Below are 901,894 nucleotides of genomic sequence, written 5' to 3'. Positions count from 1 at the left end.
TAGGGTGCAGTTCGCCTCGTTCGCCTTGAGGTTCGGGTTCGTGTCGGTGCTCAGGGTCTGAGTGCCCGGTTCTGCGTCCCGATGCTCAGGGTCTGAGTGCCCGGTTCTGCGTGTTGGTGCTAAGTGTCTGAGAGCGCGGTTCTGCGTCTTCGTGCTCAGCGTCTGAGTGCACGTTCTGCTTTGGGCGGCTGAGGGCGTGGTTCTGCGTTGCGGCGTCTGAGGTTCGGTTCCCTGCGCGGCCTCTGAGGGCTGCGGGGCATAGGGGGTTGGTTGGTTCGGTCAGGAGCGGGCGTTCGGCTCCTCTGAGGGCGCTTTGGGGGCCTCTGGTAGGGCATTCTCGGGCTCTCTAGGGGCTTTCCGGTTGTAGTTGGGCTCTTGATTTCTCCTGGCGAAGCTCGCGAGGTTTCTCGTGGCGGCCGCTGGTGGCTGTCCGTGGCGGGGACCTGCGGTAGGGCGGTTCGGAGGTTGCGTGTGGGTGAGCGTCTGTGATGGAGGCGGCGGCTTACCAGGGGCTGCTGTGGTGGACGGTTGCGGTACGTCCGCGTTCGGGGTTGGTCGAGGCTGAGGGCTGATCGTGATGCGGCGGTCGGGATGACCAGTGGGTGCGTGGGTGCGGGCTTGGGACCGGCGACCGGCGCATGAGCGCGGGCGTGGCGATGGCGTGAGAGAAGGAGCGCCTGGTCATGGCGTGAGAGAGGGAGCGGGCCTGACCGTGGCGTGAGCGTGAGTGGCTGGGGCGTGGTGTGAGCGTGAGTGGGGCCGGATAATCGCGTGAGCGCGAGCGTCGGAGGGGGCCTGGCACGGAGGGCGGCTCGGGCGGTGGCCCGGTTCGTTCGTACGTGGTGGCGCCGTGACGCCCATCGTCCCGATTGACGGTCGAACGGGTGGGTGCCGTCGTGCGTAGTCACGAGTGAGGGGCTGCGCGGGCTTTTGGGCGGTGGCCGGGAGCGGGCCACCGCGCGGCGGGGGCGGGGCGCGGACGGCGAGCGGGAAGGGCCAGGGCGCGTACCGGGACGCCGCAGGGACGGGCGGAGGCGGCCGCAACGCGGTCGCCGACAGGCCCCGGAGCGGGGCGCGCGAAGCTCGGGAAGGCCGAAAAATACGGGGTTCCGGGCCGCCCCAAATCATGGCTTGCAGTGACCGTAAAACCTTGGAAATTTATCCTGTCAGATCCCAAACCCGGGCACTGTCAGGGGATTACCAGACACTCGCACAATTAGCGAGCCTCAGAGCCTTCATATCCGCCGACTGCCTGCGTAGACTCCCGGCACCGGCCAAGGTGATCCGGCGGAACGCGGATTCAACCGGAAGCGGCACCCACAACCCGGACGGTGCCGCGAACACCCGCCGAGGAAAACTGCAGCACCGCCCGGGCAGGACGACCGGTCTTGCCGAGGAGAACGATGAGCAGGCACATGCTGGCACTGGAGCCAGCGTCCAATCTGGTTCTGAGCGGAAACAATCTCACCATCGTGATCGTGGTCGCCGCGGTCGCACTCATCGCGCTAGCCGTCGCCGGTGGCCTGGTGCGCGAAGTGCTGTCCAGCGGCCAGGGCACCGAACGAATGCAGAACATCGCCCGCGCCGTCCAGGAGGGCGCCGCGGCCTACCTCGCCCGTCAGTTCCGCACGTTGGCGATCTTCGTCATCGTGATCCCCTTCCTGCTTCTCCTGCTACCGGGAGAGATGGACGTACGCATCGGCCGCTCCATCTTCTTCGTGGTCGGGGCGGTCTTCTCCGCGCTGACCGGGTTCATGGGCATGTGGCTGGCGGTACGCGGAAACGTACGCGTCGCCGCAGCCGCCAAGGAGGCGGGCGAGAAGCGGGCCATGCGCATCGCCTTCCGCACCGGCGGCGTGGCCGGCATGTTCACCGTGGGTCTCGGCCTGCTGGGCGCGGCGGTCGTGGTGTTCATCTACCAGGGCGACGCGCCCGGCGTGCTGGAGGGCTTCGGCTTCGGCGCGGCGCTGCTGGCGATGTTCATGCGAGTCGGCGGCGGCATCTTCACCAAGGCCGCAGACGTCGGCGCCGACCTGGTCGGCAAGGTCGAGCAGGGCATCCCTGAAGACGACCCGCGCAACGCCGCGACGATCGCCGACAACGTGGGCGACAACGTCGGCGACTGCGCCGGCATGGCGGCCGACCTGTTCGAGTCGTACGCGGTCATGCTGGTCGCGAGCCTGATCCTGGGCCGGGTGGCGTTCGGCGAGGAGGGTCTGGTCTTCCCCCTCATCGTCCCGATGATCGGTGTGATCACGGCGATCATCGGCATCTTCGTCACCGGCCTGCGCGACCGCGACCGCAACGGCATGGCGGCGATCAACCGCAGCTTCTTCATCTCCGCCGGCATCTCGGCGGTGCTCGTGACGGCTGCGGCGTTCTGGTACCTGCCGAGCAGCTTCTCCGGCCTGAGCGGCTCCGCCGTGCAGTCCGACGCCGACCCGCGGCTCATCGCGATCGGCGCGGTGCTGATCGGCCTGGTGCTGGCCAGCGCGATCCAGCTGCTCACCGGCTACTTCACCGAGACCAACCGGCGCCCGGTCAAGGAGATCGGCGAGAGCTCGGTCACCGGCCCCGCCACCGTCATCCTGGCGGGCATCAGCGTCGGCCTGGAGTCGGCGGTGTACTCCGCGCTGATCATCGGCGGCGCCGTCTACGGCGCGTTCCTGCTCGGCTTCGGGAACGTGACGATCGCGCTGTTCGCGGTGGCCCTCGCGGGCACCGGCCTGCTGACCACGGTCGGCGTCATCGTCTCGATGGACACCTTCGGCCCGGTCTCCGACAACGCGCAGGGCATCGCGGAGATGTCCGGCGACGTCGAGGGCGAGGGCGCGCGGGTGCTGACCAGCCTCGACGCGGTCGGCAACACCACGAAGGCGATCACCAAGGGCATCGCCATCGCCACGGCGGTGCTGGCGGCGACCGCGCTGTTCGGCGCGTTCCGTACGGCGGTGGAGACCGAGCTGACCGCGGCCACGGCGGCGGTCAAGAACGCGCTGGGCACGTTCTCGACCTTCAGCCTCAGCATCGACCAGCCGAACGTGCTCGTCGGCCTGGTCATCGGCGCCGCGGTGGTGTTCCTGTTCTCGGGCCTCGCCATCATGGCGGTCGGCCGGGCCGCGATGCGGGTGGTCTTCGAGGTGCGCGACCAGTTCCGTAACAAGCCCGGCATCATGGACGGCACCGAGAAGCCCGAGTACGGCCGCGTCGTGGACATCTGCACCCGCGACTCGCTGCGCGAGCTGGCCACCCCGGGTCTGCTGGCGGTCATGACGCCGATCGCGGTCGGGTTCGCGCTGGGGTACGCGCCGCTCGGCGCCTTCCTGGCCGGTGCGATCGCGGCCGGCACGCTGATGGCGGTCTTCCTCGCCAACTCCGGTGGCGCCTGGGACAACGCCAAGAAGCTCGTCGAGGACGGCCACCACGGCGGCAAGGGCTCCGAGGCGCACGCCGCCACCGTCATCGGCGACACGGTCGGCGACCCGTTCAAGGACACCGCCGGCCCTGCCATCAACCCGCTGATCAAGGTGATGAACCTGGTGGCGCTGCTGGTGGCGCCGGCCGTGGTGCTGTACGCGGGCAACCCGGCCCTCCGCATCGGCATCACCGTGATCGCGGTGGCGGTCGTGGTGGGCGCGATCATCGTGTCCAAGCGCCGGTCGGCGGCCGTCGCGCCGGCGAACGACAACAACCGGGAGCACGAGCCGGTCGCCTCGTGACGCATCCGGTGGCAGACGCCCGTCCCCGTGGCTCGGGGGCGGGCGTCCTTTTGTGGGGGTGGGGGTGGAGCACGGACTCGCCGGTGGGTGTGGTGACGCGTAGGTGTGGGGTGAGGGGCGGACGGTTCCGGGAGTGGCGGGCGGGTGTCCTTTTGCGGGTCCGTACGCCGGACAGGCGGGGAAGGGACCCAAGGGCGGCGGTGGGAAACTGGGCGCGTGAAGGATGACAAGCAGCAGCCCAACGGCGGCAGGGCCCTGGGCTTGATCCTGCTGGCCATGGTCGCCATCCTGGCCGTGATCGTGGGCCTGGCGGTCTGGGCGTCGAGGGGATGAGTTCGTGCGTACGTTGATCGTGCTGCGGCACGCCAAGGCCGCCCACGTGCCGGGCCTGGCCGATCGCGAGCGCCCGCTGACGGACCGGGGCGAGCGGGACGCCAAGCGCGCGGGCGAGGAGATCAGGGCGGCCGGGTTCGTCCCCGATGTGGTGCTCTGTTCGCCGGCGGTCAGGACGCGGCGCACCGCCGAGCTGGCCTTCCCCGGCGTCGAGGTCAGCTACGAGCGGGACATCTACCAGGCGTACCCGGACGAGCTGCTCGAGCTCGTACGCCGCTGCGACCCCGAGGCGGCCACGGTGGTGCTGTGCGGCCACAACCCCGGGGTGCACGAGCTGGCGCTGGGGCTGGCGGGCGGCGACTACGGCTTCCGGCCGGGGTCGTTCGCGGCGATCGCGGTGGAGTCGCCATGGGAGGAGCTGTCCCCGGGCGAAGGCCGCCTGATCTCCCGGTGGGCGCCGGAGAAGGACTGAGCCGTCAGGAGGCGGTCAGCACGCCGTCCTCGGCGTCGGCCGCCTCCACCTCGTCACGCGAGATCCCGAGCAGGTAGAGGATCGAGTCGAGGTACGGCGTGTTGACCGCGGTGTCGGCGGCCTGCCGGACGACGGGTTTGGCGTTGAACGCGATGCCGAGCCCGGCCGCGGCGATCATGTCGAGGTCGTTGGCGCCGTCGCCGATGGCCACGGTCTGGGAGATGGGCAGCCCGGCCTCGCGGGCGAACCGCTCCAGCGCCCGCGCCTTGCCGGGCCGGTCGACGATCTCGCCGACGACGCGCCCGGTGAGCTTGCCGTCGACGACTTCGAGGACGTTCGCTGCGGAGTAGTCGATGCCGAGCTCTTCGACGAGGGCGTCGGTGATCTGGGTGAAGCCGCCGCTGACGATGGCGAAGCGGTAGTCGAGCCGCTTGAGCGTGCGGACGAGCGTGCGGGCGCCGGGCGTGAGCACGACCTGCTTGCGCACCTGCTCGAACACGGACTCGGGCAGCCCTTCGAGCAGGGCGACGCGCCGCTTGAGCGACTCGGCGAAGTCGAGCTCGCCGCGCATGGCCTCTTCGGTGACGCGGGCGACCTCTTCCTGGCAGCCGGCGTGGGCGGCCAGCAGCTCGATGACCTCGCCCTGGATGAGGGTGGAGTCGACGTCCATGACGATGAGCCGCTTGGCCCTGCGGGACAGGCCGGTGCGCTGGACGGCGACGTCGACCTCCTGCTGAGCGGCCTCGGCGGCCAGCTCGACGCGCAGCGCGGCCGGGTCGGCGCCGGAGACCGACAGCTCGATGCAGGTGACGGGCCACTGGGCGAGGCGCTCGATGCGGTCGATGTTGGCGCCGGCGGCGGCGATGCGGCCCGCGATGCCCGCGATGGCGGCGGGGGAGAGCGTGGTGCCGAGCACGCTGACCGACAGCCGGCCGCGGCGGCGCTGCTCCTTGGCCTGGGAGCCGGTGGACAGCTCCACCTCCATGCCGAGGTCTTCTGCGACGCGCTCGACGGCGGTCCACATGGCTCCGAGCGTGGTGCCGGTGCCGGTGGAGGGCCCGCCCGCGTACGCGACGAGCACGCCGAGCGTCAGCCGGCCTCTGATGACGACCTGCTCGATGTCGGCCACCGTCACGGGGAACTGCGACAGCACGGAGAAGAGCCGGGAGGTGACCCCGGGGCGGTCGGGGCCGGTGAGCGTGATCAGGAGGGTGCGCTGGTCCACATCCAGTCACGGTACTGCGCCCGATCCGATGCTCGCGCAGCAGGGCGCGGATTCGGGGTCGGGCGCAGTGCGGCCGGAGCTAGCGGACGACCTTGGTCTTGACCGTCTTGGCGTAGCCGTGGACGGGGATGCCGAGCCGGTCCAGCTCCTCCTTGCTCATGTCCTCCATGCCCGTCTGGACGTCGTAGGAGACGATGCCGAGCCTGGCGGTCTGGGTGCCCCTGGCCTTCTTGGTGAGCCGCACGTCGAAGATCATGGCGATGGCCTCGCCCTTCTCCACGACCTTGGGGATGAAGCAGTAGAGCGCCCGGCCGTCGAGCTCGCACTCGGTTCCCTTGACGCTGGAGCGGTAGTAGACCTTCTTCAGGTCGATGCCCTTGGGGAACTGGCCGCCGAGGAAGTAATAGTCGGCGTAGTGGGGGCCCTTGTTCTGGGCGATGACGGTGTAGGAGATCTTTCCGCCGGCCTTGACCTTCTTCGGCGCCTTGACCGACACGTCGAAGACGGAGAAGGGCTCGGCCTGCGCGGCGGCGGCCGACGCGGTGGCTGACGTGGTGGCCGACGCGGGGACGGCGGTGAGCAGCAGGGCGCCGGCCGTTAACGCGACGGTGGCGACCTTCGGCAGTGTGTTTCGCATGCAAACGTCTCCGTTGCGGACGGGAAACGGGGACGTGTCACCTAAGGCCCCCGTAAATGTTGGCTTTTCCTATCACGCAGGCAAAAAACATGTAAAGCCTATTCCTGCAGGATCAGATGCGTGTCGCCGAACTCGTGCCACAGGTAGCCCGCGCGCAGCGCCTCGTCGTACGCCCGCGCCAGCGCCCGCTCGCCCGCGATCGCGGCCAGCATCATCAGGTGGCTCGACCGCGGCTCGTGCAGCCCCGTGATCAGGCCGGTGACCGCCCGTACGCCGCCCTGAGGCGTCACCACGTGCCTGGTCCACCCCCTGGCGGCGGTGACCTTCCCCGAGGCGTCCGCGGCCGTCTCAAGAGCCCGTACGACGGTCGTGCCCGCCGCCACCACGCGGCCCCCGCCGCGCCTGGTGACGTTGACCAGCCGGGCCGTGGCGGCGGGCACCTCGTACCGCTCGGCGTAGGGCGGCTCGTCCTTCTCCGGCGAGGCCACCCCCGTGTGCAGGGTGATCGGCGCGATCCCGATCCCGCGCGAGACCAGCGCGGTCACCAGCGCGTCGCTGAACGGCCGCGCCGCGCTGGGCATCTCCGCGCTGCCCGGCACGGTCGCGAAGACCGTCTGGTACGCCTCGATCGGCCAGTCGCGCTCCACGTACGCGTACCGGATCGGCACCCCGTGCACCCGCAGGTACGCCTCCACGTCCCGGTCGAGCGCGGCCCGCCACAGCCGGGGCGTGGCCCGCTCGATGAGCCGCAGCGTGGCGCGTCCCGGCAGCGGCAGCCACTCGCCGGGCTCGCCGCCCGCGTACGGCTCGGTGGCGATGCCGGCGCGGCGGCGCAGCTCCACCAGCCAGGTGCCGTCCTGCTCGGCGGTGGAGAAGTGCACGGCGAGCCGGTCGAGCCGGACGGCGGCGGGCAGCGTCGCGGAGTTGTTGACCACGATGAGATCGCCGGGGTCGAGCAGGTCGGGCAGGTCGTGGAAGCGGTGGTGGCTCGGGGCGAGGTCGCCGCGCGTCAGCAGCAGGCGTACGGCGTCCCTGGGCGTGCCGCGCGCCTCGGGCGGTTCGTGGGCCGACAACTCGGGCGGCAGCGAGAAGTCGAGCGCCGCGGTCATTGCAGGCTCACCTTGCCGCTCGCCGGGCGCGAGCTGATCAGGTCGTACAGGGCCGCGGCGACCTTGGCGGGGTCGGTGGCGTTCGCCGCCTCGCCGGCGCCGACGGCGTCGGCCAGCATGCGGGTGTTCATCTCGCCGGGATCAACCCACCACACGCGTACGCCGGGCTCCTCGGCGGCCAGCACGTTGGAGAGCTGCTCCAGCGCGGCCTTGCCGGCGCCGTAGCCGCCCCAGCCCTCGTACGCGCCGGTCGCGGCGTCGGAGGTGACGTTCACGATCGAGCCGCCCGCGGCCCGCAGCGCCGGCAGCGTGGCCTGGATGAGCGCGAGCGGCGCGGTCACGTTCGTCTCCAGCGCTCGTCTGAAGGCGTCCAGCGGATAGTCCGCGAGATGCGGCAGTGGCGTCGCGCCGAGGTCGCTGGCGTTGTTGACCAGCAGGTCCAGCTCGGGCGCGGCGGCGGCGAGGCGCGCCACGTGCTCGGGGTCGGTCACGTCGCCGGGGATCGCGGCCGCGCCCAGCTCGGCGGCGGCGCGGTCGAGGTCGGCGGCCCCGCGGGCGGTCAGGACGAGTTTCCAGCCCGCCGCGCCCAGCGCCCTGGCCAGGGCCAGGCCGAGTCCGCGTGAAGCTCCGGTGATGAGTGCGGTGTTCGTCATGTGACCGACGCTAGGAACGGGCGGCGCTGCGGACATCGGGCCGCGGGCCCGCCCCCGCCTGGGCACTTCGTCCTAGGACCATAGAGTGAGGCACGTGCCATCCGACAGAGACGCGATCCTTCAGGCGGTGAGCTCGGCCGTGCTCGCGGTCACCCGCCACCTGTCGGTGCGCGAGGTGCTGCAGGTGATCGTACGCTCGGCGCAGCGCCTGCTCGACGCCCGCTACGCCGCGCTCGGCGTGCCCGACGACGACGGCTCGTTCGCCGAGTTCGTCGCCGAGGGGCTGACCGACAAGCAGTGGGAGGCGATCGGGCCGCTGCCCCGCCAGCACGGCATGCTCGGCGCGATGCTCCGCGACGGCAGCCCGGTCAGGCTCCCCGACCTGCGCAAGGACGAGCGGTTCGAGTGGTGGCCGAAGGCCCACCCGGTGATCAAGGACTTCCTCGGCGTGCCGATCCGCGACGGCGACGAGGTGCTCGGCATCATCTTCCTCGCCAACAAGCGGGGCGGCGGCGGGTTCACGGAGGCCGACCAGGAGCTGCTCACGCTGTTCGCCGCGCACGCCGCGATCGCGCTCACCAACGCCCGCCTGTACGAGCACAGCCGCGAGCTGGCGATGCTGGAGGAGCGCAACCGCGTGGCCAGGGAGCTGCACGACGCGGTCAGCCAGAACTTGTTCTCGCTGCGGCTGTCGGCGCAGGCGGCGGGCGCGCTGCTGGACAAGGACCCGGGCAAGGCCGCCGCCGAGCTCGACCGGGTCCAGCGGCTGGCCGGCGAGGCGATCTCGGAGCTGCGGGCCGTCATCGTGGAGCTGCGGCCGGCCGAGCTCGACCGGCACGGGCTGAGCGAGACGCTGCGCAAGCAGGTACGCTTGCTCGACCGGTTGCACCCGCCCCTGGTGGTCTTCGAGTGCGGCGAGCTGCCGCCGCTGGCCGCCGAGGTCGAGGTGGCGGTGCTGCGGGTGGCCCAGGAAGCGCTGCACAACGCGCTGCGCCACTCCGGCGCCGAGACCGTACGCGTGCGGCTGGCCTGCGAGGACGGCACGCTGGTGCTGACCGTGCGCGACGACGGCAGTGGCTTCGACCCGTCGCAGCCGCAGCGCGGGCTCGGGCTGGCGTCGATGTGCGACAGGGCCGAGTCCGTCGGGGGCGTGCTGACGGTCGAGTCCGCCCCCGGCCAGGGGACGACCGTACGCATGGAGGTGAGCGCGTGATCCGGATCCTGATCGCCGACGACCATCCGGTGGTGCGGCAGGGGCTGCGCACGTTCCTCGACCTTCAGGACGACATCGCGGTCGTCGGCGAGGCCGGCGATGGCGCGCAGGCCGTCGAGCTGGTCGCCGAGCTCTCGCCCGACGTGCTGCTGCTCGATCTGAAGATGCCGGTGCTCGACGGGCTGGGCGCGCTCGAACGCCTCACCGGCACGCCGACCAGGGTGGTCGTGCTGACCTCGGTGAGCGACCCGGCCGACGTCGGCCCCGCGATGCGGGCGGGCGCCGCCGGCTTCCTGTACAAGGACGTCGATCCCGAGGCGCTCGTGCAGGCCGTACGCGCGGTGCACGGCGGCCAGGTGCTGCTCGCCCCCGAGGCGGCCGAGGCGATGCTGGCCTCACCGGGCAACGGCCCCGCCCCGGGCCCCGTGCCGCTGACCGAGCGCGAACGCGAGGTGCTGGCGCTCATCGCGGCGGGCCGCTCCAACAGGGAGATCGCGCGCAGCCTGGCGGTGGCGGAGAAGACCGTCAAGACGCACGTGTCCAACGTGCTGATGAAGCTCGGCGTGCAGGACCGCACTCAGGCGGCGCTCTACGCCGTACGCCACGGGCTCGGCTGAGTCACTGGTAGGAGACGGGCTCGAAGATGGCGTGGTGCGCGGCGATCAGCGCGCGGCGCACGGCACGGTCCAGCTCGCGCAGCGCGCGCTCGCGTACGGCGAGCTGCCCGGAGGTGAGCCCGCGCGAGTCGGCCAGGCGCAGCACGGCGGCCAGTCGCGTGGCGAGCGCGGAGACCCGGTGGGCGCGTGCGGGATAGCCGGGGGCCAGCTCGCCGCCCCCGCCCAGGCGGCCGGGGCGGTCGCCCGCGGGCCCCTCGACGGACGTCAGGGCCTCGGTGGCGGCGCGCATCGTGTCGGACAGCTCACGCTCGGCCTCGGCCAGCGAGGGCAGGTCATGGCGTACGGGGCCGGCGTCGTGCACCTCGAAGCGCACGCCGGCGTACGACGAGCCGCGCAGGTCCGGATGGGGCACCAGGCCGAGGTTGCGGTCAGCGAGCACCGCGATGACGGCCTGCCCGGCGTCGACCGCTGCGGAGTTGAACGCGGGCGGCCCCGACAGCCCCAGCGGGTCTCCGGGCACCGGCAGGGCGAGCCGCAGCTCGCGCAGGCCGTCGGCGCGCAGGTTCGCGAGATGTTCGCGCAGCCGCAGCTCGCCCACGACGGCGGGCCCGGCCGCGGCTTCCACCTGGTCGGCCGCCTCGTCGAGGCCCACGTGACCGGACAGCCACGCGTTGCCCCAGGCGACCAGTGATGGGCTGACATTCGATTCAGGGCGCACCGGTCCACGATAAGCGGTCGCCCTGCAATAGGTTTGTCCCCAGGGTCACTCCTAAGGAGGTATCGGGGATGGGTGGTCAGGTGCTGCGGCTCCAGGACGTCGCCGTCAGGCGAGACGGAGCGGCCCTGCTGCGCGGCATCGACTGGACGGTCAACGCCGACGAGCGGTGGGTCGTCATCGGGCCCAACGGCGCGGGCAAGACGACGCTGCTGCAGGTCGCGGCCACGCTGCTCTATCCGAGTGAGGGCGTGGTCGAGGTGCTGGGCGAGCGGCTCGGGCAGGCCGACGTGTTCGACCTGCGGCCGCGCATCGGGCTGGCCAGCGCCGCGCTGGCCGAGCGCATCCCGCCGGAGGAGAAGGTCATCGACCTCGTGCTGACGGCCTCGTACGCCATCATGGGCCGCTGGACCGAGGAGTACGACTCCAACGACGTCACCAGAGCCGTCGAGCTGATCGACATGATGGGCGCCGCCCACCTGATCAGGCGCAGGTTCGGCACGCTGTCGGAGGGCGAGCGCAAGCGCGTGCAGATCGCCCGCGCGCTCATGCCCGACCCCGAGATGCTGCTGCTCGACGAGCCGGCGGCGGGACTCGACCTGGGCGGCAGGGAGGATCTGGTGCGCCGGCTGTCGCTGCTGGCCGGCGACTACCGCTCGCCGACGCTGGTGCTGGTGACGCACCACGTGGAGGAGGTGCCGGCCGGCTTCACCCACGGGCTGCTGCTGCGGCACGGCTCGGTGGTGGCGCAGGGGCCGCTCGACCACGTGATGACGGCCGACAACCTGTCGCAGACGTTCGGGGTGCCGCTGTCGCTTGAGCGCAGCGCGCAGGGCCGCTGGTACGCCAGAGCCCACTGATCGCCGTTTCGTACGGTAAAGAACGCCCCAAGAGGAAACCCCCTAGGATCTACGGAGTCGGTTTCCTCGGCTTCGGAGCGTCGCCATGTCCGTCGAGCAGCTCGTCGTCGCCCTCGTCGTGGTCGCGGCGGTGGGCTTCGGGGTGGCCCGTACGATCCGCATCATCCCCCAGGCCACGGCCGCCATCGTCGAGCGGCTCGGCCGCTACCACCGCACGCTCTCACCCGGGCTCAACCTCGTGGTGCCGTTCATCGACCGCATCAAGGACGTGATCGACCTGCGCGAGCAGGTGGTCTCGTTCCCGCCGCAGCCGGTGATCACCTCCGACAACCTCGTGGTGTCCATCGACACCGTCGTCTACTTTCAGGTCACCAACCCCAAGGCGGCCACGTACGAGATCGCCAACTTCCTGACCGGCGTCGAGCAGCTCACCATCACCACGCTGCGCAACGTCGTCGGCGGCATGGACCTGGAGCGCACGCTGACCTCGCGCGAGGAGATCAACACCGCGCTGCGCGGCGTGCTCGACGAGGCCACCGGCAAGTGGGGCATCAGGGTCAACCGGGTCGAGCTGAAGGCCATCGACCCGCCCGCCTCCATCCAGGACTCGATGGAGAAGCAGATGCGCGCCGACCGCGACAAGCGGGCGGCGGTGCTGAGCGCCGAGGGGCAGCGCCAGGCGGCGATCCTGGCCGCCGAGGGCGAGAAGCAGGCGGCGGTGCTGCGGGCGCGCGGCGAGGCGGAGGCGGCCGTGCTGCGCGCACAGGCCGAGGCCGAGGCGCAGGCGATGCGGGCCAAGGGGCAGGCCGACGCGATCGGCATGGTGTTCAAGGCCATTCACGAGGGCAACCCGACCCAGCAGCTCCTCGCCTACCACTACCTGCAGACCCTGCCGGAGATCGCCAAAGGCGACGCCAATAAAATCTGGATCGTCCCATCCGAAATGGGAAAGGTCCTGGAAAACCTGGGCGGCCTCTTCACACCCCCCAAGGGTTCGGACACCCAGTGAGAGTCCGGCGGGCTGCGCGGTCCTGACCGGGATGATGTGACGGCAGTCCGATCGGGAGGGTCGTGTGACGGGGTGGGAGCTGGCCGTCGTCGTCGGCGTCGGTGTGATCGCCGGCGCCATCAACGCGGTGGTGGGGTCGGGCTCGCTGATCACGTTCCCCACGCTGGTGGCGCTCGGCGTCGATCCCGTCGTGGCGAACGTCTCCAACACCGTCGGCCTGGTCCCGGGCTCGTTCTCGGCCGCGTACGGCTACCGCGCCGAGCTGCGCGGGCAGCGTGACCGCCTGCTGCGCCTGGGCGCGGCCTCCACGATCGGCGCGCTGATCGGCGGCGTGCTGCTGCTGTTCCTCGATCCGAGCGTGTTCGAGGTCGTGGTCGTGGCCCTGATCGCGCTCGCCTGCGTGCTGGTCATGGTGCAGCCGAGGCTCAACACGTGGATGGCCGCCCGCCGCGATATGCCGCACCCGCACGGCGGTCCCGCGCTGTGGCTGGGCGTGCTGGGCGCGGGCGTCTACGGCGGCTACTTCGGCGCGGCGCAGGGCGTGCTGCTGATCGGGCTGCTCGGCATCTTCCTCGACGACGGCCTGCAGCGCATCAACGCGGCCAAGAACGTGCTGGCGCTGACCGTCAACGGGGTGGCCGCGCTGCTGTTCGTGATCGTGGCGGACGTGGACTGGCAGGCCGCCGCCGGGGTGGCGTTGGGCGCGATCGTCGGCGGCTGGCTGGGGGCGCGGCTGGGCCGCCGCATCCCGGCGCCGATCCTGCGCGGCATCATCGTGTGCGTGGGTATTGTGGCGATAATCGTACTGGTGTACGGATAACTCCACCTGGGTATGACTTTGTCATGAAAGGTGACCGGGTGGAGATCGTCATCGACGCGGGTGGCTCGTCACCCCGCACATACGAGATCACGGCCACCCGCGCCGGACGGCGGGTCGAGGTGGCCACCCGGCGCGGGCTCGTCGAGGTGAGCGAGGTCACCAGGAGCGGCACGCCGGTGCGCACCGCGCGGTTCATGTCCAGCCGCATTCTCGCCCTCGTGGAGCATCCCGCCGACGAGTCCTAGCGGAAGTCGGCCGCGTGGTCCTCGGCCCACTGGCGGAACGTCAGGGCCGGGCGGCCGAGCAGCCGCTGCACCGTGTCGGTGGCCCGCTCGGGGGCGTCCACGAAGGAGCCCCAGGCGGTCAGCGCCTGCTCCACGAACGCCGCGTCGCCCCACGCCTCCATGAGCTGCTCGCGGGCCTCCGCTGGCGGCTGCTCCTCCCAGCGCACCTCGCGCCCGATGACCTCGCCGATCACGCGCACCTGCTCGATCTGGGTCAGCTCGGCGGGGCCCGTCAGCGCGTACGCGGCGCCGCTGTGCCCGGCGGAGGTGAGCACGTGCACCGCGACCGAGGCGATGTCCCGCTCGTGGATGAGCGCCCGCGACGCCTGCCCGAACGGCCAGCGCACGACGCCGCGCCTGATCTGCTCCGCCCACACCAGCGTGTTGGCCGCGAAGCCGCCGGGCCGCAGGAACGTCCACTTGAGCGGCGTGCGCCGGATGAGCCGCTCGATCGCCGCGTAGTGGGTGTTCTCGCCGCCCGGCACGTGCGCCGACAGGTAGACCACCCGCCGCGCGTGCCTGGCGATGGCCTCCACCACCTCGCCGGCGTCGCCCACGTTGAACTCCGGCCAGAGCAGGAAGACGCTCTCCACGTCCTTCAGCGCGGGCTCCAGGCTCTCGGGGACCGTCAGGTCACCCTGTACGGTCTCCACGCCCGCCTGCACCTTCTCCGGCCGCCTCGCGAACGCCCGTACGTCCAGACCGGCTTTGGCGAGCCGGGACACCACATGTCTGCCCACATTGCCGGTCGCACCGGTCACCAGGATCTTTCCCATGCTGCGACCGTAGGACCTCAACCAAAGTTCAGGTCAACCCCGGCCGCACCTGAATCGTGCCGTCGCGCCTGATCCGGGTCTCGAACACCGGGGCGGGCGCCGTCGCCGGCCCGTGCTTGACCGAGCCGTCCTTCAGCCGGAACGTGCTGCTGTGCCACGGGCACACCACGCACGCCTCGCCGTCCTGCATGACCAGCCTGCCCTGGTGCAGCGGGCCCGCGAGGTGCGGGCAGCGGTCGCCCAGCACGGTCACGCCGTCGCCCTGGCGCAGCACGAAGAGCTGGATGTAGCCGAGCCGCCGCGCCACGGGCCGCCCCTCGGGCAGGTCCTTGATCGGGCACAGGTCGTGCCAGCCCAGCGGCACCAGGTGCGTCACCTGCGGCGCGTGGTTGGCGCCTGCCGCCTGCCGGTGCGCCAGGTGCCCGCCCAGGTACGCGCCGAGCCCGCCGACGGCCAGGCCCGCGTACGACAGCATCCGGCCGGGCCGCTCTTGCCCGCGCAGGCGGGCCAGCAGCGAGGCGGTGAACAGGCCGAGCGCGGCGGTGTTGGCCAGCATGTGGACGAAGCCCACCCGCTGCTGCTCGCGGTGGAGCATCGACCAGTCGGTCACCCCGGAGGCCGTCGTGGGCAGCGCGTTGACGATGCCGGTCGCCAGCAGCAGGCGCGCGGCCCTGGGGTCGGCGTTCGCGAGGTCCAGCACGGCGGTGGAGAGCCAGCAGCCCAGGCTCACCGTGGCCAGCGACGGGTGCACGGGCTCGCCGAGCGGCACGCCGTGCAGCATGTCGCGCAGGCGGCCCTGGCGCAGCCGCCGGCGTACGACCTTGGCGAGCGCGCGGATCGGCCGGTCCAGGCCCTTCGACTTCTCGAGCCGATCGGCGAGGGCCACCGGCCCGGCGAAGCCCCGAAATTGCCGATGCTTCGCACGTACTGTCTCTTTCACGACAAGTCCCCTACCCCGGGCATGAGGGGATCACTCGGACAGGTGTCCCCTGGCCACGGAGAGTTCGACCAGCTCGAGGGCGTACTTGCCCAGCGACGGCGAGCCTTCCTCGATGATCCGCACCTTCTCCCGAACCTGCGCCGCCGTCACCTTGAACAGCGGCCAGGTGCCCCCTTCGGTGTGGTGGTTGGCCAGGATCGGGGCGAACCTGTCGAGCGCCTTGGCGAACTTCGCCTCCGGCGTCTTGCGCTCCTCGAACTCCTCCCACAACTCCCGCAGCCGCGCTCCCTGCTCGGCGGGCAGCAGGCCGAAAATGCGGTCGGCGGCGGCCCGCTCGGCCTCCGCCTGCGCGGCCACTTCCACCGGGTCGTAGATGAACGTGTCACCCGCGTCGATCTCCACCAGATCGTGCACCAGCAACATGGCCACCACCCGCTGCAGGTCGGTTCCGGGTGGGGCGTGCTCGCCGAGGATCATCGCCAACGTGCCCACGTACCAGGAGTGCTCGGCGGTGTTCTCCCGTCGCGAGCCGTCGATGAGGTGGTTGCGGCGGATGATCCGCTTCAACTTGTCGATCTCGATGGCGAAGGCGATCTGGGCGTTCAGGCGGTCCTCTTCTGGCACGATAGTCACGCGCGACACCCTAATGTGCGGTGATCACCCCGGTTGGTGAAATCGTGACCGGAACTCCGTTGAACACTGCGTTACCACTTGGGGCGTCGATCGCCGTTTCGTCCGTGAGCGCGTTGGCGCTGACGCCCGCGTGATCGGCCGCCACGCGCTGCGCGCTGTCCGCGTGGCCCCAGCCGTGCGGCAGGCTGACCACGCCCGGCATGATCGTGTCGGTCGGCTCCAGCACGACCGTGACCTCGCCCTTCGCCGAGCGCACCACCGCCTCGCCGTTCAGCCCGAGCCTGGCCACGTCGTCGGGGTGGATCTGCAGCGTGCACGTGTTGCTACCGCCCACCAGCGGGGCGACGTTGTGCATCCAGCTGTTGTTGGAGCGCAGGTGCCGCCGGCCGATGAGCACCATCTCGGGCGGGGCCTGCTCGAGCTTGGCGCGCAGCCGCTCGACGTCCTCGATGATGTGCGGGGGAGCCAGCTCGATGAGCCCCGACGCGGTCCGCAGCACCTCGCCGAGCCGCGGCTGCAGCGGGCCGAGGTCCAGGCCGTGCGGGTGGTCGAGCAGTTTGCGCAGCGACAGCTCACCCTTGCCCGACCACTCGCCGTACGGGCCGAGCCGCAGCATCATGTCCAGCCGCCGCTCCGCGCCCGTCTCGCCGTCCAGCAGCGCGCGCAGCTCCGCGACGTCCCGGCCCTCCACGCCGGACCCGGGCGTCTGCGTGGCCTTGCGCAGCGTCTCGTCGATGACGTACGCGTCCAGGTCGCCTTCCAGCCCCGAGGCGATGCCCGCCAGCCTGGCCAGGATCTCCGCCTCCGACGGCCGCCCGTCCAGCGGCAGCACCGGCCGCGAGTACCTGGCGTAGTTGCGCACCGCGAGCCCGAGCAGCGAGAAGTCGTAGTGGCCCGACTGCAGGATGCGCGGCGGCGGCAGGATCACGTCGGCGTGCCTGGTCGTCTCGTTCAGGTACGGATCCACGCTCACCATGAAGCCGAGCCGACCCAGCGCCTTGTCCAGCCGGGCCCCGTTGGGCGCCGACAGCACCGGGTTCCCGGCGATCGTCAGCAGGAACCTGACCTGGCCCTCGCCCGGCGTCTCGATCTCGTCGGCCAGCGTGGCCACCGGCAGCTCGCCGTTCGCCTCCGGCAGCCCGCGCACCCGGCTGCGCCAGCGCCCCACCTGGTACGGCCGGCGCCGCCCCGGCGGCTCCGTCGCGGGCTTGGCGAACATCACGCCGCCCGGCCTGTCGAGGTTGCCGGTCAGCACGTTGAGCACGTCCACCAGCCACTGGGCCAGCGTGCCGAACTCGGCCGTGCAGGTGCCGATGCGGGCGTACACGGCGGCCCGGTCCGCCGCCGCCAGCTCCCTGGCCAGCCGCGTCACCACCTCGGCCGGAACCCCCGTACGGGCCGCGACCGCGTCCGGCGGGAAGTGCTTGGCCGCCTCGCGCACCTCGGCCAGCCCGTTCACCTCGTGCCGCAACCTGACCAGGTCCTCGGCGAACAGCGTGTGCACGATGCCGAACAGCAGGTACGCGTCCGTGCCCGGGCGGATGAACACGTGCTCGTCCGCCAGCGCCGCGGTCCGCGTACGGCGCGGGTCCACCACGACCAGCCGGCCGCCGCGCCGCCTCAGCGCCTTGAGCCTGCCTGGGAAGTCGGGGGCCGTGCACAGCGAGCCGTTGGACTCCAGCGGGTTCGCGCCCAGCATCAGCAGGTAGCCGGTCCTGTCCAGGTCGGGCACCGGAATGGCCATCGGGTGGCCGAACATCAGCCCGGCCGCCACGTGCTTCGGCATCTGGTCGGCGGTGCTGGCGGAGAAGACGTTGCGGGTGCCGAGCGCCTTGACGAGCGGGGCGACGTACAGGGCGCCCGCCATGGTGTGCGCGTTGGGGTTGCCCAGGTAGACGGCGGTCTCGCGCCGGTCTTTCACCTGGTCGAGGCCCGCTCGTACGGCGCTGAACGCCTCCTCCCAGCTCGCCTCGCGAAACCGGCCGTCGCGTTTGACGAGCGGGACGCTCAGGCGATCGGGGTCCTCGTCGAGCCGGCCCAGGCTCGCGCCCTTCGGGCAGATGAACCCCTTGCTGAACGGGTCGTCCTTGTCGCCGCGCACGCCCGTCACGCGCCCGGCGTCGTCGAGGGTGAGCGTCAGGCCGCAGACGGCTTCGCAGAGGGGGCAGGTCCGGTGCACGGTGGACGGCATCACGACTCCTGAGTTCGCCAGATGAACTCATCTTCGCGCGGACCGCGCGCATGGGGAAGCCCCGGAGATCGCCGGATCTCCGGGGCCGGGCCGTGTGGGCCGGACGCACGGGGTGGGAGCATGGGGAAGCCCCGGAGCCCCCGCGGTCTCCGGGGCTTCGCTTCCTAGGGACCCGGTTCCCTAGGTCTTCACGCCGCCCTCGGCAGCACCACCTCGGTGCGCAGATCAGGCGGCTCCTCGAAGTCGGTCCGCAGGGCGACCCAGGAGCGGCGGCCGTACAGGCGGTCGAGCCCCGGGGAGATCGCACCGGGCGATTCGTCCCTGCGGACGATCTCCACGAGCACGAACTGCGAGCGCGTGCGGTGCCGGTACACGTTCACGCTGCGGGCCCAGCAGGCCGCGGCGATCTCCTCGGCGTACGCCTCGAACTCCTCGGCGCTGATGCCGGCCCTGACCATGATCAGCGCTTTCTCGCCCGTCACCGTCGGCGTGATCCACAGCACCAGCGGGATCCGTCCCGCCCGGGTGTGCATGGTCGTCTCCATGCACACCCGGTGCAGGCGGTGGCGGGAGACCACGCACCAGAAGTGCGCGGCGACCCAGCTGCGGCCCGCCTTGGTGGCGGCCGGCGCCGACACGGCGCTGGTCAGCAGGACGACCGGCACCCATTGGCCGTTCCGGGTGGCGCCGAAGAGCGCCAGCACGAACAGCGCCGCGGCGCCGAGCAGCAGCAGCTCGGTCCTCGCCCGCCACAGCTTGACCAGCGGCCGGCTCCCGCGGACGGCGGGGAGGTCCTCGTTGGCGGGGTAGATCTGGTTGCGCGGGTTCCTCGCCATCAGGACACCTCCTCTGTCACCTTGCGTGGGAGGCGGAGCTGGTCGAAGCGCGGGTCGCGGTAGCGACGGGAGCCGAACCCCGTCCTGGTCACCGTCCAGCTCATGCGGAAGGCGAACTCGTCCGGCTCTACGCAGATCTCGTAGTCAGCCGAGGCGATGAGGTCCCGGATCCAGGACTTGATTCGGCTGAGTCCCTTGGTACCTTGTGAGTACATAGAAGACCCCTTTCGCGGCATTTAGAGGTGGCTTCTTGGCCGGTCCGACGGCTGATGACCGGTCTCGCCGCAGGGTGGCAGCCCGTGGTGCGACGAAGAATCGGTGGTCAGCCGCGGATCGGCTTTTTGCATGCTCGATCGAGCGAATTCGCGCTGTGCGCTCAGGCGATGACGAAGTCCTTCCGGCAAGTGGCCTCCCTGGGGCGGTGATTCGTTTCCGGGACGGCGACGTTGCCGGGGGCGCGCCCGCCGAACGAGCGCGTGATCATGGCTGGGAGTCCCCACGCGTGCGGCCGATGCGTCATGTCCGGCCTCCTCACCACTCGAGAACCCTCCTAGTTCAGATCGTCCCCCGAGGTCGGCGAAGCTGCAATACTTTGAGCAAGGGAAGATTTAAGTTTCTTCGCTTATTGCCCTGCAACTTGCACGCCAACTGTCATCGCCACGGTACGAGGAGGAAAACCTGGCCCGCCTCCGGCGCACCTGCGAAGGTTGTCCTTGCCCCTACGCTCTCTCCGTGAAAGCCTTCTGGCAAGGCTGTGCGGCACAACTCATGCAACTTGCAGTGTAAGATTGGGCGAACGGCCCAAAAAGCCGGACTGCAAACGATCCCTTCCGGCTACACCTTCATTCCCGAGAAGGAGAGTGGACGGTGCCATCGCAGCAGGGCAGTCCCACAGTACGGCGGCTCCGCTTGGGCCAGGAGCTTCGCCTCCTCCGCGAGCGGCGCAAGCTCACCGGCGCCAAGGCGGCCAGAGACCTCGGCTGGTCCGCCAGCAAGGTCAGCCGCATCGAAGCCGCCAAGACCATGCCCAGCACTGAGGACATCAAGGCCCTTGCCAAGCTGTACCGGCTGGACGGTGACAAACTTGATGAACTCTTCGGCTTGTTGCGTGATGCGGAGCAGCGAGGGTGGTGGGAAGATTACGAGGACGCCCTGCCCGAGGAGTACACGACATTCCTGGGGCTGGAAGCGGAGGCGACATTCCAGCGCGATTGGGAACCCCAAGTCGTGCCTGGCCTGCTACAGACCGAGGACTACGCCAGGGAAGTGATTCTGGCGACCCGGGGCATCGCTCGCATCACGCACAGCGGTGTCAGGAGTCGGGTCGAAGCCCGGCTCGACAGGCAGGAGCGCGTGCTGCACAGGGCTGATCCCTGCGCTCTGACCGTGGTGATCGACGAGTCGGCACTCATGCGCCGCTTCGGCGAGCCCTCGGTCATGCGCGAGCAGATGGAGCATCTGCTGGAGATGTCGGTCCTGCCGCACGTGAGTGTCCACGTCCTTCCACTGGATGCACTGCATCCGGTGAACACGGGTGCGTTCATCCACCTCAAGTTCTCCGGGTTTGACGATGTTGTGTATCTTGAGCAGTTGTATACGGCTCATTTCGTCGACGACCTCGAGCGAGTAGCTGGATACGAAATGGCCTTCGAGCACATCAAGTCAGAGGCTCTGGACGAGGACGAGTCTCGGGTCCTCATCCAGAGGAAGGCCATGTTCTGGCGGCGATAAAAGCCGATCAACCAAAACCTCAGAAAGGGGCAACGGTGCCCCTTTACCTTTTGGGAGAAAATGTACAACCACCTAGCGACGGCAGCCTGGCGGAAGAGTTCCTTCTGCAACGGCGCGGCGACGTGCGTCGAGGTTGCCCCTCTGGCCGATGGCAACGTCGCGCTGCGTGACAGCAAGGAGCAGGACGGTCCGGTCCTGGTCTTCACGCCAGAGGAGTGGGCCGCGTTCACGGCAGGCGTGCGTGCCGGCGAGTTCGACCTCGCCGCACCCGTAGGCAGGGGATAAGCGAACGGCCCTGGCAGGTTTTGGCATCACAGACACAGGGCCGTTCGGATGGAGGCATGGCAGTGCCTCCCCGCTATCCCCAGCTCGTCCAGCAGGTCGAGCAGAGAAGACGTGCTCATCATGGCACATCCGCGACCGAAATGATCAGTTACTCGCCTGCCGTTTCTTGATCCAGCTCAGCCAGGAGATCCCCGCCACGGCGACCGCCGCAGCAGCAGCCACGTGCAGCGCGGCAGGACGGCCGGGCGTGGCGGCGGGTGCCCCGGTGCGGGAGAGTGGCGCGACCGGTCCCTCTAGGCTTCGGCGATAGGCCAGATCCATCGCCGCCACGAACTGCTCGGCCCGCCGGTTGTTCGCCACCGCCAGCCGGTACTCGCGGCTGTCCGCCCAGAACCGCCGTCCCGCCTCGGTGCTGAAAAAATCCCTGCGCGCATATTCCATGAGTGCCGGCTCGGTCATGTCGCCCACCTTGAAAAGCATCTCCCAGTACGAAAGCATGAGATTCAGAAAAAGGTGGGTCGCCGGTTCGAGCCCATTGTCCGGCCTGCTGAGGACATTATGCAGGGCTGGATTCTGGATCTGCAGCTGCATCAGCTGGAAATGGTGCGCACGGGAGGCGTCCTCGCGTGCGAAACGCATTTCTCTGGCCTGTAGGAAAAGGGAGATCCCGATGGCCACGAGTGCGAAAGCGGACAACAGTGCCGACGCGGCGCCGTAGGTCTCGCCGATCGCACTCAGTTCCTGCCAGCGGGTGCTGGCGGGCACCAGGACGTTCAGCAGAAGAGGCGAGAGCAGCGTCGCGGTCGCGGACACTACGACGATCACCAAGAGCAGGGGCATCAGCAGGCGCGGCGTGCGCCGATAGCGGGGGAACATGTGCCCACCGTGCCATGCGAGCGGCTTGCGTCCACGTAGGGACGCAGGCCGATTCGTTATAGATCAGTTTCGCTCCGTCAGATCGAACCGAAGCCCTGGTCATGCGGAGGCGAGGGGCTTTGGGCGGCGGGTGAGGAAGAGGGAGCTGAGGCCCGCAAGTACGGCGAGACCGGCCATCGCCAGAGATGTGGTCATGGGGGCGGAGGACGTGGGGCCGGTGTCGAGGGTGATGAAGAGGGTGCCGATGGCGGCGACGCCGATGACCTGGCCGATCTGCATGACGGTGAGCAGGGCGCCGCTCGCGTCCGCCGCGTACGCGCCGTCCACCTGCTCGGTGGCCAGGTTCGTGACCGCGACCTGCACGCCGAGGCCGGCGCCGACGAGGGCGCTCATGATGGCGTACACCACGCCGCCGCTCGCGGCGAGGCCGAGGCCGACGTAGGCGGGGGCGGCGACCACGTAGCCGAACGGCAGCAACGGCCGCTGCAGGCGTACGGGCAGGCGCGGCCAGGCGAGCCCGACGAGGCCGAACGCCAGCGCGCACGGCACCAGCATCATGCCGGAGGCGAGCGGGGTCATGTGCAGGTCGCCCTGCAGGTGCAGGGCGGAGGTGAACAGGAAAGCGCCCCAGGTCGCCGGGCCGAAGAGCAGGACGGCGAGGCCGGGCCGCATGCCGGGCGCGCGCAGCACCCGGGCGTCCACGAGCGGCCGGCCGCCCCGGCCGGTGACCCAGCGCTCGACGCGTACGAACACCGCGAAGGTCACCACGCTCAGCGCCATCGAGATCCAGCCCCACAGCGGCCAGCCGAGGTCGCGGCCGAGCACGAGCGGCACCACGAACAGCAGCACGGCCGCCGACAGCGTCACCAGGCCCCACGGGTCGAGCCCGGTCCGGCCGCCGCCCGAGTCGTGGGGGAGCAGGCGATGCCCCGCGATCAGCAACAGCGCGGCGACGGGCACCAGCACCAGGAACACGATCCGCCAGCCGAGCCCGACGCCCAGCAGGATGCCGCCGAGCGCCTGCCCCGCCACGATGCCGCCGCTGATCATCAAAGACCAGAGGCCGATCGCCCGGCCGCGGGCCGCGCCGTGGTAGTTGCGCTGGATCAACGTCAGCACCTGCGGCATCATCATCGCCGCCCCGGCGCCTTGCAGTAGCCGGGCCGCCACCAGCCAGCCCGTCGTGGGGGCGAGGCCGGCGGCGAGCGTGGTCACGGTGAAGGCCGCCAATCCGCCGAGGAACGCTCTGCGGTAGCCGAACAGGTCGCCGACCCTGGCTCCGGTGATCAAAAGGACCGCATAGACAATGGTGTAACCAGCGATGATCATCTGTAGCCCGGCGCCCGACGAGTGCAGGTCGGCCTCGATGGTCGGGGTGGCCACGTTGACGATGTTGACGTTCAGGATGGCCAGGAACTGCCCGAGGAGGATGGTCGTCAGGAGCAGCCCACCGGCTTTGGGGGCCTCCTGCGGGGTGGTCACCCCATCAGAGGACACAACGGTGGTTTGCGACATGTTGTGAAGTCTGCCGTGACCCCAGTACCAGTAACGAGAGCCCCTTTATACTGGTATTGGGAGTAACTGGCTAAGTGCCGCAGATGTCACGCATAGTGGATTAATGCAGGTGGCTGAGGCAAGACGTACGGATCTGTCGGCGTTCCTGCGCTCCCGCCGTGCGCGGATCACGCCGGAGATGGTCGATCTGCCGCCGGGCACGCGCAGGCGCACCCCCGGGCTGCGCCGCGAGGAGGTCGCCCAGCTCGCCGGGGTCGGCGTCACCTGGTACACGTGGCTGGAGCAGGGCCGGCCGATCAACGCCAGCCCGCAGGTCCTCGACGCGATCGCGCGTACGCTGCGCCTGGACAGCGCCGAGCGGCAGCACCTCTACCGCCTGGCCGGCCACGTCGCGGATCCGGTGCCGGCGAGCTCCGGGCAGATCACGCCCGAGATGCAGGTCATTCTCGACCGCATGGGTGACATGCCCGCCGTCATCTCCAACGGCCGGTGCGACGCCCTGGCCTGGAACGACGCGTACGCGGCGCTCTTCCCCGAGGTCTGCTCCGCTCCCGAGGGTGAGCGCAACCAGCTCTGGCAGCTGTGCACGCGCCCCTCGACCACGCTCATGCTGGTCGATCACGACCAGGAGCTGGCCAGGCTGGTCGCCGTCTTCCGCGGCGCCTACAGCCGGCACTCCGACGACCCGTGCTGGCAGGACTTCGTACGCCGGCTGCAATCCGAAAGCGCGGTGTTCGCGCGGCTGTGGGCCCGGCAGGACGTGGCCGAGGCGGGGTCGCGGGAGAAGGCGTTCAAGCACGTCGAGCACGGGCTGCTGCGCTTCAGTGTGACGAGTTTCACCACGGTGCCGGAAACGCGGATGCTCGTCTATACGCCGATGGATGACCCGACTCGTACGGCGATGTCCAAGCTCATGGAGGCTCCCCGGTAAACCGCCCTGCATGGCATGCTCGATCCCGAAAAGTCAGGTTTCGAGCGGAAGTGGCGGCATATGAGACTCCCCCGTGCCCTCCCGGTTTTCGCTGCGCTCTTTTCCGTGGCCGCCTGCTCGGCCATCCCGGGAGCTGAGCCGGAACGGCAGCCGCAGCGCAAGGAGGTCCAGCGGCAGGCCGCCGAGGAGCCGACCAGCGAGCCGACCAGGAAGCCCAAGCCCAAGCGGCGGCCGTACACCATCGCCTTCGGCGGCGACGTGCACTTCGAGGGGATCCTCCGTCCCCGGCTCGCCAACCCGCGCACCGCGCTCGGGCCGATCGCGAGCGTGCTGCGCAAGGCCGACCTCGCGATGGTGAACCTGGAGACCGCCATCACCACAGGAGGGACGCCGGCGCCCGGCAAGCAGTACACGTTCAGAGCCCCGGCCAGCGCGCTCACCGCGCTCAAGGCGGCCGGGGTGGACGTCGCGTCCATGGCCAACAACCACGGCATGGACTACATGGAGAGCGGGCTCGCCGACTCGCTGAAGGCGATCAAGCGCGCCAAGTTCCCCGTGGTGGGCATCGGGGCGAACGCGACCGAGGCGTACCGGCCCTATCGCAAGACCGTGAACGGCAACCGGGTCGCGATCATCGGGGCCACCCAGGTGATGGACGCGGAGTTCATCCAGGCGTGGACGGCCACGTCGACCAAGGGCGGGCTCGCCTCGGCCAAGAACGAGGCCGCGCTGCTGAAGGCGGTCAAGCAGGCGCGCAAGAACTCCGACACCGTCATCGTCCACCTGCACTGGGGCACCGAGCTGCAGAAGTGCCCCAACGAGGCGCAGCGCTCGCTCGCCCCCAAGCTGGTCAAGGCGGGCGCCGACGTGGTGGTCGGCGGGCACGCGCACATCCTGCTCGGCTCCGGCTACCTGGACGACGCCTACATCAACTACGGCATGGGCAACTTCGTCTTCTACAACTCCGACCCCGCCACCACCGGCAGGACCGGCGTACTGACGCTGACCATCAACGGGCGGCGGATACTCAAGGACGTCTGGACGCCGGCCACCATCCAAGGGGGAGTGCCGGTGCCGATGACGGGCGCCGCCAGGACCCGCGCGGTGGCCGACTGGAAGGCGCTGCGCTCCTGCACGGGACTGTCCGCCCGCCCCGAATCGGAGTGATGGGGGCCGGGGCTCTTCTCCGCACGCCCGCCTGACGCGGGGACGGCGGGGCCGTGTGACGCGCACCTCCGGGCGCGGCCGGCGGGTGCGGCCGGTTCGCGGTGGCCTGCGTGGGGTGGTCGGGGTGGTCTTGTCGGCCTCGTCTATTGGATGGTTCGTCCAATAGGAGGCCAGGATGTGGCGGGTGCGGTCAGGGGACGTACGGCGGGCGGGTGGTCTGCGCGGATATCGACATCGGCGCGGCGAAGCAGACGGCCGACGCTATTGCGAAGAATATTCGCGGTACGGCTTACGCCATGCGAGTGGACGTGGCGAATAGCGATCAGATGGAAGACTTCGCGCGAAAAATCATCACCGAAAATGGGGTACCGGACATTGACCTGAACAATGCCGGTATCGCGGTCGCCGGCGCGTTCCTCGATCACACCGTGGCGGACTGGCGCAGGGGCCTCGACGTCAATCTGCGGGGCGTCATCCACGGCTGCCGGCTCTTCGGCGCCGCCACGGCCGACCGTGTACGCGGGCGGGCACATCGTGAACGCGGCGTCCCTGGCCGCTTTCGTGCCGACCCGGCTGCTGCCCGCCTACACGGTGTCCAAAGCCGCCCTGAAGGCGCTCAGCGACTGCCTCAGCGCCGAGCTGGCCGGGCGCGGCATCGGGGTCAGCGTCATCTGTCCGGGTTTCGTCTCGACGGGGATCGCGGGCAACGCCACGTACACGGACGAAGGGCTGCGCGGGGCGGCCGTGCGGGCGCTGGCGCGGCGCGAGACCCGCCGAAGCGGGTGGCGGCGTACATATTGCGCGCGGTGCACCGTAATCAGGCGGTCGTTCCGATGAACGTGGAGGGAAAAATCGGGTATGCCCTGTCGCGGATTTCGCCTCGAGCCCTCCGCGGGTTCGCCCGCTTGAGCTCTCCTACGAGGATTCCGGAATTCGGCAGGTAAAGATCGCCCCTACGGGAGAAGATGGTTTCGTGTTCTCGCCGCAGCAAATGGACGACGCATGCGTCCCGCCGAAAGCTCTCAGGCGGCAGCCATCACAGCGCCGCAGCGCCCGACGGGTCGAGCGGATGCTCGACGCGTGTGCCGAGCTCCTCGACGAGATCGGCTACGAAGCCCTGTCGACCACCCGCATCGCCGAACGCGCCGGAGTGGCGATCGGATCGGTCTACCAGTTCTTCCCCGACAAGCGCGCCATCACCCAAGAGCTCACCAGGCGCAACGTCGAGGAGTTCGTCCGCAGGGTCGATCGCCGGTTCCTCGAAGAGGACTATCGCGGCTGGTGGGAGGCCGTCGACGCGATCATCGACATCTACGTCGACATGCACAGGACCGTCGCCGGCTTCAAGAGCCTGCGCTTCGGCGACGCCGTCGATCTCAACCTGCTCGACTCCGACTCCGACAACAACGCCGTGATCGCCGGACGGCTGCGCGGGTTGTTCCTCAAGGAGTTCGGCTTGGCCGACAGCCCTTCACTCGACCTCGCCGTACTCGTCGCGGTCGAGGCCGGTGACGCGGTGCTGAAACTGGCCTTCCGCCGCGACCCGCAGGGCGCGCCCGAGATCATCGACGCCGCCAAACACCTCATCAGAGGGTTTCTGTCCCGGCAGCTCCGATCCTGGTCGCCCGCCGCTCCGCCCGCGAAGGAGCGCGTCGGGGAGCAGGTGAAAGAGCCCGTCAAGGAGCCCGTGGCGGGCCAGTAGCGGCACCGGGTCAGTAGCGGACCATGCCCGGCCGCTCAGGCAGTTCGGGCAGCCATCGCTCGGCCTCCTCCTGCTCCGCCAGCGCCGTCGCGGGCATGTCCTGGAGCTGGGGCGGGGCCGGCGTACTTCGGCATGCGCCCGAGAGCGAGGCCGGGCGTGCCTCTCTCGCCTCGCGGATCTGCAGCCGGGTCTCCAGTGCGCGCAGGTTGCGTTCGGCCGCCTCGATGGACTCCAGGCGGGCCGACAGGTAGCCGGCCACCCCTGGCCCAAGGGCCGCCAACACCACGGCACAGGCCAGCGTGAAGGTCGTCTGCTTGGACATGCCCATCACAGTCCCTCCGCTCGCTGTGGCGGCTGAGTGACGCCTATATGCCCGATGACCTGGGCGAATACGCATTCCGTGCGCTGGATTGGCCGAGACGTTACCGAATTTGCACGTGACCGGCGATGCGGATTGACCGGGCAAACGGCCGGGTGGCTCGGTAGTCTCGCGGTGTGGCGCATGTGACCCGTGAGCACCTTGATCGTCTGCTCGAGCAGGCCCTGCTGGCCGACGACCACAGTTCCCTGGCCCGTCGGCTGTACGACGTCGCTCAGGACTATTCGTCCGGCGACGTCTCCAGGGCTTCCATCCTGGTCCTCGCCGCTGAGGAGTGGCGAGCGGCCGGGCAGCCCGCCCGCGCGATGGAGTGCTTCCAGCTCGCGGTCGAGGACGGCGGCGATGCGGGTTTCGACGCGCGTGCCGGCATCGCCGACACGCTCTTCGAGCTCGATCGGCCGGACGAGGCTAGAGAGATCATCGAGACGATACGCGCGGAAGGCAACGTCTCCACGGCGACCGCTCACACGATCGCCGAGACGCTCGTGGCGTACGGCGACCTGCAAGGGGGGCTCGAATGGGCCACCCAGGCCGCCCTCGCCTGCGATGAGAACGATCCAGAGCAGGTGGCGGTGCTCCGCACCCGCTACCGCATCCGGGTCGATCTCGGGTTGCCTGAGGACGAGCTCGACGAGCTCGTCTCCTGACGACCGCGCGCCCTGGCGAGCCCCGCCGCTCGTGGCGGGGCTCCCTGAGCCGTGCCCGCAGCCGGGGATCGGGTCGGGTACGCGGCGGCTTCCGGCGGAACGTTCCGACGCCCCGCACCGTGCCGGGCCGCGGGGCGTACCTTCCCGGAGTGCCCGGCGTGGGGGCGAGCGGGCGAACCACGTGGTGCCTGGGGTGGGTGAGTGAGTAATCCCGTGGTGCTTGTGCAGGAGCTGAGCAGGCGAACCGCGCAGCTCCTGGGGTGGGCCGCGTGATGTCCGGCGCCGGTGCGGCCGGTGGGTCGGGATGACGGTCGCGTTGGGGTCATTGACGGCGAAGCCCGCGCCGGGTGCGGCCGGCGCGGTGGTGGCTGGGTGGCGCACGAGCCTGCGGGTTGAGCACAGCGTTGCGGGTTGCGCGGCCCTCTAGCGCCGTTTCGTGGGGCATGTGGAGGGGGTGGCCGGAGGGACGGGTTGCCCTGGTCCCTCCGGCCTGGAGGCCGGGCGCGGCAGGCACGACCCGCGCCCGGACAGTGGCTCACCTCCGGCGTCAGCGGCGAGGAGGCGTCGCCGCTCGGATCCGGCGGACGCCGGGGTGAGGAGCTCCGCCCGGCTCCGGTGAGTGCCGGTGAGGAGCGCTTATCGCTCGGCCCCGGTGAGGGGCCGGAACGGGACGTACGAGGGCCAGCGCAACTCGGCCTCGCGGCGTGGCGAGAACGTGGGGGTGCTCCAGCGTCGCGCGTGCCGCTCAGTCCTCCCCTGGCGCGGCTCCGAGCCGGTGAGACCGGGCTGAGCCCCGTGGGGAGCGCTCAGGGCCGCGTGCGGTCTCTGAGCGCGTTCAGCGCCGGGGTCAGCCCAGGGGGAGCGGGAGGGCCTGGGTGAGGCCGCCTAGGCTGCTGAAGCCGCTGATGATGGAGCCGCCGCTGGGGGCGAAGCGGGTGCCTTCCAGGGTCTCGAACGCCTTGGGCAGCAGCTCGCTGATGACCTGGGAGCCGACCTGGCGTACCGGCTCGTGCAGATTGGCGGGCGAGTCGAGCCGGGTGCCGGCGACGGTGGCGGGCGGGGGCGCCTTGCGTGCATGCTTGCCCGCGCCGTGCTTGCCCGCGGGCGGCCTGCCGGTCAGCGGCACCCGGGGGAGCTCGGGCAGCGCGGGGACGCTGCGCATGGTGGCGAGGTCCTTCATCGTGAGCGGCTCCGGCACCAGGGGAAGCAGCGTGGGCGAGCCCGCCAGGGACGGCATGCCCCACGTCGCCGCGATGCCGCCGAGGTCGCTCATGCCGAGGGCCCGCTTGCCGGTCGCGAGGCCGGTCAGGCCGAGCCGCCTGGCCGTCTCACCGGCCGCCATGGCCAGCCTGTTCGTCTCCGTGGTGACCACCCGCGAGGCGCCGATTCCAGGGTCGTCGAGCGCGATGTCCGTGTGGTGCCCGCAGTGGGTCAGGGGCAGTGCCGCCGGTTCCGCTCGGGTGCAGGTCCGGGCCGCCGCAGGACCGGCGCACAGCCAGCTGACGCCCGCGGCCACCGCGACCACGGCGATCGTGCTCCGGATCTTCTGGAATGACACCGCACGTCCCCCTCATCGATGTCGGTGCACTGACGAACGCACAACGTAGTCAGCGATCTCGACCGGGGGAGGCGGCTTGTCCGAAGAGTGGGGCGAACCTTACCGAACGCCGGGCCCGATGACCCGGTCATGACACGCCGAAGCCCGGAGATCTCGCAGATCTCCGGGCTTCTTCATGCGTCGAACGTCATGCGTGGAACGTCATGCGCAGAACATCCTGCGCCGAACGTCAGGCGCCGGACATGGCAGTCGGTCGCCGCAGCGGCCCCGTGGCGAGCCGACCGGCCGTGCTCGAAGAGCACGGCCGCGAGCGTCAGGCGGCGCGCTGGATCAGCAGCTCGTCGTCGCCGAGCTCCACCTTGACCGTGTCGCCGTCCACGATCTCGCCCGACAGCACGGCCTTGGCCAGCTTGTCGCCGATGGCGGACTGCACCAGGCGGCGCAGCGGGCGGGCGCCGTAGAGCGGGTCGTAGCCGGTGAGGGCCAGCCACTCGCGGGCGGCGGGCGTGACCTCCAGCCGCAGCCGGCGGTCGGAAAGACGCCGCGCCAGGCGGTCGACCTGCAGGTCGACGATCTGCGCCAGCTCCTCGGAGCCGAGCGCGTCGAACAGGATGACGTCGTCGAGCCGGTTGAGGAACTCCGGCTTGAACGAGCTGCGCACCGCCCCCATGACGGCCTCGCGCTTGGCGCCGTTCTCCAGGCTCGGATCGACGAGGTACTGCGAGCCGATGTTGGAGGTCAGGATGAGGATGGTGTTGCGGAAGTCGACCGTGCGGCCCTGGCCGTCGGTCAGCCGCCCGTCGTCGAGCACCTGCAGCAGGATGTCGAAGACCTCGGGGTGCGCCTTCTCCACCTCGTCGAGCAGCACCACGGTGTACGGGCGCCGCCTGACGGCCTCGGTGAGCTGGCCGCCCTCCTCGTAGCCGACGTAGCCGGGAGGCGCGCCGACGAGCCTGGCCACGCTGTGCTTTTCGGAGTATTCGCTCATGTCGATGCGGGTCATCGCCCGCTCGTCGTCGAACAGGAACTCCGCGAGCGCCTTGGCCAGCTCGGTCTTGCCGACACCGGTCGGGCCGAGGAACAGGAACGAGCCCGTGGGCCGGTCGGGGTCGGCGACGCCGGCGCGGCTGCGGCGTACGGCGTCGGACACGGCCTGTACGGCCTGCCGCTGCCCGATGATCCGCTTGCCCAGCTCCTCCTCCATGCGCAGCAGCTTGGCCGTCTCGGCCTCCAGCAGCCGCCCGGCGGGGATGCCGGTCCACGAGGAGATCACCTCGGCGATGTCGTCGGCGCCGACCTCCTCCTTGACCATCGCGTTCTCCGGCTGCGCGGCCTCGGAGGCGGTCTTGAGCGCCTGTTCGAGCCGCGGCACTTCGGCGTACATCAGCCGGGAGGCGGTCTCGAAGTCGCCGTCGCGCTGGGCCCGCTCGGCGGCGCTGCGCGCCTCGTCGAGCTGCTTCTTCAGCTCACCGACCTTGTTGAGCCCGGCCTTCTCCTGCTCCCAGCGGGCGACCAGGGCGTTGAGCTCTTCCTGGCGGTCGGCCAGCTCCCGGCGCAGGCGTTCGAGCCGCTGGACGGAGGCCTCGTCGGTCTCCTTCGACAGCGCGAGCTCCTCCATCTTCATGCGGTCGACGTTGCGCTGGAGCTGGTCGATCTCCACGGGACGGGAGTCGATCTCCATGCGCAGCCGCGAGGCGGCCTCGTCGACCAGGTCGATGGCCTTGTCGGGGAGGAAGCGGTTGGTGATGTAGCGGTCGGACAGCGCGGCGGCGGCGACCAGCGCGCTGTCGGCGATCTGCACCTGGTGGTGTGCCTCGTAGCGGCCCTTGAGCCCGCGCAGGATCGCGATGGTGTCCTCGACCGACGGCTCGCCGACGTAGACCTGCTGGAAGCGGCGCTCGAGCGCCGGGTCCTTCTCGATGCGCTCGCGGTATTCGTCGAGCGTGGTCGCGCCGATCATGCGCAGCTCACCGCGGGCGAGCATGGGCTTGAGCATGTTGCCGGCGTCCATCGAACCCTCGGCGGCCCCCGCGCCGACGACGGTGTGCAGCTCGTCGATGAACGTCACGATCTGCCCGTTGCTCTCCTTGATCTCGGAGAGCACGGCCTTGAGGCGCTCTTCGAACTCGCCGCGGTACTTCGCACCGGCCACCATCGCGCCCAGGTCGAGCGAGATGAGGCGCTTGCCGCGCAGCGACTCGGGCACGTCGCCGGCCACGATGCGCTGGGCCAGGCCCTCGACGACGGCGGTCTTACCGACGCCGGGCTCGCCGATGAGCACCGGGTTGTTCTTGGTGCGGCGGCTGAGCACCTGGACGACGCGGCGGATCTCCGTGTCGCGGCCGATGACCGGGTCGAGCTTGCCGGCGCGGGCGCGCTCGGTCAGATCGACGCCGTACTTCTCCAAAGCCTGGTAGGTGTCTTCAGGCGTCTCGCTGGTGACGCGGGCGTGGCCGCGTACCTTCTCGAACGCGTCGAGCAGCGCCTGCGGCGTCGCGCCCTGGGACTTCAGCAGCTCGGCCGTCTGACCCCCGTCGGCCGCCAGGCCGACCAGCAGGTGCTCGGTCGAGACGTAGAGGTCTTCGAGCCGGTTGGCGTGCTGGGCGGCGGTGTTCAACACGGTCAGCAGCTGGCGCGAGGTCGACGGCGCCCCCACCGTCGCGCCCTGCGCCTTCGGCAGCGTGGCGAGCTGCTCCTCGTTGCGGGCCTTCAGCGCCCGCCAGTCGGCGCCCACGGCCTCCAGCAGCGGAACGGCCGTGCCCCCCGTTTGCGTGAGCAGCGTGCTGAACAGATGAGCAGGAGCGACCTCGGGGTTGCCCTCGGCGGCGGCGCGCCGAACGGCACCCGAGAGCGCTTCCTGGCTCTTCTGGGTGAGCTTGTAGTCCATATTCTCAGGCCCCCGGTGGCAACTGGTAGCGGATCAACGCCTTGATCATCGCCATCTCGGCGCGCAGGCGGTGCACTTCCTCGCGCAGCCGGAGGTTCTCGTTCTCAAGCTCGAGGATCCGCTTGATCCCCGCGAGGTTGATGCCCTCCTCTTGAGAGAGCCGCTGCACCTCACGGAGCTGGATGATGTCTCTTGTGGAGTAGAGGCGGCCGCGCCCGGCCGTGCGGCCGGGGCTGACCAGGCCGAGCCGGTCGTACTGCCGCAGGGTCTGCGGGTGCAGCCCCGACAGCTGCGCGGCCACCGATATGACATAGACAGGGGTGTCGTCTGACAGATCGAAGTAGTTGGCGTCCATCCCCGCTCACTCGCTTCTGGCTCGCTGAATCAGCTCGGCGCGCGGGTCTTCGCCCGCGGTCGCGTTGGCGAACTCGCTGAGGAGTTCGCGCGACTTGTCATCGAGCGTCTTCGGCACGAGCACCTCGACGGTGGCGAGCAGGTCGCCCCGAGTGCCGTCCTTCCTCCTGACACCCCTGCCACGGATGCGGAACGTGCGTCCGTTGGGGGTGCCGGCGGGAATGCGCAGGGTGACCGGCATGCCGTTGAGGATCGGCACCTTGATCTCGGCCCCGAGGGCGGCTTCCGTGAACGTCACGGGAACGGTGACGGTCAGGTTGTCGCCCGTTCTGCCGAAGACGGCGTGCGGCTTGACGTGGGTTTGAATGTAGAGGTCTCCGGCCGGCCCGCCGTTCTCGCCCGGCGCTCCCTTGCCCTTGAGCTTGACCCGCTGGCCGTCGGCCACGCCGGCCGGGATGCGCGCCTGGATGGTGCGGGTGCTCTTGGCACGCCCGCTGCCGTCGCACACGGGGCAGGGGTCGTCCACGATCAGCCCGCGGCCCTTGCAGTCGCGGCACGGCTCGGAGAAGGCGAAGCTGCCCAGGTTGCGGCTGGCCGCGCCGGTGCCCTCACAGGTCGGGCAGACCCTGGGGGTCGTGCCCGCCTTGGCGCCGGTGCCGCTGCACGCGGTGCAGGCGGCGGAGCTGGTCAGCCTCAGCGACACGGTGGTGCCCTCGACGGCTTCGGTGAACGTCAGCGTCACCTCGGACTCGATGTCCTGGCCTCGCCGCGCCCGGGTGGCGCCGGTGGTGCGGGCGCCACCCCGGTTGAACAGCCCACCGAACAGGTCGCCGAGCCGTTCGCCCGCGCTCCCTGCACCCTGCGGGCCGGTGCCGCCGAACAGGTCACCGAAGTCGAACGGGAAACCGCCACCGCCGACCCGCTGGCCGCCCACCCCGGACCCGAACAGCGTGCGCGCCTCGTCGTACTCCTTGCGGCGCTTGGCGTCGGACAGGACGTCGTACGCCTCGGAGATCTCCTTGAACTTCTTCTCCTTGGCGGCGTCGCCCTGGTTGGTGTCGGGGTGATATTGGCGGGCCAGCTTCCGGTAGGCCCTCTTGATCTCCTCGGCGGTGGCGGTCTTGGGCACACCAAGGACGGCGTAGTAGTCCTTCTCCAGGTAGTCCTTGGTGCTCATCTACGGCCCTTCGTCCTTGTTGTCAGTTTTCTTGGTCGTCATCGGACGCCGCTGGAGCGTCCTCACCCGGCTCGGCGACGGCCACCCGCGCGGGGCGCAGCACCCGGTCACCCATCCGGTATCCAGGCTGCAGCACCTCGACCGCGGTCGGCTCGGTCACCTCCGACGAGTAGCTGTGCATCAGCGCCTCGTGGATGGTCGGGTCGAACGGGTCGCCCTTCTGCCCGAAGGAGCTGAGGCCCAGCTTGGTGAGCACGGACTCCAGCGATTCCGCGACCTTGGCGAAGCCTCCGGTCAGCTCGCCGTGCTCGCGGGCCCGCCCGATGTCGTCGAGTACGGGAAGGAGCTCGGTCAGCGTGGCGGCCACGGCCTGCTCGCGGACCGCGACCCGGTCGCGCTCGACCCTGCGGCGGTAGTTGACGTACTCCGCCTGGAGACGCTGCAGGTCGGCGGTCCGCTCGGCGAGCTGGGCCGCCAGCTCGTCCTCCTGCGGCTCCTGCGGCTGCTCGCCGGCCGGTCCTGTGGCCGGAGCGGCGGCCTCCTGCTGAGGCTGCCGCACCTGGCCGTCGGCGGGCGGCTGCTCCCTGACCTGGCCCGTCTCCGGGTCGATCTTGCGCTTGTCGCGGATCACCGGCTCCTCGTGCCCGTGGTCACTAGGCGGCATCACTGATCCTTCTTCGGCTGGTCGTCGTCCACGATCTCGGCCTCGACCACGTCGTCGTCGGCCTTCTGGCCCTGACCGGCCGAGGCGTCCTGAGCGCCGCCCTCAGCGCCCTGCTGGCCCTGGCTGGCGGCGTAGATGGCCGAGCCCATCTTCTGGCTCACCGTGGCGAGCTTCTCCGCCGAGGTGCGGATGGTGTCGACGTCGGTGCCCTCCAGAGCCTTCTTCAGCTCGGCCAGGGCGTCGTTGACCTCGGTCTTGATGTCGGCCGGGACCTTGTCGTCGTTCTCGCGGAGGAACTTCTCCGTCTGGTAGGCGAGGCCGTCGGCGTTGTTGCGGACCTCGGCCTCCTCGCGGCGCTTCCTGTCCTCCTCGGCGTACGACTCGGCCTCGCGCATCATGCGCTCGATGTCTTCCTTCGGCAGCGCGGAGCCACCGGTGATCGTCATCGTCTGCTCCTTGCCCGTGCCCAGGTCCTTGGCGGAGACGTTGACGATGCCGTTGGCGTCGATGTCGAAGGTGACCTCGATCTGCGGGATGCCGCGCGGCGCCGGCGCGATGCCGGTCAGCTCGAACGTGGCCAGCTTCTTGTTGTAGGCCGCGATCTCGCGCTCGCCCTGGTAGACCTGGATCTGCACCGACGGCTGGTTGTCCTCGGCCGTGGTGAAGACCTCGGAGCGCTTGGTCGGGATCGTCGTGTTGCGCTCGATGATCTTGGTGAAGATGCCGCCCTTGGTCTCGATGCCCAGCGACAGCGGGGTCACGTCGAGCAGCAGGACGTCCTTGACCTCACCCTTGAGCACACCGGCCTGCAGGGCCGCGCCGATGGCGACGACCTCGTCGGGGTTCACGCCCTTGTTGGGCTCCTTGCCGCCGGTCAGCTCCTTCACCAGGTCGGTGACGGCGGGCATACGGGTCGAGCCGCCGACGAGCACCACGTGGGCGATGTCGGAGACCTTGATGCCGGCGTCCTTGATGACCTGGTGGAACGGGCCCTTGCAGCGCTCGAGCAGGTCGGCCGTGAGCCGCTGGAACTCGGCGCGGGTCAGCTTCTCGTCGAGGTGCAGCGGGCCCTCGGACGAGGCGGTGATGTAGGGCAGGTTGATCGTGGTCTCGGACTGCGCGGACAGCTCGATCTTCGCCTTCTCGGCGGCCTCACGCAGACGCTGGAGCGCCATCTTGTCCTTGGACAGGTCGACGCCGTGCGCGTTCTGGAACCGCTTGATCAGCTCGTCGACGATGCGCTGGTCCCAGTCGTCGCCACCGAGGTGGTTGTCACCGGAGGTGGCCTTGACCTCGACGAAGCCGTGACCGTCCTCCTGGCCAACGTCGAGCAGCGACACGTCGAAGGTGCCGCCACCGAGGTCGAAGACCAGGATCGTCTGGTCCTGCTCCTTGTCGAGCCCGTAGGCGAGGGCCGCCGCGGTCGGCTCGTTGATGATGCGGAGCACGTTGAGGCCCGCGATCTGGCCGGCTTCCTTGGTGGCCTGCCGCTGGGCGTCATTGAAGTAGGCGGGGACGGTGATCACGGCGTCGGTGATCTTCTCACCGAGGTACGCCTCAGCGTCCTGCTTGAGCTTCTGCAGCACGAAGGCGCTGATCTGCTGCGGCGAGAACTTCTTGCCGTCGATCTCCTTGGACCAGTTGGTGCCCATCTCGCGCTTGACCGAGCGAATGGTCCGGTCGACGTTGGTGACGGCCTGCCGCTTGGCGACCTCACCGACGAGGACCTCGCCGTTCTTCGCGAAGGCGACCACGGACGGCGTGGTCCGCGAGCCCTGCGCGTTCGCGATGACGGTGGGCTCACCGCCCTCGAGGATCGAGACGACGGAGTTGGTCGTCCCCAGGTCGATACCTACCGCACGTGCCATGAGTACGTCCTTGTAGTCAAAGTTGAGTCCTTGCGACTCAAGCTATGGATGTGTGTCGCCTTTGTCAAACGACTTGAGCCTACTCGACTCAACCCCCCTGAGCCTCGATGCATTCCCCCCGAGAGGGAGAAAAAGCTGTAAAGACGCACATTCGGGGCAACGAGGGCGGTCATCCTCAGGGTTCCGGGCGTGGGCAGGTTCAGGGTCGGCTCAGGGTCGCCTCAGGGGCACGTGGGACGGTTCAGGCGCGCGGACGGCTTCCAGGGCGGTTCTTGCGCATGGGGACGGACGGCTGCCCGGGGGTTCTCGCGCATGGGGACGGACGGCTGCCGGGGTGGTTCTCGCGCTTGATGGGACGGCTGCCGGGGCGGCTTGCGCATGGGGACGTACGAAAACGGGGCCCGGCGCAGTGCCGGACCCCGTGAAGCGCCGCAGCGGCTCCCTGCCCGAACCCCGGGCCTATGGCCTACTTGGTCTTGGCGCCGTCGACGAGCTTCCGCTCGCCCAGCGGCTTCTTGAGCTTGACCGTGGTCGTCTTCTCGATCGCCATCATGATGCAGGCCATGTTCCTGGCCTTGGGCGCGGTGCCCTCGTACAGGGTGATCGTGACCTTCTTGGACGTCTCCGTCACCTTCACCCGGTCGAGCACCGTGCACGGCTCCACCCCCGACCACCACGTGAGCTGGACCTGACGGCCCTTGGCCACCGGCTTGGCCTTGGTCCAGCGGACCTTGCGCACGTTGATCGCGTTGCCCTGCGGCTTGACCGCCTCGGGCTTCTTCGTGGGCGCGGTGGTGACCGGCTCCGACGCCACCGGCGGCTTGGCCGGGGTCGTGGCGGCCACCCGCTGCGCCGGCTGCTCGGAGGCGCAGCCCGCCACGAGCGCCAGACATCCGGCCAGGAGAGTCGCTGTCATAGTCCGCATACCCTTACGACGGAATCCGCCACGCGGCGGTTCAACAGGGCCGGGACCAGTGCTCAGCCCGGGTTCAGTGATTAGTGTGGATCACGTGCTCCGTCAGGCCATGCTCGCCCTCGCCAAGAGCCGGCGAGCCGAGCGGTTCATCACCACCTCGCCGTTCACCGCGGACGTCGTCAGGCGGTACGTCGCCGACGACGTCTCCCGCGTGGTCGGCGAGCTGACCCGCCATGGGCTGCTGGTCAGCGTCGACCACCTCGGCGAGGAGATCACCGACGAGGCCGCGGCGCGGCAGTCCGTCGGCCACTACCTGGAGCTGCTCGACCTGCTGCCCGCGGGGGCCGACGTCTCGGTCAAGCTCACCGCGCTCGGGCTGCGGCTGTCGCAGCGGCTCGCGCTCGGCAACGCCGAGACCATCTGCGCCGCCGCCGGCGAACGCGGCATCACGGTCACGCTCGACGCCGAAGAGCACGACACGATCCCCGGCCTGCACGCCGTGCACGCCGATCTGCGCCGCCGCCACCCCGACGTGGGCGTGGTCGTGCAGTCCTATCTGCCCGACTCGATCGACCGGTGCGAGAAGCTCGGCGGCGCCCGCGTACGCCTGTGCAAGGGGGCCTACACCGCGCCAGGCGCCTACACCAAGCCCGCCGACATCGACCGCTCGTACGTACGGTGCCTGAAAGTGCTCATGGCGGGCACCGCTTACCCCATGGTCGCCACTCACGACCCCAGGCTGCTGCGCATCGCCGCCGCGCTCGCCGAGCTCGCCGGGCGCGACGCCACCGGCTTCGAGTACCAGATGCTGTACGGCATCCGCCCCGACGAGCAGCTCCGCCTGGCCGGGCAGGGGTCGCAGGTACGCGTTTACGTGCCGTACGGCTCCGACTGGTATCCCTATCTCATGCGCCGCATGGCGGAGCGACCTCGGAATCTCACCTTCTTCCTGCGCTCGCTGCTGTCGCGGCGCTAGCCGATAGGCTGCGAGATCCGCGTTCGTTCCGTACGAGGGGCTCCGAATATGATCGCGATTCTGGGCACGGGCAAGATGGGCGAGGCCCTGCTGTCCGGGTTGTTGCGTGCCGGGTTCAAGCCGGGCGACATCCTGGCGACCACGCGCCGGGCGGAGCGGGCCCAGGCGCTGCGCGAGACGTACGGCGTGCGCGTCGTCTCCAACTCCGAGGCCGCCAAGGCCGCCGACACCCTCATCCTGGCCGTCAAGCCGCAGGACATGGGCACGCTGCTGGCCGAGATCGCCTCCTACGTGCCGTCGTCGAGCCTGGTGATCAGCGCGGCCGCCGGCATCACCACATCGTTCGTGGAGCAGCGGCTCGGCGGCGAGGTGCCGGTCGTGCGGGTGATGTCCAACACGCCGATCAGGTTCGACGAGGCGATGAGCGTCATCTCGCCGGGTGCGCACGCCGGCGAGGAGCACCTCAAGCTCACCGAGGAGCTGCTGAGTCCCGTCGGCAAGGTGCTGCGCATCCCCGAGTCGCAGCAGGACGCCGCCACGGCGCTGTCCGGCAGCGGGCCCGCGTACTTCTTCTACCTCGTCGAGGCCATGGTCGACGCGGGCATCCTGCTCGGCATGCCGCGCGCCGCGGCGCTCGACATGGTGACGCAGTCGATCGTGGGCGCGGCGGTGATGCTGCGCGACTCCGGCGAGCACCCGGTCATCCTTCGGGAGGCCGTCACCTCGCCGGGCGGCACGACCATCGCGGCCATCGCCGAGCTGGAGCGCCACAAAGTACGCGCGGCCTTCCTCGCCGCCATCGAGGCCGCCCGCGACCGCAGCCGCGAACTCGCCTCCGGCTGAGCCGCCCGGCTCGCGCTGAGGCCCCGGCCGTGTCACCGCCGGCTCGGCTTCGGTGGTGGTCGGATGTTCTTCGGCGTGGCTCCGGCGTGCAGGGCGGGCCGCATGGACCCGGTCGCCGCCCTGCGCGCCGCGTGACGCGCCCCCGCCGGCCCTGCCGGTCTCCGCCGCTTAAAGCCGTCGCGTCGTCACCGGCGAGCCGTTCAGGCGTCCCGCCGTCGCATCAGGACGGCCCCCGCGAGCACCGACACGGCGATCCAGGCGAGGTACACCCCGAACCCGCTCCACGGCCCCAGCGAGTCGTTCGACCGGTTCGCGACGATCAGGGAGCCGGCGTTGGTGGTGAAGTAGTCGGAGACGGTCCTGCCCCACTCGCCCGGCAGCATGGTCGTGAGCTGCGGCAGCACCATGATCAGGGCGATGGCCGAGACGATCGCCCCCGGCGTGTGCCGGATGAGCGTGCCGAGCCCGAAGCCGAACAGCCCGCACGCGGTCAGGTAGAGCGTGTTCCCGACGCCGGCCCTGACCACCTCGGCGAGGTCGAACCCGGTGGGCTGGGTGATGGACAGGCCGATGGCGATCGCGGCGGCCGTGGAGACCGCGCCGGCCACGAGTGCCGTCGCGGTGAACACGATCAGCTTGCCGGCCAGCAGCTTGTACCGGTTCGGCACGGCCATCAGGGACGTCCTGATGCCGCCCGTACGGTATTCGCTGGAGATCACCAGCACGCCCAGCGCGGCCAGGGAGATCGTGGCGACCAGCCCTCCTGCGACCGAGATGTTCAGCGCCTGGTCGAGCGTGAGCGGTCCGTCGCCGTTGACGCGGGCCGATCCGTTGATCAGCGCGCTGAAGCCGATCATGAGCAGCACGGTGACGACGAGCGACCACATCGTGGAGCGCACAGAGCGGATCTTGGTCCATTCGGACCTGATGACGTTCATCATGACGAGTACTCCAGGCTGTCCTTGGTGAGCTCCATGTACGCGGCTTCGAGCGAGGGCTGCACGTACGTCAGCTCCTCCAGGGGCAGACCGGCGCGCGCGGTGAGCGTGCCGATCTCCAACGTGCTCATCGCGGTCACCCGCAGGTGGTCGTGGTGCAGCTCGCCCACCTTGACCAGCTCGGCGACCTCGGTGAGGCGGGGTGAGCGGACCCGTACGTAGCCCTGGGAGCTGCGCCCGATGAACTCCTGTACGCTCGTGTCGGCGATCAGCCGGCCCTTGCCGATCACGATGAGGTGGTCGGCGGTCTGGGCCATCTCGCTCATGAGGTGGCTGGAGACGAACACGGTCCGCCCCTCGGCCGCGAGGTCGCGCATGAGCGTGCGGATCCACAGGATGCCGTCGGGGTCGAGGCCGTTGACCGGCTCGTCGAACATGAGGATCTCGGGGTCGCCGAGCAGCGCCGCGGCGATGCCGAGCCGCTGCGCCATGCCGAGGGAGAACCCGCCGACCCGGCGCCCCGCGACCCCGCCGAGCCCGACGATCTCCAGCACCTCCTGGACGCGGCGGGCCGGGATGCCGTTGCTCTGGGCGATGGCCAGCAGGTGGTTGCGGGCGCTGCGGCCGCCGTGCACGGCCTTGGCGTCGAGCAGCGCGCCGATCTTGCGCAGCGGGTGCCGTAACTCCGCGTACGGCTTTCCGTCCACGAGCGCCGACCCGCCCGAAGGGTGGTCGAGCCCGAGGATCATCCGCATCGTGGTGGACTTGCCCGCTCCGTTGGGGCCGAGGAAGCCGGTCACCCGGCCGGGTTCGACGGTGAACGACAGGTCGTCCACCGCCACGGTGTCGCCGTAACGTTTGCTGAGATTCGTTGCCCTGATGGCGGTCATGATTTGAGCGTGCCGCCGGGCCTGCCCGATTACCTCCTGCCCGCGAACCGTTCGCACGGCGGCGGTCTGGGAGCGTGGTCCTACTCTCCGGGGCGGACGAGCCCCGCCTCGTACGCGGCGATCACCGCCTGCGCCCGGTCCCTCGCCCCGATCTTGGCGAACAGGCTCGTCACATGGTTCTTGACGGTGGAGGGGGAGACGGCCAGCTCGGCGGCGATCTCGGTGTTGGACCGGCCGCGCGCGATCAGCACCAGGATCTCGCGTTCGCGGGCGGTCAGCTCGGGCAGTCCCGGCCGCCTGGCGGGCTCAGTACCCGCCGACACTGTGCCGGCCGGAACTGTGCCGGTCGGAACAGTGCCGGTCGGAACAGTGCCGGTCGAGTCAGTGCGCGGCGGGTTATTGCGTACGAACGTGCTGATGAGCCTGGTCAGCAGCCGGGGCGCGACGGCCGACTCGCCGCGGTGCACCACGCGCACGCCCTCGATCAGCTCCTCGGGGGAGACGTCCTTGGGCAGGAAGCCGGCGGCGCCCGCGCGCAGCGCCGCGACCACGTTCTCGTCCAGGTCGAACGTGCTCAGCGCGAGCACCCGCACCTGCGGCAGCCCGGCGGTGATCAGCTCGGTGGCGCGCACGCCGTCCATGCCGGGCATGTGCAGGTCCATCAGCACCACGTCGGGCCGCAGCCGCCCGGCCAGCTCCACCGCCTGCTCGCCGTCCGCCGCCTCGCCGACCACGCCCAAATCGGGCTGGGCCTCCAGCATCAGCTTGAAGCCCCTGCGGACGAGCGCATGGTCGTCGGCGAGCAGCACCCTGATCTGCGTGCGCTCCCCGGCCGGCTGCTGTTTCCCGGCCGTCATGCGTTCTCCAAGGGGATGCGGGCGTGCACGCGGAACCCTCCCTCCGGTCTGGGACCCGTCGTCAGCCGGCCGCCGCACAAGGCCACCCGTTCGGCCATGCCGCCGAGCCCGAAGCCGGGCGCGCCGCCGTCCTTGGCCACGCCGTCGTCGAGCACCTCGACCTCCACGGCGTCGGGCTCGTACGTCAGCCGCACGCTCGCCCTGGCCCCCACGGCGTGCTTGCGGGTGTTGGTGAGCGCCTCCTGGACGATCCGGTACACGGCGTGGTCCACGGCGGCGGGCAGCTCGACGGGCTCGCCGGTCACGGTCAGGCCGGCCGGCAGCCCGGCCGCCCTGGCCTCCTTGATGAGCGCGGGTAACCGGGCGGCGCCCACCCCGGTCGCCGCGTCGGGCCCCTCGTTGCCGTCGGCCCTGAGCACGTCGAGCAGCCGTCGCATCTCCGTCATGGCCTGGCGGGCGGTCTGCTCGGCGCTCTCCAAGGCTTCCCTGGTGACCTCCTGCTCGGGCGGCAGCGTGGCCCTGGCGCCGCCGACCAGCGCGTTGATCACGGTGATGTGGTGCGCCACGACGTCGTGCAGCTCCCTGGCGATGCGCCGCCGCTCGGCGCGTACGGCGGCGTCGGCGGCTTCGCGGGTGGCGCGCTCCCTCAGCTCGGCCCTGAGCCTGATGAGCTGTCCCCAGCCCACCAGCAGGCCGAACACGAACAGCAAAGGCACCCAGAAGTACATGCCGGGCTTGGCCACCTCCGTGGCGGCGGCGGCCAGGGCGTAGGTCGCCGCGAAAGAGATGGCCGTCGCGCGGCCCGAGGTGTAGCGGCCCAGGCTGTAGAAGGCGATGAGAGTGGGCAGTTGAGCGGGCAAGGGGGAGGTGGTGGTCAGCGTGAAGACGGCGTCGATGGCCGTGAACACGCTGACCGGGTAGATCGGCCGGCTTCGGCGCACGAGCAGGATCGGTGTGCCCGCTGCTTGCAGAGCGCTGCCGAGCGCGAGTGCCGTCTCGCCTTGCATGGCCAAGGCCACGGTGCCGATCACCGGGATGACGGACAGCAAGATCACCAGCGTCCGGTCGAACACCGTGGGCCGGCGGAAGAACCGCACGATCCTCAGGAACGTCCCTGCCACCCGCACGCTGGTAACCCTAAGTCACGACATGTCGATATCGGCGGCCAAGCGACCGGCCGCTTGAGGCCGGTCTACAACCAGCGATCTGCGCTGCGGTAACGTCGGCCGCAAGGCGAGGGCATGCGGCAGAGGGGTTGGCATGAGCCGTTCGGCACGGGTGATCTGGGACGACGATCTGACCTCGTACGACTTCGGCCCCAGTCACCCGCTGGCCCCCGTGCGCGTCGAGCTGACGATGGCGCTGGCCCGCGAGATGGGCGTGCTCGACAAGGTCGAGATGGCCGGCTGCCTCCCGGCGACCGACGACGAGCTGGCCCGCATCCACGACCGCGGCTACATCGAGGCCGTCAAGCGCGTCTCCGCCACCGGCCTGCCCGACATGAGCGCCGGGCTGGGCACCACCGACAACCCGGCGTTCGCGGGCGTGCACGAGGCTTCCGCGCTCATCGCCGGGGCCTCGCTGGCCGCCGCCCGGGCGGTCTACGAGGGAGCGGCCGAGCACGCGGTCAACGTCGCGGGCGGGCTGCACCACGCGATGCCCGCCATGGCGAGCGGCTTCTGCGTCTACAACGACCCGGCGCTGGCCATCGCGTGGCTGCTCGACCAGGGCGTGGAGCGCATCGCGTACGTGGACGTCGACGTGCACCACGGCGACGGCGTGCAGACGATGTTCTACGACGACCCCAGGGTGCTGACCATCAGCCTGCACGAGAGCCCGCGCACGCTGTTCCCCGGCACCGGCTTCCCGCACGAGACGGGCGCCGACGGCACGGCGGTCAACGTCGCGCTCCCGGCCGGCACCGGCGACGCGGGCTGGCTGCGGGCGTTCGACGCGGTGGTGCCGCCGCTGCTGCACGAGTTCGGGCCGGAGATCCTGGTCACCCAGCACGGCTGCGACAGCCACGCGCTCGACCCGCTGGCCAACCTGATGCTGAGCCTCGACGGCCAGCGGATCGCGTACGAGGCGCTGCACCGCCTGGCGCACGAGACGGCCGGCGGGCGGTGGATCGCGACCGGCGGTGGCGGCTACGAGCTGGTGCAGGTGGTGCCGCGGGCGTGGACGCACCTGATGGCCGAGCAGGCGGGGCATCCGATCGATCCGGCCACGCCGACCCCCGAGGCGTGGCGGCGGTTCGTCCGCGAGCGTACGGGGGAGACACCACCGCTTACCATGACAGACGGCCGCAATCCGGAATTCAGACACCTATCCGGTGGTTATGATCCTGCGGACCCCATTGACCGTGCGGTCATGGCGACCCGGCAAGCGGTGTTCCCCCTGCACGGCCTCGATCCGATGCCCTGACGAGGAATGAAGCAGTGCTGAGCCGCGACGAACTCCGAGAGCACCTTGTCCAGAGCCGCATCGCCGGCGATGTCGCGACCTCCCGCGAGAACAACCTCGATCACTACAGCTCGCTGGCCAACGGAGATCCCTACTACGCGCTCGGCCTGACCTTCGATCACCCGTGGTCCTACCGCGACATCCTCGCCCTCATGGCCAAGTCCGCGGGCGTCGTCGCCGATCCCGACCATCGCTGGGGCCAGGACACCATCGATCCCGATCTGACGATCGACGCGCTCGACGCGATGGCCGAGCGCATCGCCGCCGTGCTGTCGCGGCCGGAGCCGCGCGTCCTGTTCGCCACCGGGCACCCCACGGGCCTGCTGGCGATCCACCTGCCGCTCGCGGCTTTCTGCGTGTCCAAGGGCGCGACACTGCTGACGCCCGCCGAGGGCTGGTCGTACTCGGGGTCAGGGTTCGGCAGGCCGCGGCGGATCCGCTACCTCCAGGACGTCGCCATGCTCGACGACCGCGGCGCCCTCGTGCACACCCACGATGCGGCCCCGATGCGCCACATGCTCGACGAGCTGGACGGCGAGCTGCCCGACCTGGTGATCGCCGACCACGGCTGGGCCGGCGCGGCGGGCGAGGCCGGCGTGCCGACGGTCGCGTTCGCCGACTGCAACGACCCCGGGCTCTTCGTCGGAGAGGCGGAAGGCAAGCTTGACGTGGTCGTGCCACTCGACGACAACGTGCTACCCCGCTATTACGCTCCGCTGACGGAGAGGTTGGTCACAGAAGTCTCACGAGCCCTTTGAGTCGATAACGGTCCTCCCCATACCGTCTTTTCGCGCCTGCATTCCAAGGGGCTCGCTGTCCCTTTGCCAACTTTAGACAGTGCCTCGGCGACTCTTATATGTGGCAGCTTGGACAGTTCCAGAGTCCGAGTGAGGTGCTTGGCCAGGCGGTTGGCCAGCGATTTCGCTGGTTCGGCTGACAGGTGACTCCGTTGACTGGAAAAATAGGGGGTTTGCGCACTCGGAGTCCCGACTTACGCTGACGGCAGTACACGTGCGTGAGCAATGGCACCAGTGGGGATAACCCGGAAACACGTGCGGAAGAGGCGTCCGATGGGTGCAGGCGAAAGACCTCTCAGCGAGGTGAAGTTCCTGACCGTCGCAGAAGTGGCGACGGTCATGAGGGTGTCCAAGATGACGGTGTACCGGCTCGTCCACTCCGGCGAGCTGCCGGCCATCCGAGTCGGCCGCTCGTTCAGGGTGCCTGAGCAGGCGGTACACGATTATCTCCGGGAGGCCTACATCGAGGCAGGTTGACGTAGCGACACGCCCGAGCGTGTCGTGAGTGCCATCGCGGGAGAGGCCCGGCCGCCCGCTGGTACGGCCGGGCACTCACCCCCGAGGGGCGATCTACCGTGGATCGCCGGTAGTCTGTGAGCCGGTGTGCGCTCGCACTCCGTTTCAGACTTGCTATCAGTACCTGGGGGTCCCGTGGGCTCTGTGATCAAGAAGCGCCGCAAGCGGATGGCTAAGAAGAAGCACCGTAAGCTGCTGAAGAAGACGCGCATCCAGCGGCGCAACAAGAAGTAACCGACGCAGCTGCGAGGCGCTGATGACCCACACCGTGCTCGTCACCGGGGTCTCGCGCCACATCGGCGCCCGGGTGGCGAGCGTTCTGGCGGCAGACCCGGACATCAGCCGTGTCATCGGAGTCGACACCGTGCCGCCCCCCTCGCTCACGCGAGACGGGGGCGTCTCACTCGGCCGGACGGAGTTCGTCCGGGTGGATCTCCGCAGCCCCGACATCGCGCAGGTGATCGCGGCCGCGGACATCGACACCGTTGTGCACATGAGCCTGGTCAGCGCCCCCTCACGCAACGGGGGCAGGGCCGCCATGAAGGAGCACAACGTCATCGGCACCATGCAGTTGCTCGGCGCGTGCCAGCGGTCGGCGACCGTGCGGCGCGTGGTGGTGCGCTCCACCACCGCCGTCTACGGCTCGTCGCCGCGGGATCCCGCGGTCTTCACCGAGGACCTGGAGCCGCACGAGGGCCCCGTCCACGGCTACGCCAAAGACGCGGTCGAGGTCGAGGGCTACGTACGCGGCTTCGCGCGGCGGCGTCCCGACGTCACGGTGTCGCTGCTGCGCTTCGCCAACTTCATGGGTCCAGGCGTCGACTCGCCGCTGACGCGTTACTTCACCCAGCCGGTGCTGCCGACCGTGCTCGGCTTCGATCCGCGGCTGCAGTTCGTCCACGAGGACGACGCGGTCGAGGTGCTGCGCCGGATGGCGACCGAGGACCACCCCGGCACGTACAACGTGGCCGGGGCCGGCGTGTTGTTGCTGTCGCAGTGCGCGCGCAGGGCGGGTCGTCCGTCGCTGCCGCTGCTCTCGCCTGCCTTCAAGGTGCTCGGCGGCGCGGCGCGCAGGCTCGGGCTGGTCGAATACTCGCCGGAGCAGCTCAGGCTGATGTGCCACGGCCGGGCGGTCGACACCGCGCGCCTGGAGGCCGAGCTGGGCTGGAAACCCAAGTTCAGCACCGGAGCGGCCTTCGACGACTTCCTGCGCTCGCGCGGGCTGCGCCCGCTGGGAGGCGTCCGCACATGAGCGTTTCCCGCCCAGCGCACGAAGAGGAAGGCCGGGTGATCCCCATCACCGCGGCGCCGTCGTACGACGAGCCCGAGACCGATCCCCTGGCCGAGTCCGTCGCCAGGGCGCTGGCCTTCATCCGCAGGCGCGTCACCGGCGACTACGAGGTCGACGAGTTCGGCTACGACCCCGAGCTGACCGACAAGGTCGTGCTCGAGCTGCTGCGGCCGCTCTACCGCCACTGGTTCAGGGTCGAGACGCTGGAGCACAAGAACGTCCCCGATGACAGCGGCGCGCTCATCGTGGCCAATCACTCGGGCACGCTGCCGGTCGACGCGCTGATGCTGCAGGTGGCGCTGCACGACGAGGTGGGCAGGCCGCTGCGGCTGCTCGGCGCCGACCTGGTCTACCAGCTTCCCGTCCTCAGTCACCTGGCACGCAAGACCGGCCACACGCTGGCCTGCCGCGAGGACGCCGACCGGCTGCTGCGCAAGGGCGAGCTGGTGGGCGTGTTCCCCGAGGGCTTCAAGGGCGTCGGCAAGCCGTTCTCCGAGCGCTACAAGCTGCAGCGCTTCGGGCGCGGCGGCTTCGTGGCCTCCGCCATCCGGGCGGGCGTGCCGATCGTGCCCACCGCGATCGTCGGGGCCGAGGAGATCTACCCCAAGATCGGCGACCTGAAGTCGCTCGCGCGGCTGCTGGGGCTGCCGTACCTGCCGATCACCCCGTTCTTCCCGCTGCTCGGGCCGCTCGGCCTGGTGCCGCTGCCGTCGAAGTGGATGATCGAGTTCGGCGAGCCGATCCGCACCGACGACTACGACCCGTCGGCGGCCGACGACCCCATGCTGGTCTTCAACATCACCGACCACGTGCGCGAGGTCATCCAGCAGATGCTCAACGAACTGCGGCTGCGGCGCGGCCACGCCTTCCCCCGCTCCTCTGACGCCGCCGGCGCGACGGTCTCTGAACCCTGACGGCGGGTTGTGGCAAGACATCCGTGACACATTCCCCGCAGAAGGGCGGAGATGATCACGCAACCTGCCGTCGGGGGTGCGGACGCCGAACTCGTGAACGCCTCATTGACCGAACCCGAGGTGTTCGCCGAGCTCTTCGACCGCTACTCCGCCATGCTCTTCAGGTACGCCTCCAGGCGCCTCGGCCCTGAACCCGCCGAGGACCTCGTCGGCGAGACGTTCCTGATCGCCTTCTCCCGCAGGAAGAGCTACGACTCGGCCTACCCGGACGCCAGGCCGTGGCTCTTCGGCATCCTCACCAAGCTCATCTCCCGGCACCACCGCACGGAGGCGGCCCGCTACCGCGCACTCCTGCGCGCCCCCGTCGACCACGAGGTGGAATCGCCCGCCGACCGGGTGGCGGTCGGGGTGTCCGCCCGTGCCGTCCGCGCGGAGCTGGCCGGCGCCCTGGCCGCGCTGCCCGCCAAGGACCGCGACGTGCTGCTGCTGATCGCCTGGGGCGACCTCACGTACGAGGAGGCCGCGCGAGCGCTCGGCATTCCCGTCGGAACCGTGCGCTCCCGCCTCAACAGAGGCAGGCGGAAGGTACGCGCGGCGCTCGGCGACACCAACCCCTTGGAGGAGGAGTGACGATGGACGACTTGAAGCTGCTCCGCGACTTCGGGGCCGAGCTGGAGCACCAGCCACCCGCCACCCTCGTCCGCCATCGCACGGGCTTCCTGCGCGGCCGTCCCCGGCGCAGGTGGCCGCTGGCCGCGCTCGTGGCCGCGGCCACGGCCGCCGTCGTGGCGGTGACGACGGCGTTCATCACCGGCATCCCCGTGGCCGCGCCGTCCGTCGGTGGCCAGGTGGACATGAGCGGCGCCATGAACGTGCTGCTGATCGGCTCCGACACCCGGGACGGTCCTGGCAACGTGAAGTACGGGCCGAAGTCGCAGGGCTCGGGCCAGCGGGCCGACACCATCATCATCGTCCACCTGCCGGCCGACAGGGGCCGGGCCACCGCGATCAGTGTCCCCCGGGACTCCATGGTGCGGGTCCCGTGCGGTTCGACGCCGGGCCGGATCGCCATGATCAATTGGACGTACGACGAAGGCGGCGCCGCATGCCTCAGGTCCACGCTGGAGAAGCTGACGGGGCTGCGCCTGGACCACACGGTCGAGGTGGACTTCGCCGGATTCAAGACCATGGTGGACGCGCTCGGGGGCGTGCGGATCAAGGTGCCTAGGCCCGTGGACGACCGCGCCTCGAAGCTCAGGCTGCCCGCGGGCGAGCAACTGCTCGACGGCGAGAAGGCACTCGGCTACGCCCGGCTGCGTTACTACGGCGACGGCTCGGACGCCGCGCGGATCAAGCGGCAGCAGCGGCTCGCGCAGGCGATGCTGGACAAGGCCCAGCGGCATCTCGTCTCCGATCCCGCCAAGCTCAGCGCCTTCGTGTCGGCGGTGCGCGGAGCGGTGAGAACGGACCTCAGCGTCGAGGAGATGTACGAGCTGGCCACCCAGCTCGCCAGGACCACGATGGCCACGGTGTCGGTGCCCAGTGAGCCCTATCCGCAGGACCCGAACCGGCTCCGGTGGAAGCAGCCGGAGGCGGACAAGCTGTTCGGCACGCTGAAGTGAGCCGGCTGAAGTGATCAGGGGCGGTCGCGGTAGTGGCGGCGCAGGGCGATGCCGGCGGCGACGCCGCCCGCCACCGCGCCCACCCCGGCCGCGATCGGCAGCGCGGCGAGCGTGGCCTTGCGGCCGGTGCGGAAGTCCTTGATCGGCCAGTCGTGCTTCCTCGCGTACTCGCGCAGCTCGCTGTCGGGGTTGATGGCCACGGCGTGGCCGACCAGCGAGAGCATCGGCAGGTCGTTGGCCGAGTCGCTGTAGGCGGTGCAGCGGGTGAGGTCGAGGCCCTCCCTGCGGGCCAGCGCGCGCACCGCCTCCGCCTTGGCAGGGCCGTGCAGCAGGTCGCCGACCAGCCGGCCGGTGTAGACGCCGTTGCTGGTCTCGGCGACCGTGCCGAGCGCGCCGGTCAGGCCGAGCCGCTGCGCGATGACCCTGGCCAGCTCGATGGGGGTGGCGGTGACCAGCCAGACGCGCTGCCCGGCGTCGAGGTGCGCCTGCGCGAGCGCGCGCGTGCCGCCCCAGATGCGGTCGGCCATGACCTCGTCGTAGATCTCCTCGCCGAGTCGTACGACGTCGTCCACCTTGGCGCCCGCGACGAACGCCAGCGCCGTCTCCCTGGCCACCGCGATGTGCTCGGGGTTCTCGTTGCCGCGCAGGCGGAAGACGGCCTGCCCGACGGCGAACTTGAGCAGGTCTTTCGTGGTGAACAGCCCACGCGTGGCGAGGCCGCGGGCGAAGTGGTAGATCGACGCGCCGCGCATCATGGTGTTGTCGACGTCGAAGAAGGCCGCGGACTCGAGATCGGGCTCGGCGGGCGCGACGGTGACCGCCGCCTGTGCCGCCGCCTCGCCCGCGACCTCCGGCTGCGCTTCCTGTCGTCGTCGCAAGAGCCGCCACATGGGCTTCAGCTTAGCTACCTACTCGGGTGCGACCAGACCTTCGATGTAGCTGAGGTACCCCTGCGCCTGAACCTGTTCCGCCTCGTTGAGCTGCTCGATCATCGGCTCGACGACCTTCTTCTGGTCCCGCGCGAATTTCTTGATCTTCGGCGACCGCGGCTCCGCGCGCTTCAGCCGGCTGATGCCCGCACGGGTGGACTCCTCCATGTCCTTGAGCGTCTTGCCCACCAGCGGCCCGTTGTTGGACGAGCCGAGCAGGGTGGCGACCTCCTTGGCGCGGGTCTTGGCGGAGTCCAGCTCGCGAGCGGCGCGCTCGGCGTCGTCGGAGGTGAGGCGGACGAGCGTGCTCTCGGCGGCGCGCTTGAGCGGGTAGAGCGAGTCGCCCGGCACGGCGCGGTACGTCGCGAACGAGGACACCATCAGCGCGGCCACCAGGCCGACGGTGGCGAGCTGGGACAGCAGGGGACGGCCACGGGACCGGCGGCGGCGACCGCGCGCTTCGACGGCCGTCTCGCGTCCCGGCCCGGCGGTTCTCAAGGCGTCCTCCGCCAAGCGGCCGGGCGTGTCGGGCTCGGCCGTGGCGAGGGCGCCCGACAGCAGCTCGGCGCGCAGCCGTTCCTTGAACGCGGGCTCGGGCAGGCCGCCGATCGGGAGCCTGCGCAGCTCGTCGAGGTGCATGAGCACGCGTTCCCGCCGCTCGCGCGCGCTACTCATCACCACGGCTCCCGAGCCTCACGGTCATGACACCTGTCCTAACGAGGGGCGGCTTGCGGAGGTTACGCCAGGTCGTGCTTGAGCGCTCTGGCCAGCGCGCGTACGGCACGGAACTGCAGCGCTTTGATCGCTCCACTCTTCTTTCCCATGATCAGCGCGGTTTCCGCGAGCGAGAGGCCGTGCAGGAAGCGCAGGACGACGCATTCCTGCTGTTCGGGATTGAGCTCGCGTACGGCACGCAGCACCCGGTCGTTGATGATGGCCGTGACCACGGCGTTCTCGGGAATGTGGGAGCCGTCGAGCGGAACGTCGATGATCTCGCCCGTGGGGATCTCCAGGCGGTAGCGGCCCGACTTGAAATGGTCGGTCACCAGGTTTCTCGCGATGGTCACGAGCCAGGCGCCGAAATCGCGGCCCTGCCAGGTGAAATCGCCGATCCTGCGCAGCGCGCGGAGGAAGGTCTCGCTGGTCAGGTCCTCTGCCAGCGGGTGCGAGCCGACCCGGAAGTAGATGTAGCGGTAGACGAGGTCCACGTAGCGGTCGTAGAGCGTGCCAAAGGATTGCGTGCATCCGTTCTTGGCGTGCATCACCAGCGTACGGAGGTCGTCGGTCGCGTCCTCGCGCACGCCGAGCTCGCCCGTCCGGGCATGGCCGGCGACGGCCGGCGCCAGCAGCCCGGCGAACGGCGACGAGTCAGGCATCCGGTATCCCTGGGGGTAAGGGGTGCGGCGTGCTCGAACACTCTAGAAATCAACTGGAAAATCCACAATCCACGGAAGTCATGCATGACTAGGCGTAATCGGCAGATACCGTGGTTGACCGACCCGTTCCCTCTTCGGCTACCGGCTGGGAGGCATTGTCCGGCAGCATTGGAGTCACCATGGAGATCCTCGTTGCTGTCATAGCTCTTGCCGGTGCGATCCTGGCCGGTATCGCCACGGCCGCCCTGATCCAACGCCTTCGCGAGGAGTCCGAGGGCTGGTTGATCGCCTGGATCGTCGCGCTCGTAGGGCTATGCCTGTCACTCGCGGTGATCGCACTGGGATCCTTCATGGGCTTCGGCGGCGTCACGTTCCGGATCTTCCAGGTGACCGGGTCGATGCTGGCGCCCCTCTGGCTGGCCATCGGGCTCGTGCAGCTGCTCGCCGAGAAGGTGCCGCCGAGATTCCTCGCCTGGCTGCTCGGCTCCGCCCTGACCTTCGTGGCCACCGTCATCATGGTCTGGGACCCGCTCAAGACCGAGGACATGGGCAAGACGCTGCCCAGGGCCGTGACCCACTGGAACATCGTCCCCAGCTACCTGCTCACCGGCGTCCACGCCGTCGCCGCGCTGGTCATGCTGGTGATGCTCGTCGTGGCGGGGGTCAGATGGCGCAACGGCGACGAGTACGACACCGACAACCTCCACGCCACCGCGGTCATCGTGCCGTCGGGGCTCGCGCTCATCGGCGCGATGAGGTTCGCCGTGCCCGGTCTGTTCGCCACCGTGCTGCTCGCCGTCGCGGCGGCGGCGGTCTGGTACTGCGTGCTGCGGCCGCTGGCGCCGTACGAGGACGACGAGGACGACTTCGACGACGAGATCCCTGAGCGCGCGCCGCGGCGTGAGGAGCGGGTCCCGCGCGAGCGCGCGATGCACCACGAGGGTGCGCCCGACGAGCGGCCCATGTTCCGCGACGAGGCGCCGGGACGCCGCCGCGCGCCCGAGCCCGCGCCCGCCGACCTGCCGCCCGCGCCGCCGCGCAGGTTGTCGGGGCTCGGCGACCTGGTGGCCGAATACCGCGCGGGCGACCGCGAGGTCGACTACGCCTCCCGCATGGCGCCGCCCGCGCCCGACGACGGCGGCCCCTCCACCGGCTACATCATGAACGGCGCCCCGCCCCAGCGCCCCGACTACAAGCTCTCGCCCGCCGCGCCCGCCACCGGCGCCGTCTACCCCGGAGCCGACCTGTTCTCGCCCGCACAGCAGCAGGCCGCATCCGGCAGGCTGTCGCCCAACATCTACGGCATGCTCACCGTCTTCACGCTCATGGACGGCGCGGGCGAGGCGTTCGACCGGCTGGCCGAGGCCACGGTCGAGGCCGTGCGCAGGGGCGAGCCCGACACGCTCGTGTACGCCTGCCACGCCGTCAAGTCGGCCCCGCTGCAGCGCATCGTCTACGAGCTCTACCGCGACGAGGTGGCCTACCGCGACCACATGCGCCAGCCCCACGTGGAGCGCTTCGTCAACGACCGCCAGTCGATGGTGCTGGCCACCAACGTGATCGAGCTCGACGTCAACGCCGCCAAGGTGGTGCCGCTGCCCACCGTCATGTACTGACGCGGGAGTCGCGGCTCAGGAGATGCTCAGGACGTGAGCGCCGCGCGCAGCCTCGCCTCGTCCACGCGCCAGAAGTCGTGCTGCACGCCGTCGATCAGTGTGACCGGGATCATCTCCCAGTACTTCTCCTTGAGCTCCTCGGAGGAGTCGATGCTGATCTCCTCCCACGGCACGCCGAGCTCGCCCGCGACCCTGGCGATGATCTCGCGCGCGTCGTCACACAGGTGACAGCCGGGTTTGCCGAGCAGGGTGATGCGATGCATGACGCAACCGTACCTCTGCTGACTTTGTGCATCGGTTCACAAAGGGATTAACCTGAAAGACGGTCCGATTCCGTTAACGCGGTCCCCAAGCCGCCCGTCCCCTGGAGCACCGGCACGTGAAGAGCCGCCCGTCCCAGCCCCGTGACCGCGGCATCCCCGAGGCGACGGTCGCCAGGCTTCCGCTTTACCTCAGGGCGCTGCACGGGATGGCCGAGCGGGGCATCGCGACCGTGAGCTCGGAAGACCTCGCCAACGCGGCGGGGGTCAACTCCGCCAAGCTCCGCAAGGACCTTTCGCACCTCGGCTCGTACGGCACCCGCGGCGTAGGCTATGAGGTCGAGTACCTCGTTTACCAGATCTCCCGCGAGCTCGGCCTGACGCAGGACTGGGCGGTCGCGATCGTCGGAGTCGGTAACCTCGGCCGCGCGCTGGCCAACTACGGAGGTTTCGTCTCCAGGGGCTTCCGGGTCGCGGCGCTCGTGGACGCCGACCCCGAAGTCGTGGGCGAGACCATCGCGGGGTTGAATGTTGAGCACATCGACGACTTGGAAGCCGTGATCAAACGGCGTGGAGTTTCGATCGTGGTTCTGGCGACACCGGCGGCAGCGGCGCAGGAAGTGTGCGATCGCGTTGTCGCCGTGGGCGTGACCAGCATTCTGAATTTCGCCCCCGTCGTGCTCTCCGTGCCGGAGACCGTCGATGTACGGAAAGTCGACCTGTCAATCGAACTGCAGATTCTCGCGTTCCACGAGCAACGCAAGGCTGGGGGGCCACTCATGGCGGTGGACGGTCAATGAGCGTTCTGGCTGTCGGGCTCAGCCACCGGACCGCACCGGTGGGACTCCTCGAGCGCGTCTCCGTCACCGGTGACGCCCTCGTCAAGCTCCTGCACGACGTGCAGCACGATCCCTGCGTGGCGGAGGCCATGGTGGTCTCCACCTGCAACAGGGTCGAGGTCTACGTCGCCGTCGACCGCTTCCACGCCGCCGTCACGTCGATCAGCGGGCTGCTCGGCGTGCACTCCGGCGTCCCGGTGGAGGAGCTCATCCCGCACCTGTACGTCCACTACGAGGAACGGGCGGTCGAGCACCTGTTCTCTGTGGTGTGCGGCCTCGACTCCATGGTCGTCGGCGAGGGGCAGATCCTCGGCCAGGTGCGCCAGGCGCTCAAGCTCGCCCAGCGCCAGGGCACCGTCGGCGCCACACTCAACGAGCTGGTGCAGCAGGCGCTGCGGGTGGGCAAGCGCGCACACCACGAGACCGGCATCGACAAGCACGGCGCGTCCCTCGTCTCCGCCGGGCTCGCGCTGGCGGGCGAGCTGGCCGGGCGGCGGGCGCTGGTCATCGGCGCCGGCTCCATGAGCTCGCTGGCCGCCGCGACGCTCGCGCGCTCCGGGGTCACCGACATTGTCGTGGCCAACCGCACGTACGAGCGGGGCGCCCGGCTCGCCGCGTCCGTCGGCGGGCGGGCCGTCGAGTTCTCCGCTGTGGCCGACGAGCTGGCGCACGCCGACATCGTGATCGCCTGCACCGGCGCGGGCAGGCACATCGTCACGGCGGATATGCTGGTCAAGCCGGTGTTTCTGCTGGACCTGGCGCTGTCGCACGACATCGATCCGGCCGTGCGCGAGGTGCCGGGGGTCACGCTGGTCGACCTGGAGACCATCCAGGAGTCCGGCATCGGCTCGCGCGAGGGCGACGCGGTGCCCGCCGTGCGCGCCCTGGTGGCCGAGGAGCTGCGCGCCTACCTCGACGCCGAGCGGGCCTCCAGAGTGACGCCGACCGTGGTGGCGCTGCGCAGCAAGGCGGCGGGCGTCGTCGAGTCGGAGCTGGGCCGCCTGCTGATGCGGGTGCCCGACCTCGACGAGCGCACCCGCGACGAGGTCGCCATGACCGTCCAGCGGGTGGTGGACAAGCTCCTCCACGAGCCCACCGTGCGTGTCAAGCAGCTCGCCACCTGCCCGGGGGGCGATCATTATGCGGAAGCCCTGCGCGAGTTGTTCAACCTGGATCCGAAGATGCCCGAGGCCGTGAGGGAGGTGGAGCTGTGACGAGGCCCGCTCTGCGACTCGGCACCCGGCGCAGCCTCCTCGCGACCACGCAGTCCCAGATGGTGGCCGACGCCTTCACCGAGCGCACCGGGACCCCTGTCGAGCTGGTGGGCATCACCACGTACGGCGACGTCACCAAGGCGCACCTCGCGCAGCTCGGCGGCACCGGCGTGTTCGTCAGCGCGCTGCGCGACAAGCTGCTCGAAGGCGAGATCGACTTCGCCGTCCACTCGCTGAAGGATCTGCCGACGACGCAGGACCCGCGCTTCACGCTGGCCGCGCTGCCGCCCCGCCACGACCACCGCGACGCGCTCGTCAGCCTGCACAAGTTCGCCGACCTCCAGCCGGGCGCCAAGGTCGGCACCGGCTCGCCGCGCCGCGTCGCCATGCTGCGCGCGCTGCGCCCCGACCTCGAATACGTCCCGATCCGCGGCAACGCCGACACGCGCATCGGCAAGGTCACCTCGGGCGAGCTCGACGCGGTCGTGCTCGCCTCCGCCGGGCTGACCAGGATCGGCAGGGCCGCCGACATCGCGCAAATCTTCGAGATCGAGGAGCTGCTGCCCGCTCCCGGCCAGGGCGCGCTGGCCGTGGAGTGCCGCGCCGACCGGCCCGGCCTCGTCGAGGCGCTGTCCGTGCTCGACGACCCGGCCACCCGCTCGGCCGTCACCGCCGAACGCGCCCTGCTGAGCGCACTCGAAGCCGGCTGCTCGGCTCCGGTGGGTGCTTTCGCGTTCGATGACGGGCACACTCTGAACCTGACCGCTGTGGTCGTCTCCATCGACGGCCGCGAAGCGGTCCGCAAGTCCGCCGCCGGCTCTCCTTCGGAGGCAGCGAACCTGGGCCGCCGCCTCGCGGCCGAGATGATCGCCGAAGGGGCCGACAGATTGATGGGGGAGCATTCCCATTGAGCTCCGATAGTCCAACCTCCGGATTCGTCGCGTTCGTCGGCGCGGGTCCCGGCGATCCCAATCTGCTCACGGTCCGCGCCGCCGAGCTGCTCGGCAAGGCCGACGCGGTGGTGCTCGACTCCGAGACGCAAAGACCGCTGCTGCGCCACTGCCGCGAGGGCGTCGAGGTCGCCGAAGGCGACTTCGTGCAGCGCGCCGCGCGCGGCCAGCTCGTGGTGCGCCTGTGCCCCGGCGACCCCATGCTGTTCTCCTCGATCTCCGAGGAGGCCGCGGCCTGCACCGCGGCGGAGGTGGACTTCGAGATCGTGCCCGGCGTGCCGCCCGCGACCGCCGTGCTCGCCTACGCCGGCATCCGCCGGCGAGCGACGTGCCCGAGTTCAGGATCGTCGACGCCGCCCAGGAGCAGGACTGGGCCGTGCACGCCGGCTGCAAGGGCACGCTGGTCATCTACAACGGCGTCTCCGACGCGGTGGCCATCGGCAAGGCGCTGATCGCCGGCGGCAAGCCCGACACCACGCCCGTGGCGGTCAGCAGCGGCGGCACCACCACCGAGCAGTACACCGTGGTCTCCTCGCTCGGCCGGCTGCAGGCCGACCTCAAGCACGCCGGGTTCACCGAGCCCGCGCTGATCGTGGTCGGCGACGCCGTCGCCCAGCGGGACAAGCTGTCGTGGTTCGAGACCAAGCCGCTGTTCGGCTGGCGGGTGCTGGTCCCGCGGACGAAGGAGCAGTCCCGCAGCCTGTCCGAGCAGCTCGTGGCCTACGGCGCGGTGCCCGAGGAGGTGCCGACCATCTCGGTCGAGCCGCCGCGCACCCCGCAGCAGATGGACCGCGCGATCAAGGGCCTGGTCACCGGGCGCTACGAGTGGGTGGCCTTCACCAGCGCCAACGCCGTCAAGGCGGTGCGCGAGAAGTTCGAGGAGTACGGGCTCGACGCGCGCGCCTTCGCCGGGCTGAAGGTCGCGGCCGTGGGCGAGGCCACCGCCAAGGCGCTGGTCGAGTTCGGGGTCAAGCCCGACCTGCTGCCCTCCGGCGAGCAGTCGTCGGAGGGGCTGGTGGCCGAGTGGCCGCCGTACGACTCCATGCTCGACCCGATCAACCGCGTGCTGCTGCCGAGGGCCGACATCTCCACCGACACGCTCGTGGCGGGGCTCACCGAGCTGGGCTGGGAGTGCGACGACGTCACCGCCTACCGCACGGTCCGCGCCGCGCCGCCGCCAGCGCCGATCCGCGAGGCCATCAAGGGCGGCGGTTTCGACGCCGTGCTCTTCACCTCGTCGTCCACGGTCCGCAACCTCGTGGGCATCGCCGGCAAGCCCCACAACGTCACCGTGATCGCCGTGATCGGGCCGCAGACGGCCAAGACGGCCGAGGAGTTCGGGCTCAGGGTCGACGTCATGGCCGACAAGCCATCCGCCACCGCCTTGGCCGCCGCGCTGGCCGAGTTCGGAGCCAAGCAGCGCCAGGCGGCGCTGGCGGCCGGCGACACGCCGCGCCGTCCCTCGCAGAACCGCCGTGGCGCGAGGAGGAGAGCCAGATGAGCGCGCAGTTCCCCATCGCCCGCCCGCGCAGGCTGCGCAGCAGCCCGGCGATGCGCCGCATGGTCTCGGGCACCAGGCTGCACCCCGCGGACCTGATCCTGCCGCTGTTCGCCAAGGAGGGCATCACCGAGCCGCAGCCGGTGGCCTCGATGCCGGGCGTCTACCAGCACACCCGCGACTCGCTGCGCAAGGCCGCCCATGAGGCCGCCGAGGCCGGGGTGGGCGGCGTCATCCTGTTCGGCGTGCCCGCGGTGAAGGACGCGCGCGGCTCGGCCGCCGACGACCCCGACGGCGTGCTGCAGGTGGCGCTGCGCGACGTGGTGTCGGAGGTCGGCGACGCGCTCGTGGTGATGGCCGACACGTGCCTCGACGAGTTCACCGACCACGGGCACTGCGGCATCCTGACCCCATCGGGCGACGTCGACAACGACGCCACGCTCGAGCGGTACGCCTCCATCGCGGTGGCGCAGGCCGAGGCCGGCTCCCAGATGGTGGCGCCGAGCGGCATGATGGACGGCCAGGTGGGCGCCATCAGGGCCGCGCTCGACAAGGCGGGCCACACGAACGTGCCGATCCTGGCGTACTCCGTCAAGTACGCCTCCGCCTTCTACGGCCCGTTCCGCGACGCCGCCGAGTGCGCGCCGCAGTTCGGCGACCGCAGCACCCACCAGCAGGACCCGGCGGGCCCGCTGGAGGAGGCACTGCGCGAGGTCAGGCTCGACCTGGCAGAAGGCGCCGACGCCGTCATGGTCAAGCCCGCCATGCCCTACCTCGACGTCATCACCCGCGTCCGCGACGAGGTGGACGTGCCGGTGGCCGCCTACCAGGTGAGCGGCGAGTACGCGATGATCGAGGCCGCCGCCGCCAACGGCTGGATCGACCGCGAGCGGACGATCAACGAGTCGCTGGTCGCGATCAAGCGGGCGGGGGCCGACCTGATCCTCACCTACTGGGCGACGGAAGTGGCGCGCACGCTCTAACCAAGGGGTTTCCCGTCAACGCCTGGGGCGTGTGGGTTAGAGTTGCATGACAAGTGCTGGTGTGTCCCGCGTGTGATGCAGGCGCAGGCTGTTGCTGCCCTGCGGCCGGCCGCCGTCAGCGGCCCGCCGGCCACCCGGATCCGGGACCTCCTCAGGCGCTGTGACTTTTCTGACGGGAGAGACCATGGTGGGGGTACCTCTGGCTCGGCGTACCAAAAAGCGGTCCCGGCCGACGCGCATCGAGACCGTGCTCGAATACGCCGCCATGGGCTGGCCGGTCGTGCCCGGCGCCCACCCGCTGCGCCAGGGCCCGCGCGCGTGTTCCTGTGACCGGCTCGGCTGTCCCGACCCGGGCGCGCATCCGCTGTCGCCCGCCTGGCACCTGCAGGCCACGACCGACGCGGCGGTGCTCACGCGCTGGTGGCAGAACGAGCCCGAGACCAACATCATCCTGCCCACGGGCCGCGTGTTCGACGTCTTCGACGTACCGCTCGCCGCCGGCCTGTCGGCGCTCACCCGAATCGACGCCGCCGGGGCACACCCGGGCCCGGTCGCCGCCAGAGGCGACCGGGTCTTGTTTTATGTCGCCACGCGCGGTAACCCCGAGGACGAAGACGAGTGGTGGTCCTGCCACCTCGACTGCGACCCGGCCACCATCGACGACACGCCTGGGCTGCGCTGGCACTGCCGCGACAGCTACGTCCTCGCCCCGCCGTCCACGATGCCCAACGGGCAGTCCGTGAGCTGGCTGCGCCCGCCGGACGGCCGGCCGCTGCCCGACCCGCTGCGCATCCTGGAGTGGCTCGCCGACTGAGCCCCGCGGCTCCGGGCCCTTCGGCGGCGTCCTGCGGCTCCGGCCCGCCTGCGGTCCGCCGCCCGGCTTTTGCGAGCGCCGTTCGGCTGCGGTGCCGCCCGTGCCCGCTCCTGGGAGCGGGCGTACCTGCGGCTACCCTGGGTGGGTGAGTCGTACGAAGAACTCCGAAGACCTGTTCGCCCGCGCCCGCGACGCCGTCCCGGGAGGCGTCAACTCCCCGGTGCGCGCGTTCGGAGCGGTGGGCGGCACCCCGCGGTTCATGGTCTCGGGGCAGGGCCCCTACATCACCGACGCCGACGGCAACCGCTACGTCGACCTGATCTGCTCCTGGGGTCCGATGATCCTGGGTCACCGCCACCCGGCCGTCGTCGAGGCCGTCTCCGAGGCCGTGGCGGCCGGTTTCTCCTACGGCACGGCCACGCCGGGCGAGGTCGAGCTGGCCGAGGAGATCGTGGCCAGGGTCGCCCCGGTCGAGAAGGTGCGCCTGGTCAGCTCCGGCACCGAGGCGACGATGAGCGCGGTACGCCTGGCCAGGGGCTTCACCGGCCGGTCCAAGGTGATCAAGTTCGCCGGCTGCTACCACGGCCACGTGGACGCGCTGCTGGCCTCGGCGGGCTCGGGGGTGGCGACGTTCGGGCTGCCCGACACGCCGGGCGTGACGGGGGCGTCGGCGGCCGACACGATCGTGCTGCCGTACAACGACATCGCGGCAGTGGAGGCGGCGTTCGAGGCGGCCGAGATCGCGTGCGTGATCACCGAGGCGTGCCCGGCCAACATGGGCGTCGTGCCGCCGCGCGACGGCTTCAACGCCCGCCTGCGCGAGCTGTGCACCCGGCACGGCGCGCTGCTCATCGTCGACGAGGTGCTGACCGGCTTCCGCGTCTCCAAGGCCGGCTGGTACGGCCTCGACCCGGTCGACGCCGACCTGATGACGTTCGGCAAGGTCATGGGCGGCGGGCTGCCGGCGGCGGCGTTCGGCGGCCGGGCCGACATCATGGCCCACCTCGCGCCCGAGGGCCCCGTCTACCAGGCGGGCACGCTGTCGGGCAACCCGCTGGCCTGCGCCGCGGGCCTGGCCACGCTGCGCAACCTGGACGACGAGGCGTACCGCAAGGTCGAGGCCGCGGCCACCGCGGTGGGGGACGCCGCGTCCGAGGCGCTGCGCGCGGCCGGGGTGCCGCACCGGCTGCAGCGGGCGGGCAGCCTGTTCTCGATCTTCTTCACCGACGCCGAGGTGACGAACTTCGACGAGGCGCGGACGCAGAACACCGAGGCGTTCACCGCGTTCTTCCACAGCATGCTCGACCAGGGGGTCTACCTGCCGCCGTCGGCGTACGAGGCGTGGTTCCTGTCGGCCGCGCACGACGACGAGGCGCTCGGCCGCATCGCCGACGCGCTCCCGGCTGCGGCGAAGGCGGCCGCGGCCGTTCTCTGACCCCGGTTCCCGTGGCGGCCGGGCCGGGTGTCAGCGCCCGTCCCGCCGCCACCAGAAGGGCGACAGGGCGCTGCGGCCGCGCGGCTGGGTGCCGGCGTACAGGACGCCGAAGACGATGAGCACGGCGGCCAGCACGCGCGGCCACGACAGCGGCTCGCCGGTCATCAGGACCGCCGACGACATGCCGAACACCGGCACGAGCAGCGTGTACGGCGCCACCGTCGAGGCGTCGTAGCGGCGCAGCAGCCAGCCCCAGACGCCGAAGCCGCCCAGGGTCGAGATGAAGGCCACGTACACGAGGGACAGCCAGCCCTCGGCGGGCGAGGAGAGCACGAGCGGGCCCTCAAGGAGCAGGGAGAGCAGCAGGAGCGGGGGCGCGGAGAACGCGCTCACCCAGATCATGAAGCGCAGCGAGTCGGGCGGGGCGGCGTGGCGCTGGATCACGTTGCCGAGCCCCCAGGCCGCTGCGGCTGCGACGCACAGAAGGAAGGCCCCGAGCGGGCCGGAGACGCCGAAGTCGACGGCGACGATGGCGAGGCCGGCGAACGCGACGGCCAGCCCCAGCACGCGGCGGGCGGTGAGCCGCTCACCGAGCAGGGTCACCGCGAACACCACGGTGAACAGCGCCTGCACCTGCAGGACGAGGGAGGTCAGGCCGGCCGGCATGCCGGCGCGCATGCCCACGAGCAGCAGCCCGAACTGGCCGACTCCGAGGGTGGCGGCCACGCCCAGGACCCAGCGCCAGGCGACGCCGGGCCGCCCCGCGAACAGCAGGGCGGGGAAGGCCGCCATGGCGAAGCGGAGGCCCGCGTACTCCAGCGGCGGGAAGTGGCGCAGGCCCACCTGCATGACCACGAAGTTGTAGCCCCAGACGGCGGCCAGTCCGACGGCCAGGGCGAGGTGGCGGGGGCTCACCTGGGCGCGGTCACCGGGTGGGCTTCTGGTACCGGATGCGCATGTCGCGCGCCTGCTCGGCGAGCACCTTCAGGTACGAGATGGAACCGGTCTGCTGCTTCTTCGTCTTCACGTTTCTCATGCCAACAATTTTCATCTGCTACACAATGAACCACAAGCGAGACTTTCTACGCTAAACGGTTTAGAGTGGCTTACATGTTGGACCTCAACCGCCTCAAAGCCCTTCACGCCGTCCATGTCTACGGCTCGGTCGGAGCGGCGGCCGAGGCCCTCATGGTCACCCCGTCGGCGGTCAGCCAGCAGATCGCCAAGCTGGAGCGCGAGACCGGCGCCCGGCTCATGGAGCGTTACGGGCGCGGCGTGCGGCTGACGGACGCGGCCGGGGTGCTCGCCGAGCACGCCGAGCGCATCCTCGCCCTGGTCGAGACCGCCGAGGCCGACTTCGAGGCGCTGCGCGGCCAGGTCGTCGGCCGGCTCAACGTCGGCGCGTTCCCCACCGCCGCGCGCGGCGTCATGCCCGGCGCGATCGCCTCGCTCAAGCAGCGCCATCCCGACCTGTGGGTGCAGCTCAACGAGCGCGAGCCGGAACGCGTCGTCCGCGAGGTCTCGCGGGGCGAGCTCGACCTCGGCGTCGTCCAGGACTGGCTGACGCGCCCGATGGCGCTGCCCGACGGCCTGTCGAAGGCCACGCTGCTCGACGACGTGGCCGACGTCGCCCTGCCCGCCGATCATCCGCTGGCCGGCGAGCGCGAGGTCGAGCTGGCCGCGCTGCACGGCGAGCAGTGGATCAGCTCGTCACCCGGCACGGTCTGCCACGACTGGCTGGTGTTCACGCTGCGCAGCGCCGCGCTGGAGCCGGTGATCGCGTGCATGGCCGACGAGTACCCCACGCAGCTCGCGCTGGTGGCCGCCGGCCTGGGCTGCGCGATCGTGCCGAGGCTCGGCCGCGACTGCGTGCCCGACGGCGTGCGGCTGGTGCCGCTGCTGCCGCGCCAGTCGCGGCGCATCTACGCGATCTGGCGCTCCGACGCCGCCCGCCGTCCCGCGATCAGGGCCATGGTGGACGCGCTGTCGGAGTCGAGCAGGAAGCAGGAGAACGCCTGGGCCGTCCAGTGACCGCCCGATGACCTCTTCCACGGCCCGCTTTCAGGGCCGGCTTTCAGGGCCGGCTTTCAGGGCCCGCTTTCAGGGTCGGCGCCGCGCCGGTGCGGGCCCTGACCGGGCCCTGCGGACGAGCGGATAGGCTGTGCCCACCATGGCTGAAACCACCGTCGTCCACCTGCTGCGCCACGGTGAGGTGCACAACCCCCAGGGCGTCCTCTACGGCAGGCTGCCCGGCTACCACCTGTCGGAGACGGGCCGGCTCATGGCCGAGACGGTCGCCAAGGCCGTCGGCGGCCGCGACATCGTCGCCGTCTACAGCTCGCCGCTGGAGCGCGCCATCGAGACGGCGACCCCACTCGTGGAGAAGCTGGGCCTGGAGATCGTCCAGGACGACCGGCTGATCGAGGCGGGCAACCTGCTGGAGGGCCGCGCCGTCGGGCAGGGCCTCGGTGTGCTGCGCAATCCGCGCAACTACCGCTACTTCTGGAACCCGCTGCGCCCGTCGTGGGGCGAGCCGTACCCGGCCATCGTCAAGCGCATGAAGTCGATGATCGACGACGCCAGGGCGGCCGCCAGGGGACACGAGACGGTGCTGGTCAGCCACCAGCTGCCGATCTGGGCCATCCGCTCGGCCGCCGAGGGCCGCAGGCTCTGGCACGACCCGCGCCGCCGCCAGTGCGCGCTGGCCAGCCTCACCACCTTCACCTTCGACGGCGATCGGCTGATCAGCATTGGCTACAGCGAGCCCGCGGGATCGCTGCAGACGGGGCCGTCGATCCCCGGGGCCTGATGTCCGGAGCGTGCGGGCGTCCCGGTAGGGTTGGAAGCTCTACCGGTTGTAGTACAAGGAGATCTTCCTCCGTGCGCGCCAAGTCCATCTCCCTCTTCATCCTGGCTGCGCTGGTCGCGGGCTGCGCCGGCAACCAGGGCGGCCAGCCGCAGGCCGGCGACACCCGCTTCGTCGCGGGCGACGGGAAGATGCAGGTGTTCGAGGCGAGCGAGCGCAAGCCCGCGCCGGCCATCGAGGGCCCGACGCTCGACGGCGGCGCGGCCTCACTCGCCGCGCACAAGGGCAAGGTCGTCGTGCTCAACTTCTGGGCCTCGTGGTGCGGCCCCTGCCGGGCCGAGGCGCCCGTGCTCAAGGAGGTCTGGTCCAAGACCAAGGACACCGGCGTGCAGTTCCTCGGCGTCGACTTCAAAGACCGCCAGGCCGACGCCAAGGCGTTCGAGCGCACCGAGCAGACCGGCTACCCGCACATCTACGACCAGCCGGGCAAGGTCGCGCTGGCCTTCCAGGGCACCGTCCCGCCCGCCGCGATCCCGTCCACGCTGATCATCGACAAGCAGGGCCGCATCGCCGCCAGGGCGCTCGGCGCGGTCAAGTACACCGACCTGATGAACGCGGTGACCAAGGTGCGCGATGAGTGACGTCGTCGCCTCCGGCTCGCTGCTGCTCGCCGTGCCGATCGCGGTGCTTGCGGGCGTGGTGTCCTTCCTGTCGCCGTGCGTGCTGCCGCTGGTGCCCGGCTACCTGTCCTACGTGACCGGCATGACCGCCGACCCCAAGCGGGGGCGGCTGGTGCTCGGCGCGACGCTGTTCGTGGCCGGGTTCGCCCTGGTGTTCGTGCTCAGCGGCGCGCTGTTCGGCGGCATCGGCTCGGTCGTGCTGGGCCACGCCGAGATCATCACGCGGGTGCTCGGCGTGCTCACCATCGTGCTCGGGCTGGCCTTCCTCGGCGTGCTGCCCGGCCTCATGCGCGACGTGCGCATCCACCGGCTGCCCGCCGCAGGGCTCGCCGGAGCGCCGCTGCTCGGCGTGGTGTTCGGCCTCGGCTGGACACCGTGCATCGGGCCCACGCTCGCCGTCGTGCTGACGCTCGGGCTCAACGAGGGCAGCGCGGGGCGCGGCGCGCTCCTGGCCGTCGCCTACGCCCTGGGCCTCGGCCTGCCCTTCGTCGGCGCGGCGCTGGCCTACAGCCGGGCGCTGCGCACGTTCCGTGCCATCCGCAAGCACTCGCGCCTGATCACCAGGGTCGGCGGCGGCATGATGGTCGCCGTCGGCGTGCTGCTCGTGACCGGCCTCTGGGGAGAGATGATCGCCGCCATGCAGGGACTGATCGGCGCGTTCGAGCCGGTGATCTGATGAGCGTCAAGGAGCTGGAGAAGGAGCAGACGGAGCGGCAGGCGTCGTTCGGTCTGATGGCCTGGCTGCGCTGGGCCTGGCGCACGCTCACCTCGATGCGCACGGCGCTGATCCTGCTGTTCCTGCTCGCGCTCGGCTCGGTGCCCGGCTCGCTGGTGCCGCAGCGCGGCGTCGAGCCCGACAAGGTCGCCAGGCTGTACGAGCAGAGCCCGACGCTCGCCGAGTGGTACGACAGGTTCCAGCTCTTCGAGGTCTTCACCTCCACCTGGTTCGCGGCCATCTACCTGCTGCTGTTCACCTCGCTGATCGGCTGCATCGTCCCGCGCACCGCGGTCTACCTGCGCGAGCTGCGCCGCAAGCCGCCCGCCGCGCCGAAGCACCTCTCGCGCCTGCCGCACCACGCCGCCTTCGACGGCGAGCTGACCGTCGAGCAGGCCGCCGCGCGGCTGCGCAAGAGGCGCTTCCGCGTGGTCACCGGCGACGGCTGGGTGTCGGCGGAGAAGGGCTATCTCCGCGAGACCGGCAACCTGTTCTTCCACATCGCGCTGGTCGGCATCCTGCTCGCCGTCGGCGCGGGCTCGCTCTACGGCTACCGGGGCAACGTGCTGGTCGTCGAGGGCGACGGGTTCGCCAACACCGTGGCCGCCTACGACCGCTTCATCCCGGGCAGCAGGGTCTCCGCCGAGTCCCTTGAGCCGTTCAGCTTCCAGCTCACCGACTTCGAGGTGGCCTACCAGGTCGCCGGTGACAAGCGCGGTCAGGCGCTCGACTACACCGCCCACCTCAAGGTCAACGACACGCCGACGTCCCCGGCCCGCGACTACGACCTCAAGGTCAACGAGCCGCTGGAGATCGACGGCACACAGACGTACCTCATCGGCAACGGCTACGCCCCCGTCTTCCGCGTCACCGACGGCAAGGGACAGGTCGCCTTCGAAGGGCCCGTGCCCTGCCTGATCGAGGACAAGGCCACCATGACCTCCGGCTGCGTGGTCAAGGCGCCCGACGCGCAGCCGTCGCAGCTCGGGTTCCTGCTGCGGTTCCTGCCGACGAGCGTGCCGCTCACCGACGGCACGTACGCCTCGGCGTTCCCCGGCAAGATCAACCCCGAGGTGCAGATACTCGGCGCGTTCTCCGGCGACCTCGGCATGCGCTCGGGCAAGCCGCAGTCGGTCTACGAGCTGGCCGAGCCCGAGGTGATGCGCAAGCTCAAGCCGGTGCTCATGGGCTCCGACGCGCCCAAGCCGCTGGCCGTGGGCCAGTCGGTCGATCTGCCGGGCGGGCTGGGCAAGCTGGAGTTCACCGGCGTCAAGGAGTGGATCACGCTCCAGACGGCGTACGACCCGGGCCGCATGCCCGCGCTGCTGGCCGCCGCCACGGCGGTCGTCGCCATCGCGCTCTCGCTCATGATCCGCCGCCGCCGGGTGTTCGTCCGCGTCGGCCAGGGCCGGGTCGAGGTGGGCGGGCTGACCCGCACCGACAACTCCGCGGCGGGATTCGCCGAGGAGTTCGCCGACATCGTGAAGGTTCTATCAGCAGGAGAGAAGGATGTCCGCTGAACAACTCGCCGAGCTGAGCGACCTTTTCGTCGTCGCAGCCGTCCTGCTCTACGTCGTCGCCATGCTCGGATTCGCCATGGAACTGGCCTTCGGGCGGGCGCGGGCGGGCAGGGCCGCGAGCGAGCGGCGGGTCGAGTCCAGGCAGCCGGTCGCCGTCGGGGCGACGGCCGCGGGCCCCGCCGTGAGCACCGCCGTGAGCACCGCCGAGGTCTCCGCGACGGCCGGCGACGCTCCGGCATCGGCGGGCACCGCTGCTGAGACCGCCGTCTCCGGCGCTGAGGCGCCCGTGGAGACGCTGTCGGAGGGGCCCGAGTCCTCCGCACCGAGCTCGCCGCTCGCGGCCCGCGCGGGCGTCGTGGCGCTCGTGCTCGCCTGGATCGGCTGGGCGGCCAACCTCGCCGCCATCATCACCCGGGGCCTGGCCGTCGACCGGTGGCCGTGGGGCAACATGTACGAGTTCGTGGTCGCCATCTGCTTCGCCGCCGTGACCGCGTTCCTCGTCACCCAGATCCGCGTCAACGTGCGCTTCCTCGGCGCGTTCGTCATGGTGACCGCGGCGCTCGGCCTGGGCCTTGCGGTCAAGGTGTTCTACACCGCGGCGGGGCCGGTCGTGCCGGCGCTCAACTCGTACTGGATCGCGATCCACGTGACCGCCGCGATCATCGCGAGCGGGCTGTTCACCCTGGCCGGTGTCGCGGGCGTGCTCTATCTGGTGCGCGGCGACGGCCTGTCGCGGCTGCCGTCGCGCGAGGTGCTGGACAAGGCGGTCCACCGGGCGGTCATCTTCGCCTTCCCGCTGTGGACGTTCGCCGTCATCGCCGGTGCCCTGTGGGCCGACCGGGCGTGGGGCCGCTATTGGGGATGGGACCCGAAGGAGGTCTGGTCCTTCATCACGTGGGTGGCCTACGCCGCCTATCTGCACGCCAAGGCGACGGCCGGGTGGAGGGGCAGGGCTGCGGTGATCGTGCAGCTCGTGGCGTTCGGCTGCCTGCTGTTCAACCTGATCGGCGTCAACATCTTCATCGACGGCCTGCACAGTTACGCGGACGTCGACTAGACGCTGAAGGCCCGGATCCGGGCCCGCCGATCAGGAGACGTCGTCGCCGCGCATCCGCCGCTCGAGCTCGCGCAGGAACTCGGGGTCGTCGTCCGGGCCCTTCGGCGCGCCCGGACCGGGGGTGACGGGCCGCGCGGCGCGGGGCACGCGCGGACGGCCGCGCGCCATCCACACCAGCCCGCCCAGCAGCGGGATGAGCACCACGACGAGGATCCAGAGGGGTTTTGGTACGTTCCTAACCTCGTCTTCCGGTGTCGTGACGACGTCGAAAAGCGAGAAGAGCCAGAAGGCCAGCAGAGCCAGGCCGATAACAACACCTGCCATGACCCGAACTGTAAGCCATGTTGAGACGTGATCGTGCTGCCTGATGTCCCATTTCGGGTGACTAGCGGAAGATCTGCGTCGTACCGTGGAAGCCGATGCGGCGGTGTCCACGGGGCTCCGAGGGGCGTTGATGAGAGGTGCGATGGCGTTTTCTCACGACAAGAGCTCCAATGACCGAGGACGGCATCGGCGCGGGCGATGGTGGCGGCGCGGATCGTATTTGTTCTCCCGGCGTAAGGAGGCGCCGCCCGACGCCGACAGGTCGCTCTGGCGCGACGTCCGCGAGCGGGCCCAGGACCGGCGCGAACGGCGTAAAGAGCTGAAGAAGGCCGAGCGCGGTCATCCGCCCGGTGGCGGCGAGCAGAGGCTGGACCGGCCGTTGTGGCCGGGCGCGGACGATCCGGCGGCGCAGAGCCCGTCAGGGGCCGCCTGGGACGCTTTCGCGGTACGCGAGCGCGCGGAGCGGCTGCCCGCCGCCGTCGTTGTCGAGCGGCCCCGCTACACCTGGGACGACTTCGAACTGCCCGACCGGCCGCTGAGAGCCCGGCCCAACCGCCCCGACCAGCCGTCGCTCGGCGACGGCCTGCGCCACTGCGGGGCCCTTGAGAAGATCCTGCACCGCCAGTGGGACGCCAGGTACGGCCCGCCGCCCGTGGAGGTGGTGCGCGCCGTCGAGAGCCTGGCCAGGCTCCCCGACCGGCTCAAAGAGCTGCTCGCCGACGGCCTTGAGGGCATCTACCTCGGCCCCGGCGGAGTGCCCGACCTCGACGACATGGGCTACTTACGCGGCGCCCCGCTCCCGTCGGGGCGCGCGACCTGGGACATCTGCGCGGGCGCGTACGGCGACAAGAAGATCGTCGTCGGAGACCGCCCCTCGCCCACTCCCGACGTGATGATGCACGAGGTGGGCCACGCGATCGACGACGTGGACTCGCCGCACGGCGAATGGGTGTCGGACTCGCCGGAGTTCATGAGACTGTACGAGGCGGCGCTGCCGCTGCTGACCTCCACTTTCCACCGGCAGGGAGGCGGGCTGGGCCGCAAGGAGTTCTTCGCCGACGCCTTCGCCGCCATCGCCTCCCGTCAGCGTCCGGCCCTCGTGGACATGCTCGGCGGTGACACGCGGATGGCGCTCGACATCATGCTGTTCTTCAACCGGCGCTACGGAATCTAGGTGATCGGCCATGTACGTCATCCGGCTCGCGGACGGGACGTTGCGCGTACCGCAGAGCCTGACCAGCCAGGACGGGCGCTTGATCGGTAACGCGTACGTGGAGGTCCAGCCCGGTGACCCCGAGTACGAGCAGTGGCTGGCCGAGTCGCTGACGGAGGAGGAGGCGGAGCTGCGCCGCCGGCGTTGGGCAGAGGAGAACGACGAGCTCGAGCGGGAGTTCCTCGCCTACAAGGCACGGCAGGAGGACACCTGAGCACCCGTGATCGCGTACTTGGCTTCAGGCGCCCGCGAGGGGTACGGACAGGCGCCAGCCACGGTCGGCGGTTGGCGCCGCCCCAGTGCCTTCCCGCACGAGAAGTGTCGGCGGGAGTGCACGCGAACAGTGGGTTCCGCCAGCGGTGATCCTGGCGGGACGGACCACCTATGTAGCGGTCCATCGTGCAGGATCACCGACTTGACGGAACGTCAGACGCGCGGGGACTCACCTGCTGGCCTGTCGGCCGTAAGAACGTCCTCGCCTCGGAGAAGGGCGTGGACTTCCGACTCGCGGAAGCGCCGGTGCCCTCCGGGGGTGCGGATACTGCTGATGCGGCCTGCCGCTGCCCAGCGTGTAACCGTCTTTGGGTCTACCCGGAAGAGGGCGGCAACCTCTCCTGGGGTCAGCAGACGCTCGCTGCTACTCTCCACCAATCTCTCCCCCTCGCATCCCGCTTCCTGCCAGCGGGCGGACAGGTAACCAGTGTGTCGAGCGAAGCCTGATTTATCCGTGGTTTTCTACAAAGATCACGGGTTGTTATCAGCTGACTGCCCGATTGTTATATGATAGAGCCTCTTTGGGGCTCTCGTGGGTGTTTCTTTACGAAACTCCCTAACTGGGAACAGTAGCAGTGCTCGCGTCCCATGCGAAGAGCGAGCGCTGCACAGGTCCGAGTAACCTCGAACCTGTGCGTCCCGTTCTCGTTTACACCGCGTCGCGGATCGGCCTGTTTCTCGTGACCTTGGGTGTGCTCTTCCTGCTCGGACTGTCAAACCCGCTGGCGCTGATCGTCGCCTCTTTCGTGATCAGCGGCATAGCGAGCTACGTGTTGCTGTCCAAGCAGCGAGACGCCATGAGCGAACGTCTCAGCGCAAGGCTCGAGCGGCCGAAGTCGCAGGACGACTAGGGCAGGGGGAACATGCCAATCCGGGCATGGTACTCCCGTCCGAGTCTGGTTGTGTCGCTACCCACAAGTAGTCCGGTGCTGTGGGCGTAAAACGCCTTCACACCGATCCCGCGCTCGCGCGTCGGATTCCAACTGAGGGCCTTTCCGGTACGCGGATGAATGGCTCCGATGCCGGGCCGCGACACCGCGCCGGGGCCGGCCGAGTCGCGGCCCTGCGGATTGTCCAGCCAGCGCTGGTGCCCGCCCACATAGACGGCCGCGCCGGTCACCGCCACGGAGTACAGAGAATCTCCGCCTGTGCTGTTGACCCAGGTGGGCTTGACGTTCGAGCCCTTGGCATAGGTCTCGAACCGCGCTGCTGTGTCACATATCCCGCCCTTTGGGCCTCCCGTGGTGACGACCACGAAATAGCGCCCGTCGGGGGAGAAGTCGAGACCTCTGACGTAGGAGGGAAACGCGGTGGCGCAGCGGCGCGCGTACGTGGAAGTGCGCCACGCGGCGACCTTCGCCGTCCGCCGGCCGATGTCGATAAGCCCGACCTGGGGCCGCGAATGGCCGTCGAGCGTGGTGAACGTGCCGTCCACCAGCAGCCGGTCCCGGCTGACGGCCAGCGCGTGCACCTTCACCCGCGCCGTCAGCGGGTCGCCCGGCGTGACCGTGAAGCCCGGGTCGGCCGCGCCGGTCGTGGCGTCGAGCCTGGCCAGCGCGGTGCGCGGGCTGACGAAGTCGCCGCCCACGTAGAGCTGGGAGCCGTGCCTGGCGAGCGTGCTCACCATGCCGCCGCCGATGCGCGGCTCGAAGCCGGGCACGAGCGCGCCGTCGGAGAGCCGCAGCCTGGCCAGGCCGCGGGCCCGCTGGTGGTCGATGCCGTGGAACTCGCCGCCGACGTAGACGGTGCCGCCGTCGCCGGCCGCGAGCCCGTACACCGGGCCCGCCACGCTGGGCGCGAAGTCCGGCAGGACGCGCCCGGTGTGCAGGTCGTAGGCGAACAGGTTGGACCGCGGGTACGTCGTACGCCGGCCTGCGTCGCTCACTTCGCTGAACGAGCCGCCGACGACGACGGTGCGGCCCACCACCGTGATCGCGTTGACGATGCCGTCGAGCACGTGAGGTGTGGTGTCGACCGGGTCGGCCGAGACCACGCGCGGGTGCGCGACGGGGGAGGCCGCCGCCGCGCCCGCGTGCGCGACGGCGGACGAGCTGAGGATCGCCGCAAGGGCGACACGGGCAAACATTCGCCAATATTTAGCAGACGCACGGTAATCAAGTAGCTACTTTCCGTCGAATATCCTGATGGCCATAGGGTGTGGGCATGACGCGCGCTCAGTTGGACAAGAGGCCGGACGAGGTCGCCGCGATGTTCGATCGCACCGCCCGGCGCTACGACCTGGTGAATGACGTGATCTCCCTCGGGCAGGTCAGGGCTTGGCGCAAGGCGGTGGCCCGCGCCGTGGACGCCGGCCCCGGTGAGCTGGTGCTCGACCTGGGCGCGGGCACGGGCACGTCGACCGACGCGTTCACCACGCTCGGCGCGCGGGCGATCGCCTCCGACTTCTCGCTCGGCATGCTGCGCACGGGGGTGCGGCGGCACGGCGGCAACGCGCTGTCGGGGCCCGGAGTGCCGTTCATCGCGGGTGACGCGCTGCGCCTGCCGTTCGCCGACAACGTCTTCGACGCGGTGACGATCTCCGTGGCGCTGCGCAACGTGCACGACACCGGGCAGGCGCTGCGCGAGATGCTGCGGGTGGCCAAGCCCGGCGGCCGGCTGGTGATCCTCGAGTTCTCCCACGTCACCGTGCCGGGCTTCGACCTGATCTACCGCGAATACCTGATGCGGCTGCTGCCCAAGGTGGCCAAGGTGTTCGGCTCCAATGACGACTCCTACGAATACCTGGCCGAGTCGATCCGCGACTGGCCCGACCAGCGCACGCTTGCGCGGACGATCCAGGAGGCCGGTTGGGAACGCGTGGCCTGGCGCAACCTCACCATGGGCATCGTCGCCATGCACCGCGGATTCAAGCCCGCCTGAGCATTGGGCCCCGGGGCCGCGGCGGCGCTCATTTTCGTCATCGGCTCGCGTCTGACGAAAACCTCAATTCCGCCCGGCCCGATTTGCCGCTCGGGGGTCGCGCCACGGGATGTTCACCGGGTGCGACCCTCGGTCATTTTCCGGGCCGATTATGGTCATCGTTCACCCCGCGCGTATGGCCGCCGTCGCGGCGGGGCGCGGAATGCGCGCGGCGGGATTTCGGACCCGCGCGAGCGCGCCCAGGAGGCGTATCGCGCGGTCGCGGCGCGCGGAAGTCTCAGGAGCGCATCGCTCACGGGACCGCCCGCGAGCCGTCGTGAGCTTGACTGCTAGCGTGACGATCATGACTGTGCTGCCCCAGGCGACACGCCGTCCCCTTGGATCACGGAACAGTACCCCGACTGCCACTATGTGTACGAAAAGCAGTAGACTGCGGGCCGGTAAGTTTGTGAAGGGGTTCACAAAGGAACGAAGGCGCGCCACCCCATGGCCTTCGAGCGTGTGTAGGGACAGGACAGTCCAGTGACCGTGCCAACAGCCACCCATCGAGCGCAGGAGCTCGTCGCGCGTGCGCACAGCCGACGAGTGGCGAAGCGGGCGCGATCATGAGCGACGCCGACGTCATCGTCGTGGGCGCCGGCCCCGCCGGCTCCGCCACCGCCTTCTATCTCGCGCAGGCCGGCCTCGACGTATTGCTCCTGGAGAAGACCAGGTTCCCCCGCGAGAAGGTCTGCGGCGACGGCCTGACCCCGCGCGCCGTCAAGCAGCTCCAGAACATGGGCATCGACATCGACGCCCCCGGCTGGATCAGGAACAAGGGCCTGCGCGTGGTCGGCGGCGGCCTGCGCTTCGAGCTCGACTGGCCCAAGCTGGAGCGCTTCCCCGACTTCGGCCTCGTGCGCACCCGGCAGGACTTCGACCAGATCGTCGCCGCCAACGCGGTCAAGCACGGCGTACGCCTGATGGAAGGCGTCACCGTCACCGGCCCCGTGCTCGACGACCGCAGCGGCCACATCGTCGGCGTCACCACCAAGGACGGCCGCGAGTTCCGCAGCCCTGTGGTCGTCGCCGCCGACGGCAACAGCACCCGCCTGGCCATCGGCATGGGCCTGCACAAGCGCGAAGACCGCCCCATGGGCGTGGCCGTGCGCACCTACTTCGAAAGCCCCCGCCACGACGACGACTACCTCGAGACCTGGCTCGAGCTCTGGGACGGCGACACGCTGCTGCCCGGCTACGGCTGGGTGTTCGGCGTGGGCGACGGCACCTCCAACGTCGGCCTGGGCCTGCTCAACACCAGCGCCCAGTTCAAGCACATCGACTACCGCGACCTGCTGCGCCGCTGGTGCCGCTCGATGCCCGAGGAATGGGGCTTCACCGAGGAGAACATGACGGGCCCGATCCGCGGCGCCGCGCTCCCGATGGCGTTCAACCGCCAGCCCCACTACACGCGCGGTCTGGTGCTCGTGGGAGACTCGGGCGGGTCGATCAACCCGTTCAACGGCGAGGGCATCGCCTACGCCATGGAGACCGGCGAGATCGCCGCGGAGATCATCGCGAAGGCCCTCAGGGAGGCCACCCCCGCACAGCGGGAGCGGACCCTGCGGACCTATCCTCGGGTGCTGAAGGACGCCTACGGGGGTTACTTCACGCTGGGCAGATGGTTCGTCGAGGCCATCGGCAAGCCCGGCGTGATGAGCTTCGGCACCAGGCACGGGCTGCCTCACCCGAGGCTGATGCGCTTCGCGCTCAAACTCCTTGGTAATCTCACCGACCGGCGAGGCGATGCGTCGGACATGATCATCAACGCACTCTCGAAGGTCGCGCCACCAGCATGAATCTCAGAATCACCAGATCCCGCTGCGCGCCCGCGCGCGCGGCGACTCCAGAGGAGGCGTAGCGATGGACCTTTACGTGCCCATCCTGGTGCTCGCCGTCATCGCGGGGGGCTTCGCGATCTTCTCGGTCGCCATCGCTCCCTTCACCGGTCCCAAGCGCTGGAACCGCGCCAAGCTCGACGCCTACGAATGCGGCATCGAGCCGACGCCCCAGCCGGTCGGCGGTGGGCGGTTCCCGCTCAAGTACATGGTCACGGCGATGCTCTTCATCGTCTTCGACATCGAGATCATCTTCCTTTACCCGTGGGCCGTCTCGTTCGCGCCGCAGACGAACGACATCGGCCGCGTGGCCACCTCGGGACTCGGCCTGTTCGCGCTCGTCGAGATGCTGCTGTTCATCGTCACCGTGCTCGTCGCCTACGCGTACGTGTGGCGCCGCAAGGGTCTGGACTGGGACTGAAAATGGGACTTGAAGAGAAACTCCCCAGCGGGTTCATCCTCAGCACGGTCGAAGCGGCCGCCGGATGGGCGCGTAAGAACTCCGTATGGCCGGCGACCTTCGGCCTCGCGTGTTGCGCCATCGAGCTGATGGCCACCGGTGGCCCCCACTACGACCTGGCGCGCTTCGGTATGGAGCGCGCTTCGGCATCTCCCCGCCAGGCCGACCTGATGATCGTGGCCGGCCGCGTGTCGCAGAAGATGGCGCCCGTGCTGCGCCAGATCTACGACCAGATGGCCGAGCCGAAGTGGGTCATCTCCATGGGCGTGTGCGCCTCCAGCGGCGGCATGTTCAACAACTACGCCATCGTGCAGGGCGTCGACCACATCGTGCCGGTCGACATCTACCTGCCCGGCTGCCCGCCGCGGCCGGAGATGCTCATCGACGCGATCGTCAAGCTGCACGACAAGATCCAGAACATGAAGTTCGGCGCGCACCGCGCCAAGCAGATCGACGAGCTCGAACTGCAGGCGCTGCGCACGCTGCCGCTGATCGACCAGGGAGCCTCGAAGTGACCTCGCCCGACAACCTCCCCGAGGTCCCGGACGCACAGGTCCCCGAGGCGCCGGCGCCCCAGGAGGCGCCGATCGCCCGCCGGGGCATGTTCGGCGCCAAGGACTCGGGTGACACCTCCGGCTACGGCGGCCTCGTCGTACGCCGCCCGCCGCAGATCTCCACGCCCCGCCCGTACGGCGGCTACTTCGACGAGATCGTCGACGCGCTGGCGCTCGACGACGCCATCGAGCGCGTGGTCGTCGACCGCGGCGAGCTGACCCTGCACATCAAGCGGGAGCGGCTGGTCGAGGTCTGCCAGAAGCTGCGCGACGACCCGGCCCTGCGCTTCGAGCTCTCGCTCGGCGTGTCCGGCGTGCACTACCCGCACCTGAAGGGCGAGGAGCTGCACGCGGTCTACCACCTGTGCTCGATCACCCACAACCGGCGTGTGCGCCTCGAGGTGAGCTGCCCGGACGACGACCCGCACATTCCATCGACGGTCAGCGTTTACCCTGGTCACGACTGGCATGAGCGGGAGACGTACGACTTCTTCGGGATCATCTTCGACGGTCACCCCGCGCTCACCCGGATCATGATGCCGGACGACTGGGACGGCCATCCCCAGCGGAAGGACTACCCGCTCGGCGGCATCCCGGTCGAATACCGCGGCGCCACCATCCCGTCGCCCGACCACAGGAGGAGCTACTCATGAGCACCGCTTATGACGAGGCGACCGAGGGCAAGGTCTATTCGGTCAACGGCGCCGACTGGGACCAGGTCGTCTCCGGCGTGCGCGAGTCCGAGGAAGAGCGCCTGGTCGTCAACATGGGCCCGCAGCACCCGTCCACCCACGGCGTGCTCCGGCTGGTGCTGACGCTCGACGGCGAGACGGTGACCGAGGCCCGCAGCGTCATCGGCTACCTGCACACCGGCATCGAGAAGAACATGGAGTTCAGGACGTGGACCCAGGGGACCACGTTCGTCACTCGCATGGACTATCTCTCGCCGATCTTCAACGAGACGGCCTACTGCCTGGGCGTGGAGAAGCTGCTCGGCATCGAGGATCGCATCCCTGAGCGGGCGCAGGCGATCCGCGTGATGATGATGGAGCTCAACCGCATCTCCTCGCACCTGGTCGCGATGGGCACGTTCGGCATGGAGCTGGGCGCGACCACGCCGTTCCTCTTCGGCTACCGCGACCGCGAGATGGTGATGGACCTGTTCGAGTACATCACCGGTCTGCGGATGAACCACGCCTACATCCGGCCGGGCGGCGTCAGCGTCGACCTGCCGGCGGGCGCGGTCGACAAGGTCGGCGAGTTCCTCAAGGAGATGCCCAAGCGGATCAAGGACATCCGCAAGCTCCTCGACGAGAACCCCGTCTACCTGCGCCGCACCCAGGACGTCGCCTACCTCGACCTGACCGGCTGCATGGCGCTCGGCGTCACCGGCCCCATCCTGCGCGCCGCCGGTCTCCCGTGGGACCTGCGCAAGGCGCAGCCCTACTGCGGTTACGAGACCTACGAGTTCGAGGTCGCCACCGAGCGCGGTTGCGACGTCTACTCGCGCTACCTCGTCCGCATGAAGGAGATGGAGGAGTCGCTCAAGATCATTGAGCAGGCTCTCGACCGCATCGCCGGCCCGCTCAAGGGCGACCCGGTGATGATCGAGGACAAGAAGATCGGCTGGCCCGCGCAGCTCGCGCTCGGCCCCGACGGGTTCGGCAACTCGCCCGACCACATCGCCCACATCATGGGCACCTCCATGGAGGCCCTCATCCACCACTTCAAGCTGGTGACCGAGGGCTTCAGGGTGCCGGCCGGGCAGGCGTACGCCAGCATCGAGTCGCCCAAGGGCGAGCTGGGCGCCCACGTGGTCAGCGACGGCGGCACCCGGCCCTACCGCGTGCACTTCCGCGAGCCGTCCTTCTGCAACCTGCAGAGCTTCCCCGCCATGGCGGAGGGCGGCCAGGTCGCGGACGTGATCGCCGCGGTCGCTTCTATCGACCCCGTCATGGGAGGTGTGGACCGGTGACTTATTCACCGGAAGTCCGTGAGCGTCTGGAGCGGGACGCCAAGGAGATCATCGGGCGCTACCCCAAGACCCGCTCCGCCCTGCTGCCGCTGCTCCACCTCGTGCAGTCCGAGGACGGCTACGTCTCCGACGACGGGCAGGAGTTCTGCGCCGAGATGCTCGGCATCAGCAAGGCCGAGGTCACCGGCGTGGCGACCTTCTACACCATGTACAAGCGCAAGCCCGCCGGCGAATACCACGTCGGCGTGTGCATCAACGCGCTGTGCGCGGTCATGGGCGGCGACCAGATCTGGGAGGAGCTGTCGGAGCACGTCGGCGTCGGTCACGACGAGGCGACCCCCGACGGCAAGATCTCGCTGGAGCGCCTTGAGTGCAACGCGGCCTGCGACTTCGCCCCGGTCATGATGGTCAACTGGGAGTTCTTCGACAACCAGACTCCCGAGTCGGCCAAGCAGCTCGTCGACGACCTGCGCGCCGGCAAGGAGGTGCGGCCCACCCGCGGTCCCAAGCGGCTGTGCACCTTCAAGGAGGCCTCGCGCGTGCTCGCCGGGCTGCCCGACGACCAGGCGGGCGAGGGCCCGTCGGCCGGGGAGCCCTCGCTTGAGGGCCTGAAGCTGGCCAAGGCCAAGGGATGGAAGGCCCCCGAAGCATGACGACGACTTTGACACCGGTCCTGACCGCGAACTGGGACCAGCCCAACTCCTTCACCATCGACGTCTACGGCGAGTACAAGGCGGCGAAGAAGGCGCTGGGCATGGACCCCGACGCCGTCATCCAGACCGTCAAGGACTCGGGCCTGCGCGGCCGCGGCGGCGCGGGCTTCCCCACCGGCATGAAGTGGGGCTTCATCCCGCAGGGCGACGGCAAGCCGCACTACCTCGTCGTCAACGCCGACGAGTCGGAGCCGGGCACCTGCAAGGACATCCCGCTGATGATGGCCAACCCGCACGCGCTGGTCGAGGGCATCATCATCACGTCGTACGCCATCCGCGCCAACCACGCCTTCATCTACGTGCGCGGCGAGGTGCTGCACGTCATCCGCCGGCTGCACGCGGCCGTGCGCGAGGCGTACGCCAAGGGCTACCTCGGCAAGGACATCTTCGGCTCCGGCTTCGACCTGGAGCTGGTGGTGCACAGCGGGGCGGGCGCCTACATCTGCGGCGAGGAGACGGCGCTGCTCGACTCGCTCGAGGGCTACAGAGGTCAACCCCGGCTCAAGCCTCCGTTCCCCGCCGTGGCGGGCCTGTACGCCTCGCCTACTGTGGTGAACAACGTCGAGTCGATCGCGAGTGTTCCCTCGATCATCGCGAACGGCGCCGACTGGTTCGCCGGCATGGGCACCGAGAAGTCCAAGGGCTTCGGCATCTTCTCGCTCAGCGGCCACGTCACCCGGCCCGGCCAGTACGAGGCTCCGCTCGGCATCACGCTGCGCGAGCTGCTCGACATGGCGGGCGGCATCCGCAAGGGTCACAAGATCAAGTTCTGGACCCCGGGCGGATCGTCCACGCCGATCTTCACAGAAGAGCACCTCGACGTGCCGCTCGACTTCGAAGGGGTCGGCGCCAAGGGCTCCATGCTCGGCACCCGGGCCCTGCAGATCTTCGACGAGACCACCTGCGTGGTCCGTACGGTGCTGCGCTGGACCGAGTTCTACGCCCACGAGTCCTGCGGCAAGTGCACGCCCTGCCGCGAGGGCACGTACTGGCTCAAGCAGGTGCTTGCGCGCCTGGAGAAGGGCCAGGGCACCGAGGACGACCTGGCCACGATCACCGACATCGCCGACAACATCCTGGGCCGCTCGTTCTGCGCGCTCGGCGATGGCGCGACCAGCCCGATTCACTCCTCGGTGAAGTACTTCCGCGATGAGTACCTCAAGCACTTCGAGATCGGCGGCTGCCCGTTCGACCCGAAGAAGTCCACTCTCTGGGGTGAGCAGTGACAGTCGTAGAGACCGAGACGAACCTGGTGACCCTGACCATCGACGGGTTCCAGGTCAGTGTTCCCAAGGGCACGTTGATCATCAGGGCCGCCGAGCTGCTGGGCATCCAGATCCCGAGGTTCTGTGACCACCCGCTGCTCGACCCGGCCGCCAACTGCCGGCAGTGCCTGGTCGAGATCCCCGACGCGGGCAACGGCCGTGGCTTCCCCAAGCCGCAGCCGTCGTGCGCGATCGAGGTCGCCGAGGGCATGGTGGTGTCGACCCAGCTCACCTCGCCGGTCGCCGAGAAGGCGCAGCGCGCGGCGATGGAGCTGCTGCTGATGAACCACCCGCTCGACTGCCCGGTCTGCGACAAGGGCGGCGAGTGCCCCCTGCAGAACCAGGCCATGTCCAACGGCCAGGGCGAGTCGAGGTTCCAGGAGCAGAAGCGCACCTTCCCCAAGCCGCTGGCGCTGTCCACGCAGGTGCTGCTCGACCGCGAGCGCTGCGTGCAGTGCGCGCGCTGCATCCGCTTCTCCGACCAGATCGCCGGTGACCCGCTCATCGAGTTCTTCGAGCGCGGGGCCAAGGAGCAGGTGCGAGTGGCCGACGGCCAGCCGTTCAACTCCTATTTCTCCGGCAACACCGTGCAGATCTGCCCGGTGGGCGCGCTGACCGGCGCCGCCTACCGGTTCCGCGCCCGCCCGTTCGACCTGGTCTCCACGCCGAGCGCGTGCGAGCACTGCGCCTCCGGGTGCAGCCTGCGCACCGACCACCGGCGCGGCCGGGTGACCCGCCGCCTGGCGGGCAACGACCCGCAGGTGAACGAGGAGTGGAACTGCGACAAGGGCCGCTGGGCGTTCACCTACGCGCAGCAGCCCGACCGCCTCAAGCAGCCGCTGGTCCGCAACGAGGAGGGCGTGCTGGTGCCCACCTCGTGGCCGGAGGCGCTGGAGATCGCCGCTCAGGGCCTGGCCAAGGCCCGCGGCAAGGCCGGTGTGCTGGTCGGCGGCCGTGTCACCGTCGAGGACGCCTACGCGTACGCGAAGTTCGCAAGGATCGCGCTCGGCACCAACGACGTCGACTTCCGCGCCAGGCCGCACTCGGCGGAGGAGGCGCAGTTCCTCGCCCACGCGGTGGCCGGCAAGGGCATCGAGATCAGCTACGCCGACCTGGAGAACGCGCCCCACGTGCTGCTCGTCGGGTTCGAGCCCGAGGAGGAGTCGCCGATCGTCTTCCTGCGCCTGCGCAAGGCGTGGCGGAAGAAGGGCCTGAAGATCTCCTCGATCGCGCCGTTCGCCTCCCCGGGCCTGGTGAAGATGGGCGGCACGCTCATCCGCACCGCTCCCGGCGCCGAGGCCGACGCGATCGGCGACCTGGTCGGCACCCTCGCCGAGGGCACGATCGTGCTGGCCGGCGAGCGCCTTGCCACCGTGCCCGGCGCGCTGTCCGCGCTCGTCCGCCTCGCCGCCGCCTCCGGCGCCAGGATCGCCTGGATCCCGCGCAGGGCCGGTGAGCGCGGCGCGGTCGAGGCCGGCGCGCTGCCCAACCTGCTGCCGATCGGCCGCCCGGTGGACGACGAGACCGCCAGGGCCGAGGTCGCCAGGGCGTGGAACGTCGCCTCGCTGCCCGCCACCCCGGGCCGCGACACCACCGCCATGCTGGCCGCCGCCCGCGACGGCGAGCTGGACGCGCTGGTCGTCGCCGGCGTCGACCCCTACGACCTGCCCGACCCCGCGGCGGCGCTCGACGCTCTCGAGCACACGCCGTTCATCGTCAGCCTGGAGATCCGCGCCAGCGCCGTCACCGACCGCGCGGACGTGGTCCTGCCCGTCGCCTCCGTCCAGGAGAAGGGCGGCACGTTCGTCAACTGGGAGGGCAGGGGCCGCTCGTTCGACGCGCCGCTGAAGGTGCCCGGCCTGCAGTCCGACATGGCCGTCATCGGCAACCTGGCCGACCGGATGGACGTGCACCTGGGCCTGCCCGACGCCAAGGCCGTCCGGCGCGAGCTCGCCGCGCTCGGCTCCTGGCGCGGCAGCCGGGTCAGCCCGCCCAACGCGCTGTCTCGCACGCCGGAGGTGCCGGAGGCGGGCCAGGCCCTGCTGGCCACCTGGCACCTGCTGCTCGACGAGGGCAGGCTGCAGGACGGCGAGCCGTACCTCGCGGGCACCGCCCGCCCCGCCGAAGCACTGATCTCGGGGACCACGGCCGCCGAGCTCGGCGTCGCGGACGGCGACAAGCTCGTCGTCGGCGACCCCGACAGCGGCACCGTGACCCTGCCGGTGCGCATCGCCGACCTGCCCGACCGCGTGGTCTGGGTGCCGGCGAACTCCGGCGGCTGCTCGGTCACGCGTGACCTGCGCGCGGTGGCCGGCGACATCGTCACCATCGGGAGCGCCTCATGACCCACGTTCTCGCGGCCGATCCCACCCTTGCCGACTTCGGCAAGGACCCGCTGTGGATCACGATCATCAAGGCCGTGATGCTGTTCGTCTTCCTGATGCTGAGCATCCTGTTCGGCGTCTGGTTCGAGCGCAAGCTGATCGCGCGGATGCAGCACCGCTACGGCCCCGACCGGGCCGGCAAGTTCGGTCTGCTGCAGTCCGTGGCCGACGGTCTGAAGATGGGCCTGAAGGAGGACATCTTCCCGCGGACCGTGGACAAGGTGCTCTACCTGCTGGCGCCGGTCATCATGGTGGTGCCGGCGTTCCTGGCCTTCTCGATCGTGCCGTTCGGGCCGATGGTCAACCTGTTCGGCGTGCAGACGCCGCTGCAGCTGGTGGACCTGCCGGTTGCGGTGCTGTTCATGCTGGCCATGGGCGCGGTCTCGGTCTACGGCGTGGTGCTGGCCGGGTGGTCGTCGCGCTCGCCGTACGCGCTGCTCGGCGGTCTGCGGTCGGCGGCCCAGGTGGTCTCCTACGAGATCGCGATGGGCCTGTCGTTCGTGGCGATCTTCCTGTTCGCCGGGACGCTGTCCACCTCCGAGATCGTCAGGGCGCAGGAGCAGACCTGGTTCGCGGTGCTGCTGATCCCGTCGTTCCTGGTCTACGTGGTCTGCATGTTCGGCGAGGCCGCGCGTATCCCGTTCGACCTTCCCGAGGGTGAGGGCGAGCTGGTCGGCGGTTTCCAGACCGAGTACTCCTCCTCGCTGAAGTTCGCCCTGATCATGATGGGCGAGTACCTGCACACCTTCACCGCCTCCGGCATCGCCGTGACGCTGTTCCTCGGCGGCTGGCGGGCCCCGGCGCCGATCACCACCTTCTGGGCGGGCGCCAATGAGGGCTGGTGGCCGGTGCTGTGGTTCTTCATCAAGTTCGTGCTGACGTTCTGCTTCATCGTCTGGGTGCGCGCCTCGCTGCCGCGCGTGCGTTACGACCAGCTGATGTCGCTGGGCTGGAAGGTGCTGATCCCGGTCAACCTGGCCTGGATCCTGCTGGTCGCGGCGGTGCGCAACGTCGTCGTCTACGAGGAGAGCCGCACGATCGGCATCGGGCTTGGCGCGGTCATCGTGATCGGCGCGCTGGCCATCTGGATGCGTTTCGACACCGTCAACCAGCGGCGCAAGGAGGAGAAGAAGGCGGAGGTGGAAGCCGAGTTCCAGCAACTGTCCGAGGAACCGGCGGCCGGTGGCTTCCCGGTGCCGCCGCTCGACCTGCCGCACTACCACGGGGTGCAGCACAAGGAGATTCCCAGTGGGACTAACTGACTGGCTGAACCCCGTCAAAGGCTTCGGGGTCACCTTCCACACGATGTTCAAGAAGCCCGTCACGACGAACTACCCGGAGGAGAAGAAGCCGACGGCTCCTCGCTTCCACGGGCGTCACCAGCTCAACCGCTGGCCTGACGGGCTGGAGAAATGCGTCGGGTGCGAGCTGTGCGCCTGGGCGTGTCCCGCCGACGCCATCTACGTCGAAGGCGCGGACAACACCGAGGAAGAGCGCTACTCGCCGGGCGAGCGCTACGGACGCACGTACCAGATCAACTATCTGCGGTGCATCCTGTGCGGCCTGTGCATCGAGGCCTGCCCGACCCGCGCGCTCACCATGACCAACGAGTACGAGCTCGCCGACACCAACCGCGAGAGCCTCATCTACACCAAGGAGATGCTGCTCGCGCCCCTCACGCAGGGCATGGAACAGCCGCCGCACCCCATGCGGCTCGGTGAGACCGAAGAGGACTACTACCGGCTGGGGCGGACCAATGGGTGAGACCATCACTTTCTGGGTGCTGGCCGTCGTCTCCGTCGGCGCCGCGCTCGGCATGGTCTTCAACCGCAAGGCCGTGTACTCCGCGCTGATGCTCGGCACCGTCATGCTGTGCCTGGCCGTCCTGTACGCCGTGCAGGACGCGCCGTTCCTGGCCGCGGTGCAGATCATCGTCTACACCGGCGCGATCATGATGCTGTTCCTGTTCGTGCTCATGCTCGTGGGCGTGGACTCGTCCGACTCGCTGGTCGAGACGATCAAGGGACAGCGCTTCTGGGCGATCATCGCCGGTGCGGGCTTCGCGACGCTGATCATCCTGGCCGCGGGCAACGCGATCTTCGCGCCTGAGGCGGGGCTGGCGGCGGCCACCGGTCAGGGCGGCTACATCCGCTCGATCGCGCTGCAGCTCTTCACCAAGTACGTGTTCCCGTTCGAGATCACCTCGGCGCTGCTGATCACGGCGGCGCTGGGCGCGATGGTGCTGGCGCACCGCGAGCGGGTCACGCAGAAGGCGACGCAGAAGGAGCTGTCCCGCGCCCGCTTCCGCGGCGACCACCCGTCGCCGCTGCCCGGCCCCGGCACCTACGCCAGGAGCAACGCCATCGACATGCCGGCGCTGCTGCCCGACGGGTCGGTGGCCGAGGCTTCGGTCAACCGCCACATCGCTCGCTACGACGTGGAGCACGGTCGCCTCCCGGACAACCCGAAGCTGGCTGAGGCGATCAAGCACGCGGCCGAGGAGAGCACGGCGCCGACCGAGGCCGAGCAGGACGCCGAGACCAATGAGGTGACCAAGTGACGACGCACTACCTCGTCCTGTCCGGCCTGCTGTTCGCGATCGGCGCCCTGGGCGTGCTGATCCGGCGTAACGCCATCGTGGTGTTCATGTGCGTCGAGCTCATGCTCAACGCCTGCAACCTCGCGTTCGTGACGTTCGCCCGGCAGGTGGGCAACCTTGAAGGCCAGATCATCGCGTTCTTCGTGATGGTGGTGGCCGCGGCCGAGGTCGTGGTCGGCCTGGCCATCATCGTGACGATCTTCCGAACCCGCAGGTCCGCGTCCGTCGACGACGCCAACCTGCTGAAGTACTAAGAGGTGACTGGTGGAATCTCAAATCGCTGAGATCGCCCAGCACACCGGTGGAGTGATCGGCAACGCCTGGCTGATGATCGCGTTTCCGCTCGTGGGCGCGTTCATCCTGCTGGTGTTCAACCGGTTCACCAACCGCTGGGGCCATCTGCTGGGCGTGGCCATGTCCCTCGCCTCGTTCGTCGTGGCGGTGCTGGCGTTCTTCGAGCTGATCGGGTTCGGGGAGGAGGAGCGCCGCCGGGCCGTGCACCTGTACGAGTTCATCCCCGGCATGGTCGACATGGGGCTCCTCATCGACCCCCTGTCCATCAGCTTCGCGCTGCTGATCACCGGTGTGGGCTCGCTGATCCACATCTACTCGATCGGCTACATGGCGCACGACGAGCACCGGCGCAGGTTCTTCTCCTACCTAAACCTGTTCGTCGCCGCGATGCTCCTGCTGGTGCTGGCCGACAACTACGTGGGACTGTTCATCGGCTGGGAGGGCGTCGGTCTGGCGTCGTACCTGCTGATCGGCTTCTGGCAGTTCAAGCCGTCCGCGGCGACCGCGGCGAAGAAGGCGTTCGTCGTCAACCGCGTCGGTGACTTCGGCCTGCTGGTCGGCATGTTCATCATCTGGACGACGTTCGGCACCCTGACCTTCAAGGGCCTGGGCGAGCAGATCCAGCCCGGCCAGAGCGACGGCACGATGCTCGCCATCGGCCTGCTGCTGCTCCTCGGTGCCTGCGGTAAGTCGGCGCAGCTTCCGCTGCAGTCCTGGCTCCTCGACGCCATGGAGGGCCCGACCCCGGTCTCGGCCCTCATCCACGCCGCGACCATGGTCACCGCCGGTGTCTACCTGGTCGTTCGCTCGGGCGCGTTCTTCTTCCCCGAGGGCTCCGGCGCGGCGCTCGCCGTCGCCATCGTCGGCGCGGTCACGCTGCTCGCCGGTGCGATCATCGGTTGCGCGAAGGACGACATCAAGAAGGGCCTGGCCGGTTCGACGATGTCGCAGATCGGCTACATGATGCTCGGCGCGGGCCTCGGCCCGGCGGGCTACGCCTTCGCGATCGGCCACCTGATCACGCACGGCTTCTTCAAGGCCGACATGTTCCTCGGCGCCGGCTCGGTCATGCACGGCATGAACGACGAGGTGGACATGAGGAAGTTCGGCGGCCTGCGCAAGGTCATGCCGATCACCTTCGTGACGTTCTTCATCGGCTATCTGGCGATCATCGGCTTCCCGCTGCTGTCCGGTTACTTCACCAAGGACGGCATCATCGAGGCCGCGGTGCACCACGAGCCGATCCTCGGCTGGCTGGCCGTGCTCGGCGCGGGCGTCACCGGCTTCTACATGTCGCGGATGGTCTTCATGACCTTCTTCGGCGAGAAGCGCTGGGACAAGGAGGCGCACCCGCACGAGTCGCCGCTCGTGATGACGGTGCCGCTGATGATCCTGTCGCTCGGCTCCCTGGGCCTCGGTGCCTACCTGGTGCTCGGCGGCACGCTCTACAAGTTCCTCATCCCGGCGGTCGGCGGCAGCGTCGACGCGGTGCCGCACTTCGACCCGTTCAGCACGCCTGGCCTCGCCACGCTGGCGCTGGTCGCGGTCGGCGTCGTGTTCGCCTGGATGCGGTACGGCCGGGTCGAGGTGCCGTCGGTGCAGCCGCGCGGCAACTTCCTCACCACGTTCGCCCGGCGCGACCTGTACGGTGACGCGCTCAACGAGTCGCTCTTCATGCGTCCCGGCCAGTGGCTGACCCGCGTCGCGGTGTTCTTCGACAACCGCGGCATCGACGGGATCGTCAACGGCCTGGCGGCGGGCATCGGCGGCAGCTCCGGGCGCCTTCGGCGGATCCAGACCGGTTTCGCCAGAACGTACGCGCTGTCCATCCTGATCGGTGCCGCCCTGCTGACCGGCGCCCTGCTCCTCGTTGGGAACATCTGATGTCACCCTGGCTTCCGATACTCATGGCGGTGCCCGTGGTGGGCGCCATCGTGGTGGCCCTGCTTCCCAAGGGCAGTGACAAGCTGGCCAAGCAGGTCACCCTGCTGTTCTCGCTGGTGACGCTGGTCCTGACCGGCGTCATGGCCGCCGGGTTCGACCCCGACGGCGACCGCTTCCAGTTCACCGCCGCCTACAACTGGATCCCGAGCTTCGGCGTGAAGTTCGGGGTCGGCGTGGACGGCGTCGCGCTCGTGCTCATCGCGCTGTCGGTGGTGCTGGTGCCCATCGTGGTGCTGGCCTCCTGGCACGACGCCGACGGCGTCAAGACCGCCGACGGCACGGTGATCGCGCCCAAGCGCTCGGTGAAGACGTACTTCTCCCTGCTGCTGGTGCTGGAGACGATGATGATCGGCGTCTTCGCGGCGACCGACATCTTCCTCTTCTACGTCTTCTTCGAGGCGATGCTGATCCCGATGTACTTCATGATCGGGTCGTACGGCGGCGCCCAGCGGTCCTACGCGGCCGTCAAGTTCCTGCTGTACTCGCTCTTCGGCGGCCTGCTCATGCTGGTCGCGGTGATCGGCCTGTACGTCGTGGGCGGCAAGCAGTCCTTCATGTTCCCCGAGCTGATCGGGGCCATCCAGGACCCGGCCATGCAGAAGTGGCTGTTCGGCGGCTTCTTCATCGCGTTCGCCATCAAGGCGCCGCTGTGGCCGGTGCACACCTGGCTGCCCGACGCGGCCGCGCAGGCTCCGGCCGGCGCCGCGGTGCTGCTCGTGGGCGTGCTGGACAAGGTCGGCACGTTCGGCATGCTCCGCTTCTGCCTGGAGCTGTTCCCCGACGCGGCCAAGGCGTTCACGATGCCGATCGTCGTGCTGGCGGTCATCAGCATCATCTACGGCGCGATCGTCGCCATCGGCCAGACCGACATGAAGCGGCTCATCGCGTACACGTCGATCTCGCACTTCGGGTTCATCGTGCTCGGGGTGTTCGCCATGTCGGACGTCGCCCAGTCCGGCGCGGCGCTCTACATGGTCAACCACGGCTTCGCCACCGGCGCGCTGTTCCTGGCCGCAGGGTTCCTGATCGCACGGCGCGGCTCGCCGTTCATCGGGGACTACGGAGGCGTGCAGAAGGTCGCCCCGCTGCTCGCGGGCTTCTTCCTCATCGCCGGTCTCGCCGGTCTCTCGCTGCCGGGCCTGTCGTCCTTCGTCAGCGAGTTCATGGTCATGATCGGCACGTACTCCAGCCAGGCTCACGGGTCCGGCGCGCTGACCGCGGCCGCGATCATCTCCGCTGTGGCGGTGATCCTGGCGGCCGTCTATATCCTGTGGATGGTCCAGCGGGCTCTGAACGGGCCCACGGCCGAGCCGGTCAAGGCGTTCAAGGACCTGAACGCCCGCGAGGTCTGGGTGCTGGCTCCGCTGGTCGCCCTGATCATCGGGTTCGGCTTCTTCCCCAAGCCGCTGCTTGACGTGATCAACCCGTCAGTGCAACACACGCTGACCAACGTGAAGGTACCCACCTCCACCGTCGCTGAGAAGGGGACAGGCCAGTGAACCCCGCCATCGAAGCGCCGACGATCGAGTACGGCCTGCTGGCGCCGTTGCTGGTCGTCTTCGGCGCGGCCTGCATCGGCGTGCTCGTCGAGGCGTTCGCGCCGCGCTACCTGCGCAAGCCCATCCACGTGCCGCTCACCCTGCTGAGCATCGCCGGCGCGTTCGCGCTGGTGCTCGTGCAGGCGCTGCGCGGCGGAGTGCCCACCACGGCCGCCGCCATGGGCGCGCTGGCCGTGGACGGCCCGTCGCTGTTCATCTGGGGCGTCATCCTCGTCCTGTCGTTCGTCTGCGTGCTGCTCATCAACGACGAGGGCCACTTCGTGGCCTCCGCCGCGTCCGTGCCGGGCAGCCCGGAGGAGGAGCAGGCCGAGTCCCACGACAGCGGCACCGGCCACACCGAGGTCTACCCGCTGGTCCTGTTCGCGGTGGGCGGCATGCTGCTGTTCCCCGCCGCGCACGACCTGCTGATGATGTTCGTGGCCCTCGAGGTCATGTCGCTGCCGCTCTACCTGCTGTGCGGCCTGGCCCGCAGGCGGCGTCTCCTGTCCCAGGAGGCGTCCATGAAGTACTTCCTGCTGGGCGCGTTCTCCTCGGCGTTCTTCCTGTACGGCACCGCGATGATCTACGGCTTCGCGGGCACCGTCTCGCTGCCGGGCATCAACCAGGCCATGGCGGAGGGCAACGCGCTCGACCCGCTGCTGCTCATCGGGTTCGCGCTGCTCGGCGTGGGCCTGCTGTTCAAGATCGGTGCGGCGCCGTTCCAGGCGTGGAAGCCGGACGTCTACCAGGGCGCCCCGACGCCCGTCACCGCGCTCATGGCCTCCGGCACGCTGGTCGCCGCCGTCGGCGCCGTGCTGCGGGTCTTCTGGGTCGGCCTGGGCAACCTCGACTGGGAGTGGCGGCCGGTCATCTGGGCCGTCGCGGCGCTGACGATGATCGTCGGCTCGATCCTGGCGATCACCCAGACCGAGCTCAAGCGCATGCTGGCGTACTCGTCCATCGCGCACGCGGGCTTCCTGCTGGTCGGCGTGATGGCGACGTTCAGCGACGCGCAGCAGAACGCCGGCTCGCTCAAGGCGATCCTGTTCTACCTCGCGGTCTACGGCATCACCACGGTCGGCGCGTTCGCCATCCTGACCCTCGTCCGCGACCCGGGCGGCGAGGCGGGGCACCTGTCCCGCTGGGCCGGTCTCGGCAAGCGGTCGCCGATCCTGGCCGGCGTGTTCGCCTTCTTCCTGCTGGCCTTCGCCGGCATCCCGCTGACGAGCGGCTTCATGGGCAAGTACGCCGTGTTCGCCGCCGCGCTGAACAGCGGCACGAGCCCCGGCGACTCCATGGGCGGCTGGATGGCCGGTCTGGTCGTCGTTGGTGTGGTCGCCTCCGCGATCGCCGCGTTCTTCTACGTTCGCGTGATCGTGCTGATGTTCTTCAGCGAGCCGGCCGCCGACGGCCCGGCGATCGCGGTGCCGAGTATGGGGACCGTGGCCGTCATCGCCGTTTCGCTGCTGGTTACGGTAGGAGTGGGGCTCTACCCGGAGTCCATCCTCGGTGTTGCCAACGACGCTGCTAGCAGCCTGTTCATCAGATAAGGGGATCTCGTATGTCCGCGCCTCCCGTGGTTGACCTTCCCATCGAGGACGAGCGGTTGGCGCAGGACGTGGCCAACGGACTGGCCGCGGTCGAGAAGCTCCTGCGCTCGTCCGTCGAGAGCGAGGACGCCTTCGTCACGGAGGCGTCCAAGCACCTCATCGAGGCGGGCGGCAAGCGGTTCCGCACGTTGATGGTGCTGCTGGCCGCCCAGTTCGGCGATCCGTCGGCGCCGGGCGTGGTGCCCGGCGCCGTGGTCATCGAGCTGACCCACCTCGGCTCGCTCTACCACGACGACGTCATGGACGAGGCCCCGGTGCGCCGGGGCTCCCCGTCCGCCAACGCCCGGTGGGACAACACCGTGGCGATCCTCACCGGCGACTACCTGTTCGCCCAGGCGTCCGACATCCTGGCCGACCTCGGCCCCGAGCTGATCCGCATTCAGGCCCAGACGTTCTCCCGGCTCGTCCAGGGTCAGATCAGGGAGACGATCGGCCCGCGCAACGGCGAGGACCCGATCGCCCACTACCTCAGCGTCCTGTCCGACAAGACCGGCTCGCTGATCGCGGCGTCGGGGCGGTTCGGCGCGCTGCTGTCGGGCGCTCCCGCCGACGTCGAAGAGCGGCTCAGCCGCGCCTGCGAGGCCATCGGCGTGGCCTGGCAGCTCGGCGACGACCTGCTCGACGTCGCCTCTTCCGGTGCGCAGTCGGGCAAGACGCCCGGCACGGACCTCAAGGAGGGCATCAAGACCCTCCCCGTCCTGTACGCGCTCGCCGCCGGCGACAATCCCCGGCTGACGGAGCTGCTGTCGGGCCCGGTCCCCGAGGAACACCTCGAGGAGGCCCTGACCCTGCTCCGCGCCCACCCCGCCATGGACAAGGCGCGGGCCGAGCTGGTGGCCTGGGTGGACCGGGCGCGGGCCGACATCGCGGGCCTGCCCGGCATCCCGGCCAAGGACGCGTTCCTGGCGCTCTGCGACTACGTGGTCGAGCGCTCCGGCTGAGCCTGTACGGCGATGCGGCTCCGGGCGGTCTGACGGGCCGCCCGGATGCTGTCGTACGTGAAGATCGCCAGCGCCAGCCAGACGATTGAGAAGCCGATCCAGCGGCTCGGCGGCATGACCTCCTTGGCGATGAGCACGCCGCAGGCGAACTGCAGGATCGGCGCGATGTACTGCAGCAGGCCGATCGTGCTCAGCGGCACCCTGATGGCCGCGGCCCCGAAGCAGATGAGCGGCACGGCGGTGATGAGTCCGGCCGTGACCAGCAGCAGCGCGTGGCCCAGGCCCTCGTGGCCGAACGTGGCCGTCCCCGTGACCTGGAGCCAGGTCAGGTAGCCGAGCGCGGGCAGCAGCAGCACCAGGGTCTCCACGGCCAGGCTCTCGGTGGCCTCGACGTTCGCGCGCTTCTTGACCAGGCCGTACACGCCGAAGCTGAACGCCAGCGTCAGCGCCACCCACGGGGGCCTTCCGTAGTCGACGGTCAGCACCAGCACCGCCAGCGCGCCGAACCCGACCGCCGCCCACTGCAGCGGCCGCAGCCGCTCGCGCAGCAGCGCCACCCCGAACAGCACGTTGACCAGCGGGTTGATGAAGTAGCCGAGCGCGCTCTCCACGACGTGGCCGCTGTTGACCGCGTAGATGTAGGTGCCCCAGTTGACGGTCACGAAGATCGCCGCCAGCGTCAGCAGGCCGAGCTTGGCGGGCTGCCTGACCAGCTGTTTCACCCAGGACCAGTGCCGGCGTACGGCCAGCGCCATGGCGACCACGACGAGGGACCACACCATGCGGTGGGCGAGGATCTCGACGGCGCCGGACGGCTTGAGCAGTGGCCAGTAGAGGGGGAACAGGCCCCACATGGTGTAGGCGGCGACCCCGTAGAGGATGCCGCGCCGCGAGTCAGGCATGTACCCCAGTTTCGGGCATTACTACCTTTAAACACAAATTCTGTCCACTTAGTGGAAATGTGTAGACACTCTTAAGTGTTGGGGGGTGTGTAGTCTGGATCGAGAGCTCTCGGAGGTCGCTATGGGCTGGCTGTTCGGCAACAAGACATCGATGGTCCGACCCGAGGACGCCCTCCCGGGCCGCGCGGAGCAGATGCCCGTGCCCGCCCGCCACGTCGTCCTCGACGCGCCGCTGGCCCCGCCGTACCCCGAGGGTCTCCAGGTCGCCGACTTCGGCCTCGGCTGCTTCTGGGGCGCGGAGCGCATCTTCTGGCAGACGTCCGGCGTCTACACCACCGCGGTCGGCTACCAGGGCGGCTACACGCCCAACCCGACGTACGAGGAAGTCTGCACCGGGCGCACCGGCCACGCCGAGGTCGTCCGCGTCGTCTTCGACCCGGCCAAGATCTCGTACAAGCAGCTGCTGAAGGTGTTCTGGGAGGCGCACGACCCCACCCAGGGCATGCGCCAGGGCAACGACATCGGCACCCAGTACCGCTCGGCCATCTACTTCCACTCGCCTGAGCAGCAGGCGGCGGCGGAGGAGTCGCGGGAGTCGTACCAGCGGGTGCTGAAGGACGCCGGCTACGGCGACATCACCACGGAGATCGCCCCCGCCTGCCCGTTCTACTTCGCCGAGGAGTACCACCAGCAGTACCTGTACAAGGTGCCGAACGGATACTGCGGCATCGGCGGCACGGGCGTCGCCTGCCCCGTCGGCCTGACCACCGGCGAGGCGTGAGCCCGCGAAGGCAGCCTGATCTCTGGCCCTTGATCGCCCGGACTTTTGTCCTGGCCGCTCATGGGCCAGAGCCGTTTCCGGGCAGAAAGAGGGCCTGCAGCGCATCGGCTTGCGGGGCCTAGGGTTCTGGTGTGCTGCTTCAAGAGGTCAACGAACTCATCGCGTACGACGAGGACTTACGGATGGTCCCTGGAGACCGTGAGCGGCTCATCGCGCTCATCGACCCCGTACGCGCTCAAAACCCCTCTGACTATGCCACCCTGCGCGCGCTCGGGGTCGGGCTGCTCGTTCTCGGCGAGTACGGCGACGCGATCGGCCACCTCGGCCGCGCGCTCGACCTGGCGGACACGAGTCGCAGGCGGATCGCGGCGTCGCTGAATCTCGCCGACGCCTACCGGTATGCGGGTGATGCGGCGGGCGCGGAGACGGTGTGCCGGGCGATGCTCGCGCTCGCGAGGGAGGAAGCGCCGGAGATGCTGTCGTTCGCGCTTCAGCACCTGGGCAAGGCGCTCATCGATCTGGGGCGTCGGGAGGAGGCGCGTGAGGTGCTGGAGGAGGCTCTGGACCTGCGCGTGGCCGAAGGAGACCCCGAGCTGATCGCGAGTAGCCGAGCGGTCTTACGGCTGCTCGGCACCTCCTGATCGCCGGTGAACCGGCCTGGGCACTGTTCGGCCGTTCCGGCCGTCCCCGGCAAGGTGCCTGTCGGGTGATGCAACATTCCGGGAGGTCTGGGGCGTCACAGACGGGATGAACAGAGGATCCTCGCGCGTGAACGGCCCACCGGAGTTAGCGGACTTCGTCACCCAACGTGGGCATGCGTTGTTCCGCTATGCGTACATGCTCACCGGCAATCCGCACGATGCCGCCGACCTGGTGCAGGAGGCGGTGGTGCGGTTGCGCGGCTCGTGGTCGCGCGTGCGGCGCAAGCACAACCCCGAGAGCTACGTCAAAACCACGATCACCCGGCTGCACATCTCCGTCTGGCGGCGGCGCAGGCGCGAACACCTGGTGTGGGAGGTGCCCGAACAGGCTCATGCGGAGGCGGAGTCGCTGGACCTGTGGGACGAGCTGACCAAGCTGCCCAAGCGTCAGCGTGCCGTACTCGTCCTGCGTTACTACGAGGACCGTTCGGATGCCGAGATCGCCGAGATGCTCGGCATCTCTCCGGGAACCGTGCGGAGCCAGGCGTCCCGCGCGCTGGACAAGCTTCGCGACGCCGTCGGCCAGCTGAGGAGCCTGCGATGAACGACGTTGAAGAGCTGTTGCGCCGTACGTTCGCCCGCGCGGAGGCTCGGATGCCGGAGATGCCGCCGGATCTGCTGCGCCAGGCGGTCGAGTCGCCGGGCCGGCGCAGACGGCCGATCCTGGTGCTGGCGAGTGTGGCGGCGGCCACCGGGCTCGTGATCTTGGTCATGTCGGTGCTGGTGTGGCGGGCGCCCGAGCCGCAGCCGGCCGTGTCGCCGCAGCCCGTGCCCGCAGAGACGGTGACGCAGACCCCGCGTGCGCAGAAGCAGAAGCCGCGGACCGTGGAGAAAATCGCGCCGCCGGTGGAGCAGGCGCTGGCCTCGGCGGTCGCGGTGGTGCCGATGAAGGTGCCGAACGGCAAGGACTTCACGCCGAAGGCGTTCCTCGACGAGCGCACCTTGCTCGGATACGTGGCGAAGAAGGGGTACGATCCCGCGCCCGAGTGGTGGTCTTACAGCCTGGATTCGCGGACCTTCAAGCGCCTTGCCGTACTCGACTTTGCGGTCGCGCCGGTGCAGACACCGGCGGTGGGCGAGGTAATGATCGCCTGGTTCAAGATCAAGGATGAGAACGTCCAGATCCTCACCATCCCGGTGACCGGGGGCACGCCCCGCCGGGTGGTCTCGTTCCCCGCCGAGCGTGACGTGGACAAGGTGAACGGCGACACCGTCCACGGTGTCCGGCTGGCTACCGGAGACGGCAAGATCTTCTGGTCGTCGCTCAAGTCGGGCGGTGTGCATCATGTTCCGTTGTCGGGTGGCGAGCCGTCGTTCGTTCCGGATACGGAGGGGCTGCATCTCGTCCGCTGGCCCTGGGTGGGGCCATCCGACGAACGCCTGCGAGGCGTACGGAATCTGCTCAACCTCAGCACAGGGGAGCGGCCGGACGATCCCGCGCGGGCGGTGTGCGACGTGACGTGGTGCTTCACGGAGGACCAGGCGGTCCGCCGCGACGGTGGCAAGGCCGCGGACCTGCCGGGCCGGCACCCCCGGAGGATCGTGGGCGATCGCTTCGTCCTCCTCAGCCAGGTCGACAAGCAGGGGCGGAAGGCCGACGCGGTCTACGACATCGCCACGTCGCGGGTCGGCAGGCTGTACGTCCAGAGCAGGAGCAAACCCAATCCCACGCTCTACGTCGGCACGGACATGTTCCACTTCAGGCGTGGTGACACGTGGGTGGTCGTCCACAACTGACCCCACCGCTTCGTGAAACGGCGTCGCGGGCCCGGCCCGCGACGCCGCGCGGCTCAGCCGGCGACCGGCTTCGCGGGCGGGATCACCTCGCGGGTGATGCTCGGGCCCAGCCGGTGGAGCCGGGCGATGGCGACGGTGATGTCGTCGTGCGGAGGTGGCGTTGAACCAGCAGATGCTTCCTGTACAGAAGAATGTACAGTGGGGGTATGACTGTTCTGCACGACGCCACTGAGTTGAGCGTCACAGAGGCGGCCAAGCGAGGCGTTGCCCGTCTGGTGGCTGATGCGGAGCATGGGACCGATCTGGTGGTCACTCGCCGGCATCAACCTGTGGCGGCCGTGGTGAGCATCCGCCGGCTCAACGAGTTGGAGGAGGCCGCTGCTGATCTTCGTGATCTGGCGCTGGTGCTTGCCCGGTCGGTCACGGATACAGGAGAGCGGATCGCGCTCGACGATGTGCTCGCCGCTTTCGGGCACACTCGCGAGTCTCTGGCTGCTCTCCCGGACGATGAGTGAGCCGTGTCCGACGTCGTCTTCACGGCGCAGGCGGTCGACGATCTTCGGCGCATCGGCCCGGACGCGGTGCCCACGATTCTCAAGAAGATCCTCCTATTGCTGGACAACCCTGAAGCCGGTTATCCGCTGGGCGGAGAGCTGACCGGTTTTCGGAAGCTGGTGGTCGGCCGCAACACTTGGCGCGTCGTTTATCGCATCACCGAGGACAAGTCGGTGGAGATTTGCGAAGTGTGGGCTGTCGGTGAGCGGGCCGACGCGGAAGTGTACGCGGAAGCGACGGCAAGGATCCGCCAGGCGGGAACGGACCGTCCTGAGGTCGTGCAGCTCGGCCAGGTCATTGAACGTCTTGGTGCGCTGGTAGCGGACATCCGCGTGCAGAAGGCTGCTCCTAGGGAACCGGTCCCTGATTGGCTCGCGAACCGGTTGATCTACACCGTTGGAATGACGCGTGAGGATGTTGCTGCTCTTGATCTCCAAGAGGCGGTCGACAAGTGGGCTGAATACCGCTCCAAGCCTCAATAGGTCGTTCGCAGCACGCGGAGTCGCTCGTTCGGAGCGGTGAATTCAGCGCTCGCGCCTCGGCCGCCGTCCGGGGCCCGCGTGTAACGGGAAGGGCCCGGGCGCCGGGTTCGCGTCAGAGGTCGATGACGATCTTGCCGCGTACGTGCCGGCCGGCCTGGGGTTCGGCGGCGCGGCGGATCTCCGCGATCGGGAACGTCGCCGCGATCGGCACCCGGAGCCTGCCCGATGCGACCAGGCGGGCGATCTCGATGAGGTCGCCCGGGGTGGCGTTGGCGCCGTTGGCCGCCGGTACGCCGTCCACCTGTGCGGCGATGGTGCAGATGCGGCCGTCCGGGACGCCGAGTTCGCGTGCGGCCTCCACGGTCTCCGTGCCGTGCAGGTCGAGGGCGGCGGTGATGCCGTCGGGGGCGAGGGCTCGTACGCGGTCGGCCAGGCCGTCGCCGTACGCGACCGGCTCGGCTCCGAGGTCGCGCAGGAAGCCGGCCGAGGCGGCGGAACCGGTGCCGATCACGCGCGCCCCCGCGATCCTGGCGAGCTGGACGGCGAACACCCCGACCCCGCCGCCCGCGCCGCCGATCAGCACGGTGTCGCCGGGGCCGGGGTCGATCACGGCGAGCGCGGCGGAGGCCGTACGTCCGGCGATCGTGAGCGTGGCGGCGGTGCGGTCGTCCACGCCGTCGGGAGTGTGGTGGGCCTCCTCGGCCGCCGTTCCCCCTGACAGGTCGATCACCACAAAGTCGGCGACCGCGCGGGACAGCGCGCCGCCGAACACCCGGTCACCGGGCTCGAAGCCGGTCACCCCGTTGCCGACCTGGTCGATCACGCCCGCATAGTCGGTGCCGAACCCGGCGGGGAGGCTCAGGCCGAACCGGGCCGCGGTGCCCGCGTCGGCGGTCATGATCCAGTCCATCGGGTTGAGGCCGGCGGCGGTGACCCGTACGCGGATCTGCCCCGGTCCTGCCTGCGGTGCGGGGACGTCACGGACGTCGAGGACCTCGGGACCGCCCCACGCATCGAGCCGTACCGCCCTGCTCACGCCCGCCTGCGGTCGAACGCTCTGTGCCACGCCTGTCTCCTCGGATCAAGGGAGCGCTCCGGAAAGTGGACTATGCTCCGTTTCCGTGCGTGACCCTAACACAACCGGAGCGCGATCCGTTTTGTCGGAACGCGCACCGCGAGCCGACGCTGCCCGCAACCGGGACCAGTTGCTCGCGGTGGCGACCCGGATGTTCATGTCGGCCGAGGCCGAGCCGTCGATGCGCGCCATCGCCCGCGAGGCCGGAGTCGGCATCGCCACGCTCTACCGGCACTTCCCGACCCGCGAGTCGCTGGTGGACGCGGTCTACCGGGACCAGGTCGTACGGCTCACCACCGGCGCCCGCGACCTGCTCGGCGAACTGCCGCCCGCCGCGGCGATGCGGCGCTGGATGGACCTGTTCGGGGACTGGATCGCGACCAAGAACGGCATGCTCGACACGCTGCACGCGATGGTCGAATCGGGGGAGATCGCCCACGCGCAGACCAGGGCCGAGCTGCTCGCCGCCATCACCGAGATCCTCCAGGCCGGTCGCGCCGCGGGTGACCTCCGTTCCGACGTCGAAGCCGACGACATCGCCGCCGCGCTCATCGGCATCTTCACCGTGGCGCCCCGGGGCGTACACGAGGCCAAGGCCGCTCGCCTGCTCGACCTGCTGATGGACGGCCTGCGCCCCACCGGCCGGCCTGAGCCCCGACCGGTGCGGCCCTGGGCTCAGGACGGCCGGGCGGTGTTCCTCGCGGTGGCCCGGTCCAGGAGGATCAGCGGCACACTGATCGCGGCGAGTGCGGCGCCGATCAGGCAGACCGAGGTGAGCGCGCCCCCACCGGCCAGCGGGACCGCCGCCAGCACGGGGGTGAGGCTGATGCCCAGCTGAAAGGCCGACACGGTGGTCGCCCCGGCGAGCGTCGGCGCGTCGCCGGCGATGGCGAAGACGCGTCCGTACACGGCGGGGTTCAGCACGAACCCGGCGACGCCGAGCAGGAAGACCGCGGGCACCGCCGCCCAGACGTGCCGGATCGCAGCGGTCATCACGACCGACAGGATCACGATCGCCGCCGCCCCGGTGAGAAGCGCGAAGTGGGGACGCCGGTCGGAGATCCGGCCGCCGATGGACAACCCGGCGAAGGCGCCCACCCCGAACAGGGCGAGTACGGCCGGGATCCAGACCCCGGGGACGCGGGTGATGCCGGCGAGCATGGCGGCCAGATAGTTGTATGTGATCATGTACGCCGCGGTGGTCAGGATCGTGATCGCGTACACGCCCCAGAGCATCGGCCTGCGCATCGTGGCGAGCTCCCGCGCGACGCTGGGCTCGGCGGCCCGCCCGGCGCCCGGGGCGGCGGCGGGGATCCCGATGAGGCATCCGATGATCCCGGCCGCCGTGAGGACCACGATCGCCCAGAAACCGGTGCGCCATTCGATGAGATGGCCGAGCAGCGTGCCCGCGGGACCGCCGGCCACCATCGCCACGCTCAGCCCGCTGACCACGACCCCGGAGGCGCGCGCGGTGCGGTCCGGCGTCACCAGGCTGATCGCGGTCACGGACGCGACGGCGAAGAAGCCCGCGTACGCGATGCCCGTGACCACCCGCGACAGCAGCAACACCTCATAGCCGCCCAGTAGCCCGATCGCCACCGAGGCCGCGAAGAGGCCCTGCGCCGCCACGAGCGCGGTGCGGCGCGGCCAGCGGAGGCTGAGCACGGCCAGCGGCGGCCCGCCGACCACGACGCCCAGCGCGAAAGCGGTGATCAGGTAGCCGGCCGATGAGAGCGGGACGTTCAGGTCGGCGGCGACTCCCGGCAGCACGCCGGCCAGGAGGAACTCCGCGCTCCCCATCGCGAACAGGCTGTAGCCCAGCAGGTAGACGCCGGCGGGCAGCCGGCGGGAGCGAGTGCTCGGCGGCGTCTCGGTGGCGGTCATCGGACCCCGCCTTCGACGGCGGCGGCCAGCTCCCGATCGAGCAGCCAGGCGGTCATGGCGATGGCGGCGGTGGAGCCCGCGCCCGCGGCGGTGACGACCTGGGCCTGGGGGTTGACCACGTTCCCCGCCGCCCACAGCCCGGGGACGCTCGTGGCGCCACGGGCATCGACGGCGATGAGGCCGGTCTCCGGGTCCCTGGCCGCGCCGAGCATGGCCGGCACCGCGTCATGGGGCCTCGGGCGGGGCGCCACGAAGACGGCGTCACACGTGATCGTCTCGCCGTTCCCGAGCACGACCGCGACCGGGCTCGCGGCTCCGGGCGGACCGGCGCTCGTCGTGATCGCCGTGACCCGTGCGTCGATCACGCGCACGCCGTACGCGGTGAGTCGGCGCCGCTCGACCTCGCCGATCTCGGTGGCGTTGACGCAGAACGTCACCGAGTCGCTGTAGCGGCGCAGCAGCGCGGCCAGGTGCGCCGACGTCGCCGCCATCGCGCTGCCGATCACGACGATGGTGCGCCCGCGCACTTCGTAGCCATGGCAGTGGGGGCAGTGATGCACCTGGGACGCCCAGCGTTCCGGCAGTCCCGGAATGTCGGGCAGCTCGTCGGTCAGCCCGGTCGCGACCAGCACCGAGCGGGCGCGCAGCGCTCGGCCGTCGTCGAGCCGCAGCTCGAACATGCCGTCGGCGGCGCGCCGCGCGGCGGTGACCGACGCAAGGGCGAGCGTGCCTCCGTACCTCGTGAACTCGTCCCTCCCGGTCGCGATGAACGCGCTCGGCGCCATGCCGTCCCTGGTCAGGTACCCGTGCATGTGATCGGCGGGGCCGTTCCTCGGCGCGCCGCCGTCCACGACCAGGGTCGCGAACCGCGCTCTGGCGAGCACGACGCCCGCCGACAGGCCGGCGGCTCCACCGCCGACGATGATCGCGTCCCACATCGTTGTGTCCACTGGGATCACCTCCACCTGAAGGATGGGGACGCGTACCCGGGACCGGCAAAGATCCTTGCTGTTTCCGGGACGGATTGGTTGACTGCGTTCCATGGAGCAGCAGCCGAGCGTCAACGCCGTGATCGAGCAGATAGCTCCCCGGCTGCGACGCGCCCGCGAGAAGAAGGGCGTCAGCCTGGCCGAGCTCGCGCGCGCCACCGGCATCTCGACCAGCACGCTCTCGCGGCTGGAGTCGGCCCAGCGCAAGCCGAGCCTCGAACTGCTGCTGCCGATCACCGCGGCGCTGGGCATCCCCCTCGACGAGATCGTCGCCGCGCCCCGGATCGTCGATCCGCGCGTGCCGCAGCAGCCCACCACGAGGGGCGGCCGGGTGCTGATCCCGTTGTCCCGGCAGCAGGGCGAGCCGCGCGCGTACAAGATGACCATCCCGGCTCACGACGAGGAACCCCACCTGCGGACCCACACGGGGTACGAGTGGCTCTACGTGCTTCGCGGACGCCTTCGCGTGCGGCTGGGCGACCACGACTTCGTCATGGGCCCCGGTGAGGCGGCCGAGTTCGACTGCCAGATCCCCCACTGGTTCGGCGCCGCGGGACACGGCAGCGTCGAGGTGCTCAGCCTGTTCGGCAAGCAGGGCGAGCGCATCCACCTGCGCACCTCACGGCGCTGACACGGCACTCGAGGGCGTGTCCGGCCGGTGGGCCGGATCGTCAGCACGCCTGCGGGTTGCGAAACTCGCGTCATCAGAATGTGTTCTGACATCGCCATGCCGGAGGTCTTCCCGTCCAGGTATCCGCGTGAGCCCGAAGCGTGGGGGATCCGGTGATTCACGGGTGCCGGCATCTACGCGGCTCCTCGGCACCCGAAGGACACCGAGTAGAGCGGCCGGTTACGGGCGCTGGGCGGTGAGGTCCTGGGTGCCGATGACGGCGAGGAGGGCGAGGCGTTCGGCGTCCTCGCTGCCCGGTTCGGCCGTGTAGACCATGATGCGCAGGTCCTCGCCGGCGACGACGAGCACGTCGCAGTCCAGCGTGATGGCGCCGACTTGCGGGTGGTCGATGGTCTTGCGGGCGGACTCGTGGCGGCCGACGGCGCCGGACTCCCAGAGGGCTTCGAACTCGGGGCTGTTGTCGCGCAGGCGGGCGATGAGCTGGTGCAGCCGCCGGTCGTCGGGGTAGCGGGCGGCGGTTCTGCGCAGGTCGGCGACCTGGGCGGCGCGCAGGGCGCCGAGCGATTCAGGGGTGTGGCGGACGCGGGTGCCGGCGCCGGCGAAGTTGCGCCACACGGCGTTGAGGTCGTCGCCCCGCCAGTCGCCCATCAGCGCGGTGTAGAGGGGGTTGGCGAGCAGCTGGGTCCAGGCGGCGTCGAAGACCGCGACCGGGGTGCCGGTGAGCCGGTCCAGCATGCGGTGGACGCTCGGCGGGATGTACGCGGGCACGATCTTCGCCCCGGGGACGGCGAGGCCGGCGAGCTGGAAGAGGTGGGCGCGGCTGTCGCTGCCGAGCCGCAGGGCGCGGGCGAGCGCCTCGACGACCTGCGCGGACGGCTTGGTGGCGCGGCCCTGCTCGAGGCGGGTGAGATAGTCGACGGAGATGCCCGCCAGCTGGGACAGCTCCTCGCGCCGCAGCCCGGCGGCGCGCCTGCGGCCGCCCGCGCGCAGCCCGGCCGCCTCGGGTGAGACCTGGTCGCGCCAGTGCCGCAGGGCCGCGCCGAGTTCTGTCGTTGCCATATCAGACAGTGTGCATCAACCGGCGTGGACCGGTCCTGGCCCTGATAGTCCTATGACAAGCAGGTCAGGCGGGTCATTCGCCGGGTGAGAAGGCGGCCGCGAGGGTGAGGTGGGACCAGCGGGTGGCCTCTTCGGCGCGTTCGCGGGAGGACTCCTCGGCGATTTCGAGGGCGTCCTTGCCGAGGAGGAGGCGCAGGGGCGGCTCGTCGAGGTCGACGATGTCGCAGAGGATGCGGGCGGCGCGGGCGGGGTCGCCGGGGGCGGAGCGGTCGAAGCCGGCGCGGCGGTATCCCATGGCGCCGACGGTCTGCTCGTAGTCGGGGCCGGGGGTGACGGTGCGCATGGAGGAGCCGGCCCAGTCCGTACGGAACGCTCCAGGCTCCACGATGGTCACCTTGACGCCGAACGGCTTGACCTCGTTGTTCAGCACCTCGGAGAAGCCTTCGACCGCGAACTTGGCCGACTGGTACGCCGCCAGGCCCGGCGAGCCGCCCACCCGGCCCCCGATCGAGGAGAACTGGATGAAGTGGCCGGACCGCTGGGCGCGCAGGACGGGGAGTGCGGCCTTGGTGACGTTGACGACGCCGTAGAAGTTGGTCTCGACCTGGGCGCGGAAGTCGTCGTCCGGGGTTTCCTCGATGGCCGAGGAGTTGGCGTAGCCGGCGTTGTTGGCGACGACGTCGAGCCGGCCGAACGCGGTCACGGCCTCACGGACGGCGGCGCGGGCGGCCTCGGCGTCGGTGACGTCGAGGGGGAACGTGCGGACGCGGTCGCCGTACCGCTGGACGAGGTCGTCGAGGCGACGCGGGTCGCGGGCGGTGGCGAGCACGTGGTCGCCGCGGTCGAGCGCGGCCTGGGCGAGCGCCCGCCCGAACCCGCGCGAGCTGCCGGTGATGAGCCAAATCGTCATGGTGGTTGTTCCTTGGTCGTCGTGAGTCGCGAGGCGGTAGGGCGTGATCGCGCGCCGGCCGATCTCGAGGCGCGTGTGCGTCCTGTCGTCTTACGTCTGCGTCTAGCTTCAGTAAGTGCCACATAACTGTGGCGCCTCTTGTTTGTATATGCCTCTGATGTGTGTCTGTCAAAGAGGCATCTGTCACATCGCGTCTAAACTGGGCGGGTGATGAGAGCCGACGCCGCGCGTAACCTGCGGGCCGTTCTGCTTACGGGCGCCCGCCTGCTGGCCGAGGACCCCGCGACGAGCATGAGCGCCATCGCCGCCGCGGCCGGGGTCGATCGCAGGACCGTCTACCGCCGCTTCCCGACCCGGGAGGCGCTGCTCGCCGCCGTCTTTCAGACCAAGCTCGACGGCTCCGAGCAGGTCCTGGACGAGGCCAGGCTGGTGGAGGCGCCGGTGGCGGTGGCGCTGCACCGCTACGTCGAGGGCATCATCCCGGTCAGCAGGGAGTGGCCGGTGGACGTACGGCGGATGATGCGCGCGAACGAGGCGGCGAGCGCGCGCATGAAGGAGCAGAGCGCCCGGCTCGACCGGTTCGTACGGCGGGCCGCCGACGAGGGGCTGATCCGCGGCGACGTGCCGCAGGAGTGGGCACGCGCGATGCTCGACGGCCTGATCGACATCGCCGCCCACCGCTTGCCCGACCTCGACCCGCCGCGCGCCGCCGACCTCGTCGTGGAGAGCTGGCTCAAAGGCGTCGGCCGCGACTGAGCGGCATCGAGGTGACCTCACATCGGAGGGAATTGACGGTTGCGGGTCTGTTAACGATCTCCATAGGGTGTTGCGACCCCCAGCAAGATCGGAGTTCAGATGCGCGAGCCAGATCCCACCCCCTCCGAGCAATGGTCTTCCTGGGACACCGAGCCGCGCCTGCCGCCCACCTGGCCGGGCCTGGAGGACGAGCGTCACGCGGAGGGCTTCCACATCGACCGCAAGGGCGTCAAATCGGTCGCCGGCCGCATCACGGACCTGGCTCTCCGCGGCCAGCCCTACTGGCATGACCAGCCGGGCTGGCCCGAGATGCATTGGGCTCTGCCCCGCGAGCTGTCGACCCTGTTCAATATGGCCGACTACTACGTCAACCAGTTCTGGAGCGATCTGCACACCGAGATCGGCATGGCGGGGATGCTGATCGAGCGCGCCGCCACCAGGTACGACCTCGCGGAGAACCCGAAGCTGGGCGACATCCCCTTGGACCGGCTGGACGATCGTCTCGTGTCCCGGTTGAAAGGCGACCCGCCTGCCGACATCCTGGCGGAGCCGAGCGACCTTTATCCCAACGTCAGCGTGTCTCTGGAACTGCCGAAGGGGATCTCGTACGGCGTCGACGACATGACGGCGGACAAGCTGAAGAAGGACCTCGGCGAACTCGACCTCTGGATCGACCCGGTCCGGTTCGAGGAAAGAGCCGAGTCCCTCGTCGAGATGGCGAACCTGTTCCGGCTGCGCGCGCAGGACCTGAACGACGCCCCGTGGTACGGCGAAGCCGCCGCGAAAGCGCAGGGCGCGCTACGGCAGATCTACGGGAACATCACCTCGCTGGCCGCCCTGTGCGGCAAGTTCGGCACGGCGGCGCGATGGTATGAGGAGATCGCCGCCTGGTGCAGGGAGAACTTCGTCAGGGTGGCGGACCCGGACCGCAGCGGCTGGGACGAGTTCTGGGACTTCGGCGGCACTCCCGACAGCCGCACCCGTGACTTCCTCGAAGAGCCGAACAACAGGTTCATGCAGGTCTACGAGATCATGCCCAAGCGGATCACCATGGACCTGCCGGGACTGCTGGTGAACGACGCCAGCCTGGCCGAGATGCGCAGGATGGTGCGGTGGGTGGAGAGCAGGCCCAAGGACACGGAGTGGGAGAAGGAGAACGACGAGGGCTGGCTGAAGTGGCACAAGCCGCGCCTGCCCGCCTATGAGGAGGCGGAGCGGCAGTACGGCTGAGCAGGGCGCGGGCGCGGGTCGCCTACCCGGGATGCGAAATCGGACCCCACCGCGGAATGAACCGCCGCTTTCGATCTGAAGGCCGTCCACCTCGGCAGGTGGACACGGCGAAAAGAAGAAAGGATATTGGAAAGAAAGCGGAGGTGTTTTCATGCGCGTACGCCTTGACCATCTCGTCTGCTGGGTCTCCGATCAGCTCGCCTCGCTCCATTTCTACGAGCAGGTGATCGGGCTGCCCGGGGTGCGAGCCGAGGAGTTCCGTGAGGGGAAGGCACCGTTCCCGAGCGTGCGGATCACGCCCGACTGCATCCTCGACCTGATGTCGTTCGAGGCGATGCGCGGCGTGGACGAGGGCACCGGGGTCCACGGCAGCGCCGGGCACCCGGTCAACCATTTCTGCCTGGCGTTCGGGAAAGAGGATTTCGACGCCCTCAAATTGCGTCTCAAGAAACACCAGGTGGAGATCACCGGCACCGGCACCAACTCGTTCGGCGCGCGCGGCATCGCGCCGGAGACTATCTATTTCCCTGATCCCGACGGGAACGTGATCGAGGCCCGATACTACGAGTGAGCCTCGCGCGTACGGCGCGGCGCGCCACGGGGCCCATGTCCTCCAGGGCCGTCACCAGGCCCGCAAGCTGGTCGAGGGCATTGAGCGCCTGCGCCGCGCCGTCGCCGTCGACGCCGTCGTACAGCTCCAGGCCCACGAACGCGGCCGCGGTCGCCTTGGCGAGCCCCGCCACGTCCACGAACTCGGCGAGCGGTGAGCCGGCCAGCACCCGCCTGAGCGTCTGCTCCACCTCGCCGATCCACAGGTTGAGCCCGGCGACCACGGCGGGTGCCAGCTTCTCGTCGGTCTGGCTGCCGGCGAGGAGCTGCGCGAGCGCGGCGACGTTGCCTTCGGCGGCCTCTTCGGCGTGCACCTCGCGGCCGAGGTCGAGCAGCTCGCGCAGGGTGGTGACGGCGGCGAAGCGTTCGCGGTAGCGCTCGACGCGGCGGGTCGAGCCGTGGGCGCAGGCGGCGGACAGGAGCTGGTCGACGCTGCCGAAATGGTAGAAGACCAGCGCCTGGTTGACGCCGGCCGCGGCGGCGATGGTGCGCGCCGACGCCCCGGACATGCCGGACGTGCTCAGGACCTCGAGCGCCGCTTCGAGCAGCTTCGTACGCGTGTCGGCCACCGCTCCACTCCGAGTGCAGGTCAGCGACGGGCCTCCTCCCGTCTGGGCCTCACCGTAGCGGGAACGCCGTGCTCCGCGACGTTCACGTACGAGACCGTGAAGCTGCCCCAGTAGCCGAAGATCCGGCCGAGCAGCGGGTTCGTCACGGTCACCGCGACCCTGAACCGCTCGGCCTGGTCGTCGTAGTGCTCGGTGACCACGGCGGTGCCGGTGGCGGCGGCGGGGACGGGCAGCACGAGCGGTCCGAGCAGGCGCTGGGGGCCGGAGCGGATGATCAGGCCCCCGCGGTCGTCCACCGAGAGCGCCAGCGGGACGGCGAGGTGCTGGTGGGTGCCCAGGTAGTCGACGATCTCGCCGCGCTCCTCGTCGTAGATCATGGTCGCGTCGAAGCGGCTGCGGGGAAACGTGCGGACGAAGGTGACGGTCTCGCGGCCGTAGGAGTCGGCGTACGGGTAGTTCTCGATGCGGAACGGCACGTCGCGGCCGGTGTCGGTGGCGAGGATCTTGCGGCGGCTGCCGAGGGCGAGGAACGGGCGGACGATGAGGCCCGCGTTCCAGACCCGGTTCATCACGCCGGTGCCGATGCACGCTTCTCCGGAGTCGAGTCCGACGCCGAAGCGGCGCTGGAGCTGGGGGTGGAGGCGGTCGAAGCGAGTGCCGAGTGCGCGCTGGAAGATCGAGGGCATGGTGCCTCCAGACGGGATCGGTGCTGTGCGACGGGGCGGTGCGCTGAGGTGCGGCGTTGCTCTGTGACGGGGCGGTGCTCTGTGATCGGGCGATGCTCTGTGATGGGGCGGTGGCGCAGGCAGCGGCGGGCGGCCGGGGTGCCGGGGAGCGGCGGCCACAGCAGCGCCAGGACCGCCACGGTCAGCGCCGCCCACAGGGGCAGGGCCAGGCCGGCCGCGACGACGGCGGCCACGCGTACGGCGACCTCGGCGAGCGCCCGCCGCAGCGCTCGCTCGGGGGTGAGGCCGGTCTCCAGCCACAGGCGCAGCCGGTCGAACGACCAGGCGGTGGCCCACCACATCAGGCGGCGGGGCAGCAGGCGGGGGCGGTAGTCGTACAAGGTGAGGAAGCGGATGCCGGCGGGCGTGGGCAGGTAGCGCCAGTAGCCGGAGCCGGAGCGGATCGGGGACAGCGGGTGGGTGGAGCCGAAGCGCAGCGCTGACGTACGGGTGCCGTCGGGGGCGTCGCGGTCTCCCGTGGCGACGGCCGTGCCGCTGATGCCCAGCGTCGAGTAGCGCATGTGGCCGGACGGCAGCGCGGTGATGTGGCCGAAGCGCAGGTCCCAGCGCTGGTGCAGGGGGAGGTCCTGGGTGGTCCGCCACACCTGGTCGATGTCGGCGCTGATCAGGGTCTCGACGTAGATGCGCATGGCGCACGTCCTCAAGGCAAGGGTTTGAGCGAGTGCTCAAATGAGCGTAGGACGATTTGAGCGACCGCTCAAGACCTCGGGGCGGCACGTTTTGAGCGACCGCTCAAGGCGGCTGGAACTGTCGGACCCGTCTGGTACACAGGCGGACATGGGAGTGACCGTGGACGAGTTCCTGGCGATGCTGGACGAGCTGCCCGAGGTGCGCTTGAGCCATGGGGGCGAGTGGGTCGGCATCAAGGTGCGCGACAAGGGCTTCGGCTACTTGTGGGAGGCCACCGAGACCGTCGGGCTCAAGGCCACCATCGAGGAGCAGATCGCGCTGGTCAACGAGCGGCCCGAGGTCTTCGAGGTGCAGTTCACCGCCGGGCGGTTCGGCTGGGTGGTGGTGCATCTCGACAAGATCGACGCCGACGAGCTGTTCGAGCTGGTGGTCGAGGCATGGTGCCTGACCGCGCCCAAGCAGCTCGTGGAGGACTTCGAGGCGACCCACCCGATCGGGCAACGGGTGCAATACGGGTAATGTCCGACATTGTGCCCCTCTTGAACGTCCGGCTGCGCGAGTGGCGCGAGGACGACGCGCCCGTCGTGCTGCGTGCCTTCCAAGCTCCCGACATGCGGACGCAGGCTCCGTGGCCGGTGGTCACGCTCAAGGACGCCGGCGGCTGGATCGCCTCATGGGAGGGTGTCGGCCACGCCTTCGCCATCATCGAGGAGGGTGACGGCGGAGAACGGGTCGTCGGCAACGTGGCGGTGACCAGGATCGACGATCACCGCAACGGCTGGGTGTCCTACTGGGTCGTGCCCGAGGCCAGAGGGCGCGGCATCGCGGTGGCCGGCACCAGGCTGCTCGCGAAGTGGGCGTTCGAGGAACGCGGGCTGTTCCGGCTGGAGCTGGGGCACCGTACGAACAATCCGGCCTCGTGCCGGGTCGCTGTCAAGGCCGGGTTCCTGGCCGAGGGCATCGAGCGGGGGCGGCTCTGTTACGAGGGTGTGCGGTACGACGTCGAACGCCACGCCCGCCTCGCCACCGACGCATATCCCTGATCACGTCGCCGGCCCTCGGGGCGCAGGCGCGCGCCCCGGCCGCCTGATCGAGCGGCGACGCGGATCGGCCGAGGCCGTCGTGAGCGTCACGTCGGCCGCGCGGGCCGGCGTCGGCCGCGCGGAAGTCGATGAGCGCGATCGCGGCCCGCTCGCGAACGCCGGCATATCAGGCGCTAATCGCTTTCTCTGTGCGGTCGGAAAACGTCAACCGCTCGCCCGCGCCAGTGGAACGCGCCGTCCTCGCCGCCACGACCGTATTCACTCTCGCCAGAGCGATTCACTGATCACGTACGGCTACTGTGAAAAGCTAAGTGCTGGCATTTTCCCTTGTCGTTTCCGCCGAATGATGCGATGGAGGCGTAAAAAGGGAAGCCGAAAACATAGTGACGGCCTGTTGCCCGGCGTCTCCGAAGGCGTTTCGGGGGCGCGCATCGAGGCCGAGTTACGCAGTTGTTATCCCCTTTTCTCTTGGCAGCCGATTACGGACTGATCAGCATCGGCTTCGGGTCTGTAACCGAGACCTGATTCGACAGCGGTGGGGGAGAGAAAGATGCGCGTACGAGAAGCCACGGCGTTATCCAGGCGGCTGCTGACCGTCCTCGGAGCACTGGCGGTGTTCGTACCGGCGGCGGGGACGGGACATGCCGCGACCACCACGCCGGAGGCACGATTCATGCAGGTCGTGGCACACCAGGACGACGACCTGCTGTTCATGAACCCCGACGTCCACGACTCCATCCAGGCCGGGATGCCGAGCGTGACCGTGTTCATCACCGCCGGCCAGATCACCGGGCTGGGCGACACCGACGCCGAACGGGCCCGTAACCGGCAGCGCGGCATTCAGGACGCGTACGCGAGGATGGCCGGCGTACCGGACGCCGACCCGCAGGACCAGGAGGAGTGGGAGGGCGACGTCTGGACCCTCTCTGGCCGCCAGGTCGAGCGGTTCACGCTCAAGGACGCCCCGCAGGTCCAGCTCGTCTTCATGAACCTGCGCGACGGCCAGCTCGGCTGGTTCGTCTGGGGTGACGACTTCGTGGACCACACGATCATTCCGCAGGGCAGCCAGATCACGCGGTCGTTCACGTACGACACCCAGGACGTGATCAACGTGCTGTCCGGGATGATGCGGCACTACCGGCCCACCGTGGTGCGCGCGCTCGACCCGATGCCCGAGCATCGCGGCCACGCCGACCACGTGGGCGCGACCATGTTCGCCAGGGAGTCGGCGGCCGCGTACGGCGTGCCGCTCATCCAGCTCCACTACCGCGACTACAACATCACCGACGCCCCGGTGAACCTGGCGCCGCCCGCCATCGCGCAGAAGCTGTCGATCCTCCAGCACTACAACACCTACGACCCGTTCGACCCGGACGGCCGGGAGTCGCGGCTGTACTACCGCTGGGCCCGTGGGACGGCCTGGGCGGGGCGGGACGGCAGCGGGCTGCCGCACGTGTTCGTGGTGCGCAGCGGGCGGGCGTACGCGTACGCGCGGGACGCGCTCGGGCAGTGGACGGGCAGGCCGCGCTCGCCGACGCCGGTGGGCCGCTCGCGCAGGGGATCAGCGTGGAGCTCGACGCCGGCGGCCGGATGCAGATCTTCGCCCGGCGGATGTCCGACGACACCGTGGTCTCCCTGCACCAGACCGCGCCGGGCGGCGGCTGGGCCGCGACCTGGGCGAACCACGGCAACCCGGGCACCGGTGACCCCATCCACATGGGCACCCCCGTGGTCGCCCGTGACGGTGACGGGCGGCTGCGGATCTTCGTCAGGAACGGCGCGGGCGGTGTGAGCACGCGTGCCCAGACGGCGGCCGGCTCGACCACGTGGGGCTCCTGGACGGACCTGCCCGGGAGCGGCGTCCAGGACGGGCTGGCGGTCGCCGCCGATCCGCAGGGCGGGATCGAGCTGTTCGCCAGTACGGCGACCCGCATCCTGCGCTGGCACCAGTCGGGCGGCGGGTTCGTGCTCGACGACACGCTGCCGTCCGAGGTTCCGGCCAGCCCGCCGACGGCGGCGCTCTCGCAGGACGGGCGGATCGCGGTGGCGTACCGCAAGGCGGGCACCGCCGAGCTGGTCGTCACCCGGCAGTCCGCACCCGGCGGCCCGTGGAAGCCGGCTCCGGTCGTGATCGGCGGCCACGCGGGCGTAGGCGAGCCTGAACTGATCACGACCCCGCCGGGCCCGGACGCTCGCGTGCTGATGTTCCACCGCAACGCCGACGCCGGGGTGAGCGTCGCGGTGCAGCAGAGCCCGAACGGCGCCTACGGCACCTGGACCGACCTCGGCGGCTTCATCACCGACTACCCGGCGGCGACCCTGGACGAGAACGGTGCGGTGCTGCTGTTCGCTGTCGGGGTGGACGGCAAGCTCCACGTCCGCGAGCAGACCGCCCTGGACCCGGACGGCCCCTTCGCCGACTGGGAAACCCTCGGCTAGGCGACTGCGTGCGACGCCGACCGGCCCTGCTGCGGTACGGCACCGGCCGGTCTGTGCGCGCCGCTCGCCCCGGTCCACTGCGGCGCTCGGCTCCGCTGGTCGCAGGTGTGGCGGCCAAGGCCCAGGGCCTGTGCGGCGCCCGTCGGTGTGAGCCGGGGGGCGCATGCCCGGCCTGGGAGCGCGCGGGGCTGCGGCCCGGGTCCGGCGTGCGGCGGGTCGGTCCACGAAGCGTGCGGCGGGCTGGTGCCGGGGGTCTGCGGGACGGCGGGTCGGTGTCGGGGCGGGCGGGGCTGCGGGCCGGGCCTTGGGGCGTGCGGCAGACCGGCCCCACGAAGTGTGGGCGAGCCGGTTTCAGGGCGCAGGGCGCGGCCGGAACAGGGGCCGGCGCGTGGTCGGTTCGCCGCAGGCCGTGGGGTGTGGTGTGCTGACCGGGCGTGGTCGGTTCCCCAGCAGGCCGTGGGGTGTGGTGTGCTGACCGGGGGTGGGTGGGAGGACGGGTGGTCGGGGCGTGCTGCCTGATTTAGGCTTTGGCTGTGGACGGCGAGAGTCTGGCCGCGGCCAACCTGCTGGTGGCCCTCAGCCGGGCCGCCGGGATTCTCGCGGAATCACGGCATCCCTTCGTACGCAGCGCCCCGTTCTCCTACCTCATGCCCCGGCCGGCGCGCGTGTCGGCACGCTGTTCCTTCTGCCCGACGGGCGCGAGGTCGCCTTCCATGTGTCCATCGCCGCCACGGACGGCGGCTTCCGGGTGGAGGGCGGTGTGACGGCCGAGGCGGACGACCTCATGACGCTGCCGCCCGAGACCTTCGCTGAGATCGAGGACGCGCTGACGGTGCTCGACGACTACGCGGGCGAGGTGGCACAGGCGGCCGGACGGCTCATCGACCGATTATTGGATGCGATTGTCTGACAATTAGACAGTACACTGGCCCGTATGAAGTACGGACCCCTCGCGGTCGTGGCCGCCGCCGTGCTCTGGGGCACGGCCGGTACGGCGGGCCTGCTCGTCTCCGCCGACTCCGTCGCATTGGCCGCGGCCCGCCTGGTCATCGGCGGCACGGCCCTTGCCTTGCTGGCCGGGGCGCGGCTCAAGCGGGCGGTGAGCCCGTCGCTGCTGCTCGCCGCCGTGGCCGTGGCCGCGTACCAGCTCTGCTTCTTCGCCGCCGTCAGCCGCACCGGGGTGGCGATCGGTACGGTGGTGGCGATCGGCAGCGGTCCCGTCTTCACCGGGCTGCTGTCGTGGCTGCTGCACCGGCAGCGGCCGAACGCGCGCTGGGCACTGGCGACGACCGCGGCGATCTGTGGCTGCGCGGCCCTGCTCGTCGGCGGTGACGACGGCGGCGCGCAAGGCGGCCAGGCGGCGGTGGGGGTGGCGTTCGCGCTGCTCGGCGGCCTGCTGTACGCGTTCTACGCGGTCAGCGCGTCCCGCGCCATCGGCAGGGGAGCCGAGTCGGACGCGGTGATGGGCGTGCTGTTCGGCGGCGCCGCGGTCATCATGCTTCCGGTCCTGCTGCTGAACGGCGTGACGTGGCTGGCCGATCCGAAGGGCCTGCTCGCCGTCGCCTACCTGGGCCTCGGCACGACCGCGCTGTCTTACGTCCTGTACGGCAGGGGCCTGCGCACCACGCCGGTGGCCACGGCCGCCACGCTCGCACTGTCGGAGCCGGCGGTGGCGGCGCTGCTGGGCGTCGTGGTGCTGGACGAACGCCTCGGTCCGGTGTCCATCGCCGGGCTCGTGGCGCTGGCGATCGCGCTGGTGGTGGTGGCTCTGCCGGAGAGGCAACGCGAAAGGGCACTAGAGTCGCTGCCGTGAACCAGCCTCTCAGACCAGTCTCGACCGTCGACGCGCTGGCCGACGCCCTGCGTGCAAGGGTGCTCTCCGGTGAGATCTCTCCGGGCACGCCGCTGCCGGAGCAGGAGATCGCCGCGGCGTACGGGGTGGCCAGGCCGACCGTGCGCGAGGCGCTGGCGGTGCTGGTCCACGAGGGGCTGCTGAAACGCGAGCGCAACCGCAGCGCGTATGTCCCCGAGGTGACGATCTCGGACCTGAACGACCTCATGTACGTCCGCAGGCCGCTCGAAGACCTGATGGCCCAGGCGCTGTCGGGGCGCCGGGTGACGGCGGCCCAGGAGGCGCTCGGCCGCATGGCCGAGCTGCCCGCGGACGCGCCCTGGGCGGCCGTCGTGGCCGAGCACATGGCGCTGCACCAGGCGCTCATCGAGGCCGTCGGCAGCCCGCGGCTCGTACGCCTCTACTCTGCCCTGGCCGCCGAGACCAGGCTGGGGCTGGTGCGTCTGCGCCGGGTGTACGAGGACAGGGACGTGCTGGTCAGCGAGCACCGCGCGCTGCTCGACGCGATCGCGGCGGGTCCGGAGGCGGCCGCCCGCAAGGTGGTCGCCGAACACCTCAGCCATTCCTGGGGCGCCGACGAGCAGGTTTCTCACCAGCACCATTGAGTACGGACCCTTGCGGGAAGCGGCCATAAGTCGCAAGAATCGCGGCCATGCACGGCAATTCGATGCCGGACTCCTACGTGTACGTCACGGAAGAGGGCGTCGCCCGTCACTACGCGGACGGGAGCGTCGAGGCGCTCGCGTGGGAGGACGTGGTCGAGGTCCGTGTCGTCGCAGGTCCGGGAAGAGGTGCGTTACGTCCTGCTCGACCGCGACGGCGAGGGCTGCGTGGTGCCGCGCGACGCGACCGACGCCACGTTTCTCGCCCGCCTGCGCTATCTGCCGGACTTCGACGTCGACCGGCTCCAGGTGGCGGCCGACTCGCCCCACGACGGCGTCGTGGTCGTCTGGCGCAGCCCCGACCCCCCGTCCGCCCTGCCCGACCTCGAATACGACTGAGCCCAGCCTGCCGTAACGCGCTGCCCGACCTCGACCAGCCAGGCCCGCCGTACGCGCTGCCCGGTCTCGGACCACGGCTCGTCCGGCCCGCCAACTCCCCGACACCACCGGCCCGGCCCACCGTCCGCCCCGCCCCCCGCATACGACGACGCGTCACCGGACAGGTATCCGCCGTGTATGGCGTGGCGTTCATGCTTTGCATCTTTTGGATCGTTCCGTCAACCCCGGCCCACCGATAACTCGCGTCCTAATGTGGACATTTACCGGTATTTCCCAGCTTGTATCTGATCTTTAGTCTTTAGTGGGGGCCGCCGCCCTTGATAAGGCATGGGCCTTTCTCAACCCATGTGTCGCAAGACGTCATGTTACTGCGGTGCCGGAGTTGTCAGGGTGGTACTGATGAGGGTGGGGACTAGGGGGTCCGTCGGCGTGCTCCTTGGGGCCGTGCCGGGCCGGAAATCCAGTATTTGGACAAGAGCCTACTTACGGACCCTGTTACTCGGCGACACCTTATGCGCGCTGTGCGCATGTGGTGTCGTGCTGGGAATCCGCTGGCTCAACGGCGCGTACATCCCCGTCGTGGAGTTCGCCTTCGGCCTCGGCCTCGTCCTGTCATGGCCGGCCGCGCTCGCCCTGGGCGGAGCGTATCGCCGGCGGGCCAACGGCGAGGGTACCGAGGAGTTCAAAGCCGTCTTCAACGGCGGCGTCGGCCTGATGGCCGCGGTCGCCATCGGCGCGTACGTGACGCAGACCAGCATCGCGCGCAGCTTCGTCATGGCGATGCTGCCGCTGGGCCTGCTCGCGACGCTGTTCTACCGCTACAAGATGCGCAAGCACCTGCACCGGCGCAGGGAAGTCGGCGAGTACATGCGCCAGGTCATCGCGGTCGGGCACCGCGACTCGATACTCGACCTGGTCATGCAGTTCCGCAGGCAGCCGTATCACGGCATGCAGGTGGTGGGCGCCTGCCTGCCGTCCGATGACCGGGACGTCGATCTCGACGGTATCCCGGTGCTGGGCTCGTTCGCCGACGTGGCGGACGTCGTGGCCCGTACGCGGGCCGACGCGGTGGCCGTGCTGGCCTGTCCCGAGCTGGACGGCGCGGCGCTGCGCAGGCTGGCGTGGAGCCTGGAGGCCGACAGGACGGACCTGTTCGTCGCGCCCGCGCTGCTCGACGTGGCGGGCCCGCGCATCAGCATCACGCCGGTGGCCGGCATGCCGCTGCTGCACGTGGAGCATCCGGAGTTCAACGGGGCCAGGCAGTTCGTGAAGTCGGTCTTCGACCGGGTGGTGGCCGGCACGGCCCTGGTGGTGCTGGCGCTGCCGCTGGTGGCGGTGGGTGTGCTGATCAGGCTCACCAGCCCGGGTCCCGCGTTGTTCCGCCAGACCAGGGTGGGCAAGGACGGCAAGGAGTTCAGGGTCTACAAGTTCCGTACGATGGTGGCCGACGCCGAGCAGCGCAAGGCCGAACTCCTCGACGCCAACGAGTTCGACGGCGTGCTGTTCAAGATAAGGAACGATCCACGCATCACCAAGGTAGGCGCCTACCTGCGCCGCTACTCCATCGACGAGCTGCCGCAGCTCCTCAACGTCATCCGCGGCGAGATGTCGCTGGTCGGCCCGCGCCCGCCGCTGCTCGAAGAGGTCGCCGCCTACGGCACCGACGTGCGCCGCCGCCTGGTGGTCAAGCCGGGCATGACCGGCCTGTGGCAGGTCAGCGGCCGCTCCGACCTGACCTGGGACGAGTCCGTACGGCTCGACCTGCGGTACGTGGAGAACTGGTCGCTCATCCTCGACCTGCAGATCTTGTGGAAGACCTGGGGTGTCGTCACCCGTGGAGAAGGGGCGTACTAGCGTGAAAGCACTCGTGCTCGCCGGAGGGTCGGGCACGCGCCTGCGGCCCATCACCCACACCTCGGCCAAGCAGCTCGTGCCGGTCGCCAACAAGCCGGTGCTGTTCTACGGCCTGGAGGCGATTGCGGAGACCGGCATCCGCGAGGTCGGGCTGGTGGTGGGCGACACGCACGCGGAGATCGAGGCCGCGGTGGGCGACGGCTCGGCGTTCGGCCTCGAGGTCACCTACCTGCGCCAGGAGGCCCCGCTCGGGCTCGCGCACGGCGTGCTGATCGCCCGCGACTTCCTCGGCGAGGAGGACTTCGTCATGTACCTGGGCGACAACTTCATCGTCGGCGGCATCAAGGACCAGGTGGCCCGCTTCGCGGCCCGGCGGCCGGCCGCGCAGATCATGCTGACCAAGGTCGGCGATCCCCGGCAGTTCGGCGTGGCCGAGCTGGACGCGCGGGGCCAGGTGATCGGCCTGGAGGAGAAGCCGGCGGTGCCCAAGAGCGACCTGGCCCTGGTCGGCGTCTACCTGTTCAGCCCGGCCGTGCACGAGGCGGTCGCGGAGCTCAAGCCGTCGTGGCGGGGCGAGCTGGAGATCACCGACGCGATCCAGTGGCTGATCGAGGCGGGCCTGGACGTCGAGGCGTCGATCATCACCGGCTACTGGAAGGACACCGGCAACGTCACCGACATGCTGGAGGTCAACCGGCTGGTGCTGGAGTCGCTCGACCGGCGCGTGGACGGCGCGGTGGACGCGGTCAGCGAGATCGTCGGCCGGGTGGTGGTGGAGCAGGGCGCGGTGGTCGAGCGATCCCGCGTGGTCGGCCCGGTGATCATCGGCGCGGGCACCCGCATCCGCGACAGCTACATCGGCCCGTTCACCTCGGTCGGCGCGGACTGCACGGTCACCGGCAGCGAGCTGGATTACTCGATCGTGCTGCGGGGCACCTCCATCGCGGGGGTGGGCAGGATCGAATCCTCCCTGATCGGCCACCACGTCGAGGTGACCGCCTCAGTCAGTACCCCCAAGGCCCACCGTCTCGTGCTGGGCGATCACAGCAAGGTGCAGATCGGTACATGAAACGCATTCTGGTTACGGGCGGGGCCGGCTTCATCGGGTCCCAGTTCGTCCGCGGGCTGCGCGACGCGGACGTGACGGTGCTCGACAAGCTCACCTACGCGGGCAACCGGGCCAACCTGGAGGGGGTGCCGCACCGCTTCGTGCACGGCGACGTGTGCGACGCCGAGCTGCTGAGCCGGATCGTCCCCGGCCACGACCTGGTGGTGAACTTCGCCGCCGAGTCCCACGTCGACCGCTCGATCGAGGGCGCGGCGGAGTTCGTGCGCACCAACGTGCTCGGCACCCAGACGCTGCTGCAGGCGTGCCTGGACGCGGGCGTGCCCAAGGTCGTGCAGGTCTCCACGGACGAGGTGTACGGCTCGATCGACATCGGCTCGTGGGACGAGTCCGCGCCGGTGCGGCCGCGTTCGCCGTACGCGGCGTCGAAGGCCGGCGGCGACATGATCGCCCAGGCGTACGCGATCACTCACGGCCTGAACGTCTCCATCACCCGCTGCGGCAACAACTACGGGCCCCGCCAGTACCCGGAGAAGATCATCCCGCTGTTCATCACCAACCTGCTGCGCGGCAGGAAGGTGCCGCTCTACGGCGACGGCGGCAACGTACGCGACTGGATCCACGTCGAGGACCACTGCGCCGGCATCCGCCTGGTCGCCGAGGCGGGCGAGCCCGGCGAGGTCTACCACATCGCGGGCACCGCCGAGCTGACCAACAAGGAGCTGACCGCCCGGCTGCTCGAAGCCTGCGGCCGTGGCTGGGACATGGTCGAGTACGTCGCCGACCGCAAGGGCCACGACCGCCGCTACTCACTCGACGACCGCAAGCTGCGCGCGCTCGGCTGGCGGCCCAGGATCTCGTTCGAGCAAGGGCTGAAGGAGACCGTGCGGTGGTATCAGGACAACCCCGGCTGGTGGGCGGGGGTATGAGGTGGCTGGTGACCGGCGCGGGCGGCATGCTCGGCCGGGACCTGACGCGCCTGCTGCGGGCCGTGCCGGGAGCGTCGGTGCACGCGTTCACCAGGGCGGAGCTGGACGTGTGCGACGCGGGCGCGGTCGCCGCCGCGCTGCGCGCGGTCCGTCCCGACGTGGTGGTCAACTGCGCGGCGTGGACGGACGTGGACGCCGCCGAGCGGGACGAGGCGCGGGCCATGGCGGTCAACGGCACGGCGGTGACCGGGCTGGCCCTGGCCTGCACCCGGGTGGGCGCGCGGCTGTTACAGCTGTCGACCGACTACGTCTTCGACGGCGCGGCGCGCACGCCGTACGCGGAGGACGCCCCGACGCGCCCGCTCAACGCCTACGGCAGGGCCAAGCTGGCAGGCGAGCAGGCGGCGCTCGGCCACGGCCACTACGTGGTGCGCACCGAGTGGCTGTACGGCGCGCACGGGCGCAGCTTCGCCAGGACGATGGCGATCAAGGCGGCCGAGTGCACGCCGGTGCGGGTGGTGGACGATCAGGTCGGCCAGCCCACCTGGACCGTGGACCTGGCCGAGCGGCTGATCCTGCTCGGCGGCAGCCGGTTGCCTCCGGGGATCTACCACGTGACGAACGCGGGCACGACGAGCTGGTACGACTACGCCAGGCGGATCTTCGAGCTGGTCGGCGCCGATCCCGGCATGGTGGAGCCGGTGAGCACGGCCGACTTCCCCCGGCCCGCCCGCCGCCCCGCCTACAGCGTGCTGGGAAGCGACGCCTGGCGGCCGCCGGTGCCGATGCGCGACTGGCGCGCGGCCCTATCCGCCGCGTGGCCCCACCTGGTGGCCGCCTGGGGAGGCGTAGTGAGCCAGGCAGTCGGCGTAGGAGGGCAGTAGCCCTTGGTCCGCAGCCTGCGCCAGTGTGGGCGCCGCCGCGTCCTTCTCCGACAGCACGGGCTCGACGCCGGACGGCCAGCCGATGCCGAGGGCCGGGTCGAGGGGGTGCACGCCGTGCTCGCGCAGCGGCGCGTACGGAGTGGAGCACAGGTAGACGACCGTGGCCGACTCGCTGAGCGCGAAGAACGCGTGTCCCAGGCCCTCGGCGATATAGACGGCACGCCGCCGCCGGTCGTCCAGCTCGACGGCGACGTGCTCGCCGAAGGTGGGCGAGCCGGTGCGGACGTCCACGATGACGTCCAGCACGCTGCCGGACACGCAGGTCACGTACTTGGCCTGGCCGGGCGGCACGTCGCTGAAGTGCACGCCGCGCAGCGTGCCTCTGACCGAGATCGAGCAGTTGGCCTGCGCCACGTCCATGGGCCGGTCGAGCGCGTCCTGTTTGAACCACTCCAGGAACGCGCCGCGGTGGTCGCCGTGGATCTTCGGAGTGTGCAGCCATGCGCCGTCGAGGCCGAGGGGATCCATGAAGCGGATCATGACATGACGGGAACGTTCCGACCAGGCTCTGTAACGAATACGACAAGCGCCGCGAAATGTCTGCCGGTGGGCGAACGGGGACGGCGGACGGCCGCGGCTTTGGACCGCGCCAGACACACACAACGGCCGAAGTGGGGAGATTTCATGATGCGTGATCGGGGTCGATGCCCGTGAAAGGCTGCCGGTTATGCGGCTCGACCGAGCTCGCGAGCGTGGTCGACCTCGGCGCCACGCCGCCGTGCGAGCTGTTCCTCACCCGCGAGCAGCTCGACGAGCCCGAGCCCACCTATCCGCTGCACCTGCGCGTCTGCACGAGCTGCTGGCTGGCGCAGATCCCGCCGCTGATCCGGCCTGAGGACACCTTCACCGAGTACGCCTACTTCTCGTCGTACTCGACCTCCTGGGTCGAGCACGCGCGGCGCTTCACCGACGACGCGCTCGACCGGCTGGCCCCCGATTTCGTCGTGGAGGTCGCGAGCAACGACGGCTACCTGCTCCAGCACGTCGTGGCCAGGGGCGTGCGCTGCCTGGGCGTCGAGCCGTCGGAGAACGTGGGCCGCGCCGCCAGGGAGAAGGGCGTGCCGACGCTCACGGCGTTCCTGGACCCGCAGACCGGCGCGGCGATCAGGGCCGAGCACGGGCCCGCCGGGCTCGTCGTCGCCAACAACGTCTACGCGCACATCCCCGACATCGTCGGCTTCACCAAGGGGCTGCGCGCGCTCGTCGCCGACGACGGCTGGGTCTCCATCGAGGTGCAGCACCTGCTCACGCTCATGGAGCTGAACCAGTACGACACGATCTACCACGAGCACTTCCAGTACTACACGGTCGCATCGGCCATGCGGGCGCTGGAGTCGGGCGGGCTCGCCCTGGCCGATGTCGAGCTGCTGCCGACGCACGGCGGCTCCATCCGCCTGTGGGCCAGGCCCGCCGAGGCGGTGAGCGGGCACAGCCGCAGGGTGGCCGACGTGCTCGACATGGAGAAGAGCGCGGGGCTGCGGGAGCTCGGCGGCTACGCGAGGTTCGGCGAGCGGGTGGCCAGGGTCCGCCGCGACCTGCTGCGCTTCCTCATCGACGCGGCCGACGAGGGCAAGACCGTGGTCGGCTACGGCGCGCCGGGCAAGGGCAACACGCTGCTCAACCACTGCGGGATCCGGCCCGACCTGCTGCCGTACACGGTGGACCGCAACCCGTACAAGCACGGCAGGTTCACGCCGGGCACCCGCATCCCCGTCCTGCCGCCCGAGCGGATCGCCGCCGACCGGCCCGACTACGTGCTGGTCCTGCCCTGGAACCTGCGCGCCGAGCTGACCGAGCAGCTCGCGTACGTGCGCGAGTGGGGCGGCCGGCTGGTCTTCCCCATCCCGTCCTTGGAGGTCGCACCATGAAGGTCGTGCTCTTCTGCGGCGGTTACGGCACCCGCATGCGCAGCGGGCAGCCGGGAGACGTGCCCAAGCCGATGCAGCTCGTCGGCCCCCGCCCGCTCATCTGGCACGTGATGCGCTACTACGCGCACTTCGGGCACACCGACTTCGTGCTCTGCCTCGGCTACGGCGCCCAGCACATCAAGGACTTCTTCCTCAACTACCAGGAGACCGACTCCAACGACTTCATCCTGCACAAGGGCGAAGTCAGGATGCTCTCGCAGGACACCTCCGACTGGTCCATCGCCTTCGTGCAGACCGGGCTGCGCTCGCCGATCGGGGAGCGGCTGCGCCGGGTGCGGCCGTATCTGGAGGGCGAGGAGATGTTCCTGGCCAACTACGCCGACGTGCTCACCGACGCGCCGCTGCCGGAGATCATCGACCAGTTCAAGCAGGCGGACGCGGGCGCGTCGATGATGGTGGTGCCGCCGCCCGGCACCTTCCACTGCGTGGACGTCGCCGACGACGGGGCCGTGCGGGCCATCAGCCCGGTCAGCGAGATGCCGCTCTGGGTCAACGGCGGCTACTTCGTGCTGCGCCAGGAGGTCTTCGACCACATCCCCGAGAACGGCGACCTGGTCGGCGACGCCTGCGTGGAACTGGCCAAACGCGGGCGGCTGACCGCGTACCGGCATCGCGGCTACTGGCGGCCGACCGACACCGTCAACCAGCGCATCGAGCTGGACGACGCCTACTCGCGGGGTGAGCGTCCGTGGGCGCTGTGGGAGCGATGATCGGACTCGTACCGGTCAGGCTGGGCTCGCTGGTCGCGGTGGGCGCGCACTGCGACGATCTCGCCATCGGCGCCGGCGGCACGCTGCTCACGCTCTGCGCCGCCCGTCCGGGGCTGCGCGTCGACGCGCTGGTGCTCTCCGGTGGCGGCACCGAGCGCGAGGAGGAGGAGCACGCGGCGCTCGCGGCCTTCTGCCCCGGCGCGGATCTGCGGCTGAACGTGCTCAAGCTGCCCGACGGGCGGCTGCCCGCGCACTGGCACGAGGCCAAGGAGGCGGTGGAGGAGCTGCGCGCCGCCACCGAGCCCGACCTGATACTCGCGCCCCGCCGCGACGACGCCCACCAGGATCATCGCGGGCTGGCCGAGCTGGTGCCCACCGCGTTCCGCGACCATCTGACGCTCGGCTACGAGATCGTCAAGTGGGACGGCGACCTCGGACGTCCCAACGTCTACCAGCCGCTGCGGCCCGAAGTGGCCGAGGAGAAGGTCTCCCTGCTCCAGCGCCACTACCCCTCGCAGCGGCACCGCCTTTGGTACGACCGGGAGGCGTTCCTCGGCCTGGCCCGCATCCGCGGCATCGAGTGCGGCGCGCGCTACGCCGAGGCGTTCCACGGCTCCAAACTCGTCCTCGACCTCGGAGGCTAGGCCGACATGCGTGTACTGCTGACCGGGCACCAGGGCTATCTGGGCACCGTCATGGCTCCCGTGCTGAGCGCGGCCGGGCACGAGGTCACCGGCCTCGACTCGGGCCTGTTCGCCGACTGCGTGCTCGGCCCGCCGCCGACCGACCCGCCGGGCCTGGCGGCCGATCTGCGCGACGTGCCGGCCGAGGCGCTGCGCGGCTTCGACGCGGTGATCCACCTGGCCGCGCTCTCCAACGACCCGCTGGGCTCGCTCGCGCCGGAGCTGACGTACGACATCAACCACCACGCGTCGGTGCGGCTGGCCCGGCTGGCGCGCGACGCCGGGGTGCGGCGCTTCCTGTACGCCTCCACCTGCTCGGTCTACGGCGCCTCAGGCGGCGACGAGCTGGTGACCGAGGACGCGCCGCTGCGGCCGCTGACCCCGTACGCCGAGTCGAAGGTGCGCGTGGAGGACGAGCTGGTGAAGCTGGCCGACGCCGACTTCACCCCGGTCTTCCTGCGCAACGCCACCGCCTTCGGCTTCTCGCCCCGGCTGCGCGCGGACATCGTGCTCAACAACCTGGTCGGGCACGCCCACCTGGCGGGCGAGATCAAGGTGCTCTCCGACGGCACGCCGTGGCGGCCGCTGGTGCACGTGCTGGACATCGCGGAGGCGTTCGCCGCGGCGCTCACCGCGCCCAGGGAGGTCGTGCACGCGCGGGCGTTCAACGTGGGCGGCGAGCAGAACAACGTCACCGTGGCCGAGATCGCCGCCACCGTCGCCGAGGCGGTGCCCGGCGCTTCGGTGACGATCACGGGGGAGACGGGCGCGGATCCGCGCTCGTACCGGGTGGACTTCTCCCGGTTGCGCGCGGCGCTGCCGGCCGCCGAGGCGCGGCGGACGGTGAAGGACGGCGCGATCGAGCTGATCGACGCCTACCGCCGTCACGGGCTGACCAGGGAGGCGTTCGAGCGGCGCTTCACCCGGCTCGCCCGGCTGGCCGACCGGCAGGCGGAGGGCACCGTGAACGCGGAGCTGCGCCCGTCATGAGCGGCCAGATGACGGGCGCGGAGATGCACGCGCTGGTGGCGCGGCTCTACCCGCTGTGCAGGAGCATCACCGGCGACGGCCTCCGCGCGACCCTCGGCGTCATCGGCGAGCACCTGCCGCTGACCGTGCACGAGGTGCCGACCGGGACCCAGGTGCTCGACTGGACGATCCCGCAGGAGTGGAACATCCGCGACGCCTACATCAAGGACGCCTCAGGGCGGCGCGTGGTGGACTTCCGGCGCTCGAACCTGCACGTCGTGGGCTACAGCGAGCCGGTCTCGGCCACCATGACGCTGGACGAGCTCCGCCCCCATCTGCACACGCTGCCCGAGCAGCCGGACCTGGTGCCCTACCGGACCTCGTACTACGCGCGGACGTGGGGCTTCTGCCTCAGTCAGCGCACGCTCGACGCCATGGGCGACGGGCCGTACGAGGTGGTGATCGACTCGACGCTGGCCGACGGGTCCCTGACCTACGCCGAGCACGTCGTGCCGGGGCAGACCGGCGACGAGGTGATGATCTCCTGCCACGTCTGCCATCCGTCACTGGCCAACGACAACCTCGCCGGAATCGCGGTGGCCGTGGCGCTGGCCAGGAGCCTGGAGCGGCCGCGCCACACCTACCGGTTCCTGTTCGCACCCGGCACGATCGGCGCCATCACGTGGCTGGCCCGCAACCGGGAGCGCGTGGGGCGCATCAAGCACGGGCTCACGCTGGCCTGCGCGGGCGACTCCGGGCGGCTCACCTACAAGCGGAGCAGGAGGGGTGACGCGGCGATCGACCGGGCGGCGACGCTCGTGCTCAAGAGCCGGCCGCATCGGGTGCTGCCGTTCACCCCGTACGGCTACGACGAGCGGCAGTTCTGCTCGCCCGGCTTCGACCTGCCGTTCGGCAGCCTCACCAGGACCCCGTACGCCCAATACCCCGAGTACCACACCTCGGGGGACGACCTGGACTTCGTCACCCCGGCCGCCCTGGAGGACACCCTGGACGCGCTCCAGGCCATCACCGGGGTGCTGGAGGGCGACCGTACCTACCTCAACCTCAGCCCGTACGGCGAGCCGCAGCTCGGCCGGCGCGGGCTCTACGACTCGCTCGGCGGGCGCAGCGACACGAAACAGGCGCAGCTCGCGATGTTATGGGTGCTCAACCTGTCCGACGGGAGCAAGAGCCTGCTGGACATCGCCGAGCGCTCGGACCTGCCGTTCGCCGCGCTGCGTGCGGCGGCGGACGCCCTGCTGGCGGCCGGACTGCTCAAGGAGACCGCGTGATGCGCTACAAGGTCGGAGACCTCGTGGAAGTGCGAAGCGAGGCCGAGATCCTGGCCACGCTGGACGAACGGGGCGAGCTCGACGGGCTGCCGTTCATGCCCGAGATGCTGGCCTACTGCGGCAAACGCCTCACCGTGCACAAGGTGGCGCACAAGCTGTGCGACACCCAGACCCGTACGGGGCTCCGCAAGATGGACAGCGCCGTGCACCTGACCGGCGCCCGCTGCGACGGCTCGGCGCACGGCGGCTGCCAGACCGCCTGCTCCCTCTACTGGAAGGAGGCATGGCTCAAGCCGGTGACGGACGAGCCCACGACCGCGCCGCAGGACGCCAGGCTGCTGCCGCTGCTGGAGGCGAACACCCGCAAGCCGCCCGCCGATGACGGCACCGTGCGCTACTCCTGCCAGGCGACCGAGCTGCTGCGCGCCGCGCCGGCCTGCCTGCCGTTCACGAACGCCCGCCAGTACGTCACCGACGTGCGCTCCGGCAACGTGGGCCTGGGCAGGACCGTGCAGGCCATCGCCATCGGGCTGTTCAACCGCCTCCAGCGCCTGTCCAGGCGGGTGCTGCCGCGATGGCTGCTGATCAAGGAGGGGCTGCCGTGGGGCTTCCTCAAAGGCCGCCTGAAGGGGCGGACGCCCACGCAGACCCTCGGCCTGCGACCCGGGGAGCTGGTGCGGGTCAAGTCCAAGGAGGAGATCCTCGCCACGCTGAACGAGGACCTGCTCAACCGCGGCATGGGCTTCGAGCAGGAGATGGCCCGCTACTGCGGGAAGACGGCGCGGGTGCAGGCCAGGGTCGAGCGCTGCATCGACGAGAAGACGGGCGAGATGCTGACCATGAAGAACCCGTGCATCGTGCTGGAGGGGGTCGTCTGCGCGGGCGTGCACAGCCTCAACTGCCCGCGCGAGTTCGTACCGTTCTGGCGGGAGATCTGGCTGGAACGGGTCTGACCCGCCGTGACCGACGACCCCGTGACTGACGACCCTGTGACCGGCGACCCTGTGACCGGCGACAGGGTCGAGTCCATCGGCCGCAAGGCGAGCAGCGGGCTGCGCTGGAGCCTGCTCGGCAACACGGTCACCAAGGCGGCCTCGTTCGTCATGAGCCTGGTGCTGGCCAGGCTGCTGGCGACCGAGGACTTCGGCGTCTACGCGGTCGCGCTGGCCGCCACGCAGTTCGTCATGGTCGTCAAGGACGCGGGCGTCATGGCCGCCGTCATCCAGTGGCGCGGCCGGGTCTCCGAGATCGCGCCCACGGCCACGGTGCTCGCGTTCTGCTTCGCCACCGGCCTGTACGGGCTGTTCTGGGCCGGTGCGCCGTACTTCGCCGCGCTGGCCGGCAGCGAGCCGGCGACCGGCGTGGTGCGGCTGCTCACGGCCGTCATCCTCGTCGAGGCCGTGACCGCCGTGCGCAGCGCGGTGCTGATGCGCGAGTTCGCCCAGGACCGCCTCGCCGCCGCGAACCTCGCCGGGTTCGCGGTCAACGCCACGGTCGCGATCTCGCTGGCGGCGGCCGGCGCGGGCGCCTACAGCTTCGCCTGGGGCCAGCTCGGCGGCGCGATCGTGACCGGTGCCGTCATCGTCCGGCTGGCCAGGATGCCGTGGCGGTTCGGCTTCGACCGGGCCATCGCCGCCCGCCTGCTGCGCTTCGGCCTGCCGTCGGCGCTCGGCTTCGGCCTTGAGGCCGTGCTGATGAACTCCAGCTTCGTCGTCGTGGGCGCGGTGCTCGGCGAGCAGCAGCTCGGCTACTACCTGCTGGCCTTCAACGTGTCGAGCTGGGTGCCAGGGGTGATCGGCACGGCGCTGCGCTACGTCGCGCTGCCCGGCTTCTCGCGGCTGGCCGAGGACCCGGACTCGCTGTCGGAGGGCGTGCGCAGGTCGGTGCCGCTGCTGGTGTCGTTCGTGATGCCGGTGGCGCTGGTCATGGCCACGCTCGCGCATCCCCTCATCACGTTCCTGTACGAGCCCCGCTGGGCTCCCGCGGCCCCCGTGCTGAGCTTCCTGTCCGTGCTCATGGTCGTCAGGATGATCACGTCGTACCTGGTCACCGACATCCTCATCTCGACCGGCGCGACCAGGAGCACGGTCTGGCTCAACCTCGGCTGGGCGCTCGCGCTGCTGCCCGCCCTCATCATCGGGGCGCACCTCGGCGGCATCACGGGCGCGGCCATCGGGCACGCCGCCGTGGCCGTCCTCGTCGCGCTGCCGCTGGGCGCGCTGCTGCTGCGCCGGCAGGGCGTACGGCTGCGCGGCGTGCTGCCCGGCCTGCTGCGGCCCGCGCTGGCCTCGGCGGTGACGTGCGCGTACCTGACCGCGCTCGCCGCCGCCTTCGCGTGGCCCCCGCTGCCGGAGCTGCTCGTCGTGGGCGGCTCAGGACTGGTCGTATTCGCCCTGCTGGCCATGCCGCGCGCGATGCTCGGCCGGCTGACGCGTCGAGGGAGGACCTATGTCCGGCTCTGAGATGTCCGGTGCTGAACTGGTGTCGATCGCCCTGCCCGTCCGCAACGGCGCGGAACGGCTGGAACAGGTCGTGAAATCCGTGCTCGCGCAGGACTACGGGAACGTCGAGCTGGTCATCTCCGACAACGCCTCCACCGACGCCACCGAGGAGGTGTGCAGGGACCTCGCGGCGGGCGACCCCAGGATCGTCTACCACCGGCACCCGCACAACGTCGGCCTGCTCGGCAACTTCATCCACGCCGCCAGGATCTCCCGCGGCGCGTTCGTCCGCTGGATCGGCGACGACGACCGGCTCGACCCGTCCTGCATCTCGCGCGCCATGGCGGCCTTCGCGGCGGACGAGCGGCTGGTGCTGGTCACCACGCAGGTCGCCTACACCGGCCCCGACGGCGTGACCAGGATGGCCGCCTACGACGGCACCGGCCTCGGCTCCGACGACCCGGTGGAGCGGCTGCGCGAGTGGCTGCGGCTGCTCAACGAGAGCCCGCTGCTCATGGACCCGCTCTACGGGCTGCTGCGGCGCGGGCCCGCGACCGGCATCCCGCGCAGGAACATGCTGCACGAGGACGAGATCTTCGCGGCCAAGCTGGCGCTGGCCGGTCCCTGGGGGCATGTGCCCGAGGTGCTGGCGCACCGCAACACCCGCGTCGAGCGCATCACCAAGGTGGCGCGCAGGCTCGGCGTGCCGTCCTGGCAGGCGCACGTGTCCAACACCCTCCAGCTCCGCGAGCTGCTGCGGTGGGTGGGCTCCGCCGAGCACGTGCCGGGGCTGACGGCCGCGCAGCGCCGCGCGGCGCGGGCGGCCGTGCTGCGCATGTACGCGCGCAGACAGCGCCGCACGGTCGCCCGGCGCGGCCGTAAGGTGCTGTCCCTGCTGCGCCCCACGTAACGAGTGCTGCGTAACGAATGCCATGAACGCACGATTTCCCGATGTATCCGATATACCGGAACAACGCGGACGGGCGGGCCAAGTGCGCTTCTGGACGACTCTTCTCGGTCTGGCCGGGAACAAGCTCGTCGGTCCTCCCGTCGTCGTGGCGGCGCTCGCGTTCGCCGCCGCCGGGTTCCTCCTCATGCCGGCCCGTTACGCGTCCACGGCGGCCATGGTGGTCACCATCTCCACCGCGGGCGGCACCCAAGAGGTCAGGCCCGCCGCCGAGCAGAGCCTGACCAACCCGCTGCTGCAGTTCGGCGACCCGCTGCGGACCACGGCGGGGATCGTCATCCTGTCGATGCGCAACGAGCGGGTGGCCAAGGCGCTGGGCGTCACCGACGGCGGGCCGGTCGAGGTGACCGTGGACGACGGGCGCACCGACCCCGACCTGCTGAAGGTGGGCTCCAGCGGGCCGTTCCTGCACATCGAGGTGGAGGGCCCGTCCGCCGCCACCGTGCGGGAGGTCATGGCCAAGGCACAGGGCCAGGTGCGGACGGAGCTGAAGAACTGGCAGACGTCGCTGGGCGCGCCGCCCATCACCCACATGGGCCTGCTCGACGTGCGGCCCGCCACCCCGCCCGAGCCCGTCTACCGGGACAGGATCCTGGCGGCGGCGGGCGGCGGGGCGCTCGGCGCGCTGATCGGAGCCGGGGTGGCGTACGCGCTCATGCGGCGGGCGAGGAAGGCTGGGGGGCGAAGGTGACCATGGCTTTCTGGAACGATGTGCTGGGGCTGCTCCGGCGGCGCGCCATCGCCCTGCCGATCCTCGCACTCGGTCTCGTCCTCGCGGTGGCGGCGTACCTGATCACCCCTGCCCGCTACGCCACCGAGTCGTCGCTGATCCTCACCCCGCCGCCGAGCGGCGGCACCCTCTCGCTCGACCCGGCCGGCCCGGTCGGCCAGACCAACCCCCTGCTGCAGCAGAACAACGGGCTGCGCACCGTGGCCGGCATCCTCATCGTCGCGCTCAACGGCAAGGACGAGCTGCGCCGCCTCGGCGTCACCGAGAACGGCCCGACCACCATCGTCATCGACGACGGGCGGTCGAACGCCGACCTGCTCGGCGTCGTGACGCTCGGGCCGTTCCTGCACGTCGCGGTCGAAAGCGACGATCCGGCGACCGCCACGCAGGTACTGGAACGGGCGCACCGGCGGCTGCGCGAGCGGCTCACCGCGTACCAGGTCGCGCTCGGCGCGCCGCGCAGCACGTACATCACGCTCAGCACCGTCGTGGTGCTGCCGCCGAAATACGACCCCACCGCGAAGATCCAGTACGCCGTGGGCGCGCTGCTCGCCACGATCCTCGCCGGCCTCGGCTGCGCGTACGCGGTGCAGGTGCGCGGCCTCTTCCGCCGCCGCACCGCCCCGGCCGTGGACGGCGGGACGTTCACCTCGGACGCCTCGCCCAACGGCCAGGCCCCCGCGAGCACCTCGGGAACCGGAGCGGATCTGGTCGGCGCGTCGAACGAGACGGCGGCCGACAAGTCCGGCGAAGGCGATTGACGCCGGGTCAGGACGTCCGGGCGGCGACCTCCATGCCGTGCCGGATGGCCGCCTGCCGCACCTCGGGCGGTGTGCCCGACTTGGAGGAGATCATCATGCCGATCGCCTCGGGCCCCACCCGCCCGGCGAAGTCCAGCGCGGTGCGCAGGTCCATCGGCGACTCGTCGGGTGTCTTGTGGCAGATCGAGGTGTCGGAGGGCGGCCGTCCGTCGGTGGCGCTCAGCACCTCGTCGACGAAGACGCCGTACAGCATGAACTCGGAGACGTGCAGCCGCGAGCCGAACGCCTCGATCCAGTGCCGCCCGGTGGTCTCCCTGAGCCGGTCCTGCAGCTTGCGCACGGTGGCGGGCTGCCAGAAGGTCAGCGGGCTCATGTAGTCGGGCAGCGGCGGCCCCGGCGGCGGCGGAAGCCGCAGCAGGTCGCGGGCGACGCGATGCCAGAGCAGGTGGCGGGGCATCGCCGCGTGCACGCCGCCCTCCAGCCTGTGCAGCGCCACCCTGCCGTCGACCAGCGCCCGCGCGGCGGTGACCGGCCGGAGCAGCACCACGTCGGAGTCGGCGACCAGCACGACGTCGGTGTCCATGGCGGCGCTGGCCGCGATCTTGACGATCTGCTGCATCACCCAGCCGCGCACCGGCGGCCAGGGCCGGCGCACATTGACCCACATGCCCATGCGGGGCACCTGGACGTACCGCCTGGGCAGCAGCTCGTCCACCGTCCAGACCCGGCAGCGCGGCCCCGCGTACGGCGCGAACAGCCGCAGGTCGGGGCGCGGCACGATCACGTGGTGCACGGTGCCGGGCGGGGTGAAGCGGAGCACCGAGTCGTGCAGGTCGCCGAAGTGGCCGGCGTCGGGGCCGTAGCTGGGGGTCACGACGGCCAGCGTCCTCATGGGCGGCCCCACGGCGCGCAGCACTCTTCCACGGCTCACCTCTCGCGGATGCCTCTGTCGGCCCCCGGTGTATCGAGGCAGGACTTTGGCACGTTACAGACATCGGGTAACACGCCCCGCTTTCCCGTCGATTGCCTCAAAGAGGGGTGAGGGGGACGACGTGGATTTATGGCAGGCGATCTCCGTCCTCGTCCGCCGCTGGTACGTGGCCTTGTCGGCGCTGCTGCTGACGATCACCGCCGCGTACGGCATGTACACCACGGTCCCCACCCGGTACGTCTCGACCACCCTCATGGTGCTCACGGTGCCGACCAGCGGCTCCTACCGCATGCCGCAGCCCAACCACCCCAACCCGCTGGTCAACCCGCTGCTGAACTTCGACGGTGGCCTGAACATGACGGCCTCGATCATGGTGCAGGTGCTGGGCAGCCCCGAGGTGGCCGCCCAGCTCGGCGTGCACCCCGACTCGCCGACGACGTACGAGGTGCACAACGGCCATCCCAACCCGGAGTTGCTGATCAACGCGCCGTTCGTGGTGATCGAGGGCACGAGCCCGTCGCCGCAGGACGCCAAGCGGATCGTCGAACGGGTCGCCGAGCGGGCCAAGGCCGAGCTGGACCGCCGCCAGCACCTGCTGGGTGCGCCGCCGGAGACGTTCATCAACCTGACCCCGATGATCGGGCCGACCGAGCCCCAGCCCGAGCGGGGCGGCAAGACGCGCGCCGCGGCGGTCGTGCTGGCGCTGGGCGTCATGGCCGCCCTGGGCGCCTCCTACGCCACCGAGAGCATCGCGCAGGGGCTGCGGCGGCGGCGTCAGGAGCAACGGCCGCAGGAGGCCGGCGCGGCCGCCGCGGCGGCCGAGGAGGCGGTGCTGCCGCGATGAGCGTGGCCACGCTGCCATCGTCGAGCACGGGGCGCCGCGGCGCGGACGCCGCCACGCTGTGCGCCGTCTTCGTCGTGGTGCTCATGCTGGTGCCCGCCCGGCAGGTGATCGGCGGGCTGCCGTTCGACCTGACCTACGCCGAGGCCATCGGCCTGATGGCCGCCGTCTGGTGGTGCTGTGCCCACCTCACCACCACGCTCGGCGCCGCCAAGGGCCCCAGCATGGTCAGGTACGCGATCTACTTCTACGTGATCACGTTCCTGGTGACGTACGCGTACACGACGGCCGGTTACCTGCCCGCGCACGAGCTGGCGCTGTCGGACCACATCCTCGTCATCACGGTCGGCGTCGCCGGCATCGCGCTGCTCGCCGTGGACGGCGTGTCCGGGCGCGACCGGCTCGACCTGGTGCTGAAGACGCTCGTCGTCGCGGGCGCGATCATGGGCGTGATCGGCGGGCTGCAGTTCCTGTTCACCTTCGACCTCACCGAATACCTGCACATGCCCGGCTCCCGCCTGCGCTCGGTCGAGGAGACGATCCTGCAGCGCAACGGCGTCAACAGGGTCGCCTCGACGGCCACGCACCCCATCGAGTTCGGCGTGGTGTCGGCGATGGTGCTGCCGCTCGGGCTGCACTACGCGTTCGACGCCTGGGAGCGCCGCGCGCCCTCGCTGCGCTGGTGGGTGATGTGCGCGCTGATCGCGGGCGGTATGGCGTTCTCGGCCTCCCGCTCGACCGTGCTCGGCCTGGCGGGCTCGGGGGTCATCCTGCTCGCCGGGTGGAACAGGTCGCGGCGGCTGCGGGCGGGCGCGGGGTTGATCGGCTTCCTGGTGCTGCTGCGGCTGTTCGTCCCCGGGCTGCTCGGGGCGATCATCGGGCTGTTCGGCAACCTGGACAACGACGAGAGCCTGCGCTGGCGTACCAACGACTACAGCACCGCGCTCGCCGAGTTCCTCCGGCATCCCTGGCTCGGGCGGGGCCACGGCACCTGGTTCCCGCCGCACCACCCGGTCTTCGACAACCAGTACCTGCTCACCGCCGTGCAGGGCGGCATCTGGGGGCTGCTCGGGTTCGCCGGGCTCTTCGTCGTCGGCATGGTGGCGGCGCTGCGGGTACGGCGGATCGGCGCGGACGCGCGTACCAAGGATCTCGGGCTGACGCTGGCGGCGGCGCTGGCGGTGCCGCTGCTCGGCTGTGCCACGTTCGACCTCAACTCCTTCAGCACCGCCAACTCGCTGTCCTTCCTGCTGATCGGGCTGGTGGGCGCGCTGCTGCGGATGGTGCGCCGCGACGCCGGCGCGCAAGCCGCCGGGGTTCGAGCCGGGGCGGCGCTTTAGAGGCCCAGCCGCCGCAGCGCGTCCTTCCACGAGCCCGCGTTCAGGTCCCGCGCGCTGATCGCGGTGACCGGCAGCGGCCAGGCGATGGCGAGGTCGGGGTCGTCGTAGCGGACCGAGATGTCCTCGGACGGGTCGTGCTCCCTGTCGATGCGGTAGCAGACGTCGGCCTCGGTGAGCGCCTGGTAGCCGTGGAGCAGGCCCGGGGGCACGTACAGGTGGACGAAGTCCTTGTCGTCGAGCGTGACCGCCATCTGCCGCCCGAACGTCGGCGAGCCGGGGCGGGCGTCCACGAGCACGTCGTACACCGCGCCGCGGGCGCACCTGACGAGCTTGGCCTCGCCACGCCCGCTCCTGCCGTGCAGGGCGCGGATGCCGCCCGCGACCGTACGCGACTGGCTGTCCTGGACGAACGCGGCCGGGTCGAGACCATGCTCCTCGGCGATGGCGGCGTCGAAGGTCCTGGTGAAGAATCCGCGCTCGTCGCGGTGCGGGGTGGGGGTGAACAGCAGTGTCCCGGCCAGCGGGCCGCGCTCCACTCTCATAGTGGCAATCCTGACCCTTGGCACGTAACGGATAAAGCCCTGCCCCGATGACAAAAAGGAAGGACTGACGGCCAGGCACGTCAAGCCCGAGGAGGGGTGAGGACAATCCCGTGGACCGCTCCTCTGACAGGAACGATCCAGCATCCCGAGTCCGGGTGGGGGCCATCGAGGTCATGGCGATGACCGAGGCCGAGGTCGCCGAGCACGTCACGCGCGCCTGGCGCGCCGGCCTGGGCGGCGCGATCGTGACCGCCAACGTGGACATCGTCAGAGCCGCCACCCGCGCACCCGACCTGGCCGCGCTGGTCGCCGCTGCGGAGCTGGTGGTGGCCGACGGCATGCCGGTCGTGTGGGCCGCCAGGATCGCCGGCGCCCGCCTGCCCGACCGCGTCACCGGCGCGTCCCTGGTCTTCACGCTCGCCGCGTGCGCCGCCCGCGAAGGCCGCTCGGTCTTCCTGGTCGGCGGCGAGCCCGGCGTGCCGGAGCGGGCAGGAGAGGTGCTGGCCGCCCGATACCCCGGCCTGGTGGTGGCGGGCGCGTACGCGCCGCCGTTCGGCTTCGAGCGCGACCCCGCCGAGGTGGACAGGACCGTCAAGCTGGTCTGCGCGGCGGCCCCCGACCTGGTGCTGGTCGGGCTCGGCTTCCCCAAGCAGGAACGGCTCATCGCCGTGCTCCGCCCCGAGCTGCCGCGCGCCTGGTACCTGGGCTGCGGCGCGGGCATCCCCATGGCGGCGGGACGCTTCAAACGGGCGCCGCGCGCCCTGCAGCGAGCGGGCGCCGAGTGGCTGTTCCGGCTCGCGCTGGAGCCGCGCCGCCTGGCACGCCGGTATCTCCGCGACGACCTGCCCTTCGCCTTCGGCCTGCTGGCCGGCGCCGCATGGCGGCGCCTGACCGCCGGCCGCCGCCCCTAGACACCCGACAGATTGGCCACCGCCGATGAGCGTGCCCGCGATCGACCACCCCGCGCTTGCCGTCGTCATCGTCACCTACAACAGCGGCGAGGTCATCGAGGACTGCCTGGCCGGCCTGCCTGACGCGCTGCGCGACGCCGGCCCCAGCAGGACGATCGTGGTGGACAACGACTCGCGCGACGACACCGTGGCCAGGGTGCTCGCCGCCGGGCCGGGCGTCGAGCTGGTCCGTACGGGCCGCAACGGCGGGTTCGCGGCCGGCGTGAACGCGGGCATCCAGGCGGCACCCGGCTGCGACGTCCTCGTGCTCAACGCCGACATCAGGCTCGCGCCCGGCTCGGTGCGGCTGCTGCGCGAGAAGCTGCGCGAGCCCGGCGCCGGCATCGCGGTGCCCCGGCTGACCCACCCCGACGGCAGGCTCCAGCTCTCGCTGCGCCGCCGCCCCACCGTGCTGCGGGCGCTCGGCGAGGCGCTGCTCGGCGGGTTGCGTGCGGGCAGGTACGCGCCGCTCGGCGAGCTGGTGGTCGATCCCCGCGCGTACGACCGGCCCGCCTACCCCGACTGGGCCACCGGGGCGGCCTGGCTGATCTCCCGCCGCTGCCTGGACACCGTCGGCCTGCTGGACGAGCGCTACTTCCTGTACTCCGAGGAGACCGAGTACATGCTGCGGGCCCGCGATCACGGGCTGCGGGTGGCGTACGAGCCGCGCGCGCGGGCCGTGCACATCGGCGGCGAGCAGGACCGGTCGAGCCCGCTGTGGACGATGTCCGCGCTCAACCGGGTCAGGCTGCACCGCGAGCGTCATGGACCCGCCAGGGCTTCGCTCATGCGGCTGGCCGTGGCGCTGAACGAGGCGCTGCGCGCCGTGGCCCGCGGCCGGACCGGTGGCGCCCGGCACCGCCAGGCGCTGCGCGAGCTCGCCCGCATGCCCGCCTGGCCCACCCCGCCGGGGGCTTCCGGCGGCTCCCCGGGAACTTCCGGGGAGCCGCGGGCGGCGGGGGAGCCGCCGCCGTACGTCTGCTTCTCCGGCCAGGACTGGTGGTACCACAACAGGGCGCACTCCGACTTCCAGCTCATGCGCCACCTGGCCCGCTCGCGCCGGGTCCTGATCGTCAACAGCATCGGCATGCGCATGCCGACACCCGGCAAGACCACGTACGTGGCCAGGCGCATCATCAGGAAGCTGCGCAGCGTCGCCAAGCTCGTCCGCAGGGTCGAGCCGCGCCTATGGGTCATGTCGCCCCTGCCGCTGCCCTTCTACCGCAGCCCCAGGGGCAGGGCGCTGAACGCCTGGCTGGTCAGGACCCAGGTGCGCGCGGTCTGCGCCCTTCTCGGCCTGCGCCGCCCGGTGATCATGGTGACGATCCCGACCGCCTGGGACGCCGTGCGCCTCATGCCCCGCCGCGCCCTGATCTTCAACCGCTCCGACCGCCACTCCGACTTCCCCGAGTCCGACCGCCCCACCATCGAGGCGCTCGAACGCGCCCTGCTGGAACGTGCCGACCACATCGTCTACGTCAGCCGCGCCCTCATGCGCGAGGAGGCCCCGCTGACCGGCGAGCGCGCGTACTTCCTCGACCACGGCGTGGACCTTGCGCACTTCACCCCCGTGCCCGAGGAGAGGCAGCCCGCCGACCTGCGCGCCATCCCAGGACCGCGCATCGGCTTCTTCGGCGCGCTCGACGACTTCGTGGTGGACTTCGAGCTGCTCGAACGGGTCGCCGTCGAGCTGCCGGAGACCTCGATCGTGCTCATCGGCGACGCCAACGGCGACATCGGGCGGCTCACCAAGCACCCCAACGTGCACTGGCTCGGCTTCCGGCCGTACCAGGAGATCCCCGCGTACGGCTCCGGCTTCGACGTCGCGATCATGCCCTGGCCGGCCAACGACTGGATCAGGCACGCCAACCCGATCAAGCTCAAGGAGTTCCTGGCGCTCGGCCTGCCGGTGGTCAGCACCCCGTTCGACGAGCTGGCCCACTACGCGGGCCGGGTCAGGGTGGCCGCCACCCCGGAGGAGTTCGTCGCGGCCATCAAGACGAGCCTGGCCGACGGCCCGCCGCTGCCCGCGGAGGAACTGCGCGCCTCGCTGGCGGGCGCGACCTGGGCCGGCCGCGCCGCCGCACTGGCGGCCCTGACCGAACGGGAGCCGGGATGAGCCGGGACGAGCCCGCGAAGACGGCCGGGCAGGGCACACCGGCGGTGGGGCGAGGCACGTGGGCCAAGGTGGCTTCGGTGGTGACGGCCGCCGCGATCTCGGCGGGCGGCTGGGTCTGGCTGCGCGACCACCCGGCACAGCCCCCGCCGCCGTCGCTGACCGCGCCGTCCATGACGCTGCGCGCCCTGCCCGGGGAGGGCCCGGACGCGTACGCGGCATGGCCGCGCCTGGCCGAGGCGGGCTGGACGCGGGAGTCGTTCTTCCCCGTCGGACTGTGGTTCTCCTCGGCCCGCACGGCCCGGCAGGTCGCCGCCGACCGGGCCATGGGCGTGAACACGTACCTGGAGCTGACCGCCGACAGCCGCCCCCGCCTGCTGCGCAAGGCCGGGATGACCGCGCTGACCACCGAGCGCCCGCCCGGCACGGGCGCGGAGACCGTGGGCGCCACGCTGCCCGCCAAGGCCGACGAGTGGGCGGGCATCGGGCAGTCTCGCTGGAGCGGCAGGACCGGCCGCGCGCCGTGCCGCCCCGAGCTGTCGTACTGCGGCTACAGCGTGCTGAGCGCGAGCGCCGCGAAGCTGCCCCGCCGCGACGGCCCCGTCTACGCGACCTTCGGCAAGGGCGTCGTCCACCAGGCCACCGACCCGCAGGCCGGCAGGTTCGTCAACGACTACGCCGACCTCATCGGCGTGGACGTCAACTGGTACGCCGACAAGAACGTCTGCGCCGAGGCCGCCCGCTGGCGGCAGCTACCGGCCGGACAGTGCCGCCTGGCCGCTAACTACGGCGCGACCGTGGACCGCGTACGCGAGCTGGACGCCCGCGACGGCCTGCGCAGGCCCGTCTTCGCCGTCATCTCGCTCGCCGGCCTCACGCCCGGCCAGGTCGGCGGCGCGGTGATGAGCTCGCTCATCCACGGCGCGCGCGGCATCGTCTACGACCCGCACGGTCCAGGCCCGCGCTGCAAGAGCGACGACCTGCTGCGCAGCGCCTGCGGCGCGAAGGTCAGGAAGGCGGTGACCGAGCTGAACGCGCTGATCGAGCGGCTCGCGCCCGTGCTCAACAGCCCCTCGTACGCCTACGACTTCGCCCCCGAGCTGGACACCGTGCTCAAGGAGCACGACGGCGCGTACTACCTGTTCGCCATGCCGGGGCGCGGCGCGGCCACCGGCGACCACACGCTCACCGTCCCGGCGAACCTGTCGCCGCGCGGCCGGATCGTGGACCATCTCACTGGACGCCCGATCGAGGTCGACAGGGAAGGCCGCTTCACCGCGACCTTCGCCACCGAGCACGCCTACCACGTCTATCGGATCACCCCGTAGCTGGAGGGACATGGCTTCGCGCAGGCTATCGAAGTGGTTACTGCTCATCCCGCTGGTGCTGGTGGTCGGCGTGGCCTGGGTCATCGCGCAAGGGGGAGCCGCCACCACGGCCGAGCGCTTCGATCTGCCGCGCGTGCCCTGGGAGGGCGGCCCCGCCTACTACGCGGACTTCCCCGTGGCCAAGGAGGCGGGATGGACGGACCCCGCGTTCTTCCCCATCGGGGTCTGGTTCGAGTCCGTCCTGGAGGAACGTGACGTCCGGCTCGACAAGGAGGCCGGGCTCAACACGTACGTCGAGCTGACCGCCAACAGCGACATGAAGCTGATCCGCGAGCACGGCATGTACGCCATGACCAGCAAGCCCCTTCCCGGCGCGGGCCCCGAGACGGTCGGCTGGCTGCTCACCGACGAGCCCGACATGTTCGCGGGCCCCGGCGACGGCAAGTGGAGCGGGAAGTTCGCCGGAGAGGGACAGATCTGCCTGCCGGAGAAGCCGCCCTGCGGCTACACGGTGATGCGCACGCTCAAGGACAAGCTGCCCAAGGGCGACGGCCGCCTGCACTACGCCAACTTCGGCAAGGGCGTCGCCATGTGGGAGTCGGACGAGGAGGCGAGCACGTTCGTCAACAGCTACACCGACGTGCTGTCCACCGACATCTACTGGTACACCGACGCCCACATCTGCTCAGAGGCCGAGACCTGGCTCAAGCTGCCCCGCGACCGCTGCCCCAGGGCCGCCAACTACGGCCGGGTCGTCGACAGGACCCGCCGGCTCGACGCGCTCGACGGCCGCCGCCAGCCCGTGTACGCCTTCGTCGAGGTCGGCTGGCCCGGCGCCAACGGACGTACCGCCATCACCGCCGACCAGATCGCCGGGGCCGTCATGAACGCCCTCGTCCACGAGGCGCGCGGCATCGTCTACTTCAACCACAGCTTCGGCGGGGCATGCGTCAGCCAGCACGTGCTGCGCGAGCCGTGCACCAAGGACATCAGGGCCGCCGTGACCGAGCTGAACCGGCGCATCACCTCCCTGGCGCCGGTGCTCAACACCCAGTCGTACGCCCACACGTTCGAGCCCAGGCTCGACACCATGCTCAAGCGGCACGACGGCTCCTACTACGTCTTCGCCACCGTGGGAGAGCAGGGCTCGCCCGGCACCTACCGGCTGCGGCTGCCCGCCGCGCTCGCCTCCGCCGGCAGCGCCGAGGTGCTGTTCGAGAACCGGAGCGTGCCCATCCGCGACGGCGTCGTCACCGACGCCTTCGCCACCGAGCACGCCTACCACGTCTACCGAATCACGCCCTGATCGGGGCTCCTGGCCACGCCCTGGTCGGGGTTTCTGCTCGTGCCCTGGTCGGGCTTCCTGGTCACGCCCTGGTTGAGCTTCCTGGTCACGCCCTGGTCGGCGAGGCGCTGGGCGTACCAGGCGAGCGTGCGGCGCAGCCCGGCGGTCAGGCCGACGGTGGCCCGCCAGCCGATCAGCTCTTGCGCAGGGCCGGTGTCGGCCACCTGCGTGATGTCCAGCGGCCGGTCCGCCACCGCCCCGAAGCGCGGCTTGACCGGGCTGCCCGCCAGTTCGTAGAGCTGCTCGACCACCTCGCGCACGGACGTCGTGACCCCGGTCCCGACGTCGAAGGACCGCCCGATCGCCCGGTCGCTGTCCGCGGCGGCGACGAACGCCTCCACCACGTCGTCCACGTACACCCAGTCGGCGAGCTTCGCGCCGCTGGTCAGGCGGGGCTCCTCGCCGCGCAGCAGCGCCAGTGTCACGTACGGCACCAGCTTGGTCTGGTCGCGCTGCGCGGGCCCGTACACCATGGAGGGGCGCAGCACCGTGCACGGCAGCCCCCACAGCCGCCGGTACAGGTCGGCGTAGCCGGAGGCGGCGTGCTTGGCCATCGCGTACGGCGACGGCGGCGCGGCCTGCTCGTTGCCCGGCCTGGGCTCCTCGATCGAGCCCGCCAGCACCACCCGGCACTCCGCGCGCACGGCGGCGGTCAGCAGGTTCACCGTGGTCTGCAGGTTGCCCGCCAGCGTGCGCGGCACCAGCTCAGGCTCCCGCGCGCCGTTCACCTCGCTCGCCAGGTGGAACACGACGTCCGGGCGTACCGTGCGCACCAGCTCGGCCGTGGCCTCCTGGTCGCGCAGGTCCACCTGGTGGCGGCGCACCTCCGCGCCGCCGGGCCGCTGGGTCCTGCTCACCCCGTGCACCTCGGCACCCAGCGCGGCCAGGCGCGCGGCGAGGTGCCCGCCGATGAAGCCCGACGCCCCCGTCACCAGGGCCCGTCTGCCCGTCCACGTCATTGGCGTCCCTTCCCCTGCCTGCCGGTCACAGATGTATCCAGACCCGCTCCTGCGCCGTTACGACGGACGCGCCGTAATGAGGGACGCCCTGTCACCGCGGGTGGGCCGGCATCACGGACGCTCTACAACGGCGAACGCCGCCGCCCCGCACGGGGCGGCGGCGTCCGTGACGCTCGCGGGGGAAGGCGTCAGGCGATGCGCCAGGTGTCCCCGCCCATGAGCAGGTCGCCGAGGTCGCCGGGGCCCTGCTGCGCCACGGCCTCCTCAAGCTGGTCGGCCATCAGCGAGTCGTACGACGGCCGGTCGACGTTGCGGAAGATGCCGATCGGCACGTGCTCGAACGCCGGCTCGTCCAGCCTGCTGAGCGCGAACGCCACCGACGGGTCGGGGTTGTGCGCGTCGTGCACGAGGATCTGGTCCTCGCTGACGCTGTCGCGCGGCACGACCTCGATGCCGCCGGACGCGCCGCGCACCACGGCCTTGCTGGCGCTCACGATCGGCTGACCGTGCTCCAGTCGCAGCGTGATGTCGTCGCGGACCTCGGGGTCCTTGAGCGGCTCGAAGGCGTTGTCGTTGAAGATGTTGCAGTTCTGGTAGATCTCCACCAGCGACGTGCCGCGGTGCGCGGTCGCCTCGCGCAGCACCGACTGCAGGTGCTTGCGGTCGGAGTCGATGGTGCGGGCCACGAACGACGCCTCCGCGCCGATGGCCAGCGAGATCGGGTTGAACGGCTTGTCCAGCGAGCCCATCGGCGTCGACTTGGTGATCTTGCCGAGCTCGGAGGTGGGGGAGTACTGGCCCTTCGTCAGACCGTAGATCCGGTTGTTGAACAGCAGGATGTTCAGGTTGACGTTGCGGCGCAGCGCGTGGATCAGGTGGTTGCCGCCGATCGACAGCGCGTCGCCGTCACCCGTGATCACCCACACGCTCAGGTCGGGCCTGCTGGCCGCGAGCCCGGTCGCGATCGCCGGCGCCCGCCCGTGGATGGAGTGGAAGCCGTAGGTGTTGAGGTAGTACGGGAACCGCGACGAGCAGCCGATGCCGGAGACGAACACGATGTTCTCGCGCTTCAGCCCCAGCTCGGGCAGGAAGCTCTGCACCGCCGCAAGGATCGCGTAGTCACCGCAACCCGGGCACCAGCGCACCTCCTGGTCGGACTTGAAGTCCTTCAGGCTCTGCTTCACGTCGGTCTTGGGGACGAGCGACAGGCCCTTCCCGTTCACCAGCTCAGTCACTGTCGATCACGTCCTGGATGACTCCGGCCAGCTCCTCGGCCTTGAAGGGGAGCCCGCGCACACGGTTGTAGCTGATCACGTCGACGAGGAACTTCGCCCGCAGCAGCAGCGCGAGCTGGCCCAGGTTGATCTCCGGCAGCAGCACCTTGTCGTAGCGCTTGAGCACCTCGCCGGTGTTGGCGGGCAGCGGGTTGAGGTGGCGCAGGTGGGCCTGGGCGACCTTGCCGCCGCTCCTCCTGATGCGGCGCACGGCCGCGGCGATCGGCCCGTACGTCGAGCCCCACCCGACGACCAGCACCTTCGCCTCGCCGTCGGGGTCGTCGACGACCAGGTCGGGCACGTCGATCCCGGCCACCTTGGCGGCGCGGGTGCGCACCATCAGGTCGTGGTTGTCGGGGTCGTAGGAGATGTTGCCGGTGCCGTCGGCCTTCTCGATGCCGCCGATGCGGTGCTCGAGCCCGGCCGTGCCGGGGATCGCCCACGGGCGGGCCAGCGTCTCGGGGTCGCGCTTGAACGGCAGGAACTTGCCGTCCTCGCCGTTGGGCTCGGTGGTGAACGGCTGCGAGATGTCCGGCAGCTCCGACACCTCGGGCAGCCGCCACGGCTCAGAGCCGTTGGCGAGGTAGCCGTCGGAGAGCAGCATGACCGGCGTACGGTACTTGATCGCGATCCTGGCCGCCTCCAGCGCCGCGTCGAAGCAGTCGCTCGGCGACATCGGCGCCACGACCGGCACCGGCGACTCGCCGTTGCGGCCGAACATCGCCATCAGCAGGTCGGTCTGCTCGGTCTTGGTCGGCATGCCGGTGCTCGGCCCGGCCCGCTGCACGTCCACGATGATCAGCGGCAGCTCGGTGGTGACCGCGAGGCCGATCGTCTCGGCCTTCAGCGCCACACCGGGACCGCTCGTGGTCGTCACGCCGAGCGCGCCGCCGAACGCGGCCCCGAGCGCCGCGCCGACACCCGCGATCTCGTCCTCCGCCTGGAACGTGCGGACGCCGAACCGCTTGTGCTTGGACAGCTCGTGCAGGATGTCGCTGGCCGGGGTGATCGGGTAGGAGCCGAGGAACAGCGGCAGCTTCGACTGCACGCTCGCGGCGATCAGGCCGTAGGCGAGCGCCTGGTTGCCGGAGATGTTGCGGTAGACGCCCGGCGCCAGCCGGGCAGGACGCACCTCGTACGAGACCGAGAACGACTCGGTCGTCTCGCCGTAGTTCCAGCCCGCCTGGAAGGCCGCGATGTTGGCCTTGGCGATCTCGGGCTTCTTCGCGAACTTCTGCTCGAGGAACTTGATGGTGTGCTCGGTCGGCCGGTGGTAGAGCCACGACAGCAGGCCGAGCGCGAACATGTTCTTCGACCGCTCGGCGTCCTTCTTCGACAGGTCGAAGTCTTCGAGGGCCTTGACCGTGAGCGAGGTCAGCGGCACCGCGTGCACCCGCCACTCGCTGAGCGAGTCGTCCTCAAGCGGGTTGGAGTCGTAGCCGACCTTCTGGAGGTTGCGCTTGGTGAACTCGTCGGTGTTGGCGATGATGTCCGCGCCCTTGGGCAGGTCGCCCAGGTTGGCCTTGAGCGCGGCCGGGTTCATGGCCACCAGCACGTTCGGCGCGTCGCCCGGCGTGAGGATGTCGTGGTCGGCGAAGTGCAGCTGGAAGCTCGACACGCCCGGCAAGGTGCCTGCGGGGGCGCGGATCTCGGCGGGGAAATTGGGCAGAGTCGACAAGTCGTTGCCGAACTCAGCCGTGCCCGCGGTGAAGCGGTCGCCGGTGAGCTGCATTCCGTCGCCGGAGTCGCCGGCGAATCTGATGATCACGCGGTCGAGTTGCTGGACCTGCTTCGTCACAGCTCAGTCCTCCTCGACGCGCCACTGCGCGGTTGCCTTAGGCGCGTTCTCTGTTTCCATGCTAGATCCTCGGAAGGTGACGCGTTTGCATGCCACCTGAAGCGGGTAAACGCGGTCGGAGTCAGTCAGGGCGAGGTGAGAGAGCGACGACACAGCCCGGCGGCCAGCCTGCAGAGGTCTACATGCAGGCGGGCGAACAGGACGGTTCGGGTCACGAGCGCCAACTATACGTCCCCCCAACAGATGCGCTACGTCAGGGGCTGCTTACCCGGCAGCTCGTTCCCTGACCTGTACATGCGGCCGGCCTGCATCCCCACAGGGCCGTACAGCTCTGGAACGGTGACGAAGGTGTAACCGTTCCCGCGCAACCTTTTGAGGATGTCCGGAACCGCATCCACGGTTTCCCGATGAATGTCGTGCATGAGAATGATCGCACCTGGATGGGCCGCGTGCACGACCCGGTCCGCTATTTCGGAGGCATCCCTTGTGGACTCGTCCTTGGAGTCCACGTCCCAGGTGACCACCGCGCACCCCATCTGACGTGCGACATCGCGCACCTGAGGGCTCACCGCCCCGTACGGCGGCCGCACCAGCGCCGGCCGCTGCCCGATCACCTCCGACACCGCGTCCGAGGTCTTCCCCAGCGAGTCGGCGACCTTGCTGCTCGGCTGTTTCGACAGGTCCTTGTGCGACCAGCTGTGGTTGCCGACCAGATGGCCCTCCATGCTCATCCGCCGGATCAGCGCGGGCTCTGTGGACACGCTTCCGCCGAGCGTGAAGAACGTGGCCCGCGCCCGGTGCTCGGCCAGCGTGTTCAGCAGCAGGCCCGTGTACGGTCCCGGGCCGTCGTCGAAGGTCAGCGCCACGCATTTGCGCACGCGGCAGTCCACGCCGCTCGCCCGGGTGCTCACCGCGTCGGGGCTGCTCGTAGGCGTGAACGACGGAACCTCAGGGGCCGCCGACCGCCTGGCCGCATCACGTACCGCCTGCTGCGCGTGCCGACCCAGCTCCGACAGCAGCGGCGCCACCTGCTGTGCCGGGATCGCCACCGCCACCCGGCCGAGCGAGCACCTGCCGACCTCGCAGTCGTCGAATTCGACCACCAGGTCGCCGTTCCTGTTGAACGCCATCGAGTCGAACAGATCGGGGTCGGCCGTCACCCGGTTGCGCTCCACCTGCGCGCCGCGGTCCGCGAGCGCCTCCTTGACCAGCGCCGCCAGCCGTTCCAGCGCGGGCCGTCCCGACAGCAGCCCGGTCGAGCCGGCGGCCTTGCCGGTGTGCGGGTCGAACCAGTACGTACGGGTGGAGTTGCCCCAGCTCGTACCCAAGAATTCGCCGGTCCGCAGCCGGACGCCCACCGCGTCGGGGGAGGCGGCGGCGAGCTGCCAGTCCACGTTCAGCTCCGGCTTCGGCAGGATGGGGGCGTCGCCGCCGGTCGCGCGCCTGAACTCCTTGAGCTGCCGCTCGGCGCGAGCCTTCAGCGTCCGGTTCAGCGCGGAGGCGCCGGCCAGCACCGGGTACTTGATGTGCACATACCTGCCGGCCGCCGAGTCGCCGTCGGTGACGGTAGCGGTGGACAGGCCGACGACGGTGGCGGGATCGACGAAGTCGATCATCGTCGGCTCTGCCGGGACCACGATGTCCTTGCCGTTGGAGGCGGCGGCGAGACCGCAACCCGAGGCGGAGAGTGCCAGCAGAGCGATTCCGGCGCAGAATCGCGATTTATGCATGGATGTCAGGGTATGGGCGCGATCTTACGATTTACCCTGATTTTGTGTGATCAGTCCGGACACTTTGACCGCGCTGGGTAACCGCCTCGAACGGCTTGAGGGGCCTATGTCCAGGTCAGGACCCGTTTCCGCCACGCGTACAGAATGCCGAGGGCGATGAACCCCAGGAAGACGAACATCTCCACGAGCGTCGTCAGCCCGTAACCGGGGGCGTCGAACACCGTGGCCCACGGGAAGAGGAAGACGGCGTCCACGGCGAAGACCACGTACAGGTACGTGAAAACGTAGTAGCGGATCTGCGACTGCGCCCACCCCTCGCCCACGGGGTCCACGCCGCACTCGTAGGTGGTCAGCTTGTCCGGCGTCGGCCGGGACGGACGGAGCAGACGGTTGGCGAGCAGCGCGCCGGCGACGATCGCGACACCGATGACGAGCAACGCGGCCACGAGCACGTAGGAGCCGAAGTAGCCGTCCATGCCCGGATCGTAACCCGCCCCGCGATTCCCACAAGAGGGTTGGCCCCCACCCTCACCCGCACTTTGCCGCCCGCCTCCCCACCCGCGCTTCGCTCACCCCCTCTCACCGCTCCCACACCCCCACCCCACCCCACCCGCGCTGTGCGGTCTGCCCGCGTTACGCGCCCCGCCCGCGTGGTGCGCCTCGCCCACGCTGTGTGTGCTGCCCGCGTTGCGCGCCCGCCCTGCCCGCGTTGCGTTCTGCCCCGCATTGCGCCTCGCCCGCGTTGCGCGCCTCGCCCGCGTGGTGCGCCTCGCCCGCGTGGTGCGCCTCGCCCGCGTTGCGCGCCTCGCCCGCGTTGCGGTCTGCCCGCGTTGCGGTCTGCCCGCGTTGCGCGCCCCGCCCGCGTTATGCGCCTCGCCCGCGCTGTGTGTCCTGCCCGCGTTGCGCGCGCCCCGTCTGCGTTTCGCGCCCTGCTTGCGCTGCGCCACCCCCGCTTGCGCTGCGCACCGGCGTCCGACCCCCGGTGCCTTATCAGGACCTCGCCCCAGGCATCCAGCGCACTCCCACAGCCCTGAGACCCTGCAAGAGGTCGCCCGCGCGCCACCCCAGCGCGCCCAAGCGCACCACGCCTGCGATCCGGGACGCCCGAGATGCCGCCAGAGTCCAAGTCGCATCACGCCTGCGACCCGAGACCCCTGCGACGCTGAAACGCAAGACGTTAAGCGCCTGCGACGTTGCGACGCTGAGACTTCGGCGATGTCTGAGACGCTTGGGCCGCCGCCGGAACCCCGCGCACTTCGTGGAGAGAACTTGACCCCCACGAGACTCGGCCGCACCACCCCCCGCACACCTTTCTTTGCCTGCATCCTGATCCGCGCAAGAATGGCCATATGGCAGCAACGGACCTCCCGATGCCCACAGTGGGCCCGGTCTCGCGATTGGCGCCCAAGCCGATGCGCTTCATCCTCAACTGGGGCCGCCGCTATTCGCTGTGGGTGTTCAACTTCGGGCTGGCCTGCTGCGCCATCGAGTTCATCGCGGCGTCCACCAGCCGCCACGACTTCATCCGGTTCGGCGTGATCCCGTTCGCGAACGGCCCGCGCCAGGCCGACCTGATGATCGTCTCGGGCACGGTCACCGACAAGATGGCCCCGGCGGTCAAGCGCCTCTACGAGCAGATGCCCGACCCCAAGTACGTCATCTCGTTCGGCGCCTGCTCCAACAGCGGCGGCCCGTACTGGGACTCCTACTGCGTCACGAACGGCGTCGACCAGATCATCCCCGTCGACGTCTACGTCCCCGGCTGCCCGCCGCGCCCCGAGGCCCTGCTGTACGGCATCACCAAGCTCCAGGAGAAGATCGCCGGCGAGAAGCTCACCGACCGCTACGTCTGGTCGCGCCCCCACGCGGACGAGCCGCCCGCGGGCCGGGAGCAGGCGTGAACGCCGACCACGCCGCCCGGCTGGCGGACCATTTCGGCGACCGCGCCCAGGTCACGGAGTCCTACGGCGACACCACGGTGGACGTGGAGCCGTCCGACTGGACGAATCTCCTCCGATTCGTCCGCGACACCCTCGACTACGCCTTCTTCGACTGGCTGACCGGCGTCGACGAGCCACCGGAGGCGTTCGCGGTCGTGGCCCACGTCTACAGCGCGAGCGCCGGCAGCAGGCTGCTCCTGCGCACCCGCGTACCGCGCGACAACCCGCACCTCCCCACCGCCGTGCCCATCTACCGGGGCGCGAACTGGCACGAGCGCGAGACGTACGAGATGTTCGGCGTGATCTTCGACGGGCATCCCAACCTCGTCCCGCTGCTGCTGCCCGACGGCTTCGAAGGTCACCCGCTGCGCAAGGATTTCATTCTCGCCGCCCGCGTGGCCAAGCCCTGGCCCGGCGCCAAGGAGCCCGGCGAATCAGGACACGGCGCCCCGAGCCGCCGCAAGACCCTTCCGCCCGGAGTTCCAGCCGACTGGGGGCCTCCTGATGCTTGACGTGGTGCTGAGCTTCGTCGTCATCCTCGTCGTGTTCCTGGTGCTGCCGCTGATCGTCGGTCAGACGGAGCACAAGGTCATGGCCCACATGCAGTCGAGGCTCGGCCCCATGTACGCGGGACGCTTCCACGGCTGGGCGCAGCTCATCGCCGACGGCGTGAAGTTCGCCCAGAAGGAGGATGTCATCCCGGCCGCGGCCGACCGCCGCATCTTCATGATCGCCCCAGGCGTGGCGCTCGTCCCGTACCTCGTCGTCCTGATCGCGATCCCGCTCGACCGCGGCCTCGTGGCCGTCGACCTCGACCTCGGCCTGTTCTTCGTCCTCGCCGTCATGGGCGTCGGCGTGCTCGGCTCGATCATCGCAGGCTGGGCGTCGGCCAACAAATACTCGGTGCTCGGCGGCATGCGTTCCGCCGCCCAGCTCATGTCGTACGAGCTGCCCCTCGTTCTTGCCGCCTCCTCGGTCGCCATGGCGGCGGGCACCCTGTCACTCCCCGGGATCGTCGAGGCCTGGCAGTGGTGGTGGCTGCCCTGGCAGGCGATCGGCGGCGTCGTCTTCTTCCTCGCGGGCCTGGCCGAGCTGCGCCGACCGCCGTTCGACATGCCGATCGCCGAGTCCGAGATCATCATGGGCCCGATGACCGAGTACACCGGCATGCGCTTCGCGCTCTTCATGCTCACCGAGTACGTCGGCATCGTCGTACTGTCGTTCCTGACCACCGTGCTGTTCCTCGGCGGCTGGCACGGCCCGTTCCTGCCCGGCTGGATCTGGACGCTGGCCAAGGTCTTCTTCCTGTCCTTCGTCGTCATCTGGCTCCGCGTCACCTTCCCCCGGTTCCGCGAAGACCAGCTCCAGAAGCTCGCCTGGGCCGTCCTCGTCCCCCTGGCCCTCGTCCAGCTCGCCCTCACCGGCCTCGTCAAGGTCCTCACCTGACGCCATCCGCGTGCTACCTGCGTCCCCCGGCCATCGTGACCCGCGGCCATCGTGACCCGCGGCCATCGTGACCCCCGGCCACCGAGACCCCGGCCACCGTGACCCCCGGCCACCGTGACCCCCGGCCACCGTGACCCCCGGCCACCGTGACCCCCGGCCACCGTGACCCCCGGCCACCGAGACCCCGACGAACAACGACCGCCTGAGCTCCGGCGAGGGCCGCTGACCCCCGAAGCTCAGCGCACAATCGACAACATCACATCCGAAGCAGACGGACGATCCGCAGGCTGCTTACTGAGGCAGGCGCCAACGATGCCGCGTAAGGAGGGCGGCACCGCCGACAAATCGGGCTCGTGATTGAGCACCCGGTTGAACACGGCAGGCACCGTGTCCTCCCCGAACGCCGGCCGCCCGGTCGCCGCGAACACCATCGTCACCGCCCAGCTGAACACGTCGGACGGCGGCCCCACAGGCTCGCCCTTGAGCTGCTCGGGCGACATGTACGGCGGAGTGCCCACCATCTTCCCCGACGTCATCGTCACCTGGTCGAGCGCCCGCGAGATGCCGAAGTCGATCACCCGCGGCCCGTCGTTCCCGATCAGCACGTTGCTCGGCTTGAAGTCCCGGTGAACGACCCCGGCCTTGTGGATGGCCGCCAGCGCCCCGGCTGTGGATAAAGCCAGCCGCGTCAGGCTGTCCTCGTCCCGGGGACCGTGCGTCCTGACGAGCTGCTCCAGCGACGGTCCGTCCACGTACTCGCTGACGATGTACGCGTGCTGCCCCCCGATGTTCACGTCGAGTACCCGGGCTGTGGAAAACGTGGCCACCCGCCGCGCCGACTCGACCTCCCGCGCGAACCGCGCCCGCGCCACCTCGTCCACCAGATCGTGCAGCACCTTCACCGCGACCTGCGTCCCGTTGGGCGCCATGGCGAGGTAGACGGCCCCTTGACCGCCGCGCCCGAGCTGCCGCAGCACGCGGTAATGCCCGATCCACTCCGGCTGCTCAGGCGGCCGCCGCTGGGAGGGCGCGGTTATGCGTTGCCGCACGTCGGGAGGGGTGTGCCGCATGTCGGCGGGAGGGGTGTGCCGCAACTCGGCTGGAGGAGTGTGACGCAACTCGGCAGGGCGATGCCGTACGTCGGCGGGCGGCAGCGGCGCATGGACCATCGGGGCGGGGCCCAGCCGCGCCTTGACCATGGACGGCACCAGGATCCCCGAGTGGATGGTCCCGCCGATCCAGCTGACCACCAGTCCGAGGGTGACGAGCATCGACAGCTCCGTAGGAGCGAGCTCGTACTCGTACGTGAGCGCGGTCAGAACGAACGACCCGATGCCGACCGCATAGACGCAGGCAGCGACCCCATGCCAGACGTTGCGCAGCCAGATGGCCGCGATCCCCATCGTGACCGGGGTCGCGACGCCGCAGGTGACCAACGGCAGGCAGGCCCACACAACGGCGGCCGCCCACCGCAGGCCACTCGGCCGGATCGGATCGCTGTGCTGCATGGCCGAGAGACTATCGCCCTGCGATCGGTTCATTCCGGGCATGCACACAGTCTGTGGATAACTAGCCCTCAGTCTGTGGATAGCTGTGGAAAACCTGGGGACAACCGACTCCCTCATTCACGTCCGCCCCCAAGTGCGCCATGATGTTGAACATGGGGCGGATGCCGGGAGTGGGACTGGTGAAGGGGTTGTCGATCACCCTTCGCCACATGCTGCGTAAGTCGGTTACGCAGCAATATCCCGAGGTCAAGCCCGCCCTGCCGCCCCGGAGCCGCGGGGTCATCGCACTGGTCGAGGAGAATTGCACCTCCTGCATGCTCTGTGCCCGAGAGTGCCCCGACTGGTGCATCTATATCGATTCGCACAAGGAGACGATCCCGGCCCCCGAGGGCGGCCGCCCCAGGCAGCGCAACGTCCTCGACCGCTTCGCGATCGACTTCTCGCTGTGCATGTACTGCGGCATCTGCATCGAGGTCTGCCCGTTCGACGCGCTCTTCTGGTCGCCGGAGTTCGAGTACGCGGAAGGCGACATCCGTGACCTCCTTCACGAGAAGGAGCAACTGGGCGCCTGGGTGCAGACCGTCCCTCCGCCGCCCGCCCACGATCCGGGCGCGGAACCGCCCAAGGAGCTGACGGCCGCCCGCCGCCCCGCTCGTACCCCTCGCCCCCGCCCCGCCGCCGACCAGCCCGCGGCCCGGTCACAGGGTGCTTCCGGTACGGGCCAGGCGGCCGCCTCGGCTCCTGCCACGGACCAGGGAACCAAGCCGCCGTCCGGCACGGTCCAGGCAGCCGAGGCAACTCCCGGCACAGGCCAGGGAGCCGAGGCGACGCCTGGAACCCAGCAGAGGGCTGTGTCGACGCCTGGCACCGAGAGTGGAGCGGTGCCACCGCCCGGCGCTAGCAGGGGAACCACGCCGTCGTCATCCGCAGGCGGGGGATGACGCCGCCGTCCGCTGCTGATCAAGGCGGGACACGGTCGTCCGGCGCCGCTGCGGACACCAGAGCACCGTCCGGCGCGGGCGGGGAAGCCACGTCGGCGTCCGGCGCGGGCGGAGAAGCCACGTCGGCGTCCGGCGTGAGTGGGGAAGCCACGTCGGCGTCCGGAACCGCCCAGGGCACTCCGTCGGCCGAGCCGGGCCCCACGACCAGGCCGTCCCGCCCGGGTGGCCGTGCTCGCCGCGTGATGACGAACGTACGGGGAATCCGCCCTCCGGGTTCCCTGCCGACCCCGGACACTCCTACCGTCACCCCGGCCACTCAGTCCCAGGCGCCCGCCGAAGAGGCGAAGGGAGGTCCCACCTACCCAGGGCAGGCCCCTCAGCCCGGCGACGCCCGCCCCGGTGACATGGGCTCTGGCGAGGTGCGTTCCGGCGACGCAGGTTCTGGCGACGCCCGCTCCGGTGATGCCGGGTCTGGCGAGGTGCGTTCCGGCGACACCCGCCCTGGCAACGCGCGCTCCGGTGACGCGGGCTCCGGCAACGTGCGCTCAGATGGCGCTGAGGCCGGCGACGGTCGTTCGGACGAGGCACGAGAAGCACGAGACGAGGCACAACCCCGAGACAACGACGCAGTTCCAGGCAACGACACAGCTCAAGGCGACAACCTCACAACCCAAGACAAGCCCGTAACGCAAGACCGAGACGGGGCTTCATCCACAGGCGACCCACCTCCAGGCAAGTTGTCCACAGCCGAGGGCGAGCCGCCGCCGAAGCCCGATCAGCCAGGGCAGACTTCTGCCGCGAGCCGCCGCCGGCGCAGGATGGCCGATCCACGGTCCATCAGGCCCCCAGGGCGGCTCGGTCCTGACGAGCCGAGGGAGTCCGAGGAGGAGTCGTGACCGAGGCGGTGCCCTCCTACCTGTCACCCACCGGGCAAGAGATCGTCTTCTTGCTGCTGGGAGCGGTAGCGGTTGGATCGGCGCTGCTCGTCGTCATGACCAAGCAAATCGTCCACGCGGCCCTCTGGCTCGTGGTCTGCTTCGGTGCGCTCGCCGGAGGCTACCTCGTGCTCACGGCCGAGTTCGTGGCCTGGGTCCAGGTGCTCATCTACGTGGGCGCGATCATCGTGCTGCTGCTGTTCGGCCTCATGCTCACCCGGGCGCCCATCGGCCGCTCAGCCGACCTCGACAGCGGCAACAAAGTGGTCGCCGCCGTGGTGGCGGTGGCGACCGCGGCGATCCTCGTCACGGTCGTGATCGATGGTTTCCGTACGGCCTACACACCCCTCACCCCGGGCCCCGGCGCCGCAGGAGAGCTCGGCGCCAGCATCTTCGCCACGTGGGTCCTGCCCTTCGAGGCACTGTCAGTGTTGTTGCTGGCCGCCCTGATCGGCGCCATCGTCCTATCCCGCACCGACATCCGCGGCCCCGCACCCGCCTCGGGCGGCACACCGGGTGAGCAACCGGACGGCGGCGACTCCGGCACGGCGCGCCTCAACCCGCAGAGCACGCCGCCTCCAGGTGAGCCCGTAGCCGCCGCACCGCCTGATCAGACGGCGGAGCCGTCGTCGGACGACCGTACTGTCGGCGGCACCTCTCCCGACCAGACCGGGGGGCAGTAGTGCACATCGTCTATCCGGCCGTCGTCTCCGCGCTCCTGTTCTCCATCGGCGTCTACGGCGTGCTCGCGCGGCGCAACACGATCCTCGTGCTGATGTCGGTCGAGCTGATGCTGAACGCGGTCAACCTCAACCTGGTGGCGTTCGACGTGTGGCTGGGCGACCGTCTGCACAGCGGGCAGGTGCTCACCCTCTTCGTCATCGTCATCGCCGCCGCCGAGGTGGGGCTGGGCCTGGCGATCGTCCTGGCGCTCTACCGCAACCGCCAGACCATCGACATCGACCACCTCCGCGCCCTCACCGAACCCGCCCCCGACCCCACCGGCACGCCTACCGAGCCGGCGGCCCTCGACCTCGCAGGAACGCCCACCGAGCCGGCGGTCCTCGCCCCCGCAGAAACGCCCACTCAGTCGGTCGGCGGCCCTTCTGTGCGACCAGAGCTCGCGTCGGCTTCGGCGTCGGACGTCGCTTCTAGGCGACCCGATGCTGCGACGGGTTCGGAGCCGGACTTTTCTTCGGCCCCCGAGGCGGCGCCCGCTCCGGAGGCCGACGTTGCCCCTGGGCAGCCGGAGACCGAACCTGCTTCTGAGCCGGGCGTTGCCGCTGCACGGCTTGGACCCGCCTCGGGCCCGCAACCGGATCATCCTGCGGAGCGCGCCCCGCAGCCGGATGGTCCTGCGGAGCGCGGCCTGCAGCCGGATGGTCCTGCTGAGTACGGCCTGCAGCCGGATCCGCCTGCGGAGCGTGGCATGCAGGCGGATCAGCCTGCCGAGCACCTCCCGGAGGAGTCCGAGCACCGCGTCAACCGAGGCGGTGGTGATTGATGACGAACTTCCCGTTGCTGGCCGTGCTTCTGCCGTTCGTCGCCGCGGCGGCCGGTCTGCTGCTCTCCCGCTGGCGTCCCGGCAGGCCACCGGCGGGCACCACAGGCGCCGCTCGCGCGGCTGACGCAGCCGACACTGCCGGTACCGACGGCACAACCGCTGCCGGCACTGCCGGTACGGCTGGCTCCCGCGCCGGCATTGCTGGTGCCCCTGGCTCCCGCGCCGGCACTGCCGGTACGGCTGGCTCCCGCAGGGCGGCGTGGATCGCCGTCGTCTCCACCGCAGCCTCAGCCGTGCTGGCCGTCTGGCTGGCGTGGACGCCGGGCTTCTCCTACTTCACGGGGGCCCAGCACCCCCCGCCCACAGGCCAGACCTACGGCACGATCATCACCGGCGGCGTCCCGATCTCCCTGACCCTCCAGGCCGACGCGCTCTCCGCCGTCCTAGGCGTCCTGGTGACGCTCGTGGCGCTGGCCGTACAGGTCTACTCGGTCGGCTACCTCAAAGACGACTCGCGCTACCCCTCCTACAGCGCCTTCGTCAGCCTGTTCACCAGCGCGATGCTCCTCGTCGTGTACGCGGGCGACCTCCTCGTCCTCTACGTGGGCTGGGAGATCATGGGCCTCTGCTCATACCTTCTCATCGGCCACTGGTGGGAGGATCGCGGCAATTCGCGCGCCGCGGTGAAGGCCTTCCTCGTGACCCGCCTGGGCGACGTCGGCTTCCTGTTCGGCATCTTCGTGCTGGGCATGGGGGCGGGCAGCTTCCGCATCGCGGACGTCCTGGCGAAGGTGCCCGAGATGTCCGCGGCGACGCTCGTGACGGCCACGATGCTGCTGCTGGCGGGCGTCGGGGGAAAGAGCGCCCAGGTGCCGCTGCACACATGGCTGCCGGACGCCATGGCGGGCCCGACTCCGATCAGCGCGCTGATCCACGCCGCCACGATGGTCGCGGCCGGCATCTTCATCGTGGCCAGGCTGTTCCCGGCGTTCGTGGCCGCGCGGCCCACGCTCGACGTGCTCGCCGTCATCGCGGCGCTCGGCATGCTGGGGGCCGCGCTGGCCGCGCTCGCCCAGGACGACCTCAAGCGCGTCCTCGCCTACTCCACGGTCAGCCAGCTCGCCTACATGGCCGGCGGGCTCGCGGCAGGCTCCGACATCGCGGCCGTCTTCCACCTGCTGACGCACGGCGCGTTCAAGGCGCTGCTGTTCCTGTGCGCGGGCGTGGTGATCCACCACGTCGGCTCCAACCTGATGACGCGGATGGGCGGCCTGCGCAGGGAGCTGCCGGTGACGTTCGTGGCGATGACAATCGGGTTCGCCGCCCTGATGGGCCTCCCGCCGGCCAGCGGCTTCTTCAGCAAGGACGGCCTGCTGTCCGCGATGGACGACGCTCTGTCCGGCCAGAGCCTCACCGACGCTGCGGCGCTTCTCCTGTACGGGTGCGCGCTCGCGACCGTGGCCGTCACCGGCGCGTACGCCACCAGAGCCTGGCTGCGCATGTTCTTCGGCGAACCGAGAGCCGTGGCGCTCAAGGAGCCGGAGCCCGGCACCGCCCATGTCGTGGACGCCCGAGAAGCCCCGCGCACGATGCTCGTCCCCGTCGCGGTCCTGGCCGTGCCCGCCCTGATGCTGGGGTTCGCGGGCGACCTGCACGTCGAGCTCGGCGTGGCCGCCGTCAGCGTGGTGCTCGCGGTGCTGGGCGCGGGCGTCGTCTACGCGTTCTGGCGCAGCGACCCCCTCGCTGACCCGGCCCGCCTCCTCGGGCCGCTGCGGGCGCCGTGCGAGCGCGCGTTCTACGTCGGCACCGCGTACGCGGCCCTGTTCGTCCGCCCGATCCTGGCCCTGTCCACAGGGGTGGTCAGGACGGACGACACGGTCGTGGACGGCGCGGTACGCGGCTCAGGCAGGGCCGCCCGCGGCCTGTCAGGGGTGCTGCGCCTGGCCCAGAACGGCAACGTCCAGCTCTACGTGAGCGGCCTCCTGGCCGGGGTCCTGTTGATCGCAGTGGGGGCGGTGGTGTTCACATGATGGCGTGGATCCCGGTCGTCCTCCTTGCCGTGCCCCTGCTGGGGGCCCTGATGCTCCTGATCGCGCCGCGCGCCCTGCACCCCGTGCTCCGCCCGTACGGACTGATCCTGTCGGCCGTCACGCTGGCCGCGAGCCTCGTGCTCGTGGCGGCCTTCGACTACGGACGCCCGGCCGCGATCCAGTACGAGCTGGACCTGCCGTGGGTGCCAGGGCTGGGGATGCGGTTCCACCTCGGCGTCGACGGCATCTCGCTGCCGCTGATCACGCTGACGGCGTTGCTGACGTTCCTGTGCTTCGTCTACCTGTGCTGGGGGCGCGGCACCGCACGCGAGTTCATGAACGCCAGGCCGCGGGCGCTGGTGTTCACGCTGCTCGTGCTCGAAGTCGGCATGATCGGCACGTTCCTGGCGCTCGACCTGCTGCTGTTCTTCGTCTTCTTCGAGATCGTCCTCATCCCGATGTACTTCCTGATCGGCATCTGGGGCGGGGACGGACGCAGGGCGGCGTCGGTCAAGTTCATCCTCTACACGCTGCTCGGCTCGGTCGTCATGCTGCTCGGCCTGCTGCTGGTGTGGGCGCAGGCGGGCACGCTGGACATCGTGGCGCTCAACGCCTCCCACGGGGCCGGGATGTCGAGGTCCGTACAGATCCTGGCGTTCGTGGCGATCGGGGCGGGCTTGGCGGTCAAGACGCCGATGTGGCCGCTGCACACGTGGCTGCCCGACGCACACACCGAGGCGCCCACCGTCGGGTCGGTGCTGCTCGCGGGCGTGCTGCTGAAGATGGGCACGTACGGTTTCGCCCGGATCGCCATCCCCGTCCTGCCCGAGGGCGCGGAGGCGGCGGCCCCGTGGCTGGGGGCATTCGCGGTGGTCGGCATCGTGTACGGCGCCCTCGCCTGCCTGGCCCAGCGCGACCTGAAACGCATGATCGCGTACTCGTCGATCGGCCACATGGGCTTCGTCCTGCTCGGCTTCGCCACGCTCACCCCGGTCGGCACCAACGGCGCGCTCTTCGCGAACGTCGCTCACGGCCTCATCACCGGCCTGCTGTTCTTCCTGGCAGGCGCGATCAAGGAACGCCACCACACCGCCGACATGCCTGCCCTGGGCGGCGGCCTGCTGGCGCGGCTGCCCAGGCTGGGCTCGCTGCTGACGTTCGCGGCGATCGCCTCGCTGGGACTGCCGGGGCTGGCCGGGTTCTGGGGCGAGATGCTGGCCCTGCTCGGGGCGTTCCAGCCCGTTGACGCGCTGCCGCGCGGGCTGTTCCTCACGTACATGGTGATCGGGGGACTGGGCGCGGTCCTGACGGCCGCGTACTTCCTGGTCATGCTGTCGCGCGTCACCCACGGACGGCCGCGTGCGGCGGACGAGGCGGAGACCGGCCCGGCGGCTGACACGGCGACTGACGCGGCGACTGACGCGGCGACTGACACGGGGCCGGCGCGGTGACCGGCTCGGGCGGCGGCGCGGCGATCGCGGTCGCGGAGCGTACGGATGCCGGGCTTTCGCCGGGTGCGACGACCGACGTGGCGGAGCGTGCGGATGCCGCGCTTTCGCCTGGTTCGACGACCGGCGTCGCGGAGCGTACGGACGCGCTTCCGCCTGATGCGACGACCGGCGTGGCAGGACGTACGGACGCCGCGCTTCCGCCCGGCGCGACGATCGACGTCAAGCCCAACGAGTGGCTGGCCTGGACCCCGCTGGTGGTCCTGACCCTGCTGTTCGGCCTCTGGCCGGGCCTGCTGCTCTCCCTGACCACACCCCCCGTGCAGGCGCTGCTGGGAGCACTGTCATGATCCAGCAGATCGACTACTTCGTGATCGCGCCCCCGCTGGTGCTCGCCCTGTCGGCGGCCCTGGTGCTGCTGCTCGACGCGTTCCTGCCGGCCCGCCCGGTGCTCAGCGGGGTGCTCGCGCTGGCGGGGATCGCGGTCGCGGCCGGGTTCGTGGTCGCTCAGGCGGCGGGAACGGGCTCGAGGTCGACGTTCTGCGTGCCGCAGCGGCTCGGTGGCACGGCGGCGACGTGCTCGTTCGTGGCCGACGGGTTCACGCTGGTCTTCGCCGGGCTGGTGCTGGTGGCCGCCGCGGTGGTCGTCCTGATGTCGATGACCGAGCTGACCGGCGGCGGCATCCCCGTCGGCGAGTGGTACTTCCTCCTGCTGTGCACCATCGTCGGCGCCGTCACCCTGCCCGCCTCCCGCGACCTGATCATGCTCGTGGTCGCGCTCGAACTGGTCTCCCTCCCGGTCTTCGCCCTCACCGCGCTCAAACGCTACGACGGCCGCGCGTCGGAGGCGGCGGTGAAGCTGTTCGTGGTCTCGGTGGTCTCAACCGCGATCATGCTGTTCGGCGTGTCGCTCCTGTACGGCATCTCGGGCACGGTCTACCTGTCCCGCCTGTCCGGAGTGTTCAGTGGCCAGGTGGCGGCTCCTGGGGCCCCTGAGGGCCTGCCCGCGGTCGCCACGGTCGGCGTGGTGCTGGTGGTCGCCGGGTTCGCGTTCAAAATCGCCGCGGTGCCGTTCCACTCATGGGCGGCCGACGTCTACCAGGGCGCGCCCATCCCGGTCGCCGCGCTGCTCTCGGTCATCTCGAAGGCGTCCGGTTTCGCCGGTTTGATCCTGGTCCTGGTCGCCGCGCTCGGCGGGCAGGCGGCCACGTGGGCGCCGATCGTCGGCATCGTGGCCGCGCTCACCATGACCGCGGGCAACCTGCTCGCGATGCGCCAGCACTCCGTCGTACGACTGCTCGCGTGGTCCTCGGTCGCGCAGTCCGGCTACATCCTGGCGCCGCTCGCGGTCACGGGCACGGCCGCGGTGCGCTCGTCCATCGCGTACCTCGTCATCTACGCCGCCATGAACCTCGGCGCGTTCACCGTCGTCATGCTCGTCTCCAAGACCGAGCTCGACGACTACCGCGGCCTGGTGTTCCGGCGCCCCGCGGCCGGGCTGGCGCTGGCGTTCTGCCTGATCTGCCTGGCCGGCCTGCCGCCGGGGCTGGCCGGGCTGTTCGCGAAGGTGTTCGTCTTCCGCGAGATCGTCGCGGGCGGCGCCGGCTGGCTGGCGCTCGTCATGGCCGTCAACACCGTGATCGGCCTCTACTACTACGCCGTCTGGACCGCCCGCCTGTTCGCACCCGGCAGCCGGGCGCCGCTCTCGCCGCCCGCCACCGCCTGGTACGCCATGGGCGTGGCCGTGGTGGCGGCCGTGCTGTTCTCACTCGCGCCGCAGCTCGTCCTCGACATGGCCTCCCTGACCTGAGCCTTCGGTCCTGGCTCGTGAAACCCGCCCCCGGCCTGAAACATCGGCCCTGGCCTGAGACCTCGGCCCTGGCCTGAGACCTCGGCCCTGGCCTGAGACCTCAGCCCCGGCGTGAGACCTCGGCCCCGGCCTGAGGCCCCGGCGCGTCGCGCTGCGCCTCCACGTGAGCACATTGGGGAACGAAGAGCCGGGCCATCGACGTTGGACGTGGTGGAACCCGGACCACGAAGGGGGGACCTTGCACCACAACGGTCTGCGCACCGCCGTGTTGCTCGGCGGTCTGTCGGCGCTGATTCTCGCGGTGGGCGCGTGGTTGGGCGGCGGCACCGGTGTGCGGATCGCGCTCGTGCTCGCCCTGGCGAGCAACGGCGTGGCGTACTTCTTCTCCGACCGCATCGCCCTGTCGGCGATGCGCGCCAGGCCGGTCAGCGAGGTCGAGCAGCCCACCCTCTACCGGATCGTCCGCGAGCTGTCCACGCAGGCCCGCCAGCCCATGCCGCGGCTGTACATCTCGCCGACGGTGCAGCCCAACGCGTTCGCGACCGGCAGAAATCCGCGCAAGGCGGCCGTGTGCGTCACGTACGGGCTGACCCAGCTGCTGAACGAAGACGAGCTGCGCGGCGTGATCGGACACGAGCTGTCCCACGTCTACAACCGCGACATCCTGATCTCCTCGGTGGCCGGCGCGCTCGCCACGATGATCACCTGGCTCAGCTACGTGTCGGTGTTCTTCGGCGGCTCGGACGACGACGAGGGGCCGGGCTTCGTCGGCGCGCTGCTGATGATGGTGCTGGGGCCGGTGGCGGCCACCATGGTGCAGATGGCGATCTCCCGTACGCGGGAGTACCAAGCGGACGAATCGGGCGCCCGGCTCACCGGCGACCCGCTCGCGCTGGCCTCGGCCCTCCGCAAGATCGAGATGGGCGCGCGCCGGCTTCCGCTTCCCGAGAACAGCCGCCTGACCTCGGCCTCGCACATGATGATCGCGAACCCGTTCAGCGGCTCCGGCTTCGGCCGCCTGTTCTCCACCCACCCGCCCACCTCCGAGCGGGTGGCCCGCCTCGAGCGGATGGCGGGCTACCGCCGCTGACGCCTCTACGGACCCGTGGTGATCTTCCGCAGGATCACCGCGAGGTCCTCGGGGTAGACGGTTGCGTCGGTGGCGTCCAGCTCCTCGGCGCTCCACCAGCGGTGCCCGAGCGTCGTGTCCTTCTCGATCTGCTCCATGTGATCGAACGACACCGCCGCCTGCCCGCCCAGCCGGATCGCGAAGAACGCCTGATCCTGGGTGAAGGCGTAATCGCCCCACTCGAACTCGACCAGCGCCTCGGCGTGCGGCCCCGTGAACTCCTCGGGCCGCGCCCTGACGCCGATCTCCTCGTACAGCTCGCGCGCCGCCGCCTCCTGGAGCGTCTCACCGTCCTCGCGCGCCCCGCCGATGGTGAACCAGAACCGCCTGTCCGGCTGGGCCGGATCGAGACCGTGCAGGAGGAGAACGCGGTCATTCTCGTCGATGGGCAGCACGCGGGCCGTGAACCGGCGCAGGGGAATTTTCGCCACGCCTATGGAGCATACGCACCGCTTACCGGATCGTTATGAGGCGGCTCGGGGCACACGGCGCGATGGGTCGCCGCATGCCCCGAATACGCTCTCCGCGATCGTACGAGCCGGCGCAGCATGCCCGCGGACCGGCTAGCGGTAGTTCACGAACTGCAGGGCGATGTCCAGGTCCTTGCCCTTGAGCATGGCGATGACCTGCTGCAGGTCGTCCTTCTTCTTGGAGCTGACCCGCAGCTCGTCGCCCTGGATCTGCGCCTTGACCCCCTTCGGACCCTCGTCACGGATCATCTTGGAGATCTTCTTGGCGTGCTCCTGGTCGATGCCCTCCTTGAGGCTCACCAGCAGGCGGTACTCCTTGCCGGACAGCTTCGGCTCACCCGCGTCCAGGATCTTCAGCGACAGCCCGCGCTTGATCACCTTCTCCTTGAACACGTCGTACGCCGCGTTGACGCGCTCTTCACTGTTGGCCTTGAGCTCGATGTTGTTCTGCCCGGACCAGCTGATGCTCGCCCCGGTCCCCTTGAAGTCGAAGCGGTGCCCCAGCTCCTTGACCGTCTGGTTGAGCGCGTTGTCGACCTCCTGCCGGTCGATCTTGCTAACGATGTCGAAAGATGAATCGGCCAAAGCACCCATCCTCTCAGCTGCGGTGAAACCGGCCCGGCCGTTCGAACGTACGGACCCAGCGCACGAGCCTAGCCAGCATCGGCCCGCCGTGCAGGTTCGCGCCCCCTTGGTCACGTCGTACGGCGACCCTTCCCGTACGCCCGAGACCTCCCCTTCGCGCCTCGTTGGCTCGGGGCCGCTGTCTGGGCTTCCCACATCGGGCCGGCCACCGTGCCGGCGCCAGGCTTTCCGCACCGGGCCGGCCGGGCTTCCTGGGCGTGGCCGCCCGGGGCTCCGCACGGGGCGCGTCCGGGCCTCCGGCTTGGGCGGCACCCGTGGCACCCCGCGCGGGGGCGTCCAGGAGTACCGCCTGGGCCGTTCGGGGCGCCGCGCGGGGCGTCCGGGGAGCGCTCGGTCGCAGTCCGGGGCGGCGTCAGGGCCGCCTAGATCAGATTAGATCCGGCTCCGGGACAAACCGGTGTCACGTACACCTCCGAAGTCCGCTATCCTTCTTTCTGTCGCCGCGAGAGCGGATGGCAAGGCAGGTTGCCCGAGTGGCCAAAGGGAGCGGTCTGTAAAACCGTCGGCTCAGCCTACGCAAGTTCGAACCTTGCACCTGCCACACCAGCGGGAAGAGGCCCGTCACCAGCGGAAACGCGGTGACGGGCTTCTCTCGTTCTGTCCGGCCGTCTACGACGATCAACGGCGTGCTACGGCCGCTCGCGGCCAATACGCGGCCAAGTCTTAGACCACGAGCAGGTACGGGGCCGTCATCCTGTACCGGCCCTGTGCCCGTCGCGGGGCAACTGGCAAGTAGCTGCGGGTCCTCGGGGTCGTCGGTAGTCAGGCCAGTTGACCCGTGATTGGAGCGTGAGGGACGTTAGTCAGTCCAAGTGCACCGAACGGGAGGCGACGATGAGGACTCGCCTCAGGTTTAGAGTTGTTCAGGCCAAGCGGGCGGTTCATGCCTTCTGCCCTATGTGCGGCGGTCCATCGCCGGCCTGCGGGGCCGTGACGTATTCCCTTGGGACTGCTGCCCCTCTCGGGACACGTGTCGTCGCGCAGATGTCCTGTGTTGTCACCTAGCGATCTGGATTCTGCACAGGCTGGCCTCGATTCGGAGGTTGCGGAGCCTCTTAACGAAGTCGCGAAGGTTGACCTTGCTGAATGTGGGAAGTTCTTCGGGAAGTCTCTTCGCGCCCTTGAAAGCGATCGCGTACGTCACCTTCTCGGGGGCATTCTCAGCCACCTTCATGAAGGCAGCGTTCTTCTCGCTTACTACCCTGATGAAGGAATCCCTGTAGACGTCATCGCTGGCGATCGCCTGCGCTGAGACAGTGCCCTGGGCGAACAAGTGACTGAGCGTATGGCTGGCGGAGTATTTCTTGACGTGGATTAGATAGCCTTCTTCGTGTAGAAGATCACACGCCTCGATCTCTCCCTTGTCGCCAGCACGGATATCGACCTGGTCGAGGAGTACAAGATCGGGTCGGCCGTCGGCCACGGCCTTGTTGTAGTCGCCCTCCTTCGGATGAGCTACCGTGTCCCAGGCCGGGAGGGCAAGGCGTGTTGTGACTACCGGGATCTTGAGCAGGTCTTCGTTGAGCTGCCGGGTGTAGTCCTCAGACAGGGCGAACCACTTACCCAAGGTGAGAATTAGTCGCCGATCTTCACTTCCTGCCTCGAAGACCAGCCAGTTCTTCAGAGGCAGCATCATGCTGACTGGCTCGCCCTCGTGGCCGTAAGCCATGAGCTTGATACTAGTGAGCGATTTTTTGCCTAGCCTGCCGCCTAGGGCGGAGATTCCCTTCTTGAGTTCTGCGAGGGTGGCCTCACGCATTGTGAAGGAGGCCCTGCCTCTTTGAATCATTATGCTTTCGATGTCCTCACCTCGGACATCGTCCGGCGGTGAAAACTCCAGGAGGTGGTGTTTCAAGTTGTGCGGCGCGGCTTCTGCGGTATCAGTGTCGCTTTGCTCCTGCAGGAGTTTCATCAGCAGGACTTCCAGCCGATCAACCAGGTTGTCGCTGGAACGTAGTGGCTCAAGCGCGTCGATGAAGGTTAGTTCCTCAAGCGCAGTGCGTTGCTCGACTTCCCGCATCATGTCGGCGAGCACCGCCTGAACGTAGGTGAGATCAGTTGTGGTGTTGAAGGCGATCGAGTCCGTTGCAATGACTGCGCCGAGATCCGGAAGCTCGATGCCCGCATTGGCCAGACGGCCAGCTAGCTTTCTGACGAACTCTCCTTCAAGGGGGACGTCCATGTCCCGCAGATCAGATCCCTTTGGCACCTGGATCGACTGCGTTCGGCTGGAGGCATCGATGCGTCGGCTTCGCACCTCGTGGACCGATTCAGGGTCTAGGCAGCGTGCGGCGAACCGCAGCCCGAAGTTCGACTCGATCGCCGTGTGCTCGAGGGTTGACTGCCCGTACCCCCAGCAAAGTGCGAAGCATCGGCCTGCTACCGGTAGGAACACCACCAGGCGGTTCGAGGTGTTGATTGCTCGGCTGAGGTCAGGGAAGGTAGGCAGCAGAGCCTGTGCCCATTTCGGGACCTTCTCCGAGCGCGCGCTGAAGTATGCGAGAACTCCCTCCGGGGCTGAAGCCGAGGGCGTCAGGCGGCTCATCTCCTTGGAACCGCCTGGGCGGTACGGCGCGCGTAGGGCATGTACGGGGTTGGTCACCTCCTCCTTGAGGAGATAGCAGTTGAAGCGAAGCTTCGCTTGGGAACCAGCCATCATCGACTCCTTGCACTAGGAGACCCGCGCATGGCAAGACAAATCACGCGGAGAAGAAGATGCGTCAAGAGATGACGTGTTTCGTGGAACCCGCAGGTTTCACAGCCGCAACAGGGAACTTGTCCGAGTTTGCAGATGCATCAGCACCCGGTGCCGAGCATTGCGGTACGAAGGATGAGTGGCACTGTCTCAACTGAGATGGCGCAGTACGCGCGAATGCCGGTCGTTCATACGACCTGCGAATGCCACCCTTACACTGCACCGGCACATTCGTGCTCCTAATGGCGACTAGCTGCAGGAACCTTTCCTGCGGCCTGGCACGCATGCCTGAGCGCACCCGGAGACAGGGAGTTGATGACCGAATGCTAGAGTCGCTACTGACCAGGTAAGCGAACCCGGCTACGGACATGGCTCAGGCATCAGCCCGACATTCTGTAGCCGGGCTTTCGTGATTCACGAGTGTAACGCCATGGGTCAGACCAAGGTGTGCGCCGCAAGATCGAAGTAGCCTGGTGTAGGCGTATGAACACATCCTTCTGACCTGCGGAAACGCTATTTCCATGATCGTCGCCTTGAGTCAATTAGGCGTTCTATGGCCAATAGTCGGGTTTTTCTTGTGATGTAGGTCACAGTGCGGTTTTGCCCGACAGGTTGACAAAGGATGAGCTGGCATCTTTTGTCTGGTCTGTTACGAGAGGGGCTAGCGGTCAGATTGTGGCGGTAAATCTGACTATCGGGACTTGGTGGCGTTCCAGATGCGCTGCATGGCCTCGTTCTGCTGGCCGTGGATGCACTTGGCGTAGACGCGTAGCAGGACGTTGACGCTGTGGCCGGCCCATTCGGCGACCTGAGGGGCGGGGACGCCGGCGTTGAGCCAGGTGGAGACGCAGGCGTGGCGTAGGTCGTAGGGCACCAGCATGAGGGGTGACTTGGCTTCCGCTGGGGTGAAGGCGTCTGCGCGGGCTTCGTGGAAGACCTTGAGGTAGGCGCGGTCGGTCATGAGGCCGCCGCGTGGGCCGATGAAGATGCGGTCGTCGGGTCCGGTGCCGAACTCCTTGATGTGTGCGCGGAGCATGGCGCAGAGTTCGGGGTGGATGGGTACGGATCGGGTTTCGCCGTCTGCTCGGTGCTTGAGTGCGCGGCGTTCGCGTACTTTGCCGCTGTCGGTCCAGCGGCTGCCGGCGCGGGGCTCGGCGTGGGTGAGGCGCATCTCTCCCCAGCCGGTATCGGGGAGACTGATGAGGTGCTCTTGGCGTAGGTCGACTACCTCCTCGGGGCGTAGGGCGGCGAAGTACATGCAGCCGAAGAAGGCTTTCATGCGCCGGCCTTGTTCGCCTCGGCGTTCGACGGCGGCGAGGAAGCGGCGGGCTTGTTCGACGTTGATGACGACGCGTGGGTCAACGCTGGTGAGTGTGCGGGGCTTGGTCCACTTCACCGCCTTGAGGGGGTTGGCGGACAGGGCGCCGATCTCCACGGCGTACTCCATGACGTTGTTCAAGCAGCTGCGCTTGCGGTTGGCGGTGTTCGCCGCGGCGGTTCTGCCGTCTCTCGTCTGGCTGATGCGGTCGAGCATGCCGCGGGTGAGGAGAGCGCCCTTGCCCGGTTCCTCGAAGGCCGACATGGGCACGGTGTTGGCTTCGAGCCAGCGCACCGCGGCTGCCAGCTCGGCGGGTGGCTCTGCTGCGCCGCGGAGGCGGTCGCTGTAGGCCCAGCGGAGGGCGGCCCGTTGGGTGTCGATGTTCGGCGCGCCGTTCTGCTTGGTCAGAAGGGCTTCAGTGGCGTCGATGAGGGTTTCGGCAATGCCTCGGCGGTGGTTGGGCGCGGCGTAGCGCCACTTGGCTTCGACGTAGGAGAGCGTGAAGGCGAACCAGGTGAGGGCCGTCTCCTCGCGCCGCCAGGAGATGGGCCGGCCGGTGGCGACGCTGAACGCCTCACCTTGCCGGGCCGCCGTCATGAGCTGGGCGCGGAAGCTTTCGGCGTGGGCCAGGGTGCGGAAGGGTTCCTTCCATTCCCGGCCGTTCACGACCCAGCGGACGGTGTGGGTGGTGACCCTGCGGCCCTTGTACGTCTTGATCGCCCAGAAGCGGACGCTGTAGGTGATGTTGGTCATCAGGCGGCGTCCTCTCGTTCGTTGAGCCAGCGGTCGAGTTCGGAGCGGCGGATGCGGAGTTCGCGGTTGGCGAGGGTGATGCAGCGGGGGCCCTGCTTCTTGGCGCGCCAGTCGTAGAAGGTGGAGCGGGCGATCTTGAGTTCGGCGCAGACTTCGGCGACGGTGAGCTTTTCGTCGGTACGGGTGCTCGGCTTCATAGGCGGTTCCTCAGTGGTCAGGCGGAGTGCAGGCTCGGGTGGACGGCGTAGGTGGGTGAGGGGCGGCGGCCGGGGCCGGTGCGGGGCGGTTCGGGTTCGCGGCGGATCCAGCCGAGTTGCTCCAGAAGGTCCAAAGCGGGCTCTAGTTCGGTGACCTTGCGGAAGCGGGTGCGGGGGAGGGCGGTGAAGGCTTGGCGGACGGTGAAGCGGGCTGTCTGAGTGCGCTGCAGCCAGGCATGGACGATGCGGGCGGCTTCCAGGTCGGGGTCGGCGCCCATGGCGTCGAAGGTGGCCAGGGCGTGGGCGGCGAAGTAGCCGCCGAGGGTGATGGCGGCGTGGACGGTGTCGGTGGTGATCGGGCGGCGGAAGGCGGAGGTGACGTCGGTGGCCAGGTGGATGAGGCCGGCGATGCGCATGACGGCGCCGTCGAACTTGCCGGCCCAGTCGGTGATGTGGCCGAGGTCGCCGGTGTCGGGGCGCAGGCGGCGTTCGGTGGTGCGGCGGTGTTCGGTGAAGAGTTCGGCGGCGTCGGTGGTGAGGGTGAGGCGGGCCGGGTCGTGCCAGTCGTGCATGGCGATGGTGAGGCGTTGCAGGTTGGTGTCGTAGCGGGCGGCGACGGGCTCGGGAACGGACGGTGGATCGACGCGGCGGTAGCCGACGTTGGATTTCGGGAGGCTGTAGAGGATGCGGCCGAGCAGGCCCTTGCCGCGGAAGCCGGGCATGGTGGCGATGTCGGAGACGATCTCGGGCTGGACGGCGAGGCCCATGGTGAGGGCGGCGGCTTCGACGCGTTCGCTGCGGCCTCGGCGGTCGATGATGAGCGGGTCGCCGGCGTGGCCTTTGAGGAACAGGTCGAGGTTGGGCGTGCCGGAGTAGCGGCCGGCGAGGGTGGCGAAGATGCCGCCTTCTGCGGACAGGACGGCCAGGCGTCCGCCCTGTTCGACCAGGAGGCTCGCGGCTGTTTCCGGGGTGATGTCGTCGGCCATGAGGCGCGGCTTGACCGGGATCTTGATGTCTTCCACGGCCAGGGCGGCGCTTTGTGCTTCGGCGATGGCTTGCGGTGCGGCCTCGCCGCGAGCGGCTCCTGCGTTGCGGGCGGCCTTCTCCGCGGCTTCGACGGCCAGGCGGCGGGCTACCTCCGCCTCGGTGATCTGCGGGGTGATGCGGTCGATGAGGATGTTCTCGGCTCGGGTGAGCGGTGCGGTCATGGCGCGGAAGACGGCGGACTTGCGGGAGCCGGGTGGCATGGCGACCAGGACGAACAGGTTCACCGGCTCGATCCAGGAGCCGCGTACGTTCACCACGGCGCGCCCGCCGGCGGCCGTGGACAGCGCGGCCAGAGCGACGCAGCCGGCCAGGTCGGTCGGGGTCTGCGTCTCCTCGGCGACGGCGCTGACGTGGTCGGCGACCCAGTCCGGGAGGGCGTGCACCGGGAACGGCGGCAGGTCGCCGCGCCGGCCGAGCGGGGCCGGTGTGTCCCAGGGCGCGGGTGGATGGTGCAGGTCGGTGAGTTGCTGGGCGGCGTTGCAGGTGGTCAGGATGGCCTCGGCGGTGGTGGTCAAGCTGTCCTCCGGGGTCGGCGTTGTCCGCTGTCGAGTCCGGAGCGGATGGTGGTGAAGGCTTCGCGCAGGCCGAGGCCGATGGCCTCGGCGGCGTTCAGCAGGCAGGCTTCGGCCAGGGCGCGCGGGAGCAGGCCGGCGGCGGTGAGCTGGCCCAGGGCGAAGGCGGCCAGGTTGAGCGTGGTGTTGCGGGTGCCGGGGAGGGCGTCCAGGACGCGCTGGATCTCGCCGCGTAGTGCGGCCAGGGCGTAGCCGGCGGCTCGGTCTCCGCCGCAGGCGGTCAGGACCGCGCCCGCCGATGCGACCGGTGCGGCCAGTTGGTCGGCGAGCCACGGAGGGAGCGGGGCCGGCGGTGGGTCGTGCAGGACGTCGTAGGAGCCGGTGCCGTCCGGCAGCGTGACGGTGCTGCCGGGAGCGACGACGTAGCCGCCACGTGCGCGGGTGTCGATCTTCCAGCCGAGTCGGCCCGCCGTGTTGCGCAGGTCGAGGCCGGCGGGAGCGGCGAAGTACAGGTGGATGCCGCCGCGCCGGGTGCGGACCATGAACGTCTCCAGCGGCAGCGGCTGGCCGGCCTCCTCGCACAGCACGGCCAGGACGTCGGAGCCGTCGTTGACGCCGGGCCGGTCCCAGGCGGCGGGCGGGTGCTCGCCGGGCTTGGGCACGTCCAGATCGAGGACGACCAGGCGGGACGGGCCGCAGGCGATGCCGATGTTGAACGGGCCGCGCGCCCACATGTGGTGGATCACCGCGGGATCGGTGGTGGCGTGGGCCTCCCACGAGGTGAAGCCGGGCAGCGGGCGCTTGTCGTGCGGGGCGAGCGGGAAGACGTGCCAGCCGCGGGCCGCAGCGGCCAGGGCGTAGCGGGTGAGGTCGCGCAAGCGGGTCTCCTGAAGAAGGAATCAGCGGTACAGGCGGCGGACGTAGATGTAGAGCCGCCAGCCGAGGCGGGGCCGCTTGCCGGTGCCGTCGCAGGCGCGGCAGGTGCGGCTCCTGCGTCCGTCGCGGCAGCGGGCGCAGCGGCCCCAGGGCGACGCGAGGCAGACGATGATGTAACTGAGAGTGACGAACGGTAGGCAGGTGGCGAGAAGGGCGATGGCATGGGCCATGAGGGCCTCCACAGGCCGTTCACAGGGTTCGAGCAGGACGGGCTCTAGGCACTAGAGCCCAGGTGGAACAGGGATTCGGGCTCTAGGGGAGCCTCTAGACCTAGAGGGGTGCGCCTCTAGGTCTAGAGGCGATCGGCGCGGGCTACGACGCCTTGCCCTTGTCGCGCTGCGTGATGGCGGTGGTGATGTCGTCGCGGGCGATGCCGATGCGGTTGGCGCCCTTGCCGCCGCTCTCCGGCGTGCCCCAGACCTGCATCGTGCGCACCCCGTACGGCTTGAGCGCGGTGGTGAGCTGGGCCGTCTTCGCGCCGCCCTCCAGCGCCGCCCACGCGCCGTACGCGTCGGGCCGCAGCTCGGCCAGGCGATCCACGACGACTTCGTTCCACACCTTGGCCTCGGACGGCGGGACCACGGCGAGGATGTCGGCCAGCAGGTCGAAGCTCGGCGCGGCCTGCTCGGGCGTCTCGCCGAGCGCGTGACCGCCCAGCGTTCCCCGTGCCTTGCGCAGCGCGTACGCCCGGTCGGCGATGAGCTGCGTCTCCGGCGTGTTCAGGTAGGCGGCCTTGACCACCTTGGGCATCGGCGTCGCCCCGACCAGGTAGCCGGTGCCCGCGTCCTTCTCCGGGACGAACACCGTGGCGCGGATGCCGTTCTTGTACGCCGACGTGCCGAGGATCATGTCGTTCTCCAGCTGGCCGGCCACCCGAAGGCAGAACCGGATGGAGACGTTCGCGGAGATGCCCGTGGGCAGGCTGTCGCGGTCCGGGCGCTGGGTGGCCAGGATCAGCACGACGCCCAGGGCGCGGCCCAGCTTGATGATGAACTCGGCGTCATCGCCGGCCTTGTCGCCGTACTCGGCGTGGGCGAACAGGTTCTGGCACTCGTCGATGATGCAGACCAGCGGATGCAGTCCCAGCGAGCGCTTGTCGGCGATGGCGCGGGTGACCCGCTTGTCCGGGCACAGGTCCGCGGGCAGCGCCTTGAGCGCGGCCGAGCGGCGCATCACCTCCTTGCGCAGCAGAGTCAGCGAGTCGGCGGCATAGGCGATGGCCTCGTCCTCGATGCCGGAGACGTACCGGTGGCAGACCTTCTCGTACGGGTCCAGGTCCCCGGTCCCCTTCAGCTCGTGGAACCACGCCTCCACCGTGGGATCGAGCACGACCCCGGCGGCCAGCTCGCGGATGGACGACGTCTTGCCCTGGCCTGGCTGGGAGCCGATCAGCACGTTGTGCTGGATCAGCGGCACCGTGACCAGGCGCCCGCGCGGGTCGTTGCCGAACGGCACCCCCTTGAACACGTCGTGCGAGCCCGCCTGCCGCAGCGGCGACCGTACGACGGTCTTGGACAGGTCCTTGTCGCCGACCCACAGGATCAGCCGGCCCTCGTGGACGGAGCTGTCGCCCTCCGGCCAGATGCAGCCCAGCGGGCGGCGCAGCGCGCTGGCCAGGCGGTCGCGCTTGTCCATCACGTCGGCGACGGTGACGCCGTACGGCAGGTCGATGTCGGCCCGCCAGCCGGGGCCGTCGCGGGTGATCGGGGCGACGAACCGGATCGCGTCCTTCGGGTTCTTGGACAGCGCCTGCGTGATGCCGGCGATGCCGAGCACGCTCAGCGCGCGTACCACGATGTCGCTGGTGAGCTTCTCCACCTCGGACGCCATCACCGCGCGGTTGATCAGCGGCCGGTCGGCGGGCTTGCCGATGATGCCCAGCAGGGCCACGATCACGGCGAGCAGCCCCCACTGGGCGGCGGTGGGCTGGTTGACCGTGACGACGGCCAGGACCAGCAGTGCGGCCAGGATGAGCCCGGTCATCCAGCCGCGCGCCCTGACGCGGATGTCCCGTTGCCTGCTCAGCTTCAGGTACCCGTCGTAGTCGGACTTGCGGACGGCGGCCATGCGCGCGGGCTCTCCCTCCAGGTCGAACGTCCACCGCACGAGCCCGCCCACCAGGCGGACCAGGCCGCGCGGGGCGCGGGCGACGAGCCGCCCGGCGTACAGCGGCGTGCGGACGAGCTGATAGCCGGCCACGTGGGCGTAATGGCGACCGGCCCACGTGAGCGTCTCGACGGCCTCGGCGCGGGAGCGCAGCCACAGCGGGATGATCGGCTGCCGGGTGGTCACCTTGCGCTCCAGGCTCGCCCGCCAGTCCGTACGGGACGGGCCGGGCTGGTCCACCCTGACCACCTCGCCCTCCAGGACGGGCGGCTCCGGCTCGGACCGACGGCCGGACCGCGCCGCGTTGAGGTCGACGATGTCCGCGCCCTTGTCGTCTTCGTCTTTGGGGTTGTCCGGTGGCTGCGTCATGATGATGGAACCTCTGCTGTCTGAAGGGCGGTGGAGCGCTGGGGCGCGGTCGTTGTCTTGGCGGATGAGGCCGCGTCCCAGTCAGTGGTGCGAGCGGTCGAGGTGCGGTCGGACCGCTTCTCTTCGGTGGTCTTTCGAGCGGTCGGTACGTGCGGTCCGTCCGCCTGCGCGGTCAGGGCCAGCAGCTCGGCGAGGAGCATGGCGGTGATGGCCTGGTGGCGGTCGAACAGCCGTCCCGGGTAGCCGGTGACCGTCCATCCGCCCGCGCGGAGTTCGGCCACGTTCGGGCAGCCGTCCGAGGTCATGCGCGTGTCGGTGATGGTGAGGCCCATCAGGCGGCTTCTCCTTCCGGTACCTCCGCTTTGAGCAGGGCGAGGAGCGCGCCCGCGCGGTCGGTCGAGATGCTCCGGCCGGTCTCGCGTATGGCGTCGCGGAGGCGGTCGCGGGTCAGCGGCTGGCCTTGCGCGGCCAGGGTGGCGGCGATGTGCCGTCCCAGAGGCATGAGGTCTCCTACGTTCTTCGGCGCGGGTGCCGATCTGGTCCGCCGCCTGCGGCGCTTCTGCGGTACAGGCGGCAGGGCGGCCCTTGCCGGTTCGGGCGGCGGGAACTGCAGGTGCTTGGGCGTGAGCTCGCCGAGGCGGTACAGCGCTCGCTCGCGCCTGGTCGCCTTCCAGCGCCACAGCCGGCCGTACCGGTCCTGCAGCTCGGTCTTGGCGAGGATGCGTTCGCGCTCCTGTCCGAGCGCCTCCGGATAGCTGCGGATCTCCCAGAGCACCATCCGGCGCCACAGGCAGACCGTGGCCAGCGGGGCGAGCAGCCAGCGGGAGCGGCGGATGCCGTCCATGCGATCCGGCCGGGCCAGGTCGGCGTGCTTGCGTACGACGTGCGCGCCCACCTCGACGGCGAACACCCACAGCAGCGGCAGCAGCGCATGGGCGACGACGGCGAACCAGTCGGGGACGCTGACGTACGCGGCCACGTTGAGGTAGACGGTCGCCGCCGTCAGCGCCCACGGGATGAACCGCAGCCAGCCCAGCCGCATACCGAGCCGGGCCAGGACGATGTCCAGCGCGGAGAACACGGCGATGCCGAGATCGATACCGAGTGGAACGGTCCAGGCGAACCATCCGAACGACGGCTCCGCCGCGGTGGCCACCCGCTCGAAGCTGTTGACGAACCCGAGCAGGCCGAGCGCTCCCGTGGCGGCTGCGGTGATCTCGATGGCGGTGCGCTCGCCGGCGGTCAGCGGGTGCGCGGCAGTCTTCGTCGAGACGGGGCTGGTCATGCCGCCACCTCCTCGGCGCAGTCGGGGCACACGCCGAAGCGGTGGTCGATGGGCTCGGTCAGGCACTCGGGACACGTACGGCCCTTGGGTGCCGTGGTGCGAGTGCGCTTTCCCGGGGTGCGCTTCGGCAGGGCGAGGCGCACGTCGTACAGGTAGGCGGCACGGACGCGAGGCCGGCCGGGAACGCGCGAGCACCACAGGACCTGCGCCTGCGGTCCTTGAGGCCCCGGGCGGAGCCCCTCGGCGGCGAGCTGGCGCAGCGTGCGCAGGTGAGGCGGGACCTTCTTCCTCGGGTAGGTGGGGATGCCGTACCGGCGGCCGGACGGATCCCAGAAGCGGGTACGGGTGCGGCGGGCCATGTCAGGCCACCTCCAGCTCTTCCGATGCGGTGCTGTGGATGGTCAGCTCGGCGGGCGTACGGCCGGCCCAGATGCCCGAGGTCGGGCGGACTCGCTGTGCGTACAGCTCGCAGAGCCGCAGGGCAGGGCAGGTGAGGCAGACGTCGCGCGCCACGGCCTCGCGGGCGGCGCGCTCCTCGGCGCTTTCGATGGTGAGCCGCGGGCCGGTGTGCAGCTCCGGGTCGTACGTGCACTCGGGGAGCGGCGTCTCGTCACCGCTCTGCCAGAGCGTTTCGAGGTCGGCGAGCGACATGCGCGCCGGATGGAGCGGACGGTTCAGGTTGTAGGCCACTGTTCGGGTCTCTTTCTGGGTTCAGTTGCTGACGGTCTGGATGAACCGGGTGATCGACTCGGACGCGCTCATGAGCACGTGCGCCGCCGCCTTGACGACGGTCGCCGCGCCCTCCGGGTCCTTCATGGCGTAGAGGGCGAGGCAGATCGTGATGACGGTCGGGAGCACCTTGCGCGGACGGACGAGCATGTTGAGCCTCTCGGTTCAGACCTGCAGAGCAGGTACTAACAGACATAGAACATGTACAGCTACGGAGAGTCAAGCCCTAGGGACGGTTCGTGTCGGAGTCCTGTGGTGCTCGGCTCAGCCGCTGTCGCTGATCTAAGAGTTCCGCACCGGGAGCTGCGGCAACACTGTGCACATGATCGGGACTGAATGCACAGGGGGTGATTTTTGGGGGTGATTCAAGTCCTGACCAGGGGAAACGTGGGCTCGATTTTGTCGGCATAACGCGGGCTTCGAGGCCGTGTTCGCGCCATGATTGGCGGAGCGATCACGTGCGGAGGTGAGAATGTCTCGAATGCCCAATGTGGCGCTTGCCGATGCAATGCGGCGGGCGGATTGTTCTAATTCGGGACTTGCTTCACGAGTGCGACAGATTGCGCAGGAAGAAGGCGTGACGCTGCGCTGTACGCACGTGGACGTGAAACGCTGGCTCGATGGCGTACGGCCCCGGCCGGCGACCGCGCGGTTCATCGCCGAGGCGCTCAGCAGGAAGGCGGGCGTCACGTTCACGCTCGACGACATCGGCTTCGCCGCCGTCGTGACTCCCGAGACGCTGGAACGCACGCTCGCTCACGGCGGCGGCGTCTCTGACGTGGGCAGCCGGCTGCTGGGCCTGACCCGCCGCGACCTCGCCGACGACCCGGTTGCGCTGCAGTCGGTGGTCGTCCCCGACGCCTGGAACGAGTCCCTTATCGCGTGGTTGCTGTCCCGTCCGGAGCCACTTCCGGTGCGCGAGCACGCGCGGCCTTCGGTCGGCCCGTGGGACGTGCAGACCATTCGCGCCACCACGCAGCTTTTCGCGAACATGGGCTTTCAGTTCGGCGGCGGTCATGCGCGCTCGGCGCTCGTGCAGTATTACAACCGGGAAGTCGTTCCCCTGCTCGACGGAAAATACGAGGAGTCGGTGGGGCGGGCGTTGTTCGCGGCGGCGGCCGAAATCACGGAACTGGTGGCGTGGACGGCGTACGACCTCGGTCGGCACGGGCTCGCCCAGCGCTATTTCCTGCAAGGGCTGCGCCTTGCGCAGATGTCCGGCGACCGCATGCTGGGCGGCCTCATCCTGGCCGACATGAGCCACCAGGCCAACTACCTCGGCCGCTACGACCAGGCCATCCAGCTCGCGCGCGCGGCGCAGGAGGGCTGCCGTAACCACTCCACCGCCACGCCCATGGCGCTGTTCTATGCGATGGAGGCCCGTGCGCACGCCGGTAACGGCGACGAGGCCGCATGCGCCCGAGCCCTGCTTGAGGCGGAGAAGTGGTTCGCCAAGCGCAACGTGGATGAGGACCCGTCGTGGGTCGGGTATTTCGACGCCGCCGAGCTGGCCAGCGAGGGCGCCCATTGTTACCGGGACCTGCGCAAGCCGGGCCAGGCGATGGAGTTCGTCGGCCAGGCGGTGGGGCTCTGCGACCCGATGTACGTGCGGACCCTGGCCTTCGATCGGCTGGTGCAGGCGGCGAGCTACGTCCACATGGGAGAGCCGTCGCAGGCCGCTGCCGTGGCGCTGGAGGCGATCGACCTCGCCGGGCCGCTCAAGTCGGAACGGTATCTCCGGTACATCAGGGATCTGCAGGCGGAGCTGGACGCGTATGCGGGCGATAGGCAGGTTGCGGAGTTCAACGCTGTCGTCGCCCGGAAGTATTCGCAGGAGAGCGATTGAGGCCACGGCTCATTTGGTGAGTCAGCGATAGCAGGTGGTTGTCTGCTTCACCACGGTGCGGATGACGCCGAAGCTGCGGTCCAGGGCGAGGGCGGGTGAACGGGGCCGTGCTGATCTCGACCTCCGTAGCCAAGAAAGTTCCCTGATCCTCGTGTCGGAGACCCCCGACTCTGGGGTGAAGCTGTCGGTTCGAGGGTAAGTGCTCCCGTGCACCGCAGCGGAGGCAGCACGCCTGCAACCACAGACGGATGATCGCTGTTCAGTAAGCGCTTGCGCGTGCTCCGTTGGGGCTGCCCGTGAGGTGTTGCTCTTCTTCGCGCTTCACTCTTGCGGTGATCTGCTGTGTCTGGGTTCTGACGTCGTTGAGGGCTGCGCGGATGGCCGCGCGTCGCTGGGCCCATTCTTCGCGGAAGCGGTCGCCGGCGGGGCCGGCCCAGATGCTGCTGTCGCAGGTGGCGTCCACTGCTTGCAGGGTTCGTTCGATGCCGTCGGCGGCTTCGGCGATGAGGCGCATGTCCGCCTGCCATTCGCTCAAGCGGTCAGGCATGGTCGGCTTTCCGGTCTTTGAGCATGTCGGCGAGGGAGGCCGAGAGGCCGGTGTGGCTGACCGGTCTGGCGGTGATGCCGGTTGGTGCGTGCGGTCTGTCCACGGTTACGGCCCAGACCGCGCGGTTGGTGGCGTACGTGGTCATCATGGGGCCGGGTGGGTCGCTGAGGAGCACGAGTTCGCAGACGATTTGAGCGTTGTCGATCACTGTGGCGAGCGGGCCGACGTGCTCGCGGTCCAGGGCGGTGGGATCCAGGGTGATGATGGGGCCGTTGCGGTCGGCCACGCCGAAGGGGTCGAGCAGGGGCTGTATGAGGTTCACTGCGTCCTGCACGTTGTCGGCCAGGGTGAACAGGTGCATGCCGCCGGCCGTGATGCGCTCGATGAGGAGCAGGTTCGGGGCGTGGATGTGGATGTGGGCGTAGGCGGTGCCGGCGGCGCTGTGCTGTTTGACGGCGAGGGCTCGGTCTGCGGTGCGGCGCAGGGTGAGCGCGAGGTCGACGTCCACTCTGATGCGCATGTCCACGGCGGTTTCCGGGGCGCCGTGCAGGGTGGCGGCGAGTTCCTCGATGTTGTGGATTTCGATGGTCTCGCGGGCGACGAGGGATCGTAGAGCGGTGGCCATGGCCCATTCGCGCTGCTGGGCGTCCATGGCGGCCAGGTGAGGTTTGGGGATGAGGGTTTCTTCGGGGTCGAGGACGGCGAGTTCTTCGTCGGTTAATCGGATTAGTGATTGTGTGCCGCCGTTGGCCAGGGCCTCGCTGATCTGTGTGCGGAACTGGTCCAGTTCCATGTCGAGGCGTACGTCCACCGTCGATCAGCCTTTCAAGCGGCGGACGTCGACTCTCCGAACGATCCGCAGGCCGGCGATGTCCAGGTGGTCCATGTCGGTGCCGGTGAGCATCATGATGGGGACGCACAAGATGTAGAAGAAGCCCCACAGCCATCGGCGGGTCGCCGGGCCGATGGTCGGCTTCTCAAGGTCGCTTATACGGATGGTTCGCAGGCCGGTCAGCAGCTTGCCGATGCTTCCGCCGAACGCGATCGTCAGGAGCACGTGATTGCAGAAGGACATCACGAGCAGTGCCGCGATAAAGATCGGCCAGTAGACGAGCGTTTCCCTATACGGACCGGCTGCGATGATCCCGGTCAGCAGCGCGAGCAGACCGTCCACGGCAGGCGGAATGATGCGGCGGTTGCTGCTCGCGCGGGGCGGCACTTCAGTTGACGTCACGATGCCTCCGCACATCAAAGGAATGAGAACTCACCAGAACTTGAATTTCTCAATGAAGTCTTTGGCGCCTTGTACGGCCTTTCCTACGCCCGCTTTGATGGTGTCTCCCCAGTTGTCCCAGGCCCAACTGCCAAGGAAATAGGCGCCGGCCACGCCGAGCGCAACCCAGCCGGCAACGGGGACAGCCGCTGCTACCGCCGCCGAAGCGCCGAGCGCAGTGGCCATGCTTGCTCCACCCATGACCGCGATCGCGCCGCCTGCTTGGAGAGCACCCATGCCCCTGTCCACCCAGCCCTGCGTACCGTCATGCGTGGGTGCCACGGCTTCTTTGAGGCCGGCGACGGCCGTCACAGGGAGGAGGTAGCGGGCTAAGGTGCCGGCCCCTGGAGGGTTCTTGGTCAGGACACCCCCGCCAGGGATCTTCCACCGCTTCATGGTGGCCGCCAGCGTTTGCTGCCACTGCCATGGCTGCTTGTAGAGGTCTTGGATTTTCCGCGCCTTGAGCATTTCCGAGATGAGCTCGGAGAGCTTGCGGTTGCCGGGGAGGGCTCCCATGTAGCGGCGGACCTCATAGACGGCACGAGCGCTGGCCACATTCCTGGCTTGAACCCAGCGTTGCTGTAGTTGAACAGCGGCATCCACACCGCTCAGGATCGACATCACCTTGAGCGGTTTGGTCACTGATTGCACCTTGGCCTTATGGTCCTCCCAGAACTGCAGTACGAAGGTCATGGTTGCCATGACCCAGTTGCCCTCCGGGTCCTGCTCAAGCTGGCCTGCGCGGCGCCGGATATCTTTTGCCTGGTCTTGCGCCCATGAAGCGTGCGTCGGAAATGAGGCCACCCGGCTGACGTCGCCGTTCCAGCGCTCAAGCAGCCGCCGGATCACCGCGCCCTGGACCATGAGCGCTCCGCCCGCGACCTCGGCAGCGGCTGCCAGGTTCCGGGCTTGATCCGTTTTCATCCCGACGAGACTCATCGGGATGAGGGTATAACTGAGGTCGCGAATATGCGGGTAAGGCATATATCGGCGATATGGCAGGACGTGGATGCGGCGAAGCGGCGCGCATCCGTGCCAGTGTCAGGAGTGCCCCTACCTGGGAAATCGGCACACGGGCAGGCCGGGGCAGGAAAATCCAGTACTGAAGTGGTATGACATTCAACTTTCGCGTCGATCGCTGCGTACACGGTATTCCGGACGCGTCAATCGAGCGCTTATAGGACGTTCAGAAAGCGCGCCAGCGCCGGGGTGCGTCGGGGTTCCGCAGTGAGTGCATGCGGTTGCGGAACTCCTGCGCGATGGCTTCGTTCTCGCTGACGTTCTGCATGAGCCAGGTCGTCATCTTCAGCTCGTTGATGTCCCTGAGCACCGGGTAACCCTCCCAGGCCAGGACGTCGAAGCCGTACCGTTCGGCGAACCGGTCGTAGTCGGCGCGCGTCCCCCAGCCGACGGAGTGTTCGACAGCGGTGACGGCGAGGTCCGTTTCCGGTGGGCCGAAGGCGAAGCGTTCGAAGTCGATGAGCAGGACCGTGCCGTCGGTGGTCTTGATGAGGTTCTCGTTGTGGGCGTCGCCGTGGACGGCGCAGGGGGTGAGGGGGAAGGTCAGGGCGTCGTATGCGCTTTGCAGTTCGTGCCGCCGTGTCAGGAGGAAGTCCCGGTCCTCGTCGGTGAGGTCGGGGGCGGCGTGGATGCGTTCGGAGACGCGGCTGAGGATGCCAAGGGGCGGCAGTCCCAGGTCGGCGGGGACGGTCAGGCTGTGGAGTTCGCGCAGGACGCCGGCCAGGTCGTCGAGGGTGGCGGGCGAGCCGCTGTCAGGGATGAGGTGCCAAAATGTCACCGGGTGGCCTCTGACGATGAGGGGCTGGTCGTGGGACGTGGTCCTGGCCGCTGGTATGCCGGAGTCGTTCAGCCAGGCAGAGACGGCCACTTCCTTGCGTACGTCGTCCAGTACCTCGACGCTGCGGGCGATCCTCACGACCACGTGCTCGGCGGGGAGGACGTACAGGGCGTTCTCGCCGAGGCGGATCAGGCGGGCGTCCCGGCCGGACAGTCCTGCGGTCTCGCAGGTCTCGCGCAGGGTCGCCAGGGCTTCGGTGGTGGTGAAGGGGATCGGGGGCGTCTGGGATACGGTCACGTGTCACCTTTGGCTCGTGCTTTGACGACGCGGCCCATGCCGGGCCTCTTCTCGATGACTCCTTCCGCTTCCAGGAGCGCGAACGCGCGCCGGACGGTGACGCGGGCGACGCCGCGTTCCTGGGCCAGTGCGTTCTCGCCGGGCAGGACGGACCCTGCGGCGAGCTTGCCGGTGGCGATCTCCTGCCGGAGGTCGGCGGCGATCGCATCGGCTCGGGTGCGTGCGTGCTCGGGGCCGCCCACGAACCAGCCCTTGCCATGCACGGCCGCGATGAGCCCTTCGCCGGCCAGGAGCTGCAGCGCCTGGCGGGTCGTACCCTTCGACACCCCGAACTCCTCGGCGATGGCCGCTTCACCGGGGAGTTGCCTGGCCTGTGAGGTCGCCGCTGTCGATGCGCTTGCGGAGCGTCTCGGCGATCGTCTCGTACTGGGTGGCCGCGGCGCGGACGACCGTCGCCGGGTCGCTGCCCAGGACGCGCCGGCCCCGGCCGGCCTCGCTCGCCACCAGCCCCGAACGTTCCAGCTCGGCCACCGCCTGGCGGACCGTTCCCCGCGCGACGCCGTACGTGCGGGCGAGCGTCGCTTCGGAGGGGAGCATGGCGCCGGCGGGCGGGTCGCCCTGGAGGATGCGGCTGCGGATGTCCTGGGCTATCCGAAGGTAGGTAGGGGCATCCGTCGCCTTGCTCATCGCGCTCCCTCGCCGAGGCACAGTGTCTCTAGGGTAGGGCGGGCACGCGCGGCCGGCTGGGGTTATCGGCCTTGCGTCCCTCTGTTCCCTTCCCGTCATGAGGGTGCCGGACGCGGGGCGGCAGGAGGTTGTCGCCGCGCGGCGATGAGCTGCGATCTTGCGTCGGTACGGCCGCGTAATCCGCAGAACCGGGTGGGGTGTGTACGGGCTCGGGGCGGTGGGTGCCCGCGTACGCGCCGGTGAAGATCCGCGCTATGCCGCAGAAACTCGCACTTTGCCGCGCCGTTTCAGGCGGCTCGTTCACCGTCGGGACGGGGTTCGCTTCTGGCGGCCTGCTCGTAGCTGGTGTCGCTGCTCGTGGTAGGCCAGGAGCGCTTCCCAGATCTCCCGGGCCTGGCGGTAGAGCCCTCTGCCGGTCTCCTCGTAGCGGCCAGGCCGGGCGGTGGGGCGCAGGATGAGGAAGAGCCCGCCCTGCGCGGCCCACTCGTAGGCGCCGCAGCAGGAGGTCTCGGTGATGCGGATGCGGTCGCGGGGACGGCGCCGGTACGGCTCCCACCGCACTTGCGGGGGTTCAGGAGGCTGACTCAAGGGCCGGGCTCCTCACCTCGTACTGCTGCAGGTAGCGGTAGACCTTGCGGCGGCTGCGCTGCCACGTACACCGGTAGGCGAGCTGGATGGGGGACTCGGCGACCAGCTCGGGGAGGATCCGGTAGGCGATCTCTTCCGGGGTGAGCTTGGGGAGTGGCTTGGCGTGCCACAGGCCGTCGCGGTCGCGCCAGACGTAGAAGCGCCGGAACGCGCCACGCAGGTCAGGGTCGGACAGCGCTTCGCGGGCGGTTGTCATGGAAATTGCGTCCTCCGTCCTAATTTCGCATAATTGGTTCCTTGAAAACTCGCGTGGAGAGGTGTTTGCCCACGTTAACGCTAGGGGCTCATGGCCACAAGGCTCATGGCAATATGGCCCTGTGACACTCGTGTGTCGTGATCGACTACAGCTCTGGGGTGCCGGTCTACCGCCAGGTCGCGGCTGCGATCCGCGACGACATCACGGCCGGCCGCTACCGGCCCGGAGCGTGGTTGCCCTCGGAGGCTCAGCTTTCACAGATGTACGAGGTGGGCCGCGACACCGTACGCGAGGCCCTGGCCTACCTCCGCGCCGAGGGGCGCATCCTCACGGTGCGCAAGCGGGGGTCGATGGTGGCCGCTGAGCCGAAGCGCGAGCCGTACGCGGTGCCGGCCGGGGCGCGGGTGATCACGCGGATGCCTACGCCGGACGAGCGGCGGGAACTGGCCACGTCCGCTGAGCTGCGGGAGTTCGGTGGGATGCCGGAGGGCGTGCCGGTGTTCGAGGTGGTGCCGGGGCCGCGAAAGCATCGCAGGGTGCTACGTGGGGATCAGGTGGAGCTGGTCGTGGAGGACGAGCCGACCGGCGAGTGAGGCTCGGTGGGCGGCGGTTCTGCGGATACTGCGGCAATGTGCTGACCTGCCAGGGGCATTGTGCGGGTCCTACGGCTGTACTGCTTGACCTGCAGCAATGCCTCGGCGCGACCATTCTGCGGATTACGCGGACGGGGCTGCGCTCAGCGCTTGAAAAGCGTTCTGCAGAGCCGAGCCCTGAACCCCTTCAGCTTGCTGCACGGGTTGCGGCGACCGGTGTGAGCGCGCACCTTCGTGTGTGGCTTGCCCTGGTCGGCCTTGCGGGCCTTACCGCTCCCTTGGGAGAGAGACAGGGCTTGCTTGGCCGGCGCAGGTGGCGCGGAGGGCGTGGGAGACGCTGGTGCTGTCATCGCCGGATGGCTCGGCTCAGTAGGTGACGGGGACGCCATGGCGAAGTGGATGGCCACCGGAGCAGGCGCGATAGGACGTGAGGACTCCTGGGTGGCGCGTCCGAGAGAGAAGCCGCATGTGGCGCTGACGACGAGCGCGAGGCCCGCCCACAGCGCGCTGTAGTTGTGCCTTGGGTCGGATGGTGACCTACGCAAAAACGCGGACGGCGGAAGGTCGTGCATGGTCGCCCCCAAGCTTGTCGACGTAACGGTCGGACGCATGGGTCTGACACTCGCGTCGGAAACCTCGTTCGCGCATTGACGAAGTCATTGCTCGAACAATCCCTTGTTCTGCCAATGCCTGATCCGTCTAACGCATGGATTAGCCGCCTACGGTCAGCGGCCGGTCTTCCACCGCCGCGCGGAGCGATGCGCACCGACGCCACCAAGGCCCTCACCGCCCCGCACCAACCCGGCCGGTGGGTTGCGATTCTCGGTCGCCCCTGAGGGCGACCGCCACCCGCGACACCCTGCGCGCGCGGGCGGTCATCGTCGGCAAGTTGCGGTCCTGGGTCGCCCCTGAGGGCGACCGCCACACGACCGTCACCGTTCACCGTGACCGCGCACAAGGGGTTGCGATCCTCGGTCGCCCCTGAGGGCGACCGCCACTCCGCGCCTTGGCCTTTGTCGTCGTTGTCTGCGAGGTGTTGCGATCCTCGGTCGCCCCTGAGGGCGACCGCCACACTGGAGATCATCCAGCGCGACCACGCCGGCGCGGAGTTGCGATCCTCGGTCGCCCCTGAGGGCGACCGCCACCGGAGGGTCAGGATGCTCTCCTCCAGGCGGGCCAGTTGCGATCCTCGGTCGCCCCTGAGGGCGACCGCCACGGCATCTGAGCAGGCATTTTGCCTTTGCGCTGCAGACGCGCTGGAGCTGCGATTTTCTTACTGGGGGACAATCGGTGACGTATCTCCTTGGGAACCGGTCGTGTGTCGCATGAGCACTTGAGGTTCCGAACTACAGAATGAGTGGATCATGATGAGGAGCGGGTTCGGCGACCCCAAGGCGATGGACCGTCTCGAAGCCGTTGCTCGGCAGTCGGTAGACGCGTACCGAGTCGTCGGAAGCATCGATGATCCGGCTCGCCGAGTCGAGCAGGGTCAGCAGCTCCGCGTCTGTGCAGGTGATCTCGAATACCGACTTCTGGACGCGATGCCCGTATCCCTCGCACAGCTTGGCCATCTGGCGTCAGCCGGCGGCGCCCCTCTGGTGTTGTGGTCACCACGTCGTAGGTGAGGAGTAGTTGCATCAGGTGACCATCCAGGGCACGTACGCGGGGAGCTCGCCGCGCAGGTGGCGGGCGAGCAGGCGCGCTTGGACGACGGGGAGTAACGAAGCGGAGACCTTGCGCCCGAGTAGCTTGTGTGGCCAGTCCTTGTTCTTCCATGCCTGCCACTCAGTAAGAACCAGGCGGCGTCCGTCCTCTGTCATCTGCACGGCTCCACCTGGCAGCGTTTCGAAGTGCTCCTTGCGCAGCTGTTTGCGGTTGAGCAGGTTGAGCGCTAGGCGGTCGGCATGAAGCGGACGAAACTCCTCCATAAGGTCCAGAGCGAGAGCCGGCTTGCCAGGCCGCATGCCATGGAGGAAGCCGAGGTACGGGTCCAAGCCCACTTGCTCGGCCGCGCCGTGGACGAGAGCGCGCGTCAGACCGTACAGATACGACAGCAGGGCATTGACGGGGTCGGTGGGTGGACGCCGGGTGCGGCTGGTGAAGGGGGCGATGTCCGGCGGGAGCCGGAGCATGTGGGTCAGGCCCTCGAAGTAGAGACGAGCGGCCTGCCCTTCCAGCCCCATGAGTTCATCGAGGTTCTGGGCCTCAGGTGCACGGGCTAGTAGATCGCCGATGTCCTGCGCGAGCTTCCGCAGAGTGACTTGAGCGTCTCCGGTCGCGTCGCGTGCTCCACGGAGGATGAGTTGCCGGGAGTTCTGTAGCTTGCCGGCGACGCAGTTCTTCGCGATGCCCAGGCGTACGGCTTGGTCGGCATAGGCGAGATGCTGCGCATGACGGAGCATCACGTTGCCGCGGGTAGGGCCGTCGACGCGACCGAGGAAACGCCCGGACAGGCTCATCCACACGACGGCTCTGCCGTCTTCCGCGCACCGAGCGAGCAGTTCGGCGGAAAGAGAGACGTGACCGTACACGACGATGCCATCTAGGCGGCGAAGGGGCAGCGTCTTCTTTGGTGATTCCGGCACGACGACTTTCAGGCTGTCGTGGTCGAGATGGAGGCTGGCTCCTTGCGTTTGGACGTAGAGGGTGTTGAGGAGTTCAGTCATCCCATGCCGCCTCGGGTTGAGGGGAAAACAGGTTGGTCGCCGCGCGCTGGACTGTCTCCTTGCGGGCCAGGACCCGAGGCATGCACATGTCATGCATCGAGCAGCGTCGGCACCGCTTGTCGGCCACGGCCTCAGGGAGCGAGGCCGATGCAAGGGTGTGCCGTACTTCGTCGGCGAGGGTGAGAACGCGCTGCCGAGCGGTAGCGTCGATCGTGACCGTGTGCCTCCGGCGGTCGGCGGCGGAATACACCATCGCCTGCCGAATGACACGGCCGAACATGGCCTCCAGACACATCGCTTGGCCTGTCACCTGCACGTCGGCAGGGCCGCCTGCCTGATACGAGCCGGACTTGTGCTCGATGGGGATGATCCGACCGTCCCGATGGATCTCGACCACGTCGCAGACGCCGGCGAGACCCAGCCCGTCATGCCAGACGGGAAGGGCACGCAGGGTTCGTACTGCGCCCCGTGTCTCGTGACCTGGTTCGTGCACGCGCTGGTGCATGAGGGTGCCGCGCACGGTGGACGCATCGTCGGCGTAGCCGTCCTCCAGGAGGATGAGCCCGGCTTGGCGCGGGCAGTAGGCATGATGTTCCAGGGCTGACAGCGTCACTTGCATCGACGGGACGCCGTCGGCCTGGCCTGGAACCTCGGTCACCCGACGACCTTGGTGAGCGTGACCCCCTCGGGGAGGTCGTTCTCGACATCGATGGTGTAGTCACTGATCGAGCGCGGGATCGGCCCCACCGAGGAGACTTTGACGCGGCTGAACAGCTCATGAGCCGGAGCCTTGCCGAAAGGGTCGTCGTGGCTGAAGACGTACAGGCCGCGGAGCGCCATCTCGCCGCGCGTGGAGGCGCGGTCGTGCTCGAACATCAGCGTCATGGCGCGCCAGAAGGTCTCCAAGTCCTGGCTGGTGACGCCGGTACGGCGGGCCAGGGGAGCGCTGAAGTGGCCGTATCCGAGGTAAAGGGCGTAGGGGATCATGTGCTTGTTGCCCATCTCGGTCGACTCGCCCTTGTCGATGTCGTCCTGGCGGGTCTGCGTGATGCGCGTGATGCCGTGTTCCTGGGGGAGCACGGGATCGATGGACCGGGAGAAGGTGAGCTGCAGCGGGCCTTGCACGCGTCCGCACGGCTTGGTGCCGGTCGTCATGACGGCGCCGAACATGCGCACGTCGTAGAACGTCTGGCACATCCACTGCTGCGCTTCGAGCTCGGACTTGCGGCGCTGCTTGGTGTCCAGGTTGAGCGCGGCATAGGCCCGCTCGTGCTGGGCGTTGAGCGCGACGCCGGCCTCCACGTAGATGTCGTAACCCGCGACACCCTCATTGAGCAGGGACACCATGTTTCGGATCTTGCGCTTGATCGCCACGTCGGTGACCAGGCCGTGCCCCGTCTCGGGGTCCGTGCGGGGCATGCCGCCGGCGTCGGGGTCACCGTTCGGGTTGCCGTCGCGTACGTCGAACAGGAAGGCGAAGTCGTGCTTGCGGGCGGGGTCCAGGTGAACGGACATACCGGAGCGATCCTTTCTGGATGACGGGGACGGCGGATCAAGCGGATTCGGTGGAGTTCGTACGGGCGGCAGCGGCCGCGCGGGCCGCCTCTCGGTCGGCCGCTCGCTGCTGGTGATAGCCGAGGACGAACCGCCCTTGGCCGGCAAGGTCCAACGTGGCCGGCAGCTCGGCGGAGAACTTCTGAAAGATCTCGTCCAGGCGCTTGTCCAAGGCGTACCCGGCGGCCTTCTTGCTGCCACGCAGCCGCTTCAGATGTCCGGTGGCGTTCTTCCGCAACATGGTGAGGACCGCCAGCGGCCTGGCCATGGCTGCGCCGAAGAACTTGTCGCCGATAGTGGTGTTGACGTTGTCCAGCGCGGTGCGCTGGATGTCCTCGAGTACGGCGAAGACGCGCCCGCACAGGTAGGCGGGGTCGCCGGTATCGATGTTGAGGCGCTCCAACAGAATCTCCTTCATGGCGGGGGTGGCTCTGATGAGCAGCAGCCGCAGCAGCGCGGCACGTGGCAGGTCCACGCGGTTGTCGGCACGGATGCGCTGGATGAGACGGGCCAGCAGGTGGGCGGGCAAGCGAGTGCCGTGTAGGGCCGCAGCCAGCAGGTCACGTTCGGCCCCGTGAGGTGCGGTGTCCTTGACGTAGCCCTGCTTGCCGTACCGGCCGAGGGCGGATGCCATCCGCCACAGTGCGACCCGCTGCGGCCCGTCCTCCCACAAGTCGGTCATCTCGTGGTCGGCGAACCACGCATTCAGGCGCTCGTACAGATCGATCAGCGGGACGTTGATCCAGTCGCGGATCACGACGCGGCTCTGGTTCGCAGACAGGGTCACTGCGTAGAAGTCGTTGCCGTCCAGCCAGTCGGCGCGACGCGCAGGCGGGAGGTGGACCTGCTCGATGATGCTGTTGACGTCCTGTGGCTGGGCGTCGCGGACGGCACCCAGCAGGGAGAACGGGGCTGGCCGACGTAGCCACCAGACGAGGACGCTGTCGGAGCTGCGGTGATGGTGCTGCCGGTCTGACAGGAGGGTGTTCAGTACAGACATCGACTGCCCGCCGCAGGAGACGCAGATCGGGGTGTTTACCAGCTGGAGGGTGCCACCACGTCCGTGGGCGGCCTTGTTGATGGAGACAAGTTGCGCGTTTACCCCGCGACCACCGGTGACGGGAATACCGCCCGGTCTAGTAGGCACGGGGATAGTGTCCAGTAGGCGGCCCGGCTCGCCGCAGGACAGGCAGATGCCATGACCGTCCTGGGCGCTCTTACGCTCCAGGACGATCTGCCCCCACATCTCCACTGCGGATGGCAGGTCGTGGACCCATCCCTGATCTGTGCGGATCGCTACCACGTCAGACGATTTGGCCTGCTCGGGAATTGTCACTTGCGAGATGCCGCGTTCCAGGAAACGGACTACCGGCTCGGCACGGGGTTCGTCTTTGGCCCAGCGGTGGACCAGCTCGGCGAAATCCTTGGCGCGTTGGCGGGCGTCGGCCAGCTGCTTGTCGCTGTCGTCCTTCGGCATCGCCAGGACGTACTGCAGCGTGTCGGTGAGCAGGAATGGCTGTGAACCAGTGCCGGAGCGCTGGACGTACGGGGTGTCGAGCAGTATCCCTGCCTTGGCTTCAGGAGTGCTCAAATCCACCAGGGTGCCTCCCCGAGGCCTTCCGTCCTGGTCCAAGTCGATAGCCCACCGTACGGGCCGGTTGAGGTAATAGGGCGGCGGGAGGTCACGTCTGTCGCGGGCGTGCACCGCCAGCTGTTTGATCAGCATCGGATCACCGCCTGCCACCGGTACGTGTTCCGGCCGTGGGCAGCTCGATCCCCTCACGCGGGATTCTCATCACGCCCTGCCGCATTTCGGCTTGGAACCAGCGGTAGCTTTCGCCGTCCCGGCCGTACGCGATGCTGTGCAGCATGACGCCGAACGACTCGTCTTGGGGGATCGGGTCGCAGTCCGTCTTCGGGTGGAACGACGCGGAGAACTCGCGGACCCCCAGGAAGGGCTGGGAGAAGCAGGCTCCGCGCTCGACGCGCCGGCGGAACTGGTCCCGGTACTTGGCCGGGGGATCAGTGGCATGCTCGCGCAGCCGGATCTGGGCCTGTATCCGGTAGGCCACATCGCGCAGGCATACCATGTTGCGCTGGTCGCGATCGGCCTCCGCGTCGAAACGCACGCTGGTGTCGGTCATGGCATCGCGTACCCACGCCATGGTCAGCATGGAGGCGACCTCGTTGCGGCGGATCGAGATCCACCGGATGGGTTTCAGCACGTCGATCTGCTGAATCTGGTAGTCGAACTCCGGCTTCCAGAAGATCGCTTCGAGCACGCCCTTGGCGGCCGACGGCGTCATGACCGGGTAGCTCATGCGTTCGGTCTTGAACTCGGGACGGGTGAAGCAGGCGTAGGGCGCCTCGACCTCCACCACGAGCGGCGGAGGCGGGTGGTGAACGCGACGGTTGGTCAAAACACCAGCTCCTGTGGGTCGGGAGAGGCCAGTTCGATGCCTCGCTGCGGGTGATAGTCACCAAGCCATTCGATGAGGTCGCCCACGACAGGGGCGGCCAGTCCTTCTTGCAGTGCCTTGCTCGCCGCCCCCATCGGCAGAGTGGCCAGGTAGGGGCGTAATGCGCGAAGCTGCGCCCCCGCACCCGGATGGCCGGCGCGAAGGTGGGCGAGGATCCGGTCAAGCTCGTCGGTGTCGCCGTAGCGCACCGCGACAGGAACGGTCCATTCGTCGATCATGCGAAACAGCTCGGCGACACGGGGGAAGTCGTGAGCCTGCCGTGCCTGCTGGATCTCCTGGCCTGCCGCTTCGACGTTGTGGAAGTCAAATCTGGCCTGGTAATAGGCCAGCAACGCGTCCAGGTCGTCGGGCGGGCAGTGCGGGCCGAACCTGCTGCGGGTCGCCTGCAGCGCGGCGCCGTAGAGCATGTCGGCCGCCTCGTTGCCATCCTCGGGGTCGAAGATGGTGACCTGTCCGTACGGCAGCCGCCCGCTGCGATTCACACGGCCGGCTGCCTGCAGCAGGGAGTCAGCGGGAGCGATGGCGCGGAAGCCGGCAGGGAAGTCGAGGTCGACGCCCGCCTCCACCAGCTGCGTACTCGCCACGGCAACAGGCTGTTGGTCGGCGAGGAGGTTCTTGATCTTATTCAGGGTGTCGCGCCGGTGCGCCGCCGCCATCCGCGTCGACAGATGAAGGGCCGGACGATGCTCCTCCATGAGTTCGTGCATCCGGGCGGCGTCTCGGGTGGTGTTGACCACTACCAAGACCTGAGGCTCTGCTGCTGCCTGCGCGGCGATCTGCGCCATTGTGGGCTTGGGATCTATTAGCCACCGGTAACGGACTCGGTTCAGTGCTTTGTAGAGCGGTTTCGGCTGGGGGATGACGTCCTCGATGCGAACGTCGCGCAGCGGACTGAGTAGTTCGAAAGGCGGCTGAGTCGCTGAGGCCAGCACCACCGTTGCCCCGAACCACTGCGTGAGGCTACGCAGCGCGGACATGATGGGGATCAAGAGGCGGTCGGGCAGCGCCTGCACCTCGTCCAGCACGATCACCGAACCGGCCAAGCGGTGCACCCGGCGCATCGCCGCAGGCTTGTGCGAGAACAGCGACTCGAACAGGCGGATGGTCGTGGTCACGACGAAGGGGGCGTCCCAGTTCTCCGCAGCCAGTCGCTGCCATCTCTTGCGTGCGTCATCGTCATCGAGGTCGATGCCACTGTGGTGCTCCAGCACCACCGGGTCTTCGCCCTCGACGTCCAGGAGGCCGCGGTAGACCGAGGCGTTCTGCTCCGTGATCGACATGAACGGAACGGCGACGATGACGCGCCTTAAGCTGTGCCTCCGGGCGTGGTGCAGAGCGAAGCCGCCGGTCGCAAGGGTCTTGCCTGAGCCTGTGGGTGCAGGGATGCGGTAAATGCCCTGGGGACCCCCGGCTGCCTCCAGGCAGTGCTGATAGACCTCCTCACGCAGCCCATCGATCGGCGAACTCGGTGATTCGGCGAGCAGAACCTGGCGCGCCTTCTCGAAACGCTCCACCAGATCCGAGGCGGACACCGGGTGAGAAGGGCGCGGCGCTGCGGCGAAGTGCTCCTCCGTGTCCAGGAAGTCGGCGTCTACCACGGCGCTATAGACCATGCGCACCAGAAGATCCAGCGCGTACGGGTCAGCGTCTGCGGCCTCGGGCAGCCAAGGAGGCAAGGCGATCGGTGCGGATGGGTGGATCTCCGGGACTATCTCCGCCACCTTCTGGATAGCCTCCGCGACAAGCGGGTCCTCGTCGGCGCAGAACAGCTCCTGCCTGAGGCGCTTCCGGTCAGGCAATCCTCCGTGATGCCCGAACACCACTGCCGACATGATCCCCAACCCATGCCGGTCCAGCAGCCAGGTCCCCGCGTGCTTGTGCGGGATGCCCACACGGCCGCCGGAGAGCTCGGCCTCGATCAGGCCTCGCTGCCATTGGCACGTTCCTTTTCCGACGTCGTGCAGCAAGCCACAATGAGCTGCGAGCGGCCCCGCCCCGAAGATCTCACCGAAGGCTCCTGCACGCCAGGAGGTTCCCCGGAGATGATCGGCGAGGCCATGGCGAAGCCCGTCCACCTCCCGGGCACTATGCGCCCACAAGAGTTCAGCCACACGACACCCCTTGCTTCGAGGAATCTTGCGTGAGCTGAACTGTAAGAGATGGCACCGACAGTTTTGCTGTGTTCTGGCATACCCGACTCAACTATGTCGATCGCCTCATGTCCTGGCTGCGGTTATTGCGCCATGCATGTTGGCTGCTGACCGTCACAAATATGGCATTTGTAGGTGCATAGGTTGTATATGTGGTTTTCGACCTTGGGTGCTTAATGTCCTGTGATGGTCGCTAGTCGCCGCGCTTGGGTTCCCAAGCGTGGCTGGAGAGGAACTGGGTGGCCCCAACGGATCTATAGTTTGTCGGTGGTCTTATCTTGAGCGGTCACCTAGGCTGCTTCGGAACCTCAAGTGCTCATGCGACACGCGATAGGTTCCTAAGGAGTTTTCGACCAGTTTGTTCCTTGGTAAGTGAATAACTGTGCTGTCGTTTCGGTGTTGAACGGGGTGTTATACCTGCTCAGACGCCGTGGCGGTCGCCCTCCGGGGCGGCCGAGGATCGCAACGCGAGAGGCTCGGCCACGACGGGCGAGACGAGAGCGTGGCGGTCGCCCTCCGGGGCGGCCGAGGATCGCAACTCGTCGCTGGCGGCGTCCGCAGTCTGCCGGCCGTAGTGGCGGTCGCCCTCCGGGGCGGCCGAGGATCGCAACGTGCTCGGGGTGCTCGCGCTCCATCGACCAGTCGGGGCAGTGGCGGTCGCCCTCCGGGGCGGCCGAGGATCGCAACTGCGTGGATCCACGCCCTCGGTCGTCCCTCTCCCCCATGGTGGCGGTCGCCCTCCGGGGCGGCCGAGGATCGCAACACGTCCACCGCGTCCGTGACGATCACCGGCGGCGAGTGGCGGTCGCCCTCCGGGGCGGCCGAGGATCGCAACGACACCTTCGAGCCCGTCCAGATCCACGCCGACCCGGTGGCGGTCGCCCTCCGGGGCGGCCGAGGATCGCAACTGATAGAGACGCTGACGGTGCCGATAGTGCCCACACGGTGGCGGTCGCCCTCCGGGGCGGCCGAGGATCGCAACCAATCCTCATACGCCCGGTCCCATCTGTGGCCGAGGTGGCGGTCGCCCTCCGGGGCGGCCGAGGATCGCAACCCTGCGGCCCGGTAGATCACCGCCGGCCTGGATGTAGGTGGCGGTCGCCCTCCGGGGCGGCCGAGGATCGCAACCCTCACGCACGAATACCCGACTCTAACGATCAAGTGGCGGTCGCCCTCCGGGGCGGCCGAGGATCGCAACGCCGCCGTCTCCCTGCGCCCGGTGGGCTGCTGTGCCGGTGGCGGTCGCCCTCCGGGGCGGCCGAGGATCCGGATTAGAGCCAGCTCTTGCTCCGCCAGCGCAGCAGGTGGGAGTCGTCCTCCGGGGTGGCTGAGCGACCGCGATTGCGGGACCTTTTCAACACAGGACGGATAGCCTGACATGTGTTCACGGCCAATACGCGGCCAAGTAAAAGCTCCAGCGTCTATTTGCGCAGGTCAGGGCTCGTTTTCGGCGGGACTGTAAAACCGTCGGCTCAGCCTACGCAAGTTCGAACCTTGCACCTGCCACCAGCAGTAAGTGCAGCTCAGAGGCCCTACGGGGCCTCTTCTGCATTTCCGGGGTATGTAGCCAGAGGCAGCCCTGAGCGGCCCGTTGTCGGTGGTCGCGGGATATACGCGGGATGGAGCTGAGGGGCGTTCCCCCAGGTCGAGGCCCGTGTTGCGGGGGCTTCGCGGGATGGCGAGGCCCCGTGAACGGCGAAAGGCCCCGGGGGAGCCGGGGCCTTCGAGTTCGGATCGTGATCTCATGCGGTGAGGACGTCCGCGATCCGTTGGTTCACGATCTCCTCCTGGCCGTCGATGCACTTGGCATAGACCCGCAGCAGCACGTCCACCCCGTGGCCGGCGCGGGCGGCGACTTCCGGGGCCGGGACACCGCCGTTGAGCCAGAGCGACACGGCGGCGTGGCGAAGGTCATACGGACGGCGGGCGAGCGGCGAGGCGACTTGGGCGGGTGTGAGGGCGAGGGTGCGGGCCTCCTGCCAGACCTCGGTGTAGGCCGTCGAGGCGACCACGCCGCCGCGTTCGCTGCGGAACAGCCGCCCGTCCGGGGCCACGCCGAATTCCTCGATGTGTTGCCGGAGGATCTTCACCAGCTCGGGAGGGATGGGGATGCGGCGGACGTCGTCTTGGCCCCGGTGTTTGAGGCCGCGCAGCTCGTGGGTGTCGCCGGTGTCGGTCCAGCGGCGGTTGACCTCGGGGCGGGAGCTGTCCAGCGTGATGTGCCCCCAGCCCTCGGCTGGGAGGTGGCAGTCCTGCTCGCGGAGACCGACCGCTTCGGCGGGGCGGAGCGCGGCGAAGTACATGCAGGCGAACATGGCCATCAGCCGCCGGCCCGGCCCTTGCCGTTGCGCTGGCGCTTGCCCACGTAGGTGAGCGCGATCAGGAGTTCCCGGGCTTGGCGGGGGTTGACCACGACCCGCGGATCCACGGTCTCGGTCGTCTTGGGGACCTTCCACTTGATGCGGTGCAGCGGGTTGGACGGCAGCTCTTCCAGCTCGACGGCGTACTCGAAGAGGTGGTGCAGGACGGCGCGCTTGCGCCGGATCGTGTTGGCGCCGGCCTGCTTGCCGTCGAGGCGGAGCGCGAGGGCGTCCAGGGCCGGGCGGACCGCCTTGGTGTCGTTGAGATCCTGCATGGTGAGCGATGCGGTCTCCAGCCAGCGGACGGCCCGTGCGATGTCGGCGGGCATATCCGGGCGTTTGGCCTCGGGGAGCAGGACGTAGTGGCGTAGGGCCTTGCGGAGGAGTGCTGGATCCGGGCGTCCGGGCTTGTCTCTTGTCAGGGCCGGGAGGGCTGTTGCGAGGGCGTCGGACATACTGTCGCGGCTCTTTGCCGCCGCGTACGGCCTCTCGTCCAGGGTGAAGGCGCCGGGGGCGGCCCAATCGAGGAACTTCTCGTAGATCCAGGCGGCCTGACCCGCCGGGGAGTCGGTCAGGGCGTAGCCGATGGTCTGCGGCCGGGTGCGCTGCAGCAGGTGGTAGCCGGAGTGGACATGGGCGCACGTCTCGCCCTGGGCCAGGGCCGCGGCCTCTTTCCCGGGTCGGCTCGTCGCCGGCCGGCGGCAGGGCGAGAACCTCGGGGAAGTTGAGGTGGACGGCGCGCAGGCCGTCGGGGCGCTGCTTCCCCATGCGGGTGGCCACCACGCCGCCCCAGTCGCCGCCCTGCGCCAGGTAGGAGTCGTAGCCGAGGCGCCGCATCAGCACCGGTTGCGGGCCGAGCGCTTGACGCCGGGGACTACGCGTGGGCCCCACGAGAGGGCTCGTGAGATCCCCACGTGCGTGGGGAGCACTCGGCGGACGGGGCCTGATTGCCCTGCGGCGACGCTGTGCCCGTCGGTGCGCGGTGACGTGATGTCCGCCGGCCTTGATCCGTGGGTTCTGAGTTCGAGGCGCTTGGGGGTCCTACCGGCGGCCTTACTCTCCATGGCGCCGGCCGTCGATGTCGAGGGCGAAACCTTCGGCGGCCAGCTCGGTCAGGAAGGTGATCGGGTCCACCAGGTGCTCGATGTGGTGCACGCCGGCCTTCGCCTGCGGCAGGTGGCGGACGAGCAGGGCGGCGGCGCGGCCGGTCGCGCGGCTCTGTGAGCGCCCGCTGAAGGACGCCCGCGCGGTGCCGGCGGTGACCGTCACGGCGAAACCGTCGCTGCCGAGGTGGACCTTCTCCAGGGTCTTGAGCAGCAGGTGTCGTACGCGGGGGCGGCGCAGTAGCCCGGCGATCGCGGGGCGGCGGGCGGCGGCGAGCATCGTGGTGAAGAGGCGGGAGTCAAGGCACAGGCCCGTGCGGGCGGACGGCACGGCGATCGTCCGGGGCAGCGTGTACTGGTCGGAGAAGGGGAAGCGGTGGACGGTGCGCGCGCCGTACGGCTCGGGGAAGGTCATCGTCCAGGAGCCGTTGAGCGTGCCGAGCCCGTCCAGGGTCCAGGCGATCGCCGCCGAGCCGTGCCGCTCTCCCGAGCCGAGCAGCACGCCGATGTCGAGGCCGTTGCCGGGCGAGCGCTCGGCGACCACGCGGGCCAGCAGGTTGGAGACGCCGGGTACGAGGCCGACGCTCAGGGCGGCGGTCGCGCCGCGCGCCGTGGCGAGATCGTCCAGTTCCTCGATCGCGGCCAGCACGTCAGGCGAGGCCGACACGTCGACATAGCCGATGCCGCGTTCCAGGCAGGTGCGGGCGACCGACGCGTTGCCGGTCTCGGCGCACATGAGCACCGTCGTGACGCCATTCAGCGATGCGGCCAGATCGGCGGGGTCGGCGGCGTCCACGCGTACCGATGTCACACCGGGGATGGGCCGGGCCTGAGCCGGATTGCGTCCGGCGACGATCACCTTCGTGCCAGGGCGTTCCGCGAGGGCCAGGGCGGCCTCGCGGCCGACCGCGCCGTACCCGCCGAGGATGAGGACCGATCTTTTCGTAGTCACGCTACAAGAATGTTTTTGTAGTGACGCTATAGTCAAGTCGTGAGCACGGCACCACGACACGACAGCGGCATCCGTACGGCGAGGAAAGGCGACGGCAGGGCCGCACGGGCCAGGGCGACGCGCGCCCGCATCCTGGCAGCGGCCACCGAACTGTTCACCACGACCGGCTACGCCGGCACGAGCATCAACGCCATCGCGGCCAAGGCAGGCGTGGGCGAGCAGACCGTCTACTACGCTTTCAGCACCAAGCGGGCCATTCTCACCGCGGCCCTGGATGTGGCCGTCGCGGGCGACGACGAGCCCGTGCCCACCCTCGAACGCTCTTGGGCGCGGGAGGCGATCGCCGATCCGGACCCGCTCGGGCAGCTCCGCCGCCAGGTGGCCGGCGCCGGGGACATCTACCTCCGTGCGGCCGCCCTCCTGGACGTCGTACGCAGTGCCGCCACCGCCGATCCCGACCTCGCCGCGGTCTGGTCCACGAACCTCCGGCAACGCCTCACCGTACTCCGGGTCTTCGCCGAAGCGCTCGCCCGCAAGACGCCCCTGCGCGACGGGCTCACCAGCGAGCTCGCGGCCGACGTCGCGCTGACCGTCCTGTCCCCCGAGACGTACAACCTGCTGGTCCGCGACCGCGGCTGGAGCCATGCGCGGTGGCGGGACTGGGCACTCGACGCCCTCGTCGGCATGCTCACCACGCTGCCCCGCCCCGTTCGGTCGCTCGACGACCGGGAGCGATGATCAGAGCCTGTGGATCGGCTCGGGGACGTACCCTCCCTGAGTGGTCGAATCGAAGGCCGCTGAGCGGGCCGACGCTGGCGCGCCGGCCGGGAAGGCTGGCGGCGCTGCCCTGCGATCTCGTCTGGGCCACCACCTGGGAAGAGGAGGCGAACGCCGAGATAGCACCCCGAATCGGACAGCCACGCCTGCCGGTCGTGACCTGGCCGGAGACATCCGGCGAGCACGAGCGCGAAGACCGATGGTTCGGGCTCGGCTGGAAGACCCGCACCCTGGTGACATGGGCGGCCGGACGCTCGTTCGCCTGGGTCGACGACGAGATCACCGACGCCGATCGCACCTGGGTCTCCACGCACCACAGCGGCCGGGCACTCCTTCACCACGTGGAGCCGTTTCGAGGACTCACCAACGAAGACATCGCAGTCCTCGATCGATGGCATCGAGCCCCGTGATTCGATCACCCGCGATCTGCAGGATTTGACGGCGGTCGCGAAGGCGTCGGTCGGGGTCAGTGCGTTCCGCTCAACTCACGCTGCCGTTCCTGAGCGGTGAGCGGGTCGTGCTGAGCCTTGCCTCGTACGCCGGCTTGCCGTGTGCCAGGGCCGGACCACCCCCAGGGCAGGCCTTCGAGCGCTCAGGCCGCCGAGCGGAGCCCGGCGGGGCGGCGGCGGAGGGTGGGGTCGAGCAGCGCCGGCGGCTTGTACTCCTGGTCGAGCGCGGTGACGTCGGTGCCCGGTGGGACGATCTTGTCGATCCGGTCGAGGATGTCGTCGGACAGCTCGACGTCGGCCCCGGCCAGCAGGTCGTCGAGGTGTTCCATGGTGCGCGGGCCGAGGAGCGCGGCGGTGACGCCCGGGTGGGCGATGGTGAACGCCATGGCCAGGTGGGTCATGGGCAGGCCGGCCTCCTCGGCGAGCGGGATGAGCTGTTCGACGACGTCGATGCGGCGTTCGTCGGACAGGTGGCGGGAGAACCGGACGCGTTTGAGGTCGTTCCCGCCGCCCTTGCGCACCCGGCCGGTGAGCAGGCCCTGGCCGAACGGACCCCACACCATGACGCCCATGCCGTACTCCTGCGCCAGCGGCAGGACCTCCCGCTCGATGCCGCGGTTCAGGAGCGAGTACGGCGGCTGCTCGGTGCGGAACCGCTGCAGCCCGGCGCGTTCGGCGGCCCACTGGGCCTGCACGATCATCGAGGCGGGCGTCGTCGAGGAGCCGATCACGCGTACCTTGCCTGCCCTGACGAGGTCGGTCAGAACGGAGAGCGTCTCCTCCAGGTCGGTGTCCGGGTCGGGCCGCTGGAGCTGGTAGACGTCGATGTGGTCGGTGCCGAGGCGGCGCAGGGAGTTCTCGACGGCGGCGGTGATCCAGCGGCGGGAGGCGCCCTGCTGGTTGACGCCCTCGCCCATGGGCAGGCCGACCTTGGTGGCCAGGACGACCTCGTCACGGCGGCCCTTGAGTGCCTTTCCGACGATGTCCTCGGAGTCGGCGTAGCGGTCGGCGGTGTCGATGAGGTTGATCCCGGCGTCGATCGCCTTGTGGATGATCCGGACCGACTCGTCCGGGTCGTTGCCCATCTGGCTGGCGAACATCAGCGTGCCCAGTCCGTACGGGCTGACCTTGATCCCGGTACGCCCGAGGTTGCGATACTTCATGAACGTGCTCCTTCGGTCCCGACCGGCGAGTTGGTCCCCGCCGGCCACCGCCCGTCGGCCGGTGCGTCCACCTTCCGCGGACCCGCGGGCATCAGCCAGTGCCCGCCACAGCCAGTGGACCCGCAGTACCACGACGGGACAGGGCCGAATGCCCATACTGGGGAGATGACCGGATCCACGGATCTCGGCAGGGCGTTGCACGCCTGGCGGGATCGTACGAAACCGGCCGAGGTCGGCCTGCCGGACGACGGAGGACGCCGCGCGCCCGGCCTGCGGCGTGAGGAGCTCGCCCAGCTCGCCGGCCTGTCCGTCGACTACATCGTGCGGCTCGAACAGGGCAGGTCGACGAACCCGTCCCCGCAGGTGCTGTCCGCGCTGGCTCGGGCGTTGCGGCTGACGATGGCGGAACGTGAGCACCTCTTCGTGCTCGCCGGTCAGGCGGTGCCGGGCCCCGGGCAGATCTCCGACCATGTGCCGGCAGGCGTCCAGCGCCTGCTGGATCGGCTGACCGGCACCCCGCTGAGCGTGTACGACGCCGCATGGAACCTCATCACGTGGAACCGGCTGTGGGCCGCGCTGTTCGGCAACCCGCCCGCGCAGCGCGGCTTCGGGAGGAACGCGGTGTGGTGGTCCTTCGTGGAGCCGCCCGCCGGATACCCCCAGGCGGTGAGCAGGGAGACGGGTCACCGCGCCGCGTTCGTATCCGACTTGAAGGCGGCGTCGGCTCGCTATCCGAAGGACGCCGGACTGGCCGCACTGATCGATGAGCTCCGTGCCCGGAGCGGGGACTTCGCGGCGCTGTGGGACTCCGGCGTGGTGGGTGTGCACGAGCCCTTGACCAAGACGGTCCGGCACGCGAGCGTCGGCGAACTCACCCTCGACTGCGACATCCTCGCGGCGCTCGGCACCGATCTGCGGATCATGGCCTTCACGGCGGCGGAGGGCAGTGAGACGGCCGAGCGGCTGCGCCTGCTGGAGGTCGTGGGCGTCCAGGTCTGACGGGCACCGGAACGGGCACACGATCGGGCAGCATCGCCACCGGAGGTTCGCCGGGGCCGATGCCTCTACACGGCCGGCAGCAAGCGAGCTGACGAGAGGTGATCGGTGGGGTGATCTCTCCGGGAGAGGAGCGCCGTCGCCAGAGCGTGAAGTGGGGCGACGGAGACGCATCATGCCGCTGCATGATCGAATCCACGTCGCGCGGATTGAGACGTGCCGAGTACGGTGAGCGCTGATCGGGTCGGAAGCGGTGCGGGGGCCGCCATGGCGTCGAGGTGGGTTGTGGCTCGTCGGAGACGGCGCGCTGCGGGTGCGGTGATCGGGACGCTGGTGGTGCTCACCGGTCAATGTGGTCAGTGATCATCTGCCCGACGGGGTTACGGCGTATCGGTGGGCGTTGATCGCCGGCCTTGTCGCGGTGACGTTACTGATCGTCTGGTCGGCGTGGCCGGCTGGGCGGCGGGTTCGTGGCGAGCTGTTCCAGGTGCCGGTCATGCCGTCGGGGTGGGTGGCCCGGGAAGAGCTGAACGTTGTGGTGCGGGCTTTGACGAGAGCTGCCACGGGGACGGTAGGGGTGACGACCGACGTGCTGGGCCGGGCCGGGCAGGCGGTCGAGTACGACTCCGGCGAGTTCGCGCCGCCGGACTACCGGGGGGCCACCAGGACCCGGCTGGTGATCGACCCGGCTTCCGGCAGGCCCCTTTCCCTCGAAGTCCGATCCGCCGCGGACAGCGGGCTCCTGACGTACACCGCGATCAGGGACAGCCGCTGGGCGGACACCAACCCGTTGAAGGAGCACCGATGAGATTCCCCCTCGCCGTCGCCGCCGGCCTGCTGGTCGCCGGTGCAGCCGCCGTCCCGGCGTCCGCCGAGGCTCCGGAGGGCGCGTGCGCCGCCGGGACCGCCGCCCGGACCGTGCCGCGACGTGCACCGTAGCGTCTTCGAGCTGCTGGAACGCCTGCCGCAGGCCGCCATGCTCGTGCTGTCGGCGACCTACGAGGTGATCGCCTGGAACGACCTTGCGGCGGCTCTGCTCATCGATTTCTCCGCGTTGTCGCGGCGTGATCGCAACCTCGTCCGGTACGCCTTTCTCGGTCCGCGCGAAGGTGAGACCCGGCTGCCTGTCCTGATGGAGGAGGATCGGGTGGCGTTCGGGCGGGAGGTGACCCGGCGGTTGCGGGCCGCCGCCGCGCGCTATCCAGGGGTCGCCGAGGTGGAGGAGCTGGTGGCGGAGCTGCTGGAGGGGAGTGCGGAGTTCGCCGAGCTGTGGGCCTCGCACGACGTCTCGCCTGATCGGGCGCGTCAGCGGCACATCGCGTCGATGACGTCCGGGAAGTGCGGGAACTCCGCGCGGGCGGCCTCCACGATCTCCGCCGGTGAGCGGCGGCCACCCGGCGCGTGGTGTTCGGCGATCGCGCGGAAGCCCTCGTTCGGCTCGGCGGCGCAGCCGGGGTCGCCGAAGGCTTCGGCGGGGCCCAGGCCGGCGGCGAAGAGCCAGAGCAGGTCCCCGAGGTCGCGGGCGATCACGCCGCGCTCGCCCTCGGAGCCGAGGTACACGACGGGCTGCTCGGAGACGGCCGCGTCCGGCCGGACGAGCCAGAAACCGGCGTAGCCGCCACCCCCGGTCGTGCCGAAGAAGCGGAACTCCCGGCCGTCCACCTCCGGGTTCCCGGTCCACAGGCGCAGCCACCACGCCGTACGCTCGGGCGCCTCGAACCGGTCGTACGGCTCGAAGTCGATGCCGCGGGCCTCGTCGGCCTCCTCGTCCCACTCCCACTCGAAGCCGATCCCGGCCACTTCGGCCAGGGCATCGGGCAGCGCCAGATCCGCCATCCTCGGAAGGGTAGACGATCATCAGGGCTCAGGCGTCCCTGGGGGGTCGCGGCTCGGGCAGGGCCCAGCGCTTGTTGGTGCGATCGACGGCGAGCTCGGCGGCGGTGAGGTCGATGTGGACCGGGATGCCGGGCCGGCCGCCCACCTTGACCAGGAACTTCCCGCGGCCGGGCGGCTCGCCGTCGCGGTCGCGGGCGCTGTCCCAGCTCGGCGGGGTGGACCAGTCGACGATCATGCGCTGCTCGGCGGCGGACATGCGGACGACCTGGGTGAGCGCGGCCATCTCCGCCTCGGGCAGCCCACCACAGATGATCATGCCGGCGCGTTCGGCGAAGCCCCGGGCCTTGAGGCGGTCGGCCTCCTCCGACAGGGCCAGCAGGTCGCTCATCGTGTGGGTGATCATCGCCTGGCCGACGCCGCGCTGCCGGTTCAGGCGGGTGAGCGCGTCGACGCGGTCGACGAGGCCGCGCCCGGCCCGCAGCACCCGCCACAGCTCGTCGAGCACCACCCAGAAGCGCCGCTGCGGGGCGAGGCCGGCGTCGGCCAGGGCGTGCGCGGCCTCGATCGCGCCGAACCCCTCCGACCAGCAGGCCAGCAGCACGGCCGCCTGCAGCTCCTGATCGGCCTCGTCGATGCCGGAGATGTCGATGCAGGCACCGGCGGGGGTGTCCAGCCGGATCGGGGTGGTGGTGTCACGGGCGAACGCGTCGCCGAGCGGCCCGTCAAGCAGCCCGAGCAGGGACGCGTGCAGGGGATCGACGACCTGCCGGTAGCGTTCCTCGCTGCCGCGCGCCAGGGTGACCGCGCGCACCGGGTCGGGGCCGACGTCGATGACGTGGATCAGGTCGGGCAGGATGGGCACACCCGGGTGGCGCTCGTCCAGCACCCGCAGCGCCGCCGACAGGATGGTGCGTTCGGTGTCGGCGACGGGACGGCCGCGCACGATCGTGATGAGGGCCGAGACGGTGTTGAGCCGGCGGCCGTGCGCGTCGGCGAGCAGCCGTTCGCGGTCGAGGCCGGACAGCCGCGCGGCGGCGGCGCCGATCTCGCCGGGGTCCAGGACGTTGAGCGCGCCGAGCCCGCGCCCGAGCTTGATGATCTGCCCGCCCATCGCGGCGATGAGGTCGGTGTAGTCGGGCTTCAGGTCGCCGAGCACCAGGGGGATCACGCCGTAGCCGGCCAGGCCGACGATCTGGCGGCGTACCAAGGTGGACTTGCCCAGCCCCGGCTTGCCGAGCACCAGCTCCGACGGGTTGTGGATGAGCCCGGCGCGGGCGAACCAGGAGATCGGGTCGCAGCACAGCGTCGCGCCGCCGGTCAGCTCGCGCCCGAGCGGCACGCCGATCGCGGGCGTGCTGGACCCGACCCCGAACGGCCACAGCCCGCACACCTGCACGGTGGTGCCGCGCCACTCGGGCGGAGCCTCGACGTACGGCACGCGGCCGCCGCCGCGCCCTGCGTACCCGCGCGCGCCAGGACGCCGGACGGGCGGCGGTGACGCGGAAGTCCTCCGAGGCATGGTCAGCTCCCTCCCGGGACGGGGGCGGTCACATGGTCTCCCTGACGAACGCGGGAATCCGCAGGTGGTCGGGCAGTACCAGGCCGAGCGGCAGCGCGGCGGCGAACGCGGCGGCCTGGGCGCCGTACATGCGGCGCAGCCGGATCCGCGCGGATGGGGCGAGCGTGTCGATCGCGGCGACGGCCGCCGGCAGGTCCTCGAAACGCGGGACGGTGGCGGTGACGAGCATCGCGAAGCGCACCAGGCCCGCGCCCTTGGCCTCCTCGCGGGCGCTCTGGTCGGCGGCGGCCACGGCCACGGTGTCGCGGGCGGCCGCGTTGACGCCGCCGATACGGAAGCGGGCGTCCTTGCGGTCGCGCTCGACGAGGCGGGCGGCGCTGCCCGGATCGTACGGCCGGTACAGCAGCGAGACCCGCTTGCGCGCGACGTCGCGGTGCGGGGCGAGCAGGTCGGTGAGCACCGGGGCGAGCACCTCGCCCCTGGGGGCCTCGCTCATCGCCCAGGTGACCGAGATGCCGGAGTCGTGCCGGTAGTGGTCCCAGGACTCCTGGGCGGCGGCCGGGCCGATCTGGTCCCAGGGCTGGGCGACCGGCTCGCCTCCCGACCTGGCCGCCTCCAGCAGCCGGTGGCTCGCGGGGTCGTACGCGATCCTGATCGCCTCCGCGATCTCGGCGCTGGTCATGGGACGGCAGGCGCCCGCGCCCGCCATGCTGAGCCCGGCGGTCAGTCCGGGCAGGCGGGTGGCGATCTCGCGGGTCATGGCCTCGGTGGTACGGGGCCGGCCGCCGCCGCGCGGGTTGGCCGCGTACGTGACGGCGATCCGGGTGGAGACCTGCGCGGAACCGGCGGGATAGGTCCGTACGACGTCGTTCAGCACGGCCGCCGCCAGGTCGGGGGCGTCGGGCGAGAGGTTGTCGGCCACCTCGCGCCGCAGGCGGGTGCCGAGGTCGGGCGCGGTCTCGACGGTGACGGTGGCGGCCACGAGCGACGGCTCGTACGCCAGGCCCGCCAGCCACTGCCCCCAGTGCGCCACCCAGGTGTCCACCTGGTCGCCGTCGACCAGCGCGGCCCCCTCGACGGACGCCTCGAACACCGCCGTGTAATGCCCCGTCGCCGGCACCACGATCAGGCCGAAGTCCCGGCCGCGAGAGTCCTTGGCGTCCAGGACGTGCGAGGCCGCGGCCAGGCCGGGAAGCTGGAAGGCGCCACGGTGGGTGAGGCCGAGCGGCCCCGACCGGTACAGGTGCCGCCCGCTGCTGCGGCCGCGCAGCCACGACAGGCGGGCGACGGCGATCTGCAGCCCGGTACGCCCGTGCCGGTCGCGCAGCAGCAGCATCGGCGCCAGCACGAACGCGAGCACGGCCGCGAGGACCAGCGCGGCCCGCAACGAGACCATCATGGTGATGACGCAGGCCACCAGGCCGCCGAGCAGCAGCAGGGTGCCCAGCAGGCCGAGCTCGCCGATCCCCGGGCTGGCCGGGCGGCGCCAGTTGCCGTAGGTGCGCTCGGAGTCAGCGGTCGCCATCCGGTTCTCCTTCTCGTAGGGGTGTGCCGCCCGCGGTGGCGGCGGCCGCCTTCCTGATCGTCGGGGCGCTCGGGGCCTTGCCTCGAGAGTCGCGGGGGTCGGTCGTGGGCCGCGCGCCCGTCGGCCCCGCCGGGCGCACCGTCCTGCCCGCGTCCATCCCGGGGACGGCGGCGTGGTTCCTCCCGAGCGCGGGCAGGATGCGGGCGCCCGTGGCGACGCCCGCGTACGCCATGGCGGGAACGGTATCGCCGCCGCCTCGGCTGACCGCGCCGACCACCGGGGCGAGCAGCCGCATCAGCGCCGGCAGCGCCGCGACCGCCAGAATGATCACCACCAGGCCGGACATCTGCGCGAGCTCCGACGACGGGGTGCCCATCGCGAGGAAGGCGTAGCTGTAGACGGTCGCCGCGGCGGGCTTGTACAGCGCGAACGCGAGCGCCCAGACGGCGATGCGGGTCAGCCAGGCGCGCCCCGCCTCGGTGCCGCTCAGCGCCGCCGCCATCGGCAGCATCCCGACCAGCAGGCCGAGCAGCGCGACGCGCGCCAGCATGAGCATGATCTGCAGGATGCAGGAGACGATCGAGGCCAACGCCAGCACGATCATCAGCCCGGGAGGCAGTGTCACGCTCTGCAGACCGGCCAGCCGGGTGATCGCGGTGCCGAAGTCGTAGCCGAGGCCGGCGCTGTCCAGGGCCTGGCCGATGATCCAGCCGGAGTAGGCGTCACCGGCCTCGACCAGCAGCGACATCGCCGCCGTGCCGCAGCCGGTGACCACCGCGAGCGTGAGCAGGCCCGCCGTGGCCCGCATCGCCGGCTCGGCCCGCCGCCGCAGTGCCAGCCGCCCGGCGGCGATGACCAGGCCGAGCACCGCGAGCAGGCCGACGTACCAGTGCGTACGCTCCTGCAGCCAGGCCACGGGGCCGACGCTGTCGGACAGCACGGGCGCGGCGGCGCTGCTCCCCGAGAACTCGGCCATCATGCTCAGGACCTTGACCTGGGCCTCCTGCAGCGCATCGGCCAGCTCGTGGATCACCCCGCCGCCCGCCGCGCCGTCGGCGGCGCCGCCGGTGCCCGCGCAGACCACGTCGGATCCGGGCAGGTCGCACAGGCTCGTCCCGGGTTCTGGTGACAGCATTCGTACGGTCCTCATCACACCCCGCTCCACGGCACGAACCCCGCCAGCGAGGTCACCGCCTGCACGCTCGGGCTGACCGACCCGTCGGGCTGCAGCCGCAGCCGCCAGTCGCCGTCGCTCCACACCACGGTGACGGTGCTCACCTGGAGCCGCCCGGTGGCGGCGAAGCGGGAGACGAGCTGGACGGTGGCCACCTCGGGCGTGTACGAGGCGATCGCGTACGCGGCGAGCTGGCCCTTGCCGCCGGTGTCGAGCCCGGTGCGCACCTGCCGGCGCTGGGCCACGTAGGCGTCCCTGCCGGGACCCGGCAGCACCTGCGACTCGACGACGCCGCGCCAGTCGTCGGCGAGGACGAACCGGGTGGCGATCTGCCAGGCGGCGATCAGCGCGCCGGTCGGCGTGTGGGCGTAGCAGCGGTGCACGTCGGCCTCCTCGCGGTGCGGGCCGTGCTCGCGTGAGACGGGCTCGGCGACGCCGTGGAAGACCGTCCACGTGACGTCGGCGGGCGGCTGCTCGGGCAGCTCCTGGGAGGCCGTCCCGGGCGTGGCGGGGCACCGGCCAGACCCTGCGGCGGACTGCGGCGAGGACGGGGTGGAGGACATCTGGGGTGTTGAGGGCGTTGAAGGCAGGGAGGGTGTCGGTGGTGCGGCCGCCGGAGCCGGCGGCGGTGACGGAACGGGCGCGCGGGGCGGCGGCCGGTCGGCGGCGGGATGCCGTTCAGTGCGTACGAGCACCGCCACGGCCAGCGCCGCCGTCAGCGCGACGAAGACGGCGGCCGCCCAGAACGCCGTGCCGCGCGAGGTCCGTGGCGCGGCCGGCTCGCTCGGAGGCGGCGGGGCGGACAGATCGGGCGGCTCGGCGGATCGCCGGCTGGTCGACGTCATGACAGCAGGGCGCTCACCAGGCCGGAGGCCGAACCGAGCAGCACGCAGGCGGCCATCACCCAGGCCAGCCCGATCGCGTGCCTGCCGCCCTCGCCACGGTGATGGATCAGCGCCATGCGGGCGGCCACGCCCATCACCCCGGCCACGCACAATCCCGTGACGATCCACGTCGCCCAGCCCAGCGCGGTCAGCAGCTTCTCCGAACCGGGCGGCGGCGTCCCCATGCCAGGGTCGGGGACGCCGGCGAGCACGAGCACATCAGCCAGCAAACGCGTCATGTGGGTCCTCCGGTGTGATCAGTCGCTGAGTAGATCGCCGGCCCCGTGACAATGCGCCGGGGCATCTTCCGGTAAAGGAAATGACAAGGACCGCCTTATTTCTCGGGAACAGATATTTGTGCGGCTGACGCCATCCGAATATCTCGCAGCATCGGCCGTTGACCAGGTAAAACCTTACTGTGCGGAATCGCGCGCGGCCACTAACGACACCTTTCTCGGTGCGGTTCCCGCAATGGCCGCGGGCGGCGAACGAGTATCGATGATCCCGGCTTCGACAAAGGTAAATGGCGGCGACAAGAGAGGCGTTGGGGCGCGTTCGTCATGAATAAGGGTGGAAAGCTGGTCATGGTGGCGACGGCCACATTTCTGGCTCTTGTGATCGGACTGGTGCTGCTGGTGAGCGGCCGGCCGCCTGGGGCGGGGCCGGTGATCTCCCTCCGTCCCGGCAGCGCCCCGGCCGCCTACCAGGCGTGGCTCAGCCGGGCGGGGCAGATGTGCCCGCACGTCAGCCCGCCGCTCATCGCCGCGCAGGTGGAGGCCGAGAGCGGCTGGCGGCCCAAGGCGCGCTCCAGCGTGGGGGCGCAGGGCATGGCCCAGTTCATGCCCGCCACCTGGGCGAGCTACGGCCGGGACGCCGACGGCGATGGCGTCACCAGCCCCGACGACCCCGAAGACGCGATCATGGCCATGGCGCGCTACGACTGTTCCCTGGCCCGCAGGCTCGCCCGGTTGCCCGGGGACACGACGTCCAACATGCTCGCCGCGTACAACGCCGGGCCCGGCGCGGTGGAGCGGCACAAGGGCGTCCCGCCGTACCCGGAGACTCAGGAGTACGTACGCCGCGTCCTCGCCCGCGTCGCCCACTACACCGACACGTCGGTCACGGCGTTCGGCGCCACCAGCTTCGGCGGCGCCGTGGTGGCCACCGCGCTGCGCTGGCTCGGCACCCCGTACGCCTGGGGCGGCGGCGGCCCCAGCGGCCCCACCCCCGGCATCGGCAGGGCGGCGGACGTCGTCGGCTTCGACTGCAGCGGCCTCGTGCTGCACGCCGTCTGGGCCGCCTCGGGCGGACGCGTCCAGCTCCCGCACCTCGCCGCCACCCAGGTGACGGAGTACGGCACCCCGGTGCCCCGCGACCGGCTGCTGCCCGGCGACGTCATCGGCATCGACCACCGCGACGGGCGCGGCATCAGCCACATCGTCATCTACATCGGACGCGGCCAGGTCGTTCACGCGCCACAGACCGGCGACGTCGTCCGCATCTCCCCGCTGACCCGCTTCTCCTCGGCCGCCTGGACCATCCGGAGGTACGCATGAGCCCACGACCCCCGGCGACCCTCGCCACCGCCCTCACGCTCGCGGGCTGCGCCGTCACCGTCGTCGCGCTCGCGGGGTGCTCCGCCATGGGCCCGTCGCCCGCCGAATCCGTGACATCCGGGACCCCGGCGCCAGATGGGGGTGCGGCGCCGACGGCGGGTGCGGGCGCGGCGCCGATGACGGATGGAGGTGCGGCGGCGACGGTTGGTGGGGGCGCGGTGCCGACCGCGGGTGGAGGCACGGCGGCGACGGCGGGTCAGGGCGCGGCATCTGGGGAGACCGGGACCGCCACGCCGGGACCGGCGGGTTCCGGCCGCCCACCGGCAGGGGCCGAACCGGTGGCGCCGGGGCAGCCGTCCGGCGGGGCCGTGATGTTCGGGCCCGCACCCTCCGCTCCTTCGACCGATGGGCCGGCACCGGACGGGACGCCCGCGCGGCCCTCGGCCACGCCTGCGACCACCGCCTCGCCCCTGCCCACCCCCAAGCCGGGATCCATCGACCAGCGCGACGCGGACGCCGTCGGCACCGCCGTACTGACGACCATGTGGACCGTCGACACCACCGTCGACCGGGACCAGCGGGACGCCGCGCTGCGCGCCGCCGGATGGCTGAGCCCGGAATACCTCGCCGAGCTCAGGGACGGCCCGCAGCCCGGTACGGACGCCGCCTGGACCACGTGGGCCGCCCACCGCGCGCGCACCCGCCCGACGCTGACCGAGGGCAGCGACACGCGCCCGCCCGACACCGCGACCCACGCCGACCGGCAGTGGCAGCTCACCGTCACCCCCATCGGCGCGGACGGCTGGCGCGGGCGGCCGCTCGTCATGACCGCGTTCGTCAGCCTGCAGCGGCGGGGGAGCGGCGCGCCCTGGCGCGTCACCTCCGTCACCCTGCGCTGACCCGGGCCACGGGGCTCCGCACTCGGAAAGAAGACGCCCCGGCCAAGAAGGGCGTCCAGACCGAGACGACGCCAGGGCCGCGAAGGCGCGCTCGGCAAAGGCGTCCAGGCCGAGACGACGTGAGGGCCGCAGAGCCGCCCTTGGCCGCGAAGGCGCGCTCGGTCGCGAAGGCGCGCAGGCCGTGGAAACGTACAGGCACAAAGCCGTGGAAACGTACCGGCATAAAAGTGCCGTGGCCGGCTCCTCGCGGAACCGGCCACGGCGTCGTCTGGCGTGCGGGCCCTAGCCCTTGCTCACCTCCTTGACCTCCAGCCGCTTGTCGGCCTTGGACGCCATCGGCCGGCGCGTCTCGACGGTGATGTTGTACTCACCGACCATCGCCACCTGCGCGACCGCCTGGTACGTCCCGCGCTGCCCCGGCACCTCGGTCATCACGATGGGACCCTGCCGATGCGACATCGGCATGGACACCATGTCGGTATAGGCGACGACCTCCGCTCTGGTGATCGGGTCGTAGCTGCCGGGCGCGCTCACCCGGGCCATGATCCGTACCTGGAGGTTGCCGACGTGCTCGGCGGTGATGTCGATCGCCGCCTGCGGATGCCCGCCGCTCGCCGGGCCGGGCGTCTGGTGAGACGGGTGAGCGCCGGCCGCATGACCGCCTGCTGCTGGAGCCGGGATGGTCGGCCGCGTGATGAGGAAGCCGATCACCCCGATGCTCAGGGCGAGCGTCATCCCGACGCATCCACCGATCACCAGGCCCTGCCGGAACGGCGTCAGCCCCTCGGGCTTACGCGCCTTCCCGGGCCGGCCCGGAGCCCGGCGCGGGCCGGGAACCTGCGGCACCCCGGCGGGCTGCCGGTCGGTCTGGGCCGGCCTGAGCTTGCTGAGCAGGCTCATCGCGACCGCCTTCCGTGGCTGGACCGCCCGCTCTGGCCGGCCGCGCCGAACCACGCGTACGGCACCGGCGACTCGATGGGACGCTCGTCCCCATCCCGGACGGGCTCGCGCTCGTCCAGTAGGGGCGTGCGCTCGTCCCGGACGGGCACACGCTCGTCCAGTACGGGCGCCCGCTCATCCTGTCCCGGCGCGCGGAACCTGTCGCCCATCGGCCCGTCGGGCAGCGGCATCAGGTCCGGCCGGAGCTTGCCGTGCACCCGGAAGATGCCCCACTGACCTTGGTTGAGATGGCGGACCAGCACGCCGGAGCGGTACAGGTAGTCGCCGGGACGGTGGCGGAACCCGCCGGCACCGCCGGTGCTGCTCGGGTCGACGTAGAAGTCGCCCACCACGCCGGGTACGACGTTGTAGACGCTGCCCGGGTTGAACTTCCCTTGCGAGGCCGTGATCTCCGACTCCGGATCGTTGGGCGACCGGCGCCAGACGTGGCCGTGCAGGGCGAAGCTCGTGGAGCGCGGGTCGCCCACGGCCTGTCCGACTCGGAAGACCGTCCGGTCACCGGCGTACGCCTCGAAGATCGGCGTCGCCGGGTCGCCGTGCACCCGCGAGCTGAAGATCTTCGTGATGTCCTGGTTCCTGAGGTAGCGCCAGACCCAGGGCTCGTTGGTGTAGTTGATCGAGAACTCTCCTTGATCCTCCGGGTCGTCGGCCTGCCTGCTCGGCTGGAGCACGAGGTCGAGGTTGTCCGGCACGGGCTGGCCGTTCCTGCGGAACAGCGAAAGGTCGCTGTTCATCAGCACGATGTTCTCCCGGAAGTCCGGCTTCTCGGGATGCGTGATCACGGCGCTGGTGCCGCTGGCGAGCGGCCGGCCGGTCTTCGGGTCGAGGTACTCGGATCCGGGCTCCTCGATGATCAGCGCACCGTAGAGGCCGTGGTGCAGGTGGTTCTGCACGTCGGCGAAGTCGCGCAGGATCGCCATGCCGGTCAGGTCCCTGGGCAGGTTCCAGTGGTACTGGATGGTCTTTCCTGGCCCCACCGATTTGGGCGGCTTCCCTGGGATGAGCTGCGCGCTGATCGATACCTTGGAGCTCACCGGGAACGGCCTGAAGCCGGGAACGTTCTGCTCGTTCCTGGGCGGGATCTGCAGGCACTGCGGGAAGCGCAGCACGTTCTCCCTGAAGCCGAGCTGTCCCGGCTCGATCGCCTCATGGCAATGCGGCCGCATCTTGCGTGGGTCGAGCTTGTTGGTGAGGTTCACCGTCACGCAGTCACCGGCGTTCGCCCTGATCACGAGGGGTTCTGGCTGTTTCCTCCCTTCGCGTATCGCCCGCTCGTCCTCCGCGAGCGCGTACATGAGGCCGTTCGGATCGTGATCGCCGTTCTTGTTGTAGACGATGTCCCTGTTCATGGCGATGACGTTGAACGTGCGGTTCTGGCCGGTCCGGCACGGCGTCACCGGGCGGCTCTGCAGCCTGCCGGCCCCACGCCTGCACCGGCGCCCACGCCTGCACCGGCGCCCACGCCTGCACCGGCGCCCACGCCTGCACCGGCTCCCGCACTGGTGCCGGCTCCGCACTGGCGCCGGACCCGAACATTCCGGCGCGGGCCTCGTCCTCGTCGATCGCCAGCTCGGTGTGGCGATGGTGCTTGTCATGCGTACAGGTGTCGCGCGGGAAGTCCGGAAGTTCTGGAATCGGCGCCTTGCCGTTGCGCGGGTTGGAGCACGAGAACAGGCGGAACAGTCCCCAGTCGCCGAGGAACCAGTCGTCCGCGCCCGCGTAGGCGTAGACGTAGTCGTCCACCTCCAGATCGGGTGTCGGCGGTGGTGGCGGATCTTGCGACAGATCGAGATCGAAGTATTCGAGCATGCTGATGTGCTGGGCGCTGATGACGTTCGATCCGGGATCTTGTGGTTCGCGCCGCCATCGGAAATGGTCGAGGTTGAATCCGTGTGACTCCTCTTGCGAGAGCTGGAAGAGCCGGATCTTCACCGGATCGCCGCGGTACGCCTTGATCAGCGGTGTGAACGGATCACCGTGCACCTTGGAGTTGAACAGCAGTGACGGATCCCGGTTTCTGCGGGCCTCGAACGGTTCGAGCCGGTAGTTGATCCCCATGCCGCCTTGGTCGTCGTGGCTCGACGGGAACTTGGCAGGGAAGATCGGCACCCCGTCCGGGGTCTCGAACTTGTCGTCGTCCCGCCTGCGCGGGTCGTTCGGCTGGAACAGCGGGACGTGGTCCTCGATGAACAGCGCGACGTTGCGGTAGTCGACGCCGTCCGTCGGCATGCCGTTGTAGTCGACGGTCGGCTCGCAGTGCACGTCGAAGATCGTGCCCACGACCGCGCGGGTCCTGGCGCCCGGCACATCGGGCACGCAGCCCGCCGGGTGGATGGTCGAGCCGCCGAAGAGCCCGTTCTTCTGATGCACGTTCGGGAAGAAGTGATCGTGGAACGAGTTCGTCTTCGTGTTCTCCTGCACGAAGGTCCGGTAGATGATCGTGTCACCGGGGTCGGCGCCCTGGTCGTAGTTCCACCCGTTGGCGGTGCCGTCGGAGGTCAGCACGTCGAAGTGCACCATGTGCTGGTGAATGCCGACCTCGTTGGTCTCCTGCTTCCTGTCGAAGACGTTGCCGCCGAATATTCTGGGCAACTCGTTGGTCAGCCGGTATTCCACGCAGTCGCCCACGTTGAGGATGGGCGCGAACGGCTCGGGTTTCTTACCGTTCAGCACCGCCCGTTTGTCGCGATTCAGGACGTAGATCCGTGATTGTGGGATCGTCCATTTCAGCTTGGGGTTGTACACCTGCCTGAGCTGGATGGCCGAGAGCTTGTAGACCTTGTTCACCCCTATGCCCACAGGGCACGGGTCCTGGAAGAACGCGCCCGGCTTGAGCCCGCCCGGGTCGGCCGCCGCCCGCTCAAGCGGGGTCGGCGGGAAGACGCCGTCCTCCGTCCGCGAGGCGACTCCGAGCGGCGGCTTGGGCGCCTTGAAGCCGAAAACGCCGGGAATGAAGAACGGGAAGCCCGGCCGTTCCGGCGTCGGCTCCGGTGGCGGGTTCACGCCAGGGACATTGGGCTGGTAGTCGTGGTCGGGCAATGGGAACAGCCGCAGCGTGGGCGTGCCGTCCGGCTGCCTGCGCGTACCGTCCGACAGCGTCTCCAGCGTGCGGTTGAGCCCCCACATGCCGTCCGCGAAGTGCGGATACAGGTGGCAGTGGAAGATGATGTCGCCGAACGACGCCGGCTTGCCGGAGCTCGCCGACCCCGCGCCGCCCTGGATGATGAGCGGGTAGTGGGCGCCCGGCGAGACCGCCTGCACATCGAGGAGGTTGGTCTTCCTCGTCACGTTGGCGGGATCGCTGATGTTGTCGATGCCGCCCTCGTCGTTCGGGTCGAACATCCAGCGGTTGACGTGCCAGTGGAAGGTGTGGGTCTCCTCCTCGCCGGGTGCCAGCAGCCGGACCTGCGTCGGCTCGCCGCGGTAGTTGCCGATCACCAGGTCGCCGCCGCCGGGGTCGCCGAACGTCCACGAGGAGAGCGAGGTCTCCTCACCGATGCAGCGCTCGGCGTCGAACCCCTGCTCCTCGCGCCTGGCGGCCGGGCAGCCGACCTCCTCGCGGTTGAAGCCGGGCTCGGAGCGGTAGTTGAAGGCGAACCACTCGACCGTGACCGGGATCTTGCCCTGCACCAGCGCGTCGGCGTCGCCACCGCCGAGACCGGGCAGCGTGCCCGCGGTCAGCAGCCTGAGCTGCTGCCTGTTGGGCTCGATGCACGACCTGCCCTCGGACGGCTGCGTGTCACCCTCCTCCTCGTCGTCGCGGCAGAACCGCGTGAGGATGCCGGGCTCCGCCTGCACCTCGTCGTGCATGAACAGCACGTGCTCGCGGAAGTCCTTGCCCTGCCGCCGGATGATGACGGCCTGCGTGCCGGACTCCAGCGGCTCGCCGGTGCGCGAGTCCACCCAGGTCGCCCCAGGCTCCTCGATGATGAACGCGCCGAACGCGCCGAACGCGTGCGAGCCGATGAAGCGTACGTCGCCGTTGCGGTCGATCGGGCGGGTCGACACCGAGGTCCAGTCGGCGCCGTCCTTGAACTGGAACTCACCCTGGATGGCGGCGTGCAGCCGGTACGTGATCGTCTCGCCGGGACGCGCCGTGGAGTCCGGGTTGTTGCTCACCACGGTGCCGTCCGCGCGCTTGACGTCGTAGTCGAGGCCGTCGAAGTGCATCGAGGCGTTCGGGGCCTTGGCCGGGTCGAAGTCGATCTCCGGCACGCTCAGCGCCGGGGCGAACTCACGCGGCTTCGGCGTCACCGTGCCGGGAGGCAGCAGCCGCTCGCCCGGCAGCGTGAAGATCGCGTTGTTGCGGATCTCCTTGTTCAGCGGCGGCGCCGGCTCGTTGAGCCGGTTGGTGAAGTTCACCTTGATGCAGTCGCCCTGGTTCGCCCGCAGGACCAGCGGCTCGATGAGATCGCGCAGCCCGCCCTGCATCGGGTTCGCCGCCTGCGTGTACGTCCGGCGCACCTCGTCGATGTTCTTGTCGAGGACGTACATGCGTCCCTCGGGCACCACGTCGCCGAACCGGTTGAGGAACAGCGGCAGGTTGATCAGCGAGACGTCGAACGTCCTCCACTTCTTCCCCGCGCACGGATGCCGGGTCGGTTGCTGGACTTCGGGCAATCGCTGGGCGATGGCCTCGCTCATCATCCACATCGACCCGCCGGCCACGGCCATCCACAGCGCGGCCGCGGTGACCAGGAGCACCCTGATCGGCCAGGTCTTCTGGCGGGATTTGCGGGTGAGGAAGGCCGCCACGACGACGGCCAATACTAGGAGCGGTATGAAATCGGTGTACGGCGCGTTCAAGCATCCTCCAACCGAATGACCACTGAGTGGTCTGTCCCCCGGGGGATCGTGAAGAGGTCCGGCCAGGGGGGAAATGACCGCGTGCACCGCCCGCTACGCGGCCGCCCCCGAGACCTTCCGGCCACACCCGGCGATGCTGCCTGGTCAGGGTATGGGGAGGGATCTTCGCACCCCACCCGACCCGCGAAGATCGCAGTGCGTGACCCAGAAGTTCGCGTCGTGATACGCAGCTCTTACCTTGGCTGAGATACGCACCCGGGCTTGGTGCGCTCGTGACGTGCGCATGGACTAGCATCGGGCTCCGATCGCGCAGGCGGCAGGAGAGGTCGATCGACATGTCCGGCTCTGGTGAGCGGAGGCGTCTGAGGTGACGGAGGCCGACCTGTCCGAGGCGGGCCGGGTCTTCGGTGAGCATCGCGGCCGGCTGTTCGCGATCGCCTACCGCATGCTGGGCCGGGTCGGCGACGCCGAGGACGTCGTACAGGACGCCTGGCTGCGCTGGTCGGCCGTGGACCCAGGCGAGGTGGCCGACCCCGAGGCGTACCTCGTGCGGGTGGTGACCCGCGTGGCGATCGACCGGCTGCGCAGCGCCCAGGCCAGGCGTGAGGAGTACGTCGGGCCCTGGCTGCCCGAGCCCGTGCTCACCACGCCCGACGTCTCCGAGAAGGTCGCCTTCGACGACACCGTCTCGACGGCCGTGCTGGTGCTGCTGGAATCGCTGTCGCCGCTGGAGCGGGCGGTGTTCGTGCTGCACGAGGCGTTCGGGTACCCGTACACGGAGATCGCCGAGATGGTCGGGCGCAGCGAGGCGTCCGTACGCCAGACCGCCCGCCGCGCCCGCGAGCACGTCGAGCAGCGGCGCGTCAAATACGACACCGACCGGGCCAGGATGGTCGAGGTGACCCAGCGGTTCATCGCCGCGGCGGCGGGCGGCGACCTGGCCGGGCTCATGGCCGTGCTCGCGCCCGAGGTGACGCTGGTCAGCGACGGCGGCGGCAAGGCGCCCGCGCCGCGCAAGGCCATCGTGGGCCTGGAGCTGGTGGCGCGTGCGCTGGTGACGTTCGCGGGCCGCATGCCGCCCGACCCGCGTTCGGAGATCGTGGACGTCAACGGCGGGCCCGGCATCGTCATCTACTCGGGCACGACCCCGGTCGCCGCGGTCACCCTCCACCTGGTCGGCGGGGCCGTGCACACGATCCACCTCATCAGCAACCCGGACAAGCTCGGCGGGCTGGTCCCTGGAAGCTGACAGGCGGCCAGACCGAGACCGTCATCCCTGCGATCTCCGCCCAACGACTTCTACGCCGGCGGCTGGTTCTGGCCGACGAGGCAGGTCAACTGGACGACCTTTCTGTTCTACGGGGCCGACGTCAGGGAGGGCCTGCTCTTTAAGGTCCGGGAGAAGGTCGAACAGCTCGCGGAACTGTCCTCGGCAGGGGAGCACCGGCCAATGGGCCTCTTCATGATCTCGAAGGAGCGGGGGCAGACGCTGAGCTGGGAGGTGCGCGACGGCGTGGTCGACGAAAAGCGGACACCTCAATACGACTGGATGGCGCTGTAGGCGCGAAGGGGCGGCAAGGCGCCCGCGCATGGTCGCCGGTGGGGCTGTGCGCGCCCTTCACGTTCGTCAGCGGCCCCGGTACCCGACCGGCCGGTTGGCCCGCCCGCCCGTACGCGACATCGTCCGCGCCGGGATGGTGAGCCGGCGCGACAGGCGGTAGATCTTGGCGGGGCTGCTCGTCACCGCCTCCTTGTACGCCACCGCCAGCCGTCCCGTCAGGTACCACCGGCCCGGCGAGTCGTCCGGGCGGGTGAACTGGATGACCGCGTCGCGGCGGCCCAGGCTGGTGGGCTGATGAACGTACCCGAACCGGAACACCCCCGGCTTCCTGCCGCGCAGCCTGCGGGCGATGGCGTCGGCGGCGTGCACGGCCGTGGGGATGCCGCTCTGGCAGGTGCCGTGCAGCTCGCCCCACGACTGGCGGACCGCGGCGGCGTCGCCGACGGCGTACACCGACGGGTGCGAGACCGAGGCGAGGGTCGCGTCCACCACCACCCGGCCCCTGTCGTCCACCTCCAGGCCGGACTCGCGCGCCAGCGGCGCGCCCACCACACCGGCGGTCCACAGCAGCGCGTCCACCGGCAGCAGCTCGCCGCCGTCCAGCTCCACCGCCTCCGGCAGCGCCTTCGCCACCTTGACCCCGGTACGCACCTGCACGCCGAGCCGGTCCAGCGCCTGCCGCAGGTAGCCCCGCGCCTTCGGCCCCATCATGGAGCCCGGCTCGTCGCGTCCGAGCAGCACCACCTGGAGCTTCGGGTGGCTCTCCGCGATCTCGGCCGCCGACTCGACGCCGGTCAGCCCGGAGCCGGCGACCGCGACCGTGCCGCCGCCCCGTCGGTCCAGCTCGGCCAGCCGCTCGGCGAACCTGCTCGCCGTTTCGGCGGTGTCCAGCGTGTACGCGTGCCCGTCCACCCCCGGCACGCTGGTGTCGGTGACGCCGCCGATCGCGTACACCAGGTAGTCGTAGCCCAGCGTCCGCTCGCCTTCTCCGTCCGCTATGCGCACCTCGCGCTCGTCGGGAGCGATGTGGACCGCCCGGCCGCGTACGAACTCGACCTCGGTGCCGCGCAGCAGCGCCGGGATGCGATGGTCGGCCTGCTCCTGCCCGGTGGCGAGCTGATGCAACCGCAGCCGCTCGGTGAACCGATCCGTCGGATTGACCAGCACCACCCGGGCGCCGGTACGGCGAGTGCGCCTGGCCAGCCGTATCGCACACATGACGCCGGTGTATCCGCCACCGAGCACGACGATCGTCTGATTCGTGGATGCCATCTCGTCCTCCCTTGTGCGGGCGCTAACACCGTCACGGACGGGAGGCCCGGCGCCGAGCGTGAGCCCGGACGCGTGTGAGGTCGATCACACGGAGGAGCGCGGTGACAACGGCGGCTCAGGCGCTGCGGCGGTCAGGGAGTGGCAGGGCCTGGGGCGGGGAGGCCGGAGCCGCCCAGGAGGTCCAGCTCGATCATCTCGGCCGAGCGGACGAGCCGCATCGCCGCGGCGGCCTCCGGGCTGCCGGACACCTGCCGCAGCGAGGCCTTGAGGTCGGCCTCGCTGCGCCAGATCTCCGTCACCCAGATGACGTCGGGCGCGTCGGCCTGCCGGTTGATCAGGTACAGCTCGCATCCGGGGTCGGCGTCGAGCTTGGCGGCGGCGTCGAGCAGAATCTCGGCCAGTTCCTGGGCCCGCCCGTCGTGGGCGACGAACTTTCCGTATCGCGCGATTCTCGTCATGACCGCCGAGCCTACGTTTCGCGCGGCGATCACGCGCGGGCCAGGGCCTCCCGTACGCCGTGGGCGGCGGCTTGGCCCGCTCGTAGGCTCCACGTCCGCGACGAACCGCGCCCCCGCCCGCAACACGGCCCGCGCAGCCGGGCGCCGTTGGACAGCAGGTTGTCGCAGCTCACCACCGCGACCGGGCCGGCGCCGGCGGCCGCCCGGCGCGACAGTCCGGCGGCCAGCAGGCCGATCGGGCTCTCCGGCGCGGTGGACTCGTACGCCTTCTCGGTGATCGTCAGTGTGATCACCCGGACCTCGGGGTCGGCGACCTGCCGGAGGACCTCCTCGGGCTCGGTGAGCGCGTGCAGGGTGCGGCGGATGGACGACACCTCGGTGGCGGAGACGTCATCGCCGTCGCGTACGCCTTCGGGCAGCGGCACCCGTCCGCCGGTGAGGATCACCGTGGCAGGTCGATCCGCGGCAGGTCGATCGCGCCGGCGGAGTCCGTGTCGAGCAAGAGCGTGGCGTGCGGGGTGCGGCGCAGGATCGTGGCGGGGCAGGCGGGTGAGACCGGGTCGTTGAGCGTGGCGGCGATCGCCGCGGCCTTGCGCCGCTCGGGTACGCACACCTGCACCGCGCCGGCGGCCAGCAGCGCCGGGACGGTGAGCGAGATCGCGGTGGCGGGCACCTCATCGACGGTGGCGAAGTGGCCCTCGCCGACCTGCTGCTCGCGAGAACGCAGGTCCAGCGTGATCACCCGGGCCCAGCGGTCGTCGTCGAAGCGCGCCTGATGGGGCTCGTTGAAGGCGAGGTGGCCGTTCTCGCCGACGCCCATGCAGACCAGGTCGAGCGGGAGCGCGCGCAGCTCGGCCTCGTAGCGGGCGCACTCGGCCTCGGGCCGGCGGCGTCGCCGTCGATGTAGTGGACGGCGGCGGGCGCGAACGGGGCCGCGATGCGCTCCTTGATCCAGCGCCGGAACGAGGCCGGGTGATCGGCGGCGATGCCGACGTACTCGTCCATGTGGAAGACCGTCACCCGGTCCCAGGGGATCTTCTGTTCGCGCAGCGCGTCGGTGAACGCGTACTGGGAGTTGCCCGTGGCGAAGACGACGCGGGCGGCGCCGCGCCGGTCCACCGCGTCCCGGATCGTCGCGGCGGCGCGCTCCGCTGCGGCGGCTCCGAGGTCCGCTTCGCCGGCGTACACCTCGACGGGCAGGCTCTCCGCCGTGAACCGGGCGACTGGCGTGGGCACGTGATCCTCCTCGAGAGGAGGGTACGCCCGGCTACATGCGGCGATCCAGTGGCGGCTGCTGCGCCACCTCGCGCTGCATCGCGCGCCGCTCGTGCCTGATCGCCATCCTGACCGTCCAGTAGACGAGGATGAGGCCGATCACCCCCGGAATGACCCACCACACCAGCATCATGATCAGCTCGGGGAGTCCGATGTTCATGATGTCCTCCTCTTAGGCGAATCGGCCGATCTTCGGCACTTGCACCCTACTCCGGGCGCGCCTAGCGGGTCTTGGGATCGCGGAGTGAGCTCATGGTGTCGATCAGCGTCTGGTGGATGTACTCCAGCTCCGGCGTGCTGAAGCTCGACCAGTCCTCCGCGCCGCCGCCGTCGCCGGGCTCCTCGGACCACGAGCCCTCCCCGCCGGACTCATCGGACCAGCCGGAGGAGGTGGCGGCGGCCGACGGGTCGTGGCGGTACACCCACCACAGGTTCCCCGAGGGGTCCTGGAAGCGGGAGAGCGTCTCGCCGAAGAAGCCGGTCGGGCGGGTCACGATGCGCGCTCCCCGCGCCTGCGCCCTGGCCAGGGTGGCCTCGACGTCGTCTGCGTACACGCGGGTGAACGCCGGCGTGAACGGCCAGCCGGGCTTGCGGTCGGCCACCATCAGCAGCGAGTCGCCCAGGCGGAGCTCGGAGTGCAGGATGAGCCCGTCCGTGTCGAGCGTGCGGGCCTCGGGTACGTCCTTCGCCCCGAACACGTCGACGATGAAGTCGATCACGGTGGCGGCGTCGTCGGTGATGATGAACGGGTTCACGGTGTTCGCGCCGGCAGGCACGTCGGGCATCGCGGTCATGGTGCGTCCTTTCCACGCGACGGGCCGGCCCTTCGACGGAAGGGCCGGCCCTGATGAAGGGATGCACGCATGCTCTCCAGGGGTGCGGCCACTTGATGGCCTCAATCGACCGCAAACTCGGATCGCTCGTGAACGCGCCCCGGTCTCAGATCGGGAAGCCGCCGGTGCGCCACTGCCAGTGGCGGCCGGCCTTGAGGTGGTCGATGACGGCGCGCTGCAGCGCCGTGCGGCGCGGCAACTGGTCGAGCGGCGTGCTCAGCGTGCGGAACACGAACCGCAGCACCTCCACGTCGGCGTCCAGCCCCTCGGGCTCCTTGTACGGCTCCAGCTCGAACATGCTCTGGAACCGCACGATGTTGGAGTCCTCGGGAAGGTACTCGCGTAGCTGCGGGTCGAGCAGCCACGAGCCGCAGGTGAAGGACGTGTAGTGCTCGTCCGGGAAGTGGCGCGGGAAGAACGCCCGGGCCTCGTCGAGCGAGGCGGCGACCGCCTCGGGCGTCAGCGGCCCCGACTCGGGGATGTGCAGGTTGATGGCGCCGTCGCCGCGGTGGAACTGCAACCGGCCGAGCTCGTAGATGCCGCCGCGTACGTGGAGGGTCAGCCATGCCTGCATGACCGGCCAGCCCTCGCGGTTCATGCGCCGGTCGATGGCGAGGTTGCGGCCCAGGTCGGCGAGTGTCGTCCAGGACACCTGCTCGGGGACGCCGTGGTCGCGGTGGTAGTCGAGGACGACGCCGACCAGGGCGAGGTAGGCGTAGACGTACAGGTGCCGCCAGGCGGGCCCGCGATCTCGGGCAGCTCGGGGCCGGGCACGAGCCAGCCGTAGCCGCCGAGGTCGGCGCGCACCAGGGCGATCGAGCGGTCGAGCAGCCAGCGCAGCTCCGGGGTCCACAGCGGGGAGCCGGGGTCGGGCCAGCCCTCCATGATCTCGGCGGCGTCGTCGGGACGTACGGCGAGGCGTTCGAGGATCGCGGGCGCGTCTGCCTTGTCGGGCAGCGGCGCCGATGGGAGGTCGGCGGCGAGACGGTGCACGCGCTCGACGTCCGCGAGTGGGACCCCGAGCCGGGAGGCGGTGTCGTCAAGATCCACGTGGCCGACTCTACTCGGCCGCGCGGAGGCGGCCGCAGGGGGTTTGGATGCAACTGTATTCAAACCAAGGGGGTCGCGTGCCCGACCAGCCGTCCGCCTTCACCAGCGGCTCCGCCCGCGACAGGTACTACGCCATCGCGCCGCCGGCCCGCACCCGCCCGGTCCTCGCCGTGGACCCGATCGGCGAGCCGGGCCGCACGATCCAGCGCCGCCCGCTCACCAGCGGGGCCGACGTCGGCGCCTGGATCACCGCCGTGCCGGCCACGATCGTGCCGTCCGACGAGCAGAGCCGCCTCGACTCGCTGGCGTGGACCGCGTACTACACCGCCGCGCTCACCGACCCCGCGCTCGCCGCGGCCGGTCTCACCCTGCCCGGCGCGCTGGAGGACTTCCTCACCAAACGGCTGACCGCCGCCCTGCAAGGCCGGGGAGATCGACCCCGACCAGCTCGACCGCCTGTCCGGCCCGGCGCGGAGGTAAGCATCGTGACGGAAGGCCACCGGGACCGGCTGGCGCGGCAGCCCGCCCCGGACGGGCGGCTCCTGCTCGTCGATCACCGCAAGGCGCGGCTGTGGCTGCCGACGCCACCGACCGGCGGGAGCCCGGTGTCCGTGGTCGAGCAGGCCCTGTCGGCACGGGACCGTCAAGTTGACGGTCGGCTGAGCGAGCAGGTGTTGACCACGTCGCCGGTGGTCTGGCGGGGGATGGTGGCGCTGCGCGGCGGCTGCCGGTGCCCGTCCACCCAGCGCTCCAGGGCCTCGAACGCGCTCCGCATGCACGGCAGCAGCGGCCGCATGCGGTCGGGGAACATGTCGTACTCCAGGTCGAGGTGGGAGGCGCCCTCGATGCGGTAGTAGCGGTGCAGAGCGCCACGGCCCTGCCCCCGCACCGCGTCGGCGTACGCGTCGCCGTGCACCTCGATCGGCAGCAGCGTGTCGAGCGTGCCCTGCACGGTGAGCAGCGGCTTGCCGATGCGTCCTGAGTGCGAGGCCCGCGTCACCGCGTCGTGCACGCTCTTCGGCCTGGCGAAGTAGTCGTAGTCGGCGTCGCAGCCGGGGGTGCCGCTCGCGCAGTACGGGATGCCCGCGTCGAGGTCGCCGTCGAAGCCCGGGTCCACCTCCTCGCGGTAGCGGCGCTGGGTGCCGTCCCACAGGACGGTGTAGTTGAACTCCCACAGGAACTCCGAGCCGGGGGCGAAGCCCGCCTTCAGCATCGCCGCGTGGGCCCGCTCGTCGCCGCCAGCCGGTACTTGGGGTACTCGCGCAGCGCCACCGGCAGGTACGTCAGCGCGTTGCGCCGCTTGCCCGGCGGCCAGTAGGTGCCCTCGGAGTCCACGCCGCCGTCGTACAGCTCGGGGTGGTTCTCCAGCGCCCAGCGGACGAGCTGGCCGCCGTTGGAGATGCCCATCGCGTACGTCCTGCGCGGCTGCCTGCCGTAGCGGCGGGCCACGGTGGCCTTGGCGGCGACGGTCACCTCGGTCATCCTGCGGTACCACTCCAGGATGGCGTCTCCCGGCCGCTTGCCGTCGTGGTAGAAGCCGGCGTCCACGTTGCCCTTGTCGGTGGAGGCGTAGGCGTAGCCCTTGGCCAGCACGTAGTCCGAGATCGTGAAGTCGTTGGCGTACTGGCGGCGGTTGCCCGGCGCGCCCGCGACGACCAGCCCGCCGTTCCACTTCTCGGGCAGCCGGATGACGAACTGGGCGTCGTGGTTCCAGCCGTGGGTGGGGTTGAAGGTGGAGGTGTCGTGGAAGTAGCCGTCGATCTGGATGCCGGGCACGCCGCTCGGGTTGCGGGTGGCCGCCGCGTGCAGGCCCTGCCAGTCGGCGGGGTCGGTGTGGCCTGAGGCGACCGTGCCCGCCGTCGTCAGGTCGTCCAGGCAGGCGGCGACCTGGTGCTGTGCGCCGGGCACGCGGAGCCGGTGCATCCCGGCGCAACGGGCGTCCGCGGCGGAGGCAGAGGCGGCGGAGGCGGAGGAGGCGGCGGAGGCCGCCGGCGTCAGGGGGATCGCCGCCACCGCCGCGAGGAGCGCCGAGAGCGCGGCGGATCTGCGGGAGATCAGGCGAAATGACGGACGCGGGGACGAAGGCATGTGCGGCTCCCATCGGTCGGACGGACGCCATGCTGATCCAGCGTTCCCGGCGCGGCGACGTACGTCGTCACCACTGTTCGGCGGCGACCTGTGGAGGTGATGTCCACCGGTGACCCCGATGAGAGCCGGATCGGACGCCCCGAAAGCCGCTTAAGGCCGTGGAAGCCGCGAAACGGTGTGGGTCGCCGCAAGGCGGGCGGTCCGAATGTGTGGGTGTCTCACCTGGTCCGCCGTCGCAGGCGCGACCTAGCGTTCACGGTGTCCGCAGTCGCGTTGTGACGCGTGAGGAGGGCGCATGGAAGCAGGCCCCACGGGTTCCGCGGCGCAGGCGGAGAGCCCGCCCGCCGTCCCCGTCCTGCGGGCGCGCGGCCTGGTCAGGGAGTTCCGCGGCTTCCGCGCGGTGGACGGCGTGGACCTCGACGTGGCAGAGGGCAGCGTGCACGCCCTGGTGGGGCCCAACGGCGCCGGCAAGACCACCCTGTTCAACCTGCTCACCGGCTTCCTCAAGCCGACCGCGGGCAGCGTCGTCATCGACGGGCACAGGGAGCTGGTCGGCCGCAGCCCCGAGGCGATCAGCCGGCTCGGTGTGGCCCGCTCGTTCCAGATCACCAGCCTGTTCCCCGACCTCACCCCGCAGCAGCACGTGGAGCTGGCGCTGGCCGGCCCGACCGGGCTCGGCTGGCGGTTCTGGCGCTCGGACCGCGCGCTGGCCCGCTTCGCCGCTCCCGCCGCCGAGCTGCTGGACCGGGTCGGGCTCGCCGGTCACGCCGGCGTCCCGGCCGGCTCGCTGTCGTACGGCCGCAAAAGAGCCCTGGAGCTCGCGCTCGCGCTCGCCATGGACCCCAAGGTGCTGCTGCTCGACGAGCCCACCGCCGGCATGGGCGTCGAGGACGTGGACCGCACCATCGAGCTCATCCGCACGATCCGCGCCGGCCGCACCGTCGTCATGGTGGAGCACAACATGAACGTGGTCGCCAGCCTCGCCGACCGGGTGACCGTGCTGCAGCACGGCAAGGTGCTGGTCGAAGGGGCGTACGCCGAGATCCGCCACGACCCCCGCGTCATCACCGCCTACCTCGGAGACTCCGATGCTGCGCGTTGACGGGCTGTCCGCCTGGTACGGCGAGGCGCAGGCGCTGCGCGAGGCGTCGCTGCGCGTGGACGAGGGCGAGATCGTCACCCTGGTCGGCCGCAACGGCGCGGGCAAGACCACGCTGCTGCGCTGCCTGATGGGCCTGCACGGCACGTACGGCAGGACGTCCGGCACGATCACGCTGGACGGCGAGGACATCACCGCGCTGCCCGCGCACCTCAGGGCCCGGCGCGGCCTCGGCTACGTCCCCGACGACCGCGGCATCTACGCGACCCTGTCGGTGGAGGAGAACCTGCTGCTCGCCCCCTTGGTCAAGGGCAGTGCCAAGGTGAAAGGGGCGGCCCCAGGCCCTGGCCGCTCGATCGGATCTACGAGACGTTCCCGCACCTGAAGGAGCGCCGCCGCGCGCCCGGCACCACGCTGTCGGGCGGCGAGCAGCAGATGCTCGTGCTCGCCAGGGTGCTGCGCACCGGCGCCAGGCTGCTGCTCTGCGACGAGCCGACCGAGGGCCTGTCGCCACTGTTCGTGCAGCGCATCGGCGAGATCCTGCGCGAGGTGCGGGCGGCGGGCACCACGGTGCTGCTGGTCGAGCAGAACGTGCACTTCGCCGCGTCCGTCGCCGACCGCCACTACCTGCTCGCGGAAGGGCGGATCGTCGAAGCGCTCGACCGCGACCAGGTACGCGAACGCGAGCACCAGCTCCTCGAATACCTCGGAATCTGACGACCCGCCACCCCTGAGCGAGACAGAACGGGAGATGCCGCACATGAAAATCACGGGCTGGAGCGGCGGGCTGGCCGCCGCGACGCTGGTGCTGGCCGGCTGCGGGGGCGGGCCCGGCGGTGGCGGCGGCGCGATCAGCGACGGCGGGGTGGTGCTCGCCGTGCTGAACGACCAGTCGGGCATCTACGCCGACACCTCGGGCCGCAGCACGGTCGAGGCCGTCAAGATGGCGGTGGACGACTACCGCGCCAAGTACGGCGACCAGGCCGTGGCCAAGAAGGTCGAGGTGGTGGCCGCCGACCACCAGAACAAGCCCGAGATCGCCAACTCCAAGGCACAGGAGCTCTACGACCGCGAGCACGCCGACGTCATCCTCGACGTGCCCACCTCGTCGGCCGCGCTCGCCGTCGCCACCGTCGCCAAGAACAAGCGGAAGGTCTTCATCGACGTCGGCGCCGCCAGCACCGAGCTGGAGGGCAAGGCGTGCAACAAGTACACCTTCCACTACGGCTACAACAGCTACATGCTGGCCCACGGCACCGGCAGCGAGGTGACCAAGGACGGCGGCGAGAACTGGTACATCGTCTACCCCGACTACGCCTTCGGGCAGGACATGAACAAGACGTTCGGCTCCGCCATCCAGGCCGCCGGCGGCACCGTCGTGCAGGCCGACCCGACGCCGTTCCCCAACGACAACTTCTCCACGTTCCTGCTCAAAGCCCCAGAACTCGACCCGAAGCCGCAGGTCCTCGGCACCATGCACGCCGGCGGCGATCTGATCAACCTCGTCAAGCAGTACAACGAGTACAAGCTGCGCGACAAGGGCGTGCAGCTCGCGCTCGGCCTGCTGTCCATGAGCGACATCCACTCGCTCGGCCCCGACGCCCTGGCCGGCACCCGCTACACCACCATGTGGACCTGGACCTACGACGACAAGACCCGCGCCTGGGCCGACAAGTTCCAGGCCAAGACCGGCAAGCGGCCCACCTCCAACATGGCCGCCAACTACTCGGCCGCCCTGCAGTACCTGGAGGCCGTGCAGCGCGCCGGCACCGACAACTCCGACAAGGTGGTCGCGCAGCTCGAAGGCCACTCCATGGAGGACGTGTTCGTCCGCAACGGCACCATCCGCGCCCAGGACCACCTGCTGCTGCACGACGCGTACCTGACCGAGGTCAAAGCGGCGAGCGAGGTCAAGGAGCCGTACGACTACGAGAAGGTGCTCAAGACCATCCCGGCCGCGGAGGCGTTCCAGCCGCAGCCCGACCCGGCCTGCAAGCTGTAAGGCGGCCGGCGTGCTCCAGCAGGCGTTCAACGGGCTGGTGGGCGGGTCGTTCTACGCCCTGCTCGCCCTCGGCCTCGCCGTCATCTTCGGCATGCTCGGCGTGGTCAACCTCGCGCACGGCGCGTTCTACATGCTCGGCGCGTTCGGCGCGTTCATCGCGCTCGACTCGTTCGGGCTGACCTTCTGGGTGGCGCTCGCGCTGGTGCCGCTGCTGCTCGGCGTGGCCGGCGCGGTGCTGGAACGGCTGTTCATCCGGCGGCTCGCGCCGCTCGACCCGCTCTACAACTTCCTGTTCACGTTCGGGCTCGCGCTCATCCTCCAGGACCTCGTACGCCGCGAGTACGGCGTCAACTCCCAGCCCTACCCCCGGCCGCCCGCCCTGGAGGGCACCGTCGACCTGGGGCTGTTCACCTACCCGGCCTACCAGGTGTTCGTGCTCGGCGTCTCGGTCCTGATGTGCCTCGTCGTGTGGGTGGTGCTCACCAGGACCCGCGTCGGGATGATCGTCAGGGCCGCTACCGAGCGGCCCGAGCTGACCAGGGCGCTCGGCATCGACGTCGGCCGCTGGGTGACGCCGGTCTTCGGCTTCGGCATCGCGCTGGCCGCGTTCGCCGGGGTGCTGGCCGCACCCATGCGCGCGGTCAACCCGCTCATGGGCGCCGACCTCATCATCACGGTCTTCGCCGTCGTCGTGATCGGCGGGCTCGGCTCGGTGTTCGGCTCGGTCGCCGCCGGGTTCGCCGTAGGGCTGGTGTCGGCGCTGGGCAACCTGTACGTGCCCGCGCTCTCCCAGATCCTCGTCTTCATCCTCATGGCCGCCGTGCTGCTGTGGCGGCCCGCCGGGCTGTTCGGACGCGAGGAGGCGTACCGGTGATCATGTCCAGGCTGGCCCGCTCGGACCGGGGCGGGATCGTGCTCCTGGCGCTCGGGCTCGTCGCCGCGCTCGTCCTGCCGTGGCTGATCTACCCGCCGGTCGCGCTGGACATCGCCTGCTGGGCGCTGTTCGCCGCGGCCGTGGATCTGCTGCTCGGCTTCACCGGGCTGCTGTCGTTCGGGCACGCCGCGTTCTGGGGCGGGTCAGCGTACTGCACGGGGCTGCTCGTGCTGCACGGCGGGCTGCCCTTTCCGGTGGCGATCCTCGGCGGCGCGGCCTTCGCGGCGCTGCTCGCGCTCCCGATCGGCTATCTGTCGGTACGCCTGACCGGCATCTACTTCGCCATGGTCACCCTGGCCTTCGCCCAGATGCTGTACTTCCTGGCCAACCAGTGGCGCGACGTCACCGGCGGCGAGAACGGCCTGCAGGGCATCCCGCGCGAGCTGTTCGGCCTCGACCTGTACGACCCGTTCTCCTTCTACTACGCGGGCCTGCCGTTCGTGCTGGCCGGCCTCGCGGCCGCCTGGCGGATCGTACGCTCGCCGTTCGGCCGGGTGCTGGTCTCCATCAGGGACAACCCCTCGCGCGCCCGCGCGCTCGGCTACCCCGTCGAGCGCTACCGGCTGCTCGCGTTCGTGCTGTCGGCGGCGCTGTCCGGCGTGGCGGGCGGCGTCTTCGCCATCGGGCACGGCTTCGCCTCGCTCGACGGCCTCTACTGGACCACCTCAGGGCAGGTCGTGATGATGGTCATCCTCGGCGGCATCGGCACGCTGTGGGGCGGGGCCATCGGCGCGGCCATCGTCGTCCAGCTCCAGGACTTCCTCGCCACCTCCGGCTTCGAGGGCATCGGCATCGTCACCGGCACCATCTTCATCGTGATCGTGCTGCTGTTCCGGCGCGGCATCTGGGGGACCGCCCGCCACCTCATCGCCGCGCGGGTCAGCTCCGCAGCCGGTGCAGGCGGAGCGCGAGCTGGATCTCCAGAGCCCGCTCCGGCTCCTGCCAGTCCTCGCCCAGCAGGCGGCTCACCCGATGCAGCCGCTGGTGAACGGTGTTGATGTGGACGTGCAGCCGCTCGGCCGTCCGCGACAGCGCGCATCTGCAGCCGAAGTACGTCTCCAGCGTCCTGACCAGCGACGTGCCGCGCCGCGCGTCGTAGTCCAGCACCGGACCGAGCGTCGCCTCCAGGAAGCCGCGGGCGTCGCGGTGCGCGCCGATCAGCAGGCCGACGAAGCCCAGCTCACCGGCGTCGGCCCCGTCGTCCATACGGTCGAGCGCGAGCAGCGTGTCCGCGCAGCGCCTGGCCTCCCGGTGCGCGGCGGGCACTCCGGACAGCTCGCGCACCGGGCCCGCGCCGCCGACCGTCACCGGAGCCGCCAGCGCCGCGCCCAGCTCCTTGGCGACCCGGCGCGCGATCTCGCCAGGCGCGTCGCCGGGCAGCAGCAGCACGACCTCCTCGCCGCGCGCCGCCGCCAGCCCGCGGGCCGCCGCCGCGTACGAGGCCGCCCAGAACGCGGCGCGCCCGCGAGACCGAGACGAGGCGCAGCGGGCCGACAGCACCACGTACGGCACGTTCCGCTCCAGGCCCGCGCGGCGCATCCGCGCCTCAAGCGCCGCCCTGTCACCGGCGGCGCCTGCCGCCTTGCCGTCCAGCAGGTCGTCGAGCAGCTCGCCCTGTGCCCGCGCCTGCGCCTCCGCCGGGCTCCTGCGCAGCAGCATCAGCAGCGCGGTCACCAGCGCGGCGCGCTCCAGGATGCGCCGGTCGGCGTCGTCCAGCTCCGCCCCGCTGCGCAGCACCAGCGTGCCCAGCGCCTCGCCGGGCGTCGAGATCGGGGTGACCCACAGGTCGCCGTGCCGCGTCGTACCGCCCCTCGGCTGCGCCGCGCCGGTGACGGCGGCCAGCTCGTCCTCCGGCAGCGGCGCGCCGTCCGGATCGCCCGACGTCGCCAGGCAGCGGCCGGCCGGGTCCAGCACGTACAGGGTGCCGCCCAGCACCTCCGTGACCACCGCCGCCACGTCCGCCGCGTCACCGCCCTTGACGACCAGCGCCGTCATCCGGTCGTGCGCCTGCGCCGCCCGCTCGATCGCCGCGCCGCGCGCCTTGAGCCAGGCGTTGACCGCGTTCAGCTCCTCCACCGTGGCCCTGGTCTCCGCCAGCAGCCGCGCGTTGTCGATGGCCAGCGCCGCGTGCGCCGCCAGCGAGCCCAGCAGCACCGCCTGCTCGGGCGCGAACGGCCGCTCGGTGCGGTTGGCCGCGTACAGCACGCCGATCACCCGGCTGCCCACCCGCATCGGCACGCCCAGGATCGCCACCAGCGCCTCCTCGGCCACCGCCGCGTCGATGTGCGCGTGGTGCCGGAACTGCGGGTCGCGCAGATAGTGATCGGTGCTGTACGGCATCGCCGTCTGCGCCACCAGCCCGCCGAGCCCGTCGCCCAGCGGGATCCGCAGCCGGCGGAACGCCGCCGAGATCGAGCCGTCCGTCATGCGGATGCGGGTCTCGCCGCGCTCGTCGTCGTTCAGCGACACGTACGCGATGTCGGCGCTCAGCAGCCGCCTGGCGCGGCGCACGATCGCCTCCAGGATCGCGTCCAGGTCGCGCAGCCCGGCCAGATCGCCGGCCAGGTCGAACAGCGCGGTCAGCTCGGCCTCGCGGCGCGCCTGCCTGCGCATGCCGGCGCTCACCCGCAGCGCCGTCAGCTTGGCCGCCTCCAGTTGCGCCAGCGTCTCGGGGTCCGCGCCCGCGGCGCGGGCCGAGGCCACCGGCTCCTCGAACTCGACCGGCGCGGCCTCCCTGGCCAGCAGGTCGAGGAAGACGTTGCACGATGCGAGGGGGGTGTGCACGGTCATCGGTGCGTCCGTCCAGGTGCGGTGGGTCGGCCCTGACGTGATCCGCGCCGCTGGTCGGGGTGCGGCTGAGACGCGGACCGGGGCGGGGGCACGGCATGGTCACGCATGCCGGTCGGCGGTTCGTCTGCTCGAAGGGATGGTCAGGTCCTGCGACAGGGCATGCAATGGGGCCTCCAGAGCACGACGGGCAGGGGGTTGATCGGAGTCCGCCAGGTTACTAAGCGCATAGTCAGTCCGTGAACGGCCGCTTGTCAACCGGTGTCCGGACTATTCGCGTGCCGGGAGGTGGACCGGCCGCGGTGTCAGGCGGCGTGTGCGCGCGGGGTGAGGCGGCGTTCCGCGTCGAGCGGTGTGTGCGCGAGGTGAGGCGGCGTTCGGCGTGGGACGGCGTTCGGCGTGGGGCGGCTTCAGCCTTCGGGGGCGAGCAGCTTGAGCGCGAGGTCGGCATAGAACTCGCCGAGCTGCTCAGGCGAGTCGGGCCCGTCGAGCCGGTACCAGCGCACGAGGTCGATGGTCAGCGACAGCATCGCCCGCGTGACCCGCTTGACGTCCACCTTCGCGAACGATCCGTCCGCCACGCCGCGCGCCACCGCGCCCCTGAAGTAGCCGTTGGTCTGGTGGCGCAGCTCCACGATCTCGCCGTAGTGCTCGGGCGTCAGGTGGTTCAGCTCCATCTGGCACACCCGCGCCGTCACGTGGTGGCGGGCATGCCACACCGTGTACGCCGACACGATCGCCCGCAGCCGCTCGGCCGAACCCTCGATCTCCATGATCGCCGGGTCCCTGATGTGCTCGAGCACCCGCTCGTGCCCCGCCCTGATCACCTCGAAGAGCACCAGCTCCTTCGATGGGAAGTGCACGTAGAGCGCGGCCGGGCTGAGGCCCACGCACTCGGCGATGTCGCGGGTGGTCGTGGCGTGGAAGCCGTTGGCGGCGAAGCAGCGCACCGCCGACGACAGCAGGCCGCGCTGCACCTCCCCGAGGTCCGGCCGCCACAGCTCGGGAGAGTGGTCGCGCAGCCGGGGATCGTCGGCCAAGTCCTGCGCGGTGAATCGGGCCTGCCGTCGGGCCATCCGCGACCCTCGCCCCCCTCCGAGTGCGTGGTATCGATGCCGCCCGCGGTGCCCGCCGGCCACCTGGTCGGGTGGCCCTGCCGCGAGTGTTCTCGTACGAGCAGTCTACGAGGTGACTATGCGCTTAGTCACCACCCGCGCCCCCGGCACATGCACGACCACCGCGCACGAGCGCGGTGGTCGTGGTGACGGCGGTTCCGCCCCGGCCGGAGGTCAGCCCGCCGGCTCCGTCACGGTCACCGCGTGCGAGCCGATCGCGGCGGAGAAGGTCGCGTCTCCGCCCCATTTGAGCCGGTACGAGTACTGCCCGGCGATCTCGGGCGTGTCCGTGATGGCGAACGTCCCGTCGTCCGCCACCGTCACGGTCCCGAGCGAGGTCACCGGCAGGTCGTCGATGGCGCGGTACACCCACACCGTGGGGTTCGACGTGGGCACGTGGCCCGAGCCGTCCAGCCGTACGGAGATCTCGAACGGCTGCCCGGCGACGGCCTGGGCGGGGCCGGAGAAGACGAATCCCGATCGGCGGTGGTAGACCGGCACCTCGATCGTCCGCGCGCTACCGAAGAAGAGGTCGTCCCCGGCCCAGCGCGCGCTGTAGAAGAGGAAGCCGCCGACCGGCGGCGCGTCGGTGACGCTGAACGTGCCGTCGTCGGCGGTGGTGACTTCGGCGATCGGCGTCTGCTCGCCGCCGGGCAGCCCCCGCGAGATAACGATCTGGCGCGGGCCGGTCGTCTCCAGGCCCGGCAGGTTGAGGCGGCCGGTCAGCGTGAAGGCGTCGAGCGCGGTGGGGCTCGCGGGGAGCGTCCATCTGATCGTGGACTTGGCCTTCGCGGCCGCCGTGGCGGCCGGCGCGAGCAGCCCGAGCACGACGGCCGCGACCAGGCAGGGCAGGGCGGCGAGCCGGATTAATCGCGACGATGAGGAACGCATGGAATCCCTTCGCATGAATCGAACTTGTGTTCGAGTTGATCAAGCCATAAGAGGTGGACTCCTGTCAAGTGCCGTCCGCACGCGTGAGAACCTGGGGCTCTCGATGCTGTCGTTTCTGTACAAGACCGGGCAGGTCGGGAGCGCCTAGCCTCCTCGTACGTCGTGACCGACGGATTCCCATTGACCAGAAGTGAGGCGTAACCATGGGCAAGATCGTGTCGAGCTTCTTCATCTCGGTGGACGGCGTGGTCGAGTCGCCGGACCAGTGGCACTTCCCGTACTGGAGCGATGAGATGGGCGCGTTCGTGCAGGCCGGGATGGAGAGTGCGGCCGGGTTCCTGATGGGCCGCAAGCTGTACGACGAGTGGTCGAGCTACTGGACGACCACCGACACCGACAAGGAGATCGCCGAGATCTTCAACTCGGCGCGCAAGTACGTCGTCTCCAACTCCCTGGAGAAGGCCGACTGGGCAGGCACGACGATCATCTCCGGCGACGTCGCCGCCCGGCTGCGCGAGCTCAAGGAGCAGACCGAGGGCGACCTGCAGATGTCGGGGTCGGCGACGACCGTGCGGTGGCTGCTCGCCAACGGCCTGCTGGACGAGCTGCATCTGCTCGTCCACCCGATCGTGGTCGGGCGGGGGCAGCAGCTGTTCGAGGACACGCCGACGCACCCGCTCAAGCTGATCAGGTCTGAGGTCTGGCCGTCGGGCGTCGTCCTCACCAGCTACGCCCCCGACACGGACACCGCCGCCTGAGAGCGCCGGACGGAAACCGGCCCGGCGAGCGGGGGCGGGTCCGGTGGAAGCGAGGGGGGACGTGCCGGCGGAAGCGGGCAGGGCCCGGCGGGAGCGGCGGGGCGGGGCGTCCGGGCGGGCCGAGGGTCAGCGAGAATCGTGGCCGTCGTTCAGGCCGAGGAGCTTCACCGCCTGCTCCCGCATCTCCACCTTGCGGATCTTCCCGGTGACGGTCATCGGGAAGGAGTCCACGAGGTGCACGTACCGGGGGATCTTGAAGTGCGCGAGCCGCCCGGCGCAGTACTCCCTGACCGCCTCGGCGGTGAGCGGCGGCGCGCCGGGGCGCAGCACGATCCAGGCCATCAGCTCCTCGCCGTACTTGTCGTCCGGCACCCCGATCACCTGGACGTCCTCGATGTCCGGATGCGTGTAGAGGTACTCCTCGACCTCGCGCGGGTAGATGTTCTCGCCGCCGCGGATCACCATGTCCTTGATGCGGCCGACGATGTTGACGTAGCCCTCCTCGTCCATGGTGGCGAGGTCGCCGGTGTGCATCCAGCGGGCGGAGTCGATGGCCTCGGTGGTCTTGTCCGGCTCGTCCCAGTAGCCGAGCATGACCGAGTAGCCGCGGGTGCACAGCTCGCCGGGCTCGCCCCGGGGCACCGCGAGGCCCGTCTCCGGATGCACGATCTTGACCTCCAGGTGTGGCATGACCTGCCCGACCGTCTCGGTACGCCGGGCCAGCCCGTCGTCCCGCCGGGTCATCGTGGACACCGGGGAGGTCTCGGTCATGCCGTAGCAGATCGCCACCTCGCTCATGTGCATCTCGCCGATCACCCGCTTCATCACCTCGACCGGGCACGGCGAGCCCGCCATGATGCCGGTGCGCAGCGACGACAGGTCGTACTCGGCGAAGCGCGGGTGGCCCAGCTCGGCGATGAACATGGTCGGCACGCCGTACAGGGAGGGTGCACCGCTCGTCCTGCACCGCCCGCAGCGTCGCCTCCGGGTCGAAGCCGGCGGAGGGCAGCACCACGCAGGCGCCGTGCGAGGTGGCGCCCAGGTTGCCCATGACCATGCCGAAGCAGTGGTAGAGCGGCACCGGCAGGCACACCCGGTCGGCCTCGGTGTAGCCGACGCCCTCGCCGACGAAGTAGCCGTTGTTGAGGATGTTGTGGTGCGACAGCGTCGCGCCCTTGGGGAAGCCGGTCGTGCCCGAGGTGTACTGGATGTTGATCGGGTCGTCGAACGACAGCGTGGCGGCGCGCTCGCGCAGGGCGGCCGGATCGGCGCGGCGGCCCGTCTCCACCAGCTCGTCCCAGCCGGGTTCGCCGATGAACACCACCGCCTCGAACCCGATCTCGGCCAGCATCGCCCGGTAGTCGCTGCTCTTGTGGGAAACGGCGCTGATCATCAGCCGCAGGCCGGACTGGCGGACCACGTAGTCCAGCTCGTGGCCGCGGTACGCCGGGTTGACGTTGACCAGGATGGCGCCGATCTTGGCGGTGGCGTACTGCGTGAGCACCCACTCGGCGCAGTTCGGCGCCCAGATGCCGACCCGGTCGCCCTTGGCGATGCCGCGCGCCAGCAGGCCGAGCGCCACCTCGTTCACGGCGGCGTCGAACTCCGCGTACGTCCACCGCCGCCCGGTGGCCATCTCCACCAGCGCCTCCCTATCGGGATGCCGGGCCACCGTGCGTTCCAGGTTCGCCCCGATCGTCTCGCCCAGCAGGGGCACGTCGGAGACGCCGGACGCGTACGAGAGCAGTGAGTCACCCATGCCCGAAGCATCCGTCAGCGGGGGCGGCCGCGCCAGCCCCTGACGGCGGCACGTCCTGCGGTTTTCCGCAGGGGAAGTGGACGGCGCACCGCATTCTGCCGCAAGCCGGCCGTCCCTAGCGTTGGGGCCCATGATGCAGACGCTGATGAACGTGCTGGTGGCGGCGACCGTGGCGACGGCGAGCCCGGGGGTGGGCGCCGACCTGGAGAAGATCGTCGAGGGCAAGGGCGCGACGGCCGCGCTGGCCCGCGTCACGGCCGGCGGCAAGACCTGGACGGGCGCCGCAGGCGTGCGCGACCTGCGGCGCGGCGGCAAGGTGTCGCCGAACGGCCATTTCCGGATCGGCAGCGTGACCAAGACCTTCGTGGCCACCGTGGTGCTCCAGCTCGTGGACGAGGGCAAAGTACGCCTGGACGACCCCATCGACGACCACCTGCCCGGCCTGGTGCCCGGCGGGAAGAAGATCACCGTCCGCGCGCTGCTCGACCACACGAGCCACCTGTACGACTACATGAGCGAGCCCGGCTACTCCACCAACCGGTGGCGCGGCGCGGCCAGGTTCCGCTCGTACAAGCCGAAGGAGCTGCTGAAGGTGGCCTTCGCAAAGAAGCTGCCGGACGACGGCACGTGGCACTACTCCAACACCAACTACGTAGTGCTCGGCCTGCTGGTGGAGAAGCTGACCGGACGCCCGTACGGCAAGGAGATCGAGCGCCGCATCCTGCGCCCGCTGGGCCTGCGGCACACGCTGGTGCCGGGTGACCGCGCGGGCCTGCCGTCGCCGCACGCCAAGGGGTACGAGCCGGTGAACGGCACGCTGGTGGACGCGACCCGCATGAACCCCTCGCTCGACTGGGCGGCCGGCGAGATGATCTCGACCGCGGCCGACCTGGAGCGGTTCCTGGCGGCGCTGCTCGGCGGCAAGCTGACCAGCGCCGAGTCGCTGCGCGCCATGCGCACGACCGTCGAGACGGGGGCCGGGTTCGGCTACGGGCTCGGGCTGCAGGCGTACCGGCTGCCGTGCGGCACCGTGTGGGGGCACAGCGGCGAGCTGATCGGCTACCTGACGTTCGCGTTCCGCTCGGACTCCGGCAAGTCGCTCACCATGGCGCTCAACCCCTCGACCCGCAACCCGACGACGGAGGAGGTCATGGGCATCGCCGTCAAGACGTTCTGCGGCTGACCCTCTGCGGCGGCTCCTGACGCGAGGTCCGATCGCCGCCAGCGCGTGGCGCGAGCACGTGCTCGGCCTGGGCAGGCGCGCCAAGACGGCGGAGAACCTGCTGCGGACCCGCGAGTGCCTGCTGAACCTGCCGTCGGACGCGCTCGCGGGCGCGGTGGACCGGCTGGCGCTCACCACCGGCTCCGACCCCGTGCCGGAGGGCAAGCGGCGGCGGGGCTACCGGACCGTCCGCGACAAGTTCGGCCGGGCCGGGCTCACGCCGGTCGAGTCGGAGACGGTGGCGCCGCCCCGCGCGGCCGAATGCCCGGTCGCCATGGAGGCCGTGCTGGAGCGCCACCACCCCGTCGATGACGGCGGCGTGCTCGCGTTCGAGGTGCGGGTGCAGCGCGTCTGGGTGCACGAGGACATCCGCATGACCGGCACCGCCGACCGCATCGACCCGGACGCCTGGCGGCCGCTCATCATGAGCTTCCAGCACCTGTACGGCCTCGGACCTCAGGTCCACCGCTCCACGCTGGCCACCATCCCCGAGCGTCTCTACCGGCCGGACGCCGACCTGGAGCGCGCGCGGACCGCCTGAAGCAACACCGCCTAGAGCAGCATCGACCAGGTCTGGGGCCCGCAGAGGCGGTCGATCTCGTCCTTGGTGAGCCACGCCGCCCGCGTGCTCTCCGACCCGGCGGGCGGGCTGGTGGACACGCCGGGCCCCGGCAGCGCGGCCCGGCACATCACCATGTACGCCAGCGCCGGATAGCGGTAGCCGGCGGGCGGCGGCTCCAGCAGCTCGATGCGCTGCCAGGCGAAGACCGACAGGGCGGACGGCGGCAGGCGCAGCCCGGTCTCCTCGTACAGCTCCCTGGCCGCCGCCTCGACGGGATCCTCGCCCGGCTCCAGGTGACCGCCGGGGATGTCCCAGCCGCGCCCCTCGCGGTCGACGCACGTCATGAGCGTGCGGCCGTCCGCGTCGGAGACGAACGCGAACGCCGACGTCACCCGCCCGTCGGGCGGCAGGCTCGCGGTCTCGATCACCTCGAGCCGATGCGCGACCGGGATCCATGGAACGGTCAAAGTGGCCAGCACGGAAGTCACCGGCTCACTGTGGTCCCGGCCGCGCGACGCTGTCAAAACGGCTCACAGCCCCTGGCGCATGGCACGGTTGCCCAGGTAGAGGCCGATCGCGGCGACGGCGCAGGCGGCGGCGGTGCCGTACAGCACGCTGGGCGCGGCCAGGTCGCCGGCGAAGAGCGCGCGCTGGGCGTCCACGATGTACGTGACCGGGTTGATCTGCCCCAGCGTCCGCAGCCAGCCCGGCGCGGTCTCCAGCGGCAGCAGCACCCCCGAGAGCAGCAGCAGCGGGAACAGCACCGACTGGGTGACGACGTAGAACAGCGTGCCGCTCGGCACCGACGTGATCGCCAGCACGAAGGACAGCGCACCCAGCCCCACCCCGAAGATCGCGAGCTGCGCCAGCCCGGCCGGCACCCCGGCCGCGTGCGGCTCGAACCCGAGCGGCAGCGCCAGCGCGACGATCAACACGGCCTGCACGGCCAGCGTGAGCACAGCCTTCGCGCTCTTGCCGACCAGCGGCGCGGTGCGGTTCAGCGGCGTCACCGTCATGCGTTCCATGGCGCCGCCGATCAGCTCGACCAGCAGCGTGTAACCGGCGCTCATCGGCCCGGTCAGGCACATCATCACCAGGATGCCCGGCACGAACCACTGCCACGACGACCCGACGGCCCCGCTCAGCAACGACCCGAAAAGGAACAAGAACAGCAGCGGCTGGCGCATGTCGAACAGCAGCCCGGCCGGTCTTCGGCAAGGACCCGATCAAGGAGGCGCTCGCCGACACGATCCCGCGCCCCGCCGGCGTGGAGCCGCGCGCGTGGAGCAGGCACCTGGGCATGGCCGCCGGCGAGAGCATGTGGACGCTGCTCGCCACCGCCGGGCCCGGCGCGGTGCTGGAGAGCCCCTGGCTCGCGCCGCTGCGGCCGGTCGTGCTCGCGGGGCTGCGGCGGGCGGGCGTCGAGCCGGGCCCGCGCGTGCGCGAGGTCTGGTGCGACGTGCCGCTCACGGTGGCCAGGCAGCGGTACGAGAGCCGCGTACGGCATCCCGTGCACCATGACGGCGAGGTCGGCGACGAGCGGTGGGCGGAGTGGGCGGCCGGTGCGCGGCCGCTGGGACTGGGGCCGGTCCGCCGCGTCGATACCACCCGAGAAGTTGATATTTCCGAGCTTGCGAAATGGTGCACGGCTCCGGAATGATCACCGGCGTGAAACGTCTCTTGTTATTCGCGGCGATCGCGTCGGTCGGCATGACCGGGGTCGCCCACGCGGCCGACGGCGTGCCCGGTGTGGACGTCAGTAACTGGACGGGCGAAATCGACTGGCCGGCCGTGGCCGCCGGTGGCGGAAAATTCGCGTTCGTGCAGGCCACCGAGGGTACGAACTATCGAAATCCGCTTTTCGACTCCCAGTACGGCGGCGCCGCCGCTGCGGGTCTCATCCGCGGCGCATATCACTTCGCGCAACCGCACGAATCCGATGGGAGAGCGCAGGCCGACTATTTCCTGCAGAACGGCGGTAACTGGGTAAGCGATGGGCTGACGCTTCCGGGTGTTCTCGATTTGGAGGACAACCCGTACAAGGAGAGAAACGGCAAGAACACCTGTTACGGTCTGTCCGTGCAGGACATGGTCGCCTGGATCAAGGACTTCACCGCGAAGTACTACGAGGCCACCGGGCGGCGGGCGATCATCTACACGACCACGAGCTGGTGGCGTACGTGCACGGGCGACTCCAAGAAGTTCGCCGCCAACCCGCTCTGGCTGGCGCGCTGGGGGAGCGAGCCCGGCGAGCTGCCGAAGAGCTGGAAGAATTACACGTTCTGGCAGTCGGCGGAGAAGGGGCCGCTGGTGGGCGGCCAGAACGCGTTCAACGGCTCGGAGTCCGCGCTGAAGGAGCTGGCCAACCCGCCGGCCGAGGTGCGGGTGTCGGGCCGGGCCAAGGGGCGGACGTCGTACTCGGTCACGATCTCCAACACCGGGCCGCACCCGGTCACGAACGTGAAGCTGTCGGGGCGCGCCTTCGGCGGGCAGCGCGTGGTGAAGGCGCCGGGCTGCAAGTTCAGCGGGACCGCCGTGCGGTGCGTGGTCGGTGAGCTGCCGCGGGGGCGTAAGGCGACGTTCACGTTCACGACCAAGCCGCGGAAGGCGAAGGGCACGGTCGGGATGTACGTGACCGTGGGATCGGTGAAACTTACCCTTAAAGCCCGATAAATCGGCTTTTAGGGGGGCGGAATGAGGCGGCGGCGGGTGGCCGTGGCGGCTTCCCTGCTCCTGCTCACCGCCACGGCGTCGATGCCCCAGGGCCTGTCGCTGCCGCCGCTGACCGTGCGGATCGCGTACGAGATCGAGCAGCGCGGCATCCCCTACTCCTGGGGCGGCGGCCACGGACCCACCCCAGGGCCGTCCAAGGGGACCTGCCTGGGCTACCGGGGCGCGATCAAGCCCTGCCCGGCCGCCAGGACGCGCGGCCTCGACTGCTCGGGCTTCACCCGCTGGGTCTACGCGCTCGCGTACGGCCGCGACGTGCTGGGCCCCGGCAACACCGACGCGCACGTACGCAAGATGCGCCGCGTCAAGCAGCCCCGCCCCGGTGACCTGGTCTTCTTCGGCAAGATCGGTAAGAAGCGGATCAAGACCCACCACGTCGGCATCTATCTCGGTGGCGACCGGATGATGAACGCCCCGGAGACCGGGGCCGTCGTGCGCGTCGACTCCATCGCCGCCAAGAAGGACTTCGCCGGCTTCTACCGCTACTGAGCGCTTCCGTGCCGATCCGGTATGCCGGTAACGCGTGGTGCGCGACGAAAATTGAGAGACCCCACGGCTAATCTGAGCCGCTATGGACAGGCCTATGGCAAGGCGCTGGGTCGGGCTCGACGGCTGGGAGGTCGTCGGGGCCGTACGCGGGGGGCGCCAGGTGCTTCGCGTGCGCAGAAACGGGTGGGTTGTCGCCGACTGCACGTCCGTGGCCGAGGTCGCCGCGCTGGTCGATCTGGCCGATCTGTGCGAGGTCATCGAGTTCCCCGCCCGCCGTTCCGCGGCCGTCACCGGGGCTTCGGCGGCGGACTCCGGCGAGAGGACGCGAACGAGTTCGCATCATCGGTGAGTGCCGTGTATGGTTACACCTGTCCGCAGCGCCGGACAGGCCCCTATAGCTCAGTCGGCAGAGCGTCTCCATGGTAAGGAGAAGGTCAACGGTTCGATTCCGTTTGGGGGCTCCACTCGAAACCGAGTCAACGCCCGCTCGGGGTCCCGGAGCCGGGCGTTTTTCGTTTGCCCCGGGCCGTCCTTCGTCCGAGAAACGCGGCCTCAAGAAGCGAAGCTGAGGCCCGCACCGCCCGGCCGGGGTAGAGCCGGGGTGCAGGACGACCGACCGGGCCAGGGCGAACCCAAGCTTGATGCGATGCGCGGCGACGGCCGTGGCCGGGAACGGCCGTGGCCGGGGACCGGCCCGCAGCGGGGGACGGCCCGCAGCCGTGGCAGGGGTTCGCCGCAGCCTGGCGAGGCCGGGAGCGGGATCTCGGCCGCCGAGCCGGTCCGGCGCGACCCGGCGACGGCACGGACGGAGAGCCGGTACGGCACAGCCCGGCGACAGGCACGGACGACAGGCGGGCCGGGTTGGCCGGGTCGGTGACGCCCGGCGCGAAAGCCCGGCGGCTCACCGAAGCCGAGCACACGCACTCACGGCGGCCGAACGTGGTCCGGGCACGAGCTCGGGACGGTGCGGAGACGGCACGAGCCCAGGACGGCACGAGCTCGGGACGGTGCGGAGGCGGCACGAGCTCGGGACGGTGCGGAGGCGGCACGAGCTCGGGACGATGCAGAGGCGGCACGAGCCCGGGGTGGCACGAGCCCGCGACGGTGCGGGGCCGAGCACGAGCCAGGGACAGTGAGGGCGGGCGCGAGCCGATGTGCTGGGCGCGAGCCACGGACCGGCCTGCGCGGTGGGGCGCGGCCGGAGGCGGTGTGGGGTTAGGCGCGGGCGCGGGGGTGGCGTTTGCGTGGTTGACGTGAGTGAGGGACCGGCGTGTGCGGTTGGGCGGGGGCTGGAGGCGGTGTGGGGTTAGGCGCGGGCGTGAGAGTGGCGTTGCGTGGTTGGCGTGAGTGTGGGACCGGCGTGCGCGGTTGGGCGTGAGCCTGGGACCGGCGTGCGGGGGCGGGCGTGTGTGGGGCTCGGGCGGACTGGCGACGCCCAACGGGTGTCCGTCAGCGATGCACAGGGGGCGGCGGGCTCAGGCGCGCAGCCGAGGGGACGATCCGGGCCGAGCGGCCCGCGAGGGGTTGCCCCGGAGGACGCCTCACGACGGCGTGTGATCGACCGAGAGGGCGCGCTAGGAGCGGTCCTACGGCCCGGTGTACGGGCCGCGCGTAGAGCTACGGCGGTAGGCGAGACTGGGCGCGCTCACGGGACCTGCGTGCGACGTCGGGCGCGATCTACGGCGATGGGCGAGTGCGGGCGTGGGCTACGGCGGCCAAGCGGATCAGTTAAGTCCGGCGACAGGCACAGGCGAGCGGCGGGGCGGGTTCGCCGGCAGGCGCCGGAGCGGGTTCGCGGCGGCGCTGAGGTGGGCTGAGGAGCCGCGCTGCGGCGGGCTTACGGACGGGCGCTTGGGGCGGGCTTACGGGCAGCCGCCGGGTGGGTTCTACGGGTGGGGTGGCTGGTGGGGTTCGCTGTGAACGGGGGGCACTGCTACGCTGATCACCCTCGCGTGGAGCGGCCGGGGGATGCCGCTTAACGATTTTCGTTGACGGGGGTTCCTGAGGCATACTGGAAGCACCCCACCCGATCGGGTGAGTTACTCACGTGCTCGCCGCTTCGGGTATCCTCTACGGGCCGGGTTGTTCCGGCTCAAAGGCGGAGTAGCTCAGTCAGGCAGAGCAAACGGCTCATAATCGTTGTGTCGCCGGTTCAAGTCCGGCCTCCGCTACTGCTCAAGCCCAGGTCCACCGACCTGGGTATGGGCGTGTCCATGTCCCGAACGTAGAAAGGCACTCCCAAGTGGCTGCCACCGACGTTAGGCCGAAGATCACGCTGGCCTGCCAGGAGTGCAAGCACCGCAACTACATCACGCGGAAGAACCGGCGCAACGACCCGGATCGGCTTGAGCTGAAGAAGTACTGCCCCAACTGCCGCACCCACCGCGCGCACCGCGAGACCCGATAGGTTCTCCGGGCAGGGCTTCTGTCTCAATATCTCCAATAACGCACAGCCGGCGTCCCGCTGTAGGGCGCCGGTTTGTCGTGTCTTAGGCCATTTGTCATCCCGTGCTTCGGGTCGTCTCGTGTCTTGGGCTGTCCGTGGTCCCGTGCTTCGGGTCGTCTCGTGTCTTGGGCTGTCCGTGGTCCCGTGCTTCGGGTCGTCTCGTGTCTTGGGTCGTCCGTGGTCCCGTGCTTCGGGTCGTCTCGTGTCTTGGGCTGTCCGTGGTCCCGTGCTTCGGGTCGTCTCGTGTCTTGGGCTGTCCGTGGTCCCGTGCTTCGGGTCGTCTCGTGTCTTGGGTCGTCCGTGGTCCCGTGCTTCGGGTCGTCTCGTGTCTTGGGTCGTCCGTGGTCCCGTGCTTCGGGCCGTCTCGTGTTCTAGGCCGTCCGCCACCCCGTGTTCCGGGCTGTCCCGTGTTCTAGGTCATCTCGTGACTCAGGCCGTCCCGTGTGAACCATCGCGTTGCGGGTGGCGGTGCGTTGTGTTCTAACCGGTGTCCCATAGCGGCGCCGGCTTGTTGCGTTTGGGCGGTTGTCCTGCCGCCGCTGTTCGCGGGTGTCCCGTCGCGGTCGGCGGGCGTCGTTCTCGGTCGGTGTTCTGTTGGCAGGGCGTTGGGCTGTTGTGCGTTGCCGGCGGTCCGTCGCCCCGCGCGCCGGTTCGGCCGGAGCGCCGGTGCGGGGCCCCAGGGCGTGGCGGGTGGGTTGTTGCGGGTTTGGTGCGGTGTGTCCGGGCGGTGGACCCTTCCCTGGACGATGGGTTCTTGTTGCTGCGGCCCTTGTGAACGAGGTCTCTGGCGTACGCTCAATCGGCCTGTGTCCCTGCGTTTCCGGGCCCTGCGCCGCGCGTCTCGGCCGCTCGGCAAAAAGGGTTTCATCGCAGGGACAGCAGAACGTTGTTCTGTTAGCGTCTCGCTCATCGACGCCGGTACGGAGACATCCGAGGGAGCAACGATGGCCTTGAATCGTGACTTCGTGGGCAGAACGTACCCGCCCAGTGCCCCGTACGAGGTCAGCCGGGTGAAGATCAAGGAGTTCGCGGCCGCCATCGGTGACCACAACCCGCTCTACCGCGACCGCGAGGCCGCCAGGGCCGCCGGCTATCCCGACGTCATCGCGCCGCCCACGTTCCCCATCGTCTTCAGCCTCCAGAGCGGCGGCGAGGCGCTGGTCGATCCCGACCTCGGGCTGAACCTCGCCATGGTCGTCCACGGCGAGCAGCGCTTCGAGTACGTACGCCCCATCCACGCCGGCGACGAGCTCGTCATGACCTCCACCATCACCGACATCCGCACCGCCGGGCGCAACGAGTTGCTGACCGTCAGGAGCGACGTGCGCACGGTGGACGGCGAGCCGGTCTGCGTCACCTACAACACGATCATCGAGCGCGGAGGGGCGGGCTGAGATGGGCGCGACGGTGAAGTACGACGAGGTCGAGGTCGGGCAGGAGATCCCGGCCGTGGACTACCGGGTGCGACGGCTGGACCTGGTGATGTACGCGGGCGCGTCCGGGGACTTCAACCAGATCCACTGGAACGAGCGCTTCGCCAAGAAGGTCGGGCTGCCCGACGTGATCGCGCACGGCATGTACACGATGGCGCAGGCCGGGCGGTTCGTCACCGACTGGGTGGGCGATCCCGGTGCGGTCGTGGACTTCGGGGTGCGGTTCTCGTCGATGGTGGTCGTGCCCGACGACGACAGGGGTGCGACGATCACGGTCAGTGGGGTCATCGAGGACAAGCTGGACGACAAGCGGGTGGTCATCGGGCTCACCGCCATGGCGGGCGGCACCAAGGTGCTGTCCAAGGCAAGGGCCGTAGTCCAGCTCTCCTGACCTCGTCCCCCACCCCTGACGTCCCCTCGCCAGGTGCGCTCCTGGCTGGAGAGCGTTTCCGGTCGGCCGGGTGTTCCGGTGGGCGTGACGGGGTGGGTGGGTGTCCGGTGGGCGTCATAGGGCGGCCGGGGGTTCGGTGGGCGTGATAGGGCGGGTGGGTCTTGGGTAGCGGGTTGGGTTATGACCACAGCAGCGCGACACGTCTGGCCCACCGTCCGATCGATCCCCGTCTCCGCCGTCACCGACGCAAAACCGCCGGGCCATCTCAGGGCCGCACGGATCGAGCAGGTCGCGGGCGTCAGCGGCACCGGGCGCGACACGGCGGGCGGTGAGCACACCGGCACCAGGGGGGCGTCCGGCATCGGTACGGCGGGAGCCCGCCCGCGCGGCGCCCACGCCCGCATGAACCCCGCCGCCGAGCTGGGCTTCTCCGGCGACCCCGGCCAGCACGGCGACCCGGGCGACGACATGCTGCACGCCCAGCGCACCTGGGACGCCACGCTGGCCACCAACAGGCTGGACGACCTCGGCGTGAACACCGAGCGGCAGCGCGTGGAGACGCGGGACGTGACGGCGTGCGTCGGGCTGCTGGTGGACGGCTGGCCGGAGGACGTCAGGCGGTGCGTGGAGTCGGTGATCGAGCACACCGGTGCCCGGGTGCTGGCCATCGACCTGGGCAACGTGAGCGGGGCCGGCGACGTGCTGGCGGAGCTGGCGGAGCGGCATCCGGAGCGGATCGCGGTCTGGCATGTAGGGGAGGCGCCGCACTGGCGGGGCGGCACGGCCACCTGGGGCGAGAGCCGCGCCAAGCTGCTGCACCTGGACGAGTCAGAGGTGCACGTCCTCATGGAGACCTGGTTGGAGCTGCGCGGCGACGCGCTGACCCCGCTCGTGGCGGCGGTCAACGAAGGTGCGGTCGCGGCCGGGTGGCGGGGCGCGGAGCCGTCCGCCGACGGGCGAACGTGGGTGGAGGCGGGCCCCGGCAAGGTGCGGGCGCTCACAGGCGGGATCATCGCCGTACGCAGGGCGCAGGCGCTGGCCGCGCTGCCCGCGGACGCCGCCTACGGCCGCCACGCCGACCTGCGGCTCTCCCTGGCACTGCCGGGCGACCTGGTCGTCCCCCATGGGCACGCGCCGGTGCTGCCGCTGCACCCGCATGACGTGCCCGGCGACTACGCGGATCGGGAGTCGCGCCGCAACTACGAGGAGGTGCTGCGCGGGCTGCACGCCTCATAAGCTTGTCGGTCATGGAGATGCTCGCGCCGTACACCACCCTGCGCCTGGGCGGTCCCGCCCGCGACTTCGCCGAGGCCACCACGGCGGAGCAGCTCGTGTCGTTGGTCGCGGAGGCGGACCGGACCTCGACCCCCACGCTGGTGCTCGGCGGAGGCAGCAACCTCGTGGTGGCCGACGAGGGCTTCGACGGCCTGGTCATCAAGGTGGCCACCGAGGGCGTGACGGTCTCGCGCGACGGCGAGCAGGTGGTCGTGACCGCCGAGGCGGGCGAGGACTGGGACGCGCTGGTGTCGCGCGCCGTGAGCGAGGGCTGGGCGGGCATCGAGTGCATGTCGGGCGTGCCGGGCCAGGTCGGCTCGACGCCGATCCAGAACGTGGGGGCGTACGGCCAGGAGGTCGCCCACACGATCCGGTGCGTGCGCGCCTACGACCGCCGCACCCGGCAGGTGGTGGACCTCGAGGCCCGGCAGTGCGGGTTCTCCTACCGCGACAGCGTCTTCAAGCGGGAGCCGGGGCGTTATGTGGTGCTCGCGGTGACGTACGCGCTCGACGTGTCCGCGCTGTCGGCGCCGCTCGCGTACGAGGAGCTGGCACGCAGGCTCGGCACCGAGGCGGGCGGCCGGGTGCCGCTGGGGCAGGCCCGTGAGGCCGTTCTGGCGCTGCGCAGGGGCAAGGGCATGGTGCTCGACCCCGACGACCCCGACACGCGCAGCGCGGGCTCGTTCTTCACCAACCCGATACTCACCGCCGAGCAGGCGCAGGAGCTGGAGGTCAGGGCTCCCGGGTATCCGCGCTGGGAGGTACCGGGCGGGCTGATCAAGGTGCCGGCGGCGTGGCTGATCGAGCAGGCGGGCTTCCCCAAGGGGTACGAGCGCGGCCCCGTACGCATCTCCACCAAGCACACACTCGCGCTCACCAACCCCGCCGCGGCCGCCACCACGCGCGACCTGCTGGAGCTGGCCAGGGAGGTGCGTGACGGCGTGCGCGAGAAGTTCGGGGTCACGCTGGTCAACGAGCCGGTGATGGTGGGCTGCGCCCTCGGGGAATAGCCACGCCTGGCCTGTTAAGGTGTCGGTGAGTTACCGAAGGGGAGTAGTCCCAATCGCGTGATCGACACACTGGCGTCCTGTGACGCCCGGTCACGCGGGCCACAAGCGGGCGGACGAGACCTTCGGCCTGGCAGCCATGTTCGACGAGGCGCTGCCGGGCCGAAGTCGTGCCCGAAATCCCCTGGGTGCCGCGCTTCCGGTCCGGTCGCGCGGAAGGGGACCCCCTTTGGAAGCGTTCTGGATCAGTCTCGGTGCGATCTTCATCGCCGAGCTGGGCGACAAGAGCCAGCTGATGGCCATGACGTTCGCCACCCGGTTCAAGATCTGGCCCGTGCTGGCCGGCATCACCATCGCCACCACCGCCGTCCACCTCGCCAGTGTCGCCCTGGGCGGGCTGATCGGCACCGCGCTGCCCACCACGGCCATCTCGATCGTGGCGGGGATCGCGTTCCTCGGCTTCGCGCTGTGGACGCTGCGCGGCGACGAGCTGACCGAGGAGGAGGCGAGCAAGGCCCGCCGCACCACCAGAAACGCCCTGATCGCGGTGACCGTGGCGTTCTTCCTCAGCGAGCTGGGTGACAAGACGATGCTGGCCACGATCACGCTCGCCACCAAGCACGACTGGCTGGGCACGTGGATCGGCTCGACGGTCGGCATGGTCGCCGCCGACGCCCTGGCCATCGTGGTCGGCCGGATGCTGGGCAAGCACCTGCCCGAGCGGATCATCAAGTACGGCGCCGCCGCCGCGTTCGCGATCTTCGGCCTGGTGATGATCGGCGAGGCACTCCTCTAGAACGGCTACGACAGCAGGGACAGGCGGTGCGCAGCGGCGGCCGCCTCGCCCCTGGTGGTGACGCCGAGCTTGGCGAGGATGTTCGACACGTGCACGCTCACCGTCTTCGCCGAGATGAACAGCTCGGCGGCGATGTCCCGGTTCGTACGGCCCTGCGTGACCAGGCGCAGCACCTCCAGCTCGCGCGGCGTCAGCAGGTCCGACGGCTCCTGTGCCAGGTCGAGGCCGCCCACGCGGCGGCACAGCGTCTCGATCTCCTCCACCAGCGGGGTGGCGCGCAGCGCCTCGGCCAGCGGCAGCGCAGCCTTGAGCCGGGTCGCCGCACCCTCCCTGTCGCCGCCGCGCGCGGCCACCGCGGCGGCCCTGAGCAGGGCCTTGGCCTGGTTGTGCGGGCGGTGCAGCCGCTCCCACGCGTCCGCCGCGGCGTCGAAGTCCCCCAGGTACGACAGCCGGTACGCCTCCACGACCGGCCCGTCCACGGTCAGCTCCGCGGCCACCTCGGCGGCCTGCCGGCGCACGGCGGCCGTCCGCTCGGGCTCGGTCTCCTGGGCCGCGTCGCACACCGTGCGCAGCAGCGACAGCAGCCGCCAGCTCAGCATGGCCTTGCTCGACCGCTTGGGCTGGGTGAGGATCCGCTCGGCGGCGGCCAGCGCGGCGGCGGGTTCGCCCCGGGTGAGGTGCCAGCCGATGAGCAGGCGGGCGTTGCTGATGACGTCCTGGACGAACTCCTCCGTACGCGCCGAGAACAGCCCGATCTCCGACAGCAGGCTCTCGACGAGCTGCATCTCGCCCCTGGCCAGCGCGATGTCGGCGCGGACGCGCAGCAGGGCGTAGCGGGTGCGCAGCACCGGGCCGAGGCTGAGCGCCGTCTCGACGGTCTCGATGGCCTCGTCCCAGCGGCCCAGCGACTCCAGCGCCTCGGCGCGGTTGTTGAGGATGAACAGGCCGTTGCCGCGCGTCCGCCCGTACTTCTTGGTGAGGCGCCAGCCCTCTTCGCCCAGGCGCAGCGCCTCGTCGGCGCGGCCCATGTCGATGAGCGTGTCCATGTTGTTGCCGAGGGCGCGGGCGATGACGCGGACGTTGCCCGCCTCGTGCCCGATCGCCAGCGCCCGCTCGTTGAGTGCGAGCGTGGCCGCCAGGTGGCCGCGCAGCGAGTGGCCGAGCGCCTGGTTCATCAGCAGCTCGGCTTCGAGGCAGCGGTCGTCGTGCTCCCTGACCCAGCGCAGGCCCTCGGCGAGGAGCCGGTCGGCCTCCTCGATCTCGCCGCGCAGCATGAGCTGGCGGCTGAGCGGGGTGACGACCTCGGCCCATTCGGGGGTGTTCTCCGGGACGAGCCGCAGCGCGTGCCTGAGGTCGTCGATGACGCCGAGCTGGCCCTTGGAGTTCTTGAACGCCGCCCTGCGCACGATGAGCTGCGACACCCTGGCGGGCTCGCGGGTCTCGTCCAGCTCGGCGAGCGCGGCCTTGACGAACTTGACGCCCCTGTCCACGTCGCCGCCGGCGTTGGCGGCCTCAGAGGCGCGCTCCAGCACGGCGGTGTGGTCGGCGCCGATCAGCTCGGCCGCCTCCGGCACCCGGTCCCAGAGCATGAGCACGCGTTCGAGCAGCGGCACGGCCTCGGTGTAGGCGAAGGTCTTGAACGACTCCTGCGCCGCCTCCCAGGCCGACAGCAGTGCCCAGCGGTCGTCGCGGGCGCCGTACCAGTGGTGTGCCAGCTCGACCGCGGCCCTGCCGGGCGGCACCAGCGTGCGGTCCTTGGAGATCTCCTCGGCGTACCTGGCGTGCAGCCGCTGGTGCTCGCCGGGCAGCAGCTCGTCGTGCACGGCCTCGCGGATGAGCGAGTGGCGGAAGGCGTAGGCGCGGCCGTCGGCGATCTGCAGCACGTTGCGCGCGATGGCGGGGCGCAGCGCGGCCTCGAGCTCGACGTCCGACAGCCCGCTGACGGCGGCGAGCAGCGCGTGGCCGACCCGGTTGCCGCCGGCGGCGGCGACGCGCAGCACCCGCTGGGTCTCCTCGGGCAGGCGTTCGACGGAGGCGAGGATGAGGTCCTGCATGGAGTCGGGGAACGAGCACTCGCCGTTCTCCAGCAGGGCCTCGACGAACAGCGGGATGCCCTCGCTGCGCTCGTAGACGTTCTCGATCCTGGCGTAGTCGGGGGTGGCGCCGAGGATGGCGGTCATCTGCTGGGCGACCTCGTCCCTCGACAGGCGGGGCAGTTCCAGGCGGAGCACGCCCTGGACGCGGCCCAGCTCGGCCAGCACGGGCCTGAGCGGATGCTGGCGGTGCAGGTCGTCGGAGCGGTAGGTCATCACCATCAGCACCTGCGTGGTGTGCAGGTTGCGGCTGAGGAACGCGATGAGGTCGCGGCTGGACCGGTCGGCCCAGTGGATGTCCTCGATGACGAGGACCGTGGGGCGGTTCTCCGCGAGGCGTTCGAGGAGGGTGAGGAACTGCTCGAACAGCCGGGCCCGGCCGGTCTCGGTCTCGCCGTCGCCGCTGGGCTCGCCGAACTCGGGCAGCAGGCGGGCGAGGTCGCGTTCGGCGCCGTCGGGCAGCAGCCCGGTCACGGCGGCGGGCCCGTGCTCCCTGACGAGCTGGCGCAGCGCGGCGGTGAACGGCGCGTACGCAAGGCCCTCGGTCGACAGCTCGACGCAGCCGCCGAAGAGCACGTGGGCACCGTCGGCGGCGCACTGCTCGGCGAAGCGGTGCACGAGCCGGGTCTTGCCGACCCCGGCCTCGCCGCCGAGCAGGACGGCGGTCACCGTGCCTTTCCTTGCGTCGTCGAGGCTTTCAGAAAGAGTTGCCAGCTCCTCTTCCCGCCCGACGAAGACGGGACTGACCGATCGTCCCCGCATGTCGTCCAGCATGTCACGCCACATCCGGTGTTTTCGACGTCTTTAGTCGGGTATCGGGCATGTCCTCGGGAAGAGGACGGATGTCCTCAAATGGGGACGAAGGCCCGGCCGCGTGGGAGGGGGCGGCCGGGCTCTCGTGCGGCGGTCATGACGAGCGGCGGCGGCCGAAGACCGAGCGGCGCTCGGCCTTGTTGTGGCGCTCGGCCTCGCGTACCCACCGGTGGTCGTCGGCGGCCCTGCGCAGCTCGTTCGCGTGGCTCTTCATGAGCTCGAACTCGATCTCGGGATGCATGGAGAATCTCCTGAAAGTCGGGCTTTTCGCTGACATGTTCAAGACTCCTCCTAAGGCCCGGCCCCCCACATCGGGTGGATGCCTTATCTCCGGCGCTTAGCAGCGCCCGGGATACCTATGTCGCCCGCCCCGCCGCCTCAGGCATACCTAGGACCAGGCCCCGCGCGGCCTGAGGCGGCCCGGTTTGGAGGTGGCGGCCCTGGTCGGCGATGCTGTCTAGGTGTCAACTGTGACTACCTCGCTTGCCGACGTCGCCTCGTCCGACGCGGCGCTGCGAGCATTCCTGCACGGCCTGCCCGGCGTCGACCGGGTCGGCGCCGACCAGCGCGCGGCGATGCTCGGCACCCGATCGATCAAGACCACGGCCAAGGCGCAGGCCATCGACCTGGCCATCTCCATGGTCGACCTGACCACCCTCGAGGGGGCCGACACGGCCGGGAAGGTGCGCGCGCTGTGCACCAAGGCCGTCCGCCCCGGAGGCGACGCGCCCTCCGTCGCGGCCGTCTGCGTCTACCCCGACCTCGTCGGCGTCGCGGCCGAGGCGCTCAAGGGCACCGGCGTCAAGGTCGCCTCCGTCGCCACCGCGTTCCCCAGCGGGCGCTCCTCGCTGGAGGTGAAGGTGAGCGACACCAAGCTCGCCGTCGCCGCGGGGGCCGACGAGATCGACATGGTGATCGACCGCGGCGCGTTCCTGTCCGGGCAGTACATGAAGGTCTACGAGCAGATCGCCGCGGTGAAGGAGGCCTGCGGCACCGCCCACCTCAAGGTGATCCTGGAGACCGGCGAGCTGTCCACCTACGACAACGTGCGCCGGGCGTCCTGGCTGGCGATGCTGGCCGGCGCCGACTTCATCAAGACCTCCACGGGCAAGGTGTCGCCGGCCGCCACGCCGCCGGTGACGCTCATCATGCTGGAGGCCGTACGCGACTTCCGCGACGCGACCGGCCGCCAGGTGGGCGTGAAGCCGGCGGGCGGCATCCGTACGGCGAAGGACGCGATCAAAAACCTGGTGCTGGTCAACGAGACCGCCGGAGACGACTGGCTGACCCCCGACTGGTTCAGGATCGGCGCCTCCTCGCTGCTCAACGACCTGCTCATGCAGCGCGAGAAGCTGGCCACCGGCCGTTACGCGGGCCCCGACTACTTCACCCTGGACTAGACGATGTTCGAATACGCACCGGCACCCGAGTCGCGCGACATCGTTGACCTGAAGTCCTCCTACGGGCTGTTCATCAACGGTGAGTTCGTCGACGGCTCGGGCCCCTCGTTCAAGACCGTCAATCCCGCCACCGAGGAGACGCTCGCGGAGGTCGCCACCGCCGCCTCCGACGACGTCGACCGCGCCGTGCAGGCGGCGCGCAAGGCGTTCGGCGTCTGGAGCGCACTGCCCGGCACCGAGCGGGCCAAATACCTCTTCCGCATCGCGCGGATCATCCAGGAGCGGGCCAGGGAGCTGGCCGTGCTGGAGACGCTCGACAACGGCAAGCCCATCCGCGAGTCGCGCGACGTGGACCTGCCGCTGGTCGCGGCGCACTTCTTCTACTACGCGGGCTGGGCCGACAAGCTGGAGTACGCCGGGTTCGGCCCCGCGCCCAAGCCGCTCGGCGTGGCCGGCCAGGTCATCCCCTGGAACTTCCCGCTGCTCATGCTGGCCTGGAAGATCGCCCCGGCGCTGGCCTGCGGCAACACGGTCGTGCTCAAGCCGGCCGAGACCACGCCGCTGACGGCGCTGGCGTTCGCCGACATCTGCCGCCAGGCCGACCTGCCGCCCGGTGTGGTGAACATCGTCACCGGCGCGGGCGAGACCGGCGCCGCCGTGGTCGCCCACCCCGACGTCGACAAGGTCGCCTTCACCGGCTCCACCGAGGTCGGCCGGATCATCGCGCGCACCGTCGCGGGCACCGGCAAGAAGCTCACGCTGGAGCTGGGCGGCAAGGCCGCCAACATCGTCTTCGACGACGCCGCCATCGACCAGGCCGTCGAGGGCATCGTCAACGGCATCTTCTTCAACCAGGGCCACGTCTGCTGCGCCGGGTCCCGGCTGCTGGTGCAGGAGTCGATCCAGGACGAGCTGCTGGCCGCGCTCAAGCGCCGGCTCGGCACGCTGCGGCTCGGCGACCCGCTCGACAAGAACACCGACATCGGCGCGATCAACTCCGCCGACCAGCTCGCCAAGATCCGCAGGCTCAGCGACCTGGGCGAGGCCGAGGGCGCCGAGCGCTGGTCGCCCGCCTGCGAGCTGCCCGACCGCGGCTACTGGTTCCCGCCCACGGTCTTCACCGGCGTCGCGCAGTCCCACAGCATCGCCAGGGAGGAGATCTTCGGCCCGGTGCTGTCCGTGCTGACCTTCCGCACCCCGGCCGAGGCGGTCGAGAAGGCCAACAACACCCCGTACGGGTTGTCGGCCGGCGTGTGGACCGAGAAGGGCTCGCGCATCCTCTGGCTGGCCGACCGGCTGCGCGCCGGCGTGGTGTGGGCCAACACGTTCAACAGGTTCGACCCCACCTCGCCCTTCGGCGGCTACAAGGAGTCGGGCTACGGCCGCGAGGGCGGGCGCCACGGGCTGGAGGCCTACCTTGACGTGTGAGCACCGCAGGTCCCGCCGCAGGAAGCTGCGCGCGCAGGCCACCAGGGGGCACGCCTACGCCAGGGCCGGGCGTCCCGTGCGCACCGGCTGGTACGCCCACCGCTGCGGCGTCAGCAGGTGCGGCCAGGTCTTCGTGCCCGTCCAGATGTCGCAGGAGTCCACGTGGAGGGGGCGCGGCGATGAGTAGGTTGTCCGTCAGAAAGACCTACAAGCTGTACATCGGCGGGGCCTTCCCGCGCTCCGAGAGTGGGAGGTCCTACCCGGTGACCTCGGCCAAGGGAGAGTTCCTCGCCAACGCGTCGCTGGCCTCGCGCAAGGACGCCCGCGACGCCGTCGTGGCCGCGCGCAAGGCGTTCCCCGGCTGGTCGGGGGCGACCGCGTACAACAGGGGGCAGATCCTCTACCGCGTCGCCGAGATGCTGGAGGGGCGGCGCGCGCAGTTCGCCGACGAGCTGGGCGGCGCGCGCAGGGGAGCGCTCGACCAGGTCGACGCCGCCATCGACCGGCTGGTCTGGTACGCGGGCTGGTCCGACAAGATCGCCTCCGTGCACGGCGGTGCCAACCCGGTCGCCGGGCCGTACTTCAACCTGTCCACGCCCGAGCCGACCGGTGTGGTCGCCGTGGTCGCGCCCGACGATCCGCTGCTCGGGCTGGTGTCGGTGATCGCGCCGGTGATCGTCACCGGCAACACCTGCGTCGTCGTGGCCTCCGAGCCCGCGCCGCTGCCCGCGATCACCCTGGCCGAGGTGCTGGCCACCTCCGACCTGCCCGGCGGCGTGGTCAACATCCTCACCGGGCGGCGCGCCGAGCTGGTCCCGCCGCTGGCGGCCCACATGGACGTCAACGGCATCGACCTCACCGGGGTCACCGACGCCGATCTGGCGCTGAGCGCCGAGCAGGCGGCGGCCGAAAACCTCAAGCGGGTCGCGCGGCCGGTGCAGGAGGACTGGACGGCCGACCCGGGGATCGGGCGGATGACCAGGTTCCTGGAGACCAAGACCGTCTGGCACCCCATCGGCATCTGAGGTGTCCTAAGCACCCGGTCAAAAGGCCCGGTCAAAAGGCCCGGTCAAAACGCCCGGTCGAAATGCGCGGTCAGAACGCGTAGCCCGGCGGGCGCAGCGGCGGGTGCGCGGCCTGGAGCTGGGCGGCCAGCCCCAGCAGGTGTGGCTCGCCGCCCGGCGGGGCGACGATCTGCACGGCGACCGGCAGCCCGCTGGAGTGGGTGGCGAGCGGCACGGCGACGGCGGGCCAGCCGCACATGTTCCACGGCCCCGCCGCGGGCGCGTAGGTGACGTTGGTGACGGCGTTGCGCAGGAAGCCGCGCTCGCCCCAGCGGTCGGCCTTGGGCGGGATCGAGGCCAGCGCGGGCGTGATGAGCGCGTCCGCGCGGCCGAACCACTGGTCGGCGCCGTAGCCGCTCCAGCGCTCCCGCCCCTTGACGCCGTCCAGCTTGAGCGCGGCCAGCACCCGGCCCGCCCTGGCCAGCGCCCTCGTACGCGGTTCGAGCCGGTGCCGGTCCAGGCCCTCGGCCGACTCGGCGGCCCTGACCAGCCAGGTCGCGATCGTCGAAGGGCCCAGCCAGAACGGCAGCGACCGCTCGTGCTCGACCACCGTGTGCCCGGCCACCCGCAACGTCTCGGCGGCGGCGCGTACCGCGGCCTTGAACTCGCCGTCCACCCGCATCCCCGGCGGCAGCGGCTGCGGCGCGTACGCCACCCGCAGATCGAACGGCTCCGGGCTGTCCGGCGGCGGCTGCGGCTCCCACACCGCGTCGTCGTCCGCCCAGACCGAGCGCAGCATGCGCGGCGGCGGCTCGACGCGGCGGCCGGAGCGCCACGACTCGGCGAGCGCCGGGTCGCCGGCCAGCACGGACAGCGCGAGCGCCAGGTCGGCTGCGGTCCTTGCCAGCGGGCCGTTCTCGGTCAGGCCGTCCCAGTCGTTCGCGGGCGGCGGCACCAGGCCGTGGCCCGGCTTGATCGCCAGCACGCCGCAGCAGGCCGCGGGGATGCGTAAGGAGCCCATGCCGTCGTTGCCGAGCGCGATCGGCACCATGCCGGCCGACACCGCCGCCGCGCTGCCGGACGACGAGCCGCCCGCCGTGCGCGCGGGGTTCCAGGGGTTGCGGACGACGCCGTACGCGCTGTCGCCCAGCGCCACCAGCCCCAGCTCCGGCAGGTTCGTCAGCCCGACGATCAGCGCGCCCGCCGCGCGCAGCCGCGCCACCGTCTCGTGATCGTGCGGGGCGGGGGCGTCGGGCGTCGCCGTCGAGCCGTTTCGCGTGGCCTCGCCCGCCACCTCCAGGTTGTCCTTGACCGCCACCGGCACGCCCGCCAGCGGCAGCCCGGCCAGGTCCCGGCGCTTCTGCAGGGCGCGCGCCTCGTCCACGGCCTGCTCCCTGACCAGCCGGAACGCCCCGATGCCGGGGTCGCGCGCCGAAATGACGTGGAGGTGCTCCTCCACCACGGTCGTGGCCTTGACGTCACCGTTTCTGACGGCCGCCGCGATCTCGGTGGCGGACCTTCCTGCCCACACCATGACTAGAGTGTGCAGCTTTTCACTGATCGTTGCGAGGCTCGGTAGGGTCCTTGCCCGTGAACGGACCTTCGCTTGCCCTCCGCCAGCGCTCCCTGGGCGACCCCTCCGCCGAATTCCCGCTCTTCCCGCCGCTGACCCGCGGGTGCCCCAAGACCAGCACCGCCGAGCTGGCCTACCCGGTGGAGGTCGACTACGACTACGCGAAGGTGGACAGGACCCTCTTCGAACAGCAGCCGGGCCCGGACATCGCACGCTGGTCGCCGCTGCTGCCGCCGCTCGACGCGCCCACCCTGGGCGAGGGCGGCACGCCGCTGATCGAGTTCGGTGACGTCTACATCAAGGACGAATCACGCAACCCCACCTGGTCGCACAAAGACCGGCTCAACCGGGTCACCGTCAGCGCCGCCGTCGCCTGCGGCGCGCCCGGCGTGGTCGTCGCCTCCTCCGGCAACCACGGCGCGTCCGCCGCCGCCTACGCCGCCAGAGCCGGGCTGCCCGCCATCGTGCTGACCGGCGACGCGCCGCCCGCCGTGCAGGAGTTCGTGCGGTCGTACGGCGCCAAAGTCGTCTCCGTGCCCGTCGACAAGCGCTGGCCGCTGCTGCGGCAGGTGGTGGACGAGCTCGGCTACCACCCCGTCAGCAACCAGACCGTGACGCACACCGGGCACCCGTTCGGGCCCGAGGGCTACAAGACCATCGCGTACGAGCTGTTCCTGCAGCTCGGCACCGTGCCCGCGGCCGTCTTCTCGCCCACCGGCTACGCCGAGCTGCTGTACGGCGTGTGGAAGGGCTTCGCCGAGCTGCGGCTGCTCGGGGTGACGGACCGGACGCCGCGCATGTTCTCCTGCGAGACCGCCGCGGGCGGGCCGCACGCCAAGGCGCTGGCTGCCGGGCTGCCCGCCGCCATCGTCGAGATCGGGCCCACCGACGCGTACGGGGTGGCGTGTCCGGTCGGCGGGCACCGGGGCGTGGTGGCCGTACGCGACAGCGGCGGCGAGGCCGTGCTCGTCACCGACGAGGACCTGCGCAAGGCCCAGCGCGACCTGGCGCGGGCCGGGCTGTGGCAGGAGCTGTCCGGCGCCGCCGGGCTGGCCGGACGGCGGCGGCTGCGGCGCGACTTCGACGGGCCCGTGGTGTGCATCGCCACGTCCAGCGGGTTCAAGGACGTGGGGGTGGGCGGCGAACGGTACGACGTCCTCACCGACCCGACCCTCGACGACCTTCTGCCCTGAGCCGCCGCGCTACGCCGGCCCGCTGCCACGGGCGTGAGGCGGCCGGGTCGGCCGGTCGGCCTCAGGGCTTGAGGAGGATGCGGAGAGGGCCCGTCGTGGTGAAGCCGTGGGCGAGGGCGTCTGAGGGGTCGCTCTCGTAGCCGACCAGCGGGCGGCCGGGGAAGAGGCGGGCGGCCATGGCCGTCACGCCCGCCCAGGCCGAGGCGGGGCCGAACACGTTGGAGACGCCGACGACGTCGCCGGTCGAGGTGAGCACCGCGCCCTCGGTGATGGCGCCGCCGGTGCGGCCGTACACGATGGTGGTCGTCGTCCCGGAGCCGGTCGCAGCACCGGTCCCGGAGCCGGTCCCGGAGCCGGTCCCGGAGCTGGTCTCAGCGCCGGTCGCAGCGTCGGTCGCAGCGTCGGTCGCAGCGGGCGTCAGGAGGGCCGGAGGGAACAGGTCGGGCAGGCCGCAGGCGGCCGCCCAGGCGGCGAGCGTGGCGGCGTCCTCGACCACCTGCCAGGACGTTTCAGCCGGCTCGGGCGCGGCCCGATGGATCCACTGGGCCTCGAACAGCACCTCGAAGCCCGGCAGGTCGAGCGTGGCGAAGCTGTCCTTGACCGACGCGCCGGACCCGGCGTCGATGTGCGGCAGCACGTCGGCGGCCGTGGCGAGCGGGGAGAGCGTGACCGCGTCGGGGTAGTAGAGCGGCGTGCGCGCGGGGTTGGTCCACGCCCTTTCCGCGAACGTGCCGGGCCTGCCGTGCGCCCGGCACATCAGATCGCACCAGGCGGCGTTGTCGCGGACCGCCGCGATCACTTCGTACGGCGCGTCGGCTGGGCTGTGAGGGGGTCTTCCGGCCACGGGTGCTTAGGGTATCGGCCGCGCATTTCCGCACGTACGTGCCGATACCCCTCGCGCCAGAACGACGCCAGGTCCGCCGTCACCGCCAGCGGGCGACCCGCGGGGAGAGCAGGTGCACGAGCACCGGCACGCCCGCGATCCGCGGCGTCTCCTGCCAGCCGAACAGCTCCTGCAGTTTCACCGCCAGCACCGGCTGCTCGCCCGAGTAGTCCACGCGGATCTTCGAACCGCTGGGCACCTCGATGCGTTCGGGGGCGACCTGGTCCAGGCGCTCGCTCCACGGGATCAGGCGTTCGAGCGCGCCGGCCACGTCGATGCGCTCCAGGTCGGCGCGGCGGCGGGCGCGGGACAGCTCCGGCTCCAGCCACTGGTCGGCCAGGTCGATGAGGTCCTGCATGGAGCCGGTCGGTGGCCAGGGGGCGCCGATCGCCCGGTGGCAGAAGGTCAGGCGGTCTCTGAGGTCTTTGGCGGCTTTTGTCCAGGTGAGAACGTCTTCGGTGCGCAGGCCGTACAGGATGGCCTCGCGTACGTCGGCGTCCTGGAGTGGAGCGGCGGACAGCTCGATCGCGCCCATCCGCTCCACCCGGCGGGCCGACACGTCGCCGCGCCGCTCGCCCGGCGGGACGCGCCAGGTGACCTCGTCCTCGACCGTCGTGCCCACGGCCAGGCGGGCGATGGTCTCGTCGATCGCCACGGCCTGCCTGATGCGCGCCGACGCCGAGCCGGTCGGGCGGTCGGCCACCGCGATCGCCAGCCACTCCGCGCTCTGCAGCCTTGAGCCTTCGGGGAGCTGCGCCTGCGTCCCCGACACCATGAGGTACCCGCCGCCCCTCCGCCGCGCCACCCGCTCAGGGAACGCCAGCGCCACCGCCAGCCCGGCCACCTCGTCCTCGGACCGGCCCTTGGCCTCGTGACCGGTCCGGTCGCCGGAGCCCCCGCCGGTCTGGGGGACAGCGTGCTGGGCCTCGGCGGCGGTGCGGTGGAGGCGGCGGGCCTCCTGACGCCAGCGGGCGGCGAAGCCGGTGCCGCCGCGCCGGGCCGCCCGCCAGACGTCCACCAGGTCGTCAGAGGCGTCGCGGGGAAGCTGCTCCGAGAGCAGGGCCACCACTTCGGCGGCGTCGGGGCCGAGATCGAGCAGAACGCGGGCCAGCCGAGGATGCACCCCGGCCAACGCCATCCGCCGCCCCCGCTCGGTCACCCGCAAAGCGGCCTTCCCAGGCACTGCCCCGCCCGACCGCGGGGCTGGGGCTGTCCCCCTCGTCTGCGCGTCAGAGCCGGACGCGTCGGACTGCGCGTCAGAGCCGGACGCGTCGGACTGCGCGTCGGCGGCGGACCCGCCGGCCGGGGGCTCGCCGTTGCAGGAGCCGGTGGTGGGGGTTGCGGGTTCGAGGGCGCCGAGGGAGTGGAGGACCTGGGCGGCGGCGGACATCGCGGCGGGCGGTGGCGGGTCGAGGAGGGCGAGGCCCGAAGCGTCGGGGTCGCCCCAGCAGGCGGCCTGGAGCGCGAAGCCGGTGAGGTCGGCGAGGGCGATCTCGGGGCGCGGGTGGTCGGCGAGACGGGCGTGGTCGGCCTCGCTCCAGCAGCGGTAGACGGTGCCGGGGGCCTCGCGGCCGGCGCGTCCAGCTCGCTGGGTGGCCGCCGCCTTCGAGACCCTGACCGTGGTCAGCGAGCCGAGGCCGCGAGCATGGTCCGTACGGGGTTCGCGGGCCAGCCCGGAGTCCACTACCACGCGCACCCCGGGGACGGTCAGGCTCGACTCGGCCACCGACGTGGCCAGCACCACCCGGCGGCCGGTGCCCGGGGACAGGACGGCGTCCTGGACGTGGGCGGGCGCCTGGCCGTGCACCTGAAGCACCTGCTCCGCGTCGCCCGCCAGCATCCCGGCCACCTTGGCGATCTCGGCCACGCCGGGCAGGAAGCACAGCACGTCGCCGTCGCGTTCCGCAAGCGCCCTGCGGACCACGGAGGCCACGTGGGCGAGCAGCGCGGGATCGACGCGCAGGCCGTGCGGCGGGGCGACCGGGCGCGGCGGCGGGGCCCAGATCGTCTCCACGGGGTGGGCGGCGCCGGTGGCCGCGACGACGGGGCCGCCGATCAGCCGCGCCCACGGCTCGGCGTCGGCGGTCGCGGACGTCGCCAGCAGCCGCAGGTCGGGCCGGAGCGTGTCGCGTACGTCGAGGAGGAACGCGAGCGCGGTGTCGGCGTCGAGGTGGCGTTCGTGACACTCGTCGAGGACGACCGCGTCCACGCCGGCCAGCTCCTGGTCCCGCTGGAGGCGCTGGAGCAGGACACCGGTGGTGACGACCTCGACCATGGGGTTGGCGCCTTTGTGGCGTTCGCCCCTGATCGTGTAGCTCACGCCCATGCGGCGGGCGGCGGCGCGTACGGCGAGCCTGCGCGGCTCGGCCACCACGACCCGCAGGCCCGCTTCCGCCAGCGCCAGCGGCACCACCGTGGTCTTACCGGTGCCGGGCGGTGCGGTCAGCACCGCGCTGCCGTGCCGGTCGAGCACGCTCAGCAGCTCGGGCAGCACGCTGTTGATCGGCAGGTCCCTCATGGTCTCGCTGGAAGTGGGCGTGTGCGGGTTGTGCTCGGGCATGTGCGGTGGCTCGTCAGCGGGAGGCGGCGGGTTCGCGCAATCCGGACTGGGCGGAGGCGGCGGGTTCGCGCGGTCCCGAGTCGGCGGAGTTGGCGGGTTCGCGAGGTCCGGAGTCGGCGGAGGCGGCGGCGCGGGTTTCCAGTGAGGCGGCGGTGAGGATGGCGGGGAGGAGGCCGGGGAAGCGGGCCTCCAGGTCGTCCCAGCGCAGGCTCATGACCTTCTGCCGACCGTCGCGCTCCGTGCTGATCACCCCGGCCTCGCGCAGCGTGCGGAAGTGGTGCGAGGCGGTCGACTTGTGCACCCCGAGGGACTCTCCGGCGACGGTGCAGCTCATGCGTCCGGCGACGGCCAGGCGGGCGGCGATCTCCAGACGTACGGGGTCGCTGAGCGCCCGCAGCACCTCGGTGAGCTGGATGTTCTCCGTGGCGGGCTGAGGAAGCAGGCGCATGGGAAAACCCTACCTCCGTCGCATGGTTTGACAACAATCCAACTATAGGTCAGTTTGATGGGCATCCAACTTTCGTACGGGGAGGCCCTATGCGTTCGCGGCTCTATGCACTGGCCGCCGGAAACTTCGCCATCGGGACCGGCATGTTCGTCACCGCCGGTCTGCTCGCGTCCATTTCCGCCGACCTCGGGGTGTCCCGATCGGCGGCAGGGCAGCTCATGACGGTCTTCGCCCTCGCGTACGCCGTGCTGTCCCCCGTGCTGGCCGCCCTCACCGCGAACATGTCGCGCCGGACGCTCCTGCTGCTGGCCATGGCGGTCTTCACGGCGGGCAGCGCGCTGGCCGCGCTGGCCCCGACGTACCCGCTGGTCCTGCTGACCAGGGTGGTGGCCGCGGCGGGCGCGGCGATGTTCACGCCGACCTCGTCGGCCGTCGCCAGCGCGCTCAGCTCCCCTGAGCGGCGCGGCCGCGCGCTTGCGCTGGTGATGGGCGGGCTGACCGTGTCGTCCGCCCTGGGCGTGCCGCTCGGCACGTGGCTGGGCGACGCGGTGAGCTGGCGGGCCACGCTGTGGGCGGTCGCCGGGCTCGGCGTGCTCGGCCTCATCGGCGTGGCGGCGCTGGTGCCCGACGTGCGGATCGCGGCGTCGAGACGGCTGAGCGAGCGGTTGCAGCCGCTGCGCGACCGGCGGGTCGTGGCGGTGCTGGTGACGCAGCTCCTGGTGTTCGCCACCGGGTTCACCGCCTACACCTACATCGGCTCGCTGCTCGACCTGCCGCTGCCCGCGGTGCTGTGGGCGTGGGGGCTGGGCGGCGTCGCGGGCAACATGCTCGGCGGGCGGCTCACCGACGCCTACGGCCCGCGCCGGATGGTCTTCACGGGCATGACCGCCGTCCTGGTGTTCATGGCCCTGATCCCCGTCGCGAACCTCGCACTGCCCGTCGCCCTCGTGTGGGGCTTCCTGTGGGGCGCGAGCGGCTGGATGGTGGCGCCCGCCCAGCAGTTCAGGACGGTCGCGGCGGTGCCGGGCAACGTCTCGATCGGCCTCGGCCTGCTGGCGTCGGCGCAGTACCTCGGGCTGGTGGTGGCGGGACTGGCCGGCGGCGTGGCGCTGGAGGCGTACGGGCGGATCGGCGTGGTCGTGCTGGCGGTCGCCATCGGCGTGGTCGCGCTGGTGTTCACGCTGGCCACCTACCGTCCGGCGCTCAGCCCTGAGCGGGAATCCATCCCAGCGTGACGGCCAGGATGACGAAGAAGCCGAGCACGATGCGGTAGATCACGAAGCCGGTGAAGCGGTGGGTGCTGATGTAGCGCAGGAACCAGGCGACCGCCGCGTAGCCGACGCCGAACGAGATGAGCGTGGCCAGGATGGTCGGCCCCCAGTCGGGGGCCGGGCCCTCGCCGATCTCGGTCAGCTCAAGCGCCCCCGAGGCCAGCACGGCGGGGATGGCCAGCAGGAACGAGTATTTCGCCGCGTCCTCGCGGCGGTAGTCGAGCAGCAGACCGGCGGTCACGGTGCCGCCGGAGCGCGAGACGCCGGGGACCAGGGCGAGCGACTGGGCGAAGCCGTAGATGACCGCGTGGGTGACGTTGAGGTGCTTCTCCAGCGTCAGCTTGTTGCGCGCGGTGTGGTCGGCGAACCACAGGATGATCGCGAAGACGATGAGCGTGGTGCCGACCAGCCGCAGGTCCCGGAACGTGGTCTCGATCTGGTCCTTGAGCGTCAGGCCGAGCACGGCGATGGGGATGGTGCCGGCGATGACGTACCAGCCCATGCGGGCCGCCCAGTGCCCGCGCAGGTCTTTGACGAACAGCGAACGCGTCCAGGTGGAGATGATCTCCCAGATCTCCTGGCGGAAGTAGATGAGCACGGCCGCCTCCGTGCCGAGCTGGATGACCGCCGTGAACGCCGCCCCCGGGTCAGGCCACTGGGCGAAAGCGGAGACCACGCGGACGTGGGCGCTGGAGGAGATCGGCAGGAACTCCGTGAGCCCCTGGACCAGCCCCAGAACCACCGCTTCTAGCCAGCCGATCACGACGACACCTTCCGTGGACGCTGCGAGTGTGAGGGTGAGGCTAGCGGAATCGGGGGCCGCGCGATCGCTCTCGCGAGGCCCTGACCTGCTGGGATCGCACGTCGCAGCGGGGGTGATACGCGCTGTTCACGAAGAATTGGCCATATGTTCGCCTCGGCCGGGCCCGGTCGTCGCCCCGCGTCTCGGGCCGGCCCGGCCCCTCACCGTCTCGCGCTTCACCGGCGGCCCGGCTTCTCGCGGTCCCGCGCGTCATCAGCGGTCCGGCCCTCACAGCCCCGCCGAAAGCCGCGGGCAGGGCCGCCATGCCGACCGTCGTCCCCTTGGTTGAGCAGGCACAAACGCTTGTGCCATCGTCTGACTCATGGATCAGCTCGCGGCGCTGCTCGACGGCCCCAGAGCTCGCGGCGCCTTCCTCCTGCGCTCGATCCTCGACCCGCCGTGGTCGCTGCGCATCCAGGACGAGGCTCCGCTGTCGGTGGTCACGCAGGTGCGGGGCGAGTCGTGGATCACGTTCGACGACGCCGAGCCCGTACGCGTCCAGGCCGGGCAGGTGGCGGTCGTACGGGGGCCTGAGCCGTACACGGTGGCCGACGACCCGGCGACGGCGCCGCAGATCGTCATCCACCCCGGCCAGCGCTGCACCACCGTCGACGGCGAGTCCCTCTACCAGTCCATGGACCTCGGCGTGCGCACGTGGGGCAACGACCGCGACGGCGAGACCGTGCTGCTCACCGGCACCTACACGATGGAGGGCGAGGTCAGCAGGCGGCTGCTCGACGCGCTGCCCCGGCTGATCGTGCAGCCTGGCGGCCCGCTCACCACGCTGATGAGCGCCGAGATCGTCAAGGACGAGCCGGGCCAGGAGGCCGTCCTCGACCGGCTGCTCGACCTGCTGCTCATCGCGGTGCTGCGAGCCCACTTCGCCGCGAACGAGGCGCCGGGGTGGTACCGCGCGATGAGCGACCCCGTCGTCGGCAAGGCCATGCGCCTGCTGCACAACGACCCGGCCCGCCCGTGGACGGTCGCCTCGCTGGCCGCCGAGGTGGGCGTGTCGCGGGCCTCGCTGGCGCGGCGCTTCACCGAGCTGGTGGGCGAGCCGCCGATGGCGTTCCTCACCGACTGGCGGCTGGCGCTGGCCGCCGACCTGCTGCGCGAGCCCGGCGCGACGATCGGCTCGGTGGCCAGGAAGGTCGGGTACGGCAGCCCGTTCGCGCTCAGCGCGGCTTTCAAGCGCGTACGCGGGGTCAGCCCCCAGCAGCACAGGGCCGGAGCGGCGCCGTGAAGCCGCTGCTGCTGCTCGACGTGGACGGCGTGCTGAACCCCATGGGCCCGCCCGCCGCCGGTTACCGGCGCTACCGGTGCACGATCGGCGCCGAGGTCTACACCGTGCACCTCAACCCGGCCCACGGCCGCCGCCTGCTGGAGCTGGCCCTGAACACCGGGTCCGAGCTGGTCTGGGCCACCACGTGGGAGCACCACGCCAACGACTGGATCGCGCCGCGCATCGGGCTGCCCACGCTCCCGGTGATCCCGATGAGCCCCGGCGCGCCGAGCGAGCACGGGGAGATGTTCAAGACGCCGCATGTGGCGGGGTACGTCGGCCGGCGGCCGTTCGTCTGGTTCGACGATCAGGTGTGGGCGGAGGACGAGGAGTACCTCAGGGTCCATCAGGGTCTGGAGAATTTCCTCCTTGTTCATGTGGACCCGGCGGAGGGTCTGACCAGCCGTCATCTGGGCATGGCACAGAAGTGGCTGACCCTATCAGGGTTTTCTCAGGGTCCTGAGAGGATCTGATCCGCGTTGCCGTCCGTTTCTCACGTAGGACGACACACCACAACGAAGGAACACAGCATGTACCGCTCACGAGAGCACAGGATCCTGGCCGGCGTCTGCGGCGGCATCGCCGACAAGCTGGGCCTGCCGCCGACGCTCGTCCGCATTCTCTGGCTGTTGCTGTCGCTCATCCCCGGCCCGCTCTGGGTCGTCTACGTCGCCATGTGGATCCTCATCCCTGAGGAGCCGAAGGGTTACCGGGCGGCATAGCGCCGGCGCGCCCACGGTCCGCCGCGCGGAAGAGCGCGAGCGCGACCAGTTCCACGCAGACCGCGGCGGCCGGCAACCAGCCGCTGCCGTATGTCTCCAGCACGAGCCCGCCGAGCGCGGCACCGCACGACACGCCCACGTAGACGGCGCTGCTGTTGAGCGCGAGCGCCTGCGGCGCCGCCGGGCCGGCGAGGGTGATCATGCGGGCCTGCGCGGGCGGCGGGATCCACCACGACGCGCCCGCCCAGAGCAGCAGCAGCGGCAGCAGGGCGAGCAGCGGGACCGGCCGCAGGATCTGGCAGAAGGTGAGGGCGGCCATCACCGCCGCGAACGCGGCCACGCCCGCGGTCATCGCCCGGCTCGCGCCCCACCGGTCGGCCGCCCTGCCGCCGAGCTGGCCGCCGGCGAGCCCGGCGAGACCGGCGAGCACGAACACCCAGCCCAGCTCCACCGGCCCGGCGCCGGCCAGGTCGCGCAGGAACGGGGCGAGATAGCTCAGCACCATCATGCTGCCCAGCACGATCGCGACGATCCCGAGCAGACCGAGCAGCACCTGGGGCCGGGCCAGCGGGGCGAGACGCTCCCTGATCGGCATGGCGGGCTGCGGCGGCAGGCCGGGCAGCGTGACCATGACCGCCGCCAGCGCGACGAGCCCCAGCGCCGCGCCCAGCCCGAACGTGGCCTGCCAGCCGAAGGCGCCGCCCACCCACGTGCCGAGCGGCACGCCGAACGTCAGCGAACCGGTCAGCCCGCCCATCACCAGCGCCAGGTAGCTCCCCTGCCGCCCCTCGGGGGCCGCGGAGGTGGCGATGGCGTACGCGGCGGGGACGACGGCGGCGGCGGCCACGGCGGCCAGCACGCGCAGGCCGAGCAGCACCGCGTACGAACCGGTGAAGGCGGCGGCCGCGTTGGCCGCGACGAACAACCCCAGCGCGCACGCCAGCAGCGCCCGCCTCGACCAGGTGGCGGTCACCACCGAGGCCACGGGTGCGGCCAGCGCGAACGCCAGCGAGAAGGCCGTGACGAGCTGCCCGCCCATGGCCTCGCTGACTCCGAGGTCGGCGGAGAGCGCGGGCAGCACCCCGGCGATCACGTAGTCGTCGGTGGCGAACGTGAAGGTGGTGAAGGTCAGCGCGAGCAGCCAGGCGGGCAGGCGGGCACGCCGGCGTACGTCGATGGACATGGGTATCCCCTGAAATAAAGGTAACAGTCGTTTCCCCGGTAGGGTAACAGTCGTCACCTCAATGGCGTCAAAGGGAAAACAGCCATGGCCAGGACCGCCGATCCGCACCGCCGCGGCGAGCTGCTCGACCAGATCATCGACTACCTGGCCGACCACGGCCTCTCGACGCTGTCCATGCGCCCGCTGGCCCAGCACCTGGGCAAGTCCACCCGCGTGCTCACCCACCACTTCGCCGACAAGGAAGAGCTGCTGTCGGCCACCATGGAGCGCCTCGACGAGCGCCACCGCGCCTGGCTGCGCGGTCTGCCGGGCTGGTCGGGCTCCGAGAGCGTGGGCACGATCATCCGCCGTACGTGGGACTGGCAGTCCCGCGAGGAGAACGTGCCGATCGCCCGGCTCATCCACGAGATCGAAGGGCTCGCGGCGGCAGGCAAGCTGCGCGGGCACGTGCCGAGGCTGCTGGCCGACCGGTCGGAGTTCGTGGCCGGGCTGCTGCGCGATCGCGGCGTGCCGGAGCCGGAGGCGACGCGGATCTCGACGCTGGCGAACTCGGCGTACACCGGGCTGCAGATCGACTTCCTCACCACGGGCGAGCGCGAGCGGGTGGAAGAGGCGCTGGACCGGCTCTGCGAGCTGGTGGACGAGTGGGTGGCGGCCCACAGCGGGTAAAAGCGGGCCTACCTGCGGCGTCGCCAGTCAAGGGCCGGGCATATCCTCAGAAACATGAGGGCAAGGCCGCTGACGCTCATCCAGGATGAGCTCGTCGAATACGACCAGGCTATGGAGCGCATGACCGACCTCGTCGGGCAGCGCCAACGGGAGGAGCGGCCGGACACGCTCTGGCTGCTGAGCCATCCCTCCGTCTACACGATCGGGCGACGCACCCCGGCCGAGCACCTGCCCGACCCTTCCCACGGCATCCCCGTGGTCGAGACCGGTCGCGGCGGCCAGCTCACCTATCACGGGCCCGGCCAGCTCGTCGGCTACCTCATCGTCAAGCTGGACGAGGGCGAGGGCATCGTCGACTACGTTCGCGAGGTGGAGCTCCGGCTGGTGGAGGCGCTGGGCAAGCTGGGGCTGCCGGCCGAGCGCCGCGACACGCCGCCGGGCTCCGAGCTGCTGACCGGCGTGTGGACGGTGGAGACCGGACGCAAGATCATCTCGATCGGCATGCGCCAGAGCCGGGGCGTCACCAGCCACGGGTTCGCGCTCAACGTCGACGGCGACCTGACGCCGTGGAGCTGGGCGGTCGCGTGCGGGATGCCCGACGTCGACATGACCTCGCTCAAGCGCGAGATGGGCAGCGCGGACATGGACGAGGTCCGCAAGGTGGTGGCGGAGGCATTCGAAGCCTCTTGACGCGATAAGTCATTACGAAGTAGGGAACTTCGGTAATTTCGTCGCGCACATAACGCCAAATACGCGATGATCCATCTTCGTCGCACGCCCCAACGGGGGATCGATCGAAGATTGGAGCATCGTGCGAAGAAGGTTCACCCTGCTCGCCGCCGCCTTAGTGGCGGTGGCGACGCTGTCGCCCGTCCCGGCCGCCAGTGCCGAGGTGACGCAGCCGGCGCGCACCATCACCTGGGCTCCGTGCGAGGAGGAGCCGTCTGCCGAGTGCGGCACGCTGACCGTGCCCATCGACTGGTCGCAGCCGGACGGCCCGACCGTCGACATCGCGGTCGCCCGCCGCAAGGCCACCGACCCCGACGCCAGGATCGGCTCGCTGGTCATCAACCCCGGCGGCCCCGGCGGCTCGGGCGTCGAGGCCGTGTACGGCGCCCCCGGCTCCTACACCGAGGAGCTCCAGCGCCACTTCGACATCGTCGGCTTCGACCCCCGGGGCGTGGGCCGCAGCCACCCGGTGATCTGCTCGGCGTCGGTCTACAACCAGATGCCGCACACGGTCATCAAGAGCCAGGCCGAATTCGAGGCGTGGGACGCCTTCACCAAGCGCCTGCACCAGGACTGCCGTGAGCGCACCGGCCCGCTGTACGACCACGTCGACTCCACGGACGTCGCCCGCGACATGGACGCCCTGCGCGAGGCGCTCGGCGAGGAGAAGCTCACCTACTACGGCATCTCCTACGGCACGCTGATCGGCCAGATGTACGCCGAGCTGTTCCCTGACCGCGTCCGCGCGCTGGGGCTGGACAGCAACATGGACCACAGCCTCGACGTGGCGGGCTTCCTGGCGACGGAGGCCGTCGCCGTCGAGGACGCCTTCGACCAGTTCGTCGGCTGGTGCGAGCAGGAGCCGAGCTGCGTCCTGCACGGCCAGGACATCCGGGCGATCTGGAAGAACCTGCGGGAGAAGGCTCAGCGGGGCGAGCTGATCTACCCGAGCACCGGCACGAAGATGACGGAGCTGCAGGTCATCTACAACGCCGCGCTGGGCAACGAGGGGCCCGACTGGGTGACGCTCAGCCAGACCATCAACTGGCTGAACGGCGGGCCCGAGCCCGACTGGGTGCCGCCGCTGCCCGGCCGGGGGCCGGTGGAGGGCGACGTGGCCGAGCTGCCGACCACGATCCTGTGCCAGGACTACGACCTCCGGGTGCGCAACTACGCCGAGTACGCCGCGCTGATGAAGGTCTCCAACGCGCTGGCGCCCGACACGCGGTACCACCCGTACCCGATCGACGACCTGCCGATCTGCATGAACTACAAGACGACCAACCCGCCGCACGAGCTGCGGTACACGGGTGACGCGCCGCTGCTGCTCGGCAACTCGCTGCACGACCCCGCCACGCCGTGGATCTGGTCGGCCAACGCGGCCCGCCAGCTCGGCCCGAAGGCGGTGCTGCTCACGTACGAGGGGTGGGGCCACCGCATCTACGGCAAGGACAAGTGCCAGACGGACATCTTCGACGAGTACCTGATCTCGCTGAAGGTGCCGCCGCACGGCACCCGCTGCGCGGTGGGCACGCCTGAGGAGAACGTGCTCAAGCGCCAGGCGGACACGCGCCTGTGGCCGACGGATCGGCTGAGCTGGGCAGGCTGAGCTGGGCCGGCTGAGCCGCATCCGACAGCAACGCCCGGGGGACCCGCGAGGCCCCCGGGCGTTTCCGTGTCAGGACACGAGGTTCTCGTCCACCGTGCGGCGCGGCCCGGTGAACCAGTGCCGGGCCGACAGCGCCCACCACAGCGCGATCCCGATGAGCACGATGCCCACCGCGACGGGCGCGTAGTTGACCGAGGTCCAGGTGAACTCGGGGTTGCCAGGCACCCCTTCGGGCGAGAACGGCATGATGAAGTAGACCGACACGATCACGATCTCGACGCAGGCGATCCAGCACAGCGGCTTGTACGCGCGGCCCAGCGTCCACGGCCCCGGCTGGAACGCCTCACCCATGCGCAGCCGCAGCCAGATCGGGATGAGGAAGGCCAGGTAGAGGCCGATGACCGCGATCGAGACGACGGCGTAGAACGCGACGGGCGTGGTCAGCCCGGGAGGTGCGTAGAGCGCGGGCAGCGTGATGAGGGCGGCGACGGTGCAGCCGGCCACGATGGCGTTGACCGGGGTGCGGTTGCGGTCCACCTTCGACCACAGCCGCCAGCCGGGCACGGCGCCGTCGCGGGCGAACGCGTACGTCATGCGCGACATCGAGGTCACGCAGCTCATCCCGCAGAAGAACTGCCCGATGGTGGAGATCGCGAAGATCGCGGTGGCCAGCGGGGACGACAGCGCGGTCTCGAAGATGGCGCCGACGAACCCGGACTGGGCGTTCAGTTCGTCCACGTCGGTGGCGGCGAACAGGAACGCGAGCAGCAGGATCCAGCCGCCGATCGCCGAGTAGAAGATCGACTGCCACAGGCCGCGCGCGGCGGTCCTGGCCGCGCCCTGCGTCTCCTCCGACACGTGGGCGCAGGCGTCGAACCCGGTGATCGTGTACTGGGTGAGCAGGAAGCCGAGCGGCAGCACGTACAGCCAGAAGGTCAGGCCGTCGGAGCCGGAGCCGAAGCCCGAGGTGTTGTTGGTGCCGAAGAAGACGAAGCCCGCCGACTGGTGCTCGCCGGGCGCGAAGACGAGGATGGCGACGACGATCGCGGCGCCGGCCACGTGCCACCAGACGGAGATGTTCTGCAGCAGCGAGATCAGCTTGTGGCTGAAGATGTTGATCAGCGCGTGCAGCGCCAGGACGATCACGAACAGCAGGAACGCCTGGGGGAGCGTGCCCTCCCACGCGCCGCCGGTCAGCCGGTTGAGCGTGATGTTGAGGAACGTGGCGCAGCCGTAGTCCACCGACGCGGTGACCGCGATGAGGCCGATGAGGTTGAGCCAGCCGGTGAACCAGCCGTGGACCGGCCCGCCCAGCTTGGCGGCCCACCAGTAGATGCCGCCCGCCGTGGGGTACGCCGAGACCAGCTCCGACATGCACAAGCCGATGATGAGGATGAACAGGGAGATCAGCGGCCAGCCCCAGGAGATGGCGATGGGGCCGCCGTTGTTCCAGGCTTGTCCGAAGGTCGTGAAGCAGCCGGCCAGGATCGAGATGATTGAGAAGGAGATCGCGAAGTTCGAGAAACCGCTCCAGGTGCGTGCCAGCTCCTGCTTGTAGCCGAGCTCGGCCAGCCGCCTGGAATCCTCTTCTGTTGTCATTGAGGTCTCCCTGGGGGGCGGAGGACGCTCCTTATGGTCTACGTCTAGACCATTTCTCCCCAGGGGACAAGGCGTTACGAGCTCGTTTCGACCTCGCCCGGGGGTGGCCCTCTCGTACGGGAAAGGCCACCCCGGAAGGCGTCAGCCCTCGCCGAGCACGTCGGTGACGGTCTGGCAGAACGCTTTGAGGTCGTCCGGCTTGCGGCTGGTCACCAGCGGACCGGGGCCCTCGGTGTCGACCACGACCTCCTTGTCCACCCAGGTCGCCCCGGCGTTGCGCAGGTCGGTTCGCAGGCTCGGCCACGAGGTGAGCGTGCGCCCGCGTACGACGTCGGCCTCGATCAGCGTCCACGGCGCGTGACAGATGGCCGCCACCGGCTTGCCCGCCTCGAAGAAGGCCCGGACGAAGCCCACGGCGTCGGACGACATGCGCAGGAAGTCCGGGTTGGCGACGCCGCCGGGCAGCACCAGGCCGTCGTACGCGGCCGGGTCGGCGTCCGTGACGGTGTCGTCGACGGCGAAGTGGTCGGCCTTGTCCAGGTGGTTGAACGCCTGGATCCGGCCGGGGGAGGTGGAGACCAGCCTGGGCGTGCCGCCGGCCTGTTTGACCGCCTTCCACGGCTCGGTGAGCTCCACCTGCTCGACTCCCTCGGGTGCCACCAGAAAGGCGATGGTCTTGCCGTCCAGCATGAGAACCCCCTTGTGCGGCGTGTTTCCACCCCTCTTTCCGTGGGGGACCCATGTATGCGTCTTTACCCCTAGGGGGTATAGAGTGCCGTCATTGGAGCCGATGAGGAAGGAGTGTTCGCATGACCGTGGCCACGTACCAGGTCAAGGGCATGACCTGCGGTCATTGTGCCAGTGCCGTGACCGAGGAGGTGAGCGCCATCGCCGGGGTGAGCGCGGTCGAGGTCGACGTCGCCTCGGGCGCGGTGACCGTCACCAGCCAGGCCCCCGTCGACGACGCGCTGATCGGCGCCGCCGTGACGGAGGCCGGCGACGAGCTGGTGGGCAGGGCCGCGCCCGTCGAGCTGCTGCCGATGGCCGGCGGGTGCTGCGGTGGTGGCGCCTGCGCCTGCGGCTGACCCGAGGGTCACCAGGGCAGAGGGCCCTTGGCGCTGAAGTAGCCGCCGGTCGGGCCGTCGGGGCCCACCTGCGCCATCCGCACGATGATCTCGGCGCCCTCCTCGACGGTCTGGATGCCGGTGTTGTGGTTGAGGTCGGTCTTGGTGTAGCCGGGCTCGACCGCGTTGATCCGCATCTCGGGGAACGCCTTGGCGAACTGAACCGTGATCATGTTGACCGCGGCCTTCGACGCCGGGTACGCCACGCCGGGGTAGTCGTACACCGGCGTCCCCGGGGTGGTGACGGTGGTCAGCGAGGCCAGGCCGCTGCTGACGTTCACCACGACGGGGGCCTGCGAGCGGCGCAGCAGCGGCACGAAGTGGTGCAGCACGCGCACGACGCCGAAGACGTTGGTGTTGAACGTCTGGTACATCAGGTCGCCGGTCACCTCGGCCGCCGTGTAGATGCCGGCGTCCGGCTTGCGCTCCTCGACGCCCGCGTTGTTGACGAGCACGTCGAGCCCGCCGTCGGCCTCGATGGCGGCGGCGGCCTTGGCGACGGAGTCGTCGTCGGTCACGTCGATCTGCACGAACCGGGCGCCGAGCCGCTCGGCGGCCTGGCGGCCCCGCTCGGCGTTCCTGGCGCCGACGTAGACGGTGTGGCCGGCCTCGATGAGGCGGCGGGCGGTCTCGTAACCGAGACCCTTGTTGGCTCCTGTGATCAGTGTCGTTGTCATGTTCACAGTCTGCGTCCGCGGCTCCTGAGCAGCCAGAGCCCTCATTTTCCTGGGACTCGCGGTACCAGGAAGGGGCAGACTGGACACCATGGCGAAGGAGTTCGGGCAGGCGGTGCGCCGCTGGCGGGAGCGGATACGACCGGAGGCGGTGGGGCTGCCCGCGACAGGTCACCGCCGCACCGCGGGGTTGCGCCGCGAGGAGCTCGCGACGCTCGCGGGCATCTCCGTCGATTATGTCGTCCGCCTGGAGCAGGGCCACGCCACCAACCCCTCGCCGCAGATCGTCGAGGCGCTGGCGCGGGCGCTGCACCTGTCGGACGAGGAGCGCGCCTACCTGTACGAGTCCGCGGGCCTCGCCCCGCCCGGGCCCGACATGGTGCCCGTCAGGATCCCGCCCAGCGTGCTGCGGATGATCGACCGGCTCGACGGCGCCGCTGTCGCCGTCCACGACGCGGCCTGGACGCTGCTGCTGGCCAACCCCCTGTACACCGCACTCGTCCCCGATGCGGCGCAGTGGCGCGGGCGCGAGCGCAACGCCGTGTGGCGCGTCTTCATGGGCACGGGCTCCACCCTGGTCAGGCGCTCGCCCGAAGAGCAGGCCGACTTCGAAGAGGCGCTGGCCGGCGACCTGCGCACCACGGCGGGCCGCTACCCCGCCGACCGCGCGCTGAAGGAGCTGATCGCCGAGCTGCGGGCGGGCAGCCCGCGCTTCGCCGAGTTGTGGGACTCGGGCACGGTCGACCGTCAGGTGGGCGGGCGCAAGACGTTCGACCATCCCGAGGTGGGGTCGATGACGCTCGACTGCGACATTCTCAGCGTGGCCGGCAGCGATCTCCGGATCATCGTCTACACCGCCGAGCCCGGCACTCCCGACGCCGAGCGGTTCGCCCGGCTCGCCCGGCGGTCGATGGCGCCCGCGGAGACGTGACGCCAGCTCACGGCGCTGCCAGGACCACTGAAAATTTACACCGCTGTTGGAAACGAAGATGAAACAATTTTCCGTCACTCGTTGACATGCGGTCTCCATATGGTGTGCCTTCTTCTACACAGAGAACCCCCCGCCTGAAGGTGAGGCACGTATGAGGAAATGGTTCGCACGCCTGGCAGCGCTGGGCGTCGCGCTATTAGTGGCCGGTCAGGGCACGACGGCTGCCCTCGCACAGGAGCCCGCGGCGGGGAAGAAGATCATACGCGTCGGCGCGACGCAGTCGATGGACTCGATGAACCCATTCCTCGCGGTCCGTCTGATCTCGACGTCGATCCACCGCTGGATGTACGGGTTCCTCACGGTCCCCGACTCCAAGACGCTCGCGCCGAGCCCTGACCTGGCCGAGTCGTGGAGCACGTCCGAGGACGGGCTCACCTGGACGTTCAAGATCCGCCAGGCGAAGTGGTCCGACGGCCAGCCGATCACGGCCGAGGACGCCGCCTGGACGTTCAACAAGATGATGACCGACGACGCCGCCAAGACCGCCAACGGTCCGGCGGTGGAGAACTTCGAGAGCGTCACCGCCAACGGCCAGGACCTGATCATCAAGCTCAAGGCGCCGCAGGCCAGCATGCTGGACAACCCGGTCCCGATCATGCCCAAGCATGTCTGGGAGAAGGTCACCGACATGGCCAACTACGACGCCGAGGTGTACCCGACGGTCAGCAGCGGCCCGTACTTCGCGGTCGAGCACAAGAAGGACCAGTACGTCAAGCTGCAGGCCAACCCGAACTACTGGCGCGGCAAGCCCAAGATCGACGAGCTGCAGGTCATCTTCTACGACAACCCGCAGGCCGCCATCGCGGGCCTGAAGAACGGCGACATCGACCTGCTCGGCCGGATGTCCCCGCCGGAGTTCGAGGCCATCCAGAACGACCCGAACATCGTCGCCTGGAACCAGCAGGGCCGCCGCTCGGCGTACCTGCAGATCAACCACGGCGCCACCACCAGCGACGGCAAGCCCGTCGGTGACGGCCACCCGGCGCTGAAGGACCAGAAGGTCCGCCAGGCGCTCCACTACGCCATCGACAAGCAGAAGCTGGTCGACGAGGTGCAGAACGGCCTGGCCAAGCCCGCCGACGGCTCGATCGTCCCGCCGATGTACCAGGACTTCTTCTGGGAGGCCACCGGCGACACCAAGGTCACCTACGACCCGGCCAAGGCCAACCAGATCCTCGACGACGCGGGCTACAAGAAGGGCCCCGACGGCATCCGTACGATGCCCGACGGCAAGCGCAAGCTGGAGTTCCGCTTCAGCATCCACACCGACACCCCGATCGAGGACAAGCTCGCCGAGTACCTGACGGGCTTCTTCAAGGAGATCGGCATCTCGCTGACCACCAAGAAGCTCGACTCCAGCAAGTTCACCGAGGAGACCGGCGTCACCGGCCTGTTCGACATCGCGATCAGCGGCTGGTCGGTCAACCCCGACCCCGAGGAGGTCCTCGCCACCCACCTGTGCAGCCGGCGGCCCAGCCCGACCGGTGAGGGCGGCGGCACCGAGTCCTTCTACTGCGACGAGACCTTCGAGAAGCTCTACAAGGAGCAGCAGAAGGAGCTCGACCGGGCCAAGCGCGCCGAGATCATCAAGAAGATGCAGGAGCGTCTCTACACCGACGCCCCGATCATCGCGATCTACTACACCAACGACCTTGAGGGTTACCGCAAGGACCGGATCGCCAGCATCACCCCGATCCCCGAGGACAACGGCATCCTCTACGGCGGCAGCAGCTACTGGCCGTTCTACACCGTGGAGGCCAAGGAGGCCGCGGCGTCCGGTTCGAGCGCCGAAGGCGGCTCCAACACCGGCGTCATCGTGGGAGTCGTGGGCGGTGTGGTGGTCATCGCCCTGGCGGGCTTCCTCCTGAGCAGGCGGCGCAAGAGCACCGCTGACGAACGCGAATGACGACACCGCTCGAAGCAGCAGAGCCCGCCGCCCAGGCGGCGGGCCCTGGTGACGAGCGCCCCACCCGCCGCGGCACGCTGCAGTACGCGCTGGCCAAGGCCGGTGGGGCGCTGTTCAGTATCGCCATGGTGATCGTCGGAACCTTCTTCGTGTTCCGGCTGCTCCCCGGCGACCCCGTACGCAACCTGGCCCAGGGCCGGAACATGACCCCGGCCCAGCTCGACCTCGAACGCCGCAGGCTCGGCCTCGACAAGCCGCTCATCGACCAGTTCTTCCAGTTCGTGGGCGACACGCTCAGGCTCGACCTCGGCACCTCCTACGAGTACAAGCGGCCGGTCATCGACCTCATCGGCGAGCGCATCGGCCCGACGCTGCTGCTCGCGGGGACCGGCCTGGTCATCGCGGTCAGCCTGGGCGTCTGGCAGGGCACCAGAGCGGGCTGGCGGCACGGCAGCGGCTTCGACCGCTTCTCCACCGGCCTGTCGCTGCTGCTGTGGTCGGTGCCGACGTTCTGGCTCGGGCTGCTGCTGATGATGGTCTTCGGCGTCGGCATCGGGCCGATCCCCGGGCTGTTCCCGTTCCGCGGCATCGAGAGCGTGGACGCGCCCGACGGGTTCGCGTACGTGCTGGACGTCGCCTCCCACATGGTGCTGCCCTGCCTGACGCTGGTCGCCGTGGTGTACGCCCAGTACCTGCTGATCATGCGCTCCTCGCTCCTTGAGGAGGTCGGCCAGGACTACGTCACCGTGGCCAGGGCCAAGGGCCTGCGCGACGACGACGTGCGCCGCAAGCACGCCGTGCCCAACGCGCTGCTGCCCACGGTCACGCTGGTGTTCATGCGCATCGGCTTCGTCGTCGGCGGCGCCGTCACCGTGGAGACCATCTACACCTGGCCGGGGCTCGGACAGCTGTTCTACGAGGCGGTCAGGGTGCCCGACTTCACGCTCATGCAGGGAACGTTCATGCTGATCACCGTCGCGGTCATCGTCATGAACACGCTGGCCGACGTGGTCTACCACGTGCTCGACCCGAGGGTGAGGTCCGCATGACGGCTGTCGCCACGGCCCGCAGGAAGCAGGCGCTGATCCGCTTCTGGGCCGGGTTCCGCACGCACCGCGGCGGCGTCGCCGGGCTGGCCGTCCTCGCGATCGCGGTCGTGCTCGCGCTCATCGCGCCCTGGTTCATCGACGAGTCGGTCACCAGCGTCATCCAGAACACCGGGCAGCGGTGGGCCGCGCCGAGCCTGTCCGAGCCGTTCGGCACCGACGAGTCAGGCCGGTCCATCCTGCTCATGGTCTGGTGGGGCTCGCGCACCTCGCTGTTCATCGGGTTCCTCGCCGCGCTGCTCAGCATCGTGATCGGCCTGGTCGTCGGCATCACCGCGGGCCACTTCCGCGGCTGGGTCGGCGCCGCGCTCATGCGCGTCACCGACTGGTTCCTGGTGCTGCCCTCGCTGGTGACCGCGCTCGTCCTCGCCGCCATCCTCGGCGGCAGCACGTTCACGATCATCGCCGCGATCGGCATCACCACCTGGCCGTCCACCGCCCGGCTCATCCGGGCGCAGACGCTCGCCGTCGAGGCCAGGCCGTACATCGAGCGCTCCAAGGCGCTCGGCGCCGGACACTGGCACATCACCACCCGGCACGTGCTGCCGAACGTGGCGCCGCTGCTGCTGGCCAGCACCACCCTGGAGGTGGCCAGCGCCATCGTCACCGAGTCCACGCTGGCCTTCCTCGGCGTCAGCTCCAACCGCACCTCCTGGGGCACCATGCTCCGTGCCTCCTACGACTGGGGCGCCGCCACCCAGGGCGCCTGGTGGTACATCCTCATCCCCGGCCTCGCCATCCTCATCGTGGTCATGGCGTTCACGCTGGTCGGAAGGGCCCTGGAGGCCGTGCTCAACCCGAGGCTGAGGAGGGCCGCATGAGCCTGCTCGAACTCGACGACGTCTCCGTGACCTACCGCATCGCCTCGGGCGAGGTGCCCGCCGTACGCGGGGTGTCGCTGAAGCTCGAGGCCGGTGCGGCGCTCGGCGTCGCCGGCGAGTCGGGGTCCGGCAAGTCGACGCTGGCCATGGCGCTGCTGCGGCTGCTGCCCAAGGACGCGAAGATCGGCGGCCGCATCCTGCTCGACGGCGAGGACGTCCTCACCATGAAGTGGGGGCGCATGCGCGCCGTGCGCTGGGCGGAGGCGTCCATCGTCTTCCAGGGCGCGCAGCACGGGCTCAACCCCGTACGCAGGATCGGCGACCAGATCGCCGAGCCGCTGCTCGTGCACAACCTGGCCAAACCCGACGCCGCCCGCGAACGCGTCGCCGAGCTGCTCGACGCGGTGGGCCTGCCCGCCTGGCGGGCCCGCAGCTACCCGCACGAGCTGTCGGGCGGCCAGCGGCAGCGCGTCATGATCGCGATGGCGCTGGCCTGCTCGCCGCGCCTGATCATCGCCGACGAGCCGACCACCGCGCTCGACGTGATGGTGCAGGCCCAGGTACTCAGCCTGATCAAGGACCTGGTGGCCGAGCGCGGCATCTCGCTGATCATGATCTCGCACGACCTGTCGGTGCTCGCCGACGTGTGCGACCAGCTCGCGGTCATGTACGCGGGCCGCGTCGTCGAACACGGCCCGTCCCATGAGGTGTTCCACGACGCCAAGCACCCCTACAGCCGGGCGCTGGCGGCGGCTTTCCCGACCGTCGGCGACCCGGTCTCGCGCATGGCGCCCAAGGGCCTGGGCGGCGACCCGCCCGACCCGATGGACCTGCCGAGCGGCTGCGCCTTCCACCCGCGCTGCCCGGTCGCGCGCGACACGTGCGCCGAGCTCGACGTGCGGTTGTGGCCGGCCGGTCCAGGACGTACGGCGGCGTGCGTGCACGCCCGGGCCGAGGAGGAGGTCGGCTCATGACCGAGACGAGCACCGCCACCGAACAGACCGGCACCACGGGCGCCACCCTGCTGGAGGCCCGTGACCTGCACGTGGAGTTCGCCTCCAGGGGCCGCAAGGCCCGCGCCGTGGACGGCGTGAACCTGGCCATCGGGCAGGGCGAGATCGTCGCGCTCGTCGGCGAGTCCGGCTGCGGCAAGACCACGCTCGCCCGCACCCTGCTCGGCCTCGAACGCCCCACCTCGGGCGAGGTCCGCTACGACGGCGCGAGCCTCGCCTACACCACCAAGGCGCTGCGCGCCTACCGCAGGCAGGTGCAGCTCGTCCTGCAGGACCCGACCGGCTCGCTCAACCCCCGCCACACCGTGTACGAGGCGGTCGCGGAGGGCCCGCGCATCCACGGCCTGCCCGACGAGCGCGACATCGTGGCCACCGCCCTGTCCAGGGCCGGGCTGCGGCCGCCCGAGCGCTTCTTCCAGCGCTACCCGCACGAGCTCTCCGGCGGCCAGCGGCAGCGCGTCGTCATCGCGGGCGCGCTGGCGCTGAACCCGAAGGTGCTCGTCGCCGACGAGCCGGTGGCCTCCCTGGACGCCTCCGTACGCGGCGAGATCCTCGCGCTGCTGCTCAGGCTGCGCGAGGAGCTGGGCCTGTCGGCCCTGGTCGTCACCCACGACCTCGGCCTGGCCTGGAACATCGCCGACCGGGTGGCCGTGATGTACCTCGGCAGGATCGTCGAGTCGGGGCCCGTCGAGCAGGTGCTGACCGCGCCGCGCCACCCGTACACGCAGGCGCTGCTGTCGGTGCTGCCCGAGTCGCCCGAGCGGATCGTGCTGACCGGCGAGCCGCCCGACCCGACCCGCATCCCCGCGGGCTGCCGCTTCCACGCCCGCTGCCATGTGCTGGCGTCGGGCAAGGCGGCCGAGGCCGGGGTGGCCGAGCGCTGCCGTACCCAGCTCCTGGACATCCTGCCCGCCGTGCCGGACGCCCAGGCGGCCTGCCACTACGCCGAGACGGTCACCTGATCCGCCCGGCCGGCCCGCCATCGGGCCGAAGACGGTCTTCCGACGCCGGCGCCGGACCTCACCTGAGGGCTCGGCGCCGGTCTTCATGTGAGGTCGGCGTCGTGCACCAGGATGGCGGCCTGCACGCGGTCGGCCAGGCCCAGCTTGGCCAGCACGCTGCTGACGTGCGCCTTCACCGTGGCCTCGCTCAGGCGCAGCTCGCGGCCGATCTCCGCGTCGGACAGGCCGCGGGCCAGCGCCCTGATCACGTCCTCCTCCCGGCCGGTCAGCGCGGCGAGCCGCCTGCGGGCGATCTCGGCCCGGGAGGGGTCCGGCGTGCGTAGGAGGCGATGAGGTGCTTGGTGACCGAAGGCGCGAGCATCGCCTGACCGGCCGCCACCGTGCGCACGGCGGCGGCCAGCTCGCGCGGCGGGATGTCCTTCAAGAGGAACCCGACGGCGCCGAGGCGCAGCGCCTCGTGCACGTACTCGTCCAGATCGAACGTGGTCAGCATGATCAGCTTGGGCGGGTTCGGGGGCGGCCCTTGCCGCCGTTCGCGCCTGACGTTCGGGGAGCCTCGTTGCGGACCTCCACGCGCAGCTCGTCCTCGCCGTAGCGGATCAGCACGTCGGCGCCGGCCCCGGCCGCGTGCTTGTGCACGTTGGTGAGCGCCTCCTGGATCACCCGGTACGCGGCGCGCTCGACCGTCTCGTGCACCGGCCTCGGCTCGCCCTCCTCGCGCCTGGTGACCGCGATGCCGAGGGCCCTGGACTGGTCGAGCAGCCGGTCGAGGTCGCCGAGCGTGGGCTGGGGCCGCAGGGCGTCGGCGTTCGTGGACTACGCGGTGCTCAGGAAGCCCCTGGGTCTTCCCGCACAACCGCTCGACGGCGCCCGGGCATTGGAGATCACCCGGGCGCACCTGACGGCGTTCGTGGACCGGCACCTGCTGGGCAGGCGTACCCCGGTCGAGGACTATCCGGAGGTCACCGACCACTCCCGTACGAAGCCGCGGAAGGGCCGGTGACGCCGTACCCGGGTCAGAAGGCGCTGATGGTGGCTGGAGCGCGCTCGGCGCGGCTCAGCGCGCGGATGACGGCCGTGGGGCCGTGGCGGTGGACGGCCAGCCTGGCCAGCAGCTCGACCACCGGGTCGATCACCGACGACGGCAGCGCGGGCGTGTCCACGCCGACGCTCGCGGCCAGGTCGTCGCAGTGGACGACCAGCTCCACGAGCCGGGTCAGCAGAAAATCGTCGAGCTTCAGCGACCAGCCGGCCGGGGTGATCACGACCCGGTCGGCCGGCTCGGAGGCCAGCGCGGCGCGCTGCATGTCGAGCAGCGCCTGGCTCCGTTCGAGCAGCAGGGCGGGCCCGGCGGCGGCCGCGGCCTCGCCGCCCCTGCGGATGCTCAGGTTGCTCTCGTGATCGAGCCCCGCCTGGACCCACGGCGAACGCATGTAGTGCTCGAGGAGCGAGATCGGCTCTTGGACGGGGCCGTTCGGTGACAGCGCCTCGCCGACCCTGACGAGCTGGTGCGCGAGGTGTCCTGCGAGCCCCGCGACGCTGAACTCCACCAGCGCGCTCGGCTTGTCCCATGACGCCGCCACGGCCGGGTGGCCGAGGAGCCTCACCGCCGACTCCGCCGCCAGCAGGTAGGACTGCCTGGTCTCGCCCATAGGTCGCTCTCTCCCGGATTCAGGTGGTTGCAGCGTTGACACACACCACTAACAACCGCCCGTCACGTTGCCATCCCGCCCGATGACATCCCCGGGTCAGGCCAGTGCGCGGCCGATGGCCGTCCTGACGAACGCGCGGGCCAGCCGGCCTCTCCTGTACCGGCTGAGCACCGGCCGCTCGGTGCCGTAGCGGCGGGCGCGGATGTCGGCGATCAGCACGCCGGGCGCACCCATCTCGTGCAGCACCTCAAGGGCCTCTCGCTTGGTGATGAGCCGGCCATCCCGCAGGGTGACCGTGGCCCGGGCGACCGTCACCATGCCGAGGTCCACCCATACGTCCTGCAGCCAGCGCCGCCGCCCCTGCGCCCTGACGAGCCAGAAGTCGCGCAGGTCGGAGCGGATGAAACGGGCCAGCTCCTCGTCCGACACCGGCGGCAGCACCTCGGCCGGCGGCGGGCCGTACAGGACCTTGCCGCCCTCGTGCAGCTCGCGCCGCGTCACCGCCGTCACCGGGCGGCGGAAGATGCGCTGGTGCGCCCACGTGATGTGCTCGGCGCTGAGGTCGTCGAGCTCCTGCCTGGCCATGTACGAGCAGTGCAGCCGCTCCGCAAGCGGCAGGCGTAACCGCCGATGCACCGCCTTGATCCGCCGCCAGTGATCCATGGTCGGGGTGGCGTCGAGGACCGCGACCAGGTCGAGGTCGCTGTGTCCCGGCTGGTAGTCGCCGGCCGCGAGCGAGCCGTGGGCCCAGAGCGCGACCAGGGGAACGGCCGGCTCGACACCCTCGAGAAAAACCTTTAGCAGGCGTTCCGTCGCTGCGTCCATGATGGCAACTATGATCGATACCCGGCTGTCTGGAAAGGTCGCGCTGATCACCGGCGCCAATCACGGCATCGGGGCGGCGATCGCCCGCGCGCTGGCGGCGGAGGGCGTCGCGGTCTTCCTGACGTACAAACGGCTGCCGCCGCTCAACGATCCGGTCTACCCCGCGGCCTACGACCAGGCACGCGCCGGCGACGCCTCCGGCGTGGTGGCCCGCATCCGTGAGGCGGGCGGCACGGCCGAGGCGCTGGAGGCCGACCTCGCCGACCCCGAGACGCCCAAGAGGCTGTTCGACGCGGCCGAGAAGGCGTTCGGCCCGGTGGAGATCTTGGTCAACAACGCCAGCGGCTGGCTCAGCGACACCTTCGCCGCCGCCGAGCGCGACTCCTTCGGCCGCTCGCTGCGCCGCGTGGACGCCGAGACCTACGAGCGGCTGTTCGCCATCGACGTACGCGCGCCCGCGCTGCTGATCTCGGAGTTCTCCCGCCGCCACCTGGAGCGCGGCGCGACCTGGGGCCGCATCATCGGCCTCACCTCGGGCGGCCCCGACGGCTTCCCCACCGAGGTCAGCTACGGCGCGGCGAAGGCCGCCCAGGAGAACTACACCATGTCGGCCGCGCGCGAGCTGGGCCGCCACGGCATCACGGCCAACATGGTCCACCCGCCCGTCACCGACACCGGCTGGATCAATGAGAAGGTCGCGATCGCCCAGGCCGCCAACGGCGTGCTGCCCGAGGTGGCGCAGCCGGACGACGTGGCCGAGGTGATCACGTTCCTGGCCTCGCACCAGGGGCGCAGAGTGACGGGGCAGGTCATCAAGATGTACTGAACGGCGCGCCGGTCCGCTCACCGCTCGTAGAGGTGGACTTCTGCGGCGTGCGGCGGCTTCCTGCGGCGTGCGGTGGCGTGCGGTGCTTGCGCATGGCGCCCTTCGCGACGTCGCCCCCGTGCATCGCCGCGGCCCGCGCTGCGACGCATGGGGCGGGCGCGCGGCCGAGAGAAGCTCTACCGGGCCGCCGAGCTCGCGCTGCGACGCATGGGCGGGCATTCATGCTTCGACGGCCATCGAGATGTCTGAAGCCTAGATTCCGGTCCGGGGCCGTTCCCGGCCTCCACCGGGCCGGGGTCGGTGCGTGCGCCCTGCCCGGTGCAACGCACTGAGCCGGAGGCTGTGGATGTCCGATGAGATTCCGATGACCGATGATCGCGAACCGGCGCTGGTCGTCACGTCGATGATCGACCACGTACTCGACCTGGCGGCGACCTGGACACTGTGGGACGGTCGCCCGGTGCGCGTCGATGAGCGGGTCTACACCCCGCACAAGGCGATCCGCCGGGTCACCGACCACCTCATCGATCACCTCGCTGAGGTGGAGGCACGGCTGGCCGGCAACCCCACGATCCTTGATCACTGGCATGCGTCGGCCAGCACGACTCCTGCTGATCTGGCGCCTTTCACCGACGAAGACCTGAACGAGGCCAGGTGCCGGCTCACCCGGCTCGGCCGGATCTGGGCCGACCGGCTGACCGCGCTCACTCCGGACCAGCTCGACCGCTCGCCCGGTGAGGGCTGGACGTTCCGGCAGATCGCGTTCCACGTGGCCGGCTCGGCCTACTACGCCGACTCCGTCGGAGACCTGTCGAAGGCCGGAGCCGACCGCTGACCTGTCATCGCCTCGCACCAGGGGCGCAGGGTGGCGGGGCAGGTCATCAGGATGTACTTAGCCCAGGGTTCCTGGTCAGCGGTGCCGGAGAGCGCGCTGAGCCGCACGATGACCATGCTGTTCGCAGCGCTTTCCTGCCGGACCGGCGTGGTAGCCATTACTGTGATCGGCATAGTGGTCTGCTCCCTGCTCGTGGAGGTCGCACGTGCGAGTCGGCACCGAACTGGCCGGCCGCTACCGGCTGGAGCGGTTGCTCGGCCGGGGCGGGATGGGCGAGGTGTGGCGCGCCGTCGACCAGACGCTGGATCGTCCCGTAGCGGTCAAACTTCTGCAGGCCAACCGGCTGGGCGACGAGGGGCACGATAAGGCTCTGGCACGGTTCCGGCGGGAGGGGAAGGCGGCCGCTCGCCTGAACCACCCCAACATCACCACCGTTTACGACTGGGGCGAGCACCGGGAGATCCGCGACGGTGCCGAGATGGCCTTCTCATTCCTGGTACTGGAGTTCATCCGGGGTCGTGATCTGAAATCCGTTCTCGCCGACCACCCCGGTGGACTGCCGGTCGATCAGGTTCTGGACTACGGCGCCCAGGTTGCAGACGCGCTGGCCGCTGCGCACGCGTCCGGGGTCGTGCATCGTGACATCAAGCCGGCCAATCTCATGCTGCTGGACGATGGCACCATCAAGATCTGCGACTTCGGCGTCGCTCGTGTGCAGGGCGCGACCGCGGGTCTGTCCGTGACAGGGATGGTGATCGGCACTCTGCTGTACATGCCGCCGGAGCAGATCCAAGGCCGGCGGGTAGACCATCGCGCGGACCTGTACGCCCTCGGCGCAACCCTCTACCACCTGCTCACCGGTCGGCCCGTTTTCTCCATCAACGACCTGCGGATCCTTGCCTACCTGCATGCGGCCAGAACCCCCGACCCGCCCAGTGCGTTGCGGCCCGGCATCAGCCCTGACGTCGATCGCCTCATCGGCGCGCTGCTCGCCAAAGTCCCCGACCAGCGGCCCGCCTCTGCCGCAGCCGTCGCCCATAATTTGCGCGCGGCGAGGTCCCGGCGGCCTGCCGGCAACCTGGCGATAGGGATCGACCTCGGGACGTCCAGGTCCGTCGTCTCGCTTCTCAAGGGCGGTCGGCCCGTCGTCGTCGGCGACGGGCACGGTTGGCGGGCCACGCCGTCCGTGGTCGCCTTCGCGAAGAACGGCGAAGTCCTCGTCGGTGAGGTCGCCAAGCGGCAGGCCGTCACCAACGTCGACCGAACCATTCGCTCCGTCGTACGCGAGATGGGCACCGGCTGGACCGCCGACATCGACGGTAAGACGTACACACCGCAGCAGATCACCGCCTTCGTGCTGCACAAGCTGAAGCGAGATGCCGAGGCGCACCTCGGCGAGACGGTCACCGATGCCGTGATCGTCGTGCCCGCCTGCTTCGACTACTGGCAGCAGCAGGCCGTCAGGGAGGCCGCCAAGATCGCGGGCTTCGACGTGCTGCGCATCGTCGCCGCACCCGACGCCGCCGCAATGGCGCTCGTCCGGGATGTGGGGGAGGACGAGACCGTCCTCGTTTTCGACCTGGGCGGCGGCACCTTCGACGTGTCGCTGCTCGACGTCGGTTTCGGCATCGTCGAGGTCAAGGCCACCTCTGGTGACAACCACCTCGGTGGTGACGACTGGGACCAGCGCATCGTCGACGAGCTGATCAAGCGGTTCCAGAACGCGCACGGCGTCGACCTGTCCAAGGACAAGATGGCGCTTCAGCGTCTGCGTGAGGCCGCCGAGAAGGCGAAGATCGAGCTGTCCGCGCAGTCCGAGACCACGATCAACCTGCCCTACATCACCGCCTCGTCCGAGGGCCCGCTGCACCTCGACGAGAAGCTGACCCGCGCCGAGTTCCAGCGGCTCACGGCCGACCTGCTCGAGCGCTGCAAGGGCCCGTTCCACCAGGTCATCATGGACGCCGGCATCAAGGTCTCCGACATCGCCCACGTGGTGCTCGTCGGCGGCTCGACCCGTATGCCCGCCGTCACCGACCTGGTGAAGGAGTTGACCGGCGGCAAGGAGCCCAGAAAGCGCGTCAGTCCTGACGAGTTTGTCTCCATCGGCGCGGCCCTGGAGGCCGGTGTGCTCAAGGGTGAGGTCAAGGACGTCCTGCCGCTCCACGCGATCCCGCTGTCGCTGGGCATCGAGACCAAGGGCGGCATCTTCACCAAGATCATCGAGCGCAACACGACGATCCCGACCAGGCGCTCCGAGGTCTTCACCACGGCCGAGGACAACCAGCCGTCGGTGCAGATCCAGGTCTACCAGGGCGAGCGCGAGATCGCGGCCTACAACAAGAAGCTGGCCACGTTCGAGCTGACCGGCATCGCGCCGGCGCCGCGCGGCATCCCGCAGATCGAGGTCACCTTCGACATCGACGCCAACGGCATCGTCAACGTCTCCGCCAAGGACCTGGGCACGGGCAAGGAGCAGACGATGACCTTGTCCTTTAGCTCACCCTCGAGCCCTACGGTTGCAGCCTTGCTTCCCGCCGACGTGAGGCGATAGTAGATCCCGATCGCCCTCACGCGGGATTCTCGGCACTTGCGACCTAGATGTCCTGAGTCACGGTGTGCCGAAGAGTGCGCTGACCGACTCGCCGTCGTGGATGCGGCGCATGGCTTCGGCCAGTGCGGGTGCGATCGACAGGACGGTCAGCTTGTCGCCGGCCTTGGCGGGCGGGGGCACGGTGTTGGTGCAGACGATCTCCTCGACCTCGGGCAGCGCGCTGAGCCGCTCGATCGCGCCGTCGGCGAACAGGCCGTGGGTGCAGGCCACGCGTACGGATCTGACCTTCTGCTCGCGCAGCCGGTCGAGCAGCTCGATGACCGTGCTGCCCTTGGCGATCTCGTCGTCGAGAATGATCACGTCTTTGCCGGCCACGTCGCCGATCACCGAGCTGATCACCACGCGGTCGTCGGGGAAGCGCTGCTTGGCGCCCATGGCGACGGCGGTGCCGAGCAGACGCGCGAACTGCGCGGCCTCCTTGGCGTTGCCCAGGTCGGGGGAGACGACGACGGTGTCGGACAGGTCGTAGCGGCGGAAGTGCGCGGCCAGCTCGCGCAGCGCGTGAAGGTGGTCGACGGGCACGCTGAAGAAACCGTGAACCTGCGGCGAGTGCAGGGTCATCGCGAGCACCCTGCTCGCGCCCGCGGCCACCATCAGGTCCGCGACCAGGCGGGCGCCGATCGAGATGCGCGGCGCATCCTTCTTGTCACTGCGTGCGTACGCATAGTGAGGGAGCACCACGGTCGTCCGCGCGGCGGAGGCGCCACGGGCGGCGTCGAGCATGAGCAGCAGCTCCACGAGGTGCTCCTGCACCGGTGGGACGAGCGGCTGGATGAGGAACACGTCGCGCTCGCGGCAGTTGGCCTGGAGCTGGACTTCGAGGACGTCGTTGGCGAAGCGGTTGATCCGGACCGGGTGGAGCGGAGTGCCCAGGTGGGCGCATATCTCCTCGGCCAACTCGGGGTGAGCACTACCACTGAAGACCGTGATGTCTCGCACGTTTCACAGATCGTAGCCACCGGCTGTGACATTCCCCGGCACCGCCCCCGCGCGGGGCGAGCCGTCGGCCCCGGTCAGGCGCTCCACACCTCGGCGTCGGCCAGGAACGCGGTGGCCGAGTCGGCGGCGACCGGCGTGCCGCCGATGGTCACGGTGCCGGTCTCGCACGGCATGAAGACGTTGGTGAGCAGATGGGGACGGCCGCCGAGGTCGAACTCCGGCACCCGTACGGCCCGCCGCTCGCGGGGCGGCCCGGGGATCTCGACCGTCACGTCGGCGGCCGTGGCCCGCAGCCCCTTGTCCAGGTCGAGCTCCATGTCGACGGGCGCCTCGGTGAGCTCGGGCGCTGGCCAGGCCAGGCCGCGCACCTCGGGGAAGTGCCGGGTGAAGTCGCCCGCCAGCCACGCACCCAGCTCAAGGTCCTCCGCGACGACCCTGGTCGTGCCGCGGTGCCACAGCACCAGGGCGTTCCCCTTGCCGCGCTCTGACCAGTCGACCCGCCACACGGATGCGAAGGCGACCCGCTCGCCGCCGAGGGACAGGGTGAGGCCGGGGTTGGCCCCGATCAGCCGGACGACCATGCCGATCACCCTATCCGCCCCGCGTCGAGCGCGCGCACGGGTCAGCGCCGCAGCAGTTGGGGGTGGGGGCGTTGGGCGCAGGCATGGGTCGGCGTAGCAGTTGGGGGGGTGGGGTGTCGGGTGCAGGCGTGGGTCGGCGCAGGAGTGGGGGTGAGGGTGCCGAGCCACGCACGGGTCAGCGCAGCAGTTCGGGAGTGAGGGCGTCGAGGGAGGGGAGGACGCGCCAGGCGAGGGCGAGCGCGTCTGGGGCGGGCGGGTAGCGGGGGTGCGGGACGGCGATCACGTGCATGCCGGCCGCGTACGCCGAGCGCAGCCCGTTGCTGGAGTCCTCGACCGCCACGCAGCCACGCGGGTCGGCGCCCAGCCGCCGCGCCGCCTCCAGGTACCCGTCGGGGGCGGGCTTGCCCCGCTCGACCTCCTCCGTGGAGACGGTGGCCGCGAAGCACTCCTTCAGCCCGGCAGTGTCGAGCACGACGTCGATCAGCCGCCGCGGCGACGAGCTGGCCAGGCCCAGCGTGACCGTCTCCGACAGGCGGCGGACGGTCTCGACGGCCTTCGGCATGAGCGGCACGCCGTCGCGGTAGCGGGCGGCCATCTCGTCGATCACGCCGCGCGCGATCTCGTCGGGGGTCTGCTGGACGCCCAGCTCGTGCAGGTAGGCCGCCCACTCGCCGGTGCTCATGCCCATGAGCCTGGTCTGCGTGTCGGACTGCCAGGTGCCGCCGTGGCCTGCGACGTACGCCCGCCGCACCTCCTCCCACACCGGCTCGGAGTCCACCAGCACACCGTCGAGATCGAAAACACAGGCTTCCACGCGAACCAGCCAATCACATCCCGGCTTGCCGGAGGTTCATCCTCTTTAGTCCATCTATTGAGCTATATGTCTGATTCATTGGGCATTCGGCTTTCCATGGCAGACCTTCCATTTCACGACCGTGGTGACTTCGAGGATGCCGACCGGGGCTTCATCGCCGCACTCACCCCCGGCGTCATCAAATCCGTGGACGGCGACGTCGTGTGGGACAACGACTCCTACGGTTTCCTCCAGGGAGACTGCCCGAGCACCGCCCATCCCGGCCTGTGGCGGCAGGGCGAACTCTGCTCCCGCCAGGGCCTGTACGAGGTCACAGAAGGCATCTACCAGGTACGCGGTCTCGACCTGTCGAACATGACGCTGGCCGAGGGCGAGCGCGGCGTCGTCGTCATCGACCCGTTGCTGTCCACCGAGTGCGCCGCCGCCGCGCTCAAGCTGTACCGCGCCCACCGGGGCGATCGCCCGGTCACCGGCGTCGTCTACACCCACGCCCACGTGGACCACTTCGGCGGCGTGCGCGGGGTCACGAGCGGCGGCGTGCCGATCCTCGCCCCGGCGGGGTTCATGGAGCACGCGGTCACCGAGAACGTCTACGCGGGCCCCGCCATGGCCCGCCGCGCCGTCTACATGTACGGCCCCGCCCTGCCCCGCTCCCCGGAGGGTCAGATCGGCTCCGGCCTCGGCATGACGGTCTCGACCGGCACGATGTCGCTCATCCCGCCGACGCTGGAGATCACGCGTACCGGCCAGGAGGAGGTCGTGGACGGCGTACGAATGGTCTTCCAGCTCACGCCGGGCGCCGAGGCCCCCGCCGAGATGAACGTGCACTTCCCCGGCCACCGCGCGCTGTGCCTGGCCGAGAACGCCACCCACAACCAGCACAACATCCTGCCGCTGCGCGGCGCGATCGTCCGCGACGCGCGCGCCTGGGCCCGCTACCTCACCGAGGCCATCGCGCTCTTCCTCGACGACACCGACGTGGCCTTCGCCTCGCACCACTGGCCGACCTGGGGCCGCGAGCGCATCGAGCGCTTCCTCGCCCAGCAGCGCGACATGTACGCCTACCTGCACGACCAGACCCTGCGCCTGATGAACAAGGGCCTGACGGCGGCCGAGATCGCCGAGGTCATGCAGCTGCCGCCCGAGCTGGAGCAGTCCTGGCACACGCACGGCTTCTACGGCAGCGTCAGCCACAACGTCAAAGCCGTCTACCAGCGCTATCTCGGCTGGTTCGACGGTAACCCGGCCCACCTGTGGGAGCACCCGCCGAAGGAGAGCGCGATCCGGTACGTCGAGTGCCTGGGCGGCGGCGCGGCCGTGGTCGCCTTCGCCCGCCGCTACATCGACGAGAACGACCTGCGCTTCGCCGCCCAGCTCCTCAACCACGCGGTCTTCGCCGACGAGGGCAACAAGGAGGCCCGCGACCTGCTCGCCGAGGTCTACACGCGGCTCGGCCACGGCGCGGAGAACGCCACCTGGCGCAACTGCTACCTCATGGGCGCGCTGGAGCTGGCCGACGGCATCGTCCCCGCCGGGCCGGACCGGCCGTCGCCCGACTTCTTCGCCGCGCTCACCTTGGAGCAGATCTTCGACTCGATCGCCATCAGGGTGGACGGTCCGCGCGCGTGGAACGAGCGGCTGACCATCGACTGGCACCTGACCGACCTGGGGCTGCGGCACCGTACGACGCTGTCGAACGGCGTGCTCGTCCAGCAGCCCGACCCGCGCGACGACGACGCGGCCGACCTGACCCTGCGGCTGACCCGCGCCCAGCTCATCGGCCTGCTGTCGGGCAAGGGCGTGGAGGGCGTCGAGCGTGAGGGCGACATCAACGCGCTGCGCCGGCTGGTCGCCGTGCTCGACCATCCGGTGCCGGACTTCGCCATCGTGACGGCCTGACGTTGCGGCCGGTCCCGCCATCGGCCTAACGCCCGTTCGGCCCAGCCATCGGCCTAACGCTCGCCGAGCCCGGCCTCGCGCTCGCTCAGCTCGGCGCGGAGCGCCTTGCAGGCGAGCGCGAGCAGCGTCACAAAGGCCGCCGCCACCCACGGCCCGACCAGCAGTGGCAGCGTCAGCTCGCCGGCGTGCCAGGCGGCGGCCAGGATCGCCGCGGAGGTCAGCACCGACACGCCGAACATGGCCGCCCACAGCGGCAGCGCGTGCAGGTACGCGAACAGCAGCGGAAACGCCAGCCACACGAACGCGGGCGCCGCCCAGGCGAGCACCGCCCACCCCGCGGTCACCAGCCCCAGCCACGCCGCCCTGCCGGCGCCGGGGGCCGCGGGCGCGACGGCGTACAGCAGGCCGAGCAGCACCCCTCCGGACGCGACCGCCGGCCGGTCCTCCTGCCAGGTGCCGGCCACGGCGACCGCCAGCACGCCGAGCCCCGTCGCGTGCACCGCCCAGCTCAGCAGACGGTACGGAATGTCAACATTCACGCACTCAGCGTAACTCCTGGCTCAGTTCCGTACGTGAGTGCGCAGACGAGGCACCGAGGAGAGCGCGAAGTACAGGATCCCGGCCAGCACCAGCGCGATCACGACCCCGATGTTCGCCGAGCCGAACGTGCCGCCCTCCAGCTCGTCGCTCATGAGGAACCCGACGACGTTCGCGATGTACGGGTCTGCCGAGGTGATCAGCCCGATCCCCACGAAGGACGCGACGATCAGCGACAGCAGCCCCGCCCAGTTGAGCGCGGGCGCGCCGGCCCGCAGCAGCCGCTCGTCGTACGAACGGCCGCCGCCGCGCAGCCGCCACATGTCGACCAGGAAGATCGCCGCCCACGAGGCCATCACGACGCCCACGATGGCGAGGAACGCCTGGAAGGTGGCCAGGAAGCTGGTGGAGACGAACAGCAGGTAGTAGCCGCCGAGCACCATGAGCAGCCCGTCGATGAGCACCGCCCAGTGCCGCCTGATGGGCACGCCGAGCGCCAGCATCGACAGCCCGGACGAGTAGATGTCCATGATCGCGCCGGCGAGGAAGCCGCCGATCGCGGTCAGCAGGTACGGCAGCAGGAACCAGGTCGGCAGCGCCGCCGCGAGCGCCGCCACCGGGTTGGCCCCCGCCTCCTCGGCCAGCTTCGGGTCTCCGCCGGCCAGTAGCACGCCGAACACCAGCAGCACCATCGGCGGCAGCGCGCCGCCGAGCGTCGTCCACAGGGTCACCGCGCGCGCGGACGAGGTGGCGGGCAGGTAGCGGGAGTAGTCGGCGCCGCAGTTGACCCAGCCGAGGCCGAGCAGCGTCATGGCGAAGATGACGCCGCCGGCCCAGCCGCCTGGGCCCGCCGTGGTCTCCAGCGAGACGCCGAGGTTGGGGGCCATGAGCACCATGTAGACGACGGTGAGCACGACGAACACGTACGTGAGGTGGCGTTGCACCACCATGATCATCGCGTGCCCGTACACGCCGACCGCGATCACCACGAGGGCGGCGACGGCGAAGCAGGCGGCGGTGGTGGTCGTGGTGGAGACGCCGGGCGCGAGGCGGCCGATGATCTCCGCGCCGCTCTGCGCGGAGAGCGTGACCAGCACGATCTCCCAGCCGACGTTCGAGATGTAGGAGAACAGGGTGGGCAGCTTGTTGCCGTGGTAGCCGAACGGCGCCCGCCCGAGCGTCATCGTCGGCACGCCGGAGCGCGCCCCGCCCACCGCGACCAGCCCGACCAGCAGGAACGACAGCACGTACCCCACCGCGCCGGTAATGATCGCGGGCACCACGCCGAGCTGCAGCCCCACGATGTAGACGCCGAACGCCACTCCGAACAGCGACAGGTTCGAGCCCGCCCAGGGCCAGAACAGGTCGCGCGGCCGGCCGCGCCGCTCGTTCTCGGGAACGGCGTTGATGCCGTTCTGCTCGACCGCCATCGTGCTCATGATCGGACGGTACTCGTCGGGAGGTGGTATGGGCAAAGATAAATCCTGTTGAGCGATATCTCCCATTCTTCGGGGAATCATTCAGCTCGGTCCGGCGGAGGGGGTGATCGGCGCGTTCGGCTCCGACGTGCGACGGCGCGCCCTTGCCGTATGCCTGACCTCCGCGTTCATGACGGGGCTCGACGTGAGCATCGTCAACGTGGCGCTGCCGTCGATTCGCCAGGCCCTGCACGCCGGTGACGACGCGCTGCAGTGGACGGTCTCCGGCTACGCGCTCACCTTCGGCCTGCTCCTCATCCCGGCGGGACGGCTCGGCGACGCGAAGAGCCGCCGCACGGTCTTCCTGTGGGGCGTCGCGCTGTTCACGATCTCCAGCGCGTGCTGCGGGCTCGCCTGGCAGATGCCCGTGCTCATCGTGGCGAGGCTCGTCCAGGGCCTCGCGGCCGGTCTGCTGAACCCGCAGGTGTCCGGGCTGATCCAGCAGATGTTCCAGGGCGCGGGACGGGGCCGGGCCTTCGGCGCGCTCGGGGCCACCATCGGCGTCTCCACGGCCGCGGGACCGCTCATCGGCGGCGCGCTGGTGACGGCCTTCGGGCCCGAGCTGGGCTGGCGGTGGGTGTTCCTGGTCAACGTGCCGATCGGGATCGCGCTACTGCCGCTGGCCTGGCGGGTGCTGCCGCGCCCCGAGGTCGTCCGTCGCCGGCGCGAGAGCATGGACCCGGTCGGCGTGCTGCTGCTCGGGCTCGGCGTCGCGGGGCTGCTGGTGCCCGCCATCCAGCGGCACCGGTGGGAGGGGCCCACCACGTGGCTGCTCGTCGTTACCGCGCTGGCCCTGCTCGCCGCGTTCGTGGCCTGGGAACGCCGCTACCCCCGCGAGCCGCTGGTGGACCTGTCGCTCTTCCGCAAGCGGTCGTACCGGCTGGGCACGGCCATCGCGCTGTTCTACTTCGCCGGGTTCACCGGCATCTTCTTCATCTTCACCCTCTACCTCCAGGCGGGACACGGTTACAGCCCGCTGCTGGCCGGCCTTGCGATCACGCCGTTCGCGCTGGGCTCGGCATCGGCCGCCGTGCTCGGCGGTTACCTCGTCTCCCACAAGGGACGGCGGGTGGTGGCCGTCGGGCTGTGCATGGTGCTCGCCGGGCTGCTCGCCACGATGGTCGCCGTCACGCTCGTCCCCGGGCGGCACACCGGCCTCGCGACCGCGCTGCCGCTGCTGCTCGCCGGCCTGGGCAGCGGCCTGACCATCTCGCCCAACCAGGCCATCACGCTCTCGGAGGTGCCGGTGGCGGGCGGCGGCAGCGCCGCGGGAGTGCTGCAGACCGGGCAGCGGCTCGGCTCGGCCATCGGCATCGCGGCGGCGGGCTCCACCTTCTTCGGCTCGCTCGGCGACGGCTGGGCCATCGCGTTCCGCCACGGCCTGATCGTCGTGGCGTCGTCGGTCGGCATCGCGCTGCTCGCCGCGCTGCTCGACCTGATCGGCACCCACCGCGCTCACTGACGGTATTCGTCGGCGCTGCCCGGATCTCCTCATCCACGCAGATGAGACGCCAGGTTAGGGCTAACGTCAACGGAGGGTAAAGTCACTGACAGTGAACGTGGAGGGGTGGGATGGGATGGCGGTTCGGCTGGTTCCGCTGGTTCCGCGCTCGATCCGGATGGGCGCGTTCTCGGTGCGGCTGCTGCCGCGCTCGATCAGGGCGCGGCTGACCACGGTGGCGACGCTGGTCGCGGCCGCCGTCTTCGCCGCAGGGGCCATGCTGACGCTCGCCGCCGTTCCCGGCTCACCTGCCGACGAGCGCCGGGCGCTGCTGTGGGCGGCCCTGGCCCTGCCGCTCGTGCTGCCCGCCGCCGGGTGGGTCACCTGGAGCGCCGCCAGGTCCGCGCTGCGCCCGATCGAACGCATCCGCGCCGAGCTGGCCGAGATCACCGGTCAGGACCTGAGCCGGCGGGTGACCGTACCGGACGGTCTTGATGAGATCGCCGGGCTGGCGATCACCACCAACCGCACGCTCGACCGGCTCGAACGCTCGGCCGAGACCCAGCGCCGCTTCGTCGCCGACGCCTCCCACGAGCTGCGCAGCCCCATCTCCGCGCTGCGCGCGCACCTGGAGGTGGCCTGCAGCTACCCCGCCGAGACCGACTGGGCGGTCACCTCCGCCCGTGCCCTGGCCGCCGCCGACCGGCTGACCTGCATCATCGACGAGCTGCTCATGCTGGCCAAGCTCGACGCGGGCGCGGTCACGCGGCGGCGCGTGGTGGACATGTGCGGGCTCGCCGAGGAGCAGGTACGCCGCCGCGAGGGCGCCAGGGTGCCCGTGCACCTGCGGCTCGACGGCCCCGCCCCGGTGTTCGGCTCGCCGGTGCAGCTCGACCGCCTGCTGACCAACCTGCTCGACAACGCCACCAGGCACGCCGCCACCCGCATCGACCTGACCGTGGCCGTACGCGGGAACGAGGTGGTGGTGACCGTGACCGACGACGGCGACGGCATCCCGCCGCAGGACAGGGAGCGGGTCTTCGAGCGGTTCACCCGGCTGGAGAGCGCGCGGGCCAAGGACAGCGGCGGCAGCGGGCTCGGCCTGCCGCTGTCCAGGGAGATCGCCGTGGCGCACGGCGGCTCGCTGACCGCCGCCGACCACCGTCCAGGGGCGCGGCTCGTCGCCGTCCTGCCCCTGCACGCGGGCCCGCCCCGCGAGGCGGGCCCGCGCTGAGGTGAGGCGGGCCCGCGCCGATTTGCGGACGGGCCCGTGCTGAGCGCCGCTAGGGCACCACCGTGATGCGGTCGGTGGCCGGAGGCGCGATCGGGTTGTTCTGGCCGAGGTAGTCGACGAAGGCGTCGATGTCCAGCGGCCCGCTCCACAGGTCCGTGCCCTCGGTGAAGCCGAGGAACGCGTCGCCGCCGCCCACGAGGAAGTTGTTCGCGGCGACCCGGATCGTCTGCGTGTCCGTCACCGGCTGGCCGTCGATCTTCATGTCCGACACCTTCGAGCCCCACGGGGCGCTCTGGCTGTAGGTGTAGGTGAAGTTCGACGACGGCTGCAGGATCTTGGTGAACGCCTGGTTGTTGGGCCCGCCGGTGAACTGCTGCTCAAGGATCGTCTTGAGCTGGGCGCCATTCAGCGTGACGACCTGCATGAGGTTGTTGAACGGCTGCACGGTGAACGCCTCGCCGTACGTCACCACACCGTCGCCCTCGCCGGCCTCCGAGCTCGCGTACGACAGCGGCGCCCGCACACCGCCCGGATTCATCAGCGCGATCTGCGCGTTGCCGCCCTCCTTGGTGGCGGCGAGCTGGGCGTCGGCGATGAGGTTGCCGAGCGGCGTCTCACCGGACGGCGCGGCGGTGTTCGGGATGTCGGCGCTGATCGTGCCGACCGCGCGGTTCGCGACCGGGGCCACGCGGTCCTTCCACGTCTGCACGAACGCCGAGATCTCCGGGTCCGGCGTCACCGTACGCGTCACCACGTGGTTGTCGGCCACGACGGAGGCGCGGTCGATGTCGCGCGTCCGCACGTCCACCTTCATGTCCACCTGCGTGATGACCCGCCCGAACGAGCCGCCCTGCGAGAAGAGCCGGTCCCTGCCCGCCGGGTCCTTCACCTTGCACACGTACGCCTGGTGGGAGTGGCCGCTCAGCACGATGTCGATCTCGGGGTCCACCTGGGTGGCGATGCGGTTGCCCGCGCCGGGGACCGCGCTGCACGCGTCCGGCGACTGGTCCGCCTCCACCTGGTCGCCCTCGTGCACCAGCACGACCTGGGCCTTCACGCCGACCAGTTTGAGCAGCTTGGAGGCGACGTTCGCGGCCTTGACCTCGTCCACGAACTTGAGGTCCTTGATGCCCTCGGTGGTGACGATGTTCGGGGTGGTCTGCGTGACGAGGCCGATGAAGCCGATCGGCACGCCGTTCATGATCTTGATGCTGACCGGCGGCAGCGCGGGCACGCCCCAGTCGGACAGCAGCTTCTTGATCTTGGGGCTGTTCCCGCCGCCGAGCGCGGCCAGCGCGTCGGTCTTCTCGTTCCGGTTCTTGAACAGCACGTTCGCGCCGACGTAGTCGTACGAGGCGCCCTTCCACTTGCCCGCGGGCGAGCAGCCGTCCACCGGGTGGCAGCCGCCCTTCATGATGCGGCGCAGCTCCTGGTAGCCCTCGTCGAACTCGTGGTTGCCGACCGCGGCCACCTTGAGCCCGAGCTTGCCCATGAACTCGACCGACGGCTCGTCGTGGTAGGCCGCCGAGATCAGCGGCGTCGCCCCGATGAGGTCGCCCTGGGCGACGGCGATCGTGTTCTTGTCGCGCAGGGCCTTCATGTGGGTGGCGATGTAGGCCGCGCCGCCGGCCTCGACCGTGTTGCCCTGCTCGTCCACCATGCGCCCTGAGGAGCCGGACGGGGGTTCGAGGTTGCCGTGGAAGTCGTTCAGCGCCAGGAGGCGGACGGGGACCGTCCTGGGCGCCTTGCCGGCGTTCGCCGGGATCGCGGCGGTGAGCACCGCGCCCGAGGCGAGCGCTCCGGCGAGTGCCAGCCGGAGGAGAGAACCAGACGTCATGGCCCAAGACGTTACGGCGGTTGGCTATGCAACCAATGTCGCAAAGGTAACGATTTGCCGGGGTGGCAGATGGCGTTATTTGCCAGTCGGACGCCTAGAGTTCGTTCTGTGAACGTGCGCGTGGAAAACCGGCAACGGCTCTCTGACCAGGAAATCACCGACGTGCTCGGCGTAGTGGAGGCGGCGGCGGAGGCCGACGGCGTCCGCCCGCTCAACGAGCAGGCCATGCTCCAGCTCCGCTACGGCGGCGAACCCGGGGCCAGTCTCCTCCTGCTCTACGCCGGCGACGAGCTCGCCGGATACGCCCACGTCGATCCCGGCGACGAGGGCCCGAGCGCCGAGCTGGTCGTCCACCCCGCACACCGCCGCGAGGGCCACGGCGCCCGGCTGCTGCGCGCCGTCATCGACGCGGCCAGCAGCCGGCCCCGCCTGTGGGCGCACGGCGACCATGCCGGGGTGGCCGCGCTCGCCGCCCGCTTCGGGCTCGAACGCGTCCGCTCGCTCTGGCAGATGCGCCGCCCCCTGGCCGAGCCGCTGCCCGCCGTCCGGCTGCCCGAAGGGGTGAGCCTGCGTACGTTCGTCCCCGGGCAGGACGAGGAGGCGTGGCTCAAGGTCAACGCCGCCGCCTTCGCCCACCACCCCGAGCAGGGCGCGTGGACGATGGACGACCTGCTGCGGCGCGAGCAGGAGCCCTGGTTCGACCCTTCCGGCTTCTTCCTCGCCGTACGGGGTGACCGCGTCGTCGGCTTCCACTGGACGAAGGTGCACGGCGCCTCCGACGAGGCGCTGGGGGAGGTCTACGTCGTCGGCGTCGACCCCTCACAGCAGGGCACCGGTCTCGGCAAGGCGCTCACCCTCGCCGGGCTCGACCACCTGCGCTCGCGCGGCATCGGCCAGGCGATGCTGTACGTGGACGAGGCCAACACGGCGGCTGTCCGGCTGTATCAGGGGCTGGGATTCACCCGGTACGACGTGGACGTGATGTACGCGCCCCCGCAGTGACGTACGGGGGCGCTGCGGGGGATCAGCCTTCCACGACGGCGTGGAGGACGAGGTAGGACAGGGACGCCACGATGGCCGCGGCCGGGATGGTGAGGACCCACGCGGTCACGATGTTGCCCGCGACGCCCCACCGCACGGCGCTGAGCCGCTTGGTGGCGCCCACGCCCATGATCGCCGTAGTGATGGTGTGGGTGGTGGAGATGGGCGCGCCGAACCCGATGGCGGCCCCGTACAGGACGGTCGCCGCCGCCGACTCCGCCGCGAACCCCTGCGGCGGGTCCAGCGCGATGATGCGCCGTCCCAGCGTCCGCATGATGCGCCAGCCGCCCGCGTACGTGCCCAGCGAGATCGCCCCCGCGGCGGCGAGGATGACCCACTGCGGGATCGGATCCGTCGGCTGGGCGAACCCGCCGACCGTGAGCGCCAGGAAGATGACGCCCATGGTCTTCTGCGCGTCCTGCAGGCCGTGGCCCAGCGCCATCGCCGCGGCCGAGACGGTCTGCGCGTACCGGAAGCCCCGGTTGGTCTTCCCGGGCTGGCTGTTGCGGAAGATCCAGTAGATTGCGATCATGATCGCGGCGGCCAGGGTGAACCCGATCACCGGCGACAGCACCATCGGGATGACGACCTTCTCGACGACGCCGTCCCAGTGCACGACGCTGCTGGAGGCCAGCGCCGAGCCCACCAAACCGCCGATGAGGGCGTGACTGGAGGAGGACGGCAGGCCGAAATACCAGGTGATGAGGTTCCAGACGATCGCGCCTATCAGCGCGGCCGTCACGATGACCAGGCCGTGTGAGCCGTCGGGCGCGTCGATGATGCCCTTGCCGACGGTCTGGGCCACCTGAGTGCCGAGGTGGGCGCCGATGAAGTTCATCGCCGCCGCCATGAACAGCGCGGCCCTAGGGGTCAGGGCCCGGGTCGAGACGGAGGTCGCGATCGCGTTAGCCGCGTCGTGGAAGCCGTTGGTGTAGTCGAAGGCCAACGCGATGACGACCACGCCGATGACGAGGCCAAGCGTAAGGTCCACTGCCGGGCCTAGCTTTCCTTGACCGCGATCGACTCGACGGTGTTGGCCACGTGCTCGAAGGCGTCGGCGGCCTCCTCCAAGGCGTCGACGACCTCCTTCATCTTCATCACGGTCAGGGCGTCGTACTCGCCGCTGAACAGCTTGGCCAGCAACCTCCGGTAGACCTGGTCACCCTGGTTCTCCAGGCGGTTGACCTCGATCCAGTACTCGTTGAGGTTCTTCATCGAGCGCAGGCGCGGCATGGCCTCCGCCGTCAGCTCGGCCGCCCGCTCCAGCACCTCGACCTGGCGTACGACGTCCTTGGGGAGGTGGTCGAGCTGGTACAGCACGATGAGGTCGGAGGCCGCTTCCATGGCGTCCATCACGTCGTCGAGGTTCGAGGCCAGCCGGTAGATGTCCTCGCGGTCGAACGGAGTGATGAAGCTCTCGTTGAGCCGGTTCATGATCGCGTGGGTGCGTTCGTCACCGGCGTGCTCGCAGGCGCGCATCTTCTCGGCCAGGGCCTCCCTGTCCGAGCCATCGCTGATGATCTCCACCAGCAGACGGGATGCCGTGACCAGGTTGTTCGCCGAGTCGGCGAACAGGTCGTAGTAGCTGTCCTCACGTGGCGTGAGACGCAGGCGCACGTCGTTCTCCAGATGTGCGGGGATGGTCCGTGGAAGAGTATGGCTTACCAGGCGAAATGCGAACTTCATGTCCCCTTCGCCTAATGGCTACCCGCTGTTCGTATGCCGACACCGGCGAAGCCGCTGGTTGTGGGGGCATTCGTGCAGCTCGGACCGGCGTGGCAACCGCTCAGAACGCCTTCATGATGGCCGCTCGACCCGTCCCGTTCACCTACCTGTTCCTTAGATGTTCATCTGTTGTTCACCTAAGTTCAGATCTTGGTGCGGTGAAAGTTCTGGAATGACCGTGATGGGGTCGGGCCCCGCTGGCCCTGGTAGCGGGATCCGTACTTGCTCGATCCGTACGGATACTCCGCCGGCGAGCTCAGCCGGAACACGCACAACTGCCCGATCTTCATGCCCGGCCACAACTTGATCGGCAACGTCGCCACGTTCGACAGCTCCAGCGTCACATGCCCGCTGAACCCCGGATCGATGAACCCCGCCGTCGAATGCGTCAGCAACCCCAGCCGGCCCAGCCAACTCTTCCCCTCCAGCCGCGACGCCAGGTCGTCCGGCAGCGTGACAACCTCGTACGTGGAGGCGAGCACGAACTCCCCGGGATGGAGGATGAACGGCTCGTCCCCCTTGGGTTCCACCATCCGCGTCAGATCCGGCTGCTCGACCGAAGGATCGATGTGCGGATAGCGATGGTTCTCGAACACCCGGAAGAAACGGTCAAGCCGGACATCGATGCTCGACGGCTGTAGCATCTCCGGATCGAACGGATCCAGCGACAACCGCCCGGCCTCGATCTCCGCCAGGATGTCACGGTCAGATAGCAGCACGGTGAGCAACTTACCGGTCCAGGATGGAAGTCCGGGCTCGGGGATTGCTGTTGTGGCCCAAGTTTCCGCTAGAGTAGGGGCGCGACCTTCGGTCGTACGCGGGTGTAGTTCAATGGCAGAACATCAGCTTCCCAAGCTGACAGCGCGGGTTCGATTCCCGTCACCCGCTCTCAGAATGAAAGCCCAGGTGGGCCGGTGACTCCGGCACCTGGGCTTTCATCTTGTCCGGGCTTGTTGATCTCCGCGTGCCATTAGCGTGCCATTAGGGCTGGCGATCATCCGGTGGGGACGAGGACGCCAGGCGGGTCGTTCTCGCCGCCGTCCCGTGCCCGTTCGTGGCCCTTTAGGCGCTTGTCGATCGCCTCGGTGATCAGCTTGTCGGCTCCCCGTACGGCGTGCTGATAGATCATCGCGGCCCGGACGTTGTCGTGCCCCATCCGTGCCATGAGGTCCTTGAGGCCCGCGCCCGAGTCCGCCGCGATCATGTTCCCTGTGTGGCGAAGATCATGAGATGGAGACCGGGCAAGCCCATCTCCTTGACCACGTCCACCCAGCGCGTACGGGTGTTGTAGCCGCTGCGCCGCAGCGGGCCGCCCTTGGCGCCAGGAACAGGAGTGCCCCCGGATCGTCCTGCACGTGAGTAGCAAGGTGCTCGCGCAGCGTGGGGACGATCGTTTGCGGGAGGCCCACGGTCCGCCGCCGGTCCTGGACTGGGGCGGCCCGAGAAACAACCCCCCGGTGGAGCGTTCGACGTAAGCCGCCCGAACACGCACGGTCCCGGCGTCCAGGTCGAGGTCACTACGGCGAAGGGCGGTCACCTCACCCAACCGCAGATTGGCGACGGTCGCCGGCAGCATCAGCGATCGGAACCGCCGGTCATGCGAGATACGGCGTGATGTGCTTCTCGGGCAGCCGGCGGCAGAGATCGATCGGCCCGCGTCTCTTCGGGTGGGACGATGGCGGACTGATCGTCCTGTTATCAGAGGCTGGTGATCACTGGCGGGGACGAGCACGCCAGGCGGGTCGTTCTCGTAGCCGTACCGTGCCTGTTCGCGCGCGACGAGGCGCTCGTCGATCGCCTCGGTGATCAACTTGTCGGCTTTCCGTACGGCATGGCTGACGGGAACTCGCGGTGGCGGCGGGGAACGCGAATGAGTGGAAGCTCTCTGAGCGGGAGCAGGTAACGGCAGGCAGCGCATCGAGGCGGAGTCGGATACGGCCTGCTGGAACGCTGAGGTTGCCATCGCAGGTCACCCGTCAAGGGCCTGCGGAAAAGCCGGGAGGTTCTCCCCTCGGGAGCGGTGCGTAGGCCGCCAGCGGTGCCGGGTCGTGGTCCTGCCGTGCCCGGTGGTTGTTCCGTGCCACTTTCCGGCGCCTCGCCGCAGCGTTCACCAGCAGCGGGTGTCCCAGAAAGCGCCGCCGTGGCCGTTGTCCTGGATTTCGACGATGTGTGTCATGCGGTCGCCGTCGTCGTCCCAGGAGGATGATGACTGCGGCTGTGTCCACACTCGTATTTCGGTAGGTTCAAGGGTGTGCGGGGGCCGGGCCGGGTACGCCTTGCTTCCCGTACGGTCCGGTGCAGGGAGAGAGCGTGGACGACGAATCACCGCGGATGGCATTGTCGGCGACGGTGCTGGGTGCGCCGGACGCCCGCGCGCTGGCGGCCTTCTACCAGCGGCTGCTCGGCTGGACGGTGACGCACGACGAGCCCGACTGGGTGATGCTGCGCCCGCCCGGTGGAGGGGCCGGGCTGTCGTTCCAGACCGAACCGCATCATGTCAGGCCGGCCTGGCCCGCCGGGCCCGGGGATCAGCAGATGATGATGCACCTGGACATCGAGGTGGACGATCTGGATGCCGCCGGAGCGCATGCGGTCGCGGCAGGGGCGACGCTCGCGGGCCACCAGCCCCAGGAACATGTGCGGGTTTACTTCGATCCCGCCGGACACCCGTTCTGCCTTTTCATGCGCTGAGCCGGGGTTTTTCTCGCCGGTTCATGCGGGCGTGTCATCGGAGCCTTTCTGCCGGCGGCGATTCGACGAGCTCCATTCGCCCGTTTACGACGACAAGTGGGGCGCCGCCATCGACCCTGCCCACCGCGCCTGCGTGGAAGAGCGTTTGAGCACCAGCACGGGTGAGGTTCTCGACGCGGCCTGCGGAACGGGGAAATACTGGCCGCTCATCATTCGAGCTTGACGCGGGCATGCAGGTGCATGTCGTGCCAGGCCGTCGTCGTGGACGGCGGCGCTCCGCTTCGTTCCCTCCAGAAGGTAGCCGCACTTCGTGGCGACCCTGCAGGATGCCGTGTTGCGCGTCGAGTGCTCCAGCTCCAGCCGGTGGAAGCCGATCTCGCCGAGAGCCCACACGGTCAGCGCCGTGAGAGCGCGGGTGGCAACGCCGGCGTCCCGGGCTGAAGGAAGCACCCAGTACGAGACCTCCGCCACGCCGTCGTCGAAGTCGATGTCGCGCAGCGCGATCCGGCCGAGCACCTCACAGCCGTCGCCGGTGATCGCCCAGGAGCCGCCCTGCTCTCGCAGCCACTCCTGGCGGTAGGTGTCGAACCACTCCAGGACCTGGTCGAGGGTCGATGGACGGCGTGTGTGCCAGCGCCTGATCTCCTCGTCCTGGTACGCGGCCAGGAACGCCGCCGCGTCCGTCCGTTCCCAGGGGCGCAGCAGCAGGCCCCCGGATGCGGCCAGCACGGGCTGCGGGGAGCGGGACAGAGTGCCGGGAGGAATGACGGGCGGTGTCGAGAGGACGCGAGGCACGTGCCATGATCGCCCAACGGCGCCCGCGCGCGTCAAGCGGCTGGGTTTTATTCGATGGGCGGACGGTACCCGTCCGTGGTCCAATGCGATCTCGTGACGCAGCAGCTGTTGCGCTACGCGCTCCGCCACAGCGGGTCCACGCCGTTCCTGCTGCTCGCGGTGGCCGCGCAGGTCGCGGCCGGTCTGGCGCTCACGCTGCTGATCGGTGAGCTGGTCGGCGCGGTCGCTCCGATGGTGGAGCAGGGGCCGTCCGGCGGGTTCCTCGTCCTGTGCGGGGCGCTCATCGCCGTCTTCGCCCTCGACCGGGCCATGCCGCTGGTCACGGAGCTGACGACGCGGCGGATCGTCTACGACCTCGAACCGCTGACGCATGGGCGTATCGCCGATGCTCTCCTCCGCCCGGTGCGGATCACCCACCTGGAGTCGGCCGCGTTCGCATCGCTTCTCCACCGTACGGATGGCGGATCTGATCGTGGTGATGTCCTCCGGCGGCATCGTCGAGGCCGGCACCCACGAAGAGCTGCTGGCCACGGGCGGTCTCTACCACGAGCTGTTCACCCTGCAGGCCAGGGCGTATCTCGCGTGACGGTTCGTACGCCGGTGAGACAGAGCAGGCCGGTGAGTACGAAGGCCGCCGCCGCACCGGTGAACAGCGCGGTCGCGTTCGCGATGAAGCCGGGCGCGGCCGCGGGCCCGGCGACGGCGGCGAACACCGCGATGCCGAGCGCCCCGCCGGTCTGCCGGGCGGTGTTGCTCGCGCCGGAGGCGAGGCCGGGCGCATCGGGGGTGGCCCGCAGCGCCGCCGCGACGACCGCCGGGGTGAGAACGCCGATGCCGGTGCCCCAGAGCAGGAGGGCCACGACGATGGGGCCGGCGGTGGTGAGGGTGGCGGCGATCCCGGCCATTCCCGCGGCGGCGATGAGCAGGCCGACGGCGGCCGTACGCCACACGCCGATGCGCGTCGCGAGCCGCCCCGCCGGCGCTCCGAGAAGCGGAAGCGGCAGCATCGCGGGCAGCGTCAGCATGCCCGCGGCCAGCGGATCCAGCCGGTGCACGGTCTGGAAGACCTGCGTCAGCACGAACAATCCGCCGAGCGCGCACAGGTTCATGAGCCCGGCCACCAGGCACGCCAGCCCCAGCGGGCGCCGGGCCTCGCGCGGCACCGGCAGCAGCGGCCGCGGCACCCGGCGTTCGACCACGAGGAAGCCGAGCAGCGCACAGACCGCGATCGCCCCGAACAGCACCGCCTCCCACGGCACGGCGGGAGCCTCGATGATCGCGGTGACGAAGCAGCCCAGCGCGGCCACGAGCAGCGCCGCGCCTACCCAGTTCACGTCGCGCGCGGATCGCTGCCGTGCCAGGGCTTGAGGCAGCCGTACGACCGGGACGAGCGCGAGCGCGACGACCGGAACGCTCAGCCAGAACACCGCCCGCCACCCGGCGACCTGAACCAGCAGCCCGCCGATGACGGGACCCGCCGGGAGCGCCGCCCCGCCGATCGCCGCCCACGCCCCGACGAGCCTGTTGCGGGCGGCATCGTCCGGGGTGCTGTCCACGAGAAGCGCGAGCGTGCCCGGCAGCACGAGAGCCGCCGCAACGCCCTGCACCGCACGGCCCGCCACGAGCACCCCGATGCCCGGCGCCGAAGCACACAGCACGGACGCCCCACCGAACCCGGCGAGACCGAACAGAACGACCCTGCGATGCCCGACGAGGTCACCGATCGCCCCGGAGGCCAGCAGCAGCGCCGCCATGGGCACCGCGTACGCGTCCACCGTCCACGCCAGCCCGCCGCTTCCCGCATGCAGCTCCACGCCGATCTGGGGGAGTGGGACGTTGACGACGGTCACGTCGAGCAGGACGAGGAAGTAGCCGCTGCACAGCGCCAGAGTCAGCGGCAGCCTGGAGGGACTCTGAGCCATGTCCCCGATCTTCGAGCCGGGACGTTTCAGCCCAGGTCGAAGCGTGACCTGGGAACCGCCACCCCGGACCGGGCGCGCGATGCCGCTTCGCCTACCGTGGCCGTCGAAGGAGAACACCGCACGTTCTCCACCATTGACCACAAAGCGGAGTGAGCCTGTATGACGATCGATGCCCAGACCCTTCTCCCCATCGCTGAGCGCGCCGTGTCGATCGCCGGTGAGATCGTCCGTACGAAGGCGCCCGGCGCCGTCACGGCCAAGGGCGACCGGGACATGGCGACGGAGGTCGACTACGCCGTCGAGCATGCCGTACGGGAGTTCCTGACCCGCGAGACGCCCGAGATCGGCTTTCTCGGTGAGGAGGAGGGCGGCACGCGCCTGGGCGACGGCCCGATGTGGGTGCTGGACCCTGTGGACGGGACGGCCAACTTCCTGCACGGCATCCCGCTCTGCGGCGTCTCCCTGGGCCTGGTCGAGCGGAACGTGCCCACGCTCGGCGTGATCGACTTCCCGTTCCTCGACCTCCGGTACGCGGCGGCGGAAGGGGGCGGCGCGGTCGCCAACGGGTCCGCGATCCGGGTGAGCGAGGCCGGCGGGCTGCAGGATGCGATCGTGGCGTTCGGCGACTACGCCGTGGGGGAGGACGCCGAGGAGCGCAACCGGCCGCGGCTCGCCCTGACCCGAGAGCTCGCCGCTCGTGTCCAGCGGGTACGGATGTTCGGCTCGGCCGCGATCGACCTCACCTGGGTGGCGCACGGCAGGGTCGATGCCATGATCATGCTGAGCAACAACCCGTGGGACACCGCGGCGGGCGTCATCATCGCCCGGGAGGCAGGGGCGACGGTGATCGACCTCGACGGCAGCCCGCACACCATGACCGCCCAGGCCACCATCGCCGCGGGCCCCAAGCTCATCCCCGACCTCATGGAGCTGATCGCCGCGGCCCACGCCCCGGAGGCGTAGGACCGTTCCCCGTGACCGAGCAGGCTGGAGGCCCTTATGAGCGACGCGATCACGCGGCTGGTCGAAGACCTTGACTCCGACCGCGAACGGGCTCGCGATCTCACGGCCGTACACGTCACCGACCTGCTCGACTCCATCTGCGATCTTCCCGGACGCAGCTGCTCGAGCGTCGGGACGGCGCCTGGGTCACCGTTTCAGGCCGGCCTTGTGCAGGGCGGCGCCGGCGCGGAAGCGCAGGCGGAGGCAGCGGTCCCGGGTTTCTTCCGTGGCGTCGGCGGGGCAGCAGCAGTGTCCGGCGAGCCAGCGGAGGTCGTCGGGATCCAGCCAGAGCGCGACCCGGCCCAGGGCCTGCTCCCTGTCCGGTTCGGTGGGTTCGGCGTTGTTCGGCACAGAAGGCAGGCTAGGCCTTTCACGTCTGCGTCTGTCGTCATATGACCGAACGCTCTCGGCGACCGGCCATCGCGGCGCGGGCGCCGGATACGGCGACAGGCGTGCGCCCGCGCTGTCCCACCGCGGGAAGTGGCCGAAGGCAGTACCTCAGGCCGGCTGCGTACGGCGGCGCCAGGTGATCAGCAGAGTCGCCGCCGTCGCGAGTGTCAGCAGCAGGTGTACGACGTGCCACCAGGTGTTCGGCACCTGCTCCAAGGACAGGACCGCGAGCAGGGCGTTGTCCGCCACGAGCCCGGCGAACGCGTTCAGCACCCCGAGCCCGATCAGCGCGAGCACGGGCGGAAGGTCGCGCGCCCGCCGGACGAGGCCAGTCGGACGAGGGCCACGCCGTCGTGAGGGCGTCAAGATCTGGGCCGGTGCCTGTCGGCGGCGTCGGGCAGGTGTCCGGCACCCCGGATGAAGGGGGTGCGCGACCGGGCACCAGGGCGCTCGCCACGACAGTCCTGCACACCGAGGAGGCCGCGCCTGGCGAAAGCGTCGCCGGACTCCTGGGCGCGTGCCGCTGATCAGGCGGTCACCTTCGCCAGGAACGCCTCCAGGTTGGCCCGCACGCGGGCGATCTTCTCGTCCACGGTCAGCGACTCGTCCATGAGCGCGCCGTCGCCCGGCGCCTGCTTCCTGCCCCGGGTGTAGAGGGAGCAGGCGAGGTCCGTGCAGACGTACTGGCCGACGGTGTTGCCCTGGCGGCCGGCCTCGCCGGTGCGGCGGGCGGTCATCAGCGCGACGCCGCCGCTCGTGTGCGTGGTGAGGCAGAACGAGCACATGCTCCGGGAGGTGAACGTACGCGACGCCGACGCCCCCGACGTCACGCGCAGGGCGACGCCGGTGGGCGCGCCGTCGCGATCGACGACGAGGTACGCGCGGTCGGGCGCGCCCGGGTCGCGCCAGCCGAGGAAGTCGAGGTCGTCCCACGGAAGGTCGGCGAGATCCTTGGGGATGCCGAGCCGCTTGGCCTCACCCTTGGAGCAGTTGATGAAAGATGTACGGATGTCGTGTTCGGTGAGCGGTCGCATGGGCGGGGACGCTAGTCCTTCTTAAAGGTTGTAAGCAACTGATTAAATAGCGTAGCAAGAGGATGAAAGGCAGCGCATGGCACGTGCGGGAGTGACCGCGGAACGCCTCACCCAGGCGGCGGCGGAGCTGGCCGACGAGATCGGCTTTCAGAACGTCACCATCTCGGCGCTCGCGCGCGCGTTCGGCGTGAAGCCGGCGGCCCTGTACTCACACGTCAAGGACATCCAGGATCTTCGGATCAGGGTGGCCAAGCTGGCCCTGGCCGAGCTCGCAGAACGGGCCGCCACCGCCCTCGCCGGGCGGTCGGGCAAGGACGCGCTGGTGGCGTTCGCCAACGCGTACCGTGCCTACGCCAAGAAGCATCCGGGCCGGTACGCCGCCGCGCAGCTCGAACTCGACTACGAGACGGCCGTGGACAGCGCGGCCGCGCGGCACTCGGAGATGACGCGGGCGATCCTGCGCGGCTACGACCTGCCCGACCCGGCCCAGACCGACGCCGTACGGATGCTGCACAGCACCTTCCACGGGTACGTCAGCCTGGAGATGTCGGGCGGGTTCCGGCACACGCCGCGCTCGGTCGAGGAGTCATGGGAGCGGACGCTCGACGCGCTCGACGCCGTACTCCGCAACTGGCCCCACCAGTCCGGTGGCGCGTCCGACGGGTAGCTCTGCCGCAGAGGTTCGGCGGTTACGGCCCCGAGGCTGGGCGAGAGGTATCGGGCTCGCAGGCGTTCAGGTGGCCGCGGGGAGTTCGCCGATCGCGGCGACCCGGTGCGTGCCGGCGGCCGAGCAGAGCCAGACCGGTGTCTCGCCCAGGATCGCGGCTCGCAGCCCGCGGTCGTGCTCGGTGCAGACCGGCCAGGCCCGCCAGATCATCTCCACGATGACCTCCTGGGCGGCATCGGCGACGGCGGCGAGCGCACGGCCGGGGTCGCGGCCGGTCGAGGGAGGCATGCCGTTGCCCTGGAAGGCGCCGCGGAACTCCACCCACGCCTGCCCGCTCTCGTCCCACTCGGGGACGGCGAGCCGCAGCGGGCCGGTGACGCCGGTGGCGCGGGCGTCGCGTTCCACGATGGCGAGCGCGTCTTCCAGAGCCCGCCACCAGCCGGGTTCGAGCTCGAACGTCGGCTCGAACGACGTCTCGCGCAGGACCGCCTCCGCCACCCGGGTCAGGTCGGCGGGGTCGGACGTCAGGAGCTCCCGGACCGCGGGGGTGCTCACGCCGTGGTCGTCCAGGACGATCGCGAGGTCGAGCAGCGTCTCGTAGTCGAGGTCACCGCTGCGCAGACCCGCATAGACGCGGCTGCTCGCCTCGACGATCGCCCTGCTGAACAACACGGGCCCCTCCGTCATGGGCCAGGGCGGGGTCAGCCGCCGTTGCGGATCGCGTCGATCCTGCTCACAATGTACTGTTCGGCCGCCGCCCTCGTGACGCCGAGGCCGGAGAGCACGCCCACCGTGACGACGTCGTCCAGGGACAGGACGCCGAGCAGGAGGTGCTCGGCGCCGATCCAGTCGTGGCCGAGGCGCTGCGCCGTCTGGGCGGCCAGGTCGAGGGCCTTCGCGGTCTGAGGCGCGTACGCAAGGAATTGCTCGCTGCTGCCCGGACCCGTGCCGAGCGCCGCCGTGATGACGCGCCTGACCGTCTCGGCCGGCGCGCCGAGCGCGGCCATGGTGGTGGCGCCGAGCAGGTCGGGCTGGTGCAGCAGGCCCAGCACCAGGTGGCCGGGCTCGATCTGGCCGTGCCCCGTGGCACGAGCCTCCTCCTGCGACTTGACGACGACGATGCGGGCGCCTTTGGTGTAACGGGCGAACGTCCCCAGGTCCTGGGCCATCGGTCTGGTCTCGCTGCCTTCCTCGGATATGCGAACCGTTGTTCGGTGCCGCCCATGCTACGCCCGATCTTGACCCGCGACGTCCAAGGGAGATCGTGAGAGGGTGGGGCGGGCAGCGTCATAAAGGGGGCGGTCGTGAGGGGGCGTCGTGGGAGTTGCCGAGCTGGCGCACGTCCGGTGGATCGCGGGCGGGACCGGGGCCGGGAAGAGCACGGTCGCCCGGATCCTGGCCGAGCGCCACGGGCTGACCGTCTACGACGGCGACCGCGCCGAGGCCGGGTACGCGGCACGCTGCACGCCCGAGCGGCACCCGTACATGTGCGCCCTGCTGCGGACACCCGTCGAGGAGCGGTACGCCGGCCGCGCGCCGGAAGAGGTGTTCCGCGCGATGCCGAGCCTGCACGGCGAGACGTTCGGGTTCGTGGTCGAGGACCTGCTGGCGCTGCCGGCCGACCGGCCGGTGCTGGTGGACGACTTCCGCCCGCTGCCCCGCGAGCTGGCGCCGCTGCTGGTGCGGCCGGAGCAGGCGGTGTTCCTGCTGCCGGCGCCCGGGTTCCGGCGCAGGGTGCTCGAGGCCCGCTACGCCGACCCTGGCCGGGCCCGCGCCACCTGGGGGGACGTGGACCCGGCTGCGGCGCTGGCCGTGCGGGTGGCGCGGGACGAGCTGTGGGACGCCGAGGTTCGCCGCCAGGCCCGCGAGACCGGCCTGCCCGTCGTGGACGTGGACGGCTCGCGGGACGCCGAGGCGCTGGCCGCCGGCCTCGCGGCGGCCTTCGGCCTCATGCAGCGCAGCGGCCACCCGGTACGCGACGCCAGAGGCGGCTGCTCGCCCTGCTGATCGAATCGGTCAGGACTGGCTGCGGATCGCGTCGATCGTCCGCAGGATGTGCTGCTCGGCCGGGTCCTTGGTGACGCCGAGGCCGGAGAGCACGCCCACCACCGGAGCGTCGTCCAGGGACAGGATGCCGAGCAGGAGGTGCTCGGTGCCGATCCAGTCGTGGCCGAGGCGCAGCGACTCGCGGGCGGCCAGGTCGAGGGCCTTCGTGCTCTGCGCCGCGAACGGCAGGACCGGCTCGCCGCTGCCGGGGCCGGTGCCGAGTGCCGCCGTCATCGCGTTCCTGACCGTCTCCACGGGCGCGCCGAGCGCGGCCATCGTGGTCGGGGCCAGGGTGTCGGGCTGGTGCAGGAGGCCCAGCACCAGGTGGCCGGGTTCGATCTGCGCGTGCCCCGTGGCACGGGCCTCTTCCTGCGACTTGACCACGACGACGCGGGCGCGGTCGGTGTAGCGGGCGAACGTCCGCAGGTCCTGGGCCATCGACCTGGGGCTGCTGCCTTCCTTGGGGACGAACCGCTTCTGCGCGGCCTGTTTGGTGACGCCCATGCTGCGCCCGATCTCCGTCCACGACGCCCCGGAGCGTCGGGCCTGGTCGACGAAGTGGCCTATGAGGTGGTCTGCGACCTCGCCGATGTGCTCGGCGAGCGCGACGGCGTCGGAGAGCTGGCCCAGAGGGTCGCCGTCGGGGTGACGATTCTTGATCGTGGTGATGAGGTCGTCCAGGCGGACGGGGCTCGTGCTCATGCGTCAACCATAGGTTGACGCCTCTTCCTGGTCAACCGCCGGTTGACGAAAAGGCCGCCCCGAGTGCCGGGGCGGCCAAGGCGGGGGCGGATCCTCACTGCTCCTTCGTCAGGTGCTCGTTGAGCAGGTGGAAGAACACGTCACCCCGGACGATCTCGAACGGCTCGTCCAGCAGCTCGCCCAGCTCGGCGATGTCGGACGGCGTCCAGTTCCACGCGTTCACGGCGCCGGCGATGAACAGCGGCGTCGAGCCGTCCCACCCCTCGATGTGCCTGAGCAGCCCGTCGCGGTACTCCTGCGCCTTGCCCTGCGGGTAGAGGTTGCCGATGAGCGGCAGCCCGCCCACATGGGCCTGGAGGTCGCCGGTCTCCCACGACTGGATGATGCCGCGCACCGGGGTGTGTCTCCGGTACGAGGAGGCGATCCGCTCGTCGTAGGCGACCCAGCCATTGTCCTCGGCGTTGCGGTGGTTGTAGGCGTAGACCAGGTCCATGCCGGTGCGGCGCATGTAGCGGCCGGTGAGCTTGGTGTACGCGTCCAGGGCGTCCTCCGGCCAGGAGCCCGGGTAGGTGTATCCGGCGCCGGACGGGCCGGCGATGAGCAGGTCGTTGTCGGTGGCGGTGCGCTGGTAGTAGGACAGCAGCGCGGGCCCGATGTCGGCGAGCAGCGGGCTGACCGTCCAGTTGGTGGGGACGCGGCCGCGCGCCGGGTCGTCCCAGATCTGCCGCATGCGGCGCTGGCAGTACTGGATGTTGTCGCCCTCGCCGACGGTGAGCGTGAGGTAGACGCGGTTGCGGAGGGTGGCGCGGGGGCGCGGGCGTACGCGGTCGGAGACCTTGGCGGGCACGCCGGCGTGCACGGTGCCGTTCATGTAGTAGTCGGCGGGCACGACCTCCACCGCGTGCTGCGAGGCGCGGTCGACGCCGCCCCACTCGCCGGCCACGTCGTTGGAGAACCATCCCGCGTACGGCGTCGTCGGCTTGACCTTGCTGAAGATCTCGTCGAGCAGCTTGCCGGTCTCGCCTGCGGCGGCAGCCAGAAGACCATGGCGCGGCTGGCCACGGTGTAGTCGCGGAAGTAGGGGAACGGCTCGACGCGGGTGGGGGCGGTGGTGGTGGCGGTGACCAGGTACTGGTTCCACAGGTCCACGTCGACGAGCAGCTCGCGGGTGCCGGCGGGTGGGGTGAAGCGGTAGATGAAGTAGCCGCCGCCGTCGGCGAAGCGGTTGGACTCGCCGCCGATGGCCGAGTTGACGCCGTCGAAGAGGAAGGGCGCCTCGGCGTCGGTGCCGGGGGTGAAGGAGGCGATCTGGACGCCGTCCGCCTTCACGACCACGGAGCCGACGGACGCGCCCCAGCCGTCGTCGCCGAGCGAGTCCTGGAAGCGCAGGAAGACGCCCTCCTCGCCGGACAGCTCCTGGCTGAGGTCGAACGTGCGCACCGCCCGGTTGGAGGTGTCCCTGATGCGCTCGGTCTCCCTGGCGATCTCCCGCCACTGGACGCCCTCGACGGAGACGGTCCTGGTCGGGGGCAGGCCGCTGAGCAGGGCCTTGGTGCAGCGGGGAAGAGCTCGTCGAGCTGCCAGCGGTAGGTGGCGAGCACGTCGTCGGGGTCGAAGCGGCCGCGCAGGTCGGTGATGACCTTCAGCCGGTACTCCTCGGCCTGTTCGGCGGTGGCGGCGACGGCGTTCTCCAGGCCGGCCAGGGTGGTGGCGACGTTCACCGAGTCGGGGACGTCGGGGTCGATCAGGATGGCGCCGCGCACCTCGCCGCGGTAGCGGGCGACGAGGTCGAGGGGCCGTTCGTGGCGGGTGACGGCGGCGCCGGTGCTGGACAGCCAGCGCTCGTCGAAGCCCTCCTTGTTGTAGTTGAAGTACAGGCGCGGGCGGCGGCGGTTGACGACGCCCTGGAGCGTGGTCAGAAGCAGCTGGTCGTTGCCGTGCAGGGTGGCGATGTCGGCGTAGTCGAGACGGGTCGGGCGGCCGAAGCCGGGCAGGAGTGGGGCCGTAGCGGGCGCGGATGCGGAGGCGGGGGCGGCGGGAAAGCTGAGTCCCAGCGCGCCGGCCGCGAGCACCGTGCCGTTCGCCAGGAGGAATTCACGTCGGGACACCATCGGCGTTCACTGCTCCTCGTCGGGGGAGACCAGGAATGACAGCGTTGTCATCGCGTCGGTAGGCAACGTAACAATGTGAAGGTTTGTTGTCTATGGTGTAAATGGGGCGAGATTTCCGGAACAGCGGCCGGCGGGCCGACCCGCCCTCGTTTTGTGCATGCACGAACGGGTTTCGCCGCTGAAGCATCCGGGTAAGCCCGACGTTAATTTTGAGCTGCCTCCTTCCAGGAGCCACGGATGTCCCGTGTCACGCTCACCCCCGCCGCCCGAGACGCCCTGCGCGGCAACGAAGTGGTCTTCTTCGACTGGCACGTCACCGGCCTGTGCTGCGCCGACGCGGGCGAGTTCTCGGTCAGGCCGCTGCGCCGTTCGCGGCTGCCGCGCCGCGCCCGCCGGCTCGGCCCCACCGACCTGGTGTACGCCCACCCCACCGCCTGGGTGCATCTCGCCGAGCTGCCCGTCACCATCGACGTCCGCCCGCTGTGGCGGTGGCGGCGCTTCACCACCGATCTGCTTCCTGACGCCGGCCTGCGCTGCTGTCTGGGGCGCCCGGTTCACGACCAGTCCCCTCGCCAGAGACACATGGGAGGTAACCGGTGAAGCTGCGTTCCATCATCATCTGGACGGCGGTGGCCATCGTCGGTGCCGTAGGATGGGCGGTGCTCGCCCTGTCGAGGGGTGAGAACGTCAACGCGGTCTGGCTCCTGTGCGCCGCGCTCGGCTCGTACGCGATCGCCTACCGCTTCTACGCCCGCTTCATCGTCCGCAAGGTGCTGCGTGCCGACGACCGCAGGGCCACACCGGCGGAGCGGCTGGACAACGGCATCGACTACCACCCGACCGACCGGCGCATCCTGTTCGGCCACCACTTCGCCGCGATCGCCGGGGCCGGGCCGCTGGTCGGGCCGGTGCTGGCCGCGCAGATGGGCTACCTGCCCGGCACGATCTGGATCATCGCCGGCGTGATCTTCGCCGGGGCCGTGCAGGACATGGTGGTGCTCTTCTTCTCCATGCGGCGCAACGGCAGGAGCCTCGGGCAGATGGCCCGCGAGGAGATCGGCCCGATCGGCGGGGCGGCGGCGCTCATCGCGGTCTTCGCCATCATGATCATCTTGCTCGCGGTGCTGGCGCTGGTCGTGGTGAACGCGCTCGCGCAGTCGCCGTGGGGCGTCTTCTCCATCGCGATGACCATCCCGATCGCCCTGTTCATGGGCTTCTACCTGCGGGTGGTCCGGCCGGGCCGGGTCGTCGAGACCACCGCCATCGGGGTCGCGCTGCTGATCCTCGCCATCGTGGCCGGCGGCTGGGTGCAGGAGTCGAGCTGGGCGCCGTACTTCACGCTGAGCCCGTCGGCGCTGGCGCTGTGGCTCATCGCGTACGGGTTCATCGCGGCCGTGCTGCCCGTCTGGATGCTGCTCGCGCCGCGCGACTACCTGTCGACGTTCATGAAGATCGGCACCATCGTGCTGATCGCGGTGGGCATCGCGGTCACCATGCCGCCGCTGCGGACGACCGCGTTCACCGACTTCGCCTTCAACGGCGAGGGCCCGGTCTTCGCCGGGTCGCTGTTCCCGTTCGTGTTCATCATCATCGCCTGCGGCGCGCTGTCCGGCTTCCACGCGCTGATCTCGTCCGGCACCACGCCCAAGATGATCCAGAAGGAGACGCAGGTCAGGATGATCGGCTACGGCTCCATGCTCATGGAGTCGTTCGTGGCGGTCATGGCGATCACGGCGGCCTGCGTGCTCAGCCCCGGGCTCTACTTCGCGATGAACTCACCGGCCGGCGTCGTCGGCGCCACCGTGCAGAGCGCCGCAGAGGCCGTCTCGACCATGGGCTTCGTCATCACGCCCGAGCAGCTGCAGGCGGCGGCGGAGGCCGTGCAGGAGGAGACGCTGATCGCCAGGACGGGCGGCGCGCCCACCCTGGCCGTGGGCATCTCGCAGATCTTCTCCGGCTTCCTCGGCGGCGAGGGGTTCCAGGCGTTCTGGTACCACTTCGCGATCATGTTCGAGGCGCTGTTCATCCTCACCACCGTGGACGCCGGCACGCGTGTCGGGCGGTTCATGCTCCAGGACACGCTCGGCAACCTGTGGCAGCCGATCTCCCGGGTGAGCTGGTGGCCCGGCCTGGTCGCGACCAGCGCCGTCGTCGTCGCGGCCTGGGGCTACTTCCTTTACCAGGGCGTCAACGACCCGCTCGGCGGCATCAACCAGCTCTTCCCGCTGTTCGGCATCGCCAACCAGCTCCTCGCCGCCGTCGCGCTCACCGTCGCCACCACGCTGCTGATCAAGAGCGGGCGGCTCAAGTGGGCCTGGGTGACGGCCGTCCCGCTGGCCTGGGACGCGGCCGTCACGCTCACCGCGAGCTGGCAGAAGGTGTTCTCGTCCGACCCCACGCTCGGTTTCTTCGCCCAGCGCGACCGCTACCAGCAGGCCCTCGACCAGGGCCAGCTCCTCGCGCCCGCCAAGTCGATGGACGCGATGCGGCAGATCGTCGTCAACTCGACCGTGGACGGCGTGCTGGCCGCGCTCTTCGCCGTGCTGATCATCGTGGTCATCCTGGACGCCGCGCGCATCTGGATCACCGCGATCCGCTCGCCCGAGCCGCTGCCCACCACGGAGGCGCCGTTCGAGGAGTCGAAGATCGTCGCGCCGTCGGGGCTCATCGCCACCCGCGAGGAGAAGGAGCTGATGGCGAAATCAGGCTAGGTGTCAGGGTGCCAGCCACTCGGCGGTGGGCCAGCCCTCGCGCCGCCACGCGCTGTCCCAGAACATCCACTCGTAGGCCGCCGCCCGCCCGTACGCCTGCGCCATCGCCTCGCGGGTGTCCGGGGACGCGGCGGCGGCCAGCCGGTCGGTGATCGCCTTGGCCCGCTCGACGGAGGCGGCGAACTCCGGGTCGGAGTAGGTGGAGATCCACTTCGCGTACGGGTGCGCGGGGTCGTCGCCGGCCTTGGCGAGCAGCGCCGTACCGACGTCCTGGTAGATCCAGAAGCACGGCAGCACCGCCGCCGCGATCACCGGATACGGCTCCGACAGCGCCGTGGCCTGCAGGAACGACGAGTACGCCAGGCACGTCGGCGACGTCGCGATGCCCTTGGCGGCATCGCCCAGCTCGTCGATGTAGCCGGAGTGCAGCTCGCGCTCGGCGACCAGCGCGGTGTGCGCGCTCTGCGCCCAGAAGGCCGCATCGGCGGAGTCGCCGGCGCGCACGGAGGCGGCGGCCAGCGCCTTCGCGAACGCCTCCAGGTAGCGGGCGTCCTGCACCATGTAGAAGACGAAGGTGTCGCGGTCGAGTGAGCCGTCGCCGAGTGCCGTGACGAAGGGGTGCTCGTGGATGGCGCGCATCAGGTCGGACGTGCGCTGCCAGATGTCATCGCAGAACATCGCGTCTCTTTCGGAGGGGTCTGCCCGGCGGGGGCCGTTACCAGATGTTGTGGAAGTGGTGCACGGGGCCGTGGCCGTGGCCGACGCCCAGCGAGTCGGCGGCGCGCAGCGCCTCCGTGAGGTAGTCCTTCGCCGCTCGCACCGCGCTCGGCCAGTCGTCGTGCCGGGGCCGCAGCGCGGCGATCGCCGAGGAGAGCGTGCAGCCCGTGCCGTGGGTGTTCTTGGTGTGCACGCGCGGGGCGGACAGCTCGATCGTGCCCTCGGGGGTGGCCAGCACGTCGACGCAGGTGTCGCCGTCGAGGTGGCCGCCCTTGAGCAGCACCTGGCGGGCGCCGAGCGCGCGCAGCCTGGCCGCCTGCTCGTGCATCTCGGCCAGGCCGCTCGCCTGCGGCTCCTCCAGCAGGTCGGCCGCCTCGGGCAGGTTGGGGGTGATGAGGTCGGCGCGCGGCAGCAGCGTGCGGCGCAGCTCGCTCACCGCGTCGGCGGGCAGCAGCCGGTCGCCGCTCTTGGCGACCATGACGGGGTCGAGCACGACGTACTTGGGGCGGTAGGTGTCGAGCGCCGCCGCCACCGCCTTGATCAGGTCGGCGTCGCCCAGCATGCCGATCTTCACGGCGTCGGCGGGCACGTCGGTGAGCAGCGTGTCGAGCTGCTGGGTCACGAACTCGGCGGGCACCTCGTGGATGCCGGTCACGCCCGTGGTCGTCTGCGCCACCAGCGCGGTGATGACCGTCATGCCGTACGCGCCGAGCGCGGAGAAGGCCTTGAGGTCGGCTTGGATACCGGCGCCGCCGCTCGGATCGGTGCCCGCGATGGTCAGAACTTTGGGTACGGCGTCAGCGGCCATGACGTCCCTTCGCTAGTGCGAACTAGATCAGGTTCGACGGGTGTGATCTCAGCCCGGCATTTCGGGCACCCCGCGTCAAACGTTCACTCTAACAGGCCGGGTCGTTGACCACACGTTCGAGTATCGGCATCGTGGGACGGGTGGCCGCTGACGAGACGCGCGACGGCGTCTCCCTGACGAACCTCGACCAGCCGCTCTTCGACGGCGCGGGCGCAACCAAGCGCGACCTGGTCGACTACCTCGACGCCGTCTCCGGCCGCATCATCCCGGTGCTGCGCGGCCGCCCGCTCTCCGTCATGCGGGTACGCCCGGGGCAGCAGCCGTTCATGCAGAAGAACCTGCCCAAGTACGCCCCGGACTGGGTGCGCTCGGTGCGGGTGTGGGCGGACTCCTCGCAGCGGCAGGTCACGTACGCGCTGTGCGACGACCGCAGGACGCTGCTGTGGTTCGCCAACCAGCGGGCCGTCGAATACCACCCGGCTCTGTACGCCGGCGATCATCCCACGCACATGGTGCTCGACCTCGACCCGCCCGAGGACTCCTTCGCCCTGGCGGTGCGGGGCGCGCACCTGGTCAGGCAGGCGCTGGCCGACTCCGGGCTGGCCGGGGCGGTGAAGACGAGCGGGGCCAAGGGCGTGCACGTCTTCGTGCCCGTCGCGCCGGGCACCGCGATGGACGACCTGGCCGCCGCCACCCGCGCGCTGGCCGCCCGCGCCGAGCGGCTGGACCCGGCGCTCGCCACCACCGCGTTCATCAGGGAGGACCGCGCGGGCAAGGTGTTCATCGACTCCACGCGGGCGGGCGGCGCCACGGTGGCCGCCGCCTACAGCCCGCGCATCCGCCCCGGCGTGCCCGTCTCGTACCCGGTGGCGTGGGACGACCTCGACGGCGTACGTCCCGGTGACTTCACCGTCCACAGCGCGATCGAACGGCTGGGCGGGGCCGACCCATGGGCCGAGCACATGCCGCCGCCGCAGCCGCTGCCCGCCGACCTCGTCGAGGAGGGACACACGATCCCGGTGGCGCGGGTCCAGGCGATGCACGAGGGCAAGCGGCGCGCTCGCGCTCGCCGCGGGGAGTGACGCGCGAGGGCAAGCGGTGCGCTCACGCCCTCCGCGGGGAGTAGCGCTCAGCCGGTGGGGAGTAGCGCAGCCGGTGGGGAGTAGTGCTCAGCCGGTGGTGACGCCCTCCCTGAGCGCGGCCGCCGCGGCTTCGGGATGCTGGGCGAAGAACCTGACCGAGGTGACCTCGGCGCGGCGGCCAAGCGGGCGTACCACGGTGACCGGCTCGGCCAGCTCGACCGTCACGTTCGTCTGCGAGGAGACCGCCACGGTCAACCGGCCCTCATCGACGGTGATCATGCCGCCCTGGTGGTATGTCCGCCCGGTCCGCACCGCCGTCACCAGCTCGCGGGGCACCCGCAGGTCGAGGTAGACGCCGTACCGGATACGCAGCTCGTCCGCGGTGACGACGTGCGGCCTGGTCGCGCAGGCGGCGACCACCATGAGGACGTACAGCAGGCCGTACAGGTCGGCGATCAGCACCCCGTAACGCAGCCAGCCGGGCACGTCGAGGGCGGCGAGCAGCAGGTCCACGACCACGGTCTCGACCGCCATGGCGAACGCCATCAGGCCCATCATGAACGACTGCTCCTTGCCGTACGCGAGCGTCGTCGCTCCGTCCGGCACCCCGTGCCGCCGCCGCACGATCCACGCCGCGATGGCGGCGAGGCCCTTGAGCTCGAATCCGACGATGCGCAGCGCGGCTCTGACCATGCGCGTTCCTTCCTCCCGGCGGCTTCACCGCTCATGGGACACGTTGACGTCGCGTCAAGGTCAAGACCCGATCGGTATGGGTTGAACGCGGCCCGCGACCCCGGCGTACCCCCTGTCGGACCTGCGGCACCGGGGCCGGACCACCGGCGGTGCCGCCCGCGCTGATCGGCCACTACGGGGACGGCGATGGACTTTCAGGCATGGAGCGGCGGCCTGGCTCTGCGGCCGCGCGATTACCTGGGGACGGGCGAGCCGCTGGCCGCCGTCGTCAGGACGACCGGCCCGCTCACCGGCGAACGGCTGCACCTGTTCGCCCTCGGCACCGCCGCCACGCTGGCCAGGCTGCACCTCGGCGGCATCGCGGGGCTGCGGCTCAGCCCGGCGAACGTGCTCATCTCGCCGCAAGGTCAGGCGCTCTTCGCGCCGGGACCTCGGGACTGTCTGTTCCCCGCGCATGACGTGGGCGACTGGGCGGACGTGGTGGTGTTCGCGGCGACGGGGATGATGCCGGACGCGGGCGCCGACCTCGACCGGCTGCTGCCCCAGCTGCGCGCGGTGATCGACGCGTGCCGCCGCCCCGACCTCGGCGCCCGTCCGACGGCGGTGGACCTGGTGCGCATCCTGCTCGGGCGCACCGGCCCTGGTCGCGGTGGGTCGGTGCACGAGCTGCTGATGGAGGCCGAGCGGCGGACGGCGCCGTACGAGCAGGACGGGCATGAGCCGCCATCGCCGCCCCCGCCACCGCTGTGGCGCAGGCACCCGTACGGGCCGGGCTGACGATCGGCGTGCTGGACGGCTCGCTGGCGGGGCGCGCTCTCGGAGCGGGCCCATGGCTGACCTGCCGTACGGGTTCACCGTCCGCGTGCCCGAACTCCTGGCACGCGTTCGACGCCGGGCGCGCCGGGCGTACCGGCGACCTGGCCCGGGCTGGTGGACGCCAGGATCGCGGCCGCACCCGGTCGGAACCCGAAGGAGAGTGAACTCGCCATGGCGGCAGGCACCCGTCACCTCAGCTTCCCGCAGGTGGAGAGCGGCGCGAACCGCCTCAACAAGGAGAAGGAGGACATCCAGACCCGGCTGACCCACCTCAAGGCCATGATCGACCAGCTCGTGAGCAGCGACTTCGTCACCGATCGCGCCTCAGGGGAATTCCAGCAGGATTACGACCGAACAATGGCGCCCGTCAGGTCATGCGGGGCTTGGAGGGCATGATCGAGTTCTTCAAGACGGCCATCGCCACGCACCCCGAACTCGACGCTTCATTGAGCGGCGGAGCGAGCGTTGGAACCGCGCCGAATTTCGGTTTCGGACAAGGGGAGGGCGGCGAAAGAAAAGCGTCAGTTGCCCGATCACCAATGGTCACCCCGAAAAAGTTCCAGGCCGCAAATTCTGCGGCCTGGGTGATCAGTTGGAGTTGCCGTGGCTGGGGTACATGACCTGCCGGGTCTCGGCACTGGTCAGGCGGCGGACGGTGATCGTGCCGGCGGATTTCCGGTCCTGCTGAATCTGTGGGGCAGGGGCGTTGTTCATGGCACTCCTTACCGGGCGGATCGGGGAAACAGCGGGGGCGACGGTATGATTCCCTTCGCTTCCCCCTTGATAACAGAAAATCCCCCGACGTGACAGAATGTCGCGCAAAAATCTGCGTTTCCTGATTGTGTCGGGAAATAGCGCGTGACGGGTGCGGGAACGCGGCGAGCCGGACGGGGCTCACTCGGCGCAACGCCCGCGCGCCGTCGAGGATCACCACGACCTCCTCGGCGAAGCGGCGCCCCCTCGCCTTGAGCCGCTCGGTGACCAGGTCCCTCAGCTCTTCGACACGTTCCGTCCTGGTCTGCGGGGTGATGCCCGCCAGGCAGGACACGGGACCGTCCACGTTCAGGTACGGCAGCCGGCGCAGCAGCGCGTCCACCGGCTCGGGCGGGCCGATCACGCCGAGCACGCCGATCTCCCGCAGGTCCGCCGTCACCGGCACGCCGCGCAGCACCGGCGGGACGAAGTCCGGCCTCGAACGCGATCGTGGCGGGCTCCTCGGCCACCCCCACGCGCAGCGTCAGCCCGTCGGGGAGCCGGCGTTGCGCGGCCACAGCCCAGGGCCCTCGTGGGTGGCGGCGAACGTCAGCTCCACCTCGTCGGAGGCGACCTCATGGCGCAGCCACTGCTTGCGTACGACGTGCCGCCTGATCAGTTCCATCGTGTGGCGTTTACGCTGGTCGAACTCGCGCTCTTTCTTTCTGCGCTGCTGCCCTCCACCCGCTGGGTGGCGAAGAACGTGATCGGCGGCAGAATTCCGAAGAGCCGAAAATACGGGCTCTGCAACAGGATGGCCATCGCGCCGGAAAACGGCAGTGGCAGTGGCAGCGGCAGCGGCAGCAGTGGCAGCAGCGAGGAATGCAGCGGCACCGCGATATTGCCCTCCGGCACCTTGTTGCTCGGCATCGTGATGCGCGCGGCCGGCACGGCGGGGCCGGGGAGACGGCCCGGTCGAAGTCGATGCGGCCGTCCCTGGCCCGGGTGGTGCGCAGCCGGGCGGGCGGCAGCGGCACCCAGCGCAGCCGGTCGTCACCCACCTGGACCACCCCGTCGGGTCGCGACGCGATGGGGCCGGGTACGCCTCCCTGTTGGGGTGCGACGTGGCCGGGCTGCGTACGTCACCTCGTCGGGGCGCAGCGCGATGGGGCCGGGTACGCCTCCCCGTTGGGGCGCGGCACGACCGGGCCGGGTGCGCCTGCGTCGCCTGCCCGCGTGCCGTTGCGCGAGCCGAGATCGACGACGGTGGCCTCGCCGGTCCACGACACGTCGATGCGGGCGTGCCGCTTGGACACCTTGGCGTCGCACGGCAGGTTGATGTCGCTGTGCTCGCGGCCGACCAGGTGGCTGCCCGGGGTCGGCAAGACCTTCCGTTCCGCGTCGGGGCCGGCGAAGACGTGGATCGCGCCCGTCGCCGGCAGGGGCCGCCACGGCTGCGTACGCTCGGGCTCGCCCACGCTGATCGCGGCCTCCGGCACGAGCGGGCTGTCGGCGACGGCGGCGTCGGGGTCGAGCTCGCCGCTGCCCACGTAGCAGGGCCGGCGGTTGATCGGAAAGGGTCCCGCCCGCAGCAGTGATCAGATGGGGGTCTCGGGCTCCGCCGTCACCTCGACCTCGACCTCGACTCGCCGTCACCTAGACCTCGACTCGACCTCGACTCGACGTCGACTCGACCATGACATCGACCTCGACGTCGGCGGCGGTGACGGCCGCCGGCTCGCGGCTCGCGGCTCGCAGCTCGCGGCTCGCGGCTCGCGGCTCGCGGATCCGGCTCGCGGATCCGGCTCGCGGCTCGTCAACCGAATGATCGTAATCCCCTCCGCAGGGGACTGAAGCGCGATTTAGCGGATTAATCTAGTTAAGCAGCGAGGTTTGCAATTTACCTGACCCGGGCGCCACTCCGTCGCTAGAGTGATATTTCCCAATATCAGCGTACCGAGTGCGGTATTTCGTGATATCCGCAGCGCTAGGAGCCCGCCCGTGGTGAATCACCGCGTAACGGACGAGGCCATGGTCCGAGCCCTCTACCGCGAATACGGCGCCTCCCTCATGGCGTTCGCCATCAGGCTGACGGGCGGCGATCGCCGCTGGGCCGAGGACGTCGTCCAGGAGACGCTCGTACGGGCCTGGCGCAACCTCCACGATCTGCGTACGGAATCCGGTTCGCTGATGCCCTGGCTCGCGACCGTCGCACGGCGCGTCGTCATCGACGACCGGCGCCGCAACAACGCCCGCCCCCTCGACACCGTCGAGGACATCTCCGATCGCGCCCAGCCCGTGGCCGCCGAGGACGAGCAGCTGCTGAGAGAGATCGTGATCACCGACGCGATGATGTCGCTCTCCCCGGCGCACCGGCAGGTCCTCACCGAGACGTTCCTCCTGGACCGCTCGCTCCAGGAGGCGGCGGAGACGATCGGCGTGCCCGTCGGCACGGTGAAGTCCCGCGTGTACTACGCCATGCGCGCCTTACGGGTCGCGCTGGAGGAAAGGGGGGTGACGCTGCCGTGACCAAGGTGCGTCACGATGTCAGGGGGGTGGCGCCATGACTGAGGTACATCACGAGGATGTGGCCGCGTACGCGCTGGGCCTGCTCGAAGGGGAAGAGCGGGACGCCTTCGAACGCCATCTGCTCGGCTGCCGGATCTGTTCTGCCGAGGTGGACTCGTTCGCCGCCATGGGGGAGCTCATCAAGGGGGTACATCCGGACGACCTGCTGCCGCAACCGCCGGACCCGCAGGTCGAATCGCTCCTCGTCCGCCGCGCCGCCGCCGAGCGACGCCGCCGGAGCCTGCACCGCACGTTCATGACCGCCGCCGCCTGCGTGCTCGTCGCGGCCGGCGTCTATCTCGGCTTCAACGCCACGGTGGGCAGCGGCCCCGATCCCGACAGCATCCACAGCCCGGCCCGCGCGCTGCTCATGACCGGCAAGACGTACTCCGTCACCGACCCGGCCACCGGCGTCTCCGGGGTCGTCGGCCTGGAGGACAAGGGCTGGGGCACCCACGTCGCGCTGGAGCTGAAGGGCGTCAAAGGACCGCTGCAGTGCCGGCTCATGGCGGTGGGCGACGACGGCCGCTCAGAGGTGGTGGCGAGCTGGGGCGTTCCGGATAAGGGGTACGGCGTGCCCGGCGCGCCCGACCCGCTGCTCCTGCACGGCGCCACCAGCCTGCCGCAGGACGACATCAACCACTTCACCATCCAGACCTTCGACGGCAGGACGCTGGCTACGGTGCCGGTCTGACGCTCATGCCCCGCGTCAGGCACACGATGGCGGGCATGGGGAAGAGCATGAGGTAGAGGTTCGGTATCCACCAGGCGAGCGAGAAGTCGCCCCGCAACGTCCAGAACGCGATGGCCATGAGCCCCGAGGCCATGGTCAGCGCCAGCGAGACCAGCATCAGCGGCGGACCGCTCGCCCGGCCGAGGCGCATGAGACGCAGGCCGGCCAGCCCGGTGGCGCTGGCCGGCAGGTCGATCCAGAGGAAGGACCAGTTCCAGTCCACCATCAGCGGGTTCGTGTAGTCGGCGAACGCCCACTCCAGCGGGATCAGCCCGAGACCGGCGACGGCGAAATAGACGACGAACCGACATCCGTGACGAGCATTAATCCCTTAGTCGCGCGCAGCACGGTCGATGGCCTCCAACAGGTGGCGACGGGTCTTCTCGTGCAGGTCGGGTCCGGGTGAGCCGAGCCCGAGCAGTCTGGCCGCCCGCCAGCCGTCCGCAGCCAGCCGTACGGCCGTCGCCACCGCCGGGTCGATACCGTCATCGGCGAGCCTGGCCTGCCAGGCGGCGAACCGCTCGCGCAACGGCTGAAGCTGCGCCGGGTCGACCAGCACGACGGCGAGCAGCGCGGCGGTGACGCGGTCGGCAGGGGCCGTGGCGGTGGTGTGCCGCTCGGGGATGGTCGCCTCGACGTAGGCGCGCAGAAAGTCGCCGGGCCGGTCGCCCGCCCGTGCGAGTGTGTCGTCGAAAGACTTGGTGAGCCGCTCGACCATGGCGGCGACCAGGGCCTGCTTCGTGGGGAAGTGGTAGAACAGCCCGCCCTTGGAGACCCCGGCCCGCTTGGCGACGGCTTCGAGGGTGAGCGACTCTGCCCCCTGCGACAGCAGCACGTCGGCGGCGGCGTCGAGGAGACGGTCCTTCGCGCTCGGTCGTGGCATGCCCGAAACTATACCGGTCAGCCGGTACAGTTTCAGTGGCAGGTGCGGGTACGGGGGAGGACGGCACGGTCTGATGACCGGCTCGGGGCGGATAGGCAGAGGCTTGGTCAATCGGAGCGTGAGGTGATCACCAGGGAACCGGCTTGATCGGCAAGCGGAGGCGATCAGCCGGGGTTCGGTGCGATCGGAGGCCCGGGGCGAGCCGGCAGGCGGCCGGTCACGGGCTTGCCGCGGCCTCCCTGGCTTCGAGCAGCTCGCGCAGCACCTTGACCTGCTGGGGCTCCGCGGTCCCCTGCCAGGGCGCCAGGGCCTGCGCCCCCTTCTCGCGGTGTTCGCCGGCCTGCTCCGGCTGCAACCTGCTCAGGTGCAGGTGCGCCAGCGCCCTGCTCACCCCGGTCGGCGGCAGGTCCTTCAGCGCCTCGACGAGCAGCGCCGCCACCTCGGCCGGTTGGTGCTTCGGGTCCTCAAGCAGGAACCCGGCCCGGTGCACCTTGCAGCGCCCGAGCCCGGTCCTGTCCACCTTATGGTCCTGCTCCTCGGGGGTGGGTGCGGTCTTGTCGGGCTTCCTAGCCTCGGGCTTCCCGTAGAGCGTCTCGGCCTGCACCAGGTGCTGGTCGGCGTCGTGACGCTGGCCGAGGAAGTGGTGGGCCAGCCCGAGCAGTTCGTGGGCGTGCGCCTGCGTCGCCTTGTCGCGCGCCTGCTCCGCCAGGTCGAGCGCTTGGTACAGCACGATCCTGGCGTTGGTGTACAGGCGCCGCGCCTCGGCGGCGGCCTCCTCGCGGCTGGCCTGTCCGGTCTCGCGATCGACCGGCTCCGGGACGTCACCGTCGGCATGCGCGGCTTCGTCTCCTGCCTTCTCATCGCCCGGCATGAACAGCGCCTGGCCCTTCCGCATGAGCAGCGCCGCCACGTTGGTCAGCTGGACGGCCTGCCCCAGGACGTCGTTGCGGCCCAGAGCCTGGCCGTATTGGACGAGCTTTTGCTCGACGGTCTTGTAGTCGTCGCCTGCCGCCAGCAGCAGTGTCGCGTATGCCAGGTGCTGTTCGGCGGGCCCCTGTTCGACCCCGCCGTATAGTTGCGCCGCCTTGTTGAAGTGCTGATGCGCCTCGCGGACTTCGCTGACGGCGAGTAAGAGAGAGCACTGGCGGAGCTCTGCCGTCGCCTGCAACTGCTCGTCCTTGAGTGCCTCAGCGGCCTTGGCCAGGAGGGCCGCCGTGTTCAACCGGTCCTCGTCGCGTCCTTCGAACCGGTACCAGGTGTCCAGCGCGTCCCCGATCGCAGCCAGTGCGCGACCGGTTCTGGGGTCCGGTGCTGATTCCAGCACCTGCTGCAGCACCTGGTCCTCCATCGCGAACCAGTCTTCGGCCGCCTTCCCTTCTTCTTCGGCACCGGACAACCGCCGGGCGTGTTCGGCGGCCTGTGCTGCGAAGTGCTCCACCAGTCGACGCCATGCCGCCACTTGCCTCCGCGAGCGCCCCGCAGCCTCCGTCACGCCGCTGTCGCGAAACGTCTTCGGCACGCGTATGCGCTGGTTCCGCACCCGCTCGACAAGGCCCATGTCGATCAGTTCGTATATCGCGTCGTCGGCGGACGGCATGCCGAGCAGTGCGGCGGCGGCCTTTGAGTCCAGCTCGGCGATCGGGAGCTCGGCCAGCAAGGTGAACAACTTTCTGGCGGTCGGCTTGAGCTGGGCGAAGCTGCGTTCGAGCACGAATTGCAGAGTCTTCGCTGTGTCCGTCCCCTGCAAGTCATTCACCATGGTCTGTAGGGATATACGGGGGTTGCGGGCCAGCCAGGCGCCGACCCTGACCAGCTCGCGCGGGTTGCCCATGCAAGCGTCGGCGAGCTGTTTCAGCGCCTCCGGCTCGCTGCTGGCCCGTTCATCACCGATGTGCTGGGCCAGCAGGTCCTGCCGGGCCTGCTCGTCCAGCGATGCGAGCTCGATGTGCGCGACGCTGCCGTCGGACGGAATGCCCGTGAGCGTGCCCGCGATGATGACGTGCGCCTCCTGCACCCCGTCCGGCAGCCAGTCGACCTGGCTCCATGAGCTGACGTTGTCCAGCAGCAGCACGTAATGCTGCTCTTTGAGTGCTGCGCCCACTTTGTCGCCGGCGTCCTCGGCCCGTCGGATCTCGCTGATCTGGAGGCCCAGCGTGCGCAGCACCCGCTTGGCCACGCTCAACGCACTCTCGGGGTGGTCCTTGCTGGCACCGCGCACGTCGACGTAGAGCAACTGATCGGTGTTCTCTCCCACCAGGTCCGAGGCGACCTTGCGGGCGATGACGGACGTGCCCCTCCCAACGGGGCCACGTATGGCGAGGACACTTCTCCTCTTCAGTCTCCTTTTGATCCGCGCGATCTCCGCGTCCCTGCCCACCAGCTTCTCTGCTGGGTCCAGGTGCCGCGCCGAAATCTGGTGCTGTGCCGCCTTGGCGCGGGTACGGCGCATCACATGCTTGATCGCCCCGATGGCGACCGGCGGCACGACCACGGACACGACGATCAGCGCTATCAGCACCCAGATCGGCAGCCCGCCGAGGAGCTGTCTGAGCAACTCCTCCTGGAGGATCAGAATCGTGCCGCTCACCGTCAGCGCCCCGCCGACGCCCAGCTCGGCCCTGTGCGCGGTGGTCTGCACGCGGACCTCATCGATCCAGTTGCGAATGCGGCCCCTGCGCGAGAGCTCCGTCATCGCCGCACCCCTCCCGTCAGGCCCTGGTACAGCAGGCGCGCGGTCAACGCCACGACCAGCACCGGCACCACCATGGCCAGCACCGCCTGGGCCGCCAGCGGGCTTGCCGCGCTCATGAAGTGGCGGGCCTGCTCCAGCAGGATCAGCGGCAGGTGGTCCCCCGACGGCCAGTTGAGCAACAGTCCGACGACCGCGTCGTTCCAGACCAGGACGAACACCACGGCCCCGGCCAGCACCACGGCGGGGCGGGCCTCCCGGACGTAGTGGAACAGCTCGCGACGACCGCGCACCAGCATGGGCGCGGACACCCGGACGAACGCGTTGTGCAGCACCAGCACCGCCAGCGGCAGCACCAGCGCGGCGTGCACGATGATCAGCGCCGGGGCCGTGCCGATCGGGCTCAGCACCTGCTGAAGCGGCACGGCGAACGCCTGCGGCGGCAGCGCCGCCAGCGCCACCGCGACCAGCAGCACCATCTGCCAGGTGCGGCGGGGCAGCAGGTGCTCGTGCGCCAGCACGTACGCCGCCGGCACCGCCGCGAGCAGCACCACGGCGACCACTGTGACGGCCCGCAGGAACGTGGTGGCGAGCGCGCTGATGAAAGCACTGTCGGTCAGCGCCTCCGTGTACGAGCCGAAGGTCCACGGCTCGCCGTTCCACCACCCGGTCTGCGCGGCCGCGACCGGGTCGCGCAACGAGGTGATGAGCAGCGCCGCGAACGGCAGCAGCCACAGCACCGACACCGCCCCGCCGAGCGGCCACAGCCACCGGGCGCGGTCGGTGCGCGGCCGGGTGGACGGGGCGGAGCCGGCCCAGGTCACCCGCCCGTGCAGGCCGAGCAGGGCGGGCGCGGCGAGCGCGGCGACCAGCAGGGACATCAACACCGCCAACGCGGCGGCCCCGGCATAGCCCAGGTCGTCGTTGTGCCGCCACCAGTAGAGCCCGCCGCCTTCGACGAGCGCCTGCATCGACCCTGGTACGCCCATGAGCACCAGATCGAACACGCGAGCCGCGAAGACCAGCGCGAACAGGTACGCGAGCGCCGCCGGGCGCGCCAGCGCGGGCAGTATCACGCTCCACAGCCGTCCCCGCCGGTCCACGCCGAACGCCCTGGTCGTGCGCAGCAGGTCAGCGGGCAGCCTGGCCAGGGCCTCGTGGAAGACGAGGAAGGCGATCCCGGCGTACTGCCAGACGAAGGCCGAGCCGAGCACCAGCCAGATCCAGCCGGGCCCGAGGAAGGGGGTGTCGCGGCCGAGCAGAGCGGAGGCCATGCCGCGCTCGTGGCTGGTGTCGAACAGCAGGCGGAAAACGGCTCCCGTGGTGAGGGGCGAGACGACGGCGGGCAGCACCAGGATGATCCGCATGACCAGGCCGAGCGCGGGGCCCGCGTTCCTGACCAGCCAGGCCAGGCCGAGCCCCACCGCGCACACCACCACGACGAGCAGCCACCAGATCAGCATGTTGCCGATCGCCTGCCAGGCGCCCGCGTCGGTCAGCACCTCCTGCCACGCGCCGGGCTCTGAGAAGCTGATGATCACGGTCGCGAGGAGCGGGACCAGGGTCACGCCCGCCGACAGCAGCACCGCAAGCAGCAGGTAGAACGCCGCACGCCAGCGGCTGATGCCTTGTGGCTTCACCGGTACCCCGGCGTCGGGGTGCGGGGCCACCTCGAACAGGAAGGTGTTCGGTCCGTAGTTGCCTCGGTCGCTACCACTCATCGCGCGCTCACCCCGGACGGAAAGGTGTTGCGTTCACTCATCACATGGGCACGTGGGAAACGCGGGCTCATCGGGCGGCGCCCTTCGCGAGGCTCGTCACGATCTTCTCGCGGGCGGCCAGAGCCGCGCTTCGCGGTGTGACGGTGCTCGCGGCGACGTCGCTGAACAGCTCGGTGAGCACCCGCCACAACCCGCGCCCGTCGCCGCCCTCCAGGCGGCCGATCAGCCGGTCGGACAGGTCGTAGCGCAGACCTTCGCTGCGCCGCAGCGCCAGCGCGGGCTCGCGCAGCAGCGGTTGTGTCGGGTCGCGGTACGGGGTCAGGAAGCCGCCCTCGTCCACCCATTCGGTCAGCGCGTCGTTCGTGTTACCGCGCGGCCTGGTCAGCCACTCCACGAAGTCGAGCGCGTCGCTACCGCCGCGCTTCATCGCCACCGCGACGTCGCCGCCGACCACCAGGGGCGGCGGCCCGCCCGCGTCGCCGGGGAAGCGGAAATGGCCGGCCACGTCGGCGCCGGCGTAGCGCTGGATGACGGGCAGCGCGAAGTCGGGCGCGGCCACGACGTCGGCCGTGCGGTAGCGGAAGACATCGAGTATCGAGTCGTGGAACTGCAGGGTCAGCGCGCGCCTGCCCTGCTCCGGGGTGAACGCGTCGCGCCAGAGCGAGGCCAGCCTTTCGAGCGCCTCGGACACCTCGCCCCTCGCCCACCACTCGGGGTCGCCGCGTGTCGCCGAGGCGAAGAGGCCGTCGTACGCCTCGGGGGCCATGGAGAGCAGGACGTTCTCGAACCAGTCGCTGAGCACCCACCCGTCGGCCGCGCCGATGGCCACCGATCCGGGCCGAGGCTGCCAGGCGGTCAGGCTCGCGGGGGCGTGCCGCTCGCCTTTGCGGTGCCACACGAGCGACTTGTAGGCGAGCTTGAACCAGGCGCCCAGCTCGGGCCCGCCCTCCTCGGGGGTCACCAGCCGCCGCCAGAATTCCGGCTGGACGTGCCCGCTCTCCCTGGGCTGGATGCGCTTACGTACGACGGGGTCGAAGAGCAGGCCGAGCCGGGGGATGACGGCCACGTCGGGGATGACGTTCTCGGCGGGGCCGCGCAGCAGCGCGCTGATGTTGTCGCCCGCCGAGTAGACGCTCACGGGCCGGCGGGAGTGCGCGACGTAGGCGTCCACCACGCGCAGGAAGCGCTGTAACTCCTCACCGCTCCACACCACCGCGACCCGCAGCGGCGGCTGACCGGCGCAGCCCGCGGCGGCCACGGCCGGCACGGCCAGCAGGAACGCCCTACGACTTATCGACATCGGTGATCTCCAACAAGTCCGAGGACGAGGCGTAGTTGGCCACTGTGGTGTTGTCGTCGGTGACGATGAGCACGGTCAGTTTGTGGTCTTCGTCCATCGCCCGCTTCACCGCGCCGTCGCAGGACTCCCATCCCTTACGGTCCTCGACCACCACCGCTTTCGTCGTCACCGGCCGGCACAGAACCCGCGCGAGCGCGACCGTCAGCCGCTCTTCGTGACCGAGCTCGTGCGGCTTGTCGCCCATACGGCCCTCGATGTGCAGCCGCTTGGTGACGTGGCCGATGTAGCCGGGCGACACCGGCGCAAAGCCGTTGCTTGCGTGCGCGGCCAGCTCCAGGTTGCGCCTGACCGTCAGATGCGGTAAGAGACCGCCGCCTGCGGGCACCAGCCCGATCTCGCGCTCGGCCGTAGGCATGCCGGTGATGTCCTTGCCGTCGAGCAAGATCTGGCCGGCGACCGGCTGGGCCAGCCCGAGCAGGACGTCGGTGAACGCCTCGCCTACCGCGAAGTCGCGGGCCACCACGACCGCCACTTTGTTCTCGCCGAGCGTCAGCGGATCGGGTGACAGGCGTCGCCGGACTCCGTGGGCCTCCCAGATGAGACCGTTGATCTCCAGCAGCGGCACGTCTGTAACCGTTCGTCACGTCGGAAAGTGATCCGCACCTGACGTTCGCATAAACAACGATCTACTTCAACGAACGAACGCGGCTTCTGCGCGTGTTTGCTATTGAAGGCCGGAAATCTTTCATTTGTTGGCGGGCCGGAAAGCGCGAAAGTGCGTGCCGAACCACTCGCGAGCATGCTCGGCCACCGCATCCAGCGCGCCCGGCTCCTCGAACAGGTGGGTGGCCCCCGGCACCACCACGATCTTGCTGTCCGCGCGCAGCCGCCGCTGCGCCTCCTCGTTCAGCCCCACTACCACCGGGTCACGGCCGCCCACGATGAGCAGGGTCGGGGCGCGTACCGCGGCGAGGCGGTCGCCGGCCAGGTCAGGCCGCCCGCCGCGCGAGACGATCGCGGCGATCTCATTGTCCGGCTCGGCCGCCGCCCACAGCGCCGCCGCCGCTCCCGTGCTCGCGCCGAAGTAGCCGATCGGCAGTCCCGCCGTCTCCGGCTGCTCGCGCACCCACGCCGTACGCTCCAGCAGCCGCCCCGCCAGCAGCTCGATGTCGAACACGTTCGCCCGGTCGAACTCCTCCTCCGGAGTCAGCAGGTCGAACAGCAGCGTGCCGAGGCCGCCCTCGTTGAGCGCCCCGGCCACGTACCGGTTGCGCGGGCTGTGCCGGCTGCTACCGCTGCCGTGCACGAAGACCACCAGGCCAAGGGCGGCGCCAGGAACGACCAGATCCCCCGTCATCGCTCACACTCCCCTCACCGCGACCTGCCGCTACCCGGTGACGCCCTCCTCTATCCCACCCGGGCCGATCACCCTTCAGGCGCGCATGTGCACTGGCATACTGCTCGGATGTCCGATTTCGCGGAGTTCCGGGAGCGGGGGAGGACCGCTCTGCTGGCCGGTGAGGCCACTCATGACGTGCCCATGACGGAAGGCCACCCGCGCTGGGGCGCGGCGGCCGTGCTGCGGCCCGCCGGCGAGGTCGTCCAGCGGCTGACGGAGCTGGCGGCCACCGTGCACGCCCCCGGTCACTGGGTGCACGGCGGCCCGGCCCTGCACGTCACGCTCAGGACGCTGGAGCCGTACCGCAGCGTGATCCCGCAGGACGACCCGCTGCGCCGCGCGTACGGCGAGGCGCTGGCCGAGGCCGCAGACGGGCTGCCGTCCGCCTGGGTCTACCTCGCGGGCGTCGCGCCGCACCGGGGCGGCGTCCTGGTGGGCGCGCACCCGGTGGACGAGACGCTGGAGACGCTGCGCAAGCGCTTCGCCGGGAACCCGCAGTCGAGGGGCGTACGCGACCTGGAGTACGGCCGGGTCCGCGACCGCTGGTACGTCAGCCTGGTCCACTTCGCCGCGCCCCTGACGAACGCCGAGGAGATCGTCGCCTGGTGCGACGCCCACGCGGACGCCGACTTCGGCCTCGTCGAGCTGCCGGCGGCGGAGATCGTCCAGTACGTCCACACCGGCTCGGCGATCAGGGGCGATCGCCTGGAGCTCGCTCCTCTGTCCGCCTGACTCACCCCATCACCAGCTCGGTGACGAAGTGGAGCAGGTGCCAGGCCACGTACGCGCTGAGCGAGGCGAACGCCCACTCCTTGCCCAGCCTGATGCGCGCGACCCAGCGCAGCTCCCCGGCCGGCTCCCGGCGCGCCCGCAGGCTCCTCGTGACGAAGTACGCCGAGACGAGCCACGCACCCCCCGACCCCACGACGAGCGCGGCCGACAGCGCGAGCAGCAGCGGCGACGGCGACGCTCCCGGCCCGCCGGAGAGCTGGTGCGTCCAGGCCGCGAGCAGGCCGCCGAGTATCGCGACGGTGATCCGCCGGTCCTTACGTGCCTGTCGCTTGAGCCACTGAAGGTCTCGCCGCAGATGGTTCTTGAGCATCCGGATCACCTCCGTGTGTGAATCGGCCGGTGAGTCCAGGTAACGAAAAGCTCAGATACGGCAGCCGTAGATCGTGATCTTCACGGTGTTGCCGCTGGTCGTGTGGCGTGACGCGAAGAGCCGCCGCGATCATGTCGAGTTGTGACACAAGACCAGGCCGCGGCGGCTCGTGCCGTCACCGTAGCGCATACCGAGCACGCCGCTCTACACCAGGAACTCATGGCCCGGATAGCGCCCTGCTTCCCCCGCCGTGAAAGCCGCGCCACCTGCGCACAGATGCTGGCGGGGCTGCTGATGGAACTGGAGGACAAGAACTGCTGGACCCTGGCCGAGGCGGCCGGACACCCCACCCCAGACCGACTCCAGCACTTCCTGGCCCGCGCCTCCTGGGACGAGCAGCAGGTCACCGCCCAAGCCGCCCGATGGGCGATCGAGCACCTGGACGACGGCGACCCCGACCACGCCGTACTGATCATCGACGAGACCGCCGACGCCAAGTCCTCCACCGACGCCGCCGCAGCCGCCCGCCAATACAGCGGCACCCTCGGCGGTGTCGCGTTATGCCAGGTCGCAGTCCACCTGGCGTACGCCACCCCACGCGGGCACACCATCCTCGACCGCGCCCTCTACCTGCCCGCAAGCCGCGCAGCCGACGACGAACACCGCGAGCTGGCCCACATCCCCGAACAGACCATGTTCGCCACCAAACCCCAGCTCGCCGGCGACCTGCTCCAACGCGCGCACGCGACCGGCATACGCGCCGCCTTCGTCACCGGGGACGAGGTATACGGCGGCCGTGAGCTACGCACCCTGATCCGCACCCTGCTCCTGGGCTACGTGCTGGCGGTCCGCTCCAGCACCACGATCATCACCCACGCTGGACGCACCCTCGCCGCCAAAGACGCCGCCACGCTCATCCCCGCCGGCGCATGGATGCGGCTGCGCACCGGCAGCGGCACCAAAGGCACCCGCCACTACGACTGGGCGATGCTGGCCATCCGACCCGACGACACCCCCGACGAGCACGACCCCGGACACGCCGCCCTGCTGATCCGCCGCCACCGCTACACCGGCCAGATGTCGTTCTACCGCTGCTGGAGCCCGCACCCGGTGCCGCTGGCCCGCCTGATTCACGTCGCCACGTCCAGATGGCGCATCGAAGAAGATCATCAACTTGCCAAGCAGACCTGCGGCCTGGACGCCGGACAGGTCATCCGCTGGCGCTCTTGGCACCGCTGGAGCACCATGGCCTTGCTCGCCTACGCCTTCATCGCCGTGGCCACCGCCTACCAGCGTCAACTTGACGGTCCCCTCGCCGAGCATCTCGGCCTGGTCGCCATCGCCATCCCCGAACTGCTCCGCCAACTGCGCGGCGTCGTCATCCCCGACCCACGACGGGACCCCGAGCACCGTCTGACCTGGTCCATCTGGCGGCGACGGCACCAATATCGAGCGCGCCTCTGCCACCAGCGATGGCATACCTACGCCGAGACAACACCATGATCACAACAATCTACGGCTGCCGTATCAGAGAAAGATCTGCGACCTCGATCCTGAGATTTCCCGACTTTTGTCGGCGTTTCGGGTTAAAGCCTGAGCAATTCCCGGCCGAAGCCGGACATTCCCGCGGCCGAAGCCCACCGACTTCTGCCCGCATCCCGAGCGGCCTCGGGTGAAGCCGGAGCCGTCACAGGGGCTGGGCCCTGAGGCTGCGGGGGCGCCGGGTCTGAGGTGGCGGAGGTGCTGGCCCTGAGGTGGCGGAGGTGCTGGCCCTGAGGTGGCGAAGGTGCTGGGCCTGAGGTGGTGGAGGCGCAGAACCCGAGTCGCCGAACCCGAGTCGCCGGAGGCGCAGGGCACGAGGCGTGTCACGCGTACAGCCGGAGCTCCTCAGCGGCTTGCCGCGCCTCCACCAGGTCGCCCACCTCTTCGAGCGTGTGCACGGCCTCCTTCAGATGCCTGACCGTCTCCTCCTGCCGCCCCATCCGGGCGGCGATGAGGCCGAGCGCCCGCGCCGCGCAGCCCAGGTCGCGCCGCGTGCCGCACTCCTGGTGCACGTCCCTGGCCTGGCGGGCGTACGGCAGCGCCTCCTCCACCCGGTCGAGGTCGAGCAGGATCATGGCGAGCGTGGTCAGTGCCGCCGCCCAGCGGTCGCGCGTACCGCTCTCGTGCTGCAACTCGACGGCCTCCCGCGCCGGGCTGAGCGCAGCGGCGGGCCGCCCGGCCGCGTGCAGCGCCTGCGCCACCGACAGCAGCGCGCTCGCCCGGTTGTCGCGCAGCTCCTCCCTGATCGCCAGCGCCGACTTGGCCGCGCGCAGCGCGTACCGGTGCAGCCCCAGCGACAGATAGGTGTACGCGAGTGTCTCCTGCACGTCGGCCTCGGCCCGCCGGATGCCCTTGCCCTGCACGATGTCGAGGGCCTCCAGCGCGTACGTGAACGCCACCTGCGGCCTGCCCTGCCGCCGCCGCACCCGCGCGAGACGGTTGAGCATGCGCGCCTCGACCGGCTCGTCCCTGATCATCCTGCTGATGGCCAGCGCCTGGTTGAGGTAGTCGTCGGCGCGCCGGTAGTCGGCGAGCCGCCAGTGGACGAGCCCGATGTCGCCGAGCGTCTCGGCCCTGCCCTGCTCGTGGTGCAGCTCGATCTGCACGGCCAGGGCCTGCTCGTAGTAGGACAGCGCCTCGTCGTAGCGTGAGCCGTTGCGTGCGATGCGGCCGAGCGCGCACAGGGCGCGGCCGCAGCCGTACTGGTCGCCGGTCGCCGTGTAACCGGCCAGGGCGCGTTCGGCGTCGCGCCTGGCGTCGTGCGGCAGCCGCAGCAGGTCGTAGATCTCGGCCAGGCACAGCAGCGTCTCGGCTTCGGCGTGTTCGTCGCCCAAGTCGTGGCAGATCGACAGCGCCTCCAGGCCCTCAGACAGGGCGGCGTTCGGCTCGCCCAGGTTGCGCTGCACGGTCGCCAGGATGATCAGGCTCTGCGCGGTGCCGCGCCGGTCGCCCAGCTCCTCGCGTACGTCGAGGGCCTCCCCCGCGTACTGGAGCGCCGGCTCGTAGCGCTCCTGCGACAGGTGCAGCCGGGAGAGCGTGTGCAGGCACTTCGCCACCCCCGACCGGTCGCCGATCTCCTCGTACAGGGCGAGCGCTTCGGCGGCGTGGCGCAGCGCCTGCTCGCTGTTGCCGGCGATGCCGTGCACCTCGGCCAGCTCGTTGAGCGCCCGCGCCTGGCCCTCGCGGTCGCCGAGCGCGACGTGGTCGGCCAGCGCCTCCCCGATGAACCTGGCGGCCAGCGTGGACGGCCCGATGTCGCGGTGGATGGAGCCGAGGTTGCCGCGCATGAGCGCGATCGCCCGGCGGTTGCTCACCTGCATGGCCGAGGCCAGCCCGCCCTGCTGCACCTCCAGGTTGTTCTCGTAGTAGCGCAGCCGCCTGAACGGCTCGAACACCGCCGCCGCCAGCCGCCACGCCATGCCGTGCGCGCCGCTCTCCCCGGCCATCCGCACGGCCGAGACCAGCGAGCGCCGCTCGGCCTCGAACCACTCGCCGGGCGTCTCCGGGTCGGAGGCCACCGCCAGGTAGTGGTCGAGCAGCCGCGCCCTGGCCTCGCGTACGCCCGCCTCGGCGTGCCTGCCCAGCTCCCTCGCAAGCCGCTTGACCAGGTCGTGCACCCGGTAGCGCGACCCGGGCAGCGGCTCGACCAGGTACGCCCGGTGCAGCCCCGCCAGCGCGGCGACCGCCTCCTCCACCGGTACGCCGAGCGCCGCTGCCAGCACCTCGGGCGTGAAGTCGCGTCCTGGCAGCAGCCCCACGTGGTGGAAGGCGCGCCGCTGCGCCGGGCTCAGCGACTCGTACGCGAGGTCGAGCGCCGACCTGAACGCCTCCTCCGGGTCGCCCACCAGCAGCCGGTCGGGCCTGCGCAGCTCCTCGACCCGCCCGCGCACGCTCAGCCCGGGGTTCTCGGCGAGCTTGGCGGCCGAGATCCGCAGCGCGAACGGATGGTAGAAGCACACCCGCGCCAGCTCGGCCAGCGCGTCCCTGTCGGCCGCCTGGGGCGAGTCCTCGCCCAGCACCGCGACCAGCAGCGCCACCGCGTTGCCGGGGTCGAGCACCTGCAGGTCCAGCAGGTCGGCGTGGCCGGTGGCGCGCAGCGGCCCCATCCGCGTCCTGCTGGTCACCAGCACCACGCAGTCCTTGCTGCCCGGCAGCAGCGCGCGCACCTGGGCGGCGTCGGCGGCGTTGTCGAGGACGAGCAGCAGCCGCCGCCCGGCGATCCTGCTGCGATACAGCAGCATCAGCTCTGCCTCGTCCGACGCCGGCATGTGCTCGCCGACGCCGAGCGAGCGCAGGATCTGCCCGAGCGCCTCGGCGACGGGCATCGGCGGCTGGCTCGGCGACTGACCGCGCAGGTCGATGAAGATCTGCCCGTCGGGGAACCGGTCGGCGTGCAGGTGCGCCCAGCGGGTCACCAGCGCGGTCTTGCCGACGCCCGGCAGGCCCTGCACGACCATCGTGTTGGGGCGCCGGGGCCGGTCGAGCCATTCGGTCAGCAGGTCGAGGCTCTGCTGGCGGCCGGTGAAGTCGGGCACGTCGGCGGGGAGCTGGCGCGGCTTGGGCATCTCGCGTACGGGGATCTGACTGCCCGGCTCCGGACCGCCCGGCCGGGTGAGGAACGGCGTCACCCGCCTCTGCCAGGGCGCCGACAGGTGCTCCCAGCTGCCCGCGGCGGCCCGCAGCGCGACCGGGTCGGCGATGTGCAGACGCCGGTAGCCGGGCCTGACCAGCCAGCCCCGCTGCACCCACTGGGTGAGCTGGCGCTGCACCACGTCGGGCGAGCTGCCCACCAGGTCGGCGAGCGTCTCCATGGACAGCGGCGGCGCGGACTCCGATGCGAGCCCGTAGCGCTCGTCCAGGTGCAGCAGCCAGACGGCGAGCCGGGCGGCGACCGGCGCGCGGGCCAGCGCCTCGTGCCTGCGGGCGGCGAGATTCCGCGCGAACAGCTCCTGCACCAGCGCGGTCGCCACGGCAGGGGCCGCCGCGGCCTGATCGCGCAGCCGGCGCAGGTCGATGGGCCAGGCGCGGACCTCGGTGAGCGCGTCCACCTTGACCCGGTCGGCGGGGCTCCAGAAGGCCAGCTCGCCGACGAGATCGCCGTCGCCGCGCAGGTCGTGGACGACCTCGCGCTCGCCGGCCGGGATGTACTCGCGGGCGTAGCCGTAATCGATCAGGTAAACGCAGTGGGCGGGCCGCAACGGCGAGCACATCGTCTCGTTACGGTGGAAGACATGCGGGCGGGCACCCTCGTCGACCAGCGCCTTGAACAGAACCACCGTGACACCACCCCGGGTGGGACGGCGGTGTCCCCGACATGACAGGCATCAACAGCCTGCGCGACGACCTGTCACATCAGTTGACGACAGCACGCTGCCGCTGTCAATCGGGTCGTCGGGGATCAGACGCTGGCGGATTCGGCCTTGTCGTTCTCGGCGCGGTCGGGCACGAAGCGGTAGCCGACGTTGCGGACCGTTCCGATGAGCGACTCGTACTCGGTGCCCAGCTTGGCACGCAGCCGCCGGACGTGGACGTCGACCGTCCTGGTGCCGCCGAAGTAGTCGTAGCCCCACACCTCCTGCAGCAGCTGGGCGCGGGTGAAGACCCTGCCGGGGTGCTGGGCGAGGTATTTCAGCAGCTCGAACTCCTTGAACGTGAGGTCGAGCACGCGCCCGCGCAGCCGCGCGGTGTAGGTGGCCTCGTCGATCGACAGGTCGCCGCTGCGGATCTCGTCGGGCACCTCCTCGGCCGCCTGCTGCGAGATGCGGCCGGTGGCCATGCGCAGCCGCGCCTCCACCTCGGCCGGGCCCGCGCTGTCGAGCAGCACGTCGTCAACGCCCCATTCGGCGGTCATCGCGGCCAGCCCGCCTTCGGTGACGACGACCAGGAGCGGGCAGTCGATGCCGGTGGTGCGGATCAGCCGGCACAGGCTCTTGGCCTGCACGAGCTCCTTGCGGGCGTCCACGAGAACGGCGTCCGCCGGCGGCGTGTCGATGAGCGCGGAGGCCTCGGCGGGCGCGACGCGAACCGAGTGGAGCAGCAACCCCAGCGCCGGAAGCACCTCGGAGGACGGCTCGAGGGCGTTGGTCAGCAGGAGCAGGTTGCTCATTACGGCCTCCTCAAACACACAAGGACCCGGGGGCTACGTCGCCCGAGTCCTGTAGGTGAGGATATCCCACGACTAAGTCGCGTCCATTGCGCGTCCAGCAGGTGAACAGCGCGTCTCCTGAAACAAGCTTGTTAAGGGCGACGCACAATAAGGCTGAAACGATTGTGAGGCAGGCATGGCCACAGGAAAAATACGTTATTGGGCGGCGGCCAAGGATGCCGCGGGCGTCGCGGAAGAGCCGTTCGACGCGGTCACTCTTGGTGAACTGATGACGAAAATCACACAGAATCGTGCCGAACTGGCGCGCGTGGTCCGCCGCTGCTCTTTCCTGGTGGACGGCTCTCCCGTGGGCAAGCGCGCCCACGATCAGGTGATACTCGCCGAGGGTGCGACCGTCGAGGTGCTGCCGCCCTTCGCCGGCGGCTGATCCGCAGGTGAACGCGTGCTCGTCCCGGGAATGAGTCAAACCGGATCGGTAGGCTCTTGACCCCCGCTCACGACAAGGAGCCCCATGCGCAAGCTGATCGTTTCACTGATCGTGCTCATCATTCTCCTTGTCGCAGCCGACAGGGTCGCGGTTGCCGGAGTCGAGCGCGACCTCGCCAACAGGATCGCCGCCTCCGCCGATCTGTCCGGCACCCCTACGGTGACCATTAAGGGCATCCCCTTTCTCACCCAGGCGTTCTCGGGCCACTATCCCGAAGTCGAGTTCGATCTCGGCACGTTCACCTACGGTGGGGTGCCGATCAGAAATCTGCACGGGGCGGCGTACGACGTGACGGCCCCGCTGGCCGAGATCCTGCAGAACCGCCCCGACATCAGGGCCGGGCGCGTCGCCGTCACCGGCACGATCAGCAGGGCGACCATCGACAAGTTCGCGCCCCAGGGCGTCAAGATCGGCGGCAACGGCGGCAGGCTCACCGCGTCGGGCGAGGTGACGGTGGGGGTCAACAAGGTGAAGTTCAACGCCGAGATGCGGGTCGAGCTGGCGGACGGAGGCATCAGGGTCCAGGCGGAGAAGATCGAGGGCGTGCCCGACGAGGTCGCCCGCATGGTCTCCTACACGATCCCGTTCAAGGGAAAGCTGCCCTTCGACGTGAAGGTGACCGAGGTCGAGAGCGTGCCGGGCGGGCTCAGGCTCTCGGCGGAAGCGACGAACGTGCCGATCCGTGGATGAGCGTGAACCGTCGCGTCCTCGCGTACGTGATGAGGACGTGACAGCAGCGGACACCGCCGACGAGGAACTCGTGAGGACCCTCTTCGACGAGCACGCTGGGCCGCTCTACGGCTACGTCCTGCGTTTGACCGGCGACTCCGGCAGGGCCGAGGACGTCGTCCAGGAGACCCTGCTACGGGCCTGGCGACATCCCGAGGCCATGTCCGGCCGGCCGATCAGGGCGTGGCTGTTCACGGTGGCCCGTAACCTCGTCGTGGACCAGCACCGCGCCAGGAAGGCCAGGCCGCCGGAGACCGGCGACGAGGCGCTTTCTGTCCTGCCGGCCGACGACGAGCTCGAGCGCGCGGTCGAGTCGTGGGCGGTGGCCGAGGCGCTCGCCGCGCTGCGGCCCGAGCACCGCGACGTGCTGCTGGAGGTCTACTACCGGGGGCGATCGGTGAAGGAGGCGTCGGCGACGCTGGGCATTCCGCCGGGCACGGTCAAGTCCCGTACGTACTACGCGTTGCGCGCCCTGAAGCTGGCGCTCGAAGAACGGGGGCTCGCACCGTGATGACCTGCGAGGAGGTCCGGATCGCGCTCGGCGCGCACGCCCTGGGCGCGCTCGATCCGGAGGAAGCGCTGGAGATCGACCACCACCTGGCCACCTGCGAGGCGTGCGGCGCCGAGCTGGAGGAGCTCGCGGGGGTGACGACGTTCCTCGGTAAGGTGTCCGAGCGCGACGTGGAGGTGGTGAGCAGCCCCCCGCGTCAAGTGCTCGACCGGCTGCTGAACGACCGCGCCAAGCGGTCGCGCCGCGGCCGGATCCTGACCGCGGTCGCGGCGTGCGCGGCGGTGCTGGTGGTGGGCGGCACGGTCTGGACGGCGATCCAGACCCGCCAGGCGGCCGAGACGACCGCCGCCCACCCGGTGGCGCAGTCCGAGCGGTCCGCCGGGCCCGATGACGCCGCGCCGCGGGTACTCGCCGACCAGGGCGCGCCCGAGTCAGGGGCCGCCGAACGCGACTCCCGCATGCCGAGTTCGGCCGAGCAGGCTCCCGTACGGCCCAGCCCTTCGCGCTCCCCCGAGCCCGCGCAGCCGTACGGGCAGGCCGCCACGCCGGCACCCGAGCGGGCCGAGGAGAGCGCGTCGTCACCGGCTGAGCAGCGCAAGGCCATGGAGGGCCGCGAGTTCAGCGGCTCCAACAGGGCCGGCGGCTACGGCGCCACGGTCCAGGCCCTGCCCGGCGACGGCGGCACCGAGCTGGGCGTGCGCGTCACCGGCATCCCGGTCGGCACCACCTGCTCCCTGGTCGCGGTCGGCGACGACGGGCGGCGCGAGGCCACAGAGAGCTGGACGATCGGCCCCGACACCTACCGCGACAAGACCGTCTTCCCGCGGCGGACGTCGATGACGATGGAGGAGATCGCCCGGTTCGAGATCGTGGACGAGGCGGGCACGGTGCTGGTCGAAGTCCCGGTGAGGAAGTGATCGCGCACGCCCGCGTCTTCGGGTGGGGAAGGAAACGCGGGCGTGCGCGGTTGCACCGGGGTGGACGACCGGATGGGCGGCGCCGGCGGGGCACCGGCGCCGGGCACGCTGAAACGAGGTGATCCACCTGCGCCGCGACGACCGCAGCCGCCACGCCGGCGCGGAGCACAGGTCTGAGCGGGAGCGGCTGTCGGCGGGGGAGCTGGGGGCGGAGAGCCTGGGCGAGCGGGCGACGCTGGTGCACTTCTCGACGGCGTTCTGCCAGCCGTGCCGGGCCACCAGGCGGGTCCTCGCCGACGTCAGCGCGCTGGTGCCGGGCGTGCGTCACATCGAGGTGGACGCCGAGTCGCGGCTCGATCTCGTACGCCGTCTTGAGATCACCGGCACCCCCACGGTGCTGGTGCTCGACCCGGAGGGAGCAGTGGTCAAAAGGGCGTCCGGCCTGCCGCGAAAGCACGAGGTGCTGGCCGCGCTCGCGCTGGCCGTACCCGACCCGGGAACGTGAGGCGTCTCACACGCTGTCTCACTAACCGGACGAGATGTGACAGATGACGAGACGCCGAGTAGTGTCTTGCTCATGAACCCATCGACAGAGCTGCTCACGAAGCGGCGCGCGGTCGACTTCTGCCGCGTCGCCACCGCGCTCTGTCGCGCTGCCTGAGGACGATCTCGCGCGGATCCACCATCCGCCCCAAATCGACCCTTCAGGGAGCATCCCGCGATGCGTGCCTATCCCAGAGCGCTGCGCCCCGGCGCGGCAACCACCCTGGTCGTCCCCCACCCGGTCACCGAGAGCCGTCGGCTGCTCGCCGTCCGGGTGCTCGACCGCATGCTGGGCGCGTTCTCGCGCAGGCCGTACGCGATGCTCGGCTCGGCGCTCGCCGCTAGTGCGCTGAAGGAGCGGAAAGACCGCAAGACGCAAGGCTCGCCCCGGCTCTCGCCGGAGATCGGGCCTGTCGTCGCGGTCGCGGGCGTGGCCGGATCCGCCTCCGGAATCATGCCGATGGCCCACACGGCCACGGCTGCGGCTCTCCTCGCCGCTTTCCTCATCGCAGCCTTCGGTATCTGCCTTGGCTGCGCGATGTACCTGCTCATTCGCCGACTACTGCCCGCCGCCAACATGGAGGTATCTCAATGAGCCGCTCCGCCGCCCTGGTGGACGCCGACTGGGTCGAAGCCAACCTCGACACGCCCGGGGTCGTCATCGTCGAGGTCGACGAAGACGTCAGCGCCTACGACAAGGGCCACATCCGTGGCGCGGTCAAGGTCGACTGGCGCAACGATCTGCAGGACCCGGTGCGCCGCGACTTCGTCGACAAGACGGGGTTCGAGGCGCTGCTGTCCGACCGGGGCATCTCCAACGACGACACCGTCGTCCTCTACGGCGGCAACAACAACTGGTTCGCCGCCTACGCCTACTGGTACTTCAAGCTCTACGGCCACGAGAACGTCAAGCTGCTCGACGGCGGCCGCAAGAAGTGGGAGCTCGACTCCCGCGAGCTGGTGACCGAGGTGCCGCAGCGGCCCAAGACGCAGTACGTCGCCAAGGAGCAGGACACCAACATCCGCGCCTTCCGCGACGACGTCGTGGCGGCGATCGGCAAGCTCAACCTCGTCGACGTGCGCTCGCCCGACGAGTTCACCGGCAAGCTGCTCGCCCCGGCCCACCTGCCGCAGGAGCAGGCGCAGCGCGCCGGCCACGTGCCGACCGCCCGCAACATCCCGTGGTCCAAGGCGGCCAACGACGACGGCACCTTCAAGTCCGACGAGGAGCTGCGCGCCCTCTACCAGGAGGCCGGGGTCGACTTCGGCAAGGACACCATCGCCTACTGCCGCATCGGCGAGCGGTCGGCGCACACCTGGTTCGTGCTGCACGAGCTGCTCGAGCAGCCCAACGTCAAGAACTACGACGGTTCGTGGACCGAGTACGGCTCGCTCGTGGGCGTGCCGATCGAGTTGGGGGAGGCCCGCTGATGACCGCACAGGGTTGCGGGGCGCCGGAGCAGACCGTGACGCTGCCCGCTGGTATCGATCTGTCCAACCAGGCCGTCATCCAGGGCGTCGTGACCGGCGCCGGCACCGCGTACGCGCGGCTGCTCGACCACACCGGTGAGTTCACCGGCGAGGTCGTGGTCTCCGACGACGGCATCTTCCGCTTCTTCGCCGCGCCGGGCGACTGGACCGTCCGCATCATCGCGGGCGGTGGCGTCACCCGCGACGTCAAGGTCCAGGCCAAGCTGGGCGAGGTCGCCCAGCTCGCCGTGGCCGTCTGACAGGCGACACGTCAGGGCCCGCGTCCGGCTCTCCGGACGCGGGCCCTTTCGCATGCCCTGGGTCCCTTCGCGGCAAAGTGGCCGTTCACCTGGTGCTTGATTGCGGAGCGCTTTCGAGGGTTGCGGCTGCGTCACAAGGGACAGAACGCTACGATTCCACAGATGTCCGGTTCGACAGGTGTGACGGCGCCCCCGCAACCAGGGCCCACGCCGGCTCAGGAGATGCCGTCGCCGTACTCACTGCCCCTGCACGCCCTTCGCCTGGCGGGCAAGTGCGCGCTGCCGCTGATCCTCTGGTTCGCCGCGGGCGAGCTCCTCCGGTTCGTGCTGCTCTACGCGGCCAGCGAGGTCCCGTACGGAGACTTCAAGCAGCTGCGCTACGTCGGCGTCATGACCCTGCTCACGCTCATCGTGCTCGCCGCGATGACCGTCACGACCGGCATGCTGCACGCGCTGCGCGGCGCCCTGTGGGAGATGCGCGCCAGGGCCGACGAAGGCGTACGCGACGAACCGCTCTTCCGCACCCTCGACCGCGTCGCCCCCACCTTCGCGGTGCTCTACCTGGCCTGGGGCTTCCAGACCGAGGACGCCAGAGACGTCTACCAGATGGACATCTTCCATCACTACTTCGAGCAGACCGAGGCGTCCTGGTTCGGCGAGGAGAGCGACGTCGGGCGCGGGCTCGTCGACCTCGACTGGCGGGTCTCGCTCGGCGCCATGGCCGTCATGTTCGGGCTCAAGTGGCTCTTCGCCAAGTTCGTCGAACAGGGCCGAGGCAGGTTCTACGGCTTCCTCGCCGCCTTCTCCGAGTTCGCCTTCGTCTTCTACGGCCTGAACGCCACCGTCGCCTTCGGCGACGCCCGCTCGGAGTGGATCCAGCACCGCAGAGCCGTCGCCGGCACCGAGGAACTGCTCACCCAGGCCAAGGAGGGCGTGCCGCTGTGGGCGGACATCACCGATTGGTTCGGCGAGGTGTGGCCGCTCGTCCTCGAGGGCGTGGCCGTGCCGCTCGCCTGGCTCACCGTCGCCATGCTGGTCTTCGGCGTCTACTCCGACGAGACCCGCACCCTCCTGCGGGGCACCCGCCTGGAGCGCGGCCTCGACAAGCTGGAGAGCAGCCACGACCTCACACAGAAGTCGTTCGACCGGCTCACCGGCGGCTTCCGCGACCGCTGGGTGCCGCTCGCCAACTCCCTCCGGATGATCTTCAATGGTGGGCTGCCGCTCTTCGGCATGATGTGCCTGTGCTACTCGGTGCTCGCCGTCGGCGGCCAGTACGCCCAGCGCGGGATCATGATGCTCATCGGCACCCGTGACGAGTGGGTCGGCATCTACCAGGTCCAGCCGGTCGCGTTCGTGCGCGAGATGGTGGTGACCGTGCTCACCATGGCGCTGCTCGCGGCCACGTACGACATCGCCGCCACCCGGGCCCGCCGCGCCGGCCGCCCCCTCGACGAGATCTGACCGGCCGCCAGGCCGGCCTCGGGCTCGGCTCCCGCGCGGCCGGCGTGACTCCCGTATGAGCGGGCATGGGCTGCCGGCCGTATGGGCGGCGGCGTTCAGCGGCGCTTGAAGCGGAGCACGTCCACGTCCGGCACCAGCTTCGCGGCGCCCTCGCGGGTGAACAGGTCGTCGATCGGGGTGTCCGAGCGGTAGTTGCTCGGCCGGAACGACAGCTCCACCTCGTCCGCGACCGCCGTCGGCACGATCGCCAGGCCCTGGATCTTGTACTCCCTGCCGACCACCAGCTTGTCGGTCGGCCGGTCGCCCACCGGCTCGATCGGCACCGTCCAGATCCGGCCCGAGCGGTCCTGCACCTGGACGTCATGCGGCTCGGCCACCATCGTGGCGCTCTTCTCGTCCACGGCCTTCCTGGTGATGTCCACCTTCAGCCAGGTCACCTCGGGGCCGTGCGTGTTGCCGGCGGGCGGCTTCGTGCGCTCCATGGCGGCCCGCCACTCGATGCCGTTCACCTTGCCCGCCTGGCCCGCGGGGACGACCGTCTCCTTGGTCTCCTCCTCGGCGACCTTCTCATAGAAGAGGTGGCCGTCGTAGGTGTGCGCGGCCGTTGTCAGCAGGCACGCCAGCGCGGCCGCGGCGGCCACCAGCGCCGTACGACGCTTCGACCTGCCCCCGCCGCTGCCCGCCTCACCGGAGGGCGGCCCATCCTGGCCCCCGGACCTGCCCAGGGACTCACCCGGCCCGTCCGCGCGGAATTGCCCGTACTGTCCGGGCCCGGGCTCCTGCCCAGGGAGGCCGTACGGGCCGGGGCCGCCGTACGGCGCCGAGGGATCATGCGCGTGCGAGGCCGCGAAGCCGTGCGGGTTCGGGCCACCGGGCTGCGCCGAGAGATCGTACGCGCCTGGGCCGCCGGGCTGCGCCGAGGGGCCGTGCGTGCCTGGGCTACCGGGCTGCGCCGAGGGGCCGTGCGTGCCTGGGTCACCGGGCTGTGCCGGGTCACCGGGCCGCATCGGGTCGCCGCCCTGCCCCGCGCCACTTGGCCGGTAGGGAGGCGGCGGGCCACCCGCCCTGACGGCGGGCATGGGCTGCGTGGCACCACCGACCGGCTCCTTGGGTGCGGGCGGCCACACCTGCTGATCGGTAACGACCGGCCGCGCCCGCCCCTCGGCCCCATGCCGAGCACCACGGCCCTCACCGGCACCCTGCCCAGGGCCACGGCCTCCGCCGACCTGCCCGACAGCACCGCCTTCGCCAGGCTGCCCGAGAGCACCGCCTTTGCCAGGCTGCCCGAGAGCACCGCCTTCGCCAGGCTGTCCGGAAGCCCTGCCCTCGCCAGGCTGTCCGAAACCGAGGCCTGCAGCGGGCTGTGGCCCAGCGCCGTAGCCGTCGGTACCTCGTCCGGGGCCGGCGTTTTCGTCGGCTTGTCCGGGGGTGGCGTCGACTCCCGGCCCAGGCTCGAAGCCTCCGCCGGGCTGCCCGTAACCGTGGGCGACGCCGGGCTGCGCGGGGCTGTAGCCGTCGCCGGCCCGTCCGAGGCCGGCGCGTTGGCCGCGCTGTCCGGAGGCATCGCCGGCTCCCGGCCCAGGGACGGACCCGAAGGCCGCCGTCGGAGCTTGCTCGTCGTAAGCGGGACCGCTCGAGTGCCTGCCGCCACGCGCGGCACCGAAGGCGGCCTCACCGCCCGCCAGGCTCCCACTGCCCGGCGTGGCACCGCCCGCTGACGTTGCACCACCTGAGAAGGCACCGCCGCCGGAGATGGCCTCGCCACCGAGAACATCGCCGCCGTCCGGCGCGGGACGCCCGCTGGGGACACCGCCTGTTTCTGGCACGGTGTGCCCGCCTGGGATACGGCCTGCGTCCGGCACGGTGTGCCCGTCTGGGATACGGCCTGCGTCCGGCATGGCACGCCCGTCTGGGATACGGCCTGCGTCCGGCACGGTGTGCCCGCCTGGGATACGGCCTGCGTCCGGCATGGCACGCCCGTCTGGGATACCGCCTGCATCCGGCACGGTGTGCCCGCCCGGGACACCGCCTATGTCCGGCATAGCACGCCCGCCCGGAGCACTGCCGGGCTCCGGCATGGCACCGCCACGGGACACGCCGTCGGCGCCCAGCACCCGGCTGTGCCCCTGCTCACCGCTGTGAGCGGGCTCGTCCGAGTGCCTGCCCGCCGGCTCCGGCCCCGAGCGGGGACCCCTCAGCCTGCGCCTGCCCGCGCCTGTCAGCCTGCGCCTGCCCGTGCCCGGCTCCGGACCACCCCTCCGGAGCCTGCCTGCGTGCCGTCCCATCCCCGAACCGTGGGTCGCCGGCTTGCCCCGGACCGTGCTCAGGTCCGAAGGCATGATCGCCGGTGGTGGCGTGAGGGCCGCTGTGGCCGCCCTCAGAGCCGTAGCGGCTCATGACGCTGTGCGGGCCGCTGTGCCCTTGCTCGGGGGCGTAGCCAGGGCCACCGGCAACCTGCGGGCCGCTGCGGTCGCGCTCGGGCGCGTAGCTGTGGCCACCGGCGGTGCGTGGGCCGCTGTGGCTTTGCTCGGGGGTGTAGCTGTGGCCGCCCGTAGCTTGCGGGCCGTTGTGCTCGCGCTCGGGGGCGTAGCTGTGGCCACCGGTAGTTTGCGGGCCGCTGCGGTCGCGCTCAGGGGTGTAGCTGTGGCCACCGGCGGCGTGTGGGCCGCTGTTGCCTTGCTCAGGGCTGCGCGGGTAGTCGTAGGTGTCGCCGGCAGGCTCGTGGGCCCTGCCCCAGGCCGGAGGCGGACCGGGTTCGCGACCGGCACCCCAGCCCTGCTGCGGGTCGGCGTCTCGGCCCGGCTGGGAGCCTGCGTCCCAACCACGCTGCTGGGTGGGGTCGGTGGTGCGGCCGAGGCTTGGGCGGTAGGTGTCGGACGAGCCGTAAGGTGCGGCGTCCGGGGCCGGGGCCGGGGCCGCGTGGCGGCGCCGAGGCAGAGGCGAGGAGCCCTGCTCAGAGTGCCCGCCTGAGACGGCCGGCCAGGCGTGCGGCGTCTCCTCGCCCGGCTGCTCGCCAGCCCAGCCCGCCTCCATGCGGTGGCCCGCTTCTGTGTGGCGGCTCGCTTCTGTGCGGTGGTCTGTGTCCGTGCGGTGGCTCGCGTCCGTGCGGTGGCTCGCGTCCGTGCGGTGGCTCGCGTCCGTGTGGTGGCTTGCCTCCGCGGGGGCGCCCAACCCTGTCGGGACGCCGGGGTGTGCCGCGCCGCTCTGCGGGGCGGGGCCGCCGAAGCGGTGGCCGAAGTCGTCGGAAGGACGGCCGTGGTCAGAGCCCCGGCCGTGGTCTGAAGCCCGGCCATAGTCCGAGGCCCGGCCGTGGTCCGAGGTCCGCCCGCCCGGGGCCGAGGCCGCGTTCGGTCCTGAGGTCCGCCCCGGGGCCGAGGCCGCGTTCGGTCCCGAGGGTCGGCCAGGGGTCGAGGGTGTGCCTGGTCCCGAGGTGCGGCCGGTGGGCGACGTCATGCCCGATCCCGGGACGCGGCCGAGGCCCGGCGTGGGAGGCGGAGCGTCCGTGGGGGTCCAGTCGTGTTCGGACGGGGACCAGTCGTACTCGGAGGTGGCGCTGTGAGCGGGCGGGCGGCCGGGCAGGCCGCCGCGCATCCCGGGCCCCGGCGGGAGACCCTTGCCGGGCACTTGCTCGTGGGCGGACTGCGGCGGCGCCTCGATCTCGGCATCGGCATCGGCATCGACGCCGAACTCGGTCCTGGCCCTGGCATTCAGGCTGGCGCCGAACTCGGTACCGGCCCTGGCATTCACGCCGGGGCCGAACTCGGTACCGGCCCCGGCGCCGCCCCGGGCACCGGAGCCGGGCTCAGGCTCGGTCTCAGGACCAGGTGTCGGGTTGACGCGTGGCGAGAACCAGTCACGCTCGTTCGTGCTCATCCTGAGATCACTTCTTAACGATCGAGTAGACGTCCTGCGGCGAGTCGGCGAGCTTGCGCGCCCCCGCCTCGTCCAGGCCGAGATCGATCTCGACCTCAGGCCGGTACGGCTCCTGCGGCCCCGCCTGCGGCGGCAGCTTGAACACCACCCGCGCCCCGGGCAGCGCGCTGGGCGGGATCTCGAAAAAGGACAGGCCGCCGACCCAGATGTCGGGCTGTACCCATTTGTTGGCCAGGGTCTGCTGGCTGTCCACCCGGTCGGTGGCGGCGAAGCGCTTGCCGTCGTCGGTCAGCAGGACGGGCTGCCCCAGGTGGTACGGCTTCATGCTGGACTTGGCCGACGCCCTGACGATGAGGAAGAGGTTGCCGGTCTCGATGGTCTCGGTGTCGGAGGTCTGGATCTTCTTGGCCGTGGTGAAGGAGTCGAGACGTACGGTGAACCGGCGGGCGTCGACGGCCTCGCCTTTGGTCCCGGTGTAACTGAGCGGGTCGCTCATCGCCCCTTCGCCGAGCGCCTTGGTCTGCAGCAGAACGGCGGCGGCGAGCATGGCGAGCCCGGCGATGACGCCGGTGACGCCGGTCCCGGCGCTTCTGCGGCGGTTGCCCCGGCGCGGCCGGCGGGCGGGGGCGATCTCGGAGCGTTGTTCGGTGACGGTCATGACGTGCCGCCCTTCTTCACCGGCAGGGTGACACGAGCCTTGATGACGGGCAGGTACGATCGCTCGCCCGCCTCTTCGGCGACCATGCCCCATTCGAGTTCGGCGTTGTTGAAGCCTTCGGTCAGTTCGAAGGAGGCCACGTCGAGGGTGACCTTGTCAGGCGGCTGCTGGCCGTCCTTGAGCCGGTAGCGGAGGATGACCTGGCTGGGCACGCCGGGGTGGAGCTGCCGGGTCTCGTCGCCCTTGCTGAGGGCGAACGCGAACGGCCCCGAGTCCCTGTCGAACGCGGGCGTGATCTTGACCAGGGACCCGGCGAAGGTGGTCGAGGTGAAGGCGTGTTCGAGCTTTTCAGGCGGCAGGCCGACGGGCAGCGTCTCGTCGCCCTTGTTGGTGACGTCGAAGACGACTTCGAGGAAGCGCTTGTCCTCGTCGAAGTCGTTCTGGGCGCGCTCGACCCGTACGCGCGACTCGACGAACTTGGTGTCGTACAGCCCCTGGTCGAGCACGGCGCCCTGGCCGAGCGGCTCGACCTCGTCGGGAGCCTCGTTGAGGCCGCCGAGCAGGGCGGTGATGCCGATGACGGTGAGGGCCGTCAGGGCGATTGCGGGCACCACTACCGGGCGTCTCGGCTTGTTACTGCGGTCGCCGGAGGGTTCCGTCATGGGTAAGGATGGTAATAGCTATCGCTTGTCCCATCTGCCGCAATGCTCCCATCGGACTGGTCAAATTGCCGAGAACCCTGCCGCTACGGTGGTTCTAGCTCATACGCTGTCACGGAGCGGGAATGGGCTGAGCCCTACACCTAATGACATATCGGCGGCCGGAGGGTCACGTGGCGGACGTGCATCCCGAGCATGCCCAGCTCCAGGCGGACCGCATCTACCTGGGCTGGCAGTACATCCTGCTCCATCCCGACCCGGGACCGCCGCCCAAGCGTCCCTCGCCGGTCGAGGAGCCGTCCGCGCAGGAGCAGCCCGATCCCGCCACGTCCGATCTGCTGCGCCGGGAGCGCCAGCTCGAGGACATGCTCAACCGGCCGGTACGCCACGTCCGCATGGCCATGCTGGTGCTGTCGGTGCTGATCGTGGGCGCCGCGCTGACCGGCTACCTCGCCTGGTCGTTCGCGGTGCTGGGGCTGATCGCGGCCGGCGGCGTGGCGGGCATCTGCAGCTACGCGCTGTTCCAGGGCGACCGCGCGGTCAGGTACCGGGTGATGGAGCAGCAGGCCCGCGACGAGCGGCGACGGCAGGAACGTGACAAGGAGCTGTTCCGCGCGCAGGAGGAGCACGCGCAGCGCTACCGCGAGTGGCAGGAGTCGAAGGAGCGCCACGACAAGCAGCTCACCTGGTACGCGGTGTCGGTGCCCGACGAGATCGACCGCATCGACGTGGCGGGCGGCACCTTACCCGGCTGGTCGGCGCTGATCACGCTGATCGGGGCGACCCGGCTCTACAGTGGCGGCCATCTGACCGTGCTCGACCTGTCGGAGGGCGCGATCGCCAAGGACCTGATCGAGCTGGCGCGCAAGGGCGGCGACGACCCGCTGGTGTGGGTGCTGCCGGTCGATCTGCCCAGGCTGGACCTGGGCGCCACGCTCAAGCCCGAGGCGTTCGCCGACGTGCTGGCGCACGTGGTGAGCGTCAGCGAGGAGCACCGCACCACCCGGGACCTCAGCTTCGACAACGCGATCCTGGAGCGGGTGCTGGAGGTGCTCGGCGAGAACGCCACGATCAGGCAGGTGACCGCGGCGCTGCGGGCCCTGGCGCAGGTGGGCGACCCGCGCGACGACCTGCGGTTCGGCCTGATCACCGCCACCCAGCTCGAACGCATCGGCACGCTGTTCGGCCGCGGGGTCAGCGACCGGGTGGTGATCGAGCGGGCCTGGGCGCTGGAGTCGCAGCTGCGCAAGCTGGAGTCGCTGGGCACGGAGGCCGTGCGGCTGCCGCCCGCCAGGCTGCGGGTGGTGAGCATGGACCGGCAGGCGGGCGTGTTCGGCAACCGGGTGCTCGGCACGTACGTGGCCACCGCCCTGACCCACATCCTGCGGCAGTCGCCCGCATCCGACCGGCCCTGGTACCACACGATCATCGTGGCAGGCGCGGAGAAGCTGAGGGGCGACGTGCTCGACCGGCTGATGGACGCCTGCGAGACCTCGCGTACGGGACTCGTCCTCACCTACCGGTCGCTCACCCCCACGGTCAGGGAGCGGCTCGGCCGAGGGCACGCGGCGGTGGCGTTCATGCGGCTCGGCAACGCCGAGGACGCCAGGGTGGCGAGCGAGCACGTCGGCACCGAGCACCGCCTTGAGCTGGCCCAGCTCACCGAGACGATCAGCGAGTCGCTGCCGGGCCTGGACGGCGGCTACACCTCGACGATCGCGCAGGTCGAGGACGGCGCGCAAGCCCACGACGAGCACTCGCCCGACCTGAAGGGCGACATCACCGAGTCCACGGAATGGGGGCGCACCGCCGACAAGATCTCCGAAAAGGAACGGGTGCTGCAGCGCTCGCGCGAGTTCCTCGTCGAGCCGCACCAGCTCCAGCAGCTTCCCACCACGTCCGTGATCGTCACGGACGCCACCGCGCAGGGGCGTCGGGTCCGCCTGGCGGACGCGAACCCGGCCATCCTCACCTTCCCCAAGACGACGCTCGGCGAGTTCGAGGAGGTCAAGGACGCGGTGCTGGCGCTCGACCCCAGAGCGGGCGGCGCAGACGGCGAGCCGCCGCCGAACCTCGGGCCGCCACCGCCGCGCCTGGACTGGCGCAAGGGCAGGCAATGACATGGTCAATGTCAAGGTGACGAGCTGACGGTTGGCGGAATTTAACAAAGAACCGTCTGTGGGGGATTGAAATGCAGCCGAGCGTCTCGTTGAGCGGGCCCTGGTATCGAATTCAGTCGATCGCAGCACCCTCGCGAAGCTCGTCGGCGGAATGGGATTTCGTCACCGTGCTTCCCGCGGTGTTGTCGGCGGCGCAGCGCGATCGGCCGTTCGTGATCGGCTGGTTGTCGCGCGGATCGGGAGCGCCTCTTGAACTGATCACCAATGCCGGGCCGTTGTCGCCGCCGCGCCAGCCGCGCAGGTCCACCGACCTGCCCGACCATCCGAGCGGCCCTCAGCCGCTGCTGTTCCCGGGGGAGCGCGTGGTGTGCGGCTGGATGAGGAGTATCTGGCCGACCTGGCCGACCTGGTGTGGACGCCGTGCCCGGGACGTCAGGCGCCGCCGCTGGGCAGCAAGGGGCGCGAGTTCGACCCCGACGAGCTCAAGCGGCCGACGCTCTTCGAGTCGACGCTGGTGACGCTCATGTCGCGGCCGTTCGGCTGGCTGGTGGTGGCTGAGCCGACCGACCTGCTCGACGCCGAGGTGGCGCACCTGCGTACTCAGCTCAATGTGCTGCGGCAGTACGGCGACGCCTCCGAGCGTTCCCGCTTCGACGCCGAGCGGGCCGAGCGCCGCATGCAGGAGCTGGACGCCTTCCGCGAGGCCGGTCTGTGGAACGTGCGCGTGCTGGCCGGCGGCGCCACCGCCGAGGAGCTGCGGCAGATCGCCCCCGTGCTCGTCGGGTCGGTCGAGATGAGCCATCACCCGTACCGGCTGCGCAGCTCGCACGGGGCCGCGTACGCGCTGACCGAGGCGCTGGCCATCACCATGCAGGACCCCGCCGACGGCGCCGCCGCGCCCTTCGCCGCCACGGCGGGGGCGCTCGCCGCGCTGGCCGGGCTGCCCCGCCGCGAGGTGCCCGGCGTACGGGTGCTCGACTCGGGCTTCTTCGACGTGACGTCCGAGTCCGACGGCGCGGGGAACGCCGCGGGCGAGGGCGGCGAGCTGCTGCTCGGCGAGATACTCGACGGCCAGGACCGCGGCGTCGGCTCGTTCCGCGTGCCGCTGGCCACGCTCAACAGGCACGCGTTCGTCACCGGCGCGACCGGCTCGGGCAAGTCGCAGACCGTGCGGCACATGCTGGAGCAGCTCAGCAGGGCCCGCATCCCGTGGCTCGCGATCGAGCCGGCCAAGTCCGAGTACGCCGCCATGGCCGGCCGCGTCACCGAGCCGGTCACCGTGATCAACCCGTCGGCCCCCGACGGCGTGCCGTTCAGCGTCAACCCGCTCGAACCCGAGCCCGGCTACCCCGTCCAGGCCCATATCGACATGGTCAGGGCGCTGTTCATGGCGGCGTTCGACGCCGAGGAGCCGTTCCCGCAGATCATGTCGCTGGCCCTGCAGCGCGTCTACGAGGCCACCGGCTGGGACGTCGTCACCGGCGGCGCCGTGCCCGGCTCCGACGTCCCGCCCAGCGTGCCCACGCTCGAACAGCTCCAGCAGCACGCCATGGACGTCATCAAGGAGATCGGCTACGGCCGCGAGGTGCAGGCCGACGTCGAGGGCTTCATCTCGCTGCGGCTGCGCTCGCTGCGCGTCGGCTCGGCCGGGCGCTTCTTCGAGGGCGGGCACCCCGCCGACATCGGCGGCCTGCTCGAACGCAACGTCGTGCTGGCCATCGAGGACGTCGCCAACGACGAGGACAAGGCGTTCCTCATGGGCACGCTGATCATCCGCATCGTCGAGCACCTGCGCATGCGCGCCCGTCGCGAGCGCTCGACCGGGCTGCGGCACGTCATCGTCATCGAGGAGGCGCACCGGCTGCTGCGCGACCGCGGACACGGCCGGGCCTCCACCCACGCCGTCGAGCTGCTGGCCGGGCTGCTCGCCGAGATCAGGGCGTACGGCGAGGGCATCGTGGTGGCCGAGCAGATCCCCACCAAGCTCGTCACCGACGTGGTCAAGAACACCGCGCTGAAGGTCGTGCACCGGCTGCCCGCTGAGGACGACAGGAGGCTCGTCGGCGCCGCCATGAACCTCAGCGACGAGCAGTCCCGCCACGTGGTCTCGCTCCAGCCGGGCGCGGCGGCGGTGTTCGCCGACGGCATGGACCGGCCGCTGCGGGTCCGCGTGCCGCTGGGGGAGTCGCGGGAGAAGGTGCTGCCCGGGCCGCCGCCGCCCATCAGGGGGCGCAGGTCGGCCGCGTGCGGGGCGCAGTGCCGTACCGGGCAGGCGTGCACGCTGGTCGAGCTGCGCGAGGCCGACGTGCTCGCAGGGGCGCAGGAGTGGGCCTGGCTGCGCATCTGGTGCGACACGGTCGTGCTCGCCTTCGTCACCAACCGTCCGCTGCCCGGCGTCCCGCGCGCGCTGTCGGCCGCGTGGAACGAGCTGCCGGCCCGGCGCAGGGAGTGCCTGCTCGCCACCCTCATCGAGCGCTGCGTGCAGCGGCGCGCCTGGTCGCTGCGCACGTGGTTCGACCCGTCGCTGCTGACCGAGAAGGCCGCGGAGACCGCCACCCGCCTGCTCGCCGGCCTCGACAGCGGTGGCGAGCGTCCGGGGGCGTCGTGGGTGATCCCGCAGGTGCGCTGGCTGCACGAGGTGGAAAGACTCTTCCCGTACGGTCACCCCGCCCCGAACCCGCGCAGCCCCGCCCCGCCCATGGAGTACGCCCTGTTCCGCCAGTCCCCGGGCACCACCGGCGACCTGGGGCACACCGAGCTGCTCGGCCACCGCGCCAAGGCGCTGCGCCACCACCCGCTGTCCATGGAGGTGGAGCACAACAGGGAGCTGGCCTGGCGGGTCATACTCGGCGACGACGAGAGCGAGAGCGTGCAGCGCGACATCCTCACCGTGGCCATCGGGGTCGAGGCGGCGGCCAGGATCCGGCACGTGGGGCAGACGATGGGGGCGGGCTGGCTGGAGGGCGTGCTGTCGTGGCCGCGCCGGTTCGTGCTGCCGTTCGAGCAGGGTGGAGCGCCGGAGATCGCGTTCGCCGAGCCGGCGGCGGCGCCCGTGAACGCCGCGCCCGTCTACAGCACCCCGGCCACGTAAGGGCGGCCTGGGCGATGCGGGCGGCCCGGCCGGAGCGCCGGGACGTGGCGGCTGGGCGTTCGCTCGTGGCACATCAGGGATCGGCCCACGTGAAGGTTCGCACCGGGTAGCAAACCGGACGGCGTTTCCGCGTGCTCCTCCGAAGCAGGCGGCAACCCCGACTAGGATCCATGCTCATGACCCAGCTTCCTTTGCGGGCCCAGCTCGCCAGCGCCCTGGGACGCAGCGCCGCCACGCTGTCCAGGATGACCGGGCGCGGTGACGGATCGGTGATCGGCGGGCGAATCGGTCTGCTGCTCGAACCGGACCTGCTGCGCCAGCTGGCCCGTGACCGCAAGCTGGCTCTGGTCAGTGCGACGAACGGCAAGACCACCACGACCCGGCTGATCACCTCGGCCCTCCTCGAGCTCGGCGAGGTCGCCACCAACGCCTTCGGCGCCAACATGCAGGCCGGCCACGTCTCGGCGCTCGCCCAGCACAAGCGCGCACCCTACGGCGTGCTGGAGGTGGACGAGAAATACCTGCCGCAGGTGCTCGACACGACGGGCGCGGGCGTCGTCTGCCTGATGAACCTCAGCCGCGACCAGATGGACCGCGCGGCCGAGATCTGGCTGCTCGCCCAGAAGTGGCGCAAGGCGCTGTCCGGCAGGCCCACCCACGTCATCGCCAACTGCGACGACCCGCTCGTCACCTGGGCCGCCTCCACCGCCGCCAAGGTCACCTGGGTGGCCGGCGGCCAGCGGTGGAAAGAGGACTCCTGGTGCTGCCCCGAGTGCGGCGGCCCGCTCGACCGCAAAGACGCCGACTGGGCCTGCCGCGAGTGCACCTTCCACCGCCCCGAGCCGCAGTGGGCGGTCGACGGCGACTCCGCGATCGACCCGCGGGGGCAGCGGTGGCTGCTCGACATCCAGCTTCCCGGCCAGGCCAACCGCTCCAACGCGGTGATGGCGCTGGCCGTGGCCGAGGCGTTCGGGGTGACGGTCGACCGGGCGCTGCCCCGCCTGCGCGAGGTCACCTCGGTGGCCGGCCGCTACACCACCGTCGAGCGCGACGGCCGCCACGCCCGCCTGCTGCTGGCGAAGAACCCGCCGGCTGGCTCGAGGCGTTCGACGTCGCCGACCCGCAGCTTCCGGTCATCCTGTCGGTCAATGCCCAGGGCCCCGACGGCCGCGACACCTCGTGGCTGTGGGACGTCGACTACCGCATCCTGCGCGGGCGTCCGGTGTTCGTCACCGGCGAGCGCCGTCTCGACCTGGCGCTGCGGCTCGACGTCGCCGAGGTGGCGTTCACGCTGTGCGACACGTTCAACGAGGCCCTGGCGATGCAGCCGCCCGGCCGGGTCGATGTGATCGCCAACTACACCGCCTTCCAGCACATCCGATCGGAGTTCGGCCGTGCCGTCTGACAGCGCCCTTCGCATCGTCTGGATCTATCCCGACCTGCTGAGCACGTACGGCGATCAGGGCAACGTCCTGGTCCTCGAAGCGCGGGCGCGGCGGCGCGGCATCGAGACCGAGACGATCCACGTACGCTCGGCCGACCCGGTGCCCGAGACCGGCGACATTTACCTCATCGGCGGCGGCGAGGACCGCCCGCAGATCCTGGCCGCCGGGCGCCTGCGCAAGGACGGCGGCCTGCACCGCGCGGTCGCGCGCGGAGCGTCGGTGCTCGCGGTCTGCGCCGGCTACCAGATCATGGGCAGCACGTTCGGCGGCGAGGAAGGGCAGCCGGTCGAGGGCATCGGCCTGCTCGACATCACCAGCTCGCGCGGCCCCGCCCGCGCCGTGGGCGAGCTGGTCGCCGAGGTCGACGCCGCGCTCAACATCCCCACGCTGACCGGCTTCGAGAACCACATGGGCGTCACCCACCTGGGCCCCGGCGTCAAGCCGCTGTCGAAGACGGTCGTGGGCGTGGGCAACGGCGACGGCTTCGAAGGCTGCTACGCCGGCCACGTCGTCGGCACGTACCTGCACGGCCCCGCCCTGGCCCGCAACCCCGCGCTGGCCGACCTGCTGCTGTCGTGGCGGGTAGGGGACCTGCCCCCGCTCGACGACTCCCGCTACGAAGCCCTCCGCCAGGAGCGCCTCACCACGGTCCTCGAACAGCAGCGCTGACGTACGGCTCGCGCCCTGGCCGCCGCTCCCGGCCGGGCGGCTCGCGACGGCACCGCGCGCTCCAGTACGTCCGCCGAGGCGGCGCCGGGCGCTGCCAAGCAGGTGCCGCCCAGGAGGCGCCGGCCGGTCGCCTGAGGCGGCATCGGGCGCTTCCGTGCGGGCCGCGAGGTGCGTCCGCCCGGGCCCTTGCCCCGCCTTACAGGGCAGCTCCCCTTCCAGGCCGTGCCCTCGGGTGCCCATCGTTGACATGCAGCCGCACGGCTGCATATCGTGCGAAAGGCAGCCGGACGGCTGCATGTCAGGATGGCGAAAAATGGACGACGTCTTCAGAGCGCTGGCCGACCCCAGCCGCCGCAGGTTGCTCGACAGCCTCAACGCCCGTGACGGGCAGACGCTGCGCGAGCTGTGCGCGGGGCTCGACATGGCCAGGCAGTCGGTCAGCAAGCATCTCGCCGTGCTGGAGGAGGCCAACCTGGTCACCACGGTGCGGCGGGGGCGGGAGAAGCTGCACTTCCTCAACGCCGTACCGATCAACGCCATCGCCGACCGCTGGATCAACCGCTACGACCGCCACCGGGCAGCCGCCCTGGCGGACCTCAAGACGGCCTTGGAGGTACGTCCCATGGAGCAGGACGTCGTCTACACCACCTACATCCGCACCACCCCGGAACGCCTCTGGCAGGCGCTCACCGACCCCGCATGGACCCGGCGCTACTGGGGGGTGGAGCTGGAGTCGGACTGGCAGGTGGGCTCGGCGGTCACCTGGACGTACGAGGGCGTCAGGATGGCCGACCCCGAGCAGGTCGTGGTGGCGTCGGAGCCGTACCGGCGGCTGGCGTACACCTGGCACACGATCACGCCGGAGTTCGCCGAGATCGTCGGGCTGACCCCCGAGGGGCGGGAGGAGATGGCCAAGGAGCCGCGCTCGACGGTGACGTTCGAGATCGAGGAGGCCGGCGAGATGGTCAAGCTGACCGTCGTGCACGGCGGGTTCGAGCCGGGCAGCACGATCAGGGAAGGCGTCGGCCAGGGCTGGCCGGAGATCGTCTCCAGTCTCAAGACCCTGCTGGAGACCGGCCAGCCGCTGCCGTCGGGCGCCCAGTGAGACGGCCCAGTGAGACGGCCCAGTGAGACGGCCCGGTGAGACGGCCCAGTGAGACGGCCCAGTGAGACGGCCCCGTGAGACGGCTCAGTAGACGAGCGCCTGCACGCCCTCCGCGGTCACTTCCTCGACGAACGCCGGCGCGCCCGCGATGCGGATGCCGTCGATGACGTCGTCGGCCGTGATGTTCCTGCGGGCGGCGCACTGCGTGCAGAGCGTCACCCGCCCGCCCGCGAGGAGGGCGTCGAGCAGGTCGGTGAGCGGCGCGGCGTGCGGCAGGCTGAACTCCTTGGCCCGGCCGGGCAGCGCGAACCACGCCGACTCGCCGGTCAGCCAGAGCGAGACGTCCACGCCGCTCGCGAGCGCCGCCGTCGCGACCGTGAACGCCTGGTTGCAGCGCTCGGGGGCGTCGGCCCCGGCGGTCACCTTGATCACCAGTGATCGTGCCATGCTCGCCACCCTAACGCCCCGGTCCTCCACCGCCACTAGTCTTGGAAACCATGGAAGAACCTGAGGTGCACCCCGACCTGGAGCCGATCGCGTTCCTGCTGGGGCGGTGGGAAGGCGCGGGCGTCGGCGGCTACCCCACGATCGAGAGCTTCAACTTCGGCCAGGAGATCGAGTTCGGCCACAACGGCAAGCCGTTCCTGACCTACGTGAGCCGCACCTGGCTGCTCGACGACGCCGGCAACCGCGTCAAGCCGCTGGCCACGGAGTCGGGCTACTGGCGGCCCCAGCCCGACCGGCAGATCGAGGTGGTGCTCTCCCATCCGACGGGCATCGTCGAGATCTACATCGGCGAGGTCGTCTTCCACAAGATCGAGCTGCGCACCGACGTGGTCGCCCGTACGGTGTCCGCCAAGGAGTACACGGCGGGCCACCGTCTCTACGGCCTGGTCAACGGCAACCTCATGTGGGCGTACGAGATGGCGGCCATGGGCCAGCCGCTCAGCGACCACATGTCGGCCGAGCTGAAGAAGGTCGCCTGAGATGAGCTCGCCGTTCACCCCCGACGCGGTCGAGGCGATCAAACGCCACATGAACGACGACCACGCCGAGGACGGCCTGCTCATCGTACGCGCGCTGGGCGGCAGGCCCGAGGCCGCCAGCGCCGTCACGACCGACGTGGACGCCGAGGCGATCACGTTCACGATCGACGGCGGGGAGCGGGTGCGGGTGCCGTGGGGGGAGACGCTGACCGAGCGCGCCCAGGTGCGCAAGGCCGTCGTACGTCTCTACCGCGAGGCGTGCGCCAAGCTCGGCCTCCCCGCCCGCGGCGAGCACTGAGCCGTCTTTCAGCCAAGCTCGGCGTTCGCGCCCGCGGCGAGCACTGAGCCGTCTCTCAGCCGGTGCGGGCATGAAAAAGGGCCCCGGGCAACTATCCGCCTGCCGTGCAGGCGGGCCGGCTGGGCTACGGACGGGAACGACGTCCCGCCCTCCGGCTGCCAGGGGCCCCGGTGATTGCCTCGTATTCGCTGACGTCACGAGACAACAGTCCGCGATGTCAGCGGACAACCACCTCGCTAGCCCGATTATGACTACTCATTATTCGGACCACCTCCTTTCCGCGTACCCCAGAAGCTATGCGGTCCTGCGCGAAAGGGGCAAGCGAATATCGTCGCGGCATAGACTCGGGTCATGACGGAGACGCAGTGGCACGAAGAACTCCGTGCCAAGGGCTACCGGGTCACCCCGCAGCGTCAGCTCGTCCTCGAGGCCATCAAGGCGCTGGAGCACGCCACACCGGAGGAGATCTGCGTCAAGGTGCGCGAGACCGCGCGCGGCGTGAACATCTCGACCGTCTACCGCACGCTGGAGCTGCTCGAAGAGCTCGGCCTGGTGACCCACACCCATCTCGGCCATGGCGCGCCCACCTACCACCTCGCGGCCGAGGCGGACCACGTCCACCTGGTGTGCCGGGGGTGTGAGCAGGTGTTCGAGGTACGTCCTGAGCTGGCCGACGGGCTGGTGGAGGGGCTCGACAAGGAGATGGGATTCGTGGCCGACGTCCGCCACCTGACGGTGTTCGGCCGCTGCCGCGACTGCCGCTGACCAAGCCGGCGCGTCGGCCCTCGCCGACGGGGCCGGCGCAGCGGCTTCCACTGATCCGGGCCGCCGCATGGACGACCCGGCCGGGGCGGCGACGGCACGATCTCAGGTGCGGATAGCCTGGAAGGCATGCGTAGCCCTCTGCTCGATCTCCCCGGCGCGGTCCCGGCGGACGCGCCGGACTCCGACGTAGCCGCCCACTACGGCGACCTGTTCGCCGAGCAGCGCGCGCTGGCCAAGAGGGAGGCGATCGTCGACCGCAGCAACCGCGAGGTGGTCCGCATCTCCGGCGCCGACCGGCTGAAATGGCTCAACGACCTGACCTCGCAAAAGCTCGACACGCTGCAGCCCGGCGAGTGGACGCAGACGCTCGACCTCGACCTGCAGGGCCGCGTGCAGCACCACTTGACGCTGGTGGACGACGGCGAGAGCGTGCTCGCCCACGTCGAGCCCGGCACCGCGCAGAGCCTGATCGACTACCTCGACCGCATGCGGTTCATGCTGCGGGTGGAGGTGTCGCGGGCCGACGACCTCGCGGTGCTCTCCACGGCGAATGAGGACTTCCTGGTGCCCAGGTCCGAGCTGGGTGAGCACATGGGGCGGCCGCTGGCCGGTCTGTGGGCGTACGAGGCGCTGCGGATCGAGGCGCACCGGCCGCGGCTCGGCTTCGAGACCGACCACAAGACGATCCCCCACGAGGTGGGCTGGATCGGCACGGCCGTCCACCTCAGCAAGGGCTGCTACCGCGGCCAGGAGACGGTGGCGCGGGTGCACAACCTCGGGCATCCGCCGCGCCGCCTGGTCTTCCTCCACCTCGACGGCAGCGTCGACACGCTGCCGCCGCACGGCGCTCCGGTGATCTTCGAGAGCCAGGAGGTCGGTGTGGTGGGCTCGTCGGCCCGCCACCACGAGCTGGGGCCGATCGCGCTGGCGGTGATCAAGCGTACGGTGCCGGTCGACGCGCAGCTCCTGGCCGGCGGGGTGGCCGCCGCCCAGGAGGTCGTGGTGCCGCCGGACGCAGGGCGCAACGTCAGCATCGACCCGGCGCTGCGCCGCCGCATCCGCTAGACCTCAACGCCCCATGAAGGGGTCACATCTCCAGGATGACCGTGATGGGGCCGTCATTGACCAGGGACACCTGCATGTCGGCCCCGAACTTGCCCGTCTCCACGTGGGCGCCCAGCGCCCGCAGCTCCTCCACCACGGCGTCGACCAGCGGCTCGGCGACCGGGCCGGGGGCCGCGGCCTGCCAGGTGGGCCTGCGGCCCTTGCGGGCGTCGCCGTACAGCGTGAACTGGCTGATCACCAGCAGCGGCGCCGACACGTCGGAGCAGGACTTCTCGCCGTGCAGGATGCGCAGCCCCCACAGCTTGGCGGCGAGCTTGGCGGCCTCGGCCCGCGTGTCGGTGTGCGTGACCCCGACCAGCACCAGCAGGCCGGGCTCCGTGATGGCTCCGACCGTGCGCCCCTCGACCTCGACCGAGGCCGACCTGACTCTCTGTACGACTGCTCGCATGGGCACCCATTCTGGACCAGGACAAACCCCTCCATACACTCGTGTCGAAAGGGGTTGTGAACATGTCGATGATTGTGGAAGTCGTCCGGTCCGGGTTCGTGGAGTCCACGCATCTGGCCCGCGTGCTGACCGTGGACGCCCAGGCGCGCCCGGTCGAGACCAGAGGTGCGGTGCACGTGCCGGCCTCGCCACGGTCGTCGATGAAGCCGCTTCAGGCGCTCGGCATGCTGCGTGCCGGGCTGCGCCTGGAGGACGAACTGCTGGCGCTGGCCTGCGCCTCCCACTCGGGCGAGCCCTTCCACGTGGAGGGCGTCAGGAAGATCCTGTCGGACGCGGGGCTCGACGAGTCGGCGCTGCAGTGCCCTGAGGACTACCCGTTCGACCGGGCGGTGACCGAGCGCGGGCGGGTCTACATGAACTGCTCGGGCAAGCACGCGGCCATGCTGGCCACCTGCGCCGTCAACGACTGGCCGCTGGAGACGTACCGGGAGCCCGCGCACCCGCTGCAGCGCGCGATCAGGGAGACCGTGGAGGAGCTGACCGGCGAGCGGGTCGCCGCGTCGGGTGTGGACGGGTGCGGGGCGCCGCTGTTCTTCGTCTCGATGCTCGGGGTGGTCAAGGCGTTCCGCGCGTTCCCGCTGTCGTCGCCCGACTCGTACGAGCGCAAGATCTTCGACGCCATGCGCACCTACCCGGAGTGGACCTCGGGCACCGACCGGCCCGAGGCCAAGCTCATGCGTGCCCTGCCCGGCCTGATGGTGAAGGCCGGGGCGGAGGCGTTCGAGGCGTTCGCGTTCGAGGACGGCCGGGCCGGCGCGATCAAGGTGGAGGACGGGTACGGGCGCGCCCGCACCCCGGTCACCGTGGCCGCGCTGCGCTCGGTGGGCCTGGACGCGCCCGAGCTGGCCGAGCTGGGCGCGCCCGCCGTGCTGGGCGGCGGCCGTCCCGTCGGCGAGCTGAGGGTGCGCTAGAGGCTGCGGAACTGGCGGGTGGCGGAGATGGCGCCCGACGTCGTCGTGGTGAACGTACGCATCGACCCGGCGAACTTCGACAGGTCCCACTCCGCCGGCCCGTGATACCAGTACAGGTTGTCCGCCTGCTGCCCGTTCCCGGTGACGGAGGCCACCACCCGCGACCAGTGCTCGACCCCGTCGAAGATCACGGCGTACGGCAGGTAGCGGGAGAACAGCTCCACCCGGTGCTGCTCGGGCACATTGCCCAGCTCACCGGAGAACAGGTACTCGCGGAAGCGCATGGTCTGCGCGAGCGCGGCCGAGCCCTTGGCGGTCTTGGCCGGCATGTACTGCCCGCCGACCGCCAGCGCGCCGCCCGCGATGATGACGGCCAGGCCGAGCAGCCCGTACGTGGTGAACCAGGCCAGCGCGGCGGTGGCCAGCAGCCCGACGACGATGAGCACCACGCCGATCGTGGTCCAGCGGGTGCGCTCGGTGTCGGGCCTGCGGGCGAACCAGCCCTGCTTGACCACGTCGGCGTAGAGCGCGTCGCGCACCTTGCCCAGATGGCTCGCGAACGTGCCGGAAAGCTGCGACAGCAGCACCGCGTCGCGGCCCTCGAAGATGGCGTCATAGAGCGCCCGCTCGTACGGCAGGAGCGCGTCGACCGGCGCGTGGTGCAGCTTGACGAGCATCCAGTCCGGCGCGTCGTACGTCTGCCGCGGCTGCTCGTCGATGCGCAAATAGCCGCGGACGGCGAGGTCCACGATGGTGGCGGTGACGTCGATGACGTCGGCCTGCTCGTCCACCAGCGTGCCGATCTGGCCGGGCCGCACCCCTTCGGGCGGGGTGAACTGGCCGTTCTGCACGGGGTTGACCGCGCCCTCGTGGCCCGCGGCCCTGGCATCGCGCCCGCGCGTCCAGTAGAGCAGCGCCACGCCGCCGAGCAGCAGCACCAGCAGGGCGGCCAGGGCGCCGCCGGTGACGGCGTTGAGCGTGAAGGCGGCCGACAGCGAGAACCGCCGGTCCAGGATGGGCTGGGCGCCGGTGGCGCCCTTGGGGTAGCCGACGACGACGGTCAGCGCCTCGCCGGGGGCGAGGTTCTCCTGCTCGAAGTCGGCCTGGATGGCCTCGTGGTCCATCGAGGCGGAGGTGCAGCCGATGGCCGAGGTCAGCGCACCGGCGAAGCACGACAGGTTCTGCACCTGGCCTGGGCCCTTGACGTGCACGGTGGCCTTGGTGACCGGCTGATTCCAGCCGCCGACCGCGAACCAGCGCAGCTCCTCGATGCCGCCCGTCGGCGTCACCGCGCCCTTGACGTCGTACTCGACGGTCTCGCCCGTCACGGTGAGCACGTCGCCCGACAGGGTGCCGCCCTTGACGTTCGAGATCTGGTAGAGGCGGTCGCTGGTGTCGTCGTAGCGCGTCCTGGTGATGAACGTGCGCTTGAGCTCTCCCGACGCCCCGCCGATCTTCTCGACCACGTGCAGGGTGCCGTTCTTGCCTAGGGTCAGCGTCACCTCATCCGTGATCCCTGCCTGAGCCGCCGCGGCGGCCGGGGCGGTGGTCAACGTCAGAGCGGTGGCCGTAAGGGCGGCCATCGTGAGTCTGAAACCCGTCATGGCGGGACATCGTATCGGTTCGTCTTAGTTTGTCACCGTCAGTTGTCCTCCGGCCACGTCGGCGGGTGCGCGCGGGGCTCCACGATGCTGAAAAGCTGCAGGATCGGCGCGAAGACGGTGGTGAGGAGCAGCGAGGACAGGCCGTCGCCGACCAGGTCGAGCCGGTGCCGGTAGCCGCCTTTGAGCGCCGTGGTGAGCGCCTGGTAGGCGAGCGGTATCGCGCGGAACATCGCCATGCGGCCCTGCAGCGCTGTCGAGGCCGCCAGCCGGCACTGGGTGACCAGGGTGTCGATGTGGTCGTCGCCGAGGATGCGGCGACGGCCTTCGAGCACGTCGGAGAAGACCGTGGCGGCCCTTTTGAACTGGTTGTCGGCGAGCAGGCCCTGGGCGTACCAGTGGCGGGCTTCGAGCAGGACGGGATGCTCGGCGCCCAGCCGCCGCTCCAGCCGGGCCGCCGTCTCCTTCAGGATCGCAAGGCCCGCGCTTTCGCGCTTGGCCCTGATCAGGGTGCGGCCGTACATCGCCGCCGCCGCGAGCGTGTGCGGGTTGTCGCGGCCGAGCTCGGCCTCGCGGACCCGGTGGACGTGCTCCATGAGCTCGATGGCCTTGGCCTCGTTCTGCGGCACCTCGCGTGACGGGTAGTCGAGGATGATCAGCGCCGTGGCCTGCACCATCATGGCGTCGAGGCACCCCGGGTGCAGCTCGTGGCCGAGTGCCCGGTAGTCCTCGACGATCTTCGCGGCCTCTTTCCTCGTCTCCAGGAAGTGGCCGAGCTTGTTGCGCGCCGACAGGCGTACGGTGCGGGCGGCCAGCACGTCGAGCGGGTCGGCCGCCGCCGTCCAGCGTTCCAGCGCCTCGTCCATGAGGGACTGCGCGGCCCGCAGCTCGCCCGCGTCGTGCAGGACGCGGGCCCGGTCGGTGGCGACGCGCAGCAGCACGCGCTCGTCGCCGTGCTCGCGGAAGTACTCCATGGTGCGCCGCGTCAGTTCCAGGGCCTGCGGGTAGTCGCCGAGGCGGGCCAGGACCATCGCGAAGCGGTGCAGGAGCAGCAGGTACTCGGCGCCGTACGCGGTCTCCGAGCCCTTGTAGCGGCGCAGCACCTCCTCGCACCGCTCCCTGGCCTCGTCGAACTTGCCCAGGGCCTCCAGACGCTCGGCCAGCTCGCTCTGGGCACGCAGGATGTCGGCCGTGTCGAGGTGTTCGCGGATCCACCGGCGAAGGTCGTTCCTGGCGGGCTCCGGGGTGAGCGTCTTGACCAGCTCGTACAGGAACCGGCGCAGCCGGTCCTCCCCGGGCAGCTCTTCGGCGACGTGCCGGATCGCGTCCCACACCGAGCGGAAGTCGGGGTGGGCGCCGCTGCCGGGGAAGACCCGTTGCACCAGCTCGCGCAGGTCCGTGCCGGCCCCGGCCGCCGCCACGATCCGGCGCAGCTCGCGCCGCTCGTCCTGCGACAGCCAGGGCAGGTCGAGGACGTCGTCCAGCTCCTCCCAGTGGCGGCGGATGGACGAGACGGGCAGCATCCGGCCGGTGAGCCTCGTCGCGGACGTGGCCTTGTCGGTGAACATGCCGATCACGTCGCCGGTCTCGTGGTCGTAGACGGCCGCGCCGCTGAAGCCCTTGTCGGGGATCTCGGCGTGGGCGGTGGCGGCGCGGACGTGCTGCCACTCGCCGAACAGGTCGGTGGTGGTGAGCACGAGTTCCAGCGGGGCGCCGGTGTGATCGCCCGGCCGCAGGAAGCCGTGAGCCACGTAACCGCCCTGCGGACTCGCATGCGTCACCAGCTTGGCCGGGCCGATGTCCACGGCGCGTTCGAGCCTCAGCACGGCGACGTCGCCGAGGTCGTCCTGAGCCCGCCAGGGGCCCATCATGTGGACGGTCGCCCGCAGCCCGAGCAGGTCGCCCCTGCCCGCCTGGGGGAAGGACACCAACGGTGCGGTCTCTTCGAGCACCACGTGGGCGCAGGTGAGCACCAGGTCGGGTGCGACCAGGAATCCGGCGCCCAGGGTGCGGTCCGGCCCGTGGACGCGGGCGCGCCACGCCCCTTTCACGCTCAGCCGCTCTGGTCGGTACGGCCGGGGGCCTGCCGGTCGCTCCGGTCGGAGGCCGCCCCGTCGTTCCTGCCGGGGGCCTGCCAGCGGAGCCTGACGACGAGCTGGCCCTCCGCCTTGCCCTTGGCGACCACCGCCCCGACCTCGCCCTGGAGCTTCACCCCGAACTCCAGCTCGACCTCGTCGGGCCCGATCGGCAGCTCGCGGAACGTCCTCAGCGCCGCCGCCGCGGCGTCCCGCACGTCGGAGAGCGATTCCTCCAGCCGCAGCTTGGCCTGGCGGATGGTGCCTGCGCCGATGCCGGCGGACTCCCACCCTCCTCCCGGCTCTTCGTCGGAGCCGGTCTCGATCAGTACGGAGCCGCCGTCTTCGAGTTCCCACCGCACGAGCTCGGTCACGCCATGAATCTACCTCCGCATGACCGGATCGCGACGGGAACGGCTCAGCCGAGCGAGATCGCGTTCGCCGCCCGCTGCACGCTCTCCATCGGGGCGGGTCCGCCCGGGTTCTCCGTGGCGAGCGCCTGGTTCGCCGCCACGAACGGCCGCATGCGCCGCTCGTAACGCTCGCCCGCGCCCTCGGGTCCCGCCAGCAGCTCCTCGGCCAGCACGTACGCCCCCACCATGGCCAGGCTGGTGCCCTGCCCGGACAGCGGCGAGGCGCAGTAGCCGGCGTCGCCGACCAGCGCCACCCGGCCCGTGCTCCAGCGGTCCATCCTGACCTGGGCGATGGGGCCGAAGGAGAAGTCGTCGGCCTTCCACATCGCCTCGATCAGCCTGGGGGCCTCCCACAGCCGTCCGCAGCGCTCTTCGATCAGCCGCTTCTGCTGCTCGACGTCGCGGTGGTCGTAGGCGATGGGCGCGCTCTCGAAGCCCAGGTTGACGATCATCTTGGCGCGGTCGCGGTCGCTGAAGGCGACGCCGCCCGCGTCGCCCTCGTTGAACCAGGTCTGCCAGTGGTCGAGGCCGAGGAAGTTATCGGTGGTGAAGACGGAGATGTACTGGCCGAGGTGGTGGATGTAGCGCGGCTCGGGGCCGAAGGCCAGCGCGCGCACCCGCGAGTGCAGGCCGTCGGCGCCGATGACGTAGTCGTAGCGGTCGCGCCCGCCGCCTTCGAAGGTCACTTCGCCGTCCTCTGTCAGGGTGGCGATCGAGTCGCCGTAGACCCGGCGGGCCGGGCTCGCGGTGGCGAGCACGGAGACCAGGTCGCCGCGCATGATCTCGATGTCGGGGCCGTCGATCCGGCCGCCGCTGATCGTCGCCTCGGTGTCGCGCATCAGCTCGTTGCCGTCGCGGTCCACCATGGACATGCCGCGCGGCGTCGTACGCAGCGCTCTGACCTCCTCCAGCACGCCCATGCTCTCCGCCACGGTGAGCGCCGCGCCCCTGATGTCGATGGGCTGCCCGCCCGTGCGCAGGCCCGGGGCCCGCTCGACGACCGTCACGTCGGCGCCCGCGCGCCCCAGGAAGTGCGCGAGCACCGCACCCGCCACGCCCGAGCCGGAAACCAGAATCTTCACCGTCACGCTCCTTGCTGTTGACGTTGTACGCAGAACTGAATGTACGAAGTACATACAGCAGGTAGCAAGCTATAGTGGGGAAGATCTGTACTAGTACAGGAGGTTAGATGGCGACAGGCTCAGGCGAGAGCGTCCCGCCGCACGCCCGCATCGCCGCCGACATCAAGCGGCGCATCGCCGACGGCAGGCTCCGACCCGGTGAGCGGGTGCCCTCGACCAGGCAGCTCGCCAGAGACTGGAACGTCGCGCTGGCCACCGCCGCGAAGGCGCTCACGCTGCTGGCCAGGGAGGGCGTCGTGGTCGCCGAGCCCCGGGTGGGCACGGTCGTGGCGGAGAGCCGCACCCGCAAGGTGCCGCGCGCGTTGTCGGATGACGACCTGACCCGCGAGCGCATCGTGCGCGCGGCCGTCGAGATCGCCGACGAGGAGGGTCTTGATGAGCTGACCATGCGGGGCCTGGCCACCCGGCTCGGCGTGGCCACCATGTCCCTCTACCGTCACGTGGGCGGCAAGGACGAGCTGGTCATGCTCATGGTCGGGGCGGTGATCGAGGACTTCCCGCTGCCCGGCGGGCGGCCGGAGAGCTGGCGCGCCGGGCTGGAGATCTCCGCGAGGACGCAGTGGGCCGCCTACCGCGCGCACCCCTGGCTGGCCCACACGACCTCGCTGACCCGGCCGATGCCCTCGCCGTCCCTGCTGGAGCACACCGAATGGGCCATGCGCGCCCTGGAAGGCACCGGCCTCGACCCGGTGACCAAGATGTACGTGCACACCCTGCTCTTCAGCTACGTGCAGGGCATCGCGGTCAACCTGGAGCGCGAACGCCGGGCCCGCGCCAGCACCGGCATGAGCGCAGACGAGTGGATGGACGCCCAGCAGCCGATCCTGCGCGGGTTCGCCGAGTCGGGCGACCATCCGGCCTTCGGCACGCTCATCCGTGAGCTCGGCGACGACTTCGACCTCGACCTCGACCGGCTCTTCGAGTTCGGCCTCCAGCCGTTGCTGGACGGCCTGGCCACAGTGATCGGCTCGCGGTGATCGGCTAGTCGGCGATGCGGATGCGCAGGCGGCGGAAGCCCTTCCCCTTGCTCTCGACCTTGGTCACCTCGATGCGGCCGATCTGCTTGGTGGAGGCCACGTGGGTGCCGCCGTCGGCCTGCGTGTCGAGGCCCACGATGTCGACGATGCGCACGTCCTGCACGCTCTCCGGCACGAGGTTGGTGGCGGTGCGGACGATGTCGGGGATGGCGAACGCCTCCGCCCGGGGCAGCACCCGCACGTCGATGCGCCGGTCGGCGGCGATCTCGGCGTTGCAGGCCGCCTCGACGGTCTCCTTGAAGCCGGGCGGCACCTCCGGCAGGTTGAAGTCCATGCGCGCGGTGAGCGGCTCCATGTTGCCGCCGGTGACCAGGCAGCCGTAGTCCCTGAACACCACGCCGCACAACACGTGGAGCCCGGAGTGCGTACGCATGAGGGCCGAGCGCCGCTCGTCGGCCACCGCGCCCTTGACGACCGTGCCGACCGGCGGGATCGGATCGCCCTCTGCCGGAATCAGGTAGAGATCGTCGCCTTTGCGAGCTCCCACGATGCGCGTCTCGACACCCTGCCAGATCAGAACGCCGTGATCCGCCGGCTGGCCGCCCCCACCTGGATAGAATGCCGACCTGCTCAGCACGATGCCCTCGGGTGTGGCGTCCAGGACGACGGCCTCGAAGTCACGCAGATTCTGGTCGGACAACTCCAGTCGTTGCGTACGTCCGTGGAGATCGGTGCTCATATCGGCAGCCTAGTCCCCTGGGGTGGTCATGCGGAGGCTTACGCGATACGCCGCGGTGCTCGCGCTGCTCGCCCTGCCGGCCTGCGGTGCCGGTCCGGCGCGCGGGGCCGGGCAGTCCGCGCCCGTGCTGATGTTCGTGGGCGACAGCTTCACCGTGGGCTCCGGGCCGGTGCCGCGCTGGGAGACCTACGCCGCGCACACCGGCAGGCTGATGGGCTGGCAGCCGATCATCGCGAGGGCCGGCGGCACCGGGTTCTGCAACGCCGGGCGGGCGGGGCGGACGTTCGAGCGCTCGTACGAGCTGGAGCTGTCCTGGCGGCCCGCCCCCGACCTGCTCGTCATCTCCGGCGGACACAACGACCGCCGCTGGAGCCCCGACGAGGTGCGCGGCGCCGCCGCCGCGCTGCTCACCAAAGTCCGCGCCCACTGGCCCGGCACCGAGACGGTCATGGTGGGGCCCATCTGGATGGAGGACCCGCCGCGCAAGGCGTACGGCGTGCGCGACGCGCTCGCCCAGGCCGCCGCCGCCCAGAAGGTGCCCTTCCTCGACCCCCTGCACATGACATGGCCGCCCGAAGCGGTGCTGCCCGACGGCATCCACCCGACGCGCGCCGGGCACGAGCGGCTCGCCGCCTGGCTGGCCGGCGAGCTCAAGGCCCGCCGCCAGGATCAGGGCCTTTACCAGGGGCCGTAGGGGCCGCTGTTGCCCCGGCCGCCCATGCCCTTGACGGCAGGCTTCACATCGACGATGTAGACGGTCGCCGCGATGACCGCGGCGATCGAGAAGATGCCGAGCCCGATGCCGATGAACGCGGCGCTGCCGACGGCCATGAAGGCCTGGAAGTAGCTCAGCGCGCTGCCGGCGGAGAACAGCGCGGCCAGGGCGAGGATCAGCAGCCACAGGTTCTTCTGCAGCTTGCCCGCCGCGATGAAGGCGTTGGCGGGCACCCTCATGGCGTGCACGAGCGCGTAGGCCGACATGCAGAAGATGGCAATGGCCAGCACCAGGAAGAGGAGGTTGAAGACCCCGTAGATCATGTTCATGTAGTCGTCTCCGCCCAACGCCTCGATGCAAACGGCTTCAGCCTAATAGGCGCCCTGCGCACGCGGGCACCCCCGTAAGCGGAAAGTGGCCCGTCTCCGAAGGGAGACGGGCCGGGAACAGCGGGTCAGGCCTTCGCCTTGCCCGTCGTGCCCGCCGTGCTCGAAGAACGCGGCTTCCTGGCCGGCTTGACCGGCTCGGCGACCGGCGGCTCGGCGGCCACGGACACCTCTTCCAGCTCCAGCGCGGCCTCACCGGTGGTCTTGCTGACCACGCGGCGGCCACGGGTGGCGAACTCCTCGTAGACCTCGCTCGCCTTGTGGGTGAGCTGGTCGGCGTACGTGCGGGCCTTTCCGGGCAGCTCCCTGGCGATGCCCTCGGCCTTGTCGGCGTACTCGCGGGCCTTGACCGGCAGCTCCTTGGCCAGCTCGAAGCGGCGGGACTGGAGCTTCTGCAGGTGCTCGGGCAGCTCGCGCAGCTTCTCCACGGCGTAGTCGCCGACGCCGGCGACGGCGTAGAACGGCTTGGACTCGGTGAGCTTCTTGACTTCGGTGGCGAGCGTCATGGGTTAACCTTCCTTGGTTTCCTGGGTGACGTTGTCGTCGCGCGAGGGCGCCGCATAGGGCTCAAGAGCGGCGCGATACTCCTCGGGCAGCGGCTCGTCGTCCGACCGGGAGTCGCGCTGGGGACGGGCATTCTGGGAGGTCTGCTCGTCCCCGGCCGGCTGCTCCTTGCGGAACGACTCGTAGATGTCGATCAGCACCTGACGCTGGCGTTCGGTGAGATGCGGGTCGGCCCTGATCGCGGTGAGCACGTCGCTGGGCGGCTCACGGTCCTCGATGAGGCCCGCCTGCACGTAGAGCGCCTGCGAGGAGATCCGCAGACCTTTGGCGATCTGGTTGAGGATCTCCGCGCTCGGCTTGCGCAGGCCGCGCTCGATCTGGCTCAGGTAGGGGTTGGAGACCCCGGCCGCCGCGGCGAGCTGGCGCAGCGAGATCTTCGCCTGCTGCCGCTGCTCGCGGATGTATTCACCGATCGAGCCGACTTTGGGTAGTGCCATACCCACAGTCTGCCTCGCCGTGCTTGCAATTGCAAACACGGCGGTTAACACCTGCAAGCGTCAGAGCTGCAGGAACCAGAGAAGCGGGGCGCTGGTGACCAACGTCACAGACAGCGCGATGTACCCGTACCGTACGTGTGCCGCCAGCTCAGGAAGCGGCTTGACCAGGCGATCCACCCTGGCCATGACATGGCTCGCGTGGACGCCGAGCATGCCCTGCGGCGTCGGCATCGCGCCCGCCGTGCCGAAGCGCAGCAACGCCGTCGCCAGCCGGCGCGGCGAGCAGTAGCGGCGCGCCCGGTCGTCGGCGGCCATCTCGACCAGCAGCTCGACCTGGGCCTGCGCGTCGGCGACGACCTTCGACCAGGGCAGCGCCCTGCGCAGCGCGGCGAACGGCAGCAGCACGAGGTCGTGGCGCTCGCGTACGTGGGCCGCCTCGTGAGCGAGCACGGCGGCCAGCTCGTCCTCCGACAGCAGCTTGAGCGCGCCCTCGCTCACCACGACCTGCGAGCGCAGGCCCGGCACGCAGTAGGCGGCGGCGCTGGGATGGGCGAGCACCCGCACGCCCGGCACGCCCGGGTCGTCGTGCGAGGTCAGCGCGAGCAGCATGCGGTGCCTGCGGCGGGCCCGCAGCGCCTGCACGCCCGCGGTGATCAGCACCGCGACCAGCACCGCGAGCGCGGTGAGCCCGGCGATCAGCGCGAGCACGTGGAGCGGGTCCCACGCCTGCGGAGGGGTCTCGCCCCGCGCGAACGCGGCGAGCCCCGGGATGACGCCGGTGCCATAGGGCTGGACCGCGAAGGCGAGCATGGCGCCCGTGGTGGCGAGCCCCCAGGCGAGGCCGAGTGACTGCCAGACGATGATGGCCAGCCTGGGGGCCCGGGAGGTCCATCGAGCCGTGGTGAAACGCCAGGAGCCGACCGCGCACGCCGTGGCGAGCGCCGCCAGCACCACTGCCGTGATCACTCTTCCTCCAGCTCCTCAAGGGCTTTGCGCAGGATCTCCGCCTCCGGGCCCGACACGGCCTGGGCGAAGCGGGTCAGGGCGGCCGATCGGTCGCCCGTCATGTCCAACGCCTCCAGCATAAGCTCGGCGATGTATGCGTCACGGCTTTCGGCCGGCTGATATCTCCACGCCCGCCCGTCGCGGGTGCGCTGGAGGAAGCCCTTGCGGGTGAGGCGGTCGAGAACGGTCATGACCGTCGTGGGTGCGAGGTCGCGATCGGCAATCAGCTTGCCGACCTCGCGGGCGGTCAGCGCCTTGCTCTCCGCCCAGAGGATGTCCATGATGCTGCGTTCAAGCTCGCCAAGACCCTTCACGTCTTTCAGATTAGCTCTACAACGTGTCGAGCTGGCATCCGGGGCTTGAGACTCCCTAACGTTGCTTCGGTGTCACCATCCGTAATCGACAAGAGAGTGCGCCGAGCGTGGACCTGGTAGACGAGCGGCGGCTCGACCAGCTCATGTGGCGGCTGCAGACGTGGGCGGTCTTCGCCCGCGAGCCGGGCGTCACCCCCTCCATGCAGGCCGCGCTCGAGCGGCACTGCCGGATCGACCACGCCGCGATCCTGCTGTTCCCCAGCACGATCGACGATTTGCGCGCGTCACTGCGGGCGCGCGGCTTCGAGATCCTGCGCACCTGCCCCAGCACCGTCGTGCGGCGGCGGCTGGCCGAGCGCTACGACCTCGACCTGCCCATCGCCATCGTCTACGCCGTCCGCGCCGCGGGCGGCCCCGCGCTGGAGGTGTTCGTCCCCGAACCCGGCCCGGGGCTCGCGCGCGTCGCGGCCCGCGAACGCGAGCGCAACGAGGAGACGCACCTCGCGCTCGAAGTGCTCGCACCCGACGAGATCGTGGTGCGCGGCCTCGGCAGGCTGCTCACCTCGGTGCTCGGGTTCGCACCAGACGGCGGCGGGTTCAACCCGTACGAGGACGAGGCCAGGGGCGGCCGCACCGTGCTGTACTTCAGCCGGCCGACCGCCTGGCCCGGCCGGGTCGAGCTGGCCTGCGCCGGCCACTATCCCCACGTCCTGCGCTCACACCTGGCGCGCACGCCTGAGCTGGTGGCCGATGGCTGACGACGGGGCGCAGCGCGCGGTGCTGAGCAGGCTCACCGGCGCCTGGCTCACCCAGGCGGTGGCCGCGATGGCCGAGCTGGGCGTGGCCGACCGCCTGTACGAGCGGCGGCTGACCTGCGGCGAGCTGGCCCGCGAGTGCGGCGTGCACGCGGGCGCGCTCTACCGGCTGCTGCGCCTGCTGGAGAGCCACGACCTGGTCGAGCAGGGCATGGGCGGCGCGTACGCGCTGACGCCCACCGGCGCGCTGCTGTCGCGCCGCCACCCCGAATCGCTGGCCGACCTCGCGCTGTTCTACGCGGGCCCGTTCTACGCCTCGTGGGGCGCGCTCGCGTACGCGGTGCGAACCGGCAGGCCGGGCTTCGAGCACGTCCACGGCAAGCCGTTCTTCGACCACACCGCCGAGCACCCCGACATGGGTGCGGCCTTCGACCGGGCCATGGCCTGCGGCACGTCGTTCTTCACGCAGGTGCCGCAGGTCTACGACTTCACCCGGCACCGCCACGTGGTGGACGTCGGCGGCGGCCGCGGCGCGCTGCTGGCCGCCGTCCTGTCCCAGGTCGAGGGGCTGCGCGGCACGCTGTTCGACAGCCAGGGGGCGGTCGAGCGCGGCCGCGCCGCCCTCACCGAGGCCGGCCTGGCCGAACGCTGCGACTTCGTGGCGGGCGACTTCTTCGAGAACGTGCCGCCCGGCGGCGACATCTACCTGCTCTCGCGGATCCTGCACGACTGGGACGACGAGCCCGCCGCGCGCGTGCTGGCCGGCTGCCGCAGGGCCGTGCCCGACGGCGGGCGGCTGCTGGTGATCGAGCGGCTCGTCCCCGACCGGCCGCACGACGCGCCCGGCGCGCTCGCCATCGCGTGGGACGTGCACATGCTGGTCAACAACGGCGCGGGCCGCGAGCGTACCCGCGCCGAGTACGAGCACCTGCTCGCCGGCGCCGGGTTCACGCTGGAGGACGTGCGGGCGCTGCCGCTCGACGTCAACGTGCTCGTGGCGCGCGGCTGATTCGGCAGGCGCGGGTTCGGCGGGCGCGGGTTCGGCAGGTCCGGATTCGGCAGGCGCGGATTTGGCAGGCTCGGTGCCATGGAACTCACGCTGATCCGAGGCGACATCACCGAGCAGCAGGTGGACGCGATCGTCAACGCCGCCAACTCCTCGCTCATGGGCGGCGGCGGCGTGGACGGCGCGATCCACCGCAGGGGCGGCCCCGAGATCCTCCAGGAGTGCAGGAGGCTCAGGGCCGGACAGTACGGCGGGGGCCTGCCGACCGGCCGGGCCGTGGCCACCACGGCCGGCCGGCTGCCCGCGCGCTGGGTCATCCACACCGTCGGGCCCGTCTACTCGCGCTCTGAGGACCGTTCCGAGCTGCTGGCCTCCTGCCACGTCGAGTCGCTGCGGGTGGCCGACGAGCTGGGGGCGGCGTCGGTGGCCTTCCCCGCGATCTCGACCGGCCTGTACGGCTGGCCGGTCGACGACGCCGCCCGCATCGCGCTCGACGCGGTGCGGGCGGCGGACACGTCGGTGCGCGAGGTGCGGTTCGTGCTGTTCGACGCCGCCGCGTACGCCGCCTTCGAGGCGTGCCTCTAGCGGGTCACGGCGCCCTGCGGGATCTTCCGTCGCCGCTCAGCGGGGGGCGACCGCTGACCACGGCAGGGTCAGCTCGCCGAGTCGCCAGCGGGCGACGCCGCCCAGCGGCGGGTGCGCGGGCACCGGCCAGGTGCGCGACAGCTCGCCGATGGCCGCGAGCCAGCGCTGCCGCCGCCCGTGCGCACCGTAGGGCGCGCTGACCGCCCACGCCCGGTCGAAGTCGCTGAGGAACGCGTGGATCCGCTCGCCGGGGACGTTGCGGTGGATGAGCGTCTTGGGCAGCCGGTCGGCCAGGTCGGACGGCCGTTCGAAGTCCGCGAAACGGGCGGAGAACGTGACGGTCTGCGGGCCCTGCGCGGTCAGTCCCACCCAGACCGCCCGCCGCCCGTTCTCCGACGAGGTGCCCTCCACGAGCACGCCGTCCGGCGCGAGACGACCGCGCAGCACGTCCCAGTAGTGCCACGCCTCGTCCTCGGCGTATTGCCGTAGCACGTTGAAGGCGCGTACGAGCGTGGGCGGGCGCGGCACCGGCAGCTCGAACCCGCCGAGCCGGAAGCTCAGGCCCTCCCGCTCGTACGGCCGGGCCAGCGCCACTCGCTCCGGGTCGATCTCGATGCCCATCACCTCGACGCCCGGCGCCACCCGGCGCAGCCGGGTGAACAGCTCGAGCGTCGTGGTGTGGGAGGCGCCGTAGCCGAGGTCCACCACCAGGGGCCGCTCGGCCGCCCGCAGCAGCCGGCCGTGCACGGCGGCGATCCAGCGGTCCCCGCGCCGCAGCCGGTTGTGGCCCGTCGTGCCCCGGGTGATCGTGCCGACCGGCTTGGCCGGTCTAGCCACTGACGCGGTGGACCTTGTGCTGCGCGGCCTGGGCGCGCGGGCGGATGACCAGGCGGTCGATGTTGACGTGGGCGGGGCGGGTGACGCACCAGGCGATGGCGTCGGCCACGTCGTCGGAGGTCAGCGGGTCGGGCACGCCTTCGTAGACGCGGGCGGCGGCCGCCTCGTCGCCGCGGAACCTGGTGACCGCGAAGCCCTCGGTCTTGACCATGCCGGGTGCGATCTCGACGATCCGCACCGGCTGACCGACCAGCTCAAGGCGCAGGGTCTCGGCCATGGTGCGCTGGGCGTGCTTGGCCGCGACGTAACCGCCGCCGCCCTCGTACGCGACGTGCCCGGCCGTCGAGGTGAGCAGCACCAGCACGCCGTCGCCGGATTCGATGAGTTTGGGGATCAGCGCCTGGGTCATGCGCAGGGTGCCGAGCACGTTCACGTCGTACATCCGCTGCCAGTCGTCGAGCCTGGCCTCGGCGACCGGCTCGAGTCCGAGCGCCCCGCCCGCGTTGTTGACGAGCACGTCGCAGCGCTCAAGCCCGGCGACCAGCTCGTCCACCGACTCCTGCGAGGTCACGTCCAGCGTCACCGGCCTGATCGCGGGCACGTCCGCGGCCAGCTTCTCCAGCCGGTCGCGGCGCCGTGCGCCCGCCACCACGTCGTAACCCTCGGCGGCGAGCCGGCGCGCGGTCGCCTCACCGATGCCGCTGCTCGCACCGGTCACCACAGCTGTTCTGCGCATGCCCTCCATCCTGCCAGGAGCCGGGAGGCACGACTTTGTACCCCCGCATATGACCATCTGTCGGGAATGTCAGAAATGTTGGGACAGTTGTATTTCGTCTGGAGGTGGTGTCGAGTGAGGCGACGACGGGTCAGGCGGGTCGCGACCATCAGCATGCACACGTCGCCGCTGGACCAGCCCGGCACGGGCGACGCCGGCGGGATGAACGTCTACATCGTCGAATCCGCCAAGCGCCTGGCCCGCCTCGGCGTCGAGGTCGAGATCTTCACCCGCGCCACCGCCCGCGACCTGCCTCCCGTCGCCGAGATCGCGCCCGGCGTCCTCGTCCGCCACCTCACCGCGGGCCCGTACGAGGAGATGGACCGCGCCGACCTGCCCGGCCAGCTCTGCGCCTTCCTGTCCGAGGTGCTGCGCACCGAGGCCATGTACGACGCCGGCCGCTACGACGTCATCCACTCCCACTACTGGCTGTCCGGCCAGGTCGGCTGGCTGGCCAAGGAGCGCTGGGGCGTGCCGCTCGTGCACACCATGCACACCATGGCCAAGGTCAAGAACCTCTTGCTCGCCCGCGGCGACAAGCCGGAGCCCGCCGCGCGCGTCATCGGCGAGCAGCAGGTCGTGGACGTCGCCGACCGCCTGGTGGCCAACACCGGCGACGAGGCCGACGAGCTGATCGGCCTGTACGGCGCCGACCCCGGCCGGGTCGCCGTCGTGAGCCCAGGCGTCAACCTCAGCGTCTTCAGGCCCGCCTCCCAGGGCGCCGCCCGCCGCCGGCTCGGCCTGCCGCAGGACGCCCACGTGCTGCTGTTCGTCGGCCGCATCCAGCCGCTCAAGGCCCCCGACGTGCTGCTGCGCGCCGCCTCCAGGATGCTCATCGACGAGCCCGCGCTGCGCGAGCGGCTGGTGGTCGCGTGCGTCGGCGGCCCGTCGGGCAACGGCCTGGCCCGTCCGTCGTTCCTCACCGACCTGGCCGCCGAGCTGGGCATCGCCGACGTCGTACGCCTCGTGCCGCCCGCTCCCCAGGAGGAGCTCGCCGACTGGTACCGGGCGGCCACGGTCACCGTCGTGCCGTCGTACAGCGAGTCGTTCGGGCTGGTCGCGCTGGAGTCGCAGGCGTGCGGCACCCCGGTGGCCGCCGCGGCCGTCGGCGGGCTGCGCACGGCCGTCCGCGACGGCGTCTCCGGCCTGCTCGTGAACGGCCACGACCCCGCCGACTGGGCCCTGGCGCTGCGCCGCCTGCTCGCCGCGCCGCGCCGCCGCGCCCGGCTCGCGGCGGGAGCCCGCGAGCACGCCGCCGCCTTCGGCTGGCAGGCCACCGCCGCCCGCCTCATGGAGGTCTACGCCGGCGCCGTCGCCCATCTGCACAAGGTGCCGGTCGCGCTGCCGAACGCCTGACCGTACGTTGTTCTAGTACCGTCCATGGTCCCTTCTAGGGTGGTAGGCATGCGCGAAGTCGTCGAAGCGGCGCTGAAGGCCGCGGAGGTCACCTACGAGGAGCCGCGGCCGGGGGCGTTCCTCGCCAAGCTGCCCGGACAGCACAAGCTCGCCACCATGACCTGGCTCATCGTCGGCGAGCAGGTGCTGCACGTCGAGGCGTTCTTCTGCCGCCGGCCGGACGAGAACCACGCCGAGTTCTACCGCTGGCTGCTCGGCAAGAACGGCTCCATGTACGGCGTGCACTTCTCCCTCGACCCCGTGGGCGACGTCTACCTGGTCGGCAGGATCCCGCTGGCCGCCGTCACGGAGGAGGAGGTGGACCGGTTGCTCGGCTGCGTGCTGACGTACTCGGACGAGTGGTTCGACCGGGCGCTGGAGCTCGGCTTCGCCTCCTCGATCAGGCGCGAGTGGGAGTGGCGGGCCAAGCGCGGCGAGTCACTGGCCAACCTGCGGGCGTTCGCGCGCTTCGCGGACCCCGAACGCCGCCCGGCGGGCGAACCATAGGATTGGCCGCATGGCGACTTTGGTGCTGCTGAGGCATGGCGAGAGTGACTGGAACGCGAAGGGCCTGTTCACCGGCTGGGTGGACGTCAGCCTGTCCGCCAACGGCGAGGAGGAGGCCCGTCGCGGCGGCAAGCTGCTCCAGGAGGCCGGGCTGCGCCCGGACGTCGTCCACACGAGCCTTCTGACCAGGGCCATCCAGACGGCCCACCTCGCGCTGTCGAAGGCCGGCCTGCTGTGGCTGCCGGTCAAGCGGAGCTGGCGGCTCAACGAGCGCCACTACGGCGCGCTCCAGGGCAAGAACAAGGCGCAGACTCGTGAGGAGTTCGGCGACGAGCAGTTCATGCTGTGGCGGCGCTCCTACGACGTGCCCCCGCCGCCCATCGCGGACGACGACGAGTACTCCCAGGCCGGCGACCCCCGCTACGCCCTGCTGCCGCCGGAGCTCATGCCCCGCACGGAGTGCCTGAAGGATGTCGTCGGCCGCATGCTGCCGTACTGGTACGACGAGATCGTCCCCGACCTCGCGGCCGGCCGCACCGTGCTGGTCGCCGCCCACGGCAACTCGCTGCGCGCGCTGGTCAAGCACCTCGACGGCATCGGCGACGACGAGATCGCCGGGCTCAACATCCCGACCGGCATCCCCCTGGTCTACGAGCTCGACGCCGACTTCCGCCCGACCGTCAAGGGCGGCCGCTACCTCGACCCCGAGGCCGCCAAGGCCGCCATCGAGGCCGTCGCCAACCAGGGCCGCTGACCTCACACGTGCGCAAGGGGTGCGGGAGTCCCGCACCCCTTGCGCGTCGTGCCGCCACTACCGTCAGTTCGGTCGCGAACCCGTGACCAGGTAGACGACGGCCTGCGCCACACGCACCGCGTGATCGGCGTACCGCTCGTAGTAGCGGCCCACCAGCGTGATGTCGATCGCCGGCTCCACCCCGTGCGCCCAGTCCTTGGCCAGGATGTCCCTGAACAGCTTGCGGTGCAGCCGGTCCATCGCGTCGTCGTCGGCGTCCAGCTCCATGGCCGATTCGGCATCGCGCGACGCCACGCAGCTGCCCGCCTTGGTGACCAGGTTCTCGGCGACCTGCCCCATCTCCAGGATCGTCGAGCGCAGCTCCGGCGGGATGGCCGACTCGGGGTGCCGCAGCCGCGCCACCTTGGCCACGTGCACGGCGAGGTCGCCCATGCGTTCGAGGTCGGTGCCCATGCGCAGCGCCGTGATGACCATGCGCAGGTCCACCGCGACCGGCTGCTGCCTGGCCATCAGCTCGAAGATCGACGCCTCCAGGTCCGCGAAGGTCGCGTTCACCTCCTCGTCACGGGAGATCACGCTCTCGGCGAGCTGCAGGTCGGCGTCGAGGAGGGCCGTCGTGGCGCGGGAGATGGCCGAGCGAGTCAGCCGGGTCATCTCCACCAGCTTGTCGGTCAGCGAGTCGAGTTCTTCGTGGTACGCGTCGCGCATGCCGTCACCGTACGTGCGGGTCGATGAACGAACTCCGACCGCAGAGTGAACTTTCCGGGAAAGGGGTGTTCATCCACGGATGAGGGGGTCTGTCCCTGGGGAAGCGCCACCTACCATCGGAGACATGAGTGAGATGGCCATGAGCTTCGCGGCCCTGGCCGGGTTCGTGGTGGGCGCGCTGGCGGTGCTGTTCTACCGCCATCAGATCGAGGCCCCCAGCCGCACGACCCCCGACGGCGTGGCGACCGGCACGGCGCTGCCGCAGGGCGTGGCGTCCGTGCTGGCCGTGCTGCCCTCGTCGGCCGTGGTGCTCGACGCCCACGACCGGGTGCTGCGGGCCAGCTCGGCGGCGCGCGCGTTCGGGCTGGTCAAGGGCGACCGGCTGATGGCCGCCGAGCTGCTCGCCCTGGCCCGCCAGGTACGCCGCGACGGCGAGATCCGCGAGAGCGAGATCGACGTCGCCGGGCACAAGTTCGGCCAGGAGACCACCAGCTTCGCCGTACGCGTGGCGCCGCTCGGCACCTACGGCCAGGTGCTGGTGCTGGCCGAGGACCAGACCGAGCGGCGCAGGGTCGAGGCCGTGCGCCGCGACTTCGTCGCCAACGTCAGCCACGAGCTGAAGACCCCGGTCGGGGCGCTGAGCCTGCTGGCCGAGACCATCCAGGACGCCGCCGACGACCCCGAGGCGGTCAGCCGCTTCGCCGGGCGCATGCAGCACGAGACCGCCCGGCTCAACTACCTCATCCAGGACCTGATCACGCTCAGCAGGATCCAGGGCGCCGAGCCCATCCCCACGCCCGGCCAGGTCTCCATCGACGAGGCCGTCAGCGACGCCATCGACCACTGCAACACCAAGGCCGTCGCCAAGGACATCACGCTGGTCTCCGGCGGCACCGAGGGCCTGCGCGTCTGGGGCGACGCCGAGCTGCTCGTCACCGCCCTGCGCAACCTGATCGACAACGCCATCGTCTACAGCCCCGAGCACACGCGGGTCGTGGTCAGCGTGCGGCCCGCGGGCGACTCCGTCGAGATCAGCGTCAGCGACCAGGGCATCGGCATCCCCGAAGACGCCTTGGAACGCATCTTCGAGCGCTTCTTCCGCGTCGACGCCGCCCGCTCGCGCGCCACCGGCGGCACCGGGCTCGGCCTGGCCATCGTCAAGCACGTCGCCGCCGCACACGCCGGCGAGGTGTCCGTCTGGAGCAAGGAAGGCTCCGGCTCCACCTTCACCCTCCGCCTGCCCGCCTTCGGCGGCCAGGCGGTGGCAGTACCACCTTCGATCCCCATGGAGGCAGCCTCGTGACCGAGCGAAGCGAAACCACCGTCGGACGCGCCTGCCGCGTCATGAGGCGTACAGGAGCATGCGCATGACCCGCGTACTCGTCGTGGAGGATGAGGAGTCGTTCTCCGACGCCCTGTCCTACATGCTGCGCAAGGAGGGCTTCGAGGTGTCGGTCGCCGCGACCGGCCCCGAGGCGCTCGACACCTTCGACCGCAACGGCGCCGATCTGGTGCTGCTCGACCTGATGCTGCCGGGGCTGCCCGGCACCGAGGTGTGCAGGTCGCTGCGGCAGCGTTCCAAGGTCCCCGTCATCATGCTGACCGCCAAGGACAGCGAGATCGACAAGGTCGTGGGCCTGGAGCTCGGCGCCGACGACTACGTCACCAAGCCGTTCTCGTCCCGCGAGCTGGTCGCCCGCATCCGCGCCGTGCTGCGCCGCCGGGGCGACACCTCCGACGAGATGGAGAGCGCCGTGCTGGCCGTCGGGCCCGTGCGCATGGACGTGGACCGCCACGTCGTCGCCGTCCGGGGCGAGCCCGTGCAGCTGCCGCTGAAGGAGTTCGAGCTGCTCGAGGTGCTGCTGCGCAACGCCGGGCGGGTGCTCACCAGAGGCCAGCTCATCGATCGCGTCTGGGGCGCCGACTACGTGGGCGACACCAAGACGCTCGACGTCCACGTCAAGCGCCTGCGGGCCAAGATCGAGTCCGATCCGTCCAACCCGCGCTGCATCCTCACCGTGCGCGGGCTCGGCTACAAGTTCGACGCCGTGGAGGAATGACAGACCCCGGTACCCGTCCTCCGGTACCGGGGTCTTCTCATGCCCTCTGGGCGATCTCCGACGGTCTTCAGAGCCTTCGGGAGCCCTTCCAGCGGGCCTCCCTCCTTAGTGCTCCTCCTCGGCCTCACCGGTGGGGCTCGGCGTCGGCGTGGGCGTCGCCGCCGGGGTCGCGCCCGGCGCCGGCGGGTACGTCGCGAACTCGCGGCTACGCGTCACCACGGGGACGTTCAGGGAGATGGTGCCGGCGTTGGCGAACTGGAGGTCCAGCTTGACCGTCTCGCCGCCCCTGAGGCTCTTGGGGATCGCCTCGAGCATCAGCTGAGGGTTCGGCTTGCCGGTGTTGACGAGCTGGTTGCTCGGCAGCTGGATGGGGGTGGCGACCTTCACCTGACCCATGTCCCCGGCGTTGACCGCCTGGAGCGTGTCGGGGGTGCCCGACGTGTTCAGGATGTTCAGGTAGATCGGAGCGGAGCCGCGCCACGGGAGCTGGGCTCCCGAGTCGGGGCCGAGGATGAACGCCTGCGGGATGTGAATGCCGCTCTTCGAGCCGTAACGACCGTTCTCGATCAACACCTGTGCCTCGTTGGGCGCGTACGGCTTGTTGGTGGTGGCGTCGAATCCTGCCCCGCAGCCCGCCAGCACGGGGGCTGCCAAGAACGCGGCGGCTACGACAATCCAGCGACGGCTGGTCACGGGCGGGTTCTCCTTGGTTCAGCGCAGGTGTCGCGCGTGCGTGTTGTGCAGCGCCCACCATATCCACCCCAATGCAAGGTCATATCCACACCCCTGCAGGTCATTCGCTATGTCCGGAAATGCGATTCATAGAGTTGAGCGCTTGTCAAGCCCCAATATGCGGCCTTGACCTGCAGTTATGAGGATTTCACTGTTCCGGGAGGCTGTGGATGCGTGGTACCCTGGAGTACAGCGGAAGGGGTACTTGTCACATGACTTTCCAGGTCGGCGACACTGTCGTCTACCCCCACCATGGGGCTGCTCGGATCGAAGCAATCACGACGCGATCCATCAAGGGTGAGGAAAAGACCTACCTGGTGCTCAAGGTCGACAAGGGCGACCTTACCGTCCAGGTGCCAGCTGAAAACGCAGAACTCGTCGGTGTGCGCGATGTTGTCGGTCAGGAAGGCCTTGAACGGGTTTTCGATGTCCTTCGCATGCCGCACACTGAAGAGCCGACCAACTGGTCCCGTCGCTACAAGGCCAACCTTGAGAAGCTCGCTTCCGGCGATGTGAACAAGGTCGCCGAGGTGGTTCGGGACCTGTGGCGGAGAGACCGCGAGCGTGGTCTGTCCGCCGGCGAGAAGCGCATGCTCGCCAAGGCGCGCCAGATCCTGGTCAGTGAGCTGGCCCTGGCCGAGAAGACCAATGAGGACAAGGCAGAGGCCCTTCTCGACGAGGTACTCAACTCCTGAACACGAATCTTCCACGGGTGGGCGTCGGAGTCGACGTCCACCCGTTCGCATCACCTGACTCCGGGCGCGAGCTCAACCTCGCGGGCCTGCACTGGCCGGGCGAGCTCGGCCTCGATGGCCACTCCGACGGCGACGCCGCCGCCCACGCGGCCTGCGACGCCCTGCTGTCGGCGGCCGGGCTCGGCGACCTCGGCGGGCTGTTCGGCACCGCCGACCCGCGTTGGTCGGGCGCCTCGGGCGCGGCTCTGCTGGAGGAGACCGCGCGCCAGGTGCGCGCCGCGGGCTTCGAGATCGGCAACGTGGCCGTCCAGGTGATCGGCAACCGGCCGAAGCTCGCGCCGCGCAGGGCCGAGGCCGAGAAGGCGCTCAGCGCCGCTCTGGGGGCGCCTGTGAGCGTCTCCGCCACCACCACCGACGGCCTCGGGCTGACGGGGCGTGGCGAGGGCGTGGCGGCCGTCGCGACCGCGCTGGTGGTCGCCGTTTCCGCGTGAGCCCGGCGCCGGCCTGCTTCCGAGCGCTGTCCTGGCAGGTGTGCGCACGATCGGGTGTGGTCCTGGCCGGCGCGTGCGGGGACGGCCTGTGGCGTCAACGGCGCGGTCGCCCCCAGCGGCCGACGCAGCCTGGCCGGTGTGCAGGGGGAGGGGCTATGGCCGCAGACGGCGTCGCGGCCTTCGTGTGGCTCGCCGGTGTGCCAGGGGGTGATGGCAGCCGCCGGAGTCGTCGCTGATGGGCGATTCCGAGACGTTTCGTGGTGGCTCGCCGTCAACCCATGCCGTGTCCCGTGCGTCCTTATTGCGGGATACGTGAGGGTGTCCTGGCGGGTCGTCGCCAGCCCGCCGAAAAAGCGGAGGCGGCGGTTCGTCACTGGCGCGGTACGGACCGCCGCCTTCCCCTCAGGGGGTAGTTCGCCTGTTCAGGGGGTATGTGTCCCGCCAAGACATGTGAACGTCTTCGGGGGAGCTCCACATGATCGGCGCGATAATCAGCGCAGTAGTCATCGGCGCCATCGTCGGTGCGCTGGCCAGACTGCTGGTGCCCGGCAGGCAGAACATGTCCATCGGCCTGACCCTCATCGTCGGCATCGTGGCCGCCCTGATCGGCACTCTGATCGCCCAGGCGTTCGGCTGGGCCGACACCAGAGGCATCGACTGGATCGAACACATCCTGCAGCTCGTCCTGGCCGTGGTCGGAGTTCTCCTCGTGACCAAGTTCGGCATGGGGCGTAGCGGTCGAAGTGGTCGAACAACCACCTGACCTGCACTTTCGTAAAGACGGCGCATAATCGCCGTAGATCGGGTAGCGACCAACCCGTGAGAGTGAACCGCTCACCCTCACGGGGAGGTTTCATACCATGACCATCGAATCCATCCTCGGCGCCATCGTCATCGGCGCTGTGATCGGCGCCATCGGTCGCCTCCTGCTTCCCGGCAGGCAGGCCATCGGGTGGATCCTCACCATCGTCGTCGGCATCGTCGCCGCCCTCGTGGGCACGCTGCTCGCGCAGGTGCTGGGCGTGGAGACCACACCGGGCATCGACTGGATCGAACTGGTGATGCAGGTCGTGCTCGCGATGGTCGGTGTGGGCCTGGTCGCCGGCCTGCGACGCGGCAGCGGCCGAAGCATCTGACCCTGCGCCGTGCGTACCGGCTCGCTCAGCGGCTGAGCCTTGCGTACCGGCGGGAGAAGGCGTGAGAAGGGCCCGCCAGGGATCGCTCCCGGGCGGGCCCTCTTCGCGCTCTCATCGATTCGGCCGGCTGGTCCCGCCGCGCTGTCAGTCCTCGGGCGGGCGTGGGGTGCTGCGGAGGCGTTCGGCTGGGGCGGGGGAGCCGTCGAGGACCACGCGGTGCGGGGCGGTGTCCTCCAGCTCCGCGCGGCGACGCTCCTCCTCGTCGGCCAGCTCGGGGCCGTGGTCGGGGTCCGGGCTCCGGCCGGGAGCGTCGTCCGCGACCACCGGGTGAGGCTGGGTGTCGGCGTCCCGGCCGGTCGACTCGCGCGAAGGGCGCGGGTGGACGAGGACGTCGGTCGGCCTGACACGGTCGCCCCAGCGGACCGGCCGGGTCCGCGGCTCCTCCGCGGGCTCGCTCCGCGCTTCTTCACGCGTCTGGCTTGGCACCGCACTCCGTGCTTCTTCTCGCGCCTCGCTCTGCACCGCCTCGCGTGCTTCGCTCCGGGCCTCCTCGCGCGCCTGGGCCGGCGTCGCCTCCCACGCTTCCTCGTGAGCCTCGGTCCGGGGCTCCTCGCGGGCTTCGCCGTGGGCGTCGTCGGGCGTGTCGCCGACGTCCTCGCGGGCCTGGCTCCACGTCTCCCGGCGGGGCTCGTCCCGTACGTCCTCACGTGTCGCGTCGGCGTCCTCGTGCGCCTGGCCGTGCGCGGCCTCGCGGGCCGCCGCGCGTACGTTGCGGGTCGGCTCGTCGTCCGCCTCGTGACCCGCGTTCTCGGCCACCTCGTGGCGCGTCTCTTCGCGCGCCGCCGCAGACGGCTGCGGTGCGGGCTCCGGGTCCGGGCTGGGCGCCCGTACGGGACGGGTCTCGGGCTCGGGCCGGGGCGCCGGGGCGCCGCCGTCCTGGGCCGGCCACTCGGTCACGCGTTCCGACACCGGCGGGGTCTTGGAGGGAGCGGTCGGGTCGGTCGCCGGCTCGGGGCGCGGCTCGGGCGCGGGTGCTTCGGCGGCGGGCTCAGGCGCGGACGGCTCGGTGTCCGGCGGAGACGTACGGGAGCCCTGGAAGGGCACCAGGTCCTGCTGCTCCTCGTCCCCCTTGTACGCCGTCGCCCGGTGCGCCTGCACGTGCTTGATCAGCAGCAGCCACAGCCACAGCGCCACCGCCAGCATCACCCACGGGGCCAGCGCCACGCCGATGGCGGTCTGCCGGATGTCGAAGGTGACGCGCACCGCCGTGGCCACGTCGGCCGCGGCGGCCGCCGCGATCAGCAGGATCAGCACGAACGCCGCCTGCACGCGTACCAGCATCCTGGCCGAGCGCAGCAGCAGGACGCCCACCAGCGCGACCACCAGCAGCGCGTCGAAGGCGGCCGGATAGAGGAAGGCGAGGTCCTGCCTGGCCTCACCGGTGACGGCGAGCGCGCGCAGATCGTCGAAGGAGAGCGCGCACGCGGCCCCGGTCAGTGCGGCGACGGCGAGCCCGGCCAGGGCGAGGCCCAGGCGGCGGAGCAGAGAGGGGGGAGTCACGTCCATGGCGTCTTCGAGACTACAGAAGAATGGCGATCACGACCGATCACGGGAGAACACATGGCAAAGATGTCGGAAGAAGCGCGCAAACTCCTGGACGCGCCGAATTATGCGACGGTGACCAGTCTGAACCCTGACGGGGGGCCGCACTCGTCCGTGGTCTGGGTGCGTACGGACGGCGACGACGTGCTCTTCTCGACCGTGAAGGGCCGCGTCAAGGCGCGCAACTTCGAGCGGGACCCGCGCGTCAGCCTCCTGGTCATCGACCCGGACAACCCCTACCGGTACGTCGAGGTGCGCGGCCGGGCGACGCTGACGCCGGACCCCGAGGGCGCGCTGATCCAGGAGCTGTCGCAGAAGTACCAAGGACGCCCATGGGAGGACAAGCCGGGCACCGAACGGCTCATCGTCCGAATTTCTCCTGACCGGGTGTACGTACGGGGCTGATTTCTCGGCGTGACGACGCCGCCGAGGCGTTAGCCTTGCCTTCGTGAGCCTGCACATCTACGACACCAGCACGCGCACCATCCGTGAATTCGTTCCGGTCGAAGCCGGCCGGGCGTCCATTTACCTGTGTGGGGCCACCGTGCAGGCTCCTCCGCATATCGGGCACATCCGCTCGGGCGTCAATTTCGACGTGCTGCGGCGGTGGCTGATGCGTTCGGGGTACGAGGTGACGTTCTGCCGCAACGTCACCGACATCGACGACAAGATCATCAGGGTGGCCGCCGAGGAGGGCGTGCCCTGGTTCGTCGTGGCCGAGCGCAACCATCGGGCCTTCACCTGGGCGTACGAGACGCTCGGGTGCCTGCCGCCGACCGTCGAGCCGCGCGCCACCGGCCACGTGCCGGAGATGATCCAGCTCATGGAGCGGCTCATCGAGCGCGGTCACGCCTACGCCTCCGGCGGCGACGTCTACTTCGACGTACGCTCCTACGCCGACCGCTACGGCTCGCTGTCCAACCAGAAGCTGGAGAACATGCGGGAGGCGGGCGACACCGACGACGACTCGTGCAAGCGCGACCCGCGCGACTTCGCGCTGTGGAAGGGCGCCAAGCCCGGCGAGCCCACCTGGCCCACCCCGTGGGGTCCCGGCCGGCCGGGCTGGCACCTGGAGTGCTCGGCGATGGCGACGAAGTACCTGGGGCCGACGTTCGACATCCACGGCGGCGGCATCGACCTGGTCTTCCCGCACCACGAGAACGAGATCGCGCAGTCCCAGGCGGCCGGCGACGGGTTCGCCCGCTACTGGATGCACAACGGCCTGCTCAAGATCGGCACCGAGAAGATGAGCAAGTCGCTCGGCAACTCGCTGCTGATCCCCGAGATGGTGCAGAAGGTGCGTCCGGTCGAGCTGCGCTACTACCTCGCGGCGCCGCACTACCGTTCCTCGATCGAATACTCCGAGGAGGCGCTGCTCGAGGCGGCGGCGGCGTACCAGCGGATCGAGGGGTTCGTGACACGGGCCGCCGAGGTGATCCACGACGTGGACGCCGACGCGCCGCTGCCGCAGGCGTTCGTCGACGCGCTCAACGACGACCTCGGCACGCCGCAGGCGCTCGCGGTCGTGCACGAGGTGGTGCGCGAGGGCAACGTGGCGCTGTCGCGCGGCGACAAGGAGGCCGTGGCGCGGCTGCTCGCCGAGACCCAGAACATGCTCGACGTGCTCGGCCTCGACCCGCGTTCGCCGCAGTGGCGGGGCACCGGCTCCGACCTGACGCCGGTCGTGGACGCGCTGGTCGCGGTGGCGCTGGAGCAGCGCCAGGCGGCGCGCAAGCGCAAGGACTACGAGGCGGCCGACGCGATAAGGGACAGTCTCGCGGCGGCGGGCATCACCGTCGAGGACACCCCGCACGGGCCGCGCTGGGAGCTGCGCCGGTAGTCATCGATGGTCAGGCCGCCTCGGTCGTGGCGTCCAGGGCGGCCGCCGGCCATGTGAACAGCGCGGGGCCCCTCTCGTGCGGGCCTCGTGTGGGCCTCGTGTGGGCCTCGTGCGGGCCTCGTGCGGGCCTCGTGTGGGCTGAGGAGGGCGGCGGCCCGAGTACCCTTGAACGCATGGCAGCAGGCGGTAGGGCATCGGGCAAGCCCGCGAAGAAGAAGGGCCCGGCCAAGGGCACCGGTGGGCAGGGCCGCCGTGCGCTTCGAGGCAAGGGCGCGACGCCGCCTGCCGAGATGCGGCACTGGTACAAGGAGAAGGCGCGCGCCGAGCGCATCGCGCGGGAGGAGCGCACGGGCGTCCGTCGCGCCACCCCGGCGCGGCCGCAGCGGCGTTCCGAGGACGCGCCCGAGTACATCGGCGGGCGCAACCCGGTCCTGGAGGCGCTGCAGGCCGGGGTGCCGTGCAGCGCGCTCTACGTGGCCCAGCGCATCGACAACGACGACCGCGTACGCGACTCCATCAAGATCGCGGCCGAGCGCGGCATCGCGCTGCTCGAGACCACCCGCGACAAGCTCGACCGCCTGACCGAAGGCGGCGTGCACCAGGGCATCGCCCTGCAGATCCCCGCCTACGACTACGCGCACCCGTCCGAGCTCATCGAGATCGCTCAAGACGCCGCCGAGGTGCCGCTGATCGTCGCCCTCGACTCCGTCACCGACCCGCGCAACCTGGGCGCCATCGCCCGTTCGGCCACCGCGTTCGGCTCCCACGGCCTGCTCATCCCGTCCCGCCGCTCCGCCGGCGTGACGAGCGGCGCGTGGAAGACGTCCGCGGGCACGCTCGCCAACCTGCGCGTCGCCCGCGCCTCCAACCTCACCGCCGCCCTGCGCGAATACCGCGAGGCCGGCCTCTTCATCGTTGGCCTCGACGGCAGCGGTTCGACGGACATCGAAGACGTCGAGCTGCTGACCGAGCCGCTGGTCATCGTCGTAGGCTCGGAGGGCAAGGGGCTGTCGCGGCTCGTCCGCGAGCAGTGCGACGTGCTCGCGCGCATCCCGATGCGCGCCGCCGCCGAATCCCTCAACGCGGGAGTGGCGGCGGGAGTGGCGCTGTACGAGGCCGCTCGTCACAGGCGGCGGTAGCGTCTACACTGGTAGGCCGTGCCGACGTAGCTCAATCGGCAGAGCATCTGTCTTGTAAACAGAAGGTTTGGGGTTCGATTCCCCACGTCGGCTCGCAGCTAGAAGGCCCCTTCCGGGACTCGGGAAGGGGCCTTTGTCATGTCGTACAGCAGCGTTGTACAGCAACGGCCTCGGCGCATCCCTGACAGCCTCTAGACCCGCTGCGGCTGGAGAAAGCGAACAGTCCTTAGGGGCGGATGTGGATCCCGAATTGTGATCTGAGGAACGTTCTCCCTTCGCTCGTGGGAGCCGGAAGCTCATGATCAGGGGCAGTCGCTGGGCGGGTCGAAGACGACTCGTCGGGACTCTTCCCACCAGCGTGGGACGGTGGAGGGCCTCCAGTAATTGCGCCCCCTCCACTTGAGGTCTGCTTTCGGAAAGGCCTTGCGGGAGACCATGCTCGTCAGGCTGTTGGGCTTGATGTGCAAGTCGGCTGCCACCTGCTCGGTAGTAAGCCAGCCGCCTTCCTCGGACAGAGGGGGACGTTCAACGAGCACGCTCGGGTCGATGGCACGGCGCCTGACGGTGCGGCGCTGGTAGATCGTGTGGCCACAGTTCGGGCACTGGATTGGCATCTCACAGATCTTCTGCTTGCTTCTGCACGGCGCTTTGCCCTGTCGTGGATGTTCCATCTCCCGCGTTGTCAAGAGAGGAAGGGCATCCCAACTGTGCAGGCCAGGACCTGTTTCCTAGCAAAAGGCCAATAGGTGCATGATAGACAGTTGGGATGGCATGTCGAGCGTTGCTGTCGCTCAACAGACACGAAGCGTGGCCTCTCGTAGTCATGAGAGGCCACACTGTCCCGGAGCGGCTCAGCCGTCGAGGCTTTGATTGAGCTTGTAGAGGGCCTTTCGGGTTTCCGGGCTTGCGATCTGGGTGTAAACGTTCATGGTCACGCTGATCTGTGAGTGCCTGAGGATGCGCATCGCCACGCGCGGATGGACGTCGAGTGCTGCCAGGAGCGAGGCGCAGGTGTGGCGGGTGTCGTGGACGCGGATGCGCGGGACACCGGCGTTCTTGCAGTGCGCTTCGAAGGCGCGGTTGAAGTTCCGTGGTTCGATGGGCGTGCCGTATCTCGTGGTGAAGACCAGGCCCGAGTCCTTCCACCTGTCGCCGGCCTTCTCTCGTGCCTGATCCTGTACTTCCCTGCGCTGTTTCAGAGCTGAGATGCACAGGCCCAGGAGAGGGAGGGAAGTTGGCGAGTCATCGATCTTGACTTTGTCACGGTGGAGGAGTTGCCCGCCGACCCTGGTGAGTTGGCGGGCGATGTGGATCTCCTCACCCTCCAGGTCCACGCAGTCCCAGGCCAGGCCGAGGACCTCACCACGGCGCAGGCCTAGGACGAGGATGAGCACGTATGCGGCGTACAGCGGGTCGTCCCGGACGTGCTCAAGGAATCGACGGGCCTCGTCCACGCTCCAGACGATCTGGAGCCGCTTCTTCTTGGTCTTGGTAGTGCTGGGCAGGGTGGTTAGGGCAGCGACGTTCTTCGAAATCAGTTCCTCGCGGATGGCGTGGCTGAGAGCGGCTCGGAGGGTACGGCGAATGCCGATGATGGTGTACCGGGCCGGGTAGCTCTGGCAGCACTTCCCAATGGCGCAGCACCGGCGCTTGCCCTCCGGACGCTTGTGATCCTTCTTCTGGTCGCAGCAGGTGCAAAGGGTGGGCAGGGTGTTGAGCCAGGCTTGCACGTCGCGGACGGTCAGTTTGTCGAGTCGCTTCTTCCCCAAACCGGGGATCAGGTAGAGCCGGACCAGCGGCTCATACGCGACGTACGTGGTCGGCTCACGGTTGGGCTCGACGACCTCGGTGAGCCAGCGTCGGAGGAACGCACCCACGGTCTCGTGCTTGGTGGCCACGGGTCCCTTGCGTGCCTGTTCGTGGAGCTTGAGCCATTTCTCGTGGGTCTCTTCGCGGGTCTTGCCGTACGTCCACTTGCGGGTCCGCTTCCCCTCCGGGGTGGTGACCCAGACGTAGCCTGCCCAGCCGTTCTTGTACGGGAAGATCGAGCCTTCGTTGTTGGCGCGGGTCCGGCGGCTTCTGCGTGGACGGCGGGGCTCGTCTGCGGAGGCTGAGATGGTCTTGGTGGGCATCAGACGGCCTCCTCGCAGAGTCGGGTCACGTAGTCGTTCAGGGCAGTGGCGGGGATGCGGCGGCAGCGGGTGCCGACGACGATGGAGCGGAGCTCGCCGGAGCGGATGAGGTTGTAGAGCGTCCAGCGGCTGACCTTCAGGGCGGCCATGGCTTGCGGGACGGTGAGCAGCTCAGAGGTCATGGGCGCCTCCGAGGCGAGTGCCGGTGAGGGCGGCGGTCAGGAGTTGGTCGCCGGGTGGGTGGCCCTTGCCGGCGTAGTGCCATTCGGCGATGACGAGGACGGTGTCGTCGTCGAACAGCGGGAGGCGGCCGGTGGTGATGTCTTCGGTGCGGGCGTGGTGTTCGCGGTCGGCGCGGATGTCGCCGAGGGTGGTGGAGTAGTGGCGGGAGCGGGTGGAGAAGTGGCCGCGGAAGCCGAGCATGTGGGCCCAGTCGGCGAGGCGGAGGTCTGCCAGGGCCGGCTCTTTGCTTAGCTGCAGGCAGGTGGTGATGAGGCGGCGGGCGTGGGCGCGGAGGTTGTACGTCTCCAGGTTGTCGAGCGGGTTGATGCGGTGGTCCAGGGTGCCGACGCATTCGGCGGCCTTGGTGGCGTACTTGGCGATGTAGCCGGCCACGGTCTGGTCGGTGAGGTCGCCGTTCATGGTGATGGGGCGGATGTCGAGTTGGTCGCCCCAGCGCAGGGTGCGTTCGGGGTGGTCGGCATAGGCCGGAACCTTCGCGGTGACGGCCTTCGCGGCGTGGTTGATCGCTTCCGTTAGGGCTTCTTGCGTGGCCCAGGGTGGTGGGGGTGCTGTGGGGCCGCCGGGACCGTCCAGGCGGATGACGGCGTGGAAGTGGACGACGCCGCGTCGCTGGTATTCGGCGACCTTGGCGAAGGAGAGGGTCAGGTGGTGGCGCAGGTCCTTCAGGGGTAGGCCGCCTTGTTTGGCCAGGTGGCGGCGTACGGAGTCGGCGAAGCGCTTCCACAGCAGCGGGGCCAGGGCGTTGAACAGGACGGTGCCGGTGTAGTCGTAGCAGTCGGGGCACAGTGGTTCGCCGAGGCGGGGATCGTTCTTGCTGTGGCGGGCGGTGCAGGACATCACCATGCCGTGCGGGCAGGTCCGTGCGTTGCGGCGTGGGTGGCAGGGCTGGGGCTTGCCGTTCCTCTCGTGGTGGGTGTGGACTGCGCCGAAGCTGGGTGCGGTCAGGGTGATGAACAGGGTTGGGTGGGTGGCGACCGTTTCCGGGACGCCTTTGCCGCCGACCAGGCCGGCGCGGATCAGGTGGTAGGTGTCGGCTCTGTACGTCTCGGCGCAGGTGGGGCAGCGGGAGGCGCGGCGGGTTTTGCAGGGGATGCGGAGGACGCCGTCTGGCTCGTGCTTGGTGGTGTAGCGGTGCAGAGCCGGCCTGTGGCGCGGTCGTAGTGGTCGATCTTGCCGCGTAGGTGGATGGGCTGGCGGCAGCCGCCGGTGGCGCGGATCTGGCCGGCCCAGCGGTCGTAGTCGGGGCTGTTCAGGCGGGCGATCATGCCCGCTTTGGCGTGCGCGGTGGCGTGGGTTGTGGGCAAGATGGAGTCCTCCTTTCGCTCGTACGGGTGAAGGGACGGCCCTCGACCTGGCAGGCGTCTTGGCGGATGTGCGGCCAGGCCGAGGGCGCTGCGCTTTTCAGGCGCCGTGGTTGTCGATGCCGGTGCCGTCGCAGTCACGGCAGCGGGCGTCGTCGGCGTCGATGCCGGTGCCGTTGCAGGTGCAGCAGCGGTAGTGGATCACCTGCTCGGTCATGTCGGCGGCTTCCTGGCGGTGGTGGTGAGGTAGACGCGCCAGTGGTGCGGGCGGGCGCGGTCGGGGTAGGCGCGGGAGACGCCGATGACGGTGAAGTGCAGGCGCAGGCGGAACAGGGCGTCCACGATCTCGGCTCGGGTGCCGTCTATGCGGATGCGCATGGCGGGCTCTCCTTTCAGGTGGTGCGCAGGGTGCGCATCAGGTCGGTGGCGAGTTGGTGCGAGACGCCCAGGTGGGTGCGGAGGGCGTCGCTGGTGATGGGTTTGCCGTGCTTAGCCTGGTGGTCGTCGGCGATGCGACGGGCGTAGGCGACGAGGGCGGGTGCCAGGGCCGGCTCGCTCTCCGGTTCTTGCGCCACTGGATCCGGGGGCGGTGGGTTCGCCGCGCGGCGTTCCAGCATCGAGATGGCGGTGATGAAGGCGGCGGGTGGGGTGGCGGCGGTGATCCAGCCCCACACCGTCGGGTCGGCTTGGGCGAGGTTGGCGGCCAGGGACAGGGCGATGCCGCCGGTCAGGACGAGGACGGGCCAGGAGACCCGGCCGCGCCGGGGCCGGCCGAGCTTGCGGTCGCGCTGGCGTTCGCGGGCGGCCATGACGCAGGTGAGGTCGATGCAGACGGCGACGGCCCAGGACATCCAGCCGGTCTGGCCGTGCTGGCTGGCGGTGTCGCGGATGTGGGTGAACGATCCGGCACCCGCGATGACGGCCAGGACGATGACCGGGCCGGTGTCGAGCAGCCGGCTGGCGCAGCGTCGCATCGTTCCTCCCTTCCTTGGGTTCAGGCGGTGACGGGCTGAGGCAGGTGGGTGGTGATCTCGTCCCAGGACGGGGTGAGGTGGGCGTGGGTGCGGGCGGCGCGTTCCGCTGCTTGCTCGGTGACGTAGAAGGAGCGGGCGCGGTACCACTGGCCGTCCTGGCCGGCGACGATGGCGACCCCCGGCGTCTCGGCCGGGATGGAGCGGGCGGAGACGAGGGCGGCGGGGTCGAGGTCGCCGAGGGTCATGGTGGCGGTCTCGGGGTCGTTGACGCGGTGGCAGATGCGGCCCGAGCACTGGGCGCGCAGGGCGGTGACGCCGGGGCCGAGGTCGGAGCCGATGCGCTGGCCGCAGCAGAACAGGTAGATGCCGAACGCGCGGCCGAGGTGGGCGACGCGGAGCAGGGCCGTGGAGACCTTGGCTATCTCGTCTTTCTCGGACTTGTCGGCCATCAGGTACAGCTCGGCCAGCTCGTCCACCAGGACGACGACCGGGACGGGGCGGAGGGCGGGCGGGAGCTGCCAGATGTTGCGGCGCCGGCCTGGCGGCACAGGCCCATGCGGTCGATCATGAGGCCGACGAGGTCGGTCAGCAGGCCGACCGATTCGGCGCGTGAGGTGGCCAGGGCCGACAGGCGGGGTGCGTACGGTGTGAACTCCACTCCGCCCTTGAGGTCGAAGCCGACCAGCGCGACGGGCTGGGGCGCGAGGCCGACGATCAGGGCGTTGGCGAGGTTGCTCTTGCCGGACTGGGTCGCCCCCGCGTTGATCCAGTGCGGCACCGTACGGAAGTCGATGATCCACGGCTTGCCGGTCTCCAGCCGTCCCACGACCACCTTGAGCAGGTCGGGCGAGGGCGGCAGGTCGTCCACCTTGACCAGCGGGTCGCGCATGGTGGCCATGAGGACGACGCGGCCGGGCCGGGGCGACGAGACGCGGACGGCGTGCACACCCCAGGAGTGGGCGAGGCGTTCGGCGGCGTCGGCGTAGTCGCCGGGCGTCTGGCCTTCCAGGGTGTGCAGGGTGACGCGCCAGCCGTGCCGGGTCGGCAGCGGCAGCCACATGAACGGCTTGGTGTCCACGGCGACGCGTTGCCACCTGCGCCGTACGCGGACGATCCCGGTGGAGGCGATCGCGCCCGGCACGGTCGTGAACCACCACCGCTGCCGCTTCTTCGTCAGCCCGCAGCCCAGCGCCACCCGTCGCCACGAGGCCCGTACCGACAGCGCGACCAGCGGAAAGCCACAGACCAGCCAGAAGGACTGGCGGTGGTAGCGGCGCCACGCCCACAGCCCGGCCGCCACGGCGGCCAGGACTGCGAGCGTTTCCAGGGCATCACGCATCGACGGTCTCCCGGATCGGGAGCAGGGCGTTGGCGCGGTACGCGATGCCCCACCGGCCGGCGACCTCCCAGACGTAGCCGAGCAGGCCGATGGCGTTGACCCGGTCGCCGACGCTGATGGGCGGTTCGCCGGTGATGCCGATCTTGACGAGTTCGATGCGGCCGAACTCGTCCTCCACCGAGACGGTGACCTCGTAGACGGTGTTGCCGTGCTTGTCGGTCTTGATCTCGCCGGTGTCCTTGTTGAGCACGCGCGGGCGCGGGGCCTTGACGCAGGTGATGGCGAGCTTGCTGACATCGACAGGAATCGGGACGGAACGCATGTGACCTCCTCGTTCATCGTGAGCAACATAGTTAACCTAGTTGGCTCAGTTGTCAATGTTCCCTCGGTTGGCCAGGTCGAACATTCGTGGTGAGATAGATGGGCGATGGTCAGACACACCGGGCAGCCCGCCTACCTCCAGATCGCCGACGACCTGCGCGCGCAGATCCGCGGCGGGTCTCTGCCGCCCGGCGCTCCGCTGCCGTCCACGGCGAAGCTCGCCGAGCAGTACGGGGCGTCCCTGTCGGTGGTGAAGCTCGCGGTGGGCGTGCTGCGCACCGAGGGCCTGGTGATCGGGCAGCAGGGCAAGGGCGTGTTCGTCCGCGACGCCGAGTCGGCTCCCCGGGACGAGCTGGCCGAGCTGCGCGCCACCGTCGAGGACCTGTCGCGGCGACTGGCGAAAGTCGAGGAGCAGTTGGCTACGTCCACGACACGCCGTTCCGGACGTAGCAGCCGGTGACCTTGCGCGCCAGCGACGCCGAGGCCCCGGCCGGCGCCTGACGCAGGCTGAGCCGCTTGTCCTCGCGGCGGATGCCGACCAGGACCGTGACGTACCCGGCCAGCAGCGCGACCCCCAGCAATCCGGCGATGATCAGCGGAAGCGCGGTCATGCCCACACCACCCCCGCCTGCGCCGGGCCGCGCGGCGGACGGCGGGTCTCCGAACGGCGGTTGCGGCGGCGGTTCCTGGCCCGCTCCTTACGCGCCCAGCGGGCCCGAGCCAGGCACTTGCGGCAGCGGTTCTGTCCTCGGGTGAGGGCGTTGCCGCACTCGCAGGCGGGCGTCTCGCCGGGAACGGTGATCTCGATGTGCATTGATGCATCCCCTCCTTCGGTCGGTGCCGTTGTGGCGTTGCGCAACCGAGGATGCGACGCAGAGTCAGGACGAGATCACTACACGACGGGACATGTTCAAGACGTCCGGCCTACGATGGCCAGGTCCCCGGACGTCCTGTGGAGCAGGTGAGATGGCGAACGAACGGCTACGCGCGGCGCTGTTGCAGAAGGGCGTGAGCGTCGCGGAGCTGGCCGAGGCGATCCAGGTCGACCCCAAGACCGTGGAGCGGTGGATCACCAAGGGGCGCGAGCCGTACCGTAAGCACCGGTTTGCCACGGCTTCGTACCTGGGGGTGGACGAGACGTACCTGTGGCCGCAGGCCCTCTCCCGTGAGCAGGTCGTGGCCGCGTCCGAGAGCGAGGTCGTGGCGATCTATCCGCACCGGTGGGCGGTGCCGAGGGACGCCTGGGGACATCTGTTCTCCGGCGCGTCCGAGGAGATCGGCGTGCTCGTCTACAGCGGGCTCTTCCTTGCTGACGACGCCGCCATGGTGCGGCTGCTCGGTGAGAAGGCACGGGCCGGCGTACGGGTGCGCATCCTGCTCGGTGACCCCGACTGCGCTGAGGTTGCCCGGCGGGGAGCCGACGAAGGTGTCGGGGATGGGCTGGCGGCGCAGATCCGTACCGCGCTCGTGCTGTACCGGCCGCTCTTCGGGGTGGAGAACTTCGAGCTGCGGCTGCACCGGACGATCCTCTACAACTCGATCTACCGCGCCGACGACGATCTCCTGATCAACATGCATGTCTACGGCAACCGGGCCGCCAACGCTCCCGTCCTCCATCTCCGCAGGGTGGCCGGTGGGGAGATGGTCACGACGTACGCTGAGAGCTTCGAGCGAGTCTGGGACGGGGCCGTCCCCGTGGAGGCGTGATCTGTGGGCAAGCGCATCGACTACTACGACGATCCCGCCGCGCCTGAGCCCAACAGTCTGGTGCCGTCCGTGAACGTCATCGTGACGAACGCGGTCGGCGATCTGCTGATGATCCACCGTACGGACAACGACAACTGGGCAGTGCCGGGCGGGGCGATCGATCTGGGCGAGTCGATCCCGGCGGCGGCCGTTCGCGAGACGCTGGAGGAGACCGGGATCACGTGCGAGATCACCGGTCTGGTCGGTACCTACAGCGACCCGCGCCACGTGATCCTCTACACCTCCAACGGCGAGGCCCGTCAGGAGTTCTCCCTCGTCCTGACCGGCCGTCCCGTGGAAGGTGAGCCGACGCCGAGCGACGAGTCTCGCGAAGTCCGCTGGGTACCCAGGGACAAGGTCCTGTCCCTGCCCATGGATCGGTCGATGCGGATGCGGATCGAGCACTACCTATCCGGCGTCGGCCTTCCCTACATCGGCTAGCGCCGCCTCCACCGACCGCACCGACGACACGATGCACGGGGTCGCGTCGGTGATCGACCGGCTGACCACGTGCTCGGGACCGTACCGGGAATGGATCTCGGCCAGCCGGTCCAGGACGTCCAGGTGCCGGCCATCCGGCCCGGTGGTCATGTCGCAGTACGTCAGCGCCCGCGCCAGGTCCGCCCGTTCCTGATCGAACTCCTTGACCAGCACGTCGAGCAGGTCCCGCTGCCGCGCCTCGTTGTCCGCGCACGAGTGGTACGCCACCAGGCGGCACAGCCGCTCGTCCGCCTTGGCCACGTCCCGCAGGTAGCGGGCGCCGTCGAGCTGGTGCATGCCGGTGTTGACGAGGTCGGGGGCGTACCCGATGTCATGCAGCAGGCAGGCGGCGATCAGGAGGTCGCTGTCCGCGCCGAGGATCGAGGCCAGGCGCTCGCCCTGCTCGGCGACACCCTGCGTGTGCGCCCACCGCCGGGGCAGCGTCGTCTCCAGCAGGTCCTTGGCCAGGCCGTATGCCCATTCGGTATGTCCCACGCGGTTCACGATAGGCGCGAACTACGCCCCGAATCGCCGGGGAAGGCTAGACGTCCTGGGACGTCTTCCGCTCCCATATCCGGACGAACCGCCCGCGCCCATGCTCCGCCACGATCAGCCCTTCCCGCTCCAGCACGGTGAGGGCCTGCCGAACGGTGTTCCGCGACGCTTCGAACCGCCGCCTCAGCTCAGCCTCACTCGGCAGCAGATCACCCGGAGAGAGGTGCCCTTGCTCGATCTGCCGCCTCAACCACGCCGCGATCGTTTGATACCGGTACGAGGCCGCCGTACCGTGGCCGGCCACCATGCGCCCCTTGGACGGCACGGTGACCAGCAATCCTTCCTCCTCCAAAATGGCCAGCCCACGCCGCACGGTGTTGCGCGCGACTCCGAAGCGCCGGCACAGCTCGCCCTCCGAGGGCAGCGCCTGACCAGGGGCGAACTCACCCGACCGGATCCACTCCCGTACCCGATCCGCGATCTGGACGTAGACCCGCCCCCCGGTCAGCCACTCCCGTTCGGCCATCTGCTCAGCCGCGGTAAGCATCGAGCAGCTTGTCCAGGTTGATCCGCAGGTCGCCCTGCTCACCGTCCGCCCACCCGGCGCGGGCGGCCTCCTCGATCCGATCCACCGCGCGGGCCATGTCCAGGAACGAGACTCGCTCATCCTGCTGCTCACCCCAGTAGAACCAGCAGAACGGCAGATGGACGAACACCCGCCGCATCCGGCCCCGGCTGTCGGTCACGTCCAGCGCCGGCCGCCCATCCTGAGCGACCACGAACACGTGCGTAACGCCGCGCTCCCCGAGCTGCTCGCCCAGCGCGAGAAGCAACCGCTCGGCGTATGCCCGCTGCTGCGCCTTGATGCTCTGGCTCTGCTGCACCTTCGCCCTCCCTCGATGTCCGGTGTGGGTTGGTGCGTCGAGCTTGGCTCCGCAACCTGGGGCGAGAACACCGCAACTAGGGGACGTCTAGGGACGTCTGGTGTTACCTTCGCAGGACAGGGTCGTTCTGCGAGAGGAGCAGGCCGGTCATGAACAACAATCTCCGCTACGCACTGGCCGCAGCCCGCCTCAACGCCGCCGACGTAGCCGCCGCCCTGTCCGTAGACCCGAAAACCGTCAGCAGATGGCTCAACGGCCGCACCCCCTACCCCCGTCACCGCTGGGCCGTAGCCGACCTCCTCAAGGTGGACGAGGCAGACCTATGGCCGGAAGCCGCCCCCAAACGCCAGCCGGTGGCCACCGGCATCTTGACGATCTACCCCCACCGATGGGCCATCCCCCAGACGACCTGGCGCACCCACTTCACCAGCGCCATCGAAGAGATCGACATCCTCGCCTACAGCGCCTTGTTCCTCGCCGAGGACGCCGCCATCCACCGCATCCTCACCGACCGGGCAAAGGCCGGCGTCCGAGTCCGCCTCCTCCTAGGCGACCCCGACAGCCCGCAAGTCGCCGCAAGAGGAGAAGACGAAGGCATCGGCGCCGACGTCATGGCCGCCCGCATCAAGAACGCCCTGACCCTCTACCGCCCCCTGCAAGACGTAGACGGAATCGAACTCCGCCTCCACCGCACAGTCCTCTACAACTCCCTGTACCGCGCAGACAAACAACTCCTGATCAACACCCACGCCTACGGCACCCCAGCCGCCAACGCCCCCGTCATGCACATGACCGACGAAGACAACGAGGGCCCGGCCACCACCTACCTGACCAGCTTCACCCGCATCTGGACCACCGCCCAGCCGTACAAGCAGTAATTCAGACACAACTACGGTCGGGCCAGAAAGCAACTTATCTCCACGTCATCAAGGGCAGCCCGCCTGCGGCGGCCTGCCGCGCGCTGGGCGGTCGCTGGCCGCGCTGCGGCTCTCCGGCCGGTCGCGGCCGGCGTCGCCCACGCGCCATCAGCACTGCAGCCGACGTCTAGAACAGCGCATCTACAAGTACCGATCCGACATCCGTCGAGGTCAGCACCGGCTGCTGCAAGAGCCGCAGTCGCTCGCTAACGCTGGTGAGGTGAGCACATTGGCGATCCAGCGGTAGCACTGCGCTAGAACGCACGCGACGCCTACAGTTACGAGCTTGCCTAGCACCCATACGAGTGGAACGCTCCGGGAGCATCGGCATGACCTGTAACGAAGTGTCCCGCAAGGGAGAACTATCCGTGAGGGCAGGGTCAACTACGCCGTGAGTTGGGACGATACGGGAGTCAGCGCTCGACATATCGCCTGGAAGCTCCTGTGGGAGTTACCGCAGCAAAACCCATGGGTCGAGAGATTGAGGTGATGGTGGAGTCTCCCCAGCCAGATTTGCTCAGCATGTTGGCGCAGATGGAAAGCGAAAAGGCGGGGCTGGATACCTTTAAACGCTACGTATGGCAGGCTAAGCAAGCGCTTCGCCAATGGTTGACGTGCCTATCGGACGCGAATGGATTGAAATATCTAATATGTGAGCATATAGAAGATATCACCATGGTTTACTCTAGCCATGTCCGGTATCTGCAGCTAAAAACCCGAGATCGCGGTTCGTGGAGCGCATCATCAATGTGCGACAAGGGGATTGATGCACTCATACGCTCCTATAAGGAGGCGCGTTCGGCAGGGCTGCATGAAAGCGCAACGTTTGAGCTGTGGATGGAAGGGCCAATCTCGGACGCCTCCGAAACGGTAGCATTCGTTGCGGATCCATCATCGGCCACTCGCTCTATTCGAGGGAAAATTGTCAGCCTTGGCCTAGACCGTTACTGTGTCGATGACTTTCTTTCCCGCTTACTCATTTACCCAGACCAGCCGACTAGGGCTCATATTGATGCCAAAGTATTGTGGGAGTTAGGCGCGCTTTGGCCTGCGATGTCGCAACAGGAGCTTCGCCATCTCTATCAGCAGCTGCTAGACACAGTAAGCGCGGCACAAGAGGGTGCGGAAGCCCCAGCATCAGCTCAAGCAAATCTTGCTATCGCCGCCTTCTTCGCTAGTAGTGGAGGAGCGACAACGGACAGCTTGGATGGCGATGAGTTTGAGCCGATCCGTGATCAAATACTCAGTCATAGCAAGCTAATTGCTCTCACTCCTCCGATGCCGGGAGAGTCCGCTGAACAACTACTAAACCGAATAGCCAACGGTTCGAGCGCCACATTGCTTGAGCTGAAAATGACGGCTGCAGGCGCTAGAGAAAAGACTATTCTGAACGCGAAAGAAATGCGGGCAGATATGGAACTAGAACGGCAACTCCTGCTGGCAAGCAGAGATAATGCTGAGGCAGATCTCACGGACCTGGGTAGACGAGTTCTGACACTAGCTGAAGCCACCGCTCTAAGGCTCTCCCTACTGTCTGCCACCAATCCTGGTGCGGCAGCCCACCCTGCGGAGGCCATTGCCGCAGATCTTCTAAGCAGGCCTACAGATCTGGGACAATGCGATCGCAAGCAAGTTTTCGGCGGAGACCCATATTTGATTTATGGCTACCTCGGTCATCTATCTGATCTCTGTAAATTTCCGTGGCGAGCAGCATGAACCGCACAACTAACGACAAACGAGGAGCCGCCGGCCCGCCTACCGCCGACCCCACAACAGTTTCACGTAATAGATTCCGCCCTTCTCGAGAAGCTGAAGCACGATTACTGTTGCTTATTGATGCCTTCAGTCACAAGCGTGGGGCAGGAAAGCGATATCTAGAGGGTCGAGTTAAGCTAGCAAAACTTGACTTCCTTGTTCGTTACCCTCGCTATCTACGCCGGGTCCTTCTCTCACACGGCGCTAAAGCCGCCGATGTTGCTACTATTAACCCGGACGAAGCGCCACTCGATGCAAGAATGATGAGATATCGATATGGGCCATGGGACCCTTCGTATTATGCTTTGCTAGGTTCTCTCATAGGCAGAGGGCTTGTGGAAGTAGCTCCCCTTGCAGGCACCTCAGGAATGGGCTACCGAACCTCTGACATCGGCGCTGGGCTTGCTGCAGACCTAGGAAAAGATGAAAGCTACGCACAACTGGTCGAGAGGATGCGGCTATTACGCCGTTATTTAGATAAGCCTGGCGCGACTTTGAAAAAGTACTTGTATGAACTTCCCGAAATCGCGGATGCCGCCTGGAACGAGGAGCTTTCATGAGTTCAGTAGAGCCGACACCGCCTCATGACAACAGCACTATTGATCAATCTGCTGAATCTCACAGACTGCGACTCATTGAGGTGGAATTAGTCGGCGGGGCTCGGAGAGTACCATTCCTTCCTGGGCTCAATTTGATTGTGGGAGATATCACTACCGGGAAGACAACCTTTGTAAGGCTCATTCGAGCGCTGCTTGGTACTATGCCGCGCGATTTAGCGCCCGAGGTGGACTATCTGAGCGCTATTCGTGGGAACGTTATGCTTGGCGACCAGGTCTGGCATATCTATCGCCCTAGGACTACAACGCGTGACGCACTAGTAGAAGTCAGTGAGGATTCACCTGAGCCAGGGCGCGAGCCTACCTCGTTGCGTGTGCCTGTTGCGGCACCAAGCCGATCGTATAGCGAATTCCTCCTAAAAAGCCTTACCATCCCAGCAGTTAGTGTCCCACAGGCACGCAACCAACCGACGGGCAACCTTACGCCTGTAACGATGACTGATTGGCTTGGGTATTGCATCATAACAGGCGATGAACTGGATACAGAGGTATTTGGTCACCGTCGTGATTGGCGCAACCTTAAGCGGCGATGGATATTTGAGCTGGCTTACGGCTACTATGATCCTGATCTGGCTCTACTCAACGCGAAGCTGCGAAGCATTGAGCTGCAGCTGAACTCGCTAGAACAAAGTGCTGCCATCAGGGAAAAGTTTCTCGCGGATACTCCATTCTCCGACTTGGATGCTCTTCGCAGTCAACTTACTGCTCGCGAGGAAGCATTGCAGCAGGTAGTGTCACAACGCCATGCTCTTAGTGTAGAGTCGAATGAAATACCAGGGGTACAAGAGCTACGCCAGACTCTACTTGCTTCCCGATCTCGTCGCGCAGACCTTGCAAGCCGTGCCATGCGACTGGAGGGGCAGATTGCCGATCTGAGCGACCTGTACAAGCAGCTAAAAGCTCAATCCGCTCGATTGACGCGCGCTATCGTAGCAGATGAGTGGCTTGTGGATTTTGATTTCATCGTATGTCCACGGTGCGGTAATGATATTGATGCGGGTCGAACTGATCCTCATCTCTGTTATCTATGCATGCAGCCGCCTCGGCCGTCGTCATCACGCGAGCACTTACTGGTAGAGCAGGAGCGTATTGCAAGTCAACTATCAGAAACGACGGATGTAATAGAATCGCGGCGTACAGCGCATGAGAAGTTACTAGCCGAGATATTCAGGCTTGACGAGCTCATTGCTGAGCTTTCGACCGATCTGGATCGGCGCATGCAGGCCTTCGTATCCGACCAAGCGAATAGGATTGAGCACTTTGCAGCAGAGCAAGCTCGCATAGAGGCAGAAAAAGTAAGGCTGCAGGATTATATCCAGCTGTTGATGCGCCATGAAGCGCACGTGCAGGATCGCGACGAACTGGAGAGACAGCGCGATGAGCTAATCTCCGAAATTAGCGGTCGTGAGCTAAGCCAGTCTGATGCCGAGGATAATGTCAACGCCCTCGAGGAAAGAATGACTCGCTACCTCCGCGAGCTCCACATTCCAGATCTCGGCCAGGAACTGTCTGTTACTATCAACCGAAAGACCTATCTCCCTGAAGTGTCAGGACGCACTTTTGAGGAGCTTTCAAGTCAGGGCTTGAAAACTCTTGTCAATATAGCGCATGCTCTTGCGCATCATACAGTGTGTATTGATCGGAGACTCCCAATGCCAGGATTGCTGATCCTGGACGGCATTTCGGCCAATGCTGGCCATGAGGGATTTGACCGGGATCGTGTGCGCGACGTCTACAGGCTCCTTGATCGTGTCGCCCGTGAATACGAAGACACGCTACAAGTTGTCGCCGTGGACAATGAGATTTCTAGGAGCATTTTGGTAACCTACTCAAAACGGATTATCCTTACGCTTAATCAAAACGATCGCTTGATTCGAAATCCCTCTGTAACAACTTAAGCTGTTGTCCGTCAATTTTCATGAGCCTCTGCCGTGGCCTGTTGTCTAAAGTGGGAGTACGTTGAGCTCCTGAAAAACGAGGTGGCTGAGGCCGTGACGATCGCCTACTTCGGTACCCGCCTCACGGGCTGGGGCGATCGCCGGCAAGGCCCTCCTCCGTCGGGCCTTGCCACCGGGTGACCATGGCTGAGGTGACAGCAGCGCTGACAGCAACGTCCCCACACCCGGACGCATACGCGCCACCGTCTACATGCGCCTGACCACGGCCTCCATCAGTTGAGCAGGGTGCTTGCTCCGCCTGAAAAGCGGACGGTCGGGCTGCCGCGCCGCTTCCGGTGCTCGGGCCTGCCGACCCTGCGCTCCGGCTCGGCTTGCCACCGGATATGCGGGTTGCCGTGGTCTGCTGTACAGCAGGGAGTACAGCAACGCCGCGTCACGCACGTGATCGTCCCGTACGGCGTCACACGGTTGAGCAGCGACGCCGGCTCTCGACCACGGCCCTCCGCTTAACTCGTATCTGAGTTCGGGTTCTGGATCATAGGCGGTTCGGTCAGGAGATTTGTTGGTCGATATATTCAGCTTTTCGGTCAGACCGATGCCGGGCGGCGGTGCTGGTAGTTGTGGTTTCGTTTCGTTCGGATACTGGACAGTGGCTGAAGTGTCTAATACTCCAGCCGCACTTCGAGATCTCGATCTGGTCGAGGCTGAGACGTGAGACGGCCACCGCAGTGATCATGTGGGTGTGTGGAATCCAGATGATCGGCGGTGGCCGTGGCAGCCACGGTAGCCGAAATCGACCCGCGTGTATGGGCCGATGCGTTCGATGACCTGTTCGCGCAGGTAGTGGCACCGTTCTTCGGCCGGCGTGAGCCGCGGATCAGAGCGCGTGGTTACCTGCTGGGCCTGCTGAGTTCGCTGGAACGCAAGAACGGCTGGTCCCTGGCCGAGTTCGCCGGAGACGCGACACCCGACGGGATGCAACGACTGCTCAACCACGCCCGCTGGGACGTCGATGCGGTCCGGGATGCACTGCGGGCCCAGGTCGCCGAGCGGCTCGGGTGCCTGGACGGGGTGCTGGTGGTCGACGACACCGGGTTCGAGAAGAAGGGCCGCCGCTCGGCCGGGGTGCAGCGCCAGTACACCGGCACGGCCGGAAAGATCACCAACTGTCAGGTCGGAGTGTTCGCCTCCTACCTGCACCCCGGCCGGCAACGGGTGCTGATCGACCGGGAACTGTATCTGCCCGCTTCCTGGTTCACCGCACCCGAGCGGCGCACCGACGCCGGCATCCCGGAGCAGGTGGAGTTCGCGACCAAACCGGAGCTGGCCTGGAGGATGATCGAGCGGGCCGCCGACGATCCGCTGCTCACCTTCGCCTGGCTCACCGCGGATGAGGGCTACGGCGACAACCCCGTGTTGCGTGAGCGGTGCCGCAGCCGGGGTTTGAGCTACGTGTTCGCTGTCTCCTGTGACCACCCGATCGTGCTGGCCGGCCGGAAGATGCGTGCCGATGAGGTCTTCGCCGCGCTGGAGGAGCAGGCGTGGCAGCGTTACTCCTGCGGCCAGGGTGCCAAGGGCCACCGCTACTACGACTGGGCGTGGATCCCGCTCGGCCCGGCCGAGTGGCTGCTGGCCCGCCGCTCCATCACTGATTCCGGCGAGCTGGCGTTCTACACCTGCTGGGCCACCGGCCCGGTCGCGCTGCCGGAGCTGGTGCGAGTGGCGGGATCGCGGTGGAGCGTGGAGGAATGCTTCCAGGCCACCAAGAACGAGGTCGGCCTGGACCATTACCAGGTCCGCAAGCACCTGGCCTGGTATCGGCACGTCACGTTGGCCATGGTCGCTCACGCTCACCTGGCTTTCCTCGCCGCCGGCCCACCCGGCGCAACGGGCGCTCAGCAGGGCGAGGCTTTCTCGGGCCTGGCCACACAGGGGGCCCTGCCGACAGGGACGATCACAGCTTGAGGGTGCGAACGGTGACGATTCCGGCGAGCTGATCCCGCTTACCGTCAACGAGATCCGGCGTCTGCATGCTCATCTTGCCCAGCCCCGGCACCCTGCCAGTCATCGAATCCGCTGGTCACAGTGGCGACGTCGGCATCAAGCCCGCGCCCGCCGCTGCCATTACCAGCGACAGCGACGAATCATCGATCACTAAATGCGGCTGGAGTACTAGGACAGTTCTAAGCGAATACCGAAGCGAACGCGCCGCGGACTGGGCACTGGGGTCAGTTCGACCAGGTGAATCCGTTGGTGCGCACCGCCCCGCCGCGGGGAACCTCGTCGTCGGCCTGGGCCGGGCTGGCGAACGCGAAACCGGCGACGGTGATAAGCGCGGCGACAAGTAAGGTCTTGACGCTGGTCCTGGAATCCACGGGACACCTCCGGTCAGGAATTCCAGGCCATCGTACATAAACATATTTATCCCGATAAAGACGACGATTTGATTGGTTGGATATCGGACGGCCCACTTCAGCCCCCCGCAGCGAGGGGAACCACTCACCACCCGGGGCCGCGCGCGTTCACCCCGGCCCCGGTCGATCACCTTCAAGCGAGGTGCGAACTCCTCTTCCGTACGAGGTCACGCACGTTGCTCACGCACAGCGCGGCCCCGGCCACCACCAAGAGCAGGAGCCCCGCGAGTTCGAGCCCCGAGGGCCGGATGACGACCAACCCGGCCAGGCCGAGCACCACACAGATCGGCGGGGACGCGAAGACGGCCACCCTCCGCATCATCGAAAGCTCGTCCCACCAGGGCTTCCGCGTCGCAGGAGTCATGGCCTCACTGTTGCAGATCAAGGCTGGCCCGCACATCCCGCGGGACGTGAAGATGACTCGCCCCTCTTGGCCTCAGTTGCCTCCTTCGCCGGGCAGGAGACGGTCGACGAGGGCCTTGAGCGTCTTGGCGTCGTCCGGGCCGAGCCGGTCCAGCATGTGACGCCGGGTGGCCGTTTCCAGGGTCGGCAACGTCGCGTCGATCACGTGTCTGCCTTCCGGGCACAGCGTGACCTCCACCCCGTTCTGGAGTTTGGCGCGGGCCACGTAGCCGCGGTTGACCATCCGTGTCAGCAGGTGCGACAGCCGTGTCCGGTCCCATCCGAGGGCGGCGGCGAGGGCGTTCTGCCGCAGGCTTCCACCGGACTCGTGCAGGGCGACCAGGACACTCAGCTCCGCCTCTGAGACGCCGGAGGCCGCAGTCGTTTCGGCGACGACGTTGGCGCGGACCGTCTCGTAGGCGCGCTTCCACCGCAACCACAGCTCGGTGGCTTCACCGCCGCCAACTGTTGACATATCAACACCTTTTTCTTAGTGTTCGACCTGACCACACAGCTCGACGTACAAGGACTCCCCCATGCTCGATTCTCGGCGGCACTACGCCAGCCTGCGCCTGGTGGCGCTGCTACCCCTCGTTCTGTTCCTCCCTGCCGTGATCGCCTTCTTCACGGACCCGGACGTGGCGTGGGGAGAATACCTGGGCGTCTTCTTCCACCTCTCGATCCTCTTCCTGGTATCGCGCCTGGAAGCGGCACCCTGGGCCAAAGCCGCAGGCTACGGCTGGGTGGCACTCGACGTACTCGCGGGCATCCTGATGATCAACGCGATCGAGTACGACACGGCCTGGGCGGTCCGGTTGGGCGGGCATGTCCTCGCCGGTGTCTGGATCGTGGCCAGTTCCCTGGTCAGCCGTTTCTGGCCGGTGCGTGTAGTCGGCGTCATCACCGGCGTCTGGCTCGGCGGCTACTCCTTCGTCGGCACCCATCTCGCCGAGGAATACCTGCGCCCGGCCGGAATCATGATCCTGATCTGGTTCGCCCTCCTGGCCATCTTCCACCGCGACGACCCGGGGCACCCGGCGGCACCGGCCAGCCCTGCGCCGGCCTGACGCGTCCTCTCCGCGCGATACCGTTTGCTGTCGGCAATGAGGATCATGGGGTCCGCCCACACCGGGAGACTGCGATGAGGCATGCGGAGCGGCTGTGGCACTTGGCCCACGACTACGGCATGGGCCAATCGTTCACGGCGATGTGGGTGCGAGGTCTTGGCATCGAGGAAACCGCTGACCTGCTGGGCGCCGACAGCACTACCGGTAAGAACTGTGCCTGGGCTGACTTACTCAAAGGGGTGGACGTCGGCGGCGGGACAGGCGTCGTCTGGATCGGCCGGCTCAACGACGACTGGCTCCAAGTCCTCCATCTGGGCACCGACGTCCCCGACGCCTTGCCGCAGTTGTCCACCGGTCGCGGCCAGGCCCTGCTCCTGATACGGCAGCCGTAGATTGTTGTGATCATGGTGTTGTCTCGGCGTAGGTATGCCATCGCTGGTGGCAGAGGCGCGCTCGATATTGGTGCCGTCGCCGCCAGATGGACCAGGTCAGACGGTGCTCGGGGTCCCGTCGTGGGTCGGGGATGACGACGCCGCGCAGTTGGCGGAGCAGTTCGGGGATGGCGATGGCGACCAGGCCGAGATGCTCGGCGAGGGGACCGTCAAGTTGACGCTGGTAGGCGGTGGCCACGGCGATGAAGGCGTAGGCGAGCAAGGCCATGGTGCTCCAGCGGTGCCAAGAGCGCCAGCGGATGACCTGTCCGGCGTCCAGGCCGCAGGTCTGCTTGGCAAGTTGATGATCTTCTTCGATGCGCCATCTGGACGTGGCGACGTGAATCAGGCGGGCCAGCGGCACCGGGTGCGGGCTCCAGCAGCGGTAGAACGACATCTGGCCGGTGTAGCGGTGGCGGCGGATCAGCAGGGCGGCGTGTCCGGGGTCGTGCTCGTCGGGGGTGTCGTCGGGTCGGATGGCCAGCATCGCCCAGTCGTAGTGGCGGGTGCCTTTGGTGCCGCTGCCGGTGCGCAGCCGCATCCATGCGCCGGCGGGGATGAGCGTGGCGGCGTCTTTGGCGGCGAGGGTGCGTCCAGCGTGGGTGATGATCGTGGTGCTGGAGCGGACCGCCAGCACGTAGCCCAGGAGCAGGGTGCGGATCAGGGTGCGTAGCTCACGGCCGCCGTATACCTCGTCCCCGGTGACGAAGGCGGCGCGTATGCCGGTCGCGTGCGCGCGTTGGAGCAGGTCGCCGGCGAGCTGGGGTTTGGTGGCGAACATGGTCTGTTCGGGGATGTGGGCCAGCTCGCGGTGTTCGTCGTCGGCTGCGCGGCTTGCGGGCAGGTAGAGGGCGCGGTCGAGGATGGTGTGCCCGCGTGGGGTGGCGTACGCCAGGTGGACTGCGACCTGGCATAACGCGACACCGCCGAGGGTGCCGCTGTATTGGCGGGCGGCTGCGGCGGCGTCGGTGGAGGACTTGGCGTCGGCGGTCTCGTCGATGATCAGTACGGCGTGGTCGGGGTCGCCGTCGTCCAGGTGCTCGATCGCCCATCGGGCGGCTTGGGCGGTGACCTGCTGCTCGTCCCAGGAGGCGCGGGCCAGGAAGTGCTGGAGTCGGTCTGGGGTGGGGTGTCCGGCCGCCTCGGCCAGGGTCCAGCAGTTCTTGTCCTCCAGTTCCATCAGCAGCCCCGCCAGCATCTGTGCGCAGGTGGCGCGGCTTTCACGGCGGGGGAAGCAGGGCGCTATCCGGGCCATGAGTTCCTGGTGTAGAGCGGCGTGCTCGGTATGCGCTACGGTGACGGCACGAGCCGCCGCGGCCTGGTCTTGTGTCACAACTCGACATGATCGCGGCGGCTCTTCGCGTCACGCCACACGACCAGCGGCAACACCGTGAAGATCACGATCTACGGCTGCCGTACTAAGCTGAGAACTTCGAGGACGGGGCTCGTATGACAGTTGCATCTATGTCGTGATGTGGAGTGGGTGGGGGGGCCAGTGCTTGATCGGTTGCTGGTGGACATCGGCGCTGATGGGCGGGTGTCGGTGGCGGTGTGGCTGGCAGGCGAGCAGTTCCCGAAGCCAGTAGGGGATCCGGTGGAGGTATCCTGGCCGCTTGATGAGCAGGAGTTGGAGGACCTGCGCTGGTATTTGGAGGACTACCTTCGCTACCCCTTCGCGGTCTATTCCGACCGCGGCTCGGATATCGCTGCGAAACTGCCTGTCTGGGGCGAGAGCATTTTTGAGGCAGTGTTCGGATCGGCGCCGTTGCGAGCCGCATACGCGACTGTGCGAGCGCGGGGAAATCCGGTCGAGGTGGTCATCCAGTCAGCCACGGCACAGCGACTGGGCCTGCCTTGGGAGTTGATGCGGGATCCCGCACGGGGGACGCCGCTGGTGCTGGATCAGGTCGCGCTGACCCGCAGCCTGCCGACCGCCGACCTGACCGAGGCGTTTCCTGCGAGCGGCACGCGGCTGCGGGTGCTGATGGTGATCTCCCGCCCGGCTGGCGAGAGGGATGTGGGCTATCAGATGATCGCCCGGCCGCTGGTCGAGCGGCTTGAGGCAGTTCGCGGCAACGTCGACCTGGTCGTGCTGCGCCCGCCCACGTTAGAGCGATTGCAGGAAGTCCTGGCGGACGCGGTCGAGGCGGGCGAACCGTTCCAGATCGTGCATTTCGACGGGCATGGCGTGTTCGGCGACGGGCACGTCCCCTCAGCCGGATGGGACCCGCTGAGCTACCAGGGATCAGGTCCGAAGGGGATGCTCGCGTTCGAAACCAGCAGCGGCGGGCCCGATCTGGTGCCGGCGGAGAAGGTAGCGCAGGTGCTGTCGCGTGGACGGGTGCCGGTGGTGGTGTTGAACGCCTGCCAGTCCGGCCAGGTGGGCACACAGGTGGAGGCAGCAGTCGCGACCCGGCTGGTGCAGGGCGGGGCGGCGTCGGTGGTCGCGATGGCCTACAGCGTGTACGCGGTCGCCGCGGCGGAGTTCATGACCGCCTTCTATGAGCGGCTGTTCGCCGGAGACCGGGTTGCCGACGCGGTCACCGCCGGCCGCGCCCGCCTGGCGTTGCGCAATGAACGACCCAGCCCCAAAGGCAAGCTGCCGCTGGCGGATTGGGCGGTGCCGGTGCACTACCTGCGCCGCGACGTCAGCTTCCCCAATCTGCGAACCGAGCGCCGAGGAGCGTCCCTGGATGACATGCTCGACCGGCTCCGCACCGGCTCGGACGGCAGTGACCCGACAGGGGATGATCTGGCTGCGGTGGGGACATTCGTGGGCCGTGACGGTCTGTTCTACACGCTGGAGGCCGCGGCCCGGCTGCAACGAGTGGTGATCCTGCACGGGCCGGGTGGGACGGGCAAGACCGAGCTGGCCAAGGCGTTCGGCCGATGGTGGCGCGACACCAGCGGCGTCGACCGGCCGGACTGGGTGATCTGGCATTCCTTCGAACCCGGGGTTGCCTCCTTCGGCCTGGACGGTGTGATCAATACGATCGGGCTACGCGTGTTCGGCGCCGACTTCGCCCTCTGCGACACCGGTGAGCGCCGCCGCATCGTGCAGCAACTCCTGGCCGAGCATCGGCTGTTGCTGATCTGGGACAACTTCGAATCCGTGCGCTCCATGCCTGACCCCACGGCTGCTACCCCGCCGCTGACCGGCACCCAACTGGAGGAGCTTCGGCAATTCCTCAACCAACTCGCCCAATCAGGCAGGAGCTCAATCCTGATCACTAGCCGTAGCCCGGAGACGTGGCTCGGCCAGGAACTGCGGCGGATCGAGGTCGGTGGGCTGAGCAAGGATGAGGCGATCGACTACGCCGATTACCTCCTGCGGCCCTTCCCGAACTCCCGGCGGCGCCGGCAGACACCGGCGTTCGCCGAACTGATGGGGTGGCTGGACGGCCACCCGCTGGCGATGCGGCTGATCCTGCCGCACCTGGCCAACAACGACCCCGACGCACTACTGGCCGCCCTGCAGGGCACCGCACCCTTTCCGGGCCGCGACGACGGCGACCGCACCACCTCCCTGTCGGCCAGCGTCGCCTACTCCTTCACCCATCTTCCGCCGGGCGACCAGCAGGCCCTGGCCGCGGTCGCACTGTTTCACGGCGTCGCCGATGCTCACGTACTCGCAACAATGTCGCTCGTACCGGAGGCCCCAGCGCAGTTTCGCGACCGAAGCCTGGATGATTGGGGACGCATCCTAGACGCGGCCACCGCCGTCGGGCTCCTCACGTCCCTGGGCGGCGGCATGTACCGGATTCACCCAGCCCTGCCCGCTTACCTGATCAGCCGCTGGCGTCTCGACCACCCTGACGGGTTCGACGAGCAGCATGCCGCTGCCACCCGGGCTCTCTTGGTCGCCTACGCCGACCTCAGCCTATGGCTCGACCAGCAGATCTCCAGCGGAAACGCGCAGCTGGCAATTGCAGTAATCGATCTGCAACGCAGCAACTTGGGCAGCATGCTCGCGTACGCCCTTGACCACCAGATGTGGAACCAAGCCCAAGCGATCATCCAACCCGTAAATGCGTATTGGGACTTTCGAGGGCTGAGCGAGGAAGCTCAAGGATGGGCCGACCGCACGCGCGACGTCCTGGAAGGCCCCGATGGAACCCCACCTAGCCTCGATACGGACGCCGGCGACTTGTGGTTGTTCATCGTCGGCAGCGAGGCCTCCCGGCAACTACGCGCTCACCGTCTCGACCACGCCCATAACACCTACCTCGCCATCCTTCAGGCTCTGCAACAACAAACCCCCCGCCACTCGGCCACATCGCCGTCACCTACCACCAGCTCGGCACAGTCGCACAAGACCGGGGCCAGTTGGATGAGGCCGACGACTGGTACCACAAGTCCCTGGCCATCTTGAAGGACCTCAGCGACCGGCCCGGGATGGCCCGCAGCTACCACCAGCTCGGCACAGTCGCACAAGACCGGGGCCAGCTGGATGAGGCCGACGACTGGTACCACAAGTCCCTGGCCATCTTGAAGGACCTCAGCGACCGGCCCGGGATGGCCCGCAGCTACCACCAGCTCGGCACAGTCGCACAAGACCGGGGCCAGCTGGATGAGGCCGACGACTGGTACCACAAGTCCCTGGCCATCTTGAAGGACCTCAGCGACCGGCCCGGGATGGCCCGCAGCTACCACCAGCTCGGCACAGTCGCACAAGACCGGGGCCGGCTGGATGAGGCCGACGACTGGTACCACAAGTCCCTGGCCATCTTGAAGGACCTCGGCGACCGGCTCGGGATGGCCCGCAGCTACCACCAGCTCGGCACAGTCGCACAAGATCGGGGCCGGCTGGATGAGGCCGACGACTGGTACCACAAGTCCCTGGCCATCTTGGAGGACCTCGGCGACCGGCTCGGGATGGCCCGCAGCTACCACCAGCTCGGCATGGTCGCACAAGATCGGGGCCGGCTGGATGAGGCCGACGACTGGTACCACAAGTCCCTGGCCATCTTGGAGGACCTCGGCGACCGGCTCGGGATGGCCCGCAGCTACCACCAGCTCGGCATAGTCGCGCAGCATCGGGGCCGGCTGGATGAGGCCGACGACTGGTACCACAAGTCCCTGGCCATCTTGGAGGACCTCGGCGACCGGCTCGGGATGGCCCGCAGCTACCACCAGCTCGGCATAGTCGCGCAGCATCGGGGCCGGCTGGATGAGGCCGACGACTGGTACCACAAGTCCCTGGCCATCTTGAAGGACCTCGGCGACCGGCCCGGGATGGCCAGCACCTACCACCAGCTCGGCATAGTCGCGCAGCATCGGGGCCGACTGGATGAGGCTTTGGATTGGGTGATTAGGTGCGTAACAGTGTTTGAGGAGTTTCCTCATCCTGCTATGGACCCAAGTTCCCGCTTTCTGGCACGCCTTGCCACAGTGCTAGGCATGCCAGCCCTCGAATCCAGCTGGCAGAAGATCACGGGCCGCCCCCTTCCCCCCACCGTCCGGCGCCATGTTCAGCAGCCTGACAACTGATCTCTTCGAGGAGCCGATATGACCGATCCTGTCGCCGACGGCGCACGGGCCGCTGCTCACCGCCTCGCCGCTCAGCATGGGCCTTCCCTCATCATGGATGTCGAGGCCGCACTCCACGATCGCGGCACCAGTCGCAGACCGGATCAGTACATCGATCCCATCTCCCTGGGCTCGCTCATCGTCAGCGTGGCCGCGCTCGCCTGGACCGTCTACACCGATCTGAAGAAGAAGACCGACGCTCCGTCCAATGACGTCGTGATTAGGCGCGTGAGGAGCGAACTCCGGAGCAAGCGCACCGTCACCTCTCGGGATAGCGAGATTGTCACCGTCACCGTGCAAGAAACGCTCACGGTCATTGAGGCCCTGCCCGAGCCCTCACAACGCCGCACCACTCAGGAGTCGAGCGGAGAGTCGTAACGAGTCGCCGCCTTCGCCCGCTGCCGTCGGACCACTGCCGTCAGGTAAAGCCAGGCGCGACAATGCTGACAGCCACGTCTCCGCACACAGACTCCGGCGATCACCAACGATCCTCTGACGCTGGGGTCCTGGGGAGGAGATGGCCGCCATGTGTAACGGCTCGGGAGAGGCCCTTCCGGCCCTTCCCCACCGGGGGAATTGAGTGGCGACAGCGCTGAAGCATGTTGAGCAAAGTGCTGTACAGCAGCGCCATACAGCAACACCGCCATACGCGACCACGTGCTACCGATCAGCATGCACCGCTTAACCAGGGCGGGACGCCGCTGACAGGGCGTCCGCCTTTCCCTTGTAAACAGAAGGTTTGGGGTTCGATTCCCCACGTCGGCTCGCAACAGAAAAGGCCCCTGAGCAGGCGATACGCCGTCAGGGGCCTTTCGCTTGCCGGGCTTCAACCGGTGTCTTCAGCGCCCTCGGGAGCCACCTTGGGAGCCACCGGGAGCTGTTCCCCCAGAAGAGCGCTGGAGATGGCTTCGGTCGCCGCTCGCCGGTCGCCCTCCAGCAGATGGCCGTAGATGTCCTTCGTGATCGCGATGCTGGCGTGGCCGAGGACTTCGGACACGACGTGAAGGGGAGTGCCCTGGGCGAGCATGAGCGACGCCCCCGAGTGCCGAAGCTCGTGCGGATGCCAGTGGCCGAGCCCAGCCTTCTTGGCGAGGCGAGAGAAGCAGAAATGTCTGGGACAGACGCTTCCCTCCTGCTGTACAGCAACGCTGTCTCACCGGACCGCATCTCGACCGTTGACGATCACCACTTGGGCAGGCCAGCAGCGCATCAACAGGGCTTCTGCCCTGCCCTTGGTTTGGGGTTCGATTCCCCACGTCGGCTCAGCTACAGAAGGCCCCTGAACTGGCGGTTCCGGTTCAGGGGCCTCGTCTTTGTCGTGACAAAGTCGCGATCTTGCTAACACCCTTGCTAACGGGACGCCACTGCCTGGGCGAAGACCTCGGCGGTGGTCGCGGCCTGTTCGCGGATCACGTGGGCGTACACGCGAAGGGTGATCGCCGGGTCGGCGTGGCCGGGGCGGGCCGCCATCACGTGCACGGGAGTGCCGGCCATGACGAGCGTTGTCGCGTGGATGTGGTGCGGGTCGTGGAGGCGGGTGTGGGGGAGCGGCGATCGTGAGTTGGGATCGCGTTCGGCGGTACGGGCGCGCTGGCGGCGCTCGTGCGAGGGCCGTCAGACCTGCGTGGTGATCGGCATCGGTCAGGGGATGAGCACCACGCGCGGTGTGCGGTGCATTGCGTACATGTGTACGGTCCGCTGCCCGGGCGGGTGCGTACGCGAGATCAAAAACGAGCTCGAGGAAGCGGCGCGAGCTCGGTTCCGTGGTCGGGAGTGTCGCGGAGCTGTACGGGCTGCTGGAGGCTGGCCTTTTACTGGACGAGCGGCGCTGGGACGGGGGACGCGCGTGGTCGGGGGCCCTGATGTTGTGCGTGTAGTCGTTCCTTGCACGTCGGTTCGCGGTGCCGCACCCTCGGCTGGGCGTGCCCCCGTCGTACGTGCCCCGGCCCCGGCGGCCGTGTCGCCGGGCGTGACGCGGCCGCCGGATCGTCAGGACGTCATCCCGTGAAGCGGATGGTGGCGCCCTGGCTGGTGATGGCCAGCACGCGGAACGACAGCGCGTTCTTGCGGTTGATGCGGATTTCGCCCTCGGCGCCTTCGCCCAGGGACACCGTCGAGCCCGGCGCCCGCACCACGACCATGTCCTGGTCGAAGATGCCGCCGACGTACTCCTTGGAGACGTACACCCTGGAGAAGCCGTAGCGCTTCTTGGAGATGCGGAAGCTCACGGACTTCGTGAACGTGAACTTGCACTTGCCGTCGTAGCAGCTGCGGTAGCTGGGCTTGGCCGAGGCGGCGGCGGGGGTGGCGGCCACGGCGGGCGTCACGACCATGGCGCACGCGAGCGTTAAGGCGGAGAGGGTTTTCCTGTGCATGGGCCTACCTTTGATCCGTTCCACGGGCGAGATCCTTTTTAGCGCGTGCCGGTCGGGAGGGGTCCCGGGACGGCGGGGGGATAGTGGCGCTGGGCGGCCTACGAGCGAGCATGGGAGTGAAGATGTCGGCAATTCACAGCGGAAGGGCGGCTCTGCTGGTCACGGCGGCCGTGCTGCTCGCCGGATGCGGCTCCGCGCCGCAGGAGGCGGCCGCGCCGGAAAGCGCGCCGTCGTCCTCGGTCGCCTCCTCGCCGCCGCCCTCGGCTTCCCCCTCCTCACCGTCGCCCTCGTCTTCTCCCTCGGCGTCGCCGTCCCCTTCGCCGACGGCGACGCCGCTCCCCAAGGCCAGGAACGGCACCGACCTCCGGGCGTGCCGGGACGCGAAGTGCGAAGTGCTCGTCAAGGACGGGCAGAGGATCAGGTTGGCCGACAAGTGGGGGCTGCTGCCGATCGACGTGACCGTCGAGGACGGCTCGGTCACCTTCCACGCGTACACCCCGTCCGGCATGCGGCTCACCATGGCGAAGCAGACGCCGGATCAAGGAGGGCCCAGCACTGTCAACGAGGTCAGCTTCGAGGTGGTGGCCGTCAAGGGGAAGAAGGCCGTCATCAAGATCTCGCACTAGCCGTCAGGGCTCGGCAGGTCGTCCCGGTGGCCGAGCGTGGTCGCCATGGCGGCCGGTCCGGTCGCTTCTCGCGGACGTCGATCAGGCTTCCTGACCAACTCGATGTGTACGTGTACGGCAGCCGGGTCGCCGGCCTTCCCGTTCTGCATCTGCGCAGGGTGGCCGGTGGAAAGATGGTCGCACGTACGCTGAGGGTTTCGAAGGGGCCGTCCCCGTGGAGGCGTGATTCGTGGGCAGGCGCATCGATTACTACGACGATCCCGCTGCGCCTGAGCCCAACAGCCTCGTGCCGTCCGTGAACGTCATCGTCACCAACGCGGCCGGCCATCTACTGATGATCAGGCGCAGCGATAACGACAACTGGGCTGTGCCGGGCGGGGCCATCGACTTGGGGGAGTCCATCCCGGCCGCCGCTGTCCGGGAGACGCTGGAGGAGACCGGGGTCAGGTGCGAGATCACCGGGCTGGTCGGTACGTACAGCGATCCGCGCCACATAATTCTCTACACCTCTGACGGCGAGGCCCGGCAGGAATTCTCCATCGTCTTGACCGGCCGGGTTGTGGCGGGTGAGCCGACGCCGAGTGACGAGTCGCGTGAAGTTCGGTGGGTGCCCCGGGATGAGGTTCTGTCACTGCCGATGGACCGGTCGATGCGGATGCGGATCGAGCACTATTTGGCCGGTGCCGGTCTTCCGTACGTCGGCTAGCGCCGCCGGCCCCTACGGCCCTGCTCATTCTCAACCTCGGTGCGCCGTTTCGATGGGCGAGTACGCCGACGGGTGCGTGGTCACCATGCCCACCCGAGCCTGTGAGTTCGGGTATCCGCCGCAGACCCGGTCCGTCAAGGTTCACTTCAAGCCTTGGGGGCTGGGCCCGCGGTTGAGCTGTGTGACCGGCCGGTGGCGGTCGAGCAGGTCTGGGGCAGGTCGGTCGTTGACGGGTTGCGGGAGCGGCCGGCGGCGGGTGGGCCGTACCTATCGTTTCTCCTCCACCGTGTTCGCCATCGACCCCGCCGAGCCGATCGACGGGGTGCGGTCGCCGCTGACGCCGGCGGCTCACGACACGCCAACTTGGGGCGCCGCAAGGCAAAGTGGTCATGTACGGCGCGGTGTCGGTGGACGGCTTCATCGCGGACGAGAACGACGCGCCCGGGGGCGCCGTTCCACTTCGTCGGCGGCATCGAGGCGGCCGCGGCGAAGGCGCGGGAGCTCGCGGGTGGCCGCCTGGTGGAGGTGGCCGCCGGTGACATCGGTGGGCAGGTGCTCGCCGCGGGCCTGGCCGACGAGGTGCGTATGGACGTCGTGCCCGTCGTGTTCGGGTCGGGCAAGCGCTTCTTCGGGTCGGTCGACGCGCAGCACCTGCTCGAGGATCCCGACGTGGTTGTTCAGGGCGATCGGGTGCTTCACCTGCGCTGTCCCGTACGCCGGTGACTCCCCGTGCGCGGGATCGTCTCGTCTCGCGGCAGGATCGGCGGCAGCGCGGGCGGTGCCTCAGCTCGGGCAACCCCATCCGCGTGACGAGCACCCCCGCTTGAGCCCTCGCCAAGCGACGGAGGAACCACCCGATGCCGCTCTCCGTCGACGTCATCACGCTCTTCAGGCTCTGACCGCACTGCCGTTTCCGCGACGTAGGATCGTTGGCCGACGTACCGAGGGAGGTGTCGTTGGCCGGTCACCAGATCCTCGCCGTCGACGACGACCCGGCCATCCTGCGGGCGCTGCAGCGCGGGCTGCGGCTGGAAGGGTTCGGCGTCGACACCGCCGAGTCGGGGGAGCGCGCGCTTGAGCTCGTCACGGTCCGCAGGCCGGACGCGGTCGTGCTCGACGTTTCCATGCCCGGCATGTCCGGCATCGAGGTGTGCTCGCGGCTGCGCGCTGAGGGGACCGACGTGCCGCTGCTCATGCTGTCGGCCATGGACGAGGTGGCCGACCGGGTCGCCGGGCTCGCCGCCGGCGCCGACGATTACGTGGTCAAGCCGTTCGACCTGGGCGAGCTGGTGCTGCGGCTGCGTGCGCTGCTGCGCCGGGCCGGGCGCGTGCCCGGTGCCGCCGTACGGGTCGGGCCGCTGGTGGTGGAGCCGGAGGCGCGCCGGGCGACGATGCACGGGCGCGAGGTCGAGCTGACCCGGCGCGAATTCGACCTGCTTGAGGTGCTGGCGCTCAACGCCGGTCTGGTCCTGTCCCGTGAGGTGCTGCTCGAGCGGGTCTGGGGGTACGACTTCGACGTCACCGAGAACGCCGTCGACACGTTCGTCAGCTACCTGCGGCGCAAGCTCGGCGAGCCGCGCATGGTGCACACCGTACGCGGGGTCGGCTACGTGCTGCGCGAACCCCCGCCATGAAGCGGCGAACCCCGGCCGTGAAGCGGCCAACCTCCGCCGGGAACCCGATGGCCGGTGCCGCGAAGCTGAAGGCCGCCGCCGCGAAGGTGAGAGCCGCCGCCACCGAGCCGAGGGCCGGCGGCGTCAAGCTCTCGACCCGCTTCGCGCTCTGCATGGCCGCGCTGGTCGCGCTCATGGTGGCGCTGGCCGGGCTGCTCGTGCTCGCCCTGGTCTCCGCCGACCTGCGCGCCGAACGCGACGAGCGGCTGCTGGCGCGGTTGCGCGCGCTGCGACCGGCCGCCGCCTCGTACGCCTGGCGGGCGAGCTTCGTGCCCGCCGTTCCGGCGGACTTCATGGAACGGCGGCTGGCCGCGGCGGCGGGACCCGGCGTGTACGTGCACGTCGTGGGCGGCGAGCCGCTGTTGATCGGCGACGTGCCGGATCGCCCGCCCGCCGGTGACGGGCCGGCCGACCACGGCCGCTGGCGGTACGTGGCCACCGACCTGGGGCGCCGTGGCCACCGGCTGCTGCTGTTCGAGCCGAAGGAGCGGCTCGACGGGCAGCTCGCGCTGCTGCGCCGCCGGGTGCTCACGGTCACGCTGATCGGCGCGGTCGCGGGCGCTGTGGCGGGACCCGTTGTGGGCCGGTACGCGGTACGGCCGCTCACCCGGCTCAGCCGCCAGGCCACGGCCCCGGACGCCCGGCTCGACACCGACTCCCGCGTCACCGAGATCGACCACCTGGCCGGGGTGCTCAACGACCTGCTCGACCGGCGCGACGCCGCGCTGGAGACCGCCCGCGCGTTCGCCGCCACCGCCGCGCACGAGCTGCGCACCCCGCTCACCAGCATGGCCGCCAACCTCTCCCTGCTCGGCCACCCCGGCCTCACCCCGGACGACCGCGCCGAGATCGTCGCCGACCTGACCGCCGAGCAGGCCCGCGTCCAGCGGCTCGTCACCGTGCTCCGCCAGCTGTCCGCCGGTGAGCTGCTCGACCCCGCGACCGCCGCGTCCGCCGACCTGAGCGGCATCGTGCGCGAGGCCGTCGCCGCAGCCCGCCGCCGCCACCCCGGCCTGACGATCACCGAGGCGGTGGCAGACGGCGTGACCGTGCGCGGCTGGGCGGAAGGGCTCCGGCTCATCGCCGACAACCTGATCGACAACGCCGCCACACACGGCAAGCCGCCCATCACCGTGGCACTCGCCTTCGACGGGGAGCCCGCTTTCGATGGGGAGCCCTCCTTCGACGGGGTGGCCGTGTCGGGTGGGCGGGGTGCCTTCGGCGGGGCTGCCGTGTCGGGTGGGCGGGGCGCCTTCGGCGGGGAGACCGCTTCCGCCGAGGAGACCGCGTCCGGCGGGAGGAGCGCCCGCACCGGGCGAACCGCCGTCCTCACCGTCACCGACAGCGGCCCAGGCGTCCCGGACGGCGACCGGGAGACGGTGTTCACCCGGTTCCACCGCAGGCGGGACAGCCCCGGTTCGGGCCTCGGCCTGACCCTCGTACGCCAGCAGGCCGAGCTGCACGGCGGCACCGCCACCGTGACCGGCGCCCGCTTCGAGATCCGGCTGCCCACCGCCGGCGGTACCGGCAGGCCACGCTCGTGGCTGGAGTGAGCGGAGTGAACTGCCAGAGATTTGCCAGAAAAACGGTCCACGATCGCCCCCTGTCCGATTCAGTCGACTACAGGAGGCGACGTGCGCAGCATCCTCATCGCGCTCACCCTAGCCACCGCCCATACGGCACCGCCCGCCGACGTCATCAGGCCGTCGGCCGACCCGGTCCCGCTGGTCAACGCCAGCCGCCCGCTCTCGGTCACGTACACCTACAAGGGCGAGCAGCACACGCTCGACGACTTCCTCACCCGTACGAAGACCAACGGCTTCCTCGTCCTGCGCGGACAGAAGATCGTGCACGAGCGGTACACCGGCGCGAACCGGACGACCCGGTTCCAGTCGTGGTCCATGGCCAAGTCGTTCACCTCGGCGGCGATCGGCGTCGCGCTGAAGGAGGGGCACATCCGCTCGCTCGACGACCCGGTCACCCGGTACGTGCCCGAGCTGCGCGGCTCCGGCTACGACGGCGTGTCGATCAAGAACCTGCTGCGGATGTCGTCGGGCGTCGAATGGGACGAGGCCAAGGACGTCCCCAAGATGCAGGCCGCCGCCGCCAAGGGCCTGCCGCTCACGCCCATGGTCACCAAGCGGGGCTCCGACTGGGAGCCGGGGACGCAGTTCGAGTACAACAGCATGAACTCGTACGTCCTGGCCAGGGTCCTCACCGAGGCGACCGGCACCCCGTACCACCGCTACGTCGAGAAGAAGATCTGGCGTCCCGCGGGCATGGCGGGTACCGCCCGGATCGACGCCGACGGCGACGGTAACAGCCTCGGCTACTGCTGCTTCCACGCCACCGACCGCGACTACGCCCGCTTCGGCCTGCTCTTCCTGCGCCAGGGCAAGGCGAACGGCAAGCAGGTGGTGCCGGCGTCGTGGGTCAAGGCGTCCACCAGCCCGTCCGGGGTCAACCCGCGTTACGGGCTGCACTGGTGGCTCGGCGGCGGCAAGGACTTCATGGCGGCGGGCTTCGGCGGGCAGTACATCTACGTCTCTCCCGAGCACAACGTGGTGATCGTCAAGTCGACCACCTCGACCGGCGCGCACGACCAGGAGGAGGTGCTGGCCGCCTTCAAGGCTGTCGCCGCCGCCGTCTCCGGCTAGTGTGATCCTGATCACATCCCGTACCGCGAACTTTCGACGGCCGTACGGGCGAAAGCCGTCGAAAGCAACCGCGCAGGACGGGAGCAATGAGTGTGATCGCCGTAGAACCCGTCAGGGCCGATGACGCGGCCCTGATACGGCGCTCGGAACGCGAGCCGGAGGTCTTCGCCGACCTCTTCGACCGGCACGCGCCCGCGCTCCGCCGCTACGTCGCTCGGCGGCTGGGCCCGTCCCTGGCCGACGACGTGGTCTCCGACACCTTCCTGGCGGCCTTCCGGCGCCGCCACCGCTACGACTCGAGCCAGCCGGACGCCCGCCCGTGGCTGTACGGCATCGCCGCCCGGCTCATCAAACGGCACCGCCGGGTGGAGCTCCGGTTCTACCGCGCGCTGGTCCGCACCGGCGTCGACGAGGTCATCGAGCCGTACGCCGACCACGTCGACGCCAGGGTCGCGGCGCAGCAGGCCGGGCTGGCGCGGGCCCTGGCCGAGCTGTCGCCGGGCGACCGGGAGGTGCTGCTGCTCGTGGCCTGGGCCGACATGACGTACGAGGACGTGGCCCGCGCGCTGGACATCCCGATAGGCACGGTCAGATCCCGCCTGCACCGGGCTCGGGCCAGGACCCGGCAGGCGCTGGTGGCGACGCGAGAGGAGGCTTTCGATGGATGACCTGCGTACGCTGCGCGAGTGGCGCGCCGAGGTCCCGGAACCGGACGGGCAGTGGCTCGTCCCGCAGCGCCGCCGCCTGCTCGACCGGATGCGGCGCCGCCGGCGGAGCCTCGCACTCCGCCTGGTCGCCGTCGCGGCGGCGGGGGCGGCGGCCACCGCGATCGCCGTGGTCGTCCTGCCCGGCGGCCCCTCCGGGACCGAGCCCGTGGCCGTCCCTTCGACGACCGTGCCCCTGGACTCCGGGATGGTGCTCGCCAAGGCCGCCGAGGTGGCCGGCGGGCGCGGCGCCACCTCCGTGCCGGAGCCGACCCAGTGGCAGTACACCCGCGTTCTGGACAAGCAGCCCAACTCGGACGAGGCCGAGACCCGTGAGAGCTGGACCCGCTACGACGGCAAGCAGACCGCCGGCTACGACGAGAACGGCAGGCTGCGGGTCCAGGACGTGCCTCCGGATCCGGGCGACGACGACCTGTCGCCGCAGCAGTACGACGCCAAGCTCCGCGCGCTGCCGACCGACCCGAAGAAGCTGCTGGCCAAGGTCACCAAGGACCGCCACTGGATCGACTACCCGCGCGAGGAGGGCGTCCCGAAGAGCGCGGAACCGGACGCCGACCGGGCGTTTCGGGTGATCATGCTCTATCTGAGCAGGTACGGCACGATGCCGCCGCGGCTGGAGTCGGCCATGTTCGAGGCCCTGGCGCTGATCCCCGGCGTACGGGTCGAATCGGGCGTGACCGATGCCGCGGGCCGCACCGGGCTGGGCGTCTACCGGGAGGGACGCGACGAGATCCACAGGAGGTACCACATCCTCGACCCGGACACCTATCACTACCTGGGCGAACGGACCGTCTGGCTCCAGGACGAGCGCGTGGGCGGCAACCCGGAGCCCGCCTTCCGCAAGGGCTCGGTATGGGCCATCGCCCTGCTGGATTCGGTCATCGTCGACCGTCCGGGGGAGCGCGGCTAGGACGCGCTCACAGGCTCGGCGGGGGTGGCTACGATCGCGCGAGGCGTTCGCCTTCACGATCGTGGCCACGGGTTTCCTGGAGCGCAGCGGCTGCGTGGAGCCAGGACGGCGCGCCGGACATCGACGCGACGGGCTTCTACAAGCGCTTCTCCGGCCCCTGGTGCATCTGGACGGAGCCCCGCTGGGTTCAGGCCGGGCGGGCGGCCTTGAGGAAGAGGTCCACCAGGGCGTCGGCGTACTCGGGGGTCAGCGGGCCCGAGCGGTGCAGCCAGCGCTGGAAGAGCGGCGCGTACAGCAGCTCAAGGGCCAGGTCGAGGTCCAGGTCGGCGGCGATCTGCCCGGCCTGCTGCGCGCTGCGCAGCCGCGCCTTCTTGGCCTCGTCCACCGGCGCGGCCAGCCGCTCGCGGTACTGCGCCGCGAGGTCGGGGTCGTTGATGATCTCCGTGTTGAGCGCCCTGATCGGCTCCTCGAACGCCGGGTCGGCGAACTCCGCCACCGTCGCCCGCATCACGGTCTTCAGGTCGGCCTCGATGTCGCCGGTGTCGGGCAGCGCCATGCCGCCCTCCTCCGCCTCGCTCAGCGCGAGGAACGCGTCGAAGATCACCGCTCCCTTGGAACGCCACCACCGGTAGATCGTCTGCTTGCCCACGCCGGCCCGGGCGGCGATGGCCTCGATGGAGACCTTGCCGTACCCGATCTCGGAGACCAGCTCGCGGGCGGCGGCGAGGATGGCCTGGCGGGAGCGCTCGCTGCGGCGTGAGGGGTCTGGGTGCTTGGACATGCGCCGCAGCATAGCACCTTCGCGAGACGAGACGGTCCGTCTTGACAGTGGCGCCATGGATGCGTCACAGTGAAGGGGCCTTGAGGCGAGACGGACCGTCTCGTCTCACTCAATCGCTGAGGAGAGCAAATTGACCCGAGTATGGTTCATCACCGGTGCGTCCCGCGGCCTCGGACGGGCCTTCACCGAGGCGGCGCTGGCCGCCGGTGACCGCGTCGTCGCCGCCTCGCGGAACGTGGAGCCGCTGGCCGAGCTGGAGGGTCGCTACCCCGGCGCCCTCGTACGGCTGCCGCTCGACGTGTCCGACCGCAAGGCCGTCTTCGACGGCGTGGAGAAGGCCGTGGCCGCGTTCGGACGGCTCGACATCGTGCTCAACAACGCCTGGCCTGCTGCTCGGCATGGTGGAGGAGGCCACGGAAGAGCAGCTCAGAGAGCAGTTCGACGTCAACTTCTTCGGCGCCGTCTGGGTCACCCAGGCCGTCGTGCCGCACCTGCGAGCCCAGGGCTCCGGCCACATCCTCCAGGTGACCTCGATGGGCGCGAGCGGCGGCTTCGCCTCGACCGGCATGTACGCGGCGAGCAAGTCGGCGTTGAACTCGGTGAGCGAGGCGCTGGCCATGGAGGTGGCGCCGTTCGGCATCAAGGTCACCATCCTGCAGATGGGCGGCTACGACACCGGCCTGTTCACGGTGGGCACCACCATGACCGAGCCCGACCCCTTGTACGGGGAGCTGCGCGCCCAGCTCGCCGAGATGTGGGGCGACGACGCCGGCCCCGACCCGAGCACCGCCGTGCCCGCCGTCATGGAGCTGATCGACCTGCCGGAGCCGCCGGTGCGGCTGATCGTCGGCGGCGCCTCGTACGACATGGTGCTCCAGATGGAGCAGGGGCGCATCGAGCAGTACAAGGCATGGGAGCGGCTCAGCCGGCTGGCTCCCGGGTGAGCGCCGGATCAGGTTGTGAAGAGCCGGAAGAAGACCGGGCGCGCTCAGGGCCGCTCTTCGCGCGCCGCGTCTTCCGGCCAGATCACGGTCACCTTCATGCCCCGTTTGCGGGCTTCGGCCACCACCTCGGCCGTGCCGCCTCTGCCCGTGCCGGGCTTGCCGTCCCACACGGCCGCCATCTCGTCCACAGACGAAAGCCTCGCCTCGTTAGCGGCCTCGTACGCTGCTTCGCCTGCATGGTCGAAGCCCGTGATCCGGACGGTGGCCGCGGCTGCGAGGAGCCGGTCGAACTGCTCGGCGTGATCCGGCTTCACGCCGGGTGAGGTTCGTGTGGCCGGTCACGCCGATACGCATCATCGAGCCCTTCCTCTCCGGGCGGGGTTCCAGCGTGTCGGTGTTTCGTGGATGTGCTGCCGTAATGGCACTGCGACCGGACGCTCCAGGTCTCAAACCCCTTCTGCGGTTGTGGGCGTCAGGCGGGGAGTGGTTGTGGGTGGCCGGTGGCGCGGAGGCCGTCGAGGGAGATGCACAGCAGGCGGTTCCACTGCCCCGGGCGGCATTCGTCGGTGATCTGGACGGCGTGGCCCAGCGAGACCAGCAGGAGCAGCAGGTCGTCGGTGGTCACGCCGGGGCGCAGCAGGCCCGCGGCGCAGGCGCGGTCGCACAGGTGCTCGATGACCAGGCGTAGCTGCCGGACGCCCTCCAGGTCGGGGCCGGCCCAGGTCAGTGCGAGGTTCTCCATGATGGCGCGGTGGCGGGCGTAACCGGTCAGGGCCTGCTGGAAGAAGGCGGTCAGCGCCGTCCACGGGTCCTCGGCGTCGCACGCCGTCGCGCGCGCCGCCCGCGCCCAGGTCGAGAAGTCCCTGAGCAGGACCGTGTGCACGAGGTCTTCCTTCTTCGGGAAGTGCCGGTAGAGGGTGCCCATGCCCACGCCGCTGCGGCGGGCGATCTCGCGTACGTCCACCGCCGTGCCCTGCTCGGCCAGCACCTCGGCGGCGGCCTGGATGATCGCTTCCCGGTTGCGGAGCGCGTCCGCGCGCGGTGCGCGGCGCCGCGTGGTGCCCTTGGGTTGGGGACGTGTGGCGCTCGCCGGGTCGGGATGTGTGGCGCTCGCCGGTTGCGGGTGTGTGGCGCTCGCCGGGTCGGGCACTGCCATGCGATCGAGCGTACCTCCCTTATCCGGAGCGCTTGCTCCGCTTTGTGCTACTTTGCGAATCACATGATCGGATGGTGTGAAGGGGGATGCCATGTCCGACGAGCCCATGACCGCCGTGACCGAGGCCGGGGGCGCCGACATCAACGGCTGGAACGACCGCGTCATCGCCGAGTTCCGGGCCAACGGCGGATGGGTGCATTGGAGCAGTGATGAGGAGCTGGCGGCCGGGCGGCCCGTACCGCCGCCGCTGCCCGGGTTCGACGAGCGTGGCCTGCGGCTCATCCTGGTGCACCACATCGGCGCCAAGAGCGGGCGGGAGCGCATCAACCCGCTGTTCTTCCAGGAGGTCGACGGTGGCTGGGCGGTCTTCGCGACGTACGGCGGCAGCCCGCGCCACCCCGTCTGGTACCACAACCTGATGGCGAACCCGCGGACCGTCGTCGAGGTCGGGACGGAGCGGGTGCCGGTCGTGGCCCGGCTCGCGGAGGGGGAGGAACGCGAGCGGATCTGGTCGAGGCAGGTGGCCCTCGTCCCGAAGTTCGCCGAGTTCGAGGCGGCCGCGGGCCGGCAGATTCCCGTCGTGGTGCTGGAGCGGGCCGAAGGATCGCGTACGGCCTGACGCCGCGGCTCGTACGCCCGCCTGGCAGCGCTGGACAGGCCCTTCCGGCGTGCATGCTGCCACAATGGCGCCCTCACCGAGCTCATGACGGCCTGCCTGTGATGTGGGAGCAGCAGGACGGCCAGTGCTCCTGGTGGGCCAATCAGCCCCGGCATTCCCGCTTCTGCCCGTCGCGGGCCGATCTCGCCCGAGGCGGCGAAGCGGGTGAGGATGGCGGGGGCTGTCACCCCGCTGAAGCGTGGCCTCAGGACCCGTTCCAACCCGTGGGCAGCGTGTACGTCCAGCCGGGCCGCCAGTGGAACGGCGCAACCACCAGGTCTTCGAGAGGTACGCCGCCCAGGAGGTGCTGCAGGGCCCAGCGGTTGGCGGAGCGGGCGATGAGCAGCACCTTCGTGCCGTTCCACTTCTCGGCCGGCTCGCGCAGGAAGTCTATGGTCAGCTCCACCACGTCCCGGTAGCTCTGGCCGCCGGGCCACGGCCGGTCGATGTGCTCGGCGCGCCGGCCCGCCAGGCGGCTCAGCGGCGCGCCGTCCAGCTCGCCGTAATGGCACTCGCGCAGGCGGCGGTCCTGGATCAGCGGGATGCCGGCGTCGCCGAACGCGATCTCCGCGGTCTGTACGGCACGCCGCAGGTCGGAGCTGAACACCGCGTCCAGCCCGTCGTCGCGGCGGCGTTCGCCCAGCTCGGCGGCCAGAGCACGGCCCCGCTCCGACAGCTCGCCGGGCAGCCAGCCGCTGGCGATGCCCTCCTCGTTGTGGGTGCTGATCGAGTGGGTCTCGTAGATGAGCTCGACCGCCATCCGCCCTCCTGGATCGTCAGGCCCTCTCCCAGGCCGAGGCTATTCGCCGGGGCGCGGCCGCGAAAGGCGCGATGTCGAGCGGGGAGGCGCTGCGGCCGGAGGGCTTACGCTCGTCCGCATGACAGCACCTCCTGAGCTTCCCCGGACGTCGCGCGCGTTCACGACGTACACGACTTCGCCGCCTACCTGGAGACCATGGCGGACGACTTCGATGCGGACCGCGCCGACGTCGAACGGCAGATCCGCGAGGGGAAACGGTTCGCCGAGGGACGCTGAAGCAGCGTGTACGCCGGCGACTTCCTCAGGAGGTGGGCGGCCTGGCTCAAGGGGGTTGCGTCGGCGAAGGAGCCCCGTTCAAGGACGCCGTCGATCCGCCCACCTGGCAGTCACTCGCCTTGCAGGTGCACGCCGCCCACCTTTACGAGTAGCGCACCTCTTCCGGATGCCGCACCTCCTGCTCCGGCAGCGGGACGACGTCCCATAGGTGGGCGTGCCTGGCCAGTGCCTCGCCGAGTTCGGCCCAGGGGGATCGTCGATCGCATGGCGTCCTACCGCAGCTCGGTGCGGAGCCGGGTGAGCCATTCCGCGCCCAGGCGGCGGCCGTCGGGGAGCTGGTCGTCGCGGTCCCAGCGCCAGGTGGTGATCATGGCGAGGACGAGGAGGCGGCACTGGCGGAGCACCTTTTCGTCCGCTCCCGGATAGTGGCGGGCCACGTCTTCCGGGGCGTGGGCGAGGTCGAACTCCACCGGGCCCCTGCAGCATGTCTCGAAGTCGATGAACAGCGGGCCCTTCGACGTGGCCAGGACGTTGCCAGGGTGCGGCTCGCCGTGAAGCGGCTGGTCGGGGCGGGCGGCGGCGAGGATCGTACGGGTCGCGTCCTCCAGCGTGCGGGCCAGGAGGTCGCGGTCGGCGGCGGTCAGCTCGGGAGTGCGGTCAAGGTCCGCTACGAGGCGCTGCGCCTGCTGGACGCGGTGGGTGAAGTGCGGCACCGGTACGTCGAGGCCGCGCATGCCGATGTGCAGCCGATGCAGCGCGCCGGCGTAGGCGGCCGGCGTGACCTCCGCGGCCGCCGGCTCGTAGTGCGTCCACAGGGTGAGGACGAAGCCGTCGTACTCGTACGCGCGTGGCTCCACCCGGGGGTCCAGGGCGGCGACAGGAGCGCTGCGTTCGGTGAGCCGGCGGGCGAGGTCCACTTCGAGGCCGGCGACCTGCGCGGCGGCGGGAGCCACGCGGGCGAGGACGTCGCAGGGCAGCAGGCGCAGGATGAGCTTGTTCGAGTTCTGCAGGACGATCGCGTCGTCGGCCGCCAGGCCGAGCGAGGAGGCGGTCGCCGCCGCGGCGGCCGTCGCGCGCCGTACCTCTGGTTCCAGCATCCCGCCCCTTCCCCCGTCCCTCCGCAGGCGGCCCCTCCGTAGGGACCGACCATACGGACTGAGCACCGTACCAGGGCGGCGAAAACAACTGGCGGGATTTTTCGGTCATGGGGACAATCGCCCGCATGTTCAGCCGAAACCATGCCATGGCCGCCGCGATGCTCGCGCTCGCCGTGGCAGGTTGCGGGATGCCGCCCCAGCGCGAGACCCCGCCGCCCCCGACCTCCGCAAGCTCCTCCCCGCCGCCGTCATCGGCGACTCCCACCGGCAGCGGGTCCCCGGCGCAGGATGTCGGGCCCGCGCTCGCCGAGGCCCGCAGCACGCTCACGGAAGACTTCAAACTGGAGGTCGTCGGGCTCAACCGCGTCAAGGGCAAGCACCTGGTCGTGCAGCTCCGCCTCTCCAACACCGGGAAGAAGGACCTTCCGTGGACCGGCGAGCTGGGCGACCACACCCGTCCGCTCGGCCAGATCAGGTGGGCGTCCGGCATCGGGGTGCTCGACGCGGCGGCCCACACCTGGCTGCTGCCGTATCGGCCGGACGGCTCACCGTGCCTGTGCAGCGACCAGGAGCGCGACGACCTCCCGTACGCCATCCCGCCCGGAGAGTCGATCACCGTGTACGCGGTGGTCCCCGCACCCTCGGGCAACCCGGCCACGGCCACCGTCGTCACCCCGGTCGCCCCGCCCATGCCGGACGTGCCGATCAGCGACGAGCCCCGGCCGGCGACTTCCCCGACCCCGACGCCCAGCACGTCATGCCCATCGTCCGGCGGATCGTGACGCCGTCGGAGTCGCTCGACAAGGCGGACGAGATCGCGGACAACGGCACCGACCTGCAGGTCAACCTCTCGTCGGACGTGCTGTTCGCCATCGACAAGGCCACGCTGACCGGCAAGGCCAGGGCGGTGCTCGCGCGTACGGCGAAGCTCATCGACGCGTCCCCGGCCGCCGTGGTGCGGGTGGAGGGCCACGCGGACGCCACCGGCAACCACGCCATCAACGACCCGCTCTCCGAGCGCCGCGCCCAGGCCGTGCAGCGGGAGCTGGAGAGCCTGGTGACCCGCGACGGCGTACGCTTCCAGGCCCGCGGCTACGGCTTGCGCCGCCCCCTCTACGACAACGGCACCGAGGAGGGCAGGCGCCGCAACCGGCGCGTGACGGTCACCTTCGCCAAGCCGCAGGAGCGGCAGGAACCGGCCGCCGACACCGCGCAGACGTCCGAGCCCGCCGCGGTCAAGGCGGGCGATGGGCAGCCGTTCTCGATGAAGGTCACCGGGCTGCGGCGGCTGCCGGGCGGGCTCGGGCTGCTGACGTACACGATCACGAACGAGGGCTCGGCCGAGACCTGGTACAACGACCTGCACCAGGCGCAGGACTGGGAGAGCTACATCTACCAGGCCGCGAGCAACGTCCGCCTGACGGACCCGGCCGGTCGGCGCCGCTACCTGCCGGGACGGCTCCAGGTGGGCAAGGACCTTTACTGCGCCTGCACCGACCTCTCCGGCGTGCGCAGCAGCACCGAGAAGTACGCTCCAGGCCAGACCCGTACGTTCTGGGACCTCTTCGCGCTGCCCGATGAGGCCGCCACCCTCCAGGTGGAGATCGCCACGTTCCCCCGTCTCGACCTCTCCGTCGGGTGATAGAGCGGCAGACTAGGCGTGTACTGACATATCCCGAAAAAGAGGATCAGTCATGCCCCTGTCCACGGCCCGCCTCACCACCGACCACCCCGACCGCCGCCTCGCAAGGCTGGTCGAGGAGCTGAAGCCGGACGCCCGGCTGACCGGCCCCGGCAGGGGCGCGGTGACCCTGCCGGGCGGCACCTGCACGGTGCTGTCGGCGGGGAAGGAACTGCTGCTGATCGCCGCCGCGGCCGACGCGGACGGCCTGGCCGGCGTTCAGGATGAGATCACGCGCCATCTCCAGGAGCCGGTGGTGTGGGACGAGCCCGTGAGCGGACATCAGGTCGAGCCGCTCTCCCCGATCATCGAGGACTACCTGCTCGCCCACTGCACCCCCGCCGACGACCTGCTGCGCGAACTCGCCGCCACGACGCGGGAGCTGACCGGGCGCTCGGCCGGGATGCAGATCTCGGCCGACGAGGGCGCGCTGCTCGGCATGCTGGTACGCCTGGCGGGCGCGCGGCAGGCGATCGAGGTCGGGGTGTTCACGGGGTACTCGTCGCTGTGCATCGCCCGCGCGCTGCCCGATGACGGTCGGCTCATCGCCTGCGACGTGAGCACCGAGTGGACCTCCATCGCCCGGCCGTTCTGGGAACGGGCGGGCGTGGCCGATCGCATCGACCTCAGGATCGGCCCCGCGATCGGCACGCTGCGTGCGCTGCCCGCCGAGCCCGCCTTCGACTTCGCCTTCGTGGACGCCGACAAGCCCGGCTACCCGGCCTACTACGAGGAGATCGTCCCCAGGCTGCGGCCGGGCGGGCTGCTGGTGCTCGACAACGTCTTCCTCGGCGGCCAGGTGTTCGACCCCGGCTGCCAGGGGGAGGGCGCCGTGGCGATGCGCCGGGTGAACGACGCGATAGCCCGCGACGACCGGCTCGACTGCGTGATGCTGCCCGTACGGGACGGCGTCACGATCGCACGTAAACGTTGATCGGTCACGATCGCACGTGAACGCTGATCACAGGTCGCCGAGCTCGCCGAGCGGGATGCTCCAAAAGCGCGTCACCGGCCGGCACCCTGGCGCCGTCAGCCCCGTACGGCGCACAGCAGCCGGTTGTTCCCACGCTGCCAGAGCGTGCCGATCTCCGTGAACCCGGCCTCGCGCAGCGCCTCCACGTGCTGCGACAGCAGGCGGGACTCCGAGCCGTGGTGGCCGGCCCCCGCGGTGGTGCGCTCGCGGTCGAGCTCGGCGAGGTCGGGGTCGGCGGCGACGGCGTCCCACCAGGAGCGCCAGTCCTCCGGGCGGTCGGCTCCGAAGACGCGCTCGGTGTGCAGCTCGTGGATCGCCAGTTCGAGGCGGGAGAGCGCGGGCGTGGCGTCGTCGGTGTCCATGTGGTCGCCGTTGAGCAGCAGCCCGCCGGGCCGCAGCACGCTCGCCAGTTCGGCGTACATGCCCTTGAGCTCGGGCTCGGAGATCCAGTGCAGCGCGGTGGTGCTGACCGCCGCGTCGGCTGGGCCGTCCAGGCCGAGCCGGTCGGTCCACCCGCTCGTACGCAGGTCCGCCGTCACGAACGTGAGCTGCGGGTACGCGGCCCGCCCCAGCCCGATGAGCAGCGGGTCGGCGTCCACGGAGATCACCTTGGCGTCGGGCAGCCGGTCGAGGAGCCGGGCGGACAGGGAGCCGGGGCCGCAGCCGAGGTCGATGACCACGGGGTCGGGCCGGCCGAGCGCCTGCACCGCGTCGATCAGCGCGGTGAAACGCTCCTCCCGATCGGGCAGATAACCCTCCTGCTGGCGGTCCCAGCGCGCGATCCACTGAAGTGCGGCATCGTGAGTCAGCACAGAAAGCCCCCTGTAACTGTCATCTAGACTTTAGGCAGTTACAACGTACGGCACGAAGGTGTAACGGGTCAATTGGATTTCAACAGTCACACAGACGCTGTGGTGAGGGTGGCGGTGGCCCTCGTCAACGCGCTGACCCCGGGAGAGCAGCGCGGCCGGGCCTTCCCCGAGCCCGCCGACCTGGGCGCGGCCGCCACGGCGGCCCTGCGCACGGTCTATCCGTCCTTCCGGGAGGTCAGCGCGGCGGAGGGCGCGGAGCTGGCCGAGGTCGCGCGCCGGCTGCGCGCGGTCTTCACCGCCGTCGCGGGCGACGACATCGACCGCGCGGCCGAACTGGTGAACGCGCTGCTGGCCGAGACCGGTGCGCGGCCCCACCTCGAACGCCACGACGGAGAGCCGTGGCACCTGCACTTCCACGGCCCCGGCGGCACCACGGCGGGCGAGTGGGCGGCCGGTTGCTCGACGGGCCTCGCGGTCGTGCTGGGCGGCGAGTTCCACGACCGGCTCGGCGTCTGCACGGCCCCGCACTGCGACCGCGTGTACGTGGACGTCTCCCGCAACGGCACCCGCCGCTTCTGCTCGACCGCCTGCCAGAATCGCGTGAAAACGGCCGCTTTCAGAGCACGGGCGAAGGGATGACATGCGAGTTCGCCGAGCGGTTGCCGCCGACGTCGAGCGCATCGCCGAGGTCCACGTTCTGACCTGGAAAGGGGCCTACCAGGGGCTGTTGCCGCAACCGCTGCTCGACCGGTTTCAACCGGCGCAACGCGTGCCGCAGTGGGAGCGGATCATCGAGCGGACCGCATGGCCACGCCAAGGCACACTGGTCGCCGAGGACGAGGGGGACCTGATCGGCTTCGCCGACCTCTGCCCCACCCGGGACGACGACCGCGACCCCGCGAAGGTGGGGGAACTCGCCGCGATCTACGTGCTGCCGGCCGCCTGGAAGCGCGGTGCCGGACGCGGGTTGATGACGGAGGCGATGCGGACGCTCAGAGAGGCGGGCTACTCGTCCGCCACCCTATGGGTGCTGGAGGGCAACGACCGGGCGATCCGCTTCTACGAGCGGATGGGCTGGCGGCCGGACGGCACCGTCAAGGACGCCGTGATAGGCGGGCGCGAGGTCCGCGAGCTGCGATATCGCTGCGAGCTCAGCTGAGCTGGCGGATGGGGTCGCCGTCGATGAAGGCGTCGATGTCCTCGACCGCCTCCCTGAAGAAGGTGCCGTAGTTGAGCTCGGTCACGTACCCCAGGTGCGGCGTGGCCAGCACGTTGGGCAGCGTACGGAACCGGTGCCCCTCCGGCAGCGGCTCCACGTCGTAGACGTCGAGGCCCGCGCCCGCGATGCGTCCCTCGCGGAGGGCGTCGGCCAGCGCGTCCTGGTCGACGATCGCCGCCCGCGAGGTGTTGACGAGGTAGGCGGTCGGCTTCATCAGGTCCAGCTCGCGCTCGCCGAGCAGGCCGCGGGTGCGGTCGGAGAGCACGAGGTGGATGGTGACGATGTCGGAGCTGGTGAGCAGCGCGTCGAGGTCGGGCGCCAGGCGGGCGCCGCACTCGGCGGCGCGCTCCTTGGTGAGGTTCTGGCTCCAGGCCACGACGTCCATGCCGAACGCCTTGCCGACGGCGGCCACCCGCGACCCGATGCGGCCGAGGCCGAGCACGCCGAGCGTGCGGCCGTGCAGGTCGGTGCCGAGGGTGTGCTGCCAGGGGCCGCCGGTGCGCAGGGCGGTGGCCTCGGGGAGCAGGTGGCGGGCGAGGCCGAGGATCAGCGCCCAGGTCAGCTCGACGGTGGGGGTGGAGCTGCTGCCGGTGCCGCAGACGGTGACGCCGTGCTCGCGGGCGGCGGCGAGGTCGATGGAGGCGTTGCGCCTGCCGGTGGTGACGAGCAGGCGCAGGTTGGGCAGCCGGGCGAACACCTCGGCGGTGAACGGCGTGCGCTCGCGCATCGCGACGATGATCTCGCAGTCGTGGACGGCGGTGACGAGGTCGTCGACCGTGGCGAAGTGGTCGCGATAGCTCCTGGCCTGCACCCGGGACCAGTCGGCCAGGCCGAGTGCGACGTCCTGGTAGTCATCGAGTACAGCGCAGCGCAACATGATCAGCCATGTTACGCCCCCTGCCCCAGCTCCCCGGGGACGGCCCCCCGGGGAGCTGGAGCCCGCTTCAGTTGCGCGCGGCGCCACGATCAGGAGCGGCTCCGGCCGCTGCCACTGCAGGCTGCTGCGCGACCGTGCAAGGCGTGCAATTCGGGCTTCCCTTGACTCTGAGACGCCTCAAACGCCACAACGGTTCACCCCAATTTATCGCATTCTCGGCGGTTTCCCGGCTCGCTGCTGAAACACGCGCCCGGCGGGTCGCGCTCCGGTGGCGGCGGCGAGCGGTGGCCTTCGCCGAATGCCGAATATCGTTCAGGCGACGCCCGACAAACCCGAGAGCCGGTCACGTTCGAGGTGCACGCGCAGGATCTCCTGGCGTTCCTCGTTGATTCTGCGGCACAACACCAGGTACGCCTTCAGCACCTGGCGATATCGCGCGTGCGCCTGTTCGAGCTGGTCCTCCAGCAAGAGGGCGCGCTCGGTGTCGCCGTGCTGCCGCGCCTCGGCCACCAGGGCCCGTGCCTCGTCCACGATCTCCTCGGCGCGCAACCGTGTACGGCGTAGCAGGACGGCGCATTCGTACAGCTCCGTCAGCCGTGCCGAGGACACGATGAACTCCGCCGTGTGCACGGCCGATTCGTTCGCGGTGTCACCGCGCAGGTCCGATCCCATTCCCGCCACCTCCGAGTCAGGTCGCCTAACTGTAGACGCGTCAGGCTCTCGACGGGATCACCGTAGGCCCGCCGTGGTGGGGGAAAGCACCAGGCGGAGATGGATTCCTTCTCCCGGGTGGGAAATCACCATCCCTGAAACCCATTCGGCGCTGCGTGAATGAACTATTTGGCGGCCTTGCGGGGTCGTTTCGGCTTAATGCCGCGATTCTCCGGTCTTAGCAAAAGCATGGGGATGAAGACGAGCGATCGGCCTTCGCGCATGCCCGTACGCGTCACATACTGAATCGGGATGACGACGCGACGTGACTCTGGAGTGGTGGCGATGCCGGGGACAGGCAGCGATGACGACGCGGTCGACGTCAGCGTCGTCATCCCCGTGCACAACTGCCGGCCCTACATCGACCGGTGCCTCACCTCGGCGCTCGTGCAGCGGGTGAAGAAGGAGATCGTGGTGGTGGACGACGGCTCCACCGACGGCAGCGCCGAGCTGCTCGATTTGTACGCCTCCTACCACCCCGGCTGCGTCAAGGTCGTGCACATCGAAAGCAGCGGCGGCGCCGGCCGCCCGCGCAACGTCGGCATCGAGCACGCCACCGGCCGCTACGTCTTCTTCTGCGACGCCGACGACTACCTCGGCCCCGAGGCGCTGGAGCGCATGGTCTCCGTGGCCGACGCCAACTCCTCCGACATCGTGCTCGGCCGCATCGTCGGCCACGGCAGGCGCGCGCCGGTCTCGATGTTCCAGCGGAGCGCCGACCGGGTGAGCCTCGGCGACAGCCCCGTCTACAACAGCCTGAGCTGCTTCAAGCTCTTCAGGAGAGAGCTGCTCGAACGTCACCGCATCAGGTTCGGCGAGGGCATGCTCGTGGGGGAGGACATCCTCTTCAGCGTGCACGCCTACTGCCACGCCGGGCCGATCTCCATCGTGGCCGACTACGACTGCTACCACCTGGTGTCCAGGCCCGACGGCAGCAGCATCATGCAGCAGGCGGGCAGCAGGGACCCGCTGGCCTGGCTGGCGATGATCAAGGAGCCGATCCGGCTGATGGCCCGGCACGTCGAGCCGGGGCCGCTGCGCGACCACCTGCTGCGCCGGCACTTCAGGCTCGACGTCTTCACCCAGCTCGGCACCCCGTTCCTGGAGAGCGACGACGTGCGCAGGAAGGAGATCGCGCGCGAGGTCGCCACGCTCGTCGACGAGTGGTACACGCCGGGCGTGCACGAGCGGCTCAACACCATCGACAGGCAGCGGGCCGACGCGCTCGGCGACATCGACCGCCTGGTACGCCTGGCCCGCATCGAGAGCGCCACCGTGCGCCGCAGGCTGACCGGGCTGCGCTGGGAGGGCGACCGGCTGGTGGTGACGGGCGCGGCCCGCCTCGACGGCATCACCAGGGACGACGGCCTGACGGTGGTGCTGCGCGCCCGCCACGACCCCGGTACCGAGCTGGTGCTGCCGGTCGAGCGCAAGGGCGGCGAGTTCACCGTGCGGCTGGACGTCGGCGCGCTCGCGTCCGGTGTCTGGGACCTGCGGGTGGCGGTCGAGATCGAGGGCGTGATCCGGCTGGGGCGGCTCGGGGCCGACCGCGAGAGCGACCTCGGCAGGCCGCGCCCCCGGCTCATCGGCGGCGTCGTGGTGCTGCCCTACTTCACCAGGGACAACGGCAACCTCAGCATCGATGTGGGCGGCCACGTGGTGGCCGTGCCGGGCACGGCCAGGCTGACCAGGACGCGGTGGTCGCTCGGCCGGCGGCTGCTGATCGACGGCGAAGTCTCGGTGGCGGGCACCGCGCCGCAGGCGGCGGCCGTCAAGCGGCTGGTGTGGCGGGAGCGGCGCAGCGGCTGCGAGCGGGCCGAGCGGGTGGTGCCGCTGCCGGGCGGCGGGTTCACGGCGCGTCCCGCCGTGGGGCGGCTGGACCCGGGGACGTGGGATGCGTACCTGGAGCTCGATCTGGGCGGGCCGCCCGCGCGGTTCAGGATCGAGACGGGCGGCGGCACGGTGGCGGCTCCGAGCAGGTGGTGGACGGTGGCGCTGATGCGCAGCGTGCGGCCGTACGCGACGGCCGGCAAGGGGCGGTTGAGCGCGGTGGTCAAGCGGCTGACGGCCGAAAGTCTGGTGAAGAAACTGCTGCGCTAATTGCCACCTATGTGCAGGTGCAAGATGATGTCCTAAAGTTAGGACGGTTTGTCCTACCTGCTCACTGGAGGCAGCGGTGCACGTACCCGATGGCTTCTTCAACGCTGTGACCTCCGTCTCCGCCGGTGTCGTGGCCGCCGCCGGTGTCGCGGTGTGCCTGCGCGGCGCGCGGCGCGAGCTCGACGACCGGACCGCGCCCATGGCCGGGCTGGTCGCGGCGTTCATCTTCGCCGTGCAGATGCTGAACTTCCCGGTCGCGGCGGGCACCAGCGGACACCTGATGGGCGGGGCGCTGGCGGCGATACTCGTGGGGCCGTACACGGGCGTGTTGTGCATGGCCGTGGTGCTGCTCGTGCAAGGCGTGTTCTTCGCCGACGGCGGGCTGACGGCGCTCGGCGTCAACGTCACGATCATGGGCCTGGTCACCGTGCTCGTCGGCTGGGGCGTCTTCAAGCTGGTCACGGGCCTGGCCAAGGGCAAGGTCGTGATCGCCGCGTTCCTGGGCGCGCTGGTCTCGGTGCCGGCCGCCGCGCTGGTGTTCACGCTGCTGTTCTGGATCGGCGGCACCGCCCCGATCGAGGTGGGCGCCGTCGCCGCCGCGATGGGCGGCGTGCACGTGCTGATCGGCATCGGCGAGGCGGTCATCACGGCCCTGACCGTCGGTGCCGTGCTGGCCGTGCGGCCCGACCTCGTGTACGGCGCCCGCGGCCTGGCCAAGCCGCTGGTCCTGCGCGGCGCGGACGGCGAGACCACGGTGGCCGGGCAGCAGCCCGTGGCCCCGGCGCGCGGCGGGCTCAAGCCGTTCCTGCTCGGCGGTATCGGCGTGACGCTGGTGCTGGCCGGTGTCGTGTCGTTCTTCGCCTCGCCCGACCCCGACGGCCTGGAGGCGGTGGCCGAGAACAAGGGCTTCAGCGACCAGGCCGCCGACCACCTGTTCGGGTCGTGGGCGCTGGCCGACTACGGTGATGTGGGCGGCATCCCCGTGGGTGTGGCCGGGATCATCGGCGTGGGGCTCGTGCTGCTGATCGCCGGGGTCGTCGCCTACGCGGCGCGCGGCCGCGGTGAGTCCGCTGACCAGAGCCGGGACGAGATCAAGGCGTGAGACGTTGAGCGCGGGGCACCACCACCAGCTGTACCTGCCGGGCGATTCCGTCGTGCATCGGCTGCCGCCGCAGTGCAAGCTGCTGGCGGTCTTCGCCTTCGCCCTCGTGGTGGTGGCCACCCCGCGCGAAAGCTTCTGGGCCTTCGCCGCGTACGCCGTGCTGCTGGCCGGCGTCGCGGCGGCGGCCAGGGTCCCGGCGCTCTATGTGCTGCGGCGGATGGCGATCGAGGTGCCCTTCGTGCTGTTCGCCTTCCTCATCCCGGTCATCGGGATGGGGGAGCGCACCACGGTGCTCGGGCTCTCGCTGAGCGTGCCCGGCCTGTGGGCGGCCTGGAACATCCTCGCCAAGGCCACGCTGGGCGTGGTGGCGTCCATCCTGCTCGCGGCCACGACCGAGCCGCGCGCGATCCTCATGGGGGCGCAGCGGCTGCGGCTGCCGAGCCTGCTGGTGCAGATCGCGATGTTCATGCTCAGGTACCTCGACGTGATCGTGGACGAGATGCGGCGCATGCGGGTGGCCAGGGAGTCGCGGGGGTTCGAGGCGCGGAACTTCCGCCAGATCCCGGTGCTCGCGCGGTCGGCGGGCGCGCTGTTCATCCGCTCGTACGAGCGGGGCGAGCGGGTGCATCTGGCGATGCTGAGCAGGGGATACGCGGGCAGTATGCCGATAATTCATGACATGACGGCATCCGTACGCCAATGGGGCCTCGCGCTGGCCCTGCCCGCCATCGCACTCGCAGTGTTGGGACTCACCTGGTGAACTCACTCGAAGTCCGGCAGCTCGCCTACGCCTACCCGGACGGCACGCAGGCGCTGTTCGGCGTGGACCTGACGATCGCCCGCGGCGAGCGTGTCGCCCTGCTCGGCCCCAACGGCGCCGGCAAGACCACGCTCGTCATGCACCTCAACGGCATCCTCACCCCGGGGCACGGCACGGTCACCGTGGCCGGCACCCCCGTCCGCAAGGACACGCTGAAAGAGATCAGGCAGCGCGTCGGCCTGGTCTTCCAGGATCCCGACGACCAGCTCTTCATGCCGACCGTACGCGACGACGTGGCCTTCGGCCCGGCCAACGCGGGCCTGCGGGGCGAGGAGCTGGACCGGGTGGTCAAAGACGCGCTGGAGCGCGTCGGCATGCTGGAGTTCGCCGACCGGCCGCCGCACCACCTGTCGTTCGGGCAGCGCCGCAGGGTGGCGGTGGCCACGGTGCTGGCGATGGCGCCGGAGATCCTGGTGCTCGACGAGCCCTCATCCAACCTCGACCCGGCCGCGCGCAGGGAGCTGGCGGAGATCCTGCGCTCGCTCGACGTGACGGTGCTCATGGTCACCCACGACCTGCCGTACGCGCTGGAGCTGTGCGAGCGCTCGGTCATCCTGTCCGGGGGCGTGATCGCCGCCGACGGGCCCACGCGGGAGCTGCTGGCCGACGCCGAGCTGCTGGCGCGGCACCGGCTGGAGCTGCCGTACGGGTTCGCCATCCCGGCGGCCTGAGCCTTGAGCCGTGCCTGCGGCCTGAGGCGCGGCCTGAGCCTTGAGCCGTCCCGGCGGGCTGCGACGCCGCCTGAAGCCGTCCCTGCGGCCCGGAGACGTACCTGGAGCCCCCGCTGGCGCTCGGGTTGGAGCAACCGGCCCGAGATGGGTAAAAACCCTGAGCGTGGTTCTTGACGGGGCGTTTGGTGCGCGTTTAGGCCCGCCTTGTCCCTCAACATCCGACTTTTCGTAGTTTGTGCATGCCCGCTATCCGGGGATGTCGAAGTACAGTGGCTCATCGAGGAGGGGCCCAATGAAGCTGCGGCTTGCGCGACACGCCCTGGGTGACGCCGTGGTGGTGGCCGTCGAGGGAGAGCTTGACCTGTTCACCGCGCCGTTCCTGCGCGACGAGGTACGCGACGCCATCAAACAGGACGGCGCGCGGCTCGTGCTCGACCTGCAGCAGCTGTCGTTCATGGACTCGAGCGGCCTGTCCGTGCTCATCGAGGCATGGCGGCTGGCCACGGGCGAGGGCGGCGGCGTCTCCCTGGCCGCGCCCCAGGCCCCCGTCGCCCGCATCCTGCGCACGACCGGCCTCGACCGCCGGATCAAGGTCTACTCCGACGTCGACACCGCCGTGGGCGAGATTTAGCCGCCCCTGAGTAGAACTTCATTCGGTCTGCGGTTAAGGTCCCGGTTATGGACGTGAACGGATCTGCAGCAATCATCTCCGGCGGCGCCAGCGGCCTCGGCGAGGCGACCGCCCGCGAGCTCGCCCGTGCCGGCGCCACCGTGGTCATCGCCGACCTCAACGAGGAGCGCGGCAAGGCCGTCGCCGACGAGATCGGCGGCGTCTTCGTCAAGACCGACGTCTCCGACACCGAGCAGGTGCAGGCGGCCGTGGACGCCGCCGTGGCCACCGGCAAGCCGCTGCGCGTGGTCGTCAACAGCGCCGGCATCGGCTGGGCGGAGCGCACGGTCAACCGCGAGGGCAACCCGCACAACCCGGCCTCCTACCGCAAGGTCATCGAGGTCAACCTGATCGGCACGTTCAACCTCATGAGCATCGCCGCGGCGGCCATCGCCAAGACCGAGCCGGCCGACGCCGACGGCCAGCGCGGCGTGGTCATCAACACCGCCTCGGTGGCGGCGCTCGAAGGGCAGACCGGGCAGCTCGCGTACTCGGCGTCCAAGGGCGGCATCGTGGGCATGACCGTGCCCGCGGCGCGCGACCTGTCGGCCATCGGCGTACGCGTGAACACGATCTGCCCCGGCATCATCGACACCCCGATCTACGGCTTCTCGCCGAACGCCGAGGAGTTCAAGGCCAAGCTGGTCGCGCCGGTGGTCTTCCCCAAGCGCATGGGCCGCGCCGACGAGTTCGCCCACCTGGTCAGGTCGCTCATCGAGAACGACTACATGAACGCCGAGGTCATCCGCTTCGACGGCGGCATCCGCTTCCAGCCCAAGTGAGGTCCCGTGTCTGACGAAGTGCTCGTCGAAGAGTCTGGCAATGTGGCCATCATCACCATCAACCGCCCCAAGTCGCGTAACGCGATCAACGGGGCGGTGGCCAGGGGCATGGCCGAGGCGCTGGACGCCCTGGACGCACGTCCTGACATCTCCGCGTACGTCCTGACCGGGGCGGGCGGCACCTTCTCCGCCGGTATGGACCTCAAGGGCTTCCTCAGCGGTGACATGCCCGTGGTCGAGGGCCGCGGCTTCGGCGGCATCACCGAGGCGCCGCCGAAGAAGCCGCTGGTGGCCGCCGTCGAGGGCTACGCCCTGGCGGGCGGGTTCGAGCTGGCGCTGTCGTGCGACCTCATCGTGGCGTCGTCGGAGGCCAAGTTCGGGCTGCCCGAGCCGAAGCGGGGGCTCGTGGCGGGCGCGGGCGGCATCATGCGGCTGCCCCGGCGCATCCCGTACCACGTGGCCATGGAGATCGCGCTGACCGGCGACCACTACCCGGCATCCCGCCTGTACGAGCTGGGCCTGGTCAACCGCGTCACCGAGCCGGGCGCGGCGCTGGACGGCGCGCTTGAGCTGGCGAAGAAGATCGCCGCGAACGCGCCGCTCTCGCTCATGGCGACCAAGCGGGTCGTCATCGAGTCGCAGGACTGGTCGCTTGACGAGATGTTCAAGAAGCAGGCCGCGATCGTGAATCCGGTCTTCGCCTCCAAGGACGCCATGGAGGGCGCGGCGGCCTTCGCCGAGAAGCGCGCGCCCCAGTGGAAGGGCGAGTGACCGCGTCCGACCGCGTCTGATCACGTCGTCCCCTCCCGGTCGGCCACGAAACGGGAGGGGAACGCCTTAGCGCGCACATGGCTCTACCTGGATACCGTAAAGAGAGAGGAGACGACCCACCGGGAGAGCGCATGAGCGACTATTCGGGTTCCAGGTTCGAGTCCGCCAAGCGCGGCGCCGGAGCCCTGCTGTCGGGTGCCCTGAGCGCGCTCATCGTCATGGTGTCCATGCTGGCCGTGATGTGGCTCGTGGAGGGTGTCGACTTCTTCCTCGGCGGCACCCTCGACTACGAGTACGGCATCAGGGGCTGGGACGCCGACGGCCTGCTCGGCATCCTCTTCGCGCCGTTCCTGCACGTCGGATTCGGCCATCTGATGGCCAACTCGCTGCCGCTGCTCGTGCTGGGCTTCCTGGCGGGCCTGCGCGACATCCGTAAGTTCCTCTGGGCCAGCGTGCTGATCATCTTCATCGGCGGCATCGGCACGTGGCTGCTGAGCGACCCGATGACCTACACCGTCGGGGCCAGCGGCCTGGTCTTCGGATACTTCGGGTTCATCGTGGCGCGCGGCGTCTTCGACCACCGGCTGCTCGACATCATGATCGCCATCGGCGTCGGTGTGGCCTACTGGGGCATCCTCGCGGGCGTGCTGCCCAACCAGCCGGGCATCTCCTGGCAGGGACACCTGTTCGGCCTCATCGGCGGCGTGGTGGCGGCCTGGGTGTTGCGCCGCAAGCGCGAGCTGCCGCCCGCCACGTCGTATCCGTACCTGGGCTAGATATGCGAGCGGGTGTGCTCGGCCGGCGATGACGACAGCAGACGGTCGATCCAGGCCAGGCCGAGCGCCGAGACCACGAACGCCAGGTGGATGAACGTCTGCCACATGATCTTGTCGTTGGGCATCTCGCCCGCCCTGATGAACGTCTGCAGCAGGTGCACCGACGAGATGCCGACGATGGCGGTGGCCAGCTTGACCTTCAGCACGTTCGCGTTGACGTGGGAGAGCCACTCGGGCTCGTCGGGGTGGCCGTCGAGGTTGATGCGGGAGACGAACGTCTCGTAGCCGCCGATGATCACCATGATGAGCAGATTGGAGATCATCACGACGTCGATCAGCGCCAGCACGGTGAGCATGACGACGGCCTCCGGCGAAGTGCCGTCGGACGGCTGCGTGCCGTGCAGGAAGACGCCTTCGATGAGGTGCCACAGCTCGATCGCGAACTGCCAGACATAGACCGCCTGGGCCACGATGAGGCCGACGTAAAGGGGGACCTGGAGCCAGCGGCTGGCGAACATGAGGTAACCGAGGCTCTTCTGCCGTGCGGTCCCCTGGCCGAACGAGGGCTTGTCGGGCAAGGACGTTCCTAGTCGTGAAATGTCGAGGAGTGATGGACAGGGGTAGCAAGAGGCCAGCACCGAGGATTCGGTGCTGGCCTTGGATCGGGCGCTGAGACGCCGCTAGAGGCGCTCGACGACGTAGTCGATGCAGGTGGTCAGAGCCTCGATGTCGGCCGGGTCGATGGCCGGGAACATCGCGATGCGCAGCTGGTTGCGGCCCAGCTTGCGGTAGGGCTCGGTGTCGACGATGCCGTTGGCGCGCAGCACCTTGGCCACCGCCGCGGCGTCGACGTCGTCGTTGAAGTCGATCGTGCCGACCACCTGCGAGCGGAACTCGGGCGCCGCGAACGGGGTGGCGAAGGACGACTTCTCGGCCCACGTGTACAGGCGCGAGGCGGAGTCGGCCGTACGGGCGGTGGTCCAGGCCAGGCCGCCGTTGCCGTTCATCCAGTCGAGCTGGTCGGCCAGCAGGAACAGCGTGGCCACGGCCGGGGTGTTGTAGGTCTGGTCCTTCGCGCTGTTGTCGATGGCGACGGGCAGGCTGAAGAACTCGGGCACGTAACGGCCGGTCGCGGCGATCTCCTCGACCCTGGCCAGGGCGCGCGGCGACATGATCGCGATCCACAGACCGCCGTCGGAGGCGAAGCTCTTCTGCGGGGCGAAGTAGTAGACGTCGGCCTCGTTGAGGTCGACGGGCAGGCCGCCCGCGCCGGAGGTGGCGTCGACCAGCACCAGCGAGTCGTCGGAGCCGACCCGCTTGATCGGCATGGCCACGCCGGTCGAGGTCTCGTTGTGGGTCAGCGCGTAGGCGTCGACGCCGTCCTCGGCGACCGCCTCGGGGTGGGTGCCGACCTCGGACTTGATCACGCTCGGCTCGGCCAGCCAGGGCGCCTTCTTGGTGACCGCCGCGAACTTGGAGGAGAACTCGCCGAACGACAGGTGCTGCGACTTCTCGCGGATGAGCCCGAAGGCCGCGATCTCCCAGAACGCGGTGGTGCCGCCGTTGCCCAGCACGACCTGGTAGCCCTCGGGCAGCGAGAACAGGTCGGCGAGGCCCGACCGGACGCGGCCGACCAGGTTCTTGACCGGCTTCTGGCGGTGCGAGGTGCCCATGACGCTCGCGCCGGACTCGGCGAGCGCGGCCAGCTGCTCCGGGCGAACCTTCGAAGGCCCGCAGCCGAAGCGGCCGTCGGCGGGCTTGATGTCAGCGGGAATCACGATGTCAGCCACGTAACGGAGCCTACCGACCTGCGTGGACTGGCTCGTACGCGGTCCGGATTCTGAGACCCCCGGGCGCGTCACCGCCGCCCGGAGGCCGTTCGGAAGAGCCCTCAGAGCCGTCCAGGGCTTCAGGAAACGAGGAACGGCTACCGCAGGGCCGGAGAGCCGCGCGGTAGCCGTCAGCGGGGGATGTGCGAGTCAGAACTTGCCGACGACCTCGTCGGCCCCTGGGACGTCGGTCAGCGGGCGCGAGGCCGGGCCGACGTACTTGGCGCTGGGGCGGACCAGCCTGCCCGTGCGCTTCTGCTCCAGGATGTGCGCGGCCCAGCCGGCCGTGCGGGCGCAGGTGAACATGGAGGTGAACATGTGGGCGGGCACCTCGGCGAAGTCGAGGACCACGGCGGCCCAGTACTCCACGTTGGTGGCCAGCACCCGGTCGGGCTTGCGGGCGTGCAGCTCCTCCAGCGCGGCCTGCTCAAGGGCGGCGGCGACCTCGTAGCGGGGCGCGCCCAGCTCCTTGGCGGTGCGCCGCAGCACGCGGGCCCGCGGGTCCTCCGCGCGGTAGACGCGGTGGCCGAAGCCCATGAGGCGGTTGCCCTTGTCGAGCTCGCTCTGGACGTACTTCTTGGCGTCGCCGAGCTGCTCGACGCCTTCGATCATGTGCAGGACGCGCGCGGGGGCGCCGCCGTGCAGCGGGCCCGACATCGCGCCGACCGCGCCGGACAGCGCGGCCGCCACGTCGGCGCCGGTGGAGGCGATGACGCGGGCGGTGAACGTGGAGGCGTTCATGCCGTGCTCGGCGGCGGAGGTCCAGTAGGCGTCGATGGCCTTGACATGCTTGGGGTCGGGCTCACCGCGCCAGCGGATCATGAAACGCTCGACGATGGTCTTGGCCTCGTCCACGCGGCTCTGCGGCACCATCGGCAGGCCGAGGCCGCGCGCGGACTGCGCGACGAAGGACAGGGCCATCACCGACGCGCGCGCGAGCTGGTCGCGCGCCTCCTCGTCGCTGATGTCGAGCAGCGGCTTGAAGCCGTAGGCCGGAGCCAGCATCGCCAGCGCGCTCTGCACGTCGACGCGGATGTCTCCGGAGTGGACAGGGATGGGGTACGGCTCCGCCGGGGGCAGGCCCGGCTGGAACGCGTTGTCGACCAGAAGGCCCCAAACGTGCCCGAATGGGACACGGCCGACCAGCTCTTCGATGTCGACGCCCCGGTATCGAAGGGCGCCCCCTTCTTTGTCCGGTTCCGCGATCTCGGTCTCGAAAGCTACGACGCCTTCGAGGCCGGGTTTGAAGTCGGACATTCTCGGCCGCCTCCCTTTCTTGCCATGTTTCGGCAACGCGATGCTCTGCCATGTCGCGGCCGCCGCAGGGGTCTCACAGTCGTTCTCCCCTCGTGCTGGCCCGCTATGTTGATGTCGAGATACCGGCGGGTCAATTTAACCCCCTCCCAGGTCGTGGTCGGTCTCCGGACCCGCCGTTCGGGCAAAGCCCCTGGTCGAAGGCTGGGTCGGACTTTGGGGGACGACCCGCTGGCAAGCGGACCCATCATGTGATCCGCCGCATGAGCGCGCAAGAATACCGTCTCGTGGATGCCACCCCGCGCCCGCCCATGCTGGCGGGGCTTCGCCGTACGTACGAGGGCGAGCCGCTGCTCGAATCGGACCTCGCCGCCGACCCGATCACGCAGTTCACCGCCTGGTTCCAGGAGGCGCTCGACGCCGGGCTGCCCGAGCCCAACGCGATGGTGCTCGCCACCGCCTCCGCGGGCGGCCGGCCGAGCGCCAGGACGGTCCTGCTCAAGGGCTACGACGAACGCGGATTCGTCTTCTACACCAACTACGAGTCCCGCAAGGGCCGCGACCTGGCGGAGAACCCGCGCGCGTCCCTGCTCTTCCCCTGGCATCCGCTGCGCCGCCAGGTCCGCGTGGAGGGCACGGTGACGCGCATGTCGCAGGAGGAGTCCGCCGAATACTTCAACTCCCGCCCGTACGGCTCGCGCATCGGCGCGTGGGCCTCGCGGCAGTCGGCGGTGGTGCGGTCGAGGGAGGAGCTGGACGCCCGCTACGAGGAGCTGGCGGCTCGCTGGCCGGAGAACCCTCCGGTGCCCGACTTCTGGGGAGGCTTCCGCGTCTACCCCCTTGAGGTGGAGTTCTGGCAGGGGCAGCTCGACAGGATGCACGACCGGCTCCGGTACCGGCGGACACGACCCGGTTGGGTTCTGGAGAGACTTGCCCCTTAGTGTCTCTTAAGTGCAAATCGGGGATCTGGTCAAGCGTCATTTCGTCGATACGCGCCCGCTGGGCGTCCCGGCCTACCGGCGGATCTGGGCCGGCCAGACCGTCTCCAACATCGGAGTGCACGTCACCGTCATCGCGGTCGGCCAGCAGGTCTTCGAGCTGACTCAGTCCTCGTTCTACGTGGGGCTGATCGGCATGGCCAACCTGATCCCGCTGGTCGTCTTCGGTCTGTGGGGCGGAGCCATCGCCGACGCCGTCGACCGGCGCAAGCTGCTCATCACCGGCTCGCTCATCGCCTGGACGGCCACCCTGTTCATCTTCGTCCAGGCCCTGCTGGGCCTGGGCAACGTCTGGCTGATCCTCCTCGCGGTCGCGGTCAACTCCACCGGCTTCGCGATCACCGGGCCGACCAGGGGCGCGATCATCCCGCGCATCCTGGGCGCCGAGCTGGTGCCGGCCGCGAACGCGCTCAACTCGCTCGTCTACAGCATGGGCGCGGTCGTCGGCCCGATGATCGGGGCGATCGCGATGACCGGCGGCGGGTTCGCGGCGGCGTACGCACTCGACGCCGTGCTCTTCACCGCCAGCCTTTACGCGTCGCTCAAGCTGCCCCCGCTGCCCCCGCTGGGGAAGGTGACCAGGCCGGGGCTCAAGTCCGTGATCGACGGCTTCAGCTTCATCGCCAAGAGCCCCGTGCTGCTGATGTCGTTCGTCGTGGACATCATCGCGATGGTCCTCGCCATGCCCAGGGCGCTGTTCCCCGAGCTGACCGCCGAGCGCTTCGGCGGCTCGGAGCTGGCGCTCGGCTGGATGACCTCGGCCATGGGCATCGGCTCCGTGGCCGGCGCGCTGTTCTCCGGCTGGGTCGGCCGCGTCAAACGGCAGGGGGTGGCGCTGTCGATCATCATCGCCGTCTGGGGGCTCGCGGTCGCGGGCGCGGGGCTCGCGCACGACCTGTGGCTGGTGGTGCTGCTCATGGCCGTCGGCGGCGTCGCCGACGTCATCTCCTCGGTGTGGCGGCAGTCGATCCTGCAGCTCTACGCGCCCGACGAGATGCGGGGGCGGCTCCAGGGCGTCTTCCTCGTCGTGGTGGCCGGCGGGCCGCGCCTCGGCGAGCTGCGGGCCGGCGCGACGGCGACCGCGTTCGGGCTCACCGGGGCCTGGGTGGGCGGCGGGCTCGCCTGCGCCGTCACCGTGCTCATCGTCGGGTTGTCCGTACGCGGCTTCCGCGAATACCGCGCCCGCTAGCGCATTGCCGCCGTTTCCGTAATGAGCGGCGGCCGGGCGGCCGGGAACGAACCCGGCCGCTCAATTGTTTGCTTCCTTAACCGTCCCCGGCCGTTCTCCCCATAGGGTTCGTGTGACTTCTGCGCCCGAGTTCGACGGGCTCAGTCCCCACCTCGAACGGCGTACCATGCAGTTGGGAGGAGCCTTGACCGCACACGGCCTGATCGATACCACGGAGATGTATCTCCGCACGATTTACGAGCTCGAAGAAGAGGGCATCGTCCCCCTCCGGGCCCGCATCGCAGAGCGCCTTCAGCAAAGTGGCCCCACTGTCAGCCAGACCGTCGCCCGCATGGAGCGCGACGGGTTGGTCCGCGTCGAAGGTGACCGTCACCTCGCGATGACCGAGCTGGGGCGCACGCTCGCCACCCGCGTGATGCGCAAGCACCGCCTCGCGGAATGCCTGCTCACCCAGGTCATCGGCCTGCCCTGGGAAGAGGTGCACATCGAGGCGTGCCGCTGGGAGCACGTCATGTCCGAGTCCGTCGAGACGCGGCTCGTGACGCTGCTCGACAACCCGACCGTCTGCCCGCACGGCAACCCGATCCCCGGCCTGGCGGAGCTGGGTGCCCGCGAGCCCGCCGAGACCGGCGACGACGCGCTCGCCACGATGAGCGAGCTCGCCGCCAACGGCGATACGGCCGTCGTCGTGCGCCGAATCAGCGAACAAGTGCAAAGCGATCCCGCTGCGATGCTTAAACTCAAGCAAGTTGGGATACAACCCGGACGCGAGGTGACGCTCGCGGCGAGCGACGACGGTGTACGGGTGACAGGTGACGGTGACGCGAACGAAACTCCTGCGGAACTCCCCCGCGATATCGCCGCGCACGTTTTTGTCTCCAAGCGCTGACGCGCGCGCGGCTACTTGGTTGAATCCCTCTAGGGAGGCCCTCCACTCTCCCCTGGCCAAGACTGTTGCAGGAGTGCCCGTGGTCCGTCGTGCAGACACGCCACCCCGAGGAGTGGTCTCCGGATGAAGCGTTGGGGGGATCTGTCACAAGAAGCGGCCGATCACCTGGCTGCCGGGGCCGTGCTCGACCAGGCCGAGATGGCGGTCATCGTCACCGACCGTTTCAGCAATCTCCTCTACTGGAACCCGTTCGCCGAAAAGCTCTTCGGCACGCAGGACAGGTCGCCGTCGCGTGACTCGTCGCTGTCCCTCGGGATCCTGGAGAAGGACCACCCGGTCGCCGTCGAGCTGGCCAAACACGTGCTCAACGGCGGCGTCTGGGAGGGCACGTTCGACGTGCGGCGCGCCGACGGCACGATCGTCTACGTCCGGGCGCAGGCGGTGCCGCTGCGCCACCCCTCGGGGCAGGTGACGGGCATCGTCCTGACGGCCAGGGAGGCGCTGCGCAGCAACGAGCGGGAGAAGGACCGCTTCGGTCTGCTGGAGCGCATCGGCGAGCGGCTGGCCGGCTCGCTGTACGTCGAGGAGACGCTCAAGCGGGTCGCCGAGATGCTGGTCCCCCAGTTCGCCGACCACTGCTTCATCGAGCTGATGGAGGGCGACCGGCTGGTCCGCCGGGTCTCCCAGCACGTACAGGGGTGGACGCCGCCGTCGGGCACATGGAAGCCGGTGGGGGCGGAGATCCGCTACCCCTCCGGCCACTACGCCGACACCGCGCTCCGCCGCCAGGAGACGATCCTGGTCGAAGACTTTTCCCGCAGCCGCTACCCCGCGCCCCACGAGGGCAGCGCGCGGCTGTGCGGCGAGATCGGCATGACCTCGGCCATCGTGGCGCCGCTGCTGGTGCGGGGCGAGACGCTGGGGCTGATGTACCTCGGGCTGTCCAACCTCACCGACCGCCGCAGCCCCCACTACGACGCCTTCGACCGCGACTTCGTGGGCGCCATCGCCACCCGGGTCGCGCTCGCGATCGACAACGCGCTGCTCTTCGAAGAGGAGCGCCACACCGCCGAGTCTTTCCAGAAATACCTGCTGCCGCGCGCGCTGCCGCAGCTCGACGGCCTGCAGATCGCGGTGCGCTACTACCCGGCCGCCCCGCTCGCCTCCCACGGCCAGGGCATCCAGACCCAGGTCGGCGGCGACTGGTACGACGTCATCCCGCTGTCGGCCGGCCGCGTCGGCATCGTGATCGGCGACGTCGAGGGCAGAGGCGCCAAGGCGGCGGCCATCATGGGCCAGCTCAGGGCCGCGCTGCGGGCGTTCGCCCAGGACGACAAGTCGCCGGCCGACATCCTGGCCAGGCTCGACGAGTGGACCCGCATCATCGCCACCCCCGAGCAGGACGACAAGGGCGGCGAGGTCAGCATCCCGCCGATCGTCACCTGCCAATACCTGGTCTACGACGCCTGGTCGCGGCAGCTGTCGTTCGCCAACGCCGGGCACGCGCCGCCGCTGCTGCTGGTCGACGGCGAGTGCCGCGAGCTGGAGATCGAGGAGGTCGGCCAGCCGCTCGGCGTGCGCGCCAAGGGCCTGCACGCCGACCTCGTCTACAAGGAGGAGACCCGCACGCTCCCGCCGGGCGCTGCGCTGCTGCTCTACACCGACGGCCTGGTCGATCGCCGGCCCAGCCGCGACGGCACCTCGCCGAGCGAGGAGGAGACGCTCGGCATCCTGTGCGAGAAGCTCTCCAAGCTGTCCGGCGCCGAGGTCGAGCGCATCGCCGACGCCGCCACGGTCGCGGTGCCCGGCGAGATCGACGACGACATGGCGATCCTCGTGGTCCGCTCCAGCGACGTCGATCTCGACGTCGAGTCCCGCACCTTCCCCGCCCAGCCGATCATGGTCGGCGAGGCGCGGCGCATGGCCGCGGAGGCCTTCGCGAGCTGGAACGTCCCTGAAGAGCGGGCCGAGCTGGCCTGCCTGCTGGTCTCCGAGGTCGTGACCAACGTGGTGCTGCACGCCGCCGCCGCGGGCGTGCCGCGCAGGGAGCTGGTCGTCGAGGGGCCGCCGCTGCCGTTCGAGGAGTCGTGGGACGTCCCCGGCCTCGAAGAGGAGGAGGTCGGCGACAAGGAGTTCACGCTGCGGCTGCGCAGGGGCGCGGAGTCGGTCTGGGTCGAGGTGTTCGACCAGGACCTGCGGCTGCCCCGCATCCGCAGCGCGGGGGAGAACGACGAGGGCGGGCGCGGCCTTTACCTGGTGGATCAGCTCGCCAGGCGTTGGGGCTCGCGTCCTACCAGGGAAGGCAAAGCCGTCTGGTTCGAGATTCCCACGCGCGGCAGGTGAGTGTTCTACTGGCGCAATGGACCTGGCCTTCGAACGACGGGGCTCCGGCGCGCCGCTGATCCTCATCCACGGCATCGGCCACCACTGGCAGGGCTGGCTGCCGGTGCTCGACCGGCTGGCCGCCGCCCGTACGGTGATCGCGCTCGACCTGCCCGGGTTCGGCGCGTCGCCCCGCCTGCCCGACGGCGTCCCCTACACCGCCGAGTCGCTGGCGGACGCGGTCGAGTCGTTCTGCGCGCGGCTCGGCGTACGCGAGCCGCACGTCGCGGGCAACTCGCTGGGCGGCTACATCGCGCTCGAGCTGGCCTCGCGCGGCGTCGTGAGCTCGGCCACCGCGCTGTCTCCCGCCGGGTTCTGGTCCCGCTCCGAGCTGCTCTACTGCCAGGCGGTGCTGCGCGCGCTGCGCGCCACGGCCCGCTCGCTGCCGGCGGAGCGGCTCGCCAGGACGGCGGAGAGCCGCTACCTGCGTACGGTGTCGGCCGGCGTCATGGTCGCCCGCCCCGGACGCCTCGACCCCGCCGCTCTGACCGCGGCCACCGAGGCGCTGGCGCGCTCGACCGGGTTCGACGAGACGCTGGAGTCGTTCGCCGGACTGATGCCGCCCGCCCCGCCCAAGTCGCCCGTCACGATCGCGTGGGGCGAGCACGACCGGCTGCTGCTGCGCCGCCAGGCCGTACGCGCGGCGCGCTGGTCGGGTCAGCGGGTGAAGCTGCTCAAGGGCTGCGGCCATGTGCCGATGAGCGACGACCCTGAACTGGTGGCCGGGGTCATCCTGGGGTCATCCTGCGGGGCTGGTGCGCGCTAGATCTTCGTCTGGCCCCAGAGCAGCAGCATGACCAGGATGAACACGATCATCACACCGGCGTAGCCGACGGGGCCGAGGCGGATCGCCCGGCGCACGCGATTGAGGCCCCAGGCGAACAGCAGTGCCAGGAAGATCAGGAGGATCAGGCCGCTGTCCATGCTGTCCAGTATGCGGCGGAATCGGGGTTGCCGCGCTGAAGGCGTCAGAATTGGAAGGATCGGCCGATGATCTCCTTCATGATCTCGGTGGTGCCGCCGTAGATCGTCTGCACGCGGCTGTCCAGCCACGCCTTGGCGACCGGGTACTCCAGCATGTAGCCGTACCCGCCGTGCAACTGCACGCAGCGGTCGACGACCTTGTTCTGTAGCTCGGTCGTCCACCACTTGGCCTTGGCGGCGTCCACGGCCGTCAGCTTGCCGTCGTTCAGCGCGAGGACGCACTTGTCCACGTAGTGGCGGGCGATCTCGGTCTCGGTGGCCAGCTCCGCCAGGACGAAGCGGGTGTTCTGGAACGAGCCGATGCTGCGGCCGAACGCCTGGCGGGTCCCGCAGTACTCGATCGTCTGCTCAAGCACCGCCTCCGCCGCGGCCACCGCCGCCACCGCGATCGACAGGCGCTCCTGCGGCAGGTTGTTCATGAGCTGGAAGAAGCCCTCGCCCTCCTTGGGGCCGAGGCGGTTGGCCACGGGGACGCGGACGTTCTCGAAGAACAGCTCGGCCGTGTCCTGGGCTTTCATGCCGACCTTGTCCAGGTTCCTGCCGCGTTCGAAGCCCTCCATGCCCCGCTCCACCACGAGCAGCGTGATGCCCCGCGCGCCCGCCTCCGGGTCCGTCTTGGCCACCACGACGACGAGGTCGGCGTTGATGCCGTTCGTGATGAACGTCTTCTGCCCGTTGAGCACGTAGTGGTCGCCGTCGCGGACCGCCGTGGTCCTGATGCCCTGAAGGTCGCTGCCCGCGCCCGGCTCGGTCATGGCGATCGCGGTGATCAGCTCGCCGCTCGCGAAGCCGGGCAGCCAGCGCTGTTTCTGCTCGTCATTCGTCAGATCGACGACGTACGGGGCCATGACGTCGTTGTGCAGCGAGAAGCCGAGGCCGGTCGCGCCGTGGCGCATGATCTCCTCGACGATGATCGCGTTGTACCGGAAGTCCTTGACGCCCGCGCCGCCGTACTCCACCGGCACCGAGAAGCCGAACATGCCCAGCTCCCCAGCCTTCTTCCAGACCTCGCGCGGCACGATGCCGTCCTTCTCCCATCGGGGGTGGTGCGGCACGACCTCGCGGGCCATGAACTCGCGGACGGTCTCGCGGAAGAGCAGGTGCTCCTCGTCGAAGAGGTCACGCTCCATCAACGCCTCCCGGGCCAGAACTCCATTCTGTTACCGCCACGTATACCCGCTTTCGCAGACTCGTGGGGGACCCGGACACGGGTTCATCACAAGTGCTGGAAGGAGGGGGAATCAGCATGTGTTGCGGTGTTTCCCGCCATAAGATCTACCCTCGGTCTATTTGTGGGTGATCGGAGTCTCCGTGAGTCGGTGGCGCAGGGTTTTGATCGCCGGATCGGTGAGCTTAGCGGCAACGGCGGCATTCGTCGCGACGTCCACGATTCCCGGCCAGGCCGAGTCCTCGCTGGTCATGAAGTACCACTGCACGGGCGGCATCGCCGGTGCGGGCGTCGATCTCGAAGCACGCATGACGCCGCAGATCGAGTCGGGCACCATGAACGTGCGCTGGGACATGAAGTACACGAGCGTGCAGCGGTTCGGCTCGCCCGGCTTCTTCCCCGAAGGGTCCTCGCTCGACCTGGAGGGCACCGTCGACGTCAGCGGCGCCTGGGTCGGCCAGCTCCGGCCGAGGGGCGGCCAGCCGCAGGGCGAGCTGGTGCCCGGTGACTTCCTTGACCTGCCGGAAGGTCTCTCCGACAACGCCTCGATCACCCGTGCGGGGAATATCCGCTTCAAGCCCGGCAAACTGACCGTCCGCTTCACGCCCGCCGAGGGCGAGGCCATGGTCAACAACTCGGAGTCCGAGGTCACCTACACCGGCACGTGGCGCTCGCGGTACACGGGCAACGAGTACGACGACTACAAGCACGACATCAACGTGACCAGGGAGAAGGACGCCACGGCGCGTCTGGACTTCGTCGGCACCCAGGTCGCCTACATCGGCCGGCGTGAGAAGGACCTGGGCCCGGTCAGGGTGCTCATCGACGGTCAGCACGTCACCGACGGATTGGTCGAGCCGGGCAAGGACCGCAGCGGCAACCCGATGACCGGCACCGAGACCCAGCAAGTGCTCTGGACCTCGCCGCCGCTCAAATACGGCCCCCACTGGATCGAGGTCATCAACACCGAGGACAAGCGCGCCTACGTGGACGCCTTCCAGGTGACCACCAGCGGCATCAGCGAGCCGCCCGAGTACGGGGAGGCCACCTGCGAGCTTCAGGGCGACCCCGGTGCCATCGACGTCAACGTCCCCGGCCCCACCACGGACCCCACGGACGACCCGACCGAGGACCCGACTGAGGACCCCACCGACGAGCCCACCGACCCCGGTGAGGACCCCAATGACCCGAACGACCCTGGCCAGGACGGTGACAACAACGACGTCGGGACCATCGGCGAGCACGTGAGGGTGGTGCCGCAGGCGTCGAGCAGCACCTCGTCCAGCCCGACGAGCACCGGCCCGACCGCGACCAAGTACTACCGCGCCCAGGTCGCCAAGACCCCCAGCGGTGGCGTGGAGACCGGCGTGGCCCCCGACGAGGACGACCGGCCGCCGTACGGACTGATGGCTACCGGAATGGTCGTCGTGGCGGGCAGCGCCGGCGGCGGGCTGCTGTTGCGGCGGCGGCGGGCCGCGCACGCGGGAGGTGCGTAAGCGATGACCGAGCAGAAGACCCCGATGCAGCGGGCGATGCCCGGCCTGCTCGTCGCCGGTTCGCTCGGCGGTGTCGGCCTGGTCATGGTGACCCTGCTGTCGCTCGCGCCGCCGGTGGACGACGGCTCCGAGCCGCGCGTGGTGGCGCAGGCGGAGCCGACGACGGTGGAGATGCAGAACGCGGGCGCGTTCGTGCTCCCGCCGACCGTCGGGCCCGGTGGCAAGAACGTGCCCCTGACCCCGGCCCGCCTGGACGCGCCGCCTCCGCCGGCGGCCGCGCCGATCGTCCCGGCCATCCCCAAGCCCAAGACCAAGACCACGCGGGTGCGGCCGACCCGCATCAAGATCCCCAAGATCAAGGTGAACGCCCCGATCGGCGCGGTCACGGTGGACAAGAAGGGCGCTCTCGGCACGCCGCCGCTCAATCGGCCCAACAGGACCGGCTGGTACAAGTACTCACCGGTCCCCGGCGAGGCCGGTCCTGCGATCATCAACGGCCACGTCACCACCCGCAGGGGCCCCGCCGTCTTCGACCGCCTGCGCGAACTGGCCAAGGGCGACCACATCTACGTGTACCGATCGGACGGGAAGGTCACCCGCTTCACGGTCAGCGGAATCGAGCAGGCCAGCAAGAACGCGTTCCCGACCAAGCGTGTCTACGGCAACACCAAGGACGCCCAGCTCAGGCTCATCACCTGCGGTGGGGTCTACAACAAGAAGACCCACCACTACACGGACAACATCGTGGTGTACGCGACGCTGTCCAAGAAGAAGGGGTGAGTGTGGGAAAGTTGGGGTGGATTCGCCGGTTTACGGGAAGTTGACCGAGACAGTTCGTAGGATCTCTACCTGACCGTGACCAACGGCTGGAATTCTGGCACGACTGTTGACACCGCTGTGAAACGGAGAAGGACCCGTGCTTATGTCCCAGGTGGGGCGCCGCCTCGCCCAGAAGACGTCCGCATTGGGGCTTGCAGGCACGCTCGCGGTCTTTGTCGGCTCGGTTTTTGCGCTGTCGTCGCCGGCTGAGGCCGCAGCAGCAGAGCCACTGAAGATGACCTACACGTGCTCGGGTGGCTACCTGAGCAGTAACTCGATGGTCTTAACCGCGACTCCTCCCACGTCGGTGGAGCCGTCCAAGCCCGCGACGATCGAGTGGACCTTCTCCCCACTGACCGCCACCAAGGCGATCGCTGCCAATGCCGCAGTCACCACCAGCGGCGGTGACCTCTCCGTGACCGGCGGTACCCCCACGACGCTGGAGGGCTCAGGAAGCGGGACAGCGACGACGGTCAGCCAGGGCGGCACATATACGCCGCCGAAGATGACTGCCACGGTCAATGTGACTGCGACGACGGGCGGCAATCTCGTCTTGAAGGTGGGCAACGCGCCGGTGACCATCACCGTGGCCGGCGAGCGAACGACTTGCACCTTCAGCTCCGCCACGCCCACTGAGACCTCGATCCCCGTCCAGACGGGTAGTAACAACGGCGGCACCGGCACCGACGTCGTCGAGTACAGGTGTGTCGGCCCGGAGACGACCGACACGCAGGATGTCGAGATCAAGGTGGAGCTGACCATGCCCACCTCCGCCAGGGTCAACCAGCAGTTCGCGATCAAGTGGAAGGGCACCTACACGACCGGCAAGGAGCTGACGGCTCCCAGCGGGCAGACGCTCAGCCCGAAGATCTTCGCTTATGCGTCCTTGACCGGCATCACCGGCCTGAGCTCCGCGACGGGTGAAGGTTCGACGGGCACGATCACGGCCAACAGTCCGATTCCGCTTCCCACCACGGCCATCGACGTCAAGGCCACGGCCAGCGCGGCGGGCACGGTCACGGTGAAGCCATCGAAGGTCAACTTCGGCGCGAACAGCCGCACCGGTAACACGCCGATGATCGAGTGCACCGTTCAGAACGAGGCTGACCTGAAGACTTACACGTTCACGGTCAGCAACAGCACCACCAGTCCGACGCCGAGCCCGAGCCCGACCACGACCACCCCGCGTCCGACGCAGACGCACACCGCGACGGTGACGATCACGCCGAGCGCCACCCGTTCGACCAGCACCCCCACCAGGAACTCCAAGACCCCCAAGGCGGGCGCGGACACCGGTGCGGGCGGCATGGCGGGCCCTGACGGGCGGCTGTTCATCCTGACGGGCACCGCGCTGGTGGCGGCGGCCGCGATCGGCGGGCTGGTCCTGCGCCGGCGCTCGATCAGGAGCTGATCCGCGGTGTCCGGCTACTACCCGTACGGCGGCGCCCAGGCTCCGGTCCCTCCTCCTCCGGAGCACAAGGGCAGCGTGGCGCTGAGGGCGGTGCTGATCGTGGCGGCCATCGCCGGGGTCGCCACGGTCGTGGCCGGTTTGCTGATCGTGCTGCGCTCGCCGGCCGAGTACGGCCTGCAGAGCAGCCGCGACAGCCTCGACCTGCAGGCGCAGCCGAAGAGCACCGCCCAGCAGGAGCAGGCGTACTTCCAGGCGCCGGCGAACGTGCCGCCTCCGCTGCCGCAGATCAACCCGGCCCCGCCGATGCTGCCCTCGACTCCGGTGCGGATCGTGATCAAGCGGCTCGGCGTCAACGCGCCGATCAAATCCGTGGGCCTGCGGAAGAACGGCACGATCGAGGTGCCGCCGCCGGACAATCCCAACCTTGTGGGCTGGTATCGCAACATGTCCACGCCGGGTGAGGCGGGTCCCGCGGTGCTCCTCGGGCATGTGGACACGCGTACGCGCCCCGCGGTCTTCGCCAGGCTGAAGGAGATCAGGAACGGCGATACCATCGAGGTCAAGCGCCAGGACAAGACGACCGCGGTGTTCACCGTCGGTGGCGTGGAGCAGGCGAACAAGAAGACGTTCCCGACCCAGCGCGTCTATGGCGGCCAGCAGAACGCGCAGCTCCACCTGATCACCTGCAGTGGCACCTACGATCGCACCACTGGCCACTACACCGACAACCTGATCGTCTACGCGACGATGACGAGCTCCTATCGAAGCTGAGCGCGGAGGCTGGCATGGGCTGGATGGCGAAGCGGAGACTGCGAACTGGCCCGACGGCGGCCGTTCCCGCGAAACCGGCTCAGGCGGAGCTGCTGCGGCTGGTCCGGCTCGCCGACCCGAAGGCCCGGCTCGACGGCGACGACATCGTGGCCACCGACGTGCGCGTGCACGCGCCGGTCGAGGCCGAGCCCGAGCTGACGGGCGGGGTGCTGGAGAAGGTGTGGGCGGTGCGGGTGTCCGCCGAGGGGCCGCTGCCGCTCAACTACTTCGACCGCTATCTCGCCGAGGGCCTGGCGTTCCGGCTGGGCGGGCTGGCGATCTGCCGGGGCGAGGTGAGCGATCCCGCCGATGACGACCAGGGCGGTCCCGCGGTGATCCTCCCCGTACGCCCGGCGCCCCAGGAGCTGTCGCCGCACCTGGCGCAGGAGGAGGACGGCCCCGCGTTCACGGCGGGCGACATCAAGGCGGTGCTGGTGCCGCAGGCGGGGCAGCCGCCGGCCGCGGAGGAGCTGCTGCCGTTCGCCACCGAGCTGACGGCGATCGAGCTGCGCGGCGCCGAGCCGGTCAAGCTGGGCGCGCTGGCGCTGGAGCTGGCGGAGTCGCTCAACGGCATCGCGGTGGATCGGTGGCGGTTCAGGATCGACGCGGCGGAGGATCTCGTGGCCCCGGAGCGACCTGCGGCCGAATGAAATCCTGTTGTACGCTGCCTCTAGTAACCGAATAATGCTCGGTTCTCAGGAGGCACTGTGGCAGAGGCGTACATCGTCGGGGCGGTCCGCACCCCGGTCGGCAAGAAGAAGGGTGGCCTGTCCACCGTCCACCCCACTGACCTGGCCGCGCACACCCTCAAGGCGCTGATCGACCGCACCGGCGTCGACCCCGAGGCGGTCGAGGACGTCATCATGGGGTGCGTCATGCAGTTCGGCCCGCAGAGCATGGACATCGCGCGCAACGCGTGGCTCTCGGCCGGGCTCCCCGAGACGACTCCGGGCGTCACCATCGACCGGCAGTGCGGCTCCTCGCAGCAGGCCATCCACTTCGCCGCGCAGGGCGTGCTCTCCGGCACGCAGGACCTCGTCGTGGCGGGCGGCGTCGAGTCGATGAGCATCGTGCCCATGGGCTCCTCGATCAAGGCGGCGCTCGACATGGGCATGCCGTTCCCGTTCGGCGACAAGTGGGTCGAGCGTTACGGCAAGCAGGAGATCTCGCAGTTCCGCGGTGCCGAGCTGATGTGCGAGAAGTGGGGCTTCACCCGCGACGTCCTCGAACAGTACGCCCTCGAGTCCCACCAGCGGGCCGCCAAGGCCATCGCCAACGGCTACTTCAAGGACCAGATCGAGCCGATCAACGGCGTCGAGGACGACGAGGGCCCGCGGCCCGACACGACGCTGGAGAAGATGGCCGCGCTGAAGACCCTCAAGGAGGGCGGCCAGATCACCGCCGCCACCTCCTCGCAGATCTCCGACGGCTCCGGTGCCGTGCTCATCGCCTCCGAGCAGGCCGTACGCGACCATGGCCTGACCCCGAGGGCCCGCATCCACCAGCTCGCGCTCATGGGCGACGACCCGGTCTACATGCTGACCGCGCCGATCCCCGCGACGCGGCGGGCGCTGAAGAAGGCCGGCATGTCGATCGACGACATCGACGTGGTGGAGATCAACGAGGCGTTCGCCCCGGTGCCGCTGGCCTGGATGCGCGAGCTGGACGCCGACCCGGCCAAGGTCAACCCGAACGGCGGCGCCATCGCGCTCGGCCACCCGCTCGGCGGCACGGGCGCGATTCTCATGACCAAGCTGCTGCACGAGCTGGAGCGCACCGGCGGCCGCTACGGCCTGCAGACGATGTGCGAGGGCGGCGGCCAGGCCAACGTCACGATCATCGAACGGCTCTGACCGGTTTCCCGAAGCGGTGCGGGCGCCGCCTCCAGGCGTAACAAGGGGAGGCGGCGCCCGCTTCTAACTACCCATCCCGGTAGTTGGCTTCTATCGCCCCTTGGGCGGGATGCGGCGTGGCGGCATGATGGGCCGCTTCGGCATCTTGGGCATGGGTCGCACCACGGGCAGGTGCGGACGGTTGTGCTTGGTGGCGCGAGCGCGCATAAAAGGCTCCTTTACGTAATTCGGCGACGCGGCTCGACGATGTCGATCGAGAGCCGGCGGGCGACGTCAGCTACCGCGTCACTGAGTGGACGGGGGACGGACGGGTCGCGTCGGGCGCGAATCACAGGTAAAGGACCATGCGCATGAGGCTACGGGCGCGCTCGGAACCCGTGCAACCTATTTATCCGGCATGCCGGAAAGGCCGGCGCCCGATGTGCGGGCCGGGCACGACGGCGTCCGGTGCGCAGGAGGCGGGTGCCGCGTCAGCCGGCCCTTTCGCGCATCCCTGCGGAGATCACGCGGTCGAGGGCGTCGCGCGACTCGCGCAGGGCCTCCATCGCGCGGTCGATCCTGTCCCGCTCCGCGCGGAGCTGCCCCAGCACGTCCGGGCAGGTGGGCGCGAGGCGCTCGCCCTCGCTCTCCAGGCAGGGCAGCACGGTGGCTATCGCGGACGTGCCCAGCCCGGCGGCGAGCAGGCAGCGGATGCGGCGCACGGTCTCGACGTGGGCCTCGGTGTACTCCCGATAGCCGCTCGGCGAGCGCTCGGGCCGCAGCAGCCCCTGCTCCTCGTAGTAGCGCAGCAGCCGCTCGTGCACGCCGGTGCGCCGGACGAGCTCCCCGATCCGCATGTGATCTCCCTCACCGCGCCTTGACTCTCACATCCATGTGAGACTCTAGCGTTCCCGCATGAGAAGCAGTGTGCTGGTGCCGGCCGTGCTCATGGCGAGCGTGTTCGTGGTCGGCACGTCCGAGTATCTGATCGCGGGATTGCTCCCACAGATGGCCGCCGACCTGGAAGTCTCGGTGTCCACGGCGGGTCAGGCGGTGACGGCGTACGCGCTCGGTGTCGTGATCGGCGGGCCGCTGGTGACGATCGCGACCGTGCGCTTGCCGCGCAAGGGGCTGGCGCTGGGGTTGCTGGTGCTGTTCGCCGCGGGGAACGCGGTCTGCGCGGTGGCGGGGTCGTACGAGGTGCTGATCGCCGGGCGGGTGGTCGCCTCGCTCAGCCACGCCGCCTTCTTGACCGTGGCGCTGATGATGGTCACGCGGGTGGTCGCGCCGGACCGTGCGGGCAGCGCGATCGCCGCCGTCGCCGCCGGTTTCTCCGCCGCCACGCTGCTGGGCGTGCCGCTCGGCGTGCTGCTGGGGGAGGGCGCGGGGTGGCGCACGCCGTTCGCGGTGCTGGCCGCGCTGGCGCTCGCCGTCGCCGGGGCGCTGGCCGCCGCGCTGCCGCGCCAGGACGCGCCGGCCACGAGCGTGCGCGAGGAGATCGCCACGGTGCTCGGCCGCCGCGTGCTGGTCGTGATCGCCACCACGGCGGTCGGCCTGGCCGCGACCTCCACCGTCTTCACCTACCTTGCGCCGGCGCTGACCGGCATCACCGGCCTCGGGCCCGGCGCGGTCTCGACGCTGCTGCTCGTCTACGGGGCGGGCAGCCTGGCCGGCGGTCTGGTGGCCGGGCGGCTCGCGGACCGTTCACTCGCGGGCACGGTGCGCGGCACGTTCATCGGCCTGGCGGTGGTGCTGGCCGCGTTCCCGTTCGCCGTGCCGTGGGCGGGCACCGCCGTCGTGGTGGTGCTGGCGCTGGGCGTGCTGACCTCGGCCACCACGCCCGCGCTGCAGAGCCTGCTGCTCCGGCACGCCGGTCAGGCTCCGATGCTCGCGACGTCGGTGAACGTGTGCGCATTCAACATCGGCATCGCGGCCGGGTCGGCGCTGGGCGGCGGCCTGGTGGCGGCAGACGGGCTGCGCTGGCTCGGCCTGGCCGCCGCCGGGCTCAGCCTCGTCGCCCTCGCCATCAGCTACGCCGCCATCCCCCGCCGCCCCGCGCCCGCGAGCGTGTGAGCCGTCCGTGTCGGTATGCGGCGTCTGTGAGTGTGTGAGCCGTCCGTGCCGGTGCCCGGTGTCTGTGAGTGTGTGAGCCGTCCGTGCCGGTGCTCCGTATCCGTGCGCGAGCCGCCACGACAGTGGCGGCTCGCGCGGACGCTACTCCTCCAGCTGGCCGAGCCGCCACTCCGCCAACGTCTTGATCTGCTCGTCGCGTGACCGGGCGGCATGGCGCAGCAGCGCCGGGTCGTCCTCGGCCATGCGGGCCGCGATCGCCGCCGCGAACAGCCGGGCCACCGGGTCGTCGCTCGCCAGCCCGGCGACCACCTCGCCGGGGTCGGGCTCGCCGGTGTCGGCGGCGATCAGCGCCTCGGTGTGCCGCCGGAGCTCGGGATCGGTGAGCTGCGACAGCCCGGCCATGAGCTGCTCGGTCGAGGCCATCGCCAGGAAGTGCAGAACCTTCCACCGGACGGCGGTGTCGGGATCGCGGCTCAGGGTGATGGCCTGGGCGAGGACCGGAGCGTCCTCCGGCTCCTCGGCGGCGAACAGCACGAACGTGATGGCGAAGAACCGCACCTGGTTACGCGGGTGTGCGAGCAGCGCGGGGACCTCGTCCAGCAGCGACGCCGCGCGGCCTGCTCGGTGGCGCGGTCGATGTCCTCAGGACGGTTGTTCCTCTTGTCGATCTCGTAGCCGAATCTCACAGATCTCCCCCGTTCAGGTCACGCATCGCCGCGTCCACGCGCCGCCGGACGAAGGTCTCGTCCAGCGGCTCCGGCAGGGCCGCGACGTGCGGGGCGACGCCGTCCACGATCTCCTGCGAGCGCCGCGCCGCGTCGTCCTGTGCCTGCTGGATCGCCTTCGTCAGCTCGCGGCCGATGACCGCGGGGGACAGGCGGAGCAGACGCGGGTTCAGATCGATGCCGGTCAGGACGCCGCCCGCTCCGGCCGTGACCCGGATGAACCCGTCGGCGGCCTCGCCGGTGCCCCGCACCTGGCCGATGAGCTGCTTCGCGCCGGACATCTTTCTCGCGCCCAGGTGGCGTCGCAAAGCTCGCCGTTCCCGTGAAATCGGGCTATAACGGCGACAGGGTGCCATCACGGCGGGCAGTACCCATGAGCACAGAACGGCGCAACGTCCGGAGGTGCCATGACCGAGCACGCCAAGTACGCGGAGTCCCGGGAAGTCGGCGAGCAGGCACGCGAGAAGGAGTGGACCCGTCCCAGCTTCGCCAAGCAGCTCTTCCTCGGCGACTATCGGCTGGACCTGGTGCATCCGGCCCCCACGCCGCCCGGCGACGCGGCCAAGCGCGGCGAGGAGTTCGTCAGGTCGCTGCGCCGCTTCCTCGACGCCCACGTCGATCCCCAGCTCATCGAGCGCACCGCGCAGGTGCCCGACGACGTGGTCAAAGGGCTGGCGCGGCTCGGCGCGTTCGGGATCACGATCAAGGAGGAGTACGGCGGGCTCGGCCTGCCGTACCTGTACTACTGCCGCGCTCTCATGCTGGTCGGCTCCTACTGCCCGGCGCTGGCCACGCTGCTGTCGGCGCACCAGTCGATCGGCGTGCCGCAGCCGCTCAAGCTGTTCGGCACCGAGGAGCAGAAGCGCGAGTTCCTGCCCAGGTGCGCGGCGGGGGAGATCTCCGCGTTCCTGCTGACCGAGCCCGACGTCGGCTCCGACCCGGCGCGCCTGGCCACCACTGCCGTACGCGACGGCGACGAGTACGTGATCGACGGCGTCAAGCTGTGGACGACCAACGGCGTCATCGCCGATCTGCTGGTGGTCATGGCCAGGACCGGTAAGAAGATCAGCGCGTTCGTCGTCGAGGCCGACACGCCGGGCATCATGGTCAAGCGGCGCAACGAGTTCATGGGCCTGCGCGGCATCGAGAACGGCGTCACCGTGTTCGACCAGGTCAGGGTGCCCGCCAGGAATCTCATCGGCAAGGAGGGCGAAGGGCTCAAAATCGCGCTCACCACGCTCAACACCGGAAGGCTCTCCCTGCCCGCCACGTGCGCGGGCAACGCCAAGTGGGCGGTCAAGATCGCCCGCGAGTGGGGGAGCGCGCGCGTGCAGTGGGGCCGCCGGGTCGGGCGGCACGAGGCCGTCGCCACCAAGATCGCCTTCATCGCGGCCAGTGCGTATGCCCTGGAGGCCGTCTGCGAGCTGACCAGCAGGCTCGCCGACGACCGGCGCAACGACATCAGGATCGAGGCGGCGCTGGCCAAGCTGTACGCGTCGGAGCTGTCGTACCGGGTGCTCGATGAGCTGGTCCAGATTCGCGGCGGGCGCGGCTACGAGACGGCCGCGTCGCTGGCCGCACGGGGCGAGCGCGGCGTGCCCGCCGAGCAGATGCTGCGCGACTCCCGCATCAACCGCATCTTCGAGGGCTCGTCCGAGATCATGCGCCTGGCCATCACCAGGGAGGCGGTGGACGCGCACCTGACGGCCGCGGGCGAGCTGATCAACCCGGACGCCGGCCGCCACGAGCGCGCCCAGGCGCTGCGCCGGGCCGGCCGCTTCTACGCCACCTGGCTGCCCACCCTGGTCGCCGGTACGGGCAACCTGCCCACCTCGTACGCCGCGTTCGGCCCGCTCGCCGCCCACCTGCGCTTCGTGGAGCGGACCAGCAGGAAGCTGGCCAGGTCCACCTTCTACGGCATGTCCCGCTGGCAGGGCGGCCTGGAGCACAGGCAGTCCTTCCTGGGGCGCATCGTGGACATCGGGGCCGAGCTGTACGCCATGACCGCCGCCTGCCTCAAGGCCGAGGAGGACGCGCGGGACCTGGGGCGGCGGCCGTACGAGCTGGCCGACACCTTCTGCCACCAGGCCAGGCGCCGGGTGGACGCGCTGTTCGCCAGGCTCTGGGACAACACCGACAACCAGGACGTACGCCTTGCCGGGTACGTGCTGGACGGCCGCTACACGTTCCTGGAGGAGGGCATCCTCGACCCGTCGATCGAGGGCCCGTGGATCGGCACGCCGGAGGGCGGCGAGAGCGTCCGGAGGAAGATCTCCTGACATCCGGTCTAGACCGGTTGTGATCCCGCCTTTCGTCAGGTGTTGCAAAAACGAGACGGACCGGTATAGACCGGCCACTTATCTCAGGCTTACGCTGACGCAAAACGCGGGCAAGCCGTGACTCGCGTGCCACATCCCTCTGGGCTGGGTCGGCCTAACTGGTACGGACCAGCTCGACCCGTCCGGCGAGTAGGACGAGAAGGCGGTATCTGCAGTGAACATCAAGCTTGTGGGCGGCGCCGCTCTCGGCATCGCGACCATGCTGGTCCTGTCCAGTTGCGGTGGCGGCGCCGGCGGCGGCGCAGACGACTCCCAGGCGAGCGACGGCCAGGTCACGCTGAAGATGGTCGCCGCCGACTACGGCGACGGTCCCGGCAAGCCGAACTCGGGCGAGAACTTCTGGAAGGGCGTCGTGGACGAGTTCCAGGCGGCCAACCCGAACATCAAGGTCGACGTCCAGGTCATCAACTGGAACGACATCGACAAGCAGGTCGCCACCATGATCCAGAACGGTCAGGTGCCCGACATCCTGCAGACCGGCGACTACTCGGGCTTCGTCAAGGACGGCCTGCTCTACAAGGTGGACGAGGTCCTGTCGCCCGAGGTCTCCGGCGACCTGCTGGAGAAGTTCGCCGAGTTCGGCAAGGTGGACGGCACCGCGTACGGCATCCCGTTCGTCTCCTCCGCCCGCGCGCTGTTCTACAACAAGGACCTGTTCGACAAAGCCAAGATCGCCGAGCCGCCGAAAACCTGGGACGAGCTGAAGGCCGCCGCCGAGAAGCTCAAGGCCGTCGGCGTCACCCAGCCGTTCGGCCTGCCGCTCGGCCAGGAGGAGGCCCAGGCCGAGTCGTTCCTGTGGATGCTGGGCAACGGCGGCGGCTACAAGGACGCCTCCGGCAACTGGGCGATCGACTCCCCGCAGAACGTCGAGACGTTCACCTACATCAAGGGCCTGGTGGACGCCGGCCTGACCACCCCCAACCCGGGCACCAAGGACCGCAAGACGGTCTGGGAGGACTTCGGCGCGGGCAAAGTCGGCATGGTCAACGGCGGCCCCATGTCCATCCCGATCTTCGACGCGGCCGGGCTGAAGAACTACGGCGTCGCGCCCATCCCGGGCAAGAACGGCCCGCTCGACACCACGCTCGGCGTCATGGACTGGATCATGGCGTTCAACAAGAACGGCCACGCCGCCGAGATCAAGAAGTTCTTCGACTTCTTCTACACCGGCAACGCCGCCCAGAAGATCTCCGACACCTACAAGCTGCTGCCCGTCACCAAGAGCGGCATCGAGAAGCTGTCCGGCGACGAGAAGCTCAAGCCGTTCCTCGACGCCCTGCCCAACGCCAGCTTCTACCCCTTCCAGGACCCCAAGTGGGCCGAGGTGAACCCGGCCATCAAGCAGACCATCGGCGGCGCGGTCAAGGACGACCCCGCCAAGGTCCTCGGTGAGCTGCAGAAGACCGCCGAGTCGGCCGCCGGCTGATCCAGCAGGACCAAGGTACGGCCGGCGCGTCGCCGGCCGTACCGTCCTGGAAAGGTGACTGATGAGAAGGTTGCGCGCCCTCGAACCCCTCGTATGGGTCGGGCCCGCCATCGCGCTGATCGCCCTGGTCGTCCTCTGGCCCGTGATCGAGATGATCAGGTCGTCGTTCCTCGAGATCAGCCGTCTGGGCGTGGTACGCGGCTCCGCCGGGCTCGCGAACTACGACAAGCTCTTCGCCGAGAAGGACTTCGCGGACATCATGGTCCGCAGCGTCATCTGGGTGATCGCGGTCGTCGCGCTCACCGTGCTGGTCTCGCTCGCCCTGGCCCAGCTGTTCAACCAGCACTTCCCGCTGCGCAAGGTCGCCCGCTGGGCGCTCATCGCGCCGTGGGCCGCCTCGGTGCTGATGACCGCGATCATCTTCAAGTGGATGCTCGACCCCGAGGTCGGCGTGATCAACCAGATCCGGCTGAAACTCGGGCTGATCGACGCGATGGGCGGGGCCTCGGCCGACCAGCTCGGTGACGCCTCGACCGCCATGCCGTGGCTGATCTTCGTCGCGGTGTTCGTGTCGGTGCCGTTCACGACGTACGCGCTGCTCGCCGGCCTGGCCACCATCCCGGCCGACGTCTACGAGGCCGCCAAGATGGACGGAGCCGGGCGGCTGCGGACGTACTGGTCGATCACGCTGCCGCTGCTGCGTCCCGCGCTCACCGTGGCCACGCTGATCAACGTCATGAACGTCTTCAACAGCTTCCCGATCATCTGGGCCATGACGCACGGGCAGCCCGGCTACTCCACGGCCACCTCGACGATCTTCATGTACATCCTCAAGGGCTCCGACATCGGCGAATCCGCCGCCATGTCCGTGGTCAACTTCGGCATGGTCATCGTGCTCACCGTGATCTTCCTGCGGGTGTCGCGGTGGAACAGGGAGGTGGCGTGATGGCCGTCGAGACCGCGCCGGCCCCGGTCGAGCGGCGCTCCCAGCCCCGCACGGTACGCGGCCCGAACAGCACGCCGCGGCTCAAGACCGTCCTCATCGCGGCCACCGCGTACGTCATCGCGTTCATCTTCCTGTTCCCGTACGTGGTCATGCTGCTGACCTCGCTGCGTTCGCAGGAGTCGCTGCGCGACGTGACGTTCTGGCCAGAGGAATGGGTGTGGAGCAACCTCACCGAGTTCTGGGGCAGCGGCCTGGCCGGGAACCTGTGGGTGACGATCAAAGTGGCGGCCGGGGCGACGCTGCTCGTACTGCTGGTCGCGCTGCCCGCCGCGTACTACACGGCCCGCCACCGCTTCCGCGGCCGCACCGCGTTCCTGATCCTCGTGCTGATCACGCAGATGTTCCAGCCCACCGCCATGGTGGTCGGCATCTACCGCGAGTTCTTCCAGTTCGGGCTCGTGGACTCGATCTGGGCGCTGATCCTCGTCAACGGCGGGTTCAACCTCGCGTTCGCGGTGTGGATCCTGAACGCGTACTTCTCCTCGATCCCGCGTGAGCTGGAGGAGGCCGCGTTCATCGATGGCAACGGCCGTTTCGGCGCGCTGTTCAGGATCACGCTGCCGCTGGCCATGCCGGGCGTCATCACCGCGCTGATCTTCACGTTCATCGCCGCGTGGAACGAGTTCGTGGTCGCGCTCACGCTCACCACGACCCCCGAGAACCAGCCGCTGCCCGTGGCGCTCAACTCGTTCATCGGGCAGTACCAGGTGGACTGGCAGAACCTGTTCGCCGGTTCGGTGATCGCCACCATCCCGGTGATCATCCTGTTCGCTCTGATCGAGCGGAAGGTGGTCGGCGGCCTGACCGCCGGCTCCATCAAGTAGGCCCGATCACGTAGACCCGTCAGGCCGCCCCAGGGCACCCGAAGGGGGCGGCCTGACGCGTTTCCGCTCAGTTCTCGCTCAGCTCTTGGGCACGGGCACGCGCGCGACGCAGAACACCGTCTGGCCGAACGGCGGGCGCACGAACCGCTCGATCAGCCGCGTCATCGGCACCACCGTGCGGTCGTAGATCTTCACCAGCCGGGGGTCGGGGTAGCCGACGCCGCCCCGGCGGACCGCGACCCACCAGGCGATGCCGCCCAGGAAGTTGATCGGCTTGAGCACCTCGACGTCGAGCCCGGCCTTGGCGACCGTGGTGGCCAGCGTCTTCGGCGTGTAGCGCTGCACGTGTCCCACCTTGCGGTCGAAGTCGCCGTACAGCTGCATGTAGCCGGGCACCCAGATGACGATGCGCCCGCCCGGCAACGTGACGCGCGCCAGCGAGCGCAGCGCCTCGGCGTCGTCCTCGATGTGCTCCAAGACGTTCATCATGACGACCGTGTCGACCTTGTCCCGCAGCGGGATGTCGGTCGGCAGGCCGAACTGCAAAACCTCGACGTCGTCGCGGGCGGCGAAGCGCTTTTCGAGCTGCTCGACGCAGTAGGGGTCGAAGTCGCTGACCACGAGCCGGTCGAGCCGCGGCAGGAACTGCTCGGCGAAGTGCCCCAGGCCCGAGCCGATCTCCAGCATCGAACGCCCGACGTGCGGGGCGACCATGTCGAACTCGTACTGCCGGTAGTTCTTGGCCTCGTCCCCACCGAGGTGGTTCTCCAGGGCCTCGTCACCGGCCGCCGGTTGCACTACACGGTCATACCCAGAAGACATAATCCCGTTCCTTCAAGGGGCACATGGATTGCCAGAGTCTAATGCCCACGCCGGTCACCAGGATGACACGATCAGCGAAACTCCCTTCCCACCCCGCCCGTGATGCGGTGGAATCCGAGACGGCATGGACGACGACGAGGCGATCGCCCGTTCGCTCAAGGGAGACCTGGCCGCCTACGAGGTGCTGGTCGCCCGCTACAGCACGCTCGCCCACCGCACGGCCGCCATGCTCGGCGCGGGCGACGAGGCAGAGGACGTCGTGCAGGAGGCGTTCGTCAAGGCGTTTCGCCATCTGGCCGGCTTTCGCCCCGGCGCGCCGTTCAAACCCTGGCTGCTGCGCATCGTAGCCAATGAGACCCACAACCTCACCCGCGCCCGTGGACGCAGGAGCGACCTCGCGCTGCGGCTGACCGCCGGCGAAGATGTGCGCGCGCCCGACGACCCCGAAGGCGCCGCCGTCGCCACCGACCGCCGCACCCGGCTGCTCGCCGCCGTCCGCGCCCTGCCTGATCGGGAACGTCAGGCCGTGGTCTGCCGGTACTTCTTACAGCTGAGCGAGGCGGAGACCGCGCAGGTGCTCGACTGGCCCATCGGCACCGTCAAGTCCAGCACCCACCGGGGGCTGGCCCGGCTGAGGGAGGAGGTGGGCGATGAGCTCGCGTGACCCGCACGAGGGCGACGAGCCGTACGCACGGCCTGAGCGGCGCGAGGAGCAGGCGGAGTACGAGGCGATCGAGGCCGAGCTGCGCGCCCTCGGCGACCTCCTTGATCCCCCGGCCCCGGCGCCTGCCGACGTCGCCGCCGCCGTCCGCGCCCGCCTCACCACCCCGGCACCGGACACCTCACAAGCAGGCGGCACGGAAGACGTGCCGGAGAGGCGGCGGCGGATGAGACCGGCGCGGTGGAAAGTCGCGGCCGCCGTGGTCGTGGCGGTCGCCGCGCTGGTCGCGGCCACCCCGCAGGGGAGGGCGGCGGTGGAGCGCGTTCTGCGGTTCGCGGGGATCGAGCTGCGGGTGGGCGACGCCACGCCGCCGCCGGTCACCACGACGGCGCCGCTGCCGGGCGAGCACACGGTCGCACCCGCCGACGTGCCCCGCCTGGCGAGGACCCCGGCCGCGCTGGGCCCGCCGCGGCGGACCACGGTGAGCGACGGCGGCCGGGTCGTGTCGATGTTCTGGCCGGGCGGGATCAGGCTCGACCAGTTCGTCGGCACGATGGACCCGATCATGTTCAAGAAGCTCGGCCCGCCGTACCCGGACTTCGCCGAGGTCGGCGGGCGCACCGCGTGGTGGATCGAGGGCGAGCACCCGCTCGGCTACATCAAGCGGGATGACGGCACCGAGGTGCCGCTGCGCCAGGCCGGGCCCACCCTGATCTGGCAGCACGGCATGCTCACCCTCCGGCTCGAAGGGCTGGAGAGCAAGGAGGAGGCCGTCAGGATCGCGGAGTCACTCGGGTGAGCCGGCCAGCCAGTCGTCCACGCCCTTGAGCAGCTCCTTGCGCACCGACTCGGGTGCGGTCGAGGACCGTATGGACTGGCGGGCCAGCTCGGCCACCTCCGCGTCGGAGAACTCGTAGACCTCCCTGGCCAGCTCGTACTGGCGCAGCAGCCGCGTGCCGAACAGCAGCGGGTCGTCGGCGCCCAGCGCGATCGGCACCCCCGCGTCGAACAGCTTGCGCAGCGGCACGTCCTTGGGCTCCTCGGCGACGCCGAGCCCGACGTTCGACGTGGGGCAGATCTCGCAGCAGATCTGCCGGTCGGCGAGCCGCTGCATGAGCCGCTCGTCCTCGGCGGCGCGCACGCCGTGGCCGACCCGGTCGGCGCCCAGGTCGTCCACGCACTGCGCGACGCTGCGCGGCCCCATCAGCTCGCCGCCGTGGGGCACCGACAGCAGCCCGGCACGCTTGGCGATGCGGAAGGCCCGTTCGAACTCGCGCGCCTGGCCGCGCCGCTCGTCGTTGGACAGGCCGAAGCCGACGACGTTCTTGCCGGCGTACTGGGAGGCCAGGCGGGCCAGGGTGTTCGCGTCGAGCGGGTGCCGGGTGCGGTTGGCGGCCACGATCACCGCGATGCCGATGCCGGTGTGCGCGGCCGCCTGATCCACCGCGTCCAGCATCAGCTCGAGCGTGGCCGTCAGCCCGCCGAAGCGCTGCGCGTAGCCCGACGGGTCCACCTGGATCTCCAGCCACTGGCAGCCCGCCGCCACCTCGTCCTCGGCGGTCTCGCGCAGCAGCCGGTAGACGTGTTCCGGTTTGGTCAGCACGGATCTGGCGATGTCGTAGAGCCGCTGGAACCTGAACCAGCCCCGCTCGTCGGTGGCCCGCAGCTTGGGCGGCCAGTCCTGCTCCAGCGCGTCGGGGAGATGCATCCCTTGCTCCCTGGCCAGCTCGATGAGCGTGGCGTGCCGCATCGAACCGGTGAAGTGCAGGTGCAAGTGGGCCTTGGGAAGCGCGTGCAGAGGCCGTGGCATTGGCATATCTTGCCACCGGTGCGAGTGTGGGGGAGCAAAGAATCCAGGTCGAGCGGCCGGCCGGACGCGGTCTGTGACGCAGGTCGTTCCGTACGCCCGCCGTCGCGGCGCGAACTGCGACAAGCCGGGCGCGGAGCGCTGGCGCCCGTACGCTCGCCGTCGCGGCGCGAACTGCGACAAGCCGGGCGCGGAGCGCTGGCGGCGCTCTCCTTCGCGGCGGCCGCGCTGGCCATTTACGCGATCTTCTCGTCGGGGTTCGGACGCGTTCCGCGCGCCGCGATACGTGCCCCCGAGCCCCTGCCCGTCCCCGCGCCCCTCCCGGCCACGACTCCGCCCGCAGCGGGCTCCGTGGCGGTTCCAGGGCCCGCTGAGACGGTCGCGGTCGTCTCCGAGCGGCTGTGGCTCACGTACCTGCCCGGCGGCCTGGTACGGACCGGCGGCGACGGCGGCACCGCGCGGTTCGCCTCGGCGGCCGGCGGGTTCGTCGAGGCCCGCGTGACGCGGGGCGCGGCGGCTCTGGACTGGGCGCGGTTCCGCGGCGGGATCGCGGTACGTGACGCCCGCCCCACCGCCGTGCGCGGCAGGCCCGCGGTGGCCGGCAGGCACCCGCAGGGCGGCCGGATGATCGCCTGGCTGGAACGTCCGGGTACGGGCGTGTCGATCCGGGTCAGCGAGTCGCTGGGCGGCGAGCTGCTCGCTCTTGCCGCCTCCATCAGGGCTGCTGTAGGAGACTAAAGACCTTTACCCCGGTTTACTCCGGTCATCGGTCATGTCAAGGGGGGTGTGGATGCGGCGGCCGGCTGCGGTGCTCGTCATGCTCGCGCTGGTGTCATGCGGCGTCGGCGGCGCTCCTCCCGTGGCGTCGCCGACCACCACTTCGCCCGCGCCCAAACCGGCGCTCACCGGCAGGTACGGCACCGTGCTCTCCTGCGAGGGCCCCGGCATACGGCTGCCGGAGTCGCCGGCGGGGCTCAGCCCTGCGGGCACGTTCAGCCGCCTCGACTCGCTGCGCCGCCCGCTCAAGGTGCGCGGCCGCATCTGGAGCGACAACGACGAGCGGCTGTACGTCGGCGTGGTCTGCGGCCCGCGCACGGCCGAGCAGTTCGTCACGCTCGTCGCGAAGGCCACGCTCACCCTGTACGGCGGCAAGCCCGCCCTGCGCTGGACCACGCGGACGGGCGTGCGCTGCTTCATGTGGCTGGAGAGGCCGGGCACCGCCGTCTACATCGGCGCCACACCCGGCCTCAGCGGCGAGATCAAGCCCGTCGCCGCCGACATCACGGCGGGCTGACCCCTCGGCACGCGCTTTTCTGAGCGCGCCGCCCCCTGGAGGCTCTTCGGGGTGCGTCGCCTCCTGGAGGCTCTTCCGGGTGCGTGGCCCCCTGGGGCTCGTCGGCCTCAGCGGGCCTCGGCGAGCAGCTTGCCGAGGCGGCTGACGCCCTCGACGAGGTCGGAGTCGCCCAGCGCGTACGACAGCCGGAAGTAGCCCGGCGTGCCGAACGCCTCACCCGGCACCACCGCCACCTCGGCCTCCTCCAGGATCACCTCGGCCAGCTCGCTCGACGACTGCGGCCGCCGCCCGCGCAGCTCCTTGCCGATCAGCTCCTTGACCGAGGGATATGCGTAGAACGCCCCCTTAGGTTCCGGGCACAACACGCCCGGGATCTCGTTGAGCATCTTGACCATCGTCTGCCGCCGCCGGTCGAAGGCCGCCCGCATCTCCGCCACCGCCGAAAGGTCGCCGGAGACCGCCGCGAGCGCCGCCATCTGGGCCACGTTGGAGACGTTCGAGGTGGCGTGCGACTGCAGGTTGGTGGCCGCCTTGACGACGTCGGACGGCCCGATCAGCCAGCCGACCCGCCAGCCCGTCATCGCGTACGTCTTGGCCACGCCGTTGAGGATCACGACCTGGTCGCCCAGCTCGGGCACGGCCGTGGCGATGCTGGTGAACTCGGCGTCGCCGTACACGAGGTGCTCGTAGATCTCGTCGGTGACCACCCACAGCCCGTGCTCGGCCGCCCAGCGCCCGATCTCCACCGTCTGCTCGCGCAAGTAGACCGCGCCCGTCGGGTTGGACGGCGAGACGAACAGCAGCACCTTCGTACGCTCGGTGCGCGCCGCCTCCAGCTGCTCGACGGTCGCGAGGTAGCCGGTGGACTCGTCGGTCACGACGTCGACCTGGACGCCGCCCGCCAGCTTGATCGCCTCGGGGTAGGTCGTCCAGTAGGGGGCGACGACCAGCACCTCGTCACCCGGGTCGAGCAGCGTCGCGAACGCCTCGTAGACCGCCTGCTTGCCGCCGTTGGTGACCAGCACCTGCGAGGGCTCGACGGAGTAGCCGGAGTCGCGGCGCGTCTTCTCGGCGATCGCCTTCTTCAGCTCCGGCAGGCCGCCGGCCGGCGTGTACTTGTGAAAGCGCGGATCGCGGGCCGCCTCCACCGCGGCCTCGACGATGTAGCCGGGCGTCGGGAAGTCGGGCTCGCCCGCGCCGAAGCCGATGACGGGCCGCCCGGCCGCCTTCATCGCCTTCGCCTTGGCGTCCACGGCGAGCGTGGCGGACTCGGAAATCGCGGAAATTCTCGCGGAGATGCGGGGTCGGGTGGACATGCGTCCATGGTCCCACGGGGCCGCCACACGCGCGTGACCTGGGGGATCAGGTTTTGGTTCGACGTGACGGGCAATGACCCGTATGCTTTCGCCTGGTCCTTCCGCCGCATGTCGGCGAGCGGTTCGGTCCAGGCAGTGAGTCGATCAGGGTAGTCTGGTCTACGACATAGGGCACTGGCGCAATTGGTAGCGCACCGGTCTCCAAAACCGGCGGTTGGGGGTTCGAGTCCCTCGTGCCCTGCGAGTGCGGTCCGCGCAATAATGGCGTGTAAGAGCGCGCCGCAAAACTGCGTTGGATACGACTGATCAGGTGAGGACTGTGGCGATCGACACGCGCGGCGAGACCGCAGACAAGCCGAGCGGCGAGAAGAAGACCCGCACCACCCCTGCCCTCTTCTACCGGCAGGTCGTCAACGAGCTTCGTAAGGTCATCTGGCCGACTCGTAAGGATCTCGTCACCTACACCACGGTCGTTCTGGTTTTCGTTCTGATCATGGTCGCGATCGTGTACGGGCTCGACAGCGCCCTAGGATGGGCGGTCCTCCGCGTTTTCGGCGGATCCTGACCGAAGACTTCGCCGGTGATCGCCTGACGGAGTCGCCATTCGAAACCACGAAAGAGGAAGAGTCACCGTGTCCGAGTCTTCAGTTCCGGCCGGCGAGTCCCGCGAAGAGTGGGACGGCGAGCTGGAAGAGGCCACCGAGGAGTCCGCTGCGGCGGCGTCCGAGGAGGCCGAGGTCGAGGAGAGCGACGAGGCGGCTGACGAAGAGGCCGCCGCCGTCGAGGACGGTTCGGTTCTTCCCGACGTCGACCCCGTTGAGGAGTTCAAGGAGTCGCTGCGCGGGCTGCCCGGCGAGTGGTACGTCATCCACTCCTACGCCGGCTACGAGAACCGCGTGAAGTCCAACATCGAGAGCCGCAACGTGTCGCTCAACATGGAGGACTACATCTACCAGGTCGAGGTGCCCACGCACACCGTCCAGGAGTTCAAGAGCGGCAAGAAGGTCCCGGTCAAGGAGCGCGTGCTGCCCGGCTACGTCCTGGTGCGCATGGAGCTCACCGACGAGTCCTGGGCCGCCGTCCGCAACACGCCCGGCGTGACCGGCTTCGTGGGCCTGTCCAACAAGCCGAGCCCGCTGAGCCTCGACGAGGTCGCCAAGTTGCTGGCGCCCGAGCCGACCGAGGAGACGAAGAAGGCCACCACCAAGGCCGCCGCCGGCCCGGCCGTCGAGTTCGAGATCGGCGAGTCCGTCACCGTCATGGACGGCCCGTTCGCCACGCTGCCCGCCTCGGTGAGCGAGATCAGCCCCGAGCAGCAGAAGCTCAAGGTGCTCGTGTCGATCTTCGGCCGCGAGACTCCTGTGGAGCTCTCGTTCAACCAGGTCTCGAAGATCTGAGACCATCACATACACTTAGACGTTCGGCCGGCCGCCTCTCGCGAAGGGCGGCCGCCGACATGTCAGGGGCGCAACCGCGACTCTGACGGCATCGCAATCAGGACCCGGAGAAGGACACATGCCTCCGAAGAAGAAAATCGCCGCACTGGTGAAGGTCCAGCTCCCCGCTGGCCAGGCCACCCCGGCGCCGCCGGTGGGTACCGCCCTCGGTCCTCACGGCGTCAACATCATGGACTTCGTCAAGCAGTACAACGCCGCGACGGAGTCCCAGCGGGGCAACATCATCCCCGTTGAGATCACGATCTTCGAGGACCGCAGCTTCACCTTCATCACGAAGACGCCGCCGGCCCCGAGCTGATCAAGAAGGCCCTGGGCATCGACAAGGGCAGCTCCGTGCCGCACCGCGACAAGGTGGGCAAGCTCACCCGCGAGCAGCTGCGCAGCATCGCCGAGACCAAGATGCCCGACCTCAACGCCAACGACATCGAGGCGGCCGAGAAGATCATCGCCGGCACCGCCCGGTCGATGGGCATCACGATCGCCGAGTAAGACCTTCCCCAGACATCGTGGGAGGGCCGTTGAGACACGGCCCGCGCACCACTAGGAGTAAGAAATGAAGCGCAGCAAGGCGCACAAGGACGCGGCCGCCAAAATCGACCGCGACAAGCTCTACACGCCCGCCGAGGCCGCGAAGCTCGCCAAGGAGACGTCGACCACGAAGTTCGACGCCACCGTCGAGGTCGCGCTCCGGCTGGGTGTCGACCCTCGTAAGGCCGACCAGATCGTGCGCGGCACGGTCAACCTCCCGCACGGCACCGGTAAGACCGCCCGGGTCCTGGTCTTCGCGACCGGTGACCGTGCCGAGGCGGCCCGCGAGGCCGGCGCCGACATCGTCGGCGCCGACGAGCTGATCGACGAGATCTCCAAGGGCAACCGCCTCAACGAGTTCGACGCCGTCGTGGCCACGCCTGACCTCATGGGCAAGGTCGGCCGCCTCGGTCGCGTGCTCGGCCCGCGTGGTCTCATGCCCAACCCCAAGACCGGCACCGTGACGCCCGACGTCGCCAAGGCCGTGTCCGACATCAAGGGCGGCAAGATCGAGTTCCGCACCGACCGGCAGGCCAACCTGCACTTCATCATCGGCAAGACGTCGTTCGGCGAGCGCCAGCTCGTGGAGAACTACGCCGCCGCCCTCGATGAGGTGCTGCGTCTCAAGCCGTCGGCGGCCAAGGGCCGTTACCTGAAGAAGGTCACCTTCTCCACCACGATGGGGCCGGGCGTTCCCGTCGACCCCAACATCACGCGCGGCATCACGGCCGAGCTGGAGAGCTGAGCCTCCGCTTTTCCCTGCGCCCCCGTCCGAGCCTCTCGGGCGGGGGCGCTTGCGTTTCCGTACAGGTTCTCGCAGGCGGTCGCGGGGCATATGCCGTAGGTGAAGAGAGGCCCTGAGTCCGGCGTACCCGAGGACAAGGGCGCTGAGCTGCCTCTTCGGAGGATTGTGCGGAAAGTGTGCAGAGGATGTGAGGGATAACCCTGGGTTTTCCCCTATTTGCCGGGGGAAGCCGCCATATCGGGAAAGTTAAACGTAGGGTCAAGAACATGCTGAAGCGCACGATGAGTATGACCGCGGCCGGGGCCGCACTGGTGATGGCCGCGGTCGCCGGTTGTGGATCGAACGCCCAGCCCATCCAGGTCAACCTGGCCGCGTCCGAGGTGCTCACCCTGGCCGCGCAGAAGACCGCGGAGGTCACGAGCTACACGGTCGACGCCGTGGTGAACCTGACGCACCCCCAGGAGGGCAGCGGCACGGTCCAGGGCCGCATGCTCTACCAGAGCAAGCCGCAGCTCGCCGCCGACGTCACCCTCGACACCGTGAACTTCGGGCAGCGCAGCGTGCCCGGCGGTGTCCGCGCCGTGCTGCAGGGCGACACCGTCTATGTGAAGGTCGAGGCGCTCAAGGAGCTCGTGGGCGCCACCAAGCCGTGGATCAAGGTCCCGCTCAAGGAGGCGGACGGCGGCTCCGGCGAGGTCAACGAGCTGCTCTCCCGTATCCAGCAGTTCGACCTCGGCAACATGACCCAGCTCGTCACGGCCTCGCAGGACGTCAAGGCCGCCGGCAACGAGACCGTCAACGGCGAGGACACCACCCACTACACCGGCACGTTCCCGGTGGACGCCGCCGTCCAGCAGCTTCCCGCCGACGAGCAGGAGCAGGCCCGCGACCACCTGGCCGAGCTGAAGGACGTCAAGTTCGACATCTGGGTGGCGGCCGACGGCCTGCCCCGCAAGCTCGCCATGAACGGCGCCAAGGACGGCGCGAGCCTCGATGCGACCCTGTTCTTCAAGGGCTTCAACGAGCCCGTGAGCATCCAGGCGCCGCCCGCCGACCAGATCGGCGAGCTGCCGAAGGACACCACCAACTGAGAGCGATTTGGAAACTCGGCGGCCAGCACGTACTCTGGTCGGTGCCGAAGACCGCCGGTCGTCGTCAGGTGCCTAAATCTGGCGACCGAAGGATCCACGTCATGTGGACGGCCCGCGCAGGTGTGTGATGCGAGTTTCCCACATGGTCGATCCGTGTGCGTGAGCCCCGTGCGCCCTGCGCCGGGGCTGTTCTCATGTCGGGGGCCTTCGCCGGTGGCACATCTGGAAGGAGGCCCATGGCGAGGGCGGATAAGGCGACAGCGGTTGCCGAGCTCAAGCGCGAGTTCGAGGGCAGCGCCGCCGCCGTTCTGACCGAGTACCGCGGTCTCACCGTCGCGCAGCTCAAGGAACTGCGCACCACTCTCGGTGAGAATGCGAAGTTCGCCGTGGCGAAGAACACCCTGACCAAGATTGCGGCCAACGAGGCCGGCGTGTCGGGCCTCGACAGCCTGCTCACCGGTCCGACCGCGATCGCTTTCGTCAACGGCGACGTTGTCGAGGCGGCCAAGGGTCTGCGTGACTTCGCCAAGGCCAATCCCCTCCTGGTGATCAAGGGTGGCGTTCTCGAGGGCAAGACGCTCGACGCCAACGAGATCACCAAGCTTGCCGATCTCGAATCCCGCGAGGTTCTCCTCGCGAAGCTTGCCGGTGCCTTGAAGGCCAAGCAGAGCGCCGCTGCCGCGATGTTCGCCGCTCTGCCCACGCAGATGGCTCAGCTGGCCGAGGCCCTGCGCGCCAAGCGCGAAGAGGCGGGCGAGTAGCACGGGGGTTGCCGCAGTACACCGCGGTCCCGTTACCAGTTTTCAAGCAGTTCCTAGCGTAAGGAAACCATCATGGCGAAGCTCAGCACCGACGAGCTGCTCGACGCTTTCAAGGAGATGACCCTCCTCGAGCTGTCCGAGTTCGTGAAGGTCTTCGAGGAGACCTTCGACGTCAAGGCCGCCGCCCCGGTCGCGGTCGCCGCTGCCGCTCCGGCTGCCGGCGCCGCCGGCGGTGAGGCCGCCGCCGCCGAGGAGCAGGACGAGTTCGAGGTCATCCTCGAGGCCGCCGGCGACAAGAAGATCCAGGTCATCAAGGAGATCCGCGCCCTGACGTCCCTGGGCCTCAAGGAGGCCAAGGACCTGGTCGACGGCGCTCCGAAGCCGGTCTTCGACGGCAAGGTCAACAAGGAGCAGGCGGAGAAGGCCAAGGCTGCCCTCGAGGGCGCCGGCGCCACCGTGACCGTGAAGTAACTTCCCCTTCGCTTCACGCACAGCTCAACGAGAAGAGGCGGACACACCCTGGTGCCGGGTGTGCCGCCTCTTTTCGCGTTTCCGGGGTGTTTCAGGTGTGGTCGGCCAGGCCGGGGCGGTTTTCCGCGTACCGGTGTGCGCCGGGCCAGGCCCCTGTCGTTTTCGGTGCGGTGGCGCGGGCGGATCAGGCCGCGGCTGCGCGTACCTGGGCGATGGCGGTGGCGTCCATGTAGTCCCTGGTGTGGACGATGCGGCCGTTCGTCCCACCTGCACGGCGTCGCCTGACCGGCCCGGCCGTGGCCTCGACGGCGCGGCTTCGCGTGATCGGCCCGGCCGTGGCCCTCACGGCGCGGCATCGCCTGGCCGGGGCTCACGGGATCGCCTGGCCTCCGGCCGCGCCTCCTGGCGCTCCTGGCGCCCCAGGCCAGCGAGGAGCCCTCAGGCCATCGCAAAGCCCGCAGGTCACCCCACAAGCCGCCCGAGGGCTCTGAGAGCCTCCTGGAGCCCTCTCAGGGCCTCCTGGTGGCATTTGCGGGGAATAGGCATGCCCTGACCGTTTCATCCCCGAGAGCGGGCTCTCCTTCATCTCCGAGAGCGGGGTCTCCGCGGTCACCAACCGCCTCTGTCGTTTGGAGGGATTCGGCGGCGGGTGTCGCGTTATGATCCGGCAGCGGCCGGCCGGGAGGGGAGTGAGCAGGTGGCAGGACTCGGTGCTCGGCCCGCCCGGATCCTCATCGCGGCGCTCAGCGGGGTGCTGGCGGTCCTGGTCGGCACGGGCGTGTGGATCGCGGCCCAGGCGCGCGACGAGCAGGGCAGGGCGGGCGACAGGCGGGCGGTGCTCATCGCGGCGGGCGAGCACGCCAAGAACCTCATGTCGCTCGATCACAAGAGCGTGGACGCCGACCTGCGCCGCATACTCGACACCTCCACGGGCGAGGCGCACGAGGAGTACGAGACCAACGCCGCCAAGCTCAAGACCACCACGGTCGAGAACAAGGTGGTCCAGCAGGGCGTGCTGCGCGCGACCGGCCTGGTCTCGATGACCGCGACGACGGCGCGGGTGCTGGTGGTCGCCGACGTGGAGATCCGCTGGGAAGGCTCGCGCAGCAAGCCTCAGGAGCGCTATTACCGCTGGCAGATGGACCTGACGAAGACCGGCGGGCGGTGGCTGGTGTCGAAGGTGGTGCAGGTGCCGTGAGGATCTTCGCGATCGTGCTGCTCAGCCTGCTCGTGGCCGTGGGCGCGGTGCTCGTGCCGACGATGTGGTTCAACCTGCGCGACGTGCGCGACGCCGAGGCCTCCGCCGTCGCGGCCGTGGCCGCGGCCAAGAAGCTCGCGCCCGACCTGCTCTCGTACGACTACCGCACGGTCGAGGAGGACCTGGCGCGCGCCGGCACGTTCACCACGGGCGAGCTGACCGAGCACTACAAGGAACTGGCCAAGACCCTCGTCTCCCGGGCGAAAGAGCAGAAGATCGTCCAGAACGTCTCCGTGGCGGCGGCCGGTGTCGAGCGCGCCGAACCCGGCAGGGTAGAGGTTCTGCTGTTCGTGAACACTGGTACGGTCAAGGAGATCCCCGGCAAAGAAGGGCTCCAGCAAGAGTTCACCCAGAACCGGGCGAGGTTCGTCATGGTCCGGCAAGATTCGCGCTGGCTGGTGGCGGGCCTGTCCACGCTGCTGGGCACCGCCTGAGGTCGTGGAGATCACCGGCGCGCCGCTATCTTCAATTGTTACCAAAATTCAGGTTTAGCGCAGCCTTTGGCGGGGGTACCTCAGTCACAGCAACACCGGTTGTCGGCATGGGTTCGCCCCCCGGTGTGACGGAGCGTTAGCCGCCCCCGTTCGCGGGTATCGTCTTGGGCCTGGCGGTAGGCGATCAGTCACGCAGGGGAGAAAACCCAGCGTCCGGGCCCTGAGTCGGCTGAAAGTCGGGTTCGCGGGCTTGACGTTTCCGCCTGAACGGGCGATGCTGCGACCAACGTGGAGCATGCAGCGAGGGCGAAGTGGACAGGCGTGTGCCGTTCGGCTACACTGCCCCTTTGCGCTGCCCTTTGACGACCCGCGATGCTTGCTCACGTTGCGAGGTTGTCTGGCGTGCGTGTAGTCAGTCCGCCGCGAGCCCTCGGAAGGACATCTGTTGGCAGCCTCGCGCAACGCCTCCGCCGTACCCGCCGGTCCCCGTCGCGTCTCTTTCGCGCGCATCCAGGAGCCCCTCGAGGTTCCTGACCTCCTTGCTCTGCAGACCGAGTCCTTCGACTGGCTGCTCGGCAACGAGAAGTGGAAAGCCCGGGTAGAGGCGGCTCGTCAGGCCGGGCGCAAGGACGTCCCGACCCAGTCGGGTCTCGAAGAGATCTTCGAAGAGATCAGTCCTATCGAGGACTTCTCGGGGACCATGTCCTTGTCGTTCCGTGACCACCGGTTCGAGCCGCCGAAGTACTCCGTAGATGAGTGCAAAGAGAAGGACATGACCTTCTCCGCCCCGATGTTCGTCACGGCGGAGTTCATCAATAACACCACCGGTGAGATCAAGAGCCAGACGGTGTTCATGGGCGACTTCCCGCTCATGACGCCCAAGGGCACCTTCATCATCAACGGCACCGAGCGTGTCGTGGTGTCCCAGCTCGTCCGTTCGCCCGGTGTCTACTTCGAGCGGACCGTCGACAAGACGTCCGACAAGGACCTCTACGGCTGCAAGGTCATCCCGTCGCGGGGTGCGTGGCTGGAGTTCGAGATCGACAAGCGCGACAGCGTCGGTGTGCGCATCGACCGCAAGCGCAAGCAGGCCGTCACCGTGCTTCTCAAGGCTCTGGGATGGACCAACGAGCAGATCCTCGAGCGCTTCGGCCAGTACGAGTCGATGCGGGCCACCCTGGAGAAGGACCACACGGCCGGTCAGGACGACGCGCTGCTCGACATCTACCGCAAGCTGCGGCCGGGTGAGCCGCCGACCAAGGAGTCGGCGCAGACCCTGCTCGAAAACCTGTACTTCAACCCGAAGCGCTACGACCTGGCCAAGGTCGGCCGCTACAAGATCAACAAGAAGCTGGGCGTCGACGCCGACATCACCCAGGGCACGCTGACCGAGGACGACATCGTCGCCACGATCGAGTACATCGTGCGCCTGCACGCCGGCGAGGAGTCGATGCCGGGCGCCAACGGCGACGTTCTGGTCGAGATCGACGACATCGACCACTTCGGCAACCGCCGCCTGCGCAGCGTCGGCGAGCTGATCCAGAACCAGGTCCGCCTGGGTCTCGCCCGCATGGAGCGGGTCGTGCGCGAGCGCATGACCACCCAGGACGTCGAGGCGATCACGCCGCAGACCCTGATCAACATCCGCCCCGTGGTGGCCTCGATCAAGGAGTTCTTCGGCACCTCGCAGCTGTCGCAGTTCATGGACCAGACCAACCCGCTGGCCGGTCTGACGCACAAGCGGCGTCTGTCCGCGCTGGGCCCCGGTGGTCTGTCGCGTGAGCGGGCGGGCTTCGAGGTCCGTGACGTGCACCCGTCCCACTACGGCCGGATGTGCCCGATCGAGACCCCTGAAGGCCCCAACATCGGTCTCATCGGCTCGCTGGCCTCCTACGGCCGGATCAACGCCTTCGGTTTCGTCGAGACGCCGTACCGCAAGGTCGTCGACGGCAAGGTGACCGACCAGATCGACTACCTCACCGCCGACGAGGAGGACCGTTACGTCAAGGCGCAGGCCAACACGGCGCTCAACCCCGACGGCTCGTTCGCCGAGGCCCGCGTCCTGGTCCGCACCAAGGGCGGTGAGACCGAGCTGGCCCGCGCCGAGGAGGTCGACTACATCGACGTCTCGCCGCGCCAGATGGTGTCGGTGGCCACCGCGATGATCCCGTTCCTCGAGCACGACGACGCCAACCGCGCGCTCATGGGCTCCAACATGCAGCGCCAGTCGGTGCCGCTGCTCAAGAGCGAGGCGCCGCTGGTCGGCACCGGCATGGAATACCGTGCCGCGACCGACGCGGGCGACGTCATCAGCGCGGAGAAGGCCGGCGTGGTCGAGGAGGTCTCGGCCGACTACATCACGGTCATGAACGACGACGGCACGCGGACGACGTACCGCGTGGCGAAGTTCAAGCGCTCCAACCAGGGCACGAGCTTCAACCAGAAGCCGATCGTCTCCGAGGGCGACCGGGTCGAGGTCAACCAGGTCATCGCCGACGGTCCCTGCACCGACCAGGGCGAGATGGCGCTGGGCAAGAACCTCCTGGTGGCGTTCATGCCGTGGGAGGGCCACAACTACGAGGACGCGATCATCCTGTCCCAGCGGCTGGTGCAGGACGACGTGCTCTCCTCGATCCACATCGAGGAGCACGAGGTCGACGCCCGCGACACCAAGCTGGGCCCTGAGGAGATCACCCGCGACATCCCCAACGTCTCCGAGGAGGTGCTGGCCGACCTCGACGAGCGCGGCATCATCCGCATCGGCGCCGAGGTCGTGCCCGGTGACATCCTGGTCGGCAAGGTCACCCCGAAGGGTGAGACCGAGCTGACCCCGGAGGAGCGGCTGCTGCGCGCGATCTTCGGTGAGAAGGCCCGCGAGGTGCGCGACACCTCCCTGAAGGTGCCGCACGGCGAGCAGGGCAAGGTCATCGCAGTCCGCGTGTTCTCCCGCGAGGAGGGCGACGAGCTGCCGCCCGGTGTCAACGAGCTGGTGCGCGTCTACGTCGCGCAGAAGCGCAAGATCACCGACGGTGACAAGCTGGCCGGCCGTCACGGCAACAAGGGCGTCATCTCCAAGATCCTTCCGGTCGAGGACATGCCGTTCCTGGAGGACGGCACCCCGGTCGACATCATCCTCAACCCGCTGGGCGTTCCCGGCCGAATGAACGTCGGTCAGGTCCTGGAGACACATCTGGGCTGGATCGCCGCCAGAGGCTGGGACATCTCCGGAGTCCAGGAGGCGTGGGCCGAGCGCCTGCGCGAGAAGGGCTTCGAGAAGGTCGAGCCGCGCACCAACGTGGCCACGCCGGTGTTCGACGGCGCCCACGAGGAGGAGATCGTCGGCCTGCTCAAGAACACCATCCCCAACCGCGACGGCCAGCGCATGGTCGAGCCGACGGGTAAGGCGCAGCTGTTCGACGGGCGTTCCGGCGAGCCGTTCCCCTACCCGATCGCGGTGGGCTACATCTACATCCTGAAGCTGCTGCACCTGGTGGACGACAAGATCCACGCGCGGTCCACCGGCCCCTACTCGATGATCACGCAGCAGCCGCTGGGCGGTAAGGCCCAGTTCGGCGGCCAGCGGTTCGGAGAGATGGAGGTGTGGGCCCTTGAGGCCTACGGCGCCGCGTACGCTCTGCAGGAGCTGCTGACCATCAAGTCCGACGACGTTCTCGGCCGAGTCAAGGTCTACGAGGCCATCGTCAAGGGCGAGAACATCCCCGAGCCGGGCATCCCCGAGTCCTTCAAGGTCCTCATCAAGGAGATGCAGTCGCTGTGCCTGAATGTCGAGGTGCTCTCCAGCGACGGCATGTCCATCGAGATGCGCGACACCGACGAGGACGTCTTCCGCGCGGCGGAAGAGCTCGGTATCGATCTGTCCCGGCGTGAGCCGAGCAGCGTGGAAGAAGTCTGAGGGGGAGATCGCACAAATGCTGGACGTCAACTTCTTCGACGAGCTTCGGATCGGGCTGGCGACGGCCGACGATATCCGTCAGTGGTCGCACGGCGAGGTCAAGAAGCCGGAGACCATCAACTACCGCACCCTCAAGCCGGAGAAGGACGGGCTCTTCTGCGAGAAGATCTTCGGTCCGACCCGCGACTGGGAATGCTACTGCGGTAAGTACAAGCGGGTCCGGTTCAAGGGCATCATCTGTGAGCGCTGCGGTGTCGAGGTGACCCGAGCCAAGGTGCGTCGTGAGCGGATGGGCCACATCGAGCTGGCCGCCCCGGTCACGCACATCTGGTACTTCAAGGGTGTGCCGTCGCGCCTCGGTTACCTGCTCGACCTGGCTCCGAAGGACCTGGAGAAGGTCATCTACTTCGCGGCGTACATGATCACGCATGTCGACACCGAGATGCGTGAGCGTGACCTGCCCTCGCTGGAGGCGAAGATCTCCGTCGAGCGGCAGCACATCGAGCAGCGCCGCGACGCCGACATCGAGGCCAGGCAGAAGAAGCTCGAGGCCGACCTGGCCGAGCTCGAGGCCGCCGGCGCCAAGGGCGACCAGCGGCGCAAGGTCCGCGAGGGCGCCGAGCGCGAGATGCGCCAGATCCGCGACCGTGCCCAGCGCGAGCTGGACCGGCTCGAGGAGGTCTGGAACCGCTTCAAGAACCTCAAGGTCCAGGACCTCGAGGGCGACGAGCTGCTCTACCGCGAGATGCGCGACCGCTTCGGCCGCTACTTCAAGGGCGGCATGGGCGCGCAGGCGATCCAGGACCGCCTGATCAACTTCGACCTCGAGGCCGAGGCCGAGAGCCTGCGCGAGACCATCCGCAGCGGCAAGGGCCAGAAGAAGGCCCGCGCGCTCAAGCGGCTCAAGGTCGTGTCGGCGTTCCTCAACACGACCAACTCGCCGCGCGGCATGGTGCTCGACTGCATCCCGGTCATCCCGCCGGACCTGCGCCCGATGGTGCAGCTCGACGGTGGCCGGTTCGCGACCTCCGACCTCAACGACCTGTACCGCCGGGTCATCAACCGGAACAACCGCCTCAAGCGTCTGCTCGACCTCGGCGCGCCCGAGATCATCGTGAACAACGAGAAGCGGATGCTGCAGGAGGCCGTCGACGCGCTGTTCGACAACGGCCGCCGCGGTCGCCCGGTCACCGGTCCCGGCAACCGGCCGCTGAAGTCCCTCAGCGACATGCTGAAGGGTAAGCAGGGTCGCTTCCGCCAGAACCTCCTGGGCAAGCGAGTCGACTACTCCGGCCGTTCGGTCATCGTCGTCGGTCCGCAGCTCAAGCTGCACCAGTGCGGTCTGCCCAAGCAGATGGCGCTGGAGCTGTTCAAGCCGTTCGTGATGAAGAGGCTGGTCGACCTCAACCACGCCCAGAACATCAAGTCGGCCAAGCGGATGGTCGAGCGTGCCCGCCCCGTGGTGTGGGACGTGCTCGAAGAGGTCATCACCGAGCACCCGGTCCTGCTCAACCGCGCGCCCACGCTCCACCGTCTGGGCATCCAGGCGTTCGAGCCGCAGCTCGTCGAGGGTAAGGCCATCCAGATCCACCCGCTCGTCTGCACCGCGTTCAACGCGGACTTCGACGGCGACCAGATGGCGGTGCACCTGCCGCTGTCGGCTGAGGCCCAGGCCGAGGCGCGCATCCTGATGCTCTCGACCAACAACATCCTCAAGCCGGCCGACGGCAAGCCCGTCACCATGCCCACCCAGGACATGGTGATCGGCCTCTACTGGCTGACCACCATGAAGGAGGGCGCGAAGGGCGAGGGCCGCGTGTTCGGCTCGATCGCCGAGGCGCAGATGGCCTTCGACCGTCGTGAGCTGGACATCCAGGCGAAGATCCAGATTCGCCTCAAGGACGTCCTGCCGCCGCGCGACTGGGTGGCCCCCGAGGGCTGGGAGCCGGGCGACCCGATCCGGCTGGAGACCACGTTCGGGCGGTGCCTGTTCAACCAGACGCTGCCGGACAGCTACCCCTTCGTCGACTTCCAGGTCGGCAAGAAGCAGCTGTCGCAGATCGTGAACGAGCTGGCGGAGACCTACCCCAAGATCGAGGTGGCCGCTTCGCTCGACGCGCTCAAGGACGCCGGCTTCCGCTGGGCGACCCGCTCCGGTGTCACGATCTCGATCGAGGACGTCGTCGCGCCCCCGAACAAGACCGAGATCATGGAGAACTACGAGCGCCGGGCCGACAAGGTCCAGCGCGAGTACGAGCGTGGTCTGATCACCGACGAGGAGCGCCGCCAGGAGCTCATCGAGATCTGGACCCACGCCACGGCCGACGTCGAGACCGACATGGTCAACGCCTTCCCGGCGACCAACCCGGTCTGGATGATGGTCAACTCCGGCGCCCGTGGTAACAAGATGCAGGTCCGGCAGATCGCCGGTATCCGCGGCCTGGTGTCCAACACCAAGGGTGAGACGATCCCGCGGCCGATCAAGGCCTCGTTCCGCGAGGGCCTGTCGGTGCTGGAGTACTTCATCTCCACCCACGGTCAGCGGAAGGGTCTCGCCGACACCGCTCTGCGTACCGCCGACTCGGGTTACCTGACCCGTCGTCTGGTCGACGTCGCCCAGGACGTCATCGTGCGCGAGGTCGACTGCGGCACCGACCGCGCGGTCCCGCTCAACGTGGCCGAGCGCGACGCCGCGGGCAACCTGGTCAAGGCGGAGAACGCCGAGTCCAACGTGCACGGCCGCATCCTGGCCGAGGACGTCGTGGTCGACGGCAAGGTCATCGTCCCGGCGGGTGTCGACATCAACGACAGCCACGTGACGAAGCTGGTGGAGGCGGGCGTCGAGACCGTCCGCACCCGCAGCGCGCTCGTCTGCGAGGCCAAGATCGGTGTCTGCGCCAAGTGCTACGGCCGCTCGCTGGCCACCGGCAAGCTGGTGGACGTCGGTGAGGCCGTCGGCATCATCGCCGCCCAGTCCATCGGTGAGCCCGGTACGCAGCTGACGATGCGTACCTTCCACACCGGTGGTGTGGCCGGTGCCGACATCACCCACGGTCTGCCGCGTGTCACGGAGCTCTTCGAGGCCCGCATCCCCAAGGGTGTCGCCCCGATCTCCGAGGCCGAGGGCCGCGTCAGGATCGACGAGACCGACAAGACCAGGAAGGTCGTGATCATCCCCGACGACGGGTCGGAGGAGGTCGCCTACCCGGTGTCGATGCGCTCGCGCCTGCTCGTTCAGGAGGGCCAGCACGTCAAGGTCGGCCAGCAGCTGGTCGCCGGTGCGGTCAACCCGAACGAGGTGCTGCGCATCCTCGGTCCGCGCGCCGTGCAGCTGCACCTGGTGGCGGAGGTCCAGCAGGTCTACCGCTCGCAGGGTGTGTCGATCCACGACAAGCACATCGAGATCATCGTGCGGCAGATGCTCAAGCGCGTGAACGTGCTGGAGTCCGGTGACACCGACCTGCTGCCCGGCGAGCTCGTCGAGCGGCCGCGGTTCGAGCAGATCAACCGCGAGACCGTGGCCGAGGGCGGCCAGCCGGCCGCCGGTCGCCCGGTGCTCATGGGCATCACGAAGGCGTCGCTGGCCACCGAGTCCTGGCTGTCGGCGGCCTCCTTCCAGGAGACGACCAGGGTGCTGACGGACGCGGCGATCCACGCCAAGTCCGACTCGCTGCTGGGCCTGAAGGAGAACGTCATCATCGGTAAGCTCATCCCGGCCGGTACCGGCATGCCGCAGTACCGCAACATCCGGGTCGAGCCGACCGAGGAGGCCAAGGCCGCGATGTACACCGTCGGTGGCTACGACGGCTCGGCCGCCGACTACACCTTCGGCACCGGCAGCGGCGAGGCCGTGCCGCTGGAGGAGTACGACTTCGGTCAGTACAACCGGTAAGCGGCTGACATAGCCAAGAGCGACGCGCCCGGGTCCCCCGAAAGAGGGGCCCGGGCGCGCTGCTGTTTCAGCTTCGTGATGTCCGGCGTGTGTCGGGTCCGTGTGGTGATGCCCGGCCTGGGCTGAGTGCGTCGCGACGTGTGGCCGGGCCGGGCCCGGCGCCGCGCTGTGGCGGCGGCCGGGCGGTGCGGACGGCGGGCTCAGGCCCGGGTCGGCTCCAGGTGGATGACCTCGCCGGCCGTGGTGTCCGGGGTGTCGATCCAGTTGAGCGCGATGAAGACCCGGGCGAGGTCGTCGGGGTGGATGCGGATGCCGGTGCGGTCCACGATGACCCGGCCGTGGCTGTTCATGCGTTCCAGGTACGCCATGACCTCCGGCTGTTCGCAGGCGGTGCGCAGGGGGACGCCGGTGCGCTCCTGGTAGAGGCGGGCGTCCATGCCCTCCACCGTGGTCAGCGCCTGGGACAGGAAGTGCAGCGTGAGCTGCGGCGCGTCCGCGGGCGCGTTGACGTCGAAGGCCAGCGGGTTGGCGTTGTAATGGGCCAGCTTGCCCTTCTGGTAGCTGAGGTAGCGGCGGCCGATCAGAGAGTTGGCACCCGAGCCGAAGCCGATCCAGTCCATGCGGAGCTGGTAGTACGCCTCGTCCGACTGGCAGCGGGGCGCGCCGAAGTAGGACATGGCGTACTCGGGGAAGCCCGCGCCCTCCAGCAGCTCCTTGGTGATGGCGTACGCCTGGAGCTGCTGGTTGAGGTCGAGCTTGGCGCCCCTGTGGACCTGCTTGCGCAGCACCGTGCCAGGGCTCGCCCGGTACGGGTAGATCGAGAAGTGGTTGATGGGCAGGGCCAGGGCCCTGCGTACGGACTCGGCGACCTCGTCTCCGGTCTGGCCGGGGAAGCCGACGATCAGGTCGATGTTGATGTTGGTGAAGCCGGCGTCGCGGGCGTTCTCGACGGCGGCCACGGCCTGGGCGGCGGCGTGGGCGCGGCCCAGGCGGCGCAGGCGCGTGTCGTCGAACGACTGGACGCCGATGCTGATCCGGTTGAAGCCCAGCTCGCGGAGCAGGCGCAGCTTGCCGGGGTCGAGGGACTCCGGGCTGCCCTCGATCGTCGCCTCCTTGACCGTACTGAGGTCGAACTCCGCCGACAGCGTGCCGTACAGGGACTCGATCTCCTGAGGGCCGAGGATGCTCGCCGTACCGCCGCCCCAGTAGACGATCTCGGGGTGATAGTGCTCTCTCAGCGCGGGCGCCTGCACGCGGATCTGGGTCCTGATGGCCTCCAGGTACGCCACCCGCCCCGGGCTCTGCTCGTTCAGCCGCAGGTCGCGTACGGGGACCTGGACCACCCAGTCGCAGAAGTGGCACTTGGAGTTGCAGAACGGGACGTTGGCGTAGATGAGCAGGGGCTTGGTCATGAGGAACCTCTCACGTGCATCTCCCTGACGCCGAAGATCTGGCTTTCGTAGAAGGCGAGCTTGGCCGGTCGCAGCTCGGTGAAGCGCCCGAGCAGCCGCTCCAGCGCGATGCGGCCCTCCAGGCGGCCGAGCTGGGCGCCCAGGCAGAAGTGCACGCCGTGGCCGAAGGCGAGCTGGCCGGTGAGCCGCCGGTCCAGGTCGAACAGCTCGGGGTCGGTGAACTGGCGCTCGTCGTGGTTGGCCGACAGCAGCCAGGCCATGACGAACCTGTTGGCCGGGATCGTCTCGCCGGCCAGCTCCACGTCCTGCGTGGTCACCCGGCCCGCCTGCATGAACGGCGAGCGCAGGCGCATGCTCTCCTCCAGCGCCTTGGGTACGAGCGACGTGTCGGCCCTGACCCGGCGCTCGGCCTCGGGGGCCTCGGCCAGGCAGAGCACGGTGTTGCCGATCAGCACGGTGCTCGTGACGTGCCCGGCCAGGAGGAGCAGGCTCGCGGTGTTGACCACCTGCTCCTCCTCCAGCCGCTCGCCGTCCACCTCGGCGTGGACTAGGCGGCTCAGCAGGTCGTCCCGGGGGCGGGTGCGGCGCTCGGCGCAGTGCTCGCGCAGGTAGGCGTTCATCTCCGCCATGGCCTCGGCCACCCGCCGGGCGAGCGAGGGGTCGGTGAAGTCGGGCACCTGCAGCGACATGAGCCGGTCCGACCAGGTGCGGAACAGGTCGCGGTCACCCGGCGGGATGCCGAGCAGCTCGGCGATGACGATGACCGGCAGGGGGTAGGCCAGGTGCTCGACCAGGTCGAAGTCCGGGCCCGGGAGGGCGTCGAGCAGCTCGTCGGCGATCGCGGCGATGCGCGGCTCCAGCGCCGCGATGGAGGCGGGCGTGAAGGCGGCGGTGATCAGCCGGCGCTGGTGGCGGTGCTCAGGCGGGTCGATCATCGTGATGCCGCCCTGCCCGAACGGCTGCTGCCCCATGAGCCTGGTGCGGTCGGAGGAGAACCGCTCGTGGTCCGCCAGGACGGCACGGACGTCGTCGTAGCGGAACACGTGATACATCCCGTACGAGTCCCGCCAGACGGGATGTTCGTCCCGCATCGTGCGTAACCAAGCGAAGAGCGTGGTACCGCCGTCGGCGGACGAAGGCGGCCCGGCGGGGAGCCCTGCCTGGGGCCCCGCCAGGGCAGGCGCGGGCGGTCCGGCGGGTGGTCCGGCGGCCGGTCCTGCGGGCGGTCCGGCGGGTGGTCCGGCGGGTGGTCCGGCAGGGGGCCTCGCTGGAGCGGGCGAGGGCGGCATGGCGGGAAGATCCGCTGGAGCGGGCGAGGGCTGCCTGGCCGGGGGCTCTGCGGGGGAGTGGGCGGCGGCCGTCATCGCGCCGCCCGCTTGACGCGTACCGGAAGGCTCTTCACGCCGAACATCGGGTCCTCGTAGTACTCCAGCGTCGCGTCCGGCCGGATCTCGATGTGCTCGAACCGGTCGAACACCAGGTCGAGCGCGACCTTGCCCTCTACCCTGGCCAGCGGGGCGCCCAGGCAGAAGTGGATGCCGTGGCCGAAGGCGAACTGGCGGTTGGGCTGGCGGCTCGGGTCGAGCCGGTAGGGGTCGGGGAACTGGCGCTCGTCGTAGTTCGCCGACAGCAGCCAGTTGATGACCATGGACCCGGCCGGGATCGGCGTTCCCGCCACCTCGACGTCGGTCGTGCACAGCCGGGCCGCCTGAGTGAGCGGCGGACGCAGCCTGAGCACCTCTTCGAACGCCGCCCCGATCAGCTCCCTGTCGGCTCTGATGGCGCTCTCGACGCCGGGCGCGTCGCGGAAGCACAGGAACGCGTTGCCCAGCGCCATGGTGCTGGTGATCTGGCCGGCGAGCAGCAGCAGGCACGAGGAGTTGACGATTTCGGCGTCGGTGAGCCGGTCGCCGTCCACCTCGGCCGCGATGAGCCGGCTGACCAGGTCGTCCTGCGGCCGGGCGCGGCGCTCGTGCACGTGGGTGAGGACGTACTCGCCCATCTCGCGCATGGCCTGGCCGACCATGCGCCCGATCTCGATGTCCCTGGGGTCCTCGACGTGCAGGGCGACCAGCCGGTCGGCCCAGGTGCGGAACATCTCCCTGTCGTGGATCGGGATGCCGAGCAGCTCGGCGATCACCATCACGGGCAGCGGGTGCGCGATCTTCTCGACCAGGTCGAACTCGTCCTCGTCGATGTCGTCCAGCAGCGCTGTCGTCAGCTCCGCGATCCGGGGGACCATGTCGGCGGACATTTTCGGGGTGAACGCCTGGCTGATGAGTTTGCGGAGCTTGCGATGCTCCGGAGGGTCGGTGAGCATCAGGCTGCCCGCGCTGAACGGGTCGCCTCCGGGACGCAGCCGGTTGATGTCCGAAGAGAACGTCGCGTAGTCCGACATCACCCGCTGTACATCGGCATGCCGGAAAACGTGGAAGATGCCGAATGCGTCGCGCCAGACGGGTTGCTCGTCCCGCATAGTGCCGAGCCACTTGAGCAGCGCACCGCCGCCGTCCTTGATTCGTGGCCGGGCGTCGGCGGGCATCGGCATGGTCGCGTCGGGTCGCACGTGGGTCTCGTTCACTTTCGGCTCCTTAGACGGAGGCGGCCATGGGCAGGCGGATCAGTTGCGCCCGGTAATTCGCCGCGGCCTCGTCGAAGATCTCGACGGTACGCCGGGCGGCCTCGCTCAGCTCCTCGGCGGGGAGCCGGACGGCGGGTTCGAACGAGCTCCTGACCACGCCGGCCAGGCAGTCGGCGCGGGCACCCGCGTCTAACGTCGCCCCCGCGATCTCGGCGTGCAGATGGAGCTTGATGAATCCGGAGAGAACGGCATCGAGCGCGAAGCCGTCACAGGGGTTCCACAATTCTTTGCCGTGCAGCATCCCGAGGTACTCACGGAATGGCGCGAACGTGGTGAAGCGGTAGCACTGGAAATCGAACCGCGGGTCGTCGCACGCCTTTCCGAGGATCTCTTTGTCGTGAGTGTAGAGCGCTCGGAAAAGTGGATATCTGAAGACCAGCGTGAAAAGTTCTCGGGTCAGTTCCGAGAGCCGCGCGACGGCGGGCCGCAGGAGCGCAATCCGGGAAATGTCCTGGCACACTCCGGCGATTTCCTGGATGACGAGTGTTCTTATCAGATCGTCCTTGGTGTCCCAGCTGAGATAAATTGTGCCCTTTCCGATGTCCGCTCGGCGGGCGATCTCGTCCATCGTGGTCCGCTTGTAGCCGGACCGCAGGAGCAGGCTCCTGGTGACGTCCATCGTCCTGCGTACGCGGTCGTCACTGGTCCTCCCGCCCGTGCTGCCGGTCGAGACGGTGCTCATGGCTGGGTGACTCCTCCCCGTAAGAGCTGGTGCGCCTGCCGGATTCCCGACAGTTCCGATCGCTAATTGGCCCCCTTTGTGCAATCGAGATAGCGGCATGTCAGAAGCCGACGCCGGCTCTGGCTCCTTATAGAGGGTAGCTTTCAAATAAGTTGAAATGTCCGGCTCCCAGCAGCCGGATGTCCCCCTTGTGTCCTCCCCCTGACCGTCTGACCAATCTTCGATTTCAGTCAGACAGTTCGCATTATTGACTCTTATCCATATGTACACCTAGCGTCGGCGATGTCGCAAGGGTGTTACATACCCGGCGATCACCCCCCAGCGATGCACATCTGTGCGTTTGCGTGGAAAGTCGATGGGGGTATCCACCCCCGGGAAGGAGAGTCCTAATGGACCTCAATGACCTGCCCATGGACGTCTTCGAACTCGCCGGAGACGACCTCGCCGTGGAGTCCCTTACCGCTGGTCACGGCATGACCGAGGTCGGCGCCTCGTGCAACTGCTTCTGCTACATCTGCTGCTCCTGCTCGAGCGCCTGACCCACGGGCGCGGACGCCGTGCCGCTGCGGCGTCCGCGCCCGTTTTCCTGCCGGTGAAGGAGCGAATGGGGCACAGGTGATGACGCTTACCGAACGGGAAGGTCCGCCGGTCGCGGTGCGCACGTGCGGGGTCGCGACGGAGAGGCTGGAATCGCTGCGCTGGGAGGAGTCCTACACACTGGCGACCCGGCTGCTCGCCGAGACCGCCGGTGTCGAGGCCGACGGGCGGCGGCTGGCCGTGGAGATCGGTGACGTCATCGGTGGCCTCGGCGCCTCCGGGCCTCGGCCCCTGCTCGTCGGGCTGCGCAGGGCGCTGCACGCGGGGCGGCTGCCCGCGGGGCGCGAGTGGGGGCCGGAGGCCGAGGCGGCGCTGCCGTACGAGCTGAAGGAAGAGGTGGCCGCGTGGGTGCGGCGGGCGCGCGAGTGCGCGGAGCTGCGGTCGCGGCTGCCCGAGGTGGTCGCCGAGGAGAGCCTGGAGCGGGAGGAACGCCTGCGCGCGGTGGCCGGTGACCCCGCCTTCCGCCGCGGGCTGTCGCTCGCCGGGCCGGAGCTCGCGGCCGAACTGGAGCGCTGGCTCGCCGATCCACGCCGCCGCCCCAAGCCGCAGAAGCTCCTCAGGCTGGCGAAATACCTGGCGCGGGCGGCGGTGAAGACCAGCCCGTACAGCACGTTCACCAGCACCGGGCCCGCGCTCTGGGGGAGCGCGGAGCGGCCGCTCGACGCCGGCGAGCCGGTGCCGGTGCTGGAGCTCGACGGCGTCAGGACGCATGCGGGCGAGTGGGTGCGGCTCAACCCGTCGGCCACGGTCGCGGGCGGCAAGGTGGAGTTCATCGGGCCGCCGCCGGGGGAGGCGCTGGTGTCGATCGGGACGACCGAGGCCGTCGCCGCGTGCCTGCGCGTCGTGGCGGGCGGGGACTGGGTGCACCGTGATCGGTTCGCCGAGGAGCTGCGTGCCGAGCCTGCCGCGGTCGCCGCGTTCGTCGGCAAGCTGATCGCGGCCGGGCTGCTCGAAGCCCGCCCGGCCGGCCTGCCCGCCGAGCTGCGGGAGGGGATCGCCCGTGCCGAGCGCGCCGCCGATCCGGCCGCCTACCGCCGTGAGCTCCGCCGGCTCACCGCCGCCGCGCGAGCGCACGCGGGCGGTGCGGAGGCTCACGCGCGCGGCGCGAGCAGCGCCGAGAAAGGCGCGGTCGGCGGGAGCGCGGGCGGCGCAGAGAAGAGCGCGGGCGGCGCGGAGAAGGGCGTCGAGGAGACGGCGGCGGTCCATGAGGTGACCGTCACCACGCGGCCCGTCGCGGAGCTCGACCTCGAGCGGTGGCGCGACGGATTGGCGGACCTCGACGTCGTACGCCGCTGGCTGGCCGTCTTCGATCCCAAGCACGCCATGCGCCTGGCCGTGGCCGACTACCTCACCACCCGTTACGGCCCTGACCCCGCGGTGCCGTTCCTCACCCTGCACCGCCACGTACAGCAAGAGCTCGCCGGCACCGGCGAGGCGGGCAAGGAACTGCGGGCCTTCCTCGGCCCGACGGCGGCTTGGACGCAGCCGCTCGCCGCGTCGGCCGTGCCCAGGATCCGCGAGCTGGAACGCCTGCGCGCCGGGGCGCGGGAGCTGGCGCTGCGCGTGGAGGACCCCGACGGCACCTGCCGTGTCGCGCCCGGGATGCTGGCCGAGCAGCTGGAGTCGTGGCCCTCCTGGCTTGCGATCCCCGAGTCCTCCGCCTGCTACGTGCAGGCAGCCGGCGGCTCGCTGGTGCTCAACGTGATCCACTGCGGCCACGGCCGGGCCCTGCGCAGGCTCGACCACCTCATCGAGCGCGCCGCCGGCAGCGTCGTGCGGGCCAGTACCGGCCACCCGGCCGAGCGCGCCACGCCGCACCGTGTCGAGGATCCGCCTGACGCGGTGTACGCCGAGATCTCCGGCGACCTGGGCTCCAGCCTCAACGCCCGCCCGCCGAGCACCCGCTACGAGATCGACTACCCGCACTCGCCCGGCACCCGCCCGCCCGAGCTGCGGCTGCCGCTCACGGACCTGCACGTGACGCTCGGCTCCGGGACCGGCCTGCCCGAGCTGCGCTCCAAGCGGCTCGGCCGCCGGGTGATCCCGCTGCACCTCGGCATGGCCGCCGAGTTCCAGCTCCCGCCGGCCGCGCGGTTCCTCGAACGCGTCTTCGGGCCCGGCTTCCTGCTCCATCCCAGCTCGCCGCCGCTGGTCCGGATGGGCAGGGTGCCGCCGGAGGTCACCCGCTATCCGCGGGTCGAGGCCGGGCGGGTGGTCGTGCAGCGCCGCCGCTGGCTGGCGCCCGCCGCGACGCTGCCGGTCCGGCCGAAGGGCGAGGACGACGCGGCGTACCTGGTGCGGCTGATCGCGTGGGCGGATCAGTACGGCGTGCCGCACCGCTCGTTCGTACGGGCCTGGCCGGAGCAGACAGGACAGGCCGGCCAGGACAAGGCGCGCAAGCCACTCTTCCTGGACCTGGCCGATCTGTTCCTGGTCAAGAACTTCGAGCGCCAGATACGCGGCTGCGCGTTCGCGCTCTTCGAGGAGGCGCTGCCCGATCCGGGGCCGGACCGGGTGACCGAATACCTGATCGAGATGGGGGGCCGATGAGCTGGGTGAGCGTGCACGTCTTCTCGCAGGGACCGCTCGACCAGATGATCATGGAGCTGGCCGGGCCGCTGCTCGGGGACGACGGCTTCTTCCTGCGCTACTGGGAGGGCGGCCCGCACCTGCGGATCAGGGTCAAGTCGCACCCGGCCGAGCACGTCGTGGCGCGGGCGGAGGCGTACCTGCGCGACCATCCGTCCGAGGCGGTGATCGACCCGGAGGAGTACGCCAGGCTCGCCGCCACCCTCGCCGCCCGCGAAGGGCTGTCCGGCCACACCGGCCGCCTCTATCCGAACGACTCCGTGCACCTCATCCCATACCGGCCGGAACACCACCGCTACGGCACCGGCCGTTCGCTCGACGCGGCGGAGCGGCACTTCCACGAGTCCAGCAGGATCGCCCTTGAGCTGATCAGATCCGGGCTTCCTCCCGCGCGCCGGGGCGCGGCCTGGCTGACCATGCTGCTGGTGGCCTGGCAGGTGGCGGGGGAAGGCCGGATGTTCGCGCCGCCGCCCGGCGCGCCGGTCGAAGCGCCGCACGACCGGGCGACCCGCGAGCGGCTGGCGGCGCTGGCGGCGCACGCTCGTACGGTGACGGCGCAGCCACCGCAGAGCGAGCCCGCCGGCGTGGTCGCGAGCTGGTACGCCTCGATCGCCCGGCTGGCCGATGAACTGGCGGCGGCCGGGTTCGACGCGCGGCGGACCGGCGAGACCGTCGATCTCGCCGCCCATCTGCTGGCCAACAGGCTCGGCATCCGCGTGCAGGAGGAGGCGCGCCTGCGCCACCTGGCGACGGGAGCCGTGCGGGAGCCGGAGGTGAGCGTCGGATGACGTGGACACGGCTGCGGGTCGACTATCACGACGGCCCGATGGACGACCTCATCCTGGACGCGCTGCGCCCGGCCTGGCGCGAGGGTACCCGCGGATACTTCGTCCGCCACTGGATACGCGGCCCCCACCTGCGGGTCTTCGTGGACGGCGACGCGAGGCGGACCGTCCGCGCGATCGAGCGGTACCTGGCGGCCCATCCGTCCGCGGGCACCACCGCGCCGGAGTCGCTGCTCCCTCTGCACGAGCGCCTGGCCGAGCTGGAAGGCGAGCAGGGGCCGCTGATGCCGTGGGAACCTGACAACACGGTCACCGCCGAGCCGCTCGGCATTGACACCGAGCTCGACCGGTTCCTGGCCGGCTTCTACGCCGACACCACCGAGGCCGCCTTCGAGGCGCTCGACCGGGTGCGCGGCGGCACGCCCCTGCCGGGGATCGCCTTCGACCTGGTGGTCTCCACCGTGCACCACCTGTCCGGTGGCGGCCTGCCCGCCGCCAGGACGTCGCTGCGCTCGCACGCCGAGGCGTACCTGGCGCGCACGCCCGGCCTGCGCGAGCGCTGGCAGGCGCACTACGAACGCAACAGGGCGGCGCTGACCGCCAGGATCGAGGCCCTGACCGCCACCGCCGAGCCCGCCGGCTGGCTGGACACGCTGCGCCGCACCCGTGACCGCGGCAGGGCGCTCATCGACGAGGGCCGCCTGCGCCTCGGCTACGACACCGGCGGCACCGCCACGCAGCCGCCGCTCGCCGAGGTCTCGGCGTTCCACCGCCGTCTGGAGACCGACGAGACCTGGCTGGCGGTCAAGGACACCCCTGCCTTCGCCGCGTACCGGCTGGTGCTGAACTGCACGTACCTCCACCTCACCCGGCTCGGGCTCTCGCCCGACCGGCGCTTCCTCGTCTGCTACCTCGCCGCGAACGCCGCCGACGACGTCTACCGGGCGGTGGCCTCATGAGTCTCCTTATAAGAGGGGAACGGTACGAGCTGCGGCCCGGCGTGCACCTCGCCAGGCTGGGCTCAGGAGCCCGCCTGTTCGCCTGGCCGCACGCCGAGACGCTCGGCGACCTGACCGAGGCCGAGCTGGACCTGCTCCGCGACCTGGCCAAGGGACCCCGCCCGGCCTCGGGGCCGCTCGTCGAACGGCTCCGCGCGGGCGGCTGGCTCAAGATCACGGTGACCGATGGGGACCGGCCGCTCTACACCCTGGACCCGCTCCGCCCGCCGCCGCCCCGGCCCCCGGTGCCGGAGGAGCCGGTCCTGTCCAGGTTCGCCGCGCTGCGGCGGGACGGGGAGACGCTGGTGGCGAGCTCCCCGCTCGCCTGGTGCGACCTGCGGATCCACGATCCGGCCCTGGTGGCGGAGGTGGTCAGCCCCGCAGGCGCACTGCTGGCCGACCTGGCGTGGGCGGGACTGGCCGTGGCCCGCGGCTCCGAGGAGGCCGAGCTGCGCGTCAGGCAGTGGGCGCCGCACGAGCTGGAGTTCCACGAACGCAGCCGCGTCGGCTACCGGGGCTACCTGGGCGACGGTTTCGGCGGGACGTTCTGGGCGCGCGGCCGGTTCGAGCCGCTGCGCGCCAGGCCGGAGCCGTACCCGGGTGAGGTGATCGGGCTGCGCGTCCCCGACCTGGAGGAGCTGCGGCAGAAGGACCCCACGCTCACCGACGTCCTGGAAGGCCGCAGATCGAGGCGGGAGCACGACGACACCCGCCCGATCACCCTGGACCTGCTCGGCGAGCTGCTCTACCGCACGTCCAGGGTGCGCGAGACCTGGGTCGCGGACGGCGTCGAGTACACCAGCAAGCCGTACCCCTCCGGCGGATCCGTCTACGAGCTGGAGATCTACCCCGTCGTGCGGAACGTGGCCGGCCTCGAACCCGGCATGTACCACTACGACGCGCACGAACACGTCCTGCGGCAGGTGCGCGAGGCCGCGCATCCCGCCGTGCGCAGGCTGCTGACCGTCGCCGGCCACGGCGCCGCCACCGGACAGCGCCCCCAGGTCCTGCTCGCGATCTCCAGCAGGGCGGGCCGGCTGCTCTGGAAGTACGAAGGCATGGGGTACGCGCTGACGCTCAAGCACGTGGGCGTGCTCTACCAGACGCTCTACTGCGTGGCCACGGCGATGGGCCTGGCCGCCTGCGGGCTCGGCAGCGGCGACTCGGTCGCGTTCGCCGAGGCGACCGGACGGGACCCGCTGGAGGAGTGCGCGGTGGGCGAATTCATGATCGGAACCGTGGAGGCACCGCGTTGATCGACTTCAAGCCCCGACTGCCGGCCGACGTCCGCTTCGCGCCCACCTCCGGCGGTGTCGCCTTCCTCACCAGGGAGGGCATCGTGCGGATGAACGGCGCCTCCGCCCACCTGTGGATGGAGCGGCTGGCCACGTACCTTGACGGGAGCAGGACCGTGGCCGAGCTGACCGCCGGGCTGCCCGATGAGCGGCGCGCGTTCGTGACGGGCCTGCTGACCAAGCTGCACGAGCGCGGCCTCGTCGAGGACGCGGCGCGGCCCGGCGGGCGCGCCCGGACCGGGGCGCTGGACCTGCCCGCGGGCCTGCGCTGCTCGTTACTGGGCGGCGGCGGCCGCTTCGGCGCGCTGCCCGCGGCTCTGGCCGACGCCCTGACCCGGCTCGGGCTGGAGGTCGTCAGAGCGGCCGGCAGCGCGGGGGACACAGCGGCCGGCAGCGCGTGGGGCACAGCGGCCGGCGGGGCGGCGGACGCGGCGGCCGGCAGGGCGGCGGGCCTGCCAGGGGCGTGCGACGCGGTGGTGCACCTGGCGGCGGCCGACGCGGACGGGCTGGCCGCCGCCGCGGAACTCGACCGGTTGAGCGCCGAGCACGGGGTGCCCGTCACGCACGTTCTGCTGCGCGCGGGCGAGGCGTGGTGGAGCGAGGCGGGGATCGCGGGCCGCGAGGTACCACCGCTGGCCGCGGGCTGGCGGCGGCTGGCCGCCATGGACGCCGGCCCGCCCGAGGCCGGGCCCGCCCGCGTGTCGTCCGTCGCCGCCGCCGTCGTCGCCGGGCAGGTCGCGGCGGACCTGGGCCGCCGCCTGTCGGGGACGCCGCGGGCGGACGGCGATCCCCGGCTGCACGTGGTGGACCTCGCCGGGCTGCACACCCGTACGCACACCTTCCTGCCGCATCCCGCGGTGGTGCGGCCGGCCGGGAGCGCGCAGGCGGGGCCCTTCATGGAGGAGCTGACGGAGGAGGAGTTCTCCCGGCGGGCCGCCAGGCTGATGGACTCGCGGACCGGCGTGTTCGCCGAGATCGACGAGGGGGAGTACGGCCAGCTCCCGCTGCACGTGTCGGTCACCACGGTGGCCGACCCCATGGGCGTGCTGGGCAAGGCCAGGCCACGGGTGATCGGCGTGGGGCACGACTTCGCCGTGGCGCGGTACCGGGCGGCGCTGAAGGCGCTCGCCGTTCACGGGCTGCTCGCCTGCGACCCGCGCCGCCTCGTCACGGCGGACGGCAAGCCGCTGCTCCCCGAGGCCGCCGCGCCGGACGGGCGCCTGCCGGGCGACATCACGCCGCCGCTCTCAGAAGCCGCCGTGACGGGCGCGAGCCTGCTCGAAGCCGCCGTGATGGACGCGAGCCTGCTCGAAGACGTCGCGGCGGGGCGGGCCGAGGCGTTCGTCCGCGGCCGGGACCTCGTCAACGGCGACGAGGTCCTGCTGCCCGCGCGCGAGGTGTTCCTCGACCCGCACGCCACCGGGGCCGCCGCCGGCTATTCGGCCGAGGAGGCGCTGGTGGCGGCGCTGCTCCAGCACTGCGCAGCCGCCAGCGCCGGACGCGACGGGCCGCTGCCGCCCGTGGACGCGGCCGGCGCGCGGGCGGCGGACACCGAGACCGACCGCTCGCTCGCGCTCCTGGACGCGACCGGCCTCGACCACCAGGTGCTGGACGCCACCGGCCCCTCCGGCGTGCCCGTGTACGCGGGAACGCTGGACGGCAGGCTCGTGGCGCGGGCGGCGGGCGTCACACCCCTGGCCGCCCTGCGGGCCACGCTCGAAGGGATGCTCGCCGCGTACCAGGGCATTCCACCCGCCGCTCCGCTCCCCGACCTGCACCTGACCGCCGCCGACCGGCCACCGATCACGGTGGACGCGCACGCGGAGCCGCTCAGCGCCGCGCGGCTCGCCGCCGCGCTGGCCGGTGAGGGGCTGCGGGTCAGCGCCGTTCCGCTGGACCACGACATGGCGGTGCACGCGCTCGTGCCGCATGTCGTCCGCGTCGTCACGCACCCCCTCCAGGAGCCGCTTCATGGCTGAGGTCATCGGCACGGGCCTGCTGGCCGAGGAGATCGAGATCGCGCTGAAGCACCGCGACGACCGGGGAGAGTCCCAGGTGGTGATCAGCGCAGAAGACGGCTGGGCGTGCGACAGGACGCCGGAGACCGGCGCGGCGGCGTGGCTGCCGGTGCGGGTGGAGTACAACGTCGCCGTCGTCGGCCCGCTGCGCAGGCCCGGCGAGCCCGGCTGCCTCACCTGCTTCGAGACGCGGCGCGAGCGGATCAGGACCGACAGCGCAGACCGGGCCGCCATCCTCGCCGCGCACGGCGAGGAGCTGGCCGAGCGGCCGTCGCCGTACCTCGGACGGCTGGCGGCGGGCACCGTCGCGGCGCTGGCCGCGCACGCCGTGGACGGCCCCACGTGCACCGTCTGGTACGTCGACCTGCGCACGCTCACGGTCGAACGCCACCCGTTCCTGCCGGAGCCGCACTGCCCCGACTGCGGCGACCTGCCGGACGACGACCGCGCGTCCGCCGTGTTCGAGCCGGGAGACCTCCCGCAGCCGCCCGCCTACCGGGTCAGGGACGTGCTCGCCGAGCACGGCGAGCTGCTCGATACGTACGTGGACGGCGAATGCGGCCTGATCAGGCCGCTCGTCAGGGACACGCTCGGTGGCCTGGTGATCGCCGGGGCGATGCTGCCACTGCGCTTCGACGGCGGCTCCGAGCCCGGCGTCGGCAGGACGCGGGGATACCGCTCCAGCGAGGTCACCGCCATGCTGGAGGCGCTCGAACGGTGGGGCGGCGTCGAGCCGGGCGGCAAACGCACCCGCGTGCGGGCCTCGTACGCGGAGGTGGCCGAGGATGCGCTCGACCCGCGGACGCTGGGCGTGCACGACCCCTCGTCGTACGCCAGGGAGGGCTTCGGCTTCCGGCCGTTCACCGAGGACGCCGTCTGCGACTGGGTGTGGGGGTACTCCTTCGCCCGCCGCGCCCCCGTCCTGGTGCCGGAGAGCGTGGCGTATTACTACGTGCGCGGGAGGGACCGGCCGTTCCTGTTCGAGATCTCCAACGGGTGCGCGCTCGGCGGCAGCATGGCCGAGGCCCTGCTGTACGGGCTGCTGGAGACGGTCGAGCGGGACGCGTTCCTCATGACGTGGTACGCCCGCCTCGCCGTGCCGCGCATCGACCTCGCCACGGCCCGCGACCGCACCATCCCCCTCCAGGCGGCCGCCATCACGGCGGAGACCGGCTACCGGGTCGAGCTGTACGACACGACGATGGAGCACGGCATCCCCAGCGTGTGGGCGATGGGGGTACGGCAGGACGGCGATCAGCGCAGGCCGCGCATGGTGTGCGCGGCGGGCGCGCACCTCGATCCCGAGAAGGCCGTGCTGAGCGCGCTGAGCGAGCTCGGCCCGCTGCTGGCCGACCTCATCCGGCGCTACCCGGACGAGATGGACAGAGCGCGGGAGATGGTGGCGGACTCCGACCTCGTGACCACCATGCACGACCACTCCACCCTGTACGGCGCGGACGCCGCCTTCGAGCGGCTGTCCTTCCTGACAGGGGGCCTGACAGGGGGCCTGACAGGGGGCACGGACGTGAGGCGGCTGCCGGACATGGCGCGCGTACCGGGCCCGTTCGACACCGGGCGGCTGGTGGACCGCTTCCTCGCCGAGGGCATGGACGTGGTCGTCGTGGACCAGACGACGCCGGAGCACCGCGCGGGCGGCTTCCGCTGTGTCAAGGTGCTGGTGCCGGGGACGCTGCCGATGACCTTCGGCCATCGCAACCGCAGGGTCCATGGGCTGAGCCTGCCTCTTGAGGTGCCCTATCGGCTGGGCCACCGCGACGCGCCGCTGACGCCCGCCGACCTGAACCCCGATCCGCACCCCTTCCCATGACGGGCCTCCCATGACGGACGAGCTGCGCGACCTGGCGATCTTCCGCGCCGACCTGCACGCGCACCCCGAGCTGTCCCATCAGGAGTCGCGCACGGCCGGCCGCCTGGCGGAGCGGCTGGCCGGCGCCGGCTGCGAGGTCACGACCGGGGTGGGCGGCCACGGCGTGGTCGGGCGGCTGTCGCGGGGCGACGGGCCCGTGGTCATGCTCAGGGCCGAGCTGGACGCGCTGCCCGTCAAGGAGGAGAGCGGCCTGTCGTACGCCAGCGCCGCCACCGCGACCTCGCCCGGCGGCAGGACGGTGCCCGTGTCGCATGCCTGCGGCCATGACCTGCACCTGGCCTGCCTCGCCGGCGTCGCGGGGCGGCTGGCGGCGTCGGACGGCTGGCGGGGGACCGTCCTGCTGGTCGGCCAGCCCGCCGAGGAGACGCTGGACGGCGCGGCGGCGATGCTCGCCGACGGCCTGTACGAGCGGTTCGGCACGCCGGACGTGGCGCTGGCCCAGCACGTCTCGCCCTTCCCCGCCGGCCTGATCGCCTACGCGGACCCGCCCACCGCGGCGGGGGCCGAGCTGCGCCTGGTCGTCAGGGGCGACGGCGGCCACGTCACCCGCCACGCCGCACGGGCCGCGCGTAACCCGGTGCCGGCGCTCGCCGCGCTCGTCCACCGGATCGACGGGACGGCCTTCGACGAGGCGACCGTCACCGTGGGGACGCTGCACGCGGGCGAGCGGCCGAACGTGGTGCCGTCCGTCGCCGAGGCGGGGGTGACGGTCAGGGCCGCCACGCTGGACGCGGTGGACCGCGCCGTCGCGCGGATCACGCGGCTGGCGGGGGAGTACGCGGGAGCCGAGGTCACCGTGGTCTCCCGGGTGCCGCAGGGCGCGAACGACCCGGTGGCCACCGCTACCGTACGCAAGGCGCACGAGGCGGCCCTGGGCACGGTCGTCACCGCCCCGGGCGGTGCCGCCTGCGAGGACTTCCCCCTGTACGGTGTTCCGTCCGTCTATTGGTACGTGGGCGCGGCCCCCCGTACCGGCCGGGTCGGACACCCCCATACCGGGACCTTCTGTCCCGACCCGGTGCCGACGTTGCGAGCGGGGGTCACCGCTTTGCACGCGGCGGCTCTGGCAGTACTCGCGAACCCGTCACAGATCACCTCGCCGTCCCGATATCATGGGCGCGGGGCTGTAGCCGAGCCCGGCTGAACAGGCTCGGCGTCCCGGAGTGGCAAGGCTTATCCGCTTTGCCGCGCCGCTTTGACGTGTCGCAGAGGCGTAGGTAGTCTTGTGCTTCGTGCCCGTCGTAAGCGGGCCCTCGACCGTGCGCTCATTGCGGCGCGGGACGGCTTCCTGGCTCGTAATCCTCGCGGACGTGTCTGTGCGAATAGCGCGACACGCCCGAGCGCGGGGGCACCGAGGCAAGAAAAATCAGCAGGTCATGACACCGGCAGTACCTGCGACAAGACACATGACGTAACACCGGCCAAGGCACGAAACGGAGTGGCAGTGCCCACTATTCAGCAGTTGGTCCGCAAGGGCCGGCAGGACAAGGTCGCGAAGACCAAGACTCCTGCCCTCAAGGGGAGTCCGCAGCGGCGCGGCGTGTGCCAGCGCGTTTACACCACCACCCCGAAGAAGCCCAATTCGGCACTGCGTAAGGTGGCCCGCGTTCGGCTCACGAACGGCATCGAGGTCACGGCCTACATCCCCGGTGTGGGCCACAACCTCCAGGAGCACTCCATCGTGCTCGTGCGCGGCGGTCGTGTGAAGGACCTGCCGGGTGTTCGCTACAAGATCATCCGTGGTTCGCTCGACACCCAGGGTGTGCGCAACCGCAAGCAGGCCCGTAGCCGCTACGGCGCGAAGAAGGAGAAGAGCTAACAATGCCGCGTAAGGGTTCTCCTGGCCGTCGTCAGCTCATGGCTGACCCGGTTTACAGCTCGCCGCTGGTGACCGCCCTGATCAACAAGGTGCTCCTGGACGGCAAGCGCTCCATCGCGCAGTCGATCGTCTACGGCGCGCTCGAGGGCTGCAGGGAGAAGACGGGCAACGACCCGGTCGTCACCCTGAAGCGCGCGCTTGACAACGTCAAGCCGACCCTTGAGGTTCGCAGCCGTCGCGTCGGTGGCGCGACCTACCAGGTGCCTGTCGAGGTGCGCGCGGCGCGCAGCACCACCCTGGCCCTGCGCTGGCTGGTGCAGTACGCCCGCGCCCGCCGCGAGAAGACCATGACCGAGCGCCTCATGAACGAGCTCCTCGACGCCAGCAACGGCCTCGGGGCGAGCGTGAAGAAGCGCGAGGACACCCACAAGATGGCCGAGTCCAACAAGGCCTTCGCCCACTACCGCTGGTAGTGGATCCGACGAGACGACGAGGACGCGAGAGAAGTGGCCACCACGACCGCTCTTGACCTGGCCAAGGTCCGCAACATCGGGATCATGGCCCACATCGACGCGGGCAAGACCACCACGACCGAGCGCATCCTGTTCTACACCGGTATCAACTACAAGATCGGTGAGGTCCACGAGGGCGCTGCCACGATGGACTGGATGGAGCAGGAGCAGGAGCGCGGCATCACCATCACGTCTGCCGCGACGACGTGCGAGTGGCTCGGTCACACCATCAACATCATCGACACTCCTGGCCACGTCGACTTCACGATCGAGGTGGAGCGCTCGCTCCGCGTCCTCGACGGGGCCGTCGCCGTCTTCGACGGCGTCGCGGGTGTCGAGCCCCAGTCGGAAATGGTGTGGCGGCAGGCAGACCGCTACAACGTTCCGCGCATCTGCTTCGTTAACAAGATGGACCGCGTCGGCGCCGAGTTCCACCGCTGCGTCGACATGATGGTCAGCCGTCTTGGCGCCACGCCGGCCGTCATCCAGCTGCCGCTGGGTGTCGAGGCCGACTTCAAGGGCGTCATCGACCTGGTCAAGATGAAGGGTCTCGTCTGGAGCGCCGAGGCGGCGAAGGGCGAGATGTACGACGTCGTCGACGTCCCCGCCGACCACGCCGAGGCCGCCCGCGAGTGGCGCGACCGGCTCATCGAGACCGTCGCCGAGAACGACGACGAGCTGATGGAGCTCTACCTCGAGGGCACCGAGCCCACCGAGGACCAGCTCGTCGCCGCGCTGCGCCGCGCGACGCTGGCCGGCAAGGTCAACCCGGTGCTGTGCGGCACCGCGTTCAAGAACAAGGGCGTGCAGCCCCTGCTCGACGCGATCGTCGCCTACCTCCCGGCCCCGACCGACATCCCGTCCTTCAAGGGCCACGCGGTCGGCAACGAGGACAAGGTCGTCGAGCGTCACGCGGACGTGAACGAGCCGTTCTCCGCGCTGGCGTTCAAGATCGCAAGCGACCCGCACCTGGGCAAGATCACCTACATCCGCATCTACTCGGGCAAGCTCGAGGCCGGTTCACAGGTCATGAACTCTGTGAAGGGCAAGAAGGAGCGGATCGGCAAGATCTACCAGATGCACGCCAACAAGCGCGAGGAGCGCCCGTCGGCGATCGCCGGTCAGATCGTCGCGGTCATGGGTCTGAAGGACACCACGACCGGCGACACGCTGTGCGACCCGGCGAACCAGGTCGTGCTCGAGTCGATGACGTTCCCGGCTCCGGTCATCAACGTCGCCATCGAGCCCAAGACCAAGGGCGACCAGGAGAAGCTGTCCACCGCCATCCAGCGGCTGGCCGAGGAGGACCCGTCCTTCCAGGTCCGCCGTGACGAGGAGACCGGCCAGACGGTCATCTGGGGCATGGGCGAGCTTCACCTGGAGATCCTCGTCGACCGCATGCGCCGCGAGTTCAAGGTCGAGGCCAACGTCGGCCGCCCGCAGGTCGCCTACCGCGAGACCATCCGCCGCAAGGTGGAGAAGGTCGACTACACCCACAAGAAGCAGACCGGTGGTTCCGGTCAGTTCGCCCGGGTGATCATCGACCTGGAGCCGCTGGGCGAGGGCAACGACGGCTACGAGTTCGAGAACAAGGTCACCGGTGGCCGCGTCCCGAGGGAGTACATCCCGTCGGTCGACGCCGGCGCCCAGGAGGCCGCCGAGTTCGGCGTGCTGGCCGGTTACCCGATGGTCGGCGTCAAGGTGACGCTGGTCGACGGTCAGGCCCACGACGTCGACTCCTCGGAGATGGCGTTCAAGATCGCCGGTTCGATGGCCTTCAAGGAGGCCGCCCGTAAGGCCGAGCCGGTGCTCCTCGAGCCGATGATGGCCGTCGAGGTCACCACCCCCGAGGACTACATGGGTGATGTCATCGGTGACCTCAACGGTCGCCGGGGGCAGATCCAGGCGATGGACGAGCGGGCCGGCGCCGTGTCGTCCAGGCGCTCGTGCCGCTGTCTGAGATGTTCGGCTACGTGGGCGACCTGCGTAGCAAGACGCAGGGGCGGGCGAGCTACAGCATGATATTCGACTCCTACGCTGAGGTGCCTCCGGGCATCGCCAAGGAGATCGTCGCGAAGGCCCGGGGCGAGTAAGTTCCGATCCGGCCGCGCGAGCGGGCGGACCGGGCGTACGTCCTGGTCCCTAGGTGCGGTGGTCACAACGGCCGCCGCACCGCCAAGGGGTTCGGATCACCCGGGCCCGAGTGTGTAGACGAAAGTCAGTCAGATTCTCTAAGGAGAGAACCAGTGGGCAAGGCCAAGTTCGAGCGGACTAAGCCGCACATGAACATCGGCACCATTGGGCACATCGACCACGGCAAGACCACGCTGACCGCGGCGATCACCAAGGTGCTCCACGACCGTTACCCTGACCTCAACGCCGCCACGCCGTTCGACAAGATCGACAAGGCGCCGGAGGAGAAGGCTCGCGGCATCACCATCTCCATCGCGCACGTCGAGTACCAGACCGAGAAGCGCCACTACGCGCACGTCGACTGCCCTGGTCACGCCGACTACGTGAAGAACATGATCACCGGTGCCGCCCAGATGGACGGCGCCATCCTCGTGGTCGCCGCCACCGACGGCCCGATGCCGCAGACGAAGGAGCACGTCCTCCTGGCCCGCCAGGTCGGCGTCCCCTACATCGTCGTGGCCCTCAACAAGGCCGACATGGTCGACGACGAGGAGATCCTGGAGCTCGTCGAGCTCGAGGTCCGTGAGCTCCTCACCGCGCAGGAGTTCCCCGGCGACGACGTGCCGGTCGTCCGCGTCTCCGCCCTCAAGGCCCTTGAGGGTGACGAGAAGTGGGCCGACAGCATCATCGAGCTCATGAACGCCGTGGACGAGAACGTCCCCGAGCCGCCGCGTGAGACGGACAAGCCGTTCCTCATGCCGGTTGAGGACGTCTTCTCCATCACCGGTCGCGGTACGGTCGTCACCGGCCGTATCGAGCGCGGTGTCGTCAAGGTCAACGAGCAGGTCGACATCATCGGCATCAAGCCGGAGAAGATCTCGACCACCGTCACCAGCATCGAGATGTTCAACAAGATGCTGGACGAGGGTCACGCCGGTGACAACGCCGCCCTGCTGCTGCGCGGTATCAAGCGCGACGAGGTCGAGCGCGGCCAGTGTGTCATCAAGCCGGGCACGACCACCCCGCACACCGAGTTCGAGGGCCAGGTCTACATCCTGTCCAAGGACGAGGGCGGCCGCCACACGCCGTTCTTCAACAACTACCGCCCGCAGTTCTACTTCCGTACGACGGACGTGACCGGCGTGGTGCACCTGCCCGAGGGCACCGAGATGGTCATGCCGGGCGACAACACCGAGATGCGCGTTGAGCTGATCCAGCCCATCGCCATGGAGGAAGGCCTGAAGTTCGCGATCCGCGAGGGTGGCCGCACCGTCGGCGCCGGTCGGGTCACGAAGATCATCAAGTAGCCAGACCGTCGGGGCGGCGGCCGGCCCGGGCTCCGGGACCGGCCGCCGCACCACGTCCCAGCCGGAACCCGTACGCGAGAGCGGGCGGAGCCGGCGCGGGAAGCCCCACGCGGGACACCGTGATCCAGCAGTCGCTTCGGCCGGTACCACGTGACCGAAGTCACTGCCGGATCACGGAAGAAAAAGGCAGATCGACTACGTCTGCCACGTGGGGTTACGCGGGCTTTTACCTGCAAGAACAGCGGCAACAGGCCGCACGATACTTTTTCAGACGACAGCGAAGGACACCGAGGCCACTATGGCGGGACAGAAGATCCGCATCCGGCTTAAGGCCTATGACCACGAGGTCATCGACAGCTCGGCCAAGAAGATCGTCGAGACGGTGACGCGGACTGGCGCGAAGGTCGCGGGCCCGGTGCCGCTGCCGACCGAGAAGAACGTGTACTGCGTCATCCGCTCGCCGCACAAGTACAAGGACAGCCGCGAGCACTTTGAGATGCGCACGCACAAGCGGCTGATTGACATCATCGACCCGACCCCCAAGACGGTCGACTCGCTCATGCGACTCGACCTCCCCGCGGGTGTCGACATCTCGATCAAGCTCTGAGGGAACGCACTGACATGGCTAAGACGATCAAGGGCGTCCTGGGCAAGAAGCTCGGCATGACCCAGGTCTTCGACGCGGACAACCGGATCGTCCCGGTGACCGTGGTCGAGGCCGGTCCGTGCGTGGTGACCCGCGTCCGTACCCCCGAGAAGGACGGCTACTCCGCCATCCAGCTCGGCTTCGGGCAGGTCGACCCCCGGAAGGTCAACAAGCCGCTCGGCGACTACCTGCGTAAGCACGACATCACCCCGCGCCGTTACTTCGCGGAGATCCGCACCGACGACGCGAGCGACTACACCCTGGGCCAGGAGCTGCTGGCCGACACTTTCGAGGCCGGCCAGTACGTCGACGTGACTGGCAAGAGCAAGGGCAAGGGCTTCGCCGGTGTCATGAAGCGGCACGGCTTCGGTGGTCTGGGCGCGTCGCACGGTACGCAGCGCAAGCACCGCTCGCCGGGTTCCATCGGTGGCTGCGCCACCCCGGGCCGCGTTTTCAAGGGTCTGCGCATGGCTGGTCGGATGGGTAACGTCCGCACCACCGTGCAGAGCCTGAAGGTTCACGCCGTCGACGTCGAGAAGAATCTGCTCCTGATCAAGGGTGCGATTCCCGGCGCCAACGGCAGCCTGGTCCTCGTTCGCACCGCTGCCAAGAAGGGGGCTTCCAAGTGAGCACCACTATTGACGTCCTCGACGCCAGCGGCTCGAAGACCGGCACCGTAGACCTGCCCGAAGACGTCTTCGGCGCCAAGGTCAACGTACCGCTGATCCACCAGGTGGTCACGGCCCAGCTCGCCGCTCGCCGGCAGGGCACCCACAAGGCCAAGACCCGTGGTGAGGTCTCCGGCGGCGGCAAGAAGCCGTACCGCCAGAAGGGCACCGGTCGCGCCCGGCAGGGCTCGACCCGCGCGCCGCAGTTCACCGGCGGTGGCACCGTCCACGGCCCCGTGCCGCGCGACTACTCGCAGCGCACGCCCAAGAAGATGAAGGCCGCCGCGCTGCGCGGCGCCCTGTCCGACCGGGCCAGCGGCGGTCGCGTCCACGTGGTGAAGTCCCTGGTCACGGGTGACACGCCCAAGACCAAGGCCGCGCTGGAGGCCCTGCGCAAGGTCACCAAGGCTCCGCGCGTCCTCGTCGTCGTCGACGCCGACGACGAGCTGACCTGGCTGAGCCTGCGCAACGCCCCGGAGGTCCACCTGCTGGACGCCGGGCAGCTCAACACCTACGACGTGCTCGTCCACGACGACGTGGTCTTCACCCAGGAGGCGTACGACCAGGTCGTGGCGCGGCTGAGTGGCGGGAAGGAAGACGCCTGATGGAGAAGATCGCCGACCCGCGCGACGTCATCATCAAGCCGGTCGTCTCTGAGAAGAGCTACGGCTTGATCGATGAGCACAACAAGTACACGTTCCTGGTGAAGAAGACCGCGAACAAGACCCAGGTCAAGATCGCCGTTGAGCAGATCTTCGGGGTCAAGGTCACCAGCGTGAACACCATCAACCGGCAGGGCAAGCGCAAGCGGACCCGTACCGGCTACGGCAAGCGTCCCGACACCAAGCGCGCGATCGTGAGCCTGGTGGAGGGCGATCGGATCGACATTTTCGGTCAGGTCGGCTAGCAGCCTGAGAAATGAGCGCGGACCGCAGGTCACGCGCGGGGTGAGACCGTCGCACTCCGGTGCGGCGGGCTCACCCATGTAACCGACGAAGGATGAACGAAAAAGATGGGCATCCGTAAGTACAAGCCGACGACCCCAGGTCGCCGCGGGGCCAGCGTCTCGGACTTCTCCGAGATCACCCGCAGCACGCCTGAGAAGTCGCTGCTTGCGCCCCTTCACAGCAAGGGCGGCCGCAACGTACACGGCCGAGTCACCGCGCGCCACCAGGGCGGCGGTCACAAGCGCGCCTACCGGATCATCGACTTCCGTAGGCACGACAAGGACGGCATCCCGGCCAAGGTCGCTCACATCGAGTACGACCCCAACCGCACCGCCAACATCGCTCTGCTGCACTACGCCGACGGCGAGAAGCGCTACATCATCGCGCCGACCGGCCTCAAGCAGGGCGACCGCATCGAGAACGGCCCCAGCGCCGACATCAAGACGGGCAACTGCCTGCCGCTGCGCAACATCCCGACCGGTACCTTCATCCACGCGGTGGAGCTCCGTCCGGGCGGCGGCGCGAAGCTCGGCCGCTCCGCGGGCGCTCAGATCCAGCTGCTCGCCAAGGAAGGCCAGTACGCCACCCTGCGTATGCCGTCCGGTGAGATGCGCATGGTCGACGTGCGCTGCCGGGCGACCGTGGGCCAGGTCGGCAACGCCGAGCAGGCCAACATCAACTGGGGCAAGGCCGGCCGTATGCGCTGGAAGGGCAAGCGCCCGACCGTTCGCGGTGTCGCGATGAACCCCGTCGACCACCCGCACGGTGGTGGTGAGGGCAAGACCTCCGGTGGTCGCCACCCGGTGAACCCGAAGGGCAAGCCCGAGGGCCGCACCCGCCAGGCCAACAAGGCCAGCGACCGGCTGATCATCCGTCGTCGGAGCAAGAGGAAGAAGCGGTAGGAGCAGCCGAGATGCCACGTAGCCTTAAGAAGGGTCCCTTCGTGGACGAACACCTTCAGAAGAAGGTGGACGCTCAGAACGAGAAGGGCACCAAGAACGTCATCAAGACGTGGTCGCGGCGCTCCATGATCGTTCCCGACATGATCGGGCACACGATCGCCGTGCACGACGGCCGCAAGCACGTCCCGGTGTTCATCACCGAGGCCATGATCGGCCACAAACTCGGAGAGTTCGCCCCGACGCGGACGTTCCGCAGCCACGTCAAGGAAGACCGCCGCAGCCGGCGGTAAGCGTCCCGGAAGTAGGAGAAAGCGATGGAAGCCAGGGCTCAGGCGCGGTTCGTCCGTGTCACGCCCCTCAAGGCCCGCCGTGTGGTGGACCTTATTCGCGGGCTGCCCGCTTCGGAGGCGCAGGCCGTGCTGCAGTTCGCTCCTCAGTCGGCGAGCGAGCCTGTCTACAAGGTGCTCAGCAGCGCCATGGCGAATGCGGAGCACAACTTCAATCTCGACCCCAGCACGCTCTACGTGAGCCGCGCGTGGGTCGACGAGGGCCCGACGCTGAAGCGGTTCCGCCCGCGTGCACAGGGTCGTGCCTATCGGATCAACAAGCGGACCAGCCACATCACTGTGATCGTGGAGTCCCGCGAGCCGAAGGGAAGGACCCGATAGTGGGCCAGAAGGTTAACCCGCACGGGTTCCGCCTCGGCATCACGACCGACTTCAAGAGCCGGTGGTACGCCGACAAGCTGTACAAGTCGTACGTCGCTGAGGATGTCGCCATCCGCCGCATGCTGCAGAAGGGCATGGAGCGGGCCGGCATCTCCAAGGTAGAGATCGAGCGCACCACGGACCGCGTGCAGGTGGACATCCACACCGCACGTCCCGGCATCGTGATCGGCCGGCGCGGCGCCGAGGCGGACCGCATCCGCGGAGACCTGGAGAAGCTGACCAAGAAGCAGGTCCAGCTCAACATCCTCGAGGTCAAGAACCCGGAGATCGACGCGCAGCTCGTCGCGCAGGGCGTCGCCGAGCAGCTGTCCAGCCGTGTCTCGTTCCGCCGCGCCATGCGCAAGGCGATGCAGTCGGCCATGAAGTCCGGCGCCAAGGGCATCCGTGTCCAGTGCTCCGGTCGTCTGGGCGGCGCCGAGATGTCGAGGTCGGAGTTCTACCGCGAGGGCCGCGTGCCGCTGCACACGCTCCGCGCGGACATCGACTACGGCTTCTACGAGGCCCGTACGACCTTCGGCCGCATCGGCGTGAAGGTCTGGATCTACAAGGGCGAGGCTCCGACCAGCCGCGCCGAGCGCGAGGCGGCCGCCGCCGGCGCTCGTGCCGGTCAGCGTCGCGAGCGTGACGACCGCCGTGGCGGTGGCGACCGTCCGCGCCGTGGCGGCGACCGCTCCCGTCGTAGCCGCGCCCCCCGTACCGAGGCGGCCGCCCAGGCCGCCCCCGAGACCGGCCCGGCTGCTCAGCCGGGTGCTGAAGGGAGCTGACCATGCTGATCCCGCGCAGGGTCAAGCACCGCAAGCAGCACCGGCCTAACCGCAGCGGAGTCGCCAAGGGCGGCACCAGGGTCGTGTTCGGCGAGTTCGGCATTCAGGCGGTGGAGCACTCCTACGTGACCAACCGCCAGATCGAGTCGGCCCGTATCGCCATGACCCGTCACATCCGCCGTGGCGGCAAGGTGTGGATCAACATCTTCCCCGACCGCCCGCTGACGAAGAAGCCGGCCGAGACCCGTATGGGTTCCGGTAAGGGTTCTCCGGAATGGTGGGTCGCCAACGTCAAGCCCGGCCGCGTGCTCTTCGAGCTGTCGGGCGTGGCGGAGCCGGTCGCGCGCGAGGCGCTTCAGCGTGCGATCCACAAGCTGCCAATGAAGTGCAAGATCGTTAAGCGTGAAGTGGGTGAGGCGTGATGGCTAAGGGCCTGACCGCCGGCGAGCTGCGGCTCGAGGACGAGGAGACCCTCGTCCAGAAGCTGAAGGAGGCGAAGGAGGAGCTGTTCAACCTCCGCTTCCAGGCGGCGACCGGTCAGTTGGAAAGCCATGGGCGGCTGCGCGCCGTCCGCCGCGAGATCGCCCGTATCTACACCGTGATGCGCGAGCGCGAGCTCGGCATCGTCACGGTCGAGAAGGAGTCGAGCGATGGCTGAGACCGAGACCACCACTGAGACCACCGAGGGCGCGCGCCAGCGGAACTTCCGCAAGGTCCGCGAGGGCCTCGTCGTCAGCGACAAGATGGACAAGACCGTCGTCGTCGCCGTCGAGGACCGCGTCAAGCACCGCCTCTACGGCAAGGTCATCCGCCGTACGACCAAGTACAAGGCGCACGACGAGCAGAACGCCTGCGGCGTCGGCGACCGCGTGCTGCTGATGGAGACCCGCCCCCTCTCCGCCACCAAGCGGTGGAGGGTCGTGGAGATCCTCGAGAAGGCCAAGTAAGGCTCTCTCCGATAGACCGCGCCTCGTGGGGGCTCTCAGAGCCCCCATGACGGCGTCCAAGGACGCGGGGTCACTCGACCCCGCGTCGCCTGCGGTGCGGTGCCCTGAGGGGCGCTGTGGCCGTGGGAACAAGACAACGACGGGTTCCGCCAGGCTCAGCGATGAGAACCGGCGCGACTAACAGGAGTAGACGTGATCCAGCAGGAGTCGCGGCTCAAGGTCGCCGACAACACGGGTGCCAAGGAGATCCTCTGCATCCGCGTTCTCGGCGGCTCGGGCCGACGCTACGCGGGTATCGGCGACGTCATCGTCGCCACAGTCAAGGACGCGCTGCCCGGCAGCACAGGCGTCAAGAAGGGCGACGTGGTCAAGGCCGTCGTCGTCCGCACGACCAAGGAGCGCCGCCTGCCCGACGGCTCCTACATCCGCTTCGACGAGAACGCCGCCGTCATCATCCGTGACAGCGGTGACCCTCGCGGCACTCGTATCTTCGGCCCGGTCGGCCGCGAGCTGCGTGACAAGAAGTTCATGCGCATCATCTCGCTCGCCCCGGAGGTGCTGTAATGCCGAAGCTCAAGGTGAAGAAGGGTGACCTGGTCCAGGTCATCGCCGGCAAGGACAAGGGTGCCAAGGGTCGGGTGATCGCCGCTCTTCCGCGCGAGGAGCGCGTGGTGGTCGAGGGCGTCAACCTGATCAAGAAGCACACCAAGGAGACCCACCAGGGCCCGCGCGGCGCCAAGCAGGGCGGCGTGCAGACCATGGAGGCTCCGATCCACGTGTCCAACGTGAAGAAGCTGAAGGACGACAAGCCCGCCGAGAAGAAGGCCGACGACAAGAAGGCCGATGAGACGGGTGAGGACAGCTGATGACTGCCACCACCACCGAGACCGAGCGCCCCACGCCGCGGCTCAAGACGAAGTACCGCGAAGAGATCGTTGACCAGCTCCGTGAGCAGTTCGGCATCAAGAACGTCATGGAGATCCCGGCGCTCACGAAGATCAAGGTCAACATGGGTGTCGGCGAGGCGGCTCGCGACTCCAAGCTGATCGAAGGCGCCGTCCGCGACCTCACCGCGATCACCGGCCAGAAGCCGGCCGTCGTGCGGGCCCGCAAGTCCATCGCGCAGTTCAAGCTGCGTGAGGGCATGCCGATCGGCGCGCACGTCACGCTGCGCGGCGACCGCATGTGGGAGTTCCTCGACCGGCTGCTGTCGCTGGCGCTCCCGCGCATCAGGGACTTCCGCGGCCTGTCGCCGAAGCAGTTCGACGGCAACGGCAACTACACCTTCGGTCTGACCGAGCAGGTCATGTTCCACGAGGTCGACCAGGACAAGGTGGACCGGCCGCGGGGCATGGACATCACGATCGTGACCACCGCGAAGAACGACGAACAGGGCCGGGCGCTGCTGAAGCTCCTCGGCTTCCCCTTCAAGGAGGCCTGATCATGGCGAAGAAGGCGTTGATCGCCAAGGCGGGGCGCAAGCAGAAGTTCCAGGTCCGTGCCTACACGCGTTGCTCGCGCTGCGGCCGGCCGCGCGCCGTCTACCGCAAGTTCGGGCTCTGCCGCGTGTGCTTCCGTGAGATGGCGCACCGGGGCGAGCTGCCCGGCATCACCAAGTCGAGCTGGTAGGTAACCTGAAGGGCGGCCTCGTGCCGCCCGTTCAGGCATTCATATTCCGGAAGAAGAGACAGGGCGTCCCGAAAGGGGCGTCCGCGACCACGCCGTAGGTCCACCGGCAGAGCAGGGAAGCCAAGCTCGTCCCTGACTTGGCCGACTGGAAACCCCGGCGAGGAAGGCCACTGGCCATGACGATGACCGACCCGATCGCAGACATGCTCACGCGTCTGCGCAACGCGAACGCGGCGTACCACGACAGCGTGTCGATGCCGTACTCGAAGATCAAGGCGCACATCGCCGAGATCCTCCAGCAGGAGGGCTACATCCAGTCTTGGAGCGTCGAGGACGCCAAGGTTGGCAAGAACCTCGTGGTGGAGCTCAAGTTCGGGCCCACCCGTGAGCGGTCGCTCTCGGGCCTGCGCCGGGTGTCGAAGCCCGGTCTGCGGGTTTATGCAAAGAAGGACAACCTGCCTCGAGTCCTGGGCGGGCTGGGCGTCGCGATCATCTCGACGTCCCACGGCCTCATGACGGACAAGCAGGCCAGCAAGCGTGGTGTGGGCGGGGAAGTCCTCGCCTACGTCTGGTAGAGGGGAGGAACACAGCATGTCGCGAATCGGACGGCTGCCCATCCCTGTGCCGAGTGGCGTAGACATCACGATCAACGGCCAGGAGGTCCAGGTCAAGGGGCCGAAGGGCACGCTCACCCACACGGTCGCCGAGCCCATCAAGGTCTCGCGCGACGAGGACGGCTCGATCGCCGTCACCCGTCCCAACGACGAGAACAAGGTCCGTGCGCTGCACGGTCTGTCCAGGACGCTGATCGCCAACATGGTGCAGGGCGTCACTCAGGGCTACTCCAAGAGCCTTGAGATCGTCGGCGTCGGTTACCGCGTCCAGGCCAAGGGCCCGACGCAGCTGGAGTTCTCGCTGGGCTTCAGCCACCCGGTCATCGTGGACGCCCCCGAGGGCGTCACCTTCCGCGTCGAGAAGCCGACCCTGTTCCACGTGGACGGCATCGACAAGCAGAAGGTCGGCGAGGTCGCCGCCAACATCCGCAAGTTGCGCAAGCCCGACCCGTACAAGGGCAAGGGCGTGCGTTACCAGGGCGAACAGATCCGCCGCAAGGTCGGAAAGGCTGGTAAGTAGGCATGGCTCCGAAGACTGCGTTCAGCAAGCACACGGCTGCCCGCACCGTCTCGCGGGCCCGCCGTCACCGCCGCGTCCGCAAGAAGGTCGTCGGCACGCCCGAGCGTCCGCGCCTGGTCGTCAACCGTTCGACCCGTCACATGTTCGTCCAGATCGTCGACGACACCGTCGGCCACACGCTGGTGAGCGCCTCCACCATGGACGCCTCGCTGCGCGCCCTTGAGGCGGACAAGACCGAGAAGGCCAAGAAGGTCGGCGAGCTCCTCGCTCAGCGGGCCAAGGAAGCCGGCATCACCAAGGTCGTGTTCGACCGCGGTGGCAACCGGTACGCGGGCCGGATCGCGGCGCTGGCTGACAGCGCGCGCGAGGGCGGGCTCGAATTCTAATGAGGGCCCGAGGATCGCAAATGATGGCAACTGAGAAGAGGAACCACTGATGGCTGCAGCTCCGCGTCGCGGTGGCGGCACCGGTGGCGAGCGGCGGGACCGTCGTGACGATCGCCGCGGTGGCGCCGCTGACAAGGGCGTCTCGTACATCGAGCGCGTAGTGAAGATCAACCGAGTGGCCAAGGTCGTGAAGGGTGGTCGGCGCTTCAGCTTCACCGCCCTCGTCGTCGTCGGCGACGGCAACGGCCTGGTCGGTGTCGGTTACGGCAAGGCCAAGGAAGTGCCCGCGGCCATCGCCAAGGGTGTCGAAGAGGCCAAGAAGCACTTCTTCAAGGTGCCTCGCATCCAGGGCACGATCCCGCACACCGTGCAGGGCGAGGAGGCGGCGGGCGTCGTGTTCCTGCGGCCCGCCTCGGCCGGTACCGGCGTCATCGCCGGTGGCCCGGTGCGCGCGGTGCTGGAGTGCGCCGGCATCCACGACGTTCTGTCCAAGTCGCTCGGCTCGGACAACCCGATCAACATCGTGCACGCCACCGTGGCGGCCCTCAAGGCGCTCTCGCGCCCCGAGGAGATCGCCGCCCGCCGTGGCCTGCCGATCGAGGACGTCGCCCCGGCGGCCATGCTCAAGGCTCGTGCCGAGGGCCTGGCCGAGGCCGCGGCGGCTAAGGCGGTGAGCTAGTCATGGCACGCCTGAAGATCACTCAGGTTCGCTCCAAGATCGGTGGCAAGCAGAACCAGCGTGACTCGCTGCGTTCGCTTGGCCTGAAGCGAATCGGCGACGTCGTCGTCAAGGAGGACCGGCCCGAGATTCGCGGGATGGTCTCCGTGGTGACGCACCTCGTCGAGGTGGAAGAGGTCGACTAGTCATGACTGAGAGCTCCAACAACGCGGCTCCGCTGAAGATCCACGACCTGCGTCCCGCCCCCGGCGCCAACAAGCCGAAGATCCGCAAGGGTCGCGGCGAGGCGTCGAAGGGCAAGACGGCCGGTCGCGGCACCAAGGGCAGCCGCGCCCGTACGACGGTCCCCCTCGGCTTCGAGGGTGGCCAGGTGCCGCTGCAGAGGCGTCTGCCGAAGCTCAAGGGCTTCTCCAACGCCCTGTTCAAGACGACCTACCAGGTCGTCAACCTCGACAGGATCGGCGAGCTGTTCCCCGAGGGTGGCGATGTCACCGTCGAGGCGCTGGTCGCCAAGGGTGCTGTCCGGAAGAACCAGCTCGTTAAGGTGCTCGGCTCCGGCGAGATCTCCGTCGCGGTGAACGTGCAGGCTCACGCCTTCTCGTCCAGCGCGAAGGAGAAGATCACCGCTGCCGGTGGTTCCGTTACCGAGCTGTAAAGACGCTATGACGAGGCGTGGGGCTCTTACAATGGGCCCCCACGCCCGTAGTGCGTTAGAGTTCGCGAGACGGCAGGCTTCTGTCCGGCTCGTTTGACAATGAGACTTCAGATGGCAGATCCCCGCACCATCGCTTACTCACATCGCCGTATAGGCGCGCAGGAGGGACCGTGCTGACCGCGTTTACCCGGGCGTTCCGGACACCGGACCTGCGCAAGAAGTTGCTCTTCACCCTGGGCATCATCGCGCTATTCCGTCTCGGCTCGGTTCTTCCGACTCCGGGAGTCCACGTCCAGAACCTCGCCGCCTGTTTCGACCAGGCTCGCAGCGGCGAAACCGGCAATATCTACGGGATGGTCCAGCTCTTCAGCGGCGGCGCGCTGCTGAAACTTTCAGTGTTCGCGCTGGGCATCATGCCGTACATCACCGCGAGCATCATCCTGCAGCTGCTCGTGGTGGTCATCCCGCGCCTTGAGGCGCTGAAGAAGGAAGGCCAGGCCGGCCAGGCCAAGATCACGCAGTATACGCGTTATCTGACGATCGGCCTCGCCGTGCTGCAGTCGACGGCGTTCATCGCTCTTGCGCGTACGGGCCAGCTCTTCCCGAACTGCCAGCAGGACGTGCTGCTCGACCCGGACAACATCTTCGGCATCGTGACGATGGTGATCATCATGACCGCCGGTACTTCGGTGATCATGTGGCTCGGTGAGCTCATCACCGACCGGGGCGTCGGCAACGGCATGTCCATCCTGATCTTCACTCAGGTCATCGCGGTCTTCCCGTCCGAGCTGGCCAACATCTTCCAGGCGAACAAGTTCACTTTCGCGGTCGTCATGGTCGTCGGTGTGTTCATGATCGCCGCGGTCGTCTTCGTCGAGCAGGCGCAGCGCCGCATCCCGGTCCAGTACGCCAAGCGCATGGTGGGCCGCAGGATGTACGGCGGCACCTCGACCTACATCCCGCTGAAGGTCAACCAGGCCGGCATCATCCCGGTCATCTTCGCCTCGTCGCTGCTCTACCTGCCGCAGCTGCTCACGTCGCTCTTCTCGACCAGCGACAACGTGGTCATCACCTGGATCTCGCAGAACCTCGCCACGGGTGACACGCCGATCTACATGGCCACGTTCTTCGTGCTGATCATCTTCTTCACGTACTTCTACGTGTCGATTACCTTCAACCCCCCTGAAGTCGCCGACAACATGAAGAAGTACGGTGGATTCATTCCGGGCATCCGCCCCGGCCGTCCGACGGCTGAATACCTGAACTTCGTGCTCACCCGTCTGACCGCGCCAGGCGCGCTCTATCTGGGTCTGATCTCCATGGTCCCGATCGTCGCGCTGGCCGTGGCCGGTGCGAGCCAGAACTTCCCGTTCGGAGGGACGAGCATTCTGATCATGGTTGGTGTCGGCCTGGACACGGTGAAGCAGATCGAGAGCCAGCTCCAGCAGCGCAACTACGAAGGTTTCCTGCGGTAGTGCGTCTCGTTCTGGTCGGGCCCCCCGGAGCGGGCAAGGGGACGCAGGCCCAGTACATCGCATCGAACCTGTCCATCCCGAAGATCTCGACAGGTGACATCTTCCGTGCCAACGTGTCCGGCGGCACGGAGCTCGGCAAGCTGGCCAAGACGTACATGGACCGCGGTGACCTGGTGCCGGACGAGGTCACCATCGCCATGGTCCGTGACCGTCTGTCGCAGGACGACGCGCAGGACGGCTTCCTGCTCGACGGCTTCCCGCGGAATGTCGCACAGGCGGAGATCCTGCGCGACATGCTCAAGGAGTGGGGCCAGGAGCTGGACATCGTCCTGTCGCTGATCGTGGACGACGACGAGGTGGTGCGGCGGCTCGCGCAGGCGCACCTGCAGCCAGTGCGGCCGCATCTGGCACGTCGAGTTCGACGACAAGAAGGACGACAAGTGCGACGCGTGCGGGGGCGCGTTGTTCCAGCGTGACGACGACAAGGAGGAGACCGTCAGGCACCGCCTGGAGGTCTACCAGGAGCAGACGGCGCCGATCATCTCCTACTACGCCGACGAGGGCATCCTGGTCGGTGTGGACGCCACAGGGCCGGTCGAGGAGGTCACCCAGCGGGCCATGGACGCGATCCGGCCTTTCATGGGCTGAGCGCCGAGTACGACTGATTCGCGGAGGTGGCACGGGTTTCCGTGCCACCTCGCGGTTATTGTGGGGGAATTGGGCCCCCAGCGTGGCCCGTTGAGACCCCAGGGGGCAGAACATGTTCAAACGCAACAGGCACGGCATCCAGATCAAGACGCCGGAGCAGCTCGAGAAGATGCGGGCGGCCGGCCTCGTGGTCGGGCGTACGCTCGACCTGCTCAAGCGCACGGTGGAGCCCGGCATGACGCCGCTCGACCTCGACGTCATCGCCGAGAAGGCGATCAGGGAAGAGGGCGCGATCCCGTCCTTCAAGGGCTACCAGGGCTTCCCCGCGACGATCTGCGCGTCCGTGAACAACGAGGTCGTCCACGGCATCCCGACCAACGCCCGTAAGCTGCGCGAGGGCGACATCATCTCGATCGACTGCGGCGCGATCCTGGACGGCTGGCACGGCGACTCGGCCGTCACGGTGCCGATCGGCGAGGTGGACCCGAAGCTGACCGAGCTGATCCGGGTGACGGAGGAGGCCATGTGGCGCGGTATCGCCGCGCTGCGGCCGGGGCGCCACCTGTCGGACATCGGCTACGAGGTCGAGCGGTACGTCAAGTCTCAGGGCCGCTACGGCATCCCTCCGGAGTACGGCGGCCACGGCATCGGCACCGAGATGCACATGGACCCGTGGATCGCCAACCACGGCAAGCCGGGCCGCGGCCCGCTGCTGGAGGCCGGCATGTGCCTGGCCATCGAGCCCATGGTCAACCTCGGCACCGAGCGCACCCGCGTACTGGCCGACGACTGGACCGTGGTCACTGTGGACGGCAAGCATTCGGCGCACTTCGAGCACAGCGTGGCCGTGACACATAATGGACCTTGGGTGCTCACCGCCCTCGATGGGGGCAAAGAGCGCCTCGCTCATCTGCAGCCCTAGCCCCCTGGAGTTGGTGGGATGGCGAACAGCCCCGAGATGCGAGCCTCCGACGCCGATCGCGACCGCGTCGCCGCCATCCTCCGCGAGCACACCGCGCAGGGCCGCCTCACGATGGACGAGTTCAACGAGCGGCTGGAGCAGGTCTACAAGAGCAAGACGTACGGCGAACTGGCCAAGCTGACCTCCGACCTGCCGGATGTGGACCTGCGCAACCTGCCCGCCAAGGTGGCGAGCTCGGCGCCGGAGAAGAAGGGCATGCACTCCGGCATGGCGGCGGCCTGGAGCGCCTGGGCCGCGGCCAGCGGCATCAACTGGGTGATCTGGCTGATCGTGAGCATCACGTCGGGCGAGATGATCTATCCATGGCCGCTGTGGGTGATGGGGCCGTGGGGCGTCATCCTTCTGGTCAGCACGATCTTCGGCGGCAATCAGCCGAAGGAGTCATGAGGGCGGTCATCAAGGCCCCGCGGCCGCCCTTGCGTCGTACGGTCTGATGAGGACGCGCCCGGTCTGATGAGGATGCGCCCGGTCTGATGAGGATGCGCCCGGCACCGTCGCGGCGGCCGCTGCGTCGTACGGTCTGATGAGTTGCGGCGTAGGGTACACTTCTACATGGTTGTGTCAGGACACCTGGCACGCGTTTCGCGTTTTGGGCCCAGGTGTCGTACACTCCTTAGTCGGCTCACTATGACTTCTCACGCGTCGGCGGTCTTTGCCGGCCGTCGCTCTCTTCGAAGCGTGAAGGTCGCGGCTGCGTAGTGAACCGGAGCCTCAGACGACCGATCAGTGAAACGCGAGGAATTTTGGCCAAGAAAGACGGCGCCATCGAGATCGAGGGCACTGTGGTCGAATCGCTCCCGAACGCGATGTTCCGGGTGCAGCTCGACAACGGCCACAAAGTCCTTGCCCATATCAGCGGACGGATGCGGATGCACTACATCCGGATCCTTCCTGACGACCGGGTAGTCGTTGAGCTGAGCCCCTACGACCTGAGTCGCGGGCGGATCGTCTACCGATACAAGTAAGACGTCTGAGGAACACAAAGGACAATGAAGGTAAAGCCGAGCGTCAAGAAGATCTGCGACAAGTGCAAGGTGATCCGCCGGCACGGTCGCGTCATGGTGATCTGCGACAACCTGCGCCACAAGCAGCGCCAGGGCTAGTCGCCGCAAGGCTTCTCCGAGTCCGCCCCGCAAGGGAGCGGGCTCGACGCATGAGGAGCCTGAGTCAGTTAGCGCGTCTCACACCTGAGAAGGCGGCGTCAGCCGAACCACTCAGGAGACCCCCGGTCGGAGGCCGGGGCCCTCACCCCGGGCATTGGGGAGGGGTAGTGCGGCGCAAGACCTCCGCCACATAGAAGGAGAATGCCCGACCATGGCTCGCCTGGTTGGCGTCGACCTCCCCCGCGACAAGCGGCTGGAGATCGCTCTCACCTACATCTACGGAATCGGCCGCACCCGGGCTCAGGAGATCCTGAAGGCCACCGGCGTCAACGGCGACCTCCGCGTGCACCAGCTCACCGACAACGAGCTCGTCCCGATGCGTGACTACATCGAGGCGAACTTCAAGATCGAGGGTGACCTGCGCCGCGAGGTTCAGGCCGACATCCGTCGCAAGATCGAGATCGGTTGCTACCAGGGCATCCGGCACCGCAAGGGCCTGCCCGTGCACGGTCAGCGCACGCAGACCAACGCGCGTACCCGTAAGGGCAAGAAGAAGACCGTCGCCGGCAAGAAGAAGCCCGGTAAGAAGTAGTCCCGCATGGGGGTCGCCGACGCCCGGACCCGGTCGTTCACACGACCGGCGAGTGCCGGGCCGGCGCGATCGTCACACACAGCCGCGGACCGAAGACCTCAGGAGTAATGGCAAACAATGCCTCCTAAGAGCCGCCAGGGCGCGCCGAAGAAGGTGCGCCGCAAGGAGAAGAAGAACGTCGCTCACGGGCACGCCCACATCAAGAGCACGTTCAACAACACGATCGTCTCGATCACCGACCCGAACGGGAATGTGATCTCCTGGGCCAGCGCCGGCCACGTGGGTTTCAAGGGCTCCCGTAAGTCCACCCCGTTCGCCGCCCAGATGGCCGCCGAGAACGCCGCCCGCCGCGCCATGGAGCACGGCATGCGCAAGGTCGACGTCTTCGTCAAGGGTCCCGGCTCCGGCCGCGAGACCGCGATCCGCTCGCTGCAGGCCACCGGCCTGGAGGTGGGCTCGATCCAGGACGTCACCCCGGTTCCGCACAACGGTTGCCGGCCGCCGAAGCGCCGCCGCGTCTGACTTAGCCCAGGAGATACAGAGAAATGGCTCGTTACACGGGCGCCGACTGCAAGCTCTGCCGCCGGGAGAAGACCAAGCTCTTCCTCAAGGGCAGCAAGTGCGAGTCCGCCAAGTGCCCCATCGAGATCCGTCCTTACCCGCCGGGTGAGCACGGTCGCGGACGTCCCAAGGAGTCCGAGTACCAGCTTCAGCTTCGTGAGAAGCAGAAGACCCGCCGCATCTACGGCGTCCTCGAGAAGCAGTTCCACAACTACTACGAGGAGGCCGCGAGCCGGTCGGGCAAGTCGGGTGAGGTTCTGCTCCAGATCCTGGAGAGCCGCCTCGACAACGTCGTCTACCGCGCCGGGTTCGCGCAGTCGCGCGACGCCGCCCGCCAGCAGGTCCGTCACGGGCACTTCCTGGTGAACGGCAAGAAGGTCGACATCCCGTCCTACCGCGTTCGCGAGCACGACATCATCGAGGTCCGCGAGAGCAAGCGGAACCTGATGCCGTACGAGGTGGCCCGCGCCACCGCCGGCGAGCGCACCGTTCCCGCCTGGCTCGGCGTCGTGCCGGACAAGCTGCGCATCCTGGTCCACCAGCTTCCGGTGCGCCAGCAGATCGATACGCAGGTGCAAGAGCAGCTCATCGTCGAGTACTACTCGAAGTGAGCCTCGGCCGGGGTGCGCACTGTCGCATCCCGGCTACGCTGTTCATCGGAGTGGCGTCATATAGCGGGCGTCACACGAAAAAGGGGAGAACCCGCTCATGCTGATCGCTCAGCGTCCGACTCTTCTGGAAGAGTCGATCGACGAGACCCGGTCCCGGTTCGTCATCGAGCCGCTGGAGCCCGGCTTCGGCTACACCATCGGAAACTCGCTGCGCCGCACGCTGCTGTCGTCCATCCCGGGCGCCGCCGTGACGAGCATCCGCATCGAGGGCGTGCTGCACGAGTTCTCGACCGTCCCCGGGGTCAAGGAAGACGTCACCGACATCATCCTCAACCTCAAGGAACTGGTCGTGTCCTCCGAGCACGACGAGCCGGTCGTGATGTACCTGCGCAAGCAGGGCCCGGGTGAGGTGACCGCGGCCGACATCGCGCCGCCCGCCGGCGTCGAGGTGCACAACCCCGAGCTGCGCATCGCCACGCTCAACAGCAAGGCCAAGCTGGAGATGGAGCTGACCGTCGAGCGCGGTCGCGGCTACGTCTCCGCCGCCCAGAACAAGCAGCCGGGCCAGGAGATCGGCCGCATCCCGATCGACTCGATCTACTCCCCGGTCCTCAAGGTCACCTACAAGGTCGAGGCCACCCGAGTCGAGCAGCGTACCGACTTCGACCGTCTCATCCTCGACGTCGAGACCAAGCCCGCGATGAAGCCCCGCGACGCGGTGGCCTCCGCCGGCAAGACCCTCGTCGAGCTCTTCGGCCTGGCCCGCGAGCTCAACGTCGAGGCCGAGGGCATCGACATCGGCCCGTCGCCGACCGACGCGGCCCTGGCCGCCGACCTGGCGCTGCCGATCGAAGAGCTCAACCTCACCGTCCGCTCCTACAACTGCCTCAAGCGCGAGGGCATCCACACCGTGGGTGAGCTCGTCGCCCGCAGCGAGCAGGACCTGCTCGACATCCGTAACTTCGGCGCCAAGTCGATCGAAGAGGTCAAGCAGAAGCTGCACGAGATGTCGCTGGCGCTGAAGGACTCCCCGCCCGGGTTCGACCCGAGCGCGGTGGCCGGTGGCGGCTACGAGGACGACGACAGCGCGTACGTCGAGACCGAGCAGTACTGATTCCCAGTTAGCGCGGGCCCCCGATGGCGGGGGCCTGGCGGCCCGACTCCGGTACCTGGTACGGCCGGGGCGGGTGAACCTCAAGGAGAAATGACATGCCCAAGCCCACCAAGGGTGCACGTCTTGGCGGCAGCCCGGCGCACGAGCGGCTGATCCTGGCCAACCTGGCCACGGACCTGTTCCGCCACGGCAAGATCCGCACGACGGTCGCCAAGGCCAAGCGCCTGCGTCCGCTGGCCGAGCGCCTGATCACCAAGGCGAAGAAGGGCGACATCCACAACCGGCGTCAGGTCCTGACCGTCGTTCGGGACAAGGGCGTCGTGCACCACCTCTTCACCGAAATCGCGCCGACGTTCGCTGAGCGTCCCGGCGGCTACACCCGCATCACCAAGATCGGTGCGCGTAAGGGCGACAACGCCCCGATGGCGGTCATCGAGCTGGTGACCGAGCCGATGAACGCCGTCACCACCCGCCGCACCACCCCGGCCGCCGCTGCCGAGGCTCCCAAGGCCGAGGAGGCGAAGGCGGAGGAGACCAAGGCTGAGGCTCCGGCTGAGGAGAGCGCCGCCGAGGCCCCCAAGGCTGAGGAGGCCAAGGCTGAGGCTCCGGCTGAGGAGTCCGCTCCGGCCGAGGGCGAGGCGAAGAAGGACGAGGCCTGATCTATCAGGATTTCAGGCTTCTCAGGCTGAAGGAAGCGGGCCCGACCCCCTCTGCGGGGTTCGGGCCCGTTTTCGATTAAGGGAGGATCATCGTGGTACGGCTCCGCCTCGACCTCGCGTACGACGGGACCGACTTCTCGGGATGGGCCAGGCAGCCGGGACTGCGTACCGTCCAGGGGGAGATCGAGCAGGCGCTCGGGCGGATCCTGCGCCTCGATGCGCCGGCCATGCTGACCGTGGCCGGGCGTACCGACGCGGGGGTGCACGCGCGCGGCCAGGTCGCGCACGTGGACGTGCCCGAGGCGGCGCTGAAGGAGCTCGACGGGAACCGGGGGCCGCTGAGCGTCGATGAGCGGCTCTCTGTGCTCGTGCGGCGGCTCGGTGGTGTCCTGGACCCAGATGTACGGATTTATCGGGTCTCCGTGGCTCCTGAGGGCTTTGACGCCCGATTCTCGGCGCTCTTCCGGCGGTACGCGTACCGCGTGGGCGACGCGCCCGGCGGCGTGGACCCGCTGCGGCGGCGCGAGGTCGTCTGGCACAACCGGCCTCTCGACATCGACGCGCTCAACGCCGCCGCCCAGCGGCTGCTCGGCGAGCACGACTTCGCCGCCTTCTGCAAGAAGCGCGAAGGCGCCACCACGATCAGGGAGCTGCAGCGGCTCGACTGGACGCGCGAGCCGGACGGCGTGCTGGTCGCCACCGTCGTCGCCGATGCGTTCTGCCACTCGATGGTGCGGGCGCTCGTGGGGTCGCTGCTCGCCGTGGGGGACGGGCGGCGGCCCGTCGAGTGGCCGGGCGAGGTGCTGCGGCGGGGGGTGCGGGACTCCGGAGTGCATGTGGCCCCCGCACACGGGCTGTGCCTGGAGGAGGTCCGGTACCCGGACGATGCCGAGCTCGCCGCTCGGGCCGCTGCTACGCGGCGGGTTCGCACAGTGGCGGCGGACGCCGGCTGAGGCCGGGGCCGGGCGCGCGCGCCTGAGGTTGCCGGGTCGCGCATCGTCGCCTCTGTGGTCGCACGGGCGAGATGGGAACCGGGCGCGTCACGCGTCGTCGCCCTCGGGCTGAGCCGGTGAGACAGGGCGCTTGCCGCTCGTCGTGCCGGGCTCGTGCCGGGCTCGTGCCGGGCTCGTGGCGGGCGGGTGCGCGCACCGGGCGTCGGGCTGTTGCGGGGTGGCGCGGCGGTGCGTGGTCGCCCGGCTCGGTCGGCCTGCACGTGGTACGCGCCGGCGGCGTGGGGGAAGGCGGGGCAGGGGGAAGGCGCTGCGAGGTGCACGGCCTCACAGCCCGGTCGGGGTTGGAGGTGCACGGCCTCACACCCCGGTCGGGGTTGGGTGCCTTAGCGCCCTAGTGGGGGTGAGGTGCGCGGCCGAGGGGCGGCCGCGCTTGCCTCAGTTCCTGCCGGCGCGGCGTTCGAGGACGTCCGAGGTCAGGTCGCGGAACGCGGCGCTGACCTTCGGCAGCGTCTTCTCATCGGCCTTCGGCGTGTGGCCGTCGGCGTGGGTCGCGTAGCTGAAGACGATGTAGCGGCCCCACACCAGGCCGGCCGCGTAGCCGCCCGCGATGTGGACGCGTTCGCCGCCCGAGCCGTCCGGGCCGGGCAGCGGCCGGAACCAGACGTTGTGCGACAGGTCCTTCGCCTGGTCCACGGCGGCCGCGGCGTCCTTGTCGGGCAGCACGGCGATGCCCGTGGTGACCGCGTAGCGGCGCTTGCCGTCGACGTACGTCGCCCGCAGCACCCGGCTGCACTTCTGCTCCTTCAGCGCGTCGGCGAACGCGCCCGTCGCGGCCTTGTCGCAGGTCGTCTCCATGCCGGCCTTGACGCGCGTGAACGTCGTGCCCGCCGCGCTGACCTTCTTCTTCGGGAACGCCTCCGTCAGGGACAGCTTCTGCGGGTCGGTCTCCTCCGAGTCGAGTACGGACGTGGCCGTCGGGCTCTCGGGCGGCGGCGCGGTGGTCGCCTGGACCGTGGGCGGCGGCGCGGACGCCCGGGTGGCCGCCGTCGTCGGGGCCGGCGAGGTCACCGTCTGGTACGCGAAGAAACCACCCGTCGCCACGCCCGCCAGGGCCAGCGCGCCCAGCGTCACCAGCAGGGCCCGCTTGCTCTTGGCCGGTGGCGGAGGCGGCGGTGGCGTCTGGAACGGCGGCTGCTTGAACGCGCCCGGCGGGAAGGCCGGGCTGCCCTGCCTCTGGGCGGGGACGTTGAAGGCCGACGTCGGCTTCTGGCCCCACGTTTCCCTGGGGAACGGAAGTTCGGGCAGCTTGTCACCGGCCGCCGCAGCCGGAGCCTGGGTCGGCGGCCAGACGGGGACGTCGCCGGGCTCGGCGGGACGGGCGCCTTCCTGGCCGTGGGGCGGCGGCGTGGCCGTCCCGCCCGCTCCAGGCGCACCTTGCCGGCCAGGCGCAGTGCCGGGCGCGCCGGGTGCGGTGCCGGGTCCGCCTTGTCCAGCGCCAGGCTTGCCGGGCCCAGCACTCGGCGTGCCGGCGGTGCTGCCGTGCTCGCCTGAGCCGGTGCCAGGCCCACTGGGCACAGCGCCGGCCTCGGCGGACTCGGTCCCCGGCTCGCCGGAGCCCACAACGGGTGCGCCTGGCCCGCCGGAGCCCGCAACGGGTGCGCCTGGCCCGCCGGAGCCCGCAACGGGTGCGCCTGGCTCGCCGGGGGCTGCTTCGGGGGCGCCGGGTCCGGTGCTCGGGGTGCCGGGGCCGGTGGCGGGCTTGTCGGCTCCTGTTCCAGCGGCTCCCGTTGCAGCGGCTCCTGCGCCAGCCTCGCCGCCCGCTGCCGCAGCAGCAGCCGTCGGCTTGGCGGGCGCGGTTCCGGGCTCGCCTTGGCCGGCGGAGCCGGGCCGGGCGTTCGGTGCGGCGGAAGCGGACCCTGCGGCCGGGGCCTGCTCCGCGTTGTGCGGGGTGGTGGTGTGGCCCTGGCCCTGGCCCTGGCTCTGGTTCTGGCTCTGGTTCTGCAGGTTGGCGACGCGCTGGGTGCTGTTCGGGTCCGCGGCCGGGTCCGCCTGCGCCGCAGAAATCGCCTGGGCGTCCCCCTGGGTGCTGGAGGGCGCGTGGGAGTCGCCTTGCGTTCCGGGCGTTGCGGGGGCGTCCCCAGGGGCTGCTTGCGTGTCCCCGTGCGTGGCGGCGTTCGGGCGGGGGTGGGCGGCCCTGGGCTGGTCCGTGGTGTCCCCGGACGGGACCTGCTCCCCGCTGTCATGAGGCCGCGAGGCGTTGTCGGCAGGGCGCGTGGCGGCCTTGCGCGGGTGGACGGCCGTCGTCGAGGACTCGTCGTTCTCGTGAGCGGTCGTCGCGTCCGCGTTTGCGGCGTTCTGCGCCGTTGCGTCCGGGTGGCCAGTACTCGCGGCGGTGGCCGTCTTGCGCGGCGGTTCGTTGGACGACAGGGACGGCGGCGAGACGGGCGCCGGTGCGTCGCCCGCGCGCGCCTGGTCGGCACCCTCGCGTTGCGCCATGTAGTCGGCCGCCGGGATGCCTTCAGGGTCGGTCGCGTACACGTCGGGGTCGGTCGCGTCGGCGGCGGCGTCCGGTGCGTTCGGGCTGGTGCCCGGGCCTGCCGCGTTCGGGTCCGTGGTGTCGGCGCGCACGCTTGCGCCGATGACGTTCGGGTCGGTGGCGGTCGCGTCCGCGCCCGTTCCGCCGTGGGGGTCCGTCGTGATGGCGTCAGGCTGGTAGTCGGTGTCGCCTGCGGCCACCTGGTTCAGGACGAACGGGGTGGGGTTCGGGTTGAAGGGCGGCGGCATGAACGGCTCGTCCGCGTCGGGCACGGCCTCCAGCTCGCCTGTGGCGGCCGGCCACGGGGGCATGGCGTGTGAGTCGGACTGCGGTGCGGGCCATGCGGGCATGCCGGCCGCTGCCGCCGTGAACGCCGGTGGCGGCTCCCACGGCGGCGTGCCCGAACCCGCCCCCTGCGCAGGCCAGGCGCCCTGGCCGCTCTGGGGCTGGGCGTTCGGGTGCCCGCCCGGCTGCGGGCCTGCGTGATGCTGCTGGCCCTGCTGAGGTCCGGCGTTGGAGTGGTCGTCCTGCTGGGGAGCGGGCTGCGGGTGGGCTGCTCCCGGCGCGTTCCATGGGTGTACGTCCTGGGGCCGGCCCGGTTGCCCCGGCTGGCCTGCCTGGCCCGGGTGGCTTGGGTGGCCCGCCTGGTCTGCCTGGCCCGGGTGGCCTGGTTGCCCTGCCTGGCCCGGCTGGGCCTGGTCGGTGTGCGGTGCCGCGAGCGGTCGGCCCGGGTGGGCGGGGCCAGCCGGGGGGTGCGGCTGTGACACGCCGAACGGCGCTGCGGGCGGCTGCTGGCCGAACGCGTGCGGGCCGCCAGGAGGCGCGCCGAAAGCCGGCGGGTTGTGGGCAGGGGCGGGGTGCCCGCCGTCCGGATGCTGTGCACCGGACGGCGGCGTGCCAGGCCCGCCCTGCCCGAAGGCATGCGGCCCGCTCTGACCTGGCCCGGCCTGACCCGGCCCGTCCGCCTGACCTGGCCCGCTCTGACCTGGCCCGGCCTGACCCGGCCCGTCCGCCTGACCCGGCCCGCCCTGAGCCGGGCCGTCCTGCCCGAATGCGTGCGGGCCGTTCGGTGCCTGGCCGAGGGGCGTGGCGGGGCCGCCCTGCTCGAACGCGTGCGGGGCGCCCTGAGCTGGGCTGCCCGGTGCCTGGCCGAACGGCGGCTGGCCGGGCTGGCCCTGCGCGTGGTCGAAGGGTGGCTGGCCGGGCTGGCCCTGCGCGTGGTCGAAGGGTGGCTGGCCCTGAGGGTGGTTGAAGGGTGGCTGGGCCTGCGGGGGGCCGAAGGCGTGTGGGCCGCCCTGCGCAGGCGGGAACGGGGGCGGGGCGCTTTGGGGGCCGGTGAAGGCCGGCTGGCCGAAGCGGGGCGGGAGGGAAGCCTGGTTGTGCCCGGGCGCGGGTGCGGCCCCGAAGGGCGGCTGCGGCGCGGGCTGGGCCTGCGTGGGGTCGGCGAGCCAGTCGTAGGGCGCGGCTTCGTCGCCGGGGATCTCCCACGGCTGGGCGTCCGCGGGCCGCCCCGGAGGCGGGACGTGGGCGTTCTGGACGCCAGCGGCGGCGCCAGAGATGGCGGAGTCATGGGCGGTGCCAGGCGCCGACGAGTCCGGCCCGGACGCCGATGCGCCAGGCCCGGACGAGCCCGCGTGAGGTGCCGTTGTGCCCGGCCCGGACGTCGGAGAGCCCGGCTGGGATGCCGGTGCGCCCGGCTGGGATGCCGGTGTGCTGGGGTGGCCGCCGGCAGCCTGGGCGGCCGGCCCTGGCTGGGTGCGGGGGTAGGGCTCGCTGAGCTGGGGCGGGGACGGGTGCCCGGGGGCACCCGCCGCCGTGTCGCTCAGGGATGGGTGTGGGTGGGACGGCGCCCGCTCGCCGGAGGGAGCGAACGCCGGTGGAACGTCTCGCCCGTCGGTCTGGCCGAAGCTCGGCGGTGGCGTCGCTGGGGCGGCCGAACCGTCGGCCTCCCTCTGATCGTGCTCAGACCCGGGTTCCTGGCCACGCATAGCTGGGAGCCTAGCGAGCCGAACGAGATCGTTAAGCCGGTATGGGCGTTCCCAGGGGCATCACCAGCCCCTTTGCAGGGGGTTCGCCCCAAAAGAACACTCAGCTCAGTGCGCTGCCGGTCAAGGCGCGGTTGTCCAGGGCCTCGTACACGGTGGCCTTGGTGATGTCGACGATGGCCTGCGAGATCCGCTTCGACCCCTTCGAGTCGGGCTTGGTGCCGTCCTTGCGCTGGAACCAGACGAGGATCGCGTAGTGGCCGTACGTCGAGATCTTCGCGCCGCCCGCGCCGGAGCCGAGCTGCTTGGTGACCTCGTCCTTGCCGGGCAGCGGCTTGACGTAGTTGCTCGAGCTGCCGGCCTTGGCGACCTTGGCCGCCTGCTTTTCGGAGCTGAGGTTGGCCACGCCGATCGTGCCGATCACCACGCCTTCCTTGTCACGGAAGCTCGCGCGGACGAACTGGGTGCACTTGGCGGACTTGAGCGCCTTCTGCAGGGCGTCGCCCAGTGCGCCGTCCGTGCACTTCTTGTCCTTGCTGGTGATCGTCATCTGGTAGCCGCGCTTCGAGACGGTGAACTTCCGCCTCTTGCCGAACATCTCCTTGATCGTGATCGGGTCGGGGTCGGTCTTGCGGCTGGCGGCGAAGCCGTACTTGCCGGGCGGGACCGAGGGCAGCGGCGCCGAGGTCTGGCGGGACGCGGTGGTCTCGGCGGTGACGGGCTCGTCGGCGTTGTACATCATGACCAGGCCGCCGGTGAGCAGGCCGAGCACGACCAGGCCGCCGATGCCGGCGAGCAGCGGGCCGCGCGAGCGGCTGTTCTCGTCGTACGGGCTCCAGCCGATGCGGCTTTGCGCGGTGGTCTTGGCCGGGCGGCCGTCGCCGGCGCCGTCCTTGCCGTTGTCGGCGCCGGCCGGGGCACCGCGGTCCTTACGGCCACGGCGACCTGAGGACTTGTCGCCCTTGCCCTTCTTCTTGCCGTCCGCGCCCTTGCCGCCGTCGGGCTCAGGAGGGGTGCCGAAAGCGGAGGTGGGCTCGTTGGGGCCGGGAATGTTCGGCGCTCCTGCCGGGGCCGGCGTTCGGGGCCGCCCTGACCGGTGCCAGGGCCGCCGAAGGCGTCAGAACCGAAGCCGCCCTGCGGAGGAGGACCGGCAGGATCGCCGCCGAAACCGCCGCCGGGACCACCCGGGCCGCCGCCGTGGCGGCCACCGTCGCCCGGCCCGCCCGGACCGCCGGGCCCGCCGCCGTGCCGGCCCGAGCCGCTCATGAACAGGCTGCCGGGAGGCTCGGCACCGCCGGGGCCGTTCGCGAGGGGATCGTCGCCAGGCCCGCCTCTGCGGGCGCGGCCGCCGCCGGCCGGGCCGTCGGCGGCGGCGAACATGCCGCCCTGGGCGTCGGCGGCCCCGCCACCTGCGGGGACGTTGCTCGTGAAGAGGCTGCCCGCCGTCGCGTCCGACGGTGCGCCGCCGCCCCTGGGCCTGCCGCCCATGCCGTAGGGGGCGCTGCCGGTGCCGTGCTCACGTTCCCCACTGCCGTTGGAAACCATGCGGCGACATTACCGTGATGTTCGTCATTGGGTTCCGAAGTCTTGGGTCCACCATGGGCCTCCCGGCCCGGATGCGACCCCCACGCCGATGGCCTTCAGGCGGCAGTCGAGGATGTTCCTGCGGTGGTCACGGCTGGCCAGCCAGCCGTTCACGGCCTCGGCGGGGGTGCTGTAGCCGGCGCCGATGTTCTCGGCGGCGCCCCAGCGGTATCCGGCGCGCTCCATCCGGTCCCAGGGGGACGAGCCGTCGGGGGAGTTGTGCGCGAGCTCGCCGGATCGGGCCATCTCCAGCGAGTGCGTACGCGCCGACCTGGTGAGCCCCGCGTCGACCCTGAGCGGCCCGCATCCGCGCTTGACCCGCGCGGAGTTGGTCAGCGTGACGACCTCGGAGGCCATGTCGCTCAGCACCCGTACGTCCTCGCGCCCGTTGTCGAACGCCGCCGACGGGTCGTCGTGCGAGTTGAAGCCCTCGATGCGCCCGTCGGGGGTACGGCGCGGTGCGGACGTCGCGGTGGGCTCGCCGACCTCCTTCTTGATGGTGATGCCCCGCGGGATGCTCTCCACCTGCGGCTGCGCCTTCTTCTGCGCGGTCGGCTCCGGGGCGGCGGTGGCGGCTGCGGGCGGCGCGGTCTCGCTGAGGTAGATGTGGGGGGCAGGTTCCTCTTCGCTGCTCAGCCGGCCGATCAGCACACCCGTGAACAGGACCGCCAGGAGGCAGGTCAGCAGGCCCAGGTGGTTCCGGCGCCGGAGGCCGCGCTGGGTGTGCCGGGTGCGAGAGAACTGCCACATACCGCCGCCAACGATAGGGATGTCTGGTCCTGGGAAAGAAGAGGTCCCAGGGAAACGAAACCTAACCGTTCTGCGGTCAGGTAGACTCACACAGGGTTACCGGTCTTTTTGACCTGCACGCCTATTGGCGGGTAGCTTAGGTTCGTTGTGTGCATAGGTCCTGCGTGACCGATGCGCGGCGCGTCCGGCGTCATCTCCCATGTGATGGAGACGGAAGGTCCGGGCCGTCGTGTGCCCGCACCGACCGACCAATGTGTAGCTGTCGCATCCGACAGCGCCGAAGACGCGAGCATAAAGAAGGCTACGACCGTGCGCACGTACTCACCGAAGCCCGCCGACGTCCAGCGTCAGTGGTACGTCATCGACGCGACCGATGTCGTGCTGGGCAGGCTGGCCAGCCACGTCGCGACCCTGCTCCGCGGCAAGCACAAGCCGATCTATGCCCCCCACGTCGACACGGGTGACTTCGTCATCGTGATCAACGCGGACAAGGTCGCGCTGAGCGGCAACAAGCTTGAGCAGAAGAAGGCGTACCGCCACTCGGGCTACCCGGGCGGTCTGCGTTCCGTCACGTACGGCGAGCTCATGGAGAAGCGGCCGGAGAGGGCCGTCGAGAAGGCCGTCAAGGGCATGCTGCCGAAGAACTCCCTCGGCCGGAAGATGGCCAAGAAGCTGAAGGTCTACGCGGGCCCCGAGCACCCGCACAAGGCCCAGCAGCCCGTGCCGTTCCAGATCACCCAGATCGCCCAGTAGTAGTTCGAAAGAGTTAGAGGAGAACCGTGGCTGAGCCCACCGGTGTCGAGACGGCCGTAGAGGCCGAGCTGGAGGACTACTCCGGCGAGGACTTCCCGTCCGAGTACACCACCGAGTCCGCCGCCAGCGCTGACGCTCCCGTGCGCAAGCCCGTCACCACGGGCAACTCGTACGGCACCGGCCGCCGGAAGCAGGCGATCGCCCGCGTGCGCATCGTCCCCGGCACCGGCAAGTGGACGATCAACGGTCGTTCGCTGGACAACTACTTCCCGAACAAGGTCCACCAGCAGATCGTCAACGAGCCCTTCGTGGTGCTCGGCGCCGAGGAGGCGTTCGACGTCATCGCCCGCATCGACGGCGGTGGCGTGACCGGCCAGGCCGGTGCGCTGCGCATGGGCCTTTCCCGCGCGCTGGCGAGCCTCGACGTCGAGGTCAACCGCCCGCCGCTGAAGAAGGCCGGCTTCCTCACCCGTGACGCCCGCGCCACGGAGCGGAAGAAGTACGGCCTCAAGAAGGCCCGTAAGGCTCCGCAGTACAGCAAGCGCTGACGTTGGCGCGCCTCTTCGGCACCGACGGGGTACGCGGGGTCGCGGGCCGCGACCTCACGGCCGAGCTCGCCATGGACCTGTCCGTGGCGGCGGCCCATGTCCTCGGCGATGCAGGCGCGTTCGCCGCCACCGGACGCCGTCCGGTGGCGGTCGTAGGCCGGGACCCGCGTGCCTCGGGAGAGTTCCTCGAGGCCGCCGTGGTCGCCGGCCTCGCGGCGTCCGGTGTGGATGTGCTGCGCCTTGGCGTGCTGCCCACTCCGGCCGTCGCCCACCTCACCGCCGCGCTCGGCGCCGACCTCGGCGTCATGCTGTCGGCCTCGCACAATCCGGCGCCGGACAACGGCATCAAGTTCCTGGCCCGCGGCGGCTTCAAACTGTCCGACGCGGTCGAGGACGAGATCGAGCGCCGGCTGGGCGAGGAGTGGAGCTTTCCCGTCGGCTCGGGCGTGGGGCGCGTGCGTGACGCGTACGGTGAGGCCGACCGCTACATCTCCCACGTGCTGACCACGATGAACGCCCGGCTCGACGGGCTGCACGTCGTGGTCGACTGCGCTCACGGAGCGGCCCACATGGTGGCCCCCGAGGCGCTGGTGCGCGCGGGAGCCCGGGTCGAGGCCATCGGCGCCAGGCCCGACGGCCTCAACATCAACGACGGTCACGGCTCGACCCACCTCGACAAGCTGCGTCAGGTGGTCGTCTCGCGCGGGGCCGACGTCGGCGTGGCCTACGACGGCGACGCCGACCGCTGCCTCGCGGTCGATCACACGGGCGCGGTCGTCGACGGCGACCACATCATGGCCGTCCTGGCCACCGCCCTGCACAGCGAGGGCCTGCTGGCCAAGGACACCGTGGTGGCGACCGTCATGTCCAACCTGGGCTTCAAGCTCGCGATGCGCGAGGCCGGCATCTCCGTGGTCGAGACCGCGGTGGGCGACCGCTACGTGCTGGAGCGGATGAAGGCAGACGGCTACAACCTGGGCGGCGAGCAGTCGGGCCACGTCATCATGCTCGACCACGCCACCACGGGTGACGGCCTGCTCACCTCGCTGCAGCTGCTGAGCGTGATGGCCAAGTCGGGCGTGCCGCTCAAGGAGCTGGCCTCGGTGATGACGCCGCTGCCGCAGGTCCTGATCAACGTCAAGGACGTCGATAAGGACAGGGCCTCGGCCCCCGAGCTGGCCGCCGCCGTCGCGGAGGCGGAGGCGGAGCTGGGCGAGACCGGGCGCGTGCTGATCAGGCCGAGCGGCACCGAGCCGATGATCCGGGTGATGGTCGAGGCGGCCTCGGAAGAGCACGCCACGATGGTGGCGGCCCGCCTGGCCGACGTGGTCCGCAAGGTCTGCGGCGTCTGACGTTTCCGGGATCGGCCTGGAAGCCGGCCCAGGAGCAGAGAGTCAGGCGAAGGCCCGCGGGGAGATCCCCGCGGGCCTTCGCGATTCTCGGAAGGACTCGACTCGGTGAGTCCCAGAGGAGGGCTACTCCTCGCCGGTGAGTGAGAACGCGCGCAGCCGCTGCCCGGCCAGCGCCACGGCGACGACGGTGACGACGAGCATGGCCGGGATGGCGAAGCCGAGTGCGACGTCCGCCTTGAGGAACGGCGAGTCGCTGATCTGGTCGGCGATCGACTGGCCCCAGCGCTGGATGGAGAACCTCCGCGCTCCGGGCACGAAGTTGCCGATCAGGCTCTCCCAGACCAGGGCGTAGACGATGCCGATCGTCACCGCGTGCCGGGTGACGACGCCGAGCAGCAGGAACAGCGCGGCGTAGGCGATGCCGGCGGCCAGCGTGCCGAGGGCGAAGCCGGCCGCGACGCCGTCCTCGTTCCGCAGCAGCAGCCAGCCCGACACGTACGTCGGCACGGCCGCGAACAGCGCCAGCAGCGACGCGGCGACCACGAACTTGGTCGTGACGATGGTCGGGCGGGAGATCGGCTTCGACATCAGGTGGATGATCGTGCCGTCGTCGATCTCGGGGGCGATGACGCCCGTGCCGGCGATGAGGCCGAGCAGCGGCAGCATGGTGCCGATGGCGAAGTTCTGCAGCAGCAGCACGGCCGAGCGCTGGTCGGCGGCGCCGAAGACGCGGAAGAGCACGGCGAGGCCGATCAGGGCCAGCGGCAGCAGCAGGAGCAGGATGATCCGCCGGCGCCCCAGCAGGGCCCGGTACGTGATGCCCGCGACGACAGTGTTCATGGCTCAGGAGCTCCTGTTGATGAGGTAGGAGAAGACGCTCTCCAGGTCCTCGTCCGCGGGGGAGACCTGGTGCAGGCTGACGCCCTCGGCGCGGGCGACCTGGGGCAGGAGGCGGGCGAAGCGGCGGAACTCGGTGGCCTGCACCTCCAGGCCGTCGGGGCGCAGCGTGAGACCGCCGGTGGAGTCGTCGCGTACGAGTGCGGCGGCGAGCTTCCTGTCGTCGCTGGAGCGGATGTGGAACAGGTGGGGCCGGTCCGTCATCAGCCGCCTGATCTCGCGGAAGTTGCCGGACGCGGCGTGCCTGCCGGCGACCAGCACCTCGATGTGCTGGGCGACCCGCTCGACCTCCTCCAGGATGTGCGAGCTGAACAGGATGGTCTTGCCCGCCGCTCCCATGCTGCGGATCAGGTCCATCAGGTGCAGCCGCTGGCGCGGGTCCATGCCGTTGAACGGCTCGTCGAGCAGCAGCACGGGCGGGTCGTGGACGAGCGCGGCGGCGACCTTGACGCGCTGGCGCATGCCCTTGGAGTACGTCTCGACCCGCCGGTCCTTGGGCTCCTCCATCTCGACGGTGGCAAGGGCCTTGCGCGCGGCCTCGTCGGGGTCGGGCAGGCCGTGCAGGCGGGCGGCCGAGAGCACGAACTGCCAGCCGGTCAGGAAGCCGTACACGCCCTCCCGCTCGGGGACCAGGCCGATGTTCCGGTAGATGTGGTGATTTTTCCAGACGCGGGTGCCGTCCAGCGTGACCGTGCCGCTCGACGGCGCGAGGAAGCCCGCCATCATGTGCAGGAGCGTCGACTTGCCCGCCCCGTTGGGGCCGAGCAGGCCCGTGACGCCCGGCCCGATCGTCATCGTGACGTCGTTGACCGCCACCACGTTGCCGTACCAGCGGGAGACCTGCGAAAGCTCGATCTTCATTGCGCGGCCGCCTTCCTGTAGCGCAGTGCGAGAGCGGCCAGGCCGACGGCGAGCAGCACCAGCAGCGCGATGATCGACGTGGCGCCGCCCGGGTAGGCGGCGTCCTCGATCGCGTGGGACGGCGTGCCGAACAGCGCGTGCTGGACCGAGTCGACCAGCCAGAACGGGTTGACCAGCCAGGCGTAGGTGGCCGCGGCCTCGTTGCCGGTGGAGTAGAGGGTGCCGTAGATGATCGGGACCGCGGCCGACGACAGCAGGTAGACCGTGATCACGGAGGCCACGCCGAGCCCGCGCCTGGGCGTGAACGAGGCCAGCGCGAGCCCGTAGACCGACAGCAGCAGCGCGAGCACCAGAGCCATGAGCATGGAGCTGAGGTATTCGCCGGTGGCGGGCGGCCCCGGCATGTCGATGAGCAGCTCGCCCACGAAGACCGCCGTGATCGGCGCCGCGACGAGCCCGAACACCGCGATGGTCATCGCCGCGACCTTCGCGCCGACGTAATCGGCGATCGAGCCGGGGCGCGACAGGTAGAGCGGCAGGACGCGATGGCGCAGGTCGGGCGCGACCACGGTGGGCGCCTGCGAGGCCAGGAAGATCGCGACGACGGCCTGCATGACGACCGCGAAGCCGCTGTAGTCGATGCCGCGCTGCTGGGCCAGGGCCATCAGGGCGATGTTCACGATGGCCGGCATGAACATGATGGCGACCAGCGAGTACGGCACGATCTTGCTGCGCGCGGGACGGCCGAGACCGAAGACGCCGCGCAGGCTGTGCACGGCCAGCGCCCTGGTCGCGTAGCCGCGGCCGAGCCTCGGGCCCTCGTAGTGGCGGTAGCCGATGTCGTAGATCTCAGACATGCGCGACCTCATCCCTGAAGACGTCCTCGATGCGGTGACGTCCCTGTTCGAGGCGGATCAGGCACAGCCCCAGCTCGGCGGTGGCGTCGCGGATGGCGTCGTACGTGCCGGGCCCCGCGACCTTGACGACGAGCTGCCGGCCCTGGCGCGAGACCGTCTGCCCGTCGCCGGACAGCCTGGCGGCCAGCTCGTCGAGCCCCTCGTCCACTTCGACGGTCAGGGTCTGCGTGGCCTGGGTGAACTCGCCGATGTCCGAGGAGCGCAGCAGCAGGCCCGCGTCGATGACGATGACGTGGTCGCAGATGCGCTCCAGCTCGCCCAGCAGGTGGGAGGTCACCAGCACGCTGATGCCGAACTCGGTGCCGATGCGCCGGATCAGCGTCAGCATCTCGTCGCGCCCGCGCGGGTCGAGGCCGTTGGTCGGCTCGTCGAGGAAGATCAGCTTGGGGTCGTGGACGAGCGCCTGCGCCAGCTTCACCCGCTGCTTCATGCCGGTGGAGTAGGTGCCGATGGCGCGGTAGCGCTCTTCTGCGAGCCCCACGTGGCGCAGCACGTCGGCGGCGCGCTCGCGGGCCGCGGTGCGCGGCAGCCCGGACATGCGGGCGAGGTGGACGACTAATTCGGTCGCGGAGACGTCGGGGGGCAGGCATTCGTGCTCGGGCATGTAGCCGACGAGCCGGCGGATCTCGGCGCCCTGCGTGACGATGTCGAAGCCGAGCACGCGGGCGGTGCCCTCCGACGGCGCCAGCAGGCCGAGCATCATCTTGATCATCGTCGACTTGCCGGCGCCGTTCGCCCCGACCAGACCGGTGACCCCGGGCCCCACGGTGACCGTGAGGTGGTCGACCGCGGTGACGGTGGGGAAGCGCTTGGTCAGCCCCTCGGTGGCGAGGATGTGCATGTGCCGGACACTACCCGTACGCCCGATGCCGCCGCCTCGGTCATACGGATGAACGCCGTCCTCCTTGAGACCGGAATCCGGCCTGGACCGCGGGTGCGATCGCGGCCCGGACCGGTCATCCTCGCGACGGGCCGGCAATCGGATGTCAACGAGCTGATGACACCGGTACGCGAGATTTCCTCACATGATCCGGTTCTGGTGTCACGAGCACGGCGAGGAGTGCTGGTTCGCCGATATCGACGACCAGGGGTGTGCGGGCAGGTTCGGGCGTTACGTGTACGAGGAGGCGTTCAGGTCTGGCGAAGACGCACCCGTCGTACGGAGTGGTCTGGGCCCTTCTTGAGCACCAGGTCGGCGCGACCCCGGGTGGGGGCGATGTTCTCGATGAGGTTGCGCTCGTTGATGTCGCGCCAGACGTTGACCGCGAACTCCGTGGCCTCCTCGTACGACAGGTCCGCGATGTGCCGGAAGTACGACTTGGGGTCTTCGAACGCGGTGCGGCGCAGCTTGTGGAAGCGCTCGACGTACCAGGTGCGGATGTCCTCGACCTTGGCGTCGACGTAGATGGAGAAGTCGAAGTAGTCGTTGACGGCCAAAGACGTGGGCGGGGCGGGCTGGAGGACGTTGAGTCCTTCGATGATGAGGATGTCGGGGCTGCGCACGGTCTGAGTGGCGCCGGGGACGATGTCGTATTCGAGGTGGCTGTAGACCGGCGCCTTCACCTCGGCCGCGCCCGCCTTGACCTCGGCCACGAACCTGACCAGCGCCCGCCGGTCATAGCTTTCGGGAAAGCCCTTGCGGTGCATGATGCCCTTGGCCTCCAGCACCGCGTTGGGGTACAGGAAGCTGTCGGTGGTCACCAGCTCCACGTGCGGGTGCTCGGGCCAGCGCGCCAGGAGGGTGTGCAGCAGCCGGGCCGTGGTCGACTTGCCGACCGCGACGCTGCCCGCGATGCCCAGGATGTACGGGACCCGCTGCTCCTCGTGTCCCAGAAAAGCGCTCAACACGCTGCTGCGCGCCTTGGACCCGGTGAAGTGCAGGTTGAGCAGCCGGGTCAGGGGGAGATAGATGTCGGTGACTTCGGTCAGGTCGATGGGGTCGTCGACCCCGCGCAGCTCTTCCAGCTCGTCTGCGGTGAGAGTCAAGGGCGTGTTCTTGCGGAGCTCGCTCCACTGCTCCCTGCTCAGTTCCACGTAGCCGTTGTTCACCTAGGCAGAGTAACGATGTGCGACAAAGCGGATCATGGCCGGGGTTGTCCCAGGCAATCCACAGCCTGTGGATGAAAACGTGGGATTACCGAGAACGACTTCTGGGAAAGGATCAAGGTTTCGACGCGCGGACGCGAGAGGTACGGTGCGGATACCGTCCTGACGGAGGTCGCCATGGACCGTCGCCGCTTCATCTCCGCCGTGGCCGCCGGGGTCGCCGGGCCGTTCGCCGGTGTCGCGTGCGTGAGCAGGCGGGGGCGGGCCAGGCCGGTGCCGGGGTACGGGCCGCTGCGTCCCGCACGCGACCTGCGCGACGGCGAGGTGCGGCTGCACCTGCCCGAAGGCTTCCGCTACCGGTCGTTCAGCGCGGCGGGCGACAGGTTCGGCGACGGCTCGACGGTGCCGGGCAGGCACGACGGCATGGCCGCGTTCAACGGACCTGAGGGCAGCACGATCCTCATCCGCAACCACGAGGTCAACGGCCCGGTCGGCGCGTTCGGCGACAGGAAGCGGGCCTACGACCCGATGGCCGGCGGCGGCACCTCCACGCTGCGCGTCACCCGCCACGGCGAGGTGATCGAGAGCGCGCCCTCGCTCAGCGGCACCATGATGAACTGCTCGGGCGGCCCCATGGCCTGGCGCGCCTGGGTGACCTGCGAGGAGACGGTCAACGGCCCCGACGTGGGCGACGACTTCTCCGGCGGCGACAACTCCAAGCTCACCCGGAGGCACGGCTACATCTTCGAGGTGCCGGTCGGCCGGCCCGCGAGCGCCAGGCCCATCCGCGCGGCCGGCCGCTTCGCCCACGAGTCCGTCGCCTTCGACCCGGCCACCGGCGCCCTCTACCTCACCGAGGACAACTTCGGCTTCCCCTCCGGCTTCTACCGCTACCTGCCGCCCAAGCATCCGGTGCTGGCCGGGCGGCTGCTCGACGGCGGCCGGCTGCAGATGCTCGCCGTCAAGGGCGCGAAGAACAAGGACCTGTCGGCGGGGCAGGAGCCCGGCGCCACGTACGAGACCGCGTGGGTGGACATCGACGACCCCGACCCCGAGTTCCGCGGCAGGCCGTCCAACGACGAGGCCGTGCAGGCCGTGGGCAGGCAGGGCAGGGAGCAGGGCGCGGCCGTCTTCTCCCGCCTGGAGGGCGCCGTCTTCCACAACGGCACCGTCTACTTCGTCTCCACCCAGGGCGGGGCCACCGCGCCGGGCGACGAGCCGCCCGACGGCTTCGGCGACGGGCGCGGCCAGGTGTGGGGCTATGAGACGTGGAGCGGCAGGCTCAGGCTCGTCTACGAGTCGCCCCGCTCGGCGGTGCTCGACCTGCCCGACAACGTCACCGTCAGCCGCCGGGGCACGCTCGTGCTGTGCGAGGACGGCGACGGCGCCAACTACCTGCGCGGGCTCACCAGGTCGGGGGAGATCTTCGACTTCTGCCGCCTCGAACCCATCGAGGGCGACCCCGGCGCCGAGTTCGCCGGCTCCACGTTCGGTCCCGGCGGCCACACGCTCTTCGTCAACATCCAGGCCAGGCAGGGCAGATCGCTGGCCATCTGGGGGCCGTGGGAGCGCGGCCCGTTCTGAGGAGCCTCTACGCTGGGACGATGATCCTGGGTATCGGCGTCGACGTCGTCGACATCGCCCGCTTCGAAGCCGCGCTGCAGCGCACGCCCGGGCTCAAGGAGCGGCTGTTCACCGAGGTCGAACGCCCGCTGCCGGTGCGCTCGCTGGCCGCCAGGTTCGCCGCCAAGGAGGCCGTGGCCAAGGCGCTCGGCGCGCCGAAGGGCCTCGGCCACCTGGAGGCCGAGGTGCGCTGCGACGAGCTGGGCAAACCCGAGCTGCACGTCTACGGCAAGGTCGCCGAGGCCGCGTACGGGCTCGGCGTCAAGCGCTGGCACCTGTCGCTCAGCCATGACGCGGGGGTGGCCATCGCCTACGTGATCGCGGAGGGATAGCGTCGAATCATGAAGACCGCCTACACCGCCGACCAGATCAGGCAGGCCGAGCAGGCGCTCATGGCCCGGCTGCCCGAGGGCACGCTGATGCAGCGGGCCGCCTCCGGGCTCGCCTCCGTCTGCGCCGATCTTCTCGGCCGCGTCTACGCAAGCCGGGTGGTGCTGCTGGTGGGCAGCGGCGACAACGGCGGCGACGCGCTGTACGCCGGGCAGCGCCTGGCCAGGCGCGGTGCCAGGGTGGAGGCCGTCACGGCCGGTTCCAAGACGCACGAGGCCGGGCTGCGGGCGCTGCTCGACGCGGGCGGCAGGGTGCTCGACCCGTCCGCGGCCGGCGCGGCGATCGAGACGGCCGACCTGATCATCGACGGTCTCGTCGGCATCGGGGCATCCGGCGCGTTGCGCGAGCCGTACGCGGAGCTGGCCAAGGCGGTGGCCGCCGCGCGCGGGCACGTCGTGGCCGTGGACGTGCCGAGCGGGGTCGACGCCTCAACCGGGCGGGTCGAGGGCGCGGCGGTGCGGGCGCGGGTGACCGTGACCATGGGGGCGTACAAGACGGGGCTGCTCGTCGATCCCGGGGCCGCGTACGCGGGGCGGGTCGAGCTGGTGGACATCGGGCTGGGGGCGTACCTGCCGGACCCCGACGTGGCCGCGCTCACCGGCGCCGATCTCGACGTGCTGCTGCCGCGCCCCCGCAACGAGTCCGACAAATACCGCAGAGGCGTGGTGGGCGTCGCGGCGGGGAGCGACCTGTTCACCGGAGCGGCCGTGCTGGCCGTCGGCGGCGCATTGCGCGGCGGCGCCGGCATGGTGAGGTACGCGGGCCGCGCCGCTCCCGTCGCCCAGGTGCGCTCCCACTGGCCGGAGGCCGTGGTGACGCAGCTCGACGCGCCCTCGATCGACCGCGTCGGCCGGGTGCAGGCATGGGTGCTCGGGCCAGGGCTCGGCACCGACGACTGGGCCCACGAGCTGGCCGCCGCCGTGCTGGCGTCCGACGTGCCGGTGCTCATCGACGCCGACGGGCTCACGCTGGTCGCCAAGGACCGCACGCTGCTGCGGCGCGCCGCGCCCGTCCTCATCACGCCGCACGCCGGCGAGCTGTCCAGGCTCATCGGCGCCGGCCGCGACGCCATCGAGGCCGCCCGCCTCGACCACGCCCGCAGGGCGGCCGCGGAGCTGGGCGTCACGGTGCTGCTCAAGGGCTCGACCACGGTGGTGGCCGAGGACTCCCGCCCGGTGCGGGTCAACACCACCGGCACGTCCTGGCTGGCCACCGGCGGCACCGGAGACGTGCTCGCGGGTCTCGCGGGCGCGCTGCTCGCCCAGGGCCTGAGCTGCTACGACGCCGCGTCCTGCGCCGCCTACCTGCACGGCGTCGCCGGGCGGCTGGCCGCCGACGGCGCGCCGCTGGCCGCCGGTGACGTGGCCAGCGCGCTCCCCGCGGCGATCCGGGCCGTGACCAGCACCAATTCGTGACGTCCAGGCCGGGCGAAGCGTGCCCGGCCACGGGCGCGAGCTGCCAGACTGGAGAGATGGACCACCCGATGATCACCCCCGCCGAGGCACGGGTCGACCTGAGCGCCATCCGGCACAACGTCGCCCTGCTCAAGGAGCGGGCCGGGGGCGCCGAGCTGATGGGAGCGGTCAAGGCCGACGCCTACGGCCACGGCCTGGTGCCCACGTCCGAGGCCGTGCTGCAGGGCGGGGCGGGCCGGCTCGGCACCGCGTTCATCCAGGAGGCGCTGGCGCTGCGCGCGGGCGGGGTGACCGCGCCCATCCTGTCGTGGCTGATCACCCCGGGCGAGCCGATCGCCGAGGCGCTGGCCGCCGACGTGGAGCTGTCGGCCTCCCATCCCGGGCTGCTCGACGAGATCGCCGCCGCCGCGCGCCGCACCGGCCGCGCCGCGAAGCTCCACCTTGAGGCCGACACCGGCATGAGCAGGGGCGGGGCGCCGCTCGCCGCCTGGCCCGACCTGCTGGCCAAGGCGCTCGAGCTCAAGGCGGAGGGCGCCATCGAGATCGTCGGCATCTGGTCCCACTTCGCCTGCGCCGACATCCCCGGGCATCCGTCGATCGCGCGGCAGCTCGAGGCGTACGAGGCCGCGCTCAAGCTGGCCGAGCAGGCCGGCGCGGCGGGCTCCGAGGTCATCAGGCACATGTCCAACTCCGCCGCCATCGTCACGCTGCCCGAGGCCCGCTTCGACATGGTCAGGCCCGGCATCGCGATGTACGGCCTGAGCCCCATCCCCGAGCTCGGCGACTTCGGCCTGCGCCCGGCCATGACGCTGGTGGCCAGGATCGGGCTGGTCAAGCGGGTCGCCGAGGGCTGCGGCGTGTCGTACGGACACCTTTACACGACCTCGTGCGAGACCACGCTCGCCCTGGTGCCGCTCGGCTACGCCGACGGCGTGCTGCGCCACGCGACCGGGCGGGCCGAGGTGCTGGCGGGCGGGCGCCGCCGGACCATCGCCGGCCGGGTGTGCATGGACCAGTTCATGATCGATGTGGGCGACGATCCGGTGGCGGCGGGCGACGAGGTCGTGCTCTTCGGCCCCGGCGACGGGGGCGAGCCGACCGCTCAGGAGTGGGCCGATACCCTCGGCACGATCACGCATGAAATCGTGACGAGGATCGGTGCGCGAGTGCCCAGGGTCTACCACAAGTGACGAAGGGCGGATCGCGGCGGCCATGAGTGAAGAAGGATCGGGCACATGACGACGACGACCAAGCGGCGCAGGGTAGGGATCGCCGGCGCGCTCGTCGGCGCGGCCTCCGCAGGCGTCGCGGCGGCGGCGCTGGCCAAGCGTTACGCGGTCGGCCGCATCCGGCTGCGCCCCGACACCGAGGCCAGCGAGCCGTTCGGTGAGCTGCGCGGCCGCGAGCACACGCTCATCACCTCCGACGGCAAGGCGCTGCACGTCGAGATCGACGGCCCCGAGCGCAAGCACCCGGCGGAGGACGAGGACCCGCCGCTGACCGTCGTCTTCTGCCACGGCTACTGCCTCAGCATGGAGTCCTGGCACTACCAGCGCAAAGACCTGCGCGAGAGCCACCGCCTCGTCCTGTGGGACCAGCGCTCGCACGGGCGCTCCCAGCGCGCTTCGGCCGAGGAGTGCACGATCGACCGGCTCGGCGACGACCTCGCCGAGGTCATCGCCGCTTTCGTACCCGGCCCGTGCGTGCTCGTCGGCCACTCCATGGGCGGCATGACGATCATGGCGCTGGCCGACCGCCACCCCCACCTGTTCGGCGACAAGATCCGCGCGGTGGCGCTCCTCGCGACCTCGGCGGGCAAGCTGGCCGAGCTGACGCTGGGCCTGCCCGCCGTGCTGTCGAAGGTCGTCCACAAGGTCGCCCCGGCGACGGTGTCGATGCTGGGCAAGCGCGGCTCGCTCATCGACAGGACCCGCAACGCCGGCAGCGACATCGCGTTCCTCATCACCCGCTACGTCGGCTTCGGCGACTCCAAGAACGTCAGCCCGACCGTGGTCGACTTCGCCGAGTCGATGATCAGGGCCACCCCCACCCAGGTGGTCGCCGACTTCTACCCGGCGCTGATGAACCACGACAAGCTTTCCGCGCTCCACGTGCTCGACGCCGTGCCCACCGCGATCCTGGTGGGCGACCGCGACTGGCTGACCCCGCCCGACCACAGCAAGGCCATCGCCGCCGCGCTGCCCAAGGCCCAGCTCACCGAGGTGCCCGACACCTCCCACCTGATCCAGCTCGAGCGGCCCGGCATCGTCAACGACGCGCTGCGCGACCTGCTGAAGAGAGTGGAGCTGTAGGTGCGCATCGCGACTCCCGAGGACATGCGGGCCTACGGCGCCCGCCTCGCCGCCCTGCTGCGCGCCGGCGACCTGGTCGTGCTGTCGGGCCCGCTCGGCGCCGGCAAGACCACGCTCGTGCAGGGCCTCGCCGAAGGGCTCAAGGTACGCGGGCCGATCACCTCGCCCACGTTCGTCATCGCCCGCGTGCACCCGTCGCTGCACCAGGGGCCGCCGCTGGTGCACGTGGACGCGTACCGGCTGGGCGGCGACCTGGAAGTGGACGACCTCGACCTGGACGCCTCGCTGGAGGAGTCTGTCACCGTCGTCGAGTGGGGCGAGGGGCTGGTCGAAGGGCTGGCCGACGATCGGCTGGAGATCCGCATCGACCGCGAGGCCGGTGACGAGGCCCGCGTCGTGACGCTGCGCGGCGTGGGCGCCCGATGGGCCGACACGCCGTCTGATCCGCCGGAAGGCTGAAACGCAGGTCAAAATCCGGTAAGGCTGGCACCCTTGACGTACGGGGCAGGCGGTCTGAAACATGATCGTTGGTCAGTGATTGGCCCAGATTTTCTGGGTATCAGGAGGGGCGACATCCATCGTTTCGGTGGATGCTGGGTAGCAGGACGGCAAAGTGGGGTGCGGCCGGTGCTCAGGGTCAGACGAGTCGCGTACGCGGGAGCCATCGCCATGATCGGCCTGACCGGATGCACGGCCTCGGCCGACAGCGATCCGACCCCCACACCGAGCGGCAGCCCATCGGACACGGTGACGACGACGGCCAGTCCGACCACCGCGAGGCGCGACATCAACGTCCAGGTCAACCCCGACCGGGTCACCGCGGGGGAGACGTCCAAGGTGTGGGTCCTGGCCAACTGCCCGGTGCCGACCGGCGGGCCCGCCCACACCGGCACGGCCACGTCCAAGGCGTTCGTCAACGGCGTCACGCTCAACCCCGTGCCGCCGCCGTCGGCCTCGCCGACCGCCACCGCGACGCCCGCCTCTCCCTCGCCGTGGGTGCGCGGCGAGGCGCAGGTGTCGGGAACGGTCCGGCGCGGCTCGTACCGGGTGGACGTCAAGTGCGACGGCACCAACGACATGGGCCGCGCCACGCTGCGCGTCGTCGCCCCTGAGCCGGACGAGCCGGACTCCACCTCCACCACCGTCGTGCCCACCAAGGCCCCGCGGGCGGGCGGCGGCGGCACGTACGCGCAGGACGTCTCCGAGGATTCGTCGATCGGGCCCGCGGGCGTGCTCATCGCGCTCGCGGCGGCCGGCGGCATCGCCTTCGCGGTCAAGCGGCGCACCAGGGCATAACGTCATGGCCCGTCCAGGACGGGTGGTGCTCGCCGGCGCCGTGACCGGCCTGCTGCTGTACGCGTTCGGACACAACGCCGACATCGGCACCACCGCGAAACCCGCGCAGGCGTCCGTCGTGCCCAAGACCATCGACATCCCGTCGATCGACGTCGAGGCGCCGCTGATGAAGCTCAGGCTGCTGGAGAACGGCGAGGTCGAGCTGCCGCCGTACGAGAAGCCGAAGGTGGCCGGCTGGTACACCGGCAGCGCCGTGCCCGGCGAGAAGGGCGCCTCGGTGATCATCGGGCACGTCGACACCAAGACCGCCCCCGCCGTGTTCTACAAACTCAGGGAGTTACGCAAGGGCGAGACCGTGAAGGTCGAGCGCAGCGACGGCAAGGTCGTGCGCTACAAGGTGGACCGCATCGAGCAGGTGCACAAGGACGAGTTCCCGGCGAAAAAGGTGTACCTGGAAGACGGGCTCAAACTGGTAACGTGCGGTGGCAAGTTCGACTACGCCAAGGGCGAGTACGTCGACAACATCATCGTCTACGCATCCCAGGTTTGAGGCCCATGACGGACACCGATTCGGCGACCGACACCAATCCGCCAGCGACGGGCGCGCGCGTGCCCTGGGCCGACGTGCCCGCCTCCGTACGGGCCGCCATCGAGGACTTCCTCGGCGACGCCGTGGCCGAGGCCGTCACCCAGCCCGGCGGCTTCTCCCCGGCCGCCGCCTGCCGCCTGCGCACCCGCGGCGGCAAGCGCGCCTTCGTCAAGGCCGTCGGCCCCGAGCCCAACGCCGACGCCGTCCGCATCTACCGGTCGGAGCTGCGGGTCGCCAGGGCGCTGCCCGCATCGGTTCCCGCGCCCCGGCTGCTCACCGGCTTCGAGCTGGACGGCTGGGTCGTGCTCCTCTTCGAGGACGTCGAGGGCCGCCACCCCGCCATGCCCTGGCGGCGCGACGAGCTGGACCGGGTGCTGGCCGCCATCGAGGAGATGTCCGCCGCGCTCACCCCCGCGCCCATCGACGTGCCCCCGATCGGTGAGGTGTTCGGCAGCCAGTTCCAGGGCTGGCACCACCTTCTGGAGGAGGACACCACCGGGCTCGACCCCTGGGCGCTGCGCCACCTCGGCGAGCTGGCCGAGCTGGAGACCGGCTGGGACGCCGCGGCCGCCGGCGACACCCTCGTCCACGCCGACCTGCGGGCCGACAACGTCCTGCTCACCGACGACCGGGTCTACGTCGTGGACTGGCCGTGGGCCGCACGTGCCGCGCCCTGGTTCGACCTGGCCGCGATGCTGCCGTCGGTCGGCATGCAGGGCGGGCCGGCGCCGTGGGAGCTGGCCGAGCTGCCCGGCGACGACGTCACCAAGGCCGTGGCCGCCATGACCGGTTTCTTCGTCCGCATGTCCAGGCAGCCCCCGCCTCCCGGGCTGCCCACGCTCAGGGCGTTCCAGCGGGCGCAGGGCGTGGTGGCCCTCGATTGGCTGAAGCGGCGTACCGGCTGGGCGTGACCCGCCCGGCGGGTAGGCTAGACAGTCGTGCTGGTCCTGGCCTTTGACACCGCGACGCCCGCCGTCACCGCGGCGCTCCACGACGGCGAGCGCGTGCTCGCCGAACACACCACGATCGACGCCCGCCGCCATGGCGAGCTGCTCGTGCCCACCATCGAGCTGGTGCTGGGCGAGGCGCGGGTGACGCTGCGCGAGGTGACGGCCGTCGTGGCGGGCAGCGGTCCCGGCCCCTACACCGGTCTGCGCGTGGGGCTGATGACCGCACAGGGCCTTGCGACCACGCTGGGCGTGCCCGCGTACGGCATCTGCACGCTCGACGCCGTCGCCTACGCGAGCGGGCGCACAGAGCCGTTCATCGCCGCCACCGACGCGCGGCGCAAAGAGGTGTTCTGGGCGCGTTACGCAGATATGCGCACCCGGACCGACGGCCCCTTCGTCGACCGCCCCGCCGACGTCCCCGTCGAGGGGCTGCCGGTCGTCGGCGCGGGTGCCCAGCTCTATCCCGACCTGCTCGGCGACGGCGCTGGGGCGCCGCCCTACCCCTACGCGGGTGCGCTGGCCGCCCTGGCGGCCGAGCGGCTCGCCAAGGGCGTCCCGCTCGACCCGCCGCGCCCCATCTACCTGCGCAGGCCCGACGCCGTCGTGCCGGGCGCCCCCAAGAAGGTGACCGCGTGAAACTCAGGCCGATGACCGAGGCCGATCTGCCTGCGGTCATGGAGATCGAGCGGATCACGTTCCCGCTCGACGCATGGAGCGAGGGCATGATGCGCGGCGAGCTCGCCGACATGCCCCGCACCCGCCACTACGTCGTGGCCCTGGTCGATGACGAGATCGTCGGCTACGCCGGGCTCGCCGCCGCGGCCGACCAGGCCGACGTGCAGACCATCGCGGTGCTGGAGAAGCACCGGCGCTCCGGTATCGGCAGCGCCATGCTGAGCGAGCTGCTCGACGAGGCGCGCCGCAGGGGCGCGCGGGAGATCTTCCTGGAGGTACGCGCCGACAACCCGGCCGCCCAGAGCGTCTACCGGCGTTTCGGGTTCGAGGAGATCGGCACCCGCCGCCGCTACTACGACGACGGCACCGACGCGATCATGATGAGGAGGCGGCTGGGTGACTGACGCACCCGTGGTCCTGGGCATCGAGACGTCCTGCGACGAGACCGGCATCGGCATCGTCAGGGGCCACACGCTGCTCGCCAACACCGTCGCGTCCAGCATGGACGAGCACGCCAGGTTCGGCGGTGTCGTGCCCGAGGTCGCATCGCGCGCCCACCTGGAGGCCATGACGCCCACCGTGGAGGCCGCGCTGGCCGAGGCCGGGCTCGCCTTCTCCGACATCGACGCCATCGCGGTCACGGCCGGCCCGGGGCTCGCCGGGGCGCTGCTGGTGGGCGTCGCCGCGGCCAAGTCCTACGCGCTCGGCCTCGGCGTGCCGCTCTACGGCGTCAACCACCTGGCCGCCCACGTCGCCGTCGACCAGCTCGAACACGGGCCGCTGCCCAAGCCGTGCATCGCGCTGCTGGTCTCCGGCGGCCACTCGTCGCTGCTGCTCGTGCCCGACGTCGCCGAGGAGGTCATCTCGCTCGGCGCCACCGTCGACGACGCGGCCGGTGAGGCGTTCGACAAGGTGGCGAGGGTGCTGGGGCTGCCGTTCCCCGGCGGGCCGCACATCGACAAGGCCGCCCTCGAGGGGTCCGGCAGCGCCATCGCGTTCCCGCGCGGCAAGATCGACGACGGCACGCTCGACTTCTCCTTCTCCGGGCTCAAGACGGCCGTGGCCCGCTGGATCGAGGCCCGTGAGGCCGCAGGAGAGCCCATCCACGTGCCCGACGTGGCCGCCTCCTTCCAGGAGGCGGTGGTCGACGTGCTGACCCGCAAGGCGCTGCAGGCGTGCCGCAAGTACGACGTGCACGATCTGCTCATCGGCGGTGGCGTGGCGGCCAACTCGCGGCTGCGGGCGCTGGCCCAGGAGCGGTGCGACGCGGCCGGCGTACGGCTGCGCGTGCCCCGGCCGGGGCTGTGCACTGACAACGGCGCCATGGTCGCCGCCCTGGGGTCCGACATGGTGGCGGCCGGTGTGGCGCCGTCGTCGCTGCAGATCCCGGCCGACTCGTCGCTGCCGATCACGACCGTCCACGTCTGAGCCGCCGGGCTCCCTTTCCAGCGGCGCCCGTTTCCGGGCTTTCCAGTGGCGCCCGTTTCTGCGGGACCCCTGCCCCCGCCCATGCCGCGCGGCGCGGGCACGGGCGGGCGGAGGCGGGGCCGGTCCGTGGGGCTGCGGGGGTCAGTCCTTAGGGCGGGTCGGGCGGAGCAGGGCCTCGGCGAGCGCCAGCATGGTCTCCTCCAGCGCACTCAGCCGCTTGGCCAGCTCCTCGGCCGCGGGCTGCACGGCCCCGGACACCGCGCCCGACATCGTGCCCGCCAGCTCGTCGCCGTCGGGCCGCGAGCGCACCAGCTCGCTGAGCGCCTCCGTGGCGGCGGCCAGGCGCTCGGCCTGCTCGCCGGCCTGCGCCTTGATCAGCTCGGCCTGCTCGCTCACGTGGGTCTTGATCAGCTCGCCGATCTGCCCGGTCACCTGCTCGGTGACCTGCTTCGTGACCCGGTCGGTGTGGTCGAGCGCGGCGGGCAGCTCGTCCACGCGGCGGCCGACCGCCTCGATGCGGTCGTCGACCGACTCCAGATGCTCACCGACCGACTCAAGGTGCTCGCCGGTCTGCTCGGCGCGCGCGGCCAGGCCGTTGAGCTGGGTGTCGATGCCACGGAACCGGCCGTCGATGCCGCCGAGCTGCCCGTCGAGCGCGTCGAAGCGGCTGCTGATGTGCTCTTCGGCCTCGACCAGGCGCTCGTCGATGGCGTCGACCTGGCTGTCCAGCCGGTTGAAGCGGCCTTCGTTGCGGGTCGCGATCTCGGCGGCGCGCTGCTCGCCTGCCTGCAGGCGCTCGTCGAGCGAGGCGAAGCGGGTGTCCATGCGGACGTCGATCGCGTCGAAGCGGTCGTCGTGGCGGCCGAGGTGGGCGTCGAGCGAGCCCAGCCGCTTGTCGACGGCGCCGAGCTGGCCGTCCATGGACGACAGCCGCTTGTCCACGCCGCCGATGCGGTCGTCGAGCCCGTCGAGCCTGGTGTCGATCTCGGCCAGGCACTCGTCGGCGGATTCGAGCCGGCTGTCGAAGCCGGTGAGCCGGGAGTCGAGGCCGGAAAGGCGGCCCTCGACGCGTTCGAGCCTGGCGTCCACGCCGCTGAGCCGGGCGGTGAGGCGCTGCTCGCTCTCGCCGAGCTGCACGGCGAGGTGCTGGTCGGTCTCGTCGAGGCGGGTGGCCAGGCGCTGCTCGACGCCCGCCAGGCGGGCTCCGGCCAGCTCGTCGGCCTCCTTGAGCCGGGCGACGAGCCGTTCGTCGGCCTCCAGCAGGGCCGTGGCGAGCCGCTGGTCGGTCTCGTCGAGGCGGGTGCTCAGCCGCTGGTCGGTCTCGCCGAGCCGGGCGGTGAGCCGCTGGTCGGTCTCGTCGAGCCGGGACGTCAGCCGCTTGTCGGTCTCGTCCAGCCGGGCCGCGAGGCGCTGGGCGGTGTCGTCGATCCTGCTGGTGAGGTGTTCCGACAGGTCGGATACGGCGACCTCGACCCGGTCCGTACGGGAGGTCAGCTCCGCCATCGACCGGTCGAGCCGGGTGAAACGCCCGGCCGCGGCCTCCATGCTGGCGTTGAGCCCCTTCAGGGTGGCGGCGAAGTCGGCCATGCCCTTGGTGATGCCGTCGGTGGTGTCGAGCACCGACTGGAGGCGGTTGAGCGCCTCGTCCACGCTCTCACCGACGGTGCCGAGGTCGGCCCACAGGCTGGGCAGGTCGGTGATGGGGGACATCCTGGCGTCCACCGAGCCGACCCTGTCGCCCACGGCGTCCACGTGGTCGCGTACGGCCTCGACGTGCTGGGCCAGGCCCTCCGCCCACATCGGCGGCTTGACGGCGATCTCGTCGAGCCGCCCGTTCACCGCCTCAAGGGAGCCGCTCAGCCCGCCGAGCTCGCGTTCGCGCACCTCGCGCAGCAGCCATTCCATGCCCTCAAGACGCTGGCGGATCTCGTCGAGCACCGCGCCCTGGGTGCGCTGCTCGTAGACGTGGTCCTGTGCGGCACGCGCGAGCAGGTCTCGCATCCTCTTGGGGACGACGTCGGCGTTGTACGCGCCCGATTGGAGAAGGGTGGTGTGGTTGGAATGGTCCACCGAAAGCTCCTTCGCTCGCCGACGGACTGCCGCGCAGTGGTCGGGTAGGTCCGGTTCATATCTGAAAGAGCGAGAACGCGGTTAACCGCAATAGGGGGAGAACTCCCGCCCGGCTACCTTAGCCGCTGGAGCAAGGTCCGTCAGACGCGAGGAGAAAGATCGAGGAAAACGGTTCGATGGCCGAATTTGGAGATTCAGGCAGGTGAGGAGGGCTTGCAGAGGATTACCGAGGGTTTGTCGAGAATCCTGGTCAGGACGATGACCATGGCGTTGTCGCCGCTGAGTCGCAAATCGGCGCGAAGGCGTTCGATGTCGACGGCGGAGCCGCGCTTCTTGATGGTGACATTGCCGATTTGTCGCTCTCGGAGGGCGGCGCGTAGCTTTTTCAGATTGAAAGGGATGACGTCCTCTATTTCGTATCTGGCGGCCCATGGGGTGTCCGTCGCGGCGTCGCTCGTCACGTACGCGATCATCGGGTCGAGCAGCCGCCCGCCGACCAGCTCGGCCACCTCACCGACGAGGTGCGCGCGCACGGCGGCGCCGTCGGGCTCGTACAGGTAGCGGCCGGGCGGGCCCACCGGAGCCGTGACGCCGGTGGCGGCCAGCTCGTGGCCGCCGGGCAGCAGCGTCGCGCGCCTGCCGCCGGTCACGCCGGCTCCGCCCACAGCGTGGCCTCTTTGACCTCCCCCTTGTACGAGATCCACTCGGCCAGCGCGCCATCGGGGATGAACTCGTACGGGATGCCGGGAGCGACCTTGAGGCAGGCGAGACCGGCGCGCGAGACCAGGTCGAGCACCACCGGCCAGGGCGGCGAGTACGCCATGGGGTCGAACGTCCTGCCCTTGCCCGTGCGCCTGGCCGGGTCGGCGAACAGCACGTCGTACTCCTCGGGCCGCACCTCGGCCGCGTCGCCCACCCGCACCGTCACCCGGTCGCCCAGCCCGAACGCCTCCGCGTTCGCCCGCGCCACGGCCGCCGTCAGCGGGTCGGCGTCCACGGCCGTCACCGTGCACCCCGCCTTGGCCAGCGCGAGCAGGTCGCCGCCGATGCCGCAGCAGGCGTCGGCCACCCGCCCGCGCCCAGGAGTGATAAGGGTGAGCAGGCGGCGCGCGCGGTGCTCGGCGACCTCGGGGCGGGTGGCCTGTTCGAGGCCGTGCGGTGTGAAGAACATGCGGCCCGCGTCCGCGCCGAACTTGGCCCTGGCCCGCTGCCGCAGCCCCGCCTGGGTGAGCGCGGCGGAGGTCAGCGCCGCGTCGTACGTCTTGCGCAACGTCGTGGCCGCGGCCACCGGATCGGCCCCCACCAGCTCGCCCGCCTCGGCGAGCGCCCGCAGGCCGCGCGGGGTCAGCAGCTCGGTAAAGGCGTCGAGGTCCACGCCACCCGACGTTAGCGCCACGCGCGCCCTCCTCGGCACGAGGGCGCTTGCTCTTATGGGTAGAAAACGTGCGGGCGGGGTAGGGCAGGACACGCCGGGCGCTGTGCACGTACGGGCGGACGCGGTGCGGCGGTGGGGCGGGACACGCCGGGCGCCGCACACGTAGAAGACGGACGGATGCAGTGCGACGGTGGAGCAGGACACGCCGGGCGCCGCACACGTACAGATGGACGGACGCGGTGCGGCGGTGGGGCGGGACATCTCGGGCACGTGGGACACTGAACGAGGTCACAGGGCCTTTCCACGAGCCCCGATCGCTGTCGGCAGACGCGTTCGTGTTGACTGTCAAGCCCCTCTTGCATATGTTTCCTGTTGGCACTCTCCCCTTGAGAGTGCCAACGTGCGACGAGGCAGGTCTGACACCCGCGACGGCAGGCCCAGCTGGTCGCCTCTTCTAGATCATCGAAATCTGAAGGGGAGGTCCGATCGTGACGACCGCCACCAAGGTTCCCGTTAAGCCGCTCGGCGACCGCATCGTGGTTCAGCCGCTTGAGGCCGAGCAGACCACCGCGTCCGGCCTGGTCATTCCGGACACTGCCAAGGAGAAGCCGCAGGAGGGCAAGGTCCTGGCGGTGGGCCCCGGCAACTGGGACGAGGACGGCGAGAAGCGGATCCCGCTCGACGTCTCTGAGGGCGACATCGTCCTCTACAGCAAGTACGGCGGCACCGAGGTCAAGTACGGCGGCGAGGAGTACCTCGTGCTCTCCGCCCGCGACGTTCTCGCGATCATCGAGAAGTAAGCCGGATGTGTCGAGCCCCGGGCGCTCTTGAGGGCGGCCGGGGCTTTCGACGCTAGGAGAGGACTTTCAGCAATGGCGAAGATCCTGGAGTTCGACGAGGACGCCCGTCGCGCGCTCGAGCGCGGCGTCAACGCCCTCGCCGACGCCGTCAAGGTAACGCTCGGCCCGCGTGGCCGTAACGTCGTCATCGACAAGAAGTTCGGTGCGCCGACGATCACGAACGACGGTGTGACCATCGCTCGTGAGATCGAGCTGGAGGAGCGCTACGAGAACCTCGGCGCCCAGCTCGCCAAGGAAGTGGCCACCAAGACCAACGACATCGCGGGTGACGGCACCACCACCGCGACCGTCCTGGCCCAGGCCATGGTCCGTGAGGGCCTGCGCAACGTCGCCGCCGGCGCCTCGCCGCTGGCGCTCAAGCGCGGCATCGACAAGGCCGCCAAGGAGATCAGCGACCGCCTGCTGTCGAGCGCCCGCGAGGTCGCCGACAAGAACGAGATCGCCAACGTCGCGACGATCTCCGCGCAGGACGCGCAGATCGGCAACCTGATCGCCGAGGCCTTCGACAAGGTGGGCAAGGACGGTGTCCTCACCGTCGAAGAGTCCAATGCCATGGGCATGGAGCTCGAGTTCACCGAGGGCATGCAGTTCGACAAGGGCTACCTGTCGGCCTACATGGTGACCGACCCCGAGCGGATGGAGACCGTCCTCGAGGACGCCTACATCCTGCTCCACCAGGGCAAGATCTCCTCCATCGCGGACTTCCTGCCGCTGCTGGAGAAGGTCGCCCAGACCAAGAAGCCGCTGCTCGTGGTCGCCGAGGACGTCGAGGGCGAGGCCCTGGCCGTCCTGGTCACCAACAAGATCCGCGGCACCTTCACCTCCGTCGCCGTCAAGGCCCCGGGCTTCGGCGACCGCCGCAAGGCGATGCTGCAGGACATGGCCATCCTCACCGGCGGCCAGGTCGTCAGCGAGGAGGTCGGCCTCAAGCTGGAGCACGTCGGCATCGAGGTGCTCGGGACGGCCCGCCGCGTCGTCGTCACCAAGGACACCACGACCATCGTCGACGGCGCCGGTGACGCGCAGGCCATCGAGGACCGCATCAAGGAGATCAAGATTGCCATCGAGCAGTCCGACTCCGACTGGGACCGCGAGAAGCTGCAGGAGCGTCTGGCCAAGCTGGCCGGCGGTGTGTGCGTGCTGCGCGTCGGCGCCGCCACCGAGGTCGAGCTGAAGGAGAAGAAGCACCGCCTCGAGGACGCGATCTCCGCGACCCGCGCCGCCATCGAGGAGGGCATCGTCTCCGGCGGTGGCTCCGCGCTGATCCACGCCTCCAAGGACCTCGACGACCTCGGCCTGACCGGCGACGAGGCCACCGGCGTCAGCATCGTGCGCCGCTCGCTCGTCGAGCCCGCCCGCTGGATCGCCGAGAACGCCGGCCTCGAGGGCTACGTCGTGACCCACAAGGTCGCCGAGCTGGAGCCCGGCCACGGCCTCAACGCCGCGACCGGCGAATACGGCGACCTGATCGCCCAGGGCGTCATCGACCCCGTCAAGGTCACCCGCTCGGCCGTCCAGAACGCCGCTTCGATCGCGGGCATGCTGCTCACGACCGAGGCGCTCGTGGTGGACAAGCCCGAGGAGGAGGCTCCGGCCAACGGCCAGGGCCACGGTCACGGCCACGGCCACTGACCCTTCTCACTCCTTTCGCTGACCGTACGGCCCGCACCCTGCGTTGGGTGCGGGCCGTACGGCGTTTCCGGGACTTTCGGGTGTGCGGGTCTCGGGGTGTGCGGGTCTCGGGGTGTGCGGGTCTCGGGGTGTGCGGGTCTCGGGGTGTGCGGGTCTTGGGGTGTGCGGGAGATGGTCGGCGGGTGCCCCTCTGCGGAATCGCCCCTATAGCGGGATGCCGCAGGTCCTGCTGTGCGCGGAGGGCGAGGCGGCGGCTCCGCGCGGCGCTCGGCCGGGCTCCGCTCGGCTCGGCGACGAGCTGAGGCCGCGGCCTGCGGCGCGCTGGCATTGCGGCTTGCGGTCTGCGGCGTGTCGGCATTGCGGTCTGCGGCGTGCTGTTTCCGCGGTCTGTGGGGCGGGCCGACCCTGCGGTCTGCGGCGGCGTCCTGCGGTCCGGCGGCAGTGCCTCGGGGTGTGGCTTTCGGGGGGCGTGTTCTCAGGAGCGGGCCGCCGGGCTGGGGTGAGGGGGGCGGAGGCGAGCACGTACGCTGGGCGGCGGTTCCGGCGGTGTGCGGTCGGTTCGTGTGCGGGTCGTCGACGCGAGGAGGTGGCGGGGCGTGTTGTACGAGCGGGCGGTGGAGCGGTTGCGCAGGCTGGCGCGGGCGTGCGAGCAGACCCGGAAGGTGCGGGCGGACGAGCCGTTCCTGCGCGCTGCGTACGTGTTCGGCGACCTGCTGGACGGGGCCGATCCCGTCGAGTGCCTTGAGGTGGCGTTCGTGCTGAACCTGCCCGGCGAGGAGGTGGCGTGGGGCACGCAGCCGCCGGGGACCGCCTGGCTGGTGGACTTCCTGGAGCTGGACAAGGGCGGGGTGGCCTACGTCTGGCGGTCCCGCGAGGATCCGGTGGCCAACCATCACATCCGGGAACCGGTGCGCTTCTGGTCGCTGGACGGAGTCGAGGAGGGTGTGCTCGCGGCGCTGGCGGAGCGGAGGTTCGGCGAGGTACGTGCGGCGGCCTCGGCGAGCGGTGCCGCGGGCGGCGGGGTGGCCGACATCGAGGCGGAGTTGCGTACGGCGCTGGAGCACCTGAGGGCGGTGCACGAGGCGTACTGGGACCGCCGTTGGCGACGTGCGCACAGGGGAGTGGGCCGCTATCCCGAGCATCACCTGTGGGAGGCCGTCCAGGGCTATCTGGAGCTGCTGGACGCACGCCACGGCCCACGCCGCGACTGAGCCGTGGGGGAGCGGGGCGCTCATGCGGGCCCCGGCAGGGCCCACGCGCTGCTTGCGCTCGGCGGGCGGTGGGGTCGGGTGCGGGGCTGTGGTGATAGGCCAGGGCTGGCGGGGGTCGGAGCTGTGGGGGCTTATCGGGTGATGGGGGAAAATGGGCGGAAAGGTGGATTATTGGTCGTAAACCAAGAGCAGGTGATAAGCGTCGGGGGCTATGACAAATGTCTTGCATTCCGGGTAATCAGGTGAAATATTATGCCAGCATAAAGGCTTAGTGTGGCCATCCGATTACTGCTCGTTATCGTCGCTTCAATGTGACCAATCCGTAGCCATTCGCCATGACGACAGGCCGGATCAGTACGGGCATCATGCCTATCGTGAGCGAGGGAAGCGTCGCCGACGCCAAAATTGGGGTAAGGCTCGCGTCGAGACTTCCGGCACGGACGGATGACTCCGACCTTAGGGAACTGACGAGCCTCGCCGTACAGGGGGATCGCAGCGCGATCGAATCCCTGCTCGGCGAGTTGCGTCCGATGGTGGTGCGGTATTGCCGCGCCAGGCTGGGCAGGGTTTCAGGGCAATATCACATTGCCGATGACGTCGCCCAAGAGGTGTGCATCGCCGTGTTGTCCGCGCTGCCGCGATACCGCGACATGGGGCGGCCGTTCGCGTCGTTCGTGTTCGGGATCGCCTCGCACAAGGTGGCAGATGCGCTCCGCAGCTCGGTACGGTCGGCCGTGCCGACACAGGATCTGCCCGACGGCCCTGATGACGGTCCGGGGCCCGAGGAGACGGTGGTCCGCTACATCGAAGTGGAGCACGCCAGGCGCCTGCTCGCCCGGCTGCCCGAGAACCAGCGGGAGTTGCTGCTGCTGCGAGTGGTGTCGGGACTCTCGGCCGAGGAGACCGGTAATGTACTCGGCATGTCACCGGGTGCGGTACGCGTCGCCCAGCATCGAGCGCTGGCCAGGCTGCGGCAGATGGCCGAGCTGGAGTCGGCTTGACCCCAGAGGACGAGACCGACGCGCTGCTCGACGCGCTCGGTCGCGGAGAGATGCCCGATCCGTGTGATCCCGCGGTGCGGCTGCTGGCCGCGCTACGGGATGACGTGGCTCAGCGGCGCTCCTCCGTGTCGATGACACCGTCGACGTAGCCTCGGGCGTAGTCCCAGCTGACGTAGTCGGCGGGGTCGGGATGGAAGGCCGGCTCGTGCACCTGCGGCTGGCCTTTTTCGATCATTTGCTTCAGGTTGCCGCGCAGCAGCTCCCAGTCGAAGAAGTGCTGCTCGCCGCACTCCGGGCAGTCGAGTACGAGCCCCAGCACCCCCTGCGGTTCGAGCAGGGAACGGAAGACCTCGACGTCGGCGAGGTCGGTGATGGCCTCGTCGCGTTCGGCGGCCGTGAGCGGCTCGGCATCGTCGAGTGCGCCCATCGCTGCCGATGGGTCGTTCGGATCGTCCGCGAACGGATCGCGGGGAACGTCTTCCAGCACCTTCCCACCATATGACCGATGCGGCCCGCGCGGTGAGTATTAGCTCAGCCATCCGCGCCTGGCGGCCTCCACACCTGCGTGGAAGCGGGATTGGGCGCCCAGCTCGGTCATGGCGTCGGACCATCGGGCGCGTACGGTCCTGACGGAGACGCCGAGCCGGCGGGCGATGGAGTCGTCGCACAGGCCCTGGGCCGCCAGGCGCAGGACCTGCATGACGCCGTCGGTCCTGGGTGCCCACGGCAGCGGCTGAGCGCGGGCCCACAGCTCCTCGAACAGCGTGCTCAGCACGCCCACGACGACGGAGGTACGTACGAGATAGAAGGTGTAGGCGTGGTCGGGGAGGTTGCCACCCCAGTACGCGGGCAGCCCGGCCATCTCGGAGCCCACGGTCATGAACCAGCTCGGCACCCGGTCGAGCGTGCGCGCCTGGCCGCCCGCCTCGATGACGTTGGAGATCTGGTCGCGCACCTCGGGGATGGCGAGCGTGGACACCGGAATGATGGCACGTACGGTAAGAAGGTTTCGTTTCTGCGCGTCAATCCAAGGATCCGCGAATTTACGCGCAAAATCGGTCATGGTGCGCTCGTCGGGAATCGCGGTCAGTAATGGCATCGGCGGGGCGGGTGACTGCACCGCGATGCCGCTGACGCTTTCGTACAGGATGTCCGAACCGCTCGCCATCTCGACCGTGAAAGGGCCGTTGCGCAGGTCGCGCCCGGCGTCGTAATCCCGGATCAGGCTGCGGATCGAGCCGAGCGCGGAGTCGATCCTGCGGCTCTCCTCGGCGAGCCGGTCGAGGCGCTCGGCGATGACCCTGCCGAGCGCGGCCGCGGGATGTCTGGCCAGGTACTGGCCGGAACGCTCGTCGATGACGCCCATCTTCACCAGGTCGTCGAGCTGGCGGCCGACCTTCTCGATCGGGCCGTCCATCGCCTGGGCGAGGTCCGATCGGGTCGCCCTGTGCAGGCGCAGCACCGCGGTGTAAAGGGCGGTCTGGGCCGAGTCGAGACCCAGCGTCTCGAAGGGATCGGACACAGTGGGAGACTCGTCGGGCATTATGGGCGGCTCCGTAGGGGGGACACGGGCGTGCCGCGAGGATAACTCCGCCATCCACGCCTGTCCCGCCGTTTCGCGTACTCGATCCGGCTCGATGCGGCGGAGTTGCAGCTTCGTGCAGTTGCACGTTTGCACATTGCTAAACGCCGCTCTGTAACGCACGCTTTACCTAGCGTCGGCATTCAGCGATGGGCGCGGCGGCGCCGGCCATCAGGACGCGGAGGGGGGTTCGGTGGTGCGGAGCGCCGCCTGCCCGGATGCCGATGGCCCGGAGGCGGGACGGATCACCGACCGTCCCGTCCCCGGGCGCTTTCCGATGCCGGGAGTACGAAGGCCGTGGGGGCTTTCGTCCTCCCGGCATCCGTGCGTTCAGGTCCCGCAAGCCCCAGTACCAGGTCCCCGGAAGCCTCGGCACCTGTCCGTGCGCGCTCCACGTCCTCCTGCCCGTCCCTCCTGTGCCGGGGCGTCCTCGTACGAAGCGGGCAGGCCGCCTCCCTGCATCAATGCGTTTGGAGGCAGGCCCTAGACTTAGCTCAATCACGCGTGCGAGGCAGGGAGGGGCCGCGGCATGTCCAAGTTCACCGAGATGGGTCTGACCTTCGATGACGTGCTGTTGGTGCCCGCATATTCAGATCTCCAGCCGGGCGAGGCCGACACCACGGCCCGCCTGTCGCGCAACATCACGCTGCGGATCCCGCTGATCTCGGCGGCCATGGACACCGTGACCGAGGCCCGCATGGCGGTCGCGATGGCCCGGCAGGGCGGCATCGGCATCCTGCACCGCAACCTGTCGGTCGACGAGCAGGCCCAGCAGGTCGACCTGGTGAAGCGGTCAGAGGCCGGCATGGTCACCAACCCGGTGACGTGCAGCCCCGACGACACGCTCGCCGACGTCGAGCGGCTGTGCGCGACGTACCGGATCTCCGGCGTGCCCGTCACCGACGAGTCGGGCACGCTCGTCGGCATCGTGACCAACCGCGACATGCGCTTCGAGACCGACCAGACGCGGCCCGTCCGCGAGGTCATGACGAAGATGCCGCTGGTCACCGCGCCGGTCGGGGTCTCGCGCGACGAGGCGTTCGCGCTGCTGCGACGCAACAAGGTCGAGAAGCTGCCGCTGGTCGATCCCGACGGCCGGCTGCGCGGCCTGATCACGGTCAAAGACTTCACCAAGAGCGAGCAGTACCCGCTGTCCACCAAAGACGCCGACGGCCGGCTGCTGGTCGGCGCCGCGGTGGGCGTCGGCGGTGACGCCGAGGTGCGGGCCAAGGCGCTGATCGAGGCCGGCGTCGACGTGATCGTCGTCGACGTGGCGCACGGCCACTCCAAGGGCCTGGCCGACATGATCGCCAAGATCAAGGCCAACAGCAGCGTCGACGTCATCGGCGGAAACGTCGCCACCAGGGCCGGCGCGCAGATGCTGGTCGACGCGGGCGCCGACGCCGTCAAGGTCGGCGTGGGCCCCGGCTCCATCTGCACCACCCGCGTCGTCGCCGGAGTCGGCGCGCCGCAGATCACGGCCATCTACGAAGCGTCCAAGGCGTGCGCGCCCGCCGGGGTGCCGGTCATCGGTGACGGCGGCCTGCAGTACTCCGGCGACATCGCCAAGGCCATCGCCGCCGGCGCCGACACCGTCATGCTGGGCTCGCTCCTCGCCGGCTGCGAGGAATCGCCCGGTGAGCTGATCTTCATCAACGGCAAGCAGTTCAAGTCGTACCGTGGCATGGGGTCGCTCGGCGCCGTACGCAACCGCGAGCGCGGCGGCACCTCCTTCAGCAAGGACCGCTACGCGCAGGCGGACGTCGGCGGCGAGGACAAGTACATCCCCGAGGGCATCGAGGGTCAGGTCCCCTACCGCGGGCCGGTCGCCGCCGTCGCCCACCAGCTCGTCGGCGGTCTGCGCCAGGGCATGTGGTACGCGGGCTGCCGCACCATCGAGCAGATGCACACCGACTGCGAGCTCATGCCGATCACCGCGGCGGGCCTCAAGGAGAGCCACCCCCACGACATCCAGATGACCGTGGAAGCTCCGAACTATCACAGAAGGTAAGTTCATGACTCAGCAGGTGGAGATCGGCCGGGGGAAGACCGGGCGGAGGGCGTACTCGCTCGACGAGATCGGTTTGGTGCCCTCGCGGCGCACCCGCGACCCGGAGGAGGTGTCGATCGCCTGGCAGATCGACGCCTACCGGTTCGAGCTGCCCGTGGTCGTCGCTCCCATGGACAGCGTGGTCTCGCCGGCCACCGCCATCGAGATCGGCCGGCTCGGCGGGCTCGCCCCGCTCGACCTCGAAGGGCTCTGGACGCGCTACGAGGACCCGCTGCCGCTGCTTGAGGAGTGCGCCGCCCTCGACCAGCAGGCGGCCACCAAGCGGCTCCAGGAGATCTACGCCGCGCCCATCCAGGAGGAGCTGATCGGCCGCAGGATCGAGGAGATCCGCGCGTCCGGGGTGACCACGGCCGTACGCCTGTCGCCGCAGCGCACCGTGCAGTACCACAAGGCCGTCATCGACGCGGGCGTCGACATCTTCGTCATCCGCGGCACCACGGTCTCGGCCGAGCACGTCTCGGGGCGGGCCGAGCCGCTCAACCTCAAGCAGTTCATCTACGAGCTCGACGTGCCGGTCATCGTGGGCGGCTGCGCGACCTACACCGCCGCGCTGCACCTGATGCGCACCGGTGCGGCCGGCGTGCTCGTCGGCTTCGGCGGCGGCGCCTCCCACACCACCCGCAACGTCCTGGGCGTGGCCGTGCCGATGGCGACCGCGATCTCCGACGTGGCGGCGGCTCGGCGCGACTACCTGGACGAGTCCGGCGGCCGCTACGTCCACGTGATCGCCGACGGCGGCATGGGCACCTCCGGCGACATCGCCAAGGCCATCGCCTGCGGGGCCGACGCCGTCATGGTGGGCTCGCCGCTGGCGCGCGCCGTCGAGGCCCCCGGCCACGGCTTCCACTGGGGCTCCGAGGCGCACCACCCCGACCTGCCGCGCGGCCGCCGCGTCCACTTCGGCACGGTCGGCACGCTGGAGCAGATCCTGCACGGGCCGTCCAGCGTGGCCGACGGGTCGATGAACCTCATGGGCGCGCTGAAGCGCACCATGGCCTCCACCGGCTACTCCGACATCAAGGAGTTCCAGCGGGTCGAGGTCGTCGTGGCGCCCATCCAGCGCTGAGTACGTCGAGCGCGAGGCGCCGGGGGTTCGGCGCTTCGCGCTGGTTCCGGCACCTTCCGCTTCTCTGGCACCGCAGGCCCACCGCCTGCGGTGCTTCTCTTTCGGCCGGCGTCTTTGCTGTGCGCCGTGGTTCGCGGTCTGGCCGTTGTCACTCCTGGTCGTGTGGGGGTGGTGGGGAGGGGCGCTGTCTGCGGTGCGTGCGTTCGAGCTGCCGCTTTCGCTGGGTGCCGTGGTTTGCGGCGCGTCGCCTTCCCGGAGTGGTGTTGGGCTTGGTGCGATGCTGGGGCCAAGGGTGGATATGCCGGGGTTTGGGGGCTGATGCCCGTGTGCGTGGAAGGGGGGCGCCGATAGAGTGCCTGTCCATGGATTCGGAATCACTCGAAGACAGGGTCAAGCGGCTCGAACAGCAGGTGGCCTCGCTCCAGCAGTACCTCGGCATCCGGCTCGACGACAGCGGTGAGCTGCGGCTGTCGCCGGAGTTTCATGCGGCGGTGCGCGACGGCAAGCTGGTCAAGGCCATCGCGATCTACCGTAAGGAGACCGGGGCCTCGCTGGTGAACGCCAAGAAGGCGGTGGAGGCGATGCAGCGCCGCCAGGACGCGATCGAACGCTGAGCGCGGATGGCCGACCTCACCCACACCCACGCACTGACGTACGAGGGCGGCCGGGTCGTCAAGCGCTACGTCGAGCCCAAGCCCGGCGCGGCCGAGCGGGAGTGGCGGGCGCTGACCGTCCTCGCCGAGCACACCCCCGGCCTCGCCCCCGAGCCGATCGCGTACGAGGACGGCGTGGTGACGATGTCGCGGCTGGACGGGGTGCCGCTGCGCGGCATGGGTGGGGCGCAGGTGCGCCGAGTGGCGGCCCAGGGGCGCTCAGGCGGACCTGGCCGTCAAGGAGGGCCTGCGCTGGCTGGAGAGCCGGACGCCCGGCGAGCAGGGCGTCACGCCCGCGTTCAGCACGGGTGACGGCGACCTCGCCAACTTCCTCTGGACGGCACGAGCGTCCGCATCGTCGACTTCGAGGACTCAGGCCGCAGCGACCTGGCGTACGAGGTGGCCGAGATGGCCGAGCACGTGTCGATGTGGGTGGACGGCGAGATCGACATCTTGGCGGACATCGTGGCGGGCATCGTGGCGGGCATCGCGGCGGGCATCGCGGCGCGCGACCCGCAATGACCCCCGTCTACGACGGGTTGAGGACGCCGAGCAGGTGGGTGACCTCGCGGGCGACCGCGTCGCGGCCCGCCTTGAGGTACTTGCGCGAGTCCACCACCCGCTCATCGTGGGCCAGGTAGTCGCGGACGGCCCCGGTGAACGCCTTGTTCAGGTGTGTGGCGATGTTGATCTTCTTCATGCCCCGCCGTACGGCCTCGCGCAGCACGTCATCAGGCACCCCCGAGGAGCCGTGCAGCACCAGCGGCACCGGCACGGCGGCCCGTAGCTCGGCGATGAGGTCGAGGTCGAGCACCGCGTCCTTGGTGGTCATGGCGTGGGAGGTGCCGACGGCCACGGCCAGCGCGTCGACGCCGGTCCGCGCCACGTAGTCGGCGGCCTCGTGCGGCTTGGTGCGCGCGCCGGGCGCGTGCACGCCGTCCTTGCCCCCGACCTCGCCCAGCTCGGCCTCCACCCACACGCCGCGCTCGTGGCACCAGGCGGCGACCTCGGCGGTGCTCGCGACGTTCTCCTCGTCGGGCAGGGCGGAGGCGTCGTACATGACCGAGCCGAGGCCGAGGCCGACGGCCTCTTCGACGAGCGCCCGGTCGGTGGCGTGGTCGAGATGCACGGCGACCGGCACCTCGGCGCGGCGGGCGACGGCGAGCGCGGCCAGCGCGATGGGTTCGAGCGCGCCGTGGTAGCGCACGCAGTTCTCGCTGATCTGCAGCACGACGGGCAGGCCGAGCGCCTCGGCACCGGCGACGATGGCGGTGGCGTGTTCGAGCTGGATGACGTTGAACGCGCCCACCCCTGCGGGTGACCGGGTCACGATGTCGCCGATGGGGGCGAGGGGCATGGCGGGCTCCTTCAGCTGATGGTGATCTGCGGGTGGATGTCGGCGTACACGTCGGGGTCGAACTCGCCGGCGACGGGCGTGGCGACGGCGGCGGCGCCGAGCGCGGCGGCGCGGCGCAGGCGTTCCGGCCAGGGCTCGCGTTCGACGAGGCCGAGGGCGAGACCGGCGACGAGCGAGTCGCCCGCTCCTGTGGGGTTGCCGTGCACGGCGTACGGCATGCGCGCGCGGAAGGTGCCCTCGCCGGTGACGGCCAGCAGCCCGCCCGCGCCCATGGACACGACCACCGCCTCGGCCCCCTGCCCGCGCAGGGCCTCCGCGCCCTCTGCTGGGCTGCCGGGCACGGCCCTGGCCAGCTCCTCGGCGTTGGGTTTCAGGATGGACGGCCGCCCCTTGGGCGCGTGGCGCAGTGGCTCGCCGTCGGCGTCCACGATGGCGGGCACGCCCAGGGAGGCGGCGACGGCGGCGAGCGTGGCGTAGGCGTCGGACGGCACGCCGCGCGGCAGGCTGCCGGAGAGCACGACCGCGTCGGCCCCGGCCAGCAGGGACTCGTAGTAGCGGGTGAACCCGGCCAGCTCGGCGGCGCTCACCTCGGGCCCCGGCTCGTTGAACAGCGCCGTGCGGCCCGCGTCGGGGTCGGTGACGGCGAGCGTGGTGCGGGAGTCGGCGGCGACCGCGTACAGGTCGTGGGGGATGCCGGCGGCCCGCAGGTCGGCTTCGATCGCCTGGCCGGTCGGACCACCGGCCAGGCCGGTGACCAGCACGTCGCGGCCGAGCGCGCGCAGCACCCTGGCGACGTTCACGCCCTTGCCCCCGGCCCGCCGGTGCACGCCGGCCACGCGGTTGACGCCGTCCCAGTCGGCGCCGGGCACCCGGTAGGTGGTGTCGAGGGCGAGGTTGAGGGTCACCGTGACGATCATCAGGGCTCCATGATCCAGACGCCGTCTTTCAGCACGCCGTCGACCTGCAGGGAGTCGGAGAGCACGACCAGGTCGGCGGCCTTGCCGACGGCGATCGAGCCGATGCGGTCGGCCAGGCCGAGCACGCGGGCGGGGGTCAGCGAGGTCACCTGTACGGCGTCCGGCAGCGACATGCCGAGCTCCTGGACCGCGCGGCGGAAGGCGACGTCCATGGTGAGCGTGGAGCCCGCGATGGAGCCGCCCTCGGCCAGCCTGGCCACGCCGTCGCGCACGTGGACCTGCATCGGGCCGAGCACGTAGTCGCCGTCGCCGAGCCCGGTGGCGGACATGGCGTCGGTGACGAGCATCGTGCGGCCCGGCCCGGCCACCTCGTACGCCAGCCGCAGCATGGCCGCGTGGACGTGGACCCCGTCGTTGATCAGCTCGACCGTCACCCGCTCGTCGTCGAGCAGCGCCGCCACCGGGCCGGGTGCGCGGTGGCCGAGCGGTGGCATCGCGTTGTAGAGGTGGGTGGCCACGGTGGCGCCCGCGTCGATGCCGGCGATGGTCTGCTCGTAGTCGGCGTCGCTGTGTCCGATGGCGGCGATGACGCCTTCGTCCGCGGCCATCCTGATCGTGTCGAGCGCGCCGGGCAGCTCGGGCGCGATCGTCACCATGCGGGCGTGCCCGCGCGCGGCCTTGACCAGCCCGGCGAACTCCTGCGGTGAGGGCTCGCGCAGCAGCGTGGGGTCGTGGGCGCCGCAGCGGGCCTTGGCGATGTACGGGCCCTCGAAGTGCACACCGGCCAGCAGGCCCTCATCGCACAGCTCGGCCAGCGCGGCGGCCGCTCTGGTCAGGCCCTCGACGGTGTCGGTGACGAGGCTGGCCACAGTCGTGGTGGTGCCGTGGCGGCGGTGCAGCGCCACGGCGTCGCGCGCCTTGTCCTGCTCACCGGTGGGGAACGAGCCCCCGCGCCCCCGTGGTTGTGCACGTCCACGAACCCTGGGACCACGTGGCGCCCGCCCAACCGCAGGCCGGGTCCGGGGGCGGCGCCGTGGCCGACATGCGTGATGCGGCCGTCTTCGATGGTCAGCCACCCCTCGTGAACTCCCTCGGGCGTCACGATCCTGGCGTCGGCAAGAGTAAGGCTCATGAAGAAAGGATCACAGATCGCGTGAGGTGCATGGGCTCGTCGGGGTCGAGCCCGCGCGCGAAGGCACGGGCCACGGCGACCCGCTGGACGCGGATCAGCTCGGCCATCGGGTCGAGCGCGCCCTCGATGAACGTGCCGCCGGTCGCCTCGACCTGGGCGCGCAGGCCCTCGGGCGCGGTGCCGAGCATCCACGTCACCCGTCCGGGGCCCGCGATGCTGATCGGGCCGTGACGGTACTCCATCGCCGGGTACGCCTCCGTCCACGACCTGGACGCCTCGCGCATCTTCAGCGCCGCCTCCTGGGCGAGGCCGACCGACCAGCCGGTGCCGAGGAAGCTGAACTGCTCGGCGTTCACCAACTGGTCGGGCAGCGGCTCGGCGACGGCCCGCTCGGCGTCGGCGATGGCCTGGGTGAGGTCCTCGCCGAGGCTCGCGCGGAGCATGGCGAGCTGGGTGGTGGCGAACCTGGTCTGCACGACGGACTTCTCGTCGGCGTAGTCGAGCACGATCAGGTCCTGCGCGGCGTCCTTGATCGGCGTGTTGGGGTCGGCGGTGACGGCCGTGGTCCTGGTGTCGATCCTGCCGAGCAGGTCGAGCACCTCGGTCGTGGTGCCGGAACGGGTCAGCGCGAGCACCCGGTCGTAGCGGCGGCCCGCGGGGAACTCGGAGGCGGCGAACGCGTCGGTCTCGCCGTGCCCGGCCCGCTCGCGCAGCGCCGCGTACGCCATCGCGATGAACCACGACGTACCGCAGCCGACCACGGCGACCCGCTCACCCCGGGCGGGGAGCGCGTCGGCGGGGACGTTCGCCACGGCGCGCCGCCAGCACGACGGCTGGGACGCGATCTCGGCTTCGGTGTGGGTGGTCACCACTTACCTCCAAGCTTGATTGTTTCTGCGTTTTTTATAGCAGAAAACGGCAAAAATGAACATCGGTGGCTCTGGGGTCCCAGGTTGTGCCACGCTTGCTCCTGACCTCATCCCCTTAGGAGGCCGACGTGTCCCGCTACGACCGCTGGAACGCCATCCTCGAACTGCTGGCGCAGGAGGGCAGGCTGTCGGTGGAGGAGGCCGCGCAGGCGCTGGACGTCTCCACCGCCACGATCAGGCGGGACTTCGACCAGCTCGCCCAGCAGCAGATGCTCATGCGCACGCGCGGCGGCGCGGTGTCGCAGAGCGTCAGCTACGACCTGCCGCTGCGCTACAAGACCGCGCGGCACGCCGACGAGAAGCACCGCATCGCCGCGGCGGCGGCCGAGCTGGTCTCGCCCGGGGCGGTCGTCGGGCTGAACGGCGGCACCACCACCTCCGAGCTGGCCCGCACGCTCGCCACGCTGCCCGCGCTGGAGAGCGGCTTCACGATCGTCACGAACGCGCTCAACATCGCCTCCGAGCTCACCGTCCGCAAGCACGTCAAGATCGTGGTGACCGGCGGGGTGGCGCGGCCGCAGTCGTACGAGCTGATCGGCCCGCTCTCCACCGGCGTGCTGGAGCAGGTGACGCTCGACGTCGCCTTCCTCGGCGTGGACGCGCTCGACGTCGGGCTCGGCGCGTCCGCGCACCACGAGGGCGAGGCCAGCGCCAACAACCTGCTGATCAGCCGGGCCGCCCAGGTCGTGGTGGTGGCCGACTCCTCCAAGATCGGCAGGCGGGCGTTCTCCCGGATCTGCCCCATCGAGCGGATCGACACCCTCGTCACCGACGCCCGGCTCAGTGACGATCTCGCCGCCCGGCTCACCGAGGCGGGCGTGAAGGTCGTACGCGCCTGAAAGCGGCCTCCCCTCGGGCCTGAGCGCGGCTCCCGGCATAAAGCGTTACAGGTCGGACGCTGTGCGGGTAGGTACCAGGAACAGCGACAAAGCCGTTTCAGGGGGAAATATGGCGTCGGGAAAGTGCGCGGCCCGTCTCGGGCCCGCCGAACGGGCCGAGGCGCTGGAGCGCATGAGGGCCCAGGAACTCGACGTCGTCGTGGTAGGCGGCGGCGTCGTGGGTGCCGGCATCGCGCTCGACGCGGTGACCAGGGGCCTTGACGTGGGGCTCGTGGAGGCGCGGGACTTCGCCTCCGGCACGTCGTCACGTTCGTCCAAGCTCATCCACGGTGGCCTGCGCTACCTGGAGCAGCTCAACTTCGACCTGGTACGCGAGGCGCTGCAGGAACGCGCCCTGCTGCTCCAGCGCATCGCGCCCCACCTGGTCAGGCCCGTGCCGTTCCTGTTCCCGCTGACCCACTTCGGGTGGGAGCGCCCGTACGTGGGCGCCGGCGTCATGCTGTACGACACGCTCGGCTTCGCGACCGGCCTGACCCGCGGCGTGCCGGGGCACCGGCACCTGTCGAGGAAGCGGGCGCTGCGCCTTGCCCCCTCGCTGAAGAAGAGCGCATTCACCGGCGCCATCCAGTACTGGGACGCCCAGGTGGACGACGCCCGCTACGTCGTGACCACGCTGCGCACCGCCGCCACCTACGGCGCGCACATCGCGCAGCGGACCCAGGTCGTCGGATTCCTGCGCGAGGGCGAGCGGGTCACCGGCGTGCGGGTGCGCGACCTGGAGAGCGGCGACGAGTTCGACGTACGCGCCAGGCAGGTGGTCAACGCGACCGGCGTGTGGACCGACGACATCCAGGAGCTGGTGGGCGGCAGGGGGCAGATCCACGTACGCGCCTCCAAGGGCATCCACCTGGTCGTGCCGCGCGACCGCATCCAGTCGCTGACCGGCATCATCCTGCGTACGGAGAAGTCGGTGCTGTTCGTCATCCCGTGGGGCCGCCACTGGATCATCGGCACCACCGACACGGAATGGACGCTCGACAGGAGCCATCCGGCCGCCTCCCGCGCCGACATCGACTACCTGCTCGACCACGTCAACGCGATCCTGTCGGTGCCGCTGACCCGCGACGACGTCGAGGGCGTCTACGCGGGGCTGCGGCCGCTGCTGTCGGGCGAGTCCGACGAGACGTCCAAGCTGTCCAGGGAGCACGTGGTCGCCCACCCCGTGCCCGGCCTGGTGATGGTGGCCGGGGGCAAGTACACGACGTACCGGGTGATGGCGCGCGACGCGGTGGACGCGGTGGCGCACGGCCTCGACTACCGGGTGCCGCAATCGTGCACCGACCGCATCCCGCTGGTCGGCGCCGAGGGCTTCCAGGCGCTGTGGAACTCCCGGCACCGCCTCGCCCAGGAGTCGGGGCTGCACGTGGCCAGGATCGAGCACCTGCTGCACCGCTACGGCTCGCTCATCGACGACATCCTGGAGCTGGTCGAGCAGGACCCGTCGCTGGGCCGCCCGCTGGACGGGGCCGACGACTACCTGCGCGCCGAGATCGTCTACGCCGCCACCCACGAGGGGGCCAGGCACCTCAACGACGTGCTGACCCGGCGTACCCGCATCTCCATCGAGACCTTCCACCGCGGGGTCGGGGTGGCGCGCGAGGCGGCGGAGCTGCTGGCCGGGCCGCTCGGCTGGGACGGCGAGCAGGTCAAGCGCGAGGTCGAGTACTACACCAAGCGGGTGGAGGCGGAACGGCGCTCGCAGGAGCAGGACTCCGACCAGGAGGCCGACGCGATCAGGCTGGGCGCGCCGGAGATCGTCCCGGTGGTGGCGCCGGAGAACGCCTAGGGCAGGGCGGTCCGCGGCGCTGCGGTTGTCCGCGGACCGCCCTCATCCGAGGTGGTTCTGCGTCAGGCGCGCCCCGGCTCAGGCCGGGTTGTAGACGCCGGCGTCGTGCACGTCGAGCAGGGGCTCCTTGACGCCGTCACCGGAGTCGTCGGTCCAGTCGGAGTTGCCGGTCGAGATCAGCGTGCTGCGCACGGCCAGCGAGCCTGCCCGCGTGGTCGGCTTGGCCGACCCCGAGGTGAGCAGGGCCGCCGCGCCCGCGACGTGCGGGCTGGCCATCGAGGTGCCGCTGATCGTGTTGTAGCCGCCGCCGGGCCACGTCGAGTAGATGCAGGTGCCGGGCGCGGTGATCTCCACGGTGGAGCCGTAGTTGGAGTAGAAGGCGAGGGTGTCGTCCTGGTCGGACTCGCTGCGGCAGGACAGCGTGCTGCCGCCCTGGCCGCCGGCCTGCCCGTCGTTGTCGGTCAGCGCGGAGACGGTGACCACGTCGGGGTGGTTGGCCGGGAAGAACGAGGCGGTGTTGGCGCTGCTGTTGCCCGCGGCCACCACGACCACGATGCCGGCGTTGACCGCGTTCGTGATGGCGCTGCTGATCGCGCTGCTGGAGCAGCCGCTGCAACCGAGGCTGAGGTTGATGACCTCGATGGTGGAGCTGCGCGCCACCACCCAGTCGATGCCGGCCGCGATGCCCGCGAGCGAGCCTGAGCCGGAGGCGTTGAGCACCTTGACCGCGTGGATGCGCGCGCCGGGTGCGACGCCGACCGGGCCGATCGCGTTGTCGATCGCGCCGATGGTGCCGGCGACGTGGGTGCCGTGGCCGTTGTCGTCGGTGCCGGAGTTGTTGATGCAGAGGCCGATCACGCAGTTGGTCCTGGCGACCACGTTCAGGTCGGGGTGGCTCTGGTCGACGCCGCTGTCCACCACGGCGACGTCCACGTCCACGCGGCGGTCGTCGGTGCCGTCGATGTCGAGGTTGGGGTTGTCCGGGCCGAAGATCCGGCTCACGCCGGTCGGGATGGTCTGGGCGAAGTGGGTGACCACGGCGTCGGGCTCCACGCTGAGCACGCTCGGGTCCTTCTTGAGCTTCTCGGCGGCGGCGGCGCTCAGCTTCGCGGTGTAGCCCTTGAACGCGTGCTGGTAGACGCCGACCAGCTCGCCGCCGAGCTGCGACACCTGGGTCTCGGCCGCGCCGCGCGGCGCGCGCAGCGACGGGTTGAGCTGGACGATGTACGTGCCTTCCTGAGCGGCCTCAGGCGGCTCTGCCGCGGAGGCGGGCAGCGGCGCCGCGGCTAACGCGAGCGCGCTGAGCAGCGATGCGAGCAGGGGGGTGCGTGATCGCATGGCAGCGTGGGGCCCTTTCTCGTGAAGGCGGACCGGCGGTGGCTCGTGACGGGCGCGCCGTGTCCGACAAGACGGTGTAAGCGAATTTTTCACCGGTTGTCGGGATAAGTCCATAAAAAAGGTGCCGGTTCATTTGCGAACCGGCACCTTTTGGTTGCTCAACGAAGCGGGATCCACACTTGTGAATCGAGCGTCTCCATGTCGTTGACCTGGACGCCTTCATACGACACTGTCCAGATCGAGTCGCCGATGACCAGCGAGCGTTCGATACCCGGCCGGTATGGGTACTCGCCGCGCCGCTCCGGATGCTCGATCATGCCCAGCCGCCGTACCTCCTTGTCGTCGATCCTGAGCACCAGCGCGCCCGACTTGTCCGGCTGCACCAGCGGCACCACCGCGAGACCGGTCTTCGGCCAGTACAGGAACGCGTGCGGGTCCCACTCCGCGCCCGAGCCCGAGTCGCGCTGGAAGAACTGCGACAGCCGGCGCGGCGCCGCCGGGTCGCTCACGTCGAACAGCGACACCTGCGTGCCCAGCGTCCTGCCCTTCTCGCTGGCCTCCTGGCCGATGCCGATCAGCCGGCCGTCGGCGGCGGGATGCAGGTACGCCGAGTACCCGGTGATCTTCAGCTCGCCCGTCACCCGGGGATGTGCGGGGTCGCGCAGGTCGAGCGTGTAGAGCGGGTCCACCTGGCGGAACGTCACGCAGTAGCCGACCGGGCCGATGAAGCGCACCGAGTAGATGCGCTCGCCCTTGCCGAGGCCGCCGACCTCGCCCACCTTCTCCATGGTGTCGGCCTTGAGCACGTAGACCGCGCTGGAGCTGTCGCGGCCGTCGGACCGGTTGAGCGTGGTGGCCACGCGGAGGTGGCCGTCGTGCTCGGAGAGCGCGTACTGGTTGAGCAGCCGGCCGGGCACCTTGTCCGAGGCCACGTACGCGGGCGCGCCTGGCTTCGTGATGTCGAAGCGGTGCACCTCCGTCTCCTCGGGCGGCTGCGCGGGGGTGGGCTCCGGCGTGGGCGTTTCCGCGGGCACCGTCTCGGCTGGCACCGTCTCGGCCGGCACCGTCGCGGCCGGCGTGCTCCCTGTGGTGGTCGGCGCGATCGGCGGGTCGGTCACCGTCGGCTCCTCCGCCGGGGCCACGGCCGTCGGGCGAGGCGAGGGCGGCGGCGGAAGCCGTCGCACCACGGGGAACCACCAGCGCGGGTTGCTGGCCACGTACAGGCTCTGGCCGGTGCCGTAGACGATGTCGCCGTCGGCGGCCAGCGTGATCGGGTCGGTGCCCGCCGCCGTGATGCCCTGGGCCAGGTCGATCGTGTGCACGGTCAGCATCGAGGTGCCGGTGTAGTCGGCGGGGTGGCTGACCCGCTCGCACGGCACCCGGCTCTGCGTGGTCCTGCCGGACGCGTCGGTGATCTCGATCCTGGGCAGCCACGCCTCGGCTGGGGCGTTCGCGATGACGGCCCGGTTCGCCGCGATCAAGTCCGATTCGCTGCTGCCAGGGCGCCGCTCGTGGAAGACGACGTCGGGCCGGCTGCGGGTGACGAGGCGGACGGTGGAGCCGACCAGCCGCGCGTCCACGTACGATCCCTGCGGCTTGATCGTGCCCAGCACCTTCGGCTCGCCCGCGAGGTCCACCAGCACGTACCGGGTGTCGCCCACCGGACCCCCGGCGATCCGCTTGTACATGATGTCCCCGCCGGCCATCAGCACCAGCGCCCGGTCGCCCGACACCAGCAGGTCCGCGGGGAAGCCGGAGCCGCCCTCGCCCTCGGTCAGCCGGAGCGAGGCGGTGATCTTCCTGGTGGCCGTGTCGATGACGCGCAGGGTGCCGTCGGTGACGGTGATGAGCCGCTCGCCGTCGGTCTTGACCAGGTCGGGCTCGTCCACGCCCGCCTCGTGCACGTTCGTCGTCGAGTGCTCGGGCGACTGCGTGACCGCACGCGCTTTGGCCTCGCTGCGCACGCTGTCCTGCCCGACCATCATCGGCATCGCGTCGCCGAAGCCGTAGGGCCCGACGTTGGCCGCGCTGCGCTCGCGCAGCTCCTCCAGCAGGTCGTCGCACCCGTCGTACGCCACCAGGCGCACCGCGCCGAGGCTCGTCCTCACCGGCGGCGGGCCCTGGTCTCCACCCGGCGACGTGGTGCAGGCGGCCGTGACCGCGGCCAGCGCGGCGGCCGCCACGGTCGTGCGGATCAGCGTGTTCATGCCCCCCATCACGGCCGGATCCGCCGGATGGTTCACGAGCCGCGCGCCGGATTCCTGGTGAAGACGGGGTCGACGTCCAGCTCTTCCGGGGCCTCCAGGAGCTTGCGCACCAGCTTGCCCTTGAAGTCGACCACCTGCACCTCGGCGTTGGCGCCGTTGTCGTTCTCCCAGCAGTACAGGTGCTTGTCGTCGTAGAAGCCGAGCACCTCGTCGCAGTCGGAGTAGAACGTGTGCAGCCGCTTGCCGGTGGCGGCGTCCCAGATGCAGTGGTCGTTGTACGTGCCGTCAGGGCAGTTGGTGACGTACGCCTTGCCCGAAGGCGAGAAGATGTCCTCCGTCGTGCCGGCGGGGAGCGTGCCGATCTTCTCCTGCGAGCGCACCACCCGGCCTTGGGGGTCGAAGAAGCGCAGGTTCAGGTTGTCCTCGGGGCCGTAGACGTTGACCGTGCCGACGTTGTCGCCGTCGAAGGCGAACATGTTCCTCCTGACGGCGGTGTCGCTGACGTCCACCCGCCTGACGCGCTTGGTGGCCACGTCGACCAGCATGAACCCCGGGTAGGTCAGCTCGTCGCCGACCTCCCGCGCGATGCTGAGCAGGATCGTCCCGCCGTCCTTCGACCACCGCATGATGATGCCGTCCAGCGGGCTCTTGACGGTCTTGATCGTGTGGCGCTGCCCGGTCCGGCGGTCGGTGATGACGATGAAGTCGTGATCGTCGGGGGTGTACTGCCTGCCCCTCGACGCGAGGTAGCGTCCGTCGGGGGAGACCAGCGACTCCATGTTGCCCGCGTACTTGGTGAACTTGCCGCGCAGCGAGTCCCTGGCGTAGTCGATCCAGTCGTCCTTCTTCGCGTCCTTGACCTCGTACGAGGTGAGCACGATGGCGTCGGACGGGCTCTCGTACAGGGAGATGTCGCCGCCGGGCAGCTTCCGCTTGGTGCCCTCGCCGGGCACGTCCTCCGCCTGGTGCTCCGCCTGGTCCTCGGTCTGGTCCTCGGAGTCGTCTCCGGTGGCGTCCCCGGTGGGCTCCTCGCCGGAGCCGCTGGGCTGCCGCTCCGTGTCCGCCGACGGGGTCGTGGACTGGAGCGCGGCCGTGCTCGCCGTCCGGTACATCTGGACGCCCGCGAAGATGACGGCGGCCAGCAGCAGCGCGACCGCCGCGGTGACGCTCGCCACCACCTGCCCCCGCCTGCGGTCCGGCGGCTTGGCGGCGGGGTGCGTGGGCTGGAGGTGCTGCCACGCGTGGGGGTGGCCCGGCGGGATGTGCTGCTGGGAAGGCGGTCCTGCGGCGGGCGCGCCGGTGTGCGGGGGCGTGCTTGCGGCGGGTGCGCCTGTGACGGGCAGGCCCGCGGGCCGCGGGCCCGCCTGGGGGAGCGGCCCTGAGACGGGCGAACCTAAGGCGGGCGGGCCGGGGAAGGGCGCGGACGATGCCGCCGCCGCGCCCTCCGCCAGCATGCCCGAGCCGGACGCCGGGTGCCGCAGCAGCCGCACCATCACCTGCTCGGCCGTGGGCCGCTGCGCCGGATCTTTGGCCAGGCAGGCGGCCACGACCTCGCGCAGCGTGCCGTCGAGCGGGCCGAGGTCGGGCTGCCGGTTGAGCACGCGGTTGATCACCGCGGGCATCGTGTCGCTGCCGAACGGCGCCTGCCCCGTCGCCGCGAAAATGATCGTCCCGGCCCACGAGAACAGGTCGGCCGCCGGTCCCACCGCGTGGCCCATGAACTGCTCGGGCGCCATGTACGACGGGGTCCCCACCACCGACTGGCTGATCGTCGTGGCGTTCAGCGCCCGCGCGATGCCGAAGTCGATGACCCGGGGCCCGTCGGCGCCGATGATCACGTTGGCCGGCTTGAAGTCGCGGTGCACGATGCCCGCCTGATGGATCGCGGCGAGCGCGGTCGCGGTGCCGACGGCCAGCCGGTGCAGCGCCGTCCCCGTGCGCGGCCCCTGCTCCTGCACCACCCGATGCAGGGAGGGGCCCTCGATGTACTCGCTGACGATGTACGGCCGATCCTGCTCGATCCCTGTGCCCAGCACGGCGGCCGTGCAGAACGGCGCCACGTGCCTGGCCACCTCGACCTCGCGCAGGAAGCGCTGCACGCTCGACTCGTCGCCCGCCAGGTCGGCCCGCAGCCACTTGACCGCCGCCTTGCCGCCCTCGGCGTCCTCGCCCAGGTAGACGACGCCCTGGCCACCCTCGCCGAGCCTGCCGAGCAGACGCAGGCCCCCCAGCGAGCGCGGATCTGCCGGGCGGAGCGGAGCGAAGGAAGCCATGCCAGAATTCTGGCCCCATGCCGCCCGTCTCGTGGGACTCCGCCGAGAATAGGGGAAGTTACCGCTGTCCGGCATATTGCCGCGATTCACTACGTTCCTGGCGAAAGCACGGACCTCGCGGGGGCATGACTGAAAAAGTGGAGACGTGAGCTGGAACGCACGAGCCCTCGACGTGCTGGCCGCGGGGGAGCCGACCCCGCTGATCGAATTCCCGGTTCGGGTCCCCGGGATCACGTTGTTGCTGAAGGACGAGTCCCGGCATCCCACAGGCAGCCTCAGGCACCGCCACGCGCGCGCGTTATTCCGCCAGGCCGTGCTCGACGGCCTGGTCACCGAGGGCGCGACCGTGGTCGAGGCCACGGGCGGCAACGCGGCGGTGGCCCAGGCGTGGTTCGCCCGGCGGCTCGGCCTGCGGTACATCGTGGTGATGCCGGGCAAGGCGGGGCCCGAGCGGGCGCGGCCGGTGGAGGAGCTGGGCGGCGAGTGCAGGTTCGTCTCGCCGCCGCTGGCCATCTACGACGCGGCGCGGCGGATCGAAGGGCACTTCCTCGACCAGTTCGGCAGGGCGGCCGAGCACGACCTCGCCGAGGAGCTGTTCGCCCAGGTGAGCCCCGACTGGGTGGTGACGGGCGCGAGCACCGGCGCGACCTCGGCGACGCTCGGCAACTGGATCAAGAAGCATGACCTCGACTGCCGGGTCGCGGTGGCCGACCCGGAGAACTCCGCGTACTTTCCTGGCTGGACGCTCGACGTGCGCGACTACGCCACCGGCATGCCCTCGCGCATCGAGGGCATCGGCCGCCCGCGCATGGAGCCGGGCTTCCGTCCCGACCTGATCGACCTGGTGATCCCGGTGCCCGACGCGGCCACGGTGGCTGCGGCGCGGCACATCAGGGGGGTCACCGGGCTGCCCGTGGGCCCGTCGTCCGGCACCGTGCTCTGGGCGGCGCTCGAGCTGATCGAGCGCATGGTCATGCGAGGCGAGAGCGGCACGATCGTCTCGCTGATCGGCGACGCCTCCGAGCGCCACCTCACCACCTGCCACGACGACGCCTGGGCCGCCGAGCGCGGCCTCGACGTCGCCCGCCACGCCGACCGCCTCCGTCTGGTCAGCCCGGCAGGCTGAGCGTCCTTGGGCTCGCTCCTGGCCGGTGCGGCGGGCCGGGCGCCTCGAAGGCCCGCTCCTGATCGGCCTGGAGGGCCGGGCGCCTCAAAGGCCCGCGCCCGGTCGGTCCGGCGCGGCCGGGCGCTCGCAAGGCCCGCTCAGGTCAGGGAGTGGGCCACCCAGACGTTCGGCTCCACGTAGACGGCGTGGTCGTGCTCCACATCGCAGTGCACCGGCGTCAGCGCCCCCGGCACCTCCACCGGCCCCGACCGGTCGAACGGCAGGCCGGTCCAGGCCCGCCACTCCGCCAGCGTGCCCGGCACCACCATCGACCGGGGCGCCACCTTGACGATCTCGGCGCCCGCCCGTACGTGCACCCGCAGCCACGGGTCCTGGGGCAGGCCGTCGGGGCGGGTCCTGAAGGCGTACTCGCTCATGGGGGTGTGCGGTTCGAGGTGCTTGTGGTTGGGACGTACGGGGGCGACGAGCGTGCGGAAGCCGAGCCTGGCGGCATGCTCGCGCAGGGCGGCCACCATCAGCGCCGACAGGCCCCTGCCCTGCAGGTCGCGGCGGACGGTGATCTCCAGCGCGGAGACGGCGTCGGGCTCCTGGCCGCGCTCGCGGGCCAGCCAGCCCGCCCGGATCACGCCGTCCCAGCCGTCGTCGGGCAGGCCGTCGCCGCCGGACACGTACGGGATCAGGCACGCCCGCGCCACCGGCCGCCCGGGTTCCGCGTCGTCGTCGGCCACGAGCACGTGGTGCTGGTGGCGGGTGGTGACGAAGGGGTAGTAGAGATCCGCGATGGGGTCGTTCAGGACGAACTGCGCCCAGGTGTGCTCCATGTCCCACAGGGTCGCGGCGAACTCGGGACGCTCAGCGAGCGTGGTGATGCGGAGAGCCATGCTGATCATCTTGCACCGCGCAGCAGCCGAAAGTGCCCGAAATTTCAGCACTAAAGACCCCATACCAGGGGTGCGCTAGCGTCGGCGGCATGACAGAACTTGACGCCAGGCTACGAGCCATCACCGACCTGATCGTGGCCGAGGCGCGCGAGGGCGGCGGCAGGCACGAGTACGACGGCCGGATCCAGGACCTGTCGCCCGAGGGCGTACGGGCCGGGCTGGCGCGGCTCGGCGAGGGACCCGCGCCCGCTGACGCGCACGACGCCAGGCACCTACAGGTGTTCGAGGAGAGTCTGCGCACCCAGTTCGGCGAGCTGGAGCTGCACCGCAAGAACCCCCTGATCCACCTGTCCAACCTCGACCTCGCGTGCTACGACCGCGACTACGCGCCGGAGGAGGAGCGCGCGGCGGCCAAGGCGGCCCACCTCGCGCTCTGGCCCGAGGCCGTGGACCAGGCGCTCGCCTCGCTCGACCAGGTGCCGGCCCCGGTCGCGAAGTCACTGATCGGCGCGGTCAAGGGCCTCGCCGCCGGCATCACCGACGAGGCCGCGCTGGCCGCGCACGCCAGGCTCGTCGCGCACGTCGAGCGGGCCGCGCAGGAGGGCGACCCCGACGCGGCGCTCGGCGGCGACGCGCTCGCCCGGCTCATGGGCACCGCCGAGGGCCTGCCGGTGGACCTGGGCAGGCTGGCCGAGCGGGCCGACGCCGAACGCGACCGGCTGCTCGGCCTGCTCGCCGAGTCGTGCGCGAAGCTCGGGGAGACCGGCAGGCCCCCGCTCGACGTCGTACGCGAGCTGGTCAAGGACCACCCCGACGCCGACGGCGTCATCGAGGCCGCGCGGATCGGCACGGAGAAGGCCATCGCGTTCACCCGCGAGAAGGACCTCGTGCCCTACCACGACGGCGAGTGCCTGGTCGGCCTGGCGCCCGAGTCGCGCCGCTGGGCGATGGCCATGATGGCGTGGAACTCGCCCGGCGAGCCCGAGGGGCCGTCCTGGTACTACATCACGCCGCCCGAGCCCGACTGGCCCGAGCAGGAGCAGGAGGAGTGGCTGCAGGTCTTCAGCCGCACCACGCTGCCCGCCATCAACGTCCACGAGGTGGCGCCCGGGCACTTCTCGCACGCCAGGGCGCTGCGCCGGGCCCCGTCGGAGGTGCGCAGGCTGCTGCAGTCGATGGCGTTCGTCGAGGGCTGGGCGCACTACGCCGAGGAGCTGTGCGTCGAGGAGGGCTTCGGCGACGGCGACCCGCGCTTCGAGATCGGCGTCTGGGTGGAGGCGCTCATCCGCGTCACCCGGCTGGCCTGCGCGATCGGCGTGCACACCGGCCAGATGACGGTCGAGGAGGGCGCGCGCCGCTTCGAGTCGGACACCCACCTGGCCGGTCCCGCCGCGCTGTCGGAGGCGCGCCGGGCCACGTTCGACCCGACCTACGGCCGCTACACCTGGGGCAAGCTGCTCATCCTCGACCTGCGCGAGCGGGCGCGCAAGGAGTGGGGAGCGGGCTTCACCCTCCAGCGCTTCCACAAGGCCCTGTTCGATCTCGGCTCGCCGCCTCTGGGCCTGATGGACGCGGTGCTGTAGCGTCGCTCGGACTGATCGGGGAACGACCTATGGCGTGTCCCTAGGGAGGTCTGTACGTGCGCGAGCTCTCCGGCAAGGTCGCGGTGGTGACGGGTGCGGCCAGTGGCATCGGGAGGGCGCTCGCCCTCCGGTTCGCGGCAGAGGGAATGACGTTGATGCTCGCCGACGTGGACCACGGCGGGCTGGCGGAGACGGCGGCCATGTGCGGCGGCACGAAGGTGCTGACACAGATCACCGACGTGTCCGATGCCTCGTCCGTACGTCACCTCGCCGACCGCTGCTTCGGTGAGCTGCGCGCCGTGCACGTGCTCTGCAACAACGCGGGCGTCTTCCAGGGCGGCCACATGTGGACGCGGGACGAGGAGGACTTCTCCTGGCTGCTCGGCGTGAACCTGTGGGGCGTGCTGCACGGCATCCACTGGTTCGTGCCGCGCATGATCGAGCAGGACACCGAGGGACACGTCGTCAACACCGTCTCCGTGGCGGGACTGCTGGTGTCGCCGGGGACCGGCGGGTACGCGATGGCCAAGCACGCCGCGCTCGCCGCGTCCCTGGCGCTCGCCCAGGACCTGGCCGCGACGGGGTCGAAGCTGCGCGTCAGCGCGCTGTGCCCCGGCGCGGTCAGGACTCGCATCGCCGACTCCGACCGGTCGCGCCCGCCCACTCTGGCCACCACGCCCGCCGCGGACGAGGTGGCCGTCAAGGAGCGGATCGGCAAGGCGGCCGAGCGCGGCATGGAGCCGTCCGAGGTGGCCGACCTGGTGATCCAGGGCATCCGCGAGGAGCGGTTCCTGCTGCTGACCGACTCCTCGTACGCGGCGAGCCTGCGCCTGTACGTCGAGTCGCTGCTGACCGGTGAGGTGCCCGGCTACCAGTGACGGTCGTGCGCCAGCACGCGCACCACCCAGCGGCGCGGCTTGACCAGCAGGCGTACGGAGTCGCCGGGCAGCACGTCGCGGTAGAGGCTCTCGCCGACCCGGAAGCTGATCGCCTTCTCCGAGTGGCCGTCGTGCAGCGCGATGTAGTACTCCACCGACCGGCCCTGGTCGTCGGTGGTCTCATGGACCCAGCGCTTGACGACGTGCCCGGCGATCTCCTGGCGGCCCGAGCGGAGCGGCAGGTTGGCCGGCTCGATCTCGACGCCCTTCCAGCCGCTGCCGGTGAAGATCCACTCCTGGTTGCGGTTCGCCGGCGGCGATCCGGATCCGGCCACCTCCCGCCCGCGCCGGGTCAGCAGGAAGCCCTTGCCGTCCGACAGCAGCGAGACGCCCGCGACCATCGCCCCCACCGTCGCGATCCCCGCGGGCCAGGAGAAGAGCGCCACCACCACGGTCATGAACCAGGGGATGAACAGGGCCATGGTCAGCAGCACGGGGACGCCCATGCTGCCCCAGCGGTGGCGGGCCAGGCCGATCTCGATGGCGTGCTCCCGGACGAGCGGGACGAAACCCCGCTCCAGGTCCTCGGACTCGGGCACGAGGGCGATCACGGGCGCCCTCGGCGCTCCCGCCATGCGGACGCGCACCCGTTCGAGCACCCAGACCTCGTACGGGCGCAACGGCTCCGGCGGACGAATCGGGTTCAGCGACAGGCGGTCGCCGTCGATCGTCACCCAGCCGCGTCCTGCCAGCTCGAAGAGCACGGTGTAGAACACGTCCTGGGGACGCATGCCACGTAAGAGCTCGGCCACCGCCGCGGGCACCGGGTACGGGGGCGCCTCCTCGCCCCTGTCACGGCCCGACACCTTGAAGGCGGTGACCGTCGCGATGACCCACAGGGCCCACGCGATGGCCGGCCAGACAAGATCCATCGTTCTGTGTTAGCACGCCGGACCCGGCCAGGCCAGGTGCTCGAGCCGGGGCCGATAGACTGGGGTCACCGCTCTTCGCCTTGTCAGGGGGTTCTCACGGTGTCTGAATTCGACACGGTCTTGGTGGTCGACTTCGGCGCTCAATACGCGCAGCTGATCGCCAGGCGGGTGCGTGAGTGCCACGTCTACTCCGAGATCGTTCCCTCGACCATGCCGGTCGAGGAGATGATGGCGAAGAACCCCAAGGCGATCATCCTGTCGGGCGGTCCTTCGTCGGTCTACGCCGAGGGCGCGCCGCCGGTGCCCCACGGGCTGTTCGACACCGGCGTGCCCACGTTCGGCATCTGCTACGGCTTCCAGGCCATGGCGCAGGCGCTGGGCGGTGAGGTCAAGCGCACCGGCGCCGCCGAATACGGCGGCACCCCGCTCACGGTGCTCGACGAGGGCGCCATCTTCGCCGGGCTGCCGTCTTCGCAGACCGTGTGGATGTCCCACGGCGACAGCGTGGTCAAGGCCCCCGAGGGCTTCAAGGTGACCGCGTCCACCGAGCAGACTCCGGTGGCCGCGTTCGAGAGCGCCGAGCGCGGGCTCTACGGCGTGCAGTTCCACCCCGAGGTGCTCCACTCCGAGCACGGCCAGACGGTGCTCAAGCACTTCCTGGAGGCCGCGGGCTGCCGTCCCACGTGGACGATGCTCAACATCGTCGAAGACTCCATCGAGGCCGTGCGCCGCCAGGTCGGCGACGGCCGCGCCATCTGCGCGCTGTCCGGCGGCGTCGACTCCGCGGTGGCCGCCGCGATCGTCCAGCGCGCCATCGGTGACCGGCTGACCTGCGTCTTCGTCGACCACGGCCTGCTGCGCAAGGGCGAGGCCGAGCAGGTCGAGCGCGACTTCGTGGCCGCCACCGGCGTCAAGCTGCGGGTGGTCGACGCCTCCGACCGGTTCCTCAAGGCGCTCGAAGGGGTCACCGACCCGGAGGAGAAGCGGAAGATCATCGGGCGTGAGTTCATCCGCGTCTTTGAGGACGAGCAGCGCGCCATCATGGCCGACGGTCCCGTCGACTTCCTCGTCCAGGGCACGCTCTACCCCGACGTCGTCGAGTCCGGCGGCGGCACCGGCACCGCCAACATCAAGTCACACCACAATGTCGGCGGCCTGCCGGAAGACCTGCGGTTCACGCTGGTCGAGCCGCTGCGCTCGCTGTTCAAGGACGAAGTCCGCAGGGCCGGCGAAGAGCTGGGCCTGCCGGCCGCGATGGTGTGGCGGCAGCCGTTCCCCGGGCCTGGGCTCGCGATCCGCATCGTCGGCGAGGTCACCGGCGAGCGGCTGGCCATCCTGCGCGAGGCCGACGCCATCGCCCGCGAGGAGCTGTCGCGGGCGGGTCTCGACCGGCAGATCTGGCAGTGCCCCGTCGTGCTGCTGGCCGACGTGCGGTCGGTGGGCGTGCAGGGCGACGGACGTACGTACGGCCACCCGATCGTGCTGCGCCCCGTCACCTCCGAGGACGCGATGACCGCCGACTGGGCGCGGGTGCCCTACGACGTGCTGTCGCGCATCTCCACCCGCATCACCAACGAGGTACGCGAGGTCAACCGCGTGGTGCTCGACGTGACGAGCAAGCCGCCGGGCACCATCGAGTGGGAGTGACCCGGCGCTGAGCCGGGCCCCGCGACCTCGCGTCCGGCGCCCGGCTCCGTTCCTGTGACCTCATGCCCGGTGCCTGGCGCGGTCCGTCTGGTTCGCCTGGTTCACGTGGCCCTGCCCTCGCGGGGTCAGGCGACGGGGGCCTTGCCCGCGCCCGGCTCGGGGGCCGGTGCCGGCTGGGCGGCGGCGGGCTTGATGTGCTTGGGCAGCAGGGTCAGTGCCGCCACCAGGGCGAGCAGGGCGAGGCCCGCCGATCCGGCGAACGCCGCGTGATAGCCCGACACCAGCGCCTGCGGCGTGGGCTCGTCGCCCGAGACGGCCGCGGCGACCGTGGCCAGAGCGGCGATGCCGACCGAGATGCCCACCTGCGTGGTCGTGTTGAACAGCCCGGAGGCCATGCCCGCCTCGTCGGGCGCCGCCTGCGATGTGGCGGCCACGGTGACCGCGCCGATGAGCAGGCCGAAGCCGAAGCCGCCGAGCAGCTCGGGCGCGAGCAGCGTGGTCAGGAAGTCGCCACGTACGTCGATGCGCTGGTAGAGCAGGCCGCCCGCGGTGATGGAGACGAGGCCGGCGACGGTCGTGGCGCGCACGCCGTACCGGGTGAGCACGCGGCCGCCGAGGAACGACGAGGTCAGCGCGATCGTCACCGAGATGGCGACCACCGACATGGCCGACCGGGTGGCGCTGTAGCCGAGCACGTCCTGCGTGTAGAGGGTGAGCAGGAAGAAGATCGGCTGCATGGAGGCGGCTACCAGCATAATGATCACGTTGCCGGCCGCCAGCGTACGGCGGCGGAAGACGTCCAGGGGCACCAGCGGGTTGGCCGAACGCCGCTCGACGAGCAGGAACGCGGCGATGAGCACGAGCGAAAGCGCACCGAGCCCGAGAGTCCTGGCCGACGCCCAGCCGGCCTCCGTGGCGTCCGTCAGCGTGTAGATGAGCAGGCCGAGCCCGGCGGTCGAGGTGAGCGCCCCGGCCACGTCGAAGCCGCGCCCGGCGCCCGCTCCGCGCACGGCCGGCAGCATCACCAGCGCGAGCCCGCCGACGGCGAGCCCGATCGGCGTGTTGACCAGGAACACCGCACGCCAGCCGAACCAGTCGGTGAGCAGCCCGCCGAGCACCACGCCCGCGGACGCGCCCATGCCGCCGACCGCTCCCCACAGCCCCATGGCCTTGTTCAGCGCCGGGTCACCCCGGAAGATCCCCATCACCAGCGACATGCCCGCCGGCGCCACGATCGCGCCCGTGAGACCCTGCACCGCGCGTACGGCGACCAGCACCCCGCCCGACGACGCCACGCCGCCGATCAGCGACACCAGCCCGAACGTGAGCATCCCGGCGACGAACATCCGCCGCCGCCCCAAGTAGTCGGCGAGCCGCCCGCCGAGCAGCAGCAGCCCGCCGAACACCAGCGAGTACGCCGTCGTCGTCCACGACAGGTCCTGCGCCGTCATCCCGAGCTCGCGGCCCATCGGCGGCAGCGCGATGCCCACGATCGTGGTGTCGAGGATGAGCACGAACTGGGTGGCGGCGAGCAACGAGAACGCCGCCCACTTGTTCTTCATGGCCGAACTCCCTAAGGGAACGATTTGTAACGGTGGCCATGATGTGTGACCATCGAGGTCACCCGGAAGAAGGCACTTTCATGTATCAGGGGAACATCGCTGTACCAGAGCAGCTCAGGACGATCGAGGACGCCGAATTCCTCATCGAGAGCGGAGAGTGTCCCGTCCCGCCCCGCGAGATCCTCGACAGGATCGCGGGCAAGTGGGCGATCTTCATCATCGTGGCGACCGCCCGCGCGCCCCGGCGCTTCACCGAGCTGGAGCGGCTCATCGAGGGCATCAGCCGCCGCATGCTCACCCTGACCCTGCGCAACCTGGAGCGCGACGGCCTGCTCGAACGCACGGTCTATCCGACGGTGCCGCCCAAGGTGGAGTACCGCGCCACCGACATGGCGCTGGAGCTGTACGAGGCGATGCTCACGCTGACCAACTGGTCGCGCAAGTACAGCTCCGCCGTGGCGGAGGCCAGGCGGCGCTACGACGAGCGCCAGGCCGCCGAATGCGACCGGCTCTGACCTCCGCGCGCGCCTGAAGCAGGCGCGGCGGCTCCTCGGCGGAGACCTGCCGCCTGAAACGGGGACGGCGGCTCCTCGGCGGAGACCCCCGCCTGAAGCAGGGGCGGCGGCTCCTCGGCGGAGACCTGCCGCCCGGTGCCGCGCCGCCGCGCCCGGCGGCGCGGCACCAGGCCGCCCAGCAGCAGCGGCACCAGCAGCGCCCCGGTGAGAATGGGCGCGGCCATGTAGCGGAAGTCCTGCGCCGAAATGTTGGCGAGGACCGCGAGCTGCTGGCCGGCGACCACGGCGGCGACGCCGAGCGCGTAGCGGTTGCGCCGCGTCAGCGCGGCCAGCGCCGCCGCCGCGTACGACAGGTACGCCCACGACGCCCCGCGCCACAGCACCCAGTCCCACTGCGGGGTGAGCGCGCCGGCCAGCCACGGCGACGCCACCTGGTACAGCTCCATGGACAGCGGGCGCAGCGAGAACACCCCGCGCCCGGGGAAGTCGGTGACCTTGCCGGGGCCGACGTAGGTGTCGGCGTTCGGCCGCAGCGACAGCCGGTAGGTGGCGCCGCCGGTCGCCGCCGCGTCGGCCACCGGCCGCCAGGCGATCGCGCCCCGGCACAGCCTGGCCCGCACCACCAGCTCGGGGTCGGTGACCAGCAGCCGCCGCCACAGGTCGAGCAGCTCGCCCGCGCGCATGTCGGCCTGCCGCCAGTCGAAGTCGCGCCGCCAGATCAGCGGGTTGATCGTGTAGCAGGTGCCGCCCTCCCACCAGCGGCGCAGCGGAGCGACCGAGCTCATCAGGCCGATGTCCCCCGGCGTGAACAACTCGGGGCGCTCCCGGTAGGCGACCGCGATGTCGCCGAAGGCGGTGTGGTAGACGTACGTCGGCGACGGGGCCACGATTCCGGCCCGCGGGTAGACGTAACCGGTGAGCACCAGGGGGAGCGAGGCGGCGAGCAGCCCGGTCAGCAGCAGGAGCACGCGCCTGGTCGTGACGATCACCACCAGCGCCAGCACGGTGACGCCCGCGATGAGGAAGCCGTTCGCGCGAAAGAGCCCGAGCAGCGCGAACAGCGCGCCGAGCCCGGCCAGCGCGGGCAGGGTGACGGCGCGCCTGGCCGCGATCCGCGCGCACGTGGCGGCGATCGCCACCGCGCAGATCGTGAACGGCACGTCCTTCCACAACGTCACCGTGAACGCGCCCACCGGCGGCGCGAGCGGCATCAGCATCGCCACCGCGGTCGTGAGCAGGCGCGGCGCGCCCAGCCGTTTCACCGACTGCGCCAGGTACGTCAGTGCCCCGGCCATGGCCGTCGTCTGGGCGAACGTCACGGCCCCGAGGTCGCCGGTCCCGGTGAAGCTCAGCCACAGCAGCGCGTCGTAGAGCACCGAGTGGTCGGCCACCCAGGGCCCGGCCACCGTGTGGCTGAGATAGAGCACCGAGTCGCGGCTGAACAGGCCGGGATAGAACGCCGCCCACCAGCAGCCGAGCACCGCCTGGACGATCAGGAAGGTCGCGAGCGCGACCCAGGGCCGGCCGGGCCGGGTGTCACTCCCCATGGTTCCCGTCTCGTGCTGCGGGAGCGCCTACTTCCTGAAGTAGCTCTCTCCGGCCACCGGACCCTTACCGCGCAGCAGCGTCGGCACGGTGACGAGGTGGTAGCCGCGCTTCTTGAGCTCCTTGAGGATCTCCGGCATCACCTGCACGGTCTGCGGCACCACGTCGTGCATGAGGATCACGCCGTCGCGCTTGGCCAGCTTCAGCACGGCAGCCTTGATCTTCTTCTTGTCGCGCAGGCTCCAGTCGAGCGTGCTGCCCGTCCAGAGGATCTGCGAGAGATCGTTCTGGTACGCGAAGTTCAGCACCCGGTCGTCGGTCTGGCCGTACGGCGGGCGGAACATCGTGGGCCGCTGACCGGTGACCTTCTGGATGGCCTGCTGGGCGAGCTTCAGCTCCTCGTTGATCTCGTCGTCGGAGCGGTGGGGCAGCGCGGCGTGCGAGTAGGAGTGGTTGCCGATCGCGTGTCCCTTGGCGAGGATCTGCCTGGCGATCTTGGGGTGTTTCTCGGCCCGCCTGCCCACGAGGAAGAACGTGGCCTTCGCGCCTGCCTTCTGCAGCGTCTTGAGCAGGGCGGGGGTGTAGGTGCCGGGCCCGTCATCGAACGTCAGGGCCAGACACTTGACCCGGGAGCAGTCGGTGGCGGCAGGCGCCTGCGCGGGCACGGAGGTCAAGGCCAGAGAGGCCGCGATAAGGGCATGAATCACCACATGCGCAAGCCTAGAGCCAACCAAGGGCCCCTCATGTGGCGGCAATGTCTCGTTCTGAACACCGATGAGCGCTGAGGCGGCGCGCGTGGCTTCCGGCGCGAGGCGCTGGGGCGTGCGGGTTCGTCGGCGCGAGGCGCGGGGCGGCGGAGTTCGTCCGTGCGAGGCGCTGGGGTGTGGGGGTTGGTCGGCGCGAGGCGTGGGGGCGCGGGGCGGGGACTCTTCGGCGCGGTGACGTGCCGCTGCCGGGGCGGCGGTGAGGTCCGTCAGCGGCGGAGGCGGGCGCGCAGGAACAGCGTGACGCCCTTCAGCGACCGCACCGGCAGCCACCGCTCGGCCTTGACGACCGCCGACAGCCCGGCGTTGACGGGGAACGGCAGCCTGCGCAGGTCGCTGCCCTCCGAGCGGCGCCGGTGCATGGCGACGAGGGGCCGCAGCAGCACGTTCCAGCTCCACACCCGCTCGACGGTCAGCCCGGCCTTCTCGACGACGACGGTGAGCGTGTCGCGGTCGTAGCGGCGTACGTGGCCGACGGCCTCGTCATGCGCCGACCACAGCGCCATGTCGCACGGCACCGCGATCAGCGCGTGCCCGCCGGGCGCGAGCACCCGCGCGATCTCGGCGGCGACCAGGTCGTCCTCGCGGATATGCTCGAGCACGTCGAACGCGGTCACCAGGTCCATGCTGCCCGCCAGGAACGGCAGCGCCCGCGCGTCGGCGCATACCGCGTCGAGCCCGCGCTCTCTGGCCGACTCCACCGCTTCGGGGGAGGTGTCGGCCGCCGTCGCGGCCCAGCCCGCCTCGGCCAGCACCCGCGTGTTGCCGCCGCCCGCCGCGCCGATGTCGAGCGCCCGGCCCGGCCGGCCCAGCCGGCGGAGCTGGGCGCGCAGGATGGCCCGCCGTTCGCGGTACCACCAGTGCGTGTCCTCCACCGCGACCAGCCGGCGGATCTCTGAGCGTTCCATCGGGTCAGTTCCTCGTGTCAATTCCTCGTGCGTGACAGGACGCAGCGGTCGAGTGCGGCGAAGCGGAGCAGGGTGAGCAGGCAGTACGTGGTGACGATCGCGCTCACCTCGGCCGCGAGCCCGGCCCACGGCGGCACGCTCAGCAGCGCGAGCGTGGTCAGCACGTACGTGGCGGCGACGAGCACGGGGCCGCGCAGCCGCATCGCGGCCCGCAGCCCGCAGGTCCAGCGCCGGTTGACCGCCAGCGTGCACAGCCCGGTGAGCACGAGCGCGCCCAGGTTGGCGGGCACCGGCGGCCAGAGGCCGCGCAGCGGCAGGTAGAGCAGCGCGTACAGGACGGCGGAGACGGTGCCGATGGCGGCGAAGGAGGTGATGGCGGCGCTGGTCACCACGCGCGGGGCGACCGGGGCCGGGCTCGGGTGCACGGGCGCCGGGTCGGGCCTGCGCACCTCGACGTCCGCGCGGCCGCGCGCCATCGACCAGGCGAGCCTGGCCAGCCCCTTGAGGTCGTCGAGCGCCGTCCTGAACACCTGGACGCGGGAGTCGGCGTCCTCGATCCAGTCCACCGGCACCTCGTGCACCCGCAGCCCGTTGTGCTCGGCGAGCAGCAGCAGCTCGGTGTCGAAGAACCAGGAGTCGTCCTTGACCCGGCTGAGCAGCGGCCTGACCACGTCGGCCCTGACCGCCTTGAACCCGCACTGGGCGTCGCTGAAGCGGGCGCCGAAGCCGTATCTGAGCAGGGCGTTGTAGCCGCGCGAGACGATCTCCCTGCGCAGCGAGCGCCGGGTCCGCGCGCCGTGTGCGAGCCGGGTGCCGATCGCGATGTCGGAGTGCCCGCTCGCCACCGCGGCGAGCAGCGGAAACAGCGCGTCGAGGTCGGTGGACAGATCCACGTCCATGTACGCGACGATGTCGGCGGGGCTGGACCGCCAGGCCGCCCGCAGCGCCGCGCCCCGCCCCCTGACCTCCAGCCGCCTGGCGTGCACCTCCGCGAACTCGCCGGCCAGCGCCGCCGCGATCCGCCACGTGCCGTCGGTGCTGCCATTGTCCACGATCGTGATGCGCCACGGCAGCGGGAAGCCGTCGAGGTAGTTGATCAGTGTGCGCACGCAGCCGGGCAGGGCGCGCTCCTCGTTGAGCACGGGGATGACGATGTCCACGCTCGCCGGGCGGCCGGCCTGCTGGTACGCCGGGCGGCGCACGGGGCGGACCGCCTTGCGGGGCACCGGGGCGTGGAGGCGGGGGCTCGGCTCCAGGGCGGCACGGGTCTCCATAGATCCCCCTGATGTTGCTCGTTGCCGTGAATCCACGACGATGGTGCTGGCGAAGTCAGGCGCGCCGGACGCGTTTCTCCGCGGCATTCCGCGGCGCGGTGCAAGCCTTTACCTTCGCCGCTCGCCTGAGCCGTCTACCTGAGCCGCCTGCTTGAGCCGTCTACCTGGGCCGTCCGCCTGAGCCGGCGCTAGCGGAGCTGGTAGATCGAGGTGGTCGCGTTGCGGAAGCGCAGCCTGGCGTGCCCGTCCAGCTCGGGTCTGATCCCGGTGAACAGCCAGCGCACGCCGTAGGTCTCGGCCAGCCGCCGCACGTTCTCCGCCGTGGGGGTCAGGAACGCGGCGTCGTTGGCGGCCAGCCGCTGCCGGTCGGCGTACGGCACCGCGAGGTAGGACCGGTGGCCGGCCGCCCTGGACAGCGTGCTCTCCGCGTACGCCCAGCCTTCGACCAGCACCCGCCGCTCGCTGAACGCCGAGACGTGGAAATGCCTGCTGTCGCACACCCGCCAGCGGGGGTGGAGGCAGTGCAGGTCGGTGGCCACGACGTCGCCGGGCGATGAGTGGCCGCGCAGCCAGCGCCCGGCCTCCAGCGCGCCCTTGGGGATCAGCCGGGGCCGCCGCTCCTCCGGGGTGACGTGCGCGGCCATCACGCGTACGGAGGTGGGCAGCGCGTACCCGATGAGCAGCGCCACCACCGCGAGCAGGGGCCCGCGCCGCCGCAGCAGCCACCAGGCGACGACCGCCGCCACCACGAGCACCGCGTACGGCAGCACCACCCGCGCAAGCCGCCCGCCGCCGAACCCCGCGGCCGAGACCAGCAGCGCGCCCGCCGCCCCCAGACCGGCCAGGCAGGCAGCCCGCGCCCATGGCACCGGCCGTGCGGCGAGCATCCCGCACACCGCCGCGATCGACAGGTACGGCCGCGCGCCCTCCAGGAAGTAGAGCTGCGACTGCGCCGGATGCCCGAGCAGCACCACCGCGCCGATCCCGGCCGCCCCGACCCCCAGCATGAGCAGCAGCGGCGGCTCCAGCGCCCGCCGCCCCAGCCCGGCGGCCCCGCCCCACACGCAGACCAGGCAGAACAGGTGCACCACGGTCAGCACCGCCAGGACCGCGATCGGCGCCCGCGGTCCCCAGAGCGCGCGCATGGTGGCGAACGGGTCGAGCGCCGTGCCCTGGGCGGCGCCGCCGTACAGGACGACATGTGCGAACACCAGGAAACCCAGAGCCAGTCCCGCCGCGCTCAGCCATCGCCACGGCACCCGCCGCTGCACCGCCCACCGTACGGCCACGACCAGCGCCAGCCCGGCCAGCAGCAGCGGCAGGTACGTGGCCTTCGCCCCGCCCAGCACCGCGAGCAGCACCACCAGCGCCGCCCACCGCACCCGAGGCGCGAGGAGCACCGTCATCACGGCCGCGAACAGCAGCGCGCCGAACGTCTGCGTCGGGCTCGCCCAGACCGTGAACATCGACCGCGAGCTGAACACCACCCCAAGCACCAGCTCCGGGCTGAACAGGAAGTACGTCACCCCGGCCGCCGCCGCCCCCGCGCCCCAGCTCCCGCCTGCCCTGCGCCCCAGCACCGCCACCAGCACGACGGTCGCCGCCGCCATGGGCAGCGTGCCCAGCCCGTAGACCAGCGTCAGCGGCTCGATGCCGGTGACCCAGCTCGTGGCCGCCAGCTCGGCGTAGACGAACCAGTGGTAGGGCAGTGGCTCGCCCAGCACCACCGGCAGCGCGGGCGGCATGTGATGCCGCAGCTCGCCGACCAGCGCCAGGTGGTAGGGCATGTCCACGTACGCGGCCCGCACCGGCACCCCGTACAGGTGCACCGCGCTCCACACGATGAGGAACGCCACGATCCCGGCAAGCAGCCACGCGCACCACGGCGGCACCCGCTCGCTCAGCGCGGGCCCGCGCCAGTGCCGCCGCAGCCGGGGCACGCACGAAAACGCCGCCACCACGGCGACCGGCGCGACCAGCACCAGCAGCGGCCGTCCTGCGGCGCGGGCGGGGATGTAGGCGAGCACCTCGACCGCGTAGCCCATGGCCAGGCCCGCCGCGAGGTCCTCGGCCATCGACCGGCCGCCGCCCGCCAGCGCCCGCCACAGCAGCGTGCCCGGCAGCACCAGACCGAGTCCGGCGTACGCGGCGAAGATCGCCAGGTCGCGCCAGGACACCCCACACCACAGGAACGCCGCTGCGGCGAGCGCGCACACCAGCGCCGCCGGAGCCCACCCGGAGCCGAGCCCGCGCCCCCTGGACATCGACAGGCGGACCAGCGCGCTCGCGGGCGGGGCCAGCGTCATCCGATGACGGTCACCAGACGCGTGAACTCGGCCGGCAGATCGACGCCGTCCCACACCCGGTGGAAGCTCAGCGCGCTGCCCACCGGCACCATGCGATCGACGCCCCGCCCGGCCAGGTCGCGCGCCAGCTCCTCCAGCTCGCCCCTGCCGAACCCGAAGTGGGTCATCGTCTGGTCCCGCCGCTCGACCAGCGCCACCAGCTCCGCCAGCGACTCCAGCCTGGCGTGCGCGAACGTGCCCGCGCCCAGCCAGCGCCGGGGCGCCGCCGCCGCGGCCGACAGGCGCACGCAGGCCAGCGCGTTGCCGTGGAACTCCACGCTCTCCGCCAGCCCGTCGGCCGCCAGCCCGTACGTGGACACCCGCTTCTCCACCGCCATCGCCGCATCGACACCCCACCCGCGTACGGTCACCACCCGCGACACGTGCCCGGTGAAATCGGCCCGCGCCGCCTCGCAGTCGTCCTCGTCCCCGACCCAGAACACCGTGCGCGGCGACGAGCAGGCCGCCTGGTCGAACCAGTAGGTGTCGTTGACGAACCCCTCCGCGATCGACACCCGCGCCGCCCTCGGCGCGCACAGCCAGGCCGCCGCCCGCATCACCGCGAACGACGAGCGGTCGGGGAAGGTCAGGTCGCGGGCGTGCGGGGCCAGGGGGTGGCGGCGGATCTCGCGTACGGCTTCGTCGCCGCCCCACACCACCCGCAGGTCGCAGGCCGCCGACAGCGCGGCCGTGACCTCGTCGGAGCGGTGGTAGGAGATGATGCGCTGGGTCGCCGCCACCACCGGGTCGGCGGCGGCCAGCGTCTCGTGCAGCGTCTCCAGGATGGCCTGCGCCACCGTGCCCGAGCGGGGCGACAGGCGCACGACGTTGCGGTTGCCCATCAGCGCCGACAGCGCCCACGAGTAGACGAAGACCGTGTCGACGTTCGCGGGCGGCAGGTGGAAGATCAGGCCGCGCGGGACGCGTACGTGCTCGCCGCCCAGCTCCGCCACCGTACGGGCCAGCTCGCTCGGACGCAGGAAGAAGCCCAGCGAGCCCAGCTCGGGGTGGCGGCGGGCGAGCGCCGGCCGCAGCAGCCGCCTGCCGAACGCCGCCAGGAAGTCCCTGATCCGCTCGTCGCCCATTTGGAGCGAGTCGTCGGCGAGCTGCTTCAGCAACTCCTCGACCGGCACGGCCGCCCCCTTGGGGAACAGCACGTCAACGGTCTGGGGGCTTTGGTCGCGCCCGGGGCGGGCGTCGCGGGGGAGAGGTCGTCGGACATCAGCCCCGCCCCATGGTGTCGCTACAGCCGCGCGCCTCGGCCCGCGGCAGCCGGCCCAGCACCTCGAAGCGCTTGCCCGGCCAGGGTCCGTCATCGACGCCGCGTACCACGCCGAGATCCTCGGTCAGCAGCACATGCCCCGGATACGACGTGGGCAACGTGCTGACCACCTCGACCAGCCCGGGGACGCCGGTGGGCGCCTCTTGCCAGGTCTCGGGGTCGCGGATCACGACGTCGGCGAAGTCAGGGCAGTAGAGCCCGTCACCCTCGGGTCCTTCCAAGAACACCGTCCCGATCTGCTCGACCATGCCGTAGAAGTTGTGCACCCTGCGCAGCCCGCACTCGGCCGCCAGCCGCCGCCGGAACTCGGCGTTGCCGACCGACTGCTCGGCCAGCCGCTTCCAGCCGCCCGAGTGGACGAGCACCCCCTGCGACAGGTCCTCGCCCAGGCCCAGCAGATGCAGCCAGACCATGAACGTGAACCCGAAGATCAGGAACGGCTCGCCGCCATGCCGGGCGAGGAAATCCTTGACCGCCCGCGCGTCCACCTCGCCCCGCTCGTCGAGCACGAAGGTGTGGTCGCGGCCGAAGTTCATCATCCCGAGCACGCCCGCGCCCCTGGCGCTCAGCATCGGGTCGCGCACCACCGAGCGCTGGTCCACCACCAGCATCGGCAGCCGCCGTTCGCCCAGCACCTGCCGCATCGTGGCGGCCAGCATGCGGGTCTGCGCCGCCGCGGCCGCCCGGTCGAGGAAGACGCGGCTCGGCGTCTGCCCGGTCGTGCCGCTCGACGTCAGCACCCTGAACACCTCGTGGGCGGGCACGCTGCGCAGCTCATGCGTCTTGAACAGGCGTACCGGCAGCCACGGCAGATCGGCGAGCCGCTCGTACGGCGGGTGCGCGCCGATCGCGTCGAGGATCCGGCGGTACGGCGGGCACGCGCGGCGGTGCCGCTCGGTCAGCGCGGCCAGCTCCGGCAGCAGCACGGCCTCCCGCTGAGCCGCTCCCAGCGTGAACACCGACCGCTCCGGCGGCGCCAGGACCGTGCCCGGCTGCGGGTGTGTCATGTCATCGACTCCAGCGCTCGATAGTCGACCTTGCCCGTCGCGAGCAGCGGCAGGCGGTCGATGTGGCGGACGTCGAAGCCGCTCCAGTGCAGCCTCAGCTGCGCCGCCAGCCGCCTGGCCAGCAGCGCCCGCGCGGGCTTGTCGAGGCTCTCCGTCCAGATCGTCACCCGGTCGTCGCCGCTGGTGGCGGCCACCGGGCCGGAGCCGCGCAGCAGGCGTTCGACGTCGTCGAGGTTGACGCGGGTGCCGAAGACCTTGGCGATGCGCTTGATCCGGCCCGTGACGTACAGGAAGCCCTCGTCGTCGAGCCTGCCGAGGTCGCCCGTGCGCAGCACGCCGCCCATGTCGTCGCCCCTCGCCAGGTCGGCGGCCGTCTCGGCGTAGCCCATCATCACGTTGGGCCCGAGGTAGACGACCTCGCCGTCGTCGATCTCCAGCCGCCCGCCGGGCACCGCCACGCCCACCGAGCCCGGCTTGTCGTCCAGCCGGTCGGGCGGCAGCACCGCGATGCGGGCGGTGGCCTCGGTCTGGCCGTACATCACGTAGAAGCGCTCCGCCTGCGCGGCGAACTCCTTCACCAGCTCCGGCGCCAGCCGCCCGCCCGCCTGGGTGAGCGTGGTGAGCGCGGGGTAGTCGGTGTGGTCGAAGCGCATCCGGCGCAGCATCGTGTACTGGTAGGGCACCGCGGCCAGCGAGGTGCAGGCGTGGGTGCGCAGATCGTTCCAGAACGAGCGCTCCAGCAGGCCCGCCTCGGTCAGCACCACCGTGCCGCCGGCCACCAGGTGGCTGTTGAGCACCGACAGGCCGTAGCTGTAGTGCAGCGGCAGGCTGGTGGGCGCGACCTCGCCAGGGCCGAGCGACAGGGCTGTGGCGATCGCGCGGGCGTTGGCGAGCACCGCGTGACGCGAGATGCGCACCAGTTTCGGGTTGCCCGTCGAACCCGAGGTGGCCAGCAGCAGGCCCAGGTCGGGATGCGGGTCCGGCGCGGTGCGGCGGCGCGGCGGCTCGGCCCCCGCCTGCGTGAACCCGATCAGCGCGCACGGCTCGAACCGCTCCGCCAGCTCCGCCAGCGTTGCGGCGGGCAGGTCGGGGTCGAGCAGCGCGATCGGCCGCCCGGCGTGCCACGCTCCGAGGTAGCAGAAGACGGACGCCAGCGTGTTGCGCATGCCGCAGAACACCGGCCCCGGCGGCAGCTTGTCGAGGTGCGCCGCCGCCCGCCTGATCGACCGCGCCAGATCCTCCCCGGACACGCCGTCCCGGTCACCTGCGGCGACCAGCCGGGCTTCCGGATGCGGGAACACCACGCTTTCGGGCGCCGCAACGGACCCGTCGGATTTTCCGGAACGCTGAGAACGCCAGACTGCGGTGGGACCGGCCTTGGCCCGCACCGAGACACCATCGGGTTCGCCGGCGTCCTGCGGACGCGAGAAGCCGGCGGGACCGGCGCCGGGCCCGCTGGACTCGTGGGCGGCCTGCAGAGGCGCGGCGGGCGCGGGATCGGCTTCGGACTTGCCGGATCCGGTGGCGGCTTGTAGAGGCGTGGTGGGCGCGGGATCGGCTTCGGGCTGCACCGGTGACCTCCCAGGCTCGTTGGCGACCTGCGGATGCGGAACGGCGTCGTGCCGTGCCTTCGTCCCGTCGGGGTCGCCGGCGGTTTGCTGCGGATGCGAGACATCGGAGGGAGGTGCGCCGGCGGGTCGCGCCGTCGGTTCGCCGAGTGCGCCGGCCGCCTGCGCGTGCGGCTGCGGGACGGCGGCGGGCACGGGTGGCGTGTCCTGGTCGCCGGTGTCATGGGAACGCGGGGTCGTCATGGGACCAGCCCGCCGTCCACGCCGAGCACCTGGCCGGTGATGAACCCGGCCTCGGGCGACAGCAGGAACGCCACCGCGTGCGCGACGTCGTCGGGCTCGCCGAGCCGGCCGAGCGGGGTCGCCGCGATCGTGGCGGCGCGCTCGTCGTCGCCGAGCGTGGCGAGCATGTCGGTACGGATGTAGCCGGGCGCGACGGCGTTGACCCTGATGCCGTGCGGGCCCAGCTCTTTGGCCGCCGCCATGGTGAGGCCGAGCACCGCCGCCTTCGTGGCGGAGTAGACGGTCTGCCCGGCGCCGCCCGCCCTGCCCATGATCGACGACACCAGCACCACGGCCGGATCGCCGCCCCTGCGCAGCAGCCTGAGCGCGGCCTGCAGGGTGTGGGCGGCACCGACGGCGTTGACGTCGAAGAGGCGGCCGATCGTCTCGCGGCTCGTCAGCCCGAGCAGACCCGCCGCGTGCACACCCGCGTTCACGACGAGCGCGTCCAGGCGGCCGTGCCGCTGATAGATGCGCCGCATCATCGTGTTGATCTGCGCGGGGTCGGCGACGTCGCCGTGCACGGAGTCGGTGACGCCGCCGCTCTGCGCGGCCACCTCGGCCGCCGCCTTCGCGGCCCGCTCCTCGTCCCGGCCGTGCACCACGACCACGTATCCGGACGCCGCCAGCCGCACCGCCACCGCCCGCCCGATCCCCATCGTCGACCCGGTGACCAACGCCACCCGCGGCTCCACCGCCACCGCCTCCCCCTCCAGCTCGGCTTCCGGCTCCCGCGCAGGCCCGGCCTCCGCCGCGATCCGCCCGCCGGACGGGTGGGGCACACGGCGCTGCGCGGCCTCCCGGCCTTCCGCAAAACGCCGCACCGCCGTGGATCCCTCGCGCGCCGTGACCTCCCGCCTCGCCGCAGCCTCCCGGCTCCCCGTGGAACACCGGCTCGTCGCGGACTCGCGGTTCGCGGAGGGCACCCGGCGCTCGGCGGGCTCTCGACTCACCCCCGGCTCCCGGCACGCGTCGGACGCTCGATTCGGTGCGGATTCCAGGTGCACGGCAGGCTCCCGGCTCGCCGAAGGTGGCTGAGGTGCGGCGGCTTCTCGGCTCACCGCCGTGTCGCGGCTCACGGCCGGATCCCGCTGTGCGGCGGCTCTTCGCCCGTCTGCCGACGCGCGGTGCGCTGCGGGCTGTCGGTGCGCTGCCTGCTCTTGGCGCGCTGTGGGTGGTCGGCCCACCGCCGTCGTGCGGCGCGTCGTGGGCTCCTCGCTTGCTTCGGGTGGCTGCGGTGCTGTGGGCTCTTGGACTGCCGCGGGCTCTTGGCCGGTCGGCGGCGGCTCTCGGTGAGTCAGCGAGATTTCGCTTGGCGCGCACGTTCGGCGTGTCGCGGGCTTGCGGACCGCCTTCGGCTCGGCGCGTGGCCTTCTCCCTCCGCGGAGGGACTGCTGGGCGGGCTCCCCGTGCGGAGGGCGTGGGTGGAGGAGCGTGCGCGGGTCGGGGCCCCGGACGGCACCGGGGGTGAGGAGGGCGGCTGGAGCGACCTCGCGCTCAGACGGCGGCGGCGCCGATGCCATGCTTCTCCAGCAGCTCGGCCGCCTTGGCGAACGAGCTCATGTCGATCATCTCATCGGTGTCGATCATGATGGAGAACTCGTCCTCCATCGCCGCGATGAGCGCCATGTGCGCGAGGGAGTCCCACTCCGGGATGGCGCGGTATTCGAGGTCGTCGACGCCGGCGTCGGGCGGAAGATTGAGCGCCATGCGGAACACGGCCCGCAGGCGGTCGAGATGACTCATGATCACTCACTCTCTGTCTTCGAGCCATGACGAAGTGTAGCCGTATCGGGAACGCCTTGAAAAACCAAGCCCCCGACCTGAGTAATGGAAGCGTATAACGATGCGTGACCCGTGATGGGTGCTGGGAATGTCGGGAAGGACACGCCAGCCGTACGGGGGGAATGATGGACGAATCTAATCACTGGTACGGGCACTCCCGCATTCTCGGCAGATACTGTGGCATGCCGGATGAGGCGCCAAAGCGCATTCAAGGTTTCCTCCAGCATGGATGGAACTATCTGCATGGATTTCCGCCGAACGACCACTGGTGCAGCCCGGGATATCCGCGTTTCATCTGGTCGGACGTGCTGCGCCGCAGGGGATGGTCGATGGGCCGGCGGGGGCACTATCTCATCGGCGCGCCGTGGATCTACCTTCTTTACCTGGAGCCCGACCTCGGCGTACGGCAGGATCGCGAGGGTACGATCTGGTATCCCTTTCATGGCTGGGAGAAGTATTCCGTCAGCGGAGACCATGCCAGGCTCGCCGATGAAATCCGAGATGTCGAGATTGGCCCGGTAACGGTCTGCCTTTATTGGTTGGAATTCGCAAATCCGGACATTCGGCGGGCGTACGAATCGAGGGGGTTCCGGGTCATCTGTCACGGTGAGCGCGGCTCCCGCTGGGACGCGAGAGGCCGCGACTTCCTGCGCAAGCAGCTCGTCGAGCTGCGGCGCCACCGCAGGGTGGCCTCCAACCGGCTCGGCAGCGCGCTGTTCTACGGCGCGTCCGTCGGCTGCGAGGTCGCCGTCTACGGAGACCCGATGCAGTACGAGGACGAGCGGCCCGAGTACGGCGGCACCGCCCGCCGCATGCGGCTCTGGCCCGAGTTGCACGGCACGCAGGTCGATACCGAGCTGGCGGCCGAGGTGGCGCGGCGCGAGCTGGGATTCGAGTATCAGGCGACACCGGAGGAGCTACGGCGAATGTTCGGATGGAAGCGGGCCCGCAACGCACCGTCGGCGGCGGTGACGAGACGCCGCCCCCGGCCCACCGCCGCGGCCACCCATCCCGGAGCGGGCGCGGCGGTCCGTGCCGACCTCCCGAAGGCGGCCGCACGTTCCGGGGCCGCCGCACGTTCCGAGGAGGGCGCACGTTCCGGGGCGGGCGCGGCGGTCCGTGCCGACCTGCCGAAGGCGGCGGCCGGACTCAAGGGGGCTGAAGCGGGCGAGCGGGGTGGAGTGCGGAGATGAGCGTGAACGAGGCGCCCGCGAACGTACGGCTGATCGGCGGCGAGATGCTGCTCTGGTCGGACATGTCAGGCATCGGGGGCGTCACCGAGTGGCGCGGCGCGGCACTGGAGCTGATCAGGCGGCTGGTGCCCCCGGACGGCAGGGTGCTGCTGGTGGGCCCGCACCCGGAGCAGGTGGTGGACGACGTGGTGGCCAGGGCGGGCTCGGCGGCGGCGCTGGTGCGCTCGTTCCCCGACGCCCGCGCCCTGGGGGAGCGGCACCCGGAGCTGGAGGTGTTCTGCGGGCGGCTTGAGGCGCTGGACGTCGCCGAGCCGTACGACCTGGTGCTGGCGCTCGACGGCCTGCTGCGTACGCACTCGGCGGAGGCGCCCGCGTCGGCGTGGAGCGAGTCGCTGGCCGCGCTGGCCGGGCTGACCAGACCGGGCGGCCGGCTGGTCCTCGTGGTGCGCAACGATCTCGGCATCGACCGGTTCATCGAGGCCAGGCCCGCCGACCGCGAGTGCGGTGACGACCAGTGGGCGCCGCACGGCTTCGACCCCAGCTACCCGGGCGGCCCGGCGGCGCTGGACCACGGGCTGGAGTCGGCGGGGCTGAGCCCGCAGCGCTGCTACGCCGCCTACCCCGACCGGGAGGCGCCGCGCTCGCTGCTGTCGCGCGAGGCGCTGGCGGGCGAGCTGCCCGAGGCGCTGACGTTCCCGCTGAGCGCCCGGGAGAGCGACCGCATGCTGGTGGCCGACCCGCTCAGCCTGACCAGGCTCGTCTTCAGGCACGGGCTCGGCGAGGAGCTGGCACCGCTGTGGCTGGCCGTCGCCACGCGCCCGCCGCTCACCGCCGACCAGGCGCATCCGGCGCCGTCGGGGCCGGTGTCCGCGGACAGCGGTGACCGGGTGCAGCCGGCGCCGGCGGAAAGCGGGCACCCGGCGCATCCGGTGGAGCTGCCGCTCGGCCTCATCGAGGAGGGGCGGTCCCTGTACGAGCTGACCGGACACGGCACCAGGCGCCTGCCCGACGGCGAGGAGCGCCCGGTCCCCGCAGGCCGCGTGGTCGAGGAGATCCTGGTCGAGGCGTGCGCCCGCGAGGACGTCAAGACCGTGCGCGAGCTGCTGTCGTCGCTGGCCGAGTGGCTGGAGCGAAGCGGTGAGGTGTCGGCGGCGACCGACAGCCTGGTCTACGACGGCGAGCGCTTCGCCGCGGTCAACCCGCCCGCCGCCCCGGTCACGCCGCAGGAGCCGCGCGTGGTGCTGTGCCGGATCCTGTGGCGGTTCGCGGTCCGGCTGCTCGCGGCCGGGCACCACCATCCGTGGCCGTGGCCGCTGCAGGCCGACCAGCTCGCGCTGACGCTGTGCGGCATGGCCGAGCGGCCCTGCGACCACGGTGACCTCGACCTGGCACGCAAGCTGGACGCCGAGCTGGGCCAGCCGGCCGAGCTGGGCGAGCACGCGCCGACGTACCGGGATCTGCTGGGCGCCCGCGACCGGCTCGCCGACCAGCTCACCGCCGCCCTCGCCAGGATCTCCCGCCTGGAGACCAAGCTGTCCTACCGCGAGCGCGAGCTGGTGCGGGCCAAGGCCAAGCTGCGCAGGACGCAGCGCAAGGCCACCGCCTACCGCAGAACGCTCGGATACCGCCTCTCCCGCCGACTGGCCCGCCCCCGCAAGGTCGCCCGCCGCGTCATGCGGCTGCTGTCCGGCTGACCACACGATGAGGAGCTCCTGTGCCGGTTCTTTCGGTGATCGTCCCGTTCCACAACGTCGAGAAGTACATCGGACCCTGCCTTGACTCCATCACCGCGCAGACGCTGGACGACCTGGAGGTGATCTGCGTGGACGACGGCAGCGGCGACGAGGGGGCCGCCGCCGTCGAGGCCAGAATGGCGCAGGACCCGCGCATCAAGCTGCTCAGCCAGGACAATCACGGGGTGGGCCACGCCCGCAACGTGGGCGTACGCCATGCGACGGGCACCTACCTGGCGTTCGTGGACGGCGACGACACCGTGCCGCGCGACGCGTTCAAGCGCATGGTGTCCTCGCTGGAGACGACGGGCTCCGATCTTGCCTGCGGCAACGTGATGCGGCTCTACCGCAACCTGCTCATCCCGTCGTGGGCGCACCGGCAGGCGTTCGCCAAACCGGCCAAGCGCACCCACATCACCCGGCATCCGCTGCTGGTCCGCGACCGCATGCTGTGGAACAAGGTCTACCGCCGCTCCTTCTGGGACCGCCTCGGCCTGAGCTTCCCCGAGCGCATGTACGAAGACCAGCCGGTCGCCATGGCCGCCCACGTCGGTGCCGAGTCGGTGGACGTGCTGGCCAGGGTCGTCTACCACTGGCGGCAGCGCGACGAGCAGAACGCCTCGATCACCCAGCGCCGCCTTGCGCCGGCCAACCTGCGCGACCGCCTGCTGTCGGTGACGCAGACGGCCGAGCTGCTGGCGCGCTGCGCCCCCGGGCTCAAGACCGACTTCGACCGCGACACGCTGGACATCGACATGACGGTCGCGGTGGAGGCGATGGCCGCCATGGGCGAGGACGCCGAACCCGACCTGGTGGACCTGGCCGCCCGCTATCTCGACGGCGTGTCGCGTGAGGCGTGGCTGAGCATCCCGTTCGAGCACCGCCTGATGGTGCACCTGCTGCACCGGCGCAGGCTCGGCGAGCTGTCGCGGGTCTACGCCGAGGCCAGGCAGGGCCGGCTGCTGCCGAAGGTCGGCTCGTCGGGGTGGCTGCGCAAGCGCTGGTACGGCCGCCACCCCGCCATGCCGGGACACCTGTCGGAGGTCTCGGAGGAGCTGGGCCTGCAGGCCAGGCTGGTCAGCCTCGACTGGCACGACGGCGTGCTGCACGGCGCGGGCCGGGTCGCGGTCGGCAGGTTCGACGTGGGCGACCTGCGGCGGGCGCGGGTGCGTACGTGGCTGCGCGAGCGCGGCACCGGCGACACCGTCGTGCTGTCGGAGAACGACAGCTTCCCCACCTGGGAGGATGTCGAGCAGGAGGACGGCGTCCGCGCGCCCGAGCACGCCTTCCCGTTCAGGTTCGCCTTCGACCCGGAGGTGATGTCGCGGGGGCAGCTCGCCCGGCACGGCCAGTGGGATCTGCACGTGCGGGTGAAAGGCGGCGGGCTGCGCCTTGAGTGCCGGGTGGCCGGGCCGCGCTGGCTGCCGCCGCTGATACCCGCGCCGCGCCGCACGTCGGGGGTGTGGCTGGTGCCGGTACGCAGCGCCAAGGGAGCCTGGGGCATCCGGGTGCGCACCGCACAGGCGGTCATCGGCGACTGCCGGGTGGACGGCGGCGACCTGCTGCTGTCGGGACGGCTCACCGACCTGGGCGACGGCGAGCCCGTGCTGCGCCTGCGGCGCAAGAGCGATGGCGAGGAGATGTACTTCCCGGTGGAGCTGGACGGCCAGAAGTTCAGCGCATGCGTCCCGCTGGCCGGCATCGACGAGTGCGTGGGCCACGAGTCGTGGTGGGAAGTGATGATCGACCAGGGCCGCCCGCTGCGCCCGATCGTACGCTCGCGGCAGCGCACCATCACGACCGTGGACGAGCGCCGCTTCCTCATCGACCGCAGTGAGGACGGCTGCCTGCTGCTGGCCGAGCGCTGACGACCGGGCTCAGCGCAGGATGCCCGCCAGCGTCTCGACGACGCGGTCCTGCTGGGCGTCGGTCATGCCGGGCCACAGCGGCAGCGACAGCTCCTCGGCGTAGTAGGACTCGGCGCCGGGGCACAGGCCGCGGCGGTAGCCGAGGTCTTCGAACACCGGATGCCAGTAGGCCGGTACGTAGTTGACCTGCACGCCGATGCCGGCCGCGCGCATGCGGTCGTAGACCTCGCGCCGCCGCCCGCCGCCGATCCTGACCGGATAGAGGTGCCGGCAGGGGCTGACGTAGGCGCGCTGCGCGGGCAGCGTCAGCCCCGGCACGTCGCGCAGCAGCGTGTCGTAACGGGCGACCAGCCGAGCCCGCCGCTCGCGGAAGCGCGCGAGCCTGCGGAGCTGGCTGATGCCGAGCGCGCACAGCACGTCGGGCAGCCGGTAGTTGAGCCCGAACGCGTGCACCTCCTGGTGCCAGCCGCCCTCGTCGGGGTGACGCTGCTCGGCCGGCTCCCTGACCAGGCCGTGGTTCCTGAAGCGGGCCGCGCGCCGCAGCATGGCGGGGTCGGCCGCCGCCACCGCGCCGCCCTCGGCCGTGGTGACGTTCTTGGTGGGAAAGAACGAGAACGTGGTCAGGTCGGCGAGCGACCCCACCGGCCGGTCCTTGTACGCCGACCCGAGCGAGTGCGCGGCGTCGGCCACCAGCGCCGCCCCGCAACGCCCGGCCACCTCGCGCAGCTCGTCGTAGTCGGCGGGATGGCCGGCGTAGTCGACGGCGGTGATCGCCCGAGTCCTGGAGGTGACGAGCGCGGCGGCGGCGTCGGGGTCGAGGTTGCCGGTGTCGGGCTGCACGTCGGCGAAGACCACCCGCGCGCCGAGCAGCGCCGCCGTCGAGGCCGTCGCGACGAACGTCAGCGGCGAGGTGATGACCTCGTCGCCCGCGCCCACCCCGGCCGCGACGTAGGCGACGTGGAGCGCGGCGGTGCCCGAGGTGACCGACACGCACGGCACGCCGCCCGTCCACCACGCCAGCTCCGCCTCGAACCTGCCGACCGCGGGCCCGGTGGTCAGCCAGTCGCCGCGCAGCACCTCGGCGACGGCCTCGACGTCGGACTCGTCGATCGACTGGCGGCCGTAGGGCAGCATCAGCCGTTCACCATGGCGCGCAGGTCGTCGACCGACAGCCACTGGTCGTTGGTGTCGGAGCGGTAGGAGAAGCCCTCCGGCAGGGTCTCGCCGCCCTCCGGCGGCTTGTAGCCCCAGGTGGCGATGGTCGGCTGGACGACGTAGCGGTCGGCCAGGCGCAGCGCCCTGCGGCTGTCGTCGGGGCCGATCATCTCCTCGTGGAGCTTCTCGCCCGGCCGCACGCCGATCTCGTAGATCGGGCTGCCCGGCGCCAGCGCCTCGGCGAGGTCGGTGATGCGCATGCTGGGGATGCGCGGAACGTACAGCTCGCCGCCCTGCATCAGGTCGAACGAGTCGACCACGAACCTGACGGCCTGCTCCAGCGTGATCCAGAACCTCGTCATGCGCTTGTCGGTGATCGGCAGGCTGCCGCCCTGCTCGGCCAGGCGCTGGAAGAGCGGCACCACCGAGCCCCTGCTGCCGACGACGTTGCCGTAGCGCACGACGGAGAAGCGGGTCTCGTGGGCGGCGGCGTAGTGGTTGGCCGAGACGAACAGCTTGTCGGCGACCAGCTTGGTGGCCCCATAGAGGTTGATGGGGCTGCTCGCCTTGTCGGTGGAGAGCGCCACGACCTTGCGCACGCCGCAGTCGATGGCGGCCTCCACGACGTTCTGCGACCCGGCGATGTTGGTGCGGACGTACTCGAACGGGTTGTACTCGGCGGTGTCGACCTGCTTGAGCGCGGCGGCGTGGACGACGTGGTCGACGCCGTGCATGGCGCGGGTGAGGCGGTCGCGATCGCGTACGTCGCCGATGAACCAGCGAAGGCGCTCGTCGTCGCCGAAGAGCTGCTTGCTCTCGTACTGCTTGAGCTCGTCGCGGGAGAAGACCACCAGGCGGCGGACCCCGAGCGAGTCGAGCGCGTGGCGGATGAAGGCCTTGCCGAAGGACCCCGTGCCTCCGGTGATCAGAATCGACGATCCACTGAGAATGCTCACGTGGCCCCCTGAGTGCGCCGGACGGCGCTGTAGTCGTCGTGGCAAGCCGGTAGCATAGCGCGACCACACGATGACGAAGAGTCACACGGGGGATTGGGGCTTCGGTGCGGATTGTGGGGATCATCCAGGCTCGGATGGGATCGACGCGGCTGCCCGGCAAGGTGCTGCGCGAGCTGGGCGGGCGCTCGGTGCTCGCCTGGGTCGTACGCGCGGCGCGCGAGGCGGGCGCGCTCGACGACCTGCTCGTCGCCACCACCACCGAGCAGGCCGACGACGCGGTGGCCCGCGAGTGCGACCGGCTCGGCGTGGCCTGCCACCGGGGGCCGGTCGACGACGTGCTGACCCGGTTCGTGCAGGCGCTGGACGGGCGCCGGTGCGACGCGGTCATGCGGTTCACCGCCGACTGCCCGCTGCTCGACCCGGCCGTGATCAGGGAGGCCGCGCTGGTCTTCCGCGCCGTTCCCGGGCTCGACTACCTGAGCACGAGCCTGGAGCGCACGCTGCCGCGCGGGCTCGACGTCGAGATCGCCGGGCGCTCCGCGCTGGCCAGGGCCGACCGTGAGGCCACCGGCTTCCACCGCACCCACGTCACCTCCTACCTGTACGAGCATCCCGGCGAGTCCCGGCTGCTCGGCCTCACCTACCGCCCGGCGGCCGGCGACCTGCGGGTGACGCTCGACACCGAGGACGACTGGCGGCTGATCTCCGCCGTCGTCGCCGCGCTCGGCGACCGGTGCGTCCCGGCGAGAACGCTGATCGGGTGGCTGCGCGAGCATCCCGAGGTGTGCGGTCTCAACGCCCACGTCCGGCAGAAGGCACTCCAGGACGCGTGAGCGCCGGGTCTCTGGGCGCGGCCGTGCCGGGCGGTTCGCCCGGCGGGTCTTCGGGCGAGGTGCCGGGCGGGTCTTCGGGCGAGGTGCCGGGCGGGGCGGTGCGCGTCGGGGTGCGCTGTGACGCGGGCGCGCGCAGCGGGGTCGGCCATCTCGTACGTTGCGTGGCGCTCGCGGAGGAGCTGGTCACCCGCGGCGTCGAGGTCGTCTTCCTGGGCGAGGTACGCGACTCGCCGTGGGCGCGGGCCCAGCTCGACGGGCGCGGGCTGCCGCTGGTCCCGGCCCCTGGCGAGCCCGCCGGCCTGGCGGCACTGGCCCGCGAGCTGGCCTTGGACGCGGTGGTACTCGACTCGTACGCGCTGCCGCAGGACACCGGGGCGACGCTGAGGGCGGCGGGCCTGCCGGTGCTGGCCATCATCGACGGCGACCCGCTCGGCCAGGAGGCCGACCTCTACCTCGACCAGAACCTCGGGGCCGAGCGACGGCCCTTCACGCTGCCGGGCCGGCGGCTTGCCGGCGCCCGTTACGTGCTGCTGCGCGACAGCGTGCGGGCGCGTACGCGGCCACCGCGCGAGCCGGGACCGCCGCGCGTGCTCTGCTTCTTCGGCGGCACTGACAGCGCGGGCGTCGCCCCTCGCTGGGCGGACGCGCTCAACGCCACCGGCCTGCCCTTCTCCGGTACGGTCGTCAGCCCGGCGCCGTTCGACGCCGGCTCGATCGCCGTCATCCCGCCCACCGACCGGCTGCCCGAGCTGATGGCGGCGGCCGACCTGGTGGTGACGGCGGCGGGCTCGGCCGTCTGGGAGCTGCTGCACCTCGGCGTCCCGACGGCGCTGACCTGGGTGGCCGACAACCAGCTCATCGGCTACGAGGAACTGGTCGGCCTGGGCGCGGCCGCCCCGCTCGGCCCGTCCCCCTGTGGCGAGGCCACCGGCGTGCTGGCGCGGCTGCTCGCCGACCCCGCCGCCCGCGACGAGCTCGGCGGCCGAGGCCGGGGGCTGGTGGACGGCAAAGGCAGGGAGCGCGTCGCCGACGCCCTCCTCGCCCTCCTGCCGAAACGCCGGCTCCTGCTGAAGCCTCGGATCCAGCCGTGAGTGGCGCTAGATCAGATCCCAGCTCAGCGGCGTACCGAGCGGAACATCACGGACGAACCGCCGTCCCACGACCTGGTCGAAAGCGTCGGGATGCAGCCCACCGGCGGGCCGGATCGAGCGCACGTTCTCAGGGGTGACCGGCTCGCCCGCCCGCACATCGCGTACGACATGCAGAGAACGACGGAACCGCAGCCCCTCACGCTCCGACGGCCGCGGCCCGATCACCGGCTCGCCCAGCGCCTGCCAGGCCCGCTCGCTCTCGGCCACCAGCGCGGCCAGCTCGGCCGGCTCCAGCGAGAACGCGGCGTCCACGCCGCCGTCGGCCCGCGACAGCGTCACGTGCTTCTCGATCACGCACGCGCCCAGAGCGACCGCCGCCAGCGCGGCCCCGATGCCCGGCGTGTGATCCGACAGACCCACCACCGCGCCGGTGAGCGCGGACAGCAGCGGCAGCGAGCGCAGGTTGCTCTCGCCGGGCGGCGCGGGATAGGTGGCCGTGCAGGACAGCACGGCGAGCTGCGTGCACCCGGCGCCCCTGGCCGCCGCGACGGCGGCGTCGATCTCGGCGGCGGTGGCCATGCCGGTCGAGATGATGAGCGGCTTGCCGGTGCTGGCCGCGAGCCGGATCAGCGGCAGGTCCACGATCTCCGACGAGGCGATCTTGTACGCCGGCGTCTCCAGCTTCTCCAGCAGCTCGACCGCCGTGGGGTCGAAGGGCGCGGAGAACGCGACGAGCCCGCGCTCGCGGGCCCGCTCGAAGATCGGCCGGTGCCACTCCCACGGCGTGCTGGCGCGTTCGAAGAGCCGGTAGAGCGTCTCGCCGCCCCACAGCTCGTGCTCGTCGCCCACCCGGAACGCGGGCGCGTCGCAGTCGACGGTCAGCGTGTCGGGCGTGTACGTCTGCAGCTTCAGCGCGTGGGCCCCGGCGTCGGCCACCGCGTCCACGATGGCCAGCGCCCGCTCCAGGCTGCCGTTGTGGTTGCCGGACATCTCGGCGACGACGAACGGCGGATGCCCGGGCCCGATCGGCCGCCCCCCGATGGAGATCATGCGTGCTCCTTCCTGAGTTCGATGGTGACGACGTCGCGCGGCACGCCGTCGATCTCGCGCCGGTAGGAGCCCACCTCGGCGAAGCCGAACCGCCGGTGCAGCCGCAGCACCGGCTCGTTGCCGGCCAGCACCTCGCCGCGCAGCGTGGTCAGCCCGAGCGGGCCGAAGGCGTGCTGGATGGCCGCGCGCTCCAGGCCGATCCAGGCGGGCAGCAGCAGCCCCTGCCGCTCCAGGCCGTCGAGGTCGAGGTAGTAGCCCCAGTGGGCGGCGCCGCCCGCGATGCCGGTGTAGGTGACGACCCCGGCGGCGGCCCCCTCGTGGTGGTAGATCAGCACGCGTCTGCTCGTGTCGGCGCGGGTGGCCGCCCACCAGCGGGCGTGCTCGTCCGGCGTGATCTCGTGCGTGGTGAAGCTGGTGGCGCGGACCCGAGGGTGGTTGCGCCAGTGGCGCATGGCCGGCAGGTCGTCCTCGCGGGCTGCTCTCAACACGGCTCCCCCTACCGTTCGTGCTCGATCCTTTGCACAACGTAGCGGATTACGTGCTCGGTAAAGAGCTCATCAGGGACGGCCATCGCAGGCGTAGGCGGGGCGGGCGCCACGGCATGCTGCCCTCGAACGCACACCGAGTGCAAGGAGCAATAAGGCATGATCCCCCTGCTCAGCGTGGTCGTCCCCATTCACGACGTGGAGCCGTACCTGACCGAGTGCCTGAAGTCGCTGGCGGCGCAGACCCTTGAGGACATCGAGGTGATCGTCGTGGACGACGGCTCCACCGACGGCGGCGGGCGCGTCGCCGAGGACTTCGCCGCGCGCGACAGCCGCTTCGTCCTGGTCGTCCAGCACAACATGGGGCCGGGTCCTGCGCGCAACCGGGGCATCGCCAGGGCGCGCGGCACGTACCTGGCCTTCGCCGACGGCGACGACGTGGTGCCGCCCGAGGCGTACGAGCGGCTGGTCGGCACGCTCTCCGAGACCGGCTCCGACCTCGCCACCGGCGCCGTGCGGCGGCTCGTGGACGGCGAGCTCGAAGAGTCGGTCCTGCACGAGAAGGTGTTCAGGAGGCCGCACCTGTGCACGCACATCACCGACAAGCCGGTCCTGATCAGGGACCGCACGGTCTGGAACAAGGTGTACCGGCGCGCCTTCTGGGACCGCTGCGGCCTGCGCTTCCCCGCCGGCATCTACGAGGACGTGCCGGTCGCCATGCAGGCCCACGTGCTCGCGACCGGCGTGGACATGGTCGGCGACGTCGTCTACCACTGGCGCAAACGCGAGGAGGGCGGCACCTCGATCACCCAGCGCCGTTCCGAGCTGCCCAACCTCCAGGAGCGGCTGTCGGCCATCCGCTCGGTGCGCACGTTCCTCGACGACCGCGCGCCCGAGCTGCTCGACGGGTTCGACGCGCTCGTGCTGGAGAAGGACACGGTCTTCCTGTTCCAGGCCCTGGAGCGGTGCGCGGAGGGATCGCAGGACCCGGGGCCGCTGCTGGAGCTGGGCCGGGCCTGGCTGGCCGAGCTGGGGCCGCACGTGCTGGCGAGCGCGCCCTCGCTGCGCCGCCTTGAGCTGCACCTGCTGCGGCGCGGGCTGCTGCGGGAGCTGCGCACCGTGCGGGAGTTCCGTCGCGGACGCGAGGACAGCGCCCGCGTGGTGCCGCGCGGCTGGCGCACGACCGGCTGGTACGGCGACTACCCGTTCTTCCGCGACCGCCGCCTGCGCATCCCCGACGAGGTGTTCGACGCCCGCGACGAGCTCAAGCTGATCGCCAAGGTCGAGGAGTGGACGTGGACGGGCGGTGAGTACCGGCTGCGCGTCCACGTCGGCATCCACCGGGTGGACCGCAAGGTGCCCAAGGTGAACCTCTGGCTCAGCGACGGCCGCCGCAGGGTGCCGCTGGAGGTGCGGCGCAAGGGCCGCTACGGCGTCATCGCGACCGTGGACCCCGCCCGCCTGGCCGGCGCCGCCCGCCCCTGGAAGCTCGGCGTGCGGGCCGAGATGCGCGGCCTGGTCTTCAAGGGCTGGTGCCGCGACGGGGAGTCGGGGGAACGTGGCGGTGGTCGTCGCTGGGGTCAGTGCCGGGATGGTCAAGAACAGGCATGGACATCCCCCAGTAGTTCCAGAGCGTAATCGCTTCGGCGCGTCGCGTGGTCATGCTGGGATCCATGAGGACCTATTCGCTGGATGACGTCTACGAGACACGCAAGCGGAGAGACTCCTGGTGGACCGTCTATTTCGTGGATCCGGTCGCCTGCCGGGTCGCCCTTCCCGTCGCCAACCACACCCGGCTCACGCCCAACGCCCTCACCGTGCTCTCGCTGGTCCTCGGCACGGTGTCGGCCGCATGTTTCGCGGCGAACCACCTCATAGCGGGCGCGGGCTTCTTCTATCTGAGCTTCATGATCGACTGCGTGGACGGCAAAATCGCCCGGCTGAAGGGCACGGGCACGCCGTTCGGCCTCTGGCTGGACTACGTGGGGGATCGCATCAGGGTCGTCCTGTGCGCCGGGGGGCTGGCGTACGGGCAGTACGCGCTGACAGGCGACGTGCGCTACGTCGTGCTCGGCGCGGCGGTGGCGGTCCTGGACCTGTTCAGATACGTCAACGCACCGCAGATGAAGCGCGTGCGCGAGGCCATCAGAGAGGAACGGCAGGAGGCCGAACCGCACCTCCTGGGCGGCCCGCAGCAGATCAGCGCCGATCCACTAGGGGCCGATCCACTCGGGGTGGACCCGGTCGGCCCGGATCCCTTCCTCACCGAGCACCCGGAGGGCGAGCCGCGGGGGCGTACGCCCCGGTCGCGGACCTTCCACCGGTTCTTCCGCAGGCTCAACAGGTTCCTGGCCCGTCATCGCGTGCGCTCGCACCTCGTGAGCGGCATCGAGTTTCACGCGGCGGTGTTCGTGATCGCGCCCATCGCGGGGGCGTGGGCGCTCATCCCGCTCGCCGCGACGTCGGGGGCGCTGCTGCTCGCCAACGAGGTCTTCCTTGTGTACCGGATGTGGCTCTTCACGCGCAGGCACGGCGTGGGCTCGCCTCAGCAGAGCCGAGAGCACGTTCTCGTCTAAGTTTTCGGGGGTTAGTACGACATGAACGACCGGCCAGTCTTCGTCATCGGATGCCCGCGGTCCGGCACCACGATGCTCCAGCTCATGCTCCACTCGCACCCGCGCATCGCGGTGCCGCCGGAGACGCGCTTCCTCGTTCCCGCTTATTACCGCCGCCGCAAGTGGGGCGACCTGCGGGTCCCCCAGCGGCGCCGCGCGCTGGCGCAGTGGATCGCGACCGACCGCAGCACGAAGTTCCGCGAGCTGAAGATCGACAAGGACGAGTTCGTCCAGCAGGTCGTCGAAGGCCCCGGCTCGCTCGGCTCGGTGTTCGGCACCGCCTTCCGCATGTACGCCGACCGCTTCGACAAGGTCCGCTGGGGTGACAAGCGGCCCAGCTACGTCAAGCAGGTCGACATGCTGCTCAGGCTCTTCCCCGACGCCCAGTTCATCCACCTCATCAGGGACGGCCGCGACTGCGTGGCCTCGCTGAAGGAGATGCCCTGGTACACCCTCGACTCCTTCCACGCCATCTCGACCTGGGCCGAGGCCATCGACGCCGGCGGCAAGCTGCGCCGTACGCTGCCCGACGACACCTACTACGAGCTGCGCTACGAAGACCTCACCGACGACCCGATGACCGAGCTGAAGAAGCTCTGCCACTTCCTCGACGAGGAATTCTCGCCCGCGATGATCTCGCCGCGCGAGGCGGCCAGCGTGGCCGTGCCGCAGCACAAGGTCTGGCACAGCAACACCCACCGCGAGGTCACCCGCAGCCGGGTCGGCAGCTGGGCCAACCGGCTGGAGCCCTGGGAGATCTCGCTGTGCGAGCACATGCTCGGCGACCGCCTGGAGTCGATGGGCTACGAGCTGAGCGGCGCGCCCAAGCCGTCCAAGGAGCACATCACCACGGCCCAGAAGACGATGCAGAAGCGCAAGGCGAGCAGGATGCGCAAGCACATGCGCGACCGGATCAACCGGCTGCGCGAGCCCAGCCCGGTCGCCGCCCTGCTCACCTCGCGGCAGCGGTCGCTGGCCGGCGTGCCGCAGCAGCGCAAGGAGCTCACCGAGCCGGTGTGACCGGCTCGGCCCGGGTCAGCGCTCGATGTGGGCGAAGACCCGTTCCCAGCCGTCCAGCACGTGGTCGAGGCGGAACGCCTCGGCCCGTGCGCGGGCGTCGGCGCCCAGCCTGCGCCGCTCCTCCTCGTCCGACACCAGCCGGGCCAGCTCCGCCGCGAACGCCGCCACGTCGCCGGGCGGCACCAGCACCGGCGCGGCGGAGCGCACACCGCCCGACACGTCGAACGCCACCGCGGGCACCCCGTGCGCGGCCGAATCGAGCAGCACGATCGGCAGGCCCTCGTGCTCGCTGGTCAGCCCCAGGATCGAGGCGTTGAGATACTCGCCCGGCATGCGCTCGGCGGGCACCACCCCGCGGAACACCACGCGATCGGCCACGCCCTCGCGCTCGGCGTGCGCGCGCAGCCGCTCCAGCTCGCCGCCGTCGCCGATGAGGTGCAGCTCCCACGGCGGCGGCGCCTGCGACCTGGCGAACGCGCTGATCAGCCGGTCGAAGCGCTTGACCCCCTCAAGCCGGCCCACTCCCAGCACCCGTGGCGCGTCCAGCCTGGACATCTCCTGCGGCCAGCGGGCCAGCGGGTTCGGCAGCGCGCCCGCGTTCGGCAGCAGCGCGTGCTCAGAAAAGCGCACGGCGTCGTCATCACTGAGGAAGATCGCCTGGTCGAGCGGCGGGTAGTGGCGGCGGATCGAGGCCAGGTGCCAGCAGCCGCGGGCGTGGTCGTACGAGCCGTGATACTGGCCGATCGGCCGGAAGCCGCGCGGCAGCAGCCCCGACACGCGGGCCACCACGGACGGCGAGGTCAGCACCGCGTAGCCGGGCGGGATCTCCCGTAGCAGCTCCCTCAGCCGCCGGTCGGCCAGCCTGCGGGCGATCGGGCCGTCGGCGGGCCGCCGGCTGATCAGGTGCCGGTGGTAGCGGGGCGCGTCCACGTACCGGAACGGTCGGCCCGTGCGGTGCAGGCCGATGACGTGCACCTCGTGGCCGCGCTCGGCCAGCCCCTGCGCCAGGGTGTGGGTGACCTGCTGGATGCCGCCGAGCGTGTCGGCGTCCAGGCAGGTGAACACGACGCTGCTCACCGGGCCTCCTCGAAGAAGTCGGAGACGATCCGCGCCGCCGCGTCGCCCCGCTCCTCCGCGCACCACATGCGGCGGAAGGCGGCGTAGCGCTCGGCGTAGGATTCGTGCACGGCGGGCAGGCGGCGCAGCACCTCGGCCAGCTCTTCCGTGGTCGTCACGCATGGCCCTGGGGCGATGGACGGCAGGTCGTGGTAGACGCCGCGCTCCGACAGGCGGTACTCGTCCCAGTCGTCGATGAAGAACACCATCGGCTTGCCGGTCAGCGCGTAGTCGCACATGACGGAGGAGTAGTCCGTCAGCAGCGCGTCCGAGGCGAGCATGAGGTCGTTGATCTCCGGATAGGAGCCCGCGGGGCGGACGAAGTGCCGCAGGCGCTCGGGTGGCCGGTAGCGCTCGACCGGGTGCGTGCGCAGCAGCACCACCCACTCGTCGGCCAGCTCCTCGGCCAGCAGCTCCAGGTCCACCCGCACCGACCGGCCGCTGCCCTTGGCCCGGTCGCGGTACGTCGGCGCGTACAGCAGGACCCGCTTGCCCGGCGGCACTTCGAGCCGCCGCAGCACCTCAAGGGCGCCGTCGCTGCGGCCGCCCGCCTTGACCAGCGCGTCGCAGCGGGGCGTGCCGCACCGGTACACCTTGCCCGCGTAGCCGTTGGACGGCAGGAACAGCCGGGAGAACTCCGCGCTCGGCGCGACCAGCGCGTCCCACCTGGCCACTGCGGCCCGCCAGCGCGCCCGCGGCCCGTCGAAGTCGCCGCGCAGGTCGGGCGCGTCGAACCCGATCGACTTGATGCCCTGGCCGTGCCAGGTCTGCAGGTAGCGAGTGCCGCGCGGCTTGGGGTAGTCGAGCGGGAAGCCGTGACTGTCCACCCAGATCCCGGCCCTGGCCATGGTGTAGACGTAGCGCCAGCTTCCCCTGCGGACGAGCTTGGCGTCGGCGGGGAAGTTGCCGCGCCCCCTGGCCACCGACCAGACCGCCTCGATGGGCAGCCGCCTCCGGCGCATCTCCTCGTAGATGGCGCGCGGGCTGCCGCTGTAGTTCTTGCCGACGTCCGACTCGAACAGCGCCAGGTTCTTGCGCGGCGGCAGCACCCTGACCAGCAGCTTGTACGCCAGCAGCTTCGTCCGCGGCGTGCTGATCCGCTTGATGACCTTCTGCTTGACCCGCCGCAGCACCGCCCTGGTGATCGAGTCGGGGCGCACGCACAGGTAGGCCGCGTACCCCTCGACCCCGACCGTGCAGCCGCGCAGCTCGATCGGCTCGGTACGCGGGTCCACGATGAGCCGGTCGGTCGTGGTGAGCCCGTCGGAGAGCCGGGTGAAGCCGATGCGCGGCTCGCACCTGGCGGCGGGCGGCGTGAACTCGACACGCGTGACGTACGCGCCCTCCGCCGACGGCTGCGGCTCGATCGGCACACGCAGCCGGCCGAGCTGGAGGAAGGCCATCCACTCCGGCGGCAGCGCGCCGAACGGATCGTACGTGCGCACGGTCATCCGCACCCGCCGCCCGTCGGAGGACAGGTCGATCACCTCGTGCCGCAGCCGGGAGGCGCTGAACGGCAGCTCGGCCAGCCGCAGCCGGGTGATGTCCATGCCGGGGGAGGGCGTGCTGCCCCAGTACGTGCGCCCGCCGCGCTGCACCGCCGTCCTGGGGGCGGCGCGCGGCCCGGTGAGCGAGCCCGCCGCCACCCGCAGGTCCTCGATCCGATCGTCGAGGATGAGCTGGGAGCAGACCCGGTCCAGCGGGTCCAGCCGGTCGAGCACCTCGCCGGGGATCTCCTCCAGGTACGGCCGCACGATCGAGGCGAATCCCTTGACCCACACCAGGTCGCGGGCGGGCAGCGGGTTGAGATAGACCCGTAGGTCCTGGCGCAGGAACCGGTACTGCCGGTGCGGCACCAGGTCGGCGGCCCCGTGCTCGCGCAGGATGTCGTCGCTCAGCCGGGCCGCGATCACCCGCTGGCGCACGTTCTCCAGGTCGGCGATGCTGAGCGAGATGGAGTCGTTCGCGGTCGAGCGGTGCCAGTGGTAGACCGTCCACGGCACGATCGCGAACCTGCGGGTCACCGCGTACAGCTCGGCGGCGAAGACGTGGTCCTCGTAGTGGACGTCCTCGGGGAAGCGCAGCACGCGGTCGCGCAGCAGCCGCACGTCGTAGAGCTTGTTGGTGCTGAAGCTGTCGAGGAACAGCTCCGGCTCCTGCCTGATGCCCTCGACCACGCGCCGCCGGGCGAACAGCGACGGGTAGTAGGGGTACAGCCGGCCGTTCGACTCGTGCAGCCGGGAGATCTGGCCGGCGACGAACTCGGCCCCGGTCCGCTCGATCTCGGCGAGCAGGCTCTTGCACGCGTGCCTCGGCAGCTCGTCGTCGCTGTCGAGGAACATCACGTACGGGGAGCGCGCGGCGTCGATGCCGTCGTTGCGCGGCGCGCCGCAGCCGCCGCTGTTGACCTGCCTGCGCAGGTAGCGGACGCGGGGGTCGCTCGCGACCAGGCGCCGGGCCACCTCGGGCGTGCCGTCGGTGCTGGCGTCGTCGGCGATGATCACTTCCAGGTCGCGCAGCGACTGGCCGAGCACGGAACGTACGGCTCTGGGCAGGCGGGCCGCGTCGTTGTAGGTGATCACGACCACGGTGCAATCCGGCATCGCACATCCCCCCGTTTGACGAACCCGGCGGGAATGGCACTTCCCCCGGCCCGGGAGAAGTGACCGGACTTGATGGACTATTTGCCCAAAATCACCGCATTATCCGGCGAATCACCCAGATGATGACAAGGAGCGCGGCCGCCGCGCCCGCGATCGGCAGGACGCGCTTGAGCAGCGGCTGCCCGGCGATCTCCAGCAGGTCGAGCGCCTCCTCGTCGGGCGTGCGGGACGAGCGCAGCGAGTCGACCCGCCGTTCCCGTGCCGACTCCTCGGCCGCCCGCTGTGCAGCCTCCTGTGCCGCCTGCTGTGCCGCCTCCTGCGAGGTTTCGGGGACCGCGCTCAGGTGCCGCTCCTCCTCGTGCGGCCCGCCATCGGACGGCTGCAGCCGGCTCCACCTGCTCCACGGTGGGCTCCGACAGCAGCTCGGCCAGATTGGCCGCGAACCGCTCGATGAGCTTGCCGCCCACCTCCGCCATCACGCCGCGCCCGAACTGCGCAGGCCTGCCCGTGACGTTGAACGAGGTCTCCACCGTCACCAGCGTGGACTCCCCGCGCGCCCGCATGCGGGCCTTGACCGTGGCCGAGGCGGTGCCCGTGCCCCTGGCCTCCTTGCCCGACGCCTGGATCGTGAGCGAGTAGGAGTCTTTGTCGACGTCCTCGAACCTGGCCGTGCCCCGGTAGGTCACCGTGATCGGGCCGACCTTGACCTTCATCCTGCCGGTGAACTCGTCACCCTCGAAGGTGTCCAGCGTCGCCCCCGGCAGGCACGGCGCGACCCGCTCGACATCGAGCAGCACGGCCCACGCCTGCTCGATCGGGACCGGAACAGTGAACTCGTGCTCGAACCGCATCGCCATCGATCCGCTCCTTCTGCCGATGCTGTGACACTACGTCGCGATGGAAACACCCTGGAAGACCGGGTCGCCCGGCACGGCGGGGCGCCCCGGAGGATGGGGACGCCCCCGGAAGAGGGCGCCCCCGTCACGTCGTCAGGGCGCTCCGGCCGCGGCGCGGACCGCGCGGTAGGTCAGCACCCTGGCCAGATGTCGCCGGTAGTCCGGCTGGGCGTGCAGGTCGGCCGGGGGCGAGGTGCCCTCCGCCGCCGCCTCGCACGCCTGGCGTACCCGGTCGCCCAGCTCCACGCCGCTCAGGGCGCTCTCCGCGGCGGTGGCCCGCAGCGGGGTGGTGCCCATGTTCGTCAGCCCGATCCTGGCCTCGGCGATCGAGCCGTTCGAGCGCTTGACCGCGGCCGCCACGCCGACGATCGCCCACGACTGCGCGGTGCGGTGGAACTTCTCGTAGTGGAAGCCCCACCCCTCGCCCAGCTTGGGGATCTTCACGCCGGCCAGGATCTCGCCCTGGGCCAGCGCCGGCTCCCAGTAGTCCACGAAGAACTCCGACGCCGCAATCTCCCGCTCGCCCTGCGCCGAGACCGCCACCATGACAGCGTCCAGCGCCAGCACCACGGCGGGCAGGTCACCGGCCGGGTCCGCGTGCGCCAGCGAGCCGCCGAACGTGCCCCGGTGCCGGATCGCCGGGTCCGCCACGTGCGCCGTCGCCTGCGCCACCAGCGGGCAGCCCGCCCGCACCACCGGAGAGCGCATGACCTCGTCGTGCGTGGTCAGCGCGCCGATGTAGACGTGGTCGCCCCGGTCGTGCACGCCCTTGAGCTCGTCCAGCCGGCCCACGTCCACCAGCGTCGACGGGTACGCGAGCCGCAGCCGCAGCAGCGGCAGCAGCGACTGGCCGCCCGCCAGGACCTTGGCGTCCTCGTCACCGGCCAGCACCTCGCACGCCTCGGCGACCGAACCGGGACGCACGTAGTCGAACTGCGCGGGGATCATGGCCGCACTCCTTCCTGCGCGCGCTCCTGCAGGGCCCTCCAGATCCGCTCCGGCGTGCACGGCATCTGCACGTCGTTGATCCCGTACGGCCGCAGCGCGTCCACGACCGCGTTCACCACGGCCGGGGTCGAGGCGATCGTGCCCGCCTCGCCGACGCCCTTGACGCCCAGCGGGTTCGTGGTCGAGGGCGTCTCCGTCCTGTCCAGCGTGAAGCCGGGCAGGTCGGCGGCCGACGGCAGCAGGTAGTCGGCCATGGTCGTGGTCAGCAGGTTGCCCTCGGCGTCGTACACGGCCTCCTCGAACAGCGCCTGCGCGATGCCCTGCGCGATGCCGCCGTGCAACTGGCCGTTGACGATCAGCGGGTTGATCACCTTGCCGATGTCGTCCACCGCCACGTACGAGCGGATCCTCGTCTGGCCCGTCTCGGTGTCCACCTCCACGGCGCACAGGTGGGTGCCGTGCGGGAACGAGTACGTCTCCGGGTCGAAGGTGACCTCGGAGTCCAGCCGCGGCTCCACCCCGTCGGGCAGGTCGTGCGCGGTGAACGCGGCGTAGGCCAGCTCCTGGATCGTCTTGGCCGAGTCGGTGCCGCGCACCTTGAACGTCCCGGCCTCGAACTCCAGGTCGTCCGGCGAGCACTCCAGCAGGTGCGCCGCCAGCGTACGCGCCTTGTCCTTGACCTTCTCGCACGCCTTGAGCACCGCGATGCCGCCGACCACCAGCGAGCGCGAGCCGTAGGTGTCCATGCCCTTCGGCGCGATCGCCGTGTCGCCGTGCAGCACCGTGACGTCCTCGAACGGCACGCCCAGCGCGTCGGCCACGATCTGGCTCCACGACGTCACGTGGCCCTGACCGTGCGGCGAGCTGCCGGTGACGACCTCGACCTTGCCGGTGGGCAGCATGCGCACGGCGCCGTGCTCCCAGCCGCCCGCGCCGAACCTGGCCTCGGCCAGCAGCCGCGACGGCGCCAGCCCGCACATCTCCGTGTACGTGCTGACCCCGATGCCGAGCTGCACCGGGTCGCCCCTGTCACGCCGGTCGGCCTGCTCGGCGCGCAGCTTGTCGTAGCCGAAGAGCGAAAGCGCACGCTCGGTCGCCGCCTCGTAGTTGCCCGAGTCGTACGTCAGGCCCGAGATCGTGGTGTACGGGAACTCCTCGTGCTTGATCCAGTTGCGCCTGCGTACCTCCAGCGGGTCCAGGTTCAGCTCGGCGGCCAGCTCGTCCATCATCCGCTCGATGCCGAACGTGGCCTCGGCAGGCCCGCGCCCCGGTAGGCGTCCGTGGGCATCTTCGTGGTGAACACGCCCGTGCAGGCGAACTCGTACGCGTCCATCTTGTAGATCGCGTTGAACATCGACGCGCCGAGCAGCGGCACGCCCGGCGTCAGCAGCAGCAGGTACGCGCCCATGTCCGCGAGCAGCTCCACCTTCAGCCCGCGGATACGCCCGTCGACGTCGGCCGCGAGGCGGAGGCGCTGGATCTGGTCGCGGCCGTGATGCACGGTCAGGTTGCCCTCGGAGCGCGACTCCGTCCACTTCACCGGCCTGCCGAGCTTGCGCGCCAGCACCAGGCAGAGCACTTCCTCCGCGGTGACCTGCAGCTTCGAGCCGAACCCGCCGCCCACGTCGGGCGCGATCACCCGCAGCTTGTGCTCGGGGATGCCGGTCACCACGGCCAGCATGACCCGCAGCACGTGCGGGATCTGCGTGGACGAGTAGACGGTGAACGACTCGCCGTCGGTGTCGGCCAGCACCGCGCGCGGCTCCATCGCGGTCGGGATGAGCCGCTGCTGCCGGAACGTCCGCTCGATGACGACCGGCGCGTCCCTGAACGCCGTCTCGATGTCGCCCGAGACGGTCTTCATGCTGTACGCCTTGTTGCCCGCCTCGTGCACCTTCGGGCTGTCCGGCGCGAGCGCCTCCTCCATGTCGAGCACCGCCGGCAGCGGCTCGTAGTCGACCTCGATCGCGTCCAGCGCGTCGGCCGCGCGGTACCGGTCGGTCGCGATCACGCAGGCCACGGCCTCGCCGACGTACCGGACCTCCGACACCGCCATCGGCGGATGGTCCGGGATCACGATGTCCTCGGTCACCGGCCACGCGCACGGCAGGCTGCCCTGCTCATCCGCGAGGTCCTGGCCGCTGAACGCGGCCACCACTCCTGGCAGGTCGCGCGCCCCGGAAACGTCGACCCGCGTGATCCTCGCGTGCGCCATCGGGCTGCGCAGGAACATCACGTGCAGCATGCCGGGCCGGGAAAGGTTGTCCGTCCACTGCGTGCGCCCCGTCAGCAGCTTGGTGTCCTCTTTCCGCCTGCGCGGACGGCCGATCTCCTGGACGGTCATGACGTGCTCACCGCCTGCCCCATCTCCTGGGCGCCCTTGCGGACGGCCCGCACGATGTTGCAGTAGCCGGTGCAGCGGCAGAGGTTGCCCTCCAGGCCCTGCCTGATCGTCTCCTCCGACGGCTCGGGATCCTCCCTGAGCAGGTCGATCGCCGCCATGACCATGCCCGGCGTGCAGTAGCCGCACTGCAGCGCGTGCTCCTCGTGGAAGGCCCGCTGCATCGGATGCATCTGGCCGTTCGCGCCCAGGCCCTCGATGGTGACGACGTCGCAGCCGTCGGCCTGCACGGCCAGCACCGAACAGCTCTTGACGCTCTTGCCGTCGAGCATGACCGTGCAGGCCCCGCAGTTGCTCGTGTCGCAACCGACGGGCGTGCCGGTCTTGCCCAGCCGCTCTCGTAGCAGGTGAACGAGGAGAAGCCGCGGCTCGACGTCCTCCTCGTACTTGACCCCGTCGACGGTGACGGTGATTCGGGGCATACGTCCTCCCTCACTTAGCAGGGGGAAAAGCGGACACTCCGAACCTACGCCGGTGTCTTGCCCGGTCAAGGGTCACTTACCGCGGACGGCCTTCGAGATGATCGCCACCAGCCCCGCGAAGGCCAGTCCCAGCACCAGCACGCCCACCAGGACCAGCGGATCCGTGAGCGCGCGGGTCACCGTCAAAATTCCCAAAACTATGAACAGGACACCGCTCAGCAGCGCCATCCAGTCCGTTCTGTGCACGCGGCGCGGCCGCTCCTCGAGATCACGCCGCATGGCGCACCGTCATGTCGCCGAGGCCGCCCTTGAGGTTCAGCACGATCGTCGAGACCTTGCCCTCCGGATCGACCTCAGGCTCCAGCACCTTGTTCACCTTCAGGTCCACGCCGCCGCGCAGCGACTGGCCGATCACGATGTCGCCGACCTTGTTCGTCGCGTGCACCTCGACCCTGACCGTCGGCGGCACGATCACCTCCAGCTCGCCCGCCTGCACCGCCGCGTTGAACGTGACCTTCGACCCCGGTGGCAGCTCCAGCTCCGACAGGTCCAGCTTGCCGTCGCCCACTCCCACGTCGTACAGCCTGCCGGCCTCCGCCACGCTCGTCGGCACCCACTCCGCCGGGCCGATGTTCTTCGGCATGCCTCCGAGCACGAACCCCATGCCCACGACCAGCGCCACCGCCGTGCCGCCCGCCACCAGACCGGCGCCCCTGCCCCACCAGGCGGCCACGAGCAGGCCCGCGCCGATGGTGATGAGCATGGCGCCGCCGACGATGGTCGGGCTCACCCCGGCGGCCGACCGGGCTTGTGCGACCACGACGATCCCTCCAACGATGATGGCGAGCAGAATGGTTATCGCGCCGATGTAGGACTTCGGCTGCGGCGCGCGCTGCGGCCGATGCGGCGGCCGCGGGTGCGGTCCCGGCGCGGGCATCGGACGCCGGTAGAGCGCCGGATCGTACGGCGAGTAGGCGGCCGCCCGCCTGGCCGGATCCAGCGGGCGGTACGGGCCGTGCGGGGCGAACGGCTCGCCCTGCCCGTGATCCACCGCCGTCGGCGGGTCGGGGCGGTAGCCCTGCTGCGCGTACGAGCCCTCCTGCGCGTACGGCGGCACCGGGTGCTCGGCCGTCACCGCCTCCGGTGACGCCGGGCCCTCGAACTGCTCCCGCCAGTACTGCCGCTCCTCCCAGTCCCGGGAGGTGGGGCGTGGTGTTTCCGGCGCTGCGGCGGGGTCCGTGTCCTCCGCCTGCCCGCTCGCGTCCTGCGTCTGCGCGCCCGTGTCCTGGGCCTGCGCGCTCGCGTCCGGGGCGTGTGCTGCGTCCGTGTCCTGGGCGTGCGCGCTCGCGTCCTGGGCGTGTGCTGCGTCCGTGTCCTGGGCGTGCGCGCTCGCGTCCTGGGCGTGTGCTGCGTCCGTGTCCTGGGCCTGTGCGCTCGCGTGGGAAGCCTGCGCGGCCGCGTCCTCAGACGTCGCGCCTGCGTGCGGTGGCTGCGCGCCTGCGTGCGGTGGCTGCGCTCCTGCGTCGTCCTGTGCCGCCTGCCCGGCGGCGTAAGGAGTCTGCGCGTCCGGCGCGTTCACAGCCGGGGTCGCCGTGTCGCGGTCGCCCTGGCGGTGGCGGCTGGCTCGGTAGGCGGCGTCGCGTACGCCCGCCGCGGCCTGGCGCAGGCCCTCGATGGCCGTGGCCGGGCTGGTCTTGCCGGGCGGGTCGCTGACGGCCTCCTCGACGGGCACCGCTTCCTGGCGCATGGCCGCCGCACGTTCCTGAGGCGCGTCCGCCGCGCCGGGAGCCGTCGTCTCCGGCGTACTCGTACCGGATGTTTCCGGGACGCCCGCAGTGGGAGGCGGGCCGACGGGGGAGTCCGCCCGGTCGCGGCCCGGCTCGGTAACCGGGGACGGGCGGCGTACCGCAGTGGTGGGGGAGCCGCACCGGCGGGAGCGCCGAAGCCCGGCGCGGAGACCGGGAAGGCGGGGTTGTGGCCGGAGTCGAACGCGGCGGACCCGGCCGGGCGCCGGCGGCTCAGACGTTCCGGCATCGACCGGACCAGCGCCACCAGATCGACGCCGTGCGTGTGCGCCGCCAGCAGCGACACGGCCAGGAACACCCCGACCACCAGCGAGCCCATGTCCAGCCACACGGTGGCCAGATTGATCGCCAGCCCGAACGCCAGAACCGCCGTCAGCAGCGCCATCACGGTCTCGGCGTCGAAGTCGCGCCGCGTCCACTGCTCGATGATCCCCGGCCGCCCGTTCGGCTCCTTCATTAGCAAGTACGCCGCCAGATACAGAAACAGCCCGATACCGGACCCGAGCAGCAGCACCGCGAAGGCGACGCGGAAGACCACGGGATCGATGCGGGTGTACCGCCCGAGCCCGGCGCAGACTCCCATGAGGAAGCGTCCCTCGCTGCTGCGTCGCAGCTGGGAGGGGGGCGAGGCCGGTTGCCTTGGCGGTGCTTGCGTCATGTACCCCATCGTGGCGCGCGCGAGCCTTGCCCGCATCCGGGAGACCCCTGACCGGACCCTGGGGCCGTTCCCTGATGCCTCTTCACCCCAAGGCATGTGACCATGGCCATGTTATGGCTGACCAGAAGACACTCGCCGAGCAGAGCGGCGACACGCCTTATCGCCGGATGCTGCGCCCCATGGAGGGCCGCCTGCTCGGTGGTGTCGCCCAGGGGCTCGCGGCACAGCTCAAGCTCGATCCGGTCGTGATCAGGCTGATGTTCGTGCTGCTCTCCGTCGTGGGCGGGGTGGGCGCGGTGGCGTACGCGGTGCTGTGGATGGTGACGCCGCGCGAGCCGCATGAGGGACAGATCCCGCCGCGCGACTGGAGCCAGCTCGCCGCGTTCTGCGCGATCGGGGTGGCGCTGCTGGCGTTCGGCTGGCTGACGGGGGCCTCGCAGGGCGGCATCGGCATGCTGCCGTTCGCGGTGGGCGGGATCGGCGCGCTGATCCTGTGGCAGCAGGCCGACCCGGAGCGGCGCCGGAGCTGGATGAGCGGCGCGACCAAGAGCATCAGGAAGAACCGCGTGCGCACGCTCCTCGGCGTCGCGCTGGTGGTGATCGGTGCGGCGGGCTTCCTGTACTCCCAGGGCGAGCTGGTGCAGGCCAGCCAGGGGCTGCTGTTCACGGTCGTGGTGGTGGGCGGCCTCGCGGTGATCGCCGCCCCCTGGCTGGCCGGCCTGTGGAAGGAGCTCCAGCTCGAACGGCGCGAGCGCATCCGCCAGGAGGAACGCGCCGAGGTCGCGGCCATGGTGCACGACTCCGTGCTGCACACCCTCACCCTGATCCAGCGGGTGGCGCACGACCCGCGCGAGGTCACGCGGCTGGCCCGCTCCCAGGAGCGCGAGCTGCGCAACTGGCTCTACCAGCCGGCGCAGGACGCCGACGCGACGGTGGCGGCGGCCGTACGCAGGATCGCCGCCGAGGAGGAGGACGCGCACGGCGTGCCCATCGAGGTGGTCTGCGTGGGCGACATCGACCTCGACCCGGGCGGCAAGCTCGCCGCCATGCTGAAGGCGTCCCGCCAGGCGATGGTCAACGCGGCGAAATACTCTGAAAGTCCGTCCATCTCGGTGTACGCGGAGGTCGAGGGTGAAGAAGTCACGATTTTCGTGAAGGATCGTGGCAAGGGGTTCGACCTCGACGCGATCCCGGTCGACCGGATGGGCATCAGGGAGTCCATCATCGGCAGAATGGAGCGGCACGGCGGCACCGCCCGCATCCGCACCGCGCCGGGTGAGGGCACGGAAGTGATGTTGACGATGAAGGTGGAGAAGGCATGACGCGCGTACTGATCGTCGATGACCACCGGTTGTTCCGATCGGGCGTGCGCGCCGAGCTGGGCGACTCGATCGAGGTGGTAGGCGAGGCCGAGGACGTCGAGTCGGCGGTCCAGGCGATCGCCGAGCACCAGCCCGACGTGGTCCTGCTTGACGTGCACATGCCGGGCGGCGGCGGCCAGGAGGTGCTGCGGCGGGTGCTCGGGTCCGGGTCGCAGGTGCGGTTCCTGGCATTGTCGGTGTCCGACGCGGCCGAGGACGTCATCGGCGTCATCCGGGGCGGGGCTCGCGGCTACGTCACCAAGAACATCAGCGGCAAGGAGCTGACCGACGCCATCAAGCGGGTCGCCGAGGGCGACGCGGTCTTCTCACCGCGGCTCGCCGGGTTCGTGCTCGACGCGTTCGCCTCCTCCGAGGCGCCGTCCATCGACCCCGAGCTCGACTCGCTCACCCAGCGGGAGCGCGAGGTGCTGCGGCTGATCGCGCGCGGGTACGCGTACAAGGAGATCGCGAAGGAGTTGTTCATCTCGGTCAAGACCGTCGAGACGCACGTGTCGTCGGTGCTGCGCAAGCTCCAGCTCTCGAACCGCCACGAACTCTCCCGCTGGGCCACCGCCCGCCGCCTCGTCTGACCCTCGCCTTCGAACGGCGGCTCGCCGTCCCGCTCTGATCGTCCGTTCAGAACGGCCGCCGGTGGGCTCGTCCGGCCGCTCCGCTGCACGGCGGCTCGCCGCGCCGCCCAGCCGTCTCGTGTGATCGGCGACCTGCCGTCTGTTGAACGGCGGCTCGCCGCGCCGCCCAGCCGTCTCGTGTGATCGGCGACCTGCCGTCTGTTGAACGGCGGCTCGCCGCGCCGCCCAGCCGTCTCGTGTGATCGGCGACCTGCCGTCTGTTGAACGGCGGCTCGCCGCGCCGCCCGGGCCGCGCGCCGCCCGGGCCCCGCGCGCCGGCCAGATTCCGCCGCGCCGGCACGATTCCGCCGCGCCCCCGGCAGTCCCGCTGAGCGGCCGCCCATCGGATCGCTCGGCAGCGCGGCTGGACGGCCGTCCGTGGGCTCGTCCGCTGCCTCGCTGGGCGTCAGCCCTGCGCCCCCCGCACGGTCCTCTTGTGCAAGCTGCCGCTCGCAGGCCCGCCTGCTCGTCACCCTGGCGACGGCGGCAGCCTGCCGCCACCTACGTGGCCCCGTGAGCGGCTCCGCCAGTGGGTGCCTGCTCACCTGCCTGAGCGCCCCGGTCGCTTCGGCCCTCCCTCACAGCCCCCAGCCGCCTGCTCCGGCAGCCCTCCGGGCGCGAGAACGGGCTTGCTCCCAGACCGCCTGGCCCGGCCCCGCCGGTCGCACGTCGGCCACCCGGCCCTTCCCGAGGGGTCGTGCGCACCGGCCACCGGGTCCTTCCCTGGAGGTCGCGCGCTGGCCATCGGGTCCTTCCCTGGAGGTCGCGCACCGGCCACCGGGTCCTTCCCCAGGAGGCCGCACACTGACCACCGGCCCCTGGCCGCTTTCCCCGGAGGTCGCGCACTGGCCGCGTGCTCGTCGTTCCGTGTGGCCACCTGCTGCCTACCTGCTGCCCACCTGGGCCGTTCCCCCGTGCGGTGGGGCACTGGCGCGTCTGACCTCCCTCTGAAGGCCACCCATCTTGCAGGTTTTTGTTCAGTTTTGGACGTTACGAGAAAGTTACCCGCATTAGGCAGTCGAATCGGTTGCCCAGTTTGTCAGATAAGGAGGTAGTCGAAAGCACTTAGTCCAGGAGTACCCCCTTGAAGCGCGTCACCCGGATGCTTCCGGCCCTGGTCGCGCTCGCCGCCGCGTCGGCCTGCGCGGCGCAGAGCGCCCCCGCCTTCCAAGCCCAGAGCGCGGTCGTCGTCCCGGCGGCCGTCACGACCAGCCCCACCGCCGCTCCGAAGGCCACTCCGACCTCCGGGTCCGGCGTGGCCCGTACGGCGAAGAAGGTCAAGCTGGGCATCGCCGACATCACCCCGATGGGGGAGAAGACGGAGAAAGTCGGGGTCGGGTTTCCGATCATCGTCACCTTCGACCGCGACGTGAAAAACAAGGCACAGGTCGAGGCGCTGCTCGACGTGCAGCCTGAAAAGCCGGTCGAGGGGGCCTGGCGCTGGGTGTCGAAGCGCAAGGTGATCTACCGGACGAAGACGTACTGGAAGCCGTATCAGAAGGTGCGCTTCACCGCGCGACTGTCCGAGCTGCCCGGCAACACCGGCGCCAAGGACGTCTCGCGCACGTTCGCGGTGGGCGCGAAGAACATCTCCGTCGTGAACACCCGGACGCACCAGATGAAGGTGTACCGCAACGGCAAGCTCGCGAAGAAGATCCCGATCAGCGCGGGCAAGGGCGGCCTCATCCGCAACGGCGTGGACGTCTACCTCACCACCAGCGGCGTTCACCTCACCATGGGCAAGAAGGCCGTGGAGACCATGACGTCCTCCTGGATGGGCGTCACCGACCCGAAGGATCCCCGCTACTACAAGGAGGAGATCCCGTGGGCGGTGCGGATCTCCGACAGCGGTGAGTACGTCCACCAGAGCGCCGGCTACTACCAGTACCTCGGCCGCTCCAACCAGAGCCACGGCTGCGTCCGCGCCACCCCGGCCGGCGCCAAGTGGTTCTACAAGATCACCCAGCGCGGCGACGTCGTGAAGATCACCGGCACCAAGCGCAAGCTCCAGTGGAACAACGGCTGGAGCTACTGGCAGCTCAACTGGACCCAGTGGAAGAAGGGCAGCGCGCTCAAGAGCAGCTGACCTGCCTCTGGAGTTCCGCCGCAGGGCCGCTCACCCCGCACCGGGGAGCGGCCCTGCGCCGTTGGTACGTGAACGCCCGAACCAGCGGAATCCCGGCGGTCGGCGCGGCTCTACCGTCGTACGGCCGGCCCTTCAGGAAAGGCGGGGCGACAGCCCTTCAGGAGCGGCGGCGCGGCGCAGCGCCGTACCGCCGGCCCGTACCGCCGGCTCAGCAGAAGATCCGGCTCAGAGCTTCAGAAGAAGTGCGGCTCAGAGCTTCTCCAGCGGCGCGTACGCCAGCAACAGCGTCTTCTCCCCGCCACTACCGAAGTCGATCTTCACCTTGGTCTTCTCCGCGACCCCGTCCACGGACACCACCGTGCCCAGCCCGAACGCGTCGTGCGAGACCCGGTCGCCGGGCGCCAGCGACGGCACCGATCGGCCGCCCCCGCCCTTCTTGGCAGGGGCCGGGCGCGCGGCCGGCTCGCGCCGCGTGGCCGCGCTCCAGGCGGACTTCTCCGGGTCGGTACGCCACTCGATGAGCTTGGCCGGCACCTCGTTGACGAACCGGGACGCGGGGTTGAACGACGGTGCGCCCCACGAGCTGCGCACGGCCGCCCGGGTCAGGTAGAGCCGCTGCTGGGCCCTGGTGATGCCGACGTAGGCCAGCCGCCGCTCCTCCTCCAGCTCCTTGGGCTCGCCGAGCGACCGCACGTGGGGGAACACCCCGTCCTCCATGGCCGTCAGGAACACGACCGGGAACTCCAGGCCCTTGGCGGTGTGGAGGGTCATCAGCGTCACCACGCCCTGCCCGCCGTCGTTGTCGGGGATCTGGTCGGCGTCGGCCACCAGCGACACCTGCTCCAGGAACTCGACCAGCGTGCCCTCCGGGTTGGCCTCCTCGAACTCCTGGGCCACCGAGATCAGCTCGTTGAGGTTTTCCAGGCGGGACTCGTCCTGCGGGTCCTCCGAGGCCTCCAGCTCGGCGCGGTAGCCGGTGGCGACCAGCACCTCCTCGGCCAGCGCCGACGGCGGCATGCCCTCGGCCTTGCCGGTCAGCTCCTCGATGAGCGCCACGAACTCGCGTACGGCGTTGAGCGAGCGCGTGGCCATCCCGTGGGCCTCGTCGGCGCGGCGCAGCGCGTCCCAGAACGAGATGCGCTCGCGCGACGACAGCGCCTCGATCATCGCCTCGGCCCGCTCGCCGATGCCGCGCTTGGGCACGTTGAGTATCCGCCGCAGCGAGACCACGTCGTTGGGGTTGGCCAGCACCCGCAGGTAGGCCAGCAGGTCCTTGACCTCTTTGCGCTCGTAGAAGCGCACGCCGCCGACCACCTTGTAGGGCAGGCCGGTGCGGATGAAGATCTCTTCGAACACGCGGGAGGCCGCGTTGGTGCGGTAGAAGACCGCCACGTCGCCGGGCTTGACGCCCTCCTCGTCGCTGAGCCGGTCGACCTCCTGGGCGACGAACATGGCCTCGTCGTGCTCGTTGTCGGCGACGTACCCGACGATCTTGGGGCCGTCGCCCTGGTCGGACCAGAGGTTCTTCGGCTTGCGCGACTCGTTGCGGGAGATGACGGCGTTGGCGGCGGCCAGGATGTTCTGGGTCGAGCGGTAGTTCTGCTCCAGCAGGATCGTGCGGGCGTCGGGGTAGTCGCGCTCGAACTCCAGGATGTTGCGGATCGTCGCGCCGCGGAAGGCGTAGATCGACTGGTCGGCGTCGCCCACCACGCACAGCTCGGACATGTCACTGCCCGAACGCACCAGCTCGCCGTCGTCGGTGCGCAGCTCAGGATGCCCCACCAGCTCCCTGATCAGGACGTATTGGGCGTGGTTGGTGTCCTGGTACTCGTCGACCAGCACGTGCCTGAACCGCATCCGGTAGTGCTCGGCGACGTCGGGGAAGAGCTGGAACAACGTCACCGTGTTCATGATGATGTCGTCGAAGTCCATCGCGCCGGCCTCGGTCAGCTTGAGCTGATAGGCCTTGTACGCCTGCGCGAGCGTCTTCTCCAGATGCGAGCCCGCCCGGTCGAGCGCGGTCTCGTAGTCGACCAGCTCGTTCTTGAAGTTGCTCACCTGCGCGGAGAACGAGCGCGGCGGATAGCGCTTGGGGTCGAGATCCATCTCCCGGCACACCATGGCCATCAGCCGCTGCGAGTCGGCCTGGTCGTAGATGGAGAAGCTGGACGGGAACCCCAGCCGCTTCGCCTCACGCCGCAGGATCCGCATGCAGGCACTGTGGAACGTCATGATCCACATCGCCCGGGAACGCGGACCGACGAGCTTGTCGATGCGCTCCTTCATCTCCTTGGCGGCCTTGTTGGTGAAGGTGATGGCGAGGATCTCGCCGGGATGCACCTCGCGCTCGGCCAGCAGGTAGGCGATGCGGTGCGTGAGCACCCGCGTCTTCCCCGAGCCCGCCCCGGCCACGATGAGCAGGGGACTGCCATGATGGATCACGGCCTCGCGCTGCTGTGCGTTGAGGCCATCGAGCAAGGGGTGGTCAACAGAGACTTGGGTCGGCACCCACCCAGGGTAAGACGCTTCACCGACAAAAGACGCCCGGATGCCGGCGACGGGCGCTCCGGTCGGCCCCCGAGTGCGTCAGGAAAGAGGGATCATGCTGGCTGAAAGCGAGATCAACCGCGTGCTCGTGGTGACCGCACACCCCGACGACGTCGACTTCGGCGCGGCGGGGACGGTGGCGCTGTTCGTCGATCGGGGCGTACAGGTCACGTACCTGCTCGTCACCGACGGCGACGCGGGTGGCAACGAGCGCGCACTCGACAACTCCGGCATGGCCCAGCTCCGCCGCTCCGAACAGCTCGCCGCCGCCAAGGCCGTAGGCGTGACCGACGTACGCTTCCTCGGCTACTCCGACGGCCGGGTGACCCCCACGCTGGAGCTCCGCCGCGACATCGCCCGCGTCATCCGCCAGGTCAAACCCGACCTGGTCATCACCCACCACCCCGACCGCAACTACAAGTTCATCGCCCCCAGCCACCCCGACCACCGCGCCGTCGGCGGTGCCGCCCTCGACGCCGTCTATCCGGACGCGCGCAACCCGTACGCGTTCCCCGAGCTGCTCAAGGAGGAAGGCTTGGAGGCGTGGACCGTACGCGAGGTCTGGCTCACCGGCGGGCCCACCCCCGACCACTGGGTGGACATCACCGCCACCATGGAGCGCAAGCTCGCGGCCCTGCAGTCCCACGTGAGCCAGGTCTCCCACGTCGAAGGCTTCACCGACTTCGTCAGGAGCCGCTTCGCGGCGTGGGCCGAACAGGCCGGCTTCGGCCCAGACCACTACGCCGAAGGCTTCCAGGTAGTCCCCACTGCCTGACCCCCTCGCCCCGCTCCCCAGGTCCTTGATCCTCCGCTCACCGCCCCGCCCCTCCCGTAACCCCGGCGCACGTGTTCCTCTGCCGCTTACGTCTTACGTCGCCGACGAGAACTTCAGCCCGCCATCCGGCCTGACGCTGGAGAACGTTCTGGCACGGACCGACGGTCGAGGGTGGCAAGCGAGGCGGAGACGCGGGCGAAGAGGTAGCCGAGGGAGTTCGTGGCCAGGTGGAGCATGGCGGGGGTGAGGAGCCCACGGTGCCGGCGTAGCTCGCAGAAGAGCACCCCGGCGGCCGCCGTGGACACGACGCTGCCCACGACCACCCGGGCCGCGTCGAGCCGACCCGGCGACTCCCCGGCCGTCAGCGCGCCCAGCGCCGGGTTGGCCCTGGCCATGTCGATGGACGGCAGGATGTGCCACAGCCCGAACAGCCCGGAGGAAACGGCCGTGGCGGCGACCGTGCCGTGACGCTTGCGCAGCATGCCGTACAGCGCCCCTCGGAAACCCACCTCCTCCAGCAGCACCGTCCCGAGAGGAACCTGAAGCAGCGCCTCCTCGACGACCCGGGCGCGCGACAACGACAGCGCCCGCTCGTCGTGGAAGAGCGGCCTCGTACGCGGCGACGCGACGCCCACGGTGTACACCGCGGCCACCGCCGCCGCCAGCACACCCCCGGCGACCGCCCCCCGCCGCCCCTGCTCGAACCCGATCTCCTCCCACGTCAGCCCGGACCTGCGCGCCATGGCCACGAGCGCGCCGGTGGCGACCGTGGACGTCAGGGGCCCGAGGCGCGGAGCGACCTTGTTGTTGAGCACGTTGGCGGCGGCCAGCACGGCCATCGAGCGAAGCAGCACCCTTGCAGGCTACGTCCCTGCTTCCCGCCCCTTGCCCTGTACGGCCATCCGAGTCCCGCACGGCCATCCGAAGTCCCGCACGGCCATCCGAAGTCCCGCACGGCCATCCGAAGTCCCGCACGGCCATCCGAAGTCCCGCACGGCCATCCGAAGTCCCGCACGGCCATCCGAAGTCCCGCACGGCCATCCGAGTCCTGCACGGTCATCCGAGTCCTGCACGGCCATCCGAAGTCCCGCGCCGCACGGCTACGCGAGCCCAATGAGCCACGCGAGTGCCGCACGGCCACGCGAGCCTCGCGCAGCCCACCGATCCCTGGACGGCCACCCCGGCGCCTTGCGCTCCCGAGCCCTGGGTGGCTGCCCTGCGCCCCCGGCAGTGTCCCGTGTCATGGTCGACCGTCTCGTGCCTTCCGCGGTGCCCATGCGGTTCGCGCAGCCGTCCCATCGTCTTTGCACGGCCGTGGTTGCCCGTGCGGTTTGTGCAGCCGTCTGGTCGTCTCCACACGGCCGCGCGCGTCGTTTGCGCAGTCGCTCCGCGTCTCTCGGACAGCGTGCGCGTCCTCTGCTCACGTTGCGCGGCTCGCGGCTGCGCTCGGTCGTCCCGCGTCTCGCCTTGCTGCCCGCGCGACTCGCGTAGCCGTTCTGCGCGTCCGCACGGCTGGGCGGGCCTGCGCCGCCAGCCGCGCTTCGCGCGGCTTACTGAGCCCCGCGCGGCCGCCCTGCGTCTTACACGGCGAGCCGAGCCCCGCACGGCAACCCGCGTACCGCACGGGCATCCCGCGGATCGCACGGGCATCCTGTCCCGCACAGAGCCTGTCCCGCACGCGCCCCCAGGCCCACGACCTGACCTACTCCCACTGCCGCTTGGGCCGCGGGGTCGCTCGCCCCGGCGAAGTCCACGTGCTGGGGTGCCGGTCGTGGAGTTGTCGCCGTTGTGAGCTGCGGGCGTGGGCACGGCTTCACGTGCGCTGTTTGGTCGCCTGGGTCAGGAGGCGGTGGGGCGGGCTAGGCGGGTGCGGCGGCGTTCTGCGGGGGTGAGGCCGCCCCAGATGCCCTCCGCCTCTCCGGCGTCTAATGCGTATGCTCGGCACTCCTCCAGCACCTGGCAGCCGGCGCAGATCGCCTTGGCCTGGGCCTCCTGTATGGGGGTGGGGGCGAGGGGGAAGAAGAGGTCAGGGTCGCTGGTGCGGCACGCCCCCCTGCGCAACCAGCCGATCTCCTCCAGTGGCATGCAGCAACGGTAGGCCCAAAGGAAGATCGGCGGCATCATCCTGTGGGTTGAACTGTGGTGTACGACCAGGTGGTGATGCGTCCCAGATCCCGGGTGTCGCAGACCCGACGTTCCAGATCCTGGGTGTCCCAGATCCCGGGCGTTTCAGATCCCGGGTGTCCCATATCCCGGGCGTCCGAGACCGCGGGCATCCCAGACCGCGGGTGGTGCGACGTCCGCGCCCCAACGGTCCTCCGCAATGTCGTCGATGGTCATCAGGCCGATCGTCGATTCCTGCAGCCTGGGTCTGCTGCCGCGTCGCTTGTCCATGCGGGTCCGCTGCGCGTCGCTTGTGCGCTCGGGTCCGCTGCGCGTCGCTTGTACACCAGGGGCCGCTGGAGCGTCGCGTGTTACCAGGGCCTGGTGGCGTGTCCCTGTCGTCACGTTCGTCTCGCATGTCGCCTGGTCCTGACACACCGACGTGACGTTCGTCGCCGTGATGTCGGCCGACGCGACGCTCGCCATCTGAGCTCACTGCGCAAGGCCCAGCCCGACCGCGGGTCCGGCGACGCGACCCGCCCGATCAGCAGGCGCCCACGCCCTCCTGGTACCCGGTGGCGAACGACGCCTGCCGCTGCTCCGCCGTCCCATGGGCGGACGGGTCGAGCCAGTCGTCCGTGGGGTCGCCGGCCGCCGCGAGGCTGAGGAGCAGCTCCTCCTCGTCGCCCTCCTCGGCGGCCAGGGCGCCCGAGTTGACCAGGCCGGCCAGGGTGGCGCCCGCGTAGCAGTCGGCCTGCAGCTCCATCTGGACGTTCAGCTCGAAGCCGGTCCGGAGCTGCGCCTGAACGGCATGCCCGAACTCATGCGGAATGATGACATAGACGGATCCGTCCCCCATTTCGCTCCACAAGGACTCCAGCCAGTCCTGGTCGAACGCGATGAAGTGCCCGATCGGGCAGTAGAAGGCGTTGTTGGGCACGGCAGGCTCATCACCGCAACTCGGCCCGAACCGCCCCGAGTAGGGGATGAAGTCAGCGATAGGCCGATAGATCCGCCCGGACTCCTCGAACTGTGCCCGCCAGAACTGCTCGGTCAGCGTGCGCGCCGTCCGTACGTCCCCCTCGAACGTGTCGTCCCCCGCCCGATCCGTGGACGACCGGCGGACCGCCCCGCAACCGGAGACCGCGACCAGCACCAGCGTCAGGACGGCGGCGACCAGCGCGCGCGCCACGGGCGTCACGCGTCCCACGTGTGCACGGGTTCGTTGGTGTGCATGCGTTCGATGTAGTCCAAGGTCATGGCCCGCAGCGCCGAGTGCCTGTCGCCGCCCCGCGCGCGCACCTGCTCCACCTGCCAGCTCGCCCCCGTACGCCCCGTCAGGCACCGCCCCTCGATGATCCCCAGCAACCGGTCCGCCACGACCCCGTCCACGCCCCACTCGGCAAGCCCTTCACGCGCCAGCGGCAGCAGCCGCCGCAAGATCAGCTCGGCGGCCGGCACCTCGCCCACTCCCGGCCAGTACAGCCGCGCGTCAAGACCGTATCGTGCGGCAGCGGCCAGATTGTCCGCCGCCGCCTGGAACGACATCCGGCTCCACACCGGACGCTCGTCGTACGGCAGCACCTGCATCAACCCGTAGTAGAACGCCGCGTTGGCCGCGATGTCGGCCACGGAGGGCCCCGCTGGCAACACGCGGTTCTCCACGCGCAGATGCGGTACTCCGTCAACGACCGCGTACACCGGCCGGTTCCAGCGGTAGATGGTGCCGTTGTGCAGGGTCAGCTCGTGCAGCTCTGGGGTGCGGCCCCGTTCCAGCTCGGCGCGCGGGTCCTCGTCCGCGCACAGGGGCAGCAGCGCGGGGTAGTAGCTGACGTTCTCCTCGAACAGGTCGAAGACGCTGGTGATCCATCGTTCGCCGAACCACACCCGCGGCCGTACGCCCTGCGCCTTCAGCTCCGCCGGCCGCGTGTCCGTCGCCTGCTCGAACAGCGCGATCCTGGTCTCCCTGTGCAGTTCCTTGCCGAACAGGTACGGCGAGTTCGCCGCGACCGCCACCTGTGCGCCCGCGATGGCCTGGGCGGCGTTCCAGTGCGCGGCGAACATGTCGGGGCTGACCTGGAGGTGCAGCTGGACGCTCGTGCACGCCGCCTCGGGGGCGACGCTGTCGGCGTGGGTGTCGAGCCGTTCGACGCCGTTGATGAGCAGGTGCAGGTCCTCGCCCCTGGCGGCGAAGATCTGCTCGTTGAGCAGGCGGAAGCGGGGGTTCGCCGAGAGCGTGCCCTCGCCGATGTCCTGTTGGCGCAGCGTGGGCAGGATTCCGACCAGTACGAGGTGCGCGCCCACGGAACGCGCCCGGGACTCGGCGTGGTTGAGCCGGGCCCGTACGTCGTTCTCCAGACTCGGGACGCCGTCACCCGCCAGGTCCTGGGGCTCGATGTTGATCTCGACGTTGAACTGCCCCAGCTCGGTGGCCCAGTCCGGCTGCGCGATGGCGGCGAGCACCTCGGCGTTGCGCATGGCTGCCTCGCCCCGCGCGTCCACGATGTTCAGCTCGATCTCCAGGCCGGCGAGCGGGCGGTCGAACGCGAAACGGGACTCGCGCAGCATCGTGGCGAACACGTCGAGGCAGCGGTGCACCTTTTCCCGGTATTGCCGGCGGTCGTCCCTGCTGAACACGACGACCGGCACATCCCTGCCCATATCTCGAAATGTCGCACGTCGAAGCCCACTAGGCCATACCGCGAAGGCAAAGGAACGCCGGTTTTCCACAGGCTCGGCGGTGTTGTCCACAGGACGGCTCGCGGGGGTCGCGGGGCTGGCTAGGGTTCAGGCATGCGCGTACTGATCACCGGCGGCGCCGGTTACATCGGGAGCACGATCGCCTCGGCGTGCCTCGATGCGGGGATCGACCCCGTGATCCTCGACAGCCTCGTCAGGGGGCGGCGGGAGTTCACCGAGGGGCGGGTGTTCTACGAGGGGGATATCAGCGACGGGCCGCTCATCGACAAGATTTTCGCCGAACATCCCGACATATCAGCCGTCGTCCACTGCGCCGCGCTCATCGTCGTCCCCGACTCCGTGTCCGACCCCATCGGCTACTACCGCGCCAACGTCGCCAAGAGCCTCGACCTCGTCGAACACCTCATCCGCAACGGATGCACGCGCATGATCTTCAGCTCTTCGGCGTCGATCTACCAGGCGGGCGACGACCACACGGTGACCGAGGAGTCGCCGCTCGCCCCGCAGAGCCCGTACGCGCGGACGAAGGCGGTCTGCGAGGGCATGTTCGCCGACATCGCCGCGAGCCGGCCCATCAAGATCCTGTCGTTGCGCTACTTCAACCCCGTCGGGGCCGACCCGCGCATGCGCACCGGCCTGCAGCTCCGCCGGCCCAGTCACGCGCTGGGCAAGATGATCGAGGCGTACGAGGAGGGCGTGCCGTTCCAGATCACCGGCACCCGCTACCCCACCCGCGACGGCACCGGCATCCGCGACTACATCCACGTCTGGGACCTCGCCGAGGCCCACGTGGCGGCGCTGCGGCGGTTCGACTCGCTGGAGACCGGCGCGATCAACCTCGGCACCGGCGCCGGCACCACCGTCCGCGAGCTGGTGGAAGCCTTCAACCGGGTGGCGGACCGGCCGATCGAGACCGTCGATGCGCCCGCGCGCCCCGGCGACGTGGCCGGCGCCTACACCCGCAGCGACCGGGCTCGTGAGCTGCTGGGGTGGCAGGCCCGCTACTCGCTGGAGGACGGCATCCGCCACTCCCTCCAATGGGCCGCCCTCCGCCCCACCCGCCTCCCCGACCCTGCGGAGGCCGTGGCGGGGTGAGGGAACCTCCGGCCGGGGGCGGGGTCGCCGGTACGGGCCGGCTTGGTGAGGCTGCTTGGAAAGCACGGGGGTGCGGTCGCCCCGACGAGGCGGCTGGTGAGCTTTCCGGGGGGCAGGGCGCGGTCGCCTGTGCGGGTCGGGGTGAGGCCGTACGGACGGAGCGAAGCTGTACGGACGAGGGCGAAGCCATACGCACTGGGTGAGGCCGTGTGGGTGGGGGTCTGCCCCGGCAAGGGCGCCGGAGCAGGGCAGAACGGCCTCTCGGAGGCGGTCGGTTGGCCTGACGCCGGGCCCTCAAGGCGTAACGCGGGCCCCACAAGACGTAACGCCGGGCTCCGCGAAGAGCGGGACCCGGCGCAAGGGGGTCGTTACTCGACCGGGTTGAGCGCGTCCAGCGAACTGTCAGGGATCTCCTGCGGCACGCCGCTGTCCTCGCCGAGCTCGCTGTAGTCGATGACCTGGTCCGCCGGCGGGGCCTTGACCGTGACCTTGCTGCCCCAGCCGGTGTAGCGGGTGTTCACGGTGGACGTGGTCTTGCCGAGCAGGCCGAAGTCGAACGCGTACTGGCTGCGCAGCCGGCTGACCAGGCCCTTGGAGTTGACGTCGAGCACGTAGCTGATGGCGACCTTGCCGAGCCGCTTGTCGACCTTCTCGCCGTAGAGCTTGGCGAGCCGTCCGAAGGTGATGGCTCCCCGGTACGAGCCGCCCTTGACGCTCTTGGCCTCGCTCACGAGCTCCTTGAGCACCTTGGGCCGGAAGATGTCCAGCGGCTGGTTGCCGGTGCGCGGGATGCCGGTGTTCGGGTAGCGCACCCACTTCTTGCCGTCGGGAAGTTGCTGGCTGAACAACCCGCCTTGCGCGTACGTGTATTTACCGACCGTGATCGACCGCGGCGGCGCCGCACTGAGCAAGCTCGCGCCTTTCCCGCCGCTACGCAGGTCCGACGCCACGATTCCGGACTTGCCGAAAGCGAGGGTGCCGTTCGTGGTGACGGTTCCGTCGGTCTTCGTGCCCGAGACCTTGGTGACGGCGGACTCGGAGATCCGCACGCCCTTACCGGCGGCGTACTGCTTCTTCAGCGCCTTCACCGGGTCCGCGGGCGCGGCCTGCGCGGGCGTTGCGGTCACGAGCGTGGCCGCCGACGCCAGCGCCAGGCCCGCGAGCATTCGCTTCATAGAGTTTCCTTCAGCATTTAAGGCAAGAGCGGGGAGCAAGCCTGACATTGGAAGATCACGAAGATATATCGCGCGGCGGGTCTTATGTCGGCTAAATGTTGCAATTGAGATCTGACGCCCGCCCTGAAGAAGTGAGATCACCGTCACATAGCGGAAGAACCGCGACCCGATGACCTGGGCAGGTCAAGCTTCGGGCTAGGCTTCACTGGCGGAAACGCCCGGCACGACCCCTGAGCGTAGGAGCTCGCCGTGACAGAGCAGAGCGAGGAACGAAGCCGCGCACGGCGAAGCGCACGCGACCATCAGCACAGATGCCCGGGCCGTCGAACATCAGTCGGATAAGCAAGGACGGACCCTCGTGGACCTGTTCGAACATCAGGCGAAGGAGCTCTTCGCTGACTACGGCATCCCGGTGCCACGCGGCATCGTCGCCCACAACGTGGAGGAGGTGCGGTCGGCGGCCGAGCAGCTGACCGGCCGCGTTGTCGTCAAGGCCCAGGTCAAGACCGGCGGCCGGGGCAAGGCCGGCGGTGTGAAGGTGGCCGACGACGCCGCCGACGCCGTGGCCAAGGCTCAGGCGATCCTGGGCATGGACATCAAGGGCCACACGGTCCACAAGGTACTGGTCGAAGAGGCCAGCGACATCGCCGAGGAATACTACTTCTCCTTCCTGCTCGACCGGGCCAACCGCACCTTCCTCGCCATCTGCTCGGCCTCGGGCGGCATGGACATCGAAGAGGTCGCGCACGCCACGCCGGAGAAGGTCGCCAAGGTCCCCGTCTCGGCGCTGACCGGCGTCGACCGCGCCAAGGCCCGCGAGATCGCGGTGGCCGGCGGTCTGCCGGAGAAGGCCCTCGACGGCGCCGCCGAGCTCATCGAGAAGCTCTGGTGCTGCTTCGTCGACGAGGACGCCACGCTGGTCGAGGTCAACCCGATGATCCTGTCGGCCGACGGCCAGGTGAAGGCGCTCGACGGCAAGGTCACGCTCGATGACAACGCCGCGTTCCGCCAGCCCGACCACGAGGCGCTCGCCGACAAGGCCGCCGAGGACCCGCTCGAGGCCAGGGCCAAGGAGAAGGACCTCAACTACGTCAAGCTCGACGGCAGCGTCGGCATCATCGGCAACGGCGCCGGCCTGGTCATGTCCACGCTCGACGTGGTGGCCTACGCCGGTGAGGAATTCCCCGGCAAGCCGAGGCCCGCGAACTTCCTCGACATCGGCGGTGGCGCGTCCGCCGAGGTCATGGCGGCCGGCCTGGAGATCATCCTCTCCGACCCCGACGTGAAGTCGATTTTCGTGAACGTCTTCGGCGGCATCACCGCCTGCGACGCGGTCGCCAACGGCATCGTCGCGGCGTTCAAGCTGCTGGAGAGCCGCGGCGAGGCCGTGACCCGCCCGCTGGTGGTCCGGCTCGACGGCAACAACGCCCAGCTCGGGCGGCAGATCCTGGCCGACGCCGCGCTTCCCGGCGTCGAGCTGGTTGACACGATGGACGAGGCGGCCAAGCGCGCCGCCCAGCTCGCTGCGGTAGGTGCGTGACCCATGGCCATCTGGTTGACGGAGAACAGCAAGATCATCGTTCAGGGCATGACCGGTGGTGAGGGCACCAAGCACACCCGCCGCATGCTGGCCGCCGGCGCCAAGGTCGTGGGCGGCGTGAACGCCCGCAAGGCGGGCACCGTCCACGAGGGCCTGCCCGTGTTCGGCACGGTCAAGGAGGCCATCGAGAAGACCGGCGCGGACGTGTCGGTCGTGTTCGTGCCGCCGAAGTTCACCAAGGACGCGGTGAAGGAGGCCATCGACGCCGAGATCCCGCTCTGCGTGGTGATCACCGAGGGCGTGCCGGTGCACGACTCGACGGAGTTCTGGGCGTACGCGGTGGCCAAGGGCAACAAGACCCGCATCATCGGCCCCAACTGCCCGGGCATCGCCTCGCCCGGCGCCTCCAACGCCGGCATCATCCCCGCCGACATCACCACGGCCGGCCGCATCGGCCTGGTCTCGAAGTCCGGCACGCTGACCTACCAGCTCATGTACGAGCTGCGCGACTTCGGCTTCTCCACGGCCGTCGGCATCGGCGGTGACCCGGTCATCGGCACCACCCACATCGATGCGCTGCAGGCGTTCCAGGAGGATCCGGGCACCGACGCGATCGTGATGATCGGTGAGATCGGCGGCGACGCCGAGGAGCGGGCCGCCGCCTACATCGAGCAGCACGTCACCAAGCCGGTCGTCGCCTACGTCGCGGGCTTCACCGCCCCCGAGGGCAAGACGATGGGCCACGCGGGCGCCATCGTGTCCGGCTCGGCCGGCACCGCCCAGGCCAAGAAGGAGGCGCTGGAGAAGGTCGGCGTCCGCGTCGGCAAGACCCCCTCCGAGACGGCCCGCCTCATGCGCGAGATCATGCAGGCTCGCTGATCGTTTCCCACAGGGCTTCGCGTGGTATGCCGCCATGCGAAGCCCTGCGCGTGTCCGGGTGCCGGACGGGTGCCGGACGGGTGCCGCCTGTGCCGGAAGCGACGGCGAAACAGAACAAGGCGATGCCCGGCGCGTCAACCAAGCTTCGGTCGGGAAAGATTGAGAAAATCGCCTACTGTGACGGCGATCCTCGACCAGTTGCGTACTGCCCCCCGGTCAGTACTCGGCAAGCTCCCCGGAGCCCCGAGCGACGACGACGAGACGCGGCGGCCGCTGCCGGTGTCGGGAATGCTGGCCGCCGCCTGCACCCTCGGTGTCGGCCTCGCCGTGCTCACCACGCTCACGCTCGTCGGCTGGATAGCCGCGCCGCGCGGCACCCTGGGCGCCGGGCTGCCCGGAGTCTTCCGTACGGCGGCGCAGCTCTGGCTGGCCGCGCACCACGCGGGCTTCGCGATTCCCGGCGGCCGGGTCGGTCTGCTGCCGCTCGGCCTGGTGATCCTGCCCGCCATCCTGCTCTACCGCGCGGCGCGGTGGATGGCCCGCGACGCCGACCTGCGGCTGCGCCTGCCCGCCCGGCTGCCCAAGAACAGCCCCAAGGAGCAGGCCGCGCGCGGCGGCGGGCCCAGCTCGTGCTCGTCGTGCAGGCGGGGGTGTCGCTGGCGGCCCCGTACGCGATGCTGGCCGGCCTGATCGCGCTCGTGGCCAGGAACGAGATCACCCAGCCGTTCATCGGCGAGGCGCTGCTCAGCCACTTCCTGCTGGCGTTCCTGGCCGGTTCGCTGGCCACGGCCAGGATGATCGGGCCGTGGCGGGTCATGCTGCGGCTGCTGCCCGAGCGCGTCCGCGCCCTCACCGTCGGCACGGCGGTGGCCACGGCGGTGCTGCTGGTGGCCGGGCTGGCGCTGGTGCTGCTCGCTGTCGTGCTCAACTTCGGCCAGGTCAGGCAGCTGTCGGAGGTGCTCTCGCCGGGGTTCGTCGGCGGGCTGCTGCTCATCCTGCTCCAGCTGCTCTACCTGCTGAACGCCGTCATCTGGGCGTTCTCCTACATCGCCGGGCCCGGGTTCGCGATCGGCGCGGACACCCTGGTCGCGCCCACGGGCGTGCAGCTCGGCACCGTGCCCAGCCTGCCGATGCTGGGCGCCCTGCCCGAGAGCGGTCCGGTGCCCGCGTGGATGATGGCCGTGATCGCGGTGCCGTTCGCGGCGGGCGCGGTGGCGGGCGTGACGGTGGCCCGCATCTCGCCGTCTCCGTCGTACGAGGCGGCGCCGCTGTGGGGGTTCCTGACCGGCATCACCAGCGGGCTGGTGGCCGGGGTGCTCGCGGCGCTGTCGGGCGGGCCGATCGGCGGCGCGCGGCTGGCCACGGTCGGGCCGTCGCCCTGGGAGGTGGCGCTGTCGGTGGCGCTGGAGGTCGGCGTGGCGGCCGGCATCTCCGCGGGTGTGACGAACCTGCTGCTGCTCAACAAGCGGGCCAGGAAGCCGCTGGACAAGGCCGCGGCTCCCGTACGGAAGGCCGGCGCCGCGCTGGCCAGGGCGGCGAGCAAGGTCGGGCTCGCCGAGAGCGACCCGCGCCCGCTGCCCGGTCACTGGCTCGACGCCACCGAGGCCGACACCCAGGAGATCCCCGTCATCAGGGACGACTGGCAGGACGAGCACGCGTCCGCGGAGGCCGAGACGCTGGCCCAGGCCAGGCCGCGGCCCGCGGGGCCGGACCCGTCGGTGCCCCGGCCGCCGCGCAAGGACATCGTGGACGAGTCGGACGACAAGGGAGGCCACGTGATCTACGTCGACCCGTACGCCTGGGACCGCGACTAACGCCCGTACGCATGGGACCGCGACTCGCGCACGTACGGCTGGGACCGCGAACAGCGGCCGTCACGGCCAGCGGCCATCACGGCCGCATCGCCCGGAGCGCACGTTACGGCTGCATCGCCCCGAGCATCTGCAGGACGTCGGCGGGAAGCTTGCGCTGGGCCGCCTCCTTGAACTCGGCGAAGCACTCGCCCTGCGAGGCCACCGTGCCTGCGCCCTTCATGCACTCCTGGTAGGCGGCGTATTCGTCCGCGAGATAAAGCTGCATGGCCGTGGCCATGGCCGACAGCACCAGCGCGAGCGAGGAGACGGTGATGCCGCCGACCGCCACGCCCGTGGGCTTGCCCTCGCTCTTGAGCAACGGCAGCGCCCGGATCCCCGCCATCAGCGCGAACAACGCCATGACCAGGCCCGCAAGGGGCAGCATGAACGTCATGGCCAGCGCTGCGATGGCCAACCAGATCGCTCGGCGGCCCGCTGACTCCGCGGGCTGCTGGCCTGCCGGTGCCTTCACCGGTGTCGACACCTGACCTCCTCTGCGTCGCCGGACGATGAACAGATACCCTGTGACCCCCACCCTGTTTCCTCACTTGGAGTGTGCGTGTCTAAGGCTGGGCGGCTCGTCGTCCTCGTCTCCGGCTCTGGAACCAACCTACAGGCCCTGCTGGACGCCTCCGCCGATCCGTCGTACGGCGCCCGCGTGGTCGCGGTAGGTGCGGACAGGGATGGCATAGAAGGGCTGGTCAGGGCCGAACGGGCGCAGGTCCCGACTTTTGTCGAGAAATTGGGTGATTACGCGACCCGAGATGAATGGGATCGCGCGATCGCGGCGCGTATCGCCGCGTACGAGCCCGACCTCGTCGTGTCCGCGGGCTTCATGAAGATCTTGGGCGCGCCCACCCTCGACGCGTTCCCCGTGCTCAATACCCACCCGGCGCTGCTGCCGTCGTTCCCCGGGGCCCACGGCGTGCGCGACGCGCTCGCCTACGGCGTCAAGATCACCGGCTGCACGGTGATGCTCGCCGACGAGGGCGTCGACACCGGGCCCATCGTGGCGCAGGCGGCCGTGCCCGTGCTTCCCGGCGACGACGAGGCGGTCCTGCACGAGCGCATCAAGCAGGTCGAGCGGCGCCTGCTCGTCGAAACCGTCGGCCGGATGGCCCGCGAGGGCTGGACGGTCAGCGGACGTATGGTCCGCATCGGCAACAACACAGGAGGGGAAACCACGTGACTCGCATCGCCATCCGGCGCGCGTTGATCGCCGTATACGACAAGTCCGGGCTCGAAGAGCTGGCCAGAGCCCTCGACGCTGCCGGGGTGGAGATCGTCTCGACCGGCGGCACCGCCGCCGCGATCTCCTCCTACGGCATCCCGGTGACGAAGGTGGAGCAGCTCACCGGGTTCCCCGAGTGCCTCGACGGGCGGGTCAAGACGCTGCACCCGCGCGTACACGCCGGGCTGCTCGCCGACGTCACCAAGCCGAACCACGTCGCCCAGCTCGAAGAGCTGGAGATCGACCCGTTCCAGCTCGTCGTCGTCAACCTCTACCCGTTCCAGCAGACGGTGGCCTCCGGCGCGTCCGACGCCGAGTGCGTCGAACAGATCGACATCGGCGGGCCCGCGATGATCCGCGGCGCGGCCAAGAACCACAACACCTGCGCCGTCGTCGTCGATCCCTCCTTCTACGGCGATGTCCGCAACGCGCTCGACGCGGGCGGCTTCACGCTCACCGAGCGCCGCCGTCTCGCCGGCATCGCCTACGCCCACACCGCCTCCTACGACGTGGCCGTGGCCAACTGGTTCGCGGGCACGTACGCGGGCGAGGAGGAGTTCCCGAGCTTCACCGGGTCCGCGTACGAGCGCAAGGCCACCCTGCGCTACGGCGAGAACCCGCACCAGCGCGCCGCACTCTACACCGCGGGCGAGGGCGGGCTCGCAGGCGCCGAGCAGCTGCACGGCAAGGAGATGTCCTACAACAACTACCTCGACGCCGACGCCGCCTGGCGGGCCGCGTGGGACTTCTCCGACCCCTGCGTCGCCATCATCAAGCACCAGAACCCGTGCGGCATCGCCATCGGCGCCGACGTGGCCGACGCCCACCGCAAGGCGCACGCGTGCGACCCCGTCTCCGCGTACGGCGGCGTCATCGCCGTCAACCGGCCCGTCACCGAAGAGCTGGCCAGGCAGATCTTCGACGTCTTCACCGAAGTGGTCATCGCGCCAGACTTCGACGCCGAGGCCCTTGAGGTGCTGCGCGGCAAGAAGAACCTCCGCCTGCTGCGCTGCCCCGAAGGCCCCGCCAACGCCACCGAGTTCCGCAGGATCGACGGCGGCCTGCTCGTCCAGACCACCGACCGCGTCGACGCCTCCGGCGACTCCGCCGCCCAGTGGGAGCTCAAGACCGGCGCACCCGCCTCGCCCGAGGTGCTCGCCGACCTCGAGTTCGCCTGGCGGGCCTGCCGCTCGGTGAAGTCCAACGCCATCCTCCTCGCCAGCGGCGGCGCCACCGTGGGCGTCGGCATGGGCCAGGTCAACCGCGTCGACTCCTGCCGCCTCGCCGTCACCAGGGCCGGCGAGCGCGTCGCGGGCTCCGTCGCCGCCTCCGACGCGTTCTTCCCGTTCCCGGACGGGCTGGAGGTGCTGGCTGAGTCCGGCGTACGGGCGATCGTGGAGCCCGGTGGGTCGGTACGTGACGCGGAGGTCATCGAGGCGGCCGAGAAGGCCGGCGTCACCCTGTACTTCACCGGCACCCGCCACTTCTTCCACTGACGGCCGAACGCCGCTGGAGTATTGACCACGAGCGTTGTTGACAGTGGGGCTTGATCATCGAAGAAGCCTCCGATGTGGTGAAGGTGTCGAATCTGCACCGCTCGGAGGCTTCATGCCCCACCGTGACGCGCGTCTGACCGTCACGCCCGCCGCGTGCCGGTCGAGCGGGTCCTGGCCGGGCGTCCGGGCATACGCATGGCGCCCCGGGCCTGCGCGGGTCGCTTGGGCCTATGTGGGCGTTCGGGCTTGCGTGGGTGGCTTGGGCGTGGCCGTGACGTCCGGGGGCTTGCGCCGTGGCGTGCAGGGACCCGCCCGGTGCGTGAGCGCCTCCACAGCAGCCTGGGCTACCGCAGCCCCGCCGACTACGAGACCATTGCCGCTACCTGACCACCACAACGACGGTGTCCGCCAAAACGGAGCAAGCTCAGGAGTGTCTAGCTTCTCTGCGGCGCGCAGGGCCGCGTGGCGTGAGGGCAGGTGGTTCGGGTGCCTTCCGGCGCGGTCAGATGCGTGGAGCGCCGTGGCGTGCGTGGGCGCCTGGTGCGTGAGCGCCTCCGGTGCGTGAGGCGCGTCCGGTGTGTGAGTGCCTCCGGTGCGTGCAGGCGCGGCTGGCCTTGTGCGGCGCGTGTATGGCTCGGGCGCTAAGGCGCGTTCTGGCGTATCGGAACGTCTCAGCGCTGAGGTGCGCGCGGCGCGTCGGGCGCATTCACCGAAGGGACGCCGAACGCTGGGTGCGTTCAGCGTCGAAACGCCGAACATCGGGCGTGCACGGAACCGACGCCGAGCGTTGGGTGCGTTCAGCGTCGGAACGCCGAACGTCATGCGCGCACCGCGGGACGCCGAGCGTTGGGTGCGTCAGCGTTCGGGACGCCGAACGTCGGGCGCGCACCGTGGGGACGCCGAACGTCGGGACGTAACCCGAACGCGCGTCGGGCGCGTTCAGCGTTCGGGACGCCGAACGTGGGGTGCGTTGAGTGCCGGAGGAGTAGAGCAGGGCCGGGGGCGACGCGCGAACCCGGGAGAACCGCTCCACGAGCGCCAAGGAACTTTGCTCAATCTTGTCGCTTTTATCCGTTTAATTGGCGATCAGTCGCTAACGGCGGTTAGCCTGAACTCCTCCTCCCCACCCGTCCTTCGGAGTTCCTCTATGGCCCTCGACACGTTCCTGCAGGCATTCATCACCCTGAACGGCCTCGCCACGAACCCCGTGGTCCTCGTGGTGCTCGCCCTCATCGGTGCATATCTGGGCGGACGCGTCGTGGAACTCATCCCGTACACCCGCCGCATCATCGAGCGCCGCGAAGCCCAGCTCGCCGAACGCGAGTAGACGGCCCCGCGCAGACGCCCCATCGACCCGCCCGAGCCCATCGACTCGCCCGAGCCCATCGACCCGCCCGAGTAGGCATCGAGCGGCACTCGAACCCCACCTCGGTGCGATCTCCGTAGACGGAGCACCCCTCTTCGTGCCCGCGGCCGTGATGCGCTGCGCTAGACGCACAACGACACCACCGAGGGGTGCGAACGCCCGTCCACCGGTCAGGTCGTTGACGCGAGTGCCTGCCAGGCCAGGTTCGCGGCCCCGGCCAGCCCGGCGCGGACCCCCAGCGTGCTCTGCTTCACCTGGACAGCCCGTACGAACGCGAGCCCGGCCACGTCATCGAGCGCCCGCTCCAGCGGATCGAACAGCACAGGGCCCGCCGCCGACACCCCGCCGCCGATCACCACCATCGTGACCTCGGCGGCGGCGGCCGTGGACGCGATCATGCCGGCCAGCGCCCTCGCACCCCGCTCGAACGCCTTGACCGCGATCTCGTCCCCGGCGGCGGCGTCCCGAGCCAGCGCCCGCGCGTCCGGCCGCTGCCCGTCGCCCTGAGCCTGGCCCTCTTCACCCTGGGCTTGCCTCCGTCCGCCCTGACCCCGGCTCTTCTCACCCTGGGCCTGCCCCTCTCCGCCTCGGGCCTGCCCCTCTCCGCCCTGGGCCTGCCCCTCTCCGCCCTGGGCCTGCCCCTCTCCGCCCTGGGCCTGCCGCTCTCCGCCATGATCGCGTGCCTCGGGGAGCCCTTCCCTTTGCACGCCTTCGTCGACGGGGGAGTCTGCGGAGCCGTTCAGGGAGGGGGACCAGCCGTTCTCCAGGGCCCAGCGCGTCATGTTCGGCCCGCTGGCATAACGCTCCACGCAGCCACGACCGCCGCACTCGCAGCGTTCGCCGTACGGGTCGATGCTCATATGCCCGACATGCCCGGCATTGCCTGTGGGGCCGAGGAGCGGGGCGCCGTCGATGACCAGACCGCCGCCGATGCCGGTCGACACCACGATGCCCAAGAGCGACGAACACCCGCGTCCGGCGCCCAGCCAGTGCTCCCCGAGCGCGAAGCACTGCGCGTCGCCCGCCAGCAGCGTCGGCAGCCCGGTGAGCTTGTGCACTTCGTCTCGCAGCGGGAACCCGCGCCAGCTCGGCATGTTGACAGGGCTCACGGTGCCGGTCGCCAGGTCCAGCGGGCCGGCACAGCCGATGCCGACCGCCTGCGGCTCGGGACCGCCGGCCGTCACCTCCGCGATGAGGGCGGCGAGGGCCGACATGACCTCCGTACGCGGGGTCGGCCGGGTCGCGGAGCGCAGGATGGCCCCCTGCTCGTCCACCAGCGCGGCGGCGAGCTTGGTCCCTCCGATGTCAATGGCAAGTACGCAGTTCATCAGTGTTTGTGGTGGTTGTCGGGCTGGCGAGGGTCGCCGGGATGCTCCAGGCCGGGTACGAGGGTGACCTTCCTGGCCCGCATGTCGTCGAGCCAGCGCGCGAACGCTTTCCGCCGAGCTGCGGCGAGCAGGTCGGCGTCGGGGCCGGTCGGCCGGGAGGTGTGTCGAGTCAGTGTCTGCACGGTTCCTTCCGGTACGTAGGGCTGCGCTGTGGCCTCGGCCGCCGGGGAGGGTGATGAGGCGACGGCTGCCGGAGGCTGTGCAGCGGTGTGGGCCGCCTGGATTGGTGGCGTGGCGGGGACCGTTCGGGTCGGTGACGAGGTGAGGACTGTCTGAGTCGGTGGTGCGGAGGGGGACATTGGGGTCGGCGGCGTAGTGGTGGCCGCTTGGGTGAAGGCCGTGGGTCCAGTCGTCCGCGCGGCGGGGCTGGTCGTCTCGGAGGCGGGGCTGTTCGTCTGAGGGGCGGGACCGGTCGTCTCGGAGGCGGGGCTGTTCGTCTGAGGGGCGGGGCTGGTCGCCTGGGGTGGCGTGGGTGTGGCGGTTGCCACGTGCCAGCCGAGGGTGTCGCGGACGGGGCCGACCAGGGTGTCGTACGGGTGGCTCTGCAGGGCTTCGGCGATCGCGGTGGGCAGGGAGTCGAGCGTGATCGGGCCGAGGGGTTCGAGGTCGGACGGCGTCGCCGCCTGCGCCTCCGCGAGGGTGTCGAAGAGGCGGTGGCGTACGTAGTGACGGGCCGGTTGCTCGGGAGCCGGTGGACGACGCCATTCCTCAGGAACGGTCACCGTGGCCGTGACGTGCTCGAACACGGCCCGCACCCAGGGGCTGCCGTTGTAGGCAGCCGCGTTGATCGAACCAAGTTCTACTGCGGCCACCCGATCGAGGGTAAGGGCTTCCGTCCCGCCCCTTACGCCCGGGTCTCCCAAGGCAGCGCCCGGCGCCGACGGCGAGGCTGGCGGCGAGGCCGGGGCTGGAGCGGGTGCTGGCGGCGAGGCCGGGGCTGGAGCGGGTGCTGGCGGCGAGGCCAGGGCAGGGGCGGGTGCTGACGGGGAGGCCGAGGTCGGCAGTGGCGAGGAGGCGGAGGTCGGTTGCGGTCCTGGGGTCAGGCCGAGGTCGGCTGCCGTGGACTCGCACAGGATCTCGGTGAGGATGACCTGGGTGAGCCAGCGGGCGAGCTGACGGTCCTCCGAGGTGCCGGGCGTGGGAAGGGCAGCCTTGAGGGGGCCGTTCCGCAGAGCGGCGAGGCGAGCGTCGAGGCGCTCGCGGGGGACCGGGCGACCATCCACCCAGCCGATCACCGACGTCGTGCCGTCTTTGGTCGGCCCGTCGGCCGGTGTGGTGGTGTCGTCAGCGGCCCACCCGCTGTTCGGTGTGGTGGTGTCGTCTTCGGTCCGCCCGCTGTTCGGTGTGGTGGTGTCGTCTCCGGCCAGCCCGCCGGCCGGTGTCGTCGTGTCGTCTCCTGACGGCACGACGGCCGGCGGCGTTCGGGTGTCCGTGTCCAGGCGGTGTGGCGGGGTCATCGGGTCACCTCCAGCCGTACTGCCGGTGCGTACTGGCAGCGGCCGAACCACATGACCTTGGCCAGGGCCCACGCGTGGCCGGCCGCGTGGTCGCGGGGGACCTCCACCGGGAACGACAGCTCGGTGGTGGCCCCGGCCGCCACGGTGAAGCCCTGGATGACCTCAGGAAGCATGGCCCAGGTGCCCCACGGAGAGGCCAGCTGGGCCTCGCCGCGGATCTCGTCGGATGTGGTGTTGGCGAGCCGCAAGGTGAGCCGGGCGCGGTCGCCCGGCCGCAGCGTGAGGGCGCCGGTGACCGGGGTGACGGACAGGCCCGTGGGACGTGCCGTGTCAGAGGTGGTGCCCTTGGTGGCGACGGACTGCTCGGGCCACGCGCCGGAGACCGGCAGCTCGGGGGCCGGGCCGATGGCCACGGTGGTGATGTCTTCGATGAGCTGCCCGTTCGTACGGGTGCGCGCGGCGATGAAGTGCAGGCCGGGCGCGGGCTCGGCAGGCAGCGCCACCGTGACGGGGAAGCGGACGTGCCCGCCGGGGGCGAGACGGAACGGGCGGGCCGACGGGGTGGCCGTCCAGCCCTCCGGGACGCGGATGTCCACGATGCCCTCGTGGGGGGCGTCCGTGAGATGGGAGGCCAGGACGACCTCCACCTCGAACGGCCCTTCCGGCGACTCCACGAGGCCCGGCGAGACGGCGATGGAGACCGGCAGGTAGCCGAGCGGTGCCGGGCCCTTGTTGTGCAGCCAGTAGCGGCTGTAGACGGGCTGGGCCTGCTCCGTCGTACGGGCGAGCTCGGGTGCCGTGGGCGGGAGCGGGGCGGAGGCGAGGTACGTGGCCACCTCGAACCCGCCCAGCTCGATGCTCGCCCCCGAGGTGGTGGCCGGAGCCCCGGGTGCCCCCAAGGTGGTGGCCGGAGCCACGGGCGCCTCCAAGGTGGTGGCCGGAGCCCCGGGCAGCCCTGTCGGCGTGGACGCGGGGGAGATGGGGTCTTCGAGGAGGGTGGCGGGGGTGAGGGTGTCGAGGGGGAGCACGGGGGAGGTCAGCTCGGCGCGGGAGCCCAGGCCGGTGGACTCGATCAGGCGGATGGTCACCGAGGAACGGGCCGAGGAACGAGCGGAGTCGCGCTCGCCCGCCTGGCCGGTCTCGCGCCCGGCCCCGCCACCGGTCACCTGCCCGGCCCCGTCACCGGTCCGCTCGTCGAGCCCGCCCCGCTCCGCGATGGCGAGCCCGTCCTGCTCCGCGATGGCGAGCCCGTCCTGCTCCGCGGTGGACAGGCCGTGGGCGTGCGGGTTGCCGGTGGCCTTGAGGGTGCTCAGCAGGACGTCGCGCTCCGGAGAGACGGTGAGCAGGGAGTGGACGGGCGGCAGGGAGCCTGATTGGGGCGCGTCGAGGACGCGGGTGTGGAGCGGGGTGATGTGTTCCTGGGCGGCGGCGGGCAGGCGCAGGGCGCGCCAGTCGCCGGGCCCGGAGACCAGGGAGTAGGAGAACTCGTGCGTCCAGTGCTGGAGCTGGAAGGCGGAGCCGTCGGGGGTGGTGCGGCGGGGCGGGTCGAGCCAGATGCCGGACGGCCAGCCGGTGCAGGATCGCATGAGCGACAGGTGGAGGGCGCCGGACGGATCGACGGCGAACCCGGGCAGCCCGTACGCGATCAGCGCCACCGTACGGTCTTCGAGCCGCTCGGCCCCCAGCGGGCACACGGCCTCGATGGTCGCGTCGGCCAGGTCGGCCACGAGGTCGGCGATGGGGTCGGTGACGATGAGGGCCGGGAGGGCGCGCAGGTCGCGCAGGTCGGCGCTGGGCTGCCAGGTCTCGGCCAGCGGGCGCTCGGCGGGGATCCAGACGCGGGCGGCCCCTTCGCTCAGCGCTTTGGCGTACGCCTCGTCGGACCTGGCGAGCAGCTCGGCGGCCACCGGGTTGGTGTCGGGGCCGCCCAGCACGAGGCGTACGTCGGGCAGGTTGGAGTCGACGTCGAGCCAGCCGTAGCGGGTGCCGGCGGCCGATGACGTGGTCGCGGTGACGCCGGCCCTGGCCAGCGCCACCACCAGGTCGCGGGCCTGCGGGGCGTCCTCGAGGGCGGGCACCACGACCTCGGCCACGCCGAGCGCGCGTGCGCCCGCCGCGCCCAGATCGACCTTCGCGGTGGCGGAGAGGCCGAACCAGGTGTTGGCCGGGTTGTCGAGCGTCCACGGATGCTCGGCGGTGTCGACGTCGGGCAGCGCGAAGCCGCGCCCCACCACCGCGCCCGAGACGTCGGACACCGGCAGCGCCCCCTCCACGCGGGCCGGGAAGCGCACTCGCAGCAGCCGGTCGGCGCCGGTGTGGTCGATGACGCGGGTGGTGAAGTCGATGCGGTCGGAGCCGGCCGGCAGGGTGATGACCTGCTCGTACGTGATCTCGCCGACCTGCCCCGTGACGATCAGCCGCTGACCGACCGGGCTGGCCTCGGCGCGGACACCGGTGGACGCCGCCTCCGACGAGCCCACGACGTGGCCGGTCGGGATGAGGTGCCAGGGACCCTCGCCCATGTCGGGATGCTGGGGGTATTCGTCGTAGAGGCGCAGCTCGTTGCCGGGGCCGGTGAGGAGCTCCTGGCCGGTGGCGCGGTCGCGGATCGAGGCGAGCGTGCCGCCCTTGGCGGGATCGGCGGTGACCTGCCAGCGGTCGTTCTCGATGGTGACGCCGGGGACGGGTTGCCACGTCTCGGGGGTGCCGGGCACCACGTCGTACGTGCGCCAGCCCACCGAGGGCACGTCGCGGGCCAGGAACGTGAGCGTGCCGTTCTCCGCCACGGCCGGGAGCGGGGCGCCCGACGCGTCGGCGGGCACGTGACCCTCGGGCAGGACGGCCGAGGCCAGGCCGTCGCGGGTGAACGGCAGCGTGTTGGCGACCACCACTCCAGGCGCCTCGGTCGCGATCTGGCCGGACAGGGCCGACAGCGCGTTGTCGCGGGCCTCGGCGGCCAGGTCGTACGCCTCGCGCCAGCCGGTCAGCAGGTCGATGTAGACCTGGTCGGACTCGGAGCCGGTGATGGCGTCGTGGTGCGCGCCGTAGGCGAGCTGCCGCCACACCTTGTCGAGCGCCGTGTGCGGGTAGCCGCCCAGCCCCAGCAGGTGGGCGAACGTGGCCAGCCGCTCGGCGTCCAGCGCCGCCACCTCGGCCGCGCGCTGTGCCTGCTTGGTGTCGATGTAGGAGACGTCTTTGCCGGTGTAGATGGGGTTCATGTCCCGCGTCTGCGGGCTGAACGACGACAGCCCGGCGCGTACGGCGTCGAGGAAGTCGCGCGGCGTGGCGCAGACGAATCGGGGCCAGACGTAGCGGGCGGCCCACGTGCGGTGGATGTCGGTCACCCACTTGTTGGGCGGGGTGTAGTCGGTGCCGACGGGAAGCAGGATGTTCTTCGTCGCGGCGACCGGCTTGAGCGAGCGGTAGAGGTCGTAGACCGCCTTGCAGGCCTCGTCGAGCGAGGCCGAGGAGTCCATCCACCAGCCTGCGGAGTAGTGGGCCGGCATGTAGTGGGTCAGCACGCCCTGCCCGGACGGCGCGATCCACTCGAACTCGCTGGGGAACTGCATCAGCGCCGCGTCGTTCTTGGCCTCTTTGAAGTTCTTACTGATCGGGCCCCACTGGTGGAACGGCCCGCGCGCCCACGCGCTCGCGGTCAGCCCGGCCGCCGCGAGGTAGCCGGGGAACTGCGGGTCGTGGCCGAACACGTCGAGCTGCCACGCCGTGCGCGGATCGCCGCCGAGGATGTCGCGCTGGTAGCCGATGCCGTAGACGAGGTTGCGGATCGTGGTCTCGGCGCCGGTGAGGTTGGTGTTGGGCTCGTTGTACGTGCCGCCGACCAGCTCGACCCGGCCTTCGGCCAGGAGCGCGCGCAGGTCGGCCCTGCGCTCGGGATGGGTGTCGAAGAACGGCTTGAGATAGTCGACCTCGGCCAGCACGAAGCGGTAGTCGGGGTCGCGCAGCGCCAGGTCGATGTGGGCCTCGACCAGGGCGAACGCGTTGCCCTCCCAGAGCGGCCTGGTGGTGGCGTCGGCCGACAGCAGCTCCCACGGGCTGGTGTAGGCGGCCTGGGTGTTCCACCACACCGGGTCGTAGTGGAAGTGGGACACCATGAACATCGTCCAGCCCGGCTCCTCGGCCGTGACCTCCACTTCCAGCGACTCGCCGTCGAGGGTGAGCAGGCACGGCACGGTCGTGCCCGGCGGGACCGACACCGCCAGCGGGACCTCGTGGACTCCCTCGGAGGCCGGGATCGTCACAGGACCGGCGAGGCGCACGCCGGCGCCGCGCAGCTCCAGCGAGGACTCGCGCTCGCCCGCCGCCACGGTGACGCGCAGGACTTGGTGCGGCTCCTCGGGCGAGCCGACGAACAGGTCGGTGGACTCGGCGGACAAGAGGCGGAACGACAAGGGGGACCTCCGGGCGCGCGTGATGCTGGCGCCGAAAACACTAAGCCTTCGCCGAATCTATGACAACGATGTCAGCCGTTGGCTGTGGATAACCGGGATCGGCTGCCTGCTGCCTGTGGATAACCGGCCGCCGATGATCGCAACCGATGCACCGCGTACGGACGACTCAACAGGGGTGCGGGGCGGTGCGGGAGAGGTCGGAGGGCATGACAGGATTGCCGCATGAGCGCTGTGAAACTCGATGGCAAGGCCACCGCCGCAAAGATCAAGGCAGATCTCACCAAGCGGGTGGCCGCGCTCAAGGAACGCGGGATCACGCCCGGTCTGGGCACCATTCTGGTGGGGGACGACCCCGGCAGCCAGATCTACGTCGCGGGCAAGCATCGCGACTGCGCGGAGGTGGGCATCGCCTCCATCCGCGTCGACCTGCCTGCCACCGCGACCCAGGCCGACGTCGAAGCGGCCATCGACGAGCTCAACGCCTCCCCGGAGTGCACCGGCTACATCGTCCAGCTTCCGCTGCCCAAGCACCTCGACACGATGGCGCTGCTTGAGCGCATCGACCCGGCCAAGGACGCCGACGGGCTGCACCCGGTCAACCTGGGGCGGCTCGTCCACATGGTCGACGCGCCGCTGCCCTGCACCCCGCACGGCATCGTCCTGCTTCTTCGCGAGTACGGCGTACCGATCAAGGGCGCCGAGGTCACCGTGGTCGGGCGCGGCATCACGGTGGGCCGCTCGCTCGGGCTGCTGCTCACCCGGCGCAGCGAGAACGCCACCGTGACCCTCTGCCACACCGGCACCCGCGACCTCGCCGCGCACGTGCGCCGCGCCGACATCGTGGTGGCGGCGGCCGGCGTGCCCGAGCTGATCACCCGCGACATGGTCAAGCCCGGCGCCGCCGTGCTCGACGTCGGGGTCTCCCGGGTGGACGGCAAGATCGCCGGGGACGTCGCCGCTGACGTCGAGGAGGTCGCCGGCTACCTCACGCCCAACCCGGGCGGCGTCGGCCCGATGACCCGCGCCCTGCTGCTGGCCAACGTCGTCGAAGCCGCCGAACGCCTCAACCCCTGACCTCCGCGCCGCCTCTGGCGGCTCCCGCCGAGCTCACGCCGGCGTCCCAACGCCTGTGGGCGCCGGCCGCGTCGGGAGCGGTGAGCGGGCGGTTCCAGCCGGCGCCCCGCCACACGTGAGGCGCCGGCTTCGTCGTGCCCGCGGACGGCTCTCCGGCCCCGGCGCACGCGCCGGACGCCGGGGAAGCGGCGGGGGCACGCCGCCATGGCGGGACTGCTGGCAGGGCGCGAGGCGATGGCAGCGTCGTGTGCTGTGGAGAGATCACGGCGAGCCCGCGGGTGAGCGACTGCACGTGGTCGGCCATGGGATGCCCCCTTGACAGCGGCCTGCAGGAGCGTAGCTTCCGCGATACGGGGGTGTTCGGCACGAGAACACCTGTGCGCAGAGCGAACGAAAGGGGAGCGGCCCGTGCGTCGCGCTCTCGCGATCCTCACCACCCGGTCGCTGCCGCGTTTCGGCGCGCTGCGCGGGCACGTCTACCGGCGGATCCAGCGGGCGAGGGGGAACCGATGACCACCGTCAAGGACGCCGTGTTCGACGTGCTGCGCCGCCACGGGCTGACCACGCTGTTCTGCAATCCGGGCTCGACCGAGGTGCCGCTGCTCACCGGGCTCCCCGACGACCTGCGCTTCGTGCTCGGTCTGCACGAGGGCTCGGTGGTCGGCATGGCGACGGGCTGGGCGATCGGCCGCGACGCGCCCGCGACGGCCGTCCTGCACACCACGGCGGGGCTGGGCAACGCCGTCGGCGCGCTCGCGACCGCGCGCGAGAACCGGGTGCCGCTGGTCGTCCTCGTCGGCCAGCAGGACCGGCGGCACCTCGCGCTTGAGCCGTTCCTGGCCGGGCGGCTCGCGGGGCTGGCCGGTGACTACCCGGTCCGGGTGGATCAGCCCGTACGTCCCCAGGACGTGCCGGGAGCGGTCGCCAGGGCCGTCCACGAGGCGCGCACCCACCGGGGGCCCGCGCTGGTCGTGGTGCCGATGGACGACTGGGCCGCGCCGTTCGACGGCGAGATCGTCGCGGCCCCGGCCCGGCTGGTGCGGCCCACCGCGGTCTCGGACGCCGAGCTGGCCCCGCTGCTGGAGCTGCTGTCCGGGGCGCGCAGGCCGGCGATCGTGGCGGGCGCGGGCGTCCGCGAGGGGTGGGACGCGCTCGTGGAGCTGGCCGAGCGGCTGGGCTGCCCGGTGCACCAGGAGCCGTTCGGCGGGCGGGCCGGGTTCCCCCAGGACCATCCCCAGTACGCCGGGGTGCTGCCCGCCGACAGGGCCAGGCTGCGCGAGGTGCTCGCGGCCTACGACGTGGTGCTCGCCGTGGGGGCGCCGGTGTTCCGCCAGTACCCGTACGTGCCGGGGCCGCTGGTGCCGCAGGGCACCGCCGTCGCGCTGGTCACCGACGACCCCGCAGAAGCCCACCGCAGCCCGGCCGGCCTCGCGGTCCTGGCCGCGCCGTCCGCCGTCTGCGCCCGCCTGGCCGCCCTGCTCCCGCAGCGCCCGCGCCTGGAGCGCAGGCCGTCAGAAGAGCCGCAGGTCGGTACGGCGGAAGGGCCCCTTCGGCCCGCCGACGTGCTGCGCGAGCTGGCGGCGCGGCTGCCCGCCGACGCCGCGCTGATCGAGGAGACCCCGTCCGCCCGCCCCGACCTGCACCGCCTCGTCCCCGCCAGGAGCTCGCTCGGCTTCCTGTCGGCGGCGATGGGCGGGCTCGGGTTCGCGCTGCCCGCCGCCGTGGGACTGAAGATGGCGCTGCCCGACCGGCCCGTGGTGGCCGTCACCGGCGACGGCTCCGCGCTCTACGGCCTGCACGCCCTGTGGAGCGCCGCGCACTACCGCGTCGGCGCGCTGTTCGTGGTGCTCGCCAACGGCAGGTACGCGATCATGGACCGGCTGGCCGAGCGGCACGGTGGCGGCAAGGCGCCGTGGCCCGCGTTCACCGAGATCGACATGGCCGCGCTGGCGGGGTCGCTCGGCTGCCCGGCCGTCAAGGTCGGCTCGCACGCCGAGCTGACCGCCGTACTCGACGACATCATGCCCGTGCTGCCGGACCGCGACAGCCCCTTGCTGCTCGACGTGGCCGTGGCGGTGGACGAGCGTTTCCAGCCCTGAAGCCCCTGAGGAGGCGCGACAATGACGTTCCTTGACCCGAAGACATGGACCGGGATGATCTTCGACGGGAGCTGGACCGCGTCACGGGCCGGCGAGGCGCCCGTCATCGAGCCCGCGACCGGCAACGAGCTCGGCCGGGCGGGCACGGCCGGCGCCGGCGACGTGGCGGCCGCCGCCGAGACGGCCGGGCGGGAGCAGCAAGCCTGGGCGGCGACCCCGTACGAGGAGCGTGCCGCGCTGCTGCGCCGCGCCGGGCGGCTGTTCGAAGAGCACGCCCAGGAGATCCAGGACTGGATCGTCAGGGAGTCGGGCGGGGTGCCGGGCAAGGCCGCGTTCGAGACGCACGTGGCCGCCCAGGAGTGCTACGAGGCGGCGGCGCTGGCCGGCCACGGCCGGCGAGGTGCTGCCCACGGCGCGCAAGCGGCTCAGCTTCGCCCGCAGGGTGCCGGTCGGCGTGGTCGGGGTGATCGCGCCGTTCAACTTCCCGCTCATCCTCGGCATCAGGTCGGTCGCCCCTGCGCTGGCGCTGGGCAACGCGGTGGTGTTCAAGCCGGACCAGCGCACCGCCGTCTGCGGCGGATACGCCATCGCCCGCGTCTTCGAGGAGGCCGGCCTGCCGCCTGGGCTGCTGCATGTGCTGCCCGGAGGCCCCGAGGCCGGGCAGGCGCTGGTCGCCGACCCGAACGTCCCCGTCATCTCCTTCACCGGCTCGACGGCGGCCGGCCGCAAGGTCGGCGAGGCGGCCGCCCGCGCGCTCAAGCGGGTGCACCTGGAGCTGGGCGGCAACTCGGCGTTAGTGATCTTCGACGACGCCGACCTGGACGCGGCGGTCTCGGCGGGCGCGTGGGCCTCGTTCTTCCACCAGGGCCAGATCTGCATGACCTCAGGGCGGCACATCGTGCACGAGTCGGTGGCGCGCGAGTACGTCGAGCGCCTGGCCGCCAAGGCCGACGGCCTGCCGGTCGGCGACCCGGCCACCGGGCAGGTCGCGCTGGGCCCGCTCATCGACGCCGGGCAGCGCGACCGGGTGCACCGCCTGGTCACCGAGAGCGTGGAGGCCGGGGCCAGGCTCGCGGCGGGCGGCTCGTACGAGGGGCTGTTCTACCGTCCGACGGTGCTGGCCGAGGTGCCGAGACAGGCGCCCGCGTACGCCGAGGAGGTGTTCGGCCCGGTCGCGCCGGTCACCACGTTCTCCACCCTGGAGGAGGCGGCGGCGCTGGCGGCCGACTCCGAGTACGGCCTGTCGCTCGGCATCCTCACCAAGGACGTCATGAAGGGCCTCGCGCTGGCCGAGCAGGTGCCGACCGGCATCGTGCACATCAACGACCAGACCGTGGACGACGAGGCCGTGGCGCCGTTCGGCGGCGTGGGCGCCTCGGGCACCGGCAGCCGCTTCGGCGGTACGCGCGCGAACCTCGACGCCTTCACCGAGACCCAGTGGGTCACGATGCAGGGCGATATCGCGAAATATCCGTTCTAAGCGGTCAGCGGGACTGCCGGCTGCGATAGCGGTCGGTCGCCTCACGGGTGACGCGGATGGCGGCCTCCGCCGTCTCGTACCGCCGCTGCGCCAGCCCGACGAAGATGCAGTCCACGATGAGGAGCTGGCTGATCCGGCTGGCCAGCGCGGCCGGGCGGAAGGCCGTCTCGCGGCCCGCCGAGACCAGCGTGTGGTCGGCCAGCCCCGCCAGCGACGAGCGCGGGTTGTCGGTGATGGCCACCACCAGCGCGCCCGCCTCCGAGGCGGTGCGGGCCGGCACCAGCACGTCGGGCGTCTCGCCGCTGCAGCTCACCGCCACCACGACGTCGCCTTCGCGCAGCAGGGCCGCGCTGGTCAGCGCCAGGTGGGCGTCGCTGAACGGGTGGCTGGACAGCCCGATCCGCAGCAGCTTCTGCGACATGTCGGCGGCCACCAGGCCCGATGCGGCGACGCCGTACACGTCGATGCGCCGCGCCTCCGAGATGGCCTTGACGACCTCGCCGAGCCGGTCGGGGTCGAGCTGGGCGGCGGTGTCGGCGAGCGCCTCGGACTCGGCCCGCGCCACCTTGGCGATCACGTCGGTGAGCGGGTCGTCGGGCGCGAGGTCGCCGGGCACCAGGCGCTCCGGCTCCTTGGCGACGGCGGCGGCCAGCGCGAAGCGCATCTGCGAGTAGCCCGCGAAGCCGAGCGCCCGCGCGGTGCGCACGATCGTCGCCTCGCTCGTCCCCGACACGGCGCTGAACTCGGTGATGGTGCTGCGCACGACGAGGCCGGGGTCGTCCACGATGAGGCGGGCGATCGACTGCGCGGCAGGGGTGAGCGAGGGCAGGACGGCGCGTACGGCCGCCACGGGGTTCGCCGGTTCGACGCTCATCGGACCAGCCACTCGGCCGCGGCCTGCGCCGACACCCGGGAGACGCCGTGCGTGTGAACGTGCGTCCCGGATCCGGCAGGTGCGGGCACGCCCGTGTCCACCACGATCGCATCCGGCCGCGCGGCCTGGGCTCTGGCGACCGTCTCGCGCACCCAGGGGTGCCTGGCCGCGTCGTGCACCACCAGCACCACCGGCCGGTCGTCGAACGGCGGCAGCTCGCCGTCCTGCTCGAGCCGCATCCTCGCGGTGCCCGGCAGCAGGGCGGTCAGCGCTGCCGAGACGCCGGTCGGCGTGTCGGCGTCGATGGCCCTGTTGAGCCGGGTGTTGACCTCGACGACCAGCGGGGGGCGCTCCAGCCTGCCGGTGCCGGTCGTGGTGAGCGCGCGGCGGGCGGCGTCCAGGCCCACCTCATCGTCCACGTCGCCGTGGACCTTGGCGCGCAGCTCGGCCTGGCCCGCGTACCAGGAGGACAGCTCCCGCACTCGCGCGGCGGCCTGCGCCAGCCGGTCCTCGGCCAGCCGGCCCTCGCGCACGGCCGCGACGATCGCCTCGACGATCGCGCGCAGGCCGTCCTCGTCGATCAGCCCGGCGCAGATCGCGTCCACGCCGGCGTCGAGCGCGCGCACGGCGATCTCGCCCGGCGGGAACATGGCGGCCACCGCCCGCATCTCGATCGCGTCGGTGACCAGCATCCCGTCGAAACCGAGCTCGCCCCTCAGGAGCTCGGTCATCACGGTACGGCTGAGCGTCGCGGGCAGCGACGGATCGAGCGCGGGGACGAGCAGGTGGCCGGACATGATCGAGCGCACCCCGGCCTCGATCGCGGCGCGGAACGGCGGCAGGTCGCGCTCCTGGATCAGCTCCCGCGAGGCGTGCACGGTGGGCAGCGCCAGGTGGGAGTCGGTGACCGTGTCGCCGTGCCCGGGGAAGTGCTTGGCGCAGGCGGCCACCCCCGCGCCCTGCACGCCCCGCACGTACGCGGCGGTGTGGCGGGAGACCAGCTCGGCCGTGGGCCCGAACGAGCGAACGCCGATCACCGGGTTGGCCGGGTCGGCGTTCACATCCGCGGAGGGCGCGTAGTCGAGCGTGATGTCCAGGTCGGCGAGCATCCTGCCGATCTGGCGGCCCACCCGCTCGGTGAGCCGCACGTCGTCCACCACGCCGAGCGCCCGGTTGCCGGGGAAGGAGCTGCCGTCCTCCGCCTCCAGCCGGGTAACGGTGCCGCCCTCCTCGTCGATGGCGATGACGACGTCAGGGTTCTCGGCCCGGAGCTCGCGTATCAGGCCGGCGCCGATGGCGTTGCGGGCGAACAGCACCACGCCGCCCAGACCCTCGCCCAGCGCGCGGCGCAGCCAGTCGGGAGCAGAGGTCCCCTCGAACCCCGGATGCAGCACCGTCCTCGCCAGTCTGTACAGGTCACCGCTCATCGGCATTTTCCTTCACGGTTGTTGATCTGAAGGTAATTTTCTGTCATCGTCGCCTTCGATACAACCACTTCCGAGAGGCACCCCCCATGCCCAGCAGAAGGACTCTCCTGAAGGGTCTCGCCCTCGCCGCCGCCGCATCGGCCGTTCCCCTCCCGGCCTTCGCACAGCCCGGGTACGTGCCCCCGCTGCGCCAGATGCGCGGCATGTGGATCGCGTCGGTGGTCAACATCAACTGGCCGTCGAAGCCGGGGCTCAGCGCCGAGCAGCAGAAGGCGGAATACCTCGCCTGGCTGGACGTGGCCGTGCAGCGCAAGCTCAACTCGGTCTTCGTGCAGATCAGGCCCACCGCCGACGCGTTCTGGCCGTCACCGTACGAGCCGTGGTCGCAGTACCTCACCGGCGAGCAGGGCAAGGACCCCGGTTACGACCCGCTGAAGTTCGCCGTCGAGGAGACGCACAAGCGCGGCCTGGCCTTCCACGCGTGGTTCAACCCGTACCGCGTCTCGATGCAGGCCGACCCCGCGCAGCTGCACCCCGACCACCCCGGGCGCAAGCACCCGGACTGGATCGTGGCCTACGGCGGCAAGCTCTACTACAACCCCGGCATGCCCGAGGTCAGGAAGTTCTGCCAGGACGCGATGATGGACGCGGTGCTCCGCTACGACATCGACGGCCTGCACTTCGACGACTACTTCTACCCGACCAACACCACTGACTTCGACGACGCCGAGGAGTTCGCCAAGTACGGGGCCGGCTTCCCCGACCTCGCCGCCTGGCGGCGCAACAACGTGGACCTCATGGTCCAGGAGATGCAGCAGCGCGTGCTCGAGGCCAAGCCGGAGATCGCCTGGGGCATCAGCCCGTCGGGCATCTGGCGCAATAAGGCCAGCGACCCGCTCGGCTCCGACACCAACGGCGGCCAGTCGTACGACAACCTGCACGCCGACACCCGCGGCTGGGTCAAGAAGGGCTGGCTCGACTACATCGCGCCGCAGCTCTACTGGTACATCGGGCAGCCGCCGGCCGACTACTCCAAGCTCGTGCCGTGGTGGGCCGACGTCGCCGCGGGCACCGAGACGCTGCTGTGGATCGGGCAGGCGGCGTACAAGGCGGGCGATCCCGCGCAGGCGCCCGAGTGGCAGCAGCCGGACGAGCTGTCCAGGCACCTGACGCTCAACCGCGACCACCCCGAGATCAGCGGCGACATCTGGTACAACGCCAACGACGTCAAGGTGGACAGGATCGGCTCCATCTCCACCGCGGTCGCCGACCACTACCAGCGGCCCGCGCTCGCGCCCGTGCTGCCCAGGCTCGCGCGCGGCAAGGCGCCGTCGCGGCCGGTGGTGGCGTACGCGCTGCACCGCCACGGCGGGGTCGAGGTGCGGATGGTGGCGACCGGCAGGGAAGAGCCCTTCCTGTACGCCGTCTTCCGCTTCGACCGGCCCGCGGGCCCCGGCGCCTTCGACGACGCCCGCAACCTGGTCGCGATCGTGCCGGGCGACCGGCAGGTCCGCTGGGTAGACCCCGACGGCAGGCGCGGACACCACTACTACGCGCTCGCGGTGGACCGGGCCAACCGGACCAGCAAGCCGAGCAACGGCTTCCGGGCGATCTGACGCGGCGTCCGCCCTGTTTCAGGGCGCGCTGAGCCCGGCCACGTCGCCGGCCATGCCGGCGGCGGGCCGCGGCGCGCGCCCCCTGCCCGCAGGCGTACGCCGATGCCCGCGCCCGTGCCCCTTGGGAAAAGGGGCACGGTGTCGGATGTTCAGGTTCCGACGCTGCCGGAACCCCTCGCCGTGGCCCCGGTCGCGAAGGAAGGTCGCGATCCTGAGACTCCGAGACTACGAAGCCCTGCGCCCGGCGGCCGAAGCCTGCTCGGGGGCGGCTCCCGACGACCTCTGCGGTGGCACCACGGGGGTCGGGCGGACCAGACCGAGCGCCACGACCTCGTTGGCGAGGCGCGTGCGCCGGTTGGTGCCCTCGGGAATCCTGAACTTCTGGTAGAGCCGCAGCAGATGCTGCTTGACCGCGGCCTCGGTCACGACCAGGTCGTCGGCGATCTCGCGTGCCGTCGCCGGAGCGACGAACGCCTCGTCGGACAGCGCCGGCCTGCAGAGCGAGGTCAGCACATCGACCTCGCGCCTGGTCAGCTCGGGTGCCGCCGCCCTGCGCAGCTCGACCTCCGGGGTGAAGTCCTCACGGGGGACTCCACCGATCCGGCCGCGCGCCGCGCCGAAGGACACGACGTCGCCGTCGTCGAGGACCCTCCGGGCGATCGGCCTGCCGTTCACCCGCGTGCCGTTCCTGGACAGCCCCAGGTCGACGACATACAGGTACGGTCCTCGTCTGACGAACTCGGCATGGAGTCGAGACACGCTGGGGTCGGTGAGCCGGATGTCGACACCCCGGCCCCTTCCGACCGTCGTGATCTCGGGGCGCAACGGGACCACCTCGCCAGTGTCCTCGATGCGTATGAACGGCCCCTCCACGGCAGTTCCTCCCCAGGTAGCCCGCCGTAACTATTACTACAGCTCCGGCTTACCCAACCGAGGGGATGCGGAATCGCCTTTGCCGTAAGGAGAATCCGTCGTGAAATTGGTCTGGACCTTTACAGCCGGTTTTGCCTGCTCACGGGTAGACTTCGGGCGGAGATAAGCGGAGGAAACACTCATGGCGGACAAGCCCACGAAAGGTCTGGCCGATGTCGTCGCCGCGTCCACCGCGCTGAGCGACATCGACGGAAAGGCCGGTCGCCTCTTCTACCGTGGATACGACATCCACGATCTGGCCGGCCGCGCGACGTTCGAGGAGACCGCACACCTGCTCCAACGTGGCAAGCTGCCCACCCGCTCAGAGCTCGACGCCTACCGCGAGGAGCTGGCGCGGGGCCGCGAGCTGGGCGCCCTGGTGTCCGCGAACATCGCCGAAATCGCCGAGAAACAGAAACCGATGGAGGCGCTGCGCTCCCTCGTCTCCCTCGCCGGCGCCGACGACCCCGACAAGGACTCCGTCGAACACGAGGCCAATCTGCGCAAGGCCGCCCGCCTGGTGGCGCAGCAGCCGCTGCTCGTGGCCCGCTACCACGCCGCACGCACCGGCGCCGAGCTCCCCGACCCCGACCCGTCACTGAGCATCGCCGCGAACTTCCTGCTCCAGGTCACCGGCCGCACCCCCGACCCGCGCGAGGTCGAGATCTTCGACGAGTGCCTGGTGCTGCACGCCGACCACACCATGAACGCCTCCACGTTCGCCGCCCGGGTGTGCGCCGCGACGCTGTCGGACATGCACTCCGCCATCGTCGCCGCCATCGGCACCCTCAAGGGCCCGCTGCACGGCGGGGCGAACGAGCAGGTCATGAAGACGCTGGAGTCGATCTCGCCCAGCGGCGTCGCCCAGGCCGTACGCGACAAGCTCGCCCGCGGCGAGAAGATCATGGGCTTCGGCCACCGCGTCTACAAGACCGAGGACCCCCGCGCCACGCACCTGCGCCGCATGTCCGCCGAGCTCGCCGAGGCCAGCGGAGACGACACCTACTACCGGATGTCGAAGGAGATGGAGGAGGTCGTCTTCGAGGCCAAGGGTCTTTATCCGAACGTCGATTTCTACGCCGCCTCCGTCTACCACTACCTTGGCATTCCGACAGACCTGTTCACGCCGGTCTTCTCCGTCAGCCGCATGTCCGGCTGGACGGCTCACGTGATCGAGCAGCACGCCGACAACCGGCTGATCCGCCCCGACAGTGAGTACATCGGTGAGACCGACCAGAAGTGGAAGCCGATAGAAGAGCGTTGAGCAACGGGACCGAACGCGAGACCTGGGGGCCGTACCCGCTGATCCTGGTGGGTGCGGCCGCCGGTGTGCTCACCATGTTCATGGCCGACCCGCGCTGGGGCGGGTTCGTGCTGGGGGCCGTCATCATGATCGCCGGCGCTCTGCGCTTCGCCGGATACGGCGGTCAGCTCGCGATCAGGAGCAAGAAGGTCGACGTCATAACCATGTCCGTATCCGGATTCGTACTCGTGCTGACCTCGCTCCTGCTCGGTAACAACGAGCTGAAAGCGATCATCCTGTCCCTTTTCGCCCCGTGACCTGACGGTCCGATAGCCTCAACGCATCCATTCATTGAAGGGGAACCATTCGCATGCCCAAGATCAAGGTGGAGGGCCCCGTCGTCGAGCTCGACGGCGACGAGATGACCCGGATCATCTGGCAGTTCATCAAGGACCAGCTGATCCTTCCCTACCTCGACATCGACCTGAAGTACTACGACCTCGGCATCGAGAACCGAGACGCGACTGACGACCAGGTCACCATCGACGCCGCGAACGCCATCAAGAAGTACGGCGTCGGTGTGAAGTGCGCCACCATCACCCCGGACGAGGCGCGGGTCGAGGAGTTCGGGCTCAAGAAGATGTGGAAGTCCCCCAACGGGACCATCCGCAACATCCTCGGCGGCGTGATCTTCCGTGAGCCGATCATCATGAGCAACGTGCCCCGGCTCGTGCCCGGCTGGAAGAAGCCCATCGTGGTCGGCCGTCACGCCTTCGGTGACCAGTACCGCGCCACCGACCTGAAGATCCCCGGCGAGGGCACGCTGACCCTGACGTACACGCCGAAGGACGGCTCCGAGCCGATCGAGCTCGACGTCTACGACTTCCCCGGCCCCGGCGTCGCGATGGCGATGTACAACCTGGACGAGTCGATCCGCGACTTCGCCCGCGCCTCCATGCGGTACGGCCTGGCCCGCAACTACCCGGTCTACCTCTCCACGAAGAACACGATCCTCAAGGCGTACGACGGCCGCTTCAAGGACATCTTCGCCGAGGTCTACGAGACCGAGTTCAAGGAGGAGTTCGAGAAGGCCGGCCTGACCTACGAGCACCGCCTCATCGACGACATGGTCGCCGCGGCGCTCAAGTGGGAGGGCGGCTACGTCTGGGCCGCGAAGAACTACGACGGCGACGTCCAGTCCGACACCGTCGCCCAGGGCTTCGGCTCCCTCGGCCTGATGACCTCGGTCCTGATGACCCCCGACGGCAAGACCGTCGAGGCCGAGGCCGCCCACGGCACCGTGACCCGCCACTACCGCCAGCACCAGCAGGGCAAGCCCACCTCCACCAACCCGATCGCCTCGATCTTCGCGTGGACCCGCGGCCTCGCCCACCGCGGCAAGCTCGACAACACCCCCGCGGTCACCGAGTTCGCCGAGAAGCTCGAGCAGGTCTGCATCGAGACCGTCGAGGGCGGCCAGATGACCAAGGACCTCGCGCTCCTCGTCGGCGGCGACGCCAAGTGGCTCACCACGCAGGAATTCCTCGCCGCTCTGGACGAGAACCTCAAGAAGAAGATGTCCGCCTGAACAGGACCTTCGTTCTCCGCGACGGCCTCTGCCCTCCGGCAGGGGCCGTTCTCTTGTCACCGGCCCTTCGCCATCGATGTCCCCGGGCGTGTCTTGGCGGCCTTGATCGCGGCGTTTTCCCAGGTCTTGACCGCCGCGACGGCGTGGCGTAGTTGATCACGTGGGTAAGAGCCAGCTCAGAACAGTCGTACGCGTTTCGGGGGGTTAGGATGCGACTGCGAATTCTGAGTGGGCTGGGGGCGCTCATCGCCGCCGCCATCCTGACGGGCTGCGGCTCACAGCCCGAGACCGCCAAGATGGCCGGCAACAAGGTGGACGCCGTCGCCAAGGCCAAGGCGGAGAGGGCGGCCAAGATCAAGCGCGCCGCCGCGGTCAAGGCCAACGAGCTCGGGCAGATCCCGGTGCTGATGTTCCACCGTATCGTGCCCAAGCCGCAGACCACCGACGACCGGACGCCCGCGCAGTTCAGGGCCGACCTGGAACGGCTGGTGAAAGAGGACTACGTGCCCATCTCGGCGGCCGAGCTGGTCACCGGCAAGATCGACATTCCCGCGGGCAAGCACCCCGTGGTGCTCACGTTCGACGACTCATCCCCCTCCCAGCTCACGCTGAACGCGCTCGGCGTGCCCCAGAAGGACACCGCGGTCGCGATACTCAAAGAGGTCGCCGCCAAGCACCCGGGCTGGAAGCCGAAGGCCACCTTCTACGTGACGCGCGACATGTTCGGCAGGACCGTCCGCGAGGAGCAGGCGCAGGCGCTGCTCTGGCTCAAGGACAACGGCTTCGACATCGGCAACCACACCCGCGACCACCTCAACCTGCGCGGCCGCTCGCAGAAGGAGGTCGAGGAGCAGATCGGCACCATCGGCAAGCAGATCCAGGAGCTGTCGTACATCAAGCCGGCCACCATCGCCCTGCCGTACGGCAACCAGCCGAACAAGAAGCAGTGGGCGCTGCGCGGCAAGTCGTACAAGCACGCCGGCGCGTTCCTGGCCGGCTACACCCCGGCGCAGTCGCCGTTCAGCAAGGCGTTCGACCCGGCAGGCATCCCGAGGATCAAGGTCATGGAGAAGAAGGGCGACTGCGCGCAGTTCTGCTCCGAGGCGTGGCTCGACTGGCTGAAGAAGAACCCGGACATGCGCTACACCTCCGACGGTGACGTGAGCACGGTGGCGTATCCGAAGTTCAAGGCGCCCTCGCTGCGCAAGGCGTTCGCCGCCTGGAGCCTGCCCTACTGAACGGTCCCGTACGGCCCTTCCGCCGTCCGCCGCGGCCCGTGCCCGGGCCGCGGCGGACGGCTTTTCGCGGCTTCACCCGTCCCGGCTCCCGGCAGTGCGCGCCGGGGCCGGAAAGAGGCGAACCCGTGACGTGCCTAAGCCTCAACCGATCCCTGAGAAGTTGCCGAGCGTCGTAAAGTTTGCGTCGATGGGTTCAGTACACGTGGGGATGACGAATGCCGCAGATCTCGCCGCTGGTCGCCGGCGATCCCACCGAGCTGGGGTCCTTCCGGCTGTCAGGACGGATCGGTGAGGGCGGGCAGGGCATCGTCTACCTGGGGGTCAACGGCCAGGGCGAGCGGGCCGCGATCAAGCTGCTGCACGTCAAGTTCAGCGGTGACCAGATCGCGCGCTCGCGCTTTGCGAGGGAGCTGAAGGCGGCGCAGCGGGTCGCGTCGTTCTGCACGGCCCGGGTGATCGAGGCCGACCTCGACGGCGACACGCCGTACATCGCGAGCGAGTACATCGACGGCCGGCCGCTGCGCGAGATCGTCGAGACCGACGGGCCGCTCACCGGCACCGTGCTCGACCGGCTGGCCATCGGCACGGCCACCGCGCTGACCGCCATCCACCACGCCTCGATCATCCACCGCGACTTCAAGCCCGACAACGTGCTGATCGCCGCCGACGGGCCGCGCGTGGTCGACTTCGGCATCGCCCGGATCATCGACTCCACCGGCACGATCACCAGCCGCGCCATCGGCACGCCCGCCTACATGGCGCCCGAGCAGATCGCCGGCGACGACATCGGGCCGTACACCGACGTGTTCTCGTGGGGCGCGACCATCGCGTTCGCCGCCACCGGGAAGGTGGCCTTCGAGGGCAAGTCGATCGCGGTCGTGCTCAACCGCATACTCAACCACGAAGTCGACGTCACCATGATGGACGAGCCGCTGCGCAGCGTGGTGCGCTCGGCGCTGGCGAAGAACCCCGCCGACCGGCCGTCCGCCGACCAGATCCTGCTGCGGCTGCTCGGCCAGTCCTCCTCGGCCAAGGGTGCCTCGACGGCGGTGCTGACCAAGGGCGCCGAGGTGGCGAGCGACGACACCACGCCGTTCCTGCGGGTGTCGGCGAAGTCGATCACCGACCGTCCGGGCGCGACGGGCGCGACGGGCGCGACGGGCGCGACCGGGGCGACCGGGGCGACGGGGGCGCAGTCTTCGTCCGGCTCTTCCGTCGTGCCGGGCGCGCGCACCGGCTCCCAGGTCGCGCAGAGCGGCCGTACCGGTGGGCAGGCGGTGTCCGGCACCCATTCCGGCACGTCAGCGCCTCAGACCGGTGCCCAGGCCCCGCAGAGCGGCACGTCAGCGCCTCCGGCGGGTGCCCGGACACCTCAGACCGGGGTCCCCCATGGCGGCACGCCGGTGCCGCACAGCGGCCCGCACGCCGTCGCGCCCACGGGGCTTCCCACGGCTCCCACCGCGGCCTCCGGGATTCAGCATCCGCCGACCGGCCCCGGGCACACCGGTGGCGTGGCGCCGCCGGACGGAGGTGCGGTGCCGTACGGGCCGGTCGAGCCCGCCGCGCCCGCCCGGCGTCGGCGGGCCCGGCTGTGGATCGCGGTGGTCACGGTGCTCGTGCTGCTCGCCGCCGCGGCGCTCGCCCTGTTAGCGAACGGCTGGAACCCGCTGGCCTTCGGTGAGCAGACCGACCCGACGCCGCCGCGCAAGGGGTCAGGGGGAAGACCAGATACACCTCGGTCGTGGACAAGGTGGCCGAGACCGGGAAGATCGTGATCGGTGTCAAGGGCGACCTTCCCGGTATCGGGCTGCAGAACGGCGACTCCTTCCAGGGCTTCGACGTCGATGTCGCCAAGCGCATCGCGGCGGAGCTGGGCGCGAGGCAGACGACGTTCGTCAGGGTCGGCCGCTTCGACCGCGCGTCCGCGCTGGCCGAGGGGCGGGTCGATCTCGTCGTGGCCACGTACTCGATCGACGACAGCGACACGCAGTTCGCCGGGCCGTACTACCTTGCGCACCAGGACGTCCTGGTGCGCAAGGGCGACATCGACGACATCGGCGACCTGAAGGGCAAGGCCATCTGCGCGCCCAACACCCCGTCGGTCGGCGTCGTCCAGGACCGCGTGCCGGTCAAGCCGGTCGCGGCCAGCGACTACGCCGCCTGCATGGACATGCTGCGCACCGGCCAGGTGGACGCGGTGCCCGGCGAGGACCTCATCCTGGCCGGGTTCGCGGCCCGCGAGAACATCCGCTACAAGGTCCTCGGACTCAAGCTCAGCAACGAGCGCTACGCGGTCGGCATCAAGAAGGGCGACGTCAAGACCTGCAAGGCCGTGTCCGGCATCATCGCCGACATGTACGCCAAGGGCGTCATCAAGCAGCTCCTGACCAGCTATTTCAGCAAGGTCGACTTCAACGAGGAGCTGAAGGTGCCCGCGATGGAAACCTGCTGATGACGAGCGGGTAACATCCCGAACGTCAATGAACCACGCAGCGAGTTAGGGGAAGGCCATGGCGTCGTCAGCCACTGAGCCCGTCAAGGTGACCGTTACCGGAGCCGCCGGCCAGATCGGCTACGCATTGCTGTTTCGCATCGCGTCCGGGCAGCTGCTCGGTGCCGACACGCCGGTGAAGCTGAGCCTGCTGGAGATCCCGGCGGCGGTGAAGGCTGCCGAGGGCACCGCGATGGAGCTGGACGACTGCGCGTTCCCGCTGCTGTCCGGCATCGAGATCACCGATGACCCCAATGTCGCCTTCGACGGTGCCAACATCGCACTGCTTGTCGGTGCCATGCCGCGTAAGGCCGGCATGGAGCGCGGCGACCTGCTCGGCGCCAACGGCGGCATCTTCGGCCCGCAGGGCAAGGCGATCAACGACCACGCCGCCGACGACATCAAGGTCCTGGTCGTGGGCAACCCGGCCAACACCAACGCGCTCATCGCCCAGCAGCACGCCCCCGACGTGCCAGGCCGAGCGCTTCACCGCGATGACCCGCCTCGACCACAACCGCGCGATCTCGCAGCTCGCGGCCAAGCTCCAGGTGCCGGTCACCGAGATCAAGCACATGACGATCTGGGGCAACCACTCCGCGACGCAGTACCCCGACCTGTTCCACGCCGAGGTCGGCGGCAAGACCGCGGCCGAGCTGGTCGAGGAGGAGTGGCTGCGCGACACGTTCATCCCGACCGTGGCCAAGCGCGGCGCGGCCATCATCGAGGCGCGCGGCGCGTCCTCTGCCGCCTCCGCCGCCAACGCCGCGATCGACCACGTCTACGACTGGGTCCACGGCACCGAGTGGACCTCGGCCGCCGTGGTGTCCGACGGCTCCTACGGCGTGCCGGAGGGCCTCATCTCGTCCTTCCCGGTGCGCGCGGTGGACGGCCGTTACGAGATCATCCAGGGCCTGGAGATCGACGCCTTCTCCCGCGAGCGCATCGACGCCAGCGTGCGCGAGCTGGAGGAGGAGCGCCGGGCGGTCAAGGAGCTCGGCCTCATCTGAGCAGCGTCCGGTTTCATCTGCGGCACGCGCGCCTTCCGCCTCGGCGGGGGCGCGCGTTCGCGTTCGAGCCGGTCGCGTGCGTGCCGGTCATGAAGGGCCGGTCATGAAGGGCCGGTCATGAAGGGCCGGTCATGTAGGGCTCGCCTCGACGCACGGCACCGTGCCGGCGGCCGGTACGGGCTCCGGCGTGGCGATGACCACGCCGGCGGCGGTCAGGAGGCTGCCCACCACGACGAGGGCGACGAAGAGCACCCTCGTGACCCTTGGTGAAAAGCTCCTCACATTTCGGTATCACAGCACAGATCGCCCCCGCGAGGGGTCATTTCCGAGAAAGCGCTCCCCAGGCGTCGGCGACGATGTCGCGCAGCGCCGCCCGCTCGGCCTTCCACCCCAGCTCACGCTGGATTTTCGCGGACGATGCCACCAGCACGGCCGGGTCGCCGGGCCGCCGCTCGCCCACCACCGCGGGGATCTCGTGGCCGGTGACCTCGCGGCAGACGTCGATGACCTCCTGCACGGAGAAGCCGGTGCCGTTGCCCAGGTTGTAGATCTCGTGCCGGCCGGGCGTGACCGCGTCAAGCGCCAGCAGGTGGGCCCTGGCCAGGTCGGCGACGTGGATGTAGTCGCGGATGCAGGTGCCGTCGGGCGTGGGGTAGTCGGTGCCGAACACGCTCACCGACTCCCGCTCGCCGGTCGCGACCTTGAGCACGTTGGGTATGAGGTGGGTCTCGACCGCGTGCCGCTCGCGGTAGCGGCCGTAGGCGCCGGCCACGTTGAAGTAGCGCAGGCTCACCGCGCCCAGGCCGCGCTGCTCGGCGTACGCGGTGAGCGCGCTGTCCACGGCCAGCTTCGTCGCGCCGTACGGGTTGGTGGGCCGCGTGGGATCGGTCTCCTCGATGGGCGTGCGCTCGGGCTCGCCGTACGTGGCCGCCGTCGAGGAGAACACGATCCGGTGCACGTCGTGCTCCCGCATGGCGTCGAGCAGCGCCAGCGTGCCGCCCAGGTTGTTGGCCCAGTAGCGCTCGGGCTGCTGCACCGACTCGCCGACCAGCGACTTGGCGGCGAAGTGCAGCACCGCGTCAACGCCGTCGAGCGCCTGCCCGGCCTCGGCGATGTCGGCGCGGACGAACCGGGCGCCCTCGGGCACCGCGTCCTCGTGCCCGGTGGACAGGTCGTCGAGCACGGTCACCTCGTGCCCGGCCTCGATGAGCTGGGCCGCGACGACGCTGCCGATGTATCCGGCCCCTCCGGTGACCAGTAGCCTCATGTGTACCCCTGTGGAAATATGTTTGATTTTGTAAGGCTCGCGGTTCAGCATACGCCGGAAAGGCGGCGAGTACGCTGCCAACCACCATGTTTGACACCGTCGCGGCCAACATCGCCCTGGTCCTGCTCTTCATCCTGATCGGGGGCTTCTTCGCCGCCGCCGAGATCGCCATGGTGTCCCTGCGCGACAGCCAGGTCCGCAAGCTCTCCCAGCAGGGCAAGCGCGGTGAGCGGGTGGCCAAGCTGGCGCAGGACCCCAACAGGTTCCTGTCGGCCGTGCAGATCGGGGTGACCGTGGCCACCATGCTGTCGGCCGCGTTCGGTGCCGACCGGCTCGCCGCGCAGTTCGCGCCCGTCCTGGTGGGCTGGGGGGTGCCGGAGGCCGTGGCGGAGGTGCTTGCGCTGGTGCTGGTGACGCTGGCGATCTCGTACGTCTCCCTGGTCCTCGGCGAGCTGGCCCCCAAGCGCCTCGCGCTGCAGCGCACCGAGGGGCTCTCGCTCTTCGTCGCCCCGTTCCTCGACCGCATCGCCTCGCTGTCGCGCCCGGTCATCTGGATGCTGTCGAAGTCCACCGACCTCGTGGTCCGGCTGCTCGGCGGCAACCCGGCGGCCGACAGGGAGGAGGTCACCACCGAGGAGCTGCGCGACATGGTGGTGGGACACACCGACCTCACCGCCGACGAGCGCAAGCTCATCGTCGAGGTCTTCGCCGCCGGCAAACGGCAGCTCAGGGAGGTGATGCTGCCGCGTACGGAGGTGGAGTTCATGGACGCCGACACGCCGCTGAACGAGGCCGCCCGCCTGGCCGCGACGCTGCCGCACTCCAGGTTCCCCGTCTACCGCGAGTCGTACGACGAGGTGGTGGGCTTCGTCCACGTACGCGATCTGCTGGATCCCGGGCTGATCGGGCGCACCGAGCCGATCAGCGCCGTGGTGCCGATCAGGCCGGTCAAGTTCGTGCCCGCGTCCAAGCGCCTGCTCACCACGCTCAACGAGATGCGCGACGAGGGCCAGCACCTCGCGATCGTGGTGGACGAGTACGGCGGCACGGCCGGCATCGTCACCATGGAGGACCTGGTCGAGGAGCTGATCGGCGACATCAGGGACGAGTACGACATCGAGGAGGAGGTCGTCGTCCTGCCCGCCGGTGAGATCGAGATCGACGGCCTGACGAACCTCAACGACTTCGCCACCGAGACCGGCATCCGCCTGCCGGACGGCCCGTACGAGACGCTGGCCGGCTTCGTCATGGCCATGCTCGGCCACATGCCGGAGATTGGGGAGCGCGTGGAGTTCTCCGGCTTCGAGCTGATCGTGACCGAGCTCGACGGCCGCAGGATCGCTCGCGTCAGAGTGAAACGCCGACCGCCCGCCGAGTCGGCACCCGAGCAGGATTCCTGACACAATTGCCTGCTATGGCCAGACCTCGTGTACTCTCCGGCATCCAGCCCACAGCGGACTCATTCCACCTGGGCAACTACCTGGGTGCTCTCCGTCAGTGGGTCACGTTGCAGGAGACCCACGACGCGTTCTACTGCGTGGTCGATCTCCACGCGATCACGGTGCCGACCGAGCCCGCCGCGCTGCGCCGCCGCACCCGCGTGGCCGCCGCCCAGCTCTTCGCCGCCGGTCTCGACCCCGAGCAGTCCACGGTTTTCGTGCAGTCGCACGTACGCGAGCACACCGAGCTGGCGTGGATCCTGATCTGCCTCACCGGCATGGGCGAGGCCGGCAGGATGACGCAGTTCAAGGACAAGGCGGCCAAGTTCGGCGAGAGCGCGGCCAGCGTGGGTCTGTTCACCTACCCGATCCTGCAGGCCGCCGACATCCTGCTCTACCAGGCCGACCGGGTGCCGGTGGGCGCCGACCAGAAGCAGCACCTCGAGCTGACCCGCGACCTCGCGCAGCGCTTCAACCACCGCTTCGGCGAGACGTTCACGCTGCCCGAGCCGCACATCCTGAAGGAGGTCGAGAAGATCACCGACCTCCAGGACCCGACCTCGAAGATGTCGAAGTCGTCCTCCAGCCCCGCGGGCATCCTCGACGTGCTGGAGCAGCCGGGACCGCTGCGCAAGAAGGTCATGCGCGCGGTCACCGACACCGGCTCCGAGGTGCTCTTCGACGAGGAGAACAAGCCGGGCATCTCCAACCTGCTGCGCATCCAGTCCGCGCTGACCGGCACGCCCATCCCCGAGCTGGTGGCCCGCTACGAGGGCCAGGGCTACGGCACGTTCAAGAAGGACGTCGCCGAGGCGGTGGTCGAGACGTTCACGCCGATCAGGGAGCGCACGGAGAAGCTGCTCGCCGACGAGAAGGAGCTCGACCGGCTGCTCGCGATCGGCGCCGAGCGCGCGTCGGCGGTGGCCAAGCAGACCATGGAGCAGGTGCGCGACCGCGTCGGCTTCCTGGTCTGACAGTCCTGCCCTGACAGACTGCTCTGCGGTTTCGATGGCCCGGCCCGCTTGAGACGCGGCCGGGCCCTCGGTCAAACGCGCGGGCGCTCGCTGTCGCGGCGGGCCCCTTCGAGACGGGCCCCTTCGAGACGGGCCCCTTCGAGACGGGCGCCGTCATGGCGGGTGCTGTCAGGACGGGTGCTGTCGTGCCGGACGGCCCGGTGCAGGCGCAGGATGGCGCGCAGGGCGGCCAGGCTGGGCCTGCGCAGGCGGGTCTGGTCGCGAGTGGCGGTCCAGCCCGAGCGGTCGCGTTCGAACGACCATCCAGGAAACTCCCGCGCGGCCTCCTGGAGCAGGTGGTCCATGACGAAATCGGCACTCGGCGCTCTGGTCATGAGACGCAGCGTGGCATCTCGGCGGCTGACGGTGACGAACTCGGGGTAAAGATCTCCGCGTTCGCAGGGCCCGAACTGAGAGTTCGGGCCGGCCGGTCGATCCGGCGGGGTTCGCGGGGGTTCAGACGGTGATGTCGTGCCGCTCGGCCAGGTGGCGCACCTCGGGAGCCCATGACGGGCGGGCCCGCCGCGCCAGCGACCTGACCATCTCCCGCAGCAACAGCTTGTGATCGAGCTCCTCGGGGCTCTCCCGCTCGATGCGCAGCAGGTGGAGCAGGCTGGCCGCGTCGTCGCCGAGGTCCTCGCAGGCGCGCGCGACCTGGGCGAGGTGGGCGGTGCGCCGCTCGATGGACGGCGTGCGGCGCAGGTCGATGTCGTCGGCGATGCGCAGCACGTTCTCGGGGCGGCCGACGTCGTTCTCGATGCTGGCCATGTGGATGGCGACGTTCGTGGGGCCGAAGAAGGCGAGGTCGTAGCAGTCGGAGGAGTCGTCCACGCGCTCGGCCAGCCGGGCGGCGGTGCCGCGCAGGCGCTCCTTGGCGGCCTCGTCGTCGCCCCTGCGGGCCTCGCCGATGGCGGCGAGCAGGTGGAGCGCGCCCAGCGCCTTCAGGTGCCGCTCGTCGCCGTCGGGGACGTGCGGTTCGAGGAGTTCGAGCCCGCGCCTGGCCACGTCGTAGGCGATCTGGTGCATGTCGTCCGACAGCATCGACTGGCCGAGGCTCCAGTACGCCCACGCGGTCATCAGCGGGTCCTCCGACTCCTCGGCGAAGCGCATGGCCCGGTCGGCGGCGAGGTGCGCGAGATCCACCCTGCGCAGGTGCTTGAGCACGCCCCTGGCCAGCAGGTACGCGTCCGTCGCCGCCGCGCAGGCCCGCGGCGTGCGCTCCAGCGCCACGCTCTCGGCGTCGGTGACCAGCGACGGCAGCGCGGACATGAGGATCGAGTAGCGGCGCGTGGAGGTGAACCAGGCGTTGCGCGCGGCGGCCACCCGTTCTGAGAGCTGCTCGGCGTCGGGCGGCTCGATGTCGGGCCGCTGCGAGCGGCTGGTGAACAGGGCCCGCTCGATGTCGCCGATCTGCGGCCTGCTGGGCTCGTGCGAGTCGCGCGGCGCCTCGCCGAGCAGCACCGCCGTACGGACGCCGAGCACCTTGGCGATCTCTCTGAGCAGGGGGAGCGACGGGGTGCGCTTGCCGTGCTCGATCAGCTCGATGTGCCTGGGAGTGCAGCCGGACTGCGTCGCCAGCGCGGTGGTGCTCATTCCCCTTCGCTCGCGCTGGAGCCTGACCATGTGCCCGGTGCTGATTTCGGCCATGGGCGTGACGCCTCCTGGGTCGGTCGGAACACAGCACAGGCTAGGGCGCGCGAAGTCCGCACGTCCTGGTTTCCGCCCTGCTCAGAGCACATATGACGGTCGCGGAAACGTGTGAAACGCTCGCGTTCTCCGGTCGGCGGTGGCGGTCGCGGGGCGTGCCGTGCAGCCTGCTGGGCAGGTGCTTCACCACGAGGTGGCGGCGGCCGTCGCCGCCCTGGCGGACAGCGCCCGCGCGGTGGTCGGATGATCACCGCCCCGGGCCCGGGGTAAGAGGGTGTGATGGCGAGTCTGGCGGAGCGCGTGGCGGCGGCGAAGGCGTGGGGACGCGGCAGGCTGACCGACTGGCGGGTGCGCAGGCCCGCGCTCGACCACCTCATCAGGGCCGTGCAGCGCTACCAGCTCCAGTCGGGCGACCGGCTGGCGGGCGCGGTGACGTACTTCGCGTTCCTGTCGTTCTTCCCGCTGGTGGCGCTCTCGTACGCGGTGCTCGGCTACGTGGTGGCGGCCAGCGAGACCGCCAAGGCGGCCCTGACCAAGGCCATCGAGGAGCGCCTTCCCGGCATCTCCAGCCAGCTCGACCTGGCCGCCATCGCCACGGCCAAGGAGACCGCCGGCATCATCGGCCTGCTCGGCCTGCTCTACGCCGGACTCGGCGCCATGGACGCGCTGCGCGGCGCGCTGCGCGAGATGTACATGACCACCGTGCCGCCGCTCGGCTTCTTCCTCGGCAAGCTGCGCGACCTGGCCTCGCTGCTGCTGATCGGGGTGACGGCGATCTCGTCCGTGCTGGTCGCCGGGTTCGCCACCACGGCCACGACCAACGTCATACGCCTGCTGTTCGGCTCCGAGTCCGAGCTCGCCGCCTTCGGCCTCCGCACGGCGGCGGTGGGCGCCGGCGTGGGCGCCGACTGGCTGCTGTTCGTGATCCTGCTGGGCTGGATGGCGCGTACGGACCAGCCGTTCCGCGTGATCGCCAAGGGGGCGCTGCTCGGCGCTATCGGGTTCGGGGTGCTCAAGCAGATCGCGACGCTGCTGCTCGCGAACACGCTGGGCAACTCCGCGCTGTACGGCGTCTTCGCCGTCATCGTGGGCCTGCTGGTCTGGATCAACTTCTCGGCCAGGCTCGTGCTGTTCGTGGCCGCGTGGACGGCCACGGCGGGTTTCGGCCCGCCACCCGCCCCCTCCCCGATCCCCGCCGCCGAGCAGACGAGCCGGGCCAGGGAGGAGGCGCGGGAAGCCGAGCAGGCGGCCCTGGGGAGGGTGGAGCGGGAGCGCGCGTCAGAGACCTGAACGTGAGCGCTTGCGGCGGATGCCGAAGCCCAGCCAGAGCAGCCCGAACAGCAGCCCGCCGCCGATCACGATCGAGCCGACCATTCTGGTGGAGTCGGTCTGCTTGGAGGCGGCGGTGTCGAGCAGCGGCGGCTGCGCGGCCGGCGTGACGGACGCGGCGCCCGACGGTGCCGCCGACGGCGTGGCCTTGGCGGCCTGCGGCCCGGCGAGCGCGTTCGCGGGCAGCGGGTCCACCAGCTTGCCGACCGGGGTGGCCTTACCGCGTACGGCGAAGCCCCAGTCCAGCAGCTTGGCCACCTCGTCCCAGAAGAAGCCCTCGTGCCGCATGATGCTCACCACGATCGTGTGGCCGCCCCGGGTGGCCGCGCCGACGAAGCTCGCCCGTGCCTTCGACGTCCAGCCGTTCTTGACGCCGATCATGCCGTCGTAGCGCCACAGCAGCTTGTTGTGGTTGCTGATCTCGTAATAACCCTTGGGCGCCGGGAACTTGGCGGTCTTGGTGCTGATGTAGCGGCGGAAGTCGGGGTTGGCCAGGCCCGCGCGGGCGATCAGCGCGAGGTCGTAGGCCGAGCTGCTCTGCCCCTTCTCGTCCAGCCCGCTGGGCGTCTTGGCCACCGTGTCGTACGCCTGCAGGCGCTTGGCCTCGGCGTTCATGTCGGCCATGGTCTTGGCCACGCCGCCGTTCGTCTCCGCCAGCGCCATGGCGGCGTCGTTGCCCGACGCCATCATCAGCGCCCTGAACAGGTCCTCGACCTTGTACGTCGCCTTCGGCGACAGGCCGACCGCGCTGCCCTCCTGGTTGCAGGCGTTCCTGCTGGGCCGGATCTTGCGGTTCTTGTCCAGCTTGGGGATCAGCGTGAGCGCGGTCAGCGTCTTGAGCGTGCTGGCCGGCAGGTAGCGCCCGTGGGCGTCCTTGGCCGCGAGCACGTCGCCCGTGTCGGCGTCCGCGATGACGTACGAAGTAGCCTTGCTTTTGGGCGGCTTCTTGACGCCTGCGGGGGCGACCAGGCCGCGGCTGCCCAGCGCCTCGCCGCCGATCGGCGTCGTCGGTTCCGCGTGCGCGGTCCCGCCGGTGAGCGCGACCGAGGCGATGAGTGCCGTGACCGGCACGAGTTTCGTCCACATGGCGGGTCTCAGCGTAGCTCCGTGTTAGTGCACATGTGGCGACACATCCCCCGAAGATCCACGTTCGATGCTAGAGAGGCACATGTGTCACGAAAGATCGCCGGATTCCTCATCATCCTAGGCGCATTCATGATCTTCGAGTGGGTGAACCTCGGGTTTAACTTGGCCGACGGCCACCCCACCGCCTTCTACGTGGTGCACGGGGTACTGATCGTGGTGAACGTCGTGCTCGGCGTCGTCCTCGGGGTGATCGGCTGGCGCGCGTGGCGCGGCTCGGGAGAGGTCAGAGGCCGCACAGGAGACGGCGGGTGAGCGCGTGCAGCTCGTCGGCCTCCTCGCGGGAGTCGCCGATCGAGGTGAAGCCCAGCTTGCCGTGCTCGGGCAGCGCCCCGAGCAGATGGAACACATTTCCGGTACGCCGCTGGGCGTCGAAGCCGATGCCCAGCCGTTCGGCGGTCCGCATCACCTCACCCGGCGTGCGGCCGCGCAGGCAGACCGACGAGCAGTTGTCGGTCGCGGTGTAGTACTTGGGCTGGTCACCGGCCATGAGGTGGCCGGTGTCCGGGTCGTACGTGGCGCCGGTCGTCAGCACGGCGGCCCCGTACGGGTGCGTGGTGCCGCCGATGCGCAGGTTGATCTCGCACAGCAGCGCCGCGTACCCGGCGTCGCCCTTGAGCGCGAAGAAGTCCATGCCGAACAGCCCCACCACGCCGCGCTCGGCGAGCACCTGCGCGATGCGGGAGGCGGACGCGCCCACCTCGGCGCGGTACTCCGGCGCGGCGGGGAACGTGCAGCCCTGGTAGACGTGCCCGTTGGGGCCGCCGAGCACCTGGTCGTGGGTGGCCAGCACCCGGGCCTGACCGCCGGGCGTGATGCCGGCCAGCGCGCTGGGGTAGTACATCGGCCGGTGCTCGATGAACTCCTCCACCACCGCGCCCCGCTCCCGGATCTTCGCGGTGAAGCTCTCCCAGTCCTCGCCGTCGGCCGAGAAGCTGATCAGCGACCGGTCGGACCTCGTGACGATGGCGTTGCCCAGCCCCGAGTAGCCGTCGTTGAGCTTGACGATCACCCGCTCGCCCGGCAGGGCCTCGATCGCCTCCTCGATCTGCGAGACCGTCCGCACGTCGCCGAAGCCGCGGGCCATCGGCACCCCCGCCTCGTGGCCCACCTCTCTGGCGCCGCTCTTGGAGCCGTAGTAGGAGAGCGCCGTGGCGGGTCCGTAAAGGGGCACGCCGAGCAGCGAGGCCAGCTCCTCCTCCAGCTCGCTCAGCACGAACGGCACCAGCCAAGCGTCCCCGTCGATCGCCGCGCGCAGCTGCTCGATCACGTCGGGACGGTCGAGCACGCCCCTGGTCAACGGCTGGGACCAGGGATCGTCGAGGGTGATCAGCGTCAGACGCTTGGCCGCGTCATCCGGATCGGGCAGGAAGCCGAAGTAGTAGTCGATGATGTCGGGATCGACGGGTGCGGAGGACAGATAGACCACTTTGACCCCGGGCTCCCGGAGCGTCAGCAGCAGGAACAGCAGGCGCTCCTCGTAGGACCTGGCCGCCGTGATCCGGCGGAGCTCGTCCTGCGGAAGGGAGAGCGAGGGTACGACCACCAGGGTCCCCTCGCCCGGCTCGAAGATGCTCAACCCGGCATACTTCTCCCCGAACGGGATTTTAGTGATCATATAGCGAGTGAAACACGCAATCCTCCCAAAAGCAGCAACCGCCGAAGACTGATGACCATGACGGAAGGTGACAGGATTCGTAATCGCTGACCACGTTTGAACTGGCAGCATCGGGTCACGATCTACTGATCCCTTGTGACTATTTCAGGATCAGTCGCCTCCGTACGGAACGTGACAACCTGCGATTTCGGACGTGCTCCAAGCCAACTTTTGGGGAGTCTGTCGGTCCGGAGTCGCGTGAGGGCGATAAAGTCGAAGCTATCGCCATCAGGCTTCACGGCCGACCGCCGTGTTCCTGGCTGCGGCTACGGCTGCTCGCGAACATGCAACGCGAGGCCGTGCGCCTGACGATGTGACGCCGACTTTTGGGCGGGGCGATCTTGTGACCGCCGCACCCGGCCGCTGTTCAACCAGGTGGTGGCCGCCGCGGCGATGGAGAGGTTCTTTTGGAGCGCATGAAGCCATGCATCGCCTAGCACTTTCCGGGCAGTGCATGGCATAGGACGGGACGGTGACATATGCGGGGACGTGAGCTTCGAGGAGAGCTCGACGCGTTCCTGGCGGAGACCGAGCAGGATCTCGTGGCATTCCGCCGCGACCTCCACATGCACCCGGAGCTGGCCTTCGCCGAATATCGCACGACGCAGCGGATCGCCGAGCGGCTCACCGCCGCCGGGCTCAAGCCCTCCGTACTTCCCAAGGGCAGCGGGCTGATCTGCGACGTCGGCAGCGGCGACGGTCCCACCATCGCCCTGCGCGCCGATATCGACGCCCTGCCCCTGCAGGACGAGAAGGACGTGCCCTACCGCTCCACCGTGGCCGGCGCCTGCCACGCCTGCGGCCACGACGTGCACACCACCGTCCTGCTCGGCACCTCGCTCTTCCTGGCCCAGCAGGCCGCCGCCGGGTTGCTGCCCGGCCGCGTACGCCTGATCTTCCAGCCCGCCGAGGAGCTGCCCGGCGGCGCGCTCGAAGTCATGGCCCACGGCGGCATCAGCGGCGTCGACCGCATCTTCGGTCTCCACTGCGACCCGCGCGTCGACGCCGGTCAGCTCGGCATCAGGACCGGCCCCATCACCTCCGCCTGCGACAAGATCGCCGTGCGCGTGTCCGGGCCCGGCGGCCACACCGCCCGCCCGCACCTGACCGCCGACCTCGTCTTCGCGCTGGCCAAGATCCTCACCGAGCTGCCCGCCGCGCTGTCGCGTCGCGTCGACCCGCGCTCCTCGCTCAGCCTCGTCTGGGGCAAGGTCGTCGCCGGGTCCGCGGCCAACGCCATCCCCGACGACGGCGTGGCCGAGGGCACCGTACGCTGCCTCGACGAGGACGCCTGGCACGCCGCGCCCGACCTGATCAAGTCGCTGCTGGAGTCCGTCGCCGGGGCCTACGGCGTTGAGGCCACGCTCGACTACACCCGCGGTGTGCCGCCCGTGGTCAACGACGAGCTCAGCGTCGAGATGATGTCCGCCGCGGCCGAGCAGGCCCTGGGCTCCGGCGCCGTCGTCCCGACCCAGCAGTCGCTCGGCGGCGAGGACTTCGGCTGGTACCTCGAGTCGATCCCCGGCGCCTTCGCCCGCCTCGGCACCCGCTCGCCCGGCGGGGTGACGTACGACATCCACCAGGGGACCTTCGACGTGGACGAGAAGGCGATCGCCGCCGGGGTGCGCGTGATGGCCACCACGGCGCTGACCTCGCTGTGGGAGGTCGGCCCGATCGACTCCATCACCAACGCCATGGCCTGACCCGGGCTCGGCCTTGTGCACGGGGGCGCTGACCTCCCGCCGTCTTGAGGACCCTCGCCGCATTTCGGCGAGGGTCCTTTCGCTTGCAGGGGGACGTCGCACTCCGGGACGCGCCGAGCCCTCGCCGGGGTCCCCGCCCGGCCTCTGACCTCGAAGGGGGCTTCGCCGCACTTCTGCGAGGTCCCCGGCGCAACCCTCAAAAGGGCCTCGCCGTGGTGCGGCGGGGTCCGTGCTTCGACTTCCGAAGGGCGTTGCCGTGGTGCGGCGGGGTCCGTGCTTCGACTTCCGAAGGGCGTTGCCGTGGTGCGGCGGGGTCCGTGCTTCGACTTCCGAAGGGCGTTGCCGTGGTGCGGCGGGGTCCGTGCTTCGACTTCCGAAGGGCGTTGCCGTGGTGCGGCGGGGTCCGTGCCCCGACCTCCGAAGGGCCTCGCCGGAGTTGTGGCGGGGTTTGCGGTCCGACCTCCGAGTGACCTTGCCGTGGTGCGGCGGGGTCTTTGGTGCGGAGGGAGGGTGTCGCGCTCGCTGGTCGTGTGCGAGGGGCTTCGGCGCGCGTCGGCGCGGGGCCGTCTGGCGCGGGGCCGTCTGGCGCGGGGCCGTCTGGCGCGGGGCGCGCTGCGGCGCCCGTTCGGCTGCGCAGGTTCCCGCTGTGCTGCGGGCCTCGCCCGGCATCGTTGCACGCCGCCGGAGGGCCCCTCTCCAACCCCCAGAAGGGACCTCGCCGTAGTTCGGTGAGGTCCCTTCGGTGCGGAGGGAGAGGGCTACGGGAGGCGGCCGAGGGTTACGGGGAGGTTGAGGGTGGAGCGGGACGGGGAGACGGTGATCTTGGTGCCCGGCGGATAGCGGAGGGTGTAGTCGTAGTCGGTCGAGATGATGACCAGGCCCAGGCGGTGACCCTTCTTGAAGAGGTAGTCCGTGGGCTGGAAGTCCCAGGTGAAGTCGTACTCCTTGCCGGGCCGCAGCGGCTCGGTACGGTCGGCGCGGTGGCGGTTGCGGACGTCGAGCCAGCCCCGCGTCACGATCTTGTACGGCGTGCTCGCCGTCCCGAGGTTCCCCAGCACGGTGCAGCCGGTGTCACCGGGCACCCCCTGGCCGTAGCAGTACTGCTCGCCCGTCGAGACGAGGGTGCCGTTCGGGCGGACGTCGGTGCCGTAGTCCACGAGCAGCGCCGTCAGGTACGGCGAGGCACCGTCCTTGAAGGACGCGCGCACCTTCACGGTCGGCGTACCGGAGATCCGGACGTCGGTCGGCAGGGCGGGGGTGGTGTAGGCGAGCCGGTTCGGGTCGCGCCCGGTGGCCTCGACGAGCTGCTCGGCGGTCCTGACCTTCTGATCCACGAACGTCTCCTTGCGCGCACCGGGCCGGGGCAGCAGCCCGAGGGAGGAGCCGGGCCCGGGGCGCAGGGGCACGGTGACGGTGCCGGGCAGCGGCCACGAGCGGTGCCGCTCCCACTGGCCGGCCGCGATCTCGACGTCGGCCTGCGGCTCGCGCATGATGCCGGAGTCGATGCCGTGCAGCCAGTGGTCGAACCAGCCGTGGAGCTGGCGCAGCCATTCGGCGGTGCGGAAGTTGAACGGGCTCATGTGGGTGCCCTGGTGCAGCCAGATCTTGCGCGGCACCCGCTGCTTGGCCAGCGCGTACCACCACTGGGCGAACTGCTTGGTCTTGACGTTCCAGTCGTTGAGCCCGTGCACGACGAAGACGCTGGCCTTCACCTTGCGCACGTCGTTGAGGTAGTTGCGGGCGTCCCAGAAGGGGCTGTAGTCGCCGGTGATCCGGTCCTGCTTGGCGGCGATCTCGTCGATGACGGCGCCGCACGCCTCCTGACCGTTCTCCCTGGTCAGTACGTACTTGGCGAGCACGTCGAGGTCCTCGCCCTGGAAGCCGCCGGGTGCGAGGACGCCGCCGTTGGCGCGGTAGTAGTCGTACCAGCTGGAGATGGCGGCGATCGGGACGATCGTCTCGAGCCCTTCGACGCCGGTGGCGGCGACGGCGTTGGGCAGGGTGCCGTTGTACGAGACGCCGATCATGCCGACCTTGCCGGTGGACCAGGTGGCGTGGACGGGGTCGCCGTCGGCGTCGAACCCCTTGGCGCGGCCGTTGAGCCAGTCGATGGCGGCCTTGGGGCCCGCGGTCTCGTTGCGGTCGCCGGAGGTGGGGCAGCCGGTGGCGCGGGCGCTGCCGACGTTCTCGACGAGGGCGATGGCGTAGCCGCGGGGCAGGAAGTAGTTGTCGTAGTAGCCGTCGAAGGGCCCGGCGTCCTGGCGGGACTTGAGCGTCATCAGCGCGGGCAGCGGGTTGCCGTGCTCGTCGACGTCCACGGGGTGGTTGGCGACGTCGTTGCCGGGCGCGTAGTACGGGCTCGCCTCCATGATGACCGGGACCTTGAGTCCCTGCTCGGTCTCCTTGGGGCGCAGGATGTCGACGGCGACCCGGTCAGGCTTGCCGTCGTTGTCGCTGTCGGTGCCCTCGACCTCGACGAACACCGTCTGCCTGACGGCGTCCGCCCGGGAGAAGACGGGCTGCGTCGCGTTGTTCTCGACCTTGATGGCGGGGGTGTCGGCCGAGGCGGGCGCGGTGCCGGTGAGATTGGTCACGAGTAACGCGGCCAGCGGCACGGCGAGCCTCCAGCGGGCCTTGCGAGGATGCATGCGGGCTCCGATGAGAGTGTTCGACCTTCGCTGGGAATCTCCGTCACGATGAGCCCTTGGGGCAAGGGGGAAACGAGGGGCGAAGTTGGGAGAAAGTTTCCGGATGTCGTACCGTGTGCCTGCTTCGTGCCTGATTCAGGTGCCAGGTCACGGACGCGAGTGATGTCGATAACGGAGCGGTTGCGACCCTGTGCGACGGTTTGGTGGTCCCTGGTCAAGCAACTATCTTCCGTGCAGGTGCCGCGCGTTTCTTCGCGCCTGCGATGAGATCCGGCGGCGGGGAAATGGAAGGAGTCGCCTTGCTCGGCAAGCGATTCAGCAAGCTGATGCTCGGTTCGGTGGCGGGCGTCATGCTCATGGCAGCCGCCGCGTGTGGCGGCGGCGGTGGTGACACCACGGCCGGTCAGGAGCCGACGGGGGCCGCGAGCTCGGAGGCGGGCGGTGGCTCGCTGAAGGTGGGTCTCGCGTTCGACGTCGGTGGGCGTGGTGACAAGTCCTTCAACGACGCGGCATACGCCGGTCTGGAGAAGGCCAAGGCGGAGCTGGGTGCGGAGATCAAGGAGCTGAGCCCGTCCGCCGACGGTTCCAACCGCGGTGACCTGCTGCGCCAGCTCGCGGACGCGGGCTACAACCCCATCATCGGTGTCGGCTTCGCCTACGCCGAGGACGTCAAGAAGGCGGCCGAGGAGTACCCCGACATCCAGTTCGCGATCGTCGACTCGGCCTCGAACGCCCCCAACGTGACCGGCCTGCTGTTCGCCGAGGAGCAGGGCTCCTACCTGGCGGGCGTCGCCGCGGCGACCAAGTCGGAGACCGGCCACGTCGGCTTCGTCGGCGGTGTCGAGTCCGACCTGATCAAGAAGTTCGAGGCTGGCTTCGTGGCCGGCGTGAAGTCGGTCAAGTCGGACGCCAAGATCGACATTCGTTACCTCACCCCCGACGGTGACTTCAGCGGCTTCAAGGCCCCCGACAAGGGCAAGGTCGCGGCCGAGAAGATGTACCAGGACGGCGCGGACATCGTCTACCACGCCGCCGGCGACTCCGGTCTCGGCGTGTTCCAGGCGGCCGCCGCGGCCGGCAAGAAGGCCATCGGCGTCGACTCCGACCAGCGCGAGACGGTCAAGGAGCCGGAGCTGCAGTCGGTGATCATGACCTCGATGCTCAAGCGCGTCGATGTCAGCGTGTTCGAGTTCATCAAGGCCTTCCAGGGCGGCGCCAAGGGCGGCACGAACGTGACGTACGACCTCAAGGTCGACGGCGTCGGCCTGTCCACCACGGGCGGCGAGATCGACGACATCAAGGACAAGCTCGACGCTGCCAAGAAGGACATCGTCGACGGCAAGATCACGGTTCCTGCCAAGCCGTAATCGGGGTTGGACGTGAACAACTGAGGGCCCGGAGTCCGTACACTTCGGGCCTTCTGTCTATGCGCCCCACCCGCTTCTAGGAGAGGCGAAATGAGTGCTGACACCCTGGCCACGGCGCGACCCGCCGTAGAGCTGGAGGGCATCACCAAGCGTTTCCCCGGTGTCGTCGCGAACCACGACATCTGCATCACCGTCCAGCCCGGTACGGTGCACGCCATCGTCGGGGAGAACGGCGCGGGCAAATCCACCCTGATGAAGATCCTCTACGGCATGCAGAAGCCGGACGAGGGCACGATCAAGATCAACGGCACGGAGGTCAGCTTCCGCACGCCGAGTGACGCGATCGAGGTCGGGATCGGCATGGTGCACCAGCACTTCATGCTCGCCGACAACTTCACGGTGCTGGAGAACATCGTCCTCGGCGCCGAGCCGAAGCGGGCGGGACGGCTCGACACCGCATCGGCCCGCAGGCGCATCATCGAGCTGGCCGAAACCCACGGCCTGCGGGTGGACCCCGACAAGCTGGTGGAGGACCTCGGCGTCGGCGACCGCCAGCGCGTCGAGATCCTCAAAGTGCTCTACCGCGGAGCCCGCATCCTCATCCTCGACGAGCCGACCGCCGTGCTCGTGCCGCAGGAGGTGGACGAGCTCTTCCAGAACCTGCGCGAGCTGAAGGCCGAGGGCCTGACGGTCATCTTCATCTCGCACAAGCTCGACGAGGTGCTCGGCATCGCCGACGCCATCACCGTCATCCGGCGCGGCACCACCGTGGCCAGCGTCGATCCCCGCGAGGTCACCGCGCGGCAGCTCGCCGAGCTGATGGTGGGCAGCGAGCTGCCCACGGCCGAGACCCGCGACTCCACCGTCACCGACACCGTCGCGCTCCAGGTCTCCCACCTGACCGTGGAGGCCGACGGGCACCACCCGCCGCCCAAGGGCGTCGGCTTCGCCGGTTACGCCGCCAGGCTGCGCGAGGAGGGCAAGCGGCTGCTGCTGGACGACGTCACGTTCCAGGTGCGCAAGGGCGAGATCCTGGGCATCGCCGGCGTCGAGGGCAACGGCCAGTCCGAGCTGATCGAGGCCATCATGGGCATCCGCCCGGCGCACGGCCTGGTGGAGCTTGACGGCCGCGACATCAGCCACTGGTCCACGCTCAAGCGGCGCGAGGCCGGCATCGGCTACATCCCCGAGGACCGCCACCGCCAGGGCCTGCTCCTGGAGGCGTCGCTGTGGGAGAACCGCGTGCTCGGCCACCAGACCAGGAAGCCCGCCAGGCGCGGCATCTGGGTGGACAGGAAGGCGTCCAAGGCCGACACCCAGCGCATCATCGAGGCGTACGACGTGCGCACCCCGAGCGTGGAGACCCTGGCCCTGGCCCTGTCCGGCGGCAACCAGCAGAAGCTGATCGTGGGCCGTGAGATGAGCGGCGACCCCGCCTTCCTCATCGCCGCACACCCCACGCGCGGCGTCGACGTCGGCGCGCAGGCCGCGATCTGGGACCACCTGCGCAACGCCCGCGCCAACGGGCTCGCCGTGCTGCTCATCTCCGCCGACCTCGACGAGCTGATCGGCCTGTCCGACTGCATCCAGGTCATCTACCGCGGCCGGCTCGTGGCCGCGCTCGACCCCTGCGAGATCACGCCCGAACAGCTGGGCGGTTACATGACCGGCGCCATCGCCGGAAACGAGGAGAAGTGATGCCCGCCGGGCTCAACCGGGCACTGCTCACCGTCGTCGGCGCCGCCGTGGCCGTCGTCCTGGCGATCGCCGTCTGCAGCGTGGCCATCGTCGTCGCGGGCGGCAGCCCGATCGACGCGCTGGCCGCCTTCTTCGACTTCGGAGAGAGCGCGCGTGCCCAGTCCAACTCCGTCGCCACTCTCCTGAACCGGGCCGTGCCGCTGTTCATCGCCGGTCTCGCGGTCGCCGTCGGCTTCCGCATGAACCTGTTCAACATCGGCGTCGAGGGCCAGTACCGCATCGCCGCCATCTGCGCGGCGTTCGTGGGCTCCACGTTCACCGCGCCCGCCCCCATCCAGATCACGGTCATCATCCTGGTGGCGGCCGCGGTCGGCGGCCTGTACGCGCTGATCCCCGCCGTCATGAAGGTGACCAGGGGCGTGAACGAGGTCATCTCCACGATCATGCTCAACTACATCGCGATCGCGCTGTCGGCGTACCTGCTGCGCGAGCCGTTCGCGGGCGAGCGGGCGGAGGGCCAGCTCAACACGACCACGCCGCCGCTGCCGGAGTCCGGCATGTTCCCCGATCTGAACTTCGTCTTCGAGTGGTTCGGCATGCTGCCGCCCACCCGCAACGGCGGTCTGTGGGGCTTCCTGCTGGTCGCCGTCGTGCTCGGCGTGGTGATCTGGGTGGTGCTCGAACGCACCAGGTTCGGCTTCAACATCAAGGCCAGCGGCCTGAACGGCCCGGCCGCGCTCGCCTCCGGCGTCAACCCCAAGACGATGATCATCGCCGCCATGATGCTGTCCGGCGGCATCGCGGGTCTCATCGGCCTGCCCGAGATCCTCGGCGACCGCGGCGCCTACACCAACAACTTCACCGCCGGGCTGGGCTTCCTCGGCATCGCGGTGGCGCTGCTCGGCCGCAACAAGCCCGTCGGCATCGCGTTCGCCGCCCTGCTGTTCGCCTTCCTCGACCGGGCGCAGGGCGCGCTCCAGTTCGCCGACATCCCCGCCTCCGTCGTCACCATCATCCAGGGCGCGATCGTGCTGCTGGTCGTCGTGGCCAACGAGGTGACGAACCGGATCGCGCTCAGAATCGAAGAACGGCGAGCCGCCCAGCAGCTCGGCAGGAACACCCCCGTTGAGGTGGCAGCATGACCAAGGTCCGCAAGTACCACCTCGCGCTGATCGCCGTCGCCGGGCTCATCCTGGTGGTGTCGCTGGTCCGCGTGCTGACGGGCTTCGACGACCTCACCTCGTCCGGCACCGTCGGCGCCGCGCTGATCCTCGCCGTGCCGATCGCCCTGGCCGGTCTCGGCGGCCTGTGGGCCGAGCGGGCCGGCGTGGTCAACATCGGCCTCGAAGGCATGATGGTGCTCGGCACCTGGTTCGCCGGCTGGGCCGGATACCAGTGGGGCCCGTGGGCGGCGCTGGTCGCCGGGCTGATCGGCGGCGCGCTCGGCGGTCTGCTGCACGCCGTCGCGACCGTGACGTTCGGCGTCGACCACATCATCAGCGGCGTCGCCATCAACCTGCTCGGCCCCGGCATCACCCGCTTCCTGTCGGAGGTGCTTTACAAGGAGGGCACACCGGCCGCCGAGGCGGGCGCGGGCATCACCAGCTCGCCCGCGGTCAGCGGGGACACGCCCACGATCAGCCTGCCGCTGCTGTCCTCGGGGCCCGACCTGCTCGGCAAGCTGGAGAGCACCCACTGGTTCCTGGTCGCCGACATCGCCGGCGTGCTGCGCGGGCTCACCCACGAGATGAACCTGCTCGTGGTGCTGGCCGTGCTGCTGCTGCCGCTGACGTTCTTCGTGCTCTGGCACACCGCGTTCGGCCTGCGGCTGCGCTCGGCCGGTGAGAACCCGTGGGCGGCCGAGTCGCTCGGCGTCAACGTCTACCGGATCAAGTACATCGCCGTGGTGATCTCCGGCGCCTTCGCCGGGCTCGGCGGCGTGTTCCTGGTCTTCGTCTCCGACAAGTACGTCGAGGGCCAGACCCAGGGCCGCGGCTTCATCGGCCTCGCCGCCATGATTTTCGGCAACTGGCGGCCGGGCGGCCTGGCCGCGGGCTCGGCCCTGTTCGGCTACGCCAACGGCCTGCAGCTGCGCAGCGCGCAGACCGTCAACACGTTCTTCCTGTTCGGCGCGGTGCTGCTGCTGGTCTACATCGCCCTGCAGATCCGCCGCATGACCGCGCCCGACCGGCCCGCCGAGCTGGCCGCGCCGGGGGTCAGGCAGTATGTGCTGATGGCTCTGGCCGTCGTGGGCGCAGCCGTGCTGTTCTGGCTCTGGCTGGTCATCGACCAGCTGCCGAACGACTTCGTCTTCATCACGCCACACGTGCTCACGCTGCTCGTGCTCCTGGTCGCCTCGCAGCGGCTGCGGATGCCCAAGGCGGACGGCGTGAGCTATCGCCGGGGGGAACAACATTGAGCATCGACTGGGACCGCCTGCGCGAGGAGGCCGCCGAAGCCATGCGGCACGCCTACGCGCCGTACTCGAAATTCCCTGTGGGAGCGGCGGCGCTGGTGGACGACGGCCGCGTCGTCACCGGGTGCAACGTCGAGAACGCCTCCTACGGGGTCGGCCTGTGCGCCGAATGCGGCCTGGTGTCGGAGCTGCAGCGCTCGGGCGGCGGCCGGCTGGTCGCCTTCACCTGCGTGGACGGCCACGGCGAGCTGCTGATGCCGTGCGGGCGCTGCCGCCAGCTGCTGTACGAGTTCGGCGGTGATGACCTGCTGGTCGAGACCGAGGACGGGCCCAAGCGCATGGCCGAGATCCTGCCGTACGCGTTCGGGCCCCAGGACCTCAGCAGGAGCTCATGATGGACGCCATCGAGGTCATCCGCGCCAAGCGGGACCGGCGCGAGCTGACCACGGCGCAGATCGACTGGGTCATCGACGCGTACACGCGCGGCGAGGTGGCAGACGAGCAGATGTCGGCCCTGGCCATGGCGATCCTGCTGAACGGCATGGACCGGCGCGAGATCGCCGACTGGACCCTGGCCATGATCCGCTCGGGCGAGCGCATGGACTGGTCCTCGCTCGACCGGCCGACCGCCGACAAGCACTCGACCGGCGGGGTCGGCGACAAGATCACGCTGCCGCTCGCGCCGCTGGTCGCGGCCTGCGGGGCGTACGTGCCGCAGCTCTCCGGGCGCGGGCTCGGGCACACCGGCGGCACCCTCGACAAGCTGGAGTCGATCCCCGGCTGGCGGGCCTCGCTGTCCAACGCCGAGATGCTGGACGTGCTGCGCACGGCCGGCGCGGTCGTGTGCGCCGCCGGGTCCGGTCTCGCGCCCGCCGACAAGAAGCTGTACGCGCTGCGCGACGTCACCGGCACCGTCGAGTCGATCCCGCTCATCGCCTCGTCGATCATGTCGAAGAAGATCGCCGAGGGGACCGGGTCGCTCGTCCTCGACGTCAAGGTCGGCTCGGGGGCGTTCATGAAGACCGTGCCCGACGCCAGGGAGCTGGCCGAGACCATGGTCGCGCTCGGCACCGACGCGGGCGTGCGCACGGTGGCCCTGCTCACCGCCATGGACCGGCCGCTCGGGCTGGCCGTGGGCAACGCCCTGGAGGTCGCCGAGTCCATCGAGGTGCTGTCGGGCGGCGGTCCCGCGGACGTGGTCGAGCTCACCGTACGGCTGGCCCGCGAGATGCTGGAGGCCGCCGGCATCACCGGGGCCAAGGACCCGGCCAAGGCGCTGGCGGACGGCTCGGCCATGGACGTCTGGCGGCGGATGATCTCCGCTCAGGGCGGCGACCCCGACGCGCCGCTGCCCAGGGCGGCCGAGACCATGACGGTCGAGGCGCCCGGCTCCGGCGTGCTGACCAGGCTCGACGCCTATGCGGTCGGCCTGGCCGCCTGGCGGCTCGGCGCGGGCCGGGCGCGCAAGGAGGACCCGGTGTCGGCGGGCGCGGGCGTCGTGCTGCACGCCAAGCCCGGTGACGAGGTGCGGGCCGGGCAGCCGCTCATGACGCTGCACGCCGACGAGGCTCAGCGCTTCGAGCGCGCGCTGGAAGCCTTGGAGGGCGCGTACGAGGTGGGTGAGGCCGCCGAGGAGCGGCTGCCGCTCATCATCGACCGCATCACCCCCTGACGCGCGCAAAGGCAGCCGCCGCACGGCCGGACGGGGGTCGTGCGGCGTTCGTCATCGCGCCGCCGGTTCGCCGCTGAAGATCTCGTTGAGCACGGCGCGCTGCGTGGGCAGCGCCTCGGCGTGCCGCGCGCGGCCCTCCTCGGTGATGCTGACGAACACCCCGCGCCGGTCGGCGTCGCAGACCCCGCGCGAGACGAGCGCGGCCTTCTCCAGCCGCCCCACCACCCGTGAGAGCGCGCTCTGGCTGAGGTGGACCTCGTCGCACAGCTCCTGGATGCGGAGCTTGCGATCGTGATGGACGATCCGGTCGAGCACCTCGAACTCGCTGGGCCCGAGGCCGTGACGCTCGCCCAGCTCCCGCTCCAGCGCGCACATCGCCTGGGAGTGCTTGGCCAGGACGTAACGCCAGGTCTCGACCACGTGCTCCGCGTCCATGTCGCGGAGATTACCACCACGTCAAACGAGCATGCAACGACATTAAATGCATTTGCATTAGATGCGCGTGCATGTATTGTGTCGCGTCATGACCTCCTCTTCCTCGCGCTGGGCGGCACTGGCCGTCCTCTGTGCAGTGATCTTTCTTGACGCGCTTGACGTCTCGATGGTGGGTGTCGCGCTGCCCGCCATCCAGCACGATCTCGGTTTGACGACCTCATCGCTGCAGTGGGTGGTGAGCGGCTACGTGCTCGGCTACGGCGGCCTGCTGCTGCTCGGCGGCAGGACCGCCGACCTGCTCGGGCGGCGCAGGGTGTTCCTGGTCGCCTTGGGCGTGTTCGCCGTGGCGTCGTTGCTCGGCGGTGTGGTGGACGACGGCGGGTTGCTGATCGCGGCGCGCTTCGTGAAGGGCGTGGCCGCCGCGTTCACCGCCCCGGCCGCCTTGTCGATCATCACGACCACCTTCCCCGAGGGGCCGCAGCGCAACAGGGCGCTCAGCATCTTCACCGCCTGCGGTGCGAGCGGCTACTCCCTCGGTCTGGTGCTGTCGGGACTGCTGACCGAGCTGGGCTGGCGGTGGACGTTGCTGATGCCGGTGCCGGTCGCGATCGTCGCGCTGCTCGCCGCGCTGAAGGTGCTGCCGCGCGGCCGTGAGGAGCGGGCCGAGGGCGGCCACGACCTCCTCGGCGCAGTGACGATCACCGCGTCGATGCTGCTGCTGGTGTTCACGGTCGTGCAGGCGCCGGAGGCCGGGTGGGCGTCGCTCCGCACGATCGGCTCGCTGGCCGGAGTGGCCGCGCTGCTCGGCCTGTTCGTGTTCGCCGAGCTGAAGGTGCGCCACCCGCTGGTGCGGCTCGGCATCCTGCGCTCAGGTCACATCGTGCGGGCCAACCTCGGGCTGGTCATCCTCATGGGTTCGTACGTGGCCTTCCAGTTCGTGGCCATGCAGTACTTCCAGAACCTGCTGGGCTGGTCGGCGCTCGGCACCGCGCTCGCGTTCCTGCCCGCCGGCCTGCTCGTCGCGCTCACCTCGACCAAGATGGGCGACTTCGCCGACAGGTTCGGCACCGGCAGGCTCATCGTCATCGGCGCGGCGGCGCTGGCCGGCGGGTACGCGATCTTCCTCGGCATCGACCGCACCCCCAGCCTGGGCGGCATGGTGATCCCCGGCATGATCCTGCTCGGCATCGCGTTCGCGCTGTCGTTCCCGTCGCTCAACATCCAGGCCACCAGCGGCGTGGACGACGACGAGCAGGGCCTTGCCTCCGGCCTGCTGAACACCTCCGGGCAGGTGGGCGGCGCGATCGTGCTGGCCGTGGTGACCGCCGTGCTCACCTCGGGCGGCGGCGGTGAGACGCTCTCGATCGGCTCGCTGCGCGCGGCGATCGTGGTGTCGCTGGTGCTGGCGCTGGTCGGGCTGGCGATCTCGGCGACCGGGCTGCGGGCCCGCAAGGCGGTTCCGGCGCAGGCCGAGTCCGTACGGGCGTACGAAACGGTGTGATCATCGCAGAGCCCCTGCATTCGCTCAGTGCGGGGGCTCAGTGACAAAAGGGTTAATTCTCCCCCAATGCTGCGAGATCTGATCATCCGTTGACGGCCGGCGACTCTACAATCCCGGAGGACGAATGGGAGGATGCCGGGTGGCCGACGCGTTCGAGGCGACGATCGAGGAGATGGCGCGCGAGATCGACCAAGAGGTCGCTCGGGTCCGGGAGACGTACGCGGAGTACAACGCCATCGAGCACACCGCGCGCTCCAAGGACGGGCTGGTCGCCGTCACCGTCGGCACCGGCGGCCGGCTGCGCGGGATCGAGCTGCACCCGCGCGTCTACCGCAGCCTGTCGCCGTCCGAGCTGGCCGAGGCCATCATGCGCCAGGCCGACATGGCCACCGCCGAGGTCGCCGAGCGGGGCAGGGCGCTCATGGCGCCGCTCATGCCCGACACCGAGCACCTCGACGCGCTCTTCGGCGAGAACCCCGGCATCGACCCCTTCCTGCCCGGCCCTGCCTCGCCGGCCGCGCAAGAGGACGCCCGGCGGCAGGAGGCGAGGTGAAGGACGGCTTCTCCGTACGGCCGGAGTCGCTGCGCCGCCACGGCAACCGCTACCAGGACCTGAAGACCAACGTGGAGGAGGCGAGGACCGCTCTGCGGGCCGCCTTCGACCGCGACAGGAAGACGCTCGGCAACGACGAGTACGGCGCCGAGCTGGCCAGGAAGCTGCCCGGCATCGAGCAGGGCATCGAGGACGCCTTCAAGGCCTACCTCGGCGAGCTCGACGACCTCACCTCCGGCCTCAACGTGGCGAGCCGTAACTACGAGGCGGCGGACCGGCCGCCGGAGCGGCGCGGCTGATCGCCCATGGGGTTCGACGGGTTCCTTGTGCCCGACTGGGCCAAGCCGTACGTCGGCTGGGTCGTCGGCATGGACTGGCCGGAAGGCGACGAGAGCGGCTGCTTCCGCATGGCCGACGCCTGCATCACCGCCGCGTACCAGGTCGTCGAGGGCACCGACGCGTACCTGCCGCAGAGCGCCCGCCTGATCGGCGCCGACTGGGACGGCGACGCGCACCTCGCCTTCGCCGCGCACGTCAAGAAGACGGCGGACGCGAAGGTCGCCACCCTGGTCGAGCGGCTGGTGAACGCCGCTCTTTCGCTCAACGGCGTGGGCGTGCAGATCCAATGGGCCAAATACATGATCGAGGCCACGGTCTGGCTGCTGATCGCCCAGCTCGCCATGCTGATCAAGGCGGCCATCGTCAACAAGGCGGTGCTGCTGCTCATCCCCGCGCGCCTGCAGATCGCGCGCATGACGGTCATGCAGATCGCCAAGATCTGCCTGCGCAACATCGCCATCTACGCCGCCGTCGTGGGCGGCATGGAGGCCGGCGTCCAGGCGCTGCAGATCCAGCAGGGCCGCAGGGACGAGTTCGACCTCAAGACGATCGCGATCTCCGCGGCGAGCGGCGGCGCGATGGGCATGCTGATGGGCCTGCTGACGGGCGGGCTGTCCCGGCTGGCCACGCCCGGCCTGCGCGCCGGGCTGACCAAGGCCGAGATGTCCACGGCGGAGAAGCTGATCGCGGCGGCCCACTCCTCGCTGTACGGCCAGGCGGCGCAGTACGCCGTGACCGGCGGCCTCACCACCGCCGGGACCATGCTGGCGCAGGGGAACTTCAGCTGGGAGATGCTGGCCAAGGGCATCACGTCCAGCGCGCTCGGCGCGGACGGGCAGCACCTGGTGACGTCCCTGCACGGCGGCGGGCCCGGCGGCCAGGGCGGGCCCATGCCCGGCACCTCGCTCGCCTCGGCACCGGACCCCCAGCCCGGCGGTCCCCGTGAGCCGGGCTCCCCGCAGTCCGGGCCCCAGGGCGGCTCTCCGCAGGCGGGCGCACAGCAGCCGGTCGGCGGCCCTGTGGTGACACCTGCCGTGCCCAGGGGAGAGGCCGCCTTGCAGACGGCCCACCCGGACGGCGGCGGGCAGGCGGCGCGGTCCGAAGGGGCCGGGCAGACGGCTCGGGCGGGTGAGGGCGCGGGGCAGTCGCGTGGGCCGCTGCGCCCGCCGCGTACCGTCGAGATCGGCTCGCTCGGCGAGACGGCCGTGCACGACGTCAAGGTCCCGCGCGACGCGAAGGCCGCCGCGCAGACGATGACCGACGGCATGCCCGGCCTCACCAAGCGGGAGCGCGCGGCGGTCCGCGACTGGCTGGAGCGGGTGCTCGCCGACGGCGACCGCGACGCCTGGACCGAGCGCCTGGCGAAGGGCCACGCGCTGAGCGTCGGGGACAAGGCGCTCTACCTCAAGCTGCGCCCCGAACACTTCAGGCACGTCGAGAACCCGGACGTGGCCCCGGAGAAGCCGGTCGCGTTCGGCGGTGACGGCGTGGAGGGCAAGTCCGTACGCTCCTCCTCACGCGAGGTCAACGGCGGCCTGGTCCGCAACCTGTCCGAGTCGCCGGACGCGGCGGAGGAGTCGACCGCGCTGCCCCGTACGGGCCTGGTGGACTCCACGCGGACCACGCACATGAGCACCCTTGAGGTGATGAGCGGCCACAAGGTCATCTCGCCCACGCACGACTACTTCGTCGCGGACATCGCCATCGACGTCTACCGCGACGGCACGAAGCTCACGGGAGCGGGCAAGGTCCCCGATCTGTCGGTGACCCTCCCGTTCCCCGAGCAGTTCACCCGCGAGGGACCGGCGCGGCCCTCCGACCACCCGCCGGCCCGGCCGCGCCACGAGGTGCCGCAGGGGGCGGCGGGCAAGTTCCGCGACCACGGGATCACGGTCAGCGGGCTGGACATGACGCCGCTCGTCCTGGAGGTGCAGCGTCGCGCGCTCGCCCAGGGGGTGCCCGCGGGCGAGGTCGTCAAGATCATCGACCACCTCACCTCGACCATCCTGCAGGAGCAGGGCATCAAGAACCGCAGCCAGGCGCTGCTGTCGAGCGGGGCGGTCTCCGAGGCGGTCACGTTCAAGACGTCGATGCTGCGCTCGGCCGAGGAGTCCATCAGGATCACCGGCGAGGTGGCGCGGATCGAGCCGGTACGCGTGGACGGTCCCCCTGTCGAAGGCATGCTCAGGGACGACCTCGGGCGCCGCAACGGCGAGAACACGGCGTACCGGCAGGGCAGGGACCTCAACCTGCACGTGGGCGGCAAGATCGGCGTGCGCGTCGGGCGCTTCGCCGAGGCCATCGGGCGCGGCGTCTTCGGCTTCGGCTTCGGCTCCGACCACATCGCGACCTCGAACCGGGCGCTCGGCAACCACACCGTGGTCACCGAGAAGGCCGACCTCACCATGTACGACGCCCACCTGCGCCTGCGGGTCGAGACCGAGACGATGGGCACGTTCACCGTGGAGGTGCCCGCCGAGCTGGCCCTGCCGGCCCGGGACGCGCCGGGACTCGAACGCGACGTCTTCGGCCATGAGCTGACCCCGCCGAGCGAGTTCGGCCGCATCCAGGAGGAGCTGGCCGACCTGCACAGAGAGCTGAACCGCATACGCCGGGACTTCGCCCCCGACAGGACGGTCTACGACCCGCACCCGCTCGAACCGCGCACGCTCGCGGCGGGACGCGGGCCCGGCCTGGGCAGCGCCATCAGGGTGCACGCGGACACGCGGCTGTTCACCGAGCTGCGCCAGGCCGTCGAGCAGGCGCTGCCCGACATGCCGCAGAACATCAGGCGGCAGATCGTCCGCGACCTGGAGCTCCGCTTCGGCGGCGCCGCCCTGGAGGCGGACCTGACGTACGCGCTGAACGGCATCAGGTACGAGCGCGCGATCGCCGGGCACACGATCGAGGTGGTGGCGCGCGGCGAGCTCGGCGCCAGGCAGGAGGTCGGCGCGGCCAACCAGGTGCTGAACGAGCGCCGCATCACCTCCTGGAACGGCACCAGCCAGCGCGAGGTCTCGGCGGGCCTGCGCGGCGAGCTGGCCGCCGTGGCACGGGTGGACATCGGCAGGGCGCTCAACACCGGCGTGCCCGGGGGCCTGCTGAAGGTGGACGCCCCCAACATCGCGGGCATCCTGAGCGGCACGAAGGCCGACACGGTCGCGGTCACGTCGGGACACACGCGCTACGACCGTACCGAGGCGGGCGGCGGCTTCACCTTCACCAGGGACCTCTCGTTCGACGTCAGCATGCGGATCTCGCGGGACGGCGAGGTGGTCGCGGACACCTCATGGCGGGTGGACGGCAGCCGGGCGGAGATCGTCGTGCCCGAGCCGCACCTGCAGGAGACGCCGCTGCTGGCGGAAGACGTCGCCGGCGTCGGCCGCATCGAGCCGCTGTCCGAGCCGCCCCGCGACGTGTGGGCCCACGACGACCGCCTGCACGCGATCGTCCGCCTGGGCGCGATGCCGGACCTCGCGCGGGCGGTAGGCGAGGTCTACGCCGCCTGGGCCGATCTGCCGGCGCCCGCGCGGCGGCTCGACGTGCCGTACACGATCGAGAACGTCGTGGACGTGATCGGCCTGGAGACCATGATCACGTCGCATCCCGGCGGGCTGCCCCACCTGGTGGCCGAGCACGGCGGCTGGCGGCACGAGCTGCACGTGCGTGCCGACGTGGCGGGCATGACGTACGTGAAGTCGGAGACCGGGGTCGAGCACGAGGCGTACGCCAGCAGCAACTCGCGCGTGGCGGAGGGCGAGCGCGGCGCGCGCAGCGTCGGCGGGCACGCGCGGGCCGGCGTGCGGCTCACGCTCGGCGGCGACGGCGAGGGCGGCCACCCGGCCACCGGGACCGAGCACAAGCTGCTGGCGCGGGCCGGCGGGCACGCCGCCGCGAAGAGCATGTCGCTGGAGACGTCCTACCGTGGTGGCGGCGACGTCAGCCGGGTCACCTACAACGACGGCGGCACCTCGCACTGGTACCGGGGCGACCTGGTGCTGACCGTGACGCCGAGCAGGACCGACGGGCGGGTCGTCGAGCAAGGGGAGCCGGTCTACCTTCGCGTGTCCGACATCATGGACATCGTGCTGCCCGACGAGGTGGCCCGCCGCCACGCCCTGGACGTCCCCGAGGCGTCCGGTGCGGAGGCGGGGCGTACCCCCGAGCAGGCCGCGGAGGGGGCCGAGACGGCCGGGGAGGTGGCGCGTGCCTACGTGGCCCCCGAGGCGGCGATGAGCACCGCCTCCGTGCACCATCTCGATGCGCGCGGCGTCCTGCCCGCGATCGTCGAGACGCTGCGCGGCGAGGGCCTGCTCCTGCCCGGCCAGGAGTTCACCACGCACCCGGTGGCCGAGCACCTGCGCGGCCACTTCGGCCAGGAGGCGCTCGCCACCAAGCTGGGCGACCTGCGCGGGAACGGCGTGTCCTCGTGGCTGTTCGTCACCGACGCGGCCGGGCGGGTCACCGAACGCGTCGGCATCAGGGTCACCGCCGAACTCGGCGACGGCGTACACGTCGGCGAACGCCCCGACACGGGCCTGATGCTGCGCAGCGAGCGGCTCAGCGGCGGCCTGACGCTCAACGAGCGGGGCACCGATCACGGCGCCGAGCTGCTCGGCCGCTACATCGGGACCTCGGACGGCGACATCGTCGGCGGCGAGGCCGGAACCGCGACCTACCACGACACCCACGGCGTGGACACCCGCGGCACGAACGTCAAGGACATCAACCGCTTCCAGACCAGGGAGGCCCCGCAGGAGTTCCGGCACCCGGTCACGTACGACATCACGCTCGAACGCACCAAGGTCGGCCCCGTCATGGAGCCGGTGCAGGGCGCGGCGCGCGGCCTGCTGCTCAGGGCGGGCGAGCTGACCGGCCACGACGGCGCCGTACGCTTCTTCGACCGGCACGTCGGGGTCACCGCGACGACCGGCGCGAAGGCGCACGGCGAGGTCGGACTGCTGGTGGCGGGCCACCTGACCACGGAGGTGCCGCACGGCACGCCGGTCGCGGCGCGCACCGAGGTCGTCGCGGCCCGGCCGCGCTGGGCGGAGCCGGGCGGGCCGGGCCCGCTGACCGCCATGCTCGGCCACGGGGTGCCCAAGGGAGACGTCAACCAGGTCGCCTTCCCCGCCGCCAGGGTGGTGGAGGAGTGGGCGCCGCTCGCGGCGGTGGCGCCCAAGCTGCGCGCCGAGGTGCCCGCGACGGCCGACAGGCCCGCCGGGTTCGAGCTCTCCCGCCCCGAGGGCATCGCGCTGAACGAGGCCACCAAGGAACGTACGATGCGGGCCCACCTCGGCGACCTGCTGACGCACGCGTACGAGCTGCCCGGCGTCGGCACGGTCGGCATCGAGGTCACCGGGGTCCGCGAGATCGCCGAGGCCCGGGTCAAGCAGCGCGTGTACGCGCAGGCCATGGACACGACCGGGCACGGCCGGGCACAGGGCCGGGGCCGGTCCGGGCGCGGCGGCCTTTCCGGCAGCGTGGGCGACCCGGCGCTCGGTGGCGAAGGCGGTCACGGCTCGGGGCCGGAGGGCGGCCACCATGAGAGGCCGCCGACCGTGGGGTACGGCGGCGTCGGCGGCGGCTCGAAGGCCCGGGAGGAGGCCGGGTCGCGCAACGCCGACGTGCTCGAACGCAACTTCCTGGAGAAGGAGCACGAGAACACGTACCTGGAGTGCGACATCTCGGTCGTGGTCCGCGGCAAGGGTACGCCGCTCGTGCTGGACGTGGAGCGGGGCCTCTACCTGAGGCTCACGCCGGAGGGGCTCGCCGCGCTGGAGGACGCCCATCCCGGAGTGCTCGAACGATAGGCGCTTGCGGGCCCGCGCGCTGGGAATCTACCGGGCATGCGCACGTCATCACCGCCGCCGAGCCGGCCGTCGCGCGCCCGCCTGGCGCAGCCGGAAAGGCCGTCGCGCGCCCGCCTGCTGCCGCCGAGGCAGCGGTCGCGTGCCCGGACGCTCCCGCTCGCCCGCCTCGCCGCGCTGACCGTGCTCGTCGTGCCGGCCGTGCTGGCGGGGTGCGGCGACGTGCGGCAGGCGACGCTGTCGCAGACCCCGCCCACGGCATCTTCCTCGCCAGGGAAGAGCGCGGCGGCGGAGCCGGCGCCGACGCGCACGGCCGAGGTGGAGGTCGAGCGCGGCGGCATGGAGCCGGCGATCGTGACGGGCGTGCGGTACGCGGCGCACGACACGTACGACCGGCTCGTGGTGGACCTGCGTGGCGGCATACCCGGATATGACGTGAAATGGGTGGACGAGTTCGTCCAGGACGGCTCGGGCAAGCCCATCGACGTGCCCGGCGGCGCGTACCTGCTGCTCACGCTCTTCCCCGCGCACGCGCACAACGAGGACGGCAAGCCCACCTGGCGCGGCGGCCCCGTCTACACCGCCGGGCTCGGCAACATCACCAAGGTCGTCAGGACCGGCGACTTCGAGGGCCGCGTCGGCATCGGGCTCGCGCTGAACAGGCGGGCCGGGTTCCGGGTCACCGAGCAGGGGTCGCCGGACCGGCTCGTGCTCGACGTGGCACACTGACCTGTCGTGGTGAGAAAGATCGAGGGGGCGTCCCGCATCCCCGTACCCGGTGGCAAGGTGATCGACGAGCACGTGGGCCGCGTCAACAGCGGCGACGAGGCGGTGTCCATCGCCCACATGATCGCGCCGCCCGGCTGGGAGGAGCCCCCGCAGACGCCGTCGTTCACCGAGTACACCGTGGTGCTGCGCGGCACCGTGCTGGTCGAGCACGACGGCGGCACCACCAGGGTCGACGCGGGGCAGTCGGTGGTGACCTCGCCGGGGGAGAAGGTCCGCTACAGCGTCGGACCCGAGGGCGCCGAGTACATCGCGGTCTGCCTGCCCGCGTTCTCCCCGAGGCCGCCGGCCGCGAGTGACGGGCGGGGGCGACCGGGGGCCGGGCCGTCCTCATATCATGGGCGGATGAGCCCCACGCTTGACGAGATCCGGCGGGCTCCCAAGGTGTTGCTGCACGATCACCTCGACGGCGGGCTCCGCGCCGAGACGATCGTCGAGCTGGCCCGGGAGACCGACTACGGCCGGCTGCCCACCCACGATCCCGACCACCTGCGCCAGTGGTTCGAAGAGGCGGCCGACTCCGGCTCGCTCGAACGCTACCTGGAGACGTTCGAGCACACCGTCGCCGTCATGCAGACCCGCGAGTCGCTGATCCGGGTCGCCCAGGAGTGCGCGGAGGACCTGGCGGCCGACGGGGTGGTCTACGCCGAGGTGCGCTTCGCGCCCGAGCAGCACACCACCCTGGGGCTGAGCCTCGACCAGGTGGTGGAGGCCGTGCTCGAGGGCTTCCAGCGCGGCTCGCAGGGGCGGAACATCCGGGTCGGCACGCTGCTGACCGCCATGCGCCACCAGGCCCGCTCCCGCGAGATCGCCGAGCTGGCGGTGCGCTACCGCGACGTCGGCGTGGTCGGGTTCGACATCGCGGGCGCCGAGGCCGGCTACCCTCCCACCCGCCACCTCGACGCGTTCGAATACCTGCAGCGGGAGAACGCCCACTTCACCATCCATGCCGGTGAGGCGTTCGGGCTGCCGTCGATCTGGCAGGCCATCCAGTGGTGCGGCGCCGACCGGCTCGGCCACGGCGTGCGGATCATCGACGACATCTCGGTGTCGAGCGACGGCACCGCCAAGCTGGGGCGGCTGGCGGCGTACGTACGCGACAAGCGCATTCCGCTGGAGATGTGCCCCACGTCCAACCTGCAGACCGGCGCCGCCGAGTCGATCGCCGAGCACCCCATCGGGCTGCTGCGGCGGCTGTACTTCCGTGTCACCGTCAACACCGACAACCGCCTGATGAGCTCCACCAGCGTGTCGCAGGAGTTCCACAAGCTGGTCGAGGCGTTCGGCTACGGCTGGGACGACCTGCAGTGGTTCACGGTCAACGCGATGAAGTCGGCGTTCCTGCCGTTCGACGAGCGGCTCGCGCTCATCAACGGCGTCATCAAGCCCGGGTTCGCACAGCTCAAGTGGCAGCCGTGAAGCAGGTCTACCGCAGTAAGGCCGCCTACGTCATGGCGTGGGTCTGGCTGGTGTTCGTCGCGCTCAACGTCGTCGATTTGATCGTCCGCTTCAGCGGCAAGTCGTCGCTGGTGGCGCTGGCCGTGCTCGCCGCGCTGACGGCGCTGGTCTACGCGGTCGCGCTGCGCCCCGCCACCGTGCTCACCGAGGAAGGGCTGGTGGGGCGCAACCCGTTCCGCACCACGTTCCTGCCGTGGGCCTCCATCGAGGACGTCAGCGTCTCCCACTCGATCAACGTCCGCCACGGCGACGATCAGGTGCTCCGGCTGTGGACGCCGATGAGCAGCGCCCGCGAGCGCGCCAAGGCGCAGCGGCGCGGCACGCCCGCCAAGCAGCGAGGACGCTTCGCCACCGAGCCGGTCCTGTCGAAGGGCGAGCAGGCGGCGGCCGAGGCGTTCGCGGGCAAGACGCACGCCGACTGGGTCGGCGACCAGATCCGCGACCGCGCCGAGTCCGCCAAGCGTCGTGACGAGCAGGCAGGGCCCGCCCGGGTGACGTGGTCGTACGACTCGATCGCGGTGCTGGCGGTCGCGCTGGTGCTGGTGATCGTGGCGATCGTCGCGTAGGGACGGGACCGGGACCGGCGTCGCGCGGGGTGGCGGCTGGCGCCGCGCGGGGGCCGGGATCGGCGTCGCACGGGGTGTGGCGGCTGGCGTCGCGTCGCCTGGGCGATGAGTTTCGCGGCCGCGGCCGGTCTGATGGGGGAGAAGGAGGCTTCATCATGCCTGAGATCGTGGAACTGCCCGACCGGCCCTACGTCGGGGTGCGCGGCACCGTCACCATGAGCACCATCCCCGCCATCGCCGACCGGATCGGCGAGATCGTCGGCTGGCTGGCCGGACGCGGCCTCGCCCCTGCCGGGGCACCGTTCCTGCGCTACGAGAGCTTCGAGCCCGACGGCGACGGGATGGTGCTGCAGGCCGGCGTGCCGGTCGCCGAGCCGGTGGACGTGGAGGGCGACTACTTCGCCGGCGTGCTGCCCACCGGCCGCTACGCCACCGCCACCCACCGCGGCCCCTTCGACGGCCTCGCGGGGGCCACGGGCGCGCTGCTCGCGTGGGGCGCGGAGCAAGGCGTGACGTGGGACGTGACCGAACGAGACGGCGCCGAGCACTGGGGCTGCCGCCTGGAGCTGTACAACACGGACCCGCGCACCGAACCCGACCCCGCCGGCTGGCTCACGGACCTCCAGATCCGCCTGGCCTAACCGCTCCCTGGCCCGGGTCCCGCCTGCCAGGCGGTCTCGTCCACCGGGCCGGATGCGCCTGCCGGGGCAGACACGCGCCGCTCGGGCCTGCGGCGGCGTCGGTCCTCTTGCGCGGGGTGGGACGTCGGCATCGGTCGTCCTGTGCGGACCCTGCTCGTCGCGGCGGGTCAGCTTCCGGTGCGGCACGTGCAGCGGCATGCCCGCCGTACGCATGCGATGGCGCTGGCGGGCGGCGTGTTCGTGCTGGCCTGCGCCCTGTACGGGGTCGCCGCCCTGGCCCCGTCAGGGGTGCCCAGGGTGGCGGTGCTGGTCGTGGCGACCCTGGTCTTCACGCTGGCCGAGCTGCTGCACACGGCGCCCGCCGCGTCGCTGGCCGCCGGGGCGGCGCCCGCCGGGCTGCGGGGGCGCTACCTGGCCGTGCACCAGATGACGTGGGCGGTCGGGCAGGTGGTGGCGCCGGCCGGGTTCTCGGCGCTGGTGAGCTTCTCGCCGCCGCTGCTCTGGGCGGCGCTCGGCACGCTGCTTGCCCTCGCCGCCGCCGGCCTGCTCCGCCTGGCCGAGCGCCTTCCGGCCGAAGCCGTCAGCGCCCCTGCCGGCTGAAGCCCTGCTCTTCCAAGCCGTCAGCGCGCCTGCCGGCCCGAGCGGTCAGCGCACCCGCGGGAACGCGAGGTCGTGCCCGCACGAGTCGTGCCCCTCGGGGTCCGGCAGGACGTGGCCGAGGAAGCGCTCGTACGCCGTCACCCGAGGCCGAGCCGGGCGGCGAGGTCGGACTTGATCGCCTCGAGACGCTCGGCGGCCACCGCGCGGGCCACGGCGGGGGTGGTGGCGACCGGGACGACGACCTCCAGGTAGCACTTCAGCTTGGGCTCGGTGCCGGACGGGCGGACGACCACGCGGGCGCCGTCCGCCAGCCGGTAGCGCAGCCCGTCGGTCGGCGGCAGGCCGCCGTCGCCGCGCGTGAGGTCGTCGGCGGCGGTCACCGCGAGGCCGCCGAGGCCGGTGGGCGGCTCGGCGCGCAGCCGCGCCATGGCCCCGGCGATCAGCGACAGGTCGGCGACGCGGAAGGAGAGCTGGGTGGTGGCGTGCAGGCCGTAGCGGCGGGCCTGGTCGTCGAGCAGGTCCAGCAGCGTACGCCCGTCGCGCTTGGCAGCGGCGGCGATGGCGGCGACGGTGAGCGCGGCGCCGATGCCGTCCTTGTCGCGGACCGGCAGGCCGGTGTCGGAGCCGACGCTGTAGCCGATGGCCTCCTCGTAGCCGAACACCAGCCCGGGACCCGCCTTGATGATCCACTTGAAGCCGGTCAGCGTCTCGCCGTAGCGCACGCCGTGCGCCTGAGCGATCTTGGCGAGCAGGCTGGAGGAGACGATGGTGGTGGCCACCATGCGGTCGCCGGTGGTGTGCGCGATGACGTGCTCGGCGAGCAGGCCGCCGACCTCGTCGCCGGTCAGCATGCGTACGCCGCCGTCCGGCAGCGGCACGCCCACCGCGCACCTGTCGGCGTCGGGGTCGTTGGCCAGCACCAGGTCCGCGCCGGTCTTGGCGGCCAGCGCGACGGCGAGGTCCATCGCGCCCGGCTCTTCCGGGTTGGGGAAGGCGACGGTGGGGAAGTCAGGGTCGGGGTTGCGCTGCTCCTCGACGGCCATCGGGCTCTCGAACCCGGCGGCGAGGAACGCGCCGGTCAGCGTGGCAGCGCCGACGCCGTGCAGCGGCGTGTACGCCACCCGCAGCTCGCGCGCGTCACCGAGGGGGAGCGTGGTCAGTGCGGCGATGTAGTCGTCGACGATGTCGTCGCCCAGCTCGGTCAGCGTGCCGGGGCCGCCGAGCGGCAGCTCGTCCACCCGCCCGACCGCGTCGATGGCGGCCGAGATCCGGGCGTCGATGGGCGGCACGATCTGGGAGCCGTCGCCCCAGTAGACCTTGTAGCCGTTGTCGCGGGGCGGGTTGTGGCTGGCCGTGACCGTCACCCCGGCGTCGGCGCCCAGGTGGCGTACGGCGAAGGCCAGCACGGGCGTGGGCAGCGGGCGCGGCAGCAGCGAGGCGTTCACCCCGGCGCCGGTGAGCACGGCGGCGGTGTCGCGGGCGAAGACGTCGGACTTGTGCCGGGCGTCGTAGCCGATGACGACGTGCTTGCCGGGCCCGAGCACCGCGGCCAGGCCGGCGGCGGCGCGCATCACGGTCACCCGGTTCATCCGGTTCGGCCCGGCGCCCAGCTCGCCGCGCAGGCCCGCGGTGCCGAACTCCAGCCGGGATCCGAAGCGTTCCCGCAGCGCGGGCAGGTCCTCGGTCTCGATCAGGGCCGACAGCTCGGCCCTGGTGTCGGGGTCGGGGTCCTGAGCCAGCCAGGCGCGGGCCTCCTCCAGGAGGCTCACAGCCGGTCCACCACCTTGGCCAGCAGCACGCCCATGCGGGCGGCGGTCGCCCGGCCGACCTGAAGGACCTCCTCGTGGTCGAGCGGCTCGCCCGACAGCCCGGCGCCCGGGTTGGTGACGAGGGAGATGCCGAGCACCTCCAGGTTCGCCTCGCGGGCGGCGATGGCCTCGAGGACGGTGGACATGCCGACCATGTCGCCGCCGAGCGTGCGCAGCATGCGGATCTCGGCGGGCGTCTCGTACGTCGGGCCCCTGAAGGCCACGTACACGCCCTCGGCCAGGGTCGGGTCGACCTCGCGCACGAGCGCGCGCAGCCGCCGCGAGTAGACCTCGGTGAGGTCGATGAACGTGGTGCCGGTGATCGGGTTGGCCCCGGTCAGGTTGATGTGGTCGCTGATCAGGACCGGGTCGCCGACGTTCTGGGTCTCGGGGCGCAGGCCGCCCGCCGCGTTGGTGAGCACCAGCGTGCGCACGCCTGCCGCGGCGGCCGTGCGCACGCCGTGGACCACCGCGTCCACCCCGAGCCCTTCGTACAGGTGGGTGCGGCCGAGGTAGATCAGCGCGTACCGGCCGCCGGGGGTGCGGACGACGCGGATCTTGCCGCCGTGCCCGGCGACGGCGGGGGCGCGGAAGCCCGGCAGGTCGGTGAAGGGGATCTCGCTCACCGTCTCGCCGAGCGCGTCGGCGGCGGGCACCCACCCCGACCCCATGACGAGCGCCACGTCCAGCGGCGCGTCGAGCTTGTCGAGGCCCGCGGCGCTGCGCAGCGCCGCGGCGGCCTCACTGGCCAGGGTGTATGCGTCTTTCGTCACCTTCAGTAGTTTAGAAGCAGCCTGTCCAGCACCCGCACGCCGAACTGCAGCGCGTCCACCGGCACCCGCTCGTCCACGCCGTGGAACATCGAGGCGAAGTCCATGTCGGCGGGCAGCCGCAGCGGCACGAAACCGAAGCCGCGCACGCCGAGGTCGGCGAAGAACGTCTTGTTGTCGGTGCCGCCCGACATGCAGTACGGGATGGCCCGCGCGGACGGGTCCTCGGCCTTCAGCGCCGCGATCATCGACTCGACCAGCGCGCCGTCGAACGAGGTCTCCAGCGCGATGTCGTGGTGCACGAACTCGCGCCGCACCTTCGGCCCGATGAGCTCGTCGATGGTCTTGAAGAACTCCTCCTCGTGGCCGGGCAGGAAGCGCCCGTCCACGACGGCCGTGGCCTGGCCGGGGATGACGTTCGACTTGTAGCCGGCGCCGAGCTGCGTCGGGTTGGTGGTGTTGCGCAGCGTCGCGCCGACGAAGCGCACCAGCGGCCCGATCTTGTCGAGGATCGGCTGCGGGTCGTTCTCGTCGAACGGGATGCCGAAGGCGTCGGCGACCTCGGTGAGGAAGCGGCGCACGGTCTCGGTGTAGGTCAGCGGCCAGTCGTGGGCGCCGATCCTGGCCACCGCCTTGGCGATCTCGGTGACGGCGTTGTCGTCGTTGAGCATGGAGCCGTGGCCGGCCGTGCCGTCGGCGATGAGCTTCATCCAGGCCAGGCCCTTCTGGGCGGTCTCGATGAGGTAGAGCCGCAGCGACGGGTCCACTTCGAGCGAGTAGCCGCCGACCTCGCTGATCGACTCGGTGACGCCCTCGAACAGCTCGGGGTGGTTCGCGGTGAGGTACTTGGCGCCGTAGACGCCGCCGGCCTCCTCGTCGGCCACCCAGGCGAAGACGATGTCGCGGCGCGGCCTGACGCCCTCGCGCTTGAAGCGGCGCAGCACGGCCAGCATCATCGCGTCCATGTCCTTCATGTCCACGGCGCCGCGGCCCCAGATGTAGCCGTCGCGCACCTCGCCCGCGAACGGGTCCACCGACCAGTCGGCGGCGTTGGCCGGCACGACGTCCAGGTGGCCGTGCACGAGCAGGGCGGGCAGCGAGGAGTCGGTGCCCTCGATGCGGGTGATGACGTTCCCGCGGCCCGGCTCGCTCTCGATGTAGGCCGGCTCGATGCCGACCTCGGCCAGCCTGGCCATGACGACCTCGGCGGCGGCCCGCTCACCGGGGCCGCTGCCGTCGCCGTAGTTGCTGCTGTCCACGCGGATGAGCTCCGCGCACAGGTCGGCGACTTCCCTCTCGGCAGGGGTCATGGTGTGTTCTCCCAACGGTGATCGAGCGTGAGCAATCCGGACTTATGGAGGTGACCGCGCTTGTAGGCGCGGGTGATCAGGGTGAGGTCGACGTCGGTGATCTCGTCGTACTTGCCGACGACGCCGGTCATGAACCGGTAGAGCGCCGCTTCGTGCGCGGCCACGACCTGCACGATGAGGGAGTGAGTGCCCGTGGTGGCGGCGCAGTAACGGACGTCGGGGTGCGCGGCGAGCTGCTGGCCGACGCTGTCGAGGCCGTGAGGGCGGACCTTGAGCCAGAGCATGGCCTCGACCTCCAGGCCGAGCAGCGCGGGCTCCACCTCGGCGCGCGGCAGCAGCAGCCGCCGCTCGATGAGCGAGGTGAGCCGCCTGCGCGCGGTCGGCACGGAGACGTCCAGGCGCTCGGCGACGGTGGTGAACGCGATGCGCCCGTCGGCGGCGAGCAGTTCGGCGATCTCCTTCTCCAGCGGCGTCAGGCCCTCCTCGTCGAGCAGCGGCTCCGGGGGAGGGGGCGGCCGCAGCTCGGCGACCTCGCGCTCGGTCAGGTAGGGCGCGTGCCACTCGGCGACGGTCCTGAACGTGTGCAGCACGACCTGGGTCTGCGTCTGCAGCACGCCGTCGATGCCGGTCACCTCGGCCGACAGGATGTGGTGCAGGTCCTCCCTGGTGGGGGCGACCAGCTCGCAGCCGATGTCGGCGGCCCCGGTCAGCGCGTAGACCGAGCGGGTGTCGTTGCGGGCGGCCAGCGCCCTGGCCACCTCGGGCACCGAGCCGGGACGTACCTGGACGTGCAGGTGCACGGGACGGCCGTGGCCGGTGCGCAGGTCATCGTAGATGGCGGTGACGCGGACGACGCCGTCGGCCATCAGCCGCTGCAAGCGCCGCGCGACCGTGCGTTCGTGCTCGCCGACGGCCCTGCCGATCTCGCCCCACGACGCGCGGGGGCTCACTTGCAGGGCGGCGACGAGTCGCCGGTCGAGAACATCCACCTGATGCCGTTTCTATGTCTGGTTTGTAAAAGTTTGCATCGACATTTGACTGTTTCGGTCGTCCGATTGCACAGTAGGCCATCACTGAAGTTGTCAGCAAAGGAGCCCACGTGGCGACTTCCCCGGTGGCGCCATCACCCCTCGGCATCCCCAAGAGCCGCACCCGCCAGCTCATGGCGGCCAGCATCGGCAACGTCGTCGAGTGGTACGACTGGTACGCCTACAGCTTTCTCGCCCCCATCTTCTCCGGCCTGATCTTCGCCGAGAACTCCGACAACGACCTGGTGCCGCTGATCAGCTCGTTCGCCGTGTTCGCAGTGGGCTTCTTCATGCGCCCGCTCGGCGGCCTGGTGGTGGGCGCGTTCGCCGACCGCTACGGGCGCAAGGCAGCGATGACGTTCACCATCGTGCTGATGGGCGTCGGCTCGCTGATCGTCGGCCTGACCCCCACCTACGCGGCCGTCGGCCTGCTCGCCCCCGTCATCCTGACGCTGGCCAGGCTCATCCAGGGCCTGTCGGTCGGCGGCGAGTTCGCCGCCGCGACCACGTTCCTCGTGGAGTCGGCCCCGACCGGCCGCCGCGGCCTCTACTCGAGCTTCCAGTACGTCAGCACCACCATCGGCCAGCTCCTGGCCTCCGGCCTGGCCGCGCTGCTGACCACGGTGCTGCTCGAACCCGACATGAAGTCGTGGGGCTGGCGCATCCCGTTCTTCGTGGGCGCCCTGCTCAGCCTCGTCGGCCTGTGGATCCGCAAGGGCGCCGACGAGACCTCCGCGCTCGCCGAGGAGGTCAAGAGCGGCAAGGCCGAGCGGCCCAAGATGTTCGAGTTCCTCAAGAACTACCCGAAGGCCGCGGCCACCATCGTGGGCATCACGATCGCCGGTACCGTCGCCTACTACACGTGGACCACGTTCCTGCCCACGTACGCGCAGATCACCGTCGGCTTCGACGAGGCGGACTCGCTGCAGATCGGCACGATCTCGCTGGTCTTCTTCATGATCCTGCAGCCGCTGCTCGGCATGCTGTCCGACAAGATCGGTCGCAAGCCCATGCTGATCACGTTCGGCGTCGGGTTCCTCGTGCTGCCGGTGCCGCTGCTCGGGCTGCTCACCGACTCGTACGCGAGCCTGCTGATCGTGCAGCTCATCGGCATGGTCTTCCTCGGCTGCTTCACCTCGATCTCGGCGGCGGTGAACTCCGAGCTCTTCCCCACCCGGGTGCGGGCGGCGGGCGCCGGGTTCCCGTACTCGCTGACCGTGGCGGTCTTCGGCGGCACCGCCCCGCTGATCGGCACGGCGCTGAAGGACGCGGGCAACCCCGGTGCCTTCCCGTGGTACATGTCGGCGCTGGCGCTGATCTCGACCCTGGTCTACCTCTTCGTGCTCAAGGAGACCAAGGACAAGCCGCTCAGCTAACCGCCGTAGGACGTGCAGGGGCGCTCGCGCAGCTCTTTGACGTAGTCGTCGGGGGCGCCCGCACGCTCGGCCGCCTCGGCCAGGCTGCACAGGTAGCGGGCCGAGGGCAGGCCGCCCTCGTAGCCGTCGAGCACGTAGAACCAGGCCACGACCTCGCCTTCGAGCGTCTGCACCCGCAGCCGCACCTTGTGGTACGCGCCGCGCACGGCGCCCTCCCACTGATCGAGCGAGGTCTCCTCCCACTCGGGCACGTCGTAGAGCACCACGAAGACGTGCTCGTTGGGATCTTCGACGATCGTGGCGACCGCGCCCTCCCAGGCGATGTCGTGACCCCCGAACGTCAGGCGCCATCCCGGCAGCCATCCGACGCCCCTGATCGGAGAGTGCGGGGCGCGCATGGCCATCTGCTCGGGGTCCATGTTGCTGCCGTAGGCGGCGTAGACAGGCACAGCGAACAAGATTAGCGCGTGAGGGCGCGCCCCGTTTCGCTCTCAGCAAGGGGCATGCGGGACAATGGTGACGTGACGAGGATCGTGATCATCGGCGGCGGACCAGGCGGCTACGAGGCGGCGCTGGTGGCCGCTCAGCTAGGCGCGCAAGTCACGATGGTCGAGCAGGACGGACCCGGCGGCGCGTGCGTGCTGACCGACTGCGTGCCGTCCAAGACGCTGATCGCGACCTCCGTGCGCAAGCAGGCATTGCTCGACGCCCCTTCGCTCGGCGTGTCGTTCTCCGGCGGGGCCGACGGCGACGCGGGCTCGGTCGGGGTCGATCTGCCGCTGGTCAACAAGCGGGTCAAGGAGCTCGCGCAGGCGCAGTCGGCCGACATCGCGACGCGGGTCGAGGCCGAGGGCGTCGAGATCATCAGGGCGCGGGGCCGGCTGGTCGATCCGCAGGTGGTGCGGGCGGGTAACCGTACGATCAGGGCCGACGTGGTGCTGGTGGCCACGGGGGCGACCCCGCGGGTGCTGCCCGGCGCCGAGCCCGACGGCGAGCGCATTCTCAACTGGCGGCAGCTCTACGACCTCAAGGAGCTGCCCGAGCACCTGATCGTCATCGGGTCGGGCGTCACCGGCGCCGAGTTCGCCGGCGCCTACCGGTCGCTGGGGTCGGAGGTCACCCTGGTCTCCAGCCGCGACCGCATGATGCCCAACGAGGACGCCGACGGCGCCGAGGTGCTGGAAGAGGTCTACCGGCGGCGCGGCATGAACGTCATGGGCCGCTCGCGGGCGGCCTCGGTCAAGCGCACCGCCGACGGCGTGGTGGTGACGCTGGAGGACGGCCGCACCGCCGAGGGCTCCCACGCGCTGATGACGGTCGGCATGGTGCCCAACACCTCCGGCATCGGCCTGGAGGAGGCCGGGGTGCAGCTCGACCGCAACGGCTTCATCAAGGTCGACAAGGTCTCGCGCACGTCCGCGCCCAACGTCTACGCCGCCGGCGACTGCACCGGCGTGCTGATGCTCGCCTCCGTCGCGGCCATGCAGGGGCGCATCGCGGTCTGGCACGCGCTGGGCGAGGCCGTCCAGCCGCTGCGGCTGGCCACCGTCGCCTCCAACATCTTCACCGACCCCGAGATCGCCGCCGTCGGCGTGGCGCAGCGGGCCATCGAGGCGGGCGAGATCGACGCGAACGTGGTCAAGCTGCCGCTCGCCACCAACGCCCGCGCGAAGATGCAGGGCTTCAACGACGGTTTCGTGAAGCTGTTCTGCCGCCCGCACACGGGCATCGTGCTGGGCGGCGTGGTGGTCGCGCCGCGGGCGTCGGAGCTGATCCTGGCCGTGTCGGTGGCGGTGCAGCAGCGGCTGACCGTCGATCAGCTCGCCCACACGTTCGCGGTCTACCCGTCGCTGTCGGGCTCGATCACCGAGGCGGCGCGCCGGCTGATGCAGCCGGGCGTGTCCATCTGAGACCGGACCATCCCGCCGCCGCCCTTCCTGCGACGGCGCGACGATTGAGGGCCGAGGCATCCGCCTCGGCCCTTCTCTTTTGCCGCGCGGTACGCGGAGGGTCCTCCGACCGTTGACCTTTGTTGGTATGGACAGCAAACTAATTCAGAGTCTTGCGCCCGCGTTGAAGGAGCCTCCATGCCCTATCGCCCGCCCTTGGTCGCGCACGAATACTTCGTCGCGGACCCGCCCGAGCTGCCGGTACGCGAGCGGGGTGAGGGCGGCCTGTCGGCGCTCGCCTCCGCCGAGCTGCTGGCGGCCGACGGCGCCGAGGTGCTGCTCAAGGCGGTGACCACGGCGCAGGAAACGCTGGTCGTGCAGATCGGTGCGGCCGGCGAGGGCGTGATCAGGGTCAGGTTGTCGGAGGACGCGACCGCGCGGCCGCGTTCGGAGCAGGCGATCGCGTTGGTGACGCCCGGCACGTACGAGGGCGCCCGCGCGGTGGCCGAGCCCGGCGAGCCGATCGTGATCGACGCCGGCTCGCTGCGCGCCGAGATCGGCCTGTCGCCCTTTCACCTGCGCTTCACCGACGCCTCCGGCGCGACGCTGGTCGAGCAGGACCGGGGGCACACCGACATCAGCGGCCGGCTGCGCACGCTGCCCTTCGGCCGCTCCCGCGTCTCGGGCACGCCGGTGGCCTACCACGAGAGCTTCGCCGCCGCGCCCGACGAGGCGTTCTCCGGGTTCGGCGAGTCGTTCACCCGGCTGGACAAGCGCGGCCAGCGGCCGGTGATGTGGAACTTCGACGCCTTCGGTGCCGAGTCGCAGCGCGCGTACAAGAACGTGCCGCTCTACCTGTCGAGCCGGGGCTACGGCGTGCTCGTGGACAGCGGCGCGCCGGTGGAGTTCGACATGTGCCAGTCCACGCACAGCGTCGTGCAGATCGTGGTGCCCGACGACGTGCTCGACTACTACGTGATCGCCGGGCCGACGCCGCCTGAGGTGCTGGAGCGATACGACCGGCTGACCTGCCGGCCCTCGCTGCCGCCGAAGTGGGCGTTCGGCACTTGGATCTCGTCCGGGTTCTGCGTGGACAGCCAGGAGCGGGTGCTGGCCAGGGCGCGCACGATCAGGGAGCGCGGCATCCCGTGCGACGTGCTGCACCTGGATACGTACTGGCAGACCGACGGGCACTGGTCGGACCTGGAGTGGGACGCCAAGAACTTCCCCGACCCTGACGCGATGCTGGCGGAGCTGGACGCGATGGGGTTCAAGGTCTGCCTGTGGATGAACCCGTACGTCTCCCACCTCAGCCCGCTCTTCCGCGAGGCCGCTGAAGCCGGATATTTCCTGAAGAATCAGGCGGGGCTCGTGTACGTCGCCGACTGCTGGCACGGTTCCTTCCCCGCCTGCGGCATCGTCGACTTCACCAACCCGGCGGCCGTCGAGTGGTTCAAGGGCCTGCTCCGCCCGCTGCTGCGCCAGGGCGTGGCGCTGTTCAAGACCGACTTCGCCGAGGGCGTGCCAGGCCGACTCGGTCGCCTACAACGGCATGTCCGGCACCGACCTGCACAACGTCTACACGCTGCTGTTCAACGACGTCGTCGCCGAGGTCACCCGCGAGGTCAACGGGCACGGCCTGGTGTGGGCGCGCTCGTCGTACCTGGGCGGGCAGCGCCACAGCGCCCAGTGGGGCGGCGACACCTACACCAGCTACGCCGCCATGGGCAGCACGATCAGGGGCGGGCTCGCGCACGGCCTGTCGGGCGTGCCCTTCTGGAGCCACGACGCCGGCGGCTTCACCGGCCGCCCCACCGACGACCTGTACGTGCGCTGGACCCAGTTCGGCGCGCTGTCGCCGCTGCTGCGCCTGCACGGCACCACCACCCGCGAGCCGTGGGAGTTCCCCGCCGTCGAGGCCGAGGCGGTGGCCGCGCTGAGGCTGCGCTACCGGCTGATGCCCTACATCTACTCGGCCGCCGTCGAGGCCGCGCGTACGGGGGCGCCGATGATGCGGGCGCTGTGCGTCGATTACCCGGACGACCCGGTGGCCTGGCAGGCCGACCTGCAGTACCTGCTCGGCCGGGACCTGCTCGTGGCCCCCATGACCGCGCCCGAAGGCGTCCGGCAGGTCTACCTGCCCGCGGGCCGGTGGGTCGACTACTGGACGGGCGAGGTGCTCGACGGCTCCCGCTACGTCAGGGTCGCCAAGCCGCTCGACCAGATCCCGCTCTTCGTCCGCTACGGCGCGCTCATTCCGGTCCAGGAGGAAGGGGACACGGTGGACGTGCCGGAGCAGATCACGCTCGTCGCCTTCGGGGGTGGCGACGCCACGGTCCACATCCACGACGCCGACGGCCTGACGGTCGCGGTCGCCACCAGGGACGGCGACGAGCTGCGCGTCGCCGTCACCGGCCCGAAGCGCGTCACCGGCGTGGACATCGTCCCGGTGACCGGAGCTCCCGTGCGGGCCGTCCTCTCGTAACACCCCCTGGAGGGATCATGCTCAGATCACGAGGCGCGGCGATGCTGGCCGCCGCCGTGCTCGCCCTGTCGGCCTGCGGCTCAGGAGGCTCGGGCAGCCCCGACCCGAGCGGCACCGAGCCGCGCGTGTTCAAGCTCTGGCACTACGAGAGCGCCGAGAGCGCCATGGGCAAGGCGTGGGCGGAGGCGATCAAGAAGTTCGAGGCGTCGCACCCGAACGTCAAGGTCGAGTTCGAGGAGAAGAGCTTCGAGCAGATCCAGAAGACGGCGAGCATGGTGCTCAACTCGGACGAGGCGCCCGACCTCATGGAGTACAACAAGGGCAATGCCACGTCGGGTCTGCTGTCGAAGCAGGGCCTGCTGACCGACCTCACCGAGGAGGCCACCAAGCGCGGCTGGGACAAGCTGCTGCCCGGCGGCCTGCAGACCACCGCCAAGTACGACGAACGCGGCGTGATGGGCTCCGGCAAGTGGTACGGCGTGCCCAATTACGGCGAGTTCGTGATGGTCTATTACAACAAGGACCTCTTCGCCAAGCACAAGGTCGAGGTCCCGACCACGTACGAGGAGTTCACCGCCGCGCTGGACACCTTCGTCAAGGCCGGGGTGACCCCGATCGCGAACGCCGGCGCCGAGTACCCGGCCCAGCAGATCGTCTACCAGCTCGCGCTGAGCAAGGCGCAGAAGCCGTGGATGGAGGCGTACCAGCTCTACAAGGGCAAGGTCGACTTCCACGGGCCGGAGTTCACCTACGGTGCGGAGACGTTCGCCGACTGGGTGAAGAAGGGCTACATCGCCCAGAACTCGGCCGGCCTGAAGGCCGAGGACATGGGCGTGGCGTTCATGAAGGGCGAGTTCCCGATGGTCATCAGCGGAAGCTGGTGGTACGGCCGCTTCGCCTCCGAGATCAAGGACTTCGAGTGGGGGCACTTCCTGTTCCCCGGCTCGACCATGGCGCCAGGATCGAGCGGCAACCTCTGGGTGGTGCCCGAGAACTCCGAGAACAAGGACCTGGCCTACGACTTCATCGACATCACGATGAGCAAGGAGATCCAGAACCTGCTCGGCAACTCCGGCGGCGTGCCCGTGGCCGCCGACCCGGCCGCCATCACCGACGAGAAGAGCAAGGAGCTGATCGAGACCTTCAACAAGCTGACCGCCGCCGACGGGCTGGCCTTCTACCCCGACTGGCCCGCGCCCGGCTACTACGACGTGCTGGTGGCCGGCGTCCAGAACCTCATCAACGGCAGCAAGACCCCTGCCCAGGTGCTGGACGAGATCGCCGGGCCGTACGAGGACAACCTCGCCGACCTGGGCAACTAGATGAGCGCACGCACACGCGGCAGGCGGGGTTACTGGCTCTACCTGGTGCCCAGCCTGCTGCTGTTCACCGCCGTCATCGTCGTGCCGTTCGCGATGAACGTGGCGGCGAGCTTCACCCGCTGGTCGGGGGTGGGCACGCCGCGCTGGATCGGCTTCGACAACTACATCCGGCTGCTGTCCGACGAGCGGTTCTGGGAGTCGTTCCAGCACAACGTGGCCCTGATCGTGGCGATGGCGATCGTGCCGACCGCGATCGGGCTCGTGCTGGCCGCCGCCCTGTTCGACTACATCGGCAAGCGGTTCGGCACCCGCACGGCCGCCGCGCTGCGCGCGATGTACTACCTGCCGCAGGTGCTGCCGGTCGCGGTGGCGGGCGTGGTGTGGGGCTGGATGCTGCACCCGTCGTACGGCGCCGTCAACCAGATCTTCGGCCTCGACCTCGACTGGCTCGGCGACCCCGACCTCGCGCTCGCGACCGTGATGGGGGTCATGGTCTGGTTCCAGCTCGGCTATCCGGTGGTCATCTTCATGGCCGGGCTGCAGCGGGTGGACCCGTCCTACTACGAGGCCGCCGAGATCGACGGGGCCTCGTGGTGGCGCAGGTTCTGGCACATCACGCTGCCGCAGATCCGGCCGGAGATCTTCGTGGTGCTGCTGACCTGCACGATCGCGGCGCTGAAGGTGTTCGGGCCGATCTTCGTGCTGACCCGCGGCGGGCCCGGCAACGCGACGATGGTGCCGTCGTACTTCTCGTATCTGAACTTCTTCCAGAAGAGCAACGTCGGCTACGGCTCGGCGATCGCCACGGTGCTCGCGCTGATCATCGTCGTGGTGACGTTCCTCTTCCTGCGGGTGCAGGAGCGTGAGTCATGAGGGGCCCGGGACGCTGGGCGGTGCTGGCCGCGCTCGCCGTGCTGGCCGTAGTGATGATCTTCCCGTTCGTCATCGTGGCCATGAACGCGATCAAGTCGCCGGCCGAGTACAGCTCCCAGGGACCGCTGAGCCTGCCCGACGGGCTCTACCTCCAGGGCATCGTGGACTTCTGGAACCGGGTGGAGTTCGGCACCAAGCTCTGGAACAGCTTCCTGATCAGCGCGTCCGTGGCGGTGCTCGCGGTCGCGCTGTCGGTGCTCAACGCGTACGCGCTGGGCATCGGCAGGGTGAAGGGCCGGCTGTGGATCCTCGTGCTGTTCCTGGTGGCCAACACGCTGCCGCAGGAGTCGCTGGCCTACCCGCTGTACTACCTGGCCAAGGTGGCCGGCCTGTACGACACGCAGCTCTCGGTGATCATCGTGATGACCGCGATCCAGGCGGCGTTCGGCACGTACCTGCTGAGCGCGGTGCTCGGCCAGTTCCCGAAGGAGATCCTGGAGGCGGCGGCGATCGACGGCGCGGGGCGGCTGCGCGCGCTGGTCAGGATCGTGGTGCCGATCAGCCGGCCCACGATCAACGTGCTGCTGATCTTCTTCTTCATCTGGACCTGGAACGAGTTCTTCCTCCCGCTCATCCTGCTCATCTCGAACGACACCCAGACCGTGCCGGTGGCGCTCGGCGTCCTGCAGGGCGAGCGGTACATGGACGCCACCATGTCCAGCGCGTCGGCGCTGCTCGGGGTGCTGCCCGCGGTCGTGTTCTTCCTGATCTTCCAGCGCACGCTGACCCGAGGTGTGACGGTCGGCGCCATCAAGTGATGGAGACCCCGTAATGCGAAAAGTCCCGTTATCGGCCGCGCTCACGCTGGCCGCGTCGCTGCTCATCGCGCCCGCAGCGTCCCCAGCGCCCGCTCAGGCCGCCGAGACCTTCCCCTTCCAGAACCCGGCGCTCCCGCTGGAACAGCGCGTGTCCGACCTGCTCGGCCGGCTCACGCTGGACGAAAAGCTGAGCCTGCTGCACCAGTCGCAGCCCGCGATCCCCCGGCTCGGCATCGGCTACCACAAGAACGGCACCGAGGCCCTGCACGGCGTCGCCTGGTCCAACCACCGCGACGACGGCTGGAGCCAGAAGTTCGCAAGCGGCACGGTCTTCCCGCAGGCCGTCGGCCTGGCCAGCACCTGGGACCCGGAGCTGGTCAAGCGGATCGGCTCGGCCGTCGGCGACGAGGCGCGCGGCTACAACGCCACCGACCCCGTGCTGTGGGGCCTTCAGGTGTGGGCGCCCGTGGTGGACCTGCTGCGCGACCCGCGGGCGGGACGCAACGAGGAGGGCTACTCCGAGGACCCGCTGCTGACCGGGGCCATGGCCACCGCGTACGGCAAGGGCCTGCAGGGCGACGACCCCTTCTACCTCAAGACCGCGCCCGTGCTGAAGCACTACCTGGCCTACAACAACGAGACCGACCGCAGCCTCACCTCCTCCAACCTGACGCCCAAGCTCAAGCACGAGTACTACGAGCCCGCGTTCAAGGCGCCGATCGCGGCCGACGCGGCGACCGGGGTGATGGCGTCGTACAACCTGGTCAACGGGCGGCCCAACCACGTCAACCCCGACCTGGACACGGTCGTGCGGTCGTGGACCGGCAAGACGCTCTACAACGTCAGCGACGCCTGGCGGCCGCACGCGCTCACCGACCTGGAGCGCTACTACGACGACAAGCCCGAGGCGTTCGCGGCGGTGCTCAAGGCCGGGCTGGACGGCTTCACCATCGACGACGGCGACGGCGGGCCGCTGGCCACCCACCTGAAGGCGGCGCTCGACCAGGGCCGCATCACCGAGGCCGATGTGGACAGGGCCGTGTCGCGGGTGCTGTCGATCAGGACCAGGCTCGGGCACTTCGACCCGGACGGCGGGCCGTACAAGAAGATCGGCGCCGAGGTGATCAACAGCGCCGCGCACAAGCGGCTGAACCGCGAGGCCGCGGGGAAGGCGGCGGTGCTGCTGAAGAACTCCGGCGTGCTGCCGCTGTCGGCGCCGAAGTCCGCGGCCGTGGTCGGCCCGCTGGCGGGCAAGCTCTACCGCGACTGGTACTCGGGGCGGCTTCCTTACCAGGTGACACCGCTCGACGGGATCAAGGAGCGGGTGCCCGAGGTGACGACCGCTGAGGGACTCGAACGGATCGCGCTCAAGCACGTGGAGTCCGGCAAGTACCTCACCGCCACCGGCACCGGGCCCGACGACAATGCCGCGCTCATCGACACCGCGCCCACGGCGGCCTCCCAGTGGGACCTGACCGACTGGACCGGCGGCGTCTCCACGCTGCGCAACGCGGGCAACGGCCGGCTGCTCGGCGGCGACTGGCGCTCGCTCGACACCGACGACGCCGAGCCCGACGGCTGGTACGTCTCCCAGCAGTTCGCCCTGGAGAAGCAGCAGGACGGCTCCTACCTCATCCGATACGCGGGTTACGAGACCGTCGAGAGCTGGTTCGGCCTGCCCGACGCGTACGTGGGCGTCACCCCCGAGGGCGCGCTCGGCCTGGTGCCCAAGGCGCAGGCCGCGACGTTCGCCAAGGAGGTCGTCTCCGACGGCATCGCGCAGGCCGCGGCGCAGGCGAAGCAGGCGCAGGTCGCGGTGGTCGTGGTCGGCAGCCACCCGTTCGTGGCCGGGCGCGAGTTCCACGACCGCGACACGCTGCGGCTCGGCGAGGGCCAGCTCCGGCTGATCGAGGCCGTGCGCAAGGCCAACCCGAAGACCGTGGTCGTGCTGGAAACGAGCTACCCGGTCATCGTGGACGCGCCGACGCTGCTGTGGACCACGCACGCGGGCGCCGAGACCGGGCACGCGCTCGCCGACGTGCTCTTCGGCGACGTCAACCCGGGCGGCCGGCTCACCCAGACCTGGCCGGCCCGCGACGACCTGCCGGATCTGCTGGACTACGACCTGGTCAAGACCGGCATGACGTACCTGTACGGCAAAGAGAAGCCGCTGTACGCCTTCGGGCACGGCCTCAGCTACACCACCTTCGGCTACCAGGGCCTGCGCGTGCAGGGGGAGCAGGTGAGCGTCCGGGTCACCAACACCGGCAAGGTCACCGGCGACGAGGTCGTCCAGCTCTACACCCACCAGCGCGACTCCCGCTTCGCGCAGCCGGTCAAGCAGTTGCGCGGCTTCCAGCGGGTGACGCTGAAGCCGGGCGAGAGCCGCACGGTGACGTTCCGGCTGAAGAAGTCCGACCTCGCGGTCTGGGACCACACCAGGAACACGTGGGTCGTCGAGAACGCCACCCATGACGTGCTCGTCGGCTCCGCATCCGACCGGATCCGCCAGTCCACGACGCTGCGGGTCTCCGGCGAGACCGTCCCCGTGCGCGACCTGACGACGACCACCAGGGCGATGGACTTCGACGACTACCGGGGCGTCGTGTTCGCCGACGAGAGCAAGGTGAGCGGCGAGGTCGTCGAGGGCTCGGCGGGCGACTGGCTGGCCTTCACCCGCGCCTCGTGGGGCGGGCGGCTGACGGCGTCGGTGGCCTCGGCGGGCGGCGGCTCGTTCGAGGTGCGGCGCGGCTCGCCGAAGGGCGCGCTGCTGGCGACCGTCGAGGTGCCGGCGACGGGCGGCATCTACGCCTACGGCACCGCGACCGCGACCGTGCGGCCCGGTAAGGGCGATCTCTATCTGGTGTTCAAGGGAGACCTGCGGATCAAGGACTTCGCCGTCGCACGCTGAGAAAAGATGTGACGCCATTGGATAGTCGTGGTATCTATTATGAGTAGATAGCACGACTATCCAAGGAGTTCTCATGACCGTGATCGTTCTCGTGGTCGCCACGCTCGTGTTCCGGGCGCTCGGCGCGCTGGGCGTGCGCAGGTTCGGTACGTGGCGGGAGAGCGCGGCGCACGGCCTCGCGGTCATGCTCGTCATGACGGCGAGCGCGCACTTCGTCCCGGAGAGCGTGACCTTCATGCCGAACTACGGGGACATGGTGGCGATGGTGCCGCCGTTCGTACCGTTCCCGGGGTTCATGGTGTACCTGACCGGGGTGCTGGAGCTGGCCGGGGCCGCCGGGCTGGTGCTCGCGCGCTTCCGCAAGCCCGCGGGGATCTGCCTGGCGCTGCTCTTCGTCGTCCTGCTGCCCGCCAACATCTACGCCGCCATCGCCGGCACCTCGATCGCCTCGCCGCTGATCGAGCGGATCCCCGAGCAGGCGCTCTACATCGCCATCGCGCTGTGGGCGGCGCTCGGTGCGCGCTCGGAACGCCCTGAGGCCAGCGTTTCTGTTACTCGTTAATTCGTCGTACATCCAAACTATTGACCGCCGCCACGCCCGTGTGTGAGCCTGCTTGTGAAGCTCATGCGCGAAGGCGCGGCGACGGTCAGGGTCTCGCATTCTGCTCGTGCATGGCGGTCATCCACGCTCTTGGGGCGCTTCTGGCGTGCCCGGAAAGGAAACCGCGCATGCGAAAAAGGCTGCTTGTCATGCTCACGGCCGCCGCCGTCCTGCTCGTGGCGGCCATCGTGCGGATGACGCCGGTCGCGGCCGTCGCCTCCGACCCGTACGAGTTCAAGAACGTGCGGATCGACGGCGGCGGCTTCGTCCCCGGCATCATCTTCAACCCGTCGGAACGCAACCTCATCTACGCCCGCACCGACATCGGCGGCGCGTACCGGTGGAACCAGACCACCAAGTCCTGGACCCCGCTGCTCGACTGGGTCGGCTGGGACACGTGGGGCTACAACGGCGTGATCAGCCTGGCCACCGACCCCGTGCAGACCAACCGCGTGTACGCCGCCGTCGGCATGTACACCAACGACTGGGACCCGGGCAACGGGGCCATCCTGCGCTCCACCGACAAGGGCGACACCTGGCAGGTCACGCCGCTGCCGTTCAAGCTGGGCGGCAACATGCCCGGCCGCGGCATGGGCGAGGCGCTGGCCGTCGACCCCAACGACGACCGCGTGCTGTACCTCGGCGCGCCCAACGGCAACGGCCTGTGGCGCAGCACCGACTACGGCGCCACCTGGTCGAAGGTGACCAGCTTCCCCAACCCCGGCGACTACGCCCAGGACCCGAGCGACCCCAACGGCTACCTCAGCCACCGCCCCGGCGTCGTCTGGGTCACCTACGACCCCCGCTCGTCCAGCGAGGGCAGCCCCACCAAGACCATTTATGTGGGCGTCGCCGACAAGGACGACACCGTCTACCGCACCACCGACGGCGGCGCCACCTGGTCGCGCCTGGCCGGTCAGCCCACCGGCTACATCGCGCACAAGGGCGTGCTCGACACCGAGAACGGCTACCTCTACATCGCCACCAGCGACACCGGCGGGCCGTACGACGGTGGCAAGGGCGACGTGTGGCGCTACGACACCGGCACCGGCGCCTGGACCCAGATCAGCCCCGTGCCGTCGTCCAGCTCCGACGCCTACTTCGGCTACAGCGGCCTGACCATCGACAGGCAGAACCCCGAGACGATCATGGTGGCCACGCAGATCTCCTGGTGGCCGGACGTCATCTTCTTCCGCTCCACCGACTCCGGCGAGACCTGGACCCGGGTGTGGGACTGGACCTCCTACCCCGACCGCTCGTTCCGCTACACCATGGACATCAGCGAGAACCCGTGGCTGACCTTCGGCACCGACCCGCAGCCGCCCGAGGTCACGCCCAAACTCGGCTGGATGACCGAGTCGCTGGAGATCGACCCGTTCGACTCCGACCGGATGATGTACGGCACCGGCGCCACCATCTACGGCACCGAGAACCTCACCGCGTGGGACTCCGGCGGCAAGTTCACGATCAAACCCATGGCCCGCGGCCTTGAAGAGACCGCCGTGCTCGACCTGATCAGCCCGCCCAGCGGCGCGCCGCTGATCAGCGGCCTCGGCGACATCGCCGGCTTCCGTCACACCGACCTGGACGCCGTGCCGTCCATGATGTTCACCCAGCCCAACTTCACCTCCACGACCAGCCTCGACTACGCCGAGAAGGCACCGTCGATCATGGTCAGGGCCGGAAACTTCACCGACTCCGACCGCCCGGACGACAGCCACGTGGCCTTCTCCACCGACGGCGGCGCCAACTGGTTCCAGGGCACCGAGCCGGGCGGCGTCAACGAGGGCGGCACGGTCGCCGCGGCGGCCGACGGCTCCCGCTTCGTCTGGGCGCCCAAGGGCGTGACGCCCGTCTACTCCGTCGGGTTCGGCAACTCCTGGCAGACCGCCTCCGGCCTGCCCACCGGCGCGATCGTGGAGTCCGACCGGGTCAACGCGATGACGTTCTACGGCCTCAGCGGCGGCCGCTTCTACCGCAGCACGAACGGCGGGGCCACCTTCGCCGCCACCGCCGCCACGGGGCTGCCCGCCAGCGGCAAGTTCAAGGCCGTGCCCGGCATCGAAGGCGACGTGTGGGTGGCCGGCGACGGCGGCATCTGGCACTCCACCGACGGCGGCTCCTCGTTCACCAAGCTGTCCGGCATCACGAACGCCGTGAACGTCGGCTTCGGCAAGGCCGCGCCCGGCGCCGACTACCCGGCCGTCTTCGCCGTCGCCACCATCGACGGCGTCACCGGCCTGTACCGCTCGGACGACGGCGGGTCGAGCTGGCTGCGCATCAACGACGACGAGCACCAGTGGGGCAACATGGGCGAGGCGCTGACCGGCGACCCGCGCGTGTACGGCCGCGTCTACCTCGGCACCAACGGGCGCGGGATCATCTACGGCGACCGTACGGGGCCGCCGATCACCGTGACCCCGACCGTCACGCCGACCGGCCCGACCGAGGAGCCGACCGAGACGCCCGCCCCCGGCGACGACGGGTGCACGGCCACGTACGAGGCGGGCAACTCCTGGCCCGGCGGCTTCCAGGCCGGCGTCACCGTCGAGAACACCGGCGACGCCGCGATCAGCGGCTGGAAGGTGACCTGGACCTGGCCGGGCGACCAGCAGATCACCAACCTCTGGGGCGGCGCCCACACCCAGACAGGCAAGGAGGTCACGGTCACGAACGCCGGCTACAACGGCACGGTGGCGGCCGGGGCGAGCACCTCGTTCGGCTTCAACGCCACCGGAAGCGCCACCCCACCGGCCACCCTGACCTGCACCCCCTCGTAACAGCCCCCGGAACCCGAGCCGTCCCACCCCGCATCCGCCAGGCGGGACGGCTCGGCCTCACCCACCCCGCAAAGGCACACGGACTCCCAAAAGCACCTCAGCCTGGCAGGAGGGGCGCCTGCTGCCGGGCGGCCCGCCGGCTACGGACTTCCTTTCGAGGAGGGGAAGGGGCACCCCCTCCTCGAAAGGATCCTTCGCCCCCACCACGAAGGACCTCTCCTGGGAAGGACCTCTCCTGGGAAAGAGAGGCGGGAGGGTGGGTAGCTGCGGGGGCATGCACACACTCGTCAAAGGACTGATCGCCGGCGCGGCCGGCACCTGCGCGCTCAACCTCGCCACGTACCTCGACATGCTCATCAGGGCGAGGCCCGCGAGCGGCACACCGAAGGAGACCGCGCGCAGGCTGACCGAGGTGGCGGGCGTGAGCCTGGGCGACGAGGAGCGGGCGGGCAACCGCCAGGAGGCGATCGGCGCGCTCCTCGGGTACGCCACCGGCGCGGGCGCGGCCGTCTGCTACGGGCTGCTGGCCGGGAGGCGGCGCCTGCCGTGCCCGGTCGGGGTGGCGGCGCTGACGGTGCTGGCCATGGCCGGCTCCAACGGCCCGATGACCGCCCTGGGCGTCACCGACCCGCGCGAGTGGTCGGCGACCTCCTGGATCTCCGACATCGTGCCGCACATGGCGTACGGGGTCGTCGCGTACGCCGCGTACGAGCTGATGCGGTGATCAGAGGTCTTCCAGGAGCCCGGCGGGCACCGGTTCGTCCGGCGGCGGTTCGTCGTGGTCGTCGGCGAGACCGGTGAGGATGACGGCCAGCTCGGCACGGGTGTGGATGCCCAGCTTGCGGTAGATCCGCGCCAGGTGGGTGTCGACGGTGCGCTTGCTGATCGACAGGGTGGCCGCCACCTCCATGTTGCTCATTCCGCGCAGGACCAGGTCGGTGACCCGGCGCTCGCCCACGGTCAGCGGGTGGCCGTTGCGCCCGTGGCGGCCGGCGGCGGGGGAGCCGGATCGGCGCGGCGCGGTGGCCGCCCGGTGCTTGTCGGCGAGCGCGGCCAGGCGCAGCGCGCCGCAGTCGGTGGCCAGCCGCAGCGCCATGGCGAGCGTCTCGTGCGCCTTGCCGGAGTCGCCCGCCTGGCGCTGGGCGATGCCGAGGCGGACCATCGCCCTGGCCTGTTCGAGCCGGGCGCCCCGGTCGGCCAGCAGGTCCACCGCCTCGTGCAGCATGTCGAGCCGGGTGCTGCCCTCGTGGGCGACGCTGCCCGCGCTCAGCGCGCGGGCGATCGTGGTGGGCGCGCCCCAAGCCCGCGCCAGCTCCAGCTCCCGTTCGGCCATCATGCGGGCGGCCGACCGCTCGCCGGACAGGGCGTAGGCGAGGATCGCGTGCGGGCCCCAGGGCACGCAGGCCGGGTTCGTGATGCCGGCGGCGGTCAGGCGGCGCCCGCACTCCAGCAGGGTCAGCAGCCCGTCGCGGGGCCGGCCGTGCGACAGGTGCACGCGCCCGAGCGTGTCCAGGACGTGGCCGGAGATGAGCGGATGCCAGTCGCCGTACGTCCTGACCGAGCGCAGCGCGGACTCGGCGGCCTCCAGCTCGCCCCGCTCGACCATGATGCGGGCCGCACAGGCGGTGGCGACGGCGTGAAAGCCCTCCGCCTCGACCTCGCGGGCGCTGGCGATCGCGTCGTTGGCGTCGCGCAGCGCCGCGTCCAGGCGGCCGAGCTGGTAGCGCACCTCGGCCCTGGCCGACAGCGTCAGGGCCAGGCGGGTGGCCGAGCCGGTGTCCCTGGTCTCGGCGACCAGCCGTTCCGCCCAATAGGAGGCCTCGTCGAGGCGATCGCCCCACACGAGCGGCAGCACGACGGTGACCGGCACCGCGCCCTGGCCGTCCAGGCAGCGGCGGGTCTGGGCGAGCATGCGCGGCAGGTTGCGGCCGCGTACGCCGGTGGCCAGCGCGAGGATGCTGAGGAACTCCCTGGCGGCGGGGGTGAGCAGGGTGCCGAACGAGCGGCTCAGCCGCCGCACCCCGATCCGCCCCGCGGAGCGGCCCCACACCAGCGCCTGGGCGGCGAACAGCAGGGCCAGGTCGGCGCCCGCGAGGTGCGGCGTGGCCGCCGCCGTGGCCGCGGCCTCGGCCATCACCTCGCCCGCCTCGACGGAGTTGGCGCTGACCAGGATGTCGGCGAACGGCGTCATCGACATCAGCGCCTGCGGCGCCCGCTTGACCCGGCCGTAGACGGTGCGCAGGTGGCGCAGGCAGGCGGGCAGGTTGCGGTGCATCTCGACCGCGCCCAGCTCGGCGGTGACCTCCAGCACCGTCTCGCGGTCGTCGGTCTCGGCCAGCGCGCGGTGCAGGTAGCCGGTGGCGTCCTGCCAGGAGTGCTCGTTGCCGGCCTCGCCGGCGGCCTCGCGCAGCACGGTCACGGTCTGCGGGTCGCCGGTCGGGCCCGCCGACATCAGGTGCCGGGCCGAGCAGCGCAGCGGCCGGCCGAGCCGGTGCAGCAGCGCAGCGGTACGGCGGTGCAGCTCGTCGCGCTCGGCCGGGTCCATGCCGGCCAGCACGGTCTGCTGGATGCCGGGGTGTGCGAATCTGTCGGGCGGCGCGCCGGTGACCAGCCCGAGCCGCCGTAACCGTGCCGCGGCCACCCGCGCGGCGTCCTGGCCCTGGCCGGCCAGCATGGCGGCGATCTCCAGGCCGTCGTCGGGCGCCACGACGGCGAGGCTGCGTAACAGGGCGACGCAGTCGGCGTCGGCGCCGGAGTCGCTGTCGGTCAGCCAGCCGAGCACGGTCTGCGTCATCGCCGCCGCGCCCGCGTCCAGCACCTGGGGCAGCTCGTCGCGGGTGGCCGGCACGCCGGTCCTGGCCAGCCTGGCGGCGAGCTCGTGCAGCAGCGCGGGGTTGCCCTGGGTGAGCTGGTGGCAGGCGTGCGCGACCTCGGCCTCCACCTGCTGCTCGGCGGTGCCGAGCTGGCCGGCGAGCAGCCGCCGCGCGGCCAGGTGGGTCAGCGGGGCGGGCCGCAGCAGCCGCATGTACGGCAGCGCCGCCAGGTCTCTGGCCAGGTCGTTCCCGCCGGGCTCGCCGGGCTCGTCGCTGGTCAGGATCATCGCGATGGGCAGGCCGTCGAGCCGCCTGGCGATGTAGGAGCACCACTCGGCGGACTGCTGGTCGGCGTGGTGCACGTCGTCGACGGCGATGATCAGCGGCTGGTCGCCGGTGAAGTCACGGGTGGCGCGGTAGAGCCCGTGCAGCACGTCGGGGGTGACGGGGTCGTCCGCGCGGTCCTGGTCCAGTCGCAGGCCGGTGGGCGGTGCGCGGCCCGGCGACATGAGCGGCTCGAAGAGCTGGCGTACGACGCCGAGGTGGTGCTCGCGTTCGGCCGGGTGGCCGCGGGCCATGAGCAGCAGCGCGCCGGTCTCCGACAGGGCGGACAGCGCCGCGTTGAGCAGCGTGGTCTTGCCGATCCCGCGTGCCCCCTGGATCAGCAGCACCGCCGGGTTGCCGGATCGGATCCTGGACAGCGCTTCGCGCACTGCGGCGAGTTCGGTGTCACGGTGTAGCAGCGTCTGTCCGGAAGACATTGCTACTCCCCAAGCCTTGGCCCCCTGGACTGTCATAGGGATCATCCCGCCAAAGGCAGGTCGGCTGTCAATAGTTGACCGACAAATCGGACAATTGTGACAAGGCATGGTCAGTCCTGGTGCCCTACTCTGCGCCGGCCCGGATGCGCATTCTCGGCGGCTCACATACGTATTTCACCGCATTGTGCAGCCAAATGCGTACGCCGGAATTACGTCTTTACATGGCGGCGAGCCCGATGCGACTCTGCGATCAACCGCCGGCACCGTTGGACGGCGGCACCGACGAGGACCCAAAACGGGGAGGGCCATGGACCGCCCACGTCTCAAAGCGCATTTCACTTCGCAGTTACTCGACGGGTCGACGGTCTTTCTCCTGGCCGAGGGCCAGCATTATCGGGTGACCGCCGCCGGGGCCGGAAAAGTCCTGCCTTACCTGGACGGACGGCATACTGTCGCGGAGATCGCCGCCGCCTTGAGCGACGAGCTGCCGCTCATGCAGACGCTCATGGCCATTCGCAAGTTCGCCGCCTACGGCGTGCTCGCCGACGGGCGGGCCGAATGGCCCGAGCACACCCTCGCCTTTTGGGACGCGCAGGGAATCGACCCGGTGCGCGCACGGTCGGCGCTGGAAAGCACCGAATTCGTCGTCGTCGCCGCCGAGGGCGCCGACCCCGGGCCGATCGGTGCCATGCTGCGCGAGCACGGGCTGCGCATGCGTACGCGGACCGTCGAGGAGGAGGCCGCGGGCCCCGCGGGCGCGATGGCGGTCGTCGTCACCGGCGACTACCTCGACCCCGCGCTCGACCGGCTCAACGCCGCCTACCTCGCCGCCGGGCACCCGTGGGCGCTGATCAAGCCGGACGGCGTCACCCTGTGGATCGGTCCGGTGCTGCGGCCTGGGCAGACCGCCTGCTGGGCCTGCCTGGCGCAGCGGCTGGCCGGCAACCGGCAGGTCGAGCGCTATCTGGCGGGCAAGCGCGGCGGCGGCATGCCGTACCACCCGGTGCGCGAGTCGGTGCCAGGCCCCTCGGTGGCGGGCGGGCTGCTGGCGGTGGAGCTCGCCAAGATCGCCGCCCGCCGTGACGACCCCTCGGCCGCCGCCTCCCGGCTCGACGGCAAGATGACCACCATCGACCTGCGCACCCTGGGCGTGAGCGAGCACACCGTCATCCGGCTGCCGCAGTGCCCGGCCTGCGGCGACCCCACGCTGATCAGCGAGCGCAGCCCCAAGGTGACGCTCTCGGCCCGCGACGCCAGGCACGTCACCGACGGCGGCTACCGGATCGAGCCGCCCGCGCGTACGTACGCACGGCTCGAAAAGCACATCAGCCCGCTCATCGGCGCGGTGACCAGGTTGCACACGTTCGCCGACGAGGACAACGGCGTCACCTACAGCTTCACCGCGGGACACAACTTCGCCATGATCGGCGACAACATGGACCTGCTGCGCCGCAACCTGCGCGGGCAGAGCGGCGGCAAGGGCCGCACCGAGGTCCAGGCCAAGGTGAGCGCCCTGTGCGAGGCCATCGAGCGCTACTCGGGCGTGTGGCGCGGCGAGGAGCCGGTGACCGAGGCCGCCTACGCCGACCTCGACCCGGCCGTGGCCGTGCACCCGGAGAGCCTGCTGCACTTCTCCGACCGCCAGTACGCCATCCGCGAGGAGTGGAACAAGGACCCCGCGCACCGCCTGCACCTGGTGCCCGAGCGCTTCCGCACCGACCTGCCGGTGGACTGGTCGTCGGCCTGGTCGCTGACCGAGGAGCGGGAGCGGCTGGTGCCCTCGGGCTACGCCTGGTACGGCCACCCCGACCTGGAGCGGCACTTCTACTGCGTGGGCGACTCCAACGGCAACGCGTCGGGCAACTCCGTCGAGGAGGCCATCCTGCAGGGCTTCTGCGAGCTGGTGGAGCGGGACGCGGTGGCGCTGTGGTGGTACAACCGGGCCCGGCGGCCGGCCTTCGACCTCGACTCGCTGCACGACCCGTACGTCGACACCGTGCGCGAGTTCTACCAGGGCATGGACCGCGACATCTGGCTGCTCGACATCACCACCGACCTCGGCATCCCGGCGTTCGTGGGGGTGTCGTACCGCAGGAACCACCCGGTCGAGGACGTCATCGTCGGCTTCGGCGCGCACCTCGACCCGCGCATCGCCGCCATCAGGACGCTGACCGAGGTCAACCAGTTCCTGCCCTCGGTGGAGCGGCGCGACGAGCAGGGCAACACGCTCTACCTGGACGACGACGTCGCCACGCTCGCCTGGTGGAAGGAGACGAAGCTGGCCGAGCAGCAATGGCTGGTGCCCGATCCCGCGCAGCGGGCGCGCACGCTCGCCGACTACCCCCCGTCGGGCGGCGAGGACCTGGCGGCCGACGTCGAGACCTGCGTGGAGCGGGCCGCCGCGGCCGGCCTGGAGGTCATCGTGCTCGACCAGAGCCGCCCCGACCTGGAGCTGAGCGTCGTCCGCGTGATCGCGCCCGGCATGCGGCACTTCTGGCGGCGGCTCGGCCCCGGCCGCCTGTACGACGTGCCGGTCGCGCTCGGCTGGATCCCGAGGCCCCTCGCGGAGGACGAGCTCAACCCCGTCAGCGTCTTCTTCTGACGGACCCGGGCCCCGAGACACCGCAGTGAACGAGAGAGGAACCCGGCGTGAGTGAGACGAGACGGCGATTGCGCCGCGACGCGACGCTGGCCGAGTCGGACGGCGAGGTGCGCATCTCCTCGCCGGCCTCGCGCTGGGACTGCGGAACCTGCCCGAGCAGACGGTGGCCGCGCTCCGCGTGCTCGCGGCGGGCGAGGCGACGGAGACGGCGCTCGCGGCCACCGTGGGGGAGGCCGGGCTGTTGCGCTGGAACCTGCTGCTGCGCCGCCTGGCGATGGGCGGCATGCTGGAGTACGGCACGCCGCGCGCCAGGCTGCGGCCCGTGGGCGCCGGCCCCGTCGAGCCCGCCGCCGCGCCCGGCCCCGGCAGCAGGATCAAGCTGTCCCGCTTCGCCGTGATCACGGCGGAGGACGGCGTCCTGTGCGTGCGGGGCCCGCGCAGCCCCGCCGTGGTCGAGCTGGAGCCCGCCGCCGCCGGTCTGCTGGGCGCGCTGTCCGGCTGGACCACCCCGGCCGAGGTGGGCGACCGCGAGCTGCTGCGCTTCCTCGCCGCCGCCGACGCGCTGACCACCGAGGCCGAGGACGGCGACCTGGAGCTGGCCCAGTGGCAGCCGCGCGACCTGTGGCTGCACGCCCACAGCAGAGGGCCGCGGCTCACCGACAGGTACGGCGGCACGTACCCGTTCAAGGACCGCTTCGAGCCCCTGCCCGCCAGCCCCGCCCCCTTCGGCGGCAAGCGGGTCGAGCTGGCCGCCCCCGACATGGACGAGCCGGGCCGGGGCCTGTACGAGACGCTGGAGCGCCGCCGCTCGATACGCGAGCACGACCATGACGCGCCCATCACCCTCGACCAGCTCGGCGAGCTGCTCTACCGGTCGATGCGGCGCCGCGCGGCCTTCGCCTCGCCCGACGGCCAGGAGCTGGCCGACCGTCCCTATCCCTCCGGTGGATCGGTGCACGAGCTGGAGGTCTATCCGCTCGTCGTCTCCTGCCGCGGCCTCGACCCGGGTCTGTGGCACTACGACACCGCGGGGCACGCCCTGGAACTGGTGGCCGAGCCGGGGCCGGCGGTGCGGGTGCTGGTGGAGCGGGCCAGGGCGGCGGCCCAGCTCGAACAGGACCCGCAGGTGCTGCTCATCGTCACCGCCCGCTTCGGCCGGGTCATGTGGAAGTACGAGGCCATCGCCTACCCGCTGGTGCTCAAACACGTGGGCGTGCTCTACCAGACGATCTACCTGGTCGGCACCGCGATGAACCTGGCCGTGTGCGGGCTCGGCGGCGGCGACGCCGGCGACTTCGCGCGCGCCAGCGGTCTCGGCTACCTGAGCGAGGGCAGCGTCGGCGAGCTGGTGATCGGCAGCAGGCGGGGATAGAGCGATGAAGTTCCGGTTCAAGGCGCTGCAGCGGATGCGCGAGCCCGACGAGCTCGACTCGCCGACGCTGCTGGCCTCGCCGCGCGGATGGATCGCCACGTTCGTGGTGCTCATCATCGTGGCGGCGGCGGCCGTCTGGTTCTTCGTGGGGCGGCTGCCGGTGACGGTGTCCGCTGCGGGCGTGCTCACCCATCCCGCGGGCACCGCGCGGCTGCAGAGCCCGTACGGCGGCACGGTCCGCTCGATGCTGGTCCGCCCCGACGACGCGGTGCGGCGCGGCCAGGAGGTCGCGGTGATCGCCGTCGACGGCGGGACGGGCCGGGTGAGCGAGCGGATCGTGCGCAGCCCGTTCACCGGGCGGGTGGTCGCCTTCAACGCGGTGGACGGCCACGTGGTCGCGCCGGGCGAGGAGCTGCTGCTCATCGAGCGCACGGACGCCCCCGACGACCGGCTGGTGGCGATGCTGTTCGTGCCGGTGGACCGCGCGATGGGCGTGGTGCCGGGCCGGCCCGTCGACCTGTCGGTGTCGTCGGCGCCGCCGGGCGCGTTCGGGCTGCTGCGCGGGCGGGTTCACTCCGTCAGCGCGTACCCGGTGATGCTGGAGCAGGCGGCCGACCTGGTGGGCGGTGTGGAGGCGGCCCGCGGCTACCTCAAGGGCGCGCCCGCCCGGCTCGTCATCGTCGATCTGGAGCGCGACCCGACCACGCCGTCCGGCTACGCCTGGTCCACCAAGGACGGGCCGCCGGTGCCCCTGCAGTCGCAGGTATCGGTGGCCGGAGCGATCGTCCTGGGCAGCCAGACCCTGTTCGACCTGCTGCTCGGGCGCTGAGGGGGAGATGTGACGACCACGAGCGCTCCCGCGCAGGCCAGGCAGCCGGCCGCCCCGCGCACGCCGCGGCCCCGGCCGGCCAGGCGGTGGCGGTGGCGGCGGCGCACGCCGACCGTGATCCAGATGGAGGCGGTGGAGTGCGGGGCCGCCTCGCTGGCGATGATCCTCGGCTACTACGGCAAGTTCGTCCCGCTGGAGGAGCTCCGTGCGGCCTGCGGCGTCTCCCGCGACGGCGCCAAGGCCTCCAGCGTGATCGCCGCCGCCCGCCGGTACGGGCTCATCGCCAGGGGCTTTCAGATGGAGGCCGAGGACCTGCGGACGCTGACCGGTCCGGCCATCGTGTTCTGGGCGTTCCAGCACTTCATGGTGCTGGAGGGCGTGCGCAGCCGGTTCGGCAGGAAGGCCGTGGCGGTCAACGACCCGGCCAACGGCCCCCGCATGATCGACTGGGACGACTTCGACTCGGGCTTCACCGGCGTCGTGCTCACCTTCGAGCCCGGCCCCGACTTCCGGCCGGGCGGCCGGCCCACCAGGGTCGGGCAGGCGCTGCTGGCCCGCCGCATGCCGTCGGGGCGGGCCCTGCCGCTGGTGCTGCTGGCCAGCCTGCTGCTGGTCGTACCCGGCATCATCGGGCCCGCCTTCAGCCGGGTCTTCATCGATCGGGTGCTGAGCGGGCGCGACCCCGGCTACCTGGTGCCGCTGCTGTTCGGCGTGGGGGTCACGGCGGTCGCGGTGTTCGTGCTGACCTCGGTGCAGCGGCACTATCTGCTGCGCATGGAGATCCGGCTCGGGCTGGTCAGCTCGGCCCGCTTCTTCCGGCACCTGCTGCGGCTGCCCGTGCAGTTCTACCTCCAGCGCCGCCCCGCCGAGGTCGCCAAGCGCGTGCAGGCCAACGACACCGTCGCCGAGATCCTCTCCCGCGACCTCGCCATCACCCTCGTCAACCTGGTCCTGGTGCTCTTCTACGGCATCGTGCTGATCCGCTACGACCTGCTGCTCGGCCTGGTCGGGGTGGGCATGGCGATGGTCAACATCCTGGTGCTGCGCCAGGTGTCCAGGGCGCGCACGGACGCGGTGGCCGCGCTCCGCGCCGACCTCGGCAACCTGACCTCCACCACGTTCAACACCCTGCAGCTCATCGAGACCGTCAAGGCGACCGGCGCCGAGCCCGCCGCCTTCCAGCGCTGGTCGGGCTTCCTGGCCAAGGCGGTCACCGCCAAGCAGCGGCTGGGCGTCACCACCGCCATGCTCACCGTCGTGCCGCCGCTGCTCGCCGGCGTCAACAGCGGGCTCATCCTGCTGATCGGCGGGCTGCGCGTGGTCGACGGCGTGATCAGCGTCGGCATGCTGGTGGCCTTCCAGACGCTGCTCAGCTCGCTGTCCAGGCCCGTCACGCAGCTCACCAACCTGGGCGGGCAGCTCCAGGACATCTCCGCCGACGTCTGCCGGCTCTACGACGTCGAGAAGTACCCGGTGGCCAGGGTCTTCGAGCGGCACGCGCCCGTACGGCAGCGCGCCGAGGGCCGGCTTGACGGGCGGCTGGAGTTCGACCGGGTCACCTTCAGCTACAGCGCGACGGCCGACCCCGTCATCAAGGACCTGTCGTTCACGCTGGTGCCGGGGCGCAGGCTCGCGATCGTCGGCAACTCCGGCAGCGGCAAGTCGACGGCGGGCAAGCTCGCCGCCGGCCTGTACGTGCCCACGTCGGGGCGGGTGCTGCTCGACGGGCTGCCCAGGGAGGAGCTGCCCAGGGAGGTGGTGGCCGCGTCGGTCGCGTACGTGGACCAGGACATCACGCTGTTCGAGGGCACCGTGCGCGACAACCTCACGCTGTGGAGCGAGGACCTGCCCGACGAGGTGGTGGTCTCCGCGCTGCGCGACGCCGCGCTGTTCGACCTCATCGCCACCAGGCCGGGCGGACTCAACAGCGGCGTGCTGGAGGGCGGGCGCAACTTCAGCGGCGGCCAGCGGCAGCGCCTGGAGCTGGCCAGGGCGCTGTCCATCAGGCCGACCCTGCTGATACTCGACGAGGCGACCAGCGCGCTCGACCCGGAGACCGAGCGGGTCATCGCCGACAACCTGCGCAGACGCGGCTGTGGCTGCCTGATCATCGCCCACCGGCTGTCCACGGTGCGCGACGCCGACGAGATCATCGTGCTCGACCGCGGCGAGGTGGTCGAGCGCGGCCGGCACGCCGAGCTGCTGGCGCTGGACGGTCACTACGCCGAGCTGCTGAGAAGCTCGCGCAGGAACGGGGAGGGAACGTGACGACCCCGATGCTCTCGGCGTTCTCGCCGTTCTTCACCGACGCGGCTACGCCGGTGGACTACTCCGCCGACAACCTGTTCGTCATGTCGGGCGTGCGCGAGGTGCTGCTGGTCGAGCGGGGCGAGGTGGACCTGTTCGCGGTACGCCTGGACAACGGCCGCCCCGTCGGCCGCTGGAACTACCTGTGCCGGGTCCGCGAGGGCACGCTGCTGCCGGGCGCCCCGCGCGGGCCCCGGCACGGCATCGTCGGGCGTCCCGTGCTCGGCTCGCGCGTCTCCCGCGTGCCGCTGGCCAGGCTGCGCGAGCTGGCCGGCGCCGGGCGCTCGGCCACCATGTCCACCACCGGCTACGGGCTGGCCGTCAAGCAGCTCGTCCGCGGCGTGGAGGCCGGCATGGTGTCGCTGGCCACGGCGCTGCGCGACGGGCTGCCGCCGCGCGAGTTCGTCCCGCTGGCCTCCGACGCGGTCACCGAGCTGGACCGCGGCCGCGCCGCCAGGTCCGTGGACGGCGTGCAGTGGCTCACCGTCGAGGAGGGCGCGGTCGAGATGCCCGACGGCGTCGCCGGCGTGCTGACGGCGGGGGCCGAACTCGCGGTGACCGAGCGGGACTGGGTGGTCGCCACCGCGCAGGCCCGGCTGCGCGCCCGCTCGACCTGGCAGCTGCTGGCGGACGAGACGCTGTGGAGCCGCTGGGTCGAGCACGCCATCCGCTTCCTCTACACCGTGGACCGCCGCGTCGAGCGGCAGCGCGCCCACGAGCTGCGCTCGCTCGAACGCAGGAAGGAGCGCGAGTCGGGCGTCGCCGTGGCGGCGCGGCGCGGCTTCGACACGCTCGTCCGCGACACCGAGGCCCGGGTACGCCTGGCCGACGTCACCGCGGACCCGCCGATGCTGGCCGCCGCCAGGCTGGTGGCCTCGCACGGCGGCTTCAGCGTGGTCGCGCCGCCGCCCGGCGGAGGCAGGGACGTCGACTCGCTCCAGGCGATCGCCCTGGCCTCCGGGGTGCGCACGCGCTCCGTCCGGCTGGACGACGGCTGGTGGAAGCGGGACATCGGCCCCATGGTCGGCTATCTGCGCGAGGATGACACCCCCGTGGCGCTGCTGCCGATCGGCTCGCGCTATGTGCTCGCCCAGCCGGGGCAGAGCCGGGTCACGCCCGTCACCAGGGCGGTGGCGGCCACCCTGGCCAACAAGGCCGACGTGCTGTACGAGCCGCTGCCGCCCGACGTCCGCACGGTCGCCGGGCTGCTGCGCTTCGGGCTCGCGCGCAACGGCCGCGACCTGTTCGTGCTCGCCTCGCTCGGCACGCTCGTGGCCGTCATCGGGCTGCTCGTGCCCGCGATGACCGGGCTGGTGCTGGGCACGTTCGTGGCGCGCGCCGAGCGCGACCTCATCGTGCAGGGTGCGGCGCTGGTGATCGGCGGCGCCTTCGTGGCGGCCGCGCTGTCGATCGTGCAGAACGTGGCCGCGCTGCGCATCGAGGGCCGCGCCTCCGCGCGCGTGCAGGCGGGCGCGTGGACGCGGCTGCTGTCGTTGCCCGTCACGTTCTTCGGCCGCTACTCCACCGGCGAGCTGGGCACGACCGTGCTCGGCGTGAGCGCGGCGCAGGAGATGCTCTCCGGCGTGATGACGACGGCCACGCTGGGGCTGTTCGGCGGCCTGGCCAACCTCGTCCTCGTCTACGTCTACGACGTCCGGCTGGCCCTGCTCGCGACCCTGCTGGTGCTGATCGGCATCCTGGTGTGCGCGGTCGCCGGATTCTTCGAGGTACGCCTCCAGCGCCGCCTGTACGAGCAGGAGCAGCGGCTGTCGTCGCGGGTGTTCCAGCTGCTGTCGGCGGTGCCCAAGCTGCGCGTGGCCGCCGCCGAGGACCAGGCGTTCTCGGTGTGGAACCGCGACTTCATGAAGGCCAGGGCCACCTCGGCCAAGGCCAGGCGGCTGCAGAACCTGGTGACCACCTTCAACGCGGGCTTCCCGCTCGTCTGCTCGTTCGTGATCTTCGCGGTGGCGGCGGGGCCGCTGCGCGGGGAGCTGCCGATCGCCGCGTTCCTCGCCTTCTTCACCGCCTTCAACCTGCTCATCGCCTCGGTGCTGCAGTTCACCGGCGCGGCCATCACCGCCATGAGCATCGTGCCGATGATGGAGAAACTGGCACCCGTGCTGGAGGTCGAGCCCGAGGACCACGCGGGCAAGGCCGACCCCGGCGAGCTGTCGGGCCGCATCACGATGTCCAAGGTCTCCTTCCGCTACGGGGCCGACGGCCCGAGGGCGCTCATCGACGTGGACCTGTCGATCGAGCCCGGCGAGTTCGTCGCGATCGTCGGCCCGACGGGCAGCGGCAAGTCCACGATCCTGCGCCTGCTGCTCGGCTTCGAGCAGCCGGACTCGGGCAGCGTCATGTACGACGGCCAGGACCTGGCCGAGCTGGACCTCGGCGCGGTGCGCCGGCAGTGCGGAGTGGTGCTGCAGAACGGCGCGCTGCTCGCCGGCGACATCAGGCAGAACATCGTCGGCAGCACCGGCCACACCATCGACGACGCCTGGGAGGCCGCCGCGATGGCCGGCATCGACGCCGACATCTCGGCCATGCCGATGGGCATGCACACCGTGCTGTCGGAGGGCACCCACACGCTCTCGGGCGGGCAGCGGCAGCGCATCATGATCGCCAGGGCGCTGGTCTCACGTCCGCGCATCGTCTTCTTCGACGAGGCCACCAGCGCGCTCGACAACCCGGCACAGAACGTCATCGCCGAGAGCACCCGCAGGCTCAACGCCACCCGCGTGGTCATCGCCCACCGGCTGTCCACGATCAGGGACGCCGACAAGATCCTCGTGCTCGACGGCGGCCGCGTGGTCCAGCAGGGCACCTACGACGAGCTGCTGGCCGATGAGCAGGGACTGTTCGCGCGCCTGGCACGGCGGCAGATCTGAGCGCGGCGACGGCGCTCCCGGCCGACGCTCCTCCCGGCCGACGGCGCTCCCGGGACACGCGGCGACGGTGCTCCCGGGATACGAGGCGACGGCGCTCCCGGGACACGCGGCGACGGTGCTCCCGGGACGCGAGGCGACGGCGCTCCCGGGACCTGAGGCGACGGCGCTCCCGGGGCATGCCCCGACGGCGCTCCAGGGCGTGGGGCGGGGCGCTTCCGGCTGCGCGGCAGGGGCGGGCCCCGGGCGCGCGGCAGGGGTGCCTTCCGCCGCGCGAAGGGGGCGCTGGGGGCAGACGAGCAGCGCTGCGACGTGGCAGGATGTCACGATAGTGCCGACCGGGGCCGCTGCCCGCCTCTCGCCGATCCCGTGGGCGGATGTCCGAGGAAGGTGGACGACTGATGGACTTCGTGCTGCTGATCCACGGCGACGAGATGCTCTGGGACGCCTTCAGCGAGAGCGAGCGCAGGCGCATGGCCGAGGCCCACCGCCGGTTCGGCAGGGAGATGGTGGAGGCGGGGGTCAACGTCAAGTACGGTGCGGGGCTCACCAGGTCCCGCGAGGGCAGGCTGGTGCGGCCGGACGGCCCGGCCGTCCAGGGGCCCTACGCGGTCGGGCGCGAGCAGATCGGCGGTATCTGGATCATCGACGTCGCCTCCGCCGAGGAGGCCGAGTCGTGGGCGCGCAAGATGCCGTACGCACCGGGCGACATCGTCGAGGTCAGGCCCTGCGATCCCACGGCCTGAGGCGCGACCTCACGGCCTGAGGCGGGATCTACGGCTTGAGGCGCGACCTCACGGCTTGAGGCGGGACTCTACGGCTTGAGGCGGGACCCCGGCGCCCCGGCGGCCGCGGGGACGGTCACCGGGGCCGGGCGAGCGCCTCAGTAACAGCGCCTCAGTAACAGCGCGTCGGTAACAGCGCCTCAGTAACTGGGGCGGCGGCTGAGCACGATGCCCGCGGCCAGGAAGAGCAGGCCGGCGGCGCCGTACACGATGGCCGGGGTGGTGGCGGGCGGCTGCTGGCTGGCGTTCACCACGGCCAGGCCGAGGCCGACGATCCCGCTGATGTAGCAGAAGATCGCCACGAAGATCTTCCAGAACGGACTCATTGTGCATTCCTCCCGAACCTTGCGGGTTTCTCCGGATCCTTCTCCGGTACTGAGGGGGCCGGGCCTGGCGGCGCGGTCCCTGCGGCGGCGAAGCCGAGCAGCATGACCCAGGCGTCCGGGTCGGCCAGGAAACGCCGCCAGCGGTCGGCCGCCAGGGCCAGCTCGGCCATCGACAGCACGCCTGCGGCCACGAGCGGCGCCAGGCGCTCGGGGCCGAGATGCGGGGCGAAGGCGGCGGTCGGGTGGGTGTCGTTGGTGGTCGCGAACGTGCGCAGCAGCACGTCCGCGAAGCCCGCGCGGCGCAGCAGCCGGGTGAGCCGCCTGCCGATCTGACGGTCCCCGCCCGCCTCGCGCTGCGCCCGCGCCATCGCGGCGTGCACGTGGGCCAGCTCGGGGTACATCGGGTCCGCCAGGCCCCACAGCATGCTGTCGACCTCGACGACGACCACGGTGCCGCCGGGCCGCAGCACGCGCAGCACCTCGGCCAGCATCGGCGCGGGGTCGGCGAGGTGCTGCAGTACGTATCGCAGCAGTACGCCTCCCACGCTCCCCGTACGCAGGGGCAGCCGGGCGCCGTCGGCGGCCACGAGCGGGGCGCCGCAGCCGCCCGCGTGACGCAGCAGTCCCGCGTCCACGTCGAGCGCGATGACCGGCAGGCCGGGCTCGGCGTCGCGCAGCCTGCGGGTGACCGCGCCCGAGCCGGCGCCCAGTTCGAGCAGCGGCCCCGCGCGGGTCAGCCCGAGGTCGCGCATGATGCGCAGCTCCTCGTCGAAGGAGAGCGCCGCCTGCGCCTCAAGACGGGCCAGCTCGCCGGGCACGCCGCCCAAGGTGGTGCCGGCGACGTCGTACGAGCCCGCCAGGCCCGCGCTCACCGCGGCCTCGGCGTCATCGTCATGCCGTGCCTCGGCCGCAACGTGACCAGCGCCTCGGGCTCGACGGGGAACCCCTCGGCCAGCTCCATGCGCAGGTCGCGCAGCAGCACGGCGAGCACGAGCGTGGCCTCCACCATCGCGAAGTGCCGCCCCAGGCAGATGCGCGGGCCGCCGCCGAAGGGCAGGTACTGGTGGCTGAGGTGGCGCGCCACCGCCTCCGGGTCGAACCGCTCGGGACGGTAGGCCTCGGGCTCGTCCCAGAAGCGCGGGTCGCGGTGCAGCACCCACGGGCTGATGCAGACCAGCGACCCGGCGGGGATGTCGTAGCCGTCGATGACGTCGGCCGCCACGCTGCGCCGCGAGATGAGCCAGACCGGCGGATAGAGCCGCATCGCCTCCTGGACGGCCTGCCGGCACCTGCGCAGCGCGGGCAGGTCGGCGGCGCTCGGAGCCCGGCCGCGCAGCACCTCGTCGATCTCCGCGCGGACCGCCGCGGCGGCCTCCGGGTGGCGGTCGAGCAGGTAGAGCGTCCAGGTCAGGGACTTGGCCGTGGTCTCATGCCCGGCCATGATGATCGTCAGCACCTGGTCGCGCAGCTCGGCGTCCGTCATCGCGGGTGCGCCGTGGCCGGTCCCGCCCGGGTGCGCCTCCGCGAGCAGCGCGCTCAGCAGGTCGTCGCCCGCGCCGCCCGTGCGGCGGGCCGCGATGATGACCCGGGTCACCCGGTCGAGGAAGGCCCGCGCCCGCTGGAATCCGGCGTAGCGCGCCGCGGTGTCGGCCGGATCGGGGTCGTCCGTCGGTACGTAGTGCCCGATGAACCGGTTGACCGCGTCCACGGCCCGGCCGAACCCCTCGCCCGCGCCGCCGATGTCGGTGCCGAGCATGGCCTTGACGATCACCGTCAGGGTGAGCGCGGTCAGGTCGTGGTCCACGCGTACGGACGCGGCGCCCCGCCACTGCCGCGCCAGGTGCTCGGCGGCCTCCACGATGACCTGGTCGAAGCGGGTGACCTCGGAGGGCCGGAAGGCGGGCGCGCACATGCGGCGCTGCGCCGCCCACTCGGCGCCGTTGCTGGTCAGCAGGCCGTTGCCGAGCAGCGGGCGCAGCATGTCGTCGTCCGGCGTACGGTCCTTGGTGTAGTTCGTACCGTTCTCTTTGAGTACGTACCTGGCCAGGTCCGGCCGGTTCAGCATGTAGACCGGCTCTCCGTCGGCGTCATGGCGGGTCACGTCCCCGAGTGCCGCCATCGCGGTCACGAACGCGAGCGGCGCGTCCCGCATGGCGCGCAGGCTCTGGGTCCCCGCCGGTCCAGGCGGCACCCGGGGGGATACGTACGTCCCGGACATGAGCACTCCCGATGGCTTACGTAAATGGAATTCGGAATACGCATTTCCGGCCGCTGAATACGTATAAGTATTTCGTACGGTTCCGGCCCGCGCATTTGCAGAGTACCTTTTGACGGGAGGGGCCTCAATACTTAATCGAGTGCCCCGGAAATTAAGTCTGGGCAACCTGGAAATAGGCGTGCAAGACTCCATTCCGAGACGGCGCACCGGCGCCGATGGGGAAAGCTCCCAGGAGGAAGCAATGGCTCTGAATCCCAGAGAGCGGACGGAATTCGTCAACGCCTACACCCGGGTTCTCATCACGGCGTGGTCGAGCGAGGAGTTCTCGGCCAAGCTCGACAACAATCCGCGCGAGGCGCTGGCGGAATCCGGTCTCGAGGTTCCCGCGGACGCTCAGATCAACGTGGTGCGCAACATCCCCGACAACGCCCACGACTCCAACATCGACGTTCAGGTCGCCCTCTGGGAGCGCGGCCTGGAGACGGGGGTGTACGAGTTCCACATCCCCGAGACGCCGCAGATCGACATGGCCGAGCTGAGCGAGGGCGACCTCGACTCCATCGCGGCCGGCATCGACATCAACTGCTGCTGCTGCCCGTGCTGCTGCTGCACCTGACCTGAGCCGCCGCAGAGGTCTCGCACGCCCGAGAGGAATGAGGAGATCATGTCCGACGATCAGGCCGACCCGATCCGCGTACGGGGACTGCGCAAGCAGTACGGCGCCAGCCACACCCTGCGGGGTGTGGACCTGGACGTCCGGCAAGGAGAGGTCTTCGCCTTACTCGGCCCCAACGGCGCCGGCAAGACGACGACGGTCGAGATCCTCGAGGGCGTGCGCAGGCGCTCGGGCGGCGAGGTCCGGGTGCTCGGCCGCGACCCGGCCGAGGACGCGCCGAGCTGGCGCGCCAGGATCGGCATCGTGCCGCAGACCACCGGCGCGTACACCGACCTGACCGTGCGCGAGGTGGTCGAGCACTTCGCCTCCTTCTACCCGGCGCCGCTGCCCGTCGATCAGGTGATCGGCATGGTGGGGCTGGGCAAGCAGGAGCGCAAGCAGGCCCAGACGCTGTCGGGCGGCCAGCTACGCCGCCTCGACGTCGCCGTCGGCATCGTGGGCGACCCCGACCTGATCTTCCTGGACGAGCCCACCACCGGGCTCGACCCGGAGGCCAGGGCGGAGGCGTGGGACCTGGTGCGCTTCTTCGCCGACCAGGGCAAGACGACCGTGCTGACCACCCACTACCTGGACGAGGTGGAGGCGCTGGCGCAGCGGGCCGCCGTCATCGTCGCGGGCGCGGTCGTGGAGACCGGGGCGGTCAGCGAGCTGGGCGGGCGGCGCGAGGTGCCCGCCACGGTCAGCTTCACCGCCACCGGCGGCCTGAGCGCCGCGACCCTGCCGGATCTGCCTCACGGCACCACCGTGGCCCCCTCCGACGGGGACGCGATCGTGCTGCACACCCACCGGCCCACGCAGGTCCTGGCCGCGCTGCTGCCGTGGGCGGCCGCCGCCGGTGTGGGGGAGCTGCCCGACCTGCGCGTCCACCGGCCGACGCTGGAGGACGTCTATCTCAAGTTGATCCGCGAGAACCAGGGGAAGCGTCATGAGCTCGAACGCCATGGTCGCCGAACAGAGCCGCGCGGTCGCGTACGGCGGGGGCTCGGGATTATGGCGGGCGTCGGTGGCCCGCTCCTCGGTCGAGCTGAAGTCGTTCTTCCGCAACCGGCAGTCGCTGTTCTTCACGCTGCTGCTGCCGATCGTGCTGCTGCTGGTGCTCGGCTCGATCTTCTCCGGCACGGTCCCCGGCACCCACACCGACTTCAAGCAGATGTTCGTGGCCGGAATCATCGCCTGCGGCATCATGAGCGTCAGCTTCAACGGCCTGGCGATCAACATCGCGATCGAGCGCGACAACGGCATGATCCGCCGCCTGGCCTCCTCGCCGATGCCGAAGACCGCGTACTTCATCGGCAAGATCGTCCGCGTGGTGGTGACCGGCGTCCTGGAGGCGGCGATCCTGCTGCTGGTCGGGGTGACGCTGTTCCACCTGCCGCTGCCGTCCGACACCGGCCACTGGCTGACGTTCGCGTGGGTGCTGCTGCTCGGCGCCGCCGCCTGCTCGCTGCTCGCGGTCGCGTTCAGCGCGGTCATCCCCAACGCCAGGTCGGCATCGGCCATCGTGACGCTGCCGTTCCTGGTGCTGCAGTTCATCTCGGGGGTGTTCTTCCCCTACAGCGAGCTGCCGCATTGGATGCAGACGATCGCGGCGTTCTTTCCGCTCAAGTGGATGACGCAAGGGCTGCGCTCGGTCTTCCTGCCCGCCGACTTCGCTGTGGTGGAGCCGGCGCACACGTGGGAGCTCGGCAGGACCGCCGTCGTGCTCGGCTCCTGGTGCGCGGCGGCGCTGCTGCTGACCCTGCTGACGTTCCGCTGGCGCGGCGCGAACGTCAGGTAGCGAGGGTGAAGCCGGTCAGCCGCCTGGGCACCAGGCTCGGGGCCCACGAGGGCGGCTCCCCGACGGGACGCAGCCCCGGATACCTGCTCAGCAGGCCGCGCAGCAGCAGCGCGCCGGCCTGCCTGACCAGCGGGGCGCCGAGACAGAGATGGGTGCCGGCGCCGAAGGCGAGGTGGGGGTTGGGCGAGCGCGTCACCACCAGCTCGTCGGGATCGGCGAACACCGCCGGGTCGCGGTTGGCGGCCCCCACCAGGGCCAGCACCCTGGCGCCCGCCGGGATCACCCCGCCGTCCAGGCGTACTTCCTCGGTGGTCACCCTGGCCGTGAACGGGATGGGCGACTCCAGGCGCAGCAGCTCGTCCACGGCGGACACCGCCGTGTCGTGGCCGCCGCGCACCTGCTCGGCGGCCTCCTCGCGGGGCAGCAGCCAGTGCAGCGCGTTGCCCACCATCTCGGCCAGCGGCTTCCACCCGCCGACGACGGTCAGCGACGCTATGCCCAGCATCTCCGCCCTGGTCAGCCGGTCGTCCGCGGCCAGCCGTCCGAAGGGCGTCGCCTCGCCGCCGGCTCTCACGGCCGCGGCCGCCGCGTCGGCGCGCTCGCCCAGGAAGCGGGTCAGCTCGCCCATCGCGGCCCGCCCGGCCGCCGCGGCCTGCGGCCCGGCCAGCGGGTCGAGGTTGACCGCGACCCGCGCGGCCAGCTCGGCGAACGCGGCCCGGTCGGCGGACGGCAGCCCGAACAGCCTGGCCAGCACGCCCGTGGCGAGCGGCTCACCGATGTCGGCCGTGGCCTCGATGCGCTCACGCCCGGCCAGGCCGTCGAGCACCCGGCCGATCTCCGCCTCGATGCCGCCGGAGATGCCGCGGATCGCGGCGGGCCCCATGAGCAGCGCTCCGGGCGAGCGTAACCGCTGGTGCTCAGGCGGGTCGGTGGTGAGCATCGACGGCGGCAGCTCGTCGTCCCTGACCCGCTCCCGCTGCCCCAGCGCCGCCGAGAAGCGCGGGTCGCGCAGCGCGAGCGCGCAGTCGGCGTGCGCGGTCAGCAGCCACATGCGCGAGGTGACGTCGAAGTGGACGGGGTCGTTCTCCCGCAGCCACCGGTACGCCGGATACGGATCCGGCCGTCCGCGAGGAGAGAACGGATGGGCCAGGTGGGCGGGCAGCGTGCGGGGTGCCGTCATCGCATCTCCTCGTGATCAAGGCGACGACAACCTACTACAGAGGACGGGCCGGTGACAGAGCTGGACGTGGTCGTGATCGGCGCGGGCGTGAGCGGGCTCGCCGCCGCCAGGGCGCTGGCGGACGCGGGCCTCCAGGTCGCGGTGCTGGAGGCCAGGAAGCGCATCGGCGGCAGGATCCACACCGACGAGCGCTCGGGACTGGAGCTCGGGGCGCAGGTCGTGCACGGCGACCGCAACCCGATCGGCGCGCTGCCCGGCCTGCCCGCCCCGGTGCCGCTGCCCCGCCACGCCGCCAGGGTGCTGTTGGACGGCGCGCCCCGCCCGCTGTCGGCGCTGTGCCCGCCGCCGCCGCTGCTGGAGGCGCGGCTGGCGGCGAGCGCGGCCGGGGACGTGCCGGTGGCGCGATGGCTGAAGGAGGCGACCGCGCGCGTTCCCGACGCCCTGGAGCCCGCCGCCGAGTGGTTCAGGCAGAACTGGGCGGGCGAGCCTGAGGCGCTGAGCGCGCTCGGCCTGGCCGCCGCCCGCCGCGCCGACGCCGTGGGGCGGGGCGAGTTCGTGCTGCCCGGCGGCTTCGGCACGCTGACGGAGCGGCTGGCGCAAGGGCTGCACCTCCGGCTCGGCGACCCGGTCGTCCGCCTGAGCTGGTCGCCTGGACGCGTCCGCGCCGTGACCGAGGCGGGCCGTCGCGCCGACGCCGCCGCGGCCGTCGTCACGGTGCCGCCGCAGGTCGTCGCCGACCGGCGGCTGGTCATCGACGACCTCCCCGTACGCAAGCAGGCGGCGGCCCGCGAGCTGCGCCCCGGCGACGCCTGGTGCGCCGTGGTCACCTATCCCGTGCCCGCTCCCGAGTCGGCCGTGATCTTCGACCCGGGCGGCCGGCTGGGCTTCGTGACCGTCACGGCCGGGCGTCCCGAGGCGGTGGTCGTGGCCAAGGCGGGCGCGGCGGGCCGGGCCAGGGCCGCCTGGCAGGCGGGAACCCTGCCCGCGCTGCTGGCCGATGCGCTGCCGTGGACCGGCGGCCGGGCGCCGGAGCGTACGCGGGTGGCCGACTGGGGCGCCGATCCGTGGGCGGGCGGCGCGTACACCTACCCGGCGGTGGGGGCGCTGTGGGCGCCCGCCGCCTGGGCCGAACCGATGGACGGGACCCTCTTCTTCGCCGGCGAGGCCACGACCGGCCCGGCGGGCCCGCCCATGGCGCACATGGCGATGGCCGGCGGCGAGCGCGCGGCCACTGAGGTGATCGGAGCACTGAGGTGATCGAACAGACGACGTCACGTTCCGCCCCCGATCAGCTGCACGGCGGATGGTTCCTGCTCGCGCTCGACGACGAGCTGGGCCCCGGCATCACCCCGCTCAAACTCGGCGCGCGGAACCTGATCGCGGTGCGCGACGACGACCGCGTCCGCGTGTTCGCGGCGACCTGCCCGCACCGGGGCGCCCACCTGGGCTACGGCGGCACGCTGGACGGCCAGTGCGTCATCTGCCCCTTCCACGGCAAGCGCATCGCGCTCGGCGACACCGCCCGCCGCTGGTCGGTGCCCGAGGTGCGGACGCTGCACGCCGGGTCGGCGCTGTTCGCCCGGCTGTCCGACGATCCGGGCGACGACCGGGGCTTCGAGCAGGCGATCAAGCAGGCCGCCGGGGAGCTGACGTTCGTGCCCGCCGTGCACCAGGAGGTCGCGGTGCCCGCCGAGTACGTGGTGGAGAACGCCTTCGACGCCGAGCACTTCAGCACCGTCCACCTGGTGCCCGCGGTCAAGGGCATGCGCGTCAGCATGGGGGAGCACGACGAGCTGGTCATCGAGGGCGAGTTCCGGACCAAGGCGCCGCCGTGGGAGCGGCCGGGGGAGAAGGACAGGCAGCTCAACTTCGCCTCCCGCTTCGTGGCCCGCGCCTACAGCCCGCACCTCGTGCTGACCGAGCTGGGCACGGCGGAGGCGCCGTACACGATCATCACGGGAGCGGTGCCGGACGGGACGGGCTGCGTCGGCCGGGTGGTCATCGGCGTGCGGCCCGACAGGACAGCCTCGCTTCCCGCGCTCGTGCACGGCGCGAAGTACGCCTTCCAGCAGGACCGGGTGGTCTGGGACCACCTGGACGTGCACGCGCCGCAGCGCTACGACGCGGCCGACACCTCCGTGATCGCCTTCCGCCGCTTCTGCGACGGTTTCGCCCCCGCGGGGGCGCTGTCATGACCCTGTACGTGCGGACCCGCGGCGAGGGCCCCTCGGTGCTGTGGATCCACGGCTACACGATGGACGGCTCGGTCTGGGAGCCGCTGTGGCGGCTGCTGCCCGGCTGGCGGCACGTCGGCGTGGACCTGCCGGGGCACGGCCGCTCGCACCCGCTGCGCCCCGGCACGTCGCTGCCCGCGCTGGCGGCGGAACTCGCCGAGCTGGCTCGCGCCGAGCGGGCCGCGCTGGTGGTGGCCGAGTCGATCGGCTCGATGGTCGCCCTGCAGCTCGCCATCGACCACCCGGACGACGTGCGCGGGCTCATCGTCGGCTCACCGACGATCGCCGGCGCCCCGGCCGAGCCGGGCACCGCCGAGCGCTACCGCACGCTCGCCGGGCTGGCCAGGATGGGCGTGGACGGCGAGCGGCTGGCCGATGTGTGGATGGCGGCGCCGCCTGACATCTTCCGCGGCACCGAGGCCCATCCCGAGCTGCGGGCCAGGCTGCGCGCGATCGTGGCCGGGCACTCGTGGCGGGAGCTGCGCGACGGCGCCATGGCCGGCCTGAGCGGCCACGTGCACACCGCGGACGACCTGCGCGGCATAGCGGCGCGCACGCTGGTCCTGGTAGGCGAGCAGGACATGCCGGCCTTCCGCGCCGCCTCCGTACGGCTGCGCGTCACCGTGCCGCGCTGCCGGGTGGTCACCGTCCCCGACGCCGGGCACCTGTGCATGATCGAACGTCCCGGTGCCGTGGCGCCCGCCATCGCCGCCCACCTGAGCACGGCGGCGCCGGAGGTGCAGCATGCCGGTTCATGAGCACTACACGCCCGGCACCCCCTGCTGGGTGGACTACGGGGCGCTGGACCCCGCGGGCGCGCGCGCCTTCTACGGCGAGCTGTTCGGCTGGACGTTCCGCGACGCGGGCGGCTACGCCTTCATCGAGCTGGACGGCCGCGTCGTGGGCGGCTTCGGCCGGGTGCCCGCCGGGCTGCCCGCGTCCTGGAACACGTACCTGGCGACCGAGGACGCGCAGGCGGCGGCCGCGCGGGTGAAGGAGCGCGGGGGAAGCGTGCTGTTCGGGCCGGTGCCCGCGGGGGACGACGGGCGGCTGCTGCTCGCGCTCGACTCCTCGGGCGCGGTCTTCGGGCTGTGGGAGGGCCACCGGCCGTCCGGGATCGTGCTGGTGGACGAGCCGGGTACGTGGTGCCGGCACGAGCTGTGGACCGGCGACGCCGCCTGCTATCCCGACTTGCACGGGGTCGAGGTCGTGCCGCCGCCGGAGGGGATGGGCCCGCGCTGGGTGACGTTCTTCGCCACCGCCGACCGGGCCGAGACGGCCGCGCGGGCCGTCGAGCTGGGCGCCACGATCGTCCCCGGCGCCCCGGACGGCGGCCGCGCGACGATCGTGTACGACCCCTGGGGCGCGTTACTGGCGCTGGCGTGACCTGGCCATGAAGAGGAAGTACGCCGCCACGAGAAGCGCCCCGACGATGGTGACCACCGTGCCCACCGTTTGGCCGATCAGGAAGGCCACGACGACCGCCGCCGCGTAGACCAGGGGGACGACGAGCCGGAGGTTCACTCCCATGAGCGCTCCCTTAACGAGATTGCGGACTTCATCCGCATCATCGGTGCGCCGTTCCCCGCGGTCCAGGAGAGCGGCCGCTTTTACGCATCAAATTACGCATCAGGGCCCTGGCATACGTACGCCGCGGGCGCGGTGCGCGCCGGCGTACGCGTCACTCGAAACCCCGCACGACCGTGGAGGACGTCTCCCATGAAGTCACGCCTGTTACTCTCGCTGGCCTGCCTCCTGCTGCTGGTCTCCTCGGCCCCCGCCATGGCCGCCGCCCGTGAGCCGCTCACCCAGGCCGAGGCGATGCGGCGGCTGTCGTTCATGGTCGGCGCGTGGGCGGGGACGGGCTGGACCATCCTGCCGTCGGGCGCCCGCCAGGAGTTCCTGCAGACGGAGTGGATCCGCTACCAGGCGGGCGACCTGGTCATCTCGGTCGAGGGGCAGGGGCGGGACAAGGCCGACCCGCGCACGATCGTGGACAGCGCGCTCGCCGTGATCAACTACAACGACGTGACGGGGGAGTACCGCTGGGAGGCGTTCTCCCGTGGACACGTCACCACCGTCACCCCGGTCGTCGGCGACCACCGGTTCGAGTGGAGCCTGCAGACGCCCGCCTTCACCACCCGCTACACGCTGACCTTCACCGACACGACCTGGCACGAGATCGGCGAGACCACTACGGACGGCGGCGCGACCTGGCGGCAGAACTTCCAGATGGATCTGCGCCGCCTCTACTGACCGCGTGCCGGAGGCGGGGGCGGGGCCGGGTACCTTTGTCGGAGAAAGCCTGAAGATTTCGCCCCGCCCCTGAAGGGACGTCGCCGTGTTCTACCGCAAGCCGATCGAGGAGCGCATCGCCGAGCGTCAGGCCAAGCTGCGCCCCCTGAAGGAGGGCAAGCACTTCGAGCACGGCCCGGCGAAGTTCGTGTTCATCTCGCTGATCACGATCGTGGTGCTCGTGCACTTCGTCGGCCTGGCCATCGTCATGCACTTCTATTCGTGAGTGCTCACCCCTTGACCGCGCCCACGATCACCCCCTTGGTGAAGTGGCGCTGCACCAGCGGATAGAGGATCAGCGCGGGGATGACGGCGATCACCACGATGGCCATCTTGATGGCGAGGGTGGGCGGCGCGTCCCCGGTCACGCCGGCGGTGGCGGCCGGCAGCGGGTTGGAGTCGACCACGTACTGCCGCAGGATCAGCGCGAGCGGCCACTTGCGCGTGTCGTCGATGTAGAGCATCGCGTTGAACCACGCGTTCCAGTAGCCGACCGCGTAGAACATCGCCACGACCGCCGTGACCGCCTTCGACATGGGCAGCACGATGCGGAAGAGGATGCGGAACTCGCCCGCCCCGTCGATGCGGGCGCTGTCCAGGATCTCCTTCGGGATGTTCATGAAGAACGAGCGCAGCACCACCACGTTGAACGCCGACACCGCCGTCGGCAGGATCAGCGACCAGTAGCTGTCCTTCAGCCCCAGCCCGCTGACCATCAGGTAGACGGGGATGATGCCGGGGAAGAAGACGAACATCAGCAGGATGCTGAACAGCAGCGGCCGGTGCAGGAACGAGCCGGGCCGCGACAGCGAGTACGCCCCCAGCACGCTCACCCCGGCGCTGATGAGCGTCCCGACGATGGTCACGCCGGTGCTGACCAGGATCGCCCGGCTGACCACCGTGTCGGAGAAGATCTGCCGGTACGCCTCGAACGTGATGCCGTCGGGCACCAGCACGAGCCCGCCGGCCTCGGTCACCGTCTTCGCCGAGCTGAGGCTGGTGAGCACGATCGTGTAGAGGGGGCCGAGCACGGCCACCAGGATCAGCGTGATCAGCGTGCCCTTGCCGAGCCGCCCGGCCGCCGACGGGGGCTCCTCCCAGGGCGCCAGCCGGGACGGGCGCCGCCCGCCGCGCCGGCGCGAGAGCGTCGAAGCCGTCATGATCGCGAATACACTCCTCGTTCACCCATGGCGTGCGCCACCCGGTTGGCCGCGAGAATCAGCAGCAGCCCCACCAGGCCCTTGAACAGCCCGGCCGCGGCGCCGTACCCCAGGTCGCCGGTACGCAGGCCGGACCAGTACACGAACGTGTCGAACACCTCGGACGCCTCGCTGCCGACCGCGCTGCGCTGCAGCATGAACTGCTCGAAGCCGACGTTGAGCGCGTCGCCGAGCCGCAGGATCAGCAGCAGCACGATCACCGGGCGCAGGCCGGGCAGCGTGATGTGCCACATCCGGCGCCAGCGGCGGGCGCCGTCCACGGCGGCGGCCTCGTACAGGTGCGGGTCGATGGTGCTGAGCGCGGCCAGGAAGATGATCGCGCCCCAGCCGGCGTCCTTCCAGATCGTCTGCGAGGTGATGAGCAGGATGAACGTGTCGGAGTTCGTCATCCAGTCCACGCCCTCGTACCCGTGCTCGCGCAGGATCTGCGCGAGCAGGCCGGCGCCGCCGAACATCTGCTGGAAGATGGCGATGACCAGCACCCAGGAGAAGAAGAACGGCATGTAGACGACGCCCTGCACGAACGCCCGCAGCCGGGCCGAGACGATGCTGTTCAGCAGCAGCGCGAGCAGGATCGGCACGGGGAAGTAGAAGACGAGCTGGAACGCCGTGATCGACAGGGTGTTGGCGATCGCGCGCAGGAACTGCGGATCCTCGAAGAGCAGCGCGAAGTTCGTGAAGCCGATGACGGGGCTGCCGAGGATGCCGTCGGTGTACGGGTTGTAGTCCTGGAAGGCGATGACGTTGCCGAGCGCCGGGATCCACCAGAAGGCGACCACGATGAGCAGCATCGGCAGGTTCATCACCAGGAGCGGCCAGTCCCTGCGCAGCTTGGCCCGCCAGGTCAGCCCCGGTGCCTCGTGGGCGGGCGCGCGGCGGCGCCGCGGCTTCTTGATCGTCGCCGTGCCGCCGCCCGCGCCCGCGGCCCCGCCCGTGCTCGTGCCCGTGGCCGCGCCTGTGCTCGTGTCCGTGCTCATGCCCGCGTTCGTGCTCTCGCCGGTCCCTGTGCCGATCTCTGTGCCTGTCTCTGGACCCGTTCGTGGCGCCGTCACAGCCGCCCGTTCTCGCGCGCGACCTTCATGTAGAACTCGCGCGCCTCGTTACCGCCCTGCTCCTGCCACTCCTTGAGGATCTTCGGCCACTCGGAGACCGGCCGCTTGCCGCGGAAGATCTCCTGCATCTTGTCCTCGGTGGGCGTGGCCATGCCGGCCATCTTCGACGGCGTCTCCACGCGGATGCCGACGAACGGGTCGTTCTCCAGGATCTTGGACGCCTTGGTCTGCCAGTCCCACAGGGACTGCACGAGCCCGTCGTACTGGCTCATCGCGTTGGCGTTGGGGCGGCCGGACAGGAACAGGTAGGTCGGTGCGACCTCCTTGCGGCCGAGCGCGGTCTGCTTGACCTGGCCGTTCACGACGTTGTAGTGCTTGCCCTCGACGCCGTTGTAGCACAGCTCGTACTCCTGGGTGCCGAACGGCCCGGAGGCCCAGTTCGACAGCGCGAGCAGCTCGCGGGTGCGGGCGTCGCCGAGGCCCTTCTTGATGAAGACGAACATGCTGGCGGGCTCGTTGCGCCACATGATGAGCCGCCCGCCGGGCTTCGCCGGGTACGGGTCGACGATCTGCATGTCGAAGTCGGGGTTGTCGGCCTGGAAGCGGCCGAGCGCCTCGTGCCAGGCGCCGAGGCCGTCGCGGTAGATGACGATCTCGCCGCTGCCGAAGATCGCCTTGTTGTCGGCGTCCTTGTTGGCCACGACGTCCGGGTGAACGTAACCGGCCTCGAACAGCTTGGTGACGAACTCGATGTGGGCGGCGAACTCCTCGGTCTCGTACTTGTACTCCAGCGTGCCGTCGCTCTTCTTGCGCCACTCGCGCGGCACGCCGAACGCCCGCTGGACCTCCTGCTCCATGCCGCCGCCGAACGCCCAGCGCTTGTCCTTCGGCGAGGTGATGGCCTTGCCGAGCGTGACCAGGTCGTCGGCGCTCTTGGGGTGTTCGAGGCCGAGCTTCTTCATGATGTCCTCGCGGACGAACGTGGCGAACGGGTACGGGTCGTTCTGCCATGGGATGCCCTGCAGCACGCCGCCGAAGACGCCGTACTGCCAGGCGGCGGTGTCGTAGTTGGCCAGCAGCGGGAACTCCTTGGCCTTGTCGCCGGCCAGGTACGGGGACAGGTCGGCGAACAGCTTGTTGGCCGCCTCGGTGAAGTGGCCGATCTTGGTCAGCTCCCACTGCGGGATCATCACCATCTCCGGCACGTCGCCGCTGGCCAGGACGGTGCTGAGCTTGTCACCGTAGGTGTTGCCGTCGGAGATGTTGAAGCGGACGACGCCGCCGAGGCGCTTGTTGACCTCGTCGTAGTAGGAGTTGCTGCCGAGCCCTGGCGGCACCGTGCCCCACAGCGGCGTCATCGCCGTCACCTCCTTGCCGCTGGTGAGCGGCGGGGTGGTGACGGCCTGCACCATCTCGGCCGGTCGCTTGAGGAAGCCAGGCTGCACGAACTCGGACCCGGGCAGGTCCGGCTTCAGCCCGGGGATCTCGTACGGCACCCGCGTCGGCACGAGGCTCGACAGCTTGTCGGCGGCGACGGCCGTGCCCTTGGGCGCCTGCCTCTTCTCGGCGCAGCCCGCCACCAGGACGCTTGCGCCGACCAGGCCGAGGAAACCGCGGCGGGTCGGGTTGGGTGTCGGCATGACTGGGTCCCTCCTCGGGGTGGGATGGGCCTCAGGGCGCGGAACGCCGCTGCCCGCGGTGGACCGCAGGCCGCGCCCCACCTACAATTAGTTGGTATTTCGACCAAACAAATTAGTAGAGTGTGACTGCAGCCACAAGGGATCGCGACGGTCACAGGTTGGTGCCGATGAGCAACCCGCATGACGAAGCGCCGGAGCCGCCGCTCTCCGGTTGGTGGAGAAAGCCGGCGATGCGGCATGCTGGGATCACTTCTTGGCGGGAACGGGGCTGATATTGATCACTTCCACGACCGGCCCTCAGCCGGCCGACTTCGCCGACGTACGGGCCACCAACCTGGCGGTCGTGCTGCGCTTCGTCCGTGAGCACGCGCCGTGCTCGCGCGCCGACATCGCGGCCTCCACCGGGCTGAACAAGGCGACCGTCTCCAGCCTGGTCGCCGACCTCATCGACCGCCGGCTGGTCCGCGAGACCGGGCTGACGGAGAACCGTGTCGGCCGGCCGGCCACGATGCTCGTGCTCGACGGCTCACCCTACGCGGCCATCGGGGTCGAGATCGGCGTCGACACCGTCTCGGCCATCGCCACCGACCTCGCGGGCGGGCGGCTGCTGACCTGGCGGCGGGCGTTCTCGGGCGGCGACTCGGTCAGCCAGAGCGTGGCCGGCGTCGGCGCGATCATCCGGCGCGTGGTCAACCGCATGGCCAAGGAGGAGCGCCAGGTGCTCGGCCTGGCCGTGGCCGTGCCGGGCCTGGTCGACGTGCAGGGCACCGTACGCCTGGCGCCCAGCCTCGGCTGGCACGACGCCGACATCGGCGGCGACCTGGCCAAGGCGCTGCGCGATCCGGGCTTCCCCATCCAGGTGGACAACGAGGCCAACCTCGCGGCCCTGGCCGAGCAGCGCTTCGGCTCCCATGCGGGCGCCGCCGACCTGGTCTATCTCAGCGGCGGGCTCGGCGTGGGCGCCGGCATCATCCTCGACGGGCGGCTGCGCAGAGGCGGCCACGGCTACAGCGGCGAGATCGGCCACGTGCAGCTCGACCCCGACGGGCCCGCCTGCCACTGCGGCCGCCGCGGCTGCCTGGAGGCGGTGGCCGGCATCGGCGCCGTGCTGCGCAAGGACCTGTCACCGGCCGAGACTCAGGCCGAGATCGAGGAGGTCGTCCGCCAGGCGCGGGCCGGCGACCCCGGCACGCTCGCCCGGCTCGCCGCGGTCGGCGCGGGCCTGGGCCAGGGCGTGGCCATCCTGGCCAACCTGCTCGATCCCGCCGTGGTGATCCTCGGCGGCTACTACGTCCCGCTGGCGCCGTGGGTGCTGCCCGCCGTGCACGAGGAGCTGGGCCGGCGCGTGGTGGCGCCAGGCGGCCCGGAGGTGGTGGCCTCGACGCTCGGGCACGACGCGGCCGCGCTCGGGGGCGCGGCACGGGTGCTCGACTCGCTCGATTCCGGAAGATTGCCGGGAGGATTGTCGCAGACCTCTTGACCTCGGTCACGGGGACGTGCACCCTTCAGTCAATCCACCGAAATGTCCGCGTAACTTCCCCAGGCCGGTCGTCGAAGCGCTTCGACACTCTCAGAGGGATGATCATGCAAGAACCCCCCTTCCGCGACCCAGCGGTCCCCCTTCACGACCGGATCGACGACGTGCTGAGCAGGCTGACCATCGAAGAGAAGCTGGGCCTGCTGCACCAGTACCAGGCGCCGGTGGAGCGGCTGGGCATCGGCCCCTTCCGTACGGGCACCGAGGCGCTGCACGGGCTGGCCTGGCTCGGTCCCGCCACCGTCTTCCCGCAGGCCATCGGCCTGGCCTCGTCCTGGGACCCCGACCTGCTGCACCGGGTGGGCGCGGCGACCGGCGACGAGGTGCTGGCCTTCCACCACAAGGACCCGGCGGGCGCCGGGCGCAACGTGTGGGCGCCGGTGGTCAACCCGCTGCGCGACCCGAGGTGGGGGCGGAACGAGGAGGGCTACTCCGAGGATCCGTGGCTGACCTCTCTGCTGGCCACGGCGTACGCCCGCGGCTTGAATGGGAGCGCTCCCGACGCTGATGGGCCCCCGGCCGTGCTCAAGACCGCGCCCACGCTCAAGCACTTTCTCGCCTACAACAACGAGACCGACCGCTGCACCACCTCCAGCAACCTGCCGCCCAGGGTGCTGCACGAGTACGAGCTGCCGGCCTTCCGCGGGCCCATCGAGTCGGGCGCGGCGGTGGCGGTCATGCCGTCGTACAACCTGGTCAACGGGCGGCCCGCGCACCTCAGCCCGCTCATCGGGCAGGTGCTGCGCGCCTGGGCGCCGGGCGATCTGCTGGTGGTCAGCGACGCGTACGCGCCGGGCAACCTCACCGGCCTGCAGGGCTACTACGACACGCTGCCCGAGGCGTACGCGCACGCGGTCAAGGCGGGGCTGGACAGCTTCACCCAGGACGACGACCGCGCGCAGGCCACGCTCGGCCACCTGCGCGCCGCGCTCGACCAGGGGCTGCTCACCGAGCGGGACATCGACGAGGCCGCCAGGCACGCCCTGGCCATCAGGTTCAGGCTCGGCGAGTTCGACCCGGCCACGCCGTACGACGACATCACCGACAGCGTGGTGAACTGCCCCGAGCACCGGGCGCTGGCCAGGGAGGCGGCGCGGCGCTCGTTCGTGCTGCTGGAGAACGACGGGCTGCTGCCGTTGCGCGACGTCCGCAAGATCGCGGTGCTCGGGCAGCTCGGCGACACGCTGATGGAGGACTGGTACAGCGGCACGCTGCCGTACGCCGTCACCGCCCGCGCCGGGCTGGCCGAGCGGTGCGAGACCGTGTTCTGCGAGGCGGTGGACCGGGTGACGCTGACCGCCGAGGCGGGTCCCGTCGCCGCCGACCCGGCGGGCGGGCCGCTCACCGTGGGCGCGTCCGAAGCGGGACTGTTCGACGTCTTCGACTGGGGCGGCGGCTCGTACGCGCTGCGCGCCGTGGTCACCGGCAGGTTCGTCTCCGTGGACGGCACCACCCTGGTCAACGACCAGCCGGGGCCGAACGGGTGGGAGGTGCGCCAGACGTTCCGCATGGAGGAGCGGCCGCGCGGCATGCTCGCCCTGCGCCACATCGCGACCGGCAGCTACGTCGGCGCGGGCGACGACGGCGTGCTGCGCCTGGTGGACGACGCCGACCAGGCGCTCTGGCTGACCATGGACGTGGTCAGGAGCGGCGCCGCCGAGGCCGCGAAGCTGGCCGCGGAGGCCGACGTCGCGGTCGTGGTGGCCGGTGACCACCCGCTGGTCAACGGCCGCGAGACCGAGGACCGCAGCACGCTGGCGCTGGCCCCCGCACAGGACGCCGTCGTACGCGCGGTGCGCGCGGCCAACCCGCGCACCGTCCTCGTCCTCACCAGCGGCTACCCGCTCACCTGGACCGCCCGCGACCTGCCCGCCGTGCTCTGGTCGGCGCACGGCGGCCAGGAGTACGGCCACGCGCTGGCCGAGGTGCTGTTCGGCGACGCCGACCCCGAGGGCCGGCTGACCCAGACCTGGTACCGCTCGGAACACGAGCTGCCCGACCTGCTCGACTACGACATCGTCACCTCCGACGCCACCTACCAGTACTTCCGCGGCGTCCCCCTGCACCCGTTCGGCCACGGGCTGAGCTACACCACGTTCGGCTACAGCGGGCTGCGCGTCCGCCTCGACGGCGACGAGCTGCGGGCCGAGGTGACGGTCACCAACACCGGGTCGCGGCCCGGCGTCGAGGTCGTGCAGTTCTACACCCACCAGCAGCGCTCCCGGGTCAAGCAGCCGCTGCGCCGGTTGCGCGGGTTCGAGAAGGTACGCCTGGAGCCGGGCGAGAGCCGGACCGTGGAGCTGCGGCTGCCGGTCTCCGAGCTGGCGTTCTGGGACGTGACCAGGGGCAGGTTCGTCGTCGAGCGCGCGCCGCACCGGCTCATGGTCGGCCGCAGCGCCACCGACCTGCGGCTGAGCGCGGGCTTCGAGGTCGAGGGCGAGGACATCCCGCCGCAGCGCGGGCCCCTGCGCGCGGCCTGCCACGACGCCTACGACGCGATCACGTTCGTGGACGAGAGCCGGCTGGACGGCGACGCCGTGCGCTCCGAGGCCGAGGGCGCCTGGATCCTGTTCCGCGAGGTCGATCTGACCGGTGCCACCACGTGTGTGGTCACGGCGGGCAGCACGGAGGGCGGCGTGATCACCGTACGGCTCGGCGACCCGCTGCACGGCCGGGAGCTGGCCGCCTTCCCCGTGCCCCGCACCGGCCGGTACGAGCATCACGCCATTCCGGCCTCCCTCGAAGCCGTGGACGGGGTGCACGATCTGTATGTGGTGTTCGAGAACGAAGGCGTGACGCTGACAGTGATCGACTTAGGAGCCGAGGCTTGAGCGGGCGCACGGTCACCATTGCGGAGGTGGCCAAGCACGCGGGCGTGGCCGTGAGCACGGTGTCGTACGTGCTGAGCGGCAAGCGCACGATCTCGGCCGACACCCGCAAGCGGGTGCTCGACAGCGTCCGCGCCCTGGGCTACCACCCCAACGCCGGCGCCCGCGCGCTGGCCAGCAAGCGCTCCAACGTGATCGCGCTCGTGCTGCCGCTGCGTGCCGGCATGCACGTGCCGGTGGCGATGCGGTTCGCCGGCGCGGTCGTGACCGCGGCCCGTCGCTACGACCATGACGTGCTGCTGCTGACCGCCGACGAGGGCACCGCGGGCATCCGCAGGGTGGCCGCGAGCGCGCTGGTGGACGCCTTGATCCTGATGGACGTCGAGCTGGACGACACGCGGGTGCCGCTGCTGCGCGAGCTGCCCGAGCCGAGCGTGCTCATCGGCTTCCCCGCCGAGCCGGCCGGGCTGACCTGCGTCGACCTCGACTTCGCGGCGGCCGGCGCGCGCTGCGTCGAGCACCTGGCCGAGCGCGGGCACGAGGAGATCGCGCTGCTCGGCGCCCCCTCCGTCGTGTACGACCGGGGCACCGGCTTCGCCACCCGTACCCGCGAGGGCTTCGTGGAGGCGCTGGAGACGCACGGCGTCCAGGGCGTCGCGCTGCCCTGCGAGGAGACGTTCGACGAGGTGTACGAGACGGTCCGCGACCTGCTGCTCGACCACCCCGGCCTGTCGGGTCTCGTCGTGCACAACGAGTCGGCGGTGGGTCACGTGCTGGCCGCGCTGCGCCAGCTCGGCCGCCGGGTGCCGGACGACGTGGCGGTGGTGGCGATCTGCCCCGACGACGTCGCCGAGCGGGCCAGCCCGCCGTTGAGCTCGGTGCTGATCCCGGCCGAGGAGGTGGGCAGGGAGGCGGTGCGGCTGCTGATGGACAAGCTGGAGGGCCGTGGCGTGCCCGACTCGACGCTGCTCGCGCCGCAGCTCGTCGTACGCGCGAGCACCTGAGCTCTCAGGTGCCGGCGTCTGTGAGATAAACACCCTCCGGGCTCAAGAATCGCGGTGCGTCACCGCTCGTAAGCGAGGCGCACCCCAAATCTGTCCGGTTTTCAGTCATATGTGGTTCCGTGTCGGTTTCATCGGGCAGGCCGGGTGAGGCGGAGGGAGAACCACACAATGACTACGTCTGTGCAACCGGCGTCGGCCGGGCAGGGCGGCGGGCGGGGACCCACCGGCCTCGCCGACGTCATCGACACGATCCTCGACCGAGGGCTCGTGATCGATGCCTACGTCCGGGTGTCCCTCGTCGGCATCGAGATCCTGACCATCGACGCGCGCGTCGTCGTGGCGAGCGTGGACACGTATCTGCGCTTCGCCGAGGCCGCCAACCGGCTCGACCTGTCGCAGACCGAGCAGAGCCTGCCCGAGGCCGTCGGCACGGTCACCGGCGCGGTCGGCCAGGACAAGTCCAAGGACGTCATCCAGGGCATGGTCGAGGGCGGCGACGAGGAGCCGCGCGAGCTCGGCGGCTCGGACGAGGAACACCAGCGCAAGCAACCCCGGAGCGCCCCCACCAAGATGCGTTTCAAGTGAGAGGACAAGCAGCGCCATGGGACGCTCGACCAACGTCTCCGGGGCAGGCCAGGCCACCCAGGAGGCCCAGAACCTCGCGACCTACGTCTACGGCATCGTCCCCGCCGAGACCGAGGTGAGCCGCGACCAGAAGGGGCTGGGCGAGCCTCCGAGCGAGGTGCGGCTCATCACGCACCGCGACATCGCCGCCGTCGTCAGCGACGTGAACGTGGACCGGCCGCTCGGCAGGCCCGCCGACCTGCTCGCGCACGAGGAGCTGCTGGACGGCATGGCCGCCAAGGGGCCGGTGCTGCCGTTCCGGTTCGGCGCGGTGCTCTCCGGCACCGGCGCCGTCGTGGACGAGCTGCTCGGGCCGCACCACGACGACTTCCGCGCCGCGCTCGACGAGCTCACCGGCACCACCCAGTACGTCGTCAAGGGCCGCTACCAGGAGCGGGCCGTGCTCGCCGAGATCCTCGCCGAGAGCCCGGAGGCCGCCTCGCTGCGCGAGGCCATCCGCGGCACCTCCGAGGACGCCACCCGCAACGAGCGGATCAGGCTCGGCGAGATCATCACCGCCTCCGTCGAGGCCAAGCGCGACATGGACACCCGCCTGCTGCTCGACGGCCTGACCGGCCACTACCTGCAGGCGTCGCTGCGGGAGCCGTCGCACGAATGGGACGCCGCGCACGTCGCCCTGCTCGTCAAGGCCGATAAGAGCAAGGAGCTCGAGCAGGCGCTGAAGGAGTTCGGCGAGCGCTGGACCGACCGGGTCGATCTGCGGCTGCTCGGCCCGATGGCTCCGTACGACTTCGTCATCGCGCAGGCGTGAGGGGGTGCGCCGCGTGGGCCTGATCTCCCTGATCTTCACCTGGCCGCTGGCGCCGATGCGCGGCCTGGTCCGGCTGGCCGAGATGATTCAGGACCAGGCCGAGCGCGAGCTGCGCGACCCCGCGGCCGTGCGCAGGCGGCTTGAGGCGATCGAGGCGGCCAGGCAGGCCGGCCAGATCTCGGAGGAAGAGGAACGCCGGGCCGTCGAAGAGGTCCTGCGCCTGGCGACGGGGAGGTGAGCCGGGGTGAGCGCCAAGCGGCCCGCCTCAGGCAGGTACGTAGTGGAGACCGAGGAGCAGGACTTCGAATCGGAGGAGCCCGAGGTGGGGGAGCTGGACGCCGCCGCGGCGGGCGGCGCGGGCCTGCGCCTCATCTCCGAGCTGACCAGGAAAGAGCCCGAGGGCATCACCTCGGTCATGCCCGCCGACGACGGCTGGCTGGTCGAGGTCGAGATCGTCGAGGACCGCCGCATCCCGTCGTCGGGCGACATGCTCGCCGTCTACCGGGTGGAGATGGATAAGGGGGGCAACTTGCTGTCATATCGGAGAATCCGCCGCTACCGGCGGTCGAACGCCGACTTCGGGGAGGCGTGACATGGTGGCCTCATCCGGTCCGGTCGTCCGCCCCTCGTACGGTGCTGGACCCAGCAACCGCGAGCCCGCCAACCTCGGCGACATCCTGGAGCGCGTGCTCGACCGGGGCATCGTCATCGCCGGGGACATCCGGGTCAACCTGCTGGACATCGAGCTGCTCACGATCAAGCTGCGGCTGCTGATCGCGTCCGTGGACACCGCCAGGGAGCTGGGCATCGACTGGTGGGCGCACGACCCCTGGCTCTCCGGCCGGGACCGCGAGCTGGTCGAGGAGAACCGCAGGCTGCGCCGCCGCCTGGCCATCGCCGAGGGACGGGAGGCGGACCATGGCTGACGGCACGTACCTGTACGCGGTGGCCCGCGAGCCGCTGCCGGTCGGCGAGATCCTTTCCGGCGTGTCGGGGGCGCCGGTGCGGACCATCGTCCACGACGGGCTCGTGGCGTACGTGAGCACGGTGCCGCTCGACAGCTTCGGCGAGGAGCCGCTGCGGCGCTCCCTGGAGGATCTGGACTGGCTGGCCGAGACCGCCCGCGCCCACCACCGCGTGGTCGACGCGGTCGCCGCCGTCACCACCACCGCGCCGGTCCGGCTCGTCACCGTCTACGCGGGCGACGACCAGGTGGTGGACCTGCTGGAACGGCGCGGGGATGCGTTCCAGCGGGTGCTGTCCCACGTGACGGGCCGCCAGGAATGGGGCGTCAAGGTCTACACTGCCGCGCCCGAACCCGCCGCGGCCGAGCTCACCGCGGTCGGCCGCCCGGCGACGGGCCCGACTGCGCGCGCCGCCGCCGCGACGGACGCCTCCGAACGGGCAGGCTCCGGCGCCGCCGTGTCGTCCGGCGGGGCGGCCGTGGAGGAGGACCGGCGCGACCGGGACGGTGAGGCGCGTGCGGCGCGGTGCCGGAACGGCGATGAACGGGAATCGCGGCCGGGGCGGGCGTACCTGGAGCGGCGGCGGGCGAGCCTGCGCGGTCGTGAGCAGCTCCGTGCGCAGGCGCTGCGCCGCGCCGACCACATCCACCGCACGCTGTCGGCCCTGGCCGCCGACGGCTGCCGCCACCGCCCCCAGGACCCGCGCCTGTCCGGCCGTAACGACTGGATGCTGCTGAACGGCGCGTACCTGGTGGACGAGGCGCGCGCCGCGGAGTTCACCGAGCTGGCGGGCACGCTGGGCGGCGACGGCGTCGAGGTCAGGCTGACCGGCCCGTGGGCGCCGTACTCGTTCACGGTCATGGAGACGGCGTGATCCGCGACAGCGCGGCTGGGGAGGCGTGATGCGGGACGTGGTGGCGCTGGAGCAGCTCCCCCTGAGCGGATCGCGCTGGTGGACCTGCTGGACCGGCTGCTCGCCGGCGGCGTGGTGCTGACCGGCGACCTCGTGCTGTCCATCGCCGACATCGACCTCGTCCGCATCTCGCTGAACGCCGTCATCGCCTCGGTCGACGAGCTGGAAGGGAGCCTGTGACGGTCACCATGGAGGCACCATGCCGGCGCATCACCGCCGACCCTGAGACGGTCGAGCGCGACCTGTCCCGCCTCGTCCTCACCATCATCGAGCTGGTCCGCCAGCTCGTGGAGCGCCAGTGCGTACGCCGCATGGAGGAGGGCAGCCTGACGGACGAGCAGATCGAGACGCTCGGCGTCACGCTGATGCGCTTGGAGGAGGCCATGGCCGACCTGTGCGAGCGCTTCGACCTCACGCCCGAGGACCTCAACCTCGACCTCGGCCCCCTGGGCACCCTCCTTCCCACGACCTGACGATCCGCAGGCGGGCGATGCGGCGTCCCAGCAGCGAGGCGAGCCCGGGTGGCGCCCTTCGCGCGTCCAGCCGCGCTCGCTCACCGCCACCCGTGGTCGAGCAGCAGCACCCGGGCAGGCTCTCTCATGTCATCTCCACCGTGAGGGCCCAGCGCTCATGGTCGCGCCAGGCGCCGTCGATGAACTGGAATCTCGGCGAGAAGCCCTCCCGCTGGAACCCGACCCGCTTGATCAGGTTGATCGAGGCGGTGTTGCGCGGCTGGATGTTCGCCTCCAGCCGGTGCAGCTCCATCTCGCCGAACGCGTGCCTCACCAGCAGCCGCAGGCCCTCCGTCATGTAGCCGCGGCCGGTCGTCGAGGCGAACGCGCAGTAGCCGATGGTGCCGCTCTGGTGCGTGCCCCTGATGATGTCGTTGACGTTGACCCGGCCGACGATCGCGCCCGTGTCGCGCCGGCAGATCAGGAAACCCTCGTTCGCCGGCCCGTCGAACCTGGACAGGTAGCTCACGAAAGCCTCGTACGTGACGATGGGCGGGCCCGGCATCCAGCGGGCGAGCATCTCGGCGCTCTCCCTGTGCAGGGCCGTCAGCTCCTCGTAGTCCTGCAGGCACAGGTAGCGCAGCGCCACCCGCTCACCCTCGGCAAGATAGATCACATCCGCCATTCTGCAGGCCACCCCCGACAGCGCCAGGCCGTTTCGTCCCGTACGACCGGAAACGGCGCCGCGAACGGCAGCGGCGCGCCGGCACGGTGATCGTGAAGCGGTCAGCTTTGAAGAAGCCTCCCGGGGCGGCGCCTCCTAGCGTGGCGGCATGACTCTCGCACTTCAGTACTGTCACATCACCGTGGACGACATGGACGAGGCGATCGCCTTCTACCGCGACGCGCTCGGCTTCAAGGTCACCGGCGACAACGGGCCCGGGCAGCAGCGCTGGGTGAGCCTGTCCGACCCGGTGCACGGCGGGCCCGAGCTGGTGCTCTCCAGCCCGTACGCGGGCCGCTCCCAGGAGGACGGCGACGCGCTGCGCGAACTGCTCGTCAAGGGCGTCCTGCCGATGATCGTCTTCAGTAGTGACGACCTCGACGCCGACTTCGAGCGCGTCCGCGCCACCGGCGCCGAAGTCCTCCAGGAGCCCATCGACCGCCCCTACGGCGTCCGCGACGCCGCCTTCCGCGACCCCGCCGGCAACACGGTCCGCTTCCACCAGCCACTCAAGCGGTAACTGAGGCCGGGGCCAGGCCGAGGACGTCTGAGTGCGATCCGCCGGCCGACCCGTCACGCACGACCTCCCGGCCTTCCGCAACGCTGCCGGCAAGACGGTGTGCTCCACCGGCGATTCGTGCGGCGTCTACGGTTCGACCCGCCGCCCGAAGTGTCGGCTCGCCGCCTGGAGCGTCGGTCCGCCGCAGCCCGAAGTGTGCCGGCACGGGGAAGCCCCGGCTCAGGCGAACCTGAACCGGGGCTTCTCTGTCGTGCTCTAGGACCCGGGCGGGTTACCAGTCTCCGCCGCCGAAGTCTCCGCCGCCGAAGTCGCCTCCGCCGCCGAAGTCACCCCAGCCGCCGCCACCGAAGTCGCCGCCACCGCCGAAGTCACCGCCGGCGTCGGCGTAACCCTCGGCGTAACCGGCGCCGTAGCCGCCCATGCCCCAGCCGCCGCTCAGCATGCTGCCCATCATGGTGCCGATGAACATGCCGGTCATGATGTCGCCGAAGCCGCCGTAGTAGCCGTAGGCGTAGGGCTGGTAGGCCGGGCCCGCGTCGTAGTAGGGCCGGCGCTGGCCGTCGACCATGACCTCGCGCATCTGCGGGTCGAAGCCGCGCTCGACCGCCTCGGCGTCCATCTTGCAGGCGGGCACGTCGCGGACGGTGCCACCGGGCGGAGCCCAGCGGACGTCGCGGACGGACGGGCCGTGCTGCGGGTTGAAGAAGCAGGGCGCCCGGCGCTCGGGCACCGGCTCGTTGTTGACCTTGGCCTTGACCACCGCGAGCGCGTAACGGCCGTCTTCGAGCGTCTGGGTGACCTCACGGATCTGCTCGGCCCGCTGCACGCCGGCGAGCTGGGTCTTCGACTTCTCGTACGCGTCGAGCGCCGTCTGCCACTCGTCGATGTGCTTGCCGCCCTCACCGGCCAGCTTGACGTCGGTGTCGAGGGCGGTGATCTCCTCGCCGAGCTTGGTGACGTCCTCCTCGACGGTCTGCTTGACCGCCTCCAGCTCCTTGGCCTCCTGGATGGCCCGCTTCTTCTTCTGCTTGCTGGAGTAGAGGAAGTAGCCGCCACCGCCGACGAGGACCAGCGCGCCGAGTGCGATCAGCGCTCCGGTGCCGCCGGAGCCGGGGTCGGCCTGGCTGCCGCTGTCGAGCGCCGAACGGTCGCCCTTGGCGGCCATGTCGACGCGGTTGGCGAAGTCCTTCATGCCGGCCACGACGTCGCCCGAGTTGGCGTTGACGGCGAGGTTGGCCAGCTCACCGGCGACACCGGTGCGCAGGGCGCTCGAACCGGCGAAAAGGGTCGTGCCGTCGAGGACGGCGATGGTCGCACGAGGACGTCCCGCCTTGCTCAACGCGGAGCTGAGCTGGCTCATGTAAGTCCTGACATTGGACTGGTCAATCGTGCCATCGGGCAGCGCCACAGCGTAGATCTTGGTGTCAGCGTCCTTGAGCGCGTCGTTGATCTCACTCTCCTGGCCGGACGACAAGGATGAGCCGGCCACCACATAAAGCGGCGCCTTCTTCCAGTTGGACACGACGGTGTCGGCATCCGGGGGAGCCGCCGCGTTGGCGGCAGAGGAAAGCGCAAGAACGACGATAAGACCGGCGATCAGAGCCGCGAACGCGGCCCCTGCTCGGCGCAGCGAATGGGTCATGGGCAGCAAGCCTCCTTCGCCCTTGAGGACGAATGGGCGGTCGGCAAAGTTCCTCAAGAGGCACGCTACCCGTCCGGAGCCGCGCAGGAGCGCTCCGTGGCGCAACAGCCTGGCACCGGTTGGGTCCGGGCAGGGTCGATCCCCGGCCAAACCCTCCGCCGGGGGACGCTCTCCGTGGAAGCCGTGGAGTCCCGTACGTACGGTCAGGAGTCCTTGATCTCGCAGATCGTCTCGCCCGAGCTGACCGTCTGCCCGACCGCCGCCGTCAGCCCGGTGACCATGCCGGACTTGTGGGCGGCCAGCGGCTGCTCCATCTTCATGGCCTCCAGGACCACGACGGTGTCGCCCTCGTTCACCGTGTCACCGTCGTTCGCCACGACCTTGACGATCGTGCCCTGCATGGGGCTGACCAGCGCGTCGCCGCCGGCCGCGGGCTTCTTCGCGCCTCCGCCGGCGCGCCTCGGCGCCTTGGCGCGGGCGGCCGGCGCGGGTGCGGACGCGCCGAGCCCGGCGGGCAGCACGACCTCCAGCCGCTTGCCGCCCACCTCGACCGTCACGGTCTCCTTGGGGGTCTCCTCGGCGGTCGCGACGTCCCCTTCGTACGGGGCCACCGTGTTCTCCCACTCCGTCTCGATCCACCGCGTGTGCACCGAGAACGGCTCGGAGGTGAACGCCGGGTCGGTGACCACGGCCCGGTGGAACGGCAGCACGGTCGGCATGCCGGTGATCTCGAACTCGGCGAGGGCCCTGCGGGCGCGTTCGAGCGCCTCCTGCCGCGTACGGCCGGTGACGATCAGCTTGGCCACCAGCGAGTCGAACGTCCCCGGCACCGTCATGCCCGCCTCGTAACCGGAGTCGAGCCGCACCCCGGGCCCGGACGGCGCGCGCAGCGTGGTCAGCGTGCCGGGGGAGGGCAGGAAGCCGCGGCCGGCGTCCTCGGCGTTGATGCGGAACTCGATGGAGTGGCCGCGCAGCGCCGGGTCGTCGTAGCCGAGCGGCTCGCCGTCGGCGATGCGGAACATCTCGCGTACGAGGTCGATGCCCGCGACCTCCTCGGTGACGGGGTGCTCGACCTGGAGCCGGGTGTTGACCTCCAGGAAGGAGATGGTGCCGTCCTGGCCGACGAGGAACTCGCAGGTGCCGGCCCCGACGTAGCCCGCCTCCTTCAGGATGGCCTTGGAGCTGGAGTAGAGGACGTCGAGCTGGGCGTCGGTGAGGAACGGCGCGGGCGCCTCCTCCACCAGCTTCTGGTGGCGGCGCTGCAGCGAGCAGTCGCGGGTGCTCACCACGACGACGTTGCCGTGGGCGTCGGCCAGGCACTGGGTCTCGACGTGGCGGGGCCGGTCGAGGTAGCGCTCGACGAAGCACTCGCCGCGCCCGAACGCGGCCACCGCCTCGCGGACGGCCGACTCGTACAGCTCGGCGACCTCCTCCATCCTGCGGGCGACCTTGATGCCGCGCCCGCCGCCGCCGTACGCGGCCTTGATGGCGATCGGCAGGCCGTGCTCCTCGGCGAACGCCAGCACCTCGGCGACCCCGCTCACCGGGTCCTTGGTGCCCGCGACCAGCGGCGCGCCGACCTTCTGCGCGATGTGCCTGGCCTGCACCTTGTCGCCGAGCGCGGCGATCGCGGCGGGCGGCGGGCCGATCCAGATGAGACCGGCGTCGATGACGGCCTGGGCGAAGCCGGCGTTCTCGGCGAGGAATCCGTAGCCGGGGTGGACGGCGTCGGCACCGCTGCGGCGTGCGATGTCGAGGAGCTTGCCCGCGTCGAGGTAGGTCTCGGCAGGGGTGCGCCCGCCGAGGGCGTACGCCTCGTCGGCGACTTTGGCGTGCAGGGCGTCGAGGTCCTGGTCGGCGTAGACGGCCACGCTGGTGATGCCTGCGTCCTTGCACGCGCGTGCCACCCGCACGGCGATCTCGCCGCGATTGGCGATCAGAACCTTCCGCACCGGCTCTCGTCCTTCCTGCTAGGTTCGGCGGCCCCTGCGTGCGCGCCGTCGTTCGCGTCGAGCATCCTGCCCCGGGACGCGCCCGGCTCAGGCGTCCGGGAGCAGACCCTGTCGCCGCTGGTCATCCCGGCTTCCTGAAGGTGCGGGCGGTATCCCATGAGATCCGAGCATTCCTCGGGTAGACCATAGCCGCTTGGCATATCTCCGGCGACGGGCGGTGGCCTTTCCTTAGGGTGAGGGCGCTTTCACAGGTTCCCCAGGAGGGTATGCATGAGCCAGAGCATGTTCGGCGGCGACCTCGCGGAAATGCAGCAGATGTCCAGCCAGTTCACGCAGCAGTCGGAGGCGGTCCGCACCACCATGACCGCGCTCGACCGTGAGGCCGCGAAGGTCGGCACCGCGTGGACGGGCCCCGGGGCGCAGCGCTTCCAGCAGGCATGGCAGAACTACCGCACGGCATTCCAGCGGATGACGGAGGAGCTGCAGGAGGCGGCTCGGGTCATCGGGACCTACCGGCAGAACATCGAGTCCGCCACGAAATGATCAACGCAAGAGGCCCTGGCGAAGTGGCCGGGGCTTCTTGCCGTTCGCGGAACCGGATCTGAATTCGGCTTGATCGTTTTGTGCCGATCGGATACCGGCTGAACGTAGCTTTGCGGCGAATCGGGCGGGCTACCCTTTTTCTCCATGATTGGTCGCGCCCTCCTGGCCAGCATGCTCGCCCTGCAGGCTCCGCTCGTTCCCGCCGTCGCGGCCCCCGACCGGTGCAACCCGCCCAGGGGCACGGTCGAGGTCGGCGAGTCCTGGGCACAGAAGCGGCTCGACCCCAAACGCGTCTGGTCGCTGTCCACCGGTGCGAACGTCACCGTCGCGGTCATCGACACCGGCGTCGATCTCACCCATCCGCAGCTCCGCCTGGCCGGCAAGGCCGACCTCGTCGGCTCCGGCTACAACGACTGCGTCGGCCACGGCACCGCCGTCGCGGGCATCATCGGCGCCCAGTACATCAGGGGCGTGCTGTTCCACGGCATGGCCCCCGGAGTGCGGCTGCTGTCGTACAAGTTCACCGACTCCGAGACCGACGGCAAGACCGAGCTCCTGATCAAGGGCATCAAGGCCGCCGCCGACCAGGGCGCCAAGGTCATCAACGTGTCGAGCAAGACCCTCGACCACCCCGCGCTCGAAGCGGCCGTACGGTACGCGCTCGCCAAGGACGCGGTCATCGTCGCCGCGGCCGGCAACGTATCCCGCAGGGACGGCACGCCCTCGCCCGCCTATCCGGCCAGCTACGACGGCGTGCTCGCGGTGGGCGCGGCGGGGCCGGACGGCGCCCTGAGCGAGTTCTCCAACAAAGAGACGCCCGTGTCGGTGCTCGGGCCGGGCCAGAACCTCGTCTCGACCTGGCCCGGCCGTTCCTACTTCAAGGGGCTCGACGGTACGAGCTACGCGGCGCCGTACGTGGCGGGCGTCGTCGCGCTCGTCAGGGCCCGCTATCCCACGCTCGACCAGGCGCAGGTACGCCGGCGCATCATCGCCACCGCCGACGGCGCCACCGGCGCGGGCAAGGGGCCGGCATGGTCAACCCGATGCAGGCGGTGAGCGCGGTCCTGCCGTTCGAGCCAGAGAACGCGCCCGTCGTCGCGCCGCCACCGCCGAGCCCGCTCCCGAGCAGCGCCGTCACCAAGGCCGCGCCCGTCGACCACAAGGCGATCGAGCTGGCCGTGGTCATCGCGGTCTGCGCGGTGGGGCTGGCGCTGCTGGTGCTGGCGTTGCGGGTGGTGGTTCCGATGGGGCGCAGGAGGGGATGGCGTCCCGGACGTTCGACGTGATCGCGAGTGGGGCGTACGGCTGAGGCGCGATCGGCGCGCTGGGCGAGGTGCCGTCAGGGCGCTGTTGCGGCCGCGATCCTCCGCATTACCGCGCTGAAGTTGTCGGCCTGATGACTGCGATTGCAAGAAAACGGCACTGCGTTTTGTTGACCAGCGTCCGAAACGCCTGATGCTGATGTGACGGATCTGGTTCAATGTGATCAATCATGCTTTGCTGGTGAAAGGTTCGGGCATGCACCCTTTGCGCCCTGGGGATCCAGAGCGGATCGGCGCTTTCAGCATTGTCGGGCTGCTGGGAGAGGGGCCGAGAGGGGAGGTCTTCCTCGGGCATGAGTCCGAGGACGCGCCCAAGGTCGCCATCAAGCTGCTCCCCGCCGAGCCTGACTCCGAGCGCGAGCTCGACCGGTACCTCGGGGTCAAGCGGGTCTCCAGCTCGTACGTGGCGAGAGTGCTCGACGCCGGTTACCTCGGCGACCGGCCGTACATCGTGCGCGAGTACGTCGAAGGCAAGAGCCTGGCCGAGACCGTCGCCGGCGGCGAGCCGCTGAAGGGCGACGCGCTCGAACGCGTGGCCGTCGGCGTACTGACTGCGCTGTCCGCCGTGCACCTCGCCGGCCTGGCGCACCGCGCCCTCACCCCGCACAACGTGATCCTCAGCCCCGACGGGCCGCGCGTCACCGACGCCGCCATCGGCGACCCCGCCGGCGACCCCGCCTACCAGGCTCCCGAGCAGCTCAAGGGCCTCGAGTACGGCCCCTACGCCGACGTCTTCGCCTGGGCCGCCACCATCGTGTACGCCGGCACCGGGCGCCCGCCGTTCGCCGACGAGGAAGCGACGCTGAACGGCGAGCCCGACGTGGCCATCGAGGCCGAGCCGCTGCGCCGGGTCCTGCTGTCGGCCCTGACCAAGGAGGTCGGGGACCGGCCGACCACGTACAGCGCGCTCATGCAGGTACTCGGCGACGCCCCCGCCCCGAACGGCTCGAAGCCGGCCTCGGCCGCCAAGCCCAAGTCCGCGTCTGCGGCGGCCGCCGGAGTCGCCGCGGATGCGACCAAGGCGGCCACCGCCAAGTCCCCCGAGTCCGCACCGAACGGGAAGCCGCCTGCGGCGAACGGGCCGGGGTCGCCTTCGGCGGGTCAGCCGGGGACGCCTGCGGCGAGTGGGCTGGAGGCGCCTGCGGCGGGTGGGCCGCAGCAGCCGCCTGCAGCCGGCAAGGGCAAGCCCGGCGCGGAGGCGCCCCAGCCGCCCGCGCCCCGGCCGGCCCCGACGGCCCGCCGCTTGAGGGCGTGCCGATCGCCCGCCCCCCGATGCAGGGCATGCCTGCGCAGGGCCGGTACCAGGGTCCGCCGCACGGTCAGGGCGGCCCGATGCCGGTGCCGCCGCAGGGCCACCCGCAGGGTCCGCCGATGCCGCCGCACGTGCCCGCCCAGGCCGGTCCCCTTCAGGGGCCGCCGATGCAGGGCCCGCCGCCCCAGGGAGCGCAGCAGGGCCCGCCCATGCCGCCGATGCACGGCTCGCCCATGCAGGGCCCGCCGAACGTGCCGCCGCAGGCCGGGCCGGGCATGCCCGGCCCAGGCGGGCTGGAGCCGCACGTGCCCGCCCAGGGCCATCAGGGCCATCCCGCCACGCCCGAGGCCACCATGTGGGGGCCGCCGGAGTCCGACCCGCCGCAGCCGCCCGCCCAGATCAGGATCGAAAAGCCCGCGTCGCCCGCTCCGCGCAGGGGGCTGCCGCTGGGGCTGATCGCGGGTGTCGCCACGGTGGCGCTGGTCTCCGCCGTGGGCCTGTGGGGCGCCAACCGGTACGTACGCCTCCAGCAGGTCGACCCGTCCCTGGTGGCGCAGCAGGCGAACAGCGACGCCATCCCCACGCCCACCGCCACCACGACGCCCCCTGCGCCGCAGAGCACCGGCGGCCCCGGGAACCCGCAGGCGACCGCCGAGGCCACCGTCCCGTGGGCGGCCAGCGGCGATCCCAACGACGTGGGCCCGCTCGTGCTGCCCACCGAGTGGTCGTCGGCCACGCCTGACGTGCCCGAGCTGACCTCGGCGCCGACCACCCCGGCCCCGCTGCCGTCGCAGCCGGTCACGATTCCGACGCAGCCGCCGGTGACGGTGACGCAGCGGGCACAGCCGACGAAGAAGCGTACGGCCACGCAGACGGCCAAGCCGCGGGCGACCGTCACCAAGACGGTGCAGCCGACGCCGACCAAGACCGTCACCCAGACGCCGACCAAGACGCCGACCAAGACGCCGACCAGGAAGCCGGTCCAGCCGACGCGGCAGCCTGAGCCCGAGCCGGAGCCGACCAGGACGACGGCCAAGCCGGCGCCGACGAAGACCACGGCGAAGCCGTCCACGCCGGTCAAGAACCCGTACACGGCCACGCAGGTGTGCGGCTCCGGGTTCTCGGTGCAGCGGTCGATCTCGTTCTCCGGCGGTGTGACGTACCAGCTCTGGAACAACAGCACCGGCCAGAACTGCGCGGTCACCATCAAGACGGCGGACGTCGGCAAGAGCACCCCGACCGGCGTCACGCTCGAGGCGCAGGGCGGCGGCACCCAGTCCGACAACGGCAACTTCGAGTACTACGCGGGGCCGGTGAAGGTGAGCGCCAAGGGCAAGTGCGTGCGCATCTCCGGTTACGTCGGCTCGGGCAGGTCGAGCAGCGACTGGGCCAACTGCAACTGACGCCACTCCTGACGGTGACGCCCCCTGGGCCGGTGAGCGACCGGCCCAGGGGCGTCATGGTGTCCAGGGCGCGTCCCGTCGCCAGGAACACGCAGGGGTCAGTAGCCCACGTAGCCCAGGCCGTTCTTGGTGTTCACCACACCGGGCACGTTCGAGACGGACCCGTACCTGGCGATCGCGTACCGCACGCCCGCGATGATGTTGTCCACCGGGTCGTAGATGTTGCGATGCCCGTCCAGCGCGTACGCGTTGAACGTCGGGTCGATCGTCTGCATCAGCCCCTTGGACGGCGTGCCCCTGGCCGCGTTGGAGTCCCAGTTGTTGATGGCGTGCGGGTTCCCGCCGGACTCGTGCTGGATGATCAGCCAGATGTCGTTGACGTTCATCTTGGACGTCGGCACGCCCCTGGCGGCGAGGATCCTGACCGCCTCCTCGATCCACTCCCTGACCCGCTCGGGCGGCGCGGCGCCGCCGCCGGGAGGTGGCGGGCCGCTGGGCCCGTAACCGGAGAAGCCACCCGAGTGCCCAGCGGTGGTGACCGGCGCGCCCCGGCCGCCCTGCACGGAGACGCCGCCGTCGGGCCGGTAGTCGGGGTCGGCGACCCAGTCGAGGTTCGGGCCCTTCTCGGCGACGAACTCCTGCTTGGTGACGTCGGGGATGGCGCGGAAGGTCAGCTTGCGGTCGCGCAGGTGGCGATCGATGTCCTGCTTGGCCTTGGAGACGGCCGCCTCGGCCGAGTCCACCCACGGCTTGGCGTCCTTCTTGGCCCGCTCGACCAGCGCCGACAGCCCGCTGCGCATGTCCGCCTCGGTCGCGTCCGGATGATCGGCCAGGTAGCGGGTGCGGTAATTCGCGGCGTTCGTGTTGAGGTCGCGGCAGATGGAGGAGATCTCGGTGTGCGACTCGCGCAACGCGGAGGCGGCCTCGCCGAGTGAGGCGGCGCAGTCGCTCAGCGCCGACTTCAGGCTCTCCGCGGCCGTGCCGTACTCGCGCATGTACGAGTCGAACGCCTCCGCCGAGCGGCCGTTCCAGGCGTCCGCCACGTTCTGGACCGCCGACGCCAGCGCGCCTCCGAACTCCTGGACGTCGCCCGACGAGGTCCGCCACTGCGAGGCGATCGTGTCGATCGACCCCGGCGAGCCGGTCACCTTGCGCAGCATCTCGTCGAGCGCGGCGCCGCCGGGCAGGTGCCCGACGCTCACGGAATCACCCACGGCGTTCCCGCTCACGAGGTGGCCCGGTGGGCGCGGCGGATGTTCTCCTCCACCTCGCTCAGGCCTCGCTCGGTGGCCGCGAGCTTCTTGCGCGCCTCGTCCATCTCGCTGATGAGCGCGCTCCAGACGGCGTTGGCGGACGACGCGAGCCCCGCCGAGCTGGGCAGGTGCCCGAAGGTGTCGGCGCTGATGGGCGTGCGGTTGTTGCGGATCTCGCCCTTCGCGTCGTACGTCAGCTCGCCGGGATTACGCTCGACCAGCGTGTCCTGGTACTGGCCTGCCGCCTTCTTGATGGCGGTGCGGCACCGGTCCAGCACGGAGAAGTGGATCTCAAGGTCGGCCATGGTCGGCCCCCCTTTCTGCGTCCAGGAACGCCGTCTGCATCAGACGCGAGCCGAAGCGGCGGTCCACCAGGAAGCCGCGGCCCGGCGGGAGCGGCTGCGGGCGTACGTTGCCGAACAGGTAACCCTCGTCCTTGCTGCCCGACATGAGCAGCGCGGGCGTCGCCATGTCCTTCAGCCGCTGGATGACCGGGTCGAACATGGCCCGGCTCGCGCCGCCCATCTGGCGCGACAGCACCAGGTGCAGGCCGATGTCGCGGGCCTGCGGCAGCAGGTCGACCAGCGGTCCCAGCGGGTTCGCCGACGTCGCGACGAGGTCGTAGTCGTCCACGACGACGTACAGGTCGGAGCCCTGCCACCAGCTCCGGTCGCGCAGCTGCTCGGGCGTCAGGTCGGCCGGGGGCAGGCGGCTGAGCAGCGCGTCCTTGGCGTCGTTGATCAGGCTGGAGGCGGCGGCGCTCGAGGCGGCGTAGCCGATGCGGTGGGGCGTGGCGGCCGAGTCGAGCAGCGAGCGCCGGTAGTCGATGACGATCAGCATCGCCTCGCTGGGCTGCTTCCTGCTGACGAGCTGCTCGGAGATGAGCCGCAGCAGGTTGGACTTGCCGCTCTCGTTCTCGCCGAACACCACGAAGTGCGGGTCGGCGTCGAAGTCGAGCAGCACCGGCGACAGCGAGTTCTCGTCGATGCCGATGGGGATGCGGTCGGGGTCGTTCGGCAGCGCCGAGACCGGCAGCACGGCGGGCAGCAGCCGCACGGGCGGCGCGGACGGGCCCTGCCAGGACTCGCGTACGGCCTGCACCAGCGCCCGCACGCCGGCGGCCAGGTCGGAGGAGTTCTGCACCCCGTCGATCCTGGGCAGCGCCGACAGGAAGTGGAAGCCGTCCTTGGTCAGGCCGCGGCCCGGCGTGCCCTCGGGCACCGCCATCGCCTGCTTCCTGCTGACCTCCGACTCGTACGCGTCGCCCAGCTTCAGCTCGATCTTGGTGCCGAACAGGTCGCGGATGCTGGGCCGGAACTCCGACCACTTGTTCGTCGCGGCCACCAGGTGGATGCCGTAGCCGAGGCCCCGGGCGGCGAGGTCGGTGATGGTCGGCTCCAGCGACTCGAACTCCTGCCTGAGCGTCAGCCAGCCGTCCACGACCAGGAACACATCGCCCCAGCCGTCGCCCTCGATCTTGCCCTCCTGGCGCATGCGGCGGTAGGCGGCCACCGACTCGATGCCCTGCTCGCCGAACTCGCGCTCGCGCCGCTCCAGCAAAGAGGCGATCTCGGCCACCGTACGGCGGACCCGCTCGGCGTCGAGCCGGTTGGCCACGCTGCCGACGTGCGGCAGGCCCTCCAGCGACGCGAGCGCGCCGCCGCCGAAGTCGAGGCAGTAGAACTGCACCTCGCGCGGGGTGTGCATGAGCGCCATGCCGGTGATCAGCGTGCGGATCACCGTGCTCTTGCCGCTCTGCGTGCCGCCGGCCACGCCGATGTGCCCGGCCGCGCCGGAGATGTCCAGCCAGTACGGGTCGCGCCGCTGCTCGAACGGCTTGTCGATGATGCCGATGACGGCGTGCAGCCTGCCCCGGCCCTGCCAGCCGGTCGTGGTCAGGCCGTATTCGGGGGCGACCGACAGCGGTGGCAGCAGGTGCGCCAGGGTGGGCGGCTCGGCGAGCGGCGGCAGCCAGATGCGATGCGCGGGCGGCCCGTGCCCGGTCAGGCGGGAGACGACGACGTCGAGCAGGCTGCGCTGGCCCGCGGCGGCCGGTTCCGGCGTCTCGTCCTCGTCGTCGGGCTCCTCCGGCTCGGGGACCTCGGGCAGCGGCATGTAGGCGGGGCTGTACTCGACGATCTCGCGGATCGGCGCCTGGTCGCCCGATGCGCTGGACCGGCCGGGCTCGGCCTGGTGGGGGCCGGACACGTACGCGGCCTTGAACCGCGTCATGCCGGTCGTGTCGTACTTGAGGTAGCCGTTGCCGGGCGCGGGCGGCAGCTCGTACGCGTCGGCCACGCCCAGCACGACCCGGCTCTCCATGGCCGAGAACGTGCGCAGACCGATCCGGTACGACAGGTGCGTGTCCAGGCCGCGCAGCCGGCCCTCCTCCAGCCGCTGCGAGGCCAGCAGCAGGTGCACGCCCAGCGAACGACCGAGCCGGCCGATCATCACGAACAGGTCGATGAACTCGGGCTTGGCCGCGAGCAGCTCGCTGAACTCGTCGAGCACGATGAAGAGCGTCGGCAGCGGCTGCAGGTCGGCGCCCTGCTCCCGGGCGCGTTCGTAGTCGCGCAGCGAGGCGAAGTTGCCGGCCGCGCGCAGCAGCTCCTGGCGCCGCACCATCTCGCCGTGCAGCGCGTCGTGCATGCGGTCGACCAGCGGCAGCTCGTCCTCAAGGTTCGTGATGACCGCCGAGACGTGCGAGAGCCCCTCGAGGCCGAGGAACGTCGCACCACCCTTGAAGTCGACGAGGACGAAGTTGAGGATCTCGGACGAGTGCGTGATGGCCAGGCCCAGCACCAGCGTGCGCAGCAGCTCCGACTTTCCTGAACCGGTGGCCCCGATGACCAGCCCGTGCGGGCCCATGCCGCCCTGCGCCGACTCCTTGATGTCCAGCTCGACCACGCGGCCGTCGGAGCCGATGCCGATCGGCACCCGCAGCCGGTTGCGCCCTGCCCTGGGCTGCCAGGTGACGGCCGGCTGGATCTGCGCCGGGTCGCCCACGCCGAGCAGGTCGGTGAGGTTCATGCTGGTGCCCAGCAGGTCCTGGGTCTCGCCGTCGGAGCCGACCGAGATCCGCAGCGGCGCGAGCTGCCTGGCCAGCCCCTCGGCCCTGGCGTAGTCGAGGCGGTCGGGGTCGCCGAGCCGGGTCGAGGTGCGCTTGCCGGTGTGGTCGATCTTCACCATGTGGAAGCCGTCGGGCTGGATGTCCAGCCGCAGCGTGGCGGCCTCCTCGACCGGTCCCGTCGCGTCCGACAGGTCGATGACGGTGACGCCCTGGATGGCGTCCGTGCCGAGCTGCGAGTCGTGCGGCACGTGCCCGCCGTCCACGATCACCACGTGGTACGGCAGCGCGTCGGCCCCCACGTTCGGCCGGAACCTGGGCCGCTCCTTCAGCTCGTCGCCCACGAGCTTGTCGAGGTGGCTCATGTTCTCGGCCATGAGCCGCACCTTGCCCGCCGCGTCCACCTCGTCGGGGTGCAGCGCGTGCGGCAGCCACTTCACCCAGTCCCAGTGCGGCATCCACTCGCCGCTCGCGCACACCATGACCCGCATGTCGTCGGGGGAGTGGAAGGTGACGAGCTGCGCGATCATGGCCCTGACCAGGGCGCGCATCGCCCGCGGCTCGCCGGTGATCCGGATCCTGGCGAACGAGTTGAGCGCCACCGCGACCGGCAGCCCGGCCACCGTGGAGTGCGCCCTGACGAAGCGGCGCAGCGCGCCCGCGGTCAGCGCGTCGAGGTCTTCGACCGGCTTGGTGTCGGGCGGCACGAGCTGCACGGCCAGCTTCTGCACGCCGGTGCCCAGGCGTACGGTGGCGAAGTCGTCGTCGCGCGGCCTGCGCTCCCACAGGCGCGGCCCCATGGCCACCCACCACAGCGTGTCCGGTGCCGGGCCGCTCCACTCCAGTGCCTCGCGCTGCTGGAGCGCGGCCTTGCGGACCCGCTTGCGGATCTGCGACAGGTAGCGGAAGTAGTCGCGGCGCAGGCCGTTGAGCCGGTTCTTGCGCTCTCCCGAGTTGCGGCCGAGCTGGCCGATCGTCATGCCCACCATGGAGACGGCGAACAGGCCGCTGGCCACGTACATGATGGGGTTCGCATTGCCGCCGGCGGTGAACATCAGGCCCATGGCGGCGGCGCCGGCCAGCATGGGCACGTACATCAGGACGCCGGTGAAGCCGCAGGCTGCACCTCGGGGATCTCGGGCGGCGACTCCAGAAGGATCTCTCCGCGCGGTGGCTGAGGACTCGGGCGGCGTTCTGGCCGCCGTACGACAACGATGCTCACTGGCGGGACAACCCTCCTGTCACCTGAGACACTTTCTTACCAGAGACGCCGTCCCTATATGTTCGCCATGTCGGATTTAGCCAGCCAGCCTCTGGAGTGGTCGTGACCTCGCTCGCCCACCAGCCGATGCAGCCGATGCGACCTGTGCCGCCCATGCCGCCCATGCCACCGGCAGGACCGGGCGGGCAGGTCGGGCAGGGCGGGCAGCCCCGGCCGCACGCGCCGCTGGCCCCGCTGTGCCACGTCACGATCGTCGCGCCGCGCCGCAGGGTGGACCTGGCGCTGCCCGCCGACGTGCCGCTGCCGCACGTGCTGCCCGGCCTGCTGCGCGCGGTCGGCGAGGCGGACGGCGAAGCGGCCGCCGCACCGGGCTGGGTGCTGCAGCGGCTCGGCGGCGCGCCGTTCGACCTCGGGCAGACGCTGAGCGCGCTGGGCGTGCTGGACGGCGAGATCCTCTACCTGCGCCCGCGCGAGGCGGCGCTGCCGCCCGCGCTCTACGACGACGTGGCCGACGTGGTCGCGACCGGCGTCTCGGAGAGCACCGGCAAGTGGGAGGGCCGCCACACCAGGCTGCTGGGCGCCGGGGCCGCGACCGTGCTGCTCGTGCTCGGCGTGCCCGCGCTGATGCTGTCGGCCAGCGAGCCGCTGGGCGTGACCGTGGTGGCCGGCATGCTCGCGCTGCTGCTGATCGGCGTCAGCGCGGCGCTGTCGCGGGCCGTGGGCGACTCATCGGCCGGCGCGCTCATCGGGTACGCGGCGCTGCCGTACGCCTTCGTGGCGGGCCTGTACGGCCTCATGAGCGGCGCCACGCTGTCCGGGGTGGGCGCGCCGCACCTGCTGGCCGCGATGGCCTGTACGGCGCTGGTGGCCACGATCGGCGGCACGGTCGTCGCCGACGGCGTGGCGGGCTTCCTCGGCACGGCCATCGCCGCCCTGGCGGGAGCGATCGCCGCCGCCATGGTGATGGTGTTCGGCGTGCCCGCCGAGGGCACCGCCGCCATGACCGTGACCGTGCTGATCTCGCTCAGCCCGCTCATCCCGACCCTGTCGTTCAAGATCGCCAGGGTGCCGCTGCCGCCGCTGCCCACCAACGCCGAGGAGCTGCGCTCCGACAACCAGCGCATCGACAGCGAGGGCATCCTGGCCCGCACCGCCCAGGCCAGCCGGTACGCCACCGGCATGGTGGCCGGCATCGCCATGACCGCGATCGGCGCGCTGATCTTCCTGGTCACCGAGCCCGGCTGGATGTCCGGCTCGATGGCCGTCGTGCTCTGCCTGGTGCTGCTGCTGCGCGCCCGCGTGTTCGGCGGCCTCGGGCAGCGGCTCTGGCTGCTGTGCACCGGGCTCGCCGGGCTTGGCGCGATGGCGGTCGCGCTCAGCGCGGGCGCGGGCACCGTCGGCGCGGCGGCCGTGGTGATGGCGCTGCTCTGGCTGTCGATGCTGGTCGTCGGGCTCGGGCTGTGGCTGCCGTCCGGGCGGCTGTCGCCGTTCTGGGGCCGGGCGGGCGAGATCGTGGACGTCATCCTGCTCATCGCGCTGTTCCCGCTCGCGCTCGGCGTGCTCGACGTCTACACCTGGATCCGCGGCCTGTCCGGCTGATCCCGTATACGAGAGGGTTGAACGACCGCATGATCGAGAGTGACTTCGGCGGCATCGACATCGACCAGCTGGTGAAGGACTCCGAGTCCCGGATGGCCCGCGTCGCGGCGCTGCAGGAGACGCTGGGCGGCCTCGTGGGCCGCGCGCAGGACGAGGACGGCCTGGTGACCGTGGAGATGGGCCAGACGGGGCTGAAGGATCTGATCCTGCACCCCAAGGCCATGCGCCTGACCTCAGGCGAGCTGGCCGAGCGCATCAAGCGGGCCTTCGAGGAGGCCGCCGCCGACCTGCAGCGGCAGCTGTCGGAGGTGATGGAGGAGGAGTTCGGCGAGAACAACCCGATGCGCTTCGCCACCGACCCCGAGAGCCAGATGGAGCTCGTACGGCGGGCGGAGTCGGTCGCCAACCGCATGTTCGAGGACGCGATGGGCGAGCTCGACCGCATCCGCAACCGCATGGAGGGCTGACCGGGCGGCGGCCGGGCCTCACGCGAGCCGGACGCCGGACCTCACGCGAGCCGGACGGCCGGGCCCCTTGCGAGGCCCGGCCGTCCGCTTTCAGCCCTTCGCGAGGCCGGCTCTCCAAGCCCTTCGCAGGGCCGGCTCTCCAAGCCCTTCGCAGGGCCCGGCCGAGCGCTCAGCCGAGCTTGTCCGGGCTGGTCTCCACCGGGGGCGACCAGATGTCGGCCTCGGAGTCGTAGTACTCCCTGGTGTGCTCGTCGCTGTTGTTCTGCCCGCCGGCCCCCATCGCGCCGGGCGGGAAGGCCATGAAACCGTTCCCGTTGCCCGGGGTGCTGCGCAGCACCGACGGGCTGGTGGCGGGAGCGCCGCCCCCGCCGTACCAGGGGCCCACGCCCGTGCCGCCGTACGGCGTGCTTCCCGGCGGCTGGGTGTTCGGGAAGATGGTGGGCGGCGTCGAGACGTAGGGGTTCGGCGTCGAGGTGTACGGGTTCGGTGTGGTCGTCGTGGGCGGCGGCTGGGTCGCCGTGGGGGTCTGCGCCAGCTCCGTGCGCTGGTTGTCGGGGCCGCCGATGACCGCGGGAGCCTCCTCCTGCCCCGGTTGCTGCTGCTGGTCCTGGCCGGGCTGTTGCTGCTGCTGGTCGCCCGTGCCCGGCTGCTGGGTGGTGGGGTCGCCGCCGTTGGACGGGTCGTCCTGGCCCTGCTGACCCGGGTCCTGCGGCTTGGTGGTGCCGTCGCCGGTGCCGCCGCTGCCGTCAGAGCCGGTGCCCGTGCCGTTCGAGCCGTCGCCGGTGCCGCCGGAGCCCGTGCCGCCGTTGCCGGAGCCGCCCGTGTGGCCGGAGCCGCCGGTGCCGTACGAGCCCTCCGACCCGGAGCCGCCGGTCCACCGGCCGTCGCCGCCGCTGCCCGAGGTGTCGGTGACCCCGGGAACGTGCAGTTTCTTGGCCGGCTGGGTGTCCACCGTCAGCGGCGTGATCTCCGGGAGCTGGAAGGCCAGTCCCTCGGCGATCTGCAGGTTGATGTCGACGATCTCGATGTTGAGGTTCTCCAGATGCCGCCTGGCCTGCTCGTCGGCCAGCGGTGCCAGCGGCGTGTACGAGCCGCCGTTCAGGCCACTGCCCGTGATCAGCGGCGGCGCGGTGCCGTCCGTACCGATGCCGCCGCCGGACTGCCCACCTGTCACGCCCCTGTTGACAAGGCCGGGAGCCACCGCCGGGGCGGGGACGGTCGAGCGGTAGTGCCTGACCCGCTCGGCGTACTTCTTCATCGGCTCGCCGGTCTTCTGCATGGCATCGCCGAGCGCGCCCGCGCTGGCGTGCAGCAGCCGCAGCGCCTTCATCGCCTGCCGGGCACTCGGGCCGCGCCACACCTCGGACAGGTCCTTGGCCGCCTTCATCAGCGCGCCCTGCACGCCGCCCTCGCCCTTGATCAGCTTGGCCGCTTCGACGTAGCTCTTACCGGCGGCCTCGATTCTGTCGGGGTCGGTGCCGTTCAGGTAGCTGACCACGCGCTCCCGGGTGACACTGATGTCGGGTTTGGTGGCACCCAGGTAGCTGTAGATCCTGATGGGCTCCCACTGATCGGCCATTTCTCATCCCTGCCGCTTCTCACGCACTGCTGTCGGCGTGACCCTTCTCGTAGTTCGCGATGGCCCGCTCCACCGCGTCGGCCCACTTCTCGACGTAGTCGATGAGCTGCCCGTAGCTGCCGCCGAACACCTTGTACGCCTGCTCGGTGTTGTAGCCGAAGCTGCTGGCCACCTCCCACGACCCGGTCTCGGCGGGGCCGACGTTGCCCAGCCCTGACACCTCGCCGATCGTGCCGGGGCCGCTCCAGGTGGCGCTCATGTTCGCGGGCGCGTTGCCGCGCAGCGCGCCGAGCTGCTCACGCAGCCGCGAGACGACCTTCCTGACCTCGGTGTGGTCGACGTACGGGCCCCGCCCGTCGTCCTCGATGCCCGGGAAATCCTTGGCCAGTTCCAGCTCGGGAACGGGGGATCCGCCGTCGTCAACCGGTCTCATGCCCTGCCTTTCGATTCACCGGTGATGTGCGCCTCGGTGGTCGGCACATCGCTGGTGAAGTAGTCCTCGTCATCCCATACGTACGCGGCCCGCTCCATCTCGTTCTTCCGCTCCTCCCGCTTCTGGCCGCCCGCGGGGAGGAACGGCATCATCGGCATGCCGCCGCCCAGGCCGCGCATGCCGGCCGTGGCCGCCGCACCGCCGGGGGCGCCGACGCCGCCGAAGGCGCCGCCGTAGCCGCCACCGCCTCCCGTGCCGGGCCCGGTGACGTAGCCGCTGCCGATCCCGTTGGTGGTGGGGGTGCCGCCGAGATTGGGGTTGGGGTAGGCGCCGAGCTGTGACGGGTCCGGCAGGCCCGCGAGCGAGGTGCTCGGCGGGTCGGGCAGGCCGGTGGTGCCGTCGAGCCCGCTGGTGTCGGGGACGTTCACGCCGTTGAGCGCGTTCGTCCCGTCGAGCCCGGAGCCGTTCTGGCCGGTGCCGTCCGCCCCTGTCCCGTCGAGGCCCGTGCCGTCGGGGACGTTCACGTCGCGGAGCCCGGTCCTGTCCAGGCCGGTGCCGTCCTGCCCGTTGCCGGGGTCGCCGATCCCGTAGGAACCGGGAATCCGGTGCCGGCTGGGGTCGAAGAGGCCGTCCTGACCAGGGGCTTCGAAGCCGTCCATGCCCGGCCCCGTCCGTTTGTGGTCGCCGAACCTGACGTTGCTGACGTCGTACGGGAGGTCCGGCAGAGGGGTCGGCAGGCCGTCGAAGATCGGGATATCGGTCCGCAGCTCCGCGGGGAACACCTGGTTGTTGGCCGCGGTGGCCTCGCTGAGCAGCCGGAGGTGCTCCTTGGCGAGCTTCCTGTCCTTCTCCTCCTTGGACTCTCCGACGATGTTGACGAAGGGGCCGTCGGTGAAGAAGGACGTGACGCCGCCCGCGACCGTGCCGAAGATGGCGCCGACCACCGCGCCCGGCCCGGCGCCGAAACCCCCCGCGAGCGCGCCCACGGCCGCGCCCACGCCCGCTCCCGTCATTCCTCCCTGGAAGGCGGCCTCAAGGAAGTCGACGTCGCGGTCGGGCGTCTGCGGCAGGTTCTTCCCGCTGTAGGCGGCAAGCGTGTGCGCCTGTAGCAGGAGCGCGGGGGCGACGCCCTTGGGGTGCGCGGGGCACTGCTGGGCGTTCACGGGCTGGTCGCTGATCGTGGTGGACACGTCGGCGGCCGCGTCGCGCAGCTTGCGCAGCGCCTTCTTGACCGTCTTGGCGTCCTTGCCCACGGTCCAGCGCTCGTTCAGCACGCGCAGGTGGTGGTCGATCACCTCGACGAGGTCGTCGAGGCGCCGCTTGGCGGTGATCATCTCACCGGCCGCCTCGCGGATCAGGTCCGGCTTGTTCGCGGTCAGCGCATCACGCACCATCTGCGTGGTGGCACCGTCGAACTCCGTCTGATCGATCTGCGCCCTGATGGGTGACTGCTGCTCGGCCATCAGACCTGCATGGACTTGGAGCGCTGGGAGCTGTCCAGCTCGGCGCCGTCGTAGTTCTTCACGGCCTGATCGAGCAGCTCGATGGCGGCTTCCAGCTGGGTGACGATGCCGGCGTACGCGCTGGTGACCGCTGTGATGCCGTTGTAGGCGCTCCTCTGGAAGCCCATTGCGGCAGGCCAGAAGCCGGACATGGCATGAGTGTCCGCGCTCAGCCGGCCGACCGGTCCGGTGTTCGTGAAGACCGGCGACAGTTTGCCGCCGGTCTTCTCCGGGGCCAGTTTGCCGCCGGTCTTCTCCGGGGCCAGCTTTTCGAGGGCTTCCTGCAGGTCCGTCTTCGCCGCCTTGATCGCTCGCCTGCTGAGGTCCACTCCACGATCGGTGCCCATGCTCCCCCTTCGTCAGGGCCCCGGCACGTACGCCTGGGTCTTACCTGTGGTCGAAGATCCGGGTGTTGATCATCTCGACCTGCTGCATGTTCATGTTCGTGACGTTGATGTTCGTCTTGAGCGCGTCAACGAACTGCGACATGTCGCGGGCCTCGGCCTGCCAGAGCCGGCGGACCTCGTCGAAGACGGTCTTGGTCTGGCCCTGCCAGATCGCGCTCTTGGCCAGCAGGTCGCGCTCGAGGTCTTCGAGGCAGGTGACCATGTCGTTGAAGGCCTTGGCGAAGGCTTCCTCGCCCTTGCCCAGGCCAGAGAAGTTGACCTTTGTGATATCGAAGATGTCATCTGCAGGCATGTTGTCCTCCGGAGTGCGTCAGAGACGGCTGTTGAAACCAGCGTTGATCGCGGCGGCGATCTTGTTGGTCGCCTCCTCGCGCTCCTGGTTGAACTGGACGTAGTTCTTGTTGCTGGTCGTGATGTTCTCAGCCAGCCGCTGCAGGCTCTCCATCACCTTGTCGAAGCGCTCGTGCCAGATCCTGTGCACGGCGGCGAAGGCCGCCTCCGACTGGCCGACCCAGCTGTGCTTGAGCTCGATGCCGGCGTTGTCGAGGTTGCGCTGGATGGCGCGCAGACGGATCGCCGCGTCCTCGATGCGCTGCACCGCCGCGATGAGATCGGATTGGCTTACTTGAGTCTGCGGTTCAGCGCCCACAGGCTCTCCCTTCCTTGCTGGTCGGCTTACTACCGCCGACCGCGCGCTGTCGGCACGGTCGTCACAGTAGTGAAGATCGGTCACTAGGGTCGCACGTGATCACGTTAATTTTCCATATCAATGGGGTGGAAGGTGCTGTTTTGCCAGATAACGTGTCTTGGGCGCGATGTGACTAAGGGGGCGTATGTCGAACTCATCGTCCGGAAGTGACCCGTTCTCCACCGCTCTAGGGAATGCGGGGGGCGCGCTCGGCTCGTTCGGTCCCGCCGCTCAGGACCCCGAGTTCCACATGAAGTACTCCAGCGTGCGGAAGCTGGGGAAGAGCGTCGGCGACTACGCCCCGAGCATGCAGTCCCTGAGCGACAAGACTCGGGCGATCGACATGCACACGTTCACCTTCGGCCTGATCGGCGGGGGTCTGAACGTGGCGCACCGGTCCGTGCGCGACGCCGCCGCCGACGCGTTCCAGCAGGGCAAGGAGGTGCTGGAGTCATGGCGGCAGGCGATCAACGACATCGCCACCAACGGTGAGACCGCCGAGGAGGCCAGCAAGATCAAGAAAAACGTCGGCGGCGGGCTGAACACCGGCGGGATCAAGACGCCCTTGTCTCCGAAGATGCCCGATTCGTTCGACACCGGGATGCCCGAGGGGTTCGACACGCCGACGCCCGACCCCAATGCTCTCGATCCGCAGGGCGGGCGCGACCTCGACGACATCGGCACCGACATCCCCGACCCGAACGACCCCCGCCTGCAAACCCCCGACCCGAACGACCCGAACCTGCAAAATCCCGGATTGAACGATCCGAACCTGCAGAACCCCGGTCTCAACGACCCGAACCTGCAGACCCCGGGGCTGAACGATCCCAATCTTCAGAATCCCGCGCTCAACACCCCCAACCTCAACAGCCCCGATCTCAAGGGGCTCAACCAGCCGTCGCCCACCGACCTGGCCGGCATCGACCGCAACCTCGCCAACCAGATCCCCCAGGCGCGCATGCCCGACGCCACCGCCTTCGACCCGCGCACGACGAACGGCATGCCGCGGACGAGCCTCTATCCCGAGAGCGGCATGGGGTTCGGCGGCTCCGGCGGTGGCGCGGCGGGCGGCGCGCCACCGCCGGGCAGCATCTCCAGGGCGCTGAACTCCGGCATGCCCATCTATCCGCCGCCCATGGGCGGCGCCGCGGCCGGGAACCGGGAGGAGAAGACCGGTGAGAGCGGCCCGTACCTGAGCGAGGACGAGAGCACCTGGGGCTTCGACGAAGAGGCCGGTCCCGCCGTCATCCGCAGCGAGGAGGAGTAAGGGCATGGCCTACGAGTCGGAGCTCTCCACGTTCAAGTGGGCTCTGTACACCGCCACGGCGGCCACCCTCGTCATGCCGTACGCGGCGCCGGTGGTCGCCATCATGCACCTGTTCAACATGGACCCGCCCGAGCAGCAGCGGGCCGCGGACCAGTGGCTCGACAAGACCCCGGTCGGCGTGGAGCCGGCCGACGGCAAGGCGCCGGCCGCGGGCGGCGGCGGCGACATCGCGACCCTGCGGGCCGAGCTCAAGAAGCTGGTCCAGGAGGTCGGCAAGGAGGACTGGAAGGGCCAGTCCTACGCCACCTTCAAAGAGAAGGCCGAGGTGCTCGACAAGCACCTGGAGCAGCTCGACAGGAACCGGCAGGCGGCCGGCAACACGCTGGAGACCTCGGCCAAGTGGAGCACGACCATCCTCCAGGTCCTCACGTCCTTCGCCCTCGCTCTTGATGCCATGGCCGCCGCCGTGCTGATCTCGCGGGTCAACCCCATCGCTCTCGCCTCCGTCACGAATTACACGCTCCTCGGAGTGCGGATGCTGCACAAAAGCGCGATGGAGCTGCTCAAGAACCACGGCAAGTTCATGCTCAAGGGCTCGCTCCTGCTGACCGCGGCGAGCGTGGCCTACAGCCAGTTCACGCACGACCTTCCGGGCCTGAAGGCCGTCAAGGGAGAGACCCCGAACCTGCTGGAGGCCGGTGCCATGTACAACCCGTCATCGGGGAACTTCGACACCATGCCGGGCGCCGAGCTGGACCAGAGCGAGCTCAAGAAGTCGCCGATCCCCGAGTTCGGCTTCTGAGCCGGAGCCCCGGAGCGCGCGGCGGGCAGCCCTGCCCGCCGCGCCGCTTCATTCAGCCGCCCGTCTCATTCACCGCCCGCGCCCGTCTCATTCACCGCCCGGCATCAGCCGCTCGCCTTGTTTCGCCGCCCGGCCTACTTGCTGCCCGGCGTCAGGGGCGTCCAGGCCGCGGCAGGGTCGAGCGCCGGTCCCTCAGGAATCGCGTGCATGATGCTCGCCGGCACCGGCGCGACGTCGCCCGCGTCGTAGCCCAGCTTGCCCAGCACGTCGCCCGATGGCAGCGGGTAGCGCACGCCCTGGTCGGTGATCAGCGACATCGAGCTGGTCACCGCGTCGAGCTGGCCCTCACCGGGCAGCAGACCGGCCACGACCGCGCTGCCGGGCGGCAGCAGGATCTGGTCGAACTTGCCCTGCACGGCCGAGGACGCCGGGGTGGGGATCGGGATCTTGCTGCCCGCCGTCACCTTCGTGGCCAGCGAGCCCGACTCCGTGCCGCCGTACACGATGCACAGAGGCACCGAGCCGGAGACGCCGATCACCTTCGGCATGGTCTGCGGCAGCGAGGTGTCCATGACGTTCGTACGGGAGGGCGAGGCGTTGGCGGAGGCGGCGTCGATGGTGATGACCTTGACGGCGGACCTGCCGTACGCCTTCTTGCTCTCGGGGTTCTCCAGCAGGAGCGTGGCCTGTGCTTGGGAGATCGGCGCGAGCCCGTCGGGGAGCAGCACGTAGTAGCGGGCCGGCGTGCCCTGCGCGGCCGGCACCATGAACACCTGGCCGACCGTCGCCGCCACCTTGCCGCCGCTGCGGATCTTCTTGCCGCGCTGCGGCACCTTCGGGCCGTCGAAGTCGTGGCCGACGGGCAGCGCGTTGAGCCAGGCCGTCGGCACCTTCCTGGGCTGCGCGTTCAGCGCCCGCACGCCGTGCGCGGGCACGCGCATGCGGCGCTCGCCCCAGATGAGCCAGTTCTGCTTCCCGTCGGTGACCAGCATCGCGTCCGTGCCGACCGGCCTGCCGCTGACGTCCTGTCCGCCCACCAGGGTCGTGTACGACTTCGTCCCGGTGAGCTTGTCAGGCCCCTCCACCACGCACACCGACCAGGGCGCCTTGACCAGCTTCTCCTTGACCGGCAGCGAGTCGGGCGCGCCGGAGATGCCGATGAGCGGCCCGCGTGCGAAGCCGGCCAGCGAGGCCGCGGTCACCGTCCTGGTCGTGATCTCCGGCGAGTCGAGCACCAGCCGCGCCGAGACGTAGTTGGCCACCGGCAGGATGCGGCGCTGCTGCTCGCTGTAGATGTACTTGGCGCCGCTCTCCTCCTCGACCAGCAGCTGCCCGGGATCGGTGAGCTTGGTGGCGTTGCCCGGCTTGATCATGCCCCAGATCCCGAACACGGCCGTGATCAGCACCCCGACGAGGATGCCGCCGAAGGTCGCGACGTTCTGCCGCCGGGTGGGCGGCTCGGCCACGTCAGGCTCGCCCTGCAACAGGGCCATGCCGAGTCGCTGCTGCTGCAGCCGGTGGGCCTGATACAGGTCCTTCTTGGTCTGCACGGCACCTCCCTGCGACAAAACCCGCGCTTCAGCATAAAGGCCCTGCTGTCCCAGCAGCCCCATCGGCACCGCTGAGACGGCAGGGCCACGTCCGCGAGCGTCAGCCGCAGTGCTCGAACGGGCTGTCGTACTTGGCGGTGCCGATCGAGCCGCCCCACTTGACGCAGGTGCGCAGCGCCTTGGCGCGGACCGGGCCCGCGTAGTACTGGAAACTGCCCTTGTCGGCCAGCCGCTTCTTGCCCTTGACCTCCAGGTAGGCGCTCATGGTGGCCTTGCCCGAGCTGCTCTTGCGCAGCGTGACCACGCAGTTCTGGCCGGTGGAGGCGGAGTAGAGCAGCGCGACGCGGCCCTGGTTGCCCAGCGAGGCCGAGTCGATCTCCTTGAAGCCCGCGCCGCAGACCTGGGTGGAGGTGTACTTGTTGCCGCCGATGCTCGGGTTCTGGCCGGTCGTGCCGCCGCCACCGCAGTTCTTCGAGGTCAGCGTCTGGTTCGGGTAGCCGAACCGGGTGCCGTTGAAGGTGGCCGGGATGATTTTGCCGGCGGAGGTGCGCAGCTCGTAGTGCAGGTGTGCGGCCATCTTGTACTTGGCCGACGTCTTGCCCACCGTGCCGATCTTCTGGCCCTGCTTGACGGTCGCGCCCTTGGCGACCGAGCGGCTGTTGAGGTGGGCGTACAGGGTGACCGTGCCGTCGGAGTGCTGGATCTTCACCACGTTGCCGAAGCCGTCGGTGGTGCGGTACTCCGACATCACGACCTTGCCGGCCGCCGCGGCGACCACGGTGCGGCCGAGGTCGCCGTCACCGTCCGTCGCGCTGCCGTTGAAGTCGATCTCGTAGCCGGCGGTGTGAGCCGAGCTCTTGCTGCTGCCCACCCACTTCTCGCCACAGGGGAAGGGCAGCTGGTACTTGACGCCGGCGCTCGCGGTGGACGCGGTCGCGGGGGACGCCCAGAGGAGGGGGAGCACGGCGGTGGCACACGCGCTCGCCAAGAGGATCTTGTTACGCACGGCAATGAAGCCTGCCATTCCCGATCACTGCCCGGCTAGCGGTTTCGCGGGATGTTCACCGGAATGAGTCGATTTTTCGGGATATGTGTGGGGAAAGCCGGGCGGCTTAGGGGAGCGGGCCGGTCAGTCGTCCGGTAGGGCCGCCTGGATCGGCGTGATCGTCCCCGCCGTCACCAGCAGGCCGCGGCCCTGCGGCCCGCCCGTCGCGCCGCGCGGCAGCCTGATCGAGAACAGGTCGCCGTCGGTCTGCCCCTGCACCGAGAGCAGCACCCCGGTGCGCGCCTTGCGCGTCTCGGCCACGAACCCCCGGTACGCCACCGCGAGATCCCCGGTCGTCCCCGCGATCAGCAGGCCGTGGTCGCCGTCCCTGCCCGTCCGCAGCACCTCCTCCAGCGCCGTGCCCAGCGGCCCGTCCGGGTTGACCAGCTCGGCGTCGTCCACCAGCACCACGTAGTCGTGCAGGTCGGCCACCAGCTCGGGCAGCCCGGTCGCCTCGCCGTCCAGCACCGCCACGGCCCCCTCCAGGTCCCGCAGCGGGCTGCGCCTGGGCGCGACGGCGATGACCGGCGTGCCCCGCGCGATCAGCGACCGGGCCGCGGTCATCAGCACCGACGAGCGTCCCGAGCGCGACGGCCCGGCGATCACCGCGCCGGGCCCCTGGGCCAGCAGGTCCAGGCCCATCGGCGCGAGCGCGTCGCCGCCCGCGCCGATCAGCGCCCACAGCGGCGACGGCGGGCCGAACTGGGGGTCCAGCTCCATCGCCTGCGCGGCGGTGATGCGCAGCGGCAGCGCGTCCACCCGCAGCGGCGGCCCGCCCGGCCAGCGCCGCCCGGTCGCGGGACCCGCCTTGCGCGCCAGCGCCTGCAGCGCCCCGACCTGCGCGGGGCCGGCGGGGTCGGCGGCGAGCAGCGCGATCTGGTGCTCGACGATGCCGTGCTCGGCCATCGACAGCGCGCGGCCCGGCGGCAGCACCGACGGCAGGCCCTTGAGCGGGAAGCCCGCGAGCCCGTAGTCGGCGGCGTCGGACAGCCGCAGCAGCAGCCGGTCGTCGAAGACCGTGGACACCTGGCCGAGCAGCCCCGAGCGGTCGCTGGTGACCACCGCGCGCAGCCCCACGGCCGGGCCCTCGCGCAGCAGCTGCAGCAGCGCCTCGATGAGCCGGCCGTAGTCGTAGCCCTCGAAGGCGGCCACGAAGCCCTCCCACCGGTCGAGCATGAACACCAGCCACGGCAGCCGGTGCCCGGCCTGCCGGTACTCGGCGAGCGAGGCGTGCCCGGCCTCGGCGAGGAGCTGCTGGCGGCGGCCGACCTCGTCGCGCAGCCGGTTGAGCAGCCGTTCCACCCGGTCGAGCTGGTCGCGGGTGATCACCGCGCCGCAGTGCGGCATGGCCACCAGCGGCAGCAGCGCGCCCGAGCCGCAGTCCACGGCGTGCACGTGCACGTCCTCGGGCGCGGCGTACGCGGCGATCGAGCCCGCGATCGTGCGCAGCGCCGTCGAGCGCCCGCTGCGCGCCGAGCCGGCGATGAGCAGGTGGCCGCCGTGCGCGAGGTCGAGCGCCAGCGGCTGCCGGTCCTGCATCCACGGCCGGTCGCTGACCCCGAACGGCAGCGGCCGCACCTCTTCGAACTCCTCGTCAGGCCCGTACGCCGGCCCGTCCTCTGGAAGGTCGAGCACGAACCGCTCGGGCAGCGGCTCCAGCCACGGGCTCGGCTGCCTGGGCACGCCCGCCAGCTCGGCGGCCTCGATGAGCGCGTCGGCGACCAGCGAGAGGTCCGTGACCGCGTTGTCCTCCTCCTCTTGCCGGGGTGGCGGCGGCAGCGGCTTGCCGAGCGCGCGCCAGCCCACGTCGAGCACCCGTACGCGGGCCGCACCCTCGTCCGCGCCCGCCACGGGGCCGCGCCCGCCGACCCTGGCGGTCTGCACGGCCACCGCCGCGTCCACCCCCGAGCGTACGTAGCACCGGCCGGGCGTGGACTTGGAGATGTGCGCCGCGTCGGGCACGTCGATGACGTCGGCCGACTCGGCGGGCTCGGTCACCCGCAGCGCGATGCGCAGCGACGTGTTGGCCTGGATGTCGGCCGTCACCACGCCCGCGGGCCGCTGGGTGGCCAGGATCAGGTGGATGCCGAGCGAGCGGCCTCTGCGGGCGATGTCCACCAGGCCGTTCACGAAGTCGGGCAGCTCGGCCACCAGCGCCGCGAACTCGTCGATGATGAGCACCAGCCGGGGCATGCCGGGCCCCTCGTAGTCCTCGATGTCCTTGGCGCCGGCCGAGTTCAGCAGCCGCTCCCTGCGCCGCAGCTCGGCGGCCAGCGAGTCGAGCGCCCGCTGGGTCAGGTGGCCGTCCAGGTCGGTGACCATGCCGACCGTGTGCGGCAGGCGTACGCACTCCTTGAAGGCCGCGCCGCCCTTGTAGTCGATGAGCACGAACGTGAGCTGGTCGGGCCGGTTGGCCACCGCCAGCGAGCAGATCAGCGTCTGCAGCAGCTCCGACTTACCCGCGCCGGTGGTGCCGGCGATCAGGCCGTGCGGGCCGTCGAGCTTGAGGTCCACCGAGAACGGCCCGTCAGGGCCCACCCCGATCAGCGCCTTCGTGGTGCCGCGCGGGCCCCACCGGGCGGCCAGCTCGGCCGCCGAGGGGACCTGCATGCCCATCAGGTCGAGCAGGCGGGCCGCGCCCGGCAGGTTGCCGCCGGGGTCGTCCCTGCTCACGTCGCGGATGGGGGCGAGCGCCCTGGCCAGCCGGTCGCACCAGGCGGGCGAGACCTGGTCGGCCAGCACGGGACCGATCACGTCGAGGCCGCCGCCGCGCAGATGGACGAACCCGTCGTCGCCGCAGGCGGCCACCGTCTGGCACTCCTCGGGCAGCAGCCGCTGGTCCTCGTCGATGGCGAGGGTGAACACGCCGGAGCGCGGCCCCTGGCGCAGCACCTGCGGCATGTTCGGCAGGCCGCGCAGCACCTGCGCGCCGTCGAGGATCACCAGCACGTCGTACGGGCGCACGTCGTAGGAGGAGAAGGCGGGCTTCTCCGGCCCGCCGAGGTCGTCCCAGCCGGTCGGCACCTTGCCCAGCTCGGGGATCGTGGTGTTCTGCCGCTCGTCGATGAGCGCGGCCAGCTCCGAGACCCGGCGGGCGGCCGACTCGGGGTCGGTGCCGACCAGCGCCACGCACTCCTGGCCCGCCTGCGGCGCGCAGTGCGGCAGCCAGCGCAGCCAGCCCCAGCGCCGCTCGGCGTCGGCGTGCGCCGACACCACCACGATGGCCAGGTCGCGGGGGCTGTGCAGGGTCGCCGCCTGCGCGATCAGCCAGGAGGCCAGGCCGGTCGCCGCCGTACGCGGCCCCGTCACGCCCGCCACGCCGAGCCGCCGCATCGGCAGCGCCACCGGCACCGCCCGGCAGATCGGCGGGTCGATGGCCCCGCCCTGCTCCTCCTTCAGCTCCAGGTCGGCGGGCAGGTCGGCGAGCCCGACCCGCAGCCGCAGCGCGTCGGAGTCGTGGATGCGGCGCTCCCACAGCCGCCGGCGCGGCCCCGTCGCGGTCAGCAGCACCTGCGCGGGGTCGGGCGCGTCGGCCCGGCGCGCGGCCTCGTCGGCGGCGCGGGCCCGCTCCACGGCCTCCTCGTACGCCCGCACCTCCTCCTGGTGCTCCTTGAGTGCCTTCTTGTACTGCTTCTTGCCGTGCCGCCGATCGCTCCACCACTGGCCGATCATGATGATCGGCGTCATGAACGCGACGAGCAGGTAGTACCACTGCTGGAGCGCGATCGCGAGCGTCAGGCCGAGCACGGCGGGCAGGAACGCGGCGAGGAGCTGCAGCCGCATGCCCTCGTTCCTGGTGGGCGGCTTCGGTTTGACGAACGTGCGCTGCGGCTCCGGCCTGCGCAGCCTGGGCGGCCGGTTGTAGGCGACGCCGCCCTCGTCGCGCGGCGCCAGGTGCGCGTCGGCGGGTTCGATCGAGGTGAGCACGAACACCGAGGAGCCGCAGGTCAGCACGGCCTGGTCGGGCCATTCGACGGGCTCGGTGAGCGGCCGGCCGTCCAGCTCGGGGACCTCGCCGTATCCGGCCGACCGCGCGGCCGCCTCGCGCTCGGCGGTCCGCGCGGTCAGCTCCGCGACCTCCTCGGCCCAGCGGCCCTTGAGCTTGAGCCTGGGCGCCTCGCCCGGCGGCCGCCAGGCGGGCTCGACGGTGATCGACTCCGGCCGCACCCGCACGGTGACCGCCTCGGGCGCGAGCGCCGGGTCGTCCACCGCCATCGCGCACATGGGATCGGAGCCGATGACGTGCACGCCCAGCCCCAGCCGGTGCACGGTGCCGGCGGCCGGACCGCCGACCACGCGCACCTCGGCGACGCCGTCCGGCTCCTCGATCAGCGTGGCGCGGGCGAGCCTGGCGTCGAGCGTGACCTTGTCGCCGTCGCGCAGCACGGCGGTGACCCGGGCGGCCGGGTCGAGCGGGCGGGCGTCGCGCCACAGGACGTGCGGCCCCATGTCGGAGCGTTCTGGCCGGCGCGGCCTGGGCACGCGGGCGCCCGCCGTGACCGGCGCGTACGGTGCCCGCGCATGGGCGGCCCGTGCCTGCGGCAGCCGTACGACGTCGGCCAGCGGCTTCTCGTCGCCGAGCGCCGCGCTGAGCGCGGCCACCGTGAGCCCGTCGTCGGCGTCGATCACGACGTCGCGATCGCCCTGCCCGCCGACCACGGTGAGCATGATCCGCATGGTGCCGTCTCCTCGGTCGACTCAGGCCGCCCAAAGTAGCGTCCGGAACGTCGCCGGGTGCGCCTGTTGACGGGAATGGCATGGCGGGCGGGAAAGCGCCGCGGCGCATTCTCGAAATAGCTGTGCATGATGTGACGCGTGTGACTACCGAGGCCGCTTGCCGGAAATTTCGAGATTCGTCAACTCGATAGAAACAAGTGGCATCGATGAATTCGGCTTGACACCGAGTAACCTGCGAAAGAAGCATGGGTCACCGAATTCCGCCACCTCCGCCGGAGGGTTCCCCACATAATGGCGTGAATTCCGCAGATCACTCCGGGAGCCCCCCACCCATGAGGACCAGTGAAAAGCCTGCCGCGAACGCGGCGGGGTTGTCCGGCCCGGCCTCGCGCAAGCTCCCCGTACCACCCAGGGAACGCAAGCCGGCGCTCGCCGCGCTGGCCGTCCTGCTCATCCTGGGCGGGGCGCTGGCCACGACCATGCTCGTGCTCAACAGCGGAAACCGGGTGTCCGCCATCCGCGTCACGCAGCAGATAGGCGCGGGCCAGAAATTCACCAGGGACGCGTTGGAAGAAGTGAAGATCGCCGACACCGGCATCGACTTCGTCGCGTGGTCGCAGCGCGAGCAGGTGCTCGACAGCTTCGCCACCGTGACGATCCTGCCGGGCACGCTGCTGACCAATCAGATGGGCGTACGTACGAGCAGCGAGCTCGGTGAAGGAAAAGCGACCGTCGGATTGTCGCTCAAGGCCGGACAAATGCCGGCCGGCGTAAAGGAAGGCGATCGCGTGCAGGTCATTTTCGTACCGAGCCGGTCGAGCCAGGGAGAAAGCCGCGTGCTCGCCGCGAACGCCCTCGTCTTCGAAGCCGGCGAGCGGGCGAAGAACTCGGGCTCAGGCCAGATCACCGTGGTCGTCGACGCCGCGGCAGCGCCGGAGATCGTGGCGGCCGCCTCCGCGGGCGAGGTCGCGGTGGCCGAGCTTCCGGGAGCGCGCTGACGTGGGGCTGATCGTACTGGCCGCCGACAAGGGCGCGCCGGGGGTGACCACCGCCGCCACGGCACTGGCGGCGGTGTGGCCGCGCCCGGTGCTGCTGGCCGAATGCGACCCCGCGGGCGGCGACCTCGCCTACCGGCTGCCCGCCGCCGACGGCGGCGTGCTCAACCCTGCCAAGGGGCTGCTCAGCCTGGGCGCCACCGCACGGCGCGGGCTCGAGGCGGCGCAGATCCAGCAGCACACCCAGAAGATCGTCGGCGGTCTCGACGTGCTGGTCGGGCTCGGCCACGGCGAGCAGGCGGCCGGGCTCACCTGGCTGTGGGGACCGCTCGGCAGGGCGCTGGCCGCCATACCCGGCGCCGACGTCATCGCCGACTGCGGCCGCCTGGGCGCGCACCCGCAGATCGGCGACCTCATGGCCGAGGCCGAGCAGGTCGTGCTGTTCACCAGGGCCACCCTCGACCACGTCGCCCACCTGCGCGAGCGGCTGCAGATCACCAAGGCGCACGGCGTCGTCGTGATCGCCGACCCGCGCAACTACCGCGGCTCGATCGAGGACGTCCGCAGGATCGTCGGCCCCACCGTCCAGTTCGTGCACGGCCTCGCCCACGACCCCAAGGGCGCCGAGCTGCTGCGCGGCCAGTGGGGCGGGCGCCTCGACCGCTCGCTCCTCATCCGTACGGCCCGCGACCTGGCAGCGAGGCTGGTGAGCCACCGATGATCGATCACTCGCTCGTCAAGCGCTTCCGCCAGGAGGTCGGCGACCGCCTGGCACACCAGCGCCGGCTCGACCAGGCCAACGGGCTGCCCCCGATGACCGGCGAGGACGAGCGCCAGTTCGCCAGGGCGCTCATCTCGCAGGTGCTGGAGGAGCACGCCCGCAACGAGATCGGGTCCGGCCGCACCCCGCCCACCGTGGAGGAGGAAGAGGCGCTCGCGGCCGGCATCCACGCCGCGCTGTTCGGCGTGGGCAGGCTCCAGCCGCTGCTCGACGACCCCCAGGTCGAGAACATCGACATCAACGGCTGCGACAAGGTCTTCGTCAGCTACGCCGACGGCCAGGAGCTGATGCACGACCCGGTCGCCGACTCCGACGAGGAGCTCATCGAGCTGATCCAGATCCTGGCGGCGTACTCGGGGCTGTCGAGCCGGCCGTTCGACACCGCCAACCCCCAGCTCGACCTGCGGCTGCCCGACGGCTCCCGGCTCAGCGCGGTCATGGACGTCACGGTCAGGCCCGCGATCTCGATCCGCCGCGCCCGCCTCGGCAAGGTCTTCCTGTCCGACCTCGTCGGCAACGGCACCTTGAGCCCGGACGTGGGGCGGTTCCTCTCGGCGGCCGTCGCCGCCCGCAAGAACATCATGATCGCCGGCTCCACGAACGCCGGAAAGACCACGCTGCTGCGCGCCCTGGCCAACGAGATCCCGCCGAACGAGCGCCTCATCACCGTCGAGCGCGCCCTGGAGCTCGGCCTCGACCAGTTCCCCGAGCTGCATCCCAACGTCGTCGCCTTCGAGCAGCGCCTGCCCAACTCCGAGGGCCAGGGCGAGATCTCCATGGCCGAGCTGGTACGCCGTTCGCTGCGCATGAACCCCAGCCGCGTCATCGTCGGCGAGGTGCTCGGCGACGAGATCGTCACCATGCTCAACGCGATGACCCAGGGCAACGACGGCTCCCTGTCGACCATCCACGCGAACTCCAGCATGGAGGTCTTCAACCGCATCGCCACGTACGCGCTGCAGGCATCGGAGCGCCTGCCGATCGACGCGACCCACATGCTCATCGCGGGAGCCATCGACTTCGTGGTCTTCATCGAGAAGCGCAACGACTACCACCGCGGCGGCAAGCTGCGCCGCTACGTCTCCAGCATCCGCGAGGTCAACGGCTGCGACGGGCGCGTGCTGTCCAGCGAGGTCTTCGTGCCGGGACCGGACGGCAGCGCCGTCCCGCACGCCCCGGTGTCCTGCCTGGAGGAGCTGATGGCGCACGGCTACCACCCGGGGGGCTGGTGAGCATGCCCTTCACGATCGACCCGCTGGCGCTGCTCGCCGGCGCCGTGGTGGGCGGCGGTGTGTTCCTGTTCATCGTCGCCCTGTACGGCGTGCGCCCGCGCCCGTCCCAGCCCAAGCGCCACGTGGTCAAGATGCTGACCACCCGCGCCGCCGTGGCCGCCGTCGCCGCCGCGCTCGTCCTGGTCGTCACCCAGTGGCCGGTCGCCGCCGTCGGCACGGTGCTGCTCGTCTTCGCCTGGCGCGGCCTGGCCGGCGGCGCCGCCGAGGAGCGCGCCGCCATGCGCCGCCTCGAAGGGCTGGCCGCCTGGACCGAGTCGCTGCGCGACACCATCGCCGGCGCCGCCGGACTCGAACAGGCCATCCCGTCGTCCATCAGGGCCGCCGCGCCCTCGCTCAGGGCGCCGCTGCGCGCCCTGATCGACCGGCTGCACACGAGGATGGCGCTGCCTGAGGCGCTCGCCCGCTTCGCCGACGACCTCGACGACCCCTCGGCCGACCTCGTCGTGGCCGCACTCATCCTCAACTCCAAGCTGCGCGGCCCCGGCCTGCGCGACGTGCTCAGCGCGCTGGCCGTCTCGGCCCGCGAGGAGCTCGACATGCGCCGCCGCGTCGAGGCCGAGCGCCGCTCCACCCGGCGCAGCGTGCAGATCGTGGTGATCACCGCGCTCGTCTTCGCCGGGCTGCTCGTGCTGTTCAACCCCGACTACGTCGCCGAGTACCGGAGCTTCCTCGGCCAGGCCGTCCTGGTGGTCGTGGCCCTGCTGTTCGGCGCCGGGTTCGCGTGGATGCGGCGGCTGGCCAGGTTCGACAAGCCCACCCGCCTGCTGATGGGCGGCGCGCAGGCGGGCCGGCAGAACGGCGCCCCGGCGGCCCCCTCAGCGGCGGCGCCGGCCGGAGCCCCAGGAGGAGGAGGTGGCCGTGGTTGAGGGCGCGCTCGCCGGAGCGGTGCTCGGGCTTGGCCTGTTCGTGCTGTTCAGGGCGCTCTTCCCGGCCCGGCCCGGCCTGGTGGCGCGGCTGCTCGCGCTGGACGCCGTACGCGAGGAGTCCGGCGGCCCGCGCATCCAGCTCGTGCTGCCCGATGAGCAGGTCAGCGCGTTCCGGCGCGGGCTCGGCGCCCGGCTGGCCGCCCTGTACGCCGCGCGCGGCTGGGAGGTCAGGTCGGTCAAGGCCGACCTGGCGCTGCTCGGCCGCTCGTGGGAGGCGTTCCTCGCCACCAAGGCGCTGCTCGCGGCCAGTGGCCTGCTCGCGTTCCCGCTGCTGCTGGCCTGGCTCGTGCTGATGGAGTGGGGCACCTCGCTCGCCATCCCGTTCTGGGCCGCGCTGCTGGTGGCCGCGGTCTTCTTCTTCCTGCCGGACCTACAGGTCAAGCGGGACGCGGCGGCCAAGCGGCGCGACTTCCGCCACGTCGTCGGAGCGTTCCTCGACCTCGTCTCCATGAACCTGGCCGGCGGCCGGGGCGTTCCCGAGGCGCTGATGATGGCCGTCTCGGTCAGCGGCGAGCAGCCCAACTGGGCGATGGCCCGCATCCGCGACGCCCTCAGCGGCGCGCGCATCGTCGGCATCACCCCGTGGCAGGCGCTCGGCCAGCTCGGCGAGGAGATCAACGTCGACGAGCTGCGCGACCTGTCGGCGGCGCTCGGCCTGGTCGCCGACGACGGCGCCAAGGTGCGCGCCTCGCTCACGGCCAGGGCCGCCACGCTGCGCCGCCGCGAGCTGGCCGAGATCGAGGGCCGGGCGGGCGAGCGCTCGCAATCGATGCTCGTGGCCCAGCTCCTGCTCTGCGCAGGTTTCGTGATCTTTCTCAGTTTTCCCGCCGCTATGAAGATGTTGGGGGTCTGATGCGCCACCATCCGTGGATCGTCTATCTCACCGCGTACCTCGGCGTACGCGTCCATCGCGCCCGTACCGCGCCCACCCGCGGCGCGTCCGCCGTCGAATGGGTGATCATCACAGCCATCATCGCCGGCGTCGCGCTCGGCCTGGCCACCTTGATCAAGACGCTGGTCGAGAACCAGCAGGCCCAGATCGAGCAGAGCTTCGGCGGTGGTGGCGGCAACGGAGGTGACAACGCCCCGTGAGAGCCCGGCCGCGACGCGATGAGCGCGGCGCGACGGTGATCGAGCTGGCCATGCTCATGCCGATCATCCTCGCGACCGTGCTGCTCATCGTGCAGGTCGCCCTCTGGTTCCACGCCCGGCAGGTGGCCGAGGCGGCGGCCAGGGAGGGAGCCCGCGTGGCCAGGTCCGCGCCGTTCGACTCCGGCGGCTGGGAGGGCGCGGCCACCGGCAAGGCCACCGAGATCGTCCGTACGGTCGGGCCCAGCCTGCTGCGCGAGGCCACGGCCACGGCGTCCGAGAAGGAGCCCGACGAGCGGTTCGTCACCGTGACCGGCAGCGCCGTCCAGGTGATCCCGCTGCTGCCGGAGCTGGCCTTCACGATCACCGCCACCTCGGGGGGTCCCGTGGAGTGCTTCCGTCCCGACAACGGCGGCGAGGACTGCCAATGACCGCCGTCCGGGCCGGGAACGCGGAGCGCGGCTCGATGGCGGTGGAGACCGTCATGCTGGCCCCGGTCTTCTTGCTGTTCCTCATGTTCCTGGCCGGCGCCGGAGTGCTGGTCGAGGCGCAGGGCCGGGTCAACGGGGCGGCGCGCGACGCCGCCAGGGCCGCGTCCGTGCAGCGCACGTTCGACGACGCGGAATCCGCCGCCGAGGCGATCCTCGCCGGCGTGCTCGACGACCGCTGCCGATCCTCCGCCGTCTCGCTCGACGGCTCGCAGTGGGAGCAGGGCGGGCACGTCCAGGCCGAGGTGACGTGCGAGCTGGATCTCGCCTTTCTCGGCTTCGGCGGCACCAAGCAGCTCACGGGCACGGCCGTGGTGCCCCTGGAGCAGTTCAGGAGGATCGAGTGAAGCGGGGAGAGCGCGGCTCGATGTCGGTGTTCACCGTGCTGTTCTCCGTCGTCGTGTTCCTGCTGGCCGGGCTGCTGGTGGACGGCGGCTCGGCGATCAACGCCCGGCTGCGCGCCGCCGACGTGGCCGAGCAGGCCGCGCGGGCCGCCGCCGACCGGCTCGACGTCGATCACCTCAGGCAGACCGGCGAGACCCGGCTGCTCGGCGAGGACCAGGTGTGCGCGCGGGCCGAGGAGATCACCGCGGCGCAGGGCGGCGGCGACGTCCGCTTCGGCGAGTGCACGGTCGATGGCCAGGCACAGGTGACGGTCACCGTGTCGGTCCGGTGGGAGGCGTTCTTCCTCGGCGCGATCGGCTTCTCCGGCGCCGAGATGACCGGCGAGGCCAGCGCCGCACCCGAAGCGAGATAGCCGAAGCGAGATAGACCGAAACCCGCCGGTCGATGGATGCGGGGACGGCACAGGCACGACCCTGAACCCGGGGAAAGGAGAGGCGATGCCGACGCGAGAGCCTGCGCGTCACCACGGACGGCGTGTCCCGGCCCGCGCAACCGCGCGCGCCAGGGGCAGGCGCAGCGCCGGTGACGTGCTGACCGGCCTCGCCGCGCTGGTCGTGCTGGTGGGGCTGGTGGGCGGCGTGCCGTACGCGCTGCTCACCTTCGTCGGGCCGCCGATCAGGCCCGAGCTGCTCGACCTCGAGGTGCTGACCGGCAGCGTCGGCCCGAGCACGATCATCGCGGTGCTGGTGCTGCTGGTCTGGCTGGCCTGGTTCCAGCTCTTCGTGTGCGTGATCGTCGAGGTGTACGCCGGGGTCCGCAGGGTCGGCATGCCCGCCAGGGTCCCGCTCTCCGGCGGCACCCAGTTCATCGCCAACAAGCTCGTCTCCGCCGCGCTGCTGCTGTTCACGGCGGGCGCGATGGTGGCGCCGCTGGCCAAGCTGGCGCCCACGCCGGCCGCGCCGCCGGTGACGGCGGTCGCGTACTCGGCGCCGCTGGTCGAGCAGACGCTGGAGGCCCCCAAGACCAAGAAGGTGTACGTGGTGCAGCCCCCGCACGGCCGCCACCACGAGAGCCTGTGGGAGATCGCCGAGAAGTGCCTGGGCGATGGCCGCCGCTACCACGAGATCTACCGGCTCAATGAGTCGAAGGTGCAGCCCGACGGCTCCCGGCTGAAGATCGCCGATCTGATCAGGCCGGGCTGGGTGCTGGACATGCCGGATGACGCGCGCAACGTGCACATCGTCCCCGCCGACCAGCCGCGCGAGCAGACGCTGCGCGAGCATCCCGGCCGCGCGGAGGTGCCGAGGGGCAAGCACGTCAAGCCCGACGCCCAGGAGCAGCGCCAGGACCGGCAGGATCGGCAGGGCCGCCAGGACCAGCGCGGAGAGCAGCGTCAGGAGCGTCAGGAGCGGCAGGAGCGCCCCGACCCGCAGGAGCAGCAGCCGGTCATCCAGGAGCGCCAGGACGGCGAGCTGATCGACTACCTCGCCGCCGCGTCCCTGGCCGCCGCGGGCCTGCTGTTCGTGCTCGCGGGCAAGCGCCGCCGGCAGCTCTGGCGGCGGGTGTTCGGCCGCCGCATCGCCCGCCCGCGCGACGACGCCGCGCAGGCCGAGGTCGCGCTCAGGATCGGCAGCGACGCGCCCGGCGCCCGTGTCCTGGACGTCGGGCTGCGCATGCTGGGCGCCGAGCTGGCCGCGCGCCGCCGCACCCCGCCCACCGTGTACGGCGCCCACCTGTCGCCCCGCAACCTCGACCTGTGGATCCACCCGCCGGACCCCGACCCGCCCGCGCCGTGGACGGCCGTGGACGGCGGCCAGGTCTGGCGGCTGCCCGCGCACGAGGGCCGCCTGCTGCCCGATCCGGTGGACAGGGCGCAGGCGGGCGGAGCGCCGTACCCGGGCCTGGTGTCGATCGGCACCGACGGCGGCGGGCGCGTGCTCATCGACCTGGAGGCCGCGCAGGGCCTGATCAACGTGCGCGGCGCGCAGACCACCGCCGCGCTCGCCGCCATCGCCGTCGAGCTGGCCACCAACCGCTGGTCCGACCGCATGCGCATCACGCTCGTCGGCTTCGGCGAGGAGCTGACCGCGATCGCGCCCGACCGGATCAGGGCGGTCGGCGGCCTCGCCGAGGTGCTGCCCGAGCTGGAGGCCGGCGCCGCACCGCGCAGGGAGGTGCTCACCGGGCGCATCACCGGCAGCCCGCGCCGCGCCCACTACCTGCTGTCCGCGGTGGCGCCCACCCACGAGGAGGCGCGCAGGCTGGCGCTGCTGGCCCGCCGCGACACCGCGGGCTACGTGGTGGCGGGCGACGTGCCGCACGCCACCTGGACGCTGGAGATCGGCGACGACGGCCGGGCGAGGATCGCCGAGCTGGGCTTCGAGGTGGACGCCCAGCTCCTGCCGCGCCGCCACTACCGCGCCCTGATCGACCTGTTCCGCACCGCCGACCGGCTCGACGGCGAGCCCGTCAGTGAGCCTGAGCCGCTGGACGCGCTCCAGCAGCCCGAGATCGAGGTGCGGATACTCGGCCCCATCGAGGTCGTCGGCCTGCCTCCGCTGGAGGAGGGCCGCATGGGGCTGGCCGCCGAACTGCTGGTCTATCTGGCCACGCACGTCGGCGGCGTGCATCCGGTGGTGCTCGGCGGTGTGCTGTGGCCGCGCGGCGTGCAGGACATCGTCAGGGACGCCACCATCGCCAGGGTCGCGGAATGGCTCGGCCCCGAGCATCTGCACACCGACGCCGCCGGGCGGCTCAGCCTGGGGCCCGGGGTGCGTACGGACTGGGCGTTGTTCCGCGAGCTGGTACGCCGCGCGCAAGGCGACCCCACGACCGGCGCCGTGCTGCTGGAGAAGGCGCTCGGCCTGGTCAGAGGCCCGCTGCTGGCCGGCCGCCGCCCCGGCGGCTACGCCTGGCTCGCCGCGGACGACCTGGAGTACGACGTCACGGCCGCCGTCGCCGACGCCGCGCACCAGCTATGTGAGATCCGGCTCGCCCAGGGCCGGCCGGACGCGGCGGTGTCCGCCGTACGCGCGGCGCTGCTGCTCGCGCCCGACGACGAGAGCCTCTGGCGCGACCTGCTGCGGGCCACGCACGCCACCGAGGACATCGTGCGCCTGCGCGCCGTCGTCGAGGGCCTGACGCGCCGGGCGGCATCCCACCCCTACGGCGGCGGGATGGCGCCCGAGACAGAGGCATTGATCGAAGAGCTGCTGCCCACGTGGCGCATGCATGTGGTGAGGGAGTCATCTGCATGAGACGTACGGCGATTGTGCTCGCCTTAACGCTTGCGGCCGGGTGCGGTACGGCGGATCCCCCGTACCGGCCTCAGGAGGCCGCACCGCCCGCTCCTGAGCGGAGTCCCGCGGCCACGGAGCCGGAGTCCGATCCGCCGCGATCCGAGCCGGCGGGATCAGCGGAGACGGAGGAACCTGAGAGCGCGGCGACCCCGGAGTCCGTCCCGACCGGGACGCAGACGATCAAAGTGGGGGACGGCCTGCGGATCAGGGTCGACTGGCCGCGGAAGCCGGATCCGCTGCACAAGGTCATGGTCGACTACTACGTCGGCGTCCGCAGGGCCATCGCGGAGGGCAAATCGGGCTACGGCGAGAACATGGAGTTCGAGGCGCAGGCGAGCACCAGCCAGTGGATCCGCGGCTTCACCGATCAGGGCGAGACGATCCGCGGCACCGCACGCCTCTACGACGTGGAGGTCGCCGCCGTCTTCGACGGCAAGGGCGCCCAGGTCAACGCGTGCGTCGACGAGTCGGACGTCACGGTGGTCTCCGCCAGTACCGGCAAGCCCATCGCGCGTCAGCCCGACTGGATGCGCAAGCCGTACTTCCAGACCGTGCTCGCGCACCGCGCCGACGACGGGGTGTGGCGCATCAGGACCTCCCAAACGGAGCAAGGGCGGTGCACGTGATGAAGAGCCTGATCTCCGCGCTGATGGCGGGCGTCCTCGTGACCGGCTTGCAGTCGCCGTCCCCGGCCCCGTCGCCCAAGCCCGACGTGGACGTCCGGGGCGGCGGCCAGGGGCGCACCCGGTTCGTCGACCTCTCCACGGACACCATCAAGATCTCCGGATCCAAGGGCGGCGATGGCGACGGCTTCCGGATCAAGCGGCCCTGCTGGTACGAGCCGGCCGCGAACGCCGAGGACATGTTCCGGCAGATCTCCGACCCGCGCGGCAACAGGACGCGGGCGGACACGGACGGCTTCCGCGAGTTCATCCAGCCGTTCAAGGACAAGCTGGGCCAGGAGGGGCTGTGGTGGGTGCCCGCCTACAACAAGGCCGACCCCAACGGCGCGGCCTGCTGGGCGAGCCTCGAACGCTTCATCTTCGTCCCGCCGAACACCACCCCGCCGTCGGGCATCACGGTCGAGCAGCTCGCCGAGATCGCGCGGGCCGCGCTGACCGTCCCCAAGGGCACGATCAAGCTGAGCCCCGACGCCAAGAGCTACGTCAACCTGCCCACCTGGGTGTGGCTCGAAGGCATCGGCGAGCCGCGCCGCACCGTCACGGCGTCCATCCCCGGCATCATGAGCGTGACCCTCGTCGCCACGCTGAAGGAGATCAAGATCGACCCCGGCACGTCGGACGACCGCGCCGAGGTGACCGAGACGGGCTGCGGAGCCTCGGGCAAGCCGTTCACCCAGGGCGGCGAGTTCTCGTGCGGCGTGCGCTACCTGCGCTCGTCGATCGATCAGCCGGGCGAGAAGTACACGCTGACGGTCTCCACCGTGTGGCCGGTCGAGGTGGAGGGCAACACGGTGCCGGTGCAGTTCGACCCCGTCGAGGTCAGCACCAGCCGGGACGTCCCGGTCGGCGAGATCCAGAGCAACGTCAAGCCCTGATCACCGCGACGAGCGGGGCCAGCTCGGGCAGCTCCGCGGCCTCGTCGAGCACCTCCTTCAGCACCGCGTCGTGCGTGGGGCGTGCCTGGCCGAGCAGGTCGAAGCCGGCCTGCGTCACCTCGGAGTAGATGCCGCGCCGGTCGTCCTCGCACAGGTAGCGCCGCAGCAGCTCGCGCTTCTCCAAGCGTGTCACCAGCCGGGTCGTGGCGCTCTGGCTGAGCACCACGGCCCTGGCGAGCTGCTGCATGCGCATGTGCCAGCCGTCCTGCCTGGCCAGGACGTCCAGCACGGTGTATTCGCTCACGCTCAGCCCGTGGTTCTTCTGGAGCGCCTTCTCCAGCCGCTCTTCGATTTTGGCGTGCAGCGCCGCGAGCGTGCGCCAGCCGTGGGCGCGCGCCTCCACGGCGTCATCGGCGAGGGCCACGTGACAGTCTCCTCGACATGCTTGTATTGTCAGTTAGTCGGCGTGTGCAAATAATGCTCACGCTCACTAACGTCTTCTGAGGAGTATTGTATGCCTCTCGCCCTGTTCGCCCTTGCGATCAGCGCCTTTGGCATCGGCACCACCGAGTTCATCATCAACGGACTGCTGCCCGATGTGGCGTCCGACTTCGGGGTGACGATCCCGGCCGCCGGGCTGCTCGTGTCCGGATACGCGCTGGGCGTCGCCGTCGGCGGGCCGCCGCTGACCATGCTCGGCGCGCGGCTGTCGCGTAAGACGATGCTGCTGTCGTTGATGGTGCTGTTCATCGTCGGGAACGCGCTGTCGGCCCTGGCGCCCACGTACGCGGTGCTCATGGTCGGCCGGTTCCTGTCGGCCTTCGCGCACGGGGCGTACTTCGGCGTCGGCTCGGTGGTGGCCGCCGACCTGGTGGAGCCGCGCAAGCGGGCCAGCGCCATCGCCCTGATGTTCACCGGCCTCACGCTCGCGAACGTCCTGGGCGTGCCGCTCGGCACGTGGATCGGTCAGTCGTACGGCTGGCGGGCCACGTTCTGGGTCGTGGTGGTGATCGGTGTGGCCGGGCTGGCCGGCGTGCTCGCGCTCGTGCCGCGCCGCCCGCGCCCCGACGGGGGAGTGCTGCGCGAGCTGGCGACGTTCCGCTCCGGCGGGGTCTGGCTGGCGCTGGCGATGACCGTCTTCGGCTTCGCCCCGGTCTTCGCCGTCATCACCTTCATCGCCCCGATGATGACGGGCGTGGGCGGCTTCTCGCCCGGCGCAGTGCCGCTGGTAATGGCGCTGTTCGGCGTGGGCCTGGTGGCCGGCAACCTGATCGGCGGCAGGATGGCCGACCGCGCCGTCATGCCCAGCATCTACGGCTCTGTCGGCCTGCTCACGGTCCTCGCCGTGGCGGTCGCGCTCGTGGCGGCCGACCAGGTGACGTTCATCATCGCCATCACGCTGTTCGGGGTGGCCGCGTTCGCGACCGTCCCGCCGCTGCAGACCCGGGTGCTGGACGCCGCCGCGGGCGCGCCGACGCTCGCCTCGGCGGCCAACATCGGCGCCTTCAACCTGGGGAACGCGATCGGCTCCTTCGCCGCCGGCCTGAGCATCGACGCCGGCCTCGGCTACACGGCCCCCGCGTGGACGGCCGCCCTGCTCGGCCTCGTGGGCCTCACGGTGGCGGGCGCCGCCGGCCTCCAGTCCCGCCGCCTCGCCTCCGCATGACGGCCACCGGGCCCGCCGCAGAGGTCGGGCCGAATGCCGGCCCCGCCGACCCATCGGGCTCCCGCCATTGTCGGCCTCGCCTTCAGCTTTGCCCATGGTTTTGCCTAGTTCCACCCATTCGCGGACATAGGGGTGGTCGATAACGTCCTTGGCGGATACCACCACGCCGGCCTCTCTGAGAGTTGTAGTACTTGACTGCGCCAGGGGATGGCCGGATTGCACACCGGCCGGCCCTGGCGTTGTTAGTCGAAGAGTTCGTTGGCGTTGTGGATTTTTAGTGCTTTGTTGAGCCAGTTGTCGAGGGTGTCCTGGTTGGTGCAGGAGCGGATGCGTTGTTGGGCTTCGTGGGGGAGGTCGATTCCGCGTTGGTGGAGCACGCTGAGGAGGGCTTCGGCCTTGCCGACGGCCTCGCCTTCAGCTTTGCCCATGGTTTTGCCTAGTTCTACCCATTCGCGGACATAGGGGTGGTCTATAACGTCCTTGGCGGATACCACCACGCCGGCCTCCTTGAATAGTTGGGCGAAGTCGAACTCGGGGAGCAGCATGAATACCAGCTCAGCATAGCTCGGCTGGTCTTTCGGGCGCCTGGCTGTGGCATGGGCGAAGGTTCTGAGTACCTCCATCCCGTCGGGCGTGTCGGGGTTGCCGTACACGATGGTCGAGAGCGCGGTGAGTTCTGGGTCGGTGAGCGCTCGGTCGATATCCGTGATCTTGGGGATGTTCGACGGGCCTGCGACGACGGGTTTCAGGATCCAGCCGGGGTGGCCCATGTCGATGGGGAGTGCGCAGTCCTGGGCGGTCGCGCGGTCCTCGCAGAACACGAGGAGTACGACAGGGCATTTCCGTATTGCCCGTAGTGTCGATATGTAGACCGGCCAGGACCACTTCTTACGTTTGTCGGGTTTTCGTTGAACTTCCAGGATGACCGCGCGTACCGGTTTTCCCTTCGCCTTGAGGATGACGACCGCGTCGGCCCGATATTCCGTGGGCCGGCGATCGCTGAGGTCGCACGTGCCCAGCGTGGCCTCGTCGAAAGCGGGTACGTGAACGCCGACCTCGGCCATCAGCGTGGTGACCAGAGAAGGGCGGGAGCGCACTAATTCGAGGAGGTACTCATGTTCGAATGACACCATGCCGGTGACATTACTGAAAGTGACCTCGCGTTTACGCTCGATCGACGATAGCTCCACGTTCGTGAGCAAGAAGCCATTCTTTTACCGAAACGCCGTAGAGATATCCGCCATATCCTCCGGTGCTGGGCAAAATCCGATGGCACGGTACGAACGGCGCGATCAGGTTCTGGGCGCAGGCCGAGCCCGCCGCGCGGGCGGCGGTGCGCGGCAGGCCCGCGCGTTCGGCCAGTTCGGCGTACGTGACGGTGGTCCCGGCCTTGACCTCCCGCAGTGCCGCGTGCAGCCGCTTGCGGGTGGGCGTGCCGGGCTGCCAGACCTGTACGCCGTCCAGCGCGTCCAGCTCCCCGGCGAGGTACGCCCGGGCGGCCTCCGCGGGTGCCCCGAGGTCGTCCACGATCTCCAGGCCCTCCGCCTGCAGAGCGGGCGTGAGCCGGGCGAACATGTCCTTGGGCTCGGCGGTGAATCCGGCCGCGACCAGCACGCCTTCGCGGGCGAGCAGCGCCAGCGGGCCCACCGGCGAGGGTACGAGCTGTGCAGCGATCATGATGAACTCCAGAGATGCAGCGCGGCGTACGCCCGCCACGGGCGCCACCGCTCGATGTGATCGTTCGGAATGCCCAGGGCGGCCATGCGCTTGACCAGCACCAGGTCGCCCGTGGGCCACGCGTCGGGGTCGCGCAGCGCGCGCAGCGCGATGTAGCTGGCGGTCCACGGCCCGATGCCGCGCACCTCCAGCAACTCCGCCACGGCCTGTGCGGGATCCTGCCCGCCGTCCAGGTCGAGCCGCCCGTCGACGAGCCGGGCGGCCAGGTCCTTAAGGGTGTCGATGCGGCGGCCCGTCAGGCCGAGCCCGCTCAGGTCGGCCTCCAGGAGCCGGGCGGGGGTGGGGAAGAGGCCGCCGGGCGCGCCGGCCCTGGCCACGATGCGGCCGAGCAGCGTACGCGCCCCCGCCACCGAGATCTGCTGCCCCACGACCGCGCGCACGGCCAGCTCGAACCCGTCGAACGTGCCCGGCACCCGCAGCCCAGGCCGCGCCGCGACCAGCGGGGCGAGCGAGGTGCCGCTGAGGACGTCCGCGATGGCCTGCGGGTCGGCGTCGAGGTCGAGCAGGCGGCGGCAGCGGGCGACGATCCTGGCGAGCTGCCGGGTGTCCTCGACGGCCACGTCCAGCGCGATGTGGTCGGGGCGCGGGGTGAGGGTGATCGTCCCGCCCGGTACGGCTCTGCGGTACGACGTCCGATCCGCCACCTCAAGCCCCGGTATGGCGCGTGCGGCGAGGAATGAGAAGACGCCGTCCGCGTCGTACGGATGCCGCCGGTGCAGCCGCAACCTGAGCGTGGCGCCGGTCTGGGCGGCGGGCGCGGAGGCGATGGCGGCGGCGCGCGGCCCGGCCGTGGCGCGGAGCTCGCTGGGCGTGAACCCGTACGTCTCCCGCATGGTCGCGTTGAACTGCCGCACGCTGCCGAACCCGGCCGCGAACGCCACCTCCGTGATCGGCAGCGACGTCTCCGTCAGCAACTGCTTGGCCAGCAGAAGCCGCTTGGTGCGCGCCACCGCGAGCGGCCCGACGCCGAGCTCGGCGACGAAGAGCCGGTGCAGGTGGCGTTCGGTGATGTGCAGCCGCCTGGCGAGCCCGGCCACGCCCTGCTCGTCGGCGGCGCCGTCGTCGATGAGCCGCAGCGCGCGCCCGACCAGGTCGCCGCGCAGGTCCCAGCCGGGGTCGCCGGGCGACAGCTCGGGCCGGCAGCGCTTGCACGGCCGGAACCCGGCCGCCTCGGCCGAGGCCGCGTGACGGTAGAAGCGCACGTTCCGCCACGACGGCGTACGAGCCGGGCAGATCGGGCGGCAGTAGATGCGCGTGGTCGTCACCGCCGTGTAGAAACGGCCGTCGAACCGGGGGTCCCTGGCGGAGACGGCCCGGTAGCAGGAGTCGAAGTCGAGCTCTTGAAGGGCCATGTCTCCGACCGTACGCCCTGCTCAAGGGAGACGACTGGCGGAAATCGGACCAGGCCGTGACACCCCAGGTCACAGCCGCCGTCACAGGGCCCGGGCTTCGCTCCTCATGCCGCTACTTCGACGAGACGCCCACCCCCAGGTCGAACTCGCGGTACACCCGAGCCCAGAACCCGTCACGCAGCCACACCCGCGCCTCCGGGTACGGCCGCAGCGAGTGGCCCAGCTCCTTCTCCGCCTCGATCAGCAACTCGGTGTCGATCACGGTCGGCAGGATCGGCCCGGGCAGCAGGTCGCGGATGTTGTCGCGGCCACGCGTCAAAATCCACTTCTGTGCGACGTGCTCGCCCACATCCTCCACGCGCGGCCGGCTGGGGCCGAGCTTGGCCACCTGGCCGGGCTTGGCGTGCGGCTTGACGGGCGTGCGCCCGGCGAAGACCTGCGCGGGCGAAGGCGCGGTGCTGGGTGGTGTGACGGGCACGGGCTGCGGAGCACGGCTGAAAAAGGGCCTCAGGAAATCTGCACTGATCACTTCGACGGTGTCGGACTCCCACACCAGGCGCTCCGCCTGGTTGGTGCCGTACGGCGGTTCGACGCCCCACAGGTGGATGCGCACGCCGTACGCCTGTGCCGCCTCGACCGCCGGAACCATGTCCTCATCGCCCGCCAGCAGGATCGTGTCGGTGACCGCATGATGCCTGGCCAGCGCCTCCAGATCGCTCCGGATCTGCGCGTCAACGCCTTTCTGCTGGCCACGGGCGTTCAGGTTGCCGAGGCGCACCTTGACCCACGGAAGCTGGGCGATCACACGTTGGTCGACGGTGGGCACGCGATCACGAGCTGCGTCATACCAATAGATCCGCAGAAGTTCGCCAGAAATACGTTCCTCTGCATGTTTCTGTAGACTTTGGATGAGCTCATCGGCGGCCACCCGATATTCCTTGCGCTCCTTCGCGCCGAGCAGCACTTCACCCGCCGCCGCGTACAGATAACCGACATCCACTAGGACGGCGTACTTGGCTGCCACAGGATGCGGCATGAGGTCTGGGATGGCCATGTCGTCCTCCAGGCCGCGGTGTTAGTTGATCGGCTGACTATATACGCCTACTTTCTCTAGATAGTCCCAACTCCCGGGGAACTTGACACCCGATTCGCAGGATCTATCTAGGGTAGTGCGCTCATCCGCCATGCCGACTTCCCTGGGACGACAGGCTTACGCATAGCTCTGGCGGGGTTTCGCCAGGTTTGGCGAGGCGAAGATGGAGCGCGCTCCGTTTCGGCTGCGGGGCGTCGCCGCGCCGCGAGCGCGGTCACGAGCGCGGCCACCTCCTCGGGCGTGGCGTCGCCCCGGACAATACGCAGATGTGGCGTCATAGCGGGATGTTCCCATGCTTCTTGGGCGGGAGCGTGGCCCGCTTGTTCCGCAGCGCGCGCAGCGCCTTGACGACCTGCGGCCGGGTCTCGGACGGCCGGATCACCGCGTCCACATAGCCCCTTTCGGCCGCGATGTACGGGTTCGCCAGCGTGTCCTCGTACTCGGTGACGAGCTTGGCCCGGTGCGCGTCGGGGTCGTCGGCGGCGGCCAGCTCGCGCCGGTAGAGGATGTTGACCGCGCCCTGGGCGCCCATGACCGCGATCTGTGCGGTGGGCCAGGCCAGGTTGATGTCCGCGCCGAGGTGCTTGGAGCCCATGACGTCGTACGCGCCGCCGTACGCCTTGCGCGTGATCACGGTGATCAGCGGGACCGTCGCCTCGGCGTAGGCGTACAGGAGCTTGGCGCCGTGGCGGATGATTCCGTTCCATTCCTGATCGGTGCCGGGGAGGAAACCCGGGACATCAACAAAAGTCAAGATTGGGATATTGAAGGCATCACATGTTCGAATAAATCTTGCAGCCTTCTCAGATGCCTTGATATCCAGGCATCCGGCGAAATGCATGGGCTGGTTGGCCACCACGCCCACCGGCTGACCGTCCACCCGGCCGTACCCGACCACGATGTTCGGTGCGAACTGCGCGTGGACCTCAAGGAACTCACCGTCGTCCAGCACGTGCTCGATCACCCGGTGCATGTCGTACGGCTGGTTCGCCGAGTCGGGGATCAGCTCGTCCAGCTCGGGGTCCGGGTCGAGGTCCTCGGCCGCGGCGTAGACGGGCGGCTCGTCGAGGTTGTTGGACGGCAGGTACGACAGCAGCGCCCTGACGTAGTCGAACGCGTCCTGCTCGTCGGCGGCCTGGTAGTGGGCCACGCCCGACTTCGTGTTGTGCGTGTGCGCCCCGCCCAGCTCCTCAAACGTGACCTCCTCGCCGGTCACCGTCTTGATCACGTCGGGACCCGTGATGAACATGTGCGAGGTCTGGTCCACCATCACCACGAAGTCGGTGAGCGCGGGGGAGTAGACGTGACCGCCGGCCGCGGCGCCCATGATGAGCGAGATCTGCGGGATCACGCCGGAGGCGTGCACGTTGCGCTTGAAGATCTCGGCGTACAGGCCGAGCGCGACTACGCCCTCCTGGATGCGGGCGCCGCCGCCCTCGTTGATGCCGATGATCGGGCAGCCGGTCTTGAGCGCCAGGTCGAGCACCTTGACGATCTTCTCGCCGTACACCTCGCCGAGCGAGCCGCCGAAGACCGTCACGTCCTGCGAGAACACGCACACCTGGCGGCCGTCGATGGTGCCGTGCCCGGTGATCACGCCGTCGCCGTACGGACGCCGCTTGTCCAGCCCGAACATGGTCGAGCGGTGCCTGGCGAACGCGTCGAACTCGACGAACGAGCCCTCGTCGAGCAGCGCCAGCACCCGCTCCCTGGCCGTCATCTTGCCCTTGGCGTGCTGCTTCTCCACCGCCGCGGCGGACCCCGCGTGCACGGCCTCCGCGCGACGAAACTCCAGATCAGCGATCTTTCCGGCGGTGGTGTGAATATCCGGTTCTTCCGGCATCGGCTCGGCAGTGGTCATGCGCGCAAGGCTAGCCCCTCCTCCTAGAGTGGAGCCATGACGGACGCCGTACGCACGCACGCCCTGCTCAAGCGCTACGGGCAGCAGATCGCCGTCGCCGGTGTGAACCTGACCATCCCCCGAGGCAGTTTCGCCGGCCTCGTCGGCCCCAACGGAGCCGGCAAGACGACCACGCTCAGCATGATCACCGGGCTGCTGCGCCCCGACGGCGGCGTCGCGGAGATCGACGGCTACTCCGTCTGGCACGACCCCGTCGCGGTCAAGGCCCGCATCGGCGTGCTGCCCGAAGGGCTGCGGCTGTTCGAGCGGCTCTCCGGCCGCGAGCTGCTGATCTACAACGGCCGCCTGCGCGGCATTCCCAAGGCCGACGTCGAACAGCGCGCCGCCGAACTGCTCGACGTGATGGACCTCACCTCCAGCGCCGACAAGCTCGTCGTCGACTACTCCACCGGCATGCGCAAGAAGATCGGCCTGGCCGCCGCGCTGCTGCACAACCCGTCGGTGCTCTTCCTCGACGAGCCGTTCGAAGGCGTCGATCCGGTCAGCGCCAACACGCTCACCGAGGTGCTGCGCCGCTACACCGCCTCCGGCTCCACCGTCGTCTTCTCCAGCCACGTGATGGACCTGGTCGAGCGGCTGTGCGACTGGGTGTCGGTGATGAGCGCGGGGCAGATCGTGGCGCAGGGCCCGTTAGCGGACGTACGCGGCGGGCGCAGTCTCAACGAGGCATTCCTCGACCTCGTCGGCGGCGCGCCCGGCGCCGGCGGCGCGCAGCTGAGCTGGCTCGGCTCCCGCCCGATGCCGCCCGGCCCGCCACAGCCCGGCCCGCCACAGCCCGGTCCTCCGCAGCCGGGTCCCGCGCCATACGGTCCTCCGCAGTTCGGCCCGCCGCCGCCCGGCCGGCCACAGCCGGGTCCCCCGCACCCCGGCCCTCCGCAGCCTCATCCCCGGCAGCAGGGCCCGGCAGGGGGAGCCTGACCCATGGCGACGGTCGCGCTCTTCGCGCAGCTCAAGCTGCGCCTGATGGCCGGAAACCTGCGCGGCGACCCGCAGCGCAAGATCGGCTTCGTGTTCACGCTGCTCCTCGCGGCAGGCGTGGCCGCGCTCGGCTTCTTCCTCATGAGCCTGCTGCGGCTGGCCACCCAGGACGTCGCCGCCGACCTCGTCACCCTCGCCTTCGCCGCGCTGCTCGCGGGCTGGATGATCGTGCCGCTGCTCGCGTTCGGCGTGGACGACACGGTCGACCCGGCCAAGCTCGCACTGCTGCCGCTGCGCACCCCGCGCCTCGCGGTCGGCATGTTCACCGCGTCCGTGATCGGCGTCTGGCCCGCCGCGCTGCTGATCGTCACGCTCGGCGCGCTCGTCGGGCTCGCGTCGACCGCGGGCGGCTGGCTGATCGGGCTGCTCGCGGTGCTGGTGCAGTTCGCGCTCTGCGTGGTGGCGTCCCGGCTGATCACCACGGCACTGTCCAGCGCGCTGCGCACCAGACGCGGGCGCGACGTGCTGGCCGTGGCCGCGCTGCTCGTCGTCCTGCTCGCGCAGCTTCCCAATCTGCTGCTGAACAGCGGCTTCGCCGACCCGGCGGCGCTGCTGCACCGCCTGGCCGGCGCGCTCAGGTGGACGCCGCCCGGCATGCTGGCCCACGCCATCACCGACGGCGGGCTACTCGCGCTCGCCGAGGTGGTGCTGGTCGCGCTGCTCACCGTGGTGCTGGCCGTGCTCTGGATCAAGGCGCTCAGCCGGGCCCTGGTCACGCCCGGCGCCTCCGCCAAAGCGGCCACCGTACGCAGGGAGAGCGGGCTCATCGACCGCTTCCTGCCCGACGGGCCGCTGGCCGCCGTGGTGACCAAGGAGCTGAAGTACATCAGGCGCGAGCCCCGCTACCGCGTCGGCTGGTTCAGCGCGATGGCGATCACCGTCGTCCTGGCGTTCTCGCTGACCAGAGGGGGAACCGGCGGCCCCGGCACGGCGATCGCGCTGGCCTCGATCGCCGCCGGCATGATCGCCCTGCAGTCGGTCAACGCCTTCGGCATCGACGGCCGCTCGATCTGGATGAACGCCGTCGCGTCCGGCGGCGAGCGCGGCCTGGCCACCGACCTCGCCGGGCGGCACCTCGCGAGCGCGCTCATCGCCGTGCCGCTGATCGCGGTGATCGCCACCGGCGCCGCCCTGTTCACCGGCCACCCGTCCGCCATCGCGCCCGCCCTGCTCACCGGGTGGGGCGTGCTCGGCACCGGGCTCGGGGTCGGCTCGGTGACCAGCGTGGTGCTGCCGTACACGGTGCCGGAACGCATGAACGCCTTCACCGGCGCCGCCCCCGGACAGGGCGGGCTCGCGTTCGCCTCGGGGGCGGGCGCCATGGTGGCGATCAGCGTGCTGTCGCTGCCGTTCGTCGTGCCGATGGCGTTCGGGCTCACCTGGGCGGCCGTGCTCGCGCCCTGCTACGGGCTGCTGCTGGAGACGCTCGGGCGGCGGCTGGCCGCCAGGGTCGGCTTCCGCCGTACGCCAGAACTCCTCGCGGCGGTGTCGCGACCCACCTGACCAGTGGTCTAGTCCAATACCTGAGACCGGTCTACGGCGCCGAAAACCGACTCGCTACCCTTCGAAACATGATTGACCAGGGGCTCGAGCGTCGCAGTGCCGCCGTTACCGAGATGCCGGACGAGCTACGCCACGACGTGCGTCTGCTCGGCAAACTGCTCGGCCAGGTGCTGGCCGAGCAGGGCGGCGAAGACCTGCTGGCCGACGTCGAACGCCTGCGCAAAGCCGTCATCGCGGCGCGCAGGGGCGAGGTCTCGGCCGACGCCATCACCGAAATGGTCGCCGGATGGGAGATCGAGCGGGCCGTGGCGGTGGCCCGCGCGTTCACCTGCTACTTCCACCTCGCCAACCTGGCCGAGGAGCACTACCGCATCCGCACGCTGCGCGAGCGCGATGCCGAGGGCAAGGTGCAGCGCGAATCGCTCGCGCAGGCCGTGCAGCAGCTCGGCCAGGACCGCGTCGTCGAGCTGCTGGAGGGCCTTGAGCTGCACCCGGTGCTCACCGCGCACCCCACGGAGGCCCGCAGGCGGGCCGTGGTCACCGCCATCCAGCGCATCAGCGGCCAGCTCACCGAGTACAACGCCCCAGGCCGCGGGGCCTCCGAGCGCGCCGAGAGCAAGCGGCGCCTGCTGGAGGAGATCGACCTGCTGTGGCGCACGGCCCAGCTCCGCTCCACCAAGCTCGACCCGCTCGACGAGGTGCGCACCGCCATGGCCGCCTTCGACGAGACGCTGTTCCGTACGGTGCCGCAGGTCTACCGCTCGCTCGACGCGGCGCTCGACGAGCGCACCGGCACCCGCCCGCCCCTGGCCAAGCCGTTCATCAGGTACGGAAGCTGGATCGGCGGCGACCGCGACGGCAACCCCAACGTGACCGCCAAGGTCACCCGCGAGACCATCCAGATCCAGTCGGAGCACGTCCTCGCGGCACTGGAGACGGCCTGCTCCCGCATCGCCCGCACGCTGACCGCCTCCGCCCAGTTCGCGCCGCCCTCGGCCGAGCTGCGCACCCGGCTGGCGGCGGCCGTGGCCGCCCACCCCGACGTGGTGTCGGAGCTGGCCACCCGCTCGCCGCGCGAGCCGCACCGGCAGTGGCTGCTGTTCGTGGCCGCCCGCATCGCCGCCACCCACCGCCGCGACCTCGACCTGGCCTACCGCTCGCCCGACGAGCTGCTCGCCGACCTGCGCCTCGCCCAGGAGTCGCTGGCCGCCTCCGCGCCGCGGCAGGCGTACGGCGAGCTGCAGCACCTCATCTGGCAGGTGGAGACGTTCGGCTTCCACCTGGCCGAGCTGGAGGTGCGCCAGCACTCCCAGGTGCACGCCGCCGCGCTGGAGGAGCTGCGCTCGGGTGCCGAGCCGTCGGAGCGCACCGAGGAGGTGCTGGCCACCATCCGGGTGATCGGCTGGATCCAGGAGCGCTACGGCGTCCGTGCCTGCTCGCGCTACGTGGTCTCCTTCACCCGCTCGGCCGACGACATCGCCGCCGTCTACGAGCTGGCCCGCTACGCGCTCGGCGATCGCGCGCCGGTGCTCGACGTGGTGCCGCTGTTCGAGTCGGGCCAGGACCTCGCCAACTCGGCCGACGTGCTGACCGGCATGCTGGAGATCCCCGAAGTGCAGCAGCGGCTGGCCGACACCGGCCGGCGCATGGAGATCATGCTCGGCTACTCCGACTCGGCCAAGGAGCTCGGCCCCGCCGCCGCCACGCTGCGGCTGTACGAGGCGCAGGAGGCGCTGACCGCCTGGGCCGCCAAGCACGACGTCAAGCTCCGCATGTTCCACGGCAGGGGTGGCGCGCTCGGCCGCGGCGGCGGCCCGGCCAACCGCGCGGTGCTGGCGCAGGCGCCCGGCTCGGTGGCGGGCCGGTTCAAGGTCACCGAGCAGGGTGAGGTCATCTTCGCCCGCTACGGCCACATCGCGATCGCCCGCCGCCATCTGGAGCAGGTGGCCAACGCGGTGCTGCTGGCCTCGTCGCCCACGGTGAGCGAGCGCACGGCGGCCGCCGCCGAGCGCTTCCGCGGGCTGGCCGAGCAGGTGGCCAGGGCGTCCGAGCAGGCGTACCGCGCGCTGACCGAGGCGCCGGGCTTCCCCGAGTGGTTCGGCCTGGTCAGCCCGCTGGAGGAGATCGGCACGCTGCGGCTCGGCTCCCGCCCGGCCCGGCGCGGCCTGGGCGCGCCCCGCTCGCTCGACGACCTGCGGGCCATCCCGTGGGTGTTCGCCTGGGCGCAGACCCGCGTCAACCTGCCCGGCTGGTACGGCCTCGGCACCGGACTCGCCGCCGTCGGCGACATCGACGAGCTGCGCGCCGCCTACCGGGAATGGCCGCTGTTCAACTCGCTGCTGGACAACGCCGAGATGTCGCTGGCCAAGACCGACCGCTCGATCGCCGAGCGCTACCTCGCGCTCGGCGGCCGCGAGGACTTCAGCAGGCAGGTCCTGGAGGAGTACGACCGCACCCGCGAGCTGGTGCTGCGCGTCACCGGGCACACCCGGCTGCTGGAGAACCGCAAGGTGCTCAGCAGGGCCGTGCAGCTGCGCGACCCGTACGTGGACGCGCTGTCGCACCTCCAGCTCCGCGCCCTGCGCGCGCTGCGCACCGGCAACCCGTCGGAGCAGGAGCGCGACCGGCTGTCCACGCTGCTGCTGCTGTCGGTCAACGGCGTCGCGGCCGGCCTGCAGAACACCGGCTGACCGCACGTGGAGCCCGTGCCGGGACGCCCCGGCACGGGCATCCGCCGTGAAGCGGACCGCTCACGACAGGACGCGTTCGGCGCCCGCGTACACGTTGCAGCGCTCCCCGCGCAGGAAGCCCACCAGCGTCAGCCCGAACTCCCTGGCCAGCTCCACCGCCAGCGACGACGGGGCCGACACCGCGCACACCACGGGCACCCCGGCCGCCAGCGCCTTCTGCATGATCTCGTAGCTGGCGCGGCCGCTGACCATGAGCACGTGCTCGGCCAGCGGCAGCCGCCCGTTCAGCGCCGCCCACCCCACGAGCTTGTCGACCGCGTTGTGCCGGCCGACGTCCTCGCGCACCGCCACCGGCGTGCCGTCGGCCGCGAACAGGCCCGCGGCGTGCAGGCCGCCCGTCTTGCCGAACACGCCCTGGGCCAGCCGCAGCGCCTCGGGCAGCCCGTACAGCAGGTCGGGGGAGAGCGTGAGCTCGCCGCGCGGCACCGAGCGGCAGCGGTCGCGCAGCGCGTCGAGGCTCGCAGAGCCGCACACGCCGCAGGCGCTGGAGGTCAGGAAGTGCCGGTCGAGCGCGGGCAGCTCGGGGATGGGGCCGTGCAGCCGTACCGTCACCGTGTTGTAGCGCGCCTCGGGCGGCAGGTCCTCGTCGGTGCAGTACGCGATCGCCGCGATGTCGCCGGGCCCCACGAGGCCCTCGCCGTGCAGGAACCCGGCGGCCAGCTCGAAGTCGTGTCCCGGCGTGCGCATGGTGATGGCGACCGTCCTGCGCGTGCCGTCGGGAGCGGTGAGCCGGATCTCCAGCGGCTCCTCGGTCGCGAGGTCGTCGCGCCGGTCGCGGCCCGACGCGCCGGTCAGCTCCCTGACGCGGACGCGGGTGATCGGCCCAGGGCGCGCCTGCGCGTCCCGGCCGCTCGCCGCCGGGGGAGTCGTACGCATGCTCATCCCTCCCTCCTACCCCCTGCGAAGATAGGGGGATGCCCGACTCACGCTACTCCGACCTCGAGCGTCCGCCACTGTCCGAGGCGGCGCTCACCCGTGCCCTGGTGCGTCCCGGCTCGCTGTGGACCGCGCTCACCGTCGTCGGCAGCACCGGTTCCACCAACGCCGACCTGGCCGCGGCCGCCCGCGCCGGCGCGCCCGAGGGCACGGTGCTGATCGCGGAGGCGCAGCGGGCGGGCCGCGGGCGGCTGGGCCGCACATGGTCGGCGCCGCCCCGTTCAGGACTGACGTTCTCCATCCTGCTCAGGCCGCAGATGCCGATCGCGGCCCAGAGCTGGCTGTCGCTGCTGTACGGCGTCGCCGCCGCCTCGGCCGTACGCCGCATCGCCGAGGTGGACGTCCGGCTCAAGTGGCCCAACGACCTGCTGATCGGCGAGCGCAAGCTGGCCGGCGTGCTGGCCGAGCGCTCGGGCGACGCCGTCGTCATCGGCATGGGGCTCAACGTCTCGCTGCGCGATGACGAGCTGCCCGTCGAGACCGCCACGTCGCTGGCCGTCGAGAAGGCGGCCTGCACCGACCGCGACCCGCTCCTGCGCGCCGTGCTGCGCGAGGTCGAGACCCACTACCGCGACTGGACGCGGGCGGGCGGCGACGCGGAGGCGGCCGGCCTGCGCTCGGCCTACCTGGCGGCCAGCGCCACCGTGGGACAGCGGGTCAGGGTCGAGCTGCCCGGCGACCGCACGCTCACCGGCCTGGCCACCGGCATCGACAAGGACGGCCACCTACAGGTGGAGGCGGACGGCGAGCGTCACACGCTGAGCGCGGGCGACGTCGTGCACGTCAGGCCGGCGGGGTGAGCGAGCCGGTTTCCTCCGGTGGCATGGCAGGCACGCAGCGTTGATGGCACGTTTTGGGCCATGATTGGGCCATGACCATTCCCGACCACCATCTGACGCAGGGTGAGCGGCGCGTCCGATCCTTCCACCCCCACTGGAAGCGGCTCGTCGGTCCCTTCATCGCGCTGGTCCTCATAGCCCTCGCCTCGGGCGCGGCGATCTACTTCATCCCCGGCGACTTCGAGTACGCCGCCTACGCCAGGATCGCGGTCGCGGTCATCGGGCTCATCCTGCTGACGATCTGGTCGTTCGTGCCGTACCTGCAGTGGAAGAACACCGGCTACGTGCTCACCACCCACCGCTTCACGATCAGCACCGGCGTGCTCAACAAGTCGACCGACGAGATTCCCATCGCCAAGGTCAACACGGTGAGCTCCGACCAGACCTTCGCCGAGCGCCTGCTCGGCTGCGGCACGCTGACGGTCGAGTCGGCGGGCGAGCGCGGCGAGATCGTGCTGCGCGACATCCCGAAGATCCAGGACGTCCGCACCGACCTGTTCCGGCTCGTGGAGGACGCCTCCGACGGGGAGATCGACGGCCGCTGACGCGGGCGGGGACGCGGTCCGCAAAGGTCTCGGCGTGCTCACGCCCGGTCCCTTGCGGAGATCAACCTCCTGACACAAGATGGCTGGCATGCCGTACGAAGTGCAGGGCGTCGTCGCCCGGGGCAAGGGCCAGGAAGTTTCCCTCGAGACGGTGATCGTGCCGGACCCAGGTCCGGGCGAAGCGGTGGTGAACGTGCAGGCCTGCGGCGTGTGCCACACCGACCTGCACTATCGGGAGGGCGGGATCAGCGATGACTACCCGTTCCTGCTCGGACACGAGGCGGCGGGCGTCGTCGAGGCGGTCGGCCCCGGTGTCACCGAGGTCGCGCCCGGCGACTTCGTGATCCTCAACTGGCGCGCGGTGTGCGGCCAGTGCCGGGCCTGCCTGCGCGGGCGGCCGTGGTACTGCTTCAACACCCACAACGCCAAGCAGAAGATGACGCTCAAGGACGGCACCGAGCTGTCGCCCGCGCTCGGCATCGGGGCGTTCCTCGACAAGACGCTCGTCGCGGCGGGCCAGTGCACGAAGGTCTCCGCCGACGCGCCCGCGCAGGTCGCGGGCCTGCTGGGCTGCGGCGTGATGGCCGGCATCGGCGCGGCGATCAACACCGGCGGCGTCACCCGCGGCGACAGCGTGGCGGTCATCGGCTGCGGCGGCGTCGGCGACGCGGCCATCCTCGGCTCCTCGCTGGCCGGCGCGGCGAAGATCATCGCGGTCGACGTGGACGACCGCAAGCTGGAGTGGGCCCGCCAGTTCGGCGCCACCCACACGGTCAACTCCCGCGAGAACGACCCGGTCGAGGCGATCCGCGAGCTGACCGGCGGCTTCGGCGCGGACGTGGTGGTCGAGGCGGTGGGCAGGCCCGAGACGTACGAGCAGGCGTTCTACGCCCGCGACCTGGCCGGCACGGTGGTGCTCGTCGGCGTGCCGACCCCGGAGATGCGCATCGACCTGCCGCTGCTCGACGTGTTCGGCCGCGGCGGCGCGCTGAAGTCCTCCTGGTACGGCGACTGCCTGCCGTCGCGCGACTTCCCCATGCTCATCGACCTGTTCCTGCAAAACCGCCTGCCGCTCGACAAGTTCGTCTCCGAGACGATCGGGGTCGAGCAGGTCGAGGAGGCGTTCGCGAAGATGCACAGGGGCGAGGTGCTGCGTTCGGTGGTGGTCTTCTGATGATCGACAGGGTCATCACCTCGGGCACGTTCTCGCTGGACGGCGGCACGTGGGACGTCGACAACAACGTCTGGCTGGTCGGCGACGCCCGCGAGGTCGTGGTCATCGACGCCGCCCACGACGCGACGGCGATCGCCGAGCGTGCGGGCGGGCGCAGCGTGCGGGCCATCGTCTGCACCCACGCGCACAACGACCACATCAACGCCGCCCGCGAGCTGGCCGAGCGCACGGGCGCGCCGATCCGGCTGCACCCGGCCGACCAGGTGCTGTGGGAGCAGGTGTACGGGCCCGAGGTGTCGTACGAGCCGCTCGGCGACGGCGACAAGCTCACCGTGGGCGGCATCGCGCTGCAGATTCTGCACACGCCGGGCCACTCGCCGGGCGCGGTCTGCCTGTTCGCGCCCGACCTGGGGGCGCTGTTCAGCGGTGACACGCTGTTCAAGGGCGGGCCGGGTGCGACCGGGCGGTCCTACAGCTCGTTCGAGACGATCATCGACTCGATCAGGGACCGGCTGCTGACGCTGCCGCCGGAGACGGTCGTCCACACCGGGCACGGCGACTCCACCACCATCGGCGCCGAGGCGCCGCACCTGGAGGAGTGGATCGCCCGCGGCCACTGAGCCGGGGCCTTCCGACGCTGAGCCGGGGCCTCGTGATGCCGAGCCGGGCCTCCTGACGCTGAGCCAGGGGCCTTGTGATGCTGAGCCGGGGCCCTTCTGACGCGCGAAAGGCCTTTCACCTGCGAGGATCCGGCGCGTGTGACCGACCCGACGTAGGCAAGCCTAACCTCAGTGGGTTATCTTTAGGTGTGCCTTACCTAAGGCGGTCTCCCTCATCCCTGCGTGTGAAAGGCATGCCCCCAGCAATGTACGTGTGCATCTGTCGTGCCGTGACCGAGAACGAAGTGCACGACTGCATCGCCGCCGGGGCGACCAGCGCCAAGCAGATCCGCGACACCACTGGTGCCGGTGGTGACTGTGCCCGTTGTGTTCGGAAGATCTGTGCGATCCTGAAAAGGTCTCAGGAACTGACGACCGCATGACCGGATCGACGATGAGGGGCCCGTTATGCAGGGCGATAGGCAGATCATCGAGTTGCTCAACGAACAGCTCACCGCCGAGCTGACCGCGATCAACCAGTACTTCCTGCACGCCAAGATGCAGGAGAACTGGGGATACACCAAGCTCGCCAAGCGCACCCGCGACGAGTCCATCGAGGAGATGCGCCACGCCGAGCGGCTCACCGACCGCATCCTCTTCCTCGAGGGCCTGCCCAACTATCAGCGGCTTGGAACGCTCCACATTGGGCAGACCGTGCCCGAGCAGATCCAGGCCGACTTGGAGGTGGAGATGGCGGTGGTGCAGCGGCTGCGGCCGGCCATCCAGCTCATGCGCGAGAAGGGCGACATCACCTCGGCGAACATCTTCGAGGACATCCTCAAGGACGAGGAAGAGCACATCGACTACCTCGAAACCGAGCTGGAGCTGATCCAGACCCTGGGCGAGCAGCTCTACCTGGCGCGTTACGCCGAGCCTCGCTCGTTCGACAACGACTACAACTGACCGGTCCCGCCGTCGCCGTCGCCGTCGCCGTCGCTCGAAGCCCCTCGACGGACGCCGGGACGCCCGGGTGCTCCGCGCCGGCCCGTACGCACTCATCCGTGGCCCCTCCCGGGGTGCGCCGCGGCTCCTCAGCCGCGCGCCCCGGCCTCCCGGATCGATCAGGCCCGTTTCCCCTCGGCCGGAAGGCTCGCACTGTACCGCTCGGGCCCGCCGAACGGCGCTCGCCTGAAAACAGCGACATTTCCGCTTGATCGATTTTCGGCGACTTATGCGAGAAACGCCGATCATTAGCCGGTCGTGGTGATTGCGGCGTTCCCGAACGGGCATGACCACCCCGTTGACCCGCGCAACGCAAGCGGTGGTGTTTTAATCACCCCCTAACGTATTTTAGCTGTGTTTGCCCAGGTCAATGGATAGGTCAACGACGAGTCAAACCGCGCGCTCAACCCGGGAAACGATCGCCTAAGGTCCTACGATCGCTTTATGACCTGCGTTCTTCTCGCCGAGGATGACACCTCGATTTCCGAGCCGCTTGCGCGCGCACTGCGCCGCGAGGGCTATCAGGTCGAGGTGAGCCCCGACGGCCCTCAAGCCTTGGAGAGGGCCCTTTCGGGCGGCATCGATCTCATTGTTCTCGACCTTGGGCTGCCAGAGATGGACGGCCTGGAGGTCGCCCGCCGGATCCGCGCCGAGGGGCACGGCACTCCGGTTCTGATTCTCACGGCACGCGTCGACGAGGTCGACACCGTCGTCGGTCTCGACGCGGGCGCCGATGACTACGTGACGAAACCGTTCCGCCTCGCGGAGCTGCTCGCCAGAGTGCGGGCGCTGCTGCGGCGTGGCACCTCCGAGACCCCGGTCGTCCAGGGCGTGCGGATCGACGCCGATTCGCGCCGCGCCTGGATGGGGGACAAGGAGCTGCACCTGACGACCAAGGAGTTCGACCTGCTTCGCGTGCTCGTACGCGACGCGGGCAAGGTCGTCACCCGTGAGCAGATCATGCGCGAGGTGTGGGACACCAACTGGTGGGGGTCCACGAAAACGCTCGACATGCACATCTCCTGGTTGCGTCGGAAGCTGGGCGACGACGCCGCCAAGCCGCGTTACATCACCACGGTCCGGGGGGTCGGCTTCAGGTTCGAGCGCGAGTAGGAGATGCGCCGCCGACTGCTCTCCTCCACGCTGCTCGTCGCGGTCATCGCGGTCCTGCTGCTGGGGGTCCCCCTGGGCGTCGTCGTCAGCCGCCTGATCGTCGATGAGGCGGCTAAGGAGCTCGGGGCGGAGGCCAAGCGTCTCGTGGGCGAGGTGGAGTACGCCCGCATCCAGGAGACGCCGCTCGACCCCCAGCAACTGGAACAGAAGTATCCGGGCAGATTCATACAGATCTGGGAACGCGGAACCCCCCTGAGGGTGACCGTCGTCGGCGACCCCCCGCCGTCGGGTCACCTGATGACCGAGGACGCCCAGACCAATACCGGCATCTATGTGCGCATCAGTCGCGACCGCGACCAGGTCGAGCAGGACGTACGGGCTCGGCTGCTGCTCATCGTCGCGTTGGCCGGCGCCGCCCTGGCGGTCGCCGTGAGCCTGGCCGTCGTGCAGTCGCGGCGGCTCACGCTGCCGTTGCAGGACCTGGCGAAGATCGCCGACCGGCTGGGGTCAGGTGACGCGCGGCCGAGCAAGCACCGCTACGGCATCCCCGAGCTGGATCGCGTGGCGCAGGTGCTCGACCGCAGCGCCACCCGCATCTCCGACCTGCTCACCCGCGAGCGCGAGTTCGCCACCGACGCCTCGCATCAGCTCCGCACCCCCTTGACGGGGCTGACGATGCGCCTGGAGGAGATCGTGGCCTCGGCCCACGAGCCCGATGTGGTCCGCGAGGAGGGCGAGGCGGCGATCGTGCAGGCCGAACGGCTCACCGCGGTCATCGACGAGCTGCTCGCCGCGGCCCGCCGGCAGCGGCACGCCCAGGCCGAGCCGGTGGCCGTGGACGAGGTGCTGTCACAGCAGATGACCGAGTGGGAGCCGGTGTTCAAGGACGCCGGGCGCGAGCTGCGGCTCGAAGGCACACGCGGGCTGAAAGCGATGGCCACCACCGGCGGCTTCGGCCAGGTCATCGCCTCGCTGCTGGAGAACTCCCTGCGGCACGGCGGCGGCACGGTCACCGTCTCCACCACCTGCGGCGACAACTACGTGGTGATCGAGGTGTCCGACGAGGGACCCGGCATCGCCGACGACATCGCCCCCAAGATCTTCGACAGGAACGTCAGCGGCGGCGGAGGCACCGGACTCGGCCTGACGCTGGCCCGTGCGCTGGCCGCCGCCGACGGCGGCCGGCTCGAGCTGGTGCGGCGCAGGCCGGCGACGTTCGCCATCTTCCTGCGCCCGGCCGACGACGACGGCCGTAACAGGGTGGTCAGCGGTCCTGCCTGACGCCGCCCTCCGGCAGCTCCACCGGGATGGGCTCGGTGGCCTCCAGGAACACCCACTTCTTGTACGACCAGTAACGGAACAGGGTGCCGAGTCCAACGCCCACGATGTTGGCGATGTTGAAGCTGAGCGTGTCGTGCAGGCCCAGCGTGTACGTGGTGAAGCCGATCGTCAGCATGCCGAACAGCAGGGCGATGCCGTTGAGCAGGAAGAACAGGAAGTATTCGCGGCCAAGACCGCTCTGCTCGCGGTGGCGGAAGGTCCAGTAGCGGTTGCCGAGATAGGCGAAGGTCGTGGAGATCGTGGTGGCGACGACCTTGGAGGTCAGCGGGCCGAGGCCGATGACGACGTTGCAGAGGTTGAGCAGGCTCGTGTCGAGGACGAACGCGACCGCCCCGATGCTGCCGAACTTGGCCAGCTCGTGCACGAGAGAGGCGAACCGCTGGTAGAGCCGCTTGGCGAAAGTCACGTCTCTGCTCGGTCCCTTCCCTCATCGAGCCTCGCCTCGCCGGGCGTGGTCCACGTCGAGCGTGACCCACGTCGAGCGTGGTCCACTCAGCGTACCGGCCGCGACGTAGGCCGGGCGTCAGGCGTACGAACATACCCCGCAAAGATGGTCTGCAGAAAAATCGCCCTATGTGCGGCATGCCCGTTAAGTAGGCATTACGCTTCCCTGCAGTTCGAGGGCACGCGAATCGCTGGGCGGTCGTGCCAGTCAGGCGAACCCGGAACGGCCGTCCAGCTCCCACGCCCTGATCGGCCCGCTGACGAGCCGTAACGATCACCCGGAAGGTCCGGGGCCGGGCGGGGTAAGTGGTTGCGTCCCGGTAAGCTCACCTGGCGTGAGTGCCATCAGCCCCATCGGACCGGTCGTCGGCATCGTCGGCGCGGGCCAGCTCGCCAGGATGTCGCAGCCGCCCGCCATCGCGCTCGGCGTCGAGTTGCGGGTGCTGGCCAACACTCCGGACGAGAGCGCGGCCAGGGTCATCGTCGACACGCGCCTCGGAGACTATCGCGATCTTGATGTGCTCCGCGAGTTCGCCCAGGGGTGCGACGTCGTCACGTTCGACCACGAGCACGTGCCCACCGAGCACATCAAGGCCCTGATCGCCGCCGGCCACACCGTCCGCCCCGGCGCCGACGCCCTCGTCCACGCCCAGGACAAGGCGGTCATGCGCGAACGGCTGAGCGCCATCGGCGTGCCCTGCCCGGCCTGGCGGCGCGTCGCCTCGCTCGACGACGTCACCGACTTCGCCGGCGCCCACGGCTGGCCCGTCGTGCTCAAGGCCGTGCGCGGTGGCTACGACGGGCGCGGCGTGTGGGTCTGCCACACGCCGGAAGAGGCCGCCGAGGCGTTCGCGACCGGCGTCGAGCTGATGGCCGAGGCGTTCGTGCCGTTCGAGCGCGAGCTGGCCGTGCTGGTCGCCCGCTCGCCCCACGGCCAGGGCGTCAGCTACCCCGTCGTCGAGACCGTCCAGCGCGACGGCATCTGCGTCGAGGTCATCGCGCCCGCCCCCGACCTCGACCCCGAGGCCGCCGCGCGCGCCCAGCACATCGGCCTGCAGATCGCCAACGAGCTGGGCGTCACCGGGCTGCTCGCCGTCGAGATGTTCGAGACCGCGCGCGGCATCGTGGTCAACGAGCTGGCCATGCGCCCCCACAACAGCGGCCACTGGACCATCGAGGGCGCCACCACCTCGCAGTTCGAGCAGCACCTGCGCGCCGTGCTCGACCTGCCGCTCGGCTCGCCCCGCATGACCGCCCAGCATGTCGTCATGGCCAACCTGCTCGGCGGCGACGACCCCGACCTGTTCAAGCGCTACGAGCACGTGCTCGCCCACGACCCCGGCATCAAGCTGCACTTCTACGGCAAGGAGGTGCGGCCCGGCCGCAAGATCGGCCACGTCACCGTGCTCGGCTCCAACCTCGAGAAGGTGCGCGCCCGCGCCCGCCACGCCGCCGTCTACCTCATGACAGGGGAGTACACATGACCGTCGCCATCGTCATGGGCAGCGACTCCGACTGGCCGGTCATGAAGGCCGCCGCCGAGGCGGTCGCCGAGTTCGGCGTGCCGTTCGAGGCCGACGTGGTCTCGGCGCACCGCATGCCGCTCGAGATGATCGAGTACGGCCGCCAGGCCGCCTCCCGGGGCATCAAGGTCATCATCGCCGGCGCCGGCGGCGCCGCCCACCTCCCCGGCATGCTCGCCTCCGTCACCCCGCTGCCCGTCATCGGGGTCCCGGTGCCGCTGAAGTACCTCGACGGCATGGACTCGCTGCTGTCGATCGTGCAGATGCCGGCCGGAGTGCCCGTCGCCACCGTCGCCGTCGGCGGCGCCCGCAACGCCGGCCTCCTCGCCGTCCGCATCCTCGCCGCTTCTGACGAGGGGCTGCGGGCGCGGATGGAGGAGTTCCAGGGGAAGCTGAAGGAGCAGGCGTACGCGAAGGGCGAGCGCCTCCGCGCCGAGGCCGCCGACCTGTAGGCCGTCCCTTGCTCGGGCCGTCCGGCTCCGCGGCGGCGACTCAGCGCTCACCCTCGCCCGGCTCACCCGCCGATGTGGCGTCTCCGCGCCCGCGTGCGGCCTCCCCGCCCGCGTGCCGTCGCTACGTGGGCTCTGTGCGGCCCCCGAGACGGCTGCCTGCTCTGGCCGCCGGACGGGGCGTTTCGGCGGTGCCAGGGCGGAGGCGTGGGGCGTTGCCGGCCGGTCGGCGGCGGTGCGACCCCCGGCTGTCCTAAAGGGGCGCATGCCTTTTATCCTGGGGTTTTCCGTGGATAGGGTGCCTAGCCATGGACGACGACCCGATCAAGGGCCACGAGGCCCGCGTACGCGCTGTTGACCCGCTCGTGGCCGACCAGGGCGCGCTGGTCGTCAGGGAGCACGACGTGCCGCTTGAGGTGCCTGGCGGCGTCGGCCTGGTCAACGTGGACCGGCTCGACCCCGGCAGCCTCCAGGCCGCGTGGTCACCGCTCATCGTCCACCGGCTGCGCGCCCGGGTGTCCGGCCCCGATCCGCAGAAAGCGCTCGGGGCGCTGCTCGACCGCTGGCTGGAGATGCCGCGCGGTGACGAGCCCGAGCAGGCGCTGAGCGTGGTCTGGCCGAGCCGCGACACCGTCCCGGTCAGAGCGCTGGCCGTACGCGGCTTCGCCCCCACCGTGGCGGTCTCCGTCCACCGCCTGCGCCCGCACGACGCGCCCGCCCCGCCCGCCTCACCGGTGAAGATCCGCGCGGCGGGCCAGGGCGACGTTGACACGGTCTCGGCGATGTACGAACGCCTGGCCGCCTTCGACGCCCAGTTCGGCTGGGTGACGCCCAGGCCGTCCACCCCCGACCGGATCAGGGAGTCGGTGGCGGGCGAGGTGCTGCCGCTGGAGTGGTGCTGGCTGGCCGAGGTGGACGGCGAGCCGGTGGGTTGCGTCATCGTCGAGCCGCCCGTACGCGCCCGATGGATCTCGGGGTGGGTGAACGACGCGCCGGTGGCGTACCTCGGGGTGATGTACGTCGAGCCGCCGGCGCGGGGCGCGGCGTCGGGGCGGCGCTGACCGAGGTCGCACACGCGCACGCGGCGGCCGAGGGCGTGTCGTCCGTGCTGCTCCACCACGCCCTGCCGAACCCGCTCTCCACCCCGTTCTGGGCACGACGGGGCTACCGCCCGCTGCTCACGCAGTGGGTGCGCCACCTGACCTGAACGGCTGCCCGGAGGGCGCGCATCGGCCCTCCACCAGCGGCTCAACGAGCCGTACCGGCTCGCGACCAGCGGAGCCCCGAATGCCGGAACGGCCGCTCAGGGGCGGCCGAGGGCGTGGTAGTGCCAGCCGGCCGGTCAGGGGCGGCCGAGGGCGCGGTAGTGCCAGCCGGCCGAGCGCCAGGCCTCGGCGTTGAGCGCGTTGCGCCCGTCCACGATGCGCCGGGCGGCGACGACGGCACCCAGCTCGTCGGGATCGAGCCGGACGAACTCCTGCCACTCGGTGAGCAGCAGCACCACATGCGCCCCGCGTACCGCCTCGATGGCCGAATCGCCGTAGTTCAGCTCGGGGTGCGCCTTGCGGGCGTTGTCGAGGGCGATGGGGTCGTACACGGTGACCGTCCCGCCCTGGTCGCCGATCGTGACGGCCACATCGAGCGCGGGGGAGTCGCGGATGTCGTCGGAGTCCGGCTTGAACGCCGCCCCGAGCACGCCGACCGTGCAGCCGTGAAAGGAGCCTCCGGCCAGCTCGCGGGCCAGGTCGACCATGCGGGCCCGGCGGCGCATGTTGATGGCGTCCACCTCGCGCAGGAACGTCAGCGCCTGGTCGGCGCCCAGCTCGCCGGCCCGCGCCATGAAGGCCCTGATGTCCTTGGGCAGGCAGCCGCCGCCGAAGCCGAGCCCGGCGTTGAGATAGCGCCCGCCGATGCGGTCGTCGTACGACAAAGCCTCGGACAGCAGCGTCACGTCGGCGTGAGCGGCCTCGCAGACCTCGGCCATGGCGTTGATGAAGGAGATCTTGGTGGCGAGGAAGGCGTTCGCGGCCGTCTTGACCAGCTCGGCCGTCGCGTAGTCGGCCACCACGATCGGAACGTCGCCGATCGGCTCGTACACCTCGCGCAGGATCTTCTCGGCGCGCTCGCTGCGCACGCCCAGCACGATGCGGTTGGGGTGGAGGGTGTCCTCGACGGCGAAGCCCTCGCGCAGGAACTCGGGGTTCCAAGCCAGCTCGGCCTGGGCGCCGGCGGGGGCGAGCCGGGCGAGCTTGTCGGCCAGGCGCTCGGCGGTGCCGACGGGGACCGTCGACTTGCCCACGACCAGGCACTCGCGGTCGAGCAGCGGGGCGAGGGATTCGACGGCGCTGTCCATGTACGAGACGTCCGCGGCGTACTCGCCGCGTTTCTGCGGCGTGCCGACGCAGATGAAGTGCACGTCGCCGAACGCGGCGGCCTCCTCGTACGAGGTGGTGAAGCGGAGCCGTCCTGATTCGAGGCCACGGCGCAGCACGGGTTCGAGACCGGGTTCGTGAATGGGGAGATCACCGGCGTTGAGACGTCGGATCTTGTCGGCGTCGACGTCGAGGCCGAGGACCTCGAACCCGAGATCAGCCATGCACGCCGCATGGGTGATTCCGAGGTAGCCGGTCCCGATCACCGTGAGGCGGTATGGCACGAGTGGGCTCCTTTCGATCGCGCAGGCAGGCATGCTACCGGGGCCTCGCTACCTCGTACGTGCCACCTGCGCATCTTCGCAAACCGTACTAGCTGGTAACAAGATGGTCGGACGTCCTAGTATCTGAAGCATGAGCTTCCCTCTTTACGCGCCCGCCGAAGAGCACGACATGCTCAGGGAGACCGTACGGGCCCTGGCCGACGAGAAGATCGCGCCGCACGCCGCCGAGATCGACGAGACCGAGGAGTTCTCCTGGGACGTCTATAAGGCGCTCGTGGCGGCGGAGCTGCACGCGGTGCACGTGCCGGAGCAGTACGGCGGCGCCGGGGCCGACGCGCTCGCCACGGTGATCGTCATCGAGGAGGTGGCCCGCGCCTGCGCGTCGTCGTCCCTGATCCCGGCCGTCAACAAGCTCGGCACCGTGCCGCTGCTGCTGTCGGCCTCCGAGGAGCTCAAGTCCCGCTACCTGCCGCCGGTGGCGCGCGGGGAGGCGATGTTCTCGTACGCGCTGTCGGAACCTGAGGCGGGCTCCGACGCGGCGTCCATGAAGACGCGGGCCGTCCGCGACGGGGACTCGTACGTGCTCAACGGCACCAAGATGTGGATCACCAACGCCGGCGTGAGCGAGTACTACACCGTCATGGCCGTCACCGACCCGTCGGCCGGCGCGCGCGGCATCTCCGCCTTCGTCGTGGAGAAGTCGGACGAAGGCGTGTCCTTCGGGCCCAAGGAGAAGAAGCTCGGCATCAAGGGCTCGCCCACCCGCCAGGTCATCCTGGACAACGTCCGCATCCCGGCCGACCGCATGATCGGCGAGCCGGGCACCGGCTTCAAGACCGCCCTCGCCACCCTCGACCACACCCGCATCACCATCGCCGCCCAGGCCATCGGCATCGCCCAGGGCGCGCTCGACTTCGCGATCGGGTACGTCAAGGAGCGCAAGCAGTTCGGCCGGCCCATCGCCGACTTCCAGGGGCTCCAGTTCATGATCGCCGACATGGGCATGAAACTGGAGGCGGCCCGGCAGCTCACGTACCACGCGGCGGCCAAGTCCGAACGCGCCATGAACGGCGAGCCGCAGAAGGACCTCACGTACCTGTCGAGCGCCGCCAAGTGCCTCGCCTCGGACGCCGCCATGGAGATCACCACCGACGCGGTCCAGCTCCTGGGTGGATACGGGTACACGAAGGACTTCCCGGTCGAGCGCATGATGCGCGACGCCAAGATCACGCAAATCTACGAGGGCACCAACCAGATCCAGCGCATGGTGATGGCCCGCCAGCTCCTCAAGTAGGGCTCTGAGCAGCGGAAACCCCGGTTCTTGACAGCGGAGAGCCGGGGTCCGCCGGCACCCGAGTCCGGCGCTCAACGGGCGCTGTTCCGTGGCTGTTCCGTGAGACACGGAGCAGAGCGCACGGAGACGCCTCGCGTCCATACGATCGGGTCATGCAGCGCCTCGCCCTCTTCGATCTCGACAACACGCTCGTGAACCTGGACGAGGCGTTCCAGGTGTGGGCGGAGGAGTTCGCCGCAGACCATGGGCTCGGCAACGGAGCGGTGGACTGGCTATCCGTGAGGCCCAGATCAGCGCCCATGAATACCTCGATCTGCTGACGGCCCATCCCGCGCACATGTACGCCGCCTCCCCGGAGGCCGAGGACGCCGAACGCACCATCGCCCGGCTCTGGCACGTACATCTGGAGACCATTGGCGAACGCAACCCTTACGCGGTGCGTCTGCTGCGGATACTGGCCTGTTATGCCCCAGACGACATCCCCCGCGACATCCTGGGCGCCGACGGCGCTCGGCTCCAGGTGCTAGACGCGCTACGGCTTCTGAACTCCTACAGCCTCGTCACTCTGACCGAGGACACCGTCTCCGTGCACCGGCTCATCCAGGATGTCGTCGCTGCCAAGGATGAGACGAGGACCGATGAGGGAGACTCCGCGCCGGAGCTTGCGCTGACCTGGCTGGCCGACGCCTGGGCTGCTTCGGCGGACCTTCCTGTGGCTGAGCGTCGAATGCGGCGGCGAATGCTGAGCCCACATGTGGAAACCCTGGCGTTCCTGCTGTTCGGCTTGGGACGGTTGGACGAGGCGGAAACTGAGCTTCGAGCGGTGCTGGAAGTACGGCGCCGAGTGTTCGGTGAGGAGCACCCGGACACACTGACCAGCCGGGGCAATCTGGCGAGCGTGCTGGGAAACCTAGGGCGCTTGGAAGAAGCAGAGGCCGGGCATCGGGCGGTGCTTGAAGCGCGGCGTCGAGTGCTGGGGTGAGGAGCATCCTGACACGCTGGCCAGCCGAAGCAGACTGGCGAGCGTGCTGAATGATTTGGGCCGGTGGGAAGAGGCTGAGGCATTGAGGTGAGTCACCACTCGTGCAGCAGCCCGCGCTCGGCCGCCCAGCCCGAGAACCGCGGGTGGGCCTCGACGTCTCAGTCGGCGCCGGGCAGGAGAACGGACGACAGCCATGACAGCCGGGCCCGCCACTTCCACTCGCCCGCAATGGGAGCCATGGTGATGATCCACCCGATATCTGGAATCCGCTTCAGCGCGCGGTGCCGCGGCCGGTGAGCCAGGACGGCGGCAGGAGGGCGGCGGCCAGGGCGGTGAGCACAGGGAGCCCCGCAAGGAGCGCGGTCACGGCAGGCCACGGGGAGAAGGAGGGTAGCGGGGCGGGCTCCAAGGAGTAGGCGTTCTTCGCCCGGAGCACGCACAGACCGACACCGATGCCTATAAGGCCGCCGAGCGCGGTAGAGCAGAGCGAGGCGGTCAAGGCGCGGGCGGCGGTGAGGAGGCGCAGGGTCAGGGACGAGCCCGCGCTGAGCCTACGCAGGACGCGGTAGGCCGCGAACGACCGGGATGCCCGCACCACGGCGGCCACGGCGAGCAAGGGCAGGGCCGCGACCACGTACCAGGCGGTCGTGGGCTGGAACCCGCGTTCGACGTGCACGAACCCGATTACGAGCAGGCGCCGCGCGAGGCGTTCCTCCTCGGGGATCGAGACCTGGTGATGGGCGGGGTCGATGATGAACCGGTCGGGTGTCACCGTGACACCGAGCGTGCGCGCCGCTTCCTCCGGCACGAACAGCGCCTCCCAATCGGGCTCGGGCGGCGGTACGGAGATGACGGGGAGGTATGTGACCGAGTCGATGCCGGACAGTGTGTAGTGGATCGGGATGTAGCCCTGCTGTTCGATGTCGGCCGACACCAGGACGGCGGTGGCGGGGTCGTAGGGGATGTCCGGGTTTCCGGTGAGGTGGCGGAGCAGGGCTTGGCCGCCGACGTACGTCTCGCCCACGAGTTCCGTTCCGTCGAAGGCGTTGAAGGAGGGGGAGAGGGTGCGGATGCCGGCGGTCAGGAGCGGTACGCCGGGTAGCTCCTGGTCGATGATCGACCGTACGGTGGCCGGCTCCGTTGCGGTGTCGGCCCCGATGACCGCGGCGCCGGCGCGGGCCAGCGGCCGATAGCGCCCCTCATTCTGGGCCTGCATGGTGGGGCCGAGGATCAGCAGGGGCGTGGTGGTGGCGATGACGATCATGCCGGACGCCGCGCCCGCCGACGTACGGGCGAGCCCTCCGCCCAGTCTGCGGGTCGCCAGGCGGAGGGCTCGCGGAAAGCGGGTGCTGCGGCGGTCGAGGGCCGCGAGCATCCAAGGGACGAAGTGGGCCGCTCCCCATAAGAGCAGCACGCCGCCGAAGAGAGACACCAGGAACCACATCGCGGAGCTGCCGTCGTCGTGGTAGACGCCCCACCGCGTGGCCCACACGCTGCGCGCCAGGACAGCCAGCCCGGCCGCCGTGATGATCGTCCCGCGCAGCACACGCGCTCTACCAGCCGGTACGGCCGGCGCGCCGGAGCCGATCGGGCCGCGAACGGAACCGCGGCCAGCACCAGGGTCGCCGGCGGAGCGACCAAGATCAATAGCCCTAACATGCGCACATGCTACGCAGGTGCGGCGATCTTGTCGGTCGGGCGGCGTAGGGTCGGCGGCATGGCCGATGAGGGCGTTGCCGGTGCGGTGCATCACATCGAGATCTGGGTTCCCGACCTGGGGCGGGCCGTCAAGAGCTGGGGGTGGTTGCTCGAAGCGCTCGGGTACGCGACCTTCCAGGACTGGCCCGACGGGCGGAGCTGGCGGCGGGGGAGACGTACGTGGTGGTCGAGCAGTCGCCGGCGCTGACGTCCGACCGGCACGAGCGGCTGCGGCCGGGGCTCAACCACCTGGCCTTCCACGCCGGGAGCCGCGAGCGGGTGGACGAGCTGGTGAAGGAGGCGGTCGCGTACGGGTGGACGCTGATGTTCCCCGACCGGCATCCGTACGCGGGCGGTGACACCCACTACGCGGCGTACTTGGAGAACGAGGACGGGTTCGAGGTGGAGCTGGTCGCCGCCTCCTGAGGAGCCGGGCAATGTCCTGTTTCAGGGTGTGCGTGCGGTTTGTAAGGGTTTTGCCCTGCGTTCAGTTCGCGGTCAAACGGTGTCACCTGGGCGGCATACGGTCATATCCGCCTTGATCCACGATCAATGAAGCGAGTACCGCACCATGCGCAAAGCCCTCACGCTCACCCTCGCCACGACCTCCGCTCTCACCCTTCTGGCGGCCCCGGCCCCCGCACTCGCCGCCCCCGGCGCCGAGACGTCCGGCGTCGACGCGGCCGCCCGCCGCCCGCAGCGCCTCCCGCTGGAGATCTCCGGCGGCGCATGGACGGAGGGGCACGTTCAGGGCATGGCGATCGACGAGCGGAAGGGGTACATGTACTTCTCTTTCACGAACGTGCTCGTCAAGACCGACCTGGACGGCAACCTCGTCGGCTCCGTCACCGGCTTCACCGGCCACCTGGGCGACCTCGACTTCAACACCCAGGACGGCCGCGTGTACGGCTCGCTCGAATACAAGGAGCAGGAGTCGTTCTACATCGCGATCTTCGACGTCGACCGCATCAACCGCCCCGGCATGGACGCCCAGACCGACGACGTGGTCAGCACGGTCTACCTCAAGGAGGTCGTGAAGGACTACACCGCCGACATGAACGGTGACGGCGTCTTCGACGGCAACGTGGCCGACACGCCCGATCACCGCTACGGCTGCAGCGGCATCGACGGCGTCGCCTTCGGCCCCGCGTTCGGCAAGAAGGGCGGCCCGCGGCGGCTCACCGTCGCGTACGGCGTGTACGCCAACACCGGCCGCCAGGACAACGACCACCAGGTCCTGCTTCAGTACGACATCCGCCACTGGAAGAAGTACGAGCGCCCGCTCACTGAGAGCGCCCCGCACAAGAGCGGCCCCGAGCGTGTGGACGGTAAGTACTTCGCCTACACCGGCAACACCAGGTACGGCGTCCAGAACCTCGAATACGACGAGCACACCGGCGACTGGATGCTCGCCGTCTACCAGGGCTCGAAGCCGCAGTTCCCCAACTACCCGTTCTTCATCGTGGACGGCCGCGCCCGGCCGAGGACGGGCGAGATCGCCGGCCAGCCGCAGCCGGAGCGCGGCAAGCTGCTCACGCTGGCCAAGGGCGGCCTCCAGGACCCGGCCACGGGGGTGCGGGGCTGGCGGTTCAACGGTGAGTACGGGCTGATCTCGCTCGGGCGCGGGCTGTTCTACGCGGCCGAGGCGGGCACGAGCACCGAGGACGGCGTCTCCAAGCACACCGGCATCGCCCGCCTCTACCGCTGGACCGGCCAGTCCCCGACCCCCTTCGAGCGCGTCGGCTGAGGGCGTTCCGCGGGTGGTCGCTTTCCGAAGGTGCAGGGGGTTCTGTGGGCGGTCGCCTTCCGCAAGGCGCAGGGCCTTCTGCAGGTGACCGCGCTCCCAAGGCAGGCCGCGCAGGTGACCGCATTCCCGTGGACGCGGTCACTTCTTCAGGATGCGGACGTCGCCCGTGTCGCTGCGGGCCACGATCCTGGCGTCGGCCTTGCGGTCGTGCTCGACCTCCGTCCGCCGCCGCCCGGTCTCGGTGACGGCGGTGACGGCGTACGTGCCCGATGGCACCCGCGCCGTCACCGGCCCGTCGTTCGACTCCAGGTCGAGCTTGCCGGGCCGCGCGGTGAAGGCGAGGTCGATGCCGCCGTAGTCGGTGCGGACGCGTACGTCCCGCGACGTGAGGTTGATGCCCTGCACGGGGCCGTCGGCGCGCAGCCGCAGCCGCCCGGAGGCGCGGGTGACCTGGATGCGTTCGCGGCTGACCGCGTCGATGTCCTGGGTAAGGCCGTTGAGTATGACGCCGTCGTCCGCTTCGACAGAGAGCCGGACGCCGGGCGGGACCTTGACGTGGTAGCGGGCGCCGCAGTCGCCGAAGACCATGGTGCAGTCGGCGCTGAGCCGCAGGGTGCCGTCGCGCAGGGACCACGAGGGGTCGTCGGTGGCCGCCTTGCCGCGCAGCCACCGTTCGACCTGGACGGTGCCGTACGAGCCGGGGAGCACGCGGACGCCGCCCATGGACACGTCGATCTTCAGGCTGTCGCCCGTGTGGGGGAACGCCTGGGAGGCGTGGACCTCCTGGGCGTTCAGGCTGCAACCGGCGGTGGCCGCCGCGAGGAGCGTCGTACATGCCGCAAGTGCCGCGATCTTCCTCATGCTCCACGATGCTGGCCGAGCGGGGCGGCCCGGCCATCGGCCGTCCGGACGAACGCACCGCCCAAGGCATCGGTCTTTCGGCCGGTCCCGTGGCGGGTCCCGGCTCGGGGTGCCGCCGACGATCCCACGAACCCTCAAAGGCGGACCATCCGGGCGAGCCAGGCAGGGGTGGACAGGGCCGACAGGAAAGGGCCGGGCGAGCCGCCCCCTGCTCAGAGCGCCGTTAGCAGCGCCTTCACCTGCCCCAACGGATCAGCCCCAAGCGGCCGGACCGCCACCGTGGCGGCACCGGCGGCCCACAACTGCTTGACGTGCGCCGCCGCCTCCGCAGGTGTGCCCCCGGCGACCGCCACCTGCTCAGGCGCCACCCCCAGGAACCCGGCCTGCCCCGCCACGGCCGCGCGGGTCGCCTCGGTCTCGCCGCCGAGCCCCAGGTAAGCGAACACGACCAGCTCGTGTCCGGGACCGCCGCCGATGCGCGAGACGTACTCGGGCAGGTCGGCGGGCGCGATGCCCTCGGGCAGGATCGTGCCGTCGGCCACCCGTCCCGACAGGGCGAGCGAGCGCGGTCCCTTCACGCCGGCGAGCACGGGCGGCACGACGACCGGCGGGTGCACCAGCGACACCCCGTCCAGGTGCACCTCCTTGCCGTCGAGGGTGACGCGCTCGCCGCGCAGCAGCGCGCGTACGGACGTGATGGTCTCATCAAGGAGGGAGAGCGGCGACGGGACGGCCGCGCCCACCTGGCGCATCCAGTCGCCCACGCCGTGGCCGATGCCCGCGGCCAGCCGCCCGGGGTGCAGCCGGGCGAGGTTGCCCAGCTCCATGGCCAGCAGCGCCGGATTGCGCAGCGGCGCGGGCGTGATGCCGATGCCGACGCGCAGCCGGGAGGTGGCGGCGAGCGCGGTGGCCGCCGCCGAGATGCCGCCGGTCCAGCCGAGGTCCTCGACGACCCACAGGTCGTGCACGGACGTCTCGTCGAGCGCTCGCGCGAACGGGACGAGCTGCTCGGGCGGAAGGTCCCTGTCGTACATGACCCCGAGTCTCACGATGTCCTCCAGTAGTAGCGGAACAGCCGGCCGACCTCCGAGTATCCAGCACGGCGGAACGCGGCGGCGGTCGGGGCGTTCGCGACGTCGGTGGCGGCGACGATGCGGCGCAGCCCTTCGGCGGCGAGCGTGCGGGTGCCGTGGGCGAGCAGGTCGTTGACGTAGCCGTGGCCGCGATGCTCGGGGACGACGCCGATGTAGGCGATGGAGTGGTCGTCGGGGGCCACGAGACCGACGGGGGAGTCGCCGAGGTACCCGATGACGAACCAGTCGGGCTTGGCCTTGCGGGCCATCAGGTCGTCGTACATCCAGCGGGCCTCGGCCTCCGCGCCGGACGTGGCCACCTCGACCCGGGTGTCGTGGTCGAGCGAGCCCTCGGAGATGCGGACGAGCAGGCGGATCACCTCGCCGGGGTCCATGCGCCGCGCGGCCCGGTACGTCAGCCGCCCCGGCTCGTCCGGCAGGTCGCTGCCCGCCGCCCACTCCAGCAGCAGCCGCTCCACCTCCATCACGAACCCGGCCGCGAGCAGCGCCTCGTGCTCGACCGCGCGATCGACGACGGGCGTGAGGCCGGGCGGGAGCGTGATGTCGTGGATGGCCTTGCGCAGGCCCAGCTCGCGCAGGCTGTGGCGGAGCAGCTCGGCGGCGGTGCCGGGGTCGGGGCCCGGCTCGAACTGCCAGACGATCATCGGCTCGGAGCCGGGGATGGGCGTCCAGTACGCAAGCCGCGCCCGTTCCCGCGCGAAACACCACTCAGGCCGCGTCCGCCCCTCGTCGAAGGCGGCTGCGAGCTGGGATCGCGCGGGCTCGGGGAACTGCTCGAACAACGTGACGGCCTCCACACGTGACAGTGCATTCGCGCGGCGGCGTACGCCTCCCCGCGGCAGGGAAGGCGTACGGCGGAGAAACGATCAGGCGGCGCTGCCGAGCGTGGCGCGTGCCGCGTTGAGGGATTCGCTCGTCTCGAAATGGCGGTCCAAATGAGTGATCGTCAGCAGATGGCGGATCATTCCCGGCCCGACGACGAGGATCATCCGGCCGTGCACATTCTGGATCATGTTGTACGCGGCCACGAGCACGCCGAGCCCGACCGAATCGCAGAAAGGCACCTCGGTCAGATCGACCACCACTCTGGGCGGATCGGCGGCGGACCCGTCGGCCGACCCATCGGAGGACCCAGGGGAGGACCCAGGGGAGGACCCAGGGGAGGACCCAGGGGAGGACAGTGCCTGCTCGAGTTCGGAGCGGAGCCGGGGCGCTCCGGCGACGTCGAGATCGCCTACGACGTGGAGAACCGTGCAGTGGTCCTCTCGCCAGCACTCGACCACCATGGGGCTCACCTGCCCGTCACCCGGATTGTTATACCTATTTCTTACATATGTTCTGCATTGCCGTTTTGGTGCTTGGTGTAACGCTCGGCTTCGCACTTGGCGTGGCGCTGGATTTGCGTTGCTGCACTTTCGGCTGATCGGTGCCCAGAATCAGCTCGATGCCGTCGATATCCGCCTCGCGCAGCTCGGCCCCGGGAATGGCCTGAGCGACCACTTTCGCTGACTCCTCCAAGCCCGCGCCGTACCGGATGAAGGTCTGCTTGTAGTCCTTCTTATTGGTGTTGCCGGGCTGGCCGGGCACCTTGAACCCGTACGCGACCAGCGCCTCCTTCGTACGGGCCGCGAGCCCCGTGATGAGCGTGCCGTTCTTGACCTTGAGCGAGATCTCGCCGGGCGCGGGCGCGGACGGCTTGGCCGACGGCTTCGGCGAGGCCGACGTGGTGGGCTTGCCGGGATCCTCGTCCCTGTCGATCTTCGCGAACAGCTCGCGCGCCGCCGCCTTGTCCCACAGCACCGCCGACTCGCCCGTGGGCGTCTTGAAGTCGACGTCGGCCAGCGGCACCTCAGCGAACTTCACGTCGTTCAGCGACACGTCGCGCAGCTGCGTGGCCAGGCCGAGCAGCCCGTCGTCGGGATCGACCTTCACCGTGCTCAGCGTGGAGTTGACGAACGAGGCCAGCTTCGCGGGATTGGCCAGCGTGTCGGCGCTGAGCGCCCGGTTGAGCAGCGCCGAGATGACCTGCTGCTGGCGGTCGATGCGGTCGAGGTCGGAACGCGCGGTCGCGCGGGTGCGGGCGTAGCCGAGCGCCCGCACGCCGTCGAGCTGGTGCGTGCCGGCCGGCAGGTTGAGGTCGATCTTGGTGTCGTTGATCGGGATCGGCGTGCACACCGTGACGCCGCCGAGCGAGTCGACGACGTCGATGAAGCCCAGGATGTTGACCTCGATGTAGCGGTTGATCTCCAGCCCGGTCACCGCCTCGACGGTCTGCTTGGCCAGCTTCGGCCCGCCGAACTGATACGCCGAGTTGATCTTGTGCTCGCCCTTGCCGGGGATCGTCACCCAGGTGTCGCGCGGCAGGCTCACCACGGTCACCTTCTTGTGGTCCTCCGACAGGTGGATGACCATCATCGTGTCGGTGCGCTGGCCGGACTCGCGGCCCAGCTTGAGGCGGTTCTGCTGCCGGCGGGGGAGATCGTCGCGCTTGTCCACGCCGACCAGCAGGATGTTCTCCGCCCCGCTCGACGAAGGCGCGGTCACCCCCGCGTCGACCGTGCCGATCTGCCGCGGCGTCGCCCACACCACGCCCGTCGTGACCAGCACGCAAGAGGACAGGAAACCGGCGAGTATCAGGTTTCTGCGGCGGGCCTTCGCGCTCCTGCGCGGCCTCCGGGTGCGGACTGGCGCGAGCCTGACGCCGCCGTAGGCGTCGCCGCCCACGAGCACACCGCCGTCCTCCTCGCCCGGGTCGCCCATCCCGTCCCCCTTTTCACGCCGGAGTATCGGGCGTTGGATTGCCCTCCTCCCTCGGTCGTACAGTAGCGTGAGCCCCGCCATGAAGCAGTTCCCCGACTCGCCGCACGCGCCCGCGGAGACGCGCGGCTGGCCCCCCATCTCCGTCATCATGCCGGTACTCAACGAGGAACGGCACCTCCGCGAGGCCGTCGAACAGGTGCTCGCCCAGGACTACCCCGGCGAGATCGAGGTCGTCCTCGCCGTGGGGCCGTCCCAAGACCGCACCCAGGAGGTCGCCGACGCCATCGCCGCGTCCGACCGCCGCGTGACGGTCGTTCCCAACCCGACAGGACGCACGCCCAACGCGCTCAACGCGGCCATCGCCGCCTCGCGCAACGGCATCGTCGCCAGAGTCGACGGGCACGCCATGCTGCCCCGCGACTACCTGCGCGTCGCCGTCGAGACGCTGGCCGAGACCGGCGCGGACAACGTCGGCGGCATCATGGCCGCCGAGGGCATCACCCCCTTCGAGAAGGCCGTCGCCTGCGCCATGACCTCGAAGATCGGGGTGGGCGCCGCGGCCTTCCACGTGGGCGGCACCGCCGGTCCCGCCGACACCGTCTACCTCGGCGTCTTCCGCCGCTCGGCGCTCGACCGGGTGGGCGGCTACGACGAGCACTTCCTGCGCGCCCAGGACTGGGAGATGAACCACCGCATCCGCCAGACCGGCGGGCTCGTGTGGTTCCAGCCGCGCATGCGGGTCTCGTACCGGCCGCGGCCCAACGTCAAGGCGCTCGCCAAGCAGTACTTCCACTACGGGCGCTGGCGTCGCGTGGTGGCCCGTACGCACGAGGGCACGATCAACCTGCGCTACCTCGCGCCGCCCGCCGCCGTGCTGGCGATGCTGCTTGGGCTGGTCGTCTCGCCGTTCTTCCCCCTCGGGCTCGTCATCCCCGGCGGCTACGTGGTCGCGATCGTGGCCGGGTCGGTGCTGACCGGCGGCGGGCTGCCGCTGAGCTCCCGGCTGTGGCTGCCGGTCGTGTACGCCACCATGCACTGCTCGTGGGGCTGGGGCTTCCTCACCAGCCCGAAGAAACTCTCCCGCCCCCAGCGCTGACCGTTCCCGACCGTAACGGCCCCCGCCGGTGGTTCGGCGGGGGCCGTCAAGGGACGTGCCGGCGTGGCCGGGCGGCGGTCAGGACTCGTTGAAGACTCGTTCGATGGCGGCGTCGAAGCGGGTCATCGCGTCCGGGTACTCAGGGCCGAACAGGTAGCTGCGGAGCTTGATGCGGGCCCTGGCGAGGGTGTCCTCGCCGTCCAGGAACTCGGCGAGCCCCGACAGGTCCGAGTTGATCAGCACCCCCGCCTCCGTGCTCGGATACCGCTCGTGGAAGGCGGCCTCGGGCAGCCCGGCCACGTTGGTGACGGCGTACGGCTTCTCACTGGCCAGGAAATCGGCGACGACGCTGGAGATGTCGCTGATCAGCATGTCGCACTCGTTGAAGCAGTCGTAGAGGTGCGGTTCCGGCCCGGTGACGATGAGGTGGCGGATGTGCGGCTGTTCTGCGGCGGCGCGGGAGGGGTGGCGGGCCTTGGACTTGGCGAGCTCGGCGGCCTCGATCATGGCGACGATCTTGCGGTGCGCCCGGGTGGCGGCCTTGTCGCGGTGCCCGGTGAGCGGATGCGGCTTGTAGATGATGCGCAGCGGCGGCTGGTGGTCGAGCAGCGCGCGCACGATGCGCGGGCCCATGGTGATGAGCGAGGTGTGGAAGAGGTCGTCGTTCCAGCCCTCCCAGGTGGGGGCGTACAGGACCGTCCGGTACGGCAGGTCGGGCCCCTTGGTCGAGATGCCTTCGAGCTGCGGCCTGCCGACCTCGTGGATGTTCTCGTCCCTGACGCCCACCTTGGCCCGCCGGTAGCGGTCGCGGCCAGGCCCGGCCACCCACACCTCGTCGTACACGCGCGAGAACGGGTTGAACGACGCCTCCTTGTCGCTGTCGCCGTGGTTGAGGAACACGCTGCGCAGGGTGGGGATGCGCAGCATGTGGACGTTCCTGCCGACGTTGGAGACGTACAGGCAGAGCTTCGCGCCGGTCAGGGCGCGGAAGCTCATCAGGTCGGCGGACGAGGGGATGCACACCATGGGCAGGCTGGTGTCCTCCAGGTGGGCGGCCATGCCGCGCTCGCGCAGGACGACGATGGCGCGGCGGCGGATGCGTTCGAGCACGGGCAGCCACATCCTCGCCTGGTAGGCGGCGGCGGTGGCGCCGGAGAAGTACAGGATGACCTCGGGGGCGTACCGCTCGACCTGCGCGCCGACGACCTCCAGGACGCGGGCGCGGTCGATGAGCGGGGCGGCGCGGCGGACGTACGGGATGAGCGCGAGCGCCCCGGCGAGCCCGGCGGCGAGCGCCGCAGCGGCCCCCAGCGTGGCGGTGGCGGCCCCCAGGACGGCGCCGAGCACCGGCAGGGCGTCCAGGTAGAGGAAGGGCAGGCTGCGGCCGTCACGCAGCGGCTTGGGCGGCAGCTTGGGGATGCGCAGCGCGGAGACGTCGAGGTTGCGGGTGGTGACCGGCATCCTGCTGAGCATCTGCCGCAGCCGCAGGGCGAGGCCGCTGTGCAGGGCGCGTACGCCGTGGATCGCGAGCATCCCGGCCGCCAGCGCCACGAACCACGGCGCTTCGGCGCCCGCCACGCGTGCGACCAGCAGCAGCGCCAGCGTCTCCCGCACCGCGAAGCGCAGCGTGATGCCGAGGTGCACCTTGCCCAGCGCGTCGGTGAGCGGGCGGGCGGCGCGCGGGGCGGCGTACTCGACGGCGTACGACGCCGCGGCGGCCAGCCCGAACAGCACGGGCGCCGGCAACAGAGCCGCGACCAGCAGGACGGGGTAGCAGCCGAGCAGCGCCGCACTCACGATGAGTCTCCTCATGCGAACGCACGGTAACAAGGTGCGGGTCAAGCGCCGTCAACGCGCACGTCTATGACTTGCCCTGATAGGTCGGAGATGAGAATGTCCAGCGAGGTCTGCGCGGCCAGGGCAGGAGAGGCCCCGGTATTGACGCAGTTGACCCGGATGCCATCGGCGGCCCATTCGAGGGCGAGTGCCCGGGTCAGCGCGGCCACCGCCGCCGCGCAGGACGCGTGCAGCGCCCCCGAGCCGGGCGGCACCTGGAACAGCAGGCTGCGGCGCACGTGCGGCCGGGCGGCACGCGCCACGTTGAGCGCGCCCAAGTGACCGGCCGCGACCGCGTCGGCGACGGTCTCGCCGCGCGCCGACGCGAGCCCGCCACGGTGGCCCCGGCCCGCCGCGAACACCACGTGGTCCACCGGCCCCACGTCGCCGAGCGCCTTGGCGACCGAGTCGTAGTCCTCGGCACGCACTCCGTCGGCCCTGGTCAGCATGCGTATGACGGCGCCGCCCCACGTCTTCGCGGGCACCGCGCCGCCACCCGTCGCGCCGCCGTCCGCCACGAGGCCGCCCATCACCGTGTCGCCCACCACCGCCACCACCTGGCCCGCCAGCGCGTCGTCGCCGCCGCGCGGCACCGGCGCGGGCAGCTCGAACAGCAGCTCCGCGATGTGCAGGTCGGCGGGATGGGTGACCTTGATGTTGCGCTCGCTGCCCGCGACCAGGTGGATCGGCACCTCCGGCAGGTAGCGCAGCACCACGCCGCAGTCGTCGGTGCCGCCGGCGAAGCCGGGATCGGCCATCGCCAGCTCGTACGCCCGCCTGATCACCGACAGCCGGAAGCACTGCGGGGTCTGGCTGCGCCGCAGCCGCGACCGGTCGAGCACCTCGCCGATCACTTCTCCGTCGTCGCGAGCGACGGCCGTGAAGATGGTGTCGGAGCTCGGGATCGCCACGTTGACGGCCTCGTGGGTCTCCAGCGCACGGACACACTCCGTGATGATCCGGGGCTCCAGGAGGGGGCGTACGGCGTCGTGCAGCAACACGTTGCACTCGGTGTCGCCGAGCGCCTGCAGGGCCCGCCACGTGCTCTCCGTACGGGTGGCCCCGCCGTCCACGACCTTGCTCACCTTGCGGTAGCCGCCGGCCGCCACGATCTCCCGCACCCGGCCCGCGTATCCGGGCGTCATCAGCACCACGACCTCGTCGATCTCGGGCGCCCGCTCGAAGACGGCCAGCGAATGCTCGATGATCGTCCGCCCGGCGACCTCGATGAGCTGCTTGGGCCTGCCCGCCCCGACCCGCTGCCCCACGCCGCCCGCGAGTAGCACTCCAACCGATCGCAGCCGTGAATTCATAGGGGCAGCGTAACGGTGCTGCTCCGTGATCTGACGTTGACCTGTCGCTACGCTGTGTCTACGCACCCCCCAGTCCACCGCACTCCACCCCGACCGGGAGGAGACCTGCGCTTTGCCCGACTCATTGACCCGCGACGGCACGACGACATCCGTCGTGCTGCTCGCCACGACACCTGCAGGCAGGCTGCACAGCGGCGACGGCACCCTGCTCGACCGGCTCAACGACCAGCTCTCCAGGCTGCCCGTGCGCGAGGTGCAGGTGATGAGCGCGGGCGGCGGGCTCGCGGCCGACCTGCGCGGCATCGCCAAGATCATACGCACCTCCACGGGCGCGGTGGCCGTGCTGCCCGCCGACCTGGTGGCCCACACCGAGGCGCTGGCGCTGCTCCTGGAACATCCCGCCCGCTGCACCGGCGCCCTGATCTCCCGCGATCCCACCGCCGGTCCTTTGCGCCCGCCCGTACGCGTCGAGAACGGCAAGGTCGTCGCCGCGGGCAGCTCGTTCCACCTCGTCCCCGAGTCCAACGCCACCTTCCGCGGCATGCTGATGGCCGGCGAGTCCGACCTGGGCACGCTGGCGGAGGTCGCCGAAGAGCTGGCCGAGCTGGCCGAGGAGGGCAGGCTGGGCCCGGTCACCCCGGTCGAGGCGGTCGATCTGCTGCTCGTGGGGCTGGTCAGGTCGGGCGTGAGCGTACGCGCCGCCGCGATCGGGTCGCTGCACGCCGACCGCGTCACCGGCCAGAACGCCGCCGACGCCGCCGTACGCCGCCTGGCCGAGGTCGACGAGGCCAAGGTCAGGCTCGACAGCTCGGTCAAGGCCGACGACGGCTTCTTCGCCACGTTCTTCGTCTCCACCTGGACCCGCCACCTCATCAGGCCCGCCGTACGCCTCAAGGTCACCCCCAACACCGTCACCGGCGTCTCGGCCGGCCTCGCGCTGCTGGCCGCCGTGTGGTTCTCCGGCGGCACCAGGGGCGCGCTGGTGCTGGGCGCGGTGCTGCTCTACCTGTCGTTCGCGCTCGACTGCCTCGACGGCCAGCTCGCCCGCTACACGCGCGCCTTCACCCCGCTCGGCGCGTGGGCCGACGGCATGTCCGACCGGCTCAAGGAGTACGCCGTCTACGTCGGACTCGCCGCCGGGTCCGCCGATCCCGGCATCTGGTACCTCGCCGTCGCCGCGATGGTCCTCCAGGTGGTCAGGCACGCCATCGACGCCACGTACGCGGGGGCGATCGAGGACGGCGCCCGCGTCGGCGCGATGTGGGGCAGGCCCACCCGCTCCCTGCTGGAGTCGCGCGACCTGCGCCGCGCGCCGGGAGGGGTGCTCAAGCTCGCCCACCGCCTGGAACGCGACACGATCGCCCGCTGGCTGAAGAAGATCATCGTGCTGCCCATCGGCGAGCGCATGGCGCTGATCGCCGTCACGGCCGCGCTCTGGGACGCCCGCGTGACGTTCCTGTCGCTGCTGTGCTGGGGCGGCGTGGCCGCCCTCTACCAGCTCGCCGGACGGATCGCGAGGTCGGCCAGATGATTTCGGTGCAGATGACCCCCGTACCCAAGAGCACGGTCGTGGCCTACCGCGACGACGGCCCGCTGTCGCGCGCCATGGGCCTGCTCGTCGCCGGGCAGCTCCCGCCGCTGCCGCCGGTGCTCGCCGGCACGTTCGTGACGGGCGTGCTGCTGCTCATCGGCGTGGCGGGGGCCGACGGGCTCGCGGTGTTCGCGCCCGCCGTGACGCTGCTGCTCGCCGGGCCCGGCAGCACGCACCCCCACGACGGCAGGTTCGACTGGCTGGTGCCGCCGATCCTGCGCCTCATCGAGTACGCCTTCATCGCCGCCTGCGGCTTCGCGCACCAGGTGCACCCCGCGCTGATCTTCGCGCTGCTCGGCGCCCTCGCCTTCCATCATTACGATCTGGTCTACCGGCTGCGCCAGCGCGTCTACCCGCCGGCCTGGCTGCCCGCGGCCGGGCTCGGCTGGGACGGCAGGATGATGGCGATCTCACTGGTCGCCCTGTCGGGCTGGCTGAGCGGCGGTTATGCGCTCCTCGCGCTCTATCTGTGGGGACTGTTCGGCTGGGAGAGTCTCACGTGCTGGCTCGCCGCCCCGCGAACCGGGGTGGAAGCCGCAGATGCGGGAACGCAAGACTAACGCCGGATTACCCGCACGGGGGCCAAAGACGAATACTCTTTGGGCCACGGAGTCACGCTGACTGAGGAGTGCACGTTGCTGGGAATGGTGCTGGCCGCTGGGGCCGGACGACGCCTGCGGCCGTACACCGACACGCTGCCCAAGGCGCTCGTGCCGGTCGACGGCGAAACCACGATCATGGACATCTCGCTGCGCAACCTCGCCGAGGTGGGCCTGCGCGAGGTCGTGGTCGTCGTCGGTTACGCGGCGCAGGCCGTACACGAGCGTAAGGACGAGCTGGAGCAGCGCCACGGCGTCAAGCTCACCCTCGTGCACAACGACAAGGCCGAGGAGTGGAACAACGCCTACTCCCTGTGGTGCGCGCGCGACTACTTCTCCCAGGGCGTGCTGCTGGTCAACGGCGACACCGTGCACCCGGTGTCGGTCGAGAAGACCCTGCTGTCGGCCCCCGAGACCAGCGACGTGCTGCTCGCCGTCGACAACGTCAAGAAGCTGGCCGACGAGGAGATGAAGGTGACGCTGTCGCCCGAGGGGGCGCTGCGCCGCATCACCAAGCTGATGGACCCCGCCGACGCCTACGGCGAGTACATCGGCGCCACCCTCATCCGTCCCGGCGCGGCCGACCGCCTGGCCGACGCGCTGAAGACCACGTTCGAGCGCGACCCCCAGCTCTACTACGAGGACGGCTACCAGGAGATGGTCGATCGCGGTGAGGTCATCCACGCCGCGCCCATCGGCGAGGTCGACTGGGTCGAGGTGGACAACCACGACGACCTGGCCAAGGCCCGCGCCATAGCCGTCCACTACTGAGGGAGGCGCGGATGCCGCTTCTCGCGAGGATGTTGCCCGCGCCGCTGACCATGGACGTCAGGCGGGGCGCGGTGGCCGAGCTCGGCGCCCTGCTGGCCGACAGCCGCGTGGCCACCTCCGGACGGGTCGCCGTGGCCGTCGGCCCCGGCCAGGGTGACCACATCGAGAGCCTCATCGCCCCCACGCTGGGCGAGGCCGAGGTGTTCAGGGTGGCCGACGGCACGGTCGACGCGGCCGTCTCGCTCGGGGCCGACCTGCGCAAGGGCGCCTACGAGGTGGTGGTGGGCGTCGGCGGCGGCAAGACGATCGACGCCACCAAGTACGCCGCGTCGCTGGCCGGCATCCCCATGGTCGCCGTGGCCACCAACCTGTCGCACGACGGCATCTGCTCGCCGACCGCCTCGCTGGTCTACGAGGGCGGCAAGGGTACGTTCGGGGTGCCGATGCCGCTGGCCATCCTGGTCGACCTCGACTTCGTGCACAACGCGCCGAAGTCGCTGGTGCGTGCGGGCATCGGCGACGTCATCAGCAACCTGTCGGCGATCGAGGACTGGCAGCTCGGCAACGTCGAGCGCGGAGAGCCCATCGACGGACTCGCCTGCTCGATGTCGCGCACCGCCGCCGAGGCGCTCATCGGGCGCACCGACTCGATCGAGTCCGACGCGTTCCTGACCGTGCTCGCCGAATCGCTGATCCTGTCGGGCATGTCCATGGTGGTCGCGGGCTCATCCCGGCCCGCGAGCGGTGGAGATCATGAGATCCTTCATGCCGTGGATCAGCTCTTCCCCGGCACCTCCAACCACGGCGAGCTCGCCGGCATCGGTGCCGCCTTCTGCTTCTTCCTGCGTGAGGACCACGCCCGCGTGCAGCAGGTGGTCGGCTGCCTGCGCCGCCACGAGCTGCCCGTCGTGCCCGGCGACATCGGGCTGACGGAAGAGCAGTTCGCCGAGGTCGTCGCGCTGGCCCCGGCCACTCGCCCCGGCCGTTACACGATCCTGGAACACCTGCGCATGCAGGAATCGGAGATCCGCGATCGGGTGGGGGACTATGTCCGGGCCTTCGGTAGCTGAGTTCAGGCAGGTGGCCCAGCCCCCGGGCCACCTGGAGCGCCGCAACGGCGAGCACTGGGCGGGCGTGCTCTACATGCGCCGGCTGTCCATCTACGTCACCTGGGCGCTGGCCAAGACCCCGGTCACGCCCAACCAGCTCACCTGGGTGATGACGGTGGCCGGGGTGGCGGCCGGGTTCGTGCTCGCCCTGCCTGGGCTGTGGGCGGCCGTGGGCGCCGCCCTGCTCATCCAGGTCTACCTGCTGCTCGACTGCTCCGACGGCGAGCTGGCCCGCTGGACGGGCAAGACCTCGCTGGCCGGGGTCTACCTCGACCGGGTGGGCGCCTACTTCGCCGAGGCCGCCGTACTGGCCGGGCTGGGCTGGCGGGCCTCGGCGGTGCTGCCCGACTGGTACACCGTGCTCGGCTTCGCCGGGGCGCTCGGCGCCATCCTCATCAAGGCCGAAAGCGACCTGGTGGAGGTGGCCAGGGCCAAGGGCGGGCTTGGCGCGTCGAGCGAGGCGGCGGCCGTGCAGTTCCGCTCGGGGCTGCTGGGGCTGGGCAGGCGGGTGCTCGCGGCCACCAGGTTCCACCGCATCATGCAGCCCATCGAGCTGTCACTGCTCGCGGTGGTGGCCGCGGTGATCGACGCGGTGGCCGGCGTGCCGACGGCGACGCGGGTGCTGGTCGTGGCCTGCGCGGTGGCGGCGGCGTTGCAGGTCGTGCTGCATCTGATCAGCATCATGGCATCGAGGCGACTTGCTTGATCTCGCCCGGAACCGCTCGGGCGTCTTGTCCGTCGTATTGATCGGACGTCCGCGGTTCGGTGGGGGTTCACTGTCGGTTCCGATACGCTTAGCTTCACCATCCAGACCATGCAGACCAGCAGACTCGGTGATCATGAAAGAATGCTCCGCTCGTGTTCTCAACGCGTCAGGACAGTGATTCGTTGAAGATCTCGTGCGTCATCCTCACCATGGGCAACCGGGTCGCGGAGCTGAACCGGGCGGTCGAGTCCGCGCTCAACCAGGTCGACGGAGACGTCGAGGTGGTGATCGTAGGCAACGGAGCCGACGTGCCGGAGTTGTCGGCGACGCCACCCGAGGGTTCGGCCGCGGTCGTGAAGTCCATCCGGCTCGAACACAACACCGGCATTCCCGCCGGCCGCAACCGGGGCGTCGAGGAGTGCTCCGGTGACGTCGTGCTGTTCCTCGACGACGACGGCTGGTACGCCGACCAGAAGGTCGTCTCCCACGTGCGCGACCGCTTCGCCACCGAGCCCGACCTGGCCGTCATCAGCTTCCGGGTGATGGACCCCGACGGCGGCATCGGCCAGCGCCGCCACGTGCCGCGCCTGCGCGCGGGCGACCCGCAGCGCTCGTCCCCGGTCACCACGTTCCTGGGCGGCGCGTCCGCGGTCAGGCGCTCGGCCTTCCTCCAGGTCGGCGGGCTGCCCGAGCGGTTCTTCTACGCCCACGAGGAGACCGACCTGGCCTGGCGGCTGCTGGGCGAGGGCTACCGCATCGAATACGACGCCGAGACGGTGATGTACCACCCGCAGGTGCCGCCCACCAGGCACGCGGAGTTCTACCGCCTCAACGCCCGCAACCGCGTCTGGCTGGCCCGGCGCAACCTGCCGTGGCCGCTCGCGGTCATCTACCTCCTCAACTGGGTGGTGCTCACGCTGGTGCGCGAGCGCGGCTCGTCGGGCGCGCTCAAGGCGTGGTTCGGCGGCTTCATCGAGGGGCTGCGCACTCCGGCGGGCGAGCGGCGTCCCATGGCGTGGCGCACCGCGTGGCGGATGGTCAAGCTCGGCCGCCCGCCGATCGTCTGACCGCCGCCGACCCGCAGCTGATCGGGCAGGCCCGCTGCGGGCCTGCCGCACGGCTCGCCCGGCCGGCCCGCCGCACAGCTCGGGGCCTGCCCGCACAGCTTGCGGGCCTGCCTCATAGCTTGCGGGCCCGCCTCAGAGTTCGCGGGCCTCGCCGAAGCACATCGCGGCGTGCGCGACCGTCGTGCTGAACATCGCCCGCTTGGGCAGCCCCAGCTCGCTCAGCTCCTTGGCGACGGGATGGTTGCCGAGGCGAATCAGCGCGCCGCTGGGCCGCATCCTGGCGCCGCGCACCCGTACGGTCCACGGCACCACCCGCGTCACCCCGTCACAGTGCGTGTACGCGTCGAGCGGCGCCATCACGCCCGCCCCCGGCACCGGCACACCCGGCTTGATCAGCATGTCGAGCACCAGCCGCCCGTCCTTGCGCAGAACGCACCGCTTGTACGGCGACGCCAGCCGCAGCTCGATGTCGGCCAGCTCCTTCGGGAACCCCCACAGCGACCGCCCGGCCTCCAGCGTGAACCCCTGGTCCACCGGCAGCCAGTGCACGAACACCCCCGCGTGCCGCAGCTCACCCGGCCCCACGGACGCGGGCGCGCCGGGCCTGCGCACCAGGAAGGCCATGCCGAACTCGTGGTAGGTGTCGAGGTCGCCGTCGCGGTAGTCGACGAACACCAGCAGGCAGGCGGCCTTGCCGGGCAGCACCTCGGTGACGTCGAGCCCGGAGTAGGCGATCACCGCTCGCGCGGCGTCGGCACGCACAGGGTAGAGGGCACTGCACACCTCGGCGTCCCTCACCCGCACGGGCATGTCCACCGTCCGGCCCTGGATCAGATGCGATGCCATGAGTCCAGTACATCAACCGCCCCGCTCCGTGGCCATTCCCACCGCCGCTGGTTGCGGCTGTGTCGGGGGAAAGGGGGCCGACCTGCCGGGGTCAGGTGATGGCGGCCGTGTCGGAGGGAAGGGGGGCGACCTGCCGGCCAGGTGGTGGTGGCCGTGTCGGGGAGGGAGGCGGACCGGTCAGGGGCGGGTGGCGTCCGGCTTGCGCCGGAGCCGCGTGAGCGTCGGCCGTGCCGGGGCGGGGGCGGGCTGGACGGCCGGGGCGTGGGTGGTGGCGCCGGCCCACGACTCGGCGCGGCGGACGAAGGCGGGCGCGTGATCGGGCCAGTGGTGGTTCAGCCGGGCCTGCGCGTGCCCCTCTTTGCCCAGCCGCACCCGCAGCTCCGGGTCCTCTTTCAGATCCAGTACGGCGTTCAGCACCGCGTCCACGTCCAGCGGCACCACCATCCCGCACCCGGCCGCCTCGACCGGCCCCGCGCCCTGCGGTGTGGTGACCACGGGCAGCCCACGACCCATGTAGTCGAGGATCTTGGTGGGTACGGCGGTCACCGACGAGTCGGCCAGGGACAGGCCCGCCAGCGCGCCCTCGGACATGCGCAGGGCGTGCCGGAGCGGCACGTAGCCGTACCAGTCGAGCAGGCCGACCCGTTGCGCGTCGCGCAGCAGCGGCCGCACGCCGGGTGCGGCGGCCCCGATGAGATCGACCCGGATGCCGTGCGGCACCAGGCGCTCGGCCAGCCCGATCAGCTCCATCACGCCGCGCTCGACCGACAGGCGGCCGATGTGCACGACCCTGGTGTCGCCTGGCGGGAGCGGCGCGGGGGACACCAGTGTCGCCTCCGGCACCTCGGCCGGCGTGATCACCTGATGGCGCCGCCGCGCGCGGTCCAGCCGCTTGGGCGCGACCTGCTCGCGGACGTCCCAGACGACCGGAGGACGCCGGTGCGGCAGCGCGCGCAGTAGCCGGTGCTCGTGCACGATCAGCAGGTCGGCGCCGCGCAGGGCGCGCCTGAGCGCGGCCCTGACCCGGCCCGGGGAGGCGAGGTGCGCCACGTCCACCGCGCTCAGCTCGACGGCGGGCGTCACGTTGAAGTGAGTGAACGGTGCCACATAGGTCACCTCGTGGCCCGCGTCGAGCAACGCCCGGATCTGGCGGTGCATGATCCGGGCGTCCTCGGGATGGTGGACGGTCGTGGCGACACATGCACGCATGGATCGATGCTCCGCGCCCGTCCGGTCAACGGCGTTAATGCGAAAGGAACGGTCGCTTAACTTCGCGAAGGCCGGCGATAGAGCCAGGTGAGGCGCGGCTCCAGCATCCACTTGAAGAGCGTGCGGGTCTGCGGCAGGCACAGAATGATCGCCAGCAGGAAGCCGCACGACGAGATGGCCAGCACGCCCAGCGGACCGTACAGCCACGGCACCGACAGCCAGCCCATCTCCTTGGCGATCAGCACCGGGACGCCGTGGAGGAGGTAGCAGTAGAGCGTGCGGGTGCCGAGGTCGGTGTACCAGGTCTCCTTCCTGGGCACCAGCGCCAGGATCGCGAAGCACATCGCCAGCGCGCAGATCAGCAGGCCCGTGCGCACGCCCAGGCCCATCCACCAGGACACGTGGAGGTCCTGGTAGCTGTTCTTGTAGTAGAACGGGCCGAGCGGCGCCTTGGGCGCGATGAGGATCGCCACCGCCGCCGCGCCCAGGATGGTGAAGACCGCGACCACCTTGATCCACGTGCGGTTGAGCATGTCGAAGTGCTCGGGCTGCAGGACCAAACCGATGACGAAGAACGGCAGCAGGCCGAAGAAGCGGTCCATGCTGAAGTCGCCCGAGATCTGCGAGAACCCGGCGAACAGGTAGATCGCGATCGCCACCGGCACCGGGTACCTCATCCGCTTCCACACCGGTGTGGACAGCCGCCAGAACAGCAGCGCCAGCAGGTACCAGTTGAGCCAGGCCGGGTCGATGATCGTCAGGCTCCACTTCTGGCCCAGCGCGAAGCGCAGCGCGGCGTAGCCGACCTCGACGATCACGTACGGGATGAGGAACGTGTCGACGAGCTTGTTGGTCTTCGCGTTGGAGTTCCAGAAGTTCCTGGACAGGAAGCCGCTGATCACTACGAACAGCGGCATGTGGAAGGTGTAGATGAAGATGTAGGCCGCGCGCGCCGAGTCCGCCGACAGCGTCGGCACCAGCGAGTGGCCGATCGGCACCAGCGCGATCAGGAGGAACTTGACGTTGTCGAGGAACGGGTCGCGCTTGCGCTTCGGCCGCTCGGGCTGCTGCTGCGGCTCGGGCCGCTCCTGCGTACGCGTGCCCGTGCCCGCCGCCGCTGCGTCCTGCGATCCCCTGCGCCGCTGACCGCCGGTCGCGGCCTGGCCGGCCTGTCGTGCCGCCGGCTGCCCGGCCTCCTGAGCCGCCGCCGGGGCCGTCGCTCGTGCGACGGGCTCCTCGGCCGCCCTCCTGGCCCGCCTGCCCTCGGGGGCGGCGGCACGGGCCTGCGCCCGCGCGTCACCCGCCTCCGGAGCCCGGCCACGGCCCTGGGTACGCGCGTCGGCGGTCTCCGCGGCCCGGCCACGGCCCTGGCGGGCGTCACTGACCTCCGGAGCCCGGCCACGGCCCTGAGGACGTGCCTCGCCGGCCTCCGGGCTCCGGCCGTGAGCCGGGGAACGCTGCGCGCCGCCCTCAGCACGCCGGTCACGGGAGACCGGCTGCCCGGCATCGCCACGGCGACCGCCGGCGACAAGCCGCCCCGGCTCGCCGCCACGCCCGTTGGCCACGGACCGTCCGGTCTCAGCGCTGCGGCCGTCAGCGGCCGGCTGCCCGGCCTCGGCACCGCGGCCGCCGGCCACAGGCCGTCCAGTCTCGGCGGCGCGCCTGTTGGCGGCCTGCTGCCCGGTCTCACCGCCGCGCCCGTTGGCGGCCGGCTGCCCGGCGGCCTCCGGAGAGCGGCTCTGGAAGTGCGAGCGTCCCGCGTCCCGGCCGTCGCCGAACGGCTGACCGTCCTCGGCGTGGCGGCCACGCGAGAACGCGTGTCCGGCGTCGGAGCGGCGCCCGTTGGAGAGTGCGGCGTCCGGCGCCGCGCTGCCGAAGTACGGGTGCACGGCCTCGGAGCCGCGGTCGCCGGAGCGGGTGCTACCGGCGGCCGAGCCGCGGTCACCAGCGCCGGAGTGGCGGCCGTCGGCGTGCGGGTGTCCGGCGTCGGAGCCGGGGCCGTCGGCGTGCGGGTGGCCGGCGTCGGAGTGGCGGCCGTCGGTGTACGGGTGCCCGGCCTCCGCGTGCCGGCCGTTGGAGCGCGATCGTCCTGACTCCGCGTCGCGGGCGCGCGAGCGCCCGGCCTCGGGGCTGGTGCCGCGAGGCCGGGGCTCGGGAGCCGGGTCCTCCGGTGTGACGGCCGGCTGGGGCTGCGTCAGCTCGCCTGGCGCCACACCGTGCGGGTCGGTGGACTCGCTCCAGAAGGTCTCTTCCGGCATCGGCCAACGGGCTCCCGTGTTGGCAGGTCCCTCCTCATCGGGACGCCGGGGGGTCGTGGCCGGTCGGGAGGATCTGGTGTCAGACACAGAAGGAAGTCGCTCAGCTTCGCTCGGGGCCGGGGAACACGACGGCAGCGCGGTCATGGACCGTACACGGCCCGTTTCGCGCTGCGTCGCCGACCCGCAACAGCCTAGCCCGCCTCAGGAGTCCTGTCTCTCGTAGAGGGCCGGAACGAGACGTTACACAGCGAACTTGGAGCCTCAGGTGCACACGTTCTTCTGCTCTGACGCGGTGATGGTGCTGTTCTTGACGCTGTCGGGCAGCTTGGTGACCTTGACCGACTCGAAGTCCTCGCCCACCACGAGCTGCATCACCGGGGTGCCCTTGGCGGGCGCTCCGGCGGTGGTCGTGGTGGCCGCCGAGGTGTACGGCTGCGCCCCGGCCGCCTTCACCTTGCCGGCGGCGGTCTGCGGCTTGGGCAGGACGGCTCCGGCGAGCGTGTCGGCGTAGTCGGACCCGGTGGCGGCCGTCTTGGCGTAGTGGATCTCGGTCTTGGCCAGGCTCGCGCCGCCGGGGGCCTCGTAGTTGCCCAGGCCCACGACGTTGAAGCCCTGCTTGGCCAGCATGTCGGCGACCTCGCGGGCCTTGCCGACGGTCTTGGTGCCGTTGAGCACCTGGACGCGCACCTGCTCCGGCTTGATCTTCGCCTTCGGCTTGGCGGCCGTCTGGGTGCCCGTCTCGGCCGGCTTGGTGACCTCGGTGTCGGTCTTGATCGCGGTGAACAGCTCGTTGGCGTCGGGCTGTTTCCAGACCACCCGGTTCGGGTCGTCGGGGTCGGGCAGCCAGGGCACCGTGGTGAACTGCACACCGTTGGCCGTCATCTTCTTGGCGCTCATCGCGATCTCGATGAGCCGTTCGGTGTCGTTGGCCAGCTCGGGGTCCATGGTGACGGAGCTGGCGGCGGCGGCGATGAAGTCGCGCAGCCGGCCCACGTCGGTCAGCAGCTCGCTGCTGGTGGCCTTGGCGACGACCTTGCTGAGGAAGATCTGCTGGCGCTTGATGCGCTGGATGTCGCTGCCGTCGCCGTACTTGCGCAGGCGTACGTAGCCGAGCGCCTTCTCACCGTCGAGCAGGCTCTTGCCGGGCGGCAGCACCAGCTTGGACGCCTTGTCGTTGACGCCGGACTTCAGGCAGATCTCGATGCCGCCGAGCGCGTCGACGATGTTCTTGAAGCCGCTGAAGTCGACCTCGACGAAGTGGTTGATGCGGATGCCGGTGAGCGTTTCGAGTGTGGAGATCGTGCAGGCGATGCCGCCCGTGTTGTACGCCGAATTGATCATGTCGCGGCGCGGCGGCATCTCCTGCTTGGTGGTCTCGTTCTTGCACTTGGGGATCTGCACCATGGAGTCGCGCGGGAAGCTGATCAGCCGCGCCTTGTCCCGGTCGGGGGACAGGTGCAGGAGAATGATCGTGTCGGTGCGCTTGCCGCCCGCGTCGGAGGTGCGGGCCATCTTCTGTCCGTATTTCGCGTTGCCGGCCCCCGCCCGCGTGTCGGAGCCGACGAGCAGCACGTTGAGCGCGCCGGTGTCGGGCGGTCGCGGGTTGATGATGTCTTCTTTGACGCTCTTTTCGTTGATGTTGCCGAAGGCGTCGCGGTAGGCGGTGTACGCGGTGAGCGCGCCCGCCACCATGGCCGTGGTGACGCCGACGCTGACCCACGCCAGCACGCGCATCTTGGTCTGGCCGCCGCCCGAGCCGCCGGAACGGTGGCCGCGCGGGGGACGGTCGTCGGGCGGTGGCGGCGGTGCGGCCGCCGCTCTGCGCGCCATCCGGCTGCCCGGCTGCGTGGGGGCGGATCGTCGGCCGTGTGCGGAATCGACTACCGGCACGCTCCTGTAGTCAGTCATACGCCCCCCGACCTCACTCCTTGCGCCGCCGGTTCGGCCGCTTCGCGCCACGAGACTAGGTCACGTACGGCGTGCCACGGGCCATGAACGTGGGGAACGGCCGTGACCCGGGCGTGATGTTTCCGCGGCACAGCATACTCAGAGCCGGACATTTGGTGGAATATCATCGCCAAACTCTTTCTCCGCGACCAGGTCGTCCTCGCTCGTCGCGTCGTCGTTCGCGTCGTCTCACCTCCGCGGGCCCGATGGCGAGGGCCGCCGCCAGGCAGGCCACCGGTACGGCCGGCAGCACGTACCGGTAGTCGAACTCGGCGGCCGCGGCCGGTGTGATCAGCAGCACGACGGCCACCGACCAGGGCACCAGCCAGGCCGGAGGCGCCGCGAGGTGCCTGCCCGCGCGCCTGCGGGCGATCACCGCCACCGGTGGCACGAGCAGGATCGCCAGCAGCAGCGATCCGGGCAGGCGTGCCACGCTCTGGTAAGCCCGAAGCCAACCGGCATACGGCTCGACGATCTCCGTACCGATCGCACCCTGCTCGTAGAGCTTGGCATACTCGGCGCCCACCTGTGCGGGATAGCGGCCAGGCGGGCCCGGCCGCTCGGCAGGGAACTGGTAGTAGCCGTAGATCTCGGCGTCGGGGTAGATCGGCCGGTCCCAGCGGAACGTACGGGCCAGCTCCGCCAGCATCGACTTCGCGTAATCGAGCGGCTGCGAGGTGATCGCGAGCATCGCGAACCTCGCCGCGAGGTCGTCGGTCTCCTTCGTGAACGTGATGCCGGGACGCCGCACCAGCGGGGAGTCCTGGGCCCAGATGTACTCCTGCGACGGCGGCCGCTGGTCAGGCGGGCGCGGGTCGCACAGCTCCCTGAGGTCGGGCGGCGGGTCCATCTCGGCGCAGTCGGCGAACGACATCGTGCGGGCGTACAGGAACACTCCGTTCGCACCTATCAGGCCCACCCGCTGGTAGGTGGCGTAGAACCAGGCGCCGTACGCGATGACCGGCACCAGCGCCGCGGCCAGCAGCACCCCGGCGGGCTTGATCCGCCCGCGCAGCAGGAACCAGGCCGCCAGTACCACGATGAGCGGCTGCCCGACGGTCCTCGTCAGCGTGGCGGCGGCGAGCAGCAGCCCGATGCCCGCAAGCGTGAGCGCCGCCGGCCGCGTCCGCACGGCCAGCACCACCGCGCTCGCCACGAGGAACATGAACAGCGTGTCCGAGACGAGCAGGTGCTCCAGCTCGATCTGGTACGCGTCCAGCAGCACCGGTACCGTCGCCAGCGTCGCCACCCACCTGGGTGCGCGGCGGGCCGCCCGGTAGATCAGCACGCCCGTCGCGAGGCCCAGCAGGTGCTGCGCCGCCGTCACCGCGCCGAACGCGTGCAGCGGCTCCAGCAGCTTGAGGAACATCGAGTAGCCGGCCGGGCGCACCAGGTCGGGGCGGGGCCTGAAGACGGTGACGATGTAGGTGTAGGAGTCGGGGAACCACAGGGCGGGGCGGTAGCCGAGCATCGCGAGCGCCCGAAGCACCGCACCGAGCCCCAGCACCAGCAGGAACCATCGGTGCCGCCGCACCCGGTCCCGCACCCCGGCCGCCTGCCGCCTCCTGCCCCGGCCGGGGCTTTCGGCCTCGGCGGGCTTTCCGGCCTCAGTGGGCTTTCCGGCCTCGGCGTGCTCTCCGGCCTCGGCGGGCTCTCCGGACCGCCTGAGCCGTCCCGGAGTCGCGGGTTTTGCGGCGTCTCCGAGATCCGCTGCGTCGGCGGGCTCCCCGGGCCTTCCGGCGTGCGCTTCCGCCATCACCCGCTGGTCCTCCCCATTTCCGGCACGTCGCGTACGCTACCGGCGTTCTCGACCTGCCCGAGCCTCCGGCCCGTCCCGAGCGCCTCTACGGCCGCCCGCGGCCACGGCAGGTCCGCGGGGTTGGATACGCTCGGTCTCCGATGGAACACGATCATCGTCCCGGCCGGTGGCTCGCCACGCTGTCGGTGCTGCCCGCGCTGGCCGTGGCGGGCTGGCTGCTCGCCGGGTTCCCGCTGCTGCTGCTCGGCTGGTTCACGCCGGTCCCCGTCACGATCCTCGGCGTGGCCGCGGCGGCGCTGCTGTGCTGGGCGGGCACCCGCGGCCTGCGGGCCGGGGCGGCCGGGGTTCCGGTCCGGGACGGCGGACCCGAGAGCCCGGTTCAGGAGAGCGAACCCAACGGTCCGGTCCGGGACGGCGAGCCCGAGAGCACGGCACGGGACCGCAGGCCGAAGAGCCTCGTCCAGGACGAGCCCGACGGCTGGGGGCTGCGGGCGGCCTGGTGGCAGCTCTTCGGAGTCGTGGGCGTGGCGCTGGCCTCCGGGATCTTCAACGCGCTCCTGCACTCGGAGCAGCTCGCCGTCAGGCGAGACCCGGCCACCTACGCCCAGTACGCCGCCTGGATCGCCGGCCACGGCTCGCTGCCGATCCCGGTGCACCCCGAGGCGTTCGGCGGCCCGGACCCTGGCCTGGAGTTCGACAGCGTCGGGTTCTACGCCGTGGACGGCGGGGTGCTGCCGCAGTTCATGCCGGGCCCGCCGATGCTGTTCGCGATCGGCGACTGGCTGGGCGCGCCGTTCATGATGCCCGTGGTGCTAGGCGCGCTCGCGGTGCTCACGCTGGGCGGCGTGGTGGCGCGGCTGGCCGGGGCGCGCTGGGCCGTGGTCGCGGCCACGGCGTTCGCGATCTGCATGCCGGTCCTGTACACCTCGCGGACCACGTTCAGCGAGATCCCGTCGATGATCCTGCTGTTCGGCGGGCTGGCGCTGGCCTATGACGCGCTGGCGGGCACCGCGCTCACGGGAGCCGGCGACGGCCGGCCGAACCGGCTGAAGGCGCTGCTCGCCGGGCTGGTGTTCGGGCTCGCGGTGCTGGTCAGGATCGACGGGCTGCGCGACGCGCTGCCGGTGCTCGCCTTCGCCGGGCTGCTGATCGCGCTGCGCAGGCTGGGCCGCCCGGTGGGCCGCCTCGGGCCGCCGCTGCTCGCGGGGCTGGTGGCCGGCGCCGGTGTCGGGCTCGCGGCGGCGTACCTGCTGGCCAGGCCGTACCTGGAGTATCTGTCGGGCTCGGTGCGGCCGCTGCTGCTCATCAGCGCCGCCGTCCTCGTGCTGACCGCCGCGGGCACGGCCGCCGCCCCCGTGCTTGCCCGCCTCCGCATGCCCCGGTGGGTGCCGAGGACCGGCGCGGTGCTGACCGTGCTGCTCATGGTGGCCCTGTACGCCCGCCCGTGGTACCAGACGGTCACCAGGCAGCCGTCGAACCCGGACGACTGGCGCACGTACGAGATGATCCGGCAGATCCAGCGCGCCAACGGCCTGCCGGAGGACGGCACCCGCCTGTACTTCGAGAATTCCCTGCACTGGGTCACCTGGTACCTCGGCCCCGCCACGCTGGCGCTGGCCACGATCGCCGCCGCGCTCCTCGTGCGCCGCCTGCTGCGCGACGGCTCGTCGTTCGCCTGGCTGCTGCCGCTCGCGGTGGTGGGCTGGACGACGGTCACCACGCTGCTGCGGCCGGAGATCACCCCCGACCACCCGTGGGCCGCCCGCCGCCTGGTGCCGGTGGTGATCCCGGGGGTGATCCTGCTGGCCGCGTACGGGCTGACCCGGCTGCGGCGGCTGATGGACCGGCACGGCCCGCTGGTGCTCAAGTGGGGCACGGTGATGGCGGTGCTGCTGGTGCTCGCGCCGCCCGCGGTGACGTCGATCGGCACCGCGTTCACGCCGGTCGAGCGCGGCGAGGCGGCGGCGATCGAGGCGATGTGCGCGCGCCTCCCCGAGCGGGCGTCGGTGCTGTTCGTCGAGCGGGTGACCGGTGACAGGTTCGTTCAGGTCGTACGGGGGATGTGCGACCGGCCGGCGGCGAGGGTGAAGCGGCGGGGCGGCGACGTCGCGCCGCAGAGCGAGGTGCGCCGCCAGATCGAGCGGGTGCGCGCGGCGGGCCGGGTGCCGGTGCTGATGGGGGCCGAGGAGCCGCAGGTCTCGCCGTACGGACCGGCCACGCAGGTGATGCGGCTGGTCACGCGGCAGGACGAGCGGTCGCTCACTGAAGCTCCCAATGCCACTTGGTCGCTGAGAATCAACGTCTGGATGACCGTGGCCTGACCAAGATGAGTCACACTGGGAGGAGAAGTCCCGCAAGCCGGGGTCCCCGCTGGGGCGATGTGCACTCGCCTTCCAGCCGGGCAGAGTAACCTCGACCCCCGTGAGCACGCCAGAGACCCCCAAGAGTGGAACCGCCGTGGAAGAAGCGCCGTACGTCACGATCGTCCTGCCCTGCTACAACGAGCAGGACCACGTCATCGACGAGGTGGAGCGCATCACCAAGGCGATGGACTCGAGCGGCTACACGTACGAGCTCGTCGCCATCGACGACTGCTCCACCGACGAGACTCTGGCGCGGCTGAAGGAGGCCGCACCCGACTATCCGCACCTGCGCGTGCGCGCCTTCCACCGCAACGGCGGCTCCGGCACCGTGCGGCGCATCGGCACGCAGGAGGCCAGGGGCGAGATCGTGGTGTGGACCGACGCCGACATGTCCTACGCCAACGAGCGCATCCCCGAGCTGGTGCAGATTTTGGAGAAGGACCCGTCGATCGACCAGGTGGTCGGGGCGCGCACCAGCGAGGAGGGCTCACACAAGCTGCTGCGCGTGCCAGGCCAAGTGGGTGATCCGCAAGATCGCGGAGATGCTGGCGGGCCAGAAGATCCCCGACCTCAACTCCGGCCTGCGGGCCTTCCGCAAAGAGGTGGCGCGGCCCTACCTGCGGCTGCTGCCCCCGGGTTCTCGTGCGTCACGACGATCACGCTGTCGTTCCTGATGAACCAGCACGACATCTACTACCTGCCGACCGAATACTCCAAGCGGGCCGGCAAGTCGAAGTTCAGCTTCGTCTCCGACGCCTACCGCTACATCCTCCAGGTGCTGCGGATGATCATGTACTTCAACCCGCTCAAGGTGCTCATGCCGCCGGCGCTGTGGCTGGTCGGCATCGGGTTCGTCAAGGGCGTCTGGGACATGATCCAGCACCCGTTCTACTTCCCCGCCAACACCGTCATGATCTTCCTTTCGGGCATGCTGATCGGGTCCGTGGCGCTGCTCGCCGACCTGATCGTGCGCTCGCGGGGCGAGTGACCGTGCGCATCGCGATCATCGGGCCGACCTACCCGTACAAGGGCGGCGGGGCCCAGCACACCACGGAGCTGGCGCACCGGCTGTCGGCGCTCGGCCACGACGTGGTGATCGAGTCCTGGCGCGCCCAATACCCGTCGTTCCTCTACCCGGGGCAGCAGACGATCTCCGAGCCCGAGGGCACCCCGTACGACAGGACGCTGCGCAGGCTCGACTGGCGGCGGCCCGACGGATGGGTGGCCGCCGGGCGGCGGCTGCGCTCGGCGGACCTGGTCGTGCTCGCCGTGCTCAGCCCGGTGCAGGTGCCCGCCTACCTGGGCATCCTGTACGGCCTCAAGCGCCGCGCCCGCACGGTCGCGCTCTGCCACAACGTGCTGCCGCACGAGCGCAAGTTCTACGACGAGCCGCTGATGAAGGCGCTGCTCGGCCGGGTCGACGGCGTGCTCGCCCACTCCGATCAGCAGGCGGAGCTGGCGCGCGGGCTCGCCGCCACGCCGGTCAGCGTGGCCGGGCTGCCGCCGCACCTGCCGTCCACGACGGCGGAGCGCTCGCAGGAGGTGCACCGCAGGCTGCTGTTCTTCGGCATCGTGCGCCCGTACAAGGGGCTCGACCTGCTGCTGCGGGCGCTGCCCGAGGGCATCTCGCTCACCGTGGCGGGGGAGTTCTGGGGCGGGCTCGACGAGACGAAGGCGCTGATCGCCGAGCTGGGCATCGGCGACCGGGTGGACCTGCGGCCCGGCTACGTCGCGGCGAGCGAGGTGCCGAAGCTGTTCGCCACCGCCGACGCGCTCGTGCTGCCCTACCGCAGCGCCACGGCCAGCCAGAACGTCTGGCTCGGCCACGAGCACGGCGTGCCGGTGATCGCCACCCGGGTGGGCGCGCTGGCCGAGCACATCACCGACGGCGTGGACGGCCTGCTGGTCGAGCCCAACGACGTGGGCGCGCTGCGCGAGGCGATCGAGCGGTTCTACGCCTCGGGCGAGCCCGAGAGGTTGCGGTCGGGGGTCAAGGCGGTCGATCCCGAGCCGTTCTGGTCGGCGTACGCGGGGGCCTTGCTCGCCGCCTGACGGCCGAGGAGCACGAACAGCCCCGCCAGCGCGGCGTCGGCCAGCGTGAACGCCACCCGCGACACGATCGCCACCGCGAGCGCCGCGGGCGTGCCGATGAGCGGCCCCAGCACCAGCACCAGGGCGCCCTCCCTGATGCCGACCCCGGCCGGGATCACGACGGCCAGGATGCCGGTTGCCCAGGCGAACGCGTAGGCGCCGGTGGCGATCACGTAGAGGTCGGTGCGGCCCGCGACGAGCCAGATGTGCAGGCCGTAGACGATCCAGCCGAGCGCCGTCCAGCCCACCGCCACCAGCACCGTACGGCCGGGCAGTGCGTTCTCCAGCGGCTCCCTGCGCGCGACCCGCAGCGCCAGGTTGAGGCCCCAGGTCAGCACCTTCGGGTGCAGGCAGACGATGATGACCGGCACCAGCAGCACGAGGTACCACGCCTGCCGCACCGCCTCCTGCGTGCCGAGCGTGGCCGCCGCGATCGAGATCGCCACCCCGAGGTTGATCACCAGGCCGAGCGAGATCGTGGCGAACGTGCGGCGCGGCGGGCTGCCGTGGTCGCGGCCGAGGTCCATCATCGCCGCGTACGCCCACACCGCGCCCGGGATGTACTTCCCGAGCTGGCCCACGAACATGATCCGCCCGGCGATCGGCAGCGGCAGCCGTGTGCCCAGCCCCGCGAGGATCTCCCGCCAGGCCACCAGCATGAAGAACTGACCGAGCAGCACGGAGCCGAACGCGCCGGCCACGGCCCACGGCGACATGCGCGACAGTGCGGCGCTGGTCTCCTGCCAGTTGGAGGCGATCCCGTAGCCGAGGAAAGCGAGCGCGACCAGAGCGAGATAGATGCGCAGCAGTCGGCGGAGCATCAGGCCAGGTTACGCGCGGTACGTCTGGTAAAGCCAGACGACGCAGGCGACGAGCGCCAGCGCGGCCGTCACCGCCGCGACGATCTTCACCACGCTGTACGGCCGCTCGCCCTGCACCTCCCCGCTCACGCCGTTGATGAGCACCTGGTACGTCTTGCCGCCGAACAGGTAGTTGCCCACCCACACCGGCAGCAGCACCAGCTTGAACGTGACGTCCGAATAGTGCGTGTCCACCCGGTGCACCTGCTGGACGTCGCCGCCGATGTCGCGCCGGCAGTCCGCCTCGATGACCTTGGCCATGATCCCCTTCGCCTGCTCCATGCCCGTCTGCGGCTCGACGTCGTAGCGCAGGCTGTGGTGCCCGGCCACGTACGCGGGCTCGTACGGCAGCGCCTGCTTCAGCGGCCACGGCTGCAGCTTGCCGAGGCGGTCGGCGGGGAGCCTCCGGGTGGCGGGGACCAGCACGTCGTCGAAGTCCCGGGCCACCCGGCCGCGCGCCGGATACCAGCGGGTGCGCCGCTCGCGGCGGGTGGTCGTGCGGCCGTTGGAGTCGGTGTGGGTGGTGGTGACGTAGTAGTGCTCGCCGCGCCGGCCGGTGTAGTCGGAGACCGTGCGGGCGTCGTACGTCCAGTGCGGCAGGTACGTGCTCTTCATGGTCTCCGCCTCGGAGACCTTCTTCAGCCGGCTCGGGCGAACCAGCGGCTGCGCACCCACGTACGCAGGGCCTGCCTGGCGCCGTTCCTGTCGAGCGCGAACGGCAGCACCGCCTCGGGCGCGATCTGGTCGCCGCCCGCCGTGTCCGCCACCAGGGGAGTGCCGCAGAACTGGCAGGCCCGCGACAGCGCGTCGCTCTCGGTGCGCGCGCCGCAGCCGGGACAGGTGAACCTGTTGGGCGCGAGCGCGTGGACGCGCGGCTTGGCCAGGAAGGCGTCGTAGGAGAACTCGCGGACTGGCCGCGCGGGCGGCGCGATCCGCTGCTCGAAGCCGCAGTACGGGCAGCGCAGCGCGAGGGTCCCTGGGGTGTACTCCACGCTCGCGCCGCACCCCTGGCACGGATGGGCGGGCGTCTGGGTGGGCGAGGACATTGCTGTGCTCCTGGTCTGGGCTCCTGGTCTGGGCTCCTGGTCGGGGCTCCTGGTCGGGCTCTGGTCTGCGGGTCCGCGGCCGGGCGCCGGTCTGCGGGTCCGCGGCCGGGCGCCGCGCTCCTGATCGGCTCCCGGCCGCCTGCGCGGGTCTGCGGAGTCCTGGTCAGGCGGGCGGGAGCGGGGGCGGGGTGTCGCGCAGGAGCGCGGCCAGCTCGGGCACGTCGCGGGCGGGCAGCCACTGGGGCATGCCGGACGTCCACACGAGCGTGTCGGCGGTCAGCCCGGCCGCCCTCAGGTCCTTCTCCGCGTACGGGCCGCGCTGCTCGCCGCCCACCCCGAGGTACCAGGTCCGCGGCAGCGGCGGCGGGACGTCCTGAGGCGGGTGAGGCGGGACGGGCTGCGCCGCCTGCGGCGGGGCAGCCTGAGGTGCCTGCGGCGGCGCGGGCTGAGGCGCTTGCCGGCCGTGCGGGGCTTGGGGGGCTTGGGGCTGGAGCGCGGCGGCGAGGTGCTGACCGGCGGCCGCCCCCATGCCCATGCCGATCCCGAGCCCCACGCCCTCGCCGGTACCGGCCGCGCCGTCCAGCGCGCCGGCCGCCTGGAAGCGGGCGTACTCGCCGAGATCCCCCACGATGCCCATCTGGGAGCGCTTGTCGAGCGCCTGCTCCACCTCGGGCGGCAGCGAGATGTTCTCGATGGTGAAGGCGGGGATCGACAGGCCCACCCCGGCGAGGTCCTCGGTCAGCGCCCGCGCGATCCGCCGGCTGATCTCGTGCTGCCCGGCGGCGAGGTCGAGCAACGGCACGCCGGCGGTGGCGAGCGCGTGAGCGAGCCGGCCGACGACCATCTGCCGCAGGTAGCCCTCCACCTCCTCGGTGCGGAACTGCGGGTCGGTCCCGGCCAGCTCGCGCAGCAGCGCGCGGGCGTCGGTCACCCTGGCCGAGTACGCGCCGAACGCCCGCAGCCGCACCGGCCCGAACTCGGGGTCGCGCACGATGATCGGGTTGCGCGTGCCCCACTTGAAGTCGGCGAACTGCCGGGTGCTGACGAAGTACACCTCGGCCTTGAAGGGGGAGTGGAAGCCGTGCTTCCAGCCCTTCAGCGTGGACAGCACCGGCAGGTTCCGCGTCTCCAGCGTGTACGTGCCGGGCGCGAACGCGTCCGCGATGCGGCCCTCGTTGACGAAGACGGCGACCTGCGACTCGCGCACGATGAGCCGGGCGCCCATCTTGATCTCGTTGTCGTACCGGGGGAAGCGCCAGACGAGGGTGTCGCGGCTGTCGTCCAGCCATTCGACGATGTCGATGAACTCGCCGCGGATCTTGTCGAAAAGCGCCACTGTGCCCCCATTCGTCAGCGTTCCGCTGGGTCGGCCACCGTACCAAAGCCGTTTGACGTCGAAGGGGCGCGGAGGTCGGTACGGTTGGGAGTCGTGGTCAGACAACGGGTGAAGCAACGGGTCGCGCAGCTCGAATACTCCGAGTTCCAGTCCGCCATGCTCGACGAGGCGAAGCGGCGGCGGAAGGCGGCGAAGATCATCGCCGTCCTGGAGCATTTCTACGGGCCGCTCCACGGGCGCACCGTGGGCGACGTCGGCTGCTCGGCCGGCTTCATCGCCGACGAGCTGGCTCAGGCGGGCGCGAAGCACACCCTGGGCATCGACATCGACGTGCCGGGGCTGCGCAAGGCGGCCGACCGGTTCGGCGACCGGGTGGCGTTCGTCTGCGGCGACGGCACGGCGCTGCCGTTCCCCGACAACTCGATCGACGTGCTGGTGTTCAACCACATCTACGAGCACGTCGTCGACCCCGACGCGGTGGTGGCCGAGATGCACCGGGTGCTGTCCGACGACGGCGTGCTCTACCTCGGGCTCGGCAACCGGCTCGGCATCATGGAGCCGCACTACAAGCTGCCGTTCCTGTCCTACCTGCCGCCCGCGCTCGCCGACCGCTACGTGCGCGCCTTCGGCCGGGCCGACCACTACTACGAGCGGTTCAGGACCCGGCGCGGGCTGCGGAAGATGCTGCGCGCCTTCCACGTGTGGGACTACACGATCCCAGTGCTGGCCACGCCGGAGAGGTTCGCGGGCGGCGAGCTGTTCCCCGGCCTGCTCGGCAAGGTGGTCAGGGCCGTGCTCGCGCACACGCCGCGCGGGGTGCTCAGGCTGCTTCTGCCCCTCGTGCCGACATACCTGTGGGTGGCCACCAAGCGGGCGCGCAAGCCGATCGGCGCGCACCTGCCGCAGCCGCCCGAGCGAGTGCGGCCGCTGTGACCACCGACGAGGCCGCTTCCGAGGCCGTGCCCCGCCGCTCGCCGGCTCGCCGTCTGGTGAGATACGGCTTCCTGGCGATCGCGCTCGGCTTCGGCGCCTGGGCGGTGATCAGGGAGTGGGACGCCGTCGTCGCCGGCTTCGCCAGGATGTCGCCCCCGGCGCTCGGCGGCTCGCTGGTCGCGGTCGTCGCCGCCCTGCTCGGAGCCATGCTGACCTGGCGCACGCTGCTGTCCGACCTCGGCTCGCCGCTGCCGGTACGCCCGGCCGCGAAGGTGTTCTTCGTCGGCCAGCTCGGCAAGTACATCCCCGGCACGGTCTGGCCGGTGCTCGCCCAGATGGAGATGGGCCGCGACCTCGGCGTGCCGCGCACCCGCAGCGCCGCGGCGTTCTTTCTGATGATGCCCATCCAGCTCGCCACCGGCCTGCTGGTCACGCTCGTCACGCTCGGCTGGGACAGGTTCGGCTGGCTGCTGCTGTTCATCCCCGTGCTGCTCGTGGCGCTGGAGCCCAAGGTCGTCAACGCGGTGATCGGCTTCGCCCTGCGCAAGCTGCGCCGCGAGCCGCTCGAACGCCCGCTGACCAGGCGCGGCATGCTCACCGCGCTCGGCTGGGCGCTGGCCGGCTGGGTGGCCTACGGCGTCCATCTCTACTTCGTCGTCCCGCAGGGCGGCCTGATCTTCGCCATCGGCGCGTTCGCGCTGTCGTGGTGCCTCGGCATCCTCACCTTCGTGATCCCCGCGGGCGCGGGCGTCAGGGAGGTCGCCATGGTCGCGGTGCTCGCTCCCCAGCTCGACCGCGGCTCGGCGATCGCGGTGGCCCTCGCCTCCCGCGTCGTGATCATCGCCGGCGACCTCATCTGCGCGGGCACCGCGGGAATCGCGGCGCGTCGCGACTCAGTGTGATTTGGCCCACGATTTAGGGGAGGCTGGTCATAAGCTGAAATTTCAGAGGGGGACGCCCGGTCCCGCGTTGATCTTGAGGGGAGAAGATCTTCGTATGCCTCGTGTGCTCGTCGATGCGGCCGCGGTACCCGCGGACCGCGGAGCGCTGATCAGGTACGTGGACGGGCTCGTGGCCGCGCTCGATCGGGCCGGTGCGCAGCTGTCCGTCGTCTGCCAGCGCACGGAGGCCGAGCGCTACCGCCGCCTGGCTCCGTCCGCTGAAGTCATCCCCGGGCCCGTCGCCATCGCCAACAGGGCCGCCAGGCTCGCGTGGGAGCAGACCGGCCTGCCGCTGCTCGCCCGCAAGGCCGGCGCCGACGTCATCCACGCCCCCTACTACTCCATCCCGCTCGGCTCGGGCGTGCCGACCGTGGTGACCGTGCACGACGTCACCTGGTTCACCGAGCCCGACCAGCACAGCCCGCGCGCGTCCTTCTTCCGCTCCGCCACCCGCACCGCCGTACGCCACGCCCGGCGCATCATCGTGCCGTCCAAGGCCACCAGGGACGAGCTGATCCGGGTGCTGGACGCCGACCCCACCCGCATCGACGTCGCCTACCACGGCGTGGACATGACGCAGTTCCACCCGCCGACCGAGGAGGAGATCAAGCGGGCCGCCACGCGCTGCGGGCTGCACGGCCAGCCGTACGTGGCGTTCCTGGGCGCGCTCGACCCCCGCAAGAACGTCCCCAACCTCATCCGCGGTTTCGCCGCCGCCGTCAAGCGGCTGGACAAGCCGCCGGCGCTGGTGATCGGCGGCGGCGTGCACGAGGACGACGTGGACGCCGCCTGCCGCGAGGTGGAGGCCACGGTCAGAGTGGTCAGGCCCGGCTACCTCAGCGCGCCCGAGCTGCCCGGCTTCCTCGGCGGCGCGCTCGTCGTCGCCTTCCCCTCGCGCGGCGAGGGGTTCGGGCTGCCGGTGCTCGAAGCGATGGCCTGCGGCGCGCCGGTGCTGACGACGCACCGCACGTCATTGCCCGAGGTCGGCGGCGACGCGGTGGCCTACACCGAGCCGGACGCCGACAGCATCGCCGACGCGCTCGGCCAGCTCCTGTCGTCCCCCGAACGCAGGCGGCAGCTCGGCGAAGCCGGCCTGGCGCGGGCCCGCGAGTTCACCTGGGACGCCTCGGCGGAAGCGCATCTCAGCTCTTATCAACGCGCGATCGAATAGTTCGGTAACCTCACGGAGTGATGGAGAGCTCTTTGCCAGACCTCGAGGCGATCCTCCTGGTCGGGGGGCAGGGCACGCGCCTGCGTCCGCTGACACTGGGCACGCCGAAGCCGCTGCTGCCGACCGCCGGGGTGCCGTTCCTGGCCCACCAGCTGGCGCGCGCACGATCGTTCGGCGTGCGCCGCATCGTGTTCGCGACCTCGTACAAGGCGTCCATGTTCGAGCCGGCCTTCGGCGACGGGTCGGCTTTCGGGCTCTCGCTCGAGTACATAACGGAGGAGACGCCGCTCGGCACCGGCGGGGCGATCCGCAACGCCGCCGAGGCGCTCACCTCCGGTCCCGATGATCCGGTGCTCGTACTCAACGGCGACATCCTGTCCGGGCACGACATCGGCGAGCAGGTCCGCCTTCACCGCGCGCGCGAGGCCGCTGTAACGCTCCATTTGACAGAAGTGGTCGACCCCAGCCGGTTCGGCTGCGTGCCGACCGACGACGAGGGCCGGGTCACGGCGTTCCTGGAGAAGACGCCCAACCCCGTCACCAACCGCATCAACGCCGGCTGCTACGTCTTCACCCGGTCGGTGATCGACTCCATACCGCGCGGCGAGGTCGTGTCGGTCGAGCGCGAGACGTTCCCCGGCCTCATCGAGTCGGGGCGGCTCGTGCTCGGCTACGCCACCCGCACCTACTGGCTCGACGTCGGCACGCCCGCCGCCTTCGTGCAGGGCTCGCGCGACCTGGTGCTCGGGCGGCTGTCCTCGCCCGCGCTGCCCGGCCCGCCTGGCCAATACCTGGCGCTCGACGGCGCGCGGGTCTCGCCCGACGCCAAGGTGCTCGGCGGCACGGCCGTCGGCGCCCGCGCGGTGGTGGAGGCGGGGGCCACGGTGATGGGCTCGGTGCTGAGCGACGACTGCGTCATCGAGGCGGGCGCATCCGTCATCGACTCCGTGGTCGGCCAGGGCGCGCGCGTCTGCGCCGGCACGGTGGTGCGCGACGCGGTCATCGGCGACGGCGCCATCGTGGGTCCCGGCAACGAACTGCAGCACGGCGTGCGCATCTGGCCCGGCGTCGAGCTGCCCGAGCGCGCGCTGCGCTACTCCAGCGACGTCTGAACGCAGTCCCTGGAGGCGGCAGACTGTACGCGTGAAAGAGCGCAGGTGGGTGCCGGACGGGCCGCTCGACGTCCAGCTCGCCCTTGAGCCCCATCGCAGGGGCGGCGGCGATCCCACCTGGCGCAGAGGCCGCGACGGCGCGGTGTGGCGTACGTCCAGGACGCCCGACGGGCCCTGCACGCTGCGGGTGAGCGTGCAGGGCGGCGCCGTGCTCGGGCAGGCGTGGGGCCCCGGAGCCGGATGGGCGCTGGAGACGCTGCCCGCGCTGCTCGGCGCCGACGACGACCTCTCGGGCTTCAGCGTCCGGCACGAGGTGCTGGCCGAGGCGGCCAGGAAGCATCCGGGGCTGCGCATCGGGCGTACCGGGCGGGTCATGGAGGCGCTGGTGCCCGCCGTGCTGGAGCAGAAGGTCGTCGGCAGGGAGGCGTGGCGGTCCTGGCGCTGGCTGCTCGCCCGCTACGGCGAGCCCGCGCCGGGCCCGGCCCCCGAGGGCATGCGGGTCGTGCCCGAGCCCGCCGTGTGGCGGCAGATCCCGAGCTGGCACTGGCACCGGGCGGGCGCCGAGGCCGTACGCGCGCGGACCATCGCCACCGCCGCCTGGCACGCCGGCAAGCTGGAGGCCGCGGCCACCTCGCAGGAGCTCGACCGGCTGCTGCGGGCGCTGCCCGGCGTCGGGGTGTGGACCTCGGCCGAGGTGCGGCAGCGGGCGTTCGGCGACCCCGACGCGGTCAGCGTGGGCGACTACCACCTGGCCAAGCTCGTCGGCTACGCGCTGACCGGGGAGAAGACCGACGACCAGGGGATGCTGCGGCTGCTTGAGCCGTACGCGGGGCATCGGCACCGGGCGACCGTGCTGGTCTGGCTCACCGGGCTGCGCCCGCCCGCGCGCGGTCCGCGCATGCCGGTGCGGGACTACCGGTCGTTCTGAGCCACCCCTGGGTGCGTACGGCGAACTCAGCCCGTCGTACTGTGCCCTTTATGAGTTCTGACTCCGCGCTCCGCCGCGCCCTCGCCCGCGCCAGGGACGGCAAGACGCTCGACGTGACCGAGGCGACCGTCCTGCTGCACGCCCGTGACGAGCATCTCGACACGCTCCTCGACCACGCCTCCCGGGTGCGCGACGCCGGGCTGCGCGCCGCCGGCCGCGAGGGGATCATCACCTACAGCAAGAAGGTGTTCATCCCGTTGACCCGGCTCTGCCGGGACCGTTGTGGCTACTGTACGTTCGCGACCGCGCCGCACAAGCTGCCGGCGGCGTTCCTGAGCCCTGACGAGGTGCTGGAGATCGCCCGGCAGGGGGCGGCGATGGGGTGCAAGGAGGCGCTGTTCACGCTGGGCGACCGCCCGGAGGACCGCTGGCGCCAGGCTCGGGAGTGGCTCGACGCGCACGGCTATGACGACACGCTGTCCTACGTGCGCGCCATGGCGATCAGGGTGCTCGAGGAGACCGGATTGCTGCCGCACCTCAACCCGGGGGTGCTGACCTGGCGTGACTTCCAGCGGCTCAAGCCGGTGGCGCCCTCGATGGGGATGATGCTGGAGACCACCTCGCGCCGCCTGTACGAGGAGAAGGGGCAGCCGCACTACGGCTCGCCCGACAAGGACCCGGCGGTGCGGCTGCGGGTGCTGGAGGACGCCGGGCGCACGAACGTGCCGTTCACCACGGGCATCCTCATCGGCATCGGCGAGACCGTGCAGGACCGCGCGGAGTCGATCTTCGCGATCAGGAAGGTGGCCAGGGAGTACGGCGGTGTCCAGGAGGTCATCGTGCAGAACTTCCGCGCCAAGCCCGACACCGCGATGCGCGGCCTGCCGGACGCCGACCTGCAGGAGCTGGCCGCCACGATCGCGGTGGCCCGGCTCGTGCTCGGCCCCCGTATCCGCATCCAGGCCCCGCCCAACCTGGTGGACTCCGAGTACGAGCTGATGATCAGGGCCGGCATCGACGACTGGGGCGGCGTGTCCCCGCTGACCCCCGACCACGTCAACCCGGAGCGGCCGTGGCCGCAGATCGACGAGCTGACGGCGCGTACCAGGGAGGCCGGGTTCACGCTCAAGGAGCGCCTGACCATCTACCCCGAGTACGTGCGGGCCGGCGAGCCCTGGCTCGACCCCCGCCTGATCGGCCACGTCAGCGCGCTGGCCGACCCCGAGACCGGCCTGGCCCGCGAGGACGCCGTGCCGGAGGGCCGCCCGTGGCAGGAGCCCGACGGCGGCTTCGCCGCCTCCGGCCGGGTGGACCTGCACGTCGAGGTGGACACCGTCGGCCGCACCAGCGACCGCCGCGACGACTTCGACCACGTCTACGGCGACTGGGACGCCCTGCGCGAGCGCCTCGGCACCGTCGCCGCCGCCACGCCGAGCGACGTGCGTCAGGCCCTGCGCAAGGCCGAGTCCGACCCGGCCGGGCTGACCGACGCCGAGGCCGTGGCGCTGCTCGGGGCCGAGGGCGGGGCGCTGGACGAGCTGGCCGCCATCGCCGACGCGCTGCGCCGCGAGGCGGTGGGCGACGACGTCACCTACGTCGTCAACCGCAACATCAACTTCACCAACGTCTGCTACACCGGCTGCCGCTTCTGCGCCTTCGCCCAGCGCAGGACCGACGCCGACGCCTACACGCTCAGCCTCGACCAGGTCGCCGACCGGGCCGAGGAGGCGTGGGCGGCCGGGGCCACCGAGGTGTGCATGCAGGGCGGCATCCACCCCGACCTGCCCGGCACCGCGTACTTCGACATCGCCAGGGCGGTCAAGGAGCGCACGCCGGACATGCACGTGCACGCGTTCTCCCCGATGGAGGTCATCAACGGCGCGAGCCGGACGAACATGTCCATCCGCGACTGGCTGGAGGCCGCCAAGGAGGCCGGCGTCGACTCGCTGCCCGGCACCGCGGCCGAGATCCTCGACGACGACGTGCGCTGGGTGCTCACCAAGGGCAAGCTGCCGGCCAAGGAGTGGATCGAGGTCATCACCACCGCGCACAAGGTGGGCATCCCCACCACCTCGACCATGATGTACGGGCACGTCGACAACCACCTGCACTGGGTGAAGCACATCAAGCTCATCCGGAGCATCCAGGAGGAGACCGGCGGGTTCTCGGAGTTCGTGCTGCTGCCGTTCGTGCACACCAGCGCGCCCATCTACCTGGCGGGCGTGGCGCGGCCCGGGCCCACCGCGCAGGAGAACCGCGCCGTGCACGCTCTCGCGAGGATCCTGCTGCACGGCGCCATCGACAACATCCAGTGCTCGTGGGTCAAGCTCCGCGACGACCTGTGCCGCCAGGTGCTGCAGGGCGGGGTCAACGACCTCGGCGGCACGCTGATGGAGGAGACGATCAGCCGGATGGCCGGGTCGGAGAACGGGTCGTACAAGACGATCAGCGAGCTGCGCGCGATGGTCGAGGTCACCGGGCGGCCGGTGCGGCAGCGCACCACCGACTACGGCGTGCCGAGCGAGGAGCGGCTGGCGGCCGCGGCGGCCAGCGACGGCGTCTGCACGAGCGTCAGAAGGGTCCTGCCGCTGGCCTAGCTGTAACATGTTCTACCAATGTCTCGCGGGCGCCCCCGACGGGGCGCAGCGCGAGGCGCGGAAAGGGCGTCGCGGGCGTCCGAGGGGACGTCCGGCGAGGCGCGGGAAGGGGCTCGCGGGAGAGGTTCATGGTGCGGTTAGGTCGGCACCGCGCCGCGCTGTCCCCCGAGCAGCGCCGCAGGAGAGCGTTCCGGCGCGGCATGCTGGCGGGGCTGACGGCCGTGGCGATGGTCGCGGCCGGCCTCGTCGTCGTCTTCGGCGGCGGCGGTCTGCTGTGCCGTACGCGAGAGCCTGTTCTCGTCGATGTCGCGGCCGCCGTGGACATCGCGCCCGCCGTCATGGAGGCGGCCGACCGGTTCAACGCGACCAAGACGGTCGCGGGCGGCCGGTGCGTGCTCGTCCAGGTGACCGAGCAGCCGCCGGCCACGGTCCTGCGCACGCTCATCGGCGACCGGGCGGGCGTGCTGCGCGAGCGGCCGGACGGCTGGATCGCCGACTCGTCGGCCTGGATCCGCCTCGCCCGCCGGCAGGGGCGAGCGCGCTGCCCGCGCAGGAGAGCGTGGTGGCCACCTCGCCGCTGGTGTTCGCCACGCGGGCCTCGCTGGCCAGGCGCTTCTCCGTAGGCGGCACGCAGATGAACTGGCGGATGGTCTTCCCCTCGACCGTGCGCGGGCGGCTGACGCCCAACGACGACGAGCCCGACGTCGTACGCGTGCCCGACCCCTCGCTGGCCGGGGCGGGCATCGCGACCGTGGCCGCCGCCAGGGACGTCGTCGGCACCGGGCCCGACGCCGACAAGGCGCTGACCGCGTTCGTCCGGTGGGCGCAGGCCGGCTCGGCCCCCGACTACCGCAGCATGCTGGCCGCCGTGGACGACCACACGTTCTGGCGGCGGCCGGTCGTCATCGTGCCCGAGCAGAGCGTGTGGCAGCACAACCTGCGGCCGTCGGATGACCCGGTGGTGGCGCTGCACCCGCGCGAGGGCACGATCAACCTCGACTACCCGTACGTCGTGACCGCGGGCGACCCGGCCGTGGCCGAGGCGTCGAGCGCGTTCGCCGAGTGGCTGCGCGGCCCTGAGGCGCAGGAGATCGTGCGCAAGGCCGGGTTCAGGTCGGGCGACGGCCGGTCGGGGCCGATCTCGCCGGGCCCGCACATCCCTGCCGCGGCGCCGCTCACCAGAGAGTCGGTGACGCCCGAGGACATCGACGAGGCCCTGCGTGCCTGGAGCCGCCTCGCGCCCGCGACGAACATCCTCGTGCTGACCGACACCTCCAAGCACATGGCCGAGCGGCTGAACGGCCGCACCCGGCTGGACGTCGCGCTCGACGCGGCGAAGATCGGGCTGCGGCTCTTCCCCGACTCCACGCACATGGGGCTGTGGGAGTTCGCCGACGGGATCGGCGGCATCAAGGGCTACCGGCGGCTCGTCGGCCTGGGTGCGATCAACGAGCCCGAGGAGGGCCAGGTCGTCCGCAGAGGCAGGCTCGACGAGCTGACCGGCACGATCAAGGCGCATCCGCGCCGCGACAGCTCCCTGTACGACGCGGTGCTCAGCGGTTTCCGCAAGGTGACCAGCGACTACCGGGAGGAGATGAACAACTCGCTGCTGGTCATCACCGCGGGCCGGGACGACGGCACCGGCATCAAGCTGCCCGAGCTGCTCGACCGGCTCCAGCGCGAATGGGACCCCGACCGGCCGGTGCAGATCATCGTCATCGCCTTCGGCAAGGGCGTGGACCGCGACGGGCTGGCGAAGATCGTCGCGGCCACGAACGGCTCGCTGCACGAGGCGCAGGAGCCGGGCGAGATCATCGACGTGTTCCTCTCCGCGCTCGCCCGCCGCCTGTGCCACCCCACCTGCGAACCCGCGGTCAGCGAGTGAGGATGAAGTCGTCCGGGTCGCGCGGCGCGCGGTCGCGGGGCGGCGCGGCGGCATGGCCGACGGCCACGCAGCCCATCGGGTCCCACGAGGCGGGCAGGTCGAGCACCTCGCGCACCACAGGACGGCAGAACATCGTGGACGACACCCACGCCGAGCCCAGCCCCTCGACGGCGAGCTGGATGAGGAAGTTCTGCACCCCGGCGCCCGTCGCCACCACGAACATCTCCCGCTCGGAGGCGTTGCGCCGGTCGTCGCGGTAGGTGTGGGAGCCGTCCATGACCAGGCAGGGCACGACCAGGTAGGGCGCGTTGCGCAGCACGTCGCCGCGCTTGATCCGCTTGGCGATCGACTCCTCGGAGAAGCCGTCGCCGCGCAGGTCGGCGATCCACGCCTCGCGCATGGCGTCCAGCAGCTTCGTCCGGGTCTCCGGCGACTCCAGCAGCACGAACCGCCACGGCGTCGTGTGGTGCGGCGCGGGCGCCGCGATGCCCGCCGCGACCGCCCTGCGCACCGCCGCGGGATCGACGGGCTCGTCGGAGAACTCCCTGATCGTCCTGCGGGCGAACACGACGTCGCGCGAGCCGTAGCGGAACAGGTCCTCGTCGGCCGGGCGCACCAGCGGCTTCGCCCCGGGGCCGTCGTCGTCGGTCACCAGGTGGGCGAGCCCGCGCACGATCGCCACGGGGACGCCGTCGAGCTTGCCCTTGACCAGCTCGGCGGCGCTCGCGATCTCGTCGGCCAGCGCCGTGACCGTGGCGCTCAACTGGTTGCCGTACGCGTCGGAGCGGCCGCGGTAGTCGTCGAGCGGGCGCAGCCCGGCCACCCCGATCGCCACGTCGGTCAGCCCGTTGCGCCACGGTCGCCCGAACGTGTCGGAGACGATCACCCCGACCCGGCGGCCGAGCCCCGCCCTGATGCGCCTGGCCGAGGCGTCGGGGTCTTCGGGCAGCAGCAGCACCGTCCCGGGTTCGGTGTTGGAGGCGTCGACCCCGGCCGCGGCCATCACGAAGCCGTGGCGGGTCTGCGTGATCACGGTGTCGCCGCGCCGCGCGACCACGCGCGCGGTCTCCTCGGCGATCGCCTGGGTGCGGTCGGGCGCGTGCCGTACCCGGCCCTCCGCCTTGCTCACGATCTTCGACGTGACCACGACGATGTCACCGTCGCGTACGCCGGCGCCGGCGAGCAGCGCCGCCACGTCGTCGCCGGGACGCACCTCGCCGAGGCCGGTCACGGCGATCACTTCGACGTGCTGGGGAGTCGTGGTCATCGGGCGGCCTCCTGGGTCGGGTGCCGGGCGGTCTTCTGGCGGGCCGTCGCAGGGCGGGACGTCATCGGGCCAGCTCCTTGGCGAGGTCGAGGGCGGAACGCGCGATGTCGGCGGCGGCGCCGGCGTCGTGCATGAGGATCGGCCTGGCGACGACCTTGACGCCGTCGAGCGCGACCCCGGCGTCCTCCTCGGCGACCAGCCAGCCGTCGATCAGCTCGGAGCCGTACAGCTCCAGCACGGCCTGCGCGGTCGTCTCGACGCCGATGGCGGTCAGGCACGCATCGGCCATGCCGCGCACCGGCGCGCCGCCGATGATCGGCGAGACGCCGACGACGGTCTTGGGCAGCAGCGCCTCGCGGATGCCGGGGATCTGGAGGATCGTGCCGATGCTCACCACCGGGTTGGACGGCGGCAGCACCACCACGTCGGCCTCCTCGATGGCCTCGAGCACGCCCGGCGCGGGCTTGGCGGTGTCGACCCCGACCAGCGCGAACGACTTGGCGGGCACCGAGGCGCGCAGGCGTACCCACCACTCCTGGAAGTGGATCGCGCGCCTGCCGCGCTCGTCCTCGATCACGACATGCGTCTCGCAGCGGTCGTCGGTCATCGGCAGCAGCCGCACGCCGGGTTGCCAGCGGGCGCAGAGCGCCTCGGTGATCTGCGAGAGCGGGTAGCCGGCCTCCAGCATCTGCGAGCGCACGATGTGGGTGGCGAAGTCGCGGTCGCCGAGGCCGAACCACTGCGGCTCGACGCCGTACGCGGCCAGCTCCTCCTTGACGACGTGGGTCTCCTTGGCTCGGCCCCAGCCCTGCTCTTCGTCGATGCCGCCGCCCAGCGTGTACATGACGGTGTCGAGATCGGGGCAGACCCGCAGGCCGAACAGGGTGATGTCGTCACCCGTGTTACCGATGACGGTGATCGAGGCGTCGGGCGCGGCGGCGCGCAGGCCGCGCAGGAACCGGGCGCCGCCGATGCCGCCGGCGAGGGACACGATGTGCATGCGCACCAGTCTTCCATCGGCCTCTGACGAGGCTGCTCCGGGACCGGATTTGCGGGCGCGGTTAACCGTATATATCGAGGTATTGGCCGATTTGATAGGGAAGTGCTTTCTGTGACTCCCGGCATACGAGTCAGTGATGTGGCAAACTCCCTTCGGACCAATGGGTCCGTTGGGGGTACTTGTGAGCAAACTTGATGTAGCCCGGCTGAGGGAGCCGGCCGCCTGGATCATGCTCGTAGGCGGATTGATCAGGGTGTTGCTGGCGATCGGCCACATCCTGGTCGGCACCTCGGCGCTGTCGTCGTTCGCCGACCGCGCCGCCGCCTTCCAGTCGAGCCTGACCAACCCGGTGGTGACGGCGCTGCTGCTCGGGTCCGTGCTCCTGGTGACCAAGATCGGCGGCGAGCCGTCGCCCAAGGCCAAGCCCATCACGTACGGCGCGGTGGCCGGTCTGGGCCTCGCGGCGCTGTTCGGTCTGGTGGCGTTCGTCGGCGGGCTGTTCGCCGACGCCAGCGGGCGCGAGGCCATCGAGTTCCTGCTCAGCGGTCTTACGAGCCTCGCTCTGACCGTCATCGCGCTGGTCTACCTCCTGCCGCAGGTGCTTCCCCAGCGTCCGGCCGCGCAGGTCTACCACGGCCAGTTCGGCGGCCCGCAGCCCGGGTTCTTCGACCAGCAGTCGTACGGCCGGCCCGGCCAGGCTCAGGGTCCTGCGGGTCCCGGCCAGGCAGGCTTCCCCCAGCAGCCCGGCTTCGGCGGCCCCCAGGACCCCGGCTACGGCCAGCAGCCGATGAGCGGCCAGCAGACGGACCAACCCGCACAGCCCGGCCAGCCCTCCCAGCCGGGCCAGCCCGCCCAGCCGGTCCCCGGCCCCCAGTCCGGCTATGGCCAGCAGCCTCCTTCCACCCCCGGCTACGGCCAGCAGCCGCCCTCCACCCCCGACTATGGCCAGCAGCCTCCTTCCACCCCCGGCTATGGCCAGCAGCCTCCTTCCACCCCGGGCTACAGCCCGCAGCCTCCTTCCACCCCGGGCTACAGCCCGCAGCCCCCGAGCTCCGCCGGGCAGCCTGAGCAGCAGGCGGCCCCGCAGATCAGAGGCGCCCTGCCCGCCGCGCCGTCGGACCAGCAGCAGCCTGAGCCCTTCGCCTCCCAGGGCTTCGAGCAGCAGTCCTACGCTCCGGCGGACACGGCACCGGCGAACCCGCCGGCCGGTGAGTACACCCCCGCCCCGTACGTCCCGGCCGACAGCCAGCCGAACGTCTACAACCAGCCGGGCCAGAGCCCGTATGCTCCGCAGCCCGAGCAGCCGAGCCCGTACGCGCCCGCCGCGAACGACCAGGCCTACGCCCCGGCCGACACCGCGCCCGGCGGCTCGTACCAGGAGCAGCAGCCGTTCGGCCAGCAGCAGTACCAGGGACAGAACGCCTTCGACCAGGCCCAGCAGGCGCAGCAGGCTGGTCAGCCGTTCACCGGCTACTCGGGCGCCGAGTTCGTCCAGCCCGCCTACCAGGAGCCCGTGGACCCGCGCTCCCAGCAGCTCATGGACGCCTACCAGCAGGCGGAGACCTACCAGTCGAACGCCGGCAACCAGCCCGTCCCCGACTTCGGCGGCCAGCAGGCCCGCCCGTACGACGACCCCTTCGGCCACCCCCAGCAGCCGCAGCACGGGTACGAGCCGCAGCAGGGCCAGTACCACGCCACCCACCAGGCCCCGCAGCAGCCCGCCCCCGGCCCCCAGCAGTGGGGGAGCGCGCCCGCGGACTCGACGATGCGCCTCGACGGGTTCCAGCAGGCCGGCGGCTTCGGCGCCCAGCGCATGCCGGGGGACGACCCGATCGACCCGACCGCCATATACACCCCCAACGAGCCACGCAGGTAACGGACCGGCAATGAACGACTAGAGAGAAGGTGGGCCGCAGGCGGGCGTCTATCCCGCCCTGGTACGGTTCCGACCGCTGAGAGTGTTGCACGAGCCAGGACGACGCCATGCACAGGCTGTCAGGCCGGGCTCGAACATGACATGCCGAGCACACCGGGGCGAGATCTGGTCTTTCCCCGGATACCTGCATGCCGCTTGACGCCGCGTAGCGCACACGCGTGTAATTACAACCATGTTGTTACGCCTTCCCGTGGGTGGGTAATAAGGAAGGCGTCCATGGGGGGCTCCATTGCGGGCGGGCGGCAGGGAGGTGTGCAGTGACCGATCCGGTCATCGCACAGGAACAGCTTGACGCTGAAGAACTCGGCTGGCAGGAGCGCGCCTTGTGCGCGCAGACGGATCCGGAGGCGTTCTTCCCGGAGAAGGGCGGCTCCACCAGAGAGGCCAAGAAGGTCTGCCGATCGTGCGAGGTCCGTGCCGAGTGCCTGGAGTACGCACTCGAGCATGATGAGCGCTTCGGCATCTGGGGCGGGCTGTCCGAGCGGGAGCGCCGCCGGATCAAGCGCCAGGCCGTGTGACAGGCCGTAGCAGAGAGACACAAGGGGGAGAGGGTCACGCGGAGAGCCGTGTGACCCTTTTCGCATCTCTTGAACCGCTTGTCACTGTATGGTGGGCGCGCCTGATCATCCCCCAGGAGCTCACCGATGTCACGTCCCTACGTCACCGTGATCGTCGTCGCACACGACGGCGCGCGCTGGCTGGGGGAGACACTGGCGTGCGCTGATCAACCAGAGCCGCAGGCCGGACCGCGTGGTCGGCGTCGACAACGGCAGCAGGGACGGCTCGGCCGACCTGCTCGCCCAGGCGCTCGGCCCCGGCAACGTGCTCTCCCTGCCGCGTTCGACGAGTTTCGGCGAGTCGGTCGCCGAGGTGCTGGAGAAGCTGCCGCCCGCAGGGCGCGAGGAGTGGATCTGGCTGCTCCACGACGACTGCGCACCCGACAGGCGCGCGCTGGAGGAGCTGCTCACCGCCGCCGCGCAGGATCCGAAGGCCGCCGTGCTCGGCCCCAAGCTGCGCGACTGGCTGCACCGCCGCCGGCTGCTGGAGCTCGGCGTCACCGTGGGCCGCACCGGGCGCAGGGACACCGGTCTCGAACCGCTGGAGTTCGACCAGGGACAGCACGACGGCACGCGCGAGACGCTGTCGGTCTCCACGGCGGGCATGCTCATCAAGCGCGAGGTCTGGGAGCGCGTGGGCGGGCTCGACCCGTTCCTGCCGATCTTCCGCGACGACCTCGACCTGTGCTGGCGGGTCCGCAACGCCGGGCACAAGGTGCTCGTCGTCACCTCCGCAGTGGCCTGGCACGCCGAGGCGGCGGCCCGCAGGCGGCGGCGCATCACGGTCAGCGGCGACCACCCGCGCCGCCTCGACCGGCGCAACGCGATCTTCGTGGTGATGGCGAACCTGCCGTTCCGCGCGATGCTCTGGGCGCTGCTGCGGAACGTGCTCGGCTCGGCCGTGCGCACGCTGCTGTTCATCGTCAGCAAGCAGCCCGCGAACGCCCTCGACGAGGTGCTCGCGCTCGGATCGGTGCTGGGCCATCCCGGACGCCTGCTGCGGGCGCGGCGGGCACGCCGCCAGGGCCGCAGGAAGGGGTACCGGCGCATCAAGTGGTTCCTGACGCCGCCGGGCGCCGCCTACCGCCGGCTCGTCGACATGGTGCAGAGCTTCCTCGCCGGGCAGGCCCCCGTCGACGCGGCAGGACGCCACCACATCGCCACCGACCCCGACGCCGAGCAGGAGCTCGCGCCGCCGCCCGACACCGGCGCCTTCCAGCGCTTCATCGGCCGTCCCGGCGTCATCCTCATGATCGGACTCACCCTGGTCACGCTGGCGGCCGAGCGCTCCCTGCTCGGCGGTGAACGGCTCGGCGGCGGCGCGCTGGTCCCCGTCATCGGCGGTGCCCGCGACCTGTGGGACTTCTACACCGAGGGGTTCCACGACATCGGGCTCGGCTCGACCGACCCCGCGCCGCCGTACGTGGCCGTGATCGCCGCCCTGTCCACGCTGTTCTTCGGCAAGACCTGGCTGGCGGTGTCGGTGCTGCTGCTCGGCTCGGTGCCACTGGCCGGGGCGACCGCGTACCTGGCCACCCGCCATGTCATCCCCGGTGTGCCCGCTCGGGCGTGGGCGGCGGCCACGTACGCGCTGCTGCCCGTCGCCACCGGCGCGATAGCGGCGGGACGGCTGGGCACGGCCGTGGTGTTCGTGCTCGTCCCCCTGTACGCGTGGCTGCTCGGCGTCGTCCTGCTCGCCGCCGACCGGCGCAGGGCGCGGCGGGCCGCATGGGCGCTCGGGTTATGGCTGGCGGTCGGCACCGCGTTCGTCCCCCTGGTGTACCCGCTGTTCGCGGTGCTCGGCGTGCTCGGCGCGGTGGCCTTCGGGGGTGCCGTACGGACGCGCGGCCCGCGCAAGGGAGGCGGCGCGGGAGTCTCGATGATCATCGCTCTCGCCGTACCGCCCGCCCTGCTGCTGCCCTGGCTGGCGAGCCTGGTGACCGACCCCGGCAGGCTGCTGCTGGAGGCCGGGCTGCACGATCCCGCGCTGGTCGATCAGACGCTCGCCCCCGAGTCGCTGCTGGCGCTCAGCCCAGGAGGCCCCGGGCTGCCGCCGTTCTGGGTGACGGCCGGGCTCGTCGTCACCGCGCTGGCCGCGCTGCTCATGCGCCGCCAGCGGATGATCGTCGCCATCGGCTGGGGCGTCGCCCTGTACGGGGTGCTCGCCGCCATCCTGGTCAGCCGGATCACCGTCGAGGGGGCGCGGGTGTGGCCCGGGGTGCCGCTGGCGTTCGCGGGCACCGGTCTCGTCGTGCTCGTCGGGCTGACCGCGCACCGGCTGCCCGAGCTGCGCGCCTCGGGCGGGCTGCGGCGGCTCGGCGCGGTCGCGATCGCGGCCGTGGCGTTCAGCACGCCGCTGCTCGCCGCCGGGTTCTGGGTCGCCACCGGCGTACGCGGGCCGCTCGTCGGCGACGCCCCCGACGTCATGCCCGCCCTGGCGGCCGCCCGTACCGCGAACGGCGAGCGCACCGTCGTGCTCAAGGGCTCGTCGTTCACCGTGCTGCACGGGCGCGGGCCGCTGCTCGGCGAGTCCGAGCTGCCCACCGCCTCGCAGGAGCGCGCCCGCCTGGCGAACGCCGTACGCGGACTGGTCGGCGGCCGGGGCGGCGATGCGGCCACGCTCGGCCAGCTCGGCGTCGGCATGGTCGCCGTCGCGCCGCCCGTACCCGCCGAACTCGCCGCGACGCTCGACTCGCAGCCGTCACTCGAGCGCATGAGCCTGTCGAAGGACGGCGGCGGTCTATGGCGGCTGGCCGAGCCGGTGACCCGGGTGCCCGTCCAGCCCGTCGGCGTCTGGCACACCATGTGGCTGTACGCGCAGGGCGCGATGGTGCTGGTCGTGGCCCTCCTCGCGGCCCCCGGCCGGCGGCAGGAGGAAAGCGCCGAGCCCGGCGCCGTGGCCTTGGCGGGGGCGTGATGAAGGCGTTCATCGAGAACCGGTTCGGCCTGCTCACGCTCGTCGTGGTCGCTCTGGCCGCCATGTACGGCATCGCGTACGTCACCAGGCCCGCCCCGCTGCCGCCCCCGCCCACAGGACCCACGAAGGTCGCCGTCGAGTCCGTCACCACCGTGTGCCCCGGCGACAAGGGCCGCCGCGTGGACGTCTACCTGCCCGGCTCGCTCAGCAGCGAGACCATGGAGAAGGACGCCCCGTACGTCACCAAAGGCCCCGGCGGGCTGGAGGCCGGCGACGTCACCCGCGCCACCAGCGGATCGGCCCGCGGCCTGGCCGGCGTCCGCTGCACCGAGCCCGCCCCCGCCACCTGGCTGCTCGGCCCCGGCCCCGCCGACGCCGACGTGCGCCTGCACCTCATCAACGCCGACAAGGCGCCTGCCATGGTGGACGTGCAGGTGTACGCCGCCGAAGGGCTCGTCTCCGGAGACGCCGGGATCGGCCTGGAGATCGCCCCCGGCAAGCACCGCGAGATCGACCTCAAGACGCTCGCACCGTCGGCCGACGTGATGGCGGTCAGCGTCACCACCTCCTTCGGACGGGTGGCCGTCGCCGCCAGGACCGTTCTGGAGAGCGGCGGCGTGGACTGGCTGCCCGCGGCCGGCGCCCCCGCCACCCGCGTCGTCGTCCCCGGCATCCCCAAGGGCGGCGGCCTGCGCAGGCTCCTCGTCGCCGCACCCGGCGAGACCGACGCCACCGTGCAGATCAAGGCCGTCAGCGAGGACGCCGAGTACGCGATGAAAGGCCGCGAGACCCTCGACGTGCCCGCCGGCACCGTCACCGCGCTCGACATCACCACCGGCGTCGCCGGCTCGTCCGCCGCGCTCGTCCTCACCTCGCCGGTCCCCATCGTCGCCGGAGCCGTCTCCATCGGCACCGGCTCCAAGCCCGACGTCGCCTACACGGCCGGCACCCCCTCGCTCGCCCTCGGCAGCGCCGTCGCCCGCAACACCACCGGCGCCCGCCTGCTCCTCACCGCGCTCGGCGGGCCCGGCAAGGTGCGCGTCCAGGTCGTGCCCGACAAGGGGGCGGCGGGGGAGCCGTACGAGGTGGCGGTGCCCGCCGGGCGTACGCGGGACGTGCGCGTCAAGGCCAAGGGCGACTTCGCGGTGGTGGTCACACCCGTGTCAGGCGAGGTCTACGGTGCCCGCCTGCTGGAGGAACGCCGCAGGGACGGCGTCATGCTGACCACCCAACCCCTCGCCCCCGCCCGCACGTGGACCCTCCTCCCGCCGTTGCAGGACACCCCGCGCGTGGTCCTTCCGTAGCGGGCGACACGCGTATCGGCCCGGCGGAACGCAGGTCACCTGAAGAGGCGGACGGGCCGCCTCGGTGCGAGCAGGACACGTGCAGCTTCGGGTGGCAGGGGACGACGCCGCAGGCCCAGTCGCCGGCCGCGGTGTAGTCGCCGCGAGGGTTGCGCGTGCTGTAGGTGGGCGGGGTGGTCAGGGGGTCGGCGTCGCCGGGCCACACGCCCCAGCCGTCGCCCCACCACGCGACCCGCCACAGCTTCTCCTCGGGGTCGAACAGCGGGCCCGCCGGGAAGTCCTCCGTCTCGGCCCTGTGCCACCGGCGGCGAGAGCTGGGCTTGTAGTAGAAGCGATGTTCGCCGCGCCTGACTCGCCTGCGCAAGTGACGGAACATGCACCCAGCATCGCACACCGTGACGAACCGCGACACCCGGTTACGCGAAGACCGTCTGCGGGGGTCAGCGGCGGTCGTCGTAGCCCGGGTCCACGGTCTCGGGGGCGAGGCCGAGGAGCGAGGCGACCTGTTCGACCACGGTGTCGTGGACCATCGCGCCCAGCGTGTCGCGGTCGCGCGCCCTGGCCTCCAGGGGCCGCCGGTAGACCACGATGGACGCCGGCGAGTGGCCGGTGGCCGCGTCGGCCCGGCCGAAGGGTACGGGGTCGGAGTCGAGCCCTGGGCCGTCGCCGAGCTCGCTCAGCGGGGGCACCTCCTCCACCGCGAACTCCACCGCCGACAGCTGCCGATCCCACCGGGGCCGCAGCCGGTCGACGGCGTCGAGCACGAGGTCGTCGAAGCGCTCGCTGCGGGATTTGGCCATGGGAATGTGGGAGGGGGCGAGCGGGCCGCGGAGCCCGCGACCGTGGCGATCGCGCCGTCTGGGACCGCGCTTGTGAGTCACGTGTGTCAGTGTACGGGGACGTCACGCGGATGCCCGGACAGCGGTCACCGGGTGTCCGAAAGGCGGGGTGTGAAGTGGCAGAAATGTGATCTTCCACGAAGATCGGAACGGTAGGATTGAGCCGGTGACCTCGCGGGGAAAGGCGGGAATGGAAGCGCGGTCAAAGGGACGGAGGTCTCGGGGCATGTGGGTGGAAACGCTGCGACAGGTGTCCGAATTGTGGCGACACGCTCGTTAAGAGCGCTCAGGTAGTGGCGCCGCGCACTCTTACCGGATACGGTCCCTCCGTGAGCCCCGTCCGCCGCTGTTCCCGCACCGCTTGCAGTCAGCCTGCCGTCTTCACGCTCACGTACGTATACGCCGACTCGACCGCTGTCCTCGGCCCCCTGGCGACGTACGCGGAGCCACACTGTTATGACCTGTGCGCCGAACACGCCGAGCGACTGACCGCCCCCCGCGGCTGGGAGGTGGTGCGGTTGCCCACCGACGGCGCCTCGCCCAGCTCCGACGATCTCGAAGCGCTGGCCAACGCGGTCAGGGAGGCCGCGCGCCCGACGTCGTCCGGCAGCGGTGAGCCGGTCGGCCAGGGCGTCGAGGTCGGCCGCCGCGGGCACCTGCGCGTTCTGAGATCGGCCCAGCAGCACCGTGACCGGTAGGCTCCTTCTGTAAGGCGGAAACCGACCTAGGGCGGAGCTGGAGAGTGGGCGACCTCGCCAAGATCTTCAAAGCGTACGACGTTCGCGGGGTGGTGCCCGACGAGCTTGACGAGCCGACCGCCGAGGCCGTGGGGGCGGCTTTCGTCGAGGTCACCGAAGCCGAGTCGATCGTGGTCGCGCACGACATGCGCGAGTCGTCGCCCGCGCTGGCCGAGGCGTTCATCCGCGGCGCCCGCGCGCGCCGGGCCGACGTCGTGCACGCCGGCCTGGGCTCCACCGACCTGCTCTACTACGCCAGCGGCAGCCTCGGCCTGCCCGGCGTGATGTTCACCGCCAGCCACAACCCGGCCCGCTACAACGGCATGAAGATGTGCCGTTCCGGCGCGGTGCCGATCGGCGGCGACACCGGCCTGACCCGCATCCGCGACAGGGCGGCCGAGCTGCTGCGCGAGCAGACCCCGGTCGGGGCGCCGGCCGGTTCCGTGATCGAGAAGGACCTGCTCTCCGGCTACGCCCACCACCTGCGCACGCTCGTCGACCTGAGCGGCATCCGGCCGCTGAAGGTGGTCGTCGACGCGGGCAACGGCATGGGCGGCCACACGGTGCCCGCGGTCTTCGACGGGCTGCCGATCGACCTGGTACCGCTCTACTTCGAGCTCGACGGCACCTTCCCCAACCACGAGGCCAACCCGCTCGAGCCGCAGAACCTCGTCGATCTGCAGCGCGCCGTGGTCGAGACCGGCGCCGACATCGGGCTCGCCTTCGACGGCGACGCCGACCGGTGCTGGGTGATCGACGAGCGCGGCGAGTCGGTCTCGCCGTCGGCGATCACGGCGCTGGTGGCCGTACGCGAGCTGGCCAAGCACCCCGGCGCGACGGTCATCCACAACCTGATCACATCGAAGGGCGTGCCGGAGATCGTCGGTGAGCACGGCGGCGTGCCGGTGCGCACCCGGGTCGGCCACTCCTTCATCAAGGCGGAGATGGCCCGCACCGGGGCCGTGTTCGGCGGCGAGCACTCCGCCCACTACTACTTCAGGGACTTCTGGTTCGCCGACTCCGGCATGCTGGCGGCCATGCACGTGCTGGCGGCGCTCGGCGAGCAGGAGCGTGCGCTGTCCGAAGTGGCCGGCGCCTACTCCCGCTACCACGCGTCGGGCGAGGTCAACAGCACGGTGTCCGACCAGGCGGAGGCGCTGCGGCGGGTGCGCGCGGCGTTCGCGGGCCGGGGCGAGTTCGACGAGATCGACGGGCTGACCGTCACCGGATCCGGCTGGTGGTTCAATCTGCGTCCCTCCAACACCGAGCCGCTGCTCAGGCTGAACGCCGAGGCGGCCGACGAGAGCACAATGACGGCGATCAGGGACGAGGTCCTCGCCATCGTGGGAAAGGTGTCAGAGTGAAGATCGACGACTGGCTGCTGGAGATCCTGGCCTGCCCGGCGTGCAAGGCTCCGCTGCGGGCCGAGCAGGAGGCCGATGAGCTGGCCTGCACCGGCTGCGGCCTGATCTACCCGGTCCGAGACGACATTCCGGTCCTGCTCGTCGACGAGGCCAGGAAGCCGTGACCTGGGAGCCGGAGCGGCTCGACGACCAGGGACACCTCACCGAGGCCGACCCGGGCGGCATGCTTCCGGCGGTGGCCGCGTCAGCGGCCCACATACGCACCGGCCACCGCAGTGCGGTCGAGGCCGGCGTGGAGCGGCTGGCCGCCGACGGGCGCCCGCGGGCCATCGTGGTGGTGGGCATGGGCGTCGCCGGTCTCGCCGGCGACATCCTGGCGGCCGTCCTGGGCAACGGCGCCCCGCTGCCCATCGTGACCGTGCGCTCCTACCAGCTCCCCGGCTGGGTGGGGGCCACTGACCTGGTCATCGCCGTCTCCGGCTCGGGCGACACCGAGGAGACGCTGGCCCTGGCCGCGCAGGCGGTGCGCCGGGGCTGCTCGCTGCTCGCCGTCGGCCCGGCGGGCTCCCCGCTGGAGGCGGTGGCCGTGCAGGCGTCGGCCGTCTACGTGCCGGTGCCGGTCACCGGTCCCGCGCGGGCCAACCTGTGGCTGCTGAGCGTCCCGCCGATCGTGGCGGCCGCCGCCCTGCGGCTGGTGCAGGCGGACGCCGACCTGTTCGAGCGGGTGGCGCGGCTGCTCGAGGACATCGCGCACCGGTGCCGGCCGTCGAGCGAGTCGTTCATCAACCCGGGCAAGTCGCTGGCGCTCGACCTGGCCGAGACCGTGCCGATGATCTGGGGGACGTCGCAGGTGTCGGCGGTGGCGGCGTACCGGCTGGCCTGCCAGCTCGCGGCGAGCGCCAAATACCCCGCGCTGCACGGCACGCTGCCGGAGGCCGGTCACCATCAGGTGGCGGCGTTCGACGGGCCGCTGGCCGAGCGCGACATCTTCGCCGACACCTCCGGCCGTTCGCTCAGGCTCGTCGTCCTGCGCGACACCGAGGAGCACCCGCAGGTGACCCGGCGGCGCGAGGCGGCGCTGCGGCTGGCGGGCGAGCGCGACGTGCCGGTGACCGAGCTGGCCGCTGAGGGCGTTCATCCGCTGGAGCGCATCGCGAGCCTGATGGCGCTCGGTGACTACGCGAGCACCTATCTGGCCTTGGGATACGGCGTCGACCCGGCCGCCGAGTCGGCGATTGCTGAGGTCACTGCGACAATTTCCCCATAGGATCCTCTTTCAAGACTTTTGACGTGATCTTATGAGTGGAGAAGATCGGTGAGCGCGAGCGGCGGAACGAAAGCAATCATTGCGGCATTGTCCGCGAACTTGGCGATCGCCGTGTCCAAGTTCGTGGCCGCGTTCTTCACCGGTTCCTCATCGATGCTCGCCGAGGGCATCCACTCGGTCGCCGACTCCGGCAACCAGGTCCTGCTGCTGATCGGCGGCAAGCGGGCGGCCAGGGCGAGCACCCGCCAGCATCCCTTCGGATACGGCCGCGAGCGTTACTTCTACGCGTTCGTGGTGGCCGTCGTGCTGTTCACGATCGGTGCGGCGTTCTCGCTTTACGAGGGCGTTCACAAGATCGCCGATCCGCACGAGGTGGAGTCGCCGATCTGGGCGTTCGCGGTGCTGATCTTCGCGATCATCGCCGAAGGGCTCTCCTTCCGTACGGCGGTCAAGGAATCGAACCCGCTGCGCGGCGATCAGTCGTGGTTCGCCTTCATCCGGCGTTCCAAGTCGCCTGAGCTGCCCGTCATCCTGCTGGAGGACCTGGGCGCGCTGCTCGGCCTGATCTTCGCGCTGTTCGGCGTGACGATGGCCGTGCTGACCGGCAACGGCGTCTGGGACGGCATCGGCACCCTCATGATCGGCGTGCTGCTCGCCGTCATCGCGATCGTGCTGGCCATCGAGACCAAGTCGCTGCTCGTCGGCGAGGGCGCGTCCCCCGAGATGGAGGAGCAGATCAGGGCCGCGCTGGAGAGCGCGCCCGAGGTGGACAGGATCATCCACATGCGCACCCTGCACCTCGGCCCCGAGGAGCTGCTGGTGGCCGCGAAGATCGCGGTCGAGCACAACGACACGGCGGCCGAAGTGGCGCACGGCATCGACGAGGCAGAGCGGCGCATCCGCGAGGCGGTGCCGATCGCCCGGGTCATCTACCTGGAGCCCGACCTCGACCGCAGCCGCAGCACCAGCGCCTCGGCAGGCTGACCCACGGCTCCGGTTCGGCGGGGTGATCCCCGGATACCCAGAACAGCGGCGGTGCCGCCCCTCCATCGGGGCGGCACCGTCAGGTGTGCCGGTCAGTCTCCCTGACGGGGCTGGGCGGGGCGGAGCAGACGCAGGGCCTTCTCCTTCTCGAAGTCGAGGGCCCGGCGCGGCGCCTGGATGCGCCCGATGCGCACCCCGAGGTCGCGTACGGCCGCCGCCACCGCCGGCTCGCTCAGCACCCGCAGCGCGAACGCCAGCTCGGCCGGCGAGACGTCGAACCGCTTCTCCAGCTCCACCCCCTGGGCCACGGCGGCCAGCTCGTCAGGGCCGAACCGCCGGTGGGCCCCCTGCTCCCTGACCGGCGGCAGCAGGCCGAGGGCTTCCCGGTATCGGAGCATTCGCGGCGACATGCCGAGCCGCTTGGCCGCTTCCGTGATGCGCATTCTTACATTCTTACGTCAGATTCGCCGTCCGTGAGGTGCGCCGGTGCGGTGGCGCCGCCTAAACTCGTCGCGACAACCATCCGTGACGCGAGGGGACATCCGATGGACTTCAAGGTCGCCGACCTTTCACTTGCCGAGTTCGGCCGGAAGGAGATCCGGCTCGCCGAGCACGAGATGCCCGGCCTGATGGCGGTACGCAAGGAGTACGCGGCCTCCCAGCCCCTTCGCGGCGCGAGGATCATGGGCTCGCTGCACATGACGGTCCAGACCGCCGTCCTCATCGAGACTTTGGTGGCCCTCGGCGCCGAGGTGCGCTGGGTGAGCTGCAACATCTTCTCCACGCAGGACCACGCCGCCGCCGCGGTGGTCGTGGGCCCCGACGGCACCCCCGACGACCCGAAGGGCGTGCCGGTGTTCGCGTGGAAGGGCGAGACGCTGCAGGAGTACTGGTGGTGCACCGAGCAGGCGCTCACCTGGCCCGACGGCGGCGCCCCCAACATGATCCTCGACGACGGCGGCGACGCCACGCTGCTGGTCCACAAGGGCGCCGAGTACGAGAAGGCCGGCGCCGTGCCCCCGGCGACCGCTGACGACCCGGAGGAGTGGCACGTCATCATCGACCTGCTCACCCGCACGGTCGGTCCCGAGAAGAAGTGGACGAAGATCGCCGAGAGCATCAAGGGCGTCACAGAGGAGACCACGACCGGCGTGCACCGCCTCTACGAGATGCACAAGAACGGCCAGCTCCTCTTCCCGGCCATCAACGTCAACGACTCGGTCACCAAGTCGAAGTTCGACAACAAGTACGGCTGCCGCCACTCCGTCATCGACGGCCTCAACCGCGCCACCGACGTGCTCATCGGCGGCAAGGTGGCCGTGGTCTGCGGCTACGGCGACGTCGGCAAGGGCTGCGCCGACGCGCTGCGCGGCCAGGGCGCCCGCGTCATCGTCACCGAGATCGACCCGATCTGCGCGCTTCAGGCCGCCATGGACGGCTTCCAGGTCACCACGCTGGACGAGGTCGTCGGCATCGCCGACATCTTCGTCACCGCGACCGGCAACTTCAACATCATCACCGCCGAGCACATGTCGCGGATGAAGCACCAGGCGATCGTGTCCAACATCGGCCACTTCGACAACGAGATCGACATCGCCAGCCTGGCCAAGTGGCCCGGCGTCGAGAAGCGCAACATCAAGCCGCAGGTCGACGAGTGGGTCTTCCCCGACGGCCACTCGATCATCGTGCTCGCCGAGGGCCGGCTGATGAACCTGGGCTGCGCCACCGGCCACCCCAGCTTCGTGATGTCCAACTCGTTCACCAACCAGGTGATCGCGCAGATCGAGCTGTTCACCAAGACCGAGGACTACCCGATCGGCGTCTACACGCTGCCCAAGCACCTCGACGAGAAGGTGGCCAGGCTGCACCTCGACGCGCTCGGCGTCAAGCTCACCACGCTGACCAAGGAGCAGGCCGCCTACATCGGCGTCCACGTTGAGGGCCCGTACAAGCCGGACCACTACCGCTACTGAGCACCGTCTCTCGCTGAGCTCCGGGAGGTCTCCGCGCCTCCCGGAGCTCACCCATACGCTCCCCGGGCCCGTCCCGGGCTCTTCTTTCTGTACCTGTACGGCGGGGCGAAGCCGTCCCGCACGCGCCGACGTCAAGGCTGGCCATGGATCTCAGTGAAAGCGGCGAGCGGCAGATCTCCTGGGCCGCTCGGTCGATGCCGGTGCTGACCGCGATCGGCGAGCGGTTCGCGCTCGAACGGCCGCTCGACGGGCTGAAGATCGCGGCCTGCCTGCACGTCACCGCCGAGACGGCCGTGCTCCTCGGCGCGCTCAAGGCGGGCGGCGCGGAGATCTCGCTGGCCGCGTCCAACCCGCTGTCCACGCAGGACGACGTGGCCGAGGCGCTGCGCTCGTACGGGATCGGGGTGCACGCCAGGGCCGGGGTGGACCGCGCGACGTACTACCGGCACATCCACGAGGCCCTCGACATCGCGCCCGACCTCGTGCTCGACGACGGCTGCGACCTCGTCAACACCCTGCACACCGAGCGGCGCGACCTGCTCGACGGGGTGAGCGGCGGCTGCGAGGAGACCACGACGGGGATCATCAGGCTGCGCCAGATGGCGGCCGAGGACGCGCTGCGCTTCCCCGTGGTGGCCGTGAACGACACCCGCACCAAGCGGATGTTCGACAACCGGTACGGCACCGGCCAATCCACCTTCGACGGCATCATGCGCGCCACCAACACGATGCTGGCGGGGCGCACGGTGGTGGTGGCCGGGTTCGGATACTGCGGGCGCGGCGTCGCCGAGCGGGCCAAGGGGCTCGGTGCGCGGGTGATCGTCACCGAGATCGACGCGGTGAAGGCGCTCGACGCGACGCTCCAGGGCTACGAGGTACGCCCGATGGCGCAGGCGGCTCCGGCCGGCGACCTGTTCATCACCGTGACCGGCAACCGCGACGTCATCAGGGCCGAGCACCTGTCGGTCATGAAGGACGGTGCGATCCTGGCCAACGCGGGGCACTTCGACGTCGAGATCGACGTACGGGCGCTGGACGAGCTGGCCATCGACGTGCGTCGCGGCGTGCGGCCCAACACCGACGAGTACCTCATGCCCGACGGGCGGCGCCTGCTGCTGCTCGCCGAGGGCCGCCTGGTCAACCTGACCGCCGCCGAGGGGCATCCCGCGGCCGTCATGGACATGTCGTTCTCCGCGCAGGCGCTCGCCGTGGCCTGGCTGGCGGGTGAGCGGGCCTCACTCTCGCCCGGCGTGTACGACGTGCCCGAGGAGATCGACCACGAGGTGGCCAGGCTCAAGCTGGCCGCCGCCGGCATCGACATCGACCGGCTCACGTCCGACCAGGAGGACTACCTCCACAGCTGGCGCGTTGGCTCCTGACGTCCCGCAGGGGCGGCTGCGGGACCGTCCGCACCCGCCGCGAGCGTGCGGCGCGCCCCGTTCCTGCGCGCCGTGTACCGGCGTCCATAGGGTCCCGGCCCGCGCGCCGAAGCGCCGGCGGCTACAGCTCCGCCTGCATCTGCTGCATGCGGCGGATCTCCGCGGCCTGGGTGACACTGACGTCGCCGGCCAGCTCCTCGATCCTGATGTGCGAGCCGTCGGTCAGGACCTGCTTCGACATCTGGATCGCGCCGAGGTGGTGGTTGATCATGAGCTGGAGGAACATCCGGTCGAAGTCCTTGCCCTTGGCCGCCTTCAGCGCCTCGAGCTGTTCGGGCGTCGCCATCCCCGGCATGCCCTCGTGGGCCGCGTGATGGTCGGGCACTTTCTGCTCCAGCTCCCGCAGCCACCTGCTCATGAACTGGATCTCGGGCTCCTGCGCGACCTTGATGCGGTCGGCGAGGGTCTTGAGCTTGCCCGACTCGGCGCGGCTGGGCGCGAGCAGGGCCATGTCCACGGCCTGGCGGTGGTGGACGATCATGTTCTGGACGTACTGCACGTCCGCCGCGTTGGGAGTGGCGGACGGCACGGCGGTGACGGCCTCGTCCGGTGAGAGCGTCCTGGCCTGCTCTCCGGGACGTCCTGGGGCGATGACGGGCGCCGTCGACCGGCTCTGGGGGCCTGCGGTGCGGAGCCGGATGTGCACCCGGTGAGGGCGACGATCAAGCCCACGATGACGACGAGCGCGGCGCGCACTCACCCTCCTGACTGACTTAGTCCAGATTGCGAACTATAGGGGAAAAGTCCAAACCTGAGAAGAGGGCGAAGCGCAATAAAATTTGACATCTTGGACGCTGGTCATCGGCACGAAGAAAGGTGAGGATGGCGTAGATTTACGCTCCCTTTACCGGAGGTTCCTTCGTGTCCCCCCTCCGCAGAGCCCTCGTCCTGGGCGCCGCGCCGACCGCGCAGGTCCGGACGGCGCACGTCCCGGCTCCGGCGGCCGACCGCGTCACGATGGACCGGCTGAACGCTCGGACGGCCACGCCTCACATCGAGCGGGGGCACGGCCACGGCTTTTGACTCCGGATGCGCGGCGGGGCATCCGGCACGGCCACCGCCGCCGTCCCGTTCTTTTCACCGACCCGGCCAGAAACCCTGTCAAGGAGGCTTCCGAGTGTCCCTATCGCGCCGTTCCATCGTCACGGCGGCGGCGGCCACGGTCTTAGCGCTGGCGGGCATGCCCGCCGCCGCGGCGGACATCCCACCCGCCGACACCGTGGTGCACAGCCCCAACGTGACCCACGTTCTCAACATCCCCAAGCCGGACCCGATCGCCGGAACGATCAACACCGACATCGCGTTCCAGGACGGCTACGCGTACGTCGGCAACTACGGCGGCTTCTCCATCTACGACATCAGGAAGCCGGAGAAGGCGAAGGTCGTCAGCTCCGTCGTCTGCCCCGGCGCCCAGATGGACGTCAGCGTCTACGGCAACCTGCTGTTCACCGCCGTCGACTCCTCCCGCAGCGACGACTCCTGCAACAGCGAGTCACAGAGCGCGACGATCAAGGAGTCGTGGGAGGGCGTCCGCATCTTCGACATCTCCGACAAGACCAATCCGAAGTACATCAAGTCGGTCGAGACGAACTGCGGTTCGCACACGCTGACCCTGGTGCCGGGCAAGGGCCCCGACAAGAACAAGAACGTCTACATCTACGTCTCGTCCTACCAGCCGGCGGACAACTTCCCCGACTGCGCGCCCCCGCACGACAAGATCTCGATCATCAAGGTGCCGCTGCGCAACCCGGCCGCGGCCGAGGTCGCGGCCACGCCCGTCGTCTTCCCCGACGGTGGCAACGAGACGCAGCCCGGTCTGCTGCTGCCCACCAGCGGCTGCCACGACATCACCGCCTACGCCGAGAAGGACATCGCGGCCGGCGCCTGCATGGGTGACGGCGTGCTGTTCGACATCCGCGACCGGCTCAACCCGAAGGTCACCGCCAGGGTCACCGACCCGAACTTCGCGTTCTGGCACTCGGCCACGTTCAGCAACGACGCCAAGAAGGTCGTCTTCACCGACGAGCTGGGCGGCGGCGGCGCGGCCACCTGCAACGAGGCCACCGGGCCGAACCGGGGCGCCGACGCCATCTACGAGATCGTCCGCGGCAAGCTCGTGTTCCAGAGCTACTTCAAGATCTCCCGCTACCAGGACGACAGCGAGAACTGCGTCGCGCACAACGGCTCGCTCATCCCCGTCAAGGGCCGCGACATCATGGTCCAGGCGTGGTACATGGGCGGCCTGTCGATCTGGGACTTCACCGACTCCAAGCGGCCCAGGGAGATCGGCTACTTCGAGCGCGGGCCGCGCTCGGACGGCAGCGGCGGCGGCATCTGGTCCGCCTACTACTACAACGGCTACATCTACGGCGCCGACTTCCACGAGGGACTCGACATCATCAAGATCGACGACCGCCTCACCGACAGCGCCAAGCACGTTCGTACCAACCGGTTGAACGTGCAGACGCAGGAGTCGTACCGGGGCGGCGGACCGGGGCACGGCTGGTGACGGCCCTGCTCTGAGACCCTGCCCAGAGAATCCCGCTCGCCGGCGCGCTCGCTGATCGCGCTCACTGAGGTGGCGCGAACCCGCCCGGAGTCGCCTGAGGCGGCTCCGGGGCGGGTGCGGGCCCCGCCGGCGGCACCGGCCCCTGCTGTCCAGGCCCGTGCCGCCCAGTCTCATGCTGAGCGGGCGGCGGCGCGTACGGCGACGCGGCCGGGGCTGGACCGGGAACCGGTCCGGAACCCGGGACCGGGGCCGGGGGAGCGTAAGGCGGCGCGGCCGGAGGGGCGTAAGGCGGCGCGGCCTGATCAGGTGCCGGAGCGTACGGCTGCGGCGGCTGAGCGAGCCCCATGCGCTGCGCGAAACGTTCCTGCTCCCGCCGATGACGCTCGGCCAGGACGGCGCTCAGGTACGCGTGCGGCGGCACGCCCGCCGGAGCGGCGGGCGAGACGAAGGCCGCCACCTGCGTGGCGATGCGCACCCCCATCTCGTGCTGGACCTGCGGCGACAGGTCGTGCCATCGCGCGAGGTACTGCCTGGCGGCCTGCGCCACCTCCTCGGGAAGCTGAGAGAGCTCCAGCGTGGCCGCCCAGCCCGCGAGCTGCGGCGGCATCAGGATCGGCCGGGCCCGGTCGCGCGGTGCCCGGTCGGAGATCACGATGGTGCCCGCGAAGATGTCACCCAGCCGCTTGCCCTTCTGCGAGATCAGTGACGAGATCAGCGCCGGAGCCCCCGACAGCATCCAGAACTCCAGTACTCCCGCCAGGCCGCGGAACAGCGCCTGGCGGAACCGCTCGGGGCTGCCGTCGTCGCCGACGACCCGCAGGCCGAGTGCGAGCTTGCCGAGGCTGCGGCCCCTGGTGAGCGACTCGAAGATCACCGGATAGCCGACGAGCACCAGCACCAGCAGGACGATCATCGTGGCGCCGAACGCCGCCACGTCGGTCATCCCGGCGAACATGCCCAGGAGCATGTAGGCGCCGATGAGCAGGGAGATCTGCACCGCCATATCGATGAGGAGCGCCAGGGCGCGCGAGGGCATCTGGGCCACGCGCACTTCGACGACGACGGCGTCACCGGTCACAACCTCGGACATACGTGGAGCCTAACGGCTCGGATGCGGTGATCGAGCGGCCAGAATGGTCACGTGGACATCGATGCGTTCGTCACGGCACACCGCCCGGTCTGGGACCGGCTCGACTACCTGGTCAAGCACCGCTCCTCACTGACCGGCACCGAGATCGACGAGCTCGTCGAGCTCTACCAGCGGGTGTCCACGCATCTGTCCATCGTGCGCTCGTCGTCCACCGACGCGCTGCTGATCGGGCGGCTGTCGGCGCTGGTGGCGAGGGCCAGGTCCGCGGTGACCGGGGCCCACACGCCGGCCTGGCGCAAGCTGACCCGCTTCGTCACGGTCTCGTTTCCCGTCGTGGCCTATCGGGCGCGATGGTGGTGGCTGGCGAGCACGGTGGCGTTCCTGGTCGTCTCGTGGGTGATCGCCGCGTGGGTGGCGGCCAACCCCGACGTGCAGGCCACGATCGGCAGCCCCGACGAGATCGCCCGGCTCGTCAACGAGGACTTCGCCGACTACTACTCCGAGCACCCCGCCGCCTCCTTCGCGAGCCGGGTGTGGACCAACAACGCGTGGATCAGCGCCCAGATGATCATGTACGCGGTGGTGCTCGGCCTGCCCATCCCGTACGTGCTCTACCTCAACGCCGAGAACGTCGCCGTCTCCGCGGGCCTCATGGCCTCCCGCGACAAGCTCGACATCTTCTTCGGCCTGATCCTGCCGCACGGCCTGCTGGAGCTGACCGCGGTCTTCCTGGCCGCGGCCGTGGGCATGCGCCTCGGCTGGACGGTCATCGACCCGGGCCCGCGCCGCCGGCTCGACGCGCTGGCCGAGCAGGGCAGGGCCGTGATGAGCGTGGCGCTGGGGCTGGTCGTGGTGCTGTTCGTGTCGGGGCTGATCGAGGCGTTCGTGACGCCGTCGGGGCTGCCCACCTGGGCGCGGATCGGCATCGGGGCGCTGGCCGAGGTGGCGTTCCTCGCGTACGTGATCGGCTTCGGCCGCCGCGCCGAGCGGCTCGGCGAGTCCGGCGACATCGAGCGCGCCCCCGACGTCGCCCCGTCCGCATAGACCCCGTCCGCGCTTAGACGCCGGCCGCCTGATAGCCGCACGTCTGCGAGACGCACGCCTGCGAGACGCCCGCCTGAGGGACGCCCGTCTGAAGGAGCCTTCTCAGAGACGGCCGGCGGCCTTCAACGCCAGATACGCGTCCGCCAGCGCGGGCGCGATGTCGTCCGGCGGCGCGTCCACCACCTCGACGCCGTGCCTGCGCAGCCGGGCCGTGATGCGTCTGCGGCCGAGCCTGGCCTGTTCGGCGGCCGCCGCGTCATAGACCTCCTCGGCCGACTCCCGGCGCTCGGCCATGGCCGCCACGCTCGGGTCGGACACCCCGGCGACCAGCACCAGGTGCCGGGAGGCGAGCTGCGGCAGCACCGGCATGAGCCCTTCGTCCATCGCCGCCGGGTTGAGGTCGGTCAGCAGCACGACCAGGCAGCGCCGCTTGGCGCGGGCGAGCACGGCGGCGACCATGCCCTGCGCGTCGGCCTCGACCAGCTCGGCCTCGATCGGCGCCATCGCGTTGACCAGCGACGGCAGCAGCTCGGTGCGGGACGCCCCGCTCACCCAGGCGCGTACGGCACGGTCGTAGGCCAGGAAGTCGACCCGGTCACCGGCCCTGGCGGCGAGCGCGGCGAGCAGCAGCGCGGCGTCCATCGACCAGTCGAGGCGCGGCCAGCCGGCCGCCGGTCGCACGTCGGGCCTGGCCGGCAGCCCGCCGCCGCTCGGCTGCTCCCCGGCCAGCGGTACGGGGGCGATGCCCACCCGGCCCGCCGAGGTGCGGCCGGTGTCGAGCACGATCAGCACGCGGCGGTCGCGCTCGGGCCGCCAGGTGCGTACGACGACGTCGTGGCGGCGCGCGGTGGCCCGCCAGTCGATGGAGCGCACGTCGTCGCCCACGACGTATTCGCGCAGGGAGTCGAACTCGGTGCCCTGGCCGCGTACCAGGGCGGGGTGCCGGCCTTCCAGCTCGCGCAGCCGGGCCAGCCTGGACGGCAGGTGCTTGCGCGACAGGAACGGCGGCAGCACGCGCACGGTCCAGGGGGAGCTGTGGCCGCCCTGGCGGGCGGCCAGCCCCAGCGGCCCGACCGAGCGCACGGTCACCGCCACGGACGAGCGGTCGCCGCGCCTGGTGGGGGAGAGTGTGATCGTGACCTTGCGGCGCTCCCCGGCCTGGCACGTCAAGGGGGACCGCCCTGGGAGCCGCGCCCGCCGACGGCGGCCAGGCGTCCCTGAGCACGCCGCGTACCCGGCGTCCGCCCGGGTTCTCCACCACCAGCTCCACGGTTCCCTGCTGGCCCAGCCGCAGCAGCGTGTCGCCGGAACGGTGGAAGCGCAGCGGGCGCACGGCCCCCGCGAACGTCAGGTCCACCACGATGCCGGCGGCCAGCAGCAGGCACACCCCGGCGAGCGCGGCCCCCGGCTGGGGCGCGAACAGCACCACCACGATGCCGATCGCCGCGAGCAGCCCGGCACGTCCGGTCAGCGCCATCGGCACCCCCGCCCTGCGAATGCGGTGCCCGCCATCAGCGCGGGACCGGGACGGAGGCGAGGATGCCGTCGAGCAGGCCGTCGGCGGTCGCGCCCTCAAGCTCCGCCTCGGGGCGCAGCTGCACGCGGTGGCGCAGCGCGGGCCTGGCCAGGGCCTTGACGTCGTCCGGCGTGACGTACGTGCGGCCCGACAGCCACGCCCACGCCCGCGAGGCCGCGAGCAGCGCCGTGGCACCGCGCGGGGAGACGCCGAGCTGCAGCGACGGGGAGTTCCGCGTCGCGCGGGCCACGTCCACGATGTAGCCGAGCACCTCGGGCGCCACGTGCACCGCGGCCACCGCCTCGCGCCCGGCCGCCAGGTCGGCGGCCGACGCGACGGCCTTGACCTGCGACAGGTCGCGCGGGTCGAAGCCGCGCGCGTGGCGTTCGAGCACCGCGATCTCCTGCTCGCGCGGCGGCAGCGGCACGGTCAGCTTCAGCAGGAACCGGTCGAGCTGGGCCTCAGGGAGCTGGTAGGTGCCCTCGTACTCGACGGGGTTCTGGGTCGCGCAGACCACGAACGGGTCGGGCAGCTCGCGCGCCGTGCCCTCCACGCTGACCTGCCGCTCCTCCATCGACTCCAGCAGCGCCGCCTGCGTCTTCGGCGGCGTGCGGTTGATCTCGTCGGCGAGCAGCAGGTTGGTGAAGACCGGGCCCTCGCGGAACTCGAACTCCGCGGTCTTGGTGTCGTAGACCAGCGAGCCGGTCACGTCGCCCGGCATCAGGTCGGGGGTGAACTGCACCCGCTTGAAGTCCAGCGCCAGCGCGGCGGCGAGCGTGCGGACCATCAGCGTCTTGGCCACGCCGGGCACGCCTTCGAGCAGGACGTGGCCCCGGCACAGCAGCGCGATGACCAGCCCCGTCACCACCGAGTCCTGGCCGACCACGGCCTTGGACACCTCGGCGCGCAGCGCGCTCAGCGCTTCCCTGGCCGCATCGGCCTGCTGCGGTGCGCGGTAAGTCTCGTCAAAGCTCACTGACGGTCCTTTCGATGGAGTCCAGATATCGGGCGAGCGCCACCAGCCCCGCGTCGTCCGGCGGGGG

General features: G+C 70.6%; 862 protein-coding genes, 6 tRNA genes, 32 pseudogenes, 1 CRISPR repeat array and 1 riboswitch (1 of these 902 running past the window's edge). Of the genes and pseudogenes, 534 read left to right on the top strand and 366 right to left on the bottom strand.

The window, feature by feature from the left end:
- Positions 1 to 1,403: 1,403 nt before the first annotated feature.
- Both WBK31_RS34430 and WBK31_RS34425 read left to right on the top strand, forming a co-directional pair.
- Positions 1,404 to 3,719 (top strand): sodium-translocating pyrophosphatase, encoded by a 2,316-nt coding sequence (locus WBK31_RS34430; RefSeq protein ID WP_378785946.1) that lies wholly within the window; start codon positions 1,404 to 1,406, stop codon positions 3,717 to 3,719.
- Positions 3,720 to 4,056: 337 nt separating this feature from the next.
- A complete protein-coding gene (locus WBK31_RS34425; RefSeq protein ID WP_364062113.1) occupies positions 4,057 to 4,524 on the top strand; it encodes a histidine phosphatase family protein in 468 nt (155 codons plus the stop codon).
- 4 nt (positions 4,525 to 4,528) lie between these two features.
- Here WBK31_RS34425 and serB read toward each other — a convergent pair whose 3' ends face one another.
- From serB to WBK31_RS34405, 4 genes are all read right to left on the bottom strand, one after another.
- Positions 4,529 to 5,749: a phosphoserine phosphatase SerB gene (gene serB, locus WBK31_RS34420; RefSeq protein ID WP_364062116.1), complete on the bottom strand. Its 1,221-nt coding sequence runs from the start codon at positions 5,747 to 5,749 to the stop codon at positions 4,529 to 4,531.
- 79 nt (positions 5,750 to 5,828) lie between these two features.
- Positions 5,829 to 6,386, bottom strand: a complete 558-nt coding sequence (locus WBK31_RS34415) for a hypothetical protein (protein ID WP_406673767.1) — start codon at positions 6,384 to 6,386, stop codon at positions 5,829 to 5,831.
- Positions 6,387 to 6,484: 98 nt separating this feature from the next.
- Positions 6,485 to 7,495, bottom strand: a complete 1,011-nt coding sequence (locus WBK31_RS34410; RefSeq protein ID WP_378785947.1) for an S-adenosylmethionine:tRNA ribosyltransferase-isomerase — start codon at positions 7,493 to 7,495, stop codon at positions 6,485 to 6,487.
- Complete coding sequence (locus WBK31_RS34405; protein ID WP_364062125.1) at positions 7,492 to 8,148, bottom strand: SDR family oxidoreductase; 657 nt, start codon at positions 8,146 to 8,148, stop codon at positions 7,492 to 7,494. Before WBK31_RS34405 ends, WBK31_RS34410 begins: the two co-directional genes overlap by 4 nt.
- 94 nt (positions 8,149 to 8,242) lie before the next feature.
- Between WBK31_RS34405 and WBK31_RS34400 the strand changes: the two genes are divergently transcribed.
- Positions 8,243 to 9,361: a GAF domain-containing sensor histidine kinase gene (locus tag WBK31_RS34400; RefSeq protein ID WP_364062128.1), complete on the top strand. Its 1,119-nt coding sequence runs from the start codon at positions 8,243 to 8,245 to the stop codon at positions 9,359 to 9,361.
- Complete coding sequence (locus WBK31_RS34395) at positions 9,358 to 9,978, top strand: response regulator transcription factor (RefSeq protein ID WP_364062131.1); 621 nt, start codon at positions 9,358 to 9,360, stop codon at positions 9,976 to 9,978. The genes WBK31_RS34400 and WBK31_RS34395 overlap by 4 nt, the downstream gene beginning before the upstream one ends.
- Position 9,979: 1 nt before the next feature.
- On the opposite strand, the gene WBK31_RS34390 is transcribed toward WBK31_RS34395, so the two are convergent.
- Positions 9,980 to 10,696, bottom strand: a complete 717-nt coding sequence (locus WBK31_RS34390; protein WP_378785948.1) for a hypothetical protein — start codon at positions 10,694 to 10,696, stop codon at positions 9,980 to 9,982.
- A 68-nt stretch (positions 10,697 to 10,764) separates the two neighbouring features.
- Between WBK31_RS34390 and WBK31_RS34385 the strand changes: the two genes are divergently transcribed.
- From WBK31_RS34385 to WBK31_RS34370, 4 genes are all read left to right on the top strand, one after another.
- The gene (locus WBK31_RS34385; RefSeq protein WP_364062137.1) at positions 10,765 to 11,553 is read left to right on the top strand and encodes an ABC transporter ATP-binding protein; all 789 of its coding nucleotides are present in this window, start codon (positions 10,765 to 10,767) and stop codon (positions 11,551 to 11,553) included.
- Between the two features lie 85 nt (positions 11,554 to 11,638).
- Entirely contained in the window at positions 11,639 to 12,562 is a 924-nt protein-coding gene (locus tag WBK31_RS34380; RefSeq protein WP_364062140.1) for an SPFH domain-containing protein, read from the top strand.
- Between the two features lie 64 nt (positions 12,563 to 12,626).
- Positions 12,627 to 13,382 carry a sulfite exporter TauE/SafE family protein gene (locus tag WBK31_RS34375; RefSeq protein WP_406673766.1) on the top strand — a complete coding sequence of 252 codons (756 nt, stop codon included), beginning with the start codon at positions 12,627 to 12,629 and terminating at the stop codon, positions 13,380 to 13,382.
- Positions 13,383 to 13,405: 23 nt separating this feature from the next.
- Positions 13,406 to 13,627 carry a hypothetical protein gene (locus WBK31_RS34370; RefSeq protein WP_364062146.1) on the top strand — a complete coding sequence of 74 codons (222 nt, stop codon included), beginning with the start codon at positions 13,406 to 13,408 and terminating at the stop codon, positions 13,625 to 13,627.
- Here WBK31_RS34370 and WBK31_RS34365 read toward each other — a convergent pair.
- The 6 genes from WBK31_RS34365 to WBK31_RS34340 form a co-directional block, all read right to left on the bottom strand.
- Positions 13,624 to 14,442 (bottom strand): NAD(P)H-binding protein, encoded by an 819-nt coding sequence (locus tag WBK31_RS34365; protein WP_364062149.1) that lies wholly within the window; start codon positions 14,440 to 14,442, stop codon positions 13,624 to 13,626. The two genes, WBK31_RS34370 and WBK31_RS34365, sit on opposite strands and share 4 nt — an antisense overlap.
- Before the next feature lie 28 nt (positions 14,443 to 14,470).
- Complete coding sequence (locus WBK31_RS34360) at positions 14,471 to 15,328, bottom strand: Rieske 2Fe-2S domain-containing protein (RefSeq protein WP_378785951.1); 858 nt, start codon at positions 15,326 to 15,328, stop codon at positions 14,471 to 14,473.
- Between the two features lie 84 nt (positions 15,329 to 15,412).
- Positions 15,413 to 16,024, bottom strand: a complete 612-nt coding sequence (locus tag WBK31_RS34355; protein ID WP_364062155.1) for an HD domain-containing protein — start codon at positions 16,022 to 16,024, stop codon at positions 15,413 to 15,415.
- A 1-nt stretch (position 16,025) separates the two neighbouring features.
- Positions 16,026 to 18,206 (bottom strand): molybdopterin-dependent oxidoreductase, encoded by a 2,181-nt coding sequence (locus WBK31_RS34350; protein ID WP_378785952.1) that lies wholly within the window; start codon positions 18,204 to 18,206, stop codon positions 16,026 to 16,028.
- 188 nt (positions 18,207 to 18,394) lie between these two features.
- On the bottom strand, positions 18,395 to 19,042 hold the full coding sequence (locus WBK31_RS34345; RefSeq protein ID WP_364062161.1) for a hypothetical protein: 648 nt from the start codon (positions 19,040 to 19,042) through the stop codon (positions 18,395 to 18,397).
- Positions 19,042 to 19,257: a hypothetical protein gene (locus WBK31_RS34340; protein WP_406673765.1), complete on the bottom strand. Its 216-nt coding sequence runs from the start codon at positions 19,255 to 19,257 to the stop codon at positions 19,042 to 19,044. The genes WBK31_RS34345 and WBK31_RS34340 overlap by 1 nt, the downstream gene beginning before the upstream one ends.
- 694 nt (positions 19,258 to 19,951) lie before the next feature.
- Between WBK31_RS34340 and WBK31_RS34335 the strand changes: the two genes are divergently transcribed.
- The gene (locus WBK31_RS34335) at positions 19,952 to 20,773 is read left to right on the top strand and encodes a helix-turn-helix domain-containing protein (RefSeq protein WP_406673764.1); all 822 of its coding nucleotides are present in this window, start codon (positions 19,952 to 19,954) and stop codon (positions 20,771 to 20,773) included.
- 60 nt (positions 20,774 to 20,833) lie between these two features.
- On the top strand, positions 20,834 to 21,058 hold the full coding sequence (locus tag WBK31_RS34330) for a DUF397 domain-containing protein (RefSeq protein ID WP_406673763.1): 225 nt from the start codon (positions 20,834 to 20,836) through the stop codon (positions 21,056 to 21,058).
- Between the two features lie 144 nt (positions 21,059 to 21,202).
- Here the strand turns inward: WBK31_RS34330 and WBK31_RS34325 are convergent, their stop codons facing one another.
- Together WBK31_RS34325 and WBK31_RS34320 are read right to left on the bottom strand one after the other, a co-directional pair.
- Complete coding sequence (locus WBK31_RS34325; protein WP_406673762.1) at positions 21,203 to 21,934, bottom strand: DUF6082 family protein; 732 nt, start codon at positions 21,932 to 21,934, stop codon at positions 21,203 to 21,205.
- A gap of 99 nt (positions 21,935 to 22,033) precedes the next feature.
- Positions 22,034 to 23,449, bottom strand: coding sequence for an MFS transporter (locus WBK31_RS34320; protein ID WP_406673761.1), 1,416 nt, complete (start codon positions 23,447 to 23,449; stop codon positions 22,034 to 22,036).
- A 103-nt stretch (positions 23,450 to 23,552) separates the two neighbouring features.
- Here WBK31_RS34320 and WBK31_RS34315 point away from each other — a divergent pair, with 103 nt between their 5' ends.
- The 5 genes and pseudogenes from WBK31_RS34315 (at position 23,553) to WBK31_RS34295 (ending at position 27,249) form a co-directional block, all read left to right on the top strand.
- Positions 23,553 to 24,380, top strand: a complete 828-nt coding sequence (locus tag WBK31_RS34315; protein ID WP_364062176.1) for a helix-turn-helix transcriptional regulator — start codon at positions 23,553 to 23,555, stop codon at positions 24,378 to 24,380.
- A 60-nt stretch (positions 24,381 to 24,440) separates the two neighbouring features.
- Positions 24,441 to 25,547, top strand: coding sequence for a CapA family protein (locus tag WBK31_RS34310; RefSeq protein ID WP_406673760.1), 1,107 nt, complete (start codon positions 24,441 to 24,443; stop codon positions 25,545 to 25,547).
- 101 nt (positions 25,548 to 25,648) lie between these two features.
- Positions 25,649 to 26,011, top strand: a pseudogene (locus tag WBK31_RS34305) (SDR family oxidoreductase); the annotation flags it as partial.
- Between the two features lie 70 nt (positions 26,012 to 26,081).
- A complete protein-coding gene (locus tag WBK31_RS34300; RefSeq protein ID WP_378785956.1) occupies positions 26,082 to 26,384 on the top strand; it encodes an SDR family NAD(P)-dependent oxidoreductase in 303 nt (100 codons plus the stop codon).
- Between the two features lie 232 nt (positions 26,385 to 26,616).
- Positions 26,617 to 27,249, top strand: a complete 633-nt coding sequence (locus WBK31_RS34295) for a TetR/AcrR family transcriptional regulator (RefSeq protein WP_364062185.1) — start codon at positions 26,617 to 26,619, stop codon at positions 27,247 to 27,249.
- A gap of 10 nt (positions 27,250 to 27,259) precedes the next feature.
- On the opposite strand, the gene WBK31_RS34290 is transcribed toward WBK31_RS34295, so the two are convergent.
- Positions 27,260 to 27,571, bottom strand: a complete 312-nt coding sequence (locus tag WBK31_RS34290; RefSeq protein ID WP_364062188.1) for a hypothetical protein — start codon at positions 27,569 to 27,571, stop codon at positions 27,260 to 27,262.
- A 173-nt stretch (positions 27,572 to 27,744) separates the two neighbouring features.
- On the opposite strand from WBK31_RS34290, the gene WBK31_RS34285 reads away from it, so the two are divergent.
- On the top strand, positions 27,745 to 28,275 hold the full coding sequence (locus tag WBK31_RS34285; protein ID WP_364062191.1) for a tetratricopeptide repeat protein: 531 nt from the start codon (positions 27,745 to 27,747) through the stop codon (positions 28,273 to 28,275).
- An 847-nt stretch (positions 28,276 to 29,122) separates the two neighbouring features.
- Here WBK31_RS34285 and WBK31_RS34280 read toward each other — a convergent pair.
- From WBK31_RS34280 to WBK31_RS34250, 7 genes and pseudogenes are all read right to left on the bottom strand, one after another.
- Entirely contained in the window at positions 29,123 to 29,833 is a 711-nt protein-coding gene (locus tag WBK31_RS34280) for a hypothetical protein (RefSeq protein ID WP_378785959.1), read from the bottom strand.
- A gap of 313 nt (positions 29,834 to 30,146) precedes the next feature.
- Positions 30,147 to 32,720, bottom strand: a complete 2,574-nt coding sequence (gene clpB / locus WBK31_RS34275) for an ATP-dependent chaperone ClpB (protein WP_364062197.1) — start codon at positions 32,718 to 32,720, stop codon at positions 30,147 to 30,149.
- 31 nt (positions 32,721 to 32,751) lie between these two features.
- Positions 32,752 to 33,075, bottom strand: a pseudogene (locus WBK31_RS34270) (heat shock protein transcriptional repressor HspR); the annotation flags it as partial.
- A gap of 6 nt (positions 33,076 to 33,081) precedes the next feature.
- A complete protein-coding gene (gene dnaJ, locus WBK31_RS34265) occupies positions 33,082 to 34,251 on the bottom strand; it encodes a molecular chaperone DnaJ (RefSeq protein ID WP_406673759.1) in 1,170 nt (389 codons plus the stop codon).
- 22 nt (positions 34,252 to 34,273) lie between these two features.
- On the bottom strand, positions 34,274 to 34,915 hold the full coding sequence (grpE, locus tag WBK31_RS34260; RefSeq protein ID WP_406673758.1) for a nucleotide exchange factor GrpE: 642 nt from the start codon (positions 34,913 to 34,915) through the stop codon (positions 34,274 to 34,276).
- Positions 34,915 to 36,783 (bottom strand): molecular chaperone DnaK, encoded by a 1,869-nt coding sequence (gene dnaK / locus WBK31_RS34255; protein WP_364062206.1) that lies wholly within the window; start codon positions 36,781 to 36,783, stop codon positions 34,915 to 34,917. The genes grpE and dnaK (WBK31_RS34255) overlap by 1 nt, the downstream gene beginning before the upstream one ends.
- A gap of 466 nt (positions 36,784 to 37,249) precedes the next feature.
- A complete protein-coding gene (locus WBK31_RS34250) occupies positions 37,250 to 37,699 on the bottom strand; it encodes a hypothetical protein (RefSeq protein ID WP_364062209.1) in 450 nt (149 codons plus the stop codon).
- Between the two features lie 94 nt (positions 37,700 to 37,793).
- On the opposite strand from WBK31_RS34250, the gene WBK31_RS34245 reads away from it, so the two are divergent.
- Both WBK31_RS34245 and proC read left to right on the top strand, forming a co-directional pair.
- Positions 37,794 to 38,675 carry a proline dehydrogenase family protein gene (locus WBK31_RS34245; RefSeq protein ID WP_364062212.1) on the top strand — a complete coding sequence of 294 codons (882 nt, stop codon included), beginning with the start codon at positions 37,794 to 37,796 and terminating at the stop codon, positions 38,673 to 38,675.
- Between the two features lie 48 nt (positions 38,676 to 38,723).
- Positions 38,724 to 39,518 carry a pyrroline-5-carboxylate reductase gene (gene proC / locus WBK31_RS34240; protein ID WP_364062215.1) on the top strand — a complete coding sequence of 265 codons (795 nt, stop codon included), beginning with the start codon at positions 38,724 to 38,726 and terminating at the stop codon, positions 39,516 to 39,518.
- Between the two features lie 200 nt (positions 39,519 to 39,718).
- Here proC and WBK31_RS34235 read toward each other — a convergent pair whose 3' ends face one another.
- From WBK31_RS34235 to WBK31_RS34220, 4 genes are all read right to left on the bottom strand, one after another.
- On the bottom strand, positions 39,719 to 40,459 hold the full coding sequence (locus WBK31_RS34235; RefSeq protein ID WP_364062218.1) for an ABC transporter permease subunit: 741 nt from the start codon (positions 40,457 to 40,459) through the stop codon (positions 39,719 to 39,721).
- Entirely contained in the window at positions 40,456 to 41,346 is an 891-nt protein-coding gene (locus WBK31_RS34230) for an ABC transporter ATP-binding protein (protein ID WP_378785962.1), read from the bottom strand. The genes WBK31_RS34235 and WBK31_RS34230 overlap by 4 nt, the downstream gene beginning before the upstream one ends.
- Before the next feature lie 80 nt (positions 41,347 to 41,426).
- Positions 41,427 to 42,203 carry a response regulator gene (locus tag WBK31_RS34225; RefSeq protein WP_406673757.1) on the bottom strand — a complete coding sequence of 259 codons (777 nt, stop codon included), beginning with the start codon at positions 42,201 to 42,203 and terminating at the stop codon, positions 41,427 to 41,429.
- Positions 42,200 to 43,330, bottom strand: a complete 1,131-nt coding sequence (locus WBK31_RS34220; RefSeq protein ID WP_364062226.1) for a histidine kinase — start codon at positions 43,328 to 43,330, stop codon at positions 42,200 to 42,202. The genes WBK31_RS34225 and WBK31_RS34220 overlap by 4 nt, the downstream gene beginning before the upstream one ends.
- A 133-nt stretch (positions 43,331 to 43,463) precedes the next feature.
- Between WBK31_RS34220 and WBK31_RS34215 the strand changes: the two genes are divergently transcribed.
- The 8 genes from WBK31_RS34215 to WBK31_RS34180 all read left to right on the top strand — a co-directional run bounded on the left by WBK31_RS34215 (position 43,464) and on the right by WBK31_RS34180 (position 49,806).
- Positions 43,464 to 44,627: an acetoin utilization protein AcuC gene (locus WBK31_RS34215; protein WP_364062229.1), complete on the top strand. Its 1,164-nt coding sequence runs from the start codon at positions 43,464 to 43,466 to the stop codon at positions 44,625 to 44,627.
- Between the two features lie 14 nt (positions 44,628 to 44,641).
- A complete protein-coding gene (locus WBK31_RS34210) occupies positions 44,642 to 45,424 on the top strand; it encodes a phosphatase (RefSeq protein WP_364062232.1) in 783 nt (260 codons plus the stop codon).
- Between the two features lie 312 nt (positions 45,425 to 45,736).
- Entirely contained in the window at positions 45,737 to 45,940 is a 204-nt protein-coding gene (locus WBK31_RS34205; protein ID WP_026214222.1) for a helix-turn-helix domain-containing protein, read from the top strand.
- A 174-nt stretch (positions 45,941 to 46,114) separates the two neighbouring features.
- Positions 46,115 to 46,213, top strand: coding sequence for a 30S ribosomal protein bS22 (locus WBK31_RS34200; RefSeq protein WP_018654693.1), 99 nt, complete (start codon positions 46,115 to 46,117; stop codon positions 46,211 to 46,213).
- Between the two features lie 22 nt (positions 46,214 to 46,235).
- Positions 46,236 to 47,231, top strand: coding sequence for an NAD-dependent epimerase/dehydratase family protein (locus tag WBK31_RS34195; protein WP_364062235.1), 996 nt, complete (start codon positions 46,236 to 46,238; stop codon positions 47,229 to 47,231).
- Positions 47,232 to 47,266: 35 nt separating this feature from the next.
- Positions 47,267 to 48,184, top strand: a complete 918-nt coding sequence (locus WBK31_RS34190; protein WP_406673756.1) for a lysophospholipid acyltransferase family protein — start codon at positions 47,267 to 47,269, stop codon at positions 48,182 to 48,184.
- A gap of 51 nt (positions 48,185 to 48,235) precedes the next feature.
- Positions 48,236 to 48,814, top strand: a complete 579-nt coding sequence (locus WBK31_RS34185) for an RNA polymerase sigma factor (RefSeq protein ID WP_406673755.1) — start codon at positions 48,236 to 48,238, stop codon at positions 48,812 to 48,814.
- 2 nt (positions 48,815 to 48,816) lie between these two features.
- Positions 48,817 to 49,806 (top strand): LCP family protein, encoded by a 990-nt coding sequence (locus tag WBK31_RS34180; protein WP_364062244.1) that lies wholly within the window; start codon positions 48,817 to 48,819, stop codon positions 49,804 to 49,806.
- Positions 49,807 to 49,820: 14 nt separating this feature from the next.
- Here WBK31_RS34180 and WBK31_RS34175 read toward each other — a convergent pair whose 3' ends face one another.
- From WBK31_RS34175 to WBK31_RS34165, 3 genes are all read right to left on the bottom strand, one after another.
- A complete protein-coding gene (locus WBK31_RS34175; RefSeq protein ID WP_364062247.1) occupies positions 49,821 to 50,696 on the bottom strand; it encodes an HAD-IB family hydrolase in 876 nt (291 codons plus the stop codon).
- An 18-nt stretch (positions 50,697 to 50,714) separates the two neighbouring features.
- The gene (locus tag WBK31_RS34170) at positions 50,715 to 51,410 is read right to left on the bottom strand and encodes a DUF5667 domain-containing protein (RefSeq protein WP_364062250.1); all 696 of its coding nucleotides are present in this window, start codon (positions 51,408 to 51,410) and stop codon (positions 50,715 to 50,717) included.
- 62 nt (positions 51,411 to 51,472) lie between these two features.
- On the bottom strand, positions 51,473 to 52,111 hold the full coding sequence (locus WBK31_RS34165; protein WP_364062253.1) for a sigma-70 family RNA polymerase sigma factor: 639 nt from the start codon (positions 52,109 to 52,111) through the stop codon (positions 51,473 to 51,475).
- A 179-nt stretch (positions 52,112 to 52,290) separates the two neighbouring features.
- Between WBK31_RS34165 and WBK31_RS34160 the strand changes: the two genes are divergently transcribed.
- The gene (locus WBK31_RS34160; protein ID WP_406673754.1) at positions 52,291 to 53,727 is read left to right on the top strand and encodes a putative quinol monooxygenase; all 1,437 of its coding nucleotides are present in this window, start codon (positions 52,291 to 52,293) and stop codon (positions 53,725 to 53,727) included.
- Positions 53,728 to 53,753: 26 nt separating this feature from the next.
- Here the strand turns inward: WBK31_RS34160 and WBK31_RS34155 are convergent, their stop codons facing one another.
- On the bottom strand, positions 53,754 to 53,990 hold the full coding sequence (locus tag WBK31_RS34155; RefSeq protein ID WP_364062259.1) for a glutaredoxin family protein: 237 nt from the start codon (positions 53,988 to 53,990) through the stop codon (positions 53,754 to 53,756).
- A 116-nt stretch (positions 53,991 to 54,106) separates the two neighbouring features.
- On the opposite strand from WBK31_RS34155, the gene WBK31_RS34150 reads away from it, so the two are divergent.
- The 7 genes and pseudogenes from WBK31_RS34150 to hemL all read left to right on the top strand — a co-directional run bounded on the left by WBK31_RS34150 (position 54,107) and on the right by hemL (position 61,720).
- Positions 54,107 to 54,787 carry a redox-sensing transcriptional repressor Rex gene (locus tag WBK31_RS34150; RefSeq protein WP_364062262.1) on the top strand — a complete coding sequence of 227 codons (681 nt, stop codon included), beginning with the start codon at positions 54,107 to 54,109 and terminating at the stop codon, positions 54,785 to 54,787.
- Complete coding sequence (locus WBK31_RS34145) at positions 54,784 to 56,040, top strand: glutamyl-tRNA reductase (protein WP_406673753.1); 1,257 nt, start codon at positions 54,784 to 54,786, stop codon at positions 56,038 to 56,040. Before WBK31_RS34150 ends, WBK31_RS34145 begins: the two co-directional genes overlap by 4 nt.
- The gene (gene hemC, locus WBK31_RS34140) at positions 56,037 to 56,951 is read left to right on the top strand and encodes a hydroxymethylbilane synthase (RefSeq protein ID WP_364062268.1); all 915 of its coding nucleotides are present in this window, start codon (positions 56,037 to 56,039) and stop codon (positions 56,949 to 56,951) included. Before WBK31_RS34145 ends, hemC begins: the two co-directional genes overlap by 4 nt.
- Positions 56,948 to 58,491, top strand: a pseudogene (locus WBK31_RS34135) (uroporphyrinogen-III synthase). The gene hemC and the pseudogene WBK31_RS34135 overlap by 4 nt, the downstream one beginning before the upstream one ends.
- A complete protein-coding gene (gene hemB, locus WBK31_RS34130; protein ID WP_364062274.1) occupies positions 58,488 to 59,471 on the top strand; it encodes a porphobilinogen synthase in 984 nt (327 codons plus the stop codon). Before WBK31_RS34135 ends, hemB begins: the two are co-directional and overlap by 4 nt.
- 184 nt (positions 59,472 to 59,655) lie before the next feature.
- Entirely contained in the window at positions 59,656 to 60,285 is a 630-nt protein-coding gene (locus WBK31_RS34125; protein WP_378785967.1) for a bifunctional DNA primase/polymerase, read from the top strand.
- Positions 60,286 to 60,430: 145 nt separating this feature from the next.
- Positions 60,431 to 61,720: a glutamate-1-semialdehyde 2,1-aminomutase gene (gene hemL, locus WBK31_RS34120; protein WP_378785968.1), complete on the top strand. Its 1,290-nt coding sequence runs from the start codon at positions 60,431 to 60,433 to the stop codon at positions 61,718 to 61,720.
- A gap of 30 nt (positions 61,721 to 61,750) precedes the next feature.
- Here hemL and WBK31_RS34115 read toward each other — a convergent pair whose 3' ends face one another.
- On the bottom strand, positions 61,751 to 62,635 hold the full coding sequence (locus WBK31_RS34115) for an EamA family transporter (protein WP_364062283.1): 885 nt from the start codon (positions 62,633 to 62,635) through the stop codon (positions 61,751 to 61,753).
- Positions 62,636 to 62,830: 195 nt separating this feature from the next.
- Between WBK31_RS34115 and WBK31_RS34110 the strand changes: the two genes are divergently transcribed.
- The 6 genes from WBK31_RS34110 to ccsB all read left to right on the top strand — a co-directional run bounded on the left by WBK31_RS34110 (position 62,831) and on the right by ccsB (position 68,498).
- On the top strand, positions 62,831 to 63,751 hold the full coding sequence (locus WBK31_RS34110) for a LysR family transcriptional regulator (RefSeq protein ID WP_378785969.1): 921 nt from the start codon (positions 62,831 to 62,833) through the stop codon (positions 63,749 to 63,751).
- Between the two features lie 139 nt (positions 63,752 to 63,890).
- Positions 63,891 to 64,529: a histidine phosphatase family protein gene (locus tag WBK31_RS34105; protein WP_364062288.1), complete on the top strand. Its 639-nt coding sequence runs from the start codon at positions 63,891 to 63,893 to the stop codon at positions 64,527 to 64,529.
- A gap of 71 nt (positions 64,530 to 64,600) precedes the next feature.
- The gene (locus tag WBK31_RS34100) at positions 64,601 to 65,167 is read left to right on the top strand and encodes a TlpA disulfide reductase family protein (protein WP_364062290.1); all 567 of its coding nucleotides are present in this window, start codon (positions 64,601 to 64,603) and stop codon (positions 65,165 to 65,167) included.
- Positions 65,160 to 65,882 (top strand): cytochrome c biogenesis protein CcdA, encoded by a 723-nt coding sequence (locus tag WBK31_RS34095; protein WP_364062293.1) that lies wholly within the window; start codon positions 65,160 to 65,162, stop codon positions 65,880 to 65,882. Before WBK31_RS34100 ends, WBK31_RS34095 begins: the two co-directional genes overlap by 8 nt.
- Positions 65,882 to 67,441, top strand: coding sequence for a cytochrome c biogenesis protein ResB (locus tag WBK31_RS34090; RefSeq protein WP_378785970.1), 1,560 nt, complete (start codon positions 65,882 to 65,884; stop codon positions 67,439 to 67,441). Before WBK31_RS34095 ends, WBK31_RS34090 begins: the two co-directional genes overlap by 1 nt.
- Positions 67,431 to 68,498: a c-type cytochrome biogenesis protein CcsB gene (gene ccsB, locus WBK31_RS34085; protein ID WP_364062299.1), complete on the top strand. Its 1,068-nt coding sequence runs from the start codon at positions 67,431 to 67,433 to the stop codon at positions 68,496 to 68,498. The genes WBK31_RS34090 and ccsB overlap by 11 nt, the downstream gene beginning before the upstream one ends.
- A gap of 30 nt (positions 68,499 to 68,528) precedes the next feature.
- Here the strand turns inward: ccsB and WBK31_RS34080 are convergent, their stop codons facing one another.
- Complete coding sequence (locus WBK31_RS34080; protein ID WP_364062302.1) at positions 68,529 to 68,822, bottom strand: PLD nuclease N-terminal domain-containing protein; 294 nt, start codon at positions 68,820 to 68,822, stop codon at positions 68,529 to 68,531.
- Positions 68,823 to 69,042: 220 nt separating this feature from the next.
- Here WBK31_RS34080 and WBK31_RS34075 point away from each other — a divergent pair, with 220 nt between their 5' ends.
- The gene (locus tag WBK31_RS34075) at positions 69,043 to 69,996 is read left to right on the top strand and encodes a hypothetical protein (protein WP_364062305.1); all 954 of its coding nucleotides are present in this window, start codon (positions 69,043 to 69,045) and stop codon (positions 69,994 to 69,996) included.
- Between the two features lie 10 nt (positions 69,997 to 70,006).
- Complete coding sequence (locus WBK31_RS34070) at positions 70,007 to 70,249, top strand: hypothetical protein (protein WP_364062308.1); 243 nt, start codon at positions 70,007 to 70,009, stop codon at positions 70,247 to 70,249.
- A 212-nt stretch (positions 70,250 to 70,461) separates the two neighbouring features.
- On the opposite strand, the gene WBK31_RS34065 is transcribed toward WBK31_RS34070, so the two are convergent.
- Positions 70,462 to 70,683 (bottom strand): BldC family transcriptional regulator, encoded by a 222-nt coding sequence (locus tag WBK31_RS34065; protein ID WP_026214226.1) that lies wholly within the window; start codon positions 70,681 to 70,683, stop codon positions 70,462 to 70,464.
- 257 nt (positions 70,684 to 70,940) lie between these two features.
- Here WBK31_RS34065 and WBK31_RS34060 point away from each other — a divergent pair, with 257 nt between their 5' ends.
- Entirely contained in the window at positions 70,941 to 71,159 is a 219-nt protein-coding gene (locus tag WBK31_RS34060; protein WP_364062311.1) for a DUF4229 domain-containing protein, read from the top strand.
- Here WBK31_RS34060 and WBK31_RS34055 read toward each other — a convergent pair.
- Entirely contained in the window at positions 71,156 to 72,394 is a 1,239-nt protein-coding gene (locus WBK31_RS34055; RefSeq protein ID WP_364062314.1) for a hypothetical protein, read from the bottom strand. The genes WBK31_RS34060 and WBK31_RS34055 overlap by 4 nt on opposite strands.
- A 77-nt stretch (positions 72,395 to 72,471) precedes the next feature.
- Here WBK31_RS34055 and WBK31_RS34050 point away from each other — a divergent pair, with 77 nt between their 5' ends.
- The 17 genes from WBK31_RS34050 to WBK31_RS33970 all read left to right on the top strand — a co-directional run bounded on the left by WBK31_RS34050 (position 72,472) and on the right by WBK31_RS33970 (position 91,342).
- Entirely contained in the window at positions 72,472 to 73,188 is a 717-nt protein-coding gene (locus WBK31_RS34050) for a demethylmenaquinone methyltransferase (RefSeq protein ID WP_364062317.1), read from the top strand.
- A 605-nt stretch (positions 73,189 to 73,793) separates the two neighbouring features.
- On the top strand, positions 73,794 to 75,026 hold the full coding sequence (locus WBK31_RS34045; protein ID WP_378785971.1) for a geranylgeranyl reductase family protein: 1,233 nt from the start codon (positions 73,794 to 73,796) through the stop codon (positions 75,024 to 75,026).
- Positions 75,027 to 75,090: 64 nt separating this feature from the next.
- Entirely contained in the window at positions 75,091 to 75,486 is a 396-nt protein-coding gene (locus WBK31_RS34040) for an NADH-quinone oxidoreductase subunit A (RefSeq protein WP_364062323.1), read from the top strand.
- A 2-nt stretch (positions 75,487 to 75,488) separates the two neighbouring features.
- Positions 75,489 to 76,040: an NADH-quinone oxidoreductase subunit B family protein gene (locus WBK31_RS34035; protein WP_364062326.1), complete on the top strand. Its 552-nt coding sequence runs from the start codon at positions 75,489 to 75,491 to the stop codon at positions 76,038 to 76,040.
- Complete coding sequence (locus WBK31_RS34030) at positions 76,037 to 76,732, top strand: NADH-quinone oxidoreductase subunit C (protein WP_378785972.1); 696 nt, start codon at positions 76,037 to 76,039, stop codon at positions 76,730 to 76,732. Before WBK31_RS34035 ends, WBK31_RS34030 begins: the two co-directional genes overlap by 4 nt.
- Complete coding sequence (locus tag WBK31_RS34025; protein WP_364062329.1) at positions 76,729 to 78,054, top strand: NADH-quinone oxidoreductase subunit D; 1,326 nt, start codon at positions 76,729 to 76,731, stop codon at positions 78,052 to 78,054. Before WBK31_RS34030 ends, WBK31_RS34025 begins: the two co-directional genes overlap by 4 nt.
- Positions 78,051 to 78,707 carry an NADH-quinone oxidoreductase subunit NuoE gene (gene nuoE, locus WBK31_RS34020; protein WP_364062332.1) on the top strand — a complete coding sequence of 219 codons (657 nt, stop codon included), beginning with the start codon at positions 78,051 to 78,053 and terminating at the stop codon, positions 78,705 to 78,707. The genes WBK31_RS34025 and nuoE overlap by 4 nt, the downstream gene beginning before the upstream one ends.
- Positions 78,704 to 79,993, top strand: a complete 1,290-nt coding sequence (gene nuoF / locus WBK31_RS34015) for an NADH-quinone oxidoreductase subunit NuoF (protein WP_364062335.1) — start codon at positions 78,704 to 78,706, stop codon at positions 79,991 to 79,993. Before nuoE ends, nuoF begins: the two co-directional genes overlap by 4 nt.
- On the top strand, positions 79,990 to 82,377 hold the full coding sequence (locus WBK31_RS34010; RefSeq protein ID WP_364062338.1) for an NADH-quinone oxidoreductase subunit G: 2,388 nt from the start codon (positions 79,990 to 79,992) through the stop codon (positions 82,375 to 82,377). The genes nuoF and WBK31_RS34010 overlap by 4 nt, the downstream gene beginning before the upstream one ends.
- A complete protein-coding gene (gene nuoH / locus WBK31_RS34005) occupies positions 82,374 to 83,678 on the top strand; it encodes an NADH-quinone oxidoreductase subunit NuoH (protein WP_406673752.1) in 1,305 nt (434 codons plus the stop codon). The genes WBK31_RS34010 and nuoH (WBK31_RS34005) overlap by 4 nt, the downstream gene beginning before the upstream one ends.
- Positions 83,665 to 84,180: an NADH-quinone oxidoreductase subunit NuoI gene (gene nuoI / locus WBK31_RS34000; RefSeq protein ID WP_080043639.1), complete on the top strand. Its 516-nt coding sequence runs from the start codon at positions 83,665 to 83,667 to the stop codon at positions 84,178 to 84,180. Before nuoH (WBK31_RS34005) ends, nuoI begins: the two co-directional genes overlap by 14 nt.
- On the top strand, positions 84,173 to 84,976 hold the full coding sequence (locus WBK31_RS33995; protein ID WP_364062344.1) for an NADH-quinone oxidoreductase subunit J: 804 nt from the start codon (positions 84,173 to 84,175) through the stop codon (positions 84,974 to 84,976). Before nuoI ends, WBK31_RS33995 begins: the two co-directional genes overlap by 8 nt.
- Positions 84,973 to 85,269 (top strand): NADH-quinone oxidoreductase subunit NuoK, encoded by a 297-nt coding sequence (gene nuoK / locus WBK31_RS33990; RefSeq protein WP_364062347.1) that lies wholly within the window; start codon positions 84,973 to 84,975, stop codon positions 85,267 to 85,269. The genes WBK31_RS33995 and nuoK (WBK31_RS33990) overlap by 4 nt, the downstream gene beginning before the upstream one ends.
- Before the next feature lie 73 nt (positions 85,270 to 85,342).
- The gene (nuoL, locus tag WBK31_RS33985; protein ID WP_364063245.1) at positions 85,343 to 87,193 is read left to right on the top strand and encodes an NADH-quinone oxidoreductase subunit L; all 1,851 of its coding nucleotides are present in this window, start codon (positions 85,343 to 85,345) and stop codon (positions 87,191 to 87,193) included.
- Entirely contained in the window at positions 87,193 to 88,752 is a 1,560-nt protein-coding gene (locus tag WBK31_RS33980; protein WP_364062350.1) for an NADH-quinone oxidoreductase subunit M, read from the top strand. The genes nuoL and WBK31_RS33980 overlap by 1 nt, the downstream gene beginning before the upstream one ends.
- Positions 88,749 to 90,341, top strand: coding sequence for an NADH-quinone oxidoreductase subunit NuoN (nuoN, locus tag WBK31_RS33975; RefSeq protein WP_364062353.1), 1,593 nt, complete (start codon positions 88,749 to 88,751; stop codon positions 90,339 to 90,341). Before WBK31_RS33980 ends, nuoN begins: the two co-directional genes overlap by 4 nt.
- A gap of 11 nt (positions 90,342 to 90,352) precedes the next feature.
- Complete coding sequence (locus tag WBK31_RS33970; RefSeq protein ID WP_364062356.1) at positions 90,353 to 91,342, top strand: polyprenyl synthetase family protein; 990 nt, start codon at positions 90,353 to 90,355, stop codon at positions 91,340 to 91,342.
- Here WBK31_RS33970 and rarD read toward each other — a convergent pair.
- Positions 91,318 to 92,244, bottom strand: a complete 927-nt coding sequence (gene rarD, locus WBK31_RS33965; protein ID WP_364062359.1) for an EamA family transporter RarD — start codon at positions 92,242 to 92,244, stop codon at positions 91,318 to 91,320. The genes WBK31_RS33970 and rarD overlap by 25 nt on opposite strands.
- Before the next feature lie 121 nt (positions 92,245 to 92,365).
- Here rarD and msrA point away from each other — a divergent pair, with 121 nt between their 5' ends.
- The 6 genes from msrA to WBK31_RS33935 all read left to right on the top strand — a co-directional run bounded on the left by msrA (position 92,366) and on the right by WBK31_RS33935 (position 96,500).
- The gene (gene msrA, locus WBK31_RS33960; protein WP_406673751.1) at positions 92,366 to 93,025 is read left to right on the top strand and encodes a peptide-methionine (S)-S-oxide reductase MsrA; all 660 of its coding nucleotides are present in this window, start codon (positions 92,366 to 92,368) and stop codon (positions 93,023 to 93,025) included.
- A 131-nt stretch (positions 93,026 to 93,156) separates the two neighbouring features.
- The gene (locus tag WBK31_RS33955) at positions 93,157 to 93,666 is read left to right on the top strand and encodes a tetratricopeptide repeat protein (RefSeq protein WP_364062365.1); all 510 of its coding nucleotides are present in this window, start codon (positions 93,157 to 93,159) and stop codon (positions 93,664 to 93,666) included.
- 127 nt (positions 93,667 to 93,793) lie between these two features.
- A complete protein-coding gene (locus tag WBK31_RS33950; protein ID WP_364062368.1) occupies positions 93,794 to 94,270 on the top strand; it encodes a SigE family RNA polymerase sigma factor in 477 nt (158 codons plus the stop codon).
- A 167-nt stretch (positions 94,271 to 94,437) separates the two neighbouring features.
- The gene (locus WBK31_RS33945) at positions 94,438 to 95,463 is read left to right on the top strand and encodes a hypothetical protein (protein WP_406673750.1); all 1,026 of its coding nucleotides are present in this window, start codon (positions 94,438 to 94,440) and stop codon (positions 95,461 to 95,463) included.
- A 206-nt stretch (positions 95,464 to 95,669) separates the two neighbouring features.
- A complete protein-coding gene (locus WBK31_RS33940; RefSeq protein ID WP_364062374.1) occupies positions 95,670 to 95,978 on the top strand; it encodes a type II toxin-antitoxin system prevent-host-death family antitoxin in 309 nt (102 codons plus the stop codon).
- 3 nt (positions 95,979 to 95,981) lie between these two features.
- Positions 95,982 to 96,500, top strand: a complete 519-nt coding sequence (locus WBK31_RS33935) for a type II toxin-antitoxin system RelE family toxin (protein WP_406673749.1) — start codon at positions 95,982 to 95,984, stop codon at positions 96,498 to 96,500.
- Between the two features lie 112 nt (positions 96,501 to 96,612).
- Here the strand turns inward: WBK31_RS33935 and WBK31_RS33930 are convergent, their stop codons facing one another.
- Positions 96,613 to 97,566: an NADP-dependent oxidoreductase gene (locus WBK31_RS33930; RefSeq protein ID WP_406673748.1), complete on the bottom strand. Its 954-nt coding sequence runs from the start codon at positions 97,564 to 97,566 to the stop codon at positions 96,613 to 96,615.
- Between the two features lie 55 nt (positions 97,567 to 97,621).
- On the opposite strand from WBK31_RS33930, the pseudogene WBK31_RS33925 reads away from it, so the two are divergent.
- Positions 97,622 to 98,200, top strand: a pseudogene (locus tag WBK31_RS33925) (TetR/AcrR family transcriptional regulator); the annotation flags it as partial.
- A 50-nt stretch (positions 98,201 to 98,250) separates the two neighbouring features.
- On the opposite strand, the gene WBK31_RS33920 reads toward WBK31_RS33925, so the two are convergent.
- Positions 98,251 to 99,459, bottom strand: a complete 1,209-nt coding sequence (locus WBK31_RS33920; protein WP_378785975.1) for an MFS transporter — start codon at positions 99,457 to 99,459, stop codon at positions 98,251 to 98,253.
- Positions 99,456 to 100,409 (bottom strand): NAD(P)/FAD-dependent oxidoreductase, encoded by a 954-nt coding sequence (locus tag WBK31_RS33915; protein ID WP_406673747.1) that lies wholly within the window; start codon positions 100,407 to 100,409, stop codon positions 99,456 to 99,458. The genes WBK31_RS33920 and WBK31_RS33915 overlap by 4 nt, the downstream gene beginning before the upstream one ends.
- A gap of 91 nt (positions 100,410 to 100,500) precedes the next feature.
- Here WBK31_RS33915 and WBK31_RS33910 point away from each other — a divergent pair, with 91 nt between their 5' ends.
- Positions 100,501 to 101,079 carry a helix-turn-helix domain-containing protein gene (locus WBK31_RS33910; protein WP_406673746.1) on the top strand — a complete coding sequence of 193 codons (579 nt, stop codon included), beginning with the start codon at positions 100,501 to 100,503 and terminating at the stop codon, positions 101,077 to 101,079.
- A 219-nt stretch (positions 101,080 to 101,298) separates the two neighbouring features.
- Here the strand turns inward: WBK31_RS33910 and WBK31_RS33905 are convergent, their stop codons facing one another.
- A complete protein-coding gene (locus WBK31_RS33905) occupies positions 101,299 to 102,138 on the bottom strand; it encodes a helix-turn-helix transcriptional regulator (protein ID WP_364062395.1) in 840 nt (279 codons plus the stop codon).
- Positions 102,139 to 102,211: 73 nt separating this feature from the next.
- Positions 102,212 to 103,048: an oxidoreductase gene (locus tag WBK31_RS33900; RefSeq protein WP_364062398.1), complete on the bottom strand. Its 837-nt coding sequence runs from the start codon at positions 103,046 to 103,048 to the stop codon at positions 102,212 to 102,214.
- Between the two features lie 210 nt (positions 103,049 to 103,258).
- Here WBK31_RS33900 and WBK31_RS33895 point away from each other — a divergent pair, with 210 nt between their 5' ends.
- From WBK31_RS33895 to WBK31_RS33885, 3 genes are all read left to right on the top strand, one after another.
- A complete protein-coding gene (locus WBK31_RS33895) occupies positions 103,259 to 103,804 on the top strand; it encodes a helix-turn-helix domain-containing protein (protein WP_364063248.1) in 546 nt (181 codons plus the stop codon).
- A 99-nt stretch (positions 103,805 to 103,903) separates the two neighbouring features.
- Positions 103,904 to 105,034, top strand: coding sequence for a hypothetical protein (locus WBK31_RS33890; RefSeq protein WP_406673745.1), 1,131 nt, complete (start codon positions 103,904 to 103,906; stop codon positions 105,032 to 105,034).
- 151 nt (positions 105,035 to 105,185) lie between these two features.
- Positions 105,186 to 105,605: a VOC family protein gene (locus tag WBK31_RS33885; protein WP_364062404.1), complete on the top strand. Its 420-nt coding sequence runs from the start codon at positions 105,186 to 105,188 to the stop codon at positions 105,603 to 105,605.
- Here the strand turns inward: WBK31_RS33885 and WBK31_RS33880 are convergent.
- The 3 genes from WBK31_RS33880 to WBK31_RS33870 are packed head-to-tail and all read right to left on the bottom strand — an operon-like array spanning position 105,550 to position 107,587.
- Entirely contained in the window at positions 105,550 to 106,212 is a 663-nt protein-coding gene (locus tag WBK31_RS33880) for a TetR family transcriptional regulator (protein ID WP_364062407.1), read from the bottom strand. The genes WBK31_RS33885 and WBK31_RS33880 overlap by 56 nt on opposite strands.
- 20 nt (positions 106,213 to 106,232) lie before the next feature.
- Positions 106,233 to 106,898: a DUF4166 domain-containing protein gene (locus WBK31_RS33875; protein ID WP_406673744.1), complete on the bottom strand. Its 666-nt coding sequence runs from the start codon at positions 106,896 to 106,898 to the stop codon at positions 106,233 to 106,235.
- Positions 106,781 to 107,587 (bottom strand): hypothetical protein, encoded by an 807-nt coding sequence (locus WBK31_RS33870; protein WP_406673743.1) that lies wholly within the window; start codon positions 107,585 to 107,587, stop codon positions 106,781 to 106,783. The genes WBK31_RS33875 and WBK31_RS33870 overlap by 118 nt, the downstream gene beginning before the upstream one ends.
- Before the next feature lie 148 nt (positions 107,588 to 107,735).
- On the opposite strand from WBK31_RS33870, the gene WBK31_RS33865 reads away from it, so the two are divergent.
- The 13 genes from WBK31_RS33865 (at position 107,736) to rfbD (ending at position 118,656) form a co-directional block, all read left to right on the top strand.
- Entirely contained in the window at positions 107,736 to 108,107 is a 372-nt protein-coding gene (locus tag WBK31_RS33865) for an MmcQ/YjbR family DNA-binding protein (protein ID WP_364062416.1), read from the top strand.
- Entirely contained in the window at positions 108,107 to 108,631 is a 525-nt protein-coding gene (locus tag WBK31_RS33860; protein WP_378785979.1) for a GNAT family N-acetyltransferase, read from the top strand. Before WBK31_RS33865 ends, WBK31_RS33860 begins: the two co-directional genes overlap by 1 nt.
- Positions 108,632 to 108,710: 79 nt before the next feature.
- Complete coding sequence (locus WBK31_RS33855; protein ID WP_406673742.1) at positions 108,711 to 109,121, top strand: hypothetical protein; 411 nt, start codon at positions 108,711 to 108,713, stop codon at positions 109,119 to 109,121.
- Positions 109,122 to 109,181: 60 nt separating this feature from the next.
- Complete coding sequence (locus tag WBK31_RS33850; protein WP_406673741.1) at positions 109,182 to 110,423, top strand: PIG-L family deacetylase; 1,242 nt, start codon at positions 109,182 to 109,184, stop codon at positions 110,421 to 110,423.
- A complete protein-coding gene (locus WBK31_RS33845; protein ID WP_406673740.1) occupies positions 110,348 to 111,070 on the top strand; it encodes a hypothetical protein in 723 nt (240 codons plus the stop codon). The genes WBK31_RS33850 and WBK31_RS33845 overlap by 76 nt, the downstream gene beginning before the upstream one ends.
- Positions 111,071 to 111,785: 715 nt before the next feature.
- On the top strand, positions 111,786 to 111,980 hold the full coding sequence (locus WBK31_RS33840; protein WP_406673739.1) for a hypothetical protein: 195 nt from the start codon (positions 111,786 to 111,788) through the stop codon (positions 111,978 to 111,980).
- A gap of 24 nt (positions 111,981 to 112,004) precedes the next feature.
- Entirely contained in the window at positions 112,005 to 112,883 is an 879-nt protein-coding gene (locus tag WBK31_RS33835; RefSeq protein ID WP_364062428.1) for an EamA family transporter, read from the top strand.
- Positions 112,880 to 113,527 (top strand): GntR family transcriptional regulator, encoded by a 648-nt coding sequence (locus WBK31_RS33830; protein WP_406673738.1) that lies wholly within the window; start codon positions 112,880 to 112,882, stop codon positions 113,525 to 113,527. Before WBK31_RS33835 ends, WBK31_RS33830 begins: the two co-directional genes overlap by 4 nt.
- 162 nt (positions 113,528 to 113,689) lie before the next feature.
- Positions 113,690 to 113,923: a hypothetical protein gene (locus WBK31_RS33825; protein ID WP_406673737.1), complete on the top strand. Its 234-nt coding sequence runs from the start codon at positions 113,690 to 113,692 to the stop codon at positions 113,921 to 113,923.
- A 399-nt stretch (positions 113,924 to 114,322) separates the two neighbouring features.
- A complete protein-coding gene (locus WBK31_RS33820) occupies positions 114,323 to 115,777 on the top strand; it encodes a sugar transferase (RefSeq protein ID WP_364062437.1) in 1,455 nt (484 codons plus the stop codon).
- 1 nt (position 115,778) lies between these two features.
- Positions 115,779 to 116,846, top strand: a complete 1,068-nt coding sequence (locus tag WBK31_RS33815) for a glucose-1-phosphate thymidylyltransferase (RefSeq protein WP_364062440.1) — start codon at positions 115,779 to 115,781, stop codon at positions 116,844 to 116,846.
- Positions 116,843 to 117,772: a dTDP-glucose 4,6-dehydratase gene (gene rfbB, locus WBK31_RS33810; protein WP_364062443.1), complete on the top strand. Its 930-nt coding sequence runs from the start codon at positions 116,843 to 116,845 to the stop codon at positions 117,770 to 117,772. The genes WBK31_RS33815 and rfbB overlap by 4 nt, the downstream gene beginning before the upstream one ends.
- Entirely contained in the window at positions 117,769 to 118,656 is an 888-nt protein-coding gene (gene rfbD, locus WBK31_RS33805; RefSeq protein WP_364062446.1) for a dTDP-4-dehydrorhamnose reductase, read from the top strand. Before rfbB ends, rfbD begins: the two co-directional genes overlap by 4 nt.
- On the opposite strand, the gene WBK31_RS33800 is transcribed toward rfbD, so the two are convergent.
- Positions 118,579 to 119,184, bottom strand: coding sequence for a dTDP-4-dehydrorhamnose 3,5-epimerase family protein (locus tag WBK31_RS33800; protein WP_364062449.1), 606 nt, complete (start codon positions 119,182 to 119,184; stop codon positions 118,579 to 118,581). The two genes, rfbD and WBK31_RS33800, sit on opposite strands and share 78 nt — an antisense overlap.
- 176 nt (positions 119,185 to 119,360) lie before the next feature.
- Between WBK31_RS33800 and WBK31_RS33795 the strand changes: the two genes are divergently transcribed.
- The 10 genes from WBK31_RS33795 to WBK31_RS33750 all read left to right on the top strand — a co-directional run bounded on the left by WBK31_RS33795 (position 119,361) and on the right by WBK31_RS33750 (position 129,197).
- Positions 119,361 to 120,584, top strand: coding sequence for a class I SAM-dependent methyltransferase (locus WBK31_RS33795; RefSeq protein ID WP_364062452.1), 1,224 nt, complete (start codon positions 119,361 to 119,363; stop codon positions 120,582 to 120,584).
- Positions 120,581 to 121,354 carry a sugar phosphate nucleotidyltransferase gene (locus WBK31_RS33790; RefSeq protein WP_406673736.1) on the top strand — a complete coding sequence of 258 codons (774 nt, stop codon included), beginning with the start codon at positions 120,581 to 120,583 and terminating at the stop codon, positions 121,352 to 121,354. The genes WBK31_RS33795 and WBK31_RS33790 overlap by 4 nt, the downstream gene beginning before the upstream one ends.
- Positions 121,351 to 121,998: a PIG-L family deacetylase gene (locus WBK31_RS33785; protein WP_364062458.1), complete on the top strand. Its 648-nt coding sequence runs from the start codon at positions 121,351 to 121,353 to the stop codon at positions 121,996 to 121,998. Before WBK31_RS33790 ends, WBK31_RS33785 begins: the two co-directional genes overlap by 4 nt.
- 6 nt (positions 121,999 to 122,004) lie before the next feature.
- A complete protein-coding gene (locus WBK31_RS33780) occupies positions 122,005 to 123,027 on the top strand; it encodes an SDR family oxidoreductase (protein WP_364062460.1) in 1,023 nt (340 codons plus the stop codon).
- Positions 123,024 to 124,298 carry a DUF4910 domain-containing protein gene (locus WBK31_RS33775; RefSeq protein WP_364062462.1) on the top strand — a complete coding sequence of 425 codons (1,275 nt, stop codon included), beginning with the start codon at positions 123,024 to 123,026 and terminating at the stop codon, positions 124,296 to 124,298. The genes WBK31_RS33780 and WBK31_RS33775 overlap by 4 nt, the downstream gene beginning before the upstream one ends.
- Entirely contained in the window at positions 124,298 to 125,251 is a 954-nt protein-coding gene (locus WBK31_RS33770; protein WP_364063251.1) for a hypothetical protein, read from the top strand. Before WBK31_RS33775 ends, WBK31_RS33770 begins: the two co-directional genes overlap by 1 nt.
- A 21-nt stretch (positions 125,252 to 125,272) precedes the next feature.
- On the top strand, positions 125,273 to 126,760 hold the full coding sequence (locus WBK31_RS33765) for an oligosaccharide flippase family protein (protein ID WP_406673735.1): 1,488 nt from the start codon (positions 125,273 to 125,275) through the stop codon (positions 126,758 to 126,760).
- On the top strand, positions 126,747 to 127,649 hold the full coding sequence (locus WBK31_RS33760; protein ID WP_406673734.1) for a glycosyltransferase family 2 protein: 903 nt from the start codon (positions 126,747 to 126,749) through the stop codon (positions 127,647 to 127,649). The genes WBK31_RS33765 and WBK31_RS33760 overlap by 14 nt, the downstream gene beginning before the upstream one ends.
- Before the next feature lie 82 nt (positions 127,650 to 127,731).
- Positions 127,732 to 128,397: a hypothetical protein gene (locus WBK31_RS33755; protein WP_406673733.1), complete on the top strand. Its 666-nt coding sequence runs from the start codon at positions 127,732 to 127,734 to the stop codon at positions 128,395 to 128,397.
- Positions 128,398 to 128,399: 2 nt separating this feature from the next.
- The gene (locus tag WBK31_RS33750) at positions 128,400 to 129,197 is read left to right on the top strand and encodes a hypothetical protein (protein WP_364062474.1); all 798 of its coding nucleotides are present in this window, start codon (positions 128,400 to 128,402) and stop codon (positions 129,195 to 129,197) included.
- Positions 129,198 to 129,204: 7 nt separating this feature from the next.
- Here WBK31_RS33750 and WBK31_RS33745 read toward each other — a convergent pair whose 3' ends face one another.
- Entirely contained in the window at positions 129,205 to 130,128 is a 924-nt protein-coding gene (locus WBK31_RS33745; protein ID WP_378785987.1) for a DUF6492 family protein, read from the bottom strand.
- A gap of 121 nt (positions 130,129 to 130,249) precedes the next feature.
- Here WBK31_RS33745 and WBK31_RS33740 point away from each other — a divergent pair, with 121 nt between their 5' ends.
- Both WBK31_RS33740 and WBK31_RS33735 read left to right on the top strand, forming a co-directional pair.
- Positions 130,250 to 130,972: a hypothetical protein gene (locus WBK31_RS33740; RefSeq protein ID WP_364062480.1), complete on the top strand. Its 723-nt coding sequence runs from the start codon at positions 130,250 to 130,252 to the stop codon at positions 130,970 to 130,972.
- Positions 130,969 to 132,309 (top strand): O-antigen ligase family protein, encoded by a 1,341-nt coding sequence (locus WBK31_RS33735; RefSeq protein ID WP_406673732.1) that lies wholly within the window; start codon positions 130,969 to 130,971, stop codon positions 132,307 to 132,309. Before WBK31_RS33740 ends, WBK31_RS33735 begins: the two co-directional genes overlap by 4 nt.
- Here WBK31_RS33735 and WBK31_RS33730 read toward each other — a convergent pair.
- Positions 132,306 to 132,851, bottom strand: a complete 546-nt coding sequence (locus WBK31_RS33730; RefSeq protein ID WP_364062486.1) for a dTDP-4-dehydrorhamnose 3,5-epimerase — start codon at positions 132,849 to 132,851, stop codon at positions 132,306 to 132,308. The two genes, WBK31_RS33735 and WBK31_RS33730, sit on opposite strands and share 4 nt — an antisense overlap.
- 155 nt (positions 132,852 to 133,006) lie before the next feature.
- Between WBK31_RS33730 and WBK31_RS33725 the strand changes: the two genes are divergently transcribed.
- Genes WBK31_RS33725 through WBK31_RS33710 form a run of 4 tightly spaced genes read left to right on the top strand, consistent with a single transcriptional unit; the run spans position 133,007 to position 138,551 of the window.
- Positions 133,007 to 133,762 (top strand): WecB/TagA/CpsF family glycosyltransferase, encoded by a 756-nt coding sequence (locus WBK31_RS33725; protein ID WP_364062489.1) that lies wholly within the window; start codon positions 133,007 to 133,009, stop codon positions 133,760 to 133,762.
- 25 nt (positions 133,763 to 133,787) lie between these two features.
- Positions 133,788 to 135,920, top strand: a complete 2,133-nt coding sequence (locus WBK31_RS33720; RefSeq protein WP_378785989.1) for a glycosyltransferase — start codon at positions 133,788 to 133,790, stop codon at positions 135,918 to 135,920.
- On the top strand, positions 135,917 to 137,245 hold the full coding sequence (locus WBK31_RS33715; protein ID WP_364062495.1) for a hypothetical protein: 1,329 nt from the start codon (positions 135,917 to 135,919) through the stop codon (positions 137,243 to 137,245). The genes WBK31_RS33720 and WBK31_RS33715 overlap by 4 nt, the downstream gene beginning before the upstream one ends.
- 10 nt (positions 137,246 to 137,255) lie before the next feature.
- Positions 137,256 to 138,551, top strand: coding sequence for a hypothetical protein (locus tag WBK31_RS33710; protein WP_364062498.1), 1,296 nt, complete (start codon positions 137,256 to 137,258; stop codon positions 138,549 to 138,551).
- Here the strand turns inward: WBK31_RS33710 and WBK31_RS33705 are convergent.
- The 5 genes from WBK31_RS33705 to WBK31_RS33685 form a co-directional block, all read right to left on the bottom strand.
- Positions 138,533 to 139,549, bottom strand: coding sequence for an NAD-dependent epimerase/dehydratase family protein (locus tag WBK31_RS33705; RefSeq protein WP_364062501.1), 1,017 nt, complete (start codon positions 139,547 to 139,549; stop codon positions 138,533 to 138,535). The two genes, WBK31_RS33710 and WBK31_RS33705, sit on opposite strands and share 19 nt — an antisense overlap.
- Positions 139,550 to 139,737: 188 nt before the next feature.
- A complete protein-coding gene (locus WBK31_RS33700) occupies positions 139,738 to 140,784 on the bottom strand; it encodes a 2-oxoacid:ferredoxin oxidoreductase subunit beta (protein ID WP_364062504.1) in 1,047 nt (348 codons plus the stop codon).
- A complete protein-coding gene (locus WBK31_RS33695; protein WP_364062507.1) occupies positions 140,777 to 142,621 on the bottom strand; it encodes a 2-oxoacid:acceptor oxidoreductase subunit alpha in 1,845 nt (614 codons plus the stop codon). Before WBK31_RS33695 ends, WBK31_RS33700 begins: the two co-directional genes overlap by 8 nt.
- Positions 142,622 to 142,869: 248 nt before the next feature.
- Positions 142,870 to 144,351 carry a polysaccharide deacetylase family protein gene (locus WBK31_RS33690; protein WP_406673731.1) on the bottom strand — a complete coding sequence of 494 codons (1,482 nt, stop codon included), beginning with the start codon at positions 144,349 to 144,351 and terminating at the stop codon, positions 142,870 to 142,872.
- Positions 144,352 to 144,455: 104 nt separating this feature from the next.
- Positions 144,456 to 144,827: an NADH-quinone oxidoreductase subunit A gene (locus WBK31_RS33685; RefSeq protein ID WP_364062513.1), complete on the bottom strand. Its 372-nt coding sequence runs from the start codon at positions 144,825 to 144,827 to the stop codon at positions 144,456 to 144,458.
- A gap of 873 nt (positions 144,828 to 145,700) precedes the next feature.
- On the opposite strand from WBK31_RS33685, the gene WBK31_RS33680 reads away from it, so the two are divergent.
- The 3 genes from WBK31_RS33680 to nuoH (WBK31_RS33670) are packed head-to-tail and all read left to right on the top strand — an operon-like array spanning position 145,701 to position 147,737.
- On the top strand, positions 145,701 to 146,252 hold the full coding sequence (locus tag WBK31_RS33680) for an NADH-quinone oxidoreductase subunit B (protein WP_378785992.1): 552 nt from the start codon (positions 145,701 to 145,703) through the stop codon (positions 146,250 to 146,252).
- Complete coding sequence (locus WBK31_RS33675; protein WP_406673730.1) at positions 146,249 to 146,803, top strand: NADH-quinone oxidoreductase subunit C; 555 nt, start codon at positions 146,249 to 146,251, stop codon at positions 146,801 to 146,803. Before WBK31_RS33680 ends, WBK31_RS33675 begins: the two co-directional genes overlap by 4 nt.
- Positions 146,796 to 147,737: an NADH-quinone oxidoreductase subunit NuoH gene (nuoH, locus tag WBK31_RS33670; RefSeq protein WP_406673729.1), complete on the top strand. Its 942-nt coding sequence runs from the start codon at positions 146,796 to 146,798 to the stop codon at positions 147,735 to 147,737. The genes WBK31_RS33675 and nuoH (WBK31_RS33670) overlap by 8 nt, the downstream gene beginning before the upstream one ends.
- A gap of 236 nt (positions 147,738 to 147,973) precedes the next feature.
- On the opposite strand, the gene WBK31_RS33665 is transcribed toward nuoH (WBK31_RS33670), so the two are convergent.
- Positions 147,974 to 149,245, bottom strand: a complete 1,272-nt coding sequence (locus WBK31_RS33665; RefSeq protein ID WP_406673728.1) for a serine/threonine-protein kinase — start codon at positions 149,243 to 149,245, stop codon at positions 147,974 to 147,976.
- A 152-nt stretch (positions 149,246 to 149,397) separates the two neighbouring features.
- On the opposite strand from WBK31_RS33665, the gene WBK31_RS33660 reads away from it, so the two are divergent.
- The 8 genes and pseudogenes from WBK31_RS33660 (at position 149,398) to htpX (ending at position 159,003) form a co-directional block, all read left to right on the top strand.
- A complete protein-coding gene (locus WBK31_RS33660; RefSeq protein WP_406673727.1) occupies positions 149,398 to 150,186 on the top strand; it encodes a 4Fe-4S binding protein in 789 nt (262 codons plus the stop codon).
- An 892-nt stretch (positions 150,187 to 151,078) separates the two neighbouring features.
- Positions 151,079 to 151,804 carry an NADH-quinone oxidoreductase subunit J gene (locus WBK31_RS33655; RefSeq protein ID WP_364062525.1) on the top strand — a complete coding sequence of 242 codons (726 nt, stop codon included), beginning with the start codon at positions 151,079 to 151,081 and terminating at the stop codon, positions 151,802 to 151,804.
- Positions 151,804 to 152,100: pseudogene (nuoK, locus tag WBK31_RS33650) on the top strand (NADH-quinone oxidoreductase subunit NuoK); the annotation flags it as partial. The gene WBK31_RS33655 and the pseudogene nuoK (WBK31_RS33650), both read left to right, overlap by 1 nt.
- A gap of 524 nt (positions 152,101 to 152,624) precedes the next feature.
- The gene (locus tag WBK31_RS33645) at positions 152,625 to 154,655 is read left to right on the top strand and encodes an NADH-quinone oxidoreductase subunit L (protein WP_406673726.1); all 2,031 of its coding nucleotides are present in this window, start codon (positions 152,625 to 152,627) and stop codon (positions 154,653 to 154,655) included.
- The gene (locus WBK31_RS33640) at positions 154,652 to 156,106 is read left to right on the top strand and encodes a NuoM family protein (RefSeq protein WP_406673725.1); all 1,455 of its coding nucleotides are present in this window, start codon (positions 154,652 to 154,654) and stop codon (positions 156,104 to 156,106) included. Before WBK31_RS33645 ends, WBK31_RS33640 begins: the two co-directional genes overlap by 4 nt.
- A complete protein-coding gene (locus WBK31_RS33635) occupies positions 156,103 to 156,453 on the top strand; it encodes a hypothetical protein (RefSeq protein ID WP_378785996.1) in 351 nt (116 codons plus the stop codon). Before WBK31_RS33640 ends, WBK31_RS33635 begins: the two co-directional genes overlap by 4 nt.
- Entirely contained in the window at positions 156,450 to 157,913 is a 1,464-nt protein-coding gene (locus WBK31_RS33630; protein ID WP_406673724.1) for an NADH-quinone oxidoreductase subunit N, read from the top strand. Before WBK31_RS33635 ends, WBK31_RS33630 begins: the two co-directional genes overlap by 4 nt.
- 238 nt (positions 157,914 to 158,151) lie before the next feature.
- Positions 158,152 to 159,003 (top strand): zinc metalloprotease HtpX, encoded by an 852-nt coding sequence (htpX, locus tag WBK31_RS33625; RefSeq protein ID WP_364062537.1) that lies wholly within the window; start codon positions 158,152 to 158,154, stop codon positions 159,001 to 159,003.
- A gap of 5 nt (positions 159,004 to 159,008) precedes the next feature.
- On the opposite strand, the gene WBK31_RS33620 is transcribed toward htpX, so the two are convergent.
- Complete coding sequence (locus WBK31_RS33620; protein ID WP_406673723.1) at positions 159,009 to 159,473, bottom strand: NUDIX hydrolase; 465 nt, start codon at positions 159,471 to 159,473, stop codon at positions 159,009 to 159,011.
- Between the two features lie 132 nt (positions 159,474 to 159,605).
- The gene (locus tag WBK31_RS33615; RefSeq protein WP_406673722.1) at positions 159,606 to 160,106 is read right to left on the bottom strand and encodes a YajQ family cyclic di-GMP-binding protein; all 501 of its coding nucleotides are present in this window, start codon (positions 160,104 to 160,106) and stop codon (positions 159,606 to 159,608) included.
- A 510-nt stretch (positions 160,107 to 160,616) separates the two neighbouring features.
- Here WBK31_RS33615 and WBK31_RS33610 point away from each other — a divergent pair.
- A tRNA-Tyr gene (locus WBK31_RS33610) sits at positions 160,617 to 160,698 on the top strand.
- 456 nt (positions 160,699 to 161,154) lie between these two features.
- Here WBK31_RS33610 and WBK31_RS33605 read toward each other — a convergent pair.
- The 12 genes from WBK31_RS33605 to WBK31_RS33550 form a co-directional block, all read right to left on the bottom strand.
- Complete coding sequence (locus WBK31_RS33605) at positions 161,155 to 162,816, bottom strand: DUF6119 family protein (protein WP_406673721.1); 1,662 nt, start codon at positions 162,814 to 162,816, stop codon at positions 161,155 to 161,157.
- Between the two features lie 727 nt (positions 162,817 to 163,543).
- On the bottom strand, positions 163,544 to 164,923 hold the full coding sequence (locus tag WBK31_RS33600) for a tyrosine-type recombinase/integrase (protein WP_406673720.1): 1,380 nt from the start codon (positions 164,921 to 164,923) through the stop codon (positions 163,544 to 163,546).
- Complete coding sequence (locus tag WBK31_RS33595; RefSeq protein ID WP_406673719.1) at positions 164,923 to 165,120, bottom strand: helix-turn-helix transcriptional regulator; 198 nt, start codon at positions 165,118 to 165,120, stop codon at positions 164,923 to 164,925. The genes WBK31_RS33600 and WBK31_RS33595 overlap by 1 nt, the downstream gene beginning before the upstream one ends.
- A 17-nt stretch (positions 165,121 to 165,137) precedes the next feature.
- A complete protein-coding gene (locus WBK31_RS33590) occupies positions 165,138 to 166,682 on the bottom strand; it encodes a YfjI family protein (RefSeq protein WP_406673718.1) in 1,545 nt (514 codons plus the stop codon).
- On the bottom strand, positions 166,679 to 167,557 hold the full coding sequence (locus WBK31_RS33585) for a bifunctional DNA primase/polymerase (RefSeq protein ID WP_406673717.1): 879 nt from the start codon (positions 167,555 to 167,557) through the stop codon (positions 166,679 to 166,681). The genes WBK31_RS33590 and WBK31_RS33585 overlap by 4 nt, the downstream gene beginning before the upstream one ends.
- A 21-nt stretch (positions 167,558 to 167,578) precedes the next feature.
- Positions 167,579 to 167,785 (bottom strand): hypothetical protein, encoded by a 207-nt coding sequence (locus WBK31_RS33580; protein WP_406673716.1) that lies wholly within the window; start codon positions 167,783 to 167,785, stop codon positions 167,579 to 167,581.
- A 142-nt stretch (positions 167,786 to 167,927) separates the two neighbouring features.
- Complete coding sequence (locus WBK31_RS33575) at positions 167,928 to 170,090, bottom strand: cell division protein FtsK (RefSeq protein ID WP_406673715.1); 2,163 nt, start codon at positions 170,088 to 170,090, stop codon at positions 167,928 to 167,930.
- The gene (locus WBK31_RS33570) at positions 170,087 to 170,422 is read right to left on the bottom strand and encodes a hypothetical protein (protein WP_406673714.1); all 336 of its coding nucleotides are present in this window, start codon (positions 170,420 to 170,422) and stop codon (positions 170,087 to 170,089) included. The genes WBK31_RS33575 and WBK31_RS33570 overlap by 4 nt, the downstream gene beginning before the upstream one ends.
- The gene (locus tag WBK31_RS33565) at positions 170,422 to 171,375 is read right to left on the bottom strand and encodes a DUF2637 domain-containing protein (RefSeq protein ID WP_406673713.1); all 954 of its coding nucleotides are present in this window, start codon (positions 171,373 to 171,375) and stop codon (positions 170,422 to 170,424) included. Before WBK31_RS33565 ends, WBK31_RS33570 begins: the two co-directional genes overlap by 1 nt.
- The gene (locus WBK31_RS33560; RefSeq protein WP_406673712.1) at positions 171,372 to 171,734 is read right to left on the bottom strand and encodes a hypothetical protein; all 363 of its coding nucleotides are present in this window, start codon (positions 171,732 to 171,734) and stop codon (positions 171,372 to 171,374) included. The genes WBK31_RS33565 and WBK31_RS33560 overlap by 4 nt, the downstream gene beginning before the upstream one ends.
- Position 171,735: 1 nt before the next feature.
- A complete protein-coding gene (locus WBK31_RS33555; RefSeq protein ID WP_406673711.1) occupies positions 171,736 to 172,065 on the bottom strand; it encodes a WhiB family transcriptional regulator in 330 nt (109 codons plus the stop codon).
- A gap of 21 nt (positions 172,066 to 172,086) precedes the next feature.
- A complete protein-coding gene (locus WBK31_RS33550) occupies positions 172,087 to 172,254 on the bottom strand; it encodes a hypothetical protein (protein ID WP_406673710.1) in 168 nt (55 codons plus the stop codon).
- 331 nt (positions 172,255 to 172,585) lie between these two features.
- On the opposite strand from WBK31_RS33550, the gene WBK31_RS33545 reads away from it, so the two are divergent.
- Positions 172,586 to 173,950, top strand: coding sequence for a hypothetical protein (locus WBK31_RS33545; RefSeq protein WP_406673709.1), 1,365 nt, complete (start codon positions 172,586 to 172,588; stop codon positions 173,948 to 173,950).
- A 259-nt stretch (positions 173,951 to 174,209) separates the two neighbouring features.
- Here the strand turns inward: WBK31_RS33545 and WBK31_RS33540 are convergent, their stop codons facing one another.
- From WBK31_RS33540 to WBK31_RS33500, 9 genes are all read right to left on the bottom strand, one after another.
- A complete protein-coding gene (locus WBK31_RS33540; RefSeq protein WP_406673708.1) occupies positions 174,210 to 174,485 on the bottom strand; it encodes a hypothetical protein in 276 nt (91 codons plus the stop codon).
- A gap of 4 nt (positions 174,486 to 174,489) precedes the next feature.
- On the bottom strand, positions 174,490 to 175,308 hold the full coding sequence (locus WBK31_RS33535) for a hypothetical protein (protein WP_406673707.1): 819 nt from the start codon (positions 175,306 to 175,308) through the stop codon (positions 174,490 to 174,492).
- A gap of 6 nt (positions 175,309 to 175,314) precedes the next feature.
- Complete coding sequence (locus WBK31_RS33530; RefSeq protein WP_406673706.1) at positions 175,315 to 175,731, bottom strand: RDD family protein; 417 nt, start codon at positions 175,729 to 175,731, stop codon at positions 175,315 to 175,317.
- Positions 175,732 to 175,761: 30 nt separating this feature from the next.
- On the bottom strand, positions 175,762 to 176,709 hold the full coding sequence (locus WBK31_RS33525) for a hypothetical protein (RefSeq protein ID WP_406673705.1): 948 nt from the start codon (positions 176,707 to 176,709) through the stop codon (positions 175,762 to 175,764).
- 247 nt (positions 176,710 to 176,956) lie between these two features.
- Positions 176,957 to 177,865, bottom strand: coding sequence for a phosphotransferase (locus WBK31_RS33520; RefSeq protein WP_406673704.1), 909 nt, complete (start codon positions 177,863 to 177,865; stop codon positions 176,957 to 176,959).
- Positions 177,862 to 178,191, bottom strand: coding sequence for a GntR family transcriptional regulator (locus WBK31_RS33515; RefSeq protein WP_406673703.1), 330 nt, complete (start codon positions 178,189 to 178,191; stop codon positions 177,862 to 177,864). The genes WBK31_RS33520 and WBK31_RS33515 overlap by 4 nt, the downstream gene beginning before the upstream one ends.
- 25 nt (positions 178,192 to 178,216) lie before the next feature.
- Positions 178,217 to 178,552, bottom strand: a complete 336-nt coding sequence (locus WBK31_RS33510) for a GntR family transcriptional regulator (RefSeq protein WP_406673702.1) — start codon at positions 178,550 to 178,552, stop codon at positions 178,217 to 178,219.
- Between the two features lie 300 nt (positions 178,553 to 178,852).
- The gene (locus tag WBK31_RS33505; RefSeq protein ID WP_406673701.1) at positions 178,853 to 179,140 is read right to left on the bottom strand and encodes a hypothetical protein; all 288 of its coding nucleotides are present in this window, start codon (positions 179,138 to 179,140) and stop codon (positions 178,853 to 178,855) included.
- Complete coding sequence (locus WBK31_RS33500; protein ID WP_406673700.1) at positions 179,124 to 179,396, bottom strand: hypothetical protein; 273 nt, start codon at positions 179,394 to 179,396, stop codon at positions 179,124 to 179,126. The genes WBK31_RS33505 and WBK31_RS33500 overlap by 17 nt, the downstream gene beginning before the upstream one ends.
- Before the next feature lie 137 nt (positions 179,397 to 179,533).
- On the opposite strand from WBK31_RS33500, the gene WBK31_RS33495 reads away from it, so the two are divergent.
- Positions 179,534 to 179,989, top strand: a complete 456-nt coding sequence (locus WBK31_RS33495; protein ID WP_406673699.1) for a GntR family transcriptional regulator — start codon at positions 179,534 to 179,536, stop codon at positions 179,987 to 179,989.
- Between the two features lie 1,346 nt (positions 179,990 to 181,335).
- On the opposite strand, the gene cas2 is transcribed toward WBK31_RS33495, so the two are convergent.
- The 10 genes from cas2 to WBK31_RS33445 form a co-directional block, all read right to left on the bottom strand.
- The gene (cas2, locus tag WBK31_RS33490) at positions 181,336 to 181,560 is read right to left on the bottom strand and encodes a CRISPR-associated endonuclease Cas2 (protein WP_406673698.1); all 225 of its coding nucleotides are present in this window, start codon (positions 181,558 to 181,560) and stop codon (positions 181,336 to 181,338) included.
- A gap of 66 nt (positions 181,561 to 181,626) precedes the next feature.
- On the bottom strand, positions 181,627 to 182,655 hold the full coding sequence (gene cas1c / locus WBK31_RS33485) for a type I-C CRISPR-associated endonuclease Cas1c (RefSeq protein ID WP_406673697.1): 1,029 nt from the start codon (positions 182,653 to 182,655) through the stop codon (positions 181,627 to 181,629).
- Entirely contained in the window at positions 182,648 to 183,313 is a 666-nt protein-coding gene (gene cas4 / locus WBK31_RS33480) for a CRISPR-associated protein Cas4 (protein ID WP_406673696.1), read from the bottom strand. Before cas4 ends, cas1c begins: the two co-directional genes overlap by 8 nt.
- A complete protein-coding gene (cas7c, locus tag WBK31_RS33475; protein ID WP_406673695.1) occupies positions 183,310 to 184,170 on the bottom strand; it encodes a type I-C CRISPR-associated protein Cas7/Csd2 in 861 nt (286 codons plus the stop codon). The genes cas4 and cas7c overlap by 4 nt, the downstream gene beginning before the upstream one ends.
- Positions 184,171 to 184,207: 37 nt before the next feature.
- The gene (gene cas8c, locus WBK31_RS33470; RefSeq protein ID WP_406673694.1) at positions 184,208 to 185,935 is read right to left on the bottom strand and encodes a type I-C CRISPR-associated protein Cas8c/Csd1; all 1,728 of its coding nucleotides are present in this window, start codon (positions 185,933 to 185,935) and stop codon (positions 184,208 to 184,210) included.
- 4 nt (positions 185,936 to 185,939) lie between these two features.
- Positions 185,940 to 186,629 (bottom strand): type I-C CRISPR-associated protein Cas5c, encoded by a 690-nt coding sequence (gene cas5c / locus WBK31_RS33465; protein ID WP_406673693.1) that lies wholly within the window; start codon positions 186,627 to 186,629, stop codon positions 185,940 to 185,942.
- The gene (cas3, locus tag WBK31_RS33460) at positions 186,626 to 188,800 is read right to left on the bottom strand and encodes a CRISPR-associated helicase Cas3' (RefSeq protein WP_406673692.1); all 2,175 of its coding nucleotides are present in this window, start codon (positions 188,798 to 188,800) and stop codon (positions 186,626 to 186,628) included. Before cas3 ends, cas5c begins: the two co-directional genes overlap by 4 nt.
- 469 nt (positions 188,801 to 189,269) lie before the next feature.
- A CRISPR array of direct repeats spans positions 189,270 to 190,111; the repeat unit is 37 nt; unit sequence GTGGCGGTCGCCCTCCGGGGCGGCCGAGGATCGCAAC.
- Between the two features lie 470 nt (positions 190,112 to 190,581).
- A complete protein-coding gene (locus WBK31_RS33455; RefSeq protein ID WP_406673691.1) occupies positions 190,582 to 191,142 on the bottom strand; it encodes a tyrosine-type recombinase/integrase in 561 nt (186 codons plus the stop codon).
- Between the two features lie 17 nt (positions 191,143 to 191,159).
- A complete protein-coding gene (locus WBK31_RS33450) occupies positions 191,160 to 191,528 on the bottom strand; it encodes a hypothetical protein (protein ID WP_406673690.1) in 369 nt (122 codons plus the stop codon).
- Positions 191,529 to 192,252: 724 nt separating this feature from the next.
- The gene (locus tag WBK31_RS33445) at positions 192,253 to 193,254 is read right to left on the bottom strand and encodes a saccharopine dehydrogenase NADP-binding domain-containing protein (protein WP_378785998.1); all 1,002 of its coding nucleotides are present in this window, start codon (positions 193,252 to 193,254) and stop codon (positions 192,253 to 192,255) included.
- Positions 193,255 to 193,293: 39 nt separating this feature from the next.
- Between WBK31_RS33445 and WBK31_RS33440 the strand changes: the two genes are divergently transcribed.
- Together WBK31_RS33440 and WBK31_RS33435 are read left to right on the top strand one after the other, a co-directional pair.
- A complete protein-coding gene (locus WBK31_RS33440; RefSeq protein WP_378785999.1) occupies positions 193,294 to 193,992 on the top strand; it encodes a TetR/AcrR family transcriptional regulator in 699 nt (232 codons plus the stop codon).
- Between the two features lie 194 nt (positions 193,993 to 194,186).
- Complete coding sequence (locus WBK31_RS33435; RefSeq protein WP_406673689.1) at positions 194,187 to 194,441, top strand: hypothetical protein; 255 nt, start codon at positions 194,187 to 194,189, stop codon at positions 194,439 to 194,441.
- A 182-nt stretch (positions 194,442 to 194,623) separates the two neighbouring features.
- Here the strand turns inward: WBK31_RS33435 and WBK31_RS33430 are convergent, their stop codons facing one another.
- Positions 194,624 to 195,643: an aldo/keto reductase gene (locus tag WBK31_RS33430; protein ID WP_364062558.1), complete on the bottom strand. Its 1,020-nt coding sequence runs from the start codon at positions 195,641 to 195,643 to the stop codon at positions 194,624 to 194,626.
- Between the two features lie 165 nt (positions 195,644 to 195,808).
- Between WBK31_RS33430 and WBK31_RS33425 the strand changes: the two genes are divergently transcribed.
- From WBK31_RS33425 to WBK31_RS33410, 4 genes and pseudogenes are all read left to right on the top strand, one after another.
- Positions 195,809 to 196,642, top strand: coding sequence for a helix-turn-helix domain-containing protein (locus tag WBK31_RS33425; RefSeq protein WP_406673688.1), 834 nt, complete (start codon positions 195,809 to 195,811; stop codon positions 196,640 to 196,642).
- Positions 196,643 to 197,060: 418 nt separating this feature from the next.
- Positions 197,061 to 197,447: a hypothetical protein gene (locus WBK31_RS33420; protein ID WP_364062564.1), complete on the top strand. Its 387-nt coding sequence runs from the start codon at positions 197,061 to 197,063 to the stop codon at positions 197,445 to 197,447.
- Positions 197,444 to 197,578, top strand: coding sequence for a hypothetical protein (locus WBK31_RS33415; protein WP_364062567.1), 135 nt, complete (start codon positions 197,444 to 197,446; stop codon positions 197,576 to 197,578). The genes WBK31_RS33420 and WBK31_RS33415 overlap by 4 nt, the downstream gene beginning before the upstream one ends.
- Positions 197,579 to 197,615: 37 nt before the next feature.
- Positions 197,616 to 197,903: pseudogene (locus WBK31_RS33410) on the top strand (transcriptional regulator); the annotation flags it as partial.
- Between the two features lie 41 nt (positions 197,904 to 197,944).
- On the opposite strand, the gene WBK31_RS33405 reads toward WBK31_RS33410, so the two are convergent.
- The 6 genes from WBK31_RS33405 to WBK31_RS33380 are packed head-to-tail and all read right to left on the bottom strand — an operon-like array spanning position 197,945 to position 203,816.
- Positions 197,945 to 198,475 carry an SMI1/KNR4 family protein gene (locus WBK31_RS33405; protein ID WP_406673687.1) on the bottom strand — a complete coding sequence of 177 codons (531 nt, stop codon included), beginning with the start codon at positions 198,473 to 198,475 and terminating at the stop codon, positions 197,945 to 197,947.
- A 28-nt stretch (positions 198,476 to 198,503) separates the two neighbouring features.
- Entirely contained in the window at positions 198,504 to 199,994 is a 1,491-nt protein-coding gene (locus WBK31_RS33400) for an ATP/GTP-binding protein (protein WP_364062573.1), read from the bottom strand.
- Positions 199,995 to 200,022: 28 nt separating this feature from the next.
- Positions 200,023 to 201,519 (bottom strand): SCO6880 family protein, encoded by a 1,497-nt coding sequence (locus tag WBK31_RS33395; RefSeq protein ID WP_364062576.1) that lies wholly within the window; start codon positions 201,517 to 201,519, stop codon positions 200,023 to 200,025.
- The gene (locus tag WBK31_RS33390; protein WP_378786004.1) at positions 201,506 to 202,669 is read right to left on the bottom strand and encodes a hypothetical protein; all 1,164 of its coding nucleotides are present in this window, start codon (positions 202,667 to 202,669) and stop codon (positions 201,506 to 201,508) included. The genes WBK31_RS33395 and WBK31_RS33390 overlap by 14 nt, the downstream gene beginning before the upstream one ends.
- Positions 202,669 to 203,538: a hypothetical protein gene (locus tag WBK31_RS33385; RefSeq protein ID WP_364062582.1), complete on the bottom strand. Its 870-nt coding sequence runs from the start codon at positions 203,536 to 203,538 to the stop codon at positions 202,669 to 202,671. Before WBK31_RS33385 ends, WBK31_RS33390 begins: the two co-directional genes overlap by 1 nt.
- Positions 203,535 to 203,816 carry a hypothetical protein gene (locus WBK31_RS33380; RefSeq protein ID WP_364062585.1) on the bottom strand — a complete coding sequence of 94 codons (282 nt, stop codon included), beginning with the start codon at positions 203,814 to 203,816 and terminating at the stop codon, positions 203,535 to 203,537. Before WBK31_RS33380 ends, WBK31_RS33385 begins: the two co-directional genes overlap by 4 nt.
- A 321-nt stretch (positions 203,817 to 204,137) precedes the next feature.
- Between WBK31_RS33380 and WBK31_RS33375 the strand changes: the two genes are divergently transcribed.
- Complete coding sequence (locus WBK31_RS33375; protein WP_364062588.1) at positions 204,138 to 205,133, top strand: transglycosylase SLT domain-containing protein; 996 nt, start codon at positions 204,138 to 204,140, stop codon at positions 205,131 to 205,133.
- A 338-nt stretch (positions 205,134 to 205,471) separates the two neighbouring features.
- Positions 205,472 to 206,032, top strand: a complete 561-nt coding sequence (locus tag WBK31_RS33370) for a hypothetical protein (RefSeq protein ID WP_364062591.1) — start codon at positions 205,472 to 205,474, stop codon at positions 206,030 to 206,032.
- A 282-nt stretch (positions 206,033 to 206,314) separates the two neighbouring features.
- Here the strand turns inward: WBK31_RS33370 and WBK31_RS33365 are convergent, their stop codons facing one another.
- Positions 206,315 to 206,932 (bottom strand): hypothetical protein, encoded by a 618-nt coding sequence (locus WBK31_RS33365; protein WP_378786007.1) that lies wholly within the window; start codon positions 206,930 to 206,932, stop codon positions 206,315 to 206,317.
- 1,269 nt (positions 206,933 to 208,201) lie between these two features.
- Entirely contained in the window at positions 208,202 to 211,759 is a 3,558-nt protein-coding gene (locus WBK31_RS33360) for a hypothetical protein (RefSeq protein ID WP_406673686.1), read from the bottom strand.
- A gap of 406 nt (positions 211,760 to 212,165) precedes the next feature.
- Here WBK31_RS33360 and WBK31_RS33355 point away from each other — a divergent pair, with 406 nt between their 5' ends.
- On the top strand, positions 212,166 to 213,047 hold the full coding sequence (locus WBK31_RS33355) for an RNA polymerase sigma-70 factor (RefSeq protein ID WP_364062600.1): 882 nt from the start codon (positions 212,166 to 212,168) through the stop codon (positions 213,045 to 213,047).
- Between the two features lie 378 nt (positions 213,048 to 213,425).
- Here the strand turns inward: WBK31_RS33355 and WBK31_RS33350 are convergent, their stop codons facing one another.
- From WBK31_RS33350 to WBK31_RS33305, 10 genes and pseudogenes are all read right to left on the bottom strand, one after another.
- Complete coding sequence (locus WBK31_RS33350; protein WP_406673685.1) at positions 213,426 to 214,631, bottom strand: NAD(P)/FAD-dependent oxidoreductase; 1,206 nt, start codon at positions 214,629 to 214,631, stop codon at positions 213,426 to 213,428.
- 131 nt (positions 214,632 to 214,762) lie between these two features.
- Complete coding sequence (locus WBK31_RS33345) at positions 214,763 to 215,089, bottom strand: putative quinol monooxygenase (protein ID WP_378786010.1); 327 nt, start codon at positions 215,087 to 215,089, stop codon at positions 214,763 to 214,765.
- A gap of 29 nt (positions 215,090 to 215,118) precedes the next feature.
- Complete coding sequence (locus tag WBK31_RS33340; protein WP_378786011.1) at positions 215,119 to 215,535, bottom strand: hypothetical protein; 417 nt, start codon at positions 215,533 to 215,535, stop codon at positions 215,119 to 215,121.
- Positions 215,532 to 216,208, bottom strand: a pseudogene (locus tag WBK31_RS33335) (6-phosphogluconolactonase). Before WBK31_RS33335 ends, WBK31_RS33340 begins: the two are co-directional and overlap by 4 nt.
- Before the next feature lie 148 nt (positions 216,209 to 216,356).
- The gene (locus WBK31_RS33330; protein ID WP_364062615.1) at positions 216,357 to 216,524 is read right to left on the bottom strand and encodes a hypothetical protein; all 168 of its coding nucleotides are present in this window, start codon (positions 216,522 to 216,524) and stop codon (positions 216,357 to 216,359) included.
- Between the two features lie 61 nt (positions 216,525 to 216,585).
- Positions 216,586 to 217,158: a VOC family protein gene (locus WBK31_RS33325; RefSeq protein WP_364062618.1), complete on the bottom strand. Its 573-nt coding sequence runs from the start codon at positions 217,156 to 217,158 to the stop codon at positions 216,586 to 216,588.
- A 145-nt stretch (positions 217,159 to 217,303) separates the two neighbouring features.
- A complete protein-coding gene (locus WBK31_RS33320; protein WP_406673684.1) occupies positions 217,304 to 218,050 on the bottom strand; it encodes an acyltransferase domain-containing protein in 747 nt (248 codons plus the stop codon).
- A 324-nt stretch (positions 218,051 to 218,374) separates the two neighbouring features.
- Positions 218,375 to 218,512 (bottom strand): hypothetical protein, encoded by a 138-nt coding sequence (locus tag WBK31_RS33315; RefSeq protein ID WP_406673683.1) that lies wholly within the window; start codon positions 218,510 to 218,512, stop codon positions 218,375 to 218,377.
- A 378-nt stretch (positions 218,513 to 218,890) separates the two neighbouring features.
- Positions 218,891 to 219,460 carry a 3-hydroxybutyrate oligomer hydrolase family protein gene (locus WBK31_RS33310; RefSeq protein ID WP_406673682.1) on the bottom strand — a complete coding sequence of 190 codons (570 nt, stop codon included), beginning with the start codon at positions 219,458 to 219,460 and terminating at the stop codon, positions 218,891 to 218,893.
- Complete coding sequence (locus WBK31_RS33305; protein WP_406673681.1) at positions 219,454 to 220,335, bottom strand: tannase/feruloyl esterase family alpha/beta hydrolase; 882 nt, start codon at positions 220,333 to 220,335, stop codon at positions 219,454 to 219,456. The genes WBK31_RS33310 and WBK31_RS33305 overlap by 7 nt, the downstream gene beginning before the upstream one ends.
- 295 nt (positions 220,336 to 220,630) lie before the next feature.
- On the opposite strand from WBK31_RS33305, the gene WBK31_RS33300 reads away from it, so the two are divergent.
- From WBK31_RS33300 to WBK31_RS33275, 6 genes are read left to right on the top strand one after another with little or no spacing between them, the layout of a single operon-like run.
- Positions 220,631 to 221,437: an ABC transporter ATP-binding protein gene (locus WBK31_RS33300; RefSeq protein ID WP_364062629.1), complete on the top strand. Its 807-nt coding sequence runs from the start codon at positions 220,631 to 220,633 to the stop codon at positions 221,435 to 221,437.
- Positions 221,424 to 221,819, top strand: coding sequence for an ATP-binding cassette domain-containing protein (locus WBK31_RS33295; protein WP_406673680.1), 396 nt, complete (start codon positions 221,424 to 221,426; stop codon positions 221,817 to 221,819). Before WBK31_RS33300 ends, WBK31_RS33295 begins: the two co-directional genes overlap by 14 nt.
- Positions 221,820 to 221,869: 50 nt before the next feature.
- On the top strand, positions 221,870 to 222,151 hold the full coding sequence (locus WBK31_RS33290) for a hypothetical protein (RefSeq protein ID WP_406673679.1): 282 nt from the start codon (positions 221,870 to 221,872) through the stop codon (positions 222,149 to 222,151).
- A 43-nt stretch (positions 222,152 to 222,194) separates the two neighbouring features.
- The gene (locus tag WBK31_RS33285) at positions 222,195 to 223,436 is read left to right on the top strand and encodes an ABC transporter substrate-binding protein (RefSeq protein ID WP_364062635.1); all 1,242 of its coding nucleotides are present in this window, start codon (positions 222,195 to 222,197) and stop codon (positions 223,434 to 223,436) included.
- A 10-nt stretch (positions 223,437 to 223,446) separates the two neighbouring features.
- A complete protein-coding gene (locus WBK31_RS33280; protein ID WP_364062638.1) occupies positions 223,447 to 224,310 on the top strand; it encodes a branched-chain amino acid ABC transporter permease in 864 nt (287 codons plus the stop codon).
- A 2-nt stretch (positions 224,311 to 224,312) separates the two neighbouring features.
- Positions 224,313 to 225,368 (top strand): branched-chain amino acid ABC transporter permease, encoded by a 1,056-nt coding sequence (locus WBK31_RS33275; protein ID WP_364063259.1) that lies wholly within the window; start codon positions 224,313 to 224,315, stop codon positions 225,366 to 225,368.
- Here the strand turns inward: WBK31_RS33275 and WBK31_RS33270 are convergent.
- The 3 genes from WBK31_RS33270 to WBK31_RS33260 form a co-directional block, all read right to left on the bottom strand.
- Positions 225,250 to 227,160, bottom strand: a complete 1,911-nt coding sequence (locus WBK31_RS33270; RefSeq protein WP_406673678.1) for a helix-turn-helix domain-containing protein — start codon at positions 227,158 to 227,160, stop codon at positions 225,250 to 225,252. The two genes, WBK31_RS33275 and WBK31_RS33270, sit on opposite strands and share 119 nt — an antisense overlap.
- A gap of 407 nt (positions 227,161 to 227,567) precedes the next feature.
- Complete coding sequence (locus WBK31_RS33265) at positions 227,568 to 228,233, bottom strand: TetR/AcrR family transcriptional regulator (protein WP_378786017.1); 666 nt, start codon at positions 228,231 to 228,233, stop codon at positions 227,568 to 227,570.
- A 213-nt stretch (positions 228,234 to 228,446) separates the two neighbouring features.
- A complete protein-coding gene (locus tag WBK31_RS33260; RefSeq protein WP_364062646.1) occupies positions 228,447 to 229,163 on the bottom strand; it encodes a hypothetical protein in 717 nt (238 codons plus the stop codon).
- 203 nt (positions 229,164 to 229,366) lie between these two features.
- Here WBK31_RS33260 and WBK31_RS33255 point away from each other — a divergent pair, with 203 nt between their 5' ends.
- A complete protein-coding gene (locus WBK31_RS33255; RefSeq protein WP_406673677.1) occupies positions 229,367 to 229,921 on the top strand; it encodes a dihydrofolate reductase family protein in 555 nt (184 codons plus the stop codon).
- A gap of 126 nt (positions 229,922 to 230,047) precedes the next feature.
- Here the strand turns inward: WBK31_RS33255 and WBK31_RS33250 are convergent, their stop codons facing one another.
- From WBK31_RS33250 to WBK31_RS33240, 3 genes and pseudogenes are all read right to left on the bottom strand, one after another.
- Positions 230,048 to 230,386 carry an AMP-binding enzyme gene (locus tag WBK31_RS33250; protein ID WP_406675549.1) on the bottom strand — a complete coding sequence of 113 codons (339 nt, stop codon included), beginning with the start codon at positions 230,384 to 230,386 and terminating at the stop codon, positions 230,048 to 230,050.
- 174 nt (positions 230,387 to 230,560) lie between these two features.
- Positions 230,561 to 230,905: pseudogene (locus tag WBK31_RS33245) on the bottom strand (AMP-binding protein); the annotation flags it as partial.
- A gap of 127 nt (positions 230,906 to 231,032) precedes the next feature.
- Positions 231,033 to 231,557: pseudogene (locus WBK31_RS33240) on the bottom strand (AMP-binding protein); the annotation flags it as partial.
- A gap of 253 nt (positions 231,558 to 231,810) precedes the next feature.
- Here WBK31_RS33240 and WBK31_RS33235 point away from each other — a divergent pair.
- Together WBK31_RS33235 and WBK31_RS33230 are read left to right on the top strand one after the other, a co-directional pair.
- Positions 231,811 to 232,863: a serine hydrolase domain-containing protein gene (locus WBK31_RS33235; RefSeq protein ID WP_364062652.1), complete on the top strand. Its 1,053-nt coding sequence runs from the start codon at positions 231,811 to 231,813 to the stop codon at positions 232,861 to 232,863.
- Between the two features lie 58 nt (positions 232,864 to 232,921).
- Positions 232,922 to 233,443, top strand: a complete 522-nt coding sequence (locus tag WBK31_RS33230) for a flavin reductase (protein WP_364062655.1) — start codon at positions 232,922 to 232,924, stop codon at positions 233,441 to 233,443.
- An 11-nt stretch (positions 233,444 to 233,454) separates the two neighbouring features.
- On the opposite strand, the gene WBK31_RS33225 is transcribed toward WBK31_RS33230, so the two are convergent.
- Complete coding sequence (locus WBK31_RS33225; RefSeq protein WP_364062658.1) at positions 233,455 to 233,952, bottom strand: NUDIX domain-containing protein; 498 nt, start codon at positions 233,950 to 233,952, stop codon at positions 233,455 to 233,457.
- Between the two features lie 42 nt (positions 233,953 to 233,994).
- Positions 233,995 to 234,666, bottom strand: a pseudogene (locus tag WBK31_RS33220) (ABC transporter permease); the annotation flags it as partial.
- 98 nt (positions 234,667 to 234,764) lie between these two features.
- Here WBK31_RS33220 and WBK31_RS33215 point away from each other — a divergent pair.
- The 12 genes from WBK31_RS33215 to WBK31_RS33160 all read left to right on the top strand — a co-directional run bounded on the left by WBK31_RS33215 (position 234,765) and on the right by WBK31_RS33160 (position 244,031).
- Positions 234,765 to 235,124 carry a hypothetical protein gene (locus tag WBK31_RS33215; RefSeq protein ID WP_364062661.1) on the top strand — a complete coding sequence of 120 codons (360 nt, stop codon included), beginning with the start codon at positions 234,765 to 234,767 and terminating at the stop codon, positions 235,122 to 235,124.
- Positions 235,121 to 236,137, top strand: a complete 1,017-nt coding sequence (locus WBK31_RS33210; RefSeq protein WP_364062664.1) for a lysozyme — start codon at positions 235,121 to 235,123, stop codon at positions 236,135 to 236,137. Before WBK31_RS33215 ends, WBK31_RS33210 begins: the two co-directional genes overlap by 4 nt.
- Before the next feature lie 36 nt (positions 236,138 to 236,173).
- The gene (locus WBK31_RS33205) at positions 236,174 to 236,683 is read left to right on the top strand and encodes an NlpC/P60 family protein (RefSeq protein WP_364062667.1); all 510 of its coding nucleotides are present in this window, start codon (positions 236,174 to 236,176) and stop codon (positions 236,681 to 236,683) included.
- A 94-nt stretch (positions 236,684 to 236,777) separates the two neighbouring features.
- Positions 236,778 to 237,032 (top strand): transposase, encoded by a 255-nt coding sequence (locus WBK31_RS33200; protein ID WP_364062670.1) that lies wholly within the window; start codon positions 236,778 to 236,780, stop codon positions 237,030 to 237,032.
- Positions 237,033 to 237,071: 39 nt separating this feature from the next.
- Positions 237,072 to 237,147: transfer RNA gene (locus tag WBK31_RS33195), tRNA-Thr, on the top strand.
- Between the two features lie 1,633 nt (positions 237,148 to 238,780).
- A tRNA-Met gene (locus WBK31_RS33190) sits at positions 238,781 to 238,854 on the top strand.
- Positions 238,855 to 238,925: 71 nt separating this feature from the next.
- Complete coding sequence (rpmG, locus tag WBK31_RS33185) at positions 238,926 to 239,090, top strand: 50S ribosomal protein L33 (RefSeq protein ID WP_101786011.1); 165 nt, start codon at positions 238,926 to 238,928, stop codon at positions 239,088 to 239,090.
- 983 nt (positions 239,091 to 240,073) lie between these two features.
- A complete protein-coding gene (locus WBK31_RS33180) occupies positions 240,074 to 240,523 on the top strand; it encodes a MaoC family dehydratase N-terminal domain-containing protein (RefSeq protein ID WP_364062673.1) in 450 nt (149 codons plus the stop codon).
- Between the two features lies 1 nt (position 240,524).
- Positions 240,525 to 240,953: a MaoC family dehydratase gene (locus WBK31_RS33175; RefSeq protein ID WP_364062676.1), complete on the top strand. Its 429-nt coding sequence runs from the start codon at positions 240,525 to 240,527 to the stop codon at positions 240,951 to 240,953.
- A gap of 180 nt (positions 240,954 to 241,133) precedes the next feature.
- Positions 241,134 to 242,189 carry a hypothetical protein gene (locus tag WBK31_RS33170; RefSeq protein WP_364062679.1) on the top strand — a complete coding sequence of 352 codons (1,056 nt, stop codon included), beginning with the start codon at positions 241,134 to 241,136 and terminating at the stop codon, positions 242,187 to 242,189.
- 11 nt (positions 242,190 to 242,200) lie between these two features.
- Positions 242,201 to 243,238: a UDP-N-acetylmuramate dehydrogenase gene (locus WBK31_RS33165; protein ID WP_364062682.1), complete on the top strand. Its 1,038-nt coding sequence runs from the start codon at positions 242,201 to 242,203 to the stop codon at positions 243,236 to 243,238.
- A gap of 226 nt (positions 243,239 to 243,464) precedes the next feature.
- Positions 243,465 to 244,031, top strand: coding sequence for a TMEM165/GDT1 family protein (locus tag WBK31_RS33160; protein ID WP_364062685.1), 567 nt, complete (start codon positions 243,465 to 243,467; stop codon positions 244,029 to 244,031).
- Positions 244,032 to 244,036: 5 nt separating this feature from the next.
- Here WBK31_RS33160 and WBK31_RS33155 read toward each other — a convergent pair whose 3' ends face one another.
- Positions 244,037 to 246,886, bottom strand: a complete 2,850-nt coding sequence (locus WBK31_RS33155; protein WP_406673676.1) for an ATP-binding protein — start codon at positions 246,884 to 246,886, stop codon at positions 244,037 to 244,039.
- A gap of 145 nt (positions 246,887 to 247,031) precedes the next feature.
- Entirely contained in the window at positions 247,032 to 247,178 is a 147-nt protein-coding gene (locus WBK31_RS33150) for a hypothetical protein (RefSeq protein ID WP_364062691.1), read from the bottom strand.
- A 229-nt stretch (positions 247,179 to 247,407) separates the two neighbouring features.
- On the opposite strand from WBK31_RS33150, the gene deoC reads away from it, so the two are divergent.
- The 4 genes from deoC to WBK31_RS33130 are packed head-to-tail and all read left to right on the top strand — an operon-like array spanning position 247,408 to position 250,790.
- A complete protein-coding gene (gene deoC / locus WBK31_RS33145) occupies positions 247,408 to 248,337 on the top strand; it encodes a deoxyribose-phosphate aldolase (protein ID WP_364062694.1) in 930 nt (309 codons plus the stop codon).
- A 3-nt stretch (positions 248,338 to 248,340) separates the two neighbouring features.
- A complete protein-coding gene (locus WBK31_RS33140; protein ID WP_406673675.1) occupies positions 248,341 to 249,765 on the top strand; it encodes an aldehyde dehydrogenase family protein in 1,425 nt (474 codons plus the stop codon).
- The gene (locus tag WBK31_RS33135; RefSeq protein ID WP_364062700.1) at positions 249,755 to 249,952 is read left to right on the top strand and encodes a hypothetical protein; all 198 of its coding nucleotides are present in this window, start codon (positions 249,755 to 249,757) and stop codon (positions 249,950 to 249,952) included. Before WBK31_RS33140 ends, WBK31_RS33135 begins: the two co-directional genes overlap by 11 nt.
- Complete coding sequence (locus WBK31_RS33130) at positions 249,945 to 250,790, top strand: aldehyde dehydrogenase family protein (protein ID WP_364062703.1); 846 nt, start codon at positions 249,945 to 249,947, stop codon at positions 250,788 to 250,790. The genes WBK31_RS33135 and WBK31_RS33130 overlap by 8 nt, the downstream gene beginning before the upstream one ends.
- Before the next feature lie 70 nt (positions 250,791 to 250,860).
- On the opposite strand, the gene WBK31_RS33125 is transcribed toward WBK31_RS33130, so the two are convergent.
- Positions 250,861 to 252,303 (bottom strand): amidase, encoded by a 1,443-nt coding sequence (locus WBK31_RS33125; RefSeq protein WP_378786018.1) that lies wholly within the window; start codon positions 252,301 to 252,303, stop codon positions 250,861 to 250,863.
- Between the two features lie 56 nt (positions 252,304 to 252,359).
- On the opposite strand from WBK31_RS33125, the gene WBK31_RS33120 reads away from it, so the two are divergent.
- Positions 252,360 to 253,535 carry a pyridoxal-phosphate dependent enzyme gene (locus tag WBK31_RS33120; protein ID WP_364062710.1) on the top strand — a complete coding sequence of 392 codons (1,176 nt, stop codon included), beginning with the start codon at positions 252,360 to 252,362 and terminating at the stop codon, positions 253,533 to 253,535.
- Positions 253,536 to 253,596: 61 nt separating this feature from the next.
- Here the strand turns inward: WBK31_RS33120 and WBK31_RS33115 are convergent, their stop codons facing one another.
- The 4 genes and pseudogenes from WBK31_RS33115 to WBK31_RS33100 all read right to left on the bottom strand — a co-directional run bounded on the left by WBK31_RS33115 (position 253,597) and on the right by WBK31_RS33100 (position 257,426).
- Positions 253,597 to 254,379: a hypothetical protein gene (locus WBK31_RS33115; protein ID WP_406673674.1), complete on the bottom strand. Its 783-nt coding sequence runs from the start codon at positions 254,377 to 254,379 to the stop codon at positions 253,597 to 253,599.
- A pseudogene (locus WBK31_RS33110) lies at positions 254,331 to 254,686 on the bottom strand (ATP-dependent helicase C-terminal domain-containing protein); the annotation flags it as partial. The pseudogene WBK31_RS33110 and the gene WBK31_RS33115, both read right to left, overlap by 49 nt.
- Before the next feature lie 789 nt (positions 254,687 to 255,475).
- Positions 255,476 to 256,978: pseudogene (locus WBK31_RS33105) on the bottom strand (helicase-related protein); the annotation flags it as partial.
- Positions 256,979 to 256,991: 13 nt separating this feature from the next.
- Positions 256,992 to 257,426 carry an ArsR/SmtB family transcription factor gene (locus tag WBK31_RS33100; RefSeq protein ID WP_406673673.1) on the bottom strand — a complete coding sequence of 145 codons (435 nt, stop codon included), beginning with the start codon at positions 257,424 to 257,426 and terminating at the stop codon, positions 256,992 to 256,994.
- Between the two features lie 89 nt (positions 257,427 to 257,515).
- On the opposite strand from WBK31_RS33100, the gene WBK31_RS33095 reads away from it, so the two are divergent.
- A complete protein-coding gene (locus tag WBK31_RS33095) occupies positions 257,516 to 258,661 on the top strand; it encodes an MFS transporter (protein WP_364062722.1) in 1,146 nt (381 codons plus the stop codon).
- On the opposite strand, the gene WBK31_RS33090 is transcribed toward WBK31_RS33095, so the two are convergent.
- Positions 258,630 to 259,460, bottom strand: a complete 831-nt coding sequence (locus WBK31_RS33090) for an undecaprenyl-diphosphate phosphatase (protein WP_364062725.1) — start codon at positions 259,458 to 259,460, stop codon at positions 258,630 to 258,632. The two genes, WBK31_RS33095 and WBK31_RS33090, sit on opposite strands and share 32 nt — an antisense overlap.
- Positions 259,461 to 259,821: 361 nt before the next feature.
- Here WBK31_RS33090 and WBK31_RS33085 point away from each other — a divergent pair, with 361 nt between their 5' ends.
- The 3 genes from WBK31_RS33085 to WBK31_RS33075 are packed head-to-tail and all read left to right on the top strand — an operon-like array spanning position 259,822 to position 261,503.
- Positions 259,822 to 260,742 carry an AraC family transcriptional regulator gene (locus tag WBK31_RS33085; RefSeq protein ID WP_364062728.1) on the top strand — a complete coding sequence of 307 codons (921 nt, stop codon included), beginning with the start codon at positions 259,822 to 259,824 and terminating at the stop codon, positions 260,740 to 260,742.
- Positions 260,739 to 261,254 (top strand): HAD domain-containing protein, encoded by a 516-nt coding sequence (locus WBK31_RS33080; RefSeq protein WP_364062731.1) that lies wholly within the window; start codon positions 260,739 to 260,741, stop codon positions 261,252 to 261,254. The genes WBK31_RS33085 and WBK31_RS33080 overlap by 4 nt, the downstream gene beginning before the upstream one ends.
- A gap of 57 nt (positions 261,255 to 261,311) precedes the next feature.
- Positions 261,312 to 261,503 carry a PspC domain-containing protein gene (locus tag WBK31_RS33075; RefSeq protein WP_364062734.1) on the top strand — a complete coding sequence of 64 codons (192 nt, stop codon included), beginning with the start codon at positions 261,312 to 261,314 and terminating at the stop codon, positions 261,501 to 261,503.
- Here the strand turns inward: WBK31_RS33075 and WBK31_RS33070 are convergent.
- Positions 261,466 to 262,686: an MFS transporter gene (locus WBK31_RS33070; RefSeq protein ID WP_406673672.1), complete on the bottom strand. Its 1,221-nt coding sequence runs from the start codon at positions 262,684 to 262,686 to the stop codon at positions 261,466 to 261,468. The genes WBK31_RS33075 and WBK31_RS33070 overlap by 38 nt on opposite strands.
- A gap of 84 nt (positions 262,687 to 262,770) precedes the next feature.
- On the opposite strand from WBK31_RS33070, the gene WBK31_RS33065 reads away from it, so the two are divergent.
- The 3 genes from WBK31_RS33065 (at position 262,771) to WBK31_RS33055 (ending at position 265,693) form a co-directional block, all read left to right on the top strand.
- A complete protein-coding gene (locus tag WBK31_RS33065; RefSeq protein WP_364062740.1) occupies positions 262,771 to 263,355 on the top strand; it encodes a TetR/AcrR family transcriptional regulator in 585 nt (194 codons plus the stop codon).
- A gap of 54 nt (positions 263,356 to 263,409) precedes the next feature.
- Positions 263,410 to 264,045: a lipoyl(octanoyl) transferase LipB gene (gene lipB / locus WBK31_RS33060; RefSeq protein WP_378786023.1), complete on the top strand. Its 636-nt coding sequence runs from the start codon at positions 263,410 to 263,412 to the stop codon at positions 264,043 to 264,045.
- A 121-nt stretch (positions 264,046 to 264,166) separates the two neighbouring features.
- Positions 264,167 to 265,693, top strand: coding sequence for an alpha/beta fold hydrolase (locus WBK31_RS33055; RefSeq protein WP_364062746.1), 1,527 nt, complete (start codon positions 264,167 to 264,169; stop codon positions 265,691 to 265,693).
- 69 nt (positions 265,694 to 265,762) lie between these two features.
- Here WBK31_RS33055 and WBK31_RS33050 read toward each other — a convergent pair whose 3' ends face one another.
- Together WBK31_RS33050 and WBK31_RS33045 are read right to left on the bottom strand one after the other, a co-directional pair.
- The gene (locus WBK31_RS33050) at positions 265,763 to 267,292 is read right to left on the bottom strand and encodes an amino acid permease (RefSeq protein WP_406673671.1); all 1,530 of its coding nucleotides are present in this window, start codon (positions 267,290 to 267,292) and stop codon (positions 265,763 to 265,765) included.
- Positions 267,293 to 267,433: 141 nt separating this feature from the next.
- On the bottom strand, positions 267,434 to 267,982 hold the full coding sequence (locus WBK31_RS33045; RefSeq protein WP_364062752.1) for a type 1 glutamine amidotransferase domain-containing protein: 549 nt from the start codon (positions 267,980 to 267,982) through the stop codon (positions 267,434 to 267,436).
- A 119-nt stretch (positions 267,983 to 268,101) separates the two neighbouring features.
- On the opposite strand from WBK31_RS33045, the gene WBK31_RS33040 reads away from it, so the two are divergent.
- Positions 268,102 to 268,377 (top strand): heavy-metal-associated domain-containing protein, encoded by a 276-nt coding sequence (locus WBK31_RS33040; protein WP_406673670.1) that lies wholly within the window; start codon positions 268,102 to 268,104, stop codon positions 268,375 to 268,377.
- Between the two features lie 8 nt (positions 268,378 to 268,385).
- On the opposite strand, the gene WBK31_RS33035 is transcribed toward WBK31_RS33040, so the two are convergent.
- Positions 268,386 to 269,093 carry an SDR family NAD(P)-dependent oxidoreductase gene (locus WBK31_RS33035; RefSeq protein WP_364062758.1) on the bottom strand — a complete coding sequence of 236 codons (708 nt, stop codon included), beginning with the start codon at positions 269,091 to 269,093 and terminating at the stop codon, positions 268,386 to 268,388.
- An 88-nt stretch (positions 269,094 to 269,181) separates the two neighbouring features.
- On the opposite strand from WBK31_RS33035, the gene WBK31_RS33030 reads away from it, so the two are divergent.
- From WBK31_RS33030 to WBK31_RS33005, 6 genes are all read left to right on the top strand, one after another.
- Positions 269,182 to 270,021, top strand: a complete 840-nt coding sequence (locus WBK31_RS33030; RefSeq protein WP_364062761.1) for a helix-turn-helix transcriptional regulator — start codon at positions 269,182 to 269,184, stop codon at positions 270,019 to 270,021.
- A gap of 151 nt (positions 270,022 to 270,172) precedes the next feature.
- Positions 270,173 to 271,987 (top strand): ABC transporter substrate-binding protein, encoded by a 1,815-nt coding sequence (locus WBK31_RS33025; RefSeq protein WP_364062764.1) that lies wholly within the window; start codon positions 270,173 to 270,175, stop codon positions 271,985 to 271,987.
- Positions 271,984 to 273,036 (top strand): ABC transporter permease, encoded by a 1,053-nt coding sequence (locus tag WBK31_RS33020; protein WP_364062767.1) that lies wholly within the window; start codon positions 271,984 to 271,986, stop codon positions 273,034 to 273,036. Before WBK31_RS33025 ends, WBK31_RS33020 begins: the two co-directional genes overlap by 4 nt.
- Positions 273,033 to 273,914: an ABC transporter permease gene (locus tag WBK31_RS33015; protein ID WP_364062770.1), complete on the top strand. Its 882-nt coding sequence runs from the start codon at positions 273,033 to 273,035 to the stop codon at positions 273,912 to 273,914. Before WBK31_RS33020 ends, WBK31_RS33015 begins: the two co-directional genes overlap by 4 nt.
- Complete coding sequence (locus WBK31_RS33010) at positions 273,911 to 274,888, top strand: ABC transporter ATP-binding protein (RefSeq protein WP_364062773.1); 978 nt, start codon at positions 273,911 to 273,913, stop codon at positions 274,886 to 274,888. Before WBK31_RS33015 ends, WBK31_RS33010 begins: the two co-directional genes overlap by 4 nt.
- Entirely contained in the window at positions 274,885 to 275,889 is a 1,005-nt protein-coding gene (locus tag WBK31_RS33005; protein ID WP_378786029.1) for an ABC transporter ATP-binding protein, read from the top strand. Before WBK31_RS33010 ends, WBK31_RS33005 begins: the two co-directional genes overlap by 4 nt.
- 83 nt (positions 275,890 to 275,972) lie before the next feature.
- On the opposite strand, the gene WBK31_RS33000 is transcribed toward WBK31_RS33005, so the two are convergent.
- The 3 genes from WBK31_RS33000 to WBK31_RS32990 are packed head-to-tail and all read right to left on the bottom strand — an operon-like array spanning position 275,973 to position 276,585.
- Positions 275,973 to 276,137, bottom strand: a complete 165-nt coding sequence (locus WBK31_RS33000) for a response regulator transcription factor (RefSeq protein WP_406673669.1) — start codon at positions 276,135 to 276,137, stop codon at positions 275,973 to 275,975.
- Positions 276,138 to 276,154: 17 nt separating this feature from the next.
- Positions 276,155 to 276,382 (bottom strand): hypothetical protein, encoded by a 228-nt coding sequence (locus WBK31_RS32995; protein WP_406673668.1) that lies wholly within the window; start codon positions 276,380 to 276,382, stop codon positions 276,155 to 276,157.
- A 2-nt stretch (positions 276,383 to 276,384) separates the two neighbouring features.
- Positions 276,385 to 276,585, bottom strand: a complete 201-nt coding sequence (locus tag WBK31_RS32990; RefSeq protein ID WP_406673667.1) for a hypothetical protein — start codon at positions 276,583 to 276,585, stop codon at positions 276,385 to 276,387.
- Between the two features lie 37 nt (positions 276,586 to 276,622).
- On the opposite strand from WBK31_RS32990, the gene WBK31_RS32985 reads away from it, so the two are divergent.
- On the top strand, positions 276,623 to 276,892 hold the full coding sequence (locus WBK31_RS32985; RefSeq protein ID WP_406673666.1) for a hypothetical protein: 270 nt from the start codon (positions 276,623 to 276,625) through the stop codon (positions 276,890 to 276,892).
- A gap of 13 nt (positions 276,893 to 276,905) precedes the next feature.
- Here the strand turns inward: WBK31_RS32985 and WBK31_RS32980 are convergent, their stop codons facing one another.
- Both WBK31_RS32980 and WBK31_RS32975 read right to left on the bottom strand, forming a co-directional pair.
- Positions 276,906 to 277,541 carry a maleylpyruvate isomerase N-terminal domain-containing protein gene (locus WBK31_RS32980; protein ID WP_364062782.1) on the bottom strand — a complete coding sequence of 212 codons (636 nt, stop codon included), beginning with the start codon at positions 277,539 to 277,541 and terminating at the stop codon, positions 276,906 to 276,908.
- A gap of 96 nt (positions 277,542 to 277,637) precedes the next feature.
- Positions 277,638 to 278,366 (bottom strand): nucleotidyltransferase domain-containing protein, encoded by a 729-nt coding sequence (locus tag WBK31_RS32975; RefSeq protein ID WP_378786034.1) that lies wholly within the window; start codon positions 278,364 to 278,366, stop codon positions 277,638 to 277,640.
- Between the two features lie 10 nt (positions 278,367 to 278,376).
- Between WBK31_RS32975 and WBK31_RS32970 the strand changes: the two genes are divergently transcribed.
- The 4 genes and pseudogenes from WBK31_RS32970 to dnaK (WBK31_RS32955) all read left to right on the top strand — a co-directional run.
- Positions 278,377 to 279,192: an SDR family oxidoreductase gene (locus tag WBK31_RS32970; RefSeq protein WP_364062788.1), complete on the top strand. Its 816-nt coding sequence runs from the start codon at positions 278,377 to 278,379 to the stop codon at positions 279,190 to 279,192.
- Positions 279,193 to 279,556: 364 nt separating this feature from the next.
- The gene (locus tag WBK31_RS32965; protein ID WP_364062791.1) at positions 279,557 to 280,027 is read left to right on the top strand and encodes a hypothetical protein; all 471 of its coding nucleotides are present in this window, start codon (positions 279,557 to 279,559) and stop codon (positions 280,025 to 280,027) included.
- 205 nt (positions 280,028 to 280,232) lie between these two features.
- Positions 280,233 to 281,057 (top strand): annotated as a pseudogene (locus WBK31_RS32960) (serine/threonine-protein kinase); the annotation flags it as partial.
- A 48-nt stretch (positions 281,058 to 281,105) separates the two neighbouring features.
- A pseudogene (gene dnaK / locus WBK31_RS32955) lies at positions 281,106 to 282,530 on the top strand (molecular chaperone DnaK); the annotation flags it as partial.
- A gap of 108 nt (positions 282,531 to 282,638) precedes the next feature.
- Here dnaK (WBK31_RS32955) and WBK31_RS32950 read toward each other — a convergent pair.
- The 3 genes from WBK31_RS32950 to WBK31_RS32940 form a co-directional block, all read right to left on the bottom strand.
- A complete protein-coding gene (locus tag WBK31_RS32950) occupies positions 282,639 to 283,580 on the bottom strand; it encodes a ribose-phosphate diphosphokinase (protein ID WP_406673665.1) in 942 nt (313 codons plus the stop codon).
- Positions 283,581 to 283,654: 74 nt separating this feature from the next.
- Positions 283,655 to 284,161 (bottom strand): hypothetical protein, encoded by a 507-nt coding sequence (locus WBK31_RS32945; protein WP_364062797.1) that lies wholly within the window; start codon positions 284,159 to 284,161, stop codon positions 283,655 to 283,657.
- A 175-nt stretch (positions 284,162 to 284,336) separates the two neighbouring features.
- Entirely contained in the window at positions 284,337 to 284,975 is a 639-nt protein-coding gene (locus WBK31_RS32940) for an HAD family phosphatase (RefSeq protein ID WP_364062800.1), read from the bottom strand.
- 96 nt (positions 284,976 to 285,071) lie between these two features.
- Here WBK31_RS32940 and WBK31_RS32935 point away from each other — a divergent pair, with 96 nt between their 5' ends.
- Positions 285,072 to 286,874 carry an alkyl/aryl-sulfatase gene (locus WBK31_RS32935; RefSeq protein ID WP_406673664.1) on the top strand — a complete coding sequence of 601 codons (1,803 nt, stop codon included), beginning with the start codon at positions 285,072 to 285,074 and terminating at the stop codon, positions 286,872 to 286,874.
- Positions 286,875 to 286,927: 53 nt separating this feature from the next.
- Here the strand turns inward: WBK31_RS32935 and WBK31_RS32930 are convergent, their stop codons facing one another.
- Together WBK31_RS32930 and WBK31_RS32925 are read right to left on the bottom strand one after the other, a co-directional pair.
- A complete protein-coding gene (locus tag WBK31_RS32930; protein WP_406673663.1) occupies positions 286,928 to 287,413 on the bottom strand; it encodes a hypothetical protein in 486 nt (161 codons plus the stop codon).
- Between the two features lie 21 nt (positions 287,414 to 287,434).
- Complete coding sequence (locus WBK31_RS32925; protein WP_406673662.1) at positions 287,435 to 288,850, bottom strand: purine-cytosine permease family protein; 1,416 nt, start codon at positions 288,848 to 288,850, stop codon at positions 287,435 to 287,437.
- 169 nt (positions 288,851 to 289,019) lie between these two features.
- Here WBK31_RS32925 and WBK31_RS32920 point away from each other — a divergent pair, with 169 nt between their 5' ends.
- Both WBK31_RS32920 and WBK31_RS32915 read left to right on the top strand, forming a co-directional pair.
- Complete coding sequence (locus tag WBK31_RS32920; RefSeq protein WP_364062812.1) at positions 289,020 to 290,351, top strand: MFS transporter; 1,332 nt, start codon at positions 289,020 to 289,022, stop codon at positions 290,349 to 290,351.
- 115 nt (positions 290,352 to 290,466) lie between these two features.
- A complete protein-coding gene (locus WBK31_RS32915; protein ID WP_406673661.1) occupies positions 290,467 to 291,564 on the top strand; it encodes a sensor histidine kinase in 1,098 nt (365 codons plus the stop codon).
- A gap of 49 nt (positions 291,565 to 291,613) precedes the next feature.
- On the opposite strand, the gene WBK31_RS32910 is transcribed toward WBK31_RS32915, so the two are convergent.
- Positions 291,614 to 293,401: a bifunctional metallophosphatase/5'-nucleotidase gene (locus WBK31_RS32910; protein WP_406673660.1), complete on the bottom strand. Its 1,788-nt coding sequence runs from the start codon at positions 293,399 to 293,401 to the stop codon at positions 291,614 to 291,616.
- A 108-nt stretch (positions 293,402 to 293,509) separates the two neighbouring features.
- Between WBK31_RS32910 and mshD the strand changes: the two genes are divergently transcribed.
- Positions 293,510 to 294,403 (top strand): mycothiol synthase, encoded by an 894-nt coding sequence (gene mshD, locus WBK31_RS32905; protein WP_378786041.1) that lies wholly within the window; start codon positions 293,510 to 293,512, stop codon positions 294,401 to 294,403.
- Positions 294,404 to 294,425: 22 nt separating this feature from the next.
- Here mshD and WBK31_RS32900 read toward each other — a convergent pair whose 3' ends face one another.
- The 3 genes from WBK31_RS32900 to dcd form a co-directional block, all read right to left on the bottom strand.
- A complete protein-coding gene (locus WBK31_RS32900) occupies positions 294,426 to 295,433 on the bottom strand; it encodes an inorganic phosphate transporter (protein WP_364062824.1) in 1,008 nt (335 codons plus the stop codon).
- 8 nt (positions 295,434 to 295,441) lie between these two features.
- On the bottom strand, positions 295,442 to 296,059 hold the full coding sequence (locus tag WBK31_RS32895; RefSeq protein WP_043625094.1) for a DUF47 domain-containing protein: 618 nt from the start codon (positions 296,057 to 296,059) through the stop codon (positions 295,442 to 295,444).
- A gap of 251 nt (positions 296,060 to 296,310) precedes the next feature.
- Positions 296,311 to 296,886, bottom strand: a complete 576-nt coding sequence (dcd, locus tag WBK31_RS32890; RefSeq protein ID WP_406673659.1) for a dCTP deaminase — start codon at positions 296,884 to 296,886, stop codon at positions 296,311 to 296,313.
- A 98-nt stretch (positions 296,887 to 296,984) separates the two neighbouring features.
- Here dcd and WBK31_RS32885 point away from each other — a divergent pair.
- Positions 296,985 to 297,055: transfer RNA gene (locus WBK31_RS32885), tRNA-Gly, on the top strand.
- Between the two features lie 106 nt (positions 297,056 to 297,161).
- Here the strand turns inward: WBK31_RS32885 and WBK31_RS32880 are convergent.
- A complete protein-coding gene (locus WBK31_RS32880) occupies positions 297,162 to 297,371 on the bottom strand; it encodes a hypothetical protein (RefSeq protein ID WP_364062830.1) in 210 nt (69 codons plus the stop codon).
- A 1,106-nt stretch (positions 297,372 to 298,477) separates the two neighbouring features.
- On the opposite strand from WBK31_RS32880, the gene WBK31_RS32875 reads away from it, so the two are divergent.
- Positions 298,478 to 298,858, top strand: a complete 381-nt coding sequence (locus WBK31_RS32875) for a VOC family protein (protein WP_364062833.1) — start codon at positions 298,478 to 298,480, stop codon at positions 298,856 to 298,858.
- Positions 298,859 to 298,942: 84 nt separating this feature from the next.
- Here the strand turns inward: WBK31_RS32875 and WBK31_RS32870 are convergent, their stop codons facing one another.
- Complete coding sequence (locus tag WBK31_RS32870) at positions 298,943 to 300,103, bottom strand: GNAT family N-acetyltransferase (protein ID WP_406673658.1); 1,161 nt, start codon at positions 300,101 to 300,103, stop codon at positions 298,943 to 298,945.
- A gap of 7 nt (positions 300,104 to 300,110) precedes the next feature.
- Here WBK31_RS32870 and WBK31_RS32865 point away from each other — a divergent pair, with 7 nt between their 5' ends.
- Positions 300,111 to 300,239, top strand: a complete 129-nt coding sequence (locus WBK31_RS32865; RefSeq protein WP_364062842.1) for a hypothetical protein — start codon at positions 300,111 to 300,113, stop codon at positions 300,237 to 300,239.
- Here WBK31_RS32865 and WBK31_RS32860 read toward each other — a convergent pair.
- Positions 300,208 to 301,575 (bottom strand): MFS transporter, encoded by a 1,368-nt coding sequence (locus tag WBK31_RS32860; RefSeq protein ID WP_364062845.1) that lies wholly within the window; start codon positions 301,573 to 301,575, stop codon positions 300,208 to 300,210. The genes WBK31_RS32865 and WBK31_RS32860 overlap by 32 nt on opposite strands.
- A 159-nt stretch (positions 301,576 to 301,734) precedes the next feature.
- Between WBK31_RS32860 and WBK31_RS32855 the strand changes: the two genes are divergently transcribed.
- Entirely contained in the window at positions 301,735 to 302,538 is an 804-nt protein-coding gene (locus WBK31_RS32855) for an inositol monophosphatase (protein WP_364062848.1), read from the top strand.
- Between the two features lie 186 nt (positions 302,539 to 302,724).
- Here the strand turns inward: WBK31_RS32855 and WBK31_RS32850 are convergent, their stop codons facing one another.
- The 3 genes from WBK31_RS32850 to WBK31_RS32840 form a co-directional block, all read right to left on the bottom strand.
- On the bottom strand, positions 302,725 to 302,928 hold the full coding sequence (locus tag WBK31_RS32850) for a hypothetical protein (RefSeq protein WP_406673657.1): 204 nt from the start codon (positions 302,926 to 302,928) through the stop codon (positions 302,725 to 302,727).
- 147 nt (positions 302,929 to 303,075) lie between these two features.
- Positions 303,076 to 303,264 carry a hypothetical protein gene (locus WBK31_RS32845; protein WP_406673656.1) on the bottom strand — a complete coding sequence of 63 codons (189 nt, stop codon included), beginning with the start codon at positions 303,262 to 303,264 and terminating at the stop codon, positions 303,076 to 303,078.
- Between the two features lie 230 nt (positions 303,265 to 303,494).
- Positions 303,495 to 304,001, bottom strand: coding sequence for an FBP domain-containing protein (locus WBK31_RS32840; RefSeq protein WP_364062851.1), 507 nt, complete (start codon positions 303,999 to 304,001; stop codon positions 303,495 to 303,497).
- A 76-nt stretch (positions 304,002 to 304,077) separates the two neighbouring features.
- On the opposite strand from WBK31_RS32840, the gene WBK31_RS32835 reads away from it, so the two are divergent.
- Positions 304,078 to 304,668, top strand: coding sequence for a WHG domain-containing protein (locus tag WBK31_RS32835; protein WP_364062854.1), 591 nt, complete (start codon positions 304,078 to 304,080; stop codon positions 304,666 to 304,668).
- Positions 304,669 to 304,734: 66 nt separating this feature from the next.
- Here the strand turns inward: WBK31_RS32835 and WBK31_RS32830 are convergent, their stop codons facing one another.
- Positions 304,735 to 305,340, bottom strand: a complete 606-nt coding sequence (locus tag WBK31_RS32830) for a hypothetical protein (protein ID WP_364062857.1) — start codon at positions 305,338 to 305,340, stop codon at positions 304,735 to 304,737.
- Positions 305,341 to 305,369: 29 nt separating this feature from the next.
- Positions 305,370 to 305,837 (bottom strand): Clp protease N-terminal domain-containing protein, encoded by a 468-nt coding sequence (locus WBK31_RS32825; protein WP_364062860.1) that lies wholly within the window; start codon positions 305,835 to 305,837, stop codon positions 305,370 to 305,372.
- Positions 305,838 to 305,985: 148 nt separating this feature from the next.
- On the opposite strand from WBK31_RS32825, the gene WBK31_RS32820 reads away from it, so the two are divergent.
- Positions 305,986 to 306,675, top strand: coding sequence for a hypothetical protein (locus WBK31_RS32820; protein WP_378786044.1), 690 nt, complete (start codon positions 305,986 to 305,988; stop codon positions 306,673 to 306,675).
- Positions 306,676 to 306,684: 9 nt separating this feature from the next.
- Here WBK31_RS32820 and WBK31_RS32815 read toward each other — a convergent pair whose 3' ends face one another.
- The 3 genes from WBK31_RS32815 to WBK31_RS32805 form a co-directional block, all read right to left on the bottom strand.
- Positions 306,685 to 307,416, bottom strand: a complete 732-nt coding sequence (locus tag WBK31_RS32815; RefSeq protein WP_364062866.1) for a Clp protease N-terminal domain-containing protein — start codon at positions 307,414 to 307,416, stop codon at positions 306,685 to 306,687.
- A 94-nt stretch (positions 307,417 to 307,510) separates the two neighbouring features.
- Entirely contained in the window at positions 307,511 to 308,557 is a 1,047-nt protein-coding gene (locus tag WBK31_RS32810; RefSeq protein WP_406673655.1) for a hypothetical protein, read from the bottom strand.
- A 184-nt stretch (positions 308,558 to 308,741) separates the two neighbouring features.
- Positions 308,742 to 309,527 (bottom strand): GxGYxYP domain-containing protein, encoded by a 786-nt coding sequence (locus WBK31_RS32805; RefSeq protein ID WP_406673654.1) that lies wholly within the window; start codon positions 309,525 to 309,527, stop codon positions 308,742 to 308,744.
- A 237-nt stretch (positions 309,528 to 309,764) separates the two neighbouring features.
- Between WBK31_RS32805 and WBK31_RS32800 the strand changes: the two genes are divergently transcribed.
- Positions 309,765 to 310,127 (top strand): hypothetical protein, encoded by a 363-nt coding sequence (locus WBK31_RS32800; protein WP_406673653.1) that lies wholly within the window; start codon positions 309,765 to 309,767, stop codon positions 310,125 to 310,127.
- A complete protein-coding gene (locus tag WBK31_RS32795) occupies positions 310,124 to 312,238 on the top strand; it encodes a carbon starvation CstA family protein (protein WP_364062875.1) in 2,115 nt (704 codons plus the stop codon). The genes WBK31_RS32800 and WBK31_RS32795 overlap by 4 nt, the downstream gene beginning before the upstream one ends.
- Positions 312,239 to 312,241: 3 nt before the next feature.
- On the opposite strand, the gene tenA is transcribed toward WBK31_RS32795, so the two are convergent.
- Complete coding sequence (gene tenA, locus WBK31_RS32790; RefSeq protein WP_364062878.1) at positions 312,242 to 312,916, bottom strand: thiaminase II; 675 nt, start codon at positions 312,914 to 312,916, stop codon at positions 312,242 to 312,244.
- 37 nt (positions 312,917 to 312,953) lie between these two features.
- Positions 312,954 to 313,763, bottom strand: a complete 810-nt coding sequence (gene thiD, locus WBK31_RS32785; protein WP_364062881.1) for a bifunctional hydroxymethylpyrimidine kinase/phosphomethylpyrimidine kinase — start codon at positions 313,761 to 313,763, stop codon at positions 312,954 to 312,956.
- Positions 313,751 to 313,846: riboswitch (TPP riboswitch) on the bottom strand. Its footprint overlaps the gene before it by 13 nt.
- 57 nt (positions 313,847 to 313,903) lie before the next feature.
- Here thiD and WBK31_RS32780 point away from each other — a divergent pair.
- Positions 313,904 to 314,845 (top strand): DNA polymerase domain-containing protein, encoded by a 942-nt coding sequence (locus tag WBK31_RS32780; protein ID WP_378786046.1) that lies wholly within the window; start codon positions 313,904 to 313,906, stop codon positions 314,843 to 314,845.
- 87 nt (positions 314,846 to 314,932) lie between these two features.
- Here the strand turns inward: WBK31_RS32780 and WBK31_RS32775 are convergent, their stop codons facing one another.
- Positions 314,933 to 315,538, bottom strand: a complete 606-nt coding sequence (locus tag WBK31_RS32775; RefSeq protein WP_406673652.1) for a hypothetical protein — start codon at positions 315,536 to 315,538, stop codon at positions 314,933 to 314,935.
- Between the two features lie 186 nt (positions 315,539 to 315,724).
- Here WBK31_RS32775 and WBK31_RS32770 point away from each other — a divergent pair, with 186 nt between their 5' ends.
- Together WBK31_RS32770 and WBK31_RS32765 are read left to right on the top strand one after the other, a co-directional pair.
- Positions 315,725 to 316,315 carry a hypothetical protein gene (locus tag WBK31_RS32770; RefSeq protein WP_364062889.1) on the top strand — a complete coding sequence of 197 codons (591 nt, stop codon included), beginning with the start codon at positions 315,725 to 315,727 and terminating at the stop codon, positions 316,313 to 316,315.
- Positions 316,316 to 316,468: 153 nt separating this feature from the next.
- Entirely contained in the window at positions 316,469 to 316,750 is a 282-nt protein-coding gene (locus tag WBK31_RS32765) for a hypothetical protein (RefSeq protein ID WP_378786047.1), read from the top strand.
- Here WBK31_RS32765 and WBK31_RS32760 read toward each other — a convergent pair.
- The 4 genes from WBK31_RS32760 to WBK31_RS32745 form a co-directional block, all read right to left on the bottom strand.
- On the bottom strand, positions 316,722 to 317,525 hold the full coding sequence (locus WBK31_RS32760; RefSeq protein WP_406673651.1) for a hypothetical protein: 804 nt from the start codon (positions 317,523 to 317,525) through the stop codon (positions 316,722 to 316,724). The two genes, WBK31_RS32765 and WBK31_RS32760, sit on opposite strands and share 29 nt — an antisense overlap.
- 66 nt (positions 317,526 to 317,591) lie before the next feature.
- A complete protein-coding gene (locus WBK31_RS32755) occupies positions 317,592 to 317,732 on the bottom strand; it encodes a hypothetical protein (protein ID WP_406673650.1) in 141 nt (46 codons plus the stop codon).
- Positions 317,723 to 317,977 carry a hypothetical protein gene (locus WBK31_RS32750; RefSeq protein ID WP_406673649.1) on the bottom strand — a complete coding sequence of 85 codons (255 nt, stop codon included), beginning with the start codon at positions 317,975 to 317,977 and terminating at the stop codon, positions 317,723 to 317,725. Before WBK31_RS32750 ends, WBK31_RS32755 begins: the two co-directional genes overlap by 10 nt.
- A gap of 212 nt (positions 317,978 to 318,189) precedes the next feature.
- Positions 318,190 to 318,597 (bottom strand): FHA domain-containing protein, encoded by a 408-nt coding sequence (locus WBK31_RS32745; RefSeq protein ID WP_406673648.1) that lies wholly within the window; start codon positions 318,595 to 318,597, stop codon positions 318,190 to 318,192.
- Between the two features lie 481 nt (positions 318,598 to 319,078).
- On the opposite strand from WBK31_RS32745, the gene WBK31_RS32740 reads away from it, so the two are divergent.
- Both WBK31_RS32740 and WBK31_RS32735 read left to right on the top strand, forming a co-directional pair.
- A complete protein-coding gene (locus WBK31_RS32740) occupies positions 319,079 to 319,576 on the top strand; it encodes a sigma-70 family RNA polymerase sigma factor (RefSeq protein ID WP_406675548.1) in 498 nt (165 codons plus the stop codon).
- A 34-nt stretch (positions 319,577 to 319,610) separates the two neighbouring features.
- Positions 319,611 to 320,309 (top strand): zf-HC2 domain-containing protein, encoded by a 699-nt coding sequence (locus WBK31_RS32735; protein ID WP_364062907.1) that lies wholly within the window; start codon positions 319,611 to 319,613, stop codon positions 320,307 to 320,309.
- On the opposite strand, the gene WBK31_RS32730 is transcribed toward WBK31_RS32735, so the two are convergent.
- From WBK31_RS32730 to WBK31_RS32700, 7 genes are all read right to left on the bottom strand, one after another.
- Complete coding sequence (locus WBK31_RS32730; RefSeq protein ID WP_364063262.1) at positions 320,293 to 320,676, bottom strand: DUF5360 family protein; 384 nt, start codon at positions 320,674 to 320,676, stop codon at positions 320,293 to 320,295. The genes WBK31_RS32735 and WBK31_RS32730 overlap by 17 nt on opposite strands.
- Positions 320,677 to 320,679: 3 nt before the next feature.
- Positions 320,680 to 321,231 carry a TetR/AcrR family transcriptional regulator gene (locus WBK31_RS32725; RefSeq protein ID WP_406673647.1) on the bottom strand — a complete coding sequence of 184 codons (552 nt, stop codon included), beginning with the start codon at positions 321,229 to 321,231 and terminating at the stop codon, positions 320,680 to 320,682.
- 217 nt (positions 321,232 to 321,448) lie between these two features.
- Positions 321,449 to 323,923 carry an NB-ARC domain-containing protein gene (locus WBK31_RS32720; protein WP_406673646.1) on the bottom strand — a complete coding sequence of 825 codons (2,475 nt, stop codon included), beginning with the start codon at positions 323,921 to 323,923 and terminating at the stop codon, positions 321,449 to 321,451.
- Positions 323,920 to 325,641 (bottom strand): ABC transporter permease subunit, encoded by a 1,722-nt coding sequence (locus WBK31_RS32715; RefSeq protein WP_406673645.1) that lies wholly within the window; start codon positions 325,639 to 325,641, stop codon positions 323,920 to 323,922. Before WBK31_RS32715 ends, WBK31_RS32720 begins: the two co-directional genes overlap by 4 nt.
- 67 nt (positions 325,642 to 325,708) lie before the next feature.
- Positions 325,709 to 326,941 (bottom strand): hypothetical protein, encoded by a 1,233-nt coding sequence (locus WBK31_RS32710; RefSeq protein ID WP_364062919.1) that lies wholly within the window; start codon positions 326,939 to 326,941, stop codon positions 325,709 to 325,711.
- Positions 326,925 to 327,566 carry an ATP-binding cassette domain-containing protein gene (locus WBK31_RS32705; RefSeq protein WP_364062922.1) on the bottom strand — a complete coding sequence of 214 codons (642 nt, stop codon included), beginning with the start codon at positions 327,564 to 327,566 and terminating at the stop codon, positions 326,925 to 326,927. The genes WBK31_RS32710 and WBK31_RS32705 overlap by 17 nt, the downstream gene beginning before the upstream one ends.
- A 120-nt stretch (positions 327,567 to 327,686) precedes the next feature.
- Positions 327,687 to 328,298 (bottom strand): dienelactone hydrolase family protein, encoded by a 612-nt coding sequence (locus tag WBK31_RS32700; RefSeq protein ID WP_364062925.1) that lies wholly within the window; start codon positions 328,296 to 328,298, stop codon positions 327,687 to 327,689.
- A 108-nt stretch (positions 328,299 to 328,406) separates the two neighbouring features.
- On the opposite strand from WBK31_RS32700, the gene WBK31_RS32695 reads away from it, so the two are divergent.
- A complete protein-coding gene (locus tag WBK31_RS32695) occupies positions 328,407 to 329,072 on the top strand; it encodes a hypothetical protein (RefSeq protein ID WP_406673644.1) in 666 nt (221 codons plus the stop codon).
- A gap of 1 nt (position 329,073) precedes the next feature.
- Here WBK31_RS32695 and WBK31_RS32690 read toward each other — a convergent pair whose 3' ends face one another.
- Entirely contained in the window at positions 329,074 to 329,442 is a 369-nt protein-coding gene (locus WBK31_RS32690) for a hypothetical protein (RefSeq protein WP_406673643.1), read from the bottom strand.
- A 219-nt stretch (positions 329,443 to 329,661) separates the two neighbouring features.
- Here WBK31_RS32690 and WBK31_RS32685 point away from each other — a divergent pair, with 219 nt between their 5' ends.
- The gene (locus WBK31_RS32685) at positions 329,662 to 330,945 is read left to right on the top strand and encodes an IS701 family transposase (protein WP_364070937.1); all 1,284 of its coding nucleotides are present in this window, start codon (positions 329,662 to 329,664) and stop codon (positions 330,943 to 330,945) included.
- 362 nt (positions 330,946 to 331,307) lie between these two features.
- Here the strand turns inward: WBK31_RS32685 and WBK31_RS32680 are convergent, their stop codons facing one another.
- On the bottom strand, positions 331,308 to 334,760 hold the full coding sequence (locus tag WBK31_RS32680; RefSeq protein WP_406673642.1) for a tetratricopeptide repeat protein: 3,453 nt from the start codon (positions 334,758 to 334,760) through the stop codon (positions 331,308 to 331,310).
- A gap of 122 nt (positions 334,761 to 334,882) precedes the next feature.
- Entirely contained in the window at positions 334,883 to 335,590 is a 708-nt protein-coding gene (locus WBK31_RS32675; RefSeq protein ID WP_364062940.1) for a response regulator transcription factor, read from the bottom strand.
- 175 nt (positions 335,591 to 335,765) lie between these two features.
- On the opposite strand from WBK31_RS32675, the gene WBK31_RS32670 reads away from it, so the two are divergent.
- The 10 genes from WBK31_RS32670 (at position 335,766) to WBK31_RS32625 (ending at position 341,971) form a co-directional block, all read left to right on the top strand.
- A complete protein-coding gene (locus WBK31_RS32670; protein ID WP_406673641.1) occupies positions 335,766 to 336,017 on the top strand; it encodes a MoaD/ThiS family protein in 252 nt (83 codons plus the stop codon).
- Positions 336,018 to 336,101: 84 nt separating this feature from the next.
- Positions 336,102 to 336,767, top strand: coding sequence for a DUF2993 domain-containing protein (locus WBK31_RS32665; protein WP_364062946.1), 666 nt, complete (start codon positions 336,102 to 336,104; stop codon positions 336,765 to 336,767).
- Between the two features lie 37 nt (positions 336,768 to 336,804).
- Positions 336,805 to 337,317: a sigma-70 family RNA polymerase sigma factor gene (locus tag WBK31_RS32660; RefSeq protein WP_364062949.1), complete on the top strand. Its 513-nt coding sequence runs from the start codon at positions 336,805 to 336,807 to the stop codon at positions 337,315 to 337,317.
- Entirely contained in the window at positions 337,317 to 338,234 is a 918-nt protein-coding gene (locus WBK31_RS32655) for a zf-HC2 domain-containing protein (protein ID WP_364063265.1), read from the top strand. Before WBK31_RS32660 ends, WBK31_RS32655 begins: the two co-directional genes overlap by 1 nt.
- 127 nt (positions 338,235 to 338,361) lie before the next feature.
- On the top strand, positions 338,362 to 338,739 hold the full coding sequence (locus tag WBK31_RS32650; protein WP_406675547.1) for a thioredoxin family protein: 378 nt from the start codon (positions 338,362 to 338,364) through the stop codon (positions 338,737 to 338,739).
- 72 nt (positions 338,740 to 338,811) lie between these two features.
- On the top strand, positions 338,812 to 338,895 hold the full coding sequence (locus WBK31_RS32645; protein ID WP_350668905.1) for a putative leader peptide: 84 nt from the start codon (positions 338,812 to 338,814) through the stop codon (positions 338,893 to 338,895).
- A gap of 60 nt (positions 338,896 to 338,955) precedes the next feature.
- Complete coding sequence (locus tag WBK31_RS32640) at positions 338,956 to 339,372, top strand: DUF4395 family protein (RefSeq protein ID WP_378786054.1); 417 nt, start codon at positions 338,956 to 338,958, stop codon at positions 339,370 to 339,372.
- A complete protein-coding gene (locus WBK31_RS32635; RefSeq protein WP_364062955.1) occupies positions 339,369 to 340,208 on the top strand; it encodes a sulfurtransferase in 840 nt (279 codons plus the stop codon). The genes WBK31_RS32640 and WBK31_RS32635 overlap by 4 nt, the downstream gene beginning before the upstream one ends.
- Positions 340,208 to 340,507, top strand: coding sequence for a DUF1416 domain-containing protein (locus tag WBK31_RS32630; protein ID WP_364062958.1), 300 nt, complete (start codon positions 340,208 to 340,210; stop codon positions 340,505 to 340,507). The genes WBK31_RS32635 and WBK31_RS32630 overlap by 1 nt, the downstream gene beginning before the upstream one ends.
- A 162-nt stretch (positions 340,508 to 340,669) precedes the next feature.
- Positions 340,670 to 341,971 carry a hypothetical protein gene (locus WBK31_RS32625; RefSeq protein ID WP_364062961.1) on the top strand — a complete coding sequence of 434 codons (1,302 nt, stop codon included), beginning with the start codon at positions 340,670 to 340,672 and terminating at the stop codon, positions 341,969 to 341,971.
- A 95-nt stretch (positions 341,972 to 342,066) separates the two neighbouring features.
- On the opposite strand, the gene WBK31_RS32620 is transcribed toward WBK31_RS32625, so the two are convergent.
- On the bottom strand, positions 342,067 to 342,612 hold the full coding sequence (locus tag WBK31_RS32620; RefSeq protein WP_364062964.1) for a hypothetical protein: 546 nt from the start codon (positions 342,610 to 342,612) through the stop codon (positions 342,067 to 342,069).
- 528 nt (positions 342,613 to 343,140) lie between these two features.
- On the opposite strand from WBK31_RS32620, the gene WBK31_RS32615 reads away from it, so the two are divergent.
- On the top strand, positions 343,141 to 343,689 hold the full coding sequence (locus WBK31_RS32615) for a hypothetical protein (RefSeq protein ID WP_364062967.1): 549 nt from the start codon (positions 343,141 to 343,143) through the stop codon (positions 343,687 to 343,689).
- Between the two features lie 2,162 nt (positions 343,690 to 345,851).
- Here WBK31_RS32615 and WBK31_RS32610 read toward each other — a convergent pair.
- Complete coding sequence (locus WBK31_RS32610; RefSeq protein WP_364062970.1) at positions 345,852 to 346,502, bottom strand: hypothetical protein; 651 nt, start codon at positions 346,500 to 346,502, stop codon at positions 345,852 to 345,854.
- Positions 346,499 to 347,164 (bottom strand): hypothetical protein, encoded by a 666-nt coding sequence (locus WBK31_RS32605; protein WP_364062973.1) that lies wholly within the window; start codon positions 347,162 to 347,164, stop codon positions 346,499 to 346,501. Before WBK31_RS32605 ends, WBK31_RS32610 begins: the two co-directional genes overlap by 4 nt.
- Positions 347,165 to 347,334: 170 nt before the next feature.
- Between WBK31_RS32605 and WBK31_RS32600 the strand changes: the two genes are divergently transcribed.
- A complete protein-coding gene (locus WBK31_RS32600) occupies positions 347,335 to 349,281 on the top strand; it encodes a hypothetical protein (protein ID WP_364062976.1) in 1,947 nt (648 codons plus the stop codon).
- Between the two features lie 112 nt (positions 349,282 to 349,393).
- Here the strand turns inward: WBK31_RS32600 and WBK31_RS32595 are convergent, their stop codons facing one another.
- Entirely contained in the window at positions 349,394 to 349,588 is a 195-nt protein-coding gene (locus tag WBK31_RS32595) for a hypothetical protein (RefSeq protein ID WP_364062979.1), read from the bottom strand.
- Positions 349,589 to 349,648: 60 nt separating this feature from the next.
- Here WBK31_RS32595 and WBK31_RS32590 point away from each other — a divergent pair, with 60 nt between their 5' ends.
- The 4 genes and pseudogenes from WBK31_RS32590 (at position 349,649) to WBK31_RS32575 (ending at position 355,591) form a co-directional block, all read left to right on the top strand.
- Positions 349,649 to 352,372, top strand: coding sequence for an ATP-binding protein (locus WBK31_RS32590; protein WP_364062982.1), 2,724 nt, complete (start codon positions 349,649 to 349,651; stop codon positions 352,370 to 352,372).
- A gap of 176 nt (positions 352,373 to 352,548) precedes the next feature.
- A pseudogene (locus WBK31_RS32585) lies at positions 352,549 to 353,777 on the top strand (MurT ligase domain-containing protein).
- Complete coding sequence (locus WBK31_RS32580) at positions 353,767 to 354,486, top strand: glutamine amidotransferase (RefSeq protein WP_364062988.1); 720 nt, start codon at positions 353,767 to 353,769, stop codon at positions 354,484 to 354,486. The pseudogene WBK31_RS32585 and the gene WBK31_RS32580 overlap by 11 nt, the downstream one beginning before the upstream one ends.
- 313 nt (positions 354,487 to 354,799) lie before the next feature.
- Positions 354,800 to 355,591 carry a metalloregulator ArsR/SmtB family transcription factor gene (locus WBK31_RS32575; RefSeq protein WP_364062991.1) on the top strand — a complete coding sequence of 264 codons (792 nt, stop codon included), beginning with the start codon at positions 354,800 to 354,802 and terminating at the stop codon, positions 355,589 to 355,591.
- A gap of 84 nt (positions 355,592 to 355,675) precedes the next feature.
- Here the strand turns inward: WBK31_RS32575 and WBK31_RS32570 are convergent, their stop codons facing one another.
- On the bottom strand, positions 355,676 to 356,038 hold the full coding sequence (locus WBK31_RS32570) for a DsrE family protein (protein ID WP_364062994.1): 363 nt from the start codon (positions 356,036 to 356,038) through the stop codon (positions 355,676 to 355,678).
- 50 nt (positions 356,039 to 356,088) lie between these two features.
- On the opposite strand from WBK31_RS32570, the gene WBK31_RS32565 reads away from it, so the two are divergent.
- The 4 genes from WBK31_RS32565 to WBK31_RS32550 all read left to right on the top strand — a co-directional run bounded on the left by WBK31_RS32565 (position 356,089) and on the right by WBK31_RS32550 (position 358,705).
- Positions 356,089 to 356,577 (top strand): FABP family protein, encoded by a 489-nt coding sequence (locus WBK31_RS32565; RefSeq protein ID WP_364062997.1) that lies wholly within the window; start codon positions 356,089 to 356,091, stop codon positions 356,575 to 356,577.
- A gap of 1 nt (position 356,578) precedes the next feature.
- Complete coding sequence (locus WBK31_RS32560; RefSeq protein WP_364063000.1) at positions 356,579 to 356,875, top strand: DUF2470 domain-containing protein; 297 nt, start codon at positions 356,579 to 356,581, stop codon at positions 356,873 to 356,875.
- 351 nt (positions 356,876 to 357,226) lie between these two features.
- Positions 357,227 to 357,640, top strand: a complete 414-nt coding sequence (locus tag WBK31_RS32555; RefSeq protein ID WP_364063003.1) for a Fur family transcriptional regulator — start codon at positions 357,227 to 357,229, stop codon at positions 357,638 to 357,640.
- A gap of 126 nt (positions 357,641 to 357,766) precedes the next feature.
- Entirely contained in the window at positions 357,767 to 358,705 is a 939-nt protein-coding gene (locus WBK31_RS32550) for a folate-binding protein (RefSeq protein WP_364063006.1), read from the top strand.
- Between the two features lie 22 nt (positions 358,706 to 358,727).
- On the opposite strand, the gene dtd is transcribed toward WBK31_RS32550, so the two are convergent.
- On the bottom strand, positions 358,728 to 359,153 hold the full coding sequence (gene dtd, locus WBK31_RS32545; RefSeq protein WP_364063009.1) for a D-aminoacyl-tRNA deacylase: 426 nt from the start codon (positions 359,151 to 359,153) through the stop codon (positions 358,728 to 358,730).
- A gap of 62 nt (positions 359,154 to 359,215) precedes the next feature.
- Here dtd and WBK31_RS32540 point away from each other — a divergent pair, with 62 nt between their 5' ends.
- On the top strand, positions 359,216 to 360,124 hold the full coding sequence (locus tag WBK31_RS32540; protein ID WP_378786058.1) for an asparaginase: 909 nt from the start codon (positions 359,216 to 359,218) through the stop codon (positions 360,122 to 360,124).
- Here WBK31_RS32540 and WBK31_RS32535 read toward each other — a convergent pair.
- The 4 genes from WBK31_RS32535 to WBK31_RS32520 are packed head-to-tail and all read right to left on the bottom strand — an operon-like array spanning position 360,121 to position 365,295.
- Positions 360,121 to 361,728 carry a DUF2207 domain-containing protein gene (locus WBK31_RS32535; RefSeq protein ID WP_378786059.1) on the bottom strand — a complete coding sequence of 536 codons (1,608 nt, stop codon included), beginning with the start codon at positions 361,726 to 361,728 and terminating at the stop codon, positions 360,121 to 360,123. The two genes, WBK31_RS32540 and WBK31_RS32535, sit on opposite strands and share 4 nt — an antisense overlap.
- A 38-nt stretch (positions 361,729 to 361,766) precedes the next feature.
- Positions 361,767 to 363,776, bottom strand: coding sequence for a tetratricopeptide repeat protein (locus WBK31_RS32530; protein ID WP_406673640.1), 2,010 nt, complete (start codon positions 363,774 to 363,776; stop codon positions 361,767 to 361,769).
- Between the two features lie 2 nt (positions 363,777 to 363,778).
- The gene (locus tag WBK31_RS32525; RefSeq protein WP_364063021.1) at positions 363,779 to 364,174 is read right to left on the bottom strand and encodes a CU044_2847 family protein; all 396 of its coding nucleotides are present in this window, start codon (positions 364,172 to 364,174) and stop codon (positions 363,779 to 363,781) included.
- 44 nt (positions 364,175 to 364,218) lie between these two features.
- A complete protein-coding gene (locus WBK31_RS32520) occupies positions 364,219 to 365,295 on the bottom strand; it encodes an FAD-dependent monooxygenase (RefSeq protein WP_406673639.1) in 1,077 nt (358 codons plus the stop codon).
- 107 nt (positions 365,296 to 365,402) lie between these two features.
- Here WBK31_RS32520 and WBK31_RS32515 point away from each other — a divergent pair, with 107 nt between their 5' ends.
- Positions 365,403 to 366,332 carry a TetR/AcrR family transcriptional regulator C-terminal domain-containing protein gene (locus WBK31_RS32515; protein ID WP_378786062.1) on the top strand — a complete coding sequence of 310 codons (930 nt, stop codon included), beginning with the start codon at positions 365,403 to 365,405 and terminating at the stop codon, positions 366,330 to 366,332.
- A 4-nt stretch (positions 366,333 to 366,336) separates the two neighbouring features.
- On the opposite strand, the gene WBK31_RS32510 is transcribed toward WBK31_RS32515, so the two are convergent.
- Positions 366,337 to 367,071 carry an alanyl-tRNA editing protein gene (locus WBK31_RS32510; protein WP_364063030.1) on the bottom strand — a complete coding sequence of 245 codons (735 nt, stop codon included), beginning with the start codon at positions 367,069 to 367,071 and terminating at the stop codon, positions 366,337 to 366,339.
- Positions 367,072 to 367,099: 28 nt separating this feature from the next.
- On the opposite strand from WBK31_RS32510, the gene WBK31_RS32505 reads away from it, so the two are divergent.
- A complete protein-coding gene (locus WBK31_RS32505; RefSeq protein WP_406673638.1) occupies positions 367,100 to 367,765 on the top strand; it encodes an SGNH/GDSL hydrolase family protein in 666 nt (221 codons plus the stop codon).
- Here the strand turns inward: WBK31_RS32505 and WBK31_RS32500 are convergent.
- The 5 genes from WBK31_RS32500 to WBK31_RS32480 form a co-directional block, all read right to left on the bottom strand.
- Entirely contained in the window at positions 367,750 to 368,115 is a 366-nt protein-coding gene (locus tag WBK31_RS32500; protein WP_364063036.1) for a DUF2516 family protein, read from the bottom strand. The two genes, WBK31_RS32505 and WBK31_RS32500, sit on opposite strands and share 16 nt — an antisense overlap.
- A gap of 125 nt (positions 368,116 to 368,240) precedes the next feature.
- On the bottom strand, positions 368,241 to 368,678 hold the full coding sequence (locus tag WBK31_RS32495; protein ID WP_364063039.1) for a hypothetical protein: 438 nt from the start codon (positions 368,676 to 368,678) through the stop codon (positions 368,241 to 368,243).
- Positions 368,679 to 368,681: 3 nt separating this feature from the next.
- Positions 368,682 to 369,173, bottom strand: coding sequence for a helix-turn-helix transcriptional regulator (locus WBK31_RS32490; RefSeq protein ID WP_364063042.1), 492 nt, complete (start codon positions 369,171 to 369,173; stop codon positions 368,682 to 368,684).
- Between the two features lie 60 nt (positions 369,174 to 369,233).
- Positions 369,234 to 370,139, bottom strand: coding sequence for a M56 family metallopeptidase (locus WBK31_RS32485; RefSeq protein WP_378786064.1), 906 nt, complete (start codon positions 370,137 to 370,139; stop codon positions 369,234 to 369,236).
- A complete protein-coding gene (locus WBK31_RS32480) occupies positions 370,136 to 370,492 on the bottom strand; it encodes a BlaI/MecI/CopY family transcriptional regulator (RefSeq protein WP_364063048.1) in 357 nt (118 codons plus the stop codon). The genes WBK31_RS32485 and WBK31_RS32480 overlap by 4 nt, the downstream gene beginning before the upstream one ends.
- 107 nt (positions 370,493 to 370,599) lie before the next feature.
- On the opposite strand from WBK31_RS32480, the gene WBK31_RS32475 reads away from it, so the two are divergent.
- The 3 genes from WBK31_RS32475 to WBK31_RS32465 all read left to right on the top strand — a co-directional run bounded on the left by WBK31_RS32475 (position 370,600) and on the right by WBK31_RS32465 (position 372,838).
- Positions 370,600 to 371,250: a hypothetical protein gene (locus WBK31_RS32475; protein ID WP_364063051.1), complete on the top strand. Its 651-nt coding sequence runs from the start codon at positions 370,600 to 370,602 to the stop codon at positions 371,248 to 371,250.
- A complete protein-coding gene (locus WBK31_RS32470) occupies positions 371,243 to 372,256 on the top strand; it encodes a methyltransferase (protein WP_406673637.1) in 1,014 nt (337 codons plus the stop codon). The genes WBK31_RS32475 and WBK31_RS32470 overlap by 8 nt, the downstream gene beginning before the upstream one ends.
- A gap of 78 nt (positions 372,257 to 372,334) precedes the next feature.
- Positions 372,335 to 372,838 carry an O-acetyl-ADP-ribose deacetylase gene (locus WBK31_RS32465; protein WP_364063057.1) on the top strand — a complete coding sequence of 168 codons (504 nt, stop codon included), beginning with the start codon at positions 372,335 to 372,337 and terminating at the stop codon, positions 372,836 to 372,838.
- Between the two features lie 36 nt (positions 372,839 to 372,874).
- Here the strand turns inward: WBK31_RS32465 and WBK31_RS32460 are convergent, their stop codons facing one another.
- Together WBK31_RS32460 and WBK31_RS32455 are read right to left on the bottom strand one after the other, a co-directional pair.
- Positions 372,875 to 373,675, bottom strand: a complete 801-nt coding sequence (locus WBK31_RS32460; protein ID WP_378786067.1) for a class I SAM-dependent methyltransferase — start codon at positions 373,673 to 373,675, stop codon at positions 372,875 to 372,877.
- Entirely contained in the window at positions 373,668 to 374,411 is a 744-nt protein-coding gene (locus WBK31_RS32455) for an SDR family NAD(P)-dependent oxidoreductase (RefSeq protein ID WP_364063063.1), read from the bottom strand. The genes WBK31_RS32460 and WBK31_RS32455 overlap by 8 nt, the downstream gene beginning before the upstream one ends.
- 153 nt (positions 374,412 to 374,564) lie before the next feature.
- On the opposite strand from WBK31_RS32455, the gene mshA reads away from it, so the two are divergent.
- The 3 genes from mshA to WBK31_RS32440 are packed head-to-tail and all read left to right on the top strand — an operon-like array spanning position 374,565 to position 377,106.
- Entirely contained in the window at positions 374,565 to 375,806 is a 1,242-nt protein-coding gene (gene mshA, locus WBK31_RS32450; RefSeq protein WP_378790169.1) for a D-inositol-3-phosphate glycosyltransferase, read from the top strand.
- A 48-nt stretch (positions 375,807 to 375,854) separates the two neighbouring features.
- Positions 375,855 to 376,352, top strand: a complete 498-nt coding sequence (locus tag WBK31_RS32445) for a YbjN domain-containing protein (protein WP_364063069.1) — start codon at positions 375,855 to 375,857, stop codon at positions 376,350 to 376,352.
- A 10-nt stretch (positions 376,353 to 376,362) separates the two neighbouring features.
- On the top strand, positions 376,363 to 377,106 hold the full coding sequence (locus WBK31_RS32440; RefSeq protein WP_406673636.1) for a phosphoglyceromutase: 744 nt from the start codon (positions 376,363 to 376,365) through the stop codon (positions 377,104 to 377,106).
- Between the two features lie 63 nt (positions 377,107 to 377,169).
- Here WBK31_RS32440 and phoU read toward each other — a convergent pair whose 3' ends face one another.
- The gene (phoU, locus tag WBK31_RS32435) at positions 377,170 to 377,814 is read right to left on the bottom strand and encodes a phosphate signaling complex protein PhoU (protein ID WP_364063075.1); all 645 of its coding nucleotides are present in this window, start codon (positions 377,812 to 377,814) and stop codon (positions 377,170 to 377,172) included.
- Positions 377,815 to 377,947: 133 nt separating this feature from the next.
- On the opposite strand from phoU, the gene WBK31_RS32430 reads away from it, so the two are divergent.
- Positions 377,948 to 379,117, top strand: a complete 1,170-nt coding sequence (locus WBK31_RS32430; protein WP_378790170.1) for a sensor histidine kinase — start codon at positions 377,948 to 377,950, stop codon at positions 379,115 to 379,117.
- A 64-nt stretch (positions 379,118 to 379,181) separates the two neighbouring features.
- On the top strand, positions 379,182 to 379,874 hold the full coding sequence (locus tag WBK31_RS32425; RefSeq protein WP_364063081.1) for a response regulator transcription factor: 693 nt from the start codon (positions 379,182 to 379,184) through the stop codon (positions 379,872 to 379,874).
- 105 nt (positions 379,875 to 379,979) lie between these two features.
- On the opposite strand, the gene WBK31_RS32420 is transcribed toward WBK31_RS32425, so the two are convergent.
- Positions 379,980 to 380,567 (bottom strand): copper chaperone PCu(A)C, encoded by a 588-nt coding sequence (locus tag WBK31_RS32420; protein ID WP_364063084.1) that lies wholly within the window; start codon positions 380,565 to 380,567, stop codon positions 379,980 to 379,982.
- A 251-nt stretch (positions 380,568 to 380,818) separates the two neighbouring features.
- Here WBK31_RS32420 and WBK31_RS32415 point away from each other — a divergent pair, with 251 nt between their 5' ends.
- The 4 genes from WBK31_RS32415 (at position 380,819) to WBK31_RS32400 (ending at position 382,928) form a co-directional block, all read left to right on the top strand.
- Positions 380,819 to 381,301, top strand: coding sequence for a CarD family transcriptional regulator (locus WBK31_RS32415; RefSeq protein WP_020544658.1), 483 nt, complete (start codon positions 380,819 to 380,821; stop codon positions 381,299 to 381,301).
- Between the two features lie 17 nt (positions 381,302 to 381,318).
- A complete protein-coding gene (gene ispF / locus WBK31_RS32410) occupies positions 381,319 to 381,792 on the top strand; it encodes a 2-C-methyl-D-erythritol 2,4-cyclodiphosphate synthase (protein ID WP_364063087.1) in 474 nt (157 codons plus the stop codon).
- 475 nt (positions 381,793 to 382,267) lie between these two features.
- Positions 382,268 to 382,555 (top strand): GlsB/YeaQ/YmgE family stress response membrane protein, encoded by a 288-nt coding sequence (locus WBK31_RS32405; RefSeq protein ID WP_364063090.1) that lies wholly within the window; start codon positions 382,268 to 382,270, stop codon positions 382,553 to 382,555.
- A 97-nt stretch (positions 382,556 to 382,652) separates the two neighbouring features.
- Positions 382,653 to 382,928, top strand: a complete 276-nt coding sequence (locus WBK31_RS32400; RefSeq protein WP_364063093.1) for a GlsB/YeaQ/YmgE family stress response membrane protein — start codon at positions 382,653 to 382,655, stop codon at positions 382,926 to 382,928.
- A 144-nt stretch (positions 382,929 to 383,072) separates the two neighbouring features.
- Here the strand turns inward: WBK31_RS32400 and WBK31_RS32395 are convergent, their stop codons facing one another.
- The gene (locus WBK31_RS32395; protein WP_406673635.1) at positions 383,073 to 384,494 is read right to left on the bottom strand and encodes a hypothetical protein; all 1,422 of its coding nucleotides are present in this window, start codon (positions 384,492 to 384,494) and stop codon (positions 383,073 to 383,075) included.
- Between the two features lie 54 nt (positions 384,495 to 384,548).
- On the opposite strand from WBK31_RS32395, the gene WBK31_RS32390 reads away from it, so the two are divergent.
- The 4 genes from WBK31_RS32390 (at position 384,549) to WBK31_RS32375 (ending at position 387,602) form a co-directional block, all read left to right on the top strand.
- Complete coding sequence (locus tag WBK31_RS32390) at positions 384,549 to 384,935, top strand: PPOX class F420-dependent oxidoreductase (RefSeq protein WP_378786071.1); 387 nt, start codon at positions 384,549 to 384,551, stop codon at positions 384,933 to 384,935.
- Between the two features lie 43 nt (positions 384,936 to 384,978).
- The gene (gene cysS / locus WBK31_RS32385; RefSeq protein WP_364063099.1) at positions 384,979 to 386,370 is read left to right on the top strand and encodes a cysteine--tRNA ligase; all 1,392 of its coding nucleotides are present in this window, start codon (positions 384,979 to 384,981) and stop codon (positions 386,368 to 386,370) included.
- Between the two features lie 173 nt (positions 386,371 to 386,543).
- Positions 386,544 to 387,509, top strand: coding sequence for a 23S rRNA (guanosine(2251)-2'-O)-methyltransferase RlmB (gene rlmB, locus WBK31_RS32380; RefSeq protein WP_364063102.1), 966 nt, complete (start codon positions 386,544 to 386,546; stop codon positions 387,507 to 387,509).
- A 20-nt stretch (positions 387,510 to 387,529) separates the two neighbouring features.
- Positions 387,530 to 387,602, top strand: a tRNA-Thr gene (locus WBK31_RS32375).
- Between the two features lie 758 nt (positions 387,603 to 388,360).
- On the opposite strand, the gene xerC is transcribed toward WBK31_RS32375, so the two are convergent.
- The 9 genes from xerC to WBK31_RS32330 form a co-directional block, all read right to left on the bottom strand.
- Positions 388,361 to 389,641, bottom strand: a complete 1,281-nt coding sequence (gene xerC, locus WBK31_RS32370) for a tyrosine recombinase XerC (protein ID WP_406673634.1) — start codon at positions 389,639 to 389,641, stop codon at positions 388,361 to 388,363.
- Positions 389,641 to 389,823 (bottom strand): helix-turn-helix transcriptional regulator, encoded by a 183-nt coding sequence (locus WBK31_RS32365; protein WP_393199953.1) that lies wholly within the window; start codon positions 389,821 to 389,823, stop codon positions 389,641 to 389,643. Before WBK31_RS32365 ends, xerC begins: the two co-directional genes overlap by 1 nt.
- Positions 389,813 to 390,976, bottom strand: a complete 1,164-nt coding sequence (locus tag WBK31_RS32360) for a replication initiator (protein WP_406675546.1) — start codon at positions 390,974 to 390,976, stop codon at positions 389,813 to 389,815. Before WBK31_RS32360 ends, WBK31_RS32365 begins: the two co-directional genes overlap by 11 nt.
- A complete protein-coding gene (locus WBK31_RS32355; RefSeq protein WP_406673633.1) occupies positions 390,901 to 391,188 on the bottom strand; it encodes a hypothetical protein in 288 nt (95 codons plus the stop codon). Before WBK31_RS32355 ends, WBK31_RS32360 begins: the two co-directional genes overlap by 76 nt.
- Positions 391,189 to 391,398: 210 nt before the next feature.
- Entirely contained in the window at positions 391,399 to 391,563 is a 165-nt protein-coding gene (locus tag WBK31_RS32350; RefSeq protein WP_393199949.1) for a hypothetical protein, read from the bottom strand.
- A gap of 14 nt (positions 391,564 to 391,577) precedes the next feature.
- The gene (locus WBK31_RS32345; protein WP_406673632.1) at positions 391,578 to 392,159 is read right to left on the bottom strand and encodes a DUF2637 domain-containing protein; all 582 of its coding nucleotides are present in this window, start codon (positions 392,157 to 392,159) and stop codon (positions 391,578 to 391,580) included.
- Between the two features lie 20 nt (positions 392,160 to 392,179).
- Positions 392,180 to 392,635 (bottom strand): hypothetical protein, encoded by a 456-nt coding sequence (locus WBK31_RS32340; protein ID WP_406673631.1) that lies wholly within the window; start codon positions 392,633 to 392,635, stop codon positions 392,180 to 392,182.
- Positions 392,608 to 393,498, bottom strand: coding sequence for an FtsK/SpoIIIE domain-containing protein (locus WBK31_RS32335; protein ID WP_406673630.1), 891 nt, complete (start codon positions 393,496 to 393,498; stop codon positions 392,608 to 392,610). Before WBK31_RS32335 ends, WBK31_RS32340 begins: the two co-directional genes overlap by 28 nt.
- Entirely contained in the window at positions 393,491 to 393,820 is a 330-nt protein-coding gene (locus tag WBK31_RS32330; RefSeq protein WP_406673629.1) for a hypothetical protein, read from the bottom strand. The genes WBK31_RS32335 and WBK31_RS32330 overlap by 8 nt, the downstream gene beginning before the upstream one ends.
- Before the next feature lie 105 nt (positions 393,821 to 393,925).
- On the opposite strand from WBK31_RS32330, the gene WBK31_RS32325 reads away from it, so the two are divergent.
- A complete protein-coding gene (locus WBK31_RS32325) occupies positions 393,926 to 394,279 on the top strand; it encodes a GntR family transcriptional regulator (protein WP_393199941.1) in 354 nt (117 codons plus the stop codon).
- Here WBK31_RS32325 and WBK31_RS32320 read toward each other — a convergent pair.
- A complete protein-coding gene (locus tag WBK31_RS32320) occupies positions 394,239 to 394,430 on the bottom strand; it encodes a hypothetical protein (protein ID WP_393199939.1) in 192 nt (63 codons plus the stop codon). The two genes, WBK31_RS32325 and WBK31_RS32320, sit on opposite strands and share 41 nt — an antisense overlap.
- Entirely contained in the window at positions 394,427 to 394,633 is a 207-nt protein-coding gene (locus WBK31_RS32315) for a hypothetical protein (protein WP_393199937.1), read from the bottom strand. Before WBK31_RS32315 ends, WBK31_RS32320 begins: the two co-directional genes overlap by 4 nt.
- Positions 394,634 to 394,785: 152 nt before the next feature.
- Here WBK31_RS32315 and WBK31_RS32310 point away from each other — a divergent pair, with 152 nt between their 5' ends.
- Together WBK31_RS32310 and WBK31_RS32305 are read left to right on the top strand one after the other, a co-directional pair.
- Positions 394,786 to 395,526 (top strand): XRE family transcriptional regulator, encoded by a 741-nt coding sequence (locus WBK31_RS32310; protein WP_406673628.1) that lies wholly within the window; start codon positions 394,786 to 394,788, stop codon positions 395,524 to 395,526.
- Between the two features lie 3 nt (positions 395,527 to 395,529).
- Positions 395,530 to 396,006 (top strand): NUDIX hydrolase, encoded by a 477-nt coding sequence (locus tag WBK31_RS32305; protein WP_406673627.1) that lies wholly within the window; start codon positions 395,530 to 395,532, stop codon positions 396,004 to 396,006.
- Here WBK31_RS32305 and WBK31_RS32300 read toward each other — a convergent pair.
- Genes WBK31_RS32300 through WBK31_RS32290 form a run of 3 tightly spaced genes read right to left on the bottom strand, consistent with a single transcriptional unit; the run spans position 395,974 to position 397,424 of the window.
- On the bottom strand, positions 395,974 to 396,540 hold the full coding sequence (locus tag WBK31_RS32300; RefSeq protein WP_406673626.1) for an HD domain-containing protein: 567 nt from the start codon (positions 396,538 to 396,540) through the stop codon (positions 395,974 to 395,976). The two genes, WBK31_RS32305 and WBK31_RS32300, sit on opposite strands and share 33 nt — an antisense overlap.
- Before the next feature lie 46 nt (positions 396,541 to 396,586).
- Positions 396,587 to 397,066 (bottom strand): GntR family transcriptional regulator, encoded by a 480-nt coding sequence (locus tag WBK31_RS32295; RefSeq protein WP_406673625.1) that lies wholly within the window; start codon positions 397,064 to 397,066, stop codon positions 396,587 to 396,589.
- Positions 397,067 to 397,070: 4 nt separating this feature from the next.
- Positions 397,071 to 397,424: a hypothetical protein gene (locus tag WBK31_RS32290; protein WP_406673624.1), complete on the bottom strand. Its 354-nt coding sequence runs from the start codon at positions 397,422 to 397,424 to the stop codon at positions 397,071 to 397,073.
- A 149-nt stretch (positions 397,425 to 397,573) separates the two neighbouring features.
- Here WBK31_RS32290 and WBK31_RS32285 point away from each other — a divergent pair, with 149 nt between their 5' ends.
- The 5 genes from WBK31_RS32285 to WBK31_RS32265 all read left to right on the top strand — a co-directional run bounded on the left by WBK31_RS32285 (position 397,574) and on the right by WBK31_RS32265 (position 404,576).
- Positions 397,574 to 398,302 carry an XRE family transcriptional regulator gene (locus tag WBK31_RS32285; RefSeq protein WP_406673623.1) on the top strand — a complete coding sequence of 243 codons (729 nt, stop codon included), beginning with the start codon at positions 397,574 to 397,576 and terminating at the stop codon, positions 398,300 to 398,302.
- A gap of 528 nt (positions 398,303 to 398,830) precedes the next feature.
- On the top strand, positions 398,831 to 400,057 hold the full coding sequence (locus WBK31_RS32280; RefSeq protein ID WP_406673622.1) for a dsDNA nuclease domain-containing protein: 1,227 nt from the start codon (positions 398,831 to 398,833) through the stop codon (positions 400,055 to 400,057).
- A 374-nt stretch (positions 400,058 to 400,431) separates the two neighbouring features.
- Complete coding sequence (locus WBK31_RS32275) at positions 400,432 to 400,656, top strand: hypothetical protein (RefSeq protein WP_406673621.1); 225 nt, start codon at positions 400,432 to 400,434, stop codon at positions 400,654 to 400,656.
- A gap of 491 nt (positions 400,657 to 401,147) precedes the next feature.
- Complete coding sequence (locus tag WBK31_RS32270; RefSeq protein ID WP_406673620.1) at positions 401,148 to 402,611, top strand: hypothetical protein; 1,464 nt, start codon at positions 401,148 to 401,150, stop codon at positions 402,609 to 402,611.
- A gap of 828 nt (positions 402,612 to 403,439) precedes the next feature.
- On the top strand, positions 403,440 to 404,576 hold the full coding sequence (locus WBK31_RS32265) for an IS701 family transposase (protein ID WP_364070935.1): 1,137 nt from the start codon (positions 403,440 to 403,442) through the stop codon (positions 404,574 to 404,576).
- Positions 404,577 to 404,839: 263 nt separating this feature from the next.
- Here the strand turns inward: WBK31_RS32265 and WBK31_RS32260 are convergent, their stop codons facing one another.
- The 3 genes from WBK31_RS32260 to WBK31_RS32250 all read right to left on the bottom strand — a co-directional run bounded on the left by WBK31_RS32260 (position 404,840) and on the right by WBK31_RS32250 (position 405,902).
- Positions 404,840 to 404,986 carry a hypothetical protein gene (locus WBK31_RS32260; protein ID WP_378789621.1) on the bottom strand — a complete coding sequence of 49 codons (147 nt, stop codon included), beginning with the start codon at positions 404,984 to 404,986 and terminating at the stop codon, positions 404,840 to 404,842.
- 172 nt (positions 404,987 to 405,158) lie between these two features.
- Complete coding sequence (locus WBK31_RS32255) at positions 405,159 to 405,335, bottom strand: hypothetical protein (RefSeq protein ID WP_378789623.1); 177 nt, start codon at positions 405,333 to 405,335, stop codon at positions 405,159 to 405,161.
- A 126-nt stretch (positions 405,336 to 405,461) separates the two neighbouring features.
- Positions 405,462 to 405,902: a MarR family winged helix-turn-helix transcriptional regulator gene (locus tag WBK31_RS32250; protein WP_378789625.1), complete on the bottom strand. Its 441-nt coding sequence runs from the start codon at positions 405,900 to 405,902 to the stop codon at positions 405,462 to 405,464.
- A 61-nt stretch (positions 405,903 to 405,963) separates the two neighbouring features.
- Between WBK31_RS32250 and WBK31_RS32245 the strand changes: the two genes are divergently transcribed.
- Together WBK31_RS32245 and WBK31_RS32240 are read left to right on the top strand one after the other, a co-directional pair.
- The gene (locus WBK31_RS32245) at positions 405,964 to 406,494 is read left to right on the top strand and encodes a hypothetical protein (RefSeq protein ID WP_364294226.1); all 531 of its coding nucleotides are present in this window, start codon (positions 405,964 to 405,966) and stop codon (positions 406,492 to 406,494) included.
- A 74-nt stretch (positions 406,495 to 406,568) separates the two neighbouring features.
- The gene (locus WBK31_RS32240) at positions 406,569 to 406,886 is read left to right on the top strand and encodes a hypothetical protein (RefSeq protein ID WP_378789627.1); all 318 of its coding nucleotides are present in this window, start codon (positions 406,569 to 406,571) and stop codon (positions 406,884 to 406,886) included.
- Positions 406,887 to 406,896: 10 nt separating this feature from the next.
- Here the strand turns inward: WBK31_RS32240 and WBK31_RS32235 are convergent, their stop codons facing one another.
- Positions 406,897 to 408,180, bottom strand: coding sequence for an IS701 family transposase (locus WBK31_RS32235; protein ID WP_364070937.1), 1,284 nt, complete (start codon positions 408,178 to 408,180; stop codon positions 406,897 to 406,899).
- Positions 408,181 to 408,399: 219 nt separating this feature from the next.
- Here WBK31_RS32235 and WBK31_RS32230 point away from each other — a divergent pair.
- From WBK31_RS32230 to WBK31_RS32215, 4 genes and pseudogenes are all read left to right on the top strand, one after another.
- A pseudogene (locus tag WBK31_RS32230) lies at positions 408,400 to 409,494 on the top strand (CHAT domain-containing protein); the annotation flags it as partial.
- Between the two features lie 1,706 nt (positions 409,495 to 411,200).
- A pseudogene (locus tag WBK31_RS32225) lies at positions 411,201 to 411,257 on the top strand (hypothetical protein); the annotation flags it as partial.
- A complete protein-coding gene (locus WBK31_RS32220) occupies positions 411,252 to 412,415 on the top strand; it encodes a tetratricopeptide repeat protein (protein ID WP_406673619.1) in 1,164 nt (387 codons plus the stop codon). The pseudogene WBK31_RS32225 and the gene WBK31_RS32220, both read left to right, overlap by 6 nt.
- Before the next feature lie 18 nt (positions 412,416 to 412,433).
- The gene (locus WBK31_RS32215; RefSeq protein WP_406673618.1) at positions 412,434 to 412,832 is read left to right on the top strand and encodes a hypothetical protein; all 399 of its coding nucleotides are present in this window, start codon (positions 412,434 to 412,436) and stop codon (positions 412,830 to 412,832) included.
- A 448-nt stretch (positions 412,833 to 413,280) separates the two neighbouring features.
- Here WBK31_RS32215 and WBK31_RS32210 read toward each other — a convergent pair.
- From WBK31_RS32210 to WBK31_RS32195, 4 genes and pseudogenes are all read right to left on the bottom strand, one after another.
- A pseudogene (locus tag WBK31_RS32210) lies at positions 413,281 to 413,544 on the bottom strand (tyrosine-type recombinase/integrase); the annotation flags it as partial.
- Positions 413,545 to 413,804: 260 nt separating this feature from the next.
- The gene (locus tag WBK31_RS32205) at positions 413,805 to 413,948 is read right to left on the bottom strand and encodes an integrase (protein ID WP_364063105.1); all 144 of its coding nucleotides are present in this window, start codon (positions 413,946 to 413,948) and stop codon (positions 413,805 to 413,807) included.
- A gap of 503 nt (positions 413,949 to 414,451) precedes the next feature.
- Complete coding sequence (locus WBK31_RS32200) at positions 414,452 to 414,829, bottom strand: hypothetical protein (RefSeq protein WP_364063108.1); 378 nt, start codon at positions 414,827 to 414,829, stop codon at positions 414,452 to 414,454.
- A 133-nt stretch (positions 414,830 to 414,962) separates the two neighbouring features.
- Complete coding sequence (locus tag WBK31_RS32195; RefSeq protein ID WP_364063111.1) at positions 414,963 to 415,232, bottom strand: hypothetical protein; 270 nt, start codon at positions 415,230 to 415,232, stop codon at positions 414,963 to 414,965.
- A 19-nt stretch (positions 415,233 to 415,251) separates the two neighbouring features.
- Between WBK31_RS32195 and WBK31_RS32190 the strand changes: the two genes are divergently transcribed.
- From WBK31_RS32190 to WBK31_RS32155, 8 genes are all read left to right on the top strand, one after another.
- On the top strand, positions 415,252 to 415,455 hold the full coding sequence (locus WBK31_RS32190; protein WP_364063114.1) for a hypothetical protein: 204 nt from the start codon (positions 415,252 to 415,254) through the stop codon (positions 415,453 to 415,455).
- A 229-nt stretch (positions 415,456 to 415,684) separates the two neighbouring features.
- Positions 415,685 to 416,161, top strand: a complete 477-nt coding sequence (locus WBK31_RS32185) for an NUDIX domain-containing protein (protein ID WP_364063117.1) — start codon at positions 415,685 to 415,687, stop codon at positions 416,159 to 416,161.
- Between the two features lie 519 nt (positions 416,162 to 416,680).
- Positions 416,681 to 416,884, top strand: a complete 204-nt coding sequence (locus WBK31_RS32180) for a hypothetical protein (RefSeq protein WP_378786072.1) — start codon at positions 416,681 to 416,683, stop codon at positions 416,882 to 416,884.
- Between the two features lie 233 nt (positions 416,885 to 417,117).
- Complete coding sequence (locus WBK31_RS32175) at positions 417,118 to 417,795, top strand: response regulator transcription factor (RefSeq protein ID WP_364063122.1); 678 nt, start codon at positions 417,118 to 417,120, stop codon at positions 417,793 to 417,795.
- Positions 417,796 to 417,842: 47 nt separating this feature from the next.
- Entirely contained in the window at positions 417,843 to 419,387 is a 1,545-nt protein-coding gene (locus tag WBK31_RS32170) for a sensor histidine kinase (RefSeq protein ID WP_406673617.1), read from the top strand.
- An 81-nt stretch (positions 419,388 to 419,468) separates the two neighbouring features.
- The gene (locus WBK31_RS32165; RefSeq protein WP_364063128.1) at positions 419,469 to 420,491 is read left to right on the top strand and encodes a serine hydrolase domain-containing protein; all 1,023 of its coding nucleotides are present in this window, start codon (positions 419,469 to 419,471) and stop codon (positions 420,489 to 420,491) included.
- 86 nt (positions 420,492 to 420,577) lie between these two features.
- Complete coding sequence (locus WBK31_RS32160) at positions 420,578 to 421,159, top strand: RNA polymerase sigma factor (protein WP_364063131.1); 582 nt, start codon at positions 420,578 to 420,580, stop codon at positions 421,157 to 421,159.
- Complete coding sequence (locus tag WBK31_RS32155; RefSeq protein WP_406673616.1) at positions 421,152 to 422,126, top strand: CU044_5270 family protein; 975 nt, start codon at positions 421,152 to 421,154, stop codon at positions 422,124 to 422,126. Before WBK31_RS32160 ends, WBK31_RS32155 begins: the two co-directional genes overlap by 8 nt.
- A gap of 187 nt (positions 422,127 to 422,313) precedes the next feature.
- Here the strand turns inward: WBK31_RS32155 and WBK31_RS32150 are convergent, their stop codons facing one another.
- Positions 422,314 to 422,907, bottom strand: coding sequence for a TetR/AcrR family transcriptional regulator (locus WBK31_RS32150; protein ID WP_364063137.1), 594 nt, complete (start codon positions 422,905 to 422,907; stop codon positions 422,314 to 422,316).
- A gap of 130 nt (positions 422,908 to 423,037) precedes the next feature.
- Between WBK31_RS32150 and WBK31_RS32145 the strand changes: the two are divergent.
- A pseudogene (locus tag WBK31_RS32145) lies at positions 423,038 to 423,229 on the top strand (SDR family NAD(P)-dependent oxidoreductase); the annotation flags it as partial.
- A gap of 76 nt (positions 423,230 to 423,305) precedes the next feature.
- Positions 423,306 to 423,851 carry an SDR family NAD(P)-dependent oxidoreductase gene (locus WBK31_RS32140; protein ID WP_406673615.1) on the top strand — a complete coding sequence of 182 codons (546 nt, stop codon included), beginning with the start codon at positions 423,306 to 423,308 and terminating at the stop codon, positions 423,849 to 423,851.
- Between the two features lie 44 nt (positions 423,852 to 423,895).
- On the opposite strand, the gene WBK31_RS32135 is transcribed toward WBK31_RS32140, so the two are convergent.
- Complete coding sequence (locus WBK31_RS32135; RefSeq protein WP_406673614.1) at positions 423,896 to 424,165, bottom strand: hypothetical protein; 270 nt, start codon at positions 424,163 to 424,165, stop codon at positions 423,896 to 423,898.
- 158 nt (positions 424,166 to 424,323) lie between these two features.
- Complete coding sequence (locus WBK31_RS32130; protein WP_406673613.1) at positions 424,324 to 425,007, bottom strand: TetR/AcrR family transcriptional regulator; 684 nt, start codon at positions 425,005 to 425,007, stop codon at positions 424,324 to 424,326.
- Positions 425,008 to 425,098: 91 nt separating this feature from the next.
- Between WBK31_RS32130 and WBK31_RS32125 the strand changes: the two genes are divergently transcribed.
- On the top strand, positions 425,099 to 425,626 hold the full coding sequence (locus WBK31_RS32125) for a nitroreductase/quinone reductase family protein (protein WP_406673612.1): 528 nt from the start codon (positions 425,099 to 425,101) through the stop codon (positions 425,624 to 425,626).
- A gap of 244 nt (positions 425,627 to 425,870) precedes the next feature.
- Here WBK31_RS32125 and WBK31_RS32120 read toward each other — a convergent pair whose 3' ends face one another.
- Both WBK31_RS32120 and WBK31_RS32115 read right to left on the bottom strand, forming a co-directional pair.
- Complete coding sequence (locus tag WBK31_RS32120; protein ID WP_378786077.1) at positions 425,871 to 426,425, bottom strand: histidine phosphatase family protein; 555 nt, start codon at positions 426,423 to 426,425, stop codon at positions 425,871 to 425,873.
- 548 nt (positions 426,426 to 426,973) lie between these two features.
- Positions 426,974 to 427,798, bottom strand: a complete 825-nt coding sequence (locus tag WBK31_RS32115) for a phosphotransferase (protein ID WP_364063152.1) — start codon at positions 427,796 to 427,798, stop codon at positions 426,974 to 426,976.
- A gap of 125 nt (positions 427,799 to 427,923) precedes the next feature.
- Between WBK31_RS32115 and WBK31_RS32110 the strand changes: the two genes are divergently transcribed.
- The 3 genes from WBK31_RS32110 to WBK31_RS32100 are packed head-to-tail and all read left to right on the top strand — an operon-like array spanning position 427,924 to position 430,413.
- Positions 427,924 to 428,580: a hypothetical protein gene (locus WBK31_RS32110; RefSeq protein WP_406673611.1), complete on the top strand. Its 657-nt coding sequence runs from the start codon at positions 427,924 to 427,926 to the stop codon at positions 428,578 to 428,580.
- Positions 428,556 to 429,440 carry an OmpA family protein gene (locus WBK31_RS32105; protein ID WP_406673610.1) on the top strand — a complete coding sequence of 295 codons (885 nt, stop codon included), beginning with the start codon at positions 428,556 to 428,558 and terminating at the stop codon, positions 429,438 to 429,440. The genes WBK31_RS32110 and WBK31_RS32105 overlap by 25 nt, the downstream gene beginning before the upstream one ends.
- A gap of 52 nt (positions 429,441 to 429,492) precedes the next feature.
- Positions 429,493 to 430,413 (top strand): class I SAM-dependent methyltransferase, encoded by a 921-nt coding sequence (locus tag WBK31_RS32100; protein WP_364063158.1) that lies wholly within the window; start codon positions 429,493 to 429,495, stop codon positions 430,411 to 430,413.
- A gap of 95 nt (positions 430,414 to 430,508) precedes the next feature.
- On the opposite strand, the gene WBK31_RS32095 is transcribed toward WBK31_RS32100, so the two are convergent.
- Positions 430,509 to 431,264: a class I SAM-dependent methyltransferase gene (locus tag WBK31_RS32095; RefSeq protein WP_378786080.1), complete on the bottom strand. Its 756-nt coding sequence runs from the start codon at positions 431,262 to 431,264 to the stop codon at positions 430,509 to 430,511.
- Between the two features lie 102 nt (positions 431,265 to 431,366).
- Between WBK31_RS32095 and WBK31_RS32090 the strand changes: the two genes are divergently transcribed.
- Both WBK31_RS32090 and WBK31_RS32085 read left to right on the top strand, forming a co-directional pair.
- On the top strand, positions 431,367 to 431,903 hold the full coding sequence (locus WBK31_RS32090) for a CGNR zinc finger domain-containing protein (RefSeq protein WP_378786081.1): 537 nt from the start codon (positions 431,367 to 431,369) through the stop codon (positions 431,901 to 431,903).
- A gap of 1 nt (position 431,904) precedes the next feature.
- Complete coding sequence (locus WBK31_RS32085) at positions 431,905 to 432,423, top strand: GNAT family N-acetyltransferase (protein ID WP_364063167.1); 519 nt, start codon at positions 431,905 to 431,907, stop codon at positions 432,421 to 432,423.
- On the opposite strand, the gene WBK31_RS32080 is transcribed toward WBK31_RS32085, so the two are convergent.
- Together WBK31_RS32080 and WBK31_RS32075 are read right to left on the bottom strand one after the other, a co-directional pair.
- On the bottom strand, positions 432,416 to 433,360 hold the full coding sequence (locus WBK31_RS32080) for a D-2-hydroxyacid dehydrogenase family protein (RefSeq protein WP_364063170.1): 945 nt from the start codon (positions 433,358 to 433,360) through the stop codon (positions 432,416 to 432,418). The two genes, WBK31_RS32085 and WBK31_RS32080, sit on opposite strands and share 8 nt — an antisense overlap.
- Before the next feature lie 312 nt (positions 433,361 to 433,672).
- The gene (locus WBK31_RS32075; protein WP_364063173.1) at positions 433,673 to 434,032 is read right to left on the bottom strand and encodes a hypothetical protein; all 360 of its coding nucleotides are present in this window, start codon (positions 434,030 to 434,032) and stop codon (positions 433,673 to 433,675) included.
- Positions 434,033 to 434,323: 291 nt separating this feature from the next.
- Here WBK31_RS32075 and WBK31_RS32070 point away from each other — a divergent pair, with 291 nt between their 5' ends.
- From WBK31_RS32070 to WBK31_RS32035, 8 genes are all read left to right on the top strand, one after another.
- Positions 434,324 to 436,171 carry a glycosyltransferase family 2 protein gene (locus WBK31_RS32070; protein ID WP_364063176.1) on the top strand — a complete coding sequence of 616 codons (1,848 nt, stop codon included), beginning with the start codon at positions 434,324 to 434,326 and terminating at the stop codon, positions 436,169 to 436,171.
- 76 nt (positions 436,172 to 436,247) lie between these two features.
- Positions 436,248 to 437,273, top strand: coding sequence for an energy-coupling factor ABC transporter permease (locus WBK31_RS32065; RefSeq protein ID WP_364063179.1), 1,026 nt, complete (start codon positions 436,248 to 436,250; stop codon positions 437,271 to 437,273).
- A 4-nt stretch (positions 437,274 to 437,277) separates the two neighbouring features.
- The gene (gene cbiQ, locus WBK31_RS32060) at positions 437,278 to 438,033 is read left to right on the top strand and encodes a cobalt ECF transporter T component CbiQ (RefSeq protein ID WP_364063182.1); all 756 of its coding nucleotides are present in this window, start codon (positions 437,278 to 437,280) and stop codon (positions 438,031 to 438,033) included.
- Positions 438,027 to 438,764: an energy-coupling factor ABC transporter ATP-binding protein gene (locus WBK31_RS32055; protein WP_378790171.1), complete on the top strand. Its 738-nt coding sequence runs from the start codon at positions 438,027 to 438,029 to the stop codon at positions 438,762 to 438,764. The genes cbiQ and WBK31_RS32055 overlap by 7 nt, the downstream gene beginning before the upstream one ends.
- 292 nt (positions 438,765 to 439,056) lie before the next feature.
- Entirely contained in the window at positions 439,057 to 439,395 is a 339-nt protein-coding gene (locus tag WBK31_RS32050; protein WP_043624827.1) for an STAS domain-containing protein, read from the top strand.
- A gap of 47 nt (positions 439,396 to 439,442) precedes the next feature.
- The gene (locus WBK31_RS32045; RefSeq protein WP_406673609.1) at positions 439,443 to 440,216 is read left to right on the top strand and encodes an SDR family NAD(P)-dependent oxidoreductase; all 774 of its coding nucleotides are present in this window, start codon (positions 439,443 to 439,445) and stop codon (positions 440,214 to 440,216) included.
- 6 nt (positions 440,217 to 440,222) lie between these two features.
- Positions 440,223 to 440,987, top strand: a complete 765-nt coding sequence (locus WBK31_RS32040) for a crotonase/enoyl-CoA hydratase family protein (protein WP_406673608.1) — start codon at positions 440,223 to 440,225, stop codon at positions 440,985 to 440,987.
- A 131-nt stretch (positions 440,988 to 441,118) separates the two neighbouring features.
- Entirely contained in the window at positions 441,119 to 441,763 is a 645-nt protein-coding gene (locus WBK31_RS32035; RefSeq protein WP_364063195.1) for a rhomboid family intramembrane serine protease, read from the top strand.
- Here WBK31_RS32035 and WBK31_RS32030 read toward each other — a convergent pair.
- The 3 genes from WBK31_RS32030 to WBK31_RS32020 all read right to left on the bottom strand — a co-directional run bounded on the left by WBK31_RS32030 (position 441,760) and on the right by WBK31_RS32020 (position 444,849).
- Entirely contained in the window at positions 441,760 to 442,341 is a 582-nt protein-coding gene (locus tag WBK31_RS32030; protein WP_364063198.1) for a TIGR00645 family protein, read from the bottom strand. The genes WBK31_RS32035 and WBK31_RS32030 overlap by 4 nt on opposite strands.
- Positions 442,342 to 442,443: 102 nt before the next feature.
- Positions 442,444 to 443,553, bottom strand: a complete 1,110-nt coding sequence (gene serC, locus WBK31_RS32025; protein ID WP_364063201.1) for a phosphoserine transaminase — start codon at positions 443,551 to 443,553, stop codon at positions 442,444 to 442,446.
- Positions 443,554 to 443,742: 189 nt separating this feature from the next.
- Positions 443,743 to 444,849, bottom strand: a complete 1,107-nt coding sequence (locus WBK31_RS32020; RefSeq protein WP_364063204.1) for a citrate synthase 2 — start codon at positions 444,847 to 444,849, stop codon at positions 443,743 to 443,745.
- Positions 444,850 to 445,109: 260 nt separating this feature from the next.
- Here WBK31_RS32020 and pdxH point away from each other — a divergent pair, with 260 nt between their 5' ends.
- The 5 genes from pdxH to WBK31_RS31995 all read left to right on the top strand — a co-directional run bounded on the left by pdxH (position 445,110) and on the right by WBK31_RS31995 (position 451,070).
- Positions 445,110 to 445,787: a pyridoxamine 5'-phosphate oxidase gene (pdxH, locus tag WBK31_RS32015; protein ID WP_364063207.1), complete on the top strand. Its 678-nt coding sequence runs from the start codon at positions 445,110 to 445,112 to the stop codon at positions 445,785 to 445,787.
- 10 nt (positions 445,788 to 445,797) lie between these two features.
- Positions 445,798 to 447,033, top strand: coding sequence for an MFS transporter (locus WBK31_RS32010; protein ID WP_364063210.1), 1,236 nt, complete (start codon positions 445,798 to 445,800; stop codon positions 447,031 to 447,033).
- Positions 447,034 to 447,217: 184 nt separating this feature from the next.
- Positions 447,218 to 447,922, top strand: coding sequence for a metal-dependent transcriptional regulator (locus WBK31_RS32005; protein ID WP_364068764.1), 705 nt, complete (start codon positions 447,218 to 447,220; stop codon positions 447,920 to 447,922).
- Between the two features lie 123 nt (positions 447,923 to 448,045).
- A complete protein-coding gene (locus WBK31_RS32000; protein ID WP_378786082.1) occupies positions 448,046 to 450,265 on the top strand; it encodes a SpoIIE family protein phosphatase in 2,220 nt (739 codons plus the stop codon).
- Positions 450,266 to 450,281: 16 nt separating this feature from the next.
- The gene (locus WBK31_RS31995; protein WP_364068760.1) at positions 450,282 to 451,070 is read left to right on the top strand and encodes an alpha/beta fold hydrolase; all 789 of its coding nucleotides are present in this window, start codon (positions 450,282 to 450,284) and stop codon (positions 451,068 to 451,070) included.
- On the opposite strand, the gene WBK31_RS31990 is transcribed toward WBK31_RS31995, so the two are convergent.
- Positions 451,067 to 451,228: a hypothetical protein gene (locus WBK31_RS31990; protein WP_364068758.1), complete on the bottom strand. Its 162-nt coding sequence runs from the start codon at positions 451,226 to 451,228 to the stop codon at positions 451,067 to 451,069. The genes WBK31_RS31995 and WBK31_RS31990 overlap by 4 nt on opposite strands.
- Before the next feature lie 44 nt (positions 451,229 to 451,272).
- Complete coding sequence (locus WBK31_RS31985; protein WP_378786084.1) at positions 451,273 to 452,418, bottom strand: acyl-CoA dehydrogenase family protein; 1,146 nt, start codon at positions 452,416 to 452,418, stop codon at positions 451,273 to 451,275.
- Positions 452,419 to 452,635: 217 nt separating this feature from the next.
- On the opposite strand from WBK31_RS31985, the gene WBK31_RS31980 reads away from it, so the two are divergent.
- The 6 genes from WBK31_RS31980 to WBK31_RS31955 all read left to right on the top strand — a co-directional run bounded on the left by WBK31_RS31980 (position 452,636) and on the right by WBK31_RS31955 (position 458,845).
- Positions 452,636 to 453,952, top strand: coding sequence for a hypothetical protein (locus WBK31_RS31980; RefSeq protein WP_364068754.1), 1,317 nt, complete (start codon positions 452,636 to 452,638; stop codon positions 453,950 to 453,952).
- A 3-nt stretch (positions 453,953 to 453,955) separates the two neighbouring features.
- Positions 453,956 to 454,732 carry a class F sortase gene (locus tag WBK31_RS31975; protein ID WP_378786085.1) on the top strand — a complete coding sequence of 259 codons (777 nt, stop codon included), beginning with the start codon at positions 453,956 to 453,958 and terminating at the stop codon, positions 454,730 to 454,732.
- Positions 454,733 to 454,874: 142 nt separating this feature from the next.
- Positions 454,875 to 456,182 carry a hypothetical protein gene (locus WBK31_RS31970; RefSeq protein ID WP_406673607.1) on the top strand — a complete coding sequence of 436 codons (1,308 nt, stop codon included), beginning with the start codon at positions 454,875 to 454,877 and terminating at the stop codon, positions 456,180 to 456,182.
- Between the two features lie 6 nt (positions 456,183 to 456,188).
- The gene (locus WBK31_RS31965; RefSeq protein ID WP_364068748.1) at positions 456,189 to 456,953 is read left to right on the top strand and encodes a class F sortase; all 765 of its coding nucleotides are present in this window, start codon (positions 456,189 to 456,191) and stop codon (positions 456,951 to 456,953) included.
- Between the two features lie 23 nt (positions 456,954 to 456,976).
- A complete protein-coding gene (locus WBK31_RS31960; protein ID WP_364068746.1) occupies positions 456,977 to 457,642 on the top strand; it encodes a hypothetical protein in 666 nt (221 codons plus the stop codon).
- A gap of 57 nt (positions 457,643 to 457,699) precedes the next feature.
- Positions 457,700 to 458,845, top strand: a complete 1,146-nt coding sequence (locus WBK31_RS31955; RefSeq protein WP_364068745.1) for an acetyl-CoA C-acetyltransferase — start codon at positions 457,700 to 457,702, stop codon at positions 458,843 to 458,845.
- A gap of 470 nt (positions 458,846 to 459,315) precedes the next feature.
- Here the strand turns inward: WBK31_RS31955 and WBK31_RS31950 are convergent, their stop codons facing one another.
- Complete coding sequence (locus WBK31_RS31950; RefSeq protein ID WP_364068743.1) at positions 459,316 to 459,681, bottom strand: MerR family transcriptional regulator; 366 nt, start codon at positions 459,679 to 459,681, stop codon at positions 459,316 to 459,318.
- A 58-nt stretch (positions 459,682 to 459,739) separates the two neighbouring features.
- Here WBK31_RS31950 and WBK31_RS31945 point away from each other — a divergent pair, with 58 nt between their 5' ends.
- Entirely contained in the window at positions 459,740 to 460,897 is a 1,158-nt protein-coding gene (locus WBK31_RS31945; protein WP_364068741.1) for an MFS transporter, read from the top strand.
- A gap of 141 nt (positions 460,898 to 461,038) precedes the next feature.
- Here the strand turns inward: WBK31_RS31945 and WBK31_RS31940 are convergent, their stop codons facing one another.
- Together WBK31_RS31940 and WBK31_RS31935 are read right to left on the bottom strand one after the other, a co-directional pair.
- Positions 461,039 to 461,455 carry a hypothetical protein gene (locus tag WBK31_RS31940; RefSeq protein WP_364068739.1) on the bottom strand — a complete coding sequence of 139 codons (417 nt, stop codon included), beginning with the start codon at positions 461,453 to 461,455 and terminating at the stop codon, positions 461,039 to 461,041.
- Positions 461,456 to 461,579: 124 nt separating this feature from the next.
- Positions 461,580 to 461,903, bottom strand: coding sequence for a YbaB/EbfC family nucleoid-associated protein (locus WBK31_RS31935; RefSeq protein WP_364068737.1), 324 nt, complete (start codon positions 461,901 to 461,903; stop codon positions 461,580 to 461,582).
- A gap of 126 nt (positions 461,904 to 462,029) precedes the next feature.
- Here WBK31_RS31935 and WBK31_RS31930 point away from each other — a divergent pair, with 126 nt between their 5' ends.
- The 4 genes from WBK31_RS31930 to WBK31_RS31915 all read left to right on the top strand — a co-directional run bounded on the left by WBK31_RS31930 (position 462,030) and on the right by WBK31_RS31915 (position 467,217).
- Positions 462,030 to 463,901 (top strand): acyl-CoA dehydrogenase family protein, encoded by a 1,872-nt coding sequence (locus WBK31_RS31930; RefSeq protein WP_406673606.1) that lies wholly within the window; start codon positions 462,030 to 462,032, stop codon positions 463,899 to 463,901.
- Between the two features lie 214 nt (positions 463,902 to 464,115).
- On the top strand, positions 464,116 to 465,387 hold the full coding sequence (locus WBK31_RS31925) for an extracellular solute-binding protein (protein ID WP_364068733.1): 1,272 nt from the start codon (positions 464,116 to 464,118) through the stop codon (positions 465,385 to 465,387).
- A gap of 61 nt (positions 465,388 to 465,448) precedes the next feature.
- Positions 465,449 to 466,333, top strand: coding sequence for a sugar ABC transporter permease (locus WBK31_RS31920; protein ID WP_364068731.1), 885 nt, complete (start codon positions 465,449 to 465,451; stop codon positions 466,331 to 466,333).
- Complete coding sequence (locus WBK31_RS31915) at positions 466,333 to 467,217, top strand: carbohydrate ABC transporter permease (protein ID WP_364068729.1); 885 nt, start codon at positions 466,333 to 466,335, stop codon at positions 467,215 to 467,217. Before WBK31_RS31920 ends, WBK31_RS31915 begins: the two co-directional genes overlap by 1 nt.
- A 78-nt stretch (positions 467,218 to 467,295) precedes the next feature.
- Here WBK31_RS31915 and WBK31_RS31910 read toward each other — a convergent pair whose 3' ends face one another.
- Entirely contained in the window at positions 467,296 to 468,039 is a 744-nt protein-coding gene (locus WBK31_RS31910; RefSeq protein ID WP_364068727.1) for a methyltransferase domain-containing protein, read from the bottom strand.
- A gap of 124 nt (positions 468,040 to 468,163) precedes the next feature.
- On the opposite strand from WBK31_RS31910, the gene WBK31_RS31905 reads away from it, so the two are divergent.
- Positions 468,164 to 468,703: an RNA polymerase sigma factor gene (locus tag WBK31_RS31905; protein ID WP_364068725.1), complete on the top strand. Its 540-nt coding sequence runs from the start codon at positions 468,164 to 468,166 to the stop codon at positions 468,701 to 468,703.
- Complete coding sequence (locus tag WBK31_RS31900; protein ID WP_364068723.1) at positions 468,690 to 469,499, top strand: hypothetical protein; 810 nt, start codon at positions 468,690 to 468,692, stop codon at positions 469,497 to 469,499. The genes WBK31_RS31905 and WBK31_RS31900 overlap by 14 nt, the downstream gene beginning before the upstream one ends.
- On the opposite strand, the gene WBK31_RS31895 is transcribed toward WBK31_RS31900, so the two are convergent.
- Positions 469,488 to 470,510 carry an adenosine deaminase gene (locus WBK31_RS31895; RefSeq protein WP_364068721.1) on the bottom strand — a complete coding sequence of 341 codons (1,023 nt, stop codon included), beginning with the start codon at positions 470,508 to 470,510 and terminating at the stop codon, positions 469,488 to 469,490. The two genes, WBK31_RS31900 and WBK31_RS31895, sit on opposite strands and share 12 nt — an antisense overlap.
- Before the next feature lie 348 nt (positions 470,511 to 470,858).
- Here WBK31_RS31895 and WBK31_RS31890 point away from each other — a divergent pair, with 348 nt between their 5' ends.
- Positions 470,859 to 471,245 (top strand): hypothetical protein, encoded by a 387-nt coding sequence (locus WBK31_RS31890; protein ID WP_406673605.1) that lies wholly within the window; start codon positions 470,859 to 470,861, stop codon positions 471,243 to 471,245.
- Between the two features lie 52 nt (positions 471,246 to 471,297).
- Entirely contained in the window at positions 471,298 to 471,801 is a 504-nt protein-coding gene (locus WBK31_RS31885) for a hypothetical protein (RefSeq protein ID WP_406673604.1), read from the top strand.
- A gap of 107 nt (positions 471,802 to 471,908) precedes the next feature.
- Here the strand turns inward: WBK31_RS31885 and WBK31_RS31880 are convergent, their stop codons facing one another.
- The gene (locus tag WBK31_RS31880) at positions 471,909 to 473,117 is read right to left on the bottom strand and encodes a pyridoxal phosphate-dependent aminotransferase (RefSeq protein WP_406673603.1); all 1,209 of its coding nucleotides are present in this window, start codon (positions 473,115 to 473,117) and stop codon (positions 471,909 to 471,911) included.
- Positions 473,118 to 473,285: 168 nt separating this feature from the next.
- Between WBK31_RS31880 and WBK31_RS31875 the strand changes: the two genes are divergently transcribed.
- The 8 genes and pseudogenes from WBK31_RS31875 (at position 473,286) to rplL (ending at position 478,170) form a co-directional block, all read left to right on the top strand.
- Positions 473,286 to 473,358 (top strand) — tRNA-Trp (locus tag WBK31_RS31875).
- A gap of 78 nt (positions 473,359 to 473,436) precedes the next feature.
- Positions 473,437 to 473,682, top strand: a complete 246-nt coding sequence (gene secE, locus WBK31_RS31870; protein ID WP_364068713.1) for a preprotein translocase subunit SecE — start codon at positions 473,437 to 473,439, stop codon at positions 473,680 to 473,682.
- A 67-nt stretch (positions 473,683 to 473,749) separates the two neighbouring features.
- A complete protein-coding gene (gene nusG, locus WBK31_RS31865; RefSeq protein WP_364068711.1) occupies positions 473,750 to 474,514 on the top strand; it encodes a transcription termination/antitermination protein NusG in 765 nt (254 codons plus the stop codon).
- 118 nt (positions 474,515 to 474,632) lie between these two features.
- Positions 474,633 to 475,063, top strand: a pseudogene (gene rplK, locus WBK31_RS31860) (50S ribosomal protein L11).
- Between the two features lie 64 nt (positions 475,064 to 475,127).
- Complete coding sequence (rplA, locus tag WBK31_RS31855; protein WP_364068707.1) at positions 475,128 to 475,847, top strand: 50S ribosomal protein L1; 720 nt, start codon at positions 475,128 to 475,130, stop codon at positions 475,845 to 475,847.
- A gap of 281 nt (positions 475,848 to 476,128) precedes the next feature.
- A complete protein-coding gene (locus tag WBK31_RS31850) occupies positions 476,129 to 476,938 on the top strand; it encodes an LppX_LprAFG lipoprotein (protein WP_406673602.1) in 810 nt (269 codons plus the stop codon).
- Positions 476,939 to 477,174: 236 nt separating this feature from the next.
- The gene (gene rplJ, locus WBK31_RS31845; RefSeq protein ID WP_364068703.1) at positions 477,175 to 477,699 is read left to right on the top strand and encodes a 50S ribosomal protein L10; all 525 of its coding nucleotides are present in this window, start codon (positions 477,175 to 477,177) and stop codon (positions 477,697 to 477,699) included.
- A gap of 72 nt (positions 477,700 to 477,771) precedes the next feature.
- Complete coding sequence (gene rplL, locus WBK31_RS31840) at positions 477,772 to 478,170, top strand: 50S ribosomal protein L7/L12 (protein ID WP_364068701.1); 399 nt, start codon at positions 477,772 to 477,774, stop codon at positions 478,168 to 478,170.
- A 184-nt stretch (positions 478,171 to 478,354) separates the two neighbouring features.
- On the opposite strand, the gene WBK31_RS31835 is transcribed toward rplL, so the two are convergent.
- Entirely contained in the window at positions 478,355 to 478,516 is a 162-nt protein-coding gene (locus WBK31_RS31835; RefSeq protein WP_378786090.1) for a hypothetical protein, read from the bottom strand.
- A gap of 351 nt (positions 478,517 to 478,867) precedes the next feature.
- Here WBK31_RS31835 and WBK31_RS31830 point away from each other — a divergent pair, with 351 nt between their 5' ends.
- The 4 genes from WBK31_RS31830 (at position 478,868) to WBK31_RS31815 (ending at position 487,667) form a co-directional block, all read left to right on the top strand.
- Entirely contained in the window at positions 478,868 to 479,368 is a 501-nt protein-coding gene (locus tag WBK31_RS31830) for a hypothetical protein (RefSeq protein ID WP_364068697.1), read from the top strand.
- Positions 479,365 to 479,862: a hypothetical protein gene (locus WBK31_RS31825; RefSeq protein WP_378786092.1), complete on the top strand. Its 498-nt coding sequence runs from the start codon at positions 479,365 to 479,367 to the stop codon at positions 479,860 to 479,862. The genes WBK31_RS31830 and WBK31_RS31825 overlap by 4 nt, the downstream gene beginning before the upstream one ends.
- Positions 479,863 to 480,307: 445 nt before the next feature.
- Positions 480,308 to 483,775 carry a DNA-directed RNA polymerase subunit beta gene (gene rpoB / locus WBK31_RS31820; protein ID WP_364068693.1) on the top strand — a complete coding sequence of 1,156 codons (3,468 nt, stop codon included), beginning with the start codon at positions 480,308 to 480,310 and terminating at the stop codon, positions 483,773 to 483,775.
- A gap of 16 nt (positions 483,776 to 483,791) precedes the next feature.
- The gene (locus WBK31_RS31815) at positions 483,792 to 487,667 is read left to right on the top strand and encodes a DNA-directed RNA polymerase subunit beta' (RefSeq protein ID WP_364068691.1); all 3,876 of its coding nucleotides are present in this window, start codon (positions 483,792 to 483,794) and stop codon (positions 487,665 to 487,667) included.
- Between the two features lie 200 nt (positions 487,668 to 487,867).
- Here the strand turns inward: WBK31_RS31815 and WBK31_RS31810 are convergent, their stop codons facing one another.
- The 4 genes from WBK31_RS31810 to WBK31_RS31795 all read right to left on the bottom strand — a co-directional run bounded on the left by WBK31_RS31810 (position 487,868) and on the right by WBK31_RS31795 (position 492,402).
- Positions 487,868 to 489,079: a coproporphyrinogen-III oxidase family protein gene (locus WBK31_RS31810; RefSeq protein ID WP_364068689.1), complete on the bottom strand. Its 1,212-nt coding sequence runs from the start codon at positions 489,077 to 489,079 to the stop codon at positions 487,868 to 487,870.
- Positions 489,076 to 490,170 (bottom strand): cytochrome P450, encoded by a 1,095-nt coding sequence (locus WBK31_RS31805; protein ID WP_406673601.1) that lies wholly within the window; start codon positions 490,168 to 490,170, stop codon positions 489,076 to 489,078. The genes WBK31_RS31810 and WBK31_RS31805 overlap by 4 nt, the downstream gene beginning before the upstream one ends.
- Positions 490,171 to 490,439: 269 nt before the next feature.
- On the bottom strand, positions 490,440 to 491,660 hold the full coding sequence (locus WBK31_RS31800) for a cytochrome P450 (protein WP_364068685.1): 1,221 nt from the start codon (positions 491,658 to 491,660) through the stop codon (positions 490,440 to 490,442).
- Between the two features lie 10 nt (positions 491,661 to 491,670).
- Positions 491,671 to 492,402 carry a TetR/AcrR family transcriptional regulator gene (locus WBK31_RS31795; RefSeq protein WP_378786096.1) on the bottom strand — a complete coding sequence of 244 codons (732 nt, stop codon included), beginning with the start codon at positions 492,400 to 492,402 and terminating at the stop codon, positions 491,671 to 491,673.
- 389 nt (positions 492,403 to 492,791) lie between these two features.
- Here WBK31_RS31795 and WBK31_RS31790 point away from each other — a divergent pair, with 389 nt between their 5' ends.
- The 45 genes and pseudogenes from WBK31_RS31790 (at position 492,792) to truA (ending at position 527,126) form a co-directional block, all read left to right on the top strand.
- Positions 492,792 to 492,941 carry a thiomuracin/GE37468 family thiazolyl RiPP peptide gene (locus WBK31_RS31790; protein WP_364068681.1) on the top strand — a complete coding sequence of 50 codons (150 nt, stop codon included), beginning with the start codon at positions 492,792 to 492,794 and terminating at the stop codon, positions 492,939 to 492,941.
- 79 nt (positions 492,942 to 493,020) lie between these two features.
- Positions 493,021 to 495,549 (top strand): lantibiotic dehydratase, encoded by a 2,529-nt coding sequence (locus WBK31_RS31785; protein ID WP_406675545.1) that lies wholly within the window; start codon positions 493,021 to 493,023, stop codon positions 495,547 to 495,549.
- On the top strand, positions 495,546 to 496,376 hold the full coding sequence (locus WBK31_RS31780; RefSeq protein WP_364068679.1) for a thiopeptide-type bacteriocin biosynthesis protein: 831 nt from the start codon (positions 495,546 to 495,548) through the stop codon (positions 496,374 to 496,376). The genes WBK31_RS31785 and WBK31_RS31780 overlap by 4 nt, the downstream gene beginning before the upstream one ends.
- Positions 496,373 to 497,332 (top strand): lantibiotic dehydratase C-terminal domain-containing protein, encoded by a 960-nt coding sequence (locus WBK31_RS31775; protein ID WP_406673600.1) that lies wholly within the window; start codon positions 496,373 to 496,375, stop codon positions 497,330 to 497,332. Before WBK31_RS31780 ends, WBK31_RS31775 begins: the two co-directional genes overlap by 4 nt.
- Positions 497,329 to 498,627 (top strand): SagB family peptide dehydrogenase, encoded by a 1,299-nt coding sequence (locus WBK31_RS31770; protein WP_406673599.1) that lies wholly within the window; start codon positions 497,329 to 497,331, stop codon positions 498,625 to 498,627. The genes WBK31_RS31775 and WBK31_RS31770 overlap by 4 nt, the downstream gene beginning before the upstream one ends.
- Positions 498,624 to 500,645, top strand: coding sequence for a hypothetical protein (locus tag WBK31_RS31765; protein ID WP_406673598.1), 2,022 nt, complete (start codon positions 498,624 to 498,626; stop codon positions 500,643 to 500,645). Before WBK31_RS31770 ends, WBK31_RS31765 begins: the two co-directional genes overlap by 4 nt.
- A complete protein-coding gene (locus WBK31_RS31760) occupies positions 500,638 to 502,512 on the top strand; it encodes a TOMM precursor leader peptide-binding protein (RefSeq protein WP_406673597.1) in 1,875 nt (624 codons plus the stop codon). Before WBK31_RS31765 ends, WBK31_RS31760 begins: the two co-directional genes overlap by 8 nt.
- A 10-nt stretch (positions 502,513 to 502,522) precedes the next feature.
- Positions 502,523 to 503,716: an amidohydrolase gene (locus WBK31_RS31755; protein ID WP_406673596.1), complete on the top strand. Its 1,194-nt coding sequence runs from the start codon at positions 502,523 to 502,525 to the stop codon at positions 503,714 to 503,716.
- A gap of 300 nt (positions 503,717 to 504,016) precedes the next feature.
- Entirely contained in the window at positions 504,017 to 504,391 is a 375-nt protein-coding gene (gene rpsL, locus WBK31_RS31750) for a 30S ribosomal protein S12 (protein WP_043623420.1), read from the top strand.
- 2 nt (positions 504,392 to 504,393) lie between these two features.
- The gene (rpsG, locus tag WBK31_RS31745; protein ID WP_364068667.1) at positions 504,394 to 504,864 is read left to right on the top strand and encodes a 30S ribosomal protein S7; all 471 of its coding nucleotides are present in this window, start codon (positions 504,394 to 504,396) and stop codon (positions 504,862 to 504,864) included.
- Positions 504,865 to 504,948: 84 nt separating this feature from the next.
- Positions 504,949 to 506,996 (top strand): annotated as a pseudogene (fusA, locus tag WBK31_RS31740) (elongation factor G).
- Positions 506,997 to 507,149: 153 nt separating this feature from the next.
- Entirely contained in the window at positions 507,150 to 508,343 is a 1,194-nt protein-coding gene (tuf, locus tag WBK31_RS31735) for an elongation factor Tu (RefSeq protein WP_364068663.1), read from the top strand.
- A gap of 298 nt (positions 508,344 to 508,641) precedes the next feature.
- Positions 508,642 to 508,950, top strand: coding sequence for a 30S ribosomal protein S10 (gene rpsJ / locus WBK31_RS31730; RefSeq protein ID WP_012887830.1), 309 nt, complete (start codon positions 508,642 to 508,644; stop codon positions 508,948 to 508,950).
- Positions 508,951 to 508,964: 14 nt separating this feature from the next.
- A complete protein-coding gene (rplC, locus tag WBK31_RS31725; RefSeq protein WP_364068661.1) occupies positions 508,965 to 509,618 on the top strand; it encodes a 50S ribosomal protein L3 in 654 nt (217 codons plus the stop codon).
- Positions 509,615 to 510,262, top strand: coding sequence for a 50S ribosomal protein L4 (rplD, locus tag WBK31_RS31720; RefSeq protein WP_364068659.1), 648 nt, complete (start codon positions 509,615 to 509,617; stop codon positions 510,260 to 510,262). The genes rplC and rplD overlap by 4 nt, the downstream gene beginning before the upstream one ends.
- The gene (gene rplW, locus WBK31_RS31715; RefSeq protein ID WP_364068657.1) at positions 510,262 to 510,564 is read left to right on the top strand and encodes a 50S ribosomal protein L23; all 303 of its coding nucleotides are present in this window, start codon (positions 510,262 to 510,264) and stop codon (positions 510,562 to 510,564) included. The genes rplD and rplW overlap by 1 nt, the downstream gene beginning before the upstream one ends.
- A gap of 105 nt (positions 510,565 to 510,669) precedes the next feature.
- Positions 510,670 to 511,506, top strand: coding sequence for a 50S ribosomal protein L2 (gene rplB / locus WBK31_RS31710; protein ID WP_364068655.1), 837 nt, complete (start codon positions 510,670 to 510,672; stop codon positions 511,504 to 511,506).
- A gap of 11 nt (positions 511,507 to 511,517) precedes the next feature.
- Positions 511,518 to 511,796, top strand: a complete 279-nt coding sequence (gene rpsS, locus WBK31_RS31705) for a 30S ribosomal protein S19 (RefSeq protein ID WP_364068653.1) — start codon at positions 511,518 to 511,520, stop codon at positions 511,794 to 511,796.
- A gap of 24 nt (positions 511,797 to 511,820) precedes the next feature.
- Entirely contained in the window at positions 511,821 to 512,174 is a 354-nt protein-coding gene (gene rplV / locus WBK31_RS31700; RefSeq protein WP_364068651.1) for a 50S ribosomal protein L22, read from the top strand.
- Positions 512,174 to 512,998, top strand: coding sequence for a 30S ribosomal protein S3 (gene rpsC / locus WBK31_RS31695; protein ID WP_364068649.1), 825 nt, complete (start codon positions 512,174 to 512,176; stop codon positions 512,996 to 512,998). Before rplV ends, rpsC begins: the two co-directional genes overlap by 1 nt.
- A gap of 2 nt (positions 512,999 to 513,000) precedes the next feature.
- Positions 513,001 to 513,420, top strand: a complete 420-nt coding sequence (rplP, locus tag WBK31_RS31690) for a 50S ribosomal protein L16 (RefSeq protein ID WP_364068647.1) — start codon at positions 513,001 to 513,003, stop codon at positions 513,418 to 513,420.
- Entirely contained in the window at positions 513,420 to 513,656 is a 237-nt protein-coding gene (gene rpmC, locus WBK31_RS31685) for a 50S ribosomal protein L29 (RefSeq protein ID WP_355425606.1), read from the top strand. Before rplP ends, rpmC begins: the two co-directional genes overlap by 1 nt.
- Positions 513,649 to 513,945 carry a 30S ribosomal protein S17 gene (rpsQ, locus tag WBK31_RS31680; RefSeq protein ID WP_364068644.1) on the top strand — a complete coding sequence of 99 codons (297 nt, stop codon included), beginning with the start codon at positions 513,649 to 513,651 and terminating at the stop codon, positions 513,943 to 513,945. Before rpmC ends, rpsQ begins: the two co-directional genes overlap by 8 nt.
- Before the next feature lie 192 nt (positions 513,946 to 514,137).
- A complete protein-coding gene (gene rplN / locus WBK31_RS31675) occupies positions 514,138 to 514,509 on the top strand; it encodes a 50S ribosomal protein L14 (protein ID WP_406673595.1) in 372 nt (123 codons plus the stop codon).
- Positions 514,509 to 514,811, top strand: a complete 303-nt coding sequence (gene rplX, locus WBK31_RS31670; protein WP_364068640.1) for a 50S ribosomal protein L24 — start codon at positions 514,509 to 514,511, stop codon at positions 514,809 to 514,811. Before rplN ends, rplX begins: the two co-directional genes overlap by 1 nt.
- Positions 514,811 to 515,386, top strand: coding sequence for a 50S ribosomal protein L5 (gene rplE / locus WBK31_RS31665; protein ID WP_364068638.1), 576 nt, complete (start codon positions 514,811 to 514,813; stop codon positions 515,384 to 515,386). Before rplX ends, rplE begins: the two co-directional genes overlap by 1 nt.
- 2 nt (positions 515,387 to 515,388) lie before the next feature.
- Entirely contained in the window at positions 515,389 to 515,574 is a 186-nt protein-coding gene (locus WBK31_RS31660) for a type Z 30S ribosomal protein S14 (protein WP_364068636.1), read from the top strand.
- Positions 515,575 to 515,750: 176 nt separating this feature from the next.
- Positions 515,751 to 516,149 carry a 30S ribosomal protein S8 gene (rpsH, locus tag WBK31_RS31655; RefSeq protein WP_364068634.1) on the top strand — a complete coding sequence of 133 codons (399 nt, stop codon included), beginning with the start codon at positions 515,751 to 515,753 and terminating at the stop codon, positions 516,147 to 516,149.
- Positions 516,150 to 516,165: 16 nt separating this feature from the next.
- Entirely contained in the window at positions 516,166 to 516,708 is a 543-nt protein-coding gene (rplF, locus tag WBK31_RS31650; RefSeq protein ID WP_364068632.1) for a 50S ribosomal protein L6, read from the top strand.
- Positions 516,709 to 516,710: 2 nt separating this feature from the next.
- On the top strand, positions 516,711 to 517,094 hold the full coding sequence (gene rplR / locus WBK31_RS31645) for a 50S ribosomal protein L18 (protein ID WP_364068630.1): 384 nt from the start codon (positions 516,711 to 516,713) through the stop codon (positions 517,092 to 517,094).
- Between the two features lie 49 nt (positions 517,095 to 517,143).
- Positions 517,144 to 517,773 (top strand): 30S ribosomal protein S5, encoded by a 630-nt coding sequence (gene rpsE / locus WBK31_RS31640; protein WP_364068628.1) that lies wholly within the window; start codon positions 517,144 to 517,146, stop codon positions 517,771 to 517,773.
- 2 nt (positions 517,774 to 517,775) lie between these two features.
- Entirely contained in the window at positions 517,776 to 517,958 is a 183-nt protein-coding gene (rpmD, locus tag WBK31_RS31635; RefSeq protein ID WP_080043226.1) for a 50S ribosomal protein L30, read from the top strand.
- Between the two features lie 2 nt (positions 517,959 to 517,960).
- A complete protein-coding gene (gene rplO, locus WBK31_RS31630; RefSeq protein ID WP_364068626.1) occupies positions 517,961 to 518,428 on the top strand; it encodes a 50S ribosomal protein L15 in 468 nt (155 codons plus the stop codon).
- Between the two features lie 170 nt (positions 518,429 to 518,598).
- Positions 518,599 to 519,903, top strand: coding sequence for a preprotein translocase subunit SecY (gene secY / locus WBK31_RS31625; protein ID WP_364068624.1), 1,305 nt, complete (start codon positions 518,599 to 518,601; stop codon positions 519,901 to 519,903).
- Positions 519,903 to 520,551 (top strand): annotated as a pseudogene (locus tag WBK31_RS31620) (adenylate kinase). Before secY ends, WBK31_RS31620 begins: the two are co-directional and overlap by 1 nt.
- Positions 520,552 to 520,663: 112 nt before the next feature.
- Positions 520,664 to 521,473 carry a type I methionyl aminopeptidase gene (gene map / locus WBK31_RS31615; RefSeq protein WP_364068620.1) on the top strand — a complete coding sequence of 270 codons (810 nt, stop codon included), beginning with the start codon at positions 520,664 to 520,666 and terminating at the stop codon, positions 521,471 to 521,473.
- An 18-nt stretch (positions 521,474 to 521,491) separates the two neighbouring features.
- Positions 521,492 to 521,920, top strand: a complete 429-nt coding sequence (locus WBK31_RS31610) for a DUF1707 domain-containing protein (RefSeq protein WP_364068618.1) — start codon at positions 521,492 to 521,494, stop codon at positions 521,918 to 521,920.
- A 356-nt stretch (positions 521,921 to 522,276) separates the two neighbouring features.
- Positions 522,277 to 522,498: a translation initiation factor IF-1 gene (gene infA / locus WBK31_RS31605; protein WP_012887858.1), complete on the top strand. Its 222-nt coding sequence runs from the start codon at positions 522,277 to 522,279 to the stop codon at positions 522,496 to 522,498.
- Between the two features lie 24 nt (positions 522,499 to 522,522).
- Positions 522,523 to 522,636, top strand: a complete 114-nt coding sequence (gene rpmJ / locus WBK31_RS31600; RefSeq protein WP_003956441.1) for a 50S ribosomal protein L36 — start codon at positions 522,523 to 522,525, stop codon at positions 522,634 to 522,636.
- 211 nt (positions 522,637 to 522,847) lie between these two features.
- Positions 522,848 to 523,228, top strand: coding sequence for a 30S ribosomal protein S13 (gene rpsM / locus WBK31_RS31595; RefSeq protein ID WP_364068616.1), 381 nt, complete (start codon positions 522,848 to 522,850; stop codon positions 523,226 to 523,228).
- Positions 523,229 to 523,345: 117 nt separating this feature from the next.
- Positions 523,346 to 523,750 (top strand): 30S ribosomal protein S11, encoded by a 405-nt coding sequence (gene rpsK, locus WBK31_RS31590; RefSeq protein WP_020542285.1) that lies wholly within the window; start codon positions 523,346 to 523,348, stop codon positions 523,748 to 523,750.
- Positions 523,751 to 523,773: 23 nt separating this feature from the next.
- Entirely contained in the window at positions 523,774 to 524,400 is a 627-nt protein-coding gene (gene rpsD, locus WBK31_RS31585) for a 30S ribosomal protein S4 (RefSeq protein WP_364068614.1), read from the top strand.
- A gap of 97 nt (positions 524,401 to 524,497) precedes the next feature.
- Entirely contained in the window at positions 524,498 to 525,514 is a 1,017-nt protein-coding gene (locus WBK31_RS31580; RefSeq protein WP_364068612.1) for a DNA-directed RNA polymerase subunit alpha, read from the top strand.
- 95 nt (positions 525,515 to 525,609) lie between these two features.
- On the top strand, positions 525,610 to 526,173 hold the full coding sequence (rplQ, locus tag WBK31_RS31575) for a 50S ribosomal protein L17 (protein WP_364068610.1): 564 nt from the start codon (positions 525,610 to 525,612) through the stop codon (positions 526,171 to 526,173).
- 92 nt (positions 526,174 to 526,265) lie between these two features.
- Positions 526,266 to 527,126, top strand: coding sequence for a tRNA pseudouridine(38-40) synthase TruA (truA, locus tag WBK31_RS31570; RefSeq protein ID WP_364068608.1), 861 nt, complete (start codon positions 526,266 to 526,268; stop codon positions 527,124 to 527,126).
- A gap of 435 nt (positions 527,127 to 527,561) precedes the next feature.
- Here truA and WBK31_RS31565 read toward each other — a convergent pair whose 3' ends face one another.
- The gene (locus WBK31_RS31565; protein ID WP_406673594.1) at positions 527,562 to 529,973 is read right to left on the bottom strand and encodes a hypothetical protein; all 2,412 of its coding nucleotides are present in this window, start codon (positions 529,971 to 529,973) and stop codon (positions 527,562 to 527,564) included.
- Positions 529,974 to 530,120: 147 nt separating this feature from the next.
- On the opposite strand from WBK31_RS31565, the gene WBK31_RS31560 reads away from it, so the two are divergent.
- Positions 530,121 to 530,426, top strand: a complete 306-nt coding sequence (locus tag WBK31_RS31560; protein ID WP_364068604.1) for a hypothetical protein — start codon at positions 530,121 to 530,123, stop codon at positions 530,424 to 530,426.
- A gap of 1,324 nt (positions 530,427 to 531,750) precedes the next feature.
- Here WBK31_RS31560 and WBK31_RS31555 read toward each other — a convergent pair.
- Together WBK31_RS31555 and WBK31_RS31550 are read right to left on the bottom strand one after the other, a co-directional pair.
- Entirely contained in the window at positions 531,751 to 532,419 is a 669-nt protein-coding gene (locus WBK31_RS31555) for a hypothetical protein (protein WP_378786109.1), read from the bottom strand.
- A gap of 797 nt (positions 532,420 to 533,216) precedes the next feature.
- Entirely contained in the window at positions 533,217 to 533,981 is a 765-nt protein-coding gene (locus WBK31_RS31550) for a CAP domain-containing protein (protein ID WP_364068600.1), read from the bottom strand.
- A 309-nt stretch (positions 533,982 to 534,290) separates the two neighbouring features.
- Between WBK31_RS31550 and rplM the strand changes: the two genes are divergently transcribed.
- The 3 genes from rplM to glmM are packed head-to-tail and all read left to right on the top strand — an operon-like array spanning position 534,291 to position 536,634.
- The gene (gene rplM / locus WBK31_RS31545) at positions 534,291 to 534,734 is read left to right on the top strand and encodes a 50S ribosomal protein L13 (protein WP_364068598.1); all 444 of its coding nucleotides are present in this window, start codon (positions 534,291 to 534,293) and stop codon (positions 534,732 to 534,734) included.
- Positions 534,735 to 534,760: 26 nt separating this feature from the next.
- Positions 534,761 to 535,282, top strand: coding sequence for a 30S ribosomal protein S9 (rpsI, locus tag WBK31_RS31540; RefSeq protein ID WP_364068596.1), 522 nt, complete (start codon positions 534,761 to 534,763; stop codon positions 535,280 to 535,282).
- Positions 535,283 to 535,284: 2 nt separating this feature from the next.
- Positions 535,285 to 536,634, top strand: coding sequence for a phosphoglucosamine mutase (gene glmM, locus WBK31_RS31535; RefSeq protein WP_406673593.1), 1,350 nt, complete (start codon positions 535,285 to 535,287; stop codon positions 536,632 to 536,634).
- A gap of 123 nt (positions 536,635 to 536,757) precedes the next feature.
- Here glmM and WBK31_RS31530 read toward each other — a convergent pair whose 3' ends face one another.
- The 5 genes from WBK31_RS31530 to coaA all read right to left on the bottom strand — a co-directional run bounded on the left by WBK31_RS31530 (position 536,758) and on the right by coaA (position 541,343).
- A complete protein-coding gene (locus WBK31_RS31530) occupies positions 536,758 to 537,474 on the bottom strand; it encodes an ABC transporter permease subunit (protein ID WP_406673592.1) in 717 nt (238 codons plus the stop codon).
- A gap of 3 nt (positions 537,475 to 537,477) precedes the next feature.
- Complete coding sequence (locus WBK31_RS31525; RefSeq protein WP_364068590.1) at positions 537,478 to 538,392, bottom strand: ABC transporter ATP-binding protein; 915 nt, start codon at positions 538,390 to 538,392, stop codon at positions 537,478 to 537,480.
- Positions 538,389 to 539,249, bottom strand: coding sequence for an ABC transporter permease (locus tag WBK31_RS31520; RefSeq protein WP_364068588.1), 861 nt, complete (start codon positions 539,247 to 539,249; stop codon positions 538,389 to 538,391). The genes WBK31_RS31525 and WBK31_RS31520 overlap by 4 nt, the downstream gene beginning before the upstream one ends.
- The gene (locus WBK31_RS31515) at positions 539,242 to 540,150 is read right to left on the bottom strand and encodes an ABC transporter ATP-binding protein (RefSeq protein ID WP_406673591.1); all 909 of its coding nucleotides are present in this window, start codon (positions 540,148 to 540,150) and stop codon (positions 539,242 to 539,244) included. The genes WBK31_RS31520 and WBK31_RS31515 overlap by 8 nt, the downstream gene beginning before the upstream one ends.
- Before the next feature lie 290 nt (positions 540,151 to 540,440).
- Positions 540,441 to 541,343 carry a type I pantothenate kinase gene (gene coaA / locus WBK31_RS31510; protein WP_364068771.1) on the bottom strand — a complete coding sequence of 301 codons (903 nt, stop codon included), beginning with the start codon at positions 541,341 to 541,343 and terminating at the stop codon, positions 540,441 to 540,443.
- A 189-nt stretch (positions 541,344 to 541,532) separates the two neighbouring features.
- On the opposite strand from coaA, the gene WBK31_RS31505 reads away from it, so the two are divergent.
- From WBK31_RS31505 to tsaD, 12 genes are all read left to right on the top strand, one after another.
- Positions 541,533 to 542,939, top strand: coding sequence for an alkaline phosphatase PhoX (locus WBK31_RS31505; RefSeq protein WP_364068584.1), 1,407 nt, complete (start codon positions 541,533 to 541,535; stop codon positions 542,937 to 542,939).
- 20 nt (positions 542,940 to 542,959) lie between these two features.
- Positions 542,960 to 543,310, top strand: coding sequence for a holo-ACP synthase (locus WBK31_RS31500; protein ID WP_364068582.1), 351 nt, complete (start codon positions 542,960 to 542,962; stop codon positions 543,308 to 543,310).
- A 9-nt stretch (positions 543,311 to 543,319) separates the two neighbouring features.
- Positions 543,320 to 544,783, top strand: a complete 1,464-nt coding sequence (locus tag WBK31_RS31495) for an NAD(P)H-hydrate dehydratase (RefSeq protein ID WP_364068580.1) — start codon at positions 543,320 to 543,322, stop codon at positions 544,781 to 544,783.
- A 68-nt stretch (positions 544,784 to 544,851) separates the two neighbouring features.
- The gene (alr, locus tag WBK31_RS31490; RefSeq protein ID WP_378790173.1) at positions 544,852 to 545,973 is read left to right on the top strand and encodes an alanine racemase; all 1,122 of its coding nucleotides are present in this window, start codon (positions 544,852 to 544,854) and stop codon (positions 545,971 to 545,973) included.
- Positions 545,974 to 546,018: 45 nt separating this feature from the next.
- Positions 546,019 to 547,095, top strand: coding sequence for an alpha/beta fold hydrolase (locus WBK31_RS31485; protein ID WP_378786118.1), 1,077 nt, complete (start codon positions 546,019 to 546,021; stop codon positions 547,093 to 547,095).
- On the top strand, positions 547,096 to 547,554 hold the full coding sequence (gene tsaE, locus WBK31_RS31480) for a tRNA (adenosine(37)-N6)-threonylcarbamoyltransferase complex ATPase subunit type 1 TsaE (RefSeq protein ID WP_364068574.1): 459 nt from the start codon (positions 547,096 to 547,098) through the stop codon (positions 547,552 to 547,554).
- A gap of 168 nt (positions 547,555 to 547,722) precedes the next feature.
- Positions 547,723 to 548,391 carry a hypothetical protein gene (locus WBK31_RS31475; RefSeq protein WP_406673590.1) on the top strand — a complete coding sequence of 223 codons (669 nt, stop codon included), beginning with the start codon at positions 547,723 to 547,725 and terminating at the stop codon, positions 548,389 to 548,391.
- Between the two features lie 4 nt (positions 548,392 to 548,395).
- Positions 548,396 to 548,941, top strand: a complete 546-nt coding sequence (locus tag WBK31_RS31470) for a class F sortase (protein ID WP_364068570.1) — start codon at positions 548,396 to 548,398, stop codon at positions 548,939 to 548,941.
- 5 nt (positions 548,942 to 548,946) lie between these two features.
- Positions 548,947 to 549,891, top strand: coding sequence for a phosphotransferase (locus WBK31_RS31465; protein ID WP_406673589.1), 945 nt, complete (start codon positions 548,947 to 548,949; stop codon positions 549,889 to 549,891).
- Positions 549,892 to 549,918: 27 nt separating this feature from the next.
- Complete coding sequence (tsaB, locus tag WBK31_RS31460; RefSeq protein WP_364068566.1) at positions 549,919 to 550,566, top strand: tRNA (adenosine(37)-N6)-threonylcarbamoyltransferase complex dimerization subunit type 1 TsaB; 648 nt, start codon at positions 549,919 to 549,921, stop codon at positions 550,564 to 550,566.
- Positions 550,567 to 550,577: 11 nt separating this feature from the next.
- Complete coding sequence (rimI, locus tag WBK31_RS31455) at positions 550,578 to 551,009, top strand: ribosomal protein S18-alanine N-acetyltransferase (RefSeq protein WP_364068769.1); 432 nt, start codon at positions 550,578 to 550,580, stop codon at positions 551,007 to 551,009.
- Positions 551,002 to 552,033 (top strand): tRNA (adenosine(37)-N6)-threonylcarbamoyltransferase complex transferase subunit TsaD, encoded by a 1,032-nt coding sequence (tsaD, locus tag WBK31_RS31450; RefSeq protein ID WP_364068564.1) that lies wholly within the window; start codon positions 551,002 to 551,004, stop codon positions 552,031 to 552,033. The genes rimI and tsaD overlap by 8 nt, the downstream gene beginning before the upstream one ends.
- 141 nt (positions 552,034 to 552,174) lie before the next feature.
- Here tsaD and WBK31_RS31445 read toward each other — a convergent pair whose 3' ends face one another.
- Both WBK31_RS31445 and WBK31_RS31440 read right to left on the bottom strand, forming a co-directional pair.
- Positions 552,175 to 554,103 carry a hypothetical protein gene (locus tag WBK31_RS31445; RefSeq protein WP_406673588.1) on the bottom strand — a complete coding sequence of 643 codons (1,929 nt, stop codon included), beginning with the start codon at positions 554,101 to 554,103 and terminating at the stop codon, positions 552,175 to 552,177.
- 194 nt (positions 554,104 to 554,297) lie between these two features.
- A pseudogene (locus WBK31_RS31440) lies at positions 554,298 to 555,478 on the bottom strand (THUMP-like domain-containing protein).
- A 485-nt stretch (positions 555,479 to 555,963) separates the two neighbouring features.
- Here WBK31_RS31440 and groES point away from each other — a divergent pair.
- From groES to WBK31_RS31420, 4 genes are all read left to right on the top strand, one after another.
- Positions 555,964 to 556,278, top strand: a complete 315-nt coding sequence (groES, locus tag WBK31_RS31435; RefSeq protein WP_219545199.1) for a co-chaperone GroES — start codon at positions 555,964 to 555,966, stop codon at positions 556,276 to 556,278.
- A gap of 72 nt (positions 556,279 to 556,350) precedes the next feature.
- Complete coding sequence (groL, locus tag WBK31_RS31430) at positions 556,351 to 557,970, top strand: chaperonin GroEL (protein ID WP_364068558.1); 1,620 nt, start codon at positions 556,351 to 556,353, stop codon at positions 557,968 to 557,970.
- Between the two features lie 596 nt (positions 557,971 to 558,566).
- Positions 558,567 to 559,181: a hypothetical protein gene (locus WBK31_RS31425; protein WP_378786125.1), complete on the top strand. Its 615-nt coding sequence runs from the start codon at positions 558,567 to 558,569 to the stop codon at positions 559,179 to 559,181.
- A 365-nt stretch (positions 559,182 to 559,546) separates the two neighbouring features.
- On the top strand, positions 559,547 to 560,182 hold the full coding sequence (locus WBK31_RS31420) for a sigma-70 family RNA polymerase sigma factor (protein ID WP_132334441.1): 636 nt from the start codon (positions 559,547 to 559,549) through the stop codon (positions 560,180 to 560,182).
- Between the two features lie 109 nt (positions 560,183 to 560,291).
- Here the strand turns inward: WBK31_RS31420 and WBK31_RS31415 are convergent, their stop codons facing one another.
- Together WBK31_RS31415 and WBK31_RS31410 are read right to left on the bottom strand one after the other, a co-directional pair.
- A complete protein-coding gene (locus WBK31_RS31415) occupies positions 560,292 to 560,669 on the bottom strand; it encodes a DUF5319 domain-containing protein (RefSeq protein WP_043623573.1) in 378 nt (125 codons plus the stop codon).
- A gap of 39 nt (positions 560,670 to 560,708) precedes the next feature.
- Positions 560,709 to 561,704 (bottom strand): helix-turn-helix domain-containing protein, encoded by a 996-nt coding sequence (locus WBK31_RS31410; protein WP_364068554.1) that lies wholly within the window; start codon positions 561,702 to 561,704, stop codon positions 560,709 to 560,711.
- 589 nt (positions 561,705 to 562,293) lie between these two features.
- Between WBK31_RS31410 and guaB the strand changes: the two genes are divergently transcribed.
- The 4 genes from guaB (at position 562,294) to WBK31_RS31390 (ending at position 565,866) form a co-directional block, all read left to right on the top strand.
- Entirely contained in the window at positions 562,294 to 563,775 is a 1,482-nt protein-coding gene (gene guaB, locus WBK31_RS31405; protein ID WP_364068552.1) for an IMP dehydrogenase, read from the top strand.
- A gap of 16 nt (positions 563,776 to 563,791) precedes the next feature.
- Positions 563,792 to 564,901 carry a GuaB3 family IMP dehydrogenase-related protein gene (locus WBK31_RS31400; RefSeq protein ID WP_378790174.1) on the top strand — a complete coding sequence of 370 codons (1,110 nt, stop codon included), beginning with the start codon at positions 563,792 to 563,794 and terminating at the stop codon, positions 564,899 to 564,901.
- Between the two features lie 362 nt (positions 564,902 to 565,263).
- Complete coding sequence (locus WBK31_RS31395; RefSeq protein WP_364068548.1) at positions 565,264 to 565,515, top strand: hypothetical protein; 252 nt, start codon at positions 565,264 to 565,266, stop codon at positions 565,513 to 565,515.
- 6 nt (positions 565,516 to 565,521) lie between these two features.
- Positions 565,522 to 565,866, top strand: coding sequence for a hypothetical protein (locus tag WBK31_RS31390; protein ID WP_364068546.1), 345 nt, complete (start codon positions 565,522 to 565,524; stop codon positions 565,864 to 565,866).
- 217 nt (positions 565,867 to 566,083) lie between these two features.
- Here WBK31_RS31390 and WBK31_RS31385 read toward each other — a convergent pair whose 3' ends face one another.
- The 4 genes from WBK31_RS31385 to WBK31_RS31370 all read right to left on the bottom strand — a co-directional run bounded on the left by WBK31_RS31385 (position 566,084) and on the right by WBK31_RS31370 (position 569,829).
- Positions 566,084 to 566,911, bottom strand: a complete 828-nt coding sequence (locus tag WBK31_RS31385) for a class II fructose-bisphosphate aldolase (protein WP_364068542.1) — start codon at positions 566,909 to 566,911, stop codon at positions 566,084 to 566,086.
- Between the two features lie 11 nt (positions 566,912 to 566,922).
- A complete protein-coding gene (locus WBK31_RS31380) occupies positions 566,923 to 567,828 on the bottom strand; it encodes a 1-phosphofructokinase family hexose kinase (protein WP_406673587.1) in 906 nt (301 codons plus the stop codon).
- Positions 567,828 to 568,733 (bottom strand): N-acetylglucosamine-6-phosphate deacetylase, encoded by a 906-nt coding sequence (gene nagA / locus WBK31_RS31375; protein WP_378786135.1) that lies wholly within the window; start codon positions 568,731 to 568,733, stop codon positions 567,828 to 567,830. Before nagA ends, WBK31_RS31380 begins: the two co-directional genes overlap by 1 nt.
- A 223-nt stretch (positions 568,734 to 568,956) precedes the next feature.
- Complete coding sequence (locus tag WBK31_RS31370; RefSeq protein ID WP_364068536.1) at positions 568,957 to 569,829, bottom strand: sugar isomerase; 873 nt, start codon at positions 569,827 to 569,829, stop codon at positions 568,957 to 568,959.
- Between the two features lie 128 nt (positions 569,830 to 569,957).
- Between WBK31_RS31370 and WBK31_RS31365 the strand changes: the two genes are divergently transcribed.
- Together WBK31_RS31365 and glpD are read left to right on the top strand one after the other, a co-directional pair.
- Complete coding sequence (locus WBK31_RS31365; RefSeq protein ID WP_406673586.1) at positions 569,958 to 570,728, top strand: DeoR/GlpR family DNA-binding transcription regulator; 771 nt, start codon at positions 569,958 to 569,960, stop codon at positions 570,726 to 570,728.
- A gap of 109 nt (positions 570,729 to 570,837) precedes the next feature.
- Positions 570,838 to 572,574, top strand: coding sequence for a glycerol-3-phosphate dehydrogenase (glpD, locus tag WBK31_RS31360; RefSeq protein ID WP_378786138.1), 1,737 nt, complete (start codon positions 570,838 to 570,840; stop codon positions 572,572 to 572,574).
- Positions 572,575 to 572,652: 78 nt separating this feature from the next.
- Here the strand turns inward: glpD and WBK31_RS31355 are convergent, their stop codons facing one another.
- The 3 genes from WBK31_RS31355 to WBK31_RS31345 form a co-directional block, all read right to left on the bottom strand.
- Complete coding sequence (locus WBK31_RS31355) at positions 572,653 to 573,912, bottom strand: S8 family serine peptidase (RefSeq protein ID WP_378786140.1); 1,260 nt, start codon at positions 573,910 to 573,912, stop codon at positions 572,653 to 572,655.
- Positions 573,913 to 574,070: 158 nt separating this feature from the next.
- A complete protein-coding gene (locus WBK31_RS31350; RefSeq protein ID WP_406673585.1) occupies positions 574,071 to 576,119 on the bottom strand; it encodes a beta-propeller domain-containing protein in 2,049 nt (682 codons plus the stop codon).
- 32 nt (positions 576,120 to 576,151) lie between these two features.
- Entirely contained in the window at positions 576,152 to 578,392 is a 2,241-nt protein-coding gene (locus tag WBK31_RS31345; RefSeq protein WP_406673584.1) for a protein kinase domain-containing protein, read from the bottom strand.
- Positions 578,393 to 578,537: 145 nt separating this feature from the next.
- On the opposite strand from WBK31_RS31345, the gene WBK31_RS31340 reads away from it, so the two are divergent.
- Entirely contained in the window at positions 578,538 to 579,518 is a 981-nt protein-coding gene (locus tag WBK31_RS31340; RefSeq protein ID WP_406673583.1) for a PLP-dependent cysteine synthase family protein, read from the top strand.
- Between the two features lie 137 nt (positions 579,519 to 579,655).
- Here the strand turns inward: WBK31_RS31340 and WBK31_RS31335 are convergent, their stop codons facing one another.
- The gene (locus tag WBK31_RS31335; RefSeq protein ID WP_364068522.1) at positions 579,656 to 580,399 is read right to left on the bottom strand and encodes an N-acetyltransferase; all 744 of its coding nucleotides are present in this window, start codon (positions 580,397 to 580,399) and stop codon (positions 579,656 to 579,658) included.
- An 89-nt stretch (positions 580,400 to 580,488) separates the two neighbouring features.
- Here WBK31_RS31335 and WBK31_RS31330 point away from each other — a divergent pair, with 89 nt between their 5' ends.
- The gene (locus WBK31_RS31330; protein ID WP_364068520.1) at positions 580,489 to 581,982 is read left to right on the top strand and encodes a DUF885 family protein; all 1,494 of its coding nucleotides are present in this window, start codon (positions 580,489 to 580,491) and stop codon (positions 581,980 to 581,982) included.
- 56 nt (positions 581,983 to 582,038) lie between these two features.
- Positions 582,039 to 582,860: an SDR family NAD(P)-dependent oxidoreductase gene (locus WBK31_RS31325; RefSeq protein WP_364068518.1), complete on the top strand. Its 822-nt coding sequence runs from the start codon at positions 582,039 to 582,041 to the stop codon at positions 582,858 to 582,860.
- Here the strand turns inward: WBK31_RS31325 and WBK31_RS31320 are convergent.
- Positions 582,851 to 583,792, bottom strand: coding sequence for a hypothetical protein (locus WBK31_RS31320; protein WP_364068516.1), 942 nt, complete (start codon positions 583,790 to 583,792; stop codon positions 582,851 to 582,853). The two genes, WBK31_RS31325 and WBK31_RS31320, sit on opposite strands and share 10 nt — an antisense overlap.
- Positions 583,793 to 583,891: 99 nt before the next feature.
- On the opposite strand from WBK31_RS31320, the gene guaA reads away from it, so the two are divergent.
- Positions 583,892 to 585,439: a glutamine-hydrolyzing GMP synthase gene (guaA, locus tag WBK31_RS31315; RefSeq protein ID WP_364068514.1), complete on the top strand. Its 1,548-nt coding sequence runs from the start codon at positions 583,892 to 583,894 to the stop codon at positions 585,437 to 585,439.
- A gap of 125 nt (positions 585,440 to 585,564) precedes the next feature.
- Here guaA and WBK31_RS31310 read toward each other — a convergent pair whose 3' ends face one another.
- Positions 585,565 to 587,001 (bottom strand): MFS transporter, encoded by a 1,437-nt coding sequence (locus WBK31_RS31310; protein ID WP_364068512.1) that lies wholly within the window; start codon positions 586,999 to 587,001, stop codon positions 585,565 to 585,567.
- Between the two features lie 80 nt (positions 587,002 to 587,081).
- On the opposite strand from WBK31_RS31310, the gene WBK31_RS31305 reads away from it, so the two are divergent.
- Entirely contained in the window at positions 587,082 to 587,516 is a 435-nt protein-coding gene (locus WBK31_RS31305; protein ID WP_364068510.1) for a helix-turn-helix domain-containing protein, read from the top strand.
- On the opposite strand, the gene WBK31_RS31300 is transcribed toward WBK31_RS31305, so the two are convergent.
- The 10 genes from WBK31_RS31300 to WBK31_RS31255 all read right to left on the bottom strand — a co-directional run bounded on the left by WBK31_RS31300 (position 587,477) and on the right by WBK31_RS31255 (position 600,237).
- Complete coding sequence (locus WBK31_RS31300; RefSeq protein ID WP_406673582.1) at positions 587,477 to 589,063, bottom strand: hypothetical protein; 1,587 nt, start codon at positions 589,061 to 589,063, stop codon at positions 587,477 to 587,479. The genes WBK31_RS31305 and WBK31_RS31300 overlap by 40 nt on opposite strands.
- A gap of 27 nt (positions 589,064 to 589,090) precedes the next feature.
- Positions 589,091 to 589,768, bottom strand: a complete 678-nt coding sequence (locus WBK31_RS31295) for a polysaccharide deacetylase family protein (protein WP_406673581.1) — start codon at positions 589,766 to 589,768, stop codon at positions 589,091 to 589,093.
- Between the two features lie 266 nt (positions 589,769 to 590,034).
- A complete protein-coding gene (locus WBK31_RS31290; RefSeq protein ID WP_364068504.1) occupies positions 590,035 to 590,733 on the bottom strand; it encodes a class I SAM-dependent methyltransferase in 699 nt (232 codons plus the stop codon).
- Positions 590,734 to 590,750: 17 nt separating this feature from the next.
- A complete protein-coding gene (locus WBK31_RS31285) occupies positions 590,751 to 592,007 on the bottom strand; it encodes a glycosyltransferase (protein ID WP_364068502.1) in 1,257 nt (418 codons plus the stop codon).
- A 188-nt stretch (positions 592,008 to 592,195) separates the two neighbouring features.
- Positions 592,196 to 594,313 carry a hypothetical protein gene (locus tag WBK31_RS31280; protein WP_364068500.1) on the bottom strand — a complete coding sequence of 706 codons (2,118 nt, stop codon included), beginning with the start codon at positions 594,311 to 594,313 and terminating at the stop codon, positions 592,196 to 592,198.
- The gene (locus WBK31_RS31275; protein WP_406673580.1) at positions 594,310 to 595,509 is read right to left on the bottom strand and encodes an acyl-CoA reductase; all 1,200 of its coding nucleotides are present in this window, start codon (positions 595,507 to 595,509) and stop codon (positions 594,310 to 594,312) included. Before WBK31_RS31275 ends, WBK31_RS31280 begins: the two co-directional genes overlap by 4 nt.
- Positions 595,510 to 595,573: 64 nt before the next feature.
- Positions 595,574 to 596,641, bottom strand: coding sequence for an acyl-protein synthetase (locus WBK31_RS31270; RefSeq protein ID WP_364068496.1), 1,068 nt, complete (start codon positions 596,639 to 596,641; stop codon positions 595,574 to 595,576).
- Complete coding sequence (locus WBK31_RS31265; protein ID WP_364068494.1) at positions 596,638 to 598,452, bottom strand: AMP-binding protein; 1,815 nt, start codon at positions 598,450 to 598,452, stop codon at positions 596,638 to 596,640. Before WBK31_RS31265 ends, WBK31_RS31270 begins: the two co-directional genes overlap by 4 nt.
- On the bottom strand, positions 598,449 to 599,315 hold the full coding sequence (locus WBK31_RS31260; RefSeq protein ID WP_406673579.1) for an SDR family NAD(P)-dependent oxidoreductase: 867 nt from the start codon (positions 599,313 to 599,315) through the stop codon (positions 598,449 to 598,451). Before WBK31_RS31260 ends, WBK31_RS31265 begins: the two co-directional genes overlap by 4 nt.
- A gap of 673 nt (positions 599,316 to 599,988) precedes the next feature.
- On the bottom strand, positions 599,989 to 600,237 hold the full coding sequence (locus tag WBK31_RS31255; protein WP_364068490.1) for an acyl carrier protein: 249 nt from the start codon (positions 600,235 to 600,237) through the stop codon (positions 599,989 to 599,991).
- A 221-nt stretch (positions 600,238 to 600,458) separates the two neighbouring features.
- Here WBK31_RS31255 and WBK31_RS31250 point away from each other — a divergent pair, with 221 nt between their 5' ends.
- From WBK31_RS31250 to WBK31_RS31240, 3 genes are read left to right on the top strand one after another with little or no spacing between them, the layout of a single operon-like run.
- Positions 600,459 to 601,469 (top strand): hypothetical protein, encoded by a 1,011-nt coding sequence (locus tag WBK31_RS31250; RefSeq protein ID WP_378786163.1) that lies wholly within the window; start codon positions 600,459 to 600,461, stop codon positions 601,467 to 601,469.
- Positions 601,466 to 603,163: a hypothetical protein gene (locus WBK31_RS31245; RefSeq protein WP_406673578.1), complete on the top strand. Its 1,698-nt coding sequence runs from the start codon at positions 601,466 to 601,468 to the stop codon at positions 603,161 to 603,163. Before WBK31_RS31250 ends, WBK31_RS31245 begins: the two co-directional genes overlap by 4 nt.
- A 20-nt stretch (positions 603,164 to 603,183) precedes the next feature.
- Positions 603,184 to 605,070, top strand: a complete 1,887-nt coding sequence (locus WBK31_RS31240; RefSeq protein ID WP_378786164.1) for a glycosyltransferase family 2 protein — start codon at positions 603,184 to 603,186, stop codon at positions 605,068 to 605,070.
- Between the two features lie 9 nt (positions 605,071 to 605,079).
- Here WBK31_RS31240 and WBK31_RS31235 read toward each other — a convergent pair whose 3' ends face one another.
- Both WBK31_RS31235 and pseB read right to left on the bottom strand, forming a co-directional pair.
- Positions 605,080 to 606,204, bottom strand: a complete 1,125-nt coding sequence (locus WBK31_RS31235) for a DegT/DnrJ/EryC1/StrS family aminotransferase (protein ID WP_378786166.1) — start codon at positions 606,202 to 606,204, stop codon at positions 605,080 to 605,082.
- Positions 606,204 to 607,181, bottom strand: coding sequence for a UDP-N-acetylglucosamine 4,6-dehydratase (inverting) (pseB, locus tag WBK31_RS31230; RefSeq protein ID WP_364068479.1), 978 nt, complete (start codon positions 607,179 to 607,181; stop codon positions 606,204 to 606,206). Before pseB ends, WBK31_RS31235 begins: the two co-directional genes overlap by 1 nt.
- Positions 607,182 to 607,285: 104 nt before the next feature.
- Here pseB and WBK31_RS31225 point away from each other — a divergent pair, with 104 nt between their 5' ends.
- The gene (locus WBK31_RS31225; protein ID WP_364068477.1) at positions 607,286 to 608,014 is read left to right on the top strand and encodes a glycosyltransferase family protein; all 729 of its coding nucleotides are present in this window, start codon (positions 607,286 to 607,288) and stop codon (positions 608,012 to 608,014) included.
- Positions 608,011 to 609,105, top strand: coding sequence for a hypothetical protein (locus WBK31_RS31220; protein WP_364068475.1), 1,095 nt, complete (start codon positions 608,011 to 608,013; stop codon positions 609,103 to 609,105). Before WBK31_RS31225 ends, WBK31_RS31220 begins: the two co-directional genes overlap by 4 nt.
- 6 nt (positions 609,106 to 609,111) lie before the next feature.
- Here WBK31_RS31220 and pseI read toward each other — a convergent pair whose 3' ends face one another.
- Both pseI and WBK31_RS31210 read right to left on the bottom strand, forming a co-directional pair.
- Complete coding sequence (gene pseI / locus WBK31_RS31215) at positions 609,112 to 610,155, bottom strand: pseudaminic acid synthase (protein ID WP_406673577.1); 1,044 nt, start codon at positions 610,153 to 610,155, stop codon at positions 609,112 to 609,114.
- On the bottom strand, positions 610,152 to 610,643 hold the full coding sequence (locus tag WBK31_RS31210) for a GNAT family N-acetyltransferase (protein ID WP_364068471.1): 492 nt from the start codon (positions 610,641 to 610,643) through the stop codon (positions 610,152 to 610,154). Before WBK31_RS31210 ends, pseI begins: the two co-directional genes overlap by 4 nt.
- 156 nt (positions 610,644 to 610,799) lie before the next feature.
- On the opposite strand from WBK31_RS31210, the gene WBK31_RS31205 reads away from it, so the two are divergent.
- Genes WBK31_RS31205 through WBK31_RS31195 form a run of 3 tightly spaced genes read left to right on the top strand, consistent with a single transcriptional unit; the run spans position 610,800 to position 614,275 of the window.
- Positions 610,800 to 612,278: a glycosyltransferase family 2 protein gene (locus WBK31_RS31205; protein WP_406673576.1), complete on the top strand. Its 1,479-nt coding sequence runs from the start codon at positions 610,800 to 610,802 to the stop codon at positions 612,276 to 612,278.
- A 35-nt stretch (positions 612,279 to 612,313) separates the two neighbouring features.
- Complete coding sequence (locus WBK31_RS31200; RefSeq protein WP_378786173.1) at positions 612,314 to 613,216, top strand: CDP-alcohol phosphatidyltransferase family protein; 903 nt, start codon at positions 612,314 to 612,316, stop codon at positions 613,214 to 613,216.
- Between the two features lie 21 nt (positions 613,217 to 613,237).
- A complete protein-coding gene (locus tag WBK31_RS31195; RefSeq protein WP_364068465.1) occupies positions 613,238 to 614,275 on the top strand; it encodes a sulfotransferase in 1,038 nt (345 codons plus the stop codon).
- Positions 614,276 to 614,290: 15 nt separating this feature from the next.
- Here the strand turns inward: WBK31_RS31195 and WBK31_RS31190 are convergent, their stop codons facing one another.
- The 10 genes and pseudogenes from WBK31_RS31190 to WBK31_RS31145 form a co-directional block, all read right to left on the bottom strand.
- Complete coding sequence (locus tag WBK31_RS31190; protein ID WP_406673575.1) at positions 614,291 to 615,352, bottom strand: glycosyltransferase; 1,062 nt, start codon at positions 615,350 to 615,352, stop codon at positions 614,291 to 614,293.
- Positions 615,349 to 617,994 carry a CDP-glycerol glycerophosphotransferase family protein gene (locus WBK31_RS31185; RefSeq protein ID WP_406673574.1) on the bottom strand — a complete coding sequence of 882 codons (2,646 nt, stop codon included), beginning with the start codon at positions 617,992 to 617,994 and terminating at the stop codon, positions 615,349 to 615,351. Before WBK31_RS31185 ends, WBK31_RS31190 begins: the two co-directional genes overlap by 4 nt.
- 77 nt (positions 617,995 to 618,071) lie before the next feature.
- Entirely contained in the window at positions 618,072 to 618,851 is a 780-nt protein-coding gene (locus tag WBK31_RS31180; protein ID WP_406673573.1) for an SRPBCC family protein, read from the bottom strand.
- A 132-nt stretch (positions 618,852 to 618,983) separates the two neighbouring features.
- Positions 618,984 to 619,838 (bottom strand): xanthine dehydrogenase family protein subunit M, encoded by an 855-nt coding sequence (locus tag WBK31_RS31175; protein ID WP_364068457.1) that lies wholly within the window; start codon positions 619,836 to 619,838, stop codon positions 618,984 to 618,986.
- A complete protein-coding gene (locus WBK31_RS31170; RefSeq protein WP_406675544.1) occupies positions 619,835 to 621,067 on the bottom strand; it encodes a xanthine dehydrogenase family protein molybdopterin-binding subunit in 1,233 nt (410 codons plus the stop codon). The genes WBK31_RS31175 and WBK31_RS31170 overlap by 4 nt, the downstream gene beginning before the upstream one ends.
- A pseudogene (locus tag WBK31_RS31165) lies at positions 621,068 to 622,071 on the bottom strand (xanthine dehydrogenase family protein molybdopterin-binding subunit); the annotation flags it as partial. It lies immediately after the preceding gene.
- A gap of 107 nt (positions 622,072 to 622,178) precedes the next feature.
- The gene (locus tag WBK31_RS31160) at positions 622,179 to 622,661 is read right to left on the bottom strand and encodes a (2Fe-2S)-binding protein (RefSeq protein ID WP_364068453.1); all 483 of its coding nucleotides are present in this window, start codon (positions 622,659 to 622,661) and stop codon (positions 622,179 to 622,181) included.
- Between the two features lie 72 nt (positions 622,662 to 622,733).
- Entirely contained in the window at positions 622,734 to 622,940 is a 207-nt protein-coding gene (locus WBK31_RS31155) for a hypothetical protein (protein WP_364068451.1), read from the bottom strand.
- Positions 622,930 to 624,408 carry a hypothetical protein gene (locus tag WBK31_RS31150; protein WP_406673572.1) on the bottom strand — a complete coding sequence of 493 codons (1,479 nt, stop codon included), beginning with the start codon at positions 624,406 to 624,408 and terminating at the stop codon, positions 622,930 to 622,932. The genes WBK31_RS31155 and WBK31_RS31150 overlap by 11 nt, the downstream gene beginning before the upstream one ends.
- Before the next feature lie 518 nt (positions 624,409 to 624,926).
- Positions 624,927 to 625,124 (bottom strand): annotated as a pseudogene (locus tag WBK31_RS31145) (PspC domain-containing protein); the annotation flags it as partial.
- Positions 625,125 to 625,237: 113 nt separating this feature from the next.
- Between WBK31_RS31145 and WBK31_RS31140 the strand changes: the two are divergent.
- From WBK31_RS31140 to WBK31_RS31130, 3 genes are all read left to right on the top strand, one after another.
- A complete protein-coding gene (locus WBK31_RS31140; protein ID WP_364068448.1) occupies positions 625,238 to 626,446 on the top strand; it encodes a PspC domain-containing protein in 1,209 nt (402 codons plus the stop codon).
- On the top strand, positions 626,443 to 627,075 hold the full coding sequence (locus WBK31_RS31135; protein WP_364068446.1) for a response regulator transcription factor: 633 nt from the start codon (positions 626,443 to 626,445) through the stop codon (positions 627,073 to 627,075). Before WBK31_RS31140 ends, WBK31_RS31135 begins: the two co-directional genes overlap by 4 nt.
- 1,123 nt (positions 627,076 to 628,198) lie before the next feature.
- On the top strand, positions 628,199 to 629,200 hold the full coding sequence (locus WBK31_RS31130; RefSeq protein WP_364068444.1) for a L,D-transpeptidase: 1,002 nt from the start codon (positions 628,199 to 628,201) through the stop codon (positions 629,198 to 629,200).
- A 249-nt stretch (positions 629,201 to 629,449) separates the two neighbouring features.
- On the opposite strand, the gene pcrA is transcribed toward WBK31_RS31130, so the two are convergent.
- Positions 629,450 to 631,678, bottom strand: coding sequence for a DNA helicase PcrA (gene pcrA, locus WBK31_RS31125; protein ID WP_378790175.1), 2,229 nt, complete (start codon positions 631,676 to 631,678; stop codon positions 629,450 to 629,452).
- 124 nt (positions 631,679 to 631,802) lie between these two features.
- Here pcrA and WBK31_RS31120 point away from each other — a divergent pair, with 124 nt between their 5' ends.
- Entirely contained in the window at positions 631,803 to 632,522 is a 720-nt protein-coding gene (locus WBK31_RS31120; RefSeq protein WP_364068442.1) for a PIG-L deacetylase family protein, read from the top strand.
- 113 nt (positions 632,523 to 632,635) lie between these two features.
- Here WBK31_RS31120 and WBK31_RS31115 read toward each other — a convergent pair whose 3' ends face one another.
- The 4 genes from WBK31_RS31115 to WBK31_RS31100 form a co-directional block, all read right to left on the bottom strand.
- Positions 632,636 to 633,376, bottom strand: a complete 741-nt coding sequence (locus tag WBK31_RS31115; RefSeq protein ID WP_364068440.1) for a CPBP family intramembrane glutamic endopeptidase — start codon at positions 633,374 to 633,376, stop codon at positions 632,636 to 632,638.
- A 985-nt stretch (positions 633,377 to 634,361) separates the two neighbouring features.
- Positions 634,362 to 634,607, bottom strand: coding sequence for a WhiB family transcriptional regulator (locus tag WBK31_RS31110; protein WP_364068438.1), 246 nt, complete (start codon positions 634,605 to 634,607; stop codon positions 634,362 to 634,364).
- A gap of 562 nt (positions 634,608 to 635,169) precedes the next feature.
- Positions 635,170 to 635,826: a neutral zinc metallopeptidase gene (locus WBK31_RS31105; protein WP_378786187.1), complete on the bottom strand. Its 657-nt coding sequence runs from the start codon at positions 635,824 to 635,826 to the stop codon at positions 635,170 to 635,172.
- Positions 635,823 to 637,286, bottom strand: coding sequence for a glutamate--cysteine ligase (locus WBK31_RS31100; protein ID WP_406673571.1), 1,464 nt, complete (start codon positions 637,284 to 637,286; stop codon positions 635,823 to 635,825). Before WBK31_RS31100 ends, WBK31_RS31105 begins: the two co-directional genes overlap by 4 nt.
- Positions 637,287 to 637,418: 132 nt before the next feature.
- On the opposite strand from WBK31_RS31100, the gene galE (WBK31_RS31095) reads away from it, so the two are divergent.
- Complete coding sequence (gene galE, locus WBK31_RS31095) at positions 637,419 to 638,420, top strand: UDP-glucose 4-epimerase GalE (protein ID WP_378786191.1); 1,002 nt, start codon at positions 637,419 to 637,421, stop codon at positions 638,418 to 638,420.
- A gap of 368 nt (positions 638,421 to 638,788) precedes the next feature.
- Here galE (WBK31_RS31095) and WBK31_RS31090 read toward each other — a convergent pair whose 3' ends face one another.
- Positions 638,789 to 639,595 carry a hypothetical protein gene (locus WBK31_RS31090; RefSeq protein ID WP_406673570.1) on the bottom strand — a complete coding sequence of 269 codons (807 nt, stop codon included), beginning with the start codon at positions 639,593 to 639,595 and terminating at the stop codon, positions 638,789 to 638,791.
- Positions 639,596 to 639,953: 358 nt separating this feature from the next.
- Here WBK31_RS31090 and sucC point away from each other — a divergent pair, with 358 nt between their 5' ends.
- The 4 genes from sucC to WBK31_RS31070 all read left to right on the top strand — a co-directional run bounded on the left by sucC (position 639,954) and on the right by WBK31_RS31070 (position 643,828).
- On the top strand, positions 639,954 to 641,135 hold the full coding sequence (sucC, locus tag WBK31_RS31085; protein WP_364068429.1) for an ADP-forming succinate--CoA ligase subunit beta: 1,182 nt from the start codon (positions 639,954 to 639,956) through the stop codon (positions 641,133 to 641,135).
- Positions 641,136 to 641,138: 3 nt separating this feature from the next.
- Positions 641,139 to 642,014, top strand: coding sequence for a succinate--CoA ligase subunit alpha (gene sucD / locus WBK31_RS31080; protein ID WP_364068427.1), 876 nt, complete (start codon positions 641,139 to 641,141; stop codon positions 642,012 to 642,014).
- Between the two features lie 198 nt (positions 642,015 to 642,212).
- Positions 642,213 to 642,704, top strand: coding sequence for a DUF6350 family protein (locus WBK31_RS31075; RefSeq protein ID WP_406673569.1), 492 nt, complete (start codon positions 642,213 to 642,215; stop codon positions 642,702 to 642,704).
- Positions 642,644 to 643,828, top strand: coding sequence for a DUF6350 family protein (locus WBK31_RS31070; RefSeq protein ID WP_406673568.1), 1,185 nt, complete (start codon positions 642,644 to 642,646; stop codon positions 643,826 to 643,828). Before WBK31_RS31075 ends, WBK31_RS31070 begins: the two co-directional genes overlap by 61 nt.
- Before the next feature lie 103 nt (positions 643,829 to 643,931).
- Here WBK31_RS31070 and WBK31_RS31065 read toward each other — a convergent pair whose 3' ends face one another.
- On the bottom strand, positions 643,932 to 644,351 hold the full coding sequence (locus tag WBK31_RS31065) for a hypothetical protein (RefSeq protein WP_378786198.1): 420 nt from the start codon (positions 644,349 to 644,351) through the stop codon (positions 643,932 to 643,934).
- A gap of 75 nt (positions 644,352 to 644,426) precedes the next feature.
- On the opposite strand from WBK31_RS31065, the gene purN reads away from it, so the two are divergent.
- The 3 genes from purN (at position 644,427) to WBK31_RS31050 (ending at position 647,921) form a co-directional block, all read left to right on the top strand.
- The gene (gene purN, locus WBK31_RS31060; RefSeq protein WP_364068421.1) at positions 644,427 to 645,056 is read left to right on the top strand and encodes a phosphoribosylglycinamide formyltransferase; all 630 of its coding nucleotides are present in this window, start codon (positions 644,427 to 644,429) and stop codon (positions 645,054 to 645,056) included.
- The gene (gene purH, locus WBK31_RS31055) at positions 645,053 to 646,594 is read left to right on the top strand and encodes a bifunctional phosphoribosylaminoimidazolecarboxamide formyltransferase/IMP cyclohydrolase (protein WP_378786201.1); all 1,542 of its coding nucleotides are present in this window, start codon (positions 645,053 to 645,055) and stop codon (positions 646,592 to 646,594) included. The genes purN and purH overlap by 4 nt, the downstream gene beginning before the upstream one ends.
- Positions 646,595 to 647,741: 1,147 nt before the next feature.
- Positions 647,742 to 647,921, top strand: coding sequence for a hypothetical protein (locus WBK31_RS31050; protein WP_364068417.1), 180 nt, complete (start codon positions 647,742 to 647,744; stop codon positions 647,919 to 647,921).
- Positions 647,922 to 648,130: 209 nt separating this feature from the next.
- Here the strand turns inward: WBK31_RS31050 and WBK31_RS31045 are convergent, their stop codons facing one another.
- From WBK31_RS31045 to WBK31_RS31035, 3 genes are all read right to left on the bottom strand, one after another.
- The gene (locus tag WBK31_RS31045) at positions 648,131 to 649,288 is read right to left on the bottom strand and encodes an ROK family protein (protein WP_364068415.1); all 1,158 of its coding nucleotides are present in this window, start codon (positions 649,286 to 649,288) and stop codon (positions 648,131 to 648,133) included.
- Positions 649,288 to 650,160 (bottom strand): hypothetical protein, encoded by an 873-nt coding sequence (locus tag WBK31_RS31040; RefSeq protein WP_406673567.1) that lies wholly within the window; start codon positions 650,158 to 650,160, stop codon positions 649,288 to 649,290. The genes WBK31_RS31045 and WBK31_RS31040 overlap by 1 nt, the downstream gene beginning before the upstream one ends.
- A gap of 641 nt (positions 650,161 to 650,801) precedes the next feature.
- Positions 650,802 to 655,214 carry an NEW3 domain-containing protein gene (locus WBK31_RS31035; RefSeq protein ID WP_406673566.1) on the bottom strand — a complete coding sequence of 1,471 codons (4,413 nt, stop codon included), beginning with the start codon at positions 655,212 to 655,214 and terminating at the stop codon, positions 650,802 to 650,804.
- 222 nt (positions 655,215 to 655,436) lie between these two features.
- Here WBK31_RS31035 and WBK31_RS31030 point away from each other — a divergent pair, with 222 nt between their 5' ends.
- The 3 genes and pseudogenes from WBK31_RS31030 (at position 655,437) to WBK31_RS31020 (ending at position 659,867) form a co-directional block, all read left to right on the top strand.
- Positions 655,437 to 656,288, top strand: coding sequence for a bifunctional methylenetetrahydrofolate dehydrogenase/methenyltetrahydrofolate cyclohydrolase (locus tag WBK31_RS31030; RefSeq protein ID WP_364068409.1), 852 nt, complete (start codon positions 655,437 to 655,439; stop codon positions 656,286 to 656,288).
- Positions 656,289 to 656,797: 509 nt separating this feature from the next.
- A complete protein-coding gene (locus WBK31_RS31025; protein ID WP_364068407.1) occupies positions 656,798 to 658,387 on the top strand; it encodes a thiamine pyrophosphate-dependent enzyme in 1,590 nt (529 codons plus the stop codon).
- 21 nt (positions 658,388 to 658,408) lie between these two features.
- Positions 658,409 to 659,867 (top strand): annotated as a pseudogene (locus WBK31_RS31020) (benzaldehyde dehydrogenase).
- A gap of 4 nt (positions 659,868 to 659,871) precedes the next feature.
- On the opposite strand, the gene WBK31_RS31015 reads toward WBK31_RS31020, so the two are convergent.
- Positions 659,872 to 660,741, bottom strand: a complete 870-nt coding sequence (locus tag WBK31_RS31015) for a MurR/RpiR family transcriptional regulator (RefSeq protein ID WP_364068403.1) — start codon at positions 660,739 to 660,741, stop codon at positions 659,872 to 659,874.
- Positions 660,738 to 662,168, bottom strand: coding sequence for a glycoside hydrolase family 3 N-terminal domain-containing protein (locus WBK31_RS31010; protein ID WP_364068401.1), 1,431 nt, complete (start codon positions 662,166 to 662,168; stop codon positions 660,738 to 660,740). Before WBK31_RS31010 ends, WBK31_RS31015 begins: the two co-directional genes overlap by 4 nt.
- Positions 662,169 to 662,254: 86 nt before the next feature.
- Here WBK31_RS31010 and WBK31_RS31005 point away from each other — a divergent pair, with 86 nt between their 5' ends.
- Positions 662,255 to 663,784, top strand: a complete 1,530-nt coding sequence (locus WBK31_RS31005) for a glycoside hydrolase family 10 protein (protein WP_406673565.1) — start codon at positions 662,255 to 662,257, stop codon at positions 663,782 to 663,784.
- Positions 663,785 to 664,009: 225 nt separating this feature from the next.
- Here WBK31_RS31005 and WBK31_RS31000 read toward each other — a convergent pair whose 3' ends face one another.
- A complete protein-coding gene (locus tag WBK31_RS31000) occupies positions 664,010 to 664,657 on the bottom strand; it encodes an FHA domain-containing protein (protein ID WP_345396031.1) in 648 nt (215 codons plus the stop codon).
- A gap of 181 nt (positions 664,658 to 664,838) precedes the next feature.
- Between WBK31_RS31000 and WBK31_RS30995 the strand changes: the two genes are divergently transcribed.
- From WBK31_RS30995 to WBK31_RS30965, 7 genes and pseudogenes are all read left to right on the top strand, one after another.
- The gene (locus tag WBK31_RS30995) at positions 664,839 to 665,960 is read left to right on the top strand and encodes a citrate/2-methylcitrate synthase (RefSeq protein WP_364068397.1); all 1,122 of its coding nucleotides are present in this window, start codon (positions 664,839 to 664,841) and stop codon (positions 665,958 to 665,960) included.
- Positions 665,957 to 666,256: a DUF3017 domain-containing protein gene (locus tag WBK31_RS30990; protein WP_364068395.1), complete on the top strand. Its 300-nt coding sequence runs from the start codon at positions 665,957 to 665,959 to the stop codon at positions 666,254 to 666,256. Before WBK31_RS30995 ends, WBK31_RS30990 begins: the two co-directional genes overlap by 4 nt.
- A gap of 53 nt (positions 666,257 to 666,309) precedes the next feature.
- Positions 666,310 to 667,527, top strand: a complete 1,218-nt coding sequence (locus WBK31_RS30985) for an NADP-dependent isocitrate dehydrogenase (RefSeq protein WP_364068393.1) — start codon at positions 666,310 to 666,312, stop codon at positions 667,525 to 667,527.
- A 209-nt stretch (positions 667,528 to 667,736) separates the two neighbouring features.
- Positions 667,737 to 668,765: a polysaccharide deacetylase family protein gene (locus WBK31_RS30980; RefSeq protein ID WP_406673564.1), complete on the top strand. Its 1,029-nt coding sequence runs from the start codon at positions 667,737 to 667,739 to the stop codon at positions 668,763 to 668,765.
- Positions 668,766 to 668,980: 215 nt separating this feature from the next.
- Complete coding sequence (locus WBK31_RS30975) at positions 668,981 to 670,540, top strand: protein kinase domain-containing protein (RefSeq protein ID WP_406673563.1); 1,560 nt, start codon at positions 668,981 to 668,983, stop codon at positions 670,538 to 670,540.
- Positions 670,507 to 671,217 (top strand): transporter substrate-binding domain-containing protein, encoded by a 711-nt coding sequence (locus WBK31_RS30970; protein ID WP_378786216.1) that lies wholly within the window; start codon positions 670,507 to 670,509, stop codon positions 671,215 to 671,217. Before WBK31_RS30975 ends, WBK31_RS30970 begins: the two co-directional genes overlap by 34 nt.
- A 58-nt stretch (positions 671,218 to 671,275) precedes the next feature.
- Positions 671,276 to 672,263: pseudogene (locus WBK31_RS30965) on the top strand (malate dehydrogenase).
- Between the two features lie 129 nt (positions 672,264 to 672,392).
- Here the strand turns inward: WBK31_RS30965 and WBK31_RS30960 are convergent.
- Together WBK31_RS30960 and galE (WBK31_RS30955) are read right to left on the bottom strand one after the other, a co-directional pair.
- The gene (locus WBK31_RS30960) at positions 672,393 to 672,515 is read right to left on the bottom strand and encodes a hypothetical protein (RefSeq protein WP_364059621.1); all 123 of its coding nucleotides are present in this window, start codon (positions 672,513 to 672,515) and stop codon (positions 672,393 to 672,395) included.
- Between the two features lie 67 nt (positions 672,516 to 672,582).
- On the bottom strand, positions 672,583 to 673,530 hold the full coding sequence (gene galE, locus WBK31_RS30955; RefSeq protein WP_364059624.1) for a UDP-glucose 4-epimerase GalE: 948 nt from the start codon (positions 673,528 to 673,530) through the stop codon (positions 672,583 to 672,585).
- An 86-nt stretch (positions 673,531 to 673,616) separates the two neighbouring features.
- Here galE (WBK31_RS30955) and WBK31_RS30950 point away from each other — a divergent pair, with 86 nt between their 5' ends.
- A complete protein-coding gene (locus WBK31_RS30950; RefSeq protein ID WP_364059627.1) occupies positions 673,617 to 674,930 on the top strand; it encodes a hemolysin family protein in 1,314 nt (437 codons plus the stop codon).
- A gap of 14 nt (positions 674,931 to 674,944) precedes the next feature.
- Positions 674,945 to 675,943, top strand: a complete 999-nt coding sequence (gene trpS / locus WBK31_RS30945; RefSeq protein ID WP_364059630.1) for a tryptophan--tRNA ligase — start codon at positions 674,945 to 674,947, stop codon at positions 675,941 to 675,943.
- A 71-nt stretch (positions 675,944 to 676,014) separates the two neighbouring features.
- Here trpS and WBK31_RS30940 read toward each other — a convergent pair whose 3' ends face one another.
- Complete coding sequence (locus WBK31_RS30940; RefSeq protein ID WP_406673562.1) at positions 676,015 to 676,317, bottom strand: hypothetical protein; 303 nt, start codon at positions 676,315 to 676,317, stop codon at positions 676,015 to 676,017.
- 121 nt (positions 676,318 to 676,438) lie between these two features.
- Positions 676,439 to 677,629 (bottom strand): helix-turn-helix transcriptional regulator, encoded by a 1,191-nt coding sequence (locus WBK31_RS30935; RefSeq protein ID WP_364059636.1) that lies wholly within the window; start codon positions 677,627 to 677,629, stop codon positions 676,439 to 676,441.
- Between the two features lie 279 nt (positions 677,630 to 677,908).
- Between WBK31_RS30935 and WBK31_RS30930 the strand changes: the two genes are divergently transcribed.
- Positions 677,909 to 678,919 carry a YihY/virulence factor BrkB family protein gene (locus WBK31_RS30930; protein WP_406673561.1) on the top strand — a complete coding sequence of 337 codons (1,011 nt, stop codon included), beginning with the start codon at positions 677,909 to 677,911 and terminating at the stop codon, positions 678,917 to 678,919.
- Here WBK31_RS30930 and WBK31_RS30925 read toward each other — a convergent pair.
- Positions 678,908 to 680,044: a D-alanyl-D-alanine carboxypeptidase gene (locus WBK31_RS30925; RefSeq protein ID WP_364059642.1), complete on the bottom strand. Its 1,137-nt coding sequence runs from the start codon at positions 680,042 to 680,044 to the stop codon at positions 678,908 to 678,910. The genes WBK31_RS30930 and WBK31_RS30925 overlap by 12 nt on opposite strands.
- A 33-nt stretch (positions 680,045 to 680,077) precedes the next feature.
- Here WBK31_RS30925 and WBK31_RS30920 point away from each other — a divergent pair, with 33 nt between their 5' ends.
- Entirely contained in the window at positions 680,078 to 680,356 is a 279-nt protein-coding gene (locus WBK31_RS30920) for an SCO4848 family membrane protein (RefSeq protein ID WP_378790176.1), read from the top strand.
- On the opposite strand, the gene WBK31_RS30915 is transcribed toward WBK31_RS30920, so the two are convergent.
- Positions 680,328 to 681,719, bottom strand: coding sequence for a peptide ligase PGM1-related protein (locus tag WBK31_RS30915; protein ID WP_364059648.1), 1,392 nt, complete (start codon positions 681,717 to 681,719; stop codon positions 680,328 to 680,330). The genes WBK31_RS30920 and WBK31_RS30915 overlap by 29 nt on opposite strands.
- Positions 681,720 to 682,237: 518 nt before the next feature.
- Between WBK31_RS30915 and WBK31_RS30910 the strand changes: the two genes are divergently transcribed.
- Positions 682,238 to 683,461, top strand: coding sequence for a M20 family metallopeptidase (locus WBK31_RS30910; protein WP_364059651.1), 1,224 nt, complete (start codon positions 682,238 to 682,240; stop codon positions 683,459 to 683,461).
- Between the two features lie 758 nt (positions 683,462 to 684,219).
- Here WBK31_RS30910 and WBK31_RS30905 read toward each other — a convergent pair.
- Positions 684,220 to 686,109 (bottom strand): Xaa-Pro dipeptidyl-peptidase, encoded by a 1,890-nt coding sequence (locus tag WBK31_RS30905; RefSeq protein WP_406673560.1) that lies wholly within the window; start codon positions 686,107 to 686,109, stop codon positions 684,220 to 684,222.
- 299 nt (positions 686,110 to 686,408) lie between these two features.
- Between WBK31_RS30905 and WBK31_RS30900 the strand changes: the two genes are divergently transcribed.
- The 6 genes from WBK31_RS30900 (at position 686,409) to WBK31_RS30875 (ending at position 693,262) form a co-directional block, all read left to right on the top strand.
- Complete coding sequence (locus WBK31_RS30900; protein WP_364059657.1) at positions 686,409 to 687,476, top strand: BMP family ABC transporter substrate-binding protein; 1,068 nt, start codon at positions 686,409 to 686,411, stop codon at positions 687,474 to 687,476.
- 90 nt (positions 687,477 to 687,566) lie between these two features.
- On the top strand, positions 687,567 to 689,174 hold the full coding sequence (locus WBK31_RS30895) for an ABC transporter ATP-binding protein (RefSeq protein WP_378786227.1): 1,608 nt from the start codon (positions 687,567 to 687,569) through the stop codon (positions 689,172 to 689,174).
- A complete protein-coding gene (locus WBK31_RS30890) occupies positions 689,174 to 690,316 on the top strand; it encodes an ABC transporter permease (protein WP_364059663.1) in 1,143 nt (380 codons plus the stop codon). The genes WBK31_RS30895 and WBK31_RS30890 overlap by 1 nt, the downstream gene beginning before the upstream one ends.
- Positions 690,313 to 691,593: an ABC transporter permease gene (locus WBK31_RS30885; protein ID WP_378786229.1), complete on the top strand. Its 1,281-nt coding sequence runs from the start codon at positions 690,313 to 690,315 to the stop codon at positions 691,591 to 691,593. Before WBK31_RS30890 ends, WBK31_RS30885 begins: the two co-directional genes overlap by 4 nt.
- A complete protein-coding gene (locus WBK31_RS30880; RefSeq protein ID WP_364059669.1) occupies positions 691,590 to 691,985 on the top strand; it encodes a cytidine deaminase in 396 nt (131 codons plus the stop codon). The genes WBK31_RS30885 and WBK31_RS30880 overlap by 4 nt, the downstream gene beginning before the upstream one ends.
- Positions 691,985 to 693,262, top strand: coding sequence for a thymidine phosphorylase (locus WBK31_RS30875; RefSeq protein WP_378790177.1), 1,278 nt, complete (start codon positions 691,985 to 691,987; stop codon positions 693,260 to 693,262). Before WBK31_RS30880 ends, WBK31_RS30875 begins: the two co-directional genes overlap by 1 nt.
- A 51-nt stretch (positions 693,263 to 693,313) precedes the next feature.
- On the opposite strand, the gene WBK31_RS30870 is transcribed toward WBK31_RS30875, so the two are convergent.
- Positions 693,314 to 693,697, bottom strand: coding sequence for a MarR family transcriptional regulator (locus WBK31_RS30870; protein ID WP_364059672.1), 384 nt, complete (start codon positions 693,695 to 693,697; stop codon positions 693,314 to 693,316).
- A gap of 136 nt (positions 693,698 to 693,833) precedes the next feature.
- On the opposite strand from WBK31_RS30870, the gene WBK31_RS30865 reads away from it, so the two are divergent.
- The 9 genes from WBK31_RS30865 (at position 693,834) to WBK31_RS30825 (ending at position 705,951) form a co-directional block, all read left to right on the top strand.
- Positions 693,834 to 695,198 carry an MFS transporter gene (locus WBK31_RS30865; RefSeq protein WP_364059675.1) on the top strand — a complete coding sequence of 455 codons (1,365 nt, stop codon included), beginning with the start codon at positions 693,834 to 693,836 and terminating at the stop codon, positions 695,196 to 695,198.
- 139 nt (positions 695,199 to 695,337) lie between these two features.
- A complete protein-coding gene (locus WBK31_RS30860; RefSeq protein ID WP_364059678.1) occupies positions 695,338 to 695,751 on the top strand; it encodes a YbaB/EbfC family nucleoid-associated protein in 414 nt (137 codons plus the stop codon).
- A complete protein-coding gene (locus tag WBK31_RS30855; protein WP_364059681.1) occupies positions 695,748 to 696,050 on the top strand; it encodes a type VII secretion target in 303 nt (100 codons plus the stop codon). The genes WBK31_RS30860 and WBK31_RS30855 overlap by 4 nt, the downstream gene beginning before the upstream one ends.
- A gap of 6 nt (positions 696,051 to 696,056) precedes the next feature.
- On the top strand, positions 696,057 to 701,903 hold the full coding sequence (locus WBK31_RS30850) for a proline-rich domain-containing protein (protein WP_364059684.1): 5,847 nt from the start codon (positions 696,057 to 696,059) through the stop codon (positions 701,901 to 701,903).
- Between the two features lie 36 nt (positions 701,904 to 701,939).
- Positions 701,940 to 702,629 (top strand): hypothetical protein, encoded by a 690-nt coding sequence (locus WBK31_RS30845; RefSeq protein WP_378786237.1) that lies wholly within the window; start codon positions 701,940 to 701,942, stop codon positions 702,627 to 702,629.
- Positions 702,630 to 703,031: 402 nt separating this feature from the next.
- Entirely contained in the window at positions 703,032 to 704,105 is a 1,074-nt protein-coding gene (locus tag WBK31_RS30840; protein WP_364059693.1) for an adenosine deaminase, read from the top strand.
- Entirely contained in the window at positions 704,102 to 704,710 is a 609-nt protein-coding gene (locus WBK31_RS30835; RefSeq protein WP_364059696.1) for a PH domain-containing protein, read from the top strand. Before WBK31_RS30840 ends, WBK31_RS30835 begins: the two co-directional genes overlap by 4 nt.
- A gap of 155 nt (positions 704,711 to 704,865) precedes the next feature.
- The gene (locus tag WBK31_RS30830) at positions 704,866 to 705,351 is read left to right on the top strand and encodes a GyrI-like domain-containing protein (protein ID WP_406673559.1); all 486 of its coding nucleotides are present in this window, start codon (positions 704,866 to 704,868) and stop codon (positions 705,349 to 705,351) included.
- A gap of 141 nt (positions 705,352 to 705,492) precedes the next feature.
- Positions 705,493 to 705,951, top strand: coding sequence for a hypothetical protein (locus WBK31_RS30825; RefSeq protein WP_364059702.1), 459 nt, complete (start codon positions 705,493 to 705,495; stop codon positions 705,949 to 705,951).
- 137 nt (positions 705,952 to 706,088) lie between these two features.
- On the opposite strand, the gene WBK31_RS30820 is transcribed toward WBK31_RS30825, so the two are convergent.
- The 4 genes from WBK31_RS30820 to WBK31_RS30805 are packed head-to-tail and all read right to left on the bottom strand — an operon-like array spanning position 706,089 to position 710,828.
- Positions 706,089 to 707,720, bottom strand: a complete 1,632-nt coding sequence (locus WBK31_RS30820; RefSeq protein ID WP_378786244.1) for a phospho-sugar mutase — start codon at positions 707,718 to 707,720, stop codon at positions 706,089 to 706,091.
- Positions 707,717 to 708,532 (bottom strand): purine-nucleoside phosphorylase, encoded by an 816-nt coding sequence (locus WBK31_RS30815; protein WP_364059708.1) that lies wholly within the window; start codon positions 708,530 to 708,532, stop codon positions 707,717 to 707,719. The genes WBK31_RS30820 and WBK31_RS30815 overlap by 4 nt, the downstream gene beginning before the upstream one ends.
- A 2-nt stretch (positions 708,533 to 708,534) precedes the next feature.
- Positions 708,535 to 709,839, bottom strand: a complete 1,305-nt coding sequence (locus tag WBK31_RS30810) for a M20/M25/M40 family metallo-hydrolase (protein WP_364059711.1) — start codon at positions 709,837 to 709,839, stop codon at positions 708,535 to 708,537.
- Positions 709,836 to 710,828, bottom strand: a complete 993-nt coding sequence (locus WBK31_RS30805) for an Lrp/AsnC family transcriptional regulator (protein WP_364059714.1) — start codon at positions 710,826 to 710,828, stop codon at positions 709,836 to 709,838. The genes WBK31_RS30810 and WBK31_RS30805 overlap by 4 nt, the downstream gene beginning before the upstream one ends.
- Positions 710,829 to 710,938: 110 nt before the next feature.
- Here WBK31_RS30805 and WBK31_RS30800 point away from each other — a divergent pair, with 110 nt between their 5' ends.
- Positions 710,939 to 712,243, top strand: coding sequence for an MFS transporter (locus WBK31_RS30800; protein WP_364059717.1), 1,305 nt, complete (start codon positions 710,939 to 710,941; stop codon positions 712,241 to 712,243).
- Here the strand turns inward: WBK31_RS30800 and WBK31_RS30795 are convergent.
- Positions 712,240 to 712,692, bottom strand: coding sequence for a gamma-glutamylcyclotransferase (locus tag WBK31_RS30795; protein WP_364059720.1), 453 nt, complete (start codon positions 712,690 to 712,692; stop codon positions 712,240 to 712,242). The two genes, WBK31_RS30800 and WBK31_RS30795, sit on opposite strands and share 4 nt — an antisense overlap.
- Before the next feature lie 72 nt (positions 712,693 to 712,764).
- On the opposite strand from WBK31_RS30795, the gene WBK31_RS30790 reads away from it, so the two are divergent.
- Together WBK31_RS30790 and WBK31_RS30785 are read left to right on the top strand one after the other, a co-directional pair.
- A complete protein-coding gene (locus tag WBK31_RS30790; protein ID WP_364059723.1) occupies positions 712,765 to 714,153 on the top strand; it encodes an NAD(P)H-quinone dehydrogenase in 1,389 nt (462 codons plus the stop codon).
- 177 nt (positions 714,154 to 714,330) lie between these two features.
- Positions 714,331 to 714,984 (top strand): annotated as a pseudogene (locus tag WBK31_RS30785) (alpha-xylosidase); the annotation flags it as partial.
- Positions 714,985 to 715,103: 119 nt separating this feature from the next.
- Here WBK31_RS30785 and WBK31_RS30780 read toward each other — a convergent pair.
- Positions 715,104 to 715,277 carry a hypothetical protein gene (locus WBK31_RS30780; RefSeq protein WP_406675571.1) on the bottom strand — a complete coding sequence of 58 codons (174 nt, stop codon included), beginning with the start codon at positions 715,275 to 715,277 and terminating at the stop codon, positions 715,104 to 715,106.
- Here WBK31_RS30780 and WBK31_RS30775 point away from each other — a divergent pair.
- The 9 genes and pseudogenes from WBK31_RS30775 to WBK31_RS30735 all read left to right on the top strand — a co-directional run.
- Positions 715,222 to 716,050: pseudogene (locus WBK31_RS30775) on the top strand (TIM-barrel domain-containing protein); the annotation flags it as partial. The gene WBK31_RS30780 and the pseudogene WBK31_RS30775 sit on opposite strands and share 56 nt — an antisense overlap.
- Before the next feature lie 39 nt (positions 716,051 to 716,089).
- A complete protein-coding gene (locus WBK31_RS30770; protein WP_406675543.1) occupies positions 716,090 to 716,617 on the top strand; it encodes a hypothetical protein in 528 nt (175 codons plus the stop codon).
- 17 nt (positions 716,618 to 716,634) lie between these two features.
- The gene (locus WBK31_RS30765) at positions 716,635 to 717,939 is read left to right on the top strand and encodes an extracellular solute-binding protein (protein WP_406673558.1); all 1,305 of its coding nucleotides are present in this window, start codon (positions 716,635 to 716,637) and stop codon (positions 717,937 to 717,939) included.
- Complete coding sequence (locus WBK31_RS30760; RefSeq protein WP_364059732.1) at positions 717,940 to 718,812, top strand: sugar ABC transporter permease; 873 nt, start codon at positions 717,940 to 717,942, stop codon at positions 718,810 to 718,812.
- The gene (locus tag WBK31_RS30755) at positions 718,809 to 719,630 is read left to right on the top strand and encodes a carbohydrate ABC transporter permease (RefSeq protein WP_364059735.1); all 822 of its coding nucleotides are present in this window, start codon (positions 718,809 to 718,811) and stop codon (positions 719,628 to 719,630) included. Before WBK31_RS30760 ends, WBK31_RS30755 begins: the two co-directional genes overlap by 4 nt.
- 13 nt (positions 719,631 to 719,643) lie before the next feature.
- Positions 719,644 to 722,541 (top strand): glycoside hydrolase family 3 C-terminal domain-containing protein, encoded by a 2,898-nt coding sequence (locus tag WBK31_RS30750; RefSeq protein WP_406673557.1) that lies wholly within the window; start codon positions 719,644 to 719,646, stop codon positions 722,539 to 722,541.
- Between the two features lie 73 nt (positions 722,542 to 722,614).
- Positions 722,615 to 723,103 carry a hypothetical protein gene (locus WBK31_RS30745; protein WP_364059742.1) on the top strand — a complete coding sequence of 163 codons (489 nt, stop codon included), beginning with the start codon at positions 722,615 to 722,617 and terminating at the stop codon, positions 723,101 to 723,103.
- Between the two features lie 167 nt (positions 723,104 to 723,270).
- A complete protein-coding gene (locus tag WBK31_RS30740; protein ID WP_406673556.1) occupies positions 723,271 to 725,922 on the top strand; it encodes a cellulose binding domain-containing protein in 2,652 nt (883 codons plus the stop codon).
- Positions 725,923 to 726,196: 274 nt separating this feature from the next.
- A complete protein-coding gene (locus tag WBK31_RS30735; protein WP_406673555.1) occupies positions 726,197 to 726,646 on the top strand; it encodes a hypothetical protein in 450 nt (149 codons plus the stop codon).
- On the opposite strand, the gene WBK31_RS30730 is transcribed toward WBK31_RS30735, so the two are convergent.
- Positions 726,647 to 729,496, bottom strand: a complete 2,850-nt coding sequence (locus WBK31_RS30730) for an AAA family ATPase (RefSeq protein WP_364059751.1) — start codon at positions 729,494 to 729,496, stop codon at positions 726,647 to 726,649. It lies immediately after the preceding gene.
- Between the two features lie 397 nt (positions 729,497 to 729,893).
- Here WBK31_RS30730 and WBK31_RS30725 point away from each other — a divergent pair, with 397 nt between their 5' ends.
- The 6 genes from WBK31_RS30725 to WBK31_RS30700 all read left to right on the top strand — a co-directional run bounded on the left by WBK31_RS30725 (position 729,894) and on the right by WBK31_RS30700 (position 740,240).
- Positions 729,894 to 732,098 carry a TOMM precursor leader peptide-binding protein gene (locus WBK31_RS30725; protein ID WP_406673554.1) on the top strand — a complete coding sequence of 735 codons (2,205 nt, stop codon included), beginning with the start codon at positions 729,894 to 729,896 and terminating at the stop codon, positions 732,096 to 732,098.
- A 163-nt stretch (positions 732,099 to 732,261) separates the two neighbouring features.
- Positions 732,262 to 733,470 carry a SagB family peptide dehydrogenase gene (locus WBK31_RS30720; protein ID WP_406673553.1) on the top strand — a complete coding sequence of 403 codons (1,209 nt, stop codon included), beginning with the start codon at positions 732,262 to 732,264 and terminating at the stop codon, positions 733,468 to 733,470.
- Between the two features lie 4 nt (positions 733,471 to 733,474).
- On the top strand, positions 733,475 to 734,299 hold the full coding sequence (locus tag WBK31_RS30715) for an HlyD family efflux transporter periplasmic adaptor subunit (protein WP_364059760.1): 825 nt from the start codon (positions 733,475 to 733,477) through the stop codon (positions 734,297 to 734,299).
- A gap of 9 nt (positions 734,300 to 734,308) precedes the next feature.
- Positions 734,309 to 736,567 carry an NHLP family bacteriocin export ABC transporter peptidase/permease/ATPase subunit gene (locus WBK31_RS30710; RefSeq protein ID WP_364059763.1) on the top strand — a complete coding sequence of 753 codons (2,259 nt, stop codon included), beginning with the start codon at positions 734,309 to 734,311 and terminating at the stop codon, positions 736,565 to 736,567.
- The gene (locus WBK31_RS30705; RefSeq protein WP_364059766.1) at positions 736,564 to 739,497 is read left to right on the top strand and encodes an NHLP bacteriocin export ABC transporter permease/ATPase subunit; all 2,934 of its coding nucleotides are present in this window, start codon (positions 736,564 to 736,566) and stop codon (positions 739,495 to 739,497) included. Before WBK31_RS30710 ends, WBK31_RS30705 begins: the two co-directional genes overlap by 4 nt.
- 398 nt (positions 739,498 to 739,895) lie before the next feature.
- Entirely contained in the window at positions 739,896 to 740,240 is a 345-nt protein-coding gene (locus tag WBK31_RS30700; RefSeq protein WP_364059769.1) for a YciI family protein, read from the top strand.
- Between the two features lie 179 nt (positions 740,241 to 740,419).
- Here the strand turns inward: WBK31_RS30700 and WBK31_RS30695 are convergent, their stop codons facing one another.
- The 3 genes from WBK31_RS30695 to WBK31_RS30685 are packed head-to-tail and all read right to left on the bottom strand — an operon-like array spanning position 740,420 to position 742,757.
- Complete coding sequence (locus WBK31_RS30695; protein ID WP_364059772.1) at positions 740,420 to 740,605, bottom strand: hypothetical protein; 186 nt, start codon at positions 740,603 to 740,605, stop codon at positions 740,420 to 740,422.
- Positions 740,602 to 741,477, bottom strand: a complete 876-nt coding sequence (locus tag WBK31_RS30690) for a class I SAM-dependent methyltransferase (protein ID WP_378786252.1) — start codon at positions 741,475 to 741,477, stop codon at positions 740,602 to 740,604. Before WBK31_RS30690 ends, WBK31_RS30695 begins: the two co-directional genes overlap by 4 nt.
- Entirely contained in the window at positions 741,474 to 742,757 is a 1,284-nt protein-coding gene (locus WBK31_RS30685) for a cytochrome P450 (RefSeq protein ID WP_364059776.1), read from the bottom strand. The genes WBK31_RS30690 and WBK31_RS30685 overlap by 4 nt, the downstream gene beginning before the upstream one ends.
- Positions 742,758 to 743,064: 307 nt before the next feature.
- On the opposite strand from WBK31_RS30685, the gene WBK31_RS30680 reads away from it, so the two are divergent.
- Positions 743,065 to 743,439, top strand: coding sequence for a hypothetical protein (locus WBK31_RS30680; protein WP_364059779.1), 375 nt, complete (start codon positions 743,065 to 743,067; stop codon positions 743,437 to 743,439).
- A gap of 48 nt (positions 743,440 to 743,487) precedes the next feature.
- Positions 743,488 to 743,916 (top strand): annotated as a pseudogene (locus WBK31_RS30675) (ATP-binding cassette domain-containing protein); the annotation flags it as partial.
- Here the strand turns inward: WBK31_RS30675 and WBK31_RS30670 are convergent.
- Positions 743,905 to 744,441, bottom strand: a complete 537-nt coding sequence (locus tag WBK31_RS30670) for a hypothetical protein (RefSeq protein ID WP_406673552.1) — start codon at positions 744,439 to 744,441, stop codon at positions 743,905 to 743,907. The pseudogene WBK31_RS30675 and the gene WBK31_RS30670 sit on opposite strands and share 12 nt — an antisense overlap.
- Here WBK31_RS30670 and WBK31_RS30665 point away from each other — a divergent pair.
- A complete protein-coding gene (locus tag WBK31_RS30665; RefSeq protein ID WP_364059785.1) occupies positions 744,425 to 745,276 on the top strand; it encodes an ABC transporter permease in 852 nt (283 codons plus the stop codon). The two genes, WBK31_RS30670 and WBK31_RS30665, sit on opposite strands and share 17 nt — an antisense overlap.
- Here the strand turns inward: WBK31_RS30665 and WBK31_RS30660 are convergent.
- Complete coding sequence (locus tag WBK31_RS30660; RefSeq protein ID WP_364059788.1) at positions 745,269 to 746,456, bottom strand: cytochrome P450; 1,188 nt, start codon at positions 746,454 to 746,456, stop codon at positions 745,269 to 745,271. The genes WBK31_RS30665 and WBK31_RS30660 overlap by 8 nt on opposite strands.
- 51 nt (positions 746,457 to 746,507) lie before the next feature.
- Here WBK31_RS30660 and WBK31_RS30655 point away from each other — a divergent pair, with 51 nt between their 5' ends.
- From WBK31_RS30655 to WBK31_RS30640, 4 genes are read left to right on the top strand one after another with little or no spacing between them, the layout of a single operon-like run.
- On the top strand, positions 746,508 to 747,713 hold the full coding sequence (locus tag WBK31_RS30655; protein ID WP_364059791.1) for an FAD-dependent oxidoreductase: 1,206 nt from the start codon (positions 746,508 to 746,510) through the stop codon (positions 747,711 to 747,713).
- The gene (locus tag WBK31_RS30650; protein WP_364059794.1) at positions 747,710 to 748,651 is read left to right on the top strand and encodes a Rieske 2Fe-2S domain-containing protein; all 942 of its coding nucleotides are present in this window, start codon (positions 747,710 to 747,712) and stop codon (positions 748,649 to 748,651) included. Before WBK31_RS30655 ends, WBK31_RS30650 begins: the two co-directional genes overlap by 4 nt.
- A complete protein-coding gene (locus WBK31_RS30645) occupies positions 748,648 to 749,448 on the top strand; it encodes an alpha/beta hydrolase (RefSeq protein ID WP_364059797.1) in 801 nt (266 codons plus the stop codon). The genes WBK31_RS30650 and WBK31_RS30645 overlap by 4 nt, the downstream gene beginning before the upstream one ends.
- Positions 749,435 to 750,076 carry a VOC family protein gene (locus tag WBK31_RS30640; RefSeq protein ID WP_364059800.1) on the top strand — a complete coding sequence of 214 codons (642 nt, stop codon included), beginning with the start codon at positions 749,435 to 749,437 and terminating at the stop codon, positions 750,074 to 750,076. The genes WBK31_RS30645 and WBK31_RS30640 overlap by 14 nt, the downstream gene beginning before the upstream one ends.
- Here the strand turns inward: WBK31_RS30640 and WBK31_RS30635 are convergent.
- Positions 750,059 to 750,220 carry a hypothetical protein gene (locus WBK31_RS30635; RefSeq protein WP_393202987.1) on the bottom strand — a complete coding sequence of 54 codons (162 nt, stop codon included), beginning with the start codon at positions 750,218 to 750,220 and terminating at the stop codon, positions 750,059 to 750,061. The two genes, WBK31_RS30640 and WBK31_RS30635, sit on opposite strands and share 18 nt — an antisense overlap.
- 189 nt (positions 750,221 to 750,409) lie before the next feature.
- On the opposite strand from WBK31_RS30635, the gene WBK31_RS30630 reads away from it, so the two are divergent.
- Complete coding sequence (locus WBK31_RS30630) at positions 750,410 to 750,946, top strand: hypothetical protein (protein WP_364059806.1); 537 nt, start codon at positions 750,410 to 750,412, stop codon at positions 750,944 to 750,946.
- 85 nt (positions 750,947 to 751,031) lie between these two features.
- Positions 751,032 to 751,211: a hypothetical protein gene (locus tag WBK31_RS30625; protein WP_364059809.1), complete on the top strand. Its 180-nt coding sequence runs from the start codon at positions 751,032 to 751,034 to the stop codon at positions 751,209 to 751,211.
- Between the two features lie 4 nt (positions 751,212 to 751,215).
- On the opposite strand, the gene WBK31_RS30620 is transcribed toward WBK31_RS30625, so the two are convergent.
- The 3 genes from WBK31_RS30620 to WBK31_RS30610 form a co-directional block, all read right to left on the bottom strand.
- Complete coding sequence (locus tag WBK31_RS30620) at positions 751,216 to 752,145, bottom strand: carbohydrate ABC transporter permease (RefSeq protein WP_364059812.1); 930 nt, start codon at positions 752,143 to 752,145, stop codon at positions 751,216 to 751,218.
- Positions 752,142 to 753,182, bottom strand: coding sequence for an ABC transporter permease subunit (locus WBK31_RS30615; RefSeq protein ID WP_364059815.1), 1,041 nt, complete (start codon positions 753,180 to 753,182; stop codon positions 752,142 to 752,144). Before WBK31_RS30615 ends, WBK31_RS30620 begins: the two co-directional genes overlap by 4 nt.
- 71 nt (positions 753,183 to 753,253) lie before the next feature.
- Positions 753,254 to 754,897 (bottom strand): extracellular solute-binding protein, encoded by a 1,644-nt coding sequence (locus tag WBK31_RS30610; RefSeq protein WP_364059818.1) that lies wholly within the window; start codon positions 754,895 to 754,897, stop codon positions 753,254 to 753,256.
- A 274-nt stretch (positions 754,898 to 755,171) separates the two neighbouring features.
- On the opposite strand from WBK31_RS30610, the gene WBK31_RS30605 reads away from it, so the two are divergent.
- From WBK31_RS30605 to WBK31_RS30555, 11 genes are all read left to right on the top strand, one after another.
- Positions 755,172 to 756,377, top strand: coding sequence for an ROK family transcriptional regulator (locus tag WBK31_RS30605; RefSeq protein WP_364059821.1), 1,206 nt, complete (start codon positions 755,172 to 755,174; stop codon positions 756,375 to 756,377).
- A gap of 98 nt (positions 756,378 to 756,475) precedes the next feature.
- The gene (locus WBK31_RS30600) at positions 756,476 to 759,265 is read left to right on the top strand and encodes a glycoside hydrolase family 3 C-terminal domain-containing protein (protein ID WP_406673551.1); all 2,790 of its coding nucleotides are present in this window, start codon (positions 756,476 to 756,478) and stop codon (positions 759,263 to 759,265) included.
- On the top strand, positions 759,262 to 760,266 hold the full coding sequence (locus tag WBK31_RS30595; protein ID WP_364059827.1) for a LacI family DNA-binding transcriptional regulator: 1,005 nt from the start codon (positions 759,262 to 759,264) through the stop codon (positions 760,264 to 760,266). The genes WBK31_RS30600 and WBK31_RS30595 overlap by 4 nt, the downstream gene beginning before the upstream one ends.
- Positions 760,267 to 760,434: 168 nt before the next feature.
- Positions 760,435 to 760,851: a gas vesicle protein GvpJ gene (gvpJ, locus tag WBK31_RS30590; RefSeq protein WP_364059830.1), complete on the top strand. Its 417-nt coding sequence runs from the start codon at positions 760,435 to 760,437 to the stop codon at positions 760,849 to 760,851.
- Between the two features lie 16 nt (positions 760,852 to 760,867).
- Positions 760,868 to 761,662, top strand: a complete 795-nt coding sequence (locus WBK31_RS30585) for a GvpL/GvpF family gas vesicle protein (protein WP_364059833.1) — start codon at positions 760,868 to 760,870, stop codon at positions 761,660 to 761,662.
- Positions 761,663 to 761,675: 13 nt separating this feature from the next.
- On the top strand, positions 761,676 to 761,900 hold the full coding sequence (locus WBK31_RS30580; protein ID WP_364059836.1) for a gas vesicle protein GvpG: 225 nt from the start codon (positions 761,676 to 761,678) through the stop codon (positions 761,898 to 761,900).
- A gap of 6 nt (positions 761,901 to 761,906) precedes the next feature.
- On the top strand, positions 761,907 to 762,254 hold the full coding sequence (gvpO, locus tag WBK31_RS30575; RefSeq protein WP_406673550.1) for a gas vesicle protein GvpO: 348 nt from the start codon (positions 761,907 to 761,909) through the stop codon (positions 762,252 to 762,254).
- Position 762,255: 1 nt separating this feature from the next.
- Positions 762,256 to 762,588, top strand: coding sequence for a gas vesicle protein GvpJ (gene gvpJ / locus WBK31_RS30570; RefSeq protein ID WP_364059842.1), 333 nt, complete (start codon positions 762,256 to 762,258; stop codon positions 762,586 to 762,588).
- Positions 762,581 to 763,501, top strand: a complete 921-nt coding sequence (locus tag WBK31_RS30565) for a GvpL/GvpF family gas vesicle protein (RefSeq protein ID WP_406673549.1) — start codon at positions 762,581 to 762,583, stop codon at positions 763,499 to 763,501. The genes gvpJ (WBK31_RS30570) and WBK31_RS30565 overlap by 8 nt, the downstream gene beginning before the upstream one ends.
- A gap of 78 nt (positions 763,502 to 763,579) precedes the next feature.
- Positions 763,580 to 763,720 (top strand): gas vesicle protein GvpJ, encoded by a 141-nt coding sequence (gvpJ, locus tag WBK31_RS30560; protein WP_406673548.1) that lies wholly within the window; start codon positions 763,580 to 763,582, stop codon positions 763,718 to 763,720.
- Positions 763,717 to 764,013 (top strand): gas vesicle protein K, encoded by a 297-nt coding sequence (locus tag WBK31_RS30555; RefSeq protein ID WP_378786263.1) that lies wholly within the window; start codon positions 763,717 to 763,719, stop codon positions 764,011 to 764,013. The genes gvpJ (WBK31_RS30560) and WBK31_RS30555 overlap by 4 nt, the downstream gene beginning before the upstream one ends.
- A gap of 124 nt (positions 764,014 to 764,137) precedes the next feature.
- Here the strand turns inward: WBK31_RS30555 and WBK31_RS30550 are convergent, their stop codons facing one another.
- Complete coding sequence (locus tag WBK31_RS30550; protein ID WP_406673547.1) at positions 764,138 to 764,677, bottom strand: GNAT family N-acetyltransferase; 540 nt, start codon at positions 764,675 to 764,677, stop codon at positions 764,138 to 764,140.
- Between the two features lie 148 nt (positions 764,678 to 764,825).
- Here WBK31_RS30550 and WBK31_RS30545 point away from each other — a divergent pair, with 148 nt between their 5' ends.
- The gene (locus tag WBK31_RS30545) at positions 764,826 to 765,236 is read left to right on the top strand and encodes a VOC family protein (protein ID WP_364059857.1); all 411 of its coding nucleotides are present in this window, start codon (positions 764,826 to 764,828) and stop codon (positions 765,234 to 765,236) included.
- Positions 765,237 to 765,507: 271 nt separating this feature from the next.
- On the opposite strand, the gene WBK31_RS30540 is transcribed toward WBK31_RS30545, so the two are convergent.
- Positions 765,508 to 766,878: a hypothetical protein gene (locus WBK31_RS30540; protein ID WP_406673546.1), complete on the bottom strand. Its 1,371-nt coding sequence runs from the start codon at positions 766,876 to 766,878 to the stop codon at positions 765,508 to 765,510.
- A gap of 203 nt (positions 766,879 to 767,081) precedes the next feature.
- Positions 767,082 to 768,830 carry a biotin carboxylase N-terminal domain-containing protein gene (locus WBK31_RS30535; protein ID WP_406673545.1) on the bottom strand — a complete coding sequence of 583 codons (1,749 nt, stop codon included), beginning with the start codon at positions 768,828 to 768,830 and terminating at the stop codon, positions 767,082 to 767,084.
- Positions 768,831 to 769,100: 270 nt separating this feature from the next.
- Here WBK31_RS30535 and WBK31_RS30530 point away from each other — a divergent pair, with 270 nt between their 5' ends.
- The 5 genes from WBK31_RS30530 to WBK31_RS30510 all read left to right on the top strand — a co-directional run bounded on the left by WBK31_RS30530 (position 769,101) and on the right by WBK31_RS30510 (position 773,350).
- A complete protein-coding gene (locus tag WBK31_RS30530) occupies positions 769,101 to 769,373 on the top strand; it encodes a WXG100 family type VII secretion target (protein WP_364059866.1) in 273 nt (90 codons plus the stop codon).
- A gap of 144 nt (positions 769,374 to 769,517) precedes the next feature.
- Positions 769,518 to 770,429: a S8 family serine peptidase gene (locus WBK31_RS30525; RefSeq protein ID WP_406673544.1), complete on the top strand. Its 912-nt coding sequence runs from the start codon at positions 769,518 to 769,520 to the stop codon at positions 770,427 to 770,429.
- The gene (locus WBK31_RS30520) at positions 770,405 to 770,659 is read left to right on the top strand and encodes a hypothetical protein (protein WP_406673543.1); all 255 of its coding nucleotides are present in this window, start codon (positions 770,405 to 770,407) and stop codon (positions 770,657 to 770,659) included. Before WBK31_RS30525 ends, WBK31_RS30520 begins: the two co-directional genes overlap by 25 nt.
- Before the next feature lie 232 nt (positions 770,660 to 770,891).
- On the top strand, positions 770,892 to 772,403 hold the full coding sequence (locus WBK31_RS30515) for a serine/threonine-protein kinase (protein ID WP_406673542.1): 1,512 nt from the start codon (positions 770,892 to 770,894) through the stop codon (positions 772,401 to 772,403).
- Entirely contained in the window at positions 772,301 to 773,350 is a 1,050-nt protein-coding gene (locus tag WBK31_RS30510; RefSeq protein WP_406673541.1) for a hypothetical protein, read from the top strand. Before WBK31_RS30515 ends, WBK31_RS30510 begins: the two co-directional genes overlap by 103 nt.
- A gap of 98 nt (positions 773,351 to 773,448) precedes the next feature.
- Here WBK31_RS30510 and WBK31_RS30505 read toward each other — a convergent pair whose 3' ends face one another.
- The 3 genes from WBK31_RS30505 to eccCa are packed head-to-tail and all read right to left on the bottom strand — an operon-like array spanning position 773,449 to position 778,767.
- Positions 773,449 to 774,552, bottom strand: a complete 1,104-nt coding sequence (locus tag WBK31_RS30505; RefSeq protein WP_364059875.1) for a WXG100 family type VII secretion target — start codon at positions 774,550 to 774,552, stop codon at positions 773,449 to 773,451.
- A gap of 23 nt (positions 774,553 to 774,575) precedes the next feature.
- Complete coding sequence (locus tag WBK31_RS30500; RefSeq protein ID WP_364059878.1) at positions 774,576 to 774,908, bottom strand: hypothetical protein; 333 nt, start codon at positions 774,906 to 774,908, stop codon at positions 774,576 to 774,578.
- A complete protein-coding gene (gene eccCa, locus WBK31_RS30495) occupies positions 774,895 to 778,767 on the bottom strand; it encodes a type VII secretion protein EccCa (protein ID WP_406673540.1) in 3,873 nt (1,290 codons plus the stop codon). The genes WBK31_RS30500 and eccCa overlap by 14 nt, the downstream gene beginning before the upstream one ends.
- A gap of 227 nt (positions 778,768 to 778,994) precedes the next feature.
- Here eccCa and eccD point away from each other — a divergent pair, with 227 nt between their 5' ends.
- Both eccD and WBK31_RS30485 read left to right on the top strand, forming a co-directional pair.
- Complete coding sequence (gene eccD, locus WBK31_RS30490; RefSeq protein WP_364059884.1) at positions 778,995 to 780,491, top strand: type VII secretion integral membrane protein EccD; 1,497 nt, start codon at positions 778,995 to 778,997, stop codon at positions 780,489 to 780,491.
- Positions 780,492 to 780,520: 29 nt separating this feature from the next.
- Entirely contained in the window at positions 780,521 to 780,958 is a 438-nt protein-coding gene (locus tag WBK31_RS30485) for a YbaB/EbfC family nucleoid-associated protein (protein WP_364059887.1), read from the top strand.
- Between the two features lie 169 nt (positions 780,959 to 781,127).
- On the opposite strand, the gene WBK31_RS30480 is transcribed toward WBK31_RS30485, so the two are convergent.
- From WBK31_RS30480 to WBK31_RS30455, 6 genes are read right to left on the bottom strand one after another with little or no spacing between them, the layout of a single operon-like run.
- Positions 781,128 to 782,537: a hypothetical protein gene (locus WBK31_RS30480; RefSeq protein ID WP_406673539.1), complete on the bottom strand. Its 1,410-nt coding sequence runs from the start codon at positions 782,535 to 782,537 to the stop codon at positions 781,128 to 781,130.
- A 19-nt stretch (positions 782,538 to 782,556) separates the two neighbouring features.
- Positions 782,557 to 782,970: a hypothetical protein gene (locus tag WBK31_RS30475; RefSeq protein WP_378786274.1), complete on the bottom strand. Its 414-nt coding sequence runs from the start codon at positions 782,968 to 782,970 to the stop codon at positions 782,557 to 782,559.
- Positions 782,967 to 784,433 carry a hypothetical protein gene (locus WBK31_RS30470; RefSeq protein WP_364059896.1) on the bottom strand — a complete coding sequence of 489 codons (1,467 nt, stop codon included), beginning with the start codon at positions 784,431 to 784,433 and terminating at the stop codon, positions 782,967 to 782,969. Before WBK31_RS30470 ends, WBK31_RS30475 begins: the two co-directional genes overlap by 4 nt.
- Positions 784,433 to 784,819, bottom strand: a complete 387-nt coding sequence (locus tag WBK31_RS30465) for a hypothetical protein (protein WP_364059899.1) — start codon at positions 784,817 to 784,819, stop codon at positions 784,433 to 784,435. Before WBK31_RS30465 ends, WBK31_RS30470 begins: the two co-directional genes overlap by 1 nt.
- Before the next feature lie 40 nt (positions 784,820 to 784,859).
- Complete coding sequence (locus WBK31_RS30460) at positions 784,860 to 785,171, bottom strand: WXG100 family type VII secretion target (RefSeq protein WP_364059902.1); 312 nt, start codon at positions 785,169 to 785,171, stop codon at positions 784,860 to 784,862.
- 18 nt (positions 785,172 to 785,189) lie between these two features.
- Positions 785,190 to 785,528, bottom strand: a complete 339-nt coding sequence (locus WBK31_RS30455; protein ID WP_406673538.1) for a WXG100 family type VII secretion target — start codon at positions 785,526 to 785,528, stop codon at positions 785,190 to 785,192.
- A 184-nt stretch (positions 785,529 to 785,712) separates the two neighbouring features.
- Here WBK31_RS30455 and WBK31_RS30450 point away from each other — a divergent pair, with 184 nt between their 5' ends.
- The gene (locus WBK31_RS30450; RefSeq protein ID WP_364059908.1) at positions 785,713 to 786,834 is read left to right on the top strand and encodes a hypothetical protein; all 1,122 of its coding nucleotides are present in this window, start codon (positions 785,713 to 785,715) and stop codon (positions 786,832 to 786,834) included.
- Positions 786,835 to 786,838: 4 nt separating this feature from the next.
- On the top strand, positions 786,839 to 787,636 hold the full coding sequence (locus tag WBK31_RS30445; RefSeq protein ID WP_364059911.1) for a hypothetical protein: 798 nt from the start codon (positions 786,839 to 786,841) through the stop codon (positions 787,634 to 787,636).
- 134 nt (positions 787,637 to 787,770) lie between these two features.
- Here the strand turns inward: WBK31_RS30445 and eccB are convergent, their stop codons facing one another.
- The 3 genes from eccB to WBK31_RS30430 form a co-directional block, all read right to left on the bottom strand.
- A complete protein-coding gene (gene eccB / locus WBK31_RS30440) occupies positions 787,771 to 789,186 on the bottom strand; it encodes a type VII secretion protein EccB (RefSeq protein ID WP_406673537.1) in 1,416 nt (471 codons plus the stop codon).
- Between the two features lie 100 nt (positions 789,187 to 789,286).
- Positions 789,287 to 790,192, bottom strand: coding sequence for a M23 family metallopeptidase (locus tag WBK31_RS30435; protein ID WP_364059917.1), 906 nt, complete (start codon positions 790,190 to 790,192; stop codon positions 789,287 to 789,289).
- Between the two features lie 123 nt (positions 790,193 to 790,315).
- The gene (locus tag WBK31_RS30430; RefSeq protein WP_364059920.1) at positions 790,316 to 794,908 is read right to left on the bottom strand and encodes an FtsK/SpoIIIE domain-containing protein; all 4,593 of its coding nucleotides are present in this window, start codon (positions 794,906 to 794,908) and stop codon (positions 790,316 to 790,318) included.
- Between the two features lie 371 nt (positions 794,909 to 795,279).
- Here WBK31_RS30430 and WBK31_RS30425 point away from each other — a divergent pair, with 371 nt between their 5' ends.
- From WBK31_RS30425 to WBK31_RS30370, 12 genes are all read left to right on the top strand, one after another.
- Positions 795,280 to 795,906, top strand: coding sequence for a hypothetical protein (locus tag WBK31_RS30425; protein ID WP_364059923.1), 627 nt, complete (start codon positions 795,280 to 795,282; stop codon positions 795,904 to 795,906).
- A 1-nt stretch (position 795,907) separates the two neighbouring features.
- Complete coding sequence (locus WBK31_RS30420) at positions 795,908 to 796,624, top strand: hypothetical protein (RefSeq protein ID WP_364059926.1); 717 nt, start codon at positions 795,908 to 795,910, stop codon at positions 796,622 to 796,624.
- A complete protein-coding gene (locus WBK31_RS30415) occupies positions 796,621 to 797,916 on the top strand; it encodes an ATPase, T2SS/T4P/T4SS family (RefSeq protein ID WP_364059929.1) in 1,296 nt (431 codons plus the stop codon). The genes WBK31_RS30420 and WBK31_RS30415 overlap by 4 nt, the downstream gene beginning before the upstream one ends.
- A gap of 2 nt (positions 797,917 to 797,918) precedes the next feature.
- Positions 797,919 to 798,842: a type II secretion system F family protein gene (locus WBK31_RS30410; protein ID WP_364059931.1), complete on the top strand. Its 924-nt coding sequence runs from the start codon at positions 797,919 to 797,921 to the stop codon at positions 798,840 to 798,842.
- Entirely contained in the window at positions 798,829 to 799,755 is a 927-nt protein-coding gene (locus WBK31_RS30405) for a type II secretion system protein (protein WP_364059934.1), read from the top strand. The genes WBK31_RS30410 and WBK31_RS30405 overlap by 14 nt, the downstream gene beginning before the upstream one ends.
- Entirely contained in the window at positions 799,755 to 799,994 is a 240-nt protein-coding gene (locus WBK31_RS30400) for a hypothetical protein (protein ID WP_364059937.1), read from the top strand. The genes WBK31_RS30405 and WBK31_RS30400 overlap by 1 nt, the downstream gene beginning before the upstream one ends.
- A complete protein-coding gene (locus WBK31_RS30395) occupies positions 799,991 to 800,422 on the top strand; it encodes a TadE family protein (RefSeq protein WP_364059940.1) in 432 nt (143 codons plus the stop codon). Before WBK31_RS30400 ends, WBK31_RS30395 begins: the two co-directional genes overlap by 4 nt.
- Positions 800,419 to 800,826 carry a TadE/TadG family type IV pilus assembly protein gene (locus WBK31_RS30390; protein WP_364059943.1) on the top strand — a complete coding sequence of 136 codons (408 nt, stop codon included), beginning with the start codon at positions 800,419 to 800,421 and terminating at the stop codon, positions 800,824 to 800,826. The genes WBK31_RS30395 and WBK31_RS30390 overlap by 4 nt, the downstream gene beginning before the upstream one ends.
- Complete coding sequence (locus WBK31_RS30385; RefSeq protein ID WP_364059946.1) at positions 800,823 to 801,236, top strand: pilus assembly protein TadG-related protein; 414 nt, start codon at positions 800,823 to 800,825, stop codon at positions 801,234 to 801,236. The genes WBK31_RS30390 and WBK31_RS30385 overlap by 4 nt, the downstream gene beginning before the upstream one ends.
- 85 nt (positions 801,237 to 801,321) lie before the next feature.
- The gene (locus WBK31_RS30380) at positions 801,322 to 804,081 is read left to right on the top strand and encodes a BTAD domain-containing putative transcriptional regulator (RefSeq protein WP_378786282.1); all 2,760 of its coding nucleotides are present in this window, start codon (positions 801,322 to 801,324) and stop codon (positions 804,079 to 804,081) included.
- Between the two features lie 227 nt (positions 804,082 to 804,308).
- Complete coding sequence (locus tag WBK31_RS30375; RefSeq protein WP_364059952.1) at positions 804,309 to 804,749, top strand: hypothetical protein; 441 nt, start codon at positions 804,309 to 804,311, stop codon at positions 804,747 to 804,749.
- Positions 804,749 to 805,681 (top strand): hypothetical protein, encoded by a 933-nt coding sequence (locus tag WBK31_RS30370; RefSeq protein WP_378790178.1) that lies wholly within the window; start codon positions 804,749 to 804,751, stop codon positions 805,679 to 805,681. Before WBK31_RS30375 ends, WBK31_RS30370 begins: the two co-directional genes overlap by 1 nt.
- Here WBK31_RS30370 and WBK31_RS30365 read toward each other — a convergent pair.
- Entirely contained in the window at positions 805,671 to 806,105 is a 435-nt protein-coding gene (locus WBK31_RS30365) for a MarR family transcriptional regulator (RefSeq protein ID WP_364059955.1), read from the bottom strand. The genes WBK31_RS30370 and WBK31_RS30365 overlap by 11 nt on opposite strands.
- A gap of 90 nt (positions 806,106 to 806,195) precedes the next feature.
- Between WBK31_RS30365 and WBK31_RS30360 the strand changes: the two genes are divergently transcribed.
- Complete coding sequence (locus WBK31_RS30360; RefSeq protein ID WP_364059958.1) at positions 806,196 to 807,347, top strand: MFS transporter; 1,152 nt, start codon at positions 806,196 to 806,198, stop codon at positions 807,345 to 807,347.
- A gap of 242 nt (positions 807,348 to 807,589) precedes the next feature.
- On the opposite strand, the gene WBK31_RS30355 is transcribed toward WBK31_RS30360, so the two are convergent.
- The 6 genes from WBK31_RS30355 to WBK31_RS30330 form a co-directional block, all read right to left on the bottom strand.
- Complete coding sequence (locus WBK31_RS30355; protein WP_364059961.1) at positions 807,590 to 808,549, bottom strand: hypothetical protein; 960 nt, start codon at positions 808,547 to 808,549, stop codon at positions 807,590 to 807,592.
- Positions 808,512 to 809,063 carry a methylated-DNA--[protein]-cysteine S-methyltransferase gene (locus WBK31_RS30350; RefSeq protein WP_364059964.1) on the bottom strand — a complete coding sequence of 184 codons (552 nt, stop codon included), beginning with the start codon at positions 809,061 to 809,063 and terminating at the stop codon, positions 808,512 to 808,514. Before WBK31_RS30350 ends, WBK31_RS30355 begins: the two co-directional genes overlap by 38 nt.
- A complete protein-coding gene (locus WBK31_RS30345) occupies positions 809,021 to 810,436 on the bottom strand; it encodes an AlkA N-terminal domain-containing protein (RefSeq protein WP_406673536.1) in 1,416 nt (471 codons plus the stop codon). The genes WBK31_RS30350 and WBK31_RS30345 overlap by 43 nt, the downstream gene beginning before the upstream one ends.
- Before the next feature lie 112 nt (positions 810,437 to 810,548).
- Complete coding sequence (locus tag WBK31_RS30340; RefSeq protein WP_364059970.1) at positions 810,549 to 811,490, bottom strand: NYN domain-containing protein; 942 nt, start codon at positions 811,488 to 811,490, stop codon at positions 810,549 to 810,551.
- 107 nt (positions 811,491 to 811,597) lie between these two features.
- Positions 811,598 to 811,807, bottom strand: a complete 210-nt coding sequence (locus WBK31_RS30335; protein ID WP_364059973.1) for an acyl-CoA carboxylase subunit epsilon — start codon at positions 811,805 to 811,807, stop codon at positions 811,598 to 811,600.
- Positions 811,804 to 813,390, bottom strand: coding sequence for an acyl-CoA carboxylase subunit beta (locus WBK31_RS30330; protein ID WP_378786287.1), 1,587 nt, complete (start codon positions 813,388 to 813,390; stop codon positions 811,804 to 811,806). Before WBK31_RS30330 ends, WBK31_RS30335 begins: the two co-directional genes overlap by 4 nt.
- 36 nt (positions 813,391 to 813,426) lie before the next feature.
- On the opposite strand from WBK31_RS30330, the gene WBK31_RS30325 reads away from it, so the two are divergent.
- The 3 genes from WBK31_RS30325 to WBK31_RS30315 all read left to right on the top strand — a co-directional run bounded on the left by WBK31_RS30325 (position 813,427) and on the right by WBK31_RS30315 (position 818,621).
- A complete protein-coding gene (locus tag WBK31_RS30325) occupies positions 813,427 to 814,368 on the top strand; it encodes an ABC transporter ATP-binding protein (RefSeq protein WP_364059979.1) in 942 nt (313 codons plus the stop codon).
- A gap of 3 nt (positions 814,369 to 814,371) precedes the next feature.
- Positions 814,372 to 815,931: a hypothetical protein gene (locus WBK31_RS30320; RefSeq protein ID WP_364059982.1), complete on the top strand. Its 1,560-nt coding sequence runs from the start codon at positions 814,372 to 814,374 to the stop codon at positions 815,929 to 815,931.
- Between the two features lie 68 nt (positions 815,932 to 815,999).
- Positions 816,000 to 818,621 (top strand): phosphoenolpyruvate carboxylase, encoded by a 2,622-nt coding sequence (locus WBK31_RS30315; protein WP_364059985.1) that lies wholly within the window; start codon positions 816,000 to 816,002, stop codon positions 818,619 to 818,621.
- 60 nt (positions 818,622 to 818,681) lie between these two features.
- Here the strand turns inward: WBK31_RS30315 and fdhD are convergent, their stop codons facing one another.
- Positions 818,682 to 819,557, bottom strand: coding sequence for a formate dehydrogenase accessory sulfurtransferase FdhD (fdhD, locus tag WBK31_RS30310; protein WP_378790179.1), 876 nt, complete (start codon positions 819,555 to 819,557; stop codon positions 818,682 to 818,684).
- A gap of 38 nt (positions 819,558 to 819,595) precedes the next feature.
- Between fdhD and WBK31_RS30305 the strand changes: the two genes are divergently transcribed.
- The 8 genes from WBK31_RS30305 to WBK31_RS30270 all read left to right on the top strand — a co-directional run bounded on the left by WBK31_RS30305 (position 819,596) and on the right by WBK31_RS30270 (position 826,170).
- The gene (locus WBK31_RS30305; protein WP_364059991.1) at positions 819,596 to 820,417 is read left to right on the top strand and encodes a biotin--[acetyl-CoA-carboxylase] ligase; all 822 of its coding nucleotides are present in this window, start codon (positions 819,596 to 819,598) and stop codon (positions 820,415 to 820,417) included.
- 71 nt (positions 820,418 to 820,488) lie between these two features.
- Positions 820,489 to 821,001: a PH domain-containing protein gene (locus WBK31_RS30300; RefSeq protein WP_364059994.1), complete on the top strand. Its 513-nt coding sequence runs from the start codon at positions 820,489 to 820,491 to the stop codon at positions 820,999 to 821,001.
- Between the two features lie 88 nt (positions 821,002 to 821,089).
- Positions 821,090 to 822,175, top strand: a complete 1,086-nt coding sequence (locus WBK31_RS30295; RefSeq protein ID WP_364059997.1) for an S-(hydroxymethyl)mycothiol dehydrogenase — start codon at positions 821,090 to 821,092, stop codon at positions 822,173 to 822,175.
- Entirely contained in the window at positions 822,175 to 822,795 is a 621-nt protein-coding gene (locus WBK31_RS30290) for an MBL fold metallo-hydrolase (protein WP_364060000.1), read from the top strand. Before WBK31_RS30295 ends, WBK31_RS30290 begins: the two co-directional genes overlap by 1 nt.
- Before the next feature lie 233 nt (positions 822,796 to 823,028).
- Positions 823,029 to 823,217 carry a bacterioferritin-associated ferredoxin gene (locus tag WBK31_RS30285; protein ID WP_406675542.1) on the top strand — a complete coding sequence of 63 codons (189 nt, stop codon included), beginning with the start codon at positions 823,029 to 823,031 and terminating at the stop codon, positions 823,215 to 823,217.
- Between the two features lie 25 nt (positions 823,218 to 823,242).
- Positions 823,243 to 823,737: a bacterioferritin gene (bfr, locus tag WBK31_RS30280; RefSeq protein ID WP_364060006.1), complete on the top strand. Its 495-nt coding sequence runs from the start codon at positions 823,243 to 823,245 to the stop codon at positions 823,735 to 823,737.
- A 483-nt stretch (positions 823,738 to 824,220) separates the two neighbouring features.
- On the top strand, positions 824,221 to 824,889 hold the full coding sequence (locus WBK31_RS30275) for a response regulator transcription factor (RefSeq protein WP_012888073.1): 669 nt from the start codon (positions 824,221 to 824,223) through the stop codon (positions 824,887 to 824,889).
- Between the two features lie 3 nt (positions 824,890 to 824,892).
- Positions 824,893 to 826,170: an ATP-binding protein gene (locus tag WBK31_RS30270; protein ID WP_364060009.1), complete on the top strand. Its 1,278-nt coding sequence runs from the start codon at positions 824,893 to 824,895 to the stop codon at positions 826,168 to 826,170.
- On the opposite strand, the gene WBK31_RS30265 is transcribed toward WBK31_RS30270, so the two are convergent.
- Positions 826,154 to 826,636, bottom strand: a complete 483-nt coding sequence (locus WBK31_RS30265; RefSeq protein ID WP_364060012.1) for a GtrA family protein — start codon at positions 826,634 to 826,636, stop codon at positions 826,154 to 826,156. The two genes, WBK31_RS30270 and WBK31_RS30265, sit on opposite strands and share 17 nt — an antisense overlap.
- A 373-nt stretch (positions 826,637 to 827,009) precedes the next feature.
- Between WBK31_RS30265 and WBK31_RS30260 the strand changes: the two genes are divergently transcribed.
- From WBK31_RS30260 to WBK31_RS30250, 3 genes are all read left to right on the top strand, one after another.
- Positions 827,010 to 828,158, top strand: coding sequence for a 5-(carboxyamino)imidazole ribonucleotide synthase (locus WBK31_RS30260; RefSeq protein WP_406673535.1), 1,149 nt, complete (start codon positions 827,010 to 827,012; stop codon positions 828,156 to 828,158).
- A complete protein-coding gene (gene purE, locus WBK31_RS30255; protein ID WP_364060018.1) occupies positions 828,155 to 828,649 on the top strand; it encodes a 5-(carboxyamino)imidazole ribonucleotide mutase in 495 nt (164 codons plus the stop codon). Before WBK31_RS30260 ends, purE begins: the two co-directional genes overlap by 4 nt.
- A gap of 305 nt (positions 828,650 to 828,954) precedes the next feature.
- Complete coding sequence (locus WBK31_RS30250; RefSeq protein WP_406673534.1) at positions 828,955 to 829,707, top strand: hypothetical protein; 753 nt, start codon at positions 828,955 to 828,957, stop codon at positions 829,705 to 829,707.
- Between the two features lie 281 nt (positions 829,708 to 829,988).
- On the opposite strand, the gene WBK31_RS30245 is transcribed toward WBK31_RS30250, so the two are convergent.
- Positions 829,989 to 831,302, bottom strand: coding sequence for a UDP-glucose/GDP-mannose dehydrogenase family protein (locus WBK31_RS30245; protein WP_364060024.1), 1,314 nt, complete (start codon positions 831,300 to 831,302; stop codon positions 829,989 to 829,991).
- Positions 831,303 to 831,432: 130 nt separating this feature from the next.
- Between WBK31_RS30245 and WBK31_RS30240 the strand changes: the two genes are divergently transcribed.
- The 3 genes from WBK31_RS30240 (at position 831,433) to WBK31_RS30230 (ending at position 833,578) form a co-directional block, all read left to right on the top strand.
- Entirely contained in the window at positions 831,433 to 832,596 is a 1,164-nt protein-coding gene (locus tag WBK31_RS30240; protein WP_364060027.1) for an acyl-CoA dehydrogenase, read from the top strand.
- A gap of 152 nt (positions 832,597 to 832,748) precedes the next feature.
- Complete coding sequence (locus WBK31_RS30235; protein WP_364060030.1) at positions 832,749 to 832,916, top strand: hypothetical protein; 168 nt, start codon at positions 832,749 to 832,751, stop codon at positions 832,914 to 832,916.
- A 17-nt stretch (positions 832,917 to 832,933) separates the two neighbouring features.
- On the top strand, positions 832,934 to 833,578 hold the full coding sequence (locus WBK31_RS30230) for a tetratricopeptide repeat protein (protein ID WP_406673533.1): 645 nt from the start codon (positions 832,934 to 832,936) through the stop codon (positions 833,576 to 833,578).
- A 271-nt stretch (positions 833,579 to 833,849) separates the two neighbouring features.
- Here the strand turns inward: WBK31_RS30230 and WBK31_RS30225 are convergent, their stop codons facing one another.
- Complete coding sequence (locus WBK31_RS30225) at positions 833,850 to 835,124, bottom strand: hypothetical protein (protein ID WP_406675570.1); 1,275 nt, start codon at positions 835,122 to 835,124, stop codon at positions 833,850 to 833,852.
- Positions 835,125 to 835,378: 254 nt separating this feature from the next.
- Between WBK31_RS30225 and WBK31_RS30220 the strand changes: the two genes are divergently transcribed.
- Both WBK31_RS30220 and WBK31_RS30215 read left to right on the top strand, forming a co-directional pair.
- Positions 835,379 to 835,702: a hypothetical protein gene (locus WBK31_RS30220; RefSeq protein ID WP_406673532.1), complete on the top strand. Its 324-nt coding sequence runs from the start codon at positions 835,379 to 835,381 to the stop codon at positions 835,700 to 835,702.
- 145 nt (positions 835,703 to 835,847) lie between these two features.
- Positions 835,848 to 837,023 (top strand): hypothetical protein, encoded by a 1,176-nt coding sequence (locus tag WBK31_RS30215; RefSeq protein ID WP_378786298.1) that lies wholly within the window; start codon positions 835,848 to 835,850, stop codon positions 837,021 to 837,023.
- 138 nt (positions 837,024 to 837,161) lie between these two features.
- Here the strand turns inward: WBK31_RS30215 and WBK31_RS30210 are convergent, their stop codons facing one another.
- The 5 genes from WBK31_RS30210 to WBK31_RS30190 form a co-directional block, all read right to left on the bottom strand.
- Entirely contained in the window at positions 837,162 to 837,884 is a 723-nt protein-coding gene (locus WBK31_RS30210; protein ID WP_378786299.1) for a hypothetical protein, read from the bottom strand.
- 212 nt (positions 837,885 to 838,096) lie between these two features.
- Positions 838,097 to 838,933, bottom strand: a complete 837-nt coding sequence (locus WBK31_RS30205) for an LLM class flavin-dependent oxidoreductase (RefSeq protein ID WP_406673531.1) — start codon at positions 838,931 to 838,933, stop codon at positions 838,097 to 838,099.
- Positions 838,930 to 839,775, bottom strand: a complete 846-nt coding sequence (locus tag WBK31_RS30200) for a GNAT family N-acetyltransferase (RefSeq protein ID WP_378786302.1) — start codon at positions 839,773 to 839,775, stop codon at positions 838,930 to 838,932. Before WBK31_RS30200 ends, WBK31_RS30205 begins: the two co-directional genes overlap by 4 nt.
- A 69-nt stretch (positions 839,776 to 839,844) precedes the next feature.
- Entirely contained in the window at positions 839,845 to 840,264 is a 420-nt protein-coding gene (locus WBK31_RS30195) for an STAS domain-containing protein (protein WP_364060054.1), read from the bottom strand.
- 34 nt (positions 840,265 to 840,298) lie between these two features.
- Complete coding sequence (locus WBK31_RS30190) at positions 840,299 to 841,738, bottom strand: LCP family protein (RefSeq protein ID WP_406673530.1); 1,440 nt, start codon at positions 841,736 to 841,738, stop codon at positions 840,299 to 840,301.
- A 79-nt stretch (positions 841,739 to 841,817) separates the two neighbouring features.
- Here WBK31_RS30190 and WBK31_RS30185 point away from each other — a divergent pair, with 79 nt between their 5' ends.
- A complete protein-coding gene (locus WBK31_RS30185; protein ID WP_364060060.1) occupies positions 841,818 to 842,834 on the top strand; it encodes a glycosyltransferase family 2 protein in 1,017 nt (338 codons plus the stop codon).
- 78 nt (positions 842,835 to 842,912) lie between these two features.
- Here the strand turns inward: WBK31_RS30185 and WBK31_RS30180 are convergent, their stop codons facing one another.
- Both WBK31_RS30180 and WBK31_RS30175 read right to left on the bottom strand, forming a co-directional pair.
- Positions 842,913 to 844,646 (bottom strand): CDP-glycerol glycerophosphotransferase family protein, encoded by a 1,734-nt coding sequence (locus WBK31_RS30180; protein WP_406673529.1) that lies wholly within the window; start codon positions 844,644 to 844,646, stop codon positions 842,913 to 842,915.
- 26 nt (positions 844,647 to 844,672) lie between these two features.
- The gene (locus tag WBK31_RS30175) at positions 844,673 to 845,983 is read right to left on the bottom strand and encodes a bifunctional cytidylyltransferase/SDR family oxidoreductase (RefSeq protein ID WP_364060066.1); all 1,311 of its coding nucleotides are present in this window, start codon (positions 845,981 to 845,983) and stop codon (positions 844,673 to 844,675) included.
- A 112-nt stretch (positions 845,984 to 846,095) separates the two neighbouring features.
- Here WBK31_RS30175 and WBK31_RS30170 point away from each other — a divergent pair, with 112 nt between their 5' ends.
- The 6 genes from WBK31_RS30170 to WBK31_RS30145 all read left to right on the top strand — a co-directional run bounded on the left by WBK31_RS30170 (position 846,096) and on the right by WBK31_RS30145 (position 851,826).
- The gene (locus tag WBK31_RS30170; RefSeq protein ID WP_364060069.1) at positions 846,096 to 847,514 is read left to right on the top strand and encodes a CDP-alcohol phosphatidyltransferase family protein; all 1,419 of its coding nucleotides are present in this window, start codon (positions 846,096 to 846,098) and stop codon (positions 847,512 to 847,514) included.
- Positions 847,515 to 847,525: 11 nt separating this feature from the next.
- Entirely contained in the window at positions 847,526 to 848,134 is a 609-nt protein-coding gene (locus tag WBK31_RS30165) for a DUF5941 domain-containing protein (protein WP_406673528.1), read from the top strand.
- 75 nt (positions 848,135 to 848,209) lie between these two features.
- A complete protein-coding gene (locus tag WBK31_RS30160; protein ID WP_364060075.1) occupies positions 848,210 to 848,944 on the top strand; it encodes a phosphocholine cytidylyltransferase family protein in 735 nt (244 codons plus the stop codon).
- Between the two features lie 29 nt (positions 848,945 to 848,973).
- A complete protein-coding gene (locus WBK31_RS30155) occupies positions 848,974 to 850,014 on the top strand; it encodes an iron-containing alcohol dehydrogenase family protein (RefSeq protein ID WP_364061353.1) in 1,041 nt (346 codons plus the stop codon).
- Positions 849,992 to 850,759, top strand: a complete 768-nt coding sequence (locus WBK31_RS30150; RefSeq protein ID WP_364060078.1) for a CDP-alcohol phosphatidyltransferase family protein — start codon at positions 849,992 to 849,994, stop codon at positions 850,757 to 850,759. Before WBK31_RS30155 ends, WBK31_RS30150 begins: the two co-directional genes overlap by 23 nt.
- A gap of 182 nt (positions 850,760 to 850,941) precedes the next feature.
- Complete coding sequence (locus WBK31_RS30145; RefSeq protein WP_364060081.1) at positions 850,942 to 851,826, top strand: glycosyltransferase; 885 nt, start codon at positions 850,942 to 850,944, stop codon at positions 851,824 to 851,826.
- Between the two features lie 132 nt (positions 851,827 to 851,958).
- Here the strand turns inward: WBK31_RS30145 and WBK31_RS30140 are convergent, their stop codons facing one another.
- The 5 genes from WBK31_RS30140 to WBK31_RS30120 all read right to left on the bottom strand — a co-directional run bounded on the left by WBK31_RS30140 (position 851,959) and on the right by WBK31_RS30120 (position 859,620).
- The gene (locus WBK31_RS30140; protein ID WP_364060084.1) at positions 851,959 to 852,672 is read right to left on the bottom strand and encodes an acetoacetate decarboxylase family protein; all 714 of its coding nucleotides are present in this window, start codon (positions 852,670 to 852,672) and stop codon (positions 851,959 to 851,961) included.
- 177 nt (positions 852,673 to 852,849) lie between these two features.
- Entirely contained in the window at positions 852,850 to 853,881 is a 1,032-nt protein-coding gene (locus WBK31_RS30135) for a glycosyltransferase (RefSeq protein WP_364060087.1), read from the bottom strand.
- A gap of 56 nt (positions 853,882 to 853,937) precedes the next feature.
- A complete protein-coding gene (locus WBK31_RS30130) occupies positions 853,938 to 856,139 on the bottom strand; it encodes an acyltransferase family protein (protein WP_406673527.1) in 2,202 nt (733 codons plus the stop codon).
- 261 nt (positions 856,140 to 856,400) lie between these two features.
- Positions 856,401 to 858,047 carry an LCP family protein gene (locus WBK31_RS30125; RefSeq protein WP_378786317.1) on the bottom strand — a complete coding sequence of 549 codons (1,647 nt, stop codon included), beginning with the start codon at positions 858,045 to 858,047 and terminating at the stop codon, positions 856,401 to 856,403.
- Positions 858,048 to 858,210: 163 nt separating this feature from the next.
- A complete protein-coding gene (locus WBK31_RS30120) occupies positions 858,211 to 859,620 on the bottom strand; it encodes a hypothetical protein (RefSeq protein ID WP_364060096.1) in 1,410 nt (469 codons plus the stop codon).
- A gap of 365 nt (positions 859,621 to 859,985) precedes the next feature.
- On the opposite strand from WBK31_RS30120, the gene WBK31_RS30115 reads away from it, so the two are divergent.
- The 3 genes and pseudogenes from WBK31_RS30115 (at position 859,986) to WBK31_RS30105 (ending at position 864,260) form a co-directional block, all read left to right on the top strand.
- The gene (locus WBK31_RS30115) at positions 859,986 to 862,166 is read left to right on the top strand and encodes a hypothetical protein (RefSeq protein ID WP_406673526.1); all 2,181 of its coding nucleotides are present in this window, start codon (positions 859,986 to 859,988) and stop codon (positions 862,164 to 862,166) included.
- Between the two features lie 100 nt (positions 862,167 to 862,266).
- A pseudogene (locus WBK31_RS30110) lies at positions 862,267 to 863,196 on the top strand (glycosyltransferase family 2 protein).
- 2 nt (positions 863,197 to 863,198) lie between these two features.
- Entirely contained in the window at positions 863,199 to 864,260 is a 1,062-nt protein-coding gene (locus WBK31_RS30105; RefSeq protein ID WP_364061356.1) for a glycosyltransferase family 4 protein, read from the top strand.
- Here WBK31_RS30105 and WBK31_RS30100 read toward each other — a convergent pair.
- The 4 genes from WBK31_RS30100 to WBK31_RS30085 form a co-directional block, all read right to left on the bottom strand.
- Complete coding sequence (locus WBK31_RS30100; RefSeq protein ID WP_378786322.1) at positions 864,161 to 865,120, bottom strand: YbhN family protein; 960 nt, start codon at positions 865,118 to 865,120, stop codon at positions 864,161 to 864,163. The genes WBK31_RS30105 and WBK31_RS30100 overlap by 100 nt on opposite strands.
- Before the next feature lie 9 nt (positions 865,121 to 865,129).
- Positions 865,130 to 865,774 carry a hypothetical protein gene (locus tag WBK31_RS30095; protein ID WP_378786324.1) on the bottom strand — a complete coding sequence of 215 codons (645 nt, stop codon included), beginning with the start codon at positions 865,772 to 865,774 and terminating at the stop codon, positions 865,130 to 865,132.
- Between the two features lie 23 nt (positions 865,775 to 865,797).
- Positions 865,798 to 866,205, bottom strand: coding sequence for a hypothetical protein (locus tag WBK31_RS30090; RefSeq protein WP_406673525.1), 408 nt, complete (start codon positions 866,203 to 866,205; stop codon positions 865,798 to 865,800).
- A gap of 163 nt (positions 866,206 to 866,368) precedes the next feature.
- On the bottom strand, positions 866,369 to 867,541 hold the full coding sequence (locus WBK31_RS30085; RefSeq protein ID WP_406673524.1) for an SPFH domain-containing protein: 1,173 nt from the start codon (positions 867,539 to 867,541) through the stop codon (positions 866,369 to 866,371).
- A 93-nt stretch (positions 867,542 to 867,634) separates the two neighbouring features.
- Between WBK31_RS30085 and WBK31_RS30080 the strand changes: the two genes are divergently transcribed.
- From WBK31_RS30080 to WBK31_RS30045, 8 genes are all read left to right on the top strand, one after another.
- Positions 867,635 to 868,474: a methyltransferase domain-containing protein gene (locus WBK31_RS30080; protein WP_364060114.1), complete on the top strand. Its 840-nt coding sequence runs from the start codon at positions 867,635 to 867,637 to the stop codon at positions 868,472 to 868,474.
- Positions 868,471 to 869,376, top strand: coding sequence for a lysylphosphatidylglycerol synthase domain-containing protein (locus WBK31_RS30075; RefSeq protein WP_378786330.1), 906 nt, complete (start codon positions 868,471 to 868,473; stop codon positions 869,374 to 869,376). Before WBK31_RS30080 ends, WBK31_RS30075 begins: the two co-directional genes overlap by 4 nt.
- 94 nt (positions 869,377 to 869,470) lie before the next feature.
- Positions 869,471 to 870,586 carry a glycosyltransferase family 4 protein gene (locus WBK31_RS30070; protein ID WP_406673523.1) on the top strand — a complete coding sequence of 372 codons (1,116 nt, stop codon included), beginning with the start codon at positions 869,471 to 869,473 and terminating at the stop codon, positions 870,584 to 870,586.
- Between the two features lie 20 nt (positions 870,587 to 870,606).
- Positions 870,607 to 871,698, top strand: coding sequence for an NDP-sugar synthase (locus WBK31_RS30065; protein WP_364061359.1), 1,092 nt, complete (start codon positions 870,607 to 870,609; stop codon positions 871,696 to 871,698).
- Between the two features lie 31 nt (positions 871,699 to 871,729).
- Entirely contained in the window at positions 871,730 to 872,626 is an 897-nt protein-coding gene (locus WBK31_RS30060) for a DNA-3-methyladenine glycosylase 2 family protein (protein WP_364060123.1), read from the top strand.
- A gap of 50 nt (positions 872,627 to 872,676) precedes the next feature.
- A complete protein-coding gene (locus WBK31_RS30055) occupies positions 872,677 to 875,223 on the top strand; it encodes a bifunctional FO biosynthesis protein CofGH (protein WP_378786333.1) in 2,547 nt (848 codons plus the stop codon).
- A 128-nt stretch (positions 875,224 to 875,351) separates the two neighbouring features.
- A complete protein-coding gene (locus WBK31_RS30050; protein WP_378786335.1) occupies positions 875,352 to 875,846 on the top strand; it encodes a substrate-binding domain-containing protein in 495 nt (164 codons plus the stop codon).
- Positions 875,786 to 877,108: a substrate-binding domain-containing protein gene (locus WBK31_RS30045; RefSeq protein ID WP_378786336.1), complete on the top strand. Its 1,323-nt coding sequence runs from the start codon at positions 875,786 to 875,788 to the stop codon at positions 877,106 to 877,108. Before WBK31_RS30050 ends, WBK31_RS30045 begins: the two co-directional genes overlap by 61 nt.
- Here WBK31_RS30045 and WBK31_RS30040 read toward each other — a convergent pair.
- A complete protein-coding gene (locus WBK31_RS30040; RefSeq protein ID WP_364060131.1) occupies positions 877,098 to 878,375 on the bottom strand; it encodes a coenzyme F420-0:L-glutamate ligase in 1,278 nt (425 codons plus the stop codon). The genes WBK31_RS30045 and WBK31_RS30040 overlap by 11 nt on opposite strands.
- Before the next feature lie 61 nt (positions 878,376 to 878,436).
- Positions 878,437 to 879,375, bottom strand: a complete 939-nt coding sequence (gene cofD, locus WBK31_RS30035; RefSeq protein ID WP_364060134.1) for a 2-phospho-L-lactate transferase — start codon at positions 879,373 to 879,375, stop codon at positions 878,437 to 878,439.
- A gap of 181 nt (positions 879,376 to 879,556) precedes the next feature.
- Here cofD and WBK31_RS30030 point away from each other — a divergent pair, with 181 nt between their 5' ends.
- The 4 genes from WBK31_RS30030 to WBK31_RS30015 all read left to right on the top strand — a co-directional run bounded on the left by WBK31_RS30030 (position 879,557) and on the right by WBK31_RS30015 (position 886,089).
- Complete coding sequence (locus WBK31_RS30030) at positions 879,557 to 881,251, top strand: hypothetical protein (RefSeq protein ID WP_406673522.1); 1,695 nt, start codon at positions 879,557 to 879,559, stop codon at positions 881,249 to 881,251.
- Positions 881,252 to 881,568: 317 nt separating this feature from the next.
- Complete coding sequence (locus tag WBK31_RS30025; protein ID WP_176903063.1) at positions 881,569 to 881,829, top strand: WhiB family transcriptional regulator; 261 nt, start codon at positions 881,569 to 881,571, stop codon at positions 881,827 to 881,829.
- Positions 881,830 to 882,061: 232 nt separating this feature from the next.
- The gene (locus WBK31_RS30020; RefSeq protein WP_406673521.1) at positions 882,062 to 884,785 is read left to right on the top strand and encodes a glycosyltransferase; all 2,724 of its coding nucleotides are present in this window, start codon (positions 882,062 to 882,064) and stop codon (positions 884,783 to 884,785) included.
- Complete coding sequence (locus tag WBK31_RS30015; RefSeq protein ID WP_406673520.1) at positions 884,785 to 886,089, top strand: DUF5719 family protein; 1,305 nt, start codon at positions 884,785 to 884,787, stop codon at positions 886,087 to 886,089. The genes WBK31_RS30020 and WBK31_RS30015 overlap by 1 nt, the downstream gene beginning before the upstream one ends.
- A gap of 440 nt (positions 886,090 to 886,529) precedes the next feature.
- On the opposite strand, the gene WBK31_RS30010 is transcribed toward WBK31_RS30015, so the two are convergent.
- Entirely contained in the window at positions 886,530 to 886,889 is a 360-nt protein-coding gene (locus tag WBK31_RS30010) for a metallopeptidase family protein (RefSeq protein WP_406673519.1), read from the bottom strand.
- Positions 886,890 to 887,257: 368 nt separating this feature from the next.
- Between WBK31_RS30010 and WBK31_RS30005 the strand changes: the two genes are divergently transcribed.
- Genes WBK31_RS30005 through WBK31_RS29985 form a run of 5 tightly spaced genes read left to right on the top strand, consistent with a single transcriptional unit; the run spans position 887,258 to position 891,280 of the window.
- The gene (locus tag WBK31_RS30005) at positions 887,258 to 887,626 is read left to right on the top strand and encodes a DUF3499 domain-containing protein (RefSeq protein WP_364060149.1); all 369 of its coding nucleotides are present in this window, start codon (positions 887,258 to 887,260) and stop codon (positions 887,624 to 887,626) included.
- A gap of 44 nt (positions 887,627 to 887,670) precedes the next feature.
- Positions 887,671 to 889,029, top strand: a complete 1,359-nt coding sequence (locus WBK31_RS30000) for a phosphomannomutase/phosphoglucomutase (protein WP_364060152.1) — start codon at positions 887,671 to 887,673, stop codon at positions 889,027 to 889,029.
- Complete coding sequence (locus tag WBK31_RS29995) at positions 889,026 to 889,193, top strand: Trm112 family protein (protein WP_364060155.1); 168 nt, start codon at positions 889,026 to 889,028, stop codon at positions 889,191 to 889,193. The genes WBK31_RS30000 and WBK31_RS29995 overlap by 4 nt, the downstream gene beginning before the upstream one ends.
- Positions 889,190 to 890,296 (top strand): SIS domain-containing protein, encoded by a 1,107-nt coding sequence (locus tag WBK31_RS29990; protein ID WP_364060158.1) that lies wholly within the window; start codon positions 889,190 to 889,192, stop codon positions 890,294 to 890,296. The genes WBK31_RS29995 and WBK31_RS29990 overlap by 4 nt, the downstream gene beginning before the upstream one ends.
- A gap of 48 nt (positions 890,297 to 890,344) precedes the next feature.
- Complete coding sequence (locus tag WBK31_RS29985; RefSeq protein ID WP_364060161.1) at positions 890,345 to 891,280, top strand: cation diffusion facilitator family transporter; 936 nt, start codon at positions 890,345 to 890,347, stop codon at positions 891,278 to 891,280.
- A gap of 92 nt (positions 891,281 to 891,372) precedes the next feature.
- Here WBK31_RS29985 and WBK31_RS29980 read toward each other — a convergent pair whose 3' ends face one another.
- On the bottom strand, positions 891,373 to 891,723 hold the full coding sequence (locus WBK31_RS29980) for a MerR family DNA-binding transcriptional regulator (protein WP_364060164.1): 351 nt from the start codon (positions 891,721 to 891,723) through the stop codon (positions 891,373 to 891,375).
- Between the two features lie 102 nt (positions 891,724 to 891,825).
- Here WBK31_RS29980 and ahcY point away from each other — a divergent pair, with 102 nt between their 5' ends.
- Both ahcY and WBK31_RS29970 read left to right on the top strand, forming a co-directional pair.
- Positions 891,826 to 893,253: an adenosylhomocysteinase gene (gene ahcY, locus WBK31_RS29975; protein WP_406673518.1), complete on the top strand. Its 1,428-nt coding sequence runs from the start codon at positions 891,826 to 891,828 to the stop codon at positions 893,251 to 893,253.
- A gap of 143 nt (positions 893,254 to 893,396) precedes the next feature.
- Positions 893,397 to 894,632 (top strand): adenosylhomocysteinase, encoded by a 1,236-nt coding sequence (locus WBK31_RS29970; RefSeq protein ID WP_364060170.1) that lies wholly within the window; start codon positions 893,397 to 893,399, stop codon positions 894,630 to 894,632.
- 121 nt (positions 894,633 to 894,753) lie between these two features.
- Here WBK31_RS29970 and WBK31_RS29965 read toward each other — a convergent pair whose 3' ends face one another.
- The gene (locus WBK31_RS29965; RefSeq protein WP_406673517.1) at positions 894,754 to 895,338 is read right to left on the bottom strand and encodes a DUF305 domain-containing protein; all 585 of its coding nucleotides are present in this window, start codon (positions 895,336 to 895,338) and stop codon (positions 894,754 to 894,756) included.
- 471 nt (positions 895,339 to 895,809) lie between these two features.
- Between WBK31_RS29965 and WBK31_RS29960 the strand changes: the two genes are divergently transcribed.
- Positions 895,810 to 897,201, top strand: coding sequence for a hypothetical protein (locus tag WBK31_RS29960; RefSeq protein WP_364060176.1), 1,392 nt, complete (start codon positions 895,810 to 895,812; stop codon positions 897,199 to 897,201).
- Positions 897,202 to 897,262: 61 nt separating this feature from the next.
- Here the strand turns inward: WBK31_RS29960 and WBK31_RS29955 are convergent, their stop codons facing one another.
- Positions 897,263 to 898,291 (bottom strand): RDD family protein, encoded by a 1,029-nt coding sequence (locus tag WBK31_RS29955; protein ID WP_364060179.1) that lies wholly within the window; start codon positions 898,289 to 898,291, stop codon positions 897,263 to 897,265.
- Between the two features lie 51 nt (positions 898,292 to 898,342).
- On the opposite strand from WBK31_RS29955, the gene WBK31_RS29950 reads away from it, so the two are divergent.
- Complete coding sequence (locus WBK31_RS29950) at positions 898,343 to 899,335, top strand: stage II sporulation protein M (protein ID WP_406673516.1); 993 nt, start codon at positions 898,343 to 898,345, stop codon at positions 899,333 to 899,335.
- 102 nt (positions 899,336 to 899,437) lie between these two features.
- Here the strand turns inward: WBK31_RS29950 and WBK31_RS29945 are convergent.
- The 3 genes and pseudogenes from WBK31_RS29945 to WBK31_RS29935 form a co-directional block, all read right to left on the bottom strand.
- A pseudogene (locus WBK31_RS29945) lies at positions 899,438 to 900,812 on the bottom strand (DUF58 domain-containing protein).
- Between the two features lie 34 nt (positions 900,813 to 900,846).
- Positions 900,847 to 901,827: a MoxR family ATPase gene (locus WBK31_RS29940; RefSeq protein WP_364060187.1), complete on the bottom strand. Its 981-nt coding sequence runs from the start codon at positions 901,825 to 901,827 to the stop codon at positions 900,847 to 900,849.
- A protein-coding gene (locus WBK31_RS29935) for a DUF4350 domain-containing protein (protein WP_378786351.1) crosses the window boundary here: on the bottom strand, positions 901,817 to 901,894 show its final stretch. The gene runs 1,098 nt beyond the window's last position; 78 of the gene's 1,176 nt are visible here — the last part of the coding sequence; its start codon lies beyond the right edge, outside the window; the stop codon is at positions 901,817 to 901,819. Before WBK31_RS29935 ends, WBK31_RS29940 begins: the two co-directional genes overlap by 11 nt.

This window comes from Nonomuraea sp. N2-4H (assembly GCF_045291505.1).
In the GTDB taxonomy this organism is placed as follows: domain Bacteria; phylum Actinomycetota; class Actinomycetes; order Streptosporangiales; family Streptosporangiaceae; genus Nonomuraea; species Nonomuraea fastidiosa.
This window is presented reverse-complemented; position numbering and strand designations above follow the sequence as displayed.

Bases quoted from the DNA above. Each gene is read 5' to 3' on its own strand.
- WBK31_RS33345 (WP_378786010.1), bottom strand. From the start codon at position 215,089: ATGACGAGAATCGCGCGATACGGAAAGTTCGTCGCCCACGACGGGCGG.
- WBK31_RS32570 (WP_364062994.1), bottom strand. From the start codon at position 356,038: ATGGCACGATCACTGGTGATCAAGGTGACCGCCGGGGCCGACGCCCCC.
- rpsG (WP_364068667.1), top strand. From the start codon at position 504,394: ATGCCGCGTAAGGGTTCTCCTGGCCGTCGTCAGCTCATGGCTGACCCG.
- WBK31_RS30040 (WP_364060131.1), bottom strand. From the start codon at position 878,375: ATGACCACGACTCCCCAGCACGTCGAAGTGATCGCCGTGACCGGCCTC.
- WBK31_RS33350 (WP_406673685.1), bottom strand. From the start codon at position 214,631: ATGGCATCCACGAATCAGACGATCGTCGTGCTCGGTGGCGGATACACC.
- WBK31_RS32655 (WP_364063265.1), top strand. From the start codon at position 337,317: ATGACCTGCGAGGAGGTCCGGATCGCGCTCGGCGCGCACGCCCTGGGC.
- WBK31_RS31920 (WP_364068731.1), top strand. From the start codon at position 465,449: ATGAGAAGGTTGCGCGCCCTCGAACCCCTCGTATGGGTCGGGCCCGCC.
- rplW (WP_364068657.1), top strand. From the start codon at position 510,262: ATGGAGAAGATCGCCGACCCGCGCGACGTCATCATCAAGCCGGTCGTC.
- WBK31_RS32965 (WP_364062791.1), top strand. From the start codon at position 279,557: ATGACCGATGATCGCGAACCGGCGCTGGTCGTCACGTCGATGATCGAC.
- WBK31_RS30305 (WP_364059991.1), top strand. From the start codon at position 819,596: ATGCCCGACTCACGCTACTCCGACCTCGAGCGTCCGCCACTGTCCGAG.
- WBK31_RS33595 (WP_406673719.1), bottom strand. From the start codon at position 165,120: ATGAAGCCGAGCACCCGTACCGACGAAAAGCTCACCGTCGCCGAAGTC.
- WBK31_RS34195 (WP_364062235.1), top strand. From the start codon at position 46,236: ATGACCCACACCGTGCTCGTCACCGGGGTCTCGCGCCACATCGGCGCC.
- WBK31_RS31985 (WP_378786084.1), bottom strand. From the start codon at position 452,418: ATGGAGCGTGACCTCTTCGACGAGGAGCACCTGCTCTTCCGCGAGACC.
- WBK31_RS30770 (WP_406675543.1), top strand. From the start codon at position 716,090: ATGCCCTACATCTACTCGGCCGCCGTCGAGGCCGCGCGTACGGGGGCG.
- WBK31_RS30465 (WP_364059899.1), bottom strand. From the start codon at position 784,819: ATGGGCACCGATCGTGGAGTGGACCTCAGCAGGCGAGCGATCAAGGCG.
- WBK31_RS33875 (WP_406673744.1), bottom strand. From the start codon at position 106,898: ATGCCCTCGATCTTCCAGCGCGCACTCGGCACTCGCTTCGACCGCCTC.
- WBK31_RS32425 (WP_364063081.1), top strand. From the start codon at position 379,182: ATGACCCGCGTACTCGTCGTGGAGGATGAGGAGTCGTTCTCCGACGCC.
- WBK31_RS33685 (WP_364062513.1), bottom strand. From the start codon at position 144,827: ATGGACGGCTACTTCGGCTCCTACGTGCTCGTGGCCGCGTTGCTCGTC.
- WBK31_RS33385 (WP_364062582.1), bottom strand. From the start codon at position 203,538: ATGACGTCGACCAGCCGGCGATCCGCCGAGCCGCCCGATCTGTCCGCC.
- WBK31_RS30565 (WP_406673549.1), top strand. From the start codon at position 762,581: ATGGCTGACGGCACGTACCTGTACGCGGTGGCCCGCGAGCCGCTGCCG.
- WBK31_RS33645 (WP_406673726.1), top strand. From the start codon at position 152,625: ATGACGAACTTCCCGTTGCTGGCCGTGCTTCTGCCGTTCGTCGCCGCG.
- WBK31_RS34320 (WP_406673761.1), bottom strand. From the start codon at position 23,449: ATGTCGCAAACCACCGTTGTGTCCTCTGATGGGGTGACCACCCCGCAG.
- WBK31_RS30745 (WP_364059742.1), top strand. From the start codon at position 722,615: ATGACCGTGATCGTTCTCGTGGTCGCCACGCTCGTGTTCCGGGCGCTC.
- WBK31_RS33020 (WP_364062767.1), top strand. From the start codon at position 271,984: ATGACGACACCGCTCGAAGCAGCAGAGCCCGCCGCCCAGGCGGCGGGC.
- msrA (WP_406673751.1), top strand. From the start codon at position 92,366: ATGGGCTGGCTGTTCGGCAACAAGACATCGATGGTCCGACCCGAGGAC.
- WBK31_RS34250 (WP_364062209.1), bottom strand. From the start codon at position 37,699: ATGACAGCGACTCTCCTGGCCGGATGTCTGGCGCTCGTGGCGGGCTGC.
- WBK31_RS31155 (WP_364068451.1), bottom strand. From the start codon at position 622,940: ATGCGGCGTGATCTCGAGGAGCGGCCGCGCCGCGTGCACAGAACGGAC.
- WBK31_RS33415 (WP_364062567.1), top strand. From the start codon at position 197,444: ATGAGATTCCCCCTCGCCGTCGCCGCCGGCCTGCTGGTCGCCGGTGCA.
- WBK31_RS32630 (WP_364062958.1), top strand. From the start codon at position 340,208: ATGACCGCACAGGGTTGCGGGGCGCCGGAGCAGACCGTGACGCTGCCC.
- WBK31_RS30500 (WP_364059878.1), bottom strand. From the start codon at position 774,908: ATGGCCGACCTTGAGATCCACTTCTCCGTGCTGGACCGGTGCCGCACC.
- WBK31_RS32470 (WP_406673637.1), top strand. From the start codon at position 371,243: ATGGCTGACGACGGGGCGCAGCGCGCGGTGCTGAGCAGGCTCACCGGC.
- WBK31_RS30980 (WP_406673564.1), top strand. From the start codon at position 667,737: ATGCGACTGCGAATTCTGAGTGGGCTGGGGGCGCTCATCGCCGCCGCC.
- gvpJ (WP_364059830.1), top strand. From the start codon at position 760,435: ATGACTACGTCTGTGCAACCGGCGTCGGCCGGGCAGGGCGGCGGGCGG.
- WBK31_RS32495 (WP_364063039.1), bottom strand. From the start codon at position 368,678: ATGACGCTCGCCACCGAAGTCAAGAAGCTCACCGAGTCCAAGCCGTTC.
- WBK31_RS34410 (WP_378785947.1), bottom strand. From the start codon at position 7,495: ATGACCGCGGCGCTCGACTTCTCGCTGCCGCCCGAGTTGTCGGCCCAC.
- WBK31_RS31895 (WP_364068721.1), bottom strand. From the start codon at position 470,510: ATGCCACGGCCTCTGCACGCGCTTCCCAAGGCCCACTTGCACCTGCAC.
- WBK31_RS33760 (WP_406673734.1), top strand. From the start codon at position 126,747: ATGTCCGGCTCTGAGATGTCCGGTGCTGAACTGGTGTCGATCGCCCTG.
- WBK31_RS30240 (WP_364060027.1), top strand. From the start codon at position 831,433: ATGAGCTTCCCTCTTTACGCGCCCGCCGAAGAGCACGACATGCTCAGG.
- WBK31_RS32350 (WP_393199949.1), bottom strand. From the start codon at position 391,563: ATGCGCATCCGCATAGACGGCACCCGAGCCGAGATCGTGGACGCCCTG.
- nuoL (WP_364063245.1), top strand. From the start codon at position 85,343: ATGATCGCGTTTCCGCTCGTGGGCGCGTTCATCCTGCTGGTGTTCAAC.
- rplR (WP_364068630.1), top strand. From the start codon at position 516,711: ATGGCTCCGAAGACTGCGTTCAGCAAGCACACGGCTGCCCGCACCGTC.
- WBK31_RS33050 (WP_406673671.1), bottom strand. From the start codon at position 267,292: ATGACAACAGAAGAGGATTCCAGGCGGCTGGCCGAGCTCGGCTACAAG.
- WBK31_RS30920 (WP_378790176.1), top strand. From the start codon at position 680,078: ATGTGGCGACACATCCCCCGAAGATCCACGTTCGATGCTAGAGAGGCA.
- WBK31_RS33085 (WP_364062728.1), top strand. From the start codon at position 259,822: ATGGATCAGCTCGCGGCGCTGCTCGACGGCCCCAGAGCTCGCGGCGCC.
- WBK31_RS34405 (WP_364062125.1), bottom strand. From the start codon at position 8,148: ATGACGAACACCGCACTCATCACCGGAGCTTCACGCGGACTCGGCCTG.
- WBK31_RS34185 (WP_406673755.1), top strand. From the start codon at position 48,236: ATGATCACGCAACCTGCCGTCGGGGGTGCGGACGCCGAACTCGTGAAC.
- WBK31_RS33400 (WP_364062573.1), bottom strand. From the start codon at position 199,994: ATGCCTCGGAGGACTTCCGCGTCACCGCCGCCCGTCCGGCGTCCTGGC.
- WBK31_RS30620 (WP_364059812.1), bottom strand. From the start codon at position 752,145: ATGACGGCTTCGACGCTCTCGCGCCGGCGCGGCGGGCGGCGCCCGTCC.
- WBK31_RS32690 (WP_406673643.1), bottom strand. From the start codon at position 329,442: ATGCTCAAGAACCATCTGCGGCGAGACCTTCAGTGGCTCAAGCGACAG.
- WBK31_RS32700 (WP_364062925.1), bottom strand. From the start codon at position 328,298: ATGACGGGGGATCTGGTCGTTCCTGGCGCCGCCCTTGGCCTGGTGGTC.
- rpsQ (WP_364068644.1), top strand. From the start codon at position 513,649: ATGGCTGAGACCGAGACCACCACTGAGACCACCGAGGGCGCGCGCCAG.
- WBK31_RS33030 (WP_364062761.1), top strand. From the start codon at position 269,182: ATGGCGAAGGAGTTCGGGCAGGCGGTGCGCCGCTGGCGGGAGCGGATA.
- WBK31_RS31500 (WP_364068582.1), top strand. From the start codon at position 542,960: ATGATCCTGGGTATCGGCGTCGACGTCGTCGACATCGCCCGCTTCGAA.
- WBK31_RS32970 (WP_364062788.1), top strand. From the start codon at position 278,377: ATGATCGATACCCGGCTGTCTGGAAAGGTCGCGCTGATCACCGGCGCC.
- rplX (WP_364068640.1), top strand. From the start codon at position 514,509: ATGCCGAAGCTCAAGGTGAAGAAGGGTGACCTGGTCCAGGTCATCGCC.
- WBK31_RS30250 (WP_406673534.1), top strand. From the start codon at position 828,955: ATGGACGACGACCCGATCAAGGGCCACGAGGCCCGCGTACGCGCTGTT.
- rpsH (WP_364068634.1), top strand. From the start codon at position 515,751: ATGACGATGACCGACCCGATCGCAGACATGCTCACGCGTCTGCGCAAC.
- rpmJ (WP_003956441.1), top strand. From the start codon at position 522,523: ATGAAGGTAAAGCCGAGCGTCAAGAAGATCTGCGACAAGTGCAAGGTG.
- WBK31_RS30840 (WP_364059693.1), top strand. From the start codon at position 703,032: ATGAGCCCCACGCTTGACGAGATCCGGCGGGCTCCCAAGGTGTTGCTG.
- WBK31_RS32115 (WP_364063152.1), bottom strand. From the start codon at position 427,798: ATGCTGGAACCAGAGGTACGGCGCGCGACGGCCGCCGCGGCGGCGACC.
- WBK31_RS30210 (WP_378786299.1), bottom strand. From the start codon at position 837,884: ATGAGGAAGATCGCGGCACTTGCGGCATGTACGACGCTCCTCGCGGCG.
- WBK31_RS30450 (WP_364059908.1), top strand. From the start codon at position 785,713: ATGTCGAACTCATCGTCCGGAAGTGACCCGTTCTCCACCGCTCTAGGG.
- WBK31_RS32840 (WP_364062851.1), bottom strand. From the start codon at position 304,001: ATGCGACCGCTCACCGAACACGACATCCGTACATCTTTCATCAACTGC.
- WBK31_RS30630 (WP_364059806.1), top strand. From the start codon at position 750,410: ATGAAGTCACGCCTGTTACTCTCGCTGGCCTGCCTCCTGCTGCTGGTC.
- WBK31_RS32555 (WP_364063003.1), top strand. From the start codon at position 357,227: ATGACGGAGACGCAGTGGCACGAAGAACTCCGTGCCAAGGGCTACCGG.
- WBK31_RS31245 (WP_406673578.1), top strand. From the start codon at position 601,466: ATGAGCGTGAACGAGGCGCCCGCGAACGTACGGCTGATCGGCGGCGAG.
- WBK31_RS31180 (WP_406673573.1), bottom strand. From the start codon at position 618,851: ATGGCGATGCGGTTCGAGCACGAGTTCACTGTTCCGGTCCCGATCGAG.
- WBK31_RS31235 (WP_378786166.1), bottom strand. From the start codon at position 606,204: ATGCTGCCCTACGGCCGCCAGTCGATCGACGAGTCCGACGTCGAGGCC.
- rarD (WP_364062359.1), bottom strand. From the start codon at position 92,244: ATGCCTGACTCGCGGCGCGGCATCCTCTACGGGGTCGCCGCCTACACC.
- WBK31_RS31550 (WP_364068600.1), bottom strand. From the start codon at position 533,981: ATGTGGCAGTTCTCTCGCACCCGGCACACCCAGCGCGGCCTCCGGCGC.
- WBK31_RS33640 (WP_406673725.1), top strand. From the start codon at position 154,652: ATGATGGCGTGGATCCCGGTCGTCCTCCTTGCCGTGCCCCTGCTGGGG.
- WBK31_RS32500 (WP_364063036.1), bottom strand. From the start codon at position 368,115: ATGAACATGATCTACGGGGTCTTCAACCTCCTCTTCCTGGTGCTGGCC.
- WBK31_RS34125 (WP_378785967.1), top strand. From the start codon at position 59,656: ATGGTGGGGGTACCTCTGGCTCGGCGTACCAAAAAGCGGTCCCGGCCG.
- WBK31_RS32140 (WP_406673615.1), top strand. From the start codon at position 423,306: ATGGTGGAGGAGGCCACGGAAGAGCAGCTCAGAGAGCAGTTCGACGTC.
- WBK31_RS30415 (WP_364059929.1), top strand. From the start codon at position 796,621: ATGATCGATCACTCGCTCGTCAAGCGCTTCCGCCAGGAGGTCGGCGAC.
- WBK31_RS33235 (WP_364062652.1), top strand. From the start codon at position 231,811: ATGATGCAGACGCTGATGAACGTGCTGGTGGCGGCGACCGTGGCGACG.
- WBK31_RS30985 (WP_364068393.1), top strand. From the start codon at position 666,310: ATGCCCAAGATCAAGGTGGAGGGCCCCGTCGTCGAGCTCGACGGCGAC.
- WBK31_RS31900 (WP_364068723.1), top strand. From the start codon at position 468,690: ATGAGCTCGCGTGACCCGCACGAGGGCGACGAGCCGTACGCACGGCCT.
- WBK31_RS34170 (WP_364062250.1), bottom strand. From the start codon at position 51,410: ATGAGTAGCGCGCGCGAGCGGCGGGAACGCGTGCTCATGCACCTCGAC.
- WBK31_RS33850 (WP_406673741.1), top strand. From the start codon at position 109,182: ATGCGCGTACGAGAAGCCACGGCGTTATCCAGGCGGCTGCTGACCGTC.
- WBK31_RS30950 (WP_364059627.1), top strand. From the start codon at position 673,617: ATGTTTGACACCGTCGCGGCCAACATCGCCCTGGTCCTGCTCTTCATC.
- WBK31_RS33180 (WP_364062673.1), top strand. From the start codon at position 240,074: ATGGCCTTGAATCGTGACTTCGTGGGCAGAACGTACCCGCCCAGTGCC.
- WBK31_RS33860 (WP_378785979.1), top strand. From the start codon at position 108,107: ATGTCCGACATTGTGCCCCTCTTGAACGTCCGGCTGCGCGAGTGGCGC.
- WBK31_RS32625 (WP_364062961.1), top strand. From the start codon at position 340,670: ATGTCCGGTTCGACAGGTGTGACGGCGCCCCCGCAACCAGGGCCCACG.
- WBK31_RS33325 (WP_364062618.1), bottom strand. From the start codon at position 217,158: ATGACCGCGATGCCCGACGTGCCTGCCGGCGCGAACACCGTGAACCCG.
- WBK31_RS32935 (WP_406673664.1), top strand. From the start codon at position 285,072: ATGGCAGACCTTCCATTTCACGACCGTGGTGACTTCGAGGATGCCGAC.
- WBK31_RS33735 (WP_406673732.1), top strand. From the start codon at position 130,969: ATGAGCGTGGCCACGCTGCCATCGTCGAGCACGGGGCGCCGCGGCGCG.
- WBK31_RS32170 (WP_406673617.1), top strand. From the start codon at position 417,843: ATGGCCGGTGCCGCGAAGCTGAAGGCCGCCGCCGCGAAGGTGAGAGCC.
- WBK31_RS30765 (WP_406673558.1), top strand. From the start codon at position 716,635: ATGCTCAGATCACGAGGCGCGGCGATGCTGGCCGCCGCCGTGCTCGCC.
- WBK31_RS34310 (WP_406673760.1), top strand. From the start codon at position 24,441: ATGAGACTCCCCCGTGCCCTCCCGGTTTTCGCTGCGCTCTTTTCCGTG.
- WBK31_RS32455 (WP_364063063.1), bottom strand. From the start codon at position 374,411: ATGCGCAGAACAGCTGTGGTGACCGGTGCGAGCAGCGGCATCGGTGAG.
- WBK31_RS32270 (WP_406673620.1), top strand. From the start codon at position 401,148: ATGACTGATTGGCTTGGGTATTGCATCATAACAGGCGATGAACTGGAT.
- WBK31_RS33905 (WP_364062395.1), bottom strand. From the start codon at position 102,138: ATGGCAACGACAGAACTCGGCGCGGCCCTGCGGCACTGGCGCGACCAG.
- WBK31_RS33200 (WP_364062670.1), top strand. From the start codon at position 236,778: ATGGCAAGGCGCTGGGTCGGGCTCGACGGCTGGGAGGTCGTCGGGGCC.
- WBK31_RS33455 (WP_406673691.1), bottom strand. From the start codon at position 191,142: ATGTACTTCGCCGCGCTCCGCCCCGCCGAAGCGGTCGGTCTCCGCGAG.
- WBK31_RS32985 (WP_406673666.1), top strand. From the start codon at position 276,623: ATGCCGAGGGCCCTGGACTGGTCGAGCAGCCGGTCGAGGTCGCCGAGC.
- cas8c (WP_406673694.1), bottom strand. From the start codon at position 185,935: ATGCTGATCAAACAGCTGGCGGTGCACGCCCGCGACAGACGTGACCTC.
- WBK31_RS34415 (WP_406673767.1), bottom strand. From the start codon at position 6,386: ATGCGAAACACACTGCCGAAGGTCGCCACCGTCGCGTTAACGGCCGGC.
- WBK31_RS31290 (WP_364068504.1), bottom strand. From the start codon at position 590,733: ATGGAACGCTCAGAGATCCGCCGGCTGGTCGCGGTGGAGGACACGCAC.
- rplO (WP_364068626.1), top strand. From the start codon at position 517,961: ATGACTGAGAGCTCCAACAACGCGGCTCCGCTGAAGATCCACGACCTG.
- rpmC (WP_355425606.1), top strand. From the start codon at position 513,420: ATGGCTAAGGGCCTGACCGCCGGCGAGCTGCGGCTCGAGGACGAGGAG.
- WBK31_RS30360 (WP_364059958.1), top strand. From the start codon at position 806,196: ATGCCTCTCGCCCTGTTCGCCCTTGCGATCAGCGCCTTTGGCATCGGC.
- WBK31_RS33255 (WP_406673677.1), top strand. From the start codon at position 229,367: ATGGGCAAGATCGTGTCGAGCTTCTTCATCTCGGTGGACGGCGTGGTC.
- WBK31_RS33380 (WP_364062585.1), bottom strand. From the start codon at position 203,816: ATGACGCGTTTGCTGGCTGATGTGCTCGTGCTCGCCGGCGTCCCCGAC.
- hemB (WP_364062274.1), top strand. From the start codon at position 58,488: ATGAGCGCGCAGTTCCCCATCGCCCGCCCGCGCAGGCTGCGCAGCAGC.
- mshA (WP_378790169.1), top strand. From the start codon at position 374,565: ATGCACACGTCGCCGCTGGACCAGCCCGGCACGGGCGACGCCGGCGGG.
- trpS (WP_364059630.1), top strand. From the start codon at position 674,945: ATGGCCAGACCTCGTGTACTCTCCGGCATCCAGCCCACAGCGGACTCA.
- WBK31_RS31330 (WP_364068520.1), top strand. From the start codon at position 580,489: ATGACAGAACTTGACGCCAGGCTACGAGCCATCACCGACCTGATCGTG.
- WBK31_RS32150 (WP_364063137.1), bottom strand. From the start codon at position 422,907: ATGTCCAAGCACCCAGACCCCTCACGCCGCAGCGAGCGCTCCCGCCAG.
- WBK31_RS30540 (WP_406673546.1), bottom strand. From the start codon at position 766,878: ATGACCCATTCGCTGCGCCGAGCAGGGGCCGCGTTCGCGGCTCTGATC.
- lipB (WP_378786023.1), top strand. From the start codon at position 263,410: ATGAGGGCAAGGCCGCTGACGCTCATCCAGGATGAGCTCGTCGAATAC.
- WBK31_RS31815 (WP_364068691.1), top strand. From the start codon at position 483,792: ATGCTGGACGTCAACTTCTTCGACGAGCTTCGGATCGGGCTGGCGACG.
- rplA (WP_364068707.1), top strand. From the start codon at position 475,128: ATGAAGCGCAGCAAGGCGCACAAGGACGCGGCCGCCAAAATCGACCGC.
- WBK31_RS34155 (WP_364062259.1), bottom strand. From the start codon at position 53,990: ATGCATCGCATCACCCTGCTCGGCAAACCCGGCTGTCACCTGTGTGAC.
- WBK31_RS32295 (WP_406673625.1), bottom strand. From the start codon at position 397,066: ATGGCCGAACGGGAGTGGCTGACCGGGGGGCGGGTCTACGTCCAGATC.
- WBK31_RS32130 (WP_406673613.1), bottom strand. From the start codon at position 425,007: ATGGCAGTGCCCGACCCGGCGAGCGCCACACACCCGCAACCGGCGAGC.
- WBK31_RS32250 (WP_378789625.1), bottom strand. From the start codon at position 405,902: ATGTCAACAGTTGGCGGCGGTGAAGCCACCGAGCTGTGGTTGCGGTGG.
- WBK31_RS31770 (WP_406673599.1), top strand. From the start codon at position 497,329: ATGAGTCTCCTTATAAGAGGGGAACGGTACGAGCTGCGGCCCGGCGTG.
- WBK31_RS32610 (WP_364062970.1), bottom strand. From the start codon at position 346,502: ATGACCGTCACCGAACAACGCTCCGAGATCGCCCCCGCCCGCCGGCCG.
- WBK31_RS33150 (WP_364062691.1), bottom strand. From the start codon at position 247,178: ATGCATCCCGAGATCGAGTTCGAGCTCATGAAGAGCCACGCGAACGAG.
- WBK31_RS30150 (WP_364060078.1), top strand. From the start codon at position 849,992: ATGTCCGGGCCTTCGGTAGCTGAGTTCAGGCAGGTGGCCCAGCCCCCG.
- WBK31_RS32045 (WP_406673609.1), top strand. From the start codon at position 439,443: ATGGACGTGAACGGATCTGCAGCAATCATCTCCGGCGGCGCCAGCGGC.
- WBK31_RS31200 (WP_378786173.1), top strand. From the start codon at position 612,314: ATGAGGACCTATTCGCTGGATGACGTCTACGAGACACGCAAGCGGAGA.
- WBK31_RS33405 (WP_406673687.1), bottom strand. From the start codon at position 198,475: ATGGCGGATCTGGCGCTGCCCGATGCCCTGGCCGAAGTGGCCGGGATC.
- WBK31_RS32440 (WP_406673636.1), top strand. From the start codon at position 376,363: ATGGCGACTTTGGTGCTGCTGAGGCATGGCGAGAGTGACTGGAACGCG.
- WBK31_RS33305 (WP_406673681.1), bottom strand. From the start codon at position 220,335: ATGCCTTCGTCCCCGCGTCCGTCATTTCGCCTGATCTCCCGCAGATCC.
- WBK31_RS33270 (WP_406673678.1), bottom strand. From the start codon at position 227,160: ATGACCGTGCACACCCCCCTCGCATCGTGCAACGTCTTCCTCGACCTG.
- map (WP_364068620.1), top strand. From the start codon at position 520,664: ATGTTCAAACGCAACAGGCACGGCATCCAGATCAAGACGCCGGAGCAG.
- WBK31_RS34160 (WP_406673754.1), top strand. From the start codon at position 52,291: ATGGAGATCCTCGTTGCTGTCATAGCTCTTGCCGGTGCGATCCTGGCC.
- WBK31_RS33560 (WP_406673712.1), bottom strand. From the start codon at position 171,734: ATGGCCCGCCGCACCCGTACCCGCTTCTGGGATCCGTCCGGCCGCCGG.
- WBK31_RS33395 (WP_364062576.1), bottom strand. From the start codon at position 201,519: ATGGCGACCGCTGACTCCGAGCGCACCTACGGCAACTGGCGCCGCCCG.
- WBK31_RS32750 (WP_406673649.1), bottom strand. From the start codon at position 317,977: ATGCCGAGCAACAAGGTGCCGGAGGGCAATATCGCGGTGCCGCTGCAT.
- WBK31_RS32160 (WP_364063131.1), top strand. From the start codon at position 420,578: ATGAGTGTGATCGCCGTAGAACCCGTCAGGGCCGATGACGCGGCCCTG.
- WBK31_RS31270 (WP_364068496.1), bottom strand. From the start codon at position 596,641: ATGACACACCCGCAGCCGGGCACGGTCCTGGCGCCGCCGGAGCGGTCG.
- guaB (WP_364068552.1), top strand. From the start codon at position 562,294: ATGTCCAAGTTCACCGAGATGGGTCTGACCTTCGATGACGTGCTGTTG.
- WBK31_RS34105 (WP_364062288.1), top strand. From the start codon at position 63,891: ATGGCTGAAACCACCGTCGTCCACCTGCTGCGCCACGGTGAGGTGCAC.
- WBK31_RS32645 (WP_350668905.1), top strand. From the start codon at position 338,812: ATGAACCCATCGACAGAGCTGCTCACGAAGCGGCGCGCGGTCGACTTC.
- WBK31_RS31495 (WP_364068580.1), top strand. From the start codon at position 543,320: ATGAAGACCGCCTACACCGCCGACCAGATCAGGCAGGCCGAGCAGGCG.
- WBK31_RS32080 (WP_364063170.1), bottom strand. From the start codon at position 433,360: ATGTTGCGCTGCGCTGTACTCGATGACTACCAGGACGTCGCACTCGGC.
- WBK31_RS32100 (WP_364063158.1), top strand. From the start codon at position 429,493: ATGCCCCTGTCCACGGCCCGCCTCACCACCGACCACCCCGACCGCCGC.
- WBK31_RS31805 (WP_406673601.1), bottom strand. From the start codon at position 490,170: ATGCGGGACGAACATCCCGTCTGGCGGGACTCGTACGGGATGTATCAC.
- WBK31_RS33250 (WP_406675549.1), bottom strand. From the start codon at position 230,386: ATGGTGATCCGCGGCGGCGAGAACATCTACCCGCGCGAGGTCGAGGAG.
- WBK31_RS33785 (WP_364062458.1), top strand. From the start codon at position 121,351: ATGATCGGACTCGTACCGGTCAGGCTGGGCTCGCTGGTCGCGGTGGGC.
- WBK31_RS31755 (WP_406673596.1), top strand. From the start codon at position 502,523: ATGACGGACGAGCTGCGCGACCTGGCGATCTTCCGCGCCGACCTGCAC.
- WBK31_RS32365 (WP_393199953.1), bottom strand. From the start codon at position 389,823: ATGACCTCTGAGCTGCTCACCGTCCCGCAAGCCATGGCCGCCCTGAAG.
- rpmD (WP_080043226.1), top strand. From the start codon at position 517,776: ATGGCACGCCTGAAGATCACTCAGGTTCGCTCCAAGATCGGTGGCAAG.
- WBK31_RS33065 (WP_364062740.1), top strand. From the start codon at position 262,771: ATGGCCAGGACCGCCGATCCGCACCGCCGCGGCGAGCTGCTCGACCAG.
- fdhD (WP_378790179.1), bottom strand. From the start codon at position 819,557: ATGCGTACGACTCCCCCGGCGGCGAGCGGCCGGGACGCGCAGGCGCGC.
- WBK31_RS31485 (WP_378786118.1), top strand. From the start codon at position 546,019: ATGACGACGACGACCAAGCGGCGCAGGGTAGGGATCGCCGGCGCGCTC.
- WBK31_RS32325 (WP_393199941.1), top strand. From the start codon at position 393,926: ATGGTCAGACACACCGGGCAGCCCGCCTACCTCCAGATCGCCGACGAC.
- WBK31_RS32215 (WP_406673618.1), top strand. From the start codon at position 412,434: ATGACCGATCCTGTCGCCGACGGCGCACGGGCCGCTGCTCACCGCCTC.
- cas2 (WP_406673698.1), bottom strand. From the start codon at position 181,560: ATGGCCAAGCTGTGCGAGGGATACGGGCATCGCGTCCAGAAGTCGGTA.
- WBK31_RS34370 (WP_364062146.1), top strand. From the start codon at position 13,406: ATGAAAGGTGACCGGGTGGAGATCGTCATCGACGCGGGTGGCTCGTCA.
- WBK31_RS32445 (WP_364063069.1), top strand. From the start codon at position 375,855: ATGCGCGAAGTCGTCGAAGCGGCGCTGAAGGCCGCGGAGGTCACCTAC.
- WBK31_RS32720 (WP_406673646.1), bottom strand. From the start codon at position 323,923: ATGACGGAGCTCTCGCGCAGGGGCCGCATTCGCAACTGGATCGATGAG.
- WBK31_RS30400 (WP_364059937.1), top strand. From the start codon at position 799,755: ATGCGCCACCATCCGTGGATCGTCTATCTCACCGCGTACCTCGGCGTA.
- WBK31_RS30445 (WP_364059911.1), top strand. From the start codon at position 786,839: ATGGCCTACGAGTCGGAGCTCTCCACGTTCAAGTGGGCTCTGTACACC.
- WBK31_RS31045 (WP_364068415.1), bottom strand. From the start codon at position 649,288: ATGAACTGCGTACTTGCCATTGACATCGGAGGGACCAAGCTCGCCGCC.
- WBK31_RS31160 (WP_364068453.1), bottom strand. From the start codon at position 622,661: ATGCCCCGAATCACCGTCACCGTCGACGGGGTCAAGTACGAGGAGGAC.
- WBK31_RS31205 (WP_406673576.1), top strand. From the start codon at position 610,800: ATGATCCCCCTGCTCAGCGTGGTCGTCCCCATTCACGACGTGGAGCCG.
- WBK31_RS32915 (WP_406673661.1), top strand. From the start codon at position 290,467: ATGGCGGTTCGGCTGGTTCCGCTGGTTCCGCGCTCGATCCGGATGGGC.
- WBK31_RS31335 (WP_364068522.1), bottom strand. From the start codon at position 580,399: ATGGCTCTCCGCATCACCACGCTCGCTGAGCGTCCCGAGTTCGCCGCG.
- WBK31_RS30230 (WP_406673533.1), top strand. From the start codon at position 832,934: ATGTACGCCGCCTCCCCGGAGGCCGAGGACGCCGAACGCACCATCGCC.
- WBK31_RS30890 (WP_364059663.1), top strand. From the start codon at position 689,174: ATGCCCGCCGGGCTCAACCGGGCACTGCTCACCGTCGTCGGCGCCGCC.
- WBK31_RS31470 (WP_364068570.1), top strand. From the start codon at position 548,396: ATGGCCCGTCCAGGACGGGTGGTGCTCGCCGGCGCCGTGACCGGCCTG.
- WBK31_RS32675 (WP_364062940.1), bottom strand. From the start codon at position 335,590: ATGAGCAACCTGCTCCTGCTGACCAACGCCCTCGAGCCGTCCTCCGAG.
- WBK31_RS31185 (WP_406673574.1), bottom strand. From the start codon at position 617,994: ATGCCGGATTGCACCGTGGTCGTGATCACCTACAACGACGCGGCCCGC.
- WBK31_RS32995 (WP_406673668.1), bottom strand. From the start codon at position 276,382: ATGCTGACCACGTTCGATCTGGACGAGTACGTGCACGAGGCGCTGCGC.
- WBK31_RS30180 (WP_406673529.1), bottom strand. From the start codon at position 844,646: ATGAGGAGACTCATCGTGAGTGCGGCGCTGCTCGGCTGCTACCCCGTC.
- WBK31_RS33390 (WP_378786004.1), bottom strand. From the start codon at position 202,669: ATGAGGACCGTACGAATGCTGTCACCAGAACCCGGGACGAGCCTGTGC.
- WBK31_RS30930 (WP_406673561.1), top strand. From the start codon at position 677,909: ATGGCGAGTCTGGCGGAGCGCGTGGCGGCGGCGAAGGCGTGGGGACGC.
- WBK31_RS30660 (WP_364059788.1), bottom strand. From the start codon at position 746,456: ATGACGGCACCCCGCACGCTGCCCGCCCACCTGGCCCATCCGTTCTCT.
- WBK31_RS33005 (WP_378786029.1), top strand. From the start codon at position 274,885: ATGACCGAGACGAGCACCGCCACCGAACAGACCGGCACCACGGGCGCC.
- WBK31_RS32800 (WP_406673653.1), top strand. From the start codon at position 309,765: ATGTCCCGTGTCACGCTCACCCCCGCCGCCCGAGACGCCCTGCGCGGC.
- WBK31_RS30700 (WP_364059769.1), top strand. From the start codon at position 739,896: ATGGACTTCGTGCTGCTGATCCACGGCGACGAGATGCTCTGGGACGCC.
- WBK31_RS34090 (WP_378785970.1), top strand. From the start codon at position 65,882: ATGAGCGTCAAGGAGCTGGAGAAGGAGCAGACGGAGCGGCAGGCGTCG.
- WBK31_RS34325 (WP_406673762.1), bottom strand. From the start codon at position 21,934: ATGTTCCCCCGCTATCGGCGCACGCCGCGCCTGCTGATGCCCCTGCTC.
- WBK31_RS34050 (WP_364062317.1), top strand. From the start codon at position 72,472: ATGACGCGCGCTCAGTTGGACAAGAGGCCGGACGAGGTCGCCGCGATG.
- tenA (WP_364062878.1), bottom strand. From the start codon at position 312,916: ATGTTCTGCGATGACATCTGGCAGCGCACGTCCGACCTGATGCGCGCC.
- WBK31_RS30525 (WP_406673544.1), top strand. From the start codon at position 769,518: ATGATTGGTCGCGCCCTCCTGGCCAGCATGCTCGCCCTGCAGGCTCCG.
- WBK31_RS33680 (WP_378785992.1), top strand. From the start codon at position 145,701: ATGGCAGCAACGGACCTCCCGATGCCCACAGTGGGCCCGGTCTCGCGA.
- WBK31_RS33265 (WP_378786017.1), bottom strand. From the start codon at position 228,233: ATGGCCCGACGGCAGGCCCGATTCACCGCGCAGGACTTGGCCGACGAT.
- WBK31_RS31380 (WP_406673587.1), bottom strand. From the start codon at position 567,828: ATGATCGTCACGGTGACCCTCAACCTCGCCCTCGACACCACCTACCGG.
- WBK31_RS31050 (WP_364068417.1), top strand. From the start codon at position 647,742: ATGGCCCTCGACACGTTCCTGCAGGCATTCATCACCCTGAACGGCCTC.
- WBK31_RS32020 (WP_364063204.1), bottom strand. From the start codon at position 444,849: ATGTCCGACTTCAAACCCGGCCTCGAAGGCGTCGTAGCTTTCGAGACC.
- WBK31_RS33945 (WP_406673750.1), top strand. From the start codon at position 94,438: ATGTCGGTGCTGGTGTGGCGGGCGCCCGAGCCGCAGCCGGCCGTGTCG.
- WBK31_RS32085 (WP_364063167.1), top strand. From the start codon at position 431,905: ATGCGAGTTCGCCGAGCGGTTGCCGCCGACGTCGAGCGCATCGCCGAG.
- WBK31_RS32805 (WP_406673654.1), bottom strand. From the start codon at position 309,527: ATGGTGTCCCGACGTGAATTCCTCCTGGCGAACGGCACGGTGCTCGCG.
- WBK31_RS31310 (WP_364068512.1), bottom strand. From the start codon at position 587,001: ATGAAGAACAAGTGGGCGGCGTTCTCGTTGCTCGCCGCCACCCAGTTC.
- WBK31_RS30870 (WP_364059672.1), bottom strand. From the start codon at position 693,697: ATGGACGCGGAGCACGTGGTCGAGACCTGGCGTTACGTCCTGGCCAAG.
- rplF (WP_364068632.1), top strand. From the start codon at position 516,166: ATGTCGCGAATCGGACGGCTGCCCATCCCTGTGCCGAGTGGCGTAGAC.
- WBK31_RS33780 (WP_364062460.1), top strand. From the start codon at position 122,005: ATGCGTGTACTGCTGACCGGGCACCAGGGCTATCTGGGCACCGTCATG.
- WBK31_RS31945 (WP_364068741.1), top strand. From the start codon at position 459,740: ATGAGAAGCAGTGTGCTGGTGCCGGCCGTGCTCATGGCGAGCGTGTTC.
- WBK31_RS30130 (WP_406673527.1), bottom strand. From the start codon at position 856,139: ATGCCGGAAGAGACCTTCTGGAGCGAGTCCACCGACCCGCACGGTGTG.
- WBK31_RS34380 (WP_364062140.1), top strand. From the start codon at position 11,639: ATGTCCGTCGAGCAGCTCGTCGTCGCCCTCGTCGTGGTCGCGGCGGTG.
- WBK31_RS33885 (WP_364062404.1), top strand. From the start codon at position 105,186: ATGCGCGTACGCCTTGACCATCTCGTCTGCTGGGTCTCCGATCAGCTC.
- WBK31_RS33215 (WP_364062661.1), top strand. From the start codon at position 234,765: ATGGCCGCCGGCGAGAGCATGTGGACGCTGCTCGCCACCGCCGGGCCC.
- WBK31_RS31565 (WP_406673594.1), bottom strand. From the start codon at position 529,973: ATGCCCCCGTGGCCGGCCGCCACAGGCGAGCTGGAGGCCGTGCCCGAC.
- WBK31_RS30215 (WP_378786298.1), top strand. From the start codon at position 835,848: ATGCGCAAAGCCCTCACGCTCACCCTCGCCACGACCTCCGCTCTCACC.
- WBK31_RS30115 (WP_406673526.1), top strand. From the start codon at position 859,986: ATGGAACACGATCATCGTCCCGGCCGGTGGCTCGCCACGCTGTCGGTG.
- rplC (WP_364068661.1), top strand. From the start codon at position 508,965: ATGGCTAAGACGATCAAGGGCGTCCTGGGCAAGAAGCTCGGCATGACC.
- WBK31_RS30585 (WP_364059833.1), top strand. From the start codon at position 760,868: ATGGGACGCTCGACCAACGTCTCCGGGGCAGGCCAGGCCACCCAGGAG.
- WBK31_RS30735 (WP_406673555.1), top strand. From the start codon at position 726,197: ATGCACACACTCGTCAAAGGACTGATCGCCGGCGCGGCCGGCACCTGC.
- WBK31_RS31610 (WP_364068618.1), top strand. From the start codon at position 521,492: ATGGCGAACAGCCCCGAGATGCGAGCCTCCGACGCCGATCGCGACCGC.
- WBK31_RS34315 (WP_364062176.1), top strand. From the start codon at position 23,553: ATGCAGGTGGCTGAGGCAAGACGTACGGATCTGTCGGCGTTCCTGCGC.
- rplL (WP_364068701.1), top strand. From the start codon at position 477,772: ATGGCGAAGCTCAGCACCGACGAGCTGCTCGACGCTTTCAAGGAGATG.
- WBK31_RS31265 (WP_364068494.1), bottom strand. From the start codon at position 598,452: ATGACGACCCCGCGTTCCCATGACACCGGCGACCAGGACACGCCACCC.
- WBK31_RS32640 (WP_378786054.1), top strand. From the start codon at position 338,956: ATGCGTGCCTATCCCAGAGCGCTGCGCCCCGGCGCGGCAACCACCCTG.
- WBK31_RS32510 (WP_364063030.1), bottom strand. From the start codon at position 367,071: ATGAGCACCGATCTCCACGGACGTACGCAACGACTGGAGTTGTCCGAC.
- WBK31_RS33920 (WP_378785975.1), bottom strand. From the start codon at position 99,459: ATGACCGCCACCGAGACGCCGCCGAGCACTCGCTCCCGCCGGCTGCCC.
- WBK31_RS31850 (WP_406673602.1), top strand. From the start codon at position 476,129: ATGAGTATGACCGCGGCCGGGGCCGCACTGGTGATGGCCGCGGTCGCC.
- cofD (WP_364060134.1), bottom strand. From the start codon at position 879,375: ATGCACATCGTGTCCCTCGCCGGCGGCATCGGCGGCGCCCGGTTCCTG.
- WBK31_RS30315 (WP_364059985.1), top strand. From the start codon at position 816,000: ATGATTGACCAGGGGCTCGAGCGTCGCAGTGCCGCCGTTACCGAGATG.
- WBK31_RS32285 (WP_406673623.1), top strand. From the start codon at position 397,574: ATGAACAACAATCTCCGCTACGCACTGGCCGCAGCCCGCCTCAACGCC.
- WBK31_RS31660 (WP_364068636.1), top strand. From the start codon at position 515,389: ATGGCGAAGAAGGCGTTGATCGCCAAGGCGGGGCGCAAGCAGAAGTTC.
- WBK31_RS33130 (WP_364062703.1), top strand. From the start codon at position 249,945: ATGAGTAGGTTGTCCGTCAGAAAGACCTACAAGCTGTACATCGGCGGG.
- ahcY (WP_406673518.1), top strand. From the start codon at position 891,826: ATGGACTTCAAGGTCGCCGACCTTTCACTTGCCGAGTTCGGCCGGAAG.
- WBK31_RS33605 (WP_406673721.1), bottom strand. From the start codon at position 162,816: ATGATGGCTGGTTCCCAAGCGAAGCTTCGCTTCAACTGCTATCTCCTC.
- WBK31_RS30910 (WP_364059651.1), top strand. From the start codon at position 682,238: ATGCGGGGACGTGAGCTTCGAGGAGAGCTCGACGCGTTCCTGGCGGAG.
- WBK31_RS30925 (WP_364059642.1), bottom strand. From the start codon at position 680,044: ATGTGGACGAAACTCGTGCCGGTCACGGCACTCATCGCCTCGGTCGCG.
- WBK31_RS30635 (WP_393202987.1), bottom strand. From the start codon at position 750,220: ATGGGAGTGAACCTCCGGCTCGTCGTCCCCCTGGTCTACGCGGCGGCG.
- WBK31_RS32240 (WP_378789627.1), top strand. From the start codon at position 406,569: ATGAGGCATGCGGAGCGGCTGTGGCACTTGGCCCACGACTACGGCATG.
- WBK31_RS32515 (WP_378786062.1), top strand. From the start codon at position 365,403: ATGGCGACAGGCTCAGGCGAGAGCGTCCCGCCGCACGCCCGCATCGCC.
- pseI (WP_406673577.1), bottom strand. From the start codon at position 610,155: ATGATCTCCATCGGGGGGCGGCCGATCGGGCCCGGGCATCCGCCGTTC.
- WBK31_RS32695 (WP_406673644.1), top strand. From the start codon at position 328,407: ATGTCCGATTTCGCGGAGTTCCGGGAGCGGGGGAGGACCGCTCTGCTG.
- WBK31_RS30915 (WP_364059648.1), bottom strand. From the start codon at position 681,719: ATGATCACTAAAATCCCGTTCGGGGAGAAGTATGCCGGGTTGAGCATC.
- WBK31_RS32910 (WP_406673660.1), bottom strand. From the start codon at position 293,401: ATGACGTCTGGTTCTCTCCTCCGGCTGGCACTCGCCGGAGCGCTCGCC.
- WBK31_RS31175 (WP_364068457.1), bottom strand. From the start codon at position 619,838: ATGATCCCCGCGCAGTTCGACTACGTGCGTCCCGGTTCGGTCGCCGAG.
- rimI (WP_364068769.1), top strand. From the start codon at position 550,578: ATGACCGAGGCCGATCTGCCTGCGGTCATGGAGATCGAGCGGATCACG.
- WBK31_RS30665 (WP_364059785.1), top strand. From the start codon at position 744,425: ATGAGCTCGAACGCCATGGTCGCCGAACAGAGCCGCGCGGTCGCGTAC.
- WBK31_RS32560 (WP_364063000.1), top strand. From the start codon at position 356,579: ATGAGCTCGCCGTTCACCCCCGACGCGGTCGAGGCGATCAAACGCCAC.
- WBK31_RS33665 (WP_406673728.1), bottom strand. From the start codon at position 149,245: ATGCAGCACAGCGATCCGATCCGGCCGAGTGGCCTGCGGTGGGCGGCC.
- WBK31_RS32235 (WP_364070937.1), bottom strand. From the start codon at position 408,180: ATGGCCCGGATAGCGCCCTGCTTCCCCCGCCGTGAAAGCCGCGCCACC.
- WBK31_RS32775 (WP_406673652.1), bottom strand. From the start codon at position 315,538: ATGGTCAGAGCCGCGCTGCGCATCGTCGGATTCGAGCTCAAGGGCCTC.
- WBK31_RS31390 (WP_364068546.1), top strand. From the start codon at position 565,522: ATGGCCGACCTCACCCACACCCACGCACTGACGTACGAGGGCGGCCGG.
- WBK31_RS30175 (WP_364060066.1), bottom strand. From the start codon at position 845,983: ATGAATTCACGGCTGCGATCGGTTGGAGTGCTACTCGCGGGCGGCGTG.
- WBK31_RS33170 (WP_364062679.1), top strand. From the start codon at position 241,134: ATGACCACAGCAGCGCGACACGTCTGGCCCACCGTCCGATCGATCCCC.
- WBK31_RS33970 (WP_364062356.1), top strand. From the start codon at position 90,353: ATGTCCGCGCCTCCCGTGGTTGACCTTCCCATCGAGGACGAGCGGTTG.
- WBK31_RS32105 (WP_406673610.1), top strand. From the start codon at position 428,556: ATGCCCATCGTCCGGCGGATCGTGACGCCGTCGGAGTCGCTCGACAAG.
- clpB (WP_364062197.1), bottom strand. From the start codon at position 32,720: ATGGACTACAAGCTCACCCAGAAGAGCCAGGAAGCGCTCTCGGGTGCC.
- WBK31_RS32315 (WP_393199937.1), bottom strand. From the start codon at position 394,633: ATGCACATCGAGATCACCGTTCCCGGCGAGACGCCCGCCTGCGAGTGC.
- WBK31_RS33140 (WP_406673675.1), top strand. From the start codon at position 248,341: ATGTTCGAATACGCACCGGCACCCGAGTCGCGCGACATCGTTGACCTG.
- WBK31_RS31780 (WP_364068679.1), top strand. From the start codon at position 495,546: ATGAGCTGGGTGAGCGTGCACGTCTTCTCGCAGGGACCGCTCGACCAG.
- WBK31_RS33800 (WP_364062449.1), bottom strand. From the start codon at position 119,184: ATGGATCCCCTCGGCCTCGACGGCGCATGGCTGCACACTCCGAAGATC.
- WBK31_RS32390 (WP_378786071.1), top strand. From the start codon at position 384,549: ATGGCAAAGATGTCGGAAGAAGCGCGCAAACTCCTGGACGCGCCGAAT.
- WBK31_RS34330 (WP_406673763.1), top strand. From the start codon at position 20,834: ATGTACAACCACCTAGCGACGGCAGCCTGGCGGAAGAGTTCCTTCTGC.
- rfbB (WP_364062443.1), top strand. From the start codon at position 116,843: ATGAAACGCATTCTGGTTACGGGCGGGGCCGGCTTCATCGGGTCCCAG.
- WBK31_RS30235 (WP_364060030.1), top strand. From the start codon at position 832,749: ATGCAGCGCCTCGCCCTCTTCGATCTCGACAACACGCTCGTGAACCTG.
- WBK31_RS34045 (WP_378785971.1), top strand. From the start codon at position 73,794: ATGAGCGACGCCGACGTCATCGTCGTGGGCGCCGGCCCCGCCGGCTCC.
- WBK31_RS32825 (WP_364062860.1), bottom strand. From the start codon at position 305,837: ATGGCCCAGGACCTGGGGACGTTCGCCCGTTACACCAAAGGCGCCCGC.
- WBK31_RS32070 (WP_364063176.1), top strand. From the start codon at position 434,324: ATGACGACGCGACGTGACTCTGGAGTGGTGGCGATGCCGGGGACAGGC.
- rpsM (WP_364068616.1), top strand. From the start codon at position 522,848: ATGGCTCGCCTGGTTGGCGTCGACCTCCCCCGCGACAAGCGGCTGGAG.
- WBK31_RS30100 (WP_378786322.1), bottom strand. From the start codon at position 865,120: ATGCTCCGCCGACTGCTGCGCATCTATCTCGCTCTGGTCGCGCTCGCT.
- WBK31_RS31975 (WP_378786085.1), top strand. From the start codon at position 453,956: ATGACCGAGCAGAAGACCCCGATGCAGCGGGCGATGCCCGGCCTGCTC.
- WBK31_RS33565 (WP_406673713.1), bottom strand. From the start codon at position 171,375: ATGACCAGCCCCGTCTCGACGAAGACTGCCGCGCACCCGCTGACCGCC.
- glpD (WP_378786138.1), top strand. From the start codon at position 570,838: ATGGCGTCGGGAAAGTGCGCGGCCCGTCTCGGGCCCGCCGAACGGGCC.
- WBK31_RS30905 (WP_406673560.1), bottom strand. From the start codon at position 686,109: ATGCATCCTCGCAAGGCCCGCTGGAGGCTCGCCGTGCCGCTGGCCGCG.
- purE (WP_364060018.1), top strand. From the start codon at position 828,155: ATGACCGTCGCCATCGTCATGGGCAGCGACTCCGACTGGCCGGTCATG.
- WBK31_RS32755 (WP_406673650.1), bottom strand. From the start codon at position 317,732: ATGGAACTGATCAGGCGGCACGTCGTACGCAAGCAGTGGCTGCGCCAT.
- WBK31_RS32575 (WP_364062991.1), top strand. From the start codon at position 354,800: ATGGACGACGTCTTCAGAGCGCTGGCCGACCCCAGCCGCCGCAGGTTG.
- WBK31_RS30340 (WP_364059970.1), bottom strand. From the start codon at position 811,490: ATGGCCATCCCAGACCTCATGCCGCATCCTGTGGCAGCCAAGTACGCC.
- WBK31_RS33175 (WP_364062676.1), top strand. From the start codon at position 240,525: ATGGGCGCGACGGTGAAGTACGACGAGGTCGAGGTCGGGCAGGAGATC.
- WBK31_RS30475 (WP_378786274.1), bottom strand. From the start codon at position 782,970: ATGAGACCGGTTGACGACGGCGGATCCCCCGTTCCCGAGCTGGAACTG.
- WBK31_RS32125 (WP_406673612.1), top strand. From the start codon at position 425,099: ATGTCCGACGAGCCCATGACCGCCGTGACCGAGGCCGGGGGCGCCGAC.
- WBK31_RS30600 (WP_406673551.1), top strand. From the start codon at position 756,476: ATGATCATGCAAGAACCCCCCTTCCGCGACCCAGCGGTCCCCCTTCAC.
- xerC (WP_406673634.1), bottom strand. From the start codon at position 389,641: ATGCCCACCAAGACCATCTCAGCCTCCGCAGACGAGCCCCGCCGTCCA.
- WBK31_RS33750 (WP_364062474.1), top strand. From the start codon at position 128,400: ATGGCTTTCTGGAACGATGTGCTGGGGCTGCTCCGGCGGCGCGCCATC.
- WBK31_RS30750 (WP_406673557.1), top strand. From the start codon at position 719,644: ATGCGAAAAGTCCCGTTATCGGCCGCGCTCACGCTGGCCGCGTCGCTG.
- WBK31_RS31140 (WP_364068448.1), top strand. From the start codon at position 625,238: ATGGCTGACCAGAAGACACTCGCCGAGCAGAGCGGCGACACGCCTTAT.
- WBK31_RS30055 (WP_378786333.1), top strand. From the start codon at position 872,677: ATGAGTTCTGACTCCGCGCTCCGCCGCGCCCTCGCCCGCGCCAGGGAC.
- WBK31_RS33845 (WP_406673740.1), top strand. From the start codon at position 110,348: ATGGGCACCCCCGTGGTCGCCCGTGACGGTGACGGGCGGCTGCGGATC.
- WBK31_RS33995 (WP_364062344.1), top strand. From the start codon at position 84,173: ATGGGTGAGACCATCACTTTCTGGGTGCTGGCCGTCGTCTCCGTCGGC.
- WBK31_RS30545 (WP_364059857.1), top strand. From the start codon at position 764,826: ATGACTCTCGCACTTCAGTACTGTCACATCACCGTGGACGACATGGAC.
- WBK31_RS32565 (WP_364062997.1), top strand. From the start codon at position 356,089: ATGGAAGAACCTGAGGTGCACCCCGACCTGGAGCCGATCGCGTTCCTG.
- WBK31_RS32815 (WP_364062866.1), bottom strand. From the start codon at position 307,416: ATGAGCACGAGCCCCGTCCGCCTGGACGACCTCATCACCACGATCAAG.
- WBK31_RS32205 (WP_364063105.1), bottom strand. From the start codon at position 413,948: ATGGCCGGCACTCCCGTGCACGTGATGGCGGCCCGCCCCGGCCACGCC.
- WBK31_RS31025 (WP_364068407.1), top strand. From the start codon at position 656,798: ATGACCACCGTCAAGGACGCCGTGTTCGACGTGCTGCGCCGCCACGGG.
- WBK31_RS34165 (WP_364062253.1), bottom strand. From the start codon at position 52,111: ATGCCTGACTCGTCGCCGTTCGCCGGGCTGCTGGCGCCGGCCGTCGCC.
- WBK31_RS32740 (WP_406675548.1), top strand. From the start codon at position 319,079: ATGGTCCGAGCCCTCTACCGCGAATACGGCGCCTCCCTCATGGCGTTC.
- WBK31_RS32050 (WP_043624827.1), top strand. From the start codon at position 439,057: ATGAAGCTGCGGCTTGCGCGACACGCCCTGGGTGACGCCGTGGTGGTG.
- WBK31_RS33910 (WP_406673746.1), top strand. From the start codon at position 100,501: ATGGAGCAGCAGCCGAGCGTCAACGCCGTGATCGAGCAGATAGCTCCC.
- WBK31_RS33705 (WP_364062501.1), bottom strand. From the start codon at position 139,549: ATGACGTGGACGGGCAGACGGGCCCTGGTGACGGGGGCGTCGGGCTTC.
- WBK31_RS32540 (WP_378786058.1), top strand. From the start codon at position 359,216: ATGTCGATGATTGTGGAAGTCGTCCGGTCCGGGTTCGTGGAGTCCACG.
- WBK31_RS34290 (WP_364062188.1), bottom strand. From the start codon at position 27,571: ATGTCCAAGCAGACGACCTTCACGCTGGCCTGTGCCGTGGTGTTGGCG.
- WBK31_RS33890 (WP_406673745.1), top strand. From the start codon at position 103,904: ATGCGCGAGCCAGATCCCACCCCCTCCGAGCAATGGTCTTCCTGGGAC.
- WBK31_RS32430 (WP_378790170.1), top strand. From the start codon at position 377,948: ATGGCCATGAGCTTCGCGGCCCTGGCCGGGTTCGTGGTGGGCGCGCTG.
- WBK31_RS30845 (WP_378786237.1), top strand. From the start codon at position 701,940: ATGCGCACGTCATCACCGCCGCCGAGCCGGCCGTCGCGCGCCCGCCTG.
- cas1c (WP_406673697.1), bottom strand. From the start codon at position 182,655: ATGACTGAACTCCTCAACACCCTCTACGTCCAAACGCAAGGAGCCAGC.
- WBK31_RS30550 (WP_406673547.1), bottom strand. From the start codon at position 764,677: ATGGCGGATGTGATCTATCTTGCCGAGGGTGAGCGGGTGGCGCTGCGC.
- WBK31_RS33155 (WP_406673676.1), bottom strand. From the start codon at position 246,886: ATGCGGGGACGATCGGTCAGTCCCGTCTTCGTCGGGCGGGAAGAGGAG.
- WBK31_RS30095 (WP_378786324.1), bottom strand. From the start codon at position 865,774: ATGAAGAGCACGTACCTGCCGCACTGGACGTACGACGCCCGCACGGTC.
- rplV (WP_364068651.1), top strand. From the start codon at position 511,821: ATGGAAGCCAGGGCTCAGGCGCGGTTCGTCCGTGTCACGCCCCTCAAG.
- WBK31_RS32335 (WP_406673630.1), bottom strand. From the start codon at position 393,498: ATGCGTGATGCCCTGGAAACGCTCGCAGTCCTGGCCGCCGTGGCGGCC.
- WBK31_RS33980 (WP_364062350.1), top strand. From the start codon at position 87,193: ATGTCACCCTGGCTTCCGATACTCATGGCGGTGCCCGTGGTGGGCGCC.
- WBK31_RS34215 (WP_364062229.1), top strand. From the start codon at position 43,464: ATGAGCCGTTCGGCACGGGTGATCTGGGACGACGATCTGACCTCGTAC.
- WBK31_RS30325 (WP_364059979.1), top strand. From the start codon at position 813,427: ATGACGGACGCCGTACGCACGCACGCCCTGCTCAAGCGCTACGGGCAG.
- WBK31_RS32735 (WP_364062907.1), top strand. From the start codon at position 319,611: ATGACTGAGGTACATCACGAGGATGTGGCCGCGTACGCGCTGGGCCTG.
- galE (WP_364059624.1), bottom strand. From the start codon at position 673,530: ATGAGGCTACTGGTCACCGGAGGGGCCGGATACATCGGCAGCGTCGTC.
- WBK31_RS31530 (WP_406673592.1), bottom strand. From the start codon at position 537,474: ATGAACACTGTCGTCGCGGGCATCACGTACCGGGCCCTGCTGGGGCGC.
- WBK31_RS30275 (WP_012888073.1), top strand. From the start codon at position 824,221: ATGACCTGCGTTCTTCTCGCCGAGGATGACACCTCGATTTCCGAGCCG.
- WBK31_RS33275 (WP_364063259.1), top strand. From the start codon at position 224,313: ATGTCCAGGCTGGCCCGCTCGGACCGGGGCGGGATCGTGCTCCTGGCG.
- bfr (WP_364060006.1), top strand. From the start codon at position 823,243: ATGCAGGGCGATAGGCAGATCATCGAGTTGCTCAACGAACAGCTCACC.
- WBK31_RS33615 (WP_406673722.1), bottom strand. From the start codon at position 160,106: ATGGGTGCTTTGGCCGATTCATCTTTCGACATCGTTAGCAAGATCGAC.
- WBK31_RS34430 (WP_378785946.1), top strand. From the start codon at position 1,404: ATGAGCAGGCACATGCTGGCACTGGAGCCAGCGTCCAATCTGGTTCTG.
- nuoH (WP_406673752.1), top strand. From the start codon at position 82,374: ATGACCCACGTTCTCGCGGCCGATCCCACCCTTGCCGACTTCGGCAAG.
- WBK31_RS30515 (WP_406673542.1), top strand. From the start codon at position 770,892: ATGCACCCTTTGCGCCCTGGGGATCCAGAGCGGATCGGCGCTTTCAGC.
- WBK31_RS31385 (WP_364068542.1), bottom strand. From the start codon at position 566,911: ATGCCCCTCGCCCCCATCGGCGACATCGTGACCCGGTCACCCGCAGGG.
- rpsS (WP_364068653.1), top strand. From the start codon at position 511,518: ATGCCACGTAGCCTTAAGAAGGGTCCCTTCGTGGACGAACACCTTCAG.
- WBK31_RS30615 (WP_364059815.1), bottom strand. From the start codon at position 753,182: ATGAGCACGGACACGAGCACAGGCGCGGCCACGGGCACGAGCACGGGC.
- WBK31_RS34095 (WP_364062293.1), top strand. From the start codon at position 65,160: ATGAGTGACGTCGTCGCCTCCGGCTCGCTGCTGCTCGCCGTGCCGATC.
- WBK31_RS33525 (WP_406673705.1), bottom strand. From the start codon at position 176,709: ATGAGTCTCGTCGGGATGAAAACGGATCAAGCCCGGAACCTGGCAGCC.
- WBK31_RS31795 (WP_378786096.1), bottom strand. From the start codon at position 492,402: ATGAGCACCGTCTCGACCGGCAGCACGGGCGGGAGGACCAGTGACGAC.
- WBK31_RS30190 (WP_406673530.1), bottom strand. From the start codon at position 841,738: ATGGGCGACCCGGGCGAGGAGGACGGCGGTGTGCTCGTGGGCGGCGAC.
- WBK31_RS30780 (WP_406675571.1), bottom strand. From the start codon at position 715,277: ATGCCGCGCTCCCTGATCGTGCGCGCCCTGGCCAGCACCCGCTCCTGG.
- WBK31_RS31285 (WP_364068502.1), bottom strand. From the start codon at position 592,007: ATGGAGACCCGTGCCGCCCTGGAGCCGAGCCCCCGCCTCCACGCCCCG.
- WBK31_RS34350 (WP_378785952.1), bottom strand. From the start codon at position 18,206: ATGCCGTCCACCGTGCACCGGACCTGCCCCCTCTGCGAAGCCGTCTGC.
- WBK31_RS32945 (WP_364062797.1), bottom strand. From the start codon at position 284,161: ATGGTCGTCCGGCTGATCGGGGCCAACCCCGGCCTCACCCTGTCCCTC.
- WBK31_RS32490 (WP_364063042.1), bottom strand. From the start codon at position 369,173: ATGGCACTACCCAAAGTCGGCTCGATCGGTGAATACATCCGCGAGCAG.
- WBK31_RS31300 (WP_406673582.1), bottom strand. From the start codon at position 589,063: ATGGGGAGTGACACCCGGCCCGGCCGGCCCTGGGTCGCGCTCGCGACC.
- WBK31_RS32835 (WP_364062854.1), top strand. From the start codon at position 304,078: ATGGCACGTGCGGGAGTGACCGCGGAACGCCTCACCCAGGCGGCGGCG.
- WBK31_RS31280 (WP_364068500.1), bottom strand. From the start codon at position 594,313: ATGACGCTGGCCCCGCCCGCGAGCGCGCTGGTCCGCCTGTCGATGTCC.
- WBK31_RS32155 (WP_406673616.1), top strand. From the start codon at position 421,152: ATGGATGACCTGCGTACGCTGCGCGAGTGGCGCGCCGAGGTCCCGGAA.
- WBK31_RS33770 (WP_364063251.1), top strand. From the start codon at position 124,298: ATGCGCTACAAGGTCGGAGACCTCGTGGAAGTGCGAAGCGAGGCCGAG.
- WBK31_RS30680 (WP_364059779.1), top strand. From the start codon at position 743,065: ATGGCTCTGAATCCCAGAGAGCGGACGGAATTCGTCAACGCCTACACC.
- WBK31_RS30695 (WP_364059772.1), bottom strand. From the start codon at position 740,605: ATGAGTCCGTTCTGGAAGATCTTCGTGGCGATCTTCTGCTACATCAGC.
- WBK31_RS30740 (WP_406673556.1), top strand. From the start codon at position 723,271: ATGCGAAAAAGGCTGCTTGTCATGCTCACGGCCGCCGCCGTCCTGCTC.
- WBK31_RS33690 (WP_406673731.1), bottom strand. From the start codon at position 144,351: ATGCATAAATCGCGATTCTGCGCCGGAATCGCTCTGCTGGCACTCTCC.
- rpsK (WP_020542285.1), top strand. From the start codon at position 523,346: ATGCCTCCTAAGAGCCGCCAGGGCGCGCCGAAGAAGGTGCGCCGCAAG.
- WBK31_RS34145 (WP_406673753.1), top strand. From the start codon at position 54,784: ATGAGCGTTCTGGCTGTCGGGCTCAGCCACCGGACCGCACCGGTGGGA.
- WBK31_RS31990 (WP_364068758.1), bottom strand. From the start codon at position 451,228: ATGGACAGCGGCCTGATCCTCCTGATCTTCCTGGCACTGCTGTTCGCC.
- dnaJ (WP_406673759.1), bottom strand. From the start codon at position 34,251: ATGAGCACCAAGGACTACCTGGAGAAGGACTACTACGCCGTCCTTGGT.
- alr (WP_378790173.1), top strand. From the start codon at position 544,852: ATGATCACCCCCGCCGAGGCACGGGTCGACCTGAGCGCCATCCGGCAC.
- WBK31_RS30520 (WP_406673543.1), top strand. From the start codon at position 770,405: ATGGTCAACCCGATGCAGGCGGTGAGCGCGGTCCTGCCGTTCGAGCCA.
- WBK31_RS30090 (WP_406673525.1), bottom strand. From the start codon at position 866,205: ATGTCCTCGCCCACCCAGACGCCCGCCCATCCGTGCCAGGGGTGCGGC.
- WBK31_RS33940 (WP_364062374.1), top strand. From the start codon at position 95,670: ATGACTGTTCTGCACGACGCCACTGAGTTGAGCGTCACAGAGGCGGCC.
- WBK31_RS32330 (WP_406673629.1), bottom strand. From the start codon at position 393,820: ATGCGTTCCGTCCCGATTCCTGTCGATGTCAGCAAGCTCGCCATCACC.
- WBK31_RS31960 (WP_364068746.1), top strand. From the start codon at position 456,977: ATGGCGAAGCGGAGACTGCGAACTGGCCCGACGGCGGCCGTTCCCGCG.
- WBK31_RS34385 (WP_364062137.1), top strand. From the start codon at position 10,765: ATGGGTGGTCAGGTGCTGCGGCTCCAGGACGTCGCCGTCAGGCGAGAC.
- WBK31_RS31135 (WP_364068446.1), top strand. From the start codon at position 626,443: ATGACGCGCGTACTGATCGTCGATGACCACCGGTTGTTCCGATCGGGC.
- WBK31_RS30895 (WP_378786227.1), top strand. From the start codon at position 687,567: ATGAGTGCTGACACCCTGGCCACGGCGCGACCCGCCGTAGAGCTGGAG.
- pdxH (WP_364063207.1), top strand. From the start codon at position 445,110: ATGAGCGCGCAAGAATACCGTCTCGTGGATGCCACCCCGCGCCCGCCC.
- WBK31_RS31935 (WP_364068737.1), bottom strand. From the start codon at position 461,903: ATGTCCGGCGCGAAGCAGCTCATCGGCCAGGTGCGGGGCACCGGCGAG.
- proC (WP_364062215.1), top strand. From the start codon at position 38,724: ATGATCGCGATTCTGGGCACGGGCAAGATGGGCGAGGCCCTGCTGTCC.
- WBK31_RS32035 (WP_364063195.1), top strand. From the start codon at position 441,119: ATGAGCGACTATTCGGGTTCCAGGTTCGAGTCCGCCAAGCGCGGCGCC.
- WBK31_RS30050 (WP_378786335.1), top strand. From the start codon at position 875,352: ATGGTGCGGTTAGGTCGGCACCGCGCCGCGCTGTCCCCCGAGCAGCGC.
- WBK31_RS34025 (WP_364062329.1), top strand. From the start codon at position 76,729: ATGAGCACCGCTTATGACGAGGCGACCGAGGGCAAGGTCTATTCGGTC.
- WBK31_RS33040 (WP_406673670.1), top strand. From the start codon at position 268,102: ATGACCGTGGCCACGTACCAGGTCAAGGGCATGACCTGCGGTCATTGT.
- WBK31_RS32395 (WP_406673635.1), bottom strand. From the start codon at position 384,494: ATGGACGTGACTCCCCCCTCTCTGCTCCGCCGCCTGGGCCTCGCCCTG.
- WBK31_RS30830 (WP_406673559.1), top strand. From the start codon at position 704,866: ATGCCTGAGATCGTGGAACTGCCCGACCGGCCCTACGTCGGGGTGCGC.
- WBK31_RS30330 (WP_378786287.1), bottom strand. From the start codon at position 813,390: ATGACCACTGCCGAGCCGATGCCGGAAGAACCGGATATTCACACCACC.
- WBK31_RS31950 (WP_364068743.1), bottom strand. From the start codon at position 459,681: ATGCGGATCGGGGAGCTCGTCCGGCGCACCGGCGTGCACGAGCGGCTG.
- WBK31_RS33125 (WP_378786018.1), bottom strand. From the start codon at position 252,303: ATGGTGTGGGCAGGAAGGTCCGCCACCGAGATCGCGGCGGCCGTCAGA.
- WBK31_RS34205 (WP_026214222.1), top strand. From the start codon at position 45,737: ATGGGTGCAGGCGAAAGACCTCTCAGCGAGGTGAAGTTCCTGACCGTC.
- WBK31_RS33430 (WP_364062558.1), bottom strand. From the start codon at position 195,643: ATGAAGTATCGCAACCTCGGGCGTACCGGGATCAAGGTCAGCCCGTAC.
- WBK31_RS32715 (WP_406673645.1), bottom strand. From the start codon at position 325,641: ATGAGTGGTAGCGACCGAGGCAACTACGGACCGAACACCTTCCTGTTC.
- WBK31_RS33710 (WP_364062498.1), top strand. From the start codon at position 137,256: ATGGCTTCGCGCAGGCTATCGAAGTGGTTACTGCTCATCCCGCTGGTG.
- WBK31_RS33660 (WP_406673727.1), top strand. From the start codon at position 149,398: ATGGGGCGGATGCCGGGAGTGGGACTGGTGAAGGGGTTGTCGATCACC.
- WBK31_RS31005 (WP_406673565.1), top strand. From the start codon at position 662,255: ATGCCCAGCAGAAGGACTCTCCTGAAGGGTCTCGCCCTCGCCGCCGCC.
- WBK31_RS33015 (WP_364062770.1), top strand. From the start codon at position 273,033: ATGACGGCTGTCGCCACGGCCCGCAGGAAGCAGGCGCTGATCCGCTTC.
- WBK31_RS32535 (WP_378786059.1), bottom strand. From the start codon at position 361,728: ATGACGGGTTTCAGACTCACGATGGCCGCCCTTACGGCCACCGCTCTG.
- WBK31_RS33300 (WP_364062629.1), top strand. From the start codon at position 220,631: ATGGAAGCAGGCCCCACGGGTTCCGCGGCGCAGGCGGAGAGCCCGCCC.
- WBK31_RS33100 (WP_406673673.1), bottom strand. From the start codon at position 257,426: ATGCGCCTGCTTCCTCAGCCCGCCACGGAGAACATCCAGCTCACCGAG.
- WBK31_RS33870 (WP_406673743.1), bottom strand. From the start codon at position 107,587: ATGCGCATCTACGTCGAGACCCTGATCAGCGCCGACATCGACCAGGTG.
- WBK31_RS31580 (WP_364068612.1), top strand. From the start codon at position 524,498: ATGCTGATCGCTCAGCGTCCGACTCTTCTGGAAGAGTCGATCGACGAG.
- WBK31_RS34055 (WP_364062314.1), bottom strand. From the start codon at position 72,394: ATGTTTGCCCGTGTCGCCCTTGCGGCGATCCTCAGCTCGTCCGCCGTC.
- WBK31_RS33775 (WP_364062462.1), top strand. From the start codon at position 123,024: ATGAGCGGCCAGATGACGGGCGCGGAGATGCACGCGCTGGTGGCGCGG.
- WBK31_RS30380 (WP_378786282.1), top strand. From the start codon at position 801,322: ATGCCGACGCGAGAGCCTGCGCGTCACCACGGACGGCGTGTCCCGGCC.
- WBK31_RS30460 (WP_364059902.1), bottom strand. From the start codon at position 785,171: ATGCCTGCAGATGACATCTTCGATATCACAAAGGTCAACTTCTCTGGC.
- WBK31_RS33790 (WP_406673736.1), top strand. From the start codon at position 120,581: ATGAAGGTCGTGCTCTTCTGCGGCGGTTACGGCACCCGCATGCGCAGC.
- WBK31_RS30510 (WP_406673541.1), top strand. From the start codon at position 772,301: ATGTGGGGGCCGCCGGAGTCCGACCCGCCGCAGCCGCCCGCCCAGATC.
- WBK31_RS30530 (WP_364059866.1), top strand. From the start codon at position 769,101: ATGAGCCAGAGCATGTTCGGCGGCGACCTCGCGGAAATGCAGCAGATG.
- WBK31_RS30640 (WP_364059800.1), top strand. From the start codon at position 749,435: ATGCCGGTTCATGAGCACTACACGCCCGGCACCCCCTGCTGGGTGGAC.
- WBK31_RS31790 (WP_364068681.1), top strand. From the start codon at position 492,792: ATGGACCTCAATGACCTGCCCATGGACGTCTTCGAACTCGCCGGAGAC.
- WBK31_RS34180 (WP_364062244.1), top strand. From the start codon at position 48,817: ATGGACGACTTGAAGCTGCTCCGCGACTTCGGGGCCGAGCTGGAGCAC.
- WBK31_RS32120 (WP_378786077.1), bottom strand. From the start codon at position 426,425: ATGGCGGTCGAGCTCATCTACGAGACCCACTCGATCAGCACCCACAAC.
- WBK31_RS33285 (WP_364062635.1), top strand. From the start codon at position 222,195: ATGAAAATCACGGGCTGGAGCGGCGGGCTGGCCGCCGCGACGCTGGTG.
- WBK31_RS30070 (WP_406673523.1), top strand. From the start codon at position 869,471: ATGCCTCGTGTGCTCGTCGATGCGGCCGCGGTACCCGCGGACCGCGGA.
- WBK31_RS34295 (WP_364062185.1), top strand. From the start codon at position 26,617: ATGCTCGACGCGTGTGCCGAGCTCCTCGACGAGATCGGCTACGAAGCC.
- WBK31_RS30940 (WP_406673562.1), bottom strand. From the start codon at position 676,317: ATGACCAGAGCGCCGAGTGCCGATTTCGTCATGGACCACCTGCTCCAG.
- WBK31_RS31810 (WP_364068689.1), bottom strand. From the start codon at position 489,079: ATGACCAAGCCCCTGCTCATCTACGCCAACGTCCCGTTCTGCAACTCC.
- WBK31_RS34080 (WP_364062302.1), bottom strand. From the start codon at position 68,822: ATGGCAGGTGTTGTTATCGGCCTGGCTCTGCTGGCCTTCTGGCTCTTC.
- WBK31_RS33425 (WP_406673688.1), top strand. From the start codon at position 195,809: ATGACCGGATCCACGGATCTCGGCAGGGCGTTGCACGCCTGGCGGGAT.
- dtd (WP_364063009.1), bottom strand. From the start codon at position 359,153: ATGCGAGCAGTCGTACAGAGAGTCAGGTCGGCCTCGGTCGAGGTCGAG.
- WBK31_RS30135 (WP_364060087.1), bottom strand. From the start codon at position 853,881: ATGCGTGCATGTGTCGCCACGACCGTCCACCATCCCGAGGACGCCCGG.
- WBK31_RS30995 (WP_364068397.1), top strand. From the start codon at position 664,839: ATGGCGGACAAGCCCACGAAAGGTCTGGCCGATGTCGTCGCCGCGTCC.
- WBK31_RS32615 (WP_364062967.1), top strand. From the start codon at position 343,141: ATGCCGAGCACCACGGCCCTCACCGGCACCCTGCCCAGGGCCACGGCC.
- WBK31_RS33720 (WP_378785989.1), top strand. From the start codon at position 133,788: ATGAGCGTGCCCGCGATCGACCACCCCGCGCTTGCCGTCGTCATCGTC.
- WBK31_RS31970 (WP_406673607.1), top strand. From the start codon at position 454,875: ATGTCCCAGGTGGGGCGCCGCCTCGCCCAGAAGACGTCCGCATTGGGG.
- WBK31_RS29970 (WP_364060170.1), top strand. From the start codon at position 893,397: ATGGATCTCAGTGAAAGCGGCGAGCGGCAGATCTCCTGGGCCGCTCGG.
- gvpJ (WP_364059842.1), top strand. From the start codon at position 762,256: ATGGTGGCCTCATCCGGTCCGGTCGTCCGCCCCTCGTACGGTGCTGGA.
- WBK31_RS34040 (WP_364062323.1), top strand. From the start codon at position 75,091: ATGGACCTTTACGTGCCCATCCTGGTGCTCGCCGTCATCGCGGGGGGC.
- WBK31_RS33575 (WP_406673715.1), bottom strand. From the start codon at position 170,090: ATGACGCAGCCACCGGACAACCCCAAAGACGAAGACGACAAGGGCGCG.
- cas7c (WP_406673695.1), bottom strand. From the start codon at position 184,170: ATGTCCGTTCACCTGGACCCCGCCCGCAAGCACGACTTCGCCTTCCTG.
- eccCa (WP_406673540.1), bottom strand. From the start codon at position 778,767: ATGTACGTGCCCATGCTGGCCGGCGCCGCCGCCATGGGCCTGATGTTC.
- nuoF (WP_364062335.1), top strand. From the start codon at position 78,704: ATGACGACGACTTTGACACCGGTCCTGACCGCGAACTGGGACCAGCCC.
- WBK31_RS30470 (WP_364059896.1), bottom strand. From the start codon at position 784,433: ATGGCCGAGCAGCAGTCACCCATCAGGGCGCAGATCGATCAGACGGAG.
- WBK31_RS31880 (WP_406673603.1), bottom strand. From the start codon at position 473,117: ATGTCCACCCGACCCCGCATCTCCGCGAGAATTTCCGCGATTTCCGAG.
- WBK31_RS31760 (WP_406673597.1), top strand. From the start codon at position 500,638: ATGGCTGAGGTCATCGGCACGGGCCTGCTGGCCGAGGAGATCGAGATC.
- WBK31_RS33900 (WP_364062398.1), bottom strand. From the start codon at position 103,048: ATGACGATTTGGCTCATCACCGGCAGCTCGCGCGGGTTCGGGCGGGCG.
- WBK31_RS32415 (WP_020544658.1), top strand. From the start codon at position 380,819: ATGACTTTCCAGGTCGGCGACACTGTCGTCTACCCCCACCATGGGGCT.
- WBK31_RS31120 (WP_364068442.1), top strand. From the start codon at position 631,803: ATGCTGGCTGAAAGCGAGATCAACCGCGTGCTCGTGGTGACCGCACAC.
- WBK31_RS30485 (WP_364059887.1), top strand. From the start codon at position 780,521: ATGATCGAGAGTGACTTCGGCGGCATCGACATCGACCAGCTGGTGAAG.
- WBK31_RS30755 (WP_364059735.1), top strand. From the start codon at position 718,809: ATGAGGGGCCCGGGACGCTGGGCGGTGCTGGCCGCGCTCGCCGTGCTG.
- WBK31_RS34230 (WP_378785962.1), bottom strand. From the start codon at position 41,346: ATGACCGCCATCAGGGCAACGAATCTCAGCAAACGTTACGGCGACACC.
- WBK31_RS33035 (WP_364062758.1), bottom strand. From the start codon at position 269,093: ATGACAACGACACTGATCACAGGAGCCAACAAGGGTCTCGGTTACGAG.
- rplQ (WP_364068610.1), top strand. From the start codon at position 525,610: ATGCCCAAGCCCACCAAGGGTGCACGTCTTGGCGGCAGCCCGGCGCAC.
- WBK31_RS32345 (WP_406673632.1), bottom strand. From the start codon at position 392,159: ATGCGACGCTGCGCCAGCCGGCTGCTCGACACCGGCCCGGTCATCGTC.
- WBK31_RS32320 (WP_393199939.1), bottom strand. From the start codon at position 394,430: ATGACCGCGCTTCCGCTGATCATCGCCGGATTGCTGGGGGTCGCGCTG.
- WBK31_RS30345 (WP_406673536.1), bottom strand. From the start codon at position 810,436: ATGGCCCTTCAAGAGCTCGACTTCGACTCCTGCTACCGGGCCGTCTCC.
- nuoH (WP_406673729.1), top strand. From the start codon at position 146,796: ATGCTTGACGTGGTGCTGAGCTTCGTCGTCATCCTCGTCGTGTTCCTG.
- WBK31_RS33820 (WP_364062437.1), top strand. From the start codon at position 114,323: ATGAGGGTGGGGACTAGGGGGTCCGTCGGCGTGCTCCTTGGGGCCGTG.
- WBK31_RS30645 (WP_364059797.1), top strand. From the start codon at position 748,648: ATGACCCTGTACGTGCGGACCCGCGGCGAGGGCCCCTCGGTGCTGTGG.
- WBK31_RS31915 (WP_364068729.1), top strand. From the start codon at position 466,333: ATGGCCGTCGAGACCGCGCCGGCCCCGGTCGAGCGGCGCTCCCAGCCC.
- WBK31_RS31420 (WP_132334441.1), top strand. From the start codon at position 559,547: ATGCCTATCGTGAGCGAGGGAAGCGTCGCCGACGCCAAAATTGGGGTA.
- WBK31_RS33075 (WP_364062734.1), top strand. From the start codon at position 261,312: ATGTACCGCTCACGAGAGCACAGGATCCTGGCCGGCGTCTGCGGCGGC.
- rpsD (WP_364068614.1), top strand. From the start codon at position 523,774: ATGGCTCGTTACACGGGCGCCGACTGCAAGCTCTGCCGCCGGGAGAAG.
- WBK31_RS34035 (WP_364062326.1), top strand. From the start codon at position 75,489: ATGGGACTTGAAGAGAAACTCCCCAGCGGGTTCATCCTCAGCACGGTC.
- WBK31_RS33375 (WP_364062588.1), top strand. From the start codon at position 204,138: ATGAATAAGGGTGGAAAGCTGGTCATGGTGGCGACGGCCACATTTCTG.
- WBK31_RS30335 (WP_364059973.1), bottom strand. From the start codon at position 811,807: ATGACGCCACATCTGCGTATTGTCCGGGGCGACGCCACGCCCGAGGAG.
- galE (WP_378786191.1), top strand. From the start codon at position 637,419: ATGCGCGTACTGATCACCGGCGGCGCCGGTTACATCGGGAGCACGATC.
- WBK31_RS33330 (WP_364062615.1), bottom strand. From the start codon at position 216,524: ATGAACATCGGACTCCCCGAGCTGATCATGATGCTGGTGTGGTGGGTC.
- WBK31_RS32670 (WP_406673641.1), top strand. From the start codon at position 335,766: ATGGCCACAGGAAAAATACGTTATTGGGCGGCGGCCAAGGATGCCGCG.
- WBK31_RS32245 (WP_364294226.1), top strand. From the start codon at position 405,964: ATGCTCGATTCTCGGCGGCACTACGCCAGCCTGCGCCTGGTGGCGCTG.
- WBK31_RS32310 (WP_406673628.1), top strand. From the start codon at position 394,786: ATGGCGAACGAACGGCTACGCGCGGCGCTGTTGCAGAAGGGCGTGAGC.
- WBK31_RS30065 (WP_364061359.1), top strand. From the start codon at position 870,607: ATGGAGAGCTCTTTGCCAGACCTCGAGGCGATCCTCCTGGTCGGGGGG.
- WBK31_RS33210 (WP_364062664.1), top strand. From the start codon at position 235,121: ATGATCACCGGCGTGAAACGTCTCTTGTTATTCGCGGCGATCGCGTCG.
- WBK31_RS33310 (WP_406673682.1), bottom strand. From the start codon at position 219,460: ATGCTGAAGGCGGGCTTCGCCCCCGGCTCGGAGTTCCTGTGGGAGTTC.
- WBK31_RS33010 (WP_364062773.1), top strand. From the start codon at position 273,911: ATGAGCCTGCTCGAACTCGACGACGTCTCCGTGACCTACCGCATCGCC.
- WBK31_RS30290 (WP_364060000.1), top strand. From the start codon at position 822,175: ATGATCGACAGGGTCATCACCTCGGGCACGTTCTCGCTGGACGGCGGC.
- WBK31_RS32770 (WP_364062889.1), top strand. From the start codon at position 315,725: ATGGACTTTCAGGCATGGAGCGGCGGCCTGGCTCTGCGGCCGCGCGAT.
- rfbD (WP_364062446.1), top strand. From the start codon at position 117,769: ATGAGGTGGCTGGTGACCGGCGCGGGCGGCATGCTCGGCCGGGACCTG.
- WBK31_RS31150 (WP_406673572.1), bottom strand. From the start codon at position 624,408: ATGCGCCAGGAAGCGGTGCCCGTCGAGGAGGCCGTCAGCGACCCGCCC.
- WBK31_RS33290 (WP_406673679.1), top strand. From the start codon at position 221,870: ATGCTCGTGCTCGCCAGGGTGCTGCGCACCGGCGCCAGGCTGCTGCTC.
- WBK31_RS31355 (WP_378786140.1), bottom strand. From the start codon at position 573,912: ATGCGATCACGCACCCCCCTGCTCGCATCGCTGCTCAGCGCGCTCGCG.
- WBK31_RS30730 (WP_364059751.1), bottom strand. From the start codon at position 729,496: ATGTCTTCCGGACAGACGCTGCTACACCGTGACACCGAACTCGCCGCA.
- WBK31_RS34225 (WP_406673757.1), bottom strand. From the start codon at position 42,203: ATGACGGCCGGGAAACAGCAGCCGGCCGGGGAGCGCACGCAGATCAGG.
- WBK31_RS32505 (WP_406673638.1), top strand. From the start codon at position 367,100: ATGCGGAGGCTTACGCGATACGCCGCGGTGCTCGCGCTGCTCGCCCTG.
- WBK31_RS32865 (WP_364062842.1), top strand. From the start codon at position 300,111: ATGGCGGATCTGATCGTGGTGATGTCCTCCGGCGGCATCGTCGAGGCC.
- WBK31_RS32465 (WP_364063057.1), top strand. From the start codon at position 372,335: ATGGAACTCACGCTGATCCGAGGCGACATCACCGAGCAGCAGGTGGAC.
- WBK31_RS32110 (WP_406673611.1), top strand. From the start codon at position 427,924: ATGTTCAGCCGAAACCATGCCATGGCCGCCGCGATGCTCGCGCTCGCC.
- WBK31_RS33715 (WP_364062495.1), top strand. From the start codon at position 135,917: ATGAGCCGGGACGAGCCCGCGAAGACGGCCGGGCAGGGCACACCGGCG.
- WBK31_RS33600 (WP_406673720.1), bottom strand. From the start codon at position 164,923: ATGACCAACATCACCTACAGCGTCCGCTTCTGGGCGATCAAGACGTAC.
- grpE (WP_406673758.1), bottom strand. From the start codon at position 34,915: ATGCCGCCTAGTGACCACGGGCACGAGGAGCCGGTGATCCGCGACAAG.
- WBK31_RS31030 (WP_364068409.1), top strand. From the start codon at position 655,437: ATGAGCGCTGTGAAACTCGATGGCAAGGCCACCGCCGCAAAGATCAAG.
- WBK31_RS32000 (WP_378786082.1), top strand. From the start codon at position 448,046: ATGAAGCGTTGGGGGGATCTGTCACAAGAAGCGGCCGATCACCTGGCT.
- WBK31_RS32550 (WP_364063006.1), top strand. From the start codon at position 357,767: ATGCGTAGCCCTCTGCTCGATCTCCCCGGCGCGGTCCCGGCGGACGCG.
- WBK31_RS30810 (WP_364059711.1), bottom strand. From the start codon at position 709,839: ATGACCCCTGCCGAGAGGGAAGTCGCCGACCTGTGCGCGGAGCTCATC.
- WBK31_RS31350 (WP_406673585.1), bottom strand. From the start codon at position 576,119: ATGAACACGCTGATCCGCACGACCGTGGCGGCCGCCGCGCTGGCCGCG.
- WBK31_RS30285 (WP_406675542.1), top strand. From the start codon at position 823,029: ATGCCCCCAGCAATGTACGTGTGCATCTGTCGTGCCGTGACCGAGAAC.
- WBK31_RS33025 (WP_364062764.1), top strand. From the start codon at position 270,173: ATGAGGAAATGGTTCGCACGCCTGGCAGCGCTGGGCGTCGCGCTATTA.
- WBK31_RS31885 (WP_406673604.1), top strand. From the start codon at position 471,298: ATGCGGCGGCCGGCTGCGGTGCTCGTCATGCTCGCGCTGGTGTCATGC.
- WBK31_RS31525 (WP_364068590.1), bottom strand. From the start codon at position 538,392: ATGAAGATCGAGCTTTCGCAGGTCTCCCGCTGGTACGGCAACGTGGTG.
- WBK31_RS32280 (WP_406673622.1), top strand. From the start codon at position 398,831: ATGGTGGAGTCTCCCCAGCCAGATTTGCTCAGCATGTTGGCGCAGATG.
- WBK31_RS31515 (WP_406673591.1), bottom strand. From the start codon at position 540,150: ATGCACATCCTCGCCACCGAGGGGCTGACCAAGCGCTTCCCCACCGTC.
- WBK31_RS30430 (WP_364059920.1), bottom strand. From the start codon at position 794,908: ATGCGGATCATGCTCACCGTGGTCGGCGGGCAGGGCGATCGCGACGTC.
- WBK31_RS33295 (WP_406673680.1), top strand. From the start codon at position 221,424: ATGCTGCGCGTTGACGGGCTGTCCGCCTGGTACGGCGAGGCGCAGGCG.
- WBK31_RS32880 (WP_364062830.1), bottom strand. From the start codon at position 297,371: ATGATCGCGGCGGACTCGGGCGCGGGCCTCAAGGACCTCATGGCACGG.
- rplP (WP_364068647.1), top strand. From the start codon at position 513,001: ATGCTGATCCCGCGCAGGGTCAAGCACCGCAAGCAGCACCGGCCTAAC.
- WBK31_RS30685 (WP_364059776.1), bottom strand. From the start codon at position 742,757: ATGCGGGACGCGCCGCTCGCGTTCGTGACCGCGATGGCGGCACTCGGG.
- rlmB (WP_364063102.1), top strand. From the start codon at position 386,544: ATGGCAGCAGGCGGTAGGGCATCGGGCAAGCCCGCGAAGAAGAAGGGC.
- WBK31_RS34070 (WP_364062308.1), top strand. From the start codon at position 70,007: ATGTACGTCATCCGGCTCGCGGACGGGACGTTGCGCGTACCGCAGAGC.
- WBK31_RS32665 (WP_364062946.1), top strand. From the start codon at position 336,102: ATGCGCAAGCTGATCGTTTCACTGATCGTGCTCATCATTCTCCTTGTC.
- WBK31_RS30875 (WP_378790177.1), top strand. From the start codon at position 691,985: ATGGACGCCATCGAGGTCATCCGCGCCAAGCGGGACCGGCGCGAGCTG.
- WBK31_RS32980 (WP_364062782.1), bottom strand. From the start codon at position 277,541: ATGGGCGAGACCAGGCAGTCCTACCTGCTGGCGGCGGAGTCGGCGGTG.
- WBK31_RS31345 (WP_406673584.1), bottom strand. From the start codon at position 578,392: ATGGCTTCCTTCGCTCCGCTCCGCCCGGCAGATCCGCGCTCGCTGGGG.
- WBK31_RS33500 (WP_406673700.1), bottom strand. From the start codon at position 179,396: ATGACAACCGCCCGCGAAGCGCTGTCCGACCCTGACCTGCGTGGCGCG.
- WBK31_RS31520 (WP_364068588.1), bottom strand. From the start codon at position 539,249: ATGTCTGAGATCTACGACATCGGCTACCGCCACTACGAGGGCCCGAGG.
- WBK31_RS30885 (WP_378786229.1), top strand. From the start codon at position 690,313: ATGACCAAGGTCCGCAAGTACCACCTCGCGCTGATCGCCGTCGCCGGG.
- WBK31_RS30480 (WP_406673539.1), bottom strand. From the start codon at position 782,537: ATGGCCGATCAGTGGGAGCCCATCAGGATCTACAGCTACCTGGGTGCC.
- WBK31_RS31250 (WP_378786163.1), top strand. From the start codon at position 600,459: ATGCCGGATGAGGCGCCAAAGCGCATTCAAGGTTTCCTCCAGCATGGA.
- WBK31_RS29980 (WP_364060164.1), bottom strand. From the start codon at position 891,723: ATGCGCATCACGGAAGCGGCCAAGCGGCTCGGCATGTCGCCGCGAATG.
- WBK31_RS31090 (WP_406673570.1), bottom strand. From the start codon at position 639,595: ATGAAGCGAATGCTCGCGGGCCTGGCGCTGGCGTCGGCGGCCACGCTC.
- WBK31_RS31785 (WP_406675545.1), top strand. From the start codon at position 493,021: ATGACGCTTACCGAACGGGAAGGTCCGCCGGTCGCGGTGCGCACGTGC.
- WBK31_RS33070 (WP_406673672.1), bottom strand. From the start codon at position 262,686: ATGTCCATCGACGTACGCCGGCGTGCCCGCCTGCCCGCCTGGCTGCTC.
- WBK31_RS32605 (WP_364062973.1), bottom strand. From the start codon at position 347,164: ATGACGGAACCCTCCGGCGACCGCAGTAACAAGCCGAGACGCCCGGTA.
- WBK31_RS31110 (WP_364068438.1), bottom strand. From the start codon at position 634,607: ATGCCACTGGAGGAGATCGGCTGGTTGCGCAGGGGGGCGTGCCGCACC.
- WBK31_RS34110 (WP_378785969.1), top strand. From the start codon at position 62,831: ATGTTGGACCTCAACCGCCTCAAAGCCCTTCACGCCGTCCATGTCTAC.
- WBK31_RS32920 (WP_364062812.1), top strand. From the start codon at position 289,020: ATGACGGGGCTCGACGTGAGCATCGTCAACGTGGCGCTGCCGTCGATT.
- WBK31_RS31505 (WP_364068584.1), top strand. From the start codon at position 541,533: ATGGACCGTCGCCGCTTCATCTCCGCCGTGGCCGCCGGGGTCGCCGGG.
- WBK31_RS34365 (WP_364062149.1), bottom strand. From the start codon at position 14,442: ATGGGAAAGATCCTGGTGACCGGTGCGACCGGCAATGTGGGCAGACAT.
- WBK31_RS30140 (WP_364060084.1), bottom strand. From the start codon at position 852,672: ATGGCATCGCATCTGATCCAGGGCCGGACGGTGGACATGCCCGTGCGG.
- WBK31_RS34175 (WP_364062247.1), bottom strand. From the start codon at position 50,696: ATGTGGCGGCTCTTGCGACGACGACAGGAAGCGCAGCCGGAGGTCGCG.
- WBK31_RS31255 (WP_364068490.1), bottom strand. From the start codon at position 600,237: ATGAGTCATCTCGACCGCCTGCGGGCCGTGTTCCGCATGGCGCTCAAT.
- rpsJ (WP_012887830.1), top strand. From the start codon at position 508,642: ATGGCGGGACAGAAGATCCGCATCCGGCTTAAGGCCTATGACCACGAG.
- WBK31_RS31465 (WP_406673589.1), top strand. From the start codon at position 548,947: ATGACGGACACCGATTCGGCGACCGACACCAATCCGCCAGCGACGGGC.
- WBK31_RS31395 (WP_364068548.1), top strand. From the start codon at position 565,264: ATGGATTCGGAATCACTCGAAGACAGGGTCAAGCGGCTCGAACAGCAG.
- rplB (WP_364068655.1), top strand. From the start codon at position 510,670: ATGGGCATCCGTAAGTACAAGCCGACGACCCCAGGTCGCCGCGGGGCC.
- WBK31_RS33260 (WP_364062646.1), bottom strand. From the start codon at position 229,163: ATGCGTTCCTCATCGTCGCGATTAATCCGGCTCGCCGCCCTGCCCTGC.
- WBK31_RS30670 (WP_406673552.1), bottom strand. From the start codon at position 744,441: ATGGCGTTCGAGCTCATGACGCTTCCCCTGGTTCTCGCGGATCAACTT.
- ccsB (WP_364062299.1), top strand. From the start codon at position 67,431: ATGTCCGCTGAACAACTCGCCGAGCTGAGCGACCTTTTCGTCGTCGCA.
- phoU (WP_364063075.1), bottom strand. From the start codon at position 377,814: ATGCGCGACGCGTACCACGAAGAACTCGACTCGCTGACCGACAAGCTG.
- WBK31_RS33550 (WP_406673710.1), bottom strand. From the start codon at position 172,254: ATGCTCGTCCGTCCGCGCAAGGTGCTCCCGACCGTCATCACGATCTGC.
- WBK31_RS31930 (WP_406673606.1), top strand. From the start codon at position 462,030: ATGACCGAGCACGCCAAGTACGCGGAGTCCCGGGAAGTCGGCGAGCAG.
- WBK31_RS30185 (WP_364060060.1), top strand. From the start codon at position 841,818: ATGAAGCAGTTCCCCGACTCGCCGCACGCGCCCGCGGAGACGCGCGGC.
- WBK31_RS32075 (WP_364063173.1), bottom strand. From the start codon at position 434,032: ATGGGATCGGACCTGCGCGGTGACACCGCGAACGAATCGGCCGTGCAC.
- WBK31_RS31170 (WP_406675544.1), bottom strand. From the start codon at position 621,067: ATGATGGACGAGCTGGCCGCCGAGCTGAACCTGGACCCGCTGGAGGTA.
- WBK31_RS33865 (WP_364062416.1), top strand. From the start codon at position 107,736: ATGGGAGTGACCGTGGACGAGTTCCTGGCGATGCTGGACGAGCTGCCC.
- WBK31_RS33570 (WP_406673714.1), bottom strand. From the start codon at position 170,422: ATGGGCCTCACCATCACCGACACGCGCATGACCTCGGACGGCTGCCCG.
- WBK31_RS30610 (WP_364059818.1), bottom strand. From the start codon at position 754,897: ATGCCGACACCCAACCCGACCCGCCGCGGTTTCCTCGGCCTGGTCGGC.
- WBK31_RS31195 (WP_364068465.1), top strand. From the start codon at position 613,238: ATGAACGACCGGCCAGTCTTCGTCATCGGATGCCCGCGGTCCGGCACC.
- WBK31_RS30125 (WP_378786317.1), bottom strand. From the start codon at position 858,047: ATGACTGACTACAGGAGCGTGCCGGTAGTCGATTCCGCACACGGCCGA.
- WBK31_RS30320 (WP_364059982.1), top strand. From the start codon at position 814,372: ATGGCGACGGTCGCGCTCTTCGCGCAGCTCAAGCTGCGCCTGATGGCC.
- WBK31_RS31775 (WP_406673600.1), top strand. From the start codon at position 496,373: ATGACGTGGACACGGCTGCGGGTCGACTATCACGACGGCCCGATGGAC.
- WBK31_RS30410 (WP_364059931.1), top strand. From the start codon at position 797,919: ATGCCCTTCACGATCGACCCGCTGGCGCTGCTCGCCGGCGCCGTGGTG.
- WBK31_RS32685 (WP_364070937.1), top strand. From the start codon at position 329,662: ATGGCCCGGATAGCGCCCTGCTTCCCCCGCCGTGAAAGCCGCGCCACC.
- sucD (WP_364068427.1), top strand. From the start codon at position 641,139: ATGGCCATCTGGTTGACGGAGAACAGCAAGATCATCGTTCAGGGCATG.
- WBK31_RS30935 (WP_364059636.1), bottom strand. From the start codon at position 677,629: ATGGCCGAAATCAGCACCGGGCACATGGTCAGGCTCCAGCGCGAGCGA.
- WBK31_RS30270 (WP_364060009.1), top strand. From the start codon at position 824,893: ATGCGCCGCCGACTGCTCTCCTCCACGCTGCTCGTCGCGGTCATCGCG.
- WBK31_RS31995 (WP_364068760.1), top strand. From the start codon at position 450,282: ATGGACCTGGCCTTCGAACGACGGGGCTCCGGCGCGCCGCTGATCCTC.
- WBK31_RS31015 (WP_364068403.1), bottom strand. From the start codon at position 660,741: ATGAGCGTCGAACCGGCGAACCCCGTGGCGGCCGTACGCGCCGTCCTG.
- WBK31_RS30715 (WP_364059760.1), top strand. From the start codon at position 733,475: ATGAAGTTCCGGTTCAAGGCGCTGCAGCGGATGCGCGAGCCCGACGAG.
- thiD (WP_364062881.1), bottom strand. From the start codon at position 313,763: ATGGCCGCTGACGCCGTACCCAAAGTTCTGACCATCGCGGGCACCGAT.
- WBK31_RS30015 (WP_406673520.1), top strand. From the start codon at position 884,785: ATGAAGGCGTTCATCGAGAACCGGTTCGGCCTGCTCACGCTCGTCGTG.
- WBK31_RS32635 (WP_364062955.1), top strand. From the start codon at position 339,369: ATGAGCCGCTCCGCCGCCCTGGTGGACGCCGACTGGGTCGAAGCCAAC.
- WBK31_RS32860 (WP_364062845.1), bottom strand. From the start codon at position 301,575: ATGGCTCAGAGTCCCTCCAGGCTGCCGCTGACTCTGGCGCTGTGCAGC.
- WBK31_RS32725 (WP_406673647.1), bottom strand. From the start codon at position 321,231: ATGCCACGACCGAGCGCGAAGGACCGTCTCCTCGACGCCGCCGCCGAC.
- WBK31_RS33895 (WP_364063248.1), top strand. From the start codon at position 103,259: ATGAGAGCCGACGCCGCGCGTAACCTGCGGGCCGTTCTGCTTACGGGC.
- WBK31_RS31100 (WP_406673571.1), bottom strand. From the start codon at position 637,286: ATGGGCAGGGATGTGCCGGTCGTCGTGTTCAGCAGGGACGACCGCCGG.
- WBK31_RS33630 (WP_406673724.1), top strand. From the start codon at position 156,450: ATGATCCAGCAGATCGACTACTTCGTGATCGCGCCCCCGCTGGTGCTC.
- WBK31_RS33545 (WP_406673709.1), top strand. From the start codon at position 172,586: ATGCCCAATGTGGCGCTTGCCGATGCAATGCGGCGGGCGGATTGTTCT.
- WBK31_RS30760 (WP_364059732.1), top strand. From the start codon at position 717,940: ATGAGCGCACGCACACGCGGCAGGCGGGGTTACTGGCTCTACCTGGTG.
- WBK31_RS34340 (WP_406673765.1), bottom strand. From the start codon at position 19,257: ATGTACTCACAAGGTACCAAGGGACTCAGCCGAATCAAGTCCTGGATC.
- WBK31_RS33835 (WP_364062428.1), top strand. From the start codon at position 112,005: ATGAAGTACGGACCCCTCGCGGTCGTGGCCGCCGCCGTGCTCTGGGGC.
- WBK31_RS33510 (WP_406673702.1), bottom strand. From the start codon at position 178,552: ATGAGCAAGGCGACGGATGCCCCTACCTACCTTCGGATAGCCCAGGAC.
- rplJ (WP_364068703.1), top strand. From the start codon at position 477,175: ATGGCGAGGGCGGATAAGGCGACAGCGGTTGCCGAGCTCAAGCGCGAG.
- WBK31_RS33165 (WP_364062682.1), top strand. From the start codon at position 242,201: ATGGAGATGCTCGCGCCGTACACCACCCTGCGCCTGGGCGGTCCCGCC.
- WBK31_RS32200 (WP_364063108.1), bottom strand. From the start codon at position 414,829: ATGCACAGGAAAACCCTCTCCGCCTTAACGCTCGCGTGCGCCATGGTC.
- WBK31_RS33730 (WP_364062486.1), bottom strand. From the start codon at position 132,851: ATGAGAGTGGAGCGCGGCCCGCTGGCCGGGACACTGCTGTTCACCCCC.
- groL (WP_364068558.1), top strand. From the start codon at position 556,351: ATGGCGAAGATCCTGGAGTTCGACGAGGACGCCCGTCGCGCGCTCGAG.
- WBK31_RS30370 (WP_378790178.1), top strand. From the start codon at position 804,749: ATGAAGAGCCTGATCTCCGCGCTGATGGCGGGCGTCCTCGTGACCGGC.
- WBK31_RS30155 (WP_364061353.1), top strand. From the start codon at position 848,974: ATGTTGCCCGCGCCGCTGACCATGGACGTCAGGCGGGGCGCGGTGGCC.
- rpsE (WP_364068628.1), top strand. From the start codon at position 517,144: ATGGCTGCAGCTCCGCGTCGCGGTGGCGGCACCGGTGGCGAGCGGCGG.
- rplE (WP_364068638.1), top strand. From the start codon at position 514,811: ATGACTGCCACCACCACCGAGACCGAGCGCCCCACGCCGCGGCTCAAG.
- dnaK (WP_364062206.1), bottom strand. From the start codon at position 36,783: ATGGCACGTGCGGTAGGTATCGACCTGGGGACGACCAACTCCGTCGTC.
- WBK31_RS31320 (WP_364068516.1), bottom strand. From the start codon at position 583,792: ATGGATCTTGTCTGGCCGGCCATCGCGTGGGCCCTGTGGGTCATCGCG.
- WBK31_RS33795 (WP_364062452.1), top strand. From the start codon at position 119,361: ATGCCCGTGAAAGGCTGCCGGTTATGCGGCTCGACCGAGCTCGCGAGC.
- WBK31_RS33045 (WP_364062752.1), bottom strand. From the start codon at position 267,982: ATGCTGGACGGCAAGACCATCGCCTTTCTGGTGGCACCCGAGGGAGTC.
- WBK31_RS33580 (WP_406673716.1), bottom strand. From the start codon at position 167,785: ATGGCCCATGCCATCGCCCTTCTCGCCACCTGCCTACCGTTCGTCACT.
- WBK31_RS30390 (WP_364059943.1), top strand. From the start codon at position 800,419: ATGACCGCCGTCCGGGCCGGGAACGCGGAGCGCGGCTCGATGGCGGTG.
- WBK31_RS33365 (WP_378786007.1), bottom strand. From the start codon at position 206,932: ATGAGCCTGCTCAGCAAGCTCAGGCCGGCCCAGACCGACCGGCAGCCC.
- WBK31_RS33095 (WP_364062722.1), top strand. From the start codon at position 257,516: ATGCGTTCGCGGCTCTATGCACTGGCCGCCGGAAACTTCGCCATCGGG.
- WBK31_RS32400 (WP_364063093.1), top strand. From the start codon at position 382,653: ATGACCATCGAATCCATCCTCGGCGCCATCGTCATCGGCGCTGTGATC.
- WBK31_RS31905 (WP_364068725.1), top strand. From the start codon at position 468,164: ATGGACGACGACGAGGCGATCGCCCGTTCGCTCAAGGGAGACCTGGCC.
- WBK31_RS32925 (WP_406673662.1), bottom strand. From the start codon at position 288,850: ATGAGCACGATGGCGGTCGAGCAGAACGGCATCAACGCCGTTCCCGAG.
- WBK31_RS30010 (WP_406673519.1), bottom strand. From the start codon at position 886,889: ATGGCCAAATCCCGCAGCGAGCGCTTCGACGACCTCGTGCTCGACGCC.
- WBK31_RS30975 (WP_406673563.1), top strand. From the start codon at position 668,981: ATGCCGCAGATCTCGCCGCTGGTCGCCGGCGATCCCACCGAGCTGGGG.
- WBK31_RS30295 (WP_364059997.1), top strand. From the start codon at position 821,090: ATGCCGTACGAAGTGCAGGGCGTCGTCGCCCGGGGCAAGGGCCAGGAA.
- WBK31_RS34235 (WP_364062218.1), bottom strand. From the start codon at position 40,459: ATGATGAACGTCATCAGGTCCGAATGGACCAAGATCCGCTCTGTGCGC.
- WBK31_RS30300 (WP_364059994.1), top strand. From the start codon at position 820,489: ATGACCATTCCCGACCACCATCTGACGCAGGGTGAGCGGCGCGTCCGA.
- WBK31_RS32405 (WP_364063090.1), top strand. From the start codon at position 382,268: ATGATCGGCGCGATAATCAGCGCAGTAGTCATCGGCGCCATCGTCGGT.
- WBK31_RS31910 (WP_364068727.1), bottom strand. From the start codon at position 468,039: ATGTCTTCTGGGTATGACCGTGTAGTGCAACCGGCGGCCGGTGACGAG.
- WBK31_RS34345 (WP_364062161.1), bottom strand. From the start codon at position 19,042: ATGGCGAGGAACCCGCGCAACCAGATCTACCCCGCCAACGAGGACCTC.
- WBK31_RS30165 (WP_406673528.1), top strand. From the start codon at position 847,526: ATGACCCCCGTACCCAAGAGCACGGTCGTGGCCTACCGCGACGACGGC.
- WBK31_RS31305 (WP_364068510.1), top strand. From the start codon at position 587,082: ATGTATCAGGGGAACATCGCTGTACCAGAGCAGCTCAGGACGATCGAG.
- WBK31_RS32855 (WP_364062848.1), top strand. From the start codon at position 301,735: ATGACGATCGATGCCCAGACCCTTCTCCCCATCGCTGAGCGCGCCGTG.
- WBK31_RS32975 (WP_378786034.1), bottom strand. From the start codon at position 278,366: ATGGACGCAGCGACGGAACGCCTGCTAAAGGTTTTTCTCGAGGGTGTC.
- WBK31_RS30195 (WP_364060054.1), bottom strand. From the start codon at position 840,264: ATGGTGGTCGAGTGCTGGCGAGAGGACCACTGCACGGTTCTCCACGTC.
- WBK31_RS31010 (WP_364068401.1), bottom strand. From the start codon at position 662,168: ATGAGCGGTGACCTGTACAGACTGGCGAGGACGGTGCTGCATCCGGGG.
- WBK31_RS30850 (WP_364059684.1), top strand. From the start codon at position 696,057: ATGGGGTTCGACGGGTTCCTTGTGCCCGACTGGGCCAAGCCGTACGTC.
- WBK31_RS29955 (WP_364060179.1), bottom strand. From the start codon at position 898,291: ATGTCCGAGGTTGTGACCGGTGACGCCGTCGTCGTCGAAGTGCGCGTG.
- WBK31_RS33450 (WP_406673690.1), bottom strand. From the start codon at position 191,528: ATGCCCGCCGACATCGCACGGGCCGTCCGCTGGCTGGAGACCGCATCG.
- WBK31_RS32710 (WP_364062919.1), bottom strand. From the start codon at position 326,941: ATGTCGATAAGTCGTAGGGCGTTCCTGCTGGCCGTGCCGGCCGTGGCC.